The sequence below is a fragment of the Rhizobium sp. 62_C5_N11_2 genome (assembly GCF_051811185.1).
Taxonomy (GTDB): Bacteria; Pseudomonadota; Alphaproteobacteria; order Rhizobiales; family Rhizobiaceae; genus Rhizobium; species Rhizobium leguminosarum.
Window position 1 is genome coordinate 1060773 of the sequence record NZ_JBPWPW010000001.1, and the last position, 893064, is coordinate 1953836.

General features: G+C 60.9%; 874 protein-coding genes, 19 tRNA genes, 19 pseudogenes and 1 riboswitch (1 of these 913 cut by a window edge). Of the genes and pseudogenes, 525 read left to right on the forward strand and 387 right to left on the reverse strand.

Annotated elements, in window-relative coordinates; genetic code table 11:
• The 8 genes from AB8B31_RS05380 to AB8B31_RS05415 form a co-directional block, all read left to right on the forward strand.
• Positions 1-982, forward strand: the 3' portion of a protein-coding gene (locus AB8B31_RS05380; protein ID WP_439007403.1) for a putative monovalent cation/H+ antiporter subunit A. Its footprint begins 1376 nt before the window's first position; 982 of the gene's 2358 nt are visible here — the last part of the coding sequence; the start codon falls outside the window, past its left edge; the stop codon is at positions 980-982.
• Positions 983-986: 4 nt separating this feature from the next.
• Complete coding sequence (locus AB8B31_RS05385) at positions 987-1406, forward strand: Na(+)/H(+) antiporter subunit B (RefSeq protein ID WP_427148862.1); 420 nt, start codon at positions 987-989, stop codon at positions 1404-1406.
• Positions 1406-1783, forward strand: a complete 378-nt coding sequence (locus AB8B31_RS05390) for a Na+/H+ antiporter subunit C (RefSeq protein WP_439007404.1) — start codon at positions 1406-1408, stop codon at positions 1781-1783. Before AB8B31_RS05385 ends, AB8B31_RS05390 begins: the two co-directional genes overlap by 1 nt.
• A 67-nt stretch (positions 1784-1850) precedes the next feature.
• Entirely contained in the window at positions 1851-3419 is a 1569-nt protein-coding gene (locus AB8B31_RS05395; RefSeq protein ID WP_439007405.1) for a Na+/H+ antiporter subunit D, read from the forward strand.
• Positions 3416-3892 (forward strand): Na+/H+ antiporter subunit E, encoded by a 477-nt coding sequence (locus AB8B31_RS05400; protein WP_018446248.1) that lies wholly within the window; start codon positions 3416-3418, stop codon positions 3890-3892. The genes AB8B31_RS05395 and AB8B31_RS05400 overlap by 4 nt, the downstream gene beginning before the upstream one ends.
• The gene (locus AB8B31_RS05405; RefSeq protein ID WP_028733869.1) at positions 3889-4239 is read left to right on the forward strand and encodes a cation:proton antiporter; all 351 of its coding nucleotides are present in this window, start codon (positions 3889-3891) and stop codon (positions 4237-4239) included. Before AB8B31_RS05400 ends, AB8B31_RS05405 begins: the two co-directional genes overlap by 4 nt.
• Complete coding sequence (mnhG, locus tag AB8B31_RS05410) at positions 4236-4568, forward strand: monovalent cation/H(+) antiporter subunit G (RefSeq protein ID WP_439007406.1); 333 nt, start codon at positions 4236-4238, stop codon at positions 4566-4568. Before AB8B31_RS05405 ends, mnhG begins: the two co-directional genes overlap by 4 nt.
• 440 nt (positions 4569-5008) lie before the next feature.
• Positions 5009-5440 carry a MucR family transcriptional regulator gene (locus AB8B31_RS05415; RefSeq protein ID WP_003557810.1) on the forward strand — a complete coding sequence of 144 codons (432 nt, stop codon included), beginning with the start codon at positions 5009-5011 and terminating at the stop codon, positions 5438-5440.
• A gap of 401 nt (positions 5441-5841) precedes the next feature.
• Here AB8B31_RS05415 and AB8B31_RS05420 read toward each other — a convergent pair whose 3' ends face one another.
• Both AB8B31_RS05420 and AB8B31_RS05425 read right to left on the reverse strand, forming a co-directional pair.
• Positions 5842-6264, reverse strand: a complete 423-nt coding sequence (locus tag AB8B31_RS05420) for a SufE family protein (RefSeq protein ID WP_018446245.1) — start codon at positions 6262-6264, stop codon at positions 5842-5844.
• A 362-nt stretch (positions 6265-6626) separates the two neighbouring features.
• Positions 6627-7121 carry a DUF5330 domain-containing protein gene (locus AB8B31_RS05425; RefSeq protein ID WP_018446244.1) on the reverse strand — a complete coding sequence of 165 codons (495 nt, stop codon included), beginning with the start codon at positions 7119-7121 and terminating at the stop codon, positions 6627-6629.
• Between the two features lie 412 nt (positions 7122-7533).
• On the opposite strand from AB8B31_RS05425, the gene AB8B31_RS05430 reads away from it, so the two are divergent.
• Both AB8B31_RS05430 and AB8B31_RS05435 read left to right on the forward strand, forming a co-directional pair.
• Positions 7534-9114 (forward strand): sensor histidine kinase, encoded by a 1581-nt coding sequence (locus AB8B31_RS05430; RefSeq protein ID WP_439007407.1) that lies wholly within the window; start codon positions 7534-7536, stop codon positions 9112-9114.
• Entirely contained in the window at positions 9086-10039 is a 954-nt protein-coding gene (locus AB8B31_RS05435; protein WP_439007408.1) for a peptidoglycan-binding domain-containing protein, read from the forward strand. The genes AB8B31_RS05430 and AB8B31_RS05435 overlap by 29 nt, the downstream gene beginning before the upstream one ends.
• A gap of 3 nt (positions 10040-10042) precedes the next feature.
• On the opposite strand, the gene AB8B31_RS05440 is transcribed toward AB8B31_RS05435, so the two are convergent.
• Positions 10043-11080 (reverse strand): AraC family transcriptional regulator, encoded by a 1038-nt coding sequence (locus AB8B31_RS05440; protein WP_018241265.1) that lies wholly within the window; start codon positions 11078-11080, stop codon positions 10043-10045.
• Between the two features lie 58 nt (positions 11081-11138).
• Here AB8B31_RS05440 and AB8B31_RS05445 point away from each other — a divergent pair, with 58 nt between their 5' ends.
• The 3 genes from AB8B31_RS05445 (at position 11139) to AB8B31_RS05455 (ending at position 14159) form a co-directional block, all read left to right on the forward strand.
• A complete protein-coding gene (locus AB8B31_RS05445; RefSeq protein ID WP_439007409.1) occupies positions 11139-12113 on the forward strand; it encodes an oxidoreductase in 975 nt (324 codons plus the stop codon).
• A 135-nt stretch (positions 12114-12248) separates the two neighbouring features.
• A complete protein-coding gene (locus tag AB8B31_RS05450) occupies positions 12249-13697 on the forward strand; it encodes a methyl-accepting chemotaxis protein (RefSeq protein WP_131605300.1) in 1449 nt (482 codons plus the stop codon).
• A 117-nt stretch (positions 13698-13814) separates the two neighbouring features.
• The gene (locus AB8B31_RS05455; RefSeq protein ID WP_439007520.1) at positions 13815-14159 is read left to right on the forward strand and encodes a DUF1491 family protein; all 345 of its coding nucleotides are present in this window, start codon (positions 13815-13817) and stop codon (positions 14157-14159) included.
• A 67-nt stretch (positions 14160-14226) separates the two neighbouring features.
• Here the strand turns inward: AB8B31_RS05455 and AB8B31_RS05460 are convergent, their stop codons facing one another.
• Positions 14227-15273, reverse strand: coding sequence for a DUF2336 domain-containing protein (locus AB8B31_RS05460; RefSeq protein WP_282681416.1), 1047 nt, complete (start codon positions 15271-15273; stop codon positions 14227-14229).
• Between the two features lie 247 nt (positions 15274-15520).
• Entirely contained in the window at positions 15521-15727 is a 207-nt protein-coding gene (locus tag AB8B31_RS05465) for a hypothetical protein (protein WP_017963548.1), read from the reverse strand.
• Between the two features lie 541 nt (positions 15728-16268).
• Between AB8B31_RS05465 and AB8B31_RS05470 the strand changes: the two genes are divergently transcribed.
• Positions 16269-16436 (forward strand): hypothetical protein, encoded by a 168-nt coding sequence (locus AB8B31_RS05470; protein ID WP_003546657.1) that lies wholly within the window; start codon positions 16269-16271, stop codon positions 16434-16436.
• A 13-nt stretch (positions 16437-16449) separates the two neighbouring features.
• On the opposite strand, the gene AB8B31_RS05475 is transcribed toward AB8B31_RS05470, so the two are convergent.
• The 3 genes from AB8B31_RS05475 to AB8B31_RS05485 all read right to left on the reverse strand — a co-directional run bounded on the left by AB8B31_RS05475 (position 16450) and on the right by AB8B31_RS05485 (position 19973).
• Complete coding sequence (locus AB8B31_RS05475; protein ID WP_018241270.1) at positions 16450-16998, reverse strand: DUF1254 domain-containing protein; 549 nt, start codon at positions 16996-16998, stop codon at positions 16450-16452.
• Positions 16991-17578, reverse strand: coding sequence for a DUF1214 domain-containing protein (locus AB8B31_RS05480; protein WP_018241271.1), 588 nt, complete (start codon positions 17576-17578; stop codon positions 16991-16993). Before AB8B31_RS05480 ends, AB8B31_RS05475 begins: the two co-directional genes overlap by 8 nt.
• Positions 17579-17786: 208 nt before the next feature.
• On the reverse strand, positions 17787-19973 hold the full coding sequence (locus AB8B31_RS05485; RefSeq protein ID WP_028733879.1) for a transglycosylase domain-containing protein: 2187 nt from the start codon (positions 19971-19973) through the stop codon (positions 17787-17789).
• Between the two features lie 203 nt (positions 19974-20176).
• Here AB8B31_RS05485 and AB8B31_RS05490 point away from each other — a divergent pair, with 203 nt between their 5' ends.
• Positions 20177-20653: a YcgN family cysteine cluster protein gene (locus AB8B31_RS05490; protein WP_018241273.1), complete on the forward strand. Its 477-nt coding sequence runs from the start codon at positions 20177-20179 to the stop codon at positions 20651-20653.
• 119 nt (positions 20654-20772) lie between these two features.
• Here the strand turns inward: AB8B31_RS05490 and AB8B31_RS05495 are convergent, their stop codons facing one another.
• Positions 20773-21333: a TetR family transcriptional regulator gene (locus AB8B31_RS05495; protein WP_130652067.1), complete on the reverse strand. Its 561-nt coding sequence runs from the start codon at positions 21331-21333 to the stop codon at positions 20773-20775.
• A 179-nt stretch (positions 21334-21512) separates the two neighbouring features.
• Here AB8B31_RS05495 and AB8B31_RS05500 point away from each other — a divergent pair, with 179 nt between their 5' ends.
• Positions 21513-22427 carry an SDR family oxidoreductase gene (locus AB8B31_RS05500; protein ID WP_439007410.1) on the forward strand — a complete coding sequence of 305 codons (915 nt, stop codon included), beginning with the start codon at positions 21513-21515 and terminating at the stop codon, positions 22425-22427.
• A gap of 76 nt (positions 22428-22503) precedes the next feature.
• On the opposite strand, the gene AB8B31_RS05505 is transcribed toward AB8B31_RS05500, so the two are convergent.
• The 5 genes from AB8B31_RS05505 to AB8B31_RS05525 form a co-directional block, all read right to left on the reverse strand.
• Entirely contained in the window at positions 22504-23559 is a 1056-nt protein-coding gene (locus tag AB8B31_RS05505) for a fatty acid desaturase (RefSeq protein ID WP_439007521.1), read from the reverse strand.
• Positions 23560-23853: 294 nt separating this feature from the next.
• Positions 23854-23997 carry a hypothetical protein gene (locus AB8B31_RS05510; protein WP_003557866.1) on the reverse strand — a complete coding sequence of 48 codons (144 nt, stop codon included), beginning with the start codon at positions 23995-23997 and terminating at the stop codon, positions 23854-23856.
• Positions 23998-24473: 476 nt separating this feature from the next.
• Positions 24474-24809 (reverse strand): hypothetical protein, encoded by a 336-nt coding sequence (locus tag AB8B31_RS05515; protein ID WP_026230637.1) that lies wholly within the window; start codon positions 24807-24809, stop codon positions 24474-24476.
• Positions 24810-25046: 237 nt separating this feature from the next.
• A complete protein-coding gene (locus tag AB8B31_RS05520; protein ID WP_026230636.1) occupies positions 25047-25424 on the reverse strand; it encodes a hypothetical protein in 378 nt (125 codons plus the stop codon).
• A 96-nt stretch (positions 25425-25520) separates the two neighbouring features.
• A complete protein-coding gene (locus AB8B31_RS05525) occupies positions 25521-26921 on the reverse strand; it encodes an MFS transporter (RefSeq protein ID WP_439007411.1) in 1401 nt (466 codons plus the stop codon).
• 123 nt (positions 26922-27044) lie between these two features.
• On the opposite strand from AB8B31_RS05525, the gene AB8B31_RS05530 reads away from it, so the two are divergent.
• Positions 27045-28007: a LysR family transcriptional regulator gene (locus AB8B31_RS05530; RefSeq protein WP_439007412.1), complete on the forward strand. Its 963-nt coding sequence runs from the start codon at positions 27045-27047 to the stop codon at positions 28005-28007.
• 7 nt (positions 28008-28014) lie between these two features.
• On the opposite strand, the gene AB8B31_RS05535 is transcribed toward AB8B31_RS05530, so the two are convergent.
• The 6 genes from AB8B31_RS05535 to AB8B31_RS05560 all read right to left on the reverse strand — a co-directional run bounded on the left by AB8B31_RS05535 (position 28015) and on the right by AB8B31_RS05560 (position 30625).
• Positions 28015-28395, reverse strand: a complete 381-nt coding sequence (locus AB8B31_RS05535; protein WP_112906371.1) for a VOC family protein — start codon at positions 28393-28395, stop codon at positions 28015-28017.
• Between the two features lie 184 nt (positions 28396-28579).
• Complete coding sequence (locus AB8B31_RS05540) at positions 28580-29422, reverse strand: transglutaminase-like domain-containing protein (protein WP_439007413.1); 843 nt, start codon at positions 29420-29422, stop codon at positions 28580-28582.
• 27 nt (positions 29423-29449) lie between these two features.
• Positions 29450-29725 carry a DUF1488 domain-containing protein gene (locus AB8B31_RS05545; RefSeq protein WP_112906373.1) on the reverse strand — a complete coding sequence of 92 codons (276 nt, stop codon included), beginning with the start codon at positions 29723-29725 and terminating at the stop codon, positions 29450-29452.
• Positions 29716-30033, reverse strand: a complete 318-nt coding sequence (locus AB8B31_RS05550) for a hypothetical protein (RefSeq protein WP_018241285.1) — start codon at positions 30031-30033, stop codon at positions 29716-29718. The genes AB8B31_RS05545 and AB8B31_RS05550 overlap by 10 nt, the downstream gene beginning before the upstream one ends.
• Positions 30030-30365, reverse strand: coding sequence for a hypothetical protein (locus AB8B31_RS05555; protein WP_047619713.1), 336 nt, complete (start codon positions 30363-30365; stop codon positions 30030-30032). Before AB8B31_RS05555 ends, AB8B31_RS05550 begins: the two co-directional genes overlap by 4 nt.
• The gene (locus tag AB8B31_RS05560) at positions 30362-30625 is read right to left on the reverse strand and encodes a hypothetical protein (RefSeq protein ID WP_112906375.1); all 264 of its coding nucleotides are present in this window, start codon (positions 30623-30625) and stop codon (positions 30362-30364) included. The genes AB8B31_RS05555 and AB8B31_RS05560 overlap by 4 nt, the downstream gene beginning before the upstream one ends.
• A gap of 512 nt (positions 30626-31137) precedes the next feature.
• On the opposite strand from AB8B31_RS05560, the gene AB8B31_RS05565 reads away from it, so the two are divergent.
• From AB8B31_RS05565 to AB8B31_RS05580, 4 genes are all read left to right on the forward strand, one after another.
• Complete coding sequence (locus tag AB8B31_RS05565) at positions 31138-31455, forward strand: co-chaperone GroES (protein ID WP_003557889.1); 318 nt, start codon at positions 31138-31140, stop codon at positions 31453-31455.
• Positions 31456-31503: 48 nt separating this feature from the next.
• Positions 31504-33138, forward strand: coding sequence for a chaperonin GroEL (gene groL, locus AB8B31_RS05570; RefSeq protein ID WP_018241288.1), 1635 nt, complete (start codon positions 31504-31506; stop codon positions 33136-33138).
• Positions 33139-33202: 64 nt separating this feature from the next.
• Complete coding sequence (locus AB8B31_RS05575; RefSeq protein WP_018241289.1) at positions 33203-33595, forward strand: hypothetical protein; 393 nt, start codon at positions 33203-33205, stop codon at positions 33593-33595.
• 66 nt (positions 33596-33661) lie between these two features.
• Complete coding sequence (locus AB8B31_RS05580; protein ID WP_165403082.1) at positions 33662-33832, forward strand: hypothetical protein; 171 nt, start codon at positions 33662-33664, stop codon at positions 33830-33832.
• A 104-nt stretch (positions 33833-33936) separates the two neighbouring features.
• Here the strand turns inward: AB8B31_RS05580 and AB8B31_RS05585 are convergent, their stop codons facing one another.
• From AB8B31_RS05585 to AB8B31_RS05595, 3 genes are all read right to left on the reverse strand, one after another.
• Positions 33937-35100 (reverse strand): Gfo/Idh/MocA family protein, encoded by a 1164-nt coding sequence (locus AB8B31_RS05585; protein ID WP_439007414.1) that lies wholly within the window; start codon positions 35098-35100, stop codon positions 33937-33939.
• Between the two features lie 106 nt (positions 35101-35206).
• The gene (locus tag AB8B31_RS05590; protein ID WP_028733890.1) at positions 35207-36130 is read right to left on the reverse strand and encodes a TIM barrel protein; all 924 of its coding nucleotides are present in this window, start codon (positions 36128-36130) and stop codon (positions 35207-35209) included.
• A 42-nt stretch (positions 36131-36172) separates the two neighbouring features.
• Complete coding sequence (locus AB8B31_RS05595; RefSeq protein ID WP_327212203.1) at positions 36173-37087, reverse strand: sugar phosphate isomerase/epimerase family protein; 915 nt, start codon at positions 37085-37087, stop codon at positions 36173-36175.
• 208 nt (positions 37088-37295) lie between these two features.
• On the opposite strand from AB8B31_RS05595, the gene AB8B31_RS05600 reads away from it, so the two are divergent.
• A complete protein-coding gene (locus AB8B31_RS05600; protein WP_439007415.1) occupies positions 37296-38297 on the forward strand; it encodes a LacI family DNA-binding transcriptional regulator in 1002 nt (333 codons plus the stop codon).
• Between the two features lie 72 nt (positions 38298-38369).
• On the opposite strand, the gene AB8B31_RS05605 is transcribed toward AB8B31_RS05600, so the two are convergent.
• Positions 38370-39275, reverse strand: coding sequence for a S1C family serine protease (locus AB8B31_RS05605; RefSeq protein WP_018241295.1), 906 nt, complete (start codon positions 39273-39275; stop codon positions 38370-38372).
• A gap of 387 nt (positions 39276-39662) precedes the next feature.
• Between AB8B31_RS05605 and AB8B31_RS05610 the strand changes: the two genes are divergently transcribed.
• Positions 39663-41066: a PLP-dependent aminotransferase family protein gene (locus AB8B31_RS05610; protein WP_439002299.1), complete on the forward strand. Its 1404-nt coding sequence runs from the start codon at positions 39663-39665 to the stop codon at positions 41064-41066.
• 322 nt (positions 41067-41388) lie between these two features.
• Positions 41389-41757, forward strand: coding sequence for a DUF983 domain-containing protein (locus AB8B31_RS05615; RefSeq protein ID WP_222283994.1), 369 nt, complete (start codon positions 41389-41391; stop codon positions 41755-41757).
• Between the two features lie 89 nt (positions 41758-41846).
• Here the strand turns inward: AB8B31_RS05615 and AB8B31_RS05620 are convergent, their stop codons facing one another.
• Positions 41847-42746 (reverse strand): LysR substrate-binding domain-containing protein, encoded by a 900-nt coding sequence (locus tag AB8B31_RS05620; protein ID WP_439002300.1) that lies wholly within the window; start codon positions 42744-42746, stop codon positions 41847-41849.
• Positions 42747-42889: 143 nt separating this feature from the next.
• Here AB8B31_RS05620 and AB8B31_RS05625 point away from each other — a divergent pair, with 143 nt between their 5' ends.
• The 4 genes from AB8B31_RS05625 to AB8B31_RS05640 all read left to right on the forward strand — a co-directional run bounded on the left by AB8B31_RS05625 (position 42890) and on the right by AB8B31_RS05640 (position 45666).
• Positions 42890-43501, forward strand: coding sequence for a glutathione S-transferase family protein (locus AB8B31_RS05625; RefSeq protein WP_130652077.1), 612 nt, complete (start codon positions 42890-42892; stop codon positions 43499-43501).
• Between the two features lie 60 nt (positions 43502-43561).
• Complete coding sequence (locus tag AB8B31_RS05630) at positions 43562-44515, forward strand: flavin-nucleotide-binding protein (protein ID WP_439007416.1); 954 nt, start codon at positions 43562-43564, stop codon at positions 44513-44515.
• Between the two features lie 107 nt (positions 44516-44622).
• A complete protein-coding gene (locus AB8B31_RS05635; protein WP_112906387.1) occupies positions 44623-45084 on the forward strand; it encodes a nuclear transport factor 2 family protein in 462 nt (153 codons plus the stop codon).
• 21 nt (positions 45085-45105) lie between these two features.
• Complete coding sequence (locus AB8B31_RS05640; RefSeq protein WP_439007417.1) at positions 45106-45666, forward strand: TetR/AcrR family transcriptional regulator; 561 nt, start codon at positions 45106-45108, stop codon at positions 45664-45666.
• Positions 45667-45790: 124 nt separating this feature from the next.
• Here AB8B31_RS05640 and AB8B31_RS05645 read toward each other — a convergent pair whose 3' ends face one another.
• Complete coding sequence (locus AB8B31_RS05645; protein ID WP_018241303.1) at positions 45791-45922, reverse strand: hypothetical protein; 132 nt, start codon at positions 45920-45922, stop codon at positions 45791-45793.
• A 156-nt stretch (positions 45923-46078) separates the two neighbouring features.
• Here AB8B31_RS05645 and AB8B31_RS05650 point away from each other — a divergent pair, with 156 nt between their 5' ends.
• The gene (locus AB8B31_RS05650) at positions 46079-46765 is read left to right on the forward strand and encodes a hypothetical protein (protein WP_018241304.1); all 687 of its coding nucleotides are present in this window, start codon (positions 46079-46081) and stop codon (positions 46763-46765) included.
• Positions 46766-46785: 20 nt separating this feature from the next.
• Complete coding sequence (locus AB8B31_RS05655) at positions 46786-47091, forward strand: Dabb family protein (RefSeq protein WP_003546748.1); 306 nt, start codon at positions 46786-46788, stop codon at positions 47089-47091.
• Between the two features lie 282 nt (positions 47092-47373).
• On the opposite strand, the gene AB8B31_RS05660 is transcribed toward AB8B31_RS05655, so the two are convergent.
• Positions 47374-48597 carry an MFS transporter gene (locus tag AB8B31_RS05660; RefSeq protein WP_439007418.1) on the reverse strand — a complete coding sequence of 408 codons (1224 nt, stop codon included), beginning with the start codon at positions 48595-48597 and terminating at the stop codon, positions 47374-47376.
• Positions 48598-48971: 374 nt separating this feature from the next.
• On the opposite strand from AB8B31_RS05660, the gene AB8B31_RS05665 reads away from it, so the two are divergent.
• The 8 genes from AB8B31_RS05665 to AB8B31_RS05700 all read left to right on the forward strand — a co-directional run bounded on the left by AB8B31_RS05665 (position 48972) and on the right by AB8B31_RS05700 (position 56162).
• Positions 48972-49220, forward strand: coding sequence for a hypothetical protein (locus tag AB8B31_RS05665; RefSeq protein ID WP_018241305.1), 249 nt, complete (start codon positions 48972-48974; stop codon positions 49218-49220).
• Between the two features lie 55 nt (positions 49221-49275).
• Positions 49276-49947, forward strand: coding sequence for a response regulator transcription factor (locus tag AB8B31_RS05670; protein WP_018241306.1), 672 nt, complete (start codon positions 49276-49278; stop codon positions 49945-49947).
• Positions 49937-51340: a sensor histidine kinase gene (locus tag AB8B31_RS05675; RefSeq protein ID WP_003546769.1), complete on the forward strand. Its 1404-nt coding sequence runs from the start codon at positions 49937-49939 to the stop codon at positions 51338-51340. Before AB8B31_RS05670 ends, AB8B31_RS05675 begins: the two co-directional genes overlap by 11 nt.
• Positions 51341-51458: 118 nt before the next feature.
• Positions 51459-51881 (forward strand): lipA protein, encoded by a 423-nt coding sequence (locus AB8B31_RS05680; RefSeq protein WP_018482550.1) that lies wholly within the window; start codon positions 51459-51461, stop codon positions 51879-51881.
• 183 nt (positions 51882-52064) lie between these two features.
• Positions 52065-53222: a c-type cytochrome biogenesis protein CcmI gene (ccmI, locus tag AB8B31_RS05685; RefSeq protein WP_439007522.1), complete on the forward strand. Its 1158-nt coding sequence runs from the start codon at positions 52065-52067 to the stop codon at positions 53220-53222.
• Positions 53219-53716: a cytochrome c maturation protein CcmE gene (ccmE, locus tag AB8B31_RS05690; RefSeq protein WP_439007419.1), complete on the forward strand. Its 498-nt coding sequence runs from the start codon at positions 53219-53221 to the stop codon at positions 53714-53716. The genes ccmI and ccmE overlap by 4 nt, the downstream gene beginning before the upstream one ends.
• A complete protein-coding gene (locus AB8B31_RS05695) occupies positions 53713-55710 on the forward strand; it encodes a heme lyase CcmF/NrfE family subunit (RefSeq protein WP_439002301.1) in 1998 nt (665 codons plus the stop codon). Before ccmE ends, AB8B31_RS05695 begins: the two co-directional genes overlap by 4 nt.
• The gene (locus AB8B31_RS05700) at positions 55707-56162 is read left to right on the forward strand and encodes a cytochrome c-type biogenesis protein (RefSeq protein WP_028733901.1); all 456 of its coding nucleotides are present in this window, start codon (positions 55707-55709) and stop codon (positions 56160-56162) included. Before AB8B31_RS05695 ends, AB8B31_RS05700 begins: the two co-directional genes overlap by 4 nt.
• A 90-nt stretch (positions 56163-56252) precedes the next feature.
• Here AB8B31_RS05700 and AB8B31_RS05705 read toward each other — a convergent pair whose 3' ends face one another.
• Positions 56253-56672: a cupin domain-containing protein gene (locus AB8B31_RS05705; RefSeq protein ID WP_018241312.1), complete on the reverse strand. Its 420-nt coding sequence runs from the start codon at positions 56670-56672 to the stop codon at positions 56253-56255.
• Positions 56673-56730: 58 nt separating this feature from the next.
• On the opposite strand from AB8B31_RS05705, the gene AB8B31_RS05710 reads away from it, so the two are divergent.
• From AB8B31_RS05710 to AB8B31_RS05735, 6 genes are all read left to right on the forward strand, one after another.
• Positions 56731-57207 (forward strand): MarR family winged helix-turn-helix transcriptional regulator, encoded by a 477-nt coding sequence (locus tag AB8B31_RS05710; protein WP_197728238.1) that lies wholly within the window; start codon positions 56731-56733, stop codon positions 57205-57207.
• 337 nt (positions 57208-57544) lie between these two features.
• Positions 57545-59140 carry a Do family serine endopeptidase gene (locus AB8B31_RS05715; protein WP_018241314.1) on the forward strand — a complete coding sequence of 532 codons (1596 nt, stop codon included), beginning with the start codon at positions 57545-57547 and terminating at the stop codon, positions 59138-59140.
• Between the two features lie 66 nt (positions 59141-59206).
• Complete coding sequence (locus AB8B31_RS05720; RefSeq protein ID WP_018241315.1) at positions 59207-59962, forward strand: response regulator transcription factor; 756 nt, start codon at positions 59207-59209, stop codon at positions 59960-59962.
• Positions 59959-61368 (forward strand): sensor histidine kinase, encoded by a 1410-nt coding sequence (locus tag AB8B31_RS05725; protein WP_439007420.1) that lies wholly within the window; start codon positions 59959-59961, stop codon positions 61366-61368. Before AB8B31_RS05720 ends, AB8B31_RS05725 begins: the two co-directional genes overlap by 4 nt.
• 133 nt (positions 61369-61501) lie before the next feature.
• On the forward strand, positions 61502-64459 hold the full coding sequence (locus tag AB8B31_RS05730) for a bifunctional [glutamine synthetase] adenylyltransferase/[glutamine synthetase]-adenylyl-L-tyrosine phosphorylase (protein ID WP_168297973.1): 2958 nt from the start codon (positions 61502-61504) through the stop codon (positions 64457-64459).
• Positions 64460-64557: 98 nt separating this feature from the next.
• Positions 64558-64905 (forward strand): hypothetical protein, encoded by a 348-nt coding sequence (locus AB8B31_RS05735; protein WP_128403839.1) that lies wholly within the window; start codon positions 64558-64560, stop codon positions 64903-64905.
• 20 nt (positions 64906-64925) lie between these two features.
• On the opposite strand, the gene AB8B31_RS05740 is transcribed toward AB8B31_RS05735, so the two are convergent.
• From AB8B31_RS05740 to AB8B31_RS05755, 4 genes are all read right to left on the reverse strand, one after another.
• Positions 64926-67235: a PAS domain-containing sensor histidine kinase gene (locus tag AB8B31_RS05740; protein ID WP_018241319.1), complete on the reverse strand. Its 2310-nt coding sequence runs from the start codon at positions 67233-67235 to the stop codon at positions 64926-64928.
• A gap of 192 nt (positions 67236-67427) precedes the next feature.
• A complete protein-coding gene (gene pepN / locus AB8B31_RS05745; RefSeq protein ID WP_018241320.1) occupies positions 67428-70076 on the reverse strand; it encodes an aminopeptidase N in 2649 nt (882 codons plus the stop codon).
• Positions 70077-70264: 188 nt separating this feature from the next.
• Entirely contained in the window at positions 70265-71371 is a 1107-nt protein-coding gene (locus AB8B31_RS05750) for a methyl-accepting chemotaxis protein (RefSeq protein WP_047619746.1), read from the reverse strand.
• An 89-nt stretch (positions 71372-71460) separates the two neighbouring features.
• Positions 71461-71718 carry a hypothetical protein gene (locus AB8B31_RS05755; protein ID WP_028733907.1) on the reverse strand — a complete coding sequence of 86 codons (258 nt, stop codon included), beginning with the start codon at positions 71716-71718 and terminating at the stop codon, positions 71461-71463.
• Here AB8B31_RS05755 and AB8B31_RS05760 point away from each other — a divergent pair.
• Complete coding sequence (locus tag AB8B31_RS05760) at positions 71717-72655, forward strand: DMT family transporter (RefSeq protein WP_131702272.1); 939 nt, start codon at positions 71717-71719, stop codon at positions 72653-72655. The genes AB8B31_RS05755 and AB8B31_RS05760 overlap by 2 nt on opposite strands.
• A gap of 244 nt (positions 72656-72899) precedes the next feature.
• Entirely contained in the window at positions 72900-73772 is an 873-nt protein-coding gene (locus AB8B31_RS05765) for a hypothetical protein (RefSeq protein WP_131702273.1), read from the forward strand.
• Positions 73773-73871: 99 nt separating this feature from the next.
• Here AB8B31_RS05765 and AB8B31_RS05770 read toward each other — a convergent pair whose 3' ends face one another.
• The 6 genes from AB8B31_RS05770 to AB8B31_RS05795 all read right to left on the reverse strand — a co-directional run bounded on the left by AB8B31_RS05770 (position 73872) and on the right by AB8B31_RS05795 (position 81343).
• Positions 73872-74030 (reverse strand): hypothetical protein, encoded by a 159-nt coding sequence (locus AB8B31_RS05770; protein ID WP_017990856.1) that lies wholly within the window; start codon positions 74028-74030, stop codon positions 73872-73874.
• A 98-nt stretch (positions 74031-74128) separates the two neighbouring features.
• On the reverse strand, positions 74129-74320 hold the full coding sequence (locus AB8B31_RS05775; RefSeq protein WP_131702274.1) for a hypothetical protein: 192 nt from the start codon (positions 74318-74320) through the stop codon (positions 74129-74131).
• A gap of 131 nt (positions 74321-74451) precedes the next feature.
• A complete protein-coding gene (locus AB8B31_RS05780) occupies positions 74452-75354 on the reverse strand; it encodes a uracil-DNA glycosylase (protein WP_131702275.1) in 903 nt (300 codons plus the stop codon).
• A 68-nt stretch (positions 75355-75422) separates the two neighbouring features.
• Positions 75423-76715, reverse strand: a complete 1293-nt coding sequence (locus AB8B31_RS05785; protein WP_131702276.1) for an Hsp70 family protein — start codon at positions 76713-76715, stop codon at positions 75423-75425.
• A 219-nt stretch (positions 76716-76934) separates the two neighbouring features.
• Complete coding sequence (locus tag AB8B31_RS05790) at positions 76935-80051, reverse strand: efflux RND transporter permease subunit (RefSeq protein ID WP_439007421.1); 3117 nt, start codon at positions 80049-80051, stop codon at positions 76935-76937.
• On the reverse strand, positions 80048-81343 hold the full coding sequence (locus tag AB8B31_RS05795; protein ID WP_131702278.1) for an efflux RND transporter periplasmic adaptor subunit: 1296 nt from the start codon (positions 81341-81343) through the stop codon (positions 80048-80050). The genes AB8B31_RS05790 and AB8B31_RS05795 overlap by 4 nt, the downstream gene beginning before the upstream one ends.
• A gap of 307 nt (positions 81344-81650) precedes the next feature.
• Between AB8B31_RS05795 and AB8B31_RS05800 the strand changes: the two genes are divergently transcribed.
• Positions 81651-82529: a phosphotransferase family protein gene (locus AB8B31_RS05800; protein WP_131702279.1), complete on the forward strand. Its 879-nt coding sequence runs from the start codon at positions 81651-81653 to the stop codon at positions 82527-82529.
• 10 nt (positions 82530-82539) lie between these two features.
• On the opposite strand, the gene AB8B31_RS05805 is transcribed toward AB8B31_RS05800, so the two are convergent.
• Complete coding sequence (locus tag AB8B31_RS05805) at positions 82540-83328, reverse strand: SDR family oxidoreductase (protein ID WP_131702280.1); 789 nt, start codon at positions 83326-83328, stop codon at positions 82540-82542.
• A 252-nt stretch (positions 83329-83580) separates the two neighbouring features.
• On the opposite strand from AB8B31_RS05805, the gene AB8B31_RS05810 reads away from it, so the two are divergent.
• Positions 83581-85245, forward strand: coding sequence for an electron transfer flavoprotein-ubiquinone oxidoreductase (locus tag AB8B31_RS05810; protein WP_166480306.1), 1665 nt, complete (start codon positions 83581-83583; stop codon positions 85243-85245).
• 135 nt (positions 85246-85380) lie between these two features.
• Complete coding sequence (locus tag AB8B31_RS05815) at positions 85381-85995, forward strand: L,D-transpeptidase (RefSeq protein WP_017990864.1); 615 nt, start codon at positions 85381-85383, stop codon at positions 85993-85995.
• A 97-nt stretch (positions 85996-86092) separates the two neighbouring features.
• On the opposite strand, the gene AB8B31_RS05820 is transcribed toward AB8B31_RS05815, so the two are convergent.
• Positions 86093-86998 (reverse strand): DMT family transporter, encoded by a 906-nt coding sequence (locus tag AB8B31_RS05820; RefSeq protein WP_131702282.1) that lies wholly within the window; start codon positions 86996-86998, stop codon positions 86093-86095.
• A 96-nt stretch (positions 86999-87094) separates the two neighbouring features.
• On the opposite strand from AB8B31_RS05820, the gene AB8B31_RS05825 reads away from it, so the two are divergent.
• Positions 87095-87616, forward strand: coding sequence for an Lrp/AsnC family transcriptional regulator (locus AB8B31_RS05825; RefSeq protein ID WP_026230818.1), 522 nt, complete (start codon positions 87095-87097; stop codon positions 87614-87616).
• A gap of 23 nt (positions 87617-87639) precedes the next feature.
• On the opposite strand, the gene mgtE is transcribed toward AB8B31_RS05825, so the two are convergent.
• Positions 87640-89013 carry a magnesium transporter gene (gene mgtE, locus AB8B31_RS05830; protein ID WP_131702283.1) on the reverse strand — a complete coding sequence of 458 codons (1374 nt, stop codon included), beginning with the start codon at positions 89011-89013 and terminating at the stop codon, positions 87640-87642.
• Positions 89014-89318: 305 nt separating this feature from the next.
• Positions 89319-90332, reverse strand: a complete 1014-nt coding sequence (locus AB8B31_RS05835; protein ID WP_131702284.1) for a zinc-binding alcohol dehydrogenase family protein — start codon at positions 90330-90332, stop codon at positions 89319-89321.
• 103 nt (positions 90333-90435) lie between these two features.
• On the opposite strand from AB8B31_RS05835, the gene AB8B31_RS05840 reads away from it, so the two are divergent.
• The gene (locus AB8B31_RS05840; RefSeq protein WP_131702285.1) at positions 90436-90840 is read left to right on the forward strand and encodes a winged helix-turn-helix transcriptional regulator; all 405 of its coding nucleotides are present in this window, start codon (positions 90436-90438) and stop codon (positions 90838-90840) included.
• Here the strand turns inward: AB8B31_RS05840 and AB8B31_RS05845 are convergent.
• Positions 90799-92043 carry an MFS transporter gene (locus tag AB8B31_RS05845; protein ID WP_205928167.1) on the reverse strand — a complete coding sequence of 415 codons (1245 nt, stop codon included), beginning with the start codon at positions 92041-92043 and terminating at the stop codon, positions 90799-90801. The genes AB8B31_RS05840 and AB8B31_RS05845 overlap by 42 nt on opposite strands.
• A 302-nt stretch (positions 92044-92345) precedes the next feature.
• On the opposite strand from AB8B31_RS05845, the gene AB8B31_RS05850 reads away from it, so the two are divergent.
• Positions 92346-93290, forward strand: a complete 945-nt coding sequence (locus AB8B31_RS05850; RefSeq protein ID WP_047621471.1) for a diacylglycerol/lipid kinase family protein — start codon at positions 92346-92348, stop codon at positions 93288-93290.
• A gap of 19 nt (positions 93291-93309) precedes the next feature.
• Here the strand turns inward: AB8B31_RS05850 and AB8B31_RS05855 are convergent, their stop codons facing one another.
• Positions 93310-94662, reverse strand: a complete 1353-nt coding sequence (locus AB8B31_RS05855; RefSeq protein ID WP_131702286.1) for a glutamine synthetase family protein — start codon at positions 94660-94662, stop codon at positions 93310-93312.
• On the opposite strand from AB8B31_RS05855, the pseudogene AB8B31_RS05860 reads away from it, so the two are divergent.
• A pseudogene (locus tag AB8B31_RS05860) lies at positions 94567-94831 on the forward strand (hypothetical protein); the annotation flags it as partial. The gene AB8B31_RS05855 and the pseudogene AB8B31_RS05860 sit on opposite strands and share 96 nt — an antisense overlap.
• 91 nt (positions 94832-94922) lie before the next feature.
• Here the strand turns inward: AB8B31_RS05860 and AB8B31_RS05865 are convergent.
• Complete coding sequence (locus AB8B31_RS05865; protein WP_131702287.1) at positions 94923-95453, reverse strand: A24 family peptidase; 531 nt, start codon at positions 95451-95453, stop codon at positions 94923-94925.
• 258 nt (positions 95454-95711) lie between these two features.
• On the opposite strand from AB8B31_RS05865, the gene AB8B31_RS05870 reads away from it, so the two are divergent.
• From AB8B31_RS05870 to AB8B31_RS05935, 14 genes are all read left to right on the forward strand, one after another.
• The gene (locus AB8B31_RS05870; RefSeq protein WP_018241340.1) at positions 95712-95909 is read left to right on the forward strand and encodes a Flp family type IVb pilin; all 198 of its coding nucleotides are present in this window, start codon (positions 95712-95714) and stop codon (positions 95907-95909) included.
• A gap of 98 nt (positions 95910-96007) precedes the next feature.
• Positions 96008-96925, forward strand: coding sequence for a Flp pilus assembly protein CpaB (gene cpaB / locus AB8B31_RS05875; RefSeq protein ID WP_047621474.1), 918 nt, complete (start codon positions 96008-96010; stop codon positions 96923-96925).
• Positions 96926-96980: 55 nt separating this feature from the next.
• Complete coding sequence (locus AB8B31_RS05880) at positions 96981-98468, forward strand: type II and III secretion system protein family protein (protein ID WP_439007422.1); 1488 nt, start codon at positions 96981-96983, stop codon at positions 98466-98468.
• Positions 98452-98757, forward strand: coding sequence for a hypothetical protein (locus AB8B31_RS05885; protein ID WP_131702362.1), 306 nt, complete (start codon positions 98452-98454; stop codon positions 98755-98757). Before AB8B31_RS05880 ends, AB8B31_RS05885 begins: the two co-directional genes overlap by 17 nt.
• 93 nt (positions 98758-98850) lie before the next feature.
• Positions 98851-100452, forward strand: a complete 1602-nt coding sequence (locus AB8B31_RS05890; RefSeq protein WP_047621476.1) for a TadE/TadG family type IV pilus assembly protein — start codon at positions 98851-98853, stop codon at positions 100450-100452.
• Positions 100449-100928, forward strand: a complete 480-nt coding sequence (locus AB8B31_RS05895; RefSeq protein ID WP_047621477.1) for a TadE/TadG family type IV pilus assembly protein — start codon at positions 100449-100451, stop codon at positions 100926-100928. Before AB8B31_RS05890 ends, AB8B31_RS05895 begins: the two co-directional genes overlap by 4 nt.
• Positions 100922-101545 carry a TadE/TadG family type IV pilus assembly protein gene (locus AB8B31_RS05900; protein ID WP_047621478.1) on the forward strand — a complete coding sequence of 208 codons (624 nt, stop codon included), beginning with the start codon at positions 100922-100924 and terminating at the stop codon, positions 101543-101545. The genes AB8B31_RS05895 and AB8B31_RS05900 overlap by 7 nt, the downstream gene beginning before the upstream one ends.
• A 28-nt stretch (positions 101546-101573) precedes the next feature.
• On the forward strand, positions 101574-102716 hold the full coding sequence (locus AB8B31_RS05905; RefSeq protein WP_028734309.1) for a pilus assembly protein: 1143 nt from the start codon (positions 101574-101576) through the stop codon (positions 102714-102716).
• Positions 102713-103285: a L,D-transpeptidase gene (locus tag AB8B31_RS05910; RefSeq protein WP_130652093.1), complete on the forward strand. Its 573-nt coding sequence runs from the start codon at positions 102713-102715 to the stop codon at positions 103283-103285. The genes AB8B31_RS05905 and AB8B31_RS05910 overlap by 4 nt, the downstream gene beginning before the upstream one ends.
• A gap of 19 nt (positions 103286-103304) precedes the next feature.
• The gene (locus AB8B31_RS05915; protein WP_131702288.1) at positions 103305-104753 is read left to right on the forward strand and encodes a CpaF family protein; all 1449 of its coding nucleotides are present in this window, start codon (positions 103305-103307) and stop codon (positions 104751-104753) included.
• On the forward strand, positions 104750-105703 hold the full coding sequence (locus AB8B31_RS05920; RefSeq protein WP_047621482.1) for a type II secretion system F family protein: 954 nt from the start codon (positions 104750-104752) through the stop codon (positions 105701-105703). The genes AB8B31_RS05915 and AB8B31_RS05920 overlap by 4 nt, the downstream gene beginning before the upstream one ends.
• A gap of 7 nt (positions 105704-105710) precedes the next feature.
• A complete protein-coding gene (locus AB8B31_RS05925; RefSeq protein WP_047621483.1) occupies positions 105711-106655 on the forward strand; it encodes a type II secretion system F family protein in 945 nt (314 codons plus the stop codon).
• Between the two features lie 15 nt (positions 106656-106670).
• On the forward strand, positions 106671-107975 hold the full coding sequence (locus tag AB8B31_RS05930; RefSeq protein WP_131702290.1) for an AAA family ATPase: 1305 nt from the start codon (positions 106671-106673) through the stop codon (positions 107973-107975).
• A 79-nt stretch (positions 107976-108054) separates the two neighbouring features.
• On the forward strand, positions 108055-108615 hold the full coding sequence (locus AB8B31_RS05935; protein WP_018241353.1) for a hypothetical protein: 561 nt from the start codon (positions 108055-108057) through the stop codon (positions 108613-108615).
• Between the two features lie 118 nt (positions 108616-108733).
• Here the strand turns inward: AB8B31_RS05935 and AB8B31_RS05940 are convergent, their stop codons facing one another.
• Positions 108734-109255 carry a tetratricopeptide repeat protein gene (locus AB8B31_RS05940; RefSeq protein WP_028734305.1) on the reverse strand — a complete coding sequence of 174 codons (522 nt, stop codon included), beginning with the start codon at positions 109253-109255 and terminating at the stop codon, positions 108734-108736.
• A gap of 261 nt (positions 109256-109516) precedes the next feature.
• Between AB8B31_RS05940 and AB8B31_RS05945 the strand changes: the two genes are divergently transcribed.
• Positions 109517-110017: a hypothetical protein gene (locus AB8B31_RS05945; protein WP_131702363.1), complete on the forward strand. Its 501-nt coding sequence runs from the start codon at positions 109517-109519 to the stop codon at positions 110015-110017.
• 266 nt (positions 110018-110283) lie between these two features.
• On the forward strand, positions 110284-111651 hold the full coding sequence (locus tag AB8B31_RS05950; protein ID WP_131702291.1) for an aspartate aminotransferase family protein: 1368 nt from the start codon (positions 110284-110286) through the stop codon (positions 111649-111651).
• A gap of 5 nt (positions 111652-111656) precedes the next feature.
• On the opposite strand, the gene AB8B31_RS05955 is transcribed toward AB8B31_RS05950, so the two are convergent.
• The 4 genes from AB8B31_RS05955 to AB8B31_RS05970 form a co-directional block, all read right to left on the reverse strand.
• The gene (locus AB8B31_RS05955) at positions 111657-113144 is read right to left on the reverse strand and encodes an ArnT family glycosyltransferase (protein WP_131702292.1); all 1488 of its coding nucleotides are present in this window, start codon (positions 113142-113144) and stop codon (positions 111657-111659) included.
• Between the two features lies 1 nt (position 113145).
• Positions 113146-114645 carry a glycosyltransferase family 39 protein gene (locus tag AB8B31_RS05960; RefSeq protein WP_130759538.1) on the reverse strand — a complete coding sequence of 500 codons (1500 nt, stop codon included), beginning with the start codon at positions 114643-114645 and terminating at the stop codon, positions 113146-113148.
• Between the two features lie 12 nt (positions 114646-114657).
• Complete coding sequence (locus AB8B31_RS05965; RefSeq protein ID WP_018241359.1) at positions 114658-115674, reverse strand: glycosyltransferase family 2 protein; 1017 nt, start codon at positions 115672-115674, stop codon at positions 114658-114660.
• Between the two features lie 137 nt (positions 115675-115811).
• Complete coding sequence (locus AB8B31_RS05970; protein WP_028734303.1) at positions 115812-117305, reverse strand: ArnT family glycosyltransferase; 1494 nt, start codon at positions 117303-117305, stop codon at positions 115812-115814.
• A gap of 180 nt (positions 117306-117485) precedes the next feature.
• Between AB8B31_RS05970 and AB8B31_RS05975 the strand changes: the two genes are divergently transcribed.
• Positions 117486-118448 (forward strand): lysylphosphatidylglycerol synthase domain-containing protein, encoded by a 963-nt coding sequence (locus tag AB8B31_RS05975; RefSeq protein ID WP_131702293.1) that lies wholly within the window; start codon positions 117486-117488, stop codon positions 118446-118448.
• Here AB8B31_RS05975 and AB8B31_RS05980 read toward each other — a convergent pair.
• From AB8B31_RS05980 to AB8B31_RS05995, 4 genes are read right to left on the reverse strand one after another with little or no spacing between them, the layout of a single operon-like run.
• A complete protein-coding gene (locus tag AB8B31_RS05980; RefSeq protein WP_131702294.1) occupies positions 118416-119657 on the reverse strand; it encodes an RNA polymerase sigma factor in 1242 nt (413 codons plus the stop codon). The genes AB8B31_RS05975 and AB8B31_RS05980 overlap by 33 nt on opposite strands.
• Positions 119658-119666: 9 nt before the next feature.
• On the reverse strand, positions 119667-120026 hold the full coding sequence (locus AB8B31_RS05985; protein WP_018447350.1) for a YciI family protein: 360 nt from the start codon (positions 120024-120026) through the stop codon (positions 119667-119669).
• 3 nt (positions 120027-120029) lie between these two features.
• Positions 120030-120389 (reverse strand): YciI family protein, encoded by a 360-nt coding sequence (locus AB8B31_RS05990; RefSeq protein ID WP_018447351.1) that lies wholly within the window; start codon positions 120387-120389, stop codon positions 120030-120032.
• A 10-nt stretch (positions 120390-120399) separates the two neighbouring features.
• Positions 120400-120759 carry a YciI family protein gene (locus AB8B31_RS05995; protein ID WP_047621486.1) on the reverse strand — a complete coding sequence of 120 codons (360 nt, stop codon included), beginning with the start codon at positions 120757-120759 and terminating at the stop codon, positions 120400-120402.
• Positions 120760-120914: 155 nt separating this feature from the next.
• Here AB8B31_RS05995 and AB8B31_RS06000 point away from each other — a divergent pair, with 155 nt between their 5' ends.
• A complete protein-coding gene (locus tag AB8B31_RS06000) occupies positions 120915-121130 on the forward strand; it encodes a hypothetical protein (protein ID WP_245278925.1) in 216 nt (71 codons plus the stop codon).
• 9 nt (positions 121131-121139) lie between these two features.
• On the opposite strand, the gene AB8B31_RS06005 is transcribed toward AB8B31_RS06000, so the two are convergent.
• The 3 genes from AB8B31_RS06005 to AB8B31_RS06015 form a co-directional block, all read right to left on the reverse strand.
• Complete coding sequence (locus AB8B31_RS06005; protein WP_026230822.1) at positions 121140-122642, reverse strand: AMP nucleosidase; 1503 nt, start codon at positions 122640-122642, stop codon at positions 121140-121142.
• An 87-nt stretch (positions 122643-122729) separates the two neighbouring features.
• Positions 122730-122909 (reverse strand): hypothetical protein, encoded by a 180-nt coding sequence (locus AB8B31_RS06010; protein ID WP_018241368.1) that lies wholly within the window; start codon positions 122907-122909, stop codon positions 122730-122732.
• A 267-nt stretch (positions 122910-123176) separates the two neighbouring features.
• Entirely contained in the window at positions 123177-123515 is a 339-nt protein-coding gene (locus tag AB8B31_RS06015) for a DUF2147 domain-containing protein (protein WP_003558027.1), read from the reverse strand.
• A gap of 445 nt (positions 123516-123960) precedes the next feature.
• On the opposite strand from AB8B31_RS06015, the gene AB8B31_RS06020 reads away from it, so the two are divergent.
• Positions 123961-124227 carry an SEL1-like repeat protein gene (locus AB8B31_RS06020; protein WP_018241371.1) on the forward strand — a complete coding sequence of 89 codons (267 nt, stop codon included), beginning with the start codon at positions 123961-123963 and terminating at the stop codon, positions 124225-124227.
• Between the two features lie 124 nt (positions 124228-124351).
• On the opposite strand, the gene AB8B31_RS06025 is transcribed toward AB8B31_RS06020, so the two are convergent.
• From AB8B31_RS06025 to AB8B31_RS06035, 3 genes are all read right to left on the reverse strand, one after another.
• The gene (locus tag AB8B31_RS06025) at positions 124352-125467 is read right to left on the reverse strand and encodes a pyridoxal phosphate-dependent aminotransferase (RefSeq protein WP_439007423.1); all 1116 of its coding nucleotides are present in this window, start codon (positions 125465-125467) and stop codon (positions 124352-124354) included.
• A 95-nt stretch (positions 125468-125562) separates the two neighbouring features.
• The gene (locus tag AB8B31_RS06030; RefSeq protein ID WP_003578226.1) at positions 125563-125964 is read right to left on the reverse strand and encodes a pilus protein PilZ; all 402 of its coding nucleotides are present in this window, start codon (positions 125962-125964) and stop codon (positions 125563-125565) included.
• A 234-nt stretch (positions 125965-126198) separates the two neighbouring features.
• A complete protein-coding gene (locus AB8B31_RS06035; protein WP_131702296.1) occupies positions 126199-126600 on the reverse strand; it encodes a DUF2177 family protein in 402 nt (133 codons plus the stop codon).
• A 162-nt stretch (positions 126601-126762) separates the two neighbouring features.
• On the opposite strand from AB8B31_RS06035, the gene AB8B31_RS06040 reads away from it, so the two are divergent.
• On the forward strand, positions 126763-127209 hold the full coding sequence (locus AB8B31_RS06040; RefSeq protein ID WP_131702297.1) for a baeRF12 domain-containing protein: 447 nt from the start codon (positions 126763-126765) through the stop codon (positions 127207-127209).
• 125 nt (positions 127210-127334) lie between these two features.
• On the opposite strand, the gene AB8B31_RS06045 is transcribed toward AB8B31_RS06040, so the two are convergent.
• On the reverse strand, positions 127335-128201 hold the full coding sequence (locus tag AB8B31_RS06045; RefSeq protein ID WP_131702298.1) for a LysR family transcriptional regulator: 867 nt from the start codon (positions 128199-128201) through the stop codon (positions 127335-127337).
• Positions 128202-128292: 91 nt separating this feature from the next.
• On the opposite strand from AB8B31_RS06045, the gene AB8B31_RS06050 reads away from it, so the two are divergent.
• Entirely contained in the window at positions 128293-128556 is a 264-nt protein-coding gene (locus AB8B31_RS06050; protein ID WP_131702299.1) for a hypothetical protein, read from the forward strand.
• Here the strand turns inward: AB8B31_RS06050 and AB8B31_RS06055 are convergent.
• Positions 128507-128839, reverse strand: a complete 333-nt coding sequence (locus tag AB8B31_RS06055) for a hypothetical protein (protein WP_018241377.1) — start codon at positions 128837-128839, stop codon at positions 128507-128509. The two genes, AB8B31_RS06050 and AB8B31_RS06055, sit on opposite strands and share 50 nt — an antisense overlap.
• Positions 128840-128881: 42 nt before the next feature.
• Positions 128882-129088, reverse strand: coding sequence for a hypothetical protein (locus tag AB8B31_RS06060; protein ID WP_131702300.1), 207 nt, complete (start codon positions 129086-129088; stop codon positions 128882-128884).
• Positions 129089-129193: 105 nt separating this feature from the next.
• Between AB8B31_RS06060 and AB8B31_RS06065 the strand changes: the two genes are divergently transcribed.
• Both AB8B31_RS06065 and AB8B31_RS06070 read left to right on the forward strand, forming a co-directional pair.
• Complete coding sequence (locus tag AB8B31_RS06065; RefSeq protein WP_018447361.1) at positions 129194-129634, forward strand: glyoxalase superfamily protein; 441 nt, start codon at positions 129194-129196, stop codon at positions 129632-129634.
• An 85-nt stretch (positions 129635-129719) separates the two neighbouring features.
• Positions 129720-131087, forward strand: coding sequence for an MATE family efflux transporter (locus AB8B31_RS06070; RefSeq protein ID WP_131702301.1), 1368 nt, complete (start codon positions 129720-129722; stop codon positions 131085-131087).
• Positions 131088-131174: 87 nt separating this feature from the next.
• Here AB8B31_RS06070 and AB8B31_RS06075 read toward each other — a convergent pair whose 3' ends face one another.
• The 8 genes from AB8B31_RS06075 to AB8B31_RS06110 form a co-directional block, all read right to left on the reverse strand.
• Positions 131175-131336, reverse strand: a complete 162-nt coding sequence (locus AB8B31_RS06075) for a hypothetical protein (protein ID WP_165548340.1) — start codon at positions 131334-131336, stop codon at positions 131175-131177.
• Between the two features lie 199 nt (positions 131337-131535).
• A complete protein-coding gene (locus AB8B31_RS06080; protein WP_115157018.1) occupies positions 131536-132372 on the reverse strand; it encodes a helix-turn-helix transcriptional regulator in 837 nt (278 codons plus the stop codon).
• A gap of 51 nt (positions 132373-132423) precedes the next feature.
• Positions 132424-132651, reverse strand: coding sequence for a DUF1127 domain-containing protein (locus tag AB8B31_RS06085; RefSeq protein ID WP_018241382.1), 228 nt, complete (start codon positions 132649-132651; stop codon positions 132424-132426).
• Between the two features lie 89 nt (positions 132652-132740).
• Positions 132741-133538, reverse strand: coding sequence for a 5-deoxy-glucuronate isomerase (iolB, locus tag AB8B31_RS06090; RefSeq protein ID WP_018241383.1), 798 nt, complete (start codon positions 133536-133538; stop codon positions 132741-132743).
• Between the two features lie 209 nt (positions 133539-133747).
• A complete protein-coding gene (gene iolE / locus AB8B31_RS06095; protein WP_018241384.1) occupies positions 133748-134668 on the reverse strand; it encodes a myo-inosose-2 dehydratase in 921 nt (306 codons plus the stop codon).
• Positions 134669-134732: 64 nt separating this feature from the next.
• Positions 134733-136583 carry a 3D-(3,5/4)-trihydroxycyclohexane-1,2-dione acylhydrolase (decyclizing) gene (iolD, locus tag AB8B31_RS06100; RefSeq protein WP_439007424.1) on the reverse strand — a complete coding sequence of 617 codons (1851 nt, stop codon included), beginning with the start codon at positions 136581-136583 and terminating at the stop codon, positions 134733-134735.
• Positions 136584-136789: 206 nt separating this feature from the next.
• A complete protein-coding gene (locus AB8B31_RS06105; RefSeq protein ID WP_439007425.1) occupies positions 136790-138724 on the reverse strand; it encodes a bifunctional 5-dehydro-2-deoxygluconokinase/5-dehydro-2-deoxyphosphogluconate aldolase in 1935 nt (644 codons plus the stop codon).
• A gap of 92 nt (positions 138725-138816) precedes the next feature.
• Positions 138817-139692, reverse strand: coding sequence for a MurR/RpiR family transcriptional regulator (locus AB8B31_RS06110; protein ID WP_027685308.1), 876 nt, complete (start codon positions 139690-139692; stop codon positions 138817-138819).
• Between the two features lie 208 nt (positions 139693-139900).
• On the opposite strand from AB8B31_RS06110, the gene AB8B31_RS06115 reads away from it, so the two are divergent.
• The 4 genes from AB8B31_RS06115 to AB8B31_RS06130 all read left to right on the forward strand — a co-directional run bounded on the left by AB8B31_RS06115 (position 139901) and on the right by AB8B31_RS06130 (position 144299).
• On the forward strand, positions 139901-141016 hold the full coding sequence (locus AB8B31_RS06115) for a Gfo/Idh/MocA family protein (RefSeq protein ID WP_018241388.1): 1116 nt from the start codon (positions 139901-139903) through the stop codon (positions 141014-141016).
• A 185-nt stretch (positions 141017-141201) separates the two neighbouring features.
• Positions 141202-142419, forward strand: coding sequence for an NAD(P)/FAD-dependent oxidoreductase (locus AB8B31_RS06120; protein WP_026188336.1), 1218 nt, complete (start codon positions 141202-141204; stop codon positions 142417-142419).
• A gap of 168 nt (positions 142420-142587) precedes the next feature.
• Positions 142588-142678: transfer RNA gene (locus tag AB8B31_RS06125), tRNA-Ser, on the forward strand.
• 556 nt (positions 142679-143234) lie between these two features.
• Positions 143235-144299, forward strand: a complete 1065-nt coding sequence (locus AB8B31_RS06130; protein ID WP_115157013.1) for a porin — start codon at positions 143235-143237, stop codon at positions 144297-144299.
• Positions 144300-144402: 103 nt separating this feature from the next.
• On the opposite strand, the gene AB8B31_RS06135 is transcribed toward AB8B31_RS06130, so the two are convergent.
• Together AB8B31_RS06135 and AB8B31_RS06140 are read right to left on the reverse strand one after the other, a co-directional pair.
• Positions 144403-145299: an alpha/beta fold hydrolase gene (locus AB8B31_RS06135; protein ID WP_439007426.1), complete on the reverse strand. Its 897-nt coding sequence runs from the start codon at positions 145297-145299 to the stop codon at positions 144403-144405.
• A gap of 65 nt (positions 145300-145364) precedes the next feature.
• Positions 145365-147440, reverse strand: coding sequence for a lytic transglycosylase domain-containing protein (locus AB8B31_RS06140; RefSeq protein ID WP_115157011.1), 2076 nt, complete (start codon positions 147438-147440; stop codon positions 145365-145367).
• Positions 147441-147654: 214 nt separating this feature from the next.
• Between AB8B31_RS06140 and dapA (AB8B31_RS06145) the strand changes: the two genes are divergently transcribed.
• Positions 147655-148539 carry a 4-hydroxy-tetrahydrodipicolinate synthase gene (gene dapA / locus AB8B31_RS06145; protein WP_018241393.1) on the forward strand — a complete coding sequence of 295 codons (885 nt, stop codon included), beginning with the start codon at positions 147655-147657 and terminating at the stop codon, positions 148537-148539.
• A gap of 101 nt (positions 148540-148640) precedes the next feature.
• A complete protein-coding gene (smpB, locus tag AB8B31_RS06150) occupies positions 148641-149120 on the forward strand; it encodes an SsrA-binding protein SmpB (protein ID WP_018241394.1) in 480 nt (159 codons plus the stop codon).
• Positions 149121-149192: 72 nt separating this feature from the next.
• On the opposite strand, the gene AB8B31_RS06155 is transcribed toward smpB, so the two are convergent.
• A complete protein-coding gene (locus AB8B31_RS06155) occupies positions 149193-149774 on the reverse strand; it encodes a LabA-like NYN domain-containing protein (RefSeq protein WP_018241395.1) in 582 nt (193 codons plus the stop codon).
• 297 nt (positions 149775-150071) lie between these two features.
• Here AB8B31_RS06155 and rpoZ point away from each other — a divergent pair, with 297 nt between their 5' ends.
• The 12 genes from rpoZ to AB8B31_RS06215 all read left to right on the forward strand — a co-directional run bounded on the left by rpoZ (position 150072) and on the right by AB8B31_RS06215 (position 160750).
• Positions 150072-150476 (forward strand): DNA-directed RNA polymerase subunit omega, encoded by a 405-nt coding sequence (gene rpoZ / locus AB8B31_RS06160; RefSeq protein ID WP_018241396.1) that lies wholly within the window; start codon positions 150072-150074, stop codon positions 150474-150476.
• Positions 150477-150682: 206 nt separating this feature from the next.
• Positions 150683-152917: a RelA/SpoT family protein gene (locus tag AB8B31_RS06165; RefSeq protein ID WP_018070607.1), complete on the forward strand. Its 2235-nt coding sequence runs from the start codon at positions 150683-150685 to the stop codon at positions 152915-152917.
• A gap of 182 nt (positions 152918-153099) precedes the next feature.
• A complete protein-coding gene (locus AB8B31_RS06170; protein ID WP_003558084.1) occupies positions 153100-153249 on the forward strand; it encodes a DUF3563 family protein in 150 nt (49 codons plus the stop codon).
• Between the two features lie 161 nt (positions 153250-153410).
• Positions 153411-154001, forward strand: a complete 591-nt coding sequence (locus tag AB8B31_RS06175; RefSeq protein WP_018241397.1) for a DUF2062 domain-containing protein — start codon at positions 153411-153413, stop codon at positions 153999-154001.
• Positions 154002-154039: 38 nt separating this feature from the next.
• Positions 154040-154444 (forward strand): holo-ACP synthase, encoded by a 405-nt coding sequence (gene acpS / locus AB8B31_RS06180; RefSeq protein WP_018241398.1) that lies wholly within the window; start codon positions 154040-154042, stop codon positions 154442-154444.
• A 219-nt stretch (positions 154445-154663) separates the two neighbouring features.
• Complete coding sequence (lepB, locus tag AB8B31_RS06185; RefSeq protein ID WP_131702305.1) at positions 154664-155407, forward strand: signal peptidase I; 744 nt, start codon at positions 154664-154666, stop codon at positions 155405-155407.
• Positions 155404-156123 carry a ribonuclease III gene (gene rnc / locus AB8B31_RS06190; protein ID WP_131702306.1) on the forward strand — a complete coding sequence of 240 codons (720 nt, stop codon included), beginning with the start codon at positions 155404-155406 and terminating at the stop codon, positions 156121-156123. Before lepB ends, rnc begins: the two co-directional genes overlap by 4 nt.
• A gap of 7 nt (positions 156124-156130) precedes the next feature.
• Entirely contained in the window at positions 156131-157072 is a 942-nt protein-coding gene (gene era / locus AB8B31_RS06195) for a GTPase Era (protein WP_018070602.1), read from the forward strand.
• A 72-nt stretch (positions 157073-157144) separates the two neighbouring features.
• The gene (locus AB8B31_RS06200) at positions 157145-157897 is read left to right on the forward strand and encodes a Crp/Fnr family transcriptional regulator (RefSeq protein WP_020049310.1); all 753 of its coding nucleotides are present in this window, start codon (positions 157145-157147) and stop codon (positions 157895-157897) included.
• Positions 157898-158272: 375 nt separating this feature from the next.
• Positions 158273-158758 carry a response regulator gene (locus tag AB8B31_RS06205; protein WP_131702307.1) on the forward strand — a complete coding sequence of 162 codons (486 nt, stop codon included), beginning with the start codon at positions 158273-158275 and terminating at the stop codon, positions 158756-158758.
• Positions 158759-158882: 124 nt separating this feature from the next.
• Positions 158883-159653: a DNA repair protein RecO gene (gene recO, locus AB8B31_RS06210; protein ID WP_115157007.1), complete on the forward strand. Its 771-nt coding sequence runs from the start codon at positions 158883-158885 to the stop codon at positions 159651-159653.
• A 101-nt stretch (positions 159654-159754) separates the two neighbouring features.
• Entirely contained in the window at positions 159755-160750 is a 996-nt protein-coding gene (locus AB8B31_RS06215; RefSeq protein WP_131702308.1) for an aldo/keto reductase, read from the forward strand.
• Positions 160751-160855: 105 nt separating this feature from the next.
• Here the strand turns inward: AB8B31_RS06215 and AB8B31_RS06220 are convergent, their stop codons facing one another.
• The 3 genes from AB8B31_RS06220 to AB8B31_RS06230 all read right to left on the reverse strand — a co-directional run bounded on the left by AB8B31_RS06220 (position 160856) and on the right by AB8B31_RS06230 (position 164423).
• Positions 160856-161713: an MOSC domain-containing protein gene (locus tag AB8B31_RS06220; RefSeq protein WP_131702309.1), complete on the reverse strand. Its 858-nt coding sequence runs from the start codon at positions 161711-161713 to the stop codon at positions 160856-160858.
• Positions 161714-161722: 9 nt separating this feature from the next.
• Positions 161723-162382, reverse strand: coding sequence for an HD domain-containing protein (locus AB8B31_RS06225; RefSeq protein ID WP_197728771.1), 660 nt, complete (start codon positions 162380-162382; stop codon positions 161723-161725).
• A 136-nt stretch (positions 162383-162518) separates the two neighbouring features.
• Complete coding sequence (locus AB8B31_RS06230) at positions 162519-164423, reverse strand: putative bifunctional diguanylate cyclase/phosphodiesterase (protein ID WP_026230829.1); 1905 nt, start codon at positions 164421-164423, stop codon at positions 162519-162521.
• A gap of 440 nt (positions 164424-164863) precedes the next feature.
• On the opposite strand from AB8B31_RS06230, the gene AB8B31_RS06235 reads away from it, so the two are divergent.
• Both AB8B31_RS06235 and AB8B31_RS06240 read left to right on the forward strand, forming a co-directional pair.
• Positions 164864-165205: a hypothetical protein gene (locus tag AB8B31_RS06235; RefSeq protein WP_131702310.1), complete on the forward strand. Its 342-nt coding sequence runs from the start codon at positions 164864-164866 to the stop codon at positions 165203-165205.
• Between the two features lie 219 nt (positions 165206-165424).
• On the forward strand, positions 165425-165940 hold the full coding sequence (locus AB8B31_RS06240) for a superoxide dismutase family protein (RefSeq protein WP_115157003.1): 516 nt from the start codon (positions 165425-165427) through the stop codon (positions 165938-165940).
• Positions 165941-166043: 103 nt separating this feature from the next.
• Here AB8B31_RS06240 and AB8B31_RS06245 read toward each other — a convergent pair whose 3' ends face one another.
• The 8 genes from AB8B31_RS06245 to AB8B31_RS06280 all read right to left on the reverse strand — a co-directional run bounded on the left by AB8B31_RS06245 (position 166044) and on the right by AB8B31_RS06280 (position 171107).
• Positions 166044-166928, reverse strand: coding sequence for a mechanosensitive ion channel family protein (locus tag AB8B31_RS06245; protein ID WP_018447385.1), 885 nt, complete (start codon positions 166926-166928; stop codon positions 166044-166046).
• A 58-nt stretch (positions 166929-166986) separates the two neighbouring features.
• Positions 166987-167517, reverse strand: coding sequence for a tyrosine phosphatase family protein (locus AB8B31_RS06250; RefSeq protein ID WP_131702311.1), 531 nt, complete (start codon positions 167515-167517; stop codon positions 166987-166989).
• Positions 167514-168122, reverse strand: coding sequence for a YfbR-like 5'-deoxynucleotidase (locus AB8B31_RS06255; protein ID WP_131702312.1), 609 nt, complete (start codon positions 168120-168122; stop codon positions 167514-167516). Before AB8B31_RS06255 ends, AB8B31_RS06250 begins: the two co-directional genes overlap by 4 nt.
• Positions 168119-168982, reverse strand: coding sequence for a CAF17-like 4Fe-4S cluster assembly/insertion protein YgfZ (gene ygfZ, locus AB8B31_RS06260; protein WP_131702313.1), 864 nt, complete (start codon positions 168980-168982; stop codon positions 168119-168121). Before ygfZ ends, AB8B31_RS06255 begins: the two co-directional genes overlap by 4 nt.
• Positions 168983-169080: 98 nt before the next feature.
• A complete protein-coding gene (locus tag AB8B31_RS06265) occupies positions 169081-169833 on the reverse strand; it encodes a hypothetical protein (RefSeq protein ID WP_047621504.1) in 753 nt (250 codons plus the stop codon).
• Positions 169834-169851: 18 nt separating this feature from the next.
• The gene (locus AB8B31_RS06270) at positions 169852-170109 is read right to left on the reverse strand and encodes a hypothetical protein (protein WP_003546972.1); all 258 of its coding nucleotides are present in this window, start codon (positions 170107-170109) and stop codon (positions 169852-169854) included.
• Positions 170110-170212: 103 nt separating this feature from the next.
• Positions 170213-170656, reverse strand: a complete 444-nt coding sequence (locus tag AB8B31_RS06275) for a TIGR02301 family protein (RefSeq protein ID WP_018447390.1) — start codon at positions 170654-170656, stop codon at positions 170213-170215.
• Positions 170657-170690: 34 nt separating this feature from the next.
• On the reverse strand, positions 170691-171107 hold the full coding sequence (locus AB8B31_RS06280) for an NUDIX hydrolase (protein WP_131702314.1): 417 nt from the start codon (positions 171105-171107) through the stop codon (positions 170691-170693).
• 182 nt (positions 171108-171289) lie between these two features.
• Here AB8B31_RS06280 and AB8B31_RS06285 point away from each other — a divergent pair, with 182 nt between their 5' ends.
• On the forward strand, positions 171290-171610 hold the full coding sequence (locus AB8B31_RS06285; protein ID WP_026188339.1) for a YnfA family protein: 321 nt from the start codon (positions 171290-171292) through the stop codon (positions 171608-171610).
• A gap of 41 nt (positions 171611-171651) precedes the next feature.
• Positions 171652-172416 carry an SOS response-associated peptidase gene (locus tag AB8B31_RS06290; protein ID WP_131702315.1) on the forward strand — a complete coding sequence of 255 codons (765 nt, stop codon included), beginning with the start codon at positions 171652-171654 and terminating at the stop codon, positions 172414-172416.
• A 225-nt stretch (positions 172417-172641) separates the two neighbouring features.
• Here the strand turns inward: AB8B31_RS06290 and AB8B31_RS06295 are convergent, their stop codons facing one another.
• The 5 genes from AB8B31_RS06295 to AB8B31_RS06315 form a co-directional block, all read right to left on the reverse strand.
• Complete coding sequence (locus AB8B31_RS06295) at positions 172642-172788, reverse strand: hypothetical protein (RefSeq protein WP_018447394.1); 147 nt, start codon at positions 172786-172788, stop codon at positions 172642-172644.
• A gap of 310 nt (positions 172789-173098) precedes the next feature.
• Positions 173099-173944, reverse strand: coding sequence for a CDP-diacylglycerol--serine O-phosphatidyltransferase (pssA, locus tag AB8B31_RS06300; protein ID WP_018447395.1), 846 nt, complete (start codon positions 173942-173944; stop codon positions 173099-173101).
• An 18-nt stretch (positions 173945-173962) separates the two neighbouring features.
• Positions 173963-174898, reverse strand: coding sequence for a phosphatidylserine decarboxylase (locus AB8B31_RS06305; protein WP_281040846.1), 936 nt, complete (start codon positions 174896-174898; stop codon positions 173963-173965).
• Positions 174796-176673, reverse strand: coding sequence for an ABCB family ABC transporter ATP-binding protein/permease (locus AB8B31_RS06310; RefSeq protein ID WP_018241420.1), 1878 nt, complete (start codon positions 176671-176673; stop codon positions 174796-174798). Before AB8B31_RS06310 ends, AB8B31_RS06305 begins: the two co-directional genes overlap by 103 nt.
• A gap of 268 nt (positions 176674-176941) precedes the next feature.
• The gene (locus AB8B31_RS06315; protein WP_131702317.1) at positions 176942-178966 is read right to left on the reverse strand and encodes a LysM peptidoglycan-binding domain-containing protein; all 2025 of its coding nucleotides are present in this window, start codon (positions 178964-178966) and stop codon (positions 176942-176944) included.
• 154 nt (positions 178967-179120) lie between these two features.
• Between AB8B31_RS06315 and AB8B31_RS06320 the strand changes: the two genes are divergently transcribed.
• On the forward strand, positions 179121-179744 hold the full coding sequence (locus AB8B31_RS06320; protein WP_018241422.1) for a TIGR00730 family Rossman fold protein: 624 nt from the start codon (positions 179121-179123) through the stop codon (positions 179742-179744).
• A 266-nt stretch (positions 179745-180010) separates the two neighbouring features.
• On the opposite strand, the gene rarD is transcribed toward AB8B31_RS06320, so the two are convergent.
• The 7 genes from rarD to cysS all read right to left on the reverse strand — a co-directional run bounded on the left by rarD (position 180011) and on the right by cysS (position 186662).
• Complete coding sequence (gene rarD / locus AB8B31_RS06325; RefSeq protein ID WP_131702319.1) at positions 180011-180925, reverse strand: EamA family transporter RarD; 915 nt, start codon at positions 180923-180925, stop codon at positions 180011-180013.
• Positions 180926-181142: 217 nt separating this feature from the next.
• Positions 181143-182756 (reverse strand): citramalate synthase, encoded by a 1614-nt coding sequence (cimA, locus tag AB8B31_RS06330; RefSeq protein WP_065277867.1) that lies wholly within the window; start codon positions 182754-182756, stop codon positions 181143-181145.
• A 124-nt stretch (positions 182757-182880) separates the two neighbouring features.
• Entirely contained in the window at positions 182881-183843 is a 963-nt protein-coding gene (gene pip, locus AB8B31_RS06335; RefSeq protein WP_131702320.1) for a prolyl aminopeptidase, read from the reverse strand.
• Positions 183840-184316 carry a GFA family protein gene (locus tag AB8B31_RS06340; RefSeq protein ID WP_018241427.1) on the reverse strand — a complete coding sequence of 159 codons (477 nt, stop codon included), beginning with the start codon at positions 184314-184316 and terminating at the stop codon, positions 183840-183842. The genes pip and AB8B31_RS06340 overlap by 4 nt, the downstream gene beginning before the upstream one ends.
• The gene (locus tag AB8B31_RS06345; RefSeq protein ID WP_026188340.1) at positions 184313-184801 is read right to left on the reverse strand and encodes a GFA family protein; all 489 of its coding nucleotides are present in this window, start codon (positions 184799-184801) and stop codon (positions 184313-184315) included. Before AB8B31_RS06345 ends, AB8B31_RS06340 begins: the two co-directional genes overlap by 4 nt.
• Positions 184798-185274 carry a GFA family protein gene (locus tag AB8B31_RS06350; RefSeq protein WP_131702321.1) on the reverse strand — a complete coding sequence of 159 codons (477 nt, stop codon included), beginning with the start codon at positions 185272-185274 and terminating at the stop codon, positions 184798-184800. The genes AB8B31_RS06345 and AB8B31_RS06350 overlap by 4 nt, the downstream gene beginning before the upstream one ends.
• Positions 185271-186662: a cysteine--tRNA ligase gene (gene cysS, locus AB8B31_RS06355; RefSeq protein ID WP_131702322.1), complete on the reverse strand. Its 1392-nt coding sequence runs from the start codon at positions 186660-186662 to the stop codon at positions 185271-185273. Before cysS ends, AB8B31_RS06350 begins: the two co-directional genes overlap by 4 nt.
• Before the next feature lie 331 nt (positions 186663-186993).
• Between cysS and AB8B31_RS06360 the strand changes: the two genes are divergently transcribed.
• Positions 186994-187743 (forward strand): glycoside hydrolase family 25 protein, encoded by a 750-nt coding sequence (locus AB8B31_RS06360; RefSeq protein WP_131702323.1) that lies wholly within the window; start codon positions 186994-186996, stop codon positions 187741-187743.
• Between the two features lie 113 nt (positions 187744-187856).
• Here AB8B31_RS06360 and AB8B31_RS06365 read toward each other — a convergent pair whose 3' ends face one another.
• The 4 genes from AB8B31_RS06365 to radA form a co-directional block, all read right to left on the reverse strand.
• Complete coding sequence (locus AB8B31_RS06365) at positions 187857-188597, reverse strand: SDR family NAD(P)-dependent oxidoreductase (protein WP_018241432.1); 741 nt, start codon at positions 188595-188597, stop codon at positions 187857-187859.
• Between the two features lie 75 nt (positions 188598-188672).
• A complete protein-coding gene (gene purF, locus AB8B31_RS06370; protein ID WP_018447407.1) occupies positions 188673-190163 on the reverse strand; it encodes an amidophosphoribosyltransferase in 1491 nt (496 codons plus the stop codon).
• Between the two features lie 148 nt (positions 190164-190311).
• Positions 190312-190938, reverse strand: coding sequence for a CvpA family protein (locus AB8B31_RS06375; protein WP_018241434.1), 627 nt, complete (start codon positions 190936-190938; stop codon positions 190312-190314).
• A gap of 90 nt (positions 190939-191028) precedes the next feature.
• Positions 191029-192429, reverse strand: a complete 1401-nt coding sequence (radA, locus tag AB8B31_RS06380; RefSeq protein ID WP_012756823.1) for a DNA repair protein RadA — start codon at positions 192427-192429, stop codon at positions 191029-191031.
• Positions 192430-192593: 164 nt separating this feature from the next.
• Here radA and AB8B31_RS06385 point away from each other — a divergent pair, with 164 nt between their 5' ends.
• The gene (locus tag AB8B31_RS06385) at positions 192594-193229 is read left to right on the forward strand and encodes a LysE family translocator (protein WP_018447409.1); all 636 of its coding nucleotides are present in this window, start codon (positions 192594-192596) and stop codon (positions 193227-193229) included.
• Positions 193230-193239: 10 nt separating this feature from the next.
• Here AB8B31_RS06385 and alr read toward each other — a convergent pair whose 3' ends face one another.
• On the reverse strand, positions 193240-194403 hold the full coding sequence (alr, locus tag AB8B31_RS06390; RefSeq protein WP_131702324.1) for an alanine racemase: 1164 nt from the start codon (positions 194401-194403) through the stop codon (positions 193240-193242).
• A 190-nt stretch (positions 194404-194593) separates the two neighbouring features.
• Here alr and AB8B31_RS06395 point away from each other — a divergent pair, with 190 nt between their 5' ends.
• The 3 genes from AB8B31_RS06395 (at position 194594) to AB8B31_RS06405 (ending at position 196486) form a co-directional block, all read left to right on the forward strand.
• The gene (locus AB8B31_RS06395) at positions 194594-195415 is read left to right on the forward strand and encodes an AraC family transcriptional regulator (RefSeq protein ID WP_018241437.1); all 822 of its coding nucleotides are present in this window, start codon (positions 194594-194596) and stop codon (positions 195413-195415) included.
• Positions 195416-195482: 67 nt separating this feature from the next.
• Positions 195483-196187 carry an AzlC family ABC transporter permease gene (locus tag AB8B31_RS06400; protein WP_131702325.1) on the forward strand — a complete coding sequence of 235 codons (705 nt, stop codon included), beginning with the start codon at positions 195483-195485 and terminating at the stop codon, positions 196185-196187.
• Positions 196184-196486 carry an AzlD family protein gene (locus tag AB8B31_RS06405; RefSeq protein WP_018241439.1) on the forward strand — a complete coding sequence of 101 codons (303 nt, stop codon included), beginning with the start codon at positions 196184-196186 and terminating at the stop codon, positions 196484-196486. The genes AB8B31_RS06400 and AB8B31_RS06405 overlap by 4 nt, the downstream gene beginning before the upstream one ends.
• 24 nt (positions 196487-196510) lie before the next feature.
• On the opposite strand, the gene AB8B31_RS06410 is transcribed toward AB8B31_RS06405, so the two are convergent.
• The 6 genes from AB8B31_RS06410 to AB8B31_RS06435 all read right to left on the reverse strand — a co-directional run bounded on the left by AB8B31_RS06410 (position 196511) and on the right by AB8B31_RS06435 (position 202273).
• Complete coding sequence (locus tag AB8B31_RS06410; RefSeq protein ID WP_026188341.1) at positions 196511-198007, reverse strand: replicative DNA helicase; 1497 nt, start codon at positions 198005-198007, stop codon at positions 196511-196513.
• A gap of 371 nt (positions 198008-198378) precedes the next feature.
• Complete coding sequence (gene rplI, locus AB8B31_RS06415) at positions 198379-198957, reverse strand: 50S ribosomal protein L9 (protein ID WP_018241441.1); 579 nt, start codon at positions 198955-198957, stop codon at positions 198379-198381.
• A gap of 22 nt (positions 198958-198979) precedes the next feature.
• Entirely contained in the window at positions 198980-199966 is a 987-nt protein-coding gene (locus AB8B31_RS06420; RefSeq protein WP_131702326.1) for a DUF2232 domain-containing protein, read from the reverse strand.
• 156 nt (positions 199967-200122) lie between these two features.
• On the reverse strand, positions 200123-200371 hold the full coding sequence (rpsR, locus tag AB8B31_RS06425; protein WP_003547038.1) for a 30S ribosomal protein S18: 249 nt from the start codon (positions 200369-200371) through the stop codon (positions 200123-200125).
• Positions 200372-200385: 14 nt separating this feature from the next.
• Entirely contained in the window at positions 200386-200853 is a 468-nt protein-coding gene (gene rpsF, locus AB8B31_RS06430; RefSeq protein ID WP_003547040.1) for a 30S ribosomal protein S6, read from the reverse strand.
• 376 nt (positions 200854-201229) lie between these two features.
• Positions 201230-202273, reverse strand: a complete 1044-nt coding sequence (locus AB8B31_RS06435) for an aldo/keto reductase (RefSeq protein ID WP_131702327.1) — start codon at positions 202271-202273, stop codon at positions 201230-201232.
• Between the two features lie 202 nt (positions 202274-202475).
• Here AB8B31_RS06435 and fabD point away from each other — a divergent pair, with 202 nt between their 5' ends.
• From fabD to gmk, 7 genes are all read left to right on the forward strand, one after another.
• Complete coding sequence (gene fabD, locus AB8B31_RS06440) at positions 202476-203420, forward strand: ACP S-malonyltransferase (protein WP_131702328.1); 945 nt, start codon at positions 202476-202478, stop codon at positions 203418-203420.
• A gap of 30 nt (positions 203421-203450) precedes the next feature.
• Entirely contained in the window at positions 203451-204188 is a 738-nt protein-coding gene (fabG, locus tag AB8B31_RS06445; protein ID WP_131702329.1) for a 3-oxoacyl-[acyl-carrier-protein] reductase, read from the forward strand.
• A gap of 287 nt (positions 204189-204475) precedes the next feature.
• The gene (locus AB8B31_RS06450) at positions 204476-204712 is read left to right on the forward strand and encodes an acyl carrier protein (protein ID WP_003547058.1); all 237 of its coding nucleotides are present in this window, start codon (positions 204476-204478) and stop codon (positions 204710-204712) included.
• A 93-nt stretch (positions 204713-204805) separates the two neighbouring features.
• Positions 204806-206068, forward strand: coding sequence for a beta-ketoacyl-ACP synthase II (gene fabF / locus AB8B31_RS06455; protein WP_018447415.1), 1263 nt, complete (start codon positions 204806-204808; stop codon positions 206066-206068).
• A 180-nt stretch (positions 206069-206248) separates the two neighbouring features.
• Entirely contained in the window at positions 206249-207466 is a 1218-nt protein-coding gene (gene mltG, locus AB8B31_RS06460) for an endolytic transglycosylase MltG (protein ID WP_026230833.1), read from the forward strand.
• An 18-nt stretch (positions 207467-207484) separates the two neighbouring features.
• Positions 207485-208372: a YicC/YloC family endoribonuclease gene (locus AB8B31_RS06465; protein WP_018447417.1), complete on the forward strand. Its 888-nt coding sequence runs from the start codon at positions 207485-207487 to the stop codon at positions 208370-208372.
• 3 nt (positions 208373-208375) lie between these two features.
• Positions 208376-209038 (forward strand): guanylate kinase, encoded by a 663-nt coding sequence (gene gmk / locus AB8B31_RS06470; protein ID WP_065277875.1) that lies wholly within the window; start codon positions 208376-208378, stop codon positions 209036-209038.
• Between the two features lie 43 nt (positions 209039-209081).
• Here the strand turns inward: gmk and rsmA are convergent, their stop codons facing one another.
• The 7 genes from rsmA to AB8B31_RS06505 all read right to left on the reverse strand — a co-directional run bounded on the left by rsmA (position 209082) and on the right by AB8B31_RS06505 (position 217555).
• Positions 209082-209909, reverse strand: a complete 828-nt coding sequence (rsmA, locus tag AB8B31_RS06475) for a 16S rRNA (adenine(1518)-N(6)/adenine(1519)-N(6))-dimethyltransferase RsmA (protein ID WP_131702330.1) — start codon at positions 209907-209909, stop codon at positions 209082-209084.
• Complete coding sequence (gene pdxA / locus AB8B31_RS06480; RefSeq protein ID WP_130728933.1) at positions 209909-210937, reverse strand: 4-hydroxythreonine-4-phosphate dehydrogenase PdxA; 1029 nt, start codon at positions 210935-210937, stop codon at positions 209909-209911. Before pdxA ends, rsmA begins: the two co-directional genes overlap by 1 nt.
• A gap of 6 nt (positions 210938-210943) precedes the next feature.
• On the reverse strand, positions 210944-211888 hold the full coding sequence (locus tag AB8B31_RS06485) for a peptidylprolyl isomerase (RefSeq protein ID WP_131702331.1): 945 nt from the start codon (positions 211886-211888) through the stop codon (positions 210944-210946).
• Between the two features lie 184 nt (positions 211889-212072).
• Entirely contained in the window at positions 212073-214415 is a 2343-nt protein-coding gene (locus tag AB8B31_RS06490; protein WP_047621537.1) for an LPS-assembly protein LptD, read from the reverse strand.
• Positions 214415-215503, reverse strand: a complete 1089-nt coding sequence (gene lptG / locus AB8B31_RS06495; RefSeq protein WP_018241455.1) for an LPS export ABC transporter permease LptG — start codon at positions 215501-215503, stop codon at positions 214415-214417. Before lptG ends, AB8B31_RS06490 begins: the two co-directional genes overlap by 1 nt.
• A complete protein-coding gene (gene lptF / locus AB8B31_RS06500; protein WP_026188342.1) occupies positions 215500-216681 on the reverse strand; it encodes an LPS export ABC transporter permease LptF in 1182 nt (393 codons plus the stop codon). The genes lptG and lptF overlap by 4 nt, the downstream gene beginning before the upstream one ends.
• Positions 216682-216781: 100 nt before the next feature.
• Entirely contained in the window at positions 216782-217555 is a 774-nt protein-coding gene (locus AB8B31_RS06505; RefSeq protein ID WP_047621539.1) for a phosphatase PAP2 family protein, read from the reverse strand.
• Between the two features lie 144 nt (positions 217556-217699).
• Here AB8B31_RS06505 and AB8B31_RS06510 point away from each other — a divergent pair, with 144 nt between their 5' ends.
• Together AB8B31_RS06510 and AB8B31_RS06515 are read left to right on the forward strand one after the other, a co-directional pair.
• Positions 217700-219190, forward strand: a complete 1491-nt coding sequence (locus AB8B31_RS06510) for a leucyl aminopeptidase (protein WP_047621541.1) — start codon at positions 217700-217702, stop codon at positions 219188-219190.
• Positions 219190-219639 (forward strand): DNA polymerase III subunit chi, encoded by a 450-nt coding sequence (locus AB8B31_RS06515; RefSeq protein WP_130728935.1) that lies wholly within the window; start codon positions 219190-219192, stop codon positions 219637-219639. The genes AB8B31_RS06510 and AB8B31_RS06515 overlap by 1 nt, the downstream gene beginning before the upstream one ends.
• Before the next feature lie 85 nt (positions 219640-219724).
• On the opposite strand, the gene AB8B31_RS06520 is transcribed toward AB8B31_RS06515, so the two are convergent.
• The 13 genes from AB8B31_RS06520 to AB8B31_RS06580 form a co-directional block, all read right to left on the reverse strand.
• A complete protein-coding gene (locus AB8B31_RS06520; protein WP_018241460.1) occupies positions 219725-220228 on the reverse strand; it encodes a hypothetical protein in 504 nt (167 codons plus the stop codon).
• Positions 220229-220300: 72 nt separating this feature from the next.
• Entirely contained in the window at positions 220301-221227 is a 927-nt protein-coding gene (locus AB8B31_RS06525) for a Gfo/Idh/MocA family protein (RefSeq protein WP_047621543.1), read from the reverse strand.
• Between the two features lie 98 nt (positions 221228-221325).
• On the reverse strand, positions 221326-223368 hold the full coding sequence (locus AB8B31_RS06530) for a prolyl oligopeptidase family serine peptidase (RefSeq protein ID WP_047621637.1): 2043 nt from the start codon (positions 223366-223368) through the stop codon (positions 221326-221328).
• A 54-nt stretch (positions 223369-223422) separates the two neighbouring features.
• Entirely contained in the window at positions 223423-224727 is a 1305-nt protein-coding gene (locus AB8B31_RS06535; protein ID WP_026230837.1) for an LLM class flavin-dependent oxidoreductase, read from the reverse strand.
• Positions 224728-224741: 14 nt separating this feature from the next.
• Positions 224742-226100, reverse strand: a complete 1359-nt coding sequence (locus AB8B31_RS06540) for an MmgE/PrpD family protein (protein ID WP_047621545.1) — start codon at positions 226098-226100, stop codon at positions 224742-224744.
• Positions 226101-226109: 9 nt separating this feature from the next.
• Positions 226110-226892, reverse strand: a complete 783-nt coding sequence (locus AB8B31_RS06545; RefSeq protein WP_047621640.1) for an amino acid ABC transporter ATP-binding protein — start codon at positions 226890-226892, stop codon at positions 226110-226112.
• Between the two features lie 11 nt (positions 226893-226903).
• The gene (locus AB8B31_RS06550; protein WP_018241467.1) at positions 226904-227686 is read right to left on the reverse strand and encodes an amino acid ABC transporter permease; all 783 of its coding nucleotides are present in this window, start codon (positions 227684-227686) and stop codon (positions 226904-226906) included.
• Positions 227683-228429 carry an amino acid ABC transporter permease gene (locus tag AB8B31_RS06555; RefSeq protein WP_047621547.1) on the reverse strand — a complete coding sequence of 249 codons (747 nt, stop codon included), beginning with the start codon at positions 228427-228429 and terminating at the stop codon, positions 227683-227685. The genes AB8B31_RS06550 and AB8B31_RS06555 overlap by 4 nt, the downstream gene beginning before the upstream one ends.
• A 24-nt stretch (positions 228430-228453) precedes the next feature.
• Positions 228454-229284, reverse strand: coding sequence for a transporter substrate-binding domain-containing protein (locus AB8B31_RS06560; RefSeq protein ID WP_131702333.1), 831 nt, complete (start codon positions 229282-229284; stop codon positions 228454-228456).
• Between the two features lie 469 nt (positions 229285-229753).
• Positions 229754-230599 (reverse strand): polysaccharide deacetylase family protein, encoded by an 846-nt coding sequence (locus AB8B31_RS06565; RefSeq protein ID WP_131702334.1) that lies wholly within the window; start codon positions 230597-230599, stop codon positions 229754-229756.
• Between the two features lie 128 nt (positions 230600-230727).
• On the reverse strand, positions 230728-232611 hold the full coding sequence (locus tag AB8B31_RS06570) for an ABC-F family ATP-binding cassette domain-containing protein (RefSeq protein ID WP_047621641.1): 1884 nt from the start codon (positions 232609-232611) through the stop codon (positions 230728-230730).
• A gap of 135 nt (positions 232612-232746) precedes the next feature.
• Complete coding sequence (locus tag AB8B31_RS06575; RefSeq protein ID WP_047621550.1) at positions 232747-233796, reverse strand: GGDEF domain-containing protein; 1050 nt, start codon at positions 233794-233796, stop codon at positions 232747-232749.
• 210 nt (positions 233797-234006) lie between these two features.
• Complete coding sequence (locus AB8B31_RS06580; protein ID WP_131702335.1) at positions 234007-234516, reverse strand: DinB family protein; 510 nt, start codon at positions 234514-234516, stop codon at positions 234007-234009.
• Positions 234517-234655: 139 nt separating this feature from the next.
• Here AB8B31_RS06580 and AB8B31_RS06585 point away from each other — a divergent pair, with 139 nt between their 5' ends.
• On the forward strand, positions 234656-235345 hold the full coding sequence (locus AB8B31_RS06585) for a glutathione S-transferase family protein (RefSeq protein WP_131702336.1): 690 nt from the start codon (positions 234656-234658) through the stop codon (positions 235343-235345).
• An 81-nt stretch (positions 235346-235426) separates the two neighbouring features.
• A complete protein-coding gene (gene ndk, locus AB8B31_RS06590) occupies positions 235427-235849 on the forward strand; it encodes a nucleoside-diphosphate kinase (protein ID WP_003547097.1) in 423 nt (140 codons plus the stop codon).
• An 84-nt stretch (positions 235850-235933) separates the two neighbouring features.
• On the opposite strand, the gene AB8B31_RS06595 is transcribed toward ndk, so the two are convergent.
• Together AB8B31_RS06595 and AB8B31_RS06600 are read right to left on the reverse strand one after the other, a co-directional pair.
• Entirely contained in the window at positions 235934-236437 is a 504-nt protein-coding gene (locus tag AB8B31_RS06595; RefSeq protein WP_018241475.1) for a hypothetical protein, read from the reverse strand.
• Positions 236434-236979, reverse strand: coding sequence for a CGNR zinc finger domain-containing protein (locus tag AB8B31_RS06600; RefSeq protein WP_026188347.1), 546 nt, complete (start codon positions 236977-236979; stop codon positions 236434-236436). The genes AB8B31_RS06595 and AB8B31_RS06600 overlap by 4 nt, the downstream gene beginning before the upstream one ends.
• A gap of 65 nt (positions 236980-237044) precedes the next feature.
• On the opposite strand from AB8B31_RS06600, the gene AB8B31_RS06605 reads away from it, so the two are divergent.
• Positions 237045-237941 (forward strand): branched-chain amino acid ABC transporter permease, encoded by an 897-nt coding sequence (locus AB8B31_RS06605; protein ID WP_131702337.1) that lies wholly within the window; start codon positions 237045-237047, stop codon positions 237939-237941.
• A 102-nt stretch (positions 237942-238043) separates the two neighbouring features.
• Here AB8B31_RS06605 and AB8B31_RS06610 read toward each other — a convergent pair whose 3' ends face one another.
• From AB8B31_RS06610 to AB8B31_RS06630, 5 genes are all read right to left on the reverse strand, one after another.
• Positions 238044-238505, reverse strand: a complete 462-nt coding sequence (locus AB8B31_RS06610; protein WP_131702338.1) for a molybdenum cofactor biosynthesis protein MoaE — start codon at positions 238503-238505, stop codon at positions 238044-238046.
• A 258-nt stretch (positions 238506-238763) separates the two neighbouring features.
• A complete protein-coding gene (gene moaD / locus AB8B31_RS06615) occupies positions 238764-239018 on the reverse strand; it encodes a molybdopterin converting factor subunit 1 (protein WP_017959832.1) in 255 nt (84 codons plus the stop codon).
• A complete protein-coding gene (pgsA, locus tag AB8B31_RS06620) occupies positions 239015-239605 on the reverse strand; it encodes a CDP-diacylglycerol--glycerol-3-phosphate 3-phosphatidyltransferase (RefSeq protein WP_003547103.1) in 591 nt (196 codons plus the stop codon). The genes moaD and pgsA overlap by 4 nt, the downstream gene beginning before the upstream one ends.
• 215 nt (positions 239606-239820) lie before the next feature.
• The gene (gene uvrC, locus AB8B31_RS06625) at positions 239821-241863 is read right to left on the reverse strand and encodes an excinuclease ABC subunit UvrC (protein WP_131702339.1); all 2043 of its coding nucleotides are present in this window, start codon (positions 241861-241863) and stop codon (positions 239821-239823) included.
• Positions 241860-242627, reverse strand: a complete 768-nt coding sequence (locus tag AB8B31_RS06630; protein ID WP_018241480.1) for an SDR family oxidoreductase — start codon at positions 242625-242627, stop codon at positions 241860-241862. Before AB8B31_RS06630 ends, uvrC begins: the two co-directional genes overlap by 4 nt.
• A 365-nt stretch (positions 242628-242992) precedes the next feature.
• Between AB8B31_RS06630 and AB8B31_RS06635 the strand changes: the two genes are divergently transcribed.
• On the forward strand, positions 242993-243628 hold the full coding sequence (locus AB8B31_RS06635) for an outer membrane protein (protein WP_018241481.1): 636 nt from the start codon (positions 242993-242995) through the stop codon (positions 243626-243628).
• A 77-nt stretch (positions 243629-243705) separates the two neighbouring features.
• Here AB8B31_RS06635 and AB8B31_RS06640 read toward each other — a convergent pair whose 3' ends face one another.
• Both AB8B31_RS06640 and AB8B31_RS06645 read right to left on the reverse strand, forming a co-directional pair.
• A complete protein-coding gene (locus AB8B31_RS06640; protein WP_439007427.1) occupies positions 243706-244302 on the reverse strand; it encodes a glutathione S-transferase family protein in 597 nt (198 codons plus the stop codon).
• 62 nt (positions 244303-244364) lie between these two features.
• Positions 244365-245234 (reverse strand): 23S rRNA (adenine(2030)-N(6))-methyltransferase RlmJ, encoded by an 870-nt coding sequence (locus tag AB8B31_RS06645; RefSeq protein WP_018241483.1) that lies wholly within the window; start codon positions 245232-245234, stop codon positions 244365-244367.
• 16 nt (positions 245235-245250) lie between these two features.
• Between AB8B31_RS06645 and AB8B31_RS06650 the strand changes: the two genes are divergently transcribed.
• Both AB8B31_RS06650 and AB8B31_RS06655 read left to right on the forward strand, forming a co-directional pair.
• Entirely contained in the window at positions 245251-247455 is a 2205-nt protein-coding gene (locus AB8B31_RS06650; protein ID WP_131702340.1) for a molybdopterin oxidoreductase family protein, read from the forward strand.
• Entirely contained in the window at positions 247452-248042 is a 591-nt protein-coding gene (locus AB8B31_RS06655; protein WP_130716101.1) for an NUDIX domain-containing protein, read from the forward strand. The genes AB8B31_RS06650 and AB8B31_RS06655 overlap by 4 nt, the downstream gene beginning before the upstream one ends.
• 63 nt (positions 248043-248105) lie before the next feature.
• Here AB8B31_RS06655 and AB8B31_RS06660 read toward each other — a convergent pair whose 3' ends face one another.
• Together AB8B31_RS06660 and AB8B31_RS06665 are read right to left on the reverse strand one after the other, a co-directional pair.
• Entirely contained in the window at positions 248106-249404 is a 1299-nt protein-coding gene (locus AB8B31_RS06660; protein WP_131702341.1) for an FAD-dependent oxidoreductase, read from the reverse strand.
• 4 nt (positions 249405-249408) lie between these two features.
• Positions 249409-250029 (reverse strand): PadR family transcriptional regulator, encoded by a 621-nt coding sequence (locus AB8B31_RS06665; protein WP_245498926.1) that lies wholly within the window; start codon positions 250027-250029, stop codon positions 249409-249411.
• Positions 250030-250234: 205 nt separating this feature from the next.
• Here AB8B31_RS06665 and AB8B31_RS06670 point away from each other — a divergent pair, with 205 nt between their 5' ends.
• Positions 250235-251404 carry an alpha-D-ribose 1-methylphosphonate 5-triphosphate diphosphatase gene (locus tag AB8B31_RS06670; RefSeq protein WP_028733624.1) on the forward strand — a complete coding sequence of 390 codons (1170 nt, stop codon included), beginning with the start codon at positions 250235-250237 and terminating at the stop codon, positions 251402-251404.
• On the opposite strand, the gene purN is transcribed toward AB8B31_RS06670, so the two are convergent.
• Both purN and purM read right to left on the reverse strand, forming a co-directional pair.
• On the reverse strand, positions 251401-252072 hold the full coding sequence (purN, locus tag AB8B31_RS06675) for a phosphoribosylglycinamide formyltransferase (RefSeq protein ID WP_131702342.1): 672 nt from the start codon (positions 252070-252072) through the stop codon (positions 251401-251403). The genes AB8B31_RS06670 and purN overlap by 4 nt on opposite strands.
• Entirely contained in the window at positions 252069-253142 is a 1074-nt protein-coding gene (gene purM / locus AB8B31_RS06680; RefSeq protein ID WP_047621569.1) for a phosphoribosylformylglycinamidine cyclo-ligase, read from the reverse strand. Before purM ends, purN begins: the two co-directional genes overlap by 4 nt.
• Positions 253143-253387: 245 nt before the next feature.
• Between purM and AB8B31_RS06685 the strand changes: the two genes are divergently transcribed.
• From AB8B31_RS06685 to ppx, 4 genes are all read left to right on the forward strand, one after another.
• Entirely contained in the window at positions 253388-254512 is a 1125-nt protein-coding gene (locus AB8B31_RS06685) for an AI-2E family transporter (RefSeq protein ID WP_018241491.1), read from the forward strand.
• On the forward strand, positions 254505-255218 hold the full coding sequence (gene hdaA, locus AB8B31_RS06690) for a DnaA regulatory inactivator HdaA (RefSeq protein ID WP_018241492.1): 714 nt from the start codon (positions 254505-254507) through the stop codon (positions 255216-255218). Before AB8B31_RS06685 ends, hdaA begins: the two co-directional genes overlap by 8 nt.
• 66 nt (positions 255219-255284) lie before the next feature.
• Positions 255285-257489 carry an RNA degradosome polyphosphate kinase gene (locus tag AB8B31_RS06695; protein WP_018241493.1) on the forward strand — a complete coding sequence of 735 codons (2205 nt, stop codon included), beginning with the start codon at positions 255285-255287 and terminating at the stop codon, positions 257487-257489.
• Positions 257490-257501: 12 nt separating this feature from the next.
• Positions 257502-259022: an exopolyphosphatase gene (ppx, locus tag AB8B31_RS06700; RefSeq protein ID WP_130716105.1), complete on the forward strand. Its 1521-nt coding sequence runs from the start codon at positions 257502-257504 to the stop codon at positions 259020-259022.
• 102 nt (positions 259023-259124) lie between these two features.
• On the opposite strand, the gene AB8B31_RS06705 is transcribed toward ppx, so the two are convergent.
• Together AB8B31_RS06705 and AB8B31_RS06710 are read right to left on the reverse strand one after the other, a co-directional pair.
• Positions 259125-260483, reverse strand: coding sequence for an esterase-like activity of phytase family protein (locus AB8B31_RS06705; protein ID WP_131702343.1), 1359 nt, complete (start codon positions 260481-260483; stop codon positions 259125-259127).
• Between the two features lie 208 nt (positions 260484-260691).
• The gene (locus AB8B31_RS06710) at positions 260692-261753 is read right to left on the reverse strand and encodes an adenylate/guanylate cyclase domain-containing protein (RefSeq protein WP_131702344.1); all 1062 of its coding nucleotides are present in this window, start codon (positions 261751-261753) and stop codon (positions 260692-260694) included.
• A 231-nt stretch (positions 261754-261984) separates the two neighbouring features.
• Between AB8B31_RS06710 and AB8B31_RS06715 the strand changes: the two genes are divergently transcribed.
• On the forward strand, positions 261985-263121 hold the full coding sequence (locus AB8B31_RS06715) for a hypothetical protein (RefSeq protein WP_131702345.1): 1137 nt from the start codon (positions 261985-261987) through the stop codon (positions 263119-263121).
• A gap of 72 nt (positions 263122-263193) precedes the next feature.
• Here the strand turns inward: AB8B31_RS06715 and rnd are convergent, their stop codons facing one another.
• Together rnd and AB8B31_RS06725 are read right to left on the reverse strand one after the other, a co-directional pair.
• Entirely contained in the window at positions 263194-264339 is a 1146-nt protein-coding gene (gene rnd / locus AB8B31_RS06720; RefSeq protein WP_018241497.1) for a ribonuclease D, read from the reverse strand.
• A gap of 175 nt (positions 264340-264514) precedes the next feature.
• Positions 264515-265906, reverse strand: a complete 1392-nt coding sequence (locus AB8B31_RS06725) for a multicopper oxidase family protein (protein WP_131702346.1) — start codon at positions 265904-265906, stop codon at positions 264515-264517.
• Positions 265907-265920: 14 nt separating this feature from the next.
• On the opposite strand from AB8B31_RS06725, the gene AB8B31_RS06730 reads away from it, so the two are divergent.
• Both AB8B31_RS06730 and aspS read left to right on the forward strand, forming a co-directional pair.
• A complete protein-coding gene (locus AB8B31_RS06730) occupies positions 265921-266154 on the forward strand; it encodes a hypothetical protein (RefSeq protein ID WP_245515192.1) in 234 nt (77 codons plus the stop codon).
• A gap of 4 nt (positions 266155-266158) precedes the next feature.
• On the forward strand, positions 266159-267949 hold the full coding sequence (gene aspS, locus AB8B31_RS06735; protein ID WP_131702347.1) for an aspartate--tRNA ligase: 1791 nt from the start codon (positions 266159-266161) through the stop codon (positions 267947-267949).
• Between the two features lie 63 nt (positions 267950-268012).
• On the opposite strand, the gene AB8B31_RS06740 is transcribed toward aspS, so the two are convergent.
• Complete coding sequence (locus AB8B31_RS06740; RefSeq protein ID WP_131702348.1) at positions 268013-269182, reverse strand: serine hydrolase domain-containing protein; 1170 nt, start codon at positions 269180-269182, stop codon at positions 268013-268015.
• A gap of 66 nt (positions 269183-269248) precedes the next feature.
• On the opposite strand from AB8B31_RS06740, the gene AB8B31_RS06745 reads away from it, so the two are divergent.
• Entirely contained in the window at positions 269249-269890 is a 642-nt protein-coding gene (locus AB8B31_RS06745; protein ID WP_418889532.1) for a TetR/AcrR family transcriptional regulator, read from the forward strand.
• 104 nt (positions 269891-269994) lie between these two features.
• Here the strand turns inward: AB8B31_RS06745 and AB8B31_RS06750 are convergent, their stop codons facing one another.
• Positions 269995-271182: a membrane protein gene (locus tag AB8B31_RS06750; RefSeq protein WP_028733632.1), complete on the reverse strand. Its 1188-nt coding sequence runs from the start codon at positions 271180-271182 to the stop codon at positions 269995-269997.
• Positions 271183-271417: 235 nt separating this feature from the next.
• Between AB8B31_RS06750 and parC the strand changes: the two genes are divergently transcribed.
• Together parC and AB8B31_RS06760 are read left to right on the forward strand one after the other, a co-directional pair.
• Entirely contained in the window at positions 271418-273673 is a 2256-nt protein-coding gene (gene parC / locus AB8B31_RS06755) for a DNA topoisomerase IV subunit A (RefSeq protein WP_018241504.1), read from the forward strand.
• 211 nt (positions 273674-273884) lie between these two features.
• A complete protein-coding gene (locus tag AB8B31_RS06760; RefSeq protein ID WP_018241505.1) occupies positions 273885-274343 on the forward strand; it encodes an SRPBCC family protein in 459 nt (152 codons plus the stop codon).
• Here AB8B31_RS06760 and AB8B31_RS06765 read toward each other — a convergent pair.
• The 6 genes from AB8B31_RS06765 to hemB form a co-directional block, all read right to left on the reverse strand.
• Positions 274327-274668: a type II toxin-antitoxin system death-on-curing family toxin gene (locus AB8B31_RS06765; protein ID WP_245515193.1), complete on the reverse strand. Its 342-nt coding sequence runs from the start codon at positions 274666-274668 to the stop codon at positions 274327-274329. The two genes, AB8B31_RS06760 and AB8B31_RS06765, sit on opposite strands and share 17 nt — an antisense overlap.
• A 36-nt stretch (positions 274669-274704) precedes the next feature.
• The gene (locus AB8B31_RS06770; RefSeq protein WP_018241507.1) at positions 274705-274926 is read right to left on the reverse strand and encodes an AbrB/MazE/SpoVT family DNA-binding domain-containing protein; all 222 of its coding nucleotides are present in this window, start codon (positions 274924-274926) and stop codon (positions 274705-274707) included.
• Between the two features lie 57 nt (positions 274927-274983).
• A complete protein-coding gene (locus AB8B31_RS06775; RefSeq protein WP_018241508.1) occupies positions 274984-275871 on the reverse strand; it encodes a DMT family transporter in 888 nt (295 codons plus the stop codon).
• Entirely contained in the window at positions 275872-276648 is a 777-nt protein-coding gene (locus AB8B31_RS06780) for an arginyltransferase (protein ID WP_018241509.1), read from the reverse strand.
• Positions 276649-276854: 206 nt separating this feature from the next.
• Positions 276855-277313, reverse strand: a complete 459-nt coding sequence (locus tag AB8B31_RS06785) for an RDD family protein (protein WP_018241510.1) — start codon at positions 277311-277313, stop codon at positions 276855-276857.
• A 281-nt stretch (positions 277314-277594) separates the two neighbouring features.
• On the reverse strand, positions 277595-278608 hold the full coding sequence (gene hemB, locus AB8B31_RS06790; protein WP_131702351.1) for a porphobilinogen synthase: 1014 nt from the start codon (positions 278606-278608) through the stop codon (positions 277595-277597).
• A 229-nt stretch (positions 278609-278837) separates the two neighbouring features.
• On the opposite strand from hemB, the gene AB8B31_RS06795 reads away from it, so the two are divergent.
• From AB8B31_RS06795 to AB8B31_RS06825, 7 genes are all read left to right on the forward strand, one after another.
• Positions 278838-279275: a DUF6163 family protein gene (locus AB8B31_RS06795; RefSeq protein ID WP_018447468.1), complete on the forward strand. Its 438-nt coding sequence runs from the start codon at positions 278838-278840 to the stop codon at positions 279273-279275.
• A 128-nt stretch (positions 279276-279403) separates the two neighbouring features.
• Positions 279404-279919, forward strand: a complete 516-nt coding sequence (gene ldtR, locus AB8B31_RS06800; RefSeq protein ID WP_018241512.1) for a transcriptional regulator LdtR — start codon at positions 279404-279406, stop codon at positions 279917-279919.
• A gap of 440 nt (positions 279920-280359) precedes the next feature.
• Positions 280360-281661 carry a L,D-transpeptidase family protein gene (locus AB8B31_RS06805; RefSeq protein ID WP_018241513.1) on the forward strand — a complete coding sequence of 434 codons (1302 nt, stop codon included), beginning with the start codon at positions 280360-280362 and terminating at the stop codon, positions 281659-281661.
• A gap of 216 nt (positions 281662-281877) precedes the next feature.
• Entirely contained in the window at positions 281878-283176 is a 1299-nt protein-coding gene (gene glyA / locus AB8B31_RS06810) for a serine hydroxymethyltransferase (protein WP_003547182.1), read from the forward strand.
• Between the two features lie 9 nt (positions 283177-283185).
• Positions 283186-283662 carry a transcriptional regulator NrdR gene (gene nrdR / locus AB8B31_RS06815; RefSeq protein WP_003547190.1) on the forward strand — a complete coding sequence of 159 codons (477 nt, stop codon included), beginning with the start codon at positions 283186-283188 and terminating at the stop codon, positions 283660-283662.
• A gap of 3 nt (positions 283663-283665) precedes the next feature.
• Positions 283666-284787: a bifunctional diaminohydroxyphosphoribosylaminopyrimidine deaminase/5-amino-6-(5-phosphoribosylamino)uracil reductase RibD gene (ribD, locus tag AB8B31_RS06820; protein ID WP_131702352.1), complete on the forward strand. Its 1122-nt coding sequence runs from the start codon at positions 283666-283668 to the stop codon at positions 284785-284787.
• Entirely contained in the window at positions 284787-285398 is a 612-nt protein-coding gene (locus tag AB8B31_RS06825; RefSeq protein ID WP_131702353.1) for a riboflavin synthase, read from the forward strand. The genes ribD and AB8B31_RS06825 overlap by 1 nt, the downstream gene beginning before the upstream one ends.
• A 31-nt stretch (positions 285399-285429) precedes the next feature.
• Here the strand turns inward: AB8B31_RS06825 and AB8B31_RS06830 are convergent, their stop codons facing one another.
• The 3 genes from AB8B31_RS06830 to AB8B31_RS06840 form a co-directional block, all read right to left on the reverse strand.
• A complete protein-coding gene (locus AB8B31_RS06830; protein ID WP_131702354.1) occupies positions 285430-285945 on the reverse strand; it encodes a GNAT family N-acetyltransferase in 516 nt (171 codons plus the stop codon).
• 28 nt (positions 285946-285973) lie between these two features.
• Complete coding sequence (locus tag AB8B31_RS06835) at positions 285974-286492, reverse strand: cupin domain-containing protein (protein ID WP_131702355.1); 519 nt, start codon at positions 286490-286492, stop codon at positions 285974-285976.
• A 210-nt stretch (positions 286493-286702) separates the two neighbouring features.
• The gene (locus AB8B31_RS06840) at positions 286703-287062 is read right to left on the reverse strand and encodes a hypothetical protein (RefSeq protein WP_018447475.1); all 360 of its coding nucleotides are present in this window, start codon (positions 287060-287062) and stop codon (positions 286703-286705) included.
• A 347-nt stretch (positions 287063-287409) separates the two neighbouring features.
• Between AB8B31_RS06840 and ribH the strand changes: the two genes are divergently transcribed.
• From ribH to AB8B31_RS06860, 4 genes are all read left to right on the forward strand, one after another.
• Complete coding sequence (gene ribH, locus AB8B31_RS06845) at positions 287410-287865, forward strand: 6,7-dimethyl-8-ribityllumazine synthase (RefSeq protein WP_017959877.1); 456 nt, start codon at positions 287410-287412, stop codon at positions 287863-287865.
• Positions 287866-287868: 3 nt separating this feature from the next.
• Complete coding sequence (gene nusB / locus AB8B31_RS06850) at positions 287869-288351, forward strand: transcription antitermination factor NusB (protein ID WP_018241520.1); 483 nt, start codon at positions 287869-287871, stop codon at positions 288349-288351.
• A gap of 198 nt (positions 288352-288549) precedes the next feature.
• Positions 288550-290688 (forward strand): sodium-translocating pyrophosphatase, encoded by a 2139-nt coding sequence (locus tag AB8B31_RS06855; protein ID WP_112906521.1) that lies wholly within the window; start codon positions 288550-288552, stop codon positions 290686-290688.
• A gap of 216 nt (positions 290689-290904) precedes the next feature.
• Positions 290905-292271, forward strand: a protein-coding gene (locus AB8B31_RS06860; RefSeq protein ID WP_370090368.1) for an IS3 family transposase whose coding sequence is annotated in 2 segments (ribosomal slippage) — positions 290905-291382 and positions 291382-292271 — 1368 coding nt in all. Because the reading frame shifts where the segments join, the coding sequence is not laid out codon by codon here.
• A 61-nt stretch (positions 292272-292332) separates the two neighbouring features.
• Here AB8B31_RS06860 and AB8B31_RS06865 read toward each other — a convergent pair.
• Positions 292333-292866 (reverse strand): outer membrane protein assembly factor BamE, encoded by a 534-nt coding sequence (locus AB8B31_RS06865; RefSeq protein ID WP_003547220.1) that lies wholly within the window; start codon positions 292864-292866, stop codon positions 292333-292335.
• A 136-nt stretch (positions 292867-293002) separates the two neighbouring features.
• Between AB8B31_RS06865 and AB8B31_RS06870 the strand changes: the two genes are divergently transcribed.
• The 6 genes from AB8B31_RS06870 (at position 293003) to AB8B31_RS06895 (ending at position 297481) form a co-directional block, all read left to right on the forward strand.
• Positions 293003-293644, forward strand: a complete 642-nt coding sequence (locus AB8B31_RS06870) for a ubiquinol-cytochrome C chaperone family protein (protein WP_130728961.1) — start codon at positions 293003-293005, stop codon at positions 293642-293644.
• Between the two features lie 11 nt (positions 293645-293655).
• Positions 293656-294210 carry a YceD family protein gene (locus tag AB8B31_RS06875; protein ID WP_018447478.1) on the forward strand — a complete coding sequence of 185 codons (555 nt, stop codon included), beginning with the start codon at positions 293656-293658 and terminating at the stop codon, positions 294208-294210.
• A 98-nt stretch (positions 294211-294308) separates the two neighbouring features.
• Positions 294309-295355 (forward strand): phosphate acyltransferase PlsX, encoded by a 1047-nt coding sequence (plsX, locus tag AB8B31_RS06880; protein WP_020397442.1) that lies wholly within the window; start codon positions 294309-294311, stop codon positions 295353-295355.
• Between the two features lie 20 nt (positions 295356-295375).
• Positions 295376-296347 (forward strand): beta-ketoacyl-ACP synthase III, encoded by a 972-nt coding sequence (locus AB8B31_RS06885; RefSeq protein WP_026230843.1) that lies wholly within the window; start codon positions 295376-295378, stop codon positions 296345-296347.
• Positions 296348-296452: 105 nt separating this feature from the next.
• On the forward strand, positions 296453-296791 hold the full coding sequence (locus AB8B31_RS06890) for an integration host factor subunit alpha (RefSeq protein WP_018241528.1): 339 nt from the start codon (positions 296453-296455) through the stop codon (positions 296789-296791).
• Between the two features lie 150 nt (positions 296792-296941).
• The gene (locus AB8B31_RS06895; RefSeq protein ID WP_018447481.1) at positions 296942-297481 is read left to right on the forward strand and encodes a MerR family transcriptional regulator; all 540 of its coding nucleotides are present in this window, start codon (positions 296942-296944) and stop codon (positions 297479-297481) included.
• Between the two features lie 8 nt (positions 297482-297489).
• Here AB8B31_RS06895 and AB8B31_RS06900 read toward each other — a convergent pair whose 3' ends face one another.
• A complete protein-coding gene (locus AB8B31_RS06900) occupies positions 297490-297837 on the reverse strand; it encodes a response regulator (RefSeq protein ID WP_018447482.1) in 348 nt (115 codons plus the stop codon).
• Between the two features lie 273 nt (positions 297838-298110).
• Here AB8B31_RS06900 and AB8B31_RS06905 point away from each other — a divergent pair, with 273 nt between their 5' ends.
• On the forward strand, positions 298111-299757 hold the full coding sequence (locus AB8B31_RS06905) for an ATP-binding protein (RefSeq protein ID WP_131703109.1): 1647 nt from the start codon (positions 298111-298113) through the stop codon (positions 299755-299757).
• 39 nt (positions 299758-299796) lie between these two features.
• On the opposite strand, the gene AB8B31_RS06910 is transcribed toward AB8B31_RS06905, so the two are convergent.
• A complete protein-coding gene (locus tag AB8B31_RS06910) occupies positions 299797-300111 on the reverse strand; it encodes a DUF1236 domain-containing protein (protein WP_018070485.1) in 315 nt (104 codons plus the stop codon).
• A gap of 323 nt (positions 300112-300434) precedes the next feature.
• Here AB8B31_RS06910 and bcsN point away from each other — a divergent pair, with 323 nt between their 5' ends.
• From bcsN to AB8B31_RS06945, 7 genes are all read left to right on the forward strand, one after another.
• Entirely contained in the window at positions 300435-301415 is a 981-nt protein-coding gene (gene bcsN / locus AB8B31_RS06915; protein WP_047621649.1) for a cellulose biosynthesis protein BcsN, read from the forward strand.
• A 60-nt stretch (positions 301416-301475) separates the two neighbouring features.
• Positions 301476-303668 (forward strand): UDP-forming cellulose synthase catalytic subunit, encoded by a 2193-nt coding sequence (gene bcsA, locus AB8B31_RS06920; RefSeq protein ID WP_130652159.1) that lies wholly within the window; start codon positions 301476-301478, stop codon positions 303666-303668.
• On the forward strand, positions 303665-306115 hold the full coding sequence (locus AB8B31_RS06925) for a cellulose biosynthesis cyclic di-GMP-binding regulatory protein BcsB (protein ID WP_131703107.1): 2451 nt from the start codon (positions 303665-303667) through the stop codon (positions 306113-306115). The genes bcsA and AB8B31_RS06925 overlap by 4 nt, the downstream gene beginning before the upstream one ends.
• Positions 306112-307158, forward strand: coding sequence for a glycosyl hydrolase family 8 (locus AB8B31_RS06930; protein ID WP_131703106.1), 1047 nt, complete (start codon positions 306112-306114; stop codon positions 307156-307158). Before AB8B31_RS06925 ends, AB8B31_RS06930 begins: the two co-directional genes overlap by 4 nt.
• Positions 307155-309524, forward strand: a complete 2370-nt coding sequence (locus tag AB8B31_RS06935) for a cellulose synthase (protein ID WP_131703105.1) — start codon at positions 307155-307157, stop codon at positions 309522-309524. Before AB8B31_RS06930 ends, AB8B31_RS06935 begins: the two co-directional genes overlap by 4 nt.
• Before the next feature lie 114 nt (positions 309525-309638).
• Entirely contained in the window at positions 309639-310307 is a 669-nt protein-coding gene (locus AB8B31_RS06940) for an HAD family hydrolase (protein ID WP_131703104.1), read from the forward strand.
• Between the two features lie 98 nt (positions 310308-310405).
• Positions 310406-310482: transfer RNA gene (locus tag AB8B31_RS06945), tRNA-Pro, on the forward strand.
• Between the two features lie 185 nt (positions 310483-310667).
• Here AB8B31_RS06945 and AB8B31_RS06950 read toward each other — a convergent pair.
• Entirely contained in the window at positions 310668-311300 is a 633-nt protein-coding gene (locus AB8B31_RS06950; protein WP_018241538.1) for a class I SAM-dependent methyltransferase, read from the reverse strand.
• Between the two features lie 551 nt (positions 311301-311851).
• On the opposite strand from AB8B31_RS06950, the gene AB8B31_RS06955 reads away from it, so the two are divergent.
• Positions 311852-312070 (forward strand): hypothetical protein, encoded by a 219-nt coding sequence (locus tag AB8B31_RS06955; protein ID WP_018447490.1) that lies wholly within the window; start codon positions 311852-311854, stop codon positions 312068-312070.
• A 6-nt stretch (positions 312071-312076) separates the two neighbouring features.
• Here AB8B31_RS06955 and AB8B31_RS06960 read toward each other — a convergent pair whose 3' ends face one another.
• A complete protein-coding gene (locus tag AB8B31_RS06960; RefSeq protein WP_018241540.1) occupies positions 312077-312322 on the reverse strand; it encodes a DUF982 domain-containing protein in 246 nt (81 codons plus the stop codon).
• Between the two features lie 179 nt (positions 312323-312501).
• On the opposite strand from AB8B31_RS06960, the gene AB8B31_RS06965 reads away from it, so the two are divergent.
• Positions 312502-312717 (forward strand): hypothetical protein, encoded by a 216-nt coding sequence (locus AB8B31_RS06965; RefSeq protein ID WP_018069423.1) that lies wholly within the window; start codon positions 312502-312504, stop codon positions 312715-312717.
• A gap of 3 nt (positions 312718-312720) precedes the next feature.
• Here the strand turns inward: AB8B31_RS06965 and AB8B31_RS06970 are convergent, their stop codons facing one another.
• The 4 genes from AB8B31_RS06970 to AB8B31_RS06985 all read right to left on the reverse strand — a co-directional run bounded on the left by AB8B31_RS06970 (position 312721) and on the right by AB8B31_RS06985 (position 315657).
• A complete protein-coding gene (locus AB8B31_RS06970; protein ID WP_018241541.1) occupies positions 312721-312870 on the reverse strand; it encodes a hypothetical protein in 150 nt (49 codons plus the stop codon).
• A 58-nt stretch (positions 312871-312928) separates the two neighbouring features.
• Positions 312929-313222 carry a helix-turn-helix domain-containing protein gene (locus AB8B31_RS06975; protein ID WP_018241542.1) on the reverse strand — a complete coding sequence of 98 codons (294 nt, stop codon included), beginning with the start codon at positions 313220-313222 and terminating at the stop codon, positions 312929-312931.
• Between the two features lie 85 nt (positions 313223-313307).
• Positions 313308-314489, reverse strand: a complete 1182-nt coding sequence (locus AB8B31_RS06980) for an ROK family transcriptional regulator (RefSeq protein ID WP_018241543.1) — start codon at positions 314487-314489, stop codon at positions 313308-313310.
• A gap of 553 nt (positions 314490-315042) precedes the next feature.
• Positions 315043-315657 carry a GNAT family N-acetyltransferase gene (locus AB8B31_RS06985; RefSeq protein WP_131703111.1) on the reverse strand — a complete coding sequence of 205 codons (615 nt, stop codon included), beginning with the start codon at positions 315655-315657 and terminating at the stop codon, positions 315043-315045.
• Between the two features lie 177 nt (positions 315658-315834).
• Between AB8B31_RS06985 and AB8B31_RS06990 the strand changes: the two genes are divergently transcribed.
• The 3 genes from AB8B31_RS06990 to AB8B31_RS07000 all read left to right on the forward strand — a co-directional run bounded on the left by AB8B31_RS06990 (position 315835) and on the right by AB8B31_RS07000 (position 319024).
• Positions 315835-317172: an extracellular solute-binding protein gene (locus AB8B31_RS06990; RefSeq protein WP_028733645.1), complete on the forward strand. Its 1338-nt coding sequence runs from the start codon at positions 315835-315837 to the stop codon at positions 317170-317172.
• A 125-nt stretch (positions 317173-317297) separates the two neighbouring features.
• Positions 317298-318191 (forward strand): carbohydrate ABC transporter permease, encoded by an 894-nt coding sequence (locus AB8B31_RS06995; protein WP_047621652.1) that lies wholly within the window; start codon positions 317298-317300, stop codon positions 318189-318191.
• Complete coding sequence (locus AB8B31_RS07000) at positions 318191-319024, forward strand: carbohydrate ABC transporter permease (RefSeq protein WP_018447497.1); 834 nt, start codon at positions 318191-318193, stop codon at positions 319022-319024. Before AB8B31_RS06995 ends, AB8B31_RS07000 begins: the two co-directional genes overlap by 1 nt.
• Before the next feature lie 27 nt (positions 319025-319051).
• On the opposite strand, the gene AB8B31_RS07005 is transcribed toward AB8B31_RS07000, so the two are convergent.
• The 4 genes from AB8B31_RS07005 to AB8B31_RS07020 all read right to left on the reverse strand — a co-directional run bounded on the left by AB8B31_RS07005 (position 319052) and on the right by AB8B31_RS07020 (position 323671).
• On the reverse strand, positions 319052-320290 hold the full coding sequence (locus AB8B31_RS07005) for an O-antigen ligase family protein (protein WP_439007428.1): 1239 nt from the start codon (positions 320288-320290) through the stop codon (positions 319052-319054).
• Positions 320287-321849, reverse strand: coding sequence for an undecaprenyl-phosphate glucose phosphotransferase (locus tag AB8B31_RS07010; RefSeq protein ID WP_131703103.1), 1563 nt, complete (start codon positions 321847-321849; stop codon positions 320287-320289). Before AB8B31_RS07010 ends, AB8B31_RS07005 begins: the two co-directional genes overlap by 4 nt.
• A gap of 73 nt (positions 321850-321922) precedes the next feature.
• Entirely contained in the window at positions 321923-323092 is a 1170-nt protein-coding gene (locus AB8B31_RS07015) for a glycosyltransferase family 4 protein (protein ID WP_018447500.1), read from the reverse strand.
• 3 nt (positions 323093-323095) lie between these two features.
• Positions 323096-323671 (reverse strand): polysaccharide biosynthesis/export family protein, encoded by a 576-nt coding sequence (locus tag AB8B31_RS07020; RefSeq protein WP_018241551.1) that lies wholly within the window; start codon positions 323669-323671, stop codon positions 323096-323098.
• 190 nt (positions 323672-323861) lie between these two features.
• Here AB8B31_RS07020 and AB8B31_RS07025 point away from each other — a divergent pair, with 190 nt between their 5' ends.
• Positions 323862-326060 carry a GumC family protein gene (locus AB8B31_RS07025; protein WP_131703102.1) on the forward strand — a complete coding sequence of 733 codons (2199 nt, stop codon included), beginning with the start codon at positions 323862-323864 and terminating at the stop codon, positions 326058-326060.
• A gap of 6 nt (positions 326061-326066) precedes the next feature.
• Here AB8B31_RS07025 and AB8B31_RS07030 read toward each other — a convergent pair whose 3' ends face one another.
• Both AB8B31_RS07030 and AB8B31_RS07035 read right to left on the reverse strand, forming a co-directional pair.
• Positions 326067-327305: a GNAT family N-acetyltransferase gene (locus tag AB8B31_RS07030; protein ID WP_131703101.1), complete on the reverse strand. Its 1239-nt coding sequence runs from the start codon at positions 327303-327305 to the stop codon at positions 326067-326069.
• 119 nt (positions 327306-327424) lie between these two features.
• Complete coding sequence (locus AB8B31_RS07035; protein WP_018241554.1) at positions 327425-327634, reverse strand: DUF2842 domain-containing protein; 210 nt, start codon at positions 327632-327634, stop codon at positions 327425-327427.
• A 115-nt stretch (positions 327635-327749) separates the two neighbouring features.
• On the opposite strand from AB8B31_RS07035, the gene AB8B31_RS07040 reads away from it, so the two are divergent.
• A complete protein-coding gene (locus AB8B31_RS07040; RefSeq protein WP_131703100.1) occupies positions 327750-328853 on the forward strand; it encodes a COX15/CtaA family protein in 1104 nt (367 codons plus the stop codon).
• 25 nt (positions 328854-328878) lie between these two features.
• Here the strand turns inward: AB8B31_RS07040 and AB8B31_RS07045 are convergent, their stop codons facing one another.
• The 4 genes from AB8B31_RS07045 to cml form a co-directional block, all read right to left on the reverse strand.
• On the reverse strand, positions 328879-329670 hold the full coding sequence (locus tag AB8B31_RS07045) for a sulfite exporter TauE/SafE family protein (RefSeq protein WP_018447504.1): 792 nt from the start codon (positions 329668-329670) through the stop codon (positions 328879-328881).
• Positions 329671-329856: 186 nt separating this feature from the next.
• Positions 329857-330789, reverse strand: coding sequence for an N-acetyl-gamma-glutamyl-phosphate reductase (argC, locus tag AB8B31_RS07050; protein ID WP_018447506.1), 933 nt, complete (start codon positions 330787-330789; stop codon positions 329857-329859).
• 60 nt (positions 330790-330849) lie between these two features.
• Complete coding sequence (speB, locus tag AB8B31_RS07055; protein WP_018241559.1) at positions 330850-331812, reverse strand: agmatinase; 963 nt, start codon at positions 331810-331812, stop codon at positions 330850-330852.
• 224 nt (positions 331813-332036) lie between these two features.
• Positions 332037-333224 carry a CmlA/FloR family chloramphenicol efflux MFS transporter gene (gene cml, locus AB8B31_RS07060; RefSeq protein WP_131703099.1) on the reverse strand — a complete coding sequence of 396 codons (1188 nt, stop codon included), beginning with the start codon at positions 333222-333224 and terminating at the stop codon, positions 332037-332039.
• Between the two features lie 365 nt (positions 333225-333589).
• Between cml and AB8B31_RS07065 the strand changes: the two genes are divergently transcribed.
• On the forward strand, positions 333590-335566 hold the full coding sequence (locus AB8B31_RS07065) for an acyltransferase family protein (RefSeq protein ID WP_131703098.1): 1977 nt from the start codon (positions 333590-333592) through the stop codon (positions 335564-335566).
• Between the two features lie 285 nt (positions 335567-335851).
• On the opposite strand, the gene rpsI is transcribed toward AB8B31_RS07065, so the two are convergent.
• The 3 genes from rpsI to AB8B31_RS07080 all read right to left on the reverse strand — a co-directional run bounded on the left by rpsI (position 335852) and on the right by AB8B31_RS07080 (position 337980).
• Positions 335852-336319: a 30S ribosomal protein S9 gene (rpsI, locus tag AB8B31_RS07070; RefSeq protein ID WP_018241561.1), complete on the reverse strand. Its 468-nt coding sequence runs from the start codon at positions 336317-336319 to the stop codon at positions 335852-335854.
• Position 336320: 1 nt separating this feature from the next.
• Positions 336321-336785, reverse strand: a complete 465-nt coding sequence (gene rplM / locus AB8B31_RS07075) for a 50S ribosomal protein L13 (RefSeq protein ID WP_003558420.1) — start codon at positions 336783-336785, stop codon at positions 336321-336323.
• Between the two features lie 316 nt (positions 336786-337101).
• Positions 337102-337980, reverse strand: a complete 879-nt coding sequence (locus AB8B31_RS07080) for a LysR family transcriptional regulator (protein ID WP_131703097.1) — start codon at positions 337978-337980, stop codon at positions 337102-337104.
• Positions 337981-338074: 94 nt separating this feature from the next.
• Between AB8B31_RS07080 and AB8B31_RS07085 the strand changes: the two genes are divergently transcribed.
• Positions 338075-338305 (forward strand): DUF1127 domain-containing protein, encoded by a 231-nt coding sequence (locus AB8B31_RS07085; RefSeq protein WP_018241563.1) that lies wholly within the window; start codon positions 338075-338077, stop codon positions 338303-338305.
• A gap of 93 nt (positions 338306-338398) precedes the next feature.
• Entirely contained in the window at positions 338399-339229 is an 831-nt protein-coding gene (locus tag AB8B31_RS07090) for an enoyl-CoA hydratase (protein WP_018447511.1), read from the forward strand.
• On the opposite strand, the gene AB8B31_RS07095 is transcribed toward AB8B31_RS07090, so the two are convergent.
• Both AB8B31_RS07095 and AB8B31_RS07100 read right to left on the reverse strand, forming a co-directional pair.
• Positions 339230-340066: an EamA family transporter gene (locus AB8B31_RS07095; RefSeq protein WP_026188358.1), complete on the reverse strand. Its 837-nt coding sequence runs from the start codon at positions 340064-340066 to the stop codon at positions 339230-339232.
• A 475-nt stretch (positions 340067-340541) separates the two neighbouring features.
• A complete protein-coding gene (locus AB8B31_RS07100) occupies positions 340542-340865 on the reverse strand; it encodes a hypothetical protein (protein WP_024321130.1) in 324 nt (107 codons plus the stop codon).
• 119 nt (positions 340866-340984) lie between these two features.
• Here AB8B31_RS07100 and AB8B31_RS07105 point away from each other — a divergent pair, with 119 nt between their 5' ends.
• Together AB8B31_RS07105 and AB8B31_RS07110 are read left to right on the forward strand one after the other, a co-directional pair.
• The gene (locus AB8B31_RS07105) at positions 340985-341413 is read left to right on the forward strand and encodes a CoA-binding protein (protein ID WP_018447514.1); all 429 of its coding nucleotides are present in this window, start codon (positions 340985-340987) and stop codon (positions 341411-341413) included.
• A 117-nt stretch (positions 341414-341530) separates the two neighbouring features.
• Complete coding sequence (locus tag AB8B31_RS07110) at positions 341531-342814, forward strand: O-acetylhomoserine aminocarboxypropyltransferase (protein ID WP_131703096.1); 1284 nt, start codon at positions 341531-341533, stop codon at positions 342812-342814.
• 612 nt (positions 342815-343426) lie between these two features.
• On the opposite strand, the pseudogene AB8B31_RS07115 reads toward AB8B31_RS07110, so the two are convergent.
• A pseudogene (locus tag AB8B31_RS07115) lies at positions 343427-343698 on the reverse strand (hypothetical protein).
• A 216-nt stretch (positions 343699-343914) separates the two neighbouring features.
• Here AB8B31_RS07115 and AB8B31_RS07120 point away from each other — a divergent pair.
• The 7 genes and pseudogenes from AB8B31_RS07120 to AB8B31_RS07150 form a co-directional block, all read left to right on the forward strand.
• Positions 343915-344049: pseudogene (locus tag AB8B31_RS07120) on the forward strand (DUF1214 domain-containing protein); the annotation flags it as partial.
• A gap of 2 nt (positions 344050-344051) precedes the next feature.
• Positions 344052-344219 (forward strand): annotated as a pseudogene (locus AB8B31_RS07125) (HupE/UreJ family protein); the annotation flags it as partial.
• Between the two features lie 77 nt (positions 344220-344296).
• On the forward strand, positions 344297-344986 hold the full coding sequence (locus AB8B31_RS07130; protein ID WP_131703095.1) for a hypothetical protein: 690 nt from the start codon (positions 344297-344299) through the stop codon (positions 344984-344986).
• 93 nt (positions 344987-345079) lie between these two features.
• Entirely contained in the window at positions 345080-345571 is a 492-nt protein-coding gene (locus AB8B31_RS07135) for an ion channel (RefSeq protein ID WP_130728978.1), read from the forward strand.
• Between the two features lie 893 nt (positions 345572-346464).
• A complete protein-coding gene (locus tag AB8B31_RS07140) occupies positions 346465-346818 on the forward strand; it encodes a cupin domain-containing protein (RefSeq protein ID WP_018447526.1) in 354 nt (117 codons plus the stop codon).
• Positions 346819-347049: 231 nt separating this feature from the next.
• Positions 347050-349179: a bifunctional diguanylate cyclase/phosphodiesterase gene (locus AB8B31_RS07145; RefSeq protein WP_018447527.1), complete on the forward strand. Its 2130-nt coding sequence runs from the start codon at positions 347050-347052 to the stop codon at positions 349177-349179.
• Positions 349180-349333: 154 nt separating this feature from the next.
• Positions 349334-349615 (forward strand): annotated as a pseudogene (locus AB8B31_RS07150) (phosphate ABC transporter ATP-binding protein); the annotation flags it as partial.
• Between the two features lie 35 nt (positions 349616-349650).
• On the opposite strand, the gene AB8B31_RS07155 reads toward AB8B31_RS07150, so the two are convergent.
• On the reverse strand, positions 349651-350895 hold the full coding sequence (locus AB8B31_RS07155) for a cytochrome P450 (protein ID WP_130728980.1): 1245 nt from the start codon (positions 350893-350895) through the stop codon (positions 349651-349653).
• Positions 350896-350954: 59 nt separating this feature from the next.
• Positions 350955-352370, reverse strand: a complete 1416-nt coding sequence (locus AB8B31_RS07160; RefSeq protein ID WP_193444401.1) for a GGDEF domain-containing protein — start codon at positions 352368-352370, stop codon at positions 350955-350957.
• A 214-nt stretch (positions 352371-352584) separates the two neighbouring features.
• Here AB8B31_RS07160 and clpP point away from each other — a divergent pair, with 214 nt between their 5' ends.
• The 6 genes from clpP (at position 352585) to AB8B31_RS07190 (ending at position 361663) form a co-directional block, all read left to right on the forward strand.
• Entirely contained in the window at positions 352585-353214 is a 630-nt protein-coding gene (gene clpP / locus AB8B31_RS07165; protein WP_003547334.1) for an ATP-dependent Clp endopeptidase proteolytic subunit ClpP, read from the forward strand.
• Positions 353215-353517: 303 nt separating this feature from the next.
• Positions 353518-354795, forward strand: coding sequence for an ATP-dependent Clp protease ATP-binding subunit ClpX (gene clpX, locus AB8B31_RS07170; RefSeq protein ID WP_017963839.1), 1278 nt, complete (start codon positions 353518-353520; stop codon positions 354793-354795).
• Positions 354796-355197: 402 nt separating this feature from the next.
• Positions 355198-357615, forward strand: a complete 2418-nt coding sequence (lon, locus tag AB8B31_RS07175; protein ID WP_017959927.1) for an endopeptidase La — start codon at positions 355198-355200, stop codon at positions 357613-357615.
• A gap of 206 nt (positions 357616-357821) precedes the next feature.
• Entirely contained in the window at positions 357822-358097 is a 276-nt protein-coding gene (hupB, locus tag AB8B31_RS07180; protein WP_003558438.1) for a DNA-binding protein HupB, read from the forward strand.
• 124 nt (positions 358098-358221) lie between these two features.
• Positions 358222-358376: riboswitch (FMN riboswitch) on the forward strand.
• Positions 358377-358460: 84 nt separating this feature from the next.
• Entirely contained in the window at positions 358461-359369 is a 909-nt protein-coding gene (ribN, locus tag AB8B31_RS07185; RefSeq protein ID WP_425526326.1) for a riboflavin transporter RibN, read from the forward strand.
• Positions 359370-359452: 83 nt separating this feature from the next.
• The gene (locus AB8B31_RS07190) at positions 359453-361663 is read left to right on the forward strand and encodes an esterase-like activity of phytase family protein (protein ID WP_205928189.1); all 2211 of its coding nucleotides are present in this window, start codon (positions 359453-359455) and stop codon (positions 361661-361663) included.
• A 73-nt stretch (positions 361664-361736) separates the two neighbouring features.
• Here AB8B31_RS07190 and AB8B31_RS07195 read toward each other — a convergent pair whose 3' ends face one another.
• Entirely contained in the window at positions 361737-362723 is a 987-nt protein-coding gene (locus AB8B31_RS07195) for an aldo/keto reductase (RefSeq protein ID WP_018447533.1), read from the reverse strand.
• A 242-nt stretch (positions 362724-362965) separates the two neighbouring features.
• Here AB8B31_RS07195 and AB8B31_RS07200 point away from each other — a divergent pair, with 242 nt between their 5' ends.
• Positions 362966-363367, forward strand: a complete 402-nt coding sequence (locus tag AB8B31_RS07200) for a (R)-mandelonitrile lyase (RefSeq protein ID WP_245515230.1) — start codon at positions 362966-362968, stop codon at positions 363365-363367.
• Positions 363368-363372: 5 nt separating this feature from the next.
• Here the strand turns inward: AB8B31_RS07200 and AB8B31_RS07205 are convergent, their stop codons facing one another.
• Complete coding sequence (locus AB8B31_RS07205; RefSeq protein ID WP_131703092.1) at positions 363373-363978, reverse strand: class I SAM-dependent methyltransferase; 606 nt, start codon at positions 363976-363978, stop codon at positions 363373-363375.
• Positions 363979-364143: 165 nt separating this feature from the next.
• On the opposite strand from AB8B31_RS07205, the gene AB8B31_RS07210 reads away from it, so the two are divergent.
• Entirely contained in the window at positions 364144-364497 is a 354-nt protein-coding gene (locus AB8B31_RS07210; protein WP_018241586.1) for a hypothetical protein, read from the forward strand.
• 133 nt (positions 364498-364630) lie between these two features.
• The gene (locus tag AB8B31_RS07215; RefSeq protein WP_018241587.1) at positions 364631-365179 is read left to right on the forward strand and encodes a glutathione peroxidase; all 549 of its coding nucleotides are present in this window, start codon (positions 364631-364633) and stop codon (positions 365177-365179) included.
• A gap of 111 nt (positions 365180-365290) precedes the next feature.
• Here AB8B31_RS07215 and AB8B31_RS07220 read toward each other — a convergent pair whose 3' ends face one another.
• The 3 genes from AB8B31_RS07220 to AB8B31_RS07230 all read right to left on the reverse strand — a co-directional run bounded on the left by AB8B31_RS07220 (position 365291) and on the right by AB8B31_RS07230 (position 366486).
• Complete coding sequence (locus AB8B31_RS07220; RefSeq protein WP_018447536.1) at positions 365291-365503, reverse strand: hypothetical protein; 213 nt, start codon at positions 365501-365503, stop codon at positions 365291-365293.
• 407 nt (positions 365504-365910) lie between these two features.
• Positions 365911-366309, reverse strand: coding sequence for a hypothetical protein (locus AB8B31_RS07225; RefSeq protein ID WP_018241589.1), 399 nt, complete (start codon positions 366307-366309; stop codon positions 365911-365913).
• Between the two features lie 101 nt (positions 366310-366410).
• Positions 366411-366486: transfer RNA gene (locus AB8B31_RS07230), tRNA-Val, on the reverse strand.
• A gap of 404 nt (positions 366487-366890) precedes the next feature.
• On the opposite strand from AB8B31_RS07230, the gene AB8B31_RS07235 reads away from it, so the two are divergent.
• The 26 genes from AB8B31_RS07235 (at position 366891) to AB8B31_RS07360 (ending at position 391250) form a co-directional block, all read left to right on the forward strand.
• Positions 366891-366967 (forward strand) — tRNA-Asp (locus tag AB8B31_RS07235).
• An 84-nt stretch (positions 366968-367051) separates the two neighbouring features.
• Positions 367052-367128, forward strand: a tRNA-Asp gene (locus tag AB8B31_RS07240).
• A 246-nt stretch (positions 367129-367374) separates the two neighbouring features.
• Positions 367375-367740 carry an NADH-quinone oxidoreductase subunit A gene (locus tag AB8B31_RS07245; RefSeq protein WP_010055493.1) on the forward strand — a complete coding sequence of 122 codons (366 nt, stop codon included), beginning with the start codon at positions 367375-367377 and terminating at the stop codon, positions 367738-367740.
• Positions 367731-368315 (forward strand): NuoB/complex I 20 kDa subunit family protein, encoded by a 585-nt coding sequence (locus AB8B31_RS07250; protein ID WP_131703091.1) that lies wholly within the window; start codon positions 367731-367733, stop codon positions 368313-368315. Before AB8B31_RS07245 ends, AB8B31_RS07250 begins: the two co-directional genes overlap by 10 nt.
• Before the next feature lie 18 nt (positions 368316-368333).
• A complete protein-coding gene (locus tag AB8B31_RS07255) occupies positions 368334-368936 on the forward strand; it encodes an NADH-quinone oxidoreductase subunit C (protein WP_112902547.1) in 603 nt (200 codons plus the stop codon).
• Between the two features lie 46 nt (positions 368937-368982).
• Positions 368983-369369 carry a four helix bundle protein gene (locus AB8B31_RS07260; RefSeq protein WP_018447539.1) on the forward strand — a complete coding sequence of 129 codons (387 nt, stop codon included), beginning with the start codon at positions 368983-368985 and terminating at the stop codon, positions 369367-369369.
• A gap of 60 nt (positions 369370-369429) precedes the next feature.
• Positions 369430-370620, forward strand: coding sequence for an NADH-quinone oxidoreductase subunit D (locus tag AB8B31_RS07265; protein WP_018241591.1), 1191 nt, complete (start codon positions 369430-369432; stop codon positions 370618-370620).
• Entirely contained in the window at positions 370620-370892 is a 273-nt protein-coding gene (locus tag AB8B31_RS07270) for a hypothetical protein (RefSeq protein ID WP_018241592.1), read from the forward strand. Before AB8B31_RS07265 ends, AB8B31_RS07270 begins: the two co-directional genes overlap by 1 nt.
• Before the next feature lie 16 nt (positions 370893-370908).
• Positions 370909-372075: an NADH-quinone oxidoreductase subunit E gene (locus AB8B31_RS07275; RefSeq protein ID WP_130728989.1), complete on the forward strand. Its 1167-nt coding sequence runs from the start codon at positions 370909-370911 to the stop codon at positions 372073-372075.
• Positions 372076-372085: 10 nt separating this feature from the next.
• Positions 372086-373390 (forward strand): NADH-quinone oxidoreductase subunit NuoF, encoded by a 1305-nt coding sequence (nuoF, locus tag AB8B31_RS07280; RefSeq protein ID WP_003547378.1) that lies wholly within the window; start codon positions 372086-372088, stop codon positions 373388-373390.
• 2 nt (positions 373391-373392) lie between these two features.
• Positions 373393-374091, forward strand: a complete 699-nt coding sequence (locus AB8B31_RS07285; protein WP_131703090.1) for a 5' DNA nuclease — start codon at positions 373393-373395, stop codon at positions 374089-374091.
• A 223-nt stretch (positions 374092-374314) separates the two neighbouring features.
• Positions 374315-376396 (forward strand): NADH-quinone oxidoreductase subunit NuoG, encoded by a 2082-nt coding sequence (nuoG, locus tag AB8B31_RS07290; RefSeq protein ID WP_131703089.1) that lies wholly within the window; start codon positions 374315-374317, stop codon positions 376394-376396.
• A gap of 12 nt (positions 376397-376408) precedes the next feature.
• Entirely contained in the window at positions 376409-377452 is a 1044-nt protein-coding gene (gene nuoH, locus AB8B31_RS07295; protein ID WP_018241596.1) for an NADH-quinone oxidoreductase subunit NuoH, read from the forward strand.
• Between the two features lie 40 nt (positions 377453-377492).
• The gene (gene nuoI / locus AB8B31_RS07300) at positions 377493-377984 is read left to right on the forward strand and encodes an NADH-quinone oxidoreductase subunit NuoI (protein WP_003547385.1); all 492 of its coding nucleotides are present in this window, start codon (positions 377493-377495) and stop codon (positions 377982-377984) included.
• Positions 377985-378126: 142 nt separating this feature from the next.
• Entirely contained in the window at positions 378127-378741 is a 615-nt protein-coding gene (locus AB8B31_RS07305; RefSeq protein WP_003547387.1) for an NADH-quinone oxidoreductase subunit J, read from the forward strand.
• Positions 378742-378764: 23 nt separating this feature from the next.
• A complete protein-coding gene (gene nuoK, locus AB8B31_RS07310) occupies positions 378765-379073 on the forward strand; it encodes an NADH-quinone oxidoreductase subunit NuoK (protein WP_003547388.1) in 309 nt (102 codons plus the stop codon).
• A 7-nt stretch (positions 379074-379080) separates the two neighbouring features.
• Positions 379081-381081, forward strand: a complete 2001-nt coding sequence (gene nuoL, locus AB8B31_RS07315; protein ID WP_047622590.1) for an NADH-quinone oxidoreductase subunit L — start codon at positions 379081-379083, stop codon at positions 381079-381081.
• A complete protein-coding gene (locus AB8B31_RS07320) occupies positions 381081-382592 on the forward strand; it encodes an NADH-quinone oxidoreductase subunit M (protein WP_047622591.1) in 1512 nt (503 codons plus the stop codon). The genes nuoL and AB8B31_RS07320 overlap by 1 nt, the downstream gene beginning before the upstream one ends.
• Before the next feature lie 18 nt (positions 382593-382610).
• Complete coding sequence (gene nuoN / locus AB8B31_RS07325; protein ID WP_018241599.1) at positions 382611-384056, forward strand: NADH-quinone oxidoreductase subunit NuoN; 1446 nt, start codon at positions 382611-382613, stop codon at positions 384054-384056.
• Positions 384056-384820 (forward strand): biotin--[acetyl-CoA-carboxylase] ligase, encoded by a 765-nt coding sequence (locus AB8B31_RS07330; protein WP_131703088.1) that lies wholly within the window; start codon positions 384056-384058, stop codon positions 384818-384820. The genes nuoN and AB8B31_RS07330 overlap by 1 nt, the downstream gene beginning before the upstream one ends.
• Positions 384821-384837: 17 nt before the next feature.
• On the forward strand, positions 384838-386508 hold the full coding sequence (locus tag AB8B31_RS07335; protein WP_018241601.1) for a ribonuclease J: 1671 nt from the start codon (positions 384838-384840) through the stop codon (positions 386506-386508).
• Between the two features lie 2 nt (positions 386509-386510).
• Positions 386511-386915, forward strand: a complete 405-nt coding sequence (gene mce / locus AB8B31_RS07340) for a methylmalonyl-CoA epimerase (protein WP_018241602.1) — start codon at positions 386511-386513, stop codon at positions 386913-386915.
• A 131-nt stretch (positions 386916-387046) separates the two neighbouring features.
• Positions 387047-387322: a DUF1467 family protein gene (locus tag AB8B31_RS07345; protein ID WP_018241603.1), complete on the forward strand. Its 276-nt coding sequence runs from the start codon at positions 387047-387049 to the stop codon at positions 387320-387322.
• Positions 387323-387910: 588 nt separating this feature from the next.
• A complete protein-coding gene (gene proS, locus AB8B31_RS07350) occupies positions 387911-389233 on the forward strand; it encodes a proline--tRNA ligase (RefSeq protein ID WP_018241605.1) in 1323 nt (440 codons plus the stop codon).
• Between the two features lie 14 nt (positions 389234-389247).
• Positions 389248-390552, forward strand: a complete 1305-nt coding sequence (locus AB8B31_RS07355; protein ID WP_018241606.1) for a lipoprotein-releasing ABC transporter permease subunit — start codon at positions 389248-389250, stop codon at positions 390550-390552.
• Positions 390553-390566: 14 nt separating this feature from the next.
• Positions 390567-391250 carry an ABC transporter ATP-binding protein gene (locus tag AB8B31_RS07360; RefSeq protein WP_018241607.1) on the forward strand — a complete coding sequence of 228 codons (684 nt, stop codon included), beginning with the start codon at positions 390567-390569 and terminating at the stop codon, positions 391248-391250.
• A 111-nt stretch (positions 391251-391361) separates the two neighbouring features.
• Here the strand turns inward: AB8B31_RS07360 and AB8B31_RS07365 are convergent, their stop codons facing one another.
• The gene (locus AB8B31_RS07365) at positions 391362-391826 is read right to left on the reverse strand and encodes a DUF5680 domain-containing protein (protein ID WP_018241608.1); all 465 of its coding nucleotides are present in this window, start codon (positions 391824-391826) and stop codon (positions 391362-391364) included.
• A gap of 504 nt (positions 391827-392330) precedes the next feature.
• On the opposite strand from AB8B31_RS07365, the gene dnaE reads away from it, so the two are divergent.
• The gene (gene dnaE, locus AB8B31_RS07370) at positions 392331-395828 is read left to right on the forward strand and encodes a DNA polymerase III subunit alpha (RefSeq protein ID WP_018241609.1); all 3498 of its coding nucleotides are present in this window, start codon (positions 392331-392333) and stop codon (positions 395826-395828) included.
• A 236-nt stretch (positions 395829-396064) separates the two neighbouring features.
• On the opposite strand, the gene AB8B31_RS07375 is transcribed toward dnaE, so the two are convergent.
• Both AB8B31_RS07375 and AB8B31_RS07380 read right to left on the reverse strand, forming a co-directional pair.
• The gene (locus AB8B31_RS07375) at positions 396065-397324 is read right to left on the reverse strand and encodes a L,D-transpeptidase family protein (RefSeq protein ID WP_018241610.1); all 1260 of its coding nucleotides are present in this window, start codon (positions 397322-397324) and stop codon (positions 396065-396067) included.
• Positions 397325-397515: 191 nt separating this feature from the next.
• Positions 397516-398808, reverse strand: coding sequence for a DNA polymerase IV (locus tag AB8B31_RS07380; RefSeq protein ID WP_026188361.1), 1293 nt, complete (start codon positions 398806-398808; stop codon positions 397516-397518).
• 76 nt (positions 398809-398884) lie between these two features.
• On the opposite strand from AB8B31_RS07380, the pseudogene AB8B31_RS07385 reads away from it, so the two are divergent.
• Positions 398885-399474, forward strand: a pseudogene (locus tag AB8B31_RS07385) (GNAT family N-acetyltransferase).
• Here AB8B31_RS07385 and AB8B31_RS07390 read toward each other — a convergent pair.
• The gene (locus AB8B31_RS07390; RefSeq protein WP_018241612.1) at positions 399449-400123 is read right to left on the reverse strand and encodes a hypothetical protein; all 675 of its coding nucleotides are present in this window, start codon (positions 400121-400123) and stop codon (positions 399449-399451) included. The pseudogene AB8B31_RS07385 and the gene AB8B31_RS07390 sit on opposite strands and share 26 nt — an antisense overlap.
• A 2-nt stretch (positions 400124-400125) precedes the next feature.
• Complete coding sequence (locus AB8B31_RS07395) at positions 400126-400434, reverse strand: DUF3572 domain-containing protein (RefSeq protein ID WP_018241613.1); 309 nt, start codon at positions 400432-400434, stop codon at positions 400126-400128.
• 133 nt (positions 400435-400567) lie between these two features.
• On the opposite strand from AB8B31_RS07395, the gene AB8B31_RS07400 reads away from it, so the two are divergent.
• Both AB8B31_RS07400 and AB8B31_RS07405 read left to right on the forward strand, forming a co-directional pair.
• On the forward strand, positions 400568-400939 hold the full coding sequence (locus AB8B31_RS07400; RefSeq protein WP_003547430.1) for a response regulator: 372 nt from the start codon (positions 400568-400570) through the stop codon (positions 400937-400939).
• Between the two features lie 18 nt (positions 400940-400957).
• Complete coding sequence (locus AB8B31_RS07405; RefSeq protein ID WP_018241614.1) at positions 400958-402331, forward strand: PleD family two-component system response regulator; 1374 nt, start codon at positions 400958-400960, stop codon at positions 402329-402331.
• A gap of 747 nt (positions 402332-403078) precedes the next feature.
• On the opposite strand, the gene rpmG is transcribed toward AB8B31_RS07405, so the two are convergent.
• From rpmG to AB8B31_RS07450, 9 genes are all read right to left on the reverse strand, one after another.
• On the reverse strand, positions 403079-403246 hold the full coding sequence (rpmG, locus tag AB8B31_RS07410) for a 50S ribosomal protein L33 (protein WP_003547442.1): 168 nt from the start codon (positions 403244-403246) through the stop codon (positions 403079-403081).
• A 92-nt stretch (positions 403247-403338) separates the two neighbouring features.
• Positions 403339-404523 carry an MFS transporter gene (locus AB8B31_RS07415; protein WP_018241615.1) on the reverse strand — a complete coding sequence of 395 codons (1185 nt, stop codon included), beginning with the start codon at positions 404521-404523 and terminating at the stop codon, positions 403339-403341.
• Between the two features lie 255 nt (positions 404524-404778).
• On the reverse strand, positions 404779-405231 hold the full coding sequence (locus AB8B31_RS07420; protein WP_018241616.1) for a DUF983 domain-containing protein: 453 nt from the start codon (positions 405229-405231) through the stop codon (positions 404779-404781).
• A 119-nt stretch (positions 405232-405350) separates the two neighbouring features.
• Positions 405351-407723 carry a ribonuclease R gene (gene rnr / locus AB8B31_RS07425; RefSeq protein ID WP_018241617.1) on the reverse strand — a complete coding sequence of 791 codons (2373 nt, stop codon included), beginning with the start codon at positions 407721-407723 and terminating at the stop codon, positions 405351-405353.
• Between the two features lies 1 nt (position 407724).
• Positions 407725-410379, reverse strand: coding sequence for a type I DNA topoisomerase (gene topA / locus AB8B31_RS07430; protein ID WP_018241618.1), 2655 nt, complete (start codon positions 410377-410379; stop codon positions 407725-407727).
• 249 nt (positions 410380-410628) lie between these two features.
• Positions 410629-411771: a DNA-processing protein DprA gene (dprA, locus tag AB8B31_RS07435; protein ID WP_018241619.1), complete on the reverse strand. Its 1143-nt coding sequence runs from the start codon at positions 411769-411771 to the stop codon at positions 410629-410631.
• Entirely contained in the window at positions 411771-412391 is a 621-nt protein-coding gene (plsY, locus tag AB8B31_RS07440) for a glycerol-3-phosphate 1-O-acyltransferase PlsY (protein WP_018241620.1), read from the reverse strand. The genes dprA and plsY overlap by 1 nt, the downstream gene beginning before the upstream one ends.
• 293 nt (positions 412392-412684) lie before the next feature.
• Entirely contained in the window at positions 412685-413974 is a 1290-nt protein-coding gene (locus AB8B31_RS07445) for a dihydroorotase (RefSeq protein ID WP_018241621.1), read from the reverse strand.
• Complete coding sequence (locus tag AB8B31_RS07450; protein WP_018241622.1) at positions 413971-414927, reverse strand: aspartate carbamoyltransferase catalytic subunit; 957 nt, start codon at positions 414925-414927, stop codon at positions 413971-413973. The genes AB8B31_RS07445 and AB8B31_RS07450 overlap by 4 nt, the downstream gene beginning before the upstream one ends.
• 179 nt (positions 414928-415106) lie before the next feature.
• On the opposite strand from AB8B31_RS07450, the gene AB8B31_RS07455 reads away from it, so the two are divergent.
• A complete protein-coding gene (locus AB8B31_RS07455; protein ID WP_018241623.1) occupies positions 415107-416765 on the forward strand; it encodes an acyl-CoA dehydrogenase family protein in 1659 nt (552 codons plus the stop codon).
• Between the two features lie 162 nt (positions 416766-416927).
• Here the strand turns inward: AB8B31_RS07455 and AB8B31_RS07460 are convergent, their stop codons facing one another.
• Positions 416928-417038, reverse strand: a complete 111-nt coding sequence (locus tag AB8B31_RS07460; protein WP_018447561.1) for a type II toxin-antitoxin system VapB family antitoxin — start codon at positions 417036-417038, stop codon at positions 416928-416930.
• A 144-nt stretch (positions 417039-417182) separates the two neighbouring features.
• Entirely contained in the window at positions 417183-420041 is a 2859-nt protein-coding gene (locus tag AB8B31_RS07465) for an Rne/Rng family ribonuclease (RefSeq protein ID WP_018241624.1), read from the reverse strand.
• 623 nt (positions 420042-420664) lie between these two features.
• Here AB8B31_RS07465 and AB8B31_RS07470 point away from each other — a divergent pair.
• The 3 genes from AB8B31_RS07470 (at position 420665) to prfB (ending at position 425988) form a co-directional block, all read left to right on the forward strand.
• Complete coding sequence (locus AB8B31_RS07470) at positions 420665-421921, forward strand: N-acetylmuramoyl-L-alanine amidase (protein ID WP_018241625.1); 1257 nt, start codon at positions 420665-420667, stop codon at positions 421919-421921.
• A 375-nt stretch (positions 421922-422296) separates the two neighbouring features.
• Positions 422297-424756 (forward strand): penicillin-binding protein 1A, encoded by a 2460-nt coding sequence (locus AB8B31_RS07475; RefSeq protein ID WP_018241626.1) that lies wholly within the window; start codon positions 422297-422299, stop codon positions 424754-424756.
• Between the two features lie 100 nt (positions 424757-424856).
• Positions 424857-425988, forward strand: a protein-coding gene (gene prfB / locus AB8B31_RS07480) for a peptide chain release factor 2 (RefSeq protein WP_104891241.1) whose coding sequence is annotated in 2 segments (ribosomal slippage) — positions 424857-424925 and positions 424927-425988 — 1131 coding nt in all. Because the reading frame shifts where the segments join, the coding sequence is not laid out codon by codon here.
• Positions 425989-426045: 57 nt separating this feature from the next.
• Here the strand turns inward: prfB and AB8B31_RS07485 are convergent.
• The 3 genes from AB8B31_RS07485 to AB8B31_RS07495 are packed head-to-tail and all read right to left on the reverse strand — an operon-like array spanning position 426046 to position 428389.
• Positions 426046-427062 (reverse strand): alpha/beta hydrolase family protein, encoded by a 1017-nt coding sequence (locus tag AB8B31_RS07485; protein WP_018241628.1) that lies wholly within the window; start codon positions 427060-427062, stop codon positions 426046-426048.
• 33 nt (positions 427063-427095) lie between these two features.
• Positions 427096-427611 carry a hypothetical protein gene (locus tag AB8B31_RS07490; RefSeq protein ID WP_018241629.1) on the reverse strand — a complete coding sequence of 172 codons (516 nt, stop codon included), beginning with the start codon at positions 427609-427611 and terminating at the stop codon, positions 427096-427098.
• Between the two features lie 4 nt (positions 427612-427615).
• Entirely contained in the window at positions 427616-428389 is a 774-nt protein-coding gene (locus AB8B31_RS07495) for an NAD kinase (RefSeq protein ID WP_018241630.1), read from the reverse strand.
• A gap of 158 nt (positions 428390-428547) precedes the next feature.
• Here AB8B31_RS07495 and AB8B31_RS07500 point away from each other — a divergent pair.
• Together AB8B31_RS07500 and AB8B31_RS07505 are read left to right on the forward strand one after the other, a co-directional pair.
• Positions 428548-428623 (forward strand) — tRNA-Thr (locus AB8B31_RS07500).
• A 195-nt stretch (positions 428624-428818) separates the two neighbouring features.
• Entirely contained in the window at positions 428819-429238 is a 420-nt protein-coding gene (locus tag AB8B31_RS07505; protein WP_172643992.1) for a hypothetical protein, read from the forward strand.
• A gap of 32 nt (positions 429239-429270) precedes the next feature.
• On the opposite strand, the gene AB8B31_RS07510 is transcribed toward AB8B31_RS07505, so the two are convergent.
• From AB8B31_RS07510 to rlmB, 3 genes are all read right to left on the reverse strand, one after another.
• A complete protein-coding gene (locus AB8B31_RS07510; protein WP_018241632.1) occupies positions 429271-429408 on the reverse strand; it encodes a hypothetical protein in 138 nt (45 codons plus the stop codon).
• Between the two features lie 64 nt (positions 429409-429472).
• Positions 429473-429631 carry a hypothetical protein gene (locus AB8B31_RS07515; RefSeq protein ID WP_003558513.1) on the reverse strand — a complete coding sequence of 53 codons (159 nt, stop codon included), beginning with the start codon at positions 429629-429631 and terminating at the stop codon, positions 429473-429475.
• A gap of 327 nt (positions 429632-429958) precedes the next feature.
• The gene (gene rlmB / locus AB8B31_RS07520; protein ID WP_018241633.1) at positions 429959-430849 is read right to left on the reverse strand and encodes a 23S rRNA (guanosine(2251)-2'-O)-methyltransferase RlmB; all 891 of its coding nucleotides are present in this window, start codon (positions 430847-430849) and stop codon (positions 429959-429961) included.
• A gap of 201 nt (positions 430850-431050) precedes the next feature.
• Here rlmB and AB8B31_RS07525 point away from each other — a divergent pair.
• From AB8B31_RS07525 to rpoC, 14 genes are all read left to right on the forward strand, one after another.
• Positions 431051-431135 (forward strand) — tRNA-Tyr (locus AB8B31_RS07525).
• 24 nt (positions 431136-431159) lie between these two features.
• Positions 431160-431233, forward strand: a tRNA-Gly gene (locus AB8B31_RS07530).
• Between the two features lie 347 nt (positions 431234-431580).
• Positions 431581-432756: an elongation factor Tu gene (gene tuf / locus AB8B31_RS07535; protein ID WP_018241634.1), complete on the forward strand. Its 1176-nt coding sequence runs from the start codon at positions 431581-431583 to the stop codon at positions 432754-432756.
• Positions 432757-432958: 202 nt separating this feature from the next.
• On the forward strand, positions 432959-433093 hold the full coding sequence (locus AB8B31_RS07540; RefSeq protein WP_003547509.1) for a hypothetical protein: 135 nt from the start codon (positions 432959-432961) through the stop codon (positions 433091-433093).
• 171 nt (positions 433094-433264) lie between these two features.
• A complete protein-coding gene (locus AB8B31_RS07545; RefSeq protein WP_018241635.1) occupies positions 433265-434158 on the forward strand; it encodes an NAD-dependent epimerase/dehydratase family protein in 894 nt (297 codons plus the stop codon).
• Positions 434159-434325: 167 nt separating this feature from the next.
• A tRNA-Trp gene (locus AB8B31_RS07550) sits at positions 434326-434401 on the forward strand.
• A 195-nt stretch (positions 434402-434596) separates the two neighbouring features.
• Positions 434597-434797, forward strand: a complete 201-nt coding sequence (gene secE / locus AB8B31_RS07555) for a preprotein translocase subunit SecE (RefSeq protein WP_003547514.1) — start codon at positions 434597-434599, stop codon at positions 434795-434797.
• 17 nt (positions 434798-434814) lie between these two features.
• Entirely contained in the window at positions 434815-435345 is a 531-nt protein-coding gene (gene nusG, locus AB8B31_RS07560; protein WP_003547516.1) for a transcription termination/antitermination protein NusG, read from the forward strand.
• 177 nt (positions 435346-435522) lie between these two features.
• Positions 435523-435954, forward strand: coding sequence for a 50S ribosomal protein L11 (gene rplK, locus AB8B31_RS07565; protein WP_003547518.1), 432 nt, complete (start codon positions 435523-435525; stop codon positions 435952-435954).
• A 4-nt stretch (positions 435955-435958) separates the two neighbouring features.
• The gene (rplA, locus tag AB8B31_RS07570) at positions 435959-436660 is read left to right on the forward strand and encodes a 50S ribosomal protein L1 (RefSeq protein WP_012757015.1); all 702 of its coding nucleotides are present in this window, start codon (positions 435959-435961) and stop codon (positions 436658-436660) included.
• A 329-nt stretch (positions 436661-436989) separates the two neighbouring features.
• On the forward strand, positions 436990-437508 hold the full coding sequence (gene rplJ / locus AB8B31_RS07575) for a 50S ribosomal protein L10 (protein WP_003547522.1): 519 nt from the start codon (positions 436990-436992) through the stop codon (positions 437506-437508).
• Positions 437509-437566: 58 nt separating this feature from the next.
• Positions 437567-437947, forward strand: a complete 381-nt coding sequence (rplL, locus tag AB8B31_RS07580; RefSeq protein WP_018241636.1) for a 50S ribosomal protein L7/L12 — start codon at positions 437567-437569, stop codon at positions 437945-437947.
• Between the two features lie 262 nt (positions 437948-438209).
• Positions 438210-442349, forward strand: coding sequence for a DNA-directed RNA polymerase subunit beta (gene rpoB, locus AB8B31_RS07585; RefSeq protein ID WP_018241637.1), 4140 nt, complete (start codon positions 438210-438212; stop codon positions 442347-442349).
• A gap of 190 nt (positions 442350-442539) precedes the next feature.
• Entirely contained in the window at positions 442540-446748 is a 4209-nt protein-coding gene (gene rpoC, locus AB8B31_RS07590) for a DNA-directed RNA polymerase subunit beta' (RefSeq protein ID WP_018241638.1), read from the forward strand.
• A 139-nt stretch (positions 446749-446887) separates the two neighbouring features.
• Here the strand turns inward: rpoC and AB8B31_RS07595 are convergent, their stop codons facing one another.
• Entirely contained in the window at positions 446888-447181 is a 294-nt protein-coding gene (locus AB8B31_RS07595) for a hypothetical protein (protein WP_018241639.1), read from the reverse strand.
• Positions 447182-447676: 495 nt separating this feature from the next.
• Here AB8B31_RS07595 and rpsL point away from each other — a divergent pair, with 495 nt between their 5' ends.
• The 31 genes from rpsL (at position 447677) to rplQ (ending at position 466823) form a co-directional block, all read left to right on the forward strand.
• Entirely contained in the window at positions 447677-448048 is a 372-nt protein-coding gene (gene rpsL / locus AB8B31_RS07600) for a 30S ribosomal protein S12 (protein WP_003547537.1), read from the forward strand.
• 77 nt (positions 448049-448125) lie between these two features.
• Complete coding sequence (gene rpsG, locus AB8B31_RS07605) at positions 448126-448596, forward strand: 30S ribosomal protein S7 (protein ID WP_003547538.1); 471 nt, start codon at positions 448126-448128, stop codon at positions 448594-448596.
• 29 nt (positions 448597-448625) lie between these two features.
• Positions 448626-450725, forward strand: a complete 2100-nt coding sequence (gene fusA / locus AB8B31_RS07610; protein ID WP_018241640.1) for an elongation factor G — start codon at positions 448626-448628, stop codon at positions 450723-450725.
• Between the two features lie 68 nt (positions 450726-450793).
• The gene (gene tuf / locus AB8B31_RS07615) at positions 450794-451969 is read left to right on the forward strand and encodes an elongation factor Tu (protein WP_018241634.1); all 1176 of its coding nucleotides are present in this window, start codon (positions 450794-450796) and stop codon (positions 451967-451969) included.
• 154 nt (positions 451970-452123) lie between these two features.
• Positions 452124-452432: a 30S ribosomal protein S10 gene (gene rpsJ / locus AB8B31_RS07620; RefSeq protein ID WP_003547547.1), complete on the forward strand. Its 309-nt coding sequence runs from the start codon at positions 452124-452126 to the stop codon at positions 452430-452432.
• Between the two features lie 39 nt (positions 452433-452471).
• Positions 452472-453113, forward strand: a complete 642-nt coding sequence (gene rplC / locus AB8B31_RS07625; RefSeq protein ID WP_018067989.1) for a 50S ribosomal protein L3 — start codon at positions 452472-452474, stop codon at positions 453111-453113.
• A 13-nt stretch (positions 453114-453126) separates the two neighbouring features.
• On the forward strand, positions 453127-453747 hold the full coding sequence (rplD, locus tag AB8B31_RS07630) for a 50S ribosomal protein L4 (protein WP_003573800.1): 621 nt from the start codon (positions 453127-453129) through the stop codon (positions 453745-453747).
• Positions 453744-454037 (forward strand): 50S ribosomal protein L23, encoded by a 294-nt coding sequence (locus AB8B31_RS07635; protein ID WP_003547550.1) that lies wholly within the window; start codon positions 453744-453746, stop codon positions 454035-454037. Before rplD ends, AB8B31_RS07635 begins: the two co-directional genes overlap by 4 nt.
• A gap of 11 nt (positions 454038-454048) precedes the next feature.
• The gene (gene rplB, locus AB8B31_RS07640) at positions 454049-454885 is read left to right on the forward strand and encodes a 50S ribosomal protein L2 (protein WP_018241641.1); all 837 of its coding nucleotides are present in this window, start codon (positions 454049-454051) and stop codon (positions 454883-454885) included.
• A 15-nt stretch (positions 454886-454900) separates the two neighbouring features.
• Positions 454901-455179, forward strand: coding sequence for a 30S ribosomal protein S19 (gene rpsS, locus AB8B31_RS07645; RefSeq protein ID WP_003547552.1), 279 nt, complete (start codon positions 454901-454903; stop codon positions 455177-455179).
• A gap of 2 nt (positions 455180-455181) precedes the next feature.
• Positions 455182-455571 (forward strand): 50S ribosomal protein L22, encoded by a 390-nt coding sequence (rplV, locus tag AB8B31_RS07650; RefSeq protein ID WP_003547553.1) that lies wholly within the window; start codon positions 455182-455184, stop codon positions 455569-455571.
• On the forward strand, positions 455571-456302 hold the full coding sequence (gene rpsC, locus AB8B31_RS07655) for a 30S ribosomal protein S3 (RefSeq protein ID WP_003547554.1): 732 nt from the start codon (positions 455571-455573) through the stop codon (positions 456300-456302). Before rplV ends, rpsC begins: the two co-directional genes overlap by 1 nt.
• 36 nt (positions 456303-456338) lie before the next feature.
• A complete protein-coding gene (gene rplP, locus AB8B31_RS07660; RefSeq protein WP_003573792.1) occupies positions 456339-456752 on the forward strand; it encodes a 50S ribosomal protein L16 in 414 nt (137 codons plus the stop codon).
• A gap of 12 nt (positions 456753-456764) precedes the next feature.
• Entirely contained in the window at positions 456765-456965 is a 201-nt protein-coding gene (gene rpmC, locus AB8B31_RS07665; RefSeq protein ID WP_018241642.1) for a 50S ribosomal protein L29, read from the forward strand.
• A gap of 12 nt (positions 456966-456977) precedes the next feature.
• A complete protein-coding gene (gene rpsQ, locus AB8B31_RS07670; RefSeq protein ID WP_003547557.1) occupies positions 456978-457217 on the forward strand; it encodes a 30S ribosomal protein S17 in 240 nt (79 codons plus the stop codon).
• Positions 457218-457476: 259 nt separating this feature from the next.
• Positions 457477-457845, forward strand: a complete 369-nt coding sequence (gene rplN / locus AB8B31_RS07675; protein WP_003573790.1) for a 50S ribosomal protein L14 — start codon at positions 457477-457479, stop codon at positions 457843-457845.
• Between the two features lie 11 nt (positions 457846-457856).
• Positions 457857-458165, forward strand: coding sequence for a 50S ribosomal protein L24 (rplX, locus tag AB8B31_RS07680; protein ID WP_003547559.1), 309 nt, complete (start codon positions 457857-457859; stop codon positions 458163-458165).
• Positions 458158-458715 carry a 50S ribosomal protein L5 gene (gene rplE / locus AB8B31_RS07685; RefSeq protein WP_018067987.1) on the forward strand — a complete coding sequence of 186 codons (558 nt, stop codon included), beginning with the start codon at positions 458158-458160 and terminating at the stop codon, positions 458713-458715. The genes rplX and rplE overlap by 8 nt, the downstream gene beginning before the upstream one ends.
• A 32-nt stretch (positions 458716-458747) precedes the next feature.
• The gene (rpsN, locus tag AB8B31_RS07690; RefSeq protein ID WP_439007429.1) at positions 458748-459053 is read left to right on the forward strand and encodes a 30S ribosomal protein S14; all 306 of its coding nucleotides are present in this window, start codon (positions 458748-458750) and stop codon (positions 459051-459053) included.
• Between the two features lie 12 nt (positions 459054-459065).
• Positions 459066-459464: a 30S ribosomal protein S8 gene (gene rpsH / locus AB8B31_RS07695; protein ID WP_003547562.1), complete on the forward strand. Its 399-nt coding sequence runs from the start codon at positions 459066-459068 to the stop codon at positions 459462-459464.
• Between the two features lie 42 nt (positions 459465-459506).
• A complete protein-coding gene (gene rplF, locus AB8B31_RS07700) occupies positions 459507-460040 on the forward strand; it encodes a 50S ribosomal protein L6 (RefSeq protein WP_017963907.1) in 534 nt (177 codons plus the stop codon).
• Positions 460041-460052: 12 nt separating this feature from the next.
• A complete protein-coding gene (gene rplR, locus AB8B31_RS07705; protein ID WP_018241643.1) occupies positions 460053-460415 on the forward strand; it encodes a 50S ribosomal protein L18 in 363 nt (120 codons plus the stop codon).
• A gap of 130 nt (positions 460416-460545) precedes the next feature.
• Positions 460546-461115 (forward strand): 30S ribosomal protein S5, encoded by a 570-nt coding sequence (rpsE, locus tag AB8B31_RS07710; protein WP_017963908.1) that lies wholly within the window; start codon positions 460546-460548, stop codon positions 461113-461115.
• A gap of 14 nt (positions 461116-461129) precedes the next feature.
• On the forward strand, positions 461130-461339 hold the full coding sequence (rpmD, locus tag AB8B31_RS07715) for a 50S ribosomal protein L30 (RefSeq protein WP_003547566.1): 210 nt from the start codon (positions 461130-461132) through the stop codon (positions 461337-461339).
• A gap of 16 nt (positions 461340-461355) precedes the next feature.
• Positions 461356-461832: a 50S ribosomal protein L15 gene (gene rplO, locus AB8B31_RS07720; protein ID WP_003547567.1), complete on the forward strand. Its 477-nt coding sequence runs from the start codon at positions 461356-461358 to the stop codon at positions 461830-461832.
• 235 nt (positions 461833-462067) lie between these two features.
• Positions 462068-463408 (forward strand): preprotein translocase subunit SecY, encoded by a 1341-nt coding sequence (gene secY, locus AB8B31_RS07725; protein WP_018241644.1) that lies wholly within the window; start codon positions 462068-462070, stop codon positions 463406-463408.
• Positions 463405-464055 carry an adenylate kinase gene (locus AB8B31_RS07730; RefSeq protein ID WP_017963910.1) on the forward strand — a complete coding sequence of 217 codons (651 nt, stop codon included), beginning with the start codon at positions 463405-463407 and terminating at the stop codon, positions 464053-464055. Before secY ends, AB8B31_RS07730 begins: the two co-directional genes overlap by 4 nt.
• A 222-nt stretch (positions 464056-464277) precedes the next feature.
• Entirely contained in the window at positions 464278-464646 is a 369-nt protein-coding gene (gene rpsM, locus AB8B31_RS07735) for a 30S ribosomal protein S13 (protein WP_003573772.1), read from the forward strand.
• A gap of 133 nt (positions 464647-464779) precedes the next feature.
• Complete coding sequence (gene rpsK / locus AB8B31_RS07740) at positions 464780-465169, forward strand: 30S ribosomal protein S11 (protein ID WP_003547577.1); 390 nt, start codon at positions 464780-464782, stop codon at positions 465167-465169.
• A gap of 97 nt (positions 465170-465266) precedes the next feature.
• A complete protein-coding gene (locus AB8B31_RS07745) occupies positions 465267-466277 on the forward strand; it encodes a DNA-directed RNA polymerase subunit alpha (RefSeq protein WP_003547579.1) in 1011 nt (336 codons plus the stop codon).
• Positions 466278-466400: 123 nt separating this feature from the next.
• Complete coding sequence (gene rplQ, locus AB8B31_RS07750) at positions 466401-466823, forward strand: 50S ribosomal protein L17 (protein ID WP_003558556.1); 423 nt, start codon at positions 466401-466403, stop codon at positions 466821-466823.
• Positions 466824-466971: 148 nt separating this feature from the next.
• Here rplQ and AB8B31_RS07755 read toward each other — a convergent pair.
• Positions 466972-467112 (reverse strand): annotated as a pseudogene (locus AB8B31_RS07755) (transposase domain-containing protein); the annotation flags it as partial.
• A gap of 124 nt (positions 467113-467236) precedes the next feature.
• Here AB8B31_RS07755 and AB8B31_RS07760 point away from each other — a divergent pair.
• From AB8B31_RS07760 to AB8B31_RS07770, 3 genes are read left to right on the forward strand one after another with little or no spacing between them, the layout of a single operon-like run.
• Complete coding sequence (locus AB8B31_RS07760) at positions 467237-468478, forward strand: site-specific integrase (protein WP_096772357.1); 1242 nt, start codon at positions 467237-467239, stop codon at positions 468476-468478.
• Positions 468475-469398, forward strand: a complete 924-nt coding sequence (locus AB8B31_RS07765; protein WP_086083856.1) for a tyrosine-type recombinase/integrase — start codon at positions 468475-468477, stop codon at positions 469396-469398. The genes AB8B31_RS07760 and AB8B31_RS07765 overlap by 4 nt, the downstream gene beginning before the upstream one ends.
• Positions 469395-470396, forward strand: a complete 1002-nt coding sequence (locus AB8B31_RS07770; protein ID WP_096772358.1) for a tyrosine-type recombinase/integrase — start codon at positions 469395-469397, stop codon at positions 470394-470396. Before AB8B31_RS07765 ends, AB8B31_RS07770 begins: the two co-directional genes overlap by 4 nt.
• A 140-nt stretch (positions 470397-470536) precedes the next feature.
• On the opposite strand, the pseudogene tnpC reads toward AB8B31_RS07770, so the two are convergent.
• Both tnpC and tnpB (AB8B31_RS07780) read right to left on the reverse strand, forming a co-directional pair.
• A pseudogene (gene tnpC, locus AB8B31_RS07775) lies at positions 470537-472057 on the reverse strand (IS66 family transposase); the annotation flags it as partial.
• A gap of 45 nt (positions 472058-472102) precedes the next feature.
• Positions 472103-472330, reverse strand: a complete 228-nt coding sequence (tnpB, locus tag AB8B31_RS07780; RefSeq protein WP_439007430.1) for an IS66 family insertion sequence element accessory protein TnpB — start codon at positions 472328-472330, stop codon at positions 472103-472105.
• On the opposite strand from tnpB (AB8B31_RS07780), the gene AB8B31_RS07785 reads away from it, so the two are divergent.
• The 3 genes from AB8B31_RS07785 to AB8B31_RS07795 all read left to right on the forward strand — a co-directional run bounded on the left by AB8B31_RS07785 (position 472294) and on the right by AB8B31_RS07795 (position 475620).
• Positions 472294-472554, forward strand: coding sequence for a DUF5372 family protein (locus AB8B31_RS07785; protein WP_239621142.1), 261 nt, complete (start codon positions 472294-472296; stop codon positions 472552-472554). The genes tnpB (AB8B31_RS07780) and AB8B31_RS07785 overlap by 37 nt on opposite strands.
• A gap of 194 nt (positions 472555-472748) precedes the next feature.
• Positions 472749-473210, forward strand: coding sequence for a helix-turn-helix domain-containing protein (locus AB8B31_RS07790; protein WP_096772314.1), 462 nt, complete (start codon positions 472749-472751; stop codon positions 473208-473210).
• A gap of 145 nt (positions 473211-473355) precedes the next feature.
• The gene (locus tag AB8B31_RS07795; RefSeq protein ID WP_439007431.1) at positions 473356-475620 is read left to right on the forward strand and encodes a recombinase family protein; all 2265 of its coding nucleotides are present in this window, start codon (positions 473356-473358) and stop codon (positions 475618-475620) included.
• Here AB8B31_RS07795 and tnpB (AB8B31_RS07800) read toward each other — a convergent pair.
• Together tnpB (AB8B31_RS07800) and tnpA are read right to left on the reverse strand one after the other, a co-directional pair.
• A complete protein-coding gene (gene tnpB / locus AB8B31_RS07800; protein ID WP_439007432.1) occupies positions 475591-475836 on the reverse strand; it encodes an IS66 family insertion sequence element accessory protein TnpB in 246 nt (81 codons plus the stop codon). The genes AB8B31_RS07795 and tnpB (AB8B31_RS07800) overlap by 30 nt on opposite strands.
• Positions 475833-476243, reverse strand: coding sequence for an IS66-like element accessory protein TnpA (gene tnpA / locus AB8B31_RS07805; protein ID WP_018241647.1), 411 nt, complete (start codon positions 476241-476243; stop codon positions 475833-475835). Before tnpA ends, tnpB (AB8B31_RS07800) begins: the two co-directional genes overlap by 4 nt.
• Before the next feature lie 124 nt (positions 476244-476367).
• On the opposite strand from tnpA, the gene AB8B31_RS07810 reads away from it, so the two are divergent.
• Complete coding sequence (locus AB8B31_RS07810) at positions 476368-476709, forward strand: DUF2809 domain-containing protein (protein WP_018241648.1); 342 nt, start codon at positions 476368-476370, stop codon at positions 476707-476709.
• 10 nt (positions 476710-476719) lie between these two features.
• Here AB8B31_RS07810 and msrQ read toward each other — a convergent pair whose 3' ends face one another.
• Positions 476720-477376: a protein-methionine-sulfoxide reductase heme-binding subunit MsrQ gene (msrQ, locus tag AB8B31_RS07815; RefSeq protein WP_018241649.1), complete on the reverse strand. Its 657-nt coding sequence runs from the start codon at positions 477374-477376 to the stop codon at positions 476720-476722.
• Entirely contained in the window at positions 477376-478323 is a 948-nt protein-coding gene (gene msrP, locus AB8B31_RS07820) for a protein-methionine-sulfoxide reductase catalytic subunit MsrP (RefSeq protein WP_018241650.1), read from the reverse strand. The genes msrQ and msrP overlap by 1 nt, the downstream gene beginning before the upstream one ends.
• A 335-nt stretch (positions 478324-478658) precedes the next feature.
• On the opposite strand from msrP, the gene ilvD reads away from it, so the two are divergent.
• On the forward strand, positions 478659-480497 hold the full coding sequence (gene ilvD, locus AB8B31_RS07825) for a dihydroxy-acid dehydratase (protein WP_018241651.1): 1839 nt from the start codon (positions 478659-478661) through the stop codon (positions 480495-480497).
• Between the two features lie 58 nt (positions 480498-480555).
• Here the strand turns inward: ilvD and AB8B31_RS07830 are convergent, their stop codons facing one another.
• Positions 480556-480909 (reverse strand): lysozyme inhibitor LprI family protein, encoded by a 354-nt coding sequence (locus AB8B31_RS07830; protein ID WP_018241652.1) that lies wholly within the window; start codon positions 480907-480909, stop codon positions 480556-480558.
• Between the two features lie 23 nt (positions 480910-480932).
• The gene (locus AB8B31_RS07835) at positions 480933-481313 is read right to left on the reverse strand and encodes a YkvA family protein (protein ID WP_018241653.1); all 381 of its coding nucleotides are present in this window, start codon (positions 481311-481313) and stop codon (positions 480933-480935) included.
• Between the two features lie 256 nt (positions 481314-481569).
• On the opposite strand from AB8B31_RS07835, the gene AB8B31_RS07840 reads away from it, so the two are divergent.
• On the forward strand, positions 481570-482973 hold the full coding sequence (locus AB8B31_RS07840) for a DegQ family serine endoprotease (protein ID WP_018241654.1): 1404 nt from the start codon (positions 481570-481572) through the stop codon (positions 482971-482973).
• Positions 482970-484286 (forward strand): replication-associated recombination protein A, encoded by a 1317-nt coding sequence (locus AB8B31_RS07845; protein ID WP_018241655.1) that lies wholly within the window; start codon positions 482970-482972, stop codon positions 484284-484286. Before AB8B31_RS07840 ends, AB8B31_RS07845 begins: the two co-directional genes overlap by 4 nt.
• Before the next feature lie 31 nt (positions 484287-484317).
• Here AB8B31_RS07845 and AB8B31_RS07850 read toward each other — a convergent pair whose 3' ends face one another.
• From AB8B31_RS07850 to AB8B31_RS07875, 6 genes are all read right to left on the reverse strand, one after another.
• Positions 484318-484992 carry a VIT1/CCC1 transporter family protein gene (locus AB8B31_RS07850; protein WP_018241656.1) on the reverse strand — a complete coding sequence of 225 codons (675 nt, stop codon included), beginning with the start codon at positions 484990-484992 and terminating at the stop codon, positions 484318-484320.
• Positions 484993-485272: 280 nt separating this feature from the next.
• Positions 485273-485584 carry a DUF1883 domain-containing protein gene (locus AB8B31_RS07855; RefSeq protein WP_131703348.1) on the reverse strand — a complete coding sequence of 104 codons (312 nt, stop codon included), beginning with the start codon at positions 485582-485584 and terminating at the stop codon, positions 485273-485275.
• 131 nt (positions 485585-485715) lie between these two features.
• Complete coding sequence (locus tag AB8B31_RS07860) at positions 485716-485979, reverse strand: hypothetical protein (RefSeq protein WP_018241658.1); 264 nt, start codon at positions 485977-485979, stop codon at positions 485716-485718.
• A 27-nt stretch (positions 485980-486006) separates the two neighbouring features.
• The gene (locus tag AB8B31_RS07865) at positions 486007-486189 is read right to left on the reverse strand and encodes a hypothetical protein (protein ID WP_032980120.1); all 183 of its coding nucleotides are present in this window, start codon (positions 486187-486189) and stop codon (positions 486007-486009) included.
• Positions 486190-486311: 122 nt separating this feature from the next.
• Complete coding sequence (dapA, locus tag AB8B31_RS07870; protein WP_018241660.1) at positions 486312-487232, reverse strand: 4-hydroxy-tetrahydrodipicolinate synthase; 921 nt, start codon at positions 487230-487232, stop codon at positions 486312-486314.
• 9 nt (positions 487233-487241) lie between these two features.
• A complete protein-coding gene (locus tag AB8B31_RS07875; RefSeq protein WP_155256902.1) occupies positions 487242-487391 on the reverse strand; it encodes a hypothetical protein in 150 nt (49 codons plus the stop codon).
• Positions 487392-487537: 146 nt separating this feature from the next.
• Between AB8B31_RS07875 and AB8B31_RS07880 the strand changes: the two genes are divergently transcribed.
• Entirely contained in the window at positions 487538-488533 is a 996-nt protein-coding gene (locus tag AB8B31_RS07880; RefSeq protein ID WP_018241662.1) for an alpha/beta fold hydrolase, read from the forward strand.
• A 41-nt stretch (positions 488534-488574) separates the two neighbouring features.
• Here the strand turns inward: AB8B31_RS07880 and AB8B31_RS07885 are convergent, their stop codons facing one another.
• The gene (locus AB8B31_RS07885) at positions 488575-489579 is read right to left on the reverse strand and encodes a ketopantoate reductase family protein (protein ID WP_018241663.1); all 1005 of its coding nucleotides are present in this window, start codon (positions 489577-489579) and stop codon (positions 488575-488577) included.
• Positions 489580-489729: 150 nt separating this feature from the next.
• Positions 489730-490581, reverse strand: coding sequence for an oxidoreductase (locus AB8B31_RS07890; protein ID WP_018241664.1), 852 nt, complete (start codon positions 490579-490581; stop codon positions 489730-489732).
• A gap of 126 nt (positions 490582-490707) precedes the next feature.
• On the opposite strand from AB8B31_RS07890, the gene AB8B31_RS07895 reads away from it, so the two are divergent.
• Both AB8B31_RS07895 and AB8B31_RS07900 read left to right on the forward strand, forming a co-directional pair.
• Positions 490708-491595 (forward strand): LysR family transcriptional regulator, encoded by an 888-nt coding sequence (locus tag AB8B31_RS07895; protein WP_018241665.1) that lies wholly within the window; start codon positions 490708-490710, stop codon positions 491593-491595.
• A 169-nt stretch (positions 491596-491764) separates the two neighbouring features.
• A complete protein-coding gene (locus AB8B31_RS07900) occupies positions 491765-492739 on the forward strand; it encodes an alpha/beta hydrolase (RefSeq protein ID WP_018241666.1) in 975 nt (324 codons plus the stop codon).
• A gap of 70 nt (positions 492740-492809) precedes the next feature.
• Here the strand turns inward: AB8B31_RS07900 and AB8B31_RS07905 are convergent, their stop codons facing one another.
• From AB8B31_RS07905 to AB8B31_RS07915, 3 genes are all read right to left on the reverse strand, one after another.
• On the reverse strand, positions 492810-493433 hold the full coding sequence (locus AB8B31_RS07905) for a carboxymuconolactone decarboxylase family protein (RefSeq protein ID WP_018241667.1): 624 nt from the start codon (positions 493431-493433) through the stop codon (positions 492810-492812).
• A gap of 63 nt (positions 493434-493496) precedes the next feature.
• Positions 493497-495032: a sensor histidine kinase gene (locus tag AB8B31_RS07910; protein ID WP_018241668.1), complete on the reverse strand. Its 1536-nt coding sequence runs from the start codon at positions 495030-495032 to the stop codon at positions 493497-493499.
• Positions 495033-495192: 160 nt separating this feature from the next.
• Positions 495193-497160 carry a helix-turn-helix domain-containing protein gene (locus AB8B31_RS07915; protein WP_018241669.1) on the reverse strand — a complete coding sequence of 656 codons (1968 nt, stop codon included), beginning with the start codon at positions 497158-497160 and terminating at the stop codon, positions 495193-495195.
• A 117-nt stretch (positions 497161-497277) separates the two neighbouring features.
• On the opposite strand from AB8B31_RS07915, the gene AB8B31_RS07920 reads away from it, so the two are divergent.
• Together AB8B31_RS07920 and AB8B31_RS07925 are read left to right on the forward strand one after the other, a co-directional pair.
• Entirely contained in the window at positions 497278-498522 is a 1245-nt protein-coding gene (locus tag AB8B31_RS07920) for an MFS transporter (RefSeq protein ID WP_018241670.1), read from the forward strand.
• On the forward strand, positions 498519-499910 hold the full coding sequence (locus AB8B31_RS07925) for an amidohydrolase (RefSeq protein WP_018241671.1): 1392 nt from the start codon (positions 498519-498521) through the stop codon (positions 499908-499910). Before AB8B31_RS07920 ends, AB8B31_RS07925 begins: the two co-directional genes overlap by 4 nt.
• Positions 499911-499974: 64 nt before the next feature.
• On the opposite strand, the gene AB8B31_RS07930 is transcribed toward AB8B31_RS07925, so the two are convergent.
• The gene (locus AB8B31_RS07930) at positions 499975-500379 is read right to left on the reverse strand and encodes an Imm6 family immunity protein (protein WP_018241672.1); all 405 of its coding nucleotides are present in this window, start codon (positions 500377-500379) and stop codon (positions 499975-499977) included.
• 394 nt (positions 500380-500773) lie between these two features.
• Between AB8B31_RS07930 and AB8B31_RS07935 the strand changes: the two genes are divergently transcribed.
• The 12 genes from AB8B31_RS07935 (at position 500774) to AB8B31_RS07990 (ending at position 516762) form a co-directional block, all read left to right on the forward strand.
• Entirely contained in the window at positions 500774-501820 is a 1047-nt protein-coding gene (locus AB8B31_RS07935; protein WP_018241674.1) for a LacI family DNA-binding transcriptional regulator, read from the forward strand.
• 9 nt (positions 501821-501829) lie between these two features.
• Positions 501830-503443, forward strand: a complete 1614-nt coding sequence (locus AB8B31_RS07940; protein WP_018241675.1) for an acyl CoA:acetate/3-ketoacid CoA transferase — start codon at positions 501830-501832, stop codon at positions 503441-503443.
• Positions 503436-504215, forward strand: a complete 780-nt coding sequence (locus AB8B31_RS07945) for an enoyl-CoA hydratase/isomerase family protein (RefSeq protein ID WP_018241676.1) — start codon at positions 503436-503438, stop codon at positions 504213-504215. The genes AB8B31_RS07940 and AB8B31_RS07945 overlap by 8 nt, the downstream gene beginning before the upstream one ends.
• Positions 504215-505735: an aldehyde dehydrogenase family protein gene (locus tag AB8B31_RS07950; RefSeq protein ID WP_020572926.1), complete on the forward strand. Its 1521-nt coding sequence runs from the start codon at positions 504215-504217 to the stop codon at positions 505733-505735. The genes AB8B31_RS07945 and AB8B31_RS07950 overlap by 1 nt, the downstream gene beginning before the upstream one ends.
• 88 nt (positions 505736-505823) lie before the next feature.
• Positions 505824-507086, forward strand: a complete 1263-nt coding sequence (locus AB8B31_RS07955; RefSeq protein ID WP_018241678.1) for an ABC transporter substrate-binding protein — start codon at positions 505824-505826, stop codon at positions 507084-507086.
• 113 nt (positions 507087-507199) lie between these two features.
• Positions 507200-508153 (forward strand): carbohydrate ABC transporter permease, encoded by a 954-nt coding sequence (locus tag AB8B31_RS07960; protein WP_018241679.1) that lies wholly within the window; start codon positions 507200-507202, stop codon positions 508151-508153.
• A complete protein-coding gene (locus AB8B31_RS07965; protein WP_018241680.1) occupies positions 508150-509136 on the forward strand; it encodes a carbohydrate ABC transporter permease in 987 nt (328 codons plus the stop codon). Before AB8B31_RS07960 ends, AB8B31_RS07965 begins: the two co-directional genes overlap by 4 nt.
• Before the next feature lie 3 nt (positions 509137-509139).
• Positions 509140-510255: an ABC transporter ATP-binding protein gene (locus AB8B31_RS07970; RefSeq protein ID WP_018241681.1), complete on the forward strand. Its 1116-nt coding sequence runs from the start codon at positions 509140-509142 to the stop codon at positions 510253-510255.
• 15 nt (positions 510256-510270) lie between these two features.
• Positions 510271-511821, forward strand: a complete 1551-nt coding sequence (locus AB8B31_RS07975) for a GMC oxidoreductase (protein WP_018241682.1) — start codon at positions 510271-510273, stop codon at positions 511819-511821.
• Between the two features lies 1 nt (position 511822).
• Positions 511823-513478 carry a GMC family oxidoreductase gene (locus tag AB8B31_RS07980; protein WP_018241683.1) on the forward strand — a complete coding sequence of 552 codons (1656 nt, stop codon included), beginning with the start codon at positions 511823-511825 and terminating at the stop codon, positions 513476-513478.
• Positions 513479-513502: 24 nt separating this feature from the next.
• Positions 513503-514681, forward strand: a complete 1179-nt coding sequence (locus tag AB8B31_RS07985; RefSeq protein ID WP_018241684.1) for a Gfo/Idh/MocA family protein — start codon at positions 513503-513505, stop codon at positions 514679-514681.
• Positions 514678-516762 carry an FAD-dependent oxidoreductase gene (locus AB8B31_RS07990; protein WP_018241685.1) on the forward strand — a complete coding sequence of 695 codons (2085 nt, stop codon included), beginning with the start codon at positions 514678-514680 and terminating at the stop codon, positions 516760-516762. Before AB8B31_RS07985 ends, AB8B31_RS07990 begins: the two co-directional genes overlap by 4 nt.
• A gap of 47 nt (positions 516763-516809) precedes the next feature.
• On the opposite strand, the gene AB8B31_RS07995 is transcribed toward AB8B31_RS07990, so the two are convergent.
• From AB8B31_RS07995 to AB8B31_RS08005, 3 genes are all read right to left on the reverse strand, one after another.
• A complete protein-coding gene (locus AB8B31_RS07995) occupies positions 516810-516992 on the reverse strand; it encodes a hypothetical protein (RefSeq protein ID WP_018241686.1) in 183 nt (60 codons plus the stop codon).
• A 108-nt stretch (positions 516993-517100) separates the two neighbouring features.
• The gene (gene xth, locus AB8B31_RS08000) at positions 517101-517895 is read right to left on the reverse strand and encodes an exodeoxyribonuclease III (protein WP_026188363.1); all 795 of its coding nucleotides are present in this window, start codon (positions 517893-517895) and stop codon (positions 517101-517103) included.
• 170 nt (positions 517896-518065) lie between these two features.
• Positions 518066-518554, reverse strand: coding sequence for a hypothetical protein (locus AB8B31_RS08005; protein WP_018241688.1), 489 nt, complete (start codon positions 518552-518554; stop codon positions 518066-518068).
• A gap of 291 nt (positions 518555-518845) precedes the next feature.
• Between AB8B31_RS08005 and AB8B31_RS08010 the strand changes: the two genes are divergently transcribed.
• Positions 518846-519367: a hypothetical protein gene (locus AB8B31_RS08010; protein ID WP_018241689.1), complete on the forward strand. Its 522-nt coding sequence runs from the start codon at positions 518846-518848 to the stop codon at positions 519365-519367.
• A gap of 27 nt (positions 519368-519394) precedes the next feature.
• On the opposite strand, the gene AB8B31_RS08015 is transcribed toward AB8B31_RS08010, so the two are convergent.
• The 3 genes from AB8B31_RS08015 to AB8B31_RS08025 all read right to left on the reverse strand — a co-directional run bounded on the left by AB8B31_RS08015 (position 519395) and on the right by AB8B31_RS08025 (position 521648).
• Positions 519395-520018 carry a response regulator gene (locus AB8B31_RS08015; protein WP_018241690.1) on the reverse strand — a complete coding sequence of 208 codons (624 nt, stop codon included), beginning with the start codon at positions 520016-520018 and terminating at the stop codon, positions 519395-519397.
• A gap of 2 nt (positions 520019-520020) precedes the next feature.
• Positions 520021-521409 carry a sensor histidine kinase gene (locus AB8B31_RS08020; protein WP_018241691.1) on the reverse strand — a complete coding sequence of 463 codons (1389 nt, stop codon included), beginning with the start codon at positions 521407-521409 and terminating at the stop codon, positions 520021-520023.
• Between the two features lie 62 nt (positions 521410-521471).
• Positions 521472-521648 (reverse strand): hypothetical protein, encoded by a 177-nt coding sequence (locus AB8B31_RS08025; RefSeq protein WP_018241692.1) that lies wholly within the window; start codon positions 521646-521648, stop codon positions 521472-521474.
• Positions 521649-521814: 166 nt separating this feature from the next.
• Here AB8B31_RS08025 and AB8B31_RS08030 point away from each other — a divergent pair, with 166 nt between their 5' ends.
• Positions 521815-522666 (forward strand): class I SAM-dependent methyltransferase, encoded by an 852-nt coding sequence (locus AB8B31_RS08030; protein WP_018517685.1) that lies wholly within the window; start codon positions 521815-521817, stop codon positions 522664-522666.
• A gap of 50 nt (positions 522667-522716) precedes the next feature.
• On the opposite strand, the gene AB8B31_RS08035 is transcribed toward AB8B31_RS08030, so the two are convergent.
• Positions 522717-523010, reverse strand: a complete 294-nt coding sequence (locus AB8B31_RS08035; protein WP_018241694.1) for a hypothetical protein — start codon at positions 523008-523010, stop codon at positions 522717-522719.
• A gap of 199 nt (positions 523011-523209) precedes the next feature.
• Between AB8B31_RS08035 and AB8B31_RS08040 the strand changes: the two genes are divergently transcribed.
• The 6 genes from AB8B31_RS08040 to AB8B31_RS08065 all read left to right on the forward strand — a co-directional run bounded on the left by AB8B31_RS08040 (position 523210) and on the right by AB8B31_RS08065 (position 527063).
• Positions 523210-523608, forward strand: coding sequence for a DUF1236 domain-containing protein (locus tag AB8B31_RS08040; RefSeq protein WP_018241695.1), 399 nt, complete (start codon positions 523210-523212; stop codon positions 523606-523608).
• Between the two features lie 161 nt (positions 523609-523769).
• Positions 523770-523937 carry a hypothetical protein gene (locus AB8B31_RS08045; protein ID WP_018241696.1) on the forward strand — a complete coding sequence of 56 codons (168 nt, stop codon included), beginning with the start codon at positions 523770-523772 and terminating at the stop codon, positions 523935-523937.
• A complete protein-coding gene (locus AB8B31_RS08050) occupies positions 523934-524515 on the forward strand; it encodes a BA14K family protein (protein WP_018241697.1) in 582 nt (193 codons plus the stop codon). Before AB8B31_RS08045 ends, AB8B31_RS08050 begins: the two co-directional genes overlap by 4 nt.
• Before the next feature lie 122 nt (positions 524516-524637).
• Positions 524638-524952 (forward strand): hypothetical protein, encoded by a 315-nt coding sequence (locus AB8B31_RS08055; protein ID WP_018241698.1) that lies wholly within the window; start codon positions 524638-524640, stop codon positions 524950-524952.
• A gap of 61 nt (positions 524953-525013) precedes the next feature.
• A complete protein-coding gene (locus AB8B31_RS08060; RefSeq protein ID WP_018241699.1) occupies positions 525014-525898 on the forward strand; it encodes a hypothetical protein in 885 nt (294 codons plus the stop codon).
• Positions 525899-526061: 163 nt separating this feature from the next.
• Positions 526062-527063: a L,D-transpeptidase family protein gene (locus tag AB8B31_RS08065; protein ID WP_018241700.1), complete on the forward strand. Its 1002-nt coding sequence runs from the start codon at positions 526062-526064 to the stop codon at positions 527061-527063.
• 65 nt (positions 527064-527128) lie between these two features.
• On the opposite strand, the gene AB8B31_RS08070 is transcribed toward AB8B31_RS08065, so the two are convergent.
• Complete coding sequence (locus tag AB8B31_RS08070) at positions 527129-527920, reverse strand: phenylalanine 4-monooxygenase (protein ID WP_018241701.1); 792 nt, start codon at positions 527918-527920, stop codon at positions 527129-527131.
• A 123-nt stretch (positions 527921-528043) separates the two neighbouring features.
• Here AB8B31_RS08070 and AB8B31_RS08075 point away from each other — a divergent pair, with 123 nt between their 5' ends.
• Complete coding sequence (locus tag AB8B31_RS08075) at positions 528044-528505, forward strand: Lrp/AsnC family transcriptional regulator (RefSeq protein ID WP_003547665.1); 462 nt, start codon at positions 528044-528046, stop codon at positions 528503-528505.
• 32 nt (positions 528506-528537) lie between these two features.
• Here the strand turns inward: AB8B31_RS08075 and AB8B31_RS08080 are convergent, their stop codons facing one another.
• Positions 528538-529038: an Lrp/AsnC family transcriptional regulator gene (locus tag AB8B31_RS08080; protein WP_018241702.1), complete on the reverse strand. Its 501-nt coding sequence runs from the start codon at positions 529036-529038 to the stop codon at positions 528538-528540.
• Positions 529039-529167: 129 nt separating this feature from the next.
• Between AB8B31_RS08080 and hppD the strand changes: the two genes are divergently transcribed.
• The 4 genes from hppD (at position 529168) to maiA (ending at position 533397) form a co-directional block, all read left to right on the forward strand.
• Positions 529168-530277, forward strand: a complete 1110-nt coding sequence (gene hppD, locus AB8B31_RS08085) for a 4-hydroxyphenylpyruvate dioxygenase (protein ID WP_018241703.1) — start codon at positions 529168-529170, stop codon at positions 530275-530277.
• 63 nt (positions 530278-530340) lie between these two features.
• Positions 530341-531702 carry a homogentisate 1,2-dioxygenase gene (gene hmgA, locus AB8B31_RS08090; protein WP_018241704.1) on the forward strand — a complete coding sequence of 454 codons (1362 nt, stop codon included), beginning with the start codon at positions 530341-530343 and terminating at the stop codon, positions 531700-531702.
• Positions 531703-531742: 40 nt separating this feature from the next.
• Positions 531743-532768, forward strand: coding sequence for a fumarylacetoacetate hydrolase family protein (locus AB8B31_RS08095; RefSeq protein ID WP_018241705.1), 1026 nt, complete (start codon positions 531743-531745; stop codon positions 532766-532768).
• Positions 532765-533397: a maleylacetoacetate isomerase gene (maiA, locus tag AB8B31_RS08100; protein ID WP_018241706.1), complete on the forward strand. Its 633-nt coding sequence runs from the start codon at positions 532765-532767 to the stop codon at positions 533395-533397. The genes AB8B31_RS08095 and maiA overlap by 4 nt, the downstream gene beginning before the upstream one ends.
• A gap of 108 nt (positions 533398-533505) precedes the next feature.
• Here the strand turns inward: maiA and AB8B31_RS08105 are convergent, their stop codons facing one another.
• Positions 533506-533976: an MEKHLA domain-containing protein gene (locus AB8B31_RS08105; RefSeq protein ID WP_018241707.1), complete on the reverse strand. Its 471-nt coding sequence runs from the start codon at positions 533974-533976 to the stop codon at positions 533506-533508.
• Between the two features lie 90 nt (positions 533977-534066).
• Here AB8B31_RS08105 and AB8B31_RS08110 point away from each other — a divergent pair, with 90 nt between their 5' ends.
• The 3 genes from AB8B31_RS08110 (at position 534067) to AB8B31_RS08120 (ending at position 537069) form a co-directional block, all read left to right on the forward strand.
• Positions 534067-534234: a hypothetical protein gene (locus AB8B31_RS08110; protein ID WP_018241708.1), complete on the forward strand. Its 168-nt coding sequence runs from the start codon at positions 534067-534069 to the stop codon at positions 534232-534234.
• 154 nt (positions 534235-534388) lie between these two features.
• On the forward strand, positions 534389-535720 hold the full coding sequence (locus tag AB8B31_RS08115) for a hypothetical protein (protein ID WP_018241709.1): 1332 nt from the start codon (positions 534389-534391) through the stop codon (positions 535718-535720).
• 83 nt (positions 535721-535803) lie between these two features.
• Positions 535804-537069 (forward strand): patatin-like phospholipase family protein, encoded by a 1266-nt coding sequence (locus AB8B31_RS08120; RefSeq protein WP_018241710.1) that lies wholly within the window; start codon positions 535804-535806, stop codon positions 537067-537069.
• 257 nt (positions 537070-537326) lie between these two features.
• Here the strand turns inward: AB8B31_RS08120 and AB8B31_RS08125 are convergent, their stop codons facing one another.
• Entirely contained in the window at positions 537327-541142 is a 3816-nt protein-coding gene (locus AB8B31_RS08125; protein WP_018241711.1) for a vitamin B12-dependent ribonucleotide reductase, read from the reverse strand.
• 121 nt (positions 541143-541263) lie between these two features.
• On the opposite strand from AB8B31_RS08125, the gene AB8B31_RS08130 reads away from it, so the two are divergent.
• Positions 541264-541545 (forward strand): hypothetical protein, encoded by a 282-nt coding sequence (locus AB8B31_RS08130; protein ID WP_155256901.1) that lies wholly within the window; start codon positions 541264-541266, stop codon positions 541543-541545.
• Positions 541546-541731: 186 nt separating this feature from the next.
• Here AB8B31_RS08130 and AB8B31_RS08135 read toward each other — a convergent pair whose 3' ends face one another.
• The 4 genes from AB8B31_RS08135 to AB8B31_RS08150 form a co-directional block, all read right to left on the reverse strand.
• Positions 541732-542322 carry a hypothetical protein gene (locus AB8B31_RS08135; protein ID WP_018241713.1) on the reverse strand — a complete coding sequence of 197 codons (591 nt, stop codon included), beginning with the start codon at positions 542320-542322 and terminating at the stop codon, positions 541732-541734.
• Positions 542323-542515: 193 nt separating this feature from the next.
• Positions 542516-543010 (reverse strand): xanthine phosphoribosyltransferase, encoded by a 495-nt coding sequence (gpt, locus tag AB8B31_RS08140; RefSeq protein WP_018241714.1) that lies wholly within the window; start codon positions 543008-543010, stop codon positions 542516-542518.
• A 181-nt stretch (positions 543011-543191) separates the two neighbouring features.
• Positions 543192-544034, reverse strand: a complete 843-nt coding sequence (locus AB8B31_RS08145; protein WP_018241715.1) for a universal stress protein — start codon at positions 544032-544034, stop codon at positions 543192-543194.
• A 108-nt stretch (positions 544035-544142) separates the two neighbouring features.
• Positions 544143-544919 carry a competence/damage-inducible protein A gene (locus tag AB8B31_RS08150; RefSeq protein ID WP_018241716.1) on the reverse strand — a complete coding sequence of 259 codons (777 nt, stop codon included), beginning with the start codon at positions 544917-544919 and terminating at the stop codon, positions 544143-544145.
• 254 nt (positions 544920-545173) lie between these two features.
• On the opposite strand from AB8B31_RS08150, the gene wrbA reads away from it, so the two are divergent.
• Both wrbA and AB8B31_RS08160 read left to right on the forward strand, forming a co-directional pair.
• Positions 545174-545770 (forward strand): NAD(P)H:quinone oxidoreductase type IV, encoded by a 597-nt coding sequence (gene wrbA, locus AB8B31_RS08155; protein ID WP_018241717.1) that lies wholly within the window; start codon positions 545174-545176, stop codon positions 545768-545770.
• A gap of 219 nt (positions 545771-545989) precedes the next feature.
• Positions 545990-546074: transfer RNA gene (locus AB8B31_RS08160), tRNA-Leu, on the forward strand.
• Positions 546075-546360: 286 nt separating this feature from the next.
• On the opposite strand, the gene AB8B31_RS08165 is transcribed toward AB8B31_RS08160, so the two are convergent.
• Entirely contained in the window at positions 546361-546735 is a 375-nt protein-coding gene (locus tag AB8B31_RS08165; protein ID WP_018445713.1) for a VanZ family protein, read from the reverse strand.
• Positions 546736-546971: 236 nt separating this feature from the next.
• Here AB8B31_RS08165 and ilvA point away from each other — a divergent pair, with 236 nt between their 5' ends.
• The 4 genes from ilvA to AB8B31_RS08185 all read left to right on the forward strand — a co-directional run bounded on the left by ilvA (position 546972) and on the right by AB8B31_RS08185 (position 551637).
• Positions 546972-548222 (forward strand): threonine ammonia-lyase, encoded by a 1251-nt coding sequence (ilvA, locus tag AB8B31_RS08170; protein WP_018241719.1) that lies wholly within the window; start codon positions 546972-546974, stop codon positions 548220-548222.
• Positions 548223-548259: 37 nt separating this feature from the next.
• The gene (locus tag AB8B31_RS08175; RefSeq protein WP_018241720.1) at positions 548260-548586 is read left to right on the forward strand and encodes an HlyU family transcriptional regulator; all 327 of its coding nucleotides are present in this window, start codon (positions 548260-548262) and stop codon (positions 548584-548586) included.
• A gap of 237 nt (positions 548587-548823) precedes the next feature.
• On the forward strand, positions 548824-550095 hold the full coding sequence (locus AB8B31_RS08180; protein WP_018241721.1) for a GGDEF domain-containing protein: 1272 nt from the start codon (positions 548824-548826) through the stop codon (positions 550093-550095).
• A gap of 348 nt (positions 550096-550443) precedes the next feature.
• Positions 550444-551637, forward strand: coding sequence for an MFS transporter (locus AB8B31_RS08185; RefSeq protein ID WP_018241722.1), 1194 nt, complete (start codon positions 550444-550446; stop codon positions 551635-551637).
• 76 nt (positions 551638-551713) lie between these two features.
• On the opposite strand, the pseudogene AB8B31_RS08190 reads toward AB8B31_RS08185, so the two are convergent.
• Positions 551714-551877: pseudogene (locus tag AB8B31_RS08190) on the reverse strand (SDR family oxidoreductase); the annotation flags it as partial.
• On the opposite strand from AB8B31_RS08190, the pseudogene AB8B31_RS08195 reads away from it, so the two are divergent.
• A pseudogene (locus AB8B31_RS08195) lies at positions 551875-551967 on the forward strand (TetR/AcrR family transcriptional regulator); the annotation flags it as partial. The pseudogenes AB8B31_RS08190 and AB8B31_RS08195 sit on opposite strands and share 3 nt — an antisense overlap.
• Positions 551968-552015: 48 nt before the next feature.
• On the opposite strand, the gene AB8B31_RS08200 reads toward AB8B31_RS08195, so the two are convergent.
• Positions 552016-552630: an FMN-dependent NADH-azoreductase gene (locus tag AB8B31_RS08200; protein WP_018241724.1), complete on the reverse strand. Its 615-nt coding sequence runs from the start codon at positions 552628-552630 to the stop codon at positions 552016-552018.
• 138 nt (positions 552631-552768) lie between these two features.
• Here AB8B31_RS08200 and AB8B31_RS08205 point away from each other — a divergent pair, with 138 nt between their 5' ends.
• Positions 552769-553737: a LysR family transcriptional regulator gene (locus AB8B31_RS08205; protein ID WP_018241725.1), complete on the forward strand. Its 969-nt coding sequence runs from the start codon at positions 552769-552771 to the stop codon at positions 553735-553737.
• Between the two features lie 48 nt (positions 553738-553785).
• On the opposite strand, the gene AB8B31_RS08210 is transcribed toward AB8B31_RS08205, so the two are convergent.
• The 4 genes from AB8B31_RS08210 to AB8B31_RS08225 form a co-directional block, all read right to left on the reverse strand.
• On the reverse strand, positions 553786-555774 hold the full coding sequence (locus AB8B31_RS08210) for a bifunctional 2',3'-cyclic-nucleotide 2'-phosphodiesterase/3'-nucleotidase (protein ID WP_018241726.1): 1989 nt from the start codon (positions 555772-555774) through the stop codon (positions 553786-553788).
• Positions 555775-556028: 254 nt separating this feature from the next.
• Complete coding sequence (locus AB8B31_RS08215; protein ID WP_018241727.1) at positions 556029-556433, reverse strand: PilZ domain-containing protein; 405 nt, start codon at positions 556431-556433, stop codon at positions 556029-556031.
• 85 nt (positions 556434-556518) lie between these two features.
• Complete coding sequence (locus tag AB8B31_RS08220) at positions 556519-557400, reverse strand: DMT family transporter (protein WP_018241728.1); 882 nt, start codon at positions 557398-557400, stop codon at positions 556519-556521.
• A 71-nt stretch (positions 557401-557471) separates the two neighbouring features.
• Positions 557472-557933: an Lrp/AsnC family transcriptional regulator gene (locus AB8B31_RS08225; protein WP_018241729.1), complete on the reverse strand. Its 462-nt coding sequence runs from the start codon at positions 557931-557933 to the stop codon at positions 557472-557474.
• A gap of 156 nt (positions 557934-558089) precedes the next feature.
• On the opposite strand from AB8B31_RS08225, the gene ald reads away from it, so the two are divergent.
• The 5 genes from ald (at position 558090) to AB8B31_RS08250 (ending at position 562333) form a co-directional block, all read left to right on the forward strand.
• Positions 558090-559208 (forward strand): alanine dehydrogenase, encoded by a 1119-nt coding sequence (ald, locus tag AB8B31_RS08230; protein ID WP_018241730.1) that lies wholly within the window; start codon positions 558090-558092, stop codon positions 559206-559208.
• A gap of 227 nt (positions 559209-559435) precedes the next feature.
• Positions 559436-560365 (forward strand): helix-turn-helix domain-containing protein, encoded by a 930-nt coding sequence (locus AB8B31_RS08235; protein ID WP_032980114.1) that lies wholly within the window; start codon positions 559436-559438, stop codon positions 560363-560365.
• 256 nt (positions 560366-560621) lie between these two features.
• On the forward strand, positions 560622-561371 hold the full coding sequence (locus AB8B31_RS08240; RefSeq protein ID WP_018241731.1) for an SDR family oxidoreductase: 750 nt from the start codon (positions 560622-560624) through the stop codon (positions 561369-561371).
• Between the two features lie 67 nt (positions 561372-561438).
• On the forward strand, positions 561439-561987 hold the full coding sequence (locus AB8B31_RS08245; protein WP_018241732.1) for a flavin reductase family protein: 549 nt from the start codon (positions 561439-561441) through the stop codon (positions 561985-561987).
• A 61-nt stretch (positions 561988-562048) separates the two neighbouring features.
• Complete coding sequence (locus AB8B31_RS08250) at positions 562049-562333, forward strand: DUF1330 domain-containing protein (RefSeq protein WP_026188366.1); 285 nt, start codon at positions 562049-562051, stop codon at positions 562331-562333.
• A gap of 125 nt (positions 562334-562458) precedes the next feature.
• On the opposite strand, the gene AB8B31_RS08255 is transcribed toward AB8B31_RS08250, so the two are convergent.
• Complete coding sequence (locus tag AB8B31_RS08255; protein ID WP_018241734.1) at positions 562459-562962, reverse strand: DUF1203 domain-containing protein; 504 nt, start codon at positions 562960-562962, stop codon at positions 562459-562461.
• A gap of 78 nt (positions 562963-563040) precedes the next feature.
• On the opposite strand from AB8B31_RS08255, the pseudogene AB8B31_RS08260 reads away from it, so the two are divergent.
• A pseudogene (locus tag AB8B31_RS08260) lies at positions 563041-563274 on the forward strand (hypothetical protein); the annotation flags it as partial.
• Positions 563275-563307: 33 nt separating this feature from the next.
• Here the strand turns inward: AB8B31_RS08260 and AB8B31_RS08265 are convergent.
• The 4 genes from AB8B31_RS08265 to AB8B31_RS08280 are packed head-to-tail and all read right to left on the reverse strand — an operon-like array spanning position 563308 to position 566543.
• Entirely contained in the window at positions 563308-563868 is a 561-nt protein-coding gene (locus AB8B31_RS08265) for a GNAT family N-acetyltransferase (protein WP_017963991.1), read from the reverse strand.
• Between the two features lie 5 nt (positions 563869-563873).
• Positions 563874-564743: a 3-mercaptopyruvate sulfurtransferase gene (gene sseA, locus AB8B31_RS08270; protein ID WP_018241736.1), complete on the reverse strand. Its 870-nt coding sequence runs from the start codon at positions 564741-564743 to the stop codon at positions 563874-563876.
• An 18-nt stretch (positions 564744-564761) separates the two neighbouring features.
• On the reverse strand, positions 564762-565499 hold the full coding sequence (locus AB8B31_RS08275; RefSeq protein WP_018241737.1) for an alanyl-tRNA editing protein: 738 nt from the start codon (positions 565497-565499) through the stop codon (positions 564762-564764).
• A 6-nt stretch (positions 565500-565505) separates the two neighbouring features.
• Entirely contained in the window at positions 565506-566543 is a 1038-nt protein-coding gene (locus AB8B31_RS08280) for a cysteine synthase A (RefSeq protein ID WP_018241738.1), read from the reverse strand.
• Positions 566544-566768: 225 nt separating this feature from the next.
• Between AB8B31_RS08280 and AB8B31_RS08285 the strand changes: the two genes are divergently transcribed.
• Positions 566769-567428, forward strand: a complete 660-nt coding sequence (locus AB8B31_RS08285; RefSeq protein WP_018241739.1) for a ChrR family anti-sigma-E factor — start codon at positions 566769-566771, stop codon at positions 567426-567428.
• A 99-nt stretch (positions 567429-567527) separates the two neighbouring features.
• A complete protein-coding gene (locus AB8B31_RS08290) occupies positions 567528-568361 on the forward strand; it encodes an SDR family NAD(P)-dependent oxidoreductase (RefSeq protein ID WP_018241740.1) in 834 nt (277 codons plus the stop codon).
• Here AB8B31_RS08290 and AB8B31_RS08295 read toward each other — a convergent pair whose 3' ends face one another.
• From AB8B31_RS08295 to AB8B31_RS08315, 5 genes are all read right to left on the reverse strand, one after another.
• Positions 568362-569621: an SAM-dependent methyltransferase gene (locus AB8B31_RS08295; RefSeq protein WP_018241741.1), complete on the reverse strand. Its 1260-nt coding sequence runs from the start codon at positions 569619-569621 to the stop codon at positions 568362-568364.
• A gap of 93 nt (positions 569622-569714) precedes the next feature.
• Positions 569715-570566 (reverse strand): DUF1365 domain-containing protein, encoded by an 852-nt coding sequence (locus tag AB8B31_RS08300; RefSeq protein WP_018241742.1) that lies wholly within the window; start codon positions 570564-570566, stop codon positions 569715-569717.
• Positions 570563-571894 carry an NAD(P)/FAD-dependent oxidoreductase gene (locus AB8B31_RS08305; RefSeq protein ID WP_018241743.1) on the reverse strand — a complete coding sequence of 444 codons (1332 nt, stop codon included), beginning with the start codon at positions 571892-571894 and terminating at the stop codon, positions 570563-570565. Before AB8B31_RS08305 ends, AB8B31_RS08300 begins: the two co-directional genes overlap by 4 nt.
• Positions 571891-573342, reverse strand: a complete 1452-nt coding sequence (locus AB8B31_RS08310; protein ID WP_018241744.1) for a cryptochrome/photolyase family protein — start codon at positions 573340-573342, stop codon at positions 571891-571893. Before AB8B31_RS08310 ends, AB8B31_RS08305 begins: the two co-directional genes overlap by 4 nt.
• Before the next feature lie 154 nt (positions 573343-573496).
• The gene (locus AB8B31_RS08315) at positions 573497-573823 is read right to left on the reverse strand and encodes a hypothetical protein (RefSeq protein ID WP_018241745.1); all 327 of its coding nucleotides are present in this window, start codon (positions 573821-573823) and stop codon (positions 573497-573499) included.
• 214 nt (positions 573824-574037) lie between these two features.
• Between AB8B31_RS08315 and AB8B31_RS08320 the strand changes: the two are divergent.
• Positions 574038-574351 (forward strand): annotated as a pseudogene (locus AB8B31_RS08320) (hypothetical protein).
• Between the two features lie 118 nt (positions 574352-574469).
• On the forward strand, positions 574470-575147 hold the full coding sequence (locus AB8B31_RS08325; RefSeq protein WP_018241746.1) for an HAD family hydrolase: 678 nt from the start codon (positions 574470-574472) through the stop codon (positions 575145-575147).
• A 37-nt stretch (positions 575148-575184) separates the two neighbouring features.
• On the opposite strand, the gene AB8B31_RS08330 is transcribed toward AB8B31_RS08325, so the two are convergent.
• From AB8B31_RS08330 to AB8B31_RS08365, 8 genes and pseudogenes are all read right to left on the reverse strand, one after another.
• A complete protein-coding gene (locus AB8B31_RS08330; RefSeq protein ID WP_018241747.1) occupies positions 575185-577842 on the reverse strand; it encodes a nitrate reductase in 2658 nt (885 codons plus the stop codon).
• Entirely contained in the window at positions 577843-578178 is a 336-nt protein-coding gene (gene nirD, locus AB8B31_RS08335) for a nitrite reductase small subunit NirD (protein ID WP_018241748.1), read from the reverse strand.
• Between the two features lie 4 nt (positions 578179-578182).
• Positions 578183-580633 carry a nitrite reductase large subunit NirB gene (gene nirB, locus AB8B31_RS08340; RefSeq protein ID WP_003558768.1) on the reverse strand — a complete coding sequence of 817 codons (2451 nt, stop codon included), beginning with the start codon at positions 580631-580633 and terminating at the stop codon, positions 578183-578185.
• 16 nt (positions 580634-580649) lie between these two features.
• Positions 580650-581918: an MFS transporter gene (locus AB8B31_RS08345; protein WP_018241749.1), complete on the reverse strand. Its 1269-nt coding sequence runs from the start codon at positions 581916-581918 to the stop codon at positions 580650-580652.
• 479 nt (positions 581919-582397) lie between these two features.
• Complete coding sequence (locus AB8B31_RS08350; RefSeq protein ID WP_018445684.1) at positions 582398-583678, reverse strand: CmpA/NrtA family ABC transporter substrate-binding protein; 1281 nt, start codon at positions 583676-583678, stop codon at positions 582398-582400.
• 34 nt (positions 583679-583712) lie between these two features.
• Positions 583713-584300 carry an ANTAR domain-containing response regulator gene (locus AB8B31_RS08355; protein ID WP_018241751.1) on the reverse strand — a complete coding sequence of 196 codons (588 nt, stop codon included), beginning with the start codon at positions 584298-584300 and terminating at the stop codon, positions 583713-583715.
• Positions 584301-584471: 171 nt separating this feature from the next.
• Positions 584472-585045 (reverse strand): annotated as a pseudogene (locus AB8B31_RS08360) (glutathione S-transferase family protein).
• Between the two features lie 7 nt (positions 585046-585052).
• Positions 585053-585418: an ArsR/SmtB family transcription factor gene (locus AB8B31_RS08365; RefSeq protein ID WP_018241752.1), complete on the reverse strand. Its 366-nt coding sequence runs from the start codon at positions 585416-585418 to the stop codon at positions 585053-585055.
• A 219-nt stretch (positions 585419-585637) separates the two neighbouring features.
• Here AB8B31_RS08365 and AB8B31_RS08370 point away from each other — a divergent pair, with 219 nt between their 5' ends.
• From AB8B31_RS08370 to AB8B31_RS08390, 5 genes are all read left to right on the forward strand, one after another.
• Positions 585638-586498, forward strand: coding sequence for an ABC transporter substrate-binding protein (locus AB8B31_RS08370; protein WP_018241753.1), 861 nt, complete (start codon positions 585638-585640; stop codon positions 586496-586498).
• A gap of 14 nt (positions 586499-586512) precedes the next feature.
• A complete protein-coding gene (locus AB8B31_RS08375; protein WP_018241754.1) occupies positions 586513-587643 on the forward strand; it encodes an LLM class flavin-dependent oxidoreductase in 1131 nt (376 codons plus the stop codon).
• A gap of 24 nt (positions 587644-587667) precedes the next feature.
• Positions 587668-589500: a TRAP transporter large permease gene (locus tag AB8B31_RS08380; protein WP_018241755.1), complete on the forward strand. Its 1833-nt coding sequence runs from the start codon at positions 587668-587670 to the stop codon at positions 589498-589500.
• A 13-nt stretch (positions 589501-589513) separates the two neighbouring features.
• Positions 589514-590512, forward strand: a complete 999-nt coding sequence (locus AB8B31_RS08385) for a TRAP transporter substrate-binding protein (RefSeq protein ID WP_018241756.1) — start codon at positions 589514-589516, stop codon at positions 590510-590512.
• A 291-nt stretch (positions 590513-590803) separates the two neighbouring features.
• Positions 590804-591463, forward strand: coding sequence for a peroxiredoxin (locus AB8B31_RS08390; protein WP_018241757.1), 660 nt, complete (start codon positions 590804-590806; stop codon positions 591461-591463).
• Between the two features lie 103 nt (positions 591464-591566).
• Here AB8B31_RS08390 and AB8B31_RS08395 read toward each other — a convergent pair whose 3' ends face one another.
• A complete protein-coding gene (locus tag AB8B31_RS08395) occupies positions 591567-592337 on the reverse strand; it encodes a gamma-glutamyl-gamma-aminobutyrate hydrolase family protein (protein ID WP_018241758.1) in 771 nt (256 codons plus the stop codon).
• A gap of 174 nt (positions 592338-592511) precedes the next feature.
• On the reverse strand, positions 592512-593234 hold the full coding sequence (locus AB8B31_RS08400) for a glutathione binding-like protein (RefSeq protein ID WP_018241759.1): 723 nt from the start codon (positions 593232-593234) through the stop codon (positions 592512-592514).
• Between the two features lie 171 nt (positions 593235-593405).
• Here AB8B31_RS08400 and AB8B31_RS08405 point away from each other — a divergent pair, with 171 nt between their 5' ends.
• Both AB8B31_RS08405 and AB8B31_RS08410 read left to right on the forward strand, forming a co-directional pair.
• Entirely contained in the window at positions 593406-594398 is a 993-nt protein-coding gene (locus AB8B31_RS08405) for a lytic transglycosylase domain-containing protein (protein ID WP_205928198.1), read from the forward strand.
• Between the two features lie 80 nt (positions 594399-594478).
• Complete coding sequence (locus AB8B31_RS08410; RefSeq protein WP_018241761.1) at positions 594479-595435, forward strand: NAD-dependent epimerase/dehydratase family protein; 957 nt, start codon at positions 594479-594481, stop codon at positions 595433-595435.
• A gap of 20 nt (positions 595436-595455) precedes the next feature.
• Here AB8B31_RS08410 and AB8B31_RS08415 read toward each other — a convergent pair whose 3' ends face one another.
• The 6 genes from AB8B31_RS08415 to AB8B31_RS08440 all read right to left on the reverse strand — a co-directional run bounded on the left by AB8B31_RS08415 (position 595456) and on the right by AB8B31_RS08440 (position 602149).
• A complete protein-coding gene (locus tag AB8B31_RS08415; RefSeq protein WP_018241762.1) occupies positions 595456-596721 on the reverse strand; it encodes a glycerate kinase type-2 family protein in 1266 nt (421 codons plus the stop codon).
• Positions 596722-596881: 160 nt separating this feature from the next.
• Entirely contained in the window at positions 596882-598279 is a 1398-nt protein-coding gene (locus AB8B31_RS08420) for a dipeptidase (RefSeq protein WP_018241763.1), read from the reverse strand.
• Between the two features lie 17 nt (positions 598280-598296).
• The gene (locus tag AB8B31_RS08425) at positions 598297-599355 is read right to left on the reverse strand and encodes an ABC transporter ATP-binding protein (protein ID WP_018241764.1); all 1059 of its coding nucleotides are present in this window, start codon (positions 599353-599355) and stop codon (positions 598297-598299) included.
• 7 nt (positions 599356-599362) lie between these two features.
• Positions 599363-600154, reverse strand: coding sequence for an ABC transporter permease (locus AB8B31_RS08430; protein ID WP_018241765.1), 792 nt, complete (start codon positions 600152-600154; stop codon positions 599363-599365).
• Positions 600151-600975, reverse strand: a complete 825-nt coding sequence (locus tag AB8B31_RS08435; protein ID WP_018241766.1) for an ABC transporter permease — start codon at positions 600973-600975, stop codon at positions 600151-600153. The genes AB8B31_RS08430 and AB8B31_RS08435 overlap by 4 nt, the downstream gene beginning before the upstream one ends.
• Positions 600976-601108: 133 nt before the next feature.
• A complete protein-coding gene (locus tag AB8B31_RS08440; protein ID WP_166480296.1) occupies positions 601109-602149 on the reverse strand; it encodes an ABC transporter substrate-binding protein in 1041 nt (346 codons plus the stop codon).
• Positions 602150-602420: 271 nt separating this feature from the next.
• On the opposite strand from AB8B31_RS08440, the gene AB8B31_RS08445 reads away from it, so the two are divergent.
• Both AB8B31_RS08445 and AB8B31_RS08450 read left to right on the forward strand, forming a co-directional pair.
• Positions 602421-604298, forward strand: coding sequence for an adenine deaminase (locus tag AB8B31_RS08445; protein ID WP_245268225.1), 1878 nt, complete (start codon positions 602421-602423; stop codon positions 604296-604298).
• 109 nt (positions 604299-604407) lie between these two features.
• A complete protein-coding gene (locus AB8B31_RS08450) occupies positions 604408-604707 on the forward strand; it encodes a DUF6074 family protein (protein ID WP_018241769.1) in 300 nt (99 codons plus the stop codon).
• A gap of 36 nt (positions 604708-604743) precedes the next feature.
• Here the strand turns inward: AB8B31_RS08450 and AB8B31_RS08455 are convergent, their stop codons facing one another.
• Entirely contained in the window at positions 604744-605835 is a 1092-nt protein-coding gene (locus tag AB8B31_RS08455) for an extracellular catalytic domain type 1 short-chain-length polyhydroxyalkanoate depolymerase (protein WP_018241770.1), read from the reverse strand.
• 288 nt (positions 605836-606123) lie between these two features.
• On the opposite strand from AB8B31_RS08455, the gene AB8B31_RS08460 reads away from it, so the two are divergent.
• The gene (locus AB8B31_RS08460; protein ID WP_018241771.1) at positions 606124-606531 is read left to right on the forward strand and encodes a low affinity iron permease family protein; all 408 of its coding nucleotides are present in this window, start codon (positions 606124-606126) and stop codon (positions 606529-606531) included.
• Here AB8B31_RS08460 and AB8B31_RS08465 read toward each other — a convergent pair.
• The 4 genes from AB8B31_RS08465 to AB8B31_RS08480 form a co-directional block, all read right to left on the reverse strand.
• Positions 606528-606887 (reverse strand): low affinity iron permease family protein, encoded by a 360-nt coding sequence (locus AB8B31_RS08465; protein ID WP_018241772.1) that lies wholly within the window; start codon positions 606885-606887, stop codon positions 606528-606530. The two genes, AB8B31_RS08460 and AB8B31_RS08465, sit on opposite strands and share 4 nt — an antisense overlap.
• Before the next feature lie 121 nt (positions 606888-607008).
• Positions 607009-608375, reverse strand: a protein-coding gene (locus AB8B31_RS08470) for an IS3 family transposase (protein WP_370090368.1) whose coding sequence is annotated in 2 segments (ribosomal slippage) — positions 607009-607898 and positions 607898-608375 — 1368 coding nt in all. Because the reading frame shifts where the segments join, the coding sequence is not laid out codon by codon here.
• Positions 608376-608478: 103 nt separating this feature from the next.
• The gene (locus tag AB8B31_RS08475) at positions 608479-610596 is read right to left on the reverse strand and encodes a catalase (RefSeq protein WP_018241774.1); all 2118 of its coding nucleotides are present in this window, start codon (positions 610594-610596) and stop codon (positions 608479-608481) included.
• A gap of 189 nt (positions 610597-610785) precedes the next feature.
• Positions 610786-611682: a hypothetical protein gene (locus AB8B31_RS08480; RefSeq protein ID WP_018241775.1), complete on the reverse strand. Its 897-nt coding sequence runs from the start codon at positions 611680-611682 to the stop codon at positions 610786-610788.
• Positions 611683-612017: 335 nt separating this feature from the next.
• Here AB8B31_RS08480 and AB8B31_RS08485 point away from each other — a divergent pair, with 335 nt between their 5' ends.
• On the forward strand, positions 612018-612197 hold the full coding sequence (locus AB8B31_RS08485; protein ID WP_018241777.1) for a hypothetical protein: 180 nt from the start codon (positions 612018-612020) through the stop codon (positions 612195-612197).
• A 71-nt stretch (positions 612198-612268) separates the two neighbouring features.
• Here the strand turns inward: AB8B31_RS08485 and AB8B31_RS08490 are convergent, their stop codons facing one another.
• The 3 genes from AB8B31_RS08490 to AB8B31_RS08500 all read right to left on the reverse strand — a co-directional run bounded on the left by AB8B31_RS08490 (position 612269) and on the right by AB8B31_RS08500 (position 613120).
• Complete coding sequence (locus tag AB8B31_RS08490; protein ID WP_131586057.1) at positions 612269-612598, reverse strand: hypothetical protein; 330 nt, start codon at positions 612596-612598, stop codon at positions 612269-612271.
• A 9-nt stretch (positions 612599-612607) separates the two neighbouring features.
• Positions 612608-612862: a hypothetical protein gene (locus AB8B31_RS08495; protein WP_018241779.1), complete on the reverse strand. Its 255-nt coding sequence runs from the start codon at positions 612860-612862 to the stop codon at positions 612608-612610.
• 183 nt (positions 612863-613045) lie between these two features.
• Positions 613046-613120 (reverse strand) — tRNA-Asn (locus AB8B31_RS08500).
• A 117-nt stretch (positions 613121-613237) separates the two neighbouring features.
• Between AB8B31_RS08500 and AB8B31_RS08505 the strand changes: the two genes are divergently transcribed.
• A complete protein-coding gene (locus tag AB8B31_RS08505; protein WP_018241780.1) occupies positions 613238-613555 on the forward strand; it encodes a hypothetical protein in 318 nt (105 codons plus the stop codon).
• Positions 613556-613651: 96 nt separating this feature from the next.
• The gene (locus tag AB8B31_RS08510; protein ID WP_018241781.1) at positions 613652-613987 is read left to right on the forward strand and encodes a hypothetical protein; all 336 of its coding nucleotides are present in this window, start codon (positions 613652-613654) and stop codon (positions 613985-613987) included.
• Here the strand turns inward: AB8B31_RS08510 and AB8B31_RS08515 are convergent.
• Positions 613984-614322, reverse strand: a complete 339-nt coding sequence (locus AB8B31_RS08515) for a KTSC domain-containing protein (protein WP_018241782.1) — start codon at positions 614320-614322, stop codon at positions 613984-613986. The genes AB8B31_RS08510 and AB8B31_RS08515 overlap by 4 nt on opposite strands.
• Positions 614323-614584: 262 nt before the next feature.
• Here AB8B31_RS08515 and AB8B31_RS08520 point away from each other — a divergent pair.
• Positions 614585-614658, forward strand: a tRNA-Cys gene (locus AB8B31_RS08520).
• A gap of 70 nt (positions 614659-614728) precedes the next feature.
• Here the strand turns inward: AB8B31_RS08520 and AB8B31_RS08525 are convergent.
• Complete coding sequence (locus AB8B31_RS08525; RefSeq protein ID WP_018241783.1) at positions 614729-615031, reverse strand: hypothetical protein; 303 nt, start codon at positions 615029-615031, stop codon at positions 614729-614731.
• Between the two features lie 486 nt (positions 615032-615517).
• On the opposite strand from AB8B31_RS08525, the gene AB8B31_RS08530 reads away from it, so the two are divergent.
• From AB8B31_RS08530 to exoR, 6 genes are all read left to right on the forward strand, one after another.
• Positions 615518-616183: a protein-L-isoaspartate O-methyltransferase family protein gene (locus AB8B31_RS08530; RefSeq protein ID WP_018241784.1), complete on the forward strand. Its 666-nt coding sequence runs from the start codon at positions 615518-615520 to the stop codon at positions 616181-616183.
• Between the two features lie 333 nt (positions 616184-616516).
• Positions 616517-617383 (forward strand): PopZ family protein, encoded by an 867-nt coding sequence (locus AB8B31_RS08535; protein WP_018241785.1) that lies wholly within the window; start codon positions 616517-616519, stop codon positions 617381-617383.
• Between the two features lie 115 nt (positions 617384-617498).
• Complete coding sequence (locus AB8B31_RS08540; RefSeq protein WP_018241786.1) at positions 617499-620342, forward strand: valine--tRNA ligase; 2844 nt, start codon at positions 617499-617501, stop codon at positions 620340-620342.
• 397 nt (positions 620343-620739) lie between these two features.
• Entirely contained in the window at positions 620740-622014 is a 1275-nt protein-coding gene (locus tag AB8B31_RS08545) for an OmpP1/FadL family transporter (RefSeq protein ID WP_018241787.1), read from the forward strand.
• 87 nt (positions 622015-622101) lie between these two features.
• A complete protein-coding gene (locus tag AB8B31_RS08550) occupies positions 622102-622713 on the forward strand; it encodes a hypothetical protein (RefSeq protein ID WP_245275443.1) in 612 nt (203 codons plus the stop codon).
• Between the two features lie 19 nt (positions 622714-622732).
• Positions 622733-623536: an exopolysaccharide production regulator ExoR gene (gene exoR, locus AB8B31_RS08555; protein WP_003558862.1), complete on the forward strand. Its 804-nt coding sequence runs from the start codon at positions 622733-622735 to the stop codon at positions 623534-623536.
• Positions 623537-623551: 15 nt separating this feature from the next.
• Here exoR and xth (AB8B31_RS08560) read toward each other — a convergent pair whose 3' ends face one another.
• Together xth (AB8B31_RS08560) and erpA are read right to left on the reverse strand one after the other, a co-directional pair.
• Positions 623552-624343 carry an exodeoxyribonuclease III gene (gene xth / locus AB8B31_RS08560; protein ID WP_018241788.1) on the reverse strand — a complete coding sequence of 264 codons (792 nt, stop codon included), beginning with the start codon at positions 624341-624343 and terminating at the stop codon, positions 623552-623554.
• Positions 624344-624571: 228 nt separating this feature from the next.
• Positions 624572-624904, reverse strand: a complete 333-nt coding sequence (gene erpA / locus AB8B31_RS08565; RefSeq protein ID WP_018241789.1) for an iron-sulfur cluster insertion protein ErpA — start codon at positions 624902-624904, stop codon at positions 624572-624574.
• Positions 624905-625126: 222 nt separating this feature from the next.
• On the opposite strand from erpA, the gene AB8B31_RS08570 reads away from it, so the two are divergent.
• The 13 genes from AB8B31_RS08570 to AB8B31_RS08630 all read left to right on the forward strand — a co-directional run bounded on the left by AB8B31_RS08570 (position 625127) and on the right by AB8B31_RS08630 (position 640847).
• Positions 625127-626344, forward strand: coding sequence for a deoxyguanosinetriphosphate triphosphohydrolase (locus AB8B31_RS08570; protein ID WP_018241790.1), 1218 nt, complete (start codon positions 625127-625129; stop codon positions 626342-626344).
• Between the two features lie 65 nt (positions 626345-626409).
• On the forward strand, positions 626410-628167 hold the full coding sequence (gene argS, locus AB8B31_RS08575) for an arginine--tRNA ligase (RefSeq protein ID WP_018241791.1): 1758 nt from the start codon (positions 626410-626412) through the stop codon (positions 628165-628167).
• Between the two features lie 62 nt (positions 628168-628229).
• Complete coding sequence (locus AB8B31_RS08580) at positions 628230-631508, forward strand: SPOR domain-containing protein (RefSeq protein ID WP_026188369.1); 3279 nt, start codon at positions 628230-628232, stop codon at positions 631506-631508.
• A 114-nt stretch (positions 631509-631622) separates the two neighbouring features.
• Positions 631623-632636, forward strand: a complete 1014-nt coding sequence (gene nagZ, locus AB8B31_RS08585; RefSeq protein WP_026188370.1) for a beta-N-acetylhexosaminidase — start codon at positions 631623-631625, stop codon at positions 632634-632636.
• Between the two features lie 18 nt (positions 632637-632654).
• The gene (locus AB8B31_RS08590) at positions 632655-633512 is read left to right on the forward strand and encodes a segregation and condensation protein A (RefSeq protein WP_018241794.1); all 858 of its coding nucleotides are present in this window, start codon (positions 632655-632657) and stop codon (positions 633510-633512) included.
• Positions 633509-634225, forward strand: a complete 717-nt coding sequence (gene scpB / locus AB8B31_RS08595; RefSeq protein ID WP_131703285.1) for an SMC-Scp complex subunit ScpB — start codon at positions 633509-633511, stop codon at positions 634223-634225. The genes AB8B31_RS08590 and scpB overlap by 4 nt, the downstream gene beginning before the upstream one ends.
• Before the next feature lie 183 nt (positions 634226-634408).
• The gene (locus AB8B31_RS08600; protein WP_003538990.1) at positions 634409-634600 is read left to right on the forward strand and encodes a twin-arginine translocase TatA/TatE family subunit; all 192 of its coding nucleotides are present in this window, start codon (positions 634409-634411) and stop codon (positions 634598-634600) included.
• Between the two features lie 51 nt (positions 634601-634651).
• Positions 634652-635263: a Sec-independent protein translocase protein TatB gene (tatB, locus tag AB8B31_RS08605; RefSeq protein ID WP_027684916.1), complete on the forward strand. Its 612-nt coding sequence runs from the start codon at positions 634652-634654 to the stop codon at positions 635261-635263.
• Positions 635260-636087 carry a twin-arginine translocase subunit TatC gene (gene tatC, locus AB8B31_RS08610; RefSeq protein ID WP_018241797.1) on the forward strand — a complete coding sequence of 276 codons (828 nt, stop codon included), beginning with the start codon at positions 635260-635262 and terminating at the stop codon, positions 636085-636087. Before tatB ends, tatC begins: the two co-directional genes overlap by 4 nt.
• Before the next feature lie 199 nt (positions 636088-636286).
• On the forward strand, positions 636287-637570 hold the full coding sequence (gene serS, locus AB8B31_RS08615) for a serine--tRNA ligase (RefSeq protein WP_047622272.1): 1284 nt from the start codon (positions 636287-636289) through the stop codon (positions 637568-637570).
• A 4-nt stretch (positions 637571-637574) separates the two neighbouring features.
• A complete protein-coding gene (gene surE / locus AB8B31_RS08620; protein WP_027684914.1) occupies positions 637575-638348 on the forward strand; it encodes a 5'/3'-nucleotidase SurE in 774 nt (257 codons plus the stop codon).
• Positions 638345-638998: a protein-L-isoaspartate(D-aspartate) O-methyltransferase gene (locus AB8B31_RS08625; RefSeq protein ID WP_027684913.1), complete on the forward strand. Its 654-nt coding sequence runs from the start codon at positions 638345-638347 to the stop codon at positions 638996-638998. Before surE ends, AB8B31_RS08625 begins: the two co-directional genes overlap by 4 nt.
• A gap of 244 nt (positions 638999-639242) precedes the next feature.
• Entirely contained in the window at positions 639243-640847 is a 1605-nt protein-coding gene (locus tag AB8B31_RS08630) for a M23 family metallopeptidase (protein WP_131703286.1), read from the forward strand.
• Positions 640848-640995: 148 nt separating this feature from the next.
• Here AB8B31_RS08630 and AB8B31_RS08635 read toward each other — a convergent pair whose 3' ends face one another.
• Complete coding sequence (locus AB8B31_RS08635; protein WP_018241802.1) at positions 640996-641868, reverse strand: ATP-binding protein; 873 nt, start codon at positions 641866-641868, stop codon at positions 640996-640998.
• A gap of 206 nt (positions 641869-642074) precedes the next feature.
• Here AB8B31_RS08635 and yajC point away from each other — a divergent pair, with 206 nt between their 5' ends.
• The 5 genes from yajC (at position 642075) to AB8B31_RS08660 (ending at position 646798) form a co-directional block, all read left to right on the forward strand.
• On the forward strand, positions 642075-642422 hold the full coding sequence (yajC, locus tag AB8B31_RS08640) for a preprotein translocase subunit YajC (protein ID WP_003558894.1): 348 nt from the start codon (positions 642075-642077) through the stop codon (positions 642420-642422).
• A gap of 45 nt (positions 642423-642467) precedes the next feature.
• On the forward strand, positions 642468-645008 hold the full coding sequence (gene secDF, locus AB8B31_RS08645; RefSeq protein WP_131703287.1) for a protein translocase subunit SecDF: 2541 nt from the start codon (positions 642468-642470) through the stop codon (positions 645006-645008).
• Positions 645009-645012: 4 nt separating this feature from the next.
• Positions 645013-645399, forward strand: coding sequence for an Mth938-like domain-containing protein (locus tag AB8B31_RS08650; protein ID WP_018241804.1), 387 nt, complete (start codon positions 645013-645015; stop codon positions 645397-645399).
• Between the two features lie 2 nt (positions 645400-645401).
• Complete coding sequence (locus tag AB8B31_RS08655) at positions 645402-646259, forward strand: phytoene/squalene synthase family protein (protein WP_131703288.1); 858 nt, start codon at positions 645402-645404, stop codon at positions 646257-646259.
• A 71-nt stretch (positions 646260-646330) separates the two neighbouring features.
• Entirely contained in the window at positions 646331-646798 is a 468-nt protein-coding gene (locus tag AB8B31_RS08660; RefSeq protein ID WP_018445615.1) for a hypothetical protein, read from the forward strand.
• 103 nt (positions 646799-646901) lie between these two features.
• Here the strand turns inward: AB8B31_RS08660 and trmFO are convergent, their stop codons facing one another.
• Positions 646902-648335: a methylenetetrahydrofolate--tRNA-(uracil(54)-C(5))-methyltransferase (FADH(2)-oxidizing) TrmFO gene (gene trmFO / locus AB8B31_RS08665; RefSeq protein WP_018445614.1), complete on the reverse strand. Its 1434-nt coding sequence runs from the start codon at positions 648333-648335 to the stop codon at positions 646902-646904.
• 14 nt (positions 648336-648349) lie between these two features.
• On the opposite strand from trmFO, the gene AB8B31_RS08670 reads away from it, so the two are divergent.
• Positions 648350-648541, forward strand: coding sequence for a hypothetical protein (locus AB8B31_RS08670; protein ID WP_018445613.1), 192 nt, complete (start codon positions 648350-648352; stop codon positions 648539-648541).
• On the opposite strand, the gene AB8B31_RS08675 is transcribed toward AB8B31_RS08670, so the two are convergent.
• Entirely contained in the window at positions 648538-648681 is a 144-nt protein-coding gene (locus AB8B31_RS08675) for a DUF1127 domain-containing protein (protein WP_003573524.1), read from the reverse strand. The genes AB8B31_RS08670 and AB8B31_RS08675 overlap by 4 nt on opposite strands.
• 294 nt (positions 648682-648975) lie before the next feature.
• Positions 648976-649122: a DUF1127 domain-containing protein gene (locus tag AB8B31_RS08680; RefSeq protein WP_010067591.1), complete on the reverse strand. Its 147-nt coding sequence runs from the start codon at positions 649120-649122 to the stop codon at positions 648976-648978.
• 229 nt (positions 649123-649351) lie between these two features.
• Between AB8B31_RS08680 and AB8B31_RS08685 the strand changes: the two genes are divergently transcribed.
• From AB8B31_RS08685 to AB8B31_RS08710, 6 genes are all read left to right on the forward strand, one after another.
• Positions 649352-649738: a hypothetical protein gene (locus AB8B31_RS08685; RefSeq protein ID WP_165548381.1), complete on the forward strand. Its 387-nt coding sequence runs from the start codon at positions 649352-649354 to the stop codon at positions 649736-649738.
• Between the two features lie 251 nt (positions 649739-649989).
• The gene (locus AB8B31_RS08690; protein ID WP_018445612.1) at positions 649990-651093 is read left to right on the forward strand and encodes a DUF2157 domain-containing protein; all 1104 of its coding nucleotides are present in this window, start codon (positions 649990-649992) and stop codon (positions 651091-651093) included.
• On the forward strand, positions 651090-651680 hold the full coding sequence (locus AB8B31_RS08695; RefSeq protein WP_131647057.1) for a GDYXXLXY domain-containing protein: 591 nt from the start codon (positions 651090-651092) through the stop codon (positions 651678-651680). Before AB8B31_RS08690 ends, AB8B31_RS08695 begins: the two co-directional genes overlap by 4 nt.
• Before the next feature lie 153 nt (positions 651681-651833).
• Positions 651834-651918: transfer RNA gene (locus AB8B31_RS08700), tRNA-Leu, on the forward strand.
• 200 nt (positions 651919-652118) lie between these two features.
• A complete protein-coding gene (gene tig, locus AB8B31_RS08705; RefSeq protein WP_131703289.1) occupies positions 652119-653603 on the forward strand; it encodes a trigger factor in 1485 nt (494 codons plus the stop codon).
• A 272-nt stretch (positions 653604-653875) separates the two neighbouring features.
• Positions 653876-654298 carry a nuclear transport factor 2 family protein gene (locus AB8B31_RS08710; RefSeq protein WP_131703290.1) on the forward strand — a complete coding sequence of 141 codons (423 nt, stop codon included), beginning with the start codon at positions 653876-653878 and terminating at the stop codon, positions 654296-654298.
• A gap of 135 nt (positions 654299-654433) precedes the next feature.
• Here the strand turns inward: AB8B31_RS08710 and AB8B31_RS08715 are convergent, their stop codons facing one another.
• The 5 genes and pseudogenes from AB8B31_RS08715 to map form a co-directional block, all read right to left on the reverse strand.
• Positions 654434-656203 carry a B12-binding domain-containing radical SAM protein gene (locus tag AB8B31_RS08715; protein ID WP_047622263.1) on the reverse strand — a complete coding sequence of 590 codons (1770 nt, stop codon included), beginning with the start codon at positions 656201-656203 and terminating at the stop codon, positions 654434-654436.
• A gap of 159 nt (positions 656204-656362) precedes the next feature.
• A pseudogene (locus AB8B31_RS08720) lies at positions 656363-657165 on the reverse strand (endonuclease/exonuclease/phosphatase family protein).
• A 34-nt stretch (positions 657166-657199) separates the two neighbouring features.
• Complete coding sequence (gene sthA, locus AB8B31_RS08725; protein ID WP_026188372.1) at positions 657200-658606, reverse strand: Si-specific NAD(P)(+) transhydrogenase; 1407 nt, start codon at positions 658604-658606, stop codon at positions 657200-657202.
• A gap of 118 nt (positions 658607-658724) precedes the next feature.
• On the reverse strand, positions 658725-659552 hold the full coding sequence (gene radC, locus AB8B31_RS08730; RefSeq protein ID WP_026230553.1) for a RadC family protein: 828 nt from the start codon (positions 659550-659552) through the stop codon (positions 658725-658727).
• A 7-nt stretch (positions 659553-659559) separates the two neighbouring features.
• Positions 659560-660396, reverse strand: coding sequence for a type I methionyl aminopeptidase (gene map, locus AB8B31_RS08735; protein WP_018241817.1), 837 nt, complete (start codon positions 660394-660396; stop codon positions 659560-659562).
• A gap of 248 nt (positions 660397-660644) precedes the next feature.
• Between map and AB8B31_RS08740 the strand changes: the two genes are divergently transcribed.
• The 3 genes from AB8B31_RS08740 to AB8B31_RS08750 all read left to right on the forward strand — a co-directional run bounded on the left by AB8B31_RS08740 (position 660645) and on the right by AB8B31_RS08750 (position 661935).
• The gene (locus AB8B31_RS08740; RefSeq protein ID WP_018445608.1) at positions 660645-661304 is read left to right on the forward strand and encodes a TetR/AcrR family transcriptional regulator; all 660 of its coding nucleotides are present in this window, start codon (positions 660645-660647) and stop codon (positions 661302-661304) included.
• A 128-nt stretch (positions 661305-661432) separates the two neighbouring features.
• Complete coding sequence (locus tag AB8B31_RS08745) at positions 661433-661606, forward strand: hypothetical protein (RefSeq protein WP_018445607.1); 174 nt, start codon at positions 661433-661435, stop codon at positions 661604-661606.
• The gene (locus AB8B31_RS08750; RefSeq protein ID WP_018445606.1) at positions 661603-661935 is read left to right on the forward strand and encodes a DUF6105 family protein; all 333 of its coding nucleotides are present in this window, start codon (positions 661603-661605) and stop codon (positions 661933-661935) included. Before AB8B31_RS08745 ends, AB8B31_RS08750 begins: the two co-directional genes overlap by 4 nt.
• On the opposite strand, the gene ruvX is transcribed toward AB8B31_RS08750, so the two are convergent.
• Positions 661872-662366 carry a Holliday junction resolvase RuvX gene (ruvX, locus tag AB8B31_RS08755; protein ID WP_112902808.1) on the reverse strand — a complete coding sequence of 165 codons (495 nt, stop codon included), beginning with the start codon at positions 662364-662366 and terminating at the stop codon, positions 661872-661874. The genes AB8B31_RS08750 and ruvX overlap by 64 nt on opposite strands.
• A 179-nt stretch (positions 662367-662545) precedes the next feature.
• Between ruvX and AB8B31_RS08760 the strand changes: the two genes are divergently transcribed.
• The 5 genes from AB8B31_RS08760 to AB8B31_RS08780 all read left to right on the forward strand — a co-directional run bounded on the left by AB8B31_RS08760 (position 662546) and on the right by AB8B31_RS08780 (position 665935).
• Positions 662546-663250 (forward strand): metal-dependent hydrolase, encoded by a 705-nt coding sequence (locus AB8B31_RS08760; RefSeq protein WP_028732035.1) that lies wholly within the window; start codon positions 662546-662548, stop codon positions 663248-663250.
• Between the two features lie 69 nt (positions 663251-663319).
• Positions 663320-663607, forward strand: a complete 288-nt coding sequence (gene gatC, locus AB8B31_RS08765; RefSeq protein WP_003558942.1) for an Asp-tRNA(Asn)/Glu-tRNA(Gln) amidotransferase subunit GatC — start codon at positions 663320-663322, stop codon at positions 663605-663607.
• Positions 663608-663664: 57 nt separating this feature from the next.
• A complete protein-coding gene (gene gatA, locus AB8B31_RS08770; RefSeq protein ID WP_018445604.1) occupies positions 663665-665146 on the forward strand; it encodes an Asp-tRNA(Asn)/Glu-tRNA(Gln) amidotransferase subunit GatA in 1482 nt (493 codons plus the stop codon).
• Positions 665137-665637 (forward strand): GNAT family N-acetyltransferase, encoded by a 501-nt coding sequence (locus AB8B31_RS08775; RefSeq protein ID WP_050565061.1) that lies wholly within the window; start codon positions 665137-665139, stop codon positions 665635-665637. Before gatA ends, AB8B31_RS08775 begins: the two co-directional genes overlap by 10 nt.
• A 22-nt stretch (positions 665638-665659) precedes the next feature.
• Positions 665660-665935, forward strand: coding sequence for a hypothetical protein (locus AB8B31_RS08780; RefSeq protein WP_018445602.1), 276 nt, complete (start codon positions 665660-665662; stop codon positions 665933-665935).
• 49 nt (positions 665936-665984) lie between these two features.
• On the opposite strand, the gene AB8B31_RS08785 is transcribed toward AB8B31_RS08780, so the two are convergent.
• Entirely contained in the window at positions 665985-666242 is a 258-nt protein-coding gene (locus AB8B31_RS08785) for a YjhX family toxin (protein ID WP_018241825.1), read from the reverse strand.
• Positions 666243-666551: 309 nt separating this feature from the next.
• Here AB8B31_RS08785 and AB8B31_RS08790 point away from each other — a divergent pair, with 309 nt between their 5' ends.
• Complete coding sequence (locus AB8B31_RS08790) at positions 666552-667061, forward strand: GNAT family N-acetyltransferase (protein ID WP_003558950.1); 510 nt, start codon at positions 666552-666554, stop codon at positions 667059-667061.
• 13 nt (positions 667062-667074) lie between these two features.
• On the opposite strand, the gene AB8B31_RS08795 is transcribed toward AB8B31_RS08790, so the two are convergent.
• A complete protein-coding gene (locus tag AB8B31_RS08795; protein WP_018445601.1) occupies positions 667075-667377 on the reverse strand; it encodes a DUF1294 domain-containing protein in 303 nt (100 codons plus the stop codon).
• Positions 667378-667506: 129 nt separating this feature from the next.
• Here AB8B31_RS08795 and gatB point away from each other — a divergent pair, with 129 nt between their 5' ends.
• From gatB to AB8B31_RS08820, 5 genes are all read left to right on the forward strand, one after another.
• Entirely contained in the window at positions 667507-669009 is a 1503-nt protein-coding gene (gene gatB / locus AB8B31_RS08800) for an Asp-tRNA(Asn)/Glu-tRNA(Gln) amidotransferase subunit GatB (RefSeq protein ID WP_028732034.1), read from the forward strand.
• A gap of 3 nt (positions 669010-669012) precedes the next feature.
• The gene (locus AB8B31_RS08805; RefSeq protein ID WP_018445599.1) at positions 669013-669516 is read left to right on the forward strand and encodes a GNAT family N-acetyltransferase; all 504 of its coding nucleotides are present in this window, start codon (positions 669013-669015) and stop codon (positions 669514-669516) included.
• Positions 669517-669520: 4 nt separating this feature from the next.
• Complete coding sequence (locus tag AB8B31_RS08810) at positions 669521-669994, forward strand: GNAT family N-acetyltransferase (protein WP_047622362.1); 474 nt, start codon at positions 669521-669523, stop codon at positions 669992-669994.
• Positions 669995-670097: 103 nt separating this feature from the next.
• Positions 670098-670496, forward strand: coding sequence for an NADH:ubiquinone oxidoreductase subunit NDUFA12 (locus tag AB8B31_RS08815; protein ID WP_018241831.1), 399 nt, complete (start codon positions 670098-670100; stop codon positions 670494-670496).
• 114 nt (positions 670497-670610) lie between these two features.
• Positions 670611-671051: a DUF2155 domain-containing protein gene (locus tag AB8B31_RS08820; RefSeq protein ID WP_018241832.1), complete on the forward strand. Its 441-nt coding sequence runs from the start codon at positions 670611-670613 to the stop codon at positions 671049-671051.
• Positions 671052-671137: 86 nt separating this feature from the next.
• On the opposite strand, the gene AB8B31_RS08825 is transcribed toward AB8B31_RS08820, so the two are convergent.
• From AB8B31_RS08825 to AB8B31_RS08850, 6 genes are all read right to left on the reverse strand, one after another.
• Positions 671138-672067, reverse strand: coding sequence for a DUF2167 domain-containing protein (locus AB8B31_RS08825; RefSeq protein WP_131703292.1), 930 nt, complete (start codon positions 672065-672067; stop codon positions 671138-671140).
• A gap of 76 nt (positions 672068-672143) precedes the next feature.
• Complete coding sequence (gene aat / locus AB8B31_RS08830) at positions 672144-672758, reverse strand: leucyl/phenylalanyl-tRNA--protein transferase (RefSeq protein WP_131703293.1); 615 nt, start codon at positions 672756-672758, stop codon at positions 672144-672146.
• A 7-nt stretch (positions 672759-672765) separates the two neighbouring features.
• Positions 672766-674121 (reverse strand): acetyl-CoA carboxylase biotin carboxylase subunit, encoded by a 1356-nt coding sequence (gene accC, locus AB8B31_RS08835; protein WP_018241835.1) that lies wholly within the window; start codon positions 674119-674121, stop codon positions 672766-672768.
• A 4-nt stretch (positions 674122-674125) separates the two neighbouring features.
• Positions 674126-674596, reverse strand: coding sequence for an acetyl-CoA carboxylase biotin carboxyl carrier protein (accB, locus tag AB8B31_RS08840; RefSeq protein WP_047622256.1), 471 nt, complete (start codon positions 674594-674596; stop codon positions 674126-674128).
• A 20-nt stretch (positions 674597-674616) separates the two neighbouring features.
• Positions 674617-675054 carry a type II 3-dehydroquinate dehydratase gene (gene aroQ / locus AB8B31_RS08845; protein ID WP_011651695.1) on the reverse strand — a complete coding sequence of 146 codons (438 nt, stop codon included), beginning with the start codon at positions 675052-675054 and terminating at the stop codon, positions 674617-674619.
• A 262-nt stretch (positions 675055-675316) separates the two neighbouring features.
• Positions 675317-676075 carry a DsbA family protein gene (locus AB8B31_RS08850; protein ID WP_047622254.1) on the reverse strand — a complete coding sequence of 253 codons (759 nt, stop codon included), beginning with the start codon at positions 676073-676075 and terminating at the stop codon, positions 675317-675319.
• Between the two features lie 207 nt (positions 676076-676282).
• Between AB8B31_RS08850 and AB8B31_RS08855 the strand changes: the two genes are divergently transcribed.
• Positions 676283-677440 (forward strand): pyridoxal phosphate-dependent aminotransferase, encoded by a 1158-nt coding sequence (locus AB8B31_RS08855; RefSeq protein WP_131703294.1) that lies wholly within the window; start codon positions 676283-676285, stop codon positions 677438-677440.
• Positions 677441-677479: 39 nt separating this feature from the next.
• Here the strand turns inward: AB8B31_RS08855 and AB8B31_RS08860 are convergent, their stop codons facing one another.
• Together AB8B31_RS08860 and AB8B31_RS08865 are read right to left on the reverse strand one after the other, a co-directional pair.
• The gene (locus AB8B31_RS08860; RefSeq protein ID WP_131703295.1) at positions 677480-678820 is read right to left on the reverse strand and encodes a DUF2778 domain-containing protein; all 1341 of its coding nucleotides are present in this window, start codon (positions 678818-678820) and stop codon (positions 677480-677482) included.
• A 206-nt stretch (positions 678821-679026) separates the two neighbouring features.
• Complete coding sequence (locus tag AB8B31_RS08865; protein WP_246721505.1) at positions 679027-680862, reverse strand: PHA/PHB synthase family protein; 1836 nt, start codon at positions 680860-680862, stop codon at positions 679027-679029.
• A gap of 149 nt (positions 680863-681011) precedes the next feature.
• Between AB8B31_RS08865 and AB8B31_RS08870 the strand changes: the two genes are divergently transcribed.
• The 5 genes from AB8B31_RS08870 (at position 681012) to recJ (ending at position 686641) form a co-directional block, all read left to right on the forward strand.
• A complete protein-coding gene (locus tag AB8B31_RS08870) occupies positions 681012-681425 on the forward strand; it encodes a hypothetical protein (RefSeq protein ID WP_131703296.1) in 414 nt (137 codons plus the stop codon).
• 221 nt (positions 681426-681646) lie between these two features.
• Positions 681647-682864 (forward strand): LL-diaminopimelate aminotransferase, encoded by a 1218-nt coding sequence (locus AB8B31_RS08875; protein WP_024320683.1) that lies wholly within the window; start codon positions 681647-681649, stop codon positions 682862-682864.
• A 61-nt stretch (positions 682865-682925) separates the two neighbouring features.
• Positions 682926-684251 (forward strand): homoserine dehydrogenase, encoded by a 1326-nt coding sequence (locus AB8B31_RS08880; protein WP_130652300.1) that lies wholly within the window; start codon positions 682926-682928, stop codon positions 684249-684251.
• 160 nt (positions 684252-684411) lie between these two features.
• Complete coding sequence (locus AB8B31_RS08885) at positions 684412-684654, forward strand: hypothetical protein (RefSeq protein ID WP_131703297.1); 243 nt, start codon at positions 684412-684414, stop codon at positions 684652-684654.
• A 184-nt stretch (positions 684655-684838) separates the two neighbouring features.
• Positions 684839-686641, forward strand: coding sequence for a single-stranded-DNA-specific exonuclease RecJ (gene recJ / locus AB8B31_RS08890; RefSeq protein ID WP_131703298.1), 1803 nt, complete (start codon positions 684839-684841; stop codon positions 686639-686641).
• 24 nt (positions 686642-686665) lie between these two features.
• Here the strand turns inward: recJ and AB8B31_RS08895 are convergent, their stop codons facing one another.
• Complete coding sequence (locus AB8B31_RS08895) at positions 686666-688645, reverse strand: glycosyltransferase family 1 protein (RefSeq protein ID WP_131703299.1); 1980 nt, start codon at positions 688643-688645, stop codon at positions 686666-686668.
• A gap of 17 nt (positions 688646-688662) precedes the next feature.
• Between AB8B31_RS08895 and AB8B31_RS08900 the strand changes: the two genes are divergently transcribed.
• Together AB8B31_RS08900 and AB8B31_RS08905 are read left to right on the forward strand one after the other, a co-directional pair.
• Positions 688663-688842, forward strand: coding sequence for a hypothetical protein (locus AB8B31_RS08900; RefSeq protein ID WP_131703300.1), 180 nt, complete (start codon positions 688663-688665; stop codon positions 688840-688842).
• 50 nt (positions 688843-688892) lie between these two features.
• Positions 688893-690002 carry a DegT/DnrJ/EryC1/StrS family aminotransferase gene (locus AB8B31_RS08905; RefSeq protein WP_166480276.1) on the forward strand — a complete coding sequence of 370 codons (1110 nt, stop codon included), beginning with the start codon at positions 688893-688895 and terminating at the stop codon, positions 690000-690002.
• 362 nt (positions 690003-690364) lie between these two features.
• On the opposite strand, the gene AB8B31_RS08910 is transcribed toward AB8B31_RS08905, so the two are convergent.
• Positions 690365-690439, reverse strand: a tRNA-Glu gene (locus tag AB8B31_RS08910).
• Positions 690440-691047: 608 nt separating this feature from the next.
• Between AB8B31_RS08910 and AB8B31_RS08915 the strand changes: the two genes are divergently transcribed.
• Complete coding sequence (locus tag AB8B31_RS08915; RefSeq protein ID WP_245511519.1) at positions 691048-691803, forward strand: FkbM family methyltransferase; 756 nt, start codon at positions 691048-691050, stop codon at positions 691801-691803.
• Positions 691804-692013: 210 nt separating this feature from the next.
• Here the strand turns inward: AB8B31_RS08915 and AB8B31_RS08920 are convergent.
• The 4 genes from AB8B31_RS08920 to gloA form a co-directional block, all read right to left on the reverse strand.
• Positions 692014-692088 (reverse strand) — tRNA-Glu (locus AB8B31_RS08920).
• Positions 692089-692161: 73 nt separating this feature from the next.
• Positions 692162-692236 (reverse strand) — tRNA-Glu (locus AB8B31_RS08925).
• A gap of 198 nt (positions 692237-692434) precedes the next feature.
• A complete protein-coding gene (locus AB8B31_RS08930) occupies positions 692435-693493 on the reverse strand; it encodes a YcbK family protein (protein WP_418889541.1) in 1059 nt (352 codons plus the stop codon).
• A 175-nt stretch (positions 693494-693668) separates the two neighbouring features.
• Entirely contained in the window at positions 693669-694109 is a 441-nt protein-coding gene (gene gloA, locus AB8B31_RS08935; RefSeq protein ID WP_018073425.1) for a lactoylglutathione lyase, read from the reverse strand.
• Positions 694110-694304: 195 nt separating this feature from the next.
• Here gloA and AB8B31_RS08940 point away from each other — a divergent pair, with 195 nt between their 5' ends.
• Together AB8B31_RS08940 and AB8B31_RS08945 are read left to right on the forward strand one after the other, a co-directional pair.
• Complete coding sequence (locus tag AB8B31_RS08940; RefSeq protein ID WP_018241851.1) at positions 694305-694883, forward strand: cold-shock protein; 579 nt, start codon at positions 694305-694307, stop codon at positions 694881-694883.
• Position 694884: 1 nt separating this feature from the next.
• Entirely contained in the window at positions 694885-695373 is a 489-nt protein-coding gene (locus AB8B31_RS08945) for a DUF192 domain-containing protein (RefSeq protein ID WP_131703231.1), read from the forward strand.
• A 72-nt stretch (positions 695374-695445) separates the two neighbouring features.
• On the opposite strand, the gene AB8B31_RS08950 is transcribed toward AB8B31_RS08945, so the two are convergent.
• Positions 695446-695522: transfer RNA gene (locus AB8B31_RS08950), tRNA-Pro, on the reverse strand.
• A gap of 660 nt (positions 695523-696182) precedes the next feature.
• Here AB8B31_RS08950 and AB8B31_RS08955 point away from each other — a divergent pair.
• From AB8B31_RS08955 to AB8B31_RS08965, 3 genes and pseudogenes are all read left to right on the forward strand, one after another.
• Positions 696183-696488, forward strand: coding sequence for an ETC complex I subunit (locus AB8B31_RS08955; protein WP_018241855.1), 306 nt, complete (start codon positions 696183-696185; stop codon positions 696486-696488).
• 57 nt (positions 696489-696545) lie between these two features.
• Positions 696546-696622 (forward strand) — tRNA-Arg (locus tag AB8B31_RS08960).
• Positions 696623-696790: 168 nt separating this feature from the next.
• Positions 696791-697364: pseudogene (locus tag AB8B31_RS08965) on the forward strand (chloramphenicol phosphotransferase).
• A 228-nt stretch (positions 697365-697592) separates the two neighbouring features.
• On the opposite strand, the gene AB8B31_RS08970 reads toward AB8B31_RS08965, so the two are convergent.
• The 3 genes from AB8B31_RS08970 to AB8B31_RS08980 all read right to left on the reverse strand — a co-directional run bounded on the left by AB8B31_RS08970 (position 697593) and on the right by AB8B31_RS08980 (position 703374).
• Complete coding sequence (locus AB8B31_RS08970; RefSeq protein WP_131647117.1) at positions 697593-699665, reverse strand: calcium-binding protein; 2073 nt, start codon at positions 699663-699665, stop codon at positions 697593-697595.
• A gap of 791 nt (positions 699666-700456) precedes the next feature.
• Entirely contained in the window at positions 700457-700870 is a 414-nt protein-coding gene (locus AB8B31_RS08975) for a hypothetical protein (protein ID WP_131703233.1), read from the reverse strand.
• A gap of 62 nt (positions 700871-700932) precedes the next feature.
• Positions 700933-703374 carry an arylsulfatase gene (locus tag AB8B31_RS08980; protein ID WP_131703234.1) on the reverse strand — a complete coding sequence of 814 codons (2442 nt, stop codon included), beginning with the start codon at positions 703372-703374 and terminating at the stop codon, positions 700933-700935.
• 560 nt (positions 703375-703934) lie between these two features.
• On the opposite strand from AB8B31_RS08980, the gene AB8B31_RS08985 reads away from it, so the two are divergent.
• The 6 genes from AB8B31_RS08985 (at position 703935) to AB8B31_RS09010 (ending at position 710470) form a co-directional block, all read left to right on the forward strand.
• Entirely contained in the window at positions 703935-705737 is a 1803-nt protein-coding gene (locus AB8B31_RS08985; protein WP_131703235.1) for an adenylate cyclase, read from the forward strand.
• A 219-nt stretch (positions 705738-705956) separates the two neighbouring features.
• Positions 705957-706763, forward strand: a complete 807-nt coding sequence (locus AB8B31_RS08990) for a DUF2092 domain-containing protein (RefSeq protein ID WP_018241861.1) — start codon at positions 705957-705959, stop codon at positions 706761-706763.
• Positions 706760-706972 (forward strand): hypothetical protein, encoded by a 213-nt coding sequence (locus AB8B31_RS08995; protein WP_018241862.1) that lies wholly within the window; start codon positions 706760-706762, stop codon positions 706970-706972. Before AB8B31_RS08990 ends, AB8B31_RS08995 begins: the two co-directional genes overlap by 4 nt.
• A 15-nt stretch (positions 706973-706987) precedes the next feature.
• Positions 706988-708277 carry an alpha/beta hydrolase gene (locus AB8B31_RS09000; protein WP_018241863.1) on the forward strand — a complete coding sequence of 430 codons (1290 nt, stop codon included), beginning with the start codon at positions 706988-706990 and terminating at the stop codon, positions 708275-708277.
• Positions 708278-708415: 138 nt separating this feature from the next.
• Positions 708416-709198 carry a hypothetical protein gene (locus tag AB8B31_RS09005; RefSeq protein WP_047621664.1) on the forward strand — a complete coding sequence of 261 codons (783 nt, stop codon included), beginning with the start codon at positions 708416-708418 and terminating at the stop codon, positions 709196-709198.
• A gap of 294 nt (positions 709199-709492) precedes the next feature.
• Positions 709493-710470: a formylglycine-generating enzyme family protein gene (locus AB8B31_RS09010; RefSeq protein WP_131703236.1), complete on the forward strand. Its 978-nt coding sequence runs from the start codon at positions 709493-709495 to the stop codon at positions 710468-710470.
• Between the two features lie 280 nt (positions 710471-710750).
• Here the strand turns inward: AB8B31_RS09010 and AB8B31_RS09015 are convergent, their stop codons facing one another.
• Entirely contained in the window at positions 710751-711041 is a 291-nt protein-coding gene (locus tag AB8B31_RS09015) for a DUF982 domain-containing protein (protein WP_018241867.1), read from the reverse strand.
• A gap of 407 nt (positions 711042-711448) precedes the next feature.
• Between AB8B31_RS09015 and AB8B31_RS09020 the strand changes: the two genes are divergently transcribed.
• Positions 711449-711628, forward strand: a complete 180-nt coding sequence (locus AB8B31_RS09020) for a hypothetical protein (protein ID WP_018241869.1) — start codon at positions 711449-711451, stop codon at positions 711626-711628.
• 123 nt (positions 711629-711751) lie between these two features.
• Here the strand turns inward: AB8B31_RS09020 and AB8B31_RS09025 are convergent, their stop codons facing one another.
• Both AB8B31_RS09025 and AB8B31_RS09030 read right to left on the reverse strand, forming a co-directional pair.
• Positions 711752-712063, reverse strand: a complete 312-nt coding sequence (locus AB8B31_RS09025; protein WP_080764114.1) for a hypothetical protein — start codon at positions 712061-712063, stop codon at positions 711752-711754.
• A 170-nt stretch (positions 712064-712233) separates the two neighbouring features.
• Positions 712234-712683, reverse strand: a complete 450-nt coding sequence (locus AB8B31_RS09030) for a DUF3597 domain-containing protein (RefSeq protein WP_131703237.1) — start codon at positions 712681-712683, stop codon at positions 712234-712236.
• Positions 712684-713188: 505 nt separating this feature from the next.
• Here AB8B31_RS09030 and AB8B31_RS09035 point away from each other — a divergent pair.
• Positions 713189-713755: a hypothetical protein gene (locus tag AB8B31_RS09035; RefSeq protein ID WP_131703239.1), complete on the forward strand. Its 567-nt coding sequence runs from the start codon at positions 713189-713191 to the stop codon at positions 713753-713755.
• Between the two features lie 163 nt (positions 713756-713918).
• On the opposite strand, the gene AB8B31_RS09040 is transcribed toward AB8B31_RS09035, so the two are convergent.
• The 4 genes from AB8B31_RS09040 to AB8B31_RS09055 all read right to left on the reverse strand — a co-directional run bounded on the left by AB8B31_RS09040 (position 713919) and on the right by AB8B31_RS09055 (position 718214).
• Complete coding sequence (locus tag AB8B31_RS09040; protein WP_003559021.1) at positions 713919-714692, reverse strand: amino acid ABC transporter ATP-binding protein; 774 nt, start codon at positions 714690-714692, stop codon at positions 713919-713921.
• Between the two features lie 34 nt (positions 714693-714726).
• Positions 714727-715881 carry an amino acid ABC transporter permease gene (locus tag AB8B31_RS09045; RefSeq protein WP_018241873.1) on the reverse strand — a complete coding sequence of 385 codons (1155 nt, stop codon included), beginning with the start codon at positions 715879-715881 and terminating at the stop codon, positions 714727-714729.
• 1 nt (position 715882) lies between these two features.
• Positions 715883-717085 carry an amino acid ABC transporter permease gene (locus AB8B31_RS09050; protein ID WP_018241874.1) on the reverse strand — a complete coding sequence of 401 codons (1203 nt, stop codon included), beginning with the start codon at positions 717083-717085 and terminating at the stop codon, positions 715883-715885.
• A 103-nt stretch (positions 717086-717188) separates the two neighbouring features.
• Positions 717189-718214, reverse strand: coding sequence for an amino acid ABC transporter substrate-binding protein (locus AB8B31_RS09055; RefSeq protein ID WP_018241875.1), 1026 nt, complete (start codon positions 718212-718214; stop codon positions 717189-717191).
• A 363-nt stretch (positions 718215-718577) separates the two neighbouring features.
• Between AB8B31_RS09055 and AB8B31_RS09060 the strand changes: the two genes are divergently transcribed.
• On the forward strand, positions 718578-719768 hold the full coding sequence (locus AB8B31_RS09060) for a cystathionine beta-lyase (protein ID WP_018241876.1): 1191 nt from the start codon (positions 718578-718580) through the stop codon (positions 719766-719768).
• 31 nt (positions 719769-719799) lie between these two features.
• Here the strand turns inward: AB8B31_RS09060 and AB8B31_RS09065 are convergent, their stop codons facing one another.
• Both AB8B31_RS09065 and AB8B31_RS09070 read right to left on the reverse strand, forming a co-directional pair.
• Complete coding sequence (locus AB8B31_RS09065) at positions 719800-720954, reverse strand: FAD-dependent monooxygenase (RefSeq protein ID WP_018241877.1); 1155 nt, start codon at positions 720952-720954, stop codon at positions 719800-719802.
• 27 nt (positions 720955-720981) lie between these two features.
• Positions 720982-721227, reverse strand: a complete 246-nt coding sequence (locus AB8B31_RS09070) for a zinc-finger domain-containing protein (RefSeq protein ID WP_018241878.1) — start codon at positions 721225-721227, stop codon at positions 720982-720984.
• Between the two features lie 158 nt (positions 721228-721385).
• Here AB8B31_RS09070 and AB8B31_RS09075 point away from each other — a divergent pair, with 158 nt between their 5' ends.
• From AB8B31_RS09075 to clpA, 6 genes are all read left to right on the forward strand, one after another.
• A complete protein-coding gene (locus AB8B31_RS09075; RefSeq protein WP_018241879.1) occupies positions 721386-722171 on the forward strand; it encodes an alpha/beta fold hydrolase in 786 nt (261 codons plus the stop codon).
• A gap of 128 nt (positions 722172-722299) precedes the next feature.
• Positions 722300-723133 (forward strand): serine O-acetyltransferase, encoded by an 834-nt coding sequence (gene cysE, locus AB8B31_RS09080; protein WP_131703240.1) that lies wholly within the window; start codon positions 722300-722302, stop codon positions 723131-723133.
• Positions 723134-723273: 140 nt separating this feature from the next.
• Positions 723274-723477 carry a DUF3126 family protein gene (locus tag AB8B31_RS09085; protein WP_003539277.1) on the forward strand — a complete coding sequence of 68 codons (204 nt, stop codon included), beginning with the start codon at positions 723274-723276 and terminating at the stop codon, positions 723475-723477.
• Positions 723478-723751: 274 nt separating this feature from the next.
• Positions 723752-724123, forward strand: coding sequence for a phasin family protein (locus AB8B31_RS09090; protein WP_047621678.1), 372 nt, complete (start codon positions 723752-723754; stop codon positions 724121-724123).
• 277 nt (positions 724124-724400) lie between these two features.
• The gene (clpS, locus tag AB8B31_RS09095; RefSeq protein ID WP_017988219.1) at positions 724401-724751 is read left to right on the forward strand and encodes an ATP-dependent Clp protease adapter ClpS; all 351 of its coding nucleotides are present in this window, start codon (positions 724401-724403) and stop codon (positions 724749-724751) included.
• A 10-nt stretch (positions 724752-724761) separates the two neighbouring features.
• Positions 724762-727254, forward strand: coding sequence for an ATP-dependent Clp protease ATP-binding subunit ClpA (gene clpA / locus AB8B31_RS09100; protein ID WP_131703241.1), 2493 nt, complete (start codon positions 724762-724764; stop codon positions 727252-727254).
• Positions 727255-727326: 72 nt separating this feature from the next.
• On the opposite strand, the gene AB8B31_RS09105 is transcribed toward clpA, so the two are convergent.
• The 4 genes from AB8B31_RS09105 to AB8B31_RS09120 all read right to left on the reverse strand — a co-directional run bounded on the left by AB8B31_RS09105 (position 727327) and on the right by AB8B31_RS09120 (position 730369).
• Positions 727327-727758 (reverse strand): HIT family protein, encoded by a 432-nt coding sequence (locus tag AB8B31_RS09105; RefSeq protein ID WP_115157594.1) that lies wholly within the window; start codon positions 727756-727758, stop codon positions 727327-727329.
• Between the two features lie 155 nt (positions 727759-727913).
• Positions 727914-729104 (reverse strand): GNAT family N-acetyltransferase, encoded by a 1191-nt coding sequence (locus AB8B31_RS09110; RefSeq protein WP_112902882.1) that lies wholly within the window; start codon positions 729102-729104, stop codon positions 727914-727916.
• 78 nt (positions 729105-729182) lie between these two features.
• Positions 729183-729902, reverse strand: coding sequence for a glycerophosphodiester phosphodiesterase (locus AB8B31_RS09115; RefSeq protein WP_018445469.1), 720 nt, complete (start codon positions 729900-729902; stop codon positions 729183-729185).
• Entirely contained in the window at positions 729899-730369 is a 471-nt protein-coding gene (locus tag AB8B31_RS09120) for a RidA family protein (RefSeq protein WP_018241885.1), read from the reverse strand. Before AB8B31_RS09120 ends, AB8B31_RS09115 begins: the two co-directional genes overlap by 4 nt.
• Before the next feature lie 136 nt (positions 730370-730505).
• Here AB8B31_RS09120 and AB8B31_RS09125 point away from each other — a divergent pair, with 136 nt between their 5' ends.
• The 14 genes from AB8B31_RS09125 (at position 730506) to lpxB (ending at position 744862) form a co-directional block, all read left to right on the forward strand.
• On the forward strand, positions 730506-731342 hold the full coding sequence (locus tag AB8B31_RS09125; RefSeq protein ID WP_018241886.1) for a cell envelope integrity EipB family protein: 837 nt from the start codon (positions 730506-730508) through the stop codon (positions 731340-731342).
• A gap of 374 nt (positions 731343-731716) precedes the next feature.
• Positions 731717-732484 (forward strand): 30S ribosomal protein S2, encoded by a 768-nt coding sequence (gene rpsB / locus AB8B31_RS09130; RefSeq protein ID WP_003559062.1) that lies wholly within the window; start codon positions 731717-731719, stop codon positions 732482-732484.
• 255 nt (positions 732485-732739) lie between these two features.
• Positions 732740-733666, forward strand: a complete 927-nt coding sequence (tsf, locus tag AB8B31_RS09135) for a translation elongation factor Ts (RefSeq protein ID WP_439007434.1) — start codon at positions 732740-732742, stop codon at positions 733664-733666.
• Positions 733667-733762: 96 nt separating this feature from the next.
• Positions 733763-734485, forward strand: a complete 723-nt coding sequence (pyrH, locus tag AB8B31_RS09140) for a UMP kinase (protein WP_003539289.1) — start codon at positions 733763-733765, stop codon at positions 734483-734485.
• Positions 734486-734536: 51 nt separating this feature from the next.
• Positions 734537-735097, forward strand: coding sequence for a ribosome recycling factor (frr, locus tag AB8B31_RS09145; RefSeq protein WP_018241888.1), 561 nt, complete (start codon positions 734537-734539; stop codon positions 735095-735097).
• A 37-nt stretch (positions 735098-735134) separates the two neighbouring features.
• Entirely contained in the window at positions 735135-735878 is a 744-nt protein-coding gene (locus tag AB8B31_RS09150; protein ID WP_018241889.1) for an isoprenyl transferase, read from the forward strand.
• Positions 735878-736708: a phosphatidate cytidylyltransferase gene (locus AB8B31_RS09155; RefSeq protein ID WP_130716336.1), complete on the forward strand. Its 831-nt coding sequence runs from the start codon at positions 735878-735880 to the stop codon at positions 736706-736708. The genes AB8B31_RS09150 and AB8B31_RS09155 overlap by 1 nt, the downstream gene beginning before the upstream one ends.
• 28 nt (positions 736709-736736) lie before the next feature.
• On the forward strand, positions 736737-737870 hold the full coding sequence (gene rseP, locus AB8B31_RS09160; RefSeq protein WP_018241891.1) for an RIP metalloprotease RseP: 1134 nt from the start codon (positions 736737-736739) through the stop codon (positions 737868-737870).
• A gap of 199 nt (positions 737871-738069) precedes the next feature.
• Positions 738070-740409 (forward strand): outer membrane protein assembly factor BamA, encoded by a 2340-nt coding sequence (gene bamA, locus AB8B31_RS09165; RefSeq protein WP_113542290.1) that lies wholly within the window; start codon positions 738070-738072, stop codon positions 740407-740409.
• Positions 740410-740459: 50 nt separating this feature from the next.
• Positions 740460-741527 carry a UDP-3-O-(3-hydroxymyristoyl)glucosamine N-acyltransferase gene (gene lpxD, locus AB8B31_RS09170; RefSeq protein WP_018445462.1) on the forward strand — a complete coding sequence of 356 codons (1068 nt, stop codon included), beginning with the start codon at positions 740460-740462 and terminating at the stop codon, positions 741525-741527.
• A complete protein-coding gene (gene fabZ, locus AB8B31_RS09175) occupies positions 741520-741987 on the forward strand; it encodes a 3-hydroxyacyl-ACP dehydratase FabZ (protein ID WP_018241894.1) in 468 nt (155 codons plus the stop codon). Before lpxD ends, fabZ begins: the two co-directional genes overlap by 8 nt.
• Entirely contained in the window at positions 741984-742802 is an 819-nt protein-coding gene (lpxA, locus tag AB8B31_RS09180) for an acyl-ACP--UDP-N-acetylglucosamine O-acyltransferase (protein ID WP_112902896.1), read from the forward strand. Before fabZ ends, lpxA begins: the two co-directional genes overlap by 4 nt.
• A gap of 3 nt (positions 742803-742805) precedes the next feature.
• Complete coding sequence (locus AB8B31_RS09185) at positions 742806-743687, forward strand: LpxI family protein (RefSeq protein WP_018241896.1); 882 nt, start codon at positions 742806-742808, stop codon at positions 743685-743687.
• Complete coding sequence (gene lpxB / locus AB8B31_RS09190; RefSeq protein WP_131703242.1) at positions 743684-744862, forward strand: lipid-A-disaccharide synthase; 1179 nt, start codon at positions 743684-743686, stop codon at positions 744860-744862. The genes AB8B31_RS09185 and lpxB overlap by 4 nt, the downstream gene beginning before the upstream one ends.
• A gap of 31 nt (positions 744863-744893) precedes the next feature.
• Here the strand turns inward: lpxB and gltA are convergent, their stop codons facing one another.
• A complete protein-coding gene (gene gltA / locus AB8B31_RS09195) occupies positions 744894-746183 on the reverse strand; it encodes a citrate synthase (protein ID WP_018241898.1) in 1290 nt (429 codons plus the stop codon).
• A 290-nt stretch (positions 746184-746473) separates the two neighbouring features.
• Here gltA and AB8B31_RS09200 point away from each other — a divergent pair, with 290 nt between their 5' ends.
• Positions 746474-748906, forward strand: a complete 2433-nt coding sequence (locus AB8B31_RS09200; RefSeq protein WP_131703243.1) for a ComEC/Rec2 family competence protein — start codon at positions 746474-746476, stop codon at positions 748904-748906.
• Here AB8B31_RS09200 and lexA read toward each other — a convergent pair.
• Entirely contained in the window at positions 748887-749606 is a 720-nt protein-coding gene (gene lexA / locus AB8B31_RS09205) for a transcriptional repressor LexA (protein ID WP_131703244.1), read from the reverse strand. The two genes, AB8B31_RS09200 and lexA, sit on opposite strands and share 20 nt — an antisense overlap.
• Positions 749607-749804: 198 nt before the next feature.
• Between lexA and AB8B31_RS09210 the strand changes: the two genes are divergently transcribed.
• The 16 genes from AB8B31_RS09210 (at position 749805) to AB8B31_RS09285 (ending at position 763557) form a co-directional block, all read left to right on the forward strand.
• On the forward strand, positions 749805-750701 hold the full coding sequence (locus tag AB8B31_RS09210) for a VOC family protein (protein WP_131703245.1): 897 nt from the start codon (positions 749805-749807) through the stop codon (positions 750699-750701).
• Entirely contained in the window at positions 750698-751543 is an 846-nt protein-coding gene (gene kdsA / locus AB8B31_RS09215) for a 3-deoxy-8-phosphooctulonate synthase (protein ID WP_131703246.1), read from the forward strand. The genes AB8B31_RS09210 and kdsA overlap by 4 nt, the downstream gene beginning before the upstream one ends.
• A gap of 248 nt (positions 751544-751791) precedes the next feature.
• Positions 751792-753066 carry a phosphopyruvate hydratase gene (gene eno / locus AB8B31_RS09220; protein ID WP_018241901.1) on the forward strand — a complete coding sequence of 425 codons (1275 nt, stop codon included), beginning with the start codon at positions 751792-751794 and terminating at the stop codon, positions 753064-753066.
• Positions 753067-753203: 137 nt separating this feature from the next.
• Positions 753204-753524: an FtsB family cell division protein gene (locus AB8B31_RS09225; RefSeq protein WP_018241902.1), complete on the forward strand. Its 321-nt coding sequence runs from the start codon at positions 753204-753206 to the stop codon at positions 753522-753524.
• Between the two features lie 145 nt (positions 753525-753669).
• Positions 753670-754716, forward strand: coding sequence for a pyruvate dehydrogenase (acetyl-transferring) E1 component subunit alpha (pdhA, locus tag AB8B31_RS09230; RefSeq protein ID WP_003559100.1), 1047 nt, complete (start codon positions 753670-753672; stop codon positions 754714-754716).
• Between the two features lie 15 nt (positions 754717-754731).
• The gene (locus AB8B31_RS09235; protein ID WP_018241903.1) at positions 754732-756117 is read left to right on the forward strand and encodes a pyruvate dehydrogenase complex E1 component subunit beta; all 1386 of its coding nucleotides are present in this window, start codon (positions 754732-754734) and stop codon (positions 756115-756117) included.
• A 15-nt stretch (positions 756118-756132) separates the two neighbouring features.
• Positions 756133-757491, forward strand: coding sequence for a pyruvate dehydrogenase complex dihydrolipoamide acetyltransferase (locus AB8B31_RS09240; protein WP_131703248.1), 1359 nt, complete (start codon positions 756133-756135; stop codon positions 757489-757491).
• 19 nt (positions 757492-757510) lie between these two features.
• Positions 757511-758152 (forward strand): SGNH/GDSL hydrolase family protein, encoded by a 642-nt coding sequence (locus AB8B31_RS09245; protein WP_018241905.1) that lies wholly within the window; start codon positions 757511-757513, stop codon positions 758150-758152.
• 2 nt (positions 758153-758154) lie between these two features.
• Positions 758155-758736: a GNAT family N-acetyltransferase gene (locus tag AB8B31_RS09250; RefSeq protein ID WP_018241906.1), complete on the forward strand. Its 582-nt coding sequence runs from the start codon at positions 758155-758157 to the stop codon at positions 758734-758736.
• 16 nt (positions 758737-758752) lie between these two features.
• Positions 758753-760201, forward strand: a complete 1449-nt coding sequence (gene lpdA, locus AB8B31_RS09255) for a dihydrolipoyl dehydrogenase (RefSeq protein WP_131703249.1) — start codon at positions 758753-758755, stop codon at positions 760199-760201.
• A 97-nt stretch (positions 760202-760298) separates the two neighbouring features.
• Positions 760299-760553, forward strand: coding sequence for a GlsB/YeaQ/YmgE family stress response membrane protein (locus tag AB8B31_RS09260; RefSeq protein WP_003539329.1), 255 nt, complete (start codon positions 760299-760301; stop codon positions 760551-760553).
• 20 nt (positions 760554-760573) lie between these two features.
• Positions 760574-760822 (forward strand): GlsB/YeaQ/YmgE family stress response membrane protein, encoded by a 249-nt coding sequence (locus AB8B31_RS09265; RefSeq protein WP_012757333.1) that lies wholly within the window; start codon positions 760574-760576, stop codon positions 760820-760822.
• 46 nt (positions 760823-760868) lie between these two features.
• Positions 760869-761840 (forward strand): lipoyl synthase, encoded by a 972-nt coding sequence (lipA, locus tag AB8B31_RS09270; RefSeq protein WP_003559117.1) that lies wholly within the window; start codon positions 760869-760871, stop codon positions 761838-761840.
• A 68-nt stretch (positions 761841-761908) separates the two neighbouring features.
• Positions 761909-762457: an AAA family ATPase gene (locus tag AB8B31_RS09275; RefSeq protein WP_166480274.1), complete on the forward strand. Its 549-nt coding sequence runs from the start codon at positions 761909-761911 to the stop codon at positions 762455-762457.
• 41 nt (positions 762458-762498) lie between these two features.
• Positions 762499-763095: an AAA family ATPase gene (locus tag AB8B31_RS09280; RefSeq protein WP_052215295.1), complete on the forward strand. Its 597-nt coding sequence runs from the start codon at positions 762499-762501 to the stop codon at positions 763093-763095.
• A gap of 9 nt (positions 763096-763104) precedes the next feature.
• Positions 763105-763557, forward strand: coding sequence for a type II toxin-antitoxin system RatA family toxin (locus tag AB8B31_RS09285; protein ID WP_003559123.1), 453 nt, complete (start codon positions 763105-763107; stop codon positions 763555-763557).
• Between the two features lie 14 nt (positions 763558-763571).
• On the opposite strand, the gene AB8B31_RS09290 is transcribed toward AB8B31_RS09285, so the two are convergent.
• Positions 763572-764075, reverse strand: coding sequence for a CinA family protein (locus AB8B31_RS09290; protein ID WP_205912234.1), 504 nt, complete (start codon positions 764073-764075; stop codon positions 763572-763574).
• On the reverse strand, positions 764072-765289 hold the full coding sequence (locus AB8B31_RS09295; RefSeq protein ID WP_131703251.1) for a bifunctional 2-C-methyl-D-erythritol 4-phosphate cytidylyltransferase/2-C-methyl-D-erythritol 2,4-cyclodiphosphate synthase: 1218 nt from the start codon (positions 765287-765289) through the stop codon (positions 764072-764074). The genes AB8B31_RS09290 and AB8B31_RS09295 overlap by 4 nt, the downstream gene beginning before the upstream one ends.
• Before the next feature lie 145 nt (positions 765290-765434).
• On the opposite strand from AB8B31_RS09295, the gene dusB reads away from it, so the two are divergent.
• Genes dusB through ntrC form a run of 3 tightly spaced genes read left to right on the forward strand, consistent with a single transcriptional unit; the run spans position 765435 to position 769050 of the window.
• Positions 765435-766451, forward strand: coding sequence for a tRNA dihydrouridine synthase DusB (dusB, locus tag AB8B31_RS09300; RefSeq protein ID WP_028731986.1), 1017 nt, complete (start codon positions 765435-765437; stop codon positions 766449-766451).
• Complete coding sequence (locus AB8B31_RS09305; RefSeq protein ID WP_018241914.1) at positions 766448-767602, forward strand: two-component system sensor histidine kinase NtrB; 1155 nt, start codon at positions 766448-766450, stop codon at positions 767600-767602. The genes dusB and AB8B31_RS09305 overlap by 4 nt, the downstream gene beginning before the upstream one ends.
• Positions 767599-769050: a nitrogen regulation protein NR(I) gene (gene ntrC / locus AB8B31_RS09310; protein WP_017964172.1), complete on the forward strand. Its 1452-nt coding sequence runs from the start codon at positions 767599-767601 to the stop codon at positions 769048-769050. Before AB8B31_RS09305 ends, ntrC begins: the two co-directional genes overlap by 4 nt.
• A gap of 148 nt (positions 769051-769198) precedes the next feature.
• On the opposite strand, the gene AB8B31_RS09315 is transcribed toward ntrC, so the two are convergent.
• From AB8B31_RS09315 to AB8B31_RS09330, 4 genes are all read right to left on the reverse strand, one after another.
• A complete protein-coding gene (locus AB8B31_RS09315) occupies positions 769199-769555 on the reverse strand; it encodes a TraR/DksA family transcriptional regulator (RefSeq protein WP_018241915.1) in 357 nt (118 codons plus the stop codon).
• 210 nt (positions 769556-769765) lie between these two features.
• Positions 769766-770599 (reverse strand): universal stress protein, encoded by an 834-nt coding sequence (locus tag AB8B31_RS09320; protein WP_439007435.1) that lies wholly within the window; start codon positions 770597-770599, stop codon positions 769766-769768.
• 198 nt (positions 770600-770797) lie between these two features.
• A complete protein-coding gene (locus AB8B31_RS09325; protein ID WP_245515236.1) occupies positions 770798-770947 on the reverse strand; it encodes an EF-hand domain-containing protein in 150 nt (49 codons plus the stop codon).
• A 32-nt stretch (positions 770948-770979) separates the two neighbouring features.
• Positions 770980-771174 carry a hypothetical protein gene (locus AB8B31_RS09330; RefSeq protein ID WP_245515237.1) on the reverse strand — a complete coding sequence of 65 codons (195 nt, stop codon included), beginning with the start codon at positions 771172-771174 and terminating at the stop codon, positions 770980-770982.
• 99 nt (positions 771175-771273) lie between these two features.
• Between AB8B31_RS09330 and AB8B31_RS09335 the strand changes: the two are divergent.
• The 8 genes and pseudogenes from AB8B31_RS09335 to hflX all read left to right on the forward strand — a co-directional run.
• Positions 771274-771492, forward strand: a pseudogene (locus AB8B31_RS09335) (helix-turn-helix domain-containing protein); the annotation flags it as partial.
• A gap of 606 nt (positions 771493-772098) precedes the next feature.
• A complete protein-coding gene (locus AB8B31_RS09340; protein WP_047621718.1) occupies positions 772099-773088 on the forward strand; it encodes a potassium channel beta subunit family protein in 990 nt (329 codons plus the stop codon).
• A gap of 147 nt (positions 773089-773235) precedes the next feature.
• Positions 773236-773520, forward strand: coding sequence for a hypothetical protein (locus AB8B31_RS09345; RefSeq protein ID WP_047621720.1), 285 nt, complete (start codon positions 773236-773238; stop codon positions 773518-773520).
• Positions 773521-774426: 906 nt separating this feature from the next.
• Entirely contained in the window at positions 774427-776697 is a 2271-nt protein-coding gene (locus AB8B31_RS09350) for a sensor histidine kinase NtrY-like (protein ID WP_018241920.1), read from the forward strand.
• Positions 776687-778051 (forward strand): nitrogen assimilation response regulator NtrX, encoded by a 1365-nt coding sequence (gene ntrX, locus AB8B31_RS09355; RefSeq protein WP_018241921.1) that lies wholly within the window; start codon positions 776687-776689, stop codon positions 778049-778051. The genes AB8B31_RS09350 and ntrX overlap by 11 nt, the downstream gene beginning before the upstream one ends.
• A gap of 64 nt (positions 778052-778115) precedes the next feature.
• A complete protein-coding gene (locus AB8B31_RS09360; protein ID WP_131703253.1) occupies positions 778116-778979 on the forward strand; it encodes a D-amino-acid transaminase in 864 nt (287 codons plus the stop codon).
• 112 nt (positions 778980-779091) lie between these two features.
• Positions 779092-779334, forward strand: a complete 243-nt coding sequence (gene hfq, locus AB8B31_RS09365) for an RNA chaperone Hfq (RefSeq protein WP_003539403.1) — start codon at positions 779092-779094, stop codon at positions 779332-779334.
• Positions 779335-779411: 77 nt separating this feature from the next.
• On the forward strand, positions 779412-780737 hold the full coding sequence (gene hflX / locus AB8B31_RS09370) for a GTPase HflX (protein WP_018241923.1): 1326 nt from the start codon (positions 779412-779414) through the stop codon (positions 780735-780737).
• Between the two features lie 30 nt (positions 780738-780767).
• On the opposite strand, the gene mazG is transcribed toward hflX, so the two are convergent.
• Together mazG and AB8B31_RS09380 are read right to left on the reverse strand one after the other, a co-directional pair.
• On the reverse strand, positions 780768-781613 hold the full coding sequence (gene mazG, locus AB8B31_RS09375) for a nucleoside triphosphate pyrophosphohydrolase (protein WP_131703254.1): 846 nt from the start codon (positions 781611-781613) through the stop codon (positions 780768-780770).
• Positions 781614-781633: 20 nt separating this feature from the next.
• Entirely contained in the window at positions 781634-782221 is a 588-nt protein-coding gene (locus AB8B31_RS09380; RefSeq protein ID WP_131703255.1) for a deaminase, read from the reverse strand.
• Positions 782222-782489: 268 nt separating this feature from the next.
• Between AB8B31_RS09380 and cysG the strand changes: the two genes are divergently transcribed.
• Genes cysG through AB8B31_RS09405 form a run of 5 tightly spaced genes read left to right on the forward strand, consistent with a single transcriptional unit; the run spans position 782490 to position 787695 of the window.
• Positions 782490-783926 carry a siroheme synthase CysG gene (cysG, locus tag AB8B31_RS09385; RefSeq protein ID WP_026188386.1) on the forward strand — a complete coding sequence of 479 codons (1437 nt, stop codon included), beginning with the start codon at positions 782490-782492 and terminating at the stop codon, positions 783924-783926.
• Positions 783927-783928: 2 nt separating this feature from the next.
• Positions 783929-784243: a DUF2849 domain-containing protein gene (locus AB8B31_RS09390; RefSeq protein ID WP_131703256.1), complete on the forward strand. Its 315-nt coding sequence runs from the start codon at positions 783929-783931 to the stop codon at positions 784241-784243.
• An 8-nt stretch (positions 784244-784251) separates the two neighbouring features.
• Positions 784252-785922, forward strand: coding sequence for a nitrite/sulfite reductase (locus tag AB8B31_RS09395; RefSeq protein WP_131703257.1), 1671 nt, complete (start codon positions 784252-784254; stop codon positions 785920-785922).
• 10 nt (positions 785923-785932) lie between these two features.
• Complete coding sequence (locus AB8B31_RS09400) at positions 785933-786445, forward strand: DUF934 domain-containing protein (protein WP_131703258.1); 513 nt, start codon at positions 785933-785935, stop codon at positions 786443-786445.
• Between the two features lie 38 nt (positions 786446-786483).
• Positions 786484-787695 (forward strand): UbiH/UbiF family hydroxylase, encoded by a 1212-nt coding sequence (locus AB8B31_RS09405; RefSeq protein ID WP_131703259.1) that lies wholly within the window; start codon positions 786484-786486, stop codon positions 787693-787695.
• Here the strand turns inward: AB8B31_RS09405 and AB8B31_RS09410 are convergent.
• The 3 genes from AB8B31_RS09410 to AB8B31_RS09420 all read right to left on the reverse strand — a co-directional run bounded on the left by AB8B31_RS09410 (position 787663) and on the right by AB8B31_RS09420 (position 790771).
• Entirely contained in the window at positions 787663-788625 is a 963-nt protein-coding gene (locus tag AB8B31_RS09410; protein ID WP_131703260.1) for an AEC family transporter, read from the reverse strand. The genes AB8B31_RS09405 and AB8B31_RS09410 overlap by 33 nt on opposite strands.
• Before the next feature lie 214 nt (positions 788626-788839).
• Positions 788840-789775 carry an MBL fold metallo-hydrolase gene (locus AB8B31_RS09415; RefSeq protein WP_131703261.1) on the reverse strand — a complete coding sequence of 312 codons (936 nt, stop codon included), beginning with the start codon at positions 789773-789775 and terminating at the stop codon, positions 788840-788842.
• Positions 789776-790021: 246 nt separating this feature from the next.
• Positions 790022-790771, reverse strand: a complete 750-nt coding sequence (locus AB8B31_RS09420) for a cytochrome c biogenesis CcdA family protein (protein WP_018241932.1) — start codon at positions 790769-790771, stop codon at positions 790022-790024.
• 207 nt (positions 790772-790978) lie between these two features.
• Here AB8B31_RS09420 and AB8B31_RS09425 point away from each other — a divergent pair.
• Positions 790979-791054: transfer RNA gene (locus AB8B31_RS09425), tRNA-Lys, on the forward strand.
• A gap of 30 nt (positions 791055-791084) precedes the next feature.
• On the opposite strand, the gene AB8B31_RS09430 is transcribed toward AB8B31_RS09425, so the two are convergent.
• Positions 791085-791285 (reverse strand): hypothetical protein, encoded by a 201-nt coding sequence (locus AB8B31_RS09430; protein WP_018241933.1) that lies wholly within the window; start codon positions 791283-791285, stop codon positions 791085-791087.
• A 125-nt stretch (positions 791286-791410) separates the two neighbouring features.
• Entirely contained in the window at positions 791411-791605 is a 195-nt protein-coding gene (locus AB8B31_RS09435) for a hypothetical protein (protein ID WP_018241934.1), read from the reverse strand.
• A gap of 255 nt (positions 791606-791860) precedes the next feature.
• Here AB8B31_RS09435 and AB8B31_RS09440 point away from each other — a divergent pair, with 255 nt between their 5' ends.
• Positions 791861-792064: a CsbD family protein gene (locus AB8B31_RS09440; RefSeq protein WP_112902944.1), complete on the forward strand. Its 204-nt coding sequence runs from the start codon at positions 791861-791863 to the stop codon at positions 792062-792064.
• A 70-nt stretch (positions 792065-792134) separates the two neighbouring features.
• On the opposite strand, the gene AB8B31_RS09445 is transcribed toward AB8B31_RS09440, so the two are convergent.
• Positions 792135-792362: a hypothetical protein gene (locus tag AB8B31_RS09445; protein WP_113542259.1), complete on the reverse strand. Its 228-nt coding sequence runs from the start codon at positions 792360-792362 to the stop codon at positions 792135-792137.
• A gap of 144 nt (positions 792363-792506) precedes the next feature.
• On the opposite strand from AB8B31_RS09445, the gene AB8B31_RS09450 reads away from it, so the two are divergent.
• A complete protein-coding gene (locus AB8B31_RS09450) occupies positions 792507-792677 on the forward strand; it encodes a hypothetical protein (protein WP_012757375.1) in 171 nt (56 codons plus the stop codon).
• A 338-nt stretch (positions 792678-793015) separates the two neighbouring features.
• Positions 793016-794509: an FAD-dependent monooxygenase gene (locus tag AB8B31_RS09455; protein ID WP_131703112.1), complete on the forward strand. Its 1494-nt coding sequence runs from the start codon at positions 793016-793018 to the stop codon at positions 794507-794509.
• A gap of 18 nt (positions 794510-794527) precedes the next feature.
• Here AB8B31_RS09455 and AB8B31_RS09460 read toward each other — a convergent pair whose 3' ends face one another.
• Positions 794528-795265, reverse strand: coding sequence for a hypothetical protein (locus AB8B31_RS09460; protein ID WP_165548376.1), 738 nt, complete (start codon positions 795263-795265; stop codon positions 794528-794530).
• A 1070-nt stretch (positions 795266-796335) separates the two neighbouring features.
• On the opposite strand from AB8B31_RS09460, the gene AB8B31_RS09465 reads away from it, so the two are divergent.
• Positions 796336-796626, forward strand: a complete 291-nt coding sequence (locus AB8B31_RS09465; RefSeq protein WP_018241940.1) for a DUF982 domain-containing protein — start codon at positions 796336-796338, stop codon at positions 796624-796626.
• A gap of 287 nt (positions 796627-796913) precedes the next feature.
• Here AB8B31_RS09465 and AB8B31_RS09470 read toward each other — a convergent pair whose 3' ends face one another.
• Together AB8B31_RS09470 and AB8B31_RS09475 are read right to left on the reverse strand one after the other, a co-directional pair.
• Entirely contained in the window at positions 796914-797576 is a 663-nt protein-coding gene (locus AB8B31_RS09470) for a glutathione S-transferase family protein (RefSeq protein ID WP_131703113.1), read from the reverse strand.
• 301 nt (positions 797577-797877) lie between these two features.
• Positions 797878-798705, reverse strand: a complete 828-nt coding sequence (locus tag AB8B31_RS09475; RefSeq protein WP_018241942.1) for a nickel-binding protein — start codon at positions 798703-798705, stop codon at positions 797878-797880.
• Positions 798706-799143: 438 nt separating this feature from the next.
• Here AB8B31_RS09475 and AB8B31_RS09480 point away from each other — a divergent pair, with 438 nt between their 5' ends.
• From AB8B31_RS09480 to AB8B31_RS09490, 3 genes are all read left to right on the forward strand, one after another.
• Positions 799144-799401: a DUF982 domain-containing protein gene (locus AB8B31_RS09480; protein WP_011651896.1), complete on the forward strand. Its 258-nt coding sequence runs from the start codon at positions 799144-799146 to the stop codon at positions 799399-799401.
• A gap of 124 nt (positions 799402-799525) precedes the next feature.
• Positions 799526-799696, forward strand: a complete 171-nt coding sequence (locus AB8B31_RS09485; RefSeq protein WP_162039352.1) for a hypothetical protein — start codon at positions 799526-799528, stop codon at positions 799694-799696.
• A complete protein-coding gene (locus AB8B31_RS09490; RefSeq protein WP_131703114.1) occupies positions 799696-799962 on the forward strand; it encodes a hypothetical protein in 267 nt (88 codons plus the stop codon). The genes AB8B31_RS09485 and AB8B31_RS09490 overlap by 1 nt, the downstream gene beginning before the upstream one ends.
• Before the next feature lie 286 nt (positions 799963-800248).
• Here the strand turns inward: AB8B31_RS09490 and AB8B31_RS09495 are convergent, their stop codons facing one another.
• Positions 800249-801745: an FAD-dependent oxidoreductase gene (locus AB8B31_RS09495; RefSeq protein WP_131703115.1), complete on the reverse strand. Its 1497-nt coding sequence runs from the start codon at positions 801743-801745 to the stop codon at positions 800249-800251.
• A 44-nt stretch (positions 801746-801789) separates the two neighbouring features.
• Here AB8B31_RS09495 and AB8B31_RS09500 point away from each other — a divergent pair, with 44 nt between their 5' ends.
• The 3 genes from AB8B31_RS09500 (at position 801790) to AB8B31_RS09510 (ending at position 804430) form a co-directional block, all read left to right on the forward strand.
• Positions 801790-802314: a MarR family winged helix-turn-helix transcriptional regulator gene (locus AB8B31_RS09500; RefSeq protein ID WP_131703116.1), complete on the forward strand. Its 525-nt coding sequence runs from the start codon at positions 801790-801792 to the stop codon at positions 802312-802314.
• Positions 802315-802778: 464 nt separating this feature from the next.
• Entirely contained in the window at positions 802779-803255 is a 477-nt protein-coding gene (locus AB8B31_RS09505; RefSeq protein ID WP_131703117.1) for a DUF2938 domain-containing protein, read from the forward strand.
• A 224-nt stretch (positions 803256-803479) separates the two neighbouring features.
• The gene (locus AB8B31_RS09510) at positions 803480-804430 is read left to right on the forward strand and encodes an IS110 family transposase (protein WP_049735019.1); all 951 of its coding nucleotides are present in this window, start codon (positions 803480-803482) and stop codon (positions 804428-804430) included.
• A 154-nt stretch (positions 804431-804584) separates the two neighbouring features.
• Here AB8B31_RS09510 and AB8B31_RS09515 read toward each other — a convergent pair whose 3' ends face one another.
• Genes AB8B31_RS09515 through AB8B31_RS09525 form a run of 3 tightly spaced genes read right to left on the reverse strand, consistent with a single transcriptional unit; the run spans position 804585 to position 807590 of the window.
• Entirely contained in the window at positions 804585-805226 is a 642-nt protein-coding gene (locus tag AB8B31_RS09515) for a ThuA domain-containing protein (protein ID WP_003539493.1), read from the reverse strand.
• Between the two features lie 18 nt (positions 805227-805244).
• Complete coding sequence (locus AB8B31_RS09520) at positions 805245-806345, reverse strand: Gfo/Idh/MocA family protein (protein ID WP_131703118.1); 1101 nt, start codon at positions 806343-806345, stop codon at positions 805245-805247.
• A 45-nt stretch (positions 806346-806390) separates the two neighbouring features.
• Complete coding sequence (locus AB8B31_RS09525) at positions 806391-807590, reverse strand: ROK family transcriptional regulator (protein ID WP_003559245.1); 1200 nt, start codon at positions 807588-807590, stop codon at positions 806391-806393.
• Between the two features lie 202 nt (positions 807591-807792).
• Here AB8B31_RS09525 and AB8B31_RS09530 point away from each other — a divergent pair, with 202 nt between their 5' ends.
• The 6 genes from AB8B31_RS09530 to AB8B31_RS09555 all read left to right on the forward strand — a co-directional run bounded on the left by AB8B31_RS09530 (position 807793) and on the right by AB8B31_RS09555 (position 813754).
• Entirely contained in the window at positions 807793-809097 is a 1305-nt protein-coding gene (locus AB8B31_RS09530; RefSeq protein ID WP_018241949.1) for an ABC transporter substrate-binding protein, read from the forward strand.
• Between the two features lie 82 nt (positions 809098-809179).
• Positions 809180-810118, forward strand: coding sequence for a carbohydrate ABC transporter permease (locus AB8B31_RS09535; RefSeq protein WP_131703119.1), 939 nt, complete (start codon positions 809180-809182; stop codon positions 810116-810118).
• Entirely contained in the window at positions 810111-810959 is an 849-nt protein-coding gene (locus AB8B31_RS09540; protein ID WP_003539503.1) for a carbohydrate ABC transporter permease, read from the forward strand. Before AB8B31_RS09535 ends, AB8B31_RS09540 begins: the two co-directional genes overlap by 8 nt.
• A gap of 22 nt (positions 810960-810981) precedes the next feature.
• On the forward strand, positions 810982-812055 hold the full coding sequence (locus AB8B31_RS09545; protein ID WP_439007436.1) for an ABC transporter ATP-binding protein: 1074 nt from the start codon (positions 810982-810984) through the stop codon (positions 812053-812055).
• A gap of 342 nt (positions 812056-812397) precedes the next feature.
• Positions 812398-813165: an alpha/beta hydrolase family protein gene (locus AB8B31_RS09550; RefSeq protein WP_131703121.1), complete on the forward strand. Its 768-nt coding sequence runs from the start codon at positions 812398-812400 to the stop codon at positions 813163-813165.
• 88 nt (positions 813166-813253) lie between these two features.
• Positions 813254-813754 carry a GFA family protein gene (locus tag AB8B31_RS09555; protein ID WP_028731958.1) on the forward strand — a complete coding sequence of 167 codons (501 nt, stop codon included), beginning with the start codon at positions 813254-813256 and terminating at the stop codon, positions 813752-813754.
• Positions 813755-813849: 95 nt separating this feature from the next.
• Here the strand turns inward: AB8B31_RS09555 and kdgD are convergent, their stop codons facing one another.
• The 3 genes from kdgD to AB8B31_RS09570 all read right to left on the reverse strand — a co-directional run bounded on the left by kdgD (position 813850) and on the right by AB8B31_RS09570 (position 816559).
• A complete protein-coding gene (gene kdgD, locus AB8B31_RS09560) occupies positions 813850-814776 on the reverse strand; it encodes a 5-dehydro-4-deoxyglucarate dehydratase (RefSeq protein WP_028731957.1) in 927 nt (308 codons plus the stop codon).
• 32 nt (positions 814777-814808) lie between these two features.
• A complete protein-coding gene (locus AB8B31_RS09565) occupies positions 814809-815783 on the reverse strand; it encodes a mannonate dehydratase (RefSeq protein ID WP_018445415.1) in 975 nt (324 codons plus the stop codon).
• Between the two features lie 65 nt (positions 815784-815848).
• The gene (locus AB8B31_RS09570) at positions 815849-816559 is read right to left on the reverse strand and encodes a FadR/GntR family transcriptional regulator (RefSeq protein WP_018241956.1); all 711 of its coding nucleotides are present in this window, start codon (positions 816557-816559) and stop codon (positions 815849-815851) included.
• Between the two features lie 133 nt (positions 816560-816692).
• Between AB8B31_RS09570 and AB8B31_RS09575 the strand changes: the two genes are divergently transcribed.
• The 5 genes from AB8B31_RS09575 to AB8B31_RS09595 are packed head-to-tail and all read left to right on the forward strand — an operon-like array spanning position 816693 to position 821809.
• Positions 816693-818288, forward strand: a complete 1596-nt coding sequence (locus tag AB8B31_RS09575; protein WP_130652344.1) for an ABC transporter substrate-binding protein — start codon at positions 816693-816695, stop codon at positions 818286-818288.
• Between the two features lie 21 nt (positions 818289-818309).
• A complete protein-coding gene (locus AB8B31_RS09580) occupies positions 818310-819338 on the forward strand; it encodes an ABC transporter permease (RefSeq protein ID WP_018241958.1) in 1029 nt (342 codons plus the stop codon).
• The gene (locus tag AB8B31_RS09585) at positions 819335-820237 is read left to right on the forward strand and encodes an ABC transporter permease (protein ID WP_131703122.1); all 903 of its coding nucleotides are present in this window, start codon (positions 819335-819337) and stop codon (positions 820235-820237) included. Before AB8B31_RS09580 ends, AB8B31_RS09585 begins: the two co-directional genes overlap by 4 nt.
• On the forward strand, positions 820224-821069 hold the full coding sequence (locus AB8B31_RS09590; RefSeq protein ID WP_018241960.1) for an ABC transporter ATP-binding protein: 846 nt from the start codon (positions 820224-820226) through the stop codon (positions 821067-821069). The genes AB8B31_RS09585 and AB8B31_RS09590 overlap by 14 nt, the downstream gene beginning before the upstream one ends.
• On the forward strand, positions 821066-821809 hold the full coding sequence (locus tag AB8B31_RS09595) for an ABC transporter ATP-binding protein (protein WP_131703124.1): 744 nt from the start codon (positions 821066-821068) through the stop codon (positions 821807-821809). The genes AB8B31_RS09590 and AB8B31_RS09595 overlap by 4 nt, the downstream gene beginning before the upstream one ends.
• Positions 821810-821830: 21 nt before the next feature.
• Here the strand turns inward: AB8B31_RS09595 and AB8B31_RS09600 are convergent, their stop codons facing one another.
• Complete coding sequence (locus AB8B31_RS09600) at positions 821831-822886, reverse strand: LacI family DNA-binding transcriptional regulator (protein ID WP_131703125.1); 1056 nt, start codon at positions 822884-822886, stop codon at positions 821831-821833.
• Between the two features lie 246 nt (positions 822887-823132).
• Here AB8B31_RS09600 and AB8B31_RS09605 point away from each other — a divergent pair, with 246 nt between their 5' ends.
• The 7 genes and pseudogenes from AB8B31_RS09605 to AB8B31_RS09635 all read left to right on the forward strand — a co-directional run bounded on the left by AB8B31_RS09605 (position 823133) and on the right by AB8B31_RS09635 (position 831037).
• On the forward strand, positions 823133-825655 hold the full coding sequence (locus AB8B31_RS09605; protein ID WP_131703126.1) for a hypothetical protein: 2523 nt from the start codon (positions 823133-823135) through the stop codon (positions 825653-825655).
• Positions 825656-825720: 65 nt separating this feature from the next.
• On the forward strand, positions 825721-826980 hold the full coding sequence (locus AB8B31_RS09610) for an ABC transporter substrate-binding protein (RefSeq protein WP_131703127.1): 1260 nt from the start codon (positions 825721-825723) through the stop codon (positions 826978-826980).
• An 11-nt stretch (positions 826981-826991) separates the two neighbouring features.
• The gene (locus AB8B31_RS09615; protein ID WP_131606748.1) at positions 826992-828029 is read left to right on the forward strand and encodes a carbohydrate ABC transporter permease; all 1038 of its coding nucleotides are present in this window, start codon (positions 826992-826994) and stop codon (positions 828027-828029) included.
• A complete protein-coding gene (locus AB8B31_RS09620; protein WP_003539547.1) occupies positions 828026-829075 on the forward strand; it encodes a carbohydrate ABC transporter permease in 1050 nt (349 codons plus the stop codon). Before AB8B31_RS09615 ends, AB8B31_RS09620 begins: the two co-directional genes overlap by 4 nt.
• Positions 829076-829103: 28 nt before the next feature.
• Positions 829104-830183 (forward strand): ABC transporter ATP-binding protein, encoded by a 1080-nt coding sequence (locus tag AB8B31_RS09625; RefSeq protein ID WP_018445407.1) that lies wholly within the window; start codon positions 829104-829106, stop codon positions 830181-830183.
• A gap of 15 nt (positions 830184-830198) precedes the next feature.
• Positions 830199-830576, forward strand: a pseudogene (locus AB8B31_RS09630) (EF-hand domain-containing protein); the annotation flags it as partial.
• Positions 830577-830668: 92 nt separating this feature from the next.
• Positions 830669-831037 (forward strand): hypothetical protein, encoded by a 369-nt coding sequence (locus tag AB8B31_RS09635; protein ID WP_028731950.1) that lies wholly within the window; start codon positions 830669-830671, stop codon positions 831035-831037.
• Between the two features lie 34 nt (positions 831038-831071).
• On the opposite strand, the gene AB8B31_RS09640 is transcribed toward AB8B31_RS09635, so the two are convergent.
• From AB8B31_RS09640 to AB8B31_RS09675, 8 genes are all read right to left on the reverse strand, one after another.
• Entirely contained in the window at positions 831072-831536 is a 465-nt protein-coding gene (locus AB8B31_RS09640) for a DUF411 domain-containing protein (RefSeq protein WP_131703128.1), read from the reverse strand.
• Between the two features lie 55 nt (positions 831537-831591).
• Positions 831592-831879: a copper-binding protein gene (locus AB8B31_RS09645; RefSeq protein ID WP_028731948.1), complete on the reverse strand. Its 288-nt coding sequence runs from the start codon at positions 831877-831879 to the stop codon at positions 831592-831594.
• A 23-nt stretch (positions 831880-831902) separates the two neighbouring features.
• Positions 831903-832382: a cupredoxin domain-containing protein gene (locus tag AB8B31_RS09650; protein ID WP_018241971.1), complete on the reverse strand. Its 480-nt coding sequence runs from the start codon at positions 832380-832382 to the stop codon at positions 831903-831905.
• Positions 832383-832414: 32 nt separating this feature from the next.
• Entirely contained in the window at positions 832415-833761 is a 1347-nt protein-coding gene (locus AB8B31_RS09655; protein ID WP_131703129.1) for a multicopper oxidase family protein, read from the reverse strand.
• 13 nt (positions 833762-833774) lie between these two features.
• Positions 833775-835241 (reverse strand): TolC family protein, encoded by a 1467-nt coding sequence (locus AB8B31_RS09660; RefSeq protein WP_131703130.1) that lies wholly within the window; start codon positions 835239-835241, stop codon positions 833775-833777.
• Positions 835238-835465: a hypothetical protein gene (locus AB8B31_RS09665; protein ID WP_131703131.1), complete on the reverse strand. Its 228-nt coding sequence runs from the start codon at positions 835463-835465 to the stop codon at positions 835238-835240. Before AB8B31_RS09665 ends, AB8B31_RS09660 begins: the two co-directional genes overlap by 4 nt.
• A gap of 93 nt (positions 835466-835558) precedes the next feature.
• The gene (locus AB8B31_RS09670) at positions 835559-835972 is read right to left on the reverse strand and encodes a hypothetical protein (protein ID WP_205912229.1); all 414 of its coding nucleotides are present in this window, start codon (positions 835970-835972) and stop codon (positions 835559-835561) included.
• Between the two features lie 153 nt (positions 835973-836125).
• The gene (locus tag AB8B31_RS09675; RefSeq protein WP_131703132.1) at positions 836126-836629 is read right to left on the reverse strand and encodes a cytochrome b; all 504 of its coding nucleotides are present in this window, start codon (positions 836627-836629) and stop codon (positions 836126-836128) included.
• Positions 836630-836864: 235 nt separating this feature from the next.
• Between AB8B31_RS09675 and AB8B31_RS09680 the strand changes: the two genes are divergently transcribed.
• Positions 836865-837419: a cytochrome c gene (locus tag AB8B31_RS09680; protein ID WP_131703133.1), complete on the forward strand. Its 555-nt coding sequence runs from the start codon at positions 836865-836867 to the stop codon at positions 837417-837419.
• A gap of 153 nt (positions 837420-837572) precedes the next feature.
• Here the strand turns inward: AB8B31_RS09680 and AB8B31_RS09685 are convergent, their stop codons facing one another.
• Positions 837573-837752 carry a hypothetical protein gene (locus tag AB8B31_RS09685; protein WP_027684747.1) on the reverse strand — a complete coding sequence of 60 codons (180 nt, stop codon included), beginning with the start codon at positions 837750-837752 and terminating at the stop codon, positions 837573-837575.
• Positions 837753-838132: 380 nt separating this feature from the next.
• On the opposite strand from AB8B31_RS09685, the gene AB8B31_RS09690 reads away from it, so the two are divergent.
• The 7 genes from AB8B31_RS09690 to AB8B31_RS09720 all read left to right on the forward strand — a co-directional run bounded on the left by AB8B31_RS09690 (position 838133) and on the right by AB8B31_RS09720 (position 843460).
• Positions 838133-838342, forward strand: a complete 210-nt coding sequence (locus AB8B31_RS09690) for a hypothetical protein (protein ID WP_018241980.1) — start codon at positions 838133-838135, stop codon at positions 838340-838342.
• A gap of 8 nt (positions 838343-838350) precedes the next feature.
• Positions 838351-838725: a GFA family protein gene (locus AB8B31_RS09695; protein ID WP_131703134.1), complete on the forward strand. Its 375-nt coding sequence runs from the start codon at positions 838351-838353 to the stop codon at positions 838723-838725.
• A 257-nt stretch (positions 838726-838982) separates the two neighbouring features.
• A complete protein-coding gene (locus AB8B31_RS09700) occupies positions 838983-840275 on the forward strand; it encodes an efflux RND transporter periplasmic adaptor subunit (protein WP_131703135.1) in 1293 nt (430 codons plus the stop codon).
• 12 nt (positions 840276-840287) lie between these two features.
• Positions 840288-841004 carry an ABC transporter ATP-binding protein gene (locus tag AB8B31_RS09705; protein WP_003539566.1) on the forward strand — a complete coding sequence of 239 codons (717 nt, stop codon included), beginning with the start codon at positions 840288-840290 and terminating at the stop codon, positions 841002-841004.
• A complete protein-coding gene (locus AB8B31_RS09710) occupies positions 840994-842196 on the forward strand; it encodes an ABC transporter permease (protein ID WP_003559312.1) in 1203 nt (400 codons plus the stop codon). Before AB8B31_RS09705 ends, AB8B31_RS09710 begins: the two co-directional genes overlap by 11 nt.
• A 74-nt stretch (positions 842197-842270) precedes the next feature.
• Complete coding sequence (locus AB8B31_RS09715) at positions 842271-842630, forward strand: VOC family protein (RefSeq protein ID WP_131703136.1); 360 nt, start codon at positions 842271-842273, stop codon at positions 842628-842630.
• A 215-nt stretch (positions 842631-842845) separates the two neighbouring features.
• Positions 842846-843460 carry a GntR family transcriptional regulator gene (locus AB8B31_RS09720; protein ID WP_131703137.1) on the forward strand — a complete coding sequence of 205 codons (615 nt, stop codon included), beginning with the start codon at positions 842846-842848 and terminating at the stop codon, positions 843458-843460.
• 49 nt (positions 843461-843509) lie between these two features.
• On the opposite strand, the gene AB8B31_RS09725 is transcribed toward AB8B31_RS09720, so the two are convergent.
• Positions 843510-844322, reverse strand: coding sequence for a ferredoxin--NADP reductase (locus AB8B31_RS09725; protein WP_064648011.1), 813 nt, complete (start codon positions 844320-844322; stop codon positions 843510-843512).
• 346 nt (positions 844323-844668) lie between these two features.
• Here AB8B31_RS09725 and pcsA point away from each other — a divergent pair, with 346 nt between their 5' ends.
• The 14 genes from pcsA to AB8B31_RS09795 all read left to right on the forward strand — a co-directional run bounded on the left by pcsA (position 844669) and on the right by AB8B31_RS09795 (position 861056).
• Positions 844669-845397 carry a phosphatidylcholine synthase gene (gene pcsA / locus AB8B31_RS09730; RefSeq protein ID WP_018069600.1) on the forward strand — a complete coding sequence of 243 codons (729 nt, stop codon included), beginning with the start codon at positions 844669-844671 and terminating at the stop codon, positions 845395-845397.
• Positions 845398-845406: 9 nt separating this feature from the next.
• Complete coding sequence (locus tag AB8B31_RS09735) at positions 845407-846387, forward strand: quinone oxidoreductase family protein (protein WP_131703138.1); 981 nt, start codon at positions 845407-845409, stop codon at positions 846385-846387.
• Between the two features lie 39 nt (positions 846388-846426).
• The gene (locus AB8B31_RS09740; protein WP_131703139.1) at positions 846427-847995 is read left to right on the forward strand and encodes an ABC transporter ATP-binding protein; all 1569 of its coding nucleotides are present in this window, start codon (positions 846427-846429) and stop codon (positions 847993-847995) included.
• Positions 847985-849070, forward strand: a complete 1086-nt coding sequence (locus tag AB8B31_RS09745) for an ABC transporter permease (RefSeq protein ID WP_131703140.1) — start codon at positions 847985-847987, stop codon at positions 849068-849070. Before AB8B31_RS09740 ends, AB8B31_RS09745 begins: the two co-directional genes overlap by 11 nt.
• On the forward strand, positions 849067-849987 hold the full coding sequence (locus AB8B31_RS09750; protein WP_065277168.1) for an ABC transporter permease: 921 nt from the start codon (positions 849067-849069) through the stop codon (positions 849985-849987). Before AB8B31_RS09745 ends, AB8B31_RS09750 begins: the two co-directional genes overlap by 4 nt.
• Before the next feature lie 50 nt (positions 849988-850037).
• On the forward strand, positions 850038-851114 hold the full coding sequence (locus AB8B31_RS09755; RefSeq protein ID WP_027684737.1) for a BMP family ABC transporter substrate-binding protein: 1077 nt from the start codon (positions 850038-850040) through the stop codon (positions 851112-851114).
• Between the two features lie 144 nt (positions 851115-851258).
• On the forward strand, positions 851259-852221 hold the full coding sequence (gene ytfQ / locus AB8B31_RS09760; RefSeq protein WP_003559333.1) for a galactofuranose ABC transporter, galactofuranose-binding protein YtfQ: 963 nt from the start codon (positions 851259-851261) through the stop codon (positions 852219-852221).
• Positions 852222-852450: 229 nt separating this feature from the next.
• A complete protein-coding gene (ytfR, locus tag AB8B31_RS09765; RefSeq protein WP_131703141.1) occupies positions 852451-853974 on the forward strand; it encodes a galactofuranose ABC transporter, ATP-binding protein YtfR in 1524 nt (507 codons plus the stop codon).
• Entirely contained in the window at positions 853971-854984 is a 1014-nt protein-coding gene (locus AB8B31_RS09770) for an ABC transporter permease (RefSeq protein WP_018445371.1), read from the forward strand. The genes ytfR and AB8B31_RS09770 overlap by 4 nt, the downstream gene beginning before the upstream one ends.
• Complete coding sequence (yjfF, locus tag AB8B31_RS09775; RefSeq protein ID WP_027684733.1) at positions 854981-855949, forward strand: galactofuranose ABC transporter, permease protein YjfF; 969 nt, start codon at positions 854981-854983, stop codon at positions 855947-855949. The genes AB8B31_RS09770 and yjfF overlap by 4 nt, the downstream gene beginning before the upstream one ends.
• A gap of 16 nt (positions 855950-855965) precedes the next feature.
• Positions 855966-856751: a FadR/GntR family transcriptional regulator gene (locus AB8B31_RS09780; RefSeq protein WP_018241996.1), complete on the forward strand. Its 786-nt coding sequence runs from the start codon at positions 855966-855968 to the stop codon at positions 856749-856751.
• 164 nt (positions 856752-856915) lie between these two features.
• Positions 856916-858277: a bifunctional UDP-N-acetylglucosamine diphosphorylase/glucosamine-1-phosphate N-acetyltransferase GlmU gene (gene glmU, locus AB8B31_RS09785; protein WP_047621808.1), complete on the forward strand. Its 1362-nt coding sequence runs from the start codon at positions 856916-856918 to the stop codon at positions 858275-858277.
• A gap of 109 nt (positions 858278-858386) precedes the next feature.
• Positions 858387-860213 (forward strand): glutamine--fructose-6-phosphate transaminase (isomerizing), encoded by a 1827-nt coding sequence (gene glmS / locus AB8B31_RS09790; protein WP_131703142.1) that lies wholly within the window; start codon positions 858387-858389, stop codon positions 860211-860213.
• A gap of 135 nt (positions 860214-860348) precedes the next feature.
• Positions 860349-861056: a DUF502 domain-containing protein gene (locus AB8B31_RS09795; protein ID WP_131703143.1), complete on the forward strand. Its 708-nt coding sequence runs from the start codon at positions 860349-860351 to the stop codon at positions 861054-861056.
• An 80-nt stretch (positions 861057-861136) separates the two neighbouring features.
• Here the strand turns inward: AB8B31_RS09795 and recG are convergent, their stop codons facing one another.
• On the reverse strand, positions 861137-863242 hold the full coding sequence (gene recG / locus AB8B31_RS09800; RefSeq protein WP_131703144.1) for an ATP-dependent DNA helicase RecG: 2106 nt from the start codon (positions 863240-863242) through the stop codon (positions 861137-861139).
• Positions 863243-863334: 92 nt separating this feature from the next.
• On the opposite strand from recG, the gene AB8B31_RS09805 reads away from it, so the two are divergent.
• The 3 genes from AB8B31_RS09805 to AB8B31_RS09815 are packed head-to-tail and all read left to right on the forward strand — an operon-like array spanning position 863335 to position 867624.
• Positions 863335-863640 (forward strand): succinate dehydrogenase assembly factor 2, encoded by a 306-nt coding sequence (locus tag AB8B31_RS09805; protein ID WP_018242001.1) that lies wholly within the window; start codon positions 863335-863337, stop codon positions 863638-863640.
• Positions 863637-867140 carry a transcription-repair coupling factor gene (mfd, locus tag AB8B31_RS09810; RefSeq protein WP_131703145.1) on the forward strand — a complete coding sequence of 1168 codons (3504 nt, stop codon included), beginning with the start codon at positions 863637-863639 and terminating at the stop codon, positions 867138-867140. The genes AB8B31_RS09805 and mfd overlap by 4 nt, the downstream gene beginning before the upstream one ends.
• Before the next feature lie 16 nt (positions 867141-867156).
• Positions 867157-867624, forward strand: a complete 468-nt coding sequence (locus tag AB8B31_RS09815; protein ID WP_131703146.1) for an OsmC family protein — start codon at positions 867157-867159, stop codon at positions 867622-867624.
• A gap of 16 nt (positions 867625-867640) precedes the next feature.
• On the opposite strand, the gene AB8B31_RS09820 is transcribed toward AB8B31_RS09815, so the two are convergent.
• Complete coding sequence (locus tag AB8B31_RS09820) at positions 867641-868312, reverse strand: DsbA family oxidoreductase (RefSeq protein ID WP_018242004.1); 672 nt, start codon at positions 868310-868312, stop codon at positions 867641-867643.
• A 65-nt stretch (positions 868313-868377) separates the two neighbouring features.
• Positions 868378-870180 carry an extracellular solute-binding protein gene (locus AB8B31_RS09825; protein WP_131703147.1) on the reverse strand — a complete coding sequence of 601 codons (1803 nt, stop codon included), beginning with the start codon at positions 870178-870180 and terminating at the stop codon, positions 868378-868380.
• Positions 870181-870463: 283 nt separating this feature from the next.
• On the opposite strand from AB8B31_RS09825, the gene AB8B31_RS09830 reads away from it, so the two are divergent.
• The gene (locus AB8B31_RS09830) at positions 870464-871126 is read left to right on the forward strand and encodes an invasion associated locus B family protein (protein ID WP_017994059.1); all 663 of its coding nucleotides are present in this window, start codon (positions 870464-870466) and stop codon (positions 871124-871126) included.
• Positions 871127-871240: 114 nt separating this feature from the next.
• Here AB8B31_RS09830 and hspQ read toward each other — a convergent pair whose 3' ends face one another.
• The 3 genes from hspQ to AB8B31_RS09845 all read right to left on the reverse strand — a co-directional run bounded on the left by hspQ (position 871241) and on the right by AB8B31_RS09845 (position 873556).
• The gene (hspQ, locus tag AB8B31_RS09835) at positions 871241-871570 is read right to left on the reverse strand and encodes a heat shock protein HspQ (protein WP_003559363.1); all 330 of its coding nucleotides are present in this window, start codon (positions 871568-871570) and stop codon (positions 871241-871243) included.
• Between the two features lie 159 nt (positions 871571-871729).
• Entirely contained in the window at positions 871730-873139 is a 1410-nt protein-coding gene (gene glnA / locus AB8B31_RS09840; RefSeq protein WP_011651961.1) for a type I glutamate--ammonia ligase, read from the reverse strand.
• A 78-nt stretch (positions 873140-873217) separates the two neighbouring features.
• Positions 873218-873556 carry a P-II family nitrogen regulator gene (locus AB8B31_RS09845; RefSeq protein ID WP_003579240.1) on the reverse strand — a complete coding sequence of 113 codons (339 nt, stop codon included), beginning with the start codon at positions 873554-873556 and terminating at the stop codon, positions 873218-873220.
• A gap of 343 nt (positions 873557-873899) precedes the next feature.
• Here AB8B31_RS09845 and AB8B31_RS09850 point away from each other — a divergent pair, with 343 nt between their 5' ends.
• Positions 873900-875372 carry an NAD(P)H-hydrate dehydratase gene (locus tag AB8B31_RS09850; protein WP_131703148.1) on the forward strand — a complete coding sequence of 491 codons (1473 nt, stop codon included), beginning with the start codon at positions 873900-873902 and terminating at the stop codon, positions 875370-875372.
• 477 nt (positions 875373-875849) lie between these two features.
• Complete coding sequence (locus tag AB8B31_RS09855) at positions 875850-876869, forward strand: DUF808 domain-containing protein (RefSeq protein WP_018242009.1); 1020 nt, start codon at positions 875850-875852, stop codon at positions 876867-876869.
• Positions 876870-876978: 109 nt separating this feature from the next.
• Here the strand turns inward: AB8B31_RS09855 and AB8B31_RS09860 are convergent, their stop codons facing one another.
• From AB8B31_RS09860 to uvrA, 3 genes are read right to left on the reverse strand one after another with little or no spacing between them, the layout of a single operon-like run.
• Positions 876979-877785: a DUF72 domain-containing protein gene (locus tag AB8B31_RS09860; protein WP_130716398.1), complete on the reverse strand. Its 807-nt coding sequence runs from the start codon at positions 877783-877785 to the stop codon at positions 876979-876981.
• Between the two features lie 24 nt (positions 877786-877809).
• Positions 877810-878271, reverse strand: coding sequence for a GNAT family N-acetyltransferase (locus AB8B31_RS09865; protein ID WP_131703150.1), 462 nt, complete (start codon positions 878269-878271; stop codon positions 877810-877812).
• Entirely contained in the window at positions 878268-881189 is a 2922-nt protein-coding gene (uvrA, locus tag AB8B31_RS09870) for an excinuclease ABC subunit UvrA (RefSeq protein ID WP_130716400.1), read from the reverse strand. The genes AB8B31_RS09865 and uvrA overlap by 4 nt, the downstream gene beginning before the upstream one ends.
• A 284-nt stretch (positions 881190-881473) precedes the next feature.
• On the opposite strand from uvrA, the gene AB8B31_RS09875 reads away from it, so the two are divergent.
• Complete coding sequence (locus AB8B31_RS09875) at positions 881474-881983, forward strand: single-stranded DNA-binding protein (RefSeq protein WP_018242013.1); 510 nt, start codon at positions 881474-881476, stop codon at positions 881981-881983.
• Between the two features lie 100 nt (positions 881984-882083).
• On the opposite strand, the gene AB8B31_RS09880 is transcribed toward AB8B31_RS09875, so the two are convergent.
• Positions 882084-882731, reverse strand: a complete 648-nt coding sequence (locus tag AB8B31_RS09880; RefSeq protein ID WP_018242015.1) for a MarC family protein — start codon at positions 882729-882731, stop codon at positions 882084-882086.
• Positions 882732-882967: 236 nt separating this feature from the next.
• Between AB8B31_RS09880 and gyrA the strand changes: the two genes are divergently transcribed.
• Positions 882968-885808 carry a DNA gyrase subunit A gene (gene gyrA, locus AB8B31_RS09885; protein WP_130652383.1) on the forward strand — a complete coding sequence of 947 codons (2841 nt, stop codon included), beginning with the start codon at positions 882968-882970 and terminating at the stop codon, positions 885806-885808.
• A 178-nt stretch (positions 885809-885986) separates the two neighbouring features.
• On the opposite strand, the gene AB8B31_RS09890 is transcribed toward gyrA, so the two are convergent.
• The 3 genes and pseudogenes from AB8B31_RS09890 to AB8B31_RS09900 form a co-directional block, all read right to left on the reverse strand.
• Complete coding sequence (locus AB8B31_RS09890; protein WP_018445350.1) at positions 885987-886121, reverse strand: hypothetical protein; 135 nt, start codon at positions 886119-886121, stop codon at positions 885987-885989.
• A 36-nt stretch (positions 886122-886157) separates the two neighbouring features.
• Positions 886158-886313: a hypothetical protein gene (locus tag AB8B31_RS09895; RefSeq protein ID WP_439007437.1), complete on the reverse strand. Its 156-nt coding sequence runs from the start codon at positions 886311-886313 to the stop codon at positions 886158-886160.
• A 142-nt stretch (positions 886314-886455) separates the two neighbouring features.
• Positions 886456-886732, reverse strand: a pseudogene (locus tag AB8B31_RS09900) (hypothetical protein).
• A 136-nt stretch (positions 886733-886868) separates the two neighbouring features.
• Between AB8B31_RS09900 and coaD the strand changes: the two are divergent.
• The 5 genes from coaD (at position 886869) to tgt (ending at position 890823) form a co-directional block, all read left to right on the forward strand.
• Positions 886869-887363, forward strand: coding sequence for a pantetheine-phosphate adenylyltransferase (coaD, locus tag AB8B31_RS09905; protein ID WP_130652384.1), 495 nt, complete (start codon positions 886869-886871; stop codon positions 887361-887363).
• Positions 887364-887421: 58 nt separating this feature from the next.
• Positions 887422-887994, forward strand: a complete 573-nt coding sequence (locus tag AB8B31_RS09910) for a peptidylprolyl isomerase (protein WP_130652385.1) — start codon at positions 887422-887424, stop codon at positions 887992-887994.
• A 29-nt stretch (positions 887995-888023) separates the two neighbouring features.
• Positions 888024-888533 carry a peptidylprolyl isomerase gene (locus tag AB8B31_RS09915; RefSeq protein ID WP_003559389.1) on the forward strand — a complete coding sequence of 170 codons (510 nt, stop codon included), beginning with the start codon at positions 888024-888026 and terminating at the stop codon, positions 888531-888533.
• Between the two features lie 76 nt (positions 888534-888609).
• Positions 888610-889692 carry a tRNA preQ1(34) S-adenosylmethionine ribosyltransferase-isomerase QueA gene (queA, locus tag AB8B31_RS09920; RefSeq protein WP_131703151.1) on the forward strand — a complete coding sequence of 361 codons (1083 nt, stop codon included), beginning with the start codon at positions 888610-888612 and terminating at the stop codon, positions 889690-889692.
• The gene (gene tgt, locus AB8B31_RS09925) at positions 889693-890823 is read left to right on the forward strand and encodes a tRNA guanosine(34) transglycosylase Tgt (protein ID WP_130716402.1); all 1131 of its coding nucleotides are present in this window, start codon (positions 889693-889695) and stop codon (positions 890821-890823) included. It begins immediately after the preceding gene.
• Between the two features lie 49 nt (positions 890824-890872).
• Here tgt and AB8B31_RS09930 read toward each other — a convergent pair.
• Positions 890873-891757 (reverse strand): annotated as a pseudogene (locus AB8B31_RS09930) (LysR family transcriptional regulator).
• A gap of 205 nt (positions 891758-891962) precedes the next feature.
• Entirely contained in the window at positions 891963-893048 is a 1086-nt protein-coding gene (locus tag AB8B31_RS09935) for an acyltransferase family protein (RefSeq protein WP_131703152.1), read from the reverse strand.
• Positions 893049-893064: the final 16 nt, after the last annotated feature.

Genomic DNA, 893064 nt, shown 5'->3' on the forward strand with positions numbered 1-893064 from the left:
CGTTCTCGCCGTCCTCGGCCTGCTCGCGGCGATCTTTTCGACCTTCACCCACACCGTCCTGTCCTCGCCGATCGCCTCCGCCATCCGCCAGACACCCGTCGAGATCGATATTTCGCTGACGCCGCATATCGGCCTGCCTCTGGCGCTCTCCGCCCTGACCGTGCTGCTTGGTATCGGCGTCTACTGGCAGCTCGCGCGCGCCCGTTTCCTGATGGCCGTCTTCTTGCATGCGGCCGGGCGCGGGCCGGATCACGGTTTCGACCTTGCCATATCGGGCCTTGTCCGCTTCGCCGGCCGCCTCATGCGTGTGCTCCAGCCGGGGCGGCTGGAGATCTATGTCACCTGCACCTTCCTTTGCGTCGCCGCCATCCTCATCGTCCCGCTCGTCGTCTATGGCGAACTGCCGCGCCCTCCGGCCTGGCCGGCCGATGTCAGGCTCCATGAATGGGCGGTCTTCCTGATCGCCGCCTTCGGCCTTGCCGCCGTGCTCGTCGCCCGCGATCGGCTGACGGCGATCGTCTCGCTCGGTATCCAGGGCTTCGCCGTCGCCATCATCTTCCTGTTGTTCGGCGCGCCGGACCTGTCCTTCACCCAGTTCATGGTCGAAACCCTTTCGGTGGTGATCCTTGCCTTGGTCATGACCAGGCTCCGTCTCTCGCCCGCCGATCGGCGGCCGCTCGGCCGCAAGCTCTTCGACGGTGCGCTGGCGCTCGCCTGCGGCCTCGGCTTCACGCTTTTGCTGATGCGGGCGACGCAGGCGCCGTTCAACGACGCGCTGACGGCTTTCTTCAACGCCTATTCCAAATCGATCGCCCATGGCGCCAATGTCGTCAACGTCATCATCGTCGATTTCCGCGGCACCGACACGCTCGGCGAAATCGCCGTTGTGGCGGTCACCGGCCTTGCCATCCTGGCGCTGATCCGCATCCGCGCCGGCAGCGAGCGCAAGCTTGCCGCCAATGATCCCGCGGCGGAGGGCTGATCGCGTGAACACCCTCATCTTCCGCACCGTCGCCCCGTTCCTCACCGCGCTGATGCTGCTTTTTTCCGTCTTCGTGCTGCTACGCGGCCATAACGAGCCGGGCGGCGGCTTCATCGGCGGGCTGATCGCTGCCTCGGGACTGGCGATCTACGGCATTGCCCGCGGCGTTGGCGCCGTTCGCCGCGCGCTGTTTTTCCATCCGCTGTCGATTGCCGGCTTTGGCTTGCTCCTGTCGACGGCGGCCGGTCTTGTCTCCATCCTGTTTGCCGTTCCCTTCATGACCGGCCTCTGGATCTATCCGACGCTTTTCGGCACCGAGGTGCCGCTGTCCAGCGTCATGCTCTTCGATGTCGGCGTCTATCTCGTCGTGCTCGGCGCCATCACCTCGATCGCACTGGCGCTCGAAGAAAAGGAGGTGGAATGATGGAGCCGCTTCTCGCGATCCTCGTCGGCCTGTTCTTTGCCGCCGCCATCTACCTGATGCTGTCGAAATTCTCGATCCGGATCATGCTCGGCATCGCCATCCTCGGCAATGCTGTCAACCTCCTGCTCTTTACCTGCGGCCGGCTGACGCGCGAGGTGCCGCCGATCATCCCGGCGGGTCTCGACAGCTTGCCCGCAGGCACGGCCAACCCGTTGCCGCAGGCCCTCATCCTCACGGCGATCGTCATCTCCTTTTCGTTCCTTGCCTTCCTGCTGGTGCTGACCTACCGCGCATATCAGGACCTCGGCACCGACAACACCAGCGAAATGCGCGCCGCCGAGCCCGACGACCGGCCGCTGCCGCCATTGGGATATTGAGGCGGATGTTGGTGCGGATGCTCAACCCATGGCAAGCCCTCTCTCGCGATAGCGGAGGCGCCATCTGATGGCCGCCCCCACCTCTACCGTCGATCTCTCCGCCGCCCTGATCACCGCCCCGGTGCCCATCGGGCATTGGCTCGCCATCCTGCCGGTCGCCCATTGCATCACGCTCGGCGCCGTCCTGCTGATGCTGCGCGGCTATCCCCGCCTGCAGGCCTGGCTTGCCATCCCTGGCCTTGCGGCGCTGGCGCTGATCAATGCGGCACTGCTCGCCAAGGTCGCGGCCGAGGGGCCGCTGACCATGGTCATGGGCCGCTGGCTGCCGCCGTTCGGCATCGCCTTCACCGTCGATCTCCTCAGTGGGCTGATGGCCTTCACCGCAGCCCTTGCCGCGCTCGCCGCTAGCATCTATGCGCTGGCCGATATTGGCGAAAGCGGCCGGCGATACGGCTTCTTCCCGCTGCTCATGCTGCTGATGGCCGGCGTCACCGGCGCCTTTCTCACCGGTGATATCTTCAATCTCTATGTCTGGTTCGAGGTGCTGCTGATCTCCTCCTTCGGGTTGATCATCCTTGGTTCCGAACGTGAGCAGATCGACGGCGCGCTGAAATATGCCGTGCTCAATCTCATCGCCACGACCCTGTTCCTGGTCGGCGTCGGCATCCTCTATGCCGCCTTCGGCACGCTCAACATGGCCGATATCGCGGGACGGGCGAGGGATTTGCGCGGCACGGCGCCGCTGATGACGCTGGCAAGCCTCTTCCTGCTCGCCTTCGGCATGAAGGCGGCGGCCTTCCCGGTCAATTTCTGGCTGCCCGCCGCCTACCATACGCCGCGCATCACCGTGTCCGCTCTGTTTGCCGGCCTGCTCACCAAGGTCGGCATCTACGCGCTGATCCGGGTGATGGTCATGCTGCTGCCGGTGGAACGCCAGGAGTTGAGCCTGGTGATCGCGCTCGCCGCCGCCGCGACCATTCTCGTCGGCGCTCTCGGCGCGCTTGCCGAAAACGATATTCGCAGGCTGTTCGGCTATATCGTCATATCGGGCATCGGCAACATGCTTGCCGGCGTCGCCCTCGGCGGGCTCGGCGGCATCAGCGGTGCGGTCTTCTATGCGCTCCATTCCATGGTGCTGATGACGGCGCTTTATCTTGCCGCCGGGGAGATCGCCCGGCGCGGCGGCGGCTTTTCGCTGTCGGCCCTCGGCGGGCTCTATCGGCAAAGCGGCGGCTTCACCGCTCTCTCTCTCGTGCTCTTCCTTGCCGCCTGTGGTCTGCCGCCCTTTTCCGGCTTCTGGCCGAAAGTCATTCTCGTCAAGGCCTCGCTCGATCTCGGCGCTTGGTGGCTGGCGGCCTCGATCCTCGTCGGCGGTTTTCTGACGACGATCGCCTTCGGCCGTCTCTTCCTGCTCGCCTATTGGCGCCCGGCACCGATAGGCCTGACGCCGACAGTCCTGGTGGCGTCTGGGGCCAGGTGGCGCACGGGCCTGCCGCTCGCCGCGTTGACAGCGCTGGTCGTCGGCTTCGGGATCGTGCCGGAACAGCTGCTGGCGCTGTCGCAATCGGCCGCCGCCGGCCTTGCCGATCCAGAGGCCTATCTTCATTCGGTCTTCCCGGAAGGAGGCGTGCCGTGATCTTCTTCCTCTTCAACCTGCTGCTTGCCATTGCCTGGCTCACTGTTACCGGCAGCGCCTCGCTGCACAATCTCGTCCTCGGCGTCCTGCTCGGGGCCTTGGCGCTGGTCATCATCCGCGAATCCTTCCGCGGCAAGGGGTATCATATCCCTCGCGTCCGCCCGGTTCTCTCGCTCGCCGCGCTGTTCTTGAAGGAATTGTCGCTGTCGGCCTGGAGGGTCACGGTCACCGTCCTCTCGCCCGATATGAAGCTGAAACCCGGCATCTTCGCCTTCCCTTTGACGGTGACGAGCGATTTTGAGATCACTTTGCTGGCAAACCTCATCACGCTGACACCCGGCACGCTTTCGGTCGACGTCTCCACAGATCGCCGCACGCTCTATGTTCACGCGCTCGATTGTTCCGATCCCGAGGCGACCAAGCGCGATATCGCCAACGGTTTCGAACGCAAGATCATGGAGGCCTTCCGGTGATCACACCTGCCGCCATCGTCGCGGTCGCATCCTCGGCCGCACTCGTCATCCTCGGCCTGGCGCTGATCCTCGCCGTCTGGCGCGTCGTTGCCGGCCCGACATTGCCGGACCGAATCCTCGCCCTCGACATGCTGACCGGCATCGCCATCGGTTTCATCGCCGTCATCGCGGTCAAGACCGGCTTTTCGCTCTATATCGATATCGCCATCTCGCTCGGCCTCGTCGGTTTCCTGGCGACTGTCGCCTTCGCCCGATTCGTGCTGTCGCGCGGCAACATCACATCGAAGCCGTCCGCAACTGCGGCAAACGGCAACACGCAAAAGCGGGCAGGGGGCAAGAAGCGATGATCGACTATATCGTGGCTGCCATCACCGCCTTGCTGCTCCTCGTCGGCGCGCTCTTCGCACTTGCGGCGGCGATCGGCCTGGTCAGGCTGCCCGATCTCTACACCCGCATGCACTCGGCCTCGAAGGCGGGGACTGTCGGCTCCGGCCTGTTGCTCCTCGCCGCCGGCCTCTATTCGCAAGATGCGGCGATTCTCGCCCGTGCCATCGCCGGCTTTATCTTTTTGCTGCTGACGGCGCCGGTGTCTGCCCATCTGCTTGCCAAAGCTGCCCATCGCTCGGGATATGATCTCGATGCGCTCTCGGTTCGTGACGATATCAGGGATCGTTGAGCCTATGCTGTTCGGCAACTTTACCAGATTTATGCAAAACTTATGCACAGGAAGCTGTGAGTAAAGCTTGCCGGAGAGCCCCTCAATTCTTCATCTGTCATTTTTTCTCAAGAAAAACGACAAATAATAATTGGCGTTTCGACCAAACGATGGTATTTGAAAATGCAAGTAGAGTTCTGATTGTGAATTACAATCGTACTGCTTCCAAGTCCCTCAGTTTTGATTTTTAATGTCTAAACTGAGGCCATCGCCTGGAGCATGACGTAGTGGTTTCCGGTCAGGCAGTATAAGAACAGGTTACGCTCTTCGGAATCTAGGGGTGGATTTCGCGTTTTTCGAAACAGAAGGTCGATTCCTGCGCTTTTGCTGTTCGCTTCTACGAGGCGGGTCTTTGGCGTGTCAGTCAAAGGCCGTTTGAGCATGCTAACAGGAGAAAAAATATGACGGATATAGCGACCGGCAATGCGCCGGAGCTGCTTGTGGAACTGACAGCCGACATTGTCGCGGCCTATGTCAGCAACCATGTTGTACCGGTCAGCGACCTGGCCAATCTGATTTCCGACGTGCATTCGGCACTGAGCAACACGTCCGTACCGCAGCCTGCTGCGGCGATCGTCGAAAAGCAGAAGCCTGCAGTTTCTGTCCGCAAGTCCGTACAGGACGAGCAGATCACATGTTTGGAATGCGGCGGCAACTTCAAGTCCCTCAAGCGTCACCTGATGACGCATCACAGCCTCTCGCCGGAAGAATACCGCGAGAAGTGGGACCTGCCGACCGATTACCCGATGGTAGCGCCCGCTTATGCCGAAGCGCGTTCGCGCCTGGCAAAGGAGATGGGCCTCGGGCAGCGCCGCAAGCGCGGCCGCGGCTGAGCTTTTTCGAAAGCATCGACGACAAAAAGCCGGGTCTTGTGCCCGGCTTTTTTGTGCGCCTTTTCAAGGCGAGGAAAATAATCTCGATGGAGCCAGTCAGGAAAGTGCGAAACGGTTTTCCCAGGCAAAGCGCGAAGCGGTTTTGCCGGGAATCGGCTAAAGCGAAAGGTTGAAGCGATCCTGTGGTTCAATCAAAAGCTGAACCGCGCTGGTATTCAGGCCTTCGCAGATGATTCGGACGGGCGCCAAGATAGTGTGAGCGACCCTGTCTTATGCTTTGCCGACAGGCTTAGAATGTATTCCTATACTATCAGCAAGTGTTAATGTATTCGGCATGCCAAGGCAGGCGCTGCCGGAATCGATCGGCTGTGGCTCTGAAAGCCGATCAGCCATCATCGCGGTCAAGCCGCGGCGCGGACCCTTGCCTCTTCGCGGATCCTGTTCACCATCGAGCGCAGTCCGTTCGAGCGCTGCGATGAGAGGTTCTCCACCAGGCCGATCTTCGAGAATATCTCGAAGGCATCGAGCCCGGCGATCTCGGATGCCATCTTGCCGGAATAGGTGGCAAGCACGATGGCGACGAGGCCGCGCACGATATGGGCGTCGGAATCACCCTCGAAGCTCATGACCGGGTCGTCGGGATCGCCTGTCGTATGCGTCACCAGCCAGACCTGGCTGGCGCAGCCCATCACCTTGTTCTCGGAGGTGCGTTTCTCCTCGGCCAAGTCGGGCAGTGCCTTGCCGAGTTCGATGACATAGCGGTAACGGTCTTCCCAATCGTCCAGGAAAGCGAAGTCGTCGATGATCTGGTCGAGGGATGCCATGGAGAAGCCTTTCACTGTTAAAGCAGTTCCAGCAAAAGTGCGCAGCGGTTTTGCGTCCGGAATGCGTCAGGAAATGCTCTACAAGTGCATATAGGTGAAAGACCGGCGGATTTGAACCGCTAAAGCAATTCCAGGGAAAGTGTGAAGCGATTTTCCCAGGCAAAGCGCGAAGCGGTTTTGCCGGGAATTGCGTAAACTAAGATAGAAAAACGCCGTGAGGGATGGGCATCCTCACGGCGCAGCAACATGCTGAATTAAACAGGGCAGGCACGTCAGGCATGGGGTATCTCCGCGTCATGCGGACCACCGATGCAAGCTATAAACCGAAAGGTATTGCGGACGAATGCCCGCGAAAAATATCGTCAGATCGCCGGCTTCGGCGTCGGCAGCGGAATTGCGCCTGTTACCACCGTCTCGGCTGCGGCATCATCTTCGACCGGCGGACGGTAAGGCATCGGCTGGTTGAGCGCAGCCTTTGCCTCGCGCACCTTTTCCTGGATGGCAGGCGGGGTGAGGGAAGGCATGTTGAGCGCCACCGGCATCTGCGGTTCGCCAAGCCTTGCGGTCGCCGGCGCCTCGTCCTTGAACTGGCTGTCGAGAAGTTCGTAAGCAACACGGGCACCTTCACGGGCCCGGTAGCCGAGCGCGGTGAGGGTCTCGCTGCCCTTGGCGCAGACTTCGGGCTTCTCCGAGCACATGCCGGTCAAATAGTCATAAGCGCCGCTTGCCGCCGTGAACGCGTCGGAAAGCTGCAATTGCGGGCCGTTGGCGAGCTTGTCGGAACTCTCCGTGCTGAAGACGGAAAGAAGCACGAGCACGAGGCCAAACCAGAAGGATCCTTTGATCAGAAACCACATTGTTGTCGCCCATCCTGTTTCCCCGTCCGGTTCTTGTCGCCGAATCAGGCCGGTTGTCCGGTGTGTTTTCACCCTACCGCCAAGTTGCGAATGCCGCTTTTCGAAACTCACGCGCATTTGCGGCAAATTTAGTTCAAATTTTAGCGAACGGTATTTGAGGGACATTTTAGTCGAATGCGAGCGATCGCCGTTAAGCATCAGGGCAGCACCTGCTTGCAATTGCAGGACTTTTGCCGGCTCGCCTTGCCACAGGAGTTAACGCAATGCTGAAATATGAGGAAAATCCGTCGCTTACCCCCTATTAACCACAAAAGGCAAAGAGCCTTCCAGATGCTTCAAAACGGGAATTTCGGCCGTTTCAGCCTGTGAACAGCGCTTTTGCCTTATCCTTTCTTTAAGTCGCCAAGGCCTATTGTCCGGATCGATCGACAGCCTTTCGGGCGGGTATTGCGTGCGTGTATTGAGTAACATTGGCGGCAGGATGACGGCCCTCGTAGACCGGGCAGCGACAAGCTGGCTCTCCCGGACGGGCGGCGGTGAAGCCGTGCGCCAACGCGAGCTCGCGATCCTGCGCCGCCTCGTACTGTTCTCGTCGGCCGCTCTCGTTGCCGCGCCCATCGGCCTTTCGGCGGTCACCAGTCCTGCCGTCGCCTTGCCGGCGGGTGTCGCCATGGTCTGCGCCGCCTTTCTCTTTTCCGCCGTCGGCAGCATCGCGCTCGCCCGTCAGGGTTCGTCGGCCGGTATCGCCACGCAGTCGGCTGAGGATTTCTTCCTTGCCGCCACCCCGGGCCTCGTCTTCTTCCTCGACCCGCACGGCAGTGTGGCGACGGTCGGCGGTCGCGACCGCCGCGATTTCGTCGCCTGGATGCGCGATCCCAAGGGCAGGGGCTTCCTCGAGCAGGTGCATGTCTCCGACCGCATCCTTTTCCTGCAGGCGCTTGATGACCTGCGCCGGGGCGAGGATGCTCAGAGCGTCGATCTGCGCATCGACCGGCCCTCGGTCTCGCGCGATCAACGCCAGTTCGCTTATCTCCGAATGGACATGACGGCCCGGCGCGATGCCGATGGCGAACTTGCCGCCATCATTGCCCAGCTGCGCGACGTCTCCGTCGAGCAGCAGCTGCGTGACGAAGCCCAGAACCGCGCGGCGGATGCCGAATCGGCAAACGACGCCAAGTCACGCTTCCTCGCCGCCGTCAGCCATGAGCTGCGCACGCCGCTGAACGCCATTCTCGGTTTTTCCGATATCCTGATCGGCGAATATTTCGGCAAGTTTGAAAACGACCGCCAGCGCGAATATGTCGGCCTGGTCCGCGAATCCGGCGCGCATCTGCTGTCCGTCGTCAACACCATGCTCGATATGAGCAAGATCGAAGCCGGTCGCTACGAGCTTATCCTCGAAGCCTTCGATATATCAAGCTCCGTCAAATCCTGCGAATCGATGCTGGCCTTGCAGGCCAAGACCAAGGGCCTCACCCTGACGAGCCGTATCCAGCGCGGCCTCGGCGAGGTTGTCGCCGATCAGCGCGCCATCCAGCAGATCCTCATCAACCTCGTCGGCAATGCCATAAAGTTCACCGAGGCCGGCGGCGTCGTCTCGGTCGATGCGGCAGCGCGCGACGGCATCCTCAAGCTGACGGTCAGCGATACCGGCATCGGCATCCCGGCCGACAAGCTGGCATTGCTTGGCCAGCCCTTCGTCCAGATCCAGAATGATTATACCCGCCAGTTCGAAGGCTCCGGCCTCGGTCTCTCCCTGGTCAAGGGGCTGGTGGCGCTGCATGGCGGGTATTTCGCCATCGCCAGCCAGCCGGGCGAAGGCACGATCATCACCATCGAGATCGCGATGGACGGCTCGGGTGCTCAGCACGCCGAAGACGCCGGTCATGGCGCGACCGTCGAGTTTCCGCCGCGGCTGAAGGGCGCGGTCAACACAGGCGCAGAATTGGAAGAGGGGCGTTTCGATGGCCGCGCGCAAGCGAAAATCGCCTAAGGGAAAAAGGGGACGGCAGCAGCCGGGCCTTCTGATGTCAGGCGCTGCCGCCCTCGGCGGACTCGGCCTGCAGGGCGCCTCCGTGCTGGGCGGGCTCGGTTTGCAGAGCGCCTCCGTGCTCGGCAGCGTCATCGGCCGCAATCCGTCGGTCGCCGGCGGCACGATCACCTTCGCCGTCATTTTCTCCTTCGTTGCCGCCAATGCGCTCTGGTATCAGCCGGGCCTGCATCCGCATCCGATCTTCCGCACCCGCGATCCGCAGTCTCCGACCGTGCTCGGCGCCCGTCGCCTAGCCGAGGAGCAGCAGGGCGACGTCACCACGTTCCGGATCGAGCGGCCGCAGGATACCGCCACCACCAACGCGACACCGGCGCCGGCCGCACCCGGCCAGCAACCGAGCCAGCTCGTCATGGACATCCAGCAGCAGCTGGTGCGCCGCGGCCTCTATAACGGCATACCCGACGGCATCATCGGTCCGCGCACCAGTGCGGCCATTCTCTTCTTCGAGGAGACCGTCGGCATGACCCAGACCGGGGATCCGACGCCGGAGGTACTGGCGGCGCTGAAGACCGATGCAGCCGGTCCCTCGACCGTGCCCGCCGAAAAGCCGCCCGAAGATGTAAGCTCGAAGGCAGCGGCTGAAGACCCGGTGGCGGCGGCGATCCGTAGCGCTGAAAAGACGGTCAAAACGGCCCCATCAGCGGCAAAGCAGGTTCCATCAAGCGAAATCACCAATGTCGATCTGGTGCTGAAGATCCAGAAGGGTCTTTCCAACATGGCCTATGCCAATGTCGGTGTCGACGGCGTCGCCGGCGAGCAGACCCGCGCGGCCATCCGCCATTTTCAGAAGCACTACAACCTGCCCGAAGACGGTGAGCCGAACCAGGCGGTGCTGAAGAAACTCAAGGAAATCGGCGCGATCTAGCCGCTATGATGCCGCCTTCAACAGCCGGTAATGCGTCGTCATCGCCTGGCCCTCGACATCCACCACCTCTTCGATCGGCCCGGCCTCGCGGGCCATCGCCACGCGATAGCGCCTGGGCGCCATACCCGTCATCCGCTTGAAGGCGTTGCTGAAGGCGCTTTCGGATGTGTAGCCGAGCGAAAGCGCCAGCGCCGAAACCGGCATGCTGCCCTCCCGCAGCTCGCGTTCGGCAAGGCGCATGCGCCAGCCGATCAGATAGGTAAGCGGCGCAACCCCCGCCACGGTCTTGAACCGCAGCGCAAAGCTCGTGCGCGACATGCCGGCCGCCTTCGCCAGTTCGCCAAGCTGCCAGGACCGGCCGGGATCGCCGTGCATCAGCCGCAGCGCCGGCGCAATGCGATCGTCGCCGAAGGCGCGGAGCCACCCGACCGTCAATGGCGCCGAGCTCATGATGTGCGCCCTCAGCACCTGCACGAACATCAATTGTGCAAGCTGGGTCGAGGCGAGCAGGGCGCCTGGCCGCTTTGCCGCCATCTCCCGCACCAGCTGGTCGAGCAGCCAGCGCAGCACGCCGGCTTCGGCAAGGGCGGCGCGCACATGAATGATCGGCGGCAACACGTCGGACAGCAGCTCCATGCCCTGCGGCCCGAGCGCGATGTGGCCGCCGAGATAATGGAAATCCTCGCCAACGCCGTGGCGTGCCATGCCGTCGACCTTCTCCTTGAAGGCGCCGACCGCGTCGGCGGGCGCAACGGCAAGGTCGCTGGCCAGGATGAAGGAGTGCCGGCCGTTCAGAAGCGCAACGTCGCCCGCCTCGAGAAGAATGGGTTCACTGCCATTGTCGAGGCAAAGCCAGCAGCGCCCTTTGGCGACCGCGCTGATCTTGATCCGGTTCGGCCGGGGGAAGCGCAGCGCCCAGGCGCCGCCGGCGATCAGCCCGCCCGAGACAAGGCAGCGCGCATCGAGCAGATTGAGCATTTCGGAGAGCGGGTCACTGATCATTTTTGAACGATGAAGCAGGAAATCGGGATTTGCAAGCATTCAGAATCCCGTTTCTCGGGCGTACATAAGGCCATCATGCAACAACGGAGGGCATGCCATGTCCACCCCACAAGCTCCCATCGGTTCCGGCTTCGGTGCGGCCTCAACCGCCGCCGCCGTCATTGCCGGGCACGATCTTTCAGGCAAGGTCGCGATTGTCACCGGCGCCTATTCCGGTCTTGGCCTCGAGACAGCGCGCGTGCTCGCCGAAGCCGGCGCCAGGGTTGTCGTTCCCGCCCGCAATCTCGGAAAAGCCAAGGCGGCCGTGGAAAGCATTCCCGGCCTTGCGGTGGAAAAGCTCGACCTGATGGACCCCGGCTCGATCGACGACTTCGCCGACCGCTTCCTCGAAAGCGGCGAGCCCTTGCATCTGCTCATCAACAATGCTGCCGTCATGGCGAACCCGCTGACGCGTGACGCCCGCGGTTACGAATCGCAATTCTCCACCAATCATCTCGGCCATTTCCAACTCACTGCCCGCCTCTGGCCGGCGCTCGTGAAAGCCGAGGGTGCGCGCGTCGTCGCCGTCTCCTCGCGCGGCCACGTCTTCTCCGGCGTCGATTTCGACGATCCGAATTTCGAGAACCGCGAATACGCGCCCTATCTCGCCTATGGCCAGTCGAAGACGGCAAATGCTCTCTTTGCGATCTCACTGGACGCTTTGGGTGCGAAGCACGGTGTCAGAGCCTTCTCGCTGCATCCCGGCGGTATCGTCACCACCAATCTGGTCCGCCACCAGTCGAACGACTTCCTCAGGGCGAGCGGCTATGTCGATGAGGATGGCAAGCCGGTCATCGATCCGGAAAACAACAAGAAGACGATTGAGCAGGGGGCGTCGACCACCGTCTGGTGCGCCGTCAGCGAGAAGCTCGAGGGTCTCGGCGGCGTCTATTGCGAGAACTGCGATATTGCCGCCGCTGTCCCCGGCGATTCGACCGAGATGCTCGGTGTCCGTCCCTGGGCAACCGACCCGGAATTTGCCGAACGCCTCTGGCAGCTGAGCGAGCGGTTGACGGGCTTCATCGCCAGCTGATGGGGCGCCACACGGCCGGCCCACAGTCGCGGGGTCCGATTTCCCTACAACCTAAGTCTAAGGTGTTGCCACTGTTTGCAACTTGTTAACCATGTTGCCTGAAGCTTTTCTGATTGGGGCGGGGGAGCGTCGGTCATGCATGCGCTGAAGGCGATAGACGATCTGGCCGGAGAACCGGCGGTCGAAGCGGGGGGGCCAGACCCCGAGGCGCTGCGCTACATTTTGCTGCGCCTTGCCGAAGAAGCCTCCACCCTTGGCATTGATCTCGTCGATATCGCCGGCGCTATCCAGGATATGGCGGGAATGTCGGCCCGGCATGCCTCCGCCTTCGATCATGTCACTCGCACCGCGCTGTCGATTGCCGAGACCAACCGCTCGGTCGCCGTGTCGCTGCGCGAGACCGACCGCACGGCGGCCGAGGCTCGCCACATGCTGAAGGAATCGGCCGACCGCCTAACCGGCTCCGTCGCCGAGATCGGCCACATGGTCCAGTCCTCCAACGAGATCGGCACTGAGATCGCCGGCTTCTCCAAGTCGCTTGCCGATGTCGACAATATCGCCGAGGAGATCAGCACCATCGCCCGCCAGACCAACCTACTGGCGCTGAATGCCGCGATCGAGGCTGCGCGCGCCGGCGATGCGGGCAAGGGTTTCGCGGTCGTCGCCGCCGAGGTCCGCGCGCTTTCGCTGCAGACCTCGAAGGCGACCGGCTCCATCCAGCAGACGCTGGACGAACTGCGCGTGAAGATCGACCGGCTGTCGGCCGTCGGCAGCGATGCGCGCGACAGTGCGGCCGGCGTGCGTGACAAGTCGGAGGCGATGCGCGGCGCCTTCGAAAGCATGGAACATGTCATCACCCGCATCCTCGACAGTTCGACTGTCATGGCCAACACCACCGAGGCGGTCGACCAGCAATGCGCCGGCTTCGTTGAGAAACTCGGCGAGATGTCGGCCGAGGTCGCCGGCTCGAATGTCAGGCTGCAGCAGGCGGCTAAACGCGTCGACAGTGTCGTCGGCCTGTCGGAAACCCTGATCCAGCTGACGGCGAGCGCCGGCGTCAAGACCGCCGACAGCCGTTGGATCGAGGAAGCGCAATCGGTGGCAAGACAGATTTCCGGCGCCTTCGAACGTGCCGTCGCTGAAGGCCAGATCGGGCTCGATGCTCTCTTCGATCGACGCTATCGGCCGATAGCCGGCTCCGATCCGGCACAGGTGATGGCAGCCTTTACCGAGCTCACCGACCGCCTGCTGCCGCCGATCCAGGAACCCGTCACAGCCTTGGACGAGCGCATCGCCTTTTGCGCGGCGATCGACGAGAACGGCTATCTGCCGACTCACAACCGAAAATTCTCGCAAGCCCAGCGGCCCGGCGACACCGTCTGGAACACCGCCAATTGCCGCAATCGCCGCATCTTCGCCGATCGCGTCGGTCTTGCCGCCGGCCGCAGCACCGCGCCTTTCCTCGTCCAGACCTACAGGCGCGACATGGGCGGTGGCAATTTCGTGATGATGAAGGATATCTCCGCTCCGATCACCGTGCGCGGACGGCATTGGGGCGGATTGCGGCTGGCAATCAAGGTCTGACTCGGCGGTCAAGATTTGACCGCGGATCGCTCCTCGCGCTCCTGGATCTATATTTTCCGCATGTGGTTATCACAAAACCGCTGCACACTTTTGCGCGACATGCTTTATACCGCACCAATGAGATTACGCGCCGACATCTTCGTTTCCGCCCTCTTGCGCCGCGTCTTTGCCAGCGGTGATTTCGCCGCCGTCGAGAAGAAGGGCGCGGAGGAGGCGGGTGCGATCTTTATCCGCCAGCATTTCCGCAGCGGCCTGGAAACGCTCTATGCGCCGGCGCCGCAGACCGCCTTCGACGAAGGTCAGACCGGTGACCGCCTGTTCGAGATCCGCCTGTCGCGCAGCGAACCGGAAGCGGTGCGTGCGATGCTGGAGCGCGAACGCAAATTCGACCCCGATCTCTGGATCGTCGAGTTGGAGGCGGAGGAACTGGGGGACATGATCCCGCTTGCCAAGGGCGGCTGACGGCCAGGCGCGTCAGCTCCTCACCATTTCGAACAGCTCACCATGCGTTGAGGTTAGTCATTCCAGCTCAGCGATACCGCCGCCCCATGACGCGCATGTCGCGCTGCGGCGCCGCCTGGCGGATGAAACGATGGTCGGGTGCTGCCGGCGCCGGCGTATCAGGCGCTTCCGGCCTATAGGTGTAGCGATCCGCACGCCGCCAGGCTTCGACGCGTTCGTGGCATTCTTCCGGGTCGAGCGCATCGAGCACCATCCAGCCGCGCGTGACGTTGTGCTGCTGTTCGGCAAGGTGCGGATAGAGCCTTTCGAGCACAAAGACGGCGTCGAGGAAACTCATGCCGAGGCTGGTCAGCGTCGTGGCGAGCTGCTGGCCGGAAAGATCGAGCATGATGCGCTCGGCAAGCCAGCGGCTGGCGGAAAGCGCGTCGGCAAGTGCGGTTGCGAAATGCGTCGCCTCGCGCGAGCGAGCGAAGCGCACCAGCAGCGCCTCCTGAATGTCCGTGAGCGTGCGCAGACCGAGCCTGTCCTCGTCGGCACGGCCGAGATGACCGGCAAGCCCGAGGATGCGCTCGCGCAATGCCTCTTCATTGGCAACCCGCTGTTCCTCCAGCGCATCTGCCTCGTTGGTCTCGGCAGGCGCTGGTGAAAGCGGGACCGCCGGCGATTCCGTGATCGGCGCCGATGCGCCCGCGGAGCGCGGCTGGCTCTGGCGCAGCGCCACCAAAGCATCGATGACCTTCGGCGAGAGTGAATCGCGGCTGACGATCGCCTTGACATGCGCTGCACCCTGCATGCGCGCGATGGTGATCAGCGTATCGTCGGCAACGGCCTTTGAGGCGGCAAGAAAAGGCGCCGCGATCTCGATCGGCTGGTTGCCGATGAACAGCGCCACGGCTGCCGGCATGTTCTCGCATTGGGACAGCGCCGCGACCGCCTGGCGCTTGGCCTCGTCGGAGGAGGCCTGAAACAGCGGCATGAAGAGTTCGGCAAATTGGCGCAGTTCGGACCGTGTCGGATGAGACAGGTTCTCGAAACTGCTGACAGTCGCCATTAACACCACGTCCTTTTTCCTGACGGCCAAGGGGCCTTCTAGGTCTCGAAACCGGTCACGCACAAAAACACCCCGAAAACGCAGAACAAGGGGACCAAGGGCCGATATACGCTGGCGGAACGCATGTCAGGCCATACGGTTATGAACAAATCCTACACCGGTACGGTTAATGCATGCTGAAGATTTTATTAAAAAGCAACAGAAATATACACGCTAAGCGAGTGTCAGCATGGCTAGCCGGCACTATAAAAGTGATCGGTTTGGAAGCGCCGTTGCGCGATGCTCATCGCCGCTGTGATGGTGGAAAAGCTCAGGCGATCCTATGATCGCGCAGCGCGTGCAGCAGCTTTTCGCGGCTGTCGTAACCGGCCTGATAAAGGTCGAGGGCTGCGGATGCCGCGAACTGCGCCTCGACGCTTTTGATGTCGATGCGCCGTTCCGAGCACCAGGCATCGAGGGCACTGCGCAGCACGTCGAGATCGTCAGGCGAGAAGGATGAATTCACCAACAAAGACACCGCTTACCCTCCGCATTCCGGCAAGAGCGGGGAACATCTCCGATCGATCGGTGCCCGGAAACATGTGATCGACATGCGCGAACATACGCCCATCTGAGCGCCTCGCAATTAAATATTTTCATGACGCATTTTTGCAACACCGCCCCTTTCCCGCCAGGGAGTTTGCCGCGCCAATGTCAACTATATGAATTATCTCTAATTTTATACGTCGACGCCAAGCTGGGCATCCGCGCGGGCGGCGTGAAACCAAATCAACTCTTCGAGCGTTAAAGGAGAGGTGAGGTGAACTGTGTTTGGCATCCGCTGAATATTAGTAAACTGTTAACTGTCATGTGGCTCAATTCGGATAGGAACGACGCGATTTGAGTAGTTGGATCGTTGAAACTCCGCATCACGGTATTTCAATCAAGTGCCGTGGGAAAGGCGCGAATGCCCTCGGTCCGGTCATTCCGGCACTGCAGGACGCGCCGGCTCGCACATTGGCGGGCAGGGTGAAATCCATCGCAAGTTCATCCGTCTCGGGCAGTGCATGGAGACGAGAATGGCAATAGTAGTCGCATTGGCGGATCGGCGGCCGCGGGCGCCGCGTCGCCCGGACAAGGAGCCCCGCGAAGCCAAGATACTTTGGTTCACCGGCGTCCGCTACGAGCGGTTGGCCGAGAGCCCGAAACATCGTCCGGCGCCCGCGCCGCGCGTCAACAAGAAGTAACCGCTCTTCAACCTCAGCGAGCGGCGAATTGCTCGCAGCCGGCTTCCGTCAGGAAGTTGCGCGCGGCCTCATCGAAGCTCGCCTGCGGCGCCAGCGTCCGCAGCACGGCATAACCGTCCGGCCGTGCCATTTCCACCAGGATCGCCTGCTGCAGCTCCTGCGGCAGGTTTTTGCGCAGGTCGGTCAGCTGGATCGGACTGCCGGCCACCACATCGAGCGCACCGCCGACCGACGTCCTGTCGTTCATGCTGAAGACCTCGTTGGAGGCGCTGTCGTAGATCGCGATCGACCAGAAGGGCACATTGCCCTTGGCGGTGAAATGCACCGGCGCATCCTCGACATCGAAGGAGCAGACGGCGGTGCGCACGAAGGGGTCGCCATTGGCAAGGCCGGCTTCGTCATACTGGTTGCCGAGCAGGTAGAAATTGTTGAGGTCGCCCTCTGCCTCCACGCGGGTTGCCGCATCCTTGCCGGTGAAATGCGGCAGCGACAGGATGATGACGAGATGCAGCAGGGCTGCGCCGAAAAGACCAGTCAGGACGGCGAAGAATATCCTAAGCATTGCCACATCCGGTCTTGGTGAGTTTCGGCATGGCGAGGTCGATCACGCCGGAACTACCGGCGGTCGGTGTGTCGAACAGTGTCAGCACCAGCCGGAAAGTGCCGGCCTGTGGCAGGGCCAGCCAGTTGCCCGGCTGCGCCACGGCGGATATCTCGATCGAAAAACTGCTGTCTTGCTGGCGCAGCACCGTCCAGGAATTGAGCGCTGAGGGATGCCCGGTCGTCACCGCCGCCGGATTGCCGCCATTGTCGGCGGTAAACAGGGTCCAGAGCCGGGCAGGCGGTGTTTGCCCGCTGATGCGATAGCGGCAGCCGGCATTCAGCCGCGCGCCGTCGTCGTCGACGCTCGCCGTGAAGGTCAGGCCCTCGGCGCTGCCATAGAGCAGCTTGCCGGCGCGCGCCCGGTGCGATTTGGCATAAGGATCAGCCTCGACGGTCTGCAACGCCGGAAAGGCCTCCCAGGCGCCGAGCTTGATCGCCCCGAAACCCTGCGTCGCATCCAGCGCATAAAGCGAAATCATGATCCCGCCGCCAAAGGCGACGATCAGCGTGATCGCGATAAAGAGGGGGAATCGAAACACGTCAAGACCTTGGAAACCATATCGGATGAAAGGGTTACCACTGATTCTGGCAGGGTGGAATGCCACGCCATGACATAGAGGCCGATTGATCCACGGTCATGCCATGTGTGCGGCAAAGCCGTCATGCCGCAAGCTGCGACAGCAATCCACGCCGATGCATCGATGAGGGCGGATGCTGATGGGAGATCTGGACGTCAGGCGTGGCCGGCTACTCCGCGCTCGCCACCTTCGCCGGCGCGAGTGGGGCGGCATCCTTCAGCTTCTCGCCGAGCTTCTTGAGGATGTCCGTCGATTGAACCGAAAGCATGCGCGGCCGGATAAGTTGCGGCAATCCGTCCTGCGGCTTGGCGGCGGCAGTCTTGGCGAGATCCTTGTCCGAGGGTAGGGGGTTTTCGATGCCGGGGATGGCCCGCAGCGTGACACCTTGGTGGGCGTAGTCCATGGCGCGCTTGAAGGTCATCGCCGGCAGCGAGCCGCCGGTCATCTCGTTGGTCGAGGTGTAGTCGTCATTGCCGAACCAGACGGCGCAGGTGTAATTGCCGGTGAAGCCGACGAACCAGGCGTCGCGATAGGCCTGGGTCGTACCGGTCTTGCCGGCTGTCACGATACCGTTGTCGAGGGCTGCCTTGCGCGCCGTGCCGACATAGGGAACGCGCGACAGCATCTGGTTCATATAGGCATCGGCCTTTTCGGAGAGCACGCGTTTCGGCGCCGGCTCGTCGCGGTCGAAATCGTAGAGCACGTCGCCGTCGTAATCGAGGATCTGGGTGATGCCGTGGCGGCGCGACTGGTAGCCGCCAGCTGGGAAGGTGGCGTAGGCCGTCGCCTGGTCGAGCACCGTCACCTCGGAGGTGCCGATCGGGATGGTAACGTCGTCGCGGATCGGCGTTTCGACGCCGAGGTTTTTCGCCATTGCCCGGATCGGCTGAATACCGAGCTTTTCCTTGGCGAGCCGCACCGGCACGGTGTTGATCGACTGGGCGATAGCGGTCTCGAGCGTGATGCGGCCGGCATAGCGATTGGCATAATTATGCGGGCTCCAATTGCCCCAGGAGATCGGTGCGTCGACGATCGTCGTCTGCGGCGTCATCCCGCTCTCCATCGCCACCGAATAAGTGTAGACCTTGAAGGAGGAACCCGGCTGGCGCAGCGCCCTGGTGGCGCGGTTGAACTGGCTCTCGCCGTAATCCCGGCCGCCGACCATGGCGCGAACGGCGCCGCCGTTCTCGATCATCACCATCGCGCCCTGCTTGGCGTGATAGGCCTCGCCATATTCGCGCAATGACGTCTCGACCGAATCCTCGGCCGCCTGCTGGATGCCCATGTCGATCGTCGTGCGCACGATCAGCGAATGCTGGTGGAAACGCGGTGACAGCCGCTGCACCTCGTCGAAAGCCCAATCGAGGAAGAAATCGGGCGATTCCACCTCGTTGCGGTCGACGACGGTGGCTGGATTGCGCCTGGCGGCGATCACCTGGCCCTCGGTCATCAGCCCGCTCTGCACCAAATTGGTCAGCACTTCGTTGGCGCGGGCACGCGCCGCCGGCAGGTTGACATGCGGCGCGTATTTGGCCGGCGCCTTGAACAGGCCGGCAAGCATGGCGGATTCGGCAAGGTTCACATCAGTGATGTTCTTGCCGAAATAGAACTGTGCCGCCGCCGCTGCGCCGAAGGTGCCGCCGCCCATATAGGCGCGGTCGAGATAGGTGGAGAGGATTTCCTTCTTGGAAAGGTTCGCCTCGAGCCACAGTGCCAGGAACGCCTCGGTGACCTTGCGGTCGATCGAGCGTTCGTTGGACAGGAACAGGTTCTTGGCGAGCTGCTGGGTCAGCGTCGAGCCGCCCTGCACGACTTCGCCGGCGCGTGCATTCTCGCTCATGGCGCGGAAGAGGCCGATGAAATCGATGCCGAAATGGTCGAAGAAGCGCCGGTCCTCGGTGGCGATCACCGATTTGATCAGCGAATCCGGCAGCTCGTCGATCGGCACGGAATTCTGGTGGATGACGCCGCGATGGCCGATGACGTTGCCATAGCGGTCGGTGAAGGTGACGGCGAAATCGCCGCGGTTGCGCCAGTCCTCCTTGGTCGCCTCGAAGGCGGGCTGGGCCAGCAGCAGCATCAGCACCGAGCCGGCCGCCCCGAGCGTCAGCCCTTCGCCGGCAAGTTCGAAGACCATGCGCTTCCAGCCGCGCACGCGGAAGCGGCGGAAGAAGATGGTAATGTCTTCCCAGATCTCGGCGGCGCGGAATCCGGCGTTCCAGACGGTCGAATCGATCCAGGAATCGATGCGCAGCAGAATGTGACGGCTCTTCCTAGGCCGCTTGTCCGCCGCCTCGTTCGCCGCTTTTCCGGGCCTGTTTTCTGGCCCGTTTTCTGGGTTGTCCGGATCCTGCACGTCCTGTATTCCCGCCTGATCGCGCTTCGGTCATATCCGACGAAAGTGCGAGGCCCGCATATGGCCGCAAAGCTCTCCGATACCAGGAGAGAATTCTCCGAGTACCAGGAGTATACTGAGAATTGATTGATTTTGCGGCTGATAACAAGAGAGATGCATGAGGCTCACGCGAATTTGCGGGCCGCTGTTGCAAGAAACGAACGATGAACGATCTGCCCTTCTGGAAGAGCAAGACGCTAGCCGAAATGACCGTCGCCGAGTGGGAAAGCCTCTGCGACGGCTGCGGCCTCTGTTGTCTCAACAAGATCGAGGAATGGGATAGCGGCGATATCTATTTCACCTCGGTCAGCTGCAAGCTGCTCGACGGCCAAAGCTGTCGCTGCTCCAGCTATGAGAACCGCTGGGATTTCGTGCCGGATTGCGTGCAACTGACGAAGGAGAACGTGCCTGACATTGCCTGGCTGCCGCCCACCTGCGGCTACCGGCTGGTCAATGAAGGCCGCGATCTTTACTGGTGGCACCCGCTCGTCTCCGGCGACCCGGAGACCGTCCATGCCGCCGGCATTTCCGCGCGGGGCCGCGCGATCAGCGAAAATGAGATCGATATCGATGATCTCGAGGATTATGTCGTCGACTGGCCGCTGACGGTGGGTGAGGAGAAGGACGAAGAGGAAGCCTAGAACAGGATGATTTTAGGCCGGGTCGGCCTAAAATCTGAATCCTGTTCTAACTTAAAGAGTTAGAGCATGATGTCGTCTGAAAACCGCTTACACTTCTCGGCATCATGCTCTAGGCGGGCTCAGGACTTTATTGCCGCAAGGAAGCGCCGCAGTTCCGTCTCGACATAGGCAGCCACCGGCCCGTCTGCGCCAAAACCCCACCAGAGCAGCGATCCCTGCCATTGCGACAGCATCAGCCGGGCGATTGTCTCCGGCGCCTTTGCCGATCCGAAACATCGGGCGATTGCCGCCGTCAGTGCCGCTCCCCAGGCGGCACCCCGGGCACGCAGCACCGGATCGCGGAAATCCTCGCGAAGCACCAGCAGTCCCTCGCCATAGGCGGCGGCATTATCGCCGTAATCCTGCGACAGGCCGACGAGCAGCGCGACGGCGCCTTCCGGCGTTTTCGGCACGGTCTCGGCGAGCCGCGCCGTTTCCGCATCCAGCCGGTCCCAGGCGTGAAGCAGCGCTGCGCGCAGCATCGCCGCCTTCGTTGCGAAACGTTGCACCAGCGTCGAGCCGGAAAGGCCGCTCGCTTTCGCCACCGCCGCAAAGGTCGCCGCCTCCGGCCCTTCGGCGTGGATCAGCGCCAGCACCATGGCGAGAAGCTGTTCATCGGAAAGTGTGCGGCGACGCGGCATGAAATTCCTCTTGCATTCGCCTCGAATGTAAACGATCATTCGTTTATATACAAGCGGCGTCAGCTGGAGCAATTCCAGGAAAAGTGTGAAGCGGTTTTCCCTCCGGAATTGCGTAAAAACAAAGAGCTAAACCCGGGTGCTTGCGGCGTGAAGGCCGTTCTAGCGTGGAGGATGGAGAAGTGACAGCGAACTTGCGGGAGAAAGTAGCCTTGGTGGCGGGTGCTACGCGCGGCGCCGGTCGAGGCATCGCGGTGGAACTCGGCGCCGCCGGCGCCACCGTTTACGTGACGGGGCGCACGACGCGCGCTCAGCAATCCGAATATATGAGACCGGAGACGATCGAGGGGACGGCCGAGCTGGTGACATCAGCCGGCGGCAGGGGCATCGCCGTTCAGGTGGACCATCTCGTCGAAGAACAGGTCGAGGCACTGGTCGCCCGCATTCGCGGCGAAGCCGGCCGGCTCGATATTCTCGTCAACGACATCTGGGGCTGCGAGAAACTGTTCGAATGGGACAAGGCCGTCTGGGAGCACTCGCTGGACAAGGGCCTGCGTATGCTGCGGCTCGGCATCGAGACGCATCTGATTACCGCCCATTACGCCCTGCCGCTGATGATCGAGCGGCCCGGCGGGCTGCTGGTCGAGATGACCGACGGCACGGCCGAATACAATGCCACCCATTACCGGCTGTCGCCCTTTTACGACCTCGTCAAAACCGGTGTCACCCGCATGGCCTGGGCGCATGCTCAAGATTTGGCGAAACACGGCGCCACCGCAATTTCGATCACACCCGGTTGGCTGCGCTCCGAAATGATGCTGGATGCTTATGGCGTCAGCGAGGAGAACTGGCGCGAGGCGACGAAGGTACAGCCGCATTTCGCCATTTCCGAAACGCCGCATTTCGTCGGCCGCGCCGTTGCCGCTATCGCTGCCGATCCCGACCGCGCCCGCTGGAACGGACAATCGCTATCGAGCGGTGCAATCGCCAAGACCTATGGCTTCGACGATATCGACGGTTCGCGGCCGGATTGCTGGCGCTACATGGTGGAAGTGCAGGAGCCCGGCAGGCCGGCGGACGTGACGGGCTATCGCTAGAACAGCATGATTTTAGGCCGGATCGGCCTAAAATCTGAATTAGAGCATGATGTCGTCTGAACCGCTCTCAAGTCCGTTACCGGGCGGCGGCGGCGAGGCGCGCTGCGTCGCGAAACGAGACCAGTCGCTTCGTCTGTTCGTCCCACAGCACCAGCTTGACGCAACGCAGGCTTTCCATGAGCGTGATGCGGCCCATATCGGCAAGCTCAGGATGGTCTCGCAGCACCTCCGGCAGCCGGTAGTAAGGCACCCGGCTCGACAGATGGTGCACGTGGTGGATGCCGATATTGCCGGTGATCCAGCGCAGCACTGGCGGCAGGTCGTAATGCGAGGCACCGTGGAGGGCCGCATGCTGGAACTGCCAGTCCGGCTTCTTCGACCAATGTGTTTCCTCGAATTGGTGCTGCACGTAGAATAACCAGACACCGGCAGCACCGGCCAGAAGCACGGTCGGCAGATGCACCAGCAAAAAGGGGACGATTCCGACCGCCCAGATCAGCAGCGCGGCGACCAGCGCGATGGCAAGATTGGTCGCCATGGTCGAGACCCAGGGCAGGGCGCCGGAGCGCATCATGCCGAAAGGCAGGCGCTGCTTGAAGAGGAACAGCCAGGCCGGTCCGATCCCGAACATCACGATCGGATGCCGGTAGAGCCGGTAACCAAGCCGGCCCCAACGCGACAGCGCGTTGTATTCGGCGATTGTCAGGGTTTCGATGTCGCCAACGCCGCGTTCGTCCAGGTTTCCGGCCGAGGCGTGGTGTTCCGCATGCGCCCGGCGCCAATAGTCGTAGGGCGTCAGCGTCAGGATGCCGATCGTGCGTCCAACCCAGTCGTCGACGCGGCGACGGGCGAAAAACGAACCGTGGCCGCAATCATGCTGAATCATGAACAACCGGAGCAGGAAGGCGGCGGCGGGAAGGACGAGGATCAGGCCGGGCCAGAAGCTGTAATGAACCGCTGCCCAAGCGGCAGCCCAGAACAGCGCGAAAGGGATGACGGTCACGACAAGCTCGAAAGCGCTGCGTCCGGCTCGTGGCTGGCGATATCCGGCAAGGATCTTCAGCCAGCGTTTTTCAGCGAAAAGCTCGGCATTCCCTCGGGATCGCTCCGGATTTTCGTCAGACTCGCCCAAAGGGGCCACTTGGGTTTCCTCGCACTCGCTGCGGCGCGCAGATTCGATCACAGAGTGACGCCGTGAAAGGCCGCGATGGCCGAAAGGCCGAGTGCAATCACTACGGCCGAGCGAATGAGGAAGAGCGGATAGTCGAAGTGGTACATTGTATGAAGAGTGGTCATGGTTGCAGCAATTCCTTTTTCGAGAACATGTCAATGGGTGATGATGTCACGCCAGCGTGTCCGACAGGACACGCTATCACTTGCGCCGTTACGCGCAGCGAGGGCGAGAGTGGCGGCTCGATAAGAGGTTCTATTTCTTTGGAGCACTGCCCTGCGGGGCGGTTTTGGTCGCCGTCTTCATCTGGTTGGCGAATGTGCTTTCCACCTTCGCTTCCTGCTTGTCCTTCTTCGGCTTCCGGACCTCGCGATTGCTTCTTACCTGTCCTTTTGCCATGGATAAAATCTCCCTTTAGATCGAAATTGAAAGCCGCAGCCTGCGTGGTATTCGCCCCGTTTGTCGGTCGCGATCGAGATCGCGGGATCGTCATGAGGGGCAACCCGACAACACCGGGCCGCAGGGATGGAATGAAAATGATGCCTGCTGAAACCGCATCGCTGTCTGGAGGCGGATGACCGGAGAGGTCACCGAAAGCCAAACCCGACGTTGAGACGGGACGTCACCATGCTTTCGCGATCGGGAAAATGGCGGGCCGGAAATCCGGTCACCGCAAATGCCGCATCGGCCAAATCAGCGAGCCCTCCTTATAGAGTAAAATTGAGGTGCCATTAAGGCCGTCGCCGCAGGAAAGCCATATTTCCACAGGGCATAACGCCTGTCGCACAAAAACTATGCAGCGGTTTTGCGATCACGACATGCGTGAAAACAAAGAGCTGAAGCGCGAGGAGCGAATCTGAAAGATTGCGACCGCCTTAGTCATTCACCGGAAACAAGCGGATCAGCTTCGTTCTTTCCATCTCCGCCAAGCCTGATGTCGACATGATGCCGCGGGCCAAACAGAGTTCTATGTCCCGTCCGATATCGAGCGGCACCAGCATACCGCCGGCCTTGAGCAGGCGGTCTGTCATCGACAGAAGCAGATCCACTTTCGCCTGGCAGCCATCGATTTCCAGGAGCGCCACCCGGCGCTCCCTGTCGATGTCTGCGAGATCCCTAGCCTGTTGCCGTTGTTGGTAAGCCCCGAATTGCACCCATCCGAAATAACCGGTCGCTACGACGCAGATACAGAGCAAGAGGATTTTCCGCACAATAATCCTTCGGAGCCGGGCGGCTCGCTTGCCTCTACAGCGCCGTGCGTTTTTTTAGACGCGCAAAGGACGCTGTAGCACTTTGAATTGCTGCATAATTTTGCCCTTAAATCGATTGCGATTTAAGGAATTATGTAGAGGAGGATTTCCTGGTTTCTCCGAGTGACGGAAATGCTCAATCTTTTTGTTTTTGCGCTATCGGAGGCAAAACCGCTGCGCACTTTTGCGGGTACTGCTCTAGCCGACAGCGCGTCTTTCGCGGGGTAATCCCTGTATCGCATATCGGTTAAAGACCGGGGTTACCGGTTTCGGCGGCGTCTTCAGCTTGCCGAAATGGTGTTCGAGCGCTTGTGAGAGCAAGGCCGGCGAGGTGACGCCCTCTTCGAACAGCCTGATCAACAGTATGGCCGCGACGTTGAAGACACGTTCGTTGCCGATCAGGATTTTGGCGTCGTAGCCGGCGTCGTCGAGCACGCCCTGCAGCATGTCGAGATCGGACGAAGTCAGATGCGGCTTTTCGAAAGTGGAAGACATCGGTCCTCCTTTCATCGGGGCAAGGGTATAAAAACCCTCAGTCGGCAGCGCCCGTACACTGGCTGCCGAAGTTGCGACCATGCGCCTTTCACCCAGGCAACGCAACGGGATTCTTGCAGCAAATATCGCTGCGGTTGATGAGTAGCCCGCACCGCTCAGGGTGCGGGCCGATGACGGTCATCCCGCCGCCTGATAGATGGGCCTCCGGGCGGCCGATCTCCGCGGACCGGCGGCTGCAAGCAGGGTGATCGCCACCGCAAGCAGCGCCACGAAAGCGATGCCGGCGATATAGGGGTTCCAGCCGAAATGTGGCGCGGCGCCGAAGACTGCCGAGGCGGCCGCGAGCACGATGCCGCCACCGATCTGGAAGGAGGCGAAAAGCAGTCCGGAGGCGAGCCCTGACTTGTCGTCTTCCACGTCGGAAAGAGCCGCGACCTGCACCGAGGGGTAGGTCATGGCGTAGCCGAGGCCGAGCGGGATCTGCGAAAACAGCACCAGTAGGATCGGGTCGACATGTCCGAGTGCTGTCACCCAGAAGATGTAGCTGAACGCCTGCAGGCCGACACCCGCCGCCATCAGCCCGGTGGCGCCGCGATTTTGCGCAAGCGTCGCGAAACGTGGCGCCAGGAACATCACGAAGACGCCGCCAAGCGCAAAGCAGAAGCCGGTGGTGAAGGCCGACCAGCCGATGACGTTTTGATAATAGAGCGTCGCCAGGAACTGGAAGCCGACATAGGCGCCCTGGAAGAGAGCGGCGATCGCATTGGCATGCCGGAGCTTGGCCCGGCGGAACATGTCGAGCGGCACCATCGGATCGGCATGCCGCGCTTCGACCACGAGGAAGAGCAGGATCAGCACCAGCGATGCCAGCAGCGAACCCCAGGTCGGGAAGGCTTGCCAGCCGGCGGCCGCAGCATTGGTGATGCCGAAGACGAAGAGCAGCAGCCCCGGCGTGATCGTCAGCGCGCCGGCCCAGTCGAAACTGGGCCGCGGTCCCGTCCTTTTGGGGTCGGCTGGCAGCGCCAGCGGCGCCAGAAAGAGTGTCAGGATGGCGACGGGCGCGCCCATGACAAGCGTCGCCCGCCAGCTGAAGATCGTCGCGGCACCGCCGAGCACCATGCCGAGCACGAAGCCGGTGGCGCCGGTAGAGGCGAAGACGCCGAGCGCCTTTGCCCGCGCGGTTCCCTCGCCGAAGACGGAGAGCAGCAGCGCAAGGGCTGCAGGCGCGGTGAAGGCAGCCGCAATGCCCTTGATCAATCGGGCGGCGATCAGTGTCGGCCCGCTATCGACGAAGCCGCCGGCGATGCTGGCGCCGGCAAAGATCGCCAGCGACCAGAGGAAGACGCGGCGATGGCCGAAGACGTCGGCGACGCGGCCGCCAAGCAGCAGGAAGCCGCCATAGCCGAGCACATAGGCGCTGACGGCCCATTGCAGCGATGTCGCCTCCATGCCGAGTTCGGCCTGGATGGCAGGCAAGGCAACGCCGATGGTGGAAACGTCCATGGCGTCGAGGAAATTGGCGGTGCAGAGCAGCAGCAATGCCAGCCCCGCCCCGCTTCGCGATTTGGAAAGAGTCATCGAAATCGTTCCTTCTTTACTGCCGCCTCATCGGGGGAGGTTGCCGGGCGGCAGGGAACGAGAAAATGTACAGCTTCCTTTCCTATTGCAAATTGATAGTAGCCATGCCAGATATTACTGACGATGATGAATGACGCCACGCTTCGCAAGATCGACCTCAATCTCCTGCTGGCCTTTTCGGTGCTAATGCAGGAGCGCAACGTCAGTCGCGCCGCCGAGCGCCTGCTGCTCGGCCAGCCGGGCCTGTCGGCCGCATTGCGGCGCCTGCGCGAAGCGCTGGACGATGAGTTGTTCGTGCGTGTCGGCCGCGGCCTGCAGCCGACGCCGCGCGCTCTTTCCATCGCCCCGGCGATCGAGGATGCGCTGTCGGGAATAGAGCGCGCCATCCGCCCACAGGCCGAATTCGATCCGGCAAGCTGGCAGGGCGAGTTCCGCATCGGCATGTGCGACAATCTTGAATCGGCCTTCTTCGGCCCGCTCGCCGCCCGTCTTCTCCAGCTTTCACCCGGCGCCCGGCTGATCGGCATCGCTTCCGAAAAGCGCGATGCCGCACGCCGGCTGGATGAAGGCGTCTTCGATTTTAGCGTCGCGATGCATGACGAACCCGCCTCCTGGCACATTCGCGCGCCGCTGTTCGACCAAGTCTCGATCTGCATCTACGATGAAGCTCAGCTCGGGCTGAAGGCGCCGTTGAGCCTCAAGGATTTCGCCAATGTCGCGCATGTCACCGTCTCGTTCGAAGGCAACACCTCGACCGGTATCGACATGGCGCTGAACCGCACCGGCGATGTGAGACAGGTGGTGGCGACCGTCCCGCGCTTTTCCGCTCTGCCGATGGTGCTGAAGGCGATGCCCGCCATTGCCACCGTGCCGGAATCGATCGGTCGCTGCATGGCGCAGTTACATGGGCTGATGCTTTGCGAGCCGCCGCTTTCGCTGCCGACCGATTCCGTGACGATGCTTTATCGCCGAGTCGACCAGACGGACGGCCGGGCGCGCTGGTTCCGTCGCCTGTTCATCGATGTAGCCAATAAGGCGCTCGAAGCTTCCGGCTGCTGCGTATCCATTCCGAGAGTCGCTGCCTGACGGTCCGTTATAGCTCGCCTTTGTGGAAATAAGCTTCGAGGCGATAGCCGTCGGGGTCGATGATGAAGGCAGCATAATAGAAGCGCCCGTAATCCGGCCGGATACCCGGTTCACCATTATCCGTGCCGCCAGATGCGACGGCCGCCGCGTGAAAGGCATCGACCGCAGCCTCATTCGGGGCGACGAAGCAGAAATGCAGCCCGGATCGCATGTCGGCAACAACAGGTTGTTCAACCTGCATCACCCAGAGCCCGACCGTTTCCAGGCCGTAGCCGATCGTGGTGTCGGAATTGGAGAGGCGCTCATATCCGAGCGGCGTTAGCGCCGCATCGTAGAAACGGCGGGCTCTTTCCAGGTCTTTTACGCCGATGGAAATATGATCGAACATGGACTGCGAAACTCCCTATCTTCCGCTAATGACTGCTCACACCCAAGATGGCTCGACGCCAACATCTTTCAACCGCTGTTCTAAAGCATGTCGCGCAAAAGTGTGCGGGACATGCAATCCTGCGACTGCAGTCGCCTGCGGTAAAGCTGAGACCGGACATCGCCGCATCCCGCCCAGGTCTCGTTTAAACAGCGCCCTCAGCGACGTTTTGCATCTGGTGCAGGTCCGTCACCTCATAGGTCCAGACTCGAAACGCCTTCAGCACATGCGGTCCGAAGGAATTGATGAGCGGTATGTCGGCAGCGTCGCGCCCGCGTGCGACGATGATGCGACCGATCCGTGGTGTGTTGTTGCGCGGATCGAATGCATGCCATGCACCGTCAAGGAAGACCTCGATCCAGGCGCTGAAGTCCATCGGATCCACCACGGGAATGCCGATGTCGCCGAGATGACCATTGATATATCGGGCAGGAATGTTGAGGCAACGGCACAACGCCACCGCGAGATGCGCAAAGTCGCGACAGACGCCGACGCGTTCGTGGAACGCCTCGAAAGCTGTCCGCGTCGATCGCGCCTGCATGTAGTCGAATTGGATATGGCCGTGAACGAAGTCGCAGATCGCCTGAACGCGGCCCCAGCCGGGTGAGACGGTGCCGAACATATCCCACGCAATTTGACTGAGACGATCCGTCTCGCAATAGCGGCTGCCCATCAGGTAGACGAGGCAATCATCCGGCAACTCCGAAACCGGGAGTTCCCTGGCGCCTGGCAGCGACCTGTCCGGTTTGCCGTCGTCTTCGATCGTCGCATCGCCCCATATGGTCAGGTCGCCCGCTGGTGCTACCAGCCGAAGACAGCGGTTGCCAAAGAGGTCGCGATAAGTCGAAGTGGGAACATCGGGCGTGGTGAATACCGTTTCCGGAATTCTGATGTCGGCCGCACGATCCTCATGAACCGACAACAGGCATACCAATGCGGTCGGCTGCGGGCAGGTCAGCGTCATTTCATAGCCATAACGGATCAACATGGAGCGTTCTCGCGCGTCCGGATCCGTCTAGCGGAAATCCGCCGCAGTTAGAGTATAGAAGGCGCGGCGGCGGTAGGAATAGGCTTTGTGCGCCACGTCCTGAATGGAGTTGCGCAGGGCGTCGAAGGAGGAAAGCCACCTCGTTTCCGAAGGCTCGGTTCTTTGCAATGCGGCGTCGGATTTCGCCAGTGCGCCAACCTCGATGAAGAACAACACCTGGAACATGCCGTCATGGCCGACGAAGCGCACAGCATTTCTCACAGCATCGAAGCTTCGGCTTTGGTTTAGAAACGCTAGCGCCATGGTTGGACCGGCGGGCTCTTACGAGCACTCCGAGCGGCGCCCGACAGCCTCAACCATTCCTTCCGGTATCCTATGTTGAGGAGATTGAAGGACATCATGTCTTTCCCGGCCTCCGAACGGCTCTTGCCGATCATGGCATGGTCCGCGTGTACGGGAACGCTTGCAGAAACACGATAGACGGTCCACGAACGGGCGGATTCGATCCGGCGGTCGTGTTCGATCTCCATGGAGTAGCGGCCGGGCGCTTCCCATGTGTGGACGGCAAATGCATTTCGTCTTCGTTCGGCTTCGTCTCCATGGCTGTTCACGATGTCAACCTTTCGTCATTCGGGCCGCGGCCTTGGCCAAACGTCCTCTCGATCAGTGTTGCGCCGCTGCCGGCGGGCGATAGGTTTACCAGTTCCAGGCTATCTTCCGTCGCGACCCGCTCATGACGTTCATCGTCACTACGGATGCGGTATTGCAGCACATTTCCTCTCAGAGGCAGCGTGGCGGTAATGCGGTATGTGTCGGGAAGCTTGGAGGGAACGACCAAGAACCCGTCCTTCACCCGGACAGTCTGCCCCACCTTGAAGATATGTGTTGCTGCCTCGCGCCGGACTGAGCGTCCATTGCGTTGCGGGATGCGCGTAGCGGTCATGACGGTTTGTGGTCCTTTTCGAGCACGGTTTCGAGATCTGACAGGTGGATAGGCATCATCTGCTGCGTCGAACTCTGCGCGGCGATCGCCGGCAGGTGGATGAAGGCGCCGACCCGTCGCCAGGCAAGCCTGGAAACGCTTTCGATCAATTCCTCGTCATAATCGACGCGGTATTCTCCGGCTGGCTGCGCCGCGTCGAAACCGGGCAGGCGGAATGGGGATGAAAAGCGGACGACGGTTTGTGTGGTGCGACTTGTCACTGCTGAGGCCTCCGCAGGAATACACCGATGCGTTTCCTGTATCGTTGAGATCCGAACCGGACGAACTCGAGTCTGCCGGTACATCCGCGGTCAGCGCCAAGCTCATTCCGGATCGGAACAGGCGAACTCAACGCCGGAACGACGTCATGGATCGCTGTCGAGAATTCAGTGGTGATGGCGGGTCGTAGGTCTCTGACACCGCGAAGCCAAGTTGGCCAAATCGACGAGACCTATCATTGCGCCTCTATTGAGTTTAAATCAAGATAAATTCTGATTTATCTATAAAAAACGCCAAATTAACTCTTCGTTCAGGAAAATAAAATGAAGCGAGATGGCGTATAAAATTCTATTCATTTCCTGATTATTACAAAATATCCGGTCGGATTGATTTCCTGAATATCTCAAAAAAATTCCTCCGCGAATAATATTTCTTGGCACTCCTATCAATCGAGTGCCACGAGTGTTATTTATGAGTTGCAGCCGCCATACGCGCCGGCAGCAGAAAGACCTCTATGAAATTCCGTTCACTTCACGACCGCGTCGTCATTCGACGTGCGGAAGGCGATGTCAAATCCAAGGGCGGGATCATCATTCCAGACACCGCCAAGGAGAAGCCGCAGCAAGGCGAAGTGGTCGCAGTCGGCCCGGGCCTGCGCGACAAAAGCGGCAATCTGGTCCCGCTCGATGTCGAGGTCGGTGATCTCATTCTGTTTGGAAAATGGTCGGGGACAGAAGTCACGATCGATGGCGAAACCCTTCTGATCATGAAGGAGACCGACATCATGGGCATCGTCGAAAAGACCGAGGCGGCTGCCGACAAAGCCGCCTGAGAGTCGAATTTGTGACCGCATCTCAAGACTGAACTGGGAAGAAATATCATGTCTGCCAAGGAAATCAGATTCTCCAACGACGCGCGCGACCGCCTGCTGCGCGGCGTCGAATTGCTCAACAACGCCGTCAAGGTGACGCTTGGCCCGAAGGGTCGCAACGTCGTCATTGACAAGGCCTATGGCGCACCGCGCATTACCAAGGACGGCGTCAGCGTCGCCAAGGAGATCGAGCTCGCGGACAAGTTCGAGAACATGGGCGCGCAAATGGTGCGCGAGGTGGCTTCGAAGACCAATGATCTTGCCGGCGACGGCACGACGACGGCAACGGTGCTCGCCGCCTCCATATTCCGCGAAGGCGCAAAGCTCGTCGCTGCCGGCATGAACCCTATGGATCTCCGGCGCGGCATCGATCTCGGCGTTACCGCCGTCGTCAAGGAAATCAAGGCGAGGGCGATGAAGGTCAAATCGTCAAGCGAGATCGCCCAGGTCGGCACCATTGCCGCCAATGGCGACGCCGCCATCGGCGAGATGATCGCCAAGGCGATGGACAAGGTCGGCAATGAGGGCGTCATAACAGTCGAAGAGGCGCGAACCGCCGAGACCGAACTCGACGTCGTCGAGGGTATGCAGTTCGACCGCGGCTATCTCTCCCCCTATTTCGTCACCAATGCCGAGAAGATGCGCGTGGAACTGGAGGATCCCTATATCCTCGTTCACGAGAAGAAACTCGGCAGTCTGCAGGCGATGCTGCCGATCCTGGAAGCCGTCGTACAGACCGGCAAACCGCTGCTCCTCATCTCGGAGGACGTCGAAGGCGAGGCGCTGGCGACGCTTGTTGTCAACAAGCTGCGCGGCGGCCTGAAGGTCGCAGCCGTCAAGGCGCCGGGTTTCGGTGATCGCCGTAAGGCCATGCTGGAAGACATTGCGGTGCTCACATCAGGCCAGATGATTTCCGAGGATCTCGGCATCAAGCTCGACAATGTCACGCTCGATATGCTCGGCCACGCCAAGCGCGTGCTGATCGACAAGGAATCCACCACGATCATCGACGGCTCCGGCGAGAAAGCGGCCATCCAGGCACGTATCCAGCAGATCAAGGCGCAGATCGAGGAGACTACCTCCGATTACGACAAGGAAAAGCTGCAGGAACGCCTGGCGAAACTCGCCGGTGGCGTCGCGGTCATCCGCGTCGGCGGCGCGACCGAAACGGAGGTCAAGGAAAAGAAGGACCGCATCGACGATGCGCTGAACGCCACCCGTGCGGCGGTCGAAGAGGGCATCGTGCCCGGCGGCGGCGTGGCACTGTTGCGCGCCAAGTCGGCGCTCACGGGCCTGACCGGGGAGAACGCCGACGTGACGGCGGGCATCTCGATCGTGCTCAGGGCGCTCGAAGCGCCGATCCGGCAGATCGCCGACAATGCCGGGTTCGAGGGCTCCATCGTCGTTGGAAAACTCGCGGGCAGCAATAACCACAATCAGGGCTTCGACGCACAGACGGAGACCTATGTCGATATGATCGAGGCCGGCATCGTCGATCCCGCCAAGGTCGTGCGCACCGCTCTGCAGGACGCCGGCTCGATTGCGGCGCTTCTGATCACCGCCGAGGTGATGATCGCTGACATTCCCGCAAGAGACTCCGCCCCTGCAGCCGGAAATGGCGGCATGGGCGATATGGGATACTGAGAACAGCCTGAACCGTCCGGCGTGGCCGGACGGCGAACCCGAACAATAGACAGGGAGAATTCCAATGTCCGTTCAGAGCAGCAGCAAGACATCGATCACCCAGCGTTTCGACAGTTACCAGCCATCCAAGACGCTTCTCGTCTGGGCCTGCGTCGTCACGGCAATCGCCACGATGATTATCGGCTTCAGCTGGGGAGGTTGGGTAACAGGCGGCACGTCAAGCAAAGCGGCAGCCGCCGCCGGCGACGTTGCACGCGGAGAACTGGCGTCCGCCATTTGCGTCGAACGGTTCAATGCGGCGCCGGATGCGGGCGCTAAACTGATCGAGTTCAAGGCGATTACCGAAGGCTACAAGCAGCGTCAGTTCGTCGAGGCCGGCGGTTGGGCGACCATGCCTGGGCAGACCTCACCCGACAGCCGAAGTGTTCAGGCCTGCGCCACCGCGCTTGCCATCTGACACCATTTTTCAGAGCGCTCCGATATGTGTGCGGAGCGCTTCCACTCTCAAGGCAGGAAATGACCAATGATCCGTTTTGTGAAAAAGAGCGACCCGCAGCCACCCGCAGACGACGCCGGCGACAACCGCTTCCAGAAAATCCGCGAGGCAGCTGCCGACGAGCATAAGAAAGCCGCCAACGACAGCACGCGTCGCCGCCCGCCGCAGGCAACGGAAGATGACGATCCGCTTATCTGAGAGGGTATGGAAAGGCGTCCTTGAACAGGTCTCCAGCGCAACCGTGTAAGCCGGCATATGGCGCGATCTGAGGGCAGGGACGCACCAGGGCGCTCCCTGAAGACCTAGCGATAATCCAGCCAAGTCCCGCCAGCGTCGGCGGAACGCACGCAGTTTTCCACCCAGCGCACCCCTTCCAGTCCGGCATCGACATCGGGAAAGACGAGGTCTTCGATCCCCGCAGGGGCGAGGCCGCGCTCTCGGTTGATGGCAAAGCCGAAGCGGCGATAGAGGTTCGCCCAGGCTTCGAAGAGACCTTCCGGGTGACCGCCGCCGATCCGGTCGTCGATCCTGGCTTGGGGATAGAGATAGTCCATGCCGCGCTCGAGGATGCGAGCCGGTTCGCCCTGGATCTCGTAAGACAGCTGGTTCGGCCGCTCGTCCCACCATTCGATACTGGCCTTCGAGCCGACGATGCGGATCTTCTGGCCGTGCATGGAGCCGGCATTGACGGCGCTCGACCAGATGGTGGCGATCGCGCCATTGTCATATTCCATCAGGGTCACCGCATTGTCTTCCAGCGGCGCTCGGCTTTTGACGAAGCTCTGGCGGGTGCAGAGCAGACGCCTGATCTTCAGGTGCGGCAGGATGACCTTGGCGATATAAAGCGGGTGGGTCCCGACATCGCCGAGGACATAGCTGGAACCTGCGAATTTCGGGTCGACGCGCCAGCGCGTCGAGGGGTTCTGCTCCTCCGCCGCAGCGCTATGGAAGCCGTGGGCGAATTGCAGGTTGACGATGCGGATCTCGCCGAGATCACCATTCCTGACCATGGCGCGCGCCTGCTCGATCATCTGGTGGCCGGCATAGCCGTAGGTCACGCCGACGATCCGGCCGCGCGCCTGGGAAAGCGTCTTCAGTTCTTCGGCCTCGGCGATCGTGAAGCAGAGCGGCTTTTCGCAGATCACATGCAGATCATGTTCGAGTGCTGCCTTGCAGATCGCGAAATGGGTGTTGTTGGGTGTCGCGATCGACACGGCCTCGATGCCGTCGGCGCGCCCGGCTTCAGCCGCAAACATAGTCGCATAGTCCCGGTAGCTCCTGGCTTCGTCGAGCCCCAGATCGAGGCCGAAGGCGCGGCCGCGTTCGGGATCGATATCGAAGGCACCCGCCACAAGGGCAAAGACGTCGTCGCGATGCGCCGCCGAGCGATGAATATAGCCGATCTGGCTGCCTTTGCCGCCGCCGACCATGCCCCAGCGGATCGGCTTTTGCCTGTTATTCGTCATAGTTTTTTCCCTAGCAATTCCAGCAAAAGTGCGCAGCGGTTTTGCGTCCGGAATTGCGCAAAACAGAGATGGAGCGTTTCCGTGTTTCGAAGAAAACGGAAACGCTCTAGAACCCGACCGACCTGAGGTAATCGCGGCTTTGCTTCACATCTTCGAGGCTGCCGGCGACATTGAGCGGATCGCGCTCCTGCTCGACGGTGATGAAGCCGTGATAGCCGATCTCCTCGAGCGTCCGCTTGACGGCGGGATAATCGATGACGCCGCGGCCGATCGGGCACATGACGCCCTGTCCGCAGGCCTCGAAGAAGCGGATCCTTTCACCCAGCACACGGTCGAAGACGGCCTGGTCGATGTCCTTGAAGTGGACGTAGTCGAGCCTGTCGGCATAGCGGCGAAGCATCTCCACGGGATCCATGCCGGCATAATAGCTATGGCCGGTGTCGAGGCAGAAGCCGGCGATCTCCTGCGGAATGTCATCTGCCACCCGCTCGATCTCATCGGCAAATTCGATATAGCCGCCCGCATGCGGGTGGATGACGGCGCGCACGCCGTATTTCCGCCGAGCGAGTTCGGCGATCGCCGTGATATTGGCGACCATCCCGGCCCAGGCCTTGTCATCGAGACGCGGCGCACGATCGGAATGGCCGGCAGCATAGTCCCGTTCGTCGTGCCCCCAGTCCATGACCGTGAGATAGGGCGTCCTGAACCGCTGGCCCGCCACCTGTTCCGGCTGCGGCAGCCTGGTGATAACGGCGCAGATTTCGTCCGTCTGCCGCAGCAATGTCTCCCGATTTTCAGGAGAGACCAGATCGTCGAAGATCGTGCCGGCGACGATGAAGAGATTGCGCTCGGTGAGCGCCTTTGCGACGAGCGCATCATCGAGCGGCACGTAACCATAGGGCCCGAGTTCAAGGCCGCCATAGCCGGCTGCCGCCGCCTCGTCGAAGACGCGTTCCCAGGAGGGAAGGTTTGGATTGTTGACGTCATCAACGCCCCAGCAGCAGGGGGCTGTCGTAATCGTGATGGTCACGGTATTATTCCTGATAGTGGGTGCCGGGGCGGATGTTGGCGATCAGCCAAGTTTCCCGGGCCAGTATTTGTCGACATATTTTTGAATTTCGGAGCGCATGAAGCGCCCGGAATCGTCGGCGCGCTCCTCCCAGCCGAAGACGCAGGCGGTGATGATGCCGTCGAACCCGACTGCGGCGAGCGAGGAGAAGAAGACATCCCAGTTGATCTCGCCCTGGTACATATCCATGTGCTGATGGATGGTGACCTTCGCGCCCGGCGGATTGATGATGTAGCGCAGCCCGGATGACGCCTTGTGATTATAGGTATCGGCCACATGCACATGGGCGATCAGCGGGCCGGCATCGCGGATCATTCGCGCCATATCGTCACCGAAATAGAAGGTATGCGGCGCGCAGTAGAGGAATTTGACGCTCTTCGAGCCGATGGTCTTCAGCATGTCGATCGCCGGATGCAGCGTTTCGCACCAGTCTTCCGGATGCGGTTCCATGTTGAGCGTGACGCCCTCGCGCTCGAACACCGGAACCAGCTCTTCTATCGAGCGCCACCAGGCAGCCTCGCTGTGCTCGTGGGTATGCATGCCGCCGCAGCAGCTGGCGCGGTGGCTGCGATCCGGCGACGGGCCGCGGCCGAATTCCGAGTTCATCGTATCGCAGCCCATTTCGGCGGCGATCGCGATCGCTTCCTTCCAGTAGCGCACTGCGGCCTGCCGCTCGTCCTCATGCGGGCTCGCCCAGCGATACATCGGCAGGATCGAGGCGAGCTGGACGCCGTGATCCTTCAGGGCCGCCTTGAATTCCGCAATGCGTTCCTTGTGTGCCCGCGGGCGCACCCACCAGGGCAGAAAATCGTCGCGCGGTGAAAGCTCGATATGCTCATAGCCGAGCTCCGCTGCCTTGCGGCAGAGGTCGCGCAGGTTGAGGTGACGGTGCATATGCGGGTCGAGTGCGATCTTCATCTGGCTCCTCCGTCATCCCCGGCCGCTTCGCGCCGGCGGATGATCCTTGATCTCGTTCATTTTGGACCGACCGGTGCTCCTCCCGGATTGCCAGCACGATACTGCTGCGGCGCCCCGATACTCCAATGCTTCCTTGATCAAATTTGATCATTGACCCCAGAGCATGCCGATGCTCTGCTGTGTCAGCTTTGGGAGTGAGTGAGACCTGATGAAGGTGACTTTGAAGGATGTCGCACGGCAAGCCGGCGTTGGCACAGCGACCGTCGAGCGCGTTCTCAACGACCGCGGCGGCGTGCGGCCGGAGACGGTGGAGAAGGTCTTCCTGGCGGCAAGGCGGCTTGAATACCGGCAAAGCCTGCCGGTCGCCCATCGCGGCCTGATCCGGATAGAGGTGATCCTGGTTCGCCCGGAGACCAGCTTCTATTCGCGTTTGAACCGGGCGTTCGAGCGCATCGCCGCCTCGCTCGACGACAGCATCACCGTTCACCGCACCTTCGTCCGCGAGAACGAGCCGGCGCAATTCGCCCGCTACATCGCCAACCCGACGGCACGCCGATCGGCGCTGATCGTGGTTGCACCCGACCATGCCGATGTCGTCACCAGCGTGCGGAAGGCGGCCGGTCTCGGCATCCCCGTCGTTCAAATCATGACCCGTCCGGCCCCCGAACTGCCCTATGTCGGCATCGACAATTATGCTGCCGGACGCACCGCGGCTCACTACATGTCGGGCATGCTGGCGCAGCGCCCCGGTTCGTTCGTCGCTCTCTGCCACAGCGGCGCCTATGAGAACCATAAGGAGCGGATCCGCGGCTTCTCCAACTATCTCTCGGAGAATGGTTCAAACGAACATCGTTTCATCGAGGTCATGTTCGACCTTGATGATGAGCACAATGCCATGGAGCTGCTGCAAGCGGCACTCCGGCGGGAGCCCGGCATCATCGGCGTCTATAGTGCCGGCGGCGACAACAAGGGTGTTGCCAGGGTGCTCGAGGCAAACAAGGCTAGGCGGCCGTTCTGGGTCGGCCACGAATTGACGGAGCAGACGCAGGACTATCTCTCTCGTGGCATCATGTCGATCGTCCTCGACCAGGCGCCGGAGGTGCAGGCAAGGCGTTCAATAGACCTTGCCCTGAACAGGCTCGGTCTCATCGAGGTGGAGGTCAGCGCCGAGCCGGTGCGCTTCCTGACGATCACATCGGAAAATCTCTGAGGCGGGATAAGGATGCCCGGACAATCCGCTCGACTGAGCGCTAGCGGCTTTCTCACGACGCTGGACGCAGCCTTACTGCAGCTGCGGCTTTCTGAGAAAGCTGTTGCGGTCGGCGGATTTGATGCGCAGCCAGGCTTCCCGGCCGTTCCTGAGAATCCGCATGGGGATTTCGGCGCCGGCCGGGCCGCTGCTCCAGAGCTTGCGGTAGAAATCGGCCAAGCCATCGACCTCTTCGTCGCGGATCTCCGATATGATATCGCCCTGACGCAGGCCCGCCTGGGCGGCCGGACCGCCTTCGGCCACGCTCATGACCACCACGCCGCCATTGCTCTCGGCAGAGAAGGCGCCGAGCCAAGGCCGCGGCGGCTTGTTGACCTGGCCGCGGTTCAAGAGATCGTCAAGGATCGGCGGCAAAAGGTCTATCGGCACGACCATGTTGATATCGGCAACCTCGTCGCCATCGCTCATCTGCAGGCGAAGCGAACCGATGCCGAGAAGCTTGCCGTCCGAACCGATCAGCGCCGCGCCGCCCCATGAGGGATGGGCCGGTGCCGTGAAAATCGCCTCGTCCAGCAGATATTCCCAATAGCCGGCGAATTCCTGCCGGGCGACGATATTTGCCTCGACGAATTCTCCGATGCCATCGGCAAGCACGACGGGATCGCCGGGCTTGGCTGTCGCCGCGTCGCCGAGATCTACAGCCGGGGCATTCAGGGCCCCGAGCGCCTGGACCAGGCCGAAGCCGCTTTCCTGATCATAGGCAAGCGCATGCGCGGGAACCACGCGCCCGTCATGGGTCGTCAGCCAGACCTCCTCGGCCTCGGTGATGAGATAACCGATGGTCAGCACCAGCCCGTTGTCGCGAATAACCACGCCGCTGCCTTCCCGGACAGTGCCCAGCGTCTCCGCCGTGAAGGCATCTTCCGGAATGGAGGAACGGACGGCCACGACTGACCGCAAAATCGGATCGATATTCATACTTTCATCCCGATGGGCGCCGGCGCGAAAGGCCGAAATCCGGCGCATTCCACTCTGAATAAGTAAGAAGATGGATGGGCGGAGGCAAGGCTGTGGCGGAGGGAATTTCCGCCACCGCATTTGATGATGCGCTGGAAACGTGGAAAGATCCAAGCGGCTATCGGCGTGGGGAATCGCCAATTCCGTAGGGGAATGCGCAACGCATTCAATCCGCGATCAAATCGGTTGGAATCTGCGATTTTCGTAAAATCTCACACGGCGCAACGCTGCGTCATTCCGTCGACCATCCTCTTCAAACTTGTGTGTATGATATTTTTTGATGACAGTGGCACTGCGCAACAATATACGGTCAATCCTATCAGGAATCAGACTGACACGGATCACGACATGAAAGACTGGCATCCCGATCTCAGCCGCAGCAGCAGCCCCCGTTATATGGCGATCGCCGATGTGATCGAAATGGATCTGCGCAGCGGGCACCTGGTGGTTGGGGACCGGCTGCCGCCGCAACGTGAACTCGCCAAGCGGCTGAATGTCGATTTCACGACGGTAGCCAGAGGTTATGTCGAGGCGCAGAAGCGCGGGCTTGTGGATTCGCATGTCGGCCGCGGCACCTTCGTCACCGGTGGTGCGGACAAGGAGCGCCAGGGCTTCGCACCCGACGCCGCGCCCGATCCCCGCCGCGCCTCCGTCGTCGATTTCTCGATGAACATGCCGCCGGAACCGGATGATCCGGAACTGATCGCCCGCATGCGCGAGGGCATGTCGGCAGTGGTGGCGAGCCTCATTCCGCTGCTGCGCTACCAGGGTTTCGGCGGCTCCAGCATGGACAAGGAGGCTGCAGCCTCCTGGCTCAGCCGTCGCGGGCTGGTGCCCTCGCAGGAGCGGATCTTCGTCACACCAGGCGCCCATCCGGCCCTGCTGGCGATCTTTGGCCTGCTGGCAAAACCGGGCGAGACCGTGCTTTCGGAAGTCATCACCTATCCCGGTATGCGCTCGATCGCCGCCCAGCTGCGGCTCAATCTGACCGGCCTGCCGATGGACGAGGACGGTATCCTGCCGGACGCCTTTGCAGACGCCTGTGAGAGATTGAAACCGAAAGCGCTCTATCTCAATCCGACGCTGCAGAACCCGACGACGCTGACCATCCCGGCCCGGCGCCGCGAGGAGATCTGCGCCGTTGCCCGCAAATATCACGTGCCGATCGTCGAAGACGATGCCTACGGCTTTATTCCGCAGCAGGGCCCGGCGCCGCTCGCCGCCATGGCGCCCGATCTGACCTGGCATATCGGCGGGCTGGCGAAATGCATCGGCGCGGGTCTGCGCCTTGCCTATGTCGTGGCGCCGGACAGCAAGGCCGTGTGGCCCTTCGTCAGCGCCATGCGCGCCAACAATGTCATGGCCTCGCCATTGACCGTGGCGCTCGCCACCCGCTGGATCGAGGACGGCACTGCCGATATGATCCTGCGTTTCATCCGTGCTGAGGCGGCCGCCCGCCAGCAAATGGTTGCTGCCATCCTGCCGGCCGGCAGCTACCGCGCCGATCCGATCAGCTTCAACATCTGGCTGCCGCTCTCCAACGGCTGGACCCGCTCCACCTTCGGCAGCCATACACGTTCTTCCGGCATCGGCGTCGTCGCAAGCGATGCCTTCACGGTCGAAGGCGTCGCACCCGAGGCCGTACGCGTCTGCCTTGGCGGACCGATCACCCGGGAGAAACTGCAGGGCGCACTGGAATTCATGGCCCACGCGCTGGAAGGCCCACCGGAAATGGCGGCGTCGTTCTTCTGACGCAGAATTCCGCCCCGGGCTGATTAGGCACCGACGAAATCCGGAAGCAGTCGGGAATCAGATCGGCCGCACCCAAGCTGTCCGGGGATGGCGAAGCATATCCGTCACGTTCACGTTTGATCCGTCCAGGCTGCCAAGCCTGGCTGCAGCCCCAAATGCTGCTTCAGAAATCTGCAGTCAGCTTTGCTGCCGGCCTGCGCTGGGAGTTCTGCGGCATTCTGGCGAATTGACTGGTAATTTCTTTCCAATGTAATTATATTGCATGCATTCATTAGAGGCATTGATTGCATCAATGTCCGCGGCACAGGAAAGCGAGATCGTCATGGATACGGAATATCCCCCACTTCCTCCGATACAGACCGGCATCAGGGGGCGCTGCCCGCGCTGCGGCCAGGGTCATATGTTCAAGGGCTTCCTGACATTGCAGCCGGAATGCGAGGTCTGCGGCCTCGATTATTCCTTCGCCGATCCGGCCGACGGTCCGGCCTTCTTCGTCATCTGCTTCGCCTGCATACCGAGCGTGCTGCTCGGCGTCTGGCTGGAGGTGGCCTTTTCGGCGCCGATCTGGGTGCAGCTTCTGATCACCGGCCCTTTCATGCTCGCCACCTGCATTCCGCCGCTGCGGCCGCTGAAGGGCTGGCTGGTCGCCAGCCAGTATTTCTACAAGGCGGAAGAGGGCAAGCTCGCCTAAAGCAACTGTGCAGCGGTCTTGCGACAACGACATGCGTCAAAACAAAGACCGAAAGCGCGAGGGACGAATCTGAAAGATCGCGACGCGCTTTAGGGCCTGTTGAGCGTCGCGCGCAGGCGGGGCGTTGTGAAATCGAGCAGCGCCCGCAGCTTCAGCGGCACCAGTCCCTGCGCGGGATAGACGAGATGCACCGGCGCCGGCGGTGATTCGAAATCGGCAAGCAGCGGCACCAGCAGGCCGGCGCTCTCGGCGCGTGCGGCCTGGTAGGAGAGCACGCGGGTGATGCCGAGGCCGGCAACAGCTGCGTCTACCGCCGCCTCGGCGGTGTTGACGGCAAGCCGCGAGCGGATCGGTACTGTGAGATCGCGTTTGCCCTCGGTGAATGTCCAGCTCAGCATCGAGGCCATGCCCTCGAAGGTGACGCAGTCATGCGCGGCGAGATCGCCTGGATGCCGGGGTGGGGCGTGCCGCTTGAGATAATCGGGGCTGGCATAGACGGTGCGGCGGATCGCACCGAGCCTTGTGGCGATCAGGTTGCTGTCCGGCAGGTTGCCGATCCGAAGCGCCACGTCGATATGATCCTCGACGAGGTTCGACAGTCGGTCGCCAAGCATCAGCCGCAGATTGATATCGGGATAGGCTTTCAGGAAATCCACCACGACAGGCAAGACATGCAGCCGACCAAAGACGATCGGCGCGGTCATCGTCAGTTCGCCCTTTGGCGCACTATATTCGCCGGCCGCCGTCCGTTCCGCCTCTTCCACCCGATCGAGAATTTCCCGCGCCGCCTCGACATAGGAGCGGCCGGCCTCCGTCAGCGTGATCTTCCGGTTGCTCCGTTGCAGCAGCTGGGCGTTGAGGTGTGCTTCCAGTTCCGAAACCTTGCGGCTGACGGTTGCGAGCGGGGATCGCAGATGTCGTGAGGCGGCCGAGAGGCTGCCCTGTTCGACAACGGCAAGGAGCACGGTCATGGCGTCGAGGCGGTCCATTCTATCCTTCCATGAATTGGTAACATGCCTTCCAGATTAGCATTCTACTGCAGTCAGGTGGAAGGCAGTAAATTACGCCGCAGATGGTTCGAAGCGGCCATCGCCAACCGCGTCCCGTCGATCGAAAGACCAGAGGAACCATCATGAAACTCTACCATCACCCGCTCTCCGGTCATGCACACCGGGCTCATCTGTTCCTGTCGCTGCTTGGCGTGCCCTATGAACTGGTCGAGGTCGACCTGGCAGCCGGCGCTCACAAGGCGCCGGACTTTCTGAAGCTCAATCCCTTTGGCCAGGTGCCGGTCCTCGACGACAATGGGGTCGTCATCGCCGATTCCTCCGCCATCCTCGTCTATCTCGCGCGCAAATACGGCCGCACCGACTGGCTGCCGGAAGAAGCGGTGGCAGCGGCCCGGATACAGAAGTGGCTCTCGGTTGCTGCGGGCGAGATCGCCTACGGTCCATGTGCTGCGCGCCTGGTTACCGTCTTCGGCGCCGATTTTCGCACCGACGAGGTGATCGCCCGGGCGCACCGCATTCTCGCACTGGTCGAGGCGGAACTGGACGCTCGCCGCTTTCTGCTCGGCGACAATGCGACGATCGCCGATGTTGCACTCTACAGCTACATCGCCAATGCGCCGGAGGGCAATGTCGACACCTCGGCCTATCAGGCGGTGCGCGCCTGGCTTGCGCGTATCGAGGCGCTGCCGGGCTTCGTCGGTTTTCGCAGGACGAAGATCGGCCTTGCCGCATGAGAAGCCGCCGGGACGGACTACCGTCCCGCTTTCCCCAACGATACCTGCAAGGAGATCGAGATGCTGGAGCAGACAAAACAGGACGCGCCGTCACCCTGGCATGAGGGTGAACTCGCCATCCAGCGCAGCGTCGGTGTCGTCGAACGCATGGACGGGCCGGGACGGAATTTCGTCCGCAAGGCCATGCCGGAACAGCACCGCGCCTTTTTTCCGATGCTGCCTTTCGTCGTGCTCGGCGCCGTCGATGCCAAGGGTGATGTCTGGGCAACGATAAGGGCTGAGCGACCGGGCTTCATGGCCTCGCCTGAGCCGGAGATCCTTGAGGTCGGCCTGCCGCGCGACCCGGCCGATCCTGCCGATGCCGGCATGGACGATGGCGACGCGATCGCCATGCTTGGCATCCAGCTCGAGACCCGGCGGCGTAACCGCCTGAACGGCGTGATCCGCAGGACGGACGCTAAAGGTTTTGACGTTCGCGTCGGCCAGAGCTTCGGCAATTGCCCGCAATATATCCAGCCTCGCTCCGCCGCCTTTGTCCGCGATCCCGATATGCCGACGGCGACGCAGCCGCTTCATTCCGGTCAACTCGACGATCGGGCGCTGGGGATGGTCGAGGGCGCCGATACGTTTTTCGTCGCCTCCTATGTCGACCGCGCCAATGGCGAGCGGCAGGTGGACGTGTCTCATCGCGGCGGCAATGCCGGCTTCGTGCGTGTCGGCGCCGACAGCGTGCTGACCATTCCCGATTTTGCCGGCAATCGGTTCTTCAACACGCTTGGCAATATCCTCGTCAATTCCAAGGCAGGGTTGGTCTTCGTCGATTTCGAAACCGGCGATATGCTGCAGATGACGGGAAATGCCGAAGTGCTGCTGGATTCCCCCGATATCGCCACCTTTCAGGGAGCAGAACGGCTATGGCGTTTCACGCCGGAAAAGATCGTGCTTCGCCCGGATGCTCTGCCGCTGCGGTGGCGGAAGGAGAGCGTGGATCTGCTGCGCCGTTCCCGCGGGTGAGGGTGCCCCTTGGCTGCCTCTCGATCCCGGGCGAACATCGCTTCGAAGCGGCTTGCCAATAATTGTACCAATCAGTACAGTGATAACCGTTCAGTACAGGAGTGATCATGTCCAGCCTTGTCCCGCCCTTCACCTTGGAGACCGCCACCCAGAAAGTCCGCCTTGCCGAGGATGGCTGGAACAGCCGCGATCCCGAGCGCGTCTCGCTCGTCTATACGCCGGACAGCCGCTGGCGGAATCGCGCCGAATTCATCACCGGCCGCGCCGAAATCGTCGCTTTCCTCACCCGCAAATGGGCCAAGGAGCTGGATTACCGGTTGATCAAGGAGATCTGGGCCTTCACCGACAATCGCATTGCCGTGCGCTTCGCCTATGAATGGCATGATGACAGCGGCAACTGGTTCCGCTCCTATGGCAACGAGAACTGGGAATTCGACGCCGCCGGCTTGATGCAGCGCCGCTTCGCCTGCATCAACGACCTGCCGATCCGGGAATCGGAGCGCAAGTACCACTGGCCGCTCGGCCGGCGGCCGGACGATCATCCCGGTCTGACCGAACTCGGTCTCTGATCAAGCCAAGGGAAGTTGCGGGTGAGAGCTGTCTACGAACGCGCCGACATCGTACCGCTGCTCGCCGAAATCTTCCGCGAGCTCGGCTATGAAGGCACGTCGCTCAGCCGTATCACCGAACGCACCGGCATCGGCAAGGGCAGCCTCTACCACTTCTTTCCCGGCGGTAAGGAGGAGATGGCAAGATCGGTGCTCGCCGATGTCGATGGCTGGTTCGAACATGCGATCTATCAGCCGTTGAGAAATGGGGATGCCCGTGAGGCGATCGCGGCGATGTGGACGCATGTGAACGACTACTTCCGCTCCGGCCGCCGCATCTGCCTCGTCGGTGCCTTTGCGCTTGACGAGACCCGCGAGCGGTTTTCGGCAGCGATCGGCGACTATTTCAGCCGCTGGATCGAAGCCTTGCGTTCGGCGCTGATGCGGGCAGGCTGTACTGAGGAGCAGGCGCAAATGCTCGCCGAGGAGAGCGTCTCCGGTATTCAGGGAGCGCTGGTGCTGTCGCGTGCGCTGGACGATAAGATGGTTTTCACCCGATCGTTGGACACGCTGGCAAAACGGCTCGATGCTGTGATGCGATGAGGGGGCAAACCGCTGGGACGTTTACTGCCCTGTGAAAATTCACCCGGCCACGATCGACTGGCCGGGGCATTGATCGGGCGCTGGGCGGCGCTCGAGCTTACATTGGTACCGCTTTGCGTATATTTCAGCGTTGTTGTTGAGGCTGCTGGGCCGGGCGCGTATTTTCCCGTTCAGGGCGAATCTGGCGCCATTCGTTTTCCATCTGGTCGACGACATGCTGGGGAATGGTGGTTTGGGTATTGGCCGGCGTCTGCATCGGAAGTCTCCTCTGTTCGTAGTAAGGCTTCGGGGCAGTGAGATGCATTGCACAAGACAAAAGGCGTGTAAATCAGTGGTTTAAACACTTTAAACGATTAAATCGAATTTAATCGATTAAGACGGTCTTAACCATGATATTCGAGGGAAGCGCGGAATGGTTGTCCACATGGACCGGACATTCTTTTTCGATACCGTACGGCACCAGCTCTTCAAAGGAAACCTGACTCAGCCTCAGGTAGTGGGCATCACGGCGATTCTCGACGCCTGGGAAGAGCGGTTTGCTGGGGCCGACCGGCGGTGGCTCGCCTATATCCTCGCAACCGCTTACCATGAGACCGCCTACACGATGCAGCCGGTGCGGGAGACGCTGGCGGAAAGCGATGCGCGCGCGGTCGAGATCCTGGAGACGGCCTTCGCGGCAGGCAGGCTCTCCTGGGTGAAGACACCCTACTGGCGGCCGGACGAGGATGGCTGCAGCTGGCTCGGCCGCGGCCTGGTGCAGCTCACCCATAAGCGGAACTATGAGGCGATGAGCGTGCTGACCGGGATCGACCTCGTTGCCGATCCCGACCGGGCGATGGAGATGGATGCGGCGGTGACGATCCTGATCGAAGGTATGCTGCAGGGCAGTTTTACCGGCCACAAGCTCGCCGATCATCTGAACGCGACGACCGCGGATTGGGTGAATGCCCGCCGCATCGTCAATGGCACCGACCGGGCGGAAAAGCTGGCAAGCTATGCCATGGCCTTCGATGCGGCGATACGTCCCGATGCTGCGCATCGCATGCGCGCGCGGTTGAAGGCCTGGGGCTCGCGTGTTATCGCCCGGCTGAGACTCTGAAATCTGACAGGAGCTTCCGCGTGATCCGCCATATCGTCTTTTTCACCGTGCAGGAGGAACATCTGCAGGAGGTGAGGGCCGGGCTTTCTATACTGACCGGCATTCCGCATGCGCGGCTGCTGGAAATCGGCACCAATGTGAAGACCGATCAGCTGGGCACCGAGATCGATCTTGTGGTCTATGGCGAATTCGACGATGAAGCGGCCCTTGCCGCCTATAAGGCGCATCCCGATTATCAGCTCTCGATCGACCGCGTGCGGCCGCTCCGCGAAAAGCGCATCGCCGCCGACTACGACAGTCGCACGGCGGTGACGCGGCCGCTCTGACGCCTGCAGGCATCCGGCTGGCGAGCCGCATTCCGTTTAAATTTCAAATGGATGAATGATTGTCCGGATTCGGTTCGTCGCGAAGCTGACTCAACTTCTGAGCCACCGGATTCAACTTTCGAAAAAGCGGCGGCAAACGATTCAAAAGACTCGGGAAAAGCGGGCGTCCGTTCGTCATCAGGTCGCCGCAATGGCCGCGATGTGTGGACGGAAAGTGTTCTCGTCTCTGCGCGGATGATAATCAAGACAGATTAAGAATGGCTGACTTTAGGGTGCAGGCCGTCACGGAGCGACCGGGCTCGGCTGCGAAGCATGGGCGCCGCGCACCAGCGCCATCAGCATCAGCACGAAGGCCAGCGACAAGGCCGCGAGAGCGGCGCAGGCGGCGAGCGCCGGGCCGGTGCCGGCGCGGTCGAGGATGGCGGTGAAGATGACCGGGGCGATGGCGTTGGCGAGATTTTGCGGCAGCGACAGCCTGGCCGATTGCAGTCCGAATTCGCGCGGTGAGAACAGCGCCAGCGGCAGCAGCGCGCGGGCGACAGTCATGACGCCGGCGCCAAAGCCGTAGAGCAGGATGAAGGTGACGAGCAGCGGTGTCGACGGGCTGGCGACCAGCATTATCAGGAAACTGATCATCATCAGGCTGATGCCCATGGCTGCGCTGAGCATGGGGTTGCCGCGCCGGCCAAGCAGCATGTCGAGGAAACGTGCCGAGATGCCAAGGACGCCGCGTGCCGAGCCGAGCTGCAGCGCTAGGGCTGGCGAGGCGCCGGACTGGCGGAAGATTTCGAGCAGCGATGGGGAGATGCCGAAGGTGATGAAGGTCGAGATCGTCGTCGCCGCGGCAATCAGCAGGAAGACTTTGCGTTGCTCGGCCTTTGACAGCGGCACCGGGGCGATTTCGGCCGCGCTGCCTTCGATGTGCGTTGCGAGCGGCTTCGGCAGGGCGAAGAGATGCAGCGGCAGGCAGACGAGGAATTGCAGCGCCGCGCAGACCAGGAAGGTCAGGCGCCAGCCGACCGCCTCGTTGAGCAGGCTGAGGATCGGCCAGAAGATGGCGCTCGAAAGTCCGGTGAACAGCATCAGGATGGCGATGACGCGTTTGCCGTTCGCCCCTTCGCGCTCGACGACGGCGGTATAGGCCGGTGCCGAGAGGCCAAATGCGCCGCCGATGCCGATGATGACCCAGGCGCCGGCATAGAGCACGATGCCGTTTGCGGCGGCAAGCACAAGCAGGCCAAGCGCAAAGGTCAGCGAGGCGGCCGAAAGTACCCGGGCAGCACCATAGCGGCCGAGCCAGCGGCCGGTCGCCGGACCGACAATGGCGCTGACCACCATCATGATCGTCAGGCCGGCAAATACCACCTCGTTCGGCAGGCCGAGATCGGGCGCCACGACGCGGCCCATGACACCGAGCATGTCGAAAGTCGTGCCCCAGCCGATCAGCTGGGTAACGGCAAGGACGGTGACCGTCTGCGCCGAGCGGAAGCGGGAGGATTTTGGCATTGGCGCTGAAACGGTCTGAAATGCGGGGGCAGCAAGGACATAACAGTTTCAACCGGCCCGTGAAAGCTGCGGTCGGCAGGAATCGGAACGGCGCGGCCGATTCGCAAATGACGGCCGTGGAGTCGGTCCCGTCAACTCACCGCCTTTACGGGGCTGACGAAGAATGCGTGGATCCCAAGGCTGGAGGCTATCGTTCTTGGACGCAACGGCGCCGCCGGAGCTTGCCGCGGCGGCGATTTCCAGGCGCTGAAACAGGCTGTCCCGTAAAGTCGAGAACAGTTCTAAACACCCTGCATTACAGCGCATTCATTTGCCATTCAGGTCGCGTGAGTACATATTCGAGGCAAGTTGGCATTACCTTGAAAGCATAACACATGGCCTTTCCTCTGAGCGTCGCAGCATTGGCCGCCGGACTGGTGGTATCGGCGCCCTCACCGGACGCCACGGGCAGTTTTGTCCTGCGTGTGGGAGGCGATTGCAGCGCCGCCGCAGCCCAGGTCGTCGAGCAGACGGGCGGCCAGCTGCTGTCCGTGCAACCGGTGGGCGATACCTGCATCATCACCGTTCTTGTGCAGGGCAACGGCCAGCGCCCACGCAAAGTGACGGTAAAGGTTCCGATGTAAGCGGAATCGGCTTATTCAGGACATTGATCGATTTGAAGCGGACGAAGGCGGACCGATGCGCATCCTGGTAGTCGAAGACGACGTTAATCTGAACCGGCAGCTGGCCGACACGCTGAAGGAGGCGGGATATGTCGTCGACCAGGCGTTCGACGGCGAGGAAGGCCATTTCCTCGGCGACACCGAACCCTATGACGCCATCATCCTCGATATCGGCCTGCCGGAGATGGACGGGGTCACCGTTCTTGAAAAATGGCGCGGCGCCGGCCGCGGCGTGCCGGTGCTGATTCTCACGGCGCGCGACCGATGGAGCGACAAGGTCGCCGGCATCGATGCCGGTGCCGACGACTACGTCACCAAGCCCTTCCATGTCGAGGAAGTGCTGGCGCGCATTCGGGCGCTGATCCGGCGTGCGGCCGGGCATTCCTCATCCGAGATCATCTGCGGGCCGGTGCGGCTCGATACCAAGTCCTCGAAGGCGACGGTCAACGGCACGACGCTGAAGCTGACCTCGCACGAATATCGCCTGCTCGCCTATCTCATGCATCACATGGGCGAGGTCGTCTCGCGCACGGAACTGGTCGAGCATATGTACGACCAGGATTTCGACCGTGATTCCAATACGATCGAAGTCTTCGTCGGCCGCCTGCGCAAGAAAATGGGCGTCGACCTGATCGAAACGGTGCGCGGTCTCGGTTACCGCATCCAAGCGCCGAAACATGCGAATTAAGTCGCTCACCGCACGTGTTTTGTTGCTGACCACGGTCTGGTCGACAGTGGCGCTGGTGGTGATCGGTCTGTTGATCTCCACCCTCTACCGCAAGAGCGCCGAACGCGGTTTCCAAGATCTGTTGCGGGCGCAGCTCTATAACGTCATCAATTCGGTGACGATCGGCGATCAGGGCGCACTCAGCGGCAGCCCGCAGCTCGGCGACCTGCGTTTTGCCCAGCCAAAGACCGGCTGGTACTGGGTGGTGGAGCCGCTCGGCACCTATACGACCGCTCCGCTGGTCTCGCCTTCGCTCGGCTCGGCGCTCATTCCGGTTCCCTCGGTCGTCGAGGCGCCCTTCGACAAGAATTACGAGCGCTACTATCAGGTGACGGACGCCTCCGGGAACCGCGTGCAGGTGGCGGAGACCGAAGTGGTGCTCGATACCGACGGGCGTGCAGCGCGCGTCCGCGTCACCGGTAATGTCGATGTCGTCGAGGACGACGTGCGCACCTTTTCCCACAGCCTCTATCTGGCGCTTGCCGGTTTCGGTGTCGGCAGCCTGATCGTCAACGCGCTGGCGATTCTCTACGGCCTGAAGCCGCTCGACAAGGCGCGTGCCGCGCTGGAGCGCATCCGCGCCGGCGAGAGCGAGCAGCTGAAGGGCGACTTCCCGCGCGAAATCCTGCCGCTTGCCAACGAGGTGAATGCGCTGATCGACAGCAACCGCCGCATCGTCGAGCGCGCCCGCATGCAGGTCGGCAATCTCGCGCATTCGCTGAAGACGCCGATTGCCGTGCTTCTCAACGAGGCGCGGGTCCTGGAGAAATCCCATGGTGAGCTGGTGCGCAGCCAGGCGGAAGCGATGCAGGGGCAGGTGCAGTCCTATCTCAATCGGGCGCGCATCGCCGCGCAGCGCGAATCCGTGCTCGCCCGCACCGATGCAGAGCCGGCGCTGGAGCGGCTGGTGCGCGTCATGCGCCGTCTGAACGTCGATACCGAATTCGATCTCGTCGTCTCGCCGCCGCATCTGGCCGTTGCCATGGAGCAGCAGGATCTCGAGGAGACCGTCGGCAATCTCCTGGAAAATGCGGCGCGTTTTGCCAAGAGCAGGGTGCGGCTTTCGGCCGTCGAGGCCGGCGAGGACGTGAAGGGGGTGGAGGCGAGCGCGCGCCGCCATTGGGTGGAGCTCGCCGTCGAGGATGATGGGCCTGGCCTGGAGCCGGACCAGATCCGCGAGGCGCTGAAGCGCGGCCGCAGGCTCGACGAAAGCAAGCCCGGAACCGGGCTCGGCCTTTCGATTGTCACCGAGATTTCCAACGAATACCAGGGACGGCTCGAGCTTTCCCGCGGTGAATGGGGCGGGCTGAAGGCGAAGCTTATCCTGCCTGGCGTCACAAAGGATGTTGCATGAGCAACTGCTTGATGTCACAAAGATACTGGCAAATGTATAGCATGCTTTGCCTTAATGCTGACACGGGGACGCTGCACTTCGATCGGCTGAAATTGACCCCTGATCGTGGTTCGACGCAATGATTTTACGCTCGCAAGGCATGATCGTTTCCGCTCTTCTCGTCGCCGTCGCGCTGTCCGGCTGCACGACGACGAAGAGTGCCGCTTCGCGCGGGATTTTTTCGAGCAAACCCTCGGCATCGGCCGCCTTCATCACCGCGCTGCAGGGCGGCATTGTCGGCCGCAGCGGCGTGAGCTTGACCGACAGCGACAAGCAGCGGGCGCTCGAGGCGGAATATCGGGCGCTGGAAGGAGCCGCCGTCGGCCAGCCGGTGCTCTGGACCGGCAAGGACGTCACCGGCAAGGTCGTCGCGGCGGCACCCTATCAGGTCGGCTCGCAGAACTGCCGGCAATATACCCATACGCTGACCGTCGACGGCAAGGACACGGTGGCGCGCGGCGCTGCCTGCCGCAACGACGACGGCAGCTGGTCGCCGCTCTGAATTGCGGCCAATAGAGCGCCGCGCGTCCCGACAGAACGCGCTAAGGACGCTCTATCACTTTAAATGGCGCATAATCCTTTCCGAAAATCGATTCCGATTCTCGGGGTTATGCGCTAGCCTCAAATCTTCGTCATTCCGGCTTTGGCAGTTGGAATGAAGGCGCGCTTCACGTATTTGGGCGACATGCTGTTCTGGATTCTCGTTGCCGCTTTGACGGCAGCCCTCGCCGTCATCCTGCTCTACCCCCTTCTGCGCGGAGCGAAGGCGGCGGATAATATCCGTGCGGGCGAGGCGGCGGTCTATCGCGACCAGTTGCGCGAACTCGACCGCGATCTCGATGGCGGGCTGATCACCCCGGAGGAGGCCGACTACGCCAGGGCGGAAATCGGCCGGCGGCTGATCGCCGTCTCTGCCGACGAGCCGGCTGAGACGCCGAAACCCGCACGGCATCACCGTTTCACCGAGGCCTTCGTCCTCCTGGTCCTGCCGGTTCTCGGGCTCTGTCTTTATTTGACGACGGGCAGGCCGGACCTGCCCTCGCAGCCGCTGGAAGCGCGGCTGGAAAACCCTGGCAACGACGTGGCGGTGCTGATCACCAAGGCGGAACGGCACCTGGCTGAGAAACCTGATGACGGCAAGGGCTGGGATGTGCTGGCGCCGATCTATTTCCGCACGATGCGCGTCAACGATGCGCAAGTGGCCTACCGCAATGCCATCCGGCTTCTCGGCCCGAGCCCGGTCCGGCTCGATGGCCTTGCCGAGACGCTGATGGCGGTCTCCGACGGCGTGGTGACCGAGGAGGCACGGCAAGTGCTGGAACAATCGCTGACGCTGCAGCCTGACAATCCGCGTGCCCGCTTCTACATCGCCCTCAGCATGGAGCAGGCGGGACAGCCCGATGAGGCGCGCCAGGCCTTCGAGGCGCTGGCGAAACAATCGCCATCAGATGCGCCGTGGCTGCCGCTGGTCAACCAGCATATCGCCATGAACGGCGGCGCGCCGGCAGGCGCCAATCCGGCTGCACCAGGCGCCAATCCGTCGGCCCCGGGCAATCCCACGCAGGAAGATGTGGCGGCGGCCGAGAACATGAGCGCCGGCGACCGGCAGCAGATGATCCGCGGCATGGTCGAGAGCCTCGACGCCAAGCTCAGCGAGGATCCGAACAATTTCGAGGGATGGGTGCGGCTCGTCCGCTCTTACGCCGTATTGAACGACAAGGATCGCGCCGCCGGCGCCCTGAAGCGCGGACTTGCGGCCTTTCCGCTGCCTGGCGAAGAGGGCAGGCAATTGCTGGCGCTTGCCAGGGAACTCGGCATAGCCACGGAGGGAGCGACGCAATGACGCGCAAGCAGAAGCGCCTGGCGGTGATTGCGGGCGGCATGGGCTTCATCCTCACCGCCGTGCTGCTGGTGATGTTCGCCTTCAGCCAGTCGGTCGCCTATTTCTACATGCCGGCCGATCTCGCCAAGACGCCGGTGGCGCCGGAAACCCGGATCCGGCTCGGCGGCCTGGTCGGCGAGGGCAGTGTCGTGCGCGGCACCGGTTCGACGGTGGAATTTGCGGTCACCGACGGCAGCACCAATGCCGTGAAGGTCAAATATACCGGCATCCTTCCCGATCTCTTCCGCGAGGGCCAGGGCGTCGTCACCGAAGGCATGTTTGCCACTGGCACGAACGTCTTCGTCGCCGACACCGTGCTTGCCAAGCATGACGAGACCTATATGCCGAAGGACGTGGCCGACAGGCTCAAATCCCAGGGGCTGTGGAAGGAAGGCCAAGGCCAGGAAGCTCAGGGGAAGCAAGCTCAGGGACAGGAAGTGAAGGCGACGCCATGATCATTGAGATCGGCCATTATGCGCTGGTGCTGGCGCTGGCAACGGCGCTCATCCTCTCCATCGTGCCGGTGATCGGGGCGCGCCGTCACGACCGGGCGATGATGGATGTGGCAACGATCGGCTCGCTGGCGATGTTCTCGCTGGTGGCCTTCTCCTTCGGCGTGCTGACCTATGCCCATGTCGTCTCGGATTTTTCGGTCGAGAACGTCTGGGAGAATTCGCATTCTCTGGTGCCGCTGCTCTACAAATATTCCGGCGTCTGGGGCAATCACGAGGGATCGATGATGCTCTGGCTGTTGATCCTGACGCTGTTCAGCGCTCTGGTCGCCGTCTTCGGCCGCAATCTGCCGGAGACGCTGAAGGCCAATGTACTTTCCGTGCAGGCCTGGATATCGGTCGCCTTCACCCTGTTCATTCTGTTGACCTCCAATCCCTTCCTCCGGCTCGATCCGGCGCCGGCCGAGGGCCGCGATCTCAACCCGGTCCTTCAGGATGTCGGTCTGGCGATCCACCCGCCGCTGCTCTATCTCGGCTATGTCGGCTTCTCCGTCTGTTTCTCCTTTGCGGTCGCGGCCCTGCTGGAAGGGCGGATCGACGCCGCCTGGGCCCGCTGGGTGCGGCCCTGGACGCTTGCCGCCTGGACCTTTCTGACGCTTGGCATCGCCATGGGCTCTTACTGGGCCTATTACGAGCTCGGCTGGGGCGGCTGGTGGTTCTGGGACCCGGTGGAAAACGCCTCCTTCATGCCATGGCTCGCCGGTACCGCACTGTTGCATTCCGCCCTCGTCATGGAAAAGCGCGAGGCGCTGAAGATCTGGACGGTGCTGCTGGCCATCCTCACCTTTTCGCTGTCGCTGATGGGCACCTTCCTGGTGCGCTCCGGCGTGTTGACCTCGGTGCATGCCTTTGCCAGCGACCCCTCCCGCGGCGTTTTCATTCTCTGCATCCTGCTGATCTTCATCGGCGGGGCGCTGTCGCTATTTGCTTTCCGCGCGCCGCGGCTGTCGGCAGGCGGGCTGTTTGCGCCGATCTCGCGCGAGGGCGCGCTCGTTGTCAACAATCTGATCCTGACGGTCGCCTGCGGCACCGTGCTCACCGGCACGCTCTATCCGCTGCTCTTGGAAACGCTGACCGGCGACAAGATTTCCGTCGGGCCGCCCTTCTTCAACCTGACCTTCGGCCTGCTGATGGCGCCGCTGATCGTCATCGTCCCCTTCGGGCCGATGCTGGCCTGGAAGCGCGGCGATCTGCTCGGTGCCCTGCAGCGGCTCTATGTCGTGGCAGGTCTTGCCTTCCTTGCCGCAGTGATCTTCTTCTACATCGAACATGGCGGGCCGGTGCTGTCAGTGCTCGGCCTCGCCGCCGGGCTGTTCCTGATCCTCGGCGCCGTCGCCGATCTCTGGTATCGCGCCGGCATCGGCAAGGTCGCCGGCCGTCTTGCCTGGCGCCGGCTTTCCGGCCTGCCGCGTTCGGCCTTCGGCACCGCCCTTGCCCACGCCGGGCTCGGCGTCACCGTGCTTGGCATCGTCGCGGTGACGACCTTCCAGAGCGAGCACGTCATCGAGATGAAGCCGGGCGAGGTGACCGAGGCCGGCGGCTACAGCCTGCACTTCGACGGCATGCAGCCAGGGACCGGACCGAACTATACCGAAGACCGCGGCCACTTCACCATCCGCCGTGCCGGCGTCGCGGTTGCTGATACCTGGTCGGCCAAGCGCCTTTATACCGCCCGGCAGATGCCGACGACGGAGGCCGGCATCCTGACCTTCGGGCTGAGCCAGCTCTATGTCTCTTTGGGTGATGCCACCAAGGACGGCGGCATCGTCGTGCGCATCTGGTGGAAGCCGTTCATTCTCTGCATCTGGGGCGGCGCGGTGTTCATGGCCTTCGGCGGCCTCGTCTCGCTCAGCGACCGGCGCCTGCGTGTCGGCGCCCCGCGCCGCAAGGCGAAGCCGGCAAAGCCGGCAGCTCCCGCAATGGAGCCGGCGGAATGATGCGGCGTCTGCTCCTCGCTTTTGCTTTGCTGCTGATGGCCGCCCCCGCCTTTGCCGTCAATCCGGATGAGGTGCTGGCCGATCCGGCGCTCGAGGCACGGGCCCGCGCCCTTTCGGCGGAACTGCGCTGCATGGTCTGCCAGAACCAGTCGATCGACGATTCCAACGCCGATCTGGCCAAGGATCTGCGCCTGCTGGTGCGCGAGCGCATCACCGATGGCGACAGCGACGAGGCGGTGCTGAACTATATCGTCTCGCGCTATGGCGAGTTCGTGCTGCTGAAGCCGCGTGTCGGCATGAAGACGGTGCTGCTCTGGGGTGCCCCGCTGCTGCTGGTGCTGGCCGGCGGGCTGTCACTGCTGGTCTTTGCGCGCAAGAGGGCGGGCAAGCCGACCGGCAGCAAGCTAACGGCGGACGAGCAGGCGCGGCTGAGCGAGCTTCTGAAAAAATAACCGGCCAGCCGGCAACTCCCCAGCGCGACTTGTGCGCCGCGGCGGGTGATGCGCAATCAACTGGAAAATTGCGAGGCTTGGGTGAGCTGATCAGACCGGGACCAGTCCGTGGCGGAGCATGATCTCATTGGCCTTCGCGAGGTCCGGTTTGCCGGGCACGTTCACCACCTCGGCAATTTCCTCGAAATAACGCCGTCCAATTGTACCCGGCGTGATGGTCGCCAAGACCTTGGCTGCGCCATCATGCAGGTTCTCGTGATGGTGCACCGCCCCTCGCGGAATGAATATGGCGTCGCCGGCGCGAATCTCGTGCGTTTGGCCGTCGACGATGACAGTGAGCGCGCCTTCAAGGCCGTAGAGGAATTCGTCAGCATCCCGATGACTGTGCGGAGCGGGGACGCGCGCCCGAGATGGCACTGTGAATTCAAACACCGTCGCGCCGACTTCACAGATGAGAAAACGCAGTTCGAGTTGCCCGATCCGCACAATATCGTTTCGCACCGCTTCCATCCAAGGTCCCCACAATGTAAAGTAACTTTACATCAAAACGTAAAGTGACTTTACATATATGTCAATCCCATTGTCCCCGCATTCAATTCCCGACGCATTGCCCGGTCCGCCGTTCTTCGGCGCGCTGCTGCGCGTTGTCTGGCAGCATGTGCGCGACCGTATGCTGCAAGCCATTCACGAGGCGGGGTTTGTTGACTTCCAGGAGACGCATTTTGCCGTGTTCTCGTTTCCGCTGCCGGATGGCATCAGACCGTCCGAGCTCGCGCGTCAGAAGCGGATGTCGCGACAAGCTGTGAACTATCTGCTCAGCCAGCTTGAAGACCTGGGCTATGTCGAGCGTCGTGCAGCCGACGGCAGCGATCGCCGACTGGTCTATCTGACGCCACGGGGACATGAAGTAGTCGCAGCCATTTTCGGATGTCTTCGGCAGTTGCATGAGCAATGGTCCAAAGAGGTTGGAAAGGAGCGCTTCGATGACTTCGTGGATGTGCTGAAGCAGCTGTCGACCAAAGCACAAGAACCGACAAACCGCTAAAACTCAACTTTGCAACGGTGGTAAGGACTGTCTCAGAATGGATCGAGAACCGTACCTCTGAAGGTGAGCCGGCCTGAAAGCATAAATATTAGCCGACCGAAGTCCACGGGAATTGAAGGCCGCTTCCGCAAAGGAGCGCGTGCAGCGCAGTCTACCTGAGCCGGAGCCGCCGCGGGTGAAGGCCCATATACGTTCGGCCGTTTGCCAAACATTGCAAACATTACCAACTTTTCATTGGCCGGACAGTTCGCAGTAAGGTGCGGCGTCCTATATCTTTACTCATCGACTGATCCGGCATCGCCGGCTCTGAGAACTAAGAACAAGAGAAGGTGCTCCAATGCTCAAGAATTTCAACGGACGTCCGTCCCTCGCCACTGTGCTCAAGGCTTCTACCGTCGCCGGTATCGCAGCCGCTGTGCTCGCAACCGGCGTTCCGCTCGAAATTACCCGGTCTTATGCTGAAGCTGTCAAAGTTCAGGCGCCCGCCGTTCCGAGCTTCGCCAATGTCGTCGACGCCGTTTCACCGGCTGTCGTTTCCGTCCGGGTCGAAAATCGCGTCAATCCCGTCTCCGACAACAACAATGACGGCTTCTCCTTCGATTTCAACGGCCGCGGCTTCGACGACCTTCCCGACGATCATCCGTTGAAGCGGTTCTTCAAGCAGTTCGGTCAGGATCCGAATGATCAGCAGGGCCATCCCAGGCGCTTCGGCCAGAACGGACCGAATGGTGGTCCGAATGGTCCGGGCGGCAAGGGCCGCCTCCGCCCCGTGGCCCAAGGCTCCGGCTTCTTCATCTCCGAGGACGGCTACATCGTCACCAACAATCACGTCGTTTCCGATGGTCAGGCCTTCGTCGCGGTCATGAATGACGGCACCGAACTCGATGCCAAGCTGATCGGCAAGGACCCGCGCACCGATCTCGCCGTGCTGAAGGTTGACGGCAAGGGCAAGAAGTTCACCTACGTCAACTGGGCCGACGACAACAATGTCCGCGTCGGCGACTGGGTCGTTGCCGTCGGCAATCCCTTCGGCCTCGGCGGCACGGTCACAGCCGGCATCGTCTCGGCTCGCGGTCGCGATATCGGCTCCGGTCCTTATGACGATTATCTGCAGGTGGATGCCGCCGTGAACCGCGGCAACTCCGGCGGTCCGACCTTCAACCTCAGCGGTGAGGTCGTCGGCATCAACACTGCGATCTTCTCGCCGTCGGGCGGCAGCGTCGGCATCGCCTTCGCCATTCCTGCCTCGACCGCCAAGGATGTCGTCGCCGATCTGATGAAGGACGGCCAGGTCTCGCGCGGCTGGCTGGGTGTCCAGATCCAGCCGGTGACCAAGGACATCGCCGAATCCATCGGCCTTTCCGAGCCGAGCGGCGCCCTGGTCGTTGCCCCGCAGGCCGGTTCGCCGGGTGACAAGGCCGGCATGAAGGCTGGCGACGTCGTCACCGCGCTGAATGGTGAGACGATCAAGGATGCCCGTGATCTCAGCCGCCGCATCGGCGCGATGCAGCCGGGCAGCAAGGTCGAGCTTTCGGTCTGGCGTGCTGGCAAGGCCCAGCCTCTCACCGTCGAACTCGGCACGCTGCCGGTCGACCAGAAGGATGCGTCCGCCGATGACAACAGCCAGCCGCAGCAGCCCGAGGCGCCGGCTTCCGAGAAGGCGCTTGCCGATCTCGGCCTGACGGTCGGTCCGTCCGATGACGGCAAGGGCCTGGCGATCACCGCCATCGACCCGGACTCCGACGCCGCCGACAAGGGCATCAAGGAAGGCGAAAAGATCACTTCGGTCAACAACCAGGAGGTCTCCAGCCCCGACGAGGTCGTCAAGGTGTTGAACCAGGCCAAGAAGGACGGTCGCACCCGCGCGCTCTTCCAGATCCAGTCCAACGAAGGAAGCCGTTTCGTCGCGCTTCCGATCAACGGCCAGGGCTGATCCTCAAGACAACGGGAGCCGTGCGGACGAAAGTCCGCGCGGCTCGATTCTTCTGACCTTTGAAGGATGATCGCCATGAGCGCCGCCCCGCAGGAAGATGCTTTGAGCCTTGCCGAAACGCAGCCGGTGGGTAATGTCGGCCGCATGAAGATTCTCATCATCGAAGATGATCTCGAAGCCGCGGTCTACCTCACGAAAGCCTTTCGCGAGGCGGGCATCGTCGCCGATCACGCCAGCGACGGCGAGAGCGGTCTGTTCATGGGGTCGGAAAATACCTATGACGTCATCGTCATCGACCGCATGCTGCCACGCCGCGACGGGCTCTCCGTCATCAGTGAGTTGCGCCGCAAGGCCATCCATACGCCGGTCCTCATCCTCTCCGCGCTGGGCCAGGTTGATGACCGCGTGACCGGCCTTCGTGCCGGCGGTGACGATTACCTGCCGAAGCCTTATGCCTTCAGCGAGTTGCTGGCGCGCGTCGAGGTGCTCGGCCGCCGCAAGGGCACGCCGGATCAGGACGTCGTCTATCGCGTCGGCGATCTCGAACTCGATCGGCTCTCCCACGAGGTGCGCCGCAGCGGCAAGGAGATCCCGCTGCAGCCGCGCGAATTCCGCCTGCTCGAATATCTGATGAAGAATGCCGGCCAGGTGGTGACCCGCACCATGCTGCTCGAAAACGTCTGGGACTACCACTTCGACCCGCAGACCAACGTCATCGACGTCCATGTCTCGCGCTTGCGCTCGAAGATCGAGAAGGACTACAGCCAGCCGCTGCTGAAGACCATTCGCGGCGCGGGGTACATGATCAAGGATGAGGGATGAGCCGTTTCAAGGTTCTCTTCAAGTCCACCGCAGTCCGCCTTTCGGCACTCTACATCCTGCTTTTCGCCATCTGCGCCGCGACGCTCGTCTTCTATGTGACGGCGATGTCGGAGCGGCTGCTGACGGGCCAGATCCGCGACGCCGTCAGGCAGGAGGTGGAGCAGGTGCAGCGCGCCTTTGACACCGGCGGCATGAACCTTCTGCTGCGCACGATGGAGCGGCGTGCCCGCCAGCCGGGCGCCAATCTCTACATCATCGCCGGTCCCTCGGGCGATATTCTTGCCGGCAACGTCGCCTCGGTGCAGCCGGGTGTCTTCGAGGAGATCGGCTGGACCTCCGCGCCCTTCATCTATCAGCGTTATACCGACAGTGGCGTCGAGCGCCGACATAGGGCGATCGCCAATATCTTCGTGCTCGACAACGGCCTGCGAATATTGATCGGCCGCGACCTCGGCGACCCCGAGCGATTCCGCCTGCTGGTGCGCCAGGCGCTGATGGTAGCCTTGGCGATCATGGGGCTTGGCGCCATCATCATCTGGTTCGCCATCGGCCGCAACGCGCTGAAACGCATCGACCGCATGTCGGATGCCAGCAAGAAGATCATGGCCGGCGATCTGTCGCAGCGCCTGCCGGTGGGCGGATCGGGCGATGAATTCGACCGGTTGTCGATGTCTTTGAATACCATGCTGGAGCGCATCGAGAAGCTGAACGAGGGCCTGCGGCAAGTCTCCGACAACATCGCCCACGATCTCAAGACGCCGCTGACGCGGCTGCGCAACAAGGCGGCCGATGCGCTCGATATCGCCGATGGCGAGACGCGGCGCACCGCGCTCGAAGGCATCATCTCCGAATCGGACCAACTGATCCGCACCTTCAACGCGTTGTTGATGATCTCCCGCGTCGAGGCAGGATCGGTCGCGGCCGAGATGTCGTCGGTGGAGCTTTCGACCATCGTCTCCGATAGCGCCGAGCTTTACGAACCGGCGGCGGAGGAGGCCGGGCTCGGCCTCAGCTTCAGCATCGAGCCTGATGTCGAGGTGCAGGGCAATCGCGAGCTGATCGGCCAGGCAATCTTCAACCTGCTCGACAATGCCATCAAATATTCCTCTAACACGGAAGGAGCGGGCAAGGTGTCACTGAAGCTTGCCCGCCGCCCGGATGGCATCTGCCTTTCGGTCGCCGACCATGGGCCGGGCGTTCCGGCCGACAGGCGCGACGACGTGGTGAAGCGCTTCGTCCGCCTCGATGAAAGCCGGTCGAAGCCCGGGACAGGGCTCGGGCTTTCGCTGGTGGAGGCGGTGATGGAGCTGCACAACGGCCGGTTGGAACTCTCCGATACCGATCCTGACAAGCCCGAACAGCGCGGATTGACCGTCAGCATGATCTTCCCGGCCAAGGCTGCCTGATGACTCGATGCCGATGATCGGCTGAATCGCGTATTGGCGGTTTTCCGCCAAGACCCTAGTTTAATGCCGGTCAGGGAGGCGTTCCCGCGATTCTGCGTGGTCGTTTCCCTAGGCGCTAAAGCAGGGAGAGTGCATGCTGACGAAATCGACGCATGGTCTGAAGGATGTCGCCGAAGGGCTGCTGCGTCCGCTGAACCAGACGGAGTTGAAGCTGGCACTGGCCGACCTTCAGGAGGCCGGCAAGAGCGAGCCGTTAGTGGCTGCGATGCTGAAGACGGAGAGCCCGCTTCGCGATTTCATCGCGGCCGTTCTGACGCTGTCGCCTTATCTACGCGAAATCGTCAATCTCGATCCCGCCATCCTCGCTGGCGCCATCACTGAACCGCTAGAGCCGCAGATCGAGGCGCTGGTCGCCGAGGCGCGGCGCTGCTGGCAAAGGGACGGCGAGGGGGCGGCGCCTTCGGAATCCGTGGTGATGAGCAGGCTGCGCATCATCAAGCGCAAGGTGGCCTTCCTCGTCGCACTCGCAGATCTCGCACGCATCTTCGACGGCCGGGCGACGACGGCCTGGCTGAGCGAGCTTGCCGAAGCTTCGGTTGCCGCCGCGATCGACCATCTGCTGTTGGCGGCGCATGAGGGTGGAAAGCTGCGGCTGCGGGATCTGGCAGCACCGAGCGACGGCTCCGGGCTGATCGTGCTCGGCATGGGCAAACTCGGCGCATCGGAACTCAACTATTCCTCCGATATCGACCTCGTCGTCGTCTTTGACGAACAGGCGGGCATCGTGCCTGACCCGGATGACGCGATCGAGGTTTTCCCGAGGATGATGCGCCGGTTGGTGCGCATCCTGCAGGAGCGGACAGCCGACGGCTACGTCTTCCGCACCGATCTCAGATTGCGCCCCGATCCCGGTTCGACGCCGCTGGCGATCCCGGTCGATGCGGCGATGATCTATTACGAGGGCAGGGGGCAGAACTGGGAGCGGGCGGCCTTCATCAAGGCGCGCGCCGTTGCCGGCGACCTTGCTGCGGGCGGCGATTTCCTGCGCGGGCTCGCCCCTTTCGTCTTCCGCAAATATCTCGATTACGCGGCGATTGCCGATATCCATTCGATCAAGCGGCAGATCCACGCGCATAAGGGCCATGGTGCGATCGCGGTCAAGGGCCATAACGTCAAGCTCGGCCGCGGCGGCATTCGGGAGATCGAATTCTTCGTCCAGACCCAGCAACTGATCGCCGGCGGTCGCATGCCGGCATTGCGCGGTCGGGCGACGGAGGAGACGCTCGGTGAACTCACCAAGGCGAAATGGATTGACGCGGAAACCCGTGACGAACTGACGGAGGCCTACTGGTTCCTGCGCGATGTCGAGCATCGCATCCAGATGGTGCGCGACGAGCAGACCCACCTGCTGCCGGAAACCGATGCCGACCTGAAGCGCATCGCCTTCATGATGGGCTTCTCCGACACGCCGAGCTTCTCCGAACGGCTGGTCGGCGTGCTGAAGACAGTCGAGCGGCGTTATGCCCACCTCTTCGAACAGGAGAGCAGGCTTTCCACCGATACCGGAAACCTCGTCTTCACCGGCCAGGGTGACGATCCGGACACGTTGGAGACCTTGAAGAAACTCGGCTTCAACAGGCCGTCCGACATTTCCCGCATCATCCGCACCTGGCACTATGGCCGCTACCGCGCCACGCAATCGGTCGAGGCGCGTGAAAGGCTGACGGAGCTGGCGCCGGAGCTCCTGCGGGTCTTCGGCGAAAGCAAGCGTGCCGACGAGGCGCTGCTGCGCTTCGACAGCTTCATCTCCGGCCTTCCCTCCGGCATCCAGCTCTTCTCGCTGCTCGGCAGCAACCCGGCGCTGCTGTCGCTGATCGTCAATATCATGTCCTCAGCACCCCGGCTTGCCGAGGTGATCGCCGCCAAGCCGCACGTCTTCGATGGCATGCTCGATCCCGGGCTGATGGCAGAGCTGCCGACCCGTGATTATCTCGGCGAACGGCTGAAGGGCTCGCTTGCCCAGGCCCGCCATTATGAAGAGGTGCTCGACCGGCTGCGGATCTTCGCCGCCGAGCAGCGCTTCCTGATCGGCATCCGCCTGCTCACCGGCGCGATCAACGGCCAGATGGCGGCGCGCGCCTTCACCCATCTCGCCGACCTCATCATCGCAGCGGCACTCGATGCCGTGATCGGCGAGATGCAGGCCGCGCACGGCGACTATCCCGGCGGGCGCATCGCGGTCGCCGGCATGGGCAAGCTCGGCAGCTTCGAGCTGACGGCCGGTTCCGACATCGATCTGATCCTGCTCTATGACTATGATGACACGGCCTCCGAATCCGATGGGCCGAAGCCGCTCGACGCGACCCGTTACTTCACCCGCATCACCCAGAGGCTGATGGCCGCCTTGTCGGCGCCGACCGCCGAAGGTGTGCTCTATGAGGTCGACATGCGGCTGCGCCCATCCGGCAACAAGGGGCCGGTCGCCACCCGTATCAATGCCTTCGGCAAGTATCAGCGCGAAGAGGCATGGACCTGGGAGCATATGGCGCTCAGCCGCGCCCGGCTGATCTGCGGCAATGAGAGCCTGATCGCCGAAGCGGAACTGATCGTCCGGGAGGTGCTGTCGGCCGATCGTGACATTGCCAAGGTGGCGCATGACGTTGCCGAGATGCGCGAACTGATCGACAAGGAAAAGCCGCCGGGCGGTCCATGGGACCTGAAGCAGATCCCCGGCGGCGTCATCGATCTGGAATTCATCGCCCAGTACCTGGCGCTGATCGCTCCGTCCAAAGGTGTCGGCACGCCCGTGAACGGGCTTAGCACTGGCGAGGCCTTGAAGGCCCTTGGCGACCGGCTGATGGCGCCGGCAGATCTCGATACCTGCCTTGAGGCCTTTGCGCTCTATACCGGTCTTTCGCAGTTGATCCGCCTCTGCATTGACGGCCTATTCGATCCCAAGGACGCGCCATCAGGCCTCGTTGAACTCGTCTACCGCGCCGGCGATTGCCCTGATATCAAGACGCTGGAGGGGGAGGTGAAGCGGCTGGCAAAAGCGGTCAGGAAGATATTCCTGAGCATCGTGAAGGCCTGACGGATGTCGCCGCGGAAATATGCAGTGATTGTCCGCGCCGCAATCGCCTGACTGACCGACTTCTCCTATGTTGCCGTTTCAATCGCGGGGAATGGAAAATGAAAACCTTCAATTTTGCACTGGCGCCTGAAAGGCTCTGGCAGGCCATCAATCCGTGGACATTTTATCAGCAGGGATCACAGATCGGCTTCGTCAACATTGATCTTGGATCGACGCCGGCGCCCGAAACGGAACAAACGATTCTGGACGAGGTGGGGAGCTATGGTCGGCAGATCGGCCGCATTGGCGATGCGCTTGAGGTACTGCTGAAACATGTTCCGTTGGAGAACCTTTCACAAGAGGAACAAGACGCCTTGGTCGTACTCAAAGGCCAGCTTGCCGAGATTCGGCAGATAAAGGAAAGGCAGGGGCGAAAGCAGTCCCAGGATCGCTCGGAAAATCGATGAACGATTTGAAAAGCCAATTGCTAGACGTCGTCCGGAATCCGCAGCGAGATCACCGTACCCACGGCCTCGCGTGAGCGGATCTTCATGCGACCGCCATGCAGTGAGGTCAGCGAGCGGGAAATGGCGAGGCCGAGGCCGGAGCCGCCTTTGCTCTTGGCATACTGGTTCTGCACCTGTTCGAAGGGCTGGCCGATCTTCGCAAGCGCCGAGCGTGGAATGCCGATGCCGGTATCGGCGATGGTGACGACGACGAAGCCGTCGACGCGGCGCGTACGCACCGCGATGCGGCCGCCGCTGTTGGTGAACTTCACCGCATTGGAGAGCAGGTTGAGCAGCACCTGTTTCATCGCCCGGCGGTCGGCCGTCAGCGTCAAGCCGGAGCAGATGCGCTGTTCGATGACGATGTTCTTTTCAGCCGCCGGAATGGCGGTGAAACGCAGGCTTTCCTCGATCAGAGGCACAAGATCGATGCGCTCGCAATGCAGTCTGACGTGGCCGGCCTCGATCTTCGACATGTCGAGAATGTCGTTGATGACGTTGAGGAGATGTTTGCCGCTGTCATGGATATCGCGGGCATATTCGTCGTATTTCAGCGAGCCAAGCGGCCCGAACATCTGGTTCTGCAGGATTTCCGAGAAGCCGAGGATGGCGTTGAGCGGCGTGCGCAGTTCATGCGACATGTTGGCGAGGAATTCCGATTTCGCCTTGTTGGCGGCTTCGGCGCGTTCCTTCTCCGCCTGATAGTTGGCGTTGGCCGTCGAGAGCTCGGCTTTCTGGCTCTCCAGCGTCTGGCGCGAAGCGGAAAGATCGCCGATCGTTGCCATCAGCCGGCGTTCGGATTCGCGCAGCCGCTCCTGATGGCGTTTCATCAGCGTGATGTCGGTTCCGACGGAGACCCTGCCACCGTCGCGGGTGCGCCGCTCGTTGATCTGCAGCCAGCGCTCGTCGGCAAGCTGTACTTCCGTCGTCCGCGAATAGCCGGAGCCGTCGGCATCGGAAATCCGTCGCTCGATGACCGGACGGGCCGCGGCGGCATTGACGGTCGAGCGCTCGGTGCCGGGCACAAGCACGCTGTCCGGCAGGCCATAGGCCTGCTGGAAATGCGTGTTGCACATGACGAGGCGATCGTTCTTGTCCCAGAGCACGAAGGCTTCCGAGGTGCATTCGATGGCGTCGGCCAGGCGCTGGTCGGCTTCTGCGTAGCGCTGGGCGAGCCGATGCTGTTCAGTCACGTCCATGGCGATGCCGATCAGGTGCATGCGGCCGGAATTGCTGCGGATCACCTGGGCGCGGGCCCGCATCCAGACATAGTGGCCGCCGGCATGGCGCATGCGGAAGATCTGATCGACCTGGCCGGAAGCGCCCTTGCCGATGGCGCGCGCGATCTCGTAGAGCCCGCCGTCATCGGGATGCATCAGCCGGGCGGCTTCGCCGAAGCCCATCGTCTTGTCGGAGCCCGGCAGGCCGAGCATGTCGTACATCGAGCGCGACCAGAAGAATTCGCGGTTCTCGAAATCGAAATCCCAGAGGCCACAGCGGCCGCGCGACAGCGCCGTCTCGACGCGCAGGTTCGATTCCAGGAAGATGTCGTCGGCATCGCGGGCGCGCTTCACCTGCGTGTAATAGGCATAGAGGATGACGAGCAGGATCGAGGAGATGCCGGCAAACAGCGTGACGTTGAGCGCCAGCTCCTCGCGCCAGAGCCGGCCGATCTCGTCGAGCGAGGTGGCGGCGACGACATAACCGCCGGCATTGCCCACCAGCGTGATCTCGGCATAATGCGGCACGCCGCCGATCGTCGTTTCGATGACGCCGGCGCGATCGCCGAAGCGCCGGATCGCCGAGACTTCGGGGAAGAAATCACCGACATTGCTGCCCACATGCGAAAGCCCGGCGGTGGTCGCGGCAAAAACCTTGCCGCTTGCCTGCACGAGCAGCACGAAGGCGCCGCTGTCGAGCCGGTCCTGCGGCAGGAATTTGGCGAGGCGGGCCTGCGCCTCGGTCATATCGCCGTTGTCGAAAATGTCGGCCGCATCGGCAAACACGGCAGAGGCGGTCGCCGCCGAAAGGGCGGTGGCATGGCGCGCCGAGGCCTCCAGGCGCCCGTACTCGCTCATCATGCCGAAGAAATGCGAGGCGGCGACGACGAAGAGGAAGGCGACGATCAGCGCCGGAATGGCTCGCTTCAAGACCAGCTCGGCCTTCGGCAGATAACGGAGAAGTGGTTCCGATGTCGCATGACCGGAAAGGCTGTCGCGCCAGGCTTTCAGCCCGTCAAAATCGACACGCAGCCGTCCTTCGGCCACGGTTGCCCGCCGCACGTCCATCATCTCTTCGCCTTGTCCCTCGTGTGATTCGCGCGCCGCTCGCTCGAACCTGACCTAGAGAATCATGGGTGATTCGCCTTGTCCAGAGGCAAAGGTAAAAATCCGTTAACTATTTATAATTTCGGGTTTTTCCAGGTGATTCGACGTGCTGGGCGACCGGCCGCCGAATTTTTCGGGACGGCCGGTCGAAGCAAATCACCCTTTAAGCGTGCGCTCGACGATATCGCGCACGTCGGTCGAAAGAGCGGCGGCCCGCTCGATCTCGATGAGGGCCGAGCGGGCGTGATCGGCACGCGTCGGTTCCAGCGAGCGCCAGGAGCGCATCGAGGTGAGGATGCGGGCGGCAAGCTGCGGGTTGCGCTGGTCGATATCGAGAATCTGCTCGGCGAGGAAACGATAGCCTTCGCCGTCGGCGCGGCCGAATCCGGTCGGATTGGCAAAGGCGAAGGTGCCGACCAGTGCCCGCATCCGGTTGGGATTGGTCCGCTTGAAGAGCGGATCGTCCATCAGGCCGCGGACACGGCCCAGGGTCTTTGCACCCGGAATGCCGGCCTGGATCGCTAACCATTTGTCGATGACGAGCGCATTTTCCGCGAAGCGGTCACGGAAGGTGGCGAGCGCCTCGCGCGTCTCGGCGCTATCGGGGAAACGATGGGCGAGGATCGTCAGCGCATGGCTGAGATCGGTCATGTTGTTGGCCGCATCGAAGGCGGACTTGGTGCGCGCCGGCGTCTGTTCGGCATGTGAGAGATAGGTGAGGGCGGTATTGCGCAGCGCGCGCAGGCCGGCGCTCTTCGCATCCGGGCTGAAATCGCCTGATGTCGTCATCGCCGCGTAGAGGCCGGTAAAGACGTCCTTTCCAGTATCGGCGATCTGTTTCAGGATCGCCTGCCGGCCGGCATGGATGGCATCGGGATCGTTGTTGCCGCCGAGTTCGCGGGCGATATCGGATTCGCTCGGCAGAGCCAGTGCCTGGGCACGGAAGGCAGGCTCGAGGCTCTCGTCGGCGGCGGCCGCGATCAGCGTCTCGACGAAGGTCGCCTCGCTGACAACAGGCTTGCCCTCGCGGGCGTCACGAGCCGCTTTCAGGAGGTTCGGCAGCGCCAGATCGGTCAGCGCCTGCCAGCGGGCGAAATGATCGGTCTCATGGCGCGCGAGGCGGGCGAGATCGGCTGGGCTCTGATCGAAATGCAGGTTGATCGGCGCCGAGAAGCTGCGGTTGATCGAAACGACCGGCCGCGTGCCAATGCCATGGAACACGGCCGTCTGTGTGCGGCCAGTGAGATGCAGCACCTCGCCGGTATATTCCGCGCCGTCGACCGAAGTCGGTTCGATCTTGCCGCCGTTTTCGCCAAACAGCGCGAGGCTGAGCGGAATATGCATCGGCTCCTTGCTCGGTTGGCCGGGCGTTGCCGGGATCATCTGTTCGAGCGACAGGGTGAAGCTGCCGGCTGCCGCATCATAGCTGCCCGATGCGGTGACGAGCGGCGTGCCGGCCTGATGGTACCAGAGCGAGAATTGGCTGAGGTCGCGCCCGCTTGCATCTTCGAAGCATTTGACGAAATCCTCGATCGTCACGGCCTGGCCGTCGTGGCGGTCGAAATAGAGGTCCATGCCTTTCTTGAAGCCGTCCTTGCCGAGCAGTGTCGCGATCATGCGCGTAACTTCGCTGCCCTTTTCGTAGACGGTCGTCGTGTAGAAATTATTGATCTCGCGATATTTCGTCGGCCGCACCGGGTGAGCGAGCGGGCCGCCATCTTCCGGGAACTGCTCCGATTTCAGGTGGCGCACTTCGGCGATGCGCTTGACGGCGCGCGAGCGCTGGTCGGACGAGAATTCGTGGTCGCGATAGACCGTCAGGCCTTCCTTGAGGCACAGCTGGAACCAGTCGCGGCAGGTGATGCGGTTGCCGGTCCAGTTGTGGAAATATTCATGCGCGATGATCGCCTCGATATTGGCATAGTCGGCATCGGTCGCGATCTCGGGATCGGCAAGGACGTATTTGTCGTTGAAGACGTTGAGGCCCTTGTTCTCCATCGCGCCCATGTTGAAATCCGAGACGGCGACGATCATGAAGATATCGAGATCGTATTCGCGGCCGAACCTCTCTTCGTCCCACTTCATCGAGCGTTTCAGCGCGTCCATCGCATAGGCTGCGCGCGGCTCTTTGCCGTGCTCGACATAGATCTTCAGCACCACCTCACGGCCGGACATCGTCGTGAACGTGTCTTCGACGACGCCAAGATCGCCGGCGACGAGCGCGAAGAGATAGCTCGGCTTCGGATGCGGGTCGAACCAGGCGGCGAAATGTTTGCCGGGGCCGTAGCCGGCGCCGCCGAGGAAGTTGCCGTTCGACAAAAGCAGCGGGTTGGCGTCCTTGTCGGCAATGATGTTGACCGTGAACGGCGCAAGCACATCGGGCCGGTCGGGGAAATAGGTGATGCGGCGGAAACCCTCCGCCTCGCACTGCGTGCAGTAGATGCCACCGGTGCGGTAAAGGCCCATCAGCTTGGTATTGGCCTCAGGATTGATGATGGTGGTGATCGTCAGTTCGAAGGGCGCGCTCTCCGGCAGGTCGCGCACCGTCAGGCCTTCCGGTGTTGCGTCGTAACGCGAAGGGTCCAGCTCCACCTGGTCAAACAGCAGCCCCGACAACGTCAGCTCGTCGCCGTCGAGAACGATCGGCGCTGTCGGATCGGCGCCCGGGCGACGATGAAAGATGAGACGCGCCTCGACCTTTGTCTCCGTCGGGTCGAGTTCGAAAGTGAGGTCCACGCGTTCCAGCACGAAGTCGGTGGGACGGTAATCTGCCAGATGAATGACCTGGCCGGTATCTGTTCGCATGGTGTTTCCTGAAGACCGTTATTGGACAACCGCGGAATACAGAGGCGGGCGCACTCTGCCATAAATTTTGCCGGGCATGATTACATTAAAGTCTGAACTAAACTTAAAGCAAATTGCCCGCGAACGCCAAGTTCGCGGGCAAAATATCTTATTGGCAACGGATGAACACGGCCACAAGGAGATGGGCACTACTTCAGATTGAGTGCCGCCTTGATCGTCGCGTCGTTTTCCGTCTGTTGCACGACGACGCCGTACCAGCCGAGCCCGTCGTAATCCTCGTAGCCGAGGGTGCGCGCGAAGGCGACGATAGAGCCGCTATTGTCGTAGTAGCTGCCTTTCGCCTGGCCGGACGGGTTGGCGAGCGCGAAATGGGAAAAGAGCAAGGTGGGATTGGTGGTGGCGATGACCCGGCTCTTGCCGTCGAGCAGCATGACAGTCGTTCTTTCCGCCAACTGCGGCGGCAGGTTGGCCTCCTTCTCGACGATCGCCTGGCCCTGGTTCTGCCAGTCGAAATAGACGCCGAGCGTGCCGATCAGCCGCCCGTCGAGCTTGCCCCCTTCGCGGATGCCTGTGGCATAAACGAGCGCATGCCTGTTGTCGTGCAGCGGGCTCGCTTTGACGTCGTCAACGATATACGCGTCGCCGGAGGAGCAGGCCGACGCCGCCCGGAACCACGGATCGCCGGCAAGGCTCGTGCCTGCGATCTTGCGCTGGAACTTGGGATTGGCGGATGCGATCACCTTGCCCGAGAGATCGGTCATGACGAGATCGAGATAGACGGTGTAGAAGCGGTTGATGGCGCCGAGACGCTCCGCCGCAAAGGCGACGGTTTCCCGGCCCGGTTCCTGCAGTGCCTGCCAGAGTGCCGGGTCCGTCGCCCACCAGCGCACGTCGGCCGTGCGTTCGAAAAGGTTGCGGACGATGAGCTGCACCAGTGTCTGCGCCAGATCGGTCAGGCGAACGCCCTCCATCTCCTCGACCAGCGAATCCGCCATGGCGCGGCTGAGGCCGATGCGGCCAAGCACGTTGCTCTCGAACCTGCCGGTAATGTCGGTTGCGATCTGCGCCAGCCGCTGCACCTCGTTGGCAACGACAGCGAAGCCCTTTCCGGTCTCGCCGGCTCTGGCTGCCTCGATCAGCGCATTGATCGCCAGCAGCTTAATCTGCTTGACGATATTGGTGTTGTCGGCGCTGAAGCGCTCGAGATCGGTGCTGATGCCGTCCGTGACGACGCGCATGGACCGCGGTGTCGCATTCTGCGACTGGGCAATGGTTTCGGCGCTAAGCGGCTTCATCAAAAGGATCCTGGAAGGAGCGGGCAATTGTTTGTGTGGTGAAGAAAATTTCGAGATCAGCGATAAAAAACGATGCTTGCCTATGGTTTTCAATTGGTTAACGGCTGGCCCCGCGAGATGAACATTTTCGGGGTGAATGGCTCAAAACGAGAAATTTCAGAGCGGTGGCGCATAAGCAGCACGGTTGAGCCTGCCGCTGACGGCGTTTCTGTGATTCTCTGATGTTGCTTGCGGTTTTTTCGCCAATCGGTTTTTTCTTTCGCTACGATGGGAGACGTCACCCGCTGCGTTCCCGAGTCGAACGCGTCCCCCCGTTCCGCTTGAGCAGTATTAAGAGCCAGGATCATGCACTCGGTTCTCAGAAACCCGATGAGAGGCATTGCGCTGAAAGTCTCGTCGGTCGTGGTCTTCCTGGCCATGCAGACCTTCATCAAGCTGGCCGGCTCAGACATCCCGCCCGGTCAGGTCACCTTCTGCAGGTCGTTCTTCGCGCTCTTCCCGATCATGGCCTATCTCGCCTATAACAGGCAGCTGCGCGCCGCCTTCTACACGGCCAACCCAATCGGTCACCTGAAGCGCGGCACGATCGGCATCTTGTCGATGGCTTTCGGTTTCTATGGCCTGCTGCATCTGCCGCTGCCGGAGGCGATCGCGCTCGGCTACGCGTTGCCGCTTGTCGCCGTCATCTTCGCTGCCGTTTTTCTCGGCGAGACCGTGCGCATCTATCGCTGGAGCGCCGTCCTGGTCGGCATCGTCGGCGTCGCCATCGTTTCCTGGCCGAAACTTACGCTGTTTCGCGACGGCGGCATGGAAGCAGAACAGGCCGTCGGCGCACTCTGCGTGCTGCTCTCGGCCGTTCTCGGCGGCATGGCGATGATCCAGGTGCGCCGCCTCGTCGAGGAAGAGAAGACGGCGACGATCGTGCTGTATTTCTCGATCACCGCCTCGGTCTTCTCGCTGGCTTCTGTTCCCTTCGGCTGGCTCATCCTGCCATGGCCGACAGCGCTCTATCTGATCGCCGCCGGTTTTTGCGGCGGCGTCGCGCAGATCCTACTGACGGAAAGTTACCGCCATGCCGACGTCTCCACCATCGCGCCGTTCGAATATACGTCGATCCTGCTCGGCGGTATCGTCGCCTATTTTGTCTTCGGCGACGTGCCGAGCGTTACCATGCTGATTGGCACCGTCATCGTCATCGCCGCCGGCATCTTCATCATCTTTCGCGAGCATCAGTTGGGCATCGAGCAGAGAGAGGCGCGCAAGGCCACGATGCCGCAAGCCTGACGCGGCAAGCGTATGATATGGAAGGTTTTAACGCGGCGATTGCGGTGGGTTGAAACTTGCGCTCACAGGGTGAAAAGAATGGTGAATTCTTGGGATACCGCCGGCCTGTGGAATATGATTGTTGAACATGAGAGAGTATCATTTATTCCAAGCTGTGCATGTCTGAATGGCCGCTGATGCCGGAGGAGCTCTGGGTGTCGTTGCTCCGAACGCTGGCCGGCGAGCGGAGGTGGAGAAAAGCATAATGGCATTCACAGCGGAGCAATTGGTGGGGAACTCTTCCTTTCTGATGAGCATTCGCTTTTTAGCTGGGCAGATGCGCGGCATGTTTGATGCTGGTCCGCGGCTGGCGCGACTGCTCGCCTCGCATCAGCGCTGGCTTCTGACCCAGACTGCCTATGCCCTCCACCTGGAATATGATCCGCGCGACCCGACGTCGGGTTTCACCGCCGTGCGGTTGACCGGGCGCATCACCGCGCACAAGGTGGCGAGCCGCAACACCGTGCTCGCCTTCATCGAGGAACTCTATACCTACCGCTTCATAACCCACACACCCGGCGACGAGCGGCGGCGGCCACGTCATTTCGAACCGGCCGACGTCAGCCATCAGGGGATGTTTGCCTGGATTTTCTCCAATCTCGGCGCGCTCGATCTGCTCGACGGCGGTCAAAGGGCAGTGTCTTTTCAGGCAAATCCATCACTGATGCGGCTCATTCAGCCGCGCATTGCCCGCCATTGCCTCGAAGATGCCGCCTGGCGCGAACCGCCGGAGCAGGTGGCGCTGTTCCTCTGGACGGAAGCCGGCGGCCTCGTCGTCGACAACTTCATCGCCCGGATGGATTTGAAAAGCAGCGAGCCGGGGAGGCTGTCTGTCGGCCGTGTCGAAACCCGTGCGCTCGCTGCCGATTTCATGATGTCGCGCACCCATCTGCAGCGGCTGCTGGCAAAAGCGGCGCAACGTGGCTGCGTCGGCTGGTATGACGAGCCGCGCAAGACGCACCTATGGATATCGCGGGATTTCGTCGAGGAATATTGCGCTTGGCAGGCGGTCAAGTTCGCCTATGTCGACGAAGCCTTCGAATGGGCGAAAGCCCAGATCGACGAAATGGCCATCTGATTAGAGCAATTCCAGCAAAAGTGCGCAGCGGTTTTGCGTCTGGAATGCGCGAAAACAAAGAGATAGAGCATTTCCGTGACTCGGAAAAACGGAATTGCTCTAGAGAACGATCGCCGCTGTACCTGCGCCATTGCGCGTTCCGGCATCGGCCGGCTTGACCGAAAGCTCGCGCTCATATTCCCGCGCGGCGCAGACGGCAACGCGGATATGCTCGAATGTTTCGATGTTGCGCAGAAGCGATATCAGGATCGTCGACATGTTGGGGTACTCTTGAGACGAAGGGCAGGCGAAGCGCCTACAGCGCTGCGCGTCCTTTTAAGACGCGCAAAGGACGCTGCGACGCGTTGAATTCCTGCTCAATATTGCTGGAAGTCCGAAAAGATGGCGTTCGGGCGCGACGTACGGCTGTTGATGCCGGTGCCGCGGGCAATCATCTGTTCGTTCGTGGCAAAGCCGAAACGGCTGTAGCCTTGAGTGCAACGAACCTGGTCGCCGGCGAGGCGAAGGGTTTCAAACCCGCTATGGATAGGACGAAAACGCTTGTTCATGGCCTTGGTTCCTGTGATTCCTCCCAAGACACAGCTGATATTGCGATGCAACATAGATTCCGCAATGCATCACGGCGGGATGCAGCCATGCGAAAATCGCATAGATTGATTCATAAATTATTCAACTTTGGCTAATTTCTAAGCAAAGATAGGGACTTAAGCTTCGCTTGAAAGGCGAGCAGGTCATTCCAGGCCAGCCGCTTGTTTACAGGTGCGGTTAACAGATCCTGCGGATGCAGGCTGGCTATGGCAGGAATGACACAGTCCGCAACGCCAATCTCTTTCCAATGGCCGCGCAGGCCGTGAATCGTATCGCTTTCGCCGAAGAAGAAGCGCGCCGAAAAATTGCCCAGCAGCAGGATCGCCTTGGGTTCGGCAAGCGCGATCTGCCGCTCGATGAAGGGTCGGCAGATGTCCATTTCCGCCGCCGAGGGCGCACGATTGCCAGGTGGTCGCCAGGGGATGACCTGCGTCAACAGTATGGCTGAGCGCGTCAGCCCGATCGCCGTCAGCATCTTGTCGAACAACTGGCCGGATTTTCCCGAGAAGGGCATGCCTTCGCGATCGTCTTCGGCGCTCGGCGCCGAGCCGATCACCATGATCCCGCTTTCGGCATTGCCGCTGGCAAAGATGGTCGAGCGGGCACTGTGCTTGAGGTTGCAGCCGTTGAAAGATTCGATCGCGGTCTTGAGCTCACTGAGCGATCGCGCGGTTTCGGCGACGAAGCGGGCCTGCTGCACCGCCTCGCCATCCGGGATCGCCGGTTGCGGGCTGGAAGATGCACGTTCGGCAGGCGCCGGGCGCGCCGCTGTATTCGGACGCGGCGGTGCCTGACCTGAGGCAGGGCGTTCCCCAGCGGCGGGACGTTGCTGCTGCGCCTGTGCCGCCGCCGGGCGGCGGGCGGCCTTCATCGCCTCGAACTCGGCGAAACGGTCGATAGCCTCTTCCTCCAGCAGCCATTCCACGCCGGCATCCGCATGGAAATGCAGAAGCGCTGCAAGCTCGGCGGGGGAGAGGTCGTTGGCGGAGATCATGCGGCAAGCTTAGCGGAGTGACAGGGGCATTGAAAGGGTGGGCGGGAGATTGCCCGCCCTTGTCTGCTCTATTGCACAGTCCATTGCGCGATGTCCTCGCGTTCGCCGATCAGCGCCAGGCCGTGGGCGATCGACAACAGCTCGCCGCCGCTTTCGATCCGGTCGCGCTCGAAGCGTTCGGTGAAGATGCGGCGCACCGCCGGCACGAAGGAGGTGCCGCCGGTGAGGAACACCTTATCGATCTCCGCAGGCTTCGTCTTGGTCTTGTCGAGCACGTCGTCGAGCGCGCCTTCGATGCGGGCGAGATCATCGGCGATCCAGCCTTCGAAATCGCTGCGCTTGATGCTGCGATGCCCACCGCGACCAAGCGGCGCGAAATCGAAAGGCGCCTCCTCCGCGGCCGAGAGCGCCATCTTCGTCGCCGACACAGCTTGATAGAGCGGGTAGCCCTCGTCATGGTCGATGAGGTCGATGAAGATTTCGAGCTTTTCCGGTTCCAGGCTGGTGCGTACCAGCTTCTTCAGATCCTCGAATTCGCGCGTGGTCTTGAAGATCGACAGCTGGTTCCAGCGGCCGAAGCTGGAATAGTAGTTGGACGGCACTTCGAGAATCTTGTCGAAGCTCTTGAAATGGCTGCCTTTGCCGATCAGCGGTGCGACGATGTTGTCGATCATCCTGTAGTCGAAGTGATCGCCGGCGACGCCGACGCCGGAATGGCCGATCGGTGTTGCCGTCAGCTTGCCGGCAACGGTCTCGAAGCGGATCAGCGAATAGTCGGTCGTGCCGCCACCGAAATCGGCAACCAGTACGGTGGCATCCTGCTTCAGGTTCTGCGCGAAGTAGAAGGCAGCGGCGACCGGCTCATAGACATAGTGGATCTCGGGAAAACCGAAGCGCGACAGCGCCTCATTGTATCGTTCGGTCGCCAACGCCGGATCGGGGCTGGCGCCGGCAAAATGCACCGGCCGGCCGGTGACGATACGGCTGACATCGGAAGGCCAGTGGTCGCCGGCATAGTTGCGCAGGCGCCGCACGAAGACCTCCATCAGATCCTCGAAATTATGCCGTTTGGCGAAGATCAGCGTGCCCTGGAACAGCGCGCTTGCCGCAAAAGTCTTGATCGACTGCAGGAAGCGACATTCGCCGGGATTGTCGATGAATTGGCGGATCGCTGCATGGCCCGCCTCCACCTTCAGCGCTGACGCGCCGAGCTGGGCATCCTTCATGAAGGAAAGCGCCGTGCGCATGCTGTCGGCCGTACCCTCCGTGCTCGTGAACGCCATCGAGCGCGTCGCCCCGCCATCCGCCATGGCGAGAACCGTATTCGTCGTGCCGAAGTCGAAACCCAGCGCCTGAGCCATGCCCGCACCTCTTCATGCCGATCGTTATTGGAGACGGAGCATCGCTCCGCGAAAGGGCGCAAGCACGCCCGGATTCAGGAGGGCGGGTGATGCCACAGGGGCGCGACACATTCAAGAGGAGCGGAAGTTGATGTGATCGCGGGCGCACTTCTTCTCCCGGTTGGAAGAAGAAGTGCGCCGCAAGGATCAATTGGCAATGCCGAACTCAGAGGGCCGTCATCACTCGGCGGCCATTGCCCTTGCCTCCTGCACCTCCGGCTCCTCGACCTTCTTGTGGCCGATCAGGCGGCCGAGGAAGTTTCCGAAGCGGTCCATCTCGACGAAAATGACCGGGGTGATGAAGAGCGTCAGCATCTGCGAGACGATCAGGCCGCCGACGACGGCGATGCCGAGCGGCTGGCGCAGTTCGGAACTTGCGCCGGTGCCGAGCGCGATTGGCAAGGCGCCGAGCAGGGCGCAGAAGGTCGTCATCATGATCGGTCGGAAGCGTCGCACGCAGGCTTCGTGGATCGCCACCGTCGCCTTTTCGCCGGTCGTGCGCATGGTCTCCACCGCCACGTCGATCATCATGATCGCGTTCTTCTTAACGATGCCGATCAGCATCAGCAGGCCGATAAGGGCGATGATCGACAGGTCGAAACCCATGATATCAAGCGCCAACAGCGCACCGAATGCCGCGGCCGGCAGGCCGGACAGAATGGTGAGCGGGTGGATGAAGCTCTCGTAGAGTACGCCGAGCACGACATAGATGGTCAGCACCGCCGCAAGGATGAGGTATGGCGTATTGCCCTGAGACTGCTCGAAAATCTCAGCTGTACCGCCATAGGAAGTGAAAACGTCGGCCGGCATGCTCATTTCCGTCTTGATCTGGTCGATTGCCGCCGTCGCGTCGCTAAGCGAGACGCCTTCCGGCAGGTTGAAGGAAACGGTGGTCGAGACCAGCTGGCCGGTCTGGTTGATGGTGACCGGGCCGACCGTGCGCTCGACATGCGCGAAGTTTGAAAGCGGCACCAGGCTGCCATTGGCCGAGGCGACACGAATTTCCGAGAGCTTCTGGTCGTCCCAGGGCTTGCTGGTGTCGTATTCGACGATGACGTCGTAGCTGTCGCCGGTAGACTGGATTTCCGCCGCTGCATATCCGCTGAAGGATTCCTGCAGCGTCGTGCGCAGCGTATCATTGTCGATCCCGTAGGCGGCTGCCCGCTCGGTATCGATGACGATGTTGGCCTGCAGGGCGTTGTTCTGGGCATCCGAGGTCACGTCGGTGAACAGCCGGTCCTTACGCATCGCCGCCTGGATCTTGCCGGCCCACAGGTTGGTCTGATCAGCACTCAGCGCCTGCACCACCAGCTGATATTGGCTGGCCGTCTGGCGACCGCCGAAGCGCAGGCTCTGGTTCGGTGTCACGAAGGCCTGCAGGCCGGGGATCTTGTTGATCGCCGTGCGCAGCTCGCGCAGCGTCTGGTCAAGCGGCGCACGCTGGTCCTTGTCCTTGAGTTCGACGAACATCGAGCCGTTGTTCTGCGGTTTGTTCGGGTTGCCGCCGATCGTCGACATCACATGGTTGACCGCCGGGTTCGCCTTGACGACGGCTGCCGCCTGCTGCTGCAGCGCCTCCATGGCCGAATAGGAAATGTCTTGCCGGGCCTGCGTGCTGATCGTCAGGCGGCCGATATCCTCCTGTGGGAAGAAGCTTGTCGGCAGCGTCATGAAGAAATAGATCGTCAGTGCCACCGAAGCGAGGAAAACGCCGAGGATCGTGGGGCGGTGGCGAAGGCACCAGCCGACAGCCCTGTCATAGCCGCGAAGCGTCCGTTCGAAGCCGGCATCGAAGATGCGGATCATGAGCGGCGGGCGGCTCTGGTGGTTGGACAGACGCGAGGCGAGCATCGGCGTCACGGTCAGCGAGACGATTGCCGAAGAGATGATCGCAATCGCAACCACCATGCCGAATTCGTTGAACACGCGGCCGACAACGCCGCCCATCAGCAGGATCGGGATGAAGACCGCGATCAACGAAACCGACATGGAAATGATGGTGTAGCTGACTTCGCCCGCACCCTTGATCGCCGCTTCCCGCACCGGCATGCCATCCTCGACATGGCGCAGAATGTTCTCGAGCATGACGATGGCGTCATCCACCACGAGCCCCACCGCGAGCGTTAGTCCGAGCAGCGAGATGTTGTCGATACTGTAGCCGAGCACATACATCATGCCGAAGGTCGAGATCAGCGACAGCGGAACGGCAAGCCCGGGAATGATCGTTGCTGTCGCATGGCCGGTAAAGAGGTAGATGACGAGAACGACGAGGCCGATCGTTAGGAGCAGCGTGAACTTCACGTCGGAGATGGCATCGCGAATCGGCTTTGCGGCGTCATTCATGACGACCGTGTTGACGGAAGGCGGGATTTCGGCGTGAAGCTGCGGCAGCTTGGCGTTGATCGCATCGACGACATCGACCGTGTTGGCATCCGGCTGGCGCTGGATGGCGAGGATGATGCCGCGTTGGCCGTCATACCAGCTGCCGGTATATTGGTTCTCAACACTGTCTTGCACATCGGCAATATCGCCGAGGTGGATCGGCGCGCCGTTCGGATTGGCAATGACGAGCGAACGGAATTGTTCGGCGCTGGTGCGCTGCGTGTTCGCCGTGATGGTCATGCTCTGCGAATTGTTCTGCAGCGTTCCCACAGGCTGCTGGCTGTTGGCGGCAGCAAGCGCCTTGTTCACGGTGTCGATGCCGATGCCGCGGGTCAAAAGCTTATTGGGATCGACCTCGACGCGCACGGCATAGGTCTGCGCACCGTAGACGCTGACCTGGGCAACGCCGGGAAGCGTCGAAAGCGACGGCGAGATGATGTTCTCGGCGATGTCGTCAAGCTTGCTGCGCGGCATGGTGTTGCTCTGCACCGAGAGCAGCATGACAGGCGCATCGGCCGGGTTCGTCTTGCGATAACTCGGCGGCGTCGTCAGATTGTCGGGCAGTTGCCGGGTGGCATGTGAAATCGCGGCCTGCACGTCGGCTGCGGCCGCATCGATATTACGACTGAGGTCGAACTGCAGCACGATGCTGGTGCTGCCGAGCGAACTGGAGGCGCTGATTTCGGTGATCCCGGGAATGGTCTCGAACTGCTTGATCAGCGGCGTCGAAACCGAGGTCGCCATCGTCTGCGGCGAGGCGCCGCTCAACTGTGCCGAAACGTTGATGGTGGGAAAGTCGACCTGCGGTAGCGCTGCGACGGGTACGAGCTGATAACCGGCAAGACCGGCCAGAATGACGCCGATCGCAAGCAGCGTCGTCGCGACGGGGCGCTGGATACAGAAATTCGGGATCATTGCTGAGCTCCCACCGCGATCGTCTCGGATGGCTGCTGTTGCCGAGGCTCTTCGGCGGAGGCGACATCAAGCGTCTTTTCATCGAACTGCTCGTTGATCGCCTGCTGGTCGCTGAGCTGGCCCTGGCCCTCGACGACGACGTGATCGCCTGCCTGAAGGCCCGATTCTATGGCGGTGAAGCCGCCGTTCGCGCGGGCAACGGTGACGGCCGTCAGATGCGATTTGCCGTCCTTGGCGACGAAGGCGAAGAAACCCTCCGGACCAGGGCTGACGGCAACCGTCGGCACCACCACTTGCTGTTGGTCATTGTTGAAATGCACGACGATGTTGACCGACTGGCCGGGCCAGAGAGCGCCGGAGGCATTCTCGAATTTCGCCTTGGCGAGGATCGTGCCCGAGGCCGTATCGACCGTGTTGTCGTAGAAGCTGATTTCGCCCTTTCGCACTTGCCCCTTTGTGGAATTGGGGGCGGTGCTGACCTCGACCGGACCGGCTGCCAAGGCGCTCTTCAGCTCCCTGAGATAGCGTTCCTGCAGGTGGAATTTCACGTAGATCGGATCGTATTTCGCAATAGTGACGATTGCCGCGCCGGCACTGAGGAAAGCGCCCTTGCTGACAGCGATATCGCCGAGCCGGCCGTCGAAGGGAGCGCGGATATCGGTGTGCTCGAGCAAGATCTGATCGGAGGCCAGCGACGCCTTGTCGGCGTCGACCGTGGCTGCAGCGGTATCACGGGCGGCGACCGCCTGGTCGAGGCTCTGCTGGGTGCCGGCCTTCTGATCGAAGAGGTCCTGCGCGCGCGTCAATGCGGTTTCGGCTTCCGAAAGGGTTGCCGTGTCGCGCACGATCATCGCATTGTCCTTGTCGACGGTCGCCTTGGCCGTCCGATCGTCCAGCTTGGCGATCAGGTCCCCGGCTTTGACCGTCGCCCCATCCTGCGCATTGATGCTGACGATCAGGCCCTGTTCCTGTGCGGCAATGGTCGTATTGTCATCGGCATTGGCCCAGCCGGACGCCGTCACATCCATCGGCAGCGTCGTCGTCACGGCTGCGACTGTTTTGACGACGGTCGGGCCGCCACCACCGCGTCTGCGCCCGCCGCCCTGATGTTGCCCGCCATCTTGCCCCTGATCTGCCTGTGCCTGCTGCCCGCCGCCATTGCCGGTTTCCGGCTGCTTGATGAACTGCGAGAGGTAGGGAATGCGAGAGGCATAAGGGACCCGATTCCCGAATTGCCAGACGCCGACGGCGGCAACGGCGATAACGCTGATGGTGATCCAAAATTTCTTCATGGGCGATACCGGTCTTTGGGCAAGGTTGCGGGGGGCAAGGTTGCGAATTTTATGCCCCGATTGAGCCACTTATATTGCGGCGCAAAAAAGACATAATTCCCGGGTCGTGATCACTAAGTGGTTATAACGGCTTAAATTTTTGTAATGAATATTCCGTAATATTCAAACTATACTAATATAGTCCCAGTGTAACCCGACGCCGTTTGACGGCGGAGGGCAGGCGGCTCGCGACAAGACGATGTCGATCCGTGCGCCGTCATTTGCCCCCCGCGAAGAACACGGAAAAAACCAGAGAAGGCAGGTCGTCATGACCGAGTTGGACGCCAGCGAATTTCGTTCTCTCATCATAAGTGTGTTTCCTGAACTCACGGCCTCCGTCTTCAAGCTGGCGGCGAAGGGCTGGGATTCGATGGCGGTCGACGTTGACGACACGCTGATCTTCAAGTTTCCTCGCAATCTCGGCGCGGAAAGAGCGCTTCAGAAGGAAGCCGCCTTGCTCGACATCGTTCGGCCGTCGTTGTCGATGGCGGTTCCAGATATGCGCATTCATGACGGGCCGCCGATCTTCTCCAGCCATGCCAAGCTCGACGGCGAACATCTCATCGCCGAAGATTACGATGCGCTTGGTGAAGGCGATCGTCAGCATCTCGCCGAAGATCTCGCCCGCTTTTACGCCGAGTTGCACGTGCTCGATGCCGATCGCCTGCGCTCGGCCGGTGCCGGCGCGATCCAGCCATGGCAATCGCCGGAGACGGTGCGAACGAGGGCTTTGCCGCTGCTGCCGCCTGACATCAAGAGCTTTGCCCAGGCCATCATTTCCGATTTCGAAGCCTTGCCGCCCGATCCTTACGGCAGCATCTACGGCTTCTTCGATGGTCATGGCTGGAACATGGCCTTCGACCATGCGCAAAAGCGGCTGAATGGCATTTATGATTTTGGCGATTCAGGCTTTGGCCCGTTGCATCAGGAATTCATCTATTCGAACTTCATCTCGCCCGATCTGACCGCCCGCATCGTATCGGCCTATGAAATGCTGACTGGACGCAGGCTCGACCGGCGGCGTATTGCGATCCTGACGGGTTTCCATCGTCTTTCCGAACTCGCCGAATTTGCGGACGATCCGGCTTACGTCGAACAGATGATCCGAAGTGCGGCGACATGGGCGGCGGCGGCCCGCGTCGGCTGAGAGGGAATGGTCAGACCGACCGCGCCGCGCCGCCGTCGCAGCGGATGAGCGAGCCGGTGATGTAGCTTGCCGGCTGGCTGCACAGGAAGGCAGCGGTTGCGGCAAATTCCTCGACCCTGCCGTAGCGGCCGACCGGAATGCGCGCTTCCTTGTCGGTACGGATCTCCTCGAGGCTCTTGCCAGTCCGCTTTGCCGCAGCCCCATCGAGATCGTCGAGCCGCGCCGTCAGGATACTGCCCGGCAGGAGCAGGTTGGTGGTGACGCCGAAGCTCGCCACTTCGGAGGCAAGCGTCTTGCTCCACCCGGCAAGGGCCGGGCGCAGCGTATTCGACAGCGCCAGATTGGCAATCGGTTCGATCACGCCGGATGAGGCAACCGTGAGGATGCGGCCCCAGCCCTGCGCCTTCATGCCGGGCAGCAGCGCATTGGTGAGCGTGATCACCCGAGCGACCATGGAGAGGAAATAGCTTTCGAGCTTTTCGCCCGTCATGTCCTCCGTCGTGCCGGGCGTCGGTCCGCCGGTATTGTTGACGAGGATATCGAGCCCGCCGAACTTCTCCTTCACCGCCGTCGTCGTCATCTCCACGAAGCGTTCGTCCCCGAGGTCGGCCCAGATCCAGTCGGCCCGGCCTTTGCCTTCGCCATTGATCGCCTTGCAATTGGCGTCCAGCTGTTCGCCGCTGCGCCCGCAGAGCAGCACGTTTGCGCCTTCCCGCGCCAGCGCCACGGCGATGCCGAGGCCGAGGCCGCGCGAAGAGGCGAGGACGAGTGCCCGTTTGCCCTTGATGCCGAGATCCATGATTGTCCTCCGATATGTCAGAGCGATGTATAAGGCGCAAGCAGCGGAAAAGGAAAGGGAATGTGACCGGTTCGGCAGCGTTTGATAATTGACGTTGACGTAAGCGTTATGTAATTCTGCCCCACGAGACGTCATCATTGTGCGAATTGGAAGATTGGCTGTCGTATCCCGGCTCGACAATGCTTTGTCGTTTTGACAAGAAAGTGCCATGACGGGGATGACGGCCGCGTGCCGCCAAGCGGAGACGAGTGAATGACCGAGACGACTGAGCTGCCCGAACGCGAGAGCATGGAATTCGACGTGGTGATTGTCGGCGCCGGTCCTGCCGGTCTTGCGGCGGCGATCCGGTTGAAGCAGGTCAATCCGGAACTCTCCGTCGTCGTGCTGGAGAAGGGCGCGGAAGTTGGCGCGCATATCCTCTCGGGCGCGGTGGTCGACCCGATCGGCATCGACCGGCTGTTGCCCGGCTGGCGCGACGAGGCCGATCATCCGTTCAAGACCAAGGTCACATCAGATCACTTCCTGCTGCTTGGTCCGGCCGGCTCTGTTCGCCTGCCGAATGTGCTGATGCCGCCCCTGATGAACAATCACGGCAACTACATCGTCTCGCTCGGGCTCGCCTGTCGCTGGCTGGCGACCAAGGCCGAAGAACTCGGCGTCGAAATCTATCCGGGTTTTGCTGCAACCGAGGTGCTCTACAATGACGAGGGTGCCGTCATCGGGGTCGCCACCGGCGACATGGGCATCGAGAAGAACGGCGAACCCGGCCCGAACTATACCCGCGGCATGGAACTGCTCGGCAAATATGTGCTGATCGGCGAGGGTGTGCGCGGCTCGCTCGCCAAGCAGCTGATTGCCAAGTTCGATCTGCAGAAAGACCGTGAACCGCAAAAATTCGGCATCGGCATCAAGGAGCTCTGGCAGGTGAAGTCCGAGAACCATCGGCCGGGCCTGGTGCAGCACTCCTTCGGCTGGCCGCTCGGCATGAAGACCGGCGGCGGCTCCTTCCTCTATCACCTGGAAGACAATCTGGTGGCGGTCGGCTTCGTCGTCCACCTCAATTACAAGAACCCCTATCTCTATCCCTTCGAGGAATTCCAGCGCTTCAAGACCCATCCGGCGATCCGCACCACCTTCGAGGGCGGCAAGCGGCTGTCTTATGGCGCTCGCGCCATCACCGAGGGCGGCTACCAGTCGGTGCCGAAGCTTTCCTTCCCCGGCGGGGCGCTGATCGGCTGTTCGGCCGGTCTCGTCAACGTGCCGCGCATCAAGGGCAGCCACAATGCGGTGCTGTCGGGCATGCTGGCCGCCGAGAAGATCGCCGCGGCGATTGCTTCAGGCCGCAGCCATGACGAAGTGACCGAGATCGAGAATGAATGGCGCAAGGGCGACATCGGCAAGGATTTGAAGCGGGTGCGCAACGTCAAGCCGCTGTGGTCGAAGTTCGGTACCGCACTTGGCGTTGCGCTCGGCGGCTTCGACATGTGGACCAACACGCTGTTCGGCTTTTCCGTCTTCGGCACGCTGAAACATGGCAAGACCGATGCGCAGTCGCTCGAACCTGCCTCGATGCACAAGCCGATCGCCTATCCGAAACCCGATGGCGTCTTGACCTTCGACCGGCTGTCCTCGGTGTTCCTGTCGAACACCAATCACGAGGAGGACCAGCCGGTGCATCTGCAGGTCAAGGACATGGCGCTGCAGAAGACTTCGGAACACGACATCTATGCCGGCCCGTCGACGCGCTACTGTCCGGCCGGCGTTTATGAATGGGTGGAAAAGGATGGCAAGGACGTCTTCGTCATCAACGCCCAGAACTGCGTGCACTGCAAGACCTGCGACATCAAGGACCCCAACCAGAACATCAACTGGGTGCCGCCGCAGGGCGGCGAGGGGCCGGTCTATCCGAACATGTGAGGCGGCTTGTCCTCGCGGCCGACAATTTCACGTGCTGACGCCTTCGTGATCGCCTCCTGCCGGAGGCTGTTAGCCGTTCGTTAACCATAATTTCCTTAGCTTGCGACATCGTGTTGACGCACTAAGGACACATTCATGACGATCTCCCGCCGGGGCTTCCTGATCGCCCTGCCGCTTTTCGTGGCCGGCTGCTCTTCGACCGGTCTGAACAGCCAGACCAATTATGCTGCACTTCCGGACGAAAAATTCCCGTTGAAGCAGGTGCCGATCGACAAGATCAAGCCGGAGCTCCGCCGCCAGGAAGTGGCCTACGAAACCACCCATGCTGCCGGCACCGTGATCGTCGATACACCCGCGCGCCGCGCCTATTACGTCCTCGGCGGGGGCAGGGCGATGCGTTATGGTGTCGGTGTCGGTCGCGAGGGGCTGGCCTTTGCAGGTAACGCCTATATCGGCCGCAAGGCCGAGTGGCCGAGCTGGACGCCCACCGAAAACATGCAGCGCCGTGAAGAGCGCTATCGCAAGCTTGCCGGCGGCATGCCGGGCGGCCCGAACAACCCGCTCGGTGCGCGGGCCATGTATCTCTTTCGCGGCGGCAACGATACCCATTTTCGCATTCATGGCACCAACCAGCCGCAATCGATTGGTCTCGCCATGTCGAGCGGCTGTGTCCGCATGATGAACCACGACGTGATCGACCTCTATAGCCGCGTCGAGGTCGGCGCCAGGGTCGTCGTCATCCAGGCCTGACTTGGCCGTTCGAAGCTCGGTAAGGACGCCGTCTCCATTGAAAAAGCCGCCGCAGCGATGGCTGCAGGCGGCTTTCATCTGCCGTTGGTGTTGGATTTCAGCGGCGCGGTGCCGCAATACCAGTCGAAAGCGCCACGCCGATGCCGGTGATCACGGCGGCGCTGATTTCCGTCATGCCGATGGCTTCGCCAAGCAGCAAGCCGCCGCCAAGCGTTGCGAGCACCGGCGTCAGCGCCGTGAAGGCGGCGGCCTGTGTTCCCCCGAGTGTTCTGACGGCGGTGCCGTAGGCGACCATGGCGACGAGGCCGGAAAGAACGCCCTGGCTCAGCACCTGCAGGCCGATCTCCTGAAGAGGAACCTGTGGCAGCGAGATGCCGAAGATGAGGGCGAGCGCGCCCATGATCAGGAAGGACCAGACGGCGATCAAGGCGCTCGCCTGCACGGCGGTCAGGCCCGAGCGGCGGAAGGCATGCGTATAGCTTGCCCATAAAACGGCGCCGGCCGGCAACAGCACGAAGCTCATCCATGGCAGCGAGGCGTCCGCAAGGCTGCGCGTGAGCAGGATCAGCACGCCGGCGACGATCGCAACGAGCCCAGCGATGCGGGTGCTGTCGGGTCTTTCACGAAACAGCACAATGCCGATCAGCGCCGCGGCAAGCGGCATGGAGCCGCCGAGCAGGATCCCTGAGGAGGCGGCCGGCGTCGAGTGGATTGCCAGCGTCGTCAGCAGGAAGAAGACGGCGCCGGAGCCTGACACCATGATTGCCAGCAGGTGAAGTGGCAGGGCCTTCGGCAGCAGCCCCGTCTTCAGCCAGACGGGTGAAAGCACCAGCGCCGGAATTCCGAAGCGGATCAGCCCGATGTCGATCGAGCCGAGCGGCGTTGCTGCGCTGTGGCGGGTGACAAGAAACCATGTCGCCCAGATCAGCACGGTAATAGTGCCGCCGGCATAACCCAGTACCTGCGACGGCGACTTGTCGTTCGTGAAAGCAATGGTGGTCATCGTTCTGTCCTTTCTTTCATCCGGAGCCTGTCCGGTTGAAGAGAAGACTAGCGCCAGAGGTCAGGGCATGTCCTTGCTATCTATGGCTTAAAAATCATGCTATGCGCAATCTTCTGCCAACTTATGCCAGCAGGGATCACGAAAATGCCAAATCTCGATAAATTCGATATCGCCATCCTGAAGTGCCTGCAGGAGGATGCGCGGGCCACCAATGTCGAGATCGCCGAGAAGGTGAACCTTTCGCCGTCGCCCTGCCTGCGCCGCATCCGCAATCTCGAACGCTCCGGGATCATCCGCGGTTACACCGCGGATATCGATCGCAAGGAAGTCGGTCTCGGCCTCACCGTCTTCGTCGAATTCAAGGTCGTCCAGCACAGCCGCGAAAATTCCGAGGCGCAGCAGAAGGCTCTGCTCGCCATCCCCGAGATCGTCTCCTGCTTCCTGATTTCAGGCACGGCCGATTTCCTTGCCGAAGTGGTAGTGGAGGATCTCGCCGCCTACGAACGGCTTCTGACCGAAACGCTGTTGACCTTGCCGAATGTCAGCGACATCCGCTCGAATTTCGCCATCCGCAGCATCAAGACGCACGGGCCGCTGAAACTGCCCGAGGGAAAATAATTCCCCTCGGGCATGCTTGCAGGTTAGAGCAGCGTCCCGCTGAGGATGAGCAGCGCCACCGAGAAGTAGATGACGAGCCCGGTGACATCGACCAGCGTGGCGACGAAGGGGGCCGAGGCGCTGGCCGGATCGAGCCGGAGCTTCTGCAGCACGAAGGGCAGCATCGAGCCGCAGATCGAGCCGAAGGTGACGATCCCGATCAGGGCGGCAAACACCGTGACGGCGACCATCTGCCAGTGCGGGCCGTAATCGTAGAGCCCGGCCGACTGCCAGAAGACGATGCGGACGAAGCCGACGAGGCCGAGGATCGCGCCGAGCACGACGCCCGTCGGCAGTTCGCGCAAAAGCACCTTCCACCAGTCCGAAAGCTTCAGCTCGCCGAGCGCCAGTGCCCGGATGATCAGCGAGGTCGCCTGCGAACCGGAATTGCCGCCCGAGCTCATGATCAGCGGGATGAACAACGTCAGCACCACGGCCTTTTCCAGCTCGCCTTCGAAATGCTGCATGGCGCTTGCCGTCAGCATCTCGCCGAGGAACAGGGCTGCGAGCCAGCCGGCGCGCTTGCGGATCATGCCAGCGAAGCTGATCTTCATGTAGGGCTGGCCGAGCGCCTCCATGCCGCCGAACCTCTGGGCCGCTTCCGTCGTGTCCGATATCATCGTGTCGATCACGTCGTCGACAGTGACGATGCCGAGCATCTGCCCATGTTCGTCGGTGACGGGCAAGGCGAGCAGGTCGTGCTTGCGGATCAGCCGGGCGACATCCTCCTGCTTCATCAGCGGATCCGCCGAAACCGGCGCGCCCTTCTGTGCCACCGAGAGGATCGAAGCGTCTGGCTCGCCGGTGATGAGGCGACGCAGCGTCACCACATGCAGCAGCGCATGGCTGACCTCGTCCAGCACATAGATGGCGTAGACGGTCTCGCGCGAGCGTTCGACCTGGCGCACATGGTCGAGTGTGCGGGCGACGGTCCAGCTATCAGGCACGCTGACGAACTCCGTGGTCATGATGCCGCCGGCCGTGCGCGGCGGATAGCCCATCAGGTGCTGGATCGCGATGCGCACCGGTTCGTCGAGGCTGGAGAACAGCCGGGCGCGAGTCTCGCCGTCGAGTTCAAGCAGCACGTCGGCGACGCGGTCGTTGGACATGCCGTGCAGCAGCCGTGCGGCGTCCTCGGCGCTGATCAGCGCAAGAATCTGTGGGGCGTTGCGAAGCTCCGGCCGGTCGAGAATGTTGACCGCATAGTCGAGCGGCATGCCGCATAGAACACGCCCGGCGTCCTGGACGCTCAGCGCGTTCAACGCTTCGACGCGTTCGGCGATCGTTGCGCCGCGGCTGTTGTTGATGAAGGCACGGGCGGCATGGCCTGCCCGAAGAGGGAAGCGATTGATATTCATTTGAGGCTCGCCTTTCCGTCGATCCGCCGTAGCGTCCGATCGGGCGAGCCGACAGGAGTCGGTCAGCGCACGAGGGTCGCGTACGGCAAGGGCAATCGACTGCTACTGTCGCTTGGCATCGTTATGATGGCTCCGTTGAAATCCGTGGCTGACGAGTGTCGTCCACGTGAGTGCTAGGTGGTCCCGAACGCGGAAAAAGTCAAGCGGGGTAAATGCTTAACGCCAGAATGTCGCACCCTGCGATGCGGCATTCCAGGCGGGTTTATACGACCTTGCGGGAAATACCGGGCCTGCTGGCTGGAATCTCAGAATCCTGCAAGCACAGCCTTGCCCTTCATCCTGCCGCTTTCGACCATGGCATGCGCCGTCTTGAGGTTTGCCGCATTGATTGGCCCGACGATCTCTGAAAGCGTCGTGCGGATCTTTCCGCCGTCGACGAGCTCGGAAACCCTGTTCAACAGCTTGTGCTGCTCGATCATGTCAGGCGTGCCGTAGAGCGGGCGGGTGAACATCAACTCCCAATGAACTGAGACGGCCTTTCGCTTGAAGGGCACGATGTCGAGCGTCTTCGGATCGTCGATCAATGCGAAGCGGCCCTGCGGCGCAATCGCTTCGACGATGTCGCCAATATGGCTGTCTGTATTGGTGGTCGAGAATATGAATCCCGGCGCGCCGATGCCGAGCGCTGCCACCTGCGGCGCGATCGGTTTGGAATGGTCGACGACGTGATGCGCGCCGAGTTCCTTCACCCAGTCCTGCGTCTCCGGCCGCGAGGCCGTGGCGATCACCGTCAGATCGGTCAATGCTCGGGCGATCTGAATGGCGATCGAGCCAACGCCGCCAGCGCCGCCGATAATCAGGATGGAGCGTCCCGCTCCTAAAACCGCGTCCTGCACCTTTAGCCGGTCGAACAGCGCTTCGTAGGCCGTAATCGAGGTCAGCGGCAGGGCGGCCGCAGCAGCGAAATCGAGGCTTTTCGGTTTGGTGCCGACGATGCGCTCGTCGACGAGATGGAATTCGGCATTGCTGCCCGGGCGGCTGATGACCCCGGAGTAGAACACCTCGTCGCCGGGGCTGAACAGGGTGACATCAGTGCCGATGGCCTTGACGATGCCGGCGGCATCCCAGCCGAGCACCTTGAGCTCGTCCGCGGGCGGTGCGGAATGGGCGCGCACCTTCACGTCGACGGGATTGACCGAAACGGCTTTGATTTCGACGAGCAGATCGTGGCCCCTAGCCTCCGGCATCGGCAGCTCGACATCGATCAGCGAGGTCTCGGCGGAGATCGGTTGGGGCGTTTTATAGGCGACGGCGCGCATGGGAAACTCCTGTGTTCGTTGCACGGAAGCTAGATGCGCACTATGGTCTGACAACGCAAGAATGCACAAATTCTGTACGTAGTACCCAAAAGGATACTGTAAAATGTCATTGCCGCGCGCCAAGCTCGTCAAGAATTTCCCCGGCTGCCCGGTCGAAGCGACGCTGACTTACCTCGACGGGAAGTGGAAGGGCGTGATCCTCTTTCATCTGATGGAAGGAACCCTGCGCTTCAATGAATTGCGGCGTAAGCTGCCGGCCGTGACCCAGCGCATGCTGACCAAGCAACTGCGTGAATTGGAAGATTCCGGTCTGGTATCACGCACCGTCTATCCGGTCGTGCCGCCGAGGGTGGAATATGCAATGACGCCGCTCGGCATGACGCTGAAGCCCGTCATCCAGGCGTTGGCGGCCTGGGGTGACGATTATGTCTTCTGCCGCCCGGAAGGCCGCGAGCTGCGCCTGGCCTCAGACGGCCTGCGCGCTCCCGTCGCGGCGCTCGAGGCGTAGCGAGGCTGCAAAGACGAAGAGGCCGAGGAAGGATAGCACCGCACCGACGTAGCCGGTCGCCGCAAAACCGTAGCCTGCGGCGATGACGAGACCGCCGAGCCAAGCGCCGATCGCATTGGCGATGTTGAAGGCGGAATGGTTGGAAGCGGCCGCTAACGTCTGCGCATCGGCGGCGACATCCATCAGCCGCGTCTGCAGCGCCGGGCCGGCGGCAAAACCGCAGCCGACAAGGAAGACGCAAAGGCCGAGCATATAGGGGTTGGCGGCGGTCAGCGAGAAGGTGGTCAGCACGACGACATTATAGATGAGCGACCCGCCGATCGTGCCGAGCAGCGATTTGTCGGCGAGCCACGAGCCGATGAAATTGCCCGCGTTCATGCCGACGCCGAAAAGGACCAGCATGATCGGAACGGCTGTTTCCGGGAGCATAGCCACCTCAGTCGTCGTCGAGGCGATATAGCTGAACATCGCGAACATGCCGCCGTAACCGACGGCGGCGATGCCGAGCGTCAGCCACACCTGCGGCCGGCGGAAGGCGCCGAGTTCGCGCAGGAAGCCAGCTTCCTCGGAAACCCTGTCCTTCGGAACGCAGAACCAGATCAGCGCCACCGTCAGCAGGCCGAGCACGCCGACCGAGAAAAACGCCACCTGCCAGTCGAGTGACTGGCCGAAGAATGTCGTCAACGGCGTGCCGAGAAGTGTCGCAACGGTCAGGCCGAGCATGACGCGGCCAACGGCACGGGCGCGGCGATGCACCGGCACCATCGAGGCGGCGACAAGGGCCGCGACGCCGAAATAGGCGCCGTGCGGCAGGCCGCTGACGAAACGCAGCAGCGTGAAGCTTTCGAAGGTCGGCGCCATGGCGCTTGATATGTTGCCGGCGGCAAAGATCAGCATCAGCGTCAAAAGCAGGGTGCGGCGCGCCATCTTCGCGGCGAGCACGGCAATGACGGGTGCGCCGACGACGACGCCGAGCGCATAGGCGCTGATGACGTAGCCGGCTTGTGGCGTCGTGACTGAGAAGGTGTCGGCGACATTGGGCAGCAGCCCCATGATCGCGAATTCGCCGGTGCCGATGCCGAAGCCGCCGCAGGCCAGCGCCAATTGGACCAGCGCCACGGTCATTGCCGACGGCAGCTCTTCATCCTGGCTATCAATGGAGTCCCGACTATCGACTGAAATATTGGCGGCAATCTCACTCACGAGAGCTCCTCGAGGCGGTTTCTGCTTGGCAATGGCCCCTGGCGCAGGCGCGGCCGCGAGCCGATCGGTGGGAAATGGCGGGAGGTGGAGACGAGGTCTCCAATACGCCATCTATCCGTGACCTCTCGGTCGCCGTCGAGTGCATTTTTTGCAGTGCAGCGTCCTGCTATGTGCATACGTCTATTGCAATTTTTGCATTTCTGTCCTTTCTCCGGAAAGATGGCTGCGCTTGAAATCGCCGATACTGCAACCATCTCAAGGGCAAGGCAGGAGCATTTTCCGCGCCAGAGACGGGAGCTCTCATGAAGCTTGTAGGCTTTTTCAATCGCGACGGCGGTACCTTCAAGACCACCGACATGCTGGCCTATGAGAAGAGGGCGGAAGCGGCTTTCCGCGAAGCGGGACACGATTTCGACGCCATCGTCTTCTCAGGAAAGGAAATCATTCCCGCCATGGAGCGGGCGGCCAAGCGCGATGATATCGACGGTATCGTCGCCGGCGGCGGCGACGGCACGATTTCGGCGGCGGCATCGATCGCCTGGAAAAACGGAATTGCGCTCGGCGTCGTGCCCGCCGGCACGATGAACCTCTTTGCCCGCTCGCTGCGGGTGCCGCTCGATATCTGGCAGGCGCTTGATGTGCTTGCTTCCGGCGAGGTCGACAATGTCGATATCGCCAGCGCCAACGGCCGTCCCTTCATCCACCAGTTTTCCGCCGGCCTGCATGCCCGCATGGTGCGCTACCGCAACGCCTACAGCTATCGTTCCCGGCTGGGCAAGATCCGGGCAAGCACGAAGGCGGCTTTGGGTGTTATCTTCAACCCGCCGGAATTCGAGGTCGAGTTCGAGGCGGCCGGCATGCGGGAGCGCCGTAGGGTGTCGGCGATCTCGGTCTCCAACAATCCCTTCGGTGAGAATGCGCTGCTCTACGCCGATAATTTGACAAGCGGCGAACTCGGCTTCTACACGGCAAATCCGCTGAAGCCTCTGGGTGTCGCCCGACTCGCCGTCGACATGCTGCGCGGCAAGGTCCGCGAGAATGCCGATGTCATGGTGCTGCACCCGGCCGAAGTGCACCTGCATTTCCCCAAACTGCGCTTCAAGGCCAATTGCGTCATGGACGGCGAGTTGCTGCCGCTCCAACGCGATGTCTCGATCCGGCTGCATCCGGGCGAATTGAAGGTCCTCGTCAAGCAGGGCCTTGCGGCGCAGGTGGACGCCAGCGAACGCCGCGAGCCCGCAGCATAAGTCGGCCGCTGCATAGTCTTCAGAGCCGCGGCAGATAAGTGCGGTAGTCGAAATCCGAAACCGTGCGCAGATGCGCAAGCGCTTCCTTGCGCTTGGTGTCGCCATAGAGCGCCTGATAACGTGCGCCGAAGATATCGGCGATGAAGGGCGAGGTGCGGAAGGTCTCGACGGCGCTGAGGAAATCATGCGTCAGTCGCGTCGTATTCACAGACGTGTGCGAGGGCGTGGTCTCTTCGCCGGGGTCGAGTTCGCCATCGAGACCGGTGAGCATGCCGCCAAGGATTGCGGCGAGCAGCAGATAGGGATTGGCATCGGCGCCGGCGACGCGGTGTTCGATGCGTGCGGCCGGCCCATCCTTGTCGGGTATGCGGATCGCCGTGCCGCGATGACCGCTGCCCCAGGTCAGATCGACAGGCGCAAACGAGCCCGGCTGGAAGCGCCGGTAGGAATTGGCGAAGGGAGCGAAGATCAGCTGCGCCTCGCGCATCGTGTTAAGCAGGCCCGCTGTCACCGATTTGAGCCGCTTCGGCTCGCCGCCCTTGGCGTCGAGGATGTTGCGGCCTTGCCGGTCGATGATGCTCGCATGCACATGCAGGCCGGAGCCGGCATGGTCGGAATAGGGCTTGGCCATGCAGGTCGATTTCAACCCGTGGCGGCGCGCCGACTGTTCGGCGATGCGCTTGAGATAGAGGCAATCATCGGCGGCTGCCAGCGCGTCGGCGCGGTGCAGCAGGTTGACCTCGAACTGGCCCGGACCGAATTCCGCCGTCGTCGCATCCGCCGGCAGCCCCTGTACGCTCGCATAGGCCCTCAGCGTCCTGAGATAGCCGTCGAGCGCGTCGACAGCGCTCATGTCGTAGAGCTGGAAACCGTTCGGTTCGCCGCGATAAGTAAGGCTTTCGGGCGGGGAAGGGCGTCCGGTCTCGCGCCAGTCTCCCGACATCACGTAGAATTCCAGCTCGGTTGCCACAACAGGCGTGAGGCCGCGCGTGGCATAGCGCTCCAGCACTGCGGCGAGGATGGCGCGCGGATCCATGAAGCTCGGGCTGCCGTCGAATTCGTGCATGGTGGCGAGCACCTGCATCGAGCCCTCCGGCGCCCAGGGCATCGGCGCCAGGCTGCGCCGGTCGGCAACGACCATGCCGTCGGGATCGCCGATCGTCAGCGACAGGCCGGTGATGTCGTCATTGTCGTCGCCCCAGATGTCGAGCGATTGCGTTGAGGTCGGCAGGCGGATCTCGCCGGCCCAGACCTTACCTTGTGCGTCGAGCGGAAGCTGCTTGCCGCGCAGGTCGCCGCTCATGCCGACGATCAGGACCTCGAAACGCGGGTCGCCGCCATCGGTCTTGCCGTTCATCCTGTCGCTCGCCATGACCTTGAAAATCCTCCGGGGCAAGGCCAAGCTCCTATCCCATCGATAGAAGCCTTTCAATCCGCGGGGCTCTTTTCCCAGTCATGCCCGACACTTGCCCCCCAACCTTGCCGCGACCGACGCCGCGCACCATCTGCATCCCTTCGCGGACATCAAGAAGCTGAATGCCTATTGGCCAGAGATCGACCGCATCTGCAAGGCGCGCAACATCCTGCTTGGCAATGGGGCCCTTGCGAGAAAGCAGCTATGTCGATGCCGGGTCAACGTAGCTGCTGTCGGATAATGGGCAAAGCCAAGGTGAGGAGCGCGGCGGAAACCATGACGACACCATAAGGTACCTTCCGGCTCGCCCGGATTTCCTCGACGCGCATGAAAAAGGCGAGATGTGCGACGGGCAGCGGCACCGGCAGCCGCAGGACCAGGAGCGTCACGACGCCGAGCACGAGGAGGAAAAACGAAAACGGCAGCATTCCCTGCCATCCGATAAAAAGGCCGATCGGCAGGAAAAGCTTGGCGTCTCCTGCGCCAAACAGCCGGAACGCCCAGAGCGCCATCCCAAGGGCGAACATCAGCAGACCGGCTCCGACGTCGCCGCCAATTCCGCTCGAAGCAAACAGCGCAGCGCCGACATCCTGTGAGCCAAGGATCACGGCGACCGTGCGCAATGCATAAAGTGCAACGAGCGCGAGCACGATCGTGTTGGGGATCTTCCATGTGCGGAAATCGGTCCAGGCGGCGTAGAGAAAAAGAAATACCGAAAGCGAACTAATAACATCGATCATTTGCGGCATGGTATTCACCCTTTTGGGCTATTATAGCCTGATTTTCAAGTTGCTCTACAGTAAATCCAGACGACTGAGTCAGTTTTTACGAATGGGCACCGGGACTTTGGTCTTAACCATAAAGTATAGATGTCGAGAGATTGCGTATAAAACGATTGACTAAATTAGAGTTAAGAGATTATTAATGGTCCCAGTCGAAGAGGCGGTCTCGACGACAGGGCGGCCGGGGGGAATACGGCGCACAACTTATCTGGGAGGAAATTCTCGATGAAAGCCTTTGTAAATAGCGTACGCGCTTTCGCGCGGGAAGAAGACGGCGTCGCACTCACTGAATACCTCATTCTGCTTGCCTTGCTGGTTGGTGGCGTGATCACGGCGGTGACATTGGCCGGCACCAATCTGGCTACCGTTTGGAACGGCTGGGCAGGCTGGTTTACGACCAACCTGACCGCCCCGGCAGCCTGATATTGGCGTTCGAAAAAGCGAGGGGTTTTATTAACCCCTCTCTTCTAAATTAGCATCAATGAATGGATGCGCTCCGTCCAGTGTAGCGAGTAACCGCGATGCGTTCCTCAACGATTTTAAGTCTCGTTATTGCGTTTGTGCTCGCAGCAGCAGCAGTGTTCGGCATGCGCGAGTATCTCTCCGATCAGAAGGCCCTGCTGCTGGCGATGAACGGCATGAAGGCCGAGGAAAGAACACTCGTTGTCGCCGACAAGCCAATGCGCTTCGGTGACCGGATCCGATCCGAAAATCTCAGGGCCATTCCGTGGCCCTCGAATGAAACGCCCGCAGGCTCGTTCGTCAGCATCGAGGCGGTCGTTGGCAGCGATGCCCAGCCCCGCTATGCCATGGCGGCGATCGACCCCGGCGAGCCGGTGCTATCCTCGAAAATCACTGGTGCCGGCGAACGCGCCACGCTGTCGGCGGCGCTCGACCAGGGCATGAAGGCGGTTTCCATCCGCGTCAACGACGTGCTCGGCGTTGCCGGCTTCGTAAGGCCTTCCGATCGCGTCGACGTGCTTCTGACACGGGTCGTGCGCGGGCCGGCGGGCAACGATCAGAGCTTGGTTGATGTGCTGCTGCAAGGCGTCAAGGTGCTGGCGGTGGACCAGACGGCAGACGAGCGCAAGGACGAGCCATCCGTCGTGAAAACCGTGACCTTTGAGGTCACGACCGATGAGGCGCAGCGCCTTACCCTCGGCTCCAGTATCGGCACGCTGTCGCTGGCGCTTCGCAATATTGCCTCTTCTTCCATCGAGCAAACCCGGCAGATCACCGTCGCCGACCTCGGTGGCGGGGCGATGGCGGCAGAGCTCGGCAATGATCTGGAAAAGAATAAGTTGCCAGAACCTGAAAAACAAGTGCAGATTGTGGAGCCAAAGGTTGAGCCGGTGTTGTCGGTCGAGCCGAAGTGGGTAACAGTGGGGGTCTGGAACACGACGAAGCGCGAGGAGCACCGAGTCGGCCTGGTCCAGTGATGTTTATGCGGCCTGCCGCAGGTGCGGCCAGCCGAAGGAGGGGGCTAAAGCAGGCATGGCGAACGGTAAGAGACGAATCGCAAGGACGAAAAGCCTTGCGGCACTGGCGGCAGTGTTTTCGGCCTGTGTGTGTTTAGGGCCCGGATTTGCCGGCTGCGCCAACGCACAGGAAAAGTCGGTCACGCTCGGCAAATCGGTCCAGCGTGTGACGTTGCCTCCGAACGCGACGCTGACGCTCAATACCGGCCAGCCCTTCGGCGATCTGGTTATCGGCAGCGCCGATATGATCGACGTGGTGCCGCTCTCCGACCGGTCGCTGTTCATTCGCGGCAAGCAGATCGGCGCCACCGATATCTCGGTCTATGGCGACGACAAGTCGCTTCTCGGTGTCATCGACATCCGCGTTGCCAGCGATTTCACCGAAGTCGCCGCCGCCATTCGCTCTGCCGCGCCCTCGGCCCGGGTTACCGTGGTCAACTCCAACAATCGCATTCGCCTGACAGGCATGGTCCGTGACGGCGTTGAATTGCAGCGGGTGATGGAAGTCGCCCAGTCCTATTCCGACCAACCGGTGCTGAACCAGTTGCGCGTCAGCGACAGCCAGCAGGTGATGCTGGAGGTCCGTATCATTGAAGCCTCACGCACGACGGGTCGTGACCTCGGGATCGGTTGGTCCGGGCACGGCAACAACGGCATCGGCAAGGCAACGACCAGCCAGGGTATCACCGTGAATGATGACGGCAGCCTGGCCCGTAGCCTCCTTGACCCCAAGGGTGCGGCAACGGGTATGCTGCCCTTCGGCCAGTTGATCGCCAAGGTGCTGGAAATCTCCGGCGGCCGCATCGACGTGGTCATCAATGCGCTCGAGCAGAAGGGATTGGTGCGTCGTCTGGCTCAGCCGAACCTTATCGCCATGAGCGGCTCGACCGCCAGCTTCCATGCCGGCGGTGAAGTGCCGATCCTGAAGACGACGAACAACGGCACGACAGTCGCCACCGAGACGGACTATCGCCCCTTTGGTGTGCGGCTGACCTTCAAGCCGGTGGTGCTTGACGACGGCGTCATCAATCTGGAGATCGAGCCTGAGGTTTCCGAGCTTGATCCGTCGATCAGCGTCAACGGCAATCCGGGTTTCATCTCACGCGCTGCCAGCACGACGGTAGCGCTTCGTGACGGCCAGAGCTTTGCCATGGCGGGCCTGCTGCAGTCGATCAATGCCAAAGATATCCAGCAACTGCCGGGCCTCGGGAAGATACCGATCCTCGGCGCACTGTTCCGTTCGACGAGTTTCCAGAAGAAGGAATCCGACCTCGTTATCGTCGTCACCCCGCACATTGTGCGACCGGCCCGCCCGGGTGAGGACCTCTACAGTCCGCTCGATCAGACGCGCTCGTCCAATGACGTCGAACTTTTCGCGCTCGGTGTCTTGGAAGTCGACAAGGACATGCTCCGACGCTTTCGCAATGGCGTCGGCGTGACTGGGCCCTATGGCCATCGTCTCGACCTGAACCAGGGAGGCCAAGTTGTTGTTACAAAACGCTAAGCGCGTCCTTTTCGTCCTTGCAGCCGTCGGCCTTGCTTCCGGTTGCGCCGACTACATGAACCATCGCGACTCGATCACCTTCGGGCTCGGGAATGCTGTGGAAGCAAACAAGGCCATCCATATCGAGGACCCGTTCCCGCCGGAAGCCCAGCGAACCCGAATCGCAAGCGACGGCAAGGTGATCCGCAGGGTGGTCACGCAGTACCAGAACGGCGGGATGGGCGTTGTTCCGCCGTCGCCGGCCATGGGGGCTAATGGGGCGTCCAGTGTGGCCACCGTTAGCCAATAGCTGGCGAAAGGCATGAACGGCGGTAGCGCGCCGGAAGGGAAAATGCACGAAACAGGGTCGTCACGGCGATAGCGCCGTGATGGGGGTATGCCAATGCTGAGCAGGGTTGTCAGACGGTTCTGGAACGATCATCGTGGCTATGTTATCGCCTTGACGCTCATCGCCATGCCTATGCTTCTCGGCTTTTCGCTGCTGATCATCGACGTCGGCCGCAGCAGCAACCTGCATACCGATCTCCAGAACGCGGTCGATGCGATGGCGTTGGCCGGAGCTCGCGAACTCGATGGCCGCGATGATGCCATTTCGAGGGCGCAGACGTCGATCGAGAAAATCGCCAATAGCGCGGCTTTTTCCGGGGGCGGGGCCGGCATGTCGCTTGGCTCGCATATTACCGTGGCCTACCACGCCGGCAACGATGCCGGAAGCACTGTCACCGTGCTTTTTCTGAAGAGCATCCCGGCCAACGACGACACGCCCATCCCGTCTTCGATGCAAACGACCACGGCCAGCGAAGCGTCCTACGCCTGGGTCATCGCCAAGCCGCAGGCGATGCAGACGATCTTTCCGATCCCCGTTGGCTTCACCCGCAATACGATCAACATCGCTGCCGATGCTGTGGCCGTATACCATGCCAGCGCCTGTGACATCACGCCGCTCTTCATCTGCAATCCCTACGAGCCGGCCGGCAATACGAGCCCGGCCGCCAACGAACAGGCGGCGGCGGATCTCCACACCAACTTCGCGGCCGGCAATCTCTACGGCCGGCAGATCGAAATGAACAGCACGTCTTCGTCCAATCCCGGGCCTGGTAATTTCGGGTTCCTGCGGACACCGCTGGGCAATGGCGCAAACGTGCTGGCGGAGGCTCTCGCCACCGGCAATCCGGGAGCCTGCTATACGCAGGACAGCCTGGATACCAAGACGGGTGCCGTCGCCGGGCCTGTGGAGGCTGGCGTCAATACGCGCTTCGGCATTTATGAGGGGTCGTTCAAGGGCTCGCGCAATGACGGCCGCTATCGCCCGGCCCAGAACGTGCGCTCCGCACAAAAGCAAACGGGACAGAACGGCTGCAAGGATTACGACCCGGCAATGGTCGGCAGCGCGGTCGGTGATGTCACCAAGGCGGTGCCGTTGGGCTACGGTTCAGCCATGAGCACGCTTGGCGGCGGCAAGATCAGCAGCAGCAACAATTGGAACTACGCAAACTACTGGAGCGTCGCACAGGGCGGGACGCCGCCGTCGGTCAGCGCCATTCTCAGCAATCATTCCAGCTATCCGCCGACAGCCACCGGAACACCGAGCCGGCCCTCCGCCTACGATGTCTATCGTTACGAACTCAACACCCCGGCGCTACTCAACCATGCCTCGGCGAACGGCGAGGTCGGCAATCCGACGACAGGCGGCGGCCAGTGCTATTCGGGACCTTCCCTTTCGAACTACACGGCGGACGAGTATGGCGATCGTCGTGAGATCTTCGCCGCGATCGTCAATTGCGGCTACGAAGCATCGATCGGCCATCTGAACGGTCAGAAGCAGACGCAGGCGGTTGCCTTCGCCCGCATGTTCATGACCAAACCGGCGATCAAGGCCGGCAGCGAACGCTATCTGTCGCTCGAAGTGATCGACATCAGCGGCAAGGGTGGACGGGGCACACTCGAAGATTTCCTCCGGGAAGAAGCGGAGCTGGTCAGATGATGGCGCTCCGCAACTTTATCAGGCATCGGCTTTGCCCCGGCTTCTGGCGGCGGGAGGAAGGCGCGGTGCTTGCCGAAGCGCTGCTCGCCATCCCCTTTGTGACGCTCTTTGCGGCGGGGATACTGGAGTTTGGCAGCATCTTCTGGGAGCGTATGCAGATCGACGCAGGCTTGCGCGATGCGGGGCGCTACCTCTCGCGATGCCGGCCGGTGTCGGGAACCTATGTGCCGACATGCAATCAGGCGACTGCGAAGACGATCGCCTTTTACGGAACGCAAACACCTGCGGCAAACGCTAAACCCCGTGTCCCCGGCTGGAAGGACGCTGCCGACATTACCATCACTGCACCCGATGCAGACGGGAACATCACCATCTCAACTGCTCATCTCTACGAGACCTCGCCGGTGTTCGGCTTTCTCGGAATCGACGCCATCACGATCAGCTCATTCCATGAAGAGAGATACATCGGATGGTGACCTCTAGGGCGATCAAGACCTTCTGGCAGGATAGCAGTGGTGCCAGCCTTGTCGAAGCATTGCTGACCTTTCCGATCGTGATGCTGGTATTCGCCGCCTTCATCGAGTTCGGCTATGCCATGTCGCAGTGGAACCAGACCGTCAAGGCACTGCAATATGGTGCCCGTCTGGCGGCCGTATCCGATCCGGTGACGACGAATTTCAATGCCGTTTTCCCGATCGGAGCTGCCGATCCACTCAACAACGGCAAAGCGGCGCCGAACGATGCCACGATATCCTCGACCTGCGGGCCGGCTCTGGCGAACTGCACGGCGGCATTGAACCGGATCGTCCTGGGAAGTGACGGCCTTTGCAACGCGGGAACTGATCCTCACCCCGGCATTTGCGACCTCAATTGGCGCATCACGCCGGATAAGCTGATGGTCACCTACCAGCGATCGGGGCTCGGCTACTGGGGCCGGCCGGACGGGCCCGTGCTGACGATGCGGCTGGAGGTACGCAACATCACCTTCGATCTGCCGATCCTCGGCGGGCTGTTGGGACTTAACGACATCACCATCCCGGCCCATCCGGTGACGATCACGACGGAAGATCTAAAGACGTGCTCAACCTGCTGACTCCTTAAAGTATGCGTAGGAAAGCGAAATGACAGCTCACATGAACATTGCCGCATCCACCAAGATCCTGGTTCTCTCCGACGACGCGGCTGCAGCGAGCTTCATGCTCGATACGTTCGGGTCGCTTTCGCGTTACGATGTCCGCCATCTCTCGCTGAAGGCGCTCGGAGAAAAGGGCCGGTTCGATCCGACGCAGTTCGACCTGATCGTTCTCGACGTCGACAACGGGAAATTGCTGCACCAGCCGGAGCTCTTCGCGTTTCGCACCACCTATCGGGACATTCCGCTCGTCGTCGTTTCCGAAGAGCTGCCGGACGACATGCTGCGGCTGCTCTTCCGCCTGAACGGCAATGACTGGCTGAAGAAGCCGCTCGAGCGCCGCGCACTGATCGACATGATTTCGACCCATGCGCCAGGCACTGGGGCCAGCGACAGCCGGGTGCATGCCGTGGTCTCAGCCGTCGGTGGCGCGGGCGCCAGCATGATCGCTTCGTCGCTTGCGCATGCGCTGGCCCAGCCGACCAAGAACTCGACGCCGCGGGTTGACTTGTTCGACACGGATTTTTGCTCCGGGATGCTTGGCTATTATCTCAACCTCGTCAACGACTACGACTTGAAACCAGTCATCGCCAATCCTTCCCGGGTCGATCTGGAATTCATCGATCTGGTTCGAAAGCGTCATTCGGGCGGCTTTTCACTGCTGTCCTTCAAGCAGCCAGCAGTCCTTCTGGCACCCAAGGGCCGGGAACTCGTGCTGCGTATGCTCGACGTGGCCGCCTTCGAGAGCGACCACACGATCATCGACATTCCCTATTATGACACGCCGTGGAAATACGAGGTGCTCAGCTCGGTCAACAGCATCTGCATCGTCACCGAAATGACGGTCCCTGCGCTTTCTCAAGCCAAGGATTTGTTTGCCAATCTGGTACGGCTGCGCGGCAGCTCGGATCAGATATTCATCGTCATCAACAAATACCGCAGCAAGCTTTTCGGCCTCGGCCTGCGCCGACAACAAACGGAGAAGATCTTCAAGGAGATTCCGACGCATGTCATTGCGGATGACTGGGATACTCTGAGCGAGGCAGTCAACCGCGGCGTGCTGCCATCTCAAGTGAATTCCCGGGCGCGCTTCTGCGGCGCGGTCGGCAAACTTGGAGCACTGGTGCGATGAAGGCGATCGACAGTGGGCGCATAAGGTCCCGCGCCGCCGATGTCGGTCTTGCGGTTTTGGCAATTCTGGCCGCTGTCGGGAACGCTGCGGCAGGCGGGCTTGTGCCGCGGAGCCTTGGGCCGACGACAAGCGCCGTGGTGACGATCGAAAAAAGCTATGCGGCTGGGACAATCGTCATCGTCAGCGGCAATCGTACGCTGGATCTCGTCATCTCCGAAGGACGCGCGATCCGTTACAAAATCGGCGTCGGACGAGACGGATTTCGCTGGAGCGGTACCGTCAAGGTTGGACGCAAGGCAGAGTGGCCTGACTGGCGCCCGCCTGCCGAGATGAAGGCGCGCGCAGCCGGACTTCCGGACCTGGTACCGGCCGGACCGCTTAATCCCTTGGGTGCCCGCGGGATCTATCTCTACAAGGGCGGGACCGACACGCTCTATCGCATTCATGGAACGAACGAGCAGTCGACGGTCGGCGGTTTCGCGTCATCGGGCTGTTTTCGCATGAGCAATGCCGACGTCATCGATCTCTATGAGAGGGTGAAAGTCGGTTCCACGGTGATTGTAAAATAAGAGTTCAGGGGCGGGAAACATGGCGAACGGTATCATCGGGCGTTTCTACAAGCAGCGGGAACCGGAAAGCCGGGAACATCCGGAGGCGGCCGAACTGTCTTTGGTCGGCGCAGTTGAGAACATGCCTGCCCAACCGGCCTCCGACAGCGCCACGGCGAGTGGCGAAGAGGCTTCGTTCGGGCCGGACATGGTTTCCGAGCGGGTCAATCTGCACCGCTACCTGCTCGATCGCATCAACCTCGGGATCCTCGACACACTCGACAACGAGGAGATCGCCACCGAGATCCGGCCGTTGGTCAAGGACTATATTCGGAACAACAACTTTCCGCTGAATGCCAAGGAAATCAATGATCTGATCCGCGATATCACCGACGAGATGCTTGGGCTGGGACCGATCGAGCCGCTGCTGGCCGATGACACGATCGCAGATATTCTCATCAACGGCTACAACAGCGTCTATGTCGAGCGGAGCGGCAAGCTCGAGAGCACCGCCGTGCGGTTCAAAGACGAGGACCACCTGCTTCGGGTGATCAACAAGATCGTCTCGGCGGTTGGCCGCCGTGTCGACGAGTCAACGCCGATGGTTGACGCCCGCCTCAAGGATGGCTCGCGTGTCAACGTCGCCATCAGGCCGATCTCGGTCGACGGACCGCTCGTTTCCATTCGCAAATTCACGCGCAAGCCGCTGACAATGGAGCGCCTCGTGCAATATGGGGCTATGGCCGATGCGATGCGCGTCCTTCTCAGCGCCGCGGTCAAGGGCAAGGTGTCCATGGTCATTTCAGGCGGCACCGGTTCTGGCAAGACCACCTTGCTGAACGCTCTCTCGTCGCAGATTTCTCCAAGGGAGCGCCTGATCACCATCGAGGATGCAGCCGAGCTTCAACTGCAGCAGCCGCATGTCGGGCGTCTGGAAACCCGGCCGCCAACGCTCGACGGGCGCAACGAAATCCGTCAACGCGAACTTTTGAAAAACGCCCTGCGCATGCGTCCCGACCGCATCATCGTCGGCGAAGTACGCGGCGACGAGGCGTTCGACATGCTGCAGGCGATGAATACCGGTCACGAGGGGTCGATGACGACCATTCACGCCAACACGCCGCGCGACGCCGTCGGCCGGCTTGAGCAGATGGTCGGCATGGCAGGGATGCCGATGTCGCAGTTGAGCATTCGCTCGCAGATCTCGTCCGCCATCACCATGATCGTGCAGGTCCAGCGCCTGAGCGACGGCAGCCGCAAGATCGTCTCGATTTCCGAGATCACCGGCATGGAAGGCGAAGTCGTGCAGATGCAGGAGATTATGAAATTCAAGAAAATCGGCACCGATGAAGGTGGGCGGATCCATGGAGAATTCCGCGCCACCGGCATCCGGCCGCGGTTCGTCGAGGAATTTGCCGAACTCGGGATCGAGATCCCTGTGGCGATTTTTGATCCCGGCAAACCGCTGCAAACGGGACCTGTCCAATGACCCTGACTCTCCTTTACGCCGCCGTTTTCACCGCCGCCCTTGTCGCTGTCGAAGCGATCATGCGCAGCTACTTCAAGAGCTCCGAACGACACCGCGCCGTGAACCATCGGCTGAGCTTGCTCGAGGTCAGCGATGATCATCGCAAGACCTATAGCGATATGCTGAAGGAGCGCGGTGCCGGCGGCGGTTGGCGGCAAACCCCCATCACGCAGCGGCTGCTGCAGTTCTACGCCCAGTCGGGAATCAAGTTCGATGCCAGGCGATTTGCTCTCTTCGCGATCGCGGGCGCCCTTTTGACGTGGCTGGCCGTGGGGTTCCTCGTGCCCAGCACTCTGTTCAGGATCCCCGTCTTTCTCCTGATCTGTCTCCTCATCCCGGCGCTCGTCGTCTGGCGCGCCCGGGCGCGCCGCATGCGGAAGTTCGAACTGAAGCTTCCTGAAGCGCTCGATGTCGCCAATCGCAGCTTGGCCGCCGGCCACCCGCTGCCGGCGGCGATTTCTTTGGTGGCACGTGAGATGCCCGATCCGATCGGCACCGAGTTCGGCCTCCTCTCGGATGAGCTCACCTACGGCGTGACGCTGGACGATGCCCTTGTCAACTTGGCGAACCGGGTCGGCGTCGAGGATCTCAACCTGCTTGCGATATCGCTGAGCGTGCAGGCCGGAACCGGCGGAAACCTCGTGGAGATCCTGCAGAACCTTTCGAAGACGCTGCGCGACCGGTATATGCTGAAGGCAAAGGTCAAGGCGATTTCCTCGGAAGGACGCATCACGGCGATCTTCATGTCGGGCTATCCGTTCCTGCTTTACGCGATGATCAAGGCGTTGTCGCCGACCTACTTCGATCCCGTCTGGGATAGCGGCCACGGAACCATGGTGGTGAGCGTGCTGCTGGCCGTCATGGCGATCGGGAACGTCATTCTCTACAAGATGGTCAACTTCGAGTACTGAGGCTGTTATGTCGAGTGAGTATGGAATTTACCTCATCGTCTTCTTTGCAGTGCTGATCTTTTTTACAGCGGCATCGGAATTGTTTTTTCGGCAGCGTGAGGTTTCGGTTCGGGTGTCGAAGAGCTCGGCGGCATCAGGCGAGGAATTCCACCTTGGCGATACGACGATCGCCGATCTCGGTGAGGCGGAAAACCGCCTGATCCGTCGCTATTTCGAGATTACCCGACGTGACACGAATGTGAACTCCACCCAGAACCGGCTGATCCGGGCGGGGTATTTCGCTGCCGGCGCCGTGACTGCCTTCCAGGTGGTTCGCGCGATGGTCTGTATCAGCGTGCTGGTCGCGGCGGTCTGGGCCTTAAACCGGTTCGCGCCTGATATGTCGCAGATAGTGACGCTGATCCTTGCCATGTTTGCTGCGGGCATGACCTTCATTCTGGTCAACATCTATATCGACCGGCGTGGTGCCGCCAAGGAGAGGGAGTACCGCCGCCTCTTTCCCGATTTCATGGATATGCTGATCGTCTGCCTCGATGCGGGGATGAGCATCGAGGCGTCGGCGAACCGTGTTGCCCGGGAATTCGTTGCCAAGCAGCAGGACTTCGGCCTGCATCTCTCGATCATGATGCTGGAAGTGCGGGGCGGCCGGCGATTGCGCGAGGCGCTCGCCAACCTCGCCATCCGCCTGAGGATTGACGAAGCCCGGGCCCTGTCCGTTCTGTTCCGCCAATCGGAAGAGCTCGGGACCAGCGTAACGCAGACGCTGCGGGTCTACTGCAAGGAAATGCGCGACCTCCGGATTATTCGCGCGGAGGAAAAGGCAAACGCCCTGCCGGTCAAGATGCTGCTGCCGCTCGGCGCGTTTCTTTTTCCGGTAAGCCTCATCATCGTTCTCGTTCCCATTGTTATCCGTGTCATCAGTCTTCTCATCGGCATGAAACCCGGCGGTTGAGCCAAGCGAGGTCGTATGCAGTATTCGCTCGAACAGAATCGTAAGGATGCCATCATTTCCCTCGATCCGCGCATGCCGATGGCACCGGCAAGCATCGAACAGGCCGGACTGGATCCGTCGTTCCTGCTTCGGCTGGCGTCAAAATGCGCGGCCGAGCAGGACACCACCACGGCATCCCATCTCGCTGACCGAATGAAATTGCCGAAAGTGATCGTCAATATCCTGATCAAGGAGCTCGTGAAACTCGCCTATCTCGAGGCGCGCGGCTTGGCTGGTGAGGATGTGAGATCCGATATTCGATATGCGCTTTCCATGAAGGGGTTCGAATATGCCCACGCGGCGTCGCGTCAATGCCAATATGTCGGCCCGGCGCCGGTGTCGCTGGACGCGTTCTGCCGGCAAGTCGTTTTGCAGTCCATCCATCACGAGCGCGTGACCCCGGAGCGGCTGAACGACAGCCTTGACGGGCTGGTGCTCTCGGATGCCTTGGTCGAAAAGCTCGGCCCGGCCATCAACTCCGGTCGCTCTATCCTGCTTTACGGCCCACCCGGCAACGGAAAGACGAGCATCGCCGAGCGGACGTCGCAACTGTTTCGCCAAACGATCTGGGTGCCCTATGCCATCGAGGTCGGCGGCCATGTCATCAGTTTCTATGACGAAGCAGTGCATCACCCCGTATCGGAGGCTGACACGGAATCCCATCCGAAAGCGGATCAACGATGGATCGAATGCCGCCGTCCGGTGATCAAGACGGGCGGGGAATTGACCCTCGATCAGCTCGACCTCACTTTCAACGAAGGACCGAATGTCTATGAAGCGCCCATACACTTGAAGGCATCAGGCGGCGTTTTCATCATCGACGACTTCGGGCGTCAACAAGTGGCGCCGCAGGCGCTCATCAATCGGTGGATTGTGCCGCTCGAGCGTGGATATGACTTCCTGACGCTGCACACCGGCAAGAAGTTCAGGGTTCCCTTTGACGAATTGGTGGTGTTTTCGACGAATATCGCACCGAAGGACCTTTCCGACGAGGCGGGCTTGCGGCGACTCAAGTATAAGATCTTTGTGAACACGCCGTCGCGCGACGAATATATCAGAATTTTCAAATCCTATGCCAGCAGCACCGGATTGGCTGTGTGTGATCCAGACCTGAACCTGTTCTACGATCGCAAGTACAAAGGCGATGTGCTGGCGTCTTGCTACCATCCGAAATATCTTCTGGATTTCGTCGGTTCTTATTGCGAGTTCAACGGCATAGCCGGAAACGCTTCGCTCGATATGCTCGAACGGGCGTGGGAAGGCGTGTTTACATCGGAGTGATTGCGGGCTTGTCACTGACACGGCGTGTTCCTGGACAATGTGTCCAACGCAGATTTGATGACTTACGGGGAGTAAACGAATGACTAGCATTCCGGGCATTGAGGTCGAAGCAGACCGCGCAAAACCAAGCAATTTGCGAGTGATAGAGCAGCGGGGCTCGAAAAGCTCGCTACTCGTCGGTTTGCTGCTGATGCTCTTGCCTGTGAATGCTGGCGTTCTCATCTATACCGCCAAAAACTCAGCCGATGTTCGCGAGAGCCGCGAGACCATCGCCGCGCTTAAGAGGTCCATCGATGGTCTGAGGGGACAAATGGAAAAGCAGTCGGGCAACATCGCGGATAATGCCAAGGCTGACGAAGTCGCACTTATCCGCCAGGGGATGGATGAGCTGCAAAAGACTATGATGAACGAACGGCGAAACGACACAAGTGGTCTTCGGATGGGTTCAGCTTTGGTCCTTAGCGCACCCGGCAAGGAGCCAGCACAATTTTTCGCACCCCGTGCCGTGCCGGCGGAAGCTCAAGCTTCGGATAGCAGCCTTGCGTCCCTCGAAGCCGGGGGCATTGCCGTCAGTGACCTGCCGCGTTACGAGCGCACACTCTCGCCGGAAGGCCAGCTCATCCTTCGGAAGGCCCGGTAAACCCCGCGTTCGCCGAAATCTCCAAAGCAATCGGTGGATGCTGCCAGGGGGCGCCGATGCTCGCAATGCGCAAGGGCAATCTCATCTCGACCCAGATTGTCGATCGCTGCAGGGCCTATCACCGCTGAGCGTAATTTACGCTGTTCTTCATCAATTCGAGATTACGGGCAGTGACTTCGTTTCCGGGATCAAGCTCATAGGCTTTCAGGAAATACCGCCTGGCCGTGCGCAAGTCACCGCGCAACAGGTGAGAATATCCGATATTGTTGTAGTAGACCGGGGTGTTGCCGATCATTCGCGAGAGTTGCTGGTAGGCGCGGTCGGACGTGTCGAAGCGGGCAACCATGTCGGCGGAGGCCGCCAAGCCTAACCAAGCAGCCGGATCCTGCGGAAAAACGTCAACCGCTCGCTTGTAAATGGCATAAGATTTTCCGTAGTTCTTTTCCTGAAACTGCAATTTGCCGGTGGTTATCAACTCGTCGTTCTTATAGAAGGCGACGGCTGAGTCATCCTCAAGGGTCTTTGCACTATCGCCATAAGCAGCCAGGCCATCAGCGCCGGATGACTGGCAACCAGCTAAAATCGCTCCAGTCGCTATCAAAAGCGCAATGCATTTAGTCCCAGCTCTGATCTGCAATATTGGCAATTTGATCCCCATCAGACACTCTTACCTAAGACTCGGATGCGCTCACCGGCGATCATCGTAAAAAAAAGCTAACAACTCAAGAATTTAAGCACATACTCACAAAAAAGCGACAGAGGCGATCTTCGCCGGAACGCGACAGCGTGATAAAAATGCCTGCTATCCAAGGTAGGCATCATCTTCCCCCCGGTGACTCCCTGAGTGGAAATCAATCAACGTCGCCTATCCCCCTCCTCAGGTCAAAGGATGGAACGCCGCATGCGGATCGCTATTTTCACGCTGATGCGACTCGGGCCATCGCTGACTTACGCGACAGCATCGATCTTCGTTCTCAGCATACCGCTCCTGGAAAGCCACGCCTCAAGTGCCTTCGCCTGGTGGCTTTATATGACGATACTTCCGGTCATGCGCGAGCCGATCTATCTGCTTTTGGCGATACCCGGCGTTGGAATTTGGAGCGCCACGGTCCTGTTGATGCTGGCATCGATTTTCGGGATTCGAGTGGCCATGCAGCCGCAAAGACACCGCCGGTCAGGATTCATCCATGCCCATATCGCGCTGATCGCGACCGGTCTAACCATGGTGCGGGGAGCCGTTGCGCAAGCCGGCCTTTCCGACTTTGCGCTGCCTCAATTTCAACGGGGCGACTGGTCGTTCCTGCCGCTATCCCAACCGCTTGGGACCTTCCTTTTCATATCCGTGTTTTTGGCCTGCATCTGCAGCCATTTAACAGTCATCAAGCGTGCAATATCGGCGTGATAGAAAAGGGTTGAACCGCCCCGCCGGAGGCGCGGCAAGACGCACCTCGAGTTGCGGCAGCGCAGGCAGGACCGGCTCGAGCCAAGGCGCAGGAGAAGCCGAAGCTTGGCGCAGCCGCCTTGAAGATTTTCGGTTTCGCCCGGGTCGCCGCCTTCGGCCTTGCTGTCCATCCTGTCGCTCGCCATGACCTTGAAAATCCTCCGGGACAAGGCCAAGCTCCCATCCCATCGACATCAGCCTTTCAATCCGCGAGGGTCTTTACCACCATGCCAGATACCTACCCACCCTCGAACCTGGCCGCGATCGACGCCGCGCACCACCTGCATCCCTTCGCCGACATGAAAAAGCTGAATGCCGAAGGAACGCGCATTATCCAGCGCGGCGAGGGCGTCCACATCTTCGACAATCACGGCAAAAAATATCTCGACGGTTTCGCCGGCCTCTGGTGCGTCAATATCGGCTATGGCCGCCGGGAGATCACCGACGCCGTGGCCAGGCAGATGAACGAGCTGCCCTATTACAACACCTTCTTCGGCACGACTTCGACGCCGACGACGCTGCTGGCACAGAAGGTCACCTCGCATGCCGGCGAGCGTTTCAACCATGTCTTCTTCACCGGCTCCGGCTCGGAGGCGAACGACACCTGGTTTCGCATGGCGCGTGTCTATTGGAGCGCCGTCGGCAAGCCGTCGAAGAAGATCATGATATCGAGGAAGAACGGTTATCACGGTTCGACCGTCGCCGGCGCCAGCCTCGGCGGCATGAAATACATGCACGAGCAGGGCGATCTGCCGATACCTGGTATCGTCCATATCGGCCAGCCCTACTGGTACGGCGAGGGGGGCGATCTCACGCCCGCCGAATTCGGTCTCAAGGTCGCCCGCGAGCTCGAAGCGAAGATCGATGAGCTGGGCGAGGAGAATGTCGCAGCCTTCGTCGCCGAGCCGGTGCAGGGGGCGGCCGGCGTCATCATCCCGCCCGAGACCTACTGGCCGGAGATCGACCGCATCTGCAAGGCGCGCAATATCCTGCTGGTGACCGACGAGGTCATCTGCGGTTTCGGCCGGCTGGGCGCCTGGTTCGGCCACCAGCATTTCGGCGTCGAGCCCGATCTGGCGCCGATCGCCAAGGGGCTTTCCTCCGGTTACCTGCCGATCGGCGGCGTGCTCGTCAGCGACCGCATCGCCGATGTGCTGATCAACGAGGTCGGCGAATTCAATCACGGCTTCACCTATTCCGGCCACCCGGTCTGCGCCGCCGCCGCACTCGAGAACCTGCGCATCATCGAAGAGGAAAGACTGGTCGAACGGGTGCGCGATGATATCGGACCCTATTTCGGCAAGGCCTGGGCAGCGCTCGCTGAACATGATCTCGTCGGTGAGGCCGACAGCATCGGCCTGATGGGCGGCCTGCAGCTTGCCGCCGAGAAGAGCACGCGCACCCGTTATGCCAAGCCCGATCAGGTCGGTGCGCTGGTGCGCAACCACGCGCTGGCGAACGGCCTCGTGCTGCGCGCCACCGGCGACCGCATGCTCGCCTCGCCGCCGCTCGTCATCAGCCACGCAGAGGTGGACGAGATGGCGAGGATCACCCGATTGGCGCTGGATTTGGCCTGGAAGGAGCTGAAATCCTGATTCGCTCAGCCCGGCTGATTGACCCAGGCATAGCCGAAACGGTAGCTGTCGCCGCCGCGCCGATAGAAATAGGGCACGTCGATCACCGACGCCTGCGGTACGGACGCGCCGAGATTGGCCTGCAGCCATTCAGCCATATCAGGCGGAAGCGCTTCGCTTCCCCCCTTCTGCGGGAGGAGCCACACGAGGAGAAGCGGTCGCCGACCCGCAAGATCCGGGTGGAAGCCGGGATAATCGACGGAGAGGACCGGCACACCGGGAATATCTTGCCTGACATTGCCGGCAAGCAAGCTGTCGCCGGCAAGGACCGCCGCCGGTTCGGCCTGTCTGCGCAAGATTTCCAGCATGCCGGCATAAGGCCTGTTCAGCCGCTCGTAATGACCGGTGAAGCGTGCAGTCGCGACGCTTCCGTAAAGGGCCGCCGGCACACCGATCATGATGACGGTGACGATGGCCATAAAACGCCGGAACGCCCTGTCTGTCGCGACGCCTGCCGCCTCGATCTTCAGGCAGAAATAGAGCGGCAGGATGAAGAGCATCGGCACCAGCCAGCGATCCTTGATGCCGGCCGCGCCGCCGAAGACGATCAGAAGCAGAATGCCGGCCAAGAAGACGAGCATCATCCGCTCGAGCAGCCGCGTCCATTCCGAACCGGAGCCGAGTGTCGGACGAAGGCTCCTGCCGAAGACGAGCGCGAATACCGCCGCGGTCAATCCGGCAAAGCTGATGATGGCGAGAGCCAGTGAACTGACGCCCATGGCCACCTGGGTGAGATAGCTCGCATGGCCGCTCGCGGTCATCTTCTCCAGGGTGCGTGCGGTGGCGAAATCGAGATTGTCCTTCAGCCAGAAGAGATGCGGCAGGATGATGACGAGCGCCACCGCCGCCGTCAGCATCAGTCGCCAGTCGAAGATCCGCGGCCGCAGGCGCGCATCCGAAAGCGCGGCAATCAGGGCTGCCGCCGGCAAGATCGCGAAATTATATTTAGCGAGCAGGCCGAAACCGATGCCGATGCCGGCGATGAGATAGGAGGCGAGGCTCGGCTGCTTCAGGCTGCGGATGAAGCCGTAGAAGAAGATGCTGGCCGAGAAGAACACGGCGACCGTATGCGTCAGGTCGCGCTGCATCTCGAAAGCCATCTGCGGGATCGTCAGCAGCCCGAGCGTGGTGATCGCCACCAGCGCCTTGTCGCGCAGGATAAGCCGCGCGGTCAGGCCGTAGAGCACGTAGGAGCTGAACAGCAGTAGGTTCTTCACCACCGAAAGGGCGGTTAGCGAGACACCGGCGAACTGGAAGACGGTGTATTGCAGCCAGTTGTAGAAGGGCGGCTGCGGGCCGTAGCCGGCGGCAAGCCATTGCGAGCGGAAGACCTGTTCGGCCTCGTCGAGATCGAGAGAATGCGAGGTTGCGAGCCGCACGCCGACCTGAAGCACGAAATAGGCCGCCAGCAGGGCAAAGATCCAACTGATGTCGCGACGGTTGCTCTCGGTCATTCTATTTGCTTTCCGGCCGAACCCAGGCGTAACCGAGCGCGAAATTGTCGCCCTGGCGGCCGAAATAATAGGGAAGCGACAGCGAGCCGATCTCCTGCAGCGCGATGCCGGCCGCCGTCAGCGCTGATGAAAACCGCTCCGGCATGATCGCATCGGCAGCCGTCGCCGTTTTCTTGCCGCGCCAGACGATGAGCACCGGCCCCTTGGCCTCGGCATAGGCCGGAATGCCCGGTGCCGGAAAATCCGGGATCACCACCGGCACATCGGGAAATTGCAGCCGCATGTTTCCGCCGATATAGGGGTCGGAAGCGATCACAAGTGCGGGTTGCGCCTGTCGCGTCATTTCGCGCGAAAAGCCCGCCATCGGCACATTCGGCCGGCTGTAGGTGCCGATCAGCCCGGCGCCGACGACACGGAAACCGAGGGCGATCAGCACGCAGGCCATCAGCACCGGCAGCACCGGCCGGAAGCGGCGCAGCCCGGCGGAAAGGTCGAGCCCGGCCGCCTGCATCTTCGCCAGGAAATAGATCGGCAGCACCAGCAGGAACGGGTCGAGCCAGCGCTCGCGAACCGTGGTGGAGCCGGTGAAAAGCACGATGAGAGCAATGCCGGCGAGACTTGCGAGCATCATCCGCTCCATCATCCCCGTCCAGCGGTTGCCCGCCGAAAGCGCCCGGACAAAATCCCGGCGAAAGGTGGCGGCGAAGATCAGCACCGGCAGCGCCGCAAAGGCGATGATGGCGACGAGAAAGGCGACAAGGCCTTTGCCGATCCGCACGGCGCCGGCCGGTTCGCTGCCGGCGGCCATCTTGACCAGAGTGTCGGAGGAGGCGAATGCGAGATTGCCCTGCAGCCAGACCGCGTGCGGCAGGACGATGACGAGTGCGACAGTGATCGCCGCCAGCATGCGCCAGTCGAGCGCCCTGCGCCGCCATTCGGCATCGGGCAGGATGGCGATCAAAGCGACGACAGGCATCAGCGCGAAATTATATTTCGAGATCAGCCCGATGCCGGTCGCAAGCCCGAGCAGGAGATAGCTGCCGATATCGGGCCGGTCGAGCGTGCGGAAGAAGCCGTAGAGAAAAAGCGAGCTGGCAAAGAGCAGCGCCGTCGTGTGGGTCAGGTCCTGCTGGGCCATGTAGGAGACCTGGGGCAGGGTGATCAGCGCCAGCATGGCGACGGCGGCAAGCGCCTGATCCTTCAGCGCCCGCCGCCCGGCAAGGCCGTAGAAGAGATAGGATAGGAATAGCAGGATGTTCTTCGGGACAACAAGCGCGCCGATCGACATGCCGGCCACCGAAACGACGGCATATTGCATCCAGTTGTAGAAAGGTGGCTGCGGGCCGTAGCCGGCCAGCAGATATTGCGAGAAGAAGGACTGCTCGGCCTCGTCGAGCTCCAGCGAATGCGGAAGCGCGATGCGCAGCGCGATGTTGAGCACGAAATAGGCTGCAAGCAGCAGGCCTGCGGTTCTGATCGTGCTCGTCACGCGCTCCAGCATCGTGCTGCCGGCTTAGGCTTGGCTTTGATCGTCGAAGATCTGCCGCACGATGTAGTTCGGAGAGGCGTCGTCGCGATAATAGGTGCGCGCAATCATTTCCGCCAGGATGCCGGTGGTGATCATCTGCACCGACGACAGCAGCAGCACGACGCCGACCATCAGCATCGGGCGCGTGCCGATATCGTTGCCCATGATGAACTTGTCGAAGCCGAGATAGAGCAGGATCAGCATGGCGAGCGCGCCGAGACCCAGGCCGAGCGAACCGAAGAAATGCCCCGGCCGCGCCTTGTAGCGCATGAAGAACATCACCGATAGCAGGTCGAGGATGACGCGGAAGGTGCGCGAAATGCCGTATTTCGAAACGCCGTGCTCGCGGGCATGGTGGGTGACGGCCATCTCGCCGATACGCGAGCTCGGCACCACACCGGCGACCCAGGCGGGGATGAAGCGGTGCATCTCGCCCATCAGCTTCACCTGCTTGATGATCGAGGCACGGTAGATTTTCAGGCTGCAGCCGTAATCATGCAGCTTGACGCCGGTGATGCGGCCGATCAGGTAGTTGGCGCACCAGGAGGGGATCTTGCGCAGGAACAGGCCGTCCTTGCGGTTCTTGCGCCAGCCGACCAAGAGGTCGAGTTCACGCCGTTCCAGCTCGGAGACCATCGAAGGAATGTCCTTCGGGTCGTTCTGGAGGTCGCCGTCCATCGTCGCGATCAGGCGGCCCTGGGCCGTGTCGATGCCGGCCTGCATGGCTGCGGTCTGACCGAAGTTGCGCTGCAACTCGACGATCCTCAGCGCTAGCCCCTCGCGCCCGACGTACTTGCGGGCGTTGACGAGCGTCGCATCCGTGCTGCCGTCATCGACGAGGATCAGCTCCCAGCGATGGGGGTAGCTAACCATCGCAGCCACGACACGCTCGATGAGCGGGCCGACGCTTTCCTCTTCGTTGAAAATGGGTACGACCAGCGACAGCTCGAGCGATTGTACCGGGTCATTCGTACCGCGAATGGGCTCTACCGTTGTCTGCAACTTTCATCTCCAAAAGGCCGGACGGCCGAGCAATCTTTAATGCTGCCGCCGCACTTGCGGAAGGCTACTACATGAAGTGTCCGCCGGTTGCCAGCGGGCAATGCCGGTTTCCCGCAATCGGCTGATCTGCCTGGGCGCTATTTCGCGCCGCCTTCCACCCAGGAGTAACCAATGGAGAAGCTGCGTTTGCCGTCACCGAAGAGATAGGGCAGCGTCAGCGTCTTCAACTCTTGCAGATGAATGCCCGATTTGACGAGGTCATTGGCGAAACCGGGGGAAATTGTTGGATCATCTGCGGTCTCGCCGCGCCAGATAACCAGCACCGGCCCCTTCGCGTCCGCATATTCGGGAACCCCTGGACCGGGGAAGAACGGGATCACGACGGGAACATCGGGAAACTCCAGCCGCATGTTGCCGGCCACGAACTTGGTTCCCGCCACGATGAGAACCGGCTTGCGGGTCGCGGTCAATTCAGCCACGTAACCGGAAAAGGGTACGTTCGTTCTTGTATACGTGCCGATGTATTGAATGCCGACGATCCGGAAGAGAAGGATCGACAGGATGACGACCATGAAGACCGGCACCACGGGCCGGAAGCGCGCAAGACCGGCGGAAAGATCGAGACCTGCGGTTTCCAGTTTCAGGAAAAGATAGATCAGAAGGACGAGCAGGCATGGGTCGAGCCAGCGCTCGTGGATATCGCTGGCGCCGGCGAAGAGGACCACGCCGACGAAGGCGAGCAGGCTGATGATCATCATCCGCTCGATCACCCGGATCATCGGGCTGGAAGAGGAGAGCGCGCGAAGGAAGTCGCGCCGGAAAGCGGCCGCGATGAGAACGATCGGCAATGCGACGAAGCCGAGGACGGCGATGATGAGAGACAGCAGTCCTTGCCCGATGCGGGGGAGGCCGGCCGGGGCCAGGTGTTCGGCGGTCATCCGCTCCAGCGTCGGCGCAGACGCGCTGGCGAGATTGTCAGGCAGCCAGAGCGCATGCGGCAGCACGATCAGAATGGCAAGGACGGCCGCCGGCAGCAAACGCCAGTCGATGAGACGGCTGCGCCACTCCCGCTCCGGCAGCACGGCAATGAGGGCGGCAAGTGGCAGGATGGCGAAATTATACTTCGAGATGAGCCCGATGCCGGTGGCGATGCCGATGAGGAGGTAGCTCCCGATCGTCGGCTGGCGCAGCGTGCGGAAAAAACCGAAGAGGAAGAGCGAGGTCGCAAACAGCAGGGCAACCGTATGGGTCAGTTCGCGCTGCGCCATCAGGCCAACCTGCGGCAGGGTAATCAGGCTCAGCATGGCGACGGCTGCGAGCGAACGGCTCTTCAGCACCTCGCGGGCAGCAAGCCCGTAGAAGAGATAGCAGCCGAAGAGAATGATGTTCTTGGGCACCGAGAGCACCCACATCGATATGCCGGTCACCGAAACGATGGCATATTGGATCCAGTTGTAGAAGGGCGGCTGCGGACCGTAGCCGGCAAGCAGATATTGCGAGTAGAAGGACTGCTCCGCCTCGTCGAGATCGAGCGTATGCGGCAAGGCGATGCGAAGCGCGATGTTCAGCAGGAAATAGGCTGCCAGAAAAATGCTTGCGCTGGTAATGCTTCTGGTAATCCGCTTCAACATCGATCTCCACGTCAAGCCGGCAAGGCGCCATCATTTACCGGTCGGCCGCTCGCAACGTCGGTGTGGAGGCGTTTTCACCGCCATCGCCATCACTCGGCCGTTGTGCGCAACCTTCATTTCTCTTAAAAGGCCTGGCGATGGTATCGGCCCATGCCGACCCAAGCGAGGAATGCCTACTACATGAAGACTTCGATCGTTGAAAGCCGGCAATCCTGGTTTATGCGCAATCGCATGACGGTGCTGACGGTCGTCATCGTCGCAGCCTATGGCCTCTTCATCCAATGGTTCTGGGGTTGGCCTGTTATCATCAGGCAGTGGGCCGATGTCGGCGCAGGTCCGGTGATCGGCGCGCTCGTGCTATTGACGAGCACCTATTTCCTGCGCACCTGGCGCATCTATGATTATTTTCCGAACGAAACGGCCGGCCGGTTCGCGGTCCTCTTCCGCGTCACGCAGATCCACAACCTGCTGAACATCATGCTGCCCTTCCGCACCGGCGAGACCAGCTTTCCGCTGCTGATGCGCACTGAATTCGGCATTCCGCTGACGCGCGGAACCTCGGCGCTGTTCGTCATGCGGCTGCTCGACCTGCATGCCCTCCTGGCCGCTGCCGGCATCGGTTTTGCCGTTGCATCAGCCGATCCGGCTGTGGCCTGGTCGCTCTGGACAGCCTTCCTGCTGTTGCCGGTCGCAGCCTTCGCCGCCCGCAAGCCGCTGCTGCGCCTTGCCGCCAGGCTGCTACCGAAGAAAGCGCAGAAATTCGTCGCCGAGATCGAAAACGGCCTGCCGCTCGACGCCATCGCCTTTGCGCGCGCCTGGGCGATGACCATCGTCAACTGGCTGGTGAAGGTGATGGTGCTGGCATGGGCGCTCGGCCTGATGGGCGTGCTGCCAATGGCGGCGAGCTTCGGCGGCGCGCTCGGCGGTGAACTCTCCTCGGTGTTGCCGATGCATGCGCCCGGCGGCGTCGGCACCTATCCGGCCGGCATCACCGCCGGCGCCATCGCCTTGGGAGCATCGAGCGAGCGGCTGGCCCTTGCCGCGCTGGCACAGGCGAGCGTCAATGCCCATCTGCTGATCATCGTCTCGGCGCTGACCGGCACCGCGATCTCACTGCCGCTCGGACGTCGCGGCAAGCTCTGAAATCCGTTTTCGCAGAAACGCCTGCTCCGGCTCCTGCCGGCAGAGCGACAGCGCCGTTTCATAGGCCGCGATCGCCTCTTGCCTCCGGCCGAGACGGCGAAGGAAATCGGCACGTGCCGAATGGGCGAGGTGATAGGCCTGCAGCTCCCGGCGTGCCAGAATGGCATCGACCAGTTCCAGCCCCTTGGCCGGCCCTTCCGCCATCGCGATCGCCACGGCGCGGTTGAGCTCGACGATCGAGGAGGGCTGCGCCGCCAGAAGCAGATCGTAATAGAAGGCAATCCGTCGCCAGTCGGTCTCTTCCGCAGCCGGCGCCTTGGCATGCTCGGCGGCGATCGCCGCCTGCAGCGTATAGGTGCCGACCTCTCCCGTCCGCATTGCTTCTGTGAGCAGCGCCAGGCCTTCCGCAATCTTCGCACGGTCCCAGAGCGAGCGGTCCTGATCGGCAAGCAGCACCAGCGATCCCTGCTCGCCGCGGCGGGCGGTGCGACGGGAATCCTGCAGCAGCATCAGCGCCAGCAGGCCGGAGACGTCGGGATGCGGCAGCAGCGCCAGAAGCAGCCGCGCCAGACGTATCGCCTCTGCGGTCAAGTCGGCCCGGACCACGTCTTCACCCGAAGAGGCGGAATAGCCCTCGTTGAAGACCAGGTAGATGACGTGCAGCACCTGGTCGAGCCGCGGCGGCAGCGCCTCGTGGCCCGGAACCTCGTAGGGGATCTTCGCAGCCCGGATCCTGCTCTTGGCGCGCACGATCCGCTGGGCTACCGTCGGCGCCGGCGTGAGGAAGGCGTGGGCGATTTCTTCGGTGGTTAGCCCGCAGATTTCTCTGAGTGCCATCGCCATCTGCGCATCGGCCGGGATGGCCGGATGGCAGCAGGTGAAGATCAGCCGCAGCATGTCGTCCTCGATCGGTTCCATGTCGCCGATGTAAGTTGCGTCGGGCGAGTAGAGGCTGTCCTCGATGTGATGCTGTGAAGCATCGAAACGCGCCCGCCGCCGAATCGTGTCGATCGCCTTGAAGCGCCCCGTGGAAACGAGCCAGGCGAAGGGGTTGCCGGGAATGCCGTCCGTTGGCCATGTCCGGGCAGCTGCGGCGAAGGCGTCGTGAAGCGCTTCCTCCGCCCGGTCGAAATCGCCGAGCAGGCGGATCAGCGTCGCCAGCACCCGGCGCGATTGCGTTCGGTAGATCTCCTCGATGACGCGTTCCAAAAGGGCACCTCAGTCCGGCAGGGTCAGCATTCGCACGGGCCTCAGTTCGACGGCGCCGTAACGTGCCGAAGGGATCCGACCGGCAATTTCCCTAGCCTTCACCATATCGGGTGCCTCGATGACATAGAAGCCGGCCAAATGCTCCTTCGTCTCGACATAGGGGCCGTCGGTGGCCGACAGCGTGTTGTTCCGAACGCGCAGCACGGTCGCCGTCTCAGGCATCTCCAACGCATCGGCATGGATCATGATGCCGTCGCGGCGCAGCTCCTCGTCGAAGGCGAAATGCGCTTTGACGAGTTCATCGGTCTCTTCCGATGTCAGCGTGCCGTCGGTGTCGGCGCAATTGTAGATCAGGCAGATGTAACGCATGGCTCAGCATTCCTCCTTGATCGAATAGGCTGGCCGCACTTCGATGGAGCCGTATCGCGCTACGGGAAAAGTGGCGGCGATATCAGTTGCCTCTTCCATGTCTTTCGCCTCGATCAGCACGAAGCCGCCGAGATGCTCCTTGATTTCGGCGAAGGGGCCGTCGGTCGTCGTCACCGCATCGTTGCGGACCCTGACCGTCATTGCCGTCGAAGGTTCGCGTAGCGCCAACGCCACCAGCAGGTGGCCGCTGTCGCGTAGCCTGTCGTCGTTGATGATCGAATCCCGTGTCAGCTTTTCGCCGTCCTCGGCTGAAATGGCACTGATCTTTGCGGTTTCGAACCAGACCTGGCAGAGATATTTCATCGCCGTCTCCTCACGCGTCTTTGCCGAAGGAATGAATGGGTCGCACCTCGATCGCGCCGAGCCTGGCGAGCGGGATGCCGGCGGCAATGCGGATCGCTTCGTTGAGATCCTTGGCCTCGATCAGGATGAAGCCGCCGAGCGCCTCCTTCGTCTCGGCGTAGGGACCGTCCGTCACCGACATCTCGCCGTTGCGCACTCGGACAGTCACAGCCGATTTCGGCGACTGCAGTGCCTGGGCGACGATCATATGGCCGCTTTCGACGAGGTCCTTGTCATAGTTCAAGGAATTGGTGTCGAGTTCGGCCTTCTCTTCTTTCGTCATGGCGTCGAGTACCCCGCCATCGAACCAGACCTGACAGAGATATTTCATCGCGGACAGCCTCCTTGTGAGCGTTTCAATAACCCTGGACGACCGAGCTCCACGCATTTCGACAGCGGCGGCAAAAATCTTTGTGCCGGCCGGCTGTCGAAATCGCAAGGCAGCACTCGACAAGGCTTCATCGAAACTTGTCGAGGAGACCTGTAATGAGCATTCTTGAAATTGCGTTGGCAAGCCACATCTGGGCACGCCGCCGTGAGAAGCGTCCGCTGGGGCTCGACGATGCCGATGCGCTGAAGGTTCTTCTGCGCATCGCTTTCGTCTTCGTGGCATTCACCCTGCTGATATCAGGGCTGAACCTCGCCGCCGGCAGGCCGCAGATGCTGGCAGACGGTTCGTCGCCTGTCGTGACGGGCAGATGAGGAAACGGCCTATTGGAAGGCCGTTTCGAAGAAGCTGCGCAGCTTGCGTGAATGCAGCGCTTCCTTTGGCATGGCGGCAAGCTTCTGGACGGCGCGGATGCCGATCTGCAGATGCTGGTTGACCTGCGTGCGGTAGAAGGCCGTTGCCATGCCCGGCAGTTTCAATTCGCCATGCAGCGGCTTGTCGGAGACGCAGAGCAGCGTGCCATAGGGCACGCGGAAGCGGAAGCCGTTGGCGGCGATCGTTGCCGATTCCATGTCGAGTGCGATTGCGCGCGCCTGGGAGAGCCGCTTCACCGGCCCGCGCTGGTCGCGCAGTTCCCAGTTGCGGTTGTCGATCGTGCCGACGGTACCGGTGCGCATGATGCGCTTCAGCTCGAAACCCTCATAGCCGGTGATTTCAGCAACGGCGGCTTCGAGCGCCACCTGCACCTCGGCCAGCGCCGGGATCGGTACCCAGACCGGCAGGTCGTCGTCGAGAACATGGTCCTCGCGCATATAGGCATGGGCCAGAACATAGTCGCCGAGCCGCTGGCTGTTGCGCAGACCGGCGCAGTGGCCGAGCATCAGCCAAGCATGCGGACGCAACACTGCGACGTGGTCGGTGATTGTCTTGGCGTTGGACGGGCCGACGCCGATATTGATCATGGTGATCCCGGCATGGCCCTTCTTCTTTAGATGGTAGGCTGGCATTTGCGGCAGGCGGGTGAGGGCGGCATCCGTTTCCGGTGCCTTCGAGCCGGGCAGGGTGACGACATTGCCGGGCTCGACGAAAGCAGTATAGCCGTCGCCGTCCTCCGCCATCATCTTGCGCGCCCAGCTGCAGAATTCGTCGATATAGAACTGATAGTTCGTGAACAGCACGAAATTCTGGAAATGCTCGGCATGCGTCGCCGTATAATGCGACAATCGGGCGAGCGAGTAGTCGATGCGTTGCGCGGTGAACGGCGCGAGCGGCGAGGGCTCTCCCGGCGGCGGGATATATTCGCCATTGGCGATCTCGTCGTCGGTGGTGTTGAGGTCGGGCGTGTCGAAGATATCGCGCATCGGAATGTCGACGAATGCGGTCGTCGATGCTTCCACATGCGCACCCTCGCCGAAGGCGAAGTGCAAGGGGATCGGCGTCGTCGATTCCGAGACGATGACAGGAACATTGTGGCTCTTCATCAAGAGCGCCAGCTGCTCCTTCAGGTAATGCTTGAAGAGCTTCGGCCGGGTGACTGTCGTCGTATAGATGCCGGGTGCCGTGACATGGCCATAGGAAAGCCGCGAATCGACATGGCCGAAGCTTGTTGTCTCGATGCTGACCTGCGGATAAAAAGCGCGGTAGCGCGAGGAGATCGGAGCGCCCTGCGCAAGTTCGGCGAAGCTCTTGATCAGGAACGCCGTATTGCGCTCGTAAAGCGCCATCAGCGTCTCGACCGCCTTGGCGGGATCATCGAAACTCTCAGGCTGGAAAGGTGGTGGAGAGGATATTTCGAGGGGCGACAAAGGGGAGATTCGTTTGTTCATGACGCATTATAGAGAGTTGTTTTTGACAAGCAAACGACGCGCGCCGGCGGATTCCGTTTTTTTATCCTTTTCCGTGTCGGATTCCAGTCATCGCACCGTAGGCGCGCAGAAGGTGCCGTTTCTCTCCAGGCAGGTATAGCTCGCCCCGAAATGCGACTGCGCCCCGCCGCCACCCTGGTGCACCACGACCGCCGAAAACGTGATAGCGAAGATCGCCGCAAACAGCGTGATGATGCTAAAGCGTCTTGCCAGAATATAGATGTTCATCCCCTTGTCCCCGATACGCAACTCTATCGTGACAATAGTTTTGGCATGCGATGGCTGAACGAGTGCTGAGATGCCGGTTCATCAGCCGTTCAGCTTGCCGGGCAGGCTCGGCTAGGTTGCGGGGAGGATTTGAAGGGGTCGCTGGGCGAATTCGACGCCATTCGACTTCGCCGGCTGGCGTAGCGGAGGAGACGCAAAAGGCTTCGAGGCATGCCGGCGCGCCGGCATGCCTCAGCGTTTGGATGATCGTTGCGCCTTCTTATGGCCTCAGAGCCGCGTCCAGGTCTGCGACTTGCAAAGGATCTTCATCACGCAGCCCTGCATCCTCAGCGAATTGCCGGAAACCTTGCCCGCGCCGCTATAGGTCTTTTCGGCGGCCGGGTCGGTGATCTCGCCGGCATAGCTGCCGCCGGTTCCCGCCAGTGTGCCGATCTTCCGGCCGGCATATTTACCGGTCTTCAGTGTCACGCAGTAACTGCCGCCGCAGGATGCGATCACCGCCGTATCACCGGCGGCCGTCTTCCAGTTGCCGACGATCGGCTCCTCGGCATGCGCTATACCCGCGATCATTGCGATGGCGCCGGCGAGAACGAAGCTGCGGATCATCTTTTCCTCCATGATGTCCTAGATCGGTCGCGAAAATAACTGACGCGAACGTAAAGGTAAATAAGCCCGATTGCTATCTTGCTGATCGGATGAAAAACAGGAGAAAAAAGCCATGCGGCGAGCTTGTAAAGATATCGCCTGCTGATTTCATGATGAACGATCTCTTTATTTTCAAATCTGAATCTTTCGTAAAATTCGAGCGAAAATCCTTAATTCGCAAGGAATCTGATGTTTAACAAAAACCCAAATTTACCAAGCATTTGCACTTTGTTTGTCGCAAATTAATCATGCATTTTAGGCGTTTTTTGAAAGCCGTTTGGCATAGTGAACCCATCAAACGAGCGGGGCAAACCCGCCGGACCGCAAGGGCCACAAGCCGCGATAGACGGCAAGGCCCAGAGGTAAAACAGGGTAAGTCATAAACAGGCTAACAGGGATAAAACCGATGGCACGCTTTGAAATGCACAATGCTGAAACGGCCACCATGGGTGGCGACAATAGCGCCGATGTCTTCTGCGAAATGGGTCTGATGTATGCGACCGGCCGCGGCTGCGAAGTCGATCTCGTCTCAGCCCACAAATGGCTGAACATCGCCGCAATCAAGGGCAACGATCGCGCCGCCGAGCTTCGTGCCGACGTGGCCGCCGCCATGGACAAGATGCAGCTCGCAGCAGCGCTGCGCGCCGCCCGCGAGTGGATGACGGTTCACTAAGGAATTCGACAAGAGCAGCAATAACAACCTCGGAAAGAGGGAGCTGGCGGGGCGCTTTGGACGGGGCCGACGCCGGGAGAACGGAACCGCGACCGGATCCTCCACCGGCCGCGGTTTTTCCGTTTTATCGGCCGATCTCTTTCAGGACCTGCGGCAGCGTCTCTTCGAGCAACGCCATATCCGCTTCCGGCCCGACGCTGACGCGAATGCATCGATTGAGCGGCGCCACGCCAGGCATGCGGATGAAAACCCCGTGCTCCATCAGCCCGTCGACGATCGCCCTGGCATAAGCGCCGTCGCGGCCGGTGTCGATCGCCACGAAATTCGTGGCCGAGGGCAGGGGCTCAAGACCGTTCGCCCGGGCGATACCGCCGATCCGCTCCCGCGCCGCATGGATTTTCCCGACCACCTCGACGAGATAGGCCTGGTCCTTGAGGGCGGCGAGCGCTGCGGCCGTTGCCAGCCGGTTCATGCCGAAATGATTGCGGATCTTGTCGAAGGCCTGCGCCGTGCCTGCTGTCGAGATCACGTAGCCGGTGCGTGAGCCGGCAAGTCCGTAGGCCTTGGAGAAGGTGCGGGTGCGAACGACGTTCGGCAGCTCGATCAGCGAGGAGATCGACGGCAGTGAACCTGCCGGCCCCGTTTCGCTATAGGCCTCGTCGAGCACCATCAGTGTCGTCTCGGGCAGCGAACGGGCGAAAGCTACGATACTGTCGGCATCCCACCAACTGCCCATCGGATTATCAGGATTGGCGAAATAGACGAGGGGCGCATTCTCGCGCTTGACGGCATCGAGCAGGCCGTCGAGATCCTCGCGGTCGTTTGCGTAGGGAACGGTCACCAGCCGACCGCCGAAACCGGCGACATGGAAATTGAAGGTCGGATAGGCGCCGAGCGAGGTGATGACGGGCGCGCCCGGCTCGATCACCAGCCGGACGATCTGACCGAGCAATTCGTCGATGCCGCTGCCGATGGCGATATTGGCGGACGAGATACAGAGATGGGCTGCAAGCGCTTCCCGGAGCGCGAAGTTCTCCGGATCGTTGTATTTCCAGATATTGCCGGCTTCCTCGCGCATCGCTGCAAACACGGAGGCAGCTGGGCCGAAGCCGTTCTCATTGGCGCCGATGCGCGCCGAAACGGCAAGCCCGCGCTGGCGCTCGATCGCCTCCGGGCCGACGAAAGGGACTGTGGAAGGCAGGGCGCTGGCAAGAGGTGTGAAGCGCGAAAAGGCGGACATGCGACGGCAGTTTCCCGGACATATTGACAATTGGCGCAACAATAGGCCCGGGTACGGCCAACGCAAGCAAGATTATTTCCGCAGCTGCGGCCTGTTCAGGCGCGGAAGATCGGCGCACGCCGGGCGGCAATTGCTTCCATGTTGCCGACGAGGAAATCGGTGCGGACGACGCGGCGCAGAACCTCGGGGTCCATGATGTTGATGAACCGCACCCCGATGCGTTCCTTATGGCGATAGACCTCGGCGCAGCCGATGCGATAGGCGAGGCCAAGAATGTTGAGATAATAGTGCTTTGGCAGGCCGGCCGTGGTCGAGACGACGAAGGTGGCGCCACCCTGGGAGATATCGATGATCTCGGCGCTTCGCATGGAGACGCCTGTGAGGCACGGCCGGACGGCGACGATGCGGGCTGGCCGTTTGACGCTGAATTCTTCCCAGCGCAGGTCGTAGACGGCGGACTTGACCGTGGCAAGGTGTGTAGCGCGGAGCATAGTCATTCACATTCTCCGTCAGTCAGGACGCATTGGGGGTTTATCTCAATCAAGCTGACCTTGATCTCATTCAGGCTGGCTTGATCGAGCAACTGGTCTTGATCCCAACCAAGGTCACATGAATGTTTTGCACATTCGTCAAACATAAAATTCCAATTTTAACGATTTCAAACTTTGTTCCCAAGCGGGACGCCTTCATGTTCATTATCGGGACGCGGTTTCCATTCCGAGCCTCCCGTTTCAGCCAAAAAATCTGACGGTAAGATATCCGCCGGCGGCGGTCAGCGCCGTTAGAGCCGTGCCCCAGGCCATGTCGACCAGGCTCATGACGACTGGCCAGTTGCGAAGCGTGGCAAGATTGGTGACGTCATAGGTGCCATAGGCCGCTAGTCCCAGAATGGCACCGTGGAGAAATGCGGTGGCGATCGAGCCTGCCGACAGCGCCGGCAGCACTGCAAGCACAACCACTGCGGCGGCGAAGAACAGGTAGAACAGTGCGCCGACCGCAAGATTGGGCGAGGGCAGCATCAGCGTCCCCAGTTGGTCGCGGTAGAAGTTGCGGGCGATGAGGCCGAGCCATATCCCGTCGCAGATGAGAAGGGTGAGAAAGGCGCCAGCATAGGCGAGCAGTGATGTCTTCATTGTCAATCTCCCGACCTTGGCCTTTCTACGCAGCAAGGACCGGCCGGATCGCCGCCCCGTTCGATTTCGGCGCAATTTTCCCGAACTCTTTCAATGGCCGAGCGTTGTGCCTTGATCGATGAAGCACGGCGCGCTTCGAATGACGACAGCGAGGAGTTGAAGATGACTGATGTCAAAATCCCTTGGGAATCATGGGTCGTGGTCTGCGACGGAGCCAAGGCTCTGATCATGCAGAATGCCGGCGATGCCCAACTGGTGAACCTGAAGGTGCTGGAAACCCTGACGCAGCCGAGCGCGCCGGATCGCGAGATTGGCGCCGATAAGCCAGGCCGAACCCATGCTGCAGACGGACTGAGCGGCAGCGCTGTCGAGGAGACCAGTTGGCAGGATCAGGCCGAAGCCGAATTTCTGAAACAGGTGGCGGGAAAGCTCGACGACTTGGTGCAGGAAAAGAAGGCCCGTCGCATCATCCTCGTTGCACCGCCGAAGGCGCTTGGCACGCTGCGGCCGGCACTCCGCGCCGATACGCAGGCGGTGATCACCGCTGAGGTGGCGAAAGACTATACCAATATGCCGGTCGACGAGATCGAGCGGCATCTCGCCGCCTGAGCCATTAGAGCAATTCCAGGAAAAGTATGAAGCGGTTTTCCGTCCGGATTTGCGTAGAAACAAAAGGATAGAGCGGTTACCGCTCTAGCGAGGAAACGCGGGTCGGGAGGGCCCGCGTTTTCGTGTTATATCGAGGGTCTCTGCCCAGCAAACAGCTCTTCATGATCGGCAAAGAGCGCCGCCAGACGGTCGATGACGATCCTGACCTCCGGCCGTTGCCGTTCGTCGTCATGCGCAACGATCCACATCTCGTAGGTCAGTTCGTCGATCGCTGGCCCGGCGCGGACGAGCCTGCGCTCCTGATCGCCGATGAAACAGGGAAGCACGCCGCGGCCGGCACCGCCGCGGATGAGGTAGAAGAGCATATGTGGCGTGTTCGTCCAGCTGGTGATCCAATAATCCGGCTGCTCGAAAGTCCATTTGTCGGCCGGGGTGACGGCGGTATCGGTGCCGAGCGAGATCCAGTTGCAATTCGTCTCGTCATAACCGGCCGCCTGATAGGCCGCATGCGCCACCTGGACCGAACGGCGGATGGCGACGTTGCCGCTCTCCGGCCGGCTATGGCCAATGGCGATATGCGCCTCGCGGTAAGTGAAATCGACGCCCGTGTCGCAGGTCTTGTAGCACATGCGGAAGCTATCCTTCGGCGTCCAGACGCTGGCCAGATGGTCGGCGATGAAGCGCGAGGTCCAGCTGTCGGCGGCCGTCGAGACGATCGGCAGCGTCAGCACCTCGCCGCGCCAGTCGGAGATCGCACGCGCCGCATCCTGCATCAGCCGGACGCGATCGAGCAACGCCTGCCCGTCCTTGGCCAGCAGATAGCCGGTAGGGCCGCGGCTGAACAGCGATCGGCCCGTCACCCGTTCGAGCGCCAGCATGCGCCGGCCGATCGTCGGCGCGCTGAGCCCGGTGCGGGCCGCCGCCGCCGAAAGCCCGCCGCCTGTCGCAACATGGAAGAAAAGTTGCAGGTCGTCCCAGCTCGCATCTTTCATGGATGAAAACCCCCTTTCTCCGGCGCCTCTACATCGGAAGGGCGCGAAGGCTTAGCTCAAGTGCTCCAGCAAATAGATGGAGGATGAAGCTATGGATCTCAACTGGGTTGTTCTCTTCAGGGAAATCGAAATCCGCAATCGGCGGATCCGCCGCGGTCCCTTGACCGATCCGCTTGCCGACCCGCTTGATCGTCCGGAATGGCGCGGATTTCTCTGGGCGGTTCCGATCATCGCACGTCTCGCCGCAAGACGAAGCGGCGAAACAAAGGAGACGCGCCGCGGTGGTTCGCGGATGGGCAAAAGCCTCAGGTTTCGAAGTTCAATCGCAACACGTGGTGCAGGAATTCAGGATTGATCAGCATGTTGAAGCTGATCGTCACCAATTCGCCTTCGCGTTTGACCACGGTCGCGCCGATCTCGTCATGGATGCCGAGGATTTCGAGGAAGAAATGGCTCGGTATTTCCAGGTTCGGGCTGACTTCGAGCAATGCGCCGGCAAGCGTGATCGTGCGGATCAGGCAGCGCACCTGCGTTCCGGTGCTGAGGTGATGGCCGACGAAGATGATGTTGCCGGGCCTGTCGAGATTGAATTCCCTGTAAGCACGTTCCGGCTTAGGGTGTTCTGTGTCGAGGTGCATCTGAAAGGCCCTTTTAGCCTCCGCTTGTTATACGACAAGATATTAGCGGAAGAATGCTGACACTTGCTGAAGAACATTGGTAAAATTGAATGCTTCTGGGAAACCTGCGGGAAAATCGCACCGATTTCGTGCAGATTTGCCCCAAAGTTGCGCATTCCCCAGCGCATCGGTGCCGTTCTTGACATGTCGGCGGCGTTCGCGCATACAAAGCCTGGTTCGAGGCACCGGCCGCTCGCGGATGAAATCCATGGTGAAGCCCTCGCGATTATGGTCACGGCCCTTTGTGCATGCTGACTGGCGGCAATGCGAGCTCCCATCCGCAGTCGAAGAGCATGCCTTGCGAAGGCTCACGCCATGACGACGACCTATCCTGCCATTGACGAATTGAAGGCTCAGGCCAAGCGCCTGCGCCAGGCGATGAATGATCGCGGCACCCCGCTCACCCACAGTGCGGCCCTGGAAATGATTGCCCGCCAGCATGGCGCGCGCGATTGGAACACCCTCGCAGCCCTGGCGGCAAAACCCAATGCCGCTCCGAAGACGCCGCTCTTCGTCGGCGCGCATATTCGCGGCCGTTATCTCAATCAGCCCTTCACCGGCGAAGTTCTGGCGCTTTCGGCCCTGCCGGGCGGCGATCTGCACAGGATCACCATCCATTTCGACGAGCCGGTGGATGTCGTCACCTTCGAGAGCTTTTCGGCCTTTCGCCAGCGTGTGAACGCGCAGATCGATGCCGACGGTATCTCGCCGAGGAAGACCTCGAACGGCGTGCCGCATCTGGTGATCGATCTCTAGATTGTTTTTGTCCTTTTGAGGCCGTCCGGATCCGCATGACTTCTAAGCCGGATCGGACCCTGCCTCATATCGCACGGATTTCTCCATGACCGATCTTTCCCAAGGCAATGCTTTTCTTACCGGCTGGCTGCCGGGCGTCTTCATCAAAACGGCGGCACCGATCGTCGCGATCACCACCGTCAGCGGCCTGTTCACCGTCGTCGACGCCTATTTCCTCGGCGCCTATATCGGCCCGGACGCGCTCTCTGCCGTCAGCCTGATTTTCCCCGGGCTGATGCTGCTGGTCGCCCTGCAATCGCTGGTCTCGAACGGCATGGCGAGTATCCTCGCCCGCCGGCTGGGTGCCGGCAATCGCGATGGGGCATCTCGGGTGTTTGCCGGCGCGCATGCGCTGGCGCTCGCCGTCACCCTCATCCTCAATCTGGTCTACTGGAGCGTGGGCCGACAGATCATCGGTACCGGTGCTGCCGGCAATGCCACTGTTGCCCAGGGCGCGATGCTGTTCATGGGCGCGATGATCGCTTTTGCGCCGATCAGTTTCTTCCTATCGCTGCATCTCGACGCATTGCGCTGCGAAGGCAAGATCGGCTTCATGACGCTGGTGACGCTGTCGGCCTCGCTGCTCAATATCCTCGCCAATTGGCTGTTCATGGCTGTGATGCATTGGGGCGTGCTCGGTTCGGCGGTCGGCTCCATCGCGTCGCAATTCGTCTGCCTCGCAGCGGTGCTCGCCTATCGCTGGCGCCGGCTGGCGGCACTAAGACCTTTCCCGGGGTTGGCTCTCGCCGAATGGCGTGGCATCGTCGCCTTCGGCGCGCCGATGAGCCTCGGTTTCATCGGCATATCGCTGGCCTCGGCCGCCATTCTGATCAACGTCTCGCTCTGGAGCGCCCATGACTATGTCGCGACGGTGGCCGCCTACGGCATCATCACCCGGATCATGACCTTCACCTATCTGCCGCTGCTCGGACTTAGCATCGCGCTGCAGACGATTGCCGGTAACAATCACGGTGCCGGCCTCGGGCTGCGCGTCGGCCGCAGCCTGCAGATCGCCATGCTCGCAGCACTCGTCTATTGCACCCTGGTGGAGATCACCGTCGAATTGCTGGCTAGCCGCCTCGGTGCGGTCTTCGTCACCGATCCCGCGATCATCGCCGAGGTCAGGCGAATTCTGCCCTGGACGATTGGCGCCTATTTTCTCTTCGGGCAGATGCTGATCCTGTCGTCCTATTTCCAGTCGATCGGCGATGCGCCGCGCGCGGCGATCTTCGGTCTATCGCGGCCCTATCTGCTCACCCTGCCGCTCACCTTCCTGCTGCCCTTCGTCTTCGGCGAACAGGGAATCTGGATGGTGCCGGTCTTTGCCGAGGCAGGCATGTTCATCCTTGCTTTCCTGGTGCTGTCGCAGAACGCGAAACGCCGCGGCTGGCGCTACGGGCTTCTGCCCGTCTAGGGCAATTCCAACAAAAGTGCGCAGCGGTTTTGTGTCCGGAATTGCGCAAAAGCCGCGCTCCGTAGCGCGGCTTTTGCCGATTGTCGGCTATTCCTTGCCATTCGAAGCGGCCGATGTCGCAGCTTCCGCCTCATTCAACGCCTCGGCGCATTCCTGGCAGCAGACTTCGACAGTCTTGCCGCCGAGCTTGACGGTGATGGTCTCCGTGCCGAGTTCGCAGTCGCAGGCAGCGCATGTGGTCTTCTTCATCTGGTGATCCTCCTGTTGGTCGTCCCCGGATCGGGACAGGCTCATAAGATCATCGAAGACCGCATTGCCGCTGTCGAAATCTTTAGCGATCGACCCCGCATAATTCCTTAAATCGGGATCGATTTAAGGAATTATGCGGGGATTCAAAGTGCTACAGCGTCCATTGCGCGTCTGAAAAGACGCGCGGCGCTGTAGGCTTTCACCTGCGCCGCAGCTGCGCCGAACGCTGGAATTCGGCCGGAGTCTGCCCGAAGGATTGCTTGAAGGAAGCGCTGAAATGGCTGTGGCTGGAAAAGCCGAGATCGAGACCGAGCGCGGTCAGATCCTCATACTGGCCGAGCAGATCGAGCGCCCGGGCAAGCCGCAGCCGCAACTGATAGCGGTAAAGTGGCGTCGCCTCGACCTGCTGGAAGACCTGGGTGAGATACACGGGCGAGACGCCCACTTCTGAGGCGATTTCTGAAAGAGTCCAGCGCCGCGCGAGATCGGAGGAAAGCACCAGCTTTGCCCGGTCAACGAGTTTCTGCCGGCCGGCGCTGGCGCCCGCCGCATGCGATGTGCGCTCGCCGAGCGAGCGGCGCACCAGCGTCAGCGCCAATATTTCGGCTTCCAGTGTCTCGGCGACGTTGCGGCTGAGACCATGACGCAGGAGCGCAACCAGCGCCTGCGCGCGCGGATCGATCCGCCGGCGCTGGCGGCGGAAGGAAAAGGGCGGGCCGGGCTGCGCCTGCTCCTTCGGCGTAAGCTCTTCGAGCATGGATTCGTCGATCGCCAGATCGATGCAGGCGTCGCCACCCTCGATAGGGTGGCTGATTCGATATCCCTGGCCGGCATTGAAGAACAAGACCTGATTGGCTTCAGCCACCGTATCATTGCGGCCGACATGCCGCATGAAGACGCCGCGATAGGGATAGACGAGGCTCGTCCTGTGGGCGCATTCCTCGTCGCTCTTATGACGGCACTCGCCATTGCAGACGATGTCACGAATAGTGACCATCTTCGTTTTCAGAAGCGGTGCCGTTGAGAACTGCGACATTGCATATTCCGTATCAGACTGGCCAGAACCGACAGTACTTATAACAGCACTTTAGTAACGGCTGTAGACATGAACATCGCTTTCCGTCTGCCCCCTGGAAAGGCCGATATCCTTCAGCTGTTCGTCGGAAAGCTCCATCAACGCATTCAGGTTGCGTCGTTCGTTTATTTTGCGCGCCAGCCAGCGGGCTGCCGTGATGACGGCAAGAAGCAAGCCGGGTCGGATATGACGCGAAGAGCGAATATTCCGGGCCGGTATCGTGAAATTCGAGCTGTACATGGTGATCCTCCATCCGTGTTTGGATGGAGGCAGTGAACCATCAGCGGCAGTTTCGCGCTGTCAGATTATTTAGCGATCTGAGGACGCCTTCACGCCTTCAGCAGCCACTCATGCTCGGCGGCATTGTGGAATTTCCAGATCCGCTGCGGGCCGGCCATGACGTTGAGGTAATAGAGATCATAGCCATGGCAGGCAGCGCAGGGGTGGTAGCCCTTCGGCACCAGCGTCACATCGCCGTCCTCGATCGCCATCGCTTCGTCGAGCGAGCGGTCGTCGGTGTAGACGCGCTGGAAGCCGAACCCCTGCGGCGGGTTGAGGCGATGGTAATAGGTCTCTTCCAGGAAGCTTTCGTTCGGCAGGTCGTCCTGGTCGTGCTTGTGCGGCGGATAGGAGGAGGTGTGGCCGCCTGGCGTGATCACCTCGACGACGAGCAGCGAATGCGCCGAGCTGTCGTCTTCCGGCATGATATTGTTGACATAGCGCACGTTCGTGCCCTTGCCGCGCGTCACCTGCGGATGCGTGCCGGGCGGGATTGCCTTTGCCTGATAGGTACCGCCGCCGGGCGCCGAGCAGACGGCGAGTTCCAGGTCGGTCTCCGCCGTCACCGACCACGTCGATTCCATCGGGATGTAGAGCGCATGCGGCGCACCATCGAACGGGCTCATGCGACCGCCGAGCGTGCCGAAATCCTTGGTGCCGGCAGATGCCTTGCCCTTGCCGGTTACCCAGACGAGGCAGACTTCGCGATCGCCCGTCTCTCCCGAAACGGTCTCGCCCGGCTTCATCCGATGCAGATCGAAGCCGACATAGGTCCATCCGGCATTTTCCGGAGTGACATGCGTGACACGGCCGCGCGTGCCGGACGGTTTCACCTTGAGATTTGGCATTGGTGTTTTCCTCGTAAGTTGGCGGGTGCGGCTCCCTCATCCGGCTGCCGCCACCTTTCTCCCCGAGGGGAGAAGCGACATGCCGCGCCCTTTCCGTTCCTCTTCTCCCCACCGGGGAGAAGCTGCCCGGAGGGCGGATGAGAGGGCTTCTTGCTCCAGCGGTCCGGAAAGGCGAGCCCCTTGTGGGAGGACGCCCGGACAACCAGGCTTTACGACCCCTTGGGGAAGCCTTCCGTTTCCACGGTATAGCCAGCAGCCGTCATGACGCGCATCAACTCGGCGTGACCGATCTCGGCCATTTTCTGCGGAGGGGCCTTGCGCGGATCCTGTTCGGCCTCGACGACGAACCAGCCTTCATAGCCGTGATCGGCCAGCCGCTGGACGATGGCACCGAAATCGAGCGAGCCGTCGCCCGGCACGGTGAAGGCGCCAAGTGCCACCGCATCGAGGAAGGACTGCCGGCTGCGGTCCAGCCCATCCACGACAGGCTTGCGGATATCCTTGACGTGAACATGGTTGATACGGGCGTGGTGGTTCTCGATGGCGCGCAACACGTCGCCGCCGGCAAAAGCAAGATGCCCGGCATCAAGCAGCAGCGGAATACCTTCGCCCGAGTAACGCATGAAGGCGTCGAGTTCCGGCTCGGTTTCGACGACGGCGGCCATGTGATGGTGATAGGAAAGCGGCATGCCCTGCTCGGCGCACCATTCCCCGAATTCCGTGACACGGCGCGCATAGGCCTTCATCTCGTCATCGGAGAGGCGCGGCTTGGTCGCGAGCGGCTTGGAACGGTCGCCCTGGATCGAGCGGCCGACTTCGCCATAAACGATGCAAGGCGCATTGACCGCCTTGAACAGCGAGATCATCGGCGCGATGCGGTCCTTGTTGGCGGAAAGCTCCTCATTGACCAGCGTGCCGGAGAACCAGCCGCCGCATAGCGTCACGTCGGCGGCGCGCAGGATCGGGAGCATCTCTTCCGGATTGCTAGGGAAACGGCGGCCTTGCTCCATGCCGGTGAAACCGGCGCTGCGCGATTGCCGCAGGCATTCCTCGAGGGACACATCGTCGCTAAGCTCAGGAAGATCGTCGTTCCACCACGCGATGGGCGACATGCCGAGTTTGGCCTTCATCAACATTCTCCTTAAAAGCATTGCGGAAGAGCGGCTCCGCTCTTCCGAAAAATGACGGCGATAATTAGCCGATGCGCTGGGCGGCGCGTGCTTCGACGTAGCCCTTGCGCGCTTCGTTGACCTGTTCGCGCGAGCTGACCTCAGGCACCACGACATCCCACCAGTGGCCGCCGGCCTCCGTGGTAACAAGCGGATCGGTGTCGATGACGAAGACCGAGGTCCGGTCGTTCTTCTTCGAGTCGGCGATCGCCTGCTCCAGCTCGGCGATCGAGGCGACCTTGACGGCGATGGCGCCCATGCTTTCGGCATGCGCCCGGAAATCGATCTCCGGCATCACCTCGTGATAGGAGTCCTTCAGCAGATTGTTAAAGTTGGCGCCGCCGGTTCCCATCTGCAGCCGGTTGATGCAACCATAACCGCGATTGTCGAGCACGACGATATTGAGCTTGAGGCCAAGCATGACCGAGGTGGCAAGCTCGGAATTCATCATCATGTAGGAACCGTCGCCGACCATGACGACGACATCCCGTTCAGGATGCGCCATCTTGGCGCCGAGCCCGCCGGCGATCTCGTAACCCATGCAGGAAAAGCCGTATTCCATGTGATAGCTGCCCGGCGCCGTCGCCGGCCAGAGCTTGTGCAATTCGCCGGGAAGGCCGCCCGCAGCGCAAAGCACCGTCGTATTCTCGCCGCCGAGCGTGCGAGCCACCGCGCCGATCACTTGGGCATCGGAGGGCAGGGCGGCATTGGTCGTCGCCATCGCCTTGGCAGCGGCCTCCATCCAGACCTTCTTTTCCGCGGTCGCCTTCTCGGCGAGTGCGGCCGGCGCCTTCCAGCCCGAAAGCCCTGCCGAAAGCGCCTTCAACCCTTCGCGGGCGTCACTCACCAGCGGATGGCTGTCGTGCTTCACTGCATCATAGGCGGCGATGTTGAGGCCGATCATCTTCAGGCTGTCGTTCTTGAACAGCGCCCAGGAGCCGGTGGTGAAATCCTGGCAGCGTGTGCCGACGGCAATGACAAGATCCGTCTCTTCGGCGATCGCATTGGCCGCCGACGTGCCGGTGACGCCGACCGAGCCGAGTGCCAGCGGATGGGTCTCGTTGATCGCCGACTTGCCGGCCTGGGTGACGACGACGGGAACGCCATGCGCCTCGGCAAAGGCAGCAAGCTCCTTCGTCGCCTGCGAATAAAGCACGCCGCCGCCGGCAACGATCACCGGCTTCTGCGACGCCTTGATCAGTGCGATGGCATTCGCCAGTTCGTCCGCATCCGGCTGCGGCCGGCGGGTCATCCAGACTTTTTCATCGAACAGGCTTTCCGGATAATCGTAGGCTTCTGCCTGGACGTCCTGGCAGAGCGACAATGTCACCGGGCCGCAATCGAGCGGGTCGGTCAAGACCTGCATGGCGCGCTTCAGCGCCGTGATGATCTGCTCGGGCCGGGTGATGCGGTCGAAATAGCGCGAAACCGAACGGAAGGCATCATTGGCTGAAACCGTGCCGTCGCCGAAATCTTCGATCTGCTGCAGCACCGGATCCGGCGCGCGGTTGGCGAAGACATCGCCCGGCAGGAACAGAACGGGAATACGATTGACATACGCCACGCCGGCGGCCGTCACCATGTTCAGCGCGCCGGGGCCGATCGAACTCGTGCAGGCCATGAAGCGCGTGCGGAAATTCGCCTTGGCATAGGCGATCGCGGCATGCGCCATGCCCTGTTCATTGTGGGCGCGATAGGTCGTCAATTCGCCGCGCACCTGATAGAGCGCCTCGCCGATGCCGGCGACGTTGCCGTGACCGAAGATCGCCCAGACGCCACCGAAGATCGGCACCTTTTTGCCGTCGACGATCGTCATCTGTACTTTCAGGAAATGCGCGACGGCCTGCGCCATCGTCAACCGTATCGTCTTGCCCATCGGGTCCTCCCGGACTTTTGACTCTCTATCTGTTTTCCCCTTCCCAACTCCTCTCCACAAGGGGAGGGGCTAACCTGCCGGGCTCTCTACATTCTCGCCGCAACGTCTTGTCCAAAAGGACGCTCGTTCACGGCGTGAGATAGTGCCCCAAGTTAAGTCCCTCCCACCTTATGGGGAGGAGTTGGGGAGGGGTCTCAATTCGGTTTCTACTGATGTCCGCGGGTCTTCAGCCACGCCTCCGTCAGTTGCCGGAAGCGACCGGCCATGTCGGCGATCGCCTCCTCGTCGTTCATTTCGCCCGAAAGCCAGGCGCGTGCCGGATCGGCAAAGATCGTTCGGCCGACGGCGAAACCCTTTACGGAGGGAGCCGCCAGCGTCGCCTCGAAGCAGGAGATCAGCTCGTCGGCGGGCGCCTCGAGCCCCAAGAGCACGATACCGCGGCACCATGGATCATTTTTGGCGATCACCGCATCGATCTTTTTCCAGGCTTCACGGGATGCCTGCGGCTCGAGCTTCCACCAGTCCGGCTTGATGCCGAGCGCATAGAGTTCCTCCAGCGCGGTCGCAATGGTATCGTCGGTGAGCGGCCCGTTCTTACCGGCGATGATCTCCACCAGCAGCTCGCGCCCGACTTTGCGGGCAGCCTCGAACAGCGTGCGCAGCTTCTCCTGCTGCTCCGTCTTCAATTCAGCCGGATCATCGGGATGATAGAAGCACAGGCACTTGATGCAATGAGCGAGTGGCCATTCCACCAGCTGCGAGCCGATATCCTGGCTGAATTCGAAGCGCAGTGGCTTCGAGCCCGGCAATTCCACCGGCCGGCCGATCCAGGAGAAATTCTTCGTCGCCGCATCGAAGAAGGCATCGCGGCCGAAGCGTTCGTCGATCAGCATGCCATAGCCGTCGCGGCCATTCGAAACCCGCGCCGCCGCCGCGACTGCCAGCCGCTTGAAGGCGACGATCTTTTCGTGGCCGACGCCGAGTTCATCGGCGACGCTGACGAGCTGCGAACGATGGTCGATCGCCAGTGCCATCAAAAGCGGGATTTCGCCGCGCCGGGTTGATGCCCAATGAATATGGTTCATCTCCTCGTCCTTGCGCAGCGCCCGATGTTTGCTGCCGGTCGTCAGGAAGAAGTCGAGTTCCGCCCAGGTCGGATATTCCGGCGAGCAGAGCAGTCGGGAGACCGCGAAGGCGCCGCAGGCATTGGCCCAGGTGGCGCAGGTCTTCAGAGGCTCGTCGCGCAGGAAGCCGCGCAGGAAGCCGGACATGAAGGCGTCGCCGGCGCCGAGTACGTTGAAGACTTCGATCGGGAAACCCTGGCCGATGATGCCGGCCTCAAGATCGTCGGCGATCGGCCCGTCATAGACGATGCAGCCCATGGCGCCGCGCTTGAGCACGATCGTCGCCGGCGAAAGGCGGCGGATCTCCTTCAGCGCGCCGAGCACATCGTCGGCGCCGGACGCGATCAGGATTTCCTCTTCGGTGCCGACGATGAGATCGCAATCCGGCAGCGTCTCCTTCATCTTCGAGGAGACCCGGTCGGATTTCACGTAGCGCTCGAAGCCTTCCGCATGGCCGGCAAGGCCCCAGAGATTCGGCCGGTAATCGATGTCGAAGATCACCTTGCGGCCGTTCGCCTTGGCGATGCGGATCGCTTTGCGCTGGGCGGCCTCGGTATTCGGCCGCGAGAAATGCGTGCCGGAAACGAGAACGGCGCGCGACGATCTGATGAAATTTTCGTCGATATCGCCTTCATCGAGCGCCATGTCGGCGCAGTCCGACCGATAGAAGATCATCGGCGACACGCCCTCGGCCTCGACCGCAAGCAGCACCAGCGCCGTCAGCCGCTCCTTGTCGGTGACGATGCCGTCTGTCGCCACACCTTCGCGCGCCGACTGCTCGCGGATGAAGCGTCCCATTTGTTCGTCGCCGACGCGGGTGATGAGGCCGGATTTGAGGCCGAGCCGAGCCGTGCCGATGGCGATATTGGCCGGGCAGCCGCCAACGGACTTGGCGAAGGAGCCGATATCCTCCAGCCGCGAACCGATCTGCTGGCCGTAAAGATCGACCGAGGAACGGCCGATGGTGATCACATCAAGCGCCGGCTCCGGCTGTGAACCCGGATTCGATTGTACCATGATGTCCTCCCGCTAGATTTTGCGCGGCTTCCAGTGCCTGCGAATTTTCAATAATGAAACATTGGTTCCGATATTTTGTCAATTCGGAATGTTTATTCCATTTTGCCTTTTACAGGTTTCGACTGTTGATGCTTGCGCCGGCGCTCGGCAATTGCAACCGGCAGTGCCATGGTGAGCGCCATCGAGGCCGAAAGCGAGCGGAAGCCGGCGAAATCGGCTTCCGCCACCTCGAACCAGTGCGTGGCGCAGGCGGCAAGCGGCGAGAAGGCCGAATCGGTGATCGCGATGACGGGGACGCCGCGGTCGGCAAGCTCCTGGCTCTGGTTGAGGCTGTCGGCCGCGTAGGGCGAAAAGCTCGCCGCGATCGCCGCATCCTTCGGTGTTGCGAATTGCACCATCTCAGGGTCAACGCCGTTCGGCGAGGCGACGATCTGGTGGCGGATGTTGAGCTTGGAAAAAGCGTAGGTCATGTGCGCCGTCAGCGGATAGGAGCGCCGTTTGGCGATCAGATAGATCGTCTCGGCGTTAGCAAGGATATTCACGGCTTTGGTGAAGGTATCGCTCTGCACCGTCGCCGCCAGCCGATTGACCGACTGGTTTGCCGCGGCGATGAAGCCGGAGAGCAGATTGGCGTCCTCATCGTCGCCGCTCGATTGCTCCAGCGTAACGAGGCGCTCTTCGTAGCTTAGCGTCCGGTCGCGCAATCTTTCGCGAAAGATGCTCTGCAGGTCGGAAAACCCTCCATAACCCAGATGATGCGCCAGGCGCACCAGCGTCGAGGGCTGGACGTCGGAGGCGGCCGCGATGCTCGCCGTCGTGCCGAAGGCGATCTCGTCGGGATTGCCGAGGGCGAAGGCGGCGACCTGCGCCAGCCGCTTCGGCATGTTCGCCTTGCGCTCGATGATGGTACTGCGCAGGCTTTCGAAATCGCGCGGTACGCGCGCGTGCCTCTGGGGATCGTTATCCATGCTTGCAGCTCGGGAGATGAAACAAATATTCCATATTATTGAACATAAACGATTTCAAACGGCACGGCTAATTGTTTTTAATCCCCTGTAATTGAAGGCTTTTGAACAGTTCCATTCGGGAATGGCGCAGAAATGCTTGTGAATAGGTCCCTTGTCAAAATGATCCAAATATTCCAAAAATCCGCGCGCAGCTCTGGAGGAGACGGAAATGAAGCCACTCGGCATCGGTTTGATCGGCACCGGTTATATGGGCAAGTGCCATGCGCTGGCGTGGAACGCGGTAAAGACGGTGTTCGGCGATGTCGAGCGTCCGCGTCTTGTGCATCTGGCCGAAGCCAATGCCGGACTCGCTGAGACTCGTGCCGGTGAATTCGGTTTCGAGAAGGCGACGGCCGACTGGCGGGCGCTGATCGCCGACCCCGAGGTCGACGTCGTCTCCGTCACCACGCCCAATCAGTTCCACGCCGAGATGGCGATTGCTGCCCTTGAGGCCGGCAAGCATGTCTGGTGCGAAAAGCCGATGGCGCCGGCCTATGCCGATGCCGAGCGCATGCTGGAAACGGCGAAGCGATCCGGCAAGGTTGCCGCTCTTGGCTATAATTACATTCAGAATCCCGTCATGCGGCATATCAGGACGCTGATTGGCGAGGGCGCCATCGGCACGGTCAATCATATCCGCGTCGAGATGGACGAGGATTTCATGGCCGATCCCGATGTCTTCTTTTATTGGAAGAGCGAGCTTTCCGCCGGCTACGGCGCGCTCGACGATTTCGCCGTGCACCCGCTGTCGCTGCTCTGGTATCTCTTCGGCCATGTGGAGGCCGTCATAACGGATATGGTAAAACCCTATGCCGACCGCCCGCTGAGCGAGGGTGGTCGCCGTGCCGTCGAAAACCACGATGGCGCCAACGTGCTGATGCGGCTTGGCGGCGGCATCTCAGCCGTGTTGATGGCGAATCGCGCCGCCTGGGGTCGTAAGGGCCGCATCGCCATGCAGATTTTCGGCTCGAAGGGCTCGATCGTCTACGATCAGGAGCGCATGAACGAATTCGAACTCTATCAGGCCGAGGGTCGCGGCTCCGAACAGGGTTTCCGCAAGATACTGGCGGCACCCGCTCATCGGCCTTATGATCGGTTCATTCCAGCGCCCGGCCATGGCCTCGGCTTCAACGATCTGAAGATCATCGAATGCCGCGAGCTGATCCGGGCAATTTCAGGCGGACCGTCGTCGATCGTGACATTCGAAGACGGTCTCAGGATAGAGAAGTCGGTACATGCCATGGCACAGTCCTTCCACGAGCGCCGCTGGATCGAGATCGCCTGAATGTAAGAGGCCGCTTTCCGTTGACGGCGCACGGGCTACTGCATAATCCCTGAAATCGAAATCGATTTCAGGGATTATGCAGAAACTCAAAATGCGACAGCGTCGTTCGCGCGTCTGAAAGACGCGCGGCGGTGTAGGGGATAGGCCTTGGCGTGGTTGTCGGGCGCAGCTTCAGGAGTGAGATCGTGACGGATAGACTGGTGATCATCGGCGCGGGACAGGCCGGTTTCGCATTGGCGGCCAAGCTGCGTGCGTTGAAGGATACGCGCCCGATCACCCTCATCGGCGCGGAAGACGTCGCGCCCTATCAGCGTCCGCCGCTTTCAAAGAAATACCTGCTCGGCGAAATGGCCTTCGACCGCCTACTGTTCCGTGCCGAGCATTGGTATGCGGACAATGACGTCGACCTTCGCCTGTCGACCTGGGCCGAGCAGATCAAGCCGGACAGCAAGCAGGTTCTGCTGCAGGACGGCTCCGTTCTTGATTACGGCACGCTGGCGCTGGCCACCGGCTCGACGCCGCGCCGGCTGCCGGCCGCAATCGGCGGCGATCTCGAAGGCGTCTATGTTGCCCGCGACAAGCGCGATGCAGACCTGCTTGCTGACGAGATGCGCCCCGGTCGCCGCGTCCTCATCATCGGCGGCGGTTATATCGGTCTCGAGGCGGCAGCCGTTGCCCGCCATCGCGGCCTGGAAGTCACCGTCATCGAGATGGCCGACCGCATCCTGCAGCGCGTCGCGGCGAAGGAGACCGCCGACATCATGCGCAGGATTCACGAGACCCATGACGTGGTGATCCGCGAGAAGACAGGGCTCAAGCATCTGGTCGGCAAGGATGGCCGTGTCGTTGGTGCCGCGCTTTCAGACGGATCGGTGATCGACATCGATTTCGCCGTCGTCGGCATCGGCGTCGCGCCGAACGACCAGCTCGCCAAGGAAGCCGGCCTCGAAGTCGCCAACGGCATTGTGGTCGACGAATTCGCCCGCACCTCCGATCCGGCGATCTTTGCGGCCGGTGATTGCGCCGCACTTCCCTGGGAGGGCGGCCGCATCAGGCTCGAATCGGTGCAGAACGCCGTCGACCAGGCCGAAGCAGCGGCGGCCGTCATCGCTGGCGGCAGCGAGCCTTATGCGCCGAAGCCGTGGTTCTGGTCCGACCAGTATGACGTCAAGCTGCAGATTGCCGGCTTCAATCTCGGCTATGACGAGACGCTGCTGCGCCCCGGCACCCGCGAAGGCGCCCATTCGGTCTGGTACTTCAGGGAAGGCCGGCTGATCGCCGTCGATGCGATCAACGACGCGAAAGCCTATGTGACCGGCAAAAAGCTGCTGGAATCCGGGACCAACCCCGATAAAACGATTCTCGCCGACCCTTCTGCTGACCTCAAGAGCCTGCTCGGCTGAGCTCGGCTTCTTCATCACGAGAACGAAGCGCGATCAAATTCCGCGGAACGCGGCAGGAAATGTGGACTGTTTGCGTAACCGGCCGAAATGCCAGCCGCTGCATTTCTTCTGGTGAAAACTCAAAAAACCCTTGCATTCACAGAGCGGTCGCCATAGTTAGGCCGCACCGGAGAGGTGGCCGAGTGGTCGAAGGCGCTCCCCTGCTAAGGGAGTATACGTCAAAAGCGTATCGTGGGTTCGAATCCCATCTTCTCCGCCATTCCGATTTCCTGAGTGTGCGTCGATCGTTAGTTTCCGGCAGGGAATCACGTTCGCTTAGTCGGCTAGGCCGGCGACGAAAAATCTCTCTGCCTTGAGCGAGAGAATCGCCTGCGGGAATCACCTCCCGCGCTCAAGCCACCGGCAGGTGGCGAAAGTGGATCGGTGCACGTCCGGTTACGCTTTCGGCAATCCTGAATCCCCGCAAGAGCCGCATTTTGCCAAAAAAGTGTCACGAATGTGTCGCAGGGCGCATGTCCAATTCTTTATTGGCTGGACCTAAGCCTCCGCAAAATCAGGGTTTTCTTAACAAAGCATAAAGGAAATCGAGGTCGGTTGCCCGACTTGTGTCCTTTCAGCAACAGAATGTCGGGAAGGCTCCCTCAAATCCCCCATCCGAGTAAGTTGGTGATTGCGTGACGGCTTCCGTCTTGTATTTTCAACCTCGGAAGCAAGGGCGACTGATCGTCCACTTCTTGAAACACGGGGATGGGGCAGGGAACGCTGCTCAGCGAAAGATCCCAAACCCGATCGAAACTTTGAATTGGAGGTCATTTATGAACATCAAGAGCCTTCTTCTCGGCTCCGCTGCTGCTCTCGCAGTAGTTTCCGGTGCTCAGGCTGCTGACGCTATCGTTGCTGCCGAACCGGAACCGGTTGAATATGTTCGCGTCTGCGACGCTTACGGCACCGGCTACTTCTACATCCCGGGCACTGAAACCTGCCTCAAGATCAACGGTTACATCCGTTTCCAGGTTAACGTTGGCGAAGACGTCGGCGGCGATTCGGATTGGGATGCTGTCACCCGCGGTCAGGTTCAGTTCACGGCCAAGAGCGATACCGAATATGGTCCGCTGACCGGCGTCATCGTCATGCAGTTCAATGCTGACAACGCCACGGTTCAGGCGTCCAAGCTCGACTCCGCTTACCTCGACATCGCCGGCTTCCGCGCCGGTCTGTTCTACAGCTGGTGGGACGATGGCCTCTCCGGCGAAACCGACGACATCGGCTCGGTCGTAACGCTCCACAACTCGATCCGCTATCAGTATGAAACCAGCGATTTCTACGCTGGTATCAGCGTCGATGAACTGGAAGACGGCGTTTATCAGGGTGACGTGGATCCCGTCACCGGCCTCCTTGTTCCGAACGATGGTCCGAACAATGTCGGCGTTGCCGTTGGTATCGGTGGCAAGGCTGGTGCCTTCAGCTACCAGGTCACTGCCGGCTGGGACGTCGACAACGAAGACGGCGCTGTCCGTGCAATGGGTACGGTTGACATCGGTCCCGGTACGCTCGGCCTCGCTGCTGTGTACTCTTCCGGCCCGAACTCCTACTACTCGACGGCTGAATGGGCAGTTGCTGCCGAATACGCCATCAAGGCAACCGACAAGCTGAAAATCACCCCGGGTGTTCAGTACTACGCCAACTACATCGGCGGTGCCAGCGCGTTTGAAACCGTTCCTACCGATTACGACGGTGCCGGTGATGCATGGAAGGTCGGTCTGACCGTTGATTACCAGATCGTCGACAACTTCTACGCCAAGGCTTCGGTTCAGTACCTCGATCCGGAAGATGCTGACGACTCCACGACGGGCTACTTCCGTCTGCAGCGTTCGTTCTAATCTGATCTGACTTCGGTCAATCAGGAAAGCCCGGCTCTCGAGCCGGGCTTTTTGTATTTGGGCGAGACTGGCACGTTGTGCCAGCTGACCAGTGTCGATGAGGTTATCGGCAGGTGGCGAGAAAAGTGCGAATTGCTGTGGGGATGTTATCGAGATACAGGAGCGGGGCATGGCCTTGCCCTTCGGCAGTATGTCGGATCAAGCCCGAATGCCGCCGCGCCATTTCGCCGGCGCTTTCCTGTGAAAGCAGCGACGTATTTTCGCCGCGGATCAGCATGAGTGGCAGCCGACTCAGGCTTTCGAATTGCCCCCAGAGATCAGGCAGCGGCTGGCTGAAATCGATCGATTTCAGTGCCTCCGCGATCGCTGGGTCGAAATCGGCGATCGGCCTTCCGCTGATATCGCGATAAAGGGCAAGCGCCATCTCGCGCCAGTCTTCCTCTGCAAGCGCGGTAAACGACGCGCTATGATTTTCCTTCAATAGATCGACTGCCTCGTTCCAGTCCGCTGGCTTCCTGCCGCTGTTGAGGTAATCGCGGATCCGTGCCAGCCCCTCAGCCTCGAGCACAGGTCCGATATCGTTGAGGATGACGGCTTCGAGAAGATCCGGCTGCGTCGCCGCGATCAGATGCAGGATCAGCCCGCCGCGCGACGTGCCGATGAAAATCGCCCGCTCAATGCCAAGCGCTGCGCAGGCGGCAATGACGTCGCCCGCCTCGACGGCGAGATTGTAGTTCGCCTTGTTGTCGTCCCATGCCGAGTTTCCCCGCCCGCGCGAATCGAGCGCGATCACCCTGCGCGGTGCTGTCATATCCCGGGAGAGAAGCAGCGCAAGCGGATGAAAATCCCGTGTATTGCGGGTCAGGCCGGGCAGGCAGATCACCGGCAGCCATCCGGCAGTTGCTGCCTGGTCGGGTGGGTAGTCGCGGGCACAAAGCCTCAGCCCATCAGAAGAAGTGAAAAATCGCTCCTGGAAACCACCTGCATCCGTATCCGGCATCACATCCCTCGAGACCTGTTTGACCCCGAAGATGTAACTTGCTTTTCAAGCCGCGCCAAACGGCTTCAAGAGGCGCTGCGTCCGCCGATCAGGTCACGCTCGATATCGGTGGGCTGGCCGAGGCGAGCCTTGTAAACTTCGTAATTCTCCATCACCCGCTGCACATAGTTGCGCGTTTCGGGGAAGGGGATGCGCTCGATCCAGTCGACGATCTCGTCGATCGGCCTGCCGCGCGGATCGCCGTAGCGGCCGATCCATTCCGGCACCCGCTTCGGCCCGGCATTATAGGCAATGAAGGTGAGGATATAGGAACCGCCGAAGGCGTCGATCTGCTCGCCGAGATAATGCGCACCGAGTGTCGCGTTATAGCCGGCATCGGCCGTCAGCTTGTCCTTGGAAAAGGCGATGTTATTGCGCTTGGCTACCGCCTGGGCCGTGCCCGGCAGAAGCTGCAGCAGGCCGCGCGCATTCGCCGCCGAAACGGCGGCCGGGTTGAAGGCGCTTTCCTGCCGGGCGATGGCATAGGCGAGTGCCTTGCCGGAGCCAGATATATTGGCGTTCGCCGGGATCACGCCGATCGGAAAGGCAAGCGCTGCGACATCGATGCCGCGCCCATAGGCGATCTTGCCGATTTGCAGCGACAGATGATGATCGCCGGATTGCTCGGCCTGTGCCGCAAGGACAGCCAGTTCACCGGGGCTTTGCAGTTGATCGGCGAGCGCGAGATAGAGAATGGCGGCCCGCCATCCATGGCCGGCGGCCTCCAGTCGGGCGATCGCCTGCACGGCTTCGCGTGCCTGGAAGCGTTGCCGGTCAGCCGTGCTCGGTGCAGGATAGGTGACATTAAGCGTCTTTCGCCCCAGCCTTTCCGCCGCGAGCTGGCCATAGAAGGTGCCGGGAAAATTCGCGGCCTTCGCATAGAATTCGCTGGATTTGCCGGGGCCTCCGGCCTCCGCTGCGCGTCCCAGCCAATACCAGGCGCGTGAGACCGAGATCGGCCCGTTTGAGGTATCGAGGATCTTGCGGAAGTGTTTTTCCGCCGTTGTCGGGTCCTGCAGGCCGCGAAGCGCGTACCATCCGGCGTGGAATTCAGCCTCGACGATATCCGTCGGGCTCGTTGCGGCGTAGTTTGCGACGATGCGATAGGCCGGCTTGAATTGTCCCTGGTCGACGAGACCACGGCTGACGATACGTTGCTCGTTCCACCATTCGCCGGAATTGACGAGTTCGCTACGCTCGGGCGGCATCTGCTCGAGAAGTGCTGCCGCCTCGGCATATTTGTCCTGTTTGCGCAGATATTCGATCCGCGCAAACAACAGCCCGGCATCGGCTCGCCACTTCGCATCGACGGCGTTGAGCAAGGCGCCGGCATTGCCGGCTTTGGCGTCAACGGCAGCCCAGGCCTTGTAGAGCGACTGGGCTTGGCCCATGTCGCCGAAGCGCTTGGCCTGCGCCACCCGGCCGCGATACATCAGATAGTCCATCCGCGCCTTATGGTCGGCGGGCGTCAACAGCGCGGAAAACTCGACGAGGATCTTGTCCTCGGTCGCCTTGTCGAGAGCCTCTCCTCGCCAGACTTTGCGGATATGTTTTGCCGCCTGCGCCTGCTTGCCTGATGCAACCAGCGCCCGGCCGAGGATGACGGCGCCCTGCATCGTCTCAGGCGCGGTATCGCCGAAGGCGGCAAGTATGGCGGAAGGGGCGGGATTTTCGTCATAGAGCGCGCGCTCGGAATAGGCGCGCAGCCGGGAAAGACCCGGCCAGCCCTTGAGCTCCTGCGCGGCGCTGGCGATTTCATAGGAGGGAACGCCCTTTAATCCGGAAACGGCAATCGCCCAGGTGAGGATATGCCGGTCGAGCGTAGCGTCGCGCATGCTGTCACGGATCGAAAGCGCCAGTTGCGGGTCCTTGTCGGAAAGCGCATCCAGGCCGGCTTTCAGGTCGCCGCTGACAGGCGCGATAGCCGGGTTGCGCGGAATGGCGCCCGTTGTCATCGATTCCGGTATGGCTGTCTCGGGAATGAAGCCGAGCGGCTTGACATCAGGCATAGGAGTGCTCTCGCCGGGAAGCGGCGACGCAACACTGCCCCACGCGGCGGCAACAAAGCCGAAGGCGGACAGAATCAGGACAGCTTTCTTCATCCGGGATCTCGCAACGAAAACACGCCCTGCCATTAGGCTAGAGGCATCTTAACGAAACCTTACCGTACCAGGTAAAATTCATTCACATCTGCTATCGGAATTTGCCCTAAACCGAACTCTACGCGCTTGTCGCGATGATTTCGGCGCTCTATGGTGCGCAACTCTTATTCATGGAATGCGGCCGAAGCAAGGATTTGGTCGTGAGGAGCTTTGCATGTTCAATGGGTCCATTCCCGCCCTCGTCACCCCCTTCACCGATGCCGGACTGATCGACGAAGATAGCTTCGCCGCGCATGTCGACTGGCAGATCAAGGAAGGCAGCGCCGGTCTCGTCCCGGTCGGCACGACGGGCGAATCCCCGACGCTGTCGCATGCCGAACACAAACGGGTGGTGGAACTCTGCATCGAAGTTGCCGCAAAGCGCGTTCCCGTCATGGCCGGCGCCGGCTCGAACAATACGCGGGAGGCGATCGAGCTGGCCCAGCATGCCGAAAAGGTCGGTGCGAACGCCGTTTTGGTCGTCACTCCCTATTACAACAAGCCGACGCAGAAGGGTTTGATCGCGCATTTTTCAGCCATCGCCGAGGCCGTCGATCTGCCGATCTATATCTATAATATCCCCGGCCGCTCGGTGGTCGACATGACGCCGGAAACGATGGGTGCGCTCGCCAAGGCGCACAAGAATATTGTCGGCGTCAAGGATGCAACGGGCAAGATCGAGCGCGTCTCCGAACAGCGCATCACCTGCGGCACGGATTTCAGGCAGCTGTCCGGAGAGGATGCGACGGCGCTCGGCTTCAACGCCCATGGCGGTGTCGGCTGTATTTCGGTAACCGCCAATGTCGCCCCGCGCCTCTGTGCCGACTTCCAGGCGGCGACACTGGCAGGCGACTATGCCCGCGCGCTGGAATTTCAGGATCGGCTGATGCCGCTGCACAAGGCGATCTTCCTTGAGCCGGGTCTTTGCGGTGCCAAATACGGGCTCTCCAAGCTTGGTCGGATGAGCCGCAACGTCCGCTCGCCGCTGCTTTCGACGCTGGAGCCGGCAACGGAATCAGCGATCGACGCCGCTATGCGCCATGCAGGCCTTTTGAACTGACGGGACCGGCCTTCTTCACAAGACGGGGTCTCTCCCTTACATAAAGGGCAAGAAATGAGGGCGCGGCTTTTCGCGCCCTAAAAAGAAATTGGAATGTCGTCATGGCCCCCAAAGGCAGCCAGCGCGTGGTGAACAAGGTCGTGGCCGAAAACCGCAAGGCCCGCTTCAACTACGAGATCATCGATACCTACGAGGCCGGCCTCGTGCTGATGGGCACAGAGGTCAAGGCGCTGCGCGAAGGCAAGGCCAATATCGCCGAATCCTACGCCTCGGATGAGGGCGGCGAGATCTGGCTGATCAATTCCTACTTGCCGGAATATCTGCAAGCCAACCGCTTCAATCACGAACCGCGCCGACGCCGCAAGCTGCTGCTGTCGGGCCGTGAAATCCATCGCCTGCGCTCGGCCATCAACCGCGAAGGCATGACGCTGATCCCATTGAAGATCTATTTCAACGATCGCGGTCGGGCGAAGATGGAGCTGGCGCTGGCCAAGGGCAAGAAATTGCACGACAAGCGCGAGTCGGAGAAGGAACGCGATTGGAATCGGCAGAAGAGCCGCCTGCTGAAGGATAGAGGCTGACCACGACGCCGTGGCTGACGATCACCAGTCCAATCCGGCCCTTATCGCGCGACTTCGAGACGCCCGACGAGATCAGTCTTCGAAATCGCTGGCCGGGGCGACTTCGGCCTGGCGTGGTGCCCGCTCCGAGGGATCGCGACCGATTTCAGCCTTTAGAGACAAGAGATCGATGAAATGATCGGCCTGACGGCGCAGGTCGTCGGCTATCATCGGCGGCTGGGTTGCCATGGTTGAGATCACCGAGACCTTGCGGCCTCTGCGCTGCAACGCCTCGACCAGGTTCGTGAAGTCGCCGTCGCCCGAGAAGATGACGAGATGATCGACCGTTTCGGACTGTTCCATCGCGTCGATCGCAAGCTCGATGTCCATGTTGCCCTTGATCTTTCGGCGACCCATGGAATCTGTGAATTCCTTGGCGGGCTTGGTGACGACTTTGTAGCCGTTGTAATCGAGCCAGTCGATCAGAGGCCGGATCGATGAATACTCCTGATCCTCGATCAGAGCGGTATAATAATATGCGCGCAGCAGGTATCCGCGTTTCTGGAATGCTTTCAAGAGCTTGCGGTAATCTATGTCAAATCCCAGGCTCTTGGATGCAGCGTAGAGGTTGGCGCCGTCAATGAAGAGTGCAATTTTTTCGCGTGGGTCAAACATCGCTTACCAATCCAATGAGAGTAATCGAAATTCGCAGGTGCCAAACTTCAATAAAAACAATAGCTTGTGTTTCGATTTCGATTTGATCCTTACTTTATGAATTATTCATATATGAAAGATTTAGGGCACGATTCGACATATTCCAAGCAACCTTCGGTGGAATTATGACATTCTCCATGGAAATCTAGCTCAGCCGCGGATAAAGACGAGGGGAGCCGGAATGAAAAACTTGTATTTGCCCGGTTTTAATTGTATCGGGCGTGCTAATCCCGAAATGACGACCGTAAAGGACAGGCAATGGCCCGTGTCACAGTTGAAGATTGCATCGACAAGGTGGAGAACCGCTTCGAGCTGGTTCTGCTCGCCAGCCACCGCGCCCGGCTGATTTCCCAGGGTGCCTCGATCACCATCGATCGTGACAATGACAAGAATCCCGTTGTGGCCCTGCGCGAAATCGCCGACGAGACGCTTTCGCCCGACGACCTCAAGGAAGATCTGATCCATTCGCTGCAGAAGCATGTCGAAGTCGACGAGCCCGAGCCCGATCCGGCGAGCATGATCGCCGCCGGCAGTGTCGCCGCAGCCGACAGCGAAGAGCAGGACGACCTGCCGGAGACGATCACTTTCGACCAGATGTCGGAAGAAGAGCTGCTTGCCGGCATCGAAGGCCTCGTGCCGCCGGAAAAGAGCGACGACTACTAAGCGCTTCGGCCGGATCCCCGGTCGCATCGGTTGAGTATGATCCTCCCGGTCGCATTGATGCGATCCGGAAAAATGCTTCATGCGATGCAAAAGAGCGACGATTACCAATCGTCAATCTTGCACCTTTATTGCTTAGGCATATTATTGCCCATGTGTGCGCCAATCGTTGATTGGCGCGCTTTTATTTTTATCGGAGTGGCTTTGGAATGATGCGGCAGTACGAGCTCGTGGAGCGGGTTCAGCAATACAAGCCCGATGCCAATGAAGCACTGCTGAACAAAGCCTATGTCTACGCCATGCAGAAGCACGGCCAGCAAAAACGCGCGAGCGGCGATCCCTATATTTCCCATCCGCTCGAGGTCGCTGCCATCCTCACCGACATGCACCTCGATGAATCGACGATCGCGGTTGCTCTGCTGCACGATACGATCGAGGATACGACGGCGACACGCGCCGAGATCGATGAACTCTTCGGCGAGGATATCGGCCGCCTGGTCGAGGGTCTGACGAAGATCAAGAAGCTCGATCTCGTCACCAAGAAGGCCAAGCAGGCGGAAAACCTGCGCAAGCTGTTGCTCGCCATTTCCGACGATGTGCGCGTGCTGCTCGTCAAGCTGGCCGATCGCCTGCACAATATGCGCACCCTCGATCACATGTCGGCCGACAAGCGTGCCCGCATTTCCGAGGAGACGATGGAAATCTATGCGCCGCTCGCCGGCCGCATGGGCATGCAGGACATGCGCGAGGAACTCGAGGAACTCTCCTTCCGGCATATGAACCCGGAAGCCTATGAGACCGTCACCAAAAGACTGGAAGAGCTTTCGAAGCGCAACGAGGGCATCGTCAAGAAGATCGAGGCCGAACTGCGCGATCTGCTGGTGGCAAGCGGCCTGACGAGCGCCTACGTCAAGGGCCGGCAGAAGAAGCCCTATTCGGTCTTCCGCAAGATGCAGTCGAAGTCGCTTTCGTTCGAGCAGCTTTCCGATGTCTACGGCTTCCGCCTGATCGTCGAGGATATCCCTTCCTGTTATCGGGCGCTCGGCATCGTCCACACGCGCTGGCGCGTCGTGCCCGGCCGCTTCAAGGACTATATCTCGACGCCGAAGCAGAACGATTACCGTTCGCTGCACACCACCATCGTCGGTCCTTCCAGCCAACGCATCGAACTGCAGATCCGCACCAAGCGCATGCACGAAATCGCCGAATTCGGCATCGCCGCCCACACACTCTATAAGGACGGCGCCACCAATGCCGATGGCGACATCCTTTCTCGCGAATCCAATGCCTATTCCTGGCTGCGCCATACGATCGAAGCCCTGGCCGAGGGTGACAGCCCGGAAGAATTCCTCGAGCACACCAAGCTCGAGCTGTTCCAGGATCAGGTTTTTTGCTTCACGCCGAAGGGCAAGCTGATTGCCTTGCCGCGTGGCGCCACCCCGATCGATTTCGCTTATGCGGTGCACACCAATATCGGCGATACCACCGTGGGCGCCAAGATCAACGGCCGTATCATGCCGCTGGTGACGCGGCTTGCCAATGGCGACGAGGTCGAGATCATCCGCTCCGGCGTGCAGGTTCCGCCCGCCGCCTGGGAGGAAATCGTCGTGACCGGCAAGGCGCGCGCCGCCATCCGCCGGGCCACCCGCATGGCGATCCGCAAGCAATATGCCGGCCTTGGCCATCGCATTCTCGAGCGCACCTTCAATAGGGCCGGCAAGATCTTCTCGCGTGAGGCGATGAAGCCGGCGCTGCACCGTCTTGGCCAGAAGGATGTCGAGGATGCGATCGCCGCCGTCGGTCGCGGCGAGATGTCCTCGCTCGACGTGCTGCGCGCCGTTTATCCAGATCATCAGGATGAGCGCGTCACCGTGAAGCCCTCCGGCGACGACGGTTGGTTCAACGTCCGCAGCGCTGCCGGCATGATCTTCAAGATCCCCGGCAAGACCAAGGCCGGGCACGACGGTGGCCATTCGGAAATCGACGCGGATGCCGATATCGGGCCGATCCGCGGACTGTCCGGCAATGTCGACGTCAAGTTCGCTCCAACCGGCGCCGTGCCCGGCGATCGCATCGTCGGCATCATGGATCAAGGCAAGGGCATCACCATCTATCCGATCCAGTCGCCGAGCCTGCAGCGCTTCGACGATCAGCCCGACCGCTGGATCGACGTTCGCTGGGATCTCGACGAAGCCAACAAGTCGCGTTTCATGGCGCGCATCATGGTGAATGGGCTGAATGAACCCGGCACGCTTGCCAAGGTCGCCCAGACGGTCGCAGGCCTCGACGTCAATATCCGCTTGCTGAACACAGTGCGGGTGGCTGCCGATTTCACCGAAATGATGCTCGAGGTCGAGGTCTGGGATCTGCGCCAGCTCAATCAGTTGCTCGCCCAGATGAAGGAACTGGATTGCATCGCCACGGTCCGGCGGCTCTACGAGTAAGCTTTTGTTAAGCCCCTCAGGGGTTTGGACGAAAAATTGCACATTTTATGATCTTGGCGGCGCATCAAAAAGGCAAGCAATGCGCACAGCGCATGGCTGTCTCCATGTTGCGGCGGTGGTAATTAACCTTTGCCGAGCCTATCTTCTGGTCTCGAAACGCAAACAGAAGATGAGACAAGGTAATGTTTGACCCTATCAAGAAATTCGCTCGCGCCTTTCGCGCTCCGACCACGCAGGAACGTGAAATGGCATATTTGAACGGCTCGCTCGATCGTATCGATCTCGAGTTTCGTCAGCGCCAGGTCGACCGCGGTCTGTTCCGCAATCGCTGATACTGAACTTAATACTTGAGGCGGGTGAGGGACGTTATGCATAACGGACGCCCCTCGGCATGAAGAAGTTCCTCTTCGCAGAGAGAACTGACGGGCTGTTTTTCGAGCGGTATCATTTGCCGCTCTTGTCATGGCGGTGTGCGCTGCACTAAATACCGGCCATGTTGTTTCGCCGTCGCAAACCTGCGGGATTCAAGGAAAAGATGCGGGAGCTTTTATGGCCTCGCAAGGGTTTCCTTCGCCCGATCCGTTACCTGACAATGCGCGTCCTGCGCCTGAGCGCTTCGCCGCATGCGGTTGCCGCCGGCGTCGCTGCGGGTGTCTTCGTCTCGTGGACGCCTTTCATCGGCGTGCATTTCGTCATGGCTTTCGTGATCACCTATTTCCTCTCCGGCAGCATGGTGGCCGCCGCCCTTGGTTGCGCCGCCTTCGGCAATCCGCTGACCTATCCCTTCATCTGGGGCATCACCTGGGAGATCGGACATCTGCTGTTGAGCCGCGAGGATCACCTGGCCGGTCAGACGGTGGATCTCGCCGCCCTTTTCCACAAGCTGAACTTCACTGAGCTATGGAAGCCGGTGCTGGAGCCGATGCTGGTCGGCGCCATTCCGCCGGCGGCCGTCACCTCCGTTGCGCTCTATGCGCTGACATTCTACACCGTGAAGGGTTTTCAGACGCGCCGCCATATACGGCTGATGGAGCGGGCGCGCCTGCGCCTTGCCGTTCCGGCCGGCGACATGCCGAGCATATGAACCCGATCAAGAATTCTTAAGCGACGGAAGGTTCCGGCATGATCATCGGCATTGGCAGCGATCTGATCGACATTCGCCGTATCGAGAAATCCATCGAGCGCTTCGGCGAGCGCTTCACCCATCGCTGCTTTACCGAGATCGAGCGCGCGCGTTCCGACCGCCGGGCAAACCGTGCCGAATCTTATGCCAAGCGTTTCGCCGCCAAGGAGGCCTGTTCCAAGGCACTCGGCACCGGCATAGCGCAGGGCGTCTTCTGGAAGGACATGGGCGTCGTCAACCTGCCAAGCGGCAAGCCGACCATGGTTTTATCAGGCGCGGCCGCCCTGATCCTCGAATCGCTGCTGCCCGCCGGCCACAGGCCCGCCATTCATTTGACAATAACGGATGATTATCCCTTGGCGCAGGCCTTCGTCATTATCGAGGCGTTGCCCGAGAGCCTCTGATCGTGACCGCCGGAGCGTTGATCGCGACCTCGGGAGCGTTGATCGCGACCTCGGGAGCGTTGATCGCGACCCCGGAAGCGTTGATCGCGACCCCGGAAGCGTTTGACGCGACCTCTCGTCGCTTTTGATGTTGTCGCCATTGCCGCAACCGGCCGAAGCCGCTAGAGAGAACGACAGAAAGAATTGCGCCGCCGCGGCGTCTTGAAGGAATAAGACTGCGTGTCCGAAAAAGTCGAAGCCAAGCCGAACGCCCTCTGGGAAAATATCAAAGTCATCATCCAGGCGCTGATTTTGGCGATGGTGATCCGAACGGTGCTATTCCAGCCCTTCACCATTCCGTCCGGTTCGATGATGCCGACGCTGCTGGTCGGCGATTACATCTTCGTCAACAAGTTCGCTTACGGCTATTCGAAATATTCGCTGCCCTTTTCGCCTGATGTCTTCAGCGGCCGCTTGTTCGGCGCCGATCCGAAGCGTGGCGATATCGTCGTCTTCCGCTTCCCGCCAAACCCCGAGATCGACTACATCAAGCGCTGCATCGGCCTGCCGGGCGACCATATCCAGGTTACCGACGGCGTGCTCTACGTCAACGGCAAGCCGGTTCCGAAGGTAGCGGACGGCAGCTTCACCTCGGATTACAAGCTTGATCCGGGCGCAGATGTGCCGGTGTTCCGCGAAACGCTCGACAACGGCAAGACCTACGACACGCTTGATCAGTCTCCGGTGTCGCGCGGCGATAACACCCGCGAATTCATCGTGCCGGAAGGCCATTATTTCATGATGGGCGATAACCGCGACAACTCGCTCGACAGCCGCTTCGACGTCGGATTCGTGCCCGCCGAAAATCTTGTCGGCCGCGCCAGCGTTATCTTCTTCTCGCTTGGCAACGATACCTCCTTCCGCGAAATCTGGAAGTGGCCGACGAACATGCGTTGGGACCGCCTCTTCAAGGTTGTTGAATGAGCAAGGCGCAGACGCTTTCTGCGGCGGACCGCGCAAAGCTTGAAGGCCTGATCGGTCATGACTTCGCTGAAAAGGAACGCCTGGATCGCGCGCTGACCCATGCCAGCGCCCGTACCGAAAAGGGCGGCAATTACGAACGGCTCGAATTCCTCGGCGACAGGGTCCTTGGGCTCTGCATCGCCGAGCTCCTGTTTCGCACCTTCGGGGCGGCTGGAGAAGGCGAGCTCTCGGTTCGCCTCAACCAGCTCGTCAGCGCTGAAACCTGCGCCGCGGTTGCCGACGAACTCAATCTTCACCTCTATATCCGCACCGGCGCCGATGTGAAGAAGTTGACCGGCAAGCGCATGATGAACGTGCGCGCCGACGTCGTCGAAAGCCTGATCGCCGCGATCTATCTCGACGGCGGCCTCGAAGTTGCCCGCCGGTTCATTCTGCGTTACTGGCAGGGCAGGGCAGTGCGGGCCGATGGCGCTAAGCGCGACGCCAAGACCGAGCTGCAGGAATGGTCGCACGCGAAATTCGGCGTCACGCCGATCTACCGGGTTGATGAACGCAGCGGACCGGATCATGATCCGCGCTTCAAGGTGACGGTGGAAGTTGCTGGCATTAAGCCGGAAACCGGCGTAGAGCGGTCGAAGCGTGCCGCCGAACAGGTCGCGGCAACGAAGATGCTCGAGCGCGAAGGCATTTGGCAGCAATCGTCTGCCGGAAACTGACGGGACAATGACACAAGAAGAAGATATCGCGGCCGAGGCTGCCGCAGAAACCAATGGTCCGACGCATTCGGGCTTCGTCGCGCTGATCGGGCCGACCAATGCCGGCAAGTCGACGCTGGTGAACCGCCTCGTCGGCGCCAAGGTCTCGATCGTCAGCCATAAGGTGCAGACGACGCGCGCCATCGTTCGCGGCATCGCGATCCACGACAACGCCCAGATCGTCTTCATGGATACGCCTGGCATCTTCAAGCCGCGCCGCCGGCTTGACCGCGCCATGGTGACTTCGGCCTGGGGCGGTGCGAGGGATGCCGATCTGATCGTGCTGCTGATCGACAGCGAGCGCGGCTTGCGCGGCGATGCCGAAGCCATCCTCGAAGGCCTCAAGGAAGTCCGGCAGCCGAAGATCCTGCTGCTCAACAAGATCGACCGCGTCAACCGTGAGGATCTGCTGGCGCTGGCCGCTGCCGCCAACGAGAAGATCGCTTTCGAGCGCACCTTCATGATATCAGCCGAAAACGGCTCCGGCTGCGACGATCTCATGGACTATTTGGCGAAAACGCTCCCGGAGGGGCCGTGGTATTATCCGGAAGACCAGATCTCCGATCTGCCGATGCGCCAGCTCGCCGCCGAGATCACCCGCGAGAAACTGTTTCTGCGCCTGCACCAGGAGCTTCCCTATGCCTCGCATGTCGAAACGGAGAAGTGGGAAGAGCGTAAGGACGGCTCGGTGCGCATCGAGCAGGTGATCTATCTCGAGCGCGACAGTCAGAAGAAGATCGCGCTCGGCAAGGGTGGTGAAACCATCAAGGCGATATCGACTGCGTCGCGCAAGGAATTGTCGGAGATCCTCGAGCAGCCGGTCCATCTCTTCCTGTTCGTCAAGGTTCGCGAGAATTGGGGTGATGATCCCGAGCGGTTCCGCGAAATGGGTCTCGATTTTCCGAAATAAGCATGGCAAGGATTTCATCGGGTAGACGCTGGCCCCTGCTGGCGCGCCGGTTTTGCGACGGCAAGGGCAAGTATGGCGACGTCGAGACCCATCAATTCGTTCAAGACCCCTTGCGAGCAATGTCCCTTGCGGCCACTGCCGCATTTCAGGGAATTCAGCCGCGACGAGCTGGAATTCGTCTCGAGCTTCAAAAGGGGTGAGCTTGCCGTCGATGCCGGCTCGACCATCCTCGTCGAGGGCGCGCATAGCGCTCATCTCTTCACGGTGCTCGCCGGTTGGGGCTTCCGCTACAAGATGCTGGAGGACGGGCGCCGCCAGATTCTGAACTATATCATGCCGGGCGACCTGATCGGCCTGCAGGGAACGATCGCCGGCGAGATGCAGCATTCCGTCGAAGCGCTTTCTCCCGTTTCTCTTTGTGTCTTCGAGCGTGACAGGCTGATGACGCTCTACAACAAGCACGCCTCGCTCGCCTTCGACATTACCTGGATCGCCGCGCGCGAGGAGCGCATCCTGGATGAGCATCTCTTGAGCATCGGCCGCCGCACGGCGCTGGAAAGAGCAGCCTACCTGATCGCTTTCCTGTTTGAGCGCGGCCGGAAGCTGAATATCTTCAACGGCCGAAAATTCATCCCCATCACCCAGCAGCACATTGCCGACACGCTCGGTCTTTCGATCGTTCATACCAACAAAACCTTGAAAAAGCTCAGCGAACGTGGGTTGATCCGCTGGCAGGAGCGTGGCTGCGAGGTGCTGAACGGCGAGGAATTGATGGCGATCGCCGGCTGGGAAGGGCTCGGAGAGGGCAAACGCCCGTTCATCTAAGGCATGTCGCGCAAAGCAGCGGTTTTGCGATAACGGCATGCGTTGGAAATATAGAGCTAAAGCGCGAGGAGCGTATCTGAAGGATTGCGACGCGCTTTAGAGCATTCCTGATTTCTCCCGGGTGACGGATATGCTCCGTCTTGTTTGGCGCAATTCCGGACGCCAACCACTGCGCAGTCTTACTGGAATTGCTCTATAGCGCCGCGCGTCTTTCGAGACGCCGCAAAGGACGCTGTAGCACTTTGAATGGCTGCACAAATATGCCGTAGCCAACCGGCCGGCTTATGTCTTTTTTAAATGCGCATTAGCAGCACGGAAAATAAAGTGAGCCGTCAACTTTCCTCCGATTTTGATTCTTATCGACCGGGCAGAAAAATGGTTTATTCAGAAAAGGTGGCGGAATTCACCGATAGCGTGGCATGCGGGGCACCGGAGGGCAATGATGTTGGCGAAACGGCCGGGGCGCTGCGACGGGCGCCCGACGGGGGGCATCGAATCATGAGCGCAATCCGTGTTCTGGTTCTTGAAGACAGTCTGATCATCGCGATGGAGGCGGAGGATATTCTGCGTCTTTCCGGCGTCGAGAGTATCGATATCGTCGGCAGTGTGGAGCAGGCGAGGGCCGCCATTGCTGCGGAGACATATGATTTCGCCCTTCTCGACGTCAATCTCGGCGAGGGCATGAGTTTCGGATTTGCCCGCCATCTTCTCGATATCGGCATCCCCTTCGGCTTCGTCAGTGGCTATTCCGATACCGGCGATTTCCCGCCCGACCTGCAACAGATACCGCTTCTGGTGAAGCCGTTCGACGAAACGGCGATGCGGGAATTCCTGCAGAGGCTTTTCCCGGCTGTCGCCTGACACGGTCCGTGACAGAATCCAGTCCTTGCTGACGGCGGCGCCCGCCTTTCAGACGTGCAAAGGACGCTGTAACGCCTTGAATTATGCAGTAGGATGGATTCGTCACCCGCAGGGACTTCTTTCGATGCAATGGCAGGACCAGGCGATCATTCTGGGCGTCAAGCGCCACGGCGAGACGAGCGTCATCGCCGAGGTGATGACGCGTGATCGCGGCCGCCATCTCGGCCTGGTGCGTTCCGGCCGCTCGCGCGCCATGCAGCCGGTGCTGCAGGCGGGCAATGCCGTCGAGGTCAACTGGCGTGCCCGGCTTGACGAACATCTCGGTGAATTCCGAGTCGAGCCGGTGACACTGCGCGCCGCCCGCCTGATGGAAACGGCGACCGCCGTCTACGGTGTCCAGGCGATGGGCGCGCTGCTGCGGCTGCTGCCGGAGCGTGACCCACATCCACACCTCTTCGATGCGCTGGAGGTCATCCTCGATCACCTGCATAATCCGGCCGATGCCGGCGAACTCTTCGTGCGTTTCGAGCTTGCTGTGCTGAATGATCTCGGCTTCGGCCTCGATCTTGCCGAATGCGCTGCGACCGGCGCCCGTTCCGATCTCGTCTATGTCTCGCCGAAATCCGGCCGCGCCGTCAGCCGCACCGCGGGCGAGCCCTGGGCGGACAAAATGCTGATCCTGCCGCCGTTCCTCAGCATCGAAGGCAATCATGCAGCCGACTTTGATAGTCTCTCGGCTGCATTCCGTCTGACAGGGTTCTTCCTGCATCGTCATGTCTACGAGCCGCGCGGCATCGAGGCGGCAGCTGCCCGCGACGGTTTCGTTCAGGCGGCGCTCAAGGCGCTTAATCCAGCCTTGCGGACGCTTTCCGGCCCGAACGGCATTTCCGCCTGACCTCGTTTTTTACGGGTGCAAAACATCCTCCGTATTTGGCGGTTTACCTGCTGATGAGCGCTTCCTATGTCTTCACAGGATTGCCAATCAAGGAGGACCCCATGCTAACCAAGACCGCATCACCGACGACGATCACGCTCTGGAACGGCCGCGAAATTCCGCGTCTCGGCATGGGATGCTGGGCGATCGGCGGCCCCTTCTTCGCCGGCGACACGCCGCTCGGCTGGGGCGATGTCGACGACGATGAATCCGTGGAGGCGATCCACCGTGCCATCGAACTCGGCATCCGCTTCTTCGACACGGCCTCGAACTACGGCGCCGGCCACTCGGAGGAAGTGCTCGGCCGGGCGATCGGTAATCGCGACGATATCGTCATCGCCACCAAGTTCGGCTTCGCCACCGATCCGGCAAGCAAGCAGGCAACCGGCGCCTTTGCCGACGAGGCCTTCATCCGCCGTTCGGTCGAGACCTCGTTGCGCCGCCTGAAGCGCGATCGCCTCGATCTGTTGCAGTTCCACCTCAATGATTTTCCGATGGATCAATCGGATGCCGTCTTCGATACGCTGGGGGCGCTTCGCACCGAAGGCAAGATCGATGCGTTCGGCTGGAGTACCGATTTTCCGGATCGTGCCGCCCGTCATGTCGGCCGACAGGGCTATGTCTCGATCCAGCATACGATGAATGTTTTCGAACCGGTGCCGGAGATGATCTCGGTGATCGAGGGGAAGGGCCTGATCTCCATCAATCGTGGCCCACTGGCGATGGGGCTGCTGACCGGCAAGTTCACCGGCGACAAAGCGGTAGGCTCCAAGGATGTCCGGGGTGCTGCCCTCGACTGGATGGTCTATTTCAAGGATGGACGTATGGCCCCGGAATTCGCCGCACGGCTCGATGCCGTCCGCGATCTCCTGACATCAGGCGGCCGCACGCTGACGCAGGGCGCGCTTGCCTGGCTCTGGGCACGCTCGCCGCGCACCCTTCCCATTCCGGGCTTCCGCACTGTCGCTCAGGTGGAGGAAAATGCCGGCGCTCTGGAGAAGGGACCATTGCCGCTCGATGTCATGGCGGGGATCGATGCCGCGCTCGATCGCTTCTGAGGGTTTCAATAAATGTCGCCCAAAAAGCATGCAGCGGTTTTGGGCGACATGCCTAAGTCAAAGACTCAAAGCGCATCGGATGAATCCGGTTTGAAGCGATGCGCTTCAGGCTGCAGCTCGACGTTTGAGCGCCCAGCCTTCCGGCCTCTCTTCAACGATGTTGACGGTGTCACCGATCGTGATCCTGCCGTTGCCGCGCGGCGTGGCGTTCCAACCGAAAAGCGGGCCGGGCACGCGCCGGTCGGCGGACATGCGGATGCGGCCCATGGCCGGCATCGGGTTTGGTCCCTCGCGGGACCCGGTCAACTGGTCTTGAGTCGTCATGATGCAGCGGGAGCAGGGTTTGACGAGATCGAAGCGGATGCCGGCGATCTCGATCGCCGCCCAGCGGTCCTCCGTCCAGGCCTCGTCGGTATCGATGACGATGTTCGGACGGAAGCGTTCCATGCCGACACTGCCTTCGCCATGGGCGGCGAGATCGGCATTCAATGCCTTCAGCGAGCCCGTCGTCGTCACCAGGATCTGATAACCGTCGGTAAAGGTGACGGGCGTGGCTTCGCCGGCCCATTCGGCATTCGCCGTCCGCCGTGCCTGGCCGTCGAAGAAGACCAGGCGCACCTCGCGGCCAAGCCATTCGGAAAGCTGCCGGTTGCTCTCCGGATCGGCGACGGCGGCGCTGACGGCAGATTTCCACACGGTCACATCCATGCGGTTTTCGGGCTGAGGCGGTGTTACCGATATGTCCGTTTTCCCCTGCATCAGCAGCCGAAAGGCGGTCGCCTCCGGTCGTACCTCGATGCGTGCGAGGTCGGGCAACTCGCGCTGGGTGATGAAGTGCCCTTGGGCATCGGTGATCATAGCCCGCCGGTCGCCGGGAAGCCCATAGGCGTCAATGTCGGCGGCGGGCAGCGCAATGCCGCGGGCGCTCTTGAGCGGGTAGATGAAGAGGTCGCTGACACGCATCTTGTGCTCCTAGATTTCGTCCATGAAGGCCGAGAGGAAGTCGCGCAGGCTTTTATCACGCGCGGCGGCCAGCCTGCGGCCGGTCTCGGTCTGGAAACCTTCCGCCAGTTTGAACAGCTTCGTCTGGAAATGGTCAATGGCATAACGCTTGTCATCAAGCGGGCGGTCCGCTGCCGCCGGGTCGAACGGATCGTAGAGCCCGGATCCCAGTCGCCCGGCGATATAGAAGCAGCGGGCGACGCCGACCATGCCGATCGCGTCCAGCCGGTCGGCATCCTGCAGGATCTTCGCCTCCAGCGTTTGCGGTGCCACCCCGGCAGAGAAACTGTGTGCGGTGATTGCGTGGGCCGCGGCTTCGATATCCGCCTCGCTCCAGCCGAGTTCCGCCAGGATCGCCGATGCCTTCTCAGCCGCCAAAGCCGATGCTTTTGCCCGCAGCGGCGAATTCTTCTCGACGGCGACGCAGTCATGCAGCAGCACGGAAGCGGCAAGAACCCGCCCGTCGCCGCCTTCTCCCGCATGGATGCGCATGGCATTTCTGAAGACGCGCAGAATATGGGCAAGGTCGTGCGAGCCGTCGTCGCCATCGGCCGCATGCGCAATCAGCGCCGCCGCAAGCGTTTCGTGTGGGGAGAAGGCTTCAGCCGCGAACATAGCGCCACCTGTCATGAGGAAGATCGTTTCCGCCGATAGGGCATCGGCGCTGAATTGAATGCGGGCGGTAAAAGGATGCGACAACGAAGATCTCAGGAATCGCAGCCGATTTTGTAGCGGCTTGCCGAGCGAGTCGCAATCGAGGGGGATCTCAGTGCTTGGCTTCAGGAAGTTGGGTCACGCCGCCGTTCTTCGGCGGCAGGGAGAGAATATGGGGCACGTCACGCGCCGGTCGCGGCGGACTGATGTGATAGCCCTGGATCTCGTCGCATTCCTCGCATTCGAGCAGCGCCAGCTGCGCGGCCGTCTCGACGCCCTCGACGGTGACGCGCATGCCGAGCGCATCGCCGAGCAGGATGATCGCATGCATGATCGCATGCGCTTCCTTGTTGTCGACGATGTCGTTGACGAAGGACTTGTCGATCTTGATCTTGTCGAAGGGGAAGCTCGAGAGATAGCTCAGTGAGGAATAGCCGGTTCCGAAATCGTCCATCGAGATGCGGATGCCGCGCTCCTTCAGCGCATGCAGGATCGGCAGCACTTCGCTGAGATTTTCCATCAGCACGCTCTCGGTGATTTCGAGTTCAAGCCGCGACGGCGACAGCGCGGCGGCGGCAAGTGCCTCGCTGACATCTCGCGTCAGGTCGCTGCTGCTGAACTGGATTGCCGAAACGTTGACGGCGATCTTGATGCCCTCCGGCCATTGCGCTGCATCGTTGCAGGCCCGACGCAAAACCCAACGGCCGATATCGACGACGAGGCCGACCTCCTCTGCCAGCGGAATGAAATCCATCGGCGGAACGCGGCCTCGGACCGGATGGTTCCAGCGGATCAACGCTTCGAAGCCGCAGATACGTCGCTGCGAGAGGTCATAGAGCGGCTGATAATGCAGCTCGAACTCCTCTTTCTCAACGGCTGCTCGGAGGTCTGCCTCCAGCGCGTGTCGCAACTGCATCTGCGCTTCCATCTCACTGGCGAAGAAGCGCTCGCGTTTGCGCCCGTCCGCCTTGGCATGTGACAGCGCCACGCCGGCATTTTTCAGCAGGATATCGGTTTCTTCGCCATCTCCAGGGGCGATTGCGATGCCCATGGAGACGCTGAGCTCCAGCTGTTTCTCGCCGTGGAGGAATGGCGCGGAAAGCTCGCGGCGGATCTGCTCGGCAAGCGCCGTCACGTTCCGCGGCTGCTGCTTGCCCGTCTGCAGGATGGCGAATTCGTCCGAGCCGAGGCGCGCCAGGGTGTTTTCCGAACCGGCCGAGGCTCGGATGCGCTCGGCGACCTGCTGCAGGATTTTGTCGCCGGCCGAAACTCCCATCGTGTTGTTGATCGATTTGAAACCGTCGAGATTGAGGTGAACGAGGGCAATCTGCTGATCTGGCCTGCGCTCTGCGAGCGTCGCATCGACCTGCTCGCGGAAATGGATGCGGTTCGGAAGGCCGGTCAGCGGGTCGTGGTGGGCGAGATAGGTGATGCGTTCGGCCGCCCTTCGATCCTCGGTAATGTCGGCGTGAATGGAAATGTTGCTGCCGTCGGAAAGGATGGTCACCATGCTCTGGATGATGCGGCCATCGTCCATCAACCATTCGCGCCGACGGAGACTACTGCTTCTTGTGGTTGCGGAGGAATGTCGCCCGGTCCGCCGGCCGGGCTTGGTGCTAGCGCTCTCCGTGCCGCGCATTTTAGCCGTGAGATCGGCGATTGTCGCGCCGGCAATGACATCTTCGTCCGTCAGGTCGAAGAGCTGACGGAAGCGGATGTTGGAAAGCGTCAGCCGCTGGTCGGCGTCGAAGACGCTGAGACCGAGCGGCAGGTTGTTGAGAATGACTTCGAAGAGTTTTTTCTGTCCGTCGAACGCCTGGCTAAGGGCTGATATATTGCCTCTCAGCGCATGGTTTTCCCTCAGCAGCGTTTCCGCGCTTCTCTCGATTTCGTCATAGTCGCTTTCATGGACGCGATAGGTCGCGATCACAAGATCCATCAGGCGCTGCGCATCGATCGATCCATCGGCGGTGACGGCCTCGGTGCATTGCCGCCAGAAGAGCGCTTCAGCTTTCATGTGCAGGCGTCTCTCGGGACGACAGCGGAGGAAAGCGTCCTCGTTTGATGAACGTGCCTCATTTCACGGGACATGAAAGACCTTTCTAAAATGAATACAGAGGTTGATTTTTTATAAGCTGGACGCCTGCTAGTGATGCGTGATGTCCATTTTGTATGGGCCGGATTAATATTCGGTTGCAGTGCAGCAGCGACGTCTCTCCGTTAGACGTTTGTTTTATATGTGAAAAATAGCTGAAATACGCAGGAAAACGGCCCTCTGACACTGGCGGAGGCCTGCGCTCAGGCGTTCCGTTTACTTTTGTCAATCATCGTTAATGAGAAGTTAACAACTTATTGACGCACTGCGCAAATCAGTTTAACCACCGAGTCAACAGTGATTTTCCAACGTTCGTATTGCGTACAAACACCACCGGCAGAAGGCGGTGAATGGAGGTTTGTATGACCAGCACCACATCCGTTTCAGACACCTCATACGCATATCTGGCGACGCTTTCGCGGCTCGATGCCAATGGCGACGGCGTACTAAGCCGCGGCGAACGTGCCGCCGATGAGAAGCCCGGCATCATCAAGGAACTCCTTGAAGACGATAATGCCAGCGACACGCAGCCGAAATTTTCCGGCAGCCTGATTGCGCTGATGATGGACACCCGTGACAGCGGCAGTGCAAGCAGCATCGCCGTTCCCTATCCGCTGCAGCAGGCCGCGCCGACATCAGGCGATCAGTCCGACGATCTCTACCGCAAGACCTACGGTCAATTCGATTTCGACGCCGTCGCCTGAGCGGCGTCTCAATTCGAGAGATCTGCAAGCCGGCCGGTTGGCCGGCTTTTCTCGTTCGATATTCCTGCGCATAACCCGAAAATCGGAGTGATTTTCGGAAAGGATTATGCGCCACGCAAAGTGCCGGAGCGTCCTTAGCGCGTCCTATCGGACGCGCGGCTCAGGAACACCTTCCGGTTTGACACGTTCAGAAGGACAACCGGACGCAAGGAGATCTCCATGAAAGCCATGCGCATTATCGCCACCTTGAGCCTGCTTGCGGTTGCATTGCAGGCAGGCGCTCAGGACAAGCAAACGGCGGTCGCCAATTTCGTCGGCAAGGACGGCAAGGAGGACGGTCGCGCGCAACTGACGGCTGCCGCCAATGGCGGCGTCCTGATCGAAGTCGAGATATCGGGATTGCCGGCGAACAAATGGGTGGCGTTCCATGTTCATGAGACCGGCCGCTGCGACGCCGCGACCCATCACGAATCAGCGGGCGGTCACTTCAACCCTGATAAGGCCGAGCATGGCATCCTTGCCGCCAAGGGACCGCACGCCGGCGATATGCCCAATCAATATGTCGGGCAGGACGGCAGGTTGCGGGCACAGATCTTCGACAGCATGGTCACGCTCGACGGCAAGACTGACGGCATTCGCGGCCGCGCATTGATGGTGCACGCCAATTCGGATGATTATCGCAGCCAGCCTTCGGGTGATGCCGGGGAAAGACTCTCCTGCGGCGTCATCCAATAGGCTACGGCGCAATTCTTAGATCGGCATCGATTTAGGGACAAAATTAGCAATTCAAACTGCACAGCGCCACGGGTCTTAAAAAGATCGGTGGCGCTGCAATGTCTTACTGCCGCGTCGGCGTCGGTTTTTCGGCCGTCGCCTTGCCGTTGGACTTTTTTGCCGGCGCGGCATCTGAAGCATCCGGCACGGCGTCAGGATTGTCATCGAAGGCGAGTTTCACGCGTTTCACCATGTCACGGCTGACCAGCCACCAGTCACCTGTCTTTGCCCAGTAGCGCAGCGCGACGGAGATCGTGCCATCACCGAGGCTGTCGATGAAGACGCTGGGTGCCGGTGACGTCAGCACCCTGGAGTCGGCTTTGGCAAGGTTCATCAGCGTCTCCATTGCCAGATCGATGTCATCCTCATAGGCGACGCTGATTTTCAGCTCGTTCCGCCGGGTGGGCTCGCGGGTGAAATTGGTAATGGGCGTATTCCAGAGCGTCGAATTCGGCGCCAACCGGTAGAGCCCGTCGCCGGTTTTGAGCTCGGTGGCAAACAATCCGATTTCGCGCACCGTGCCGGCCACGCTGCTGGTCTCGATATATTCGCCGACGCGGAAAGGCCTGAGGATCAGCAGCATAATGCCGGCGGCGATATTCTGCAGCGTCCCTTGCAGCGCTAGTCCGATCGCCAGGCCCGCTGCGCCGAGGGTTGCGATGATCGAGGCGGTCTGGACGCCGAATTGACCGAGGACGGTGATGAACACCAGGATGAGCAGCGCATAGCGCAGCACATTGGTGAAGAAACGCGCCAGCGTCTCGTCAATGCCATGAACGCGCGACAGGCCTTCATAGGCCCAGCGGCTGGTAAAGCCGGCCAGCGCCCAGCCAAGAACGAGCAGGATCACCGCCCCGAGGACGGAGAAGGAATATTGCACCGCAAGCGCGCTTGCCTGGCTGAGTGCCGTTTGCGTGGCGAGGAGGACATCGGCTGCCTGTTGTTCCATGATCTGGCCCTGTCGATTGTGCGTGGTCGGGGGCTAGATGGAGCGGCTGGCGGCAGCGTCAACCGCCAACGGCGTTCCGGATCGCAAGCACGAAGGGCGCATTGCCGTCGGCATCCGCACCACATCCGATTGCCCGTACCGCCGCGACCAGCCGGCCGCTGCGGCCGAGCAGCGCGTCACCGATCTCGATCAGCCGGGCGTTGGGCGTCGCGAAAGGTGAGGCGGCTCGGAGTCGGCGAGCAAGCGTTTCATCGCTCTGATCCGGTGCCAGCGACAGCGCGGCGATGAGGGCTGCGGCCGGTGATCGCGACACGCCCATCCAGCAATGAATGAGCAGCGGCGTCTCTTGCTGCCACGATGCGGCAAAGTCGATAATCCCGCGGACATGCGTCTCGTCAGGCGCCACGAGATCGCCGGTGCCCTTGAAGACGATATCGTTCATACCAAGTGTCAGATGACGTTCGGCCGCAATCACGCCCGGCCGGTGAAAGGCCTGATTCTTGGCGATCAGGCTGATCATATCGCGCGCCTTATGGCGCACCGCCATTTCCGCGATGCGCGACAGCGGCGAGACGACGATGAAGCTCACGATACCATCCCCCGCTCGGCCTCGATCGCCGCGAAGCGCGCGCAGAACAATCGCTGCGCTTCGAGCGCAGGCAGGGGCTCGATCATCAGCATGTCCTTACTGATGCCGCGCGGCTGGCCGAAGAATTTCTGCGCCTCGGCGGGTGTGAAACCGGCAAGCACGGTCGCCTCGAAATAGGCGGCGATGGTGTCGGCCTTCTTGATCCGGTCCTTGAGGTCGCGCGAGGGATGCGGCGGTAGGCCGAAGCGCAGGTGCACGGCCGCCTCCAGCCGCTTTTCCACCGTCTTGTAGCCGCCGCCGACCACCGATTTGAACGGCGAGATCATGTCGCCGATCACATATTCGGGTGCGTCGTGCAGCAGCGCCATCAGGCACTCCTGCGGCCGCGCATCGTTGAAGCGGCGGAAGATATCCTCGACGACGAGACTGTGTTGCGCCACCGAAAAAGCATGATCGCCAGAGGTCTGGCCGTTCCACCGGGCAACCCGCGCAAGCCCATGGGCGATGTCGATGAGTTCGATATCGAGCGGCGAGGGGTCGAGCAGATCGAGCCTGCGCCCGGACAGCATGCGTTGCCAGGCACGCGGAGCTTTCGTCGTTGTCACGCGCTGGCCTCGTCGCCGCTTGTGGGAAAGACAAGGCCGGACCATGCCGGCAGGACGAGGGAAACGGGCGTTTCGCCGGCGAGCAGCGGCGTACCTGCCGCCATCGCGGCGCCGGCGCGGTCGATGCGCACGATCGCAAGGCCGCTGCCGCCTTCGACAGAACCGAGCGCTCCCACGGGCTTGCCGCCGGCGGTGATCTCCGTCCCGGTCTCCGGCAAGGTTGTCGCGGCGGACACCGTGACGACGCGCCGGCGGGCGGTGCCGCGGTGCTGCATGCGCGAGACGACCTCCTGCCCGACATAGCAGCCTTTCCTGAAGGAGAGGCCGCCGTTGAAATCCATCAGCACGTCATGCGGGAAGGCGTCCTGCAGGGCGAAGTCCGATCCTGATGTGACGATGCCGTGGCTGATGCGCAGTGCGTCGTAGAGCGCTTCGTTGCCATCGCCATGTTTGCCGGGCCGGCGGATCAGCGTGACGCCCGCCTTGGCGAAGCGGCTGTCTCGGACGCCTTGGCTGTCCCGGACGCCCTGGCTGCCCTCGGCATCCTCGCTCCAGGAAACGGTGACGCCCTCTTCAGTGCTTGTCGCAAGTGTGACGGCGGCGCGCAGCTTGTACATTGTCAGCCGCTTCAGCAGGCCGTCGCGCTGGCCGGCATCGGTTTCGATCATGTAGCCGTCGCCGTCCTGCCAGATCATGAAGTCGAACAGGATCTTGCCCTGCGGGGTCAAGAGTGCACCGGGCCGTGCCTCGTCGGCGCCGAGCGAGGTGATGTCGGTGGTGATCAGGTTCTGCAGGAAGGATTGGGCTTCCGCGCCGCTGACAAGGAGCAATGAGCGGTCTTTCAGGAATACGGCTGGCATGGCGGAACCTGTCGCGTTGGTCATCGCTCAGAGGTATGTCTTCATGAGGTGGATCGCAAGCGCCATGCGAAACGTGAAAAGCGCAGGCGAGACGGGCATCAATCACCCGCTGTGAAGAATTTCCATTTGCCCTGAGGCGTAATGCCGAGGCGGTAGAAATTATATCCGCCGAACTCCTGCATGTCGGAGAGATCGCCGGCCGTGACGATGCGCAGCAGCTCGACACGCTCCGGCGGCGTCAGCGACTTCAGGTCCTTCTCGGCAAAATAGGGCCAGACATACATGTCGTCTGCTGTGCCCTGGCCGACGTGCACGAAGCCCGTCGAGACGATATCGAGCATGATGGCAAGGATCTCGTCGCCATCAGGATCACCCGACAGATCCTTCAGCGCGCCGATCGGGTCGTCGGTCGGTTCGCCCACCGTCACCTGTGTCTGGTCGGTGCCGGTGCCCATCAGTGGCCGCAGCCGTTCGAGATCGCCGGAGGCGGCCGCTTCGACGATCTGCTCGCGCATCTTGCGAACCGGCTCTGGCACCTTGCTGATGTCGTAGATCACCTCGGTGGGCTTGGAATTATCCTGGGTGCCGGGCGTCTTGTCGACACCCTGATTGTTCTGGCTGTTGACCAACGGATCGGCCATGGGAACGCCGGGAGTGGTCTGCGGCTGGCTCTGTCCTTGAGCGCTTCCCTGTGCGGGCGGCGTCTCGTTGGCCGCCTGGCCGGGGATGTTGTGCAGTTCGGAAAGCGCGTAGGCGGCCGGCGCAAGGAAAACATTGCCGGCGGCGAGGCTGAACGCAAGCAGCACCGGCGCGAGCGAAATTCGCGAAACTTTCTCTTTACCGGTGTGCATCAAACTCTCTGATAACAATTATTGCAGGGTGCGGTTCGCGGAGAATTCGCCGGCAAGCATGCGCTCACGCAGCGAATCCAGCAGGGCTTCGGCGCTCTTTTCCCCATGCAATCTGATCGTCTCGCGCAGCGCATGTGCAATGGCGGCATCAGCGATGATTTCAGGCTCGATCCCGTCGGCCATGCCGTCGGCCCAAGCCTCGTTCTGGTACTCCAGAGCTGCCTGCATCTTTTCGTGGACGATCATGTCGTCGATGTCGTTGAGGCTTGCTTCCATTGTTTTTTCCTCAGCACTTCTCATGTCTTACTGCACCGTTAACAACACTAACAGCCTTTTCCCAAAACGACACGTCCGCATGCGAAAACAGGTTAATTAAACGTCAATTTCCAAAGCGCGAGGTAATTTCTGTGGCAAGTGTTGCACCTTCGTTACGGTAGCGCTCTTCTGCCACGATGGCCGCCGGGGTGCAATCCGTATAGACCGAGGCGAAGGCGCGATAGCCGCGATTGAAGGCCGCTGTGAGCTTTTCCTTGCGCTGCTGCTCGTTACCGGTCTCCGAATCGAGCAGCTGCTGCATGCCGTTTCGCCACTCGTCGCCGCCAGGCGCCTTGCAGAGCGTTCTGAGATAATGCACCGAACCCAGCACCTCGGCGAACCGCGCCAGCTTGTCGTCATAGGGCACGTTCACGATCGGCGGTGCAATCTGCTCCTCCTGTGGAGGCGGCGTATTCTTGCCCTGCGCCATCGTGGGGCCGGCGAGGACGAGCAGGGACAGAAAAACGCGTCGAACGGGAATCATGTTCGTAGTTGATACGCTGAGCATGACGGCAACAAGGCGTGCTTGAAAGTTTCCACGTCTATTCGCCGCCCGCCAGCCGCTCAGCGCATTCAAGTACGCTCTGCGGCACGGGCAGCCGTCGGATTTCCTCCACCGTGTACCAACCGACGGCGGCTGCATCGTCGGCGGCTTCCGCCACCGCGTCCCGATCCGCGTCGACGCGGAAGACCGACAGCAGGAAATGGCTGTTGACGCTGCCGTCGGCCGCATGCGTCTTCAGGTCGTAGGTCGAAAACAACCGCGGATTCCGTGCCGAAATGCCGGTCTCTTCATGGAATTCTCGCAATGCCGTTTGCTCCGGCGTTTCGCCGGGCTCGGCGCGCCCGCCGGGAAAGGCGTACATGTCGGCGGAAGGCGGGTTGCGGCGCAACACCAGAAGGAATCGTCCGTCGCGTTCGAGGATGGCGGCGGAGCCGGGTTTGGCGGTGGAGGTCATCGGGACTGCTCTTGCTGTGATCGCCTATCCTATCCGATGAACCGACATTTGCATGCCGGCGCTGCTTGGCTTCCACACTTTTCGCAGGGATAGTTGCCAATGCATGTCGCTCAAAAGTGTGCAGCGGCTTTGAGATAGCGACATGCATGAAGCAAAAAGCCGAAGGATTCGAAAGGGCTTCCGTGACCTACATCATCTATGCCTTTGCCGCGGTCTTCGAGATCGCCGGCTGCTTTGCTTTCTGGGCATGGCTGAAGCTCGAAAAGTCCATCTGGTGGCTGGCGCCGGGTATGGTCTCTCTGGTGCTTTTCGCCTGGCTTCTGACGCTGGTGCCGAGCGAGGTCGCCGGCCGTACCTTCGCGGCCTATGGCGGCATTTATATCCTCGCCTCGCTGCTTTGGCTGTGGCTGGTCGAAGCCCGCGTGCCTGATCGTTACGATATCGGCGGTGCGCTGATCTGCCTTGCCGGCGCCAGCCTCATCCTCTTCGCGCCGAGAGGCTGAGGTGCCTTGACCGAACACCAGCCGGGTGCAAAGACAGGCCGATGTGTGGACGTTTCGCCCTGACAATCTCCAGCGCCGACCTGCGCGACGTCTTCTCCGGTCTCGATCTCGACGACTTTCCGGCGCGTTACAACATCGCGCCGACGCAACCGATCCTCGTCGTCATATCAGGCGAGGGCAGGGAGAAGGGCAGCAACTTGGCCGACCGGCGCGCCGTGCTCGTGCGCTGGGGCCTCACGCCGGGTTGGGTCAAGGACCCGAAGGATTTCCCGCTGCTGATCAACGCGCGCTCCGAAACCGCGATCGGCAAAGCCTCTTTCCGCGCAGCCATGCGTCATCGTCGCGTGCTCATTCCGGCCTCCGGTTTTTATGAATGGCATCGCCCGTCCAAGGAAAGCGGCGAGCGGCCGCAGCCCTACTGGATCAGGCCGCGCCAGGGTGGGGTCATCGCCTTTGCCGGGTTGATGGAGACATGGTCGTCGGCCGACGGCTCCGAGGTCGATACCGGCGCGATCCTGACGACATCAGCCAATTCAGCCATATCAGCGATCCACGATCGCATGCCTGTCGTCATCAGACCTGAGGATTTCTCCCGCTGGCTCGATTGCAAGACCCAGGAACCGCGCGAGGTGGCCGACCTGCTGCAGCCCGTTCAGGATGATTTCTTCGAGGCCGTCCCGGTCTCCGACAAGGTCAACAAGGTCGCCAATATGGGTCCCGACCTGCAGGAGCCGGTCGTCATCGAAAAGCCGCTGAGGGCGACCGAGAAGCAAAAGCCTGACGACGGCCAGCTCAGCTTCTTCTGAACACTATCCGCCGCACCTGCGGGCCCGTCGGTGACCGATCGGCGCCGACGTCTCACATAGGCGGCGGCGATGCGTCGCTTCGTCCATCAGGTTTTTCGGGTTGTGCTTATGTCGCCAGAGCGTTGTCGGGAGATTTCCGGCGATCGCCTCGTCACTCACTTCGTCAGCGGTGCCTAACGCATGTAACCCGAAAGCACGCATGATTCCGATTTGAAGCTTTCCGCCTCAAGCGGATTTTTTGACGCCGGTCGGCTTATGCTTGGCCATCAGCGATGCTGCGGCAACAGCCTTCAGGCCGACGGGGCGATAGTTGGCGGCGAGGTCTGGCTTGGCCACCTGCTGTTCGCCGGTACTGCTCTTCTTCGAAGTCACGATATTCTCCTTGCGTGGTTCTTCCCTGGGTATTTTATAGTTTGATGTTTCGTCACGAATAGCGACAAAACGGGGGCGTCGCTTATCAGGATTTGTAAACGCCCACCATAATTCGCGAGGCTTAACTGAAGCCTACGTTGGTTAATACTTACTGAAGAGAGCAGTTCCAATAAAAGTCCGAAAGCGGTTTTCGGGGAAAAGCGCGGAACGGTTTTCACCCGGATAAAGCGCATGCCTTTCCCGGGGATCCGTCAGAACGAAGGGAGAGAAGCATTTCCGTCATTCGAAGAAATCCGGAAATGCTCGGAGGTCAGATGTGCCGGCCGATATCGTCGTCGCCGATGCCCGGCTCCTCGATCGTCAGCGTCCCGTATTTCCGCCGCCATTTCCGGGCGCCGAAGGGAAGCGATACGAGGTAGGCGGCAACGGTGAAGACCATCACTTCCCAGGTGTAGCTCATCAGCAGAGCCACATAGAGCACGACGCCGAGCATCATCGGCAGCACGAGATCGCGCCGCAGGCGGTTGCCTTCCGATTTGCCCGACCAGACCGGCAGCCGGCTGATCAGCAGGAAGGCGATGAGCACGGTGTAGATCGACGAGAGATAGGCGAAGGTGCGGTCCGTCGCCAGCCCGAGGAAGCCGAGATAGACCGGCAAGAGCACCAGCATGGCGCCGGCCGGCGCCGGCACGCCGACGAAATATTCCGATTGCCAGCTCGCCTTGTTTTCGCGTTCGGCCATGACATTGAAGCGAGCAAGGCGAAGCCCGGCGGCGATCGCATAGATCAGGGCGGCAATCCAGCCGAGCGAGCGTGCCTGGTCGAGCGCGAAGACATAGACGACGAGGGCGGGCGCGACGCCGAAATTGACGATGTCGGCAAGCGAATCCATCTGCGCGCCGAACTTCGAAGTCGCCTTCATCAGCCGCGCTACGCGTCCGTCGATGCCATCGAGGAAGGCCGCGAGCAGCACCATGGAGACGGCGAGCTCGTAACGATTCTCGAAAGCCAGCCGGATGCCGGTCAGTCCGGCGCAGATCGCCAGAATGGTAATGAGGTTCGGAAAGACGAGCCGGAGCGGGATTTCGCGAAGACGCGGGCCGCGGGCGGAATCATCCGGCCCGTTGGGCTCGAAAGGCGGAAAAGGCGTTTCCATATCGCGTTCCAATCGTTCCTAGCTGCGGCGGCTGATGACGGGACCCTTGGCGGAGGCGAATTCGGCGATGACGGTTTCTCCCGCAACCGCCGTCTGGCCGAGCGAGACGCGTGGCGCGGCACCAGCGGGCAGGAACACATCGAGCCGCGAGCCGAAACGGATCAGCCCGAAGCGCTCGCCGGCATCCACCGGCTCGTTGGGGTTCGCCCAGCAGAGGATGCGCCGCGCCACGAGGCCGGCGATCTGCACGACGCCGATCTGGCCGTGGCGGGTTTCGATCACCAGCCCGTTGCGCTCATTGTCCTCGCTCGCCTTGTCGAGCTCGGCGTTGACGAAGCTGCCGGAGCGGTAGTTGATGCTGACGATGCGCCCGCGCATCGGCGCCCGGTTCACATGGCAATTGAAGACGTTCATGAAGACAGAGATGCGCAGCATCGGCTCGGAGCCGAGGTTGAGCTCTGCCGGAGGGGTCACCATCTGGATCGCCGAGACCTTGCCGTCGGCGGGAGAGACCACCAGGTCGTCGTCCTGCGGGGTCACGCGCTCGGGATCACGGAAGAAATAGGCACACCAGAGCGTGAAGATCATGCCGATCCAGAAGAGCGGCTTGAAGATCCAGCCCAAGACCAGCGACGCGACGAAGAAGGCGGCAACGAAGGGATAACCCTCCTTGTGCACGGGAACGATCGTGTTGCGAACCGTGTTGAACAGGCTCATGGCTGCCGGTCTCCTTGCGTTTTCATTTTTGCTGGTTAGCGAAAAACCGTCTCCGGGGCAATGCTGCGGCCTCGGCCCTGGTTCCCATGCCGGGGTTCTGAACAACAAAAGCCGGCCGGCGTCGGTCTCCCGGCTCAGCTTGCCGGAGCAAGCCGCGTTATCACGCCGAGGTCGTCGCTTTCGCGCACCTGCTTCAGATGTTCCTCCGCCTGTGTCGCTTCGCGCTGGCGGTTCCACATCGAGGCATAAAGGCCGTTTCTTTCGAGGAGGGCGGCATGTGTTCCGCGCTCGGCGATCTCGCCGCTTTTGAGCACGATGATTTCATCGGCGCCGATCACCGTCGAAAGCCGGTGGGCGATGACAAGCGTCGTGCGGTTCTTCGAAACCAGGTCGAGTGCCTCCTGGATTTCCCGTTCCGTCGTCGTGTCGAGCGCCGACGTCGCCTCGTCGAGGATCAGGATCGGCGGTGCCTTGAGGATGGTGCGGGCGATCGCCACCCGCTGCTTCTCTCCGCCCGAAAGCTTCAGCCCGCGCTCGCCGACCTTGGTTTCGAACCCCTCGGGCAGCATTTCGATGAAATGCGCAATCTGCGCCACCTCGGCGGCTGCAAAGACCTCGCCGTCGCTGGCCGATGTGCGGCCGTAGCGAATGTTGTAGGCGACCGTGTCGTTGAAGAGCACCGTATCCTGCGGCACCATGCCGATCGCCGTACGCAGGCTCTTCTGCGTCACCGTGCGGATATCCTGGCCGTCGACGGTGATCGCGCCGCTCTGGATATCGTAGAAACGATAGAGCAGGCGCGACAGCGTCGATTTGCCGGCACCCGACGGGCCGACGACGGCGACCGTCTTGCCGGCCGGCACCTCGAAGGAAATGCCCTTCAGGATCGGGCGGGCCGGATCGTAGGAGAAGTGCACGTCCTTGAAAGAGATCGCGCCCTGGCCGATCCGAAGCTCCGTTGCATCGGGCGCGTCATGGACCTCGGCCTTCACCTCAAGCAGGTCGAACATCTGCTCGATATCGGTCAGCCCCTGGCGGATTTCGCGATAGACGAAGCCGATGAAGTTGAGCGGCACGGAAAGCTGCAGCAGCATCGAATTGACGAAGACGAAATCCCCGACCGTCTGCTCGCCGCGCTGCACGGCCAGCGCCGACAGCACCAGCATGATCGTCGTGCCGATGCCGAAGATGACGCCCTGGCCGAAGTTCAGCCAGCCGAGCGAGGTCCAGACATCGGTCGCGGCCTTCTCATAGCGTTCCATCGATTTGTCGAAGCGCTTGGCCTCCATCTCCTCATTGCCGAAATATTTGACGGTCTCGAAATTGAGGAGGGAGTCGATCGCCTTGGTATTGGCGTCGGTATCGCTGTCGTTCATCGACCGGCGGATGGCGATGCGCCAGTCGGATGCGCGGATCGTGAACCAGATGTAGGCCCAGACGGTAAAGGCGGTAACGGCGAGATAGGAGAAGCCGTAGCCCCACCAGAAGATCACTGCCGTCAGCAGGAATTCGATGACCGTCGGGACCGAATTTAGGATCGTGAAGCGCACGATCGTCTCGATGCCCTTGGTGCCGCGCTCGATGATGCGCGAAAGCCCGCCAGTCTTGCGCTCCAGATGGAAGCGCAGCGACAGCTCGTGCATATGCACGAAGGTCCTGTAGGCGAGCTGGCGCACGGCATGTTGCCCGACGCTGGCAAAGAGCGCGTCGCGCAGCTGGTTGAGGCCAAGCTGGATCAGCCGGGTGATGTTATAGGCGATCACTAGCGCGATGGCGCCGGCCAGCAGCGGCGGCACCGAGCCGGCAAGATCCATCCTGCCGTTCAGCGCATCGGTCGACCACTTGAAGAAATAGGGAACGAGCAGCAGGACGAACTTGGAGATCAGCAGAAAGACCGAGGCCCAGACGACGCGCATCTTGAGGTCGGGTCGGCCGGCCGGCCACATATAGGGCCAGAGGTTGAGAAGCGTCTGCAGCAGGTTGGATTCCGAGACTGTCTTGCCGTTTGCCATGCTTGTCTCCAGCCCGGATGGGCTTGCCGCGATTGGGGCGCTTCGATGCCGGCAAGAGCACGGAACCGGGATGTGCCTGAAAGCGCTTCCCATAGCCCGCAGCCGCCATCGCCAGATAGGGTGCCAAGCGGACGAATACAACAATTGCAGGGCTGAGGAAAAGACAGGCCGGGCGACGACAGCGCCGCGCGTCTTTTCAGACGCGCAAAGGACGCTGCAGCACTTTGAACTGCTGTATGTTGCCCGGCCTCGTCATGATGTCTGCTGCTTAGAGGTGCTGGCCGGAAAGGCGCTTGCGGTGCAGCTCTTCGGCATTCGGCAACACATCCTTCGGCAGGCCGAAGATCTGACCGGGGCGGATGCGATCGGGATCGATGATCTTGTCCTCGTTGGCGATGTAGATCGTCGTGTAACGAACACCGAGGCCATAGGTGCGGCGCGAGATCTGCCACAGCGTGTCGCCGCGGCGAATGATGACCGCCGCGTTGTTCGCCGTCAGCGGCGCCTGTTCGATCGTCTTTGGCTGGCTGCTTCCGACATCGTTTGCAGATGGCGCTGCCGGCAGGGGTGCAGCGGTGAGTTCGGCGATCATCCCGCCCAGTCTTTCGAGCGCGGCGCCGACGGACTTTGCATCCTTAGGCAGGCCCTGCAGCAGCTTCAGCGCATTGCCGGCGATCTGCGAGGACGAGCCGGACGCTTGCTTGAAGGCATCCGACGCATCGGCCGCCGGGCGGAAATCGGCGACGGAGCGCAGCGCGAATTCCGTTGCCGAGCGCGCCGCCGCAAGCTGTTCCGCCCCGGGCAACTTGCCATCGGCAAACAGTCCCTTCAGCAGACCGTAGGCCTTGCCGGCCTCGGCTTTGAGTTTGCCAAGCTCGCCTTCGTCGAGCGGCACCATCGAGGAAGCGCCGTTCGCGTCGGCGGGGACCGATTGAGCGGCGACCCTTACCTGATCGCCGGCCGGGCGATTGAAGTTCACCGCCGCACGCACGATCACCTTGCCTGTGGGATCGACGACATCGACGCGGATCTTGTGGTCGCCGACCGAGAGCGACACCACACCGTCGATGACGAAATGCCCGTCGGAGCCGGCGGTATCCTGGCCGACGAGGCTGTCGTCGGCATAACCGATGACCTTGGCATTGGAACGAGTCGTGCCGGCGATGAAGATCTTGTTGCCCTCGATTTCGACGGCATTGACCATCACATCGGGCACATTGGTCTTATCCGGTGCCGTAGCTGCGCCATTGGAGGAGGTGTCGGTGAGGTTCGGCGTCTGCAGCGCCAGCTCGCCGGTTGGTGCAGGTGTTGCAGCAGGCGCAGCCGAGCTTTCGCCCGTTGCCGGCTTGTCCGCAGGCGGCGCCATCGGATTGGAGGCATCGGCAACTTCGGTTCCGGCCTTTGGCGCGGTGATGATGCGGCTCGCCGCACCGGGTTTGGAGACCATGGCGAGCAGGTTGGCGCCATTGCCGTCCTTCGGCACGGAAATGGTCGCGACTTCTTCGGAAAGCATGCTCTTGCCGTCCTTGCCCGTGAACTTGAGCACGAGCTGGTGGTCGCCCGCCGGAAGCGGATCGTCGAGGACGGCGGCAAAATCGCCGGTCGCATCGACATTGGCCGTCGTCACCACCTTTTCGCCGTCGAGCACCTCGAGCTTGCCGTTCGGTTCGGCGGAGCCGGCAATCACCGTCGAGCCGTCGGGCTCAACGCGCAATACGTCGAAGGCCGGAAGCTTCGGGCCGGTATTCTCCGCTGCCGTGTTCGCCGCAGGGGCAGCCTCCGGCGCACCGGTTAGCGCAGTTTCGGCCTTGGCGATCGCGGCAAGCGCATCGGCGATATTCTCGGGCAGCGACTGGACGATGGCGAGCGCTTTCGCGCCGCCGTCCTTGGCTTTGGTGGCAAGGGTCTGGGTCGCGGGATCGAGGCCCTCGGGAATTGTGAAATCGGCAAGTGCGGTCAGCGCGCTGACGGCCTTGGTCTTGGCGGCGGTGAAGACATCGATGGCGGGGCCTTTGCCGTCGGCAAACAGCGCCTTGAGCTCGCTGAGCGACATGCCGGCATCCGCCGAAAGGCGACCCACCTGGTCGGCGACCGCAGCCGAGTCGGCAACGGCGGAGCGCGATGTCTTTGCGGCCTCGTTAACCGTGTTCTTGAGCTCCGTGCTCGCCTGGTTGATGGCGTCGCCGACCTTGGTTGCATCGCCGCCGATGCGCGGCATGACGAAAAATACCATCAGTAGGATTGCGATTACGAGCACTGCAAGGGCCAGCAAGCCGGCACGGTTCTTCATCATTATGTCTCCCAGAGCGGCAATTTGCCGTAGTAACCGAAATTGCTAGCGATTCCCGTTGCTTTTCACAAGCATTCAAAGCAATTAGGCAAGCTAGGCACGCTGCTTTTCAGTCAATTTTCTTGACTGCATTGAAATGGAATAGTTGTTTGCCTCTATGACCGAACAATCTGTATCGATTCGATCCATCTGCGTTTACTGCGGCTCAAGGCCGGGACGCGATCCTTCCCACATGGCGGCCGGGCGTGCTCTCGGAAGAGAGATCGCCGAATACGGCCTGCGCCTCGTCTATGGCGGGGGTACCAAAGGCATCATGGGCGCGGTTGCAAGCGGCGTGCTTTCAGGCGGCGGTCAGGTCACGGGCATCATTCCCGAATTCCTGATCGATATGGAAGCGACTCGCCATTCGCTTGGTCAACTCAACGAACTCATTGTAACCCCTGACATGCATGCGCGCAAACACACCATGTTCGAGCGCTCCGATGCCTTCGTCGCGCTGCCCGGCGGCATCGGTACGCTGGAGGAGATCGTCGAGATCATGACCTGGGCGCAGCTCGGCCGCCACGAGAAGCCGATGGTCTTTGCCAACGTCAACGGTTTCTGGGATCCGATGATGGAGCTGATGCGCCATATGACCGAAGAAGGCTTCCTGCACACCGCCCATCGGGTGCAGCCGCTCGTCGTCGACGAGATCTCCGGCATCATTCCGGCGATCATGGCCCAGGCAGCCCAACTCGCAGCCGATCGTAACGGCGAGGACGAGGTGATTTCGAAGATGTAGGCGGGCGCGCCTTTGGAGCGGTTCGGCTGTCGCGCAAGCGCAGAACCGCTGCGCATTTTTGCTGGAAAGGCTCTAGAGCCTTTCCTGGTCAGCTTGAAGCATTCTGTTGGCTCAAACGGAGTCGGATGGCCGGTCGATCAGCCGGCCCGTTTCAGCCAACCCGAAGGGCCGGGCATCTTTGCGCCAGGGCAGAGTCGATCGGCTCGCGCCTCCGCCCTGACGAAAACCTGCTCCGGCAGAATGCTGCAATCTGACCAGGAAAGGCTCTAGCGCCCGCGACTTCCCTTCAGCATCGACCAGCTATAGAGGAACAGCCCCGCCCAGATCAGCGGGAAGGCGATCATGCGCGCCGTACCGAGCGGCTCGTGGAAGACGAAGACGGCGATCAGGAAGATCATCGTCGGCGCGATATACTGCATGATACCGATCGTCGAGAGTTTCAATAGCTTGGCGCCGTTCGCATAAATCATCAGCGGCACGGCGGTGATGACGCCGCAGCCGAGCAGCAGGGTCGTGTCGGCGAGACCGGTGCGATAGAGGTGGCCCTGGCCGCTGCCGAATTCCAGATAGAGGATATAGAGGAGGGCCGGCCCGCTGAGGATCAGCACTTCGAGGAAGAAGCCCTGGTTCGGCCCGAGTGGCAGCGTCTTGCGCAACAGGGCGTAGAAACCCCAGCTGATCGCCAGCGTCAGCGCCACCCACGGGATGCCGCCGCTATCCAGCGCGAGAATGCCGACGGCAAGCGCCGCAAGCACGATCGCCGCGATCTGCAACGGCTGCAGCCTTTCCTTGAGCAACACCGCGCCGAGGAAGATGCTGAACAGCGGATTGATGAAATAACCGAGTGCTGCATCGAGCGAATGGCCGGCGCCGATCGCCCAGACATAGGTGCCCCAGTTGACGGTGATCAGCGACGCCGTCAGCGCCGCCATCGCCAGCATGCGCGGCGAGCTGAGTGCCGCGCGGATATCCCCAGTGCGCCCGAGCACGATCAGCACGATGCCCGCCAACGGCAGCGACCAGACGATGCGATGCGCGATCACCTCGGCCGGCGAGATATGCGCCACCGCCTTCATGTAAATCGGCAGGAAGCCCCAGAGCAGGTAGGCTGTCAGCGCGAAGGCGAACCCGCGCGGACTGTCTTCGTTCTTGGCCAACAGAACGCATGCATCGGTCGACATCGGTGTTTCCATCTTTGTTCTTCTTCTGATCCGGCCTAGCTTAAGCGCCGTGAATAGGCCAATTCATTTCGTTGAATGAAGGGTGAGAGGATTTGAAGCGGGAGACGAAGTGATGGACGAAGATATCCGACGCCCTGTGGTGGAGAGCGGAGTCCGAAGGAAGCGAATGGTATTCGTGCGAGGGCTGGGGTCTCGCCGCCGAGCCGGCGGAATAGGTCTATTCCGCCGCGATCTTGCCCGCCAGCTGCCGGTTCTTCATCAGCTTGTAGATGACGGAATCCATCAACGCCTGGAACGAAGCGTCGATGATGTTCTCGGAGACGCCGACCGTCCACCAGCGCACACCGTCGCTGTCGGTGGATTCGATCAGCACGCGGGTGATTGCCTCCGTGCCGCCATTGAGGATACGCACCTTGAAATCGGCGAGCACCAGATCGTCGATCTCGTGCTGGTACTTGCCGAAATCCTTCCGTAGCGCGAGGTCGAGCGCGTTGACCGGGCCTTCGGCATCGGCAACCGACATCAGCGTCTGGCCGTCGATGGTGATCTTGACCACCGCCTCCGAGACGATCTTCACGCGGCCGAGACTGTCGAAGCGGCGCTCGATCATCACGCGGAAGCCTTCGATGGTGAAGAATTCCGGGATCGTGCCGAGCGTGCGGCGCGCCAGCAGCTCGAAGCTCGCATCCGCGCCCTCATAGGCATAGCCGATGGATTCGCGTTCCTTGACGATGGAGATCAGCAGGTCGAGCTTCGGATCGTCCTTGGCGACCGCGATGCCGCGCCGTTTCAGCGCATTGATGAAGTTCGCCTTGCCGCCCTGGTCGGAGACCATGACCTTGCGGAAGTTGCCGACGGTTTCCGGCGGCACGTGTTCATAGGTCCGCGGGTCCTTGATCAGCGCCGATGCATGGATGCCGGCCTTGGTGGCGAAGGCGGAAGCGCCGACATAGGGCATCTGGTGGTCGGGCGAGCGGTTGAGCAACTCGTCGAAGGCATGCGAGAGCCGGGTGAGGTTGAGCAGCCGTTCCTCGTCGATCGCCGTTTCGAAACGTGTGTTGTAGGCGCTCTTCAGTGCCAGTGTCGGGATCAGCGTCACCAGATTGGCATTGCCGCACCGCTCGCCGATGCCGTTCAGCGTGCCCTGGATCTGCCTGACACCGGCTTCGACGGCGGCAAGCGAATTGGCGACCGCCTGGCCGGTGTCGTTATGCGCATGGATGCCAAGACAGTGCCCGGGAACGCCCGAGGCGATCACCGCCTCGACGATCGCCCGCACCTCCGGCGGCTGCGTACCGCCATTGGTGTCGCAAAGCACCACCCAGCGGGCGCCGCTCTCATAGGCCGTCTTGGCGCAGGCGAGCGCATAGGCCGGGTTGGCCTTGAAGCCGTCGAAGAAATGCTCGCAATCGACGATCGCCTCCTTGCCCGCGCCAACCGCCGCCTTGACGCTTTCGGCGATGCATTCGAGGTTTTCCTCGTTGGTGCAGCCAAGCGCCACCGCGACGTGATAATCCCAGCTCTTGGCGACGAAACAGATGGCATCGCTTTTGGCCTGAAGCAGCCCGGCAATGCCGGGATCGTTGGAGACCGAAACGCCCGCCCGCTTCGTCATGCCAAAGGCGACGAAGCTGGCCTGGCTGGTGCGCTTCTCACTGAAGAAGGCCGTATCCGTCGGATTGGCGCCGGGATATCCGCCCTCGACGTAGTCGAGGCCGAACTCGTCCAGCATGGCCGCGATCGCAATCTTGTCCTCGACGGAGAAATCGATGCCGGGCGTTTGCTGCCCGTCCCGGAGCGTCGTGTCGAAGAGGTAGATGCGTTCTTTCATGTCGTTTCCTCCCGCCAAGCGGGTTGTTATGAAGTGCGGATGCTGCCCCTCATCCGGCTGCCGCCACCTCTCCCGGTTTTCTCACGGAAAGAGGCTGGGGTGAGGGCTGCCCCAATTCCAGCGATCAGTCTTGCTTCCCGGCAAACTTATCCGTCGCCCGGATCAGTTGATCGAGAATCCCTGGTTCCGAATAAGCATGGCCCGCGCCCTCGATCAGGTGGAATTCCGCCTTCGGCCAGGCCTTGTGCAGCAGCCAGGCATATTTGGCCGGGCAGGGCATGTCGTAGCGGCCATGCACGATGACGCCGGGAATATCCTTGAGCCTGCCTGAATCGCGGATCAGCTGTCCCTCATCCATCCAGCCGGCATGGACGAAGAAATGGTTCTCGATGCGCGCAAATGCATAGGCGAATTCCGGCTCTTCGAACTTGAAGCTCGTCGAAGGTTCCGGCAACAGCGTGATCGTTTCGCCTTCCCAGATGCTCCAGGCCTGCGCGGCCGCGAGGCGGACGTTCCTGTCCTCATGCGTCAGACGCCGATGATACGCATGCATCATTTCATGCCGCTCTTCCGGCGGAATGGGGGCGACGAAGCGCTCCCACTTGTCAGGGAACATCTCCGAGACGCCGAATTGATAATACCAGTCGAGTTCGGCCTTGGTCAGCGTATAGATGCCGCGCAGGATGAGCTCGGAGACATGCTCTGGATGCGTCTCGGCATAGGCGAGCGCCAGCGTCGAGCCCCAGGAGCCGCCGAACACCTGCCAGCTGTCGACGCCGGCCATCTCGCGCAGCCGCTCGATATCGGCAACGAGGTGCCAGGTCGTGTTGGCATGGAGTTCCGCATGCGGTGTCGACCTGCCGCAACCGCGCTGGTCAAACAGCATGACGTCGTAGCGAGCGGGATCGAAAAGCCGGCGATGGGCGGGCGAGATGCCGCCGCCCGGGCCGCCATGCAGGAAGACGGCGGGCTTGGCGCCAGGCGTTCCCGAGCGCTCCCAATAGATCACATGGCCGTCGCCGACATCGAGATGGCCGGAAGCATAGGGTTCGATTTCGGGATAGAGCATGCGCAGTATCTCGGTCATATCTTCACGCCTTTCGCGGGCCAGACTTCTGTGTCGTGATCGGGATGCTGGAAGGAGATGATCGCCTCCTGCCGTGCGTAGAAATCCTGATCCTTCAGCACCGGCGCCTCGAAGATTTCCTCGACCCAGGGCAGGCGGGCCTCATAGTTGACCTGGATCAGCGGTGCGAGGTCGCTGCGGTCGTCGAAGGTGCCGATCGCAAGCTCCAGCCCGCCCGGATGACGATAGGTCATCGGCGTGCCGCAATTGCTGCAGAAGCCGCGGTCGATGTTGACCGAGGACTGGAAGTAGCTCGGCTCGCCGCGCGTCCATTCCATCCCTTCCTCAGGCGCGGTGACGAGCGCCGAGAAGAAACCGCCGAACTGCTTCTGGCACATGCGGCAATGGCAGATCGAGGGGCGTCCTAGTTTGCCCGAGATGCGGAAGCGCACGGCGCCGCACTGGCATCCGCCTGTCTTTATCGTGTCCGTCATGAGCTTTCTCCGAGGGGCCAGCTTTTCGTGTCGTGGTCGGGGTGCTGATGGTTGCTTGCCGCAATCGCATTCTCGCGGTCGGGTGTTTCAGACTGTGGTTCAAGCGGCAGGCCGTCGAGCGCGTGAAACCAGGACATCTTGCGGCCGGTGTTCGATTGCATCACCGGCTTGACCGTATCGGGATTATCCAGCGATCCGAGTGTGAGATTGATGAAATCTGTCTCCGGAATGTCGTAGAACAGCGGCGTGCCGCAATCGCCGCAGAAGCCGCGCCGTACCAGATCCGAGGACTGAAACCATTTCGGTTCGCCGCGCGTCAGGGTGAAATCGCGGCGCATCGCGGCGGCCAGCGGCATGAAATAGTTGCCGGCCGCCTTCTGGCACATGCGGCAATGGCAAAGATGGGGATAGCCGAGTTCGCCTTTGGCGCGGTAGCGCACCGCCCCGCACTGACACCCGCCGCTTCTGTCTGATTCCGCCGTCATCTGAGCTCCTTCGGTGGCCATGCCTGCGTCTCATGATCGGGATGCTGGTAGGAGACGAGTTCGAGCAGGAAGGGGGCGGCCTGCGCATCCTCCTCCGTCCGGTGCCCCGGCAATTCATGCAGATGATCGACGAAACCGATCTTGCCCTCGATGCCGAATTGGATCACCGGCGGAAACGCCGAAGGGTCGTCAAAGGCGCCAGCGGCAATCGCCATACCATCCGGCGCCTCGTAGGTCAGCGGCGTGCCGCAATCGCCGCAGAAGCCACGCTCGACGAAATTGGAAGAGCGGAATCTTTTCCGCTCTCCGCGTGTCCATTCGAAATCGGCGCCGCGTACTGAGACCAGCGGTGCATAATAGGCACCGAACGCCTTCTGGCACATGCGGCAATGACAGATCGACGAATCCTCGATGTCGCCGCTGACGCGGAAACGGATCGCTCCGCATTGGCAGCCGCCGCTAAAGGTCGTCATCTCTTGACCTCCCACGTCGTCACGCGCTCGCCCGTCACCGGGTCCTTGCCGTCCTTCAACTGGATGCCCTTCGCCGTCAGCTCGTCCCGGATCTTGTCGGCCTCAGTGAAATTCTTCGCCTTCAGCATTTCGAGACGCATTGCGATCAGCGCATCGATTGCCGATGCGACGGCTTCGTCGATCTCCATCTTTTTCGGCAGCAGGCCCAGAAGGTCGGCCGTTGCCGCAAAAGTGGCGCCCAAGGCAGGATCCGTGTGGGCAGCTTGCGCCAACGCATGCAATGCCTGCACCGCCGCCACCGTATTGAGGTCGTCCGAAAGCGCGTTCAGCACGCTTTCATCAGGCGCCGCATCGCCGGCATCTGCTGCCGGCCATTTGGCGAGCAGGCGTTCGGCCTCTTCCAGTCGCTTGATCGAGAAATCGATCGGCTCGCGGTAATGCGTCATCAGCATGGCAAGGCGCAGCACCTCGCCCGGCCATTTGCGGCCGCCGAAGGTTTCCGTGTGCAGCAACTCGTGGATGGTGACGAAATTGCCTTCGGATTTCGACATCTTGCGGCCTTCGACCTGCAGGAAGCCGTTATGCATCCAGACATTTGCCATCACCTCGGTACCGTGGGCGCAGCGCGATTGGGCGATTTCGTTTTCATGATGCGGGAAGATCAGGTCCAGCCCGCCGCCGTGAATGTCGAAGACATCACCGAGATAACGCTTGCTCATCGCGGAGCATTCGATGTGCCATCCGGGCCGGCCACGGCCCCAGGGGCTCTCCCAGCCGGGCTCGTTGTGGCTCGACAGTTTCCAGAGCACGAAATCGCCAGGATTCTTCTTGTGTGCGTCGACGGCGATGCGCGCGCCGGCCTGCTGCTCGTCGAGCGGGCGCTTCGAAAGCTGGCCATAATCCGCCATGGATTTGGTGTCGAACAGCACTTCGCCCGATGCGACATAGGCATGGCCGTTGCCGATCAGCTTCTCGATGATCTCGGTCATCTCAACGATATTGTCGGTGGCGCGCGGCTCGAAGCTCGGCTCCAGGCAGCCGAGTTCGGCGACATCGGCGTGAAATTGCGTCTCGGTCTTTTCGGTGACCGCGCGGATCGCGTCATTGAGCGGCAGGCCCGGATGGTCCCGAAGCGCCCGCGCATTGATCTTGTCGTCGACGTCGGTGATGTTGCGGGCATAAGTGACGTGGTCTTTGCCATAGGCATGGCGCAGCAGCCGGAACAGCACGTCGAAGACGATGACCGGCCGGGCATTGCCGATATGAGCGAAGTCATAGACGGTCGGGCCGCAGACATACATGCGGACACTGTTGGGATCGATCGGCGAAAACACCGATTTTTCCCGTGTCAGCGTGTTGTACAGCTTCAGTTCCGGCGTCGCGTCCATTTCACTCTCCCAAATGCACGATCAGAAAAATATCGCGACCGGCGGACCGGGGCGTTTCGCATCTTGACTATTTGGGAGACGAAAACGGCCGGGCCAGCGCTCGCGCTAGCGAATAATCTTCCGGCAGATAATGCAGATAACCGTTTTCATGGCGGGTTTTATGGCCCGGTTCGCGCTTCCGGTCAAGGGGGGCGAAGAGCGATCCAGCGGCAACAGGATACATCCATCCGATGATGAAACCCGTTGGCGCGCCCTTGAAATTCGCCCGCCATTTTCGCGGCGCAAATCTCGCATAGCCGGTTGAGAAGCTGTTGTTAACAGGGAGAAAGGGATGCGGAGACTGGCTCGATCGGCGATCGGAGCGACTGCAATTCTGGTTGTCGCATTCGCGGCATATTTCGCATACGATTTCGGAATGCTTCGCTTCAACAATCCCTCCTTAAGCAGCTATCCGATCCAAGGCATCGATGTCAGCCATCACCAAGGTGATATCGATTGGAAGGTGGTTGCCTCGCAGGCGAATGTCCGCTTCGCCTTCATGAAGGCGACCGAAGGTGGAGATCATCGGGATTCCAAATTCGCCGACAACTGGCAGCGCGCCGGAGATGCCGGATTGGTCAGGGGCGCCTATCATTTCTTCACCTTCTGCCGACCGGGCAAGGATCAGGCGCAGAATGTCCTGGCGACCGTGCCGAAGGAGCAGGGAACTCTGCCCATCGGCATCGATCTGGAGTTTGTCGGCAATTGCAACAAAATCCCGACGCTCGAGGAAATGGCTGCCGAGGTGAAGGCCTTCTTCACCGAGCTGAAAGGCACTTTTCCGGAGAAGCCTATTTTTTACGTCACTCAGGAGTTCTTCGATCAATATCTGAAAGGCAATGAATCGCGCTTTCCTGACCACTATCTGTGGCTGCGTAGTGTGTTCAGGGAACCGAGACAGGAAGAGTGCAGTCGTTGGTCAATCTGGCAATTTGCCGACAACGGCACCTTGGACGGCATCCAGGGACCGGTTGACCTCAATGCGCTATGCCCGTCGGAAGCCGGCCTGGCGCATCTGTTCTCAGCCGTTGCAGCGAACTGAGACGTCGACAGCGCCGCGCGTCTTTTCGGACGCGCAAAGGACGCTGTAGCACTTTGAATTGCCGCATAATTTTGTCCTTGAATCGATTCCGACTTAAGGAATTATGCAGGTGCTTATTCCGGAAGGCGGTAATCGACGAGCTTGTTCTCCCGCACGATGAACAGCTTACCCGTCTCGGTCACACCAGGCCCCAGCAATGGCAGGATCGCCTTTGCGACCTCGGAGGGATGCGGCAGCGTCTGCGGATCTTCGCCCGGCACCGCCTGCGCTCGCATCGCCGTGCGTGTCGCTCCCGGATCGACGCTGGTGACCCGCAGCGGTGTGCTTTGACTTTCGCCGGCCCATGTGCGTGCCAGCGCTTCGACCGCAGCCTTGGAAGCGGAATAGGCGCCCCAGAAGGGGCGGCACTTGTGGGCAGCTCCCGAAGAGATGATCACCGCGCGGCCGGCATCCGAGCGGGCAAGCAGTGGGTCGACTGAGCGGATCAACCGCCATGTCGCGGTGACGTTGATGGTCATCACCTTCTCGAACACCTTCGCCTCGATATGGCCGATCGGCGAAATGACGCCGAGCACGCCGGCATTGGCGACGAGGATGTCGAGCTTGCCCCAGCGCTCGAAGATCGAGCCGCCGAGCGCGTCGATCGCGTTCATGTCGGCAAGGTCGAAGGGCACGAGCGTCGCCGCGCCACCAATGGCCTTGATCGCATCGTCGAGGTCCTCGAGCCCGCCGACCGTGCGTGCGCAGGCAATCACATGTGCGCCGGCTTTCGCAAGCTCCAGCGCCGTGAAATATCCGATGCCGCGCGACGCACCGGTGACGAGTGCGATCTTGCCCTCAAGATTGATATTCATGATGTCGTGTTCCCTCACGAGGGGAGAGGGGTGCGGTGAACCCCTCGGGATGTATAATGGGAAAGCCGAGCCGTGTCAGCCGTTGCTGGCGAGCATGGAAATCTTGTTGCCCATGGATTCGCCGTTCTTGTCGAGCAGGCGGGTCGGATAGTCGCCGGTAAAATAGTGGTCGGTGAACTGCGGCCGGGCCGGATTGCGATCCTCGCCGCCAACGGCGCGATAGAGGCCGTCGATCGACAGGAAGGCGAGCGAATCCGCACCGATATATTTGGCCATGGCTTCAACATTGGCATACTGATTTGCCAGTAGCTTGTCTGCGTCAGGTGTGTCGATGCCGTAGAAATCCGGGAAGAAGATCATCGGGCTTGCGACGCGGACATGGACTTCGCGCGCGCCGGCTTCACGGATCATCTGGACGATCTTGAGAGACGTCGTCCCTCGCACGATGGAATCATCAACCAGCACCACGCGCTTGCCTTCGATCATCGCGCGGTTGGCGGAATGCTTCAGCTTCACACCGAAGGCGCGAATCTGCTGCGTCGGCTCGATGAAGGTGCGCCCGACATAATGGTTGCGGATGATGCCGTATTCGAAGGGAATGCCGCTCTGCTGGGCATAGCCGAGCGCCGCAGGCGTGCCGCCATCCGGCACCGGCACGATCACGTCGGCATCGACGGGCGATTCCTTGGCAAGGTTCATGCCCATGCTCTTGCGCGTCGTATAGACGTTGCGGCCGCCGACGACCGAGTCCGGGCGGGCGAAATAGACATATTCGAACAGGCAGAGGCGCTCCGGCTGCGGCTTGCTGGGCTTGCGCGCATCGATGCTGATCGAGCCGTCAGGCTGGATTTCGCAGATGACGACCTCGCCGTTCTCAACGTCGCGGATGAACTTGGCGCCGATGATGTCGAGCGCGCAGGTTTCCGAACAGAAGATCGGCTTGCCGTCGAGTTCGCCCATGACCAGCGGGCGGATGCCGGTCGGGTCGCGCGCGGCAATCAGCTTCGTGCGCGTCATGGCGAGCATCGAATAGCCGCCTTCCATCTGGCGAATGGCATCGATGAAGCGGTCGGATGTGGAAGCGTGGCGGGAACGGGCGATGAGGTGGAGGACGACTTCAGTATCGGACGTCGACTGACAGATGGCGCCGGTCGCGATGATCTGGCGGCGCAGCGTCAGGCCGTTGGTGAAATTGCCGTTATGGGCAATGGCGATGCCGCCTTCTTCCAGTTCGGCAAAGAGCGGCTGCACGTTGCGCATGGCCACTTCGCCGGTTGTCGAGTAGCGGGTATGACCGATCGTAATGCTGCCGGGCAAGCGGGCGAGCGTCATCGGATTGGTATAGTGGTCACCGACGAGGCCCATATGGCGCTCTTGATAAAAGCGCTTGCCGTCGAAGGAGACGATGCCGGCTGCTTCCTGTCCGCGATGTTGAAGCGCATGCAGGCCAAGAGCCGTGAGCGCGGCGGCATCGGGATGTCCCAAAATTCCGAAAACCCCGCATTCTTCATGCAGCGTATCTCCGTCGAGCGGATGGTCGGTCGGGAAGGAATGGGACTGGTTCATTTCTGCGGGCCTCTGCTCTCACAAGAATGGATCGGCATTTCCAGAAATAGCTGAGCCCGGCGGAGCTGGAATGCCCGGCCGGACCCTCATTTCATGTTCCGCTCAAATGGCAATTGCCAGAAGGCGGGTCAAGCTCTTGAACACTGTGTCAATTCGCCGGCTGCTGTGCGCCGTCTGCAGGCGCTGTCGGTGCGTCTTCCGCCGGAGCCTGGTCGCCCGCCGGCGGAGTGGTACCTTCGGCGCCCTGTGTCGGCGGCTGCAGCTTATCACGGATGCTTTCCGGTATCATCTGGGCAAATTGCTCCGGCAGAACGGATTTCAGCTTCACGACCATCGAATCCAGGAAAGGTTTCGACTTCGCTTCGTTAACCCAGGCCGGGCGGTGGTCGACATCGACCAGCCAGTTCCAGAAGGCGACGGCGACGACCAGGAGCAGCACGCCGCGCGCTGCCCCGAACAGGAAGCCGAGCGTGCGGTCGAGCGCGCCGACGCGGCTGTCGATGATGAAATCGGCGATCTTCATCGTAATGAAGGAGATGACGATGAGCGCAATCAGGAAGACGACCGCTGCCGAACCGACGATCGCGATGCGGTCGTCATCGGTATATTTTTTCGCGTAGGGCAGCAGGTAGGGATAGAGGTAATAGGCAGCGGCGGCCGAACCGCCCCAGCTGGCGATCGAGAGGATCTCGCGCGAAAAGCCGCGGACCATCGCCAGCACGGCGGAGAAGAGCACGACGCCGATGACAATACCGTCGAAAATCGTAATGGGCATGTAAATTCAACTCCAGGACTGCCGCTTGGCGGCCGTGTCGTGCCTTATCGTGTGCCTCCTATATCATCACCATTCCTGGCAATGAAAGGATCAAACATCGTCTTCCACACGCAGCGCTCCCTTCGATCCGGCGATGCGCGCGACCAGATCCGGCAGGCTTCCGACTTCGCTCCAGCGCCCGCCGGAGCCCTTCGGCAGTTCGGCGGAGGCGGATGGAAGCAGTGCTGCGGAAAAACCCAGCTTCTCGGCTTCCTTGAGACGCTGGGCGGTGTGCGCAACCGGTCGGATGGCGCCCGACAGGCTGACTTCGCCGAAATAGACGCAATCGGCAGGAAGGGCAATACCGGCAAGTGAGGAAACGAGCGCCGAGGCAACGGCGAGATCGGCCGCCGGTTCGGAGATACGGTAACCGCCGGCGACGTTGAGGTAGACGTCGTGCTGGCCGAGCCGGACGCCGCAATGAGCCTCAAGCACCGCCAGGATCATCGACAGCCTGGCCGAATCCCAGCCGACCACGGCGCGCCGCGGCGTGCCGAGCGAGGTCGGCGCAACAAGCGCCTGCACTTCGACGAGAATGGGACGCGTGCCCTCCATGCCGGCGAAGACGGCAGCACCCGGCGATTTCTCGTTGCGCTCGCCGAGGAAGAGCTCCGAGGGATTGGCGACTTCGCGTAAGCCTTTGTCTGACATTTCGAAGACGCCGATCTCGTCGGTCGGGCCGAAGCGGTTCTTGACCGTGCGCAGGATGCGGTAGTGATGGCCGCGGTCGCCTTCGAAATAGAGCACGGCGTCGACCATGTGCTCGACGACGCGCGGTCCGGCGATCTGCCCGTCCTTGGTCACATGGCCGACGAGCACCATGGCGGCGCCCGTCTGCTTGGCGAAACGGATCATTGCCTGGACGCCGGTGCGCACCTGCGTCACCGTTCCCGGCGCGGATTCGGCAAGTTCGCTCCATAGCGTCTGGATGGAATCGATGATGACGAGGTCCGGCCGCTTGCCCTCGGCGAGCGTCGCCAGAATATCCTCGACATTGGTTTCGGCCGCCAGCATCACGTCGGTATCGGCCGCCGCGAGGCGTTGCGCCCGCAGCCGGACCTGCGCCACGGCTTCTTCGCCGGAGACGTAGATGATCTTGTGGCCGCGCCGGGCAAGGGCGGCGGCTGCCTGCATCAGCAGCGTCGATTTGCCGATGCCGGGGTCGCCGCCAATCAGCACCGCCGAGCCGCGCACGAAGCCGCCGCCAAGCGCCCGATCGAGCTCCGACATGGCGGTATGGATGCGCGGCGCCTCCTCGATCTCGCCCGACAGCGCCGTCAGCGCTACAGGGCGGCCCTTTTTCGGTGTCTTGCCGGGACCGGAGCCGATCCCGCCCATCGGGTCCTCTTCGACGATGGTGTTCCACTCGCCGCAGTTTTCGCATTTGCCGGCCCAGCGGTTATGAACCGTGCCGCAACTCTGGCAGATGAATTGTGTCCTGGCCTTCGCCATCAATTACTCTTTCAGTCCGGGTTTCGAGGCAAGCAGACGCGCCGCTTCATCGAATCATTGTCGTGCTTGAGATAATGACTATCGCGACGGATCAAAACTAATGATTTCCCCATCAGCGCGCCCCGTGCCTATCCTTTGCTCCTAGTCATTCGGAACGGTGGAAGATGTTCGATTATTCGCTCGCACACTGGCTTGCATTTCTGTCGGCGGCGGTTTTGCTCAACCTCTCGCCCGGCCCCGACATCGCCTTCATCCTCGGTCACACGATGAGAGGTGGAAAACGTGCCGGTTTTTCCGCGTTGTTCGGCGTCTGGTCCGGCGCCTGCCTGCACGTGCTGATGGCGGCACTCGGCCTTTCCGCCGTGCTTGCCGCTTCCGCTGCCGCCTTCTCGACGGTCAAATGGATCGGCGCCGCCTATCTCGTCTGGCTGGGCATTCAGGCGTTGCGCGCCGGCGGCGGCAATGGACTGATAAAGGCTGCCGGTGAAGAAATGCCGGTCGCAAGGATCTACCGGCAAGGAATCCTTGTGTCGCTGCTCAATCCGAAGGTGGCGATCTTCTTCCTGGCCTTCCTGCCGCAATTCGTCGTCGAAGGGGCAGGACCGGCATGGGCCCAACTCCTGCTGCATGGCGGGCTCATCATTGTCGTCGCTGCCTTCATCGAGCCGCCGCTCGTCCTTCTCGGAGGGCGCCTTGCCGATGCGCTCAGGCATAATCAGAAAGTCGGGCTATGGCTCGATCGCAGCCTCGGCGCGCTCTTCGTGGCGCTCGGGGTCCGGCTTGCGCTCAGCAGTCGTTGACGGGCGAACTCTACTCCTCGGCGACATAGCGCCGCTCGTGGCGGAGCCCCATGCTGGTCAGGATCTCGTATCCGATCGTGCCTGCTGCCCGCGCCACGTCGTCCACCGGCATATTCTTGCCGAACAGCTCGACATAATCCCCGGCACGCACGGCATTGTCAGGCAGGTCGGTGATATCGAAGATCGTCAGGTCCATGGTGATGCGGCCGGCAACCGGCACCTTGTGTCCGGCGATGAAACCTTGCCCGCCTTGCGGCACCACTTGGCGCAGCGGTACGCCACCGCTCGACTGGCTGCGCATATAGCCGTCGGCATAACCGGCCGAGGCGATCGCCAGCCGGCTTGTGCGGTTGAGCTGCAGCGCCCGCCCGTAGCTGACGGTCTCGCCGGCCTCGACATTTCGCACCTGGATGATGCGCGCTTCCGCTGTTGCCACCGGCCGCATCGGGTTCGTCATGCCGCAGACCGCTTCGCCGCCATAAAGCGCAATGCCGGGGCGGGTCAGGTCGAAGTGATAATCCTCGCCGAGAAAGATGCCGGCCGAGGCGGCAAGACTTGAATCGATGCCTTCATAGGCGGCGCTAACCCTGTGGAATGATTCGAGCTGCCGCCGGTTCATCGCATGGCTGGGATCGTCGGCGCAGGCGAGATGGCTCATGACAAGCACCGGCGCGAAACTCGCCGGCCGCGAAACGTCGTCGACGAGCGCGATCGCATCGTCGATATGCAGTCCGAGCCGATTGAAACCAGTATCGACATGCAGCGCGCAGGGATAGTCGCCGTAATCGGCCAGCACCGCCATCCAGAAGGCGAGTTGCTCGTCGGAGGAAATCACCGGCACCAGATCATTGTCGAAGAAGCGCCGCTCGGTGCCCGGCCAGATGCCGGAGAGCACGAAGATGCGCGCCTCCGGCGCATAGAGGCGAAGGGTGACGCCCTCGTCGACGGTCGCGACGAAGAAGTCGCGGGCGCCCGCCATATAGAGCGCTTCGCCGGCATCCTCGATGCCCATGCCATAGGCATCCGCCTTGACGACGGCCGAGGCGCGCGCTGCACCGGAGCGGCGCGCCATATCGCGCCAGTTCTCCGTCAGCGCGGTCAAGTCGACGGTCAGCCGCAGGCCTGCGGAAGCGAAAAGATCGTCGTCGTCGAAGGGAATGGGAAAATCTGTCATGAATCGCCGTGAAGAAATGAAGGGAAAATCACCTCACCCAGTCTAGTGAGCATTGCGACCAAGGGAAAGCGCGGGCGGTCACATACCATCCTTTGCCGCCTGTACGATCACTTTTGTTCAAGACGCATGGCGGCTTCGGCGCTAATCTACCCGCATGCAGAACGTATCTCAGAAAGAGGCGGCGGAGGCTATGCCGCTCGCCAACGTGGAATCGGCCCGCTTTTGGCGGGACAGCCGCTTCCGCGACATGGAGTGTCTGAGCGCTACCTTCCTCACTCATGAATATGCGCCGCATGCGCACGATACATTCAGCATCGGCGCGATTGAAAGCGGCAGCCAGATCGCCACGCTGAGCGGCAGGCGGGAGGAAACCGGCCCCGGCGACCTTTATCTTATCGATCCCGGCGTCATTCATGACGGTGCTCCCGGCGGCGAGGGCTACCGTTACCGCATGATCTATCCGGACATGAAATTATTCATCGATATTCTGGAGGATGTGACCGGCAAGGCCTTTCACGCGACGCCGTCTTTTTCCGGCGGGCTTCCACGCGATCCGCAGCTCGCCAATGCTTTTCACTCCGCCCATCGCACGCTCGAAAGGGGTGCAGGTGCATTGGAGTCCGATGAAAGCATGTTCTCGGTGCTGGCGGCGATCTTTGCGCGCCACGGCAGCACCATGGTCGTGCCTGTCGATACGCAGGAGCGAAGCGCCGTCGCCCGCGCCCGCGAATACCTCATCGAGAATTTCGACAGCGACGTCGGCCTTGAGGAACTGGCCGGGGTGGCGAGGTTGAGCCGCGCGCATCTCATCCGCGCCTTCCGCAAGGAATACCACATCACGCCGCATGCCTTCCTGACGGACCGGCGCGTGCAGGTGGCCCGCAGGTTGCTGCGGCAGGGGCGCATGCCGGCCGATATTGCGTTCGAATGCGGTTTTGCCGATCAGGCGCATTTCACCCGGCACTTCAAGGCGCGCACAGGCGTAACACCCGGTCAATTCCGAACGGGCTGATCACTTACGTTCAATACGGCTGGGTCGGGCTGGGCTACTGCTCCGCGATCTTAATCGGGAGGTTGCCATGTTGCAGCAGAGCCGGCCGACCGGCGAATTTCTTGCCGGAATGCGCGCCATCTTTCCACTTGTCGTCGCCGTTGCTCCGATCGGCCTGGTTTTCGGCGCGATTTCGGCCACCAAGGGGCTTTCGGTCTTGGAAACAGCGCTGATGAGCGCGCTGGTCTTTGCCGGTGGCTCGCAGTTCGTGGCAATGGATATATGGGCGCATCCGGCAAGCTGGGTCGGCGTCGGCTTTGCCACCCTGCTGGTCAACATCCGCCATGTGCTGATGAGCGCTTCCATCGGCATGAAGATGCAGTCCTTCTCCACCATCAGGCGCTATGCCGCCATGTTGTTCCTTGCCGACGAACTCTGGGCCATGGCGGAGTTCCGCGCCGGCAGCACACGGCTGACGCCCGTATGGTATGCCGGTATCGTCACGCCCTTCTATGCCGCCTGGGTCGGCTCTTCGCTGGCAGGCGCGTTGCTCGGCGCCTTTTTGGGCGATCCCGCGGTCATCGGTCTCGATTTCGCCTTTCCGGCCGTGTTTGTCGTGCTGGTCATGGGCTTCTGGAAGGGACCGGAAACGGGCGCAATTCTGGCCGCGAGCGGAATTGCAGCCGTTGTCGTCCATCATTTCGTGCCGGGCGTCTGGTATATCGCAGCCGGTGCTTTGGCCGGACTGGTGATGGCTTTCTGGAAGGGTCGGGTACAGGAGCAGGCCGCATGACGCTTGATATCAATACCCTGCTTGCCATCCTCGCTATGGCATTCGCGACGATTTTCACGCGCATCAGTGGTCTCGTCCTCATCCGTCATGTGCAGCTGGACGAACGCTGGAAAACGGCGATTGAGGCGATCCCGCCGGCGGTCCTGATGGCGGTGATAGCTCCGACCGCCTTTGCGACCGGCTGGGCGGAGACACTGGCATGTGCCGCAACGGCGCTGGCCGCCCGCCGCCTGCCGATGCTTGCCAGCGTCGTCGTCGGCGTTGTGGCGGTGGCCTTGTTGCGGGCCGCAGTTTTCTAAGGGAAATTGACCCGGAAAACCGCGTCAATGTTCCTCGTACTGTGTGAAGGAAGGATCGGCGAGATCGGCAAAGCGCGTGAATTCTGACTGGAAGGCGAGTTTCACCGTGCCCGTCGGCCCGTGGCGCTGCTTGGCGATGATGACGTCGGCCGTGCCCTTCACCTTGTCGAACAGCGCTTCCCATTCCGGATATTTCGGATCGTGGATGTCGCGCGGCTCCGAATTCTTGACGTAATATTCCTCGCGGAACACGAAGAGCACAACGTCGGCATCCTGCTCGATCGAGCCGGATTCGCGAAGGTCGGACAGCTGCGGCCGCTTGTCGTCGCGGCTTTCGACCTGACGCGAGAGCTGCGACAGCGCGATGATCGGAACGTTGAGCTCCTTGCCGAGCGCCTTGAGGCCGGTGGTGATCTGGGTGATTTCCTGCACGCGGTTGTCGCTGGATTTGCCCGAACCGGTCATCAGCTGAATGTAGTCGACCACAAGCACGTCGAGGCCGCGCTGGCGCTTGAGGCGGCGGGCGCGCGCCGAAAGCTGGGCGATCGAGATGCCGCCGGTCTGGTCGATATAGAGCGGCACCTTCTGCATCATCATCGAGCAGGCGACGAGCTTTTCAAAATCGGCATCGTTGATGTCGCCGCGGCGGATCTTCGAGGAGGAGACTTCCGTCTGCTCGGAGATGATACGGGTGGCGAGCTGTTCCGACGACATTTCGAGCGAATAGAAGCCCACGACGCCACCGTTCTTCGCCTTCATGCTGCCGTCCGACTGGACTTCGCCTTCGTAGGCGGCGGCGATATTGTAGGCGATGTTCGTGGCAAGCGAGGTCTTGCCCATGCCGGGGCGTCCGGCCAGCACGATCAAGTCCGAACGCTGCAGGCCGCCCATCTTGGAATCCAGCGAATGGATGCCGGTGGAAATGCCGGAAAGCCCGCCGTCACGTTCCTTGGCGACAGCCGCCATGTCGATGGCTAGCGCAACCGCATCGTTGAAGGCCTGGAAGCCGCCGTCGTAGCGGCCGTTCTCCGCCAATTCGAAGAGGCGGCGTTCCGTATCCTCGATCTGAGACTGCGGCGGCATGTCGAGCGGCGCGTCATAGGCGATGTTGACGACATCTTCGCCGATGGTGATCAGCGCCCGGCGCAGCGCCAGGTCGTAGATCGCCCGGCCGTAATCCTCGGCATTGATGACGGTGACGGCATTGCTGACGAGACTCGCCAGATATTGCGAAACCGTCATGTCGCCGACCTTCTCGTCGGCTTTCAGGAAGGTCTTGATCGTCACCGGGTTGGCGATCTTACCCATGCGGATGATATCGCCGGCAACCTCGAAGATCTTCCGGTGCAGCGGTTCATAGAGATGGATCGGCTTCAGGAAGTCCGACACCCGGTAATAGGCGTCGTTGTTCATCAGGATCGCACCCAGAAGCGCCTGCTCGGCTTCGATATTGTTGGGTGCTTCGCGATAATGCTGCTCCGACGGGGCAACAGCTGTAATCTTTCGAGCGGCGTCGTTCATCATCATCCGTTCTGTCTTTTTCCAGCTCCGGATTTGCAATTCCGGACGCGAAAATCAAGAGGCTACGAAAGGAGCGGGGGCTCGCTTCGCCTAAATCCTGAACGCTGTGCACGTTGTTCGACTTCTCCACAGTCTTGGGCGACACAAAGGAGAAATACTGGCAGTGTCACCCGCACGACACGGTATGGCGCCGACTCAGCCCATCCGTTTCGGAGAACGCTACTTTAGCGCGATGCCATAAGGCACGCAGCAAAAACATCCGGACAATCCCCTTAAAAAGCGACCCAGTCCACTACGCCTATGGAAGGGATGGAAACGAAAAAGCCCGGCGCGGTGGCCGGGCTTCCCTGTGGCGGATCGCTCCGACGAAATTATGCTTCGTCTTCGTCGACGCCGTCGGCTTCCGGATCGAAGAAGTCTTCCGGACGCAGCGCGTCTTCGTCGACGCCGTAGATCGCGTCGACCGAGGTGAGTTCTTCGCCCTTGGACTGGCGCTCTGCCTCTTCGGCCGAACGGGCAACGTTCAGCTCGACGTGGATTTCGACTTCGGCATGCAGCTGCAGTTCGACCTTGTGCAGGCCGATCGACTTGATCGGCGTGTTGAGGTGAACCTGGTTGCGGCCGATGTTGAAGCCTTCGGCGGCGAGAATCTCGACGACGTCACGGGCAGCAACCGAACCGTAGAGCTGGCCGGTTTCGCCGGCGGAACGCACGACGATGAAGGACTTGCCGTCGAGAACGTCGGCGACCTTCTGGGCTTCCGACTTGCGCTCGAGGTTGCGGGCTTCGAGCGTCGCACGCTCGGCTTCGAAGCGGGTCTTGTTGGCGGCGTTGGCGCGCAGCGCCTTGCCGAGCGGCAGCAGGTAGTTACGGGCAAAGCCGTCGCGAACCTTTACGGTTTCGCCCATCTGGCCGAGCTTGGAGATGCGTTCGAGAAGGATGACTTCCATTTTCTTTTTCCTTTCTTGTGTCTCAGATTTTCGTATCGGATTGTTTGGGGGCATCAGCATCTTTCGTCGGGGTCAGCGCGATCGCCTTGCGCGTATCGCTGAGACCGAGAACGAGGATGAGGAGAGCTGGCAGCAGCATGAGCATCGAGGCCAGATAGCAGAGGATGAGAGCCGGTATGCGCCAGTCCTTGCCGCGCGTGCGGAAATGCAGCGAGGCGAAACCGGAAAGCATGAAGCCGGCGCCGAAGGTGCCGATCACGGTCGCACCGACCAGCGCCGGAATGCCGCCGAAAAAGCAGGCGGCAAGCCCGGCCAGGAAGATGAAGATCGAGTTGCGGTTCATGCGCAGCGACGAGGGAATATCCTCGCGCGGGCGAAGGCCGCGGCCGGACGCTGAGACGATGCGCACGGCGAAGTAATAGGCGGCAAATAACATGCTGACCCACATGCCGCCCTGCAAAGCCGGCAGCATCAGCAGGATCAGCGACTTGGTCTGCGCAGTCGCCGCCGGATCGGGCATGAATTCCGGCTGCTGCTGCTTGAGCGAGGTGATCAGCAGATCGACGATCGGATCGGTAATCTCAGGCCCGTAGCCGATGATCACACCGATGACGATGACGGCGAGCGTCACCAGACCGCAGAGATGCAGCAGGATATCGGAGAGCGGATACCAGGCAAGCAGATGGTCGGGGCCGCCGAGTTCGGCGGCCGGACGCGCCAGATTGGCGAGATGGCTGAGCCAACCGGCCGGCAGAAGCGTCACCAGCGTCATGATCAGCGCGAAGGAGGGCGAGATCAAGATCGCCCCGAGGGCCGCAGCGGTGACGATGGCCGAGACCGCGGCGGCATTGCCCCATCCGAGCCCGACGATCAGGATCGGCAGCGCCGAGGCCGTGTAGAGAAGCGCGCTGAAAAACGACGGCTGCATGCTCGCGCCCAGCACCAGCAGGGCGGCGGTCAATCCGGCGAGTGCGCCGATCAGCAGCGTTCTAATGTTCGGTCGTTTCAAGGTCGCTGTCCTGCTTCATCAAGCAGTTAGAGGATGTTGCTGAATCAAATTCAGAAACGTCTCAACATGGGTTTTAAGAATTCCGATCCGCGCCCATCGCGGAAGGGAGAAGGGAAGGCACGAATGCCTTCCCTCAAAGGTATTGGCGTCGACCGATCAGGCGACGACGTAGGGCAGCAGGCCGAGGAAACGGGCGCGCTTGATCGCCTGGGCGAGTTCGCGCTGCTTCTTCTGGGAAACGGCCGTGATGCGGGACGGAACGATCTTGCCGCGCTCGGAAATGTAGCGCTGCAGCAGGCGTACGTCCTTGTAGTCGATCCGCGGCGCATTGGCGCCGGAGAACGGGCAGGTCTTGCGGCGGCGATGGAACGGGCGGCGGACCGGAGCGGAGGAAGTTTCAGACATATCTCAGATCTCCCTTATACACGGTCTTCGCGCGGACGGCGCGGACGGTCGTCACGGTCGCCGAAGCCACCTTCACGCGGCGGGCGCGGGCCGCGGTCGCGATCACCGAAGCCGCCTTCACGCGGGCCACGGCCGCCTTCCCGCGGACGGTCGTCACGGTCGCGCTTCTGCATCATGGCAGACGGACCTTCTTCATGCTTCTCGACGGCGATCGTCATGTAGCGAAGAACGTCTTCGCTGATGCGCATCTGACGTTCCATTTCCTGGACGGCAGCAGCCGGGGCATCAATGTCCATCAGGGCGTAGTGCGCCTTGCGGTTCTTCTTGATGCGGTAGGTGAGGGACTTGAGGCCCCAGTTCTCGATACGCCCGACCTTACCGCCATTCGCTTCGATCACACCCTTGTACTGTTCTACGAGGGCATCGACCTGCTGAGCGGAAATATCCTGCCGGGCAAGGAATACATGTTCATAAAGAGCCATGACAGCTTTGCCTTTCTTGCGTTTGGTTCAACCCGATATTCGGCGGCTAAGCCTCAACGACTGCTCCTGATTGGGCGGACCCAGGCAAGAAAGCGTTTCCGAGACGGTCGAGAGCGGAGACACGGGAGGCTGGAACGCTTCCGTTCCGAACGATTTCCGAGAGGAAACCGGCCCTCCGTTCAGCCACCAGCCAGAAGACCGGGTTAACGAACAGCGCGGCTTATACGGATTTTTCGCGGAAAGGCAAGCGCAATCGGACAATCGAACCCGACGCAGACCGGTGAGTAGAGCGTGATGACGAAAACTGTGAGCGGTTTTCGGGCGACATCATGCTCCCCATCCTGTTCGGCGTCGGGCAGGCGTTAAAGGAAGATGATCAAAGCGTCAGCGGATACTGCCGGTGCACCTTGGCGATCTCCGTGAGCACCTCGTCCGAAAGCGTTAGGTCGGCCGCACTGATATCGACTTTCAACTGCTCCATCGAGGTTGCGCCGATGATGACCGACGCCATGAACGGCCTTGATCGGCAGAAGGCAAGCGCCATCGCTGCCGGATCGAGACCATATCTGGCCGCGATCTGCAGATAGGCTTTGGTCGCCGGCTCTTGCAGGGGCTGCAGGCGGCCTCCGATATCGGGGTTGATCGAACCGCGCGAACCCTTCGGCCTGACACCATCGACATATTTTCCGGAGAGGATGCCGCCGGCGAGCGGCGAATAAGCGAGCAGCCCTACATCCTCGTGATGCGAGAGCTCGGCGAGATCGAGATCGAAATGGCGGTAGAGCAGATTATATTCGTTCTGGACGCTCGCAACGCGCGGCAGGTTCTTCTGTTCGGAGAGCGTCAGATATTTCTGTATGCCCCAGGTGGTCTCGTTGGAAAGACCGATCGCGCGGATCTTGCCTTCCTTCACCAGCGCACCGAGCGTTTCCAGGATGTCGAGCATATTGGCGACGGCCTCGTCGCGATCCTGGTTGAAGGGATTGTAGCTCCAGTTCTGGCGGAAATGGAAATGGCCGCGGTTCGGCCAGTGGATCTGGTAGAGGTCGATATAATCGGTCTTCAGCCGCGCCAGACTGGCCTCGAGCGCCAGGCGGATATTCTTTGCATCGGCACCTTCGCCGCCGCGTATATAGTCGCGGCCGCGGCCTGCGACCTTGGTGGCGAGCACGATATCGCCGCGCTTGCCGGTCTTCTTGAGCCAACTGCCGATATAGTCTTCGGTCCAGCCCTGTGTCGCCGCCGAAACCGGGGTGGTCGGATAAAGCTCGGCCGTGTCGAAGAAATTGACGCCCTTTTCGACGGCGTAGTCCATCTGCGCATGAGCATCGGCTTCGCTGTTCTGCGAACCCCAGGTCATGGTGCCAAGGCAAATCTCTGAAACGGAAATCTCAGTGCGGCCTAGTGAATTGTACTTCATGAAAAAAACCTTGGGAGAGAGGTGAAAGCCTTGGGGAGGTCCGCGCAAATCTAGGCTGGATTTGGCGGAGCGCAAGAGCAAAAACCGGGCTTTTGCGCCGGTGCGAAAGGCTTTGCGGAGAATGAGGCGCCACTTGACTCTGCCGGAAAGAATGTCAATTGGAGGCAAAACAGCCTTAAGGGGCGTAATCAGGGACATGAAAATGACCATCGCTTTCACTTTTCCCGGTCAGGGCAGTCAGGCCGTCGGCATGGGCAAGGATCTCGCCGAGAATTTCGCGGAAGCTCGCGCCGTTTTCGAAGAGGTCGATCAGGCGCTTGGTGAAAAGCTTTCGGACGTCATGTTCAACGGTCCCGAGGATACGTTGACGTTGACGGCGAATGCCCAGCCGGCGCTGATGGCCGTCTCAATCGCCGTCGTCCGCGTTCTCGAATCCAAAGGGCTGGATCTGAAGTCGAAGATCGCCTACGTCGCCGGTCATTCGCTCGGCGAATATTCGGCACTTTGCGCCGCCGGCACCTTTTCGCTCGCCGACACCGCGCGGCTGTTGCGCATCCGCGGCAATGCCATGCAGGCGGCCGTCCCAGTCGGCGTCGGCGCTATGGCCGCGATCATCGGCCTCGAACATGCCGACGTCGTTGCCGTTTGCGAGGCAGCGGCCGCTGCCGGCGCCTGCCAGATCGCCAACGACAATGGCGGCGGCCAGATCGTCATCTCGGGCGAGAAGGCAGCCGTCGAAAAGGCGGCCGGCCTTGCGACCGACAAGGGCGCCAAGCGCGCCATCCTGCTGCCGGTCTCCGCTCCGTTCCATTCGACACTGATGGCGCCGGCCGCCAACGCCATGCGCGAAGCGCTGGCAACGGTCGCCAAATCCGATCCGGTCGTGCCTGTCATCGCCAATGTCCGTGCTGCGCCCGTGACAGGCGCCGACGAGATCGCCAGCCTCCTCGTCGAGCAGGTGACCGGCCAGGTCCGCTGGCGCGAGACGGTGGAATGGTTCGCCGGAAATGGCGTCACGACGCTTTATGAACTCGGTTCCGGCAAGGTGCTGACCGGCCTTGCCCGCCGCATCGACAAGACGATCAACGGCATCTCCGTCAACGGTCCGGCGGATATCGACGCGGCCGTCGCCGCCCTCATGGCCTGATTGGTATCTCCAGATATAAGGAACGTTTCCATGTTCGATCTTTCCGGCCGCAAGGCTCTCGTCACCGGCGCATCCGGCGGTATCGGCGAGGAAATCGCCCGCCTTCTTCATAAGCAGGGCGCTATCGTCGGCCTGCACGGCACCCGCGTCGAGAAACTGGCAGCGCTGGCCGCCGATCTCGGCGAGCGCGTCAAGATCTTCCCGGCCAATCTGTCCGACCGCGATGAGGTCAAGGCGCTCGGCCAGAAGGCCGAAGCCGACCTCGAAGGCGTCGACATTCTCGTCAACAATGCCGGCATCACCCGCGACGGGCTCTTTGTACGCATGAGCGACGAGGATTGGGACGCCGTCCTCGAAGTGAACCTGACATCGACGTTCCGCCTGACGCGCGAATTGACGCATCCGATGATGCGTCGCCGCTATGGCCGCATCATCAACATCACCTCCGTCGTCGGCGTCACCGGCAATCCAGGGCAGGCCAATTACTGCGCCTCCAAGGCCGGCATGATCGGCTTCACCAAGTCCTTGGCGCAGGAAATTGCCACCCGCAACGTGACGGTCAATTGCGTGGCACCGGGCTTCATCGAGAGCGCCATGACCGGCAAGCTGAACGACAAGCAGAAGGAAGCGATCATGGGGGCGATCCCGATGAAGCGCATGGGCACGGGCGGCGAGGTCGCTTCGGCGGTTGCTTACCTTGCGTCCTCCGAGGCTGCTTACATGACGGGTCAGACGCTGCACGTAAACGGCGGCATGGCGATGATCTGAAACGACAAACTGTTGGCATGGGAATATTTCCGCCAATAGCATGTTGAGCAATCACGAACCGTTGATTTTCTGGCTTTGCGGCAGACATAAAGCATGTTAAGCGGGCCATGACTGTCAACAGTCGTCCCGAGAAAGCAGACGGACCGGCGGGCTTTTTTGCAAGCCTGGGACATCTCTGAAGCCGGGTAAACGAGTTTGCCGAGGATGTCTGAAAACATCGCAGGCTGAAACAGGGTAGGGGTGCCGCGATGGCATTCCGATCAGGACATAAGGTCGAGGAAACCGACATGAGCGATATCGCAGAACGCGTAAAGAAAATTGTTATTGATCATCTTGGCGTTGATGCCGACAAGGTCGTCGAGAGCGCCAGCTTTATCGACGATCTGGGCGCTGACTCGCTCGACACGGTCGAACTTGTCATGGCTTTCGAAGAAGAATTCGGCGTTGAAATTCCTGACGACGCTGCCGACTCGATCCTGACGGTCGGCGATGCAGTGAAGTTTATTGAGAAGGCCCAGGCCTGATCCTGTGAATTTGAGAAAGGGCGGGCCTGGAGTCCGCCCTTTTCTTTTCGGCATACTTCTCCATAGAACATAAGAGGCGGGGGAAAGCACGCGATGAGACGTGTCGTCATCACCGGTACCGGCATGGTATCACCCTTGGGATGCGGAACCGAGGTGACGTGGTCGCGGCTGCTTGCCGGTCAGAACGGCGCCCGCCTCGTCACCGAATTCGAGGTCGATGACCTTCCCGCCAAGATCGCCTGCCGTATTCCTATCGGTGACGGCACCGACGGCACCTTCAATGTCGACCAGTGGATGGAGCCGAAGGAGCAACGCAAGGTCGACCCCTTCATCATCTACGGCATGGCCGCCGCCGATATGGCGCTTGCCGATGCCGGCTGGCATCCTGAAACCGATGAGGACCAGATCGCCACCGGCGTGCTGATCGGCTCTGGCATCGGTGGTATCGAAGGCATTGTCGAGGCGGGTTACACCCTGCGCGACAAGGGCCCGCGCCGTATCTCGCCCTTCTTCATTCCCGGCCGCCTGATCAACCTCGTCTCCGGCCAGGTCTCGATCCGCCACAAGCTGCGCGGACCCAATCATTCGGTCGTCACCGCCTGCTCGACGGGTGCGCATGCGATCGGCGATGCCGCGCGGCTGATCGCGCTGGGTGACGCCGACGTCATGGTCGCCGGCGGCACGGAATCCCCCGTCAGCCGCATTTCGCTTGCAGGCTTTGCCGCTTGCAAGGCGCTGTCGACCCAGCACAACGACGACCCGCAGAAGGCTTCGCGCCCCTATGATCGCGACCGCGATGGCTTCGTCATGGGCGAAGGCGCCGGCATCGTCGTGCTCGAGGAACTGGAACACGCCAAGGCGCGCGGCGCCAGGATCTACGCCGAAATCGTCGGCTACGGCCTGTCAGGCGATGCCTATCACATCACTGCGCCGTCCGAAGACGGCGAGGGTGCCGGCCGCTGCATGGCGATGGCGCTGAAGCGCGCCGGGCTGACGCCGGCAGATATCGATTACATCAACGCCCACGGTACCTCGACCATGGCCGATACGATCGAACTCGGCGCTGTCGAGCGGTTGGTCGGAAACGCGGCGTCGAAGATCTCCATGTCTTCGACCAAGTCGGCGACTGGACACCTTCTCGGTGCAGCCGGCGCCATCGAGGCGATCTTCACCACGCTCGCCATCCGCGACAATATCGCGCCGCCGACGCTCAATCTCGACAACCCCGAACGTGAGACGGCGATCGATCTTGTTCCGCACAAGGCTCGTGAGCGGGAAATCAATGTGGCGCTGTCCAACTCGTTCGGGTTCGGCGGCACGAACGCGTCGCTCGTGCTGCGCCGTTACGCGCAATAAAAGTCCTGTGCGGTGGAGCGGGTCTCCCTTACACCGCAACCGGCCGTCCTCTACGTTGCGTAGGAGGGCGTGCGAAAGCATAACGACCGGCAACGGCGTCTTTGAACGGCGGCAGAACCTGCTTTTGCCGCATTGCTTCGCGAAATAGCGAAGTGAGGGTCAAGTTTTAGAGGATTGCCGGTGAGCGATACGACGAACCAGAGCAACGATAGCCAGGCGCAGAAGGGACCGATCATCCCGAAGTCGCCGAACGAAGCCCTGCGTCCTGAGCGTGTCCCGGAGCCGCCGCGGCGGTCCAGGAAAGCCCGCGGCCAGGTCGTTCTTTTCCTGAACTTCATCATGACGCTGGCGGTTCTGGTCTGCGTCGTCGCCGTCATCGGCTTCTACTATGCCACATCGACCTATCGGAACCCCGGTCCGCTGCAGACCAACACCAATTTCATCGTCCGCAACGGCGCTGGTCTGGCCGAAATCGCCTCGAACCTCGAGCGCAACGCAATTATCAGCGATGCCCGCATTTTCCGCTATCTCACGGCAACGCATCTTTCTGCCGGTGAGAGCCTGAAGGCGGGTGAATACGAGATCAAGGCGAAGGCCTCCATGAGCGATATCATGGAGCTTCTGAAATCGGGCAAGTCCATCCTCTATTCCGTTTCCTTCCCTGAGGGCTTGACGGTCCGCCAGATGTTTGACCGCATGCTGCAGGACACCGTGCTCGAAGGTGACTTGCCGGCCGCACTGCCGACCGAGGGCAGCCTGCGTCCGGATACCTACAAATTCTCGCGCGGCACCAAGCGCGCGGAGATCATCGACCAGATGGCGGCTGCGCAGCAGAAGCTCGTCGATCAGATCTGGGACAAGCGCGACTCCTCGTTGCCGCTGCGATCCAAAGTGGAATTCGTGACACTCGCCTCGATCGTCGAAAAGGAAACCGGCGTTCCCGACGAGCGTGCCCACGTCGCCTCCGTTTTCCTGAACAGGCTCGGCAAGGGCATGCGCCTGCAGTCCGATCCGACGATCATCTACGGTCTCTTCGGCGGCGAGGGCAAACCCGCCGACCGGCCGATCTACCAGTCGGACCTCAAGCGGGACACGCCTTACAACACCTATGTCATCAAGGGTCTGCCGCCGACGCCGATCGCCAATCCCGGCAAGGATGCGCTGGAAGCCGTCGCCAATCCCTGGAAGACGCAGGACCTTTATTTCGTCGCCGACGGCACCGGTGGCCACGTTTTCGCTGCGACGCTCGAGGAGCACAATGCCAACGTCAAGCGCTGGCGCAAGCTCGAAGCCGACAAGGGCTCGGACCCGAACATCGCAGTCGACGGCCAGCCGGAAGAGCAGCCGGCGGATAATGGCGCCACCGTCGTGCCGCCGAAGAAAAAGAAGATCAACTGATACTTTCGGGAGGCACGCATGGCTTTGCAGTCCATGACCGGTTTTGCGCGGCGCGAGGGAACGAGCGGCCGCTGGCGCTGGGCATGGGAATTGCGCTCGGTCAACGGCAAGGGCTTCGACCTGCGCCTGCGCCTGCCGCCTGGCCTCGAGCGCATGGAGGCAGACGTCCGCCGTCTCGCCGGCGAAAGCTTCAGCCGCGGCAACCTGCAGGCATCGCTATCCGTCACCGCCGACGAGAACCGTTTCGAGGCGGTGCTGAACAGGGAGGCGCTCGCTGCGGTGCTGGCTATGCGCGAGCAATTGGACGGTGTCATCGACCCGGCGCCGCTGAAGCTCGATACGCTGCTCCTGGTGCGCGGCATCGTGGAATTCCGCGAAAGTGAAGATGGTGAGGAGGCGCTTGCCGCCCGTGACGCCGAGATCGCTGCCGGCTTGCTGGCCGCGCTTTCCGATCTGAGAGCAATGCGCGAACAGGAAGGTTCGGCGCTGACGCGTATCCTCCTCGACCATGTCACGACGATCGAAGGCCTGACACGAACGATCGAGCTCGATCCGTCTCGCTCGCCGCAGGAGATCGCCGCGCGGCTGGTCGCGCAGGTCGCCTTGTTGATGGATGGCATGGCCGCACTCGACCGCGACAGGCTGCATGCCGAAGCCGCACTGCTGGCGACCAAAGCGGATCTGCGCGAGGAAATCGATCGTCTCAAGGCTCATGTCGCCGCAGCGCGCGATCTCCTGGTGAAAGGTGGGCCTGCCGGGCGCCGGCTGGACTTCCTTGCACAGGAATTTAACCGCGAATCGAATACCATCTGCTCGAAGTCGAACGCCTCGGCGGTCACCGCTGCCGGCATCGAGTTGAAAGTCGTGATCGACCAGTTCCGCGAGCAGGTCCAGAATTTGGAGTAAGACATGAACCCGGCGAAATCCTCGCCCGTGCAGATCGCCCGCCGCGGTCTGATGCTTGTCATCTCGTCGCCGTCGGGCGCCGGCAAGTCCACCATCGCGCGCACGCTTCTGGAGACCGACAGGCAAATCGGTCTTTCCGTCAGCGTCACCACACGTCATCGCCGCCCGAGCGAAGTCGAGGATGTGCATTACCACTTCAAGAGTGTGCGCGAGTTCGAGCGGCTGCGCGATAGCGACGCGCTGCTCGAATGGGCCGAGGTGCATGGCAATTTCTACGGCACACCGCGCGAGCCGGTCGAGCAGGCCATGGCCGAAGGCCGTGACATGCTCTTTGACATCGATTGGCAGGGCGCCCAGCAATTGCAGGAGAAGATGTCGGCCGACGTGGTCTCGATCTTCGTGCTGCCTCCGACCATGACGGAACTCCAGTCGCGGCTGCATCGCCGTGCCGAGGATTCCGAGGAGGTCATCCAGACGCGCCTCGCCAATAGCCGCGCCGAGATCGCCCACTGGCGCGAATACGACTACGTCATCATAAACGACGATCTCAACGCCGCCCTCGACGCCGTCCAGTCGATCGTCAAGGCCGAACGCCTGCGCCGCGACCGCCGCCATGGCATGTTCGACTTCGTCCGTGCATTGCTGGAAGAGACGCCGTCGCTTTAGAGCAGCTCCTGGGAAAACCGCTTCGCACGTTCCTGGAATTGCCCTATAGGCTGTTTGCCAGAAGGCAGAATTCCTCGACAGATAGGGTTTCCGCCCGCCGCGCCGGATCGATCCCGGCCTTGACAAGCAGGCTCTCGCCGCCGAGCGATTTCAGGCTTTGGCGCAGCATCTTGCGACGTTGGCCGAAAGCGGCCTGCGTCACTTTTTCCAGATTGGCGACAACGCAGGGGATCGGGTTTTCGCGAGGGGTCAGCTGCACGACCGTCGAAGTCACCTTCGGCGGCGGCGTGAAGGCTTGCGGCGGCACGTCGAAGGCCATGCGTGCCTCTGTTCGCCAGCCGCAGAGCACGCCGAGACGGCCGTAATGGTCGTCGTCTTCGTTGGCGACGATGCGCTCGCCGACTTCTTTCTGAAACATCAGCGTCAGCGACTGCCAGAACGGTGGCCAGGCTTTCGGCAGCAGCCAGTTGACCAGCAACTGCGTGCCGACGTTGTAGGGGAGGTTGGCAATGATCTTGATCGGGCCTTCCGGCGCCAATGTCTCGAAATCCGTCTTCAGCGCATCGCCTTCGATCACCTCCAGCCGGCCGGGATAATGATCAGCGATCTCGGCGAGCGCCGGCAGGCAGCGTGTATCCCGCTCGATGGCGATAACCTTCCTGGCGCCGAGCGCCAGGATCGCGCGCGTCAGCCCGCCGGGGCCGGGGCCGACTTCGAAAACGGTCGCATCGTCGAGCGACCCCGCCGTGCGGGCGATCTTCTGGGTGAGGTTGAGATCGAGCAGGAAATTCTGCCCGAGCGCCTTGCGCGCGTCGAGGCCGTGACGCTGGATCACGTCGCGAAGCGGCGGCAGGCCATCGAGTGCTGCCATCAGCGGCGGCTTTCCGCGCTGCGGCCGAGCTGGGCGGCAAGCTTCAGCGCCGCAACAAGGCTCTGCTCGCGCGCCAGTCCCTTGCCGGCGATGCCGAAGGCGGTGCCGTGATCCGGCGAGGTGCGCACGAAGGGAAGCCCGAGCGTCACGTTGACGCTGTCGTCGAAACCAAGTGCCTTGGCTGGGATCAGTGCCTGGTCGTGATACATGCAGACGGCGACGTCGTATCGCGCCCGCGCCTCGTCATGGAACATCGTATCGGCGGGCAGGGGGCCGATCGCATCGATGCCCTCGTCGCGCAGGCGCTCGATCGCCGGTCGGATGATATCCTCGTCCTCCTTGCCGATCGCCCCGCCTTCGCCCGCATGCGGGTTGAGGCCGGCAACGGCGAGCCGGGGCGCCTCGATGCCGAAACGCTGCCTCAGGTCTTCATGGGCGATCCGGCAGGTCTCCACGATCAGTTCGCCTGTCAGCGCCTGCGGCACGTCCCGGACTGGAATGTGGATGGTGACGGGAATCGCCCGGAGCTTCGGTCCAGATAACATCATCACCGGTGTCACCGGCCGGCCGGTCGCCCGGGCGGCGAGATCGGCGAGAAATTCGGTATGGCCGGGAAATCGGAAACCCGCCTCGTAGAGCACGGCTTTAGAGATGGGATTGGTGACGACCGCGAGCGCCTCGCCGGTGATGACAAGCGACACGGCTTTCTCGATCGCCGCGATCGTGCCTTTCGCCGTTGCCGCATGCGGCTCGCCGGCCACCACCTCGATACCGGCCGGTATGGTCATGACGGGCAGCGCGTCGGCAAACATGCCGGCGGCCTCGCTGGCTTTATCGGTCTCGCGGATCGAAACCGCCAGATTGAGCTGGCGGGCTCTCAGCGCCAAGACATCAGGATCGCCGATCAGGAAGAAAGGCGGCAGCCCGAGTTCACGCCGCCGGAGCCAGGCCATCAGAGTAATGTCCGGCCCGATGCCGGCGGGGTCGCCCTGGGTCAGCGCAAGCGGTCGCGAAAACGGTATCGCCATTGTCGGTCAGCGATAGGCGATCTGCGCCTTTTTGCGCAGTTCATCCAGGTATTTCTTGCTGTTTTCGTTTTCCGGGCTGGCGTCCTTGCCGCCCTTGGACTTGTCGAGATCTTCCTGGCGGAAGACCATTTCGGCGGCCTGGTCGTCGGAGACCTGCCGCTGGCTGCAGATTGCCAGGTATTCGACGCCCTTGTCGGTGACGCGGGTCCCTGTTGTGTTGCCCTTGGCCTGCTCCACCAACGGCTTCCAATCCGGCGGGATCTCGGGGGCGAGCATGCGGCCGAGATCGCGCACGGAAACGTCACGCATCGTCGCGGCAAACACCTTTGCCTGGTCGCAACCCGGAAATTTCGAGCGCGACGCCTCGGCCTCGCCCTTGCGCTTGCCGGTGATGGCCCCGCGCTTGGCTTGCGGAATGACGAAGATGATCTGCTGCAGCATATATTCCGTCGTCACCGGCTTCTGCTTGTTGTTCTGCATCATGCGCGAGACGAGATCATAGTTCGACAGCCGCGACGTCGAGCCGTAGCGGGCGTTGACCACACGCGGCCAGCTCATCTGCACGGCGATGAAACCCTTGAAATGGTCGACGCCGACACCGGCGCGATCGAGGATCTGCGACATCTGCTCGGGGGAAAGCTTGTTGCCGCTCGAAAAGCGCGCGAAAGACGCATCGACGTCCTGCTGCGAAACCGACATATGAACGCGGGCGACCTCCTGCCGCTTGAGCGCCTCGTCGATCAATTGCTCCTCAGCAGCCTTGGCATCGGCCTTCGTATGCTGCAGGCGCAGGAAGGCCTGGCGCTTGGCGACATCGCCGCTGGTGATGGCGGTGCCGTTCACCACGGCCTTGACTTCACTTCCCGCAAGCGCTGGACCGGCAAGGCCTGTCAGCAATGCAAGCGCTGCCCCGGCGAGGAACTTGGTTATGGCCTTTTTCGCGTCAATCATCTGATGACCTCCCGATAGCGCCGCGAGACGTTGTTCGCGGCGTTCTTACCACAGTGCGAGACACGCGGAAATCGCTTCCATCACGGCGCGAAACCCCTATGCCTCAGATACCGACTGGCGGCAATGTCCTGCACAGGCTTACGGCGAAAGAATGGCTTCAGGCCATGTTTCCGCCGGCCGTCCGTCAGTTGAGGCCATCCGAGCTGTCTCCAGAATAGCCGACCTTGATGTCGCCGAGCGTGCGGAAGGTCAGCCGCGCGCCGATCGTCCAGTCGCTTGCCGACTCGTCGTCGGAATCCCTGCTGTCGGTATAGGCGATCGTGAAGATCGTGCATTCGTCCTCATAGGACAGGCCAAGCGTCCGGCGGCTAATCACATCATTGTTCAGATCCCAGGCGATGCCGCCGAAAATCGACCAGTAATCCTTGAACTTGATTTTGCTGCTGGTCTGGATCTCGTCATTGTCCTCGTCGAAGCCATATGCCGGCTGGGCGCTGAGATGGGTGAAGGTCACCTGCGAAGAGAAGGTGTCGTTCTGGTAGGCCGTCGTCAGGTCGCCGCGGCGGAAATCGAAATCCTTCTCGTCGAGGCGGTAGGAGGCGGTCACGGAAACGCCGTACGGTGTCTCGATGCCACCGAGGCCGACATAGTCGGAGCGAGTGGTTTCAAGGCCGGAATCGGCGCCGACATTGACGAGGTCATCGGTCGCAAACGAGTTCTGACCGGCGATCTGGTACGATTGGCCGAAAATGCCGTGCAGCTTGTAGCCGCTGTCGAAGCTACCGGTGTACTGGATGCCGACATTGGCGCGGGTACCGCCTTCGACGCGGTCGTAGCCCGAGAATTTGTCGCGGTCGAACAGTGAGGTAGCGTCGAAGACGAAGCTCTGCGCATCCTCGTTCGGCAGGCGGCCTGCGAGCTGCTCGTCGGGCCGGGCATAGATCTGTGCGATCGGCTCGAGGACATGAGTGCTATTGTCAGTCGTCATCAGGATCGGATAACGCATCTCCAGCCCGGCCGTGACCATCGAGCGGGTGGCGGCATTGCCGTCGTCGTAGTTGCCGGCGTAACCTGTGGGATCGTCCATGTTCAGCGCGAAGGCGTCGCCGCGCGCGGCCAGCAGCGGCGTGATCACCAGGCCGGTCGGCGTGACGTAGGTGCGCTTCCACTGCAGCTCGGCAGTCAGCCGCGAGGTCTGACCCTTCAGGCCGCGGAAGCGGTCGAAGCCGTCGACGGTATAGAAGTCGTCATGGGTGCGCGAAATATTCGTCAGGTTGACATCAGCCGAAAGCTCGCCGCCTGCCAGCGGCTGCGGCGCCACATAGTGATAGTCGAGCGACGGATAGACGATCGCCTGCTGTTTTTCCGCAGTGTTCTTCCGGTCGGCATCCTGGACGTCGAAATAGAACGCCCGCATGTCGAAATAATTGCGTTTCCCAAGTCCCGTCAGGTAGATCTGGTTGGTACGATCGGTGCTGGTCAGGCCGCGCAGCTTGTAGGTGCGCGAGAAGTTGTTGTCGCTCTGCATCATGACGTCCCAGCCGAACGTCCAGCGCGGATTGATGCGGAATTCGGCCTTCGATGCCACCATGCCACGCTGGCCGGCTTCGGCATCGCTGGTGCCGGAGCTGAAATTGTCCGGCTTTGCCTGGTCTATACCGGCGACGCGCAGGATATGCGTGCCATTTTCGAAGCGCTGGCGGAATTCGCCTTCGACGAGGAAGCCCTGGGCGGTGTAGCCGGTGGCGGTGACCGTCGCGTCCATGCTCGGCGAGATCACATAATAATAAGGAACGGAAAGTCCGAAGCCAAGATTCTGCGACAGGCTCATCGTCGGGAAGAGAAAGCCCGACTTGCGCTTCACCGTATTGTCGGGAACTTCCATGACCGGGACGAAGGCGATCGGATAGCCGAGCAGCTCAAAGCGGGCTCTCTCCAGGCGGATCGTGTGGGTCACGCCGTTCTGGATCACACGCTTGGCCTTGACCTGCCAGAAGGGTGCGCGCTTCGGATCTTCGGCGCAAGGAAGGCAGGCCGTGTAGACGCCCTTGTTGAGAATCATCTGCGTGCCGCCAACGCGCTCGCCGGTTTCGGCGACGATACGGGTATTGTCGGCAGTTTCGATGCGCAGCGAGTTCATGAACCCGTCAGCGAAATTGTCGGTCACGTCAAGGTTGTCGGCATAGATGCGGTTGCCGTCGGGGCTGACCAGCTCGATATTGCCGATCGCCATCATCCGGCCGGTCTTCTGATTGTACTCGACCTTCTGCGCGACCATCTTGTAGCCGGCATAATTGATCTGCACGCCGCCGACCGCCGACACCAGATCGGCGTCACGGTTATAGACGAGTTCATTGGCCGAAAGCAGAAGCTTGGCCTCTGCAGGAATCTTCTTCTCGATCGTTTGTTCAGGCGCGCTGACCTGGCCGTATGAGACCGGGACACTGCCGAAATAGGAACATAGAGTCGCGCCGACGAGCAGGGCAACCAGCTGTTTACTAAAATACTTGCGGTCGCCTACCGCCACTAGCCGTCCTCCTGATGAAGCAGAATAGTCGCACCCAAGGCCAGCGCGACGACCACCGGTATCCACGTCGCCACGAAGGGAGGCACGACTCCACTGCTTCCGAATGCCTTTACAAGCACGGTGATGACATAAAGCATGAAGCCCGAAAGGATGCCACCCAGAATCACGGAGCGGGATTGGTTGAACCGGCTAAATTTTAGAGACACTGTTGCAGCAATGAGAGTCATGGCCACCAGCAGCAATGGCTGGGACAACAGGGAGTTGAATTGCGTCTCCAACGCCTTGGTTGAGATGCCGAAGGATTTGGCCGCCGCAATCCGGTTGGAAAGGTCAAAGAAACCAATTGTTTCCGGCGCTGTCAGCCGCTCCTGGACGAAGTCCTGTTTCAGATTGGTGCGAAGTTGAACCGAAGCTTTACGCACCGGGATTTCGCCAGGCTGGCGCTCGACAACATTGTTAAGTTGCCAGTAACCATCTTCCAATTTTGCCGTGGCCGCGTCCTGTCTCAGAATGACCTGACCCCTTGAATCAAAATGGATCAGCACGGCGTCGATCAGCTTGGTTCCGTTATCCTGGACCGTCTGGGCGCCGATGATGACATCGTCCCGGCCACTGATCTGGCGCAGCCACGGAATCTGCGGGGCTTTGCGCAGAACCGCGTTCTCGCCGCGCCAGTCGGATTCGACCAGCAGTGCCTGGCGCTGTCCCCAGGCCGCAAGCGGGTTGAGCGCCGCCATCGTCAACAGGCCGAGCGCCAGCGAGCCGGCGATGAAGGGGAACATGAACTGCCAGACTGAAATTCCGGCTGCGCGCGTCACGACGAGCTCATATTTGCGGTTGAGGCCGATCAGCACCGTCATTCCGACGAACAGCGCGATGAACGGTACCGTCTGCTGCAGGATGAGCGGCAGGCGCACGGCGGTCATCAGGACGCCGCCGCTGATCGTGTAGCCGGGCAGACCGGACATGCGGCCTGCCGTCTCGCTGAAATCGAGGAGGAAAGAAATCGCCGAGACGCCGATCAGGAACCAGCCCGTCGTTACTAGGTAGCGGCGAAAGAAATAACGCGACAATGTCCCGAACATCATTGGGCGGTGCCCCCGCCGGTCCTGCCGGTCGCGGCAAGCAGCCTTTCCTGCATCTGTCTCCAGAAAGACGAAATCCGGTCCCGAATGAACGAAGGCATGACCAGTCGTTTGTGCAGGCCGAGGAAGACGATCGAGACGATGCTGCTGACGATCGGTATGGCATAGAGGACGGCGATATATTCAGGGTCGGTGTCGATCTGATTGGCCGCGTAGAAGGCCGCCCATCGCATCGCGAAGGCATAGGCGAGAGCGCTCACCATCGGATGCAGCCGCGCTTCGCGGTGCGAGCGCGCATCGCCGGCGATCGCCAGTGAAAACAGTGCAAAGACGACGGGCAGGATCCAGTCCGTCAGCCGGCGGTGCAGTTCGGCGCGGTAGCTTTGCGGCCGGATCGTATAGTCCTTGTCGGCCGGATCTGGATTGAACAGGAACCACAGGTCACGGTCGCTGGCGCGCAACGTCGCCTGACCGCGACTCTCCGTCATGTCCGAGAGGTCGAAGGAATAGGAATCGAAATTGATGACCGAGACGTTGCCATCGGGTGTTTTGCGGTGCACTTCGCCTTCATGCATGATCAGGGTCGTGCCCGTATCGTCGACGGCGCCTTCCTTCGCATAATAGATCAGTTCGTAGGCTGGATCGCGCTCGTCGGCGACGAAAAGGCCCTTCAGCATGCGGCCGGCCATCCGCTGCGAGATCTGCACATAGAGGCCTTCATCAAGCTTGCGGAAGGTCTTTTCCTCGATCACCGAAGAGAGGAGATCAGCATAGGTCTCGGCGATCATCTGGCGCACGACGGTTTTTGCGCGCGGCTCGACGACGTTGTCGACGAAGAAGGAAAAGACGCTGATGACGGCGGCAAGCAGCAGGATCGGGCGGATCAACACGCTGCGCCGCGCCCCGGCCGCGTCGATGACGGTCAACTCGGAATCGTTGTTCATCGTCGTCAGCGTCTGGGTGATCGCGATGACGAGGGCGAAGGGCAGTACGACGGGAATGATCGACGGCAGGATCATCGTTGCGAGCTTGGCGAACGAGCCGATCGACTGGCCGCTGTCGGTGACCAGATTGATGCGCTGCAGAACCTGAGTCGTCCAAATGATCGCCAGAACGGGCAGGAGCGCCACGAGAAACATCTGGCCGACGCGCCGCAATATGTATGTCTCGAGTAGTTTCATGCCTGCCCTTGAAAGCACCTGCACGCCCAAACGGCTTTGCAGGAGAATCCCTCTACGCTCTTTGTCGCGCTTTTGCGACAAGCTGGTGTCAAAAATTCATTCAAATTTCAGAATTTTTTTGATGCTGTTGCGACTCAGTTAACGCCAGCAACGCGGCGAAGACGACAAGCGACGAAAGCCATCCAAGAACGACGTCGGAAAGATAGTGCGCGCCGAAGGATAGCCGCATCGCCGGGGTGAGGATCGAGATCGCCGCCACAGGCGCCGCCAGCGTATAACGCAGGGGCTTCGGAACGAAGAGCAGAAGGCAGAAGAGCCAGCCGGCGCTTGCTGCCTCGCCTGATATGAACGAACAGTTCGAAACGCATTTCCCGGCAAGCGAACCTGCCTCGGTGAAATGCAGCGCACCGCCGAAAATGTCCGTCTGTATCGGTCGCGGCCGGCCCCAATGCTCCTTCAGGATGACATTGACGAGCAGCACCGGCCCGATCAGCAGCGTTCCGAGCGCGACTTTGAGCTTCTGCGCCCGCTCGGTGTTAAAGGTTGCGCCATGCTGCTGGTAGCATTCGACGAGTTTCCACAGCATCACGATCGCCACCACATAGGGCAAGCGGAAGAAGAGGGTGCGCAGCAGGTCGAAGGCCGCGACGTCGCGATAGGGAAAGCCGCCGCAGATGCTCCCGGCGGCGGCAGCCGCGTCGCAATCTGCGCCTACGAAAAAAAGCTGGGAAAAATAGATGTCTATTTCGGGGAAAGCCCGGAAGACGGCAAGCAGCGCCCACCACGTCCAAAACAGCAGCATGAATGCACCGAAAGTCGTTTTCGGCAGGCGGATTGCGAGGTCCCGCCATCGATTTTTCGAAAAAACTGTCAACGCGAATATCTACGAAACTGACGAAAACATGAGGGCCGTGATGGCCGCGGGCGACCATAACAATTGTCGCAAGCCATTGACAGACCCGCTAAACGCGAAATTATCCGCCAGGGACGGATTTCAAAGAATCCCAGCGGAGAAGACATGTCAGTAAAGATGGAAATTTCATTCTCGAAGTCGGCAAAGCTCAGTGGCGGCCTGGCGATCCTGTTGAAGACTGCGGAGGCCGACAGCGCTGCCGGTGCCGAAACAGTCGACCCGGCAGGCGTGATCGCCAAGGCTGCCAGGATCGCCCGATTCTCCGCGAAATCCATGGGCGCGCTCGATATTGTCGCCCCCGAAGGCGCGTCCGTCGACCGCATCGTTGTTATCGGGCTTGGCAAGGTCGCCGAACTCACCGCCCATGACTGGCTGAAGGCCGGCGGTGCCGCAGCATCGAGAATCAAGAATACCGATAAGGCCGCTGTCTTCATCGACGTGCCCGGGCTCGAGACGAGCGCCCGGGCCGCCGCCGATTTCGCGCTCGGTATGCTGCTACGCGCCTATAGCTTCGATACCTACAAGACGAAGAAGGGCGACGAGGAGGAAAAACCGGCGAAATCCGTCAAGGTGACGATCGTCACCGCCGATCCGGGTGGTGCCAAGAAGGCGTTTTCCGATTCCGAAGCGATCGCAGGTGGCGTCAATCTTGCCCGTGACCTCGTCAACGAACCACCGAACGTGCTCGGCCCCGTCGAGTTCGCCGCCAAGGCGAAGGAACTGGAAAAGCTCGGCGTCGAAGTGGAAATCCTGACGGAGCGGGAGATGCGCCGCCTTGGGATGGGCGCCCTTCTCGGCGTCGCCCAGGGGTCCGTGCGCCCGCCGCGCCTGGCGGTCATGCAGTGGAAGGGCGGCAAGGGCAAGGATCGTCCCGTCGCCTTCATCGGCAAGGGTGTCGTCTTCGATACCGGCGGCATTTCGATCAAGCCGGCCGCCGGCATGGAGGACATGAAGGGCGATATGGGCGGTGCGGCAGCCGTCACCGGCCTCATGCATGTGCTCGCCTCCCGCAAGGCTGCCGTCAACGCGGTCGGCATCATCGGCCTGGTCGAGAACATGCCTGACGGTAACGCCCAGCGTCCAGGCGACATCGTCACGTCGATGTCCGGCCAGACGATCGAGGTGATCAACACCGATGCCGAGGGTCGCCTCGTGCTCTGCGATGCGCTCTGGTACTGCAACGACCGCTTCAAGCCGCAGTTCATGATCAATCTCGCCACGCTGACCGGGGCGATCGTCGTGGCGCTCGGCAATGTGCATGCCGGCTTGTTCTCCAATGACGACCAGCTTTCCGCCCAACTGACGGCAGCCGGCCTTTCGAGCAATGAGAAGCTTTGGCGCATGCCGCTCGGCAGGGACTACGACAAGCTGATCGACAGCAAGTTCGCCGATATGAAAAACACCGGCGGGCGACAGGCGGGCTCGATCACGGCGGCGCATTTCCTCAAGCGCTTCGTGCAGGAGACGCCTTGGGCGCATCTCGATATTGCCGGCACGGCGATGGGCTCGCCGCAGGACGAGATCAACCAGTCCTGGGGTTCCGGCTTCGGCGTGCGCCTGCTCGACGAGCTCGTTCGCGCCCATTATGAATCCTGATGACGGACGTTCTCTTCTATCATCTGACCGAAACCAGGCTGGAGGACGCGCTTCCGCCGCTCATCGACAAATGCGTCGAGCGCGGCTGGCGCGTTGCCGTCCAGACGCGTGAGCCGGCGCGGCGTGATGCTCTCGATCAGCATCTTTGGACTTTCCGCGAGGAGAGCTTCCTGCCGCACGGCACCGACGAGGCAGATTTTGCCGAAAGCCAGCCGGTGCTTTTGACGGTGACATCAGGCAATGCCAATGCGGCGACCGTGCGTTTCATCGTCGACGGCGCCGAGCCGCCGCCGGCCGATGCCTATGAGCGAATCGTCTTCATGTTCGACGGTCACGACCAGGTGCAGCTGGAAGCCGCCCGTGCGCAATGGAAGAAGCTGAAGGGCGAGGGGCATAACCTCACCTATTGGCAGCAGACGTCAGAGGGGCGGTGGGAGAAAAAGGCCTGAGCGGTTTACCGCGACACGACGCTGTAACACTTTGAATTGTTGCATGAAGTCGTCCAACTTCCCTCTGACCGACCGATGGAAGCCGTTACCCGTTCGACCCTTTGTCCTCGTCGAGGTTCGTCAGGATGTTGAGGGGGACGATCCCTCCCGCACCTTCCGACGGATTGAGCGCCTCCACTGCCAAAACCCGCTTTCCGCTCGGACTGACGAAAGCGAATGCCCACGCGCTGTCGGCAAAAGGGCTGACCGGCATTTCCGCCCAGCCGGCTTGATGGACAAGGCGTTCGGCATAATAAGCCTTGATGCTCTGCGGGTTGGTGGTGCTGTCGAGATTGCGCGCCAGGATACGCACGGATTTCTCTCCGAACCGCCCTTCCAGTTGGTCCAGCACCTTTTTGGTGGCCTGCCAATCCTGGGCCTGGGTCGCCGATCCGAAGGAATATTCCTCGGATCGGGAAACGCCCGGTGCATCAGGAGGCATGACGACCTGTTCGCCCGAACATGCTGCAAGGCCGAGAAGCGGCACCGCAAGGATGCCAATCTTCAACACGCGGAAAAATCGGCCCATGCGGCGGATTTTGTTGCTCATGAGCGGCTGCCCCCGAACATTATTGCCATAGGCCGGCAAATCTTGCCGGTTTCTATGACGTTATTGCGACCCTCAGTCGTGGAACGCGTCGACGAACTTCCGCTTGCCGAGCATGAAGGCGTCGGCGACGTGGCGTAGCGGCGCGAGGTCGACATCCGATTTGCCGGCCTTGATGATTTCGGCGAAGCGACGGTAGAGCGAGGGATATTCCTGCTCCGGCTCGGCGAATCTCAGCGCGCCGTCGATCAAAAGCTTGGCGCCGCCCTCGGCGAGCACCATCTGGCCGGCTGCCGTCTCCGCGACGATGTCCCAGCTTTGCTTGCCGGTCTGGAGCCAGTCGAATTCGGCGTGAACCGGCAGGCCGTCGGCATTGCGGAAGTGAATGTCGGCCGCGATCGGCGCATCGCGATTCTCGGGAAATTCGAGCACGGCCTCGGTGATGAAGATCGGCCGCGGCAGGATATGGGTGACGATCGACAGCGCATTGATGCCGGGATCGAAAACGCCGAGGCCGCCGGCCTGCCAGATCCATTCCTGGTTCGGATGCCAGTGGCGGACATCCTCCTTCCAGATCACATGCACGCTTTTGATCGTTGTCGAGGCAAGAAACGCCTTGGCGGCCTCGACGGCCGGCGCGTAGCGCGAATGCCAGCTGGCAAAGAGCGACGCCCCCTGCTTGCTCGCCAGTGCTTCGAGATCGGCCACTTCGCTCAGCGTGGCGCCGGGCGGCTTTTCCAGGAAGACGTGCTTGCCGGCGACGAGCGCCTTATAGGCTGCCTCGTAGCGGTATTGCGGCGGCATGCAGAGCGAAACGGCATCGATCGAGGGCTCGGCGTCGAGCATCGCTTCGATCGTCGTATAGCTCTTGACGCCTTCGACCGTGCCGTGGCGGCTTGCCGTGGCGACGAGCGCGAAATCCGGGTTCTTGGCGATGGAGGGAAGGTGCTGGTCGCGGACGATCTTGCCGACGCCGACGATGGCGAGATTGATAGGAGACATGGTGTTTCGCTCGAGCCTGTATGAAAAGTATGATTATTGACGCGTTTGTATCAGAAAGAGGCGTGCCGACAAGCTCTCCTCCTTCATTCTATGGCATCCTATCGCATGATAGTTTGGCGAAGGAAGCTGTAACCCATCGCTGCGCGGGCGGCGCGCTCTTCGGAATTGCCGTCGCCGCCATGCCCGCCGGAGCCGAATTCATGGAAGAGCGGCCGGTGTCCTTCTTCCTCCAGCCGCGCGGCAAAGCGGCGCGCATGCGAGGGATGCACACGATCGTCATTGGCTGAGCTTTCGACATAGATCGGCGGATAGGTGACCTGTGTCGCCGGCCTGACATTGTGAATCGGCGAATAGCCGAGCATGAAATCCCGGTCCACCGGCGTGTCCGGGTCGCCGTATTCGTCCATCCAGGCTTGCCCTGCGCTGAACAGGTGGAAGCGTGTCATATCGAGAACCGGCACCTGGCACCAGACAGCGCCGAAATCATCGGGATAGCGCGTCAGCATCACGCCGGTCAGCAGACCGCCATTGCTGCCGCCCTGGCAGGCGATTCGCGATGCCACGGTATAGCCGCGGGCGACGAGATCGCGGGCGATGGCGACGAAATCGGCAAACGCCCGGTCTCGCCCCTGCCGCTTGGCGCTGCGATACCAGTCGGGACCGAATTCGCCGCCGCCGCGGATATAGGCCTGCACATAGGCGCCGCCTTGCTCCAGCCAGCGTCCTGTTACCCCGGAATAGTTCGGCGATAGCGAAACATCAAAGCCGCCATAGCCGTAAAGCAGCACCGGCAGCGCGCCCTTGGTCCAGTGCTTCGGCAGGACCAGCCGGTAGGCAACCTTCGTTCCGTCCTCGGAAACAGCCTCCAGCAGTTCGGATGACATATCGGTCGCATCGAAATAGCTCGGCGCTGTGGCGACGAAAATCGGTTCGGCCTGCTTGCCGCGATCCGACAGCTCGAGGCGGTAACAGGCCGGAGGCTGCAGGAAGCCCTGGCCGACGATGTAGAGCGTATCGTCGCCAAGATGCAGATCCGCATGGAGCGGCCTGAAATGAGCCGTCTGCATGTCCGCCGGCAATGCGATCTCGCGCTGCTCGGCGTCGGGCCTCGTCAGGTCCAGCACCACGAGACGCGGACGCAGCCGATCGGAGATGAGGAAGACGCACCACTCGCGCATCAGCATCATCTGCGAGACGGACTGGCCCGCGGCAGGCTGAAACAGGATGCGCTGCGGCCCAAGCAGGGCTGTCTCCGATCGGGGATCGAAGCGCTGCAGCACGAGGCTGCCGGTCGCAACGCGCTCATCGGTCTTTGCCCGCCAAAGGCAATGATCATGATTGAACTGGAAATCGGCTTCCTTAGGCAGATCGATGCGCCGCTGCGTGCCGTCGTTGGCGATCAGGAAAGCGCTGGCGACGCCGATCTCGTGGGCGGCGACGAAAATGTCGATCAATCCATGATCCGCCGAAGCGCCTGATAGAGCAGGGTCGATGACGAGATTGAAGCCGTAGACGTCCTCATCTGCTGCTTCGAACATGACGGCAGCCTCTTCCGGTCGCTGCCCGCGCTTCAATCGCCGCCCGACCCGTGGCCATCCGGAGCGGGTCGCCGAAAATCGGTCGATGGAACCGAAATAGCAGATTTCGTCGCGGCTCAGCCAAGTGGCATGCGATCGTGCAGCCGGCGTATCGAAGCCGCCCTCGACAACCTGTTTCCGCCCGGCGTCGAATTCGAGCAGCCGGAGAAGGTCGGAGCCGCCGTCCGAAAGTGTGAGCAGTACCCGTGTCGGTTCCCATGGGCAGGTGACGGCGCCCCGCCAGTTCCAGCGCTTGCCTTCGCGCACGCAGAAGGCATCGAGATCGAAGACCGGTTCCCAGCCGGCATCGGGCAAGGGCTGCTGATCCGCGGGCAGGCGGAGCCAGACGCCGAGCGGATTATCCTTGCTCTGCCGGAAATCGAACAGCCACCCGCCTCGGCGCATCGGGACAATCAGCCTGTCCTGCCGTTCGATCAATGCTTTTATCGCATCGCGATCCCTAGCGAATTCCGGTGTTCTCAGTGCCTTGTCGGAAAGCCCGTTATGCTCGTCGATGAATTGGCGGGTACGCGGATCGTCGTCCGTTTCGAGATGAAGGTTCATGTTCGGCCTGCCTGATTCCATTGACGTGGTGTATCTAGCCAATATTTCGCACAGTTAGGGCGAAAATAGTGCCGGCCGCGCAAGGCCGAGATGCTCGCGCAGTGTCGAGCCATCATATTGGGTGCGGAACAGGCCGCGTTCCTGCAGGATTGGCACGACCATCTGCGTGAAGTCTTCGAGCCCTTCGGGAAAAAACGGCGGCATGACGTTGAAGCCGTCGGCGGCGCGGCTTTCAAACCATTGCTGCATCCGGTCGGCGATCTCGACCGGCGTGCCAAGCACGATATGGTGGCCGCGGCCGGCGGCAACGCGCAGCGCCAACTGACGGATGGTCAGGTTCTCGCGCCTTGCAAGCGCGGTCAGCAATTCGGCACGGCTGCGCAACTGGTCGGAGATCGGAAGGTCCGGCAGAGGGCCATCGACATCGTAATCGGCAAGGCTGTGGCCGATGCGTTCTTCCAGAAGCGGCATGGCGCTTTTGATGTCAGTCCACTTGTCGAGTTCTGCAAGCTTGTCCGCGGCTTCCCTGGCGGTGCGGCCGATCACCGGCAGGAAGCCCGGCATGATGGCGACCTCGTCCGGCTGACGTCCGAAGCGCGCGACGCGCTCCTTGACGCTCTTGTAGAAGGCCTGCGCCTCTTCGAGGCTCTGCTGCGCGGTGAACACCACGTCGGCGGTGCGGGCGGCAAGATCCTGGCCGGGGCCGGATGAGCCGGCCTGGATCAGGATCGGATGGCCCTGCGGTGTGCGCGGAATGTTCAGCGGCCCCTTGACTGAGAAATACTTGCCCTTGTGATCGAGCACATGGAGCTTGGCAGGGTCGGCATAGACGCCGCTCTGCTTGTCCTTGACGAAGGCGTCGTCATCCCAGCTGTCCCACAGTCCGCGCACGACGTCGACGAATTCCTCGGCCACGGCGTAACGCTCATCGTGCTCCGGGTGCGCCTTGGAGAAATTGTTCGCCGTGCGGGCATAGGATGTCGTGACCACGTTCCAGGCGGCCCGGCCGTGGCTCAAGTGGTCAATCGAGGCGAAGGCGCGGGCAGTGTGATAGGGCTCCCCATAGGTCGTGGATGCGGTTGCCGCGAGGCCGATCTTGTCTGTCACCACGGCGAGCGCCGAAAGCAGCGTCAAAGGCTCGAAACGCGCGATCGTCGAGGGATGAGCATCGATGCCGCTGGTCAATCCGTCGGCCAGAAAGACCATGTCAAATTTCGCTGCTTCGGCGATCTGGGACACGCGTCTCAGCAAGTCGAAATTCTCGCTTCCCGCCTCGGCGTGAGGATGACGCCAGCCGGATACGTGGTGGCCGGCCCCTTGCAGAAACAGGCCCAGGTGGATTTCTCTTTTGCGAGTCATGACAATATCCTTCGTCATTCTGGATTTTGGGCGGCATCCTGGTTGAGCAGCGCCAGAAGTTGGCGAAGGTCGGCCGTGCTGCTCATTGTCCGGACGAGCGACGGGACATCCGCGAAGGCGGGATTGCGCGCAGTTGCGTCGCGAAATTTTTCGGCCGGATCGCTCAGCCCCGGCAGGCCGTCGAAGCGGCGCTGTATCGCGCTGCCGTCGCGAAGCACGATATCGACGATCACGAAGCGGGTGCGTGGATCGCTCGACATGCGCGGCGCAGTCTCGTCGTGGCGGCGGCCGGCGCGCCGGGCAAGGTCCATCAGGCGCGGCAAGACAGGCCGCTCGTCGAAATGGTCGAGCCGCAGAGCCCCGTCGATGAGGGCGGCGGCGAACACGTATTCGGGACTGAAGCGCGCCTCGATCCCATTGCCGGGCTTGCTCACCACCAGGGCGGCATCGGCGCCGGGCGGGTAGGTGAAGGTGATATACTCGATCGCATCAGCCTCCAGACCTTCCCGGTTGAGGCCGATGCCGAGAGACGCGACCGGATGGCTGGCGGTGCAGCAGGGATAGGCCTTCAGCGTCAGCCCGGGCGTCACGATCTGCCATGGCGAACCCCAGTTCTCGGTCACGGCGGACGGGCGTTCCGCGCCGAAGGCATAGACCGAATGGAAGCCGACCGGATTGTCGAGGAAATCCGGCGCGCCGCCGAAACCTGCAGCGGCCATCCTCGCCGACAGGAGCCCGGATCGCGCCGCCATGCCGGCGTGGAAAGGTTTGGCGTCCGTGCCGAACTGCAGCCGCAGGCCGGACGATTGCGTTGCCGCAAGGCCCAGCGCGACGGCGGTCTCGTCGATGGAGGCGCGGGTCAGATGGGCGATTGCCGCCGCCGCGCCGATCGTCCCGAGCGTCGCCGTGGCATGGAAACCGTTCTCGTAGTGCTTTGAGCCGAGCGACAACCCCAGCCGCGCCATGGCTTCGAGCCCGACGATATAGGAGGCGATCAGCGCATCTGCGGAAAATTCGCGCTCGGCGGCGAACGCCAGCAGGGCCGGGATGATCACGGTCGTCGGATGGCCGCGCACGCTTGCATGCACGTCGTCATAATCGAGCACATGGCCGGCATGACCGTTGACGAGCGCCGCGACCAGCGGATCGGTTCGGCGCGAGCTGCCGAGCAGGATCGCTTCGCCCGCCAGATTGGCGCCGACGGTATCTGCCAGAATGCCGGTCGTGCGGTCGCCGGCGCCTGCGATCGCACAGGCGAGAAAATCGATGATCGCCGTGCGCGCCGCGTCCAATGCCACGGGATCTTTCGATGGATCCGAGGAGATGATCGCCTGGGCGAATGCCGAAGTCAGGGGCGCGAATGTGCTCGTCATGAAAAAATCCTAGATGCCTTCGCGCACTGGCCCGCGCCCACCGGCGAGACCACCGACGAATTGGCGGATACGGGGATTGTCGAAGGTGTGGAAAATCTGTTCAGGCGAGCCTTGGTCGACGATGCGGCCGTTCTCGGTGAAGACGACGATGTCGCTGATCTCCTCGGCGAACCGCATTTCGTGGGTCACGAGGATGCTGGTCATGCCGTCGCGGATGAGGTCGCGGATCACCCACAGCACTTCGCCCACCGTCTCGGGGTCAAGCGCCGAGGTGACTTCGTCGAACAGCACCAGTTCCGGCTTCATCGCCAGCGCGCGGGCGATCGCGACGCGCTGCTGCTGACCACCGGAAAGCTGGCCGGGATAGGCGCCGGCCTTTTCCGAAAGCCTGACCTTGTCGAGCAGTTCGCGTGCGAGTTTTTCCGCTTCTCGCCGCTCGACGCCGAGGATGCGGGTCGGGGCCAGCACGATATTGTCCAGCACGCTCAGGTGGGGAAAGAGATTGTACTGCTGGAAGACGATGCCGATACGCTTGCGCAGCGCGATGCGTTCGCTCTCCTTGGCCAGTTGATCGACGCGGGTGCCGTCGACCGTGATGCGGCCGCGCTGCGGCGCCACCAATGCGTTGATGCAGCGCAGGATCGTCGACTTTCCCGAACCGGACGGGCCGATAATGGAAACCGCATTGCCCTTGTTGACGGTGAGGTCTATGCCCTTCAGCACCTCCGTCTGGCCGAAGGACAGGTGCACGTCTTCCAGTCGCACGATCGTTTCGTCGGTTTTTGCGTTCATCATTCAAATCCTCAGGCCGTCTTGAAGCGCCGCTCGAGGCGTCGGGTCAGGCGGGCGATCGGGTAGCAAAGCGTGAAGAAGGCCGCCATCACCACGATATAGGCGATGATCGTGAAATCGAGGCGGCGCACGGATGTGCTGGCATCGGTTGCCGCATGCAATAGTTCGTGCACGCCAACCAGCGAGGCGAGCGACGTGCCCATGGTGATGGAGGCCAATATGTTCATCCATGGCGGCAGCGAGCGCCGCAGGCATTGCGGCAGGATGATCCAGCGCAGGGCCTGGCCGCGCGAAAAACCGAGCCCCTTTGCCGCTTCCCATTGCGTGGTCGGGATCGAAAGGATGGCGCCGCGGGTGATCTCGGCCACATAGGCGCTGGCCGGTATGGCAAGGCCGATCACCGCCTTCATCCAATCCGGGAAGGGCAGATAGTTGCCGGCCACCACGATTTCGAAGGGAAAGATGTAAGTCGTCGCGAAGATCAGCACGAGATGCGGGGCATTGCGGAAGACTTGCACATAGGCGACCACCGGGTAGCGCACCAGCTTGAAGGGAACCAGTTCCAGTATGCCGAACACGGCTCCGACGGTCGTTCCAAGCGTCATCGCGCACAGGCTGATGACGACGTTCATCATGAAGCCCGAGCCGAGATAGGGAAGCCACGTCACCAGTTCGCGCCCCAGCGTCAGGTCGGCCAGCGACCAGAGGACGATAACAAGCGGGAGTGCCGTAAAGCCGATATTGCGCAGCAGGCGACCACTCCTGCGCTGCTCGGAAAGTACCGCAGTCGTCATAGGCCATACCCCGGAATGGCGAGCTTGCGCTCCACCCACAGGCCGATGCGGGCAACGGCAAGGTTGATGATGCTGAAGAACAGCAGAATGACGATCATCAGTGACACCACGTTGTCGCGCTGCGTCCAGACCATGATCGAGGCATAGGTAATCTCGCTGACTGCAATCGCATTACCCACCGTCGTCAACTTCACGAGATTGATGAGATTGTTGACGATCGCGGGCAGCGATGCCCTCAATGCCAGGGGAACTTCGACGTAACGGAGGATCTGCAGCGTGCTGAAGCCGATGCCGCGCGCCGCTTCCACCGTGGCCGACGGCACCGCCTCGATACCTGCGCGGATCGCCTCGGCATGCAAGGCGGCGATGTGCAGTCCGACCACCGCCACCACCCAAAAGAAGGGTGTCAGCGGATTGTTCTGCGTCCCGCCGACCAGGTTCGATACGAATGTATTGAGAACGAGGAAGCTGAACATCAACTGTACCAGCGTCGGCGTGTTTCGGGTGATTTCCACCAAAGCGCGGACCGGCGTCGATAGCCAGGGCTTGCCGGATGTCAGGCAGGCGGCAAACAGCAGCCCGGCAATCAGGCTGACGGGGATCAAAAGGGCAATCAGATAGAGCGTGGTGATGAAACCATCACGCCATATCTGCGCCTCGTACCCCGTCGCCAGGAACTCGTAGTTAAGGCCAAGCCTGTTCGTCAGGTTGACGAACAGGCTGGTCATGCCGGTGTCCTGCATGTCGATCCGCCAGTGTAACCTGTCTTACTTGCCAGCCGACAGGGTCTTGCGCTCTTGTTCGAGATAGTCGGTATTGCGGAGCCGGTTCGCCTTCGCAAATTCCAGGAGCTTTCCTGACGTATGGAGCTGCCGGATCGACTTATCGAGTGCCTCGGCCGTCTCCTTTTCGCCTTTTCGCACCCAGATTACCGAGTCGGAAGGGAGCAGTTCGGTCGGGAAGAGAATAGTGTAGTCCTTCCACTCCTCTGGCCGGTCCTCCAGCAGAAGGCCGACGGTTGCGCCGACATGGACGGCGGCGACACAATTGCCGCCCTGCAGCGCCAGCAGCGATTCCGGCTGGCTCGGCAAGCCCTTTACCTCGGCGCCGTATTGTTCGATGAGCGGCTGCGTGAAGTTCGACCCTTGCGAAACGCAGACCGGCTTTCCCTTGAGATCTGCCCAGTCCTTCAGGCCGCTGTCCTTGCGTCCGACGGCAGCACCGCCGCTGCGATCATACGGCGTCGCCACCCAATCAAAAACTTTGGCGCGGTCCTCGGTATATTGCATGTTCGCAATCAGGATATCGACCTTGCCCTGCTGGAGAAATTGCACCCGGTTCGGGGGCGTGACGGTGACTGTTTCCAGCTTGACGCCAAGATCGTCAGAGAGCGCTTTTGCAATATCGAGATTGTATCCCTTCTGCGTTTGCGATGTCGGATCGATATAGCCGAAGGGCGCCCCCGAGAGGATGACGCCAACGGTAAGGGTGCCGCGGGCTTTGATGCGGTCGAGCGTGGCATCCGCGGATGCCTGCGTTGCCGCCAGCAAGGCAATCGACATGGCGAGGAGCGCCTTCGGGAGAAATTTGCGTGACATGTTTGAGCTCCGTCTTGGGAAGGTAGAAGGACCGGTTCAGGTCCCCGAGCAGTTGCAGCACTCTTTGGCTCGACTGCTATGGCGTGGATGTGCGCCACTTTGAGGTGAGGCCGAAAAGGCTGGTGATGAGATGGACGTCGGCTTCCCGCGCAATATTGGCCATGCTTCTCCGCGCTGATAGAAAAGGACGCCGACCGCATCGCTTTCCTGCGCGAATCGGCAACTGGACGGCTTTGAAAGGCATAGGGAACCGATGAGAGAGAGAAGGAACGTTCTGTCTCAGAGAAAATCATCATTGTGATGGATTTTGTAGATTTTATTTTCTGAAATTGGCGCGTTCGTTGAAAAATCTTGTGCGCGAGAGGGTTGCTGATCGGCAACCTTCCCGCCCGGTAATGGCATCAAAAAACGGATTTTGCTCGGCCGAACTCGTGCCGTCTTGCGGCTAATCCCGACTGGGCAACCCGCCTTAGCGGATCGTCACGAAATCGGCCGAGGCGAGAACGTTGTTCGGCGCCGGCGTCTTCTTGAATTTTAGCGTCACCACCTTGTAGCCTTCGGTTTCGAGTTTCGAGAGCAGGGTTGGTAGCATCGTCGCCGTGCGTTTGTGGATGTCATGCATCAGGATGATGCCGCGGCCGCGCTTGTGCAAGAGGTTCATCGTCCGCTGCGTTATGGAGACCGGCGTCGTGGTGAAGTAGTCCTTGCTGTCGATATCGACATCCATGACCACCATGTCGCGCATGGCGACCGCGGCGCGCAGCCTGTGGCTCTCGGCAAGATAAGGGAAGCGGAAGAAGGAGACATCGGTTTCGGTCGCCTTGGTCACCGCCAATTCGCCCTTGATCACCTCGGCCATCGCCGCGTCGAAACTCAGCGAAGCGAGGTTGGCGTGATCATAAGTGTGGCTGCCGATCGTGTTGCCGTCCTGGGCGACCTTGCGGGCGAGCGCCGGATGCATCTCGGCCATCTCGCCCACCATCATGAAGGCGCCCTTGACGCCGAACTGGTCGAGGATTGCCAGCACCTTATCGGTCCGGCCGGGGATCGGGCCATCGTCGAAGCTGAGGATCACTTCCTTGTCCTGGAGCTTGAGATCGGCGAGCGAGGAGACCTCCAGCGTTCGTCCGGCCAGATGGTGCCAGCCGGTTAGGCGCGGCGTCGCATCGTCGCCGGCATAGGCAAGTTTCCGCTCTTCGGGCGCGATCACCGAGGAGGTCTTGATCGATGTGTCAGGAGCGGATTGTCTGGTGGTGCTGCAGGCGGAGAGGGCGGCCGTGAGGGCCATGCAGGACAGAACGAAAAGACGATACATGGAAAGGGCTCAACAAATCGGTAACGAATGTTGAGACAACCTTTCGGATTATGGTTAACGATCGGTTGATAATGGCCGAAATTGCGTTGATGCGCGGCACTTCGCCACGCATTCGATGAGACCTGTGGCTATCCCGCCATCGCTTCTTCGTATTCGGCCGACAGCATCAGCCAGTCTTCCTCGGCGGCAGCCAGTTTTGCAGCAGCTTCGCCGCGCTGTTTTGCCTTCTCGGCGGCTTTAGCGGGCGTCTTCTCGTAAAGGACCGGATCCGCAAGTTCCGCGTCAAGCGCCTGAATCTGTTTCTCCAGCTTCGCCGTCAAGGATTCGATCTCGTTGATCTTTTTCTTAAGTGGCGTCAGTGAGGCGCGACGTTCGGCATTGAGCTTGCGCTGGTCGGCCTTCGATGTCGCGTCTTCAGTTAGCTGCGGCTTTTCTTCTTTTTTTTTACCGGATGTGACGATGAGGTCGCGGTACTCGTCCATATCGCCTTCGAAGGTCGTCACCGTACCGCCATTGACCAGCCACAGCCGATCGACCGTCGCTTCGATCAGATGGCGATCGTGCGAGATCAGGATGACGGCGCCTTCGTAGTCGTTGAGCGCCTCGATCAGCGCGCGGCGGCTGTCGATGTCGAGGTGGTTGGTCGGCTCGTCGAGGATCAGCAGGTTCGGCGCATTGAAAGCGGCAAGCCCCATCAGCAGGCGGGCTTTTTCGCCGCCGGAAAGATCCTTGGCGGCCGTCGCCATCTTTTCGGTCGCAAGCCCCATCTGGGCGACGCGGGCGCGCACCTTGGCTTCCGGCGCGCCCGGCATCAACCGGCGCACATGCTCCACGGGCGATTGCTCGGGGATGAGGTCGTCGAGCTGGTGCTGCGCGAAGAAGCCGATCTTCAGGCTCGGCGCGATCTTCACTTCACCGCTCTCCGGCGCGAGCCGGCCGGAGATGAATTTGGCGAAGGTCGATTTGCCGTTGCCGTTCGAGCCGAGCAGGGCGATCCGGTCGTCATTGTCGATGCGAAGATTGAGGTTCTTCAGGATCGGATTGCCGGGCTCATAGCCGACGGCGCCACTCTGGATCGCGACGATCGGCGAAGCCGGCTGCTTTTCCGGCTCGGGAAAAGTGATCGGCTGCACATGGTCCTCGATCACCGCGGCGATCGTTCCCATGCGCTCGAGCGCCTTGACACGCGATTGTGCCTGCCGGGCCTTGGAAGCCTTGGCCTTGAAGCGGTCGATGAAGCCCTGCAGATGTTTGCGTGCCGCGTCGTTCTTGGCCTTGGCCTTCGTCTGCAATTCGTCGGCTTCCGCCTTCTGCCGCTCGAACTGGTCGTATCCGCCGCGATAGAAGGTAAGCTTCTTCTGGTCGAGATGGACGATCGCATTGACCGCATTGTTCAGGAGGTCGCGATCGTGGCTGATGATGATGACGGTGTGCGGATAGCGCCTGACATAGTCTTCCAGCCACAGCGTGCCTTCGAGGTCGAGATAGTTGGTCGGCTCGTCGAGCAGAAGCAGGTCCGGCTCGGAAAACAGCACGGCGGCGAGGGCGACGCGCATGCGCCAGCCGCCGGAGAAGGAGGAGGCGGGGCGGGCTTGCGCCGCCTTGTCGAAGCCGAGGCCGGCAAGAATACTCGCCGCGCGCGCTTCGGCAGAATGCGCGTCGATATCGACAAGGCGCATCTGGATTTCGGCGATGCGGTGCGGGTCGGTCGCGGTTTCCGCCTCGGCAACGAGGGCGGTGCGTTCCTTGTCCGCGGCAAGCACGATCTCGATCAGAGCGTCCTCAGTCGCCGGTGCTTCCTGCGCCACCTGGCCGATGCGTGCGGCCTTCGGGATCGACACCGATCCGCTCTCCGAGCCGAGATCGCCGGTGATGACGCGAAAAAGCGTGGACTTGCCGGCGCCGTTGCGCCCGACGAGCCCTGCCTTCGTACCTGAAGGCAGCGAAACGCTGGCATTGTCGAGAAGCAGGCGCCCTGCGATGCGGGCGGAAATGTCGGTGAGCGTGATCATGGCCGGCGTTTTGGCCGAAAGCGCTCGCCAAGGCAAGAGCGCTTATCCCGCGCCAAGCTTGCTTGTGCGCTGACAAGCCTGCTTATCCCGGGGACAAGCCTGCTTGTCCCACCGCAAGCGCGCTTGTCCGCCGCCTCAGCGGCCGAAAGCCTGCACCGGCAGTCGGGGGTTCGATTGCGCGGCGAGAAGCGCCACCCGGGCATTGGCCTCTAACTGTCCTGGCGTTGCCGCATCTGTGCTGAGCGCCACGCCGATCGAGATGGTGAGCCTGCCGGGATCGGCCTTGTCGGATGTCGCAAAGACCAGATTGTCCTCGACGGAGGAGCGCAGGCGTTCAGCGATCGTCATTGCATCCTGCATACCGACATTGGAAAACAAGAGGGCGAATTCGTCAGCCTCGGTGCGGGCAACGAAATCGTTCTTCTTGATCGACTTTTGGAGGAGGCCGGCGAGTTTCTTCAGGAGCTTGTTGCCTGCCTGGGTGCCGTATTTGCCGTTGAGATCGGTGAAATTGTCGATATCGACCATGATCAGCGCGCTGCCGGCGGCACCTTCTTCCCGCTCGTAGAGGTCGGCAATCGTCCGGTTCAGTGCGATGCGGTTCGGAAGTCCGGTGATCCTGTCGGCGATCGCAGCCGATTGCATCGCGGAAATACCGCGCTCCAGCGTTTCCAGCGTCTTGATGTCGTCCTGCAGCCTGGCGCCGATTTCCATCTCCGCCGCAAGAACGGTCGAAAGCGAAGCCGTGAGGTAGTCGACCTCGCCGAGGAAAGCGGCAAGGCTCTGGTCGTCGTGGCCGGAAACGGATTTCAGGATCGTGCCGCAGGCGCGCGCAAAGGCGTTCTTGTGCTTCAGCCCTTCGGCAAGCCTTTCCGCCACGTCGCGCAGCATCCGGCTCGCCTCGTTCCGTGATGTCTCGCCCGCCAGCCCGCAATGGCCGACGAGGCGGTATTTCAGGCCGAGTTCGTCGAGCATCGGCTGCTGCGGCTGCGGTCCGAGTGCTGCGATATCCTGCGCAAGGCCGGCATTGAGCCCGACGATCGCCTCATGAAAGAGTTCGTAATTGCGCGGTAGTGCCGCGACGTTCAGGCGCGCCATGTGCTGGGCGATCTTCTGAATATCCGCCATCGGCGTCGGGCGCACAGCCTCGCGCGGCACCAGTGCGTTTGCGCTTGCATTCTGCATGACGATCCCTCGCGGCCCGGCCTCATCTCTCACATCCGCTATGCCCGCAAGCTTTTAAGAGAGGCTGAATTTTCAACGGCGAAGCCCTGGATTGGCGGCAGAACCGGCGAAGGCGGTTAATTCAGTCTTGATGGCCGGAACATGATGCCGAAAAGTGTGAGCGGTTTTCCGGATGACATCATGCTCTCACTCTTTAATTTGGAACGGGCCTCACATCCACTCGCGGCCCTCGCTGCGCAGGAAGTAGATGAGATCAATCATGAGGCTCGGCCTGCCGAGCGCCGTCAGCGTCATATGGCACTGGCCGCGATGATGGGTTTGGTGGTTGAAGAAATGCGCGAGCGCTGCCGACAGAGGCTGGGTGATCTCGACCGGCTGTACCACCGTTACATAGGTGAAGTTGGCGGCGAGGGTTCTATCGTCCAGCATGCCTGTCCAGGCAATGATCCGCTCGTCCTCTGCTTTGCGTGCGGCGGCAAGAGCATCCAGTTCTCCGAAGAGCACGGCATCGAGTGTCGTCGGCGCTTCGCCGGTGCCGGTGAAGCGCTTCATCCATATCCGGTCGGCGACGAGCAGGTGATTGAGCGTGCGATGAAGCGAGCCGAAGAAAGCGCCGCGGTCGCTGCGGAATTCCGCATCGCTGAGTTCGGCGGCAGCCGCATAGACTTGCGTGTTGGCCCAGCGATTATAGGCGGCGAACATCCTGTAATGTCTGAGCATTCAGTCCCTCCCGGATTGGTCGCGGCAGTCTAGCCCGTTTTCCCGGAAATCGCAGTGATGCGCCCATGAAATTTCCTGATTTGATCGCAGCCGCTTTCTGTCGTGGAATGGATCGAGCTGCGATCTCGAAAGGACTGTTATGACCAGAGCCCTCTATTCCCTCTGTGGCGCCGACGAGCGGCGCTTCTTTTCGCCCCATTGCTGGAAGGCGGTGATGGCGCTGGCGCATAAGGGGCTCGATTTCGAGGAGATTCCGACGACCTATGCCCGCATCCGCGCGATCGGCGGCGGCGTCTCGTCGATTGTGCCCGTTCTCGACGATAACGGCCGGCTGATCCCCGACAGTTTCGACATCGCCCTTTATCTGGAGGAAACCTATCCCGAGCGGCCGTCACTGTTCAACGGCGAGGGCGGCAAGGCGCTATCGCGAATGGTGGAAGGCTATTCGCAGATGATCATCCATCCGGCGATCATGCGCATCGCCCTTCTCGATATCCATGCGAACCTCGACGAGGAAGACAAGGCCTATTTCCGTCAAAGCCGGGAGGCTCGGCTCGGCAAGCCGTTGGAAGTGGTTGCCGCCGACAGTGAGGCGGAGAAGGCCGCCTTCGCCGCCAAGCTGGAGCCGCTACGGCATATGCTGAAGTTCCAGCCCTTCATCGGCGGGCAGACACCGCTCTTTGCCGACTATATCGTCTTCGGCGCGCTGCAATGGCTGCGTGTCTCTGCCGGTCTCGCCATGCTAGCTGCCGACGATCCCGTCACGCTTTGGTTCGAACGCTGCCTCGATCTTCACCAAAGCCGCGGCAGGACTGTGACAGCGGCGTGAAATTGCCGCCTACCTCTTGTTTTCGGGCGTTGGGGCGGGTAAAGACCGCCCACTTTTCCCGAGAAAACAGAGGATTTGACTATGGCGATTGAACGCACCTTCTCGATGATCAAGCCGGACGCAACGAAGCGCAACCTGACGGGCGCCATCACCAAGATGCTCGAAGATGCCGGCCTGCGTGTCGTCGCTTCCAAGCGCGTCTGGATGAGCCGTCGCGAAGCCGAAGGCTTCTACGCCGTTCACAAGGACCGTCCCTTCTTCGGCGAACTGGTCGAAGGCATGACCTCCGGCCCGACCATCGTTCAGGTGCTCGAAGGCGAAGGCGCGATCCTCAAGAACCGCGAAATCATGGGCGCGACCAACCCGGCAAACGCTGACGAAGGCACGATCCGCAAGGTTCACGCTCTGTCGATCGGCGAAAACTCGGTTCACGGTTCGGATGCTCCTGAAACGGCCGCCCAGGAAATCAAGTACTGGTTCTCCGATACCGAAATCGTCGGCTGAGGCTGCGCTTCGGCATTCGCCGGCAATGCCTTGAATTGACTCTCGAAAGCCGGGGCCTTGCTCCGGCTTTTTCTATGCACTTCTCTATGCCGGGCATTTGTCGGTGTTCGAGAAATCGACGCTGCCGTCAGGCTTGAAGACCTCCGGGTTCTTTTCATAAAGCGCGCCGAGGACGAGCGGCTTGCTCGGCAGGACGGTCTGGTCGAGGTCGGACCGGAACTGCGTCTTCAATTCCTGCAGCACCTTGCCGTCCTTGTCGACCAGCCGGACACTCACGGAATAGGGGCGGTCCTTGCGCACGCAGTGCAGTTTTTCGCTCTGCAGCGCGATCTTGTCGTCGATCGGGTAGATTTTCTGGTTCAGCACCAGCGGATCGCCGCCTTCAGGATTTTCGAATTCGGCGATGATGACCGAACCGTCGGGGATAGGCCCTGTCTTCTTCAGCGTCAGCAGATAGGTGGCGCTGGCCACCCGATAGTTGAAGACGAAGAGATGGCCGGTGACCTCGACCAGGTTTTCAGCCTGGCGTTGACAGCCGGCAAGCAGAAGGCCGGCTGCTGCCACCGTTACGATCATATATTTCCTCATGGCGTCTCCTCCTTCTTGCGGCGATAGTGACGGTTCGCCTTGGCGCGGTTGCCGCAGACCGCCATGTCGCACCAGGCTCGGCTCCTGTTCTTGCTGCGGTCGATGAACAGCCAGCCGCAATTGCCGCAGATCTTCATGCGTTGGGGATCAGGCATGGCGATCAGCCGCAGCGCCGAATGGGCGGTCGCCGCGGCCACGCTGCCAGGGCTTGCTTCGCGCAACACCTTCGCCAACGCTTCCAGCAGGCTGGCCAGCAATTGGTCGTCGCCGCCATTCAGTATACGCTTGCGGAAATAGAGGTCGATTGCTTCCCGCAGCGCGATGAAATCCGCCTCGTTTTCCCTAGCCACCGGCGCGATGTCGCCGAAGAGGGCGCGCTCGGCGCAGAATTCGGCAGCGGCGCGCGGAAAGCTCCGCATCTGGTCCCTGTCCGCGAAGCGATCGATCCGCCGCGTTGCATCGTGGCGCAGAACCACGCTGTTGACGACATCGAGCGCCAGCGCGCCGCCGGCAAAGCGGTGAGGGGTCCAGGAAAAGCTCATGATGAAATTATAACTGGCGAAATAGGTTTTACCAGTTATAATTTTGGTGACGCGGAGTGTCTGGAATGGCCTATCTTCTGCAGCAGCTGGCGAATGCAGTTCCGCTGGCCGCCCTCTATGCCGCGCTCGCCTTCGGCTATGCCGTAGCCTTCGGTGTGACGAAGCGGGCTGACATCACCTATGGGGCGATCTTCGCCTTCGCGGGCCAGATCCTGCTGCTCTTCACCGAACTCGCCTATGTCAGGTTTTGGCTGGTGCTGCCGGCGGCCCTTGCCGTCGGTGTTTGCGCTTCCATCGTCTATTCGCTGGCGGCGGGCCTATGGATCGGCCGTTCGATCATGCTGCCGCTGGTCAATAAATCGCCGAATACGGTCATCGTTGCCGCCCTCGGCATCATGATCGTGCTGATGGAAACGGCCAGGCTTGCCGCCAATACCCGCGCTATCTGGCTGCCGCCGTTCCTCAACGACACGGTCGTCTTCTGGAGCGACGGCCTGTTCAAAGTGACGCTCACCCATATCCAGCTGATCAACACGGCGCTGATGTGCGCCATTGTCGCTGTGGGTGCGCTGATCCTCAGGCGCACGGGCTGGGGCCGCGTCTGGCGCGCCGTCACTGATGATCCGCTGGCCGCCGAGCTCTGCGGCACCAGCGCCGACCGCGTCTTCCTCGTCGCCTATGCGACCGCCGCCCTCGTCGCCACTATCTGCGGCATCCTCGCCACCTTCTATTACGGTTCGATGGATTTCGGCGCCGGCCTGATGTTCGGGCTGAAGGTGCTGCTGATCGCAGCTGTCGGCGGTTATTCCGATCCATTGCGCTCGGCAGGCGGCGCCGCCGGGCTTGCCGTCGTCGAAACCATGTGGGGCGCCTACGGCCCCTTCGTCTGGCGGGATCTCGTCATCTTCTCGCTGCTCGTCCTGCTCTTGGTCATGAGCCGCAGGGAGCGCGTGGTTCTCTGAAGCAATTCCAGCAAAAGTGCGCAGCGGTTTTGCGTCCGGAATTGCGTGAAACAAAAAGATCGAGCATTTCCGTCACTCGGGTAAATCAGGAAATGCGCTGATTTACTTCCACTTGTCGCGCGCCGCGTCGTCGGCGTCTTTCGCCGCGACCCAGTCGCCGGTGGCGCCATCCCTAGCGTGCTCCTTCTTCCAGAAGGGGGCTGCAGTCTTCAGGAAATCCATGACGAAATTGGCGCCGTCGAATGCCGCCTGCCGATGCGGTGCGGTTGCCACGACGAGCACGATATTCTCGCCGGCGGCGATCTTCCCGTAACGATGGATGGCGGTGAGGCCGAGAAGTCCGAAACGCGCGATGGCAAGATCGCCGATGCGCCGCATCTCTGCTTCGGCCATGCCGGGATAATGCTCGAGTTCGAGGGCTGCAAGCGTGCCGCCTTCATCGCGGCAGAGGCCGGAAAAGGTGACGACGGCGCCGATGCCGGCTTTACCCTTCGAGAGGCGATCGACCTCGGCCTGCAGGTCGAAATCCTCATGCTGGACGCGGATGGTGGGGGTGATGGTCATGATAACATCCCCAACTGCTTTGATGTCGTAGCGGAGGCTATGGAGAGGGCGTGCCGTGCCAACCCCCCTCTGCCCTGCCGGGCATCTCCCCCACAAGGAGGGAGATTACGCGTGGCTTGACCATCGTGCCCATCTACAGTTTTGCCCGGCTGCGACGTGGATTGCTTGGGGAAGTTCGTGCTTCCAGCCAATCTCCCTCCTTGTGGGGGAGATGCCCGGCAGGGCAGAGGGGGGTGATGTGGCACCACCATCACCGCCTCATCCCCCCGTCATCGGCGGAAAGATCCCGATCTCGCGCGCACCCGATATCGGCTCGTCATGCTCGACATGCTCCATGTCGAGCGCCACGCGGATCACGTCGGGATATTGAAGTGCGGTCTCATATTCTTCGCCCAGTGTCTTCAAATGATTCAGGAGATCGGCGACGGTGACGACGGAGGAGGGGAGGTCGATCTCCTCCTCGCCCTTGCCGATGCGCTCGCGCACCCAGGCGAAATAGACAAGCCGCGTCATTCCTCGTCATCCACGATATGTTTCACCCCGGCGCGGAAATAGTCGTAGCCGGTATAGATAGTCAGCAGCGCCGCGATCCACAGCAGCGCGATGCCTGTCTGCGTCGTATAGGGGAAAATCTCGTCGCCGGCCGGGCCGGCGAGCAGGAAGGCGATGGCGACGAGCTGCAGCGTCGTCTTCCACTTGGCGATCCGCGTCACCGGTACGCTGACCTTCAGCGCCGCCAGATATTCGCGCAAGCCCGAAACCAGGATCTCGCGGCAGAGAATGGTGATCGCCGCCCAGATCGACCAGCCGGCGATGGTCTGGTCGGCCGCGACGAGAAGAAGGATCGAAGCGACCAACAGCTTATCGGCGATCGGATCGAGCATACGGCCGATATTCGACGTCTGGTTCCAGATGCGCGCGAGATAGCCGTCGAGGAAATCGGTGAGCGAGGCGATGACGAAGATCCACAGCGCCACCCAACGCGCCGTGTTGCTGATCGACAGCCTGCCCTCGATGAAGAAGCAGAGAACGATCAACGGTACGGCGAGGATACGGCCGTAGGTCAGAAGATTGGGAATGCTGTACGCACGCGATGCCATGGGATCGTTTCTCTGAATTGATGCGCCGCTACAGCGCCGCACGTCTTTTCAGGCGCGCAAAGGACGCTGTAACACTTTAGAATATCCGCATCGAGCTTTCCGAAAGTCGATTCCGATTTTCGGGCCGATGCGGTAGATGACGGCTTTGGCTGCGGACCGTCAACATTCTTTCTGTCTTTTCACCGCCTTTGCGTGGAATTTGCGACGGACGCCGGTTATTTCGCGGCGTCGTCGTGGAAATGGTTATAGACCTGCTTGGCGACGGCTTCCGATATGCCTTCCACCGCCATCAGGTCGGACAGGGCTGCGCGCGAAACCGCCTTTGCCGTGCCGAAATGCTGGAGCAGCGCGCGTTTGCGCGATGGCCCGATGCCGCCGATCTCGTCGAGCGGGTTCTTGATCATTTCCTTCTTGCGCCGTGCCCGGTGCGAGCCGATCGCGAAACGGTGCGCCTCGTCGCGCATGCGCTGGATAAAATAGAGCACCGGATCGCGCGGCGGCAGCGTGAAGCTCTCGCGTCCGGGCGGGAAGAAGCGTTCGCGCCCGGCGTCGCGGTCGACGCCCTTGGCGATGCCGATCGCCGTCACGCTGTCGGTGATGCCGAGTTCGGCAAGGATGGCGCGCACCGCTGTCATCTGACCCTGGCCGCCGTCGATGAGGATCACATCGGGCCAGGTGGGGAAGGGCATGTCGGCTGCATCGGGAGTGGCCGCCTGCGCGGTCCGGTCAGGAATGCCTTCCTCCTTGATCAGCCGCGAGAAGCGTCGCGTCATCACTTCCTTCATCATGCCGAAGTCGTCGCCGGGCGTGATGTCGGTCGATTTGATGTTGAACTTGCGGTACTGGTTCTTGACGAAACCTTCCGGCCCCGCGACCACCATGCCGCCGACGGCATTGGTGCCCATGATATGCGAGTTGTCGTAGATCTCGATGCGCTGCGGTGCATTGGCAAGCCCGAACGTTTCCTTGAAACCTTCGAGCAGCCGCGACTGCGACGCCGTCTCGGCAAGCTTTCGCCCATGCGCCTCGCGCGCATTGCCGACGACATGGTCGACCAGATCGAGCTTTTCGCCGCGCTGCGGCACGAGGATGGAAACCTTGTGGCCGGCTTTTTCGCTGAGCGCTGCGGCGAGCAGCTCCAGCTCCTCGACCGTCTGCGACAGCATGATCTGCTTCGGCACCGGCTTGTCGTCGTAAAACTGCGCCAGGAAGGAATTCAGCACTTCGGCGCCGGAAAGCTGCGGATCGGCCTTCGGGAAATAGGCGCGGTTGCCCCAGTTCTGGCCGGTGCGGAAGAAGAACACCTGGATGCAGGAGATGCCGCCCTCATGGTGGATGGCGAATACGTCAGCCTCCTCGACGCCGGCCGGATTAATGCCCTGGTGGCTCTGCACGTGCGAAAGTGCGGCCAGGCGATCGCGATAGATCGCCGCCCGCTCGAAGTCGAGGTCCTCGGCCGCCTGGTTCATGGCCTCGGCCATATGCGACTTCACCTTCTGGCTTTTGCCGGACAGGAAGTCCTTCGCCTCCTGCACCAGTTCGCTGTAACCCCCATCGCTGACCTCGTGGGTGCACGGCCCCGAACAGCGCTTGATCTGGTAGAGCAGGCAGGGTCGTGTGCGCGTTTCGAAGACGCTGTCGGTGCAGGTGCGGATCAGGAAGGCGCGCTGCAGCGAATTGATCGTGCGCCCGACCGCGCCTGCCGAAGCGAAAGGTCCGAAATAGTCGCCCTTTCGCGCCCTTGCGCCGCGATGCTTGAAGATCGCCGGCGCCCGGTGGTCGCCGGTGATGAGGATATAGGGAAAGGACTTGTCGTCGCGCAAAAGCACGTTAAAGCGCGGCCGCAAGCGCTTGATCAGATTCGCTTCCAGAAGCAACGCTTCGGTTTCCGTGCGCGTCGTCACGAATTCCATATTGGCTGTCTGGCGCACCATCTGGGCGATGCGGTTGGAATGCACCCGGCCGACGGCGTAATTGTTGACGCGCTTCTTCAGGCTGCGCGCCTTGCCGACATAGAGCACGTCGCCCTCGGCATTGAACATGCGGTAGACGCCGGGACTGTTGGGAAGCCGCTTGACGAATTCGCCGATCAGTTCCGCGCCGATGAGCCCGGTTTCATTGAGGCTGCCCGCATTCCAGTCGACCGTCGTCGCAAGCGGGGCGGCGGCGGAAACGTCGCCTTCCACTTCGATATCGTCTTCGCTCTCATCCGTATCATCGTAGAGAACGCCGCCATCCGGCAGCTTTCGTCCGTTCATTCCGTAATCTCCGCCACATCGGGCGTCTGCCAGGCGAGGTGCTGGCCGCCGTCGAGGGCAATCATCTGGCCGGTAATCGAGGGCGTGTCGTAAAGGAAGCGAATCGTTTGTCCGAATTCCTCCAGCGCCGGCCCTCGCTGCAAGATAAGGGCTGAGACCTGCGCTTGGAAGTCCTCCATCGCCTGCCGCTCGCTCGGCATCGAGGGGCCGGGGCCGATGGCATTGACGCGGATGCGTGGCGCCAATGCCTGTGCAAGCGTCTGCGTCGCCGTCCACAGCGCGGATTTGGAGAGGGTATAGGAATAGAAGCTGGGCCTCAGCGCCCAAACCCGCTGGTCGATGATATTGACGATCTGCCCCGATGCCTCAGCGGGCATCTGCTGCGCGAAGGCGGCCGCAAGGATAGAGGGCGCCCGTACATGCAGGTCGAAGTGCAATGCCCAGGTGGCGGCATTGAAACTACGTGCTGAATCATGCTGGAAGACCGACGCATTATTGACGAGCAGATCGAGCGGCCCGAGCGCTTCCGACGCCTTCGCGACCAAGGCGGCTGTTTCGCCGATATCGGTGAGGTCGGCCTGCAGGGCGGTCGCCCGATATCCCTTTCGCCGCAATTCCGCCACCAGCTCTTCGGCCTCACCGATGGAACCGTTCGCGTGGATCGCAACGGAAAAGCCATTTGCAGCAAGGTCTTCGGCGATTGCCCGTCCTATTCTTTTAGCAGCCCCTGTTATAAGGGCCGAGCGAAGTCTTTTGTGGTTCAAAATCTTGCCTTCTGATCCCGCGAGTCTGTCTGCAGACTATATAGGGGCCAACGGAGATTATATAAATAGGCCGTTGCGGTTGCGTCCGGGAGCCGGATATTCTATGTATTATTTAAGAATGCGATTTCTTAAAATAAGTATTTTCAGTTTAACAGTTCAGTATGGTTAATGAAGTGTATGTTGCGTCAAAGCAACATCGAATTTCAGCCATGCGGCAGCCACAATGATATCACAATTTGGCTCTTTCAAATCCGCATTTGAGTTCCAATTTCAGTCTCGATCCGGAAGGGACATCTGGCAATATCCCGCCAATGCTTCACTGATAGACAGATGACAAGCGGCGCGGGACTGAAAGGAGACTAAGTATGCGTGTACTCATTGCTGGCCTCATGGCCTCCGTTTTTGCAATTGCGGGCGTCTCGGCAGCTCAGGCGGCCGATGCCGTCGACCAGGTTCCGGAAGCACCGGTCGCCCAGGACGCTCCAGTCAAGCCGGCAGGCAACTGGGAAGGCTTTTATCTCGGCGGCGCTGGCACCTACAACATGGGTGACTTCGGTTCCGACCGTCACACCTATGGTTTCGGCGGCCAGGTCTTCACCGGCTACAACTGGCAGCAGGGCCAGATCGTTTACGGCGTTGAATCCGATCTCGGCTACAGCGGCGACGACGTCTCCTCAGGCGGCGTCAAGAACAAGTATGGCTGGAACGGCTCCGTCCGTGGCCGCGTCGGCTACGACATGAACCCCTTCCTGCTCTACGGCACGGCCGGTCTTGCCATCGGCGACGTCAAGGTTTCCGACGACACCTCGGACGAAAGCAAGACGAACTATGGCTATACGGTCGGCGCCGGCGTCGAAGCCTTCGTGACCAACAACATCACGACGCGCCTGGAATATCGCTACACCGACTACCAGAGCAAGGACTACGACCTCGACTCCGGCAGCTTCTCGCGCGGTTACGACGAGAACAGCGTCAAGCTCGGTATCGGCGTCAAGTTCTAAGCCGACTGAACATACTGACATAAAGAAGCCGGGCACGTCGCCCGGCTTTTTGCTGTCTGCTCATTGTTCTGAAGCGCTCAGCCCTGGGACTTGAGCTCGCTATGGGCAGGGAATTTCTTGTCGAACTGCCGCAGCCAGTCAGTCAGCGGCGCATGATCGGCTTCCCACTGGTCCTTGAAGCGCAACTCGAGATAATCAAGCGTGGCCGCCAGTGCAAAATGTCCGCCGTTGAGCTTTTTGCCGAGCTTCGGCGGATTGGCGCTGAGATGAGCGAGACCGCTCGTCGCCTTCTTCCATTGCCGGTCGATCCACGGCTGGTGAAGCTTTTCCTCGTCGCGGAAGCGCCGCTCGTAGACGATCGCCAGCAGGCAATCGCAGATGCCGTCGCAGAGCGCCTCGAGGATTTCCGCATCCGTGCGCTTGCCCTTCTTGGAAGGGTAGAGCCCGCCCTTCGTCAGCCGGTCGAAATAATGCATGATCGCCACGCTGTCGTATATCGAGACCTCGTCATCGGTCAGAAGCGTCGGGATCTTGCCGAGCGGATTATTGTCCACCAGGATTGCCGGTGCGGTATTGGTGTCGACCCGAATGGCGTTCAACTCCAGGCTCAGAAAATGCGCGGCCATCCGCACCTTGTTGGAATAGGGCGAGGCGGGCGAACAAAGGAGCTTCATGGGGGACACCTGATGAGATTGTGGAGCTGCGGCGCGGACTATTCCGCAAGCAGCTTAAGCGGTCAATCGTCCTTGACGGCCTTGTTCTCTCCGCGCAGCCAGAAGGCACGGTGCGAGGCGAAACGGTCTTGCGCCAGATGGTCCTTCAATGCGGGCAGCAATTGGTGCAACTCGTCCTTCAGCGTGAAAGGTGGGTTGACGATGACGAGGCCTGAGCCCGTCAGTCCCGTAATGCCGCGGTCGCTGCGAACCGTGAGTTCGGCGCAGAGCATTTTCGGGATGTCGAGGGCCTGCAGCGTCTCGTGGAATTCCTTGATCGGCGCGCCCTTCTTCAGCGGATACCACAGGCAATAGGTGCCGCCGGGAAAGCGCCGATAGGCCTTTTCCAGCCCCTCGGCCAGGCGCTGATATTCGTCCTCTTCCTCGAAGGGCGGATCGACGAGCACGATGCCGCGCTTCTCTTTCGGCGGCAGATGCGCGCCGAGCGCCAGCCAGCCGTCGAGCTCGGTGATGCGGGCATGGTGATCGCCCTCGAACAGCCGGTGCAGCCTGACGTAGTCCTCGGGATGCAGTTCCATCGCCGACAGCCGGTCCTGCGGCCGGAACAGCATGCGCGCAAGTTTCGGCGATCCGGGATAGAAACGGATGCCGCCCTCAGGATTGAGTTCGCGGATTGCCGAGAGGTAGGGCTCCAGCAGTTCGGAAACCTGAGGGCCGAGGTCTGCCTCCATCAGCTTGCCGATGCCATCGACCCATTCGCCGGTTTTCTGCGCTTCTTCGGAGGAAAGGTCGTAGAGCCCGATGCCGGCATGCGTGTCGAGCACGCGGAATCCGCCATCCTTCTTTTGCATGTAGCGGATCAGCCGCGTCAGCACGGCATGTTTCAGCACATCGGCAAAGTTGCCCGCGTGATAGATGTGGCGGTAGTTCATTTTTGCTGATGTCCGTATGAATTCGCGTCATGGGGAATTTTTGTGGCTTTTGGCCGTGCAAGCCTTGGAATATACAAATGCCATGAACATTGCGACCCCCATCCACGCCAAATCATCCAAGCCGGACAACAGGGTGGGCCACACCGCCTGTCCGCATGACTGTCCCTCCACCTGCGCGCTGGAGGTCGATATATCGGAGGATGGCCGCATCGGCCGTGTGCGCGGCGCCAATGACCATTCTTACACGTCCGGCGTCATCTGCGCCAAGGTCGCCCGCTACGCCGAGCGGCTCTACCATCCCGACCGCCTGATGCATCCTCTACGCCGCGCCGGCGCCAAAGGGGCAGGGCAGTGGCAGCAGATTTCCTGGGACGATGCGCTGGATGAGATCGCCGAAGCCTTTGTGAAGGCCGAGGCAAGGGACGGCAGCGAGGCGATCTGGCCCTATTTCTACGCCGGCACCATGGGCTGGGTGCAGCGCGATTCCATCGATCGCCTGCGTCATGCCAAGCGTTACTCCGGCTTCTTCTCCTCGATCTGTACCAACCCCGCCTGGACCGGCTTCACCATGGCGACTGGCACGCTGCGCGGTCCCGATCCGCGCGAGATGGGCCGCACCGATTGCGTCGTCATCTGGGGCACCAACGCGGTCTCGACGCAGGTCAACGTGATGACCCACGCCATCAAGTCGCGCAAGGAGCGCGGCGCGAAGATCGTCGTCATCGACATCTACGATAATCCGACGATGAAGCAGGCCGACATGGCGCTGATCGTCAAACCGGGCACCGATGCCGCACTCGCCTGCGCCGTCATGCACATCGCTTTCCGCGACGGCCATGCCGACGGTGACTATATGGCGAGATATGCCGATGATCCCGCTGGTCTCGAGGCGCATCTGAAAACCAAGACGCCGCAATGGGCCGCTGCCATCACCGGCCTATCGGTCGAGGAGATCGAAGCCTTTGCCAGCCTCGTCGGCACGACGAAGAAAACCTTCTTCCGCCTGGGCTATGGTTTCACGCGCCAGCGCAACGGCGCGGTCGCCATGCATGCAGCCGCCTCGATCGCCACCGTTCTCGGCTCCTGGCAATATGAGGGCGGCGGTGCCTTCCATTCGAACAGCGATATCTTTCGTATGAACAGCGCCGAACTGACCGGCCGGTCGATGAAGGATGCCGATATCCGCATGCTCGATCAGTCGCAGATCGGCCGCGTCCTGACCGACGATCCGGTGGCGCTGCGCCATCGCGGCCCGGTGACGGCAATGCTGATCCAGAACACCAATCCCGCAAACATCGCCCCCGAGCAGCGCCTCGTCAGACGCGGCTTTGCCCGTAACGACCTCTTTGTCGCCGTGCATGAGCAGTTCATGACGGAAACGGCTGAGATCGCCGATATCGTCATTCCCGCGACGATGTTCGTCGAGCACGATGACATCTACCGGGCCGGCGGCCAGAACCATATCCTGCTGGGGCCGAAGCTGGTCGAGCCGCCGCCAACCGTGCGCACCAATCTCTTCGTCATCGAGGAACTGGCAAAACGCCTCGGTGTCGCCGATTGCCCCGGCTTCGGCTTTACTGCCCGTGAAATGGTCGACCGCATTCTCGAATCGAGTGGCTTGCCGGATTACGACCATTTCCTCGAACACAAATGGTTCGATCGCCAGCCCGTTTTCGAGGAGGCGCATTATCTGAACGGTTTTGCCCATCCGGATGGCAAGTTCCATTTCCGCCCGGACTGGATCAATCAGCCGGCTCCCAACAAGCCGCCGGTTTCTATCGGCGCGCTCGGGCCACATGCCGAACTTCCGCCCTTCCCGGATCAGGTCGATGTCATCGAAGTCGCCGATCCCGAGCATCCTTTCCGGCTCGCCACGTCGCCGGCGCGCAACTTCCTGAATTCGAGCTTCTCCGAGACCAAGACTTCTCGCCAGAAGGAGGGCCGCCCTGAAGTGATGGTCAATCCAGCCGACGCCGAAGCCAACGGTATCGCCCATGGCGATCTCGTCCGCATCGGCAATAGCCGCGGCGATCTGCGCATCCACGCCCGCGTCACCACCGAGGTGAAATCCGGCGTGCTGATCGCCGAGGGGCTTTGGCCAAACAAGGCGCATGTCGACGGCGAGGGTATCAATGTCTTGACTGGCGCCGACCCTGTCGCGCCCTATGGTGGGGCGGCCGTGCACGACAACAAGGTCTGGCTTCGCAGGGACCCAGCATGATGCAGCCGAAATCACGGGTGAAGATCGTCAGCGAAGAAACACTGTCGAATGGGTGGACGCGGCTGAGCAGCTATCTACTCGACTATATCGACCGCAAGGGCGCAACCCAACGGCTGAAGCGGGAGATCTATCACCGCACGCCCGCTGCCTGCATCCTGCTTTATGATCCCAAGCGCGACCTCGTCGTTCTCGTCCGCCAGTTCCGCCTTGCCGTCCATCTCAACGGCGATCCCGCCTGGATGATCGAGGTGCCGGCCGGCCTTCTCGACGATGACCATCCCGAAGCGGCGATCCGTCGCGAGGCGATGGAGGAGACCGGCTATCGCCTGCGCGATGCGCGCTTCCTGTTCAAGTCCTATACCTCACCGGGTGCCATCACCGAAGTCGTCCACTTCTTCGCAGCCCTCATCGACACTGCCGACCGCGTGGCGGAAGGCGGCGGTCTGGACGAGGAACACGAGGATATCGAGGTCCTCGAAACCCCGCTCGACGAGGCTGCGGCGATGATCGAAACTGGCGAGATCTTCGACGCCAAAACGATCGTGCTTCTACAGTGGGCACTGTTGAACAGGGGCAAACTTCGATAGCGGGCAGGTGGAGGCCTGGTTCGTCAAGTTGCCTCGGGCGGATCGAGATGATCCGCGACCGTCTTAGTTTTCCCCGCGAACTCGCATCATCTGCCGAAAAGCGCGCCGCTTGAGTGCAGGCATCGCGTTGATGATGCGCATCACGCCGCGCATAACAGCGAGCTGAAGTCTGCCGACAATCGGCCGATGGGCCAGATCGCCGGCATCCATCTGCTTTTTCGATTCTTGGACTGCTTCGGTACTGTAGCGAAGCATCTCGACTTCGTAGGCATGTATGGCTTCGACGAGCGGCTTTCGTCCCTGGTCCGCTTCGACCAGCATGCGTCCAAGCAGAGCGGCGTCGCGAAGCGCTGTATTGGCGCCCGCGCCTCGTCCGGGTGTCATCGTATGGACGGCGTCACCGAGCAGAGTGACATTAGAACTCGTCCAAGGCGTCAGCGGGACCGAGGTCCTCACCTTGATATCGCGGATCGTCGACGGCTCCGTCATGCGGATCAGAGTACGCAAATGCGGATGCCAGTCCCGAGCGAGCTCCAGCCCCAGCTCTCTCAATTGTTCGCCGCTCAGGCCGGCCGGATCCCGCGGGCAATTCTGCCGAGCGCCCCATATGCCCCAGCCGATGCTGTCCTCGTCGAGTGCCTCGACGAAATCCGGCCAACGAGCAGCGACACTAGGGTCGCTTCGGCTGTCGACGAACTCGAGCGAGTGAATGATTGCGCCGAAGCCCATCGGTGCCATAATCAGCGACATGCCTTTGAACATTTTGTCCGACAGCAGAGCTTTCGTCTCGACCGTCATAGGAATTTTGCCCCCGAGCGACACGATTCCGGTGTCTTCCAGACGCGCTTCCGGCAAGCGTTGCCTGCGTACCGCGGAGTTCGTGCCGTCAGCGCCCACCAGCACATCTCCCGTCGCGTGGCTTCCATCCTGAAAGCTGGCGGTGACCGACCCGTCGGCGTTATTTGAGTAACCTTGAAGCGCTTTCCCGAAGAAGACGTCATCTTCAAGTCCCCTGAGCAGAACCCGCCTCAGCGTCTTTCGAATAACATTCCTTTCATCGTCGAGAGCGTTCGGGCCTGCATCATCGATATCGAAGCTCAGCACTTCGCCCAGCTGTTCAGTGAGCATGTTGAAATAGCGCGGCGACCTGGCGCAGGTGGCGACATAGAGATCGTAGAGTTCACCGGGGATACAGGCTTTCAGCGCTCGGCTTCCAGCCGGGCTGATGCCAACGCGATAACCACCGCTGTTGGTGTTCGGCGCAAGGTCGCGCTCATACACCGCTATGCAAACCCCAGCCTGCTTAAGCAGATGTGCGAGTGCTAGACCGCCAGTCCCGGCGCCGATAATCAAAACCTTCATGGTGCTAATCCTGGTCGAGTTTGGGGTCGATGGAGAACTTGGCGGCGATCTGCCTCAGCCACTCCTCTGTCCAGGTGATGCGCTGGGCGCTGAGGTCCCCGACAATGCTGTTGACCCAGGACAATTCGGTTGCGTGAAGCACTCGGAGATATTCCATCTCGAGAAGGAAGAGCCTTGGAACGGCCTGCGCTTCCTGCAGGACTTCGTCTATCCGGCGAAGTTCTGACTCGATGGCTTTTGCTCTGAGCTCAAGCTGGCTCGCCACATCATCAGGCGTAAGCAGAGGAAGAAATGACATGGCTGCGGGGAATTCCGGATATTCCCGCGTTAAGGTCGACAATATCGCCCGCATCCATTCCAGCGCGATCTCGCGGCCCTTCTCGGTTATCTCGTACACGGTCCGCTCGGGACGCTTGTCATCCCGGACTGTTTTCTGCGGGGTGATCAAACCCTCGCGTTCGAGCCGCTGGATTGTTTGATAGAGGCTCGCCCTCTGCGTGACATTGATCACCTCGTCCTTGCCGCGCTCCTTGATGAGTCGCTGCATTCGGTACGGATGCAGCGGTTCTTCCATGAGCATTGCAAGGACGGCGAGCGCGATTGGAGAGCGTTTGATCGTTTTCATAGTCATAGTGTTACTAGTTATATTATAACTAGTCAACGCGGTAAGCAGGGGCGTTGGCTCCTGGACAGGCGCCGGCTGGATCTATGGCCGTGAATCCGAGGGGCGAGCGCATCCAACCAATTCCAAAGCGCAAGTTTCAGCTTTAAGGTGACAACGTTGGAAATTTCATACGACTCAATCATCGGATGCGGTCAGGAGAAAGCCCATGTGGCTCAGCAATTTCACCCTCGTTCTCCCAAACGAGGTGGTGAGTGAAGGTTCCGTGCGTGTTGAGGATGGCGCCATCGCCGAGATCAGGCCGGAGCCGGTCGCCGGTGCTGCCATCGATGGCGGCGGGCGGCTGCTGATCCCCGGATTCGTCGATCTGCACGGCGACATGATCGAGCGCGAGATTGCACCACGGCCGAACGCGACGATGCCGATCGATTTCGGCATCCACGAACTCGACAAGAAGCTTGCCGCCGCCGGTGTCACGACGGCGTTCGCCGCCGTCTCCTTTGCGACCGAGAGCGTCTACGGCCATGTCCGTTCGCTGGAGACCACCTCCGCAGTGATCGAGGGCATCAATCGCTTGCGGGATGATCTGCTGATCGACCACCGCGTTCACGCCCGTTACGAAATCACCAATGTCGGGGCAGCTCCCGCGCTTGAGCGCCTGCTGAATGCCGACCAGATCGACATGGTCTCCCTGACCGACCACACGCCGGGCCAGGGCCAGTACAACAACCTGCAGAGCTACATCCTCAGCATTTCCGAGCGCCGCGCCATCTCCGAGGACATGGCGGCGGAGATCGTCGCCAAGCGCATCGCCATGCGCAACAATCCGGACATCGAGGCCAAGCTGAAGGAGATTGTCGCGCTGTCGCTGAGGCACAAGCTGTCGCTTGCCTCACATGACGATGACAGCGTCGAAAAAGTCGCCGAGATGCACGATCTTGGCGTCACCATCAGCGAGTTTCCGGTCACTGCACCTGCGGCCGAGGAGGCGCGCCGCCGCGGTCTCTGGACGCTGATGGGTGCGCCGAACGCGCTGCGCGGCCAGTCTATGTCGGGCAATCTCAGCGCGCTCGACGCCGCCAAGGCCGGGCTGCTCAGCGTCATCGCCGCCGATTACCATCCGGCTGCCTTCGTGCCCGGCATCTTCAAGCTTGCCGACATGGTGGAAGGCGGCCTGCCGGCAGCCGTTGCCATGGCGACCGGCAATGCGGCCCGTTCCGCCGGCCTGTCGGATCGCGGCGAGATCGCCGTCGGCCAGCGCGCCGATCTCGTCGTGGTCGAGCCGGGCGATATCAATCGCATCCGCGCCACCTTCCGCGCCGGTCGCTTCGTCTACAGCGACGGCACCCTCCATCCGTTAAGGGCTTTGGCGGCTTAAGCTCGGTCGCCGATGAGCGAAATCAGTTGAGCCTTGGGTGCGGCGGTCGCGGCCTCCGCGCCGACGGCTTTGCCGCCTTCCATCGCCACTCGACCTTCGGCAAACAGCCGCAAGGCCTGCGGATAGATCTGGTGTTCGATGGTGAGCACGCGCGCGGCAAGGCTTTCGGCCGTATCGCCCAAGAGAACTGGCACAGCCGCCTGGCCGATCACCGGCCCCTCATCCATGCCTTCGGTGACGAAATGCACCGTGCAGCCGGCGATCCGCATGCCGGCGTCGATCGCCCGCTGATGCGTATGCAGGCCGGGAAATAGCGGCAGCAGGGAAGGGTGGATGTTGAGCATCCGGCCTTGGTAACGCTGGATGAATGTCGCCGTCAGCAGCCGCATGTAGCCTGCCAGGCAGAGAATATCGGGTTTAAGCTCGTCGAGCGCCGAAAAGATCGCCGCCTCATGCGCATCCTTGCTGGCGTAGTCCTTGCGGGGAAAAACGAAGGTGGAAATGCCTTCGGCATCAGCCTTGGCAAGCCCGCCGGCATCCGCCTTGTCGGAGATCACCCCGATGATCTCGGCCGGGTAGTCGGCTGCTTTCGCCGCCGCAACCAGCGCCATCATGTTGGAGCCGCTGCCTGATATGAAGACGACGGCGCGTTTGCGCGGCGAGCTCATATGGCAAGCGTACCCTTGTAGACCGTGCCGGCAGCGCCTTCGTCGCGGGCGATCATGCGGCCGAGCGTGACAACTGTCTCGCCCTCGGTTTCGAGTGCCGCGGAAACCGCCGCGACGTTCTCACCGGCGACGACGGCGATCATGCCGACGCCGCAGTTGAAGGTGCGCAGCATTTCTCTGGATTCGACGCCGCCAGTCTTGGCGAGCCACGAAAACACCGGCGGAACCTTGACGGCGTCAAGATCGATCTCGGCCGCCAGGTGCTTCGGCAGGACGCGCGGAATATTTTCCGGGAAACCGCCGCCGGTGATGTGCGCCAGCGCCTTTATGGCGCCGGTCTCACGGATCGCCTTCAGAAGCGGCTTCACATAGATGCGGGTCGGCTCGAGCAGGGCTTCGCCGAGCAGCCGGCCTTCGGCAAACGGTGCGGCTGCGCTCCAGTCGAGGCCGGACAGTTCGACGATCTTGCGCACCAGCGAAAAGCCGTTGGAATGGACGCCGGAGGAGGCAAGGCCGAGGATCACGTCACCCTCGGCAATATCGCCTGATGGCAGGAGCTTGCCGCGTTCGGCAGCACCGACGGCAAAGCCGGCGAGGTCGTAGTCGCCGGAGGAATACATACCGGGCATCTCGGCCGTTTCGCCGCCGATCAGCGCGCAGCCGGCCTCGCGGCAGCCGGCGGCAATGCCGCCGACGATAGCCGCGCCCTGGTCGGGGTCGAGCTTGCCGGTCGCGAAATAATCGAGGAAGAACAGCGGCTCGGCGCCCTGCACCACGAGATCGTTGACGCACATGGCGACCAGGTCGATGCCGACGGTGTCGTGATAGTCGGCATCGATCGCGATCTTCAGCTTGGTCCCGACGCCGTCATTGGCGGCGACGAGAACCGGATCGGTAAAGCCTGCGGCCTTGAGGTCGAAGAGCCCGCCGAAGCCGCCGATCTCGCCGTCGGCGCCGGGACGGCGCGTCGAGCGCACCGCCGGCTTGATCTTCTCGACGAGGAGGTTTCCGGCGTCGATATCGACGCCCGCATCGCTATATGTCAGGCCGTTTTTCCCAGACTGGCTCATGCTGGTCTCCGATGGCTATTTCAGGCGGCAAACGTGCCGCGTCATCTGCCGGTCGCAATTGCATGACAGGGGCGTTTATGCAAGCGTTGCATGGCAAAAGCCCCCAATTTCCCGCGTCTTCCTCCAGCCTTTCGGGGATTTGGCACGACAGGGTTGACCATCTTTGCGCCTGCATCCTATGTGCTGAATGGCCGCTCCGGTTCGGATGCGGCGTTTGGCGGCGGCGAGTGATCAGCGGGGAAGCGATGCCACAGCATGTCAGCGGCAACAGTCTCAAGCGTCAGATTTTCTTCTGGCTGGTAGTGCTCGTCTTCTTCATCGTCTTTCTCTACGTCTTCAGCTCGATCCTGCTGCCCTTCATCGCCGGCATGGCGATTGCCTATTTCCTTGATCCGGTGGCTGACCGGCTTGAACGCCTGGGTCTGAGCCGCATGATGGCGACCATCGGCATTCTCGTCGCCTTCGTGATCGTCTTCACGCTGGCGCTGATGATCCTCATTCCGGTGCTCATCAGCCAGTTCAACGATTTCGCTCAGCGTCTGCCGGGTTATATCAGCCAATTACAGCAGTTCATCACGCAGGCGCAGAATTCGCTGCTTCCGGACTGGGTCGAGAACCAGATGGGCACGATCAAGGACAATCTCTCCGGCATCCTGTCGGAGGGCATGGGCTTCCTCACCGGGCTCTTCGCGCAGATCTGGAATTCCGGCAAGGCGATCGTCGACGTCATATCGCTGCTCGTGGTCACCCCCGTCGTCGCCTTCTATATCCTGCTCGATTGGGACCGTATGGTTGCCAAGGTCGACCAGTGGATCCCGCGCGATTATGTCGGCGATGTCCGCCAGATCGCCAAGGAGATCGACCAGGCGATCGCCGGTTTCATCCGCGGCCAAGGCTCGCTCTGCCTCATCCTCGGCATCTATTATGCCGTCGGCCTTTCTCTCGTCGGGCTGAATTTCGGCCTGCTGATCGGCCTCTTCGCCGGCATGATCAGTTTCATTCCCTATGTCGGCTCGATGGTTGGCCTCGTGCTCGCCATCGGCGTGGCGCTTGTGCAATTCTGGCCCGATTATCCCTGGATCGGCCTGGTGCTCGTCGTCTTCTTCAGTGGCCAGTTCCTGGAAGGCAACATTCTGCAGCCGAAGCTCGTCGGCTCCAGCGTCGGCCTGCATCCGGTCTGGCTGATGTTTGCGCTTTTTGCCTTCGGCGCGCTCTTCGGTTTCGTAGGGCTTCTGGTCGCCGTGCCGGCCGCCGCCGCCGTCGGCGTCCTTGTTCGTTTCGCGCTTTCACGCTACCTTCAGAGTGATCTTTATTTTGGCGGGTCGCTCAGTGGCCGCGCCCGGAAGACGAAATCAGTTCCCAATGAATGACGTGAAAAACGCTGATCCGAAGCGCAAGGCCGGAGAGCAGCTGCCGCTGGTCTTTTCGCACGATGCCGCAAGCGGGCGCGACGACCTCCTGATCTCGGAGCGTCTTGCCGCCGCCGTTTCGATCGTCGATGCCTGGCCGGCATGGCCATCACCGGTTGTCGTGCTCGCCGGCCCCGTCGGCTCGGGAAAATCGCATCTCGCCCGCATCTGGCGGGAGTTGAGCGGCGCCGTCGACATCCATCCCGAGCTTGGCTCGGACGCCGCGGTTGCCGCCGCCGCCGGCCCGGTGCTGTTCGAGGACGCCGACCGCCTCGGCTTCGACGACAACGCGCTCTTCCATGTCATCAACAGCGTGCGCGAAAACGGCACCAGCCTGTTGATCACCAGCCGCCTCTGGCCGATGTCGTGGCCAGTTTTGCTGCCCGATCTGCGCTCGCGCCTGAAAGCGGCAACCGTCGTCGAGATCGGCGAGCCCGATGAGGCGCTGTTGTCGCAGGTGATCGTCAAGCTCTTCGCCGACCGGCAGCTTTATATAGATGACAAACTCGTGCTCTATATCGTGAACCGGATGGAACGGTCGCTGAACGCGGCCCAGACGATCGTCGAAAGGCTTGACCGGCTGGCCCTGTCGCGGGGCACGAAAATCACCCGGTCTCTTGCTGCCGAAGTATTGAATGAATTGGGAAATTCGGAACCGGCCGATTGACTGTCACAGTTCCGTCGTCAAACTGATATAATTGCCTTTGGCGATTGAAAACGGGGTAAGCGGACCATGGATAGCGCAGTCGCAGAACATCAGGAACTCACTCCGGAAATCAACGACAACACCCCCCCGCTGGAAGAGCTGCTCAAGAGCCCCGAGCGCTTCATCAACCGAGAATTCTCCTGGCTGCAATTCAACCGCCGTGTCCTGGAAGAAACTTTGAATACCGAGCATCCGCTGCTCGAGCGCGTTCGCTTCCTGTCGATCTCGGCCGCCAACCTCGATGAATTCTTCATGGTGCGTGTCGCCGGCCTCGAGGGCCAGGTACGCCAGAACATCGCCATCCGCAGCCCCGACGGCAAGACGCCGGCCGAGCAGCTCGATTCGATCCTGCAGGAGATCGACCATCTGCAGATGGAGCAGCAGGCCTCGCTCGCCGTCCTGCAACAATATCTCGCCAAGGAAGACATCCTGATCGTGCGCCCCGGCGCCTTGAGCGATGCCGACCGCCAGTGGCTGGCCGCCGAATTCGAACAGGCGATCTTCCCGGTCCTAACGCCGTTGTCGATCGATCCTGCCCACCCGTTCCCCTTCATTCCGAATCTCGGCTTCTCGATCGGTCTGCAGCTCGTTAGCAAGAATGGCCGCGAGCCGATGACGGCGCTGCTGCGCCTGCCGGTGGCGCTCGACCGCTTCGTCCGTCTGCCGGATGATGGAAACACGATCCGCTACATCACGCTGGAAGATGTCGCCAACATCTTCATCCACCGGCTTTACCCGGGTTACGAGGTGCAGGGCTCCGGTACGTTCCGCGTCATCCGCGACAGCGATATCGAAGTCGAGGAAGAGGCCGAGGATCTCGTCCGCTTCTTCGAAACGGCGCTGAAACGCCGCCGCCGTGGCAAGGTCATCCGCATCGAGACCGACTCGGAAATGCCGGCTTCGCTGCGTCAGTTCGTCGTCCAGGCGCTCAATATCCCTGATAATCGCGTCGCCGTTCTGCCGGGCCTTCTGGCGTTGAACACCCTGTCCGAGATCACCAAGGCGCCGCGCGAAGATCTCAGGTTTGCCCCCTACAATGCGCGATTTCCCGAGCGCGTCCGCGAACATGCCGGCGACTGCTTCGCCGCCATCCGCGAAAAGGACATGGTCGTCCATCACCCCTACGAATCTTTCGACGTCGTGGTCCAGTTTCTTCTCCAGGCTGCGCGCGATCCTGACGTCCTGGCGATAAAGCAGACGCTTTACCGCACCTCCAACGACAGCCCGATCGTCCGCGCGCTGATCGACGCCGCCGAAGCCGGCAAGTCGGTGACGGCGCTGGTCGAGCTCAAGGCCCGCTTCGACGAAGAGGCGAACATCCGTTGGGCGCGCGATCTCGAGCGCGCCGGCGTGCAGGTCGTCTTCGGCTTCATCGAGCTCAAGACCCACGCCAAGATGTCGATGGTTGTTCGGCGCGAGGAAGGCAAGCTGCGAACCTATTGCCACCTCGGAACGGGCAACTACCACCCGATCACCGCGAAGATCTATACGGACCTGTCCTATTTCACCTGCAATCCCGTCATCGCCCACGACATGGCGAACATCTTCAATTTCATTACCGGCTACGGCGAACCGGAACAGGGCATGCAGCTCGCGATCTCCCCCTATACGATGCGCCCGCGCATCCTGCGCCACATCGAGGAAGAGATTCAGCACGCCAGGAACGGCGCCCCGGCCGCGATCTGGATGAAGATGAATTCGCTTGTCGACCCCGACATCATCGACGCGCTCTATCGCGCCAGCCATGCCGGCGTCGAGATCGACCTCGTCGTGCGCGGCATCTGCTGCCTGCGTCCGCAGGTGCCCGGCCTTTCGGAAAAGATCCGCGTCAAGTCGATCGTCGGCCGCTTCCTCGAGCACAGCCGCATCTTCTGCTTCGGCAATGGCCACGGCCTGCCGTCCGACAAGGCGCTGGTTTACATCGGCTCGGCCGACATGATGCCGAGAAACCTCGATCGCCGTGTCGAAACCATGGTTCCGCTGACGAATCCGACCGTTCACGAGCAGGTCTTGTCACAGATTATGCTCGGCAACGTGATTGACAATCAACAAAGCTACGAGATATTGCCCGACGGTACGTCGCGACGCATGGAAGTGCGCAGGGGCGAAGAACCGTTCAATGCGCAGCAGTATTTCATGACCAATCCGAGCCTGTCGGGCCGTGGTGAAGCTCTGAAGTCCAGTGCGCCGAAGCTGATCGCCGGCCTGCTCGAAGGCCGCAACAACAAGTAAAACTGGACCTAAATGGTTGAATCTGAAGCCCAGGGGCGCCTTCCGGGGATCGCCCCGGTCTCCGTCGTCGATATTGGATCGAATTCGATTCGTCTTGTCGTCTACGAAGGCATGTCCCGTTCGCCAACCGTTCTGTTCAACGAAAAGGTCCTCTGCGGCCTCGGCAAGGGCGTCGCTCTTACCGGCAAGATGGACGAAGAGAGCGTCGCGCGGGCTTTGGCGGCGCTGCACCGTTTCAAGGCTTTGTCCGACCAGGCCCGCGCTGCCACCATGTATGTGCTGGCGACGGCGGCTGCGCGCGAGGCGAGCAACGGTCCTGATTTCATCCATCAGGCGGAAACCATCCTTAAACGCAAGGTCCGCGTACTCTCGGGTGAGGAGGAGGCGAAATTCGCCTCGCTCGGCATCATCAGCGGTTTCTACAATCCTGACGGCATTGCCGGCGACCTCGGTGGCGGCTCGCTGGAACTGATCGATATCAAGGGCAAGGAGTTCGGCAAGGGCATCACGCTGCCGCTCGGCGGCCTGCGCCTGTCGGAATATGCTGGCGGATCGCTCTCCAAGGCCCAGACCTTTGCCCGCAAGCAGTTGAAGACGGCAAAGCTGCTGTCGAAAGGCGAGGGGCGCACCTTCTACGCCGTCGGCGGCACCTGGCGAAACATCGCCAAGCTGCACATGGAAATCACCCACTATCCGCTGCACATGATGCAGGGCTATGAGGTGTCGTTCGAAGGAATGATGCAGTTCCTCGACCAGGTGGTGACCGCGCGCGACTCCAGGGAGCCGGCACTGCAGGCCGTTTCCAAGCACCGCCGTTCGCTGCTGCCGTTCGGCGCCGTCGCCATGAAGGAAGTTCTGAGCGCGATGAAGCCGTCGCTGATTTCCTTCTCGGCGCAGGGTGTGCGCGAGGGATATCTCTATTCGCTGCTGTCGGAGGCCGAGCGCCGCGCCGATCCGCTGCTTGCCGCCGCCGGAGAACTGGCGATTCTGCGTGCCCGTTCGCCGGAGCATGCCCGCGAGCTGGCGGAATGGACCGGCCGCATGATGCCCCTTTTCGGCATCCAGGAAACCGAAGAGGAAAGCCGCTACCGCCAGGCCGCCTGTCTGCTTGCCGATATCAGCTGGCGCGCCCATCCTGACTATCGCGGCCTGCAGGCGCTGAACGTCATCGCCCACTCTTCCTTCGTCGGCATCAGTCATCCCGGCCGCGCCTTTATCGCGCTTTCCAACTATTACCGTTTCGAAGGCCTGCATGACGACGGCGCCACCGGTCCGCTGGCGCAGATTGCCACGCCCCAGCTCATTGAGCGCGCCAAGCTGCTCGGCGGCATGCTGCGCGTCGTCTACCTCTTCTCTGCCTCGATGCCGGGCATCGTCAAGAACCTGACCTTCCGCAAATCGTCGAGCCCGGACCTCGACCTCGAATTCGTCGTGCCTCCCGAATATCGCGATTTCGCCGGCGAGCGCCTTGACGGCCGCCTGCAGCAGCTGTCGAGGCTGACAAACAAGCGGTTGGCGTTTCGGTTTGAATAGGTCTGTGCCACGGCACGTCGTCAGGAACGCAACCTAAGCAGCCAAAAACAAAAAAGGCGGCGCCTTCGCGCCACCCTCTGTATTTCACACCAGAACGCCGAATTACTTGGCGTTGAGGAACTCGCCGACTTCGAGCAGGCTGAACTCGTTATTGTCAGCCTTGTCGACGGCGCGGCCGGCCGAGAAGGGCAGGTTGTTGTCGTTGCCGATGATGATGTGCGTGGCGTCGACGCGGTCGACGTTTTCGATCGTCACAAACGGCATGTCGTAGACGCCGTCCTTGCTGCCGGCCTTCTTCTTGTTGTCGGGGTCCTGGATGTTCAGGAGGTCGATGTAGCCGATCTTGCGGACCGCCTTGCCGACATTGGCATCGTTGAACTCGATCTTGTATGCGCGCTTCAGCACGGCCGGAGCTTCGAAGCAATCCGGCTTCGGCTGCTTCGGATCGGCGCAGGCCTTGTCCGTCGTGCCGGCGCCGTTATCGCGCTCGATGACGAGAGCGGTGGTGTCGTCGAGCATGTTGAAGTCGCCGATCGATACCCCCTTGTCTTCGAGCGGATAGAGCCAGCTGCGGCCGGTCCACTTCTTGGAAGCGACATCGAATTCGATGACGCGGATGGCGGTGTGCCCATCGATGGTTTCCACAGTGCCGTCATCCTTGTAGACGGCGCCTTCGAGCAGCCCGTAGAGCTTGGCGCCGTCCTTCGACATGGCGAGGCCTTCGAAGCCGCCGGAGCGCTTCAGGTTGAAGACCGGCATCTTGGCGGCCGGGTTTGATGGAACCGAGAGAAGCGGATTGTCGGGCGAAAGCACCGGCTTGCCGTCGAGCGTCGTCGGAATGACGTCGGTGAGGCGGCCTGATGTGTCGAACTTCAGGATGTAGGGACCGAATTCGTCGCCGAGCCAGAAGCCGTCGGCAACCGGCTGGATCGATTCGATGTCGAAGTCGGCACCGGTGAGATAGCGCGTGTCAGTACCTTCAAGCACGATCGGGAACGGAGCGATCTTGTTGGGATCGGAGAGGAAGAGGTTCTTGACGATTTCAGCCTTGTTGCCGGCCCAGTCGAACTTCATCTGGTGCAGGAAAAGCATGGAGTCCGACGAGTTGGACTTCGAGCCGAAGCCGTTGTCTGAGAGCGTCCAGAAGGTGCCGTCGGCCATCGTCTTGACGCCCGAGAAACCCTGGATCGGCTGGCCGTCGAAGGGAAGCTTCAGATCGGTGACACGGGCGCCGTCCTTACCGGGAACGGTGCCGAGCGCTTCGGTGCGCTTGCGGTCAGGCGTCGTAAATTTGCCGGCATGCTTGAGGAATTCGGGGGCGTCGGCCGGTGCCGGAACCATGGTGTTGGCAGGCAGGATCGCCTGGCCGGCGAGCTTGGCCGGGAACTGCTGCTGGTCGGCCGAAGCGGAGCCGGCGACCAGGATGAAAAGCGATACGGAAGCAAAAAGGACGTTCTTCATAATATCCCCGTGGAACGGATTGCAAAGGCCTTCCGCTTAGCAGGGCTTTAATGTCAGCGAATTGACGTTTGGGTGAAGCTTTGGTGACGTACTTACAGCGCCGCGCGTCTCCTCTGACGCGCAAAGGACGCTGCAACACTTTCAATTCTCGCATCGTGCTTTCCGAATATCGATTCCGATTTTCGGGCCGATGCGGTAGAGTCGTTGCTCAGCCGTGCAGAATGACCGCCGGCGTCTTCAGTACGGTGACCGCGCGCGAGGAAAGCGCCATGACGCCGAGCGCCTGGCCGCGCCCCTTCACGGCGTGAGTGCCGAGATCCTCGCAACTGATGTCGTCGGGAAAGTTCATGCGCCCGGCAAGCTCAGTGGAGATCAGCACCGGCCGGTTCAGGCTGCGGCAGAGCGTCTCCAGCCGGGCAGTGGTGTTCACCGTGTCGCCGAAATAGCTGATCTTGTGATGGTCGACGCCGATTTCGGCGGTGATGATTTCGCCGCCGTGAAGGGCGGCGCGGAGCTTCGGCACCTGCCCATAGCTTTTCCGCCAGCCGGCGGCATTGGCTTCGATATCGGCGAGGATATCAAAGATGCAGCGCACGCAACGCGCATCCTTGACACCGCGGGCGAGCGGCCAGGTGATGATCGCCGCATCGCCGACATAGTCGTTGATCATGCCCTTGTGGCGCCTGACGGGCTCGGCAAAGGTCGCAAACAGCGAGCTCAGCAGCTGCTGCGCCCTAAGGTCGCCGTGCTTTTCGGCAAAGGCCGTCGAATCGACGAGATCGATGAACAGGAAGACACGTTCTTCCCTAACTGGATTGCGGTAGCGGCTGACGAGCATGCTGAGGAAAACCTCGCGGCCGAGCAGCTCTCGCACGCGCAAGACGAAGATCAGCAGCGCGCAGACCGCCAACGCATAGAGGAAGACCTCGAACGGCATGATGACGAGATCGAGGAGCGATGCCGGCTTCAGCATGGCGAACGACCAGAGCAGCAGGCCGGCGCAGGCAAAGCCGATGCTCATCAGGATCTCGTAGATCACCAGCTCGGTAATGATGAAGGCGAAAGTCGGCAGCTTCTGGATGCGCCGGTAGAGCGTGCGCAGCAGCACTTTGCGCTCGAAGGCCAGGATCGGCATTCCAATGAAGAGCGCGAAGATCGCCCCGATAACGGGCGTCTGATTGGAGTAGAACATCAGATCATAGATGACGCCGCTGGCCGCAAGGACGATCACGATCAGGATCCAATTCTGCGTCGGAGATATTTCCCGCATGCCGCCTCTTCGTCATGATGTTTCCGCCGGCCATTGTTTCAGGCCGGAAAAAAGCGTCAAGCGAATTCGAATCTACAGCGCCGCGCGTCTTTTAGAGGCGGCGGCGCTTGTTCCGAAGCCAATTCGCCGACTTTGTTGGGCCACGTGATTGCCTCTGCAACACCTTGTCAATCTCAGGCCTCCGCCGTATTGCTATCAATAGTTGTGGGCGCCTTCCTGCACAGGAGTATCATGTACAGATTGATAGTTTTCTCAGTGATCACGATCGCGGCTGGCTCCGCACATGCGAGCGGGGTTCCGTTTTTCACCAGTCCTGATGTGCCCGATTATTCCGCAAAGATGATCGTGCGTGATACCTATAATGACAAAGGGGGCCGCCAACGGGTCGTCCAACATCACAACGGCTGGACGCATGTTGAAGAGGACAGACGCGAAGAAACGAACATTTATTACGGACACTTCTTCAAGAACGTTGTTCTGAGGGCAACCAGGAAGAATGGTGAGATCTCGTCAATCGAGGTCAGGCAGGTCGAACCGTCTCAGGACCATAACGGCATCACGGAGGTCAAGGAAACCGATGATGTCGAGGCCATCGGCGGTGAGCAGTGTCGTTGGCGGGAGATTGTTCGGAAAATGAATGAGGACGGGTCCGGGCCTGTTTGGTTAACTTGCCTGACCGGCGACGGAATAGAGGTCGCGACGAAAGTACTTTTCTCCAGTCGAGAGGTGATGTCCGAGACGCGGTTGGTTGAACTGCAGCGCGGGCCTGTGCCGGGGGCGGCGGTACGACCACCTATGCAGCTTTTTGAAGCCGGTACCTGGCTCAAACCATTGCCAAGCTATGACGATTACACTCCAAATGCTGGAGACTTTGAGGCGAAGCTGGTCAGCCACAGATCCGAAGAGAGGCTGTTGCGTCATTATCCCTGGTGGCTCCGACAGCGTGACGGCGAGGATGGATCAATCCTGATCACCGTCTGGAACGAACTCGAAGACCAAGGGCTCCAATATTCCGCATCCAAGGGTGAGCGCAGGTTCGAAGCTATCCGCTCCTCCTCGAATCCCGGGCCGTTCTCCAAGAGATTCGACAGGGTGTCTGGGATGGTCGACATGAGAAAACAGGATCGGCTGCTCGGCGAAGACTGCGCATGGTATAACCGGACACCAGATTCCGCTGATGCAGGTCTGATGCAGTGTCTGACTTCGGACGGTATACCGCTGATCGATGAACACTGGTCCGGCTGGGGTGACGGCGAGATATTCAAAATAGTGGCGTTAACGCGCCGGCCTGTGAGCATGGATGAAATGCAACCACCTCGTGATTACCTCGAGCCTGCTGCCTGGGGATTTATCAAGCCCCAATACTAGAGAGATAAGGTAGTAGCCTAAAACAAGGCAATGGCTTAGCCGCGAACGGCTAAGCTTTGATATACAGCCGTCTCAGAGGCTGACGGTTTCGACCTTCCGGTCGACGAAACGCAAGGCGATTGCGCCCTGGATCAGCTGCAGTGCCGGCTCTCCGAAAAGATCGCGCCGCCAGCCGTGCAGGGCAGCGACTTCGGCCTTCTCGCCCTCGGCGGCGATCCTGTCGAGATCCTCGCTGTTGGCGATCACCTTCGGCGCCACGCCGTGTTTTTCCGAAATCAGCTTCAGCAGCACCTTCAACAATTCGACGGCAGCAGCGGCCCCTTCGGGCGCCTGCGCCTGGCGTGGCACATGCGGCATATCGGCCTTCGGAAGAGCAAGCGCCGTGTTGACGGCCTCGATGACCGCTGCGCCGGAAGTCGAGCGCTCCCAACCCTTCGGAATGGTGCGCAGACGGCCGAGCGCCTCGGTATCCTTCGGCTGCTGCTGGGCGATCTCGTAGATCGCATCATCCTTCAGCACCCGCGAACGCGGCACGTTGCGGGCCCTCGCCTCGCGTTCGCGCCAGGCGGCGACATATTTCAGGATCGCCAGCTCCTGCGGCTTGCGCAGACGCATCTTCAGCCGCTGCCAAGCATCGTCGGGATGCATGTCGTAGGTTTCGCGCGACTCGAGAATGTCCATTTCCTCGGAGAGCCAGGAGGTGCGGCCCTCGCGATCGAGTTCCGCCTTCAGCGACAGGTAGACGTCGCGCAGGTGGGTGACGTCAGCCAGCGCATAATCCAGCTGTTTGTCCGAGAGCGGCCGGCGGCTCCAGTCGGTGAAGCGTGACGACTTGTCGATATGGACGTTCTTGATGCGGCTGACCAACTGGTCATAGGAGACGCTGTCGCCGAAGCCGCAGACCATGGCGGCGACCTGCGTGTCGAAGATCGGATGCGGAATGAGATTGCCGCGATTGAAGATGATTTCGATGTCCTGGCGCGCCGCGTGAAAGACCTTCAGCACCTTCGGATCGGCCATCAGCTCGAAGAAGGGGGCGAGATCGATGCCCTTGGCCAGCGGATCGACGAGAACTTCCGTCGTCGGGCTTGCCATCTGGATCAGGCAGAGCTCCGGCCAGAAGGTCGTTTCGCGCAGGAATTCGGTGTCGATGGTGATGAAGTCGGACTTGGCCAGCTCTTTGCAGGCGGCCGCCAAATCGGCGGTGGTTTCGATCATATCATTTCATTCGCAAGGAAAAGGTCGGTAAACCTTCCTTCTCCTTTCGGTTCGATATGTCAATACAACAGCATACGCTTCGAGCATTGCTGGCGAAGAATCACGTCTAAACTGAGGCATGGCGCCAACGCCGGCGCGAAGCAAAGCTGCAATCGCGGCGAAAGCGCGGGCTGTCTCAGCTTACCCTGAGATAGCTCGTCATCCCCGTCTTCTGATGCTCGATGATATGGCAATGCAGCAGCCAGTCGCCGGGATTGTCGGCGACGAAGGCAAGCTGCACCTTCTCGTCCGGCTGAATGAGATAGGTATCGGACACCAGCGGCATCACCTCGCGCGTCGAGGAGGAGACCACCGTGAAGCTCATCCCGTGCAGATGAATCGGATGGGCATGCGGCGTAGTATTCTCCAGATTGAAGACATAGCTCTTGCCGAGCTTCAATTCCGCAAGCGGCGCCGTCGGATCGGGCGTATCGCCTGGCCACGGCACCTTGTTGATTGCCCAGAAACTGTAGCCCAGCGTGCCGCAGATGCTTTCGACCGCGGCATTCTCGGCGGTGGCGCTCAGTATCAACGGGATCTGCTCGGCAGCGGTTAGATCGGCCTTCGGGACGGGATTCTCGACAAGCGGCCCGAGATCGCCGATATCGCGCTTCAGCGATGATCCGACCGCGCGCAGGCTGGCGATCGTCTTCGGCGTCGTGCCGCGGATATCCTCGAGCGTTGCGACCGCACCTTCACCATCCGGCATGCGCACGGCAAGATCGAGCCGTTGACCCGGTCCGATCTGCAGGAGGTCGAGGGAAAAACGCTTCGGCACCGGATTGCCGTCGATCGCAATCACGGTCGCATCGGCGCCTTCCATCTTCAGCGAGAAGATCCGCGTCACGTCGGTCACGGCGATGCGCAGCCGCACCAGTCCGCCGGCTGGCGCGTCATATCGCGGTTCCTGGTGCCAGTTGGCGGTGCGCACCGTGCCGTAGGTACCGGTCTTGGCAGCGTCCCGCGGCCGGAAGGGAGCGATGAATTGCCCGTCGCCGCCGAGCCGCCAGTCACGCAGGTTCAGCACCACTTCGGCATCGAACTTCGGATCGGCTGGGTCCTCGACGACGATGACGCCAGTCATGCCGTGCCCCATCTGCGTCAGCGTGTTGCAATGCGGATGATACCAGAAGGTGCCGGCATCGGGCGGCGTGAAAGCATAATCGAAGCTGTCGCCGGTATAGACGTAGGGCTGCGTCATGAACGGCACGCCGTCCATGCGGTTATCGATGCGAAGCCCGTGCCAGTGGATCGTCGTCGGTTCGTCGAGGCCGTTTTTCAGCCGCGCCGCATAGGGTTGCCCCTTTGTCATCCTCAGAACCGGCGGCATGCCGTCAGGGCCCCAGCTCATGATATCCTTGGTCGGTCCCGCCTCGGTCAGCGTGGCTTCGGTCTTCACTGCCGTCAGCAGCTGCGGCTCGGGAGCTGCCTCGGCAAGCCCGAATTTACCGGCAATGCCGATGCCGACGCCATAAGCACCCGCGACAGCGGATGCCTTCAAGAGGTTGCGGCGGGTCAGGAGAGGCATGCGGAGGCTCCACGATGAGAATGCCGATCCTTGTAAAGTTGACCGACATCTTCATCAATACAGGAAACGCGGCCAAACTGCCGCAGCATACCGGTCGCAGCCTCGCCATAAACGCGTGCCAAACGCCCGGCCGCGTGCGCCAAGCCTTGACAAATCGGACCGTCCATGCGCTTTTCCGCCCGATTTTCTTGTCGGCGCTTGAGGGTCTTGGAACCCTTGCTGCCGTCTCAATACATGCCAGGATTTGACATCATGCATCGCTACCGCAGCCACACATGCGCCGCCCTCCGCAAGTCGGATGTCGGTTCGACCGTCCGTATTTCCGGCTGGGTCCATCGTGTCCGAGATCATGGCGGCGTTCTCTTCATCGACCTTCGCGACCATTACGGCATCACTCAGGTCGTCGCCGATCCCGACAGCCCGGCCTTCAAGATGGCGGAAACCGTGCGTGGCGAATGGGTCATCCGTATCGACGGCCTCGTCAAGGCCCGTACCGAAGACACCGTCAACAAGGCCATGGCAACAGGCGAGATCGAACTCTACGCGCAGGAGATCGAAATTCTCTCCGCCGCCAAGGAACTGCCGCTGCCGGTCTTCGGCGAGCCGGATTATCCGGAAGACGTCCGCTTGAAGTATCGCTTCCTCGATCTTCGCCGCGAAACGCTGCACAAGAACATCGTCAAGCGCACCCAGGTGATCTCCGCCATGCGCCGCGAAATGGGCAATGTCGGCTTCACCGAATATACGACGCCGATCCTGACGGCCTCCTCGCCGGAAGGCGCGCGCGACTTCCTCGTGCCGTCGCGCATTCATCCCGGCACCTTCTATGCGCTGCCGCAGGCGCCGCAGCAGTACAAGCAGCTGCTGATGGTTGCAGGCTTCGACCGCTACTTCCAGATCGCGCCCTGCTTCCGCGATGAAGACCCGCGTGCCGATCGCCTGCCGGGTGAATTCTACCAGCTCGACCTCGAAATGAGCTTCGTCACCCAGGAAGACGTCTGGGACACGATGGGTCCGCTGATGACCGGCATTTTCGAAGAGTTCGCCGAAGGCAAGCCGGTCACCAAGGAATGGCCGCGCATCCCCTACGACGAGGCGATCCGTAAATATGGTTCGGACAAGCCCGACCTGCGCAACCCCATCGTCATGGAAGCGGTCACCGAACATTTCGCCGGCTCCGGCTTCAAGGTTTTCGCAGGCATGATCGCCTCCAACCCGAAGGTCGAGATCTGGGCTATTCCGGCCAAGACCGGCGGTTCCAGAGCGTTCTGCGATCGCATGAATGCCTGGGCGCAGTCGACCGGTCAGCCTGGCCTCGGCTACATCTTCTGGCGCAAGGAAAGTGACAAGCTCGAGGGCGCCGGCCCGCTTGCAAAGAACATCGGCGAGGAGCGCACCGACGCGATCCGTACCCAGCTCGGCCTCGATGACGGTGACGCCTGCTTCTTCGTTGCCGGCGATCCGGCGAAGTTCTACAAGTTTGCCGGTGAAGCCCGCACCAAGGCCGGCGAAGAGTTGAACCTTGTCGATCGCGAGCGTTTCGAACTCTGCTGGATCGTCGACTTCCCGTTCTTCGAATGGAGCGAGGAAGAAAAGAAGGTCGATTTCGCGCACAACCCGTTCTCGATGCCGCAGGGCGGCCTCGATGCGCTGCAGAACCAGGATCCGCTGACCATCAAGGCGTTCCAGTATGACGCCGTCTGCAACGGTTTCGAAATCGCCTCGGGCTCGATCCGTAACCAGTCGCCGGAAACCATGGTCGCCGCCTTCGAGAAGGTCGGCCTCAGCCAGCAGGATGTCGAAGACCGTTTCGGCGGCCTCTACCGCGCCTTCCAGTACGGCGCGCCGCCGCATGGCGGTGCTGCCTTCGGCATCGACCGTATCGTCATGCTGCTCGTCGGCGCGAAGAACCTGCGCGAAATCTCGCTGTTCCCGATGAACCAGCAGGCCCAGGACCTGCTGATGGGCGCGCCGAGCCCGGCAACGCCGACGCAACTGCGTGAGCTCTCTATCCGGCCGATCCCGCCGGTCAAGAAGGACTGAGATCGTCTGCTCCCGAATGCAAAAGCCCGGCAAATCGCCGGGCTTTTCGTTTGGTTCGGTCGCTCACAATGCCGCGTAGATCGCCTCGCGAAGATCGACTGTGAACTTGCCCCACATGCCCTCCAGCGTGGTGTTGGTCAGCGCAACGACGGTCAGCCCGTTGACGGGGTCGATGAACCAGCTATGGCCGTAGACGCCGCCCCATTTCAGCGTGCCCTTGGGGAAGGGGACGCCTGCCTCGGCCGGATTGGTGATAACAGACCAGCCGAAGCCAAAGCCGGAGCCGGGTTCATGCTGCTGGCGGCGCCCGCCGGCCTGGTCCGTCATCATCATCTGTACGGTTTCGGTCGAGAGCAGCGGTCCGCCACCCCTACGGATGGTTTCGAGTACGGCGAGCACGTCACCCGCCGTTCCCGCCATGCCGGCGCCGCCGGAATGATAGGAGGCGGGGTCGAAGATGCGGTTCGGCGCGAAGCGGATGGGACCCATCAGCGACATCACCACCGCATTCTCGCCCATCAGCCCGGGTTCCGGTGAAGCGTTCATATAGGCCGCTGCCAGCCGGCTGCGGTCGCGAACCGAAAACGCGGTATCGGCAAGGCCAAGCGGTTTGGTCACCAGTTCAGCGACGGCATCGCCCAACGGCACTCCCGTTTCCGCCTCGATGATGCCGCCCAGAACATCCATGGCGACGGAATATTGCCAGTCGCTGCCCGGCGCAAAGCGCAGCGGCACGCTGGCGATCCGCCGCAGGTTCTCGGCCAGCGGCAGTCCCGGTTCGGCAAGGCCGTCGGAAACGCCGGCGCTGATATAGGAACCGCCGTCCTCTTCGGAGAAGCTGTAGCCGAGGCCGGACGTATGGGTCAGCAGGTGGCGGATGCGGATGATCGCCTTTCCGCCGTCAGGCAGCCTCGGACGGAAATCCGGCAGCCATCTTGTCACGGCGTCGTCGAGCCCGATTCTTGCCTGCTCGACGAGCCGCATCGCGGCGATGGTGACGATCGGCTTGGTGATCGAGGCAAGCCTGAAGATGGTGTCCTCGCGCATCGGCAGACCGCTTTCGCGGTCGGCAAGGCCGGCGGCGCGGTGATGGACGATCTCTCCGTCGCGGGCAACGAGTACCACCGTCCCCACAAGCCGTTTGTCGTCGAGCGCGCTTGTGATTGCCGCATCAACCGCTGCGGCAAGGGATGAATTCCTGTCGGCGTCTGCCATTTCGAGGGGAAGACTCATCAGATTAAACCTTCTATAATCACAATGACCGTTCCTGAATATAGAAAGCCGTTTTGAATTTCTAGAGTGATCATTGTGAAAAATAGCACTGACATGAATAATCCTGCCACCCGCCGCCGCGGCCGTCCGCCGGCCTTCGACCGCGAGACTGTGCTGTCGGCGGCGCGCGAGACCTTCTGGGCGCATGGATATGAGGGCGCCTCGATCGCGGATCTCACTGCCGCTATGGGCATCACGCCGCAAAGCCTCTATGCCGCCTTCAACTCGAAGGCCGATCTCTATCGCGCCGCCCTCGAGCAATACCGAACGCTGGGCTCCGACACGTTTTCCGCGCTCGGCGATCCTATCGACACCGTCTCCGCCTTCGAGCGCATATTGCGGGGCTCGGCCGAGATTTTCTCGGCTCCGGAGCATCCTAAAGGCTGCATGATTTCGACGGCTGTGCTGAACTGCGCCAGCGAGAACGACGTGATCGCCGACCATGTTGCGGCGATGCGTCGTCGGTCGCTGGACGCTTTCACGGCAAGGATCGAGCGTGGCATCCGCGAGGGTGATATCAAGGCCGGAACGAACCCTCGCGCACTCGCACGGTTCCTCGGTGCCATCATCCAGGGCATGTCGGTGCAGGCGAGGGACGCGGCATCTCTTGAAGAATTGCTTGATATCGCAAGCTTCGCCATTTCTGAAGTCGCCCGCCACCGCGCCTGAAAACGAAAAGGCCCGGCAGTCCGTGAACTGCCCCCGAAAGTTGGACGTCAACCTTTGGGGGGCAGTTCACTGCTGCCGGGCCTTTCATCGCAAGATCGAAGCGATCAGTCGTTGGCGGTAACCTTGACGCCGAGCACTTGCGGCAGCGTGTTCGGAGCGCCCATGGCGGCGCCCACGATCGTCGGGAACGGCACCGGCTTTTCGGGAGCGGCCTTGACGGTCAGGCTCTTCGGATCGTCGAGGAAGGTGTTGACGGCAGCTGAAACGGCATTCTGCAGTTCCGGGATATTGAGCTGCGCCAGCATGATCGGCGTCATGGCCTTCAGCGAATCCGCCATCTGCTTGCCCGACATGTTCTGCTGTGAACCGGCATAATCCAGCGCACGCTTGGTGATCGAGGCATCTTCGAAGCGCACCTGCGCCGCCTCGAAGGACAACTGCTGCATCAGGCCGAGCATGGCAAGACCGAGCGCCTGCTGCGATTCTTCCTTGTTCGCACTGGCTTCGGATTGCTTCATCGCATCCTGCAGCGACTTCACGAAGGCCATCGTGTAGCCCGAGATCTTGAAGCCAAGATTCAGCTTGCCGATGTTGGTGAAGTCGAAGGCAAATTCCGAAATGTCGATCGTGCCGGGGGCAAGTTCCCAGGCGCCCTTCATGGTGATGTCGCCCTGGATGTGCTGCAGGGCCAGCTTCTCGATCGCGTCTTTGCTCTGCGGATCCTCGGCTTTGCTGAGATCGGCCTTCATGCTTTTGAAGGCGCCGTCGAAATCGAAGCCGGATTCGTCTTCGCGCAGTGTCAAATTGACGTCGCTTTCGAGCACCGAGAACATTTCCGCGCCGTCCTTGACCACCTTCAGCGGGCCGGTATGGGCGGTTTCGTAGAGCATCATGGTATCGAGCGTGTCGCCGCCCGCCGTTGCCGGGATCGAGATGCCGCCGAGCGTCAGCTCCTGCGCCGTTACCGTGACGCCGTCTTTCGTGGTGTTGATATCGGGGAAGGCGGCCTCTTCGATGTAATAGCCGCCATCCTCGTCTTCTTCGACGCCGGAAAGGGTGACTTCGCCGACGGCCAGGCTTTCGCCGCCGGCCGATTTGACGCTGACATTCTTCAGCGTCGCGGTCGTGCCGTTGATATCGACGGCGTCAGCCGAAATCGTTCCGCCCTGTACGGCATAGGCGGCGTTGAGCTTCTTCAGCAGATCGGCGCCGTCGAGGGCGAAAGCCGAACCGGCGAGCGAGAAAAAGGCGGCGCCCGACAGCATCAGCCGCGTTGTCCGGGAAAAGTTCATGGGGTGATTCCTCTGGTGGCGTGGTGGCGGTTGGAAATCTGCAGTTACGCTACTACGGATTGGGCCCGCTTTATATTTGCGGATCTCTAAATATCTGTTGAGAGGAACGGCAAACGAAGTCCAAATTGCGGCGGAACGTTTGTCTCATCCTTTGATGTCAGTCCCAAGACTTCATCCACAGCCGTAATGGCCCGGATTCCTTGCCCGCCGGCCTCTTCTGAGCTAGTCAGAACCTATGGGACAAGAGATTTTGCCGCCTTCAGGCGGAGACGACGATCACATCCAACCGGTCGACCTCAAGGCGGCGCTCGAGCAGCGCTACCTTGCCTATGCGCTGTCGACCATTATGCACCGCGCCCTGCCTGACGTTCGCGACGGGCTGAAGCCCGTTCACCGCCGCATCGTCTATGCGATGAACGAGATGGGGCTGAGGCCGAACTCGGCCTTCAGAAAATGCGCCAAGATCGTCGGCGAGGTGATGGGTAACTACCATCCGCACGGCGACCAGTCGATCTACGACGCGCTTGCCCGTCTCGCCCAGGATTTCTCGCAGCGCTACACGCTGGTTAACGGCCAGGGCAATTTCGGCAATATCGACGGCGACAGCCCCGCCGCCATGCGTTACACCGAATCGAAGATGACGGCGGTCTCCGAGCTGCTGCTCGAAGGCATCGATCAGGATGCCGTCGATTTCCGCGACACTTACGACGAATCGAATTCCGAGCCGGTCGTCCTTCCCGGCGCCTTCCCGAACCTGCTCGCCAACGGCTCCTCCGGCATCGCCGTCGGCATGGCGACCTCGATCCCGTCGCACAATGCCCATGAGCTTTGCGATGCTGCCCTGCATCTGATCAAGCATCCCGATGCGACCGTCGAAAAGCTCGTCGAATTTATTCCCGGCCCGGATTTCCCCACAGGCGGCATCATCATCGATAGCCGCGACAGCATTATCGAGAGCTACCGCACCGGCCGCGGCGGTTTCCGCGTGCGGGCGAAATGGCAGACGGAAGATCTCGGCCGTGGCGGCTACCAGATCGTCATCACCGAAATTCCCTTCCAGGTGCAGAAATCGCGGCTGATCGAGAAGATCGCTGAGCTGCTGATCGCCCGCAAGCTGCCGCTGCTGGAAGATATCCGCGACGAATCGGCCGAGGACATTCGTGTCGTGCTGGTGCCGAAGACCCGCAGCGTCGATCCGACGATCCTGATGGAATCGATGTTCAAGCTGACGGAGCTCGAAAGCCGCTTCCCGCTCAACATGAACGTGCTGTCCATGGGCCGCATCCCGCGGGTCATGGCGCTGAACGAGGTCCTGAGGGAGTGGCTGGACCACCGCCGCGAAGTTCTGCAGCGCCGCTCGCGCTTCCGACTGGCAGCGATCGACAGGCGCCTCGAAATCCTCAGCGGCCTGCTGGTCGCCTACCTCAACATCGATGAGGTCATCCGCATCATCCGCGAGGAGGACGAGCCGAAGCCGGTCATGATGGCGCGCTGGGATCTCACCGACAATCAGGTCGAGGCGATCCTCAATATGCGGTTGCGCGCCTTGCGCAAGCTGGAAGAGTTCGAGATCCGCAAGGAATTCGACGAACTCACCAAGGAAAAGGGCGAGATCGAGGCGTTGCTTTCCTCCGACGACAAGCAATGGCAGACGGTCGCCTGGGAAATCGGTGAGGTGAAGAAGAAATTCGCCAAGGCGACCGAGGTCGGCCGCCGCCGCACCCAGTTTGCCGACGCGCCCGAGACCGACGAGGAAGCAATCCAGCAGGCGATGATCGAGAAGGAACCGATCACCGTCGTCATTTCCGAAAAGGGCTGGATCCGCGCATTGAAGGGCCATATCGCCGATACGGCAACGCTGACCTTCAAGGAAGGCGATGGCTTGAAGATCGCCTTCCCGGCGCAGACCACGGACAAGATCCTGATCGTCACCACCGGTGGCAAGGCGTTCACGCTCGGTGGTGACAAGCTGCCGGGTGGCCGCGGTCATGGCGAGCCGCTACGCATCATCGTCGACATGGATAACGACCAGGCGGTGTTGACCGCTTTTGTCCATGATCCTTCGCGCAAGCAACTGATCGTATCGACCGCCGGCAACGGCTTCGTCGTGCCTGAAGCCGAACTGGTCGCCAATACGCGCAAGGGCAAGCAGATCATGAACGTCGGGCTGCCCGAGGAAACGCAGCTGCTCGTGCCCGTCAGCGGCGACCATGTCGCCGTCGTCGGCGAAAACCGCAAGCTGCTGGTATTCCCGCTGGCGCAGGTGCCGGAAATGTCGCGCGGCAAGGGCGTGCGTCTGCAGCGTTACAAGGATGGCGGCATTTCCGACGTCCGTTGCTTCGCGATATCAGACGGCCTCGTCTGGGAAGACAGCGCCGGCCGCACCTTCACGAAGAACAAGGATGAACTTGCTGAATGGCTGGCCGACCGCGCCACCGCCGGCCGCACCGTGCCGAAGGGCTTCCCGCGCAGCGGCAAATTCGCCGGCTGAGGCACGAGAGCACCGCGCGTCTTTTCAGACGCGCAAAGAACGCTGTAAAACTTAGATGCAGTAAATTCCGCGCCAGACTCTTGGCGGGCGCGACAATTCCTCTATTTCAATCCTGTTAGCAAAAATATGAGCAGGCCGGCTCCGGAGGCGGACGGAATGGCCGCAGGCCGCGCACGGGAGGAGTGTGCGCGCCATTACCGGAGGAAAATAGATGCCCGCCAGCACCATCAAACTGCATGTCAGCCACACCTATAGGGTGCCGCCCGCCGTTGTCTACGACGCCTGGCTCAACCCCGAAATCGCCCGCCGCTTCCTGTTTGCGACCGATGACGGTCACGTCATCCGCGCCGATATCGATCCGCATGTCGGCGGCCGTTTCTTCGTCGTCGACCGCCGCCCGACCGGCGACGCCTTCCACCAGGGCGTCTTTTTGGAACTGAAGCGCCCGCAGCGCATGGTCTTCAGCTTTTCCGTCGAGGAACACGACCACAACTGCGACCGTGTCGAAATCAACATCGAGCCTCTTGGCGGCGGCAGTCGTCTGACGCTGACCCACGAAATGTGCGCCGAATGGGCCGAACACGAGGAAAAGACCCGGCAAGGCTGGGCGCATGTGGTCGAAGGGCTTGGCAGGGAACTGGAGCAGCAGCAGTTCAAGGCGACGGGTTGAGCGGTATGCTGAAATCTCGAAGGAAGCGGGTCGCACCTTCCTCGTCGATCTCGCCTGCGGCTACCTCTAGTACAAATACAATGACCTGCGCGTTATCGGCATTGATGACATAGCGGTTGATGTAGAGAAACGTAAACGCCGCGAGATAGCCGGTACGCTTGTTTCCATCCGCGAATGGGTGGTTTCTAACAATGGCATAGAGATAGGCTGCGGCGAGTACGAAGATGTCGGTCTCGCCGTATGCAGCCTTGTTAAGCGGGCGCGCTAAGGTTTCCAATGCATTGGCATCCCGCAGGCCAGGCAGACCGCCATGCTCATCGTGCATATTCAATCGCTTGGCGGCTCAGCCACTGAAGCCGTATCATTTCCCGAGTTCACGGAGTGCCACCCGATATTTTTCCATACCGATGCGGGCCGCCCGCATTTGCTCGGCAAGATCCGCCGATTCCGGTACAAGCTGAATATTACCCTCGATCTCTCGCAGTTCGAGGCTGTCGCCGCTGCTCAGGCCCAACCGCTGCAGCACCTCTTTAGGGATGATAATACCCTCGGAATTGCCGATCTTGCGGATTGTGACGTTCATCGTTTTATCCTCTGTGATAGCGGCGTTATAACATGAGGCCGAGCAGGCGAGACCGTCCTAGCCTGCCATTTGAACGATGCTTTTCCTCCGCACCATCCAGACGGAATGGGCTGCGATCGCCGCCACCAGGATGCCGCCGCCGACCAGTGTCATGGTCGTCGGCGTTTCCGCAAAGATCAGCCAGACCCAGATCGGTGCGAGAACGGTTTCGAGCAGGTAGAACATGCCGACCTCAGGCGCAGAGAGGTAACGCGGCCCGGTCGCCAGGCACCAGAAGGCAAGCGGCATCATCACCGCGCCGTTGAAGAGGATCCAGGCGGGATGCTCGATCGAAAAACCGCCGGCTGGCATGACCGAGATCAGGCCGACCGCCGCCGGCAGCACCGTCGAAAGCAGGGAGACGAAGCCCATCTCCCGGCGCGAGGCGCGGCTGACGGTGATGGCGGCGGCAATGATGAAGGCGGTCAGCAGCGCCATGATGTCGCCGAAGAGATGGCCGCCCGAAAGCCCGTCCCGCACGATCAGACCGACGCCGAAGATCATCGCTGCCATGGCGATCAGCGTAGCTAGCGCCGGCCGCTCCTTGAGGAAAATCCAGGAAAGCAGCGCGGCGAACATCGGATTGAAGGCGACGATGAAAACGACATTGGCCGTCGACGTGTTGAAAACGGCAAGAAGGAAGACCACCGTCGTCAGCCCGTAGAGCAGGCCGGTGACGAGGCCCGGCCACCCCGGCACGAGCACTGGCCATCGCCCCTTGGCGATCCTGAGCACTGTGGCTACCAGAAGCGTCACGCCAAGGGTCGCGATGCTTCTCGCGGCAAGGATCGACCACAGCTCGCCGTCGGCGAGCCGCATGAGCGGGATATCCACGGAAAGCGCCAGCCCGCCGATCGCCGTCAGCAGCAGGCCCTTCCGATGGTCGGAAAGAGCGGTGGGGAACATTCAGTCGTGGGTGCTCTCGGGCATGGACGAGGGATCGAAGCGTTCCCAGCCGCGCGGGGTCAGATGCTCCTGCGGCTGGAAGCGCGTCTTGTAGTCCATTTTCCGCGACCCTTGAACCCAGTAGCCGAGGTAGACATGCGGCAGTCCCAGCGCTTTTGTGCGCCTGACATGGTCGAGAATCATGAAAGTGCCGAGCGAACGCCGTTCAAGCGCCGGATTGAAATAGGAATAGACCATCGACAGCCCGTCGCTCATCGTGTCGGTAAGGGCGGCAGCCAGCAACTCGCCCTTTGGTCGCTGCTCCAGTCCGGAGCCTTCCTCGCGCCGGCGATATTCGATGATTCTCGTATTCACATGCGTGTCTTCCACCATGATTGCATAGTCGAGCACGGTCATGTCGGACATGCCGCCCTGCTGGTGGCGAAAATCGAGATAGCGTCGGAAGAGCGAATATTGTTCGCTGGAAGGTTGGGCTGCGAATTCGGTGGCGATGACGTCGGAATTGGCGCCAAGCACCCGCTTCATCGATTTCGTCGGCTCGAACTCCTGGGCGAGAATTCGCACGGAAACGCAGGCGCGACAGGATTCGCAGGCCGGGCGATAAGCGATGTTCTGCGAGCGGCGGAAACCGCCCTGCGTCAGGATGTCGTTCATCTCGGCGGCGCGCGGGCCGACCAGATGGGTGAACACCTTTCGCTCCATCTCATGCGGCAGGTACGGACACGCAGCCGGAGCCGTCAGATAAAACTGCGGTGATGGCGTCGTCTGCGTATTCATTTGTCGCGGAAATTTCCTTGTCGAGACCGTGCCGTTTCCTGACAGCATGACCTAAGAATAAAAAACGTCAACAGCGGGGCGTTTTTCGCCCTTCATATCAGTCTTCTAATTTTAAATATGGAGCGCTGGCGCCCGTCCGCAAAGAGAAGGCGGAGACTTTATTTCGTCTCCGCCCCGGGATCGCATTTAGGGTTTCAGCCAAGGTATCAGGCTGTGCGCACCGTCGCCGTGCCGACCAGCAGGTCGTGGACGAGACGGCTGCGCTCGATAAACAGGCCGGCAAGCAGGATGAGCGGCGTCAGCACCGAGTTGAGGATCCAGAACAGCGCCAGATGCACGATCGCCGTCATGAAATCCATCGGCCGTCCATCGATGCGCACGATCGCGATACCCATCGCGCGCATGCCGAGCGAGGCCTGGCTCGGCCCGCCCACAGTCAGGCCGAAGTAAATGCCGGCGACGATGACGAAGAGGGCAGGGTAGAGAAAGAAGCCGAGCCCCAGCGTGACGATCGACAGGAAGAACAGCACGATCGCCGCGGGAATGCAGAGCAGCGCCACGATGACATAGTCGAGAATGAAGGCGAAGACCCGGCGGCTCAACACGCCGCTATAGGCGCGCCAGTCCTCCGGGGCGGCATAAAGCGGATTGGGGTTGTAGCTCATCTCAATCTCCTCAGGAAAAGCGATGCCGCTGATATGGTATCGGCAGGGCAAAATGCAATAATCTGCCCCAGATGCGAATGGTTTTAGGCCGGATCGGCCCAAAACCATCCGCATCTAAATTAAAGAAATGGAGCATGATGTCGTCCGAAAACCGCGGACCCTTTTCGGCATCATGCACTACAACGCCGCGCGTCTTTTGAGATGCGCGAAGGACGCTGTAGCACTTTGAATCGCTGCATAATTTTATCCTTAAATCGATTCCGATTTAAGGAATTATGCAGTCACCGCTTTGCGAGAATTTTCGCCACTTCGACCGCGAAATAGGTGAGGACACCGTCGCATCCCGCCCGCTTGAACGACAGCAGCGTTTCGAGCATTGCCCGCTCGCCATCGATCCAGCCGTTCATCGCCGCCGCCTTGATCTGCGTATATTCGCCGGAAACCTGGTAAGCGAAGGTCGGCAGGCCGAAGGCCTCCTTCATCCGCCAGCAGATATCGAGATAGGGCAGGCCGGGCTTGACCATCAGCATGTCGGCGCCTTCTTCGACGTCGAGGGCCGCGTCGCGGATTGCCTCGGTGCCGTTGGCGGGGTCGATATAATAGGTCTTCTTGTCGCCATTCAGCAGCCCGCCCGTCGAGATCGCCTCGCGATAGGGACCGTAGAAGGCGGAGGCGAATTTCGTCGCATAGCTCATGATGCCGACGCTCTGGTGGCCGGCCGCATCGAGCGCCATGCGGATCGCGCCGATGCGCCCGTCCATCATCTCCGACGGCGCAATGATGTCGGCGCCGGCATCCGCCTGCATGACGGCGGCGCGTGCGACCTGGTCAACGGTCTCGTCGTTGACGATCTCGCCGCCCCTGAGAATGCCGTCATGGCCGTGGCTGGTGAAGGGATCGAGCGCGACGTCGGTAATGACGCCGATCTCAGGCACCGCCTTCTTGATCGCCGCCGTCGTCTGATTGATCAGATTGTTGGCCTCGAGGCTGTTCGAGCCGGTCTCGTCGCGCAGTTCCATTTCGATATTCGGAAAGGTGGCAAGGGCCGGAATGCCGAGGCCGGCCGCTTCCCGCGCGGCTTCGACGGCCTTGTCGATGCTCATGCGGTTGACGCCCGGCATGGCCGGGATCGGATCGATGATGCCGGAACCCGGCACGATGAAGATCGGCCAGATCAGGTCGTCGACCGTCAGCCGATTCTCTTGCACCAGCCGGCGTGTCCAATCCGCCTTGCGGTTGCGCCGCATGCGGCGATGACCGGTGATGTCGTCGACGAGATGCGTCCTGTCCTGCATGATATCTGTCCTTGGCCCATTCCATTTATCGGAGCGCTCATTATCATGGCGCCTGGAAAATCCAAACCGGACGATTGGCCGCGGCGGAAAAACCTCTGGCGCATAACCCGAAAATCGGAATGGATTTTCGGGTTATGCGCCAACTCAATGTTATAGAGCGTCCCTGGCGCGTCTTGTCAGACGCGCGGACGCCCTTGTGAAGATGCAACCCCAAACCGATGTCTGCGCTATGGAAACCGAATCCCCGACGATACCGAAACGCACACTGGCGGATATCCTCTTCATTCTCTTCCTGAGGCTGGTTGCCGTATCCTGCTTCTGGTTCGGCCTGCAATATTGGGCGATGCTCGTCGGCTATTCGCTGGTCGGCGCCGGCCGCTTCGATCTTTTGAGCCTGCCGTGGAAGGTGGCGAGCACCAGCCTCGCCGTGCTCTTCCCCGTCGCCTCCCTCGGCCTCTGGCTCACTGTCTCCTGGGGACCGGTCATCTGGGTGCTGGCCGCCGGCGGGCAGATCCTCATGTATGGCCTGCTGCCGGATATTTTCGGCCCCAACCAGCTGATCATCCTGCTGCATCTCATGGTCGCCGTCGTCTACTGGATTTTCCGCCTGCTGCTGTGGCTGGAAAAGCGCCGGCACCGCCGCCAGGTAAGTGTTGATTTACCCTGAGACAACGTGGGGTTAGCGGTAAGGCTCCGTTAAGCCTGCGGTTTAAGTCGAATTTTATATGTATTCGATAGGGTCTCACTCAAGGCGGGAAGAAAACACACCGCCAAACAAACAGTGAGGCAGTCAATATGAACACGAAAATTAAGCCGCAGGCGGTATCGAACTTCCGTGACCAGCAGGACCACGACATCCGTGATCTTTACATGGAATCCCTTCACCTCGTTGAACGTCTGCACCGTCGTCTTCTCGACGTCATCAAGGACGAATTCGACCGTCAGGGTCGCAGCGACGTCAACGCCATCCAGGCGCTGCTCCTTTTCAACATCGGCAACTCAGAGCTGACCGCCGGCGAGCTGCGTTCGCGTGGCTACTATCTCGGCTCCAACGTCTCCTACAACGTCAAGAAGCTGGTCGATCTCGGTTTCATCAACCACCAGCGCTCGCGCATCGACCGCCGCTCGGTCCGCATCAGCCTGACCGAAACCGGCCAGGACATCGCCGAAACGGTGGCCAAGCTCTACGAACGCCACATCGCCTCGATCGACAAGGTCGGCGGCATCGGCACCGACGAGTTCACGCAGATGAACAAACTGCTCCAGCGTCTGGACCGTTTCTGGAACGACCAGATCCTGTACCGTCTCTAAGACTCCTGACCTCCTTCAGGGTTGCAGAAAATCGGACGTGTTCCCTGCACGTCCGATTTGCCGTTTGATCCGCGTGGCATCTTTGCAACGCATGGCAGGCAAGCGCAAAGCCCGGTATTCAAGCCGTTTTTTAGCCGTTATTAACCGGCACGCTTTACCCCGTCATATGGTTCGTTGTGTCGTGTTTCCGGTAGCCGGCAGTCCTTCTACCCACCCGGCAACACGAATTGGCCATATTGGTGTGGCAGCGGAAGGCTTAACAACCGGCGCTTTCAATGGACCGATCAGGAATGCTGGCTGTCGCATCGCAATCTTGTGATGGGGCAAGCGGAATTTTTTGATGCGCCGGGACAACGAATGGACTGGGATCTGCGTTAAAGCGCAGTGATATCGCAAAGAGCCGCGGCATCTCTTTATCGCCGCAGTCAGTGGTTGGGACTATGTCGAAGAAAAACGGAATTGAAGCTCTCTCGCGCCGCGCTTTCCTTGCGTCCGCGGCAACGGTTGGCGCCAGCGCGATTGCTGCGCCGGCATTCGCGCAATCGGCGCTCGATACGCTGATCAATGCGCCGCGCCGCGGCAACTGGGACGACCAGTTTGACGCCAAGGCGGCTTCGCGCACGGCGACCGCCATGGTTTCCAACACGCCGATCCTCGGCCCGCAGTCGGTTGCGAGCGCGCAGCAGGCGATCATGCAGTATCAGCAGATCGCCGCAGCCGGCGGCTGGCCTGAGGTCAATCCCGGTGACCAGCGCCTGCAGCTCGGCGTCAGCTCTCCTTCCGTCCAGGCGCTGCGCCAGCGGCTTGCGATCACCGGCGATCTGCCGCGCGAAGCCGGCATGTCCAACGCCTTCGATTCCTATGTGGATGGCGCCGTCAAGCGCTTCCAGGCCCGCCACGGTCTGCCGTCCGATGGCGTGCTCGGCGAATTCACGCTGAAGGCGATGAACATTCCTGCCGATGTCCGCCTGCAGCAGCTGAACACCAATCTGATCCGCCTGCAGACCTTCCCCGAAGACATGGGCCGCCGTCACCTGATGGTCAACATCCCGGCCGCTTATGTCGAGGCTGTCGAAGACGGCAGTGTCGCGACGCGCCACACCGCGGTTGTCGGCCGCTTGAGCCGCCCGACGCATCTCGTCAATTCGAAGATTTACGAGGTCATCCTCAATCCTTACTGGACGGCGCCGCGCTCGATCGTCGAAAAAGACATCATGCCGCTGATGCGCAAGGATCCGACCTATCTCGAAAAGAACGCCATTCGTCTGATCGACGGCAAGGGCAATGAAGTCGCCCCCGAAACCGTCGATTGGAACGGCGAGGCGCCAAACCTGATGTTCCGTCAGGACCCCGGCAAGATCAACGCCATGGCTTCGACGAAGATCAACTTCTACAACAAGAACGGCGAGTATATGCACGACACGCCGCAGCAGGGCCTGTTCAACAAGCTGATGCGCTTTGAATCGTCGGGCTGCGTCCGCGTTCAGAACGTCCGCGACCTGACGAACTGGCTGTTGCGCGAGACCCCCGGCTGGAGCCGCCAGCAGATGGAGCAGGTGATCGCAACCGGTGTCAACACGCCGATCAAGCTCGCTGCCGAAGTTCCTGTCTATTTCGTCTACATCTCTGCCTGGGGCATGCCCGACGGCATCGTCCAGTTCCGCGACGACATCTATCAGATGGACGGCAATGCCGAGCTCGCGCTCGACACCACGGCGGGCATGGAACAGCCGGTCCAGTAAGCGGCGACCTTTGCATCGTGATTTGAGAACCGCGCTTTCGGGCGCGGTTTTTTTATGTCCGAGGAGACGCTCCTCGATGTGGTCGCCAAGGATCGGCGCGGTGCGACCACAAAAGAGCGAGAGCGCGCGCTTTGCTCAGCAAATGTCGTTCTTCGTATTGCCCTCGCCACGGCGGAAGGCTAATACCTCAGCGCATTCCAGTTGAGGAGCCCGCCCATGACCAATGCTTCCACCGAATCCTTCTTCAATCGCTCGCTTGCGGACGTCGATCCGGACATTTTCGGCGCGATCGGAAAGGAACTCGGTCGCCAACGGCACGAGATCGAACTGATCGCTTCTGAGAACATCGTCTCCCGCGCCGTGCTGGAAGCCCAGGGCTCCATCATGACCAACAAATATGCCGAGGGTTATCCCGGCAAGCGTTATTACGGCGGCTGCCAGTTCGTCGATATCGCCGAGGAACTGGCGATCGAGCGCGCCAAGAAGCTGTTCGGCGTCAATTTCGCCAACGTCCAGCCGAATTCCGGTTCGCAGATGAACCAGGCGGTGTTCCTGGCGCTGCTGCAGCCGGGTGACACCTTCATGGGTCTCGACCTGAATTCGGGCGGCCACCTCACGCATGGTTCGCCAGTCAACATGTCCGGCAAATGGTTCAACGTCGTCTCCTACGGCGTGCGCGAAGGGGACAACCTGCTCGACATGGATGAAGTCGCCCGCAAGGCCGAGGAAACCAAGCCGAAGCTCATCATCGCCGGCGGCACTGCCTATTCCCGCATCTGGGACTGGAAGCGTTTCCGCGAGATCGCCGATTCGGTTGGCGCCTACCTCATGGTCGACATGGCGCATATTGCCGGCCTTGTTGCCGGTGGCGTTCATCCGTCGCCATTCCCGCATTGCCATGTCGCGACGACGACGACCCACAAGTCGCTGCGCGGCCCGCGCGGCGGTGTCATCCTCACCAATGACGAGGATCTGGCCAAGAAGTTCAATTCGGCCGTCTTCCCCGGTCTTCAGGGTGGCCCGCTGATGCACATCATCGCCGCCAAGGCTGTGGCCTTCGGCGAGGCGCTGCAGCCTGAATTCAAGGATTATGCCGCCCAGGTCGTCAAGAACGCCAAGGCGCTGGCCGAAACGCTGATATCGGGTGGCCTTGACGTCGTCTCCGGCGGCACCGACAACCACCTGATGCTGGTCGACCTTCGCAAGAAGAACGCCACCGGCAAGCGCGCCGAGGCAGCGCTTGGCCGCGCTTACGTCACCTGCAACAAGAACGGCATTCCCTTCGATCCGGAAAAGCCCTTCGTCACCTCGGGCGTGCGCCTCGGCGCACCGGCCGGCACGACCCGCGGCTTCAAGGAAGCTGAATTCCGCGAGATCGGCAATCTCATCGTCGAGGTCCTCGACGGGCTGAAGGTCGCCAATTCCGATGAAGGCAACGCTGCCGTCGAAGCCGCTGTGCGCGGCAAGGTGGTCAACCTCACCGACCGCTTCCCCATGTACGGCTACATGGGATAAGGAGTAGGGATGCGCTGCCCCTATTGCGGTTCGGAAGATACCCAGGTCAAGGATTCGCGCCCGGCGGAGGACAACACGTCCATCCGCCGGCGGCGTATCTGTCCCGATTGCGGCGGCCGCTTCACCACGTTCGAACGTGTGCAGCTGCGCGAGCTGATGGTCATCAAGAAGACCGGCCGCAAAGTGCCATTCGACCGCGACAAGCTGGTGCGCTCCTTCGAGGTGGCGTTGCGCAAACGCCCGGTCGAGCGGGACCGCATAGAGCGCGCCGTCTCCGGTATCGTCCGCCGGCTTGAAAGCTCCGGCGAGACCGAGATCTCCTCCGAGCAGATCGGCCTGCAGGTGCTGGAAGCCATGAAGAGCCTCGATGATGTCGGCTTCGTGCGCTACGCCTCGGTCTATCGGGATTTCTCGCTTGCCGAGGATTTCGAGAAGGTTATTTCCGAAATCAACGCCAAGATCGCCCGCGACCCGCTGGACAGGTGAGCCATGAGCATCACGCCGCATGACGAACGTTTCATGGCGGCGGCGATCCGTCTGTCGCGCTGGCATCTCGGCCGCACCGCCATCAACCCTTCCGTCGGCTGTCTGATCGTCAAGGACGGCGTTATCGTCGGCCGTGCCGTGACCGCCCTCGGCGGCCGCCCGCATGCCGAGACGCAGGCGCTCTCTGAAGCCGGCGCGCTGGCCCGCGGCGCTACCGCCTATGTGACGCTCGAACCCTGCTCGCATCACGGCAAGACGCCGCCCTGCGCCGAGGCGCTGATCGCCTATGGTGTTGCCCGCGTCGTCGTCAGCGTCACCGATCCCGATCCGCGGGTCTCCGGCCGCGGCATCGCCATGCTGCGCGAAGCCGGCATAGAGGTGGATGCCGGCGTGCTGGAGGCTGTGGGTCGGCAGTCGCTTGCCGCCTATCTCACCCGCCAGACGAAGAACCGGCCCTATGTGACTCTCAAACTTGCCGTTTCCGCCGATGGCATGATCGGCCGCCAGGGGGCAGGGCAGGTGGCGATAACCGGCCCGGAGGCCCGCGCCCAGGTGCAGGCGCTGCGCGCCGAAACCGATGCCATCCTGGTCGGCATCGGTACCGCGATTGCGGATGATCCGTCGCTGACTGTGCGTTCGCCAGGCCCTGAATCACAATCGCCGATCCGCATCATCCTCGATCCTTCCCTGGCATTGCCGCTGACCAGCAAGCTCGTCGGGACGGCGCGGGAAGTGCCGGTCATTGTGGTGGCGAGTGAGGAAGGATCATTGCCGCAGGCAGCGGGGGATATCGCATCCACAGAGATGGACACCCGCCGCGCAGCCCTCGAGGCCGCCGGCGTCGAGGTCGTCCATTGCAATCCCTATCATCCGGAAGTCCTGCTGCCGGCACTCGCGACGCGCGGTATTTCCTCGCTTCTGGTCGAGGGCGGTGCAAAGACGGCGCGGCTTTTCCTCGAGGCTGGCCTCGTCGACCGCATCCAGCTTTATCAGGCGCCTGTTGTGATCGGCGAGGGTGGTATTGAATCCCCGCTTGATGCAACCGACATACCATCGGGTTTTGCCCATACGGGCACGCTGATGTTCGGCAGCGATCGCCTGGACGAATACGAAAGAGGGCTTTGATGTTCACCGGAATAGTCACCGATGTCGGCACAGTCGAATCCGTTTCCCCGCTGAAGGAAGGTATCCGGCTGCGGGTCGCGACCGCCTATGATCCCTTAACCATCGATATGGGCGCCTCGATCTCTCACGCCGGCATCTGCCTGACTGTCACCGGACTTCCGACCGAAGGCAGCAACGGCCGCTGGTTCGAGGTCGAGGCCTGGGAAGAGGCGCTGCGGCTGACGACGATCGGCACCTGGCAGGAGGGCAGCCGCATCAATCTCGAACGGTCGCTGAAGATCGGGGATGAACTCGGCGGCCACATCGTTTCCGGCCATGTCGACGGCAAGGCGGAAATCCTCGCGGTGACAGCAGAGGGCGACGCCACGCGCTACCGCCTGCGCGCGCCCGAACATCTGGCGAAATTCGTCGCCCCCAAGGGGTCGATTGCACTCGACGGTACTTCGTTGACGGTCAATGCCGTCGACGGCACGGATTTCGACGTGCTGCTCATCCGGCACACGCTTGAGGTCACCACCTGGGGCGAGCGCAAGGCCGGCGATTTCGTCAATTTCGAAGTCGACACCATGGCGCGTTATGCCGCCCGGCTGGCTGAGTTCCCCAGCACATAACCGTCGAAAATCGGAATCGACGCCCGACGCTCTAACGCGAAAATTGGATGATATCGCCGTTGTACTGGGTGCGCGCCGTCTCGCGGAAGCCGAGCTTGGCTGCGACCCGCAGCGAGGCCTGGTTCTCGGGGCTGATGATGCAGCTCATCGGTTTACCCGGGAAATGCGTTTCCGCCCAGTCGATCAAGACGGTCAGCGCCTCGGTGGCATAACCGCGGCCGTGCGCCGAGGGCATCAGCGCCCAGCCGACCTCCATCGTCCCCTCGATCGAGGGTTCCATCTCGCGCCGGGCTTCCAGGAAGCCCGCTTCGCCGATGAACCGGCCGCTCCCCTTTTCGACGATCGCCAGAAAACCGAAGCCCATATGATGCCACATGCCGGCAACGCGTAGCATGCGGCTCCAGCTCTGCTCGCGTGTTGACGGCACGCCGGTGATGAAGCGCACGACATCCTCGTCCGCCCATAGTGCCGCGTGCGCGTCGAAATCGTCGAGGCGGTGAGGGCGAAGCGTCAGCCGCGCCGTTTCGAGGGTTGGAATGTCGGTCACATGGGGTCCTTGTGAAAAAAACACGTCCTCAGGCGCCGGGCTCGCCGTCCCAATAGTCGAGATCGCCTTCCGGTCGTCCGATATGACGGAAGCGCTTGGTTTCTGTATTGTCCCTGTTGGTCTTGGCCCAGTTCGTCTTGGCAAGGAACTTTCCGGAATCGGGATATTCGACGATCTCGGTCTTCGCCATCGTCGAAATGCCGAGATAGACGAGTGTGGCCGTGCCAGTATTGATGATCTGGTGCGCCGTTTCAGGCCCGCCGGCCGGCGCGCCGAGCACGTCGCCCGCCTTGATCACATGGCGCGCGTCGCCGAAGCGATATTCGCCAGAGCCCGCGATCACATAGAAGAGCTCGTCTTCGACATGGTGGTTGTGGAAGGGGCAGCCTGATTTGCCGGGAGGTACCTCGTTGTAGCTGACGCCGAGGCCGGCCAGGCCAAGAAGCGCCCCGAAAGAGGTGTCGGTGCTTTCATAGAGCTCGCCCTGTTTCCAGTGGTCGAGCTTGAGATCGGCGGTATTGATCACCGCCTTCGGTTCCGTTGCCATGACGTCCTCCTGTTTCAGCAAGAGAAGCCGTCATCCCCGGAAAATTCAATGCTTATCTCCGATATCCCCAGCATGGGCGGAGAGGAGACCGCCGCCCATGCTTTGAGCACCGTGCGTCGAATAGGACGCGTGAAGGACGCTCTATCACTTCGACGCACACATCCCCCCCCCGAAGATCGTTCCGATTTTCGAGGTTATGCGCTGGAGCCGTTAACGAACGTAGAAGGTTATGCTTCCATCGGCCGCCTGCTCGGCGTTGACCACATTGCGAATGTTGACACCTTCATTGTTGAGACGGTGGGCAAGCGACCTGTTGGCGTCGATCGACGCCTGGATGCCACGGATAGCCTCGCCGGAGCGCTGCGGTGCCGAGTGTGGGCCGCTCGTCTCGTCGTCGAAGTTGCGCCAGTTGTAAACCTCCTGGACATTGAAATCATTGCCCTGGAAGCCCCTGAGCGTCTGTTCGATGCCTTGAGGGGTGTTCATTCCGAGGCTTTCGGCCCGGCTGACGCCGGCAAAGGCGAGGGAGGAGAGAGCGGCAGCGAGGGTGATGGTGAGAACGCGGTGCATGATTTGTATCCTTTCATCTGCTTAGACGGTCGGCTGTCGTTGCAGGGGATCGTCTGCGTCACGACATGGAATTGGCGCTCTTCCTTCCGCGATTCAATGGGTTAAGCCACTGAAAATACGTTAAGAATTGTTCATGAAAACTGCCTTCGAATTGCCGCTTTCGAGGCATCGCGGAAAGTCGGTTTTGGAAGCTTGCCCAGCTGTGCATCCGTGGTGGTGCTATCCCCTTGCAGATATTTCCTCTTTCCCATTGCGGCATCGGGCGAAATTGCTTGCCATTCGGACGAAGGCATGTTTTGACCGCGGGCTGCCGAGTGGGAAAATGTCCCGCCAACCGAAGGTGAACCATGTCGAGAGAGACCGCTCCCCATATTTTGATCGTTGAGGCCCGCTTCTACGACGACATGGCCGACGCCCTGCTCGAAGGTGCGACCTTCGCATTGACAGAGGCCGGCGCCACCTTTGAGGTCGTCACCGTTCCCGGCGCACTGGAAATTCCGGCGGCGATTGCCATGTCGCTCGATGGAGACGACAATGGCGGAACGCATTATGACGGCTATGTCGCCCTCGGCATGGTCATTCGCGGCGAGACCTATCACTTCGATATCGTGTCGAATGAATCCTCGCGCGCCTTGATGGATCTCGCGGTCAGCGAGTCCCTTGCCATCGGCAACGGCATCCTGACCGTTGAAAACGATGAACAGGCCTGGGCGCGCGTGCGCCGCTCGGACAAGGACAAGGGCGGATTTGCCGCTCGTGCAGCTCTGACCATGATCGAGCTGAAGCAGAAACTGGGTGCATAACGAATGAACGACGACAAGACGGAACGGCCGGTCAAGACTGCAAACCAGCGGGGCGCTGCCCGTCTTGCTGCCGTTCAGGCACTTTATCAGATGGATGTCGGCGGCACCGGCGTTCTGGAGATCGTCGCCGAATACGAGGCGCACCGTCTTGGCCAGGAACTCGACGGCGCGACCTATCTGAAGGCCGATGCCGCCTGGTTCCGTTCCATCGTCTCCGGCGTCGTGCGCGATCAGGTCCGCCTCGATCCGCTGATTGCCGCAGCCCTGCAGGATGATTGGGCCTTATCGCGCCTCGACAGCACCGTGCGCGCCATCCTGCGCGCCGGCGTCTTCGAGATCACCGACCGCAAGGACGTTCCGGTGGCGGTCATCGTCACCGAATATGTCGAGATCGCCCAGGCATTCTTCGATGACGACGAGCCGAAGCTCGTCAACGCCGTGCTCGACCGCATCGCAAAGCAGGTTCGCGGCGAGGCGAAGAAATAAGTCTTTCGCCGCCAAATAATCCTCCCGCTTCTTTCTTCGCACCGCAATGGTTTTCGCCCGTTGCGGTCTTGACGCCACGTGATCGACCACGCAATCTCCGCAACGCTTAGCTGTGGCATTTCTGTGGAGAGGAAGGCGATTCGGCGGCGTATCTGCCGGAGAAGGAGTGATCTCCGGCCTATGGGAGGAAAGAGCGAAATGACGATTCTTTTATGCGTAATCGCATGCGGTCTGCTCTCGGTGGTTTATGCCGCCTGGGCAACCCGGTCGGTGCTTGCCGCCGATCAGGGCAATAGCCGCATGCAGGAGATCGCGGGCTATATCCGCGAAGGCGCTCAAGCCTATCTGACGCGCCAGTACAAAACCATTGCCATTGTCGGCGTTGTTGTTTTCATTTTGGCTTGGCTGCTTCTTTCCGCCGAGGCCGCGATCGGCTTCCTGATCGGCGCCGTGCTTTCCGGTGCTGCCGGTTTCATCGGCATGCACGTTTCCGTCCGCGCCAATGTGCGCACCGCCCAGGCGGCTTCCGTCAGCCTTTCCGCCGGCCTCGACATCGCCTTCAAGTCGGGTGCGATCACCGGCATGCTGGTGGCTGGCCTGGCGCTGCTCGGCGTCTCCATCTACTATACGGTCTTGACCGTCGGGCTCGGCCATGAGAGCGGCTCGCGCGAAGTCATCGATGCGCTGGTGGCGCTCGGCTTCGGCGCTTCGCTGATCTCGATCTTCGCCCGTCTCGGCGGCGGCATCTTCACCAAGGGCGCCGACGTCGGCGGCGATCTGGTCGGCAAGGTGGAAGCCGGCATTCCCGAAGACGATCCGCGCAACCCGGCAACGATTGCCGATAACGTCGGCGACAATGTCGGCGACTGCGCCGGCATGGCCGCCGACCTTTTCGAGACCTATGCGGTCTCTGTTGTCGCTACCATGGTTCTTGCCGCGATCTTCTTTGCCGGCGCGCCGATCCTCCAGTCTGCGATGGTCTATCCGCTGGCGATCTGTGGTGCCTGCATCATCACCTCGATTATCGGCACCTTCTTCGTCAAGCTCGGCTCGAACGGCTCGATCATGGGCGCTCTCTACAAGGGCCTCATCGTCACCGGCCTGCTGTCGATCGTCGGCCTTGGTGCTGCCACCTCGCTCACTATCGGCTGGGGATCGATCGGCTCCGTCGGAGGCACCGATATCTCAGGCGCGCACCTCTTCTTCTGCGGCATCGTCGGCCTCGTCGTCACTGCGCTGATCGTGGTGATCACCGAATATTATACCGGCACGGGCAAGCGTCCGGTCGTCTCGATCGCCCAGGCCTCGGTCACCGGTCATGGCACCAACGTCATCCAGGGTCTGGCCGTCTCACTGGAATCGACGGCGCTGCCGGCGATCGTCATCGTCGGCGGCATTCTCGCCACCTACCAGCTCGGCGGCCTGTTCGGCACCGGCATTGCGGTCACGGCGATGCTCGGCATCGCCGGAATGATCGTCGCGCTCGACGCCTTCGGACCGGTGACGGACAATGCCGGCGGTATCGCCGAAATGGCGCATCTGCCGCCGGAGGTGCGCAAATCCACTGATGCGCTCGATGCCGTCGGCAATACGACCAAGGCCGTCACCAAGGGTTATGCCATCGGCTCCGCCGGTCTCGGCGCCCTGGTTCTCTTCGCGGCCTACTCCTACGACCTCAAATATTTTGCAGCGAATGGCGACAAGTTCCCTTATTTCGCCGGCATCGGCGAAATTTCCTTCGATCTTTCCAACCCTTACGTGGTGGCGGGATTGATCTTCGGAGGTCTCATACCCTACCTCTTCGGTGGCATCGCTATGACCGCCGTCGGCCGTGCTGCCGGCGCGATCGTCGAGGAAGTGCGCCGTCAGTTCAAGGAAAAGCCCGGCATCATGCAAGGCACGGAAAAGCCGGATTACGGCAGGGCGGTCGACCTTTTGACCAAGGCCGCCATCCGCGAGATGATCGTGCCGTCGCTGCTGCCGGTGCTGGCGCCTATCGTCGTCTATTTCGGCGTTCTTCTCATCTCCGGTTCCAAGGCCTCCGCCTTTGCCGCCCTCGGCGCATCGCTGCTCGGCGTCATCATCAACGGCCTCTTCGTCGCTATCTCGATGACATCGGGCGGCGGCGCCTGGGACAATGCCAAGAAGAGCTTTGAAGACGGTTTCGTCGATAAGGACGGCGTGCGTCACATGAAGGGCTCGGATGCACACAAGGCCTCCGTCACCGGTGATACCGTCGGCGATCCTTACAAGGATACCGCCGGCCCTGCCGTCAACCCGGCGATCAAGATCACCAACATCGTCGCGCTGCTGTTGCTCGCCGTTCTCGCCGGATAAACAACGCCGCCTTGGCGTGGTGCACTTCACGCCGAAGCAGAGGCCATTACAGCGCCGCGCGTCTTTCTAGACGCGCAAAGGACGCTGTAACACTTTGAATGGCTGCATGATTTTATCCTTAAATCGATTCCGATTTAAGGAATCATGCAGTAAAAAACCCGCCGGAGCGATTGAACTGACCCCCGAAAGTTGGACATCCACCTTCGGGGGTTTTGCATGTCCAATCACAGCCTGGCTTTTAAGCTTTCTGTTGTGGAGTTTTATGAGAAGGGCGAGCGTAGTGCTCGGGAGGTCGGCGCGCACTTCGCGGTAGACCATGGGACGGTTCGCAAATGGGTAGCAAGCTATGAGGCGCATGGGGTTCCAGGTCTTGCGAAGAAGTTCAGCCACTACGATGCAGCATTCAAGCTATCGGTTCTCCAGCGGATGTGGAAGGATGGGCTCTCCTACCGCCAGACGGCGGCGCTGTTCGACATCCGCAATAAGGGTTGCCTTTCGGATTGGGAGCGACGCTACGAGACTGGTGGGATTGATGCACTGACCTCACGCCGCAAAGGAGGGCCCCGATCGATGTCCGAGCCGCCGATCCCCCGGGAGCCGCAAGCTTTGCAGAGCGACGAGGCGAAGAGCCGCGAAGAACTGCTGTCGGAACTGAACTATCTGCGCATGGAGAACGACTACCTAAAAAAACTCGAGGCCTTAACGCGCAAGCAACCAGCGCTCAAAAAGCGCAAGTCGTCCAGGCGTTAAGGCCACTCTATCCGCTTGACGACGTGCTGAAGCTTTCGGGCCTTTCCCGCAGCACGTTCTACTACCGGCAAAGGATGTCGCAGCTGGCCGACAGGCATGCTGCGCTCAAGGACAGGATCAAAGCCATCTTCGAGGCTCACAAGGGCTGCTACGGCTATCGCCGGGTGACGGCGGCGATCCGCCAGCTCGGGCAGACGGTCAATCATAAGACGGTCCAGCGCCTGATGGTCGAGATGGGATTGAAATCGCTGGTACGGCCGAAGAAATACCGCTCCTACAAAGGTGACGTCGGGCGCACAGCCCCCGACCTCGTCAAACGGCAGTTCACTGCGCAGGCAGCCAATCAGAAATGGGTCACCGACGTCACCGAGTTCAAGGTCGCCGGCGAGAAGCTCTATCTCTCGCCGGTCATGGACCTCTACAATGGCGAGATCATCGCCTACGAGACGACCACAAGGCCGGTCTTCAAACTGGTGGAAAGCATGTTGAACAAAGCCTTGAGCCGGCTGGGGAGCAATGACAAGCCGATCCTGCACTCCGATCAGGGATGGCACTACCAGATGCCAGCCTATCAGCGACAGCTTCAAAAATGCGGCATCGCCCAGAGCATGTCACGCAAAGGCAATTGCCTCGACAACGCCGCCATGGAAAGCTTCTTTGCCACTCTTAAATCCGAGCTCTTTCATCCCAATCGCTTCGTCAGCATCAAAAGCCTGAAAGACGGCATCGACGACTACATCCACTACTACAATCATCAGCGCATCAAGTTGAAACTCAAAGGGCTGAGCCCTGTGCAATACAGAACTCAGCCCTTAAATCTAACCAGCCTTTAAACCGTCCAACTTATTGGGGTCAGTTCAGATCCGGCGGGTTTTTCGTATGAGGCGTGTCCGATCAGCGCAGGCTGCTTGGGTTCTGCGGCGTGCCGCCGGCGCCACCGCCGAACAGGCTGCGGGCAGCACTCGCGGCGCTGCCGCCGGAAAGCATCTGTTGCAGGAAGGTGAGTTCTTTGCCGCCGGTCGGTGTGACGCGTCCGATCGTGTCGAACACCTTGCCGTCCTGCAGCGCATAGTTGGCACGGCGGCTGACGACGCCGTCCTTGTCGAAATAGATCGCCAGAACGCTCTGATCGACGACCTTCAGCTTCTGGAAGGCGACGGCACGCGTGCGCCGCTGCGAGATGTAATAGAAGACTTCGCCGTCGAAGGTCGCCGTCGTCGACGGCGTGCCCAGCGAAAGCAGCACCTGCTCGCGGCTGGAGCCTTCCGGAACGAGGTTCAGCGACTGCTGGTCGGCGACGTAGCCGCCATTGAGCACGGTGCTGGTCTGGCAACCGGAAAGAGCGGTGGTGGAGGCGATTATGAAGGCAATGGCCGCGCTGCTGAAGAATTTCACGTCAGACTTGAAATACCGTTTATTCAACGACATCTACTCCCTTGAGTGTCGATAGCAGCCATTTGGGGCCTTGCACGCTTTCCTCCTGCAAAACCATTGTGGCCATTCCGGGTCGAATTTCCCGAATTCGCTTCGCTGACGCATCGAAGGCGTCGTCCCGAAACAGGCCATGATCGGCATTGCAATTCGCGCCTGCTTCGGTAAACCAGCTTTCGAAATCATGCAACAAGGCCAGACGCCGGCCGGCATGAAGAATGAGGCATTTCCGGAAAAAACAATGATCTTCGGGCTCTTCCGCAAGAAAAACAACAATCAGGCGATCGTCGACAGGCAATATGCGGCCCTGACGGCGGCCGCACGCATGCCGGAGATCTATGAGCGGCTCAATGTGCCGGATACGGTCATGGGCCGTTTCGAGATGCTGTCGATTGCCATGATTCTGTTTTTTCGCCGCACGCGTGTTTCCGCCACCAGCGGCCAGGAGATCGCCCAGGAGATCGTCGACGCTTTCTTCCAGGATATCGACTATTCGATCCGCGAACTCGGCATCGGCGACAACAGCGTGCCGAAGCGCATGAAGAAGCTCGCCGGCATGTTTTACGGCCGGCTCGAAGCCTATTCGAAGGCGATGGACACAGGCGATGCCGAAGCCCTCGCTGTCGCTCTTCAGCGCAATATCTACCCCGAAACCTCGGCGCCTGCCGATATGACCGGCCTCGCCGGATGGATGATGGCCGCAGAATCGCATCTGTCCGCCGTCCCCGAAGAGGTGATCACCACCGGTTCGGTAACGCTCCCGGCGGTCGCCTGAAGGAGGAAACGATGAAGAACGCTCGGGACGATGTTCCCTTCTCCTATCAAGTCAAGGTCGGCCACATCTCGGCCAACCCCGTCGAGGTCCATGTCGAGGCCGACACCAGCGAACTGAAGGCGCTTGCCGAGACCTGGAACGTCGTCTCCGTCGACGATCTCAGCGCTGATCTGCAGATTGCCCGCTGGAAGCGCGACGGCGTGCGCATCAAGGGCCGCGTGCAGGCGAAGATCGTCCAGTCCTGCGTCGTGACGCTGGAGCCGGTCGAATCCGCCATCGACGAGAGCTTCGAGCAAATCTTCGTGCCGGAGGGTTCCAAGCTTGCCCGCCAGGCCGGCAACGACGCCGGCGAGATGCTGCTCGATCCCGACGGTCCTGATCTGCCTGAGACCTTTGTCGGCGATACGATCGACGCCGGCGAGGTGGTTGCCGAATTCGCCGCTCTCGCGATCGATCCCTATCCGCGCAAGGAGGGCATTGAGTTCGACGGCCATATCGAGGATAGCGGCGAGGGGGACAAAAAGCCCTCGGCTTTCGCAGCCCTCAAGGACTGGAAAAAGGACTGAAGCTCCTCTGGCATTTGACACAATTCAGTTGTAAGCGACGCCAAAACCGGTATTTTGGCCGAAATTTCGCCCTCGGCGAAAAGAAGGATCAGGGACGCGTGATCAGAATATCTCTCGACCTCATGGGTGGCGACTTTGGTCCCCAAGTTGTCATCCCCGGCGCCGCCAAGGCGCTGGATCGGCATCCGGATATTTCCTTCGTTCTCTATGGTCTCAAGGAACAGTGCGATCCGGTTCTCGCCAAGTTTCCGAAACTCAAGGAAAAATCGCTCTTTCACGATTGCGAGCTTGCCGTCGCCATGGATGAAAAGCCGAGCCAGGCGCTCCGCCGTGGCCGCTATATCTCCACCATGTGGCGCTCGATCGAGGCGGTGAAGACGGGTGACGCCGATGTCGCGGTCTCGGCCGGCAATACTGGCGCACTGATGGCGATGGCGAAATTCTGTCTGCGCACCATGGCCAATATCGAGCGTCCGGCGATCGCTGCGATCTGGCCGACGCTGAAGGGTGAGAGCATCGTGCTCGATGTTGGCGCGACGATCGGCGCCGACGCGCAGCAGCTGATGGATTTTGCCCTGATGGGCGGCGCCATGGCGCGCGCGCTTTTCGAGGTTGAACGTCCGACGGTCGGTCTCCTGAACGTCGGCGTCGAGGAGATGAAGGGCCAGGAAGAGGTCAAGGAAGCCGGCCGGCTGTTGCGCGAGGCGAACATCGATTCGCTCGAATATTCCGGCTTCGTCGAGGGCAACGACCTTGGCAAGGGCACGGTCGACGTCGTCGTCACCGAAGGATTTTCCGGCAATATCGCCCTGAAGACCGCCGAAGGCACCGCCAAGCAGATCGGCGAATATCTGCGTGCCGCCATGTCGCGCACGTTGCTGGCCCGCATCGGTTACCTGTTCGCAAAAAGCGCCTTCGACATGCTTCGCGAGAAGCTCGATCCCAGCAAGGTCAATGGCGGCGTGTTTCTCGGGTTGAACGGCATCGTCATCAAGAGCCATGGCGGGGCGAATGCCGAAGGCATCGCCGCCGCCATTGAAGTCGGCTACGACATGGCCAAGAACGGCCTCAATCAGAAAATAGAAAACGATCTTAAGAAATATCACGCCAAGCGGCTGCCCCCGATGGGCCCGGAAGCGGCATGAGCGATGGGGTTCAATCAAAGATGATCCGTTCAGTGGTTCGCGGGTTCGGAGCAGCGCTTCCGAAGCGCGTGATAACCAATCGTGACATGGAGGCCATCGTCGACACATCGGACGAATGGATCGTCCAGCGCACCGGCATCCGCCAGCGTTATGTCGCCGGCGATGACGAAACGACGGCGTCGCTCGGCGAGGCCGCCGCACGCGCAGCCCTTGCCAATGGCGGCCTGACGCCTGCCGATATCGATCTTGTCATCTGCGCCACCTCGACGCCGGACAACACGTTTCCCGCAACGTCGGTCAACATCCAGAACCGCCTCGGCATGAGCCATGGCTTCGCCTTCGACGTCCAGGCCGTCTGCACCGGTTTCGTCTATGCGGTTACCACAGCGGATGCCTATATCCGCGGCGGGCTTGCCAAGCGCGTTCTCGTCATCGGCGCCGAAACATTTTCGCGCATTCTCGACTGGAACGACCGCACCACCTGCGTGCTTTTCGGCGACGGTGCCGGCGCGATCATACTCGAAGCGACCGAAGGCGAGGGCACCGTTGCCGATCGCGGCGTGCTGACCGCACATCTGCGTTCCGACGGCTCGCACAAGGAAAAGCTCTATGTCGATGGCGGACCGTCGACGACGGGCACTGTCGGCAAGCTGCGCATGGAAGGCCGCGAGGTCTTCAAATACGCTGTCGGCATGATCACCGACGTTATCCAGGCGGCATTCGATTCGACCGGCACCACCGCCGATGACCTCGACTGGCTGGTGCCGCATCAGGCCAATCGCCGCATTATCGACGGTTCGGCGAAGAAGCTGAACATCGATGCCGCGAAGGTGGTCATCACCGTCGATCTGCACGGCAATACGTCGGCCGCCTCGATCCCGTTGGCACTTGCGACCGCTGCCGGCGACGGCCGCATCAAGAAGGGCGACCTGGTGATGCTCGAAGCGATGGGCGGCGGCTTTACCTGGGGTGCGGTTCTGCTGCGCTGGTAGGCACGAATCCTAAAAAACTGGCGGCGAACAAGAGCTTGACCGTAAGGCGCAAGACAAATACTCTTCGTGCGATTTCACAAAATATTTTGTATGGGCGGGGAAACCATGACCGGAAAGACAGTGACGCGAGCAGACCTGGCGGAATCCGTTTTCCGAAAGGTCGGGCTGTCCCGGACCGAATCTGCCGAACTGGTCGAAACCGTCATCGACGAGATCTGCAACGCCATCGTGCGTGGTGAAACCGTCAAGCTTTCTTCCTTTGCCACCTTTCAGGTGCGCGACAAGAACGAGCGAATCGGCCGCAATCCGAAGACCGGCGAGGAGGTTCCGATTTCCCCCCGCCGGGTCATGACCTTCAAGGCGTCGAACGTGCTGAAGACGCGCATCCTCAAGGCGCATGTCGCTCGCAAGATCAAGCTGAAGCCTCTGAATCCGGCTCCCTGATATCGGCATCTCGTTTCGGAACGGCGTTTTTTTCTCTCTCGCACTGTCCATCCTTGTGCGCAACGTCGAGACATGACTTGAATTGTCGGCGCCAAACCGTTGAAATATGATGAGTCGCCGTTGGATCGAGCCGCGAGGTCGCGTAGCAGTATGACGTTGGACAAGAGCCCCGATGCCTTTCGCACTATCAGCGAAGTCGCAGACGATCTTGATCTGCCGCAGCATGTGCTGCGCTTCTGGGAGACGCGTTTCCCCCAGATAAAACCGATGAAGCGCGGCGGCGGCCGTCGCTACTACCGGCCGGAAGATGTGGATCTCCTCAAGGGCATCCGGCATTTGCTCTATGATCATGGCTATACGATCAAGGGTGTGCAGAAGCTTCTGAAGACCAACGGCAACAAGTTCGTCATATCAGTCGGTCATGGCGACCTCGCCAGCGTCGAGGCGCTTGCGTCGGGCGTGCAGGATACGGCTGGCGGGGAACCGCGCGTCGGCATGGCCGACGAAGACCAGATTGTCGGCCGCGCCAAGCCGCCGATCACCCGCCGGTTCTTCAATTTCGTCGCTGGAGACGACGAGCAGGAAGTCTCGATCGGCAAGTCGAGCGTCGGCAAGGAAGACAGGGCGCTGCTGCAGGAGGCGCTCTACGACCTCCTGGAATGCAAGCGTCTGCTCGATCAGGTGCGCTGAACAGGAGCTCAGGCTTCGGTAAGCCGCTTCATCGCCTGTTCGAGTTCGCTGAGCTGGAAGGGTTTTTGCAGCACGGGCAACGTGCTTGGGCTGCTGCCATCAGGTGCAGTGCCATATCCCGTCGCGTAGAGATAGGGCTTGCCGCGTTCGTCGAGCAGCTTTGCGACCGGCAGCGAACTCTGCCCGGCAAGCGAGACGTCGAGGATTGCAGCGTCGAACTCCGTATCCCTGGCGGTTGCCAGCGCCCGCTCCAGATCGGGCGCGCTGGCGCAGACCCGGTAACCCAGATCGGCAAGCATGTCCTCGAGCAGCATGGCAATCAGCGCGTCGTCTTCGACGATGAATATGTCTTTCATGATCCCGTCCACCCATTTCCCCTCGCCGGGCATGGAGATTTATGTGGACCGCTTGCACCGCTCGTCAAGACGTCGTGCCCGGCACTGCAAGAAACAGCATATTGCCCGGTGAAATTTGATGTGCAAAAGCTGGGATGCCGTCTCTGCAACGGCGACTGCATAATTCCTTAAATCGGAATCGATCTCTGGATAAAATTATGCAGTTATCCAAAGTGTTACAGCGTCCTTTGCGCGTCTGAAAAGACATGGCGGCGCTGTAAGAAGGGGTGTCGAATGGATTTGCTGAGTGCCACGGATTGGCTGCGTCACAGGCCGGGTTTTACCTATCCGCTGGCCGTTGCCTTCGTTGGCCTGACCTTTCTTCTGAGGCTTGCCGCCAGCGACACTCTCTCCGGCTTTCCCTTCCTCAGCTTCCTTCCGGCGATATTGCTGGCGAGTTTCATAGGCGGGGCCGGGCCGGGTCTGGTTGCGGCCTTGCTTGCCGCTTTCATCGTCCAGCAGTTTTTCGTCGAGCCGCACAACATCTTCTGGCCGGTCAGCGCCGGCCAATGGGTCGGTCTTTCCACTTATCTCGTCAATGCCGCGATCATCGTCGGCCTGATGGAGATGATCATTATCGCACATGAGCGGCAGAGCCGCCTTCGCAGTGAGCTCAACAGCTTCAACACGCGCCTCGAAGAGACAGTCGTCCAGCGCACTGCCGAGCTCAGGCACGAGATGGAAGAGAATGCCGCGGCTCAGGCGCAGGTCCGCCAGTTGCAGAAGATGGAGACGATTGGTCAGCTGACCGGCGGCGTCGCTCATGACTTCAACAACATGTTGGCGATCATCATCGGCAACCTCGACCTCGCCCAGCGGCGCCTGAGCGGCAGCGAGGATCCCCGCCTGCTTTACTCCATCCAGAATGCCAAAGACGGCGCGCAGAGGGCGGCGGTACTGACCGCGCGTCTTCTCGCTTTCTCGCGCCAGCAGCCGCTCGCCCCTGAGGTGATCGACCTTAACAAGCTGGTCGGCGGCATGTCTGAGCTATTGCGGCGCACGCTCGGTGAGCAGATCCGGATCGAGACCGTGCTTGCCGGCGGTCTGTGGCCGAGCTTTGCCGATTTGAGCCAGCTCGAGAATGCCATCCTGAACCTTGCCGTCAACGCTCGCGACGCTATGCCGGGCGGCGGAAATCTGACGATCGAGACCGCCAATACCGAACTCGACGAGCGATATTCGCGCATGCATTCGGAGGTCGAGGCGGGCCAATATGTAATGGTCAGCATGACTGACACTGGCACCGGCATGTCGCCGGAGGTGATCGAGCGCGCCTTCGACCCTTTCTATACGACCAAGGGACCCGGCAAAGGCACCGGCCTCGGCCTCAGCCAGGTTTACGGCTACATCAAGCAGAGCGGCGGCCACATCAAGATCTATTCAGAGATCGACAGGGGCACGACGGTGAAGATCTATCTTCCCCGTCATGTCGGCGCGACGGACGCCCGGTCGGGCGCCGCCGGCACCCAGCCGATTCCTCACGGCAGCGTCAATGATACGATCCTGGTGGTGGAAGACGACGAGCACGTCCGCACCATGACGGCCGAAAGCCTGCATGAACTCGGTTACACCGTATTGCAGGCAGCAAGCGGCATAGAGGCGCTTCTGTTGCTCGAAGAAAATCCGGAGGTCGATTTGATCTTCACCGATATCGTCATGCCGCAGATGAGCGGACGCCAGCTTGCCGATGTCGTCCAGGAAAAATGGCCGACGATTCGGATCCTTTACACCACGGGTTACACCCGCAACGCCATCGTCCACAATGGTGTGCTCGATCATGGCGTTTCCCTGCTCGCGAAGCCCTTCAGTCTGGAGCAGCTGGCTCATAAGATCCGCGAACTTTTGAATGTACCGGCGAGGGTGGGAGACGAGCGGGCGTGAAGCCGGAATACGGCCGCACGTCCACAATTCCCGATCGTGTTATTCCAGCACCTGGATGATGCGGTGGGTCTTCGGCTCGACGATAACGCGCCGCTCATTGACGACGGTATAGCCGTAACCGTCCATGTCAGGCACGGTGTGCACTTCGACGGTATCGGGCAGCGTCGTGCCAACCACGATATCGCCGTCATAGACGACGGACGGCGTGTTTTGCTCCATCACATAGGTGCGCACTTCGCCGGGCAATACGACGGAGCCGGTCGGTGCGGGATCTGTGACGATGACGGTGCTCTGCGCGAAGGCGGCGGAGCTGATGGTCAGTATGGCGGCCGCAGCCAGCATGGTCTTGCGCATGGGATGTTCTCCTTTTCCTACCCCAGACATCAAGGCAACGCCGGCCATGCGGCATAGTTCCCAACGGGCTTTTCGCCCAGCGGAAGACAGGCGCAATCAAAGCAATTAAGTTGCTGCTAAATTGATTTCCACATCATTGGGTTGAGTTGTCCGAATAACGTTCAGTGAGAGTTCGTCCGGTGACATCAGCGGCCGGTTCTTTACTCTTCGTTAACCATGTTGGCGATTTATGTCGGATGAACGGCCAGGTGGTCGTTGATTCGAAGGTCCGTCGCGTTTCGGTTTGCGAATGGATATCTGAAAAGGCGATTGCGGCTCGAGACATGCGCTTGCGGAAGACGATATCGCTGGTGGCAGTGGCTGGCATGATGGCCGGCTGCACATCGACGGGCGGTGTGCGCCAGCCTTCCGGGCCGGAAACCGTGGCGCCGGAAAAAGCGCTGGTCCTGCCGCCGCCGGGCGGTCCGTCGATCGTCAGTGTTGTCGAGCGCAAGCGTGGAAACGGCGTCGAGCAGACGATCTCGCTGTTTACGTCATCGTCCGTGCCCGGTCAGAATTTCCTGAAGGTCCAGTTCTTCGGCGCTTCCGGGGCTAATCCCGGCACCGGCAACGCTGGCTTCAGCATGATCAACGAGAGCGGCATTGCCCGCGAGGTGGCCCGTTCGGCCCCTAGCGTGCCGATGGCGACGTCGGCGACCTTCCTGCAGAACGCCTATGGCCCCTTCGGTTACGCCTCCGGCCGCAGCCGGGCCGGCGACACCTGCGTCTATGCCTGGCAGCAGATCCGCTCGAGCACTGCTGCCAATACCCAGGCGCGCAATTTCGGCATGATCCAGCTGCGCCTGCGCCTTTGCGATGCGAGGGCGAGCGAGCGCCAGCTGCTCGGCATCGTCTATGGTTACACCATATCAGGCACCTTCGATGGCGTGGTCTGGAACCCTTACGGCAATCCGCCGTCCGCCGACGGTGCGCTCGGACGCACCGGCGAGCCGATCTATCCCGACAAGGGCGGTTATCGCGCCAGCCCGATGCCGATCGGCTACGAGCCGGCGCCGGCCATAGTCAGCCGGCCGCGGGCAGCTGCCGTTCGCAGCGCCTCGACCTCGCAACCGGCTCAAGGCGTCGCATCGGTGCCTGCACCCATCGGCCCGCGCGTGCCGCTGCCGGGCGAGCCGCCGCAGACGAGCGCAAGGCCGGATGCGGCCGCCGCGCCAATCGAACAATCGGTAAGGGCGATCGGCGTCACCGTGCCTTCGCCGGACTGCATAGGCGACGCGGCCATGACGGCTGCCTGCCGGAGATAGAGCATGCATGCCCGCGGGCGCCAGTTGGTGCCCCGGTTGAGCAATTTCGAAGGAACGTCAATGCGCAAAGCCCGCAGTGTCATCATATGGGCCGTGGTTTCGCTCTGCATGATCGTGCTGATCACGTTGCCGGTCAACCTGCAGACCCAGCTCATCACCAGCATCACGGTCGTGACTGTGATGGCGCTGATCAAGGTGCTGAAGGGCGAGGGGACGTGGCGCCTGGTGGCGCTCGCCTTCGGCACATCGATCGTGCTGCGCTATGTTTACTGGCGCACCACCAATACGCTGCCGCCTCTGAACCAGCCTGAGAATTTCATTCCCGGCCTGCTGCTCTATCTTGCCGAAATGTATAGCGTTGCGATGCTGGCTCTCAGCCTCTTCATCGTCGCGACGCCGCTGCCGTCGCGCCCCTCGCGTGCCGCCAAGAATGAACGTTTCCCCCATGTCGACGTCTTCGTGCCATCCTACAACGAGGATGCCGGCCTGCTGGGAAACACGCTGGCCGCCGCCAAGGCCATGGATTATCCGGCCGAGAAGTTGCATGTCTGGCTGCTCGACGACGGCGGCACCTTGCAGAAGCGCAACTCCGGCAAGCTGCTCGAAGCCCAGGCTGCTGCTGCCCGCCATATCGAGCTGAAGCAGCTCTGCGACGATCTCGACGTCAGCTACCTCACGCGCGACCGCAACGAGCATGCCAAGGCCGGCAATCTCAACAACGCCATGAAACTTTCGACCGGCGAACTCATTGCCGTCTTCGATGCCGACCACGCGCCGGCCCGCGATTTCCTGCTCGAGACCGTCGGCTACTTCGAGGACGATCCGAAGCTTTTCCTTGTCCAGACCCCGCACTTCTTCATCAATCCCGACCCGCTGGAGCGCAACCTGCGCACCTTTGACAAGATGCCGAGCGAGAACGAGATGTTCTACGGCATCATCCAGCGCGGCCTCGATAAGTGGAACGCCGCCTTCTTCTGCGGCTCGGCCGCGGTTCTGAGCCGCAGGGCGCTCGAATCCCAGAACGGCTTCAGCGGCATCAGCATCACCGAGGATTGCGAGACGGCGCTGGCGCTCCATGGCAGCGGCTGGAACAGCATCTATGTCGACAAGCCGCTGATCGCCGGCCTGCAGCCGGCCACCTTTGCAAGCTTCATCGGCCAGCGCAGCCGCTGGGCGCAGGGCATGATGCAGATCCTGCGCTTCCGCTTCCCGCTGCTGAAGCGCGGGCTGACGATCCCGCAGCGCTTCTGCTACATGTCCTCCACGCTTTTCTGGCTCTTCCCGTTCCCGCGCACGATCTTCCTGTTTGCGCCGCTCTTCTATCTGTTCTTCGATCTGGAGATCTTCACCGCCTCCGGCGGCGAGTTCCTTGCCTATACGCTCGCTTATATGCTGGTGAATCTGATGATGCAGAACTACCTCTACGGGTCGTTTCGCTGGCCCTGGATTTCCGAGCTCTACGAATATGTCCAGACCGTGCATCTGCTGCCTGCTGTCGTCTCCGTCATGCTCAATCCGAGGAAGCCGACCTTCAAGGTCACCGCCAAAGACGAATCGATCGCCGTCAGCCGTCTGTCGGAGATCAGCCGCCCGTTCTTCGTCATCTTTGCGGTGCAGATCGTCGCGCTCATCATCACCATCTACAAGATCTACGCCGAGCCCTATAAGGCCGACGTCACGCTCGTCGTCGGCGGATGGAATCTCATCAACCTGATCATGGCCGGCTGCGCACTTGGTGTCGTGTCGGAGCGCGGCGAGCGCGCCTCGTCCCGTCGCGTCCGCGTCAACCGGCGCTGCGAATTCGGCGCCAACGGCAAGTGGTACACGGCCTCGATCGAGGATGTTTCCGTCCACGGCGCAAGACTGCACATCTTCAACAAGCATCTCGACGAGATGCTGGTCGGCGCCGTCGGCGAAATCCGCTTCCGGCCCTATAGCGGCGCGGATCTGGAAACCCTGCCGCTCATCGTCCGCAACATTGAGCCGTCGGGCGACATCAGCAATGTCGGTTGCCAGTACGTGCCGAAAAGCGCGCTCGACCATCGCCTGATCGCCGATCTGATGTTTGCCAATTCTGACCAGTGGACCCAGTTTCAGGCCTCGCGCCGCCGCAATCCGGGCCTGATCCGCGGCACCATCTGGTTTCTCGGCATGTCGTTCTACCAGACGAGCCGCGGCCTCGTTTACTTCTTCCGCAGTATGCGGCCGGAGCGAGAAGCCCAGCAGCAGGCGGCAAAGGTCAACGCCGGATGAGAAGGATCGTCGCCGCCTCGCTTCTCCTGCTGAATGCTTCCGCCTTCGCCCAGGCGCAGACGGCACCCTTCGACATGTCCGGCGAACGGCCGCCCGGTGCGTCTGTTGCCCCGAGGTTGACGCCGCCCACGCCGTCCGCAGCCACCGCGCCTCCGGTTTCCGTCTTACCCGCACCTGCAACCCCGGTTGCTCCTAATCCTGCTCCCGTTCCTCCGCCGATCGCCGTCCAGTCACCGCAGTCGCAGCCGCCCGCGCTCCAGCCAGCAGCGGCGGCAAACAGCGCTGCGCCGCCGCGTGCCGGCGATGTCCGTCGCTTTGTCGTGCCCTTTTCGAAACTCGGCCTCGGCGGTGAATACGATCGCCGGTCATGGTCGGTCTATCTGACGCCGGAGCAGGCGGCGGCCAAGGCAAGCTTCACTTTCGCCTACCAGAATTCGATCGTCGTCGCGCCCGAGGCCTCGGCGCTGACCGTCTATCTCAACAATCGCCCGATCGGCCAGCAGCGCGTCGGCTCACCGGATGGCCCTTCGACCGTCACCTTCGAGGTTCCAACTGGTCTGCTGCAGCCGGGCGCCAATCTCGTCACCTTCGAAGCCGGCCAGCGCCACCGAACCGATTGCAGCATTCAATCCACTTATGAACTGTGGTCGAATATCGATCCGGCCGGGACCTATCTGAGCTTTGCCGGCATGGACGTTTCCCAGCTGGCGAGCGCCGACGCAATCCGCGCCATCGGCGTTGACGGCGCCGGCAAGACGGAGTTCGACATCGTTGTCCCGGCGTTGGAGCAGCCGGGAACCACCAAGCCGCTGCTGCGGCTGGCACAGGGCCTGTCGGTGCTGAGCAGCATGCCGAACCAGATCTTTGCCTTCAGCACCGCTTCGCTTCCGGCCGCCGGCCCTGGCAAGCTCAGCGTGCTCGTCGGCACCGCGGCGGAGCTGCGGCCGCTCTTTCCTGGCCTGCCGCCCGGCGCCGAAAGTGCGGCACTCGCCGCCTTCGTCACCGACCCGCGCAGCGGCTCGCCGGTTCTTCTGATCAGCGGCCCCTCCTGGCAGGCAGTCTCCTCGGCGATCGATACCATCGTCTCGCCGACAGACCGCTCCTCGGATGTTCGCCGCGACGTGCTGACCACCGAGCGCTGGAGCGCGCCGAACGCGCCGCTGGTCTTTTCCGATACGAATATCGCCCTGTCTCAGCTCGGTGTGAAGACCACCGAATTCTCCGGCCGGCGGTTGCGCACGAGCTTCAATATCGCCGTGCCGGCCGATTTTTATGCCAATGCCTATGGCGAGGCAAAGGTGCTGCTCGACGCCGCCTATACTGACAAAGTGCTGCCCGGCAGCCACATCGATATCTACGTCAACGACAACATCGCCTCCACCGTGCCGATCACCACGACGACTGGCGGTATTCTCCGCCATCTGCCGATCCGCGTGACGATGCGGCACTTCAAGCCGGGTCTCAATTCGGTGGCGATCGAGGCGATCCTGATGGACAAGGACGATGCCGCCTGCGCGCCGGGCGCGACCGCCGGCGCCACCCCGCGCTTTGCCCTGTTCGATACATCAGAGCTGGAGATTCCGGATTTCGCCCGCGTCGGCCAGCGTCCGAATCTGGCGGCAATGGCCGGCACCGCCTATCCCTATGGTCGGGCCACGGAGCCGACGCCGCTCTTCATCGACCGCGTCGATGCTGACACGCTTTCGGCTGCCGCCACGTTGCTCGGCCAGATGGCGATTACGGCCGGCCATCCGGTCGCCGTCGAAACCGTCGCCTCGCCGAACATGATCGGCGATCGCGACGCCATCTTCATCGGTTCCATCTCGCAGATGCCGGCAACTGCGCTGACGCAGACCAATATCTCTACGGCGAGCCAGGCCTCGTGGCGCCCCGTCGTCGAGACGCAGGCGGGCGTCGTCGACACCGGTACGGCCTTCGAAGAGTGGAACTCCAAAGTCAGCGGCGGTGTCCTGCGCAGCCGGATCACTGCTTTCCGCGAGTGGCTGTCGCGCAATTTCGATATCTCCCGCAGTTCGCTGCAATTCGTTCCCGGCGCCGAGGAGATCTTTACCCCGCCCAACGCCGCCACGCTCATGGTTGCCCAGGGCTCCAGCCCCGCGGGAGCGGGCTCATGGACGGTGGTGACGGCGCCGTCGGCGAAGGATTTGCGCGCGGGGCTCGAGGTTCTGACCGAGCAGTTGAACTGGCCGCAGATATCAGGCCACATCACCACCTATTCGAGCAAAACTGGCAAGATCGACACGGTGCCCGTCACCCGCTTTGATTTCGTGCCGTCCACCCCCTGGTCGATCGCCAATTACCGCCTGATCGCCGCCAACTGGCTGTCGACGAATATCCTCTCCTATGCCTTCCTGCTGGTCGTCTTTGTGCTGTTGATCGGGATCACCACCTCGAGCATGCTCGGAAGGCTGGGTCGGTCGAAATGAGACGGTTACGCGCGCTCCTGTTTGCGGCATCGGTCGCGCTCGCTCCCGCGGGAACGCCCGCCGTTGCGCAGCAGGCGATGATCAATGCCGGCGCATGGTCGGCCTACAAGGCGAAGTTTCTCGATGCGACCGGCCGCATCGTCGATAACGGCAACGGCAATATCAGCCATAGCGAAGGGCAGGGCTACGGCATGCTGCTCGCCTATCTCTCGGCAAGCCCCGCCGATTTCGAACAGATCTGGTATTTTACCCGCACCGAACTGCTGCTGCGCGACGATGGCCTGGCCGTCTGGAAATGGGATCCAAACATCAAGCCGCACGTCTCCGATACCAACAATGCCTCGGATGGCGACATGCTGATCGCCTATGCGCTGGCGCTGGCCGGCACGGCGTGGAAACGCGAGGACTATATCCTCGCCGCCTCCCGCATGGCGCAGGCGCTGCTTGCCGAAACCGTTGTGCGCTCGGCCGGCCACACACTCCTGTTGCCGGGAAGCGAGGGGTTTACCGGCACCGACCGTGACGACGGTCCCGTCGTCAACCCGTCCTACTGGATTTACGAGGCTATCCCGGTGATGGCGGCGCTCGCTCCGTCGGATGCCTGGAAACAACTGTCGGAAGATGGCGTGGCGCTGCTGAAGACGATGCAGTTCGGCCCGCGCAAGCTTCCCGCCGAATGGGTCAGTCTCAGCGGCCAACCGCAGCCTGCGCAGGGTTTCGACGCCGAATTCGCCTATAACGCCATCCGCATCCCGCTCTATCTCGTTCGCGGCGGCGTCACCGACAAGGCCCTGCTGACCCGTCTGCAGCAGGGGATGTCGAAAGACGGTGTTCCCGCGACCATCGATCTGACCACCGGCCGGCCGAAGACCGTGCTGCCGGACCCCGGTTATCGAATTGTTAACGATGTTGTGGCCTGTGTACTCGACGGGACCAAGCTGCCGGGCTCGGCCCTGCAATTTGCGCCCGCACTCTATTATCCGTCCACGCTTCAGCTGCTGGGACTGGCCTATATCGGGGAGAAGCATCCGGAGTGTCTGTGAAGTCTTCTCTCGTGGCGGTATCAGCGGCAGTCGTGGTGGCGACCCTCGTCACCGGGCTGAAAGATCGTGCCGCTCTGCAGGAAAGGTTCGGCCTTGGATCTGCCGCCAAGCCGGCGCCGGAACTGATGATGATGGGCCGCATCAAGCCGACTGATGCTTCCGCCGGCAATCCCCAATTCAATGCGCAGCTGGTGGCCGACAAGATCGAGGCGATCACATCCCCCTCACCGCCAGCACTGGATACACCCGTGCCGAATGCCGCAGCACGGCAGCCTGCAGGCTCGCCGCCCGTAGCACCGCAACCTGTGGCACCTCAGACGGCCGTCCAGCCGGCGCCGGTCACGCCCCCCATAGTTTCCGAGCCACAGGCTCCACCACAGGCCGCCGCGCCGCCGCAGCCTACCGTTGATGAAAGCGCGCTTCGTTATTTCGCCAGCCGCGGCGACAAGGTGCGCCTGCAAGCCGAAATCTCCCGACTTCAGGCGCTCTACCCGAACTGGGTTCCGCCGGCCGATCCACTCGCCGTGCCGCAAAATGGCGACAAACAGCTTGAGGCCATGTGGCAGCTCTACTCCGATGGCCGCTATGCGGAGCTGCGCAAGGCGGTCGCCGACCGTCAGGCGGCCGCCGGATGGCAGCCGCCGGCCGATCTGCTCGACCGGCTCGACGTCGCCGAGGCCCGTGCCCGCCTCGTCAACGCGTCGGACCTCAAGCAATATGCGACGGTGGTCGATATTGCCGCCGCAACACCGAGCCTGCTCACCTGCAGCGAGGTCGATGTTCTCTGGCGCGTCGCCGAAGCCTTCATCCAGACGGAGAGGGCGAAGCGCGGCCAGGATGCCTACACCTATATCCTGAAGAATTGCACCAATCCCGCCGAGCGGCAGGCGACGGTCGAAAAGGCCTCGACGCTGCTCGGCTACCAGCCGATGCAGGCACTGCTCACGCTGGAGAGGCCTGCCGCCGACGGCAGCAAGGAATTCGATGCGATCCGCGATAACCTCGCCCGACGATTCATGGCCGAGGGCAATGACGATCCGAATCTCGCCATCGCGCCCGATTATGTCGCCCGCCTCGAAAAACTCGCCGAGACTGGGGGGCTTGCCTCCGATGCGCTGCTGCTCGGCTGGTACCAGCTTCGCCGCAACAATGATGCCGATGCCGAGAAGTGGTTCCGCGCCGCCCGAGCCAAGCAAGATTCGGCGGCCGCTTCGCAGGGGCTGGCGCTGGCGCTGATTGCCCGCAAGGCGCCTGAGGAAGCCGAGGACGTGATGTTCCGCTGGCGCACCGATTCCGAGGATGCGACATCAACCTATCTCGCCGCCACCGCCAACCTGATGGCGTTGCAGCCGTCGGCCGATCTGGCCGAAGACGTGCTGCATCGCATCGCCACCGAGGTCATCGCCCGGAAATATGTGCCGACGGCGCAGCAGTTCGGCTGGTATGCCCGCTCCCTCAACCAGTTCCAGACCGCCGCACGGTGGTTCGAGACGGCGCTTGCCTGGAAACCAGATGACGAACCGTCCGCCTATGGCCTTGTCATCACCCGCGAGCAGCTGAGCGACCGCAAGGGCGTGCTCGACCTCCAGCGCGCCTGGGCCGGCCGGTCGAGCCGGATCACCAATCTCGAAGATACGTCCTCCCTGACGCCGAACGCCGTCACGCCGCCGCCGGAGAAGGGGGGGCTTGCAGCACAGCAACCGGCTCAACCGACGCAGCGTCCCCCGACCGAGCCACTTCCGGCCGAGCGCCGTGTCACCCTGCAGCCGGGGTCGGAAGTTGTCGTTCGCGCGGCGAGGCCGGCGATGGAGACGGTGACCGTTCCGCGCGGTTCGCGCCAGACGCGCGGCTGCTCGACGACAATCGATGCGGGGCAGCTCAGCCCGGCCGACGCGCTGTCGCGTGGCTGGTGCCTGATGGATATCAACCGGCCGATGGAGGCAATCTCGGCCTTCGAGGCGGCGCTGCAGAGCCCGGCCCGCAAGGTCCGTGAAGACGCAGCCTACGGCCAGAGCCTCGCTTATCTCCGCGCCGGCCTCTCCGGCAATGCCGCCGTCGCAGCCACCAAGGCGCCGCAGAACCGCCAGCGTGCCGCCGAGCTTCAGGTGGCGATCCTCGCCGACCGCGCGCTTTCGGCCTTTGACGCCGGTCGTTATCGCGAAACCCTCATCTACCTCGATCAGCGCGCCCAACTGCAGCAGGAGCGTATCGACCTGATGGTTCTGCGCGGCTACTGCTATCTCAATCTCAAAATGTACGGCGATGCTACCCGCATCTTCGAAGCCGCTGCTGCGACTGGCAGCCGCGATGCTGCCCGCGGTCTGGCCGACGTTAGAAACGTCACGCATCCCGACGTCAACGACTGACGTTGACGCTGCCGCCGCTCTCCGTTACTCGCCTGCTTAGCTTCAAAATGTCCCAGCGTCCTTTGCGCGTCTTCAAAGACGAGCGGCGCGCTGTGGACCCGCAAGGAAACGCCCGTGCCCGCTCTCCATGACATCCTCGACAGGTCCTACGATGCCTTCCTTTTCGATATGGACGGAACGCTGCTGAATTCCATTGCCGTTGTCGAACGCGTCTGGAGCGAATGGGCAAGACGCCACGGCTTCGAGCCGGAGGTCTTCCTGAAGACGATCCATGGCATCCGCGCCTCCGACGTTATCCGCGGGCTCGGCCTGCCCGGCGTCGATCCGGCCCACGAGGCGGATCTGCTGCTCGCCGAGGAAATGCAGGATGTCTCCGGCATCGTCGAGATCCCCGGCGCCGTCCGCTTCCTCTCCGCCATCGCCGAGGGCAGGTGGGCAATCGTCACTTCGGCGCCGATCGAGCTTGCCAGGCGCCGCATGGCCGCCGCCGGCATCCCGATGCCGAAGGTCATCGTCAGCGGCCAGGAGGTCAAATCAGGCAAGCCCAGCCCCGAAGGATATCTGCTCGGCGCAAGCCGCCTCGGCGTCGATCCGAAAAAATGCCTGGTCTTCGAAGATGCCGTCGCCGGCATCCTCGCTGGCGAAGCTGCCGGCGCCGACGTCACCGTCATCACCGAAACCCACGCCACACCCTTCGAAACACCGCATTTTTCGATCGCCAACTACCAGGCATGGCAGCCCATCCAAACCGCCGAAGGCCGGCTGAAGCTCGCCACGATCTGACCATTCCGGCAAACTGCTTCCTTTTTGTTGGAGGCGAAGTTTTTCCGCTTGCATTGCACGCGCTGAAAAACTAAACGAAGCAAGCCGTTTCGGCAGGTCGGGGCGTAGCGCAGCCCGGTAGCGCACTTGACTGGGGGTCAAGGGGTCGCTGGTTCGAGTCCAGTCGCCCCGACCATTTATCCCCTTGAAATCCCAGTCAGAATCTCATTTTTTTGCGTCCCGCTGGCGGCGGAAACGGAACGAGACATAGCAGAAATGCTGAAACGGGAACCGAAAGTCCCGAACGACAATGTCATTTGTTCATGTTGCAGGCGAGCTATAGCGCCGCCATTGCAAACGGCGGCGGGCCTTGGGCCGCCTTCAGTGCGGTTTCTGAGCGATCGCGATCATCGATTTCGCCAGCAACGGAATTCTTCCGACATATTCGAATTCGACGTCTTCGAAGCCAGTTTCGACCAGCAGCGTGCTGAGCGTTTCGGGAGACCAGAATTTGATATGGCCATGGTCCTTGAGGGGCATAAAATGGTCGTCCATCTTTCCGCTCACGGCCAGAGCCAGATTTTTCCAGTAGCCGTGGAAAGGCGTCGATACGACCGCGATGCCGCCAGGCTTCACCAGATCGTAAATGGTGGTCGAGAAGGCCTTGGGATCATAGACATGCTCCACCACCTCGAGACTGATGACCGCATCGAAGGTTCCATACCGGCTGGAAAGATCTTCGTAACCGGAACCGATTTCCAGCGAAAGATCAGGGTGGGCCGTTCTCGCTTTCGCGATGCCGTCCTGGGAGGGATCGACACCGACGACGTCATAGCCTTTTTCCGCAAGCACGGCGGCAGCACCGCCGGTGCCACAACCGAGGTCGAAGACTGCCGTTTCATTTGCCTCCTGGAAACTGTTCTCGAGAACATCGACAACGGCCGGCAAAATATAGGAATGGGCTGTCGCCGGCTTGGCGTGTACATAGGTAGTCGCGTCTAGTTCGATAGACATTTTACCTCCTGAAAATCTGAAGAAGTGAGCCGCCACCGCAATGGTAGGGCGGACTTTGACGGGAGTGTGGTGTCGTTGTGGTATTAAGGTGATTAACACCGAAGGCGTTCGCGGCTACTTAGGCTAAGGGAGCGCCCGCCGTTTGGCTGTACCGACTGCGCGCGACATCCTCCAACGCGCCCGACGCCCGCTCCATCGGGATCCCGAAGCTGATTGACAGGGTGCCGAGAAGATGCTGAAAACGGGCCGCATTCGGGTTTTCCGCATTCTCGTGGCCCAAGGGGCCGCTGCATCGGCTCCGGCCGCGTCGACCATTTAAAATAAATAAGGCGATGAAATACTCTTTGAGAGTGCATCGCAAATAAATCCTTTAGTTCTTTTTGGTACTCCCTCAGTGGGGGAGGCGGTATTTGTTGCCTTTTGTTAAGGCTATACCCAGATCTGAAGTTATCAACCCAATTTTGGATTGAAAAAAATCTGAAACCTCTTCGCATTCTCGCGAATATGTGTAGATTAACATTATCCCGATCACAGATAGCCTAGTCGAGCGCATGGCGGATATGAAGCACAATCTAACTTGCAGGCAGAGCCTCGCCAGCGCGTTCCAGGCACTGTCGGACGAGGCCGTCAAAGCCGGCTGGTCGGAAGGCGATGTCGCCCTCGCGCTTGCCGAACTCGCCGAGGAGCGGGTGATTGAGATTACCGCCAAGGTGATCATGGAAGGCTCCATCCATCCCCAACGAGTCGCCGCGGGCGGCCGCAACAGCTAACCCCTGTTACACCAGCAATCCTGCCGTTTTCGCTGCCGTGATAAAGGAAGTCTGTGCTGCGCGCGGGCTGCACAATCCGTCGAGCGCATCCAGGCAGTGCTGGCGCGCAACTCGATAATCGCGCCCACGCTTGCTCGGCCACCGTTTCAGATATTCGGCGGCCTCCCAGACGGTGGAAACGATCAGGCTGCTGTTTGGAGAAACGACCCGGACGGGGGAGGGAAAGCGTTTTTCACTCACATCTGCACTCATGGATTCCTGCTACAAAACGCGGCCACAACGCGTGGGACAAAATTTTGTTCCAAATTTTGTCCCACGGGAATTTGCGCAGTTGCTAAAGTTCAGGCCCTCGCGCATAATGACTTTATGACGGTTGCGGAGGGCGGCCGGCGATCCAAGCGTGGATGCGTTTGCCCTCGGAGGATTGCGGCATGATGTTACGGTCATCAATTCATCCGCATGATTTGCCGCTATTTTCGGAAGATCTCGATCTGCTTTCACAAGTGCTCGACAAGGTCTGCGATGAACGCGGCCTCGTCAAAACGACGCCGGAGGCCGAGCGGATCGGTGCGGTCATCATTCAGCTCTACAGGCAGGGCGTGAAGGACGGCGGCAAACTCGCCGACCTTGCAAAAACCTATCTTTGAAGATCAGTTCTGTTCGATCGAGACACCGTTCTTACCGATGCTCATCTCGATCCCCTGCGGCTTGTTTTCCTCGTGGAAGATATAGGCGCCGAGGCCGATGACGGCGACGACAAGAACGCCGATGATGACGTAGAGACCATTGCTGCGATTCAAGAGATTGCCCCCGATATGTTATGGGACAGCAAAACGCTCGGGCGACCGATTGGTTCCGTCAGTCGTCGTTGGCGGCGTTGAGGTTTTCCGGTCGGATGCCGTCATCGCTGGAACTGCGTGCGCGTAACCGGATGCCGGGGCCGCCTTCATCCTGATTGCCGCTCGACAGGAAGATGATGCCGTTCGCCTCGAGCGTGCTGCGCACATCGAACAGCGCGTGCGGCTCGCCCGCGAATTCGCCGTTTTCCAGCGCTGTCACGGTCTCGACCGGCAGCCCGCTAGCGGCGGCGAGCTCTTCGATGCTCATTCCGATCATGGCGCGCGCGCCACGTATCTGCGTTGCTGTTATCATGATCGAAAATCTAGCGCATTTCCAGCGCTTCTCAAGTGGCCGCGCTGTCACGTTGGCCGGTTTCGCTTCCTAAGGCACACACTCTTCAAACTTCCCTCAATTTTACCCCAAATAGATCGTCATGCATGCGCTCGACCGCGATTCCCATTCCTCCCATGAGGGCGGCCCGGTTCCCAAAGCGACTGATCTCGATGCGCGGCGGATAAGGTGTGCAACGCGGCAGGAAACCGCGGATGGCGTTTACGAGTTCCGGTCTTGCGCCGATGCTGCCACCGGTAATTACCAGTTCAGGATCGAGTGCCGCTCCGATCGCAGCAATGGCGACTGCGACCAGCCTTGCCGTCTCTTCGATTGCGGCCACGGCGCTTGTTTCTCCCGCATTAAACGCGGCGAAGAGATCGGCCACGGTGGATGCATTACGCCCGCCGAAACCGACGTAGCGGCGCAACATAGCGACGCTGCCGACCGCACTCTCAAAGGTTCCAAGCGTAAATCCACCAGGATCAAAAGCATCTCCACCGATCGGAAGATAGGCGATTTCACCGGCCGCCCCACGCGCGCCGCGCAACAGAGTTCCGTTGGCGATGATGCCCATGCCGACGCCCGTGCCGAGAGCAACGAAAGCAAAATTGCTGGTTTCGACACCGTGTCCCCGCCATTTCTCCCCTTGCGCGGCCAGGTTGACGTCATTTTCAACGATCACGGGTATCCCCATTCTGTCGCTGAAGACTTGCCGCAGATTTATTGCGTCGATGCCGGGGATGCTTGGCGCTACGTTGATATGTCCGGTGGCCGGATCGAGCACACCGGGACTGCCGAGAACGACGAGACGAAGTTTGTCGGCAGTCGTCCCGGCCGCAAATGCGAGTTCCACGATAAGATCACTGAACTGATTGACGAGATGCATTCCGCCGCGCGGATCGGTGGATACTTTGGTTTCAGCAACCACATTCCCTAACAGATCGCAAATAGCCGCAGCAATCTTGGTGCTCCCGAGATCGATAGAGACGGCCAGTCCCGCCCTGGCATTGATTTCATAGGTGATCGCATTCCGGCCCGGGCGACCATCAGTCTGTCCGACTGGTTTCAGCCATCCGTCATCCTCGAGGTCGCGCACGACATCGGAAATCGTCTGCTTTGACAAGCCGGTCAGCTTGGCAATATCGGCGCGAGAGATCGATCCGTTCGCGAACACGGTTCGGATGACGGCATTGGTTGAAATTTTTCGTGCGATCGGAGTCTGTGCGACAGAAGATGTCATTGCCATCCGGCTAGCTCAGTCCAATTAGTTCGGAGCACATACTTAATGGGGGCGGTATTGAGTTGGCAATTATCGCGACTAACCGGAATTCAATACATCGAAGAAGGCAATTTGTCTATGTCCTTGACAAATGGGAGGCCAGCTGTAGGCTTGAGATTAACGTGCGATGAAAATGCGCGATGAAATAAAGAGGGTCGAGTAGAAGTATGCGCCATACGTATCGTCTGGTTAGCCGTGCGCCCGTCAAGATCGCCCGAAGAAGAATTAGGCTAGGTTTAGCTAGCTCTTTCCTCTTTCGCGTTCCGCCGACTCCTTGAACCTGGCTGCCGAGGATTTGCTCATGATGAAGCCCTCGATTGATGGACAGCTTTCCGCCGAGCAACCTGTTCTACTGCCGATGATGGCACAACGCCTTCAGGCGAAGGTTCATCCAGATAGGTACGCTGATCTCGCCTTGTGGGGAGCAGGCAGCTCTGGGCGTGTGAGATTTTCTCCAATCAAGGGTCCTTATACCTACGAGACAGGGCCTTGCCGTGCCTCGCAGAAACCAGGAAGTACTTCAACCCAATGCCTGGTCAATCCGAATAGCAAAGGCGACGGAGCCATCGCGCTCGAATTCGGAAAAGCCAAGGTGACGGTAGAAACCCTTGGCGCGTTCGTTGTTTGGGTCGACACCGAGATGCACGGCTCCGACCCCGCGGCTTCGAAGCGCTTGAAGCTCCGTGCCGATCATCCTGCGTCCCCAACCGCTTGCCTGAAGTCCGGGAAGGATGTTGATGTGAAGATGCGCCGGATACTGGTCTTGAAGCCACGCCGTTCCGCTGCGCGGATTTTGAATTCGTTCCATCACGTCGGCGTCGCGCGGACGGGTGGGTGCCAGTCCCGCAACCTGCTGGCGGACGAACGGCCACCAGTTTGTCTGCAAGTCTCTGTCGAACCCGCCGGTGTCCGGTACCCCCACGACGTAGCCAACCGGCTGGCCGTCCTGAACCAGAACAAAGGCAAAGTCTTGGGCGAACTTGAGGTAGGGTACCGACCAGATGTAGCCGGGCAGATGCGGGTCGCTATAAAGCGTGCTGGCATCATGACCGCCATTCGCGGTTTTCAGGCAGATGTCGAAAAAGGCGTCGATATCCGCTTCAATCGCGGGGCGGATGAAGCAGCTGGTGTCCATCACTTTGCCACCTCCTGCGTGGCGCTTTGTCATTTTAGGTCGCGAGAGGTGCGGATGCATTGACGATTACCTCAGATTCGCCAGCCAGGCAAAGCTCTGGGGGAAGAAAACGTTCGGCCGGTGCTTGGCGCAAGGCCTGAGCGGAGAGTGGAGAATAAACCAGATGAGGTGGAGCAGATGAAAAGAACTGTGAAATCGATCAGCATACTGCCGGCATACGGATTGAAAGCAGCTGTCGCGCTTGCTGGCGCGGCGCTTCTGAGTTTTGGCCTTTCGGCAGCCGCGCGCGCTGACGACCTGGCCGTGTGGGATGACCAAACCTATGAAGGCCAGAGTGCGGTCATAGAGCAGCTTAACAAGGACTTCGAAGCTGCCCATCCCGGCGTCACTATCAAACGCACTGCCCGCACCTTTGATGACATGAAGCTGACGCTGAAGCTTGCGGTTTCAGCGGGTGATGGCCCTGTCATCACGAAGGTCAACCAAGGTGCCGGTGACATGGGGGCGATGGTCAAGGAAGGATTGCTCCTGCCGGTCGACGACTACATCAAACAATATGGCTGGGATAAGCTCCAGTCGGATTCCGTGCTTGCTCGAGACCGCTGGGAGGATGGAAAATTTGGGGTCGGTAAGACCTACGGCATCTCCGGCCTCGGCGAGATCGTTGGCCTCTTCTACAATAAAAAGATCCTCGCCGATGCAGGAGTAGCGCTGCCGCAAACCTTCGAGGAGTTCCTGGCCGATCTCGACAAGCTGAAGGAAAAGGGCGTCCCGCCCTTCATGATGGGCTCGGCAAAGCAGCATCTGGCCCTGCATATGATCGGCGCCATCGACCAAGCGCATATCGACGCGAGCAATCGCGCCGAACTTGACGATCTGATCTACGGCCGAGGCGGCTCCTGGAACACCAAGGGGAACATCGAATCCGCCAAACTCGTGCAGCAGTGGGCACAGGGCGGTTATTTTTTCCCTGGTTTCGAAGGCATCTCGGGTGACGACGCCGTCCAGCTTTTCATTTCCGGACAGGGCGCGTTTCTTATCTCCGGGACCTGGTATTTCGGTGACATGCAACACAATCCGGATATCGGCTTCATGGCCATCCCCGCCCCGAAAGGCATTTCCAAGCCCATGAGTGTCGGGGGTGTGGATCTTGCCTGGGCGATAACGAGCCTTGCCAAAACTAAGCCAACACAGGACCTAGCCGGCGCATATATCGACTATATGGTTTCAGAGAAGGCTGCTGAAACCTGGGCCAATGCTGGCTATCTCCCGGCAACTTCGCTCGCGGCTGACGCGAAGCCAAAGCTCACGCCGCTCCTCAGCTCCGGCATCGAAATGTGGAAGACACTCAACGCAAACGACGCTCTCGGCCATTACCCCGATTGGTCGAGCCCAACGATGCTGAAGACAATAGACGACAACACGCCGCTTCTTCTGTCCGGCAATATCACCCCCGAAGCCTTTGTCGATGCCATGGACAAGGATTATCAGGCGTACCTGAAGGACAAGAAATAAAGACTGTGGGCGCAGGTCACGGCCGTCCCCTGCGGTCGTGGCCTGAGTCTCGTCGATCCAAATAAATGAGCACTGCGATCGGCTTGCTGCGTGATGATCACAGCTTTGGCTTTATGGAGTACTGGATGAAACGCTCCGCACTTGATGGCTCGCAACATACCAATTTTATCTATTTATTGCCTGGATTGCTGTTCTACGCGGCTTTTGTCTTTGGACCGATCCTCGCGGCTTTGGGTTTGAGCCTGACCAGCTGGGACGGCTTGAGCATGCCCAAGTGGGTTGGTTTGGGCAATTACGCCGATCTCTTTTCTGACAGTCGTTTTTATATTGCCTTGCGTAACAATGCCGAGCTTATGATCTTCTACTGTGTCCTGCCGCTGGTGCTCGGTATAGCTCTTGCTGCTTGCGTCTGGAATCTGAAGCAACGCGAACAACTCGCCCTGCGGACCTTCTTGTTCCTGCCTTATATCATGCCGACTGCCGTGTTGGGCATCATCTGGGCATGGCTCTACAATCCTGCCTTTGGCCCGTTCAATCAGTTTCTGAGAGCTGTGGGGTTGGGCGCCTTCGCGCTGCCGTGGCTGGGCGATTTCAATTTTGTGCTCCCCGCGGTCGGGATCGTTGCCACATGGTATTTCTTCGGTTTTTGCATGGTCATCTTCCTGACCGGAATTCAGCGCATCGACCCGTCTCTTTTCGACGCTGCCAAGGTCGATGGCGCTTCGGCGCGAAAAACCTTTTTCTGGATAACGCTGCCGCTTCTATTGCCTGAAATAAGGGTGGTTTTGCTTCTGACGGTCATAGCCTCGATCAAAAGCTTCGACCTGATTTTTACAATGACCCGGGGTGGACCAGCCAACGCTACGCTTGTGCCGAATATCTACATGTATCAGCTCGGCTTCGAGCTTAATCGGTTCGGCGCCGCAGCGGCCATCGCCATTGTGGGCGCGATACTCACATTCGTAATCAACTATGCAATTCACCGATTTGTAGGATCGCAGCATAAAGGAGTGGCTTGATGGGCCGTTCATTTAACATTTCGGCCGGTCCGCTATTCCTCCGCATTGTCCTCTGGCTTCTTGCTTTCGTCACGATCATCCCCTTCCTGCTCCTGCTTCTAACCTCAATAAAGAGCAAGGCTGACGTTCTGCAGGGTGCATTCGCGTTGCCGGCGTATCCACATTTCGAAAATTACGTCGATGCCTGGAATGCCGGACATTTCAACATTTACTTTTGGAATTCGATCATCGTTGTCATACCCGTCGTCGCTGCAAGCGTCTTTTTGGGCCTGCTGACCGGCTTTGCATTCGCATACCTGTCATTTCCGCTGCGGCGTACGCTGTTCGCTATCCTGACGCTCGGCATGATGGTGCCGGCGGAAGCGTTCATTATCCCGCTTTATTATGAAATGCGGTATCTCGGACTGATCAATACCTATGCGGCTCTGATTGTGCCGCAGATCGCGATGTCGATACCATTCTCAACGATCTTCCTCGCCAGCGCGATGCAGCAGCTGCCGGAAGAAGTTCTCGAAGCGGCGGTTCTCGATGGCGCCGGACGCTTCTATATCCTGCGCAAGATCGTTATCCCCCTCATGGTGCCGGCAATGTCGACGCTGGCGCTGTTTCTGTTCATATGGACCTGGAACGAGTTTCTCATTCCGTTCATTCTGGTCAATGACGACGCTTATCGGACGCTGCCCCTCGGCATGCTGTTTTTCCAAGGGCGTTATACCGTCAACACGCCGGTTCTGACAGCCGGCGCGGTGATCGTGATTTTCCCGCTCATCGTGACTTATCTGGTTTTCCAGCGACGGTTCATTGCCGGCCTGACGGCGGGAGCGACGAAATAGACAGCCGATGCTGTCGGCGGCAAGACCTCACACCGCGCCCCTCACTCTTCGCTTGTGGCGCACTTCCAGTGCCGCGCAGCCCCAGACCGTGCCAAGCAGCAGATAGACATGGCGCCAGTGGTCGATGTCGATGACGTTGCCGATTGTCGCATGGCCGAGAACCGAGATCCAGGCGATCATCAGGAAGGGTTGCCACGGCCGGTCGAGCAGCAGGTTTCGGAAGCCGAGAGCCAGCGTCCAGAGAAGCATGATGACATAGCTGACGAAGCCGAGCCAGCCATAGGTGGTCAGCGATTTCAGCCAGATATTGTGCTCGTCTTCGGGAAACATCGTGCCGAACACCAGCGGGCCGATACCGAACGGGCGCTCCATCATCATGGTGAAACCGATCCGGTGGCGCTCGAAACGGCCGAGATGTTCGCCGTCATATTGCTGCACCAGCTGGGCGCGCGCCGAAAACAGTTCGGCGACCTTCGGGATCTGGAGTGCCACCAAGAGCGAGGCGACCAACATAATGATCGCCGCCAGCGACAGGACCAGGACTCGCAAGCGAAAGGCGCCGCTGCGCTCCTTCAGCAGCATGATGAGGATCAGCAGCGCCACGCCAAGCGCGAAGAGCCCCCAGGCGGCACGGGAAAAGGAGAGGAAGATGCCGAGCGCAAGCACGAGCAGGGCCGCGGCCTTCAGCGGCGATTTCTTCAGGTCGCCGGCCAGGATGCCGTGGATGAGATAAAGGGATGGCGGCACCAGGAAGGGGCCGAAGACGTTGGGGTCCTGGAAGGCGCCCTTGGCGCGGTCGTAGAGCGTGAAGACTTCCGCGCCCGGAAAGGCATGGAAATAGCCGAGTATGCCGAGCGCGGAGGTGGCGACGGCGGCGAAGGTCCAGGCGTTGAAGATCAGCGGCAGCCGCTTGTGGCTGTCCTCGATGATCGCCGCGTAGAAGACTGCCGTCAGCGCCAGGAAGGTCGACACCGCGATATACATCGGCCCGGTCGCCAGGTCCTTCATCTGCGTCAGCGACAGCATCCCGCCGATATTGAAGGTGAGCAAAAGGGCGAGCAGCGGCGCCACGCCGCGCGAAATCCTTAAGCCCAGGATGAACCAGAGGCCGATCAGCCCCGCCATCCAGAGTTCATAGGGCGCCGGCTCGTCGATCACGAAGCCGGAAAGGAAGACGCCGAAGGCAACAAAGGCCGAGCCGATCAGGCGCAGCGTCGTCCGCTGCGGCTGGGCGACACGGGAATATGTCGCCTCGATCGCGCTCAATAGGCGTTTTCCGTGTTGAGCAGCCGGATCGGCGTCAGGAACAGGATCTTGAGATCGAACCAGAGCGACCAGTTCTCGATGTAATAGAGGTCGTAAGCGGTGCGGAACTTGATCTTCTCGTCATTGTCCACTTCGCCGCGCCAGCCGTTGATCTGTGCCCAGCCGGTGACGCCGGGTTTGACGCGGTGGCGGGCGAAATAACCCTCGACGACGTCGCCGAAGGCGCGGTCGCGCGCCTGGGCGAGAACGGCATGCGGGCGTGGGCCGATCAGCGAGAGATCGCCTCTCAGCACGTTGAAGAGCTGCGGCAGTTCATCGATCGAGGTCTTGCGGATGAAGCGGCCGACGCGGGTGACGCGCGGATCGCCCTTGGTCACCGCGGCCTTGCCCGTGGGATCGGCCATGTTGGTGTACATCGAGCGGAACTTGAAGACGTTGATGATTTCGTTGTTGAAGCCGTGGCGCTTCTGCATGAAGAAGACCGGGCCTTCCGATGTCGCCTTGATGGCGATTGCGGTCGCGACCATGATCGGCCAGAGAAGCGCAAGCGCGACGAGCGCGAAGAAGATGTCGAAACCGCGCTTGGCGACGGAATCCCAGTCGCGGATCGGCTTCTTGAAAATATCGAGCATCGGCACCGAGCCGACATGCGAATAGGCGCGCGGCCGGAAGCGCAGCCGGTTGGCATGCGCGGCAAGGCGGATATCGACCGGCAGAACCCAGAGCTTCTTCAAAAGGTCGTAAATACGGGCCTCGGCCGACAGGGGCAGGGCGATGATCAGCATGTCGATGCGCGTCAGCCGTACGAATTCGACGAGTTCGGCCACGGTGCCGAGTTTCGGATAACCGGCGACCATGATCGGCGAGCGCTTCTCGCCGCGGTCGTCGAAGATGCCGCAGATGCGGATGTCGTTGTCGGCCTGTTGTTCGAGGACGCGGATCAGGGCCTTGGCCGGCTCGCCGCCGCCGACGATGACGGCGCGGCGTTCCATGAGGCCGTTGCGCGCCCAGTTGCGGATGCCGTAGGCGACGAGGAAACGCTCGGCCGCAAGGAAGAGCGCGCCTGCGGCGAACCATGGAATATAGGCGTCGACCATCGCCCATGTGGTGCCGCGAATGAGCGCGAACAGCCCGACTGTGAGGAAAAGCGCGAATGTCCACGAGGCGACGATGCGCGGCATCAGCCGCAGCTTCGACCGAAGCGCGGGAATGGTGTAGGTGTCGGCAAGCTGCAGGCTGATGACGGTCAAGGCCGAAGCGATCGCCGCCATGCCGGTCCGCATCAGCAGGGAATCGCTGCCGTCGCCGGGCCAGAAATAGTGGACGATCAGGGCGATCGCGAAGAGCGCCAGGAATTCCAGCAGCCGCAATTGCCCGATGATGATGGCAGGCGAATTGGTTCCGTCGCGGAACTGTTCGGCAATCTGCCGGGCATAGGGGTTGATTTCGGTCGGGTCGGAAGGCTTCTCCTCACCCGTGTCGCCGCGCACCTCGATGTCGGAGACCTGCTTGCGCAGCGCTTCGACGTCGAATTGATCGCCTTTTTCCAGCTTGTTCATGGGGCCAGCTTGTTCATGGGGCATCGTCGCTCGTTGTCAGCAAGCGAAGTACCAGAAAGCCCCTAAGAAATATTTACGAGGCGACGGGCATTGCTTGGCTGGCAGCCGGGTTGACGAGCTCATGATACAATTTCAGGACATCGCGTGCCATGACGGCGGATGAAAACACCGCCTTCACCGCCTCGGGCTTCGGCATCGTCCTGGCGTGCCAATCGGGCGTGCTCAGCGTTTCCGCCATGACGCGGGCGAGATCGTCGGAATTACCGGGCTCCACCAGGGCTGCGCTGTCGGCGCCGAGCACCTCGGGGATGCCGCCGACACGGCTTGCGATGATCGTCTTGCCGGCGCCGAGCCCCTCGAGCACGATGTAGGGCATGGCTTCGGCGCGCGAGGGAACGACGAGGTTCTGCGCCATGGAGAAGGCTTCGTGGACCCGCATTGCCGGCAGCATGCCGATGCGTTTGCCAAGGCCGCGTTCGACCATCATTTCGCGGTAGCGGTCGCGATCCGGCCCGTCGCCGATCATCAGCGCCGACAGTGGCCTGCCGAGCAGCCGTTCCGTTTTGGCGAAGGCATCGACAAACAGATCGGGACCCTTGAGGTCCCGCAGCATTCCCACATAGATGAAATGCACGGCATCCGAGCGGGTCGGGATCGGCTCGAAATCGCGCTCGCCGATGCCGTTGTAGATCAGTCTCGTCTTCGTCCGCGGCCGCCCGACCTTGCGCGCGTAGGTATCGCGCTCATATTCGCAGATGAAGACCAGCGCATCGGTGAAATATTCCTGCAGGCGCTCCATCTTGAGGACGAACTGTCCTCCGAGGGAGGAGCGCGAATAATGCAGGCTTCCGCCATGCGCGGTATAGAGGCGGGCTACGCGATACCTGTTCACCCGCAACGCTGAGCCGGCAAGTCGCGCGAGCACGCCGCCCTTGGCGCCGTGTCCGTGCAGCACATCCGGCCGCAAACTTTTGATTTTCTTGTATGTGTCCCACATCGTCGCAATGTCGGACGGGCTGATCGAACGCCGGATTGGCACGCGTGTCAGGCCGAGCGAGAGATAGGGACGGATATCATCGAACAGGCTGTCCTCGTACTCGCCGCCGGTCGAGCTGTCGCAGAGGATGCCGATTTCATGGCCGGCCTTGCTGTGCTCCTCGACGAGATCGCGGACATGGCGGAAAATTCCGCCGACCGGTGACCTGAAGCAATGAAGGATGCGGAGCGGCTGCTGTTTTTCCATCGCTCAGAAAAGCCGTTCGCGAACGTAGATCGTGTCACCTGCGATGATCGGCCCTGATATATTGATGCGGCCGGTCAGCACCTGTCCATTGATCTTGCGCGTGACATCGACCATGCGCTGGTTGGCGCGGCTGGTGAAGCCGCCGGCAACCGCGATGGCATTCTGCACTGTCATGCCGGGAACATAGGCATACTGGCCGGGCTGGCCGACTTCACCCATGATGAAGACCGAACGATAACGATCGACATCGATGGTGACGTCGGGATCGCGAAGATAGCCCTGCTGCAGTTTCTGGGCTATCTGTCCCGAGAGTTGCTGCAGGGTTCGGCCGCGGGCAGGGACCTGGCCGATGAGCGGGAAGGCGACATAGCCGGCCTGATCCACCGTATAGGTGTTGGTAAGGCTCTGCTGGTCGAAGACGGTGATGCGCAGTCGATCGCCGCTGTCCAGCGTATAAGGCTGAATAGTCGCCTCGTTGAAGGCCTTCGGCGCCGGCTTGTACGTCGTGCAGCCGCCCAATGCTGCCATCATGGCTGCAAGGCTCAGGGCCAAAAGGATCTTGGGCTGGACGACAGACATCCGCTTGTGCTCACAAAAATGAACTCGGTGCAGTCGTTATCGATCCGTTAGGGTTAATGCCCGGTAAAGGGCGCTTGCAATTTCCTGGTTTCCTCGATCGATCATCACTCATTTCTCGGCGAGATCGCCATTAACCGTTGAGTTACCATGGTCGTTTACGCTTACGGCACCTTTGTTGTGGAGTAAGAGCATGTCCGGCGTAGCTCGTGATCAGGATGTGGACATCGACCTCGGCCAGTTGGTCCGTGCGGTCTGGGCGCGCCGTCTGCGGATTTTGACAATCACCCTCCTGGGGGCGGGCGTCGCCTTTGCCGGCGCCAAAATCATGTCGCCGCAATATCGCAGCGAAACACGCATCCTCATCGAACCCCGAGCGCCGGCCTTCGCCAGCACGCAGCAGATCAATGACGCCAGCGCCGGTCCGCTGATGGATGAACTGAACATCGCCAGCCAGGTGCAGCTTCTGCAATCGGCCGATCTCCTCAAGAGGGTCATCAACGACCTGAAGCTCTATAACCTGCCGGAATTCGACGATGCCGCCAGCGGCTCGGCCATGAGCAGTATCCTGGTGAAGCTGCACCTGAAGAAGAACCCGCTGGAAAATCCGCCTGAAGAGCGCGTCATCGACGCCTTCGTCGAGCGCCTGCAGGTCTATCAGGTGCCGGGTTCACGCGTCATCGGCATCAATTTCACCTCCAAGGACCCGAAGCTCGCCGCCGCCATTCCGAACGCCATGGCGAATGTCTATCTTTCGACCCAGAGCGGCGCCAAGCTCGATTCCAATTCCGAGGCGACCCGCTGGCTGGAGCCGGAGATCGAAGGCCTGCGCCGGAAGGTCAGCGAAGCCGAGAAGAAGGTCGCCGAATACCGCACGTCGCACGGGCTGTTGCAGACGAACGGCACGACCACTTTTCCGGCCCAGCAATTGAATGATATCTCCGCCGAGCTGACCCGCGTGCGGGGCGACAAGGCCAATGCTGAGGCGAGGGCGCAGGCGGTGCGAAACGCACTGTCTTCGGGCGAGGCCTTCGATACGCTGCCCGACATCATGTCCTCACAGGCGATCCAGCGGCTGAAGGGGACGGAATCCGGCCTGCAATCGCAGATCTCCGATCTGCAGACCAGCCTTCTCAACAATCATCCACGGCTGAAAAGCCTGCGTGCTCAGCTCTCGGATATCCGCACCCAGATCCGCCAGGAGACGCAGAAGATCCTGGCGAGCATCGAGAACGAGTCCAAGGTCGCGGATCTCCGCGCGAGCGAACTCGAGCGGCAGTCGGAAACGGTGCAGGCCACTAGCGCCCGCGCCGGTGAGGACGAGGTCGGTCTCAATGCGCTGGAGCGTGAGGCAAACGCCCAGCGTCAGCTGCTCGAAACCTATCTGGTGCGCTACCGCGAGGCTGCCTCCCGCGCCGACAGCAATTCGAGCCCTGCGGATGCGCGGATCGTTTCCAGGGCTGTTGAGCCGGTCGATCCCTATTTCCCGAAGGTGGTGCCGATCGTTGTCGTCGCTGCTGTCGCGACGCTGATCATGAGCGCCATCGTCATCATGCTGACCGAACTCTTCAGCGGCCGGGCGCTGCGCCCGGCAGATGCGACCCCGGAGGCAATCGAGGCAGAAGCGGTCGTCGAGGAGAAGCATGTGCCGCAGGCTGCTCCGATCGCCACTCCCGCCAGAAAACCCGTTCAGCCGAGCATGCTCGCCGTTGTCGCGGACGAAGAGGATACGACCGAGGACGCGGAGGCTGCCGAGGAGGCGCCAGAGGACGCGGAGGCTGCCGAGGAGGCGCCAGAGGACGAGAATGAATTCTCCGTCACCTCAGTTGCAGACTATCTCACCGGCAGCCGCGCGCCGCTGGCAATCGCCATATCTCCGACTGGCGACAATGGCTCGGCGGCGACGGTTTCGCTGACCCGCATGCTCGCCGACGCCGGCCGCCGCGTCATCCTGATCGACATGACCGGTTCCGGCTATCCCACAGAACTGATGGCCGAGGACCAGGCCGCCCTCGGCGTCACCGATCTGCTTTGCGGTGAGGCCGCATTCGGCGATACGATCCACGGCGACCGCCTTTCCGATGCCCATCTCATCCCTCAAGGCCAGAGCGACGTGCGCCGCGCCATGCGCGGTGTCGACCGGCTGTCGTTGCTGCTCGATGCGCTCGCCGCCGCATACGACCTCGTGGTGGTCGAATGCGGTTCGGCCGATGTCGCCGGCGTCTCGCGGCTGACGCGCAGCCGCGACGTCGAGATCATCCTCTCGCTGCCTGAGGTCGAGGAGGCCATCTTCGTTGCACTGATGACGGAATTCCAGGCTGCAGGCTATGAGCGCGTCGTACTGATGTCGGGCGGCGAGGGGGCCGAGCAGACGCTCGGCCGGGCGGCCTGAACGGGATCAACCGATCCGTGCCCGGATGCCCTGGGCGAATTTATAGAGCTTCGGGCGCGCCTTGATATGCGCCTTGCCGCGGGTGACGATCCGGTGCGCGGCGCCGGCGATCACACCGAACGGCGAGACCGGCAGCACCACGTCGTAGTGTGGGGTCTCGACCGGCGCCCAGGAGCGCTTGTAGGTCTGGTCGCCGAGGCCGAAATCAAACAGCGCGACGCCCTTGCCATGCAATCCCGAAATGGTCTGCCAATAGAGAAATTCGCCGGGACTCGTATCCGGCACGAGTTCTTCATCGATCGCACCGAACTGGCAGATGATGTGGTCACCCTTGCGCGAAATCCCTGAAATCGCTGCGATCTTACCCTCATGCCCGTCCTTGAGCCGGAGTACATGCATCTGCAGCCCGAAATACTGCTTGCTGTCATCCAGCTTGTCGAGCAGGCCGTGCAGGAAGGTCTGCGTTTCCCTGTCGGCGAAGACGTCGGGCAGGCCGAGGTTGGCGAAGCGGGCGCTCTTCAGGCAGAAGAAGATATCGAGCAGGCGGTGCTGTTCTTCCGATGTCCCGGGAATGAGGTATTCGAAGCCGCCGGCCGCCTCGAGGCGTTTCGATTGAACGCGGAATTTCTTGCGCCGGTTCTTGGCGTTGAGCTGCTTCAGCGTTTCCTCGAACGTGGGAAAGAACGGCAGCTGGTAGGCATGATTCTGGTTCTGCACCATCGGCAGCCCCGTGAGCGGGGTCTGTCGCCCGCGCCATTCCAGCGGAATGTTCTGCAGCAGCAGCAGATCGGCCCGGCCCTTGAGTGCCTGCTGAAGCTGGCCGGCGAATTTGCCGGCGTCGATGGTTCCGCCGCTTTCTGCAAAACTCTCGGAGAACAGGCCGGTATTGATGTTGCTGTGATCGGCTGCGATGAACTTCGCGACCGCGAGCCCCCGGGACTTGACGATTTCGACCGGCAGAATGAAAGCCGTCTGGTCGGCATGGGTGCCTTTGAGGATTGCAAGCGGCCGCTGGAAGGCGCTCACCCAGGCGGTGCACCAGTCGTAGCTCTGATGCAGGGACTGGAGATTGTCGCGCTCCAGCGCCCGCCACTCATCCTCCAGCGGCTGCATCGCATCGAAGACTTCAATGTCGATTTCGGCCATGGCGAGTTTCATGCTCAGCTGGCGCAAGCGCGAAATGGCCGCTTCGGCCAGCGCCTTGTCGGACTGCTGTTCATGGACATCGAGCTTTTGCGTCTGCACGGTTTTCTCCGGTCAAGAATGCTGAACGGGAAGGTAGGTATGCCAGACGTATATTTGGTTTAACCGCACGCGATGGACGAGGTTTTCCGCGGATCACGGTTATTCGGCCGTTAATGGCCCTACTTCTGCGGCGGCCCGGCCATCCATTTGATGAGCACCATCGCCGGCAATACCCAAAGCAGGCCGGTGAACAGGAAGTAGAGCAAGTGTCCCCACCAGGGCGCGTTGCCGAGCGTTGCCACCGCGATCGTATTCGCCACCAGCGCATAGACGAGCACGAGCACGATGATCAGGATTGTGCCGATGAATTTGCGGAGGCGGATGGGCATCGGCTATCTCTTGCAATGGATGGGTCGAACCGGCGCGACGGCATGCCGCAAAGGTTCGGGGCTTGTTTTGCATGAGCCGGTGGGGCAAATCAACTGCCGGATAGAAGGAGATATCATGGCCGTCGCAAACCCGACCACGGAACAGGCGATCCTGAGAGAAGTGCGCAGGCAAAATCGTGACCGCCGCGCCTTGCGTCTCTGGCTCGGTTTCGTGCTATTGGCGCTCTTCTGTCTCGTCCTCGTCGGCGGCGCCACGCGGCTGACCAATTCCGGCCTGTCGATCACCGAATGGAAGCCGATCCACGGCGTCATTCCGCCGCTGTCGGCTGCCGAATGGGAGGAGGAATTCCGCCTCTACCAGCGCATTCCCGAATTTCAGCAGCTGAACAATTCCATGACCGTCGATGAGTTCAAAGGCATCTTCTGGTGGGAATGGGCGCACCGGCTGATCGCCCGCGGCATCGGCGTGATCTTCGCGCTGCCGCTCATCTATTTCTGGCTGACCGGGCGGATCGAGAAGCGTCTGCGTTGGCCACTCGTCGGCATCCTGGCGCTCGGCGGCCTGCAGGGTTTTATCGGTTGGTGGATGGTGTCCTCGGGTCTTTCCGTCCGAACCGACGTCAGCCAGTACCGGCTGGCGACGCATCTCGTCATGGCCTGCCTGATCTTTGCCGGCTGCATGTGGATCATGCGCGGTCTCTCCAGACATTCCGACGATCCGGCGCCGGCACGAAGCTCACGCGGTTTTGCCGCCGCGATCGCTATTTTCGCGCTGTTCCAGATCTATCTTGGTGCGCTGGTGGCGGGGCTCGACGCCGGTTTTTCCTACAATACCTGGCCGCTGATGGATGGTGCGGTCATCCCCTACGATCTGCTGATCCAGCAGCCCTTCTGGATCAATGCCTTCGAGAACCCGAAGACGGTGCAGTTCATCCACCGCATCGGCGCCTATACCCTCTTCGCATTGACGCTGATCAACATGGTGATCGCCCTTCGCGCAGCACCTTGGACCACCCATGCACGCCGCGCCGTCCTGCTCTTCGCGCTGGTGACGCTGCAGGCGGCGATCGGCATCGCCACGCTGCTGATGCAGGTGCCGCTTCACTGGGGCCTGCTGCACCAAGCCGGTGCGCTGGTGGTTTTCGGTTTCGCCGTCGCCAATTGGCGCGGCTTTTACGGCGAATATCCGCATGGGACGATGATCGCCGAACGCGATTGAAGCGAGCTGGTTTCTCGGGGCGGATCTATCGCAACACCCCATCGAGCAGCGGCATGCCGATGATCGCGGCGGCGGCTATCAGGATGTAGCAGGCGATGCGGAAGGTCCGCTCCTCGGCAAGCCCGAACAGTTTCGAGCCGCCGTAGAGCCCGACCGCATAACTCGGCAGGATCACGGCGGTCAGCGCGAAGACGGCAGGCACGAACAGTCCGCCGACATAATAGCTGATGGCGCTGAAAACGGACGAGATCGAGAAGTAGAGCACGACATTCGCCCTGACGCGCGTGAAGTCGCTCTTGCCGCCGAGCCAGTAGGCGACGACCGGCGGTCCGCCGAGCTGTGCAGCGCCACTGAAAAGCCCGGCGATCAGGCCGACGCCGCTGCTGAGCGGTGCAGAAGGGGCGCCATGGTAGCGCCATCCGGATGCGAGAAGCGCGAGCAGGGTGATGGCGATGATGGTGATGCTCCAGCGCAGCAACATCGGGTCGAGCAGAGCCAGCATCGCCGTGCCGGCCGGCACGCCGAGGGCGGCCCCCGCCGCCATGACGAAGACCTCGGGCCGGTTGGCGCCGCGCCAGGCGGGAGGGATCATCCCAAGCGCCGCAATGCCGTCGATGACGAGCAGGATCGGCGAGATCAGCTTAGGCCCGACGATCGCACCGCCGAGCGGAATGAAGATCAATGCGGCGCCGAAGCCCGAAAAGCCGCGGGCGAGCCCGGCGATGAAGGCAAACGCCATCAGCGCATAGATGCCATGATCGGGCAGGGCGGCGTCAAACCATGCGCTTACGCCAGCGATAAGCGCATCGAGCGTCATGACATCAGGCTCCGTGATTCGGGAATAGCGGGCGAGGAAAGTCCGCTCTCATAGCCCAATCGTCGCCGATGATCGAGCCGAAAGCGATGCTGCGGCCGCCGAGGGAGGCGGCCGCGGGGGAAAGATCATGATGAAGAGATCGACACAAAGCTCGAATGGCATCACCTCGATGCCGTCGTCTGCGCCTTATGAGGCGAGCATCAGGTCCATGTTCTGGACGGCGGCGCCCGAGGCGCCCTTGCCGAGATTGTCGAGCAGCGCGACGAGGTTCACCTGCGAAGCGCCTGAGGTGCCGAAGACGAAGAGCTTCATCGTGTCCTTGCCTTCGAGCTCGACGGCGTTGACGCGGGGCAGGGCCTTGCTTTCGGTCAGCGGCACGACACTGACGATATCCTGGCCGGCATAATGGGCGACGAGTGCGGCATGGATGCTTTCCATCGTCGTGCCCTCGGCGAGATCGTCGAGATGCAGTGGTACCTGCACGATCATGCCCTGCGCGAACTTGCCGACCGACGGCGAGAAGATCGGCGCGCGGTCGAGCAGGCCGTGCACGGTCATCTCGGGCACGTGTTTGTGGGTGAGCGGCAGGCCATAGAGGAAATGCGGCGCGGTGATCGCATCCGGGTGATCCGGGTTTTCCATCTGCGCGATCATCTGCTTGCCGCCGCCGGTATAGCCGGAGACCGCGTTGACCGTGACCGGATAGCCGTCGGGCAGAATGCCGGCGGCGCGCAGCGGCCGGATGAGGCCGATCGCTCCGGTGGGATAGCAGCCGGGGTTGGCGACGAAACGGGCGGCCTTGATCCTGTCGGCCTGCGCGCCGTCCATCTCGGCAAAGCCATAGGCCCAGCCGGGATTGACGCGGAAGGCGGTCGAGGTGTCGATGACGCGCACATTGTTGTTGGCCGAAACCATCTGCACCGCTTCCTTCGACGCATCGTCGGGCAGGCAGAGAATGGCGATGTCGGCACTGTTCAGCATGTCCTCGCGCATGGCGGCGTTGCGCCGCTCGGCTTCGGGTATGGACAGAAGCTCGACATCGCGGCGGCCGGCCATGCGCGTGCGGATCTGCAGACCCGTCGTGCCGTGTTCGCCGTCGATGAAGATTTTCGGTGCCATGTTAAACCTGCGCTTTCAATGGGTTCTGAAGGTTTCCGGATTCAGTTTGAGGATGATAGGTCAGCCTTGTGACACGGCGATGGCGCGTCGTTCGGCATGAAGACCCAGCATATACATCGCCACCGTTGCCCCCGCAATGGCGGTGATATCAGCATGATCGTAGGGCGGCGACACCTCGACGACATCGGCGCCGCGGATATCGAGCTGGTGCAGGCGCTGCAGCACCGAGAGGATCTTGGCGCTCGACGGTCCGCCGGCAACCGGCGTGCCGGTGCCCGGCGCAAAGGCCGGATCGAGGCAATCGATATCGAACGTGAGATAGGCCGGCGCCCCGCGTGTGTGGGAGATGATCGCCGAGGCGATATCGCTGGCGCTCATCTCCTCGACCTGATGACCGTAGAGAATGTTGACGCCGCAATCCTCCGGCGCATGGGTGCGGATGCCGATCTGGATCGAGCGGTCGGGATCGATGATGCCCTCGCGGGCGGCCCGCGCCACGAATGAACCATGGTCGATGCGGCGTTCCTCGTCGAACCAGGTGTCTTGGTGCGCGTCGAACTGCACGAGCGCCAGCGGCCCATGTTTTGCCACATGGGCTTTCAGCAGCGGCCAGGTGACGTAATGATCGCCGCCGAGCGTCAGCAGGAAGGCGCCGCTGTCGAGGATGACATTCGCCTGTCGTTCGATGGCGGCTGGCGTGTCCTGATGATTGCCATAATCGAGCAGGCAATCGCCGTAGTCGATCACGGCCATTTCGGCGAAGAGATCACGGTGGAAGGGATATTGCGCATCATTGTCGAAGATCGCCGAGGCGCGCCGGATCGCTTGCGGCCCGAAACGTGTGCCCGGCCTGTTCGATGTCGCGGCATCGAAGGGAATACCCCAGACGGCAACGTCGACGCCGGCGAGCTCCTTGGTGAAGCGGCGGCGCATGAAGGACAGGGCGCCGGCAAATGTCGGGTCGCTGGCAGCGGAGGTGAGGCTGGTCGCCGTGAAGGCGTGGTCAATCGATCTGTTCGCCAAGTCATGCTCCTTTTTTCGGTCGCAAAACCGTAGTCGCGTTCGATGCGGACGCTGCATTGCATGATCGCCGTTGACGTGAGGGTGCCAGGCGGCGGTTCTCTCGCGAAGGAACTGGCCGATCCCCTGCGCGCAGAAAGGGGTAGGCGAGGTGCGTACAGATTTCAAGCGATCGTTCGGACGACGGCCGCTCGTTATCGTCGAGCGACCGTCATTTGCTCGTCTGCCTATCGGGCCGGCTCCGGCAGGCACCACAATCCAGCCAGCGTCGTCAGCGCGGTCGCACAGACATAGGCCGCGAGCGGCCAGGCGCTGTCGCCGCCGAGCAGAAGCACGAAGAAAGTTCCGGCAACTCCGACGATGATGCTCTCGACGCAGCAATAAAGCGCGACCGCCGTTCCTGCCGTGTCGCCAAAGGCGTCGAGCGCGCCGTTGGCGGTGACCGCGGTCGCAAGGACGATGCCGATCGCGATGATCCACATCGGCACGACGAAGCTGACCAGGGAAGGCTGCAGAAACAACTCTCCGAAGACAAGCAGCATAGCGCCGGAAAGCAGCACGGCCATGCCTCTGGCAAGGCTGCCTGCAATGCCCCAGCGCATGACGAAGTGTTTGGCAAAACGCGCCGTCACGATCATTACCAGCGCCACCGTGGCAAAGACGAAGCTGAAGGCGATGCCGGAGAATCCGGCTTTATCGATCAAGATGCGGGGTGCTGTCGAGAAGAAGACGAAGAAGGTGCCCATCGCTGTACTGAAGCCCACTGTATAAACCCAGAAGGGTAAGCTTGTAAGGATCGGGCGGAGAGCGATCTTTGCAGTGGCGGCGGGGCGGGTTTCATGCCACCGCATGCCGGCATTGAAAAGGGCGGCAACCGAAAGGAGGCCGATGACGAGGAAGATGGCGCGCCAACCGAAGCGATCGGCGATCAGGGCTCCGGCGATCGGAGCTAATGCAGGCACGAAGGAGAGGATGGAGCCGAGAAGGCCATAAATCGTGCTGCTTTCGGGACGCCCGGCATAGACGTCGCGCACTGTTGCGAAAGTTGCAACCAGTGTCGCCGACGCGCCGATGGCTTGCACCAATCTCAACACCACGAAGATTGGTGCTGACGAGGAGGCGGCAAGCAGGAAGGATGAAGCGGCAAAGAGTGCCGCGCCTCCGAGCAGGACAGGCCGTCGTCCGACAATATCGGAAATCGGCCCGAACACGATCTGCCCGGCGCCGAGCACGAGCATGTAGAGGCTGAGGGTCAGTTGGATGACGGCCGGCGAGGTGCCGAGCGCCTCCGGCATGACCGGCACGATCGGCAGATAGATATCCATGGCAAGCGAGGCCAGGATGTCGAACGGTGCCATCAGCAGCAAAGCTGCCGGCAGGGAATAGTTCCAGGGCTGGATTTTGGGATAGGACATGGGAAAGAACCCGCTCAAATGATTTCATTCGGCGGCGATCTGTCTCTTCATCAGTATCGGGATTGGCCGGACAGACGCCGCAACAACAGGGCAAAGTTGTTGCGGCCTATTTGTCTGCGGACTTGGTTGTTCCCATGATTCGACCCGTGAATTCCCGAAGCGCTTTGACGTTAACTATCAGCGTAGCAGAGGCTCGGCAACAGATGGCGATCCCTCCTGCGCCGTCGAGATGGATAAAAGCAGTGGTTTAGTTGTGAATTTTTTAAAATCCATACTTGCATGAAGTTTTATAATTGCATATGTAGCCCAGGTTGTAGGGGCAACGCAACGCTTAGCAAGAACACGATATTTTAGGAAATATTACAGTGGTTTATCGACGAGAGATCGACGGTCTTCGGGCGGCCGCCGTGATGCCTGTGATTCTGTTTCATGCGGGCTTTAGTCTCTTCGCCGGCGGCTTCATCGGTGTCGATGTTTTCTTTGTGATCAGCGGCTTTCTGATAACGTCGATCATCCTTGAGGAGATGTGCGACGGTACCTTCTCGCTGGCGGCATTCTACGAGCGCCGCGCCCGCCGTATCCTGCCGGCCCTGTTTCTTGTCATCTTGTGCTGCCTGCCCTTCGCCTGGCTCTGGATCATGCCGCAGGAGTTTCGTGCCTTCTCCGACAGCCTGATTGCCACCAGCCTCTCTGGTGCAAATTTCCTGTTCTGGTTCAATAGCGGCTACTTCGCGCCGGAGGCCGGAGAGGTGCCGCTGCTCCATATCTGGAGCCTCGCCGTCGAAGAGCAGTACTACATGTTCTTTCCGCTGCTTGTCATATTCATGTGGAAGCGCAAGCGGAGCTGGCTCTTTGCGGTCCTGGTTGCGATCGCGTTTGCGAGCCTTGCTTACAGCGAGTGGGCGTCACGCGTCTTTCCCTCGGCCAATTTCTATTTCCTGCCGTCGCGGGCTTGGGAGTTTCTGGCCGGATCGATCTGCAGCTTCATCCAGTTGAAGGGGCAACAACGCGGCAGCGATCCGCTGTCGCTCCTCGGGTTCTCGATGATCGCCTTCTCCGTCTTTTATTTCGACGAGACCTCGTCCATTCCCTCCACGCTCGCACTAGTTCCCGTGGTCGGTACGATGCTCGTGCTACTCTTTGCGCAACAGGGAACAATGGTGGCGGCACTGCTTTCGACCCGCGCCTTCATCATGATCGGAAAGATCAGCTACAGCGCCTATCTCTGGCACCAGCCGCTTTTTGCCTTTGCGCGCATTCGCAGCATCGATCCGCCGCCGATCACCGAGATGGGCGTGCTGGCCTGCTTTTCTCTTGTTCTTGGTTACTTATCGTGGCGTTTCGTCGAACAGCCGTTCCGCAGGGTCCGGCACCGATTGCTGCCGTCCCGCCGCGGCCTGGCTCTATCGGCGTCAGTGATTCTTGCAGCTCTTTGCGCGTTCGGATTTTATGGCCACGATACGCGCGGTATCCCCTGGCGACTTCCGGAGCCGATCAAAGATTTTATCGCGGACAGCGAATGGAGCAAGACCTGCCTGATCGAGAGCGGGTCGGGTTGGAATGCGATGCCGATCAAAAACTGCATATTCAATAGCAGCCACGCGCAGACATACGCAATCCTCGGAGATTCCCTGGCATCGGCGTTGACGCCCGCGCTTGCCAGGCGCCTGGACGGCATGGATGTCGGCCTGGAGCAGATTACGCATAGCTTTTGTGCGCCGGTCGCTGATGTTTCGATGGTCCCTCTCCAGGCGCGCGAGTGCGGTGCCTTCAACGCTGCGGCGATCGACTATCTCGTCAAGAGCAAGGTGAAAACGGTCTTTCTCGCCGCCTCCTGGCAGGTCTTCTTCGGGCAATCACGATATGTGTTCAAGGATGAGGAAGTCGCGACATCCGACGTAAGGCAGAGGTTGAGGGATGCTTTCGACAAAACCGTCAGCGATCTGACATCGGTCGGCATCCGCGTCGTCATCGTCTATCCTCATCCGCGCGGAGACACGGAGATCGCGGCCAAGGTCGCAAAGCTGATGCACAAGGGCATGCCGGCACCGACCATCACCATCGCCCAGGATGAGTTTCTCCAGCAATCATCGTCCTCCTACGCCTATCTCGACGAGCCCAAAGACAGGCATGTCCTGCGCGTCGATCCGGCCAAGATTTTCTGCGGGATAGAGATGGGGCGATGCGATCTGGCGCGGGAAGGCAAGGCTTTTATTTTCGACAAGGTGCATTTCACCCCGGCGGGGGCGGAAGCCGTTGCGGACGAAATTCTGGTCGCCCTCAGGCGAGACGACATGGTGGCCGAGAACGGCGTGGCAGCGCTCTCTTCCAGCCACTTCTAGTGCGCCGCGGGCCTTTTCATGCGCGCTAAGAATGCTCTATCGCTTTGAATTTGCGTATAATCCTTTCCGAAAATCGATTCAGATTTTCGGGGTTATGCGCTAGAGCAATTCAAAGTGCTACAGCGTCCTTTGTGGGCCAGAAACGAACGCAGCGCTGTAGGAATTGCATAGAAATAAAAGATCAGAACAGTTCTGCGTTTTCATGAAAAGCTGAATCACTCCAACAGAGCAAAACAAAAAAGCCGGGTTGCCCCGGCCTTCGTAAATTCTGTCTGTCCGAAGCGATTAACGCTTGGAGAACTGGAACGAGCGGCGGGCCTTTGCCTTGCCGTACTTCTTGCGTTCGACGACGCGGCTGTCGCGGGTCAGGAAGCCGCCCTTCTTCAGCACCGCGCGCAGGCCCGGTTCGAAGTAGGTGAGCGCCTTGGACACGCCGTGGCGAACGGCACCGGCCTGGCCGGAGAGGCCGCCGCCGGCAACGGTTGCGATGATGTCGAACTGGCCGTCACGGGCAGCCGCGACGATCGGCTGGCGCAGGATCATCTGCAGCACCGGACGTGCGAAATATTCCGCGAATTCCTTGCCGTTGACGATGATCTTGCCGGAGCCCGGCTTGACCCAGACGCGGGCGACGGCGTTCTTGCGCTTGCCGGTCGCGTAGGAGCGGCCGAGCGAATCGACCTTGCGGACGTGGGCCGGAGCAGCAGCTTCGGAAGCCGTGCCGAGATCCTTCAGGGAGGAGAGGTCAGCCATATCAGGCGCTCCTTACGTTCTTTTTGTTGAGCGCGGCAACGTCGAGGGCGACCGGCTGCTGGGCTTCATGGGGATGGTTGGAGCCGGCGTAAACGCGCAGGTTCTTCATCTGGCGACGGCCGAGCGGGCCACGCGGAACCATGCGTTCGACGGCCTTTTCGAGGACGCGCTCCGGGAAGCGGCCTTCGATGATCTGGCGTGCGCTGCGTTCCTTGATGCCGCCGGCATAACCGGTGTGCCAGTAGTAGACCTTGTCGGAATACTTCTTGCCGGTGAAAACGACCTTTTCGGCATTGATGACGATGACGTTGTCGCCGTCGTCAACGTGAGGCGTGAAGGTTGCCTTGTGCTTGCCGCGCAGGCGCATAGCGATGATGGAAGCGAGACGGCCAACGACCAGCCCTTCGGCGTCGATGATCACCCACTTCTTCTCCACCTCTGCAGGCTTCTGGGAGAAGGTTGCCATAGTGAATACTCTCTTTTGGGACCCTTGGCCCGAAGGCTTGAAGGGCGTTTCTTGTTGCTTGGATTGGCACGCTCGAGGCATGCCAAAAAGAAAGCAGCCCGGATAGGCTGCGTTCTGGCGCGGTGTATAAAGGGAATACGACATGGGGTCAATATCGACTTTCCCGAGGTTTGGAAAAAAAATAAAGCAAAAACAATAAGTTAGATATATGGTATTATAATACCTCATATTTGTCGAGGTCCCAGGCTGCTGCGCCGGACGTTTTTGGCGTCGCCTCTGCCGGTTTGACGTAACGTCCGACGGTCGAAAGCAGCTCTCAACCTTTGAACGCGCGCAGGCATTTCATCATTTCGCGAAGGCCGCGTGTCAGATGTTTGTCCCGGCGTAGAACCATGCCGAGGCGGCGCGTCAGCCGCGGGTTCAGCGATGATGTCGTGACGAGGCCGGCGCGGTCGCGCTTCAGCGCCAGCCCCGGCAGGATCGACCAGCCAAGTCCTACAGCCACCAGCTCCTTGATCGCCTCGATACTGCCAAACTCCATCGCAGGTCGGATCCTGGTATCCGGGGCGGCTAACCACGCGTCGATTGCGCGCCTGGTATTGCCGCCCTCATAGAGCAGCAGCGTCCTGTCGCGCATGAAAGCGGCGTCCGGTCCCTCTTCGGGCATGAGGCTGCCCGCGGGGGCGACGGCCAGCAATTCCTCTTCGTAGAACGGTTCGATCTCGAAGTTCCGTCCCGATGCCGGCAGGGCAACGACAGCGATGTCGAGGCTGTTGGCTTCCAGTTCGTGCAGAATGCCGTCGGCATCGCCGATGCGCACGGTGATTTCGAGCCCGGGCATGCGTTTTCTGGCGGCAGCAATGGCGCGAGGAAGCAGATGGATCGACGCCGTGCCGCCGCTGCCGATGCGCACGCGGCCGCTCGCACCATCTCTGTACGGCACCATCGCTTCTTCCGCGGCGGCCGATTCCTGAAGTAGCCGCCTTGCATGCGCGAGCAGGTCGAGGCCTGCAGCGGTCGGCTGTGCTCGCCGTCCGACGCGCTCGATCAGCCGGACGCCGAGCCGCTGTTCGAGCCCCTTGACCTGCAGGCTGACGGCCGGTTGCGTCAGGCCTTCCTTGTCGGCCGCAGCCGTAAAGCTTCCGAGATCGGCAACATTGACGAAGGTGGCAAGCTGATCAAGATTGAGAGGCATACCAAAGAAGTCCTTATGCATATTATAATATCAATAAGCTTCTCTCGCGGCATTTTCCAGCGCATCTTTCACCCGTTCAAGAAAGGAAGAAGCGATGGCTCTGGAATTGAGCGAGATCTTCGAAACACCTCGCGATATCGTTCGGTCGAGAATTCGCTGGATGGCGCGATGGAGCCGGCGGCTGCTGATGACGGTCGAACATCACCTCGAAAAGCGCCGCAGCCGTCGCACGCTTTCGGAACTCACCGACGACGAGCTTTGCGATGTCGGTCTGACCCGTGCGCAGGCGAGGGCCGAGACATCGAAGTCGTGGTTCTGGTCCTGACTTCAGCGGCCAAGGCGGGGTGCGGATCCTGCTCGAAATTGCCGGCGCCTTGTGGCAAAACGTCTGCCTGAATCGAGCGCAGGGAGCAGCATCATGGCCGAAATCGTATCTTTCCCGGACGCAGCCAGAGCGGAAGAGGGCGGATTGTTGATCCGCTCGCTGCGCGACGGCGTGCTGCGGTTGGTGCTCAACAACCCACCGGCGAATGTGTTTTCGATCGCACTTCTCGAAGCGCTGATGGGCGAGCTGGAGACGGCCGAGGCGGAGCCGGATGTACGCGTCGTCGTCATCGCCTCGACCGGTAACGTCTTTTCCGCCGGGCATGATCTCAAGGAACTCACGACCCATCGCGCCGATGAAGATCAGGGTGCCGATTTCTTCGAAAAGACTTTTCGGCTCGCTGCCGATCTGATGCTCAAGATCGCGCATCTGCCGAAGCCTGTCATCGCCGAGATCGACGGGCTTGCAACGGCTGCGGGCTGCCAGCTCGTTGCCTCCTGCGATCTGGCGATCTGCACGGATAGTTCGACATTCTGCACGCCGGGCGTCAATATCGGCCTGTTTTGTTCGACGCCGATGGTGGCCGTTTCCCGTGCCGCGCACCGCAAGCAGGCGATGGAGATGCTGCTGACCGGCGAGACGATCGACGCCTCAACTGCCAAGGATTTCGGCCTCGTCAACCGTATCGTGCCCAAGCAATATCTGGCGCAGGTGGTTTCCAAATATGCGGCTGTGATCGCCAGTAAGTCACCGCTGACGCTGAAGATTGGCAAGGAAGCCTTCAACCGGCAGCTCGAACTGCCAGTGGAGGCGGCATATGATTATACCGCCAGGGTGATGGTCGAGAACATGCTGACGCAGGATGCTCAGGAAGGGATCGGTGCCTTCCTCGGCAAGCGCAAGCCGGACTGGAAGGGCGAGTGACTACGCCAGTTTCAAAATCAGCCCGCCGATGGCGATGACGACGCCGGCGACGTAGCGCCAGATGCTGGCTTTTTCCTTGAAGACGGTGATCGAGATCACCAGCGCAAAGAGGATCGCGGTTTCCCGCAGCGCTGCGACGGTCGCGACCGGGGCTTTCGTCATCGCCCAGAGTGCCAGCCCATAGGAGGCGATCGAGCCGGCGCCGCCGATGAGGCCGCGCCACCAGTTGCGACGAACGTGACGCACGACGGCGACAGTGCCGCGTTGCGAAACCGCCCAGGAAAACAGTAGGACGGGTGGCAGCAGCGACATCCACAAAGTGTAGGAAACCGCATTGCCGGAGATACGCGCGCCGATGCCGTCGACATAGGTGTAGCTGGCGATGACACAGGCATTGGCAAGCGACAGCATGACGGCGCGGCTGCTGCCGCGCCGTGCCTCCAGAGCGAGCGTGAGGACGCCGGCGCAAATCGTCATCGTGCCGGCAAGGGCGCCGCTGGAAAGATTTTCCTTCAGGATGAAACCGCTTGTCGCGGCGATCAGTAGCGGTGCGCAGCCGCGCATCAGCGGATAGACGAGACCGATATCGCCGGCCCGGTAGGCGGCGGCGACCAACTGGAAATAAGCGAACTGCAGGATGGCAGAGGCGCCGATGAACGGCCAGGCCGAGGCGTGCGGCAACGGCAGGAACGCCAGGAACGGCAACGCCGAAACAGCGCCGCCGGCAGAGATCAGCGCCGCATCCAGGGATTTATCACTCCCCGCCTTGACGATGGCGTTCCATGTCGCGTGCAGCAGTGCGCCGAAGAGAACGAGCAGGATGACGTCGAGAGGCAAGGGAGTAAATCCGGAAAGGATGACAGGAAGCGGAATACGTCTCGCCTTCGGCGTTTCAAATTCCTGAAAAGACAACTGGGATTTGCACGAAAATGTACGGCTGCGGTCGCTTATGCGTTCATATGTCGAATAGCATCCTTCCACTATGTGAACAATGGCGGCGCATTGGAGCAATTTTTACGTGCGCGCGACATGCGTTCAATCCGCACGATCCTTTCAACTATGAGATGTTTCTAATGGATAGAAGAACAAAGAGCGGAATTACCACGAACAAAAAGAGAAAATATCTACAGGAGCGAGGGAGCCGATTATTCTATGCTGCTGAAATATAGATATTATTCTATAGCTTTGACATAGGGGGAAATTGAAGCTTCCGATTGTGAATCTTCAAGAAATCGCAGCGCACAATTGAGCCAAAACCTTTCGCAAACGCGAAAGACGTACAGTTTCGGCGGCTGTCACGACGTTGAAAACATCAAAGCTGATGATGCGGAACGAAGAGCATCCCGTCAAGGTTGTCGATGCTCTGGCAGTTCAGGACCTGGCAGCGCGGATTGTCCTTTGAGGGGATATGCGTCCATTCCGCATAGTCGGTCGCGTCGCAATAATTGCTGTTGCGGACATAGCGATCGTAGAGCGGCAAGCCACGGGGAGATTGGTAGCGGAAGATGACGGCGCCCTGATTGTGGATGGCGGCGCGCACGCTGGCACAGCTCATGGTGAGCGGATTGTAGCGCGAGATCGCCAGCGCCGGCGATGCGGCGAGCACGAGCATGAGGGCAAGAGCGATTTTTTTCATCGAATCATCCTCAGGGAGTATCCAATTCATATATACGGAAAAGATGCCCAGCCGGTTTCACGGAAACGCAATAAAACTGCGCGCCGTGGCGAAGGGCTTTCGGGAGTGGAGAAACGGATATGAATCACGACGTCTACACGGATGATTACCTCGCCGGAATTCTGCATTCGGTAAAGACCATCGCGCTGACCGGCGCCTCACCCAATCCGGCCAGGCCGAGCAACGGCGTCATGGGCTATCTGTTGTCGCGCGGCTACGAGGTCATTCCTGTCAATCCGGGGCAGGCGGGCAAACAGATCCAGGGCCGCAACGTGTATGCCCGGCTCGCCGACATTCCCATGCCGGTCGACATGGTCGACGTATTTCGCGCTTCCGAATATCTGGACGGGGTCGTCGAGGAGGCGCTGGCGCTGAGGCCGCTGCCGAAGATCATCTGGTCTCAACTTGGTGTCCGCGACAATGCGGCTGCGGCAAAGGCGGAGGCCGCCGGCATCAAGGTGGTGATGAACCGCTGCCCGGCGATCGAATATCCTCGTCTCATTGCCTGAGTTGCGGTTCGCGGAGACGGATTTTCCACGGAACGCCCATGGGTTGAAACGGATCGCGATTAACTTTCGTTCGCGAGAGGCTATGATCCCTCCCGTCAGCAATATCGGGAGGACGACATGGCCAAGAATGATCCGGGATTCAACACGTTGGCGATCCACGCCGGCGCGCAGCCCGACCCGGCGACCGGCGCGCGGGCAACGCCGATCTACCAGACGACCGCTTTCGTCTTCAATGATTCCGATCATGCCGCCGCCCTCTTCGGTCTGCAGGCTTTCGGCAACATCTACACCCGCATCATGAACCCGACACAGGCCGTGCTCGAGGAGCGCGTCGCAGCGCTCGAGGGCGGCACGGCCGCCCTTGCCGTCGCCTCCGGCCATGCGGCGCAGGTGATCGTCTTCCACAATATCATGCGTCCTGGCGAGAATTTCATCGCTGCCCGCCAACTCTACGGCGGCTCGATCAACCAGTTCGGCCACGCCTTCGAGAATTTCGGCTGGCAGGTGCGCTGGGCCGATGCCGCCGATCCGGCAAGCTTCGAAAGCCAGATCGACGACAAGACGCGCGGCATCTTCATCGAGAGCCTGGCCAATCCCGGCGGCACCTTCGTCGATATCACTGCCATCGCCGACGTCGCGCATCGCCACGGCCTGCCGCTGATCGTCGACAATACGATGGCGACACCCTATTTCATCCGTCCGATCGAGCATGGTGCCGACATCGTCGTGCATTCACTGACGAAGTTCCTCGGCGGCCACGGCAATTCGATGGGTGGCCTCATCGTCGACGGCGGCACCTTCGACTGGTCGAAATCCGGCAATTACCCGATGCTGTCGAGCCCGCGGCCGGAATATAACGGCATGGTCCTGCACGCGACCTTCGGCAATTTCGCCTTTGCGATCGCTGCCCGCGTGCTCGGCCTGCGCGATCTCGGGCCGGCGATCTCGCCCTTCAACGCCTTCCTGATCCTGACCGGCATCGAGACGCTGCCGCTCAGGATGCAGCGCCACAGCGACAATGCGATCGCCGTCGCGAAGTGGCTGAAGGCGCACAGCAAGATCGCCTGGGTGAATTATGCCGGTCTCGACGACGATCCGAACCACGCCCTGCAGCAGCGTTACTCGCCGAAGGGCGCAGGCTCCGTCTTCACCTTTGGCGTCAGGGGCGGCTATGAGGCGGGCAAGACGCTGGTCGAGGGGCTGGAGCTCTTCTCTCATCTTGCCAATATCGGCGACACCCGTTCGCTCGTCATCCATCCGGCCTCGACAACGCACCGGCAGTTGACCGACGAGCAGCGGATCGCCGCCGGTGCGGGGCCTGACGTGGTGCGCCTTTCCGTCGGCATCGAGGACGTCAAAGACATCATCGCCGATCTTGAGCAGGCGCTCTCAAAGATCTGATGTAGTTCGTCACATACCTCTGACACCTACGTCAGTTCCTTTGACAACTTTTTTGAGCAGGTTGTATTGAGTCGACCGCCGAGAACCCCTAAAAACAGGGCGTTTTCGGCGGTCAAACTTTGAAGAAAGAAGATTTTTGAATTTTTTTTTGGTTGTGTTCGAAGGTCGTTTTGTTAACCCCTTGGCCGCACGACAGCCATCTCGGGGAGGCGGCCCAGCGCCCAATTCAGTGCGATGGCACTCCCGGCCTCCGACGGGTTCACCTCAAAACGCCGCGTCAGAAAATCATAGAGTTACAGACCCCGGATCGGCGTCTGTAATTCCATGCGCTCAATCTTCCCCGGCGCGGCGGGCTTACCTGACTGGAAACGTGTCGTCAGAGAATGACTGGAAGCTCGTCAAGGATTCGCGTTCATCAGCCGCCCGACCATGTCGATACTGGCGCAGTTAAAGGAAGACGCCGATGTAAATCAGCCGAGGCGGGTTCAATGCCCCACGTCTCAACCATGAAACTCCCGAACACCATCATCGAACTGAATTCTCTCGTGGCTCCGAGGTCGGATGTCGTGTTGATGTCCAAGCTGATCGGCCAGTGCTCAGGGCTCTTGCTTCCTACTCACGAACTTCAAGCTTGTCGCCATATTTCAAGGGAGCCGACGGCAGTCCTCGCAATTCAACATAATGCCCTCCGCAAAGACACTCGCGGCGGCGGTCGTGCAAACCGAAACGTCCAGTCTCGCGACATGCAGAATTGCATTACCCAGTAGCATATCGCAGGGCGTAGTCTCCACTTCGGCCCCGCCCACGCTATGCGCAGGGACGCCGCGCACGGTCGCCAGCATTCCGCGCTTTCTTAATATGGTTATGTCGGCATCCCTTGTCATGACGATCTCTTCTGCCGCCCGGCCGCCGCTGGCTTCGAACATAGCGTCCCGTACCACCAACTACCCCGTATGTTACCGTTACATACTTGCGCATTCGCGATGCACGGTCACGATGAGTAGCTCCGTGTCCTGAGTCTGCATGACAGAGCCGCTGGATGATAGGTCTGCAACCGAGGGAACATCATGACGGCGCTTAAAAGAACGGTCTCGTTACTCGCAGCCGCGGATGGCTCTACCACGATCTATTTCGGCCCCGATCAGCCGAAATACGTCAAGCGAGGCAACTGGGTGCAGACGGTTCCCGGCAAGGGCTGGTTCACGATCCTGCGGCTCTACAGCCCGCTCGCACCCTTGCGAAACGCCCTTGGCTGGTCGCCTTTGCGTTCGGGCTGCTGCACGGGCTGGGGTTCGCGGGGGCACTGTCTGAACTGGCCCTTCCTTCAGGGGACATTCCGCTTGCCTTGCTGTTCTTCAATGTAGGCGTCGAGATCGGGCAGTTGATGTTCATCGCCACCGTGATCGACAACAGGCGCGTTCAACTGATCAATCTAGGGCTCCTGAAATAGGGAGTGGTCATAATCAAACTGGAGGATGTATGATGCTAAGACTCTCAGCAATAAGCATGATCGCCGTCGCGGCGAGCCTTCTAGCGGCATCGCCTGTCTTCGCGGAGGACGCCATTTCGGCTCCAGCGGAAAAGACGATAGGAGCGACCAAGTCAAAAATGGTGCCGTCGCTTGCCGTGCTGAATTCCGGTGGGGCGAAGCTCGAGGGTGGCAAGCTAACGATGAGTGGCATCTCGGCGGTGTCGATCGTGTTTGCCGACCGCCCGGTCCGATCGGCGGGCCACGTGCTGACCTCCGAGTTCATCAAGCAATGGGGTGAGGGGCCCGACAGCTTCGCGAAGGACCCACCCAACGCGACGATATCGGTACTCAGCGCCAAGGGTGATTCTGTTGCCGACGTGGTGGTCGTCCTGAAAATGCCGAAGCTTGAGGGCGGAGACCTGACGTTCGACGTAGCAGTGCTCGAAGGGGACCTCGCCGGAGCCGATGGGCCCGCATCGCTGTTTATCGACTGGTTCGCGGCACGTGGTCCCTATGGGGGCGTCGCCGTGGGAGGCGCTGGGTTCCGCGCGCCGGTTTGGCGTGGCGGATGGTACGCCCATCCAGGCGCGTACTATGGGGCGGGCGTCGTGGCGGGGGCGGCGATTGGTGCGGCCGCTGCGGAGCGACGTTATTACCCGCCTCCGGCATGTGGCTATTATCCGTATCCGCCCTGCTACTAGCACTCAGGGCAAAGTCCATGCTCGCGCTGGGTTCGGTCGTGGGACGCTGCACGACGCGTCCCACCGCAGGCTGAACACTGAGGACGCAAACGATTGGACCATCTCACCCACCCGAATCCAGTTCTGGAGATTCTTGTCGGCACCGTGTTTTTGATCGTTGTGATCTTTGTGCATGGCGTCGGAATCCGAAGCATCGGGCTTCAGTTCAGCAAGTCATGGGCACACGTCACCCCAGCCACGCCGCATTGGCGGCTGAATTTGAGGCTCGCCGTAACAATCGCCGCGCTAGCGGTTCTGCACTTCGCGGAGACTCTTATTTGGGCAGTTCCTCTGTATGTCAGGGACATTATCCCTTCGCTGCGCGATAGCTACTACTACGTCCTCGAAAGCTATACCACTCTCGGCGAGGGCAACGTCACTCTTCCAGACCGATGGCGTCTGCTCGGTCCTATCATCGGTATGTCGGGCCTGTTCACCTTCGGTTGGACTGCAAGCGTTCTCGTTAGCATCATGACCGATTTTGGCAAGTTCGACCGACTGCAGGCGAGGCGGGAGCGAGTGGAGGAGGGCAAGACGGAGTTGTGAGCAGGCTCGGTCTTCGCGATACGCCTGCACGTTCTCGCCGTCGGCAACGCTACCCGCCCACTGTCCGCCGCCATGCTTTCTGACCAGTGATGCGAAGCGCTTCATGCAGTATGTGTGAAGTCGATCAAGCGCGGCGTGCGGCTTCTTGGCGTCGAGGTCGCGGCGGATTGATGCCACGAGTTCGTCGAGTGTTTCACTGGGTTCGAAAGACTCGATCACCGAGCTGTCGATGTCCTGGCTTACCCCTTCGAACCTGCCAACGGTGATGAAATAGCTGGCCTCGAGCACCTGATCAGCGGGCGTCGTCGCACGGGTGGCGATGGAGCCGCGATAGTTCCAGAGTTCGCGGAGCAGCTTCGCAATCAAGGACGCCGGGGCGCGCTCAATGAAGGACCTCAGGCGCTTCGCTTTCGACGTGCCGCGCCCGTTGAAGAGGCGGCCTTCAGTCTCTGGGTCGATGCCCAGTCTCTCATAGAAGAAATCGTTGAAGGTCCGGTCCGAAAGATCGAGGACGTAACCTTGGCCCATTTCAAGGGCTAGCTCGAGCTTCTCCCTTTCGGCGCGCGGGATAAGCTGTTCGTAGGTGCGGGTCATGAGCTCTGGAACTCAACGACTACGGTTTCGGAAACAACAACTCTCATCGTCCTCCCCTCGCGGCTGTACGACAGCCAGTTCGGCGCAAGGCAAGGCTGCGATAAATCGTCAAGAAAACAATGGTTTAACTTGCGGTTGCAGAGTTGCTCAAGGGTATTTGACGAAAGGCACATACTTGAGCAAAGGTATGTGAGGAAACAACCAGACGTACATGACGCCTCCACTGAAAAAACTCTACGATTTCAAAGGGGTGCGTGTCAAAGGTATGTGACGAACCACATCTGAGATCAGAAGGATCCATGGTGACCACGGCAAATTACATCACCCTCAGCATCGACGGCGTCGAACCCGAGTTCGGCGCCCCGGAGCCCGGCCGGATCATCTCCGGCGATCCGCATTTCCGTACCTGGAATCTGGAGGAGGCCGAAGGCGGCCTCTATTCCGGTATCTGGGAGGCGACACCGGGCAAGTGGCGGATCGTCTACGAGGAGTGGGAATATTTCAGCCTGCTGTCCGGCCATTCCATCGTGACGGAGGAGGACGGTGAGCCGGTTCATCTGAAGGCGGGCGACCGGATGATCCTCAGACCCGGCTTCAAGGGAACGTGGGAAGTCGTTGAAACGACTCGCAAGGATTATGTGATCAAGGTTTGAGCGGGCCAGAAAATCGACGTTGACGATTCCGCGCTTGTCCCGATTTGCGGCGATGATGGCCCGTCTTTCAGCGAATGGCTGCACCTGTTTCCGGGATAGAACGCTTTTAACCATTCCCATTAATCGTGCCTACATCGTCAAATGCTAAACCTTATCTGCAGCGCATTGCGGACATGATGTCTCCTGCCGTCCCACAGACATGGCCTTGCAATTAATCTTTTCGGAATTTGCATGTCGTCGAATCTTGCAGGTCGGCACGTTCGGACCCAGACGTCTTCCATCATCGCGACAACGGTCTGCTTCCTTGTCGTCGCCCTCGTCCTGACTGGCCTTGTGGCACACGTCGTCGTCACGATGACCCGGTCGGCCAACGAGATCGATGATGCCAGGGCCAGTCGCGCCGCCCGCGCGGCAATCGGTGCGTTTGTGGCTCGCCTCGGCGCGACAACGACGGATAACGCCGTATGGGACGATGCCTATAGCGCGATCTCGTCTCCCACTGCCGCGGATTGGGCCTATGAGAATTGGGGAAAGACCAGCGAGGATTACGCGCTTTATGACGGCGCGATCGTGACCGGCCCTGAGCGGTCTTTGGTCGTCTCGGCCTATGCCAAGGGCAAGCCCTTCCAGCCGGGCACGTTTTTCGGGGCAGCCTTTTATCAGCAGATCAATGCGGCTGCAGATCCGGCGAAGGTGCCGGTGGTCAATTTCATCAAGACCGAAAGCGGTATAGCGCTGATCGCCTCGCAGGCGATCCAGCCGTTCGACGCCGCCGTCGAGGTTCCGAAGTTCAGCGTGCTGACTTTCTACAAGGAGTTTACGTCGGAGGTTCTCGACACTCTCTCCAACGAACATGAACTCGAGGGGCTGAGCCTCGAGACGACGCCCAAGCCGGGATCCCTGAATACGCCGATCACCGACATGAAGGGAGCCGTCATCGGCTATCTCGTTTGGCCCAGCAAAGCGCCCGGAAGCGCCGTGTTTCATCAGGTCTATCCTTATCTTGCAGCTTCTACCGTCATCCTTTCGCTATTCTTGATCGGCGTTCTGTTGGTTGGGGCCTCCGAGGCGCGGCGCCTGCGCCAACTGGCGCAAACAGCGCTTTTCGAAGCGGGCCACGACAGCTTGAGTGGCCTGTTGAACAGACATGGGCTTCTCAACCTGCTGGCAGAGCTGGATAATTCTGGCTCTCCGCCACCCCGGCTCTATTTAGTCGACCTTGATGGCTTCAAGGCCGTCAACGATGCCTGGGGGCATGCGGTGGGGGACGATTTGATCCGGTTGGTTTCGAAGGCGCTGACAGGCTGCCACCCCGAAATCATTGCCGTGGCGCGGCTCGGGGGCGACGAATTTGCGCTGGTACACATCGGTTCTGCCACGTGCGGAGAGATCGAAAAGACGATTTTGGCACTGTTTGCCGAGCCCTTCAAAATCGACGGGCGAACGATCGAAATTGGCGCAAGCATCGGAGCCGCTGCTCGCAACGGCGACGTCCCGCCCCTGGAGCTTCTCCGCAGAGCAGACATGGCCCTCTATCGGGCCAAGGCAAATGGCAGAGGCCAGGCAATCGAATACGATCCCGAGCTGGACCGGGAACGCCAACAGGTCGCCGAACTGGAGGGCCTGTTGAAGAGCGCCATCAACAGCGGCGCAATCGAAGCCGTTTTCCAACCTCTCGTCTCGGCTTCGACCGGCGCTGTGACTGGTCTTGAAGCACTGGCGCGCTGGCGAACTGCAACCGGAAACATCAGCCCGGAGATTTTCATTCCTCTTGCCGAGAGGTGCGGCCTCATCGATGCCCTCGGCGTTCACATGCTGAGAACATCGATCGAGCATGCCAAGAGCTGGCCCGATCTGGCATTGTCGGTGAACGTTTCGCCAATCCAGCTCTGCAATCCGGAATTTGCCGCAGAAGTGATCTCGGTCCTGCAGGAGCTTGATTTCAATCCAAACCGCCTGACATTGGAAATCACCGAAGGTGTTCTGATGACCAATCCGGATCAGGCCCGGCGGTCGATAGACCAGCTCAAACGCGTCGGCATTAAGTTCGCGCTCGACGACTTTGGCTGCGGCTACGCAAGCATTGGCGCCTTGCGGCAGTTCGGGTTTGATCGCATGAAGATCGACCGCTCGCTCGTGTGGGCTCTCGACGAAGGTGCAAATGGCGCCGATGTTCTTCGGGCAACCATCTCGCTCGCGACCGCGCTGCGGATTCCGGTTACCGCGGAAGGTATCGAGACTACCCGCCAGGCGGCGATCTTGCGCGATGCCGGCTGCGACCAGCTTCAAGGATATCTGATTGGAAAACCTATGTCGGCATATGACATATCCAGCAAACTGGAAGAAGAGTCAGCTGCATGATGCCGCCAAGATCGTGGCAATATGCTCGGTATTGATGGCCTGTCGCCGGCGTTCCAGCAGAGCGGTGACCGCTGAACACGGCTCCCTTTCATTCGCTGCCCGATGTCCTGACCGTTAACCTGGACCGGTTGCCCTCTGCAGCATTTCAAAAGCCGCGCGTGCCGTGGCGCTTCGCCCCGAGGTGCTTCTCCTCGACGAGCCGACCTCCGCCCTCGACCCGATCTCGACCGCCAAGGTGGAAGAGCTGGTCGCCCAGCTGAAGACGGAGTTCACCATCGTCATCGTCACCCACAACATGCAGCAGGCAAGCCGCATCTCCGATAACACCGCCTTCATGTATCTGGGCGAGCTGGTCGAATACGGCCCGACCGCTGAGATTTTCCAGTCGCCGAAGGTCAAGCGTACGGAAGACTACATTACCGGACGTTACGGTTGATCCTCGCGCGGTGGATCACCTCTGCGAGGGATGGATCACCACTGCAAATCCAGCCGGTCCAGCCCGTGGAAATGGTAGACATCCTTGACCACCGGCGTCTTCGCTAGCCTCAGGCCGGCAAGCCGCTCGAACAGGATCGGCAGCACGACGTTGAGCTCCAGCCGCGCCAGCGGCGCGCCGATGCAGAAATGGATGCCGGCGCCGAAGGAGAGGTTCGCCGCCTCGTTACGATCGGGCCGGAAGGTCAGCGGATCGGTGAATTTTGTCGGGTCGAGATTGGCGGCGGCGAGGATGAGGCTCACCTTGTCGCCGCGCTTGAAGGAGACCCCATCGATTTCCGCAGGCTCCAGCGCCCAGCGCTGGAAGATGTGGACCGGCGCGCAGATGCGCAAGGTTTCCTCGACGGTGCGCTCTGTCGTCGCTTCGTCCCGGAAGAGTTCTGCCGGATCGCAGCCGCTGTCGAGGATGGTACGCACGGAATTGCCGATCTGGTGCACGGTCGCCTCGTGCCCGGCATTGAGCAGCACGATCGTCGTCGACACGAGCTCCTCATCGGTCAGATACTGGCCCTTGTGCTCGGTATGGATCATGTGGGTCAGCAGGTCGTCACGCGGTTCGGCGCGGCGTTCTGTGATGACCGTTTTGACGTAGTCGGAAAATTCCTTCGCCGCCTGTTCGGCCTCCTCCTCCTGCTCGCGCGTGCGGCCGAACATGTACATGCGAACATAGGCGTGCGACCAGGTAAGCAGTTGCGGTCCCATCTCTTCGGGAATGCCGATCATGCGGGCGATCATGGTCACCGGGATGATGTCGGCAAAGGCCGAGAGTAGCTCGACCTCACGCTTCTCCGCGAAACCGTCGATCAGCCGGTTGGCGAGTTCGGCAAGCTCCGGTTTCATCTTCTCGACATGGCGGGAGACGAAGGCGCGGTTGACGAGCGTGCGCAGCCGCGTGTGCTCCGGCGGTTCGAGTTCGAGCAGGGAATAACGTTCCGAGAGATCGAAACTGGCAAGATGCGGCATCGGCTCGGCAAGGCCGAGCTCCTCGCGGCTGGCGATATGCAGGATCTGCCGGCCAAAGCGGCGGTCGCGCAGCAGGCCGTTCACATGGTCGTAACCCGTGAAGAACCACTGCTTCTGCTCACTCCAGTAGAAGGTCGGGCAATGGGCGTGAAGTGCGGCATAGACGGCATTCGGGTTGCCGTAGAAGGCCGGATTGCGGCCGTCCAGCGAGACATGGCGGTTGGCGCGGTCGATCGAGAGAAAGGATGGGATCATCATGCCACGAGGCTTATCGGATTTGCCGAGCCTCGGAAAGATGCGGGGTGAGGGATCCCGGACTACCCGGCCCGTGACAGCGTACCCATGCGTCGCAGCGCCTCGACCTGGTCGTCGACCGTCGGCACGAGTTCGCCGGCGGTGCCGCTCGGCGTGGCCGGTGCCGGGGCAGCGGCCTCCGCTTCGCCGAAGGTGACCGTGCAGTTGCGGCCGGCCGCCTTCGCCGCATAGAGCGCCCGGTCGGCGGCCGAGATCAGTTTGTCGATATTGGCTTCGATCGAGGAGGCAAGCGCGATGCCGATGCTGACCGTGACCGGGACGATCGCTTCGCCGGTGCTGACGGGAAGGCGGCAGAATTCGGTGCGGATCGCTTCGGCGATCGCCTCGGCTTCCGTCTGGTCCGTGACTGCGGCGAAGGCGGCGAATTCCTCGCCGCCCATGCGGCCGAAGATGTTGTTTGGAATATACTGGCGGGCCATCCGCGCGAATGCGGTCAGCACGGCATCGCCGGATTGGTGGCCGAAACGGTCGTTGACACGCTTGAAATGGTCGAGATCGAAGAGCATCACCGCGACCTGGCGCTGGTCGTCATGGGCCTTTTCCTGGATGCCGTCGAAATAGCCAAGCAGGCCGCGGCGGTTGAGCACGCCGGTCAGCGAATCGGTCAGGGTGAGCGCACGCAGGTGCCGTTCGGAGCGCTCCATGATCAGCCGGCAGGTGAACGCGAAGGCGATGGTCAGCAGGAAGGCGCTGGCCATGGCGGAGGCGCCGCCGAGATTGGTCGCTTCGATATCGCTCGGCAGCGTCAGCGCCATCATCAGCGCTGAGCCGAAGCACAGGCAGCCCTGGATGACGAACACGCCCATCAGCTTGACGCGGGTACGCTCGCGGCGCATGTCGCCGGCGGCGACCGCCATAGCAAGTGCCGTCGCACCTGTCGCTGAAGCAAGGTTATAGAGCACCACCCGGTTTGAATAATCGCTGTTGACCCAGGGCAGGAAGACCCCGGCGAGCCAGATGACCGGCGGCAGCAGCGCCCACCATTCGATCCGCTTGCGGTCGAGCGCCAGAAAACCCGCCACCCAGGCGCTCTGGCCGAGCAGCGCGATGGCATTGCCTGCCTCTATGGAAAGCACGCTGGGGATTTCGCCGCGCAGCGCGACCATCGCAAAGCCAATGCCGGTCAGGAGGAAGCCCAAGCCCCAATAGAGATAGGCCTCGTTCCTGACGTTGTGGCGCCAGGCGACGAACAGCACCAAAGCGAGCGTCATGGCCTCGGAACACCAGATAGCGAGACCTGTAGCAATATTGAACACGGCAGCAACCCCTTGTCTGTCGGTTCTCATCCTTGCCGAGGAAGCTCGCCAGTTCCTTAATGTCGCTGCGCTGCGGCATTGTTTCAGGCCGATATCTGCCGGTAGGCTTTCCGTTGGGTAAACGTGCATGAGCACAGTCGAATAGAGTAAGCCTTCCTTCACACTGTCATGGAGAAAAGCCGGGGGAGATCGTAGCAAGGGCTCGCCGTTAACAGGCGTTTGGGGGAAAGAGGCTACCTGGAGCCGCCTTGCCCCGCCTTCTTAACGTTATCCTCATGCGTGTCTTGAAGAGGAGGGCCGGGACACTCTATGTAGGGGTAAGACATTTTTCTTTGATTCCCGGCGCCGGCCGGCGAGACGTTGACAAAGGACGCACATGAGAAACCCAGTCGATACCGCAATGGCCCTCGTGCCGATGGTCGTGGAACAGACCAACCGCGGTGAACGCTCCTACGACATCTATTCCCGCCTGTTGAAGGAACGCATCATCTTCCTGACGGGTGCCGTCGAAGACCATATGGCGACGCTCGTCTGCGCCCAGCTGCTCTTCCTCGAGGCCGAAAACCCGAAGAAGGAAATCGCCCTCTACATCAATTCGCCCGGTGGCGTCGTCACGGCCGGCATGGCGATCTACGATACGATGCAGTTCATCAAGCCCGCGGTTTCGACGCTCTGCATCGGCCAGGCCGCATCCATGGGCTCACTGCTGCTGGCGGCCGGCCACAAGGACATGCGTTTTGCCACGCCGAATTCCCGCATCATGGTGCACCAGCCCTCGGGCGGCTTCCAGGGGCAGGCCTCGGACATCGAGCGGCACGCCCGCGACATCCTCAAAATGAAGCGCCGCCTGAACGAGGTCTACGTCAAGCACACCGGCCGCACCTACGAAGAAGTTGAAAAGACGCTCGATCGTGACCATTTCATGGATGCGGACGAAGCCCAGAGCTGGGGCGTGATCGACAAGGTTCTGACGTCGCGCCTCGAAATGGAAGGCGAACAGGCCTAGTAATTAATAGGGATGGTGTTTTTGTCGCCACAGTTCTATCCCATTTGTGATTGAACAGGGGCTTTCATACGGCGACGAAGACGCTAATAGTAACTATTAATGCTATGTTGAATTTTTATGACATAGCATTCGGCATTCGAAGGGGAATTCGTTGCCGCCGGAACCCGGACATGATTGATTGGGCCCGGTTCGTACCCCCTGAAGCCCTTCTCGGCAAAGGCTCCGGAAACGGAGTGCCGCCAGGAGCTGATAGAGTGGACCGCGATTTCGCCTTGAAATGCGGCGTGCTGGAAGGAAAGTGATATGAGCAAGGTCAGCGGCAGCAACGGCGGCGACTCCAAGAACACGCTTTATTGTTCGTTCTGCGGAAAGAGCCAGCACGAAGTCCGGAAACTGATTGCCGGACCGACCGTCTTCATCTGCGATGAATGCGTCGAATTGTGCATGGACATCATCCGCGAGGAGAACAAGTCCTCGATGGTCAAGTCCCGTGACGGCGTTCCGACGCCCCAGGACATCATCAAGGTCCTCGACGAATACGTCATCGGCCAGCGGCAGGCCAAGAAGATCCTGTCGGTCGCCGTTCACAACCATTACAAGCGCCTGGCGCACGCCTCCAAGAACGGCGAAGTCGAACTGGCGAAGTCGAACATCATGCTCGTCGGCCCGACCGGCTGCGGCAAGACCTATCTTGCCCAGACGCTCGCCCGCATCATCGACGTTCCCTTCACCATGGCCGATGCGACGACGCTGACAGAGGCCGGTTATGTTGGCGAGGATGTCGAAAACATCATCCTGAAGCTCCTGCAGTCGGCCGACTACAACGTCGAGCGCGCGCAGCGCGGCATCGTCTACATCGACGAAGTCGACAAGATTTCGCGCAAGTCCGACAACCCGTCGATCACCCGCGACGTCTCGGGCGAGGGCGTGCAGCAGGCACTGCTGAAGATCATGGAAGGCACGGTCGCTTCCGTTCCGCCGCAGGGCGGCCGCAAGCATCCTCAGCAGGAATTCCTGCAGGTTGACACGACGAACATCCTGTTCATCTGCGGCGGCGCCTTTGCCGGCCTCGACAAGATCATCTCTGCCCGCGGCGAGAAGACCTCGATCGGCTTCGGTGCGACCGTCAAGTCGCAGGATGACCGCCGCGTCGGTGAGGTCCTGCGCGAACTGGAGCCTGAAGATCTGGTCAAGTTCGGCCTCATCCCTGAGTTCATCGGCCGTCTGCCGGTTCTGGCGACGCTTGAAGACCTCGATGAGGACGCGCTGATCCAGATCCTCTCCGAGCCGAAGAACGCGCTGATCAAGCAGTATCAGCGCCTGTTCGAGATGGAAGACGTGGAACTGAACTTCCACGAGGACGCTCTGCGCGAAATCGCCCGCAAGGCGATCGTGCGCAAGACCGGCGCCCGCGGCCTTCGCTCGATCATGGAGAAGATCCTGCTCGACACGATGTTCGAATTGCCGACGCTGGAAGGCGTGCGCGAGGTCGTCATCTCCGAGGAAGTGGTGCGCGGTTCGGCCCGTCCGCTCTACATCTATGCCGATCGCCAGGAAGAAAAAGCCAACGCTTCGGCTTGAGCTTGGGCTTTCGTGTGATTATTTTGGGGGCTTGCCATAGGCAGGCCCCTTTCTATTTGAAAAACCATGCGAAGCGCTGCTAGTATTTGCCGGTGGGAACCGACATTGCCTTTGCCGATGTTGCGCAAGGGGTAGTGCTTGGCAATCATGCAATGATTCCGTAAGTCTCTTGCTGGCGTTTGTATTTTAGCCGGGTCGGAAGTGGTAAGCGCCGGTCCAGCCACGCGCTTCATAGTGTTGGCGTTCCGTTGTAATAAAGCTGTCACATCCGAGGGACGCGGGCGTTTGCGTGGCTTGAAAAGCGTAGTCAGAACCTCCACTTGTAGCAACAAGTGAGAGTGCCGGCCGGTCCCAAGCGGCCGTGCAAAGAGCCCGGCAACGGGACGATGGAAAGGACATAAAATGACGAAGAAAACGTCTGTAGCGAGCAGCACTGCCTACCCTGTTCTGCCCCTGCGCGACATCGTGGTTTTCCCGCATATGATCGTGCCGCTGTTCGTAGGACGGGAAAAGTCGATCCGTGCGCTCGAAGAGGTCATGGGTTCCGACAAGCAGATCATGCTGGTGACGCAGATCAACGCCAGCGACGACGATCCGGATCCTTCCGCGATCCACAATGTCGGCACCGTGGCGAACGTGTTGCAGCTCTTGAAGCTGCCCGACGGCACCGTGAAGGTTCTGGTCGAAGGCCGCGCCCGCGCCGAGATCGACACCTACACCAGCCGCGAGGATTTCTATGAGGCGCTCGGCCATGTGCTCGAGGAGCCGCATGACGATCCGGTCGAACTGGAAGCCCTGTCGCGTTCGGTCGTCTCCGAATTCGAGAGCTACGTGAAGCTCAACAAGAAGATTTCGCCCGAAGTGGTCGGCGCCGCCAGCCAGATCGACGACTATTCCAAGCTCGCCGATACGGTCGCTTCGCATCTGTCGATCAAGATCACCGAGAAGCAGGAGATGCTGGAGACCACCAGCGTCAAGCAGCGCCTCGAAAAGGCCCTCGGCTTCATGGAAGGCGAGATCTCGGTCCTGCAGGTCGAAAAGCGCATCCGCTCGCGCGTCAAGCGCCAGATGGAGAAGACCCAGCGCGAGTACTACCTGAATGAACAGATGAAGGCGATCCAGAAGGAACTCGGCGACGGCGAGGAAGGCCGCGACGAGATGAGCGAACTGGAAGAGCGCATCTCCAAGACCAAGCTGTCCAAGGAAGCCCGTGAAAAGGCCGATGCGGAACTGAAGAAGCTGCGCCAGATGAGCCCGATGTCGGCGGAAGCCACCGTCGTGCGCAACTATCTGGACTGGCTGCTCGGCATCCCCTGGGGCAAGAAGTCGAAGATCAAGGCCGATCTCAACAATGCCGAGAAGATCCTCGAAGCCGATCACTTCGGTCTCGACAAGGTCAAGGAGCGCATCGTCGAATATCTGGCCGTGCAGGCTCGCGCCACCAAGATCAAGGGCCCGATCCTCTGCCTCGTCGGCCCTCCGGGTGTCGGCAAGACTTCGCTCGCCCAGTCGATCGCCAAGGCGACCGGCCGTGAGTATGTCCGCATGGCGCTTGGCGGCGTTCGTGACGAAGCCGAAATCCGCGGTCACCGCCGCACCTATATCGGCTCGATGCCCGGCAAGGTCATCCAGTCGATGAAGAAGGCGAAGAAGTCCAACCCGCTCTTCCTGCTCGACGAGATCGACAAGCTCGGCCAGGATTATCGCGGCGATCCGTCCTCGGCCCTGCTGGAAGTGCTCGATCCGGCGCAGAACATGACCTTCATGGACCACTATCTGGAAGTCGAATACGACCTGTCGGATGTGATGTTCATCACGACGGCAAATACGCTGAATATTCCAGCGCCCCTGATGGACCGCATGGAGATCATCCGTATCGCCGGCTACACCGAGGATGAAAAGCGCGAAATCGCCAAGCGGCACCTGCTGCCGAAGGCCATCAAGGAACATGCGTTGCAGCCGGAAGAATTCTCGGTCAGCGACGACGCCCTGATGGCGATCAGCCAGCAGTACACCCGCGAAGCCGGCGTCCGCAACTTCGAACGCGAACTGATGAAACTCGCCCGCAAGGCGGTCACCGAGATCATCAAGGGCAAGACGAAGGCCGTTCATGTGACGGCTGCCAACATCTCCGACTACCTGGGCGTCCCGCGCTTCCGCCATGGCGAAGCCGAGGGCGAGGATCAGGTCGGCGTCGTGACCGGTCTTGCCTGGACGGAAGTCGGTGGTGAGCTGCTGACCATCGAAGGCGTGATGATGCCGGGCAAGGGCCGCATGACGGTCACCGGCAATCTGAAGGAAGTCATGAAGGAATCGATCTCGGCAGCGGCCTCCTATGTTCGCTCGCGCGCTGTCGATTTCGGCATCGAGCCGCCGCGCTTCGACAAGAGCGACATCCACGTGCACGTGCCGGAAGGCGCGACGCCGAAGGATGGCCCCTCGGCCGGCGTCGCCATGGCAACCGCGATCGTCTCGATCATGACCGGCATCCCAGTGGACAGGCATGTGGCCATGACCGGTGAAATCACCCTTCGCGGTCGTGTGCTGCCGATCGGTGGTCTCAAGGAAAAGCTGCTCGCAGCGCTTCGCGGCGGCATCAAGAAGGTGCTGATTCCGGAGGAAAACGCCAAGGACCTGGCGGAGATTCCTGACAACGTGAAGAACAACATGGAGATCATCCCGGTATCCCGCATGGGCGAGGTGATCAAGCATGCGCTGATCCGGCGACCGGAGCCGATCGAATGGGACGGCACGGTAGAAACGCCCGTCATCGCAACGGTCGAAGGCCTCGATGAGACGGGCGCAACCATAGCGCATTGAGTGGCCTTTGCCACATTTACGCCCAATTGGGGCAAAACACGCAAAAAGGCTGGCGGAAACGCCAGCCTTTTTTGTGAAAACGTCATGTAGACGCTTGCTTTTCCTTGATTTGCAGGGCTTTTGGGTTTTCGGCGGGCCTGATGAAACCTATTCTGCGCCTAGCTTACTTTTGAGTCGTTTCATACCATTTAGAAAGGGGTGGAAACATGAACAAGAATGAACTCGTGTCCGCAGTAGCCGAAAAGGCAGGACTGACGAAGTCTGACGCGGCTTCCGCTGTTGACGCGGTTTTCGACGTTGTCCAGGCTGAACTCAAGAACAAGGGCGACATCCGCCTCGCGGGTTTCGGCAGCTTCACCGTTTCTCATCGTGCCGCAACGAAGGGCCGTAATCCGTCGACGGGCGCTGAAGTCGACATTCCGGCTCGCAACGTGCCCAAATTCACGCCCGGCAAGGGCCTGAAGGACGCCGTCAACGGCTGATCTGATATTATCCGTCAGCCGGAAACGAGACCGGTTGTCCAGGATTTGAGAGGGGTTCGGCTTTGCCGGACCCCTTTTGCTTTAGGAGCACTCTTGCCGCCGCGCGGGCTTTGATCTACGACATTTCTGTTCTCAGGGCGGGGTGAAACTCCCCACCGGCGGTAAGAGTTTCGGCTCGAGCCCGCGAGCGCCTTCCCTCGTGTCCAAGCGGGGGAAGGGTCAGCAGATCCGGTGCGATTCCGGAGCCGACGGTTAAAGTCCGGATGGAAGAGAATGAGTGTCGGTCGTGCGAAGGGCAGGGGTCTGTCCTGTGTCGCTTGGTCGTGGCTCATGCGTCCTGATTTATGTTGGTCCCTGTTTTGGATGAAAGACATGAATCAGACTTCCCTTGCAGTCTCGCCGTCCCGCGCCGTTGTCGGTGCACTCTGGATGGTGCTTGCCGGCATTGCTTTTTCGCTTCTCAACGTCGTCACCCAATGGCTGACGATGAAGCTTGCCTTTCCCTCGGCGTCGGCAGCCTTCTGGCAATATGGCTTCGCCTTCCTGTTTTCGTTGCCGTTCCTTAAGAGGCTCGGCCTCGCGGCGATGCGCACGCACTATCCCTGGCGTCACCTCGCGCGCGTCGCGCTTGCCGCGCTCGGCGTCGAGGCCTGGGTCGCCGGCCTTGCCGCCGTGCCGATCTGGCAGGCGATCGCACTGGTGATGACCTCGCCCTTCTTCATCATTCTGGGTGCCCGGCTTTTCCTCGGTGAGCGCGTCGGCCCGGCCCGCTGGGCCGCGACGGCGGCGGGTTTCACCGGAGCGATGATCATCCTGCAGCCATGGTCGGACGGCTTTGGCTGGGCAGCACTCCTGCCTGTGCTCTCGGCGCTGCTGTGGGGCGCCTCGTCGTTGATCACCAAAAGCCTAACGGGCATTGAACGACCGGAGACGATCACCGTCTGGCTGCTCGTTCTGCTGACCCCGATAAACGGCGGGCTGGCGCTTGCGGCAGGTTTTGCAGTGCCGACGGGTGCAACACTTGCCCTGTTCCTGCTGGCGGGGCTGCTGACCGCCGCAGCGCAGTATTTCCTGACGCTTGCCTATGCCGCAGCCGATGCCGCCTACGTCCAGCCGTTCGACGATCTGAAGCTGCCGTTGAACGTGCTGGCCGGTTGGCTGTTCTTTGGCTATGCGCCGGCGGGTTACCTTTGGCTGGGAGCGGCTCTCATCCTGTCTGCCTCGCTCTTCATCATGCGAAACGAGATGCGCCAGGAGCGCAAACCAGCCTGACGTGGTCTGGCGCAAAATGTCGCCGCTGTCATGCCTCTGTCATGCCGCTCGCGCAGAAAACTCCTGTTTCGAATGTTCGACACATGGGGGATTTCATGACAATTTCATCGCGCAAGGCAGCGCTCGCTGCCGTGCTTCTCGCATCCGTTGCCTTTCCGGCCGCGGCCGAACCGGTTTTCAATCGCATCGCTTCCTTCCCGGTTGCGCAGAACCTGCCGGCTGACAAGGACAAGCTTTCGGTGAGCTCCGCCGAAATCATCACCGCGACCGACGACGACAACACGCTGATCTATAGCGACAGCCCGCTCGGCGCGATCGGCTTCATCGACATTACCGATGCCAAGGCTCCGAAGGCCGGCGGCGCGGTGATGATGGACGGCGAGCCGACATCGGTCACCTCGAGCGCCGGCAAGGCGCTCGTTGCCGTCAACACTTCCGAAAACAAGGCGAAGCCCTCGGGTCGTCTCGCCATCGTCGACGTGGCGACCAAGAAGATCGAAAACAGCTGCGATCTCGGCGGCCAGCCGGATTCGATCGCCCTCAACAAGGATAAGACACTCGGCACCATCGCGATCGAAAACGAGCGCGACGAAGACGTCAATGACGGCAAGATTCCGCAGATGCCGGCTGGCGACCTCGTCGTCTTCCAGGTCAGGAACGGCACCGTCGATTGCGGCACGATCAAGCACGTGGCGCTGACCGGGCTTGCCGGCGTCGCCCCGGAGGATCCGGAGCCGGAATTCGTCGCCTTCAACAGCCTGAACGAGATTGCTCTGACGCTGCAGGAAAACAATGAGATCGTCATCATCGACGCCAACACGGCTGAAGTGAAGACGCATTTCTCCGCCGGCAGCGTCGATCTCACCGGTATCGACACCAAGCGTGACGGCGCCCTGAAATTCTCGGGCGAAGCCAAAGGCGTGCTGCGCGAACCCGACGCCGTGAAGTGGCTGGACGACAACCGCCTCGTCGTCGCCAATGAAGGCGACTACCAGGGCGGCTCGCGCGGCTTCACCATCTTCGACAAGACGGGTAAGCTTCTCTACGAATCGGGCGCATCCTTCGAACGCGCCGTCGCCCATATCGGCCACTATCCGGAAAGCCGGTCAGGATCGAAGGGCGTCGAGCCGGAAGGCCTCGAAGCCGCCAAGTTCGGGGACGATCAGTATTTCTTCCTGCTCGCCGAGCGTGCTTCGGTCGTCGGCGTCTATAAGGATACCGGTGCCGATCCCGAACTCGTCCAGCTGCTGCCGTCCGGCATTTCGCCGGAAGGCGCGATCGCCATCCCTAAGCGCAATCTCCTCGTGACTGCCAACGAACTCGACCTCGGAAAGGATGGCGGCGCGCGCTCGCATGTGATGATCTACGAGCGCTCGGAAGGCGAAAAGGCCTATCCGCAGATCGTCTCCGCCGAGAAGGACGGCAATCCGATCGGCTTTGCAGCCCTTTCGGGTCTCGCCGCCGTTCCGGGCAAGCCGGGCATGCTCTACGCCGTCAGCGACAGCGTTCTGGGCTCGCAGCCGACGATCTACACGATCGATGCCAGCAAGAAGCCGGCCGTCATCACCGACGCCCTCGTCGTCAAGCGTGACGGCGCCCCGGCCCAGAAGCTCGACATCGAAGGCATCGCGGCTGCTGCCGACGGCTCCTTCTGGCTCGCCTCGGAAGGTTACAGCGAGCGTCTCGTTCCGCATGCCCTCTACAACGTCAATGCCAAGGGCGACATCAAGGCCGAGATTGCCCTGCCGAAGGAGCTCGTCGCCAACGAAATCCGCTACGGCTTTGAAGGCGTGACCATTGTCGGCACCGGCGACGATGCGACGCTCTGGATGGCGGTCCAGCGTGAGTGGAGCGATGACGAGAAGGGCTTCGTCAAGCTCGTCTCCTACAATCCGAAGAAGAAGGAATGGGGTGCTGTGCGCTATCCGCTCGACAAGACGGAAAGCGGCTGGGTCGGTCTGTCGGAAATCTCCGCCCAGGGCAACAGCGTCTACATCATCGAGCGTGACAACCTCGTCGGTGATGCCGCCAGGCTGAAGAAGCTCTACAAGGTCGCGATTTCAGACCTGAAGCCCGCCAAGCTCGGCGGCGAGCTGCCGGCCGTCAAGAAGACCGAGGCCCACGACTTCCTCGGTGAGCTGAAGACCGCGACCAACGGTTATGTGCTGGACAAGCTTGAAGGCTTCACCTTCGACGCATCGGGCAAGCCCTATGCGGTCACCGACAATGACGGCGTCAGCGACTCCTCCGGCGAGACCCTGTTCTTTCCGGTTGACCTGGTCGGCACCAACTGAGCTTCTGAAAGTTCCACGACATAAAAATGGCCGGGCGAAAACCCGGCCATTTTCGTCTCGGAGTATTGGGCGCCTACCAGCGCTGATGCACATGCGGCGCGATCAGCCGCTCGTAAATCTCGCGCGTTGCTGCCATGACATCGGCCGAAAGCGGCGCCAGATTGGCAGCAGCCGCATTGCCCTTGGCCTGCTCGGCGTTACGCGCGCCGGGGATGACGACGGTGACGGCGTCGCTCATCAGGATCCAGCGGAGCGCGAAGGCGGCCATGGTGGCGCCCTCGGGCACCAGCTTGCGCACCTCTTCCACCGCCTGCAGGCCGACCTCAAAGGGCACGCCGGCAAAGGTCTCGCCGACATCGAAGGCTTCACCGTTGCGGTTGAAATTGCGGTGGTCGTCGCTGGCGAAATGTGTGTCCCGGGTGATCTTGCCGGAGAGAAGACCGCTGGCGAGCGGTACGCGGACGATGATCGCCACGTTCCTGCGGCGTGCTTCCTGGAAGAACAGGTGATCGGGGCGCTGGCGGAAGATGTTGTAGATGATCTGGATGCTGACGACGCCGGGATATTCGATCGCCTTCAGACCGTCCTCGACCTTCTCGACGCTGACGCCGTAACCCTTGATCTTGCCGGCCTTCTGCAGCGCGTTCAAGTCCTCGAAGACCTCCGGCTGGTAAAGCACCTCACGCGGCGGGCAGTGGAGCTGCACGAGGTCGAGACTGTCGACGGCAAGATTCGTCAGGCTGCGGTCGATGAAGCCTTCGAGATTAGCCTTGGTGTAGCCTTCCGCGACATGCGGGTTGAGGCGGCGGCCCGCCTTGGTAGCGACCATCGGACGCACACCGCCGCGCGTCTTCAGCACGTCGGCAATGATCTTTTCCGAGCGCCCGTCGCCATAGACGTCAGCCGTATCGATGAATGTCATGCCGGCATCGAGCGCGGCATTGAGCGCCGCGCGTCCGTCGGCCTCGCTGATATCGCCCCAGGAGCCGCCGATCTGCCAGGCGCCGAAGCCGACATTAGTGACGGTGAAGGGCATGCGGCCGAAAGCATGGTGTTTCATGAAAAATCCTCCCTACTGCATGTCACCCGGAAGTGTGCGGGGACAGCGACATGCATAAAAACAAAGAGCCAAAGCGCATCGCATGAATCAAGCACGATGCGACGCGCTTTGGTGATGAAAGCCACTGGAACTATCAGGCGGGTGACTCCGCGGCAATTGCCGATCCGGCTTTGATTGGTCGCCTCGATGAAATATCGTCGCGATATAAGGCTTCAACCGCAATGAATGGAAAAGGAAAGATCATGGAGATCAAACCCGCCGGCTCTCGCCCCTCGACGAAGCCACCGGCCGACTATTTCACCGGCGCCGTTCGCCAGGATCCGCTGATGGAAACGCCGGCGCCGGCACGGGCGAGGGCGGTCTTCGTCACCTTTGAACCCGGCGCCCGCACGGCCTGGCATACGCATCCGCTCGGCCAGACACTGATCGTGACATCAGGTAAGGGCCTCGCCCAGAGCTGGGGCGAGGACATCCGCGAGATCCGCCCCGGCGATACCGTCTGGTTCGCGCCGGGCGAAAAACATTGGCACGGTGCTGCCCCGGACACGGCTATGTCGCATATCGCCATCCATGAGGCGCTGGACGGCAGCCACGTCGACTGGATGGAAAAAGTCAGCGACGAGCAATATTCCGGTAAAATGTGAGCTGATCAGAGCCGTTTCAGGCAATAGGAAAAATGCGCGTGCGATTCGACCGTCAGGAACTCGAATTGCCAGCCGTAATCCTTGCAGAATTTGGTGACCGCCTCGACGACGCCATAGACGATCGGCTTGACCGTATTGCCGGTGCAGAAATCATGCCCGGCAATACGCCCCGTCCGCTTCACCTTCTTTTCGCAGAGCAGGAGTTCCTGCCAGGTGAGCTCGAACGAATGGTCGGTATCGATATAGGCCCAATCGAGGAAATCGTCCTCGAATTCGGCAAGCTTGTCGAGCGATGTGCCTTGCATCAGATGCAGCCGGCCGGCCGCGATCTCGGCCCCGAAATTCGTGTGGATCGCATCGAGCCCGGAGCTGTAGCGATCCATTGACCAGGGATCGATGAGGTAGAGCTGCGCCGGGCGATTCTTTTCCAGGATCTCCGCCGTATATTCGCCGAAGGCTGCCCCGACCTCGACGCCGATGCCGCCGTTCGGGATCCGATAAAGCAATTCGCCGCGATCCGGCAGCAGCCGGGCGTTTTCCATATGATGGGCGCTGAGCGGGGTGCGCGGCATGCTCGCCCGGAGCGCCTGCCTTTCTTCACGTGTCTTCATTTCTGATCTCGGGATTGCGGGCGACTGACGGCCCTGATGCGGTTTGACGGCAAGGTAGGAGCAGCCGGCACCGATGACAACCGCATGACGGGAATTTGCTTCTTTCGAACAAACCGCTAAGTTCCATCTGTGAACTGACGAAAAAGCCTCGGGAGGAGCGATTTCATGAGACGCATGTGGCCTGAAGAATTCAACGCCATCATCAGCGGAGCTGAGGAGGTGATGTTGGAAACACCAGCCGAGGCCGGCGAAGCGCCGCTGCAGCGCAAGGCGCTGAAGGCGCGAATCACCATGCAGGATTACGAGCGGATCTGGCCGCTCGCCGAGATGCGCTTCCGGCTTGGCGAAAGAGATGGCAAGGCCATCACGCTGATCACCACCAATCCCCATTACCACGCCTGGCACCCGAAGGACGGCGGCAGCGTCGATTCCGTGTCGGACAGTGGGCGCCATTACAAGACGGATTATCTCGTCGTGCACTTCCTGCTCGACGACGTGAAGGAAACGTCTCCCGCCTGAGGTGCTGAGGCCCGGTGCGGCCGGAAGCCGCACCGGCGTCCTGTGGAAGCCAAGTTGATCCCGACGCTGATGACAACGGCGGCGATATCGGTAAGCTTGGGCGAAACATATCCTTACGAAATTGGAGGTTCCCGTGACGGGCAACGTGCTGGATATCCCGGTCAAGACTGTGGATGGTCGTGAGACCACGCTCAACGAATACAGGGGCAGGGTGCTCTTGGTCGTCAATGTCGCCTCGAAATGCGGGCTGACCGTCCAATATGAGGGGCTGGAAAAGCTCTATGGGGAAAAGCGCGAGCGCGGCTTCGTCATCGCAGCTTTCCCCGCCAACGACTTCAAGGGTCAGGAGCCCGGCACCGACGCCGAGATCCTCGATTTCTGCACCAGCACCTATGACGTCACCTTCCCGATCTTCTCGAAGATCTCGGTCAAGGGCGAGGCCCAGCACCCGCTTTACCGGCAGCTGACCAAGTCGGGTGTCGCGACGACGGGTGACGGCCCGATGCGCGAACGCCTGAAATCCCATGGCATGACAGGCGGAGATGAGGACGACATCCTCTGGAACTTCGAGAAATTCCTGATCGGCCGCGACGGCAAAGTCGCCGCCCGTTTCGCGCCTGACGTGACGGCGGACGATTCGCGGCTGGTTTCCGCTGTGGATAAAGAACTGGCGAAGGGATGAATGGTGGGACGTGAGCACCCACCGGACAGCGGGATGCTCACTACCCCGATCACGCTCTCACATCTCAGTGGGAGAAAATGAGAAAGCGCATCCGGCGCCGTTCCAAGATCCTCAGATCCCAAGCACGGTCACAAGCGGGGGCGTAAAGTTCTTGAAGCCCACCCTCGGCCAGTCGCACCTCTTGTCGAATTTCGTCTTTGGTTCGTGGCGCTGGCATGTCGGATTCGTCTTGAATGCATATCCGGGCAGGGCGACGTATGTGGCACTTGGCGTACCAAGGGCAATCGCGATGCACAGCATCAATGCGGAGCGCAGGGTCCTCATGGCACACCTCCAGGCGTGATGAACCTTCAAGCGCGGAGACTTTCCGGGCGGCGAATTCTCCCACTTTTGCCGGCCCCTATCCATTCGCCCAATAGGAGGTGGCGCGGTGGCTGGGAGTAGTCCGTTTTACAGAGCGCTGGCGGGACGGCGCGCATCTGAAGCTGCCCGGCGTAACGCTTTGCTGCCCCGGAACGTCTTGCCGGGATGCCGTCTCGAGGGCGCAGACCTGCCCACAACTCGGACCGTGGCGTGCCGCCGAACGGGGGCATCGGCAGCCAGTTCACCGGATACGGAGAGTCGTGAAGAACCGATAGGCAGCGGGTGGGTTTTCAGTGTGGATGTAATCGCCATGAAATGGCAGACGATGGGCGTCCTCCAAACGGCGAGGGATGCCCATCACCCCACAGTCACTTCTGCGTGAGAGAAAATGAGAAGGCGCACCGGGCGCCGCTCATAAATGAAACGCGGTTTTGGAAAAACGAGAACGTATATCTGTCGCCACTTTGACCGCTGTCTCTGAAAGACGCGGGGAATCGGCTGATGGTGCTTAAGACGCCGCGCTGGCTGGCTTTGCTGATTTCCAAGCTGCAGGCCGAATTGTCGGCATCGACCGAAAAATTAATCGGCAGATCTGACTGCATTCTCAGCAGATATGTTCTGGCTTCACGCGCCGGGGTTTCTCCCGAGGTTGTAATCGCCTGATCCCCGGCAGACAGGAACACCTCTTGCGCTGGCTCTCTGGCAATGCACGGCGGCGCAGCCACGCTGGCGAGAAGCAGCGTAGAGATGATGGCAACGGTTTTCATGAGGTGTCTCCTGACAAAACAGCTTGCGCAGATCCTGATCGGATTAGCGAGCTAATTCGGGAGTCTAAGTCTGATGAACAAGCAGCAGGAAAGTTTGGAAATGGTGGGCGATGAGAGACTCGAACTCCCGACATCCTCGGTGTAAACGAGGCGCTCTACCAACTGAGCTAATCGCCCATCGCAAACGAAGCCGGATCGGCCTGCCGCGTTGGTGGCCGTGATCTATGCGGATCGCGGCAAAACCGCAAGAGTGTTTGTGAAGATTTTTTGATTTTTTTGGTGGTGGTCCCGTGTCTTGCAATGCCGCTTAGGTTCGGCTCGGCTGTGGAAAAGTGAGGGGAGGGCGACGAGCATGTCCGTTTCGAAGGCGCTGCGTCTGCGCCTGAGCGCCGCTGCGGAAGACGGAAGTGCCGGCTTTTGTTCGTCTGGCACCCAACCCGCAGAAACATTTCACGGACTGTCATGGTTTTGTCTCCAAACCTGCTTGACACTAAAAGGCGAACCCCGTAGTTAGCCGCTCATCGAAACGGGCAGCCGTTTTGGAGAGGGTGCGAAGGCATCCGGACTGCTTGAAATGAATTGCGGGTGTAGCTCAGTTGGTTAGAGTGCCGGCCTGTCACGCCGGAGGTCGCGGGTTCGAGCCCCGTCACTCGCGCCATTTCAAGTCTTGTAAAACGCAAATGCGATTTGTCGTTTGTCCGGTTCTCTTCTTCCTCGCGGCCGCAAAATGGCCGATCAATGCGCGGGTGTAGCTCAGTCGGTTAGAGTGCCGGCCTGTCACGCCGGAGGTCGCGGGTTCGAGCCCCGTCACTCGCGCCATTTCTCTTGAAAGCCATGCAGTTTCCAGTGGTCAGGCATGCGCGCTGAAGCGGCTTGCGCGGATTTGTCGCGACATCATTGCATGTGCTTGATAGTGTCCCTCGGCTACTCGTCGAATTGCTTCTGTAAAAGTCTTGCGCCGGGGCTTCGGCTGCGCTAACCACGGCTTGTTGCAACGCACGTTCGCTTGCCGGGCATTTGCCCAAATGCGCCACCTGGCGTCTCCGGCAAGCAGGGATGAACATGATGACTGAACTACTCAGTTCTTATATTCCAATCGCTATCTTCATTGCTATTGCGCTCGTGATCGGTCTGGCGCTGCTCATCGCGCCATTCGCCGTGGCTTTCAAAGCGCCCGATTCGGAAAAGCTCTCGGCTTACGAATGCGGCTTCAACGCTTTCGACGACGCCCGCATGAAGTTCGACATCCGTTTCTACCTCGTGTCGATCCTCTTCATCATCTTCGACCTCGAAGTCGCCTTCCTCTTCCCCTGGGCCGTCTCCTTCGGCGCCATCGGCTGGTTCGGTTTCTGGTCCATGATGGTCTTCCTTCTCGTGCTGACCATCGGCTTTATCTATGAATGGAAGAAGGGAGCCCTGGAATGGGAGTAGCCCCTGTGAGCAATAAGCCGCTCGTCGCAGAGCAGCCAAAAGGGATCATCGATCCTTCGACCGGCAAGCCGATCGGCAGCAACGACCCATTTTTCGGTGAGATCAACAACGAGCTCGCCGACAAGGGTTTTCTCGTCACCTCGACCGACGAGCTGATCAACTGGGCCCGCACCGGCTCGCTGATGTGGATGACCTTCGGCCTTGCCTGCTGCGCCGTCGAAATGATGCAGCTGTCGATGCCGCGTTACGACGTCGAGCGCTTTGGTTTTGCGCCGCGCGCTTCGCCGCGCCAGTCCGACGTGATGATCGTCGCCGGCACGCTGACCAACAAGATGGCGCCGGCGCTGCGTAAGGTCTATGACCAGATGCCCGAGCCGCGTTATGTCATCTCGATGGGCTCCTGCGCCAATGGCGGCGGCTATTATCACTATTCCTATTCGGTGGTGCGCGGTTGCGACCGCATCGTGCCGATCGACATCTACGTGCCGGGCTGTCCCCCCACGGCAGAGGCGCTGCTTTATGGCGTGCTTCTGCTGCAGAAGAAGATCCGGCGTACCGGCACGATCGAACGCTAAGGGTTAAGGACAAGGCATATGAGTGAAGCCCTGACTGAGCTTGCGTCCTACCTTGGCGAAGCGCACGCCAACCTGATCGCCGCATCGCAGATGAAGTATGGCGAGCTGACGCTGACGACGACGGGTGAAAACCTGGTCGCGCTTCTGACCTTCCTGCGCGACGACGCCAAATGCGGTTTCGTCAACCTGATCGATATTTGCGGGGTCGACTGGCCGCAGCGCGAGTTGCGTTTCGATGTCGTCTACCACCTGCTGTCGCCGAAGAAGAACCTGCGCATCCGCGTCAAGGTCGCGACCGACGAGGATACGCCGGTTCCGTCGGCCTGCCCCGTCTATCCAGGTGCCGACTGGTTCGAGCGCGAGACCTGGGACATGTATGGCGTGCTCTTCACCGGCCATCCGGACCTGCGCCGCATCCTGACCGACTATGGCTTCGAAGGCCATCCGCTGCGCAAGGACTTCCCGACCACCGGTTTTGTCGAAGTGCGTTACGACGACGCCGCAAAGCGCGTCGTCTACGAGCCGGTCGAGCTGAAGCAGGAATTCCGCAACTTCGACTTTATGTCGCCTTGGGAAGGCACGGAGTATGTGCTGCCCGGCGACGAAAAAGCGAAACAGTAGTCTTAGGCATCAGGCAGAAGCCAGCAGGCAGTAGTGACAAGGGAGAATGGCAACGGCGATTAATTCCTATCAGGATCTTAAGGTGTGGCAGCGCTCCATGGATCTTGCGGTTGAATGTTACGGCCTCACAAAGGAATTTCCAAAAGAGGAAATTTATGGCCTTGCCTCCCAGGTAAGACGTTCTGCAGCATCCATTGCAGCAAACATCGCGGAAGGTTACGGACGCGAGTCAACGGGTGCCTACGTGCACCACTTGAAAATTGCCCAAGGGTCTCTGAAGGAGTTGGAAACGCATCTGATACTCTCGGCGCGAGTAGGAATTGTCACGGTGTCACAAACCCAGTTGGCGCTTTCCTTGGTAGCAGAAGTGGGAAAGATGCTGTGGTCGCTTATTCGCCGCCTGCAGGATGGACGGAACGAACATGAGAATTGAAAACTACACTATTGCCTATTGCCCATTGGCTTATGCCTGCAATAGCGGAGCGCGTTGCAAATGACCGAACATAACGTCCGCAACTTCAACATTAACTTCGGACCGCAGCATCCGGCGGCGCATGGCGTTCTTCGTCTTGTCCTGGAGCTTGACGGCGAAATTGTGGAGCGTGTCGATCCGCATATCGGCCTTTTGCATCGCGGCACCGAGAAGCTGATCGAGACAAAGACCTATCTTCAGGCCGTGCCCTATTTCGATCGTCTCGACTACGTCGCGCCGATGAACCAGGAACATGCCTATGCGATGGCCGTCGAAAAGCTGCTCGGCATTGAGATCCCGATTCGCGGCCAGCTGATCCGCGTTCTCTATTCGGAAATCGGTCGTATACTCTCGCACCTTCTGAACGTCACGACGCAGGCCATGGACGTCGGCGCGCTGACGCCGCCGCTCTGGGGTTTCGAAGAGCGTGAAAAGCTGATGGTGTTCTACGAGCGCGCCAGCGGCTCACGCATGCACGCCGCCTATTTCCGTCCGGGTGGCGTCCACCAGGATCTGCCCGAACAGCTCGTGCAGGATATCGGCAACTGGTGCGACCCGTTCCTGAAGGCGCTCGACGACATCGACAACCTGTTGACCGGCAATCGTATCTTCAAGCAGCGCAACGTCGATATCGGCGTCGTCTCGCTGGAGGAATGCTGGGCTTGGGGCTTCTCCGGCGTCATGGTGCGCGGTTCGGGTGCGGCCTGGGATCTGCGTCGCGCCCAGCCGTATGAATGTTATTCCGATCTCGAATTCGACATCCCGATCGGCAAGAATGGCGACAACTACGACCGCTATCTGATCCGCATGATCGAGATGCGCGAGTCGGTTCGCATCATGAAGCAATGCGTCAACCGCCTGCTCTCGGATGCCAAGACCGGTCCCTTCTCGTCGATCGACGGCAAGGTCGTGCCGCCGAAGCGCGGCGAGATGAAGCGTTCGATGGAAGCGCTGATTCACCACTTCAAACTCTATACCGAGGGCTACCACGTGCCGGCCGGCGAGGTTTACGCCGCCGTCGAGGCGCCGAAGGGCGAGTTCGGCGTCTATCTGGTCTCCGACGGCACCAACAAGCCCTATCGCTGCAAGATCCGCGCCCCGGGCTACGCCCATCTGCAGGCCATGGATTTCATGTGCCGCGGCCACCAGCTTGCCGACGTCGCGGCCGTCCTCGGCTCGCTCGACATCGTCTTCGGTGAGGTGGACCGCTGATGCAGCTTCTGCCGCTGGCCGTCGTAATCCTTCTTTCGGCATCCGGGGTTTCGGCTCAGGAGTCCGATAGCCTCGGCACGCCGCTGGGCCGTAAGGAAGAGACGCCGCCGGCGCAGCAATCGTCCATGGGCGAGCTTTTGTCCAAGGGCTATCAGATCAAGGCTGCCATTCCGAACGGCAGCAAATTCGTAGTGTTTATGCAAAAAGACCAGTCGGCCTATGCCTGCGAAATGCAGTCTTTGACCGCTTCGCGGTGTGGAACCCTAAACTGACAAGGCGTGAGGAAGAATGTCCGTTCGTCGATTAGCCGAAGATCAATTCCAGCCTGCCGCATTCGCCTTCAGCGATGAGAATGCGGTCTGGGCGGACAAGACGATCCAGAAATACCCCGCCGGCCGCCAGCAATCGGCGGTCATCCCGCTGTTGATGCGGGCGCAGGAGCAGGACGGCTGGGTCACGCGCGCGGCGATCGAAAAGATCGCCGACATGCTCGACATGGCCTATATAAGAGTGCTCGAGGTCGCGACCTTCTATACGCAGTTCCAGCTGCATCCTGTGGGAACGCGCGCCCATGTCCAGGTCTGCGGCACGACGCCCTGCATGCTGCGCGGCTCGGAAGCGCTGATGTCGGTCTGCAAGAGCAAGATCCATGCCCATGCCTTCGAGCGCAATGCCGAAGGCACGTTGTCCTGGGAAGAGGTCGAATGTCTCGGGGCCTGTGTCAACGCGCCGATGGTGATGATCGGCAAGGACACCTATGAGGACCTGACGCCTGAGCGTCTCGAAGAGATCATCGACGTCTTTGCCGCCGGTAATGGTGCCAGCATCAAGCCCGGCACCCAGATCGACCGGGTGTTTTCGGCGCCTGAAGGCGGCCTGACCTCGCTGACGACGGAAGAGCCGAAGGCAAGGTCGCGCGCCAAAAAGGCCAATGCCGAATCCGTGTCGGCTCCAGTCGACGCCGCGCCGGTTCCGCCCTCCGAGGCCGCCCGCCCGAAGAGCACCGATGCCGAGACCAATGCTGCCCTGAAGACGCCGGCAACGGCGCCGAAGGCGGCTGCGAAAAACGCCAAGGCTGCCGAGCAGCAGCCGATATCAGGCACTGCGGCCGCCGAACCGGCGCCGAAAGCTGCCGTCAAGGCTGAAGCTGCCCCTGCGGCAAAGCCTGCTCTGACCGACAAGAACCGTCCGGCCGGCGTCGAAAAGCCTGCCGCACCGGATGATCTGAAGATGATCTCGGGTGTCGGCCCGAAAATCGAGGCGACGTTGAACGAAATCGGCATCTTCACCTTTGCGCAGGTCGCAGGCTGGAAGAAGGCCGAACGCGAATGGGTCGACGGCTACCTGAACTTCCGCGGCCGCATCGAGCGCGATGACTGGGTCAAGCAGGCCAAGGCGCTCGCCAAGGGCGGCGAAGCGGAATATATCAAGGTCTTCGGCAAGAAGCCGCGGTAAGAGGTGAAGCATGTTACAAGATAAAGACCGCATCTTTACCAATATCTACGGCCTCAAGGACAAATCCCTGAAGGGCGCGATGAGCCGCGGCCACTGGGACGGCACCAAGCAGATCCTCGAAAAGGGCCGCGACTGGATCATCAACGAGATGAAGGCCTCTGGTCTTCGCGGTCGTGGCGGCGCCGGTTTCCCCACAGGTCTCAAATGGTCCTTCATGCCGAAGGAAAGCGACGGCCGCCCACATTACCTCGTCGTCAACGCTGACGAATCGGAGCCCGGCACCTGCAAGGACCGCGATATCATGCGCCACGATCCGCATACGCTGATCGAAGGCTGTGTCATCGCGAGCTTCGCGATGGGCGCCAATGCGGCCTACATCTATGTGCGCGGCGAATATATAAGAGAGCGCGAAGCGCTGCAGGCGGCGATAGACGAATGCTATGATTATGGCCTGCTCGGCAAGAACAACAAGCTCGGCTGGGACATGGACATCTTCGTCCATCACGGCGCCGGCGCCTATATCTGCGGCGAGGAAACCGCGCTGCTCGAAAGCCTCGAAGGCAAGAAGGGCCAGCCGCGCCTGAAGCCGCCGTTCCCGGCCAATATGGGCCTCTACGGCTGCCCGACGACGGTCAACAATGTCGAATCGATCGCTGTTGCGCCGACGATCCTGCGCCGCGGCGCCGGTTGGTTCTCGGCCATCGGCCGCCCGAACAATGTCGGCACCAAGCTGTTCATGCTCTCCGGCCATGTCAACAAGCCGTGCACGGTCGAAGAGGAAATGGGTATCACCTTCCGCGAACTGGTCGACCGCCATGCCGGCGGCATCCGCGGCGGCTGGGACAACCTGCTTGCCGTCATTCCGGGCGGGGCGTCCTGCCCGATCGTTCCGGCGAAGGACATCATCGATTGCCCGATGGATTTCGACGGCCTGCGCGGCGTCGGCTCTTCCTTCGGTACTGCCGCCGCGATCGTCATGGACAAGTCCACCGACGTGATCAAAGCGATCGCCCGTATCTCCGCCTTCTTCAAGCATGAGAGCTGCGGCCAGTGCACGCCCTGCCGCGAAGGCACGGGCTGGATGTGGCGCGTGATGGAACGCATGGCCAAGGGCAATGCCCAGAAGCGCGAAATCGACATGCTGTTCCAGGTGACGAAGCAGATCGAGGGCCATACCATCTGTGCGCTGGGCGATGCAGCCGCATGGCCGGTGCAGGGTCTGATCCGTAACTTCCGTCCCGAGATCGAAAAGCGCATCGACCAGTATACGGCAAGCGCCCTCGATCACGGTGCGGTTCTGGAGGCGGCTGAATAATCATGGCGGACAACGCATCCAAGGTTGGGAAGAAGGAAGAAGTCACCGATTTCGCGGCCGGTTTCGGCCGTCTTGCCGCCGAGATGCTGGAAAATGCACGGGCGATGCCGGTGCATCCGCTGATGGCGCATCCCGCTGCAGCCTTTGCTGCCGCAACGGCGATCGGCTTCGGTTTCTCGACCCAAATGGCGGGCGCCTTCTTCGGCGCCTTCCAGAGCGCCCTGGAAACGACCGGCAAGGTCGCGGCCGCCCTCGATGACACGCCGCCGGACGAACTGAAGCCCGATGTCGATATCCGGCCGGAGAATATTCGCCCGGATGTCAGGGCTTTCACTAAGCCGCCGACCGAGAAGAAGGCAAGGCCGACCCTGACTGTTGTCAAGCCGGTCAGCGAGCCGACCCCAGCCAGCCACACGAAGCCAGCAAGCCAAACAAAGACCAGCCAACCAAAGCCGGCTGTGAAGGCAAAACCGGTTGCGCGTAGGAAGGCCGACGATCTGAAGCTGATCGCCGGCATCGGCCCGAAGCTGGAGCAGGTGCTGAATGCCAAGGGCATTCGCAACTTCGTTGAGATCGCCGCCTGGACCGACGAGGAAATCGCCCGGCTCGACGCCGAACTCGGCTTTAACGGCCGCATCGGCCGTGACGACTGGACCGGTCAGGCGAAAATTCTGGCGGGACGGGGCCGCAGGAAGAAATGAACTGTCCGGCCGTGCAATCGGCCGGAAGGATGGGCAGATCGGCGGACGGGCGGGGACCTCAAGCTGCAGATGCCGGTGCGGGTTCCGGGTCTGGAATGCGCGACAGAGAATTTGGGCGACATCAGATGTCGGCAGGACGAAAGATCCGGCTTGGCAATGAGAGTGTTGCAAAAATAGGTTTGTTTGCCGTCATCAGGCAAACGGGAAACAGGACTGAGCGACGATGGCAAAACTGAAGATTGACGGCAACGAGATCGAAGTTCCGGATCATTTCACGCTATTGCAGGCGTGTGAGGATGCCGGTGCCGAGGTTCCGCGCTTCTGCTTCCACGAGCGCCTGTCGGTTGCCGGCAATTGCCGCATGTGCCTCGTCGAGGTAAAGGGCGGACCGCCGAAGCCGCAGGCTTCCTGCGCCATGAGCGTGCGCGATATCCGCGGCGGCCCGAACGGCGAACTGCCTGAGGTCTTCACCAACACGCCGATGGTCAAGAAGGCCCGCGAAGGCGTGATGGAATTCCTGCTGATCAACCATCCGCTGGATTGCCCGATCTGCGACCAGGGCGGCGAATGCGACCTGCAGGACCAGGCGATGGCCTTTGGTATCGACACCTCGCGCTATCAGGAAGACAAGCGCGCCGTCGAAGACAAGTATATCGGCCCGCTCGTCAAGACGGTGATGAACCGCTGCATCCACTGCACGCGCTGCGTCCGCTTCACGACCGAGGTCGCCGGCATTTCGGAACTCGGCCTGATCGGCCGCGGCGAGGATGCCGAGATCACCACCTATCTCGAACAGGCGATGACCTCCGAGCTGCAGGGCAACGTCGTCGACCTTTGCCCGGTCGGCGCGCTTACCTCGAAGCCCTTCGCCTTCACCGCGCGCCCGTGGGAATTGAACAAGACCGAATCGATCGACGTCATGGATGCCGTCGGTTCGGCGATCCGCGTCGATACCCGCGGCCGCGAAGTCATGCGCATCCTGCCGCGCGTCAATGAGACGATCAATGAGGAGTGGATCTCCGACAAGAGCCGCTTCATCTGGGATGGCCTGAAGACCCAGCGCCTCGATCGGTCTTATGTTCGCCGCGACGGCCGCCTGCAGCCCGCTACCTGGGCCGAAGCCTTTGGCGCCATCAAGGCCGCGGTCGGCGCGACCTCGGGCGACAAGATCGGCGCTATCGCCGGCGATCTCGCTTCCGTCGAGGAGATGTATGCGCTCTCCGAACTGGTGAAGTCGCTGGGGTCAGCCAATCTCGACTGTCGCCAGGATGGGGCGGCACTCGATCCGTCGCTCGGCCGTGCAAGCTACCTCTTCAACCCGACCATATCGGGCATCGACCAGGCCGATGCGCTGTTGATCATCGGCGCCAATCCGCGCTTCGAGGCCGCCATCCTCAACGCCCGCATCCGCAAGCGCTGGCGCCGCGGCAAGTTCCCGATCGGCGTGATCGGCGAGCCGGGCGAACTGCGCTACAGCTATGATTACCTCGGCGGCGGTCCCGACACGCTGAAGGATCTGGTCGACGGCACCCACGCCTTCGCCGACGTGCTGAAGAACGCCGCCAAGCCGATGATCATCATCGGCCAGGGCGCGCTGTCGCGCACCGATGGCGCCGGCGTTCTCGCCAGTGCTGCCAAGCTCGCCGGTTCGGTTGGCGCGGTCGTCGAAGGCTGGAACGGCTTTGCCGTCCTCCATACCGCTGCCTCGCGTGTCGGCGGCCTCGATCTCGGCTTCGTGCCTGGCACCAAGGGCGTCAACGCTGCCGAGATGCTGACGGCGATGGACGTGCTCTTCCTGCTCGGTGCCGACGAACTCGACTTCACCGCCAAGAAGGCCAAGCTCACCGTCTATATCGGCTCGCATGGCGACAATGGCGCGCACCATGCCGACGTCATCCTGCCGGCGGCAGCCTATACCGAAAAGTCCGGCACCTGGGTCAATACCGAAGGCCGCGTACAGATGGGCAACCGCGCAGGTTTTGCGCCGGGTGACGCCCGCGAGGACTGGGCGATAATCCGTGCCCTTTCCGACGTGCTCGGCAAGAAGCTTCCCTTCGATTCGCTCAGCGAATTGCGTGTCCGCCTCTATGCCGCTTTCCCGCATTTCGCCGCCATCGACGAGATCGCCGAAACCGATAGCGCCCAAATTGCCGCAGTTGCGAAAAAAGCCGGCAAGATGAACAAATCCGGGTTTGCGTCGCCGGTGAAAGACTTCTATTTGACGAACCCGATAGCGCGTGCCTCGGCTGTCATGGCGGAGTGCTCGGCATTGGCCCGCAACAACTTCAAAGTCGCGGCAGAGTAAGGGCAGGGGACTATGGATTCTTTCTTTTCGACCTATGTCTGGCCGGCGATCATCATGATCGGTCAGTCTCTGCTGCTTCTCGTCTGCCTGCTCGTCTTCATCGCCTACGTGCTGCTCGCCGACCGCAAGATCTGGGCGGCCGTGCAACTGCGCCGCGGGCCGAACGTCGTCGGTCCCTTCGGCCTGTTTCAGTCCTTCGCCGACCTTTTGAAGTTCGTCTTCAAGGAGCCGATCATTCCGGCCGGCGCCAACAAGGCGGTGTTCCTGCTTGCCCCGCTGGTGACGGTGCTTCTGGCGCTGTCCACCTGGGCGGTGGTGCCGCTGGCCGACGGATGGGTGATCGCCAACATCAATGTCGGCATCCTCTATATTTTCGCGATCTCCTCGCTCGAGGTTTACGGCATCATCATGGGCGGCTGGGCTTCGAACTCGAAGTATCCGTTCCTCGGCGCGTTGCGCTCGGCGGCACAGATGGTGTCCTATGAAGTCTCGATCGGCTTTGTCATCGTCACCGTGCTTCTCTGCGTCGGCTCGCTGAATCTGACCGATATCGTCAATGCGCAGCATACCGGCCTCGGCACCATGCTCGGCCTGCCGGCGTCGTTCCTCGACTGGCACTGGCTGTCGCTCTTCCCGATGTTCATCATCTTCTTCATTTCGGCACTCGCCGAGACGAACCGTCCGCCCTTCGACCTTCCGGAAGCTGAATCGGAACTCGTTGCCGGCTTCATGGTCGAATACGGCTCCTCGCCCTACATGATGTTCATGCTCGGCGAATATGCGGCCGTCTGCCTGATGTGCGCGCTGACGACGATCCTCTTCCTCGGCGGCTGGCTGCCCCCGGTCGATATCTGGATCCTCAACTGGGTCCCAGGCATCATCTGGTTCACGCTGAAGGCCTGCCTGGTGTTCTTCATGTTCGCGATGGTCAAGGCCTTCGTTCCGCGCTACCGCTACGACCAGCTCATGCGCCTCGGCTGGAAGGTCTTCCTGCCGCTGTCGCTCGCCATGGTCGTCATCGTTGCATTCGTGCTGAAACTGACGGGTTGGGCATGATCATGCCCGCTCTTGTTTCCGGCAAAATTGGAGGTTGAAGATGGCAAGCTTGTCCGGCTCCATCAGCTCGCTGTTTCTCAAGGAATTCGTCGGCGCGTTCTTTCTGTCGATGCGCTATTTCTTCCGCCAGAAGGCGACGATCAACTATCCCTTCGAAAAAGGCCCGGTCTCCCCGCGTTTCCGCGGCGAGCATGCGCTGCGCCGTTATCCGAACGGCGAGGAACGCTGCATCGCCTGCAAGCTCTGCGAGGCGATCTGTCCTGCCCAGGCGATCACCATCGAGGCAGGTCCCCGCCGCAATGACGGCACGCGCCGTACGGTGCGCTACGACATTGACATGGTGAAGTGCATCTATTGCGGCTTCTGCCAGGAAGCCTGCCCGGTCGACGCGATCGTCGAAGGCCCGAATTTCGAATTTGCGACGGAAACCCGCGAAGAGCTCTATTTCGACAAGGCGCGGCTTCTGGACAACGGAGACCGGTGGGAGCGCGAAATCGCCCGCAACATCGCGATCGACTCGCCGTACCGCTGATCGAGTTTTTGAAATGCCGTAATGGAGCTTGAGCGCTTCGGTCGCGGTCAATATGCACAGGAGTTTTGCCGGTCAGCCGCGCAAAGTTCTATCGGGCAGAAAAACTCCCGGCTGCCCGGGGGAAGATGAAAAAGGCACCAACATGGGTCTGCAGGCTCTATTTTTCTATCTTTTCGCCTTTGTCGCGGTGGCGTCGGCGTTCATGGTCATCTGGGCGAAGAACCCGGTTCACTCGGTTCTCTTCCTGATCCTGGTGTTCTTCAATGCGGCTGGCCTCTTCCTGCTGCTCGGTGCCGAATTCCTGGCGATGATCCTGCTTGTCGTCTATGTCGGCGCCGTCGCCGTGCTCTTCCTCTTCGTGGTGATGATGCTCGATATCGACTTCACCGAACTGAGGGCCGGCGTTCTCGAATATGCGCCGATCGGCGGGCTGATCGGGGTGATCCTCGCAGCCGAACTGATCGTCGTCATCGGTGGCAGCGTCATCTCGCCGGAGATCGCCAAATCAGTCGCCATGCCGATCCCGGCGCTGAGCGAGCGCACCAATACCGCCGCTCTCGGCGACGTGCTCTACACCAACTACGTCTATTTCTTCCAGATCGCCGGTCTGGTGCTGCTGGTCGCCATGATCGGCGCGATCGTGCTGACGTTGAGGCATCGCACCAACATCAAGCGGCAGAATATTCCCAGGCAGGTTGCCCGCACGCCCGCCACCGCCGTCGAGGTGGTTTCGGTCAAGCCCGGGCAGGGCGTCTAAAGGCAGGTCAAGGAACAAAGAACATGGTCATCGGACTTTCCCACTACCTGACGGTCAGCGCCATCCTCTTCACGCTCGGCGTCTTCGGCATCTTCCTGAACCGGAAGAACGTCATCGTCATCCTGATGTCGATCGAACTGATCCTGCTCGCCGTCAACATCAACATGGTCGCCTTCTCCTCCTTCCTGAACGACATCGTCGGGCAGGTCTTCGCGCTGTTCATCCTGACGGTCGCGGCTGCCGAAGCGGCGATCGGTCTTGCAATTCTCGTTGTCTTCTACCGCAACCGCGGCTCGATCGCGGTCGAAGACGTCAATATGATGAAGGGCTGAGTGGCTCATGTTCCTCTATAAGGCTATCGTCTTTCTTCCCTTGATCGGTGCGATCGTCGCCGGCCTTTTCGGCCGCGCCATCGGCGCCAAGGCTTCCGAATATGTCACCAGCGGCCTGATGATCATCGCCGCCATCCTGTCCTGGGTCGTCTTCTTCACCGTCGGCATGGGCCATGCCGAAGGTGGCCCGATCAAGGTCGAGGTGCTGCGCTGGATCCAGTCCGGCGGCATCGACGTCTCCTGGTCGCTGCGTGTGGATACGCTGACGTCAGTGATGCTGATCGTCGTCAACACTGTCTCGACGCTGGTGCATGTCTATTCGATCGGCTACATGCATACGGATCCGCATCGCCCGCGCTTCTTCGCCTATCTCTCGCTCTTCACCTTCGCCATGCTGATGCTGGTGACTGCCGACAACCTTGCCCAGATGTTCTTCGGCTGGGAAGGCGTCGGTCTCGCCTCCTATCTGCTGATCGGCTTCTGGTTCAAGAAGCCGTCGGCGACGGCCGCGGCGATGAAAGCCTTCATCGTCAACCGCGTCGGAGACTTCGGCTTCGTGCTCGGCATTGCCGGCGTCTTCGTGCTGTTCGGCTCGATCAACCTCGACACGATCTTCGCCAATGCATCGAACTTCGCTCCGCATGAAGGCGGCGGCGAAGCGGGCGAGGTGTTCCTCAATCTCTTCGGTATGCAGCTCGATAAGGCGCATGCGCTGACCGGCATCTGCCTGCTGCTCTTCATGGGCGCGATGGGCAAGTCGGCGCAGTTCCTGCTGCACACCTGGCTGCCGGACGCCATGGAAGGCCCGACCCCGGTCTCGGCTCTGATCCATGCCGCCACCATGGTCACCGCCGGCGTCTTCCTCGTCGCCCGCATGTCGCCGCTCTTCGAACTGTCGCCGGATGCGCTGGTTGTCGTCACCGTGATCGGCGCCATCACCGCCTTCTTCGCGGCAACAGTCGCTCTCGTGCAAAACGACATCAAGCGTGTCATCGCCTATTCCACCTGCTCGCAGCTCGGCTACATGTTCGTGGCACTCGGAGCCGGGGCCTATGGCGCAGCGATCTTCCATCTCTTCACCCACGCTTTTTTCAAGGCGCTGCTCTTCCTCTGCGCCGGCTCGGTCATCCATGCCGTCGATGGCGAGCAGGACATGCGCTACATGGGCGGCCTGTGGCCGCATATTAAAGTTACTGCCGTGCTGATGATCATCGGCACGCTGGCGATCACCGGTTTTGGCATTCCCTTCACGCCGATCGGTTTGGCCGGCTTCTTCTCCAAGGACGTGATCATCGAGGCGACCTATGCATCGCATTCGCCGGTCGCCGGCTTCGCCTTCTCGCTGCTGGTCATTGCGGCTCTGTTCACCAGCTTTTATTCCTGGCGCCTGATCTTCATGACCTTCTTCGGCAAGCCACGCGCCTCGCACGAGGTGATGCACCACGTCCACGAGTCGCCGCAGGTCATGCTGGTGCCGCTCTATCTCCTGGCGATCGGCGCTGTGCTTGCTGGCGTGATCTTCGAAGGTCGCTTCTACGGCGAGGAATATGCCGAGTTCTGGAAGGGTGCGCTCTTCACCGGCGCCGAGAACGAACTGGTCGAAGAGTTCCACCATGTTCCGGCGCTCGTCGGTTTGAGCCCCTTCATCGCTATGATCCTCGGCTTCGTCACCGCCTGGTACATGTATATCCGCTCGCCGCAGACGCCACGTATCCTGGCGCAGCAGCACCGCGTGCTCTACCAGTTCCTGCTGAACAAGTGGTATTTCGACGAACTCTACGACTTCCTCTTCGTCCGCACCGCCAAGGCGCTCGGCCGCTTCCTGTGGAAGAAAGGTGATGTCGGCGTCATCGACACCTACGGCCCGAACGGCGTCGCTGCCCGCGTCGTCGCCGTCACCGATCGCGTGGTTCGCCTGCAGACCGGTTACCTCTATCACTACGCCTTCGCCATGCTGATCGGCATTGCGGCGCTCGTTACCTGGATGATGCTCGGGAGTTCCTTCTGATGACCGATTGGCCTATTCTTTCAACGGTCACCTTCCTGCCGCTCGTCGGCGTGGTGCTCCTGCTATTGATGAACGGCGAGAGCGAAACCGGCCGGAAGAACGTGCTGTGGATCTCGCTGATCACCACCGTCTTCACTTTCGTCGTCTCGCTTTTCATCTGGACCGGCTTCGACAATGCCAATCCGGGCTTCCAGATGCTCGAAAAGCATGACTGGCTCGGTACCGGCATTGGCTACCACGTCGGCGTCGACGGCATCTCGATGCTGTTTGTCATCCTGTCGACCTTCCTCATGCCCTTCTGCGTGCTGGCGAGCTGGCTCTCGATCGAGAAGCGCCTGAAGGAATATATGATCGCCTTCCTCATCCTCGAAACGATGATGATCGGCGTCTTCGTCTCGCTCGATATCGTGCTCTTCTACGTCTTCTTCGAGGCGGGCCTCATTCCGATGTTCCTGATCATCGGCGTCTGGGGCGGCAAGGACCGCGTCTATGCGAGCTACAAGTTCTTCCTCTATACGCTGCTCGGCTCGGTGCTGATGCTGCTCGCCATCATGGCGATGTACTGGCAGGCCGGCACGACCGATATCACCGCGCTGCTTGCCTACAAGTTCCCGCCGGCGCTGCAAACCTGGTTATGGCTTGCCTTCTTCGCCTCCTTCGCGGTGAAGATGCCGATGTGGCCGGTCCATACCTGGCTTCCCGATGCCCACGTTCAGGCGCCGACGGCAGGTTCGGTGATCCTGGCCGGCGTGCTGCTGAAACTCGGCGGCTACGGTCTCATCCGCTTCTCGCTCGGCATGTTCCCGGTGGCGTCCGATTATTTCGCGCCGCTCGTCTTCGCCATGTCCGTTATCGCCATCATCTATACCTCTCTGGTGGCGATGATGCAGGACGATATCAAGAAGCTCATCGCCTATTCCTCCGTGGCGCACATGGGCTACGTGACCATGGGCATCTTTGCCGCCAACATGCAGGGCGTCCAGGGCTCGATCTTCCAGATGCTCTCGCACGGCATCGTCTCCGGCGCGCTCTTCCTCTGCGTCGGCGTCGTCTACGACCGTACCCACACCCGCGAGATCAACGCCTATGGCGGCCTCGTCAACAACATGCCGAAATATGCCGTGGCGATGATGGTCTTCACCATGGCCAATGTCGGGCTTCCCGGCACGTCGGGCTTCATCGGTGAATTCCTGACACTGATCGGCGTCTTCCGGGTCAACACTTGGGTAGCGCTCTTTGCCGCCTCTGGGGTCATTCTCTCGGCCGCCTACGCGCTTTGGCTTTATCGCCGGGTGATCTTCGGCGCGCTGGAGAAGGAGAAGCTGAAGGCGCTGCTCGATCTTTCCAGACGCGAACAGTTGATCCTCTACCCGCTGGTCGCGCTGACCATCTTCTTCGGCGTTTATCCGGCTCCGGTCTTCGATGCGACGGCCGCCTCGGTGGATCTGCTGGTCAACAACTACACGGCCGCCGTGCACGCAGCGCAGAATGTTGCGCTGTCTATGAAATGATGACGGGACTTATTGGACATGACCGCTGAAACAATTCTCCTCAGTCTGCATCTTTCCGCGCCGGAGCTCATCCTCGCGGTCGGCGCCCTTGTCCTGTTGATGGTCGGCGTCTTCTCAGGCGAGCGGTCGGGCCTTGTCGTCACCGGCTTGGCCATTGTCCTGCTCCTGGCCTCCGGCCTGTGGCTGCTCTTCGTGCCCGCAGAAGGCCTTGCCTATGGCGGCGTCTACATGGCCGACGGCTTCTCGCGCTTCATGAAGCTGGTGGCGCTCATCGGTTCGCTGGTCGCCATGTTCATGTCGATCGGCCACGCCCGCGAAAATCAGCTCGACAAGTTCGAGTTCCCGGTTCTCCTGGTGCTTGCGACCCTCGGCATCCTGCTGATGATCTCGGCCAACGACCTGATCTCGCTCTATCTCGCGCTGGAACTGCAGTCGCTGGCGCTTTATGTCGTCGCCGCGATCAACCGCGACAGCCTGAAGTCGACCGAAGCCGGCCTGAAATACTTCGTCCTCGGCGCGCTTTCCTCCGGCATGCTGCTCTACGGCATGTCGCTGGTCTATGGCTTCACCGGCCACACCCACTTCTCCGAGATCGCCCAGGCGCTGTCCGTCGAGGGTGCGCGCTCGCTCGGCCTCATCTTCGGCCTGGTCTTCATCCTCGCCGGCATCGCCTTCAAGATCTCGGCCGTTCCCTTCCACATGTGGACGCCGGACGTTTATGAAGGCGCGCCGACGCCGGTCACCGCCTTCCTTGCCGCAGCACCCAAGGTCGCCGCCATGGCGATGATGACCCGCATTGTCATCACTGCCTTCCAGCCGGTTCTGGCGGACTGGCAGCAGGTCGTCGTCTTCATCTCGATCGCCTCGATGCTGCTCGGCTCGTTTGCGGCGATCGGCCAGAAGAATATCAAGCGGCTGATGGCCTATTCCTCGATCGGTCATATGGGTTATGCGCTGGTCGGCCTTGCCGCCGGCAACCAGACCGGCGTCACCGGCGTCATGCTGTACATGGTCATCTACATGGTCATGACGCTCGGCAGCTTTGCGATCATCATGTCGATGCGCCGCAAGGACGGCACCGTCGTCGAGGAGGTCAACGATCTCGCCGGCCTCTCCACAACGAACCCGTTCATGGCCGTGGTGCTGACGGCGCTGATGTTCTCGCTCGCCGGCATCCCGCCGCTCGCCGGCTTCTTCGCGAAGTACTTCGTCTTCGTTGCCGCCATCGAGGCCAAGCTCTATGCGCTCGCCATCATCGGCGTTCTCGCCTCTGTCGTCGGCGCTTACTACTATCTGCGTGTCATCAAGCTGATGTGGTTCGATGAGGCGACCGGCGAATTCGCCCGTGTCTCCGGAACGTTGCGTTTGGTCTTCGGTCTCTCCGGCCTTTTCGTCACCGCCTATGTCCTCATCGGCGGCCCGATCGGCGGTGCGGCAGAGCTTGCCGCTGCGACGCTCTTTTGATGGCTTCCGACGGGCGGCGCCGGATATCGCTCGGCGATTTCAGGCACGAGGCTCTGTCGGAAACATCGTCCACCAACAGCGAATGTCTCGCCCGGGCTCGGGCGGGCGATGGCGGCAATCTCTGGGTGACCGCCGAGAGGCAGACGGGCGGCCGCGGCCGCCGCGGCAGGCTCTGGGTTTCCGAGCGCGGCAATCTCTACGCTTCTCTTCTTTTGATCGACCCGGCCCCGATGGAACGCCTGGGCTCCCTGCCGCTGGCGATCGCCGTTGCAGTGCATCAGGCGATCCGCCGGGTGCTGCCGCCAGGTGCCGAACCGCTCGAAGTCAAATGGCCGAACGATATCCTCATCGGTCGAAAGAAGACCTGCGGCATTCTCGTCGAAGGTGAAGGGCTGCCGGACGGACGTTACGCGCTGATCGTCGGCATTGGCGTCAATATCTCTGTGATGCCGGACAATCCGCTTTACCCGGTCACCTGCCTGCGCCAGCAGGGAAGCGCGGCTTCGCCGGAGGAACTCTTCGCGCACCTCTTCGCCGCCACGGCGGAAGTGCTTGAAATATGGGACCAGGGCCGCGGCATCGGCGAGATCACGGCGCTCTGGCGCGCGATCGCCTGCGGCATCGGCGAAAAGATTACGGTGAATTTGCCGGACAGATCGATTTCCGGACAATTCGCGGGAATTGATGATAATGGCTTGTTGATGCTCGATACCGGCGCTGGCAGGATAATGCCCATTGCTGCCGGTGATGTGTTTTTTGGATAGCGGAACAAACGAAAATTATGGCGAAACAGGACGAACTGGTATTCCTGCCTCTGGGCGGCGTTGGCGAGATAGGCATGAATCTCGCTCTCTATGGCTACGGCCCGCCCGAGCATCGCCAGTGGATCATGGTCGATTGTGGCGTCACTTTTCCGGGGCCCGACCTGCCGGGTGTCGACCTCGTTTTGCCCGATATCCGCTTCCTCGCCAGCGAACGAAAGAACCTCAAGGCGATCATCATCACCCATGCGCATGAAGACCATTATGGTGCGCTCGCCGACCTCTGGCCCGGCCTCAACGTGCCGGTCTATGCCTCTGGCTTTACATCAGGCCTGCTCGAAGCCAAGCGCAATTTCGAGAAGGCGACGATCGGCGAAGTGCCGGTGACGCCGTTCAAGGCAGGCGATACGATCAATGTCGGCCCCTTCAGCATCGAAGGTGTGGCCGTCAACCATTCGATCCCCGAGCCGATGTCGCTGATGATCCGCACGCCGGTCGGCAATGTCATCCATACCGGCGACTGGAAGATCGACCACGAGCCTTCGCTCGGCCCCCTGACCGATGAGACACGTTTCCGCCAGCTCGGCGACGAGGGCGTGCTGGCGCTGATGTGCGATTCCACCAATGCGCTGCGCGACGGTGTTTCGCCCTCCGAGAAGGATGTGTCCGAAAGCCTGCGTAAGATCATCGAGAATGCCGAGGGCCGGGTGGCGATCACCACCTTCTCGTCGAATGTCGGGCGCATCCGTACCGTTGCCGAGGCTGCCGAGGCGGCAGGCCGTGAAGTGCTGCTGCTCGGCAGTTCGCTGAAGCGCGTCGTCAACGTCGCCCAGGACATCGGCCTGATGGAAGGCGTGAAGCCCTTCATCTCCGAGGACGAATACGGCTATATCCCGCGCGACAAGGTGGTCGTCATCCTGACCGGCAGCCAGGGCGAGGCGCGGGCAGCACTTGCCAAGCTCTCCCGCGACGAGATGCGCAATGTGGCGTTTGCGGCAGGCGATATCGTCGTCTTTTCCTCGCGCGCCATTCCCGGCAACGAGAAGGCGATCCAGGACATCAAGAACGGCCTCGTCGAGCAAGGTGTGCACATCATCACCGATACCGAGGCGCTGGTCCACGTTTCAGGCCATCCGCGCCGCAACGAGTTGCAGAGGATGTACGAATGGACGCGGCCGAAGATCGTCGTGCCGGTGCACGGCGAGGCGACGCATCTGACGGCGCACAAGGAACTTGCCGAGCAATCCGGCATCGCCGTGGTGCCGCGCGTGCGCAACGGCGATATCCTGCGGCTGGCGCCCGGTCCCGTCGAGGTGATCGGCGAGGCGCCGCATGGCCGCATCTATAAGGACGGCACGCTGATCGGCGATTTCGACGAGATGGGTATCGGCGAGCGCAAGAAGCTCTCCTATGTCGGCCATGTCGCTGTTAACGTCGTGCTCGACGCCCGCTATGACATCGTCGGCGATCCCGATCTCGTTTCGATCGGCCTGCCGGTATATGACGACGAGGGCGAGGAGATGGAGGACACCCTCTTCGACGCCGCGATCAGCGCCATCGAGAGCATTCCGCGCGCCCGTCGCAAGGATATCGATATGCTGCAGGAGGCCGTGCGCCGCGCCATTCGCTCTGCTGCGAACCAGGCCTGGGGCAAGAAGCCCGTCGTCACCGCCTTCGTCACCAGGGTCTGACCATGCTCGGCCGGGTCAACCATATCGCCATCGCCGTGCCCGACCTGGCCGCGGCGACGGCGGCCTATCGCGATAGGCTGGGTGCTGCCGTATCGCAGCCGCAGGCTCTGCCGGAGCATGGCGTCACCGTCGTTTTCGTCGAATTGCCGAACACCAAGGTCGAATTGCTGCAGCCGCTCGGCGATACTTCGCCGATCGCAGCCTTCCTCGAAAAGAACCCATCCGGCGGCATGCACCACATCTGCTACGAGGTGGACGATATTCTTCTCGCCCGTGACCGACTGGTAGAGGCGGGTGCCAGGGTGCTCGGCGACGGCCAGCCGAAAACCGGCGCGCATGGCAATCCGGTGCTCTTTCTGCATCCCAAGGATTTCTTCGGCACGCTGATCGAACTCGAACAGGCCTGAGCCTGCGGCAGAGTGATAGCCCTGCTGCGGCAGAGTGACCAGAAGGCGGTTAAACGCTTCGCCTGCTTTGAGTTGGTCGCCATTCCGCCGTATAAGGACGCGATATCAGCGCGGCATCAACGGGAACCATAATGCTCCAGATCTTTCTTCAGGGATTTGCCGTCTACTTCATCATCTGGTGGATGACGCTTTTTGCCGTCCTGCCGATCGGCCTGCGCACCCAGGCGGACGACAACGACGTGGTGCTCGGCACCGTTCCGAGCGCGCCCACCCGGTTTCGCGCTGCTTTCGTGTTTTCACTGACGACGCTGATTTCGGCTCTGATCTACGGCCTATGGTATGTCTGCGACACCTATTTCGGCTGGGGCTTCGACGCACTGCCGCAACTCGGCCCCAGCTTCTATTGAACTGTGGCTTTTGCTCAAACTTTGAGCAGATGCAAGCTTAATGAAAGCGAACTTCGTCATACCAGCGTCATGCTGTTGCGGCAAAGAGCTCGCGTAACGGAATGAGGATCATCCCGTTACGGAAGTCGGCGGGACTTTTGGATGGGGCGAGGCCGAAATGCCAAAAAAAAACAAGGCTAAAAGCCTTGTTTTAAGTATCGCGTGATCTGTAACCGTTGCCGGGGCTGCGACGAGCGCGCCTAAGATCTGATCCTCCCAAGACTTGACCGCGAATTCGGCAAGAATTTAACTCCCTGCCTGTTTTGTGAGCTAAAACTAGCTCAAACATTGGGCTTTGTCATCAGCTTTTTTTGCATTTTTGCTACACTCTAGCAAAATTTTTCTGTTGACAAGATTTTCGTTCAAGTCCTTATAAACACGCGCTTTTTCACGCCCTTCCATTTTGCGGGTGCGAACATGCGCTTCCGGGAGGTTGCCGACATCCGTTGCGGGTTTCCTTCCTGCCGCGAAGCGGCTATGAACGCTCCCACATCAACACTCGCCTTCGATTCCGCCTGCCGCGGGATCTCAACTGCTCCGGAATCCGCCATGCGTCTGTCCCGTTATTTCATGCCCATCCTCAAGGAAAATCCCAAGGAGGCGGAAATCGTCTCGCACCGGCTGATGCTGCGCGCCGGCATGATCCGCCAGCAGTCACAGGGCATCTATTCCTGGTTGCCGCTGGGCAAACGCGTGTTGGACAAGGTCAACGCCATTATCCGCGAGGAGCAGAACCGTGCCGGCGCCATCGAGCTTTCGATGCCGACCCTGCAATCGGCCGAGCTCTGGCAGGAAAGCGGCCGCTATGACGCCTACGGCAAGGAGATGCTGCGCATCAAGGACCGTCAGGATCGGCCGATGCTCTACGGCCCCACCAACGAAGAGATGGTGACGGATATTTTCCGCTCCTCCATCAAGTCCTACAAGGACCTGCCGCTTAATCTCTATCATATCCAGCTGAAGTTCCGTGACGAGATCCGTCCGCGCTTCGGCACCATGCGCTCGCGCGAATTCATGATGAAGGATGCCTATTCCTTCGATCTGACGCGCGAAGGGGCGGAGCATTCCTATAACAAGATGTTCGCCGCCTATCTCAGAACCTTCGACCGGCTCGGCCTGCGCGCCATACCGATGCGCGCCGACACCGGCCCGATCGGCGGCAAGCTCAGCCATGAATTCATCATCCTCGCCGACACGGGCGAATCCGAGGTCTTCTGCCATAAGGATTTCGTCGATTTCGATATTCCTGGTGAACATACCGATTTCGACAGTGTCGAGGGTTTGCAGGCGATCTTCGACAAGTGGACCTCGCTCTATGCGGCGACCTCGGAAATGCACGACGAGGCGGCCTTCAACGCCGTTCCCGAAGGCGACCGCCTGTCGGCACGCGGCATCGAGGTCGGCCATATCTTCTATTTCGGCACGAAATATTCCGAGCCGATGGGCGCGAAAGTGCAGGGACCTGATGGCAAGGAACACTTCGTTCACATGGGTTCCTACGGTATCGGCCCGACACGCCTTGTTCCCGCCATCATCGAAGCATCGCATGATGATAACGGAATCATCTGGCCGGCATCGGTCGCGCCCTTCGATATCGTTGTGATCAACATGAAGGCGGGCGATCAGGCCTGCGACGATACCTGCGAGCTGATCTATGCCGCGCTGACCAAGGCCGGCAAGGATGTGCTCTACGACGATACCGACGACCGGGCCGGCACCAAATTCGCGACCGCCGACTTGATCGGTGTGCCTGTCCAGATCATCGCCGGCCCGCGCGCGGTCGCAAACGGCGAAGTTGAGGTGAAAGACCGCAAGACCGGCGCCCGCGAAACGATGACCATCGAAGCGGCGATCAATCGGTTTGTGGCTTAGGAAACGGAGGCGAAATGGCAGAGGCAGCAGTGGACCGGAGTTCAAAATCCGGCTTGGGTCCGGCTGGCAAGCCATTTTCCACCTTTGAACGCCTCGTGGCGTGGCGTTATCTGCGCGCCCGCCGCAAGGAGGCCTTCATTTCAGTCATCGCCGGCTTCTCCTTCGTCGGCATCATGCTGGGTGTTGCGACGCTGATCATCGTCATGGCCGTGATGAACGGCTTCCGCACCGAACTCGTCTCGCGTATTCTCGGCATCAACGGCCACATGATCGTCCAGCCGGTCGACGGCCCCTTCACCGATTATCCTGTCCTCAGCGGCAAGCTCGCCGCCGTACCCGGCATCAAGATGGCGCTACCCCTGGTGGAAGGCCAGGTGCTCGCCTCCGCCCAGGCCGGCGGCAGCACCGGTGCGCTGGTGCGTGGCGCGCGCGCCGAGGACCTGACCAAGCTCAAGACGATCTCCGACAACATCAAATCAGGCGACATGGTGGGTTATGCCTCCGGCGAAGGCGTGCTGATCGGCACCCGCATGGCCGACCAGCTCGGTCTGCGCGTCGGCGACCTCATCACGCTGACCTCGCCGGAAGGCGACATCACGCCGATGGGCGTCAATCCGCGCATCAAGTCCTACAAGATCTCAGGGCTCTTCGAGATCGGCATGTCGGAATATGACTCCTCGATCATCTTCATGCCGCTCGAGGAAGCGCAGCTCTTTTTCAATGCCGAGGGACTGGTGCAGTCGATCGAGCTCTTCGTCGACAACCCCGACGATATTGACAATCTAAGGCCCAAGGTGGAGGAGGCAGCCGGCCGCCAGATCGCCATCACCGACTGGCGCCAGCGCAACCAGACCTTCTTCTCGGCGCTGCAGGTCGAGCGCAACGTCATGTTCATGATCCTGACGCTGATCGTGCTCGTGGCGGCTCTGAACATCATCTCCGGCCTCATCATGCTGGTGAAGGATAAGGGCAGCGATATCGCCATCCTGCGCACCATGGGCGCCAGCGCCGGTGCGATCATGCGCATCTTCTTCATGACCGGGGCGGCGATCGGCATCGTGGGTACCATTGCCGGTGTTCTGCTCGGCGTCCTCGTCTGCGTCAACATCGAATCCATCCGCCAGTTCTTCTCCTGGATCTCAGGCACCGTGCTCTTCAATCCACAGGTCTATTTCCTCAGCCAGCTGCCGGCCGAGATGGATCTCAGCGAAACGATCTCGATCGTCGTCATGGCGCTGACGCTCTCCTTCATCGCGACCATTTTCCCGGCCTGGCGTGCCTCCAGGCTCGATCCGGTGCAGGCCCTGCGCTACGAATAAGGAATGCCGCCTTCATGAATCGCAACGTCGTTCTCAAGCTTACCGGCGTCGAGCGCCAATACGGGCAGGGCCATACGCTGCTCCCGATCCTGAAGGGCGCGGATTTTTCGATGTCGAAGGGCGAGATCGTCGCTCTTGTCGCGCCCTCCGGCACCGGCAAATCGACGCTGCTGCATATCGCCGGCCTGCTGGAGCATCCGGACGGCGGTGAAGTTAACATCAACGGCCATGCCTGTGACGGCCTGAGCGACGAGAAACGCACTGCGATCCGCCGCAGTGAAATCGGCTTCGTCTACCAGTTCCATCACCTGCTGCCGGAATTCTCGGCGCTCGAAAATATCATGATGCCGCAGCTGATCGCCGGGCTGTCCTGGAAGGAAGCCGGAGAGCGGGCCGGCCAGCTTCTCGATTATATGCGCATCGGCCATCGTGGCTCGCATCGCCCGGGCGAGCTTTCCGGCGGCGAGCAGCAGCGTGTTGCGATTGCCCGTGCCGTCGCCAATGCGCCGACTCTTCTTCTTGCCGACGAGCCGACCGGCAATCTCGATCCCGAAACGGCAAGCTACGTCTTCGATGCGCTGGAAGCGTTGGTGCGCCAGTCCGGCCTTGCTGCCCTCATCGCCACCCATAATCACGAGCTCGCCCGCCGCATGGACCGGCGCGTGACGATCTCCGACGGCAAGATCGTCGATTTCTGATGCATGTCGCCCAAAAGCCTGCAGTGGTTTTGGGATAACGACATGCATAAATCAGAGACTTAATGTGCATCGCATGAATCCAGATTGACGCGATGCGCTTTAAGGCTGTGATCAGGGCACGATCAGCCCGCCGCGATAATCAAGCGCATAGGCCTTCTGGCCGCCGACCATGATGCATTCGTGGCCGCTGAACCGCTCGCAGCCGCCTTCGTTGCGATCGAGATAGCGGCCGAACGGATGGTCGAATTCCATTCCGCCAAGAAATCGGCCCTCTCGATACATCGCCGAAAGTGCAGCCTTGATCACCGTCCCGGCTACTGTGCCGTCGATGAGCTTCGGCGCGATGACGCAGCCGAAATAATTCATCGCCCAGATGGGCTCGTCGGCAAGCCACACCACCTCCTGTCCAGCGAAATCGGTGCCGCCGAAATAGCTGTCGAGATAGCGCCAGTCGCCGCGTTCGTAACCGATATCGTGGGAGCTCGGCCGGCAGGGTACGCGCGCCACGCCGCCGCCGACATAGGTCGCAGCCTTCGCCTCCACGACGAATTCGTTCAGCATCGGAATATCGAACATCTCGTTCTCCTCTTCTTGGCTGGATGCTGGCAAATATGCTGCGAGGTGTAAAGAACAAAAGAGGAACAAAGATTTGAAATAAACGGGTCGCCTCGAGGAGGCTGGCCGTCTAGGCGCCATGACCGATCTGTGGCAGGCCAGAAGGGACAGCTGCCGCCCATATCATCGGGTACTGGCTCCCAGCGATTCGAAGGTGCGCATCCCGGCATTTTTCAAACACAAGAAAGAAGGAAAAGATTCCTGTTGACAATAGAACATACATGGAACAAAGTGAAAACATAACGAGTAAAGGAGAGCCCGATGACTGACATGATCCGTGATATCGCAGCATTCACCTCCATCGCAATGTTCGTTGCCAGCTTCTCGCTCATCGTCATGGCGCTCTAAAGTTTTCAGGGGACCGCATGGTCATCATGCGGTCCGGATGCGGGACTTCTTCTGGACATCATCGCCCTCTATGCCGACAATGCGTCCGATTCATTCGGGTGATTGGGAAGGCATGTCATGGCGGATACGGCAAAGGGTTCAACGGGTGAGGCGACCGGCGGCACGCCGGGCTTCATCCACCTGAGGGTCCATTCCGCCTATTCGCTCCTCGAGGGCGCACTGCCGCTGAAGAAGATTCTCTACAAGGCGACCGGCGACAGCCAGCCGGCAATTGCGATTACCGACACCAACAATCTGTTCGTTGCCCTCGAATTCTCCCAGAAGGCGATGGAGGACGGCCTGCAGCCGATCATCGGCTGTCAGGTCTCGATCGACATGGAAGACGGGTTGGAAACGGAAAAGCGCGGTGGCCAGCAGGCCCTGGTCAAGCTGCCGGCGATCGTTCTTCTCGCTGCGACGGATGCCGGTTACGAAAGGCTGGTCGATCTCGTCAGCCGCGCCTATCTCGGCGGCGAGAGCAATCAGGCCGTTCATATCAGCGCCTCCTGGCTGGAGGAGGCAGGCACGGAAGGGCTGATCGCATTGACCGGCGCCCTGACCGGGCCGGTCGACGTGGCGATCAAGGAAGGCCATCCCGCTCAGGCGGAAGCCCGGCTGCTCACGCTGAAGCGTCTCTTCGGCGACAGGCTCTATGTCGAGCTGCAGCGGCACGGCACTTACGACAAGCGGCACGAACAGAAGATTGTCGGGCTCGCCTATGCCCACGACCTGCCGCTGGTTGCGACCAACGAGGCTTTCTTTCCGACACGCGACGATTACGACGCCCATGATGCGCTGATGGCGGTCGCGCACAACGCCATCGTCTCCGACGACAGCCGCTTCCGGCTGACGCCGGATCATTATCTGAAGAGCCGGGCCGAAATGGCCAAGCTCTTCGCCGACCTGCCGGAAGCGCTGGAAAATACGATCGAGATCGCGAGGCGCTGCTCCTTCGTGCTGAAGACGCGAAAGCCGATCCTGCCGCGCTTCACCGGTGCCACCGACGATGCCGAGGAGGCCGAGCGCGCCGAGGCGAGCGAGTTGCGCCGCCAGGCGGTCGAAGGGCTGGACATGCGGCTTTCGACGCTGGGCATGTCGCCGGGTTACGAGGAGAAGGATTATCGCGAGCGGCTGGAATTCGAGCTCAGCGTCATCGAGCGCATGCGTTTCCCCGGTTACTTCCTGATCGTTGCCGACTTCATCAAATGGGCCAAGCAGCATGACATTCCGGTCGGTCCCGGCCGCGGGTCGGGCGCCGGTTCGCTGGTCGCCTATGCATTGACGATCACCGACGTCGATCCGCTGCGTTTTTCGCTGCTGTTCGAGCGCTTCCTCAATCCGGAACGCGTCTCGATGCCCGACTTCGACATCGACTTCTGCCAGGATCGCCGCGAAGAGGTGATCCGCTATGTCCAGGCCAAGTATGGCCGCGAGCAGGTGGCGCAGATCATCACCTTCGGTTCATTGCAGGCGCGCGCCGCCCTTCGCGACGTCGGCCGCGTGCTGGAAATGCCCTATGGCCAGGTCGACAAGATCTGCAAACTCGTGCCGAACAATCCCGCCAATCCGACGCCGCTGTCCAAGGCGATCGAGGAAGAGCCGAAGCTGCAGGAGGAGGCGGCGAAAGAACCTGTTGTCGCGCGGCTGCTCGACATCGCCCAGAAGATCGAGGGGCTTTACCGCCATGCCTCGACCCATGCCGCCGGCATCGTCATCGGCGACCGGCCGCTTTCCAAGCTGGTGCCGATGTATCGCGATCCGCGCTCGGACATGCCGGTCACCCAATTCAACATGAAATGGGTGGAGCAGGCTGGCCTCGTCAAGTTCGACTTCCTCGGCCTGAAGACGCTGACGGTGCTGAAGGTTGCGGTCGATTTCGTCGCCAAGCTCGGCGTCAAGGTCGATCTCGCAGCCATTCCTCTCGACGACAAGAAGACCTACGAGATGCTGTCGCGCGGCGAGACGGTCGGCGTGTTCCAGGTGGAAAGTGCAGGCATGCGCAAGGCGCTGATCGGCATGAAGCCGGACTGCATCGAGGACATCATCGCGCTGGTGGCGCTCTACCGTCCCGGCCCGATGGAGAACATCCCGACCTACAATGCCCGCAAGCACGGCGACGAAGAGCTGGAATCGATCCATCCGATGATCGACCACCTGCTCAAGGAAACCCAGGGCGTCATCGTCTACCAGGAACAGGTGATGCAGATCGCCCAGGTGCTGTCCGGCTATTCGCTGGGCGAAGCCGACCTTCTGCGTCGCGCCATGGGCAAGAAGATCAAGGCCGAGATGGACCAGCAGCGCGAACGCTTCGTCGTTGGCGCGGTCAAGAATGGCGTATCGAAGCCGCAGGCCGACAATATCTTCGAACTGCTGGCGAAGTTCGCCAATTACGGCTTCAACAAGTCGCATGCCGCCGCCTATGCCATCGTCTCCTACCAGACGGCCTACATGAAGGCGCATTATCCGGTCGAATTCCTCGCCGCCTCGATGACGCTCGACATGTCCAACACGGAAAAGGTCAATGATTTCCGCCAGGATGCCAAGCGCCTCGGCATCGAGGTGATCGCGCCCTCGGTGCAGACCTCCTTCCGCCATTTCGAGACCGGCAACAACCGCATCTATTACGCGCTCGCCGCCCTCAAGGGCGTCGGCGAATCCGCCGTCGACCATATCGTCGAGGTGCGTGGCGACAAGCCCTTTGCCAGCATCGAGGATTTCTGCCTGCGCATCGATCCGCGTCAGGTCAATCGCCGCGTGCTCGAAAGCCTGATCTATGCCGGCGCCTTCGATTGTTTCGACCTGGACCGCGCCCAGCTAGCAGCCGGCCTCGACCGCATTCTCGGTTATGCCCAGCGAGCCCAGGAGAACAAGCTGAGCGGCCAGTCGGACATTTTCGGCAGTACGTTGACGTCGGGGCCTGAGAAGATCTCCCTGCCGCCGTTCTCGCCCTGGCTCCCCTCCGAGCGGCTGCTCAAGGAATTCCAGGTGCTGGGCTTCTATCTCACAGCCCACCCGCTCGATTCCTACAACAACATCCTGCAGAAGATGCGGGTGCAGACCTTTGCCGAGTTTTCCGCCGCCATCAAACAGGGCGCGGCCAATGCGCGCCTTGCCGGCACCGTCATCTCCAAACAGGAGCGCAAGACTCGCACCGGCAACAAGATGGGCATCATCGTCTTCTCCGATTCTTCGGGCCAGTTCGAAGCGGTGCTGTTTTCGGAAATGCTGAACCAGTATCGCGACGTGTTGGAGTCAGGCAAATCCTTCGTGCTGACGGCGACGGGCGAGGAGCGGCCGGAGGGCATCGGCCTGCGCATCCAGACGATCCAGTCGCTGGAGGAAAAGTCGCTGCAGATGCAAAAGGCGCTGCGCGTCTATGTCCGCGATTCCGGACCGCTGAGAATGGTTGCCGGCCATTTGAACGCCAAGGGCGACGGCCTCGTTTCCTTCATCGTCATCAAGGAGGAGGGCAAACGCGAGGTGGAAGTGGCGCTGCCGGAGAAATACCGCATCACGCCGGAGATCGCCGCCGCCCTTCGCGCCGCCCCCGGCGTCGTCGACGTCGAGCTTGTCTGATCAGCCTAAAGCGCGCCGCGACAATCCGGATTCATGTGACGCGCTTTAAGTCTTTGATTTGTGCATGTTTTTATCACGAAACCGCTGCGCACTTTTGGGCGACACGCATCAGAGCATGATGCCGAAAAGTGTGAGCGGTTTTCGGGCGACATCATGCTCTAACTATTTAGTGTTGAACAGGATTCAGATTTTAGGCCGACCCGGCTTAAAATCATCCTGTTCTAGCGTGATGGCCATCACCCGCGGGTTATTGTGATGAAATCCGTGCCTTCGCCGGTCTCCCGGCCGAGGCCGGTATCGGAGATTGTCAGCGTCGAGCCGGGCGCGATGAGGGCGTCGATCTTGCGGCGGGTCTCATCGGGGATGGTAATCCGGCTGAGCGAACGGGCGATCGGCTTGCCTGTGATGATCGAGCTTTCCTGATTGGTAATGCCGAGCCGCTTCATCGTCTCGCGAGACAGATTGTTCTCGAGCGTGATGCCGAGCCAGTCGGCCGTGCCGGCCCTTTCATCGACTGCATGCAGCGTGAAGAAATGTGTGCCGAGCGCCAATCCCGGATCGGTGATCGTCACCGGCGCTTCGAAGATCGGCTTGAAGGCCTGCCGCACCATGATGACGCCGTTCGGCGGCTCGCCCTTGCCAGCCGCGGCATAGACTTCTCTGAGGAGCGTGTCGGAGACCAGGCTCTTGTCGGCGGCAAATTCCGCCGGCCGCAGCGTCTTGAAAGCCTTGATCGCCTGCACGGTCGACGGACCGAGCAGGCCGTCCGGATTGCCGGCGGAAAAACCGAGCTGGTTGAGCAGGGTCTGGATGTCGATCACCGTCTCGCGGAGCGTTCGGCGCGTAATCAGCATGCTGATCGGCTCGGACGGCGGCTCGGGTTCGGGCGCCGCAATCGGCTGCGCTGCCGGCATCGGCATCGCAGCGGTATCGTTCATCGCCACCTGCACCGGCTTCTCGGGGCTGTCGGGCATGGAGGGCCGCAGTTCGACGTCCGAAAGCAGCGGCATCGCCGCCGGTGCATCCGGATGGAAAAGGGTCGGATGATCGATTGGCTGCGGCACCAGTTCACCGTCGCTGATAATGACGGGGACACCGGGATCGGTCATCCCATAGAGCATTTTTGCGAAGGCGCCAGGCATGCGCACGCAGCCATGCGAGGCTGGATAACGCGGCACGGAATTGGATTCGTGCAGCGCGATGCCGGACCAGGTCAGCCTTTGCATAAACGGCATCGGGGCCGCCGAATAGAGATTGGATTCGTGGTATTTCTGCTTTTCCAGCACCGAGAAGATGCCGCTCGGCGTCGTGTGGCCGTCCTTGCCGGTCGAGACCTTCGAGGTCGCGACGACCTCGGTGCCGTCATAGACCGCAAGCGACTGCTTGTCCTTCGAGACGAAGATCTGCAGCGTGCGCGCAGCATCCGCGGCAAGAGCAGGGTGCACGAGTGCGGTGGCCGACAGCAAGCCGAGGCCGAAGACGAGACGCGAGAACATGATACCCAACCATACGCAATACTTGCCCGGCACATTATGGGACGAAGTTTAAGGAAGATTTTATAGGCCGCCTGGCTGGCAGGCCTCACGCGTTAGAGCGCCGCGCGTCTTTTCTGACGCGCTAAGGACGCTCTATCACTTTGAATCTGCGCATAACCCCGAAAATCGATGCAGATTTTCGGGGTTATGCGCTAGTGATCGCGCTTGCTGTTGCCGAACGTATAGCCGGTCTCGACCGTCCGCTTGCCGAATTTGTCGCGCAGCTTGTCCATCGCCGCTTCGGCCGCCGCTCGCCGGCCCGATTGCTGGTCGATCAGATCGGGCGGATCGGCGCGGGCGGCATCGCCGAGATCGGTGACGCCGATGCCGATCAGGCGGAACTTCGTACCGTCAGTCTCTTTTTCGAGAAGCTCGAGCCCGGTGCGGAAGATCTTGTCGGCAAGCTGGGTCGGGTCTTCGAGCTTGCGGTTGCGGGTGCGCGATTTGAAATCGGCGCTCTTCATCTTCAGAACCACGGTCTGGCCGGCAATGCCGTTTTTCTTCAGCCGCCAGGAGACCTTTTCGGAGAGGTTGCGCAGGATCGGCACCAGATCGTCATAACGTGAGATATCGTCGAAGAAAGTCGTCTCGGACGAAACGCTCTTGGCCGCATCGTTGAGATGCACTTCGCGGTCGTCTATGCCGCGCGACAGCCGGGCGAGCCGCTGACCGATGCTGCCGTAGCGGCGCATCAGGTCGTTCTCCTCCATCTGTTGTAGTTGGCTGATGGTGCGGATGCCGTCCGCCTCCAGCGTCGCCGCAAAGGCCTTGCCGACGCCCCAGATCGTGGTGACGGGACGCGGTGCCAGGAACTCTACCGCTTCCTCGCGGCCGATGACCGAAAAGCCGCGCGGCTTCTGCAGGTCGGAGGCGACCTTGGCGAGGAATTTGCAGTAGGAAAGCCCGACCGAAACGGTGATGCCGATCTCCCTTTCGATGCGACGAGCGAATTTGGCCAGCGTACGCGCCGGCGGATCGTGATGCAGCCTCTCGGTACCGCCGAGCTCCAGGAAGGCCTCGTCGATCGATAGCGGCTGCACCAGCGGCGTCAGATCCTGCATCATGGCGCGCACCTGGCGCCCGACACGGACATATTTCTCCATGTCGGGGCGGATGACGATCGCCTCAGGGCATGCCTCCAGCGCCTTGAACATCGGCATGGCCGAACGCACGCCGTGGATACGGGCGATATAGCAGGCAGTGGAAACCACGCCACGTTTGCCGCCGCCGATGATGACAGGCTTGTCGGCAAGCTCCGGATTGTCGCGTTTCTCCACTGCTGCGTAGAAGGCGTCGCAATCGATATGTGCAAGCGTCAATGCGTAGAGTTCGCGATGGCGCACGAGACGGGGGCTGCCACAGGAAACGCAGCGGCGCGCCTCGCCCTTCTGCTCGGCAAGGCAGTCGCGACAGAAGCCGGGTGTCTTGTCAGGCGCGGGCGTCATGATGAGAACAAAGATTGAACGCCGGGACATTACGCCTTAAGCTTCCGAGTCTCAAGAGAGGGCGGGAGCTTTGCCTTTGGATAACGATCTTCGTTTCGAGCCGGTAACGCCAGAACGCTGGGACGATTTCGAAATCGTCTTCGGGCCGCAGGGTGCCTTCTATAATTGCTGGTGCGTGGCGCTGCGCCTGCCGCATGCGATAAGGACTGAGATGGCGGCCGACGAACGCAAGGCGCATATGCGGGGACGGATCAAGGCGGGTCCGCCGCCTGGCATCCTCTGTTATGCCGAGGGCGCGCCGGTCGCCTGGGTGCAGGTCGGGCCGCGCCACGACGTGCCGCGCAGTTCAATTCGCCGCGCACCGTCTCGCGGCCGCTGGAAGAGGGCGATGCGCAGGATCCATCTATCTGGGCCGTCAGTTGCTTCTTCCTGCTGCCCAAACTGCGCGGCAAGGGAATGAGCCACCGCCTGCTCGCCTGCGCGATCGACCATGCGCGGCGCCAGGGAGCACGGCTGCTCGAAGCCTGTCCGATCGATCATGTGAAGCAGTCGAAATCAGTGACGCTCTGCATCGGCTCGACGGCGATCTTCGATGCGGCCGGTTTCGAGACAGTAGCGCGGCGCAAGGACGGTCGTCCGCTCATGCGGCTGGAACTGCGCGCGTGAACGTGCCGGAAACAAAATGCGCCTCGATGAGCTCGGCCGCGTGCGTCCAGTCGGTGGCGCGGGTGATGTCGTCGGCCGCCGCTGGCGCGAAACGATGGACGGGCGAGTTCGGCATCAGATGAATCAGCAGGCAATCGGCGACGTGTTCCCTAACGGAATGCAGATTGCGCGCCATATCATCAATGAAGACGACGGGAAGGGAGCGGCTGGCATGCAATGCGTGAACGATCGGCCCTTTAGGTTGTTCGGTGGCAAGCAGCGGAAACAGCAGGCCCATCCTGTCGAGCAGCCGACGGCGCTGGTCCTGGAAGCGCGGCTGCATGGCTGTCAGGAAAAGGATGTCGGCCTCTTCCGAAAGTCGGTCGAGCGTTTCGACCACGCGGTCGAGCGGCGTCTGCCACAGCTCTTGGGCCTCGAAGAATTCCTCGATCAGCCGGCTGACCTCATGATCTTCGATCTCCACGCCGTCGGCTTGCGAGACGATGTTGCCATGAAGCCGGAACGATCGCGGCAGAAACGTGTGGCCCCGGCTCTGAAGGAAAAGCTGGAAGGGACCGATGAACTGCAACACGACGTCGTCGACGTCACAGACGATCAACGGCCGCTCGCCGAGGTGGATGTGCGAGATATCGAATTCTTCGGAGGCCACGATCAGTATTCTCCGGAATCGAGGCCCGGCGAAGAGAAATGCTGCCAGGCGCCGGTCACCGTCTCCGGGCTTATGCCGCTCGCCGCGCAGAAGGCCATGGCTGTCGGTTCGTGGTTCATCAGAAAATCCATCAGGCCGGCGAGGAATCCGGGATCGTTGACGGCGTTGCGCACCTGGCCGGGCGCCACACCCGTCAGGGCGAGAAAGCGGCCGAACATTTCGGGATCATCGGCAAGCCAGCCGAGCACGGCGATCGCCGTCTCGTGCGGGTCGGCAGCCTGTTGTTTCGAAGTCTTGAAGTTGCTTTGCATTTCGCTGGGTAAGTTACCTTTTCTTCAACCAAATACCGGTAGCGTGCGCTATCGGTTTCACGGAGCTATTTGTCCGCATGTGCCTTTGTCATGGGACGAACCGCTGCGCGAACGGACGTAGGGACAGCTTGTCATGCCCAAACAGGTGATGATTGTAGAAGATAACGAGCTCAACATGAAGCTCTTTCGCGACCTCATCGAGGCGTCCGGCTATACGACGATCCAGACCAGAAACGGCATGGAGGCGCTCGATCTGGCGCGCAAGCATCGTCCCGACCTCATCCTGATGGATATTCAGCTTCCCGAGGTCTCCGGCCTCGAAGTTACGAAGTGGCTGAAGGAAGACGACGAGCTGCACGTGATTCCCGTCATCGCCGTTACGGCTTTTGCGATGAAGGGGGACGAGGAGCGGATCCGCCAAGGCGGCTGCGAGGCCTATGTTTCAAAGCCGATCTCGGTTCCGAAATTCATCGAGACGATCAAGACCTATCTGGGCGATGCCTGACGCATCGGAAAGACGCTTATGACTGCGCGAATACTGGTGGTTGACGATATTCCGGCCAACGTGAAGCTGCTCGAAGCGCGGCTGCTTGCGGAGTATTTCGACGTGATGACCGCAGCGGACGGCTACACGGCACTGGCGATCTGCGAGCGCAATCAAGTCGATCTCATTCTGCTCGACATCATGATGCCCGGCATAGACGGTTTCGAGGTCTGCGAGCGGCTGAAGGCCAGCCAGAAGACCGCCCATATTCCAGTCGTCATGGTCACCGCGCTCGACCAGCCGACCGATCGCGTACGCGGCCTGAAGGCCGGCGCTGACGATTTTCTCACCAAGCCGGTCAACGATCTGCAGCTGATCTCCCGGGTGAAGAGCCTGCTGCGGCTGAAGACGTTGAGCGATGAGCTGCGCATCCGCGCCGACACCGCCCATACGATGGGCATCGACGACCTCACGCGGGCAGGCGAGGGCCGCGCCGACGAGACCGCTCAGGTCCTGCTCGTCGACGGCCGCGCCAATTCGCAGGAGCGCATCATCAAGGCGCTGAAGCCCGTCGCCGACGTGCTTGCCCTCTCCGATCCGCAGGCCGCCCTCTTCGAGGCGGCCGAAAGCGCCTTCGATCTCGTCATCGTCAATGCCAACTTCGACGATTACGATCCGCTTCGCCTCTGCTCGCAGCTGCGTTCGCTGGAGCGCACGCGCTTTCTGCCGGTCCTGATCATCACTGAGCAAGGCGCTGACGACATGGTCGTGCGCGCGCTCGATCTCGGCGTCAACGACTACATCATCCGCCCGGTCGATCCCAACGAACTGGTCGCCCGTAGCCTGACGCAGATCCGCCGCAAGCGCTACAACGACCGGCTGCGCGCCAGCGTCAAGCAGACGATCGAGCTTGCCGTGACCGATCCGCTGACCGGCCTTTATAACCGGCGCTATCTCGACAATCACCTGAACGTGCTTTTCAACCGTTCTATGGCGCGGGGCCGGCCGCTTTCGGTGCTGATCACCGATATCGACCGCTTCAAGCATGTGAACGACACCTACGGCCATGACGGCGGCGATGAGGTGCTGCGGGAATTCGCAAATCGCGTCCGTTCGACCATCCGCGGTGCCGATCTCGCCTGCCGCTACGGTGGAGAGGAATTCGTTGTTGTGATGCCCGACACCTCGCCGGAAATTGCCGCCGGCGTCGCCGAGCGCCTGCGTGCGGCGATCGAAAACGCTCCCTTCATGCTGAAACACGCCGGAGAAGCGCTGAATGTCACTGCTTCGTTCGGCATCGCCTCGCGCATTACGTCGGTGCTGACACCGGACCAGCTGATGAAACAGGCGGATCTGGCCCTTTACGAGGCCAAAAATACCGGCCGCAACCGTGTGGTCGCCGCAGCCGCCTGACGAATCACTTGCCGCCATATGCGCCAGTTGCGGGTTTTCCACTGCGGTAAGCGAATTGTTACCGATTTTTAATCTTCGCCTGTGCACTGCGGGGCGAAAAAATTGCAGCTCAATAGCTCAAAAATGGACTCGCCGCGTTGCCGCGGATGTGGCGCCGCGCGATAGTCTTGAGAGCGTCAGGCCGTAGCTCAAAATGAAATGAAGACTATAAAAAATGCCTGCCGCCGACAGGGTCAAATAGATTGCGGCGGCGTCACCTCACGTAAGGGGAGGGGTGGCGTAAGTTATTAAGTTATATTGTCGAATTTCTTGGAAAGAGCAGGTGCTACGCTTCGATCCAAAGCAGAGACGACAAATCTTTGTATGTCCCAAATCTGGACTTTTAACCATAGAATCAAGATGAGAAAATTCATCATTAAGAATTTGTTGATTTTCTTTCATTTTTGCGCAAATTATCGGCTCATAAGAGAAGCGCTCCCGTTGAGGAGTTGTCGATACCCCATGATGCTCAGGTCCGCCGCATCTCCTGGGTCGTGGGGTCGGTCGGCTAGTAGGCAAGTTATAGCGGTTCCTCGTGCCGTTTTGCATGCTGGCCGACCCCCTTTCAAGAAAACGCCGCCACTTCCCGACGATGGAAGGGCGGCGTTTTGTCTGTTTGCGCTATCATCTTGAAAACCACAAAGCCGGACAATAAAAAACGCGCAACCCGAAAGCGCGCGCTTTTGTGAAATCCGTCAGGCCAAGTGATTACTTGATCTTGGTTTCCTTGAACTCGACATGCTTCTTTGCAACCGGGTCGTACTTCGTCTTCGTCATCTTGTCCGTCATCGTGCGGCTGTTCTTCGTGGTGACGTAGAAGAAACCGGTGTCGGCTGTCGACAGCAGCTTGATCTTGATTGTTGTAGCCTTGGCCATGGTCGTCCTGCCTTTAAGAAAATGAAAGCCGTGGAAGCCGGATGGGCTCCACGGCAAATCCTGGCGCGAAACTACGAATCCCGCCCGAAAAGTCAAGCCCGTTTTCGAATGAACATCAGTCTGATGCCCGAAAGTAGGGCGTAAAGACCGAAGAAAGCGGCAATCGCCCAGGCAAACCCGTTATTTCCAGCGACATCGATCGCCGCGCCGATCGCCTGCGGACCGGCCACGGTCCCCATCGCATAACAGAAGACAAAGGCAGCATTGGCTGCCGCAAGATCGGAGCCGGTCAGCCGCGAGCCGAGATGGCTGAGGCCGACCGTATAGAGGCCTGAGACGCAGCCGCCCCAGAAAAGCAGGAGCCCGGCCATCAGAAGCCAGTTGTCGAGCAGTAGCGGCAACATCATCGAGCCGATGAAGCCCATCAGCGCCATGCCGGCCAGAAGCGGCCGCTTGTCGGCGATGCGGTCGGAAAGCAGGCCGAGCGGGATCTGAAAGATGACGTTGCCGACGCCCATCATGGTGAGCAGCAGCGCGGCCTGCGATTCGGTGAAATGGGCGCGCACGGCAAAGATCGGGAAAAGCGACAGCCCGCCGGCCTCCACCGCGCCGAAGATGAAGACCGCCGCCGTCGCCGTCGGCACCAGGAAAACGTAGCGCATGAAATGCAGCTCCGGTTTTTCCTCGAGCACCGGGCTCTCGTCGCGGGCGATGAAGATCGGGATGGCCGCAAGCAGGATGGCGGCGGCGCCGATCAGGAATGGGAAGATGCCGTCGCTGCCGAGGACCGAAAAGAGCAGAGGTCCGGCCGCAAAGCCAAGGGAAAGCACCGTCGCATAGATGCCGAGCACGAAACCGCGCTTGGAAGGCGGCGAAGCGGCGTTGATCCAGAATTCGGAGAGGATGAACAGCGTCGTCGTCGCGCCATGGAAGGCGAAGCGCAGCGGAAACCACATCCAGAAATCCTGGGCGTAATAGAAACCGAGCGCGCTCAGCGCCGAAATCAGCACGGCCCAGAGCATTGTCGGCGCAACGCCGTATTTATGGGCGAGTTTGGTGGTGATCGGTGCGGCGGCCATCGCCGCGACCCCGGCCATCGCCGTGTTGAGCCCGATCAGGGTGGACGAGATGCCGCGTTTTTCGAGGATGATGCTGAGAAGCGGGAGACCGAGGCCGATTGCTATGCCAACGGCAGATATGGACGAGATGGCTGCCACCAGAGAAGGCCAATGGATTTCTTCGACATCGCCCGGTGTGCCGGTTCTCGGCTGAGACATTTATCCATCCTTAGAAAGCTGCGCGAACGAAACGGCCGATTCCCGTCAGATAGATAGACACAGACGTGCCAAATCCAGGTGACGGATGCCGCTTCGCAGTATTTCCGATGTGAGTGACCATCTGCGGAATGTAAAGCCCGTTGGGGCAAGAAATGCTTACCATGTCAGGTCTTGAGGATCTTCGGCTCTCGCATTCGGGTGGTGGTCGGTGGAGGGCTGGCACTACACGTTAAATATGTCTGGAAGGTGAAGGCGCTAATTCGGCCGGCCGGGGATGTCATAATCGTCCGGACCGTCACTCTCGCCACCGAAGCCGTGCATGCGCAGCGCCCATTGCAGACCGATGACCCCGCCCTTGATCGGCTGGATCGAGGCAAGCGCGGTGATGACGGTGATCGGCGCCCAGATGGCGATATGCACCCAGACCGGCAGCACGAAAGTCATGTCGGTCAGCATATAGCCGCCGACCACGACGTGGCCGAGGACGAGGATGACGATATAAGGCGGCAGGTCGTCCGCGCGTTGGTGATGCATCGCCTCGCCGCAGGCCGCGCAATGATCGATCGGTTTCAGGAAGGCACGAAAGAGCTTGCCGTTGCCGCAGGCCGGGCACCGGTTCATCAGCCCGCGCATGATGGAGCGCCCAAGCGGACGCTCGACCTCGGGCGCATCCCCGTAGCGGGCAACCGGATCGGTCGGTGTGCTCATCGCATGTTCCTCTTTCAGACCGAAAGCGTCGGATTCGTCTTGTGAACCACGTCCAACGCCGGCGATCTTCGTTGTTGCAGCGTTTTGCCGAAAACCAGCGTCCGCTTTCGGCGCGATGCTTAGTGGCGTCCGCGTGGCGGCCTTGTTCCAGGTTTCTTGCGGACCTGGCCTCTGTCGCGGCGGCCCGCCTTGTGGAAGGAGCGCACCGCTGCAGGCATCTCGCGGCCCTCGCTGATCATCTCGAAACGCAGCGCGCCGGCAAGCGGGATCGCTTCGGCAAGCTTCACGGCAACGCTATCGCCCAGGCGATAACCGAGCCCTGTTCGTTCACCCGAGAGTGCCTGATGCGCCTCGTCATAGATGAAATAATCGGTGCCGAGCGTCGATATAGGGACGAAACCATCGGCGCCATAGTCTGGCAGGGCGACAAAAAGCCCCGATTTCGTCACGCCCGAGACCCGTCCGGCAAACTCCTCGCCGACGCGGCCGCTGAGGTGATGCGCGATCAGCCGGTCTACGGTCTCGCGCTCGGCTGCCATCGCCCGACGCTCGAAGGTCGAGATTTCGGCGGCGATATCGTCGAGCGCCGCCTCTTCGTCGGGTGTGATGCCGCCTTCGCCGAAACCGAGCGAGCCGACAAGCGCGCGGTGCACGATGAGATCGGCATAGCGGCGTATCGGCGAGGTGAAGTGGGCGTATTTCATCAAATTGAGGCCGAAATGGCCGATATTCTCAGGGCCGTAGATCGCCTGGCTCTGCGAACGCAGCACCATCTCGTTGACCATGGTCTGGTGCGGCGTGCCGTCCGCCTTCGCCAGGATGCCGTTGAAGTTGTTGGCGCGCATGTTGCCGCCCTTGGCAAGCGAGATGCCGAGCGTGGCCAGGAACTCACGCAGGATCTCCTGCTTGGCAAGCGTCGGGCCGTCATGAATGCGATAGATCAGCGGCTGCCGCTTCTTTTCCAGCGTCTCGGCGGCGCAGACGTTTGCCTGGATCATCATCTCTTCGATCAGCTTGTGCGCGTCGAGCCGTGGCGGCACGACGACCCGGTCGACCGTGCCGTCGGGCTTCAGCAGGATCTTGCGCTCCGGCATGTCGAGTTCGAGCGGCTGGCGCCGGTCGCGTCCGCGCTTCATCACCTCATAGGCGTGCCAGAGCGGCTTCAGGATTGGCTCGAGCATCGGTCCGGTCTGATCGTCCGGTTTGCCGTCGATCGCTGCCTGGGCCTGCTGGTAGGACAGCTTGGCCGCGCTCTTCATCATGATGCGATGGAAAGTGTGGCCGATCTTGCGGCCTTCGCCGGAAAAGCTCATGCGCACGGCGAGCGCCGGACGGTCGACGCCTTCCTTCAGCGAGCAGAGATCGTTGGAGATGCGCTCCGGCAGCATCGGCACGACGCGATCCGGGAAATAGACCGAGTTGCCGCGCTTCAGCGCCTCGCGGTCGAGCGGTGAATTGGGGCGGACATACCAGGAGACGTCGGCAATCGCGACAGTGACGATGACGCCGCCGGGATTGTCGGGCGAGGGGTCGAGCTCGGCATAGACGGCGTCGTCATGGTCCTTGGCATCGGCCGGGTCGATGGTGATCAGCGGCACGTCGCGCCAATCCTCGCGATGCGACATGCTGGCCGGTTTTGCGGCGTCCGCCTCAGCGATGACGGCCGGCGGGAAGACATGCGGGATGCCGTGCGCATGAATCGCGATCATCGAGATCGCCTTTTCCGAACCGACGGAACCGACGACGGAGAGAACCTTGGCGCGCGGAAGGCCGAAACGGCCGAGACGGGCGATTTCGACTTCGACCAGATCGCCGTCCGTGGCGCCGCCGGTGAAGTCGGGATCGATCACCATCTCCTCGCCGCGCCGTTCGATCGGCAGCAGACGGCCGCCGCCGCCCGGTGCCGTGCGGAAAACGCCCATCGAGGCGCCGCGGCGCCTGTCGATCACCTTGATGATCCGCGCCGTATAGGCTGGCCCGCCGCGATCGACGGCCGGGAAGATCTTCGCCAGGATGCGGTCGCCGAGCCCGGCGACGGGCGCCTTGCCCTTGCCCTGGCGGCCTGCGGGCGATTGCTGGCGGATGCTGACGGCGGGTGCTACGCCTTGGTCTTCCGGCCATTCCGCCGGCCGGCCGATCAGATCGCCATCCTTGTCGCGCGTGGTGATATCGAGAACCGTGACGGGCGGCAGCGCACCGGGACGGATCAGCGACTTGCGGTTCTTCTGCAGCATGCCTTCCTGCTCGAGCTCCTGCAGCATGTGCTTGAGTTCGACACGGTTGTCGCCCTTCAGGCCGAAAGCCTTGGCGAGTTCGCGTTTGGACGCTTTCTGCGGGTGATCGGCGATGAAGCGCAGGATCACCTCGCGCGAAGGCAGCGCGCCATGGACGATGTTCAGCGGCTCGACGGCGGGGGCATCCTTGCCGGCGCGGCCGATCTTGCCCGGACGCTTGCCCGCAGGGTTCGTTCTATCGCGCGGTATCCTGCTCACGTCAGCTCTTTTTCGATTTCGCGGGCGCTTTCGCCTTCGTTGCCTTCGGCTTGGCGGCCGTCTTGGTGGCCTTGGCGTCGGCGGCTGCCGCCTTCGGCTTGGCTTTCGCCTTGGCCGCCTTGCCCACAGGTGCCTTGCCGGCCTTTTCGGCGATCAGCGCGAGCGCCTCCTCGACGGTGATCGCCTGCGGATCCTTGCCCTTCGGCAGTGTGGCGTTGACCTTGCCCCAGTTGACATAGGGGCCGTACTTGCCGTCGCGCACGGTGATGGCGCCGCCATCTGGATGATCACCGAGTGTCTTCAGCGCCGCCGGCGTGCCGCGCGCGCCCCGGCCCGGGGCCTGTTTTGCCTTTTCGGCGATAACAGTCACGGCGCGGTTGAGGCCGACGGAGAACACGTCCTCGACGGTTTCCAGATTGGCATAGGAACCGTCATGCAGGAGGAACGGCCCATAGCGGCCGATGCCGGACGAGATCATCTTGCCGGATTCTGGATGTTTGCCGATATCGCGCGGCAGCGAGATCAGCGCCATCGCCTTTTCATAGTCGATGTCCTCGGGCTTCCAACCCTTCGGCAGCGAAGCGCGTTTGGCTTCCTTGCCGTCGCCGCGCTGGATATAGGGGCCGAAGCGGCCGGAACGCAGCGTCAGCTCCTCGCCGGTGGTCGGATCGGTGCCGAGGTTCTTCGGCTCGTTAAGTGCTGCGCCGTCTGCGTCTCCGCCGTTTTCAGAAGAGAGCTGGCGGGTGTAGTTGCATTCCGGATAGTTCGAACAGCCGACGAAGGCGCCGTATTTGCCAAGCTTCAGCGACAGGTTACCGGTACCGCAGACTTGGCAGATTCTGGGATCGCTGCCGTCTTCCCGTTTCGGGAAGACGAGTGGTGCCAGCGCCTCGTTCAGTGAATCGAGCACATTGGTGACGCGCAGTTCTTTGGTGTCCTCGATCTGGGCGAAGAAATCCTTCCAGAAATCGCGCAGCACCTGCTTCCAGTTCAGCTCGCCGGCCGAAATCCGGTCGAGCTTTTCCTCGAGGTCGGCGGTGAAGTCGTATTCGACATATTTGGTGAAGAAGCTTTCGAGGAAAGCCGTCACCAGCCGGCCCTTGGCCTGCGGGATCAGCTTGCGTTTGTCGATCGTCACATAGTCGCGGTCGCGCAGCGTCGCGAGGGTCGCAGCATAGGTGGAGGGGCGGCCGATGCCGAGCTCTTCCATCTTCTTGATGAGCGAGGCTTCCGAATAACGCGGCGGCGGCTCGGTGAAATGCTGGGTCGAATTGATCTTCTGCTTGGCGAGCGTTTCGCGCGCAATGATCTCCGGCAGGCGGCCATCCTCGTCGCCATCGTCGCTCTGCTCGCCATCCTCCTTCTGGTCGGTATAGGCGGCGATGAAGCCGTCGAAGCGGATCACGGAGCCGACGGCGCGAAGCCCGGCCTTCTCACCCTTGTTGTCGGCGGTGATTTCAGCCGTCGTGCGCTCGATCTCGGCAGACGCCATCTGGCTGGCGATGCCGCGCTTCCAGATCAGCTCGTAGAGCCGGATCTGGTCGGCATCGAGGAATTTGCGCACACGGTCGGGCGAGCGGTAGAAATCGGTCGGGCGGATCGCCTCGTGCGCCTCCTGGGCGTTTTTCGCCTTGGTCGAGTAGAAGCGCGGCTTTTCCGGCATGTAGCGTTCGCCGAACTGGTCGACGATGGCGCTGCGCGCCGCATCAATCGCCTCGGGTGCCATCTGAACGCCGTCGGTTCGCATATAGGTGATGAGACCGACCGTCTCGCCGCCGATATCGACTCCCTCATAGAGCCTCTGGGCAATCTGCATGGTGCGTGAGGCGGAGAAGCCGAGATTGGAGGAGGCGGCCTGCTGCAGCGTCGAGGTCGTAAACGGCGGTCCGGGGTTGCGCTTGACCGGCTTCGCCTCGACCGTATCGACGACATAGCTCGCACCTTCGAGCAATGCCTTCAGCCGGCCGGCATCTTCGCCGTTGCCGATCGCGCGTGGCTGCAGACGTTTGCCGTTCGCCGAAACCAGCCTTGCCTCGAACTCGTCGCCGCGCGGCGTCTTCAGAAGCGCCGAGATGTTCCAGTACTCCTCGGAAATGAAGCGCTCGATCTCGGATTCGCGGTCGCAGACCAGGCGAAGCGCCACAGACTGAACGCGGCCGGCCGACCGCGCACCGGGCAGCTTGCGCCAGAGCACTGGCGAAAGATTGAAGCCGACGAGATAATCGAGCGCGCGGCGCGCGAGATAGGCGTCGACCAGCGGCACGTCGATGTCGCGCGGATCGGCCATCGCGTCGAGCACCGCCTTCTTGGTGATCGCATTGAAGACGACGCGCTTGACCGGCTTGCCGTTCAGCACGCGCTTCTTGTTCAGCATGTCGAGAACGTGCCAGGAAATCGCTTCGCCTTCGCGATCCGGGTCGGTTGCGAGAAACAGGCCATCGGCGGATTTCACCGCGTCGGCAATGTCCTTCATCCGCTTGGCGGAGGCGCTGTCGACCTCCCAAAGCATTTCGAAATCCTGATCGGGGAGGACTGAGCCATCCTTGGCAGGCAGATCGCGCACATGACCGAAGGAGGCGAGCACTTTGTATCCCGGACCCAGATACTTATTGATCGTCTTGGCCTTGGCAGGCGATTCCACCACTACAACATTCATGATGATTCTCTAAAAAGGAAGCGACGCCAGCGTTGAAACCAGCGCAACACATACCGCAACTTGGATATCGGCCCTCCGACATGGACAGGGAAATCGCCGCGGTCAAGGGGTTTGCTACAATTTTACCTCTTGCATCTGTTGCAGCCGAGGGGAGATTATCGGGAAAATACAATTTTAGATAGGTTATCAAAGGTTTTTCGATACAGGGTTCGGCAATTCGCGTAGCCGCCGCCTGATGTCGCGCAAGGTTCAATCGGAAAGCGAGACGAGGCCGCCCTGCTGCCGGTGCAGCCTGCCGGCAATATCAAGCTCCAGAAGGATCAGATAGACCGCGGATGCCGACAGGCCCGTATGGCGGATGACGTCGTCGATCTCGACCGGCGTCGGCCCGAGCACATCGATGATGCGGTTTCGATCGGAATCGCCGGGTGGCACCGATATCGACTTGCCGTCACGCGCAGGCTCTTCCGCCATCGATGACGGGAACAGGTCGAATTGCGCAAGCGACGCCAGGGCCTCAATGACATCGGCGGGTGCGGTGACGATCGAAGCACCGTCCTTCAGCAGGCCGTTGGTGCCATGGCAACGCGGATCGAGCGGTGAGCCGGGCACGGCAAACACCAGACGGCCGAACTCGCCGGCAAGCCGTGCCGTGATCAGCGAGCCCGAACGCGATGCCGCTTCGATGACGACGAGGCCGAGCCCGATGCCGGCGATGAGCCGGTTGCGGCGCGGAAAGTCGCGGGCGCGGGGCTCCCAGCCGAAGGGCATCTCGCTCACCGCCAGGCCGTTGCCGTCGGTTATCTCTTCGAGTAGGCCGACATTCTCCGGCGGGTAGGGCTGGTCGAGGCCACCGGCGAGCGCCGCGATCGTGCCTGTGTCGAGGCTCGCCCGGTGGGCTGATGTATCGATGCCGCGCGCCAGGCCGGAGACCACGGTATATCCAGCCCGGCCGCAGTCGCGTGCCACCATCGCCGCGAATTTCGCACCGGCGATCGAGGCGTTGCGCGAGCCGACGATGCCGACGGCCGGTCGCTTGGCGGCGGCAAGCGCGCCCTTGACGGCCAGAAGCGGCGGCGCGCCGTCGATCTGCTTCAGAGCTTGCGGGTAGTCCGGCTCGCCGATGCCGACGAAGCGGGCGCCGAAGCGACGCGCCGCCTCGAGTTCCCGATGTGCCTCGGCCTCGCTGGCGATGCGGATTGCCCGCGTGGCGCCGCCACGCGCCGATAGCTCCGGCAGTGCGGCAAGTGCTGCCTCGGCCGAACCGAAATGATTGATGAGGTCGCGAAAGGTGGCAGGGCCGATATTGTCGGAACGGATGAGGCGCAACCAGGCAATTCTTTGCCGTTCGGTCAGAACAACGCCTTTTGGTCCGGCGCTCAGCGCATCCATTATCCCTTTGCCCCGATCTTGCTTTCCGTCCCGCTCATCAGGCGCGAAATATTCGCCTTGTGCTTCCAGTAGGAGATGAGGGTCATGATCGCCATCACTGCCGCAACCTTTTCGTTGCCCAGTATCCACAGTGCAACCGGAATGACAAGCATGGCAACCAACGCTGACAGTGAGGAGTAGCGGGTGGTGAAAGCGACCGCTAGCCAGACGGCGGCGAAGAGCACGACCATGATCGGCGCGACGCCGAGCAGGGTACCGATATAGGTGGCGACACCCTTGCCGCCCTTGAAGCCGATCCAGACCGGGAAGAGATGGCCGATGAAGGCGAAGAAGCCGGCGATGATCGCTGCCTCCTCACCGAGGAAATAGCCGACGATCCAGGCTGCGGCCGATGCCTTCAGCGCGTCGAGCAGCAGCGTCGCCGCGGCGAGCGTCCGGTTTCCTGTTCTGAGCACATTGGTTGCGCCGATATTGCCGGAGCCGATGCTGCGCACGTCGCCGAGGCCGGCGGCACGCGTGAGGATCAGGCCGAAGGGTATCGACCCGAAGAGATAGCCGATAACGGCGGCGGCAAGCGCGATCGGCAGCGTGATCTGCCATGACATGAGATTGGATAACATATGCCCCCTCAGCCCCTCCGTGGCCTATCCTCGAGTCAACCTTCTCCCGCTGGGGGATGGACGGCGATGGTGTCGATCCTAGAGCATGATGCCGAAAACTGTGAGCGGTATTCGGACGACATCATGCTCTAACTATTTAATTTAGAACAGGATTCAGATTTTAGGCCGACCAGGCCCAAAATCATCCAATTCTAGAGCAATTCCAGCAAAACTGCGCAGCGGTTTTGCGTGCCGAATTGCGTAAAAACAAAAAGATAGAGCATTTCCGTCACTCAGAGAAATCAGGAATTGCTCTAGAGTGCGTGGACAAGCTTTCCCGAGACGTACGTCGCGACCGCCCGCCCGCTGAAACGCGCATCCTCGAACGGCGTATTCTTCGAGCGGGAGAGAAGCATGTCTTTGGCGACAAGCCAAGGCTCATCGAGATCGATCAGCGCGATATCGGCCGCAGCGCCCGGCTTCAACGTGCCGGCCGCCAGGCCGAAGATTTGCGCGGGGCGGGTGGACATGGCGTCGATCAGGCGCATCAGGCTCACCTGGCCGCCATGGTGAAGCCTGAGGGCTGCCGCCAACATGGTTTCGAGGCCGATCGCGCCGTCCTCCGCCTCGCCAAAGGGCAGGCGCTTCGTATCGACATCCTGCGGGTCGTGCGAGGAGACGATGATATCGATCGCGCCGCTCGCAAGGGCGTCGGCCATGGCCACCCGGTCATCTTCCGGGCGCAGCGGCGGATAGAGCTTGAAGAAGGTGCGGTATTCGCCGATGTCGTTTTCGTTGAGCGCCAGATTGTTGATCGAGATGCCGCAGGTCACCTTGGCGCCACGACTGCGGGCGCGTTCGATCGCCTCGACCGATTCTGGCACCGAGATCATTGCGGCGTGATAACGGCCGCGCGTCAGCTGCGCGATCCTGAGATCGCGTTCGAGCGGGATGAGCTCGGCTTCCCTTGGAATGCCGGAGAGCCCGAGCCAACTGGCGAAAAGCCCCTCATGCATGACGCCGTTGGCGCCGAGATATTTGTCGCGCGTTTCGCAGGAGATGACGGCGCCGAATTCGCGCGCATAGGTCATGATCCGGCGCAGCACCTGCGTGTCGTGGACGCTGGAATGGGCATCGGTAAAGGCGACGGCGCCTGCCTGCATCAAGAGGCCGATCTCCGTCATCTCCTCGCCAGCAAGGCCCTTGGTAATGGCGGCCGCCGGATAGACGTTGACGGCGGCCGTATCCCGCGCCGTCTTCTTGACGAATTCGACGAGCGCAATGTCGTCGATAACAGGATCGGTGTCCGGCATCATGATGATCGAGGTGACGCCGCCGGCCGCCGCCGCCCGGCTCGCCGAGGCGATCGTTTCGCGGTGCTCGCCGCCGGGTTCGCCGACATGGACGCGCGCGTCGACGAGCCCGGGCGTGGCGACAAGGCCCGTGCAGTCGCGGATGACGGCGCCTTCCGGTGCACCCTGGTTCTGCGCCTTGCCGCCGGCGGCAATGATCACGCCGTTTTCGGCAATGATCGTCCCGACTTCGTCGAGATTGCGCGACGGATCGATGATGCGGACGTTCTTGAGGACGATCGGGTTGCTCATGCCATCATTCCATCGCTTCGGGGACCCTGGTTCTGCGAGACGAGCAGCGTCTCCATGACTGCCATGCGCACCGCGACCCCCATCTCCACCTGTTCGGCGATCACGCTCTGCGGCCCGTCCGCCACTTCCGAAGCGATTTCGACGCCGCGGTTCATCGGGCCGGGATGCATGACCAGCGCGTCGTCCTTCGCCGCTTTCAGCGTTTCGGCGTCGAGCCCGTAGAAGTGATAGTATTCGCGCACCGAAGGCACGAAGGCACCGGACATGCGCTCGCGCTGCAGCCGCAGCATCATCACGACGTCGGCGTCCTTCAGCCCTTCCTGCATCGAATGAAAGACCTCGACGCCCATCTCGGCGATGCCGGCGGGCAGGAGGGTCGCAGGCGCGACGACACGCACGCGGGCGCCCATCGCGTTGAGCAGAAGGATATTGGAGCGCGCCACCCGCGAATGCAGCACGTCGCCGCAGATCGCCACGATGATGCGCGACAGCTTGCCCTTGGCGCGGCGGATCGTCAGCGCGTCGAGCAGCGCCTGGGTCGGATGTTCATGCTGCCCATCACCGGCATTGACGACCGAGCAGGAGACCTTCTGGGCGAGAAGGGCGGCCGCACCGGCGCTTGAATGGCGGATCACCAGCACATCGGGGCGCATCGCATTCAACGTCATCGCCGTGTCGATCAGCGTTTCGCCTTTCTTCACCGAGGAATTGCCGACCGACATGTTCATGACGTCGGCGCCGAGCCGTTTGCCGGCAAGCTCGAAGGAGGCCTGCGTGCGGGTCGATGCCTCGAAGAAGAGGTTGATCTGCGTCAGCCCGCGCAGCGTCGACGTTTTCTTTTCTCTCTGGCGGCTGATCTTGACGGCCTCGTCCGCCTTGTCGAGAAGATAGGTGATATCCTGCTCGGTGAGGCCCTTGATGCCGATGAGGTGGCGGTGGGGGAAAAAGACCATGACCCTGCCTCTTGCTGTCTCTGGCGGGTCTATAAAGAGTGCTGCCCGCCGGGGCAAGCATGTGCTGTGGGCAAAGGCTTATGTCCCCATGCATTTTCGCCCGAATTCCGATAGAGCAGAATGAACCGAATCATAACTTCCGGTTTCCCTTTGCCGGGTTCTTACACTAGAAGCGAATTATGACCTCCGCCAACCGGACTGACGACAAACTCGCAGAACTGAACCAGCCGAGCCTGTGGTCCGGCATCAACGCCTATCGGTCCGATCCGCTGATCGTCGACCTGACGGCGGCCCTGCCACGCGGCATCCGCGAAGACCTGGAAAACATGGGCCGCTACGTCACCTCGCCGGAGGCGCAGGAGATGGCGCGCATGGCGAACCAGGGCGCGCCGCAGCTGCGCACCCACGGTCCGCGCGGTGAGCGCGTCGACGTCGTCGAGTTTCACCCCGCCTGGCATGCGCTGATGCGCCGCTCCATGTCGGTCGGCCTGCATTCCTCCGTCTGGGATCCCCAGGCCGATACCGATGCCAAGGACGAGGCCCATAAGGTTCGCGCCGCGCGGTTTTATCTGACGTCGCAGCTGGAATCCGGCCATCTCTGCCCGCTGACGATGACGAGCGCCTCCGTTGCGGCACTCTCGGCCTCGCCCGCGGTCCAGAAGGACTGGGCGCCCAAAATTCTCTCGCGCAAATATGATTCGTCGAACAAGCCCGCCATGCAGAAATCCGCCGTGACCATCGGCATGGGCATGACGGAAAAGCAGGGCGGCACGGATGTGCGCGCCAACAGGAGTGCTGCCGAAAAGGTCAGCGAGGGCATCTACCGGCTGTCCGGGCACAAATGGTTCATGTCGGCGCCGATGAGCGATGCCTTCATCATGCTGGCGCAGACGAAGGAGGGCATGGGCTGCTTTCTCGTGCCGCGTCTTCTGGAGGATGGTTCCGCCAATGGGCTGCAGTTCCAGCGGCTGAAGGACAAGGTCGGCAACCGCTCCAACGCCTCTTCCGAGGTCGAGTTTACTGACACGTTCGGTTTCCTGCTCGGTGGTCCGGATGCCGGCATCCGCACGATCCTCGATATGGTGACGCTCACCCGGCTCGACTGCGCGCTGGCCTCGTCAGGCATCATGCGCGCCTCGCTCGCCGAAGCCGTGCACCACACCCGCGGCCGCAGCGTCTTCGGCAAGATGCTCGTCAACCAGCCGATCATGACGAGGGTGCTCGCCGACATGGCGCTCGACGTCGCCGCCGCGACGGCACTGTCCTTCCGTCTAGCCGACGCCTTCGACAAGGCGCGCGGCAATGCCGAGGAAGCGGCCTATGCCCGTGTCATGACGCCGGTCGCCAAATATTGGTGCTGCAAGATCGCGCCTGCGCTGATCTACGAGGCGATGGAGTGTATTGGCGGCAACGGCTACATCGAAGAACGCCCGATCGCCCGCCATTACCGCGAGGCTCCCGTCAACGCCATCTGGGAAGGCTCCGGCAACGTCATGGCGCTCGACGTGCTGCGCGTGCTCAACCGCGGCAAGGATCTGTTCGAAACGGTCTTCGCCGGCCTAGCCCGCGATCTCGGCCCTGCCGGCAAGAAGACGATCGACGTGCTGCGCGCCGCAATCGCGCTCTGTGAACAGGATGAGGGCGCCGCCCGCCTGCTCGTCGAGCAGCTGGCGCTCGCCGCCGGTGCCGCCGAACTCTATCGGCTGGGCGCTGGGCGCATTGCCGATGCCTTCATCGAGACGCGTCTTGCCGGCGGCTGGCGCTCCACCTACGGCATGCTCGATTCCCGCTTCGACGCCAGCTACATCGTCGACCTGCTCTATCCGCCGGCGGCCTGATCGCAAGTGCGCTGAGGCGGTCCCGAGGCCGCGACGCTCGACCATCGGGCCCTGTCGACGACGATCACAGATCGTCTCCGGCCGGTCGCGACGTATCGCGCCGAGGTCGCGTTCCCAATCTATCCCTGCGAGATCTGCGATCGCATTTTCCGGCGGTGCCTCTCAACGAGACTTCGCAAGGCCCGGTCGGCGGTGGCCTTTTTTGTCGCCAATCCCCGTGGCGGTCATTGCCGCGTCGAGCAAGGCATCATCGATATCGATATTCGTCCGCATGATCGCGCCCCAAGTGCAATCATCATAAGAGATACACATCCACGTCACGGCGGTCCAAGCTCGGCGACGATGTCATCGCCATAAACGAAAATCCGGCCGCGTCGCCGCGGCCGGATTTCAGTGTTTACGTCCGAAAATCAGCGTTCAAAAGAAGCCACGGCGCTGCCACCAGCCGGCTTTCTTCGGCTTGCCGTCATCGCCTTCGCCATTCTCGACGCGGGTGGATTTCACCGTCGGCTCGGAGGAGGAAATGTTGGATTCGCGGTTGGCGCGAACCGGCTTTGCCTCTTCCTGAACGGATGTTTCGAGATCGGCGGAGGCTTCAACCAATTCCGGTTCGGCCTCGGCCACAGGTGAAGTCTCGGCAACCGGTTCCTCGACCGGCGCTGCGGCCGGTTTGCGGCGGCCGCGGCTGCGGGCGGGCTTCACATCTTCGGTTATGACGGTTGCGCTCTCGACGGCTGCCATCGCGGCCTGGCCTTCGTCGGCCGGCTCGGCAATCGCCTCGACCGCTACGGCTTCGCTCGGAGCGCCGTCGCCTTCGTCCTCGTCGCCGCCATTGTCTTCACCGGCTTCGCCGGCTGTCAGTTCGGAGCCATCTTCGGCGCGATTGCGACGGCCGCCACGCTTGCCGCGACGGCGCCGCTTGCGGCGCTGCGATTCTTCGCTTTCAGCGCGTGTCTCGGGCGTAGCTTCGGTGGTTTCATCACCTTCGCTGCCCTCGTCGTCACCGTCCTCATCCTCGTCGCCGGCTTCGCCTGCTGCCGATGCCGGCTGCTCGGCATTGCCGTTGCGGCCACGGCGGCGCCTGCGGCGCTTGCGCTTGCGGTTGCCGTCAGCTTCGCCTTCCGAGCGTGCTGCGACGGGCCGTTCGGCAACGGCCGGCTTTTCCTCGAGTTCCTCGTCTTCCTCCTCATCCACTTCGATGACGATGTCGTCGTCGTCATCCTCGGGAATGGCTGCGAAGTTGAAGAGCGTTTCGATCTTGACCGGGTTTTCCACCGGCTCGCCGCGATCGATCGCGAAATGCTGTGCTCCGACCGAACCGTCCGCATCGATGACGATAGCGACGCCGAAACGGCTTTCGTAATCGATGATCGTCTGGCGCTTGTGGTTGAGCAGATAGAGCGCAATGTCAGGCGTGGTGCGCACGGTGATGTTGTGCGTGGTGTTCTTCAGCAGATATTCTTCGATACCGCGCAGGACATGCAGGGCGACGGAGGACTGCGAGCGCACATGCCCGGTGCCGCCGCAATGCGAGCAGACCTGCGTGGTCGATTCGAGAACCGACGCGCGGATGCGCTGTCGCGACATTTCGAGCAGGCCGAAATGCGAGATCCGGCCGACCTGGATGCGGGCGCGGTCGTTCTTCAGGCATTCCTTCAGCTTCTTCTCGACAGCGCGGTTGTTGCGCTTCTCTTCCATGTCGATGAAGTCGATGACGATCAGGCCGGCAAGGTCGCGAAGGCGAAGCTGGCGGGCGACTTCGTCTGCAGCCTCGAGATTCGTCTGCAGCGCGGTGTCTTCGATCGAATGTTCGCGGGTCGAGCGGCCGGAGTTGACGTCGATCGAGACCAGCGCTTCGGTCTGGTTCATGATCAGGTAGCCGCCGGACTTCAGCGTCACCTGCGGCTGCAACATGCGATCGAGCTGAGCTTCGATGCCGGAGCGCGAGAAGATCGGGTGGATGTCGCGGTAAGGCTGAACCACCTTGGCATGGCTCGGCATCAGCATCTTCATGAAGTCTTTCGCTTCACGATAGCCTTCTTCACCGGAAACGATGACTTCGCTGATATCCTTATTGTAGAGGTCTCGGATCGAGCGCTTGATCAGCGAGCCTTCCTCATAGACGAGGCAGGGAGCGGTGGACGCCAGCGTCAGCGTGCGCACATTTTCCCACAGGCGCATCAGATATTCGAAGTCACGCTTGACCTCGACCTTGGTGCGGTTGGCACCGGCGGTGCGAAGGATGACGCCCATGCCCTGCGGCACCTCGAGCAGGCGCGCGATTTCCTTCAGGCGCTTGCGGTCGGCAGGATTGGTGATCTTCCGGGAAATGCCGCCGCCGCGCGCCGTGTTCGGCATCAGGACGGAATAGCGGCCGGCGAGCGAGAGATAGGTGGTAAGGGCTGCACCCTTGTTGCCGCGCTCTTCCTTGGCGACCTGCACGAGCAGGATCTGGCGGCGCTTGATGACTTCCTGGATGCGGTACTGCTTGCGCGGCTTGCGCTGCACGCGGTCCGGCACTTCTTCCATGGCGTCTTCGGCGCCGACGGATTCGATGACTTCCTCTTCGCCGTGATCGTCATCATCGTCGTCATCATCGTGGCGACGCTTGCTGGTATCGACGTCCTCGGAGATCGAGTCGGTTTCCACCATCGCGGCCATCGCGCCGCCGGTCGAGCCGTCATCCTCGTTGTCGACGCTCGACGCGCCTTCGGCTTCAACGTCTGTGGGAACAGCGTCTTCGGTCGCGGTCGTTTCGGCGGCCGGTTCTACGGCCTTCTTGCGGCTGCGACGCGGCCTTGCCTTCTTCGCCGGCGCTTCCTCGGCGGCCGCGGGAGATGCTGCGGCTTCTACCGCTGCCGTCTCTTCCGTTACGGCAGCCGTTTCCGGCGCCTCTGCCGGCACGATGCCGACATCTGGCTGATCCTGCTTGGAAAGATCGACCATCGGTGCGGTTTCGACATGCTCGACGTCCTCGTCGCGGCGATGCTCCTCGGCTTCGGCCCGAAGCAATGCCTGACGGTCGGCAAGCGGTATCTGATAATAGTCGGGATGGATTTCGGCGAAGGCCAGGAAGCCGTGCCGGTTGCCGCCGTAGTCGACGAAGGCGGCTTGCAGCGAGGGCTCGACCCTCGTTACCTTTGCAAGATAGATGTTGCCGCGGATCTGCTTCTTGTGCTGGGACTCGAAGTCAAATTCTTCTATGCGGTTCCCGCGAACAACAACGACGCGCGTCTCTTCCTCGTGAGACGCATCGATAAGCATTTTGTCTGCCATGTAAGCTGTGCTCCTCGGCGTGGCCGCGAGAGCGCATTCCCGACTGCTGTTGAGACAGAAAGAATGCGGTCCGCAGTGGCCGCGCCGGATAATGAAAGTCGCGCCTGATGCGAGGGGGAGGGCAGCAGCCAGACCGCAACCGGAACCATTTCGGTCCGGGGCCTGTACACTTCAGATAAAACCTGCTGCGAAACCATCAACAACCAAGCGTGATCGACAAATACGAAGACCCGTTCGGGTCCGATGAGTTTGCTCCCTGAGAGCGTGGTGGCTGATCCACCAATGAATTCCGACAATGAGCCGGAAAATCAGGATCCAGTTCTAGGGATTAAGCGCATGAGACGGCGGACGATGACCGGTGTGGCGCCAGGTCCTGATCTGGCTGGCAGCCTTTGCGGCGACTCTATCCCGTCAACACTTTACCCTGAAATTCGTTGTATGTTTTCTGTGTCACAATAGCAAGGGAAAAGCCAAATGTGCCATAATATTGATGGATTTCGCAACGCATAGAAACTGGGGATAAAGTGATCGCGATTCGGCAGGCCACAGCGGGTGTTTCGTCACAGGGACGCTGGCCGCAGCTGCGTCGGGTCCATCGCAATACAAATAGGGTGTGCGGTTTATTGTTTAAGAGGGCTCGGATCGCGGCGAAATCCGCAGCGCGGCGATCGACAATCGCAAGGCGGGTTCTGGCGGCGCTTTTGGCCGCTAGTCTCCTGCCGGTCGCTGCCAGCTCCGTCGAGGCCGGGGATCCGCTGCTTGCCTATGGCGCGCGCATCGTCGGCGACGATGCAAGGACGCGCATCGTCATCGATTTCGATCGCGAGCCGCGCTTCTCGGTCCACTATATCGCCAATCCGGAACGCATCGTCGTCGACCTTCCGGCGACCGCCTTCGGTTTTCCGGCCAAGGATCTTGCCGCCCGCGGCCTGTTCAAGGATATCCGCTACGGCAAGATGGACGAGGAGAGCGCCCGTATCGTGCTGACGACGGCAGGGCCGGTCAAGCTGGCGCTTGCCAAAGTGCAGGCCGACGAGGCTGGCAAGGGTCATCGCCTCGTGCTCGATGCCGAGATGATCGACAAGCGGGCCTTTGCCGAACTGGTGAAGACGCAATCCTGGAGCGATCGAGGTGATGCGGCTCAGACGACCAGCGCCATTCCGGCACCGGAAAAAGCTGCTCCCGGCGATTTCGTCATCGCCGTCGATGCAGGCCATGGCGGCATCGATACCGGCGCGATCGGCGTCGACACCAAGACCGAGGAAAAGCAGGTGACGCTTGCCTTCGCCAAGGCTTTGACCGAGCGGCTGAACAAGGAGCCGGGCATCAAGGCTTTCCTGACGCGTGAGGATGACGAGTTCCTGTCGCTTTCGCAGCGTGTGCTGATCGCCCGCCAGAACCATGCCGGCCTTTTCATTTCGCTGCATGCCGACACGCTGAAGCAGAAGGATATCCGCGGCGCCACCGTCTACACGATCTCCGACAAGGCATCCGACAAGCTCGCCGCCGACCTTGCCGAACGGGAAAACCTTTCCGACCAGATCGCCGGCAAGGAGACGGTTGCCGAGCCGCCCGAGGTCGCCGACATCCTGCTCGATCTGACGCGGCGCGAGACGCAGGCCTTCTCGATCTCGCTGGCCGAGAGCGTTCTGAATTCTTTCAAGGATCAGGTCGGCACCATCAACAATCCGCATCGTCATGCCGGCTTCCGTGTGCTGCAGGCCCCTGACGTGCCCTCGATCCTTCTCGAGATCGGGTTCCTCTCGAATGCCGAGGATGAGAAATTGCTGCTCGACGAGGCTTGGCGCGGCAAGATCGCCGGTCTCTTGACCGACGCAGTCAAGCGATACCGTGCCGCCGTCATGGCGAATGGCGGCTGACGGTCACCGCCTAAAAATCTGTAGCGGTTGCGGCACGGCGGCCGCATAAAAACAAAGATTCATAAAAACAAAGATTTAAGTGCGCCGCATGAATCAAATTCTGAGGAAGATACCTCAGATTGGCGGCGGCGACAGGCGTTGCTTGGATGTGACAGTTCTAATGAAACGCGGCGGCAGTGGTGAATGCGGCGCAGACAGCCCTATTTTGCTCACATTCGCGCCGTTACTCCGGCTTATGTTTCGTAAGCCTTGAGCGCGGAATCGGCTTGTGGCGGTAACGCTCATGGAGTAAGCCGCGCAACGTGCAAATTGCCTTGATCTGTACAATCGTTGCGGCTGCGCCGATTGAAGATCGAAAAGACCGGTAGCTGAAATATGGTTAGACTTTTTGGATATTTCTTCGGAATGGCCTGCGTCCTGTTTCTGGTCGCGGCGGCGGGTATTGCCATCTATCTCGCCAATGTCGCGAAGGATCTTCCGGACTATGCCGTTCTGAACAGCTATGCGCCACCGGTGACGACCCGCGTCCATGCCGGCAACGGCGCTTTGATGGCCGAATACGCCAAGGAAAAGCGTCTCTTCCTGCCGATCCAGGCCATTCCGGATCGCGTGAAGGCCGCTTTCCTGTCGGCCGAAGACAAGAATTTCTACAATCATCCGGGCGTTGATCTCACCGGCCTCGGCCGCGCCATCCTCGTCAACCTGCAGAATTTCGGTTCCGGCCGCCGCCCGGTCGGTGCCTCGACCATTACCCAGCAGGTGGCCAAGAATTTCCTTCTGAGCTCGGACCAGACCATCGACCGCAAGATCAAGGAAGCGATCCTTTCCTTCCGTATCGAGCAGGCCTACAGCAAGGACAAGATCCTCGAACTCTACCTGAACGAGATCTTCTTCGGTCTGAATTCCTATGGCATCGCCGGCGCAGCACTCACCTATTTCAACAAATCCGTCACCGAACTGACCGTCGCCGAAGCCGCCTATCTGGCATCGCTGCCGAAGGGGCCTGCCAATTATCATCCGTTCCGTCATCCCGAGGCGGCGCTCGAGCGCCGTAACTGGGTGATCGACCGGATGGTCGAGAACGGTTATGTCAGCCAGAGCGACGGCGAGGAAGCCAAGAAGCAGCCGCTCGGCGTCACCGCCCGCACCACTGGCCCCTCGCTCTTCGCTTCGGATTATTTCGCCGAAGCAGTGCGTCGTCAGCTGATCGACCAATACGGCGAAAAGGTCCTCTATGAGGGCGGCCTTTCGGTGCGCACGTCGCTCGACCCCCAGATGCAGCTTGCTGCCCGCAAGGCGCTGCAGGACGGTCTGGTCACCTATGATGAGCGCCGCGGTTTCCATGGCCCGATCAAGCAGATCGATGCAAGCGGTGACTGGGGCAAGGCGCTAGCCGATATTCCCACCCTGTCCGACGTTCCGGAATGGCGGCTCGCCGTCGTGCTCGCCGTGTCCGACTCGACCGTCGACATCGGCCTGCAGCCGGCCAAGGATGGAAGCGGCAAGGTTGCGGCCGACCGTCAACGCGGCACCATCGACGCCAAGAACATGCAATGGGCCTTCCGTTCGGCCGACGGCGCCCGCAAGACCACGAAATCGCCGGTCGGAGCCGTAGCGCCTGGTGACGTCGTTTATGTCGCAAAGCTCGGCGACGACGCGTCGACTTCCTACCGCCTGCAGCAGCCACCGAAGGTCCAGGGTGGACTGGTCGCGATGGACCCGAAGACCGGCCGCGTGCTCGCCATGGTCGGCGGTTTCTCGTACGCCCAGTCAGAATTCAACCGCGCCACCCAGGCGATGCGCCAGCCAGGCTCCTCGTTCAAGCCCTTCGTCTACGCCGCGGCAATGGACAATGGTTATACGCCGGCCTCCGTCATCATGGATGCGCCGATCGAAATCGTCTCGGGCGGCCAGGTCTGGAGGCCGGAAAACTACGGCGGCGAATCCGGCGGCCCGTCGACGCTGCGTTCGGGCATCGAGCATTCGCGCAATCTGATGACGGTGCGCCTCGCCAACGATCTCGGCATGAACATCGTCGCCGAATATGCCGAGCGCTTCGGCATCTACGATCACATGCTGCCGGTTCTTTCCATGTCGCTCGGCGCCGGCGATACGACTGTGCTGCGCATGGTCTCGGCCTATTCGGTCATCGCCAATGGCGGCAAGCAGATCAAGCCGACATTGATCGACCGCATCCAGGACCGCTACGGCAAGACGATCTTCAAACATGAGGAGCGTGTGTGCGAGGGCTGCAATGCCGGCGACTGGCAGAACCAGGAAGAGCCGAATGTCGTCGACAATCGCGAAACCGTTCTCGACCCGATGACCGCCTACCAGATCACCTCGATGATGCAGGGCGTCATCCAGCGCGGCACCGCTGCCGGCAAGATTGATCTCGGCGGTCGCGACGTCGCCGGAAAGACCGGCACCACCAACGACGAGAAGGATGCCTGGTTCGTCGGCTTCACGCCGGATCTGGTTGCAGGCCTCTATATGGGCTTCGATACGCCGGCCCCGCTCGGCCGCGGCGGCACCGGTGGCGTCTTGTCCGCCCCGATCTTCAACGAATTCATGCAGGCTGCCGTCAAGGACACGCCCGAATCGAAGTTCGTCATTCCATCAGGCATGAACCTGATTTCGATCGACCGCAAAACCGGCATGGCGGCTGGCGACGGCGATCCGAACACCATCGTCGAGGCCTTCAAGCCCGGCACCGGCCCGGCCGACAGCTTCTCCGTGATCGGCATGGACAGCACCATGGCGCCGGAAGAGATCCTGAAGACCTCGCCGCAGGCGAACCAGGCCGTCCAGACCGGCACGCCCGGCCTGTTCTGACCGAGGCCTGAATTTTGCACGCCCGCCGCGGCCCTTTACATCCGCGGCGGGCGTCTCTATGTCACCAGCACCTGAATAAGACCGACAGAGAAGCAGGAAAATGCGAGCGGAAATCGAAAACGTGGTCGATGAAACCAAGCAGGCTATCACCCTGCTGAGGAGGCATCTTTGACTGGGACCAGGCGATAAGACGGCTGGACTGGTTGAACAACAAGGCAGAGGATCCGAACCTCTGGAACGACGCTTCCGAAGCGCAGAAGCTGATGCGCGAGCGCCAGCAGCTGGATGACGGCATTAACGGTGTCAAGCAGCTCGAACAGCAGCTGAACGACAATATCGAGCTGATCGAGCTTGGCGAGGAAGAGGGCGACCAGAGCGTCGTCAAGGAAGCCGAGGACACGCTGAAGGCCTTGAAGGCCGAGGCTGCACGCCGCCAGGTGGAAGCCATGCTCTCCGGCGAAGCCGATGGCAACGACACTTATCTCGAAGTCCATTCCGGCGCCGGCGGCACCGAAAGCCAGGACTGGGCGAACATGCTTCTGCGCATGTACACCCGCTGGGCTGAACGCCAGCGTTTCAAGGTCGAGCTTCTCGAAGTTCATGACGGCGAAGAGGCTGGCATCAAGTCCGCGACCCTGCTCGTCAAGGGCCACAATGCCTATGGCTGGCTGAAAACGGAATCGGGCGTGCACCGCCTGGTGCGGATCTCGCCCTACGACAGCAATGCGCGTCGCCACACCTCCTTTTCGTCGATCTGGGTCTATCCGGTTGTCGACGACTCGATCCAGATCGAGATCAACGAAAGCGACTGCCGCATCGATACCTACCGTTCGTCGGGCGCCGGCGGCCAGCACGTCAACACCACCGACTCGGCCGTGCGCATCACGCATATCCCGACCGGCATCGTCGTGCAGTGCCAGCAGGAGCGTTCGCAGCACAAGAACCGTGCCAAGGCCTGGGACATGTTGCGCGCCCGCATGTACGAAGCGGAACTGAAGAAGCGCGAGGATGCCGCTAGCGCCGAAGCCGCTTCGAAGACGGAGATCGGCTGGGGTCACCAGATCCGCTCCTACGTGCTGCAGCCCTACCAGCTGGTCAAGGACCTTCGCACTGGTGTCGCCAGCAGCGCGCCGGACGACGTTCTCGACGGCGACCTGAACGAGTTTATGGAAGCAGCACTTGCCCATCGCATCAGCGGCGCCGCCGACGCGGTCGTCGATGATGTCGACTGATCGGATTATCGATGCATTGAGATAACAAAAGCCCCGGAGACGGGGCTTTTGTTTTGCTCAGGCCATCGCGCTTATACCGCTGACTTGAAACAGCGCTGCCGACAGATCGGCAATCTCTTCATGAATAGCCGCGCGCTCGATGCCCGGGGGATCGGTAAAGAGTTCTGCCGCAAAGGCAAGGCCGAGCGCCGTGCCTTCTGCCACGAAGACATAATGTCCAAGGCCGCCGCTGAAGATTTTAAGGGCGCTGCGCCGGAGCCGCGCATGCAGCCACGACGAACATTCTTCGGCCGGTGCCGCCCTGTCGGCGTCACCGACCAGGATAAGGGCAGGTGCATCGACAGCTTTCAGGCTTTCCTCGCTGAAACCGAGAACCGACCGGCCCGGCGCGCAGATGAGTGCGGCCTTGATTCTGTCGTCTCGGTAGGAGTTCGACATCCGGGACCACGAATCGCGAAACACATCGCTGGTGCGCAGCAATGCCGGGATATGATCGGCAAGGTGGGGAAACTCCCTCGGTCCGCGCGCGCCACCGGGCTTCATCCTGGACGGTTCGAACTGCGAGAACTGGGCAACAGCCCCAAGAAGCAGCATCACGCTATAAGCTCCGGCGGAAAATCCGGCTGCGAAGACACTGTTCGTATCGATATCGCCAGATAGATCGCTGAGCCATGCATCGCGGTGGTCGAGCATGTAGCTTAGGTCAGGCGCCCGCTCCCAAAGGCAGGCAAAGCCTTCAGCGCGATAGGGCTCGATGCCGGTATTGCCGTGGTGGCTGACGCCGAGCGCTGCAAACCCGCGATCGACCAGGCGTCGCGCCAGCCACTCCAGTCCGGCCGCGGATCCGCCGGTGCCATGCGACAACAGAACGAGGGGATAGGGGCCGGCCTCCGGCCGGATGGGTGCATCGCGGGCGACGTCCGCCCTCTGGAACCAGCTTCTTTCCGGGACGTCGCTTTGTGCGTCATCGGCGGCGGGGTACCAGAGGGACCAACTGATCGGTCTAGGGCCGGCTGCGTCCCAGTTCGACCTTTTCTCGTCGTAGAGGACGCCGTCGCGAAAGCCCAGTTTCATCTCTTGAATGCCCTTTGAACACGTCCCAGCCGTTCAATTCGTCGCCTTCTCCACGGTGATGTCGCCGAATTCGTCGATCAGCACGGTCCAGCCATCCGGCTCCGCGGCAGGGTCGGTCTTCAGATAGACCGTGGCGAAGAGCCCCGGTTCCTTGATGATGCCGTTCGAATTCTCGGGGCGTATATCGGTAACGTAAGGCTTCAGGTCGCTGAACTCCTGCAGCTCGATGGTCGAGGCGATCGCCGGGCCGGTCTCGGTCTGGGCAATCTGCTGCAGATAGATCTTCGAGGTCCTGTCCGGCTGGCGGACGGCAAAGAGCTTGTAGTAGCCGTGGCGCTGCGCGGCCTTTCCCTCGGGATTGGCGACGCTCTCGGCGCTCGTCGGCACCCGCTCGACCGCCGGTGCATTGCCATCGTCCTCCCAGTAGCCGGTACTGGTCGCGAAAATCACCGATGCCGGCAGGAGGGCATCCTGCGCCGGGCCGGCCGCCGCTGCAATGCTCCATCCCGCAAGCAGGAGGCTGGTCATCAATATCCGTCGCATTGCCATCGTCTCAATCCTTGAACTGCTCGGCTAGAATCCGGTCGGACCAAGAGCGGTCGGGATCAGAAAGGATGCGCGCCGTCACATGCTCCGACTGGGCGATGCGAATATGCAGCACCGACTTGACCTCGGTATTGTCGGCCACTGCGTTCACCGGTCGCTTCTCCGGCTCGAGAATGTCGATATCGACGGTCACCTTGTTCGGAAGCAGAGCGCCCCTCCAGCGCCGAGGCCTGAAAGCGCTGACCGGCGTCATGGCGAGCAGCGGCGCCTCGAGCGGCAGGATCGGGCCATGGGCGGAAAGATTATACGCCGTCGATCCGGCAGGTGTCGCCACCATCAGCCCGTCGCAGATCAGTTCTTCCAGACGGACGCGCCCATCCACCATAACCCTTAGATTCGCGGCCTGATACGACTGGCGAAAAAGATAGACCTCGTTGATGGCGAGCGCCGTCGAGTTGGTGCCGTCGGCGTTGGCCGTCGTCATCTGCAATGGCCGGAAGACGTTTTCGACGGCGACGCAGATGCGCTCCTGAAGCTTGTCGGTGCGATAGTCGTTCATCAGGAAGCCGACCGAGCCGCGATTCATACCGTAAACCAGCTTGCCGGAGTTCATGGTGTTGTGCAGCGTCTGCAGCATGAAACCGTCGCCGCCGAGTGCGACAATGACGTCGGCTTCGTCAGCCGGGACGTCGCCATAGATGCGAATCAACTCCTCGCGCGCGGCAAGCGCCTCCGTCGTTGGTGAGGCGAGAAAGGAAAGCGTCTGAAATGAACGGCCCATGCAATGCCCTTTATGATGCTGCCCTAGCTAAAGGATAAAGGCCTTGCGCGACAAGGACGTTTTCTATCGCGAAGCGTTTTGAGCTGCAGCCGAACTGTCCGCGCAGGCACGGATTTTCCCTTTACAGAATCACAGAATCTGCTAGTTGGGCAACTATTGCCCTTGTAGCTCAGTTGGTAGAGCACCTGATTTGTAATCAGGGGGTCCCGGGTTCGAACCCTGGCGGGGGCACCAGCCTACGCTCTGTGAGCTTCGGCTCGGCGAGCCGAAGAGAGCAACTAAGCGAAGGCGGACTGGTTCGAGAATGCTCCGGTTAGCTGCACTATCTTTCCCCACGATACCGTCTTTCTAAACAGAGCCTGGGTTCACGGCTGCCTCGCTCAATCGCACCGGCTTTTCAGATGGCACGTATCGCTTGATGAACCGCGTCTGAAGGGCTGCTTCACCGCCAATTCAGCCGCGACCGCTTATCTTCGCCTCATCAGCAATGAGGAAACAGCCATGAAGCTCGCACATCTCTTTCTCGCCGCAACCATTTCCGTCGGTGCGGCTTTCGCGTCCGTCGCACCGGCTGCCGCCATGCCGGCCGAGCGGCCGGCGGTGACGGCGCAGGGCGATATCGTTCAAATTCGTGATGGCTGGCGAGGTGATCGCGACCGCGACGACCGTGGCTGGCGAGGTGATCGCGACCGTGACGACCGTGGCTGGCGCGATGAGCGCGATTGGCGCCGGTCCGACTGGCGCGATGATCGCCGTCACTGGCGGCGGTGGCGTGCCGAGCGTTGGCAGGAGCGCCGCGAGTGGCGTGATCGCGATCGCGGTATGCCGTTCTGGCTCTACCGCGGTTGACAATAACGGCCCGGATCACCCGGGCCGTTATTTTAGTGAGTGACGGGTTCGTTGACGCTCGCCTCGATCCTGTCGCTATTGCCGGTCTGTCCGGCGCCGGAGGGCGACATCATTGCGATGCTAAGCACGGAGGCGACCATGAAGGCGACGACGGCGATCATTATGCGCATAAGCGTTCAATCCTCGTTCGATTCCGGGATTAACGCATGATCGCCGCCGGCGTTCCTGCCGGTCTTATTGCACCTGTCCCGGCGTTGCTGGGCCGGGCGCCGTCGGCGACAGAGGATCGGGCTGGTGGATGGGGTGCGACGTGTCCACCCAGATGATACTGATGATAATCACGACGAAGACCGCGATGAAGAGGATACCGAAAATCAGCGGTCGAATGGCCATGATAGGGATCGTTCCTTCTTGCTTCTGAGCCGGTCGCTACGACCGATCATTGGCCGATCATAGTGCCCCAGGGCGTCATTCCAAGGCAAAAGTGGATTTTTCTGGCATCGGTCGGGCGTTGCACGAGCGTTGTGCGTGTCCGTTTCCGTTTGTCGCGCCGGATCGAGCTCCTGCATAACTCCTTAAATCCGAATCGATAGCGCGTCAGAAAAGACGCGCGACGCCGGTATGTCACGGATGATCGCCTATCCCGTCGAAGTGGCCTATGCAGGCGATACGGCGCGGGCCGATGGACGGACCCGACCGGCTGCCCTTGCTTGGGCCGGCCTATGCCTTCAGGTGGAGCCGCGCCGCGTAAAGTGCGATCGCCGCCGCATTGGAGACGTTGAGCGATTTGATCGCGCCCGGCATGTCGAGACGGGCAAGTGCGTTGACGGTTTCCCGCGTCTTCTGCCGAAGCCCCTTGCCCTCCGAGCCAAGCACCAGCGCCACTTTCCCGCCGGAGAAGGTGCCTTCGAGCGGCGCCGGCCCTTCCGAATCGAGGCCGATGGTGGAAAAACCGAGCTTGTGCAATTCGCCGAGCGCATCGGCGAGATTGGTAACTTGTATATAAGGTATCAGTTCCAGCGCGCCGGAGGCGGACTTGGCGAGTACGCCCGATTCGGTCGGGCTGTGTCGCTGCGTGGTGATCACCGCACCCGCATTGAAGGCGACGGCCGAGCGCATGATCGCGCCGACATTGTGCGGATCCGTGACTTGGTCGAGGACGAGCAGGAGGGGGCTGTCCTTCAGAGCTTCGAGCCGGCGTACCGGGAGTGGCCTTGTTTCCAGCATCACGCCCTGATGGATCGCCTCGGGGCCGAGCACCTTGTCGATATCCTGCGGCGAGACGATCTCGAAGGGCATGCCGAGCGCCTCGACGTCGACTTCGAGCCGCGCGAGCGCGTTCTGCGTCACGAACAGCTTGATCTTCTTGCGCTCGGGATTATCGAGCGCCGCGCGCACCGTATGTAGGCCATAGAGATGCACCTGGTCGGGCGCAAGCGCCGGCGGCTTCCAGTCTTCGCCGCCGCGCTTTCGCTTCTGCGGCTGAGGCGTCGGAATCTCCCCGCGTTCGCGCTTGGCGTCGCGGTGGGCGCGCCGCAGAGTGGCGTAATGCGTATCCTTGGCGGATGGGTCTGTCGCGGTCTTGCCGCCGGATTTGTTGTCTTTGCTCATGCAGCTTTATAGCCATGGCGCTCGCTGCCGCATAGGCTTTCTTTCATATGCCGGCTTTCGGTGGCGAATGAAATTTTTCGTGTTTTTTCCGTTGTCATCGTGTTGACAGACTGAAATGCTCCGGTCATATACGCGGCGCAGACGACGGGCAGCAACGCTTCGAAGTCTGACGAACTTGGTCTTGCGATCCGGACGAAAACTGGAGAGATGCCCGAGTGGTTAAAGGGGACGGACTGTAAATCCGTTGGCTCAGCCTACGTTGGTTCAAATCCAACTCTCTCCACCATTCGTCATCGGATCGGACCACCCCGCGGGTATAGCTCAATGGTAGAGCAGCAGCCTTCCAAGCTGAATACGCGGGTTCGATTCCCGCTACCCGCTCCAGTTTCCGTGACGCTACTTTATTCGACCGCTGCTGCCGTAGTCCCCGAGATGTCTCCGGCGCGGGCGGAGAAGCTGACGATTGCGATTATCGACTGGCAGGGAAGGCGCTCGACGCTGAACGGCTATGGTGTGTCTTCGGCGGTCAATGCGATTTTCTTTAAGATTTCAGCGATTTTCGAGGGGGCTTTGGCGAATCGCCTTGCAGGCGGCGAATTGTCTCCCATATGCGCTCTCAGGCCAAGAATGGCGTCTGCAATTAAGTCTTGCGCAATGTCGCCGAAAGCCTTAAACGGCGGCACTAAACCGGTTCGCCGGGGCCACCATTTTCGTTCACAGGAAGCATTCAAATGGGAAAGAGTAAGTTTGAGCGCAACAAGCCGCACGTCAACATTGGCACGATTGGCCACGTTGACCACGGCAAGACGTCTCTGACGGCAGCGATCACGAAGTACTTCGGTGAGTACAAGGCGTACGATCAGATCGACGCGGCTCCGGAAGAAAAGGCCCGTGGCATCACCATCTCGACGGCGCACGTCGAGTATGAGACGCCGGCCCGCCACTACGCGCACGTCGACTGCCCCGGCCACGCCGACTACGTCAAGAACATGATCACCGGTGCTGCCCAGATGGACGGCGCGATCCTGGTGTGCTCGGCCGCTGACGGCCCGATGCCGCAGACGCGCGAACACATCCTGCTGGCTCGCCAGGTCGGCGTTCCGGCAATCGTTGTGTTCCTGAACAAGGTCGACCAGGTAGACGACGCCGAGCTTCTCGAACTGGTCGAGCTCGAAGTTCGCGAACTGCTGTCGTCCTACGACTTCCCGGGCGACGATATCCCGGTCGTCAAGGGTTCGGCCCTTGCTGCTCTCGAAGATTCGGACAAGAAGATCGGCGAAGACGCGATCCGCGAACTGATGGCTGCTGTTGACGCCTACATCCCGACGCCTGAGCGTCCGATCGACCAGCCGTTCCTGATGCCGATCGAAGACGTGTTCTCGATCTCGGGCCGCGGCACGGTTGTGACCGGCCGCGTCGAGCGTGGCATTGTCAAGGTTGGCGAAGAAGTCGAGATCGTCGGCATCCGCCCGACCTCGAAGACGACGGTGACCGGCGTTGAAATGTTCCGCAAGCTGCTCGATCAGGGCCAGGCTGGCGACAATATCGGTGCGCTGATCCGCGGTGTGAACCGTGACGGCGTCGAGCGTGGCCAGATCCTGGCCAAGCCCGGCTCAGTCAAGCCGCACAAGAAGTTCATGGCAGAAGCCTACATCCTGACGAAGGAAGAGGGTGGCCGTCATACGCCGTTCTTCACCAACTACCGTCCGCAGTTCTACTTCCGCACGACCGACGTGACGGGCATTGTGACGCTGCCGGAAGGCACGGAGATGGTGATGCCGGGCGACAACGTCACGGTTGCCGTCGAGCTGATCGTTCCGATCGCGATGGAAGAAAAGCTGCGCTTCGCTATCCGCGAAGGCGGCCGCACCGTCGGCGCCGGTATCGTCGCGTCGATCGTCGAATAACTTTCGAGTTATCCGCAATTATGAAGACCCCGCTGGAAACAGCGGGGTTTTTCATTTTCATGGCTTCCTGTAGGCTTAACAGGTGTTGTAAAAATATCGTTAAATTGGCCTGTCACAGTATTTTGTTCATCTCACGTTCAGAAACCGGTTTGTGATTGGACCATTGTAGTCCAGACTCCTTCTTGCAAAGAGGAGAGCCCGGATGATTCCAAAGGCCACATTCGCTGCGACGATATTCGCGATGTATGTTTTCACGATGTTTTTCATCGCTGCAATTCCGCAAGAAGTTGTTCAGTCTGCCGTAGTGCAGATTGGCGAGGTAAGTGTCGTCAAGTGACGACCTTTGCCGAGCATCGCAGGGTTCTGCGATGATCGGAAATGATCGGCCAGGTGCTCCCGGATAGGATGCTCCTGGCGACGCGGGGGTGAACCCTTGCAGGACGCTCGCTTGCTCTTCGCGCGGAAGCGTCTATCTATGCCTCCGATTTCATGACGCGGAGGATATTCCATGAAAAGACGTATTCTGTTCACTGGCGGGTCTGGCAAGGCAGGTCGCCATGCTGTGCCATGGCTCGTCAATGCCGGTTACGAGGTTCACAACCTCGATCTTGTGCCGCTGGATAGCCCCGGCGTCACCAATCTCATCGCCGACATCACCGATAGCGGTCAGGTGTTCAACGCGCTCTCGATGCATCGCGATTTTCCCGATCTCGACGCGGGCAGGGGCGTGCAGCCCTTCGACGCCGTCGTGCATTTCGCCGCCATCCCGCGCATCCTGATCAAGCCCGATAACGAAACCTTCAGGATCAACACGATGGGCACCTATAATGTCATCGAGGCGGCGGTGAAGCTCGGCATCAGGAAGATCATCGTCGCATCGAGCGAGACGACCTACGGCGTCTGCTTCGCCGAAGGCCACCGCGATTTCCACCAGTTCCCGCTGGAGGAGGATTACGACGTCAATCCGATGGATTCCTACGGCCTTTCGAAGGTGGTCAACGAAAAGACGGCGCGCGCCTTTGCCGAACGTTCGGGCTTCGACATCTATGCGCTGCGCATCGGCAACGTCATCGAGCCTGACGACTACGAGAAGTTCCCGACCTATTTCGCCAATCCCGAGATGCGCAAGCGCATCGCCTGGAGCTATATCGACGCCCGCGACCTCGGACAGATTTGCCATCTCTGCATCGAGAAGGACGGCCTCGGCTATCAGGTCTTCAATGCCGCCAATGACACCGTATCGGCCAATACGCCATCGAAGGAGCTTGCGAAGCGATTCTTTCCGAACGTGCCTTTCACTCGCGAGATCGGCGAATATGAGAGCCTGCTCTCCAACCGCAAGATCCGCGAGGTGCTGGGCTTCAGGGAGGAGCACGATTGGCGGAAATATGTGAAGGTCTGAACGGATCTGGTCACGCGATTGAAAAGCCGATCGTTCGCATATCAGGAGAATGGCTTTGAAAATCGAAAATCGTGCTTGCCAATCCCGTGTCGTCGTCTTAAAGGGAGCGCCATGCTTTTCAGCAGCGATTTGCGGGCCTTGGCTCAGGCGCTGAATGATCGGTATGAAGGGGTATAGCTCAGTTGGTAGAGCGGCGGTCTCCAAAACCGCAGGTCGTAGGTTCGAGCCCTACTGCCCCTGCCATTTTCCTTGATGCGGGACAGCGCGGATATGCTCGCGGCATTTCCGGCCGAGGATTGATTGGTGGTAAGTAATTTCGTTAAACTTCGGTTTCCCTCTTGTGTATTCGGAAATCGGTGTTTATTTAGGGTTCAACAGACACGCGGTGCGTGGGGCTGATAGTTTCAGCTTTACGCGCCGTAATTGCGTGGGCAGTCGATGGCATCCAAATCCAATCCGTTTGCGTTTCTGCAGCAGGTTCGCTCCGAGACGTCCAAAGTTACATGGCCATCGCGCCGCGAGACCATGATCTCGACGGTCATGGTGCTGGTGATGGTGGTTTTCGCCGCGCTGTTTTTCTTTGCCGCTGACCAGCTGATCGGCTGGGCTCTGAGCTTCGTGCTGAATACCGGCAACTGATACGGGTGGAGATGAAAATGGCGGCACGTTGGTACATCGTCCACGCATATTCTAATTTTGAAAAGAAGGTGGCTGAAGATATCGAGAACAAGGCTCGCCAGAAGGGGCTTGAGCACCTGTTCGAGAAGATCCTCGTGCCGACCGAAAAGGTGGTGGAAGTGCGTCGCGGCCGCAAGGTCGATTCCGAGCGCAAGTTCTTCCCGGGCTATGTCATGGTTCGTGCCAATCTGACGGACGAAGCCTACCATCTGATCAAGAATACGCCGAAGGTCACGGGCTTCCTCGGCTCCGACAATAAGCCCGTTCCGATTCCCGACTACGAAGCCGAGCGCATTCTCGGTCAGGTCCAGGAAGGTGTCGAGCGGCCGAAGGCTTCCATTACCTTCGAGATCGGCGAGCAGGTCCGCGTTTCCGACGGCCCATTCGCGTCGTTCAATGGCACGGTTCAGGATGTGGACGAAGAGCGTTCGCGCCTGAAGGTGGAAGTGTCGATCTTCGGCCGCGCAACGCCGGTCGAGCTGGAATACGCTCAGGTCGAGAAGGTCTGATTGCAGAAACCGGAATCTGGCCCTTGCGGCCTGTTTCCTGCGGACCTTGTCCGCACCCGCGTGGAAGGTGAGGGGGTCTTAGCCGGACCCTGATGATCCGTACCACGCAACCGCAGCCGCCGGAGAGATCCGGCATCACGGGCCGGGCGACTGGCCGTTCATGAAAGGCAGAGAGATATGGCTAAGAAAGTTGCAGGCCAGCTCAAGCTTCAGGTCAAGGCAGGATCGGCAAACCCGTCCCCGCCGATTGGTCCGGCGCTTGGTCAGCGTGGCATTAACATCATGGAATTCTGCAAGGCGTTCAATGCCGCCACGCAGGAAATGGAAAAGGGTATGCCGATCCCGGTCGTCATTACCTATTACCAGGACAAGTCCTTCACCTTCGCGATGAAGCAGCCGCCGGTCAGCTACTGGCTGAAGAAGGAAGCGAAGATCACATCCGGTTCCAAGACGCCCGGCAAGGGCGCCAAGGCCGGCTCCCTCACCAAGGCTCAGATCAAGTCGATCGCAGAAGCCAAGATGAAGGATCTGAACGCAGCGGATATCGAAGGTGCAATGGCGATGATCGAGGGCTCTGCCCGCGCCATGGGCCTGGAAGTGGTGGGTTAAGATCATGGCTGGTAAGCGCACGCAGAAGATCAACGAAGGTGTTGATCCCACCAAGCTCTACGCTCTGACCCTGGCCATCGGCATGGTCAAGGAACGGGCTGTCGCCAAGTTCGACGAAACCATCGAAGTCTCGATGAACCTCGGCGTTGACCCGCGCCATGCGGACCAGATGGTTCGCGGCGTCGTCAACCTGCCGAACGGCACGGGCCGTACGGTTCGCGTTGCCGTCTTCGCACGTGGCGCCAAGGCTGACGAAGCCAAGGCCGCCGGTGCCGATATCGTCGGCGCCGAAGAGCTTGTCGAGATCGTCCAGGGCGGCAAGATCGAATTCGATCGTTGCATCGCCACCCCCGATATGATGCCGCTCGTCGGCCGTCTCGGTAAGGTTCTCGGCCCCCGCGGCATGATGCCGAACCCGAAGGTCGGCACCGTCACCATGGACGTCGCCGGAGCTGTCAAGGCTTCCAAGGGTGGTGCTGTCGAGTTCCGCGTCGAGAAGGCTGGCATCGTCCATGCCGGCATCGGCAAGGCCTCTTTCGACGCCAAGGCTCTGGAAGAAAACATCCGCGCCTTTGCTGACGCCGTCATCAAGGCGAAGCCGGCAGGCGCCAAGGGCAACTACGTCAAGCGCGTGGCGATTTCCTCGACCATGGGTCCGGGCGTCAAGATCGAGCCCGGCTCGGTCACCGGTGCGCCGGCCGCATAAGGTTACTGCCGGGCTTTAAATCCGGCGACTGAATTTCCGGCCTCGCAAGGGGCCGGAATATTCCGGAGAAATCCGGAATCCTGTCCGAGATTGCAGGTGGTTTTCCCTTAATCACTTAGCCTGCATGAGACGGGTAAGACCCGAATTGCATGAAGTTCGCTTCTAGGAACTCGGTTCGAGCCTTGGATGCCTTGTGCCTCTTTAGCCTTGATTGGCGCGAGAGCGCGGGGGGACAGGATCCTCAAGCGTCGCTTGGGATCTCGCATGATCCCAGGAGGCAAAAGGCAACCGGCGGGCCCGTTTTTGGTCCCGCCAACTGGAGATAGGCAGTGGAAAGAGCGGAAAAACGCGAATTCGTCACGGAACTGAACGAAGTCTTCAAGGCTTCGGGCTCAGTTGTCGTGGCCCACTATGCTGGTGCTACAGTCGCGCAGATGAACGATTTTCGTTCGAAGATGCGCGCAGCTGGCGGCACCGTCAAAGTCGCGAAGAACCGCCTGGCCAAGATCGCCCTTCAGGGTACGGAAGCGGAAGGGATGTCCAATCTCTTCAAGGGTCAGACGCTGATTGCATACAGCACCGATCCGATCACCGCTCCGAAAGTCGTCATGGATTTCGCCAAGACCAATGACAAGATCATTGTTCTGGGCGGCGCCATGGGAACAACCACGCTCAACGCCGATGCAGTCAAGTCGCTTGCGACCCTGCCTTCGCTCGATGAGTTGCGTGCGAAGCTGCTGGGCATGATCCAGACACCGGCTACCCGCATCGCTGGGGTTGTTGCAGCACCGGCAAGCCAGCTTGCCCGCGTGTTTGCGGCCTACGCCAAGAAGGACGAAGCCGCGTAAGGCGGTTTTTCGCTGTTTATAATCAACCGGTTCGAACCGAACAAAAGGAACTAGTAAAATGGCTGATCTCGCAAAGATCGTTGACGACCTCTCCTCGCTGACCGTTCTGGAAGCTGCAGAACTGTCGAAGCTTCTTGAAGAAAAGTGGGGCGTTTCCGCTGCTGCTCCGGTAGCTGTTGCTGCCGCTGCCGGCGGTGCTGGCGCTGCTGCTGTCGTTGAAGAAGAAAAGACCGAATTCGACGTCATCCTCGTCGAAGCTGGTGCCAACAAGATCAACGTCATCAAGGAAGTCCGCGCCATCACGGGTCTCGGCCTCAAGGAAGCCAAGGACCTCGTCGAAGCCGCTCCGAAGGCTGTCAAGGAAGGCGTCAACAAGGCTGAAGCCGCTGACATCAAGAAGAAGCTTGAAGACGCTGGCGCCAAGGCCGACGTCAAGTAATCTTGAACTGCTTTGGGAGGCAGTATTTCTACTGCCTCCCATTTGCCGTTTTTCTGAACGAATTACCCAAAAGCCGCGTCGAAACGGCTTTTGGGTAATGGGTTCTTCAAAAGGATGGTCTCGCACCGAGGGCAGCACAGCAATCCGAGCTGAGCGTTTTCTGGAGTCGGACGAGATTGAACTACTCATTGATTGACGGGATCGACTGGCCATCGGTTCCCGTCCGTTGCAGGCCCGGGTGCAAGATTTTGAAGGAGCGACGATGGCTCAGACCCTTTCGTTCAATGGTCGCAGGCGCGTACGCAAGTTTTTTGGTAAGATCCCCGAAGTCGCAGAAATGCCGAACCTCATCGAGGTTCAGAAGGCGTCCTACGACCAGTTTCTAATGGTTGAAGAGCCGAAGGGCGGCCGACCCGACGAAGGTCTTCAGGCCGTTTTCAAGTCGGTTTTCCCGATCACCGATTTCTCCGGTGCATCGATGCTGGAATTCGTGTCCTACGAGTTCGAACCGCCGAAGTTCGACGTTGACGAATGCCGTCAGCGCGACCTGACCTATGCCGCGCCGCTGAAGGTGACGCTGCGCCTCATCGTGTTCGATATCGACGAGGATACCGGCGCGAAGTCGATCAAGGACATCAAGGAACAGTCCGTCTACATGGGCGACATGCCGCTCATGACCAACAACGGCACGTTTATCGTCAACGGCACCGAGCGCGTGATCGTTTCCCAGATGCACCGTTCGCCGGGCGTCTTCTTCGACCATGACAAGGGCAAGAGCCATTCTTCCGGCAAGCTGCTCTTTGCTGCGCGCGTCATCCCCTATCGCGGTTCCTGGCTCGATATCGAATTCGACGCCAAGGACATCGTCTACGCCCGTATCGACCGCCGCCGCAAGATCCCCGTGACGTCGCTGCTGATGGCGCTCGGCATGGACGGCGAGGAAATCCTCGACACCTTTTACACGAAGTCGCTCTACAAGCGCGACGGCGAAGGCTGGCGCATTCCCTTCAAGCCGGAAACGCTGAAGGGTGCCAAGGCGATCACCGAGATGGTCGACGCCGATACCGGCGAAGTCGTCGTGGAAGCCGGCAAGAAGCTGACCCCGCGCCTGCTGCGCCAGCTTTCCGACAAGGGCCTGAAGGCACTCAAGGCCGCCGACGACGATCTTTACGGCAATTACCTTGCCGGCGACATCGTCAACTACTCCACGGGTGAGATCTACCTCGAGGCCGGCGACGAAATCGACGAGAAGACGCTTGGCGTCATCCTGGCGAATGGTTTCGACGAGATCCCGGTTCTCGGCATCGATCACATCAATGTCGGCGCCTATATCCGCAACACGCTGACAGCTGACAAGAACGAGAACCGTCAGGACGCTCTGTTCGACATCTATCGCGTCATGCGTCCGGGTGAGCCGCCGACCATGGAATCGGCCGAAGCCATGTTCAACTCGCTGTTCTTCGATGCGGAGCGTTACGACCTCTCCGCCGTCGGCCGCGTCAAGATGAACATGCGCCTCGACCTGACCGTCGAAGACACCGTCCGCATCCTGCGCAAGGACGACATCCTGGCCGTGGTCCGGATGTTGGTCGAACTGCGCGATGGCAAGGGCGAGATCGACGACATCGACAACCTCGGCAACCGCCGCGTCCGTTCGGTCGGCGAGCTGATGGAAAACCAGTACCGTCTCGGCCTGCTGCGCATGGAGCGCGCGATCAAGGAACGCATGTCCTCGATCGAGATCGACACGGTCATGCCGCAGGACCTGATCAACGCCAAGCCGGCCGCCGCTGCCGTTCGCGAATTCTTCGGTTCCTCGCAGCTCTCGCAGTTCATGGACCAGGTCAACCCGCTCTCGGAAATCACCCACAAGCGCCGTCTTTCGGCTCTTGGCCCGGGCGGTCTGACCCGTGAGCGTGCCGGTTTCGAAGTCCGCGACGTGCATCCGACCCACTATGGCCGCATCTGCCCGATTGAAACGCCGGAAGGCCCGAACATCGGTCTCATCAACTCGCTTGCGACCTTTGCCCGCGTCAACAAGTACGGCTTCATCGAAAGCCCGTACCGCCGCATCGTCGACGGCAAGGTGACGAACGACGTGCTCTACCTCTCCGCCATGGAAGAGGCGAAGTACTACGTCGCACAGGCCAACGCCGAGATGAACGCTGACGGTTCCTTCGTCGATGAATTCGTCGTCTGCCGTCATGCCGGTGAAGTTATGCTCGCCCCGCGCGACAGCATGAACCTGATGGACGTCTCGCCGAAGCAGGTCGTTTCGGTCGCGGCCGCGCTCATCCCGTTCCTGGAAAACGACGACGCCAACCGCGCGCTCATGGGCTCGAACATGCAGCGTCAGGCAGTGCCGCTGCTGCGTGCCGAAGCTCCGTTCGTCGGTACCGGCATGGAACCGGTCGTCGCCCGTGACTCCGGTGCCGCCATCGGCGCCCGCCGCGGCGGCGTGGTCGACCAGGTCGACGCGACGCGTATCGTTATCCGCGCCACGGAAGACCTCGAAGCCGGCAAATCCGGCGTCGATATCTACCGCCTGCAGAAGTTCCAGCGTTCGAACCAGAACACCTGCGTCAACCAGCGCCCGCTGGTCACCGTCGGTGACGAGGTCAACCGCGGCGACATCCTCGCCGACGGCCCGTCGACCGATCTCGGCGACCTGGCGCTCGGCCGCAACGCGCTCGTCGCGTTCATGCCTTGGAACGGCTACAACTACGAAGACTCGATCCTGCTCTCCGAGCGTATCGTTGCCGACGACGTGTTCACCTCCATTCACATCGAGGAATTCGAAGTGATGGCGCGCGACACCAAGCTTGGTCCTGAGGAAATCACCCGCGATATTCCGAACGTTTCGGAAGAAGCGCTGAAGAACCTCGACGAAGCCGGCATCGTCTATATCGGCGCTGAAGTTCAGCCGGGCGATATCCTCGTCGGCAAGATCACACCGAAGGGCGAAAGCCCGATGACGCCGGAAGAAAAGCTTCTGCGCGCCATCTTCGGCGAAAAGGCCTCCGACGTGCGCGACACCTCCATGCGCATGCCGCCCGGCACTTACGGCACGATCGTCGAAGTTCGCGTCTTCAACCGCCACGGCGTTGAAAAAGACGAGCGCGCGATGGCGATCGAGCGCGAAGAAATCGAGCGTCTGGCAAAGGACCGTGACGACGAGCAGGCGATCCTCGACCGTAACGTCTACGGCCGTCTGATCGAGATGCTGCGCGGCCAGGCTTCCATTGCCGGCCCGAAGGGCTTCAAGAAGGGCAGCGAGCTTTCGAACGCCGTCGTCTCCGAATATCCCCGCTCGCAGTGGTGGATGTTCGCGGTCGAAGACGAGAAGGTCCAGAGCGAGCTCGAAGCGCTCCGTGGTCAGTACGACGAATCCAAGTCGCGCCTTGAACAGCGCTTCATGGACAAGGTCGAAAAGGTCCAGCGCGGCGATGAAATGCCCCCTGGCGTCATGAAGATGGTCAAGGTCTTCGTCGCCGTAAAGCGCAAGATCCAGCCGGGCGACAAGATGGCCGGCCGCCACGGGAACAAGGGCGTCGTCTCGCGCATTGTGCCAGTGGAAGACATGCCGTTCCTCGAAGACGGCACGCATGTCGACGTCGTTCTGAACCCGCTCGGCGTGCCTTCGCGCATGAACGTCGGCCAGATCCTCGAAACCCATCTGGGTTGGGCTTGCGCCGGCATGGGTCGCCAGATCGGCGAACTGATCGATGCATACAAGGCCAATGGCAACATTGAGCCGCTGCGCAAGACCATCGGCGATGTCGTCGGTACCGGCCCGAAGGCCGAACAGGTCCATGAGTTCGACGATGACTCGGTTCTGCGTCTCGCCGACCAGTGGAAGCGTGGCGTTTCGATTGCGACGCCTGTTTTCGACGGTGCGAACGAAGCCGACGTCAACGACATGTTGCGTCTGGCAGGTCTCAAGGATACCGGTCAGTCGACGCTCTATGACGGCCGTACCGGCGAGCAGTTCGACCGCCAGGTGACCGTGGGCTACATCTACATGCTGAAGCTCAACCACCTGGTCGACGATAAGATCCATGCTCGTTCGATCGGTCCTTACTCGCTCGTGACCCAGCAGCCGCTGGGTGGCAAGGCGCAGTTCGGCGGTCAGCGCTTCGGCGAAATGGAGGTCTGGGCGCTCGAAGCATACGGCGCGGCCTACACGCTGCAGGAAATGCTAACGGTGAAGTCGGACGACGTCGCCGGCCGCACCAAGGTCTACGAAGCCATTGTTCGCGGAGACGACACGTTCGAAGCCGGTATTCCGGAAAGCTTCAACGTTCTCGTCAAGGAAATGCGCTCGCTAGGCCTCAGCGTCGAGCTCGAGAACACAAAGCTTGACGAGGCGCAGGCAGCTCAGCTGCCCGACGCGGCCGAGTAAGCACTTGATAGGGCGTGCGCTGCCAATGCAGCGCACGCCGGTCCCGCCGGGCGCCGTATCCGTGTCGGCCCGGAAGGGAAGTTTCGCCGCATCTCGCGGTTATTCTCGTTTAAGCGAGGGAGGCGGCTCCCGGGAATTTGCCGCCGACCATCGCATTTTAAGGGCGCTTTAGCCCATGAAGGAGACAGGCATGAACCAAGAGGTCATGAATCTTTTCAATCCGCAGGTGCCTGCACAGAATTTCGATTCTATTCGGATTTCGATCGCGTCTCCGGAGAAGATCCTCTCCTGGTCTTACGGTGAGATCAAGAAGCCGGAAACCATCAACTACCGTACGTTCAAGCCGGAACGCGACGGTCTGTTCTGCGCGCGCATCTTCGGGCCGATCAAGGACTACGAATGCCTGTGCGGCAAGTACAAGCGCATGAAGTACAAGGGCATCATCTGCGAAAAGTGCGGCGTCGAAGTCACGCTGTCGCGCGTTCGCCGTGAGCGCATGGGCCATATCGAGCTCGCCGCTCCCGTTGCCCATATCTGGTTCCTGAAGTCGCTGCCGAGCCGCATTTCGACGCTGCTCGACATGACGCTGAAGGATGTCGAGCGCGTCCTCTACTTCGAAAACTACATCGTCACCGAGCCGGGCCTGACCGCCCTGAAGGAGCACCAGCTCCTCTCGGAAGAAGAGTACATGCTCGCCGTCGACGAATACGGCGAAGACCAGTTCACCGCGATGATCGGCGCCGAGGCGATCTACGAGATGCTGGCCTCGATGAACCTCGAGAAGATCGCTGGCGACCTGCGCGCTGAGCTTGCCGACACCACGTCGGATCTCAAGCAGAAGAAGCTGATGAAGCGCCTGAAGATCGTCGAGAACTTCATGGAGTCGGGCAATCGTCCGGAATGGATGATCATGAAGGTCGTTCCGGTCATCCCGCCGGACCTGCGTCCGCTGGTTCCGCTCGACGGCGGCCGTTTCGCGACGTCGGATCTGAACGATCTCTACCGCCGCGTCATCAACCGCAACAACCGTCTGAAGCGCCTGATCGAGCTTCGTGCGCCTGGCATCATCATCCGCAACGAAAAGCGCATGCTGCAGGAATCCGTTGACGCGCTGTTCGACAACGGCCGCCGCGGCCGCGTCATCACCGGCGCCAACAAGCGTCCGCTGAAGTCGCTCTCCGACATGCTGAAGGGCAAGCAGGGCCGCTTCCGTCAGAACCTGCTCGGCAAGCGCGTCGACTATTCCGGTCGTTCGGTCATCGTCACCGGTCCGGAACTGAAGCTGCACCAGTGCGGCCTGCCGAAGAAGATGGCGCTCGAGCTCTTCAAGCCGTTCATCTATGCCCGCCTCGACGCCAAGGGTTACTCCTCGACCGTCAAGCAGGCCAAGAAGCTGGTCGAAAAGGAAAAGCCGGAAGTCTGGGATATCCTCGACGAGGTCATCCGCGAGCATCCGGTTCTCTTGAACCGCGCACCGACGCTGCACCGCCTGGGCATCCAGGCCTTCGAACCTACCCTGGTCGAAGGCAAGGCGATCCAGCTGCATCCGCTCGTCTGCACGGCCTTCAACGCCGACTTCGACGGTGACCAGATGGCCGTTCACGTGCCGCTGTCGCTCGAAGCCCAGCTCGAAGCCCGCGTGCTGATGATGTCGACCAACAACATCCTGCACCCGGCCAACGGCGCGCCGATCATCGTTCCCTCGCAGGACATGGTTCTCGGTCTCTACTATCTGTCGATCCTCAACCAGAACGAGCCGGGTGAAGGCATGGCCTTCTCCGATCTCGGCGAGCTGCATCACGCTCTCGAAAGCAAGGTCGTGACGCTGCACACCAAGATCCGCGGCCGCTTCAAGTCGGTCGACGAGGATGGCAAGCCTTACTCGAAGATCTACGAGACGACGCCTGGCCGTCTGCTCATCGGTGAACTGTTGCCGAAGAACGGCAAGGTGCCCTTCGATATCTGCAACCAGGAAATGACCAAGAAGAACATCTCGAAGATGATCGACACGGTCTATCGCCATTGCGGCCAGAAGGACACGGTCATTTTCTGCGACCGCATCATGCAGCTCGGTTTCGCCCACGCCTGCCGCGCCGGCATTTCGTTCGGCAAGGACGACATGGTCATTCCGGATGCCAAGGCCAAGATCGTTGCCGACACCGAAAATCTGGTGAAGGAATACGAGCAGCAGTACAATGACGGCCTCATCACCCAGGGCGAGAAGTACAACAAGGTTGTCGACGCCTGGGGCAAGGCGACCGAAAAGGTCGCCGAAGAGATGATGGCGCGCATCAAGGCGGTCGAATTCGATGAGAAGACCGGTCGCCAGAAGCCGATGAACTCGATCTACATGATGAGCCACTCCGGTGCCCGCGGTTCTCCGAACCAGATGCGCCAGCTGGGCGGCATGCGTGGCCTCATGGCCAAGCCGTCGGGCGAAATCATCGAGACCCCGATCATCTCGAACTTCAAGGAAGGCCTGACCGTCAACGAGTACTTCAACTCGACGCACGGCGCCCGTAAGGGTCTGGCAGACACCGCCCTGAAGACCGCCAACTCCGGCTACCTGACCCGCCGTCTCGTCGACGTCGCGCAGGATTGCATCGTCACGCATGTCGACTGCGGAACGCAGACGGGCCTCACCATGACCGCCATCGTCGATGCCGGCCAGGTGGTTGCCTCGATCGGCGCCCGTATCCTCGGCCGCACGGCGCTCGACGACATCGATCATCCGGTCACGGGTGAGCGCATCGTCGATGCCGGCAAGATGATCCTCGAGCCCGACGTCGTCGAAATCGAAAAGGCCGGCATCCAGTCGATCCGCATCCGCTCGGCACTGACCTGCGAAATCCAGACGGGCGTCTGCTCTGTCTGCTACGGCCGCGACCTCGCGCGCGGTACGCCGGTCAATATGGGCGAAGCCGTCGGCGTCATCGCTGCTCAGTCGATCGGCGAGCCGGGCACCCAGCTCACCATGCGTACCTTCCACCTTGGCGGTACGGCAACCGTGGTCGACCAGTCGTTCCTTGAAGCCTCGTACGAAGGTACGGTGCAGATCAAGAACCGCAACATCCTGCGCAACTCCGATGGCAATCTCGTTGCCATGGGCCGCAACATGACCGTCCAGATCCTGGACGAACGTGGTGTCGAGCGGTCGTCGCAGCGTGTGGCCTACGGTTCGAAGCTGCATGTCGACGAAGGCGACAAGGTCAAGCGCGGCCAGCGTCTGGCAGAGTGGGACCCCTACACCCGTCCAATGATGACGGAAGTGGCCGGTACCGTTCAGTTTGAAGATCTGGTCGACGGTCTCTCCGTTCTGGAAGCGACCGACGAATCGACCGGCATCACCAAGCGTCAGGTCATCGACTGGCGTTCGACCCCGCGCGGCTCGGACCTCAAGCCGGCGATCGTCATCAAGGATGCCAGCGGCAATATCGCCAAGCTGTCCCGTGGTGGTGATGCCCGCTTCCTGCTCTCGGTCGATGCGATCTTGTCGGTCGAGCCGGGCACGAAGGTCTCCCAGGGTGACGTTCTCGCCCGTTCGCCGCTCGAAAGCGCCAAGACCAAGGACATCACCGGCGGTCTGCCGCGTGTTGCCGAGCTGTTCGAAGCCCGTCGTCCGAAGGACCACGCCATCATCGCAGAGATCGATGGTACGATCCGTCTCGGCCGCGACTACAAGAACAAGCGTCGCGTCATCATCGAGCCGGCGGAAGACGGTGTCGAGCCTGTCGAATACCTGATCCCGAAGGGTAAGCCCTTCCACCTTCAGGAAGGCGACTATATCGAAAAGGGTGACTACATCCTCGACGGTAACCCGGCTCCGCACGACATCCTGGCGATCAAGGGCGTGGAGGCTCTGGCCTCCTACCTCGTCAACGAGATCCAGGAAGTCTACCGCCTGCAGGGCGTCGTCATCAACGACAAGCACATCGAGGTGATTGTCCGTCAGATGCTGCAGAAGGTGGAAATCACCGATGCAGGCGACTCGACCTATATCGTCGGCGACAATGTCGACCGGATCGAGCTCGAAGACGTCAACGATCATCTGATCGAGCAGGGCAAGAAGCCAGCCTACGGCGATCCGGTTCTTCTCGGCATCACCAAGGCGTCGCTGCAGACCCCGTCCTTCATCTCGGCCGCATCCTTCCAGGAAACGACCAAGGTGCTGACGGAAGCTGCAATCGCCGGCAAGACCGACGGTCTGCAGGGTCTGAAGGAAAACGTCATCGTCGGCCGCCTCATCCCGGCCGGTACCGGCGGTACCATGACCCAGATCCGCCGCATCGCCACGTCGCGCGACGAGATGATCCTCGAAGAGCGCCGCAAGGGCACGGGTGCTGCCGTTGCCACGCCGATGCTGCAGGACATGGCCGAAAAGGCTCCGGCTGCGGAATAATCCGCGGCTGAAGTCGACGAATTGAAAAACCGCCCGGAGCGATCCGGGCGGTTTTTGTTTTATTTGCTCTGACTGGTCTGGCGGGGAGGGAGGCGCTGCTTCGCTTAGGCTGCCTTGACAGCGTCAGCGGCGGCTCCTTTCAGTTGAACCGGATGATCGCGACTTCGCCTTCGACGGCGCCCTGATAGGCAGAGGCGTGCGGCTCTTCGGCCGGGACCTCGGTCAGCATGCCGATCTGGTCGAGATCGGCCTCGATGAAGCCTTCCTCGGCAAGGGCGTTCAAGGCCTCGCGTACGGCGGTGTCGTCGTCAGGCGCCTTCAGCATGATGTGCAGGTCGATGCCTTCGCCGGCGTCGGACTCGTAGCCCTTGCCGATAATGATGAAGATCATCGGGCCGTCGAAATTATTGTCGTTATCAGGTGTCGTGATCATCGCCTGTCCTTCGGCTCTTTGACGATTCGGTCGCTCGAATCCTGCTGTGAGGGCCGAACGCCGCAATTGCTGATTCCTTAACTGTTTTTGCTGCAATGCCCAAGTTTTTATCTTGGTGCATAGCCGTGAATTCGTCTAGAAGGATGAAACAGGGCGTTGGGCCGCCATATCAAGGCGATACGGCGAGTTTATTTCTTAACCGGCCTTGACGAGACGGGTGGAAACCAGTAGTACCCCGGCCATCAGATCCCATGTGAGGCTTGGCTGTTCGGGGCGACGCGCCCTGAAGTTCACCTCAAACAAGGTTCTAAACGCACGTTGAAGTCATGATGCTGCACGCACGACGCATGTTTTATGCGTCCTCTGCTCCTTGTGGTCCATCTGCGGAAGCGGATCGGGCCATATTTTGCGCATTGACGGAGAGTGCGTCACTGCCGGAGACGGCGCGAGTTCAAGCCCGCAAGGGTACTGAGATAAAACGTAAGGGATGGTTGAATGCCTACCGTAAACCAGCTGATCCGCAAGCCTCGCCAGGCGAACGTAAAGCGTAACAAGGTTCCCGCACTCCAGGAGAACCCGCAGAAGCGCGGCGTTTGCACGCGCGTCTACACGACGACGCCGAAGAAGCCGAACTCGGCTCTGCGTAAGGTCGCAAAGATCCGCCTGACCAACGGCTTCGAAGTCATTGGTTACATCCCCGGCGAAGGTCACAACCTTCAGGAACACTCCGTCGTCATGATCCGTGGCGGCCGCGTTAAGGACCTTCCGGGTGTCCGTTATCACATCATCCGCGGCGTTCTCGATACCCAGGGTGTCAAGAACCGCAAGCAGCGCCGCTCCAAGTACGGCGCGAAGCGTCCGAAGTAATTCGGCTTTTGAATAATCCGGCGCTGCGCGAGGTCCTCCGCGTCATGAAGCGCCTTAACGGTTGAAGAGACAAAACTATGTCCAGACGTCATAAAGCAGAAAAGCGCGAGATCAATCCGGACCCGAAGTTCGGTGATCTCGTCGTCACCAAGTTCATGAATGCCATCATGCTCGACGGCAAGAAGTCCGTTGCTGAAAACATCGTCTACGGTGCGTTCGACGTTGTTCATGGCAAGTCCAAGCAGGAGCCGCTCACGGTTTTCCATTCTGCGCTTGAGAACATTGCCCCGCACGTTGAAGTTCGCTCGCGTCGTGTCGGTGGTGCGACCTATCAGGTCCCCGTCGATGTTCGTCCGGAGCGCCGCCAGGCTCTTGCTATTCGTTGGCTGATCGCTGCTGCCCGCAAGCGCAATGAAACGACTATGGTTGACCGCCTTTCCGGCGAACTGCTCGATGCGTCCAACAACCGCGGCTCCGCCGTCAAGAAGCGCGAAGACACGCACAAGATGGCTGACGCCAACCGCGCGTTCTCGCACTATCGCTGGTAATTCCGAACGGTATCGAAAGGCAGTCCACAATGGCTCGCGAATATAAGATCGAAGACTACCGTAATTTCGGTATCATGGCGCATATCGACGCCGGCAAGACCACGACCACCGAGCGTATTCTTTATTACACCGGCAAGTCGCACAAGATCGGCGAAGTCCACGACGGCGCAGCCACCATGGACTGGATGGAGCAGGAGCAGGAGCGTGGTATCACGATCACCTCTGCTGCCACCACGACCTTCTGGAAGGGCCGTGACGGCAAAATGCGCCGCTTCAACATCATCGACACTCCCGGCCACGTCGACTTCACCATTGAAGTCGAGCGTTCGCTGCGCGTTCTCGACGGCGCCATCGCGCTGCTCGACGCCAACGCCGGTGTTGAGCCGCAGACGGAAACCGTCTGGCGCCAGGCCGAAAAGTATAATGTCCCGCGGATGATCTTCTGCAACAAGATGGACAAGACCGGCGCCGACTTCTACCGCTCCGTCGAGATGATCAAGACCCGTCTCGGTGCAACGGCTGTCGTCATGCAGCTGCCGATCGGTGCAGAAACCGAATTCAAGGGCGTCATCGACCTGGTCGAGATGAACGCACTCATCTGGCGCGACGAGTCGCTCGGCGCCCAGTGGGATGTCGTCGAGATCCCCGAGGACATGAAGGCTAAGGCTGAAGAATATCGCGAAAAGCTGATCGAGACGGTTGTCGACATCGACGAAGCCGCCACCGAAGCTTACCTCGAAGGCATTCTGCCCGACAACGAGCAGATCCGTGCACTGGTTCGCCGCGGCACGATCGACGTCAAGTTCCACCCGATGTTCTGCGGCACCGCCTTCAAGAACAAGGGCGTGCAGCCGCTGCTCGACGCCGTTGTCGACTACCTGCCGTCGCCAATGGACATCCCGGCGATCAAGGGCATCGACTTCAAGACGGAAGCTGAAATCGAGCGTCATGCCGATGACAGCGAGCCGCTCTCCATGCTCGCCTTCAAGATCATGAACGACCCCTTCGTCGGTTCGTTGACCTTCGCTCGCATCTACTCCGGCAAGCTTGAAAAGGGCGCGTCGGTCATCAACACGGTCAAGGACAAGCGCGAGCGCGTCGGCCGTATGCTGCAGATGCACTCCAACTCGCGTGAAGACATCGAAGAAGCCTTCGCAGGTGACATCGTCGCTCTCGCCGGCCTCAAGGAAACCACGACCGGCGACACGCTCTGCGATCCGCTGAAGCCGGTTATCCTCGAGCGCATGGAATTCCCGGAGCCGGTCATCCAGATCGCCATCGAGCCGAAGACCAAGGGCGACCAGGAAAAGATGGGCCTCGCGCTCAACCGCCTGGCTGCTGAAGATCCGTCCTTCCGCGTCAAGACCGACCAGGAATCCGGCCAGACCATCATCGCCGGCATGGGCGAACTGCATCTCGACATCATCGTCGACCGCATGCGTCGTGAATTCAAGGTCGAAGCAACTGTCGGCGCGCCGCAGGTTGCCTACCGCGAAACCATCACCCGGACGCATGAAGAAGACTACACGCACAAGAAGCAGTCCGGTGGTACCGGCCAGTTCGCGCGCGTCAAGATCGTCTTCGAACCGAACCCGGACGGCGACGAATTCAAGTTCGAATCGAAGATCGTCGGCGGTTCCGTTCCGAAGGAATACATCCCCGGCGTCCAGAAGGGCATCGAAAGCGTTCTGTCTTCGGGTCCGCTGGCAGGCTTCCCGATGCTCGGCGTCAAGGCGACCCTCATCGATGGTGCCTTCCACGACGTTGACTCCTCGGTTCTCGCCTTCGAAATTGCATCGCGTGCCTGCTTCCGTGAAGCAGCCAAGAAGGCCGGCGCTCAGCTGCTCGAGCCGATGATGAAGGTCGAAGTCGTCACCCCGGAAGATTACGTCGGCGACGTTATCGGCGACCTGAACTCCCGTCGCGGTCAGATCCAGGGCCAGGAAAGCCGCGGTATCGCCGTCGTCATCAACGCGAACGTCCCGCTCGCGAACATGTTCAAGTACGTCGACAACCTGCGCTCCATGTCCCAGGGCCGCGCCCAGTACACGATGACCTTCGATCACTATTCGCCGGTCCCGTCGAACGTCGCAACTGAAATCCAGGCAAAGTATTCCGGTCAGAAGTGACCGGAATACCAATTGACCGATAACAAGAATTAGATCCCTTCGGGGACTAGCAAAATGGAGACCCGAAAATGGGAAAGAGTAAGTTTGAGCGCAACAAGCCGCACGTCAACATTGGCACGATTGGCCACGTTGACCACGGCAAGACGTCTCTGACGGCAGCGATCACGAAGTACTTCGGTGAGTACAAGGCGTACGATCAGATCGACGCGGCTCCGGAAGAAAAGGCCCGTGGCATCACCATCTCGACGGCGCACGTCGAGTATGAGACGCCGGCCCGCCACTACGCGCACGTCGACTGCCCCGGCCACGCCGACTACGTCAAGAACATGATCACCGGTGCTGCCCAGATGGACGGCGCGATCCTGGTGTGCTCGGCCGCTGACGGCCCGATGCCGCAGACGCGCGAACACATCCTGCTGGCCCGCCAGGTCGGCGTTCCGGCAATCGTGGTGTTCCTGAACAAGGTCGACCAGGTTGACGACGCCGAGCTTCTCGAGCTGGTCGAGCTCGAAGTTCGCGAACTGCTGTCGTCCTACGACTTCCCGGGCGACGATATCCCGGTCGTCAAGGGTTCGGCACTTGCTGCTCTTGAAGATTCGGACAAGAAGATCGGCGAAGACGCGATCCGCGAACTGATGGCTGCTGTTGACGCCTACATCCCGACGCCTGAGCGTCCGATCGACCAGCCGTTCCTGATGCCGATCGAAGACGTGTTCTCGATCTCGGGCCGCGGCACGGTTGTGACCGGCCGCGTCGAGCGTGGCATTGTCAAGGTTGGCGAAGAAGTCGAGATCGTCGGCATCCGTCCGACCTCGAAGACGACGGTGACCGGCGTTGAAATGTTCCGCAAGCTGCTCGATCAGGGCCAGGCTGGCGACAACATCGGTGCGCTGATCCGCGGTGTGAACCGTGACGGCGTCGAGCGTGGCCAGATCCTGGCGAAGCCCGGCTCTGTCAAGCCGCACAAGAAGTTCATGGCAGAAGCCTACATCCTGACGAAGGAAGAGGGTGGCCGTCATACGCCGTTCTTCACCAACTACCGTCCGCAGTTCTACTTCCGCACGACCGACGTGACGGGCATTGTGACGCTGCCGGAAGGCACGGAGATGGTGATGCCGGGCGACAACGTCACGGTTGCCGTCGAGCTGATCGTTCCGATCGCGATGGAAGAAAAGCTGCGCTTCGCCATCCGCGAAGGCGGCCGCACCGTCGGCGCCGGTATCGTCGCGTCGATCGTCGAGTAATTGGCGGCTGGGCCACCAGGCCCAAGGAAAGGATAGGGACGCCGATCTCGGTGTCCCTCTCGATCTTTGAAACCGGTGGCCCGCTAACGTAACTGAAGGTAAGTCGTGTCCCTAAGTGGTGACACGCGGATAACAGACACAAGGATAAAGTCGAATGAACGGCCAGAATATCCGCATCCGCCTGAAGGCGTTCGATCACCGGATTCTCGATGCCTCCACGCGCGAGATCGTATCGACGGCTAAGCGCACCGGTGCAAGCGTCCGGGGCCCCGTTCCGCTTCCGACCCGCATCGAGAAGTTTACGGTCAACCGGTCCCCGCACATCGACAAGAAGAGCCGCGAACAGTTCGAGATGCGCACGCATAAGCGCCTTCTCGATATCGTTGACCCGACCCCGCAGACGGTAGACGCGCTGATGAAGCTCGATCTCGCCGCCGGTGTCGATGTTGAGATCAAGCTCTGAGACCTCGGGTCTTCGGGCTGAGTGAGAAGGATTGAACCGATGCGTTCAGGTGTGATTGCACAGAAGGTGGGAATGACCCGCGTCTATAACGACGCCGGCGAGCATGTCCCGGTAACGGTACTGCGTATGGAAGGCTGCCAGGTCGTAGCCACGCGCACTGTCGAAAAGAATGGCTATACCGCAGTTCAGCTCGGTGCCGGCCAGGCGAAGGTGAAGAACACGTCGAAGGCGATGCGTGGCAACTTTGCCATTGCCAACGTCGAGCCGAAGGCCAAGCTCACTGAATTCCGCGTGTCGGAAGATCAGCTGCTCGAGATCGGCACTGAGATCAAGGCGGGTCACTTTGCAGCCGGTCAGCTCGTCGACGTGACGGGCACGACGATCGGTAAGGGTTTTGCCGGCGCCATGAAGCGTCACGGTTTCGGCGGTCTGCGTGCCACGCACGGTGTGTCGGTGTCTCACCGCTCGCACGGTTCGACCGGCTCGCGTCAGGATCCGGGCAAGGTTTTCAAGAACAAGAAGATGGCTGGTCACATGGGCCAGACGCGCGTCACGACGCAGAACCTGGAAGTGGTTTCGACCGACGAAGATCGTGGTCTGATCCTGATCAAGGGTGCTGTTCCTGGTTCCAAGGGTGCTTGGATCATCGTGCGCGACGCCGTCAAGTCGGCCGCGAAGTAAGGGAGCCAGATCAATGGAATTCAACGTCAAGACCCTCGAGGGAAAAGACGCCGGGAAGGTTTCCCTTTCGGACGCGATTTTCGGCCTCGAGCCCCGTGAAGACATTCTCGCCCGCGTCATTCGCTGGCAGCTTGCCAAGAAGCAGCAGGGCACGCATAAGGCTAAGGGCCGCGCTGAAGTTTCGCGCACCGGCGCCAAGATGTACAAGCAGAAGGGTACGGGCCGCGCCCGCCACCATTCGGCTCGCGCTCCGCAGTTCCGCGGCGGCGGCAAGGCCCACGGCCCGGTCGTCCGCAGCCACGAGCACGATCTTCCGAAGAAGGTTCGTGCACTCGGCCTTCGCCACGCCCTTTCGGCCAAGATCAAGGCCGATGACGTCATCGTCATCGACAACCTGGTTGCCACCGAAGCCAAGACCAAGGCTCTCGCGTCCGTTTTCGAGACGCTCGGCCTGACCAACGCCCTCTTCATCGGCGGCGCAGAGCTTGACGGCAACTTCAAGCTCGCAGCTCAGAACATCCCGAACATCGATGTTCTGCCGATCCAGGGCATCAACGTTTACGACATCGTGCGCCGCGGCAAGCTCGTGCTTTCCAAGGCTGCGGTTGAAGCGCTAGAGGAGCGATTCAAGTGACCGATCTTCGCCACTACGATGTGATCGTCTCTCCGGCGATCACCGAAAAATCCACGCTGGTATCCGAAAACAACCAGGTTGTTTTCAATGTCGCCAAGCAGGCGACGAAGCCGGAAATCAAGGCTGCGGTCGAGGCGCTGTTCGGCGTCAAGGTCACGGCTGTCAACACTCTGCTGCGCAAGGGCAAGACCAAGCGGTTCCGCGGTTTCGTCGGCAAGCAGAAGGACGTGAAGAAGGCTGTTGTGACGCTGGCTGAAGGCCAGACGATCGACGTCTCCACCGGTCTCTGAGGTATAAGAAAATGGCATTGAAAACATTCAATCCGATCACCCCGAGCCAGCGCCAGCTGGTCATCGTCGACCGCTCGGCCCTCTACAAGGGCAAGCCGGTCAAGGCGTTGACGGAAGGTCTGACCAAGAGCGGCGGTCGTAACAACCTCGGTCGCATCACTGCCCGCTTCATCGGCGGCGGTCACAAGCGCACCTATCGTCTGATCGACTTCAAGCGTCGCAAGTTCGACATCGAAGGCACGGTCGAGCGTATCGAATACGATCCGAACCGCACGGCTTTCATCGCGCTGGTGAACTATGCTGACGGCGAAAAGGCTTATATCCTCGCTCCTCAGCGCCTGGCTGCCGGTGACAAGGTTATCGCTTCCGAGAAGGCTGTCGACGTCAAGCCCGGCAACACCATGCCGCTGCAGTTCATCCCGGTCGGCTCCATCATCCACAACGTGGAAATGAAGCCGGGCAAGGGTGGTCAGATCGCTCGCTCCGCCGGTGGCTACGCACAGCTCGTCGGCCGCGACCAGGGCATGGCGATCCTTCGCCTGAACTCCGGTGAACAGCGTCTCGTTCATGGCTCCTGCCTTGCTTCGATCGGCGCCGTCTCCAACCCTGACCACGCCAACATCAACGACGGCAAGGCCGGTCGTACCGTTTGGCGCGGCAAGCGTCCGCATAACCGCGGTGTTGTCATGAACCCGGTCGACCATCCGCACGGCGGTGGTGAAGGCCGCACCTCTGGTGGTCGCCATCCGGTGACACCGTGGGGCAAGCCGACCAAGGGCAAGCGCACCCGGTCGAACAAGTCGACCGACAAGATGATCATGCGCTCGCGTCATCAGCGTAAGAAGTAAGAGAGGAAGTCTCCAATGGCTCGTTCAGTATGGAAAGGTCCGTTCGTTGACGGCTATCTTCTCAAGAAGGCTGAGAAGGTTCGTGAAGGCGGTCGCAGTGAAGTGATCAAGATCTGGAGCCGTCGCTCCACGATCCTGCCGCAGTTCGTCGGTCTCACCTTCGGCGTCTACAACGGCAGCAAGCATATCCCGGTCAGCGTCAATGAAGACATGGTCGGCCACAAATTCGGTGAATTCTCTCCGACCCGCACCTACTACGGTCACGGCGCGGACAAGAAGGCGAAGAGGAAGTAACAATGGGCAAGGCAAAAGCCGAACGCCGGCTGAAGGACAACGAGGCGCAAGCAGTCGCCCGCACGCTCCGCGTCAGCCCCCAGAAGCTCAACCTGGTTGCTGCGGCTATCCGCGGCAAGAAGGTCGAGCGCGCACTCGCTGAGCTGGAGTTCTCCCGCAAGCGCATCGCAGGCGCCGTCAAGAAGACGCTCGAATCTGCGATCGCCAACGCCGAGAACAACCACGATCTCGACGTCGACTCGCTGGTTGTCGCCGAGGCCTATGTGGGCAAGTCGATCGTCATGAAGCGTTTCCACGCTCGTGGCCGCGGTCGTGCGTCGCGCATTGAAAAGCCCTTCGCGCACCTGACGATCGTCGTTCGTGAAGTGCAGGCAGCAGAGGAGGCCGCATAATGGGTCAGAAAATCAATCCAATCGGTTTCCGCCTCGGCATCAACCGTACCTGGGATAGCCGCTGGTTTGCGGACAATGCCGAGTACGGCCAACTGCTGCACGAAGACCTGAAGATGCGCAAGTTCGTCATGAGCGAACTGAAGCAGGCCGGGATCTCCAAGGTGGTCATCGAGCGTCCGCACAAGAAGTGCCGGGTCACGATCCACTCGGCACGTCCGGGCCTGATCATCGGCCGCAAGGGCGCAGACATCGACAAGCTCCGCAAGAAGCTGTCGGAGATGACGAATTCGGAAACGCACCTCAACATCGTCGAAGTGCGCAAGCCCGAAGTCGATGCGACGCTGGTCGCTCAGTCGATCGCCCAGCAGCTCGAGCGTCGCGTGGCTTTCCGCCGCGCCATGAAGCGCGCCGTTCAGTCGGCGATGCGTCTTGGCGCCGAAGGCATCAAGATCACCTGCGCCGGCCGTCTCGGCGGTGCTGAAATCGCCCGTACGGAATGGTACCGCGAAGGTCGTGTGCCGTTGCACACGCTGCGCGCCGACATCGACTACGGCACGGCTGAAGCAGAAACCGCATTCGGCATCTGCGGCATCAAGGTCTGGATCTTCAAGGGCGAAATCCTTGAGCATGATCCGATGGCTTCCGAGCGCCGTGCGATGGAAGGTGACGCCCAGGGTCCGGCAAGCCGTGATCGTGACCGCGACAGAGACCGTCGCCGCGACAACGCTTGATAGCGCGCGTGGCAGAGAAGTTCGGAGAATAAGAAAATGTTGCAGCCAAAGCGTACCAAGTACCGCAAGCAGTTCAAGGGCCGCATCAAGGGCGTCGCCAAGGGCGGTTCTGACCTGGCATTCGGCGAATTCGGCCTGAAGGCACAGGAACCCAACCGCGTCAACGCGCGCGAGATCGAAGCGGCCCGCCGCGCGATCACGCGTTATATGAAGCGCGCCGGCCGTGTATGGATCCGCGTGTTCCCGGACGTTCCGGTAACCGCAAAGCCGACCGAAGTCCGTATGGGTAAGGGTAAGGGCTCCGTTGAATACTGGGCATGCAAGGTCAAGCCCGGCCGTATGATGTTCGAGATCGACGGTGTCAGCGAAGAAATCGCCCGTGAGGCGCTTCGCCTCGGCTCTGCCAAGCTCTCGGTCAAGACGCGCTTCGTTCAGCGCATTGCAGAGTAAGGGATTGAGCTCATGAAAGCCTCAGACGTTCGCGCGTTCAGCGCTGACCAACTCAAGGACGAGCTTGCCAAGCTGAAGAAAGAGCAGTTCAACCTGCGCTTTCAGAAGGCAACCGGCCAGCTCGAAAAGTCCTCGCGCATCAACGAAGTCCGTAAGGATATCGCCCGCGTGAAAACCATTGCCCGCCAGAAGGCGGCAGAAGTTAAGGCCTAAAGGAAGAAAAATATGCCGAAGCGCATCCTGCAGGGCGTCGTCGTTGGCGACAAGAACGAGAAGACGGTAGTGGTTCGTGTCGAGCGTCGTTTCGCTCACCCGCTGCTCCAGAAGACCGTTCGTCGTTCCAAGAAGTACAAGGCCCACGACGAGAACAACCAGTACAAGATCGGCGATACCGTATCCATCGAGGAATGCGCGCCGATTTCCAAGGACAAGCGCTGGACGGTGATTTCCGCCCAGGGCAAGTAACAGAATTTTGCGCGAGGCCTTGCGTCTCGCCGAAATATCTGTATGAAGCAGCGTCAGAACGCTCGAATGCCGGGCGTTCTTTTGCTTTGAGCGCACGGAAGGTCCCGTTCGGGAAACCACCCTGGCACGATCGATCCCGCGCTATTCAGCTATTGCCGCGTCTGTGCTGCCGTCATGGCAGCTCGGCCGGCGAAAATTTTCATAAGCCGGAGTAGGGGGCTAGCCCAACCATTCCGGTAAACCAAGAAGGCGACCTGATATGATTCAGATGCAAACAAACCTCGACGTCGCGGATAATTCCGGCGCACGTCGTGTCATGTGCATCAAGGTGCTGGGCGGCTCGAAGCGCAAGTATGCCTCGATCGGCGACGTCATCGTCGTTTCGATCAAGGAAGCGATCCCGCGCGGCCGTGTGAAGAAGGGTGACGTGATGAAGGCGGTTGTCGTTCGCACCGCTAAGGATATCCGTCGTCCGGATGGCTCCGTCATCCGCTTCGACACCAACGCAGCAGTCCTCATCGACAACAAGAAAGAGCCGATCGGCACCCGTATCTTCGGACCGGTTCCGCGCGAACTTCGCGCCAAGAACCACATGAAGATCATCTCGCTGGCTCCCGAAGTACTGTAAGGAGCGAAGCGATGCAGAAGATTCGTAAGGGCGACAAGGTCGTCATGCTCGCTGGCAAGGACAAGGGCCGTACCGGCGAAGTTGTCCAGGTCATGCCGAAGGAAGATCGTGCCGTTGTTCGTGGCGTCAACGTCGTCAAGCGCCACCAGCGCCAGACGCAGACCCAGGAAGCCGGCATCATCAACAAGGAAGCCCCGGTTCACCTGTCCAACGTTGCAATCATCGACAAGGACGGCAAGCCGACCCGCGTCGGTTTCAAGGTTGTTGACGGCAAGAAGGTCCGTGTGGCCAAGCGTTCTGGAGAAGTGATCGATGGCTGAGGCAAAATATGAGCCGCGGCTCAAGAAGGAATATGTCGAGCGCATCCGCAAGGCGATGCAGGAGCAGTTCTCCTACGCCAACGAGATGATGATCCCGAAGCTCGACAAGATCGTGATCAACATGGGTGTCGGCGAAGCGACCGCTGACTCGAAGAAGCCGACGGTAGCTGCCGCCGACCTCGCTGCGATCGCCGGCCAGAAGCCGGTCATCACCCGCGCACGTAACTCTATCGCAGGCTTCAAGGTCCGCGAACAGATGCCGATCGGCGCGAAGGTCACCCTGCGCGGCGCCCGCATGTACGAGTTCATGGACCGCCTCGTGAACATCGCGCTCCCGCGCGTTCGCGACTTCCGCGGCCTGAACCCGAAGAGCTTTGACGGCCGTGGCAACTTCGCCATGGGCATCAAGGAGCACATTGTGTTCCCTGAGATCAACTACGACAAGGTTGATCAGATGTGGGGCATGGACATCATCGTTTGCACGACGGCGACGACCGACGACGAAGCACGGGCTCTTCTGAAAGAGTTCAGCTTCCCGTTCCGTCAATAACCGTAACGACGAGCGTAGAAAAGGAACCTGACATGGCGAAGACAAGCGCAGTTGAAAAGAACAAGCGCCGCCGTACTGCGGTCGCCAACCAGGCCGCTAAGCGGGCTGGTTTGAAGGCGATCATCATGAACCAGGCTCTTCCGATCGAAGAGCGGTTCAAGGCCTCGATCAAGCTGGCATCCCTGCCGCGTGATGGATCGAAGACCCGTATTCGCAACCGTTGCGAAGTTTCGGGGCGTCCGCGCGCATATTACCGCAAACTGCGCATGTCGCGTATTGCGCTGCGTGAACTCGGCAATCTCGGCAAGGTGCCGGGTATCGTCAAGTCGAGCTGGTAAGGAGCAGGTTACATGACAATGACTGATCCGTTGGGCGATATGCTCACTCGCATCCGTAACGGCGCTTCCCGCCGCAAGTCGTCGGTCTCGACGCCTGCTTCGAAGCTCCGTGCACGTGTTCTCGATGTTCTGCAGTCCGAAGGCTACATCCGTGGCTATTCCGTTGTCGATTTCGGCAATGGCAAGTCGGAACTCAGCATCGAGCTGAAATATTATGAAGGCGCATCGGTGATCCGTGAGATCGGCCGTGTGTCCAAGCCGGGCCGCCGGGTTTATGTCTCGGTCAAGTCCATTCCGCAGGTCGCGAACGGTCTCGGCATCACCATCCTTTCGACTCCGAAGGGTGTGATGGCCGATCACCAGGCTCGCGAACAGAACGTTGGTGGCGAGGTTCTTTGCTCGGTCTTCTAAGATCGGGCAGGGATCTCCATAGCGAACAGACAGGATTGAAACATGTCTCGTATCGGTAAAAAGCCCGTTCAGGTGCCTGCTGGGATCACGGCTACGGTCGATGGCCAGAAGGTGACTGCAAAGGGCCCGAAGGGCGAGCTGTTTTTCGTTGCTAACGACGAAATCAGCCTCAAGCTTGAAAATAACGCCGTCGTCGTGACGCCGGTGAACCAGACCAAGGATGCGCGCGCAAAGTGGGGCATGTCCCGCACGATGATCGAAGGCATCTTCAAGGGCGTCAAGGACGGTTTCGAGCGCAAGCTTGAAATCAACGGCGTCGGTTACCGCGCCGCCATGCAGGGCAAGAACCTGCAGCTCGCTCTCGGTTTCAGCCACGACGTGATCTACGAGCCGCCGGTCGGTATCTCGATCGTTGTTCCGAAGCCGACGGAAATCGTCGTCAGCGGCATCAACAAGCAGCAGGTCGGTCAGGTTGCCGCCGAAATCCGCGAATACCGCGGTCCCGAGCCTTACAAGGGCAAGGGCGTCAAGTACGCTGACGAGCGGATCGTCCGCAAAGAAGGCAAGAAGAAGTAAGGATCACGCGAAATGGCTAGCAGGAAAGAAGCACTTGCACGTCGTGCCAACCGCGTGCGCCGTCATCTCAAGTCGGTGGCCAATGGCCGTCCGCGCCTGTCGGTTCATCGCTCCTCGAAGAACATCTACGCCCAGGTCATCGATGATGTGGCCGGCAAGACGCTTGCGTCTGCCTCCACTCTCGAGAAGGATCTGCGCGGTTCTCTGAAGACCGGTGCCGATACCGCCGCCGCTGCCGTTGTGGGCAAGCTCCTCGCAGAGCGCGCCTCCAAGGCCGGTGTTACGGAAGTCGTGTTCGACCGTGGCGCCTTCATCTATCACGGCCGCATCAAGGCTCTCGCCGAAGCGGCCCGCGAAGGCGGTCTCACCTTCTGATCAGTTTCCGGCCGGACGCTCAAGCGCCGGCCGGATTTTCGCCGGACCGCAGGCACTCTCCGAAAGGGGAGGCTGATGCGGTCCACATTTGTTTGCCGATTGCACCCGGAAAAGAAAAAGGAAGAGGACAATGGCACAGGAAAGAAGGCCGCAGCGGGACGACCGCCAGAGCCGTGAAGAGCGCGATAGCGAATTCGTCGACAAGCTTGTCGCGATCAACCGCGTCGCCAAGGTCGTCAAGGGCGGCCGTCGTTTCGGTTTCGCAGCACTCGTCGTCGTTGGCGACCAGAAGGGCCGCGTCGGCTTCGGCCATGGCAAGGCACGTGAAGTGCCGGAAGCCATCCGCAAGGCAACCGAAGCCGCCAAGCGCGAGCTGATCTTCGTACCGCTGCGTGACGGCCGTACGCTGCATCACGACGTTCATGGCCGCCACGGCGCCGGCAAGGTTCTGCTGCGCTCGGCCAAGGTCGGCACCGGCATCATCGCCGGCGGTCCGATGCGCGCCGTATTCGAGACGCTCGGCATGCACGACGTCGTCGCCAAGTCGACCGGTTCGTCGAACCCCTACAACATGGTTCGCGCCACCTTCGACGCTCTGAAGCACCAGGTTCACCCGAAGGACATCGCAGCTCAGCGCGGCATCAAGTATGCAACGCTGCAGGCTCGTCGTGGCGCCTCCGGCAACGCCTCTGAAGAATAAGAGGAGTTTGACAGATGGCCAAGGCTACCAAGAAGGCTGAAGCGAAGACTGTCACGATCGAACAGATCGGCAGCCCGATTCGCCGTCCGGACGTCCAGCAGCGCACGCTGATCGGTCTCGGACTGAACAAGATGCACCGTCGCCGCACGCTGGAGGATACTCCTTCGGTTCGTGGCATGATCCGTGCTGTCCAGCATCTCGTTCGCGTCGTCGACGAGAAGTGAGACGGAGGAAACGCTCATGAAACTCAATGAAATCAAGGACAACGAAGGCTCGACCCACAGCCGCAAGCGCCTCGGCCGCGGTATCGGTTCGGGCTCGGGCAAGACAGGTGGTCGCGGCGTGAAGGGTCAGAAGTCCCGTTCGGGCGTCGCCATCAACGGCTTCGAAGGCGGCCAGATGCCGATCTATCGTCGCCTGCCGAAGCGCGGCTTCAACAACATTTTCGCTTCCGATTTTGTTGTCGTGTCGCTGGCCCGTATCCAGACGGCGATCGACGCCGGCAAGCTCGATGCCAAGACGACCGTTGACGCAGCTGCCCTCAAGGCTGCTGGTGTCATCCGCCGCGTCAAGGACGGCGTTCGCGTTCTCGCCGACGGCGAGATCAAGGCCAAGATCACCATCGTCGTTGCAGGCGCCTCCAAGCCTGCTGTCGAGAAGATCGAAAAGGCCGGCGGCACCGTGACGCTGCTTTCGGCTCCGGCTGCAGCCGAATAAATAATCTGATGATATATCGCCCGGGGTGCTTCACACCGGGCGATTTTGCTCCCATATGTGGGCCTCACAAAAACTTGGCTGGCGCGCCCGCGTCATGCCGGTAAGACTCGAAAACAAGGGTGAGGCAAGGGGTTGCGCCGCAATCCGTCCTGAGCCCGGTTTTGAATAATTTCATACTGATTCCGGGTCCGGTCTGTCCCCCAGAGACGCCGGAATTGGTAGCGCGGAGAAACGCATGGCTTCTGCAGCGGAACAATTGGCATCCAACCTCAATTTTTCGACCTTCGCCAAAGCCGAGGATTTGAAGAAGCGCCTGTGGTTCACACTGGCAGCTCTCCTCGTCTACCGACTCGGCACGCATATTCCGCTTCCGGGTCTCAATCCCGAAGCCTATGCCCAGGCTTTCCGCGGCCAGTCAGGCGGCATTCTCGGCCTTTTCAACATGTTCTCGGGCGGCGCTGTTCAGCGCATGGCGATCTTCGCGCTCGGCATCATGCCCTATATCTCCGCTTCGATTATCGTGCAGCTCATGACCTCGGTCGTGCCGGCGCTCGAAAACCTCAAGAAGGAAGGCGAGCAGGGCCGTAAGATCATCAACCAGTATACCCGCTATGGCACCGTCATCCTCGGTGCGCTCCAGGCCTATGGCATTGCCGCCGGCCTTGAAAGCGGTCAGGGCCTCGTCGTCGAGCCAGGCTGGTTCTTCCGTGTTTCCACCGTTCTGACGCTGCTTGGCGGCACGATGTTCCTGATGTGGCTCGGCGAGCAGATCACCTCGCGCGGCATCGGCAACGGCATCTCGCTGATCATTTTCGCCGGCATCGCCGCCGGCCTTCCCACTGCTCTTGCCGGCACGCTCGAACTCGGCCGCACCGGTGCGCTGTCGACCTTCCTCATCCTGCTCGTCATCATCGTCGCGATCGCCGTCATCGGCATCATCGTCTTCGTCGAACGCGCCCAGCGCCGGCTGCTGATTCAGTATCCGAAGCGGCAGGTTGGCAATCGGATGTTCCAGGGCGATACCTCGCACCTGCCGCTGAAGCTCAACACTTCAGGTGTCATTCCGGCGATCTTCGCGTCGTCTCTGCTGCTGCTGCCGGCAACGGTCGCGGGTTTCGCCAATACCACGGCAATGCCTTCCTGGGCGACATCGATCGTCGCGGCCCTCGGTCATGGCCAGCCGCTCTACATGGTGCTGTACGGCGCGCTGATCGCCTTCTTCGCCTTCTTCTATACGGCTATCGTCTTCAATCCGAAGGACACGGCCGACAATTTGAAGAAGCATGGCGGCTTCATTCCCGGCATCCGCCCGGGCGAGCGCACTGCCGAATATATCGACTACGTGCTGACCCGCATCACGGTGATCGGCGCGATCTATCTCGTCTTCGTCTGCATTCTCCCAGAGATTCTGGTGTCGCAAACCGGCATTCCATTAGCCCTTGGTGGGACTTCGCTTTTGATCGTGGTTAGCGTAACTCTTGATACGGTTGCACAGATCCAGGGTCACCTGATCGCGCAGCAATACGAAGGCCTGATCAAGAAATCGAAGTTGCGTGGAGGAAAGAGGGGGCGATGAGACTTATCCTTTTGGGGCCGCCGGGCGCGGGTAAGGGAACCCAGGCCCAGCGGATCGTGGAAAAGCACGGCATTCCGCAGCTTTCCACGGGGGACATGCTGCGTGCAGCGGTTAACGCCGGCACGGATGTCGGCAAGCGCGCGAAGGCGGTTATGGACGCCGGCAAGCTCGTCTCGGATGAGATCGTCATTGCCATCGTTTCCGAGCGAATCGATCAACCCGATTGCGCCAACGGCTTCATTCTCGACGGCTTCCCCAGGACGCTCGTCCAGGCTGATGCCACCGAGGCGATGCTGAAGGCAAAGGGTCTCGGCCTCTCCGTTGTCATTGAATTCCGTGTCGATGATGACGAATTGATCCGACGTGTTGCCGGTCGCTACTCCTGTGCACAGTGTGGCAGCGTCTATCACGATACCGATAAGGTTCCGGCTGCTGAGGGCGTGTGCGACAAGTGCGGTTCGACGCACTTCAAGCGCCGTCCCGATGACACCCCGGAGACCATGACGGCTCGGCTGCAGGTCTACTACAAGGAAACCTCGCCGCTGATCGGTTATTACCATGCCAAGGGCAAGCTCAAGTCCGTGGACGGCATGGCAGAGATCGATCAGGTGACGGCCGAGGTCGAAAGCATTCTTTCCAAGCTTTAAGGCTTTGAAAATAAACTTGGCGGAACGGTTGCTTTTCAGCAGTGATTCCGCTAAACACCGCGCCAACTCGCGACATTCCATGCGATCGGCGCGGATTTCCCAGGGAAGTCCGGGTGCGGTCGTTTTGACATGTTACGGACGTAAATCTGAACGGGCGGTTCTCAAGAGCCGCATAACGAAGCCCACTTGCCGGATGGCAACTGGAATGCAAGGAGAACAGGCGTGGCACGTATCGCTGGCGTCAACATCCCGACTGCGAAGCGCGTTGTTATCGCGCTGACCTACATTCACGGGATCGGTCCGAAATTCGCACAGGAAATCGTCGAAAAGGTCGGTATCCCGGCCGAACGTCGTGTGCATCAGCTGACGGACGCAGAAGTCCTTCAGATCCGCGAAGCCATCGACCGCGACTATCAGGTTGAAGGCGATCTTCGTCGTGATACCGCGATGAACATCAAGCGTCTGATGGACCTCGGCTGCTACCGCGGCCTGCGTCATCGCCGCGGCCTTCCGGTTCGCGGTCAGCGCACGCACACCAATGCCCGCACCCGCAAGGGTCCGGCAAAGGCAATCGCTGGCAAGAAGAAGTAATTTCCGGGAAACCGGGGTGGGGAGGCTGGCGGTCTGCGCCGGCCTCTTTTGAGTTTGGAGCGGGACCATATAGGCGCCGTTCCGGTGTAGCCGCTGGCATTACGGCGGTGAAGAGATCAACGAAAGGAATACCATGGCTAAGGAAGCCGTCCGCGTTCGCCGTCGCGAGCGCAAGAACATCTCGTCGGGTGTCGCTCACGTCAACTCGACCTTCAACAACACGATGATCACCATCACCGACGCGCAGGGCAATGCGATCGCCTGGTCGTCGGCTGGCGCCAAGGGCTTCAAGGGCTCGCGCAAGTCGACCCCGTTCGCCGCCCAGATCGCTGCCGAAGACTGCGCCAAGAAGGCCCAGGAGCACGGCATGAAGTCGCTGGAAGTCGAAGTTTGCGGTCCGGGTTCGGGTCGTGAATCGGCTCTGCGCGCGCTCCAGGCTGCAGGTTTCATGATCACGTCCATCCGCGACGTGACCCCGATCCCGCACAATGGCTGCCGTCCGCGCAAGAAGCGCCGCGTCTGATCATCGCTCTCGTCACCGGTGAGCGCCTTCGCGCTCCCGGTGGTTTTCAAGCTCGGTTGCCACGATTGGATGGTGGCAACGAACGGAAGGCAAACTCATGATTCAGAAGAACTGGCAGGAACTGATCAAGCCGAACAAGGTGGAGTTCTCTTCGAGCTCGCGCACCAGGGCGACGCTTGTTGCCGAACCGCTGGAGCGCGGCTTCGGCCTCACGCTCGGCAACGCGCTTCGCCGCGTTCTGCTCTCCTCGCTGCGCGGTGCTGCCGTCACGGCGGTGCAGATCGATGGCGTGCTGCATGAATTCTCCTCGATCCCGGGCGTCCGCGAAGACGTGACGGACATCGTGCTCAACATCAAGGAAATCGCCATCAAGATGGATGGCGATGATGCAAAGCGCATGGTCGTGCGCAAGCAGGGCCCGGGCGTTGTCACGGCTGGCGACATTCAGACGGTCGGCGATATCGAAATCCTCAACCCCGAGCATGTCATCTGCACGCTCGACGAGGGCGCCGAGATCCGCATGGAGTTCACCGTCAACAACGGCAAGGGCTACGTTCCGGCCGAACGCAATCGTGCGGAAGATGCTCCGATCGGTCTCATCCCGGTCGACAGCCTCTATTCGCCGGTCAAGAAGGTGTCCTACAAGGTTGAAAATACCCGCGAAGGACAGGTTCTCGACTACGACAAGCTGAACATGACCATCGAAACCGATGGCTCGATCACCGGCGAAGACGCCGTCGCTTTTGCGGCGCGCATCCTCCAGGATCAGCTTGGCGTCTTCGTCAACTTCGACGAGCCGCAGAAGGAAACCGAAGAGGAAGCAGTCACCGAACTCGCTTTCAACCCGGCTCTCCTGAAGAAGGTGGACGAACTCGAACTGTCGGTCCGTTCGGCAAACTGCCTGAAGAACGACAACATCGTCTACATCGGCGACCTCATTCAGAAGACCGAAGCAGAAATGCTCCGCACACCGAATTTTGGTCGCAAGTCGCTGAACGAAATCAAGGAAGTTCTCGCTTCCATGGGCCTGCACCTCGGTATGGAAGTGCCGGCATGGCCGCCCGAGAACATCGAAGATCTCGCCAAGCGTTACGAAGACCAATACTGAGAAAACAAAAGGCAGGCTCTTTCGGCTGCCTTTCCCCGTCAAACAGCAGGCCGATCGCCTGCATGTGCCAGGAAACGGCAGGCCCACTTAGCGTAAGGGCACCTGCATTAAAGGAGAATAGCAATGCGCCATGGTAAAGCCGGCCGCAAGCTGAATAGAACTGCAAGCCACCGCAAGGCGATGTTCGCCAACATGGCGGCTTCGCTGATTACCCACGAGCAGATCGTCACGACCCTGCCGAAGGCCAAGGAAATCCGTCCGATCGTCGAGAAGCTCGTCACGCTCGGCAAGCGCGGCGACCTGCACGCTCGCCGTCAGGCGATCTCGCAGATCCGCGATGCCGCTGTCGTCTCGAAGCTGTTCGACACGATCGCAACGCGCTACGCCACCCGCAACGGCGGCTACCTGCGCATCATGAAGGCCGGCTTCCGCCAGGGCGACAATGCCGCCATGGCTGTGATCGAATTCGTGGATCGCGATGCCTATGCCAAGGGCGCAGCCGACAAGGCCCGGGTCGCTGCCGAAGAGCAGGCTGTCGCCGCTTAATCTTCCGCTCCTGCGGAAACAGAACAGCCGGGCTGCAAAGCCCGGCTGTTTTTGTTTCTGATATAGTGACGAGACCGGCTCCATTGCGCAAAATCATTCAGACTCGCTCTCCGCAGTTCCTTCGTAAGCATACGGTGAAGGCCGCTGGTCACGCCGCTTGAGCGTCGATGGTCGGCGGTGTCCAGTTCCATGGAAGCAGTTGCTCCAACCTGGTGATCGGAGTGTCGGCTATGCGGGCGAGGATGTCGGCAAGCCACGCCTGCGGATCAATGTCGTTGAGCTTTGCCGTTTATGCCGACCGGCGAACTATGCCGATTAATCAACTTTTTGCCAACGTTTCCAGCACCATAGCGGCCGCCTAGTCGGCATAGCTTAGGGTCTCTCCGTCGCAATTGTCGCGAAGGAGAGGACACATGAACGCAACTGACTATTTGAATCGCAGCGCCCTATACCGGAAGCTGGTCTACGGTCCGTATCGGGAGTTTGCGGGCGTTTACGCCGCCAAAATGTCGAACGAAGGTTTGGGGCGGCAATGCACGTGGCGGTCGCTGAGCCTGTTTCGGGATCTGATGGACTGGCATGTTGGCAATGGACATGCTCCGCAGGATTTGAATGAGGTTCACGCCGACCGCTTTCTTGAGCATCGTTTCAAACACTGGAAGCCCGACTCGGGCGATCGATCGGCGCTCCGCCGCTTGCTTTTGGCGTTACGGGAGAAAGGCTTAATACCAGCCGCGCTTCCGATTCAGCGCAGTGAGCACGAGATGATCGTCGATGTATTCGGGCAATATCTCTCGAATGAGAGAGGGCTCGCCGCCGCGACAGTGGGGAGCCACAAGCTTCTGTCGCTTCGATTTCTCCGGGAGGTGTGTCCTTTCGGCGCAGACGAGTTTGCAGCGCTCACCCCGGAGATCGTTATCGGTTATGTCGAGCGACATGCGCTCGACGGTTCCGCCGACAGTGGCAAAGCCATGTGCGGGGTTGTGCGTGCTTTCCTGCGCTATTTGCATCTGAAGGGCTTCATCTCGACGCCGCTCGCTGACTGTGTGCCGTCCATCCGCCGCTGGCGACTTGCCGGCCTTCCAACCTTCCTGCCGCCCGAGAAAGTCCAGAAGGTTCTCGATGCCTGCGATCGGACGACGGCAATGGGTCGTCGGGACTATGCGGTTCTGATGATCCTCGCCAAGCTCGGTTTGCGCGCCAGCGAAGTGGCCACCCTCAATCTTGACGATATCGACTGGCAGTCGGGCACGATCCTCGTACACGGAAAGGGACGACGACAAGCGACTATGCCGCTGCGTCACGACGTCGGAACAGCGATCGTCGCTTATATCCGGCATGGGCGCCCAGCTTCGGCATGTCGGCGAGTCTTCTTGCGAACACTTGCGCCGCATGTGGGCTTTGCCTCCGGCTGCGCCATCACGATGATCGCGAAGCAGGCACTCGAACGGGCAGGCATTGACGGCTATGCGCATCACGGTGCCCATCTTTTCCGCCACAGCCTTGCGACCGACCTTTTGCGGTCGGGCGCCAGCTTTGCCGAGATCGGTCAACTGCTCCGCCATCGAAGCATCGACAGTACAAGAATCTATGCAAAGCTCGATATTGAGAAGCTGCGGGAACTGAGCCTACCCTGGCCGGGAGGTGTCCAATGAGCCGGCTTCGCACCGCGCTTGAGCGCTACATCGGCATGCGCCAAGGGCTGGGATACAAATATGACGGTCCGGCAAAACGATTGTCGGAGTTCGTCGCTTTCATGGAAGCCCGCGGCGCCGAGACCATCACGGCGGACCTGGCAATGGAGTGGGTCACCTCGATGGGCCGGCAGCCGAGTTGGTCAATCCGACTGGCTGATGTGCGCTGCTTTGCCCAGCACCTCAGTCATTTCGATCCTTTGACGGAAGTGCCACCGAGCGACGCTGTGGCGCCGGCACGGCGGACAAAACCCTACATCTATAGTGAGGTCGAGATTCAGGCACTTCTGGCGGCAGCACTGTCGTTGCCGCCGGCCAACGCCCTGCGGCGCTGGACATATCACTGCCTGTTCGGGCTGATAGCGGTCGCCGGACTGCGCCATTCCGAAGCGCTCAGCCTGCTCCGGGCCGATGTAGATCTCGACCAGGGCGTCCTCACCATCCGAGAGACAAAGTTTGGCAAGTCACGGCTGGTGCCGCTGCATGCCACGACAATTGCTGTCCTTTCAGGCTATGCCGCCCGACGCGATGCACACCTTGGTACGCCGCGTAGTCCCTATTTCTTCGTCGCCGAACAGGGCGGCAGATTGCTGCATCAATACGTGCACCGCGTGTTCTGGCGACTATCTCGGCAAATCGGATTACGGCAGGAGGGGAAACGAGATGGCCCACGGATTCATGATCTTCGTCACCGTTTCGCCGTCCAGACCCTGATCAACTGGCATCGCGCCGGCGAAGATGTGGAACGCGAGCTGCCGGTTCTCTCGACCTTCCTCGGCCATGCGAATGTTCGCGACACCTATTGGTATCTGTCCGCCACGCCGGAACTGATGAACCATGCCGTACGGCGATTGAATAAGCGCTGGGAGGTACGGTCATGAGACGCACGAAAGACCTGGCCGTGCTGATCGAGCGGTGGTTCACAGATCGGCTCATGAAGCATCGAGGTGTAAGTTCTAACACCATCGCCTCCTATCGCGACACCTTCAGGCTCCTGTTTGCGTTCGCACAGACGCGCCTTGGGAGATCCCCATCGGAGTTGACGCTGCGGGATTTGGACGCTCCCTTCATCGGCGCATTCCTGGAGGATCTTGAGACGAAGAGATCCGCCTCGGTGCGGACCCGGAATCTCCGCCTTACAGCCATCCGCTCTTTCTTCCGATATGCGGCGTTCGAGGAGCCGGCACATAGCGCCCACATTCAGCGTGTGCTCGCGATCCCCAGCAAGCGATGTGACAAGCGGCAGCTTCAGTTTCTAACTAGGCCCGAGATTGAAGCGATCCTGGACTGCACGGATCGAAGCACGTGGCTGGGACGCCGCGACTACACTCTGCTGTTACTGGCCGCCCAAACGGGGCTGCGGGTCTCGGAGATCATCGACCTTGACCGAGATTCGGTAATGCTCGGCCGCGGTGCGCATGTGCAATGCATCGGCAAGGGCCGCAAAGAGCGAAGTACGCCGCTCACAAAGGTTGCACAGCAAGCCCTCCGTTATTGGCTCAAGGAACCAGGGAAGCGAGGCTCAACAGCCCTCTTTCCGAATACGCACGGTGGCAGGCTCAGCGCCGACGGCGTGCAGGCACTGCTGAACAAATATGTCGCCAAAGCACGTGAGCACTGCGTCTCCCTTCGCTCAAAGCGGGTGTCGCCCCATGTCTTGCGGCACTCTGCTGCCATGGAGTTGCTGCAGGCGGGCGTCGACTGCTCCGTCATTGCCCTGTGGTTGGGCCATGAAGCGATGGAAACGACGTTGACCTATCTTCATGCGCATCTCGAACTGAAGGAATCTGCACTCGCAAAGCTGAAGCCGTACGAAGGCGCCAAGGCCGAGCGATTTCGACCAAGCGACCGGCTTCTGGAATTCCTGAACACCCTCTGAGCATGAGAACTATGCCGAGTGCCAAACAACGGCGACCCGCCAAACTGGCTCGGAACGCACGGTTTGCCGTTCCTGCCAGAAGACGCACTCGGCATAGTTCGCCGGTCGGCATAAACGGCATTATGCCGCGCGCGGCATAAGGCGGTCATGATCAGCGTAGCCATGAAGGCGGCACGGTCAGCGCCACGATCCGATCCGGCGAATAGCCATGATTTCCTGCCAAGTGCGAAGCCTCTGAGCGCGCGCTCGGCGGCATTGTTGGTCAGGCAAATCCTGCCGTCGTCCAGGAATGACGTGAAGCCATCCCAACGCTTGAGCATGTAGTCGATCGCCTCTGCGACCGGAGAACTGCGCGACAGTTTTGCACGCTCGGTTTGAAGCCAAGCCTGGAGATCGTCGACGAGCGGCAGGCTGTCTCTGCGGCGTCGGTCCAGGCGTTGACCGGCGGCAAGCCCGTTTATATCCCGCTCGATATCGAACAGGGCGTCGATCCGTTTGACGGCTTCCAGCGCCATGGGCGAGATCGGCGCAGCGTTCTTTCCACGCTTGGCATTCGCCGCGATGTCGGCGAGCACGAAGAACTTACGTCTCGAATGTGACCAGCAAAACGCCTGCCTTAGCGGATTTGGATCGCGATCAACCTTGAACAGCGGATTATAGCCGCCATAGGCATCCGCCTGCAGAATGCCGGTGAAGGTCTTCAGATGGCGTTCCGGATGCTCCTGTCGCCGGTCCCGCGATGCATAATACAGCGCGGCCGGCGGTGAGAGCCCGCCGAATGGTCGGTCATCCCGGACATAGGTCCATATGCGACCGGTATCGGTCTTTCCCCTCGCCAAGATCGGCACTGTCGTGTCGTCGCCATGAAGCCGCCCGGCGGCCAGAACGTGCGCTTCGATCAGTGAATGGATAGGCTTCAAAGCCGCGGCGCATGCTCCGACCTGGTCGGCCAATGTCGATAAGCTGAGGTCGATGCCCTCGCGGGCATAGCGTTCGCTTTGGCGATTGAGCGGCTGGTGCTGGGCGAACTTCTCAAACAGGATCATCGCCAGCAGGTTCGGCCCGGCAAAACCGCGGGGCGTCACATGGAAGGGTGCTGGTGTCTGGGTGATCTTCTCACACTCGCGGCAGGTAAACTTCTCCCGCACCGTCTGGATAACCTTCCACTGGCGCGGGACGACCTCCAGGGTCTCGGTGATATCCTCACCGAGTTTCGACAGTTTGGTCGACCCGCAGCAGGCGCAATTCGTGGGAGCAGCGATGACGATGCGCTCGCGCGGCAGGTGTTCTGGAAAGGGTTTGCGTGAAGGACGCTTGCGCTCAAAGGCTTTGACGGCTGAAGCTTTGGCTGCGATCTCCGCGACCAGTTCATCTTCACCGGCATTTGCTTCTAGCTCCTCGAGCTGCAGCTCCATCTGCTCAAGGAGCCGCGCCTTACGCTCGGACCGGCTGCCGTAGAGTTCGCGGCGAACCTTGTCGATCTCCAGCTTCAGCCGCGCGATCAGCGCCTCGGAATGTGATACGAGTGCCTTTGCACTGGCGGCTTCTGCCTTGGCAGTTGCTGCTTCAGCCTCGGCTGCAACACGCCGAGCACGTTCCTTGGCCAGCAGTGCAAGCGCACTGGTAAGGTCGTCCGGAAGCTCTTCGGTCGCATTGCTCATGACAGGATGGAATCATATTCGACCCTGTCATTCCAGTGTTTTTGCTTATCCGGCCGACGTCGGCCGCCAGGTCTTTTGCGGCATCCGCCAGTCGATGCCTTCCAGTAAATAACCGAGCTGCGCGGGCGTGATCACCACCGTGCCATCGGCTGCCGAGGGCCAGATGAAGCGTCCCCGTTCTAACTTCTTGTACCTCACAACAGAATGCAGCCACTGCCAACGCAGATACGCAGTTAGTGCGGGTAACGCATCCGTTTCATCCTTTATTCCCACGACAGTTGCCGTGCATCGGCAAGCGCTACAACCGGCATGGTGAACGCCTTTTGCTGCAGACCGAGGACGCCACTGTTTGGTCGGTTCCTCCGCAATGGACTGATCTTGTGAGCCTGGATCCCGAAGTCGTCATGAGCAACGGACGATTGCTCTTGCGGATTGTCGACTTAATGGAGTTGGCCACTCTGGTGGAGCGCCTTTCGAGCAAATCGAGCCCGCGCTGACGCGCTGAAGTGTAAAGGTAAATATGTCGCATCTGTAAAGTGGATTATGCCGCAAGAGGTCGTTTTTATGAGATGGTACGCCTGCAAATACGAGATATCGCGTCAGATAGACCATAAACATCGCCTTGACGAGGTAGCAGAATGCGGCATAATTAGCATTACGCTAACGCCGCTTCATGTCCTCGGAGCCATTGATGTCTGCGAAGTACGAGAGCAAGCGCACAAAGATGGATGTCCTCATCGAAGAGGGCACGTTCAATCCCACCCCCGAGAAGGTGCGCGATCCAAAGTTTCGGGGCAGCGAGTTCTTCGATCCGCACGACGCCGTGCAGGTCAAATACGAGATGCTGCGTCGCGTGTCCATCGACAAGGTGTCGGTGACGGAGGCCTCCGACGAGTACGGTGTTTCCAGGCCAACCTATTACCAGGCCAAGGTGAACTTCGACATGGCCGGGATTGCCGGACTGGTGCCGACAAAGCCGGGCCCCCGCGGTCCCCACAAGATCGACGACAAAGTCCTGGCATTTCTGCAGGCGCAGACCGCCCCAGGAGAACCCGTTCGCGCCCGGGAACTGGCCAAGCTGCTCCGCCAGGAACTCGATATCGAGCTTCATCCCAGATCGATCGAGCGGGTTCTAAAAAAAAGCGACACGTAAACATTGCCGCGACGGCGGCATGCCCGACCCAACCGTCGACCATCGCGTCCCAGTACGAGGTATTGCGCAAGGCCGCCTTCGGCGCAGCGCTGCCACTTATGGCCCGTAGCGGCCTGATGCTCTTTCTGCGCCGGGGCATGTGGGGATGGGCTCAGGCGCTGACCGCAACAGCAGTCACCCCGCCAGAGCAGAATTACCCATCGTCAATGGCTTGGCCGCTGCGCGGCGGACACAGCGCCGTCGTTCACGTCCTTGCGACAATCGCTATGAGCACCAACGATCGGAGGTCACCATGAATGTACATCTCAAAGTCCAGCCTCATCACCTCGAACGTGGCGCCTACCTCTACATCCGCCAGTCTTCCATGCGGCAAGTCGTCGAGAACGTCGAGAGCGCCAGGCGGCAATATGCGCTTCGGGGACGCGCTGTCGCCCTCGGCTGGCGCGACGAGCAGATTATCGTCATCGACAACGATCAAGGAGAGTCCGGTGCATCGGCGGTGTGGCGCGAGGGGTTTCAGCGGCTGGTCAGCGACGTCGGCATGGGACATGCCGGGATCGTCATGGGCCTGGAGGTCTCGCGTCTGGCGCGCAACAATGCCGACTGGCAGCGTCTGCTGGAGATTTGCGCCCTTGCCGACACCCTGATCCTCGACGAGGACGGCGTCTATGATCCGGCAAGTTTCAACGACCGGCTCCTGCTCGGCCTCAAGGGAACAATGAGTGAGGCCGAACTGCATGTGATCAAAGCCCGGCTACGCGGCGGCATTCTCAACAAGGTGCGGCGCGGCGAGTTTCGTTGCCTCCTGCCGACTGGGTTGGTCTATGACCATTTCGGCAATGTGACGCTCGATCCAGACATGCAAGTCAGAGAAACGATCATTCATTTCTTTGAGATGTTCTCTCGCCTCGGGTCCGCCTCCCAGACCGTCAAGGTCTTTCGCAATGAAGGCCTATTGTTTCCATCGCGCCTACACAACGGCGGCACGCTGTTTCGGCCGCTGACCGCATCGACGGCGATGCGTGTCCTGAACAATCCGCGCTACGCTGGCGCCTATACCTATGGCCGACGACAGTTTCGACGCACCATCGACGGCAAAAAGACTCTGCGTGCGCGCGACATTGATGACTGGCCGGCCTGCATTCCCGATGCTCATCCCGGCTATATCAGCTGGGAGCGACATCAGGAGAATCTGAAGATCCTCAAGGCGAATGGCCGTGGATTTGAAGCGGCACGAGCTTCAATCCCAAGGGAGGGACCGGCACTGCTGCAAGGCCGGGCCGTATGTGGGCAGTGCGGCAGCCATCTTAGGGTTCGCTATGCGGCGCGGCGTGGCCGGCAGGAAGCCTGGTACATTTGTAATCGTGCCCGCATTTATCGTGGGGAGCCTATGTGTCAGTCGATCGCCGGGCCTCCCGTCGATGAAGCCATCGGTATGCTGATTGCCGAGCAAATGACGCCGGCGGCCGTCGAACTCGCTCTCGAAGTCCGCAAGGAGATCCAAGCCCGGCATGAAGAAGCAGACCGGCTGCGCTGTCGCGCAATCGAACGCGCCCAAACGGAAGCCGAGCTCGCTCAGCGCCGCTTCATGCTTGTCGATCCTAGTAACCGCCTCGTCGCCGACACGCTCGAAGGTGAATGGAACGAGAAGCTTCGCACGCTGGCCAGTGCCCGCGAAGAGCGCGAACGTGGCCGAGAGCACGATCAATTCATCCTCGATAAAGCTGTCCACGAACGGTTAGTCGCGATGACGGCCGACTTCAACCAGCTCTGGAAAGAGCCGGATACCCTAAGCCGCGAACGCAAGCGATTACTGGCCCACATCATTGAGGATGTCACTCTCTTAAAGCTGCCAGCGGAAGGAACCACCAAGCTTCACGTTCGCTTCAAGGGCGGCAAAATCCAGACGCTCACCACCATGAACCCAAAATCCTCTCCTCAGCAGATCAAGACAAAGCCCAGTATCATTGAACTGGTCGATAGGCTTCTCGACGATTACATTTATCCCGAGATCGCCGAGATTCTAAACGAGCAGGGACATCGCCCAGGTGGAACCGCACGTCGCGGCTGCCAGGACGCCCGCTTTACACCCCTCAAAGTCGCCTATCTCATCCACGAATATAAGCTGCGATCACGATATGATCGACTGCGACAGCGGGGAATGCTGACAAGACAGGAAGCGGCAGCGCATCTCAATATCAGCGAGCAAACCGTCGCCAGATGGGCCAAATTTGGCCTCATCACCAGACATGCCTATAACGGGCACTATAGCCTGTACGAAATCGCCGATGGAGACCTGCCGCAAAAGCAATGCAGCCGATGGAACCCCCTCAAGAATCGCGCTGCTGCGTATCGAGAAACGCAAACTGAGCCAAAAACATCAACTGGCGAGGAAAGAGGTGTAGTATGAACGCCGATCGTTTGTAAACAGACAGGCTCCCTGGCCGTCATGCCAGATCACCTTGATCAGACCGCCACCGCGGCCGCGGAATACGAACAGGTGCCCACACATCGGGTCACGCTTCAGCGCCTCCTGCACCATCAACGATAGACCCGGAAAGCCCTTTCGCATGTCCGTATGGCCTGTCGCCAGCCAGACCTTTACACCAGTAGGGACCGGGATCATCGACGACCCAGCACGCAATCGAGAATGCGCCCAAGCGCTTCCGTGTCGATATCGCTATCCACGCGTACGCGTCTGCCCCGACCCAGCTCAATCGTTACATCGCTGCGTTTGCGACGAGGATGGGATGTGGTGGGCGGTTCCGTTTGAACGGGAGAGACTGCCGGCGCGGTCTCGGACACGATCACCGGCACCAACGTGGTTGCCGTCTCGGTCTTCAGCTCCTCGATCCGGCACAGCTCCTTGCGCCAACGGAACAACTGGCTGACATGGATACCGGCCGCGCGAGCAATCTCAGAGATAACCGCGTCCGGCTCAAAGCAGGCAGCGACGAGGCGCTCTTTGTCCTCGCGTGACCAGCGCCGACGGCGCTCTACGGACGTGATCACCTCAATTGGATGCTTCGTCATATGACTACTCCTAGCGTTACCACTAGGACTGCCAGTCAGTAGCCCGTCATCGCAAGACGGCTTTCACCGTGGGCTTACGTTCCTTCCTCTGGCCGCCCTGTTTCTTGTCATCGTTCTCGGGCTGGTGCTCCGCAGGTTTGGCTATGCGGCCGGTCTGCCTTTTATCGTCGTCAAATATGGCGGATCGGCACTCTGGGGAGCGATGGTCTATCTGCTCGTGGCGCTCTTTGTCACAAGGTCACGGCCGGCAGTAATTGCCGTCACAGCGCTGTTCATAGCGATCTCAGTGGAATTGTTCCGGCTTTATCATACGCCCTGGCTCGACGCGTTTCGGCTGACCACGGCAGGCGCGTTGTTGCTTGGCCGGGTATTTTCGCTTTGGAACATGCTGGCTTATGCCATCGGCATAGCCGCGGCCTGCGCCTTCGATCCCGCACGGTGGGCTGCGACCCATCCTCGCGGGTAAGTCTGCAATCCTACGAAACAGACGCTACTGCGCGATTGCGCGTCCGCCCTTTGCCCTTCTGCCTGTTGCGTGCGATTGGCCGATAGGAGCGGTAGAGGATGAGCGCGATGATCAGCCCGACATAGATATATTGCTCGAGGTCGAGGATCTTGGTCGAGAGCGCGAAGTGCAACGCCCCGCAGGCGGCGACGATATAGACGAGGCGATGCAGCCAGATCCAGTTCTTGCCGAGGCGGCGGATCGAGAGATTGTTGGATGTCAGCGCCAGCGGAATGAGCATCGCAAGCCCGGCCATGCCGAACATGATGAAGGGGCGCTTCAGCACGTCGTTGATGACGGCAGAAATATCCATCGCCTGGTCGAGCACCATGTAGACGGTGAAATGCATCAGCGCGTAGTAGAAGGTCAGCAGCCCGAGGGCGCGGCGATAGCGCAGATAGTTCCAGCCGAAGAGCTCACGGGCAGGGGAAACGGCAAGGGTCAGGATCAGAAAACGGATCGTCCAGATGCCGAGGAAGAGCTCGAAGGTTTTGACCGGATCGGCGCCGAGCTGATCAGTCGCGCCGAGATAGAAAGTCCAGGCCGCAGGCACGAGCCCGACGACATAAAGCAGCCAGACGGAGGCGGGTTGCCAGCGCTTCGGGATGGCGAGCGACAGTTCCGCCATCAGAAATTCGCCTTCAGGTCCATGCCGGCATAAAGGCTCGCCACCTCGTCTGCATAACCGTTGAAGGGCAGGGTGGGATGGCGGCTCGCGCCAAAGAAGCCGCTTTCGCCGATGCGCCGTTCGCTCGCCTGGCTCCAGCGGGGATGGTCGACCGCTGGATTGACGTTGGCGTAGAAGCCGTATTCCTGCGGATTGGTGACCTGCCAGGTATTCTTGGGCTGCCGGTCGGTGAGTGTGATCCTGACGATCGACTTGATGCCCTTGAAGCCGTATTTCCACGGCACGACGAGCCGGATCGGCGCGCCGTTCTGGTTTGGCAGCGTTTCGCCATAGAGCCCGACGGCAAGCAGCGTCAGCGGATGGCGCGCCTCGTCCAGGCGCAGACCTTCGACATAGGGCCAGTCGAGCGACTGGAAGAAGCCCTTCTGCCCAGGCATCTCGTCCGGCCGCACGACTGTTTCGAATGAGACGTATTTGGCGCTGCCGAGCGGCTCCACCTTGTCGAGCAGCGATGCCAGCGGAAAGCCGTCCCAGGGGATGACCATGGACCAGGCCTCGACGCAGCGCATCCGGTAGGTGCGCTCCTCGATCGGGAATTCCTTCATCAGCACCTCGAGGTCGAAGGTACCTGGCTTGTTGACCATGCCGTCGACCTTGATCGTCCAGGGCAGCGGCTTGAAATCGCTGGAAAGTGCTGCGGGATCGCCCTTGTCGAGGCCGAACTCATAGAAATTATTGTAGGTCGTGACGTCCTTGAGCGGCGTCGCCTTCTCGTCGACCTTGTACTTGCTCTCAACGGCGGAGAGGGCCGCAGCGCTCGCCTTGCCGGCGCTGTAGAGCGCCATGGCGCCAAGTGCTGCCGCGCCGAGGAATTCACGACGGCGCACATAGATCTGGCGCGGCGTGATCTCCGATGACGCGATCTTCGGTGGGCGATAGGTTGGCATGGCGAAATCTCCTGGGCGGATTTCTGCAATATAGTCTTTAAACGAACCGCCCGCATGTTCGGATGAGTGTCTAAGCCTTGAATATTACAGACGTGAAGCCAATTTTTTGTGTTCGGCCGTGATGGAATAGGCTGTAACGAAACGTCGCGCTGTACCGTATATGATCGATGGGCCTCATGGCGCTTGGCCCATGGCGTACCGGATTTGGCCTTCACGGTAGTGACAGCCCCCGTCGATTGGATTAGGACAATTCGAAAAAGCAGCGTTTGCCCGGCCTGCAGGCTCCATGCCGCCCCGCTTCGCCTGATAATTCCGACACGTTGAGGAAGACACCGATGCCAGCTTACCGTTCCAGAACCACGACCCATGGCCGCAACATGGCGGGCGCCCGCGGCCTTTGGCGCGCCACGGGCATGAAGGATTCGGATTTCGGCAAGCCGATCATCGCGGTGGTGAATTCCTTCACCCAGTTCGTGCCCGGCCACGTGCACCTGAAGGACCTTGGCCAGCTCGTCGCCCGCGAGATCGAGGCGGCTGGCGGTGTTGCCAAGGAATTCAACACGATCGCCGTCGATGACGGCATCGCCATGGGGCATGACGGCATGCTGTATTCGCTGCCCTCGCGAGAGCTCATTGCCGACAGCGTTGAATACATGGTCAATGCCCATTGCGCCGACGCCATGGTCTGCATCTCCAACTGCGACAAGATCACCCCCGGCATGCTGATGGCGTCGCTACGCCTCAATATCCCGACCGTCTTCGTCTCCGGCGGTCCGATGGAAGCCGGCAAGGTCGTGCTGCACGGCAAGACGCATGCACTCGACCTCGTCGATGCCATGGTCGCCGCAGCCGATGACAAGATCAGTGACGAGGACGTCCAGACCATCGAACGCTCTGCCTGTCCGACCTGCGGCTCCTGCTCCGGCATGTTCACCGCCAATTCGATGAACTGCCTGACGGAAGCGCTCGGCCTGTCGCTGCCCGGCAACGGCTCGACGCTTGCCACCCACGCCGACCGCAAGCGCCTCTTCGTCGAGGCCGGCCATCTGATTGTCGATCTCGCCCGCCGTTACTACGAGCAGGACGACGTAAAGGCGCTGCCGCGCATCATCGCTTCCAAACAGGCGTTTGAGAATGCCATGACGCTCGATATCGCCATGGGCGGCTCGACCAATACGGTCCTGCACATCCTTGCTGCCGCCCATGAAGGCGAGGTCGATTTCACCATGGCCGATATCGATGCGCTATCGCGCCGGGTGCCGTGCCTGTCAAAGGTCGCCCCCGCCAAGAGTGATGTTCACATGGAAGACGTCCACCGCGCCGGCGGCATCATGTCGATCCTCGGCGAACTCGACAAGGGCGGCCTCTTGAACCGCGATTGCCCGACCGTCCATGCCGAGACGCTGGGCGATGCGATCGATCGCTGGGATATCACCCGCACCAACAGCGAAACCGTTCGCAACTTTTATCGTGCCGCTCCGGGTGGCATTCCCACCCAGGTCGCCTTCAGCCAGGAGGCCCGCTGGGACGAACTCGACACCGACCGCGAAAACGGCGTCATCCGCTCGGTCGAGCATCCCTTCTCCAAGGATGGTGGTCTTGCCGTGCTCAAGGGCAACCTTGCGATCGACGGCTGCATCGTCAAGACTGCCGGCGTCGATGAATCGATCCTGAAATTCTCCGGCCCCGCCCGCGTCTTCGAAAGCCAGGATGCCTCCGTCAAGGCGATCCTTGCCAACGAGGTGAAGGCCGGCGACGTCGTCGTCATCCGCTACGAAGGCCCGAAGGGCGGCCCAGGCATGCAGGAAATGCTCTATCCGACGAGCTATCTGAAGTCGAAGGGCCTTGGCAAGGCCTGCGCGCTCATCACCGACGGCCGCTTCTCCGGCGGCACCTCCGGCCTCTCGATCGGCCATGCCTCGCCGGAAGCGGCAAATGGCGGCACGATTGGCCTGGTGCGCGAAGGTGACATGATCGACATCGACATCCCCAACCGCACGATCAGCCTGCGCGTCAGTGAGACCGAACTCGCCGCCCGCCGCGCCGATCAGGATGCCAAGGGCTGGTATCCCACAGAAGTCCGCAAGCGCAACGTCACGACCGCCCTGAAGGCCTACGCCGCCTTCGCAACGAGTGCGGACCGCGGCGCCGTGCGCGATCTGAACGCCCGCTGAGTCGCTTCAACCTGCGACCCGCTGATTAAGAGTCAGCTGCTCCGCCGACCGGTCGCTTTTAAAGCGGCCGGTTGATGTTTTTATAGGTCTCGCCGAGCTGCTTCAGCCGCTCGTCATAGACAGCCTTGATACAGGCCACATCCGCCCCGCATTCCTGCCGTTTCTTCAGCCAGGCCGTCTGCTCGTCCTGCAATGTGCCGCGCGAGCCCATCGCCAGCAGACCGGAGAGCAGTTCAAACGTGGTTGCCATCTTCACGTCGGCATCGTTGAGTGCGCGGTTGTCGCAGATCGCTTTCTCATCCGGCTTCAATTCCTTCGCATCGCAATCGAAGCTTGCTGCCTGTACCAGGTTCGATGCAATGAGCAGCATCGCAAAGCCGAGAGCCGCTGTCGTCGTTCTTGTCGTGATCATTCATATGTTCCTATTGCCGCCGGTCAGGCCAGCTTCCGCAGTGCCAGAGCCAGGAAGATGATGCAGATGAGCCAGACGGCAAGGATGAAGATCAGTCCGACCCGGCTGGAGGGACGTTCGATGCGCCTTGCCGCCTCCGTGCGAAGCTCGTTCATCACCTCTGCCGGAACGAGCCGGATCGCCAGCATGATGCCGAGCGGCACGATGAGGAGATCGTCGAGATAGCCGAGGATGGGGATGAAATCGGGGATGAGATCGATGGGCGACAGCGCGTAGGCGGCAACGGCGCCGGCCACCGCTTTAGCATGCCACGGCACGCGGGGATCGCGGGCGGCAAGCCATAGGGCCACGATGTCACGCTTCAGTGACTTCGCCCAGTTTTTGGCTTTTGATATCAGTTGCATGGCCAATCTTCCTGAATCAAATTCATAATGACTTCAACCGGTTTCCAAGACATCCCTTTGCCTTATTCTTCCATGCTTCCGCCCCCTTTCCTTTCTAGCGTCGGGCCGCAGAACAGGATGATTTTAGGCCGGTCGGCCTAAAATCTGAATCCTGTTCGCAATTAAATAGTTAGAGCATGATGTCGTCCGAAAACCGCTCACACTTTTCGGCATCATGCTCTAAAACGTTCCTCAAGAGGATTCAAAAGGGATACCCATGCAAGGCCTGTTCAAGCGCGCCTCCGTCTCGCTATTCGCTCTCATGCTCGTTCTGCCGGCTGCGGCCCATGCGCAGACGGCAAAGACCGTACCCGAGAGCCAGATGCAGATGCAGCTCTCCTTCGCCCCGCTCGTCAAACAGACGTCGGGCGCCGTCGTCAACGTCTATGCGGAAAAGACCGTCAAGCGGCAGTCGCCCTTTGCCGGCGACCCTTTCTTCGAGCAGTTTTTCGGCCAGCAGATGCCAAACCGTTCGGAAAAGCAGTCGTCGCTCGGTTCCGGCGTCATCGTCGAGGCGAACGGCACTGTCGTGACCAACAATCATGTCGTCGAAGGCGCCGACGACATCAAGATCGCACTGTCGGATGGCCGCGAATTCCCCTGCAAGGTGGTGCTGCGTGATGACCGTGTCGATCTCGCCGTGCTGAAGATCGACACCAAGGAAAGCTTTCCGACATTGCCGATCGGCAATTCCGATACGGTCGAGGTCGGCGATCTCGTGCTGGCGATCGGCAACCCCTTCGGCGTCGGCCAGACGGTGACGAGCGGTATCGTCTCAGCACTTGCCCGCAACCAGGTGGTCAGGAACGAATTCGGCTTCTTCATCCAGACCGATGCCTCGATCAATCCCGGCAATTCCGGCGGCGCCTTGATGAACATGAAGGGCGAACTGATCGGCATCAACACGGCGATCTTCTCGCGCGGCGGCGGCTCGAACGGCATCGGCTTCGCCATCCCTGCCAATCTGGTCAAGGTCTTCCTCTCCTCTGCCGATGCCGGCGTCAAATCCTTCGAACGGCCCTATGTCGGCGCGAGCTTCGATGCCGTAACCTCGGAAGTGGCTGAGGCGCTGGGGCTGAACAAGGCCCGCGGCGCGCTCGTCGTCAAGGTCTCGGAAGGCGGGCCGGCGGCCAAGGCCGGGCTGAAGGCCGGAGAAATCGTCACTGCCGTCGACGGGATTTCTGTCGAACATCCGGATGCGCTGCTCTACCGGCTGACGACGGCGGGCCTCGGCACATCGGTCAACCTCACCGTCGTCGAGAACGGCCGCGAGGAGCAGCTGCCGCTGACGCTCGCCCGTGCCCCGGAAACCTCGCCGCGCGACCAGCGCACGATCGGCGGGCATACGCCGTTTACCGGCGCCGTCGTCGAGAACCTGTCGCCCCGGGTCGCCGACGAGCTGCGCATGCCGCCGGAATCGGCGGGCGTCGTCGTATCCGAGGTGAAGGACGATTCGCCTGCTGCCCGTCTCGGTTTCGAACCGAAGGATATCATCGTCTCGATCAACGGCACGGATGTGAAGTCGACCAGCGAACTATCCCAGATCGCCGATAGCGACCCCGGCCTCTGGCGGGTCGAGATAGAGCGCGACGGCCAGCGCATCCGGCAATTTTTCCGATGAGCAACGATCTCTTCGCGCCGCGTGTTCCGGAGGAGGTCGCTGCCAGGCGGCCGCTTGCCGACCGGCTGCGGCCGAAGACGCTTGCCGATGTCACTGGTCAGGAACACCTGACCGGTGAGGATGGCGTGCTGAAAAGGATGATCGAAAGCGGCTCGCTCGGCTCGATGATCTTCTGGGGTCCGCCCGGCACCGGCAAGACGACGGTGGCACGGTTGCTTTCGGGCGAGGCGGGCCTGGCCTTCGAGCAGATATCGGCGATCTTCTCCGGCGTCGCCGATCTGAAGAAGGTGTTCGAGACAGCCCGTTTGCGGCGTATGGACGGCCGTCAGACGCTGCTCTTCGTCGATGAGATCCATCGTTTCAACCGCGCCCAGCAGGACAGTTTCCTGCCCGTCATGGAGGATGGCACCGTCATCCTCGTCGGCGCCACCACCGAGAACCCATCCTTTGAGCTCAACGCCGCTCTGCTGTCGCGTGCCCGTGTGCTCACCTTCAAGTCGCATGACGAGGAGAGCCTCGAGGAACTGCTGAAGCGTGCCGAGGCGATCGAGCAGAAGCCGCTGCCGCTGACGGAGGATGCTCGCGTCAGCCTGATCCGCATGGCCGACGGCGATGGCCGCGCGGTGCTGACGCTCGCCGAAGAAGTCTGGCGCGCGGCGCGCGAAGGCGAGAGCTTCGACACAGAAGGCCTGACGCGCATCGTCCAGCGCCGTGCCCCGGTCTACGACAAGGCGCAGGATGGTCACTACAATCTGATCTCGGCGCTGCATAAATCCGTACGCGGCTCGGATCCCGATGCCGCGCTCTACTATCTCGCCCGTATGTTCGATGCAGGCGAGGATCCGCTCTATCTCGGCCGGCGGCTGGTGCGCATGGCGGTTGAGGATATCGGTCTTGCCGATCCGCAGGCGCTGGTGATCTGTAATGCCGCCAAGGATGCCTATGAGTATCTCGGCTCGCCGGAAGGTGAACTGGCGCTGGCCCAGGCCTGCGTTTATCTCGCCACCGCGCCGAAATCGAATGCGGTCTACACTGCCTTCAAGGCGGCAAGCCAGGCCGCGAAGCAGAATGGCTCGCTGCTGCCGCCGAAGCATATCCTCAATGCGCCGACCAAGCTGATGAAGGGCGAGGGTTACGGCGAAGGTTATCGCTACGACCACGACGAGCCGGACGCCTTTTCCGGCCAGGACTATTTCCCGGAGAAGATGGGTCGCCAGATCTTCTACGATCCGCCGGAGCGCGGTTTCGAACGCGATATCCGCAAGCGGCTGGAATGGTGGGCAAAGCTTCGCAAGGAGCGCAATCCGCGCTGAGGCGCGGTGCCTGTTCGGTTGGTGAAGGGGCTCAGCCGCCAAGAACGATCGCTATTGCAACCAGAAGCAATCCGAGACAAGTCATCGTCATCCCTGCATAAAAGGGCCTGCCTCCTGAAAACGTCGCCCACGCATAGCCCGTCACAAATAGCAGCATAATAAGAAACAGGTTGCTGGCTCTCAGGGCAAGCTGCGCATTATCGATGAGAAGGAAAGGGATAACTGCCGGAATGGAGGTGGCAGAAACCAAAAAGAAGATCGCAATTGCGGCAAACAGATCGCCTTTCGATAGGGACACCTTCACAGGATCGGCCCGAGATGCGAGCGTCAGGAGTGACCGATAGAGTGCCTCCGCATCGGCGGCCTTTCCAGAAAATGGTGCTTCTTCAATCGGGAATTCGTTCGCGAGCACCATGAGCGCCGCAGATTCACTTTTGGCGGCTTTGATTTGCCGAAAAAGGCGCAGCCGTCTGCTCCTGTGGAATGTCGTGCCCAGGATGAATAATACGGCGTCAATGATCCCCCAAGCGACATTGCATCCGATTGTTGCAACTAAAAGCTCCTGAACATTTAACCCCTCTTTTTCAAGAACAAGTCTCGAACCAATCGTCCACGTGAGCGCCATAATCAATCCGAAAAGTACTTCGCCGAGCGCATCGCCAGGATCGATGATATTGGTGATACGACCCATTGGGCTCGAAGTCATGGACTACTCCCCACGTTGTGAAGATCTTCGTCTGCTACCCCACTTACCCTCGGCGCATCAAATGGCGAGCCGAGTTGCATCTGGTGGCGCTGCGGCGCGGGCAAGCCTCGCGACAGGAGAACTGTGATCGACGTGGCAGTCTGATTCAATGATCCTGATCAAGGATCGGGGAGGATCTACGCGTTTTCCGAGGGCTTGATGGTTGCACGAACGCCCTAATCGCGGGCGCCGGCTGGTTGGCAGGAGAGACGAGCCGAGAAGATGCGTGGTGCTGCCAAGCTCAGGAAACGCGCGGCGTCTTCTGATTTGCCGGCGCGGCGATCACCTTGACGGACGATTCCGCAAGCCCGTGATGAGCTTCCATGTCGACGACGACATGCCAGTGACCGCTTTCCGGAACGGCGATTTTGATCGGCGATTTGCGCGCGACGCCGCCGATATATTTGAAATCGAGAACCTCGGTGAACCGCTGGAAATTCGGCGCCGTCATCAGGCGGACATTGTTCACCGCATTCAACGACACCTCGATGATCGTTCCGGCGCGTTGTTCCTTGAGATCATAATGGGTGAAGCGGAAATTCGGTTTCGGCATCGGTCTCGCGGCGTCTGAAGTCTCTGCGCCAGGATTTTACCAGCATGCCGGTTAAGGAAAAGTTGGATATTGGCCTCCAACCCATGTCTTCGGTCTCCTGCCGGCTGAAAACGGCGGGAGACCGATAAGATTTAGTGGATATTCGCGGTGCTACGCGCAAAGGGCGCGAATTCGAGCACCATGCCTGCGGCCGCCCTATGGATATCAGCCGAGGGGCAGTTGCATTCCCCTGCAGCGAAATGGAGGGCGGCCGCCTCATTGATGAAGAGCCCGCCAACGAGGCCATCGCGATCGTGGACGATCCAGCGGCCGCTTCTGTCGCGGCCGACGGTGAAGCGGGCGGAAGGTGAGGGCGCTGCGGAAGGCAGGCTGCGGCGTTGCTGTGCGTTTGCCATTGTAATGATTCTTCGGTCCTGATGGTTTCAGCGGGAGATGAGATTGAAGGTCATCTGCACCAGCCCGGCAAAGGCCATCGCTGCCCCAAGGCGGGGCGCAATGGCGGCAAGGCCGGAGAGCATCGGATGGGAGGGATCGGCGGCGAGTGTGCCGAGGTGGCTGCGTTGCAGCGGGTCGCTCTCGGCACTCGGTTCAGTCAGGCGTGACATCGGTTTGTCCTTTCGAAGTCTCACTCAACCGCCGCTTGAAAATGCGGCGGTGTCACGCCTTGGAAGATAGGCGTCAGCGGATAGGGTTTCCATTTGGCGCCAGAGAGGAAAATATAAAAATCTCATAGGGATAGCGCCATCCTCGTGCTGCTTTCGTCAAGGAAAGGCGCAAGCGCCTCGCCGATGGCCAAACACACCTCCGGCTCGGCCGCGACAAGCGGAAGGCGAAGCTCGGCCTTCAGCCCGCGCATCAGCCGCAGCGCATACTTGATCCTCGCCGGATCGCCCTCCGGCCCGAGCGCTGATATCAGCGGTAGCAACCATTCCTGCAGAGAATGCGCGGCCGAAAGGTTCCCGGCCCGGGCCGCCTGCTGCATCGAGGTGAAGAGCCGCGGCACCACATTGGCGCCCGACGAGATCGTGCCGTCGCCGCCGGCGATGGTGAAGGCGAGCGCGGAAGGATCGTGCGCGGAAAAGAAGCGGAAGCGCTGCCGCAGGATAGCCGAAAGGCCGACGAAGCGAGCGATGTCGCCCGTGGCGTCGCGGATGCCAAAGATTCCCGGGATGACGGCCAGTCTGTCGAGCGTTTCCGTCGAAAGATCGCTCGCCGTCTGCGCCGGCGCATGGTCGATGATGACGGGCAGTCCGCCTGCCGCCGCCAGCTGCTCGAAGTGGTGGACGATGCCCTGCTGCCCAGGCTTGGAATAATAGGGCACTGTAACGAGCGCTGCTGCGGCGCCGAGCACTTCCGCCTCGCGGGTGAGCGCGATCGTGCTGTCGGTGGAATTGGTGCCGGTGGCGGCGACGACCGGCACGCGGCCGGCCGCAGAGCGGATGACGAGATCGATTACCTCGGCGCGCTCCTGCTGCGAAAGCGTCGGGCCTTCCCCCATTGTCGAGCAGACGGTGAGCCCGTCGACGCCGCTTAGGATCTGCCATTCCGCAAGCGCCCGGAGCGCCGGCCTGTCGAGACAGCCATGACGAAACGGCGTGATGAGAGTGGTGATCGCGCCGCCAAGGCGCGGCATTCTCGCCGCTTCCATGGGCCGGCCTCAGAGCCAGCCGAAAACGACGACGTAGAGCTCGACGCAGGCGAGCACCACGCCGAAGACGATCAGCGCTCGGGCAGTGCGCTTCTCGCGCATCCGCCGGCTGCCGCGCGTGATCCTGTAGGGGTGAAGGGGTTTAGAATCGGAGGACATGACATATCGCATGGCATTTGACCTTTGCAGTGATGGCGAAAGCCTACTGCTGCGCGCGATAGGAAATCCATTCGGGGCACGGGGTGAAAATATAGGAATGGCATAAAGGTGATGGCAGAAATTTCGAAGCGCGGTGTCGGAAAAGCATGATCGCCGCCGTCCTTGCGGTATCGACGCAAACACGGAGCAAGGACATGTCGAAAATGACGCTGATTTCGATGATCGCAACGGTCGCCGCATTCCTGGCCGCGCCCGATATATCAGGTGCTGACGGTGGCACGCCGGCGAGCGAGGACAAAAAGGCCGTAGCGCCGATCGTCAGGAAGGGAAGTTTGCCGGTCAACGGCATCGATTATTATTACGAGATCCGTGGAGAGGGCGAACCGCTGCTGCTCCTTCACGGCGGCCTCGGGCAGATCGAGATGTTCGCGCCGGTCATGCCTGTTTTCACCGACCACCGGCAGGTGATTGCCGTCGATCTGCAGGGCCATGGCCGCACGCCCCTCGGCAAGCGGCCGATCGAGCTTCCGGCCATCGGCGCCGATCTCGCGATCCTGGTGAAGCAACTCGGCTACGACAAGCTCGACGTCTTCGGTTATTCCTTCGGCGGCGGGGTGGCGCTGAACATGGCGGCGACCGCGCCCGACCGGGTGCGCCGGCTGGTGATACTCTCGGCGCCCTATGCGCAGAACGGCTTCTTCCCGGAGATGCTGCCGCAACAGGCGGCCGTCGGCGCTGGTATGGCCGACATGATGAAGGACACGCCGATGTTCCTCTCCTACAAGGCGGTGGCGCCCGACGTTTCCGAATTTCCGAAGCTGCTCGACGCCATGGGCGCACTGATGCGCGAACCCATCGACTATAGCGATGCCGTCACCAAGCTCACCATGCCGGTCATGCTGATCTATGGCGATGCCGACATGATCCGGCCCGAGCATATGATCGACTTCTACCACAAGCTCGGCGGCGGTCTGCGCGATGCAGGCTGGATGCGGGAAAACATGTCGAGGAACCGGCTGGCGATCCTGCCTGATCTCACCCATTACGAGACTTTCGCCTCGCCCCTTATGGCGAATATGGCAATGACCTTCCTCGATGGCGGCGGCAAGGCGCCGAACTGGGCCGAGCAGGTCGGAAAGTAAGTGAAGACGGCCGGGCTTTCCGGTCGCCTTTCCCTCTGCGATCAGCTGCCGCGCTGGTTTTCCCTATCCAATTGCGTTACCAGCGCCAGGATCGTTTCCGAGTCTGGCGTCGGCACGGCACTCAGGCGTCCGAGCGTCACTACCATGCCGACCAGCGGCGTGATTTCGAGCGCCTTGCCGCCGATCAGGTCCTGCAGCATCGATGTGCGCACGGCGCCGATGTGGCGCGATTGTTCGAGCCGCTGCTCGACGGTCATGCTGAAACGCGCGCCCAAGGCCTCGCCGACGGCGCGGACCTCGTTCATCACCTTGCCGACCGTGGTCGAAAGTGCCGGATCTGCCATGATGTCGGTCATCAGCGCCCTGGTCAGCGCGCTGATCGGGTTGAAGGCGGTATTGCCCATCAGCTTGCTCCAGATCTCGTCGCGGATAACAGGCGTCGTCGTGATGTTGAGGCCGGCGTCGGTCAGCACCGCGGCGATCGCCTCGAGATCGGGCGAGATCTCGCCCGAGGGCTCGCCGAGCACGAAGCGGCCGTTGTTGGCAAGCTGGATCTCACCGGGATTGATCACCTCTGCGCCTTGATAAGCGACACCGCCGATGACCCGTTGCGGCCCGATCAGCCGCCAAAGCCTGCCGCCGGGATCGAGCTCGTCGAACTGCAGCTCGGCATGCCGGCTCAGGGTATCGCGGTGAAAATACCACCACGGAATGCCGTTAAGGATCATGACGACGCGGGTACCTTCCTTGAGGAGGCTTGCAATGCCTTCGGCAGCGGGTGCCAGCTGATGCCCCTTGAGGCCGGTGATGACGAGATCCTGCGGCGGCAATGTCTTGGGATCGTCGGTCGCGGTGAGGCGGACATTGAGCGGCCTTTCTGCATCGGCTTCGCGCAGGCTGAGACCGTTGTCGCGAATGGCGTCGAGATGGGCTCCACGCGCGACGACGGAGATGGTGGCGTCGTTTCCGGCTTGGCTCGCAAGCTTAACGGCGATAGCGCCGCCGAGTGCGCCAGCGCCATAGATGCAGATGGACTTGATGGACATGCTCGCCTCTTCCTGGTGGGGTGATCGAACCTAGATCTAGGTCATTCCAGACATGAGGCGAATGCTAATTTGCCGCATCATGCGTTTTCCTGCGGTCACAGCGGCGCTGCCGCCGCATCCCGAGATCTGGGATGTGGCGGGCAGTGCCCTTCAGGCCAAGGCCGTTGCATCGCTTGGAAAATCCGTGGACAGCGCGAGCTGGCGCCAGGCGGCAAGTTCCTTTTCGACGCTGGCATGCTGCTGCTCGATGACGGCCACCGTGTCGCTGCCGAACGGCATCCGCAGCGGCGGATTGGCCGAGTTGACCATCGTCATGATGCCGGTGGCGAGCCTGGCGGGATTGCCGGGCTGGGCATGGTTGGCGTCGGCGGCGAAACTGCGCATGTTGCCGGCCGGCGTGCCTTCGTAGTCGGCGATGGAGGCCGGGCTCACCGCCAGCGACGTGTCGGCGAGGAAATCCGTGCGGAAGAAGCCGGGCTCGACGATCGTCACCTTGATGCCGAAAGGTTCGAGTTCGGCGGCCATCGACTCGGACAAACCTTCGACGGCGAACTTCGTCGAGCCGTAGACGCCCCAGCCGGGATAGCCGAAGTAACCGCCGATCGAGGAAAAGTTAAGGATGTGGCCGGAACGCTGGCGGCGCATATAGGGCAGCACGGCGCGCGTCACCTTCAGCAGACCAAAGACGTTCGTGGCATAGAGCCTTTCGATCTCTTCGGCAGTGGCTTCCTCGACAGCGCCGAGCAGGCCGTAGCCGGCATTGTTGGCGAGAACATCGATGCGGCCGAAGCGGGCGATGCCGGCAGCCGCGGCCTCTTTCGCTTGTGCCTCGTTGGTGACGTCGAGGGCGACAGCAAGCAGGTTCGGATGATCACCGAACTGCTCGGTCACGGTCTTCGGGTTGCGGGCGGTGGCGATGACGGCATCGCCTGATGCGAGGGCTTCCTTGGTCATCAGCGCGCCGAAGCCGCGGGATGCACCAGTGATGAACCAGACTTTCATGACGAATTCCTCTCGATAACTGTTCGGTTGGCGTCGCATCTCTGTGCTGACGGGTTGAATTTGACCGAAAATCCGTTGCTGTATAAGATTTGTTATTCTTGAAACTATGATGAGTGTATTTCAGTAATGCGAGCCACCGAACTGTCCGAACTTGCGGCCTTCGCGGCGGTCGCGCGGCATAAGAGCTTTCGGAAGGCGGGTGAGGAGCGGGGCGTCACCGCTTCCGCAATCAGTCATGCCGTGCTCAATCTCGAAGACCGGATCGGCGTTCGCCTGCTCAACCGCACGACGCGCAGCGTTTCGCTGACCGAGGCCGGCGAACTCCTGGTCTCGCATCTCGATCCGGCCTTCGGCGAGATGGCAGCAGCGCTCGATGCCCTGAACCGCTACCGCGATACGCCGTTCGGCAAGGTGAGGATTAATGTGCCGAACTCGATCGGCCCCTTCGTCATCGGCCGCATCATCGGCCCCTTGCTCAAAAGCAATCCCCATTTGCAGCTGGAGATCAACGCGACCGACAGGCTGGTCGATATCGTCGAGGAGGGCTTCGATGCCGGCATCCGCTTCGGCGAGCGCGTCACGGAAGGCATGATCGCGCTGCGCATCAAGCCGCGCATCCGCTTGGTCGTCGTCGGTTCGCCCGCCTATTTCGAGACCCGGCCGAAGCCGACGATACCCCACGAACTCAAGCGCCATCTCTGCATTCAGAACATGTTTCCGTCAGGTGCGCGCTATGCCTGGGAATTCGAGAAGGATGGCCAGACCGTCAGCTTTCGGCCAACCGGACCGCTGTCGCTCGATGACCACGAACTGATGATGCAGGCGGCACTTGGCGGTGTCGGCCTTGCCTATATCTGGGAGCCGCGCGTGGAGAAGGCGATCGCCAGCGGAGAGCTGATCCAGGTGCTGGACGACTGGTGCCAACCGGAGGAACCGCTCTATCTCTACTATCCGAGCCGCCGCCACATGTCGGCGGGCTTCAGAGCAGTCATCGACGCGATGAGAGCCGAGTAAAAAGGTCGGGATTCGCATCGCTCACCCTTTTGACTTCGCCGCGTGAACTGGCCAAAGATACTGCCATGGCCGTCATGGCCCGCATCATCGGGAGAGGTTGATGAACCGTCGGATTTTGCCAACTGCCAATCGAAGAGGACTAAAGCGGATCAGCGGTCTGTTTCCTGCGTTGGCTGCGCTGATGCTGCTCGCCTCGGCGGCGGCCGGGCGAGACATCGGACCGCAAAGCCAAATCTCGCGCGAGCAGGTCGAAAAATTCATCGGCCTCTGGAAAGATCACTTTGCCGGCGCCGATAGCCTGCAGCAGCGGCGGACAGCCTTCAGGACGCTGATGGAGACGACGCCGGGGCCGACGCGCATCCAGGTTCGGCAAGTCGATGCCGACGGCGTCGATGCCGAGTTGATGTGGCCCGCTCGTCTTCATCATCCAATTGGCCAAAGGGTGATCCTCTATGTTCATGGCGGCGGCTTTTCCAGCGGCTCGATCCGCACGCACAGCCTGCTCGCGGGATCTCTCGCCAAGGCCGCGTCCAGCGACGTTCTTCTCATCGATTATCGGCTGATGCCCGAATATGCTTATCCCGCGCAGATCAACGATGCGCTGACAGCCTATCGTTGGCTTCTCGACAACGGCTATCGCAACGAGAACATCATCGTCGCCGGAGATGGCGCCGGCGGCAATATCGCGATCGAGACGGTGCTGCGGCAGATGCAGGCGGCGAAACCGCTGCCGGCTGCCGTGATTGCCCTCAGCCCCATCACCGATCTTGCCGCGACGGGCGGCTCGATGACATCAAATGCCGGAAACGACCCACTGCTCGGCAAGGCTGAGATCGAGACGCTGCGCAAGACCTATCTCCGCAGCCGGTCTCCGACCGATCCCCAGGCATCGCCGCTCTATGCCGACATGGCCGGCTTTCCGCCGCTGCTGCTGCAGGTCGGCTCCGGCGAAGTCCTGCTGGATGATACGCTACGGCTCGCCGACAAGGCGCACCAGGCGGGAGTGGATGTCACCACCGAGGTCTGGCCGGGCATGCCGCATCAGTGGCAGCTGTTTCCCTCTTTGCTCGACGACGCCGATCGGTCGAGCCAGAATATCGCCGAGTTCGCGATCCAGCATTTTGCGGACAAACCGCAGGAGTAGAGGCCGCAGGAGTGACGGCCTGAGGAGTTGGAGCCGCAAGAGCACACGCCGGACGCTCTCCGTCATCGCATCATTGCGATGTGCCGCGGGACGGTGAGGGCGCCAGAGGCCGCTCGACTTCCCGGCCGACGCTGAGCGTCTTTCGCACATTCGGCTCCAGCCGCTCGATATAGGCGTGGTCGGGTGCAGCGCCCAGCGCATCCAGCATTTTCGAGAAGAAACACCGGGCCGCTGCCGCAGCGGTGACGTCGAACACATCGGCATCGCTCAGCCCGTGTTTTTTCAGGCCATCTATATCCTGCTGTGTCACCGACGTCGCATCGCGTGCCACCTTGGCGGCAAAGGCCATGATCGCGCGTTCGCCGGCATCGATCGGCGCCTTCTCCGTCTCGTTGACAACAGCTGTCAGCCCGTCGCTGGTGAAACCCTCGCGCAGCAGCACCGAGCCGTGCGCCAGCATGCAATACGAGGATTTCAGCTCTTTTGCCGCCGCCAGCGTCACCAGTTCATAGCGCCGCAGGCTCATATGGCCGCGAATGCTTGAAAGCAGCGCTGCCCAGCTCTCCATCACCTCCGGCCGGTGGCCGAAGGCCCGGTACATGTTCGGCAGATATCCGTAGTTCGCCTCGGCCGACGCATACATCGACGTCGTCTTCTCGCTGGCGGATGCATTGGGGGTGTGAATGAAAGCCATGGCATGATCCTCCTCTATTGTGAGAAGGATAGGGTAGATATGCAGGACAGCAATCCTGAAACATCAGGCAGCGTCACTGGTCGCGGAAGCGTTACCAATTCTCTTGATGGGAAGGGTTACGGTAAATGTCGATCCGCATCCTCTTTCGCTTCGAACCTCTATCGAGCCGCTATGCAGTTCAACGATCTGCTTCACCAGGTTGAGGCCGATACCCGTTCCGGCAATCCCGGTCGACGTCCGGGCACGAAAATAGCGCTGGAACAGCCGTGGCACGTCTTCTGGATCGATCCCCACCCCGTCATCGCTGATGGAAACTTTAACGTTTCCTGTCTCCGCCCATGCCGTGACGCGAATTTCCGATGTTCCAGGCGCGTATTTGACGGCATTGGAAAGCAGGTTGGTAAAGACCTGTGCCAAAGTGCGGGGATCGGCATCGATGAACTCCGGCAGCCCATCGATATCCAACACAAAACTGTGCGACTTTGCGATTGTCGACTGCCGCTCGCAACAGGTTTCTATCAATGATCTCAATGCGCAGGCGCCGTAATTGATATCGATCTTGCCGGTATCAAGGCGTCCCGCTGACAGGATGCTCTCCATGAGATCGACAATCCGGTTCACCGATGCGCGGATTTGATCGACCTTGTCGCTGAGAAATTCGGGCTCGACCGCCCCCCTTTTTCGCAGCAGCCGCTGGGCAGCAGCGTCGATGATTGCAAGCGGGGTCCTGAATTCATGGGATGCCATCGCCACGAATTGCCGCTGCAATTCGTTGATGTTCCGCTCCTGCGCCAGCATGCGCTCGAGTTCCCGCGCCTGCCGCTCGACTTCCGCCGTGCGGCTCTGCACCGTCGCTTCGAGCTGATCGTGATGCCGGCGCAGCTCTTCGGCAAGTCGAACGGTCTTGGTGACGTCCTCATGGGTGGCCACATATCCACCGTTCTGCATCGGATTGTGGGTGATCTTGATAACGCGTCCATCGGCCAGAACGATGTTCTGGCTGGCCGGCGCACCGCGGGCTGTCGCTTCAAAGACCACGTCAAAATAGGTCGTGGTATCGGCCGGGCCATTTCCCTCCCGGTTGCGATAGGCCAGGATATCCACAAGCGGCGTTCCCGGTTGCGTCAGAAGGTCCGGCAGATTGTACATCCGCGCGTAGGAGGCGTTGCACAATATCAGGTTCTTGGTCGAATCGAACATGCATAGCCCATGCGGCATGTTGCTGAGGGCTGCGTCGAACCGGCGATGTTGTTCGGTCAGGCTGTCTTCGACCCGAATGAGAGTCGAGATGTCTTCATAACTGAGGATCCAGCCTCCATCCCTCGATGGGGCGCAGGTCAATGAGACCATTCCTCCGTCCGAAAGGGCAAACGGAGACGTGGGCGGTCCACCGACCATCGATCGCCGGGACGCCACCGCACGGCAGTCTGCAGTGCCCGGCAATCCGTCGATATTCATGCCTTTGCGAATGGCTCCTTGCGGAAGGCCGAGAATATCAAGCGTGCGTGAATTGAAAGCCGTCACCGTACCGGCAGGATCAAGCAGAACAATGCCCTGAGGCAGGCTCTCCAGAATGGATTCAAACGAGTGTGACATCATCCGGCCCTGCTTCAGATCTGGCGCGTTTGCACGTATCCGTAGCATTCGTCAGAAACGATAAAGTTTCGCTAATGTCTACCGGCGGGAAGTCCTCGACGGAAACCTGGAGCACACGCCTGATCCGGAATACTTCTGTCGTTTGCGATAGGCGAACCAGCGTTCAAGCGGAAGCTGCTTTGATTCTGCCGGCAGGCTGCGGAGAACCGTATGTCGACTTCAGGTGGAACGCCAGGCTGAGCAGCAGATAATCGTCCTTATTGTCGATGTCCTTGCCCATCAATAGCTGCGCCCGCTGCAGCCTTTGATAGAGGGTGTTGATGTGTATGCCGAGGGAGGCCGCTGCCTTGGACGCTGATTTTCCGCTCTCGATGTAGATTTCCAAGGTCCTTAGAAGGGCGTCGCCGTTTGCTTCATTCTCGAAGGGAGCGAGTATCTGATCTGCGAATTCGAGGATATCAGCAGCGGATTGTTTGCGCAGCAGTCTGTCGATGCCGGTCTCGCTGTGCATGAGGATGCCCGGCCGATGCCGCATGCCCATGAGATGCGCGGCCTCGACAGCCTGGGCGGCGGCTTCGGGATAACGATGGGGCGCGCTTTGAATCAGGCTCGCCCCGCAACACCATCCCTCCGCAGCCGCCTGGTCTCCGATGGATTCCAGGTTCGTCCTCAGGGTTTCCTCGGTGGCGGCGCAGAACAGCAGGAAGACGCCTTCGTCCGTATAGAACGACAGCTGGTTGCGGATCGTCGCCGCCTTCAATGCCTGCTGCAGCGTTCTCTGCAGGAACAGGCTCTGGTTCTGGGCGCTCTCCTGCTCGTGCCTGACAAAGATGATCTGGCAGTACTTCCTGATCTGGAAGCCGAACCGGACGGCTCCGCCAGACGTGACGAGATCATCCCTTCCCAAGGCCTCGAAGTGCTTCCGTCTCTTGCTGTTGAGGATTTCGTCCTGTGACGCGCTGCGGACAATTTCGAGCGCTACGAAAGCGGATACCACGCCCAAGATCGCAGCGGCATAGCTTGCTTTGTCGCCGCGCTCGAAACGAAAGGCTCCGACGACGTCGTCGGCGACACGGACGGGATGCACGAGGACGGCCTCCGTGGTCTTCGGCTCCTTCCATTCCTTGGACCCGAACGTCGTTCCAAAAATATCGGCGTAGTGGAAATCGATGCCGTAATGCGTCGCTATTTCCTCGAGATGTTCGCTGAGTGGCCGGTGGTGCGTGAAGATGGAGAGGATGTCGTCATGGGCCGAGAGCGAGCGCGCCAGCTCCGCATTGCGCTTTTCGATCTCCAGCCGCATCCGGTTGATGCTTTCATTCGATCGGACGGCCAACTCGTAGGCCTGCGACTTCTTGTAGGCGATGGCAAGCTGCGTCGCGACGGCTGCAAGCAGGCTTACGCTGAATTCACCATAGGCGGACCCCTCCCGAAACGACATGACTGTCAGCGTCCCCAGCGTCGTCGTATCCGTCCTGATGGGAACGCAGATAAGGCTATGAGAGAGGCGCTGTTCGGACAGGAAGCGAACGTTCGGCTCACGCAGGTTCGCATGAGCGTCCCTGATATCTTCCGGGGAGTTCAGCAGGACGGCCGTTCCGGTTGAGAACACGCTGCCGGAGATCGATTCTTGAGGCGTGGTGCGATAATTGTAATAATCGTCGTCGAAGCCGACCTGCGACACCGGAATGAGGAGACCCGACGCCTCGTCGTAAAGTCTCAGTACGCCAGCATCGCTCGCGGCTATCACACTCAGCGTCTGCTCGATCGCGTTCATGTTGATCTCGTTCGGATCGAGAGAATCGAGGACATTGCGATTGATGGCATTCATGGCCTGGACCGCGCGGTTCTGAAAGCGGATGACCGCGCTAAGCACTATCTTCTGTAGGCGGGCGAAGACGGTTTCATAGTGGGCGCCGGGAATCCGCACCTCGCAGACGGCCCCTGCAAAATAGGAAATATCGGCGGTCAATATGGCATCGTCCTCGTCGCGGCGGTGGCTGAAGGTGATCGTAGGTTCCGACGCGTCGGTGTCCGGAATCGTCGGTCGACCCGAAGCTCGCCGCCAGCTCACGAGCGGTCGGCTCGACAAAAGCAAAAGCGAACTCTCAATTTCGTTCATGATCGTCATGTGGCACCCATGTATCTTTTCACACAAATAAACTGAGTGTGATGTGTGTTTCAACATCCAAAAACGGCTGCTCACATATTAAGCATGTTTTATAAACGCTCAAAAGGGGAGCATTCCATGCTTAGTCAAATCAAGCGCAGGCACATTATCGTCGCGATGCTGTTCATCTGCTGGGTCGTCGGGTTCCTCGACAAGACCGCGATCAACATCGCCATCATTCCGATCGTCGACGAGTTCCACCTGACCTCCGAACAGTCCGGGATGATCATCAGCGCATTCTTTCTCGCCTATTCTCTGACGCAGCTCATCGGGGGCTACCTTGTTGATCGGCTAGGAACCCGCTCGGTCCTGACCTCGGCAGTCGGCATCTGGTCGATCGGCACGATCGCGTGCGGTGCGGTCGGCTCCGCGATGGGGCTGGCCGTGTCGCGCGCTCTGGTCGGAATGGGCGAGGCTGTGTTCCCGGCGGGAAGCTCGGTGGCCATAACCGAGAACTTCAAAAAGGAGAGCATGGCCAGGCCGAAATCGGTCATTCAGTCGGGAGCGTCCGTGGGCTTTGCCGTGGGCTCGCTCGTCACCACCGCGCTGATCGCCTACTTCAACTGGCGTGTCATGTTCATCACCCTCGGCCTGGTCGGACTGGCCCTTGCGATCCTGCTCTATCTGATCATGAAGCCGATGGTTGGCGCTGCTTCGATATCCGTCGGGCCGAAGGCAGAAAAGTCGGAAAAAGCCCGGATCACGGCTCTGCTCAAGAACTCGCTGACCTGGAAGATCGCCCTCTGCTACTTCTTCACGAACATCGTGTTCTGGGGTCTCCAGTCCTGGCTTCCGTCCTATTGGGTGAAGGTCAAGGGCATGAGCATGATGTCGATGGGCGCCTACTCGGCAATCCCGCCGACGCTCGGCTTCCTGTCCTTCCTGTTCTGCGGCTGGCTGCTCGACCGCTATTTCCACAAGAAGGAAAAGTACCTCATCTGTATCGGCGCGCTGGTGTCGGCGGTGTTCATCTATCTGATGGCCAACGCTACATCCATCCCGCTGGCCTTCTTCTATCTGACGGTTTCAAACGTGTTTCTGAACGCGATCTCGATCAGCGTGTTCGTGACGATCATGAAGCACTACCCCAGCCACTCCGTGGGGACCGCGACGGGCCTGATCAATTCGCTCGCCCAGATCGGATCGTTCGTCTCGCCCACAGCGATCGGCGCCATCCTGCAAGCCACGGATCAGAACTATCAGACAGCCTTCCTGGCGATGATCGGCTGCGCCATCGTGACCCTCGCCGTGGCAGCAACGCTTCCGGCCGGAAGCAAGGAAGAGCTGGTCGCAGATCAAGCAATTCCAGGACTGGTGAAATGACATATAACGACATCATCGAGCGCGCTGTCACCGACAAGGCGGAGGGGCTGCAATCGGCAGCGAATGAAATCTGGTCCTTCGCCGAAATCCGATATGAAGAGTACAAGTCGGCTGCACTTCTGGCCGACATTCTCGAAGCGGAGGGATTCTCAGTCGAGCGCCAGGCCGGGGGAATCGAGACGGCTTTCGTCGCGAGCTACGGTAGGGGACAGCCCGTTGTGGCGATCCTGGGCGAGTTCGATGCGCTACCCAATCTCAGCCAGGAGGGCGACGTCGCGGGATACAAGCCCGTCGTCCCCGGCGGCAACGGCCATGGATGCGGGCATAATCTGCTGGGTGTCGGTTCGCTCGCCGCCGCCATCGCGCTCAAGGCCTGCAAGGACGAACTCGGGCTTGCCGGTACGATCCGCTTCTACGGCTGCCCTGCCGAAGAAGGCGGCGGCGGAAAGGCCTTCATGGCCCGAGAGGGATTGTTCGATGGCGTCGACGTCGCCTTCACATGGCACCCGTGGGATGAGAACCTCGCCTACCATGCAAGAATGCTGGCGACGAACCAGGTCTATTTCACTTTCCGTGGTGTGAGCGCACATGCGGGCTTCGAGCCCCATCTCGGGCGAAGCGCGCTCGATGCAGTCGAGCTGATGAATGTCGGGGCAAATTTCCTGCGCGAGCACATCGTCCAGGACGGCAGAATTCACTATGCAATAACGGATACCGGCGGAAAGGCGCCCAATGTCGTCCAGTCGCAGGCCGAAGTACTCTACAAGGTCCGCGCGCCGCTGATGGATCAGGTGCGGGACATCACCGAGCGGGTCAAGGACGTGGCTCGTGGAGCGGCACTGATGACGGGAACGGAGGTCGAAATCACCTTCGATGCAGCCTCTGCCGACCTGATACCGAACGCCACGCTGGCAGGTGTGATTCACCAGGAGCTCGACAAGATCGGCGGAGCGTCCTTCTCGAACAGCGAGAAGGAGTTCGCGGCGGAGATCCAGAGGACTTTTCCGAGGGATGTTCAAGCGCGCATCGAGAAGCGCGGGACGATCCTCTCCGGACATGTGAACGAGTTTCAGGAAAAGCCGACATTTCTGCATGGCTCGACCGATGTCGGCGACGTCAGCTGGATCGTTCCCACCGGACAGGTCTATATGGCGACATCAGCCTACGGAACGCCTCCGCATAGCTGGCAGATGGTTGCGCAGGGCAAGACTTCCTACGCGCATAAAGGAATGCTTCAGGCCGGCAAGGTCATGGCCGCCGCCGCCGCCAGATGTCTCCAGGACAGCGAGTTGATCTGCCAGGCAAAGCAGGAACACCTGAGGGAGCTCGGAGGCGCTTCCTACAAGCCTCTCATCCCGCTCGAGACGAAGCCGATGAAGGTCCGCTAGGCAAATGCGGACGGTTATGTGAGCCATGGAATAGCTGCGAGCAATAGCGAGCGGCGAGGGGACTTCAGCCGAGTTTGGCCAGTTGCTCGTCCAGAAGGTCAAGGCTGTCCTCTCCCACTTCGTTGACATCACTCGGCATGGGTTCACCTGTCTCCTGATAAACAAGCCAGGCGACGTACATGGCTGCTGTCGTCAGCGCGTTCCAGCCGTCTTCGCTGGGCTTTCCCACTGCCTCGGAGAGCCGGCGGAGCGTCCCGTGCTCATCGTCGCTGTAGATGAGGTCGGAGAAGTACCGGCCTGTCAGGCGTCCGCCATCACCCCAGGTGCGGATTGCCGCCAAGGCGGCCTTGGTTTCGCGCGCGTCGGGTTCGGTGCGCTCGATCTGTGCGACCAAAACCGCGGCGATCGCTGCCAAGCGCCGCGCCTGTTCGCGTGGCGGCAGAACCGTCAGCTCGGCGCGCAATTTCATGTCTCCATGGTCTCCACTGGGCTTGTCACAACGTCTATCAACACAGAATAGAGGCCCTTCCTGCTTTTGCCAGAAGGTCCGCCGATTACGCCGCCTTGATCGCTTCGACGGAAATACCGGGCGAGCCTGAATCCTCTACATTTTTGCTGCCAACGCATCGGTCGGTCGTGCGCCACGCACGATTCTCCAGGTCGAAAAATATCGACATATGCCTCTCAGTTATGATCATTTTTTAGACCGTTCCAATTTTCGGGATGAGATTCCAGCAGTCGGGGAGGCAGAAATTTGCCGCAGATGCTTCTAATAGATAGCGGTTCGTATAAATTTCGCTTGACAGAATTGGAACGTTCCAAATATTTAGGTAATCATTCGACGTTGGCGTCGGGAGGAAGACGTGACAAAGGCGCGGGTAACCGTCATCGACATTGCGAAAGCCGCAGGCGTCTCGAAATCGACGGTTTCGCTGGTGCTTCAGGGGTCCTCCCTGGTCAATGAGGGGACGCGTTCCAAGGTCAATGCCGTGATGCGCGAGCTGGGCTACGTCTACAATCGCGGCGCAGCCAATCTTCGGCAGGCCAGTGCCAAATCGAGGATCATCGGGGTCGTCGTGAACGACCTGACGAACAGCTTCTTCGCGGAACTGGCAGTCGGCGTCGACATGGTTGTTCAGTCGGCCGGATTCGTGCAGTTCCTGTCGAACACCAGCGAGAGCATCGATAGGCAGCGCGAGGTTGTCGCATCGATGCGGGAGCATGGTATTTCGGGGCTCATCGTGTCGCCGGCGCGCGCCACCGATGCCGCAGACTTCAAGCCACTCGTCGCGGCAGGGATTCCGGTGGTGGTGGTCGTTCGAAGCCTGCCTGGCGCCAAAGTCTCGTCCGTCGTCTCCGACAACCGGGCTGGCATGGTGTCTGCGGTCGAGCACTTGGCGGAGCTTGGTCACAAGCGCATCGCTTTTCTCGGCGGCTTTCCCGACACCGCTGTCTTCGACGACCGCCTTGCGGGTTACCGAAGCGGCATAGAGGCAGCCGGGCTCGACTATCACCAAGAACTTGTCATCTCGTCGGCGCCTTCGCGAGCTGGCGGGGTGGAGGCGATCGGAAAAGCGATCGTTCTTGCCGACAAACCCACGGCAGCCGTCTGCTTCAACGATGCCGTAGCCTTCGGTGTTTGCGACGGATTGCGTGCGCGCCGTCTGGAGCCCGGCTCCGACTTCGCGGTCGTGGGTTTCGATGACGTCATCGAGGCTCAGGCGGCGGTTCCCGCACTCACAACGGTTTCGGTCGATCCGCAGGGCATTGGGCGCCGCGGCGCGCAACTGCTTCTCAAGCAGATCAATGCGGGCAAGGCCGAGGCGGAGACTGTGACAACATCGGTTCGGCTGGTTGTTCGCGAGAGCTGCGGAGCCCGCAAGAGCGTAAAAATCGAAACAGGACTCTGAGTAACGCCAATGAACAAGCATCTCACCCCGACCGAAGCGGCCGCGCTGATCCCGGATGGCGCTGTTGTAACGGTGTCTTCCTCGAGCGGTCTCGGTTGCCCGGATCTCATGCTGAAGGCGATTGGTGAACGTTTCGATGCGACCGGCCATCCCCGTGATATCACGACCCTTCATCCGATCGCTGCCGGTGATATGAGTGGCATCAAGGGCGTCGACTATATCGCCAAGAAGGGGCTGCTCAAGCGCATCATCGGTGGTTCCTATCCGTCCGGCCCGTCGTCATCAGAGCCGCCGCTGATCTGGCAAATGATCACCAACAACGAAATCCCGGCCTACAACATCCCCTCAGGTATCCTCTTCGACATCCATCGCGAAGCCGCCGCGAAGCGGCCGGGCGTCCTGACCAAGATCGGCATCGATACATTCGTCGATCCCGAGCGGCAGGGTTGCGCGATGAACGGCCTGGCTTCGGAGCATGCGGTGGTCAAGCGCGTCAGCTTCGAGGGCGACGACTGGCTGTTCTTTCCCTCGATCGTCCCTGAGGTTGCCATCATCCGCGCCACCACCGCCGACGAGCGCGGCAACCTGACATACGAACATGAAGGCGCCTACCTCGGCGGCCTCGATCAGGCGCTGGCCGCACGCAACAACGGCGGCATCGTTATCGCCCAGGTCAAGCGGATCACCAAGGAAGGCTCGCTGAAACCCCATGACGTTCGGGTGCCCGGGATGCTGGTCGACTATGTGGTCGTCGATCCGGAACAGAAGCAGACGACGCAGACGCAATACGATCCGGCAATTTCCGGGGAGATCTTCCGCCCGCTCGATAGCTTCAGCGTTCCGGAGTTCAATGTTCAGAAAGTCATCGCGCGTCGCGTCGCGCAAGAACTTCAGGCGGGGAGCTGCGTCAATCTCGGCTTCGGCATCTCGGCCAACGTGCCGCGCATCCTGCTGGAGGAAGGGCTCCACGGCGCCGTCACCTGGGTCATCGAGCAAGGTGCGGTCGGTGGGGTGCCGTTGCTCGACTTCGCCTTTGGCTGCGCCTCCAATGCCGACGCCTACATGCCGTCTCCCTATCAGTTCACCTATTTCCAGGGCGCAGGCTTCGATGCCTCGCTGCTGTCCTTCCTCGAGATCGGCAAAGACGGTTCGGTCAACGTCTCGAAGCTCTCGTTCCGGCCGCATGTGACGGCTGGTGCCGGAGGCTTCGTCGACATCACGGCGCGGGCAAAGAAGATCGTCTTCTCCGGCATGTTCAATGCCGGAGCGAAGCTTTCGATCGCCGATGGATCTCTTCTCATCGAGAAGGAAGGCAAGTTGAAGAAGCTTGTGAACGAGGTGGAACACGTCACTTTCAGCGGTAGGCGTGCGATCGAGCAGGGGCAGGATATAACCTATGTCACCGAGCGGTGCGTGATGAAGCTGACGCCTGATGGTATCGTCCTCACCGAGATTGCCCCCGGTGTCGATCTCCAGTCCCATATCCTCGATCAGTCGGAATTTCCGCTGATCGTCGCGCCCGACCTGAAAGTGATGGATGCCGAGCTCTTTAGGGAAGCGAACATCGGCCTGTCGCTTCCGGTCAAAGGGGCACGGACGCTGGAGGGCAGCTTCCATGGCTAGCGGAACAGTCAGAATTGATGTCGATGGACATGTTGCGACACTGACGATTTCTCGTCCGGAGAAGCTGAACGCGCTCGACCTCGACATGCTCAAGGCATTGGTGGACGCTGCCGACGAGGTGGAGGCCAACGCCAATGTGCGCGCTGCCATTCTCACGGGCGAAGGAAAGGGCTTTTCCGCCGGAGGCGATATCAAGGCCTGGGGCGGAATGTTGCCTCAGGAGTTCGGTCATCTCTGGGTTCGGCACGGTCACCGTATCTTCGAAAGACTGGCGACCCTGCGGGTGCCGCTCATTGCGGCTCTCAACGGCCACGCCCTCGGAGGAGGGCTTGAACTTGCAGGGGTTGCCGACATTCGCCTTGCAGAGGAGCAGATCAAGATTGGTCTGCCGGAAACCGGCCTTGGGATGGTCCCGGGCTGGTCCGGGACTCAGCGTCTTGTGCGCCGGTTCGGGGCGCAGGCCGTCCGACGCATGGCGCTCGGCGGCGAGATATTCACAGCCGAAGAAGCACGCCTGCTGGGTATCGTGGACGCGGTCGTTCCCACCGGAAACGCGGTGACCGCTGCCAGGGAATATGCGCAGCGGATCGCCGCAAGGGGGCCGGCTGCGACCGAGATCGCGAAGTTGATGATCGCATCGGCGAACGGCGAAGACAATGGAACCGCGGTCGAAGCCCTTGGCTCGATCCTCGCTGCGAAGACCGGCGATCTGAAGGAGGGCGTCGCATCATTCTGCGAGAAGCGCCCGGCAACGTTCAAGGGAGAATGGTAATGACGGTGCTCGTCAACCCCACCGCGCTCAGCGACCACAAAGCGCGTGATTTCAAGATGCTCATCGATGGCAAATGGGAGGCTGGTGCCTCCGATCCGATCGAGCGTGTCGCGCCGAGCCATGGCGTCGTGATCAGCCGGTTTCCGACCGGTAGCAAGAACGACGCCGAACGTGCGATCGCTGCGGCACGCAAGGCGTTCGACCTCGGGCCGTGGCCTCGAATGACCGCTTCCGAACGTTCCGCCATCCTGCTCAAGGCTGCCGACCTGATCGCGGCGCGCGCAGAGGAGCTGGCATTTCTCGATGCTATCGAGGCAGGAAAGCCGATCACGCAGGTGCGGGGAGAAATTGCCGCCTCCGTTGACATATGGCGCTACGCGGCGGCTCTTGCCCGCGACCTCCATGGTGAAAGCTATAACACGCTCGGCGATGGCACATTGGGCGTCGTCTTGCGCGAAGCGATCGGCGTAGTGTCGATCATCACGCCCTGGAACTTTCCCTTCCTGATCGTCGGCCAGAAGCTGCCATTCGCTCTGGCCGCAGGTTGCACGACCGTCGTCAAGCCCTCGGAGCTGACCTCAGGATCGACGCTCGTGCTGGGCGAGATCCTGCAGCAGGCAGGCATTCCGGATGGTGTCGTCAACATTGTCACCGGCACGGGACCAGAGGTCGGCGCGGTCATGACCTCCCATCCCGACGTCGACATGGTGTCGTTCACCGGCTCGACCGGTGTCGGAAAGCTGACGATGTCGAATGCTGCACAGACGCTGAAGAAGGTCTCGCTGGAACTGGGTGGGAAGAACCCGCAGATCGTGTTCCCGGATGCCGATCTCGATGCGTTTGTCGATGCCGCGGTCTTCGGCGCATACTTCAATGCCGGCGAGTGCTGCAATGCCGGCTCGCGGCTGATCCTTCACAAATCAATCGCTTCCGATGTCGTCAAGCGGATTGCCGAATTGTCGAAGGCAGTGAAGGTCGGCGACCCTCTTGATCCTTCGACGCAGGTGGGCGCCATCATCACGCCGCAGCACCTGGAGAAGATATCGGGATACGTCGCCGGGGCGAGGAGCGGCGGTGCCCGCGTCGCCCATGGCGGCGAGACGCTCGATCTTGGCATGGGGCAGTTCATGTCGCCGACGATCCTCGAAGAGGTCACCCCTGATATGGCCGTGGCGCGCGAGGAAGTCTTTGGTCCGGTCCTTTCGGTCCTGACATTCGAGACGTCTGCCGAGGCGATCAAGATTGCGAATTCCATCGACTACGGCCTGTCGGCCGGTGTCTGGAGCCGCGATTTCGACACGTGCCTGACGATCGGCCGGTCGGTGCGGGCAGGGACGGTCTGGATGAACACCTTCATGGACGGCGCCTCGGAACTTCCCTTCGGCGGTTACAAGCAAAGCGGCCTTGGCCGTGAGCTCGGCCGCCATGCGGTCGAAGATTACACCGAGACCAAGACACTCAACATGCATATCGGCAAACGCACCAGTTGGTGGATGCCGCAGACGGAAAAGCTGGCTTAGCCGGCGGCCGAACTACGCTCGAGGAGGGCGGGTGATTGGTGCGGGAATGGGTCCCGCATCTTCCAAACTTGAACTGGGAGGTTCTTCGATGAACAGGTTTTTGACCACGACCGCAATGATCGCATTGGCTTTGGCCGGTGCTAGCGTGTCCGTACGCGCCGCCGACGTGAAGGAAGTACAGATGCTGCACTGGTGGACGTCGGGTGGCGAGGCAGCGGCACTGAATGTTCTGAAGCAGGATCTTTCGAAGGAAGGTTTTGCCTGGAAGGACGTTCCGGTTGCCGGCGGTGGCGGCGATGCGGCGATGACGGCGCTGAAGGCGATGGTTGCGGCCGGCACCTATCCGACGGCCTCGCAGATGCTCGGTTATACCGTGCTCGATTATGCCCAGGCCGGCGTCATGGGCGATCTGACCGAGACGGCGAAGAAGGAAGGCTGGGACAAGTCGGTTCCGGCAGCGCTGCAGAAGTTCTCGGTCTATGACGGCAAGTGGGTTGCAGCTCCCGTCAACGTCCACTCGGTCAATTGGCTGTGGATCAACAAGGCTGTGATGGACAAGATCGGCGGCACCCAGCCGAAGACCTTCGACGAGCTGATCGCACTGCTCGACAAGGCCAAGGCCGCCGGCGTCATCCCGCTCGCCCTTGGTGGCCAGAACTGGCAGGAAGCGACGATGTTCGATTCCATCGTGCTGTCGACCGGCGGTCCGGAGTTCTACAAGAAGGCCTTCAACGACCTCGACGAGGAATCGCTGAAGTCCGACACGATGAAGAAGTCCTTCGACAATCTGGCGACGATCATCAAATATGTCGACCCGAATTTCTCGGGCCGCGACTGGAACCTGGCGACCGCCATGGTCATCAAGGGTGATGCGCTGGTGCAGGTGATGGGCGACTGGGCCAAGGGCGAATTCGTCGCCGCCAAGAAGACGCCGGATACCGACTTCCTCTGCTACCGCTTCCCCGGCACCGACGGCAGCGTGGTCTACAACTCCGACATGTTCGGCATGTTCAACGTCCCTGATGACCGCAAGGCTGCCCAGGTGGCGCTGGCAACGGCAACGCTGTCGAAGAGCTTCCAGTCGGCCTTCAACGTCGTCAAGGGTTCGGTGCCGGCTCGCACCGACGTTCCCGATACCGACTTCGACGCTTGCGGCAAGAAGGGCATCGCCGACCTGAAGGCAGCCAACGAAGGCGGCACGCTGTTCGGCTCGCTGGCGCAAGGCTACGGCGCACCGCCGGCCATCGCCAATGCCTATAAGGATGTCGTCTCGAAGTTCGTCCACGGCCAGATCAAGACCTCCGACGAAGCCGTCAAGCAGCTCGTCCAGGCGATCGACGACGCCCGCTGAGACCACTGTCGACTTAAAATGCTTCCCCGCCTGCTCGCGGGGAGGCGTCAGGCTCCGCGCCGATCATACGGGATGATCATGCGGGGCCGATTGTGGGAAGGAGATGACATTCCATGAGCACCGTTGCGACCACCGATCCGGTTTTGACGCCGAGACAATCGACGGCGATCTCGTTGAGGGGCCGGCTGCAGGATGCGCTGCCGAAGATCGTCCTGGCGCCGAGCTTCGTCATCACCATCATCTTCGTCTACGGCTTCATCGTCTGGACGGCCTATCTGTCGTTCACCAATTCCAAGACCTTTCCCTCCTATGCGCTGACGGGGCCACGCGCCTATCAGCGGCTGTGGCGCTGGACCTTCGAGAGCGATCCGCCGTCCTCCTGGTACACCTCGATCACCAACATGGCGATCTTCGGCTTCCTCTATGTCGGCATCTGCCTGGCGCTCGGCCTGTTCCTCGCCATCCTGCTCGACCAGAAGATCCGCGGCGAGGGGCTGCTCCGGCCGATCTTCCTCTATCCGATGGCGCTGTCCTTCATTGTGACAGGCGTTGCCTGGAAATGGTTCCTCGATCCCGGCCTCGGGCTGGAACAGACGCTGCACCATTTTGGCTGGACGAGCTTCCACTTCGACTGGATCAAGAACAAGGACTTCGTCATCTACACCGTCGTCATCGCCGGCGTCTGGCAGGCGTCGGGCTTCGTCATGGCGATGTTCCTGGCCGGCTTGCGCGGCATCGACGGCGAGATCATGAAGGCAGCCCAGATCGATGGCGCTTCCGCCTTCCAGCTCTATCGGCGCATTGTCATTCCGCTGCTGCGGCCGATCTTTCTGTCCGCCTTCATCGTGCTCGCCCATATGGCGATCAAGTCCTACGACCTGGTGGTGGCGCTGACCTCGGGCGGCCCCGGCGGCTCGGCCTGGCTGCCGTCGAACTTCATGTATGAATACACCTTCAAGCGCAACGAGATGGCCGTCGGCTCGGCCAGCGCCATCATCATGCTGATGACCATCTCGGCAATCATCGTTCCCTATCTCTATTCCGAACTGAAGGAGAAGGCGCGATGAGCAGCGTGACCTCTCCAATAGCAACCTCGACCGCACCGCTGCGGCAGGGTGGCGACGACAGGAACGACAGCAAGAACAGCAACAACACCCGCTGGATCGGCCGCACCGTCATCTACGGCCTGCTGCTGATCTTTGCCGTCCTCTATCTGATGCCGCTCTTCGTCATGCTGACCACCTCGTTCAAGACCATGGACGAGATCCAGAACGGCAACATGCTGGCGCTGCCGCAATCGCCGACCTTCGATCCCTGGGTCAAGGCCTGGGGCGAGACCTGCGTCGGCCTGACCTGCGCCGGCATCAAGGGCTACTTCTGGAACTCGATCAAGATGGTCGTGCCGGCTGTCGCGATCTCCACCATCATGGGGGCGCTGAACGGCTATGTCCTGACCAAATGGCGCTTCCCCGGCCACACGCTGGTGTTCGGGCTGATGCTGTTTGCCTGCTTCATCCCGTTCCAGTCGGTGCTGTTGCCGATGGCAACGATCCTCGGCTCGCTCGGCCGCCTCGGCATGACGCTGCAGAATGCCACGGGCCTGAGCTTCGGCTTCGGCAATCCGACCGTCAATCTGGTCTTCGTGCACGTCGTCTATGGCCTCGGCTTCACGACGCTGTTCTTCCGCAATTTCTACGAGGCCTTTCCGACCGAACTGGTCCGGGCCGCCCAGGTCGATGGCGCCAGCTTCTTCCAGATCTTCCGCCGCATCATGCTGCCGAACTCGCTGCCGATCATCGTCGTCACCGTCATCTACCAGTTCACCAATATCTGGAACGACTTCCTGTTTGCTTCTGCCTATGCCGGCACCGGTGAATCCATGCCGATGACGGTGGCGCTGAACAACGTCGTCAACACCTCGACCGGGGTGGTCGAATACAATGTCAACATGGCGGCTGCGATGATCGCAGCCGTGCCGACGCTCATCGTCTATATCCTCGCCGGCCGCTACTTCGTGCGCGGTCTGATGGCGGGCGCTGTCAAAGGGTAATCCATGGCCTTCCTCGAAATCTCCGGTCTCAGAAAACGCTTCGGCGCCGTCGACATTCTCAAGGGGATCGACCTCGAACTCGAAAAGGGCGGCTTTCTCGTGCTGGTCGGCCCGTCCGGCTGCGGCAAGTCGACGCTGCTCAACACCATTGCCGGGCTGGAGACGATCACCTCCGGCGATATCAAGATCGACGGGCGCGACATCAGCGGTCTGCATCCCTCCAAGCGCGACATCGCCATGGTGTTCCAGTCCTATGCGCTCTATCCGAACATGACGGTGGCCGGCAACATCGCCTTCGGCATGGAGATCCGCGGCGTGCCGAAGGAGGAGCGTGTCAAGGCGATCGGGCAAGTCTCCGACATGCTGCAGATCGGTCATCTGCTCGACCGCAAGCCGAGCCAGCTCTCCGGCGGCCAGCGCCAGCGTGTCGCCATGGGGAGAGCGCTGGTGCGCAATCCGCAGGTCTTCCTGTTCGACGAGCCGCTCTCCAACCTCGATGCCAAGCTGCGCGTCGACATGCGCACCGAGATCAAGCGGCTGCATCAGCGCATGGGCACCACCTTCGTCTATGTCACCCATGACCAGATCGAGGCGATGACCCTGGCGACCAAGATCGCCGTGCTGAAGGACGGCGTGCTGCAGCAGTTCGGCACGCCGGCCGAGATCTATAACAGCCCCTCCAACATCTTCGTCGCCGACTTCATGGGATCGCCGGCAATGAACCTGCTCAACGCCACCGTCGAAAACGGCGCCGGCGGGCTCGAAGTCTCGCTGGAGCGGCCGAATGCCGCCCCGCTGAGGCTCCCAGTCATCGCAGGCAACAATGGCCTGACCGCCTATACCGGCAAACAGGTGATCTTCGGCATCCGGCCGGAGGCCTTGACCGATCCCGATGGCGCCGACCGCAAGGCGCGCTCGCTGACCGAGGGCGACTGCCTGATCGAGGTGGTCGAACCGGCCGGCTCCGATACCTTCGCCGTCACCAAGCTCGGCGGCAAATCCGTCGTCGCCCGCCTGCGCGCCGATACCGGCATCGCTCCAGGACAAAACACCCGCCTTGCATTCAATCTCGACAAGGCCGTCTTCTTCGATCCGGAAACACAGGCGCGGATCGTGTGATGGCCAGGTGCTAACATGAGCAGTTCACCTGACATCGTCATCATCGGTTCAGGCATCGGCGGCGCCACGGTCGCGGCCGGCCTGGCCGTGACCGGCGCGCAGATATTGATCCTCGAAGCCGGCGATCATATCGCCGACCTTCCGGTCAACCGCGACCAACGCGCGATCTTCCAGCGGGGACATTTTCGACCGAAGGAAACCTGGTACGAGGCGAACGGCAAGGGATTCAATCCCGGAAACTATTACAATGTCGGCGGGAATTCGAAGTTCTACGGCGCCGTGCTGTCGCGCTATCGCAAAGAGGATTTTGCAGTCATCGAACACCGCGAGGGTGTATCTCCAGCCTGGCCGTTTCCCTACGAAGCCCTGGAGCCATGGTACTGCCAGGCGGAGCGCATGTATCAGGTCCGTGGCAGTCTGGGCGAAGATCCCACCGAGCCGCACCACACGGCTGCCTACGAATACCCGCCAGTCCCCGACGAGGCGCCGATTGCCGATGTTAGGGCGCGCCTCAAGCAGAAAGGCCTGCATCCGTTTTCCCTACCGCTCGGCCTGGATCTTGACGCCTGGCTCTCCAAAGCACGCACGCCATGGGATGCGCATCCAAACGCACGGGACGGCAAGATGGATGCCGAGACTGCAGCCCTCGCAGTGGCGCTGAGACACGAGAACGTGCGGCTCGAAACCACTGCGCGTGTAACGAGGCTCGACGTTGGAGCGGGGAGCCGGATCGACCAGGTGACCTACATCAAGAACGGGCAGACGGTGACTGTTTCGCCTAAGATCGTGATCCTCTCCGCCGGGGCAGTCCAATCATCCGTGCTTTTGCTGCGTTCGAAAAACGACCGCTTCCCAAAGGGTCTGGCGAACTCTTCCGACCAGGTGGGCCGCAACTTCATGAATCACAATGCGTCCGCCGTCATCGGGGTCTCGCCGCGGTTCAGGAACACCTCCATCTACCAGAAGACGTTTGCCTTCAACGACTTCTATCTCTCCGACGGGGAGGGCGGACCGCCCCTCGGCAACGTGCAGCTCCTCGGTCGCATCTCTGAAAAGGTCCTCAAGGGCTCTCTGCCGCAGGCTCCGGAGTGGCTTCTGCGCTTCATCACGGGCCATGCCATCGACTTCTATGCGATGAGCGAGGACGTTCCCAATCCCGAAAGCCGTGTCATGGTGGATGGAGATCGGATTGTTCTCCAATGGCAACGAACCAACTGGGACGCCCACCTCGCACTTGTCGCCAAGTTGAAGCGGATTCTGAAGTCGATCGGATTTCCGATCGTGCTGTCGAGACCATTCGACAAGCGCACGCCCTCGCATCAGTGCGGAACGATCCGCATTGGAAACGATCCCGCGACTGCGCCGCTGAACGCGTACTGCCGTTCGTATGATCACGAAAATCTCTTCGTCGTCGACGCCAGTTTCCTCCCCACCTCGGCCGCGGTGAATCCTGCGCTCACCATCGCCGCCCAAGCGCTGAGAGTGGCAGATCATATCGCGTCGAAGGACTTTGCAGGCATGACACAGGCGCTGGCGGTCGCCAGGCCGGATGCAACAGGACAGTAAAATGGGATTCGATTACATCATCACTGGCGCCGGTCCGGCAGGATGCGTTCTTGCGAACCGGCTGAGCGAAGATCCCGATGTCAGCGTGCTCCTGCTCGAAGCGGGCGGAGGCGACTGGAATCCGCTCTTTCACATGCCGGCCGGCTTCGCCAAGATGACCAAAGGCGTTGCCAGCTGGGGATGGGAAACTGTTCCCCAGAAGCACATGAAAGGTCGGGTGCTTCGCTATACGCAGGCGAAAGTCATCGGCGGTGGCTCGTCCATCAACGCCCAGCTCTATACACGCGGAAACGCGGCGGATTATGATCTCTGGGCTCGTGAAGACGGTTGCGAGGGCTGGGACTACCGCTCGATCCTTCCCTATTTCAAACGCGCGGAGGACAATCAGCGCTTCGCTGACGACTATCACTCCTATGGCGGTCCGCTGGGCGTCTCGATGCCGGCTGCGCCGTTGCCGATCTGCGACGCCTATATCCGTGCAGGGCAGGAGCTCGGCATTCCCTATAATCACGACTTCAACGGACGCCAGCAGGCGGGAGTGGGATTTTATCAGCTCACGCAGCGCAACCGCCGCCGGTCGTCGGCTTCGCTCGCCTATCTCTCCCCGATCAAGGACCGGAAGAACCTGACGGTCCGGACGGGCGCGCGCGTCGCCCGTATTATCGTGGAGGGAGCCCGTGCGACAGGCGTCGAGATCGTGACCTCGCGCGGCTTGGAGATCGTGCGCGCCGAACGCGAAGTGCTGGTGTCATCGGGCGCGATCGGATCACCGAAGCTGCTTTTACAGTCCGGCATAGGACCGGCCGATCATCTGCGGTCGGTGGGCGTCAAAGTGCTCCACGATCTGCCGGGTGTCGGCGAAAACCTGCAGGATCACCTGGATCTTTTCGTCATCGCTGAATGCACCGGCGATCACACCTATGATGGCGTTGCAAAACTCCACCGGACACTTTGGGCCGGGATTCAATACGTCCTGTTCCGCACCGGTCCTGTCGCCTCATCGCTCTTCGAGACCGGCGGCTTCTGGTACGCCGATCCGCAAGCCCGTTCTCCTGATATCCAGTTCCATCTCGGCCTGGGTTCGGGCATCGAAGCCGGTGTCGAGCGGCTCAAGAATGCGGGCGTGACACTTAATTCCGCCTATCTGCATCCGCGCTCGCGGGGGACAGTCCGTCTGTCATCCTCAGACCCGGCTGCCGCCCCATTGATCGACCCCAACTACTGGTCCGATCCGCACGACAGGACGATGTCCTTGGAAGGGCTCAAGCTCGCGCGCGAGATCATGCAACAGGCGGCGCTGAAGCCCTATGTCATGGCCGAAAGGCTTCCAGGACCGAAGGTCATGACCGACGAGCAGCTTTTCGACTACGGCTGCGCCAACGCAAAGACCGATCATCATCCGGTCGGTACCTGCAAGATGGGGACAGGGCCTGACGCGGTTGTCGGGCTCGATCTCAAGGTCCATGGCCTGGAAGGCCTCAGGGTCTGCGATTCATCCGTCATGCCGCGCGTGCCGTCCTGCAATACCAACGCCCCGACGATCATGGTCGGCGAAAAAGGATCGGACCTCATTCGAGGCTTGCCGGCACTTGCCCCCACCATCTTCGCCTACGAACGCAACGATGCGAGGCCTCGGGCCCGCGTCGAAATCCGGTAAGCCATCTCGAGAGGAGAGACGACAATGTCTGAAGTCAGAGTTGCAGTGCTTGGCGCCTCGGGCTGGATGGGAAAGGTCCATACGATGGCCTATCAGACCTTTCCGCATTTCTTCGGAGTGTCGGACGGAACTGCACGGATCGTGGCTCTCGTCGAAGGCCCCTCAAAGGCAGCCGGGGATCTTGCCCTCAGGGCGCCGGGTGCAAAAATTCTTCAGGATTGGAATCTCGCGGTCGCTGATCCGGATGTCGATCTGATCGATATCTGCCTGCCCGACCACCTTCACTACCAGGTGGCCAAGGCGGCCTTGCTGGCCGGCAAACATGTCTATTGCGAGAAGCCGTTGGCAAACACCGCCGCTGAAGCGCGGGAACTGGCCGACATCGCCCGGGCGAAGGGTGTCATTACCCGCGTTGGACACGCCTTTCCTCGCAATCCTGTCCATGATCTGGCGAAAGACATCATTCAATCCGGCGAAATCGGCGAGATCAAGCTGTTCCGCGGCTGCCAGCACGTCGACATGTATGGCGATCCCTACGCGCCCTTCATGTGGCGCGCTGATGGAAAGCTTGCGCCGACCGGGATCGTCGGTGATACCGGTTCGCACATCTTCAGCTTCATGGATTTCCTGGTCGGCCGCGTCAGTTCGTTGATCGCCGACAATCTCATCGTGACGCCGCGCCGGCCTGTCGTCGAGGGCCTTGCCTATGGCGAGCAGGTGAAACTGTCAGGCAATGAGACCTGGGCCGATATCACCAATCCCGATGCGACGAACCTGCTGTGCCGGTTCGAGAACGGCGCTGGCGGGATCGTCGATTTCAGCCGTGTCGCGACCGGCCGCAAGTTCATGCAGACCTACGAAATCTATGGAACGAAGGGCAGCATCGCCTATACCTATGACGAGATAAACCGGCTGCGCTTCTACTCCAACGATGACCGAACGGGGCGGCGCGGCTTCCGGGAGATCGACGTTGGGCCTGAAAACCCCACCTTCAGGGCTTTCCTTCCCCTGCCGAATTTCGGCCTAGGCTACAATGAAAGCAAGATCATCGAGGTGGCCGAGGTGATCCGCTCGATCGTTGCAAACCGGCCGATGTGGCCGACATTCGATACCGGCCATCACATCTGCCAGATCGTCGACGCATGCATGGAGTCTTCTCGCGAGAGGCGCTGGGTCGACATCCCGCTGGCTGAACGCCGATGACCATAGACGTTCCGCAGGAAATTCTTGACGCACTGACCGATGTCGACATGCCGCGGCTACCAACCGAGCCCGCTCCTTCGGAAGTGATCCGGCTCGCCGGCGTCGAGGTGCCGGTCTATCGAGCGGGTTGCGTCATTGTCGGATCCGGCGCGGCAGGTCTGCGAGCCGCGGTGGAAATGAAGCGGCGCGGCGATGACGTCGTCATCGTCAGCCAAAGCGCGTGGGGTGGAACCTCGGCCTGTTCGGGATCCGACAAGCAGACCCTTCACACTGCAAATACGGCGGATCAGGGCGACAATTACAAGGCGATGGCCCGAGCCATCCGCAGCGGCGGCGCAATGGACGAGGACACGGCCTATGTCGAGGCTGTGGGTTCGTCCCGGATGATGGCGTCGCTTCAGTTCTTAGGTCTGCCGCTGCCGCAGGATCTGCTGGGCGGAACGCTCAGATATCAGACCGACCATGACGAAGTCGGCCGCGCTACCAGTTGCGGCCCGCGCACCTCGCGCCTGATGGTCAAGGTGCTGGCCGAGGAGGCGATCCGGCTTGGAGTGCCGTTCTTCAATCAGACCACCGCGGTCAAGATCCTCACCGAGGGTGGTGAAGCTGACCGCCACGTCGTCGGCATACTCGCCATGCGTGCCAGCGACCGCACGGAGGAGAACCCGCTGGGCATCGCGCTGTTCGTCAGTGGGGTGATCGTGCTTGCGGCCGGCGGGCCTGGCGAACTTTATCGCGACAGCGTTTATCCCAACGGCTGCTTCGGTTCTCTCGGATTGGCGCTGGAGGCCGGCGTCGACCTCGTGAACCTGACCGAAAGCCAGTTTGGTATCGGAACACGCAGGGAAGGGTTCCCGTGGAATCTGTCAGGCACCTACGTCCAGGCGATCCCGCATATCTACTCGGTCGATAGCGAAGGCAGGGAGCACCACTTTCTGGCAGAGTATTATCGCAGCACGCAGGAGCTGGCGTCGAACATCTTCCGCAAGGGCTATCAGTGGCCATTTCACGCGACGCGCATGCTCGATTTCGGCTCAAGCCTGGTCGACCTTGCCATCGCTAGCGAAACAGCCGCAGGGCGGCGCGTCTTTATGGATTTCAATCGCAATCCCCTATCCGTGCCGGGCGATCTGCCGTTCAGTCTGGAAAGACTGGATGAAGACGTCCGCGAATATCTAGACAAGGCCGGCGCCGACCAGGACATGCCGATCGATCGCTTGAAGCATATGAACCCGCTCGCGATCGAGCTCTACCGCCGCTACAAGATCGATATTGCCGAAGAGCCGCTGGAATTTGCGGTCAACAACCAGCACATGAACGGCGGCATCATGGTCGACACCTGGGGCCGCAGCAATCTCGGCGGCTGTTATGCGGTTGGAGAAGCGGCGGGCACACACGGCGTGACGAGGCCGGGCGGAGCGGCGCTCAATGCCGGGCAAGTCTTCGGCACCCGCGCGGCCGAGCACGCCAGCGCCAGCGGCAGGGCGAAGCTGGCCGCCACGGGGGATATAACCGGCAACGCAGAAGCAGGCATCGCCGACCTCCTTGCCGTCCTTCGGACCGAGAGCCCGCTCACCGTCAAATCTATCCGTTCGCAAGTGCAGGCACGAATGAGCGAGAAGGCTGGCATCATCTGCGATCAGGAGAGCGTAGGCAGAGCCTTGGTCGAAGCGCGGAAACTGAACGCTGAAATTCGCGCCGACGGCATTGCCTATGGTCGCGCAGCGGAGGCGGTTCGAGGTGTGCAATGGCGGCATATGGCGCTCGCGTCGGAAGCCGTGCTCAGCGCACTTGATTTCTTCATTCGCAATGGAGGCGGCAGCCGCGGCGCGCGCGCCATATGCGATGCTACGGGCGAATCCCTGCCGCTTGCGAGCGCAGGGCCGTTGCAGGATTATCGTTTCCGGAAGGAACGCGAAGTGCATCGGAAGGAGCAGATCGTCGTTCGGCTTGATGGTGATGAGATTAGGCTTTCAACGCGTGCGAACCGCACTTTCGATGAAAGCGCCAGATCCTTTTTCGAGCGAGACTGGCCAGCCTGGTTGACGGGCCGCATCTACGATCTGGACGCTGGCAACTGAGGGGATGCCAGGAACTTGAATCACTTCGAGAAGGGTCCATGGGTTGATCAATCAGGATTCGCAACGGGTGGCTGAACCCGGACGCGCTCGGTATCGTCAGAACCTTCGGCGATGGCTTCCTCGCTTCTGCGCACCCGCCTTGGCGGATCCTTGCCTTCGACAGGCTTCGGCGACAGCTGATCATCGGCCTGGATCTCGTCGGTGTTCAGGTAGTTCTTGCTTTCGTCCATATCGGTCACATCAGGTTGGAGAATTGCGGGGCAGGAATGCGATCCTTCACATCGGCGGCGCTTTACAGGCTAACTCCCGGCGCCATGACAGGTTCCCTCGCTCGCGGCTCATAGGTCGGCTTCCGCCTCGGAAACGTCGAGCTCGATCATGACTGGCGCGTGGTCGCTCGTATGCTCCCAGCCGCGCGGCTTTCGCCGGACGGTCGCCGATCGCAGCCACGGTGCGACGGCCGGACAGAGCAGGAAGTGGTCGATCCGAAGCCCAGCGTCACGTTCGAAGCTGTTCCGCCAGTATTTCCAGAAGGTGTAGATCCGCTCTTCTGGATGCAAATGTCTGACGGCATCGGTCCAGCCCTGGGCGACGAGATGAGCATAGGCCTTGCGCACTTCCGGCCTGAAAAGGGCATCGTCCAGCCAGCGTTCCGGCTTGTATACGTCGATCTCGGTCGGCATGACGTTGAAGTCGCCGGCCAGGATCGAAGGCACCCCGATATCGAGGAGTTCGATGGCATATTCGTGTAGGCGACGGAACCAGCGAAGCTTGTAATCGAATTTTGCTCCTGGGAACGGATTTCCGTTCGGAAGATAGAGGCATCCGATCAGGATACCGTCGGCGACAGCTTCGATATACCGGCTGTGGGTATCGTCCGGATCGCCGGGAAGACCGCGCCGCGTCAGGATCGGGGTCTTGCCCTTCGCCAGGATGGCCACCCCGTTCCAGGATCTCTGTCCATGCCAGACGGCGCCGTAGCCGGCCCGTTCGATCTCCTTTCGTGGAAACCCGGTGTCGTCTGTCTTCAATTCCTGGAGGCAGACCACATCAGGGGCGTCCTCCTTGAGCCAGCGCAGTAGGATCTGCAGCCGTCCATTGATGCCGTTGACGTTATAGGTTGCAATTTTCACGATGCCCCCCGGAAGTCGAAGCACGGACAGGCTCTACAAACGCTCCTGAGTTTTCGCCTCAGGAAATCCCCGCCCGCAATCGTCCCAATGGAGGCGGCTCTCCACACCGTAATGTTCCGCCGGCCGAACCCTCTCGGGGTGATCGAGCGAGCCGACTGCCACTTGGCTCCTCAACGCGTCGCACCAAAGACGAAGGCGATGCCGGCGACGATTGCGACCGCTGTCAGCGGCTGCCGGCGTATGCGATCCTCGAGGTCGTGGACGAATGTGCGAGCCTCCGCCTTTGCCAGGCGGGCTGTTCCAGAAGCCAGATTTGAAGCGGATTCGGCCATCCGACCGGCTTCTTTCTGAAGAGCGCGCATTTTTTCGCGATCGATATCGGAGGAGCGGGCAGCTTCACCGGTCGAGCGCAGGGCTTGATCCACGAGCTGAAACTCGTCCTCCAGCTTGGTGGGATCGGGCTCCCGCTTCACACGCTCGGCCGCCTCGACGTCGCTGCGGCCGGCGGGAATTGAGGTGTGGGTGGCTGACACCGGATCGGACGCCGGAAAGGTGTCCTCGATTGCTTTGTCGAGTTCGCCTTTTCGGGTCTGCTTCCGCTGCTCTGCCTGCTCTTTTCGCATGGACTGGACTGCGGGGGATTCGTTCGGGTTTGCCATCGGGGTTTCCTCTGTTGCACTTCGACAAACAAAGCGACGACGAGGGGAGAAGTTCCATAGAAATGCTTCCTGACCTCACAGAATAACAGAGATGGAGAAGCGAGTGACTCTGGGCTTGCGATCGCTCGGACTTTTCTGGACGCCGAGTATGGCAATCAATTAAGCCGGACCAAAGTCTTGCCGGCGCCTACTACCTAGGTCGGTTGCAATTTGTCTGCGGAACAGCGAGAAATCTTACGCGTCATATTTTGCATGGGAAAACGGCGAAGAACGGACGAACGAGGCTATGGCATGAGTATCCGGAAACGCGATTTTCTGCGATTGGGCGGCAGCGCGGCTGTTGCTCTCGTCGCTGCCGCATCACCAGCCACATTGAATCTCGGCGGTTTCCTTCCTGTTCTGGCGGTGGAGCGCGCGCAGGCAAAAGACGGCAACAATGGGAATGGCAACGGCGGTGGGAACGGCAACGGTAATGGGGGAGGGAATGGCAACAGCGGCGGTAAGGGCAACGGGGGAGGGAATGGCAATAGCAGTGGTGGTGGCAACAGCAATGGCTCAGGGAATGGCAATAGCAATGGTGGGAGTTCCACCGGCAGCACGGGATCCTCTTCCTCTTCTTCAGGGGCGTCAGTAGGATCAGGAACGAGAGCGACGGCAGCGTCCGATGGCTCGATCGACGTCCGTCATTCGAACGGTATCACTGAAGTCCTGCAGCGCGGTCGCTACATTATGAAGGACTCGAAGGGCCGGACGATCATAAATCGACAGGCGACGGCCAGCGATGCCCGCCGGCTGAGCCGCTTTCTTCGCTGAAGCGTGATAGTCGGGCAATAACTTCTTTCAGCGCCGTTCGCGCCATTGCAGAGCCGCTTCCGTCCTGTTCGAGGCACCAAGCTTGCTCAGAATCTGGGTCATATGGTGCTTTACAGTCTTTTCCTGCAGGCTGAGACGCAAGCCGATATGCTTGTTTGACAAGCCTTGGGCGACAAGATCCATCACCTCGCGTTCCCGTGGCGTTAGACTGTTTTTGTCGGAGGTTCCGCCATTCAGCGAATTCTCCATGACCTTTGCCGACATCGTCGGCGAGATATATCGCGAGCCACGCAGGACGGTTTGGATTGCCTCGGCGAGGCCACGCGAACCGACACCTTTCAGAACATAACCCATCGCGCCCCGTTGCAGAGCTCCCAGCAAGGTGTCCACTTCCTCGGATACAGTCAACATCAGCACTTTCGTTGCGGGGCTCCGCGCCAGGACGTCACTGACCGCAGACAGCCCGCCGCCGGGCATCGAGACGTCGAGAAGCATGATGTCGGGGTGGTTGTCTGAGGCGATCATCGCCGCGTCGTCGCTGCTGGCTCCCTCGCCAACGACGACAAAGCCGCTGATCTCCGACAGGCTACGCGTTACACCCTCTCGAAAAAGCGGATGATCGTCCACGACGCCGATGGTGATTGATGTCATCGCTACTCTCCCACTTCCATTGGCTCGAAGATCATGGTCACGGTCGTTCCTTCTTCGCCTGTCTTGATGTCGAAGGATCCCCCCAGGCTGTCGACGCGCTCCCGCAACCCCACGAGGCCGAGGCTCGTTGGTCTCACCTCGCTCGGATTGAAGCCGTCGCCGTGATCGCTGACTTCGACACGAACATGACCCTTGCGCGAGACAGCCCTGACAGCCTGCTGAACGCCGCCACCGTGGCGATAGGCATTATTCAGGGCCTCCTGAATGAAGCGATAGATACAGATCTTCACGGCAGGAGGAAGGTCCGGTCCATCTTCGTTGATAATCGTTTCGACATGGGTCTCGGTCTTGTGTTGATGCGCTTCGACGACCCGCGTGACGATCTCGGTGATTGAGGACTTCTCGATCTGCGGAAGCACCAGTCCGCTGCAGATATTGCGGATCTCCGTCATCGCCTCGGCAAGGCTCGAGCGTATCCAGGCAAGCTCTTTTTCACGCGCTTCGGGCTGGGTGGACGCATTGATCAACATGTCGCTGTCGAGGCGCAGTGAGGCATAGGCAATGTGCTGGGCTGGACCGTCGTGCAGATCTGCACCGATGCTGCGCAGATAGGTTTCGTTCAGCGCTGCCGCCCGCTGGGAGGCGCGCTGCAGCCGTCGTTGGAGCCCGCGGTTTTCCGCCAGCAGTGCAGACAGTTCATCGACCCGTTCTTTGAGATCCTTGCGTTGTGTCTCGATCGTGCGGCTACCCCGGAACACCAGAACGGAGAGAACAAGGAAAAAGGTCGCCGTGAGAGCGGTGACGGCGCCCCAACTCCGGAGCCTGGCATGCGCCAGACTATCGCCCAGTCCTTGTGCTGTCTCGTAGAACTCAAGGACGGCGACCGCTTGTCCGGACCACGGCTGGAGCACAGGGTTATAGATCTCCATGAGCGGTTTGCCGAGCGCGCGCTCCTTGTCGCTTTCCGGATCGCTGGCGATTTCGTAGCGCGCGACGAGAGATCCTGCGAATGCTCTCTGCAGCTTGTCGCTTACCGCAAACTTCCTGCCCACCAGCTCCTTCTCGTTCGAATAGAGGATGGTGCCGTCGCTTCGCCACAGCTTGAACGAAACAAGGCGCTTGCCGAGCGCACCTTGACCGAGTGTCTCGTCCAGAGCCTGAGCACTCGCTTCATCAAGCAATGACTCTGTTTGCATATCGGGAAGTAGTGGCGCGATCACGCTGTCCACATAAAGCGCCGTCGCCGCGCCTGAATTGTGGATGACGGCCTCCTCTATCAGGTGGCTTACAAAAAAGCCTACCACGAACATGGCGGCGATCGATATGAGCCCACCCGCGATAAAGAACTGGGAGGCGAGTGAGCGGGCATTCCAGCGGCGAAGCCAATTCATTTTGATACCGGTAAGAGACTGCCCGATTAACCTACCGCGTCTTTAGAGTTTTCCAAACAGCGTCAGGGCACATTCCTGGTGTCGAAGACCTCGGCGCCTCTTATGCTCTGGGTCAGCCCGACGGTATCGCCCGACATGGCTGCGCCGAACACGTAGAGAAGGGCGGCCAGAACGATAACAAGGGCGAAGACGGACGCGTTACAGGCGTCATTCACTCTGGATCTATGACTCTGGTTCATGTTCGGATCTCCTTCAGTATCGTTCGAAACGGCGCGAGTCCGATGCGCGTTCCACCCCAGGGACTTCGGTCGGAGGAGGTTGGGACCAAGGTCTGACCCCAGTAGACATCAGCAGATTCAGGCATACTTCCTGGCCGACCGACTTGGGTTTGGAGGCTTGTGAGTGATGATTTCCATGGACTTCGAAGGCAGCGCCCGCGCCGCATCTGTCGCTTCTCTCCAGCCGTTCGCGGAAGGCGTCGCCGAATTTTACGATAGCCATCTCGTGCCGATTCTCTTCGAGCCCTATGCTTCGGAGATGGCGATCGTCGCCGAGCGATTGAAGCCGGGCAGCGTTCTCGAGGTCGCGGCAGGGACGGGCGCCTTGACTCGTGCTCTGCGGGCGACGCTTGATCCGGCAACGGAGATCGTTGCCACCGATCTCAGCCAGGCGATGATCGACGTTGGCGCACCATCACTGACGATGTCGCGGACCCACTGGATGCACGCCGATGCGCAAGATCTCCCGTTCGCGTCTTCGATGTTCGATCTCGTCATCTGCCAGTTCGGCGTAATGTTCTTTCCGGATAAGCTGAAGGCTTATGGCGAGGCCAAAAGAGTGTTGCGGAACGGAGGTCGTTTCCTGTTCTCGACGTGGGATTCAATCGAGGCCAACGACTTCGCAAGATGTGTGGACGAATGCCTGGGAAGCCTCTTCCCGTCGGATCCGCCGGATTTTTTCAGGCGCTTGCAATATTCCTACTTCGACCCCGATCCGATCAAGGCGCAGCTGACTTCGGCGGGGTTTGATGCGGTATCCTGCGATCGGGTCGAATTGACGTCAGTCGCGGCCACCGCGCACGACGTGGCTGCGGCGTTCTGCCAAGGCACTCCGCTCAGGGGAGAGGTCGAACGGCGGGTGCCGGAGGAGCGTATGCCGGAAATCGTCGCTCAAGTGGCCGAGCGCGTGGAATCGCGCTACGGAGCCCGTCCTTGCAGCGGCATGAGCGCGCTCGTCGTCGCCTGCCGCGCACCATAAGACTCCGTGGCGCAGGCTGTCGTCTCAATCAGGCGATACCGTCGCAAGATCTATCCGCCCGGGTATGACGGCTCGTCGGACTTCAACGGGTGCGCGTAGGAGGCTTCCTCTATCGCGCAGATGACGTGTCGCTCGATCACCAAACAGGTTTCGTCGTACTCTAGCACCAGGTTCGGATTGAACCGTCGCCTTCGAACGGAGTCGCGGGCTTCGACTGCCATCTGATAGGCTTCGAAGAGCTCCAGCTGCCACGGGTCGCGCGCTTCCATGATCAACTTCCGCATATGCGGCAGACGCATCGCCAGGCGCCTGCGTCCGGCTTCCCGGCGGTTGGATCGCGCCATCTCCTTCGATCTCCTGCTTATGCCCGCGATTATGCGGGTTCTCGATCTTGAAATAGCGTCGGCAACGGGCCTTGGAATGGGTTTGGGACCAAAGGCCGGGGTCGATCAGACTGAGGTCTGAGGCGTGGAACGACCCTGTGTCCAGCTAGTTGGTTGGCAGCGGTCGCGAAGGCCGCCTCGAAACCAGAAGGAGGAGAAAATGATCTCCAAGCTTATCGTCGGTGCGGCAACTGCCGCGACCCTCATGTCGGGCGTCGCATTCGCCCAGTCCTCGACCGTCAACGGTGCCGCCGGTGGCGCGGTCACTGGGGCGATCGTCGGCGGCCCCGTTGGCGCCGCCGTCGGCGGCGTTGCCGGCGCAGTCGTTGGAACCGTGCTCGATCCGCCGCCGCAAAAGGTCGTCACCTATGTCCGCGAGGCTCCGGCACCATCGGCGCGCGTGGTCGTGAAGGAGAAGGTCGTCGTCGGTCAGCCCCTGCCGGAGACGGTTGTCGTAACGCCTATTCCGGATGACCCGACCTATGCTTATGCGGTGGTCAATGATGAACGTGTCATCGTCGAACCGTCGTCCCGCAAGGTGATCCAGGTCATCAAGTGATCTGATCCTATCCGCGGCCTCTGCCGCGTCCTCCATCCGGAAATCATCGCTCAAAGTCCGGGAACCGCCGCACGACCGACGGCAGCGTCGTCGTGCGGCCAAAAACAGCCGATGCCCCCGGCGGCGACCCCCGCCGCCGGAGCGCCAGCGAGGAGAGGAACATGATCTATTCCGAAGAGAAATCCGGTGGTCTGGCCGTGCCGCTGATCGCCATCCTGCTGGCAATCGCCGGCATTCTCGCCGTGCTTGTCGCCACCGGCGGCCGACATAGCAGTGCCGCCGGCCGTGTCTGGGTTCCACAGGTTCAACAGCAGGGGTCGGGACAATGAAAGCCATCGCATTCGTTGCCTTTGGCATCTTAAGCTCGGTCGGGGCCTGCGTCGCTGCCGCATCTGTCGCATCCTATGTCGTGGCGGATTCCGAACCTCACGCCTTCAAGGAACTCGCAGCGCGCGATCTATGGACGCCGACGCCGGTAAAAGTCGATCCTCGGCAGCAGCCCTATGAACGAATTCCGCCTCTCTATTCCAGCTATGTGACCGAGGCGTCGGCGAGGATGGCGTCAGCGGCGAGGCCCGATTCGGCTCGCCCGCCAGCCGAACTTCAGACACCGCAGCCCAGACTTTCGGCCGCGCATCTTGCCTGGTGTGGGGAACGTTATCGCTCTTTCGATCCCGCGACCAACAGCTATCAGTCCTATAGCGGTGAGACCCGCGAATGCGCATCGCCGTTCCAGCGGACTGTCGCCGAGGCCGATGAAGGCGTCGGCACGAAAGTGAATGCACAGGCGGCAGCCCGGTGCGCCGCTCGCTACAAGTCGTATCGACCGGAAGACAATACGTATCAACCATGGGAAGGACCGCGGCGCAGTTGCGACATGTCGGATCTCTTTGCGACGAGCAATTGATTATCGGCGGTGGTCGCGCGGTGCGGATCACGCTGCACCAAGCTGGTGAATCAGACTAAAGTCCGTGTTGCAAACGCTACGGTTGTGATACCCGGTTGTATTAGAGTGTTGGAGATCAGGGGATGGCAACGGCGCTGATAACAGAAATCCAGCAGGCGCAGACAAGGCTTCCGCTCTTGAGCCGAGCGGATCGAGCAGCCCTTATCGTTCGCATCCTCCGCGAGCTGAAGACGCATCGGCGGGAGGTTCTCGCAAATGTGCCAGCCGAGCGCTGCGTATGGATCGACAGGCTGATTGCGTCCGTGTCCTCGACGATACCGGAAATCGTCAACATGCTGGACGCCGAGTTCAATCGTGTCTTGAGCGAGTTCGAAAAGCTTATCGCGACGCTCGATGACATCTCGCATACCGAGAAACGGTCGAAGACAATTCACTGAGAGGGCAGCCAAGCGAGCGCCTTATCGGAAACCGATCGCTGCGCGTTAGCGTTCTCCTTCCATGACCGAATCCAAATCCGCCGCTGATCACGACAAGGCTCCGTCCGGCGAAGACGGTGCGAAGCCCGGCGCGGACATTTCTTTCCCTTACGACAGGATGACCGTCGAGCAATTCCGAAGACGCTTCCCGCGTGCCCGCTGGAGCGATGCCCGCCAGGCCTGGTTCGTTCCCGGGCGGACGGCGTCCCGCCGCATCGGACGATGGCTTGCCGAGATCGAGTCCGAAGCCGACGCCCATGCGGACGCAAAGGGACGCGACGCCTTCGCCTTCGATCCCATCGACAGTCCATATCTCGAACTCGGCAAGGCAGGCTTCCGAATCCGCACGCCGTATTCGAAGACCGTCGTCGACGAATTGCGCGAGGTGCCATTCTCACGGTGGGACGGCGATCTCAGGATTTGGCACGTTCCCTTCCGGTCCTATGAGGAACTCCGGCGCAGATGGCCCGAGATCGAGGCGGCGGCTCGCAGAAACGAGCCGGAAGAGAGACGACGTCGAGCCGAGGAGCGGAAGGGGACCGAACAGGAGATGCGCAGCAAACTCCGCTCTGCGGAACGAAAGCGTCACCGTTACCCGCTTCAGAGCGACGACCTGCCGCCAATAGGACGTCCTGTGGTCACCGCCTATGGAATCGTCGTCTTTAGCGAAATCTCAGGCGAACTGGTCGACCCGGATGTCGTTGCGGACTTTTATCCCGGCGTGACCGAGGATCACGTCTGGGGATATTGGCGGGTGCCCACACTCGAAGAACTCATCCGCACCTGGCCCGCGAAAATGCTTCCGGTTCAGAACGCCGCGTGGTGGCTGCCGACGATCGAGGAACTGAGGCCGACCCGTCGCACGGCAAGGTCGCGCGCAACCAGGAAACAAGCGAAGACGCCGTGACCGCTGCTTGCTCCTTCTGATCAACTGGCGGCTGTACTGAATTTACTGAGGCTGGACGTTGAAATCATCGTGAACAGAAGCCGGCGGTTCCGCTGAAGACGTAGCTGTCGCCAAAATTCTCCGGCCGCTCTCGCGCAGTGGAACAAGTTCCGGCTCCAGCCATTTGTCGTCCATGAAAACAGCCCTGCCGATGTCGCTGCTCGCCCTGGCCATTTACGTTGGCGGCGCCGCCGCGCGGGAACTTCGACCCGAAGCCATCAATACCGCTTCGATTGCTTCCATTGGCGCGGAGAAGCCGGCTCCAGCAGATCCAGACCCGGCGATCGTCCGCCTTCAAGTTTTGCTCGACCGAGCGGGCGCGTCTCCCGGCGTGATCGATGGCCTCTCCGGCGAGAACGTCAACAAGGCCGTGGCCGGTTTCGAGGCTATGAACGATCTTCCCGTCGACGGCAGGCTGGATGCGGAAGTCGTCTCCCGGCTGGAAGGCAATGCCCCCATCGTCGAGAGCTACGTCGTCTCGGCCGACGATGCCAAGGGTCTCGTTGACAAGATCCCCGAAGACTATGGCGAGAAGGCAAAGATGCAGAGCCTGGGATATACGAGCGTTGCCGAGAAGCTATCCGAGCGGTTTCACATGGGGATCGATCTGGTAAACGCGCTCAATCCCGCTTCGCAGTTTGCGCCCGGCGATACGGTGTGGGTCGTGACCCCCGGCCCGCCGAGGGAAGGAAAGGTCAAGACGATCGAAGCCAACAAGAAAACGGGACAGGTGCTTGCCTTTGCCGGGGACGGATCACTGCTTGCCGTCTATCCCGCGACGATCGGAAGCGAAGACAATCCGGCGCCGTCGGGCAAGCATAAGGTCAAGGGCGTCGCCAGGATGCCGGTCTACCGATACGACCCGAAGCGCAACTTCAAGCAGGGCAAGAACGACAAGGTCCTGACGATCCCGAAAGGGCCGAACGGTCCGGTCGGCACGGTCTGGATCGACCTGACCGAGCCGACCTATGGAATACATGGGACGCCGGAGCCCAAGCTCATCGACAAGGTGGGATCGCACGGTTGCGTGCGGCTGACGAACTGGGACGCCGAAGAGCTGGCCGGCATGGTCAAGCCCGGTGTGCTGGTGGATTTCGTCAATCGAAGTTCAGCCACGCCGAAGTGAGGGGGAATCCATCGCGATCCCACTCTTCTCCGGCTTGTCGCTCGCGAGGTATTGCCTGCGGCGATTCACGAAGCTTTGGCTTCGAAAGCCGGCGCGAAATCACCCAATGATTTTGCCTTCAGGATCGTGGCCTCGATATCCTGCTCCACGATCGCTTCAAGATCGGCGAAGCTGTCGATGACATAGTAGATCGGCTGGAGGATATCGATCCGGTAGGGCGTCCTCAGCACGCTGAGCAGATCGAACGGCCGGAACTCGCACGCCTTGCCTTCCATTGCCGCCTTCGCTTCGCTTGGCGATGAGACAATACCCGCGCCGAAGCAGCGCCGGCCCTGCGGCGTATTGATCAGGCCGAATTCGACGGTGAACCAGAAGATGCGGAACAGATGCCATGAATAGCCCTTGCCGAGGCGGACGGCCGTCTCGCCGAAATGCCGGACGAAATTGGCATAGCTCTGGTTGGTGAGCATGGGGCAGTGGCCGAAAACCTCGTGGAACAGGTCCGGTTCCTCGATATAGTCGATATGCTCGCGACGGCGCAGGAAGGTTGCGAGCGGGAATTTGCCTTGCGACAGAAGTTCATAAAAGCGCGACGGCGGAATGAGCGCCGGCACGCCTTCGACGCCGAAGCCGGTGGTTTCGTTCAGGCGTCTGTTGACGTCGAGAAGCTGAGGCACCTTGTCTGGCTTCAGCCCCAGCATTTTGACGCCGTCCAGATATTCGCGGCAGGCCGTATCGGCCAGCAACTTCATCTGACGCCGGTAGAGTTCGCCCCATATCGCATCTTCATCCGGGGTGTAGTCATACAAACCGTCCGGGCCGGGCAGTTTGGCGGTGTAGCTGCTTTCCTTGGTCATAGGCTGATCCTCCCAGGCACGGCTCTATTCCTGCTATTATGATCCGGGTTTGGAGGATTTTCTTTTCTTTCATGCTGGCTATTGCCATAGTGATGGCAAATCTTCCCGAAAGTGACGCATAAAATGAAAGAACCTGGGAATTTCCGCCGCAAGCTTCTGCAACTCGTCCAGGCAGATGGTAGCCTTTCGCTGGCAGACTTGGCGGAAAAGGCCGGCATGTCGCAGAGCTCAGCCTGGCGGAAGATCCAGGAACTGGAAGCCGACGGCGTCATCCGCAAGCGGGTGACACTGCTCGATCCGGGCAAACTCGATCTCAAGCTCTGCGTCATCGCGCATGTGACGCTGGAGGATCACCACGAAGAGGCGGTTGCGTCTTTCGCTTCGGTGGTGCTGGAGCGGCCGGAGATCATGGAATGCTACGCCCTATCAGGCGCCTTCGACTACATGCTGAAGATAAGGGCAAGCGACGTGGAAAGCTACGAAGCCTTCATGACCCGCTATCTCATGCGCAACCCGCATGTGCGCACAGTGGTCTCGAGCTTTGTGCTGCGCGAGCTGAAATTCTCGACCGAACTGCCGCTCTGATTTAGATATCTGCGCAGGGCGATACCGTCACATCACCGCGTGCTGTCGCTATGCCAGTGTCCCGGCATGAGCACCGGAAAGCCTTCGAATGTTTTCAACGTGTCGAGCACGATCGACGTCTTCACGTGCTGTACGGACTCATGGGGCAACAGAACGTCGTTGACGAATTTGGAAAGGTCGGCGAGCCCGCGGGTCGCGACCGTCAGGTGATAATCCATTTCACCGGTCAGCGCATAGGCTTCGAGAACTTCAGGCAACCCGTTGATCAATTGCGAAAACCGGCGGGCATTGTCTCTGTTGTGGGTGGCAAGCGTCACGGAAATAACCACCAGCATATCCAGACCCAGCTTCTGCCGATCGAGGTAGGCGCGGTAGCTGCGGATATATCCCTCAGCCTCGAGTCTCGTTCGCCGGCGAGAGCATTGCGACGGTGAAAGCGCGATCCGCTCCCCCAGCTCGTTGTTCGTCAACCTGCCGTCCTTTTGAAGTTCCTGGAGCAGGCGCAAATCCAATTTGTCGAGCGGTTCATCCATTGCACGAAATCTCCAAAATACTCACGGATCGTGCATAATCTCTTCCTGGAGCATAAAGAATGCAAGAACTTTGCACGCGTTTTGGGCCACACTTTGCATAGAAATGCAATCTCCTCTGGAGGAAAGAAAATGGGTCCCTTCCCACATGATGCGCCGCCCTCGGAAATCACCGCCGACAATCCGGCCGGTACCGACGGCTTCGAATTCGTCGAATTCGCCCATCCCGAGCCTGAGAAACTGCGCGAGCTTTTCACACGCATGGGCTACGTCGTAGTCGCCAGGCACAAGACGAAAGACATCACCGTTTGGCGCCAGGGTGACATCAACTATCTGCTAAACGCCGAACCCGGCAGTCATGCCGCCCGTTTCGTCGCAAACCATGGCCCCTGCGCCCCATCGATGGCATGGCGCGTCGTCGACGCCAAGCACACCTTCGACCACGCGGTATCAAAAGGTGCGGTTCCCTATGAGGGGGACGACAAGGCGCTCGACGTCCCGGCGATTGTCGGCATTGGCGGCTCGCTGCTCTATTTCGTCGAGACCTATGGGGAAAAGGGATCGGCTTACGAAGCCGAGTTCGATTGGCTTGGCGAGCGCGACCTGCATCCCCAGGGGATCGGCTTCTATTATCTCGACCATCTGACGCACAACGTCTTCCGCGGCAATATGGACAAGTGGTGGGATTTTTACCGCAACCTGTTCAATTTCAAGCAGATCCACTTCTTCGATATCGACGGCCGCATCACCGGTCTGGTGAGCCGCGCCATCACCTCGCCCTGCGGCAAGATCCGCATTCCGCTGAATGAATCGAAGGACGACACCAGCCAGATCGAGGAATATCTGAAGAAGTACCGGGGCGAGGGCATCCAGCACATCGCCGTTGGAACAGAGGACATTTACGACGCCACCGACAGGCTTGCCGACAACGGCCTGCGCTTCATGCCGGGTCCGCCGGAGACCTATTACGACATGTCCTATGAACGCGTGAACGGCCATAGCGAACCGATCGAGCGCATGAAGAAACACGGCATCCTCATCGACGGCGAAGGTGTGGTGAATGGCGGCATGACGAAAATCCTGCTGCAGATCTTCTCCAAGACCGTTATCGGCCCGATCTTCTTCGAATTCATCCAGCGCAAGGGTGACGAGGGCTTCGGCGAGGGCAATTTCCGGGCTCTCTTCGAGTCGATCGAGGCCGATCAGATCAAGCGTGGTGTCATCGGTACTGCAGCGGAGTAAACTCTGCAGCGCCGCGCGTCTGGAAAGGTGCGCGGCGCAGGTGGGTTACGGGAGGAGTGAGCAATGGACCAGACATCGATCCAGACATCCGACGGTGAAGCCGCGACGGCAAACAGGCTGAAATATATGCCGGGGTTCGGCAATGACTTCGAAACCGAGTCGCTTCCCGGTGCCTTGCCGCAGGGTCAGAACAGCCCGCAGAAATGCAATTACGGTCTTTATGCGGAGCAGCTTTCCGGCTCGCCATTCACCGCGCCGCGCGGGACGAACGAAAGGTCCTGGCTCTATCGCATTCGCCCGAGCGTGCGTCACACCCGCCGCTTCTCCAACGCATCCTATCCGCTCTGGAAAACGGCGCCTTGCCTCGACGAGCACTCGCTTCCTCTGGGCCAGCTTCGCTGGGATCCCATCCCCGCGCCCGCGGAGAGACTGACCTTTCTCGAAGGGGTGCGGACAGTCACGACGGCAGGCGATGCCACCACCCAGGTGGGCATGTCAGCCCATGCCTACGTCTTCAATGAGGACATGGTCGACGATTACTTCTTCAACGCCGACGGTGAACTGCTGATCGTGCCGCAGCTCGGCGCCATCAGAGTGTTCACCGAAATGGGCATCATGGATGTCGAGCCCCTGGAAATATGCCTCATCCCGCGTGGCATGATGTTCAAGGTTCTCAAGGGCGGCGAGCAGACGGTCTGGCGGGGTTATATATGCGAGAATTACGGCGCCAAATTCACGCTGCCGGACCGCGGACCGATCGGCGCCAACTGCCTGGCAAACCCGCGTGACTTCAAGACACCCGTTGCCGCTTTCGAGGATAAGGAAACGCCTTGCCGCGTGCATGTGAAGTGGTGCGGAAAATTCTATGTCACGGAGATCGGCCACTCGCCCCTCGATGTGGTCGCCTGGCACGGCAATTACGCGCCTTACAAATACGACTTGCGGACATTTTCTCCGGTCGGCGCCATCAGCTTCGACCATCCCGATCCGTCGATCTTTTCGGTGCTGACCGCGCCCACCGAAGATGCCGGCACGGCAAATGTCGATTTCGTGATTTTTCCGCCGCGCTGGCTGGTCGCCGAACACACCTTCCGTCCGCCTTGGTACCACCGCAACATCATGAGCGAGTTCATGGGCCTGATCCATGGCCAGTATGACGCCAAGGAGGAGGGCTTCGTGCCCGGCGGCATGAGCCTGCACAACATGATGCTTCCCCACGGGCCGGACGCGCTTGCCTTCGAAAAGGCATCCAATACCGAGCTCAAACCGGTGAAGCTCGACCACACCATGGCCTTCATGTTCGAGACCAGGTACCCGCAGCAATTGACGAAATACGCAGCCGAGCTCGAAACGCTGCAGGATAATTACCTCGAGTGCTGGGACGGCCTGGAACGCAAGTTCGACGGAACCCCCGGGCTCAAGTGATGCATCAAGCAAAGACACCCTCCGGCACTGGAATTAAGATATGAAGCTTGCGACCTTGAAGGACTCCACGAGGGACGGCCGGCTCGTCGTCGTTTCCCGCGACCTGACCCGCTGTTCGGAGGTCGGTCACATTGCCCGGACCCTGCAGGCGGCGCTCGACGACTGGGAGCATGTGGCTCCGAGACTTCAGCTGATTGCCGAAGGCGTCGAGACCGGAGCCCAGCCGACGATCCGGTTTCACGAACATGACGCTACGTCACCTTTGCCGCGGGCCTACCAATGGGCCGATGGTTCCGCTTACGTCAACCATGTCGAACTGGTGCGTAAGGCGCGCGGCGCCGAGATGCCTGCAAGCTTCTGGACCGATCCGCTGATCTATCAAGGCGGGTCGGACGCTTTCCTCGCGCCGCGCGATCCGATCGTGGCGGTTGACGAGGCTTACGGGATCGACATGGAAGGCGAGGTCGCGGCCATTACCGGCGACGTCGCCATGGGTTCCAGCCCGGAAGCCGCACGCGGCGCCATCCGCCTGCTGATGCTCGTCAACGACGTGTCGCTGCGCGGTCTGATCCCGGGCGAACTGGCAAAGGGATTTGGTTTCTTCCAGTCGAAGCCGGCATCGGCATTTTCTCCGGTCGCGGTGACGCCGGACGAGCTCGGAGAGGCCTGGGACGGCGGCAAGCTACATCTTCCGCTGCTGGTGAGCTTGAACGGCAAGCCATTCGGCAAAGCCAACGCCGGTATCGACATGACCTTCGATTTTGGCCAACTGATCACCCATGCCGCCAAAACCCGTAACCTCCTGGCCGGAACGATTATCGGCTCGGGAACAGTGTCAAACAAGCTCGACGGCGGCCCCGGCAAGCCGGTGGAAGAGGGAGGAGACGGCTACTCCTGCATCGCCGAACTCAGGATGATCGAGGCCATCGACACCGGATCCCCGAGGACTCCCTTCATGAAGTTCGGGGATCAGGTCCGCATAGAGATGAAGGATAAGGCCGGTCATTCGATCTTCGGGGCGATCGAGCAGACTGTCGAAAAATACCAACGGGCCGACCCGCGATGAACGAGGTCGTTCTTTACGACTACTGGCGATCATCGGCGAGCTATCGCGTCCGCATCGCGCTCAATCTCTTGTGCATCGATTATAAGACCGTGCCCATCAACCTGTTGGAAGGGGCGCACAAGACCCCGGAATATCTGGCGCTCAACCCGCAGGGACTGGTGCCGACATTGGTGATCAACGGGAAAATACTGACCCAGTCGCTGGCAATCATCGAATATCTGGCCGAGCTTCGGCCGGAATACGGATTGCTGCCACCTGACATTGCCGATCGCCAGAAAGTCCGCGCCCTTGCCTATGCGGTCGCCATGGACATCCATCCGATCTGCAACTTGCATGTTGTGTCGCATCTGATGACCATGACGGATAAGGCCGATGCCCGCGAGGAATGGATGAAGCATTTCATTGCCGACGGACTGCGCAAACTGGAAGCCATGATCGGCGAATTTGATGGAGCATTCAGCTTTGGCGACAGGCCGACGATGGCGGATCTCTGTCTGCTTCCACAGGTCTACAACGCCCGCCGCTGGGGTGTTGATATCACAGCTTTCAGGCGCATCGCCGATATCGACACCAGATGCGCCGACATACCCGCTTTCCAGGCGGCGCATCCTGACCGCGTGAAATCGTAGCTCCATTGCGATAAAACTCGGATCAAGTCCGAGGACAGGAATGAGGGAGCAGAGAGCGTATAGCAAGAACCGCTAAGCTACGTTTGCCGCTCCCCCGGGACGGCGACATTACGCGTCCCGCCACGAAGGGAATATCGCAGCCTGGCCCAACCGCTTGCCGGTTTCATCGATGAGCTGCCAGACTGTCACATCCTCGATCCAGAAACGGCGCCCCGATTTCGCGATCCTGAGACCGCGCGCATTGTCGACAAAACCATCGTGCGTGACGGCGTCCAGCAGCCGCTGGCGCTCGGCGCGATCAGGCTGCTCGGCCGAAAGCCGCGACGGCAGCGCAGTAAATTCATCCCAGCTATATTCGAAGCAGTTCTGCGCGGTGCGGTTGGCGTAGATGAAGCGCGGGTCGGGCGCGGTGTTGTGAGCGAGGACCACGAAGGATGCATCGTTGTAGAGCCAGTCCGGCCCTTGCCCGTCCTGGACAAGTCGACGGCCGGTGATGCGCCGGTAGCTTTCGGTGAGGAGGGAGAAGAAATCGGCATCGCTCCTCAGATCGAGGGCGTGATTGTCATAGGCAAAAGTCACGAAGTGCCTCGTTGGTCGAATGCTTGGATGCAGGTGACATAATCGATATTCTTTGCATCGGTCTACAACGCTCGCCGCTCGGGAAGTAATATGGTCGATTTCAAGCGCGGCGGATATCGGTGGCAGGGCGTCGAACTGCTGGCGTTCAGCCGGCGCGTCCCGACGAATGCGGTCGCGATTATGCGAGGAACCGGCGTTTACCTTGTCTCATCACTTCTGATTGTGCCGCTTGCCAGAAGATCGCCCCTTGTGCATTGATCGGTATCAACATTCTCTGCGAAGCTATTGTTCTTCTGACCGTAATCGGCGTCGGCGGTCGCCGATGAGGTCGGGCTTCACGGGCAGGTGATTTCATCATCCGGCTATACAGAGCTGCCAAGCTATGCTGCGAATGACGACAGGAGAAATACAGGTGCTCGAGGGCTGGGTAAGAATGCGCAAATCCGTCTCGTTGATATCGCTGCTGCTGGCGTTCGTCGCCATGGCCGGAGAGGGGCATGCAGCAATTTCCTACCAACGTGTGGACGGCGCCCCGGGACGTGGTCTGGTGATAAAGGGCGTGTTTGAATTCTCCGACGATCCGACGCAGCTTGTCGACGAATACACGCAGTACCAAGCTGACTATATCAGCTTTGACTCGCCCGGCGGAAACGTGGTCACCGCGATCATGTTCGGCCGCGCCATCCGCGCACTGAATGCAAGAACGCTCCAGATCAGAGCCATGGAATGTGCATCGGCTTGCGCCTTCGCCTTCGTCGGTGGCGTCGAAAGGTTCGCCGAGCCGGGCTCGATCGGCGTGCATCGGATTTCCCTATCCGACGATGTCCCCATGGACAATAAATTGGCAGTCTCGACCGTTCAACTAATGACCGGCGAGATCATCGGCTATCTCACCGACATGGGGGTAAGCCCCAATCTGCTGCAGCTCAGCCTGTCGATCGACAGCACTGATATACGGTATCTTACCGCTGCGGAAATGCGAGACTGGAACATCAACACGCTCGAGGATATGCCCTCGGCACAGGAAAGCACGCCGCCCCCGCCCGGCGCCGCACCGCAGGAGAGCGCAACACCCGCCGACATGCCGTCAGACCCCGGCGCTTCCGAGGGGGTGGCCGCCTCCGAACCCGGCGACCTGACCACGGAGGCGGTTGATTTCGTCAACCGATACAATGACGAATGGTCAAAAGACAGTGCCTCGGCGTTGGCTTTTATGAAGGGCGTCTATGCGGACGAGGTCTCCTTCTTCGGAAACTCGGTCGACAAAGACGCTGTCCTGAAGGAAAAGGCCGCCTTCGCCCAACGCTGGCCGGAGCGCATCTACAGCGTCAAGCCGGGCTCCGTAACTGCCAGCTGTGCCGGAAAATGCGAAATGTCGGGAATTGTCGAGTGGTTTGCCGGAAACAGGGACACGGGTAAGACGTCCGCCGGGATGGCGGAATTCGCTTTCGTGTGGAACACGGCCTCTCTGCAGATCGAGTCCGAGACCGGAAAGGTGCTCGCCACGGACAAGGGGACCAAGGCACCGGATCGGTTGATCCATCAGTGGACAGGACTGGACGACATCTGCCGCACGAGTGTCGATCGCGACGGGCCCGAGACGCTACGGGCATGCAAACGGCGCGACGAACTCGGTCCGCTGCTCAATCGCGCGGACTGGTGTTATGGCCATAAGGACGAAGCCGGAATAAACTGGGAGTGGCACAAATGCGATGCCAACTCCCGCCGATATACGAGTCAGTAGCGCGCAGGCCCAAAGACGAGCGACCGTTGGTTTGCCCGGAGGAAGAAATGTTGGGAAACTCACATTCCTGAGTGAGGGTGAGCATGTCAGAAGAGCATGCCCCATCGAATGCCATCCTGCCGGGATCCGACGAACCCGACAAGCCGGCCGAGCGCTACCAACTCGGCCTCTGCCTTTCGGGCGGCGGCTATCGGGCCATGCTTTTCCATGCGGGATCGCTTGCGAGGCTCAACGAGGCCGGTCTTCTGGCGAAACTCGATATGCTCTCGTCGGTCTCGGGCGGATCTATCGCGTCCGGCCTGCTGGCCTATGTGTGGCCCCGGCTGGTCTTCGAGAACGGGGTCGCCGTCAACTTCAAGACTGAATACCTCAATCGCATTCTGGCCTTCAGTCAGGTGTTCGCGGATGGGCCGTGCTTCCTGAAGGGCGTGTTCAAGCCCTTCTCGAGCGCGGCGGAGGAAGCCGCTAAACTCTACGAGCGGCATCTCTTCGACGGAAAATCACCAAGCCTGAGCGATCTTCCGAGATCGCCCTGGTTCGTATTTTGCTCCAGCAATCTCAGCACCGGTTCACTCTTCCGGATGTCCAACCGCTATCTCGCGGATTACAGGATCGGGGTGTCGTTTCATCCGACACTTTCGCTCGCGACCGCGGTTGCCGCTTCGGCGGCATTCCCGCCGGTGCTGTCGCCGCTGCGATTGGACCTGTCGCAGTTTTCCTGGAAAAGGGAAAAGCTCGACGACAGTGTTGGCGAACCGGTTGCTCCGGGCAGGGCAATATTGAGCGACGGCGGCATCTATGACAATCACGGCATCGAGCCGGCGCTGAAACGCTGCGATTGCTTGTTTGTCAGCGATGCCGGAGCGCCTTGGCGATCCTCGACCCACGGATACTGGAACTATCTCTCCCAGCTCAAGCGCGTTCTCGATACCACCGACAATCAGGTGCGGTCGTTGAGGCGCCGAGACCTGATCGGTGGCTTCAAGGCCGCAAAACAGGCTGATAGGCTTGGCCTCGACGATCTCGCGAAATCGGCTCTGCGCGCGAGAACGCGCGGCGTCTATTGGTCGATCGACAGCAAGGACGTCGAGCTCAAGCCCTACGCGTCCTACACGCTGCCGCCGTCGTCGGTCGTTCCCTCGGAGGTCGGCACCTATCTCCATTTTCTGGGCGCGAAGGAGACGGAGTATCTGGCGAACTGGGGGCACTACGTGTGCGACGCGATGCTCAACCGGTTCTATCAATCGCCCTTGGCTCCATCGTCCGGCCCGCCATTGGTTGCCGGAACCGTGAAGCCGGCTTGGGCGGCGAGGGCCAGCAAGCGCCTGTTCGACCTTCTTCCCTTTTAAACGAAAGCCGGGGGCCGGTTAAAGCGGGGCCAGCGGGATCCGTTGAGATTGCACCAGCAGTCGAAAATCCTACATTAAGCCTGAGGAAGAACGAACGTATCGACCGGTACGATGATCGGTTGTTTCTGGCTCCCTTCGGCCGCGAAGCTGAAGGGCCCCCAAAGTTCCAACTTCAATATTGTTTATGAAAGTATGAGAGGCCCGGTTGCCCGGACCTCCCACGATATTTTTAGAACCGAAGAGTAGGAAGAGCCTACTCAGCTGCACCCACTCGTAGCGCCACACGTGTCGCACTTCTCGCAGGTGCCATTCCGCACCATCGTAAAATTCTGGCACTCCGAGCACATGTTGCCGGTATAGCCCTGCATGATCGAGCGCTGGCGGCGCTCGGCTTCCCGCTTCTTGGCTTCGGATTTCGCCGTTGCCGCGTCGGCCGCCGCCTTGTCGGAGAAGAGGGCTGTCGCGTCGCTGGTGATTTCCTCGGTCAGCTCTTCGGCGATCTCTTCCGCCAACTCCTTGGCGCGCTCCTCGTAGTCGCGCTTGAAAGCAACGATTTCGGAGGTGGAGACGGCAATCGTCGTCTCCAGCTTGCGGGCCGCGCTGCCTGCAAAGGCAGTCACGGTGCCGGTGGAGGCGGCGCGGGCAGGGGCTGATGTGGCAGCACCCTTGGGTTCGCCTGCCTGGCGTTCGCCGCCGGTGCCGGACACCAGTGTCGGCTTGTAGCCGCGGGTCCAGCCGGTGGAGAGCAGGTTGGTTTTGCCTTCCTGGATGCCCTTGCCGAGTGCCGTGTTCGAGAAATCAGACGTATCGACATGGGCCAGGTCGTGGCGGCCGAGATAGGAAACGGCAAGCTCGCGGAAGACATAGTCGAGGATCGACGTGGCGTTCTTGATCGCGTCATTGCCGATGACCATGCCGGCCGGCTCGAACTTGGTGAAGGTGAAGGCCTCGACATATTCCTCGAGCGGCACGCCATATTGCAGGCCGAGCGAGATGGCGATGGCGAAATTGTTCATCATTGCACGGAAGGCAGCACCTTCCTTGTGCATGTCGATGAAGATCTCGCCGATGCGGCCGTCGCCGAATTCGCCAGTGCGGAGATAGACCTTATGTCCGCCGACGGCGGCCTTCTGGGTATAGCCCTGGCGGCGGTTCGGCAGCTTCTCGCGTTCGCGGGAAACACGCTCGACCACCCGCTCGATGATCTTCTCGGTAACAGTGACGGCCTGGGCGGCGAGGGGCGCCTGCAGCAGTTCCTCCAGCGCATCCTCGTCGTCTTCGTCTTCGATCAGCGAGGCATTGAGCGGCTGCGACAGCTTCGAGCCGTCGCGATAGAGCGCGTTGGCCTTGAGGCCAAGCTTCCAGGAGAGCATGTAGGCGTTCTTGCAATCCTCGACGGTCGCCTCGTTCGGCATGTTGATCGTCTTGGAAATTGCGCCCGAGATGAACGGCTGGGCTGCCGCCATCATGCGGATATGGCTTTCCACAGAGAGGTAGCGCTTGCCGATCTTGCCGCAGGGATTGGCGCAATCGAAGACCGGCAGGTGTTCCGCCTTCAGGAAAGGCGCGCCTTCCAGCGTCATCGCACCGCAAACGTGGATGTTGGCCGCTTCGATGTCCTTCTTCGAGAAGCCGATATGGTCGAGCAGGCTGAAGCTCATGTCGGCCAGCTGTTCGTCCGAAACCTTCAGCGTCTCCTTCAGGAAGTCGGCGCCGAGCGTCCACTGGTTGAAGACGAACTTGATGTCGAAGGCGCTCTTCAGCGCGGCGTTGACGGCTTCCACCTTCTCGTCGGTGAAGCCCTTGGTCTTCAGCGTCGATGGATTGACAGCCGGCGCCTGGTTCAGATTGCCATGGCCGACGGCATAGGCCTCGATCTCGGCGATCTGGCTTTCGGAATAGCCGAGCGTGCGCAGCGCGTCGGGCACGGCGCGGTTGATGATCTTGAAGTAGCCGCCACCGGCGAGCTTCTTGAACTTGACGAGGGCAAAGTCGGGCTCGATGCCGGTGGTATCGCAATCCATGACGAGACCGATCGTGCCTGTGGGCGCGATGACCGAGACCTGGGCATTGCGGTAGCCATGCTGTTCACCGAGCTCGAGCGCTTTGTCCCAGGCCGACTTGGCGTGGGCGACGAGATCCTGGTCCGGGTTTTCCGAATGGATCAGCGCGACCGGGTTGATCGACAGGGCCTCATAGCCGGAGGTTTCGCCATGAGCGGCGCGGCGATGGTTGCGAATGACCCTGAGCATGCTCTCGCGGTTCGGCGCGAAGTTCGGGAACGGGCCGAGTTCGGCAGCCATTTCGGCCGAGGTCGCATAGCAGACACCGGTCATGATCGCGGTCAGCGAGCCTGCAATGGCGCGGGCCTCAGTGGAGTCATAGGGAATGCCAGACGACATCAGCAGGCCGCCGATATTGGCGTAGCCAAGGCCGAGCGTGCGGTATTCGTAAGAGAGTTCGGCAATGCGCTTCGACGGGAACTGCGCCATCATCACCGAGACTTCGAGCACGACGGTCCACAGGCGAACAGCGTGTTCGTAGTCAGCGATGTTGATGCGCTTGGTGGCCTTGTCCTTGAACTGCAGCAGGTTCAGCGAGGCAAGGTTGCAGGCCGTGTCGTCGAGGAACATGTATTCCGAGCACGGGTTCGAGCCGCGGATCGGGCCGCCGGCCGGCGAAGTGTGCCAGTCGTTCATCGTCGTGTTGAAGTGGATGCCCGGATCGGCCGAAGCCCAGGCAGCGTAGGAAATCGTTTCCCAGAGATCGCGGGCCTTCAGCGTCTTCATCACGCGGCCGTCCTTGCGGGCGGTCAGGTTCCATTCGCCATCATTCTCGACGGCGCGCAGGAAGTCGTCCTTGATCGAGACGGAGTTGTTGGAGTTCTGGCCGGATACCGTGAGGTAGGCTTCCGAGTCCCAATCCGTGTCGTAGGTCTTGAATTGGAGATCCTTGTAGCCCTGACGGGCGAACTGGATGACGCGCTGGACGTAGTTCTCAGGAACCTGGTCCTTCTTGGCGGCGCGGATTTCGCGCTTCAGGGCAGGGTTCTTGTTGGGATCGTAGCAATCGCCGTTGTCACCGCCTTCGCAGTTGAAGCATGCCTTCATGATCGCCTTCAGATGCTTGGCGACGACCTTCGAGCCGGTCACGAGAGCCGCGACCTTCTGCTCTTCCTTGACCTTCCAGTTGATGTATTCCTCGATATCGGGATGGTCGATATCGACGACCACCATCTTGGCGGCGCGGCGCGTCGTGCCGCCCGATTTGATGGCGCCGGCGGCGCGGTCGCCAATCTTCAGGAAGCTCATCAGGCCGGAGGAACGGCCGCCGCCGGAAAGCTTTTCGCCTTCGCCGCGCAGCATCGAGAAGTTGGAACCGGTACCAGAGCCGTATTTGAAGAGGCGCGCCTCACGCACCCAGAGGTCCATGATGCCGCCTTCGTTGACGAGGTCGTCCTCGACAGACTGGATGAAGCAGGCATGCGGCTGCGGGTGTTCGTAGGCCGACTTGGACTTGGTCAGCTTGCCGGTGAAGGGGTCGACGTAGAAATGGCCCTGGCCGGGACCATCGATGCCGTAGGCCCAGTGCAGGCCGGTGTTGAACCACTGCGGCGAGTTCGGGGCGACGCGCTGGGTGGCGAGCATGTAGGCAAGCTCGTCCTTGAAGGCCGAGGCATCTTCCTCGGAGGAGAAATAGCCGCCCTTCCAGCCCCAATAGGTCCAGGTGCCGGCAAGACGGTCGAAGACCTGGCGCGCATCGATTTCGGAGCCGGTCTGCTCATCCTTAGACAGGGTCTTCAGCGCAGCATCGTCGGGAACGGAGCGCCACAGGAAGGAAGGAACATCGTTTTCCTCGACCTTCTTCAGCCGGGTGGGAACGCCGGCCTTGCGAAAATACTTCTGCGCCAGAACGTCGGTCGCGACCTGGGAGAACTGCGCGGGAACGTCGATATTCTCGAGGCGGAACACGACCGAACCGTCAGGGTTCTTGATCTCGCTCGTCGCCTTGCGGAATTCGATATCCGCATAGGCGCCTTGGCCGGCCTTCGTGAAACGACGTTCGATGCGCATGGTCTTGACCTCGTGTTGGCGCCCGGTCCCCGCGACCGGGGCGCAAAATTCCTATCCGGCGGCACTTTGTCGTCGCGCAGCCAGTCTCGTTTCCGTATCGTGACAGGGGTGTCATCCGGAGATGAACTTCCTGTATCTTGTGGTGATGGTGGCTGCAAACACTAAATATAGTATTAACAGCTTATTATCGCCAGCCCCGATGTCACTTTTTTTGGAGGCTGAAAACCGCGCAAAAATCCTGTCAGGCCTGAACCGTTCCCGGTCCATCGCCCTGATTCCGCGTCCTAATTTTCAAAAGGGAACCGGGCTCGTTACCTCCGGTCCTGTCGCCGCCGCAACATCAGAAACAGTAAAGTTTGAAACAGCTGATTCCGTCAAGGGCTGGCTTTTAATTGATTGCTAACCACAACATGTTGTGGATGCGCCTGTGGAGATTGGGGAAAGCCGGGGAGCGCTGATATTACAATGGCTTGCAGGTGTTGCCGGCTAAGGAAAACGTCGGAACGGCAAAAAAGCGTCCCGCGGCAAATCTTGTGATGGCATTTCCGGTGCAAATGGGCATGCCGATTCGCACGGGTGCAAGTGCCTGTCAGAGCGCATCGATGGCGATGGTGACGATGGCGACGCCAATCGGCCTGTTCTCTTCGTCCATGACGACGAAACTCGCCTGCGTTTCGAGATTCTGGGTGGATTCGTTGCGTTCGGCCCGGTCGATGAAGATCTCCCGGGAGCTGTTGGCGAAGGTTCTGAGATATTTCTCCTCGTCGCCCTGCCAATAGTCGGCGGTGACGGTGCTCTGACCGACGTTCAGCCCATGCGAGTCGGTGACGAAAAATTCGAGGATCGCCCCTTGTGAGGTGTCCTGCCTGGCTTTCAGGTAATGCGACACGGATTTGTCGAGCAGCAGCGTGACCATGTGCAGTTGGTGCTGATCGACCTCCGACCGGTAGGTCTCGTCGAGCACCCGCATATCCATTTCGCTGACATTGCCGAATTTCGCATTCTGTTCGGCAATGGCTTTCAGCACCAAGGGCGTTTCCACCATCGGCCGGACCTGCTTCTCGACGTAGTCGCGCACGAGGGGAATGTAGGCTGGCTCAGCGCGGACAGGCGCCAGCGGAAATAGAAAGGTCGCCAACCCGACGGTCACAACCGCCCCGATATGCCCCCACCGCGCCATCTTGCTTCCTTATATCGCATCGTTTGCTGCACGCTTTAAGCGCAATTTGACGCGATTCGCAGCTGCCGAGTTTATGCGAATAAGATAAAATAGATGTGCAGATCCCGATAGCGGATTCAGAAAACCTCGCCGACAAAATCTGGAACAATTTCAAGTGGTAAATGCGAAGGATGCGCGTTGGGATCGGTGGCGATCAGCGCGCGCCCTTGGCGATCGGCTCCTGATAGGTGAAGCCCATGTCCCAAGGGAAGTAGATCCAGGTATCCTGGCTCACCTCGGTGATGAAGGTGTCGACGGTCGGCACGCCCTTCGGCTTGGCATAGACGCAGGCGAAATGTGCCTTCGGCAGCATCGTGCGCACCTGTGCGGCGGTCTTGCCGGTATCCGTCAGATCGTCGACGACGAGCACGCTTTCGCCGCCATTTTCCTGAAGTTCGGGCGCTATGCCCTTGAGCAGCACCATGTCCCCCTGGTTCACATAGTCATGATAGGACGCGACGCAGACGGTCTCGATCAGCCGGATGTTCAGTTCGCGCGAGATGATCGCTGCCGGAACGAGGCCGCCGCGGGTGATGCAGACGATCGCCTTGAACGTCTGATCAAGGCCGGCAAGCCGCCAGGCAAGCGCGCGCGCATCGCGGTGGAACTGATCCCAGGAAACGGGAAAGGCTTTATCGGGAAGGGACATCGGGCTGCTCCGCGGCATGAAAAAACGACACGCCGTTTGCCGGCGACCGGACGGGCTTGAAGCGGCGATTGGCAAAACGCAAATCGCGCAGCCGGAACTGCGCGAGATGGGGCCGAGGCTCGAAGCTGTCATCGGTCGCCGCAATTAGCGGGATTTGCCGGCAAAAGGCAAGAGCAGCCAATCAACGCGATAACAGGGTCAGTGCCGTCATCGATTGCAGCAGGGTCTTGGTCGTGCCGCCGAAGATCATCTGCCAGAGCCAGGAATGCGTATAAGCGCCCATGACGAGAAGATCGATGCTGCTGTCCGATAGCCTGTTTTCGATGACGTGGGACGCACTTTTGTCCACACTTTGCGCCGTCGAAAGCGTCGTCTTCACGCCATGACGCGCAAGCGTCGCGGCGATGTCGGCGCCTGCTGTCAGCGGCGATTGCAGCGCCGTGTCGGCCGGATCGACCGAAAAGATCTCCACCTCGTCGGCGGCTTTGAGGATTGGCAGCGCGTCGAAGGTCGCGCGCGCCGCCTCCTTCGAGCCGTTCCAGGCGATCAGCACGCGCTTGATCGGCTTCGGCTGGCGGATGATAAAGGGGATCATCAGCACCGGCCGGCCGCTTTCGAAGAGGAAGCTGTCGACGTCGACGTGGCTGTCGGAAGGTCTGGCCGGGTCGGCCTGTGAGGCGATCAAGAGGTCGGCGCTACGCGCACTTTCGATCAGCGGTGCGGAGCCGTATCCGGTTGATGTGGCAAAGCTGCGCCACTCGGAGGAGGCGCCTGATGCCTCCGCTTTCGACCTGAAGATGCGCTCAACCGCAATCGTTTCGCTGTGCGCCATGTCCTGCAGCGCCTGCACGGCGACGGGATCGGGGATTTCCATCGGCGCCACCAGCGGCACGGCGGAGATGATTTCGGCATGCAGGCCGATCACGTGGGCGCCGCTTTCAGCGGCGAAGGCAAAGGCGAAATCGGCAACCGCAGCACTATTGTCTGATGTATCGAGAATGGCGAGAATGGTTTTGTAAGACATATCAATTCTCCTTGCGCTGAAATGGCTTGCGCGAGGAAAGGAATGCACCGGACCGTACTCCTGTTCCTTGATGGGGATCAAGGATGGCCCTGAGTTCCGGCGTTTCCCTCAAGCCTCGGCGGAATGGTTTTCGGCGATGTCCTTCCTGCGGCGGATGGCGTCGATCATCGCCTGCACTTCGGCGCCGGCCGCATCGATAACCGCCTGCGAGCGGCCGCGCACGACGATCTCGGTCGAGAATTTCTGGCCGACATAGCGCGGGTAGGAGCCGATACTGGTTTCCGGATGTGCTTTCTGAATCGCGGTCAAGGGCGTGCCGATCTCGCCTTCGCCGTAAGGGCAGGCGATGGCGAGCGAAAGCACCGGCGTGCCGGTTCGAAGCGTCGGCAACACATTGTCGACCATCGCCTGGAAGACCTGCGGCACGCCGGCCATGACATGGACATTGCCGATGATGAAGCCTGGCGCGGTCGAGACCGGATTGGCGATATGCACGGCCCCGCGCGGCATGCGCGCCATGCGCTGGCGCGCTTCGGTGAATTCCATCTCGCGGCGCCGATACATCTCGGCAAGCAGTGTCATTGCCGCTTCGTCATATTCGCAAGGCACGCCGAAAGCCTTGGAGATGGCATCGGCGGTGATGTCGTCATGCGTCGGCCCGATACCGCCCGAGGTGAAGACGTAATCATATTTGCCGCGAAGGGCGTTCAGCGCCTCGACGATCGCCTCCTCGTCGTCGGCGACGATGCGCACCTCCTTGAGATCAATGCCGGAAAGCGTGAGCAGATCGGCGAGATGGCCGATATTTTTGTCCTTGGTGCGGCCGGAAAGAAGTTCGTCGCCGATGGCGAGCATGGCGGCGGTGACGACGATGTTTTGGCTCATGGGATGTTCCGTGATCTGAGGCTGGTGAATAGGTAGTGCCGTTCGGTCGCTTTGCAAACAGCCACGGCATGATGCCCAAAAGTGCAAGTGCTGTTCTGCGATACGTTCATTTTTGCTGAAATGAAAACGCAAGTGAATTTTCGTCTACGGATGTTGAACACTGAGTTCTTCAAGGCATGGCTGTGTTCGGAAATACCCGCTGATAGAACTCCCTCGGTCACGAAATTCAACCAGTGCTCCAAGGGAGATTGAAGATGGCGAAGGTTCTCGTCCTTTATTATTCGGCTTACGGCCATATTGAAACCATGGCCTATGCCGTTGCCGAAGGCGCGAAGTCGGCCGGTGCCGAGGTCACCGTCAAGCGCGTTCCGGAACTGGTTCCGGAAGATGTCGCCAAGGCTTCCTATTACAAGGTCGATCAGGCGGCTCCGATCGCCACCGTCGACGAACTGGCCGACTACGACGCGATCATCGTCGGTGCCGGCACCCGCTTCGGCACGGTCGCCTCGCAGATGCGCAATTTCTGGGATCAGACGGGCGGCCTCTGGTTCGCCGGCAAGCTCGTCGGCAAGCTCGGTTCGGTCTTCACCTCCTCGGCAACCCAGCACGGCGGCCAGGAATCGACCATCCTCGGCTTCCTCCCCACCTTCCTGCACCAGGGCATGGTCGTTGCCGGCCTGCCTTATGCCTTCCAGGGCCAGATGGGCACTGAGGAAGTCAAGGGTGGATCGCCCTACGGCGCTTCCACCATCACCAATGGTGACGGCTCGCGCCAGCCTTCCGAGATCGAGCTGGAAGGCGCGAAATACCAGGGCGCCCACGTCGCCAAGCTGGCAGCTAAGCTCGCCTGATCTTTGACACTGAAATAAATCAAGGTGCGGCAGGCATGGGGCTCGCCGCGCCTTTTCTGTTTTTCCCCGCGACAGACTGGGCAGCCTTCGTCGGCGCGGGCTTTCGCGAGGGAAATGTCTAGCCGATCACTCGTCGGTGCTGCCGGCAAACGGGCACTATTTTTTACGCCTTGCGGCTCTTCCCATCGCCCATGACGCAAGATATTGAAAATGCCGCAAGCGGGCGTGGCGAAACTGGTAGACGCAAGGGACTTAAAATCCCTCGGCCTTGGCTGTACGGGTTCGAGCCCCGTCGCCCGCACCATTTTCATAATGCCGTTGGAATATGCCAGTATTGTATCTGCCTGCATATTGTGCACAAAAGCGAGTTGCCGCTTGACAATGGTATTTTCGATGCAAGTATTGCGCCGCGGCGGCTGAGTAAGTGTTGTCTTGTGGGAGTAAGACGATGGTTTACGATTGGAGTGGGGCGAAGGTTCGGCGCATCCGGATCTTCAAGACCAGTGTCGCACTTGTTCTGGGAACTGCGATGGCTGCGATACCACTGCTCTTCTGGGCAGTGCAATTGCGCGGTTTCTAACCTGGGATAATCAGCGTTCTGCGAAGGGTAGAGCGTTTGGCGCTTTGGTCTCGCGCCATCTATTGATCACCCATCCGGCTAGCAGCCCGAGGGCAGCGCCCATGGCCTTGATGCCTGCATCATGCAGGCGCGGATGCCGCGTCGGCGAGAAGTATTGCAGATATTCGATGGCGAATGCGCCGACGATCAGCAGCATGGCGACCATCTTCCACTGTTTCGGATAGGCCAGCGCAAAGGCGAAGCCAAGGAGAAGATAGGCGACCGCGCGGTCGACATCGACCATCGTGACCGTATTCGGCCTCTCTCCGATCGGCGAAACGGTGACGAAGATGATGAAGGCCAGCAGCAGCCAGGCGAGCGGTCTTGCGAATTTGAATGTCATCATAGCTTCATATTAGTGGCCGTCCTTTTTATTGACAGTTAAAATCAGTTCATGTGCCGCCAATTTCGCTATTGGCTTAAGAAAGGCCTTCCCCGGGAGCAGAACCTGTCCCCAGCGCCGAACCCGGCCCCGCGGAGTGAAACGATGCGGGAGCGAACTGGAAATGGCCCAAACGAGCTTCTTTTGCCGGCCGGCCTGTGCCATAGCGGCGGTGGCTAACGTGAGAATGGACCATACCCGTGACGAGACTTGATGTCGAAAGCGCCGAAGAGGCAATGCGCAGCCTGTTTCCGGCAACGCCGCTGCAGCTCAACGATCATTTGTCGGCCCGCTACGGTGCCGATATCTGGCTGAAGCGCGAGGATCTGTCGCCGGTGCGCTCCTACAAGATCCGCGGCGCCTTCAATTTCTTCCGCAAGGCGATCGGGCAGGGTGCCTCTGGCAAGACCTTCGTCTGCGCCTCGGCCGGCAATCATGCCCAGGGCTTTGCCTTCGTCTGCCGCCATTTCGGCGTGCCGGGCGTCGTCTTCATGCCGGTGACGACACCGCAGCAGAAGATCGACAAGACCAGGATGTTCGGCGCCGAATTCATCACTATTCGGCTGTTCGGCGACTTCTTCGACCAGTGCTACCAGGCCGCACGCGAACATGTGGAGGCGGTCGGCGGCGTCATGGTGCCGCCCTTCGACCATCCGGACATCATTGAGGGGCAGGCGACAGTCGCCGCCGAAATCATGCAGCAGCTGCCTGAGGGAACGGTGCCCGACATGGTCGTCCTGCCGGTTGGCGGCGGCGGACTTGCCGCCGGCATCACCGGCTATCTCGACGGCACCGTGCCGAAATCGGCTTTCGTCTTCACTGAGCCCGCCGGCGCGCCAAGCCTTAAGCGCAGTATCGAGGCGGGCAAGGTGACGACGCTGGCCAAGGTCGACAATTTCGTCGATGGCGCTGCCGTCGCCCGCATCGGCGACCTGAATTTCGCCGCTCTTCGCGATTTCCCGGCAAGCCAAGTGCAACTGATGCCGGAGAACGCCATCTGCGTCACCATTCAGGAGATGCTGAATGTCGAGGGCGTCGTGCTGGAGCCGGCCGGCGCCCTGTCACTGACGGCGATCGCCGCGATGGATCGCCAGACGATCCGCGGCAAGACCATCGTCGCCGTCGTCTCCGGCGGCAATTTCGATTTCGAGCGTCTGCCTGACGTAAAGGAAAGAGCCATGCGTTACGCAGGGCTGAAAAAATACTTCATCCTGCGGCTCGCCCAACGCCCTGGCGCGCTGCGCGATTTCCTCAATCTGCTCGGCCCCGACGACGATATCGCCCGCTTCGAATATCTGAAGAAATCGGCACGCAACTTTGGCTCGATCCTGATCGGCATCGAAACCAAGGCGCCTGAGAATTTCGCCCGGCTGGTCGGAAATTTCGAAGCCGCCGGCATGGGTTACGAGGATATTACCGAAAACGAGATCCTCGCCAACCTGATCATTTGACTTGGCGATAGCGATGCCGTCGTGCTAAAGGCGGAGCATGGCTTCGTTCATTTCAAATCTCTTTTCGATGTTCTCCGGCGGCGGCAAACCGGCCACGGAAGCGGCAGGCCCTTCCGGCGAGCCGCAGCTCTACGGCGATTGCACGATCTATGCCGAACCGCGTAGGGAAGGCAGCCAGTATCGCCTGGCCGGCCGCATCGAAAAGAAGGTCGGCGACGAGGTGCTGGTGCGCAATTTCATCCGCGCCGATCTGTTTACCTCTTCCGACGATGCGATCGAATGCACGGTGCGCAAGGCGCAGCAGATTATCGATCAGCATGGTTCGTCGCTCTTTGGTGACGGCGAGAAGCTTCGTCAGGTCTGAAATCGGGATCCGGGCATAGGTCCCTGATGCCGGCTGTAACTATTCCTGTGTGTGACCCGGGTCCTCTCCAGCGAGCGCGTTCTCACTCACGCAATCTTAAAGGATTGCGGTGAAAGGTATCGCCTGCAGGATTTGCAGGACACCCCCCGTGTTTGACTGTTTCGGACGATTGACCAAAGGATTCGCTGTCGCGATCGCCGCGCCGGCAGGAGGCCGAACGTCCGGCGCCAAGGTCTCATGATGGAGACACTGAACCTCCTTCTCTTCGTCGTCGAAGCCATCGCCTATTTCGTGCTGATGGTAACGCTTCTGCATTTCCGTCATCGGCTTGGTCTCGGGGTTTTCCTGACGGCGCTCGGCGTCATGCATTTCATGGAGACATATCTGGCGGCGGTCTTCTATGTCTCGCTGCCGTTCGGGGATGTGTCGCCGGGTTCATCCGTGTTCTTCTCCGGTAAGCTGATGATGATCCTGATGCTTTACCTGCAGGAGGATGCGGCGACGGTGCGCCAGCCGATCTACGGCCTGTTCCTCGGCAACCTGCTAACCGTCGGTATTGCCTGGGTGCTGCAGATGCACCAGCCGCTGCAGATGTCGACCGGCCACACACCCGACGTCGATTTTCTCAAGGAGATGGGCTGGCTGATGGTCTGGGGCACGGCGCTGCTCTATGTCGATTCGCTCGGCATCATCCTGCTCTACGAAAAACTCGGCGATTTCTTTCGCCGCCGCGTCGTCCTGCGCTTCCTGATTTCGGGATTCGTGCTGCTGACCTTCGACCAGATCGGCTTCTTCGCCGCGCTGCATTACTTCCTGGATGTACCGATCGCCGCATTCTGGGGCGGATGGAAGGCGAAAATGCTTGCCGTCTGCCTCTACGCGGCGATGTTCGCATTCTATGAATATCGCATTCGCCGTATCGGCGCAGCCGGGTCCGCACGTTCGATCAGCGACGTATTCGGTGACTTGACGTTCCGCGAGCGCTACAACGATCTTCTGGAGCGCACTGGCCGCGACATGCTCACTGGCGTCTATGATCGGACGCGCATGGAAATGGAAGCGCCGCTGATGCTGCTCGAGGCACTGAAGCAGGGGCTATTCGCCACCGTCCTCATTATCGACGCCGATCACTTCAAGGATGTCAATGACGGCTACGGCCATCTCCAGGGCGACGAGGTGCTGAAGGCGATCGCCGCCCGATTGGGCACGACGCTGCGCTCCAGCGACCGCGTCTTCCGCTTCGGCGGCGAGGAATTCGTTGCCGTCTGTCCAGGCACCGACCACGAAGAAGGGCTGCTGCTTGCCGAGCGCCTGCGTTGGACGATCGCGACCAGCGTCAAGACGCCGGATGACAGGCCGGTCACGGTCAGTATCGGGGTTGCGACCGCCGATGAGGACGGCGTCGATTTCACCGCCGTGCTGACGGCGGCCGACGGCAGGCTCTACGCGGCAAAGAAGAGCGGCCGCAATTGCGTCGTCGGCCGCTCCGGTGTGGTGAAACTCAGTTAGCTCAGCCAGACCCAGTTAGCCCGAGCAACCCAGTTGGCTCGGCTGGCCCCGATTGAGGCTCTTCTCCATTTGGCTGAACGTGGTCAACCCAATAGGTATTCCTGAGAATTCGCATCGCTGATGGCGCGCGAGGTCGCGGACGTCGGGAGGCGGCTTCCTAATCATCGATCGATGCAGTGCGTCGACCGGGGATGTTGAGGATGTTGCTTAAACCGAAACATTTGCCCGTCTGTCTATGTCTTTTCAATAGGTTATGAGCAATATAAAAACGGCTTGTTCGTAAAATGCAAACGTGATCTCCGTTGCGGAAATATCCCAGATCAGTTTTCCTGCGAGGGGCGTGGAGACATGAGTGATTCAATTGCACGGAAGAAAGTCGATGGCGGCGAGTTCGCCGCTTTGTGTATGGGAGGGTTTCTTCTTTCGATCGCCTATGGCGTGACCTTTCTGATCCCGGTGCTGGTGGGCCAGCGTGGCGGCGACGAGGCGCTGGCCGGCCTGATCATTTCGGCTGCGACTGTCAGCACCGTCATTCTCGTGATCCTGTCCGGGCACATCGCGGATGCCATCGGCTCGGCGCGGGCGGTGGCTGTTTCGGGATTGTTTCTTGCCGCGTCAGCGCTGGGATTTGCCGTGGTTCCCTCAGCTGGGCTGAGCCTGATGACGGTCGGTTTCATCCTCGGCATAGGCTGGGGCACCTTCTATGCGCTCGGACCCATTCTGGTCGCCGCGATCGTCGAACCCGAACATCGGATCAGGTTTTTTGCCCTGCTTTCAGGATCGATGATGTCGGGCATCGGCGCCGGGCCGATCATTGGCCGCATTGCCACAGGCTGGTCGATGCCGGTCGAGGCGGCTTTCGCATTTGCGTTCCTTGCCAGTCTCGCTGGCGGTGCGCTTTACTTGTTGCTCCATATCCGGCTGACCAATGCCGGCAAGATTTTGCCTCATGTCAACAAGATCTCATTTGGCTCAGCGCGTGAGGTGATCGGCTCGCGGGCCGTCTATTCCATCATTATGGTCGGCATCGGCGGCGCGATTTTCGGTGGGCTGTCCAGCTTTCAGACCAGCTACGCCAAGGCGCATGGGTTCGATTACTCCCTGTTCTTCATCGGCTTCATGTCCGCCGCGATTCTGAGCCGGCTGTTCGTGGCGGGATATGTGGTCAAGAAGGACCCACTCTATTCGCTTTTGGTCCTGACAAGCCTGACGCTGGCATCGATCGTGCTGTTCCTGATGCTGACGTCAAATCAGCTTGCCTATCTGGGAGGCGCAGCGATGCTGGGGGTGGGCTATGGATTGACCTATTCGGTCATCAACGGCCTGGCTGCAAATGAGGCTCCAACTGGCCTTATGCCGCAGTCGCTTTTGCTATTCTCGCTGGCCTATATGATCGGCGTCTTCGGCTTTCCGTTGGTGGCCGGCAATCTGATCGTTTCCTCCGGCATCCAGACCATGCTCTGTGTATTGCTTCTGCTTGCCGTCCTGAATTTGGCAATCGTCCTGTTTCGTCTTGCCCACCGCGCGACGCGTCAGAGCTAAGCAGAGCGTCCCAGGAGAGAATAGAAACGAAATTGGCGCGGGGCCGGGCAAGTTTGAGTTGCTCGGACCGGCTCGCTCAGGCGGCGCGGAAGATCTTGGCGCCGGAGGGCGCGCTCGTCATGCCGTCGTCGACGGTGATCTCGATGCCGGTGACATTGGTCGCATCATCCGATGCCAGATAGAACGCTGCCTTGGCGATTTCGTCGGCTTCGCTCTGCGGCCGAGCGGGCTCATGCCGCCGTCGGCCTTGCCAGGATTTCGTCCGATGAGGAACTCTCGGCCGAAATCCTGGTGACGGTCCGGGATTTTGTCGCCGGTATCGACAAATGAAAAACGGCCGGCAAAAGCCGGCCGTTCCATGAAGCGTTGAAAAGCCGATCAGGCGGCCAGTGCGATTTCCTGGACGCGCGACTTGGCGGCGTCGATGGCTTTCTCGGCAGCTTCCGGACCGAAGGCCAGGCCTTCGACATAGATGGTCTCGATGTCGGTGATGCCGAGGAAGCCGAGAACCGACTTCAGGTATGGCACGGCATGGTTCAGGGGGGCGGCCGGTCCTTGCGAGTAGACGCCACCCGAAGCGAGCACGACATAAACCTTCTTGCCGGTTGCGAGGCCGACCGGACCGCTTTCCGTGTACTTGAAGGTCAGGCCGGCGCGGGCGACGTTGTCGATCCAGGTCTTCAGCGACGAATAGATGTTGAAGTTGATGAGGCCAGTGCTGATGACGATCGTGTCGGCGGCAAGCAGTTCGTTGACCAGTTTGTCGGAGGTCTCGACGGCCACGCTTTCCTCAGCGGTGCGGGCCTCGGGCGGCTTGCGGATCGCGCCGGTGAAGAGGTCATCGATATGCGGCAGCGGGTTGGCGGCAAGGTCGCGGCGAACGATGACGCTGCCCGGGTTCTGGCTCTTCAGCTTTTCGGCGAGATCGACGGCGATCGGCGTCGAGAGCGATTCGGCACGCGGGCTGGACGTCAGAAGCAGGATGGACGACATGGTGCATTTCCTTTCGAATGGAATTTAACGGCCCGTTGCTGGGAGGTGAGCCGCAGTCTCGAAGCGAAAATAGGTCTGGCCTGCTATCGAAAAAACGGTGATAATGTCGATCGAAACTATCGATGGAATGGATAGAAGATGCTGCCCAACCCGACTCTGGACCAATTGCAGGTGTTTCTGACCGTTGCCGAGACCGGCAGCTTCTCGGCCGCTTCGCGGGCGCTGAACCGTGCCCAGTCGGTCGTGAGCTATACGATCGCCAACCTGGAGGCGCAGCTTGAAGTGCCGCTTTTCGAGCGCTCCGGTGCGCGCCAGCCGAAGCTTACGGAGGCAGGCAAGGCGATGCTGGAGGATGCGCGACGCATTCTCGGCGACTTGCAGGTCATGCGGGCGCGCGTCAAGAGCCTGAGGGAAGGGCTCGAAGCGGAGGTTTCCGTCGCCATCAGTGTCATGGTGCCTTCGCGGGCCCTGGTGGAGGTCCTGCGCGAATTTCGCGAGATGTTTCCGTCCGTTTCATTGAACCTCAACGTCGGCGAACTTGGGATGGTCATGGATCTCGTCCTCAGCGGCAAGGCGACGATCGGGATCGGCGGCGCAGTTCTAAAGCAGGACGATTCGGTCGTCACAGAGCGGATCGGTCATTCCTTCATGCTGCCGGTTGCTGCGCGCAACCACCCGCTTGTTGCGATCGACCGGCCGCTCATGCTCGGCGACGTGCGCGAGGAAGTGCAGCTTGTCGTCACCGATGCGTCGGGTCTGACAAAGGGGCGTGATTTCAATGTTCTGTCCTACAAGACATGGCGCGTCAGCGATATTGCGACGAAGCATCAGCTCATCAAGGCCGGTCTTGGCTGGGGTGGCCTTCCGGCTTCGCTCATCCGTGATGATCTCGTGAGCGGCGCGCTTGTCCCTCTCGATCTGGATGCCTACGAACAGGGGGAATATGCCATCTATTCCGTGCGCCAGCTCGCTAACCCGCCCGGACCCGCTGCCACGTGGATGATCGATGCGTTCCGCACGAGGCTTTCCGCCTGCCCAAACCACGCCGATTTCAACGCTCAGATCGCCGAACTGCGCGAGCCCGGTATGCCGCTTGCGGCCGAATGACGAAAGCGCAGGCGCAGGCGCCGCGCCTTCGTCGACATATTTTTTCGCCTAAAGGACGAGCCTGAACTTCGAGAAGCCGTCGGCGCCTTCGCCGGCATCCTCGATCTTCACGCTCTTGACCTCGGCGAGGAACTGCTTCGCCTTCGGGCCGCTTTCGAAGGTCGCGGTCGTGCCCGGGAGCGGCTTGAAGGTCCAGTTTGCGTCGGCCGACGGATTGATCGTGCCCTGATCATGGATATAGCGGACGATGACATCGCGGTTGGTATCCGGCGCCTGGAAGATCACCTTATCAGCGGTGATCTCGGGGAAATTGCCGCCGCCGCCAGCGCGGTAGTTGTTCGAGACGACGACGAACTTTTGAGCCGGATCGATCGGCTTGCCATTGAAGGCGAGGTTCTGGATGCGGTTGGCGTCCGGATTGATCGGTTTGCCTGATGAATCATATTTCGGCGGCTGCGACAGGTCGATCTGGTAGGTGACGCCGTCGATGACGTCGAAATTGTAGGACGGGAAATCGTTGTTGAGCAGCGCCGCATCCTTCGAGCCGGCCTCGATGTGATTGAACATGCCGGCTGACATTTCGAGCCAGTTCTTCACCTGGGCGCCGGTGATGGCAACCGCCTGCACCGTGTTCGGGTAGAGATAGAGGTCGGCGACGTTCTTGATGGCGATATCGCCGGCCGGAACGTCGGTATAGTAGTCGGCGCCGCCGCGACCGCCGGCCTTGAAGGGGGCCGCCGCCGAAAGCACCGGCAGGTCCTTGAACTTGGTGTCGGCGAGCATCTGCTTGATGTACCAGGTCTGGGCTTGGCTGACGACCTGCACGGAGGGATCGTCGGCGACCAGTGCGAAGTAGGAATAGAGTGGCGCGGATGTCTTGCCGACGGGGGTGCGGACATAGGTCAGTGTCGCCTCGTGCTCGGCCTTGGCGGCTTCGACCACTTCCTTCTTGTCGGCGTAGTCGGCAACCACCTTCTTCTTGTCGTCGCGATGATAGATCGGTCGTGCTTCCGAGGTGAAATCGACGATCTTCCAGCTGTTGCCGTCTTTTTCGAGCAGCAGGTCGATAAGGCCGAGATGCGAGCCCCAGAAACCGGCCATCACGGTGGGCTTGCCGTGCAGCGTGCCCTTGACGGGATCGGCATTGGCGACGCCGTCCCAGCTCTTCGGGCCTGGGAAGACGAGATGCTGGTGGCCGGTGAAGATCGCGTCGATCCCATCGACGGCGGCGAGATGCAGCGAGGCGTTTTCCATTTTTTCGGACGGTGCGCTGCCATCGATGCCGGAGTGCGAGAGCGCAATCACGATATCGGCGCCGGCTTCCTTCATGGCGGGAACCCAGGCCTTGGCCGCCTCGACGATATCGCGCGTCTGAGCCTTGCCCTCAAGGTTCTTGATGTCCCAGAGCATGATCTGCGGCGGTACGAAGCCGATGAAGCCGATCTTGACGGGGCTTTCGTTGCCGGCGCCGTCCTTGATCTGTTTTTCCAAGATGATGTAGGGCTTGAAGAAGAGATCGTCCTGCTTCGGGTCCGAGGCGAGCTGGCCCTTGGTCAGGTTGGCGCAGACAAAGGGGAAGTTCGCGCCTGATAGGACCTTGAACATGAAGTCGAGGCCGTAGTTGAACTCGTGATTGCCGAGCGTGCCCACAGTATAGCCGAGCGTGTTCATCGCCTTGATCACCGGATGGACGTCGCCGTCCTTCATGCCGTGCTGATAGGCCATGTAGTCGCCCATCGGATTGCCCTGCAGCACGTCGCCATTGTCGATCAGCAGCGAGTTGATGGCCTCTGCGCGGATACCGTCGATGATCGTCCCGGTGCGCGACAGGCCCATCGTGTCGTTCGGCTTGTCGGCATAATAGTCATAGGGAAAGACGTTGACGTGAATATCGGTCGTTTCCATCAGCCTGAGATGCGCCTGGTTGGCGCTGGCGCGCGCGCTGAAAGGGTGCAGCAGCACCAGGGCGGAAGTGGCGGCCAGGCCGCCGAGCAGGGAACGGCGGCTCATTACACCAACATCGAAAATGGAAGACATGGAAACTCTCCTTCAGGATCATGCATCGTCCGGCCCGTCAGAATTAGGACGATTTGGCGAGGAGTACACTGCGAAAATGACAGGACGTCGAAACAATCCGCCGGAAAAGCGTCGTGGCTCTGAAATGCAATTTATGGTGCAGTCACTCGGCGCCCGGCTGCCGCAGACGTAGGGCCACGGTCACCCTCGGCGGTCGGTGTCGATCGCAGCTACTGGAACGATCTCAGCCGCTCCTTCGGCCAAAGGGTGCAGCCTTACGATTTCAGCGTCGATGTCGCCAAGTGAGGCGTCCGCTCGACGTTGGTGGCGGTTCTAACCAGCGGGCGTACCGCCAGCACAGGCCGCATCTCCTTGTGGAAAAAGCGGAAATAGGAGGAGATCTGTGCCCGCGCATTCGAATTCACGTCGAACTGGATGCCGACTCGGCCATTGTGCTTCCAGCGGATGACGCCTTCGAGCAGGCCGAGGTTTTCGGCCTCGATGCGCACCTTGCTGCCGGAGGCGGCATGGAGCGGTCCCTTCATCTCCAGGGCGGCACCGGTCGGCGATAGGTTGAGGATGCGGGCATCCACCTGGCTGTTCAGATATTTGACATGGCCGAACACGCGGCAGTTTTTTCGGTCGGCCTTTCGGGCCGTGATTTTCAAGTTGCGGGTCATACTGTCTCCCTTGGTACAGCCGGGGAGCATAGCGCCGGAAAATTGAAATGGTTTTAGGGGCTTGGCTAAAATTGCAGTGAAACCGTCAGTTGGCGGCGGCCGCTCTGCGTCCCACCACATGTTCGCGCCAGACGGTGAAGATGCCGGCGGCAACCACGATCGCCGAGCCGACGATCATGTTGAAGCTGAGCGTTTCGCCATAGATCACCATGCCGATGATAGAGGCATAGACGAGCGACAGATAGGTCAGCGGCTGGACAGCGGCGGCATCGAGAACATCGTAGGCGCGGATCAGGAAATAATGGCTGGAGATGCTGGTCATGCAGACGAGCGCCATCCAGCCCCAGTCGCCCGGCGCCATCCAGCTCCAGTAGAACGGCCCGACCAGCGTCATCGTGACGCCGCCGACGACGCCGGTATAGAAGAAGCTGGTCATCGACGAATCGTCGCGGCTGACCAGGCGGGTGGCGATAACGTAGAAGGCGAAGTTGAAGCAGGAAATGACGGCGAGAAGCAGCTTCACGTCGAAAAACTCGCCTTCCGGCTTCAGGATCAGCAGTACCCCGAAAAGTCCGGCGCCGATCGCTGCCCACCGCCGCCACCCGACCCGCTCGCCGAGGATCGGCATCGCCAGCAGTGCGATCAGGATCGGCGTCGCGGAAAAGATCGCCTGTGAACGGGCAAGGCCGATCACGGCAAAACAGGTGATGGCCAGAACCACCTGAACCGCAAGCAGAACGCCGCGCGTCACCTGCAGGAAGGGGCGTTTGGTGCGGGCCGTCGTCTTAATCCCGCCGCGCATCTTTGACGCGAGGATGATCGTGAAAAGCGCAAAGGCCCAGTAGCGGATCATCGTCACGAAGATTGGCGGATAGGCCGTCGCCAGATGTTTCGAGATGGCGTCCTGCAGTGAAAAAATGGTGAGCGCCAACAGCGCGAAAATATAGCCTTGGGTCTTCGATGTCATGACTTGCCAATGAGCGGGAAACGCCCGCGCGCATCGAAGTCTGGACAGGCTTTCGGCAAAGATGCAAGGCCTCAAAGGCCGACATTCGGCTTGTCGATGATTTCTCTGAGCGCGAAGCTCGAATTGATCTTGACGACGTGGGGAAGGGCCGACAGCCAGTCGCGGTGGATGCGCTCATAGTCCTCGAGGTCGCGGGCGGCGACCCTGAGGATATAGTCGTATTCGCCCGACATCAGGTAACAGACGAGTACGTTCGGACAGAGCTTCACCGCTGCCTCGAATTCCGCCAGAGTCTTGGCGAACTGGCCGGAGAGCGAGATATGCACGATGGCGATCATCTTGTAGTCGAGCGCCTTGTGTGAAAGCCGCGCATGGTAGCCGCCGATGACGCCGCTTCTTTCCAAGATATCGAGCCGGCGCGAACAGGCCGAAGGCGACAGTCCGATCCTTTCGGCAAGCTCCGCATTGGTCATGCGGGCATTGGCCTGCAGCGCCTTAAGAATCGCAAGATCGATGGTGTCGAGATCGGCCATTCGAAGAACTTTCGAAAAAAGATAGAATGAACGCAATAATCGCCGAAAAATCACCTCTTCGCAAATCGTCTTTGCAAGGACATTTCACTGCCTTGATGGTTGGATTCCTCATCTGAAAAATCCGCGGCCGCGGAGATAAAATTGAGAGGAACGCGCATGCGTGTCGGTTGCCCGAAGGAAATCAAGAATCATGAATATCGCGTCGGTCTGACGCCGGCTTCGGTGCGCGAATATGTTGCCCACGGCCACGAGGTCTGGGTGGAGACCAAAGCTGGCGTCGGTATCGGCGCTGATGATGCCGCCTATGCCGCGGCCGGCGCGAGGATCGCCGCCTCCGCCAAGGATATCTTCGAAAAGTGCGACATGATCGTCAAGGTGAAGGAGCCGCAGCCCGCCGAATGGGCGCAGCTCCGTGACGGCCAGCTTCTCTACACCTATCTGCATCTGGCGCCGGATCCCGAACAGACCAAGGGTCTCATCGCCTCGGGCGTTACCGCGATCGCCTATGAGACGGTGACCGACGAGCGCGGCGGCTTGCCGTTGCTGGCGCCGATGTCGGAGGTCGCCGGACGCCTGTCGATCCAGGCGGGAGCGACCGCGCTGCAGAAGGCCAATGGCGGCCTTGGCGTCCTGCTCGGCGGCGTACCCGGCGTGTTGCCGGCCAAGGTCGCGGTCATCGGTGGCGGCGTTGTCGGCCTGCATGCCGCCAGGATGGCCGCCGGCCTTGGCGCCGATGTCAGCATTCTCGACAAGTCGCTACCGCGCCTGCGCCAGCTTGACGATATCTTCTCGGGCCGCATCCACACGCGTTATTCCAGCATCCAGGCGCTGGAGGAGGAAGTCTTCTCGGCCGATCTCATTATCGGCGCCGTGCTGATCCCCGGCGCTGCTGCTCCGAAGCTCGTCACCCGCGAGATGCTCTCCGGCATGAAGAAGGGCTCCGTCATCGTCGATGTCGCCATCGACCAAGGCGGCTGCTTCGAGACCTCGCATGCAACCACCCATTCGGATCCGACCTACGAAGTCGACGGCGTCGTGCATTATTGCGTTGCCAACATGCCGGGCGCCGTGCCGGTCACCTCGGCGCACGCGCTGAACAATGCCACATTGGTTCATGGCCTGGCGCTTGCCGATCGCGGTCTGCGCGCCATCGCCGAAGACAAGCATCTGAGGAACGGCCTCAACGTCCACAAGGGCCGCATCACCAGCAAGCCGGTCGCCGACGCACTTGGCTACGAAGCCTTTGCGCCGGAGAGCGTGCTGAACGTAGCGTAAGCTAGCTGACTCCAGGTGACGACTTACTGCGCTATTTTCGGCCGGCAGGGCGGTATCCGAAGGGATGCCGCCTTCTTTGTATGACGGCGCACCTGTAATCGAACCGCGACCGTCGGCGGCGTTGGAGCTATGCTTTTCCTCGTCACGCAGCGCGACGAGTTGTGTCCCGCCCGATCAGTTGGCATCGTATCATGCTGATGGGCAGTCGCCATCCAAACGGAGCAGCAATGACGGTTGATAGTCGGGAGCAAACATCGCCGGTTCCGCTTCGAACATCACCTATCGGCCTCGAAACATATATTGCCGGCAGCACACTCGTCAGCGGGGATGGACCAGCCTGGACTGATATATTCGTGCAGGTGTTTTCCCGCCTGAAGGTGCAACATCCCTTTCTTGTCCCAGCGGTCGCCGAGCCTCTCGTTGTTTGGGTGATCTCAGGTCAGGCATGTGTCGAGGAACGCGATCTGGGCGGGGAGTGGGAGGCCAATACAGTCAGAGTCGGGGACTTTTTTCTGACGCGGTCGCCCACGCCATACGAAATGCGCTGGCACGCCGAGGGAGACGAACCTTTCCAGGTAATGCATCTCTATCTCTCCGTTCCGTTGTTTGACCGGGTGGCGGAAGGGGTTCTCGGCAAGGCTGCCAGCGCCATGCGCCTGCGCGACATATCGGGCGGCCGCGACCAACATCTCTCCAGCATGCTGGAACTGATCCATGCTGAACTGACGGCAGAAGGGCAGGGAAGTCGGCTCTTCGTGCAGGGATTGGCGCAGACGCTCGCTGTTCACCTTATCCGACAATATGCAACATTCGACGCAGAGGCACGGCCGTCAAATGCACTCCCGGGCGCCAAGCTACGGCGGGCGATCGCATTCATGGAAGCCAACCTTCAAGAGCCGTTTGATCTCGCACGTCTGGCGCAAACGGCCGGCATGAGCGCTTTTCACTTCAGCCGCCTCTTCAAGAAGGCCACCGGCCTCTCTCCATCCCATTATTTCATTCGCCAACGCATAGCCAAAGCCCAGCAACTTCTGCAGGAAACCAGCACCAGCATCATCGAGATCGGCATGTCCGTGGGGTATTCGAGCCCTAGCCATTTTGCTCAAATTTTCCGCCGGGAGGCTGGCGTCTCCCCCAGCGACTACCGTCGCAGCTAAAGCGCGTCGCGATCTTTTTCAGATTCGCTCATTGCGCTTTAGGTCTTGGTTTCTACGCATGTCGTTGTCGCAAAACCGCTGCACACTTTTGTGCGACATGCTTTAGCATTTCAGCTTGGTCCTTGCGGATTTGAGCAAGATCCCGACAGGTCTCGCAAGGTCCCGAGAGAGGGATCGATCACTCCTCCTTATGTTCCTCCTTGTCGAACACGACCGTCCTTTCGGTTGGAAGGGCGCCCAGTCAAGGAGATAAACCATGACGAATATCAATGGAAAAATCGCGCTGGTCACCGGCGCCTCGAGCGGCATCGGTGCCGCTACCGCGTTGAAGCTCGCCGAGGCCGGCGCAAAGGTCGGTATCGCCGCCCGTCGCACCGACAAACTTGAAGGCCTCCAAAAGGAGATCGCCTCTGGGGGCGGTGAAGCCCTCGTGATCGAAATGGACGTGGTCGATCCAGCCTCCGTCGAAGCCAGCGTCAAAAAGCTGGTGGGTGCCTATGGTTCGATCGACATTCTCGTCAACAATGCTGGCCTGATGCCGCTTTCGGATGTGGATCAGTTTAAAGTCGACGAATGGCACCGGATGGTCGACGTCAATGTGAAAGGCCTGCTGAACACCACTGCTGCAGTTCTGCCGCAGATGATCAATCAACATTCGGGCCACATCTTCAACATGTCGTCGATTGCTGGCCGCAAGGTCTTCAAAGGCCTGTCGGTTTATTGCGCCACCAAACATGCGGTGGCCGCGTTCTCCGACGGCCTGCGCATGGAAGTGGGCCAGAAGCACAACATTCGGGTGACGTGCATCCAGCCAGGCGCCGTGGCGACCGAGCTGTATGATCACATCACGGAGCCTGGCTATATCAAGCAGATGGACGACCTTGCCAAGCAGATGACGTTCCTGCAGGGCGCAGACATCGGCGACACCATCGTCTTCGCGGCGCAGGCGCCTGCCCATGTGAATGTCGCAGAACTCTTCGTTCTGCCGGTCGAACAGGGCTGGTAACCACACCAGAAGGTCTTTCAGCTTCCCCGCATACATGCGGGGAAGAGACTCACGAAGGAGCCGGACGATGAATGAGATTTCCGCTTCCCAGACCTATCGCCTGCTCGAACCCGGCCCGATCGTTCTTGTGACGACGAGCCTTGAGGGAACGCCCAATGTGATGACGATGGGTTTTCACATGATGATCCAGCATGCGCCGCCGCTGATCGGTTGCGTCATCGGCCCTTGGGACTTCAGCCACCAGACCTTGAAAAAGACCGGCGAATGCGTGATCGCGATTCCAGCGGTCGATCTTGCCGAAACCGTGGTGGACATCGGTAATTGCTCCGGTGACACGGTGGACAAGTTCGAGCGGTTCAGCCTGAGGACTCGTCCAGCAAAGGATGTCGCGGCGCCGTTGCTGGTGGACTGCCTTGCCAATATCGAATGCCGTGTTGCCGATCCGAGCTTCGTCGATCGATACAATCTCTTCATCCTCGAAGCAAAGAGGATCTGGATTGACGAGAGCCGCAAGGAACGACGGACCATGCATCATCGCGGTGACGGCAGCTTCACCGTGGATGGCGGCACACTCGATCTCCGGAAGCGCATGGTCAAGTGGCGGCACTTGCCATAAAGCGCGCCGCTGCACGCAAAAAAACATCCCTAAACTTCACATTGATTGAAAGGATATGAACATGTCCGCCTATCTCGTTGTCGATCTCGATATCCACGACCCCGAAGCCATTGCCGATTACCGCTCCAAGGCCCTGCCTCTGGTGGCAAAGGCCGGCGGCCGCCTCATTGCTCTCGATGACGCGCCGCTCGAACTCGAAGGCTGGCAGGCGACGAATATGCTGATCATCGAGTTTCACGATATGGATGCCATCCGTGGTCTCTTTGCATCGCCCGGATATGCGCCGCTCGCACACCAACGGCAGGCGGCCGCAGGTTCGCGGATCATTGCCTTGCGTGGCGTTTAATAAGATTCGAGGGCGCGCGATCCCGACAGCATTCGTCAGGGGAAACCGAAACTGCCTCGCCGATCACTGCAGAAGGAGCGTGCGGGCGAGTTGACGACTTCCTGTTGCGCTTCGCCCTCCGCCTATCAGGCGCCGGTCTCCGCCAGGGCCGGCGCCTTTACCTTGTCGATCCGGCATTGGAAGCAGTTGTTGCGCGCGGAACGCACATGCACATAGGCGATATCAGATCGTCCCAGCAGCTCTTTGCCATAGGCCGGAATATCGCCGATCTCAGTCACCGCGCCGGTACCGTAGACGATGCGGTCGTTCTCGCTGTAGCCGCGGACGATGAAGTCACGGCTCGTCGTCAGCATCGGCGGCATGATCTCTTCGGCGGCATAGCGTGCGCAAGGCTGCTTGTGCAGGAAGACAGGGCCGGTTTCGGCATAGGGCTGCAACTCGGGGAAGGGCCGGTAGGCAAAGACCAGCAACGCCTGGCCCGCATCGATATTCTGAAGGCAATGGCGGCAGGGATGGCCGGGACCATCGGAGACGATCGTCTCGGGCAGCCTGTCATAGGCGTCGCGGCCGCCGTTCCAGAGGTGTTCGGCGTCGGTCGTCGGCATGGCGACAAAACGAATGGCGGTCATGGCAGATCTCCTTTGTGATTGCCATGAAATGCACCTGGACGAGCGGGCAAGCCACCCGATTCTTGCCTGCGTCTGCATATGAGATCGCCGGAGAGTGAAAAGCGGAGTATCTTCTGCGCGTACGTTGTAAGCCGAAAGGAGAACGCCTTGGCCGACATCGATCTGGCGCTGCTGGCGCAACAGAATGCAGAAATACTGGAAGAGCTCAGGGCTCTGCGCCGGGAAGTGGCGGAACTGAAGGAACAGTCGGGCCGCACGCTCGATTTCGAACGCCGAAACGACCCGCGCCGCCCGAATAGCCTGACGCGGCGTTACCCACCTCCGCTGACGTCGGGAAAGAAGCCGTCAGCTTTTCCGCGCAATCTCCAGAAGCTCCTTGTCGCTGAGCGGCCGGACGATGCCGGTGCCGGTCGAAACGGGAGAGAAGCCGTACATCTGGTAGAGCTGCAGCGCACGCGGATGGTCGAGATTGTTGGTGGTGGTGGTGACCCGCTTCGGATTGAGCGACCAGATGGCATAGAGCGCCTGCAGCAGGAACCATTTGCCGATGCCGAGACCGAGCGCATGTTCGATCAGGCCAAAATGGCTGAGCTCGATCATATCCTCGTCTTCGCAGAAATATTCGTAGAATCCGGCGGGCGCGCCGTTCACGTAGAGAACGCTGATATTGTTGCGCTTGTCGTTTAGCGTCTCGGCAAGCTGCTCGTCACTCATGCGCAACCGATCCACCCATTGCCAGCGCGCACCCACCTGCCGGTAGAGATAGCGGTAGAAGGGCAATGGGATCTCGGGAGCGCGCATGATCGCCGTCTGGATATTGACGGGCACCGGCATGCTTGCCTTCGGCGGCGCCGTCATTTCGAGCCGGGTGATGTGAGCTTTCAGCGAAGCGGGTGTCTTCCCCATGGCGATTAGGCTTTGACCGGCGTCGGCGGACCGGCGACGATGGGCGTATCGTCACGGCTGCCCCATTCGCTCCACGAGCCGTCATAAAGCTTGTTGTCGTGATGACCGAGCGATTCCAGCGCCAGCGTGATAATGGCGGCGGTGATTCCCGAGCCGCAAGACGTGACGACAGGCTTTGAAAGATCGATGCCTGCATCTTCGATCGTCTGCCTGAGTTCGGGCAGCGACTTGAACCGGCCCTGGTTGGCGAAGACGCCGGATGGCAGGCTGCGGGCGCCGGGCATATGGCCGGAGCGCATGCCGGCACGCGGTTCGGGTTCGGCGGCTGCAAAGCGGCCGGCGCTGCGGGCATCGGCGATCTGCATCGCGGCGCTGGAGACGATGTCGCGCATCGTATCGAGCGTCACCACGCGGCTTTCATCGAAATTCGGCGTAAAGGTCGCCGGCACATGCTTGGGTGCTGCGGTTTCCAGCGGACGGCCCTCGGCCTTCCAGCCGTCGAGACCGCCGTCGAGAACGAAGGCGTTTTTCGCGCCCATCACCCGGAACAGCCACCAGACGCGCGGCGAGGCGAACAGGCCGATGCCGTCATAAACGACGATCCGATCATTCTCGCTGATGCCGAGCCGGCCGACTTCGGCGGCAAAATAATCGGGCGAGGGGATCGTGTGCGGCAGCGACGTTGAATGATCGGCAATCTTGTCCTGATCGAAGCGGATGGCGCCGGGAATATGGCCGGCCGCATATTCGGCATCAGCATCGCGCTTCTGCGCCGGCAGATAGAAGGAGGCGTCCAGCACGCGCAGGTCAGCTTTGCCGAGCTCGGACTGCAGCCAGTCGGCCGAAACGACGAAACGGCTCTTGGTCTCACTCATGATGGTCTCCCTTGATGGTCAGGCTTCGTCGCCGGGCGTGCCGAAGCGGATGCGGAAGCGCCGGTTCTCTTTGCCCTTCTTCTCGATTTTGGCGATATGGATCCGGCCGACTTCCTGAGTCTCGGAGACATGTGTGCCGCCGCAGGGTTGGCTGTCAATCGAGGAGTTCTCGCCGATGCAGACGAGGCTGACGCGCCCGAGCCCCAGCGGCGGGCGCACGTTCTTCGATTTGACGATGTCGGGATTGGCCGTAAGCTCCTCGTCGGTGATCCATTGCAGATAGACCGGATGGTTCTGCTCGACCAGTTCCATCAGTTTGGTCGTCACCTCGTCCTTGTCGATCGTTTCGGCCATATCGAAGTCGACGCGGCTCTCCTCCTCGCCGACGGCAGCGCCGGTGATCGGATAGGAGCAGACGACGGAAAGCAGGTGGCAGGCCGTGTGCATGCGCATCAGCCTGTAACGGCGCGGCCAGTCGACATGCAGCACCAGCGTCTCGCCGACCGCAGGCCGCGGCTCGTTTTCGAGCGGCACATGGATGATGACATCTTTGCCTGGACCATGCTTCGTCTGACCGAGCGCGATCTTGCTGCCGTCGGCACGTTCGAGCTGGCCGGTGTCACCAGGCTGGCCACCTGATGTCGCATAGAAGCAGGTCTGGTCCAGTTCGATGCCCCCGTCTTCGTGAATGGCGGTGACGACCGCCTCGCACGTCGAGAGATAGAAGTCGTCACGATAGAGGGCATTGACCGGCATGGGCTCTCACACGGGTTCGTAGGGAACGTGGATATCGGGCGACTTGGCCATCCAGCCCGGAACGGGCAGCCCCTTCGAGGTGAGGAAATCCGGATTGAAGAGCTTCGACTGATAGCGGTTGCCGTAATCGCAGAGGATCGTCACCACCGTGTGACCAGGTCCAAGATCCCGGGCGAGATTGACCGCGCCGGCAATGTTGATCGCTGTCGAGCCGCCAAGGCAGAGGCCCTCGTTCTCGACGAGGTCGAAGAGATAGGGAAGCGCTTCGGCATCCGAGATCCGATAAGCATAGTCAGGCGTGAAACCCTCGAGATTGGCGGTGATGCGGCCCTGGCCAATGCCCTCGGTGATCGAGGATCCCTCGGATTTCAGCGCGCCGTTCTGGTAGAATTCATAGAGAGCGGCGCCATCGGGATCGGCGATGCCGATCTTGACGTCAGATTTGAAAGCCTTGAGGCCGGTAGCCACGCCTGCCAGCGTGCCGCCGGAGCCGACCGAGCAGATGAAGCCGTCGACCTTACCGTCGGTGTCTTTCCAGATTTCCTTGGCGGTCGTTTCGATGTGCGCCTGCCGGTTGGCGACGTTGTCGAACTGGTTTGCCCAGATCGCCCCGTTCGGCTCGGTCTTCGCCAGCTGCTCTGCGAGCCGCCCGGACACCTTCACGTAGTTGTTCGGGTTCTTGTAGGCAACGGCGGGCACTTCGACGAGTTCGGCGCCAAGCAGCTTTAGCGCGTCTTTCTTTTCCTGGCTCTGCGTTTCCGGGATGACGATGACGGTGCGATAACCGAGCGCCTTGGCGACCAGCGTCAGCCCGATGCCGGTATTGCCGGCTGTACCCTCGACGATGACGCCGCCTGGACGAAGCAATCCCTTCCGCTCTGCGTCGCGGATGATGTAGAGCGCGGCGCGATCCTTCACCGACTGGCCGGGGTTCAGGAACTCCGCCTTGCCGAGAATGGTGCAGCCGGTCACCTCTGAGGCGCCCTTGAGTTTGATCAGGGGCGTGTTGCCGATGGCTTCAAGGACGGAGGGGTGGAAGGTCATGGAATCTGCCTCTATTCGAACTCTTACTTTAAGAACGGTCTTTTCCCTTCACAAGGCTGAGTTGGCAAGAAAAGCTATTCCACACCTCTGTCGGACGCGATAAAATTTGGCTTTCCTCCCCAAAATGACTATGGCCCCGCAATCCCGCCGTGTGCGGGGTGATCCGAAGATTGACTTTCCCCGTACGGATGACGACAAAGCGAAAACGGAGCGCGGCAACAGGGCGTGACCGAAACCGAGATGGTTCACGAGCAGATCGACACGATCGATGCATTGATGGCGCATTATGTCGCCGGCTCCTTGCCTGAGCCGGCGCGTGTGCTGGTGCAGTCTCATCTCGAAATGAAACCGGACAATCGCAGCCTGGTAAACAGCCTCGAGCTGCTGGCAGGCGAAGCTCTGGAAAACGCGCCTGAAGTCGCCATTGCCGATCGCGACGGGCGGCTTGCGGCGATCTTTTCCTCTGCATCTCCCGTCCCGGCGGCGCAGTCGGCCACGCGACCGGAAAATTCGCTGTTTCCTCAAGCGTTGCGTGCTCTCTTGGGCTTCGAGGCCGAGGATGTGCCCTGGCGCCGGCGATTGCCCGGTTTCAGGGAATATTCGCTCGACATGGACGGCTGCGAGGTCAGCCTGATGTGGATCCGGCCGGGCCGCGCCTTGCCGGCGCACACCCATAAAGGCATGGAACTGATCCTCATCCTCGACGGCGCCTTCAACGATGAACGCGGCCGTTTCGGTCCCGGCGACATCTCCATTGCCGACGAGACGGTCGACCACCGGCCGGTCGCCGAAAAGGACAGGCCTTGCATCGCCTTTGCCGTTTCGGACGGGCCGGTCAAGCTCACCGGATCCTTTCGTCAGATGATCGGCGACCTGATCGGCTGAAAGCAGCCACAATGGTGTGATAGAGCCCTAAATCCGGGAGGAGCAGAGAAACTTCCGGACCTGTTTTCGTGTTAATCAGGCGGCCCGGAGGAACATGTCATGCGTGATTTCATTGCCCATCCCGAACATGGAATCGTCTGGATTTCAGGCGCGAGTTCAGGCATTGGCCGGGCGCTTGCGTTAAAGCTCGCCGCCGAAGGATACAAGGTCGCCGTCACCGCCAGAAGTCACGAAAAGCTGGTGGAGCTGCAGACCGAAGCCCGCGGCCTTTCCGGCAGCATTGTCGTTCTCGACGGCGACGTCACCGATGCCGAGGATATGGAACATGTCATGGCCTCCATCGAATATGAGCACGGGACGCTCGCCATGGCGATCCTCAATGCCGGCGTCTATCTGCCGGTCCACGCCGAGGACCTGAACCGCAGCGATTTCGAAAAGAGCTTTGCCGTCAATCTCTCCGGCGTCGTCAACTGTCTGTTGCCCGCGATCCGCCATATGAAGGCGAAAGGGCAGGGACAGATCGCCATCGTTTCCTCCGTCACCGGCTATGGCGGCTTGCCGACAGGAGCTGCCTATGGCGCCACCAAAGCGGCGCTGATCAATATGGCCGAAAGCCTGAAATTCGATCTCGACAAGATGGGCATCCGCATCCAGCTCGTCAGCCCGGGCTTCGTCGATACGCCGGCGACGAGGAAAAATGCCTTTCCGATGCCGGCCCTGGTATCGGTCGAGGAAGCCGCCCGGGAGATTGCTGCCGGATTGAAATCGCAGGCCTTCGAGATCACTTTCCCGAAGCGCTTCACCACCATGCTGAAGCTCGCGCGTCTGCTCCCTTATGGCGCTTATTTCACGCTGGTGAACCGCGTGACCGGCTGGCGGGAGCGACCGCCATTGCCTGGTCACCATCCGGTGACGCCGCATGCGGCGGAATGATCAACGACGCGAAAACACGACCTGACGGACATCGATATTGCGAGCGCGGAAGCCGGCCTCGCAATAGAACAGATAGAATTCCCAGAGCCGTTTGAAGCGCTCGTCGAAGCCCATCGGGCGAATGCGCTCCCAGACCGACCAGAAACGCTCGCGCCATTCGGCAAGCGTGCGGGCGTAGTCGAGCCCGAAGCCGAAGTCCTTGACCAGCGACAGATCGACCTTGCCGGCGAGTTCGGCCAGATGGTTGCGCGTCGGCAGCATGCCGCCTGGAAAGACATATTTCTGGATGAAGTCAGGGTTGCTGCGATACTGGTCGAAGGATTCCGGCCGGATGGTGATGATCTGAAGGCCAGCCTTGCCGCCCGGCTTTAGACATTGCCTGAGCTTGGAGAAATAGGACGGCCAGTATTTTTCGCCGACCGCTTCGAACATCTCGATCGAAACGATCCGGTCGTAGAGCCCTGCTTCATCGCGGTAATCCTGGAAGCGGAATTCCACGCGGTCATCAAGGCCGGCCTTGTGGATGCGCTCCTCGGCAAAGGCAAGCTGCTCGCGGCTGATCGTCAGCCCTGTCACCTTGCACTTCAGCTCGCTTGCGGCAAATTCGGCAAAACCGCCCCAGCCACAGCCGATCTCCAGCACATGGTCGCCGGGCCCGATGCCGGTCGCCTCGGCAAGCGCCCGGTATTTGGCGTTCTGGGCCGATTGCAGATCGTTGGCGCCGGTGGAATAGAGTGCTGAGGAATAGGTCATGCTCGGATCGAGCCATTCCCTGTAGAAATCGTTGCCGAGATCGTAATGGGCGGAAATGTTGCGCTTCGAGCCCGTTTTGGTATTGGTGTTCATCCAATGGCGGACGCGCTCGAAGAGGCGGCCAAGACCGCCCTTGCCATGCGCATAGCTGAACGCGGCCTCGCCATTGACGAGGAAGAGTTCGAGGAAGGCGGCGATATCAGGGCTGTCCCAATCGCCGTCCATATAGGTTTCGGCGACCCCGATCGTGCCGCTCGTCAGCGCCCGATAGGCAAGGTTCCAGTTGTGGAGGCTGAGCGCCGCCTTTGGCCCGGCCTTCTTGCCCTCGACCAGCAGCCTGCGGCCGTCGGGAAGGGTAACGGCAAGCGAACCGTGCTGCATGTGCAGAAGTCCGCGCAGCGCCAGCTTTGCTTTGAAGGGCAGACCCTTCACCATGCGGGACATGTTTTCGGCCGTCAGCGTCACTGCATCACGAGCCAGCAGATTCCAGTCCTGCGCCTTGCTCATTTCTCCTCCTCCAGCATTTTCCTGCCGGTTAGGGACGAAGCACCCTTAATGATACGCGCGGCCGCCCCCCGGCCATTGCATCGAACGCTAATGTCATTCCGCCGCTTCCGCAAGCGGGCGAGGCTGGCGGACGCTGACTTCAGGCGGGGGCGCAGGACGCCGGACGTAGCGCGCCCCCTTCAGCCACAACTTCAACGCTTCCCAATGGATGCCGGCGATGATCTTGAAGGTGAGGAAGGGGATGCGCGCCGTCAACCCCAGCAGCAAGGCGCTGGTCAACGGCACCTGTCGTCCGGAAAATGTCGCCGAGAGAAGCGGGCCTTCGCAGTCGTTCTCCAGGATGCGCCAGCGGATTTCGGCGCCGGGCGGCAGCATGCGGAAATGATAGCGCGCCGCCATGCCGATGAAGGGTGAGACGTGGAAGAGCTTGTCGCAGCTCTGGCGAAGCCCGCTTTCCGACATCTCGCCACAGCCGACCGGACAGACATAGCTGTGCCGCTCGCCGAAAGTATTGCGCACCTCGTAGATCATCGCGACGACTGCGCCACCGGCATCATAGGCGTGATAGACTGAAAGCGGATTGAAGACATAGCCGAGAATTCGGGGATAACAGACGAGCAGGATCCTGTCCGCGCGGTCGAGCCCCGCCTTGGCGAGCAGCCGGTCGGCATAGGCACGCAGTGATGTGTCTCTGGTATCGGCATGGTCCCTCTCGTGAAACGAGATGAGATTGGGCCCATTGACGGAAAACAGCACCGATAACCCGCCGGCCTCGTCCAGTCTGTCGAGATCGACAAGCAGCGAAAAGACGCGGTAGCGGAAGCGATGGCCGAACGGTTTCATCCGTTGATGCATGATCTCGCCGACATAGAGCGCGGCGGCGGCATCCGGTGGGACACCATTGGCTACTGCGTTCATGCCAAGTTTTTCGCCGCGCCTTGTCATGCCGCCACGTCCGGTTGAGGTTCCGAGGTTCGGGCAGTCCGCCAGGGTATGATCCCGCCCAAGGCTTCTGCCGCCGCCAGACCGGAAACGAGGCCATCTTCATGGAAACCGTATCCCGTCCAGGCACCTGCGAAATGGCAATGGTTCTCTCCCTGAATGACGGCGAGCGCCTGCTGTGCGGCCATGGCGTCCGCCGAGAATTGCGGATGTTCATAGGTGAACTCGGCAAACACTTTATGGGGGTCCGGCTCGCGGTCGGGATTGAGGGTCACGAATAGCGGGAATTTATCGTCGATGCCCTGCAGCCGGTTCATCCAGTAGGTCACGGCTACGTCGGCCTTTCCATCTTCACGGCTTGAACGGAGATAGTTCCATGAGGCCCAAACCTTGCGCCGCTGCGGCATCAGCGATTGGTCGCGGTGCAGGACGACGCGGTTCGGCTGATAGGGGATGGCGGCGAGCAGCCTGCTTTCCCGATCGGTGGCATCGGCGAGCAGGCGGGCTGTCTGATCGCTGTGGCAGGCGAAAATCACCTTATCGAACGGGTGTTCGATCCCCGTCTCGTCGATGATCGTGACGCCGCGGTCGGAGCGGACGACGCTGCGCACGCCGCAGGAAAGTTTCACGCGTTCGCCGAGCGGCCGCAGCAGCCGGTCGAGATAGGTGCGGCTGCCGCCGGTCACTGTGCGCCACTGGTGCTGCCGGCGATAGATCAGCCGGTGATTGTCGAAGAAATTGACGAAATGCTCGGCGGGAAACTGCAGCATGCGGGTTGATGGTGTCGACCAGATCGCCGCCGCCATCGGCACGAGATAGTTGTTGGTGAATCCGGGCGAGAAGCCACGCCAGTCGAGATAATCGCCGATCGAGCGCGAGGCGAGATGGCCGGCGGCGCGATCTTCGAGGCATCTGCGGTTGAAGCGCAGGATCTCGCGGATCATCCATAGAAACGATGGCCGCAGCAGGTTGCGCTTTTGCGCAAAGATCGAGGACAGCCCGCCGCCGCTCCATTCCAGCCTGCCGCGATCCAGAGAGAGCGAAAAGCTCATATCGCTTGCATGTGTCGCGATGCCCAGTTCGGCAAACAGCGCCGTCAGGTTGGGGTAATTCTGTTCGTTATAGACGATGAAGCCGGTATCGACCGCAATTTGAACCCCGTCGTAATCGGCGTCGACCGTCGCCGTATGGCCTCCGGCCCGTGCTTGGCTTTCATAAAGCGTGACGTCGTGCACCTGACACAGCGCCCAGGTCGCGGAGGCGCCCGAGATGCCGGAGCCGATGACGGCGATCTTCAGCCGGCGTGGAGCTGGACGGAAGTGCGCGTTCATGCGGCATCCCTCGTGGCATTGTAGGCGGCGAGCGCCCGGTTGCGGGCGAGTGCGTGATCGACGATCGGTTTCGGATAGGTCTGGCCAAGCGCGATGCCGGCCTCGTCGAGCATGCTCCTCGGCGCCTCGAACGGCCGGTGGATGTATTTTGCCCCGAGCTCTCGAAGCTCCGGCACATAGGTCCTGACATAGTTGCCGTCGGGATCGAACTTTTCGCCCTGCAACACCGGATTGAAGATGCGGAAAAACGGCGAGGCATCGGCTCCCGAGCCCGCCACCCATTGCCAGCTTGCCGCATTGTTGGCGGGATCGGCATCGACAAGCGTATCCCGGAACCAAGCTTCGCCCCGGCGCCAGTCGATCATCAGATCCTTGATGAGGAAGGAGGCGACGATCATGCGTACGCGATTGTGCATCCAGCCATGGCGCCAGAGCTGGCGCATGCCGGCATCAATGATCGGATAGCCGGTCATGCCGCGGTGCCACGCCTTGAAATCGTCGTCGTCGTTGCGCCATTCGAAGCCGTCGAAACGCTCGTTCCAGTTGTTCGATGCAAGACGCGGGAAGTGGAAAAGCAGGTGATAGGAGAATTCGCGCCAGGCGATCTCCTTGCGAAAATGCACGACATCGGCCACTGCCACCCGTTTCGACAGGCCGCGTGTGGCATCCCAGATGCGGGCAGGGGAGATCTCGCCGAACGCCAGGTGTGGCGACAGCATCGACGTCGCGCGTCTCGCAGGATAGTCTCGGTTTTCCTTGTAGCCGTCGAGCGCGTCTTCGATGAAGGCACGCAGCTTCTCATGCGCGCCCTCTTCGCCGGGAGTCCAGAGATCGGTAAAATCGCCCGCCCAGTCCGGTTTCGTCGGGAGCAGCTTCCAGCTCTCCAGCGCTTCTGATTTCGGAAATTGCGACGCAAGCCGCAGTTTTGCCGGCGCCTCCAGCGGCGGCTCCGGTTCGCCGCCGCCCTCCAGCGCGCGCCAGAACGGCGTGTAGACGCGATAGGGCGTGCCGTTGCCGGTCACCAGCCGGGAAGGGTCGTGCAGCAACTGGCCCCCAAAGCTTCTTGCCTCGATCGCCTGCTTTTCCAATTCGTGCTTGATACGGTCGTCGATGGAGATGCCGGCTGGATCGTAGCGCCGGTTCCAAAAGACGGCTTCGGCCCCGCTCTCCCTGATGAAGGCGCGGAGCACTTCGAACGCCTCGCCGCTTGCCAGCACCAGCCGACTTCTCCGCTTGCGCAGCGATCTGTCGAGCGCTTCCAGCGAATGATGCAGCCACCAGGCCTGCGCAGCGCCCAGCGGACCGGTGCCTGCTGCCTCCGGCTCGCTTATATAGAGGGGGATGATAGGACGCCCGGAGCGATGGGCGGCATCGAGAGCCCGGTTGTCGTCAAGGCGCAAGTCCTTGCGAAACCAGAGGATAACAGGGTTTGCGATGTCCTTTGCCAATGAAGCCGTTCCGTTGGTGTTCTTTTCAACCTGCTACGGATGTACGGAGCGCGCGGATCAAAAGTTTCATCCGGCGGAAAAAGCTTTTCATGGCCTTCGGGATATCAAAAAGGCCGGCGTGAACCGGCCTTTTCTGAGAGCAGCAGTCTGTCGGTTAGTTGTCGTATTCGCGGCAGGCTTCGCTGATCGATGCGCCGCTCTGGCCACCGCGCGTGTCGACGCCGGACATCTGTTGCGGCATGCCGGGGCATTCCATCGTCCTCGGCTGGCCGATGCTCTGTGTCGTCGTCGGATCGACCGGCGAGACGGGTACCGGACGAATGCCGTTGTCATCGTTGGTGTAGTCGGATGAATAGGTACCCGAATTCGGATCAGTCGAGCCGCCATTTGTCGGCCCGATTGGATCGGGGTTCGACTGGGCAAAGGCTGACGATGCCATGCCGATCGCAAGCAGCGAAGCGGCGATAAGGGACTTAGACATGGGATATCCTCCTTGGATTTTCATCTTGGATGACCCAGGCGTAACCGGCTGATGGAATCATTGTTCCGAAATTTGCCGAAAACCTGCATTCAAGCCTCGCTGCGTACCCGGCATGGTTATGCGTAAACCTTAACGGGCGATGGCGCTGGATCGGCGCCGGCGCATGTCCTACTTGCATGCGGAGATACTAAAAAAACCGTGGCATGAGGCCGCTATGTTCATCTCCATTCGCGAAGCCGCAGATCTTGGTCTCCAGATCGCACTTGTGCTCACCTTGACGATGAGTGGCATGGCGGTCGCCTCCTACGCCGTCAGGAATGACAGGGCTAAAATTTCCGCGATCGACGTCAGCCGTCCCTCGCTCTGGACCGCCGCGCCGATGCGCGTCGATCCGGCTACGCAAGCCTACCTGCGCGCCGATGCTTCGGCCGCACTGGAGCCGATGGTGCCAATGACCTCTGCCACGACCCGATTGGCCTCCGGCTTTCCTGCGACTTGATCGTCACCTCGGGTACGGCGGCCTTCTAGGCGAAGGCGGTTCGAAGGCGTCACCGCCATCCTCCCGAAAGCTTGCAAAACGCCATGATTTGCCGTTTCATCGAGACAGCGACCACCGTTCGACTCTTTCCCTGAAGGATTCAGCCTTTTGTCTATGCCGATGCCCCGCGGCTTTGAGAAGCCGTATGCCGCCTTCCTGTTCGATATGGACGGCACCATCCTCAATTCAATCCATGCGGCCGAGCGTGCATGGAGTGACTGGGCAAGGCGCCATGGGCTCGATGTCGCCACGTTTTTGCCGAAGATGCATGGATCGCGCGGCATTGACACGATCACCCGGCTGAACCTGCCCGGCGTTGATCCCGAACATGAATCAAGACTGGTGACCGAGGCTGAAATCGCCGATGTCAGCGATGTCGTTGCCATTCCCGGCGCCGCGACCTTTCTGAGTTCATTGCCCCCGGATCGCTGGGCGATCGTCACCTCCTCGCCGTTGCGCCTTGCTCACCGGCGACTGGAGGCAGCAGGCTTGCCGGTGCCGAGATTTATGGTGACGGCTGAGGACGTCAAGGTCGGAAAACCCGACCCGCAATGTTATATTCTCGGAGCCGAACGCCTCGGCGTCAGCACGCAGGATTGCCTGGTGTTCGAGGATGTCGCAGCCGGCATCACCGCCGGCGAGGCGGCGGGTGCCGATGTCATGGTCATCACGGCAACACATCACCACAAGATGGAGACGCCGCACCCGACTCTCTCATCCTATGACGAGGTCTCGGTCCGCATCGCGGCCGAACACAGGATGCTGATCGTCCCGAACAGGGCCTGACAATGCTCCGGCTGCGTCCTGCTTGCTTTTGTACGGTTCACTCCGCGGCTGCGGCAAGACAGCGATCGATGATCCTGCCGATTTCGCTGCGGCAGGAGCCGCAATTGGTTCCAGCGCTCGTTTCCTTGCCGACCGCCTCGACGCCGTGACATCCGCCGCGCACGGCAGCAGCGATCTGGTTGACCCCGACACTGAAGCAGGAGCAGACGGTTGCGCCCGGATCCGGCCTGCCGGCGCCGGGACGGCCTGCAACGAGCGCAAAGCGTTTCCTGAGGTCGCCATGCGAGGCTGAAAGCTGCGAGATCGCCCAATTGCGTGCGACGGCGACGGGCTCGCGGGCGAGAAACAGCGCGGCAAGCAAGACCTCGCCATCGAAGAAGGCGAGCCTCAGGTCGCCGGATTGCCGGTCGGCATAACCAAGCGGTTCGATCTCTGCCGGAATGGCGAAAACCGCGCGGCACCAGGCCGTCCAGTCTTCGACGTTTTCGCTGAAAGCAAGCTCCAGCCGCCAGCCGCCGGCGGCTTTTGCCAGTGCCCAATAGGCGGCGTCAGGCGTGGCGGGTTTTGTGGCGGAGACGGCGAAACCGTAATGGGTGGCGCGAAACGGCCGGACGGCGACGGCAACGTTCTTCGATGCCGGCTGACCGGAAACAGGATCGGTGATCGGTGCGACCACAGCGTCGATCCGCGCTCTTGCGGCGAACTGGTCGTTCCAGTGCATCGGCGCAAAGATGCCGCCGCGTGCCTGGCGATCGGTGACCAGCGCCCTGACGATTGCCTTGCCGTGTGGGCTGTCGATTTCGACGAGGCCCGCGCTTGATATACCGGTCTCGATCGCGTCGCGCGGATGGATTTCCGCAAAAGGTTCGGCGATATGGGCAGAAAGCCGCGCGCTTTTTCCGGTTCGCGTCATCGTGTGCCACTGGTCGCGGATGCGCCCGGTATTCAGCGTGAAGGGGTACTCGGCATTGGTGCGATCGGTTGCGGGCGGTTTGACCGCGACGAAGCGCGCCTTGCCATCGGGATGGAAGAAACCGCCCTCGGCAAAGAAGCGGGTGACGCTGGGTGCGGTCCCTGCGGCGTGCGGCCACTGAAAGGGCGACAGCTCCTCATAGGCGCCGCCGCTCATGCCGGCGCGCGCGCCGATGTCGAAATCGCGGCTGCCGTTATTTTCGAAGGCCGAAAGCGCGGCATGCTCCGCAAAGATTGCGTCCGGCGCATCAAAATCGAAGGCGCCAGCAAATCCCATGCGGCGTCCGACCTCTGCAAGCTGCCACCAGTCCGCCCTCGCATCGCCGGGAATGTCGAGAAACGGCCGTTGCCTTGAAATGCGCCGTTCGGAATTGGTGACGGTGCCATCCTTCTCGCCCCAGCCGAGCGAGGGCAGAAGCACATCTGCGTGCCGGGTCGTGTCCGTCTCTTTGAGGATGTCCGACACGACGACGAAGGGACAGGCGGCGATCGCGCTTTCGACGCTGTCGGCATCCGGCATCGAGACGACGGGATTGGTCGCCATGATCCAGAGCGCCTTGATGCGCCCGTCGGCCACGGCGCGGAACATGTCGACTGCCTTCAGGCCGGGCTTTGCGGCGATGACGGGCGAGTTCCAGAAGCGCTGCACGCGATCCCGATCGTCGGCATTCTCGATCGCCATATGGGCGGCAAGCATATTGGCGAGACCGCCGACCTCGCGCCCGCCCATGGCGTTGGGCTGGCCGGTCAGCGAGAACGGTCCCATGCCGGGACGGCCAATGCGACCGGTCGCCAGGTGGCAGTTGAGGATTGCATTGACCTTGTCGGTGCCGGAGGAGGATTGGTTGACACCCTGGCTGTAGCAGGTCACGACCTTCGGCGTCGTCTCGAACAGGCGGAAGAACTCCCTGATCTGCATGGCCGGCAGGCCGGTCCGCTCCAGGAGATCGTTGATATCAAGCGCTGCCGCCGCCGCAAAAGCTTCGGCGAAACCTTCGGTATGGGCGGCGATATAATTCTGGTCGATTGCCGGACTGGTCGCGAGATGGGCAAGCAGTCCCATGAACAGCGCGACGTCGCCGTCCGGACGGATGGCGAGATGCAGGTCGGCAATATCGCAGGTCATCGTCCGGCGCGGATCGATGACGACGATCCGCATGTTTGGCCGCGCCGTCTTTGCGGCGGCAAGCCGCTGGTAGATGACGGGATGACACCAGGCAAGATTGGAGCCGGTCAGGATCACCAGATCCGCAAGCTCGATATCCTCATAGGTCCCAGGCACCGTATCGGCGCCGAAGGCGCGGCGATGCCCCGCCACGGAAGAGGACATGCAGAGCCTTGAATTGGTGTCGATATTGCCGGAACCGATGAAGCCCTTCATCAGCTTGTTGGCAACGTAGTAATCCTCGGTCAGCAACTGGCCCGAGACGTAGAAGGCAACCGCGTCAGGCCCGTGTTCGGCGATCGTTTCAGAAAAACGCCGGGCGACCAGATCAAGCGCCTCGTCCCAGTCGCTCCGTTCGCCTGCGATCTCGGGGTAGAGAAGCCGGCCATCGAGGTCGATGGTTTCGGCAAGGGCAGAACCCTTCGAGCAGAGCCGGCCGAAATTCGCCGGATGCTCGGGATCTCCTTTGACGCTGACTGCGCCTGCCTCGTCGATCGTGGCGAGAACGCCGCAGCCGACGCCGCAATAGGGACAGGTGGTTTTGACCTCAGCCGCCATCTATTCCGCCGCCATCATCAGGCTTTCCAAGGCGATGAATAGCCGGCCGTCTTCGTTCAGCACCGGTATCGTCCGGACCTCGCCTTCGTCGGCGCCGAGCGCCCTGCCTGTTTCCAGCGAGATCACCCAGTTGTGCAGCGGGCAGGTGACTGACTTGGCGTGGACGATGCCCTGGGAGAGCGGGCCGCCCTTGTGCGGGCAGTGATCCTCGATGGCGAAGACCTCGTTTTCGGCCGTGCGGAAGACGGCAATCTTGCCCTGCGGCGTCTTCACGCAGCGCGCACCGCGTAGCGGGATATCGGAGATGTCACCGATTGCGATCCAGTTCATATCCATCTCCTTACTCTGCAGCCTGCGGATAGCCGATCGTCGCCATCGGCTTGAACTCGTGCTTGTCCTTGCCGGAGACACGCTCCGACCAGGGATCGACCTGGGCAAATTTTTGGCTGAAGACGAAGCGTTCGTAATAGGCTTTGCGCTTTTCGGCATCGCCCATGATCTGGCGGCGGATTTCCTCCAGGCCGACGCGCTTGGCCCACTTGTAGATCCGCTCGAGATAGCGGGCCTGCTCGCGGTACATCTGCGTCAGTGCCACGATATGCTCCAGCGCCTCGTCCTCGGTCCGGACAAGCCCAAGGACCTCCGTGCCCTTGATGTCGAGCCCGGCTGCACCAGCGAAATGGATCTCGAAACCGGAATCCACGCAGATCACGCCGATGTCCTTGCAGGTTGCTTCCGCGCAGTTGCGCGGGCAGCCGGACACGGCCATCTTCAGTTTGGCCGGCGTCCAGGAGCCCCACATGAACCTCTCGATGCGGATGCCGAGACCGGTGGAATCCTGCGTGCCGAAGCGACACCAATCAGAGCCGACGCAGGTCTTCACCGTGCGCAGACCCTTGGCATAGGCTTGGCCGGAGACGAAGCCGGCCTTGCCGAGATCGGCCCAGACGGCGGGCAGGTCTTCCTTCTCGATGCCGAGCAGATCGATGCGCTGGCCGCCGGTGACCTTCACCATCGGAATCTCGAATTTGTCGACGACATCGGCGATGGCGCGCAGCTCGTTCGCATTGGTGACGCCGCCCCACATCCGCGGAACGACGGAGTAGGTGCCGTCCTTCTGGATGTTGGCGTGCACGCGCTCATTGATGAAACGCGACTGGTAGTCGTCGGCATATTCGTCGGGCCAATCGCAGACCAGGTAGTAGTTGAGCGCCGGCCGACATTTGGCGCAGCCGCAGGAAGTCTTCCATTCGAGCTCCTGCATGACGGCAGGGATGCTCTTCAGACCCTTCGCCTTGATCAAGCGGCGGACATCGTCATGGCCGAGTTCGGTGCAGGTGCACATCGGCTGGACCGCAGCCGGGTTGTAGCTGTCGCCGAGCGTCAGTGCCATGAGTTGTTCGACGAGGCCGGTGCAGGAGCCGCACGAGGCGGATGCCTTGGTATGGGCGCGCACGTCGTCGAGCGACGTCAGCCCTTTGCCCGAAATCGTCGAGGTGATTTTGCCCTTGCATACGCCGTTGCAGCCACAGATCTCCGCGTCATCCGGCAAGGCTGCAACGGCCGCCATAGGGTCCAGCGGCGACCCTCCCTGATAGGCCTGTCCGAAGATCAGCGTCTCGCGCATCTCCGAAATATCGGTTGCCTTCTTCTTCAGGTCATTGAACCAGGCACCATCAGCGGTCTCACCGTAAAGCACGGTGCCGATGATCTTGTTGTCCTTCAGCACCAGGCGCTTGTAGACGCCGGCGCTGGCATCGCGCAGCACGATCTCCTCGCGGTCGTCGCCGTCGGCGAAGTCGCCGAGTGAATAAAGCTCGATGCCGGTGACCTTGAGCTTGGTCGGCGTATCCGCGTGAACAAAGGCGGGCGAGCGATCGCCGGAGAGATGCGCGGCGGCGATGCGGGCCATTTCATAGAGTGGCGCAACAAGGCCATAGACCATGCCGCCGACCTCGGCACATTCGCCGAGCGCGAGAATGTCGCCATCCGAGGTCTGCATGCCGGCATCGACGACGATGCCGCGATTGACTGCAATGCCGGCGTCCTTCGCCAGGCCGACACTCGGGCGAATGCCGACGGCCATGACGACCAGCGTTGCCGGGATGATGCGGCCGTCGTCAAGCTCGATGCCCTCGACCTTGCCGTTGCCGACGATCGCCTTGGTATTGGCCTTGCAGATGACCTTGATGCCGCGTTCCTCGACCGCCTTCTGCAGCAGGTAGCCGGCGGCGGGGTCGAGCTGGCGTTCCATCAGCGTCGGCATGACGTGCAATACGGTGACGTCCATGCCGCGCTGGGCAAGGCCGGCTGCCGCTTCAAGGCCAAGCAGACCGCCGCCGATGACGACAGCCTTTTCGCGCGATTGAGCGGCAAGCAGCATCGCCTGCACGTCATCGAGATCGCGATAGGTGATGACGCCGGGCAGATCCTTGCCGGGAACGGGAATGATGAAAGGCACGGAACCGGTTGCGATCACCAGCTTGTCGTAGCTTTCGGTGACGCCGTGGTCGGAGGTGACGGTCTTGGCGGCGCGATCGATGTTGACGATCTTGTGGCCCTTGTAGAGCATGATGCCATGCTTGATATACCAGCCGTCGCCGTGAATGATGATCTGTTCGTAGTCCTTTTCTCCTGAGAGAACCGGCGACAGCATGATGCGGTCGTAATTAACGCGCGGCTCGGCATTGAAGATCGTAACTTCATAGCGACCCGGCGCCTGCTCGAAGAGGTGCTCCAGCATGCGCCCGGGCGCCATGCCATTGCCGATGATGACAAGTTTTTCGGTCATATTTCCAGGTCCTTGATCAGGTTGCAGCCAGGGGCGCCGAGTGCCCTTGGCGCGACAGTTGCTTGACGGACAGGTGCATCCAGATGAGAGAGATCACGACGATCGCGAAGAGCAGCAGGAAACAGCTGGACCAGAGGCCGGTTATGTCCTTGAGGAGGCCAAAGGCGATCGGAAGGATGAAGCCGCCAAGGCCGCCCATCATCCCGACGATGCCGCCGACTGCGCCTACGTTTTCTGGGTAGTAGGCCGGAATGTGCTTGTAGACGGCAGCTTTGCCGAGGCTCATGAAGAACCCGAGCACGAAGATGACGACGATGAAGATGACGGGGGTGATACCGAAGGCCGGACCTGTCCCGGCCCCAGAAGCAGCCGGCAGCGAAAGGATGAGGGTGGCCACGGCCGATACGGCAAGCATCGTATACATCACGCTGCGCGCGCCCTTCTTGTCCGACAGCACGCCACCGAAGGCGCGGAAGATGCTGCCCGGGATGGAGTAGGCGGCCGCGATCATGCCGGCGGTTTCCAGGTGGAAGCCGTAGACGCCGACCAGATAGCGCGGCAGCCACAGCGACAGGGCGACGAAACCGCCGAAGGCGAAGAAATAGTAAAGCGAGAAGCGCCAGACCTGAACGTTCTGCAGCGGCGCGAATTCCTCGGCAAAACTCTTGGTGGCGACGCGGCGTTCGCGGCGGAGACGGTAGGCCGGATCATCGGTCGTGGTGAACCAGAAGACGATTGCCATCAGTGCCAGACAGACGGCCCAGATCTCGGCAACCGCCTGCCAGCCCCATGCGAGCAACACGAAAGGCGCCGCGAATTTGGTCACAGCCGCGCCGACATTGCCGGCACCGAAGATGCCGAGCGCGGTTCCCTGCTTCTCAGCCGGGAAGAAAGGCGAGACATAGGCGACACCGACCGCGAAGGAGCCGCCGGCGAGGCCGACGCCAAGGCCGGCGATCAACATCTGCGTATAAGTCTGGGCGTAGGAGAGCAGGAAAGTCGCCAATGCGGCGGCCAGCATGGTGAGCGTGTAAACGAGACGGCCACCGTAGCGCCCCGTCCAGATGCCAAGGACGATGCGCACGAGCGAGCCGGTCAGCACGGGGGTGCCGACCAGCAATCCGAACTCGGCCTCGTTCAGCCCGAGATCCTGCTTGATGCGAATGCCGATGATCGCGAAGATCGTCCACACGGCAAAACAGAGGGTGAAGGCTACAGTGGAGATCCACAATGCTTTGGCTGGTTCGCCGGCCGACATGGGATGTGCTTTCTCGATGACAGACATAACTTCTCCGGGGCCCGACAAGGTCGTGCCGATCCATCGCTGAGGGTTAAAACAAAAAGCCGCTGGTCAGGACGCGCATACACGAGGTGCGCGAAATATCCTGATCAGCGGCTTTGCTGGTGGCGCCCGCCGTTGGACGCCGAATTCTTGGGCCTTCTAGCCCTGTTGCCTGGAAGCAATCCGTGCCGGCTTGCTCAAGCTTAGATTACATCTTCGATCTGAAGGGGTAACCTCTGTGTCTCCTATGAGCGCCTATCGCGCGCTCATTCTGCGCTGATCGCCATTGACCGGTGCAATAATGACAATGCAAACCGCGTGCCAGTTTGTTGTCACTTGTACAAGCCCTTGAATGTAAATCATATTATTCAAAAATCTGACGGATGCATGTTTTTCAGGCCGCCATCAGTCGTGCAAATCTTTTGTGCGCTTGTTGTGAGGCAGGCAGATCCTTGCTGGCGTTTTGTGCAGGCCGGCGTCAATCAGGCCTCGTCGTCGGACATGAAGGGCAGGGCGCTTTTAACGGCAAAGCCTGCGACATAATCAGGCAACCTAGCCGGGTCGAAGACGTGGCCGTCCATGAAGCGGTCGCCCTCGTCGCCGCCTTCGATGCGGATATCGGCATCGTCGGGTGCGTTGCCGTCGCCGAGAGCCGTCCGGTAGAGATCCGGGCGGTAGGCGGATGCTGCGGCCCTTGCCATGTTAAGGCTGACCTCGGCCTGTCCCCAGCGGATCATCTGGCTGTAAATCCACAGCGCATGGCTTGGCCGGGGATAATTGGCGAAGCCGGAATGGAACATGAAATAATCGGTGATGATGCGGCGGTTACCTTTTGCGTCGAGGCTGAATTCGCCGGCGAGCACACGGCGAATAATCTCGACGGGGGCAGCGATATAGCGCGGGTCGGCTAGAGCTGCCGCCAGCGCGTCGTGATTTTCCGGCCGGTCGCACCAGCGGGCTGCCGCGTCGAGGGCCACGATCAGCCGGGAAACGGTTTCCGGATGGCTTTCCGCCCAGTCCGGCCGCATGCCGATTACCTTTTCCGGTGCCGACGGCCAGATATCCTGTTTGGCGGCGACGATGCGGCCGACGCCGCGCTCTGAAGCGACCATGTTCCACGGCGCGCCGACGCAGAAACCGTCAATCGCACCGGCTGCCAGCGCATCCGAAGTCATGGGCGGTGGCACCACGACAAGCCTGACGTCCTTGTCGGGATCGATGCCGCCGGCCGCCAGCCAGTAGCGGAATTCGTAATTGTGCGAGGAGAAGGGATAGGTGACCCCGAAAGTCGGCAGCGGCTCGCCGCGGGCCTTCATTGCCGCCAATATTTTTGCCAGGGCGCGGGCATTGTCGAGCGCGCTTGCCGTTTCCGGCAATCCCGCGTCATTCCGCATCCTGTCGAAGAACCGCGTCGACAGCGTGATCGCGTTGCCGCCGCGCCCCAGCGAAAATGGCGTGATCGTCGGTGAGGGATTGGAGCCGAGGCCGAGCATGGAGGCGACGGGCATCGGCGACAGCATGTGGGCAATGTCGAACTGGCGGAATGCCAGGCGGTCACGCACATTCGCCCAGGAGACGTCCTTGACGAGATCGAGCGTCAGGCCTTCCTTCCGCGCGAAGCCGAATTCTGCGGCGGCAATCAGCACCGATGCATCGACGAGCGGAATGAAACCGGCCCGCAGCACTTTCGGTCCTTCGTTGTTCACCCGCACGGGCGAGGGCAGCTCGCCGCCGGAGTTGGAGGTCGTTGTCATCATATCCACTCCGGTTTCCTCCGGAAATTCATCAGGTCGGCCATTACATCAACAGCCCAGCGGCAGTGACGACGCTCTGGGCGATTTCCGACATCTTCTTCTTTTCGTTCATCGCTGTCTGGCGCAGCAGGGCGAAAGCCTCTTCCTCCGACAGGCCGCGCATCTTCATCAATATGCCCTTGGCGCGCTCGACCAGCTTGCGTTCCTCCAGCGCGGAGCGGGCATCGGCAAGCTCTCGCCGTAGCCGGTTGAAGGCATTGAAGCGGCTGACGGCCATGTCGAGGATCGGTTTGACGCGTTCCTTCTTCAATCCGTCGACGATATAGGCCGAGACGCCCGCATCGACGGCAGCCTCGATCGAGGCCGTGTCGGAGCGATCGACGAACATGGCGATCGGGCGGCTGACCGTGCGCGTCAGCTGGAACAGATGCTCCATCATGTCGCGGTTGGGATTCTCGATATCGATGATGATCACGTCGGGCATCAGCGTTTCGATGATTCGCGCGATGCCGTTGACCTCGTGGACCACGGTGACGCGCACATGCCCTGCCTCGCGCAGTCCTTCTTCGATGATGGAGGCGCGTATGGCATTTTCGTCGATCACCAGAATTGTCAGATCGAGATGAGTCATTGTCTATTCATGACGCACTGCAGCAATTTTGGCAAGGCGTTCGCCTGAAAAGTGTGCACAAATAGGTGTGCGCAAAAAATAATCAAACTGCCGCACTTTCGGGCGAAATCAATGCGCCACGTAGCTTAGCTGGCGAAATTCGGCGAAGAATTGCTGCCGGGCAAGGTCTCTTCACGGCTGCGGTATTTCGGATGTGAAATGAGGAATGGCGTAACCGCGCTTGAGCTGTGGCCGTGCGGCAAGCCTGAGATACCATTGCCTAACATAAGGGAAAGCATTCAGGTCGATCTTGCGTTGACGAGATAGTCGCGGCCTTCGAGCCGCGCGTTCAGCGTCTCGTACAGGCGGCGGGTGTCCCTGCGAAAGAGATCCTCAGCGAATGGCGCTTCGCCGCTGTTGTAGGTCAGGAAATAATGGGCGTGACCGAGCGTCGGCCCGAACCCCCCATCTGCCACATCAGCCATTCGATCGCGTGATGCCGGGCGGCACCCTGCCGGGGTAGGAAGCGGCCGGCCTTTTCGGCGAGGTAGAGCAGGATGGCGCCGGATTCGGCAAGCGTAATGCCGGTCTCGTGATCGATGATAACAGGAATCTTGCTGCCCGGATTGATGGCGAGAAAATCCTGCAGGAATTGGTCCCCCTTGGTGATGTCGATCGCATGGGGGCGATAGGAAAGGCCAAACTCTTCGAGTGCGATGGATACTTTGAGCCCGTTCGGCGTGATCCAAGTATAGAGGTCGATCATCCCAGGTTCAATCGAACATCATTTCGTCGACCGGCAGCTTCGTCATTCCGAAGCGCCCGGTGACATCGTCGAGGCCAGAGAACATGTCCCGCAGAGTTTGCACGATCGTCTCGACGCGCGGGTCAATGACGCGATAGACGATCGCCTTACCGTCGCGGCGTCCTTCGATCACACCGGCCTCGCGAAGCTCGCTCAACTGCTGGGAAAGCGTCGGCTGGCGGATACCGAGTTCGTCCTCCATCGCCGAGACCGGGGCTTCCGTCTCCATCAGATAGCAGACGATCGCCAGGCGGTTGGCATTGGCGATCAGCTTCAGCAATTCGCTGGCTGCGCCGACATCGCGGCAGACTCTTGAGGAAACGGGCTTCGTCAACGGTATCGTCCTTGAAGGTTCTATAAAAAAGTAAAGTGACGGCGCTGAATTTTCAACTCCGGCTCGCTCACTTCGCTCGATCTGGTAAAAGATTTCATTGCCTATCGATTTTATGGGATTTCAAAGGCGATTTTCTCCTGCTGACGACAATCGCTTCCTCGCAATCAATTTATAAAAAAGTAAATTGACTGCTATGAGCCACGTTATCGGTCGCACAGAATGAAAATTGGTGTTCATCCCAATAACCTGCATCTTCGTCTCGCGCGGCTCTGGCCCGGCGCCTTTGTCGATCTGCAGCCGATATTCGTCTCCTATGCCGAAGGCCGCGATACCGCGGCGCTGCTGGAAAGTGGCGACATCGATCTCGGCGGCACCGGCTCGACGCCGCCGATCGAGGCGGATATGCGCGGGCTCGGCGTCGAATATATCGCTGCCTCCGCGCCGCGCCCGGCCAACGGCGCTATCTTCGTCAGGAGCGACAGTCCGATCGGCTCCGTCGCTGAGCTGAAAGACCGCCGGATCTCGCTGGTCGACGGTTCGTTTCACACCTATTTGCTGGCCCGTAGCCTCGAAGGTGAGGGGATGAGCCTGCCCGATGTTGAGCGGGTCGAAAGCGGCGCGCGCGACTCGCTCGCCGATCTGCTCGAAGGGCGTGTCGATGCCTGGGTCGCCATGTCGCCGCGTCTCGAAAAGGCGCTGGAGCGCGACGACGTCAGGTTGATCGTCCGTTGCGGCGCGGCCATTCCCAACCGTTCTTTGTTCTGGACATTGGAGCGGAACGGCCTTTCGGCGGCGGAAATTCGGGCGGTCGTCTCCGAACTCAGCCGGATCGGTAACGAGATCGCTGCCGATCCACGCACTGCTGCCAGACTTCTTGCATCGGGCGACCGCGGCGGATCTGGCGACCGCGGCGGAACGGATATCGATGCCTGGGAAAAGGTGGTGCGCTCGCGCGACTTCACGGTGTTTCCGATCGACGACGAGATCATTGCCGAACAACAGGAAGAGGCCGACACGCTGCTGCGTCACGGCCACTTCGCCAAGCCCATCGTGCTGAAACGCCCGGAAATGACGAAATAACAAGGAATCGGGAGATGAACGTTTTCTGGTACATGTGCGCACCCGACGGCGCCTATCCCTGGCAGCCGGAAGGCTCACGTCAGGTCGACTACGGCTACTACAAGCAGCTTGCCCAGGCCTATGACCATCTGGGTTACACCGGCGCCCTGTTTGCGACCGGCGCCCACGACGTCTGGGTGCTGGCGAGTGCGCTGCTTGCTCACACCGAGCGGCTGCGATTTCTCGTCGCCATCCATCCCGGTCTCGTCGCGCCGACATTGCTTGCCAAGATGGCGGCGACCTTCCAGGAGTTCGCCCGCGGCCGGCTGCTGATCAATGTCGTCTCCGGCGACGCCAAGATGCTCGGCGCTTACGGGATGATGTTGCCGCATGACGAGCGTTATGACATGGCGGACGAATATCTGCAGCTCTGGCACCGGCTCTTTGCCGGCGAGAGCGTTACCCATCAGGGCAAGTATTTCTCGACGGACGGCGCCAAGCTCGCCTTGCCGGTCGGCGAGAGCATCGCACCGCCGCCGCTCTGGTTCGGTGGCTCCTCGGATAAGGCGCTTGAAGTCGCGGCGAAACATGTGGACACCTATCTCTCCTGGGGCGAGACGCCCGCCCAGATCGGCGAGAAGGTCGAAGCGGTAAAGGCGCGGGCCGCCCACTACGGCCGTGAACTGGAATATGGCATCCGTCTCTACGTCATCGTTCGCGACACCGACGAAAAGGCCTGGGAGGCGGCGGCCGATCTCTATGGCCGCATGGATGATGCGGCGATCACCGCCAACCAGCGTTTCGTCGCAAGAAGCGATTCCGTCGGTCAGCAGCGCATGACGGCCTTGCACGGCGGCCTGAAGCCGGAAAATCTGCGCGATCTCGAAGTTGCACCGAACCTCTGGGCCGGCATCGGCCTGGTCAGGCCCGGCCCCGGCACGGCGATCGTCGGCTCTCCGGATACGGTTCTGCGCACGCTCGAAGCCTATCAGAAGGCTGGTGTCGATACTTTCATTCTTTCTGGCATGCCGCTGCTTGAGGAAGCCTATCGTTTCGGCGAAAAGGTGCTGCCGCGGCTCGATGTCAGCAGGGAGGTCTCGAAGGCGCGCAACTACACTTGGTCGACGCTCTTCGATCGCGATCTTTCGACCGTCAAGAATGCCTGATCCTCTCGCCAGAAGGTAAGTTTCGTGGCCACCAGTGAATTTCATCCGATCGAACAGGCCGCTCCGGACACCGGGGTGGCAGCGCGCCTGCTGCGGGCGATCGAGGCGATTCTCGGCATTGCCGCGGCACTTGTTCTCGCCGTGCTGCTTTTTATGGTGCTCGTCACAGTCTGCCTGCGCTATTTCTTCAGCGCCGGCTTCATCGGTGCCGAGGATCTCGGCATCTGGCTGCATGTCGGCCTGATCGCCCTTGGCGCGCCGCTCAGCCTCAACAGCGCGCTTGCCATGCGCCTCGACGTTTTCGTCAGGATACTGCCGGAAGGCCTGCAGAAGGTCTCGCGGATCGGCGCCGATGTCTTCACCGTGCTCTCGGCGCTGATCCTGAGTTTTGGCGGCAGCGAGATCATGACGATGCTCGGCGGTGTCTCGCCGACGCTCGGCGTGCCGGAATGGATCCGCTTCGGCTTCCTCGGCGCCGGCGGCGCGCTGATCCTCGTCGTGCTGCTTCTGCAGCGCATCGCCGAAGGCAAGCTCCTGCCGGCTGCTCTCTCGCTTGCCGTGGGGGTCGCGCTCTATGCCGGTATCCCGCATGTCGCGCTCGATCTCGACTGGCCGCCGAGCATCTTCCTCGGACTTATTGCGGCAATCGGTCTCGTGCTTGCTGCGCCGCTGCCGCACGCCTTTCTTGCCGCAGCCTATGTCGTCATCGCCTTCGGCAGCAGCCTGCCGGAGCCGGCGATCGTTTCCGCGACCGTCACCGGCATCTCGAAATTCCTGCTGCTCGCCATTCCCTTCTTCCTGCTTGCCGGCGGCCTGCTGACGGCCTCCGGCGTCGCCAACCAGCTCGTGCGCTTCGCCGCCGCCATGGTCGGCCATCGCCGGGCAGGGCTGGCGCAGACGACGCTCTTGACCAGCGTCCTTTTTTCCGGCGCCTCCGGCTCGTCGGTCGCAAATGCCGCTTTCGGCGCGTCGACCTTCCAGCCCGAACTGGTCAAACACGGCTATCGGCCGGCGCAGGCGGCGGCGATCATCGCCTCGACATCGGTTCTCGACAACGTCATCCCGCCGTCGATCGCATTTCTCATCCTTGCGACGGCGACCAATCTTTCCGTCGGCTCGCTGCTCGTCGGCGGTTTCTTTGCCGGCGGGCTGATGGCCATATGCCTGGCAGTCGCCATCCATCTGACGGTCAGCGAACAAGTGCCTTTGCCGCGCGCAAACGCGAGACAGCGCTGGCAATCGGCAGTCCAGGCTATCCCAGCCTTCGGGCTCGGCATCATCGTCGTCGTCGGCATCCGCATCGGCATCGTCACGACCACGGAAGCGGCTGCGCTTGCTGCTTTCTACACGCTGCTGCTCGGCATCGGCGCGCGGCTCGGCATTCTCTCGCTCTATGCCGCCTTTCGCCAGGCAGCAGTTGAAGCGGCGGCAATCGGTCTCCTCATCGGCACAGCCGGCCCCTTTGCCTTCCTGCTGGCTGTCGACGACGTGTCCGGGCTGATCTCGCATCTGACGACGGCACTCGGCGGCAGCGCGCTTGCGGTCATCCTGCTGTCGAACGTCATCCTGCTGGTTGTCGGCCTTGTTCTCGATATCGGCGCTGCGATCCTGCTGTTCGGCCCGATCCTGCTGCCGGCAGCTGTTGCCGCCGGCATCGATCCCATTCAGTTCGGGGTGATCATCGTCGTCAACCTGATGATCCACGGACTGACGCCGCCGCTTGGCATGCTGATCTTCGTCGTCAGCGGCGTCACGCGCATTCCCGCCTCGGAACTCTTCCGGGCGGTGGTTCCCTATCTGCTCGCTCTCCTGGTCTCGCTCGCAATCCTTTGCGCCTGGGCCATCATCTTCTCGTAAACAGGACAACCCCATGGATAATTTCAATCGACGCCATTTCCTGAAGACCGCTGCTCTCACCGGAACGGTGCTTGCAGCGCCCGCTTTCGTCCGCACCGCCGCCGCCCGCACGACGACGATCACGATCGCTTCGCTGCTCGGCGACGACAAGCCGGAAACGAAGATCTGGGTGAAGATCGGCGAACTGGTCGAAGCGAAGCTGCCGGGCCAGTTCAAGTTCAATATCGTCAGGAACGGTGCGCTCGGCGGCGAGAAGGAGGTGGCCGAGGGCGTGCGCCTCGGCTCCATCCAGGCCAGTCTCTCGACGGTCTCGTCGCTTTCCGGCTGGGCACCGGAACTGCAGATCCTCGATCTGCCCTTCCTCTTCCGCGATGCCGACCACGTGCGCCGGACCGTTGGTGGTGATGTCGGCGCCGATCTCAAGCAGAAACTGCAGGCGCAGAATTTCGTCGTCGGCGATTTCATCAATTACGGCGCCCGCCATCTCCTGACCAAGGAACCGGTGACGCGGCCGGAGCAGCTCAAGGGTAAGCGCATCCGTGTCATCCAGAGCCCGCTGCACACCAAGCTCTGGAGCGCATTCGGCACGACGCCGATCGGCATTCCGATCACCGAGACCTATAATGCGCTCGCAACCGGTGTCGCCGACGCGATGGATCTGACCAAATCGGCCTATGCCGGCTTCAAGCTCTATGAGGTCGTGCCCGATATGACCGAGACCGGCCACATCTGGGCATCCGGCGTCATCTATTATGCCTCGACCTTCTGGGCCGGCCTCAACGACGAGCAGAAGGCGGTGTTCCAGCAGGCTTCCAGCGAAGGGGCCGCCTATTTCAACCAGCTGATCGTCGACGACGAAGCCAAATCTGTTGAGACGGCGCTTGGCCATGGCGGAAAGCTCTTGAAGCCGGAAGCCTTCGAGGAATGGCAGAAGGGCGCCCAGGGTGTGTGGGACGATTTCGCACCTGTTGTCGGTGGCATCGACAGGATCAAATCCGTCCAGGCCGCCTGAGCAAGAGGCAGGGCGGTTCGCCTGCAGCTTTTGACGGGACCGATGGAAAACCATCGGTCTCTTCATCGCGCGCACTTGCCGGAAAAATAATGCCGGAGCAGGCCGGAAATCGAAAGAGCATGCCTTCGGTGATCGTGATATATAACTTACTAAAATCCAGGAATGGGAAGTCTTTACCTTCGGCCGGTGCGATCCTGTTGACCGCAATCTCTCGACCGCTTCCGGCGGACGGATCCCATGGCCTCGATTTGAGACCAAAAACATTGAACACAAGGCTTTGGAGGGCCGACCATGAGCTTACGCATCAACGATATTGCCCCCGATTTTACCGCCGACACCACCCAGGGACCGATCAGCTTCCATGAGTGGATCGGCAACGGCTGGGCCGTCCTGTTCTCGCATCCGAAGAATTTCACGCCGGTTTGCACGACCGAGCTCGGCGCCATGGCCGGCCTTGCGGGGGAGTTTACCAAGCGTGGCGCCAAGATCATCGGAATCTCCGTCGATCCTGTGGAAAGCCATGCCAAGTGGAAGAACGACATCAAGACCGCCACCGGCTTCGACGTTGAATATCCCCTGATCGGTGACAAGGACCTCAAAGTCGCCAAGCTTTACGACATGCTGCCGGCCGGCGCCGGCGAGAGCTCGGAAGGCCGCACGCCTGCCGACAACGCGACGGTGCGTTCGGTCTTCATCATCGGTCCCGATAAGAAGATCAAGCTGATCCTGACCTATCCGATGACGACGGGCCGCAATTTCAATGAGATCCTGCGCGCTATCGATTCCATCCAGCTGACGGCCAAGCACCAGGTGGCCACACCGGCGAACTGGAACCAGGGTGATGACGTCATCATCACTGCCGCGGTGTCCAACGAAGACGCGATCACGCGTTTCGGCGCCTTCGATACGGTTCTGCCCTATCTCAGGAAGACCAAGCAGCCGACGGCCTGATCCCGGCTCTCGAACCTCTACAAGCCGTCGCGAAAACATCTTCGCGGCGGCTTTTCTTTGTGGTGCTGATAGCGGTGAAGTGTCGGCCGTAACCGATCGAACCTTAGGTGATGGCTTTGCGGGCTCTCACCGCGTCGCCGAATGCCTGAAACAGCGCACGATTCACAGGGTTGGTTTGGGGATCGTATTCGGCGTGCCATTGCACGCCGAGCGCAAATCCCGGCGCGTCTTTGAACCGTATCGCCTCGATCGTCCCGTCCTCGGCAATTCCTTCGGCAACGACCCTCTCGCCAAGTTCGAGGATGCCCTGTCCATGTAGCGAGTTCACCCGGATCGTCTCTCGGCCGAGAATGCGCGCAAACATCCCGTCCTGGATAAGTCGAACATCGTGACGATCGCCGAAAACGATGGCGGGGTCGGGATGGATTTCGCCGGTCTCCAGGCGCGGCATTCGGTGGTTCATGCGTCCTGGCAATTCCCGGATTTCAGGATGCAACGAGCCGCCGGCGGCGACGTTCATTTCCTGAAAACCGCGGCATATACCGAAAACAGGAACGCCTTGCGCAACACAGGCTTCAATCAATGGTAGCGCCAGCCCGTCACGATCTTCATCGTAAGGTTCGTGCTTGGGATCAGGCACCATGTTGAAGCGGCTGGGATGGACATTAGCTCTGGCGCCCGTCAGCAGAATGCCGTCGACGACAGCCAGCAGATCCGCGATATCGGCTAGTTTAGGATTGCCGGCAAACATCAGCGGCAAGGCTTCGGCAACATCGGCCACTGCTCGCAGATTATTTTCTCCGACAAGCTGGGCCGCAAAGCGGCTTTCGACGATGCGGGCGTTCCCGATGATGCCGATTACAGGTCTCGTCATTGCTGGCCACACCCCAAGTCGCAACGCCAGCTGCTGCCCAAACCGTCAAGATCCGCGGGCAGGTGATCTGCAACGACGCGAAGCGGGAACCGGCCTTTGGCTGGCTGCGGGCCCGGTTGTCACTATGGATATCCTTTGCCGCAATGACGGTGCAAGAGCTATCGCAGCCGATGCTCAATCCGGAACGGGAAGGGCGCGCTGGTTGTAGAGGATCTTGCGGATGCGCGCCTGCTCCTCTTCGGAGAGCTTACTGTTGTCGGTGCCAAGATCGGCGCCGACCGCCAGGCCGCGTTGGACACCAGGCCGTGCGCCGACCTCCTCGAACCATCGCTTGAAATGCTTGAACTCGTCGATGTCCTGACCCTGTGCCTGCCAGTTGACGGTCCAGGGATAGCTGACGATATCGGCGATGGTGAATTCCTCACCGGCCAGATAGCGCCGGTCGCGAAGCCGCATGTTGAGAACGCCGTAGAGGCGGTTGGCTTCGTCCGTGAAGCGCCGCACCGCATAGGACTGGTCGCCTTCGCGATCGCCAAGGCGACGGAAATGACCGGCTTCGCCGAGTTTCGGCCCCTGGTTCGCCATCTGCCAGATCACCCATTGCGTGACCTCGTATTTGCCGCGCAGATCCTGCGGCCAGAATTTACCGGTCTTCTCGGCGAGATAGAAGAGGATCGCGCCGGATTCGAACACGCTCAACGGACCGTCGCCATCGGCAGGCTCGTGATCGACGATGGCCGGCATGCGGTGATTGGGGTTGAGTTTGAGATAATCAGGTTTGAATTGGTCGCCCCGGCCGATATTGACCGGCACCAGCCGGTAGGGCGTGCCGGTTTCCTCCAGGAAGATCGAAACCTTCTTGCCGTTCGGCGTCGGCCAGTAGTGGAGATCAATCATCTGCTTATCCTCGTTCGCTTAGATAGTCCTGGTGAAGAGGATGACGCTGCGACCGTGGCAGGTCGAATATATCTGTTCCAAAATTGCTGGCGAAATTAGAAACCTGGTGCAGAGAGGGAAATGGGGGAAGCTTCCTACCCGTATCGATGGTATTGAGAATTCAGCGTCGCGATGGAAGTTCGAACCCGCCGAGATCCGATGATAGGCCGGAAATGTCAGTCCGACATGGGGAGGAGATCGGCGAAAGCCATGCTTTCGCTCTGCCTTCTGTTTTCCCAACTAGACACGGTAAGGGCCCAGCCGGAAGGAAGCGCTGGGGCGCCGGCCTGTCTCTATTCGGGGACTTCGGCGTCGGAATCGGGTGAGACGCTTTGCATCCGTAAGGACAGTTTCAATCGAGACCTTTGCGTCGCGATCGAGCATTTCGCCAGCGCCAATCAATTGCCGCCGGATTATTTCGCCCGTCTCATCTGGCGGGAAAGCACCTTTCGCCCCGATGCAGTCAGCTTCAAAGGAGCGCAGGGCATTGCGCAGTTCATGCCCGGAACGGCGAAACTGCGCGGTCTTGAAGACAGCTACCAGGTGTTGGAAGCCCTGCGGAAATCGGCTCAATATCTCGACGAATTGCGCAATCGTTTCGGCAATCTCGGCCTTGCCGCCGCCGCCTATAATGCTGGCGAAAACGGACTTTCCTCTTACCTAACGTCAGGGAGATTACCTTACGAGACACGCGGTTACGTCCTGGCAATCACCGCGCATACCATCGAGGAATGGAAGGATAATCCTCCGGAAGATGCGGCTGCCCCGCTCGACAAGGACAAGTCCTTCCTCGATGCTTGCGTGGCGCTTGCGGAGAGACGGACGTTGAAGGACACGCCCTGGCGTCAGGAGGGTGAATGGGCGCCCTGGGGCGTCCAACTTGCGGCGAATGCGAATGTCGCGGTAGTCAGGCGCATGTTTCTCGATGCAGTGCAGGATCTGCCCGCGCCCCTGAATGCGGAGCAGCCGCTGATCCTGCGCCAGCGCGATCGCAGCTTTGGTTTTCGCCCGCGTTATGCTGCCCGCATCGGCCGGCAGACACGCCTGGAAGCCAACGACCTCTGCAACCAGATCCGCAAACAGGGCGGCACCTGCCTTGTTTTCAGGAATAGCAGGCCTGGTTGAGCCGAATTGATCACGAAAAGTCTGCTTGCAGGATCAGCTAAGCGCAGCGTATTCGACACGGGAATGCAAAGGGAGGAGCGATGATGCGGGTTTTGGTAATCGGGGCAACGGGCCATGTCGGAACCTATCTCGTTCCCCGTCTGGTGGAAGCCTGCCACGACGTCGTTACGATCAGCCGCGGCACGGCAAAGCCTTATACGGCAAACCACGCCTGGGCTGCCGTCGATCAGCGTCAGATGGATCGGACAGCCATGGAGCGGACGGGTGATTTCGGCCCGGCCGTGCGTGGTGTGAAAGCCGATATCGTCATCGACATGATCTGCTTCTCGCTGGAAAGTGCCGAGCACCTGGTGACGGCGCTGTCGGGGCATGTCGGTCATTTCCTGCATACCGGCACGATCTGGACGCACGGCCAGCCGACAGCCGTGCCGACACTGGAAGAGGCGCCGAAATTTCCCTTCGGCGAGTACGGCACGCAGAAGGCGGCGATCGAAACCTATCTGCTGCAGCAGGCAAGGCTGCGCGGATTTCCGGCAACCATCATCCATCCCGGCCATATTGTTGGTCCCGGCTGGGCGCCGCTCAATCCGGCCGGCAATTTCAACCTGCAGGTCTTTTCGACCCTTGCCCGCGGAGAGGTCCTGGCGCTGCCCAATTTCGGCCTTGAGACCGTTCATCACGTCCATGCCGATGACGTGGCGGCGATGTTCATGGATGCGATCGCCAACTGGAATGCGTCGACGGGCGAAAGTTTCCACGCGGTTTCGGAGCAGGCATTGACCCTTCGCGGCTATGCCGAATCAATGTCTCACTGGTTCGGGCACGAGCCGAAGCTCAGCTTCGCGCCATTCGACGCCTGGGCCGAAGGTCAAACGGCTGAGGATGCGCAGGCGACCTGGGAGCATATTGCCCGCAGCCCGAATTGCTCGATCGCCAAAGCGAGGCGCCTGCTGGGTTACATCCCAAGATACACATCCCTGCAGGCGGTGCAGGAATCGGTCAGCTGGCTGGTCGGGCAGGGGCGGATCAAGACCTGATCCGCCATCGCCGCCGGATCCTAACGGATCAGAATAGCCCTGAAATCATTGACGTTGGTTCCGGTCGGGCCGGTTTCGAAGAGATCACTGGTGGTCGCAAAGCCCGAATAGCTGTCATTGCCGTCGAGCAGCCGGCGCGGATCGAGCCCGGCGGCGCGAAGGCGCCTTGCCGTGCCGCCATCGGCAAAAGCGCCGGCATTGTCCTCCGAGCCGTCGATCCCGTCCGTGTCGGCGGCGAGGATATGAATGCCCTCCTGCCCGTCGATCGCAAGCGCTATGGCGAGCGCGAATTCGCCATTGCGTCCGCCCTTGCCGCCCTTGGCTCTCAGCGTCACCGTCGTCTCGCCGCCGGAAAGGATGACGACCGGCTTGGAAAACGGCCTGTTGCGGCCCGATACCTCGCGGGCAATCGCCGCATGCACCAGCGCCACGTCGCGCGATTCCCCCTCGATCGCATCCGAAAGGATCGCCGGCTCGATCCCCTGCGACTTCGCCAGTGCGGCTGCCGCATCCAGCGAAACGCCGGCGGAGGCGATGATGTGATGCGCGTGCCGTAGGAAGACCGGATCGTCGGGCCGCGGTGCATCGGCCTTCGGAGAGTTCAGATGGTCGAATGCGGCCTGCGGCAGCTGCAATCCGTATTGCCTGATGATCTCGAGCGCATCGTGCCGTGTCGAACCATCAGGGACCGTCGGCCCGGAGGCGACATGGGCCGGGTTGTCGCCGGGAATATCGGAGACGATCAGACTGACGACCCTCGCTTTGGTCGCTGCTGCAAGTCTTCCGCCCTTGATGGTGGAGAGATGCTTGCGCACGACATTCATTGCCGAAATCGGTGCGCCCGAGGCAAGCAGCATTTCGTTGAGCGCAATCTCATCTTCAAGGGTCAGCCCGTCCGGCGGGGCGGGCAGCAGCGCCGAGCCACCGCCGCAGATCAGCGCGATCACCAGATCGTCTTCCGTCAGCCCGTTCACCGTCTCCATCAGCCGCTTTGCGGCGGTAAGGCCAGCCGCATCCGGCACCGGATGGGCGGCCTCGAAGATCTCGATGCCGCGTGTCTCGCAGCCATAGCCGTAGCGGGTGACCACCAGACCCTCGAGCGCTCCGTCCCAGACGCTTTCGAGCGCCCGCGCCATCTGCGCCGCGCCCTTGCCGGCGCCGATCACCACGGTCCTTCCCTTCGGCCTATCAGGCAGGTTCGCCTTGATGCCAGTCAGCGGATCGGCGGCGCGAACCGCCGCGTCGAACAGGCTTTTCAGAAAATCGCGGGGAGCTGATATCGTCATCGGTGGTCTCTGCTGCCTCGGTGTCGATGTGGGATTGTCCGTTATTCTCGGCCTGCAGGATCAGCAGGGTGCGCTGGCCGCACCATAGCCTACGGCATAATTCCTCAAATCGGAATCGATCGAAGGATAAAATTATGCAGCAATTCAAAGTGCTACAGCGTCAGTCGGCGAGGGCCGCCAGGATCCGGACCCAGGATCGTATGCCTTTATGAAAACTGGAGAGATCGTATTTTTCGTTCGGGCTGTGGACGCGGTTGTCGAAGCGGGCGAAGCCGACCAGGAGGGCATCGCATCCGAGCCGGCGTTTGAAGTCGCCGACGATGGGGATCGAGCCTCCGGTGCCGGCAAGGGCAGCTTCGCATTGCCATTCCGTCGAAAGCGCCTGAAGCGTCCTGGTGAGAAACGGACTGTCGATCGGCATGACGGTTGCCGGCGAAAACCCGTAATCCCTGAAGCTGACCGAACAATCCCTAGGGATACGTGCGCGCACGTGCCGCTGGAAGGCATCACGGATCGTCTGAGGATCTTGACCTTCAACCAGGCGAAACGAAATCTTGGCGCTTGCCTTCGCCGGAATGACGGTCTTGAAGCCTTCGCCTGTATAGCCGCCACTCATGCCGTTGATTTCGCAACTCGGCCGCGCCCAGATCTGTTCGAGGACGGAACGGCCTGCCTCGCCGGCCGGATCTCTCAGGCCGATATCGCCGAGAAAGGCCTCCTCGTCGAAGGGCAGTCTTTTCCACAGCGCCTTGATGGCGTCGGGGAGCTCTTTCACGCCATCATAAAAACCCTCGACCGCGACGCCGCCATCGGCTCGCCGTAGGCTCGAAACCACGTCTGACAGCACCTGAAGCGGATTGCGCGCGGCATTGCCGAACATGCCGGAATGCAGGTCTAGATCGGCGCAGGTGACCTCGATTTCCGTGGTGTAGATACCGCGCAGCATCGTCGTGACGGCAGGCGTTTCGCGATCCCACATATCCGTGTCGCAGACGAAAACCGCATCGGCCTTCAACTCGTCTGCCGTGGCATCCAGAAAGGGTGCGAGGCTCGGGCTGCCGGCCTCTTCCTCGCCTTCGAACAGCATGCTCACCTGCACGGGCAGTTTTCCGGTGACGCTCTTCCATGCACGGCAGGCTTCGACGAAGGTCATCAGCTGTCCCTTGTCGTCGGATGCGCCGCGCGCCACGATCGCGGTATCGCCGTTCGGCAAGGCTTCCATGCGGGGCTCGAACGGATCGCTCGTCCACAGCGCCAGCGGATCGACCGGCTGGACATCGTAATGGCCGTAAAATAGCAGATGCGGTCCGGACGCCGCCTTTTCATGGGCGACGACCATCGGATGCCCGGTCGTTTTACGCACCGATGCTTCGAAGCCGATCGCAGCCAGATCCCGGCTCAGCCATTCGGCAGCAGTGCGGCAGTGATCGCGATAGGCCGGGTCGGTCGAGACGCTCGGAATGCGGATCAGCTCGAAAAGCCGCGCCAGGCTACCATCGAGGCTTTGGTCCACATGGGCAAGAACGGCATCGATATCTTGATCCATGGCACTAGTCATCGTCTCTCCTCAGCGTTTCAATCTTCCGGATCGAGAATGCAGCATTGCTCGGCGAGCGGTATCAGCACGGCGGACGACCCCGTTTCCAGCGGGTCGGACAAAGCCCCATTGGCGGTGATCTCTCCCGCTGATGTCGTGCATTTGTACTGATAGGCCCGGCCAAGATAGGTGCGCGTGCCGAGCACGGCCGCGATGCCACCACCGTCACGGCTGACGGCAAGACCGTCTGCGCGGCAGGCCAGCACGAAGTCGTCCTTGATCGGTCCGAACGTTTCCTGTGACAGCTGCAGCCGCGCTCCGCCGGTCGTCTCGGCCATCACAAGCGCGCCGTTGCGCGCGGTCACCTTCATGCGGATCAGGTTCTCGAATCCGACGAAGCGGGCGACGAAAGCGTTGGCCGGCTGGCGATACAGCACCTCCGGCGCGTCGAGCTGCATGATGCGCCCGGCATTCATGATCGCCACCCTGTCGGAGATCGAGAATGCCTCCTCCTGGTCGTGGGTGACGTAAAGCGATGTCGTGCCGTTGGCGCGCTGGAGCTGCCTGATCTCGACGCGCATGTCGATCCTGAGCTTTGCATCCAGATTGGAAAGCGGCTCGTCGAACATCAGAAGCGGCGGCTCGATGACCAGTGCCCGGGCGAGAGCCACGCGCTGTTTCTGGCCGCCTGACAGGGCCGACGGCAGCCGGTCGGCGAAGGCCGAAAGGCCGACGCGGTCCAGCATGGCCATCGTTCTTTTCGCCCGTTCCGGCTGGGGAATACGACGCTGCCTCAGGCCGAAGGCAACATTGTCCTGGACGCTCAGATGAGGAAAAAGCGCGTAGTTCTGAAAGACCAGGCCGATGTCGCGCGCATATGCGGGTAGGCCGGTGAGGTCGCGCTCGCCGAGCTTGATGCTGCCGCTGCTCGGCTGCAGAAAACCGGCGACGAGGCGCAATGTCGTCGTCTTTCCGCAGCCGCTGGAGCCGAGCAGGGACACCAGCTCCCCGGCCATGACTGAGATCGACAGGTCCTTAAGCACCTGGGTACTGCCGTAATGGGCGGAGATGGAATCGATGGTGAGGGATACGGTCAAGAGCGTTCTACTTTGTCAGGAAGGTAAGGCCGAGCGTGGCCTCGACGACGGCCATGACGCCGACTGTCACGAACATCAGCAACACCGATACCGATGCGATCGTCGGGTCGAAGAACTGTTCCATATGCGCAAGGATCTGGATCGGCAGCGTCGAGATGCCCGGCCCGGTCAGGAAGACCGAAACCGACACGTCGTTGATCGAGGTGATGAAGGCGAGGATGAAGGCGGCAATGACCCCGGCCCGAATATTCGGCAGGACCACGGTCAGGAAGGTTTTCAGCGGCGGGCAACCCAGGCTGATCGCCGCCTCCTCGACGGAAAAATCGAAGGCCGCCAGGCTGGCGCCGACGACGCGCACCGAATAGGGCAGGATCAGCAACGCATGGCCGACCAGCAGGCTGATGAAGATCGGAAGCCCGAGGCCAATTGTGACCGATTTCATCAGCGAAAATCCGAAGACGATCTCCGGCACCAGGATCGGCAGGACGAAAATGGTGGAAAGCCAGCGCGGCAATTCCACCCGGTAGCGGTTGATCGCATAGGCCGCCGGGACACCGATCAGCAGGGACAGCGCCGTACCGAAAAAGGCGACCTGCAGGCTGGTCAGCGCGGTCGTGCGGAAGGCCTCGATCTCGAAGATATTGACGAACCAGCGCAATGTCAGGCCCTGCGGCGGGAAGGTCAGATAGGTCGTGTCGCTGAAGGCCGCACCCACGATGATGACCAGCGGTGCGAGCAGGAAGAAGAAAACGCAGGCCGCAAAGGCGGCGAGGATCGGGTGAACGCGCCTGTCCATCATACCGCCATCGGATTGAGCCGGCGTGCGATGCGGCTCATGATGAGGACGACGCCGAGCGTCAGCACCACCATGATGGCGGCGATCGTCGATGCGCCCACCCAATCGAAGGTCACCATGGCGCGCTGGTAGAGGAAGGTCCCCATCATCATCTGCTTTTCTCCGCCGAGCAGTTGCGGTGTCGCATAGGAGGTGAAGCTGCCGGTGAAGACCAGGACCGCGCCGACGATGAGGCCGGGTGTCGCGAGCGGCAGGATCACCTGAAAGAATGTCATCAGTGGTCTCGCGCCGAGCGAGGCGGAGGCGTCGATCAGATCGCGCGGGATGCCTTCAAGCACCCCGACCAGCGTCAGGATCATCAGGGGAACGAAGAGATAGACCATGGCGACGATGACCGAGCCTTCGGTATAGAGCATCGAAAGCGGCTCCCCGATAATGCCGGTCGAGATCAGCATGGCATTCAGGATGCCATTCTTCCCGAGAATGATCAGCCATGCGAAGGATCGGACGACGACACCCGTCAGCAGCGGAAAAACCGCTGCGATGATCATGATGCTCTTTGCGCGACCGGGCATTTGCGCGATCACATAGGCGGTGATGAAGCCCACAGTGAGCGAAATCGCCGTCGTGACCAGGGCGACCTCCAGCGTCCGATAAAGAACCGCCCGGCGAAAACCGCTGCTGAAGAATGTCACATAGGGCGCAAACACGCCCTTCGGCTCCGCGAACGTTGCCGCGATGGTGATGGCGACGGGAACGATGAGAAGCACAACGACGGCAATCGTCGCCGGCATCGTCAATCCCCACCTGGCAAAATGCTTCATCTTAAAACTCGTGGCATGTCCTGATATCACGAGCGCCGCATTTCGGATTCGGACGTGCGGCGCTTCCATGTCTGGCCTAGGTCTGGCCCAGGTCAGGCAATAAACCGGCCTCAGGCCGAGAATATCGCGCAGCTTACTGACCGAAGACTTCGTTCCACCGGTCGATCCAGTCGGCCTTGGCAGCATTCATCTTGGCATAGTCGATGCGGGTAAGGCCTGCCACCATATCCGGGCCATAGGTCCAGATCTTCGCCTGGTCCGGCGTCAGGCTGACCTTTGTCGAGATCGGCGCGTCGACGCCTTGTTCGGCTTCAGCCTGCTGGACTTCTTTGGACAGGATGAAGTTGATGAACTGATGGGCGAGTTCGACATTTTCGGAACCCTTCGGGATGTTCACGGTGTTCAGCGTCGCGATGTCGCCGTCCTTGAGCTTGGCCCATGTCATCGTCGGAACGGCCGCCTGCATCGATGCCAGGGTAAAGTCCTGGGCCAGCGCAACGCGAACTTCGCCTGTTGATATCAGGTTCACCAGCTCCGAGCCGGTGTTGTAGTTCTTGACGACATTGGGCTTGAGTGCCTCGATTTCCGCAAAGGCCTTGTCGGCGTCTTCATAGGCATCCGCACCGCCATGCTTGCCGGCTTCCAGCACGACCAGCGGGCCGGCCGTAGTGGTGATTCCGGGCAAGGAGACGGAGCTTTTCAGATCTTCGCGCCACAGGTCGCCCCAGGCGGTGATCGGTGGGTTGACCTTGGCGGAGTCATAGACAATGCCGACGCGTCCGATCGTGTAGGCAGGCCCGTATTTGCCCTGAGGCGCCTTGCCCAGCTCGTAGATATCAGCGAGGTTGGGGACCTTCGACGCATCGATTTCCTGGAACAATCCCTGTTCGATGCCGAGCTGCGAGAAGCTGTCTGTGAGATAGATGACATCGACGCCCTTGCCGTCGCGCAGTTTCAGCTTGTTGAGCCGGTCGGCATTGTTACCTGTCTCGAACACGATCTCGCAGCCGCAGATCTTCTTGAAGGGCGTGATGATGTTCGCATTCATCTTCTCGCCATTATAGCCCCACCAGGAGATGGTCAGAGTCTTCGATTGCGCATGTGCCGCAACGGTGCTGCCGACGGCGGCAAGCAGCGCTAGAGACAGGATTCGGGCAAAACGTCTGGCCTTCATGAGCAATGTCCTTCTGTGAAAAACGGATTTGATAATCGGGATCAACCCCCTGGATTTGAGGGATACTATTTTTTGATCGGTCAGGTCGCAAGCTCAATAATTGAGCAAATACGCTCTTATGCGGGGAATTTTCCCAGACCGATCCCGTCAGTAACTCCCGGTTGCCGACGCCTTGTCGCCGCTCACAAAACGTGTGGTTCGTCAGCGCTTTACACATCCGGGTGTGGTCTTTACGGTCCGGCGGTTCCAGCTTCTCACGGGCATTTCATTCATGGCCACTTCGCGCACTGCTCTTCCAGATGATCTGCTAATCAACGCGTCCGACGAGGTGCTGACGCGCCAGGATCTGGTGCTGACGGCGCTCGGACGCCGACCCGCCGACAGGCTGTTGCGCGTGGGCAGGTTGCTCGATGTCCACACCAGGACATGGCTCGACGATCAGGAGATCGTCATCAAGGGCCGCCGCATCGCCTATGTCGGCCCCGCCGGCAGTTACGCAGGCGAGGTGAGCGAGCGCTTATCCGAGCCGGATCTTGCGGCCGTGCCGGGCTTCGGCGAGGCGCATAAACATATCGAAAGCTCCCACCTGACGCCCGAATGGGAGGCGGCTCTGGTGATGCCGCATGGCGTGACCTGGACCTGCGAGGCGAGCCACGAGTTTTCCAACGTCAACGGTGCCCGCAATCTGGAATTCTGGCTGGAAGCGCGCCGGCGCGGATCGCCGATGAAGATCTTTCCCCTGCCTGGCTCCGCCGTGCCTCCGACCGCCTATGAATGGGGTGGCGGCTGGTTCGGTTACGATGAGCAGAAGGCCTTCCTTTCCGAAAGCCTGATGGTCGCCGGGCTCGACGAGGTCATGGACTGGCCGTCCATATCCGATCCCGGCAATCCTTCCTACGATCGGCTATGGGGCATGATCGGCGCGACCTTTGAGCAGCGCGGCGTGGTCGAAGGCCACGGCGCCGGGCTGCGCGACATGGCCTCGATCAATGCCTTCGCCGCAGCGGGTCTCGCTTCGGATCACGAAGGCTGGTTTCTCGATGAGATCTGGCAGAAACTTCTCCACGGTCTTTTCATCGAGCTCAGGCCGCATTCCCTGCCGGAGGTGATCCGCGGCCTGATCGACAAGGGGCTGACGGACTGGTCGCAGATCGCTCTGGTGACCGACGACCGCAGCGCCTCCGACACACTGAAAATCGGCGCGACCGATCACAATGTCCGGCTCGCCATTGAAAACGGCCTTGCGCCGGAGATCGCCATCCAGTGCGTCACCCTTAATCCAGCACGCCATATGCGGCTGACGCCGTGGGTCGGATCGATCGCGCCGGGCCGTTTCGCCGATTTCGTTCTTCTCAGCGACGTCGCCAGCCTGTCGATCGAAAAAGTATGGGCGGACGGGCGTCCTGTGTCCGAGGGTGCGACATTCCTTGGCGTGCGTCCTGAAATCGATTGGCCGCAATGGGCGACGCGCACCGTGAAAATAGACAGGACGGTCACGGCTGACGATTTCCGTATCGAGGCGCCGCCGAACCGGACCACGGTCAACGCAGCACTTTTGCGGCCGTTTCACTGGCACGACGATTTCATCACCATGGAATTGCCGGTGGAGGACGGCGCCGTACAGCGGGATCCCGCGCGCAATGTCACCAAATTCTCTATTGTCGACCGGTTTTCAGGGGAGGCCAAGGTCTCCAGGATGTTCTGGCTGGGCACCGGACCGCGCACGCCGGAGACGGCGCTCGCCTCCACACTCGGGCACGACAAGCATAATATCTGGACGGTCGGCTCATCGGACGAGGCGATGGCGATGGCCGTGAATGCCCTGAACGAACAGCAGGGCGGCTGGGCGCTGGTATCCGGCGGCAAGATTCTCGCTCGTGTCCGCTACGAGGTCGGTGGTCTGATGACGGCGCGTTCGGCTGAAGCGCTGGATGCGGAGATGCAGGCGCTTTATGCGGCCGGCGCCGGGATCGACTGGATGTACGAGCCGACCTTCTCACCTCGATGGTGGCCGGGATTTCCCGAACGCCTGTCATTTGCGACGCTGACCTGCTCGCCCTGGCGCTGGGTCCTGGTCGCGCCGTCGGAGCTGGCGCGGGAGGGGTTCGTGAACGTGCTCACCGGCAAAACCCATCCGATCGTCTGGTGACGTAGTGGCCCGCCAAAATTCCACCTGATTGATCTTCTTACTGCAGCAAATAGAAAGCGTTAACCATAGTCTCGTAGACAACGAACAGGATCAAAGGAACCTGTGTTCGATGGCTACTGAAATGACCCGCCGGCCTGCCGGCGCCAATGAAGGCAGAATTATTGCCTTTCCTGCTGGAACCGGAACTGCGAATATTGAGCGTTGCGCTCGCGAACTCGGCCGCCGGCATGGCGCAGATGCGATAGAATTCTGGAAGGCCGAATGCCGCAGGCTTGCCGATCAGCTTCTGGCGGCCGGGATACCGGAGAGCGATGTCGGTCAGCGGGTGCTGCAGTTTCAGCAAGATGTCCAGAGCGAACTGGTCTTCAGCCATCAAAACGGACCACTGCCCAAGTCTCAAAACCGATAGCGGCAATCTCGCCGATGGCCGTCGTGTGCCTTGCGACTACCGCATTAGCCCGGCGGACCGGAGGGCGTCTTCAATGATTTTTTGAATGCCGCCACGATCGCTGCCCGTGCCAAATGGATCTGCAGCGTTTTCCGGTTGCGTAGCAGGGGCTTTCGTGTTGCGCCGTTTTTCAAATGAGGGCACCAGACCCCAGGACCTGGCAATTTCGACGGTCGAGGAAATTCCGACGTCAAGCATGAAGGGGCCGCTTGCCCCGTAGCCGGTGCCGACATCGAGAGGCGTGCCGTGACCCATTCCGGCAATCGTATAGAGCTCGATCACTTCGACACCATGAGCATCAGTCCAGACCTTTCGCTGATGTCGTCCGATATCTTCGACGCGCCCCGGCGATGCGTCGACGCCGTGGATATTTTTCCATTGCTCCACGATCGCATTCGCATTGGATGGCACGACGGTGCTGTCTGCTGTTCCCTGCCATATTGCTAATGTCGGCCATCGGCCCTTGTGTCCTGAAGCGTTTCTCAACCGCCGTTCCAGCTCTTTGGCAGTCGGGCCGCCATGGCCGCGCATTCGGTCGAACGCCTCGGGAATGGTTGCAGCACTTGCATATGGCAGGCCGGCAATGATCGCGCCACCCGCAAAAACCTCGGGATAGGTGGCAAGCATGGCGGCGGTCATGGCGCCGCCGGCCGAAAGCCCGGTCACGAACACGCGCCTGCTGTCGATACCGTGTTCCGTAACGACCTTTGCGATCATCTGGCGAATGGAAAAGACCTCGCCGTGATCCCGGCGAATGTCCTCCGGGTTGAACCAATTGAAGCAGAGATTTGCATTGTTTGCCCTTCGCTGCTCGGGAAACAGCAGCGCGAAGCCATAGTCCTCGGCCAATCCAGACCAGCCGGATCCGATATCATACCCGGCGGCAGTCTGGGTACAGCCGTGCAGGACAACGACCAGAGCCATATCTTTCCCGCGCTTCGACGGCAAATAGGTGTAGCCCCCCAAGGCGCCTGGGTTTGAGCCAAATGCGTCCAAGGCGACGAGATCGGGGCTGCCCTGCGTGGGTTGGGCGCGAAGGGTTCCTCGCAGCGCAGCAAGGCGTGCGAGGGTGTCTGACATAGATCTCATGAAAGTCTCCGCCAATCAGCAGCCGGGATGGCGGTGATGCTGAACTAAACGCGTCAGTCTACGAAATGGTTGCTGCGGTGCACAATATTTTTCAAGCCACCGGGCTTCTCAATGCATGGACACTTTTCTCATCAGACATCCAGCTTAGCGGCAGTCTTCTCCATGGTGCAAGCAGATGGGCGTCCGACCTCTGGATTGACATCGGCGGCGCCAGGAACTTCGGCCCGGATGTGGAGTTGATGTTGTCGATTGACAGCATTGACGCTGCGACCCAACGAGGCTTTTCAGATGTCGAACAAATCCAACTTCTTCTCTTCCTTTGCTACCGCCGTCGCCGATCTCTCGGGAAAGCCGTTCACCTTCGTAGCGGCTTTGGCGCTCGTGCTTGTCTGGGCGGTTTCCGGCCCTTTTTTCGGCTATTCCGAAACCTGGCAACTTGTGATCAACACCACCACCACGATCATTACCTTCTTGATGGTGTTCGTGTTGCAGAACAGCCAGAACCGTGACGGCAAGGCTCTGCAGGCCAAACTTGACGAACTCATCCTGACGAGTCAGGCGGCCAACAAGTTTGTCGGCATCGAAAAGCTGGAGGAGGGCGAACTCAGGGAAATGAGCAAGACCCTTGCCGAGAAAGCCGAATGCGTCGAGGAAAAGGCGGATGAGAAATCTGCCGCAGAGGCAGCGTCCGCCTAATTCGCCGTCTTTGAAATTTGGTCGTGGTGTTGCCGGCGCATTCCCTCGATTGCCTCGGCGTTTTTCTTCTCGACCGCAATCCAGTGGTTTCCTGCCTTGCTTGATCGGATCAGTTCGTCGAGCTTGGCATGCAGTGCCATTATGTCCCGATTTTGGGAGTTCTGCACCAGCAGCAAAATGAAAAATATAATGAGGGTACCGATCATGTTGGTCAGCAGAAACCACCCGCGTGGAAAGGAGAAGCTGAGACCGACTGCCGTCCATATGACTGCGAATGCGACCAGCGTGACAGGGACCACAGGATGCCCTGCCCATGAGACGGCCCAGTCAGAGATCTGTCGAAAGCGCCAGCGCATACGGCTCTCCACAGCGTAAAACGGAAGACGGAGAGGCTTCCATCACCTCGCCAGAATAGATAGGGCGCCGCAAACGACATAAAACCCGCGTTTCTGAACTGACCCCAATAAGTTGGACGGTTTAAAGGCTGGTTAGATTTAAGGGCTGAGTTCTGTATTGCACAGGGCTCAGCCCTTTGAGTTTCAACTTGATGCGCTGATGATTGTAGTAGTGGATGTAGTCGTCGATGCCGTCTTTCAGGCTTTTGATGCTGACGAAGCGATTGGGATGAAAGAGCTCGGATTTAAGAGTGGCAAAGAAGCTTTCCATGGCGGCGTTGTCGAGGCAATTGCCTTTGCGTGACATGCTCTGGGCGATGCCGCATTTTTGAAGCTGTCGCTGATAGGCTGGCATCTGGTAGTGCCATCCCTGATCGGAGTGCAGGATCGGCTTGTCATTGCTCCCCAGCCGGCTCAAGGCTTTGTTCAACATGCTTTCCACCAGTTTGAAGACCGGCCTTGTGGTCGTCTCGTAGGCGATGATCTCGCCATTGTAGAGGTCCATGACCGGCGAGAGATAGAGCTTCTCGCCGGCGACCTTGAACTCGGTGACGTCGGTGACCCATTTCTGATTGGCTGCCTGCGCAGTGAACTGCCGTTTGACGAGGTCGGGGGCTGTGCGCCCGACGTCACCTTTGTAGGAGCGGTATTTCTTCGGCCGTACCAGCGATTTCAATCCCATCTCGACCATCAGGCGCTGGACCGTCTTATGATTGACCGTCTGCCCGAGCTGGCGGATCGCCGCCGTCACCCGGCGATAGCCGTAGCAGCCCTTGTGAGCCTCGAAGATGGCTTTGATCCTGTCCTTGAGCGCAGCATGCCTGTCGGCCAGCTGCGACATCCTTTGCCGGTAGTAGAACGTGCTGCGGGAAAGGCCCGAAAGCTTCAGCACGTCGTCAAGCGGATAGAGTGGCCTTAACGCCTGGACGACTTGCGCTTTTTGAGCGCTGGTTGCTTGCGCGTTAAGGCCTCGAGTTTTTTTAGGTAGTCGTTCTCCATGCGCAGATAGTTCAGTTCCGACAGCAGTTCTTCGCGGCTCTTCGCCTCGTCGCTCTGCAAAGCTTGCGGCTCCCGGGGGATCGGCGGCTCGGACATCGATCGGGGCCCTCCTTTGCGGCGTGAGGTCAGTGCATCAATCCCACCAGTCTCGTAGCGTCGCTCCCAATCCGAAAGGCAACCCTTATTGCGGATGTCGAACAGCGCCGCCGTCTGGCGGTAGGAGAGCCCATCCTTCCACATCCGCTGGAGAACCGATAGCTTGAATGCTGCATCGTAGTGGCTGAACTTCTTCGCAAGACCTGGAACCCCATGCGCCTCATAGCTTGCTACCCATTTGCGAACCGTCCCATGGTCTACCGCGAAGTGCGCGCCGACCTCCCGAGCACTACGCTCGCCCTTCTCATAAAACTCCACAACAGAAAGCTTAAAAGCCAGGCTGTGATTGGACATGCAAAACCCCCGAAGGTGGATGTCCAACTTTCGGGGGTCAGTTCATTCCGCGGGTTTTATTCTGACGACTAGCCATTCTCTCGCGGACATGAGGACGAGACGGTCAGTTCAATTTGACCGACGGCTCTCGGCCCCAGACCCGCAGTTTGCCAAGCGCCTGGATAAAAGCCGTGACGTCTTTTGCTGCTCCGAGCGCAATCACGCCCTCATCCAGTGAATCGGCAATTCCGGCCTTCTGCATGAGCGGCAGCGCTGTTTCCACATAGCCGATGAACTTGCAGTGTACGAAGGCGTCCGCCACGAAATCACGGGCCGTGGCCTCCTTCAGCAGATCGCCGGTTCCCTCGGCTGAGGGCAGGAGGGCGACGGCGTCGTAAAGCACCGAAGGTCCGCCGTCGATCATCTGATGTGCTTCGATCCAATTGCCGTCCGAGAGCGTCACGCCACCGATCTTCGGCGCGATCACTTCGAATGTTGCCTTCTGCTCGGTGATCTCGGCAAGCAGCGCCTTGAAGATAGCGGCATCGGTGCCCTCGCTGACAAGAATGCCGAGCTTGCGTCCTTCGAACCGCTTCGGACTGCGCTCGACGATGCTGAGCGCCGACGACGGCTCGAGATCCTGCCGCGTCGGCATGGCGGCATCGGCAGGCTTCGGCATCGATTTGAAGCCGAGTGCGTGGCCAACCTTGCTGGCCAGCGTCTCATCGATGTTCATCAGATGCGAGACCATACGCTCACGAATGACCGGCGTTTCGACCTTGCTCAGTTCGAAGATCAGCGCCGCAGCGATATGGCGTTGCTCGGGCGGAGTCTGGCTGATGTAGAACTGTCGCGCCTGGCTGTAATGATCGGCAAAGCTTTCCGGCCGCAGCCGAACCTTGGGACCCTGCTCCTCGGCCGGGAAGTGGCGATAGCCCTGAACCGGCGATTCCCGTGGCCCCTGATTCCAGGAATTCGGCTGGTAATTGACGCGTCCGACAGGATTGCGCATCGCCATATGACCATCCTGCTGGAAATTGTGGAAAGGACACTTCGGCGCGTTGATCGGCAGATGGGTAAAATTTGGGCCGCCCAGACGTTTCAACTGCGTGTCGAGATAGGAGAAATTTCGTCCCTGCAGCAGCGGATCGTTGCTGAAGTCGATACCGGGGGGAACATTCTGCGTCATGAAGGCGACCTGCTCGGTCTCCGCAAAAAAGTTCTCCGGCATGCGGTCGAGCACAAGACGGCCGATCGGTTTGACCGGAAGGATCTCCTCCGGAATGATCTTCGTCGGATCGAGAATGTCGAAGTCGAATGTGTCGGCGAAGTCCTGATCGAAAAGCTGCACGCAGAGCTCCCATTCCGGGAAGGCTCCCGACTGGATCGACTGCCAGAGGTCGCGGCGATGGAAATCCGGATCCGCTCCATTGATTTTGACTGCCTCGTTCCAGGCGACGGACTGCAGGCCGAGTTTCGGTTTCCAGTGGAATTTGACGAAGGTCGATTCATCCGCTGCGTTGACGAAGCGGAAGGTATGAACGCCGAAACCCTCCATGAACCGGAACGAGCGCGGAATGGCGCGGTCCGACATCACCCACATGATCATGTGCATGCTTTCGGGCGTGAGGGTGATGAAGTCCCAGAAATTGTCATGCGCCGACTGCGCCTGCGGAAATTGCCTGTCGGGTTCCGGCTTTACGGAATGAATAACGTCGGGAAATTTTATCGCGTCCTGAATGAAGAAAACGGGGATGTTGTTGCCGACCAGGTCCCAATTTCCCTGCTGGGTGTAGATCTTCACTGCGAAACCACGCACGTCGCGCGCCAGATCGAAGGAACCCTTGCTGCCGGCAACGGTCGAGAACCGGACGAAGGCCGGCGTCTTTTCGCCGGGCCGCTGGAAAAGATCGGCCCGGGTATAGGCGGCCAGGGATTCGTATGTTTCGAAGTAGCCATGGGCGCCGTAACCGCGCGCATGCACGACCCGCTCGGGAATGCGCTCGTGGTCGAAATGAAAGATCTTCTCACGGAAGTGGAAGTCGTCGATGAGGGCCGGGCCACGGGCGCCAACGCGAAGCGTATTCTGATCGTCGGAAACGGGGCCACCTTGCGCTGTGGTCAGCACCGGCATGCCGTCTTCGGCAAACTGATGAAGCTCGCCGCCTGCACCCCGGTGCACTTTCTGATCATGGATCGTTGCGTTGTCCGAGGGCGAGGTTTGAGAGGTCTTCTTGGCCATCTATATTCTCCGGAAAGGGTTTTACCTAACCGAAGCTCCCCAACGGCCACATGTTCCGCTCGATGCGAAATAAACCGCAACTGGGCAAGAGGCCACCTGGGGGCGGCCGATAGTCGAGCACGGGAGACCCGAGGCCCAACATAAAGGGGCGCGTGGCCTTTCGACCCTGCGCCCCGATTTCCGTCGATCTTAGATCCGGGAGGTAACGATGAGATCTTCCTCTTCGTCGCGCTGCGAACCGCCAAACGCTGCGGCGGCAGCAGCGATGAATGCCCCGATCAGAAGTGACAACGCGCCGAGCAATGCTGTGGTGGAGGCAGCCTTGCGTGCCTCATCGGCGGCTTTCTGGGCGGCGACCTTGGCGTCGTCGATGCGCTTCAGCACAGTGTCGACGCGGGTGCGTGCATCGGCCTCGGAAAGACCGGTGCGAGCAGAGACGATGGTGGCAAGATAGGCCTTGTCGTCATCCGGGATCTGGCCGGCGGCAGCACCGTTGAGGAGGATGCGGGAGACCTCAGCCGTTGCAGCAGCATCATCGGATGTTGCTCCTGCACGGGCCTGTTCAGGACGCAGCAAAGCGTCGGTAAAATAGGCGGTGGGCAGATCCGCGGCCGATGCCGTCGATGACGCCGCTGTACCTGCGGCGGTGGCGGCCGAACCCACGGCCTGTGCGCCCGCACCGGCAAGAGAGGTCAGCGACGAGGCTAGAAATCCGGCGACGAAAATCGTCGCCAGCGCCCAGCTGATGAAGCCATGCGCCGTGTCGCGGAAGAATACCTCGTCGGTGTGGACAGCCGCCCACTTCGTGCGCAGCCGGCCGGTGATATAGCCGCCGAGCCCGGAGGAGAGCCATTGCACGACAACGAGCCAGATCGCCGCCGTCACCCCGACCGTGCCGAGCGAGCTGCTTTGCCCCGACCAGGGCGACACCATCGTCAACCCAACCCCGGATCCAAGCAGCAAAAGAATGAGGGTCACGCCGATGGCAGCAGCGGCGCCTCCGAAGATGGGCCCCCATGTCATGGCGGATTTGGAGGATTCGACCGGAGTAGCAATCTCTCCGGAACCTGTCATTGAAACCGACATGATCCGTCCCTATCGCATAAACAGAGCAAGAAGGATGATGATCGGCAGTGGAACACCAAGCAGCCAAAGCAGAATACCGCGACCCATGAAAGACCTCCTGTCAGAAACTGACGTTACGTGGTTGATGCCACTCAACTTTGAACCACGGTCTTTGTTCCCGGCCGGTTTGGTCATCGACAATCTTCATGCGGAGCTAATCGAGATCGATAAGAATCTTGCGAGTTCGGAGCTGACGTCCGGCGAAGAGAGCGCCATATCTTGAGGGACAAGGTGATCCTGGCAGGAGAGAGCAGAAGCTCTCGTCACTCGGTCACAGCCAAACTGGAGAGGCATCGATGAAGAAATTTCGGGCATTTGTAGCAGCCGGGGCAATCAGTCTTGCCGCCATCATCTCGGCCTGCTCGACACCACCGAATTCCTATGGCACGGCATCAGGATATCAGCCGGGAGATTCAATGAACCCGGCCTGCGCCGATGGATTTCGACCCGGCGACGGTCGTTCGTGCAGCTACTAGAGGCGGTCGTCTCTTTGCCCGTACAAGCAAACGGGATCTGGCGGAGCGTCAGGCCGGCGTTCGGTAAGCCGTCATTTCCGTTTGATGGCAGCCCCTACGGCAGCGCCGATCGCGACACCGAATGTGATGCCGATCGCGGCGTCATCGAACCGTATCGGGCCGACTGCCGCGCCGATTCCGATTCCTATCGCCATACTGAGAGCCATGACCGTGATCTTATCCAGGTGCTGTGGCGAGAGTATGTGTTTCGCTGCATGACCGCGAGCTGCGGGCGTGGTCCGAGCGAGGCAAGCTGATGCTTTGAGCTGAACGGAAAAAGCGTCTATTGAAAGTTCAAGATATTTTTCGAAAATTGGCCAAGACGGCCCGACAGCGCGCCAGCCGGTTCTATTGACGGCCAATCCACCTCATTACCGTTTTTTCCGGAGATCACCTGGCAAAGCGTCAATGAGTTGATGCACTTTACCGGTGGCGAATACGATGTCCTCGCGCGGCAGATGGACTGTTATCTCAATCTCTTCCCACCTGCCGCCATGGTCTTTTGCGAATCTGACGGCGGCTTCCAAAGAGGTGAATTGCACGGCCGGTGCGTTGGCGGTCCAGAACTGCACGCTGCAGTCCGCCGCACTGTAATCTAAAAATGCTTTTTCAGGATCTAGCGCCATGACGTTTGCTTTACACCGCCGCCGGTTGGTTGGCCAGCGAATGCCTACCCGTCGTAAAAAGCGCGTTGTCCGCGATGCCCAACGCGAAAAGCCCTTATGGGAGCATTCAAAAGCGGGAGGGAAAGTGGGGAAGAAAACGCCTGCCTTCGGATTTATCAACGAAACAGGCGATTACTTGAAAAATGGCTCCCCGGGCCGGATTCGAACCGGCGACCTGTCGATTAACAGTCGAATGCTCTACCGCTGAGCTACCAGGGATCACTGCTTGGCGCGGTGTGAGTGGGCTAATACAAACGCTTTCCCGATTTGCCAAGCGGTTTTTTCAAAAAAATGAAATGAACTTGTATTTGGGGTGCCTGCGCCCATCTCTTGGGAATGACAAATGTGAATGATCGCAGTGAGACAAGTGGTGGCGAAAAGCGCAAGACGCGGGCACGGCGCTTCGGCATCGATCATGCAAGCGGCAGGCTTGTGCTCGGCTCCTTCAGCATCGGCATGCCACGCTCGCGCATCGCGCGGATGGCACTCGGCGTGGCCCTCATTTTCTGCGGCTTGCTGGGTTTCTTGCCCATTCTCGGCTTCTGGATGCTGCCGCTCGGCTTCCTGGTGCTCTCGCATGATCTGCCGTTCGCGCGCCGGCTTCGGCGGCGGCTGGCTGTCTGGTGGCACAGGCGGCGAAACCCGGCTGGCTGATGGGCAAGGTGGGTGTGGAACTGTGGATCGCTTTTCGCTTTCGTGGTTTATCGAATGTAAAACGCAAAATTGCGTCACGATGGTCCGGGTGAGGAAATGAAGGCATTTTTTGTTGTCGCCCTGTCGGCAGCGGCTGTTCTCTCAGCCATTTCCGCCGAGGCCCAAGTAGACAGCGGCGGTTTTGACGCTCGCGGCATCTGTCGCCGTCCTGAAGGCTGCGTGGTCGATCACGGCCAAGGCGGCAATAGCGGACCTCGAAACTATCGCAATTTCAACGGCCGGAATGAGCGCGACGGGAGGAACGACCGCGAGCGGGACAATCGGCGCTACCGTTCTCAGAACAGGAGCGACAATTTCGACGCCGGAACCAGCCGCCTTGTCGCAGGCCCGGAGATTGGGCTGGGGGCGCAGCTCATCCAGATTCGCGTCTAGTTGGATCTGAGTTCGCTTTCCTCGAAAACCCCGCCATGGTCCGGATCGAGGCTGGTCGCCAGCAACAAGCTGCAAGCGGCAAGGAGAAGGACGAGCTTTACTGCGTAGGATGCCACGGAGACCGGTTGTCGGCGGCCCGGTGATACGCGAGACGGCGCTATATAGTATTTGTAATAGAAGTGCGGATCATCCGTTTCCAGCAGGTTCTGGTAGACGTGCAGCGGAATATTTGCATGTTTCACCGGCGGAGAACCTGGGAATTTTACATGCAGATCCCGGGTTTCGGCATCGAATGCCGCATGCACGTGCTTCGATTTGAGGGCAGCCCAATCCATCGCAAGCTCCTATACCCTCCCGAGGATAATTGAGGCCCGGACGATGATCGAAGTCAAGTCAAGAATTTGCTTCAAATGCAATCATTGGCAGGAAATGGGGCATCGTCACGGCCGTGAAAATTCCAGCCTGCGCCCACTCCGTTTGGGGATGGAAAAATGCTCGTTTCACCAGCTGCGGAATGGCGTTTTTCCGAAATGCCCTCTTGCGATTTCCTTACGATCATTCTAAACGCTCGCCACGGCTCAGATAACGAGCGCGTGAGGCCTCGTGGCGGAGTGGTGACGCAGAGGACTGCAAATCCTTGTACCCCGGTTCAATTCCGGGCGAGGCCTCCAACATTCTTCCACATGATAGAATCAATGTGAAACGCCGCTGGCGCAGCGGTCGGCATCGGCCTTTGCGATGCTACCAGATCCGCTGGCCGGGCGAAAAATCCAACTGTGACGGATTGATTCCCGTGAGTCGGTAGAGCGCCCTCAGGCCGCCCTTGCGGATTTCCGCCTGATATTCCAGATCGCTCAGTTCAGGCCCGTCATCGATTTCGGGGCCGGCGCCGAGCAGCCGTCGCATGCCCTGCGGCGAAATGCGGGTGAAGCTGCGAATGTCGCCGCTGCTGTATTTGATCAGCAGCAGGCGGGCATCGGCGTTGTAGTGAAGCGCTTCTATGCCGCGCGATTGGATCAGAAAGGTTTGCATGCGCACACCCATAGCGGAAGGCGAGGGCGCAGCAATAAAATGGTTGATGTAACGTTAATGCGCATGCGGCTGTCGAAGGCTGGATTTCAAAGGGAAAGAACGCATGTCAGACCTGCGCCCGCCGACATGAATTGCCGCAGCCGCGATGCGGGGGATATCTCCGAATGCGCTTCGGCGCCCTATCGCCTCCAGGTCGTTTCGCCGTCCAGCAGCCCGCAGCAGAATATGCCAATCAGCGCTGCGACGATGAAAAAATCGAACAGCGTGAAATATTCGAAAATCGCAGACATGGCCTGCTCCTCCTATTTCCTCCGTTGCAAATCATAACATGAAGGGGCGGAAGGTTCCACGCTGGAGTTGCAGCGTCCATCCTGTCTCCTGTGGCACGGAAGAGGCGCCGGCCGGATTCTTTCCGCCTGCGGCTGCCAAGCCTTGAAAGCATCCGTGGTGGAGATTAAGAGACGAGGGACAGGAACCGCTTTTTAAGAGCGAGAGGACATGATGGATTTCGAAGCAGCGCGCGCAAAGATGGTCGATACCCAGGTTCGCACGACGGACGTTACCTCGCATTCCGTGCTGACGGCGTTTCTCACGGTGCCGCGTGAGACTTTCGTGCCGGAGAAGGCGAAGCTGCTGGCTTATATCGACAACGATGTCGAGATCTCAGCCGCCGCACCGGGAAAGCCGGCCCGCTTCCTGATGGAGGCGTCGCCACTCGCCAAGCTGCTGCAGCTGGCCGCGATCACCAAGGATGATTTCGTACTCGAAGTCGGTTGCGGCACGGGTTACACATCGGCGCTGCTGTCGATCATTGCCGGCTCCGTCATCGCGCTCGAATGCGACGAGGCGCTCGCCGCCGAGGCGAAGACGCAGCTTGCCGGATACGCCAAGGTCGAAGTTGTGACCGGCCCGCTCGAAAATGGCTACGCTGCCGGCGCTCCCTATGACCTGATCTTCGTCAACGGCGCCGTCGAAGAGGTTCCGGCAACTCTTCTCGGTCAATTGCGCGATGGTGGCCGTCTGATCACGGTCGAAGGTTACGGCAATGCTGCCCGCGCCAAGGTCTTCGTCGCCGAGCGCGGCGCTGTTTCGGAAAATGTCTTCTTCAATGCCTCGGTCAAGCCGCTGCCGGGTTTCGCCAAGGCGCGTGAATTCGTTTTCTGACATCGTTCTTATCGACGAAATTCAGCGACGGGCGCCATCGGCGCCCGTTTTTTATCAATGCCGCTGGAAAGCCTTCACAAACATCATTTACGCTGACGCGACCACGGCGGACTGGATAGAGGCCGTGCGCTTCAAGTTCTGTTTCATGGATGTCGCCGCAGCAAAATCGCGACAGGCTTTGCGGGTGGCAAACATTGGGTAACAAAACTGTGCATGGCGGCATTCATTTGATTCGCGATGATTTTTTTCACGCCTGGGGTATTCTAAGGTCGTGGTGATTCGGATGAATGCTCCACACCATCCGGTCGTTGTTTTGGGATAACGGGGATAGAAATGGCTCAGCCAAGTGTAGCGCGTGAACCGTCCATGGAAGAAATTCTGGCCTCCATCCGCCAGATCATCGAAAGCAATGAGCCCGGCGCCGGCAAGGCGATTTCCGCATCCCTGCCGCCGGTCTACGGCGCCGATGAGGATGACAACGGCTCCGAAATTCATCTGACGGTCGACGACACCTATGCCGGCGTGGAATTCCCCGAACCGGTCATGCGCTCCTCCGATCCGCGTTTCGTCGCCGCCAATTCGGCCGGCACCGCCCCCGAAGCAGAAGTACCGGCCCGCGCCCTGTCGCTTGCCGATGTCGCCGCCCGCGTGCGCGCCGCCTCCGAGCGCAGCGCCGTGCAGGCCGGTCAAGCCCTGCGCGAAATTCCGAGCGGTTTCCGCCAGCCCGAACCGCAGCCGGCCGTGATGCCGGAACCGCCGCGCGCCGCGGCACCGCAACCGCAACCACAGCCTATTTTCCCCGCTGCCGCAGCGCCCGTTCAGCATGTTGCGATCCAGCAGCCGGCCGAGCCGGTGCTTGCGGAAACGCCTGGGGTGGCCGTCGCCGAGCCGGCGCCTGCCGTCGAAACAGCGCCACCGGCTATGGAGCCCGCTCAGTCGTCGACCGAGCGTTTCCTGCCGAGCGTTCTGGACGAGGTCCAGCCGACGCTGCTTTCGGAGGATGCCGGCCTGCAGATCAGCCGCTCTTTCGAGGAGCTCGCCGCGGCAATCGACGGCGCAGAGCGCCGGTCGCTGGACGAGATCGCAGAGGACATGCTGCGCCCGATGCTGCGCGAATGGCTTGATGATAATCTGCCGACACTGGTCGAGCGGTTGGTGCGCGAAGAAATCGAGCGCGTGGCACGCGGCCCGCGTCGCTGATCGGATTGCTTTTTCTTGAAAAGCCGCTCCGGTCTCCGGGGCGGCTTTTTTATTGACTTGGCCGTGACCATCCTATTTACAAACGCCACCCTCGAACCTCGAAATTGGTCATAAAATGCTCGACAAGACCTATGATTCCGCCGCCGTCGAACCGAAAATCGCCGCGAAATGGGACGAGGCGGATGCCTTCCGTGCCGGTGCGAACGCCCGGCCCGGAGCGGAGACCTTCACTATCGTGATCCCGCCGCCGAATGTCACCGGTTCGCTGCACATGGGGCACGCACTGAACAACACGCTACAGGACATCCTGGTTCGCTTCGAGCGCATGCGCGGCAAGGACGTGCTCTGGCAGCCGGGCATGGACCATGCCGGCATTGCCACCCAGATGGTCGTCGAGCGCAAGCTGATGGAACAGCAGCTGCCCAGCCGCCGCGACATGGGCCGCGAAGCCTTCATCGACAAGGTCTGGGAATGGAAGGGGGAATCGGGTGGCCTGATCTTCAACCAGCTGAAGCGTCTGGGTGCGTCATGCGACTGGTCGCGCGAACGTTTCACCATGGACGAGGGCCTGTCGCAGGCCGTTCTCGAGGTTTTCGTCACGCTCTACAAGGAAGGGCTGATCTACAAGGACAAGCGCCTCGTCAACTGGGATCCGAAGCTGCTGACGGCGATCTCCGATCTTGAAGTCGAACAGCATGAGATCAAGGGCAATCTCTGGCATCTTCGCTATCCGCTCGAGCCGGGTGTCACCTACCAGTACCCGATCGCTTTCGACGAGGAAGGCAAGCCGACCGAATGGGAAACGCGCGACTATCTGGTCGTTGCCACCACGCGTCCGGAAACGATGCTGGGCGATACCGGTGTTGCCGTCAATCCGGAGGACGAGCGTTACAAGTCGATCATCGGCAAGCATGTCATCCTGCCGATCGTCGGCCGCCGCATTCCGGTCGTTGCTGACAGCTACGCCGATCCGACGGCAGGTAGCGGTGCCGTCAAGATCACGCCGGCGCATGACTTCAACGACTTTGACGTCGGCAAGCGGGCTGGCCTGCGCTCGATCAACATCCTGAATATCGACGGCACGATCACCATCAAGGACAATGAGGATTTCCTCGAAGGCCTCGACAATCCGGCGGCGCTGCATGGCGCCTGGGACCGCCTGGAAGGGCAGGACCGCTTCTATGCGCGCAAGGTCATTGTCGAGATTTTCGAAGAGGCCGACCTTCTCGACAAAATCGAACCGCACAAGCACATGGTACCGCACGGCGACCGCGGCGGCGTGCCGATCGAGCCGCGGCTGACCGAACAATGGTATGTCGACGCCAAGACGCTCGCCGAACCGGCGATCGCCTCGGTCCGCGAAGGTCGCACCAAGATGGTGCCGAAGAGCTGGGACAAGACCTATTACGAATGGATGGAAAACATCCAGCCCTGGTGTGTCTCCCGTCAGCTCTGGTGGGGTCACCAGATTCCCGCCTGGTACGGCCCGGACGGCCAGGTCTTCGTCGAAAAGACCGAGGAGGAGGCGCTGCAGGCGGCGATCCAGCATTACCTCTCGCATGAGGGGCCGATGAAGGCCTATGTCGAGGACCTGCTCGAAAACTTCAAGCCGGGCGAGATCCTGACGCGTGACGAGGACGTGCTCGACACCTGGTTCTCCTCGGCACTCTGGCCTTTCTCGACGCTCGGCTGGCCGGACGAGACGCCGGAGCTGGCGCGTTATTACCCGACCAACGTTCTTGTCACCGGCTTCGACATCATCTTCTTCTGGGTTGCCCGCATGATGATGATGGGCCTGCACTTCATGAAGGACGAGGATGGCGAACCGGTCGAGCCCTTCCAGACCGTCTATGTCCACGCGCTGGTGCGCGACAAGAATGGGCAGAAGATGTCGAAATCGAAGGGCAACGTCATCGATCCCTTGGAACTGATCGACGAATACGGCGCCGACGCGCTGCGCTTCACCCTGGCAATCATGGCGGCGCAGGGCCGCGACGTGAAACTCGATCCGGCCCGCATCGCCGGCTACCGCAATTTCGGCACCAAGCTCTGGAACGCCACGCGCTTCGCCGAAATGAACGGGGCAAAGAGCGACCCGCATTTCGTACCCGAGGCGGCTGAGCTCACCATCAACCGCTGGATCCTGACCGAACTTGCCCGTACGGAACGTGACGTAACGGAAGCACTCGAAGCCTTCCGCTTCAACGATGCCGCCGGCGCGCTCTATCGTTTCGTCTGGAACGAGGTCTGCGACTGGTATCTCGAGCTCTTGAAGCCGGTCTTCAATGGCGAAGACGAGGGCGCCAAGGCGGAAGCCCAGGCCTGCAGCGCTTATATTCTCGAGGAGATCTACAAGCTGCTGCATCCCTTCATGCCCTTCATGACCGAAGAGCTTTGGGCCCATACGGCAGGCGAAGGCAAAGAGCGCGACACATTGGTCTGCCATGCCGAATGGCCCGCGCCGTCCTATGCCGACGACGGGGCGGCCGACGAGATCAACTGGCTGATCGACCTCGTCTCCGGCATCCGCTCGGTGCGCGCTGAAATGAACGTGCCGCCGTCGGCGACAGCCCCGCTCGTCGTCGTCAAGGCCAACAACCTGACGCGTGAACGGCTGTTCCGCCACGACGCCGCCATCAAGCGCCTTGCGCGCGTCGAGGCGATATCGCTGGCTGACGATGCGCCCAAGGGTGCCGCTCAGATCGTCGTCGCTGAAGCGACCATCTGCCTGCCGCTCGGCAAGCTGATCGACCTTTCCGCCGAAAAGGCCCGTCTCGAAAAGGCGATTGCCAAGATGGAAGGCGAGATCTCCCGCATCGACGGCAAGCTCTCCAACCAGAAGTTCGTCGCCAACGCCAATCCCGAAGTGGTCGAGGCCGAGCGCGATCGTCTCGAGGAACTGAAGGGGCAGATCGCAAGCCTGAGGACCGCTCTTTCCAGGGTGAGCGAAGCCGGGTAAGTTTCACGGACCCATTTTGGTAAGTTATTTCAAAGACGCGCCCTCCGCGGGCGCGTCTTTTTTGTTGTGATTCGTCCGGTTCGCGCGTGAAACGGCGCATTTTCAGCACTTCATCCTGTGGATTGCTCTCATGCGAAGCTCCAGCGGGCGAAAACTGCCACTGTTGTCGGATTGATACAGCTTCTGCAATGTTTGGAATGAACACCCAAAAGCCCACCTGAAATTCGATAGGTCTGGAATAAAATTTTATTAACCAGGTTTTTTGACGTGTCCGTCAATTTCTTTACGTAAGTTAGCCACTGCAATGCCTGGGAGCGCTGCCGTGGGGCGCGTTGCCATATAACGCGAACACTTACTAGAGTGGGGTCACATCAATTGCTGGAGTGGGGGAGACACAATGGCATCTCGTAGGTTTTCCAAGGGCATAACATCGCTCGTTCTTCTTTCGTCGCTTGCATCGCCGTCCTTCGCCGGCGGTCTGGAGCGCGGCGGATACAATATCGACCTTCTCTTCGACAATTCGAGGTTCGCCGTCCAGTCCGGCGCGACCTATGTCATGCCGCAGCGCAAGCTGAAAAACGTCAAGGACACCGATCCCACCGATGGCCTCGGCACGAACGGCATTGGCGGAGGTTCGACCACGGCTGATGATACTGAGGATTACTGGATCCCCTATCTCGGGGTGAAGGTCGGTTTCGGCGACTCCATCGACTGTATGGGCGATTTTTCGACACCCTTCGGCGCACACACCAATCCCGGCGCCGACTGGCTGGGTGTCAACGACAACATCGAAACAAAGATCAGCACCCGCAACTACGGCGCCACCTGCTCCTATCGTTTCGATATGGGCCCCGGCCAGCTTCGCCTGATCGGCGGCGGCTTCTATCAGACGGTCGATGGTTTCAAGACACGCCTCGTCGCGCCGATCACAGGGGCGGCCGCGCTGGTCTATGACGGCACCGGCCGTCTGGATCTTGCCGACCAGGCCATGGGATGGCGGGCGGGCATCGCCTACGAAATCGAGGAATATGCCTTCCGCGCCAGCCTGGTCTACAACAGCAAGGTCAAGTATGACGATCTCACCGGCACGGTCGACCTGACCGAGGTGCCGAAGGCCGCCAATCCTGCCAATCCCTACCTTGGCGTCGTGACGCCGGTCTATGGTTCGGCTGAGGCGCCGGATTCCGTCGAACTCAAGCTGCAGAGCGGCATTGCGCCCGACTGGCTCGCCTTCGGTTCGGTCAAGTGGACGAATTGGAGCGTGCTGCAGTCGATCGCCTTCTGCCCGAAGGCCACCAAAGGCGTCGTCGCTTGCTCCGCCAGCAGCCAGCTCACCTCGCTCGATCTCTTCTATCGCGACGGCTGGACGATCAGCGGTGGCGTCGGCCACAAGTTCAACGAGCAATGGGCTGGCGCCCTCAGCCTGACCTGGGATCGCGGCACGAGCCAGGGCTACGGCGCCCAGACCGACACATGGACGCTCGGCGCAGGTGTCTCCTATACGCCGGTGGAGAATGTCGAGTGGCGTCTGGCCGGCGCGCTCGGCATCATGACCGGCGGAGAATCCGGCACCTACGTGTATAATGGCCGGACCTACGGCAACGACGTCTCCTATTCCTTCGGCGACGATCTGCTGGCGGCCCTTTCCACCAGCGTAAAGGTCAAGTTCTGATCTTGCTGCCCAAGTAGAAGTCTTAGAGCCCGGCAGTTCGCCGGGCTTTTCTTTGGGCGTTGGCAAGACAAATCGACGTTCCAATTTGTGACGATTCAGCAACACATTTTTACGACGTTTGGCGTATGGTGGCGGCAGGGCGAATTTGTCCATTTCCCGCCACAAAGAGGGCGCAGCGCTATTCGCAGGCGAGGAGATGGCAGGCGTACGGTGCGTGTAAATAGTAGCATGGGTCGATTTTTTTCCGGGTACATCAGATCGTACGGCGCGATTGGCGACATTCGTTCGATTGCGGTCGTTTCGCTTTCCGAACAAGGCAGTTCCGGCCGCCAATCCGGCCTCGCGATGAAGTCGTCGATCCGTTCATTGTCGCTGTTTTCGACCCGCTCGGATGAGCAGCCCGGCTTTGCCGAAAATGTCGATACCGGTTTCGTCACATTTACTGTTTACGAATGCGATAAAGGCGGGAAGGCGAATACCGCACCTACCGAAAGAGTGCCACGGAGATTGCAGTCGAGCCATGCCGGGAGCCGGGTGGTTCTGAAGGATGGGCTGAGAATATCGCCTTTGAGAAAGGGCCAGTGGGCTGGATGCGACGCGGGTAAAGGAGCCATGGAGCTCGCCGCGGGATCGCTCGCCTCGAAGAAATACATCCGCGGGATGCACGGTGCGAGCGCCGTTGCCGCCTGCCTGAGATGAGCGAAAGAAATCGGTTGAAATGGTGACGTCCGAGTTCAAACTGTTCAAATTCATGCTGATGGGCATGTCGATAGCCGTAGCACTGGCGCTGTCCGGTCCGTGCCGCGCATTCGACATCAAAGGTGGCGTCAGCAAGGAATCCGGACCCTTCGATCTCTTCAAGTTCGGCTTCAAAGCCTATAAGAACGGCCAGAAGGAAGAAGCGGTCGAAGCCTATAAATACGCCGCCGAAAAGGGCCACACCGGTTCGCGCTGGGCGCTCGCCAACATGTATGCCGACGGTGACGGTGTCACGCAGGACGATTTCGAAGCCTTCAAGATCTACAGCGAGATTGCCCAGCAGGGCGTCGAACCTGGCTCGGAAGATACGGGCTTCTTCGTCAACGCGCTGCTCTCGCTCGCCAGCTATTACAAGCATGGCATTGCCGGCAGTCCGGTCAGGATCGACCTCAGCCAGGCGCGCCAGCTTTATTTTCAGGTGGCCTCAACCTTTGGCGTCCCCGAGGCGCAGTTCCAGCTGGCGCAGATGATGCTGGCCGGCGAGGGCGGCAATGCCAGCCCGCAGCAAGCCAAGAAATGGCTGAACCAGGCCCGCAAGAGCGGCCATCCCGGCGCCATGGCGGTCTTCGGCAATATTCTGTTCGATGAAGGCCAGACGGCCCGCGGTCTGGCCCTGATGACGGCAGCACTCGACCGTTGCAAGCCCAAGGACTGCAGCTGGATGGAAGCGCTGCAGGAGCAGGCCTTCTCGGTTGCGAACGAGGCCGACCGCCGCACGGCGGTATCCCTCTCGCACACCATCGCGAGCGGTTCCGACGACTAAGCGCCGATTGGACGCTCAGCCCGCGAAATCGAAATAAGCGATGACAGGCACGTGGTCGGACGGCTTTTCCCAGGCCCGCACATGTTTTTCGATCGCAGCCGATGTCATCCGGTCGGCGGCTTCCGGCGACAGCAGCAGATGGTCGATCCGGATGCCGTTGTTCTTCGGCCAGGCGCCGGCCTGATAGTCCCAGAAGGAATAGAACTGCGTCGCATCAGTCGTCGCGCGCACGGCATCCGTCAGCCCGAGATTTTCGAGCTTGCGAAACGCCTCCCGCGTCTGTGGCAGAAACAGTGCATCGTTTTCCCAGACCTTGGGATCGAAGCAGTCGTGCGGTTCCGGGATGACATTGTAATCGCCGGCAAGAACCAGCATGTCCTCATAGGCTAGCCGTTCGGCTGCAAACGTCCGCAGACGCTCCATCCAGGCGAGCTTGTAGGGATATTTCTCCGTTTCGACAGGATTGCCGTTCGGCAGGTAGATGCAGCAGACGCGCAGGATGCGCGTGTCGGACAGCGTGAACGCCGCTTCGAGGAAACGCGCCTGTTCGTCCAGCGGATCGCCGGGCAGGCCGCGGTTGACTTCGAAAGGTGTACTCTTGGAGAGGATCGCGACGCCGTTGAAGCCCTTCTGGCCGTGCGTTTCGACATGATAGCCGAGCGCCTCGATCTCCAGCCGCGGGAAACCCTCGTCGACCGTCTTGATCTCCTGCAGGCAGACGATATCCGGATCGGAATCCTTGAGCCATTGCGTGAGATTGTCGATGCGCGCCTTGACGCCGTTGATGTTCCAGGTCGCGATCTTCATGGCTCTGTCCCGTTCCGCATCATGCATGTCGCCCAGAAGTGTGCAGCGGTTCTGGGATAACGACAGGCACAAAAAACAAAGAGCTAAAGCGCACCGCATGAATCAGCGTCGATGCAGCGCGCTTTAGTGCGCTTCTTTTATCGTGGTCTTTCACCGGCGGACAAGACGATAAACCGGCCGGAAGAGATTCTTCGGCCGGTTTGATGGGGAGTCCGTGCGTTTAGACGTTCAGATCGAGAAACTGGTGCCACAGCCGCAGCTTGCCACCGCATTCGGGTTCTTGATCTGGAAGGATTGGCCAAGCAGATTGTCGACGAAGTCGATCTCCGAGCCCGCCATGTAGACGAGCGAAAGGCTGTCAATCAGCACCTTGGCATCGTTCTTTTCGACGATGATGTCGTCGTCGTCAGCCCTGTCGGCAAGATCGAACTTGTAGGAAAACCCCGAACAGCCGCCGCCTTCGACGGAAACGCGCAACGCGCTCTTGCCGGCTTCGGCGCCGACGATCGCAGCGATACGCTTTGCCGCGGCATCTGAAAGGGTTACACTTGTATCCGTCATGTTTCCTCCTGCCGGGGTCAAGATCCGGAGAGAATGGGTTTTGGCACTTGAATGTTCAAATGCCTGATATCAAAGAAACTTACCATAATCTTCGCGAAAAGGCGATGATGCGCCGAAGCGGTTAAGAAAGCGCCTCTTTGCCGTTTCATCGAGCTATAGGTATGAAGAGCGATAAGCGGCGTCAATGGGCAGATGCGGCAACATGCAGGATGACGGTGAAGAATGACGATCGATACGCGTGCTTTGGGTTTCGGCAGCAGTGAAAGGGCGGTCTATGCGGCCGATCCCTGGACGACGCGCGGACGGCTCTATCAGGAGGACGGCAGCCCGACACGCTCCGATTTCCAGCGCGACCGCGACCGCATCGTTCACACCACTGCCTTCCGCAGGCTAAAGCACAAAACCCAGGTCTTCATTGCCCAGGACGGCGATCACTACCGCACCCGGCTGACTCACACGATCGAGGTGGCGCAGATCGCCCGCGCTCTTGCCCGCGCCCTGAAGCTCGACGAGGATCTGGCCGAGGGCGTTGCGCTCGTGCACGATTTCGGCCACACGCCGTTCGGTCATACCGGCGAGGACGCGTTGCACGAGGTGCTGCTGCCCTATGGCGGCTTCGACCACAATGCCCAATCGCTGCGCATCGTGACCAAGCTGGAGAGGCGTTATGCTGAATTCGACGGCATCAACCTGACATGGGAAAGCCTCGAAGGTCTCGTCAAGCACAATGGCCCGCTTCTGACGCCTGAGGGAGTCGGCACGCGCGGTCCCGTTCCGCAACCGATCCTTGATTATTGCGAGCTGCACGATCTCGAGCTTGCAACCTATGCCAGCCTCGAGGCCCAGGTTGCGGCGATCGCCGATGACATTGCCTATAATACCCACGATATCGACGATGGCCTGCGCTCCGGCTATCTGACTTTCGAGATGCTGGAGGAAATCCCGTTTCTTGCAGGGCTGATGGCCGAGGTGCGGGAGCGATATCCGCATCTGGAGGCCAGCCGCTTCACCCATGAGATCATGCGCCGTCAGATTACCCGCATGGTGGAAGACGTGATCGGCGTCGCGCAACAACGCCTGTCGCTCTTGCGCCCTGAAAGCGCAGCCGATATCCGCGGTGCCGGCCAGATTATCGCCAGCTTTTCCGAGGGAATGGCCGAGACCGACAAGCAGATCAAGGCGATGCTCTTCAAACGCATCTACCGCAATCCGGATATCATGCGCATCCGTGCCGGCGCCGCCCAGATCGTCACCGATCTCTTCGCCGCCTACATGGCCAATCCGAAGGAGATGCAAAGCCATTACTGGGTCGATCATATCGCCGGCCTGTCCGACGCGCCGAAGGCTCGTCATGTCGGCGACTATCTCGCCGGCATGACCGACACCTATGCCATCAGCGCCCACAGGCGGTTGTTTGACCACACTCCGGATTTGCGATAGGCAGCGGTCGCCCACGCCGAGGGCCGATTTGAGCCTTTGGCACAGCCTATGCATGGAAGAGTGCGATGAACCTTTTTACCGACTTCGAAGCCAGGATCAAAACCGCCCTTGAACAGATCGATCTGGTCAGGGAAAAGCGATCCGAGCTCGATTTCGGCCGCATCACCGTCGAGCCGCCGCGTGATGCGAGCCATGGCGATGTGGCGACCAATGCCGCAATGGTGCTGGCAAAACCGCTCGGAACCAACCCGCGCGCGCTGGCCGACGTCATCATCGCCAAGCTGAAAGAGGATGCCGACGTCGCCGACGTCTCGGTCGCGGGTCCCGGCTTCATTAACATCCGTCTCGCCGTCGGCTACTGGCAGCGGCTGCTCGCATCGATGATCGGCGCCGGCACCGATTACGGCCGCTCGACGCTCGGCAAAGGCAAGAAGGTCAACGTCGAATATGTCTCGGCCAATCCGACCGGTCCCATGCATGTCGGCCATTGCCGTGGCGCCGTCGTCGGCGACGCGCTCGCCAACCTGCTCGCTTTTGCCGGTTACGGCGTCGAGAAGGAATATTACATCAACGATGCCGGCTCGCAGATCGACGTGCTCGCCCGTTCCGTCTTCCTGCGCTATCGTGAAGCGCTCGGCGAAAAGATCGGCGAAATCCCCTCGGGTCTCTATCCCGGCGACTATCTCGTGCCTGTCGGTCAGTCGCTTGCCGCCGATTACGGCGTGCGTCTGCACAACATGCCGGAAGACCAATGGATGCCGATCGTCAAGGATCGCACCATCGATGCGATGATGGTGATGATCCGCGACGATCTGGCGTCGCTGAACGTCCATCACGACGTCTTCTTCTCCGAGCGAACCCTGCATGCCAATGGTGCGGCCGCGATCCGCACGGCGATCAACGACCTGACCTTCAAGGGTTACGTCTACAAGGGAACACTACCGCCGCCGAAGGGTCAGCTTCCCGAGGATTGGGAAGATCGCGAACAGACACTGTTCCGCTCGACCGAGGTGGGCGACGATATCGACCGGCCGCTGATCAAGTCGGATGGCTCCTACACCTATTTCGCCGCCGACGTCGCCTACTTCAAGAACAAGTTCGACCGTGGTTTCGACGAGATGATCTACGTGCTTGGCGCCGACCATGGCGGTTACGTCAAGCGCCTGGAAGCGGTTGCACGCGGCGTTTCGGACGGTAAGGCGAAGCTGACGGTGCTGCTCTGCCAGCTCGTCAAGCTCTATCGCAATGGCGAGCCGGTGAAGATGTCGAAACGCTCGGGCGATTTCGTCACGCTTCGGGACGTCGTCGAAGAAGTCGGTCGTGATTCGGTCCGGTTCATGATGCTTTATCGCAAGAATTCCGAACCGCTCGACTTCGATTTCGCTAAAGTGACGGAACAATCGAAAGATAATCCAGTCTTCTACGTGCAATATGCGCATGCTCGCTGCATGTCGGTCTTCCGGCAGGCGAGGGAGGCTTTTGCCGACCTCGATGTTTCGCCCGAGAATCTCGCGCAAACCGTTGCAGGCATTGGCGATCCGGCCGAATTGCAGCTCGTCGCCAAGCTTGCTGAATTCCCGCGTATCGTCGATGCGGCGGCCCAGTCGCAGGAGCCACATCGCGTCGCTTTTTACCTCTACGACCTCGCCAGTTCCTTCCATGCGCACTGGAACAAAGGTAAAGATCAGCCAGAATTACGATTTGTTAATGATAAAAACCGAGAATCAAGTATTGCCAGACTTGGGCTGGTGTACGCCGTCGCGTCGGTTTTGAAGTCGGGACTCGCCATTACAGGCACTGCCGCACCGGACGAAATGCGATAACGTCACCATTTCCCCACAATGCGCTGGCATTTGAGCGTTGGCGTTTGCGAGTGGGAATAGGCATGGCTGATAAACAACTTGCGTATGATACGCGCGGAAAAAACGATCTGTTTGCCGATGATGATCCGTTGGCTGAACTTGCCCGGATCGTCGGCTTCGAGCCGCGTGTTGCGGCGAATACGGTGACTGAGACCGCACGCCGCGAGCCCGCCCTCGATCTCGAAGACGAGCTTGGGCGCGAGTTCGACCGCTACGATTCGCCACGTCCGCTCGCAGAGCTCGACCGGCCCGCCGAGCCGTTCTCTGATGATGTCACTCCTGAAGATTACGTCGAGCCCGTTCTCGACGCTTCTCCCGCCGCCGAACGTGCGGAGGCTCCTGAGCCGGTTTCCGTCGCCCCCGTCGAGGCTGAAGAAGGCGAGGCTGATGAAGAAGTAGCTTTGCCCGCCGCAGGGAATGAGGACGCATCTGCCGCCGACTGGGCGGAGCAGCTTTCCCCCGAGCCCGAGGCATCGTTGCAATCGGCCTTCGGCGGTGCGCGCGACCTGATCGAGGAGCTTGAGCTGTCGATCGGCGCAGCACCCGTTTCTTCGCTGCCGCAGCCCGCCAAGGCGCCGCAATGGTCGGCCGCCAGCATCAGGCTGCCGCTTGCCAATTTCCATGCACCGAAGCGCGAGGAACCGGTTGTTTTGCCGGAGCCTGTGGCCGAAACGGTCGCAGCACCGGTTGCTGAGGCACCGTCCGCCGATCTTTCTGTGGTCGAACCGCAACCTGTCATCGAGCCGCCGGCGACCGTCGCCGCTATCGAGCCTTCCGAGGAATTCGAATCCGCTTCACCGTCGCTTGGCTTCCCCGCCGAGCTCGATCGCCATGATGAGGTGATCGCATCGGAAGAGACCGCCGAGGCCGAAGAATTCGTCGAGATCGAGGAAGAGCTGCAGGATTTCGGGTCCGATGCCGGTTTCGATCTCATCGCCGCCGCCGTCGAAGGCGAGATCCAGGCCGATGCCGCGCTGACCGAGGTCGTGCCTGATGTTCCGCACACCGCCGGCACGTTCGATCTTGACGATCTGCTCGCCGACGTCTCGCGTTATCCGGTGCCGCAACGTGCCAATCCGACGCCCGTCTCGCCGCAGCCCGCATCGATCGAGGCAGCGCCCGTTTCTGCTGCTCCCATGGCCGCCGCACCTGTCGAGCCCAAGGTGATCGCGCCCGCACCGCTCGCCGCAGCACCCGTCCAGCCTGCTCCGATCGAACCGGCTCCGGTCTATGCTTCCGAAGCCGCAAGGCCGATCGCGCCGCAGCTTGCCGAGGTCGTTGTGCCCCAGCCTGCCGCAACGGCATATTCGCGGGCGCCGCAGCCGGTGCCGGAAGCCGACGACCCCTTCGCCGGCCATGATTTCGAGCTGGATCTTGCCGGCATCGAGCTGGAACTCGCCGACCTCGATTTCTCCGAGACGTCCGACCCATCGCCGCAGCCAGAGCCGCCTGCACCTGCTCCCCAGCCAACCGCTGCCGTCGCTACGCCTCGGCCCGCGCCTGTTTTTGCGCCAGAGCCGCCAGCTCCTGCTTTCCAGCCGGCCGCTGCCGCCCCTGTACGGTCCGCTCCAGCCTTCGTTCCCGAGCCGCAGGCTCCAGCTCCGGCTCCGGCTTTCAACTGGGCGGCTGCCTCCGACTCGACCGAAGACCTGCCATTCGATCCGGCGATGATCTCCGATCCGGAGGATCGTCCCGAGACCGTCGACGACATGCACGTGCCGACGCTGCCGCCGGTCGAGCAGCCCGCGCCGGTCGCGAAAACTGCTGATTTCGATTTCGATCTCGACGCGGAGATCGCCAGCTTCTTTGAACCGGCCAAGCCGCGGCAAACGCCGACGCCAGTCCGGGATACGGCTGCGGCCGCGGCAACGCCGGTCAAGCCCACCATCGCCGATGGCCTCGATGATTTCGAACGGGCGCTGGAGGAGGATTTCCGCCGCAGCGTGCGCGAGCCGGTCGAGCGCCGCGAGACCTCCGAGGTTCGTATCGAGTCGGCAAGCCAGGCCGCTGATTTCAGCCGCGCCCGGTCGATGCGCCGGCTGCTTGCCGGGGCCGTCGTGCTCGTGGTCTTCGCCGGTGTCGCTTATGGTGTCTATTCCTCCGTGTGGAACGGCGAGGGGCTCGGCATTGTCGCGTCCGGCGAGCCGCGCGTGATCACCGCCGACAAGGAGCCGGTCAAGGTCGTTCCGGAAAATCCTGGCGGCAAGACCGTGCCGAACCAGGATAAGGCCGTTTACGACCGTGTTGCGGGTTCTGCCGAAGAGCCGAAGCAGAAGGCGCTCGTTTCTTCCGACGAGGCGCCCGTCGATGTTGTCCAGCGCACGCTGACACCGGAAGCGCTGCCTGAAGACGACGAGAACGCCAACGCTGACGATCAGGTCACGCCGACTGCGGTCGGTGAGACGGAGGATCCGCGTCTGTTGCCGAACCAGGACAATGCCGACAACGCTTCGGCAAGCGACGCCGACAAGACGCCGTCCGTTTCGCCACGCAAGGTCCGCACGATGATCGTCAAGCCTGACGGTACGTTGGTTGCCCGCGAGGAGCCGGCGCCCGTCGATCAGCCGATGCCGTCTGCCCAGCCGACGCAGTCTGCTCAGGCGACACAGTCTGCCCAGGCGACGCCGTCTGCCCAGCCGACACCGCCGGCTCAGCCGCCGTTGACGGCCCAGTCGACCCCGTCCGCGCAATCGACCTCGCCCGTGCCTCCAGTCGGCGGAACGGCCGCAAGCTTCCCGGCAAGCGCCGAGGTTGCTTCCGCCGATGCGCGTTCTGCAGCCCCTGTCGAAACTGCGCCGGCACAGCCGCCGCTCGCCGGCAGTGCTGATGCGCAGGCCGCAAATCCCGCTCCGGCCGCTCCGCCGGTGCGCCCGGTCAAGACCTCGGCGATTGCCGATACCGCGCCGATTCCGACCGCGCGTCCGGCCGACCAGCCCGTCAACGTCGTCGGCACCGTCACCGAGAAGGGCAATGTCCGGCCGCCCGCACAGCAGCCGAAGACGACTGAGGTCGCGGCCGCAGCTCCAGTCGCCGCAAAGCCACAGCAGGCCGCATCCGCCGGCGGCTACGGCATCCAGATCGCCTCGCTGCCTTCGGAAGACGAGGCGACCAAATCCTATGCCAACCTGTCGAAGAAATTCGCCAGCGTGCTTGGCGGCCGCAGTCATGAGATCCGCAGGGCCGATATCGCCGGCAAGGGTACTTTCTACCGTGTCCGCATTCCGGCCGGTTCCAAGGACGAGGCCGCAGCGCTCTGCGAACAGTATCGCGCGGCGGGCGGAAGCTGCCTGATCTCCAAGTAGATCGGTTTTTTGAACAGAATATAGGAGCGGCGGGCCGGATCGGCCCGCCGCTCTTTTTTGTGCATCCGGCCCGACCTTGCTCGCATTTGGCCGGGCGCCGTCTATGATTCGGATATGACCGAATCAAAAGCGATGATCCTTGGCTGCAGCGGCCTTTCCCTCACATCCGAAGAGAAAGCCTTTTATCGGGGCGAACGGCCCTGGGGCTTCATCCTCTTCGGGCGCAACATCTCCGAAGCACGGCAGATCACCGATCTCGTCGCCGAACTGCGCGACAGTGTCGGCTGGCATGCACCGGTGCTGATCGACCAGGAGGGCGGCCGCGTCCAGCGCATCCGCCCACCCGTTCTAGCGCGTTATCCTTCCGGCCTGGCGCTCGGCGATCTCTATCGCCGCGATCGCGTGCTCGGCCTGCGCGCCGCCTGGCTGATGTCGCGGCTGCACGCCTTCGACCTTTCGAGCCTCGGCATCGATGTCGATTGCCTGCCGGTGCTCGATGTGCCTGTCGAGGGCAGCAGCAACGTCATCGGTGACCGAGCCTATGGCGGCGATCCCGAAACCGTCATCGCGATGGGGAAAGCGGCTGCCGCAGGGCTGAAGGCCGGCGGCCTGTTGCCTGTGATGAAGCATATGCCCGGCCACGGTCGCGGCTTTGCGGATTCACATCTGGAGCTGCCTGTCGTCACCGTCTCGCGCGATGAGCTGGAGCTGCATGATTTCCCGCCCTTTGTCGCGATGAAGGACGAGTTGATGGCCATGACCTGTCACGTCGTTTTCGCCGCCATCGACCCGGACAATCCGGCGACGACCTCGCGCAAGGTGATCGACGGCATCATCCGCGAACACATCGGCTTTAACGGTCTGCTGCTCTCCGACGACAGCTCGATGAACGCTCTTTCCGGCACGATCGGTGAACGCGCGGCGAATATCATTGCAGGCGGATGCGATATCGTGCTGCATTGCAATGGCAATATGGACGAGATGCTAGATGTCGTGGCAAATGTTCCGCCGCTCGCCGGCATATCGCTTGCCCGTGCAAAAGCGGTGGAAGCGGGCTTCGCGACGCCGGATACATCAGATGAAGCGGAATTGAGGGCGGAATTCGAGGCGATGTTTGCGACGGTCTGATCGTAAGGGAGTAGCTAGGTGAGCACGGTCAAGGGCACGGAACGCCCGCAGGCGGCGACGCCGATGGACAAGTTGTGGCAGGATAACGGTGCCGAGCGCGCCAGCCACGAGCCGGCGCTGGTGATCGACGTCGCCGGCTTCGAAGGCCCGCTCGACCTGTTGCTCTATCTCGCCCGAAACCAGAAGGTCGATTTGTCGCGCATTTCGGTGCTGGCGCTCGCCGAGCAATATCTGCTGTTCATCGAAAGCGCCCGGCGTATCCGCATCGAGCTTGCCGCCGACTATCTCGTCATGGCAGCCTGGCTTGCCTATCTGAAGTCGAAGCTGCTCATTCCCCAGCAGGTCAAGGATGACGGCCCTTCCGGCGAGGAGCTGGCGGCAACACTCGCCTTCCGCCTGAAACGTCTCGAAGCCATGCGCCAGGCGGCAGACGGCCTCGTCAACCGCAACCGCCTCGGCCGCGATATCTTCGTGCGTGGCGCCCCCGAGCATATTCCCGACCGGCAGCAGTCCGCTTACGCGGCAAGCCTCTACGATCTCCTGACTGCCTATGCGGCGCTGCGCCAGCGCCATGCCGTCACTCAGGTGACGATCGAGCGGCGCACCGTCTGGTCGCTGACCGATGCCCGCGAACTGCTGACCCAGATGATCGGCGAGATCGGTGACTGGACGGCGATGGAACATTATCTGCTGCGTTATCTCGCAGCGCCTGAAGAACGCGTCACAGCAATCGCCAGCGCCTTTGCCGCCTCGCTGGAGCTGGTGCGCGAGGGCAAGCTCGAAATCCGCCAGGACGGCGCCTTTCAGCCGATATACATGCGCCGCGGTCCGAAACATGCCACGCTGCAGGTGGTGGAACAGGAGCGGCCGGTTTGATCGACCTGAGGGGTGAAGAAGATTTCGAAGGCAATTTCGAAGACAGGGGCCGCGACCTGCAGGCCGAGATCGAGGCCGAGCGCATCGCTGAGGCGCTGGTCTTCGCCTCCTCGCAGCCGGTCTCCGAAGGCTTCCTCGCTGAGCGCCTGCCCGAGAAGACCGACGTGCATGCGATCATGCTGCGCCTGAAGGAGCAATATGCGCCGCGGGGCGTCAATCTTGTGCAGGTCGAAGGCGCCTGGGCCTTCCGCACCGCCGCCGACCTGTCCTTCGTCATCCGCCGTGATGACAATGAGGTGAAGAAGCTTTCGCGCGCCGCACTGGAAGTGCTGGCGATCATCGCCTATCATCAGCCGGTGACACGTGCGGAAATCGAAGATATCCGCGGCGTCCAGACCTCGCGCGGCACGCTCGACGTGCTGATGGAGGCGGGCTGGGTGCGCTTCCGCGGCCGCCGGCGCACACCGGGCCGGCCGGTGACATTGGGCACGACACGCGATTTCCTCGACCATTTCGGACTCGAAGAGCTGCGTGACCTGCCCGGTCTCGAAGAGTTGAAGGGAGCGGGCTTGCTGTCGGGCCGCATTCCGGCGAATTTCAATATTCCCTCGCCGTTGATGAACGACGAACTGACCGAGGACGAAGACCCGATCACCCAGATGGACCTCGAGGAACTGGGGTTGCTGGCACCGGGTGGCACCCCTGAAGATTGAGGGGCTTGCGTCTTGCTTTTGCCATGCATGGCGAAAACAATGGTGGCCACCACTTTTCGATGGGTCGATGGCTTGTCACAAAGGGCGATACCGTGACATTAAGCTCAGTTCACAGGGCTTGATGTTGGAAACGATGTTGGAAATCCTTACATCGTGGGAACATAGAAACAGGGAGTTAGCGTAATGGGTTCTTTTAGCATGTGGCACTGGCTGATCGTTCTGGTCATCGTGCTGTTGTTGTTCGGTCGTGGCAAGATTCCGGAACTGATGGGCGACGTTGCCAAGGGCATCAAGAGCTTCAAGAAGGGCATGACGGACGAAGACGCGCCGGACACGGCAAAGACCGTCGATCACAAGGCCGACGAAACGAAGTAACCAAGTCCGGGAAAAAGCGCAGCCCCCGCGCTTCCCGTCCAGGAGCCTTGCATGTTCGATATTGGCTGGACCGAGCTTTTGGTCATCGCGGTCGTACTGATCGTGGTCGTCGGTCCCAAGGATTTGCCGCCGATGCTGCGCGCTTTCGGCAAGATGACGCAACGCGCCCGCAAGGTGGCGGGTGACTTCCGTGCGCAGTTCGATGAAGCGTTGCGCGAAGCTGAGCTTGACGATGTCCGCCAGACGATCAGCGACGCCCAGAAGCTCAACCCGGTCAACAGCCTGCGCGAGGCGATGAACCCGCTCCGCCAGATGGGCAACGAGATCAAGGCCGACCTGCAGAAGGCGACCACGGTCACGGAGAACAAGACCGAGGTGCCAGCCGATGCTGTTGCAGCCCCGACGCCGTCGATGAGCCTGCCGGAAACGCCGCCATTGGTAGCGACACCTACGCCGTCGGAACCGGTAGCAGCAGCGATCGTGCAGGCCGATACGGTTGCCGCCAAGCCGAAGGCCGTGCGCAAGCCGCGCGTCAAGGCTGCCGATAAGGTCGATGCTGCGGCTGCCGTTGCCGTGCCTTTGGAAAAACCGAAACGCACGACGGCAGCCAGGAAGCCTGCAACGCCGAAGAAGCCGGCGCAGACGAAGAAGGACGAGGCATGAGCGGTGATATCGAAGACAAGCCGCAGCCGTTGATCGAGCACCTGATGGAGCTGCGCACGCGGCTGATGTGGTCGATCGGCGCGTTTTTCGTCGCCTTCATCGCATGCTTCTTTTTTGCCAAGCATCTCTTCAACTATCTGGTCATTCCCTACAAGACAGCCGTCGTGTGGGCGCATCTCGACGTCGAGAAAGCCCAGCTCATCTACACCGCGCCGCAAGAATTCTTCTTCACGCAGGTCAAGGTGGCGATGTTCGGCGGCCTTGTGGTCGCGTTCCCGATCATTGCCGCCCAGGTCTACAAGTTCGTGGCACCCGGTCTCTACAAGAATGAGCGCCAGGCTTTCCTGCCGTTCCTGATCGCCTCGCCGGTGCTGTTTCTGATGGGCGGCGCGCTCGTCTATTTCTTCTTCACGCCAATGGTCATGTGGTTCTTCCTGTCGATGCAGCAGGCGCCAGGTCATGACGAGATAGCCATCTCGCTGATGCCGAAGGTCTCGGAATATCTGAGCCTGATCATGACGCTGGTCTTCTCCTTCGGCCTGGTCTTCCAGCTTCCCGTCGTCACTACGCTGCTCGCCCGTGTCGGTCTTCTGACGTCGCAATGGCTCGCCGAAAAGCGCAAGTTTGCCATCGTCCTCGCCTTTGTCGTCGCCGCCGTGCTGACGCCGCCGGATCCGATGTCCCAGATCGGCCTTGCGATACCGACGATCCTTCTCTACGAGATTTCCATCCATGCGGCGCGACTCGTGGAGCGCCAGCGTGCCCGGCAGGCGGTCGAAAAGGAAACCGGATCCGCAGATGTTGCCAAGACGGACAGCGTCTGAGCTGCGATCTGGAAATCCCTTCATGAACGTCGTCGACTGCATAATCCTTAAATCGGAATCGGTTTAAGGATTATGCAGCAATTCAAAGTGTTACAGCGTCCCTTGCGCGTCTGAAAAGACACGGCGGCGCTGTAATATCCGGTCGAGGTCCGATCAGGCTTTGGCCGGGCCACCTCTGTTGCAACGACCTGGAACGACGATGCTCGATATCAAATGGATCCGTGAGAATCCCGAAGCGCTCGATGCCGCCCTTGCCAAGCGCGGCGCGGAGCCTCTGGCACAAAGTCTCGTTGCCCTCGATGAAAAGCGGCGCTCCGCCGTCCAAAGGGCGCAGGACTTGCTGTCCCGCCGCAACCTCGCCTCCAAGGAAATTGGCGCGGCGATGGCCCAGAAGAATAGCGAGCTTGCCGAGAAGCTGAAGGCCGAGGTGTCTGAACTGAAGACCCTGCTGCCGGCGATCGAGGAAGAGGACCGGCAACTGACGGCCGAACTCAACGACGCGCTCTCGCGCATCCCGAACATACCTTTCGACGACGTCCCGGTCGGCAAGGACGAGCATGACAATGTCGTCACCCGCACCGTTGGCGAAAAGCCGCGCTGGAACCACGCACCGAAGGAGCACTTCGAAATCGGCGAAGCGCTCGGCTATATGGACTTCGAGCGCGCCGCCAAGCTCTCCGGCTCGCGCTTCACAGTTCTGACCGGGCCGCTCGCCAAGCTTGAGCGGGCACTCGGCCAGTTCATGATCGATCTCCACACCAGCGAGCACGGCTATACCGAAGTTAGTTCGCCGCTGATGGTGCGTGACGAGGCCGTTTATGGCACCGCCCAGCTGCCGAAATTCGCCGAGGATCTCTTCAGGACGACGGACGGCCGCTGGCTGATCCCGACGGCCGAAGTGACGCTGACCAATCTGGTGCGCGAAGAAATCCTCGATCAGGAAAAGCTGCCGCTCCGCTTTACCGCGTTGACGCCGTCCTTCCGCTCGGAAGCGGGCTCCGCCGGCCGCGACACGCGCGGCATGCTGCGCCAGCATCAGTTCTGGAAATGCGAGCTTGTGTCGATCACCGATGCCGAGAGCGCCGTTGCCGAGCATGAACGCATGACCGCCTGCGCCGAGGAAGTGCTGAAGCGCCTCGGCCTGCATTTCCGCACCATGACGCTTTGCACCGGCGATATGGGCTTCGGCTCGCGCAAAACTTACGATCTCGAAGTCTGGCTGCCGGGGCAGAATGCCTTCCGTGAAATCTCCTCCTGCTCGGTCTGCGGCGATTTTCAGGGCCGGCGAATGAATGCGCGCTACCGCGGCAAGGACGACAAGAGCAACAGGTTCGTCCATACGCTGAACGGTTCCGGCACGGCCGTCGGCCGCTGCCTGATCGCTGTCCTTGAAAATTATCTGAACGAGGACGGTTCCGTCACGATTCCGGACGTTTTGCTGCCTTATATGGGCGGATTGACCAAGATCGAACGGGCGGCCTGAGGCGATGCGCATCCTGCTTACGAATGACGACGGCATTCACGCCGAAGGCCTTGCCGCGCTGGAGCGGATCGCGCGCACGCTGTCTGACGATGTCTGGATCGTGGCGCCCGAGACCGACCAGAGCGGCCTTGCCCATTCGCTGAGCCTCTCCGAACCTCTGCGGCTGCGCAAGATTTCCGAAAAGCATTTCGCCCTGCGCGGCACGCCGACCGATTGCGTCATCATGGGCATCAGGCAGGTGATGGACATCAAGCCGGATCTGGTCCTGTCCGGCGTCAATTCGGGCTCGAACGTTGCCGACGACGTGACCTATTCCGGCACGATCGCCGGCGCCATCGAAGGCACGATGCAGGGCGTGCGCTCGTTTGCGCTGAGCCAGGCCTATCTCTATGAGGATGGCGCGCGCATCGTGCCCTGGGAGGTCTGCGAGACGCATGCGCCGGCTCTTCTGGAAAAGCTGATGGTCCTGGACCTGCCGGAGGGTACGTTCCTCAATCTCAACTTCCCGAACTGCCGTCCCGACGAAGTCGATGGCGCCGAGGTGACCATGCAGGGCAAGCTCGCCTTCAATCTGCAGGTCGACGCCCGCTCCGACGGCCGGGGGTTTCCTTACTACTGGCTGAAGTTTGGCGAACGCGCCGGCGCCTTCGTTGAAGGCACCGATATTCACGCCCTGAAGCATAATAAGATTTCGGTAACGCCTTTGAAACTGGATCTGACCGATTATTCCGTGACGGACCGCGTGGCGCGGGCCTTGGGATACGGAGCACAAGTTTGACGGCAAGACTGGCGGAGAAGGAGGGCTTTGCTGCGCTCGTCCTCAGATTGCGTGCCGAAGGCATCTCCGATCTCGATCTGCTGACGGCGGTCGAGCAGACGCAGCGCTCACTGTTTGTGCCGCCGCAATTTGCCGACGACGCCTATTCGAGCCGGACGATCCCGATCGAATGCGGTTCCTTCCTCGAAGGCATCGATTTTGCCGTCCGCATCCTGCATCACCTGAAGCTCAAGCCGGGCCAGCGCGTCCTGGAGATCGGCACCGGAAGCGGCTTTACCGCTGCCGTCATGGGCCGCATGGCCGAGCGTGTCCTGTCCATCGACCGCTACAAGACGCTGACATCAGCCGCGCAGCGGCGCATGGAATCGCTTGGTCTGCGCAGCGTCATCATTCGCCATGCCGACGGCAGTGCCGGCATGCAGGGTGAGGGCACCTTCGACCGCATCCTGGTGACGGCGGCCTTCAACGCGATGCCGCGCTTTTATACCGACCAGCTCGTTTCAGGCGGCTCGATGATCGCGCCGCTGATGATTTCCGAGAACGAGTGTCGCATGGTGCGGCTGACGAAAACCGGCAGCCGTTTCGAACGCGAGGAACTGTTCGAAGCACCCTATCTGCCGATCGTTCCGCGCCTTGCCTCGCTGTTGTAGGGCCTCGCTGCCGTAGGCGTAAATGTTTTCCGGCCGGATCGGCCTGAAATCTGAATATGCATCACAATCAGAAAAGCCGCTCGCAGTTTTCGCATCATGCTGTGCGCACTACGATTTTTCACCCGTAAGCCTATGGTTATCAACTTCTCAAAAATATCGCACTGATTCCAGCATCTTAACCGCGTGGTAATACTAACGCGTTTTAATAGACTCACAAATGGTTGCGTTCTCAGTGGGTCGAGTCATGCGTTTCAGTCTTTCGCCAAAGTTCGGGAAGTCGGCCGGTAATCTTCTGGTTGTTGGCCTGCTGGCAAGTGCCGCAACGGGCTGCAGTTCCGATGTGACACGGTTTGGCGGCTTGTTTTCCTCCTCCGGGCAGGACCAGATCACTACAAGTTCGATTCCGCGCAGGAATATGAACGGTTCTCAGGGCGATCCGGTGCCGCGCGCCGATCTCGGCGGTTCGGCCGTTGCCAGCCAGTCGGGCTACGGCGGTGGCAATGACGCACTGAACCAGCCTTATCCCGCACGCCAGGGTTACGATCCGACTCGCACATCGAGCTCGAGCGCACGTCTCGCTTCCGCGCCGGTCTCGGTGCAGCGTTCAGATCTGGCCGCGCCGTCGGCTGTTGCCCCGTCCCGGCAGCGGGAAAAGGAAGTCGCGCTCGCCCAACCTTTCCCGACTGCGCCGCAGGCCGAAAAGCCCCGATTGGTGGCGCCGGCGGCACCCAAGGTGACGCCCGACACGCTGACGACCGGCACGACGCCAAAGGTTTCCGGCTGGTCCGCGACCAACGCTCCTTCGGTAACGCTGCGTCCGGGTGAAAGCATCGCTACGCTCTCCAGGCGTTTCGGCGTTCCGGAAAAGGAAATCCTGCGCGTCAATGACCTGAAGACGGCATCTGCCGCCCAGCCGGGCCGGGCGATCCTCATTCCGACCTTCAATGGCGGCAATGCCGCCAAGGCGGCATCGCAGGCGGCTGACCTTTCCAAGCCCGGCAAGATGCCGGAGGCGCCGAAGGCGCCTGAGCAGAACGTTGCCGTCATTCCGGGCGCCAATTCCGCCCGCGACAAGACGCTGGCGAGTGCCGATGCCACCGGCAAGCTTCCCGTCGGCGCCGGCAAGGATCCGAAGGCACCTGCCGGCACCTATGTCGTCAAGCAAGGCGATTCCCTGGCAAAGATCGCCAAGGCGACCGGCAGCAATGTCGACGACCTCAAGGCCGCCAACAATCTTTCGGCCAACTCGCTCCGCATCGGTCAGGCTCTGAAGATCCCGAACGGCACCGCCGACAATATCAAGACCGCCTCGATCCCGGCCGAGAAGGTCGATCCGAAGCCGACCCAGCCGGCGGCTACCCTGCAGACGGCTTCCGTGCAGCCTGCGCCCTATAAGGCACCGGCCGCCACCCAGACCGTCGACGATGCCGAGAAGAAGTCGGACGTCAGCTCTGCCGCGCCGGAATCGACCGGCATCGGCAAATACCGCTGGCCGGTGCGCGGCCAGGTCATTGCTTCATACGGCGCCAACGTCAACGGCAACCGCAATGACGGCATCGACATCTCGGTACCGCAGGGCACGCCGATTAAGGCCGCTGAAAACGGCGTCGTCATTTATGCCGGCAACGGCCTGAAGGAACTCGGCAACACGGTTCTCGTCCGTCACGACGACGGCACCGTCACCGTCTACGGCAACGCCGACACGCTGAGCGTCACCCGCGGCCAGAAGATCCAGCGCGGCCAGACGGTTGCCGTCTCCGGCATGAGCGGCGACGTCAAGCAGCCGCAGGTCCATTTCGAGGTGCGCAAGGACGCGTCCCCGGTCAACCCGATGACTTTCCTGGAATAGGTACTGCGTACCAGGAAACGCAAAAGCCCGGCCACCAGCCGGGCTTTTGTCATTTAATGCATGTCGCGCAAAAGTGCGCAGCGGTTTTGGGATAAACGACAAAGACCCAAAACGCGTCGCGTGAATTCGGATTGACGCGCGACGCGCTCTAGCCCCGATCGATGTGAACGCGCATGCGCCCGGCTAGGTCCTGTATATACTGCCAGGCGACGCGGCCGGAGCGTGCGCCGCGCGTCGTTGCCCATTCCAGCGCCTCGGCATGCATCTTGCCGCGTTCGAGCCCGAGCTTGAAGTGATCGGCATAGCCGTCGATCATGCCGAGATAATCCTCCTGGCTGCATTTGTGGAAGCCGAGCCAGAGGCCGAAGCGGTCGGAAAGCGAAACCTTTTCCTCGACCGCCTCCGACGGATTGATCGCCGTCGACTGCTCGTTTTCCATCATGTGGCGCGGCAGGAGATGACGCCGGTTGGAGGTGGCGTAAAAGAGCACATTGTCCGGCCGCCCTTCGACGCCGCCGTCGAGTGCTGCCTTCAGCGATTTGTAGGCGGTGTCATCGTGATCGAAGGAGAGATCGTCGCAAAAGACGATCACACGGTACGGCGTGTCCTTCAGGAGATCGAGCAGATGGGGGAGGGTGGCGATATCCTCGCGATGGACTTCGACCAGCTTCAGCAAGGCACTGCTTTCGCGCCTGACATCCTCGTGTACGGCCTTGACCAGCGAGGATTTGCCCATGCCGCGCGCCCCCCAGAGCAGCACATTGTTGGCGGCATAACCCTCGGCGAAACGCACCGTATTCTCATGCAGGATGTCGCGCACATGATCGACGCCGCGGATGAGCGTCAACGCCACCCGGTTCGGTCTCTTGACCGGCTGCAGATGCTGGCGCAAAGGCGCCCAGACGAAGCAGTCGGCAGCATCCCAGTCGTTGAGGGCGGGTGCCGGTCCGGCAAGACGCTCGACGGCGTCTGCGAGCCGTCTAAGTTCGGCGAGCAGGGCTGTGTTGATTTCCTCGGTCATCGGTGGCCTCCTGATTTCTCACTGCGGCAATCCGCTTTGATCTTTCGATGCCGGGTAGCATGGCGTTTTGACGGCGGAAAGGTTATGAGGCAGCGGAATCGGTACTGTTTCCGGCTGTTTCTGTTGCATTCATCGAAGCCGTAACTATAGTCCGGCAACCTGAAAAGAGAGGCGGAGTTCCGCCGCCCAAGCCTGAGGAGTTTAGCATGTTCATCACCCCGGCATTCGCCCAAAGCGCGACCGATACCGCAACGGGATTCGGCGGTTCCGGTTTCGAAATGATCATCCTGTTCGTGCCGCTGATGGTCGTCTGGTACTTCCTGCTGATCCGTCCGCAGCGCGCACAGGCAAAAAAGCGTGAGGAGACCCTGAAGGCGATCCGTCGCGGCGATCAGGTCGTCACCGGCGGCGGTCTCGTCGGCAAGGTCACCAAGGTCGTCGACGAAAAGGAAGTCGAAGTCGAGATCGCTGATGGCGTGCGTGTCCGCATCGTCCGCAGCGGCATCTCAGAAATTCGCGTCAAGGGTGAACCGGTCAAGGCCGACGCGGCGTAACAAGCGATAACGGCAGGACCGCCGGATCGGAAGATCGTCGAGAGAATGTTGCATTTTTCCCGCTGGAAAACACTTCTGATTTGGCTGGTCGCGTTTGCGGCCATCGCCATCGCTGCGCCCAATCTGCTGACCGAGGCGCAGCGATCCTCCCTGCCAGACTGGTTGCGGCACGACCGCGTAATGCTTGGTCTCGACTTGCAGGGCGGCTCGCATATCGTTCTGAAGGTCGAGCGTTCCGATATCGTCAAGGACCGCCTGGAAGAGGCGGTCGCCAATGTGCGCAACGCGCTGCGCGGCGCCGGCATCCGCTATACCGGGCTGACCGGCAATGACCAGACCGTCACCGTCCGCATCACCGATCCGGCCCAGACACAGGCGGCGGTCGATCTCCTGAAGTCTTTGACGACGGTTGGCGGACATTCGGGACCTGGGGTCGCGCTGCAGCAGGGCGCGGAGGGGCAGCTCTCGCTGCAGATTTCCGACGCCGGCATTACCGCTGACGTTGCTTCCGCGCGGACCCGGTCGCTCGATATCGTTGGCCGCCGTATCGCCGGATTCGGCTATGATAATTTCCTTGTTCGCCCGGATGGCGCCGACCGGATCGTCGTGCAGGTGCTGGGATCGGTCGATGCTGAGCGGCTGAAGAACATCCTGAACCAGCCGGCCAAACTTTCCTTTCATCTGATCGACGAAAGCATGTCGGGGCAGGAGGCGCTGAACGGCCGTTGGCCGGCGACATCGCAGGTGCTCTATTCGCTTGACGACCCGCCGGTACCTTATCTGGTCGACCGCACGGCTTTCGTCACCGGCAGCAACATGGTCGATATCGAGCCTGTCGTCGATCAGCAGACGCAGGATACCGCGATTGCCTACCGTCTCGATGCGCAAGGTACGCAGCGGCTGGCGCAGGCGACGGGGCAGAATATCGGCAAGCACCTTGCCATCGTCTTCGACGACCAGGTGATGTCGTCACCGGTTATCGATGCGGCAATCACCGGCGGTGAGGGCCGGATTTCGGCGAATTTCTCGGAAGATGGCGTCCGCGACCTTGCGATCATGCTGCGCGCCGGCGCCTTGCCGGCGACGCTGACCAGCGTTGAGGAACGCAGCGTCAGCCCGAGATTCGGCGCCGATTCCATCTTCAGCGGCCTTGTTGCCGGTCTCGTCGCCGTCGTGCTGGTCGCGGCACTGATGATCGCGCTTTATCGCATCCTAGGCATCATCGCCGTCGTCTCGCTCTTCTTCAACCTGATGCTCATCGTTGCGGTGCTGAGCCTTGCCGGCGCGACGCTCACCTTGCCCGGGATTGCCGGCATCGTGCTGATTGTCGGCATGGCGGTCGACTCGAACGTTCTGATCTACGAGCGTATCCGCGAAGAGGAGAAGACCACCCATTCCTTTGCGGAGGCCGTCGGCCGCGGTTTCTCACGCGCATTTGCAACGATCATCGATGCGAATGTGACGATCTTCATCGCCGCCATCATCCTCTTTTTCCTTGGCAGCGAATCCATCCGCGGCTTCGCGGTGACGCTGGCGGTCGGCATCCTGACGACTGTTTTCACGGCTTTCACCCTGACGCGCTCGATCGTTGCCGTCTGGCTGAGAGCGCGCCATCCTCGACATCTGCCGAAGAGCGTTCTGGCGCATCTTTTTGAACACGCCAATATCCGCTTCATGGGAATCCGCCGTTATGTCTTTACGGCGTCGGCGGTCATTTCGCTGATTGCCATGGCCGCCTTTGCCACCGTCGGCCTGCATCTCGGCATCGATTTCACTGGCGGCTCGCTCATCGAGGTGACGGCGAAGCAGGGCAATGCCGACATCGCCGATCTCCACTCGCGCCTCAATGATCTCAATCTCGGCGACGTGCGCGTCGAGCGCACGGGCGGACCGTCGAACGCGCGGATCCGCATCGCTTCCCAGGGCGGCGGCGAAAATGCCGAGCAGTCGGCGGCGACGCTGGTGCGCGGCGAGCTCCAGGAGGACTATGATTTTCGCCGCGTTGACGTCGTCGGACCCGCGATCTCGGGCGAATTGACGATGATGGCGACGCTCGGCGTGCTTGCAGCACTAGCCGCGATCCTGATCTACATCTGGATCCGCTTCGAATGGCAGTTCGCGGTCGGCGCCATCGTCGCAACGCTGCACGACGTCATCATCATGCTTGGTCTCTTCGTCCTCACCGGTATCGAGTTCAACCTGACGAGCATCGCCGCCGTGCTCACCGTCGTCGGTTATTCCCTGAACGACACGGTCGTGGTCTATGACCGAATGCGCGAAAATCTCAAGCGATACAAGAAGATGCCGCTGCCGATCCTGATCGATGCCTCGATCAACCAGACGCTGTCGCGCACCGTTCTGACCGCGGCGACGACGCTGACCGCCTTGCTGGCGCTCTTTCTCTTTGGGGGCGAGGTCATCCGCTTCTTCACCTTTGCGATGCTCTTTGGCGTCGCTCTCGGCACCTTCTCTTCGATCTATATCGCCGCTCCTGTCTTGATCGTCTTCCGGCTGCGGCCGGAGGCTCCCGACGGGGAAGAGAGCAACAAGACGGATGCCGGTGTAAAATCCGGCACGGTGGTTTGAAAACATGGCAAAAGGCATAGAAATCCGCGCCGCGCATTTCCCCGGGCGCGCTCCGATCGATGCTTACGGCAATGGCGGCTTTCGCTTTGCCGACATGTCGCATCGTGGCTCCATCCTTTGCCTGCCCTCCGGCATTCATGGCTGGGACATGGATATGTCGAAACCGCTTTCGCCTGAAAATTTCCGCCGCGTGCTTGATGAGGCTAGTGATATCGAGGTTCTGCTCGTCGGCACCGGTACCGAGCTTCGCCGCCTGCCCGAGGAATTGAAGCTGGCGCTGAAATCGCGCGGCATCTCCTCCGATCCGATGAGCACCGGGGCTGCAGTGCGCACGTTCAATATCATGCTCGCCGAGCAACGTGCCGTCGCCGCGGCGTTGATTGCGGTCTGACGATGACCGAAGCGCATATTGCGACGAACCAGGAGATCTGCCTGGCGATGCTGCGTGACAGCGATCGCGACCGCTACCTCGCCTGTCTGCTGTCGCCAGAGGAAAAGCGCGGCGCGCTTGCGGCTCTCTATGCCTTCAATGCCGAGCTTGCCCGCATCCGCGATCTCGTGCACGAGCCGTTGCCCGGGGAGGTGCGGCTACAATATTGGCACGATCTTCTGGAGGGCAGCGCACACGGCTCGACGGCGGCCAATCCCGTCGCCGCGGCGCTTCTGATGGCGATTGAAACGCACCGCCTGCCGCGCAAGACGCTGATCGACATGATCGGGGCCCGCACCTTCGATCTCTATGACGATCCGATGGAGACACGTCTTTCGCTTGAAGGCTATGCCGGTGAAACGGCATCGGCGCTGATCCAGCTCGCAAGCCTCGTGCTTTCGCCGGAGGAGGCCGCACGCTCGGCCGACGCCGCCGGCCATGCCGGCGTCGCCCAAGCGGTCGCCGGGCTGTTGCTGCTGATGCCGCTGCATCGCCGCCGCGGCCAGATCTATATTCCGCTGCAGATCCTGTCCGCCACCGGTCTCGACCGCGATGCCTTCCTCGCCGGCGAAGACCGGCCGCGCATCTCTGCCGCGATAGAGGCCTTCGCCGGCCTCGGTCGCGAACATCTGACAAAGGCGAGGGCGGCGGGGCCGATTGCGCCGGCTGTCTTTCCAGCCTTCCTGCCGGCGACGCTTGCCGAACCGGTGCTCATCAGGGCGCAGAAACGGGGCGCCTTGCTGTTTGACCGGCCGCTGCAGCCGCCGCAGTGGCGCCGCCAGCTGCGGATGGGGCTGGCTGCCGCGCGCCGAAAAATCTGATATCGGTCAAATTCGCGCAAGTCTCGCGCGTTACAAGGCTTCCACCGCTACCCTTTGAACGGAGAACCGGCGTGGGCATTATCGTCTGGTGCGTCCTTTTCGCCATCGTCATTTTCATTGCTTTCGTGGCAACGCGCATGGCCGCGCAGAACAAGGAAGACGGCCTGCATGACACGGGCCTCGCCATCATCGAGTTCGGCCGCGCCTTTCCGAACGAGGCGATCCGTCAGTTGCAGGCGACGGAAAACGGCCAGGCCGTTTTTGTGCGCCTGCACGACAACAAGGCGGGCTTCATGCGCAACATGTCGCGCCATTTCGCCTGCCATCTGATCGAGCCGGGTCGGGTGCGTGTCGTGGGATCGGAGACGGGCCGGGGACTGGTGATCGACTTCCTCGATGCACCCTATCACAACGGCGATTTCGAATTCGCTTCCGCCAAGGAAGCCTCGGAGGTTTCGCTCTGGCTGCTCGGCAATTATATCGCCGAGCCGGATAAGGACCTGCCGCCCGGCAATATTTCGGCCGCGACCAAGCAGTAATGCAGGTCGCCCAAAAGTGTGCAGCGCTTTTGGGCGACATGCATAGAAGCAAAGACTTCACGCGGGTCGCACGAGCCGGGTCCGATGCGCTTGAAAACGCCGGTCAGGCGCTTTCGGCAAGCGTCGATTCTTGACCGAGCCAGGTCGCGCAGTCGGCAAGCGCACGCCGCGCGATCAGCTGCCGCTTCATGATCGTCTTGTCCTTGCCGCGGAAGCGCTTGACGCCTTCAGGTTTGACGATCGAGCCCGGCTGGAGCTCCGGAAACAGCCCGAAATTGATGTTCATCGGCTGGAACGATCGTTTGCCCGGCTCCTCGTCGGTGACGATGTGCCCACCGGTGATGTGGCCGAGCAGCGCGCCGAGCGCCGTCGTCGCCGGCGGTAGCGAGATCGCCTCGCCCTTGCGTTCGGCGGCGGCGAAACGCCCGGCCATCAGCCCGACGCTGGCGCTTTCCACATAACCCTCACAGCCGGTGATCTGGCCGGCAAAACGCAGGCCGGGCCGCGATTTTAGCGTCAGTGACCGGTCGAGCAGGGTTGGGGAGTTGATATAGGTATTGCGGTGCAGGCCGCCGAGACGGGCAAATTCCGCATTTTCCAGACCCGGGATCATCCGGAAAATGTCCGCCTGCGCGCCATATTTCAGCTTCGTCTGGAAGCCGACCATGTTGTAGAGCGTGCCGAGTGCATTGTCCTGCCGCAGCTGCACGACGGCATAGGCCTTGACTGTCGGGTTATGCGCGTTCGTCAGCCCCATCGGCTTCATCGGTCCGTGGCGCAGTGTCTCGCGGCCGCGTTCAGCCATCACCTCGATCGGCAGGCAGCCGTCGAAATAAGGCGTGCCCTCCCATTCCTTGAAACCGACCGTGTCGCCTGATATCAGCGCGTCGACGAAGGCATTGTACTGCGCCTCGTCCATCGGGCAGTTGATATAATCCTTGCCGGTGCCGCCAGGCCCGACCTTGTCGTAGCGCGACTGATACCAGCAGATATCCATGTCGATGCTCTCGCGGTAGACGATCGGCGCGATGGCGTCGAAGAAGGCGAGTGAATCCTCGCCGGTTTCTGCCTGGATGGCGCTCGCGAGCGACGGCGCCGTCAGCGGTCCGGTGGCAACGATGGCAAGATCCCAGTCACTGGGCGGCAGGCCGGTGATCTCTTCACGCACGACGGTGATGAGCGGGTGGTCATGGACCGCCTTGGTCACCGCCTCGGAGAAGCCGTCACGATCGACGGCGAGCGCACCGCCGGCCGGTACCTGGCACCGATCGGCAGCGGCCATGATCAGCGAGCCCGCCATGCGCATCTCTGCATGGATGACGCCAACGGCATTGCTGGTCGCATCGTCGGAACGGAAGGAATTGGAACAGACAAGTTCGGCCAGGCCGTCGGTCTTGTGCGCATCCGTGCCGCGCACCCCGCGCATTTCATGCAGGATGACCGGAACGCCGGAACTGGCGATCTGCCAGGCGGCTTCCGAACCGGCAAGCCCGCCGCCGACGACGTGGATGGGGGAATAGGAGGAGATCGTGTTCATCCTGGGCTGATATCATGTCGGCAGGAGCGATCCAACACCCGGGAATCAAAAACGGCGCCTTCGTGGCCCAGCACCTCGGAATCAAAAACGGCGCCTTCGTGGCCCAGCATCCCGGAATCAAAAACGGCGCCTTCGTGGCCCAGTACCCCGGAATCAAAAACGGCGCCTTCGTGGCGCCGTCTTGGAAGCATCGTACTCGCTATTAGCGGAACGAGCGGGATGCAATATTGCGGATGTCGTAGCGGCTGACGCCGATATCGGACAGGGTCTGGTTGGAAAGGCCGCCGAGTTCGTTGAGCGTACGACGGTAGCTGAGCCAGCTTTTTGCAATGCGGATCGGGTTCATTGTCTTCTTCCTATGTCCGCGGGACGGCGGGATCGCCTGTCTCTCTGCGGTTGATGTTTATATAGGCGATATCAGTCCGATTGTGCAGTGCAAATAAAAGGCGTCTGCCATGCAATTGTGCAATGTGATGCTCGACAATTAGGCGGTGAATATTTTTTGAGCGGGCTAATCAAGCGGAAAAACATGCAACCGCCGCGGCCACCACGTGCAGACAAAAGAAAACGCCCGCTGTGGGTACAGCGGGCGTTTCGATCGAGAACAATCGTGCTTGGGAGGAGCGGCGATCGCCTTGAATTAGCGGGAAGAAGCCTCACGGGCAACGCGATGGATGTCCGAACGGTCGATGCCGAGATCGTGCAATTCGCGGTTGGTCATGCGGCCGAGTTCCGTGACGGTCTGACGATACTTGCGCCAGTTATTGAAAGAGCGAGAGAAGTTCATGTTAAGCCCCTTTCCGAGGGTTTCATCTGCCAGCAGCCACCGATCGGCGCTGACCTCTATTTGATGACCGGAATATATGTTGCGGCGCGAAAGACTAAAACAGCCAAGTTTTCAGATCACCCATGCAAATGATGCAATGCTCAAAGGGTATTTGACGCAGACTTACCGTTATTTGGTCAACGAATAGGCAGAATGACTTTTAGGAGAGCAGGTCGATTTGGAGGGGCGAATGGGGTGCCGCAGCGGAAAACGCCGCTCCCTCCGCCAGTTCCGCCCGTCCTTCTGCAACAAAGAGGCGTTCCGCTTCGGATCGGAAGTCGCGCATCTGTTCACGGGGTTGGTGGGGAGGTGTCACGACAATGTGGCATTGACGGCGTCACACGACGAAAATCCTCCAACCATCAATGCTTTAATAAGCTTTGGCTCAACAAAAACGCCCGCCGGGGGAGGATCCGGCGGGCGTGTGATGGTGACTGACAACTGGGAGGAGGAGTGTTGCCAGTCTATCGCAACGCGCTGGGAGGAGGAGTGCGCAGCTGCGAATCTCGTCACGGACAAAGCATCCGCGGGCATCCGGCTGGAGCCGGGCCGCCATCCCCGCGCTTCGATGTTCTGATCAATAGTATGACTAATGAGTATTGTGCAGTGCAATAAATTCATGGGGGATATGCAAGGATCGCATGCCTCTCCGTCCATAAGCTTATATTAGCGCTTCTGCCGTTAGCGGCCGGTTAACAGTCGATACTATTTAGACCAATGAGGAACTTGTATGTTTGTCGCAACAGCGTTTGCGAACGCCCGTGCTGCGTCTATAACGGCGTGAGCCGCAGCGCCGCAGTCGACGTTCCGGAAATCAGGGGGTTGAGCATGTATCGCGGCAGATTGGAGCGGGATCTCTCGCTCTGGGTGGGCAAGGGCCTGCTCGGGCAGGAAACGGCAGGTGCGCTTCTCGCCGAATATGACAGCCGCCCTGCAAGCTTCAGCCTCGGCAGGGTGCTGATGGCGCTGGCGGCGGTGCTGCTTGCCGCTGCCATCCTGCTGGTCGTCGCCTCCAACTGGGAAGCTATCCCGCGCCTTGTCCGCGTCGGCGGCATCCTTGCCCTGATCTGGTTGGTGCATATCGCCGCTGCCCGGATGCTTGCCCGCGGCGCGACAGCGGCCGCAGGTGGCTTGCTGGTCATCGGCGCGATGAGTTTCGGCGGCGCCATCTCGCTGGTCGGGCAGATGTATCACCTTTCCGGCGACGAGCAGACGGTGATGTATCTCTGGTTCGCGATCGCGACGATCTCGGCAATCCTGTTCCGTTCGGGTGCCGTGGCAGTCGTCGCGGGCTTCCTCTCCTGGGCGTCCTTCGCCGTCTATCTTGAGAACAACGACACACATTGGATAGGCTTCGATCCCTGGATGGCGCCTCTCATGGCGGTGATCGTCATCGGGCTGGTGCGGTATACCGGCGCCGAGCGGGCTCGCCATCTGGCCTATCTGCTGCTGATCGGCTGGCTCGCCTGGCTCTATACTCTTTATGAGGAGATCGCCGTGGCGCTAGCCTTCGCGATCGGCGGAATGGCGGCCTTTGTCCTGACGGCGGTGCCGCTCCCGCGTATCGCCTCCTTGATCAGGAGCGCCGGTGCGGCTCCGGCCTTCTACAGCTTCCTTGTCGCTGTAATCGGCTTCCTGCTGCTGCATATCGAGATCGAGGATGGCTGGCGGCTGGTGGTGCTGGGAGTGGCGACGCTTGCCGCTTCCGTGCTGGCGATCGCCCTGCACGGCAGGGATAACGGCGCGGTGCGATATCTCGCCTATGCGACCTTTGCCGCCGAGATGCTTTATCTCGCCTCCGTCACCGTCGGCTCCATCCTCGGCACGTCGAGCCTCTTCCTTTTCTCCGGTCTCGTGGTCGCGCTGGTCGCCTGGATGGTCATCCGTCTCGAACGGCGTTTTTCGGCGAATGCCCAGGGGGAGCGCGCATGAGCTCGTTCATGGCAAAGCTGCAATCCGGCAAGGGCTATCTGCTTTCGGCCATCATCGTCGCCGGTCTGCAGACCCTTATCCTCGGCACGATCATCCAGAGCCGGGCGTCGATCCTCAGCAACGGCGCCGAGGTGCTGTTGAAGACGGCGCCCGTCGATCCGCGCGATTTCTTGCGCGGCGATTATGTCGTCTTGAACTACGACATTTCCTCAGTGCCGGTTCAGACGGTTTCCGGCGGGATTCCGGCCGAGGTTGGCGAACGGGTGTTATGGGTTCGGTTGAAGAAGCAGGAGGACGGTTTCTGGACAGTCACCGAATCGTCCTTCCACGAGCTGCCTCCGCAGCCGGAGACGGTGATCCTGCGCAGCCTGCCATTTTATAGTGGCGCACTTGCCGCCGGCGACAACATGCGTGTCGAATACGGCATCGAGCGCTACTACGTTCCTGAAGGCAAGGGCAAGCCGATCGAGGAGGCCCGCAACGACGGCAATGTCGCAATATCGGTGCGTGTCTCGCCTGATGGAAGCGCGCAAATCCGCAGCCTTCTCGTTGACGGCAAGCCGGTTTACGACGAGCCGCTTTACTGATCCGACGGCGCTTCGGAGGAGGGCGGCTGCAGGGCCGCAGGTCCCCTGTCATTTGCCGTTCATTTTTCCTTTGCCTCGACCAAATCGGGTGATATAGAGACGCCGCGCTCCGGAAGGCCTCATGCGCAGGCATAGGCATGCGGTTTTGTGAACGCGGGTATGGTGAAATTGGTAGACACGCCAGATTTAGGTTCTGGTGCCGCAAGGCGTGGGAGTTCAAGTCTCTCTACCCGCACCAAGCTGTTTGCAGGCGGGAGACTGAAATCGGTTGGCTTAGGGCAGCCGAGAGTTGTCCCGAACACCCCGCGAGTGCCGTTCCCCTTTGGGCGGAATGATACAGGAATTGGGAAAAGCCACGCGCGGCAGGATCGCCGGCGTCGTGCTCATCGAAACGAACGGCGTCTGGGCACGGCCGCCACGAAATGAAGGTAGGAAGACATGCAGGTTATCGAAACGCTCGCTGAAGGGCTGAAGCGCGAAATCAAGGTCGTTATCCCGGCCAAGGACATGCAAGACAAGATGAATGAGCGTCTTGCCGATGTGAAGGACAAGGTTCGCATCAACGGCTTCCGTCCGGGCAAGGTACCCGCTGCTCACCTGAAGAAGGTCTACGGCAAGTCGATCATGGCCGACCTCGTCAACGAGATCGTCCGCGAGCAGCCGGCCGCGATCCTGTCCAGCCGCGGTGAGAAGTCGGCCACGCAGCCGGAAATCGCCATGACGGAAGACAAGGACGAAGCCGACAAGATCCTCGCTGCCGAGCAGGATTTCGAATTCACGCTCTCCTATGAAGTTCTGCCGCCGATCGAACTGAAGTCGGTCAAGGGCATCAAGGTCACGCGCGAAGTCATCGACATCTCGGACGACGAAGTCAACGAGCAGGTCCTGAAGGTCGCCGAAAGCGCCCGCGCCTACGAGACCAAGACCGGCAAGGCCGCGAACGGCGACCGCATCACCATGGATTATGTCGGCAAGGTCGACGGCGAAGCCTTCGAAGGCGGCACCGACCAGGGCGCCGAACTGGTGCTCGGCTCCGGCCGCTTCATTCCGGGCTTCGAAGACCAGCTCGTCGGCGTCAAGGCCGGCGTTGGGAAGACCATCACCGTGACCTTCCCGGCCGACTACCCGGCCAAAAACCTCGCCGGCAAGGAAGCGACCTTCGACGTGTCAGTCAAGGAAGTCGCAGCACCTGCCGATGTCGAGATCAACGACGAACTCGCCTCCAAGCTCGGCATCGAATCGGCCGATCGCCTGAAGGAAATCGTCCGTGGCCAGATCGAATCGCAGTACGGCTCGCTGACCCGCCAGAAGCTGAAGCGTCAGATCCTCGACCAGCTCGACGAGATGTACAAGTTCGAGACTCCGAACTCGCTCGTCGACGCCGAATATAACGGCATCTGGAGCCAGGTGAACAACGACCTCGCCCAGTCCGGCAAGACCTTCGAAGACGAAGACACGACTGAGGAGAAGGCTCGCGAGGAATACAAGACGCTCGCCGAGCGCCGCGTTCGCCTCGGCCTCGTTCTCTCCGAAATCGGCGAAAAGGCCGGCGTCGAGGTCAGCGAAGACGAGATGCAGCGCGCCATTTACGATCAGCTGCGCCAGTATCCGGGCCAAGAAAAGCAGATCCTCGAATTCTTCCGCAGCCAGCCGGGTGCCGCCGCTTCGATCCGCGCACCGATCTTCGAAGAGAAGGTCATCGATCACCTGCTGACCGAAATCGACGTCACCGACAAGAAGGTGACGAAGGAAGAGCTGCTCGCCGAGGAAGAAGGCGAGGCGAAGGCCGAGACCAAGAAGGCCGCGCCGAAGAAAAAGGCTGCCGCCAAGGCAGAAGCAGCTGACGCCGGTGAAGGCGAAGAAGCCGCACCGAAGAAGAAGGCTGCTCCGAAGAAGAAGGCGGCTGACGAAAGCGCCGAATAATCGCTTTTCAGTCCTACAGCGCCGCGCGTCTTTTTAGACGCGCAAAGGACGCTGTAACACTTTGAATTGCTGCATCCTGAAATCGGATTCCGATTTAAGGAATCATGCAGTAAAGTTTGGAAGGCCTCGCCATCGTGCGGGGCCTTTTTCTATTATCCAGGGCAGTTTCATTCGCGCCGCCTACTCCATTGTGTTTATTCATTCTGAACAACAAAGAGTTGCATTTAAGTATAATTAGATGCAGATTTCGTTGATGGTGGAGGGACCGGAAAATGACTGCAAAGCATGACATGAAGAAGCTCGTGGAGGAAATCTATGCTGTGCGTGACCGCGGCGATGTCGAAGCTACACTGGCGCTGATCGGCGAGGGTTGCACCTTTCGCATGGTCGGCAATACACGGCTGGCGCCTTTTTCGACTGAAGCAAGCGGGCATGCTTTTCGCCAAGCGATAACCCAGCTTATCACAGTGTGGGATCTATCGAATATAAGGACAGCCGGCATCTATGTGGACGAAGATGAGCATATGGTCTTTGCCCACCGCGAAGGCGAGGTCAGGCACATCCCATCGGGCGTGAGCTTCCATACGGAATTCGTCGACAAGATCCATTTCCGAGATGGGAAACCCGTCAAGATCGTCGAATTCGTCGACACGCTGCAAGTGGCCGAGACGACCCAGATGATCCAAGTCGCTTAAAAGGCCACCAAAGTCGGAGTCTTCAAAGCGCGTTGTCAAACTTGATTCAAGCGACGCGCTTTATCGACATGCATTGGCTTAGAGTTTGATGCCGCCCATGTTTTTGGGCGTCATCCGGCGTTCAAGAATTACCGCTCAATGCGCTGTCAGTTGCGCGACTTTCCTGACATGGCTGACGGCTGCGGCGCCGCCGGCGGTCTGTGTGAAGAGGTGGAGCGTTTCTTCTTCGTCGTCGGCAACAGGCGTCAGGGCCTGATCCATATAGGTCTTCGACTTCGCATCCCTTGAAATCAGGAATGCCGAAATCGTCAAGCCAATGATCGTGCCGGCGAGCGAAGCATGTTTTCTGAAGGTTTCCCAGGCAAAACGAGGCCAGAAGACCAGCGGATTCTCGCGCGGCAGGTCCGGGCGCCGCTCCGACGGCGTCTTCAGGCGCAGCAGGCCGCTTTGCAGCGGATGCACGTTTTCCAGCGGCACGGTGGTCGCGAAGGAGACGAGAACCTTGACGAGCCTTGCGAGCGGTACCCCGGTCGCCACGGCACGGCGCAGCAGCGTCTTCATATGAGCAGGCGAATAATAGAGCGACCAGGCCTCGTGGTAGATGTCTTCCCATTCCTGCTTGCTCATTTTGGGATGCGCGGTGCAGACGTGCTCGACATCATAGATATTGAGATCGGCATCCATCTCGATGCCCTTCTTCCATAGGACCTGATGGTCCTCGGAACCGGGCAGCGGCGTCAGGATGAAGAATTCGATGACGTCGAGCGGCAGCTCTTCCTGGATGATCGTGATGTCGCGGCGGATCGATTCCGGCGTATCGGCCGGGAAGCCCAAGATATAACCGGCAAGCGTCATGATGCCCTGTGCCTTCCAGGCGAGCAGCATCTTGCGGTATTCAGTGATCTTGTTCTGGTTCTTCTTGGCGGCGGTCAGATTGTCCGGATTGACGTTTTCGAGGCCGATGAATACGCGGGTGACACCGGCGCGTCTGGATTTCTCGATGAAGTTAGGGATCTTGTGGCAGAGCGTGTCGACCTGGATCATCAGGCCGAGCGGAATGCCGTCCCGCTCCTTGAGCTCGATCAGCCGGTCGAAGATCGCTTCCCAATCCTTGTTGCGGGCGAAATTGTCGTCGGTGATGAAGAATTTGTGGATGCCCTGCGCCCAGTTCATCCGCACCAGTTTCTCGACGTCGTCGGCCGAACGGAAGCGTGACTTGCGTCCCTGCACATTGATGATGGTGCAGAACGAGCACTGATAGGGGCAGCCACGCCCGGCATCGAAGCTGGTGCTGAGCCCGAGCGTGCGCTGGATATTGTCCTTCGGCAGGAAGGGAACCGGCGTGCCGCCGATGCCCGGAAGGTCGTTCATGAAATTGTAGAGCGGCTTCAGTTCGCCGGCGGCGGCGTCGCGCAGCACCATGTCGAGCCGGCCCTCGGCCTCGCCGGCAAACATCGAGATGCCCATGTCGCGGCAGGCGTCGAGCCCGACCGCCTTGCCATCCAGCATCGACAGGCAGCCGGAAACATGAAAGCCGCCGATCGAAACCGGCAGGCCGGCATCTCGGAACGGCCGGGCGATATCGAGGGCGCGCGGATACTGGTTGGTCTGGACGCCGACGAGTGCGATCATGCCGAAATTGTCGTGGCGCTTGAACTGCGCCAGCAGTCCGGCGACATCGATCCGGGTGTTGGTTTCGTCGATCACGGTGATGTCGATCGCCGTATCGTCGCCGAGCACCTTGCGCTCGGCACATTCGGCGGCGATGCCGTAAAGAGCCGCAAGCGAATTGGAGGGGATCATCGCCCGCCACCAGCGGATGACGTAGCCATCATCGTCATAATGCGACGGCTTGATCAGGATCAGCTGAAAACGTCGGCGCGCAGCTTCTAAGACATGGGACAAGAGTATCTATCTTTCTTTAGAAGCTTTTGCCCGAAGGCAAAATGGCGTTGAAGGCATATAGCAGGCACGACACATCAAGGCGATTTAGGAGGTCAAACTAAGGCGTAAAAAACGGCACGGCGCGCAAACGCTCCGCGAAGTGTATCATTCCTCAATATACTACCCGATATCGAGCAGCAATGCGCGATGGTCGGAGACTTCGGGCGCCACGACCACTTCGAATTTGGCAACCTTCACCTCCGGTGTCACCAGCATGTAGTCGGCAAAGCGGCCCTGCTTCAGAAGTAGGAGGTTCGCGTGTCTACAAGGCCGTATCCGGTGACGAGATCGGAAAGCCCGAGTCTGGCAAGAATCGTAAAGGTCGAGCTGTCGGGCAGCACGTTGAAATCGCCGCAGACGACGAGCCTTTCGTCGCCCGGCCAGACGCGCTCGATGAGCCTGATCAGCGCTACGGCCTGCTCGTCGCGCGCTGCGGTATCGCCCTTGCCTGCGGCATCGCGCAGGCCATGCATGTGGGCGATAGTTATGGTTGAAGCATGCTCATGGCTGAAGAGGCGGATGCAATGGGCGTTTCGCGGCCGCGGATGTTCGCCCCAGCCATCAGCGGAAAAACGGCCATGCACGAAGTCCAGCCCCTGGGCGATGACGGAGTGGGTTTTGCGCACGAAGGTCGCCAGCCCGAATTCGGCGACAATGACGGTATCGCCATCGAAAAGCTCGCCTTTCGAGGTCGGGCAGAAGAAGCCGTCGTGGCCGGGCAGGGCGGCGCTGATCTCGGTAAAGAGATTGAAGCGCTGCGGCAACTCGACATCGCCGTCCCGATAGACCGACCAGCCGCAGCCCGTACCCGGCGCCCGCAGCACCTCCTGCAGGCACAGCACATCCGGATCGGCCTCGGTGACGTAGGTAATCAGGGCCTCATGCAGCCTGCCGCCCCATGCGTTCAGCGAAATGATGCGCAATGTCGTTCCCGGATTTGCTGTCTACGCGACGGACTTAGAGTTCCGACTTGATGTCGCCCATCCGGTTCCAGGCATCGAGCCCGGCGATCTTGTAGGCTTCGGCGAGCGTCGGGTAGTTGAAGGTGTTTTCGACGAAATATTCGACGGTCCCTTTGAGATTGAGCACCGCCTGGCCGATATGCACCAGCTCGGTGGCGCCTTCGCCGACGATATGCACGCCGAGCAGGCGGCGCGTCTTCAGCGAGAAGATCAGCTTCAAAAGCCCGGTGTCGAGGCCCATGATATGACCGCGTGACGTCTCGCGGAAGCGGGCGATGCCGCATTCATAGGGAATGCCGCGCTCCTTCATCTCTTCTTCGGTCAGGCCGCAGGTCGAAATCTCCGGCACGGCATAGATGCCGTAGGGGAAATATTTCGGCGGTTCCTTGGCGACCGCGCCGATCGCGACGCGGGCGGCGATGCGGCCCTGTTCCATCGAGGTCGAGGCAAGGCTCGGAAAGCCGACGACGTCGCCGGCGGCATAGACATTGGCAACCGATGTCTGGAAGGTTTCCGGATTGACCTTGAGACGGCCGCGGCTGTCGGCTTCGAGGCCGATGGCCTGAAGGTTCAGCGCATCGGTCGCCCCCATGCGGCCGGCGGCGAAAAGCACCATGTCGGTCGTCAGGCGCCGGCCGCTGTCGAGCGTCAGCTCGACCTTGCCATTCTCAAGCGTCTCCACCTTGTCGGCCTTCTGGCCGAGCAGCAGCTTCATGTTGCGGTCGCGCAGCTGGTAGGTAAAATCCTCGATGATTTCCTTGTCGATGAAGTCGAGCATTGTCGCCTTCGGGTCGATCACGGTGACAGCCGTGTCGAGCGCGCTGAAGATCGTCGCATATTCGATGCCGATGACGCCGGCGCCGATGACAACCATCGATCGCGGCAGGTCCTGGATGTCGAGCAGTTCGTCGCTGTCAAGCACGGTCTTGCCGTCGAAGGGTATGTAATCGGGGCGGAAAGGCTTTGTGCCGACGGCAAGCAGCACGCTGGCGCCGGTGACCTGCGTGGTCTCACCGTCATCCTTGATCACCTGCAGCGTCGACGCATCGATGAAGCTCGCCTTGCCGCGAATATGCTGCACGCGGTTGCGGGCGAACTGGTGTTCAAGCACCTCGACCTCGTGGTTGAGCGTAATCAGCAGGCGGCGGCGCAGGTCATCTGCACTGATCTCTTCCTTGACGCGGTAAGACCGGCCGTAGAAGCCGCGTTCGCGCCAGCCGGAAAGATTAAGTGCGGTCTCGCGCAGCGTCTTCGAGGGGATGGTGCCGGTGTGCACGGACACGCCGCCGACGCGCTTGCCCTGCTCGATGACAAGCACTTTCTTGCCGAGTTTTGCCGCTTGGATCGCGCCGCGGCGCCCTGCGGGACCGCTGCCCACCACAACGAGATCGTACTGAAGCATCATCAAGCCCCGGATTGGAAAGGAATCATTTTGCGACGCAAAATGTCGCCCGTCCATCGTTAGCCGGTCAATGTTACAGATTGTTTTACAGCCGCCGATTCCGCCGGACCTGTGCCTTTCAGATCAGCTTCAGCCCCTTCAGGCTGACATGGCCATCCCTGCCGATGATGACGTGGTCGTGGACGGTGATATCGAGAGCCTTGGCCGCATCGATGATCACCTTCGTCATGTCGATGTCGGCGCGCGACGGTGTCGGGTCGCCGGACGGATGGTTGTGCACCAGGATCATCGCCGTTGCCGAAAGCTCGAGCGCGCGTTTCACCACCTCGCGCGGATAGACCGGCGTGTGGTCGACCGTGCCGCGACCTTGCACCTCATCGGCGATCAGCACATTGCGCTTGTCGAGGAAGAGGATGCGGAACTGTTCGCGTGTCTCGTGCGCCATGGCGGCATGGCAATATTGGATGACCGAAGACCACGAAGACAGGACCTGCTTGCTCCTGAGCTCGCTCTTCAAGGTCCGGTGGGCGACAGTCGAGATCAGCTTCAGGTCGAGCGCCACGGCCTCGCCGACGCCCTTTACCTCGGTCAGCAGCGCCGCAGGCGCACCGAAGACGCCGGAGAGCGAGCCGAACCGCTCGATCAGCGCCTTGGCGATCGGCTTGGTGTCGCGCCGCGGGATCAGGCGAAAAAGCAGCAGCTCGAGGATTTCGTAGTCGGCAAGCGCGGTGTCGCCCAGCTCACGGAAGCGGTCACGCAACCGCTCGCGATGGCCATGATAATGTTCATGGCCGGCAAGCGAAGCGGGCAGGGCGGTCCTGGCATTTGGTGCGGACGGTTTCTGCGGTCGTCCGCCAAAGAATGAGCGTTCGTCGGCGGCAATGGGCTCTTGCGTCTCGAAAGGCAGCTCGTCGTCGGAAGATGTCGAAACGGGGCCTTTCGCCATCGAATCGTCACCCGTTGTGCGATGGCAGACCGGGGCGGTCGAGCCCACCCGGCGACAGCGTGAAGATCTCGCAGCCATCGGAGGTGACACCGACGGTATGTTCGTACTGGGCCGACAGCGAGCGGTCGCGGGTGACCGCCGTCCAGCCGTCGGCGAGCACCTTCACATGCGGCCGACCGAGGTTGATCATCGGCTCGATGGTGAAGATCATGCCTTCGCGCAGCTCCGGCCCCTCGTTGGCGCGGCCGTAGTGCAGGATATTCGGCGAATCGTGGAACAGCCGGCCAACGCCATGGCCGCAGAAATCGCGCACCACCGAACAGCGTTCGGCTTCCGCATAGGTCTGGATCGCCTCGCCGATCGCGCCGGTGCGGGCGCCGGGCCTGACGGCGCCAATGCCGCGCATCAGTGATTCATAGGTGACCTCGAGCAGCCGCTCGGCAGCACGCTTGACGACGCCGACGGGATACATCCGACTGGAATCCCCATGCCAGCCGTCGAGCACGAAGGTGACGTCGATATTGACGATATCGCCGTCACGCAGCGGTTTGTCGTTCGGAATACCGTGGCAGACGACGTGATTGATCGAAGTGCAGGTCGATTTTGTGTAACCGCGATAATTCAGCGTCGCCGGATAGGCGCCATGATCCATGCCGAAATCGAAGACGAACCGGTCGATTTCATCAGTCAGCAGGCCGGGCTTGACGATGTCGGCAAGCGCATCGAGGCAGCGCGCGGTCAGCTGGCATGCCCTGCGCATACCCTCGAATGCTTCAGCGTCATAAAGCCGGATGGCGCCCGTATTCTTCGGGGGCGCGGTAGAGGCTTCGATATAGTTCACCATTGCAGGGCCTTAGCGGAGATTGTTAGATTTGTTCATAATGCAGCTATGCCGGGTTCGTCCATCACGATCAACCGCCAGGACGAGATTTCTAGACAGATCCGATCAGTCCAGCGTGCAGCTTTCCACATCCGTTCGACGGACAATCAACGGTCCGGCTAGAATATCCACAATCTTCCCAAAGGGATAGGATTGATTGCATGAAGCCTCCCCGCTACTCACCGATTGGTGACAGCGGGGAAGGGTCGGTCATGCTGAATGAAGCGGTAAATCTTGAAAATTCACCCGGGGTCGACGGAGAGCCGGAACGGCGCGTGCGTGATCGCGGCGCCACCGAGCGCGCAATCCTTGCCGCAGCCAAGGGCCTGCTGGCCGAGGAAGGCTTCCAGAATTTCGGCATCAATGCGGTTGCCCGCCGCGCTGGTTGCGACAAGCAGCTGATCTATCGCTACTATGGCGGCCTCGACGGCTTGGTCGAGGCGATCGGCGCCGATCTCGGCACATGGGTGAAGGATCGAATCCCGGAAGACGCCGGCGGCATGTTCCTGCTCACCTATGGCGACCTGATGGAGCGGCTGTCGCTTCTCCTCCTCGACGCCTTGAGAAACGATCCGCTGATGCGCCGCATCCTCGCCTGGGAGATTTCTGAAAACACCGAACAGGTGAGGCGGCTGTCGGAAGCGCGTTCGAAGGCGCTCGCCCTCTGGCTCGAGCGCATGCGCGGCTCGCTGGCGCCGCCGAAGGGCGTGGATGCAGCAGCGGTCAACGCCGTCATCATCGCTGCGATCCAGCACCTCGTGCTGGCCGCCGCAGCCGGCGGGCAGTGCGCCGGCCTGTCGCTGAAGACATCAAAGGACTGGGAGAAGGCGGCGACGGCGCTGAAGCGCATCGTGCGCGGCGTCTACGGCTGAGATCTACTCATCCACAGGGGGGCGGGCCTGCGTTAACCCTAACAAATGGTTTACATTGCGCAGGGCTGGTTAAGCCGACAGTGTGGCGGTGAGCAGAGATGTATGAGTAGAGCCCCGAGTTGACGCCCATGGCAACCAAGATCGCTAAAGCCGCGTTTCTGGTGACGGCGATGATGTTTTTCGCAGTCCTGGCGCTGGATATCGCAATTCCGACGCTGGTGCTTTGCATTATGGCATTGTCGACCTGGTTGGTCTCTCTCGATCTGCCCGTGGCGCGCAAGCATGGAGGAGAGGCCGCATGAAGTGGTTTCTGATCTTCTGGGCCGGCCCCATCGTCTTTCTGGGCGGATGGTATTGGCTCTCCTATTACGACATGAGTTTCGGCATCTTCATGTTCACGCGGCAGGTTCATGACCTGACCTTCGAGCTTTACGGCAAGGCGCTCGGCATTCCGCCGGAGACCATCCCGCCGCTCGTTGCCCGCGCGATCGCGGTGGACAGCCTCGTCGTTTTCGCCATCCTTGGCCTGCGGAAGCGAAAGTCGATCATCGCCTGGTGGAAGGCGCGTCAGGCGCTGAATTCATCTCCATCAGACCTTGCCAGCAAGGAAAGCCTGTCGAGCGCGCCCTGAAGGATGAAGCTTGCGGCGGCCGAATCGATCCGGTCGGCCCGCTTGGCGCGCGAGACGTCCATTTCGAGCAGCGTCCGTTCGGCGGCGACCGTCGATAGCCGCTCATCCCAATAGACAAAAGGCAGCGCCGTCTTCTGCTCCATATTGCGCACGAAGGCGCGCGTTGCCTGCACGCGCGGACCTGCTGATCCATCCATGTTCATCGGCAGGCCGATGATAAAGCCTGCGACCTTTTCCGCTATCGCGAAGTCGAGCAGCGCCTGGGCATCGATGGTGAACTTGACGCGGCGGATCACCGTGCGCGGCGTGGCGAAGCGCCGCCCGAGATCGGACATCGAAAGCCCGATCGTCTTGGTGCCGAGATCGAGGCCGGCAATTGCCTGTCGCGGGGCAAGCGTCTCGGCCATTTCCTCGATTGTCAGAACCGTCATCGCCGTTTCATCCCGTCAAAACAAATTGAAGTCGTCGCCGCTTTTCTTTGCGGCCGCATAAGATATGTCCTTAGGGCATGACGCCGAAAAGTGTGAGCGGTTTTCGGGCGACATCATGTCCTCATTCTTTGATGTGGCATCGAAACCGGCTTTGCATCACGTAATAAAGGAGACATTTCATGAAGATCACCTGGCTCGGCCATTCCGCCTTCCGCATCGAGACATCAAAGGCGAAGATCCTGCTCGACCCATTCCTCAGCTATAACGCCTCCTTTTCCGGCCAGGATATCAAGGATGTTTCCGCAGGCATCACGCACATCCTGTTGACGCATGGCCATGGCGATCATGTCGGCGATACCGTGGCACTCGCCAAGGAAACCGGCGCCGTCGTTCTCGCCAATGCCGATCTCGCCGCTTGGCTCGGCTCCAAGGGCGTCGACAATATCGAGATGGGCAATACCGGCGGCACGATCGCGCTCGGCAGTTTCTCGGCGACCTTCACCAATGCACTGCACTCCTCCGCCCAGATCACTGAGGACGGCGTCTCGCATGCGCTCGGCAACGCCAATGGCCTGATGCTGCATTTCGACGACGAAGCCTCGATCCTTGCCATGGGCGATACCGATATCTTCTCCGACATGGCGCTGATCAACGAATTGCACCAGCCCGATATCGGTTTCGTGCCGGTCGGCGACCGCTTCACCATGGGCGGCGCGGTGGCAGCACTTGCCTGCCGGCGCTATTTCAACTTCAAGACCGCGATCCCCTGCCATTACGGCACCTTCCCGATCATCGATCAGACGGCCGAAAAATTCATTGCCGGCATGGAGGGATCGCAGACGGATGTGAGGGCGATCAAGCCTTCCGAGAGCCTGTCGATCTGACGAAACCCCGTTGCGTCAGGCGGACATGGCCTTTATAGCGGGTAGGAAAAATCCTATCCGGAGAATGCCATGTCCGTCGATCTTGCCACCGTGAAGCGCGTCGCCCGCCTTGCCCGTATTGCCGTCTCCGAGGACGAGGCAAATCGCATGGTCGGCGAGCTGAACGGCATCCTTGGCTTCGTCGAGCAACTCTCCGAAGTTAATGTCGACGGCGTCGAGGCGATGACGTCGGTTACCCCGATGGCGATGAAGAAGCGGACCGATGAGGTGACCGACGGCAGCAAGGCAGCCGATATCGTCGCCAATGCGCCCGTCACCGACCACAATTTTTTCCTGGTGCCGAAAGTCGTCGAATAAGGCTTCGAAGCCTCTTTCCGACCCTGTTGCCATTTCCAGATCTGAAGCGAAAACACGATGAGCGAACTCACCAGCCTGACCATTGCCGAAGCCCGCCAGAAGCTGCGCGCCAAGGAAATCACCGCGATCGAGCTGACCGAAGCCTATATCTCGGCGATCGATGCGGCCAATGGCCGGCTGAACGCCTATATAAAGGTCACGCCGGATCTCGCCCGCGTCATGGCGAAGAACTCCGACCAGCGCATCGCCACCGGCAAGGCAGGCGAACTCGAAGGCATTCCGCTCGGCATCAAGGATCTCTTTGCCACCGTCGGCGTTCACACCCAGGCCTGCAGCCACATTCTCGATGGTTTCGAGCCGCGTTATGAATCGACCGTCACGCAGAACCTCTGGGATGACGGCGCCGTCATGCTCGGCAAGCTCAACATGGACGAATTCGCCATGGGTTCGTCGAATGAAACATCCTATTACGGCCCGGTGATCAATCCCTGGCGCGCCGCAGGCTCCAACCAGCAACTCGTGCCCGGCGGCTCCTCCGGCGGTTCGGCCGCAGCCGTCGCCGCCCATCTTTGCGCTGGCGCCACCGCGACCGATACCGGCGGCTCGATCCGCCAGCCGGCCGCCTTCACCGGCACCGTCGGCATCAAGCCGACCTATGGCCGCTGCTCGCGCTGGGGTACCGTCGCCTTTGCCTCCTCGCTCGACCAGGCAGGCCCGATCGCCCGCGACGTGCGCGATGCCGCAATCCTTTTGAAGTCGATGGCAAGCGTCGACGCAAAGGACACGACGTCGGTCGATCTGCCGGTGCCGGATTACGAAGCAGCTCTCGGCCAATCGCTGAAGGGCATGAAAATCGGCATCCCGAACGAATACCGTGTCGAGGGCATGCCCGACGAGATCGAAACCCTCTGGCGCCAGGGCATCGCCTGGCTGAAGGATGCCGGCGCCGAGATCGTCGACATCTCGCTGCCGCACACCAAATACGCCCTTCCGGCCTATTACATCGTCGCTCCGGCCGAGGCATCCTCGAACCTCGCGCGTTACGACGGCGTGCGCTACGGCCTGCGCGTCGACGGCAAGGATATCGTCGACATGTATGAGAAGACCCGTGCCGCGGGCTTCGGCAAAGAAGTCAAGCGCCGCATCATGATCGGCACCTATGTGCTGTCGGCCGGTTATTACGATGCCTATTACATCCGCGCCCAGAAAGTCCGCACGCTGATCAAGCGCGATTTCGAACTGGCCTTCGACGCCGGCGTCGACGCCATCCTGACGCCGGCAACGCCGTCGTCGGCCTTCGGCGTTGCCGATGAGAACCTCGCCGCCGATCCGGTGAAGATGTATCTGAACGACATCTTCACGGTGACGGTCAACATGGCAGGCCTTCCCGGCATCGCCGTGCCGGCCGGTCTCGATCACAAGGGCCTGCCGCTCGGCCTGCAGCTGATCGGCAAGCCCTTCGATGAGGAAACCCTCTTCAAGACCGCCCATGTCATCGAGCAGGCGGCCGGCCGGTTTACGCCGGCCAAGTGGTGGTAACGGAGCTAACAATCCGAAAGATAGCGGCTGCCGACCACGAAGCGGTCGGCGCCGTCGGCTTTGCCGCATGGGCCGCCAGCGATGCCTTCGAGGACAGCTATCTCGATCCCGATGTGATTGCCAGGGTGCTGCACGAGTTCGCCATCTTTCCTGAGGAAACGAAAGGTGAGATCTTCATTGCCGAACGGGGCGAGACGATCGTCGGCTGGGGCGCGCGTGAAAACGAACCGAACTATGTGTCCGACCTCTGGGTACACCCCGATCATCAGGGTAAGGGCGTCGGCCGGGCTATCCTGCTTCATTTGTGCGAGGTGATGGCGGCAGAGGGGCTGGCGACTGCCAGGCTCGACACGCATGCCGGGAATGAGGGCGCGATCCGGCTCTACGAACGCTGCGGTTTCATCATCGTCTGGCGCGGCCGCGAATATTCCAAGAGCATGGGCGTGGAACTTGAAAAAGTGCATCTGGAGAAGCGGTTGGCTGACCGATAACGGGAACCAGCAAGGAGGTCTCATGGCGAACAGTGATCTTGCGCAATTGATCGAGGCAGCTGATCGCCTCGCTGCCGGCGGTTTCACCATAGGCCCGGATTGGCAGGCGCTCCACGACATCTGCCAGCGCCACGAAGGCGAACAGCCGTTCGACTGGGGGCACGCCCTTTGCCATCGCATCGAGGGTGATGACTGGAACGCCGATTACTGGTATCGCCGTGCCGGCAAGACGCGCGGCACGGGCTCGATGGCCGACGAGTGGTCGGCGATGCGGACGGAACTCTCTGCAAAGGCTTGAGGCGACACCCTGACCGCGCCCGTTTGAGACGCGATCAGGAGTGCCACTATTACCTGTTGTTCAGCTGTGACCTAACCAGCCTCAGCCCTCTTTCGGTGATCCGGTAGGGCTGGCCGCCTGAGGACTTGATTGCCCTTAGCCGCTTCAGCCTGCGGAAGAGATCGAGGTCGACGCCGGGATAGACCCAGCCGTCGCGGGTGAAGCAACTGACCGCTTCGATCTTCCTGTCGTCGTCGCGGGTAATTTCAATGCGCCCGCCCTGGGCCATGAGATGCAGGATGCGCTGCTCCGTGCGAGAAATGTCCATGTGTTGAGATCCGGTGTCGCGCCCGGCAGGGCGCACAAAAACGATCTGGCGCTCATTCGAACGTCAGGGCTTCGTTTTTCGGGCCCATGCGCGCAAGCGAACTTGCGGGCAGGGCCTTTACCGGGTCTCAGGCAGGCTCAACATAAAACACCTCGATAGGGTTTATTATTCAGCCCGGAAAATTCGGTCAAGAGCGTGGTCTCAGGTCAAAACCAGTCGAAAACCTTACTTTTGGCCGATCATCCCTTTGGAGGTACTGGTAAATTCCGCGACTCAATGGTCTAGTTGAAGGGTAACGCGGAGGTGTCGTTGATCCACATTCGCAATGCCCGCGACGGTGAAGCGGAGCTATTGAGCGAGATCGGGCTCAGGGCCTGGCAAAATGCGATGGCGTCGATCGGCGAATCGGACGCGATGATCGATGCAGCGCGCAACGCCTTTCGGAACTTCGTAGAAAACGACTGGCTGACCATCACCGTTGTCGAGCAGAACGGCCAGGTCGCAGGCTGGGCGGCGCGCGAGGGATTGGACGAAACCATCTCGGATTTCTGGATCGATCCCGCCTTCACCCGCCAGGGCCTCGGTTCGGCCCTTCTCGTCCGCATCGAAAAGGAGATCGCCGATCAGGGCCTCGAGAAGGCGGCGATGCAGACCCATTCCGGCAATAGCGAGGCGATCGGCTTCTTCCAGAAGCACGGCTACAGCATTCACTGGCTCTCGGTTGCCTACAATCCGAAGCTCGACCGAGACGTGCCCTCCGTTGGACTGACGAAACAGCTCGTTTCGGATGGCCAAGGTGGCTATGGGCTGGAATTCTGATGCTTCAAGAATCCTAAAGAAGGAGAGGGCTCCATTGCGGCAGGAACGCCAGCACAGCAATTAGTGCGCCGTGCAGGATCAGGATCGCCGCCAGGATTGACCGGAACGGCTCCTTTCTCGTCTTGTGCCGCAGCAACTGCTGTGCAGCCAGCGCGCCAAGGCTGCCGCCGATCAGCGCAAGGATGAGAAGCGTGCGCTCGCTGATGCGCCACCTGCCGTGGCGCGCCGCCTGCTTGTCCATGAAATAGATCGAAAACACCAAGAGGTTCAGCGTCAGAAACAGCAAGGCCGATTTGAGGATATCGATCATCGTCATCGGGAAACCCTAGCGTGGCTCCGTTAACGAACGGCAAAACCGTGATGCGGACCACGGCGAAAGCCTTGCACCGGCACACCATTTCCTTTACCTCACCAGTGGAAAAGAACAGCCTGCAAAGAGCATCAGATGACCCTTGTCGACGTCCGCACGCCTGATCCGAAACGCTTCATCCCCGGCGCCACCGGCGACTGGGAAGTCATCGTCGGCATGGAAGTCCATGCCCAGGTGCTGTCGAATTCGAAGCTCTTCTCCGGCGCCTCGACGGAATTCGGCAAGCCGCAGAATTCGAACGTCTCGCTGGTCGACGCAGCCATGCCCGGCATGCTGCCCGTCATCAACGAGGAATGCGTCAAGCAGGCTGTTCGCACCGGCCTCGGCCTGAAAGCCCAGATCAACAAGCGCTCCCTCTTTGATCGCAAGAACTATTTCTATCCCGACCTACCGCAGGGCTATCAGATCTCCCAGTTCAAGGATCCGATCGTCGGCGAGGGCAAGATCGTCATTTCGCTCGGGCCGGACCGTCAGGGCCAGTTCGAGGATATCGAGATCGGCATCGAGCGCCTGCATCTGGAGCAGGACGCCGGCAAGTCGATGCATGACCAGCACGCAACCATGTCCTATGTCGATCTGAACCGTTCCGGCGTCGCACTGATGGAGATCGTCTCCAAGCCCGACATGCGCTCGTCCGACGAGGCCAAGGCCTATATGACCAAGCTGCGCTCGATCGTGCGCTATCTCGGCACCTGCGACGGCAACATGGACGAAGGTTCGATGCGCGCCGACGTCAACGTCTCCGTCCGCCGCCCGGGCGAGGGTTTCGGCACGCGCTGCGAGATCAAGAACGTCAACTCCATCCGCTTCATCGGACAGGCGATCGAATATGAAGCCCGTCGCCAGATCGGCATTCTGGAGGAAGGCGGCAAGATCGATCAGGAGACCCGCCTTTTCGATCCGAACAAGGGCGAGACGCGTTCGATGCGCTCTAAGGAAGATGCGCACGACTATCGTTATTTCCCCGATCCGGATCTGCTGCCGCTTGAATTCGACGATGCCTTCATCAAGGCGCTCGAAGCCGATCTGCCGGAACTGCCTGACGACAAGAAGGTACGCTTCGTGCGCGAGCTCGGCCTGTCGATCTATGATGCTTCGGTGCTCGTTTCCGAAAAAGCGATTGCCGATTATTTCGAAGCCGTCGCCGCAGGCCGTGACGGCAAGACGGCCGCCAACTGGGTGATCAACGATCTGCTCGGCGCCCTGAACCGGACCGGCAAGGATATCGAGCAGACGCCGGTTTCGCCGGCCCAGCTCGGCGCCATCATCGATCTCATCAAGGCGGGAACCATATCCGGCAAGATCGCCAAGGATCTCTTCGAGATCGTGCTGACCGAAGGCGGCGATCCCGCTGATATCGTCGAGGCGCGCGGCATGAAGCAGGTGACGGATACCGGCGCGATCGAAAAGGCCGTGGACGAGATCATCGCCGCCAATCCCGATCAGGTCGAAAAGGTCAAGGCGAAGCCGACCATGGCAGCATGGTTCGTCGGTCAGGTGATGAAGGCGACCGGCGGCAAGGCCAATCCGCAGGCTGTCCAGGCCCTCGTCAAGGCGAAGCTCGGCATCGAGGAATAAGCGGTGTATTTCGTCCGCACTGCCGGTGAGCGCGACCTGGAGAAGGTGCGCGCCCTCCTGGCGGAGAGCTTTCACGCCACCTATGACGGCCTTCATGGCGCAGCCAGGGTGGGGGATCTGATCGCCCATCTCTTTTCGCCGGCGGCGCTGAAGGCGCGCCTCGTGCGAAAGGATGCCGAATTCCTCGTTGCCGACGACGGCCGCAATATCGGCGGCATGGGTTATGCGGCAATGTCGCAGGCACTGACGAAGACGGTCATCCTGCATCTCCTCTACGTCAGGCCGGCGCTGCAGCGCCAAGGCATCGGCCGCGATATCTTTGCCGAGCTCGAAACCTGCTTCCCGGATGCGGAGATCATGCGTCTCGAAGTCGAACCGCAGAATGCGGCGGCGATCGCCTTCTATCTCTCGCACGGCTTCACCGAAGTCGGCCGCAACGAGAATAGCGGAGCCGGGCAATCCGGCATTCCGGCGCTGATCTTTGAAAAGCCGCTCGAAGGGCATTGAGGCCGTGGTGGTCGAGTTGCCCAACATTCTCATTCGCAAGGCAAGCAGGGAAGATCTGCCGGCGCTTGTGGCAATGTTTGCCGCCGATGCGCTTGGCGGTCATGGCGATACCACGGAAGCTGAAGCCTTCCCGGATTATCTCGGGGCCTTTGCCGTCATCGAGGCTTCGCCCGACCAGACACTTTACGTCGCAGAGCGCGGCGGCGAGGTGGTCGGCACGTTCCAGACGATGGTGACCACGTCGCTCACTGGCCGTGGCTCCTCGGCGATGATCATCGAGGCGGTGCAGACGCGTGCCGATATGCGCGGGCAGGGGGTCGGTGCCGCGATGATCGAGTTCGCCATTGCCGAGGCAAAAGGCCGCGGTATCAGGCGGGTAGCCCTAACCTCGAATGCGGTGCGTAGGGATGCCCATCGTTTCTATGAAAGGCTGGGCTTCAAGCCCTCGCATCTGGGCTTTAAGATGGCTTTGAAATGACCCGTGGCTGTCGTGGAATCGCTGGACAATTCGCCTTGGCGACGGCATAAGCGAGGAAACGAATTCTGGTTTGGCTCGCATCTGGCGGGCACAAGGAAAAGACATGTGGAATCTTCTGGTTCAGACCTTTACCTGGTGGAACGGTCAGACGATGGGCACGCGTTTTGCGACCTGGCGTTTTGGCAAGCGCGTCGGCGAGGATGAATTCGGCAACGTCTATTACGAAGGCGGCATGTCTTCCTACGGTCTGCCGAAGCGCTGGGTGATCTACAAGGGTTATGCCGAAGCCTCCGCCATTCCGCCGGGTTGGCATGGCTGGATGCATCATCGCACCGATGTTCCTCCTTCCAAGGAGAGCTACGTCGCCAAGGAATGGCAAAAGCCGCACCGTCCCAACCATACCGGTTCACCGCAGGCCTATCGTCCACCGGGCTCCATCGCGGTTCCGGGCGAGCGTCCACGCGTCACCGGCGATTACGACGCCTGGACGCCGGGCAACTGAGGCGGCCCGACCGGGCGATCCCAAGACCCGGCTTTTGGCCACAATTGACCTTTACCCGCAGGTTGGCCGCGCTTGACCGCGGTGTGAACTGAAAATGTCTGGAGACGGGTACACATGAAGCTCTTCACGCGGAACAAGGTCCTGCGTGCCGCCGGATCGCTGCTGGCGCTCTCGGCCCTGCTTCCGCCAGTTGCGGCAAATGCCGCACGCATCGAAAATCCGGTTGCCGTCTTCTCCGGCCTCGACAAGATCACCGGCCGCATCACGACGTTCGACGTTTATGTCAATGAGACGGTACAGTTCGGCGCACTGCAGGTGACGCCGAAGGCCTGTTATTCGCGCGACCAGTCGGAAGCGCAGAAGATCGACGGTTTCGTCGAGGTTGACGAGATCACCCTCGACCGCAAGATCCGCCGCATCTTCACTGGTTGGATGTTCGCCGCCAGCCCCGGCCTCAACGCCGTCGAGCACCCGATCTACGACGTCTGGCTGAAAGACTGCAAGACAACCTCGGACGTCCCGGCTCCCGATGGCACCAAGGCGACAGCCCGCTAACACCTCTCATCACGCCTTACAGCGCCGCGCGTCTTTTCAGACGCGCGGCGCTGTAAGGCGTTGAATTACGCAGTAGCCTGGTGAGCCTATGCAGTGGGTGTCTTGTTCCTGCTGAAAAGACCCTTGGCAAAGCGAAGCGCAGCGGCGAACACGATGAAGACGAGGACGCCGGCCTTCTTGAAGAAGGCGAGGGCGAATGCCAGCAATCCCACCTTGGCGGCAATCTTGGCGCCCGCGCCCGCAGCAATCATTCCCGCCATCCCATAGGCCGCGATCTTGTCGCCTTCGACATAGTCAGTATAGGCCATCCCCTTGTCGAACTGCACGAGCTTGGTGACGGACGGAATGACGCCCTCGATCTCCCTCAATTGAGCGAGGCCGGCGACGAAGTCGAATTGGAATACACCCTGGCGGCCGAGCACGCGCACGGAATAGTTCAGCGTGTGCTGCGCCTGCCTGTCGTCGCCGAACACCAGATCACGCGCCCAGTGCATGGCATGCGCCGAGGTGTCGTAGTGCGGCGTGGAAGCCCAGCCGACAAGCGTGATCTTCTGAAAACCCTGCTTTTGACGTTCGACGTTGTTTTCCCTGATGGAATCTTTGATGTTTTGCAGCAATTCGTCGTAATTCGTCGTGGCGGCGTCGACATCCGAGACATAGCCGTCGGCGCTGTATTCCACAATGGAGCCCCAGGCCTCGACATCGGTCGGTGCGTATTTCGCCGGGAAGATCATTCCCATCGTTCCCTCCGCCGCCGCCGGAGGATTTCCCCAGATATCGACGAGCACCGTCTTCGTGTCGGCAGGGCTGAGATAGTAGAAGTCGGCGGGCACGTTTAGCGTTGCCTTCGCTTCAGGCAGCTTGATCACGCCCTGCTGGAAATCAAGCTTCTCCAGCAACGGCTTTTCCGCGTCGGAAAAATCGGTCCTGCTGGGGAACATGTCCTGGTATGGGCGTGCGCCGGCTTGACCGGTAAACAAGGTCAAAAGGATCGCGGCTGCAAAATATCGTTTCAAAATTCTATCCCCCGTTGTATTTTTCGAACCTAGCCAAATCGGCTGAAAAATCAACGCATGGACGAATTGATCGCGCTTAAAACTTAAGGTGCGGCGACTCCATCGCCGCAGAAAGCATCAGGGCATAGTCGGCCTTCGGAACGTCGATCGCTCCGAACGTCTTCAGGTGCTCGGTGGTGAACTGCGTGTCGAGCAGCGTGAAGCCCCTTTCCCGCAGTCGGTCGACGAGATGCACGAGGCAGATCTTCGAGGCATCCGTCCGGCGCGAAAACATGCTTTCGCCGAAGAAGGCCGAGCCGAGCGAGACGCCGTAGAGGCCGCCGACCAGTTCATCGCCCTCCCAAGCTTCGACCGTATGGGCATGCCCCATGTCGAAGAGCGTCGAGTAAAGTGATCTGATCGTCTTGTTGATCCAGGTGCTGGGGCGCCCGGATGTCTCCTCCGCACAGGCAGCGATCACCTCATCGAACGCGTGATCGAAACGGATCTCGAAGGGTTTCTTGCGCACCGCCTTGGCAAGGCTATTCGACACGTGGAAATGGTCGAGCGGCAGCACGCCGCGCAATTCCGGCTCGACCCAGAAGATCTCCGGGTCGTCGGCGGATTCGGCCATCGGGAAGAGGCCGATAGAATAGGCGCGCAGGAGAATGTCAGAGGTGATGCCTGGTGACTTCCTGCGCGATCCTGCCATTCCTGTCCTATGCCGCCGGGTTGTTGGCGAGGTAGTGTTCCAGCCAGTGGATGTCGTAGTCGCCGTTGGCGATATCCTGGTTGGAGACGAGATCCTGGAACAGCGGCAGCGTCGTATTGATGCCGTCGACGACAAATTCGTCAAGCGCCCGGCGCAGGCGCATCATGCATTCGACGCGGGTACGACCGTGCACGATCAGCTTGCCGATGAGGCTGTCGTAATAAGGGGGGATCTTGTAGCCCTGATAGGCACCGGAATCGATGCGCACGCCAAGGCCGCCCGGCGCGTGGAAATGCGTGATCGTGCCGGGTGAGGGCACGAAGGTACGCGGGTGCTCGGCATTGATGCGGCACTCGATGGCGTGCCCGGAAAAATGCACTTCGTCCTGAGTCACCGAGAGACCGCCGCCGGAAGCGACGCGGATCTGCTCATGCACCAGGTCGATGCCGGTAATCGCTTCCGTTATCGGATGCTCCACCTGCAGGCGGGTGTTCATTTCGATGAAGTAGAACTCGCCATTCTCATAGAGGAATTCGATCGTGCCGGCACCGCGATATTTCAGCTTCTTCATGGCGTCGGCGCAGATCTGGCCGATCTTCATGCGCTGCTCGACGTTTAGCGCCGGCGAATTCGCCTCTTCCCAGACCTTTTGATGGCGGCGCTGCAGCGAGCAGTCGCGCTCGCCGAGATGGATGGCATTGCCTTCGCCGTCGCCGAACACCTGGATTTCGATGTGGCGCGGTTTGCCAAGATATTTTTCCATATAGACGGCATCATTGCCGAAGGCGGCTGCCGCTTCCGTGCGCGCCGTCGACCAGGCCTCGATCACGTCGGCCTCGCTCTTGGCGACTTTCATGCCGCGTCCGCCGCCGCCGGCGGTTGCCTTGATCAGCACGGGATAGCCGATTTCGGCGGCTGTCTTCAGCGCATCCTCTTCGGTCTTCACTTCGCCGTCCGAACCCGGAACGACGGGAATGCCGAGTTCCAGTGCCGTCGTCTTGGCGGTGATCTTATCGCCCATGATGCGGATATGGTCCGCCGTCGGCCCGATAAAGGTGATGCCGTGGGCTTCGAGGATATCGGCAAACTTGGCATTCTCCGACAGAAAGCCGTAGCCGGGATGCACGGCGTCAGCGCCAGTGATCTCGCAGGCGGCGACGATCTGGTGGATGTTGAGATAGCTTTCGCGCGAGGAGGGTGGGCCGATGCAGACACTTTCGTCGGCAAGGCGCACATGCATGGCATCGGCGTCGGCGGTGGAATGAACCACGACGCAGGCGATGCCGAGCTCCTTGCAGGCCCGAAGCACGCGAAGGGCAATTTCCCCGCGATTGGCGATGAGGATTTTCGAAATCATGGGCATGGGCCTATTCGATGACGACGAGGGCTTGGCCGTATTCGACGGGATGCCCGTCATCGACGAGGATCTCGGTCACCTTGCCTGACTTGGGCGAGGGGATCTGGTTCATCGTCTTCATCGCTTCGATGATGAGGAGCGTCTGGCCTTCCTTGACGGTCGCGCCGACTTCGATGAAGGCACGCGCGCCCGGAGCCGGCGCCATGTAGACGGTGCCCACCATCGGTGCATTGACCACATTGGCCGGGTTGCGGCCGGGAGCTGCGGCCGGGGCGGCAGCGACTGGCGCAGCGGCGGCTGCAGGCGCGGCATAACCAGGTGCTGAGATCGGCGCCTGAACATATTGCGGCGTGCCGGCGCGCGAAACCCGGATACGCAGGTCGTCCTGCTCGACCTCGATCTCCGTCAGATCCGTTTCGTTGAGAATATTGGCGAGATCGCGGATCAGTGCCTGGTCGATACCCGATTTCTTTTCAGCCATGGTGTTGCCCTGTCTTCTTCTTATGCCGTGATGTTCTTCAGCGCGTGGAGCGCCAGGATGTAGCTGTGAGGCCCGAAGCCGCAGATCACGCCTTTGCATGCCGGCGCGATCATCGACTTGTGGCGGAATTCTTCCCGTGCATGCACGTTGGATATGTGGAGCTCGACGACGGGAATGGAAATAGCGCGGATCGCATCATGCAGCGCGACCGATGTATGCGTATAGGCGCCTGCATTGATGGCAACGCCGACGGCCTTTTCGTCGGCCTCATGGAACCAGTCGACGAGCGTGCCTTCGTGGTTGCTCTGGCGGAAGTCGATATCGAGGCCGAGTTCGCGGCCTGCGGCCTTGCAGTCTGCCTCGATGTCCTTGAGCGTCTTGCCGCCATAAATGCCGGGCTCTCGTTTACCCAGCATGTTCAGGTTGGGGCCGTTCAGGACAAAAATCGTTTGCGTCATCGAATGTTCCGTAAAATGTACGACGGCAACCTATAGACTCCGCGAAGGCTGAATGAAAGCCCTTACGGATTGGCCAGCAGGAATCGCGCCACATTTGTCCACATGGTTGAAACGCTTCGATTTTGGCGATTTGATGGGCGGCCGGGAGCTCAAGCATGTCGCGCAAAAGTGTGCAGCGGTTTTGCGACAACGACATGCGCAAACATAAATATCTAAAGCGCGAGGGGCGCAAACTGAAAGATTGCGACGCGCTTTGGTTTGCTCAGCAGGCGGTCTTGCCGCAGCTGCGCATGTTCTTGACCTTGGCTTCGAGATCGTCGAGCCCGACGGCGCCTGGCACCAATTCATTGCCGATCACATAAGACGGCGTGCCGCTGATGCCGAGACTGGAGGCGAGCTGGTAGGTCGCCTGGACGATTCCGTCATTCGGGCTCTTTGCCATCTCGGCGCGGATCTTGTCCTCGCTGACGCCTAGCGAAGCGGCGACCGCGATCGCTGTTTCGTCGGAGGCTCGGCCTTCGGTGCCGAGAAGGGCGACGTGGAAATCGGCATATTTCTCCGGTGCCAGCTTGCGGAAGGCGTCGGCCACCTTGTGGGCGGCGACCGAATCAGGCCCGAGGATCGGGAATTCCTTGAGGACGAAACGGACGTTCTTGTCCTTTTTCAACATGGCCTGCATGTCGGGAAGCGCATGACGGCAGTAGCTGCAATTGTAATCGAAGAATTCGACGACAGTGACATCGCCCTTGGGATTGCCGAGCGTGACGTCGTTCTTCGACTCAAAGATGTCGGTGGTGTTCTCTTCGATCGCCATATTGGCCTTCACCAGGCGCTGGGCTTCCTGCTTCTTCTGCAGCGCATCCTGGACTTCCAGCATGATCTCGGGATTCTCGATCAGGTATTGCTTGATGAATTCGCCGAACTCCTTCTTCTGCTGGTCGTCGAGCGCTGCCGCCGGAAGCGGAAGGGCGATCGATGCGGCCAGCGCCAGTGCGGTGAAGGTTTTCGAGAAGAAGGCCATGATATCCTCGTCATCGGCAATGTGGTCGTCTTGGTCAAGAAGACCATCGCCGGGTTATGGACTTGAATGCGTCGCGTCAAGGTACGGTGCGTTCGGTTCTGCTCAAACAGGAATTTTCACCCCCGCGCGACCCTCGCGGGATTGTGATGAGCCGATTAATGCGGCAATTGTCTGGCCGTCATTGAAGAAGCTGAGCGAGAAACGATCTTGTTTTCCATATCCAAACGCAGCGAAGTCGAGCCTTTTCACGCCATGGACGTCTTGGCGGAGGCGACGAAGCGGCGTGCGACCGGCCATCCCGTGATCTCGATGGCGGTCGGTCAGCCCTCGCATCCGGCACCTCAAGCGGCACTCGAAGCGGCGCGCACAGCCCTTACCGAAGGCCGGATCGGTTATACCGATGCGCTGGGAACGGCGCGGCTGAAATCGGCGCTTGCCTGGCACTACAAGGATCGCCACGGCCTGGAGATCGATCCCACGCGCATCGCCATCACCACCGGCTCCTCGGCAGGTTTCAATCTCGCCTTCCTGTCACTCTTCGATGCCGGCGATGCGGTGGCGATCGCAAGACCTGGTTATCCCGCCTATCGCAATATTCTCGGCGCGCTGGGCCTGAAGGTTCTCGAAGTGCCGGTAACGGCCGAGACCCAGTTCACCCTGACGCCGCAAAGCCTCGAGGCCGCACAGAAGGAAAGCGGCATGACGCTGAAGGGCGTGCTGCTCGCAAGTCCCGCCAACCCGACCGGCACCGTGACCGGCCACGATGGGCTGCAGGCGCTTGCAGATTATTGCGCGGCCCATTCCATCGCCTTCATCTCCGATGAAATCTACCACGGGCTGACCTTCGCCGGCGAGGAGACGAGCGCGCTGGAACTGACCGACGAGGCGATCGTCATCAACTCCTTCTCCAAATATTATTGCATGACCGGTTGGCGAATCGGCTGGATGGTGCTGCCGGCACGCCTGGTGCGGCCGATCGAGCGGGTGGCGCAGAGCCTCTACATCTCCCCGCCGGAGCTCTCCCAGATCGCCGCCACGGCCGCTCTGAGCGCTGGCGCGGAGCTCGATCGTTATAAGGCGAGCTATGCCACCAACCGCGACTTGCTGATGCGGCGACTGCCGCAGATCGGGTTTTCGATCGCGTCGCCGATGGACGGTGCGTTCTACGCCTATCTCGACGTCACCCGCTTCACCAATGACAGCATGGGCTTTGCCAAACGCATGCTCGCGGAAATCGACGTCGCCGCGACGCCCGGTCTGGATTTCGATCCGCTGGAGGGAAATCGAACGCTGCGTCTGTCCTATGCGGGCTCGCAAGCGGAGATCGCCGAGGCGGTGGAGCGAATCGCAGCCTGGTTGAAGTAGCGTCCGCTGCCCGGCAAGCGGCAGTGCGCTCTCCAATCCTCAACTGCGTCGCGAAAACAACGAAGCAAAGGTCGAAGACGGTTTGTTGTTCAGCCGCGGCACCACCACGAGCTGCTTGATGTCGCCGCGCTTGTAGGCGGCGAGGAAACGGCGGTAGTCCTTGAAGGAGACACAGCCGTTGGAATCGCCGTTCTTGCCGAGCATGTAGGTATGGGCGAGAAGGCCGACACGGTCATAGATGGCGTCCGAACCCTCGACCGGCGTCAACCGCAGCGCCTCGACACCATGGAAAAGGCTCTCGCGCATGGTGAGGACATAGGTGTGTGGCGGCGTCGGTCCGCGCATCTTCTTGTTCACAAAACGCGGGTTGTCACGCATCTTGCCGAGCCCGGAATGGGCCTCAAGCCGTTCGCCGTTCGGCAGGTAGACGGTGCTGTTTTCGATATCGTAGATCGCCACGCCTGCGCGCAGCTTCGGCGAGAAGACCGGCTTGTCGTAGCGCGGCACTGCGTCGTCCTCGTCATCCTCGATCGGCGAGTTCGGCTGGGCATAGGCAAGCGCAGGCTCGCCAGAGCGCTGCGAGCCCTTGGAAGCCAGTGCCGGTTTGCCGATGAGTCCGTCAGGACGTGCCATCGGCAGCGGCACAGAACCTTCATCCGGCGCCAGCACGAGATCGAAGGGTGGCGCGTCGTCTACGGCGGCAACGACCACCGGTGCAGGTTCCGATGCGGGAATGGAGGCCGTTCTGACAGGAGATGCGGTTGGCTCGACCGGAGCCGGCGCGATTTGCCGGGATCCGGCATCGGCAAGTGCAAGCAGGGCCGGGAGTTCAACTGCGGCGACGGCCTCCTTCGAGGGAACGATGATCCGGTCGCCGTCGTCTTCTTCCGTCTCTGCCGAGGCGAGTTCGACCGGCGGCGGCGCGATCACATCGTCCTTGCGGAATTTGACGCTATCGGAAATCGCGGCCACGACCGGCTGTTCGGCAGCCATGGCGAGCCGATTGTTTTTGGCGAGAACCGCGAGCGCCGTTGCAGCGGCGGCGGTCTTTTCGGCATGGGATTGAATGAGGCTCGCCGTCAGCGGTACCTTCGGCTTCGCATCGAAGGCAGCCAGCCGATCGGCCTTGCCGACATGGATCAGCCGCTCATGGCGCGGTGACGGAGCCACCTTCGGCGCAGTGCCGACCTGTGCCAGGCGATCGGACGGAGAATAGGGAGCGGCTATCGAGTGCATCGTCGCGAAGGTCGCGATCAGCCATGTGGAGGTCAGAAATCCGGCGCCGACAACACCGTAAAGGAAACCGCGAGATCTGCGCCAACGGAAAGCAGATCCGCCAAGAAGGGTGACGTCATCGAACGTCCCGACCGCACACGCCATACTACACTCGTCTTTCAAACTCGCTACGCAGGCCGGCGGCACTGACTGACTTAACTTCGCCGGGGCCGGTACAGGCGCAAATGGGCCGAATTTAGACCACCCACGACGTCCGACTGTCTCGCAAGGATGACGAATTATGGTTTCTAATTTGTTTACGCGGCGTTGCAGTTTTTCACGGCGTCTCAAAAAGAGATGCGTTGGGCGTCTCAGGCGCGCTCCATCACATAACTTCCCGGCGCTTCCTCGATCGCGTTCAACGCATCGCCGCCGGGTTTGCGGGCAGGTACGCGTCTGCTGTCATGCGTCTTGATCCAGGCCTGCCAATGCGGCCACCATGACCCGGGGGTCTCCGTCGCCTGGTCGAGCCAAGTCTCGTAGTCTCCCTTGGCGGGGCCGCCCGTCCAGAATTGATACTTCTTCCTGTCGGGCGGATTGACGACGCCGGCGATATGTCCCGAGCCGGTCACGATGAATTCCACCTTGCCGCCGAAGAACCGGCTGCCGAGGAAGACGGACTTGGCAGGTGCGATGTGATCCTCGCGGGTGGCGAGATTATAGATCGGGATCTTCACGTCCTTCAGCGACACGGGCTTGCCATCGAGGATCATCTCGTTCTGCGTCAGCGCATTGTTGAGATAGCAATTGCGCAGATAGAAGGCATGGTTTGCCGCCGCCATGCGGGTCGAATCGGCATTCCAGAACAACAGGTCGAAGGGCAGGGGATCCTGGCCCTTGAGGTAGTTGTTGACGAAATAAGGCCAGATCAGTTCCGAGGCGCGCAGCATGTTGAAGGCCATCGACATCTTCGTGCCGTCCAGATAGCCGGCCGCCTGCATATGCTCTTCGAGCGATTCAAGCTGCTCCTCGTCGACAAAGACCTTGAGGTCGCCGGCATGGGTGAAATCGACCTGGGTGGTGAACAGTGTCGCGGTCTTGATGCGCTTGTTCTTGTCCTTGGCATGCAGCGCCAGTGTCGCGGCCAGCAGCGTGCCGCCGACGCAGTAGCCGACGGCGTTGACGTCCTTCTCGCCTGTCGCCTTCTCGATTGTATCAAGCGCGAAATCGATGCCTTCGCGGGCATAGGCCGTCCAGTCCTTCTCGGCGTGGCGCGCATCCGGGTTGACCCAGGAAATGACGAACACCGTCTGACCCTGGTCGACGCACCATTTGATGAAGGATTTTTGCGGGTTGAGGTCGAGAATATAGAACTTGTTGATCCAGGGCGGGCAGATCAGCAGCGGTCGCTTCAGCACGGTTTCGGTCGAAGCCTCGTACTGGATGATCTGGCAGATGTCGTTCTGGGCGATCACTTTGCCTGGCGTCAGCGCCATATCGCGGCCGACGGCGAATTTCGTCATGTCGGTCTGGCGAAGACGAAGGTCGCCATGTCCGGCAGCGATATCCTCGGCCAGCATCTTCATCCCGCGCACCAGATTGGCGCCGCTGGTCGCGATCGTCTCGCGGTAGAGCTGCGGATTGGTGGCGATGAAGTTGGTCGGCGAGAGCGCTGCCGTGATCTGCTTCACGTAGAAGCCGGCCTTGTGCTTGGTGTGCTCGTCGAGGCCATCAGTCTCCGACACCATCTTTTCCACCCAGTCGGTGGTGACGAAATAGACCTGGCGGAGAAAATCGAAGAATGGATTCTTCTGCCAGTCCTCGTCCGAGAAGCGCTTGTCCTTGCGGGTGTCCGGCTCGGGAGGCGTGGGATCACCCTGCATTCGTTGCATCGAGCGCATCCAGATGCCGAAGAACGAGGACATCAGCTGTGTCTGTGCCTCGAAGGTGCGGCGCGGATCGGAAATCCAGTATTCGGTAACCTTGGAAAGCGTCTTGACCATGTCGGTCATCGGATCGACGGTGCTTTCGGTGATCTCGCCGCGTTCGCGCGGCGCAAGCCAGGCAGACGCTGCTTGTCCGAGATTTTCGAGCGCCCGGGCGAAATTCATCGCCATGGCCTCAGGATCCTTCAACAGATAGGGATCGAGATCGGTCGCGTCGAAGCCGGCCTTGCCGCCATTCTCCTGCTTGCTGTCGGTCACCATTTCCTCCGGCGGCAGCACCACTCTTTTTATCCGTTCGTTGTACATCGTGATTGAACGAGAAAACAAGTTCCACCCGCATCGGCTCATGCTATTGCTTTGTGGCTGCGACAAATTTAACAGTCGAAGCAGTCAGAACTGGATTTTGAGGCATGACGAAGAACGGCATTCGGCGCATCGCAACCTTCAACCGCACTGCACTGATCTGCGCCGCGGCGGCGATGGCCCTTGCCGGATGCAATCTGACGGCGGAACAAAAGGCCGCTGCCGCTGCCAAGCGAGCGGCGCCGACCGCCGTCGTCATGCCGGCCACCAAGGGCGAGGCGGCCGAGGGCGGTCTTGCAAAATACCCGGACGGCTATCCGAATTTCGGCGCGCCGCTGACGGCCGCCAACGTCCAGATGAGCGACGAGCAGGCTGCCGAACTGCAGCATCAACTGACGGCACTTGCCGCTCGGCGCAAGGCCGGCACAATCTCGGAGGCCGAATATCAGGCCAAGGTCGCCGAAATGCGGCGTCTCGCCGCCGAGCACGGCACTGATACGCTCTCCGAAATCTCCAAATAGACCTTGCCTTTCAGGCAATTTGGACGCAAAGCCTTCCGGATGGATCGGAAGATATAATTTTCCCGATAAAGCGCGTTACGCGGCCTTTCCGTCAAAGATTTGCCGCGTCGCTTGGGTCTGATGAATACGGCGTTGCGATTCTGAAGTTCGTGTCGCAGCCGCCGGGAGACGGAACGAACTTCGACAGCGGCCCGAAATGCCGCCTTTCCATGGGGAATGAGATGGAAGAGTTTCACAAAGTCCGGCGTTTGCCGCCTTATGTTTTCGAACAGGTCAACCGTTTGAAAGCAAGCGCGCGAGCGGGCGGCGCCGATATCATCGATCTCGGCATGGGAAACCCCGACCTTCCCACTCCCCAGTCGATCGTCGACAAGCTGTGCGAGGTCGTGCAGGATCCGCGCACGCACCGTTATTCCTCTTCCAAGGGCATTCCGGGTCTGCGCCGCGCTCAGGCCGCTTATTATGCCCGCCGTTTCGGCGTCAAGCTCAACCCGGATACCCAGGTGGTCGCCACCTTGGGCTCCAAGGAAGGCTTCGCCAACATGGCGCAGGCAATCACCGCGCCTGGCGACGTGATCCTCTGCCCGAACCCCACCTATCCGATCCACGCCTTCGGCTTCCTGATGGCGGGCGGCGTGATCCGTTCCATGTCGGTGGAGCCGGATGCGAGCTTCTTCGAGCCGCTCGAACGCGCGGTCCGGCATTCGATCCCGAAGCCCTTAGCGCTGATCCTCAACTACCCCTCGAACCCGACGGCCTTTGTCGCGACGCTCGATTTCTACAAGGACGTCATCGCCTTTGCGAAAAAGCATGACATCATCGTGCTCTCCGACCTTGCCTATTCGGAAATCTACTTCGACGGCGCTCCGCCGCCGTCGGTTCTCGAAGTGCCAGGCGCAATGGACGTGACTGTCGAGTTCACGTCGATGTCGAAGACCTTCTCCATGCCCGGCTGGCGCATGGGCTTTGCCGTCGGCAACGAGCGGCTGATCGCGGCGCTCACCCGCGTCAAGTCCTATCTCGACTACGGCGCCTTCACGCCGATCCAGGTGGCGGCGACGCACGCGCTGAACGGCGACGGCTCCGACATTGCGGAAGTCCGCAACGTCTATAAGCGCCGTCGCGACGTCATGGTCGAAAGCTTCGGCAAGGCCGGGTTCGAGGTCCCGCCGCCGGCTGCCACCATGTTTGCCTGGGCGAAGATCCCGGAAAAGTTCCGTCACCTCGGTTCGCTGGAATTCTCCAAGCTGCTGGTCGAGAAGGCCGACGTCGCCGTTGCCCCGGGCATCGGCTTCGGCGAAATGGGCGACGACTACGTCCGTCTGGCACTTGTGGAGAACGAACACCGTATCCGCCAGGCTGCGCGCAACATCAAGAAGTTCATGTCGACGGCTGACGAGACAATGCACAACGTCATTTCGCTGAACGCACACCGCTAATCCAACCGTTGGGCAGCCGCGTCAAGCGGCTGCCGCCACACAGACATTTCAGGATCGATCCATGGCAGATGCCCTCAAAATCGGCATTGCGGGCTTGGGCACCGTTGGCGCCTCGCTTGTCCGCATCATTCAGCAGAAAAGCAACGAGCTTGCCGTCACCTGCGGACGTCCGATCACCATCACGGCGGTCTCCGCGCGTGACAGGACAAGAGACCGCGGCATCGATCTTTCCACTGTTACCTGGTTCGACCGGCCGGAAGAGCTTGCAGAAAAAGGCGATATCGACGTCTTCGTCGAGCTGATGGGCGGCGCCGAAGGAGCTGCCAACATCTCCGTGCGCGCCGCACTTCAGCGTGGTCTCCATGTGGTGACAGCCAACAAGGCGCTGCTTGCCTATCACGGCGTCGAGCTTGCGACGATCGCCGAGGAGAAGGGGTCGCTGCTGAACTTCGAGGCGGCGGTCGCCGGCGGCATCCCGGTCATCAAGGCGCTGCGTGAATCGCTGACGGGCAATTCCGTCTCGCGCATCTATGGCATCATGAACGGCACCTGCAATTACATCCTGACCAAGATGGAGAAGGAGGGGCTTTCCTTTGCCGAATGCCTCAAGGAAGCGCAGCGGCTGGGTTATGCCGAGGCTGATCCGGCCTTCGATATCGAGGGCAATGACACGGCCCATAAGCTTTCCATCCTGACGACGCTCGCCTTCGGCAATCAGATCGCAGCCGACGACATCTATCTCGAAGGCATCACCAACATTTCGATCGAGGATATCCACGCCGCTGCCGAGCTCGGTTATCGCATCAAGCTGCTGGGCGTTGCCCAGCGCACCGATACCGGCATCGAGCAGCGCGTCCATCCCACCATGGTGCCGGTCGATTCGGTCATCGCCCAGGTCGACGGCGTCACCAATGCGGTGGCGATCGAATCCGACGTGCTCGGCGAACTGCTGATGGTCGGCCCCGGCGCCGGCGGCAATGCCACGGCCTCGTCGGTACTCGGTGATATCGCCGATATCGCCAAGAGCCAGCCGGGCGCCCAGCGCGTGCCGGTGCTCGGCCATCCCGCAACGACGCTGGAGCCCTACCGCAAGGCGCAGATGCAGAGCCACGAGGGCGGCTATTTCATCCGCCTGACCGTGCTCGACCGCACCGGCGTCTTTGCCAGCGTCGCAACGCGCATGGCGGAAAACAACATCTCGCTGGAATCGATCGTTCAGCGCTCCAAACAGCATCTGGCGCCATCGCACCACCAGACGATCATTCTCGTCACCCACGCAACGATGGAAGAATCGGTGCGCAGGGCGGTCGCCTCGATCAAGTCGGAAGGTTATCTCTTCGGCGAGCCGCAGGTCATTCGCATCGAACGGCCGAAAGAGGAAGGCTGAGCCTTTTTCCCGTCCCGGAGGACCGTTGAGCCGCCCTGTCTCTGCAGGGCGGTTTTTCTGTTATTTGTTCAACCTTCCCTAACGGAAGTCTATATTAACAGATACCGAAATATTGATATAACTAAACCTAAGATGGTGAGTCGTCTGGGTGGAGAATTTCATGAGCAAGGACAGCCACGCCGGGAAGGGGTATGGCTACCCGAGCGACGTGCCGCCGAACCATCCTGATAAGTCTGAGAAAATCCCCAAGCCGGCCTACCGTGAAATTCCTCAGGAGGTCTCTGAGGAGGCTGATGGCGAAGAAAACACGGAAGGCCGCAACTGGGCCATTCTGCTGACGCTGTTTTCCGTCATGTTGGTGCAACTGGCCGGCATCGCCCTGATTGTCTGGGCGGTATTCTAAAGCGTGTCGCGATCTTTCAGATTCGCTCGCGCTTTAGGGGCTTTATTTTTACGCATGCGTTACCGCAAAACCGCTGCACACTTTTGCGCGACATGCTTTGGTAAAAACCCGTGTCTGCAAATCCATCGCTATGTTATCTCCGCTGCTCCTGTAGAAAGAGCAGATGAAGTCAGCGGAGTGTGGCATGGCAGATCTCGTCGATCCGGTACAGCGCGCGTTTCTCGGTGTGGAGAAATCCGCGCTCGACAATCGCTGGGTGGCGCGGCTCGACCAGGCAGGGCAGAACCGCGCGCTGGCTATGTCGCAGATCCATGGATTGCCGGACCTGATCGCCCGGGTGCTGGCCGGGCGCGGCGTGACGGTAGACGAGGCGATCGAATTCCTAGATCCGACGATCCGCAGGCTGATGCCCGATCCCCATAAGCTGACCGATTGCGAAAAGGCCGCGATCCGCCTGGTGAGTGCCATCGAGCGCGGCGAGAGCGTCGCGATCTTCGGCGACTACGATGTCGACGGCGCGGCCTCCTCGGCGCTGATGTACCGGTTTCTCAGCCATTTCGGCGTCAGGGCGACCATCTATATTCCCGATCGCGTCTTCGAAGGTTATGGCCCCAATCCGGCGGCGATCAATCAATTGATCGACAATGGCGCCCAGCTGATCGTCACCGTCGATTGTGGCTCGACCAGTCACGAGGCGCTGGCCGCCGCTGCTGCGCGCAATATCGATGTCGTCGTCATCGATCACCACCAGGTGACACATGAGCTGCCGCCCTGTCATGCCCTCGTCAACCCGAACCGTGAGGACGATCTCTCGGGGCAGGGGCATCTCTGCGCGGCCGGCGTTGTCTTCATGGTCCTGGTCGCAACGCTGAGGCTACTGCGCGCGGCCGGCAACAAGCGGATCCTGGCGATCGACCTGCTGCAATGGCTGGATATCGTCGCGCTTGCGACGGTCTGCGATGTCGTGCCGCTGAAGGGCCTCAACCGCGCTTATGTGGTGAAGGGGCTGGTCGCCGCCCGGCACCAGAGCAATGCCGGGCTTGCCGCACTCTTCCGCAAGGCGGGGCTTGCAGGCCCGGTGACACCCTATCATTTCGGCTTCCTGATCGGCCCGCGCATCAATGCCGGCGGGCGGATCGGCGATGCAGCACTCGGAAGCCGCCTGCTGACGCTCGACGACGCCGGTGAGGCAGAGGTGATCGCGCAGCGCCTCGACGAGCTCAACCGCGAACGCCAGGCGATGGAGGCCGTCATGCTGCAAGAGGCGGAGGCCGAGGCGCTCGCCGAATATGGCGACGGCGAGGGCGCATCCGTCATCGTCACCGCCCATGAGAAATGGCATCCCGGCATCGTCGGCCTGATCGCGGCGCGGCTGAAGGAGAAGTTCAAACGGCCCGCCTTCGCAATCGCCTTCGATCCCTCCGGCCGCGGCACCGGCTCGGGCCGCTCCATCAACGGCTTCGATATGGGCAGGATGGTGCGAGCTGCGGTCGACGAGGGGATACTCGTCAAGGGCGGCGGCCACGCCATGGCCGCCGGGCTGACGGTCGAGCGCGCCAATCTCGGCAGGCTGAGGACCTTCTTCACGGAGAAAGCCACAAAGACAGTGGCCAGCCTTGTCGCCAACGAGACACTGAAGATCGACGGCGCGATCGGTGCAAGCGGCGCCACGCTCGAACTCATCGACCGCTTGGAGGCCGCTGGCCCCTATGGCTCCGGCCACGCCCAGCCGCTCTTTGCCGTGCCGGCGCATCGGGTGCGCGACGCGCGCCTGGTCGGCGAGAAACACGTGAAGGTGACGCTGGAGGCAATGGACGGATCGCGGCTCGATGGCATCGCCTTCCGCGCCGCCGATACGGCGCTCGGCAATCTTATCATCAATTCACGCGGCGCCAGCCTTCATGTCGCGGGTTCGCTCAGTGCCGAGCATTATCAGGGTGCGCGCCGCATCCAACTGCGCGTCTGCGACGCAGCTCCGGCGCGGTAATCTACCAGTCGGAAGAGAGTCTCGTCAGGTACAACCGGCGGTCATGACGCTCATCAGCATGGCCGCTTGCGATCGGCTCTCCATGGCCGCAAAGCCCTTCGCGGCGACGGAATCACGCTCCGCGGTATCTGCGATCAACTTGTGGCAGCGCTCGATCATCTTGTCATAGGGCTCGACCGCCAGGCCGCCGCTGAAGGGCTGGAGATCCGGGTCGCGGATATCGCCTTCGGTCAGCACGCAGACGCGATTGGCGAGCAGATAGGAAATGCGCACGATCTCGAAGACGCCGCTCGCATAGTGATGAATGTTGATGACGATCTTGGAACGGGCAATCGCCGCGTCACGTTCCGCGCCATAGATGTTGAAGAGGTGCGCGACCTTAAGCCCGCCTTGCTCCAGCGTCTTCAGGATATGGTGGCGGCGTTCGTTCATCGAGCCGTAGAAGAGCACGTCGATATCTTTGACGGGGGCGTGTTTTATCTGGCTGAGGCAGCGGCTATAGCCGATTTCGAGCACGCCAGCATGATCAATGCCCTTGGCGGCGAGATTTTCCCGGTTGCGCGGGCTGTAGTCGAGAACCGGAAGCGACTTCAGGATCGAGGTGTAGCGCGAATTGATCCAGATGCTTTCTTCGGACACCTGCTCAAGATTGACGACGACGCTGTCCTTCGGCAGATGGCTGACGATTTCGGCGGGGAGAAGGTTGCCGCCGTAGATGATCGGCGCACGACCCGCGAACGCGGTCATGTCGCGGACGATCGGTGCCGAGCCGCCGAGTTCCTCGAAGGCGCCCTGGAGGCCGAGCGCGACTTCGTCGAAGGCGTGGCTGTGATTGTAGTTGGCGGGCGTCACGATCCAGATGCAATGACGGTCCTTGTGTGCCTGCCATCCGCCGGCAAAGGGCTGCAACGGGTTGCGGAGCGGCTGCTCGATCTTCGGCGCGGCTGATATAGCGGGCCTTTCCGTCCGTACCGGCTGCTGCGGCACTGGAGAGGCGCCTGAAGCCTGCGGAGCATAGGCGCGCATCAATTCGCGGCGGCCGATGAATTGGCCGCGCGGCATCCAAGCGGGCGGATCATCAGCGCCCCAGATCAGATGCGGCTGCTTGATGAGCGGCTGGCGGCCTTCCTGCCACGAGGTCAGGAGAGCCTGGTCACGGCTCTGCAGAAAGGCTTCCTTGGCGGCGAAGAGACCATGCAGCATACGGCCGAGGCGGACACCGAACTTCCATTCGAAATCGGCAACGGTCGGTACGAAGGCGGCGATCTTCATTCCGGAGACGGCAGCCTGCTGGACATAGAGCCCGAGCAGACGCTCGATCACGAAGGGGCGCATCTTCGCGTTGGCATCGCGTGAATAGTGAGCCACACCGGCATAGGCGGTCCCTGCCGGCGAGCCGGCGAGCGCTTCTCTTTCCAGCGATTCGAGAATGCGTTCGCAAAAAGCGAAATACCCGGACCAGAATTTCCGGTTGCCGCAGAAATAGTTGCAGAACATGAAGGCCGTCTTGTCCTGCGGCGGCGCGATCGGATGACCGAGCGCCTGAATATGCAGGAAGATCGGGTCCATACCGGGATGACCGCCAAGCAGCGAATGTTCCCAAACGTTGCTGTAGATCGCCGCGTGGCCGATCAGCGGATTGTAAAGATAGGCGTCCGCACCTTCCGCCCTGGCCTTTTCCGCCTCTGTTACAAAGGACGGGAAGCTCGTCACCGACTTCATCTCGAATTTGCTGGAGAGCAGCCCCCAGAACACGTCGTCGCCGAGGCCGATCGCCTCGTGATGCTGATGCAGGATGAGGAAGAGCTCATATTCGCGGGTCGTAGCCTGCGTATTGAACGAAATGTCGAGCGGCACGGCAGCCGCATCCAGCTGGCTGCGCTGCGAAGGATCGAGATAAGGCTGATAGACAATGACGGATCCCGTGCTGGCAGCTTTCTCCGTGAGAAGTGCCAGATCAGGAAGACCGGACGGCAGAGCGGAAATGGGCTGATTGATCGTCAAGGAATCGTCCTTCGTGCATGGCCGCCGTCTCCATGATTCACGAAACGGCATTCGGGCTGGTTTGGGTGCCGACTATTGGACGTGAAGCTTGCGCCACACTGTTGGCAGGAATTTCGCTAGAACAGGATGTCGTCCGAAAACCGCTCACACTTTTCGGCATCATGTTCTGGTCAGCCTGGGAACAGGTTAAGCCGTGATGTTCGGACCAGGCCCATTGCGCGATAATGCCCAACTCCTCGACGGCGTCATGAAAAACGAAAAGATCTATGTAACGAAGCCCAGCCTGCCGCCGCTCGAAGAATTCATTCCGTCGCTGGAAGCAATCTGGAACAATCGCGTCCTGACCAATGGCGGGCCATTCCACCAGCAGCTGGAGCAGGAGCTCTGCAACCATCTCGGCGTGAAGCACATCAGCCTCTTTTCCAACGCCACGGTCGCGCTGCTGACGGCGCTTCAGGCGCTCCGCGTCACGGGCGAAGTCATCACCACGCCTTATTCCTTCGTCGCCACTTCGCATTCACTTCTCTGGAACGGCTTAAAGCCCGTCTTCGTCGACATCGATCCGGTGACGCTCAATGTCGATCCAGCGAAGATCGAGGCGGCGATCACGCAGCAGACGACGGCGATCATGCCTGTGCATTGCTACGGCCACCCCTGCGACGTCGATGCTATCCAGAAGATCGCCGATCTCTACAATCTGAAGGTCATCTATGACGCCGCCCATTCCTTCGGCGTGGAAGACGAGCGGGGAAGCATTCTCAATCACGGCGACCTTTCCATCCTGAGCTTCCATGCGACGAAGGTTTTCAACACATTCGAAGGCGGGGCCATCATCTGCCCGGATGTCAAGACGAAGACCCGCATCGACCAGCTGAAGAACTTCGGTTACGTCGACGAAGTGACCGTGGTGGCGCCAGGCACGAACGGCAAGATGAGCGAGTTCAACGCTGCGCTCGGCCTGTTGCAGCTGAAATACATCAAGCTCGCGCTCGAAAGGCGTGGTTTGATCGACAGCGCATACCGTGAGCGGCTCCGCGGTGTGGCCGGCATAGAATGCCTGGACCGTTCCGGCGAGACCGTCTCCAACTTCTCTTATTTCCCGATCCTCGTACGCCCTGACTATCCCATTTCACGCGATGGGCTCTATGAACGGCTGAAGGAAAACAGCATTCATCCGCGCCGCTATTTCTATCCGCTGATTTCAAGCTTCTCGATGTACCGCAGCCTGCCTTCCTCGCAGCCCTCGAACCTGCCGGTCGCAACCGAGGCCGCACAACAGGTGCTCTGCCTTCCCATCTATCCGGACATGGAGATGGAGATCGTCGACAGGGTCTGCGCGCTGATCGAGTCGGCTTAAAAACACGGTATTCCGACAGTCATCTCGCACCGCTAGGCCGACCGGGCCTAAAATCATCCTGTTCTAGCCGCCTCACTTGTCATCAAAGACTTGAAGCGCGATCCCTGCCTGCCAGATAAGAAATCGCGAGCCGGCGCATTGCAAGTGGCTGCTCATACGAAAGCGGCGTGACCATCGATCACGCCGCTTTCTTCATCTCATAGACGCTAAATTAAAGCGCCAGTTGCGGAGGTCGGATGCGAAGCATCTCTCCAGCCCCGCCGGCGAGTGCGGTTACGCGAGGCTTGCGCAGAAGGAGGGCACAAGCGGCAAATAAGCCCGCTGATCTGGCCCGAATCGATGGATGAATTTCTGGGAGCAAGTGGCACGCCCTAGGGGAGTCGAACCCCTCTTTACAGAATGAAAATCTGTCGTCCTAACCGATAGACGAAGGGCGCGTGCTGTGGCGCCCTTATAGTCAGCACCTCAGAAGGCCGCAAGCGCCAAGGCGCGAAAAAATCATCGTTTTCGGCAATCTTTTGCTGTTGTGGAAAACCACCGCGCCGGATACGCCGAAGCGGAGAAAGATCGAGCCTGCGGGTTGGGTTGGGCAGCATCGTGCAAGCGATTGGTACGCCCTAGGGGACTCGAACCCCCAACCAAGCGGTTATGAGCCGCCGGCTGTAACCATTGAGCTACAGGCCCTCGCGTCGGGTGTCCGGCGCCTTGGTGCCGGAGGCCGGCACCGTAATGCCGGGGCAATGGTTCCCGCAGCACGGGTTCCGCTCTAACGCAAATCCGAGGGAGCCACGATCACTTCGGCCTGCGCGTCGTCCGGACGCCTCGGCCAGACCTCGTCGATCGGCGGTCATTACCGGGACTGCCGCTCCAAGACGCCAGATAGCCAATCCCACCGCCCCCATCATCAACTGGCGAGGTTGAAGGGATCCACGGCTATGTCGGCTTCACCTAAAGAACTAGGCTTGGTGAAATGGCCGCGCAAGGCACCAACTATCGATGATCTAGCCACTGGTTGCCAATTCACGGAGGATGGAAAAGAAGGAGCATGCCGCTCGATGAGCGGATAGCGCATGCGTTCGCGTTACCGGGAGCCTACATGCTTCATATCGCTAATATTGCGCCACCTCGGTTCAGGCTATGGACGCGCGCTTCACGAGAATGGCGCCGTGGTGAGCCCGAGCTTCGGATCCTCGACAGATTATGCCGTCGGAACCAGACTGCAATCGATATAGGTGCGAACTACGGTGTCTATTCTTGGTTCTTGACCAAGTATGCGCGCGATGTCGTCGCCTTCGAACCTCAGCCTAACATGGTAGCTTTTCTGAAGGCTGCGCTTGGTTCGTCGGTTCGGGTCGAGCAGGTCGCACTTTCCGACAGCGATGGCGTTGCAACGATGCGGATCCCCAGTGATCAGCTCATGGATGGCTGCGCCACGATTGAGGAGCAGAATACGCTTTCGACGCAAAATGTCGAAGAAATTTCCGTTCCAACCCGGCGTTTGGACAGCTATCAGTTCGGCACTGTAGGCTTCATTAAGATCGACGTTGAAGGGCACGAACTAAAAGTACTCGAAGGCGCAGAGGCTATATTGAACCGGTATCGCCCAAACCTGCTCATCGAAGCGGAAGACCGACATCGACCCAACGCTGTCGCCAGTGTGATCGACTATCTTAAGCCGTTTGGATATTCTGTATATTGCCTGAAAGATCGAAAATTTCGTTCCCTGTCGATCGACGACATCCAGAAGGGCTCTGCCGGAACGCCTTATAACTACGTCTTTTCTATCCGCGAGGATCTATAAAGAGCCTTTCGTGTGCCCCCGTGCTCACCACCCCGACGACCGAGCGGCTGCAAGAAGCATCTGCGCCAGGATATTTCATCGGCCGTTGAGAACGGTTTAAACGCTTCTTGAGCCGCTCTTAAAACCTGATTGGGCTTTTTCAAAGATTCCGCAACCTCGTGTCAAAATTTCGCAAAAATGCGTCCGGCTAGATTGAGACGAGAGGAATAGTGGTACGCCCTAGGGGAGTCGAACCCCTCTTTACAGAATGAGAATCTGTCGTCCTAACCGATAGACGAAGGGCGCAAACCGTTCGCTAAAATAGGCGCGCGCGCCGGCTTCTGCAAGCGGATGCGATGGCTTCTATATGGAGAGAAAATGGCACGCCCTAGGGGAGTCGAACCCCTCTTCCCAGAATGAAAATCTGGTGTCCTAACCGATAGACGAAGGGCGCTTCCTTCGTGGTGGCGCCCTTATAGTCAGGCATTTTGAATCCCGCAAGCGGGAAATGCGGTTTTCTTTCAAAAAAATGACAAGAAATCCTGCTGCGTTGCAGACGCCGATTATTGAAGCTGAATCAATAGGCTGCCGGTTATTTCTTGAACAGGACGAGGCGGCGCTGCCCTTACGTGATGCGAAAAGCGCGCGGCCGTCAGATCGCTCTTGCGGTCGTCAGCGGCGCGCGTTTGCCGCCGCAGCCCCAGTTCCAGTCACGGGTTTTGCCGGTATCGAGGTGGACCGAATCCGTATGGCAATAGGTGCCGACGCCGCCGCGGTCCGGCAACGAGCGGATATAGGCGGCGATATCCCATTTCGTCACACCGTCGATCTGGATGTCGGCGGCCTCGCAGCTCTTGTGCATCGATTCGTCAGCGCCGCCGACGAGGCGGTTATGCTCCTCGTCGCGATAGCCGGAGGTGACGATAACCGGTCGGCCGAAATGGTTTTCGACCGTCTTGATCACTTTCAAGAGGTCGGGCTTGAAGCAGCCGACCTCGACCTTGTCGTTTTGAAGATGCAGCCCATTCGGCGCGATACGCGTCATGCCGGGCAGGGCGGCCTTGTGCAGCAGGCCGGACAGACTGCCGAGCAGGTTCTGCTTCGGCGCGCTGTAGAGCGCATTCATTGTCGAGGCCGGAATGCTGCCCGTCGTCAGCGACGCCGTTTGCATGGGCACAAGCTGCGTGCTGCTATTCTGCGAGGATTGCTGCGGCAGCACCGGTTCTGCCGGCTGTGTGGGCGCGGGCGGCTGGCTGTAGACGCTGCTTCGCGCCGGTGCTGCACCTTCCACCGGCGCATAGGCCTGCGGCTGAATGACGGTGGACGTGCTGTTGTTCTGTGGCGCCGGCTGGTGATCGGAAAAGATGCTCATCGCCTGCGCGTTGATCCGGGTCGACTGCAGGACGAGGCCGCCGATATTGGCGGGCGCCGCCGTTGCCGAACCGGCGGGCGGGGCGGCGGCATTCGGATCCTGTGCCACGACCTGAGGCGCGCCCTGGGCGCCGGAGACGTTGACGAGCCGCGGATCCGTATAGACCGAGCGTGGGGCAGGGCTTGCAGGCGCTGCCGTGGCAAGCTGTGGTACTGCGGCCGGTGCCGCCGGAGCAGCTGCGGCGGATTCGAGCGCCTTCTTGTCCGACGCGCAGCCCGACAGCGCCAGCACCGAGGTGGCGATCAGCAAAGCGCCCGTTACGGGCATCCGCATCTGCATGTTAGGCAAGCGACAGTCTCCAGTTGATGCGGAAAAATGGCGAAAAACACCATTCCTCCGCTTCGAGTCGCCAGGAGATTGCCTGCGGGGCCGGATCGCGGCAAGCGTCAAGGCGCCGGCCGGACCCGAAATCGAAAAAGCCGCAAGCCTCGCAAAAGCCTTGCGGCGAAAACCCTTACCACGCGCCGGTATTGCCCATCGAGGCCCAGGGTTCGGCGGCCGGAAGCGGGCTGCCCTTTTGCAGGATTTCGATCGAGATGCCGTCGGGCGAGCGCACAAAGGCCATGTTGCCGTCGCGCGGCGGCCGGTTGATAGTGACGCCGTTGTCCATCAGATTCTGGCAGGTCGCGTAAATATCGTCGACCTCATAAGCAAGGTGGCCGAAATTGCGTCCTCCGCTATAATCTTCCGTGTCCCAGTTGTAGGTTAGTTCGAGGCAGGGAGCTTTTTCGCTGCGCGCACGGTCGAGATCGTCGCGAGCGGCTAGAAAAACCAGGGTAAAGCGGCCTTTCTCGTTTTCGTGGCGGCGAATCTCCTCCAGCCCGAACAGCGTGGTGTAAAAAGCGAGCGAGGCGTCTAGGTCTTTGACGCGTACCATTGTGTGGAGATAACGCATTCTATCTACTCCTTTATTGGGGCTGGCTTTTTTCAGCAAGCCGAGGTCAGCTTCGGGCAAGTCATCTTTATAAAATGTGCAGCTGGGAATAACCGAAAACTAGGACTTGCGCTTATCCGTTACCAAGATGTTAATCTTGATTTGAAGAATCAGTTAACCGTAACAGTGTGACGCGTATTCGAGGGGCTGGCGACAATGGCTGATAGGATTTCATCGAACGAATACTCCGACCTCGACGAGCTATCGGGAGAGCCAGTCGATCTTGTTGAAATCACCGGCGTCGTCAAGTGGTTCGACGTCGCCAAGGGTTTCGGCTTCATCGTGCCCGACAACGGCTTGCAGGATGTTCTCCTGCACGTCACCTGCCTGCGTCGCGACGGTTACCAGACGATCCTCGAGGGAACGCGCATCGTCGCACTCATCCAGCGCCGCGAGCGCGGCTACCAGGCTTTCAAGATCCTCTCGATGGACCAGTCGACCGCGATTCATCCCTCGCAGCTGCCGCCGGTGCGCACCCATGTGCAGGTCACCGCAACGAGCGGACTCGAGCGTGCGCTGGTCAAGTGGTTCAACCGCACCAAGGGCTTCGGCTTCCTGACGCGCGGCGAGGGCACAGAAGATATCTTCGTGCACATGGAAACGCTCCGCCGCTTCGGCCTGACGGAACTGCGCCCCGGCCAGGTGGTTCTTGTCCGCTTCGGCGACGGCGAAAAGGGCCTGATGGCCGCAGAGATCCATCCCGACGTTCCGAGCCCGGCCAGCCGGTCTCACTGATATGAGCAGCCTTACCCTGTTTCATGCCATCAGAAGCGCCATATTGGCGCTTTTTTTCATGGTCACGCTGCCGGCTTTGGCCGAGGAGCAAATGCGGTTCGACAAGGAGCCGCTGCTCATCCAGACCGCTGCGGGCAAGGTGCTGCATTTCACCGTCGAGATTGCCTCGACCCCTGATCAGCGCGCCCGCGGACTGATGTTTCGCAAGGTCATGGCCGACGATGCCGGCATGATCTTCGATTTCGATGAGCCGCGGCGCGTCACCATGTGGATGGAAAACACCATCCTGCCGCTCGATATGCTCTTTGCCGATGACACCGGCACGATCCGCCACATCAAGGAAAAGGCAGTGCCCTATTCGCGCGACATCATCGATTCGATGAGCGCGGTGAAATACGTCGTCGAACTCAATGCCGGCATCGTCGCCAAACTGGGTATCAAGCCGGGCGACAGGATCGTCAGCGCCACGACGACGAAGAAGGCCAAGTAACGGCGCGTACAACCGCGAGCACGCAACCTGCGCTGCGACTGTCCAGGAATTCAACAATATCGGGATATTGAATGGTCGGAGTGGAGAGATTCGAACTCCCGACCCTCTGGTCCCAAACCAGATGCGCTACCAGACTGCGCTACACTCCGTGCCGTGAATGGCAGGGGAGATACACGGTTCACTTCGCCGTCGCAACCCATAAATCCAGCTCTGGCCGAAGATTCCTCGCCGGACCTGTGGATGCAAGACAGAAAAATCTTGATAGGTCGCCAGTCTGCTTGCCGGGCGCACGAGTCCATCCGACTGGCGCAATTGGACGTCAGGACAAGGCTGCCTCAGCCGTGGGCGATCAGGCCGATATATTGAGCGTAGCTGATGGCAACGTAGAAGAACGCCGTGATGCTCGCGCCAATCACAATGGCATTGAACTCCGCCGAACGTTTGATCATGAATGCAAATCCACTGAAAGCGATTGAGCCGTAAACTAGTGCCGAGGGCTGGCAGCGGCAATCGGGTTGTGATCAAAACATGAGACAATCGGTAATATTGCGCAATCCGGGTGGCAATCCGAGGGTTTCAAGAGATGGCTGCCGCCATCTCCGTCGATATCCTTGTTTCCCAAATGCATCGGCTCGTTATGGAGTCGCCAGCAGCGTCGTACACCGCCTTTTTTCTTGAAAAAGCGGGGATTCGCGGCTAAGCAAAATTCATCTCTTTGCGTTATCTCTAGCGATGAAGCAAAAGCCCCGGGAACGGGGATCGAGCCATGTAAGGCGGGCGCTGCCCGCATAGTCGGAGACGCTGCAGTCATGTCTGCCAAGATCTATCGTCCAGCCAAGACCGCCATGCAGTCCGGCAAGGCCAAGACTCATCTCTGGGTGCTTGAGTTCGATCAGGAGTCGCCGCGCAAGATCGATCCGATCATGGGCTACACCTCCTCCGGCGATATGCGCCAGCAGGTGAAGCTCACCTTCGAATCGCAGGAACTCGCCGAAGCCTACGCCCAGCGCAACGGCATCGAATACCGCGTCATCGCGCCGAAGGACCCGACACGCCAGGTTGTCGCCTATCCCGACAATTTCCGCTATACCCGCACGCAGCCTTGGACGCATTGAGATTTCTCGTCCAGATATGCCGCATCCGGTCGCGCTCACGAGACGCGGCCGCCGGACGGCCCCTTAGCTCAGCTGGATAGAGCACCTGCCTTCTAAGCAGGTTGTCGCAGGTTCGATTCCTGCAGGGGTCGCCATTTTTCAAGTGTCCATCCATGCAGCATGCCGTTCGCCAAACAGCTAGAGCGGCTTCCGTAAAACGAAGTTGCTGGGCCGTGGACCGTCTATCCGATTGGAACACGCATTTACGGCCATGTCTTCGGGCGACATGATTATCAACGAAAACTATGTAGGTGTCGCGAAAGATGGGTGTCCGCATCGTGCTCATAGGCTTCCCGGCCGTTGGGAAGTTGACCATCGCGAAAGAGTTGAGCGCCATGGTTTCGGCAAAAATTGTCGACAACCACTGGGTCAACAACCCGATTCTGCGTCTGCTGGGTGAGGATGGAACGGCCCCGCTTCCAAAGGGAATATGGGAGTTTACAGGTCGAGTTCGACAAACGGTCCTTGATGCAATCACCGCTTACGCGCCGTCCGCCAATTTCATTTTCACGCATGCCGGCTTGGAGGGTGATGAGCGGAGCCTTCGTACCTTTCAACAGATCGCCGGTGCTGCCGAAGGCTGCGACGCCGTTTTGGTGCCGGTGCGATTGCTGTGATGAAGAGGAGCTGGCTCGCCGGGTTTCGAACCCCGAGCGACCGCCAAAGGTTGAAATCCACGGATGTGGCAGCCTCGAGGGATCGCAGTCGGAGGGCGGGGGTTTCGATCCACTCCACCCAAACACATTGGTGCTCGACGTCACTTCCGCATCACCGGGAAAAATGGCCATCGCGATCCGAGAACATATTCTAAAGGTCCTTGGCGACCTGTCAGCCTGAAATTCGTCGGAGTTGATTCTATTCGCGCTACGATCGTCGATACGCCTGATGGCGGGAGGTGAGGCGTTCTGACGAGCTATCGGTTTACGCAAAGCCGGCCCGAAAGGCCGGCTGACGCCTGTCGAAAAATTGCAGCGCGCGGATGGGGCTCCCTCATCCGCACGCCGAAGTAGCCGACTTTTGCGGCCAGCGTGTTGTGGCGATCGGACGACCGCCACAACGCTATCGTTACAGGAGAAAATCGCCTGCCCCCAGGTGGACGAGGCCCTTCAGCTGAACCTCGAAGTCATGAATGCCGTCGCCGTTCATGTCGGCCTGGATAACGGTAACATCGCTGGCGGTTCCGGCGTGGTCGTCATAGTGCCAAGCGAGCGCGCCAGCCTTGTGATCGAACAAGGCATTCTCCTGTGCCTGGAAATGGAAGGTACCATTGCCCGCCGCAGAGCCATTCGCATCGATCGCCGAGATGTCGATCTTATCCACGCCGTGCTGGAAGTCGGTGATGCCGTCGCGGTTCAAGCCGGACCCGGTTTCCGTCGGTGCCTTCAAGATAAACGTATCCTCACCGATGCCACCGGTCATAATGTCCTTTCCGGCACCACCAATGAGGACATCATTGCCGGCGCCGCCGTCCAGCTTGTCCGCGCCAGCCCCGCCAGTGAGAACGTTGCCGCCGCCGTTGCCGCCGATCAGCACGTCGTTGTAGCTTGAGCCGGTCAAGTTTTCGATGCCGGCGATCTTGTCACCGGTCGCCTGGCCGCCCGATGCCGCCTTAGTCGCCAGGTCGACGTTGACCGCGTCGGAGCCCGCATAGCTGGCCGTGTCATTGCCAGTACCGCCGTCGAGCACGTCCGCGCCGGCGCCGCCCTTCAACACGTCACTACCGCCGAGACCCTTGAAGGTTTCGTTGCCGCCGTTGGACTGGCCGGTGTGTGGCAGGATGTCGTCACCGTTGGTGCCGATGAATTCCTTTGTCGGCGCCGTTGGCGTTGTCGGTTGCGTCGGCGTGGTCGGCGTTGTCGGTTCCGTCGGGGTGGTTGGCGTTGTCGGATTCGTCGGCGTGGTTGGCGTTGTCGGTTGCGTCGGCGTGGTTGGCGTTCCCGGTGTCGCACTGGAGCCCGATTCGTAGGCACCCATATCGACAGTTCCAACGACGCGAGCGTGGCCGTCCAGATCGACCGAGCCGACGCCGTACTTGGCGGTTCCGCCGTCGATCGCTGCCGAGCCGGAGCCGAGGTGGAAGTTGTCGCTCGCTGCTCCCGCGAAATGCGGGTCGACGCCGAGCTTGTTGCCGTTCGCCGTGCTCGGCATAGCGTTGCCGCCGTCGGTCCTGACCGAGGCCTGGCCGGCCGTGCCGTTGTAGGTGTCGTTGTTGGCCCAGACGACGTTGGCGTTGGTATAGCCGCCGTACGACGTGTTATCGACCGCAGTGTTGTTCTTGTTCACCGACGGGTCGGCTACGGCGATGTTGTTGATCCAGGTGTTGTTGCTCGACTGCGCGTTGCTGAGTTCGCCGCGCCAGGTGCCGTCGTTCAGCGGGTCCTGATTGTTGTGGTATGCTGTGTTGTTCTGCACCGTGACGGAGTCGCTCCAGGCAACTTGGATGCCTTTGCCGCCGTTCTCGTAGACCAGGTTGTTGTCGACAAGGGTCTTGAACGTATAGTTTGGATGACCATCCGTCTGTGTGCTCTGAAAATCGTCAATGATGATGCCGTTGCCATCGGTGTGCGCACCCGTCTTCGTGACGTTGTCGTGCGAGATGTTGTTTTGTACGATATTCCGGTAGCCGGTCGTCGAGGTATCGCCAGTGATGTTCCGGTTCTCGTAGATCGAGATGCCCGAGAACCAGCCTGACGACGCGTTATTGTAGGTCTCGTTCCCTACGATCTTGACGAAGTCAGAATAGTTGAACTGAATGCCCGACTCCCCGCTGTCGTGGACCTTGTTGTTGAGAATTGAGACGTGATGGACGTTGTTCGCTTCGATGCCGTCACCGTTGCCGCCCTTGATGTCGAAGCCGTCGATTGTCACGTAGTTGGCGTTGACACTGATCCCGGTATACGAGCCTGCGGGCGGCCGGATCAGTGCTGCGCCAGGCACTTCCGAGCGCAGCGTGATGTCGCCTGCCGCCGAGCCGTCCTTGTCGATGTTGATGCTCTCGTTGTAGGTCCCTGCTTTCACCACGACCTCGTCGCCGGGCCTAAGGTTCGCCGACATCGCCTCGCTGATCGTGCGGAAGGGAGAAGTGGTACTGCCGTTACCGCTGTCGCTGCCAGTCGTCGCTACATAGTATGTCGTCATGGTCTTGTTCCTCAACCTTAGCGTTGTCTTTGCCGGTTACTATTTTTAGTTAATCAGGCGTTACGGCGGCGGGTTATAGGGCGACATTCTGGAAGGCGCAACAGCAACGCGACAGTAAGTGCTTGAGAAACATAGCCATATTGCTGCCACATTATCCCGATCACTCCGAAGTTACATTTTGAAATATTTGCGGAAATTCGAGTCGCCCAAATTACGGCAGTATAAAGGTCCCGCATGCCGAGAATTATTCTTTCTGCAACTATAGCGAAACGCATCCATTGAAAACATTAGAAAAATCCAGGGGGGCGTGACTGGATTCCTCTCGCCTAAGGCGGAATCGACATTTTTTGTGATTTTCGCAATTTTGGGCAGCGTCGCCTTACCAATTCGTACTGATCGAGATGGTAATGGGGGCATGACCGTAGCTGATTCGACCAAACCCATTGCGCAGCATTTCAAGCGCTACCGCCGCGAATATGCCTCGGTACCCATCGCTCATACTCTTGCCCTCGAGCAGCCGGGCGACAAATCGAAGACGTTCCTCCATGACCGAAGTCTCTCTCCACGGCATGAGAAACACGAAAGCAGTCATCGTCTCGCTACCGCCTCACATCATCTCTGAGTATGACAAATGACGATGCAGACTGAGCGACTTCTCGGATATCGCGCAATGACCGCAGCGGGTGCAATCTGGCCAATTGCGTTGCGGGAAAAAGGCTGCTTTGCAACGACACGGTAAAGGTTGCCAGCAGATTGCGGCAGGTGAACATGAGGATATCGATGACAGCCAGCTAACGGTCTGCGATGCGCGGTGACGCCAATCCGCACGCCACGCACCAGACGGCCAGCCCGACGTGCCCCCCGACAACTGGCCAAAACGCGATGCCGGAAATGCCGAGACGGAGCCAGGAAAATGCCAGGATTGCGGTGACGGCAACATTGTAGAGAAGCATTGCCGATACCAGTCCTCTGACGGCCTTGCCTCCCGCGTCGTGCCGCCCAAGCCAGCAGGCGACGGCCAAGGCGAGCACTGCCGCACCAGCGACACGGGCGACGGTCATGTCGACAGGGGTATCTGGCGCTGCCCCGAGCAGCACTTCAATCAGAAGAGCCGGTACCAGCAGCAACGCCAGGCCCGTGGCTGCTTCAACCACGCCCGTCACCGAAAGCAGGAGCTTGGAATTCGCTCGCATGGTTTCAGGCATGTCGGCTCCTTGAACATCTCGGCGCTTGCGTCGGAGACCCACGGAGTGGGCCTCGTTCGCTTCTACTGGTCGAGTTTGAAAGTCAGCTCGTTGATCTTGCCGGTGAACTTGAACGGAGCGTCGTACCGATACTCGACCAAGGCGACCCCGGTGCGCGTATCCTGCCCGACATCGAAGCTTTCATCCTCCGGAAAGGTGACCGGGATCGTGTGTTCGACCGAGTTCGTCGCCACGTCCTTGCCGTCCACCGACAGCACGCCCGTGCCGCCTTTTCCCAGGCCTGGACCATCGGACTTGAACGTGAAGACGATTTCGTGTTTGCCGGGTTCCAGTTCGGGCCCTTCCCACATGGTGCGCTTCAGGTCGAGAAGGTTGTAGAGAAACACGACCCTGCCTCGCCCGACGCCGAAGTCGCCCTTGCTGAGGAACAAGCCGTAGCCGCCGAACCGGCCGCCCTCGGTGACGATCATGCCCTCCGCGCCGCCTTCGGGTATCTCGACCTCGGCCGTGATCGTATAGGACTTGTTCAAGACACTCGGCGCTGCACTGGGCGGCACGCCGCTGAGTTCTCCCGAGTAGGCAAACTCGGTTCGTCCGGCAGTCAGGTTCGGGCGCGGCGTGTTCCAGCGGGAAAGCGTCGAATTGTCCAATGGCAGGACGTTGTACTTCTTCGCCTCGGAATAGAAGAGATCCTGCATCTGCTTGAGCTTGTCCGGCATCTTGGCGGCAAGGTCGTTGAACTGGGTCGGATCATCGTTGACGTTGTAGAGTTCCCAGTTGTAGCCGCTGATGACGTCGGGAGGCGTCGCGGTGCTCAACTCCCATGGACGGGTCGCCGGCGTCGTCGCAGCCACCCAGCCATTGTCGTAGATGGCGCGGTTGCCGAGCATCTCGAAATATTGCGTCGTGTGCCGGGTGGCTGCGTCGACATTTGCCTTATCCCAGGTGTACATCATGCTCACCCCTTCAATGGGGCGTTGCTCGATGCCGTTGATTGTCTGAGGCGTCGGGATGCCGGTCGCTTCGAGGATCGTGGGCACGATGTCGATGACGTGGTGGAACTGGCGACGGATGCCGCCGACGTCATCGATATGGCCAGGCCAGGACATCGCCACACCTTGAGAGGTTCCGCCAAAGTGCGACGGCACCTGCTTCACCCACTTGAAAGGCGTGTCCATCGCCCATGCCCAGGCCGCGGCGAAATGCGGGAAGGTTCGTTCCGATCCCCAGAACGGATACCAGAGCAACTGGTCCTTCACCGGCACGGGGATTCCGTTGAAGGTGGTGAACTCGTTCGGCGTGCCGTTCAGCATGCCTTCAGCGCTCGCGCCATTGTCGCCGCCGATATAGATGATCAGCGTATTGTCGAGTTCGCCGAGATCGTCGACGGCCTGGATGACCCGACCGATTTCATTGTCGGCATAGGCGAGATAAGCGCCATAGATATCTGCCTGCTTGATAAAGAGTTTCTTCTCTTCCAGGCCCAAGCTATCCCATTCCGGCAGTTCCTTCGGCCACGGCGTCAGTTGCGCGTTCTCGGGCATGATGCCGAGCCGCTTCTGGTTGGCGAAGATCGTCTCGCGCAGCTTGTTCCATCCTTCGTCGAAGAGGTGCATGTCGCTGATCTTCTTGACCCATTCCGGTGTGGGGTGATGCGGTGCATGGGTGGCGCCCGGGACGTAATAGACAAGCCAAGGTTTCTCGGGGGCAATCTCCTTCAATTGCTTCATGTAGTGGATGGCCTCGTCGGCCATCGCCGTTTCCAGGTTCCAGGTCGGATTTCCTTCGAAGGGATAGATCGCAGTCGTATTGCGGTAGAGGTTGGGCTGCCATTGGCTGGCGTCACCGCCGACAAAACCGTAGAAATATTCAAAGCCCATACCCGTTGGCCATTGATTGAACGGCCCTGCCTGGCTCGATTGATAGGAAGGCGTGTTGTGGTTCTTGCCGAACCACGATGTCGCGTAGCCATTCTCCGTGAGGATCGTGCCAATGGTGCCTTTCTCGATCGGGATGATGGAATCATAACCCGGATAGCCCGTCGCAATTTCGCCGACGACCCCGGCGCCGACCGAATGGTGGTTTCGCCCCGTAATCAATGCAGCCCGTGTCGGCGAACAAAGTGACGTCGAATGGAAATTGGTGAAGCGCAACCCCTGGTTTGCAACGCGGTCCATTGCAGGGGTGGGAATGACGCCGCCAAAGGTGCTGGGTGCACCGAATCCCTGGTCGTCCGTCATGATCAGCAATACGTTCGGCGCACCCTTTGGCGGCACGACGCGCGGCGCCCACCAAGGTTGAGACTCTGAGGCTTTCTCCTTGATGACGCCGCCGAAATTCGGTGGGGGAGGCGGAAGCTGCTTGCCGTCGAGGGTGATCGTCGCTCCGGGCGCTCCTGTGACCGCCTGCGCGAATGCCGCAGGACAGCCCAACCCGGTCAAAGCTGTGAAACCCAGCGCGGCAAGCGCGCCGCGAGAAAAGTGCAACGCATTTCGACGGCACATGGAATTTCTCCTCCTGGATAACGTCGCGGCGCGGACCGGTATGGTGGCTGCCAATGGTGGGCACGACGGCTTCGCGCCCATCGCGACGGGGGCGGACGTCCGCGATGATCGCTCACCGCGATCCACAATCAACGTATGTTACCGTAACAACGGCAGTAACTACGCGGCAGCGCCTTCACCCTGATGCGGCAGCCGATGCCGCACGATCATTCCGACCGCCGAAGCAAGTTCGAGGCAACTGAAGACAATTGCGGCGATCGTCGATGCGCTCATGCGGCAAGTCTGCGGCTATTGACGACGCCATCCCGATTTTGCCGTGTCATCGTCATACCTCCCCCTTGATGAGCGGCGGGTCGGAGGTCGACCGCCGATTGCATCCTGGCCAGGGCACTGCAAAAAGCAACATATCTAACGGTAACACACGGTAAGCCCGCATCTGCCGTGCAGGCAACGCCAAGGCGCGTCCACGACATCTCCGTGGACGCGGATGACTTTGTGAAGTAGATTACACTAATAAAATTTCTGGTAGTGGCGCCCTCAAGAGCGGTGAGGAGCATGGCATGCAGAATGCGATGGCAGCCGATGCTGCACGACCTTCCACGCGACCGCCTCCCGGACCTGATGATATTCGCAGGCAGCTTGAGCGCATCATCGCGAATCCGGAGTTTCCCCACACTGGCCGTAGCGCCGATTTCCTGCGGTACATCACAGAGGAGACGCTGGCAGGCAACGCCAAGCGCATCAAGGGCTATTCCGTTGCGGTGGAGGTGTTCAAGCGCTCCCAAGGCTTCTCGCAGGACGACCCGGTCGTGCGGATCGGGGCGGGACGGCTGCGGCAAAGCTTGGAGCGCTACTATCTTGTAGCCGGACAGGATGATCCTGTTCGAATGGACATTCCGAAAGGGGGGTATGTTCCAACGTTCGTCTGGAGCAGCCCTGGAGACACCAAGTCTTCCGTTGGCGCATCTGCGCCGGCAGATGGACCAGTCGGTATTGGCAGGTTTCAAGGGTATGGAAGGTGGCTTGTCGCCAGTCTGTTGATTCCAGCTCTGATATCGACCTTCCTGTATCAGATGCAAAGCGGATCACCGTCTTTTGCCCGCAATCCGACGGCGATGCCGGAAATGCATACGGCAAGTCTGGTCGTTGCCCCGTTTGCGAATCTTGGTGAGGATCCTAAGGCGGAGATTTTTTCGGCCGGCCTGACCGAGGAGCTTCTCACAGCCTTGCCACGCTTCAAGGAGATCAAGGTCTTCGGCCGTGAGACGTCCAGATCGTTGTCGCCCGAAGTCGATGCTTCTCGCGTCCGGAACGCACTCGGTGCCGGCTATCTGTTGATGGGAGGAGTGCGTATTTCGGGGGACAAGATGCGGGTTACCGCGCGGCTGCTTGATACGGACAACGGCGAAATCCTGTGGTCGCAGATCTATGACGAGAACATGGGTTCGGGCGATCTGTTCGCGATCCAGGCAGACGTCGCAAACAGGGTGGCGACGGCCATTGCTCAACCCTATGGAGTTATCGCGCAGGAAGATGTCGCCAATCAACCTCCCGACGATCTCGGCGCCTATGCCTGCACTTTAAGCTTCTACACCTATCGAACCGAGTTGAGTCCGGAACGGCATCGGCAGGTCAGGGATTGCCTTGAAAGTGCGGTCGCTCGCTATCCGTCGTTCGCGACCGCATGGGCGATGCTGTCGATCGTCTACCTCGACGAAGATCGGTTCGACTTCAATGCGCGGCGGGGATCGTCCATTCCAATCGAGCGTAGCCTCGTCGCGGCGCGGCGCGCAATCCAGCTTGATCCCGGCAGCACGCGCGCGCATCAGGCATTGATGATGGCACTGTTCTTCAATCAGCAGCTGGATGAGGCTTTACGCGTTGGCGAACGGGCGCTCGCAACCAACCCGAACGACACGGAACTGCTTGGAGAGTTCGGGACACGCGTGGCGATGGGCGGGGATTGGGCTCGCGGGGCAGCACTTCTTGAGCGGGCCATCGTTCTCAATCCGGGTGGCGGCGGTTACTATCACGGGACACGAGCGCTTGCTGCGTTCATGCTGAACGACGGCAAGACGGCGGTCGCGGAAATCAGACAGGCCGATTTGCAGAAATTCCCGCTATTCCACCTCGTTGCCGCGGTTATCTATGCCGAGAATGGATTTGAGGCTGAGGCACGGCGCGAAGGCGCAAAGTTCGTTGAAATGCGCCCGGACTTCCTGCCCAACTTAGCGGCGGAACTTCAGTCCCGAAACGTCCGCCCCGTGGATCAGGAGCGGTTTAGCGCCGCAATCCGAAAGGCGGGACTGGCCATAAGCAGTCGAACCGCAACCACCGTTTCGGCCGTCGGGTCAGGTCTTTGATCCCACAACCCTCAGGCGTTGTCCGTATCTGCTTTACGGTGCGTGTACTACAGAGCATACCCGATGTTACGAGCGCCGAGCTCGTCTTTGCCGCACAATAGCTGATGCAACAGGACAAAGGGGCGGGGCGAATGAGGCGGTCATCCTTGGATCGCGATCTCCATCCTCTCCCGACACGTTTGACTTCGCTCGCCACCAAGACGCAAGGAGCACAGGTCGATGGTAAAACTCTCCTGCAAGCATTGCCTGACGGCAAACTGGCGATCGTCCGTAGCGCTTGCGCTGGCCGTCACGTTGATCTCACCTTTGGCCGCCCGTGCCGAAGAGCCCGATGCCAGGAAGCTCGTCAAGGCGATGTCCGACTATCTCTCGGCCCAGAAGGCGATTTCATTCGCCTACGACACCAATTTTGAGATTGTCACCACCGAGCACCAGAAATTACTGCTCGCAAGTTCCGGAAAGGTGGAGATGGGCCGACCCGACAAGCTCCGCGTTACTCGCACCGGTGGCTTTGCCGATGTCGAGATGACCTTTGATGGCAAGACGGCGACGGTCCTTGGAAAACATCTCAATCTTTATACTCAGGCTGATCTGCCCGGCACGATCGATCATCTCGTCGATGAAATGCGGGATAAACTTCACCGCCCGGTTCCCGGCGCCGATCTCCTGCTGCCCAATGTCTACGACGAACTGATGCGCGACGTTGTTGACGTCAAGGATCTCGGAAGCGGCGTGATTGGCGGCGTTGAATGCGATCATCTTGCATTCCGAACCAAGGAACTCGACTGGCAGTTATGGATCGCGCAAGGCGAAAAACCATATCCTTGTCGATACGTGATCACCGCCACGCAGGTCGATCTGGGACCGCAATACAGCATCCAGATCAGCGACTGGAAAACAGGCACCGATGTCGTTGCCGAAGACTACAGTTTCAAGAACACCACGGATGCAAAGAAAGTCGAGCTGGAAAAGCTCGTGGACATTGATGAGCTTCCGGATCGCTTCGCCAAGGGAGACAGCAAATGACCTCGTTGCAAAAAATCAAAATCCTGTTGCTGACCATCGTTGTGGCCATGTCCGGTCTTGAACTCGGCGAGCGGCTGGCGGTCCCCGGAATGACGGGAATCTTTACGCCGGCCGAGGCGCGTGTCGGGCGGCCCCTCACGCCCGTCAGCGTGGCAGGTGTTGCACGACGCACCGTCAGGCGATGCGCGGTCGGTGTCTATTACTGCTGAAAGCAAAGGGCACCTATGGGGATCAACGAATTGCCTACCAACCTCCTGGTGATTCTCTGCATTTCGCTCATTTTTCTTTCTGGTTGCGGTGGCCATCCCAAAGGGGTCCTTACGCCGATCGCCGATACCTCTTCACCTGGTTTGAGCCGGGTGAACCTCCTTGTCGCAACGACCAGGAGCCGCTCGACCGTTCCCGGCGAGATGTTCTCGGGCGAACGTGCGCTGAAGCCCACCTTTGCGGAAATGACTATCTCCATCCCACCTGACAGTGCCCGCAAGGTGGGAAGTGTCGCATGGCCAAGAAGGTTGCCTCCGAATCCTTCCAGGGATTTCGCGACGCTGAAGGCCAAGGAGATAGATATCGACGCCGCAAAATCCTGGCTCAGCGCCAGCGTGCGCAAGACACCGGATGGAAGCGTCCTGGTGTTCATCCACGGTTTCAACACGCGATTCGAAGATTCCGTTTACCGCTTTGCCCAGATCGTCCATGATTCCCGCGTCCACAGCGCGCCCATTCTCGTCACATGGCCATCGCGCGGCAGCCTGCTTGCCTATGGCTATGACCGGGAAAGTACGAACTACACCCGCAATGCGCTTGAAACGCTGTTTCAGTACCTGGCCCGCGACAAAGAGGTGAAGGAGGTTTCCATCCTCGCCCATTCGATGGGGAACTGGCTGACACTGGAGTCACTGCGTCAGATGGCCATTCGCAACGGCAGGCTGCCGGCGAAGTTCAGGAACGTCATTCTCGCCGCACCCGACGTCGATGTCGACGTGTTCAGCCAGCAGATCGTGGATATGGGCAAGCAGCACCCGCAGTTCACGCTGTTCGTATCACGAGACGACCGGGCGCTTGCCGTCTCGCGCCGCGTTTGGGGAGATGTGTCGCGCCTCGGCGCGATCGATCCGGAGCAATCGCCCTACAAGGAAGAACTGGAAATCAACAAGATCAGCGTGATCGATCTCACCAAGGTCAAGCAGGGCGACCGCCTCCACCACACGAAGTTTGCAGAATCTCCCGAGATCGTTCGGCTGATCGGTTCCAGGATTTCCGACGGGCAGACGCTGAGCGAAGACAAGGTGGGGCTGGGTGACCACATACTCGATGCGACGATCGGAACGGCCGCGGCAGCAGGTCACGCGGCGGGTCTGATCCTCACCGCCCCCGTTGCGGTCGTCGATCAGAATACAAGAGAGAATTATGGGGACAGGGCAAACGCGCTGATAGGTGGCGACAAGCGTGCCCGCACGGCGGCAACGGCCTGTGCCGCGGGACATTCGACGCAGGAATGCCAAAAGCAGTGATTGCTACCGACGGCACACAATTTATGCGCGCTTGCGTAATGGAAATTTATTTATAATTTTATTAGTTATCTGGAATATTTTGTTTTGGGGGAACTGTCAGGCGGGATTCGCACTCGCTTGCTGATTGAGGGATAGGACATGAAAGCCATCTATATCGCCACCGTCTGCGCCGCGCTTGCAATTGCATCACCTGCGAGGACGGCCGACATCACGCCGCTGACGCCCGATGCAAAGCAGGTGGAAAGCTCAAGCGGGTGGACCTTCACGGTCGCCCCCTATTTCTGGGCGGCCGGCATCTCCGGCGATACCGCACAGTTCGGATTGCCCGAGGTCCACATGGACGCCGACTTCAGCGACCTGTTGTCAAATCTCGACTTTGCCTTCATGGCGGCAGGCGAGGCGCGTTACGACCGCTTCAGCATTTTCGGCGACGTCATCTATACCAAACTCGGGGCGGATGCGAGCACGCCTGCCGGCATCCTGGCCGACAGTGTCGACGTCACCTCGAAGACGTTTGCCGGCCTGCTCGGTGTCGGCTACTCGGTGCTGGAGAGTCCGTCCGGCCACCTTGATATCGTCGGGGGCATCAGGGTCTGGTCGGTCGACACGACCATCGGATTCAACGGTGGGCTGCTCGACGGCGTGGAGGGCGACGATGGTGATACCTGGGTCGATGGCATCGCGGGTTTCCGGGGCAATTACTTCTTTACGCCGGAAATCTACATGACCGGATGGGGACTGGTCGGGGCAGGCGGCGCGGATATCGACTGGGACGTCGCCTTGGCTCTCGGCTACAAATTCAACGAGACGGTGTCCGCGGTCGCGGGGTACCGGGCATTGGGGGTTAACTACAGCAACGACGGGTTCGTCTTCGACGCCGTGCAGCAAGGGCCGATCGTTGGGCTCGCTATCCATTTCTAGCGAGCGACTTGGATGGTCGCGATGGGTCGACAAGCGGCTCTCGCATTGTTCGAACAGACCGTCAGGTGAATTGTGATGCCGCGGTTCCCGCGGCACCATCAGTTCAAAACCAGTCGGAGTTTGTCAACGAACGGCAATAGCTTGTTGTCCGTCCTAAAGCGTCGATAAGGTCGGTCATTGAAGGGCGACCGTTGCGGGAGCGGCTTCCTTGATCGCCAAATAGGGATGCAGATATGGTTGAGCTGAGCGGGTACCCGCCGCGCGATGCTCGGCCGCCACACCACGGAGGCGGCGATGGCCTTGGAATTCGAAGCGGAAGACATGCCCGACGATCTGGTATGGATCGAGGGCCGTACATTCACCATGGGATCGAACGACCACTATCCGGAGGAGGCGCCGGCCCACCCGGTGAAGGTCGACGGCTTCTGGATAGAGCGGACACCGGTCACGAACCGCAAGTTCATGGAATTCGTAAAGGCGACCGGACATGTGACCGTCGCCGAGACGGTGCCCGATCCGAAGGACTATCCCGGCGCGCTACCGGAGATGCTGAGGGCGGGATCGCTGGTGTTCACCCGGCCGAAGTCGGTGAATGGTCCCAATATCTCGCAGTGGTGGACGTTCAAGTTCGGCGCGACCTGGCGGCGGCCTCTCGGGGGCCTGAGCGACCTTCGCGGCAAGCTCGACCATCCCGTCGTCCACGTCGCGTGGTCCGACGCCAAGGCATATGCCGACTGGGCTGGCCTCGACCTGCCGACCGAGGCGGAGTGGGAGCTCGCAGCGCGCGGCGGTTCGGACGACACGGAATATGCATGGGGCGACGAATTCATGCCGAACGGCGTCGCCATGGCCAACACCTGGCAAGGCATCTTCCCCACGACGACGACAAAGCCGAAAGGCCATGAGCGCACCTCACCCGTCGGCTGGTTTCCAGCGAATGGCTACGGCCTCCACGACATGATTGGAAACGTCTGGGAGTGGACGTCCGACTACTGGTCGACACGCCATCCGGAGCCTGCCAGCCATTCGTGCTGCATTCCAAGCAACCCGCGCGGCGGCGATGCCGAGGCGAGCTTCGACCCTCGCCAGCCCGAGATACGCATCCATCGGCGTGTGCTAAAGGGCGGATCGCATCTCTGCGCTCCGAACTACTGCCGTCGTTATCGCCCGGCGGCTCGTCATGCTGAGCCGGATGACACCTCCACCAGCCATGTCGGGTTCCGTTGCATCAAGAGAAAACCCGCGACCGGAGAAGCTAAGACCGCACCTTGATTTCAGAACGATACCCGTTCGACGGCGATAAGTTCTATGAAGTTCGAGATGACATGAAAGTCCATGCAATCTCGACTGTCGGGTGAGGTTGGGGATCTCTCCGCGCGCGGCCGCGGCTCGATCTGGGAGGGTTCAAGAACCCGGTGCTATCCCGCACTTCCCCCAGCCCCTATACGCGGCAGGCTGCAGCTTTCCGCCATCCGTCCAAGCGGTGTATTCGGCTTCGGCGATCAGCGTCGGCTGCGCGCCTATTGCGTCCTGCCTGATCCAGGCAGTGATCTCAGTGAACCACCGAGAGGTAGCGGATGCCGGCTTCATCAGCCGCTCTCATCAGCGCTTCCCGCGCGGCGTTTGGGGGCGTGGTGCCGCGGATGGCGTCGAGGCATGTCCTCACTGCCACGACATACTCCTCGCCATCATCCCCAGGCCATTCGGAAATGAGCATGGTGGCTGCGTCGCCGAGGGTCCTGACGACGCTGTATTTATCTTGGCCGCTCATGAGGATCCTCAGCGCGGGAAACTGATGCGATGTGTACCGATTCATGACATTTGGTCCTTGCATCATAAACATATTAGTAACTCTGCAAGAAGTGTTCCAACCGGAGCTGAGCATGGCCATCCTCTATGAATCGGGCAAAAGCTGTCGGTAATGCCTCTTCAGCCAGAAGCCGGGAACTTGTTTTAAACACATTGCCGTCCTATTGATTCTTCTATCGAAATTGCTTGTCGAGCTTGGTTTGCGCCCCGGCGTCCCAGCTGATCTTTCCTTTCAAAATCGATTTCTGCGCCGTCCGGCAGCCGCCGGAGGGTGATTGTCATGCCGGTTGAGGGGGAATCGTCATGAACGCAGGCAATTCTTTGATCGACGCAAGCCTCCGCCAAACACCCATCGTCGCTGCCTGATAAGCCTTCGGTCTTTGACCGCGGATGTCAGTGGCGGCATTCCGGCTGGGTTTTCCAGCCATTGAGGAGAATTTCATGAGCAAGACCAATGCAGAGGCACTGTTGCGCAAAGCGCAGCGCCAGGTTGCCAATACCAGCGGCGGTGGCCATCTCGGCGGCACCAACTTCGGTCAGGGCAATGACGCCAAGACCTCGTCCGGAAGCGGCAATCGCCCGGCAGGCAAGGGTCGCCCACCAACTGGCGGCAAACGCTGACGACAGCGCCGCGCGTCTTTCCGATTTAAGGAATTATGCAGAGGTCGCAGCATCTCGATTGAAGACATCCCCGCCAAAATGGCGGGGTTTTTGTTTGATGGGCCCTGAAGGGCCAGTCTCTTCTCAGCGATCCAGGAAGTGATCGAAGTAGACCTGGGGGATGGGGTACGCGTAGACGCCTCTGTCGACGAAGCTGTACCTATAGAGGCAACTTCTGAGAGCCGCGTTGTAATGCAGGCTTCGCGGGTCCGGCGAGCCTCGTCGCCATGAGCCTGCTTCCGGCACGCAGCGTTGAAGCGCTTTATCGTATCGAGCCAGGAGCGCCGGGTCGGTATCGACCCGAATGCCGCTGTAGGAATGATAGTTTGAAGGAGATTCTGCGGCCGATATACAGCCGAGGCTAAGTGCAAGACCAACGACTACCATCAATCTCATCGGATCTAATTCCCCCTGATCGATTATCGAAGTATCGAGCGGAACATTATTCGTTCCAGTGCCTGCGGGCAAGGGGACTCCCCGGCCCCCGGTCTGATCGGCCGTGACCTCGGCGGAACAGCAATCGCATAGCTGCCACCACAAAAATGGCGGCAGCCATCCGTCATCGATCAATCCAGGAGATCGGCAGGTACCTTGCCGCCATTTTCCGAAAGCCGCTTCATCAGCGCCTTGTGCAGCCACATATTCATTTTTGCGGAATCGTTGGTGTCGCCCGTATAGCCGAGCTCAGCGGCAAGTTCCTTGCGCTCGGTCAGGCTTGCATCCATCCCGACGGCTTTCATCAGGTCCACGATCGAGCGGCGCCAATCGAGCTTCTGGCCGCTCTTCCTCACTGCCGCGTCAAGGATCGGGACGATATCGACTGTGCCTGTGCCTGGAGCAGTGGCCGTGGGGGCCGGCTTGCTCTGCGGGGCAGGGGCCGCAGGCGTCGGACTGGGCGCTGCCGACGGTGAGGCAGGCGCTTGCGCCGGCTCTGTCTTCGGCGCGCCGGCAGCAACCGGTTCGGCTGCTTTCGCCTCTCCGAAAATTGCATGTTTGATCTTGTCGAAAATGCCCATTCTAAACCTCCAGTTCCATCAGATGAGAACAAGCTGAAACATGGACTTCCCGCCTGATATATCCAGACGGAAGGGGAGTTATTTTTAGCAATCTAAATCTGAGGTGGAAAAGTCAATTCGGGGGAAGGGTGTAGTCGATCTGCGCGAGAACGCTGCAAATGGATTATTCGCCGCCAATCGTATCGCGAACTGAGATTTGCTTGCTGGCTTTAAGTTTCCTGCCGCAATGGCGGAGGAAATACTCCGTCGGCTCTCTAGCCGCTGCGATATATGTTCGCTTTTGGCACAGTCTGTCAGATAATTCGTATTTCAATAACCGTGAAACATCATCGCACGCTGCCGAACCGACTTGCCGCGCCGTCTCGTGAAACATTCGTCATCCCTTCACGTTGCCTTGCCATGGACGTCCTGGAGTTGCAGGCGATCCGATCGATCGAAGGCACGCGCGTTCCTCGATTTTCGACTGCCGGGCAGATCGTCCGGCAGAATGGAAACGGAGGAAAACATGACCCGTAATCACAAGACACTATCCCTTGCAGTGCTCGCGTCCAGCTGCGCCCTCCTTGCCATGCCGGCAAGCGATGCGCGTGCGCTCGATGTCGGCGTGTCGGTGAATGCCGGCAATGCTGTCAGCGCCGATGTCGGCGCGTCACTCGGCGGCGGAAGTGGCATCAGCGCCGATGCCGGTGCTTCCGTTGGCGGCTCGAACGGCGTCAATGCCGATGCGACCGCCAATGCTGGCGGCGGCCGGGGCATCAATACCGATGTCAATGCACGCGTCGGCGGTTCTAGCGGAATCGATGCCAAGGCCACGGCCTCGGTTGGCACCGGTAATGGGGTCGATGCCAATCTCGCCATCGGCGGGGTGGATGAAGCTGGCGGCAGCAATGCCACGGCCGCGCCCGGCAGCACGCTTAGCGCGTCGCAGGCACGTACGCTGGAGGCCTTCCGCAGCATGCCTGTCAATGACCAGCGCAAGATGCTCGTCCGTTGCGCCGACATCTCCGCCTCCGGCGGTGATTCCGGCCTTGCCGGTCTCTGCAGTCTGCTGCAGGCGACCGCCTCCCGCTGAACATACAAAACCCGCCGAGCCAGCGGCTCGGCGGGTCTTTTTCAAAGGATGATTCGATCTAAAGCATGTCGCGCAAAACTATGCAGCAGTTTTTGCGACAACGACATGCGTAAAAGCAAAGACCTAAAGCGCGAAGAGCGAATCTGAAAGATCGCGACGCGCTTTAGTGCAGGATCTGGCTGAGGAACAGCTTGGTGCGTTCGTGCTGCGGGTTATCGAAGAAGGCGGCCGGTTCGTTCTGTTCGACGATTTGGCCTTGGTCCATGAAGATAACCCGGTTGGCGACCTGGCGGGCAAAGCCCATTTCATGCGTGACGCAGAGCATGGTCATGCCTTCCTCGGCAAGCCCCACCATGGTGTCGAGCACTTCCTTGATCATTTCGGGATCGAGTGCGGAGGTCGGCTCATCGAACAGCATGATCTTCGGGTTCATGCATAGCGACCGGGCGATCGCCACGCGCTGCTGCTGGCCGCCGGAAAGCTGTCCCGGATACTTGTTGGCCTGCTCCGGAATCTTGACCCGCTTCAGAAAATGCATGGCCACTTCTTCGGCCTGCTTCTTCGGCATCTTGCGCACCCAGATCGGCGCCAGCGTGCAGTTTTCGAGGATCGTCAGATGCGGGAAGAGGTTGAAGTGCTGGAACACCATGCCGACTTCGCGCCGCACCTCGTCGATCTTTTTCAGGTCGTTGGTGAGCTCGGTGCCGTCGACGATGATGCGACCCTTCTGATGCTCTTCCAGGCGGTTGATGCAGCGGATCATCGTCGACTTGCCCGAGCCCGACGGGCCGGCAATGACGATCCGCTCGCCGCGCATGACCTTCAGGTTGATGTCGCGCAGCACGTGGAAATCGCCGTACCACTTGTTCATGTTGACGATCTCGACCGCCACTTCCGTCGCGGAAACGGTGAGCTTTTTCGCTGGAGCTTCAGCCATGATATTTTCCCTCATTCTTATCGTTTTAGCGTTCTTATCGTTTGTGGCCGGTATCGAGATGGCGTTCCATGAAGCCTGAATAGCGCGACATGCCGAAGCAGAACAGCCAGAAGATAAAGCCCGCGAAGATCAGACCCGTGATCGGCGTGACGGCGCTTGCCCAGTTGGCATCGGAGAAGTTCAGCTTGACGATGCCAAGCAGATCGAACATGCCGATGATGGTGACCAGCGACGTGTCCTTGAAGGTTCCGATGAAGGTGTTCACGATGCTCGGGATGACCAACTTGATGGCCTGCGGCATGATGATCAGCCGGGTTTTTTGCCAATAGCCGAGGCCAAGCGAATCGGCGCCTTCGAATTGGCCCTTCGGGATCGCCTGAAGGCCGCCTCGGATCACTTCCGCCATATAGGCCGAGGTGAAGATCGACACACCGATCAGCGCCCGAAGCAGTTTGTCCACGTTCCAGCCTGTGGGAAGGAAGAGCGGCAGCATGACACTTGCCATGAACAGAACGGTGATCAGCGGGACGCCTCGAATGACCTCGATGAAGGTAACGCAGAGCATCCGAATGACGGGCATCTTCGAGCGGCGCCCCAGCGCAAGCAGAATGCCGCAGGGTAAGGAGACGGCAATACCGACAAAGGACAGGACGAGCGTCACCATCAACCCGCCCCAGAGCGGAGTGTCCACCACTTCGAGGCCGAAGCCGCCGTGAAGAAGCCAGAAGGCGAGGACCGGCAGGACGGCGAACAGAAGAATGGCGTTCAGGCCCTTGCGCGGCGCCGAAGGGATGAGCATCGGAACCAGCAGAACAATGAACAGGATCCCGACGATCGCCGGTCTCCAACGCTCATCCAGCGGATAGCGGCCGAATATAAACTGATCGTACTTGGCGCTGACGAAGGCCCAGCATGCACCACTCCAGCCGTCAGGCTGGACGCCGCCCTGGATCGTCGTCGCGCAGAATGTGCGGTCCGGCCCGGACCATACGGCCTGGATGAACAGCCAGTTGACGAGATGCGGCACGGCCCATGCGATGAGCGCAAGAGCCAGGATTGTCAGGATCACGTCCTTCGGGGTTGCCAGGAGATTGCGGCGTATCCAGGCGACGGCTCCCCTCTCGCCGGGGGGCGGTGGTTCGGCGGCAAGGATGGACGTTCTGACGAAGGGTTTATCGGCGACCGACATCTTATCTCTCCACCAGTGCCATCTTGGCATTGAACCAATTCATGAACAGCGACGTGAGAATGCTCAAGCTGAGATAGACGATACCCCAGATGCAGACGATCTCGATCGCTTGACCGCTCTGATTGAGGATCGTGCCACCGACGGCAACGAGATCCGAGAAACCGATCGCGATGGCGAGTGAGGAGTTCTTGGTCAGGTTCAGGTACTGGCTCGTCAGCGGCGGGATGATGATGCGCAGCGCCTGCGGCACCACGACAAGTCTCGTCACGCTCGACGGATGCAGCCCCAGCGCGCCGGCTGCCTCGGATTGTCCCTTTGGAACGCCGCGAATGCCGCCGCGAACGATCTCGGCGATGAACGAGGCGGTATAGAAGGACAGAGCGAGAAACAGCGACATGAATTCGGGACCGACGACGGAGCCGCCCGTGAGGTTGAATTTTCCGGCAACCGGAACGTCGAAGGTGAGCGGAAAGCCGGAGACGACGAAGACCAGCAATGGCAAGCCGACGATCAGTGCGATCGACGTCCATACCGTGTGGAACGGCTGGCCGGTTGCGGCTTGGCGTTTGTGGGCCCAGCGCGCGATGATGATGGTGGCGACAATCGCAATCACCAGGGCGATGCCGACCGCTATCATACCTGTCTCGAAGATCGGCTTCGGGAAGGCCAGTCCTCTGTTGTTGAGGAACATGCTGAGCGGCAGACCCACCGACTCGCGCGGCTGCGGCAAAACGGAGAGAACGCCGAGATACCAGAAAAAGATGACGAGCAGCGGCGGAATGTTGCGGAAAACCTCGACATAGACCGTGCAGAGCTTGGCAATCAGCCAATTGTGCGATAGCCGGCCGATCCCGATCAGGAAACCGATGATGGTCGCCGTGAAGATACCGGTCACCGCCACCAGCAAGGTATTCAGAATGCCGACGACAAGTGCGCGCGCATAAGTCGAGTCACTCGAAAAGCTGATCAGCGACTGGCCGATTTCGAAACCGGCGCGACCGCGAAGAAAGCCGAAACCCGATGCCGTATTGCTGCGGGCAAGGTTCACGGCCGTGTTGTGGGCCACCCACCACACAATGCCCACGAGAATAACGATTGTTAGAACCTGGAAAAATATGCTCCGGTATTTCGGGTCGTACATTGCCGACCGGAAACTCCAGCCGGTGCCATGCAAAGGTGTCGTATCCACAGCCCCATGCGTCATGCCGCGCCAATCCCCTTGTGCCCGTTTTCGGGCTTTCTTTTTGCTTTTTGGAAGATGGGAGGGCGGCTCGGCCGCCTTCCCGGGATTTCATGCCAAAGCTCGATTAACGAACCGGCGGTGCGTACTGGATGCCGCCCTTGCTCCAGAGAGCATTCAAGCCGCGTGCGATCTTGAGCGGGCTGCCCTGGCCGATGTTGCGCTCGAAGATTTCGCCATAATTGCCGACGCCCTTGATGACATTGGCGGCCCAATCATTGGTCAGGCCGAGATCGGTGCCAATCTTGGTGTCGGTCTCGCTGCCGAGGAAGCGCTTGATGTCCGGATTCGGCGAATTCTTCATCTCGTCGACATTTGCCTGGGTGATGCCGAACTCTTCGGCATTGATCAGCGCATAAGCCGTCCAGGAAACGATATCGAACCACTGATCATCACCCTGACGGACGGCCGGGCCAAGCGGCTCCTTGGAGATGATCTCAGGAAGGATAACGTGTTCGTCGGGATTCTTCAGCGTCAGACGCAACGAATAGAGACCGGATTGGTCGGTCGTGTAAACGTCGCAACGACCAGCGTCGTAAGCCGCGTTGACCTCAGGAAGATTTTCGAAGACGACCGGATTGTACTGCAGATTGTTCGTCTTGAAGTAATCAGCGAGGTTCAATTCGGTGGTCGTGCCCGACTGTACGCAGACTGCGGCGCCGGAGAGTTCGAGAGCCGACTTCACGTTCAAGCTCTTGCGCACCATGAAGCCCTGACCGTCATAATAGGTGACAGGACGGAAGTTGAAGCCGAGTGCGGTGTCGCGGTTGATCGTCCAGGTGGTGTTACGCGAGAGAACGTCGATTTCACCGGACTGCAGAGCGGTGAAGCGTTCCTTCGCGTTTGTCGGCGTGTACTTGACCTTGGTGGGGTCGCCGAACACGGCCGAAGCGACGGCCTTGCAGAAGTCGACGTCGAAGCCGGCCCAATTGCCGGAAGCGTCAGGTGCGGCAAAGCCGGTAAGGCCGGTATTGACGCCGCACTGAACGAAACCCTTTGCCTTGACATCTGTGAGTGTCGTGGCCGAAGCAGCCGAAGCGCCAAGAGCGAAAACTGCTGCGCCGATCGTTGCGGACAGAAGCTTGTTCTTCATTTTTTCCCAACCTTTTCCGTTGTCTTGTATTTTCTTGTGGGAAGTTCCAGCGGAAAAACTCTGCCGCCTCCCCATTTTCTCGACACCCTCCCGGCGCGAGTTGTTCTATCACAGTCGCAAATGTCACCATGGTCAAGTGTCGCGGTCAATAATTGCGGCAAATTTCAGCATTTTGGTAGATTGCGCTGCGTTCGTGGGCACTTGGCTATGAAATAGGCGCCTGATTGCGGAAAAATAGCGCGAAAATCGTGGCTTCCACCGCTTCGCCACGTCGCCGGCGATCAGCGCCTAGGGGTTGACCTGATATGGCGGGGCGTCCAAAAGTCCGGGTTTGCGTCTCCGTCGCCAAAGGCTATTCCCGACATGAAAGACAAAGACAGCTTGCTGCAGAATGCCGGCATCAACACCCGCCTGACCCATATCGGCAACGACCCTTTCGACTATCACGGCTTCATCAATCCGCCGGTCGTGCATGCCTCGACGGTGTTGTTTCCGAATGCGCGGGCGATGGAGACGCGCACGCAGAAATACACCTACGGAACGCGCGGCACACCGACGACGGATGCGCTCTGCGAGGCGATCGACGCACTCGAAGGCTCGGCCGGCACGATCCTCGTGCCCTCGGGCCTTGCGGCCGTCACCATTCCGTTTCTGGGTTTCGTCGCTGCCGGCGATCATGCGCTGGTGGTCGATTCGGTCTATGGCCCGACGCGCCATTTCTGCGATACGATGTTGAAGCGCCTCGGTGTCGAGGTGGAATATTACGACCCGGCGGTCGGCGCCGGCATCGAGGCTCTGTTCCGGCCGAATACGAAACTCGTTCACACCGAGGCGCCCGGCTCCAATACCTTCGAAATGCAGGATATTCCGACGATCTCGGCGGTTGCGCACCGTCACGGCGCCGTCGTCATGATGGACAATACCTGGGCGACGCCGCTCTATTTCAGGCCGCTCGATCACGGCGTCGACATCTCGATCCATGCATCGACGAAATATCCGTCCGGCCATTCCGATATTCTGCTCGGAACGGTTTCGGCCAATGCCGAACACTGGGAGCGGCTGAAGGAATCGAACGGTGTGCTCGGCATCTGCGGCGCACCCGATGACGCCTATCAGATCCTGCGCGGATTGCGCACCATGGGCCTGCGCCTCGAACGGCATTATGAAAGCGCGCTTGATATCGCAGAATGGCTGGAGGGCAGGGAGGACGTCGCCCGCGTGCTGCATCCGGCCCTGCCGAGTTTCCCCTCGCACCATCTCTGGAAGCGGGATTTCAAAGGCGCCAGCGGCATCTTTTCCTTCGTGCTGGCCGCTGAAGGCCCCGAAAAGTCCAGAGCAAAGGCGCATGCCTTCCTCGACGCGCTCAGGATTTTCGGTCTCGGCTATTCCTGGGGCGGCTATGAAAGCCTGGCTTTGCACGCCTATCTCAACGACCGCAAGGTCGCCAAGGCGCCGACGGACGGTCCGGTCATTCGCCTGCAGATCGGCATCGAGGACGTGGCCGACCTCAAGGCCGATATCGAACGGGGGTTTGCCGCCGCAAGCGCGGTCTGACCGGACACGGTTTGTCGTGGCTGGCAATGCCTCACGGCAGATCGACAGCCCGATAGCCGTAGATCCAGTCGAGATCCGCCGCCAGGCTTAGCGGCGGCTTGAGGCCGAGCACGAGATCGCGGCCGATCCGGATCGGTCCTTTCGCATGATAGGCAAACCGGTTGAAGGCGCCGCGCTGGCGAAGCTTGGCGATGCGGGGCGTCCGATGTCTTTCGAACAGCGCCAGCGCTTCCGCCGCGGAGCGGTTCGAAAGAAACGCAGCGAGTTCATAGGCGTCTTCGATCGCCATCGCCGCTCCCTGGGCGGCAAAAGGCATCATCGCATGCGCGGCGTCGCCGATCAGAACCGTCTTGCGGCCATCCTGCCAGGAGCCTGTCGTGGTTTCGAACAGCGGCCAGAACGTCAGCTTCCGGTTTTTTTCGAGCAGCGAGACGATCGCGGCATTCCAGCCGGAAAGGCGCGCCCGCAGCTGCGTCCGCTGTTCTTCCGTCGGCTCGCTTTGCCAGGCCTGCGGCGCAATATTGCCGGCGGTGATCGCCACCATGTTGAAGCTGCCGGTCTCCCTTAGCGGATAGCAGACGAGATGCGCCGAACCGCCGAGAAAAGCCGAAACGCTTGCCCGGTCGAGGAAGCCGGGCGCCTCAGTTTCGGCAATCGTAAAACGGTAGGCGATATTGCCGGAAAAGCGCGGCGAGGGGCTGCCCGGAATGGATTGCCGAAGCTTTGACCAGACGCCGTCCGCGCCGATCACAACATCGGCCGCGCGCTCGAAAGACGGTAGGGTCGAATTTATCCGCACGCCGAGGTGAAGCCGGCAGAGCGGATCGGCGCTAACCGCAGCCAAAAGGACTTTCTGCAATGTGGTGCGATGCAAGACGCCATAGGGAGCGCCCCAGCGTTCCCGCGCGAATTTGCCGGCCGGCACCGCCGCGAGCTGGCGCAGCGATCCGCCCGATATCAGCCGGATTGCGTCGGGCTCTAGCCAGACCTTTGACAGTCTTTCAAGGATACCGAGTTCGGCAAGGATGCGCGAAGCGTTTGGCGAAACCTGTAATCCGGCGCCGACGTCGGTGAGTTCGCCCGCCTGCTCGAAGATCTCCGAACTGATGCCCCGGCGCGAAAGCGCAAGGGCAACTGTCAGCCCTGATATCCCGGCGCCGATGATGGCGGCATGTTCGACCGGCATTGTCCGTCCGATCCGGATCTGGACCGACTACGCCGCCTTCACGTGGAAAACGCAGCCGGCCGGATTGGTCTGGCTAGGCTTGAGCGTGGAATTGAAGCGATAGAGCGTCGAGCAGTAGGAACAGACCTTCTCATTGTCGTCGCCCATGTCGATGAAGATATGCGGATGATCGAAGGGAGCCGATGCGCCGGTGCACATGAATTCCTTGACACCGACTTCGATAACGCGGTGACCGCCGTCGTTCTGGAAGTGGGGAATGTTGTGGCCGGCCATGTCGCTCTCCGAATGCTTTGAAATGTGCGCGAACCTTATAAGCCTTCGCCGCAAATGTGTAGAGCCAAACCGCCGCGCCGGGCACAGTTTTTAGCCGCAGTTTTTGGCTTCACGATGAAAGGCCGCTCGACTATGTTCGCGCCAAAAAGGAAGGCCCGATGAACCTGAATACACCCGCATTTTCAAGCTTCACCCATGATGGATTGCAGCTCGCTTTCTTTGATGAGGGCGATCCGGCCGGTGTGCCGGTGTTGTTGATCCACGGCTTTGCCTCGACTGCAAACGTCAACTGGGTCCATCCGGGCTGGCTGAAGACGCTCGGCGATGCCGGCTACCGGGTGATCGCCATGGACAATCGCGGCCACGGGGCAAGCGACAAGCCGCACCATGCCGAAGCCTATCGTCCATGGGTCATGGCCAGCGATGCGATCGCCTTGCTGGATCATCTGGGCATCCCAGAAGCCAATGTCATGGGCTATTCGATGGGCGCGCGCATTTCCGTATTTGCCGCACTTGCCAATCCGCATCGCGTCCGTTCGCTGGTTCTTGGTGGCCTCGGCATCGGCATGACCGATGGTGTCGGTGACTGGGACCCGATCGCCGATGCGCTGCTGGCGCCCTCGCTGGACGCGGTGACCCATGCCCGCGGCCGCATGTTCCGCGCCTTCGCCGAGCAGACGAAGAGCGACCGGGTCGCTCTTGCGGATTGCATCCGCGGTTCGCGCGATCTCGTCGCCCGTTCTGATATGGCCAAGCTCGACATGCCGACGCTGATCGGCGTCGGCACGAAGGATGATATCGCCGGCTCGCCGCAGGAATTGGCGGCGCTGATGCAGAATGCCGAAGCGCTCGATATTCCGGGCCGCGATCATATGCTCGCCGTCGGTGACAGGGTTTTCAAGCAGGCGGTGCTGGCCTTCTATGCAAGGGTCGCCCATCGCTAACAACATCGTGATGCCGAAAAACCATGCTAAAAAACCATGGCGACGGCACCCATTTATGTTATTGGCGTTTTCCTTTATATATCGGCATTCCGAAAACGGCATTCCGGCTGGCAGCGAGGAGAGCGGCGATGGTCGCAAAGACTGACATTCGTGCTTTTGACACAGGCCATCCGCTGAAGGTGATGGATCCCATCTGGGACAGCCTGCGTGAGGAAGCCCGGCTCGCCGCCGAACGGGACCCGGTTCTCGCCGCCTTCCTCTATTCTACGGTGATCAACTACCATTCGCTCGAGGAATGCATCGTCCACCGCATCTGCGAACGTCTCGATCACCCCGACATGCAGGCGAACCTGCTGCGCCAGACCTTCGAGGAAATGCTCCTCGACTGGCCTGACTGGAGCTCCATCCTGCGCGTCGATATCCAGGCGATCTATGACCGCGATCCCGCATGCCTGCGCTTCATGGAGGCGGTGCTTTATTTCAAGGGCTTCCATGCGCTGCAGACACATCGTCTGGCCCATTGGCTGCTGAACCGCGGCCGGCGTGATTTTGCGCTCTATCTGCAAAGCCGTTCCTCCAGCGTCTTCCAGACCGACATCAATCCGGCCGCCCGTATCGGCAAGGGCATCTTCCTCGACCACGCCACCGGCCTCGTCGTTGGCGAGACGGCCGTCATAGGCGACAACGTCTCGATCCTGCACGGCGTCACACTCGGCGGTACCGGCAAGGAGGGCGCCGACCGCCATCCGAAGATCGGCTCCGGCGTCATGATCGGCGCCGGTGCCAAGATCCTCGGCAATATCGAGATCGGCTATTGCTCGCGCGTCGCCGCCGGCTCCGTCGTATTGAAGGCGGTGCCGCCCAAAAAGACAGTCGCGGGTGTGCCGGCCAAGGTCGTTGGTGAGGCCGGTTGTTCTGAGCCGTCGCGCAATATGGACCAGGTGATCGGCGCCGATATCTGAGCGCCCGTTGGAAACAAGGATAGGAAAAGTCGGCGGGATCCGAGCGGGGAGAGCCATGAGCAAACGGCAACCTTGCCTTTACACCGCTGCATTTCCTGTGCAAGAAGCGGCCAATCAAGACCGCTTACGGAGATGACAGAGTGAAGCCAGAAGAAATCAAGAAGCTCGACGCCTATTTCAAGCGCATGTTCAATCCGCAGATGATCGTCAAGGCGCGTCCACGCAAGGATGATTCTGCGGAAGTCTATCTCGGCGAAGAATTTCTGGGTGTCGTCTATATCGATGACGAGGACGGCGACCGCTCCTACAACTTCTCGATGGCGATCCTCGACGTCGATCTCTGATCGCGCTCGAAAGCTTCAAAAGGACCGAACGGCGCGATCCGTTCGGTCCTTTTTTCGTTTTTTCGATTCGGAACGAGAATTTTTTCAAAACTTCCGGTTGTGGCATTCTGATATATTTTAGCAAAATCAGTTAAAGACGTACGTGCCCCGGCGCGCGGGCTTTGTTATATAATTGTAATGCAACTCATGGATGTTTTGCGGCGCACAAGACTACTTGACTATTTGTGCATTGCAGCTACCCTGCCGCCATCAACAGCCCAACGGAGGATGGCTCATGTTCAACTTTGAAGACGCCAACAAGAAGAGCAAGGAAGCCGTCGACACGGCCCTGAAAACCTATTCCGACACGACCAAGGGCTTTCAGGCAATCGCCGCAGAAGCCACTGAATATTCGAAGAAATCCTTTCAGGACGCGGTGACGCATTTCGAAACGCTGGCCGGCGTCAAGAGCTTTGAGGCTGCCTTCGAGTTGCAGACGAGCTACGTCAAGGCGTATTTTGAAGGCTTCGTCTCCGAGACGACGAAGCTCGGTGAGATGTATGCCGATCTCGCCAAATCAGCCTACAAGCCCTATGAAGCGCCGATCGCCGCTGCCGTCGTCAAGACCGCCAAGTCGGTGTCGGCGGCGACGCCTGCTGCTGCATGAACTGATTTCAAAAGGCGCAACCTGCGCTACATATTGAAAAAAGAAGACCGGCTACGCATCTGTAGCCGGTCTTTTTGTTTCCACTTTCGCTGCAGCGCCCGCATGGGATCGGCCGGGGACTTTTTTGGTCTTTCCCGTGCATGCCGGCCATTTCTTGATTGCAGTGTCTGACAGGGGGCTTAAAATCAGCCTATTATGAACTAAGTTAGTGTTTCAGATATTCGGCGGGAAAAGCACCCTCCCATGCTCCGCTGGATTGCTTGAGGAATAAATGACAATGATCGCAAAGCCGATCCGGATGCAGAACGACAGCGAAAGGAACGGGGACAACGCAAATCGAACCTCGGTCATCACGCGCACCAAGCCGAAGACCAAGAAGCCCAATCTTTATCGTGTGCTGCTTTTGAATGACGACTACACTCCCATGGAATTCGTCATCCATATTCTGGAGCGTTTTTTTCAGAAGGATCGTGAAAGTGCCACCCGCATCATGCTCCATGTCCATAACCACGGCGTCGGCGAATGCGGAATATTCACATACGAGGTAGCGGAAACGAAGGTCAGCCAGGTGATGGACTTCGCCCGGCAGCACCAGCATCCGCTGCAATGCGTCATGGAAAAGAAGTGAGGATCTGAACGTGCCAACATTTTCGCCTAGTTTAGAGAAGGCGCTCCATCAGGCACTGACCTTTGCCAACGAGCGGCACCACGAATATGCGACGCTCGAGCATCTGCTGCTTGCCCTGATCGACGATGCCGATGCGGCCGCGGTCATGGGTGCCTGCAATGTCGATCTCGACGCGCTGCGCAAGACGCTCGTCGAATATGTCGATAACGAACTTTCCAACCTGATCACCGGTTATGACGAGGATTCGAAGCCGACCTCCGGCTTCCAGCGCGTCATCCAGCGTGCCGTCATCCACGTGCAATCGTCCGGTCGCGAAGAGGTGACCGGGGCCAACGTGCTCGTCGCGATCTTCGCCGAGCGCGAGAGCCACGCCGCTTATTTCCTGCAGGAGCAGGAGATGACCCGCTACGATGCCGTCAACTACATCTCCCACGGCATCGGCAAGCGCCCGGGCGTTTCCGAAGCGCGTCCCCCGCGCGGCGCCGAAGACGAAGCCGAAAGCAGCAAGCCGACGGCGCGCGGCGGCGAGGAAGAGGGCGGCCCCAAGAAGCAGCAGGATGCGCTCAAGGCCTATTGCGTCAATCTCAACGAGAAGGCCAAGGGCGGTAAGATCGATCCGCTGATCGGCCGTCACGCCGAGGTGAGCCGCACGATCCAGATCCTGTGCCGCCGTTCGAAGAACAATCCGCTCTATGTCGGTGATCCCGGCGTCGGCAAGACGGCGATCGCCGAAGGCCTTGCCAAGCGCATCGTCGAAGGCAAGGTCCCGGAAGCGCTCGCCGATGCGACGATCTTCTCGCTCGACATGGGCACGCTTCTGGCCGGCACGCGCTACCGCGGCGATTTCGAGGAGCGCCTGAAGCAGGTCGTCAAGGAACTGGAAGAATATCCGGGCGCTGTGCTCTTCATCGACGAGATCCACACGGTGATCGGCGCCGGCGCCACCTCGGGCGGCGCAATGGATGCGTCGAACCTCCTGAAGCCGGCCCTGTCATCGGGCGCGATTCGCTGCATCGGTTCGACCACCTACAAGGAATACCGCCAGTTCTTCGAGAAGGACCGGGCGCTGGTCCGTCGTTTCCAGAAGATCGACGTCAGCGAGCCGTCGATCGATGATGCGATCGAGATCATGAAGGGCTTGAAGCCCTATTTCGAAGAGTATCACCACCTGCGTTATTCGAACGACGCCATCAAGTCGGCCGTCGAACTGTCGGCCCGCTACATCTCCGACCGCAAGCTGCCCGACAAGGCGATCGACGTGATCGACGAAACCGGTGCGGCCCAGATGCTGCTGCCGCCGTCCAAGCGCCGCAAGCTGATCACCGAAAAGGAGATCGAGGCGACGGTCGCCACGATGGCGCGCATTCCGCCGAAGACCGTCTCCAAGGACGACGAGGCCGTGCTCGCCAATCTCGAGCAGGAACTGCGTTCGGTGGTCTACGGCCAGGATATCGCCATCGAAGCCCTTTCGACCTCGATCAAGCTGGCGCGTGCTGGTCTTCGCGAGCCGAACAAGCCGATCGGCGCCTATGTCTTCTCCGGTCCGACCGGCGTCGGCAAGACCGAGGTGGCAAAGCAGCTGGCATCGTCGCTCGGCGTCGAACTCCTGCGCTTCGACATGTCGGAATATATGGAGCGGCACACGGTTTCGCGTCTGCTCGGCGCGCCTCCCGGCTATGTCGGCTTCGACCAGGGCGGTCTTCTGACTGATGGCGTCGACCAGCACCCGCATTGCGTGGTCCTGCTCGACGAAATCGAGAAGGCGCATCCCGACATCTACAATATCCTGCTACAGGTCATGGACCACGGCACGCTGACCGACCATAACGGCAAGAAGATCGATTTCCGCAACGTCATCCTGATCATGACGACCAATGCGGGCGCATCCGAAATGGCCAAGGCGGCGATCGGCTTCGGTTCGTCCAAGCGCACCGGCGAGGACGAGGAGGCGCTCACCCGCCTGTTCACGCCGGAGTTCCGCAACCGTCTCGACGCGATCATTCCTTTCGCGGCGTTGCCGACGGCCGTCATCCATAAGGTCGTGCAGAAGTTCATCATGCAGCTGGAGGCCCAGCTTTCCGAAAGGAACGTCACCTTCGACCTGCATGAGGATGCGATCGCCTGGCTGGCGGAAAAGGGTTACGACGAGAAGATGGGCGCCCGCCCGCTTGCTCGCGTCATTCAGGATACGATCAAGAAGCCGCTCGCCAACGAAATCCTCTTCGGCAAGCTGAAGAAGGGCGGCGTCGTCAACGTCACCGTCGGCCCGAAGGAAGATGGCAAGGCCGGCATCGTGCTGGAAGCCATTTCGGAAACGGCGCCGATCAAGCCGAAGCCCGAAGCCGAGGTCGTGCATCCCGAAGGCGATGATGGGGATGACGGCGAGCTGAAGACGAAGGCGGCCCGCAAGACCCGCGCCAAAGCAGTGCCGCAGGCCGAGCCTGAGGTCCGCGACGCCCCGAAGAAGGGAAGCGCGGTTCCGAAGGTTCCACGCAAGAAGTAAGATACCGTCACCGAATTGGAAAAGGCCGCGTTCTCAGCGGCCTTTTCGTTTTCAGGCATCGGCAGGGACCGGTTACGCCAGCGCTGCCCTGATCTTTTCGGCATTAGCGGCGAGCACGGCACCGTCCTCCATCTTGCCGGAATGCGGCTTGAGAGCCACGCCCTCATGCCTTGGGATGACGTGGAAATGCAGATGGAACACCGTTTGCCCGGCCGCCGGTTCGTTGAACTGCGCGATGAACACGCCATCGGCGTCGAAGACGTCCTTGACCGCATTGGCGACCTTCTGGACGACTGATATCGCATGGGTGAGGGTGGCTGGATCGGCATCGAGGAGATTGCGGGACGGCGCCTTGGGAAGGACGAGCACATGGCCCGGCGCCTGCGGCATCACATCCATGAAGGCGATAGTATGCTCGTCCTCGTAAACCCGGTGCGAGGGGATTTCGCCGCGGAGGATCTTGGCGAAGATGTTGTTGTCGTCATAAGCGGCCGGGCTGGTCATCACGAAATCTCCTCGTTTTTCACAGCGCGGTGCGTCTTTTCAAACGCGCAAAGGACGCTGTAGCACTTTGAATTGCTGCATAGTTTTATCCTTAAATCGATTCCGATTTAAGGAATATGCGTCGTTGAGCGGGTAGCGCGGCCGGTGCGGCGGCGTCAATCCTCCTGCAGACGTTCGCCCTTGCGGAAAGGACTGTGCTCGGTCAGCAATTCGCTCATCTGTTCGACATCGGCGCGCTCGCGCGCGAGATAGTCGCCGATCGCCCGGCGAAGGCCGGCATGAGCGACATAATGGGCGGAATGCGTCGTCACCGGCAGATAGCCGCGGGCGAGCTTGTGTTCGCCTTGCGCTCCGGCCTCGACCCTTTTCAACCCTTTCGAAAGGGCGAAGTCGATCGCCTGGTGATAGCAGACCTCGAAATGCAGGAAGGGATGGTCCTCGATGCAGCCCCAGTGGCGGCCGTAGAGCGTATCGCCGCCGATGAAGTTGATCGCGCCGGCGATATAGCGCCCGTCGCGCTTGGCCATGACGAGCAGGATGTCGTCGGCCATGCGCTCGCCAATCAGCGAGTAGAACTTACGGGTGAGGTAGGGCCGGCCCCACTTGCGCCCGCCAGTATCCATGTAGAATTTGAAGAACTGGTCCCAGATGCGTTCCGTCAGGTCGCGGCCGGTCAGCCAGTCGATGCCGATACCGTTTTCGAGGGCGGCGCGGCGCTCCTTGCGCAACGCCTTGCGTTTGCGCGAGGCAAGCGTTTCGAGAAATTCCTCGTGATTGGCATAGCCGTCATTGATGAAATGGAACTGCTGGTCGGTGCGATGCAGATAGCCGTCCATCTCGAAGACGCCGATCTCTTCGTCCGGCACGAAGGTGATGTGGGCCGAGGAGATGCCGAGCCGCCGCACCACCTCCTTCAGGCTTTCGGCGATCGCGCTCTGGATCGGTAGCCGTTGCAGCCCCTCGGCGACAAGAAGACGCGGGCCTGTCGCCGGGGTGAACGGGATCGAGCACTGAAGTTTGGGATAATAACGCCCGCCGGCCCGCTCGAAGGCGTCGGCCCAGCCATGGTCGAAGACATATTCGCCCTGGCTGTGGTTCTTGAGATAGCCGGGCAGGGCACCGATCAACTCGCCGCGATCGGTCTCGAGCAGCAGATGGTGGCCGAGCCATCCCGTCTCTGCGTCGGCCGAGCCGGATTCCTCCAGCGACGATAGAAAAGCGTGTGAAACGAAAGGGTTGTAGGCAATCGTAGCGCAGGCCTTCGACGCTCCGGAAAGCTTGGCCCAGCTCTCCGGGGAAATCGCGGTAAAGGAGCGTTCGACGCGAATGGATAGTTCGTCAGTCATGGGACAAATGCGAAGCCTGTGGGAGGATGGTTTCGGCTCTGTCTCAGTCTGCGCATGATCTTGGCCAAAAAGCGAGCGTCAAGCAGCCACACGCGGATCGAAGCCTTCGAAGGTCATCTGGTCTGCGTTTGCGAATGTAAGCCGGCGCGCTGCTTCGTCACGCACCGTCCAGGTGATGACAGGAATGCCCTTTTCGCGTTCGCTGGTGATAAAGGCGTTCGGCAGATCGCCATAATGATAGGAGATGAAATCGAGACCGATCTCCATCGCCTTCGCATGCGTCTTGAACGCCTCCGGCGTGTTGCCGTCGGCCGTCAGCCCGAGCGGGTAAGGTGCGCCAAGCGCCTTCAGATCGCGCAGCAGCCAGTGGTCAAAACTCATCAGCGCCACCTTGCCCTCATAGCCTTCGAGCACCTCGAGCACGGCTTCGGCGAAACCTTCGTCATCGGCCTCCCGCCCCTTGAGCTCTAGCACCAGTGGCACCTTGCCCTTGACGAGATCGAGGAGCTGGCGCAGCGTCGGCACCTTGTCGCTGGTGCCGCCGATGGCGATCAGTCCGAGTTCCCGGGAGGTGCGCTCGCGGATGTCGCCGTGGAGGTTGCACAGGCGCTGCAGGTCCTCGTCATGAAAGATGACCGGTACGCCGTCGGAGGCGTAGTGCAGGTCGCATTCGATCGCAAACCCCGCTTCGACGGCGCGCGAGAAGGCGGAAAGCGTGTTTTCCCAGACATGCGTGTTGAGATCGTGATAGCCGCGATGGGCGACCGGCAGGTCCCTGATCCAGGCAACATTGGTCATTCTGCGATTTCCATGATAGCGTCTATCTCGACGGCGGCATTCAGCGGCAAGGCCGCCATGCCGACAGCGGCACGCGCATGTTTGCCGGCTTCGCCAAGCACGCCGGCAATCAGGTTCGAAGCGCCGTTGATGACGAGATGCTGCTCGACGAAGTCGGGCGCCGAGGCGACGAAGCCGTTCAGCTTGATGACGCGCCGGATACGGCCGAGATCGCCGCCAAGTGCCGCCTTTGCCTGGGCAAGGATGTTGATGGCGCAGAGTTCTGCGCCGCGCTGGCCCGTTGCAACGTCGACGGTCTTGCCGAGATGGCCCGAGACAGTGACCTTGCCGCCTTCGAGCGGCAGCTGGCCGGAGATGTAGAGAAGATTGCCGCTGATCACATAGGGAACGTAATTTGCAGCAGGTGCTGCGGCTTGGGGCAGGGTTATCCCCATCTCAATCAGGCGCGCTGCAATTTCATCGGACATTTTCGTCTCCGCTTTTGTTGTCAATTCTTCAAAAATTATGCATCAAGACTAGAATCTTTAATATGACAGTTTCGAGCCTCGATTTGGCCGAAAGCGTTCTTATAACATCGCGACCGAGTCCAACAGGAGTTAATGAATGTTCCGATCGAGTCTTGTCGCTCTGCTTCTCGCCAGCGTTTCCGCCAATGCATGGGCGGCTGCGCCCGCGGTTAGCGCTGCGATCGCGACCGGCCTCGTCGCACATCGCGCCGTCTACGATCTGGAACTGAAGGACGCCTCGGACCGCTCTGGCATCGCCGGCATGTATGGTCGTATGGTCTATGAGTTCGACGGCAGCTATTGCCAGGGCTTCACCACCAATTTCCGCTTCGTGACACAGATCGACACCGGCGACAGCGTGCGTGTCAGCGACCAGCAGACGAAGACCTTCGAGAACCTGAAGGACGGCAAGTTCACCTTCGACACCAAATCCTTCACCGACGAGCAGCTCGACAAGGAGGTCAACGGGGCGGCGCAGGACCAGCCGGATGGTGTCAAGGTCGATCTCAAGCAGCCGGCGAACCGTGAACTGCAGCTTGCTGAAAGCCGTTTTCCCACTGAACATATGCTCGATGTGATCCAGCACGCCAAGGACGGCAAGCGCTTCTTCGAGGCGCGCGTCTTCGACGGTTCCGATGACGGCGACAAGTCGCTGGCGACGACGACGATCGTCGGCAAGCAGGAGACGCCGATCGCCGAGGAAGCCGATGCCGGCAATGCCGGCGCCTTCTCGAAGACGGCCTTCTGGCCGGTGACGATCGCCTATTTCAACGAGAATGCGAAATCCGATGCTTTGCCGGTCTACCGCATGTCTTTCAAGCTCTATGAGAACGGCATCACCCGCGACCTGACGATGGATTACGGCGATTTCGTCCTGACCGGCAAGCTCGCCAAGCTGGAGCTGCTCGACCGCAAGGCCGAGGTTTGCAAGTAGGCGACGAGCTCTCGCCCGCATAAAACTGTTTCATAAAATTCACTATGGTTCGGCGATCAGCGATGACTGAGTCGCCGTCTGTCGTCCTGCTTTTCGGGTCGGTGCGATCCTGCTGCCGGCCGAGGTCGATGCCATCCTGCCGATGCCGGATGCAGGCGTCATGCTGTCGCTGCAGCCGACGCTTGCAAGTTGAGCCGCCAGGTTTTTTCGGCATAAGTCTTGCTTTTGTGCCAAATCGAATGTATGGGCACCGGCATTCCACACGTAAGGCATGGGATCGTCCGGGAGAAATCCGGGCTGTTCCGCCCGGTGGCATCCTCGAAGAGGGTGCTGTTCGCCTTGCGGAGGTTCAACCGGAAAAGGAGTAACAAGGCATGGCATTGCCTGATTTTTCTATGCGCCAGCTTCTTGAAGCAGGCGTCCACTTCGGCCACCAGACGCATCGCTGGAACCCGAAGATGAAGCCTTACATCTTCGGCGATCGCAACAACATTCACATCATCGATCTGGCCCAGACCGTTCCGATGCTGTCGCGCGCCCTTCAGGTCGTCAGCGACACCGTTGCCCGCGGCGGCCGCGTTCTCTTCGTCGGCACCAAGCGCCAGGCGTCTGAGATCATTGCCGACAGCGCCAAGCGCTCGGCCCAGTACTACGTCAACTCGCGCTGGCTCGGCGGCATGATGACGAACTGGAAGACGATCTCCAACTCGATCCAGCGCCTGCGCAAGCTCGACGAGATCCTGAACGGCGAAGCCCAGGGCTTCACCAAGAAGGAACGCCTGAACCTCGAGCGCGAGCGTGAAAAGCTCGACAAGGCCCTCGGCGGTATCCGCGATATGGGCGGCACGCCTGACCTGATGTTCATCATCGACACCAACAAGGAAAAGATCGCGATCGACGAAGCCAAGCGCCTCGGCATCCCGGTTGTCGCCATCATCGATTCGAACTGCGATCCGGACCTGATCGACTATCCGATCCCGGGTAACGACGACGCATCGCGCGCGATCGCTCTTTACTGCGAGCTGATCTCCCGCGCTGCCATCGACGGCATCGCCCGTCAGCAGGGCTCTTCCGGCCGCGATCTCGGCGCATCCTCCGAACTTCCGGTCGAACCGGCTCTCGAGGAAGCAGCCGAAGGCTGATGAAAGCGGGCGGATCGAAAGATCCGCCAAAGCTTACAGAGACAGGGCTTGCAGAGACTGGGAAAGGCCGCTCGCGACTCATCGAAGTTCGGCGGCCTTGCCTGTTTCAGGGCGAAGGCATCAGGCTCTTCGCCAGAGAAGTTTCGTTATGGCGCGTCTTCATCACGCTGTCATACATACAGGTACATTTCGTGCCTCAATCCGGTGCTGAGCCGCGCTTTACGGCCCACCGTATGAACCGACAAGAGGAAGCTAATGAGCGAGATTACGGCTGCAATGGTGAAGGAACTGCGCGAAAAGACCGGCGCAGGCATGATGGACTGCAAGAAGGCTCTTGCTGAAACCGGTGGCGACATGGAAGCGGCGATCGACTGGCTGCGCGCCAAGGGCATCGCCAAGGCCGACAAGAAGTCCGGCCGTACCGCTGCCGAAGGCCTCATCGGCGTTTCGAGCCAGGGCACCAAGGCCGTCGTCGTCGAAGTCAATTCCGAAACCGACTTCGTCGCCCGTAACGATGCCTTCCAGGGACTCGTCCGCGGCATCGCCAAGGTCGCCGTCTCGACCGACGGCACGGTCGACGCCGTTGCCGCTGCGACCTACCCGGCATCCGGCAAGTCCGTTTCCGACACGATCAAGGATGCGATCGCCACGATCGGCGAGAACATGAACCTGCGCCGCTCGACCGCTCTCTCCGTCGAGGACGGCGTCGTCGCCACCTATATCCACAATGCTGTTTCCGACGGCCTCGGCAAGCTCGGCGTTCTCGTGGCGCTGAAGTCGACCGGCGACAAGGAAGCCCTGAACGCCATCGGCCGTCAGGTCGCCATGCACATCGCGGCGACGGCGCCGCTGGCGATCCGCCCGGAAGAAGTCGATGCCGCCGTCGCCGAGCGCGAGCGCAACGTCTTCATCGAGCAGTCGCGCGCTTCCGGCAAGCCTGACAACATCATCGAAAAGATGGTCGAAGGCCGCATGCGCAAGTTCTTCGAGGAAGTCGCTCTTCTTTCGCAGGCTTTCGTCATCAATCCGGATCTGACGGTTGCCGCCGCCATCAAGGAAGCTGAAAAGGCCGTCGGCGCGCCGATCGAAGTTGCCGGCATGGCCCGTCTGCTGCTCGGCGAAGGCGTCGAGAAGGAAGAGACCGACTTCGCGGCCGAAGTTGCTGCTGCCGTCAAGGGTTGATCTTCCAGTCATAATTGGGAAAACACGAAGGGCATCGCGTGACAACGCGGTGCCCTTCGTGTATCGGGCATTCACGGCAATTTACGAGGAGCCAAGATGTCTTTAGAGCCTGTCTATAAACGCGTTCTACTCAAGGCTTCCGGCGAAGCGCTCATGGGTGGCCAGGGTTTCGGGATCGATGTGACGGTGGCGGACCGCATTGCATCCGACATAGCCGAGGCACGGCATATGGGCGTGGAAGTCGGCGTCGTCGTCGGTGGCGGCAATATCTTCCGCGGTGTCGCGGTGGCGTCCAAGGGCGGCGACCGGGTCACCGGCGACCACATGGGCATGCTCGGCACCATCATCAACGCGCTGGCGCTGGCGACCTCGCTGCGCAAGCTGAACATCGATACGGTGGTGCTTTCGGCCATCTCCATGCCCGAGATCTGCGAGAGCTTTTCGCAGCGCGCAACCCTTTATCATCTGTCGATGGGACGCGTGGTGATCTTTGCCGGCGGCACCGGCAACCCCTTCTTCACCACCGATTCCGCCGCAGCACTTCGCGCCGCCGAAATGGGCGCGGAAGCGATCTTCAAGGGTACGCAGGTGGACGGCATCTACACCGCCGACCCGAAGAAATATCCCGATGCGACTCGCCTCGACCGCTTGACGCACCAGGAAGTGCTGGACAGGGGGCTTGCGGTGATGGACGTTGCCGCCGTGGCGCTCGCCAGGGAAAATTCCATTCCGATCATCGTCTTCTCGATCCACGAGAAGGGTGGTTTTGCTGAAATCTTGACGGGCGGTGGCCTCAAGACCATCGTCTCCGACAACTGATAAAGCTGCGCCGCGGTTTCGGCGCAGCCCTCGCCAGACGGGAGCATCGACATGAGTGAAGGTATCGATATCAAGGAACTGAAGCGCCGCATGGACGGCGCCATTTCCGCATTTAAGAGCGACATCGCATCGCTGCGCACCGGCCGTGCTTCGGCCAACATCCTCGACCCGGTGACGATCGAGGCCTATGGTTCCCGCATGCCGCTGAACCAGGTCGCCAACATCACCGTGCCCGAGCCGCGCATGCTGTCGGTTTCCGTCTGGGACAAATCGATGGTCAGTGCTGTCGAGCGCGGCATCCGCGAATCCAATCTCGGCCTCAATCCGATCGTCGACGGCCAGAACCTGCGCATTCCGCTGCCGGAACTGAACGAGGAGCGCCGCAAATCGCTCGTCAAGGTGGCGCACGACTATGCCGAAAAGAGCAAGGTGGCGATTCGCCATGTCCGCCGCGACGGCATGGACGGCTTGAAGAAAGCCGAAAAGGACGGCGTCATCGGCCAGGACGAGAGCCGCGCGCAGTCGGAACGTGTACAGAAGATGACGGACGAGACGATTTCCGAAATCGACCGCTTGCTTGGCGAGAAGGAAAAGGAAATCATGCAGGTCTAGTGGATCTGTGCCTTTGCCTGGAAAGACCGGACGGGAAATGTCGGAATCTATATTTGTGACTGTGCCAGAGCATGTTGCCATCATCATGGACGGCAATGGCCGTTGGGCCAAGCAGCGTGGTCTGCCGCGCACGATGGGCCATCGCAAGGGCGTCGAGGCGGTGCGCGAGACAGTACGCGCCGCCGGTGCGGCCGGCATAAAATATCTGACCCTCTTTGCCTTCTCCTCGGAGAACTGGCGCCGGCCAGAAGCCGAGGTCTCCGATCTGCTCGGCCTGCTCAAGGCTTTCATCCGGCGCGACCTCGCCGAGCTCCACCGCCAAAACGTGCGGATCAAGGTGATCGGCGACCGCCACAGCCTGCGCAGCGATATTCTCGGCCTGCTTCTGGAGGCGGAGGAGACGACCAAGGACAACACGTCGCTGACGCTCGTCATCGCCTTCAACTATGGCTCGCGCGACGAGATCGCCCGCGCCGTGGTGAGCCTCGCCAGGGATGTCGAGGCCGGCCGCCTGAGGGCGCAGGATATTACACCCGCGCTGATCAACGCCCGTCTCGATACCGCAGGTATCCCCGACCCGGATCTCATTATCCGCACCAGCGGCGAAGAGCGGCTTTCCAACTTCCTCCTATGGCAGGCCGCCTATTCGGAATTCATCTTCCTTCCGGAATACTGGCCGGATTTCAGCCCTGAGATCTTCCGCTCGGCGCTCGAGACATTCGCCTCTCGCGACCGGCGCTTCGGCGGCCTGTCGTCGCAGGCGGCTGCGGTCGGCACCTGATGCAGAGGGAACTGAAGCTCCGCATCGTTTCAGGACTGATTCTTGCGGCCATCGTTCTTGCCGCCACCTGGTATGGCGGCCTTGCCTTCCGTATCCTGGCGGTCGCCATTGGCCTGCTGATCTACTATGAATGGTCGAAGATCACCGGCATCGCGCGGGATTGGGTCGTCAATGCCGTCGGCTGGATCGGTGAGGCGGCGGTCGCCTTCCTCGTGCTTGTCGGCAATTTCGAATTCGCCGCCGGCATGTTGGCCGGCGTCACCGCCGTCGGCATAGCCCTGGTCATCCTGCATGGTACGAGCCGCTGGTTGCCAGTGGGCCTGTTTTATGCCGGCGTCACCGGCCTGGCGCTTGCCGCGATCAGAAGCGATGACCGGCTTGGCCTTTACGCCATGCTCTTCGTTTTTGCCGTCGTCTGGGCGACCGATATCCTTGCCTATTTCGTCGGCCGGGCGCTCGGAGGACCGAAGCTTGCTCCTTCGATCTCGCCGGGAAAGACCTGGTCCGGCGCAATCGGCGGCGCCGTTTCGGCGGTCGCAGCCGGCGTCGTTCTCGTCCATTTTCTCCTTCCGGGCGCTGAAATCATCGCCGCCTTCGCAGCGCTTGTTCTCTCCATTTGCAGCCAGTCCGGCGATCTTTTCGAATCGTTCATCAAGCGGAGATTCGGCGTCAAGGATTCCAGCCGTCTCATTCCGGGCCATGGCGGCGTCATGGACCGTGTCGACGGACTGATTTTTGCCTGTTTTTCGGCGTTCTTGCTTGCAGGGCTTTTTTCCCTGATAAAGGGGACCGGAATGACGTCGCTTGGCGCGGCATTGTTCGGACTCTGACAACGCGGCAGTCTGACGGAAGGCACTCATGGAAACGCTGAGCGGCATATACGCATTTTTGATGGGGAATATCGTTACCTTCATCCTCGTGCTGTCTCTGCTCGTCTTCGTGCATGAGATGGGCCATTACCTCGTCGGGCGTTGGAGCGGCATTCGCATCCTTGCCTTTTCCGTTGGCTTCGGTCCGGAGATATTCGGCTTCACCGATCGCCACGGAACGCGTTGGAAGATCGCGGCGATCCCGCTTGGCGGCTACGTCCGGTTCTTCGGCGACGAGGATGCCTCGAGCAAGCCCGACACCGACAAGATCGCCGCTATGTCCGAGGAAGACAGGGCGCGCTCCTTTGCTGGCGCCAAGCTGTGGAAACGCGCTGCAACCGTCGCGGCTGGCCCGATCGCCAATTTTCTGCTGGCGATCGCCATCTTCACCATTCTTTTCTCGGTCTACGGCCGCACGATCGCCGATCCTGTCGTTGCCGAGGTCAAGCCTGATGGCGCCGCGGCTGCCGCTGGCGTGCTTCCAGGCGATCTATTGGTCGCCATCGATGGCGGCAAGGTCGAGACCTTCGACGACGTGCGCCGCTATGTCAGCATCCGTCCGAGCCAGAAGATCGTCGTGACCATCGAGCGTGGTGGGCAGAAGCTCGATCTGCCGATGGTGCCGCAACGCGTCGACATGACTGACCAGTTCGGCAACAAGGCTGAGGTTGGCCAGATCGGCATCGTCACCAACCAGCAGGCCGGCAATTTCCGCCTGCAGACCTATACGCCGCTGCAGGCGCTGCGTGAGGCTGTGCTCCAGACCCGGGATATCGTTACCGGCACCTTCAAATATATCGCCAACATCTTCAGCGGAACGATGCGCGCCGATCAATTGGGTGGGCCGATCCGCGTGGCGCAAGCTTCGGGCCAGATGGCGTCGCTTGGGATAGGCGCGGTGTTGCAGCTTGCGGCGGTGCTTTCTGTTTCGATAGGATTGCTTAACCTGATGCCGGTTCCGGTACTTGATGGCGGCCACCTGATGTTCTATGCGGTGGAAGCGGTGAGGGGAAAACCGCTGGGCTCTTCGGCCCAGGAAATTGCCTTTCGCATCGGCCTGGCGATGATACTGACATTGATGGTTTTCACGACCTGGAACGATATTGGCTCGTTGAGAGGGTAAACGAGCAAGGCGAGGGTAATTACTATTTATTTACGATGTTTCAAGGCTGTAGTGGCGAATGGGTCACGCTTGCAAATGAAGTAAACAGAAATTAACGACCTGCCTTGCTTGTATGTCAAAAGCGGGTAAAACGACACACGTGACCGGAATCGGGTTCTCCTGGAACCGGGGACGAGGGAAACAAAAGGTAATGGGTGAAATGAAGGCTGGTTCAAAGTTTTTGAACGCAGTATCGGCGGTTGCGCTGTCTGCTAGTGTTGTTGCTTCGGGCGCAGGTGCTTTGACGTTCGTTTCCGCTACGGCCGCTGAGGCCGCGGTTATCCAGCGCATCGATGTGCGCGGCGCAAGCCGTGTCGGCGCGGAAGCCGTTCGGTCGAACCTCACCATCGCTCCCGGAAAGAGTTTTTCGAACAGCGATATCGATGCATCGGTCAAGCAGCTCTATGGGACGGGTTACTTCTCCGACGTCAAGATCTCGGTCTCCGGAAGCACGCTCGTCGTCAACGTTCAGGAAGCCCAGCTCGTCAATCAGGTCGTCTTCAACGGCAACCGCAAGATCAAGGACGACAAGCTCGCGACGATCGTCCAGACCCACGCTGCTGGTCCCTACAGCGACACCCAGATCCAATCCGACATTCAGTCGATCAAGGAAGCTTACGCTGCCACCGGCCGCAGCGAGGTCGAAGTCACGACGCAGGTGGTGCCGCTCGGCGAAGGCCGCGTCAACCTCGCCTTCGTCATCAACGAAGGTGATCGCACCAAGATCGATTCGATCAACTTCGTCGGCAACAATGCCTACAGCGCCGGCCGCCTGGCTGCCGTCATCAACACCAAGCGTTCGAACTTCCTGTCGTTCCTGACCCGCAAGGATGTCTATAACGAAGACAAGCTCCACGCCGACGAAGAAGCGCTGCGCCAGTTCTATTACAATCGCGGCTACGCCGACATGCGCATCGTTTCTTCCGATGCCGCCTTCGACGACGCGACCAACAAGTACACGCTCACCTTCAACATCGAGGAAGGTCAGCGTTACGACTTCGGACCAGTGACCGTCCAGTCGACCGTCGAAGGCGTCGGCTCCGACCAGTTGCAGCCGCTCGTACGCACTCGCGAAGGCCAGGTCTACAACGCCAAGGAAGTGCAGAAGTCGATCGAGGCGATCTCCGATCAGGTGGCGTCTGCCGGTTATCCCTTTGCGCGCGTCACGCCGCGCGGTAACCGCGACCTCAACAACAACACGATCGGTGTCGAATATCTGGTCGACCAGGGCGAGCGCGCCTATGTCGAGCGCATCGAGATTCGCGGCAACAGCCGCACGCGCGACTACGTCATCCGCCGTGAATTCGACATGAGCGAAGGCGACGCCTTCAATCAGCAGATGATCACCAAGGCCAAGCGTCGCCTCGAAGCGCTCGGCTATTTCTCCTCAGTCAACATCTCCACCCAGCCGGGCAGCTCCCCGGACCGGGTCGTGGTGGTTGTCGATGTGCAGGATCAGTCGACCGGTTCGTTCGGTGTCGGTGCGGGTTATGCCGCCGGCGGCGACGGCCTGCTGCTCGAAGCCTCGATCGAGGAAAAGAACTTCCTCGGCCGCGGCCAGTATATCCGCATCTCGGCCGGCGGCGGTCAGGAAGGCTCGCGCGCCTACGGCGTCAGCTTCACCGAGCCTTATTTCCTTGGCTACCGTTTGGCGGCAGGATTCGACGTCAACCGCAGCGAAACGTCGAGCAATGACAACTACGATTACGAGGAAACCAGTGTCGTCCTGCGCGTCACCGCGCCGATTACCGAGGATCTGGCGACGACCTTCCGTTATAACTACAAGCAGATGAAGTATGACGCTGATAACAGCGATCTTTCCGATCTGTCTGCTCCGTATCAGCACCTGGTAGAGGACAGCCCGTGGACACGTTCTTCCGTCTCGCAGACGCTGACCTACAACACGCTTGACGACACGGTCCTGCCACGCGAAGGCATCTATGCGACGGCGACGCAGGAAATTGCCGGTCTCGGCGGTGACTCGCAGTTCTACAAGATCTACGGCAAGGCTCGTTACTACCGTCTGCTCGCCGACGATGCCGATATCATCGGTTCGGTCTCGGCTTCGGCGGGTTATGTCATCGGCTTTGGCGACCATCTGAACGTCTTCGACCAGTTCACGCTGACCAACGGTGACATTCGTGGCTTCGAAAACAAGGGTATCGGCCCGCGCGTTTCCGGTACCAACGACGATCCGCTGGGCGGTACCACTTATTTCACAGCATCGGCCGAAGCGACCTTCCCGATGCCCGGCTTCCCGCGTGACTTCAACCTGCGCGGCGCGGTCTTCGCCGACGCCGGCACGTTGTTCGGCAACGACGTTGACCTGAGGGGCGACGGCATCGAAGGCGAAGACGCCTCCCTGCGCGCTTCCGTCGGTGTCGGTGTCGTCTGGCAGTCTCCCTTCGGTGCGTTGCGTCTGGATTACGCGATCCCGGTCCTCAAGGAAGACTTCGACAAGACGCAGAACTTCAAGTTTGGCATCAACAACCAATTCTGATATCGGCAGTCCGGAACTGTAAGACTCAATTCCGTTCTGGAGCATTGCCGATGGAGCAAAACGTTTTCTTTCTGCCCCATGAAGGTCTGAAGCTCGCTGAGCTGGCAGAGTTTCTTGGGGCGGAACTTGTCAATTCCGACCATGCCGGTGTTATTGTCAGGTCCGTTGCCCCCATCAGCCGGGCACGGGCAGGCGATGTCTGTTATATCCTGTCGCGCCGCAGCCGCGATGAGCTGGCGACATGCGAAGCCTCGGTGGTGATCTGCGACAAGGCGCTTGCTGATCTCGTACCTCAGCATATCCCGGTCATTCTGTCGTCCAATCCGCATGCGGCCTTCGCGATGGCGGGCGGCCTGCTTTATCCCGCAGCCTTGCGCCCGGTCACCTTTTCGCCAGGTGAAGGCGAGATCGCGCCAAGCGCGGTGATCGATCCGAGCGCCAAACTCGAAAAAGGTGTGATCGTCGAGCCGATGGCCGTCATCGGTGCGCATGCCGAGATCGGCGAGGGGACGCGCATTGGCGCGCAGAGCATCATCGGTCCGGGCGTCAAGATCGGCCGGGATTGTTCGATTGCGGCCGGTGCGAGCATTCTCTGTGCACTGCTCGGCAATGGCGTCATCATCCACAACGGCGTCCGCATCGGCCAGGATGGTTTCGGCTACGCGCCGGGTCCTCGCGGCATGATCAAGATCGTCCAGATCGGCCGGGTGATCATTCAGGACAATGTCGAGATCGGCGCAAACACCACGATCGACCGCGGCGCCATGGACGATACGGTGATCGGCGAGGGCACCAAGATCGACAACCAGGTCCAGATTGGCCACAACGTTCAGATCGGCCGCCATTGCGCCGTCGTTGCGCAGGTCGGCATCGCCGGTAGCGCGAAGATCGGCAATGGCGTGCAGATCGGCGGCCAGGTCGGCATCAAGGGGCACGTGACGATCGGCGACGGCGTGCAGATCGCCGCCCAAAGCGGTATCATGACCGATCTTGCCGCCGGCGGACAATATGGTGGCACACCTGCGCGTCCGCTAAATGACTATCTGAGAGATGTCGCGCAAATGATGTCCAAGACGAGAGTGCGCGGGAAGAAACCTGGAGGCGAGCAAAATGACTGAGGAAGCCACGACAACGCTTTCTTCGGCTGACATCATCGAGATCATGAAACTGCTGCCGCATCGCTACCCGTTTCTCATGGTCGACAAGATCATCGAGATCGACGGCGACAACACAGCGATTGGCATCAAGAACGTCACCGTGAACGAACCGCATTTCACTGGCCACTTTCCGGAATCTCCGATCATGCCCGGCGTTCTCTTGATCGAGGGCATGGCCCAGACCGCGGGTGCGATCTGTGCCAAGAAGGATGGACAGCCCGGCAACCTCGTCTATTTCATGACCATCGAGAATGCGCGCTTCCGCAAGCCCGTCGTACCCGGCGATCGTGTTGAATTCCATGTCAAGAAGCACAAGCAGCGCGGCAATATCTGGAAATTCCATTGCGATGCCAAGGTCGACGGCGCGCTCGTCGCCGAAGCCGATATCGGCGCGATGATCGTTCGTAAGGATCAGGCATGAGCACTATCGCCGAAAGCGCCCGCATTCATCCGATGGCCGCCGTCGAAGACGGTGCTGTTATCGGTGAGGGCGTCAAGATCGGTCCCTTCTGCCATGTTGGGTCGCACGTCGTCCTGCATGCGAATGTCGAGCTTTTGTCGCATGCGGTCGTTACCGGCCGCACCGTGATCGGCAAGGGCACGCGCATCTTCCCGATGGCGGTCGTCGGCGGCGATCCGCAGAGCGTGCATCACGGCGGCGAGGAGACGACGCTGACCGTCGGCGCCCACTGCACGATCCGCGAAGGCGTGACGATGAACACCGGCACGGCCGATTTCGGCGGCCAGACGATCGTCGGCGACAACAATCTCTTCCTTGCCAATTCCCATGTCGCGCATGACTGCCGGGTCGGCAATCACGTGATCATGTCGAACAACGTCATGCTCGCCGGTCATGTCGTCATCGAGGATCGTGTCATCCTGGGTGGTGGCTCGGCCGTTCACCAGTTCACCCGCGTCGGCCGTCAGGCCTTCGTCGGCGGGCTCTCGGCAGTGAGCTACGACGTCATTCCCTACGGCATGCTGAACGGCAATCCCGGGCTGCTGAGCGGCCTCAACGTCGTCGGCATGACGCGCGCCGGTGTCGACCGCGCCGTCATTCATAGAGTGCGCCGCGCCTACAAGTCGATCTTCGAAGGAACGGGCTCGGTCCGCGAAAACGCCGCCGCCATCCGCGAAGAATATGCCGATTGCGAGCAGGTGGTCCACATCCTCGATTTCATCGCCGCTGACAGCGACCGCGCCTTGTCCTCGCCGACCCGGGGACAGAAGGGCTAGTCCGTGACTTTATCCGGCGACACCGCTGCGGGCCGGCTGGCGATCATCGCCGGCGGCGGCCTTCTGCCTTCCTATGTCGCCGAAGCCGCGCGAGCGGCGGGCGAAAATCCCGTCATCGTCGCGCTGAAGGACGAAAGCGACCGGCGCTGGGAAGGGTATGACCATGCCGTCATCGGCATCGGCGATTTTGCAGCTCTCGAGGGCCTCTTGAACCGCTACGGCATCGGCCGTGTCGTCATGTCCGGCAGCGTGCGGCGCCGGCCGGAATGGCGCGAGGTGCGCCCGACGCTGCGCACTCTGATGAAGATGCCGGCCGCGATCCGCACCTTGCTGTCCGGCGGCGACGATACGGTGCTGCAGATGGTGATCCGGCTGATCGAGGGAAACGGCCGGCGTGTCGTCGGTGCCCATGAGATCGCCCCGGACCTTCTTGCCGCCGTCGGCCCGCTCGGCACGGCGATACCGGGCGAAGAAGACCGGCGCGATATCAACCGCGCGGCGGAAGCCGCCGAAATGCTCGGCCGGCTCGATGTCGGCCAGGGCGCCGTCGCCATCGGCGGGCGTATCGTCGCGCTGGAGGGTCTTGAGGGCACGGACGAGATGCTGGAGCGTGTCGCGGGTCTCAGAGCCGCCGGGCGCATCTCGCCGCGCCGCCGCGGCGCGCTTGTCAAGCTCTGCAAGCCGCAACAGGATATCCGTGCCGACCTGCCGGCGATCGGCGTTTCCACGGTCTTGAACGCGAGGAAAGCCGGCCTTGCCGGCGTCGCCGTCGAGGCCGGCCGCTCGCTGGTGCTCGATCGCGCCGCCGTCATCAAAGCCGCTGATGAGGCCGGGCTTTTCGTCTGCGGCATCGATCGCGGCCTGCCGTCATGGGGGCTCGAATGAACGGGGCGCCGCTGAAGATCGCCGTCATTGCCGGCGAGGTGTCGGGGGATCTGCTTGGAGCAGATCTCATTGCCGCCCTGAAGCGGATTCATAGAGGACCGGTGGAACTCGTCGGCGTCGGCGGCGAGGGGCTGCAGGCGGAAGGCTTGCGGTCCCTGTTCGATTTCTCCGAGCTGTCGATCATGGGCATCACCCAGGTGCTGAGTCGGCTGCCGAAGCTCTATACCCTGATCCGCCAGACGACGGCTGCCATCATTGCCGCAAAGCCTGATATTCTTCTCATTATCGACAGCCCGGATTTCACCCATCGCGTCGCCAAGCGTGTCCGCACCGCGCTGCCCGATCTGCCTGTTGTCAATTACGTCTGTCCGAGCGTTTGGGCCTGGAAGGAATATCGCGCCACGCGCATGCTCGGCTACGTCGATCATGTGCTCGCCGTCCTGCCCTTCGAGCCGGCAGTGATGCGCACGCTCGGCGGGCCTGAGACCACCTATGTCGGCCATCGCCTGACCGCCGATCCGGCGCTGCTCGAAGCGCGGCGGTTGCGCGCCGGGCGCGCACCCGTCGGCGAAGCGGGTAAGACGATCCTGATGCTTCCTGGGTCAAGATCCTCCGAAATCAGCAGGCTGCTGCCGTTTTTCGAGGACGCGGCCAGGGAACTCGTCGCCCGCAACGGCCCGATGCGTTTCCTGCTGCCCACCGTGCCGCACAATGAAGCGCTGGTGAAGGGTCTCGTCGCCGGCTGGGCCACGCCGCCGGAGGTCGTGGTCGGATCCATGCAGAAGTGGAAGGCCTTTGCCGAAGCGGATGCCGCGATGGCGGCTTCCGGTACGGTCATCCTCGAACTCGGCCTTGCCGGCGTGCCGACGGTGTCCGTCTATAAGACGGATTGGATCATCAGCCTGCTGACCAAGCGCATCAAGGTATGGACGGGCGCATTGCCCAATATCATCGCCGATTATGCCGTCGTGCCGGAATATCTGAACGAGGTGGTCCGCGGCGCAAGCCTGGCGCGCTGGATGGAGCGGCTGTCGGCCGATACGCTCCAATTGAAGGCGATGAACGAGGGTTACGATCTCGTCTGGCAACGCATGCAGACCGAAAAGCCGCCCGGCGAGCACGCCGCCGAGATCCTTCTCGACGTGCTGGAAAAGAAAAAACCCGGTCATTTCTGACCGGGTTTTCTTTTGGGTTCTTTTAAAGCGATCAGCGCTTCGAAACCGGGATGTAATCGCGCTTCGGTTCGCCGACATAGAGCTGGCGCGGACGGCCGATGCGCTGTTCCGGATCCTCGATCATCTCGTTCCACTGCGCGATCCAGCCGACGGTGCGGGCAAGCGCGAAGAGCACTGTGAACATGGTCGTGGGGAAGCCCAGCGCCTTCAGCGTGATGCCGGAATAGAAGTCGATGTTCGGATAGAGCTTCTTTTCGATGAAATATTCGTCGGTGAGCGCGATGCGCTCCAGCTCCATCGCCACTTCGAGCAACGGATCATCCTTGATGCCGAGTTCGCCAAGCACTTCATGCGTCGTCTTCTGCATGATCTTGGCGCGCGGATCATAGTTCTTGTAGACGCGGTGACCGAAGCCCATCAGGCGGAACGGATCGTTCTTGTCCTTGGCGCGGGCGATATATTCCGGAATGTGGTCGACCGAGCCTATCTCGTTCAGCATGTTGAGCGCTGCTTCGTTGGCGCCGCCATGCGCGGGGCCCCAGAGGCAGGCGATGCCGGCAGCGATGCAGGCGAACGGGTTGGCGCCCGACGAACCGGCGAGACGGACGGTCGAGGTCGAGGCGTTCTGCTCATGATCGGCATGCAGGATGAAGATGCGGTCCATGGCGCGGGCAAGCACCGGATTGACCACATATTCCTCGCAAGGCACGGCAAAACACATTCGCAGGAAGTTCGAGGCATAGTCGAGGTCGTTCTTCGGGTAAACGAAGGGCTGGCCGATATGGTACTTGTAGGCCATGGCGGCAAGCGTCGGCATCTTGGCGATCATGCGCAGGCTGGCGACCATGCGCTGGTGCGGATCGGTGATGTCGGTGGAGTCGTGGTAGAAGGCCGACAGCGCGCCGACGCAGCCGCACATGACCGCCATCGGATGCGCATCGCGGCGGAAGCCGGTGAAGAAGCGGCTCATCTGCTCGTGCACCATGGTGTGGTGCGTGACGCGATAATCGAAATCCTTCTTCTGCACGGTGGTCGGCAGTTCGCCGTAAAGCAAGAGGTAGCAGACCTCGAGGAAGTCGCCATGTTCGGCGAGCTGCTCGATCGGATAGCCGCGATGCAGCAGGACACCTTCGTCGCCGTCGATGTAGGTGATTTTCGATTCACAGGATGCAGTCGACGTGAAACCCGGATCGTAGGTGAAGGAAGCCGTGTTCTTGTAGAGGGCACCGATATCGATGACGCTCGGTCCGATCGTGCCGCTTTTAACGGCAAGGTCGACTGATTTGTCACCGATTTTTATTGTAGCGCTTTGATCCGTCATGCTGATCCTCCGAAATGGCGGTGGCGCCATAAAAGCGCCATAGGGGTTAAGCGTCCTCACCGATAGCTATATGATCGCGAGGCTAATGCCAAGTTACCGTGATGGCATTTTGTGCATTGCAGTATCACCTTTTAGGCACTGCAGCGATGAGCCGCATGCATATCGGAAGCCGATGATTCGACTGCTCTTTTGGCTCTTTCAATTTTCCCTCACTTTTCAATCGATTATTCTTGCCGGATTTGATTGGCGGTTGCATTCTGGCTGTCTGGGCGAGTGACCTTGGGCAGCACATGCAGGAGTTGACGACAGTCGAATTGCGGCCGGAAGCAGGCGCCGGCCTTGCCGACTCCGCCGGTTTTTCTCCGCCTGTCGTGGTGACGCGGCCTGCAAGGACGCAGTCGGCGACACCGTGGCGCCACCGGCTGCCGGCAGCAGCCTCGCAATCGCTGCGTGGTGGCATGCGCATGCTGGGCGAAGAGGCGGACCATGGCCGCCTGCTGCTGTTCTCACCGGTCTTCCTCGGCGCCGGCTCAGCCTTCTGGTTTCTAGCGGCATCGGACTTCCCGCTCGTTGCATCGCTGCTCTGCCTGTTGGTGCTGACCGTCGCGGTTCTCATCGCCAGCCGCAGCCGGGCGGCATTGCGGGCAACGCTGCTGGCGCTTGCACTTGTCGCCTGCGGCGTGGTCTCGGCGCAGCTCGAGAGCCGACGGGCTTCGACCGTGATCCTCGATTCATCAGTGACGACGACGGTGACCGGCCGTGTCGAGCGGCGCGAAGGCGATGGTCGCGGGCGGTGGCGCTATATTCTTGCCGTCACCGGCACTGAGGCGCCGGAGGTGAAGCGGCCGCCGGGGCGCATAACCGCGATCGCCCGCGGCGCGGACGCGCCTTTCGAGATCGGTGATATCATAACCGGCAGGGCACGGCTGACGCCGCCAGCAGGTCCAGCGCTTCCGGAGCTCAACGACTTCTCCTTCGGTGCCTATTTCGATGGCATCGGCGCCAACGGCTTCTTCTACGGTGCGCCGACAAAGGTCGATTTGCAGGCAGGTCCGCAAGCGGCCAGATCGACGACGGAAGCGCTGCTCGAAGGTCTCTATCGGCTGCGCAGCGGTATCGGCGACCGCATAAGGTCGATCCTGCCCGGCGACACCGGCGCTTTTGCCGCTGCTCTGGTGACGGACGAGCGGCGCGCCATCTCGAATGAGACGACGGAGGCGCTGCGCCAGTCCGGTCTGGCTCATATCATCGCTATCTCCGGCCTCAACATGGCGCTGTCAGCCGGCATCTTCTTCGTCGGTTTCCGCATGCTGCTCAGCCTCTTTCCCGGTGTCGCCCAAGCCTATCCGACCAAGAAGATCGCTGCTGCCGGCGCGCTCATCGCCGTCACGGCCTATTTCCTGATCTCCGGCTTTGCCGTCTCGGCCGAACGCGCCTTCATCATGATGGCGATCATGTTGATTGCCGTCTTCTTCGACCGGCCGTCGATCAGCCTGCGCAATGTCGCTCTCTCGGCGCTCGTCATTCTCGCCATTTCACCGTCCGAGGTCTTGGGTCCGAGCTTCCAGATGTCCTTTGCCGCGACATTGGCGTTGGTATCTGGCTACCAGCTGTGGAAGGACCGGCGCGTCCGCGAAAACGCTTTCCTGAAGCTGCCGGTTTTTCGGCCCGTCGTTACGGTTGCGGGTTTCTTCGGCGGCGTCTTCCTGACCTCGCTGATCGGCGGCTTTTCCACCGCGCTGTTTTCGATCGAGCATTTTCATCGCCTGACTGCCTATGGCCTGCCGGCAAACCTCGCGACGATGCCGATCATCTCCTTCATCATCATGCCGGCCGGGTTGCTGGCGATGCTGCTCATGCCTTTCGGTCTGGACGTTTTGCCTTGGAAGGTCGTCGGATTCGGCCTCGATCTGGTGATCGCGATCGCAAAGACGGTGTCCGGCTGGGGTGGCGACATCGGCATCGGCCGCTTGCCCGCTTGGTATTTCGCGATAGCCGTCGCAGGCTTTCTGCTGCTGACGCTGCTCCGCACCCGGCTGCACCATATCGGCACATCGATCATCGCGGTGTCGACGCTCGTCCTCTTGCTTCTGCCGGTTCCCCGGCCGCCGGATCTGGCGATTTCGGAGGATGGTGGTCTCGTCGCAATCGTCGAGGCGGGGGCCATGGCTTCCAACCGTGAAAGACCGCCGGATTTCATCTTCGACCAGTGGCAGAGAGCGCTGGTCCTGCCGACGCATCACCCGCCGAAGATGCTGGATGGTCCTGCTATCCCGCCGGAGGGAGAAGACCGCCGCGTCAGGCTTTCCCGCGATCAGCAGAACGAAGCAAGGTCGGCGATGCGGGCGGCTGCAGCTGGTGGTGAAGCAAACCGCTTTTCCTGCGTCAAGAAGGCCTGGTGCATATCAAGGCTTGGCAATGGTCACGTGGTTGCTGTCATCGACAATGCCGCCTATCTCGGTCCGGCATGCGACGCGGCCGATATCGTCGTGACGTCGGTCCGCCTGCGCTTCAACAGCTGCCGCTCAGGGGCGACGCTCTTCACCGGCGAAACGCTGCGCAGGACCGGTTCCGTCGAGTTGCGCTTCGCCGACGCCGGCCTGGAGGTCGCAACCGCATTCGATGCATTGTCGCGGCCATGGATGCGGCATCGCGCCTATGACTGGCGCAGCAACAGTTTTGCCGAATCCGGACTGCCTGATGTCAGTGATAGCGGCGAATGAGGCCGACGAGCTTGCCCTGAACCTTGACGCGGTCCGGCCCGAAAATCCGGGTCTCGTAAGCCGGGTTGGCCGCCTCCAGCGCGATCGAGGCGCCTTTGCGGCGGAAGCGTTTGAGTGTCGCTTCTTCGTCATCGACGAGAGCAACGACGATGTCGCCAGGACTTGCGGTGCTGCCGTTGCGAATAATCACGGTGTCGCCGTCGAAGATGCCGGCGTCGATCATCGAATCGCCCTTGACCTCGAGCGCATAATGTTCACCGGAACCGAGCATGTCCGCCGGAACGACGATTTCGTGGGTGTTGTTCTGGATCGCCGAGATCGGAACACCGGCGGCGATACGGCCCATGACCGGCACGGATACCGAGTTGCCGTTGTCGGCGACGGGTTTTGCCGGAGCAGGAGTGGCGACCGGCTGCGGCTTGCCAAGGCTGCCCTCGATGACGCTGGGCGAAAAGCCCCGCCGGGGCTGAATGCTGGGGCTGTAGGCCTCCGGAAGCTTGATAACCTCGAGCGCACGGGCGCGGTTCGGTAGGCGGCGAATGAAGCCACGTTCCTCGAGCGCCGTAATCAGCCGGTGAATCCCGGACTTGGAAGCGAGGTCCAGGGCATCCTTCATTTCGTCGAAAGATGGCGGAACGCCGGATTCCTTCATGCGCTCATGAATGAAAAGGAGAAGCTCCTGTTGTTTGCGCGTGAGCATCGACGTTGTGACCTCGTGATTGAAACAAATCCAGAACAGACACTATATGTTCCATATGTGTTCCGCAAGTAGCTAAATTTCCGTAAAACTTGGCGCCAACTCGTTGAGATTTTTATTTTCATTCGCCGGATTGGGACACATGTCTTGCATTGAGGGGCGCGCCATCGCACATCTCTTGCCGCTTCCAGGAGGGATATCATGAACGAGCGTTCCGCCAAGCCGCACCCGCTGGATCATGTGGTGCTGCCCGTCGTCAATATCGATCTGGCGCGCGAGAGGCTTGGCAAGCTCGGCTTCACCGTTGCCGCCGATGCACGCCATCCCTTCGGAACGGAAAACGCCTGCGTCTTTTTTGCCGACAAGACTTATCTGGAGCCGCTCGGGATTGCGAGTGTCGAGGAGAGCGAGGCCTCAGCGCGGCAAGGCAATGTTTTCACCGCCCGCAACCGGGCCTTCCGCTTCCGCTGCGGCGAGGAGGGGCTTTCGGGGCTTGCTTTCGGTAGTAAGGATGCCGGCATCGATCATCAGAACTTCGTCGGCAACGGATCGAGCGCCGGCGAGATGCTGCAGTTCACCCGGCCGATGACGATGCCGGACGGTTCTGAGAGCGTCGCCGGCTTCAAGCTGGCTTTTGCCGGCGACCTGCGAGCGCCCGATCTCTTCCTTTTCAGCGTCGAACGCGTCAATCCGCTGCCGGCCGACCGCGGCGCGCTGGAGACGCATGCCAATGGCGTCACCGGCATTGCCGAGATCGCGCTCTGCGCGCCTGATGCCGCCGCTTTCGGAGCCTTCGTCGGCCTTGCCGTGGCGCAGGCGGCAGTCGAGAAAACCGGTTTTGGCGTCAATGTTGCTGCTTCGAACGCGAAAATCAGCCTGATGACGCCGGAAGGGCTAGAAGCCTATTTCGAGATCGCCGGCTCATCCGCCGATCGCGGCCTCCGTGGCCGGGCAATCCTCTTCATTGTCGCCGATCTTGCCGTGACAGAAGCGCATTTGGCTGCTAACGGGGTGACATACACGCGCAAGAACAATCGCATTCTGGTGAAGCCCGCGCCCGGGCAGGGCACGCTCTTCGCCTTCGAGGAGACACGATGAGCACTGAGACGAATTCCGAAGTCAAGATCGGCGAAGGCCAAGGCCAGGTGACCTTTTCCAATACCGGCCGCCTGTCGCTAATTGCCGGTCCCTGCCAGATGGAGAGCCGCGACCACGCCTTCATGGTTGCCGGTACGCTGAAAGAGCTTTGCGCAAAGCTCGGCATCGGCCTCGTCTACAAGAGCTCCTTCGACAAGGCGAACCGCACCTCGCTCTCGGCTGAGCGCGGTATCGGGATCGAAAAGGGCATGGAGGTCTTTGCCGACCTCAAGAAGGAGTTCGGCTTTCCTGTCCTGACCGACGTTCATACCGCCGAGCAATGCGCGGAGGTGGCAAAGATCGTCGACGTCCTGCAGATCCCGGCCTTCCTTTGCCGCCAGACCGACCTTCTCATCGCCGCCGCCAAGACCGGCCGCGTCGTCAATGTCAAGAAGGGCCAGTTCCTCGCCCCCTGGGACATGAAGAACGTCCTGAAGAAGCTCAACGCCAGCGGCAATCCGAACGTGCTGCTGTGCGAGCGCGGCGCCTCCTTCGGCTATAATACGCTGGTTTCCGACATGCGCTCGCTGCCGATCATGGCGGCGATGGGCGCGCCCGTTATCTTCGATGCCACCCATTCCGTTGCGCAGCCGGGCGGGCAGGGCGATTCCTCCGGCGGTCAGCGGGAATTCGTGGAAACACTGGCGCGCGCAGCAGTGGCTGCCGGTGTTGCCGGTGTCTTCGTCGAAACCCACCAGGACCCCGACAATGCACCTTCGGACGGCCCGAACATGGTCTATCTCGAGGACATGCCGCGGCTGCTTGAAAAGCTGCTTGCCTTCGATGCGGTCGCCAAGGCTTGACGTTCAACAGCCTGACATGATCGTGCTATAGGCATGTCGCGAAAAAGTGTGCAGCGGTTTTGCGACAACGACATGCGGAAAGCCAAAGACCTAAAGCGTGGCAAGCGAATCTGAAAGATCGCGACGCGCTTTAGGCGAGATCCAAACACTGGTTCGAAGGCTGGAAATTGCAGCATTGTAATTTGCACGCCTTCGACTAAGACAGGTTTCGAACCGACTTATCACCACCCACCGAGCAGGAAGAACCCATGACTGCAATCACCGATATCATCGCCCGCGAGATTCTCGATAGCCGTGGCAACCCCACCGTCGAAGTCGATGTCTATCTCGAAGATGGCAGCATGGGCCGCGCGGCCGTTCCCTCGGGCGCCTCGACGGGCGCGCATGAGGCGGTCGAACTGCGCGACGGCGGCAAGCGCTACCTGGGCAAGGGTGTCGAAAAGGCGGTGGAAGCCGCCAACACCGAGATCTTCGACGCGATCGGCGGCATCGACGCCGAAAACCAGATCCAGATCGACAACATCATGATCGAGCTGGACGGCACGCCGAACAAGTCGCGCCTCGGCGCCAACGCCATCCTCGGCGTGTCGCTCGCCGTCGCCAAGGCTGCTGCCCAGGCGTCCGGCCTGCCGCTCTACCGTTATGTCGGCGGCGCTTCCGCCAGCCTGCTGCCGGTGCCGATGATGAACATCATCAACGGCGGCGCCCACGCCGACAATCCGATCGATTTCCAGGAATTCATGATCCTGCCAGTCGGCGCCGATTCGATCGCCGAAGCCGTGCGCATGGGTTCGGAAGTCTTCCATACGCTGCGCAAGGAACTTGCCGCGCAGGGCCATAACACCAATGTCGGCGACGAAGGCGGTTTCGCACCGGGTCTGAAGAGTGCTTCGGAAGCTCTCGACTTCATCATGAAGTCGGTCGAGAAAGCCGGCTACAAGCCAGGCGAGGACATCTACCTCGGCCTCGACTGCGCCTCGACCGAATTCTTCAAGGACGGCAAATACGTTCTCGAAGGGGAAGGCCGCACGCTGGAATCGGGCGCCATGGCCGAATATCTGGCTGAGCTCGCCGCCAAGTATCCGATCATCTCGATCGAGGACGGCATGGCCGAAGACGATTGGGACGGCTGGAAGACGTTGACCGACCTGACCGGCAAGAAGACCCAGCTCGTCGGCGACGATCTCTTCGTTACCAACTCCGCCCGTCTTCGCGACGGCATCCGCATGGGCGTCGCCAACTCGATCCTCGTCAAGGTCAACCAGATCGGCTCGCTGACGGAAACGCTCGATGCCGTCAACACGGCGCACAAGGCGGCCTATACCGCCGTCATGTCGCACCGCTCCGGCGAGACCGAAGATTCGACCATCGCCGATCTCGCCGTCGCCACCAACTGCGGTCAGATCAAGACCGGCTCGCTGTCGCGTTCCGACCGTCTTGCCAAGTACAACCAGCTGATCCGCATCGAAGAGGGCCTCGGCCCGCAGGCCCAGTATGCCGGCCGCTCGATCATTCGCGGCTGATCGGATCTGATGTTCAATGGTTTAACCCGCGCCTTCCCGGCGCGGGTTTTTTATTGCCCGGTTTTTAGAGTCAACGAACGGTTAATCTCTGCGCGTTAGATTGAACGAATTGGTAATGCGTTCAAGAGCATGCGTGTATGTGGACAAAGCATCATAAGAAGAGAAAGATCGGTCGCTTCGTCATTCCGGCCATGACGGTCGCCTTCCTCTCCTATTTCGGTTATCATTGCATCCATGGCGATTACGGCCTGCGCGCAACGGAGACGTTCGAGCATCAGCGTGTCGCGCGTGAAAAAGAGCTTGCAGTCTTGAAGGCGAAGCGCGAACATCTGGAAAATCAGGTCGCGCTCCTCAGTGACGGCTCGCTCGACAAGGATATGTTGGACGAAAAAGCGCGTTATCAGCTCAACATGTCGCGCGCGGACGAGATCGTCATATTCAACCATTATTCCAATTAACCGAAAACAGGTTAATTGGAATTTTCATAGTTTTTCCAATAATTTAGCAGCGAATACGAGCCATGCAATTATGGCATTGCTGTGGTCATATTTCTTCCCTATGGTACGCCCCACCAAGAAACGACAAACCCATAGGGAGGGTTGAATGGCGCCGCGAAAGACCGCGACCGTTTCCAGCCGCAAAACTGCAGCAAAACCGGCAGCCAAAGCATCGAATGGAGGCCCTGTAGCCGACTTCGATCGCAATGAAGAGCTCAAGGCCTATCGCGAGATGCTGTTGATCCGCCGCTTCGAGGAGAAGGCCGGCCAGCTTTACGGCATGGGCTTCATCGGCGGCTTTTGTCACCTCTACATCGGTCAGGAAGCTGTCGTCGTCGGCATGCAGATGGCGCAGAAGGAAGGCGACCAGGTCATCACCGCCTATCGCGATCACGGCCATATGCTGGCAACCGGCATGGAAGCACGCGGCGTCATGGCGGAACTGACCGGGCGTCGCAGCGGCTATTCCCACGGCAAGGGCGGCTCGATGCACATGTTCTCGAAAGAGAAGCATTTCTACGGCGGTCATGGCATCGTCGGTGCCCAGGTCTCGCTCGGAACGGGTCTTGCCTTCGCAAACCGCTACCGCGGCAACGACAATGTCTCCATCGCCTATTTCGGCGACGGCGCCGCCAACCAGGGCCAGGTCTACGAGAGCTTCAACATGGCTGCTCTCTGGAAGCTGCCGATCGTCTATATCGTTGAGAACAACCGTTACGCCATGGGGACGTCGACCGCGCGCGCCACTGCGCAGTCGAACTACTCGCTTCGTGGATCCGGCTTCGGCATCCCCGGCATTCAGGTCGACGGCATGGACGTCCGCGCCGTCAAGGCTGCGGCCGACGAGGCGCTCGAACACTGCCGTTCCGGCAAGGGCCCGATCATTCTCGAAATGCTGACCTATCGTTATCGCGGTCACTCCATGTCCGACCCGGCGAAATATCGCTCCAAGGACGAAGTGCAGAAGATGCGCTCCGAGCATGACCCGATCGAACAGGTCAAGGCTCGCCTCGTCGAAAAGGGCTGGGCTTCCGAAGACGATCTGAAGGCGATCGACAAGGATGTCCGCGATATCGTCGCCGACAGTGCCGATTTCGCCCAGGCCGATCCGGAGCCGGATGCATCCGAGCTCTATACCGACATTCTGCTCTAATCGGGGAGGGAACCCATGCCTATCGATATCCTCATGCCCGCCCTCTCTCCGACCATGGAAGAAGGCACACTGTCCAAATGGCTGAAGCAGGAAGGTGACAAGGTCACCTCCGGCGACGTGATTGCCGAAATCGAAACCGACAAGGCGACGATGGAAGTCGAAGCTGTCGATGAAGGGATCATCGGCAAGTTGCTCGTCGATGCCGGCACTGAAGGCGTCAAGGTCAATACCAAGATCGCCGTTTTGCTGCAGGACGGCGAATCCGCTTCGGACATTTCCGCCGCCAAGCCCGCTGCCGCGGCAGCGCCCGCGGTTGCCCAGGAAGAGAAGCCGACCAACACCGGTTCCGCCTCCGCGCCGCTTCCGGCCGAGCCGAAGGCTGTCGTTCCGAACGACCCCGAAATCCCGGCCGGCACTGAAATGGTGTCGACGACCGTGCGCGAAGCGCTCCGCGACGCCATGGCCGAAGAAATGCGCGCCGACGAAAACGTCTTCGTCATGGGCGAGGAAGTCGCCGAATACCAGGGCGCTTACAAGGTCACGCAGGGGCTACTGCAGGAATTCGGCCCCCGCCGCGTCGTCGATACGCCGATTACCGAGCACGGCTTTGCCGGTGTCGGCGTCGGTGCCGCAATGGCCGGCCTTCGCCCGATCGTCGAATTCATGACCTTCAACTTCGCCATGCAGGCGATCGACCACATCATCAACTCCGCCGCCAAGACGCTCTATATGTCCGGTGGCCAGATGGGTGCTCCGATCGTCTTCCGCGGTCCGAATGGTGCCGCGGCTCGCGTCGGCGCCCAGCACAGCCAGGATTATGCAGCCTGGTACAGCGCCATTCCCGGCCTGAAGGTCGTCATGCCCTATACGGCATCCGACGCCAAAGGCCTGCTGAAGGCTGCGATCCGCGATCCGAACCCGGTCATCTTCCTCGAAAACGAAATTCTCTACGGCCAGCACTTCGACGTGCCGAAGCTCGACAATTTCGTCCTGCCGATCGGTAAGGCCCGCATCCATCGTCCGGGCAAGGACGTCACTGTGGTCTCCTTCGGCATCGGCATGAGTTATGCGACCAAGGCTGTCGCCGAACTCGAGAAGATCGGCATCGACGTCGAACTGATTGACCTTCGCACCATCCGCCCGATGGACCTGCCGACTGTCATCGAATCGGTGAAGAAGACTGGCCGTCTGGTCACCGTCGAGGAAGGTTATCCGCAGTCCTCCGTCGGCACCGAAATCGCCACCCGCGTCATGCAGCAGGCCTTCGACTATCTCGATGCGCCGATCCTGACGATCGCAGGCAAGGACGTTCCGATGCCTTACGCCGCCAATCTCGAAAAGCTTGCCCTTCCGAACGTCGGCGAAGTGGTCGATGCGGTGAAGGCTGTTTGCTACAAATAAGGGGAGGGTGTTTCGATGCCGATCAATATCACGATGCCCGCCCTCTCTCCGACCATGGAGGAAGGCAATCTTTCCAAATGGTTGGTCAAGGAAGGCGACAAGGTCAAGTCTGGCGATGTGATCGCCGAGATCGAGACCGACAAGGCGACGATGGAAGTCGAAGCCGTCGATGAAGGCACGGTCGCCAAGCTCGTCGTTGCCGCCGGCACCGAAGGCGTCAAAGTCAATGCGTTGATCGCGGTTCTCGCCGCCGATGGCGAGGATGTCTCCGCTGCCGCAAGCGGTGCGGGTTCCGCCGCCCCAGCGCCGAAGGCAGACGGTGCAGCCGCGCCGAAGGCCGAAGCTGCACCGGCTCCGGCCCAGTCCACTCCGGCTGCGGCACCTGTAACCGCCGCCGCGCCGGCCTCGGTTTCATCGGATGGCAGCCGCACCTTCTCTTCGCCGCTTGCCCGCAGGTTGGCCAAGGAAGCCGGTATCGACCTTTCGGCAGTCGCAGGCTCCGGCCCGCACGGCCGCGTCGTCAAGAGCGACATCGAAGCCGCCGTTGCCGGCGGTGGCGCCAAGGCTGCTGCTGCGCCCGTATCCGCTGCCGCCCCGCAGGCTGCCGCGCCGGCTCCGGCCGCCGCTGCGAAGGGCGCGTCCGAAGAAGCCGTGCTCAAGCTCTTCGAACCGGGCTCCTACGAGCTCGTGCCGCATGACGGCATGCGCAAGACGATCGCCAGGCGACTGGTCGAATCCAAGCAGACGATCCCGCATTTCTACGTCAGCGTCGATTGCGAGCTCGATGCGTTGCTGGCGCTACGCGCCCAGCTGAACGATGCGGCTCCGCGCAAGGACAACGCTCCGGCCTACAAGCTCTCGGTCAACGACATGGTCATCAAGGCCATGGCGCTGGCGCTGCGCGACGTTCCGGATGCCAACGTCTCCTGGACCGACAGCAACATGGTCAAGCACAAGCACGCCGATGTCGGCGTCGCCGTCTCGATCCCCGGCGGCCTGATCACCCCGATCATCCGCAAGGCCGAGGAAAAGACCCTGTCGACAATCTCCAACGAGATGCGCGATCTCGGCAAGCGGGCCAAGGATCGCAAGCTGAAGCCTGAGGAATATCAGGGCGGCACCAGTTCCGTCTCGAACATGGGCATGATGGGCGTGAAGAACTTCGCAGCCGTCGTCAACCCGCCGCATGCGACGATCCTCGCGGTCGGCGCCGGCGAACAGCGGGTCGTCGTCAAGAAGGGCGAAATGACGATTGCCACCGTGATGTCCGTCACGCTCTCGACCGACCATCGCTGCGTCGACGGCGCGCTCGGCGCCGAGTTGCTCCAGGCCTTCAAGGGCTACATCGAGAACCCGATGGGCATGCTTGTCTGATAGCGGCGCGGAGGCGGAAATGACCAAGACCGTTCTTTGCTATGGTGACTCGCTGACCTGGGGTTATGACGCCGAGACGATCGGCCGTCATGATTACAAAAATCGCTGGCCGAGCGTGCTTCAGGCAGCGCTCGGCCATGAGGCGCGCGTCATCGCCGAAGGCTTGAACGGTCGCACCACCGCTTTCGACGACCATCTCGCCGATTGCGACCGCAACGGTGCGCGCATCCTGCCGACGATCCTGCAGACCCATGCACCGCTCGACCTCGTCATCCTTCTGCTCGGCACCAATGATATGAAGCCGGTCGTGGCAGGCTCGGCCTTTGCCGCCTGCCAGGGTATCAGCCGACTCGTGCGGCTGATCCGCAATCATGCCTGGCCCTTTGAATTTGATGGGCCGGAGATTCTGATCGTGGCGCCGCCGGCGATCCGCGCGACGGGCAACGTGCCCTTCGCCGCATCCTTTCCCGGCGGTATCGAGGAATCGGCGAAGCTTGCAACGCTTTATCGTGATCTTGCCGACGAACTCGGTTGTGGCTTCTTCGACGGCAATTCCGTCGCCAAGACCACGCCGATCGATGGCATTCACCTCGATGCGGACAATACGCGTGCGCTCGGACGCGGGCTGGAATCGATCGTGCGGATGATGCTGGGGATCTGACCATGGCCTCCTTCATCGCCCTCCGGCAGGCCTCACGGCGGGATGCCTCGGAGCTGGCGATTCTGGCGGATATCGCATCGCGCGGGTTTGCCTCCTGGCTCTGGTTTGCCGGTGTGGAAAACGGCGTGAGCGATACGCCGCTGGAGCGGGGCCGGCTGAAGATGAGCGAGGAGGAAGCCGTCGGCGGCTGGCGGGATGCCGTGATTGCCGAGGCCTATGGCGAGGTCGCAGGTGTGGCGATCGGCCATGCGCTGGGTGAGGGGATAGGCGATATCGAGGCGACGATTCCGGCAACCGCACCGATGCTCGCCTTGCAGAAAACGGTTGTGGGAAGCTGGTTCATCGGCAGTCTCGGCGTCTATCGCCATCTGCGCGGCATCGGCATCGGACGCAGGCTGCTGGACGATCAGATCGAAAGGGCCGATCGGCGGCCCGTCAGCCTGATCACCGCAAGCGACAACGAAGCGGCTTTGTCGCTTTATGGAAGAAACGGATTCCTGGAGGCTGCGCGCGCCGATGCCGTGCCGCTCTTCGAAAACAGCAAGAGACACGCGTGGGTGCTCATGACCCGCAGCGCAGCATAACAAAGGCAGGAAACACATGGCTGAATCCTACGACGTCATCATCATCGGCTCGGGTCCCGGCGGCTATGTCGCTGCTATCCGTGCCAGCCAGCTCGGCCTCAAGACCGCGATCGTCGAGCGCGAGCATATGGGCGGCATCTGCCTGAACTGGGGCTGCATCCCGACCAAGGCGCTGCTGCGCTCGGCCGAGGTGCTCGACCACGCCAATCACTTCAAGGATTTCGGCCTCGTTCTCGAAGGCACGGTCAAGCCGGATGCCAAGGCCGTCGTCGGCCGCTCGCGCGCCGTCTCCGCCCGCCTGAATGCCGGCGTCGGCTTCCTGATGAAGAAGAACAAGATCGACATCATCTGGGGCGAAGCGAAGATCACCAAGCCCGGCGAGATCGTTGTCGGCAAGGCGTCGAAGCCCGTTGTCGAGCCGCAGCATCCGCTGCCGAAGAACGTCAAGAGCGGCGAGGGCACCTATACCGCCAAGCATATCATCATCGCGACCGGCGCCCGTCCACGCGCGCTGCCTGGCATCGAGCCGGATGGCAAGCTGATCTGGACCTATTTCGAGGCGCTGAAGCCGGATGTTTTGCCGAAGTCGCTGATCGTCATGGGCTCAGGCGCGATCGGCATCGAATTCGCCAGCTTCTATCGCTCGATGGGCGTCGATGTGACCGTCGTCGAAGTCATGCCGACCATCATGCCGGTCGAGGATGCCGAGGTAACGGCGATCGCCCGCAAGCAGCTTGAAAAGCGCGGCCTCAAGATCTTCACCAGCGCCAAGGTCACGAAGGTCGAGAAGGGCGCCGGCAGCGTCACCGCCCATGTCGAGACGGCTGATGGCAAGGTGCAGCAGATCACCGCCGACCGACTGATTTCTGCCGTCGGCGTTCAGGGCAATATCGAGAATCTCGGCCTCGAGGCGCTCGGCGTCAAGACCGACCGCGGCTGCGTCGTCATCGACGGCTACGGCAAGACCAATGTCGCCGGCATCTATGCGATCGGCGATGTCGCCGGCCCACCGATGCTGGCGCACAAGGCAGAGCATGAGGGCGTCGTCTGCGTCGAAAAGATCGCCGGCCTGCCGAACGTCCATCCCACAGACAAGGGCAAGGTCCCGGGCTGCACCTATTGCAATCCGCAGGTCGCCTCTGTCGGCATCACCGAAGCGAAAGCCAAAGAGCTGGGCCGCGACATCCGCGTCGGCCGCTTCTCCTTCGCCGCGAACGGCAAGGCGATCGCGCTCGGCGAGGACCAGGGCATGGTGAAGGTGATCTTCGACAAGAAGACCGGTGAACTGCTCGGCGCCCACATGGTCGGCGCCGAAGTCACCGAGCTCATTCAGGGCTTCGTCGTCGCGATGAACCTCGAAACGACCGAGGAAGAGCTGATGCACACGATCTTCCCGCATCCGACCGTGTCCGAAACGATGAAGGAAGCGGTGCTCGATGCTTACGGCCGTGTGCTGAACGCTTGAGAATTTCCGAAGCTGCCCTTTATCCCGGGGTGGAGAATCCATCCCCTCGGAGTGGAAAGCCACGCCGCTAGGGTGGAAAAAACGAAAGGAAATCATCATGTCTATGGAGACGCAGGCGTTGCTGGTATTTTTGCTGATTGGCCTGGTTGCAGGCTTCCTCGCAAGCCTGGTCGTCGGTGGTGGCGGGCTGATAAGATGCCTGCTGAGCGGCATTATCGGCGCCTTCGTCGGCGGTTATCTGTTCAGCGCGCTCGGTATTTCGCTGGGCATTGAAAACGCGCTGGTGGTGCAGATCATCCACGCCACCGTCGGCGCCATCATCGTGGTTCTGATCGCAAGGGCGGTCGCTTGAGGCGTAACTGAGGGCAGGGCATGGAAAGCGTCGGTTGGATTTCGGCAATCATCATCGGTGGGCTTGCGGGCTGGCTCGCCGGCAAGCTGATGGAAGCGCGATACGGGATTTTTCTGAACATCGTGCTCGGCATCGTCGGTTCGGTCGTCGCAAGTGCCGTCCTCGCGCAATTCCATGTCGAGGTGGTCGGCGGACGGCTCGGTTATTTCGTGACGGGTTTCCTCGGAGCCTGCCTGTTGATATTCCTTGCGCGGCTGGTGCGGCGCTAGATCCGATCGATTTGCCGCATAGGGGCGGTAGAAAGCTGAAACTGCAATGGTGACGATCCTCGATACGATCAATCCCGACGCCAAGCGCGTGCGGCATCCCGAGAAGGCGCATCGGCCTGATACGGAAGTCATGCGCAAGCCGGACTGGATTCGCGTCAAGGCGCCGACCTCCAAGGGTTATGCCGAGACGCGCGCGATCGTGAAGGAGCACAAGCTCGTCACCGTCTGCGAGGAGGCCGGCTGCCCGAATATCGGCGAGTGCTGGGACAAGAAGCACGCGACCTTCATGATCATGGGCGAGATCTGTACCCGCGCCTGCGCCTTCTGCAACGTCGCCACCGGCAAGCCGAATGCGCTCGACATGGCCGAGCCGGAGAATGTCGCCAAGGCGGTCAAGGAGATGGGCCTCAGCCACGTCGTCATCACCTCGGTCGACCGTGACGACCTGGAGGACGGCGGCGCCGAACACTTCGAAAAGGTGATCTGGGCAATCCGTGCGGCCTCGCCGATGACGACGATCGAGATCCTGACGCCCGACTTCCTGAAGAAGCCGGGTGCGCTGGAGCGCGTCGTCGCCGCCAAGCCCGACGTCTTCAACCACAATATGGAAACAGTGCCCGGCAACTATCTGACGGTTCGCCCCGGCGCCCGCTACTTCCATTCTGTCCGCCTGCTGCAGCGGGTGAAGGAACTCGATCCCACCATGTTCACCAAATCGGGCATCATGGTCGGTCTTGGCGAAGAGCGAAACGAAGTCCTCCAACTGATGGACGATCTGCGCACCGCCGATGTCGACTTCCTGACGATCGGCCAGTACCTGCAGCCGACGCGCAAGCACCACAAGGTCGAAAGCTTCGTCACCCCCGACGAGTTCAAGTCTTATGAGACCGTCGCCTACAGCAAGGGCTTCCTGATGGTCGCCTCCAGCCCGCTGACCCGCTCCTCCCACCATGCCGGCGACGACTTTGCCCGGCTGAGAGCGGCGCGCGAGAAGAAGCTGCTGATGGCAGCCGAGTAACATCTGGTACTTGCTTTTTGATTGAACCGCGGCGATTTTCGCCGCGGTTTTTCTTTGGGAGGCCGACGATGAACATCACCTCCGGATTGAAATCGCCGCTGATCGAAGCCGACCGTATCCTGGTGATCGGCTGCCCCGGCGGCGGCAAGAGCACGCTCGCAACGCGGCTTTCGCGAGCGCTCGACCTCAACTACATCTCCATGGACCGCGATTTCTACTGGCTACCGGGCTGGCGAAAGAGGCCGCGCGACGAGATCGACCGCCGGATAGCCGAGGCGGTGGCGGAACAACGCTGGATCATGGATGGAACCGGCCTCAGCTCCTTCCATCTTCGCCTGCCGCGCGCGGACGTCGTCATCTGGCTTCGGCTGCCCAGATATGCATGCCTCTACGGCGCCCTATCGAGAGCGTTCCGCTACTTTGGGCGCAACCGCCCCGAACTGCCTGCCGGCTGCCCGGAACGCCTCTCGCTGGACGCGCTTGCCTATATCTGGAATTTCGAACGGCATGCCGCACCTCTGATCGAGGCAGCACTTCGGGATCACGGGCTTTTCAATTCCACCGTCATCATAAGATCGCGCAAGGCAGCTAACCGGTTCGCCGCTCTTGGCGCTTAAGATCGTGCCGGCGAAACGCATGTCTGGCTCGAGGGAGTTGCATGATGAATCAGAGAGTAGACCTGCCGCCGCGTCAGCAGATCACCGATCTTAAACAGGCTGCGGAGCATATCCGCACAGCCCGCCGCATCCTCGTCATGGGTTGCTCGGGCGGCGGCAAATCCACGCTGTCGCTGAAGATTGCCAAGCGCTTCGGGCTTTCCTACATTTCGCTCGATCGCGACGTATTTTGGCTTCCCGGCTGGGTGGTGCGCGACAGGGTCGAGCAGAGAAATATCATCGCCAGCCGGATCCTCGAAGAACGTTGGATCATGGACGGCACGAACCCATCCTCCCTGGACATTCGGCTGCCGCGCTCCGATTTCGTCATCTGGGTCCGCATGCCGCGGCTTCTCTGCATCTGGGGCGCAATCAGCCGGTGGGCGAAATGGATCGGCCGCGCTCGCCCCGAAATGGCGCCGGGCTGTATCGAGAAGGTCGATTTGGAATTCCTCCGCTTCATCTGGACCTTCGAGGAGAAATTTGCGCCGCGCCTCGTCGCCGGCATCGCCGCACATGGCCCTGACGTGCCGGTTCTTCAGCTAAAATCCCGCCGCGAGATGCGCGAGCTTCTTGATCTTCTCGGCCGGCCCGATTAATTGCCGCCTATGCCGCAATTCGAAACGCACCGTCCCGTCCCGCATACGCCCGAGCAGATGTTCGACCTCGTCGCCGATGTCGAGCGCTATCCGGAATTCCTGCCGCTCTGCGAAGCGCTGGCCATCCGGAGCCGCAAGGAGCGCGACGGCAAGATCCTGCTCGTCGCCGACATGACGGTCGGCTACAAGGCGATCCGCGAGACCTTCACGACGCAGGTGCTGTTGAACCGGGCCGAGCACGTCATCGAGGTCAAGTATATCGATGGCCCGTTCAAATATCTCGACAATCGCTGGCATTTCGCCGAGACGCCTTCTGGCGGCTGCACCGTCGATTTCTTCATCGACTATGAGTTCAAGAGCCGCATTCTCGGCGCGCTGATGGGCTCGATGTTTGACCGCGCCTTTCGCATGTTCACCGAGGCCTTCGAGACCAGGGCAAACAGGATCTACACGCCGGCTTGATGAGCGAACCCGCGTCAGGCAGCAAGGAGCGAGCGTACCATCTCCAGCGCCGTCCTGATCGTCGCCAGCCGAACCTCGCTGCGGCCGATATCGCCATAGAGCATTTTCCGATGGATGAGCGCGCCGGCGCGCGATTTGGCGGCGAGATGCACGAGGCCGACCGGTTTTTCCGCCGATCCGCCGCCGGGGCCGGCAATACCGGTGACAGCAACGGCGATCTCGGCGCGTGAGCGGAAGAGGGCTCCATGCACCATCTGTCGCGCCGTTTCCTCGGAGACCGCCCCGAAACGCAGCAGCGTTTCCGCCTGCACGCCGAGCATCTCGATCTTTGCGGTATTCGTATAGGTGACGAAGCCTCGGTCGACGACGGCTGATGAACCCGATATCTCCGTCAGCGCCCCGGCAATCAGTCCGCCGGTGCAGGATTCGGCTGTGGAGAGCATCAGCCCTGCAGCCGTGAAGTCACGGATGGTCGCCTCCGCCATCGACATTATATCCTGAGGAAAAAGGCTCATCATTTCCTTCCGCGATAGACGACGGTGGCAGTCGCGATCGCCGCGATGCCTTCGCGCCGGCCGACGAAGCCGATCGTCTCGTTGGTCGTCGCCTTGACCGAGCAACGCTCGATATCGATGCCGAGATAATCCGACAGTTTCGCTCGCATGGCCTCGCGATGCGGGCCGACCTTCGGCGCCTCGGCGATCAGCGAGACGTCGGCATTCATGATCGTGCCGCCGCGCTCGCGCACGATCCGGGCGGCATGCTCGATGAAGATCCGCGAGGCCGCCCCTTTCCATTGCGGGTCGGACGGCGGGAAATGATCGCCGATATCGCCGGCGCCGCAGGTGGCGAGCAGCGCGTCCGTCAGCGCATGCAGCGCGACGTCGGCATCCGAGTGACCTTTCAGCTTCTGATCATGCGGAATGAACACGCCGCAGAGTGTCACGCCATCGCCGGCTACGAGCTGGTGCACGTCGTAGCCATTGCCGGTGCGCACGTCTGGAAGCAGCGAAGTCGACAGCTTGTCGTCGGCCATGGCGATATCGTTCCTGACCGTCAGCTTGACGTTGTCGGCCGTGCCCTCGACGATCGTCACCGGAATGCCCAGCCATTCGGCGATCGAGGCATCGTCGGTGAAATCGCTTCGTCCGCTCGCCGCCGCCTTCTCGTGCGCCTCGAGGATCGTTTCGAAGGCGAAGGATTGCGGCGTCTGCGCCGCGTAGAGATGCTCGCGTGAAACCGTCGTCAGCACGGTGCCGGCGCTGTCGGCGCGTTTCAGCGTATCGGTGACCGGGATTGCCGGCAGGACCGCCTGTGCGCCGGCGTCAAGGCTCTCGGCAATGCGGTCCAGGAGCACATGGTCGAAGAACGGCCGCACGGCATCGTGGATCAGCACATGGCTGATTTGCTTGTCCTTGAGGTATCTGAGGCCGGCAAGCACGGATTGCTGCCGGGTGGCGCCACCATGCACCGTTTCGATCGGCGTTGCCGAGATGATGTGGCGGAAGGCTCTTGCAAACAGCGCCTCGTCATCGGGATGAATGACGACGACGATCTGCTTTGCTGCTTCCCATGTCATGAAGTTTTCAAGCGTATGCACGATAACCGGCTTGCCGCCGATCATGCGATACTGCTTGGGGCCCTCCGTGGAGGATCCCGCGCGCTCGCCGCGGCCGGCGGCCACGATGACAATTCCAGCCGATATCGGTTGCTTAGAAGGCATTTGCAGCATAAATCCCCTAAAATATGCGGAATTGACCCGAGTGCTCTAACGTCTTGCTTTGGCCTTTTCCAGCATCTGCCCGAAAAATATCAATTCCCATCCCAGCCCCCTTGGCAAGCTAGGGAATAATGGCTAAAAATAATGCAGTTCTATTGTGTGCCCGAAAGATAATCAATTGATTTCCAAGGACCTCGCAGCGCCTTTCCGAATCGGACCCGTGTCCGTGCGGAACCGCGTTGTGCTGGCGCCGATGTCCGGCGTCACGGATATGCCCTTCCGCGAGCTTGCGTGGCGCTTCGGCGCCGGCCTCGTCGTCACCGAAATGGTGGCGAGCCGCGAACTGGTCAATGACACGGCCGAGTCCTGGTCGCGGCTGCGGGCTGCGGGCTTCCGGCCGCATATGGTGCAGCTTGCCGGGCGCGAGGCGCACTGGATGGCCGAGGCTGCCAAGATCGCCGCCGATCATGGCGCCGATATCATCGACATCAATATGGGCTGTCCGGCAAAGAAGGTGATCGGCGGTTATTCCGGCTCGGCGCTGATGCGCGATCCCGATCATGCGCTCGGCCTCATCGAGGCGACGGTCAAGGCCGTCGACATTCCGGTGACGCTGAAGATGCGCCTCGGCTGGGACGAGAATTCGATCAACGCGCCTGACATTGCGCGCCGCGCCGAGGCCGCCGGCATCCAGCTTGTGACCATTCACGGGCGCACCCGCATGCAATTCTATGAAGGCCGGGCCGATTGGGACGCGATACGCGCCGTCCGCGACGTAATCTCAATCCCGCTGATCGCCAATGGCGATGTCGAAACCGCAGGCGACGCGCAGGAAATATTGCGCCGCTCCGGCGCCGATGCCGTGATGATCGGCAGGGGCTGCCAGGGCAGGCCGTGGCATGCCGGCGTCATATCAGGTGCGCCTGCACCGCAATCCCTGAAGATCGCCGAGCTCGCCGTCGAGCATTACCGCATGATGCTGGATTTCTACGGCGAAGCGGTGGCGATCCGCCACGCCCGCAAGCACCTTGGCTGGTATCTCCAGCGTTTCGCGCCTGATCTGTCAGGCGCGGAAAAGGCGGAGATTATGACCTCGCGCGACCCGCGCGAGGTGGCCGCGCGCCTCTACGATGCGCTTGCGGCGAGTATTGTCGACAGCCGGGAGGCGGCATGACAAAGGATATGACATCTCCGTCCGATCACGCCGGCGGGACCGTCGCCATGGCCGTGCTGAACGCCATCCAGAACCCCGTCATCATGGTCGACGAATCCGGCTTTGTCGTTTTCGCCAATTGGGAGGCGGAGGCCTTCTTCGGCGCCAGCGCCTCGCATCTGGCCCGTTACCGTATCTCGACCTTCATTCCCTTCGGCAGCCCGCTGCTCGCCTTGATCGACCAAGTGCGCGAGCGCAAGGCGCCGGTTAACGAATATCGCGTCGACCTGAGTTCGCCCCGCCTCGGCCAGGACAAGCTCGTCGATCTCTATGTCGCCCCGGTGCTCAGCGAGCCCGGCGCCGTCGTCATCGTTTTTCAGGAACGCTCGATGGCCGACAAGATCGACCGGCAGCTGACACATCGCGCCGCCGCCCGCTCGGTGACCGGTCTTGCCTCGATGCTGGCGCATGAGATCAAGAACCCGCTCTCCGGCATACGCGGCGCCGCCCAGCTGCTTGAGCAGTCTGCGATCGATGACGATCGGGCGCTGACCCGGCTGATCTGCGACGAGACCGATCGCATTGTCTCGCTGGTCGACCGTATGGAAGTCTTTTCCGACGAACGCCCCGTCGACCGCATGCCGGTCAATATCCATTCCGTGCTCGATCACGTGAAGGCCGTCGCCAAGGCAGGTTTTGCCCGCAACATCCGAGTTACCGAAAGTTATGACCCGTCGCTGCCGGCCGTTTATGCCAATCGCGATCAGCTCGTCCAGGTCTTCCTCAATCTGGTGAAGAACGCCGCCGAAGCGGTCGGCGATCGGCCGGACGGCGAGATCATGCTGACGACGGCCTATCGCCCGGGCATCCGTCTTTCGGTCGCCGGCACGCGCGAAAAGATCTCGCTGCCGCTGGAATTCTGCGTCCATGACAACGGTCCCGGCGTTCCCGCCGATCTGGTGCCGCATCTCTTCGATCCCTTCATCACCACCAAGCCGAACGGCAGCGGCCTCGGCCTGGCGCTGGTCGCCAAGATCATCGGCGATCACGGCGGCATCATTGAATGCGACAGCCAGAACAGCCGCACGACATTCCGCGTTCTCATGCCGGCGTCGAAGGACGCCTCGCTTGAGGACGCCTCTATAGCAAGCTCGACAGGACCTTCTCGATGACAGCCACGATCCTCGTTGCAGATGATGATGCGGCCATCCGGACCGTGCTCAACCAGGCTTTGAGCCGCGCCGGCTATGACGTTCGCATCACCTCCAACGCCGCTACCCTCTGGCGCTGGATTTCGGCAGGCGAGGGCGATCTGGTCGTCACCGATGTGGTGATGCCCGACGAGAACGCCTTCGATCTGCTGCCGCGCATCAAGAAGGCGCGGCCCGACCTGCCCGTTCTCGTCATGAGCGCCCAGAACACCTTCATGACCGCCATCAAGGCCTCGGAAAAGGGCGCCTACGACTATCTGCCGAAGCCCTTCGATCTCACCGAGCTGATCGGCATCATCGGCCGGGCGCTTGCCGAGCCGAAGCGCAAGCCTGCCAAGCTTGAAGACGACATGCAGGACGGCATGCCGCTGGTCGGCCGGTCGGCGGCGATGCAGGAAATCTACCGCGTGCTCGCCCGCCTGATGCAGACGGACCTGACGCTGATGATCACCGGCGAATCCGGCACCGGCAAGGAGCTCGTCGCCCGCGCGCTGCACGACTACGGCAAGCGCCGCAACGGCCCGTTCGTCGCAATCAACATGGCGGCGATCCCACGTGATCTGATCGAATCCGAACTCTTCGGCCACGAGAAGGGCGCCTTCACCGGCGCGCAGACCCGCTCGACCGGCCGCTTCGAGCAGGCCGAGGGCGGCACCCTCTTCCTCGACGAGATCGGCGACATGCCGATGGACGCCCAGACACGGCTTCTGCGCGTCCTGCAGCAGGGCGAATACACCACCGTCGGCGGCCGCACGCCGATCCGCACCGATGTGCGCATCGTTGCCGCCACCAACAAGGACTTGAAGCAGGCGATCAACCAGGGCCTCTTCCGCGAGGATCTCTATTACCGCCTCAATGTCGTGCCGCTACGCCTGCCGCCGCTGCGCGACCGCGCCGAGGATATTCCCGACCTGGTGCGCCATTTCATCCAGCAGGCCGAAAAGGAGGGCCTTGGCTCCAAGCGCTTCGATCAGGAAGCCCTGGAGCTGATGAAGGCCTATGCCTGGCCGGGCAACGTCCGTGAGCTGGAAAATCTCATCCGCCGTCTGATGGCGCTCTATCCGCAGGATGTGATCACCCGCGAGATCATCGACGCGGAACTGCGCTCCGACGTGCCCGACAGCCCGATCGACAAGGGGCCGATCCGCAGCGGCTCGATGACGATCGCGCAAGCCGTCGAAGAGAACATGCGCAGCTACTTCGCAGGCTTCGGTGACAATCTGCCGCCGCCCGGCCTCTATGATCGTGTGCTGACCGAAATGGAATATCCGCTGATCCTCGCCGCACTGACGGCGACGCGCGGCAACCAGATCAAAGCCGCCGATCTTCTCGGTCTCAACCGCAACACCTTGCGCAAGAAGATCAGGGAACTTGGCGTCTCGGTCTACAGAAGCTCTCGCACCGCCTGAGCGTGTTGGGCTTGCACGGTGCTGCGGAGGGATGTCGGACGCGCATCCTCCCGGTCGCGATGACGCTCATGAATGGCTCATCAGCGCACGCGCCGGCTGAGCTGGCCCGATATCAGATAGTGCTTCATGAGCATGGTGACCTTGCAACTCAGGCTTCAAACGACTGAGCGCAAGACTGACAGAAAGGTGTGTGGGGGACGGCGTCAAGCCTCTTCTCGCCGATCGGCTTGCTGCATTTCACACATGTGCCAAAAGTTCCGGCTTCAATCCGGTCCAACGCCGCTTGCACGGCGAGGAGCTCCTTTTGTCCAGCTTCGCCGAGTTCTTCCAGGACTTCATCGTTATTTCGCTCTGTGGCACGATCATCATCGTCAGGATTCCGAGGTTCTTCGAAATCATTCTCGATCGCTTGCAGGCGGGTTTCTAGCTCGCGCCGGCGTTGCTCAAGGATCGCTTTGTGCTTTTCGATATACTGCCTCGTTTGCGAGGAGGACTGCTTCTGCATGATCGCTCTCCAGCCGGCCTATGTTCGTGACCGACACCTTGTTTTGCGGGGAATTTCGTCCCTGACGGGAAGTAGCTTTCGGTCCGCGAGTGTCCAGGCTTCCTTGTCCGAAGAGCCAACTTTCAGGATACTACTTTACATTGGCTTCGCCCACGGCCGTGACTCGGAAACGGGCAGAAGAAGGTCACAGACCCATGCGGGCAGTTTCCTTCAATGTGACATAAGCACCGGCAGCAGAGGCTTTTCCAAGACGCCATCGGTTGCTCCGCCCAGGACGAAATCTCGCAACCTCGAGTGTCCAAATCCTCCCATGACCAGCATATCGGCGCTCAGTTCCAGTGCTGTTTGTTGAATGCTCTGACCGGTCGATGACGAAGTAAAGCGAGTGACCGTTGCGCTTGCATTGACGCCGCTCGAAACCAAGATCTCAGCGAGATGCGCCCCGGTTGGCTCCGGCAGCGGCTTTTCGCCCGTCAGAGATAGGACCGAAACCCGCTTGGCCTTGTGAATGAATGGGTTTGCATCGCTGACGGCCCGAGCGGCGGCTCGACTTCCGTCCCAGGCGATGACCAGATGGTCGATTGGGCCCTCAAGGGTCTTGTTGGGAAAGATGATGGCTGGCCGGCCGGATCCGAATATGACCGCTTCGGCGACAATACGGGTATCCGGAACGTCCGCGATACATTCGAGAATGGCCAGATCGAAGAACCGTGCTTCCGTGGCCACCGTCTCGTGCAATAGAGGCAAGGTGGTTTTGACCGTTCGACAAGATAATTCAACCATGGCGTTCGCTGCGAGGTTGGTCGCCGCGGCAACCAGGGTTGCGGCGCGATCGCCGCTCAAAGTCTCGGCATGCTCGATCATCTGTGGAGTATCGAGCAGCAACGACGACCAGGCGTTGGGAATGTGCGGGATCTCGACCCTTAGCGCGCAGGCGTGAAGATTTGCACCGTAGTACCCAGCAAACGCTACAGCGTTCGAAATGATCAATCCGGAACTTGAATCGGGATATGTTGCCAGCGGGAGAAAATATTGTGCCGTCATGTCCTGCTCCATCTCTCGCGGACTGCCGCGATCGCAATCTATTCCATTCGTCGCAAGTCGGCATTGATGTAACGCAATTGCCGGCGCTCCGGCTTCTCTGGCCTTGGCACGGCGCCGCGTAAGGCTAGCCCCGAAGGAGCATTGCACCTGGAGTTGGTGGTCGCTGCTCACATGGGGTGGCAAATGCCGAGGCGCCGGTCACATGTCCTGCATAAACGCCTGCATTTCTTCAGGTGTGACTTTGCCGTCATTGTTTGCGTCGACCGCGTCGAAGACGCGTTTGTGGATTGCGGTCAACTCTTCGAAAGAAATTGCGCCGTCCCCATTGGTATCGGCGACGACGAACATGATCTTCATCATATGACCGCGCATTGGCCCCATCATCCTTCATTCATGTCCGATGACATCATGTTGCGGCTCATCATGCCGGGCATCATTTCCGATCCTTCGGCCGCGGGCTTAACCTCCGACTGAGCCGAGTCTGGACTTTTCGTCTGGGCGGACGCGATGCCCACCGCACCGACGCCACCGAGCAAGGCCAGCACAGTGATAGTTGGCAGTCTGAACATGGACATTCTGCGTCTCCTCTTTGAGCCATTATCCTCCATGACGATGGAGCTGCTTTTAGGGATACGACGTATGCCGGATTCAAGCGTTGCGTTGGATCAAACTGCCTGTGCTACTTCGCAGGCTTCGGGGACAATCTGCCGCCGCCCGGCCTCTATGATCGTGTGCTGACGGAAATGGAATATCCGCTGATCCTCGCCGCACTGACGGCGACGCGCGGCAACCAGATCAAGGCGGCCGATCTTCTCGGTCTCAACCGCAACACCTTGCGCAAGAAAATCAGGGAACTTGGCGTCTCGGTCTACAGAAGCTCTCGCACCGCCTGAGCTCGCTCGGGGGCGCGATAAAAAGAAGGCGGCGGGCCCTCATGTTTGCCCACCGCCCACCCCTCCCGGCGTCCGCCGCCACGGTCGGGAGGAAAGGTGAGCCTATCTGAGCCAGGTCGCGGTTTATATCCAAGCAGACAAACAAAGGTGCGGTGTCATTCAACAGTCACATAAGCATTTGTGAGGAGTGATTTGGCGCCAGGCGAATGTCATTGAAGTTGCTGCGGTCGTCGTCGCCATGCCTGTGGATAAGCTGTGGATATCCGGTGGACGACACGATCAACCAGCGGGCGATAACGTCGCAGATTCCAATCGCATGTTGCCTATCCGTTCCGAATCTCTTCATTCTGCGGTCGCTGCTATCGACCTCCGCCGCAAACGTCGTCGATCGCATGCCACGGGCGCTCCGACTGATGTCGTGGAGCGCCCTTTTCTTTACGGTCGGGCTGACGGGAACTGCGACATTGTGTTTTGGTCAACTTGGCGGGCTGAGCCTCGCATATCGTTGAGCATGCCATAGATTACGCGAATCGGTCGTCGATCAATCGGGCGACGCCGACCCCGGTGACAGGCCGGCACATATTCATAATTTACGGGAGTTGCATGATGGAATATCGACGTTTGGGAAAGTCGGGCCTGAAAGTGAGCGAGTTTTCCTTCGGCTCATGGGTCACGTTCGGCAAGCAGGTCAATGGAGGCGACGCCGTCGACCTCATGAAGCTTGCCTATGACAACGGGGTGAACTTCTTCGATAATGCCGAAGGATACGAGAGCGGCAAGTCCGAAATCGTGATGGGCGAGGCGCTCAGCAGGCTTGGCTGGAGCCGCGACAGCTTCGTCGTTTCCAGCAAGGTCTTCTGGGGAGGCCAGAAGCCGACGCAGCGCGGCCTGTCGCGCAAGCATGTGACCGATGCCTGCCATGCGGCGCTCAAGCGGCTTCAGGTCGACTACCTCGACCTTTACTTCTGCCACCGCCCGGATATCGACACGCCGATCGAGGAAACCGTTCGGGCAATGCATGATCTCGTTGCCCAGGGCAAGGTGCTCTATTGGGGCACGTCGGAATGGTCGGCGCAGCAACTGACGGAAGCCTACGCCGTTGCCCGGGACTTGCGCATCACCCCGCCGACCATGGAGCAGCCGCAGTACAACATCTTCGAACGCCAGAAGGTCGAGTCCGACTATCTGCCGCTCTATGACCTGATCGGCCTTGGCACCACGATCTGGTCACCGCTCGCCTCGGGCGTCCTGACCGGCAAGTACAATAACGGTGTGCCGGCCGACAGCCGTATGAACCTGCCGGGCTATGAATGGCTGAAGGAAAAGTGGTCGAGCGATGCCGGCCTGGCCCAGCTCAAACAAGTTGGCGAACTCGCAAAGCTCGCGGACGAGATCGGCATATCGATCACGCATCTCGCCCTTTTGTGGTGCCTTGCCAACCGGAACGTCTCGACCGTCATTCTTGGAGCCTCGCGCGCCAGCCAGCTGGAGGACAATCTCGCGGCCCTCTCACACCGAGAGAAGGTGACGTCTGACGTGCTGGACCGGATCGACACGATCGTCGGAAACAAGCCCGAAGGACCACGTCGGTTCTAGAGGAAACAAACCACTGGCGACGGGCCAGATTGAGGCCCGTCGAGCCGCGGTCAATGGTTCAGCACTATAGCGCGCGGCAGGCCGTGGCGGTGGGTCCGCAAACTGGGTCGGGTCGGCAACGAGGTTTCTGCAACTGTGAGAAGCGGGATGCATTTTCTTGAAGTTTTCGGTATTGCAAGTCTTATAGCCGCTGGAATTTTTCACGTCTGCATGCTCTTCGCCTTCGAGCATCTGACCAGTAAGATTAACAAATATGGCCCGAACCTCGTAACGAAAAGGGGAAGGGCGCTCCCCGAAATTGATCCACACAGCCGGCTTGTACCGACGGAATTGAAGAATAAATTCCTTCTTTATCGGCAGGCTTGGACGTTGGTCATGACGATCCTTATTGTTCCTTTCCTGGCCTACTTGATAAGCAAGGCATTCTCCTAACTCAGAACGCGGCCTGAACCGACACGTTGTCGCTCAAACTCCAGGTCATCCGACGAAGATGTTCTAAATAACGGTCGGGCTTTTGCACAACCACGCAGTAAGTTTATGCAACCGCAGGGCCACCGGACCCGCAGCGTCAAGCGGCGTTCCTGAGTAGGCCACGGGTCATTCCTAAAGCATTTTTGCGAGCGATATATTGAGAATTTTCCTGATTTTGCTGGCGGCAATCGTGCTCCTTACAGGTGCCTGGACGGTCATCATGTTCAAAACGGCCGGCCACAGTTGGGAGGCCTCGCACGATTGCGGAGACCGTGGGACGCTCAGCGACAGTGAATTCATAACAGCCGCTATAGCTCAATCCATCCGAGCATCTGAAAACTCACCTTATTTCATCCAGACATCGAGAAGGACGTCCAACTATAAGTTTGCGCCAGAGTTCCTTATGAGGCACCCGGATTGCTGCAGTATATACCGCGGATTCCCGAACGATTATTTTTCTCCTGAGACGTTCGAGCAGTACATGACGAGAACATTTGCGAAGGTCGTCAAAATAAACTTTATGAAGGAGAATATCGTTAACGGAGCATACGTTGGGAGACTCACCTCCCCACTATGTGAAGCTCGATGCATGCGCAAATCAACTGGACTAGGGACGCAAAATGACGGCGTGGAAAACACGTCGACAGGCGCGACTCGACCAGTTTTCGTGGGCGAGGGACGAGTTCACATGGCTTGACAATGTGACTGCGTGCGTTGCATTTTCGCCACAATGCGTTGCTTAAAGGTCACGCAAGGGTTTAGGTATTTCGCTCCCGATCGAGTCGTTGCGACGCTGGCTTTCTGAGCCGGCGTTGCTTGGTTTCGATTGATGGCGAGGGCGGCAGGTGCCGTCCGAAGAGAGGCCGAATGACGCAGGATGGGGTATCGCCGGCGGCGGCGGGCGAGACGGTGACGACGGTGACCGATCGCCGCGCCCTTTTTGCCGTGCCTGGCCTTGTGCTCGCCGGCGGCGCGCTTCTCTGCGCCACGGCCACGCTTTTCGTGCTGCTCGGCCTGACGCCGATCGCGCCGACGTCGCATGTCGTCATCACCTCGGTGATCGTCAATTCCTTCTTTGTCCTGACGCTGCTCGCCTTGATCGCTCGCGAGGTAGCAAGGCTGCTGAAGGCGCGCACCCGCGGCCGTGCCGCAGCCCGCCTGCATATCCGCATCGTCGTGCTCTTTTCGATCGTCGCGATCACGCCGGCGATCCTCGTCGCCATCTTTGCCAGTATCACGCTGAATGCCGGCCTTGACCGCTGGTTTGCCCTGCGCACCCAGTCGATCGTCAGCTCGTCGCGCAATATCGGCCAGGCCTACATGATGGAGAATGCCAGCTACCTGCAGGGGCAGACGGTCTCCATGGCCAACGACCTGGAGCGCAACCGCGCGCTCTACAGCCTCGACAGGACGGGCTTTGCCGACTTGATGACCCGCCAGGCGAGGGGCCGCGGCCTGCTTGGCGCCTTCCTCGTCGAGCGCGACGGCTCGGTGATCGTCCAGGCCGATATCGCCACCGAAAAGCCGCTGCCGGCCATTCCGCAGGACGCATTGGAAAAGGCCGCCGCCGGCCAGCCGACGCTGATCCCGCCCGGCGTTACCAATCTCGTCGGCGCTATCATCAAGCTCGATGCCATCCAGAGCACCTTTCTCTATACGGTGCGCGCCGTCGATCCCAAGGTCATGGGCGCCATGCGCATGATGGAGGAGAACGCCACCGAATACCGCTCGATGGAGGCCAACCGCTTCTCGCTGCAGATCGCTTTTGCCGTGCTCTACATCGGCTTCGCGCTGATCGTGCTCCTGGCGGCGATCTGGACTGCGATCGCCGTCGCCGACCGCATCGTCCGGCCGATCCGCCTGCTGATCACGGCGGCCGACAGCGTTGCATCGGGCAATATGGATATCGTCGTGCCGGTGCATGCCGTCGACGGCGACGTCGCCAATCTCTCGCGCACCTTCAACAAGATGATCTCGGAAATCCGCACCCAGCGCGACGAGATCCTCGAGGCCAAGGACGAGGTCGACGACCGACGCCGTTTCATCGAAGCGGTGCTATCGGGCGTCACCGCCGCCGTCATCGGCGTCGAGCAGGACCGCCGCATCGCCATCGTCAACAGCTCGGCCGAGACGCTGATGTCACTGTCAGCCGACGAAATGCTCGGAAAGCAGTTGGTCGACATCGCGCCGGAGGTCGATCAGGTGCTGACCGAGGCGGCGGTGCGTTATCGCGGCGATTTCCGCAAGCAGATTGCGCTGGTGCGCGGCGGCACTGTGCGGACGCTGAGCGTGCAGGTCACCCGCGAGGAAGTGCGCGACATGAGCGAATCCTACGTGATCACGCTCGACGACATCACCGATCTCGTCATCGCCCAGCGTTCGACCGCCTGGGGTGACGTGGCAAGGCGCATCGCCCATGAGATCAAGAACCCGTTGACGCCGATCCAGCTTTCCGCCGAGCGCATCCAGCGCCGCTACGGCAAGCAGATCGATCCGGGCGACCGGACGGTCTTCGACCAGTGCACGGATACGATCATCCGACAGGTCGGCGATATCGGCCGCATGGTCGATGAATTCTCCGCCTTTGCCCGCATGCCGAAGCCGACCAAGGAGCCGAGCGACCTGCGCAATATCCTGCGCGACGCGATCTTCTTGCGTGAGATGGGCAACCATCACGTCACCTTCGAACAGGATTTCGGGGAGCAGCCGCTGGAGGGCCTGTTCGACAGCCGCATGCTCGGCCAGGCCTTCGGAAATCTCATCAAGAATGCTGTGGAATCGATCGAGGCGGTGCCGAGCGACGAGCGGGACGAACGCAAGATTCTCGTCCGCGCCGCACTCGATACCGGCCGCGACCGCTTCACCGTCGACGTGATCGACAATGGCCGCGGCCTCCCGGTGGAGAACCGCCACAGCATTCTGGAACCCTATATGACGATGCGCGAGAAGGGCACCGGCCTCGGCCTCGCCATCGTCAAGAAGATCATCGAGGAACATGGCGGGCAGCTCGAGCTGCATGATGCGCCCGCCGATTTTGACCGGGGAAGAGGGGCCATGATCCGCGTGCATCTGCCACGCCTGGATCCGACGCCTGCTGCCCCCGCAGCCAATGACAAGGAAAGCGTTTATGGCTTCTGATATTCTCGTCGTCGACGATGAGCATGATATTCGCGAGATCGTTTCCGGCATTCTCTCCGACGAAGGGCACGAGACGCGCACCGCCCATGACAGCGACAGCGCGCTGGCGGCAATTTCCGATCGCGTACCGCGGCTGATCTTCCTCGATATCTGGATGCAGGGCAGCAAGCTCGATGGTCTATCGCTACTCGACGAGATCAAGACCCGCCATCCGGAATTGCCGGTCGTGATGATATCAGGCCATGGCAACATCGAGACCGCCGTCTCGGCGATCAAGCGCGGCGCCTTCGATTTCATCGAGAAGCCTTTCAAGGCCGACCGGCTGATCCTGATCGCCGAACGCGCGCTGGAGAATTCCAAGCTGAAGCGCGAGGTTTCCGAGCTGAAGCGCCGCACCGGCGACGCACTGGAGCTGATCGGCACATCGGTCGCCGTTTCGCAGCTGCGCCAGACGATCGAGAAGGTGTCGCCGACCAACAGTCGCATCATGATTCTCGGCGCCTCTGGCTCCGGCAAGGAGCTGGTGGCGCGAATGATCCACAAGAAGTCGGCCCGCGCCAACGGCCCCTTCGTTGCGATCAACGCCGCCAACATCACGCCCGAACGCATGGAGGTGGCGCTGTTCGGCACCGAGGGCACGCCCGGCCAGGCGCGCAAAATCGGCGCGCTCGAGGAAGCCCATCGCGGCATCCTCTATCTCGACGAAGTCGGCGAAATGCCGCGCGAAACGCAGAACAAGATCCTCCGCGTCCTGGTCGATCAGCAGTTCGAGCGGGTCGGCGGTTCCAAGCGTGTCAAGGTCGATGTCCGCATCATCTCCTCGACCGCCTACAATCTCGAGAGCCGCATCGCCGAGGGCTGGTTCCGCGAGGATCTCTATCATCGCCTCGCCGTCGTGCCGGTGCGTGTGCCGGCGTTGGCCGAACGGCGCGAGGACATTCCTTTCCTCGTCGATCAGCTGATGCGCCAGATATCAGAGCAGGCCGGCATCCGTCCGCGCCGCATCGGCGACGACGCCATGGCCGTGCTGCAGGCGCACGACTGGCCCGGCAACATCCGCCAGCTGCGCAACAATATCGAGCGACTGATGATCCTTGCCCGCACCGACGGCCCGGATGCGCCGATCACCGCCGACATGCTGCCGACCGATCTCGGCGACATGCTGCCGAAGGTGTCCGCCAAGAACGACTATCACATCATGACGCTGCCGCTGCGCGAAGCCCGCGAGATGTTCGAGAAGGATTATCTGATCGCCCAGATCAACCGCTTTGGCGGCAATATCTCTCGCACCGCGGAATTCGTCGGCATGGAGCGTTCGGCGCTGCACCGCAAGCTGAAGTCGCTCGGCGTCTGATTGTATCCGGCGCGGCCGAGGCCGCGCCGCGTCCCATATTGCTTCCCGGAAGACCAGGTTTCCCATGCCGAGAATTGCCTATGTGAATGGCCGTTACGTCAAGCATTCCGATGCCAGCGTGCATATCGAGGATCGCGGCTACCAGTTTGCCGATGGCGTCTACGAGGTCTGCGAAGTGCGCCACGGCTACATCGTCGATCTCACGCGCCATCTGAACCGTCTCGACCGTTCGCTCGGTGAATTGCGCATCGCCTGGCCGATGGGCCGGGCGGCGCTGACGCAGGTCATTCGCGAGACGCTGCGCCGCAACCATGTCCGCAACGGGCTTTTCTACATGCAGGTGACGCGCGGCGTCGCCCGCCGCGATCATGTCTTCCCGGCCGAGGGAACGCCGCCCTCGCTCGTGATCACCGCCAAAAGCACCGATGCCAAGATCATCGCCGCCAAGAACGCCAACGGCATCAAGGCGATCACCCTTGTCGACAATCGCTGGGACCGCGTCGACATCAAGTCCGTCGGCTTGCTGCCGAATGCCATGGCCCGCCAGCAAGCCAAGGAGGCCGGCGCCCAGGAAGCGATCTATGTCGACGGCGACGGCATGGTGAAGGAAGGGGCGGCGACCAATGTCTGGATCGTCGATCCGGACGGAACGCTGGTGACGCGCCCGGCCGAACACGGCATTCTGCGCGGCATTACCCGCACCACTCTGATGGATGTCGCAGCCAAGTTGGGGTTGCAGATCGCCGAGCGGAGCTTCTCCGTTTCGGAGATGCTCGCAGCCCGCGAAGTCTTCCTAACTGCAGCCACAAGCATTTGTTTTCCGGTCGTTTCCGTTGATGGCCAGGCCATTGCCAACGGCCATCCGGGCAGCGTTTCGCAGAAAGTTCGCGAAGCCTTTTTCGACGTTGCGGAAAAGATTGCGATTTGATACCAAGATTTGCTGGACAGGTGGAATGAGGATGCCACCGGTCTTCGCATGGTGAGGTTGATTGATATTCTACCGGCCAGATCAGGTCGGCAATAAAGAAAGAAGCGGCGCGATGGCGGAACGTTCTCAGAATCTTCAGGACTTATTTCTCAATACTGTTCGCAAGCAAAAGATTTCCCTGACAATCTTTCTGATCAACGGCGTGAAACTCACGGGCGTTGTTACGTCTTTTGACAATTTCTGTGTTCTTCTTCGCCGTGACGGCCATTCGCAGCTCGTGTATAAGCATGCGATCTCTACGATCATGCCGGGCCAGCCCATGCAGATGTTCGAGAGCGAAGAAGCAGCGTCCTAACAGGATCAGCCGTCATTTCGACACGCGATACCAAGAACGATTCGATCATCCCTGAGGCCGCCAAGCACAGGGACGACATGCGCGCGACTGTCGTTGTGCCGGTTCTGAAATCGCGCAGTCGCGGCGGCCAGAGCGAATCGGCCTCGACCCGCACGCCGGAAAGCCGGCTCGAAGAGGCGACGGGCCTTGCCCAGGCGATCGACCTCGATGTCGTCAATGGCCAGATCGTCCCGGTCAATGATCCGAGGCCGGCCACATTGCTCGGCACCGGCAAGATCGAGGAGATCAAGGCGCTGCTCGACGAGCGCGATTCCGGTCTCGTCATCGTCGATCATCCGTTGACGCCGGTACAGCAGCGCAACCTGGAAAAGGAATGGAACGCCAAGGTCATCGACCGGACGGGCCTCATCCTCGAAATCTTCGGCCGCCGCGCCTCCACCAAGGAAGGCACGCTGCAGGTCGATCTCGCCCATCTGAATTATCAGAAGGGCCGTCTGGTGCGAAGCTGGACCCACCTTGAACGCCAGCGCGGCGGCGGCGGCTTCATGGGCGGCCCCGGCGAAACCCAGATCGAAGCCGACCGACGGATGCTGCAGGACCGCATCATCAAGCTCGAACGCGAGCTGGAGCAGGTCGTGCGCACCCGCCAGCTCCACCGCGCCAAACGCCGCAAGGTGCCGCACCCGATCGTGGCGCTCGTCGGTTATACCAATGCCGGCAAGTCGACGCTGTTCAACCGCATCACCGGCGCCGGCGTGCTGGCCGAAGACATGCTCTTTGCCACGCTCGACCCGACGCTTCGGCGCATGAAACTGCCCCACGGCCGCACCGTCATCCTGTCCGACACCGTCGGCTTCATCTCCGACCTGCCGACCCATCTGGTCGCCGCCTTCCGGGCGACGCTGGAAGAGGTGCTGGAAGCCGATCTCATCCTGCATGTCCGTGACATGTCCGATGCCGACAATCAGGCGCAGAGCTCCGACGTGATGCGCATCCTGAACGATCTCGGCATCGACGAGGCCGAAGCCGAAAAGCGTCTGATCGAGGTCTGGAACAAGATCGACCGGCTGGAGCCCGAGGTGCACGATGCCATGGTGCAGAAATCGGCCGGCGCCAGCAACGTGGTGGCGGTTTCAGCCGTCAGCGGCGAGGGCGTCGACACGCTGATGGAAGAGATCAGCCGCAGACTGTCAGGCGTGATGACCGTGGCGACGATCCGCCTTCCGGTCGACAAGCTGGCGCTGCTGCCATGGCTTTACGACCATGCGATCGTCGACGGCCGCGAGGATAATGAGGACGGCACGATCACGCTTGATCTGCGCCTGTCCGAAACCGAGGCGACCGAACTCGAGCGCCGCATCGGCAATGGACCGAAGTCTTCAAAGGAAGATTGGGAGCGGTAAGGCGTTCAAGGGGATGTGGCAACGTTCCGCTCACTCCGCCCCCGACGTCACAGCCCGCTCGATCGCCTTCGCTGCCTGCCAGATTTCCTCCATCCGCTCCAGCGTTGCGTCTTCCAGCGTCTCGCCTTCTGCTTCAAGAACCTGTTCTATATGGCTGAACCGACGACGGAATTTCGTATTCGTTCCGCGCACTGCCTGTTCCGGATCGGCCTTGACGTGACGGCCGATATTGACGACCGCGAAGATCAGGTCGCCGAGCTCGTCGCTGACCTTTGCCTGATCGCCTTCGCGAAGGGCTGCCCGCAATTCGCCGATCTCCTCCTCGATCTTGTCGAGGATCGGCTCCGGTGCTGACCAATCGAAGCCGACCTTGGCGGCGCGTTCCTGTAGCTTCAGGGCTTCCGTCAAAGCCGGGAAGCTGCGCTGCACCGAGCCGAGGAATCCGCTGTTGAAGTCCTCGGTGATGCCGCGCCGTGAGCGCCGTTCGGCACGCTCGCGTTTTTCCGCCTGCTTGATCTCGTCCCATTGTATCTTCACCGCGTCTGGCGTATCCGCCGCCGAGCGGGCAAAGACGTGCGGATGGCGGCGGATCATCTTGGCGGTGATGGCGTTGACCACGTCGCCAAAGGAAAATTCGCCGGCCTCCTCGGCCATGCGGGCATGAAAGACCACCTGCAGCAACAGGTCACCCAGTTCGTCGCAGAGATCGTCCATATCGCCGCGCTCGATCGCATCGGAGACCTCATAGGCCTCCTCGATCGTATAGGGTTTGATCGTCTCGAAGTTCTGCACGATGTCCCAGGGGCAGCCGGTTTCGGGATGGCGCAGCGCCGCCATGATCTCGATCAGCCGCGAAATGTCTTTGGAAGGTTGCATGTTGCCTCGGTTCAGCGGGCTTAGTTCAATGGAATGTCGTTGGCGCTCTTCGACGACTGGTAGCTGATCGACAGCGCGTCGTAGCGCGCCTTGATGCGGGCGGTCTGCGCTTTCAGCGCGTTTTTCAGGAGCGCGTCTTCGGTCTCGACGAGATCGGCGATGGCAAAGCTGTTCCAGAAGGCGTTTTGCCTGCGATAGCCGCCGGGTTCAAGCCCGAAGACTTCCTTGAGGATCTTCAGGTCGTGCGGAATGGCGAAGGCGTCGCGGGAATCCTCGTGGCTGAAAAAATAGTAGAAATTGTCGAAGCCGGCCCAGGCGATCGCCGACATGCACATCGTGCAGGGTTCGTGCGTCGACAGGAAGATCAGATCCTTGGTCGGCGGCTTGTCGCCAAGCTCGTAGAAGCGCTTCAGCGTATGCACCTCGCCGTGCCAGAGCGGATTCTCCAGCTCGTTATTGGTCTCGGCGACGACAAGCGAAAGATCGGATTTCCGCAGGATCGCCGCACCGAACACCTTATTGCCAAGCGAAACGCCACGCTCCGTCAGCGGCAGGATATCGTCTTCCATGACCGAAAGCAGGCGGGAGGCAATGGTCTTATCACGCATGAGGGCCCTCCAGTTTTCGTCAGTCTATCGCCTTGGCGGCGCGAGTGAAATGCGTGAAGCACCGGTGGACGTCTTTTGTCACAGGCTTTATACTGCACTGCAGCAAGCGGGCTGGGAATATGCGGCTTTTTGGCAGCACGGGTGACTTTTCTCAAATCACTGACGGCACGAGCAAAAGAATACCTGCTTGCTTGGGCTTTCGAATTTCTGTTCCTTCAATCCCTTGTCGATCAAGGGCATATTCCGGCAACTTCGAAGTGGATTGATGATGCCTCCCAAGACTGAACAGCTTTCGGTATTTCCCGCCTTCTTTCGCGTGGAAGGCCAGAAGACGGCTGTCTTCGGCAATGGTGATGAAGCTTTCGCCAAGGTGCGGCTGCTGCTCAACACAAAGGCACGGATTGTCGCCTATGCCGACCGGCCGGAAGCCGATTACCACGCGTTCCTGATCGCCAACCGCATCGAGACCGTGCGCGCTGCCTTCTCCGCCGAACAGGTCGAGGGTTCGGCGCTCGTCTTCGCCGCAACTGGCAATGAAGCCGACGACCGCAGCATCGTCGACGCTGCGCGCGCCGCCAGAATTCCGGCCAATGCCGTCGATCAGCCCGATTACTGCGATTTCTTCACGCCGGCGCTGGTCAACCGTGCGCCCGTCGCCGTTGCGATCGGCACCGAAGGGGCAGGGCCGGTTCTGGCGCAGATGATCCGCGCGCAGATCGACCAGCTTCTTTCGCCCTCGCTCGGCCGCCTTGCCGGGCTGGCGACGAGCTACCGCAAGGCCGTCGACCAACTGATTCCGAGAGGCGTCTCCCGCCGGGTCTTCTGGCGCCGTTTCTTTTCCGGTGCCGTCGCCGATGCGGTCGCCAATGGCAACCTGCCGCAAGCCCGCCATGCCGCCGACCGGCTGCTGCACGCGATGGACAAGGTCGCCGGCCACGTCTGGCTGGTCGGCGCCGGTCCGGGTGCCGAGGATCTGCTGACGTTGCGCGCCCAGCGCGTGATGATGGAAGCTGACGTCATCGTCTATGACGCGCTCGTGCCGCAGGCGATCGTCGATATGGGCCGCCGTGATGCCGAGCGGCTTTCCGTCGGCAAGCGCAAGGGCTGCCACTCGAAGTCCCAGGAAGAAATCAACGACCTGCTGGTCGATCTCGGCCGTCAGGGCAAGCGCGTCGTCCGCCTGAAATCCGGTGATCCCCTGGTCTACGGCCGGGCAGGGGAAGAGATGGCGGCATTGCGCGCTGCCGGCATCACCTATGAGGTCGTGCCTGGCATCACCTCGGCTTTCGCAGCCGCTGCCGATTTCGAGCTGCCGCTGACGCTGCGCGGCGTTGCCTCCTCGCTGGTCTTCACCACCGGCCATGATCTTACAGGCGACGTGCTGCCCGATTGGGCAAGCCTTGCCGTTTCCGGCGCGACCATCGCCGTCTATATGGGCCGCACGGTTGCCGCCTCCGTCGCCGAGCGGCTGATGCAAGCGGGCATTCCGTCTGAGACCACCGTCGCCGTCATCGAAAATGCCAGCCGTGCCGATCGCCGCCTGCTGCATGGCACGCTCGCCGATCTGCCCGATCTGCAGCGCCGCGACGAATTGACCGGGCCTGTCATGGTCATCATCGGCGATGCGGTCGCCGGCGCCAATTTCGAACTGTCCGAGCCCCTGGTGCGCGCAAACGCCCGGCTCGAGGAACTTGCAAGGAGCTGAATATGGGTGACAAGGTTCTGACCGCCAACCGGCTGACGGACGGCATTGCCGTCTGGCTGGATGCGAACGGCAAGTGGTCCACCTCGCTGCAGGAGGCGCTCGTTGCCCGTCATGCCGAGGCCGTTGCCGCGCTGGAGGCGATCGGCAAAAAATCCTATGCCGACAACGAGGTCGTTGACGTCGCCGTCGTCGACGTTCAGGAAAACAACGGCATTCTCTGGCCGCTTCGCCTTCGCGAGCGCATCCGCGCGCAAGGCCCGACCATGGAATATGCCCCGGGCTACGCTCCTGCCGATCCCGAATTCATTGCAGTCTGAGGAAGACGATGTACCGTTACGACGAATTTGACCATGCCTTTGTTACCGAGCGCGTCGAGCAGTTTCGCGATCAGGTCGAGCGCCGCCTCTCCGGCGAGCTCGCCGAGGACGCATTCAAGCCGCTGCGCCTGATGAACGGCGTTTACCTGCAGCTCCACGCCTACATGCTGCGCATCGCCATTCCCTATGGCACGCTGAGCTCTCGCCAGCTGCGCATGCTCGCCCATATCGCCCGCACCTATGACCGCGGCTATGGCCACTTCACCACGCGCCAGAACCTGCAGTTCAACTGGCCGAAGCTGTCCGACATTCCCGATGCGCTCGCCGACCTTGCCAGCGTCGAGATGCATGCCCTGCAGACCTCGGGCAACTGCATCAGAAACGTCACCGCCGATCACTTCTCCGGTGCCGCCGCCGATGAGATCGCCGATCCGCGCCCTTACGCCGAAATCCTGCGCCAGTGGTCGTCGGTCCACCCGGAATTCTCCTTCCTGCCGCGCAAGTTCAAGATCGCCGTCACCGGCGCCGAGCGTGACCGCGCCGCAATCCAGGTCCATGATATCGGGCTGCACGTGAAGAAGAACGACAAGGGCGAGATCGGCTTTGCCGTCTATGTCGGCGGCGGCCAGGGCCGTACGCCGATGATCGCCAAGCTGATCCGCGACTTCCTGCCTGAGGAAGATCTGCTCTCTTACACCACGGCAATCGTGCGTGTGTACAATCTGCACGGCCGCCGCGACAACAAATACAAGGCCCGTATCAAGATCCTCGTGCACGAAACCGGCACCGAGGAGCTGACGCGCCAGGTGGAAGCCGAATTCGCCGCGCTGAAGGATACGGAGCTCAAGCTGCCGGAAAAGGACGTCCAGTCGATATCTGCCTATTTCGCGCCGCCTGATCTGCCCGAACGCGCCGAAGGCTGGGAAAACCTTGCTCGCTGGAAGAAGGCTGATTCCGGTTTCTCCCGCTGGGTCCAGCAGAACGTGCAGCCGCACAAGAACCCTGATTACGGCATGGTGACGATCTCGCTGAAGCCGATCGGCGGCATTCCGGGCGATGCCTCCGACGCGCAGATGGATGCGATCGCCGATCTGGCCGAGGAATATGCCTTCGACGAAATCCGCGTCAGCCATGAGCAGAACCTGATCCTGCCGCATGTGGCGCTTGCCGATCTCGAAGCCGTCTATCGCGGCCTTGTCGCCATCAATCTGGCGGAAGCCAATGCCGGCCTGATTACCGATATCATTGCCTGTCCGGGGCTCGACTACTGCGCGCTTGCCAATGCGCGCTCCATCCCGCTGGCGCAGGAAATCTCCCGCCGCTTCGGCGATGCCGAACGCCAGGCAGAAATCGGTGAGCTGAAGATCAAGATTTCCGGCTGTATCAATGCCTGCGGCCATCACCATGTCGGCCATATCGGCCTGCTCGGTGTAGAGAAGAAGGGCGCCGAACTCTATCAGATCACGCTCGGCGGCTCCGGCGACGAACATACCTCGATCGGCGAGATCATCGGCCGCGGCTTCGAGCCGGACCGGGTGACCGACGCGATCGAGACGATCGTCGACACCTATCTCGGCCTGCGCCTCGATCAGTCCGAGAACTTCCTCGCCGCCTATCGCCGTGTCGGACCGCAGCCGTTCAAGACTGCGCTCTACGGCTCGGCCGCCGAAGCGGCATAAGGAGGGGATGATGACGAAGATCTGGAGAGAAACCGGTTTTGTCGAAAACGATCCCTGGGTGATCGAAACCGACGAGGTGAAGGCGACCGAGGAGCAGAAGCCGCTGCTCGGTCTCGACGAACTGATCGCCAAGGCCGACGAAAGCAACGATGTCGGCCTCGGTGTGCTGATCAAGCCAGCCGACGATGTGCGCCGGCTGGAGCCCTATCTCTATCGCCTCGCAATCGTTGCCGTCGCCTTTCCGGCTTTCAACGACGGCCGCGCCTTCAGCCATGCCTCGCTGCTGCGCCAGCGCCTCGGCTACACCAATGAGCTACGCGCCGTCGGCGACGTGCTGATCGATCAGGTGCCGCTGATGCTGCGCGTCGGCATCGACAGCTTTTCCGTCACCAACGCCACGGCGCTGAAGCGGCTGGGCGAAAACCGTCTTCCCGCCATTCCCCATCATTATCAGCCGGCGGTGCGTGACGCCGAAGCCGGCAAGGGCTATAGTTGGCGCCGTCAGGCGAAGCCGGCCGCATAAGCGACCGGTCCGCCGTTTTACGATGGCGGAATGATAGCATGAAGACATTCGAAGTGGCGGTGATCGGTGGCGGTCTCGCCGGCATGATCGCCGCAATCGCGCTGGCGCGCGGCGGTCGCAACGTGGCGCTGGTGGCACCCCTCGCTCCCAAGGAGGATCGGCGCACCACGGCGCTGATGGATCAGTCGATCCGTTTCCTCGATCGCCTGGCGCTCTGGGAAAAGCTCCGCCCCGCAGCCGCTCCTCTCACCAGCATGCGCATCGTCGACGGTACCGATCGGCTGCTGCGCGCGCCGACGACCACCTTCCGCGCGGCCGAGGTCGGTCTCGATGCCTTCGGCTACAATTTCCCGAACAAGGCGCTGACCGGCATTTTGGAAGAAGCTGCGGCCGGCGAGGGCAATATCACCCGTTTCACCGATATGGCCGAATCGATCGAAATATCAGCCGTTTCAGTCTCGATCACGCTGACCGGCGGCGAGACGCTGTCGGCCGATTTTGCCGTCGGCGCCGATGGCCGCGGCTCGAAGCTGCGCGAGACATCCGGCATTACCGTGCGCAACTGGTCCTATCCGCAATCGGCGATGGTGCTGAATTTCGCCCATTCGCTGCCGCACCAGAATATCTCGACCGAATTCCACACCAAACACGGCCCCTTCACCCAGGTGCCGCTGCCGGGAAGCCGCTCCAGCCTCGTCTGGGTGCAGGATCCCGCGGAAGCCGCGAGCCGCATGGAATTGCCGCTTGCCGAACTCGGCGCCCTCGTCGAGGCGCGCATGCAGTCCATGCTCGGGAAGGTTGATGTCGAGGAGGGCGTCCAGCTCTGGCCGCTCTCCGGCATGATGGCGCATCGTTTCGGTAAGGGGCGAATCGCGCTGATCGGCGAGGCCGCCCATGTCTTCCCGCCGATCGGGGCACAGGGGCTGAACCTCAGCCTGCGCGATATCATGGCGCTTGCCGATATCCTCTGCGACCGGGCGGAATTGCCGGTGCCGGCCGATGCCGGCGAAAGCTTCGACCGCAGGCGCCGCGCCGACATCATGACACGCACGGCCAGTGTCGATATTCTCAACCGCTCGCTGCTCTCGGATTTCCTGCCTGTCCAGATGCTGCGGGCTGCCGGCCTGCATATCCTCTCGGCCATACCGCCACTGCGCAACATCGTCATGCGCGAGGGCATCGAGCCAGGCCGCGGCTTCCGCGATATTCCGGATGCGCTACGGGAAAAGCTGAAGCGGAAGAAGGCCTGATCGGATCAGGATCAGCCAGAGCGAAACAGTCACCACCGATAGCACCGTCGTGATCAGGATCGTCGCCGAGGCGCGCTCCTGCCAGACGCCGTATTGCTGGCCGATGACGAAGACGTTGGTCGCCGTCGGAAGGCAGGCGAGCAGCACGGCGGCCTGGATCCAGACCGGCTCGAAACCGCCAACCGCCGTGAGCGCAATGAAAACCGCGATCGGATGCAGGACCAGCTTCGCCGGCACGATATAGGAGATCTCGGCCGGGATTCGTTTCAGCGGCCGGAGCGCCAGCGTCACGCCCATGGCAAAGAGCGCGCAGGGCGCCGCCGCCTGGGCGAGGTAATCGACCAAGCGCTGAAACGCCGGCGGCTGGTCGATGTGCAAAGCGGCCACCACAAAGCCTGCCGCCGTCGACAGGATGAAGGGATGCAGCGCGGCCTTCCGGACGATATCAGCGACAAGCTGGCCTGTTGAACGCTTGTCGTCGCCGGCTGCCGCCATCAGCGCCGGCGCGACGATGAAATGCAGTGCGTTTTCGAAGCAGATGATCAGCGCCACCGGCACGGCTGCGCCTTCGCCGAGCGCCAAGAGTGCCAGGCCAGGCCCCATATAGCCGATATTGCCATAGGCGCCGGCAAAGGACTGGATGGTGCAATCGGCAAGCGAATTGCCGCGCACGAGACGGCCGATGACGAAAAGCAGGATGAAGACGGCATAGGTCGCCGCGATATCGGTGACAATGAAATCGACGCGCGTCAGCTCTTCGATCGGCGTGCGCGAGACGAGCTTGAAGAACAGAGCGGGAAGGGCGGCATAGATGATGAAGGTGTTCAGCCAGCCGAGCGCTTCGGCCGGCTGCTTGGTCGCCTTGGCGGCGATGTAACCGATCAGGATCAGGCCAAAGAACGGCAAAAGCAGGCTGATGATATCGGCCAAGAGGTCTTCCAGTGCGCGGGGATGGTCGGCGGGTCAGGATCTGACTTAAGCAATTCCAGCAAAAGTGTGTAGCGGTTTTGCGTTCGGAATTGCGCAGAAACAAGAGCAATTCCAGCAAAAGTGTGTAGCGGTCTTGCGTCCGGAATTGCGCAAAAACAAATCGATAGAGCGTGGACTCGTTGAGTACACGCTCTACCGCCGACCGAACACGCGATCAGTAATCCCAGAAGGCCGCTACCCAGCGAAAGGCGTCGCCGTCGACCGCCACCCGGCCGACGGAGGGGAATGGCAGGTGAGTGGCCACCAGCTGCTCGCCGGTCTCCGCCAGTTCCCGCAGAAGACGGACCCGAACGCGCGCCGCCTCCTCGGGGTCGTGTTCGAAGCCGTTGTACCAGTCCGGATGTTCAAACCCGACCGCGAACACGGCGTCGCCGGCAAACATCAGCCTGTCGCCGCCGGACGCCACGCGGATCACGCTGTGCCCGGGGGTGTGGCCGCCGGTGCGATGGACGACCACGCCCGGCGCCACCTCGTACTCGTCATCGAACAGCCGAAAATAGCTGCGATACTCCTTCGCGAACCGCTTGGCGGTCGCCCGAAGCGCGTCCGGGAATCCGGGCGGCATGGAGACCCGGGAGAAATCGGGCGCCTCCCAGAACTTGACCTCGGCGGCGGCCACATGGATCCGCAGGTCCGGACGCAGCTGGTCCTTCACCCCGTCGACGAGCAGCCCGCCAATATGGTCCATGTGCATGTGGGTCAGCACCACGTCGGTCACCGACGCAAGATCGATGCCGGCGGCCTCCAGGCGCTTGATCAACTGCCCGGCCCGCGGCAGGTGCAAGTCCGGGTCGATCCCCAGCCCGGCATCGAGGAGTATGGTCTGGTCGCCGCTGCGCACCACGACCACGTTCAGCGCCCAGTCGAAAGCTTCCGCTGGCAGGAACATGTCTTTCAGCCAGGTCGCTCGGACGGACGGATCGATGTTGTGGCCCAGCATCGCGGTAGGGAGCGGTAGCACTCCATCGCTGACCACCAGCACCTCAATCTCGCCGACCCGCACCGCGTAGCGCGACGGAACCAATTCGTCGAGCCGAGGTCTGCCGGTGTGTGCGGTGTTTTCCCGGCTCGTCTTTGTCTCAAGGTTCATGTTCGTCTCCTTCTGACCGCCGCCTTAAACACGGCATCGACGACGCTACATCGAGGCGTATTTGCGATCGATTGGGTCGAGGGATAAGGGCGGGTGGGGCCGAGGGACAGGGCAAGCCATACCAGGGCATAGGTGCAGGCGTGGCTTTTTACTGCCGGCGGCGTGCTGAAGAGCGCGGAGTCGATCAGATCGGCGAACGCGTCAAGCCTGCCTGCTGCATAGCCTGGAAAATCGGCAACCCGTGGCCTAGCCGATCTGCATCAGGATCGGAAAGGTCTGCTGGAACCAGATCGCCACGTTGCTGACCCAACCGAACAGGAAGGCGAGGCCGGTAAGCACGAGGAAGAGACCCATCACCTTTTCCACCGTGCCGAGATGGCGGCGGAAGCGCGAGAGGAAGCGCATGAAGGCGCCGGAAAAGCCGGCGGCGATCCAGAAAGGAATGGCAAGGCCGAGCGAATAGATGGCGAGCAGCCCGGCGCCGGAGCCGACCGTTTCACGGGAGGCGGCAACGCCGAGAATGGCGCCAAGCACCGGGCCGATGCAGGGCGTCCAGCCGAAGGCGAAGGCAAGGCCCATGATATAGGCGCCCGTCAGCGTCGCCGGCTTGCCGCTGCCCTGGAAGCGCGCCTCGCGGGCAAGCACCCCGATTCGAAATAGGCCGAGAAAGTTCAGCCCCATGACGATGATGATCAGCCCGCCGATCTTCGACAGGAGGTCGAGATGCTGGCGAAGCGCCATGCCGATGCTGGAGGCGCCGGCGCCGAGCGCCACGAAGACGGTGGCAAAGCCGAGCGTGAAGAAGAGTGCCGAGAAGAACACGCCGCGTCTGACGTCGGGCGCGACCACAACCGCACCGCCGCCGCGGAACTGCTCGACTGAAATGCCGGCCATATAGCAGAGATAGGGCGGGACGAGGGGAAGCACGCAGGGCGATAGAAAGGAAAGCGCTCCGGCAATCAGCGCGCTCCACAGGGAAATATCGGCAATCGACACGCATTCTCTCCGGCTGCAATCTGCGTGATGTTCCTAGCTTTGCAGCTCCGGGATTGCCAATCACCTTTTTGCGCGCAAGGCAAGATGCCTTTGCCCGCAAGAAATGTGCCGACCGCCGGAAAAAGACAAATTTTTCGGTTGACCGCAATGGGTCGCCTGCCTATGTTCCGCCCACTTCCAGCCGGGGTGGTCACACCCGCGGAGAGGGAGAGCGTAGCTCAGCCGGTAGAGCAACTGACTTTTAATCAGTAGGTCTCGGGTTCGAACCCCGACGCTCTCACCATTTCTAGTCTTCAAGACACCTGCCGCGATCTTAGATCAACAGTCGCAGTAATGCGCCCTCATCCTTCACTCCATGCTGGTACGAATGGATCACCCGCTGAGCCAGATCTTCGCGCTCGGTGTCTGTTGTGATTTGTCGCACCGAGATGACGTGGTCAAATACTCTCTGGCAGAGGGCGACTTCTTCGTCGCCCAATACGGTTTGTGCGTCGGCTATCTGGGATCGGATCATGATCGCCCTCGCTTCCTCGGATCGATAGGAGGATGGAACATCTGCTTTTTAAGCGCATGAAGGGAGACACAAGGTCGTGAGGTCTCACCCCCATGGTCGGGACAGGTCTTTGTCCCGCCTGGCAACTAATTCTCGTTCGGCCCGCTCCACACATAGGCAGAAGCCGGCTTTCTCTGGGCATTCCAGATCACTTCGTACCCTATCTTTTCAAGCGAGAGTAAAGTGCCAAGCCTTTCGTCATCGGACAGGCTTCGCAGAGAAACGTTAAGTGCGTCCAGGCCCCCTAAATTGTAGAGGTTCACGAATACATCGAGTGCCATTGTTCTTCTCCCCGTGGAACAGTATAACACAAGAACAGGGGAATATTTGCTTCATACATAAATAAATATTTTATACATCTATTCGTTCTTCACGAATTATTTATGCTTTTCTTCATTCGGGTGTGGATATTTGACATGGGCAGCGCTTGGCGTCTTTGCCGCAGGAATTGAGCTTCGCGGAAATCCGCTGAGGCACAGGAACCAACTTCCACTGCGGTCCGTTTTCTTCTCATCAACACAGAGGAGAAATCGACCATGGATTGGAATCGGATCGAAGGAAACTGGAAGCAGGCGAAGGGCAAGATCAAGGAGCAGTGGGGCAAACTCACTGACGATGATCTTGACCAGATCGCCGGCAAGCGCGACCAGCTGGAAGGCAAGATCCAGGAGCGTTATGGCATCGAAAAGGACCGTATCAGACGCGACATTGATGACTGGACCGGTCGCCAGAGTTGGTAGTGCCTGAACAAAAACCCGGTGAAAGCCGGGTTTTTGCCGAAGGGGCTAAGGCGCCAAGACCTGTCGGATGTCAGGAGTATCCACCAAAAGCCAATAGAAGTGCGCCGATCGCGATAAGGGCCAGCGCCGGCCAGTTTTGGGATATCCCGAGGAACCTGAGGCCTTGGCGCCGTGGCTCCAGCGTGGTGCCGCCTTGCGGCATTTGATGCGGATCACTCGGTCTTCGACCAAGCGCCGAGGTAAAGAGAAAAAGAAGTCCGCCGATGATGAGAGCGGCTCCGGTCAGGATTGCCCACATGGTGACCTCCATAGCAAGCGGGGTGTGGGGTAAACCAGATCGGGACCGGATCGTTCCGTGAATGGCTGCTCCCTTGAACAACCTCCGCGTCGGAACCGAAAGCGCTCGCATTGAATTGACCGCTGAGCAATCTTGGAGATCCTGATGGACAAGACACCGAAGACGGCTATCCGCGGAATGATGCTGTACGTCCTCGCTCTTCTCGTCTTGGGGGTGCTAGCGGGGGCCGCCTACACAATCTATGGCCATCCCGCCGATCCGTCTGAGCGACCAGCGGCTGAGACGATTCCGCAAAAAGCTCCAGCTCCGCAGTGAGATAGGTCGCCAAGCAATTGATTGATCCCTTCGAGAGAATCGACCCCGGACGGCGCCTGCCACATCCGGCGCCCACCCGGTCAGGTCGTATTGAAAAGCCTGAGCTCCACAGCAAGAGATCCGCAAGTGGCAGCGAATAGGGCTTTGGAGAGCAAGCCTGAAATCCTGTCGCAAGTCCTTCCAACCAGTATGGAGCTTATATTTATAGGGAGAACAACCTGCGACAGAGAAAATCGGCATCTGCGCAGGGCTGATTGGATCGGAGAGATGCAAAGGGGCCAGGTCTGTCTGGACCCCGAGAGATCGCATTGGAACAGCCGGAACATGGGAGTTTGCGGATGAGGGAACATGCAGTCGTGGTTGCCGGGGCAGGGCCGACGGGACTGATGCTGGCAGGCGAACTGGCCGTGGCAGGCGTCGACGTCGCCATCGTCGAACGGCGCCCTGACCAGAAGCTTGCCGGTACGCGTGCCGGCGGTCTGAGTGCGCGGACGCTCGAGGTTCTCGATCAGCGGGGCATCGTCGACCGGTTCCTCGCGGAAGGGCAGATAGCCCAGGTCACGGGTTTCGCGGTCACGCGTCTGGATATCAGCGATTTTCCGACCCGGCACAATTATGGGCTGGCGCTGCGGCAGAAGCATATCGAGCGCATTCTGGCCGGCTGGGTCGGCGAGTTGGCGGTGCCGATCTATCGCGGCCTTGAGGTAACGGGGTTCGCGCAGGATGATACCGGCGTCACCATTGAACTCTCCGATGGGGCGTCGCTCAGGGCGGGCTATCTCGTCGGTTGCGATGGAGGCCGCAGTCTGGTTCGCAAGGCTGCCGGCATTGCGTTTGAAGGATGGGATCCGACGACCAGCAACGTTCTCGCCGAGGTGGAGATGGAAGAGGAGCCGCCATTGGGCATCCATCGCACCGCCCTTGGCATCTATGCCTTCGGCAGGGAGCAGTACGAAATCCACGACGGCAAGATCGTCTTTGCCCAGGAAGGTCCGATCGGCGTGATGGTGCCGGAGAAGAATGCCGGCGCGACAACCGAGCCGACGCTCAGCGATCTAAGGGAAGCGCTCATTGCTGCATTCGGAACGGATTACGGACTCCATCGCGTCAACTGGATTTCCAGGTTCACCGACATGTCCAGGCAGGCAACGGCCTACCGCAAGGGCCGGGTACTCCTCGCTGGCGATGCCGCCCATGTGCATTCACCGGTGGGCGGGCAGGGCCTCAACACGGGCGTGCAGGATGCCGTCAATCTCGGTTGGAAATTGGCCCAGGTGGTGAAAGGCACGTCGCCTGAAACCTTGCTCGACACTTATCACGCCGAGCGGCATCCGGTTGCGGCCCGCGTATTGCGCACGACGATGGCGCAGGTCGCATTGCAGCGCACCGACGATCGCACCGAAGCCTTGCGTGACATCGTAACGGAGCTGCTTGCCATGGAGGAGCCGCGCAAACGCATCGCGGCCGAGATGTCGGGACTTGGTATCCATTACGATCTCGGCGACGGGCATCCGCTGCTCGGCCGCCGCATGCCTGACCTCGACCTGCTCACATCAGATAGTCCCGTGCGTGTCTTTACGCTGCTGCAAGATGCGCGACCGGTGTTCTTGAACCTCGGCACGCCCGGCAGCATCGGCCTCCCGCGGTGGTCGGACCGCATCAGGTTGGTCGACGCCGGATATGCCGGTGCATGGGAGCTGCCTGCGCTGGGTGTGGTCTCCGCGCCAGCCGCACTGTTGATCCGGCCCGATGGATATGTGGCCTGGGTGGGCGACGGGACTGAGGATGGTCTACAGGAGGCTGTGAATAGCTGGTTCGGACCATCCGGCTAAAAGCCGAAAAGTTCTGACCTAAGCGGCGAGCGAGATCGAACCACAGTCCGATATCGTCTCCGGATCCGGCATCGGCTTGCCACGGCGTTCCCAGGTCCGGCGGCTGATGCCGAAAGCCTCCCAGGGGCGCGCTTGGCTGAAAGAATTGGCGAGATAGTCGGCTCTGGAAAGCGCGCCGGCGGCACGGCGTTGCTCCTCTTTTCGGGCTCGGTCGCGCTGGCGCCGCTTTTCCTTTTGCAGTTTTGCTCTTTTCCGCTTCGGCACGTCGAAGGCACCGATGGTGCGAATATTGAGGGCGCTCCGTTCCGCGTAGCTTAAGTGCAGAGCGTGGCCGAGCGCGTCGGCGGACAAGGGAGAAAAGCGCAGCTTTGTCCGCTCGTAGATGACTTCCTCTATCTCGGCTTTCCCAGCCCATGGCAGCCATCGCGTCGCCCAGTTTAGAACCACATCGACGAACTCTTCCTTGAATTCGATCAGGGCGAGGCTGGCAATCACCTCGACATAGATCAATGCGTCGTCGGTCTCGGGCACGATGTCTCCATGACGATGCCGGATCAATTTCTCGATCTCGCGCATCCGGCCGCGGAAATGGTTCCAACGGCTGGCCCGCATGCGGCGCTGGACGGCCTTGTAACCCAGCAGACAGTCGCCGACCTTGATGGCCGAAACATCCCGCGCCAGGCCATCCGGCCGATCCGCTTTTACAGCCGGCTTCTCCGATTGCGTCGCTTCATCTGCGCCAACAAGGCAAGCCATCGATCTTCCCTTACGATCTGCCTTGAGAGGCCGAAACGACTGATTGTAAAGGAAGACCGAGGGGGTGATCATCCACTTTTTCGCGCTGATCACACGTCAATCGGCGGATTTTCGAAGAAACGGCGGTAGTCTCGATTAGACCCTGACGCTTTCAGGAAGTGGGCTAGAGACAATACAGCTACACTCGGCGGGACGTCGCTCGACGTGCAGATATCGGCCGCAGCCCGGCTAAGCGGCCAAGAAGGACAAGGCGCTCTTAATCCTTATAGATCCACCGGCACGGAGGATTCATCGTCCATCCGATCGCCGGGAAGGGAAGACGTGGTTGGGCCACGACATTTCCATCAGTATGCTTCTGCAATCAGCGGAAGCCGAAGAAACTCAAAATCGCGAGCACGATAACGACAGCGCCGACAAGCCAGATCAAATTGTTCATGGGGAACCGTTCTCCTGTTTAGCATCGGGCCAACTGTGGCCCGATCACATAACGGTGAAGCAGGGTTAGGAGTTCCCGACCGGTCCCATTGCTGTCGCCTGCCACCTCCGGCGCAAAACCAATTCCGGCTCTATGCCTTCAATAACTGCACGAGCGGGCATTGCTGGGTCTGAACCCATCCGCGCATGCCGGGTTTGTTGAGCTATCCCGCTGATATTGAAAATCCTGGTGATCCTGCCTTGCCGGCGATGTGCAGGAAGACGTGATCGCGGACACACCGATCAGCACGCCCGCTACCAATGTAAAAAATCGGTTCATCTGAACGTCTCCTCGCAAGGTTGTCATGGTCGCAATATACCATGCCAACACGAGAATATACGAAACTTCCGGTGCATTTGATCACGCTCGCTTGACCCACAACATTCGTGTGATTGATCAATCAATCTATATTCGTGATGCGTCGACCCTCAGCCGATGATCAAATACGCTTAAGTCTAATCTGATAGGGTTATTCTGTCGTTATGGAAGTAGTTGCACGGCGTTAATAGCCAAATTGACACGATTTTGACTTGAATAAGTCACGGTTTTTCAGTAAAATTACAGCATAAAAAAGTAATATAAATGGGAGGATACTATGTCGTCAACTCGGTTTGATCCGATTCTGCTTCATCGCCAACATTTCATCGATGAGGTCACGTGCCTCGATGAAATCTTCGATGTTCTGGACGGGTGGCCGGAGGACAAACGGGGTTTGGCATATGACACGCTGTTGAAGGCGTGCAGAGATACGGCCAACGGGCGTTTCCCGCTGAGCGCTGCACGCGAGAATTTCCGGCGTTTCCTGAAAATGTCGGGCGTGTTGGCGAAGGTCGAGGGCGGCCCCAAATTCGAGCGGCTGATGAACGAACATATGGGCAATGCTTAGAGCATGTCGCGCAAGAGTGTGCAGCGGTTTTGCGATAACGACATGCGTAAAAACAAAGAGCTAAAGCGCGAGGAGCGAATCTGAAAGATCGCGACGTGCTTTAGATCGTCGACGCATAAGCGCGCAGCCATAGCGGATTGAGGTGAGTTGGAGCATTGCGTGGGGGTGGCCTCGCGGCCGTTTGATCACGGCGAAGTTGACGCCCAAAGCGGGGGTGAGCGGGATGCCGCCGAGCATTGGTCAACTGCTCGGCGGCATCCTGTTTTTGAACCCGCTTTCGGCTCGGCTTATGAGCTCATGATTGAGCTGGACGATGGGGCGTTGATCGCAAATTGCGCGGCGAAAGCCCTGGCATAAGCGGGCCGAGATTCCCCGCGCGCGACATAGGCAGCCAGGTTTTGATATTCGTCCAAAATGCCTGACATTCTTAGTCGCAGCAGCACTGAAACCATCAACAGATCGCCCGCGCTGAACGCCTCGTCGAGCCAGTCGGCGCCGCCTAAGTAAGCCGAGAGCCTGTCCAGCCGAGCGCGGACACGGTCCTTGACCAACGGCAAGCGCTCCTCGCTCCAAGGCTTGTCTGCTTCGAATATTCTTGCCGTCGTCAATTCGAGGATCGGCGGCTCGACAGTGTTAAGTGCGGCAAACATCCAGGTGATCGCGCGCGCTCGGGCATCGCGATCCCTGGGCAGCAGGCCCGCATGCTGCTCAGCAAGATGAAAGACGATCGAGCCGGTCTCGAACAGCGAAAGAGAACCTTCCTCATAGGTGGGGATCTGGCCGAAGGGATGGATGGCCAGATGGTCAGGCGTCTTCATCTCCGCGAAGGAAAGAAGGCGAACCTCATAAGGCTGCCCCACTTCTTCGAGCGCCCAGCGAATGCGCGTATCGCGCGCCAGTCCCTTGCCGCCATCGGGCGATCGTTCAAATGCTGTGATCGTGATTGTCATCGCATCGTTTCCTTGCTTGGGCGAATTTCTTTGGCTTCCTATCGTGACGACGCATGAGCCTGCGGGAAGCCGACATCGGTCTTGAACTATTTTGATTGCCGGGTGCAAATCGCGAATGCCGCTTCCGATCAAAGGTCGTGAGCGCGGTGGCCAATTCCGCAAGGCCGCAGGTCGTTGGCGCAAAACCGCGGCACAGTTTGCGCGCCATGCTTTGATGATCGCCTATTTCTTGGCCACAAAACGCCGCAGCAAGCCCTGCCTGGAGCCAACTCGCCATGCGGGTGTCGGATCTCAGCCGATCTTAATTTACGCCGGCATCCGCCCACTCGCATCGGAACACCAGCATGGGCTTCGAAAACCCCTTGAACCGTCGGCGCGTTGCGTGAGCGAAGAGATCGGCGGCGCCGTATTCCCGAAAAATATTCTCCGAGACGAGGATCTGGTCGCTGGAGGCTGCCGCACAGAGACGCGCGGCAAGTTGCACGGTCGAGCCGAACAGATCGTTGCTGTCCTCGACCGGCTCGCCGCAGTCCAGTCCGATGCGGATATGGATCGGCTCGGTGTTTCCGCCGTTGTAACGCTCGAATTCCCGTTGAATCGCCATGGCGCATTCGACGGCTGCCGTTGTCGCGGCGAAGGCCGCCATGATGCCGTCGCCGGTGTGTTTCACCTCCCGGCCTGAATTCTGACTGAGGCATCGGCGCACGATAGAGTCATGGGCGCGGACCATTTCGGTCGCAATCCGGTCGCCGAGGCGCGATGTCATCGCTGTCGAGCCGACGATATCGGTAAAGAGGATTGCCCGGTGGCCGGGATCCACCTGAGCGGAGGATTGGCCGGGCGCCGGCTCAGGGTCATGGATTCGGCCTAGAAAAGCCTCGACCGCTGACAGGGCGACCTCGACGATCTCGCCGGCGACGAAGCCGTGCGCTTCACGATGCACACATTGCGCAGTTTCCGCATCCGGCGCATCCACGAGGCAGAAGGCGGTCCCGCGCCGCTGATCGAACCAATAGGTCAGGAACTTGACGCCGTACTTGTCCTGAATGTCGAGATCCATGCGATGTGCTTGAGCAACGTCAGCCGCTGACGTTCCTTCAAGAAAGTGCCGGTCCATGAAGATAGGCATCGCGCGCTCCTCCGAGATCCGCCGCGTGCAGGATAGATCGCATTGTACGATCCGGATGAAACTCCGTCCACCTCTGGCACAATCCATGAATGATTATGAAGGTTCTTGCGTCCAGCAATGCATATGAGTTGCTGTAATCCTTATAGAGTATAAAAGGAAAGACTGAGTTTTAATCAGCAGGCGTGGGATGGGAAGCCCGATATTTACCATAATCAGTCGCTTAATGACTGATCGCAGGACTCCACTTCAAGCTCCATGTTCTCAAAAGCACCGGCTGCAGGGGATCTGGAGGCGACGAAGAGGAACGTCTACACTGCGAGCCTCGCCGAAAATCAAGTCTCGTAGGGCCGTGCTTCGGCTGGTGACGCGGCCCGCCGACGGCACGCAAATTGCATCGTACCCATGAGCGCCACCGAAATTGGGAAAAGCTGTAGCAAAGTGAGACAGACGGCACATTTTCGACCGGTTGGCTTGGCCTCAATGGGGCTCGGCCATTATGCCGTTATTAACTCTGTGTGGGACGCCGCGCGCACGCTCTTGCGCGACTGGCCGGTAGATGACGGCGAAGAGTATTTCGAGGCCGTCAAGTCGTGCCTGGATGCGATTATCGGCGATCTCCCACCGGAACATGTGCGGGCGGCCTTCATCAGGGCTGCGCAGGAGGCCGGCATCGCCGTCATAGAAGCAGCGGACTGACTATCGGCCGCGCATCGACGCCAGACTCCGGCTGGCAATGCTATCCTCAGCCAGATCGTCCCGGCGCTTGACTTTTCCTGCCAAAGTTCTAACTTAGAACAAAACAGGAACATTGGAGATGATCATGACGCATACGGAACAGGTGATCGCCAACGCCCTTGCGCTTGTCGAGGCGTCCCGCGCAGCCCGCGAGCGAGATCAACAGCGACGTGCCGCCTGGCAGAGAAAGGTCGAACTCAGCCGGCCGCTGCCGCCATTGCCGCGTCCGGTTCAATTGCCGTTGGCGCTGAACTGATGCGGCCGGCAAGGATCTTGGAACCCGGTCAGGCACGCCCAGAACAAGCTGAGGCCGATCAAGCCTGGCCCGATCAAACCTGGCCCGATCAGGCCTGGGAAGTCGAAGCCGTGCTTGCCTGGCATGACGACAATGCCAAGGCGGCGATACGCTCGCTGCTCGATGACTGCAAACATCTCCGCCAGCAACTGGCGCTGGCGGAAAGCGTGATGAGCCGCGGGATGGCCCGCGGCTGGGCGCCGCGATACGAGCGGGATGCTCTCTGAAAGATCGATGCCGCCTGGTCTATGATACGGCATCCTCCGATGCTCCTCATCGCGAGGTGCGTAGCCCATCGGGCGGAGCCTCGAAGGATCTGCCGCAGCGCTGCTTCTTGCCATCTCACATCTGGTGCCGAACACCCGCCTCGTCCTTCGAGGCTCCGGCTTTTGGCCTGCTCTCTTGGGCCTTGTGCGGCGGCTAACAACGAAAGCGCGCTACTCGTGGTGGCGGTTGGCTACGGCGCCCGTCTTTCAGACGCGCCAACAGCGCCGTGGCGTTTTGAGTTGCCGCTTATGCAGCAAGGCCGACATTTGCGAGATAGGCTTCCAGCGCCCAGGCGTGAGCGGAGGCAATGATGGCGCCGACATAGCCATCCGGACGCACGAGCACCCAGTCGCCCGATGCCAGACCGTAGGCATCATGGAAGTGCCCGCCTTCGTCGATGACGTCTCCGCGCCGGCCGATCCTGTGGATGTGCAGGCCTGGGCGCGGCGGCATGGCGGCTTGCTCGACCTCATAGCCCAGCAGCGTCCAGTGCGCGCCCTTGAACAGTTCGAACAGCCGCGTCGTCTGGCCGCCCACACCTCTGAGCGGTGCATCGGGGGCACGGTCGCCGGCAAGCAGGCCGCCGCGTCGTTCCGGCTTTTCCACCGCAAAAGAGGAGGAGGGGTAGCCGATATCGAGTTGATGGACCTCGCGGCCGCGCCGCATCTCGCCTCGCTTCAGGGCGTCGAGAAGATTGGTCGCCAGACCAAGCATGGCGGCGGCGACCGGGCGGCGCTCCTCCTCATAGCTGTCGAGCAGCGCGTCGGGGGCGCCTGCCGCAGCCGCCGCCAGTTTCCATCCGAGATTATAGGCGTCCTGAACGCTGGTATTCAGACCCTGTCCGCCGGTCGGCGGATGCGTATGGGCGGCATCGCCGACCAGGAACACGCGGCCGAGCCGGTAGCGATCGGCAAGCCGGGCGTTCATGTGGAAGGCCGACGCCCAAGAGACCGAGTGGACCTCGATGTCGTTCCGGCCGGTGCGCTCCTTGACCAGGGCGGTCAAGCCCGCCGCGGAGAGATCGACTTCACCTTCGAGCGGGATGGGTCCCTGGATCTGGAACAGATCCGTCCCCGCCAGCGGGCAAATCGCGATCTGCCGCTGCATGTCGCCATCGCCGAAGCGATGCCAAGCGTCGCGATCCAATCCCGTCAGAATCACATCGGCGACGATGGCGCGCACGCCGAGCGTCTTGCCGGGAAAGCCGATATCCAGCGCATGGCGCACGAAGCTGCGGCCGCCATCGGCGCCGACGAGCCAGCGCACGCGGATGGTCTCTTCACCGGATATGCCCTTAAGCCGCGCAGTCACGCCCGTCTCGTCCTGTTCGAAGCCGATGAGTTCACTGGCGAATTCGGGCCGGTGCCCTAGCTCGAGCAGGCGCTCGCGCATCACCCCTTCGGTCAGGAACTGCGGCACCATCAGGGGAAGATGGTAGGGCTCGGCCGGTGTCGGCTCCCCACCCACCACGGCGTCGGATTCGCTGAAGTTGCCGTCGTCGCGATATTGCCGCTGCCGGGGATAGATGCCGCCGAGCGCGACGATCCGGTCGAGAATGCCGAGATCTTCGAACACCTCCTGGCTTCGCGGCTGAATACCCTTGCCGCGGGAGCCGCGGAATGGGTCGTTCAATTTTTCAATCAGGCGGAAGGATACGCCGCGCCGCGCCAGCTCGATCGCCAGCGTCAGGCCGGCCGCACCGGCGCCTGATATCAGCACGTCGACTGTGGAATTTTCTGTCATTGGTTTCTCCATATGTGTATTATGCACATAATAGGAGAATCGGCATGACGTCAACAAAGAATGTGCAAAATACACATATCAGCGAAAAACTGCGCGAACTGCATGGAGCTTTGATCGAGATCGTCAGCGTCATGAACCGCCCGCAGCGCGACGAGCAGATGGTCCGCGAGGCGGGCATTTCGCTCGATCGCGCCCTGTTTCCGCTGCTAGTCACGATAGAGCGGCTCGGCCCCATCGGAGTGGTCGAACTCGCCGACCGCGCCGGCCGCGACTACACCACCGTCAGCCGTCAAGTCGCCAAGCTCGAAAGCCTCGATCTGGTGGAGCGCCGCGGAAATGCCGCCGATCGCCGCGTGCGCGAGGCGGTCATCAGCCCAAAGGGCAAGGCAATGACCGATCGCATCGACGTCGCCCGCGAGCGGATGGGCCGCGCCATCTTCGAGAACTGGGAGGAACATGACTTCAATGAACTCGTGCGGCTGATGCGGAAGTTTGCGGAGGATATCAGCGGCGATATCGGCAATGGCGCGGGAGAAACTGAGGGCGAGGGCGGACCGCAGGCGGATTAGAGCCTTTCCTGGTCAGATTGCAGCATTCTGTTGGCTCAAACGGAGGCGGATGGTCGACCGGCCGGCGCGCGTCGTAGCTAGGCTCTACGGCCAAGCCGGCCGGTCGATCAGCCGGCCCGTTTCAGCCAACCTTCCCGCAGATTTGCCTGGCAAATCTGCAAGACTTAGAATCGCCGGACGCACTTATCGCTTCGCCTTGGCGAAGCGGTGCGGCCGGTGGGCCGGGCATCTTTCCGCCAGGATCAGAGGCGATCGGCTCGGACGTACCTTGGGGTATGCCCTTCGCCAATCGCCTCTGCCCTGACGAAACCTGCTCCGGCAGAATGCTGCAATCTGACCAGGAAAGGCTCTAACCTCTGAATCACTCGGGAATGTGCCGGGTGAATTCACCGCAGCCATTGCGCCGGCGCGTCTGCGATGATTTTGTAGCGTCCTGCAATCGCAACGCTTTCCGGTGATTCCCAATGTTCGATATTCTGTGGCGCGGCCTGGTGATCGGCGCCGGCGCAACCATCCTCATGGACCTCTGGGCGATCCTGCTCACCCAGTTCGGTCAGGCGGCGCCCAACTGGGCACCTGTGGGACGCTGGTTCTGGCATCTCCGCCGCGGCAAGGTCTTTCACGACAGCATCGCCGACGCCGAACCCTATGCTCATGAGTTGGCGCTCGGCTGGATCAGCCACTACGCCGTCGGCATTCTCTATGGGGTGATCTTTGCCATCATCATGGGCTCTGCCTGGCTGGCGGCCCCGACATTTCTTCCCGCCTGGATCTTCGGCATCGTCACCGTCGGGGCAGGGTGGTTCCTGCTGCAGCCGGGCCTCGGCATCGGCTGGGCCGCCTCCAAACACCCGACCCCGAACAAGGTCCGGTGCTTCAATCTGCTGGCTCATACGGTGTTTGCATTGGGGCTCTACGGCACGGCGTTGATCTTGCGCTGAGATCGCGGGCTGCCCCTCATCCGCCTGCCGGCACCTTCTTGGATGACAGGAATGTAGGATACTAACGCTTCCGGGCGGGTGGCCGCCCGCCCGGAAGCTGGTTGTCGGATCGTCACCTTCTTAGCCGTTTGGGGCTGTGGGGAGCAGGATCGCAACCGGCTCTTCATCTGGCCCGTGTGGTTGCAGGAACCTTGGGATTCGTATCCAAGACAGGGACGACGAAGATGACAGATAATAGCATGATCTGTGCCGGAATCGATGTCGGCAAAAGCCATCTCGACATTGCCATCCATCCCGACGACGCAAGGCTGAGGGTGACGTACGACACCGCTGGTCTGAAGGCGCTTGACGCCTTCCTTCAAGAGCATGACGTCAGTCGCATCGGCTTCGAAGCCTCCGGTGGCTATGAATGGCGGCTGATGGTGCATCTGCGGGCCGGCAAGCGACCGGCGGCGCGTCTGCAGCCAGCGCAATTGCGGTTCTTCGCCAAGAGCCGGCTTCGGCGGGCAAAGAACGACCGGCTCGATGCCGCGCTGATTGCGCTCTTCACTGCAAGTCTCGAGCAGTTGCCGGCACTGCCGGACGCACGCTTCGACAGGTTGGCGGCCGAACTGACCTATGTGGAACAGATCGAGCAGCAGATCGCGCTGGTGAAGACCTTTGCCGAGACCGCCTTGTCGGAGGCCGTCAAACGCCGTCACGCGCGCGAGATCGCCCGGCTCGAAACCTGCCGCAAGGCCCGTCTGCTGCGGCTCGAAAAGACGGTTCGCGACGATTGTGACCTGGCCCGGCGGCTCGATCTGCTGATCTCCATCAAGGGGATCGGGCTGCGCAGCGCGCTGTGCCTGATCATTCGGCTGCCCGAACTCGGCCATGCCGGCCGTGCCGAGATCGCCGCCCTTGCCGGCGTCGCACCCTATGACGACGATAGTGGAAAACATCATGGCAGACGCCGCATCCAGGGTGGCCGCGAACGCCTGCGCAAGAGCTTGTTCATGTGCGCCTTCACGGCAACCCGGCACAATCCGGATCTCGCGTCGTTCTATGCGCGCTTGCGCAGCAACGGCAAGGAACACCTGTGCGCCGTCATAGCCGTCGCCCGCAAACTCATCATCCTCGCCAATGCCATCCTCATTCGAAACACCGAATGGACGCCACAATACCAGCAAAATTGAAACATGGTTGCTCCCCGCTTGCGGGGAGAAGGGGACAAGCCGCGACCTCTCCGCTACCCACCAACCCCTTGCGGGGCACGTCCCCTCTCCCCGTTTTTTACGGGGAGAGGGTTAGGGTGAGGGGCAGCGTCCACCTCAATCGAACAGCCTCGCCTCACCGCGCCGCCCAGTTGGCGCCGCGGCGGAAGATGGTCTTCATTTGGGGAACGTCGAACTCCTTGGCCTGATGGCCGAGCGAGGAATAGAAGACGCGGCCCTTGCCGTATTTCCGCTTCCAGACGACAGGCATGACGACGCCGTCGATCCAGTAGGCGTGTTCGCCGGTGAACTTGGTCGTCGCCAGAACCTCGTTCGAGGGGTCGACATGCATGTAATATTGCTCTGACGTATAGGGGAAATCGGCAATGCCCTCCATGAGGGGATCGTCGGGCCGGGTAATGTTGACGGTATAGTCGATGATGTTGCCGGGGTGAGCCACCCACTGGCCGCCGATGATGAACTGGTAGTCGACGGAGTCGCGGAAGGCATCGCCCGCGCCGCCGTGATAGCCGGCGATGCCGACGCCGCTTTCGATCGCCGTGGCGAGATTCTTGACCTCCTCCTTCTCGATCTTCGACATCGTCATGATCGGCACGACGAGGCTGAGATCATGGACAGAAGGGTCGGCAAGCGCCTCGGTGCCGTGCTCGAGATAGACCTTGAAGCCGTCTTCCTCGAGCATGGTCTTGATGATTTCGGCGCACTCCTGCGGCTCATGCCCGCTCCAGCCGCCCCAGACGATCAGTGCTTCACGCATAGTCTTTCCTCCTGAAACTTATTTCGCCAGCCGTCCGTCGACGATGGAATCGGACAAGGGGGCAGGGCGCTCCGTTGCCGTGGTGATCGTGACCGTTCGGCCGGTCGCGGCAGCGGTGTGGAACGCTTCCATGACTTCGAGCACATGCAGCGCCAGATCGCCATTGGCGCGATGCGGCCGGTTGGAGCGGATCGCATGCGCCATGTCGGCGACGCCGAGCGAGCGGTAGTTGCCGTCGGCATAGGGTGCTGTGACCGGCTGGTCCTCGAACGCACCGCCCTTCTTCAGATATTCCACAGGGCCGGCGAACTTGTTCGGATCGGGCACAACAAGCGTGCCCTCGGTTCCGTAGATTTCCAGCGGCACATGCTTGTGGCCGGCGACATCGAAGCTCATGGCGATCTGGACGACGGCGCCATTGGCAAAGGCCATCATGCCGGTGACATGGGTCGGCACATGCACGGGAATACGCTCGCCATTGCGCGGTTCGCTGGTGATCAGCCGTTCCGATCGCGGCGTCGTCGCAAAACCCGCCACCTGGGAAACCGGTCCGAGAAGATTGACGAGATCGGTGATGTAATAGGGCCCCATATCGAGCATCGGCCCGCCGCCGACTTCGTAAAAGAAGGCCGGGTTCGGATGCCAGCGCTCATGGCCCGGGCACATGAAGGTTGCCGAGCCGCCGACCGGCTGGCCGATGACGCCCTTGTCGATCAGGGTGCGGGCCGTCTGGTGGCCGCCGCCGAGGAAAGTGTCGGGGGCAGCGCCGATGCGAAGATTTCTCGCTTTGGCGGCTTCCGCCAATTTTTTCCCTTCCGCGAAATTAATCCCGAGCGGCTTTTCCGAATAGGTATGCTTGCCGGCCTCGAGCGCTTGCAACGCCACGGCAACATGGGCCTTCGGGATTGTCAGATTGACGATGATCTCGACATTGGGGTCGGCGAAAAGCTCCTCGACCGTCTTGACCGGAACGTTGAATTCCGCAGCCTTTGCTTCGGCCAGCTCCCGGTTGAGATCGGCGACGCCGCGGATGTCGAGAATGGGAAAGGATGCCATCGCCGTGAGATAGGCGCCCGAAATATTGCCGCATCCGATGATGCCGATACCGACCTTGTCCATGAATTCCTCCATTGATCGTGCTATTGATGGTGATTGGGGCGCCCGTCAGAGCGCCGGCCCCGTCGTGCTCCAGGGCGATTCGTAGAGTTCGTAGAGCGCCACCGCAGCCGCACCCTGCGCCCAGAAATCATCGGTCGAATCGTCGAAGACGAGTTCGCTCACGCCGCGCAGCGACGGCGGAATGGCGAGTGCATAGGCATCGCGCAGGCTGTTGAGAAAGGGTTCGCCGAGCGCCAGGCTCGACCCCACAAGAATGACCCGCGGCGGCGCAAACAGCGTGACGATATTGGCAATGGTCAATCCGACCGCTTCGCCGGCGCGGATGGCGGCACTGATCAGCCGGTCATCATCGGCCTTGATCAGCGCCTGGGCATGGTTCATGCCGCGGCCGAGACGGATCGCTTCGGCAAAACGCCCGTCGGCCTGCTGTTCGCCGAGGATCGCGCTTTCGCCGGCCTGGCTGAAAAGCCGGACGACGCCATTCGGTCCCATGCCGAGCACGAGGTCGCCGAGATTGTGGCTGAGGCCGCCGGCGCCACGAAACAGGCTGTTGCCGTGCAGGACGCCGAGCCCCAGCGTCTGCTCCAGCGAAATCAGCACCATATCCTCGAGATCGCGGGCCTTTCCGAACCAGTGATGGCCAAGCGTGATCGCGTGGGCGTCGCTTTCGACAATGGTCGGCGTTGCCAGCCGCGTCGACATTTCGGCGGCGAAATCGACATTGGTGTCGCGAAAGATCGGGCTGCTTCTTATATAGCCGGTGCGGTGCTCGATGACGCCGGGAAAGCCGAGGCAGACGCTGTCGACATCCTCCAGCGACAGCCCGGCATCGACGACACAGCGCCTGACCCCATCCTCGACCAGATCGGCGATGACGCCGATCGGCTGCCGGTCGATCCGGATCGGCAAGGCGAGCTTCGACAGCACGTCGCCGCGGAAATTAGTCACGACGAAAACCATCCTGTTGGCGGCGATCTTGGCGCCCACCACGCGGGCCGCATCGGGATTGAGCTCCAGCATCACCCGCGGCCGTCCGCGCACAGCCTCATTGCGGATATCGCCTTCGTGACGCGGGAGGATCAGCCCGTCGTCGAGCAGCGAGGCGGTGATGGCCGAAACGGTCGTGGTGGAAAGTTCGGTGCGTTCGCTGATCTCTATCCGCGAGATCGGACCATGGCGCCGGACGGTATCGAGCACGTTCAAGCGATTGATCGCGCGCATTAATTCTGGATCTGCGGTCTTCATCGGAATTAGCCAGGCGATCGTTTCGTTGGGGCGGAACCCAAATATTTTTAACGGGTTACGAAATAAATAGCGGGCAATTCTGCGGTCCTGTCAAGCGCATTTGATAAAAATAGAGGCATTGGGTTGACATTGGGTCAAAGCTCCGTTGAATTAATCCGCATAGGGGAAAAATTGTGAGGACAGCCCCCTGGGAGGAAAAATCATGAATTTTATGTTGAAGAGCGCCGGTCTTCGCGGCAGGCGCATCGCATCCATGGCCGCGGCTGCCGGCATGTTGCTGGCCGGGGCAGGTGCAGCCTCGGCGACGACGGTGGTCAAGTGGCTGCATCTCGAGCTCGACCCGAAATATGTCGCGGCCTGGGAAGACATCGTCAAGAAATACGAAGCCCAGCACCCTGACGTAGATATCCAGATGCAGTTTCTCGAAAACGAGGCCTTCAAGGCCAAGCTTCCGACATTGCTGCAGTCCGACGACGTGCCGGATTTCTTTTTCAGCTGGGGCGGCGGCGTCTTGAAGCAGCAGTCCGAGACCGGTGCGCTCCAGGATGTGACGCCGGCCCTCGATGCCGATGGCGGCAAACTGCGCAGCGCCTATAGCCCGGCTTCGGTCAGCGGCCTGACGTTCGAAGGCAAGACCTGGGCCATTCCCTATAAGGTCGGTCTGGTCAGCTTTTTCTACAACAAGGCGCTGTTTGCCAAGGCCGGCGTCAAGGCCGAGGACATCAAGAACTGGGCTGATTTTCTCGCCACGGTGAAGAAGATCAAGGCAGCCGGCATCGTGCCGATCGCCGGTGGCGGCGGCGAGAAGTGGCCGATCCACTTTTACTGGAGCTATCTCGTCATGCGCGAAGGCGGACAGAAGGTCTTCGAAGCGGCAAAGACCGGCCAGGGCGAAGGTTTCCTCGATCCCGCAATCATCAAGGCCGGCGACGACCTCGCCGAACTCGGAAAGCTCGAACCTTTCCAGCCCGGCTATCTCGGCTCGACCTGGCCGCAGGCGCTCGGCGTCTTCGGTGACGGCAAGGCTGCGATCATCCTCGGCTTTGAAAATACCGAGGCCAACCAGCGCAAGAATGCCGGCGACGGCAAGGGTCTCGCACCCGACAATATCGGCCGTTTCGCCTTCCCGGCAGTCGATGGCGGCGCCGGCAAGCCGACGGATACGCTTGGCGGTCTGAACGGCTGGGCCGTTACCAAGAAGGCATCCAAGGAAGCGATCGATTTCCTCGCTTTCCTGACGAGCGCGGAGAACGAGCGGGCGATGGCCAAATCAGGCATGCTTCTGCCTGTAGCCGTCGGCGCCGGTGACGGCGTCACCAACCCTCTGCTTGCCGAATCGGCAAAACAGCTGGCCGCCTCGACTTGGCATCAGAACTATTTCGACCAGGATCTGGGTGCGGCGGTCGGCCGTGTCGTCAACGACGTGTCGGTGGAAATCGTCTCCGGTCAGATGAATTCCAAGGACGGCGCCCAGATGATCCAGGACGCTTTCGAGCTGGAACAATAGCCAGCGCCTGCAGACCATTCCCGGCGCTCCCAACCAAGAACGGAGCGCCGGCATTGCTGCCGAAATGCCGAAAGCAGGATCCATGGCCAATATTTCAGTCCCGTCGATAACCACTGCCGCAAGGCCGGCAAAAAGAGCCGCAAACAGCAAGAGTTCAGTCGCACACGACCGGCTGGCGGTGCTGTTGATCTTCCTGCCGCCGGCGCTGCTGCTTTTCACGCTCTTCGTCATCATGCCGATGGGCGAGGCGGCCTGGTACAGCCTCTACAAGTGGAATGGCTACGGTACGCCGACCGAGTTCATCGCGCTGCGCAATTTCCAGGTTCTGTTCCGAAATGCGGCCTTCACGCAGGCGCTGGTCAATAACGGCCTGATCATCGTCATCTCGATTTCCATCCAGGTGCCGCTCGCCATCTGGCTGGCCACCATGCTGGCGCACCGCATTCCGGGTGTCGTCGGCTACCGCCTCATCTTCTTCCTGCCCTATGTGCTGGCGGACGTTGCCGCGGGCCTCATCTGGCGCTTCGTCTATGATGGCGACTATGGCCTGTTTGCCGCCGTTTCCAACTTCTTCGGCTTCGCCAACCCTTACGTGCTCGCCGACAAGGACGTGGCGATCTATGCCGTGCTTGGCGTGATCGTCTGGAAATATTTCGGCTTCCACATGATGCTGTTCATCGCCGGCCTGCAATCCGTCGACAAGAGCGTGCTGGAGGCAGCCGAAATCGACGGCGCCACTGGCTGGCAGAAGTTCCGTTACGTCACGCTGCCGCTGCTCGGCTCGACCTTGCGTCTTTCCATCTTCTTTGCCGTCGTCGGCTCGCTGCAGCTCTTCGACATGATCATGCCGTTGACGGGCGGCGGGCCGTCCAACTCCACGCAGACGATGGTCACCTTCCTCTATACCTACGGCGTCATGCGCATGCAGGTCGGCCTCGGCAGCGCCGTCGGCGTCGTGCTCTTCATCATCTGCGTGACGCTCGCCTTCGGTTACAAAAGGATATTCATGCGCCATGACTGATATGAGCTCTTCCATCCGCATGAGCACGTCGACACGCGTCTATCTCTACGTGTCGCTAAGCCTCATTGCCGCGATCGTGCTCGTGCCGCTGCTGACGACGGCGCTCGGCGGCTTCAAGACGCTGGGCGACCTGCGCACCAATCCCTTCGGCCTGCCGACAGAGTGGCAATGGGCAAATTACACCGATATTCTTTTCGGTGAACGCTACTGGCTGCAGATCGGCAATTCGCTAGTGATCGCCTCGCTCACCGTCCTGCTGACGCTGATCGTCTCGTCGATGGCGGCTTTCGCCTTTGCCCATGTCCGGTTTTTCGGATCGTCCTTCCTGCTCAATTATTTCCTGCTCGGCCTGATGTTTCCGGCGGCGACCGCGATCCTGCCGCTCTTCATCCGCATCCGCGATCTCGGCCTGCTCGATACCTATTGGGGTGTGGTGCTGCCGCAGGTGGCTTTCGGCCTTGGCATGAGCATCCTGCTGTTTCGAAACTATTTCCGCAACCTTCCGGAAGAATTGTTTCAGGCGGCCTTCGTCGACGGTTGCGGTTATCTCAGATTCTTCTGGCACATCTCGCTGCCGCTTTCGCGCCCGATCGTCGCCACTGTCAGCATCATTTCCTTCGTCGGCAGTTGGAACAGCTACATCCTGCCGCTGATCATGCTGAACTCGGAATCGAAATATCCCTGGCCGCTCGGCATCATGGTCTATCGCGGCGAGTACGGCACGGAGTGGCAGCTGGTGCTGGCCTTCATCACGCTGACCATCCTTCCCACCATCATCGTCTTTTTCGTCGCCCAGAGACACATCATCGCCGGTCTGACCGCCGGCGCCGTGAAGTCCTGAGCCGAACCGTTGGAGTGCAATCATGGCATCCGTTGAACTCACCGATATCAGCAAGACCTATGGCGCCGTCGACGTCATCCACGGCATTTCGCTTCATATTGAGGATGGGGAATTCGTCGCGCTGGTCGGCCCGTCCGGTTGCGGAAAATCGACGCTGCTGCGGATGATCGCCGGCCTCGAAGAGATCACCGACGGCGAAATCGCCATCGGCGGCAAGGTCGTCAACAGCTTGACGCCGCGCGAACGCAACATCGCCATGGTCTTCCAATCCTACGCGCTCTATCCGCACATGACCGTTGCTGAAAACATGGGCTTCAATCTGAAGCTCGCCGGCATTGCCAAACCCCAGATCGAGCTCCGGGTGGCAGAGGCTGCCCGTATGCTGGATCTCGCCGAGCTCCTCGACCGCAAGCCGGCCCAGCTTTCCGGCGGCCAGCGCCAGCGTGTCGCCATGGGTCGCGCTGTCGTGCGCAATCCGGCCGTCTTCCTGTTCGACGAACCGCTGTCCAATCTCGATGCCAAGCTGCGCGTGCAGATGCGCTCTGAAATCAAGACGCTGCACCAGAAGGTCAGGACGACGTCGATCTATGTCACCCACGACCAGATCGAAGCAATGACGCTTGCCGACCGCATCGTCGTGCTCAATCAGGGCAGGGTGGAGCAGCAGGGCACGCCGCTCGAACTCTACAGGAAACCGGCCAATCTCTTCGTCGCCGCCTTCATCGGATCGCCGGCGATGAACATGCTGGACGGCACGGTCGACGGCGAAAACGGTGAGCCGGCCGCCCGCCTCGGTGACGGCACGGCGATCCGCATCGCGCCCGACCGCAGGGTCAAGCCCGGCCAGGCCATCACCATCGGCCTGCGCCCCGAACATCTCGTTCCCGGTGTTGCCGCCGGCACGCCGCTCGCCGGCCGGACGATGCTGGTGGAACCGACAGGCGCCCAGACCCACGTGGTCTTCGATCTTGCCGGACAGCAGGTGACCGCCATCGTCGATGGCGAATATCCCGCTCGTTACGGCGCCGTGTTCGAGGCAAGTATTACCAGCGATCAGGTGCACGTCTTCGACCGCGGCACCGGTGTGGCGCTGTAGCCGGGGCGGTTTGCCCTACGGCTGTCCGATTTGCGGCGACGAGCGGGGAACGCGAGGGTGCGGCATATCCTCTTCTCCCCTCGGGGAGACGTGCCGGCAGGCGGATGAGGGGGCTGCACGGCACGCTCTCTCCTCATAACCTATCCCGCCATTCCGCCGCAGGCGTATGACGCGTTGTTGAAAAGACCAGCTTCGCCCCCTTATCCGCCCTATGGGCGCGTTCTGGCCGAGGGGAGAACGGATGAGCGGCTAAGCCATTTGGTTTCTCAACGATTTCCCCCGCCACCGGACGTTGCCAATGCCACAAGTTGCACTATTGTTTGTCCGGCACGCGAAAACCTGATGGTGGTTATGCCGGTAGTAACGCGACATCTCATTAACCGGGGTGACGGAGCCACGGTCGAGCTTTTTCATGCTCAAGCCGTAAGCGAAACGCCCGCAGGAGCAATCCTATTTGTCCACGGCAATCAGGGTGGCCGTCTGCTTGGAGGGATAGAGGCGGTCAACAGCGGCGCGTTGCTTCGGTTCTGTTCTGGTTTGAATATCACTGCGGCGGCAGTCTCGCAGCCTGGTTTTGGGGCGTCGGATGGCCCTCCGGATTTCTGCGGTCCCAAAACCCAGCAAGCGATCATAGCTGCTCTCGCCTTCCTGCAGGGCCAGCCTTTCGTCGATCCTGACCGAATTGTTCTCTATGGAAACAGTCGTGGCGCCGTTGCATCGGCAATGGTCGCCACCCAGGTTTCTGATCTGCGAGCAGTCATTCTGTCCAGCGGCGTCTACGATCTTGAAGTCGCTTATCACGAGAGTTCAGACGGTTTGCGCTGGGCTATCGAGAAAGAGGCGGGTCTATCGAGAGAGGCGTTTCTGGCTCGCTCTGCATTGCATTATGCGCCCGAAGTTCGGTGTGAGACGCTGTTGCTGCATGGAAAGCATGACGACCGTGCTCCTGTTGCCCAAGCCGAACTCTTCTCAAAAGCTCTGTCCAATGCCGGAGTCCTGGCGACGCTCCACGTCTTTGAGTGTGGACATCAGATTCCGAGGAACGACATGCAGGGAGCTCTCAGGCCCTTCCTGCAAAGGGTGTTCAATCCCGTCGTGACGTACCACTAAGGCCGCATGACAGCTTCGGGCAGCGGGAAAGTGACGAAAACCTAAAAGAGATCAAGCCCAAACCCGCCTCTTGAAGGAGGAGAAAAAAATGAAACGCATCGAGATGGAGGCGAGCGGCGGCTGCCAGTGCGGTGCCGTTCGCTACCACGCAACCGCTATGCTTGACAATTCGCATCTCTGCCATTGCCGCATGTGCCAGAAAGCCTCGGGCAACATCTTTGCCGCGCTCGTCGCCGCGCCCGATGATGCGCTCAGCTGGACACGCGGCAAGCCGAGCGTCTGGAAGAGTTCGGAGCTTGTCGAGCGCGGCTTCTGCGCCAATTGCGGCACGCCATTGTTCTTCCACCATCTCGAAAACGGTCGCACCAACCTGATGATCGGTTCGCTTGACGATCCGCACGCCTTTTCGCCGCTGGCCAATACCTGCACCGAGAACATGGTGGGATGGTTCGATACGATCACGGGCATAGAAAATACCGGTGCGACCGAAGACAACGGCGCCGACTGGGCCGCGGCGATCAAGGAGAGCAGCAACCAGCACCCCGATCACGATACCGCATCATGGGCGGTGAGGCGGCGTGATGGCTAAGTCCTATTCCGGCGGTTGCCAGTGCGGCGCTGGTCTGTTGTTGCTGCGAACCGGACAGCCGCCGGGCCACCCCGGCGGCCTAATGCCGCGATATATTATTCCGCCGCGATCCGTGTGACGCCGTTGGCCTGGACGATCTTTTCCAGCAGCGCGAGCTCTTCCTGGGAAAGATCCGTCAGCGGCGGGCGCACGGGGCCTGGGTTCTGCCCGAGGACGCGAAGGCCGGCCTTGATGATCGAGACGGCGTATCCCTTCTTGCGGTTGCGCAAGGCGACGAAGGGGAAGAAGAAGCCCTTCAGGATCTCATCGACAGTCGCCTGATCGCCGGTGCGCAAGGCGCCGTAAAAGCGCTGGGCGAGGGCGGGGACGAAGTTGAAAACGGCCGATGAATAGGTCGTCACGCCGGCCGCAAAATAGGCCTGCGCGTAAACCTCATGGGTCGGCATGCCGCCGACATAGACGAGACGGTCACCAAGCAGGGTGGTAATCTCGATCACCTTATCGACATCGCCGACACCGTCCTTGAAGCCGATCAGGTTCGGGCATTCCTCCGCCAGGCGCGCGATGCTGTCGGCCGAAAGAATGGCGTTGTCGCGGTTATAGACGATGACGCCGATGCCGACCGATTGGCAGACCGCCTTGACATGGGCGATGAGACCCGCCTGTTCGGCAAACATCAGATAGGGCGGCAACAGCAGCAGTCCGTCGGCGCCGGCCTTCTCGGCCGCGACGGCGATCTCGATGGCGAGTGACGTGCCGTAGCCGGTTCCCGAAATGATCGGCGTCTTGCCGGCCGACGCTTTGGCCGCCCGGACAACCTGCGGAATCTCGGCCGGATTGAGAGAGAAGAACTCCCCGGTGCCGCCGGCGGCAAACAGCGCAGCAGCGTCGTAACCGGAAAGCCACTCGACATGACGCCGGTACTTGGCTTCGTCAAATTTGAGTTGATCGTCGAAATGGGTCACCGGAAACGACAGGAGACCACTACCGACGGCCTTCTTCAATTCAATCGGGTTCATCATGAAGTCCTATTTATTAGGTGTTGAAAACCGGGTCACTCGCTGTCGAGCACTTGCAGAAGTGCAGCGATATAGCCGTAGCAGAAGGCAAATGCGGTGGCGGTTGGGTCCTTGCCGCTGACGGTCGGCACATGGTCGGGCATCAGCATGTATTTGAAGCCCACCTCCTTGTAGATCCTGGCCGAACGGACCATGTCCATGTCGCCTTCCTCAGGGAAGGTCTCCATGAAGGACAGCTTGCCGCCGCGAATATTGCGGAAGTGAACATTGAAGATCTTGCCGCGCTGGCCGAACCAGCGGATGACATCGTCGATCTCCTTGCCGGGATTTTCCAGCATTTCGCCGATCGAGCCCTGGCAGAAATTGAGGCCGTGATAGGGGTTTTCGCGCATCAGCACGAACTTCTTCAGGCCTTCCACCGTACCCAAGACACGCGTGACGCCGCGATAGCCCGGCGGCGTATAGGGGTCGTGCGGATGGCAGGCGAGCCGGACGCGGTTGCTTGCAGCGACGGGAACGACACGTTCCAGGAAATAGTCGATCCGTTCCCAGTTCTCGTCTTCGGAAAGCACGCCGGCAAGGCCGGGCTCGGCCTGCTGATCCGTCTTGTCCCAGCGGAAGCTGGCATTCAGCGATCCGCCGCGTCCCGGTTCATCCGGCGTGCGGGGAATGCCGATCAGGTTGAGATTGTACTTCACCGAAGGAATGCCGGCCGCCGCAACATTCTCGATCAGCTTGCAGACGGCGTCGATCTGTCTGTCGCGCTCGGGGCCGGCAAGCAGGATATCGGGATAGGAAGCCTTCTCGATCGGCTGCGAGGGCAGCGGCAATTGAATCATGTCGAGGATCAGGCCGAAGCTTTCGACCTTGTCGCGATGGCGCTCGAGGTCGGACAGCGTCCAGCTGCTCGGCTTTCCCGGCGGGTCGGCATTGATATGCTTCACACCCAGTTGCGCGAAGATACGATAATCGTCGTCATCCCGCGCGGCGACCTGTGTTCCCAGATACATTTGAGTCTCTTTCGAAATTACATAATGTCATATGACATAATATGAATTTTGAAGAGTGTCGAGCCCTATTGCTGCTCGGCGAGCATGCGGTAGCGGCGTTGGCTGGCCAGCATATGTGCGCGCATTGCCTGGCGGGCGCGTTCGGGATCCTGATCGGCGATTGCCGACAGGATTTCGACATGTTCGGCATAAACCTTCTGAAGATAGCTGCGGTCATTGGCCTCGGGGAGTGTTGGAAACTGGCCGCGGGGGATGGCTCTGGGGCCGAAATGGCGCAGGACATCGACATAGAATCGGTTGTTCGTGGCGGCGGCAATCGCCATGTGGAAGGCGTAATCCGCTTCCACGGTTTGCTGTCCGGTTTCAATCAGGTGCGCCATTCTGCGGTTGGCCTCACGGATTGCCGCCTCCTGCTCGGCGGTGCGGCGATAGGCGGCAATTGCCGCCGCTTCACCCTCGGCCGCCATACGAAACTCCAGCAACTCAAGGGTTTCCGGAATGCTTTTGATTTCCACCGGCGTCAGCGGCAGGACCGAATGCGCCTTCGGATCCGCGACAAAAACGCCTTTGCCCTGGATCGGCTTGACGAAGCCTGCCGACCTCAGATCGGCTATCGCCTCACGCACCACGGTGCGGCTGACGCCGAATGTCGCTTCAAGCTGCGGCTCGGTCGGCAGTTGATCGCCGACACGCAGCGTCCCCGTCTCGATTTGCGCCCGCAGTTGATCGATGACCTGTTGCGCCAGTCTTTGCCGGCCACCGCCGAATGTTGTCATTGTCCGTTCCCCCAATCCCTTTGCATCAAGTCTCCCGCTCGGGTCTTGCAAATCATATCAGACTTCGATAAATCATAATACGACATACGGGCGACATAATATGTCTTTTATAGTAGTCTAGGGAGGACTTACAATGAAGCATTTTTCTAAGGGCTTGTTCGTCGGCGCCGTCATCGGCGCCCTCACGATCGCTGCACCGCTCTCGCAGGCTGCCACCCCACAGGACCAGCTGGTGGTCGGCACCTCACTGGCGCAGGTTTTGTCGCTGGATCCGCAACAGGCGACCGAAGGCAAAGCGGTCGAGATCATGTCGAATCTTTACGATCGGCTGGTCGCCAGCACAGCTGACGGCAAGATTCTTCCGCAGCTGGCGGAAAGCTGGAAGGTTGACGACAAGGGCATCACATTTACGCTGCGCAAGGCCAATTTCGCCTCCGGCAACCCGGTCACCTCCAAGGATGTCGTCTACTCGCTGGCGCGGCTCCTGAAGATGGATCAGGCCGCCGCCGCCAATCTCAAGCGCGTCGGTTACGACAAGGACAATGTCGAAAAGCTCGTCAAGGCCGTCGACGACCAGACGGTGCGGATCGATCTCTCCGACCAGGTGACGGCGGAGCTTCTGCTCTACCGGCTGACGACGACCACCACCAGCGTGGTCGACAGCGTCGAGGTCGAGAGCCACGCCGTTGATAATGACTACGGAAACGCCTGGATGCGAACCCATTCGGCCGGCTCCGGTCCGTTCACCCTCAATCGCTGGTCTCCGAACGAACTGGTGATCCTCGATGCCAACAAGGACTATATGGCCGGGGCGCCGAAGATGCGTCGTGTCATCGTCCGGCATGTGCCTGAAAGCCAGGTCGAGCGGCTGATGCTCGAACGCGGCGATATCGATATTGCCAGCGCCCTGACCGCCTCGGATCTCGCGACCTTCCAGAGCAAGAAGGGCTTTGCCATCCAGCGTATTCCGACGGGCGGTTTCTATGTGCTGTCGATGAATGCCGGCAACAAATACCTCTCCAACCCGAAGGTTCGCGAAGCCATTGCCTACGGCATCGACTATAAGGGCATCGAAAAGACCATCATGGGTCCTTACGGCCGGGCCAGAAACGTTCCCGTTCCGGAGAATTTCGAATATGCGATCCCCAATCCCGATTGGCATCTCGACGTCGAAAAGTCCAAGCAGCTGCTGAGCGAGGCAGGCTTCAAGGACGGCTTCTCGCTTTCGCTGAAGACCATCGCGCAAACGCCGCGGATCGATCTTGCCACCGCCATCCAGGCATCGCTTGCCCAGGTCGGCATCAAGATCGACATCCAGCAGGGCAACGGCTCGGAAATCATCGCCGCCCATCGCGCCAGGGATTTTGATCTGCTGATCCCGCAGACCAGCGCCTATATGCCGAACGTGCTCGGCTCGATGGAGCAGTTTTCCTCCAATCCCGACAACTCGAAGGAAGCCAACAATGCCGGCAATTTCGTCTGGCGCTCGGCCTGGGACATCCCGGAACTTACGGCCTTGACCGCGAAAGCATCGATGGAACCGGACGCCAAGAAGCGCGGCGAACTCTACGTTCAGATGCAGAAGATGTTCGTCGAACAGAAGCCGGCGGTGCTTCCGCTCTTCGAGCGCTTTGAGCCGATCGTCCTGTCCAGCAAGGTCGAGGGATATGTGGGGCATCCGTCTCAGTTAACGCGTCTCGAGAACGTGACGAAGGTCGAAACCCAGTAATACTTCCCAGGACAGCCGATCATGAAGGAACTCTCCGTAGCCGAATTTGGCCGACGCCTGGCGCATTTGCTGGTCAGCCTGTTCATCCTCTTATGTGTGACCTTCGTGATCGGCCGCGTCTTGCCCACCGATCCGGTCGGCGCGATTGTCGGCGAGCTCGCCGATCCCGCCGCCTATGCGGCGATGCGGGCGCGCCTAGGGCTCGATCTGCCGATCTACCAGCAGTTTTTCCTCTATCTGAACGGCCTGGCGCATGGTGATTTCGGCACGGCCGTCCTCACCGGCAATCCCGTCTCTTCGGACCTCGCCCAGGCCTTTCCGGCGACGTTCGAACTTGCGACGCTGGCGGTGATCATTTCGACCTTCGTCGGTGTCCCGCTCGGGCTTGTCGCGGCGCTGTTTCGCGATAGCTTCATCGACAAGACGGCCCGGGTGGTCGCGCTCGTCGGTCATTCGATCCCGGTTTTCTGGTTCGGCATCGTCGGCCTCGTCATCTTCTATGCCGGCCTCAACTGGGTCGGCGGGCCGGGCAGGATCGATGTGTTTTACGAAGGCCTCGTCACACCGCGCACCGGCTTGTTGTTGGTCGACAGCCTGCTGCAGGGCGAGACCGAAATCTTCTGGAATGCGCTCGGCCATATCATTCTGCCGGCCGTCATCCTCGCCTATGCGGCGATGGCCTACATCACGCGCATGACCCGCAGCTTCACCCTGGAGCAGTTGAGTCAGGATTATGTCATTGCGGCCCGAGCCAAGGGTGTGAGCCCCCTCGGCACGATCTGGCACCACGTCCTGCCGAACATTGCGGTGCAGCTGATCACCATCCTTGCCATTTCCTATGGCGGTCTGCTCGAGGGCGCTGTCGTGACCGAGATCGTTTTCTCCTGGCCGGGCATTGGCCAGTACATGACGAACGCGCTGATGATCGGCGACATGAACGCCATCGTCGCCGGCACCATCATTGTGGGATTCATTTTCATGTTGTTGAACTTCCTGGCCGACGTCGCTTACGCCGTCTTTGATCCGCGTATGCGGGAGGCGGCCCGATGAGCGATGTCATCCGCAGCGAGATTCAGATCCGCCCTCCAGGCGTGTTGACCCGTATCGCGGCGTCGTTTGCGCGCGCCGGCCGCAAATTGGCGGCCGAGCCGCTTGGTCTTGGAGGCTTCGTCATCCTCGGTCTGCTTTGCCTGATCGCGATCTTCGCGCCGCTCCTGGCGCCCTACGATCCGGCGATACAGGCGCTTGGCGATGCCTTGCAGCCGCCGAGCCTCGCGCATCTGGCGGGCACGGACGAATTCGGCCGGGATATCTTGAGCCGCCTCATCTTTGGCACGCGCATCACCATCCAGACCGTGCTTTCGATCTCCTTGATCGTCGGCCCGATCGGCCTGTTGATCGGCGTTGTCGCCGGCTTCTTCGGCGGACGCATCGATGCGCTGCTGATGCGCGCCACCGATATCGTTCTCTCTTTCCCGTCGCTGATCCTGGCTCTGGCTTTTGCTGCAGCACTCGGCGCCGGCTTGACCACGGCAATCATCGCGATCTCGCTGACCGCATGGCCGCCGATTGCCCGGCTCGCGCGCGCCGAGGCCCTTGTCGTCAGAAACGCCGATTATGTGGTCGCCGCCCGTCTTTATGGCGCCTCGCCGATCCGCATTCTTCTCCTCTATATCGCGCCGATGTGCGTCCCGTCGGTCATCGTTCGTCTGACGCTCAACATGGCGGGTATCATTCTGACGGCAGCGTCACTTGGCTTCCTCGGCCTTGGCGCCCAGCCGCCGGCGCCGGAATGGGGCGCAATGATCTCCAGCGGCCGCAAGTTCATGCTGGATTATTGGTGGGTTGCCGTGATGCCAGGTATCGCCATCCTCCTCACCAGCCTTGCCTTCAACATCGCCGGAGATGCTCTGCGCGACATTCTGGATCCCCGCCATGCAAGATCGTGATCTGCAGCCCGTTCTATCCGTCGAAGGATTGAGCGTCCGTTTCGGGCGAGGCGCCGTGCCTGCCGTCTCCAATGTCAGTTTCGACGTCGGGCGCGAACGCGTCGGGATCGTCGGAGAATCCGGTTCCGGAAAATCGACGACCGGTCGCGCCATCATGCGTCTTCTGCCGCCGGCCGCGGTGGTCTCGGCCGAACGCCTGGATCTCGCCGGCAGTTCGTTGCTGTCGAAGACCGAACGTCAGATGGGCGCGCTGCGCGGCAAGGACATCGCGCTGATCATGCAGGATCCGCGCTATTCGCTGAACCCGGTGCTTTCGATCGGCAAACAGATCGCCGAAGCCGCCCGCCTTCACCTCGGTCTTCACAAGAAGCAGGCGCATGAGGCTGCCCGCGCCATGCTGGAGCGCGTGCGCATCAGCGATCCGGAGCGGGTCATGGCGCTTTATCCGCATCAGATATCGGGCGGCATGGGCCAGCGCGTGATGATCGCCATGATGCTGCTGGCGCGCCCGAAGCTTGTCATCGCCGACGAGCCGACCTCGGCGCTTGATGTCAGCGTCCGCAAGGACGTGCTGCTGTTGCTCGATGAGCTGGTGCGCGAGAACAATTCCGGACTGCTGTTGATCAGCCACGACATTCGCATGGTGGCAGCTTTTTGCGAGCGCATCATCGTCATGTATGCCGGCCGGATCGTCGAGACCTTGACTCGTCTCGAAGACGCCCGCCATCCCTATACCCGCGGGCTGATAGCGGCGCTGCCCGACCCCAGGAACCCGGTTCGCCGGCTTGCGGTTCTCGACAGGACGAAACTCGATCTGGAGACGGCGCAATGATCAATGTGCGTGACCTCGATGTCGTCTTTGCCTCCGGCAAATCAAGCAACCATGTCGTCAGGGGCATCAGTTTTCAGGTCAACCAGGGGGAGACCCTTGGCATTGTCGGTGAATCCGGATGCGGCAAATCGACGGTGCTGCGGTGTCTCGCCGGCATGGAGGCCGGCTGGACCGGTCACATCGAGCTTGGCGGCAAACCGATCGGCAAGAAGCGCTCTCGCGAGGAGCTGAAATTTGCCCAGATGGTGTTTCAGGACCCATACGGATCCCTGCATCCGCGCCATCGTATCGGCACCGCCTTGGCCGAGCCGCTGCGCGCCATGGGCCATTCCGATATCTGGTCGAAGGTCGAGAGGGCGTTGATCCAGGTGGGTTTGCCGGCGAGCTTCGCAAACCGTTTTCCGCATGAGCTTTCCGGCGGCCAGCGTCAGCGGGTGGCAATCGCCCGGGCCCTGATCCTGTCGCCGCCCATCCTGTTGCTCGACGAGCCGACATCGGCGCTCGATGTCTCGGTCCAGGCAGAGATCCTCAACCTGCTTGCTGATCAGCGAGAGGAAAAGGGCCTGACCTATCTGCTTGTCAGTCACGACCTCGCGGTCATCGGCCATATGTGCGACCGGGTGCTGATCATGAAGAATGGTTGCTTCGTCGACGAACTCACCAAAGCGGATCTGCAGGCCGGCACCACGCATGATGCCTATGCGCGAGAGCTGTTCGAAGCGAGCTTTATCGAAGCTTGATATCCTCGAACGTGGTGTGGTTCAGCGATCCTCTGTTGCGACATGGACGCGGTTGATCGCTGCGACGCTACCCCTTTCGACGAGATGGCAGGCAAGCTCTATCCGCCGCCGTGGGGCGGCAAGGCCGAGCATCATGTCGCGCAGCAGATCGAGCGCGGTGGCGCCGAGTTCGCGCATCGGAATATGCACCGTCGACAGCGGTGGATTGAGAAAGGCCGACTGCGGCAGGTCGTCTATGCCCATCACCGAGATGTCCTGCGGGACGGCATAACCCATCGCCTGCAATCCGCGCACCGCGCCATTGGCCAGACTGTCGCCCGCCGTCAGGATGGCGGTGAAGGAGAGGCCTTTCTCGCGGACAAGACGGGTGACCGCCTCGGCGCCGAGTTCCGGCAGCCAGTCGTCGACCTCGAGCACCAGATCGGCATCGGCCGTCAGCCCATGATGCTGCAGGGCGTCGCGCCAGCCCTCCAGGCGCCGCTCGATCGTCCGCCGCCCCGGCCTCAGCATGAACAGGATACGTTGATGTCCCGCCTTGATCAGCCGCTCGGCGGCGATGAAGGCGGCCGATCGGTTACAGGGCGTAACACTCGAAAGCCGCATATAGGGATCGTCGCTGTTGACGAGCACGACGGGCTTTCCGAGATCGGCGGCCGCCGCCAGCATCTCCTCCTCGTCGACGGTCAGGATCAGCATGCCGCCAAAACTCGGATCGTCACGCATCTCGGCGACGACGCGGGCTTCATCCCCCTTGTCGGCGATAGGGCGCATCGCCAGTTCGATGCCGAGAGCGGCTGCGCGCGCATTCAATCCTTCGAGCACATAGAGCGTGAACTGGTTGCGGACATAGTCGATCATCGCCGCGCCGGAGGCGACGAGCATGACCTTCTTGCCGGCAACGCTCGCCGGCAGGGCGTAGCTGACCGCACTCGCCGTTTCCAGCACCAGCTTGCGAATCTCCGGCCTGACGCCCTTTTCGCCAGCCAGCGCACGCGACACCGTGCTGATCGAGACACCGCATCTGGCGGCAATGTCGTCGAGGCGCGTGCGCCTGCCTTTTTTCTCTTCCGCCGCCATGTCCTCTCCTCGCTCCCGACTACTATGCAAAAATCTTTCAGATTGCGCAAATGGAATGCCTATGCACAATTGTTGCCTGAGGAGTCCGCGACAAGCGGCAGAGCAGGGAGGCTTTGAAATGTGGCTAGGCGGCCAGTCCATGCGTCGGCGTTTTACCCGGCGTCCCAAGGCTTGAGCATGATGCCGAAAAGTGTGAGCGGTTTTCGGGCGACATCATGCTCCAACTGTTCTGGGGCGGGCTGAAATATGACCACTGAGCAGCAATCCCATCTCCGCCGCGCAACGGCGAAGGATAGCCCGATCGTCTACTGGCAGCTCGCCAACCTGTGGCAGGAGCGCTATGACGTCGCCGACCGTCCGATGGACGGCAACATGGATCCGTTTTTCTTCGTCACCAAGACGAAGAATTTCATCCCGCATGAATATCCCTGCCGCACCGAATTCAAGAAATCCTTCTCCGGCCGGCGGCCGCAGCCGGCTGCCGAGTTCGACGCTGTCCGCTGGTGGCTTCCCTTTGCCTCCCCGCGTGTCGATCTCTCCGGCTTCTGGTTTCGCCCCACGCGCATCGGCTGCTGGGCGCGCACCTTCCTCGATGCCCGCTCAGTGGGGCCTGCGACGCTTCGCCTGTCGACCTGCGGTGGCGCGATCCTCTTCGTCAATGGCCGCGAGCAGGGCTTCATGGCGCCGTATCAGCGCAATCTTGAAGCCCAGCAGCTCTTCGAGATCGAACTGGCGGCCGGCCTCAACGAGATCCGAGTCTATTTCGACGATCTCGCCGAGCGCGACGCGCGTTTCTATTTCCAGCTGGATTATGTCGAAGGACCGGAAGTTGAAGCCGCCGTGCCCGTTCCCATCGCCGCCGGCGACGCGGATGCGCTGGAGGTCATCCTCGAGGGCATGCGCTTCGACCGCACCGCCTATCTCGGCGAAGATGTCACGATCCTCTTCCCCGTGCCGCTGCCGGTGGCGCTGAGCTGCCATGTCGAGATCGAAGGCGACTTCATGTCGATCGAGCGCTTCGACTATGATTTCGAGCTGGAAGCGGGAGCAACCAAGCTGGAACTCGGAACCTCGGCGGATATGCCCGCCGATTTCCGCCATTTCCGCATCACCTTCAAAACAGGCGAGCTCTCGCTCGGCCGAACGCTCGGCGTCGAGATCTGTCATCCCCAACGCCAGGGGGAAGCGCCCGCCGCTCTGGAGGACCGCGTCGCCGAGGCGCTGGCCGAGGTCGCCGCCCATTCCGAACCCGACACGGTCTGTGCTTTCGCGCGTCTTGCGCAGGGGCAGGGCGGCGAGGAAACCGAGGCGATGATCTCGGCCATGCTGCCGGTCATCGAGGATTGCCACGACTGCGCCGATTTCGTGCTGGTGCCGCTGCTCTTTGCCTATACGCGCTGGAGCGATCTGCTGTCACCGGAGCTGCGCGACAGGATCGAGCACGCCGTCCTCAATTACCGCTATTGGATGGACGAACCGGGCAACGACGTTCAGTGGTATTTTTCGGAAAACCACGCGCTTCTCTTCCATACCGCCGCCTATCTCGGCGGCAGGCTTTTCCCCGATGCCGTCTTCGTCCGTTCCGGCCGCACCGGCGCCGAGCAGATGAAGATCGGCGAAGAGCGTGTTCGCGCCTGGCTTGACCATTTCGAGCGCTGGGAAATGGCCGAGTGGAATTCCGTTCCCTATTTCCCGATCGACCTCAAGGGCCTGACGGCGCTGGCCGCCTGTGCCCCGGATGAGACGATCCGCGACCGGGCGAGTGCCAGCATCGTCCGCCTGATGGAGATCGTCGCCCGCTCGGCCCATCACGGCATGCTGACCGGCAGCCAGGGCCGTTCTTACGAACATACGCTGCGCCCCGGCCGCTCGGTCGAACTCTCCGCTATTGCTCGGCTGCTCTGGGGCCGCGGCTGGTACGGCCGGCGTGTCCACGCTTTGCCGCAGCTTGCCGTCTGCATTCGCGATCATGGCCTGCGTTTTCCAGAAGCGCTTGCGGCGATTGCGGCGCACCAGTCCGACGACGCACAGGAATGGACCTTTTCCCAGGGCGAGAACCGTTTCGCCGCTCTCTACCACTATAAGACCCGCGACACCGCGCTTGGCACCATCGCCCATTATCGTCCCGGCGCCTGGGGCTACCAGGAGACGGTGCTGCATCTGCGCTTGGGCGACCGGCCGGAAGCGCAGATCTGGATCAATCATCCCGGCGAAACCATCCAGTTCGGCTACGGCCGGCCGAGCTTCTGGGGCGGCTGCGGAACGCTGCCGCGCGTGCATCAGTATCGCGATCTGGCGATCCTCGATTTCGAGATCCACGAGGGCCAGCCGGATTTCACCCATGCCTGGTTCCCGCTCGAGGCCTTCGACGACACGGTGGTCGACGGCAATCTGGCGCTCGCCCGCTCAGGCAACGGGATTGCGATGCTGATCGGCAACGGCGCGCTTGAGCCGGTGAAGCAAGGTCCGACGACGGATATCGAGCTGCGGCTGGCTGGCCGCAAGGGCCGCTGGATCGTCCGTCTCTCCGATGTCGGGCGCGAGGGTAGCCTTGACGGCATGCAGGCGCGTTTCGCCACGCTTTCGGCCCGCCGCGACGACGAGGGCGCCTTGATCGTCGTCGATCCGGATTATGGCCGGGTCGTCTTCGAAGAAGACGGCACCGTGCGCGCCGAAGGCCGTATTCTTCGACCGACGGACTGGTCGGTGCGGGGAGACGCGGTACATCTGAAGATACCGGGCAGGCAGCCTCGGCGTGCGGCCTCGTAGACGACGTGTCCGGCAGGAGGAGGACCGGCCGGGCGCAGGAATTCATCGGTCAAGTGGAGGAGAAAATGACCAGAATGAAATCGATCGGCGCGGCTTTTGCTGCGGTTCTCTTGAGTTCAGTTGCCGCCCATGCCGGTGACGTGCGCATCATGTGGTATTCCGACGGCGGCGAAGGCGAGGTAATCAAGGACCTGCTCTCGCGCTTCTCCAAGGCCAATCCCGACGTCAACGTCATCCTCGACGAGGTCTCCTACGACGTCGTCAAGGAACAGCTGCCGGTGCAGCTCGAAGCCGGGCAGGGGCCGGATATCGCCCGCGTCACCAATCTGAAGGCGCCGGCGCAGCACTGGCTTGATCTTCGCCCACTCCTTGCCGATGCGAAATACTGGGACGAAAATTTCGGCGCCCAGGCCGACTGGATGCGTCCGGACGGCTCGAATGCCATCACCGGCTTCATGACGCAGCTGACGCTGACCGGCGGCTTCGTCAACAAGACGCTGTTCGAGCAGGCCGGCGTCGAGATCCCCGGCCCGAAAGCCACCTGGGACGACTGGGCGGCGGCCGCCAAGAAGGTCGCCGACAGCCAGAAGGTCTTCGCCATGGCGATCGACCGCTCCGGCCACCGGGTCTCCGGCCCGAACATCTCCTACGGCGCCAATTACATCGCCGCCGACGGCAAGCCGGCGCCGATCGATCAGGGCGCCAAGGACTTCCTCAGCCGCTTCGTCAAGTGGAACGAGGACGGCACCATCAACAAGGATGTCTGGGTGAGTGCTGCCGGCACCACCTACCGCTCCGCCGCCGAGGACTTCATCAATGGCGGCCTTGCTTATCTTTATTCGGGCAGCTGGCAGGTTTCGGGCTTCGCCCAGAAGATTGGCGACAATTTCGACTGGGTGATGGCGGGCAGCCCCTGCGGTTCGGTCGCATGCTCCGGCATGCAGGGTGGCGCCGGTCTGGTTGCCGTCAAATACACCAAGAACCCGAAGGACGTCGCCAAGGTGATGGACTACCTGGCAGGTGCCGACGTGCAGAAGGAATTTGCCGAACGAAGCCTGTTCATTCCGGCGCATAAGGGTGTTGCCGCCGGCCAGATGGACTTCAAGACCGATAATCCGCATGTGCAGGCGGCGCTGAAGGCCTTCGTCGAAGCGGCCGGTCAGACGGCGGCACCCGCCATGAAGCTGCCGGGCTGGAAGTGGTCGGACGCCTATTACAGCGCCATTGTCGCCCGCATCAGCCAGGTGATCGCCGGCGAGATGAAGCTCGACGACGCCTATGCCCGCATCGACGAGGACATCAAGGCCAAGGTCGCCGGCAACTGACGGAAGAACAGATGACGGCGAAGACGGTTTCTTCTGAACCACCTGTCAAAACCGGTCTGCGGCAGGCGCTCTCGGCGCCTGTCCGGCTTGTCATGGGGCTCGTCGACATTCCCATGCGCGCCTGGCAGAAGCTGACCGGGCTGAACGGCATGGCGGGCGTCTTCCTGGCGCCCAACATGGTGATCTTCACCGTCTTCGTGCTGCTGCCGCTTGTCATCAACTTCATCTATTCGACGACGAGCGGCAGCGCCATCTTCCTGCAGAACAGGACCTATGTCGGCGCCGACCAGTACCGCATCCTCTTCGATTGCGGCAGCTATCTCGACCCTTCGACCTGCGCTGCCGACACCTTCTGGGCGGCCGTGCGCAACACCGCCGTCTTCGTCGTCTTCCAGGTGACAGTGATGCTGGTCGCAGCGCTCGCAACGGCGCTGATCCTCAACCGCGAGCTTTCCAATCGCGGCTTCTGGCGCGCCGTCTTCTTCTTCCCGGTGCTGCTGTCGCCCGTCGTCGTCGGCCTGATCTGGAAATGGATCCTGCAGCGCGAGGGCCTGTTGAATTATGCGCTGAGCCCCTTCGGCTTCGAGCCGTTTTCCTGGCTCAGCGATCGTTTCTGGGCCTTCTTCTTCGCCGTCTTCGTCTCGGTCTGGGCGCATATGGGCTTCTATGCGCTGATCCTGCTCGCCGGCCTGCAGGCGATCCCGCGGGATCTCTACGAGGCGGCGGCGATGGACAGCGCCCGTCCAACCCGCATCTTCCGGCGCATCACCCTGCCGCTTCTGATGCCGAACCTCATCGTCGTGCTGGTCTTGGCGCTGATCCGCGCCGTGCAGATCTTCGACGAGGTCTTCGTTTTGACCGGCGGCGGGCCGGGCACCAGCACCATGTACATCACCCAGTATATCTATGAGACCGGCTTTGCGAGTTCGCTGCGCAATCCGGGGCTGGCTTCCGCTGCCTCGATCCTGATGGGCATCGTGCTCGTCATCCTGACGCTGGTCCAGCTCGGCGTCAGTAGCCGCAACGAGAAGAAGGGAGCACGCCAATGAGCGCTGTCTCTGCCTTCCTGCTCCGCCGTCGCGGACGAGGCTGGCACTGGACGGATGTCGTCACCTGGATCTGGCTGATCTCAGGCGTCTTCCTGATGTTCGGCCCGGCCGTCTGGCTGGTCTTCTCCTCGTTCAAGACGCCGGCCGCCCTTGCCGAGTTCCCGCCTTCCTTCCTGCCCTATGTCACCGAGCAGGCAGTGGTGCCGGGCTACGACAAGCCGTTGCCGCTCTATAATGTCGCAATGCCGGATGGCAGCACGCGCGTGCTCGCCGAAGTGCGCCGCATCGGCATCATCGGTCAGATGGTCGATCCGAAACAGCCGGGCGAAATCGTCAAGGCGAATATCAAGGACCGCACACCGGTGCGCCAGGTCGAATTCGCCGGCGGCAACTACACCGAACCTTTCCAGCGCTTCGATTTCTTCCTCTTCCTGCGCAACTCCGTCTTCGTCACCGTCGTGGCGACGGCCATCACGCTGCTCGTCAATTCCATGGCCGCTTTCGCGCTGTCGAAATACCAGTTCCCCGGTCGCACCGCCGTCATGCTGATGATCTTGGCGACTCTGATGGTGCCGCTTTCGGTCATCGTCGTGCCGCTCTATTCCGTCATCGGCACGCTGAACCTCTTCGACAGCCTCTGGGGCGTCATTCTGCCGACGGTCGCCACCCCGACGGGCGTCTTCCTGCTCAGGCAATACATGCTGACGATCCCCGACGAATTGCTCGACGCCGCGCGCATGGACAAGGCCAGCGAATGGCAGATCTACTGGCGCATCATCCTGCCGCTGTCGGCGCCGGCACTGGCGGTGCTGGCGATCTTCTCGGTCGTCTGGCGCTGGAACGACTTCCTCTGGCCGTTGATCGTGCTCTCGCGCAAGGAACTCTATACGCTGCAGGTCGGCCTCAACGTCTATGCCGGCGAACTCAATGTGCAATGGCACTACATCCTCGCCATGACCGTCGTCTCGATGATCCCGGTCGTGCTGATCTTCGTCTTCCTGCAGCGCTTCATTACGACGGGCATCGCCGGCTCGGGGCTCAAATAGGCCAGCTATAATTTGAATAGGAGAGTGCATGAGCGGGCTCGAGCTCAGGAACATCGTCAAGAATTTCGGCGCCGTCGAGGTCATTCGCGATGTCTCGCTGCATGTCAATGACGGCGAGTTCGTCGCTTTCGTCGGCCCTTCCGGCTGCGGGAAATCGACGCTGCTGCGCCTCATCGCCGGCCTCGATAAGCCCACCCGCGGCAGCATCGCCATCGACGGCAAGGATGTCACCGCTATCAGCGCCGCCGATCGCGGCCTGGCCATGGTCTTCCAGTCCTATGCGCTCTATCCGCATATGAGTGTCAGGGAAAACCTCGCCTTCGGTCTCGAGAACACCAAGGTGGCGAAAGCCGAGATCGAAGCGCGCATCACGGACGCCGCCCGCATGCTGGAGATCGAGCCATTCCTGCAGCGCCGTCCGGGCCAGCTCTCCGGCGGCCAGCGCCAGCGCGTCGCCATCGGCCGCGCCATCGTGCGGCGGCCGGATGCCTTCCTGCTCGACGAGCCGCTGTCCAATCTCGACGCCGAACTCAGGGTCAGCATGCGGGCCGAACTGGCGGCCCTTCACGCCCGCCTGAAGGCGACGATGATCTATGTCACCCATGACCAGGTCGAGGCAATGACGTTGGCCGATCGCATCGTCGTCTTGAGAAGCGGCAGGGTCGAGCAGGTGGGAACGCCGCTGGAACTCTATAACAACCCGGCCAATCGTTTCGTCGCCGGCTTCATCGGCGCGCCGCACATGAATTTCCTCGAAGGTGCGATTGTCGGTCACCAGGGCGGTTTCGCTGAGGTCGAAACCGTTGGTGGCCATCGTCTCTCGGTGATTGCCAAGGAGGCACGCCCGACGGGCGAAAGGGTCAGCATCGGCATCCGCCCGCAACACATCACCCTGGCCGATGCGGCCTCAACGAGCAGACTGGACACCCGCGTTACCCTTGTCGAGGAACTGGGCTCGGAGACCGTCGTCCACGCCGACGCAGGCGGGAAGAAGCTGATTGCGGTCTTTGCCGGCCAGCAGCGGATGAAATCGGGCGACAGCCTGCCGCTGCATCTCGATCCCCATGTGCTGCACCTCTTCGGCGAGGACGGGCGGCGCCTGTCCTGATGGGCTGCGAGAGCTGGTCTCGCGCTCGCGCAGACAAACGACGCCGCCCCCCATCATCCTGCGACATCGGCGCAGGCAAGCCAGCCGTCCGACGCTGACGACGGGACGATGGGGCCAGGTCAGGGATCCATGCCCGGCGGATCCGGCATGATGCCCGACGGAATGATGGGGCGGAGCATGATGATGCCGTCCGGCATGATGGGCGGCATGCCGATGATGTCGATGCGCGGACACATGATGAAAATCATGTTCGCGGTCGCCGACGCCGACGGAGACGGCGCGCTGTTCTTCGAGGAGGTGACGGCGATCCACAAGCGGATCTTCGACAGCGTGGACGCGAACAAGGACGGCAAGGTCACGACCGACGAATTGCAGGCGTTCATGCGGCCGTAGCGGGGCCTGGGATCCAGCCTCGGCTCTGCGAATAGTCGCGGAGCCGCCGAGGATATGATAGGATCGCAATGCATTGACCACGGGAGAGGTAAATGCGCCGAGTCCTTCTGTGTCTGATCCTTTGTGCGCAATCCGCATCGACGGCGGCGGCGTCCGAGCTCGCCATTTTCCACACCGCTTCGTTTGGCGGCAGCCGGTCGGTCAGCCTCAGTCTGGCAGAGGGCGGTCCGGCCCGCGATCGCGCCTTTGATTTCGATGTCGTCATCACGTTGTCGGAATTCGACGGTGGCGGGACGGTGCTCTATCGGGACGGGGGAAGACACCAGGCGAGCGTGCGCTGCGTTGCGCCCGCCATGGTGCGGATCAATTCCGCCGACTATGTGATCGACCTGTCGACGCGGCCGGGAACGGACTGGAAGCACGATCTCTGGGCGGCGCTCTGCACCGCTCCGGTTTCCTGAGCGGCAGCTCAGCGTGGCTTGATTGATCGAGGCGTCAGGCCTTCCGGGGGCGGACCTCCATGAACACGTACGGCGCGCCGGTTCCCGAGGGGATCGCATAGACGTCATAGACCGCGGCCGGATCGACACGCATTCCCAACGAGCCGGGCGGCATCCCCGGCACGGCCAGCCCTCGGACCGGCGGCCGCTCTCGGAGCAGGCGCTGCACGGCCTCGAGCGGAACATGTCCCTCAAGGTAGTATTCCTCGACGGCAGCGGTATGGCATCCTTCCATTTCGGCAGGCACGCGAAGCCGTGCCTTGACTGCGGCAAGGTCGTCGGTGTTGCGGAGATCGACGGAATAACCTGCCTCTGCCATTGCTTTCGCCCATTCGTGGCAACAACCGCAATTCGGGTCCTTATAGACAGTCATTTCCGCCGGAGCCGTGGCACGGGCCTTTCCGCTCAGGAACACCAGGGCAGAGCCCGCCATTGCAATGAAACTTCTTCTTCTGTGCATCGTCTGCGCTCCTCGATGTCCTGCCGCCCGGATCGACCCGGGCGGCAGGAGGTGGCTATTTTACATTGGTGACGGTCAGCTTGCCATTCACACGCTCGGCAACGAACTCGACATTCGCACCTTCTTTCAGTTTTTCGATCAGAGCCGGGTCTTCGACGCGAAAGACCATCGTCATCGCGGGCATGTCGAGGTTCTTCAGGTCCTCATGCTTGATGGTGACCTTCTTTGCCTTTGTGTCGACCTTGTTGACGACACCCTTGGTGAATTCCTCGGCGAATGCGCCGAAGGCTGCGCTGGTGCAGAGCAGGGTGGCGAGGCCGATTTTGATCATTGCAGTTTTCATGCGTGTAGCTCCTTTGTTGCAGATTACTTGCCGGCGACGGTGACGTCGCCGTGCATGCCGGCCTCGTAGTGGCCGGGGATCAGGCAGGCGAACTTGAACTCGCCGTCGGTGGTGAACTTCCAGACGATCTCGCCGGATTGGCCGGCCGGAAGACGGATGGAGTTGGCGTCGGCATGTTCCATTTCCGGGAACTTCTCCATGACCTTCTTGTGCTCCAGGATCTTGTCTTCCTGATCGAGCACGAATTCGTGGTCGACGGTTCCGGCGTTCTTGATCGCGATCTTGACCGTCTGCCCTTTGCGGACGTTGAAGACGGCGGGGGTGAACAACATTTTCCCGTCGTCGGTTTCCTTCATCGTGACGCGGATCGTCTGCGTCGCCTTGGCCTTGTCGCCGGGTTCTCCGATGGCCATCTTCTCGCCATGGCCGCCGGCGTGGTTGCCTGAGGCAAGTGCTGGTGACGCGATTGCTGCGAAGGCCAGTGCCATGAGATAATTCTTCATCCGTCATTCCTTTTCGATGTTGAGATTGGACCTCAGCCGTTTGTCGGCTTCGGCGTGATTTGCGTTTCCGCGTCTTTGGCCTTGGTCGCGTCCGGAAGTTCTCTGGTCCACTCCCAGGCCTGCGTTCCGGGCGGGTTTTCGTACCAGCCGGGATCTGAGTAATCGTCTGCCGAGATCCCCTCGCGGACCTTGACGACCGAGAACATGCCGCCCATTTCGATCGGACCATGCGGTCCCCAGCCGGTCATCATCGGAACGGTGTTCTCGGGGATGGGCATTTCCATTTCGCCCATATCTGCCATGCCCTTTGTGCCCATGGGCATGTATTCCGGCTGCAGCTTCCTGATCTTCTTGGCGACCTTCGACTTGTCAGCCCCGATGAAGGTTGGAATGTCGTGACCCATGGCGTTCATCGTGTGGTGCGATTTGTGGCAGTGGATCGCCCAGTCGCCGAGATACTTGGCGTCGAATTCGTAGGCACGCATCGCGCCGACGGGGATGTCGATGCTTACCTCCGGCCACCGCGCCTCCGGCCGCACCCAGCCGCCGTCGGTGCAGGTCACTTCGAAATCGTAGCCGTGCATGTGGACCGGATGGTTGGTCATCGTCAGGTTGCCGACCCGAACGCGCACCCGGTCATTCCTGGACACGACGAGAGGGCTGATGTCCGGGAACACGCGGCTGTTCCAGCACCACATGTTGAAGTCGGTCATCTCCATGATCCGCGGCACGTAGGAGCCGGGGTCGATGTCGTAGGCGTTGAGCAGGAAGACGAAGTCTCGGTCGACGCGCATGAACTTGGGATCTTTCGGATGGATCACGAAGAAACCCATCATGCCCATCGCCATCTGCACCATCTCGTCGGAATGCGGGTGGTACATGAAGGTGCCGGATTTCACGAGGTCGAACTCGTAGACATAGGTCTTGCCGACTGGAATGTGCGGCTGCGTCAGGCCGCCGACGCCGTCCATGCCCGACGGCAGGATCATGCCGTGCCAGTGGATCGTCGTGTGCTCCGGCAGCTTGTTGGTGACGAAGATGCGGACGCGATCTCCCTCGACAGCCTCGATCGTCGGTCCCGGTGACTGTCCGTTGTAGCCCCACAGATAGGCGGTCATGCCGTCCGCCATCTCGCGTTCGACCGGTTCGGCGACGAGGTGGAACTCCTTGACGCCATTGTTCATCCTGTGCGGCAGGGTCCAGCCGTTCAGGGTGACGACCGGCTGATAGTCCGGGCCGGAGGTAGGGAGGAGCGGCGGCTGCATGTCGGCCGATTCCATCGTCGGGGCCTCGGGCAGACCCATTGCCGAGGTCTTCGTCCAGGCGGCTGTGGTGAGCAGAGCAGCGCTGGCGCCAAAAAGTTGTCGTCTGTTGAACATGGTGTGTCCTTTCTCAATGACCGCCGCCAGCGCTGCTTTCGGAAACAGCGGCGACCTCGGTCTCTGCCGCCGCCTTCGTCGCGCCGCCGCCGTAGATCGCAGGCGCCAGATCGGCTTCGGCCAGCCAGAAATCTCGCTTCGCGTTGACGGAAAGCAGGGTGGAGTTGATCTTGTCGCGGGTGTCCGTCAGCAGCTCGAAGGTGTTCGAGATCATGCCGTTGTAGGTCAGCAGGGATTCCTCCTCGACCTTGGTGCGCAGCGGCACGACGTTGTTGCGGTAGTGTCGCGCGATATCGTAGTGCGAGCGGTAAGCCTCGTAGGCGGAGCGTGCTTCCGAGCGGACGTTGACGGCTTTTTCGGCCAGCAGGTTCGCCGCCCGCATGTAGGCCAGCTCGGACTTGCGCATCCGGGCCTTGCCGGTGTCGAAGATCGGGATGGCGAACTCAAGCTCGACCTGCGCAGTGGTCCTCGTTTTCGTCTCGTCGTCCTCGATTTCGCGTTCCGTATCGAAACCGGTCAGGATCTCGAGGTCGGTCACATAGCGCGTCGCCTCGGTGAGGCCGTAGGATCTGGCAGTGGCCTCGAGGTCGAGCTTAGCAATCTGCAGGTCGATGCGGTTCCTGAGGGCTTCGGCCTCGATGGTGTCGCGTCTGACGACGGACTTGGGGAGCGGCGGCAGGCTGTTCGGGACCTGGTAGTCCAGATCGGAGCCCCAGAGGCCCATCAGCCGCGTTAGATCCTCCTTGGCGAGACGGGCCGCCAGCCGGGCCTTAGCCGTTTCTCCGGCGAGTTCGGCGACGAACACATGTTCACGGGCCTGGGCGCCCTTGGCCATCGCGCCTGTCTCGCCGAGTTTCTCGGCGAGTTCCGAGGCTGCGTCGGCAGCCGCCTGAGCGTGCTGGAGCTGCCCGGCATTCTCCCATGACGCGACCGCGCCGATCCAGGCGCGCCGGGTGTCAGCGGCGACCTGAAGCGTCTTCACCGCCGCGATCAATTGCGCCTGGCGGAAGCGGGTGTCGGCGATCGCCACCTCCCGGTTCCTCGTCGCGAGCGCCAGGATGTTCGTCGTGATCATCCCTTCGATCGTTTTGAACGCCCCCAGCTCCGGCGTCCCCATGCCTGTCGTGCCGATGGAGACGGTCGGATTGATGAACATCGTCGACTGCCAGGCGTCGGCGGCGCTGTCGCCAAGATCGGCATAGGCGGCCTGAAGGCCCTTGTTGTTGAGCAGCGCGATCTGGACGGCAGTCTCGACGTCGAGAGGCTTCGTTCGAGCAAGCAGGCCTTTGACCTGCGCGGCCGCCGATCGGGCCTGGTTCTGGTTCTGGATCCAGACGGTCTCTTTCGCCGTGACCGTGGCGGTTTTGTTGGCAACGGAGGTGAAACCCGCCTCCTTGCGGGAATAGTCGGCGCCTGTAACGCAGCCGCTCAAGGCGAGCGGAAATGCCAGCGCCGCGATCAATCTTGTGGTGCCGATCATGAGCCGTCTCCATTCATCGGAGACTGCAGATCGTTCTGTCTGCGCCAGGGTTTGGGATCGACCGGCTGGCGGGCGACGTAACCTGTGATCGGCGACCTGTATGCCGCCGGAAGCGCGGACGGCTGAATGACCGCGGTGGGAAATGCCACCACATCGGGAGGAAGCGTGGATGCGCAGCCACCGGCAACAAGCGGCAGCCCCACCACGAAAAGCGAGGGTTTCATTTTGAAATATCCGAATAGGAGATAGCCTACGGCGCGCTCGCCCAGAAACAGGCAAGCGTCCGACTAGACCCGATCAAGCGGGTGCGTTTCTATTCAGATATTCGGGGGACGGTTGAGGGTCGGCAGTTCGCCAAGGGTCGTCCGGTCGTCGATGAACTGCCGGATCAAGGTTACGACGGGTCCGCCGACGTCCTGGCCTTCACAAATAATGCCGAGCCCGCCACAGAAATCCTTGCAGCATTCTTGCTTGACGGGCTTCGATACGCCATCGGCGTCACCGCTGGCCTCGCCTTGGGAGTGGTCATGGACAGCCATCTTCGTCATGTCATGGCCATCGTGATGCTGCATGGCATCGGTTTCTGACACGGCCGCTGCCATTTCGGGGAACGAGGAGCCATGCATGGCGGCGCTGGCGTTCGACAGCGAGTACCCCGCCAGTGATACGATCATCACCAGCCGCATCATCACGAGCAGCCTGCTCATTGCGATTCGGTACATCTTGCCCATGCTCCTCGAACTACATGCAAAGCAGCTCGATTTCAATTGCAACTCACCTGTCGTCAATGTTCGAGTCCTTTATGTGGCACGAACATCATCCCGTTCACGATCCCTGTGTTCGCCGCCAAGGCCAGCCGCTATGTCGTGCTGACGCTGGCCACTCTAGAAATTCTCGGCTGACCGCTTCCGGCGCGAGAACACCATGCGGTCGACTGTCTCGTCACGGGCGACCAGCGTGTGCCAGGCCGCTGCGGCGAGGTGCAGCGCGACCATCGCCAGGATAATCTTCGACCCGATCACGTGATACGGCGCGATGGCGAACGAGAGATAGCTCGCGACGAACCCCATGCAGGCCTGTCCGATGATTGCGGCGTAGAAGCCGTAGTGAAGCGCCTTCGCGGCTCGCCCGGCCCATGAATCCGGCCCGCTGGTTTCGGGCGATTGAAGGAGACGAAGAACCAGCCGCACGCCCATCAGCAGGCCGATCACCATTCCCGCATAATTGTGAAGCTGGTGCTGGACGACGTCCCAATAGGACGGCGTGAGACCCATGTGGACGGCGTGATGGATTCTCTCGATGCTGCCGCCGGTCAGATACTGGACCGGCACCATGAAGGCGACGAGCCAGTGGAGTCCTATCTGGGCGAGCGAGTAGCCACTCTTCATCGATCCTCTCCGAGCGAGAGGCGCAGACTAACCGGCGACAGTTAATGCTTTCTCATCGCTCGGTTGCGAAAAGATCTACGTGCTGCAGATCAACCGCCGATTGGAAGCTGGGAATGCGCCCGCCGCCTGACGGGCGCGCATCCGCCCTCTTGCTGCCCAGATAAAGACGGATATCCGGTCACGGCATCGGATATCCGTGCAGCATCATGGTCACCAAATCCAGACGGCTTCGTCGATGAGATTAACAGCTGACACCAGCAAATTCGGACTGTTTGCCTTCATGGCGGCGGTCCTGATGACGGCGGCCATGGTTTCCGCCGAGGAGGACATCGTCGCGATTCGGCAGGCGGACATGAAAGCCATGGCCGCAGCGGCAAAGACGATCTCCGGCATGTTCAAGGATTCGACGACCTACAAGGCCAGCGAGTTCCAATGGGCGGCCGACACCATCCGCGACAAGTCTGGAGGCGTTCTCTCTGCACATTTCGCGTCCGCGACCGATAGTCGGCAGTCGAAGGCCGGACCGAACATTCTTAATGAGCGCGACCGGTTCGACCGCATCGCCAACGACCTGCGCGACTACGCCGTCGCGCTGGATGCCGCCGCGCAAAAGAACCCCGGGCCGATGACTGCCAGCATGCGCATGAAGCCCGGAGAGGCTATGGGTGGTGGTCCTTTCGGCACTCACGTCCGCAACGAGCACGAGCTATCGGCGATGCCGGCGGAACACACGTTCCACCTCATGCTGCAGACCTGCGCGACCTGCCACAGCCGGTTCAGGATGGAATGACGGCGGCCACTCGCGGGACGCGTCTACGTGCAACACGCCCGAATACTGATTGAGGACAGATCGGCTTCCCGGCAGCGGTCGATCCCTAGTCGTAGTGACTCGACAAAGAAAAGCCCGCGCCGACGCGCGAGCCTAATTCATATCAGAGCAGCTTTAGTGGCTGTTCTTGTGGCTTTGTTGACCAGCCTTTACATGCTGTTCTTGGCTGCCGCCGCGGGTTCCGCTGGACTGCGCGTCGCGGCCGGCTGAGGCGTCGCGGGCATCGGAGTCGTTCTTGTGACTCTGCTGCCCAGCCTTGACGTGCTGTTCATGGGATCCACCTTGGTTTGCCATTCGGTTCTCCTTGGTTGTTGAACGAGGCCACGTCGCCTCAATGGGAAAACCTCGCTCCGGCGCATGCGTTCCGCATTTTAATATTTCGTGATCTCCGCTCGAAAACAACAGGATGAGGAAGCGAACCGGGCGGGTAGGGAGCTCGCCTGCCACTGCGTTGGCCACCGGGAGAAAGCGGAAAAACCCCCGATGTTCTCCAGCATCGCCGCGTCCGCTTGGCGCGGCCCGCAACCTCGATCAAAAAATACGCATGTCGACGAAAAGGTTCCAGGAAAACAACCGCATCCATCCATGCCGGAAGCCGCTATGCGGCTTACGGGCTCTTTCCAAATCGACGGGTCGCTCTAGCTTAAAGGGTACCTGACGAAAAGGAGAAAACCATGACCGACGCACCGAATACGGCGACCCCGGCGCGGAGAGTGTTGCGTGGCCGCCCCTATAGCATCGGCGAATTTGCCAGGAAATATCGGCTCGACGACAAGGAGGCAAAGCGCCTCTACGAGAAGTTCGGCCCGTCCGCCACCGAACTCGACCTGTTGATGGCGGCAAAGCGGCGCCCACCGGGCCTGCCGACCAATCTCGACGCCTGACGGGCGCCATGGGGATCCGAACCGGAAGCTGCCTTTGCGGGGCGGTCGCCTACAGGGTGGAAGGCGAGCCGCTTCGCACCGGCCTCTGCCACTGCGCCGATTGCCGCAAATCGAGCGGCTCCGCCTTCGTCTTCTTCGCGGTCTGGCCGCGTCAGGCTTTCTCCCACAGCGGCGAGATCGCCACATTCGCCGGCCGCAGCTTTTGCCCCGTCTGCGGCGGCAGGCTTTTCTGCCTCCGGGAAGATGAGGCGGAACTCCGCCTGGGGTCCCTAGACACTCCACCGACCGACCTTGCGCCTAGCTATGAGGTCTGGATCAAGCGGCGTGAACCATGGCTGCATCCCTTGCACGGCGCGGCCCAATTTGCCGAGGATGCGAACTGACCGGCGCTAAAGCGCGTCGCGATCGAGCTTGCCGCGCTTTAGATCTTTGATTTTCCGCATGTCGTGATCGCAAAACCGCTGCACAGTTTTGCGCGACATGCTCAGTCGCACCGAAACTTGACTTTCCTTACCAATATTTCATTTCACCCATCTGCAATTCCGTGCCAGTTCGGCGGCAGTGCTAATCGCCGGTTCATCTGCGTTGTGATTATTTCGCCGCAGAGGCCGCAAGCGGCCACTGACTGATTGAGGACGACATGAACAAAATCGTAAGCGGCAGCGAAACCGGAGCAAAGACAGGCGCAGCGTCCAATCTCGCCGCAGTCCTTGCGGCATCGGGACGGCAGGGCAAGCGCAGCCGCTGGCGCGGACGCCTGATCATCCTGCTGATCCTCATCGCTGCTGCCGCAGTCGCCGCTTATTTCTACATGGGTCGTGGGCAAAGCGAATTGAGCTATGACACCCAGCCAGCAAAACGCGGCGACCTGACGGTGCTGGTCACTGCCACCGGCTCCGTGCAGCCGACCGAGCAGGTGGATATATCGAGCGAGCTTTCCGGCACGGTTCGCGACGTCAATGTCGATTACAACAGCACGGTCAAATCAGGCGAAGTGCTCGCTCTCCTCGATACCAACAAGCTCGAGGCGGATGTGAAGAGTTCGCGCGCCAAGCTCAATTCGGCCAAGGCGAACGTCGTCAAGGCCAATGCCGATATGCAATCGGCAGGCACATCGCTCGAGCGGTTGAAGAGCCTGGTCAGGAGTAACGTCTCGACCCAGCAGAGCCTCGACGACGCCAGCTACAAATATGATTCCGCCGTCGCCGCCAAACAGATCAATGAGGCCGAGGTCCTCGCCTCGGAGGCCGACCTGCAGCTCGCCGAAGTCAATCTCGCCAAGGCGAAGATCATATCGCCGATCGACGGCGTCATCCTCACCCGTTCCGTCAATCCGGGCGCCACGGTCGCAGCCTCGCTTTCGGCGCCGATCCTTTTCACCATCGCCGGCGACCTGAAGAAGATGGAGCTGCAGGTCGATGTCGACGAGGCCGATGTCGGCCAGATCGCCGTCGGCCAGAAGGCGAAATTCACAGTCGATGCCTATCCCGACCGGTCCTTTCCCGCCGAGATCGAGCAGATCCGCTTCGCTTCCGAGGTGGTCAACAATGTCGTGACCTATAAGGCGGTTCTATCCGTCGACAATGCCGATCTGCTGCTGCGCCCCGGCATGACGGCGACGGCCGACGTCACCGTCGAGGCCGTCAAGGATACGCTGATGGTGCCGAACGCCGCGCTGCGTTACGCCCCGGCGCAGGCCGAAAGGCGCGGCCGCGGCATTTTCGGCATCTTCGGCCCGCCACGCCAGCGCAACAACAATGCCGGCCCGGCGCTGAAGGGCGCTGAGCGCCGTGTCTGGGTGCTGCGCAACGGTCGCCCGGCGCCTATTGTCATCCAGGTCGGCTCATCCGACGGCCAGTTCACCCAGGTCGTCTCCGGCGACATCAAGGAAAACGACGCACTGGTGACCGACGCCACGACGCGTGCGAACTAGGCGGAGAGACGGATGGCAAGCCCGCCGCTCATCGAATTCAGACAGGTCTCGAAAATCTACGGCGAGGGCGAGGCGGCGATCCGCGCGCTCGACCACGTCGACCTTGCGATCAACGCCCATGAATTCGTCGCGATCATGGGGCCGTCTGGCTCCGGCAAGTCGACGGCGATGAATATTCTCGGCTGCCTCGACGTGCCGAGCGCCGGCGACTACATTTTCGAAGGCATTCCGACCAGCGGCTTCGACCGCAGCCAGCTGACGCTGCTGCGCCGCCACATGCTCGGCTTCGTCTTCCAGGGCTTCAACCTCCTGTCGCGCACCTCGGCCGTCGAAAATGTCGAGCTGCCGCTGATCTATCGCGGCATGGCGGTGCGCGAGCGGCGCGAGCGGGCCCGCGAAGCCCTGGCGCTGGTCGGCCTCACCGGGCGCGAACATCACAAAACACAGGAACTGTCAGGCGGCCAGCAGCAGCGCGTCGCTATCGCCCGCGCCATCGTTACCGAGCCGGCGCTGCTCCTCGCCGATGAGCCCACCGGCAATCTCGACACCAAGACCAGCGTCGAGATCATGGATCTGATGACGCGGCTGAACCGCGAACAGGGCATCACCATCGTCATGGTCACCCATGAGCCCGATATCGCCGCCTATGCCCAGCGGCTGCTGCGTTTCGTCGACGGCAAGCTGGAGACTGAAGTCGAGCACCGGAGGAGGGCGGATCATGTTCTTTGAGACGCTGAAGCTGGCGCTGCGGGCCATCAGCCGCAACATGCTGCGCTCGTTCCTGACCGTGCTTGGTGTCGTCATCGGCGTTGCCGCTGTGATCGCGCTGGTGACGATCGGCAACGGCACGACTGCACAGGTCTCGACCGAGCTGTCGCGGCTCGGCACCAACATGCTGTTCGTCCGCCCCGGCCAGTTCGGCCCCGGCCGGGCGAGCTCCGAGGCCAAGCGCTTCAGCGTCAAGGACGTCGCGGCTATCCGCGACCAGATCGGCGGCCTCAGGGCCGTGGCACCGCTCAACCAGTCCACAGCGACCGTGATTTTCGGCGGCCAGAACCATTCGACCAGTGTCTCCGGCACCACGAATGACTATTTCATCGCACAGGACTGGAATCTGGCGCTCGGCCGCAATTTCCTGCCCGCCGAGGAACGCGGCCAGGCGCGCTGCATCATCGGCGAAACGGTGCGCTCGCAGCTCTTCGGCAGCGCCGACCCTACAGGCCAGCAGATCCGCGTCGGCAAGGTCTCATGCCCCGTCATCGGCGTGCTTGCCAAGCGCGGCCAGTCCGGCATGGGCAACGACCAGGACGATGTCGTCATCATGCCGGTCAAGGTGTTTCAGCGGCGCATCAGCGGCAACAGCAACGTGCCGCAGATCATCATCTCGGCGCGCGACGGCGTCTCCACAGCCAAGGTGCAGTCCGATGTCGAAAATCTCCTGCGCGAGCGCCGCAAGATCGTGCCCGGCCGCCAGGACGATTTCAACGTCAACGACATGACGCAGATCGCCGAGGCGATGACCGGCACGACGACGCTGCTGACCGGCCTGCTCGGCGCCGTCGCCGCGATCAGCCTGCTCGTCGGCGGCATCGGCATCATGAACATCATGCTGGTCTCCGTCACCGAGCGCACCCGCGAAATCGGCATCCGCCTGGCGATCGGCGCGCTCGAAAACCAGGTGCTCACCCAGTTCCTGGTCGAAGCGGTGGCGCTGTCGCTGTTCGGCGGCATCACCGGCATCGTGCTCGGCTTGAGCCTAGGCTTCGGCGCCGTGACGCTCCTGAAAGTGCCCTTCGTCTTCAGTCCGCTGATGGTCGCCGTCGCCTTCCTGTTCTCCGCGGCGATCGGCATGATCTTCGGCTATTTCCCGGCGAGAAGGGCAGCGCAGTTGAACCCGATCGAGGCGCTGCGGCACGAATAAATGCGCCGTGGCAAAACGGGTGATGTCCCTCTACTCCTGTTAATCGAACGCAAGCGCTATCGGAGGGCGCCATCATGCCGCTCAACAGACTGGTGATCTACGCTGGGAACGTCGAGGAGACGGCGCGGTTTTATGAGAAGCACTTCGGTTTCAAGGCGACCAGCCTGCCTGGCGACAGGATCATTGAACTGGTCGCTCAGGACGGCGGTGCGAATATCATGCTGCATCAGGCCGCCAAGGGGCAGCGGAGCGGTCAATCCATCGTGAAGCTGGTCTTCGACGTAGAGGATGTCGAGGACTTTTGCAGGCGATGCGCGGAGAATGGCCTGGAGTTCGGTGCCATCCATAGAGCCGATGGCTATCTGTTCGCCAATGCAAAAGACCCGTGTCAAAATTCGATCTCGGTTTCCAGCCGAGCGTTCCGCAAGGGGTGATCTGCCGGCCTGATGACGCAGCCGACGCGAAATGCCTCTGTAGATCGGGGCGGGTGGCAACAGCCTTCACGGCGCAGACGTCAATGCCTCGCCGGCTTTCAGCAGCCTCGCCTTTGTTATCTATCTGTCTCTATTCCGATATTCAGTGCCGCCTTGTCTTCGGTTTTCGACCGTGCGACAAGGTGATATATCAGATTTGGCGACGGAGCTCCGTATTGCAGACTTCACAAAGCCATCTTGCCTATCTCGCGCTGGAGCATCTGATCGTGACGCTGGCGCTGAAGCCCGGCGCGCTTGTCACTGAAAAGCAATTGATCGATATGGCCGGCCACGGGCGCACGCCGGTGCGCGAGGCGATCCAGAAGCTTGCCTGGCAGGGGCTGATCCTGGTGAAGCCGCGCGTCGGGCTGCAGGTGGCCGAAATCGCACCGGACGATCACGGCAATGTCATGCAGGTGCGCCGTGAGTTGGAGCCGATCGCGGCAAGCCTTGTCGCCGAACATGCGAGCGACGAACAGCGCGCGCGTCTCATCGACTGCGCCCGCGCGATGGAGGAATGCGCCGTCACCGGCGATCTCGCCGGCTTCTTCGCCGCCGACAAGGCTTTCGACGAAATCCTTGAGGATGCCTGCCCGAACGGCTTCATCACGGCAGCACTTGGCCCGGTGCAGACGCATTCACGCCGCCTCTGGTACTCCAAGGCAAGCCCGGAGCGCACGGATCGCGCCATCGCGCTGCATGTCGCCGTCATCCGCGCCATCCATCAGGGCAGGCCGGATGAGGCGCGCGCCGCCATGGCGGTGCTGATCGATTACCTCAGCCAGACATAGAAACGGCTCCGTTTCCGGAGCCGCCACAGGTCTGATTGTCACAAATGCTTTAGCCGACGAAAGCGCGCTCGATGACGAATTCGGCGGGCTTGCTGTTGGCGCCTTCATCGAGGCCGGCCTTTTCGAGCAGTTCCTTGGTATCCTTCAGCATGGCCGAGGAACCGCAGATCATGCCGCGGTCGATTTCCGGATCGAGCGGCGGCACGCCGAGATCGGTGAATAGCTTGCCGGAGGAGATCAGGTCGGTGATGCGGCCGCGATATTCGAAATCCTCGCGCGTGACTGTTGGATAGTGGCGCAGCTTGTCGCCGACGACTTCCTTCAGCAGCTCGTCATTCTGGATCTCGTGCACGAGGTCGAAGCCGTATTTCAGCTCGGCGACATCACGTGTCGTATGGGTGAGAATGACTTCCTCGAACTTCTCATAGGTCTCGGGGTCGCGGATCAGGCTGGCGAAAGGCGCAATGCCGGTTCCCGTCGAGAACATGTAGAGACGACGGCCGGGCGTCAGCGCGTCGAGCACCAGCGTGCCCGTCGGCTTCTTGCGCATCAGCACCTGGTCGCCCGGCTTGATCGCCTGCAGATGTGAGGTGAGCGGACCGTCCGGCACCTTGATCGAGAAGAATTCAAGCTCTTCGGCCCAGGCGGGGCTGGCGATCGAATAGGCGCGGAAGACCGGTTTGCCCTCGACCATCAGGCCGATCATCGCGAATTCGCCGGAACGGAAACGGAAGCCCTGCGGCCGGGTCATCGTGAAGCGGAAGAGCCGGTCCGTATAGTGCGTGACATCGAGCACCGTCTCGGCATAGACGCCGGCGGGGATGGACGAGGCGAAGTCTTCGGTCTTTGCAGGCGCGTTCATTTCGGTAGCGGATCCCGTTTCGTCGGATGAACAGTCGGATGCGAGCGAGATATTACAAATCGGGCCCGAATTAAAGGCATTCCATTCCACGCGACGCTTCTAAAGGGAAATATGCATGTCATTGTCAGGATTCAATGGCTGGCGGGGAATGTCGTATTTCCCGCTGGCGAAGCCCGGCAAAGGATGCATATTAGAGCAGCACGCCGGAAACGGATGCCGGTTTTCGGCAAAAATGGTGCGACAACAAAGACCTACGGCGTCGAACCCGATTCAGCAACAGGGTTCGGCGATGGTGGCGAAAAAAAGATGCTTGCCGGGGCGAGCGCGATAGGGCGGTCGGGGGAATATGAAGATTTTCAACTACAAGCGTGTTCCTTATGCGGAGATGCGCGCCTTTTCCGTCCATATCCTGACGGCATCCGGCTCCTTCCTTGCCTTTCTCGGCGTCGTTGCCGCCGCCGAACACCGCTTCATCGACATGTTCTGGTGGCTGGGCCTCGCCCTTCTCGTCGACGGCATAGACGGGCCGATCGCCCGCAAGGTGCGCGTCAAGGAAGTGCTGCCGAACTGGTCGGGCGATACGCTCGACAATATCATCGATTACGTCACCTATGTGCTTCTGCCGGCCTTCGCGCTCTATCAGAGCGGCATGATCGGCGAGCCCTGGTCCTTCGTCGCCGCCGGTATGATCGTCGTCTCCAGCGCCATCTACTATGCCGATATGGGCATGAAGACGGACGAGTATTTCTTCTCCGGCTTCCCTGTCGTCTGGAACATGATCGTCTTCACGCTGTTCGTCATCGATGCCAGCGCCACGACGGCGCTCACTGTTGTCATCGTCTCGGTGGTGCTGACCTTCCTGCCGATCAATTTCCTCCACCCGGTTCGGGTCAAAAGGCTGCGCCCGCTCAACCTCGGCGTCTTTTTCCTGTGGTCGGCGCTCGGCATTTTTTCGCTACTGATGCATTTCGACACGCCAGAATGGGCGCTCATTCTCTTTATCGTGACCGGAATCTATCTTTACGTCATCGGCGCGGTGTTGCAATTCTTCCCTGCCCTTGGACGCGAAGCTTAGGATAGGCAGATGACCAAAACGCAGGCGGTTTCATTTTCGAGGACGGGCGGGCCGGAGGTTTTCGACTATGTCGAGATCGATCTTCCGCCACCCTCGGCGGGCGAAGTGCAGATCAGGCAGGCGGCGGTCGGGCTCAATTTCATCGACGTCTATTTCCGCAACGGCACCTACAAGACCCCGCATTTGCCCTTCGTCACCGGCAAGGAGGGCGCCGGTACCGTGACAGCGGTTGGCCCCGGCGTCGAGGATTTCAAGGTCGGCGACCGCGTCGCCTATGCCGGCGCCGACGGCGCCTATAGCGCCGAACGCAATATCGAGACGCGGCACCTGGTGCTTGTGCCTGACGGCATAGAGCTCGAAACGGCAGCGGCGATGATGCTGAAGGGCATGACCGCCGAATATCTCTTGAACCGCACCTTCAAGGTCGGCCCACAGACGGTCCTGCTGTTTCACGCCGCTGCCGGCGGCGTCGGCCTGATCGCCGGCCAATGGGCAAAGGCGCTCGGCGCCACCGTCATCGGCACGGCGGGCTCTGAAGACAAGATCGAGCTGGCGCTCGCCCATGGCTACGACCATGTGATCAACTACAAGAACGAAGATTTCGTCGGCCGTGTCCGCGAAATCACCGGCGGCAAGGGCGTCGATGTTGTCTACGATTCGATCGGCCGCGATACTTTTCCACAGTCGCTCGATTGCCTGAAGCCGCGCGGCCTTTTTGCCTCCTTCGGTCAATCCTCCGGGCCGATCGAGAATTTCACCCTTGCGGCACTGGCGCAGAAGGGCTCGCTCTTTGCGACGCGGCCGACGCTCTTCACCTACATCGCCGCGCGCCAGGAACTGATCGACAGTGCGAAAGCGCTATTTGATATTGTGCAAAGCAACAAAGTGCGTATCAATATCAATCAAACCTATCCGTTACGTGAGGTTGGGCAGGCTCACGCGGATCTGGAAACAAGAAAAACAACAGGAACGACGCTGCTGATTCCATGAGATCCGAACGGACCGGTTGGCAGAAGAAATGAGGGGAACGTGTCGCCATTGAATGTGCCGGATTCCGGTGCGTTATTATCGGTTCAGAAGCTGACGAAGTTCTTCGGAAGCTTTGCAGCCTGCAATGAAATCGATCTCGATATAGCGCCGGGCGAAATTCATGCGCTTCTCGGCGAAAACGGTGCAGGCAAATCCACCCTGGTGAAGATGCTGTTCGGCGTTCTCGAGCCGACGGGCGGGCATATCCTCTGGCAGGGCCAGCCGGTTGCGATCGCCTCGCCGGGGGAGGCCCGCAAGCTCGGCATCGGCATGGTCTTCCAGCATTTCTCGCTGTTCGAGGCGCTGACGGTGGCCGAAAACATCGCGCTGTCGCTCGATGACGCTATCCCGATCGACAAAATCGCCGAGGAGGCGAGGGCGCTGTCGGTCGCCTATGGCCTGCCGCTCGATCCGCATGCCCATGTCGCCGATCTCTCGGTCGGCGAACGCCAGCGCATCGAGATCGTCCGCGCACTGCTGCAGAACCCGAAACTCATTATCCTCGACGAGCCGACCTCGGTGCTGACGCCGCAGGAAGCCGACAAGCTGTTCGAGACGCTGTTCAAGCTGCGCGCCGAGGGGCGTTCGGTTCTTTATATCAGCCACCGTCTGGAGGAAGTGCAGCGCATCTGCGATCGCGCCACTGTGCTGCGCCATGGCCGTGTGACCGGCGCCTGCGATCCCAAGCATGAAACGCCAGCCTCGCTCGCCCGCATGATGGTCGGCAGCGAGGTGGCGACCGTGACGCATCCGGAGCGCAGCGACAAGGGCGAGGTGCAGCTTGCCGTCGCCAACCTTTCCGTCGCAGCCCGCACCCCCTTCGCCATGCCGCTGCGCGATGTGTCGATGGCGGTGCGCTCGGGCGAGATCCTCGCCATCGCCGGTGTGGCGGGCAATGGGCAGAGTGAACTCTTCGACGCTCTGTCCGGCGAATATCCGGTTGCTTCGGCCGAGGCGATCGTCATCCGCAAAAAGCACGTGGGCAATCAGGGCATTACCGCCCGCCGTCTTCTCGGCGCCGGCTTCGTGCCGGAGGAGCGCCATGGCCATGCCGCCGTCTCCGCCATGAAACTGTCCGACAATCTCGTCCTTGCCCGCAGCCAGTCGGACCGCAAGGCGTTCCTGGGCCTGCTCGGCATCATCCGCCAGGCGGCAGTGAAATCTGCCGCAAGGCGCATTTCCGAGGCCATGGATGTCCGCAAGAGCGGCGATGACCCGGCCGCCGGCTCCCTGTCCGGCGGGAATCTGCAGAAGTTCATCGTCGGCCGCGAGCTCGACCGCCAGCCCGCAGTACTCGTCGTCAACCAGCCGACCTGGGGCGTCGATGCCGGGGCTGCAAGCCGCATTCGCCAAGCGCTCGTCGATCTCGCAAGAGCTGGTTCGGCCGTCGTCGTCATCAGTCAGGATCTCGATGAGATCTTCGAAGTGGCGACCGATATTGCCGTCATCTGCGAAGGCCGTCTTTCCCGCCCGTTTCCGGCAGGCGAACTGACGCGGGAAAGGATCGGACTGCTGATGGGCGGACTGCACGAGAGCAGCTCCGCCCCGGAGGCGCCCCATGCGCATTGAACTTGAAAAACGGGCCGACGTCTCGAAGCTCTTTGCCTTCGCCTCGCCGCTGCTTGCCCTTGTGCTGACGCTGGTGTTCGGCGCCATCATGTTCGCCATGCTCGGCAAGGACCCGGTCGAGGCACTCGACGCCTTCTTCATCGAGCCGCTGCTCGAGGTCTGGTCGCTGCACGAACTGGCGATCAAGGCCGCGCCCCTGATCCTGATCGCCGTCGGGCTGGCCGTCTGTTATCGCTCGAACAACTGGAATATCGGCGCCGAAGGCCAGTTCACCATCGGCGCCATCACCGGCTCCTATCTGCCGATCGTCGTCTACGACTGGCATTCGCCGCTCGTGCTGCCGCTGATGCTGATCCTTGGTGCGCTCGGCGGTGCGCTTTTCGCCGCCATTCCGGCGCTGCTGAAGGCGCATTTCAATACCAACGAGATCCTGACGTCACTAATGCTGGTCTATATCGCCCAGCTCTTCCTTGACTGGCTGATCCGCGGCGCCTGGCGCGATCCGAAGGGCTTCAACTTTCCAGTCTCGCGCGATTTCGCACCGGAAGCGGTGCTGCCGGCGATCTGGGAGGAATCGGGCCGGGCCCATTGGGCCTTCATCTTCGCCATTGTCGCCGCAATCGGCGTCTGGTTCATGTTGCGCTATACGCTGAAAGGCTTTGAGATCGTCGTGCTCGGCCAATCGGAGCGGGCAGGGCGCTTTGCCGGCTTCTCCTCCAAGAAGATGATCTGGTTCAGCTTTCTCTTTTCGGGCGCGCTTGCCGGGCTTGCCGGCATAGCCGAGGTTTCCGGCTCGATCGGCCATTTGCAGCCGGCGATCTCGCCGGGCTACGGCTTCACCGCCATCATCGTCGCCTTCCTCGGCCGCCTCAATCCGCTCGGCATCATCGCATCCGGCCTGGTGCTGGCGTTGACCTATCTCGGCGGCGAGGCAGCACAGCTTTCGCTCGGCGTTTCCGACAAGGTCACCCGCGTCTTCCAGGGTCTGCTGCTCTTCTTCGTGCTCTCCTGTGATACGCTGATCTATTACAAAATCCGCATTGTCTGGTCGCGGCTAAGGGGCAGGGCGGCATGAGCATCTTCGAAGCCATTCTGCTGACGGTCATCACCGCCTCGACACCGCTCGTCATCGCAGCACTCGGTGAACTGGTGACCGAGCGCTCCGGCGTTCTCAATCTCGGTGTCGAAGGCATGATGATCATGGGTGCGGTCGGCGCCTTTGCTGCGGCACAGCTCACCGGTTCGGCCTATATCGGCATTGTCGGGGGCATCGTCAGCGGTGCGCTGTTTTCCTTGCTCTTCGCCTTCCTGACGTTGACGCTCGTCGCCAATCAGGTGGCAACAGGCCTTGCGCTGACGATCCTCGGCCTCGGCGCTTCCGGCATGCTCGGCGAAGCCTTCGTCGGCGCCCCCGGCATCCGGCTGCTGCCGATCGAAATCCCGGTGCTTTCAGCCATTCCCTATATCGGAACGGTCCTCTTCAAGCAGGATCTGATCTTCTATCTGTCGATCCTGCTCGTCATCGCCGTCAACTGGTTCCTGTTCAGGAGCCGTACCGGCCTGAAGATCCGCGCCATCGGCGATAATCACGCCTCCGCACATGCGCTCGGCATCAACGTCATCCGCATGCGCTACCTCGCCGTGATGTTCGGCGGCGCCTGCTCGGGCCTTGCCGGCGCGCAGCTATCGCTGATCTATACGCCGCAATGGACCGAGAACATGTCGGGCGGGCGCGGCTGGATCGCACTTGCGCTGGTGGTCTTCGCCTCCTGGCGGCCGTGGCGTCTGCTGGCCGGTGGTTATCTCTTCGGCGCGGTGACGATCCTTCAGTTGCATGCGCAAGCCTTCGGTATCGGCATTCCCTCGCAGTTCCTATCGATGCTGCCCTACGCGGCGACGGTTGTGGTCCTCATCATCATCTCGCATAATCGACGCACGACGTTGATCAATACGCCGGCATCGCTCGGCAAGGCCTTTGTGCCCGACCGGTGAGCAACAACAAAAAAGACGGGTTTCGAAACTTCCAACCAACAGGGATCAAAATGAAAAAACTAGCACTTGCTCTCGCAGCAACCGCTGCCCTCGTCCTGAGCATCGGCTCGGCCGCCGAGGCCGCCGACAAGACCAAGGTCTGCTTCGTCTATGTCGGCACCCGCACCGACGGCGGCTGGACGCAGGCCCATGAGAACGGCCGCCTCCAGGTCGAGAAGGAATTCGGCGACAAGATCGAGACGCCCTACCTCGAAAGCGTCCCGGAAGGCCCGGATGCTGAACGCGCCATTGAGCGCATGGCCCGCTCCGGCTGCTCGCTGATCTTCACCACGTCTTTCGGCTACATGGACGCCACCGTTGCCGTCGCCAAGAAGTTCCCGAAGGTGAAGTTCGAGCATGCGACCGGTTTCAAGGCCGCCGACAACGTCGCGACTTACAATTCGCGCTTCTATGAAGGTCGCTATATCAGCGGCATCATCGCCGGCAAGCTCTCGAAAACCGGTACGGCAGGCTATATCGCCACCTTCCCGATCCCTGAGGTGGTGATGGGCATCAATGCCTTCGAAGCCGGTGCCAAGTCGGTCAACCCGAACTTCAAGATGAAGGTCATCTGGGTCAATACCTGGTTCGATCCGGGCAAGGAAGCTGACGCCGCCAAGGCGCTGATCGACCAGGGCGTCGATATCCTCGCCCAGCACACCGACACCACGGCTCCGATGCAGGTCGCCGAACAACGCGGCGTCAAGGCATTCGGCCAAGCTTCCGACATGATCAAGGCCGGCCCGAATGTCCAGCTGACTGCGATCATCGACACCTGGGGCAATTACTACTCCAAGCGCGTCAAGGCGCTTCTCGACGGCACCTGGAAGTCCGAGCAGAGCTGGGACGGCCTGAAGGACGGCATCTTGACGATGGCGCCTTATACCAACATGCCCGACGACGTGAAGAAACTCGCCTCGGAAACCGAAGCCAAGATCAAATCAGGCGAGCTGCATCCCTTTACCGGCCCGATCAACAAGCAGGACGGCACGCCCTGGCTGAAGGCCGGTGAAAAGGCCGATGACGGCACTTTGCTCGGCATGAACTTCTACATCGAAGGCGTCGACGACAAGCTGCCGGCGCAGTAAGCCATCTCCAATTCGCAGTTGCGAAGGGCGCCCCCTGTGGGCGCTCTTTTTTTGCTGCAACGCATCCCAAGATTCCGATTTACAAAAGTAATACTATATGATTTTTTGACCCTGCGCCGCGAGATGCGGCATTGGGAGGAAATCATGAAATTGAAGACTGCACTTTTGAGTGCCACGATTCTGGCTGCCTGCATGTTCGGTTCGGCTTCGGCCGCCGGCCTCACTGTCGGCTTCTCGCAGATCGGCTCGGAATCGGGCTGGCGTGCGGCTGAAACGACTGTGACCAAGGAGCAGGCCAAGAAGCGCGGCATCGATCTGAAGTTTGCCGATGCGCAGCAGAAGCAGGAAAACCAGATCAAGGCTTTGCGCTCCTTCATTGCTCAGGGCGTCGATGCCATTCTCATTGCTCCGGTCGTCGAAACCGGCTGGGACGACGTTCTCAAGGAAGCCAAGGAAGCCAAGATTCCGGTCATCCTTCTCGACCGTACCATCAAGGCTCCCGACGATCTCTACCTGACGGCGGTGACTTCAGATCTGGTCCATGAAGGCAAGGTCGCAGGCGACTTCTTGGTCAAGACCGTCGGCGACAAGAAGTGCAATGTCGTTGAACTTCAGGGCACCACCGGCTCGTCGCCGGCCATCGCCCGCAAGAAGGGCTTCGAAGAGGCGCTTGCCGGCCACGACAACCTCAAGATCGTTCGCAGCCAGACCGGTGACTTCACCCGCACCAAGGGCAAGGAAGTCATGGAAAGCTTCCTGAAGGCCGAGAATGGCGGCAAGGATATCTGCGCTCTCTACGCCCATAACGACGACATGGCCGTCGGCGCCATCCAGGCGATCAAGGAAGCTGGCCTGAAGCCCGGCAAGGATATCCTCGTCGTCTCCATCGACGCCGTGCCCGATATCTTCAAGGCGATGTCCGAAGGCGAGGCCAATGCCACGGTCGAGCTGACGCCGAACATGGCAGGTCCGGCCTTCGATGCGCTCGAAGCCTACCTGAAGGACAAGAAGGCTCCGGCCAAGTGGATCCAGACCGAGTCGAAGCTCTACACGCCTGCCGACGAACCGATGAAGGTCTACGAAGAGAAGAAGGGTCAGGGCTACTGATCTGATGTGACACCGCTGCATAATTCCTTAAATCGGAACTCGATTTCGGGATAAAATCATGCAGCAATTCAAAGCGCTACAGCGTCCTTATGCGTCTCGAAAGACCAGGCGGCGCTGTAGAACCGCACCGGCCCGTCATGGACCGGTGCGGAACTGCCTTTGCCGCCTTGGGACGTCATGTCCGGCCGCGGCGCGGCTTTTGCCGTCAATATCAGGAAAACAGACCCTTATGATTCACGATTTCGAGAACGTTCTCGCGGCCTCCGGAATATCGAAATTCTTTCCCGGCGCAGTGGCGCTGGATAAGGTCGATTTCACGCTCCGCAGAGGCGAGGTGCACGCATTGCTGGGCGAAAACGGTGCCGGCAAGTCGACGCTGATCAAGTGCATCACCGGCGCCTATCATCGCGACGAGGGCAGCCTGACGCTGGACGGCCAGGAAATCAATCCGGCCAATACGCTCGCCGCCCAGAAGCTCGGTATCGGCACGGTCTATCAGGAGGTCAATCTCCTTTCCAATCTGAGCGTCGCCGAAAACCTCTTTCTCGGACGCCAGCCAAGGCGGTTCGGCATGACCGACGTGCGTTCGATGAACCGCAAGGCACGCGATCTGCTCGCCGGCTATGGCGTCGATATCGACGTCACCGCCGAACTTGGCCGTTTCTCCGTCGCCGTCCAGCAGGTGGTTGCCATCGCCCGTGCCGTTGATCTTTCAGGCAAGGTGCTGATCCTCGATGAGCCCACGGCAAGTCTCGACAATCAGGAGGTGGCGCTGCTCTTCCGCATCATCGAAGACCTCAAGAAGCGCGGCCTGGGCATCGTCTTCATCACCCATTTTCTCGAGCAGGTCTATGCGATCAGCGACCGTATCACCGTGCTGCGCAACGGCAAGCTCGTCGGCACCCGCGACGTCGCCGATCTGCCGCGCCAGGGCCTGATCGCCATGATGCTCGGTCGCGAACTGGCGCATGTCGAGGAGACGGTGAGGGAACGTAGCCTTGCGGCCGGCGACGTCCGATATCATTTTGCAGGCTACGGCAAACGCGGCAAGGTCAAACCATTCGACCTTGAGGTGCGCGCCGGAGAGGTGGTCGGCGTTGCGGGACTGCTCGGCTCCGGCCGCACCGAAACCGCCGAACTGCTTTTCGGCATCGAGCATGCCGACAGCGGCAGCGCCTTGATCGACGGCCAGCCGGTCACGCTTTCGAGCCCGCGCGCCGCGATCGCAAAGGGTTTCGGCTTCTGCCCCGAGGACCGCAAGACCGATGGCATCATCGGCGACCTGTCGATCAGGGAGAACATCGCACTTGCGCTGCAGGCTCGCCGCGGCTGGACGCGGCCTCTCTCGCGCGCCGAGCAGAACACGCTTGCCGACCGCTACATCAAGGCGCTTGATATCCGCACCACCGATCGCGAGAAGCCGATCCGGCTGCTCTCCGGCGGCAATCAGCAGAAGGCGATCCTCGCCCGCTGGCTGGCGACCAATCCCAAGTTTCTGATCCTCGACGAGCCGACCCGCGGCATCGATGTCGGCGCCCATGCCGAGATCATCCGGCTCATCGAAGAGCTCTGTGCCGGCGGCATGTCGCTGATCGTGATTTCCTCGGAACTTGAAGAGCTTGTCGCCTATAGTTCACGTGTCATTGTACTTCGCGACAGACAGCATATCGCTGAACTGACAGGCGAGCGTATCACCGCTGCCGGCATCGTCGAAGCGATCGCCGCCGCCGAGCACAAGATGGAGGATGCATGAGGTCCTCCCTGAAAGCGCTGGCATATCGCCTGGCGCCGCAATTGATTGCGCTCGTTGTCATTCTTTTGTTGAATTTCATAACGTCACCGCAGTTTTTTAATGTTGTTGTTCAGAATGGCCGGCTCTATGGCAGCCTCATCGATGTGCTGAATCGCGGCGCGCCGGTGGCGCTGCTGGCGATCGGCATGACGCTGGTCATTGCCACCAAGGGCATCGACCTGTCCGTCGGTGCGGTCATCGCGATCTGCGGCGCCGTCGCCGCATCGTCGGTTGTTTCAGGAAATTCAGTTTCTTACACCATTATCCTGACACTTGCGATTGGGCTTGCCTGCGGCGTCTGGAACGGGTTCCTGGTGGCAGTCCTCAATATCCAGCCGATCATCGCCACGCTGGTGCTGATGGTGGCCGGCCGCGGCATCGCCCAGCTGATCACCGAAGGCGCCATCCTGACCTTCAACGATGACGGGCTGACATTCTTCGGCAGCGGTTCGCTGCTGCTCCTGCCGATGCCTGTCGTCATCTGGCTTCTCGTCGGCCTGCTCGTCATCCTGCTCGTCCGCCGCACGGCGCTCGGCATGCTGATTGAGGCCGTCGGCATCAATCGCCGCGCCAGCACGCTCTCCGGCATTCAAACGCCGGTGCTGCTGATGGCGGTCTATATGCTGAGCGGGATCTGCGCCTCGATTGCGGGCATCATCGTTGCAGCCGACATCAAGGGCGCCGATGCCAACAATGCTGGCCTATGGCTGGAACTCGACGCGATCCTCGCCGTCGTCGTCGGCGGCAATTCGCTGCTCGGCGGCCGCTTCAGCATTCTCGGATCGCTGATCGGCGCGATGATCATCCAGGCGGTGAATACCGGCATCCTATCCGCCGGCTTCCCGCCTGAATTCAACCTGATCATCAAGGCCGTCATCATTATCGTCATCCTCGTCATCCAGTCGCCGGCGGTGCAATCGCTCGCCATCTTCGCCAGCCGCCGGCAGGGCGGTAGGGAGCAGCCGAAATGAACTCAAAATACCTGCCGCTGCTTGCGACCATCGTCATCTTCGTGCTCGCCTATGCCGGATGCGCGCTGCAATATCCGAACATTCTGTCGACGCGCGTCATCGGCAATCTTTTGACCGACAACGCCTTTCTCGGCATCGCCGCCGTCGGCATGACCTTCGTCATCATTTCGGGCGGCATCGATCTGTCGATCGGCTCGGTCATCGCCTTTACGGGCGTGTTCCTCGCGGTGATCCTGCAGAAAACCGCGATCCATCCGCTGCTCGCCTTTGCGATCGTGCTCGTCATCACCACCGCCTTCGGCGCCATCATGGGCGCGATCATCCACTATCTCGAAATGCCGGCCTTCATCGTCACGCTTGCCGGCATGTTCCTGGCACGCGGCATGGCCTTCGTGCTCTCGATCGACAGCATTCCGATCGATCACGAATATTATTCGACGCTGACGAGCCTCTATTACCGTCTGCCCGGCGGCGGGCGGCTGACGCTGATCGGCGGCATCATGCTTCTGGTCTTTGCGGTCGGCATCTTCATCGCCCAGCGCACCCGCTTCGGCACCAACGTCTATGCACTCGGCGGCGGCACGCAGACGGCGCGGCTGATGGGCGTGCCGGTCGGACGCACGACAATCCAGATCTATGCGCTGTCGGGCTTTCTTGCAGGCCTATCCGGGATCGTTTTTTCGCTGTACACCTCTGCCGGATATTCTCTTGCAGCAGTCGGCGTCGAACTCGATGCCATCGCGGCGGTGGTCATTGGAGGGACGCTGCTGACCGGAGGAGCGGGATTCGTGGCGGGAACCTTGATCGGTATCCTGATCCAGGGGCTCATTCAGACCTACATCACCTTCGACGGTACGCTGTCGAGCTGGTGGACCAAGATCCTGATTGGCCTTCTGCTATTTGCATTCATTCTGATGCAGAAAGCCATCCTGTTCGTATCCAGTCTGAACAAGAGGTACGCCTGAGGGGGAGACGGATCGCTTGCGCTACAAATTGGACGAGACACGCAAGACGGGGCGCAGAACCCGGACGAGCCACGCCCAGGTCGTCGACGAACTCGGCAAGGCGATCGTCGCCGGCACCTATCCCGTTGGCTCGATCCTGCCAGGTGACACGGAACTGGCGCAGCGTTTCAAAGTGTCCCGCACCGTCTTGCGTGAGACGATGAAGACGCTTGCCGCCAAGGGCATGGTCGTCGCTAAGGCGCGGGTCGGCACGCGTGTGACCGAGAAGAACCTCTGGAACATGTTCGACAGCGAGATCATTGCCTGGCACTTCGATAATGGTGTGACCGAAGAGTTTCTGCTGCAGCTCTACGATATTCGACTCGCCTTCGAACCCTTCGCCGCTGGTCTCGTCGCCGAGCGGGCGAATGCCGAGGATATCGAGATGCTGCGTGGGCTGGCGCTCGAGATGGCCGCGGCCGGTCATACGGCCGACAGCCTCGCACTCGCCGACCTTCGTTTTCACCTGGCGATCGCCGAAGCCTCGCACAATCCCTTCATGCGGACGCTCGGCAGCCTCATCGAAGCGGCTCTCGTCGGCATGTTCCGCATAAGCACGCCGCCAACCGAAAACGGCTTCGCCAATATCGCCGACACCCATATGCGCATCGTCGATGCGATCGTTTCCGGCGATAACGCCGCCGCGCGCCGCGCGATGGAGGACGTCATCTTGGATGGCCGCGTTCATGTGCACGAAGCCTTCGTGGCCCGCGGTTCCGACGCCGTCACAGGGCCGATTTCGGCCGCAATTTCACCTTTGTGAAGGCTTTGCTTATCTATAGCGCCGCGCGTCTTTTCGAGAGCCGCAAAGGACGCTGCAGCACTTTGAATGGCTGCATAATTTATCCTTAAATCGATTCCGATTTAGGGAATTTTGCAGTATGAGGCGATAAAGCCGCCTCATGGCGCGGATTCGCGGAGCAAATCATGGAACGCACTTGTCTTGCCGTCATCCTTGCCGCCGGTGACAGCACGCGGATGAAATCCTCGAAATCGAAGGTGCTGCATCCGGTCGCCGGACGGCCGATGATCGCCCATGTGGTCGAGGCGGTCGCCTCCGCCGGCATCTCGTCCGTCGCCCTTGTCGTCGGCCGTGACGCCGAGGACGTGGCAAAGGCGGCAAGCGTCGCCGGCGTCAGCATCGAATCCTATCTACAGAAGGAACGCCTCGGCACCGGTCACGCGGTGCTGGCGGCGCGCGAAGCGATCGCCAAGGGTTACGACGATATCCTCGTCACCTATGGCGACGTGCCGCTCCAGACCGACGGGCCGCTCAAAGCCGCCCGCCAGGGCCTTGCCGATGGCAGCGATGTCGTCGTCATCGGCTTCCACACCGACCGCCCGACCGGCTACGGCCGCCTGCTTGTCAAGGACGGCGAACTCATCGCCATCCGCGAGGAGAAAGATGCGACCGATGCCGAGCGCACCGTCACCTGGTGCAACAGCGGGCTGATGGCGATCAACGGCAGAAAGGCGCTCGATCTTCTCACGCGCATCGGCAATGCCAATGCCAAGGGTGAATTCTATCTGACCGATCTCGTCGAGATCGCTCGTTCGCTCGGCGGACGCGTCACCGCGGTCGACGCTCCCGAGATCGAGATGACCGGCTGCAACACCCGTGCCGAACTCGCCGTCATCGAGCGTTTCTGGCAGGAGCGCCGCCGCCACGAGATGATGCTGGCCGGCGTCACCATGATCGCGCCGGAAACGGTTTTTCTGTCCTATGATACCGTCATCGGCCAGGATGCGCTGATCGAGCCGAACGTCGTCTTCGGTCCCGGCGCGGTGATAGACAGCGGCGCCGTCATTCATGCTTTCTCGCATATCGAAGGCGCCCATGTCAGCCAGGGTGCGACCGTAGGGCCCTTCGCCCGGCTGCGGCCGGGTGCCGATCTCGCCAACGGCGCGAAGGTCGGCAATTTCTGCGAGGTCAAGAACGGCCGGCTGGGCGAGGGCGCCAAGGTCAACCACCTGACTTACATCGGCGATGCCGTCATCGGCGCCGGCAGCAATATTGGCGCCGGCACGATCACCTGCAACTATGACGGCGTCAACAAGAGCGAGACGGTGATCGGCGAAAACGCCTTCATCGGTTCCAACTCCTCGCTGGTCGCGCCGGTGACGATCGGCGACGGCGCCTATATCGGCTCCGGCAGCGTCATCACCGTCGATGTGCCGGCCGACGCGCTGGCGCTCGGCCGCGCCCGGCAGGAGATCAAACCCGGCCGCGCGACGCTGCTGCGCGAACGCGCGCTCGCCATCAAGGCGGCGAAGAAGGCGAAAGCCTGACCGGCCTTGCGTAACCGGCGGAAATTCAAAGTGACCGCCGAGGTGATTGAGAAATAAGCAGGAATCGTTAGGACTGGCCTCGTCATCGAAGCCTTCATGGGGATACTATATGTGCGGCATTGTGGGGATCGTCGGAACTGCGCCTGTTGCCGGGCGCCTGGTCGATGCGCTGAAGCGTCTCGAATATCGTGGTTACGATTCCGCCGGTGTCGCCACCATTCATGACGGCGTGATGGATCGCCGCCGCGCCGAGGGCAAGCTGTTCAATCTGGAAAAGCGCCTCGACAGCGAACCGCTGCCCGGCACCGTCGGCATCGCCCACACGCGCTGGGCGACCCACGGCGTTCCCAACGAGACCAATGCCCATCCGCATTTCGTTGAAGGCGTCGCTGTCGTCCATAACGGCATCATCGAGAATTTCTCCGAGCTTCGCGACGAATTGACCGAGGAGGGTTCGGTCTTCCAAACCCAGACCGACACTGAGGTGGTCGCCCATCTGTTGGCGAAATACCTGCGCGAGGGCCTCGAGCCGCGCGACGCCATGCTGAAGATGCTGAACCGGGTGACCGGCGCTTATGCGCTGGCTGTTATGCTTAAGGCCCATCCCGGCACGATCATGGCTGCCCGTTCCGGACCGCCGCTTGCCGTCGGCTACGGCCGCGGCGAGATGTTCCTCGGCTCGGACGCGATTGCGCTCTCGCCCTTCACCAACGAGATCACCTATCTCGTCGACGGCGATTTCGCCGTTCTCACCCGGGACGGTGTCGCAGTCCTCGATTTCGCCGGCAAGCCGGTCAAGCGCGCCCGCCAGATCTCGCAAGCGACCGCCTATGTCGTCGACAAGGGCAACCACCGCCATTTCATGGAAAAGGAAATCTACGAGCAGCCGGAGGTGATCTCCCATGCGCTCAGCCACTATGTCGATTTCGCCGAGAACACGATCGGCGCCAATGCCGCCGCGATCGACTTCAAGGCGTCAACCGGACTTGCGATCTCGGCCTGCGGCACCGCCTATCTCGCAGGCCTCGTCGGCAAATACTGGTTCGAGCGTTATGCCCGCCTGCCTGTTGAGATCGACGTTGCCTCCGAGTTTCGCTATCGCGAAATGCCGCTGTCGCCGTCGCAGGCAGCACTCTTCATCTCGCAGTCCGGCGAGACCGCCGATACGCTGGCATCGCTGCGCTATTGCCGCGATAACGGGTTGAAAATCGGCGCCGTCGTCAATGTCCGCGAATCGACGATCGCGCGCGAATCCGACGCCGTCTTCCCGATCATGGCCGGCCCCGAAATCGGCGTCGCCTCGACCAAGGCCTTCACCTGCCAGCTTGCCGTGCTGGCAGCGCTGGCAATCGGCGCCGGCAAGGCGCGCGGCACGGTGAGTGCCGACGAGGAGAGGGCGCTGGTGCGCCATCTCGCCGAAATGCCGCGCATCATGAGCCGGGTGCTGAACCTTATCCAGCCGCAGATGGAAAGCCTGTCGCGCGAGCTGTCGAAGTGCAAGGACGTCCTCTATCTCGGCCGCGGCACCAGCTTCCCGCTCGCCATGGAAGGCGCGCTGAAGCTCAAGGAAATCTCCTATATCCATGCCGAGGGTTATGCCGCTGGCGAATTGAAGCACGGACCGATCGCGCTGATCGACGAGAACATGCCTGTCATCGTCATCGCCCCTTACGACCGTTTCTTCGAAAAGACCGTCTCGAACATGCAGGAGGTCGCAGCCCGCGGCGGCCGCATCATCTTCATCACCGACGAGGCCGGCGCGGCCGCCTCGAAACTGCCGACCATGGCGACGATCACCCTGCCTGTGGTCGACGAAATTATCGCGCCGATGATCTTCTCGCTGCCGATCCAGCTGCTCGCCTATCACACTGCCGTCTTCATGGGCACGGATGTCGACCAGCCGCGCAACCTGGCGAAATCCGTGACCGTGGAATAAGCCTGTAAGGCCGGGACCGTCGCGCCGAAACATATTGTGCCAGGCCCCGAATTCTGGCAATTTTGGTCTACGGACAAGGGGGAAGGGCCGGCGTACCGGCCCGTCCACGACTGAGATGGAGATCATCAGGAAACGATGACCGACAACACCCCCAGAATGCCGGTCGCGACCCGGCTGAGGAATAATTTTCTCGCAGGGCTGATCATCTGCGCGCCGATCGCGATCACCATCTGGCTGACCTGGACCTTCATCCATTGGTCGGACAGCTGGGTCCGGCCCTATATTCCGGCGCGCTGGAATCCGGAAAGCTATTTGAATTTCGCCATTCCCGGTTTCGGTCTGCTGACCGCCGTTATCCTGATCACCGTCGTCGGCTTCCTCGGCAAGAACCTCATCGGCCAGAGCATCGTCCGGTTCGGCGAATCGATCGTTCAGCGCATGCCGCTGGTGCGCACGGTCTACAGAAGCGTGAAGCAGATTTTCGAAACCGTGCTGAAGGAACAGGCGAACTCCTTCAAGAAGGTCGGCCTGATCGAATATCCGGGTCCCGGCCTCTGGGCACTGATCTTCATCGCCACCGACGCCAAGGGCGAAATCGCTTCGAAGTTCAATGCCATGGGCCAGGATATGGTCGCCGTCTTCCTGCCGCCGACGCCGGTGCCAACAGCCGGCTTCCTCATCTTCGTGCCGCGCGAGAAGATCGTCATGCTCGACATGTCGCCGGAAGACGCCGCCAAGTTCCTGATTTCAGGCGGGCTTGTGGCGCCCGAACACAAGCCGGCCGATCCGAAGCAGAAGCATTTGCCGCGGCCGAAGCCGGTGGCGGTATCCAAAGCGGATTGATGCATGTCGCCCAAAAGTGTTCAGCGGTTTTGGGGTAACGACATGCATAGAACAAAGAACTTAAAGCGCGCCGCCGCGCTTCATCCAGCCCTGAGAAAACGGATCGCCTCGTCGCGGCGGAAAAGATAGAGCAGGGTGCGGACCGCCGTTCCCCTCTCGGTGGTCAGCTCCGGATCGCGCTCGATGAGGTAGGCGGCATCCTTGCGGGCGATCTCCAACAGATCGGCATGCGCCTCGAGACTGGCGATGCGGAAACCCGGCGTGCCCGATTGCCTCGTGCCGAGCAATTCGCCTTCACCGCGCAGCTTCAGGTCCTCCTCGGCAATGCGGAAACCGTCTTCCGTCTCCCGCATGATCGAAAGCCTGGCATGGCCGGTCTCGCCGAGTGGTCCCTTGTAGAGCAGGATGCAGGTCGAGGCCTCGTCGCCGCGCCCGACGCGGCCGCGCAGCTGATGCAATTGCGCCAAGCCGAAGCGTTCGGCATGTTCGATCACCATGATCGTCGCATCCGGCACGTCGACACCGACCTCGACGACGGTGGTGGCGACGAGGAGCCGGGTCTCGCCGTTCTTGAACGCCATCATCGCCGCGTCCTTCTCCGGTCCGCTCATGCGGCCGTGGATCAGGCCGACATCCGGGCCGAGTGCCGAGACCAGCGTCGCGTGCCGCTCCTCGGCCGACATCAGGTCGAGCTCCTCGGACTCCTCGACCAGCGGGCAGATCCAATAGGCCTTCTTGCCCTCGGTAATCGCGCTTTGCAGTCGGTCAACGATTTCGCCGGTCCGTTCCATCGGCACGGTGATCGTCTGGATCGGCTTGCGGCCGGCCGGTTTTTCGGTGAGCTTGGAGACGTCCATATCGCCGAAGGCGGCGAGCACCAGCGTGCGCGGGATCGGCGTCGCCGTCATGACAAGCATATGCGGCGAGAGGCCCTTGGCGGTCAGCCGCAGGCGCTGATGCACGCCGAAACGGTGCTGCTCATCGACGACGGCAAGCATTAGATTGGCGTAGGCGACGCTGTCCTGGAACAGCGCATGCGTGCCGATGATGATCTGGGCAGCACCCGAGGCGATGCGCTCCAGGATTTCCTCCCGCTCGCGTCCCTTAGTGCGCCCGGTCAGCACCTCGATGCTGAGCCCGGCGGCGGCGGCGAATTTCGAGATCGTCGCGTGGTGTTGCCGCGCCAGGATTTCGGTCGGCGCCATCAGCACGGCCTGGCCGCCGCTCTCGATCACCGCCGCCATCGCCATCAGCGCCACCAGCGTCTTGCCGGAGCCGACATCGCCCTGCAGCAGCCGCAGCATGCGCTCGTTGCCGGCCATATCCTTCAAAACCTCGGCGATCGCCTCGTTCTGGCTTGACGTGAGCGAGAAGGGCAACGCCTTCAGGATCTTGCTGCTGATGGCGCCGGTCGCATGCACCGGCTGGCCCGCAACCTTGCGCAGCCTCTGCCGCACCAGGCTCAGCGACAGCTGGCCGGCGAGGAACTCGTCATAGGCAAGCCGCCGCCGGGCAGGGGCCTGCGGGTCGATATCTCCAGGGTCGCGCGGCTCGTGCAGCATGTGGAAACTGTCGCGGATCGACGGCAGGCCCTGTTTCTCAGTCAAGGCCAGGTCGATCCATTCCGGCAGCTCGGGAAAACGCGGCAGGCCGGCGTCGATGATCTTGCGCAGCGTCTTCGGCGAGAGCCCCGCCGTCAGCGGATAGATCGGCTCGACCAGCGGCAGGCTCTCCGTCTCGTCCGCCCTGACGATATAATCGGGATGCACCATCGAGGCGCGGCCGTTGAACCAGTCGATCTTGCCGCTAACCGTCACTTCTGCGTCGATCGGCAGCTGCTTTTCCAACCACGCGGCCTGTCCGCGGAAGAAGACCAGCGTCAGCTCGCCGGTCTCGTCATGCAGGAAGACGCGATAGGGAATGTTGCTTTTGCCGCGCGGCGGCACCTGGTGGCGGTCGACGCGCGCCGTGATCGTCACGATCGCGCCCTGCGGCGCGCGGGCGATTCCAGGCTGGTTGCGCCGGTCGATCAGCGAGAAGGGCGCGTGGAAGAGCAGGTCGATGACCCGGCAATCTTCCAGCGTCTCGCGCCCGAGCAGCTTCACCAGCAGGTCGGCGATCTTCGGGCCGACGCCCGGAAGACCCGAAATGGGGGAAAACAGAGGATCGAGAATGGCGGGGCGCATGTGGCCAAAATGCGATGAACAATGCGGCCTTGGCAAGGCTGACAAGCCGCTTTCCAGGGTCTATAGAGGCGCATCAACAGGAAGGTAATGCCATGACAGGTGTCACGCTCACGAGTGCCGGTCTTGACCCGCGCCGCCGCAGAATCCTTTTCCGCTGCTGGCATCGCGGCATTCGCGAGATGGATCTGGTCTTCGGCCAGTTCGCCGAAGCCGAGGTCGCGAATCTGTCGGAAGCCGAGCTCGACGAGTTCGAGACGATCATGGCGGAAGAGGACAATGATCTCGTCCGCTGGATCATGGGAACATGGCCGGTGCCTGAGCGTTTCCAGACACCGATGTTTGCCCGCATCGCCGCCTACAAGCCCGATTTCGACAAGCCCCTCAGGACGCCGGAATGATCCCTGGTTTCGATGCGAAGAAGCTTGCGGCCATTGCCGAGCCGCTGACGATCGGCAATGTGCCGGCAGGTCTGGAGACGCTGCTGCTCGCCGAGCTCGCCCGAACGGGAGAGCCGGTCGCCTATGTCATGTCCGACGGCCACCGCATGGCCGATCTGGAACAGATGCTGGGCTTTGTCGCCCCCGACATTCCGGTTCTCACCCTGCCGGCCTGGGACTGTCTGCCCTATGACCGCGTCTCGCCGAGTGCCGACACCTCGGCCCGCCGGCTTGCCGCACTCGGCGGCCTCATCGCCCATCGCAAGAAGCCGCACGCGGCAATCGTGCTCGTCACCGCCAATGCCATGCTGCAGAAGGTGGCGCCGCAAGATGTCATCGAAAGCCTGACTTTTTCGGCTCGTCCCGGCAACCAGCTGCGCATGGACGATCTCGCCGGTCGCCTGGAGCGCAATGGCTTCGAGCGGGTCGCGACCGTTCGCGAGGTCGGTGAATATGCCGTGCGCGGTGGCATTCTCGACGTCTTCGTGCCGGGTTCCGAAGAGCCGGTCCGCCTCGATTTCTTTGGCGATACGCTGGAAAGCATCCGCAGCTTCGATCCGGCCAGCCAGCGTACGACCGGGCAGGTGCGATCCCTCGATCTCAACCCGATGAGCGAAGTGACGCTGACGCCGGATACGATCAGCCGCTTCCGCAAGAATTACCTCTCCGCCTTCGGTGCGACCACACGCGACGACGCGCTCTATCTCGCCGTCTCCGAAGGCCGCCGTTACCCCGGCATGGAGCATTGGCTGCCGCTTTTCTACGAGAAGCTCGATACCGTCTTCGACTATCTCAGCGGCTTCCGGATCGTCATCGACCATACGGTGCGTGAGGCAGCGGAAGAGCGCTCCAAGCTCGTTTTCGATTATTACGACGCCCGCCTGAATTCCGGCCAGCCGACCAAGGGCCAGATGACGCAGGGCACGCCTTACAAGCCGGTGACGCCGGGCCAGCTCTATCTCGACAGCAAGCTTTTCGTCAAAACCCTCGACGCGCTCGGCGCGATCCGTATCAGCCCCTTCAATGAACATGAGGGTGAGGCGCGGCGGGTCGTCAATGTCGACGCCCGCCAGGGCCAGCGCTGGGCGCGTTCGAACGCCGAAGGCGGCGGCGATGCCGAACGCATCAACATCTTCGACGTCGTCGTCAAGCATATTGCCGATCGCCGTGCCGCCGGCGCCAAAGTGCTGGTCACCGCCTGGACCGAAGGTTCGCTGGAGCGGCTGCTGCAGGTGCTGAACGAGCACGGCCTGGAAAAGGTCAAGCCGATCGAGGCGCTGAAGGATGTCGGTTCGCTGGCGAGAGGCGAGGCGGCCGCTGCCGTGCTCAGTCTCGAAGCCGGCTTCGAGGCCGGCGACCTCGTCGTCATCGGCGAGCAGGACATCCTCGGCGACCGCATGGTGCGCCGCTCCAAGCGCCGCAAGCGCGCAGCCGATTTCATCTCGGAAGTCGCGGGCCTCGACGAGGGCTCGATCGTCGTCCACGCCGAACATGGCATCGGCCGCTTTATAGGGCTGAGGACCATCGAGGCCGCTGGTGCTCCGCATGCCTGCCTCGAACTGCAATATGCCGACGAGGCCAAGCTTTTCCTGCCGGTCGAAAACATCGATCTTCTCTCGCGCTATGGCGGCGAGGGCACCGAAGCCCAACTCGACAAGCTCGGCGGCGGCGCCTGGCAGATGCGCAAGGCCAAGCTCAAGAAGCGCCTGCTCGACATGGCCGATGCGCTGATCCGCATCGCCGCCGAGCGCCTGACGCGCCATGCGCCGATGCTGACGACGCCTGAAGGCCTTTACGACGAATTCGCCGCCCGCTTCCCCTATGACGAGACCGAGGACCAGGATAACGCCATCGAGGCGGTGCGCTCCGATCTCGGCGCCGGCCGGCCGATGGACCGTCTGGTCTGCGGCGACGTCGGTTTCGGCAAGACCGAAGTGGCGCTGCGCGCCGCCTTCGTCGCGGCGATGAACGGCGCCCAGGTCGCCGTCGTCGTGCCGACGACGCTGCTTTCCCGCCAGCATTTCAAGACCTTTTCCGAGCGTTTCCGCGGTCTGCCGGTGCGCATCCAGCAGGCCTCGCGCCTTGTGGGCGCCAAGGAGCTGGCGTTGACCAAGAAGGAAGTGGCTGAGGGGAAGACCGATATCGTCGTCGGCACCCATGCGCTGCTCGGCGCCGGCATCAAATTCGCCAATCTCGGTCTGCTCGTCATCGACGAGGAGCAGCATTTCGGCGTCAAGCACAAGGAGCGACTGAAGGAGCTGAAGAGCGACGTGCATGTGTTGACGCTGTCGGCAACGCCGATCCCGCGCACGCTGCAGCTTGCCATGACCGGCGTGCGCGAACTATCGCTGATCACCACGCCGCCGGTCGACCGCATGGCGGTGCGCACCTTCATCTCGCCCTTCGACAGCCTGGTCATCCGCGAGACGCTGATGCGCGAGCATTATCGCGGCGGTCAGAGTTTCTATGTCTGCCCTAGGCTTGCCGACCTCGAGGACGTGCATGCCTTCCTGCAATCGGACGTGCCGGAGTTGAAGGTTGCCATCGCCCATGGCCAGATGCCGGCCGGCGAACTCGAAGACATCATGAACGCCTTTTATGAAGGCCGTTACGACGTGCTGTTGTCCACCACCATCGTCGAATCCGGCCTCGATGTGCCCACGGCCAATACGCTGATCGTCCACCGCGCCGACATGTTCGGCCTTGCCCAGCTCTATCAGCTGCGCGGCCGCGTCGGCCGCTCGAAGGTGCGCGCCTTCGCCCTCTTCACCCTGCCGGTCAACAAGGTGCTGACGGCCACCGCCGAACGCCGCCTCAAGGTGCTGCAGTCGCTAGATACGCTCGGCGCCGGTTTCCAGCTGGCAAGCCACGATCTCGATATCCGCGGCGCCGGCAATCTGCTCGGCGAGGAGCAGTCCGGCCATATCAAGGAGGTCGGCTTCGAGCTCTACCAGCAGATGCTGGAAGAGGCGGTTGCCGAGGTCAAGGGTGTCGACGAGATCCACGACACCGGCTGGTCGCCGCAGATCTCGGTCGGCACGACGGTGATGATCCCGGAAGGCTACGTGCCCGACCTGCACCTGCGCATGGCGCTCTATCGCCGTCTCGGCGAAATCACCGAGCTCAAGGAGATCGATGGCTTCGGCGCCGAGATGATCGACCGATTCGGCCCGATGCCGATCGAAGTCCAGCATCTGCTGAAGATCGTCTACATCAAGTCGCTCTGCCGCACCGCCAATGTCGAAAAGCTCGATGCCGGCCCGAAGGGCGTCGTCGTGCAGTTCCGCAACAAGGAATTTCCCAACCCGGCAAACCTCGTCGGTTATATCGGCAAGCAGGGCACGATGGCGAAGATCCGCCCCGATCACAGCCTGTTCCTGACCCGCGACCTGCCGACGCCGGAAAAACGCCTGCAGGGCGCAGCTGTTATCATGACCCAGCTGGCCGAATTCGCGAAATAAACGGAGGGAGACAAGGATGGCAAAATACGGCGCAACGATCGCCTGGCAGCGCAACGGCGAGACCTTCACCGACAACCGCTACAGCCGTGCCCACCGCTGGACCTTCGACGGCGGCATCGAGGTGAAGGCATCCTCATCCGCGCATGTCGTTCCGCTGCCCTATTCCGCCGAGGATGCCGTCGATCCCGAAGAGGCTTTCGTCGCCTCGCTCTCCAGCTGCCACATGCTCTGGTTCCTGTCGATCGCCGCCAAACAGCGCTTTTGCGTCGACAGCTACACCGATGCCGCCGAGGGCCTCATGGAAAAGAATGCCGACGGCCGCCTCGCCATGACCGTCGTGACGCTCCGTCCGCATGTCGTCTTCAGCGGCGAAAAGCAGCCCTCGCTCAGCGAGTTGGAAAGCCTGCATCATCGCGCCCACGACGAATGTTTCATCGCCAATTCGGTGAAAACCGAGGTGCGCTGCGTTCCGGTTCTTGGCTGAGCCTGGGTCTTTGGCCTCAGTTGAGGCCTGATCGTGCCTCGGCTTTCGCCTTGGCAATGTCGCGCAACGCGTTCGCCAATACGTCAGGCGTCTGTGCACCGCTGACGGCATATTGCTGGTCGAAGATGAAGAATGGCACGCCGTTGACGCCCATCTCCTGCGCTGCCTTGATCTCGGCGACGATCAGATCGCGATCGGCCTCGGAAGCAAGCAGCGAGGCGATGACCGAACGGTTGAGGCCGGCCTTCTCGGCGATATCGAGCAGCACCGCATGGTCGCCGACATTGCGGCCTTCCTCGAAATTCGCCTTGAACAGTGCGGCAACGACCTTGTCCTGCTTCTCGCGCCCTTCGATCATCGCCCAGTGGATCAGTCGATGCGCATCGAGCGTATTCGGGCCGATCTTGATTGCCTCGAAATCGAAGGCAATGCCGACCTCGCGGCCGTAATCGGAGAGCATCTTGTGTGCCTGCGCCACGCGCTCCTCGCCGCCGAGCTTCTCCGCCAGCGCCTTCTTCTGGTCGACGCCCTCCTTGGGATAGTCGGGATTGAGCCGGTACGGCCGCCAGTTGATGTCGACGCCGATTTGGTCTTGCACCTCGGCGATGGCGAGCTCCAGCCGCGCCTTGCCGAGATAGCACCAGGGGCAGACGACATCCGAGACGACGTCGATGGTGATACGCTCCATGATGATTTTCCTTATTCTGTGCGTCTCCTAGGGAGACATCGTGGCCGAGCGGTGCGTCTCGCTTCTTACTGCGCGCTTGTATCCCACCATACCGGCAGCTGGTAGCCGTAGAGCGGCACTGTGTCGGGATGGCTGATGCGCTTGCTGCGCGCTACCCATTGCTGGTCGATGTGATAGAGCGGAACCACATAGTGGCTGGAGAGCAGGAGCCGATCGTGGGAGCGCACCGCCGCGATGAAGTCTTCGGTTGAGCGCGCCCTGAGCAAGTGGTCGATCAGTGTGTCGATATCGGGATCCGCGGCACCGGCGAAACTGTCGGCACGCTCGCTGGTCTTGGCGGCCGAAGACCAGCGGCCGAGTTGTTCGTTTCCGGGCGACAGCGAAGACGTGTAGGATTTGATGATCATGTCGTAATCTCGGCTGTTCGTCCGGCTCTGATATTGCGAATCGTCGACCGTGCGGATCGAAGCGGCAATGCCGATCGCCTGCAGTGAACGTTGATAAGCAAGGGCCAGCTTCTCCTGGTCGGCATTCTGCGTCATGATCTCGAAGGCGAGCTGGCGGCCGGAAGCATCAAGCATCTTGCCGCCCTGGATCGCATAGCCGCCCTCTTTTAGAAGCGCGACCGCCTGCTTCAGAACATTGCGGTCGCGGCCGGAGCCATCGGTCACGGGAAGCTTGTAGGTGCCGTCGAGAATATCCGGTGCGATCCTGTCCTTGATCGGGCCGAGCAAGGCAAGTTCCCTCGCATCGGCGGGAACGCCGAAACTCGAAAATTCGGAATTCTGCCAGAAACTCTGGGTGCGCTTGTAGGCGCCGGAATAGAGGTTCTTGTTCGCCCATTCGAAGTCGAACACCAGCGACAGGCCCTCGCGGACCTTGAGATCGCCAAAGATCGGCCGGCGCGTGTTGAACACGAAGCCAAGCATGCCGCTCGGCAGTTTCGGCGTGAACACGTCCTTGACCACGGCGCCTGAGGTGACGGCGGGGAAATTATAGGCATTGGCCCAATGACCGGGATTGCCGTCGGGATAAAGGTCGACATCGCCTTTCTTGAAGGCCTCGAACAGCGTCGTGTCCTGCAGGAAATACTGGACGGTGATCTGGTCGTAATTGTCGGTGCCGACCTTGGCGGGAATGTCCTTGCCCCAATAGTTCGGATCGCGCTCATAGGTGATGCTCTCGCCGGGCTTCACCGTCTTCACCTTGTAGGGACCGGAGCCGACTGGCGGCGCCAGCGACGTGCGGTCGAAGGTCTCCCGATCAACCGCATGTTTCGGCAGCACCGGGAACAGGCCGAAGATCAGCGGCGTCTCCCGGTCGGCCTTCTCGTTGAAGGTGAAACGCACACTGTGTTCGCCGACCTTCTCCATCTTGGCGACGACTTTGAGTCGGTCGGAGTAGGGCGGCCGGCCCTTGTCGCGCATCAGTTCGAAAGTGAACATCACGTCTTCAGGCGTTACCAGCTGGCCATCGGCCCATTTCGCCTTCGGATTGAGATTGAACTGAATGAAGCTCCGTTGGTCGTCCCATTCCACCGTTTCGGCCAGCAGGCCGTAGAGCGTGAAGGGCTCGTCCCTGGAGCGCTGCATCAGCGATTCGTAGACGAGATTGCCGTAGTCCGGATCCCACATGCCGCGCGCCGTCGTCCGGTTACTCTTCACGATGAACGGGTTGAGGTTGTCGAAAGTGCCGACGACGCCATAGGTGATCTTGCCGCCCTTTTTCACGTCGGGATTGACGTAAGGGAAGTGCTTGTAATCGGCCGGCAAAGCCGGCTCGCCGTGCATCGCGATGCCATGCAGCGGCTCGGCGGCGACAGTGCCGCACAGCAGCGAGAGGACGAGGGGGACGACGATCCGGAGCATTCGGCAATCCTTGATCCGTAAAACGGGCATGATTCACCGCGGAGATTATCATGGGGTCGACCGATTCCAACACGGAGCGGCGATTTCTTTGGCATCGCGACGAAATGCACCTCAAATTGCCAAAGAAATGCTGGATATATTGAACGCTGCGATGTAACAGGTGAACCCGAAGTTTCGGGGTCATGCATTTGCCTTATTTTTTTAAGAGGTGGAGTGCCGAACGACCCGATGGTTGGGGCAGCAAGACGCTGCCCCGAACGGATATCAGGAGACGGAATTCGTTATGATGTTCAAGTCTGAAAAGAAAATGCGGGCAGCACTGTCCGTTCTGGCGGTGGTGTTCGGCGCTTCGGCTCCGGTCTCCTCCTTTGCACAGGATGCGGCGGCACAAGCTCCGGCCGATGCCCCGGCACAGGCCGCAGGAGCGCCGAAGCTCGGCTGGTACAAGACCTGCAGCAAGCAGGAAGACAACGACATCTGTGTTGTCCAAAACCTGATCCTCGCCAATGGCGGCCAGCTCGTTACGGCCGTCGGCCTGATCTCGGTTTCCGGCAAGATCAACCGCAAGCTCCTGCAGGTCTCGGTTCCCACGGCACGCCTCGTTCCTCCCGGCGTCATCATGCAGATCGACGGCGGCAAGGGCCAGAAGCTCGACTACGCTGTCTGCCTGCCAGACAAGTGCACCGCCGAAATTCCGCTGACCGACGCGATGATCGCCAGCCTCAAGAAGGGCAGCGACGTAATCTTCACCTCGATCAACTTCCGCCGCGCTCCGAACCCGATCAAGATTTCGCTTGAAGGCTTCACTGGCGCGTATGACGGCGAACCAGTTTCCGAATCCAAGCTTGCCGAAAGCCAGCGCAGCCTGCAGGACAGCATGCAGAAGAAGGCCGAGGAAGCCCGCAAGAAACTGGAAGACGCCCAGAAGGCAGCCAAGGCGCAGTAATCCTGCCGCCATTTCTAAACAGAAACCCGGCTTTTGCGCCGGGTTTTTTGTTGGGCAAAGAAAAGGCCTCGCCGGGAGAAGCGAGGCCTTGATTCAACGATCAGCACGACTGAGTTAGTGGGCGAAGCTCATCTTGGGTTTGAACTGCCCTGACGGGGCTTGATCGAAAATCTGGTAGATCTGTGGGTTGCGAAGCGGCGTGCCGCTTTCGTCGTTCATCAGGTTCTGCTCGGAGACATAGGCGACATATTCGCTTTCGTCATTTTCAGCGAGCAGGTGATAGAAGGGCTGGTCCCTGCTCGGGCGCACCTCGGCTGGAATGGAATTCCACCACTCCTCCGTATTCGCGAACTCCGGATCAACGTCAAAGATGACGCCGCGAAACGGAAATACCTTGTGCCGAACCACTTCGCCAATACTGAACTTTGCTATTCTTTCTTTCATGGTACGACTTCCTTTCATCACCAAATTTGGTGATTGGTGTCGCGCAAATCAAGATTTTTGCGCGAGTTCGTCACATGAACGTCATATCCTCCTAGTGGCGTCCATGACCTGGGAGGCGAAAGCCCCGGCGAGCCGGGACTTTCTGTGTTCAGAGCCCGATCAGGCCGAATAATACATGTCGTATTCGACCGGATGCGGCGTCATTTCGAAACGCATCACCTCGGCCATCTTCAGCTCGATGAAGGCATCGATCTGATCGTCGTCGAAGACGCCGCCGGCCGTCAGGAACTTGCGGTCCTTGTCGAGGCTTTCGAGCGCTTCGCGCAACGAGCCGCAGACGGTCGGGATCTTCTTCAATTCCTTCGGCGGCAGGTCGTAGAGATCCTTGTCCATGGCCTTGCCGGGATGGATCTTGTTCTTGATGCCGTCGAGGCCGGCCATCAGCATGGCGGCGAAGGCGAGATAGGGGTTGGCAGTCGGATCCGGGAAGCGGACTTCGACGCGCTTGGCCTTCGGGTTGGAGCCGAACGGAATGCGGCAGGAGGCTGAACGGTTGCGGGCCGAATAGGCGAGCAGCACAGGTGCTTCGTAACCCGGGACGAGACGCTTGTAGGAGTTCGTCGACGGATTGGTGAAGGCGTTGATCGCCTTGGCATGCTTGATGATGCCGCCGATATAGAACAGGCAGCTCTCGGAGAGGCCAGCATATTCGTCGCCGGCAAAGGTCGGCTTGCCGCCCTTCCAGATCGACTGGTGCACGTGCATGCCCGAGCCGTTGTCGCCGAAGATCGGCTTCGGCATGAAGGTCGCCGTCTTGCCATAGGCGTTGGCTACCTGGTGCACGACATATTTGTAGATCTGCATCTTGTCGGCGTTGCGCACCAGCGTATCGAACTTGATGCCGAGTTCGTGCTGGGCGGCAGCGACTTCATGGTGATGCTTTTCGACGACGACGCCCATCTCGGAGAGCACCGTCAGCATTTCCGAACGCATGTCCTGGGCGCTGTCGACAGGGGGAACCGGGAAATAGCCGCCCTTGACGCGCGGGCGATGGCCGAGGTTGCCGGTCTCGTAATCGGTGTCGTCATTCGACGGCAGTTCGGTCGAATCGAGCTTGAAGCCGGTGTTATAAGGATCGGCCTTATACTTGACGTCGTCGAAGACGAAGAATTCGGCTTCCGGGCCGACGAAGACCGTATCGCCGATGCCGGATGCCTTGAGATAGGCTTCGGCCTTCTTGGCGGTGCCGCGCGGATCGCGGTTATAGGCCTCGCCGGAGACCGGATCGAGGATGTCGCAGACGATGACCATGGTCGACTGGGCGAAGAACGGGTCCATATGCACCGTTTCGGTGTCGGGCATCAGCACCATGTCGGACTCGTTGATGGCTTTCCAGCCGCCGATCGAGGAGCCATCGAACATCACGCCGTCAGCGAACATGTCTTCGTCGACGCAGACAACGTCCATCGTCACATGCTGCAGCTTGCCCTTCGGGTCGGTGAAACGCAGATCGACGAACTTTACGTCGTTCTCCTTGATCTGCTTCAGAATTTCGCTTGCGGTCGCCATTAATGAGTTTCCTCCGATTTGCGATGACGGTCTAGGTCGGCGATGACGGTAACGGACTTTGCGCGATTGGCAAAGTGGTCAGATGGCATCAATGCCGGTCTCGCCGGTGCGGATGCGGATAACCTCTTCGATATTGGAGACGAAGATCTTTCCGTCGCCGATGCGGCCGGTCTGCGCCGCCTTGCGGATCGCATCGATGACGGCCTCCGCGTTCTCGTCGGCCAGTACGACCTCGACTTTGACCTTCGGCAGGAAATCGACGACGTATTCAGCTCCGCGGTAGAGTTCCGTGTGGCCCTTCTGACGGCCGAAACCCTTGGCTTCCGTGACCGTGATACCCTGCAGGCCAACTTCCTGAAGGGCTTCCTTCACTTCGTCCAGCTTGAAAGGCTTAATGATCGCTTCGATCTTTTTCATGAGAAAATGTCTCTCCGCTTCTCTTGTTATGGCAGGAATTTTCCCGCTCGCCGGATATGATGCAGATATCGTGCCAGTTTGAAATCCATCTTATCGAAAAAAGTCGTCGATTCTGCCAAAACCGGCGCGTTTGCGGGGAATTCCATGTCGTTTTGGTGCCGGAATAGGTGGAAAAACATTGTCTCCGATCAAAATCACATCCGAAACGGAAAAAGTCAGGTATTTTCGCAACTGCGAATACACATCTCAGGAAGATGAAAATATAGGCAAATGCTTAAATTGCGTCCTTCTCTTTGGTGTTTCAGGCGGTTGTTTTTTAGGCGTTTTTTGATTGAATAGGGTGATGATCAAACATCTGTCCGACCTTCTTCTCACGCCTGCCGAAATGGCCGCCGTCGATGCGGCCGCTGCCGCATCCGGAATCGACTCCTTCGGCCTGATGGAGAGGGCAGGCGCCGCGGTCGCGGCCGCTGCTCTGCACCTTCATCCCGGAGCGTTGCGCTTCGTCGTACTCTGCGGACCCGGCAACAATGGCGGCGACGCCTATGTCGCAGCACGTCATCTGCATGAGAGCGGGGCGAGGGTGGCGCTCTTCCACCTCGGCGATCCGTCCAGGCTGAAGAGCGATGCCGCCCGTGCCCAAGCCGGTTGCGTGCTCCAGGGGCAAAACCTCGACCTCTATCGGCCCGAAACCGGCGACGTCGTCATCGATGGCCTATTCGGGGCGGGGCTTGGCCGCGAGGTGCCGGCCGATGTGCGCGCGCTGATCGGCCGCGTCACCGAGGCCGCTATTCCCGTGCTCGCCATCGATCTGCCCTCCGGCCTCGACGGCCGCACCGGCAAGGTGCTGGGGGCTGCCTTCCGGGCCTGCAATACCATCACCTTCATGACCCGCAAGCCCGGCCATCTCCTGATGCCGGGCAGGGAGCTTTGCGGTGAACTGCAGGTCTTCGATATCGGCATTCCCGCCCGCATCATCCGCGCTGAGGCGGGCGGTGTCATCGCCGAGAACACGCCGGATGCCTGGAAGCGTGCGCTGCCGGCCGAGCAGCTGGAAACCCACAAATACAAGCGCGGTCATCTGGTCGTCTTCTCAGGCGAGGCCGACAAGACGGGGGCCGCGCGCATGTCGGCAATCTCGGGCCTGAAGGCCGGCGCCGGCCTGGTGACGATCGCCGCGCCCCGCGCGGCCATGGCCGCCAATGCTGCACATCTCACTGCCGTCATGCTGCATGCCATCGACGACGAGGCCGACCTCGGCGACTGGCTCTCCGACAAGCGGCTGCAAACCTTCGTCCTCGGCCCCGGTTTCGGCATCGGCGCCAGGGCGCGCGGCTTCGTCTCGGCCCTTGCCGATCGCCATCTGGTGCTCGATGCCGACGGCATCTCCTCGTTCAAGGACGATCCGCAACAGCTGTTTGATCTTTTCCGGGGTGAGCCGCGTCTGGTGCTGACGCCGCACGAAGGCGAATTCGCGCGGCTCTTTCCCGATATCGGCGGCGACGAGGGGCTCGGCAAGGTGGACAAGGCCTTGGCCGCCGCCCGCCGCGCCAATGCTGCGATAATTTACAAAGGCGCCGATACCGTCATCGCCGCGCCTGATGGACGGGCGCTCATCAATACCAACGCTCCCATCTGGCTTGCCACCGCCGGTTCCGGCGACGTGCTTGCCGGCATCATCGGCGGATTGCTCGCCCAGGGCCTGCCTGCCTTCGAGGCAGCGGCTGCCGGCGTCTGGCTGCATGGCGAGGCAGGTCAACGCGCCGGCAAGGGGCTGACGGCGGAGGAGCTTGCAGCCCGTGTATTGCCGCTTTAGAGCCGCGTGCGTCCTTTCGGACGCGCAAAGGACGCAACTCCTTTAATCCTCGCATCGTGCTTTCCGGCAATCGATTCCGATTTTCGGGCCGGTGCGCGCGCGCCTCCGCATGGGCCAGGATTGAGGAGCGCGCGGACGCCGCAGATCCAGCCATCTGGCGGATCTGCCCGCTGCTGGCTTCCTGCACCTCGAACGCGGAAGCATTCCGCATCGTCACCCGACATGTGTGGCCGTGGCGCAGGCTGGGTTGTTTTACAATTGTAAATGCGGCCAGGGTGTTCTGTCGCGGGTTTCCAGAAACGGCTACGGGCGGGTCCGTCCTCCGTTGGACGAGGGCGCTTGCGCCCGATGCCGGCTGAATAACGGCCATTGTCGTCACGCTTCTTGCGTGGCATCTTCCCGGCGGAGGATTCCACCTCTCGTTGACGGGCTTTCCGTTTTTTACAGCGTAAGTCTGTCTTTTCGACGGAGGCTCGAATGAGTATAGGCCTGATCGCCCTTCTTGATGATATCGCGGCATTGGCCAAGGTGGCTGCGGCGTCGCTCGACGATATTGCCGGCCAGGCTGCCAAGGCAGGCGCGAAAGCGGCTGGTGTCGTCATTGATGATGCGGCAGTCACACCCCGCTACGTCACCGGATTTTCGGCAGCACGCGAATTGCCGATCATCGGCAAGATCACGCTCGGCTCGCTGAAGAACAAGCTTCTGATCCTGCTTCCGGCAGCACTGATCCTGAGCCTTGTCGCACCGCAGGCGATCACGCCGCTGTTGATGATCGGCGGGCTTTATCTCTGCTACGAGGGTGTGGAAAAAGTCTACGAACTGGTGATGCCGCATGCAGCCCATGCCCATGAATCGGCACTCGAGACGACAAGCCTCGATGCCAAATCGCTAGAAGACGAGAAGGTTGCCGGCGCAATCAAGACGGATTTCATCCTGTCGGCCGAAATCATGGCGATTACGCTCGCTGCGGTGCCGTCAGGCAGCATGTTCACGCAGGCCCTCATCCTTGCCGTCGTTGGACTGGGGATCACGATCATGGTCTATGGCGGCGTGGCGCTTATCGTGAAGGCCGATGATCTGGGTCTGATGCTGGCGCGTCTGCAGACGGCATCTCCAATGGGCGCCTTCTTGCGTTCGATCGGGAAGGGGCTTGTCACGGGCATGCCTTATTTTCTGAAAGTGCTCGGCATCGTCGGAACGGCGGCCATGATCTGGGTCGGCGGCGGCATCATCGTTCATGGCCTCGAAGCCTATGGCATCAGCGGACTTGCGCATCTGATCCATGATGCCGGCGAGGCGACGGCGCATGCAGTTCCCGTTCTGGCATCAGTGCTGCGCTGGATCGTCGAGGCCGCAGGCGCGGGCATCGTCGGTATCGTCGTCGGCTTGATCGCAATTCCGGTCACAGGCTACGCCGTCTCGCCGATATGGCGGTACCTCAAATCGCTCCTGCCGCGCCGGCGAAAAGAGGCGCTGGCGGACGGGAAAAAATAAAGCCAGAGTCCGTCGACGAGCAAGGCGTCATATCCAGCCTCATGGAATGCGTGACCGACGATGTGATACCCACAATGTCACGATCCCTGTTGTGACTATCCAGCCTCGCCTATTTCGCTAGCGCCTGCTGCAGGGCGATTGCCCCATGCGGCGCATTGACCTTGCCCTCATGGATCATGAAGGCGAAGACGTCGCGCGGCTCGGTCTTCACTTTGCGATCGCCATCGATCAGCGGCAGGTCATCAGGAACCTTGCCCTCGGCCCAGGTCTTGAGCCGGTCTGCCCAGGCCTTCAGGTCCTTTTCCGGATAGCAGGTCGCAATATCGTCCGAGCCCTTCTGCAGCCGCGCATAGACGAAATCGGCGGTCACGTCGGCGATCATCGGATATTCGAAATGTTCGGCGCAAACCGGCGCCACGCCGTATTTCGAAAGCAGCGCCACGAACTCCGGCACCTTGAAGGAATCGTGCCGTACCTCGACCACGTGGCGGAGCGTCAGCCCGTCCTGTTTTGCCGGCAGCAGCTTCAGGAAGGCTTCGAAATCGTCTGCATCGAACCTCTTCGTCGGCGCGAACTGCCAGAGCAGCGGCCCGAGATGATCGCCGAGTTCGCTGATGCCCGATGACAGAAATCGCTCCATCGATTCACCGGCTTCGGCAAGCACCCGCCGATTGGTGACGAAACGTGTCGCCTTCAGCGAAAAGATGAACCCGTCGGGCACGTCCGCCGCCCATTTGGCAAAGACCGCAGGCTTTTGCGTGCTGTAATAGGTGCCGTTGACCTCGATGACCTTCAGTTGGCGGCTGGCGTAATTCAGCTCGTCCTTCTGTTTCAGGTCATCGGGAAAGAAATGCCCGCGCCAGGGCTCGAAGGTCCAGCCGCCGATGCCGGTGCGGATAGTGCCGGATTTCGTCATGTTGTCCTCCCCATTCGCAGCCGCTCAGGCCGCATCGATCTCTTTGGTCATATCGACGAGTGTCCATCCTGGCCGATATGGGCTCGGCCGGCGACCCGTTTCCTGAAACCCGAAGGCGCTGTAGAGAGCGATGTTCCGCTCCATCCGCGCATTGGTGTAGAGCCGGATCTCCGGCACGGCCCATTCCCGCGCCTTGCCCTCCAGCCAGCGCAGCATCGCCACTCCATGCCCGGCACCCTGAAAGGCCGGCGAGACCGCGATGCTGAACAGCATGAGGTGATCGGCATGCCGCTCGACGACCACCAGGCCGGCCGTTTGCCCGCCGATCTCGCGCAGCCAGACCTCGCCGCGTTCGATCCGCGGCGCGTAATCCTCTGTCACCGGGATCGGCGGAGCGCCAAACAACTCGGTGTAGGGCTGATAGGCGGCGGTTGTCAGCGTCGCGATCGTTTCCAGATCATCGAGCGACGCTGGCCTCATCGTCATTCCGCCGCAACCGCCTTCTTCACCGGCCGTCGCTCCAGCAATTCCTTCAGGAAGTGTCCGGTATAGGACCGCTTCTCCTTGACGATCGCCTCGGGCGTTCCGGTCGCGACGATCTCACCGCCGCCGTCGCCGCCTTCGGGGCCGAAATCGAGCACCCAGTCGGCCGTCTTGATGACTTCGAGATTGTGCTCGATCACCACCACCGAGTTACCCTGGTTGACCAGTTCGTGCAGCATTTCGAGCAATTTGGCGACGTCGTGGAAATGCAGGCCGGTCGTCGGTTCATCGAGAATGTAGAGCGTGCGCCCCGTCGAGCGTTTCGACAGCTCCTTGGCAAGCTTGACGCGCTGCGCCTCGCCACCGGAAAGCGTATTCGCCTGCTGGCCGACCTTGATATAACCGAGACCGACATCCTTCAGCGATTGCAGCTTGTCGCGCACGGCGGGCACCGCAGCGAAGAAATCGACGCCTTCCTCCACCGTCATGTCGAGCACCTCGGCAATCGACTTCTGCTTGAAGGTGACATCGAGCGTCTCTCTGTTATAGCGCTTGCCGTGGCAGACGTCGCAGGTGACGTAGACATCGGGCAGGAAGTGCATCTCGATCTTGATGACGCCGTCGCCCTGGCAGGCCTCGCAGCGTCCGCCCTTGACGTTGAAGGAGAAACGGCCCGGCTGGTAGCCGCGTGCCTTGGCCTCCGGCAGGCCGGCGAACCAGTCGCGGATCGGCGTGAAGGCGCCGGTATAGGTCGCCGGGTTCGAGCGCGGCGTGCGGCCGATCGGCGACTGGTCGATATCGATCACCTTATCGATATGCTCGAAGCCGTCGATGCGATCATGATCGGCCGGGTTTTCACGCGCGCCCATGACGCGGCGTGCCGCCGATTTATAGAGCGTCTCGATCAGGAAGGTGGATTTGCCGCCGCCGGAAACGCCGGTCACCGCCGTGAAGACACCGAGCGGGATCGACGCCGTAACGTTCTTCAGATTGTTGCCTCGCGCCCCGACCACCTTGATCTCGCGGCCCTTCTTCGGCTTGCGGCGCTCGTCGGGAACGGGAACGCCGAGTTCGCCGGAGAGATATTTGCCGGTCAGCGAGTTCGGACTGTCCATGATATCCTGCGGCGTACCATGGGCGATAACCTGACCGCCATGAATGCCGGCCGCCGGGCCGATATCGACGACGTCGTCGGCCGACAGGATCGCATCCTCGTCATGTTCGACGACAATGACGGTGTTGCCGATGTCGCGCAGGTGCTTCAGCGTGTCGAGCAGCCGGGCATTGTCGCGCTGATGCAGGCCGATCGACGGTTCGTCGAGCACGTAAAGCACGCCCGTCAGCCCGGAGCCGATCTGCGAGGCGAGCCGGATACGCTGGCTCTCGCCGCCCGACAGCGTGCCGGAATTGCGCGAAAGGCTGAGATATTCCAGTCCGACATCGTTGAGGAAGCGCAGCCGGTCGCGGATCTCCTTGAGGATGCGCACGGCGATCTCGTTCTGCTTGGCATTGAAGCTTGCCGGCAGTGTCTCGAACCAGTCGCGGGCGACGCGGATCGACATACCGGTCACTTCGCCGATATGCAGCGTGTCGATCTTCACCGCCAGGGCCTCTGGCTTCAGGCGGAAGCCGTTGCAGGACGGGCAGGGGGCCGCCGACATGAAGCGCTCGATGTCTTCGCGCGCCCAGGCGGAATCGGTCTCCTTCCAGCGGCGCTCGAGATTGGTGATGATGCCCTCGAAATTCTTCTGGGTCGTATAGGAGCGGGCGCCGTCGGCGTAGTGGAATTCGATCTTGTCGTTGGTGCCATTGAGGATGACGTCCTTGGCCTCGTCGGAAAGATCGTTCCAGCGGGTGCCGAGCTTGAAGCCGTAATGTTTGCCGAGCGCTTCCAGCGTCTGGTTGTAATAGGGCGAGGTCGATTTGGCCCAGGGCGCGATCGCCCCGTCGCGCAGCGTCCGCTCGGGCTCGGGCACGATCAGATCCGGATCGATCTTCTGCTGGGCGCCGAGGCCATCGCAGGTCGGGCAGGCGCCGAACGGGTTGTTGAAGGAGAACAGCCTGGGTTCGATCTCGGGAATGGTGAAGCCAGAGACTGGGCAGGCGAACTTCTCCGAAAACAGCACGCGTTCATGCGTCTCGTTCAGCGACTTGTTGGCGGATCCGCCGGCCGACGTCTCTTCCGGCGGCAACGGCTTGTCGGCGAATTCGGCGACCGCCAGCCCGTCGGCGAGCTTCAGGCAGGTCTCCAGACTGTCCGCCAGCCGCGCCGAGACATCCGAGCGCACGACGATGCGGTCGACGACCACGTCGATGTCGTGCTTGTATTTCTTGTCGAGCACCGGCGCCTCGGCGATCTCGTAGAACTGGCCGTCGACCTTGACGCGCTGGAAGCCCTTCTTCATCAGCTCGGCCAGTTCCTTCTTGTATTCGCCCTTGCGGCCGCGCACGAGCGGCGCAAGAATATAAAGACGGGTGCCTTCGCCGAAATCGAGGATGCGGTCGACCATCTGGCTGACGGTCTGGCTCTCGATCGGCAGGCCGGTCGCCGGCGAATAGGGAACACCGACGCGGGCAAAGAGCAGGCGCATATAGTCGTAGATCTCGGTGACGGTGCCGACCGTCGAGCGCGGGTTGCGCGAGGTGGTCTTCTGCTCGATCGAGATGGCCGGCGACAGTCCGTCGATCTGGTCGACATCCGGCTTCTGCATCATTTCGAGGAACTGGCGGGCATAGGCCGACAGGCTCTCGACATAGCGCCGCTGGCCCTCGGCATAGATCGTGTCGAAGGCGAGCGAGGATTTGCCGGAACCCGACAGCCCGGTCATGACGATCAGCTTGTTACGCGGCAGATCGAGATCGATGCTCTTGAGATTATGCTCGCGCGCGCCGCGGATGGAGATCGTCTTCAGTTCGCTCATCGTCTCTGCTTTGGTTTTCTGGATGACAGCCCTTATTTAGTGATGCCGACGGGCGAGTCGAGGCTGAATATCCGCAAGGGCTCAAGGTTTTCGATTCTGTTGACAGGATCATACGGATAAACTAGAACAAATAAAGAACAAAATTCCTGATGAATGCATGCGGCTTTCTGATGGGATAAACATGTGGATTAAATGCCGCCCATGCGCATCGGCGGTCCGTGATGGTTTAAGGTGCGCCGATCGATTAAACGCCGCCGGGCAGGGCGGCAGGCAGGGTGAGAAGTATGGCTGGTAGCGTGAATAAGGTAATTCTGGTTGGAAACGTCGGTGCAGACCCCGAAATCCGCCGCACTCAGGATGGCCGGCCGATCGCCAATCTTCGTATCGCGACGTCGGAGACCTGGCGCGATCGCAATTCCGGCGAGCGCCGTGAGAAGACCGAATGGCACACTGTCGTCGTCTTCAACGAGGGCCTCTGCAAGGTCGTCGAGCAATATGTGAAGAAGGGCGCCAAGCTCTATATCGAAGGCCAGCTGCAGACCCGCAAGTGGCAGGACCAGCAGGGCCAGGATCGTTACAGCACGGAAGTGGTGCTGCAGGGGTTTGGTTCGACGCTGACGATGCTCGACGGCCGCGGTGAAGGCGGCGGCGCGAGCGGCGGCCGTGGCAGTGCCGCTGGCGGCAACGATTACGGCGACGATTACGGCGCCCCGGCTCCCTCCTCATCGCCGAGCCGCGGCGGTGGCGGCGGTGGCAACTTCTCGCGGGATCTCGACGACGATATCCCGTTCTGATCGATAGCCTTTGCTGGCTTTGTGAAAGAGGTGAGAGAGCATGATGCCTTGGATGGCGTCATGCTCTTTTTCTTTGATTTCGCGGCAGATGCCGCGATTTTCAGTGCGGTGTCGCGCTGATGAGGTTGAGCGCCGATTTTGCCCCGTCGACGACGAATTGTGCGGCAAGGGCGGCGAGGATGACGCCGAGAAGGCGTGTCAGGATGGCCCGGCCAGTGACGCCGAGGAAACGGTCCAGCCTTTCAGCGACGAGCAGCATGAGGAAAGTCAGCAACAGATTGGCGGCAAGGACGCCGATCAGCTGCGCCTTTCCGACGGATGTCGCCAGCGTGCCGGCAAGCAGGATCGTCGCCGAGATCGCGCCCGGGCCGGCGATCAGCGGCAAGGCGAGGGGAAAGACGGCGATATTCTCGATGTGATCCTTGGTGATCGCCACCTCGGTCGCCTTCTCCTTGCGGTCCTGGCGCTTTTCGAACACCATCTCGAAGGCGATCCAGAACAGCAGCAGACCACCCGCGATGCGGAAGGCGCCGATCGAAATCCCGAGCACGCTGAGCACGCCGGCGCCGAACAGAGCGAAGACGGCGAGGATGATGAAGGCGATGGTCGAGCCACGCAGCGCCACCTGCGTGCGCTCACTGCGGCTCATGCCTGTCGTCAGCCCCAGAAAGATCGGTGCGAGCCCCGGCGGATCGATGGTGACGAGAAGCGTCGTGAAGGCGTTGATCAATTGGTCGGCGCTTGCCATCGGCTCTCCGGAACCCCATATGAGTGCGTGGTTTTTATGATTGTGAAGCGGGGATTCCGATTTGGCAAATATCCCGCAGCGGCCCGCGGCGGATTTGTCCGGTCCGGCCGCGCAACTTGCATGTTTTACCGTCTTTAAGCCGCAAAAGCCTGTTCAAAACGCGCTGTGAAATTGGCGCGGGAACAGGCTTTCCGCTATAAATCTTCAAGTGATTCTAGAAGAGATCGTGATCTGTTTTGACTGAGCAAACACCCCCCGGCGGCGGGAAGCTCCCGCCAGGCATCGAGCCCATCTCCATCATGGAGGAAATGCAGCGGTCGTATCTCGATTACGCCATGAGCGTCATCGTCAGCCGCGCGCTGCCCGACGTGCGCGACGGCCTCAAGCCCGTGCACCGGCGCATCCTCTACGGCATGTCCGAGCTCGGCATCGACTGGAACAAGAAATACGTCAAATGCGCCCGCGTCACCGGTGACGTGATGGGTAAATTCCATCCGCACGGCAATTCTGCGATCTATGATGCGCTCGCCCGCATGGCGCAGCCCTGGTCGCTGCGGCTGCCGTTGATCGACGGTCAGGGCAATTTCGGCTCGGTCGATGGTGATCCGCCGGCGGCCGAACGTTATACCGAATGCCGCCTCGAAAAGGCTGCCCACTCGCTGCTCGACGATCTCGACAAGGAAACCGTCGATTTCCGCGACAACTACGACGGCACTCTCTCCGAGCCGGTCGTGGTGCCCGCCAAGTTCCCGAACCTGCTCGTCAACGGCGCCGGCGGCATCGCCGTCGGCATGGCGACCAATATCCCGCCGCACAATCTCTCCGAAGTCATCGACGGCTGCATCGCGCTGATCGACGATCCGGCAATCGAGCTGCCGGAACTGATCCAGATCATTCCCGGCCCCGATTTCCCGACGGGTGCGAAGATCCTCGGCCGTGCCGGCATCCGCTCGGCTTATGAGACCGGCCGCGGCTCCGTCATCATGCGCGGCGTCGCTGCCATCGAGCCGATGCGCGGTGACCGTGAGCAGATCATCATCACCGAGATTCCCTACCAGGTGAACAAGGCGACGATGATCGAGAAGATGGCCGAGCTGGTGCGCGACAAGCGCATCGAGGGCATCTCCGACCTGCGCGATGAATCCGACCGCCAGGGTTATCGCGTCGTCGTCGAGCTGAAGCGCGATGCCAATGCCGAAGTCATCCTCAACCAGCTTTATCGTTATACGCCGCTGCAGACGTCCTTCGGCTGCAACATGGTGGCGCTGAACGGCGGCAAGCCCGAACAGCTGACCCTGCTCGACATGCTGCGCGCTTTCGTCTCGTTCCGCGAAGAAGTTGTTAGCCGGAGAACCAAATTCCTGCTGCGCAAGGCGCGTGATCGCGCCCACGTGTTGGTCGGTCTCGCCATTGCCGTCGCCAATATCGACGAGGTCATCCGCGTCATCCGCCAGGCGCCCGATCCGCAGTCGGCCCGCGAAGAGCTGATGACCCGCCGCTGGCCGGCGGCAGATGTCGAAAGCCTGATCCGTCTGATCGACGATCCGCGCCATCGCATCAATGACGACCTGACCTACAATCTGTCGGAAGAGCAGGCGCGCGCCATCCTCGAACTGCGCCTGGCCCGCCTGACGGCCCTTGGTCGCGACGAAATCGGCGATGAACTCAACAAGATCGGCGAGGAAATCAAGGACTACCTCGATATTCTCTCCTCACGCGTCCGCATCCAGACCATCGTCAAGGACGAACTTCTCGCCGTCCGGGACGAGTTCGGCACGCCGCGCCGCACCGAGATCGTCGATGGCGGCCTTGAAATGGACGACGAGGATCTGATCGCCCGCGAAGACATGGTCGTCACCGTCTCGCATCTCGGTTACATCAAGCGCGTGCCGCTCACCACTTATCGCGCCCAGCGCCGTGGCGGCAAAGGTCGCTCCGGCATGACCACCCGCGACGAAGATTTCGTTAGCCGGCTATTCGTCGTCAATACCCATACGCCGGTTCTGTTCTTCTCCTCGCGCGGCATCGTCTACAAGGAGAAGGTCTGGCGCCTGCCGATCGGTACGCCGACCTCGCGCGGCAAGGCGCTGATCAACATGCTGCCACTCGCACCCGGCGAGCGCATCACCACGATCCTGCCATTGCCCGAGGACGAGACGAGCTGGGACAATCTCGACGTCATGTTCTCGACGACGCGCGGCACGGTTCGCCGTAACAAGCTGTCGGACTTCGTCCAGGTCAACCGCAACGGCAAGATCGCCATGAAGCTCGAGGAGGAGGGCGACGAAATCCTTTCCGTCGAGACCTGCACCGAAGATGATGACGTGCTGCTCACGACGGCGCTCGGTCAGTGCATCCGCTTCTCCGTCGACGATGTCCGGGTCTTTGCCGGCCGCAACTCGATCGGCGTGCGCGGCATCACGCTTGCCGGCGGTGACCGGATCATCTCGATGACCATCGTGCGCCATGTCAATGCCGAACCTTGGGAGCGTGCTGCCTATCTGAAGCGCGCCGCCAACGACAGGCGCCTGACAACGGGCGAGGCCGAGGAGATCGCGTTGGTTGGCGAGGAAGTCACCGAGGAGGGACAGCTGAGCGACGAGCGTTACGAAGAGCTGAAGCAGCTGGAGCAGTTCGTCCTGACCGTCTCCGAAAAGGGCTTCGGCAAGCGTTCGTCCTCCTACGACTTCCGCATCTCCGGCCGCGGCGGCAAGGGTATCCGCGCCACCGATACGTCGAAAACAGGCGAGATCGGCGAACTGGTGGCGGCTTTCCCGGTCGATGACGGCGACCAGATCATGCTGGTCTCCGATGGCGGCCAGCTGATCCGCGTGCCGGTCGGCGGTATCCGCATCGCCAGCCGCGCCACCAAGGGCGTCACCATCTTCTCGACGGCCAAGGACGAAAAGGTCGTCTCGGTCGAACGCATCAGCGAGCCGGAGGAGGATGAGACGGAAGAGAACGTCGAGGTCGCCGAAGGTACTGCTGCTGCTATCGAGGAAGGTGCTGCCGACGAAGGTGGCGGCGACGAGGCGCCGATTGCCGATGGCGATCCGGCCGGGCCAGCCGAGGAATGATCAGATGAACGGGGCGGCTTCGAGCCGCCCTTTTCTTTTCAGACGCCCTTTTTCTCAAGTCCGAGGCGGATTGAGATCACGCCCAAAGAAAAAGCCGAACGCTGGGTGCATCCGGCTTTGAATAGCCCTGGCGACGGAAGGGTGCCGCTCAAGGGTGGGAAGAGGAGAGGAAGGAACGTCAGAACGCTCTATGTTTTTCGTTCAGAGCTTTCACCTCTTCGCCTTCGCGCCGGAGCGCTGAAATCGTAGAGGCCACAGACACGATGAACATGACGCTGATGAGGGCGGTGAGCACTGTCAAGATCGTGAACATAGGCATTCCTTTCCTGGGGAGTTGCGTTCTCGCCCCTCAGTACTGGCCCAGCACGGCCGTGCGGGCCGAAGCATAGGGACCATAAACCTTGGACGTATCGACCTTCTGATCATAGAGAGCGACAGTTGCGGTCAGCATGCCCGTGACGATTACCATCCAGAGCACGTTAATCATCGTAATCTTACCGGGCATCTTTAGTCCTTCCTGCCGCGCTAATCGCATCTATGGGGTCGGTTGAATGAACGCATCCGTTTGAAAATGGTTCCGCCGGATGTTGTGGGGTGTTTACCAATGGCGATCTGAAGCCTCCTTGAATGTCTCGTTCATCTGGCGTTCAGATTCGAAGTCCGTTTTCGCGCAGCCGGCCTTGGGCGCGCACGATTGCCGCATGTTCGGCAAGCTCTGGCCGCACCCAGTTCACCTCGTATCGATCGGCGAAATAGCCATAGGCCATCTCGGCGGCGAGGGAGAAAACGACGGCAACTGTAACGAGCACGATCAGCATGGGACCTGGTCTTTCGGGGAGCGCCTGATGCCGGAATGGCATCGGCTGCGTGAATGACAAGAATTAAGCAGATCGCATCTGAAACGGCCTTGAACGGGCCATTCATCCGCCGTTTAACCGCCCGACGCGTAACGTCCTTTCCGTGTCTGAAAAGACGCGAGGCGCTCTAGCCGGAGCTGGGCAAATCACTTGCGAGAAGGCGTCATCCGTGACAAAAGGCGTCAAACCAACGGTCGGGCCACATGACGACAGCTTTCTATCCGGGGTCCTTCGACCCGATCACCAATGGGCATGTGGATGTTCTGGTCCAGGCGCTGAACGTTGCCGAAAAGGTGATCGTCGCGATCGGCATCCATCCCGGCAAGGCGCCGCTCTTCTCCTTCGAAGAGAGAGCCGAGTTGATCCGCCGTTCTCTGGCGCAAGCGCTGCCCGGCAAGGCCGGCGATATCACCGTCGTCGCCTTCGACAATCTGGTCGTCGATGCCGCTCGCACCCATGGCGCCACGCTGTTGATCCGCGGTCTTCGCGACGGCACCGACCTTGATTACGAAATGCAGATGGCCGGTATGAACCGGACGATGGCGCCCGATCTCCAGACGATTTTTTTGCCGGCGGGTACGGCCTCGCGGCCCATTACCGCCACATTGGTCCGCCAGATCGCCGCCATGGGCGGCGATGTCAGCGCTTTCGTGCCGGCCGCCGTCTTGCAAGCCCTCACATCCAAGCGCCCAAACTAGTAAGAACAAAGACTAGCAAGCGCAAAGACCAGGCGGACCCCGCCGCAATGGAGCTCATATGAAACTCTTCTATCTCGCATTTGCCGGCGTGTTGTATCTCGCTTCCTTCGCGGGGGATGCCTTCGCCCAGTCGTCCGATCATTATCTCACCGTCCAGCTGAAGAACGGCCCTGTCGTCATCCAGCTCATGCCTGAGGTTGCGCCGAAGCATGTCGCCCAGATCGAGGCGCTGGTAAAGAAGGGCGAATATGACAACGTCGCCTTCCACCGCGTCATTGACGGCTTCATGGCTCAGACCGGCGACGTCAAATACGGCAACATGGAAAAGGGCTTCGATGCGAGCCTTGCCGGCACCGGCTCTTCCGACCTGCCGGATATTCCGGCTGAATTCTCCAAGACCCCGTTCGTGCGCGGCACGGTCGGCATGGCCCGTTCGCAGGATCCGAATTCCGCCAATTCGCAGTTCTTCATCATGTTCGCCGACGGCTCTTTCCTGAACGGCCAGTACACCGTCGTCGGAAAGGTCGTCTCCGGCATGGAGAACGTCGACAAGATCAAGCGCGGCGAAGGCCAGAACGGCGAAGTCAAAAGCCCAGACCGGATGATCAAGGTCACCCTGGGCAAGAAGTAAGTTAAGAGAGAAAACTAGAGGAGAAGATAATGGCCGAGATCAAGGATCCCGAAAACACCGTCATTCTGGAAACCACCAAGGGCAAGGTTGTCATTCAGCTTTTGCCGCAGGTCGCCCCGGAGCATGTCGCCCGCATCAAGGAACTGGCCCGCGAGAAGGCCTATGACGGCGTCGTCTTCCACCGCGTCATCCAGGATTTCATGGCCCAGACGGGCGACGTCGAATTCGGCAAGAAGGGCTCGGAAACCTTCAATCCCGGCCGCGCCGGCATGGGCGGCTCGTCGAAGCCGGATCTGAAGGCCGAATTCTCCGCGACCACGCATACGCGCGGCACCTGCTCGATGGCCCGTTCGCAGAACCCGAACTCGGCCAATTCGCAGTTCTTCATCTGCTTCACTGACGCGCCGTGGCTGAACAAGCAGTATTCTGTCTGGGGTCAGGTCATCGAAGGCATGGATAACGTCGACAAGATCAAGCGCGGCGAGCCGGTTTCCGATCCGGATTCGATCGTCTCCATGCGGGTTGCCGCCGACGTCTGATTGTGATTTCTGCTGAAACCCGCCCTTGCGTGTCAACCGCGCGGGGGCGGGTTTCGCTTTGCCTGAAAGTGCCCTGATGCGCGTAGACCTTTTCGATTTCGATCTGCCCGATGAACGCATTGCGTTACGGCCCGCCGAGCCACGCGACAGCGCGCGCCTGCTCGTCGTCGATCCGAATGCGGAAAGCCACCTGTCTGATTATCGCGTCGGCGATCTCACGTCCTTCCTGCAGGCTGGCGACGCGCTCGTTTTCAACGACACCAAGGTCATTCCCGCTCAGCTCGAGGGTATCCGCCATCGCGACGGCGCCGGTGGCCAGCAGGTGTCTGCCACGCTGCATGTGCGCATCGGCCCCAACCGCTGGAAGGCCTTCGCCAAGCCGGGCAAGCGCATCAAACAGGGCGACCGCATCTCCTTCGGCCATTCCGGCGAAAGCTGCTTCCTCGGCTCGCTCGATGCCACCGTCGAGGAGAAGGGCGAGGCCGGCGAAGTGACGCTGCTGTTCGATCTCTCCGGCCCGGCGCTCGACGAGGCGATCGCCGCCGTCGGCCATATCCCGCTGCCGCCTTATATCGCCGCCAAGCGCCCCGAGGACGAGCGTGACCGCGCGGACTATCAGACGATCTATGCCCGCGAGGAGGGCGCCGTTGCTGCACCCACCGCCGGCCTGCACTTCACGCCTGGCCTGTTCGAGGCGCTTGATAGGGCCGGCATCGAACGCCATTTCGTCACGCTGCATGTCGGCGCCGGCACCTTCCTGCCCGTCAAGGCTGATGATACCGCCGATCACCGGATGCATCTGGAAAGCGGTACCGTCAGCGCTGCGACGGCTGCACGGCTGAACGCCGTCAAGGCGAACGGCGGGCGCATCGTCTGCGTCGGCACGACCTCGCTGCGTCTGATCGAAAGTGCAGCGGAAGAGAGCGGCGAAATCCGCGCCTGGAGTGGCGCCACCGGCATCTTCATCACGCCGGGCTACCGCTTCAAGGCCGTCGACATGCTGATGACCAATTTCCACCTGCCGCGCTCGACGCTCTTCATGCTGGTCTCGGCCTTTTCAGGCCTCGATACCATGCGCGCCGCCTATGACCACGCCATCCAGACGGGCTACCGCTTCTATTCCTATGGCGATGCCAGCCTTCTCTTCCGGAAAGACTAGATGACCGAGACCTTCCAATTCACCCTGAAGAAAACCGATGCCGGCGCCCGCCTCGGCCAGATTTCTATGCCGCGCGGCGAGATCCGCACGCCGGCCTTCATGCCGGTCGGCACTGTCGGCACTGTTAAGGCCATGTATCTCGACCAGGTGCGCGAGACCGGCGCCGACATCATTCTCGGCAATACCTATCACCTGATGCTGCGCCCGACGGCCGAGCGCGTCGCCCGCCTTGGCGGCCTGCATAAGCTCATTCGCTGGGAACATCCGATCCTGACGGACTCTGGCGGTTTCCAGGTCATGTCGCTGTCGGGCCTGCGCAAGCTCGACGAACAGGGCGTCACCTTCAAGTCGCATGTCGACGGCAGCCTGCATCACATGTCGCCAGAGCGCTCCATCGAAATTCAGGGGCTACTCGGCTCCGATATCCAGATGCAGCTCGACGAATGCGTGGCGCTGCCGGCCGAGCCGAAGGAGATCGAGCGCGCCATGGAAATGTCGCTGCGCTGGGCCGAGCGCTGCAGGGTCGCCTTCGGCGACCAGCCAGGGAAGGCGATGTTCGGCATCGTCCAGGGCGGCGATATCCCGGCACTGCGCATCCGTTCGGCCGAGGCGTTGAGCCAGCTCGATCTCAAGGGATATGCGATCGGCGGCCTTGCCGTCGGCGAGCCGCAGGACGTCATGCTGCAGATGCTGGAGACGACACTGCCGGTACTCCCCAGCGAAAAGCCGCGTTACCTCATGGGCGTCGGTACGCCTGACGATATCCTGAAATCGGTTGCGCGTGGCATAGACATGTTCGACTGCGTCATGCCGACCCGCTCCGGCCGTCATGGCCTGGCCTTCACCCGCCGCGGCAAGGTCAATATCCGCAATGCCCGCCATGCCGAAGATATGCGCCCGCTCGACGAACAGTCGAACTGCCCGGCCTCACGCGACTATTCGCGTGCCTATCTGCACCATCTCGTCCGCTCCAACGAAGCGCTCGGCGGCATGCTGCTCTCCTGGCACAATCTCGCTTATTACCAGGAACTGATGCAGGGCATCCGTAAAGCGATCGCCGAAAGCCGCTTCGCCGATTTCATGGCGGAAACACAGGAGGAATGGGCGAGGGGTGATCTCCAACCGGTTTAGGCTGCTCGAAAGGTTCAAGCTGTGGAAGCTGAAGCAGACTGGAGCTGCGCTAGCTGAAATGCGGATTGGCTCGCAATTTTCCGACAGCAAAATCAAAAAGCTTTTGACCTTTGTTGAGGCATTCCGTCCATCGGGATGGAATGGGTAGAGCCTCCTCGCCGTAGTCGGACAAGACAGTCTGCAACTCCCCCGATTCGAGCTGAGGCGCAATCTGGTAGGAGAGAACGCGCGTCAAACCCCAGCTTCGGACTGCCGCCGCGACCGCAGCCTCGTTGGTGTTGCAAAAGAGACGGGGGTTAACGCGCACGGTAGCCTTTCTTTCTCCTGCAAAGTGCCATTCCAGCGATGTCCATGCACTGTTGGACGCGACGATCTGATGGCGCGCGGGATCATTGGGCGCTGCCGGCACGCCGTACTTCTCAAAATAAGCAGGCGATCCGCAAATGACTCGCTTTATTTGGCCGACATGCGTCGCGGTGAAACCGGACTCGCTTAGATGTCCGATACGGACAGCGACATCGATACCCTCGTCGACGATGTTCACTACGCGGTCAACAAAGAGACCCCGCGCGGTGACTTCGGGGTAAAGATCGAGATATTCGGTCATGACGGGCAAAACGAACATCGTGCCAAACATCACCGAAGCGGTGACGGTGAGCGTGCCGGTCGGCTTGCCGTAAGCCCCCGCAGCAGCCGCGTCTGCTTCGGCGAGATCAGCAAGCAGCCGCTGACAATCCCGAAATATCTAGCCCGGCTTCCGTCAGCTTCACCGATCGGGTCGTGCGGGTCAGGAGGCGCGTTCGATAACCGCTTCCAACGAGGAAACGATGTGCGTCACGGCTGGAGGACTCATATGCATTTGCCGCCCGGCCGCGGCGAAGCTCTCTGTTTCCGCGACTTTCACGAACACTCTCATCGCCTGCCATCTGTCCACGCGCGCCGCAATCATCCCGTACATCGTTTTTCTGGAATTCTCGTGAAGCAGATCGCACGAAAAAACTGCAGGCTGCCAATCGCAAGCGGTACTGTCAGGAACTGATGCAGGTCATCCGCAAAGTGATCGCCGAAAGGCCGCTTCGCCGATTTCCTGGCGGAAACGGCAGAGGAATGGGCGAGGGGCGACCTCGAACCGCTGTAGGCTAATTCGCTCCCGCGTTGCTGACCGCCGAGACCGCAGACGCCGGATTTGGCGCAACCATCATCTTGAGCTTTTTGCGCACAGGCTCGTCGACGTAAATGGCGACGATGCCTGCCACAATGAAAATCGCTATTACGACGACCATACCAACTGCCGGAGAGGCCGGAAGGTCAAAGCCCTTTTGCCGCAGTGAATGCAGCAGACTGAAGATGGGCGCATGTAGGATATAAATCGGATAGGAAAGCCTTCCCAACCAACAGAATGCCAGCTCGACCATTCCGGTCTGTCTCGTGCGCATCGCAAGCCAGACAATGGCCGGAAAGACCACCAAACATATCAAGAAGTCAAAATAGGGGAAACCGAAGAACGTGCTGGCCGATATGCCCGTGATGAAGATCAGGCATCCACACAGAAGAAGGCCGATAATATTCCCGTTGTTGGCCGTATTCGGTTTCTGGATGTCATATTGCCTGTAGAGGCAGATCCCGAACGAGAACGAGAACAGCACTCTTGAAAAGCCAAATATGAAGTAGGTCGGCTGGTAACCGATATCGAGGTTGCCTTCGACCAATGCCCCGTAAAAGGTTATGCCCGCAGCCCCCAGGGCGATGGTGAGCAAGCTTCTGAGTGACAGTCGTACCAGAAGTACGGAGAACAGCGCCCCGGCCCAGAGTTCGAAGAAGAGCGACCAGCTGGGCCCGTTGAAAGGAAAGAGACTTTCCAGATTTGTGCTTGGGATGAACAGGATCGCCTTCAGCAGAAGTTCTGCCAGCGTGGAGCAGTCCAAGCCGTTTTGAAGCGCATAGCTGAAAAGGCCAATCGGAAGCGTAAGAAGATAAAGCGGATAAAGCCGAATGACACGCTGCAGCAGAAATCCGGCAGGCGAAATCTGTCCCGTTGCCAGCCGCTTCTCATATGAATTTGCCAGGACGACGCCGCTCAGCAGAAAGAACAGGTCGACGGCTAGGTAACTGACACTTGCGGGAAGCGGGCCAAGCGCACCTTCCGTATGCCGGAAGATGACCATAACAGCCGCAATTCCTCGCAAGGCCTCAAGAGCTGTGAAAAACTGCCTGCTAGTGTTCAACCTAACAATCCCCCAT

What these genes read in the sequence shown, in the direction of transcription:
- AB8B31_RS05390 (WP_439007404.1), top strand. Translation starts at nt 1,406, where the DNA reads ATGGAGCCGCTTCTCGCGATCCTCGTCGGCCTGTTCTTTGCCGCCGCC.
- AB8B31_RS05395 (WP_439007405.1), top strand. Translation starts at nt 1,851, where the DNA reads ATGGCCGCCCCCACCTCTACCGTCGATCTCTCCGCCGCCCTGATCACC.
- mnhG (WP_439007406.1), top strand. Translation starts at nt 4,236, where the DNA reads ATGATCGACTATATCGTGGCTGCCATCACCGCCTTGCTGCTCCTCGTC.
- AB8B31_RS05415 (WP_003557810.1), top strand. Translation starts at nt 5,009, where the DNA reads ATGACGGATATAGCGACCGGCAATGCGCCGGAGCTGCTTGTGGAACTG.
- AB8B31_RS05420 (WP_018446245.1), bottom strand. Translation starts at nt 6,264, where the DNA reads ATGGCATCCCTCGACCAGATCATCGACGACTTCGCTTTCCTGGACGAT.
- AB8B31_RS05425 (WP_018446244.1), bottom strand. Translation starts at nt 7,121, where the DNA reads ATGTGGTTTCTGATCAAAGGATCCTTCTGGTTTGGCCTCGTGCTCGTG.
- AB8B31_RS05435 (WP_439007408.1), top strand. Translation starts at nt 9,086, where the DNA reads ATGGCCGCGCGCAAGCGAAAATCGCCTAAGGGAAAAAGGGGACGGCAG.
- AB8B31_RS05440 (WP_018241265.1), bottom strand. Translation starts at nt 11,080, where the DNA reads ATGCTTGCAAATCCCGATTTCCTGCTTCATCGTTCAAAAATGATCAGT.
- AB8B31_RS05445 (WP_439007409.1), top strand. Translation starts at nt 11,139, where the DNA reads ATGTCCACCCCACAAGCTCCCATCGGTTCCGGCTTCGGTGCGGCCTCA.
- AB8B31_RS05450 (WP_131605300.1), top strand. Translation starts at nt 12,249, where the DNA reads ATGCATGCGCTGAAGGCGATAGACGATCTGGCCGGAGAACCGGCGGTC.
- AB8B31_RS05455 (WP_439007520.1), top strand. Translation starts at nt 13,815, where the DNA reads ATGAGATTACGCGCCGACATCTTCGTTTCCGCCCTCTTGCGCCGCGTC.
- AB8B31_RS05470 (WP_003546657.1), top strand. Translation starts at nt 16,269, where the DNA reads ATGGCAATAGTAGTCGCATTGGCGGATCGGCGGCCGCGGGCGCCGCGT.
- AB8B31_RS05475 (WP_018241270.1), bottom strand. Translation starts at nt 16,998, where the DNA reads ATGCTTAGGATATTCTTCGCCGTCCTGACTGGTCTTTTCGGCGCAGCC.
- AB8B31_RS05490 (WP_018241273.1), top strand. Translation starts at nt 20,177, where the DNA reads ATGAACGATCTGCCCTTCTGGAAGAGCAAGACGCTAGCCGAAATGACC.
- AB8B31_RS05495 (WP_130652067.1), bottom strand. Translation starts at nt 21,333, where the DNA reads ATGCCGCGTCGCCGCACACTTTCCGATGAACAGCTTCTCGCCATGGTG.
- AB8B31_RS05510 (WP_003557866.1), bottom strand. Translation starts at nt 23,997, where the DNA reads ATGGCAAAAGGACAGGTAAGAAGCAATCGCGAGGTCCGGAAGCCGAAG.
- AB8B31_RS05520 (WP_026230636.1), bottom strand. Translation starts at nt 25,424, where the DNA reads ATGGTCGCAACTTCGGCAGCCAGTGTACGGGCGCTGCCGACTGAGGGT.
- AB8B31_RS05525 (WP_439007411.1), bottom strand. Translation starts at nt 26,921, where the DNA reads ATGACTCTTTCCAAATCGCGAAGCGGGGCGGGGCTGGCATTGCTGCTG.
- AB8B31_RS05530 (WP_439007412.1), top strand. Translation starts at nt 27,045, where the DNA reads ATGATGAATGACGCCACGCTTCGCAAGATCGACCTCAATCTCCTGCTG.
- AB8B31_RS05535 (WP_112906371.1), bottom strand. Translation starts at nt 28,395, where the DNA reads ATGTTCGATCATATTTCCATCGGCGTAAAAGACCTGGAAAGAGCCCGC.
- AB8B31_RS05540 (WP_439007413.1), bottom strand. Translation starts at nt 29,422, where the DNA reads ATGTTGATCCGTTATGGCTATGAAATGACGCTGACCTGCCCGCAGCCG.
- AB8B31_RS05545 (WP_112906373.1), bottom strand. Translation starts at nt 29,725, where the DNA reads ATGGCGCTAGCGTTTCTAAACCAAAGCCGAAGCTTCGATGCTGTGAGA.
- AB8B31_RS05555 (WP_047619713.1), bottom strand. Translation starts at nt 30,365, where the DNA reads ATGACCGCTACGCGCATCCCGCAACGCAATGGACGCTCAGTCCGGCGC.
- AB8B31_RS05565 (WP_003557889.1), top strand. Translation starts at nt 31,138, where the DNA reads ATGAAATTCCGTTCACTTCACGACCGCGTCGTCATTCGACGTGCGGAA.
- groL (WP_018241288.1), top strand. Translation starts at nt 31,504, where the DNA reads ATGTCTGCCAAGGAAATCAGATTCTCCAACGACGCGCGCGACCGCCTG.
- AB8B31_RS05575 (WP_018241289.1), top strand. Translation starts at nt 33,203, where the DNA reads ATGTCCGTTCAGAGCAGCAGCAAGACATCGATCACCCAGCGTTTCGAC.
- AB8B31_RS05580 (WP_165403082.1), top strand. Translation starts at nt 33,662, where the DNA reads ATGATCCGTTTTGTGAAAAAGAGCGACCCGCAGCCACCCGCAGACGAC.
- AB8B31_RS05585 (WP_439007414.1), bottom strand. Translation starts at nt 35,100, where the DNA reads ATGACGAATAACAGGCAAAAGCCGATCCGCTGGGGCATGGTCGGCGGC.
- AB8B31_RS05595 (WP_327212203.1), bottom strand. Translation starts at nt 37,087, where the DNA reads ATGAAGATCGCACTCGACCCGCATATGCACCGTCACCTCAACCTGCGC.
- AB8B31_RS05600 (WP_439007415.1), top strand. Translation starts at nt 37,296, where the DNA reads ATGAAGGTGACTTTGAAGGATGTCGCACGGCAAGCCGGCGTTGGCACA.
- AB8B31_RS05605 (WP_018241295.1), bottom strand. Translation starts at nt 39,275, where the DNA reads ATGAATATCGATCCGATTTTGCGGTCAGTCGTGGCCGTCCGTTCCTCC.
- AB8B31_RS05610 (WP_439002299.1), top strand. Translation starts at nt 39,663, where the DNA reads ATGAAAGACTGGCATCCCGATCTCAGCCGCAGCAGCAGCCCCCGTTAT.
- AB8B31_RS05615 (WP_222283994.1), top strand. Translation starts at nt 41,389, where the DNA reads ATGGATACGGAATATCCCCCACTTCCTCCGATACAGACCGGCATCAGG.
- AB8B31_RS05620 (WP_439002300.1), bottom strand. Translation starts at nt 42,746, where the DNA reads ATGGACCGCCTCGACGCCATGACCGTGCTCCTTGCCGTTGTCGAACAG.
- AB8B31_RS05625 (WP_130652077.1), top strand. Translation starts at nt 42,890, where the DNA reads ATGAAACTCTACCATCACCCGCTCTCCGGTCATGCACACCGGGCTCAT.
- AB8B31_RS05630 (WP_439007416.1), top strand. Translation starts at nt 43,562, where the DNA reads ATGCTGGAGCAGACAAAACAGGACGCGCCGTCACCCTGGCATGAGGGT.
- AB8B31_RS05635 (WP_112906387.1), top strand. Translation starts at nt 44,623, where the DNA reads ATGTCCAGCCTTGTCCCGCCCTTCACCTTGGAGACCGCCACCCAGAAA.
- AB8B31_RS05645 (WP_018241303.1), bottom strand. Translation starts at nt 45,922, where the DNA reads ATGCAGACGCCGGCCAATACCCAAACCACCATTCCCCAGCATGTCGTC.
- AB8B31_RS05650 (WP_018241304.1), top strand. Translation starts at nt 46,079, where the DNA reads ATGGTTGTCCACATGGACCGGACATTCTTTTTCGATACCGTACGGCAC.
- AB8B31_RS05660 (WP_439007418.1), bottom strand. Translation starts at nt 48,597, where the DNA reads ATGCCAAAATCCTCCCGCTTCCGCTCGGCGCAGACGGTCACCGTCCTT.
- AB8B31_RS05665 (WP_018241305.1), top strand. Translation starts at nt 48,972, where the DNA reads ATGGCCTTTCCTCTGAGCGTCGCAGCATTGGCCGCCGGACTGGTGGTA.
- AB8B31_RS05670 (WP_018241306.1), top strand. Translation starts at nt 49,276, where the DNA reads ATGCGCATCCTGGTAGTCGAAGACGACGTTAATCTGAACCGGCAGCTG.
- AB8B31_RS05675 (WP_003546769.1), top strand. Translation starts at nt 49,937, where the DNA reads ATGCGAATTAAGTCGCTCACCGCACGTGTTTTGTTGCTGACCACGGTC.
- AB8B31_RS05680 (WP_018482550.1), top strand. Translation starts at nt 51,459, where the DNA reads ATGATTTTACGCTCGCAAGGCATGATCGTTTCCGCTCTTCTCGTCGCC.
- ccmI (WP_439007522.1), top strand. Translation starts at nt 52,065, where the DNA reads ATGCTGTTCTGGATTCTCGTTGCCGCTTTGACGGCAGCCCTCGCCGTC.
- ccmE (WP_439007419.1), top strand. Translation starts at nt 53,219, where the DNA reads ATGACGCGCAAGCAGAAGCGCCTGGCGGTGATTGCGGGCGGCATGGGC.
- AB8B31_RS05695 (WP_439002301.1), top strand. Translation starts at nt 53,713, where the DNA reads ATGATCATTGAGATCGGCCATTATGCGCTGGTGCTGGCGCTGGCAACG.
- AB8B31_RS05700 (WP_028733901.1), top strand. Translation starts at nt 55,707, where the DNA reads ATGATGCGGCGTCTGCTCCTCGCTTTTGCTTTGCTGCTGATGGCCGCC.
- AB8B31_RS05705 (WP_018241312.1), bottom strand. Translation starts at nt 56,672, where the DNA reads ATGGAAGCGGTGCGAAACGATATTGTGCGGATCGGGCAACTCGAACTG.
- AB8B31_RS05710 (WP_197728238.1), top strand. Translation starts at nt 56,731, where the DNA reads ATGTCAATCCCATTGTCCCCGCATTCAATTCCCGACGCATTGCCCGGT.
- AB8B31_RS05715 (WP_018241314.1), top strand. Translation starts at nt 57,545, where the DNA reads ATGCTCAAGAATTTCAACGGACGTCCGTCCCTCGCCACTGTGCTCAAG.
- AB8B31_RS05720 (WP_018241315.1), top strand. Translation starts at nt 59,207, where the DNA reads ATGATCGCCATGAGCGCCGCCCCGCAGGAAGATGCTTTGAGCCTTGCC.
- AB8B31_RS05725 (WP_439007420.1), top strand. Translation starts at nt 59,959, where the DNA reads ATGAGCCGTTTCAAGGTTCTCTTCAAGTCCACCGCAGTCCGCCTTTCG.
- AB8B31_RS05730 (WP_168297973.1), top strand. Translation starts at nt 61,502, where the DNA reads ATGCTGACGAAATCGACGCATGGTCTGAAGGATGTCGCCGAAGGGCTG.
- AB8B31_RS05735 (WP_128403839.1), top strand. Translation starts at nt 64,558, where the DNA reads ATGAAAACCTTCAATTTTGCACTGGCGCCTGAAAGGCTCTGGCAGGCC.
- AB8B31_RS05740 (WP_018241319.1), bottom strand. Translation starts at nt 67,235, where the DNA reads ATGATGGACGTGCGGCGGGCAACCGTGGCCGAAGGACGGCTGCGTGTC.
- pepN (WP_018241320.1), bottom strand. Translation starts at nt 70,076, where the DNA reads ATGCGAACAGATACCGGCCAGGTCATTCATCTGGCAGATTACCGTCCC.
- AB8B31_RS05750 (WP_047619746.1), bottom strand. Translation starts at nt 71,371, where the DNA reads ATGAAGCCGCTTAGCGCCGAAACCATTGCCCAGTCGCAGAATGCGACA.
- AB8B31_RS05760 (WP_131702272.1), top strand. Translation starts at nt 71,717, where the DNA reads ATGCACTCGGTTCTCAGAAACCCGATGAGAGGCATTGCGCTGAAAGTC.
- AB8B31_RS05755 (WP_028733907.1), bottom strand. Translation starts at nt 71,718, where the DNA reads ATGATCCTGGCTCTTAATACTGCTCAAGCGGAACGGGGGGACGCGTTC.
- AB8B31_RS05765 (WP_131702273.1), top strand. Translation starts at nt 72,900, where the DNA reads ATGGCATTCACAGCGGAGCAATTGGTGGGGAACTCTTCCTTTCTGATG.
- AB8B31_RS05770 (WP_017990856.1), bottom strand. Translation starts at nt 74,030, where the DNA reads ATGTCGACGATCCTGATATCGCTTCTGCGCAACATCGAAACATTCGAG.
- AB8B31_RS05775 (WP_131702274.1), bottom strand. Translation starts at nt 74,320, where the DNA reads ATGAACAAGCGTTTTCGTCCTATCCATAGCGGGTTTGAAACCCTTCGC.
- AB8B31_RS05780 (WP_131702275.1), bottom strand. Translation starts at nt 75,354, where the DNA reads ATGATCTCCGCCAACGACCTCTCCCCCGCCGAGCTTGCAGCGCTTCTG.
- AB8B31_RS05785 (WP_131702276.1), bottom strand. Translation starts at nt 76,715, where the DNA reads ATGGCTCAGGCGCTGGGTTTCGACTTCGGCACGACGAATACGGTTCTC.
- AB8B31_RS05790 (WP_439007421.1), bottom strand. Translation starts at nt 80,051, where the DNA reads ATGATCCCGAATTTCTGTATCCAGCGCCCCGTCGCGACGACGCTGCTT.
- AB8B31_RS05795 (WP_131702278.1), bottom strand. Translation starts at nt 81,343, where the DNA reads ATGAAGAAATTTTGGATCACCATCAGCGTTATCGCCGTTGCCGCCGTC.
- AB8B31_RS05800 (WP_131702279.1), top strand. Translation starts at nt 81,651, where the DNA reads ATGACCGAGTTGGACGCCAGCGAATTTCGTTCTCTCATCATAAGTGTG.
- AB8B31_RS05805 (WP_131702280.1), bottom strand. Translation starts at nt 83,328, where the DNA reads ATGGATCTCGGCATCAAGGGCAAACGGGCACTCGTCCTCGCCTCTTCG.
- AB8B31_RS05810 (WP_166480306.1), top strand. Translation starts at nt 83,581, where the DNA reads ATGACCGAGACGACTGAGCTGCCCGAACGCGAGAGCATGGAATTCGAC.
- AB8B31_RS05815 (WP_017990864.1), top strand. Translation starts at nt 85,381, where the DNA reads ATGACGATCTCCCGCCGGGGCTTCCTGATCGCCCTGCCGCTTTTCGTG.
- AB8B31_RS05820 (WP_131702282.1), bottom strand. Translation starts at nt 86,998, where the DNA reads ATGACCACCATTGCTTTCACGAACGACAAGTCGCCGTCGCAGGTACTG.
- AB8B31_RS05825 (WP_026230818.1), top strand. Translation starts at nt 87,095, where the DNA reads ATGCTATGCGCAATCTTCTGCCAACTTATGCCAGCAGGGATCACGAAA.
- mgtE (WP_131702283.1), bottom strand. Translation starts at nt 89,013, where the DNA reads ATGAATATCAATCGCTTCCCTCTTCGGGCAGGCCATGCCGCCCGTGCC.
- AB8B31_RS05835 (WP_131702284.1), bottom strand. Translation starts at nt 90,332, where the DNA reads ATGCGCGCCGTCGCCTATAAAACGCCCCAACCGATCTCCGCCGAGACC.
- AB8B31_RS05840 (WP_131702285.1), top strand. Translation starts at nt 90,436, where the DNA reads ATGTCATTGCCGCGCGCCAAGCTCGTCAAGAATTTCCCCGGCTGCCCG.
- AB8B31_RS05850 (WP_047621471.1), top strand. Translation starts at nt 92,346, where the DNA reads ATGAAGCTTGTAGGCTTTTTCAATCGCGACGGCGGTACCTTCAAGACC.
- AB8B31_RS05855 (WP_131702286.1), bottom strand. Translation starts at nt 94,662, where the DNA reads ATGGCGAGCGACAGGATGAACGGCAAGACCGATGGCGGCGACCCGCGT.
- AB8B31_RS05865 (WP_131702287.1), bottom strand. Translation starts at nt 95,453, where the DNA reads ATGCCGCAAATGATCGATGTTATTAGTTCGCTTTCGGTATTTCTTTTT.
- AB8B31_RS05870 (WP_018241340.1), top strand. Translation starts at nt 95,712, where the DNA reads ATGAAAGCCTTTGTAAATAGCGTACGCGCTTTCGCGCGGGAAGAAGAC.
- cpaB (WP_047621474.1), top strand. Translation starts at nt 96,008, where the DNA reads ATGCGTTCCTCAACGATTTTAAGTCTCGTTATTGCGTTTGTGCTCGCA.
- AB8B31_RS05880 (WP_439007422.1), top strand. Translation starts at nt 96,981, where the DNA reads ATGGCGAACGGTAAGAGACGAATCGCAAGGACGAAAAGCCTTGCGGCA.
- AB8B31_RS05890 (WP_047621476.1), top strand. Translation starts at nt 98,851, where the DNA reads ATGCTGAGCAGGGTTGTCAGACGGTTCTGGAACGATCATCGTGGCTAT.
- AB8B31_RS05895 (WP_047621477.1), top strand. Translation starts at nt 100,449, where the DNA reads ATGATGGCGCTCCGCAACTTTATCAGGCATCGGCTTTGCCCCGGCTTC.
- AB8B31_RS05900 (WP_047621478.1), top strand. Translation starts at nt 100,922, where the DNA reads ATGGTGACCTCTAGGGCGATCAAGACCTTCTGGCAGGATAGCAGTGGT.
- AB8B31_RS05905 (WP_028734309.1), top strand. Translation starts at nt 101,574, where the DNA reads ATGACAGCTCACATGAACATTGCCGCATCCACCAAGATCCTGGTTCTC.
- AB8B31_RS05910 (WP_130652093.1), top strand. Translation starts at nt 102,713, where the DNA reads ATGAAGGCGATCGACAGTGGGCGCATAAGGTCCCGCGCCGCCGATGTC.
- AB8B31_RS05915 (WP_131702288.1), top strand. Translation starts at nt 103,305, where the DNA reads ATGGCGAACGGTATCATCGGGCGTTTCTACAAGCAGCGGGAACCGGAA.
- AB8B31_RS05920 (WP_047621482.1), top strand. Translation starts at nt 104,750, where the DNA reads ATGACCCTGACTCTCCTTTACGCCGCCGTTTTCACCGCCGCCCTTGTC.
- AB8B31_RS05925 (WP_047621483.1), top strand. Translation starts at nt 105,711, where the DNA reads ATGTCGAGTGAGTATGGAATTTACCTCATCGTCTTCTTTGCAGTGCTG.
- AB8B31_RS05930 (WP_131702290.1), top strand. Translation starts at nt 106,671, where the DNA reads ATGCAGTATTCGCTCGAACAGAATCGTAAGGATGCCATCATTTCCCTC.
- AB8B31_RS05935 (WP_018241353.1), top strand. Translation starts at nt 108,055, where the DNA reads ATGACTAGCATTCCGGGCATTGAGGTCGAAGCAGACCGCGCAAAACCA.
- AB8B31_RS05945 (WP_131702363.1), top strand. Translation starts at nt 109,517, where the DNA reads ATGCGGATCGCTATTTTCACGCTGATGCGACTCGGGCCATCGCTGACT.
- AB8B31_RS05950 (WP_131702291.1), top strand. Translation starts at nt 110,284, where the DNA reads ATGCCAGATACCTACCCACCCTCGAACCTGGCCGCGATCGACGCCGCG.
- AB8B31_RS05955 (WP_131702292.1), bottom strand. Translation starts at nt 113,144, where the DNA reads ATGACCGAGAGCAACCGTCGCGACATCAGTTGGATCTTTGCCCTGCTG.
- AB8B31_RS05960 (WP_130759538.1), bottom strand. Translation starts at nt 114,645, where the DNA reads ATGCTGGAGCGCGTGACGAGCACGATCAGAACCGCAGGCCTGCTGCTT.
- AB8B31_RS05970 (WP_028734303.1), bottom strand. Translation starts at nt 117,305, where the DNA reads ATGTTGAAGCGGATTACCAGAAGCATTACCAGCGCAAGCATTTTTCTG.
- AB8B31_RS05975 (WP_131702293.1), top strand. Translation starts at nt 117,486, where the DNA reads ATGAAGACTTCGATCGTTGAAAGCCGGCAATCCTGGTTTATGCGCAAT.
- AB8B31_RS05985 (WP_018447350.1), bottom strand. Translation starts at nt 120,026, where the DNA reads ATGCGTTACATCTGCCTGATCTACAATTGCGCCGACACCGACGGCACG.
- AB8B31_RS05990 (WP_018447351.1), bottom strand. Translation starts at nt 120,389, where the DNA reads ATGAAATATCTCTGCCAGGTCTGGTTCGAAACCGCAAAGATCAGTGCC.
- AB8B31_RS05995 (WP_047621486.1), bottom strand. Translation starts at nt 120,759, where the DNA reads ATGAAATATCTCTGTCAGGTCTGGTTCGATGGCGGGGTACTCGACGCC.
- AB8B31_RS06000 (WP_245278925.1), top strand. Translation starts at nt 120,915, where the DNA reads ATGAGCATTCTTGAAATTGCGTTGGCAAGCCACATCTGGGCACGCCGC.
- AB8B31_RS06005 (WP_026230822.1), bottom strand. Translation starts at nt 122,642, where the DNA reads ATGAACAAACGAATCTCCCCTTTGTCGCCCCTCGAAATATCCTCTCCA.
- AB8B31_RS06010 (WP_018241368.1), bottom strand. Translation starts at nt 122,909, where the DNA reads ATGAACATCTATATTCTGGCAAGACGCTTTAGCATCATCACGCTGTTT.
- AB8B31_RS06015 (WP_003558027.1), bottom strand. Translation starts at nt 123,515, where the DNA reads ATGATCCGCAGCTTCGTTCTCGCCGGCGCCATCGCAATGATCGCGGGT.
- AB8B31_RS06020 (WP_018241371.1), top strand. Translation starts at nt 123,961, where the DNA reads ATGGCACGCTTTGAAATGCACAATGCTGAAACGGCCACCATGGGTGGC.
- AB8B31_RS06025 (WP_439007423.1), bottom strand. Translation starts at nt 125,467, where the DNA reads ATGTCCGCCTTTTCGCGCTTCACACCTCTTGCCAGCGCCCTGCCTTCC.
- AB8B31_RS06030 (WP_003578226.1), bottom strand. Translation starts at nt 125,964, where the DNA reads ATGACTATGCTCCGCGCTACACACCTTGCCACGGTCAAGTCCGCCGTC.
- AB8B31_RS06035 (WP_131702296.1), bottom strand. Translation starts at nt 126,600, where the DNA reads ATGAAGACATCACTGCTCGCCTATGCTGGCGCCTTTCTCACCCTTCTC.
- AB8B31_RS06040 (WP_131702297.1), top strand. Translation starts at nt 126,763, where the DNA reads ATGACTGATGTCAAAATCCCTTGGGAATCATGGGTCGTGGTCTGCGAC.
- AB8B31_RS06045 (WP_131702298.1), bottom strand. Translation starts at nt 128,201, where the DNA reads ATGAAAGATGCGAGCTGGGACGACCTGCAACTTTTCTTCCATGTTGCG.
- AB8B31_RS06050 (WP_131702299.1), top strand. Translation starts at nt 128,293, where the DNA reads ATGGATCTCAACTGGGTTGTTCTCTTCAGGGAAATCGAAATCCGCAAT.
- AB8B31_RS06055 (WP_018241377.1), bottom strand. Translation starts at nt 128,839, where the DNA reads ATGCACCTCGACACAGAACACCCTAAGCCGGAACGTGCTTACAGGGAA.
- AB8B31_RS06060 (WP_131702300.1), bottom strand. Translation starts at nt 129,088, where the DNA reads ATGGATTTCATCCGCGAGCGGCCGGTGCCTCGAACCAGGCTTTGTATG.
- AB8B31_RS06065 (WP_018447361.1), top strand. Translation starts at nt 129,194, where the DNA reads ATGACGACGACCTATCCTGCCATTGACGAATTGAAGGCTCAGGCCAAG.
- AB8B31_RS06070 (WP_131702301.1), top strand. Translation starts at nt 129,720, where the DNA reads ATGACCGATCTTTCCCAAGGCAATGCTTTTCTTACCGGCTGGCTGCCG.
- AB8B31_RS06075 (WP_165548340.1), bottom strand. Translation starts at nt 131,336, where the DNA reads ATGAAGAAGACCACATGCGCTGCCTGCGACTGCGAACTCGGCACGGAG.
- AB8B31_RS06080 (WP_115157018.1), bottom strand. Translation starts at nt 132,372, where the DNA reads ATGTCGCAGTTCTCAACGGCACCGCTTCTGAAAACGAAGATGGTCACT.
- AB8B31_RS06085 (WP_018241382.1), bottom strand. Translation starts at nt 132,651, where the DNA reads ATGTACAGCTCGAATTTCACGATACCGGCCCGGAATATTCGCTCTTCG.
- iolB (WP_018241383.1), bottom strand. Translation starts at nt 133,538, where the DNA reads ATGCCAAATCTCAAGGTGAAACCGTCCGGCACGCGCGGCCGTGTCACG.
- iolE (WP_018241384.1), bottom strand. Translation starts at nt 134,668, where the DNA reads ATGAAGGCCAAACTCGGCATGTCGCCCATCGCGTGGTGGAACGACGAT.
- iolD (WP_439007424.1), bottom strand. Translation starts at nt 136,583, where the DNA reads ATGGGCAAGACGATACGGTTGACGATGGCGCAGGCCGTCGCGCATTTC.
- AB8B31_RS06105 (WP_439007425.1), bottom strand. Translation starts at nt 138,724, where the DNA reads ATGGTACAATCGAATCCGGGTTCACAGCCGGAGCCGGCGCTTGATGTG.
- AB8B31_RS06110 (WP_027685308.1), bottom strand. Translation starts at nt 139,692, where the DNA reads ATGGATAACGATCCCCAGAGGCACGCGCGCGTACCGCGCGATTTCGAA.
- AB8B31_RS06115 (WP_018241388.1), top strand. Translation starts at nt 139,901, where the DNA reads ATGAAGCCACTCGGCATCGGTTTGATCGGCACCGGTTATATGGGCAAG.
- AB8B31_RS06130 (WP_115157013.1), top strand. Translation starts at nt 143,235, where the DNA reads ATGAACATCAAGAGCCTTCTTCTCGGCTCCGCTGCTGCTCTCGCAGTA.
- AB8B31_RS06135 (WP_439007426.1), bottom strand. Translation starts at nt 145,299, where the DNA reads ATGCCGGATACGGATGCAGGTGGTTTCCAGGAGCGATTTTTCACTTCT.
- AB8B31_RS06140 (WP_115157011.1), bottom strand. Translation starts at nt 147,440, where the DNA reads ATGAAGAAAGCTGTCCTGATTCTGTCCGCCTTCGGCTTTGTTGCCGCC.
- dapA (WP_018241393.1), top strand. Translation starts at nt 147,655, where the DNA reads ATGTTCAATGGGTCCATTCCCGCCCTCGTCACCCCCTTCACCGATGCC.
- smpB (WP_018241394.1), top strand. Translation starts at nt 148,641, where the DNA reads ATGGCCCCCAAAGGCAGCCAGCGCGTGGTGAACAAGGTCGTGGCCGAA.
- AB8B31_RS06155 (WP_018241395.1), bottom strand. Translation starts at nt 149,774, where the DNA reads ATGTTTGACCCACGCGAAAAAATTGCACTCTTCATTGACGGCGCCAAC.
- rpoZ (WP_018241396.1), top strand. Translation starts at nt 150,072, where the DNA reads ATGGCCCGTGTCACAGTTGAAGATTGCATCGACAAGGTGGAGAACCGC.
- AB8B31_RS06165 (WP_018070607.1), top strand. Translation starts at nt 150,683, where the DNA reads ATGATGCGGCAGTACGAGCTCGTGGAGCGGGTTCAGCAATACAAGCCC.
- AB8B31_RS06170 (WP_003558084.1), top strand. Translation starts at nt 153,100, where the DNA reads ATGTTTGACCCTATCAAGAAATTCGCTCGCGCCTTTCGCGCTCCGACC.
- AB8B31_RS06175 (WP_018241397.1), top strand. Translation starts at nt 153,411, where the DNA reads ATGTTGTTTCGCCGTCGCAAACCTGCGGGATTCAAGGAAAAGATGCGG.
- acpS (WP_018241398.1), top strand. Translation starts at nt 154,040, where the DNA reads ATGATCATCGGCATTGGCAGCGATCTGATCGACATTCGCCGTATCGAG.
- rnc (WP_131702306.1), top strand. Translation starts at nt 155,404, where the DNA reads ATGAGCAAGGCGCAGACGCTTTCTGCGGCGGACCGCGCAAAGCTTGAA.
- era (WP_018070602.1), top strand. Translation starts at nt 156,131, where the DNA reads ATGACACAAGAAGAAGATATCGCGGCCGAGGCTGCCGCAGAAACCAAT.
- AB8B31_RS06200 (WP_020049310.1), top strand. Translation starts at nt 157,145, where the DNA reads ATGGCGACGTCGAGACCCATCAATTCGTTCAAGACCCCTTGCGAGCAA.
- AB8B31_RS06205 (WP_131702307.1), top strand. Translation starts at nt 158,273, where the DNA reads ATGGTTTATTCAGAAAAGGTGGCGGAATTCACCGATAGCGTGGCATGC.
- recO (WP_115157007.1), top strand. Translation starts at nt 158,883, where the DNA reads ATGCAATGGCAGGACCAGGCGATCATTCTGGGCGTCAAGCGCCACGGC.
- AB8B31_RS06215 (WP_131702308.1), top strand. Translation starts at nt 159,755, where the DNA reads ATGCTAACCAAGACCGCATCACCGACGACGATCACGCTCTGGAACGGC.
- AB8B31_RS06220 (WP_131702309.1), bottom strand. Translation starts at nt 161,713, where the DNA reads ATGCGTGTCAGCGACCTCTTCATCTACCCGCTCAAGAGCGCCCGCGGC.
- AB8B31_RS06225 (WP_197728771.1), bottom strand. Translation starts at nt 162,382, where the DNA reads ATGACAGGTGGCGCTATGTTCGCGGCTGAAGCCTTCTCCCCACACGAA.
- AB8B31_RS06230 (WP_026230829.1), bottom strand. Translation starts at nt 164,423, where the DNA reads ATGAAAGCTGAAGCGCTCTTCTGGCGGCAATGCACCGAGGCCGTCACC.
- AB8B31_RS06235 (WP_131702310.1), top strand. Translation starts at nt 164,864, where the DNA reads ATGACCAGCACCACATCCGTTTCAGACACCTCATACGCATATCTGGCG.
- AB8B31_RS06240 (WP_115157003.1), top strand. Translation starts at nt 165,425, where the DNA reads ATGAAAGCCATGCGCATTATCGCCACCTTGAGCCTGCTTGCGGTTGCA.
- AB8B31_RS06245 (WP_018447385.1), bottom strand. Translation starts at nt 166,928, where the DNA reads ATGGAACAACAGGCAGCCGATGTCCTCCTCGCCACGCAAACGGCACTC.
- ygfZ (WP_131702313.1), bottom strand. Translation starts at nt 168,982, where the DNA reads ATGCCAGCCGTATTCCTGAAAGACCGCTCATTGCTCCTTGTCAGCGGC.
- AB8B31_RS06265 (WP_047621504.1), bottom strand. Translation starts at nt 169,833, where the DNA reads ATGCACACCGGTAAAGAGAAAGTTTCGCGAATTTCGCTCGCGCCGGTG.
- AB8B31_RS06270 (WP_003546972.1), bottom strand. Translation starts at nt 170,109, where the DNA reads ATGGAAGCAAGCCTCAACGACATCGACGACATGATCGTCCACGAAAAG.
- AB8B31_RS06275 (WP_018447390.1), bottom strand. Translation starts at nt 170,656, where the DNA reads ATGCTCAGCGTATCAACTACGAACATGATTCCCGTTCGACGCGTTTTT.
- AB8B31_RS06280 (WP_131702314.1), bottom strand. Translation starts at nt 171,107, where the DNA reads ATGACCTCCACCGCCAAACCCGGCTCCGCCGCCATCCTCGAACGCGAC.
- AB8B31_RS06290 (WP_131702315.1), top strand. Translation starts at nt 171,652, where the DNA reads ATGTGTGGACGTTTCGCCCTGACAATCTCCAGCGCCGACCTGCGCGAC.
- pssA (WP_018447395.1), bottom strand. Translation starts at nt 173,944, where the DNA reads ATGGAAACGCCTTTTCCGCCTTTCGAGCCCAACGGGCCGGATGATTCC.
- AB8B31_RS06310 (WP_018241420.1), bottom strand. Translation starts at nt 176,673, where the DNA reads ATGGCAAACGGCAAGACAGTCTCGGAATCCAACCTGCTGCAGACGCTT.
- AB8B31_RS06315 (WP_131702317.1), bottom strand. Translation starts at nt 178,966, where the DNA reads ATGATGAAGAACCGTGCCGGCTTGCTGGCCCTTGCAGTGCTCGTAATC.
- AB8B31_RS06320 (WP_018241422.1), top strand. Translation starts at nt 179,121, where the DNA reads ATGACCGAACAATCTGTATCGATTCGATCCATCTGCGTTTACTGCGGC.
- rarD (WP_131702319.1), bottom strand. Translation starts at nt 180,925, where the DNA reads ATGTCGACCGATGCATGCGTTCTGTTGGCCAAGAACGAAGACAGTCCG.
- cimA (WP_065277867.1), bottom strand. Translation starts at nt 182,756, where the DNA reads ATGAAAGAACGCATCTACCTCTTCGACACGACGCTCCGGGACGGGCAG.
- pip (WP_131702320.1), bottom strand. Translation starts at nt 183,843, where the DNA reads ATGACCGAGATACTGCGCATGCTCTATCCCGAAATCGAACCCTATGCT.
- AB8B31_RS06340 (WP_018241427.1), bottom strand. Translation starts at nt 184,316, where the DNA reads ATGACGGACACGATAAAGACAGGCGGATGCCAGTGCGGCGCCGTGCGC.
- AB8B31_RS06345 (WP_026188340.1), bottom strand. Translation starts at nt 184,801, where the DNA reads ATGACGGCGGAATCAGACAGAAGCGGCGGGTGTCAGTGCGGGGCGGTG.
- AB8B31_RS06350 (WP_131702321.1), bottom strand. Translation starts at nt 185,274, where the DNA reads ATGACGACCTTTAGCGGCGGCTGCCAATGCGGAGCGATCCGTTTCCGC.
- cysS (WP_131702322.1), bottom strand. Translation starts at nt 186,662, where the DNA reads ATGGACGCGACGCCGGAACTGAAGCTGTACAACACGCTGACACGGGAA.
- AB8B31_RS06360 (WP_131702323.1), top strand. Translation starts at nt 186,994, where the DNA reads ATGCGGAGACTGGCTCGATCGGCGATCGGAGCGACTGCAATTCTGGTT.
- AB8B31_RS06365 (WP_018241432.1), bottom strand. Translation starts at nt 188,597, where the DNA reads ATGAATATCAATCTTGAGGGCAAGATCGCACTCGTCACCGGTGCGTCG.
- purF (WP_018447407.1), bottom strand. Translation starts at nt 190,163, where the DNA reads ATGAACCAGTCCCATTCCTTCCCGACCGACCATCCGCTCGACGGAGAT.
- AB8B31_RS06375 (WP_018241434.1), bottom strand. Translation starts at nt 190,938, where the DNA reads ATGCCCATTACGATTTTCGACGGTATTGTCATCGGCGTCGTGCTCTTC.
- radA (WP_012756823.1), bottom strand. Translation starts at nt 192,429, where the DNA reads ATGGCGAAGGCCAGGACACAATTCATCTGCCAGAGTTGCGGCACGGTT.
- AB8B31_RS06385 (WP_018447409.1), top strand. Translation starts at nt 192,594, where the DNA reads ATGTTCGATTATTCGCTCGCACACTGGCTTGCATTTCTGTCGGCGGCG.
- alr (WP_131702324.1), bottom strand. Translation starts at nt 194,403, where the DNA reads ATGACAGATTTTCCCATTCCCTTCGACGACGACGATCTTTTCGCTTCC.
- AB8B31_RS06395 (WP_018241437.1), top strand. Translation starts at nt 194,594, where the DNA reads ATGCCGCTCGCCAACGTGGAATCGGCCCGCTTTTGGCGGGACAGCCGC.
- AB8B31_RS06400 (WP_131702325.1), top strand. Translation starts at nt 195,483, where the DNA reads ATGTTGCAGCAGAGCCGGCCGACCGGCGAATTTCTTGCCGGAATGCGC.
- AB8B31_RS06405 (WP_018241439.1), top strand. Translation starts at nt 196,184, where the DNA reads ATGACGCTTGATATCAATACCCTGCTTGCCATCCTCGCTATGGCATTC.
- AB8B31_RS06410 (WP_026188341.1), bottom strand. Translation starts at nt 198,007, where the DNA reads ATGAACGACGCCGCTCGAAAGATTACAGCTGTTGCCCCGTCGGAGCAG.
- rplI (WP_018241441.1), bottom strand. Translation starts at nt 198,957, where the DNA reads ATGGAAGTCATCCTTCTCGAACGCATCTCCAAGCTCGGCCAGATGGGC.
- rpsR (WP_003547038.1), bottom strand. Translation starts at nt 200,371, where the DNA reads ATGTCTGAAACTTCCTCCGCTCCGGTCCGCCGCCCGTTCCATCGCCGC.
- rpsF (WP_003547040.1), bottom strand. Translation starts at nt 200,853, where the DNA reads ATGGCTCTTTATGAACATGTATTCCTTGCCCGGCAGGATATTTCCGCT.
- AB8B31_RS06435 (WP_131702327.1), bottom strand. Translation starts at nt 202,273, where the DNA reads ATGAAGTACAATTCACTAGGCCGCACTGAGATTTCCGTTTCAGAGATT.
- fabD (WP_131702328.1), top strand. Translation starts at nt 202,476, where the DNA reads ATGACCATCGCTTTCACTTTTCCCGGTCAGGGCAGTCAGGCCGTCGGC.
- fabG (WP_131702329.1), top strand. Translation starts at nt 203,451, where the DNA reads ATGTTCGATCTTTCCGGCCGCAAGGCTCTCGTCACCGGCGCATCCGGC.
- AB8B31_RS06450 (WP_003547058.1), top strand. Translation starts at nt 204,476, where the DNA reads ATGAGCGATATCGCAGAACGCGTAAAGAAAATTGTTATTGATCATCTT.
- fabF (WP_018447415.1), top strand. Translation starts at nt 204,806, where the DNA reads ATGAGACGTGTCGTCATCACCGGTACCGGCATGGTATCACCCTTGGGA.
- AB8B31_RS06465 (WP_018447417.1), top strand. Translation starts at nt 207,485, where the DNA reads ATGGCTTTGCAGTCCATGACCGGTTTTGCGCGGCGCGAGGGAACGAGC.
- gmk (WP_065277875.1), top strand. Translation starts at nt 208,376, where the DNA reads ATGAACCCGGCGAAATCCTCGCCCGTGCAGATCGCCCGCCGCGGTCTG.
- rsmA (WP_131702330.1), bottom strand. Translation starts at nt 209,909, where the DNA reads ATGGCAGCACTCGATGGCCTGCCGCCGCTTCGCGACGTGATCCAGCGT.
- pdxA (WP_130728933.1), bottom strand. Translation starts at nt 210,937, where the DNA reads ATGGCGATACCGTTTTCGCGACCGCTTGCGCTGACCCAGGGCGACCCC.
- AB8B31_RS06485 (WP_131702331.1), bottom strand. Translation starts at nt 211,888, where the DNA reads ATGATTGACGCGAAAAAGGCCATAACCAAGTTCCTCGCCGGGGCAGCG.
- lptG (WP_018241455.1), bottom strand. Translation starts at nt 215,503, where the DNA reads ATGATGTTCGGGACATTGTCGCGTTATTTCTTTCGCCGCTACCTAGTA.
- lptF (WP_026188342.1), bottom strand. Translation starts at nt 216,681, where the DNA reads ATGAAACTACTCGAGACATACATATTGCGGCGCGTCGGCCAGATGTTT.
- AB8B31_RS06510 (WP_047621541.1), top strand. Translation starts at nt 217,700, where the DNA reads ATGTCAGTAAAGATGGAAATTTCATTCTCGAAGTCGGCAAAGCTCAGT.
- AB8B31_RS06515 (WP_130728935.1), top strand. Translation starts at nt 219,190, where the DNA reads ATGACGGACGTTCTCTTCTATCATCTGACCGAAACCAGGCTGGAGGAC.
- AB8B31_RS06520 (WP_018241460.1), bottom strand. Translation starts at nt 220,228, where the DNA reads ATGAGCAACAAAATCCGCCGCATGGGCCGATTTTTCCGCGTGTTGAAG.
- AB8B31_RS06525 (WP_047621543.1), bottom strand. Translation starts at nt 221,227, where the DNA reads ATGTCTCCTATCAATCTCGCCATCGTCGGCGTCGGCAAGATCGTCCGC.
- AB8B31_RS06530 (WP_047621637.1), bottom strand. Translation starts at nt 223,368, where the DNA reads ATGAACCTTCATCTCGAAACGGACGACGATCCGCGTACCCGCCAATTC.
- AB8B31_RS06535 (WP_026230837.1), bottom strand. Translation starts at nt 224,727, where the DNA reads ATGACTCGCAAAAGAGAAATCCACCTGGGCCTGTTTCTGCAAGGGGCC.
- AB8B31_RS06540 (WP_047621545.1), bottom strand. Translation starts at nt 226,100, where the DNA reads ATGACGAGCACATTCGCGCCCCTGACTTCGGCATTCGCCCAGGCGATC.
- AB8B31_RS06545 (WP_047621640.1), bottom strand. Translation starts at nt 226,892, where the DNA reads ATGAACGCAAAAACCGACGAAACGATCGTGCGACTGGAAGACGTGCAC.
- AB8B31_RS06550 (WP_018241467.1), bottom strand. Translation starts at nt 227,686, where the DNA reads ATGACGACTGCGGTACTTTCCGAGCAGCGCAGGAGTGGTCGCCTGCTG.
- AB8B31_RS06555 (WP_047621547.1), bottom strand. Translation starts at nt 228,429, where the DNA reads ATGCAGGACACCGGCATGACCAGCCTGTTCGTCAACCTGACGAACAGG.
- AB8B31_RS06560 (WP_131702333.1), bottom strand. Translation starts at nt 229,284, where the DNA reads ATGTCACGCAAATTTCTCCCGAAGGCGCTCCTCGCCATGTCGATTGCC.
- AB8B31_RS06565 (WP_131702334.1), bottom strand. Translation starts at nt 230,599, where the DNA reads ATGTATCGTCTTTTCGTTCTGTCCTGCATGGCCCTCACGGCCGCCCTC.
- AB8B31_RS06570 (WP_047621641.1), bottom strand. Translation starts at nt 232,611, where the DNA reads ATGATCACGCTCACCGACATTTCCGCCCGCATCGCAGGGCGCCTGCTT.
- AB8B31_RS06575 (WP_047621550.1), bottom strand. Translation starts at nt 233,796, where the DNA reads ATGCAGAATGCAAGCGCAAACGCACTGGTGCCGCGCGAGGCTGTGCGC.
- AB8B31_RS06580 (WP_131702335.1), bottom strand. Translation starts at nt 234,516, where the DNA reads ATGCTCAGACATTACAGGATGTTCGCCGCCTATAATCGCTGGGCCAAC.
- AB8B31_RS06585 (WP_131702336.1), top strand. Translation starts at nt 234,656, where the DNA reads ATGACCAGAGCCCTCTATTCCCTCTGTGGCGCCGACGAGCGGCGCTTC.
- ndk (WP_003547097.1), top strand. Translation starts at nt 235,427, where the DNA reads ATGGCGATTGAACGCACCTTCTCGATGATCAAGCCGGACGCAACGAAG.
- AB8B31_RS06595 (WP_018241475.1), bottom strand. Translation starts at nt 236,437, where the DNA reads ATGAGGAAATATATGATCGTAACGGTGGCAGCAGCCGGCCTTCTGCTT.
- AB8B31_RS06600 (WP_026188347.1), bottom strand. Translation starts at nt 236,979, where the DNA reads ATGAGCTTTTCCTGGACCCCTCACCGCTTTGCCGGCGGCGCGCTGGCG.
- AB8B31_RS06605 (WP_131702337.1), top strand. Translation starts at nt 237,045, where the DNA reads ATGGCCTATCTTCTGCAGCAGCTGGCGAATGCAGTTCCGCTGGCCGCC.
- AB8B31_RS06610 (WP_131702338.1), bottom strand. Translation starts at nt 238,505, where the DNA reads ATGACCATCACCCCCACCATCCGCGTCCAGCATGAGGATTTCGACCTG.
- moaD (WP_017959832.1), bottom strand. Translation starts at nt 239,018, where the DNA reads ATGACGCGGCTTGTCTATTTCGCCTGGGTGCGCGAGCGCATCGGCAAG.
- pgsA (WP_003547103.1), bottom strand. Translation starts at nt 239,605, where the DNA reads ATGGCATCGCGTGCGTACAGCATTCCCAATCTTCTGACCTACGGCCGT.
- uvrC (WP_131702339.1), bottom strand. Translation starts at nt 241,863, where the DNA reads ATGAACGGACGAAAGCTGCCGGATGGCGGCGTTCTCTACGATGATACG.
- AB8B31_RS06635 (WP_018241481.1), top strand. Translation starts at nt 242,993, where the DNA reads ATGCGTGTACTCATTGCTGGCCTCATGGCCTCCGTTTTTGCAATTGCG.
- AB8B31_RS06640 (WP_439007427.1), bottom strand. Translation starts at nt 244,302, where the DNA reads ATGAAGCTCCTTTGTTCGCCCGCCTCGCCCTATTCCAACAAGGTGCGG.
- AB8B31_RS06645 (WP_018241483.1), bottom strand. Translation starts at nt 245,234, where the DNA reads ATGAACTACCGCCACATCTATCACGCGGGCAACTTTGCCGATGTGCTG.
- AB8B31_RS06650 (WP_131702340.1), top strand. Translation starts at nt 245,251, where the DNA reads ATGAATTCGCGTCATGGGGAATTTTTGTGGCTTTTGGCCGTGCAAGCC.
- AB8B31_RS06655 (WP_130716101.1), top strand. Translation starts at nt 247,452, where the DNA reads ATGATGCAGCCGAAATCACGGGTGAAGATCGTCAGCGAAGAAACACTG.
- AB8B31_RS06660 (WP_131702341.1), bottom strand. Translation starts at nt 249,404, where the DNA reads ATGAAGGTTTTGATTATCGGCGCCGGGACTGGCGGTCTAGCACTCGCA.
- AB8B31_RS06665 (WP_245498926.1), bottom strand. Translation starts at nt 250,029, where the DNA reads ATGAAAACGATCAAACGCTCTCCAATCGCGCTCGCCGTCCTTGCAATG.
- AB8B31_RS06670 (WP_028733624.1), top strand. Translation starts at nt 250,235, where the DNA reads ATGTGGCTCAGCAATTTCACCCTCGTTCTCCCAAACGAGGTGGTGAGT.
- purN (WP_131702342.1), bottom strand. Translation starts at nt 252,072, where the DNA reads ATGAGCTCGCCGCGCAAACGCGCCGTCGTCTTCATATCAGGCAGCGGC.
- purM (WP_047621569.1), bottom strand. Translation starts at nt 253,142, where the DNA reads ATGAGCCAGTCTGGGAAAAACGGCCTGACATATAGCGATGCGGGCGTC.
- AB8B31_RS06685 (WP_018241491.1), top strand. Translation starts at nt 253,388, where the DNA reads ATGCCACAGCATGTCAGCGGCAACAGTCTCAAGCGTCAGATTTTCTTC.
- hdaA (WP_018241492.1), top strand. Translation starts at nt 254,505, where the DNA reads ATGAATGACGTGAAAAACGCTGATCCGAAGCGCAAGGCCGGAGAGCAG.
- AB8B31_RS06695 (WP_018241493.1), top strand. Translation starts at nt 255,285, where the DNA reads ATGGATAGCGCAGTCGCAGAACATCAGGAACTCACTCCGGAAATCAAC.
- ppx (WP_130716105.1), top strand. Translation starts at nt 257,502, where the DNA reads ATGGTTGAATCTGAAGCCCAGGGGCGCCTTCCGGGGATCGCCCCGGTC.
- AB8B31_RS06705 (WP_131702343.1), bottom strand. Translation starts at nt 260,483, where the DNA reads ATGAAGAACGTCCTTTTTGCTTCCGTATCGCTTTTCATCCTGGTCGCC.
- AB8B31_RS06710 (WP_131702344.1), bottom strand. Translation starts at nt 261,753, where the DNA reads ATGCGGGAAATATCTCCGACGCAGAATTGGATCCTGATCGTGATCGTC.
- AB8B31_RS06715 (WP_131702345.1), top strand. Translation starts at nt 261,985, where the DNA reads ATGTACAGATTGATAGTTTTCTCAGTGATCACGATCGCGGCTGGCTCC.
- rnd (WP_018241497.1), bottom strand. Translation starts at nt 264,339, where the DNA reads ATGATCGAAACCACCGCCGATTTGGCGGCCGCCTGCAAAGAGCTGGCC.
- AB8B31_RS06725 (WP_131702346.1), bottom strand. Translation starts at nt 265,906, where the DNA reads ATGCCTCTCCTGACCCGCCGCAACCTCTTGAAGGCATCCGCTGTCGCG.
- AB8B31_RS06730 (WP_245515192.1), top strand. Translation starts at nt 265,921, where the DNA reads ATGAGAATGCCGATCCTTGTAAAGTTGACCGACATCTTCATCAATACA.
- aspS (WP_131702347.1), top strand. Translation starts at nt 266,159, where the DNA reads ATGCATCGCTACCGCAGCCACACATGCGCCGCCCTCCGCAAGTCGGAT.
- AB8B31_RS06740 (WP_131702348.1), bottom strand. Translation starts at nt 269,182, where the DNA reads ATGAGTCTTCCCCTCGAAATGGCAGACGCCGACAGGAATTCATCCCTT.
- AB8B31_RS06750 (WP_028733632.1), bottom strand. Translation starts at nt 271,182, where the DNA reads ATGAACTTTTCCCGGACAACGCGGCTGATGCTGTCGGGCGCCGCCTTT.
- parC (WP_018241504.1), top strand. Translation starts at nt 271,418, where the DNA reads ATGGGACAAGAGATTTTGCCGCCTTCAGGCGGAGACGACGATCACATC.
- AB8B31_RS06760 (WP_018241505.1), top strand. Translation starts at nt 273,885, where the DNA reads ATGCCCGCCAGCACCATCAAACTGCATGTCAGCCACACCTATAGGGTG.
- AB8B31_RS06765 (WP_245515193.1), bottom strand. Translation starts at nt 274,668, where the DNA reads ATGCACGATGAGCATGGCGGTCTGCCTGGCCTGCGGGATGCCAATGCA.
- AB8B31_RS06770 (WP_018241507.1), bottom strand. Translation starts at nt 274,926, where the DNA reads ATGAACGTCACAATCCGCAAGATCGGCAATTCCGAGGGTATTATCATC.
- AB8B31_RS06775 (WP_018241508.1), bottom strand. Translation starts at nt 275,871, where the DNA reads ATGTTCCCCACCGCTCTTTCCGACCATCGGAAGGGCCTGCTGCTGACG.
- AB8B31_RS06780 (WP_018241509.1), bottom strand. Translation starts at nt 276,648, where the DNA reads ATGAATACGCAGACGACGCCATCACCGCAGTTTTATCTGACGGCTCCG.
- AB8B31_RS06785 (WP_018241510.1), bottom strand. Translation starts at nt 277,313, where the DNA reads ATGAGCTACAACCCCAATCCGCTTTATGCCGCCCCGGAGGACTGGCGC.
- hemB (WP_131702351.1), bottom strand. Translation starts at nt 278,608, where the DNA reads ATGCAGGACAGGACGCATCTCGTCGACGACATCACCGGTCATCGCCGC.
- AB8B31_RS06795 (WP_018447468.1), top strand. Translation starts at nt 278,838, where the DNA reads ATGGAAACCGAATCCCCGACGATACCGAAACGCACACTGGCGGATATC.
- ldtR (WP_018241512.1), top strand. Translation starts at nt 279,404, where the DNA reads ATGAACACGAAAATTAAGCCGCAGGCGGTATCGAACTTCCGTGACCAG.
- AB8B31_RS06805 (WP_018241513.1), top strand. Translation starts at nt 280,360, where the DNA reads ATGTCGAAGAAAAACGGAATTGAAGCTCTCTCGCGCCGCGCTTTCCTT.
- glyA (WP_003547182.1), top strand. Translation starts at nt 281,878, where the DNA reads ATGACCAATGCTTCCACCGAATCCTTCTTCAATCGCTCGCTTGCGGAC.
- nrdR (WP_003547190.1), top strand. Translation starts at nt 283,186, where the DNA reads ATGCGCTGCCCCTATTGCGGTTCGGAAGATACCCAGGTCAAGGATTCG.
- ribD (WP_131702352.1), top strand. Translation starts at nt 283,666, where the DNA reads ATGAGCATCACGCCGCATGACGAACGTTTCATGGCGGCGGCGATCCGT.
- AB8B31_RS06825 (WP_131702353.1), top strand. Translation starts at nt 284,787, where the DNA reads ATGTTCACCGGAATAGTCACCGATGTCGGCACAGTCGAATCCGTTTCC.
- AB8B31_RS06835 (WP_131702355.1), bottom strand. Translation starts at nt 286,492, where the DNA reads ATGGCAACGGAACCGAAGGCGGTGATCAATACCGCCGATCTCAAGCTC.
- AB8B31_RS06840 (WP_018447475.1), bottom strand. Translation starts at nt 287,062, where the DNA reads ATGCACCGCGTTCTCACCATCACCCTCGCTGCCGCTCTCTCCTCCCTC.
- ribH (WP_017959877.1), top strand. Translation starts at nt 287,410, where the DNA reads ATGTCGAGAGAGACCGCTCCCCATATTTTGATCGTTGAGGCCCGCTTC.
- nusB (WP_018241520.1), top strand. Translation starts at nt 287,869, where the DNA reads ATGAACGACGACAAGACGGAACGGCCGGTCAAGACTGCAAACCAGCGG.
- AB8B31_RS06855 (WP_112906521.1), top strand. Translation starts at nt 288,550, where the DNA reads ATGACGATTCTTTTATGCGTAATCGCATGCGGTCTGCTCTCGGTGGTT.
- AB8B31_RS06865 (WP_003547220.1), bottom strand. Translation starts at nt 292,866, where the DNA reads ATGTCGTTGAATAAACGGTATTTCAAGTCTGACGTGAAATTCTTCAGC.
- AB8B31_RS06870 (WP_130728961.1), top strand. Translation starts at nt 293,003, where the DNA reads ATGATCGGCATTGCAATTCGCGCCTGCTTCGGTAAACCAGCTTTCGAA.
- AB8B31_RS06875 (WP_018447478.1), top strand. Translation starts at nt 293,656, where the DNA reads ATGAAGAACGCTCGGGACGATGTTCCCTTCTCCTATCAAGTCAAGGTC.
- AB8B31_RS06885 (WP_026230843.1), top strand. Translation starts at nt 295,376, where the DNA reads ATGATCCGTTCAGTGGTTCGCGGGTTCGGAGCAGCGCTTCCGAAGCGC.
- AB8B31_RS06890 (WP_018241528.1), top strand. Translation starts at nt 296,453, where the DNA reads ATGACCGGAAAGACAGTGACGCGAGCAGACCTGGCGGAATCCGTTTTC.
- AB8B31_RS06895 (WP_018447481.1), top strand. Translation starts at nt 296,942, where the DNA reads ATGACGTTGGACAAGAGCCCCGATGCCTTTCGCACTATCAGCGAAGTC.
- AB8B31_RS06900 (WP_018447482.1), bottom strand. Translation starts at nt 297,837, where the DNA reads ATGAAAGACATATTCATCGTCGAAGACGACGCGCTGATTGCCATGCTG.
- AB8B31_RS06905 (WP_131703109.1), top strand. Translation starts at nt 298,111, where the DNA reads ATGGATTTGCTGAGTGCCACGGATTGGCTGCGTCACAGGCCGGGTTTT.
- AB8B31_RS06910 (WP_018070485.1), bottom strand. Translation starts at nt 300,111, where the DNA reads ATGCGCAAGACCATGCTGGCTGCGGCCGCCATACTGACCATCAGCTCC.
- bcsN (WP_047621649.1), top strand. Translation starts at nt 300,435, where the DNA reads ATGCGCTTGCGGAAGACGATATCGCTGGTGGCAGTGGCTGGCATGATG.
- bcsA (WP_130652159.1), top strand. Translation starts at nt 301,476, where the DNA reads ATGCGCAAAGCCCGCAGTGTCATCATATGGGCCGTGGTTTCGCTCTGC.
- AB8B31_RS06925 (WP_131703107.1), top strand. Translation starts at nt 303,665, where the DNA reads ATGAGAAGGATCGTCGCCGCCTCGCTTCTCCTGCTGAATGCTTCCGCC.
- AB8B31_RS06930 (WP_131703106.1), top strand. Translation starts at nt 306,112, where the DNA reads ATGAGACGGTTACGCGCGCTCCTGTTTGCGGCATCGGTCGCGCTCGCT.
- AB8B31_RS06950 (WP_018241538.1), bottom strand. Translation starts at nt 311,300, where the DNA reads ATGTCTATCGAACTAGACGCGACTACCTATGTACACGCCAAGCCGGCG.
- AB8B31_RS06955 (WP_018447490.1), top strand. Translation starts at nt 311,852, where the DNA reads ATGGCGGATATGAAGCACAATCTAACTTGCAGGCAGAGCCTCGCCAGC.
- AB8B31_RS06960 (WP_018241540.1), bottom strand. Translation starts at nt 312,322, where the DNA reads ATGAGTGCAGATGTGAGTGAAAAACGCTTTCCCTCCCCCGTCCGGGTC.
- AB8B31_RS06965 (WP_018069423.1), top strand. Translation starts at nt 312,502, where the DNA reads ATGATGTTACGGTCATCAATTCATCCGCATGATTTGCCGCTATTTTCG.
- AB8B31_RS06975 (WP_018241542.1), bottom strand. Translation starts at nt 313,222, where the DNA reads ATGATAACAGCAACGCAGATACGTGGCGCGCGCGCCATGATCGGAATG.
- AB8B31_RS06980 (WP_018241543.1), bottom strand. Translation starts at nt 314,489, where the DNA reads ATGGCAATGACATCTTCTGTCGCACAGACTCCGATCGCACGAAAAATT.
- AB8B31_RS06985 (WP_131703111.1), bottom strand. Translation starts at nt 315,657, where the DNA reads ATGGACACCAGCTGCTTCATCCGCCCCGCGATTGAAGCGGATATCGAC.
- AB8B31_RS06990 (WP_028733645.1), top strand. Translation starts at nt 315,835, where the DNA reads ATGAAAAGAACTGTGAAATCGATCAGCATACTGCCGGCATACGGATTG.
- AB8B31_RS06995 (WP_047621652.1), top strand. Translation starts at nt 317,298, where the DNA reads ATGAAACGCTCCGCACTTGATGGCTCGCAACATACCAATTTTATCTAT.
- AB8B31_RS07000 (WP_018447497.1), top strand. Translation starts at nt 318,191, where the DNA reads ATGGGCCGTTCATTTAACATTTCGGCCGGTCCGCTATTCCTCCGCATT.
- AB8B31_RS07010 (WP_131703103.1), bottom strand. Translation starts at nt 321,849, where the DNA reads ATGAACAAGCTGGAAAAAGGCGATCAATTCGACGTCGAAGCGCTGCGC.
- AB8B31_RS07015 (WP_018447500.1), bottom strand. Translation starts at nt 323,092, where the DNA reads ATGGAAAAACAGCAGCCGCTCCGCATCCTTCATTGCTTCAGGTCACCG.
- AB8B31_RS07020 (WP_018241551.1), bottom strand. Translation starts at nt 323,671, where the DNA reads ATGTCTGTCGTCCAGCCCAAGATCCTTTTGGCCCTGAGCCTTGCAGCC.
- AB8B31_RS07025 (WP_131703102.1), top strand. Translation starts at nt 323,862, where the DNA reads ATGTCCGGCGTAGCTCGTGATCAGGATGTGGACATCGACCTCGGCCAG.
- AB8B31_RS07035 (WP_018241554.1), bottom strand. Translation starts at nt 327,634, where the DNA reads ATGCCCATCCGCCTCCGCAAATTCATCGGCACAATCCTGATCATCGTG.
- AB8B31_RS07040 (WP_131703100.1), top strand. Translation starts at nt 327,750, where the DNA reads ATGGCCGTCGCAAACCCGACCACGGAACAGGCGATCCTGAGAGAAGTG.
- AB8B31_RS07045 (WP_018447504.1), bottom strand. Translation starts at nt 329,670, where the DNA reads ATGACGCTCGATGCGCTTATCGCTGGCGTAAGCGCATGGTTTGACGCC.
- argC (WP_018447506.1), bottom strand. Translation starts at nt 330,789, where the DNA reads ATGGCACCGAAAATCTTCATCGACGGCGAACACGGCACGACGGGTCTG.
- cml (WP_131703099.1), bottom strand. Translation starts at nt 333,224, where the DNA reads ATGTCCTATCCCAAAATCCAGCCCTGGAACTATTCCCTGCCGGCAGCT.
- rpsI (WP_018241561.1), bottom strand. Translation starts at nt 336,319, where the DNA reads ATGGCTGACCTCTCCTCCCTGAAGGATCTCGGCACGGCTTCCGAAGCT.
- rplM (WP_003558420.1), bottom strand. Translation starts at nt 336,785, where the DNA reads ATGGCAACCTTCTCCCAGAAGCCTGCAGAGGTGGAGAAGAAGTGGGTG.
- AB8B31_RS07080 (WP_131703097.1), bottom strand. Translation starts at nt 337,980, where the DNA reads ATGCCTCTCAATCTTGATCAGCTTGCCACCTTCGTCAATGTTGCCGAT.
- AB8B31_RS07085 (WP_018241563.1), top strand. Translation starts at nt 338,075, where the DNA reads ATGGCTCTGGAATTGAGCGAGATCTTCGAAACACCTCGCGATATCGTT.
- AB8B31_RS07090 (WP_018447511.1), top strand. Translation starts at nt 338,399, where the DNA reads ATGGCCGAAATCGTATCTTTCCCGGACGCAGCCAGAGCGGAAGAGGGC.
- AB8B31_RS07100 (WP_024321130.1), bottom strand. Translation starts at nt 340,865, where the DNA reads ATGAAAAAAATCGCTCTTGCCCTCATGCTCGTGCTCGCCGCATCGCCG.
- AB8B31_RS07105 (WP_018447514.1), top strand. Translation starts at nt 340,985, where the DNA reads ATGAATCACGACGTCTACACGGATGATTACCTCGCCGGAATTCTGCAT.
- AB8B31_RS07110 (WP_131703096.1), top strand. Translation starts at nt 341,531, where the DNA reads ATGGCCAAGAATGATCCGGGATTCAACACGTTGGCGATCCACGCCGGC.
- AB8B31_RS07130 (WP_131703095.1), top strand. Translation starts at nt 344,297, where the DNA reads ATGCTAAGACTCTCAGCAATAAGCATGATCGCCGTCGCGGCGAGCCTT.
- AB8B31_RS07140 (WP_018447526.1), top strand. Translation starts at nt 346,465, where the DNA reads ATGGTGACCACGGCAAATTACATCACCCTCAGCATCGACGGCGTCGAA.
- AB8B31_RS07145 (WP_018447527.1), top strand. Translation starts at nt 347,050, where the DNA reads ATGTCGTCGAATCTTGCAGGTCGGCACGTTCGGACCCAGACGTCTTCC.
- AB8B31_RS07155 (WP_130728980.1), bottom strand. Translation starts at nt 350,895, where the DNA reads ATGATGATCCCATCCTTTCTCTCGATCGACCGCGCCAACCGCCATGTC.
- clpP (WP_003547334.1), top strand. Translation starts at nt 352,585, where the DNA reads ATGAGAAACCCAGTCGATACCGCAATGGCCCTCGTGCCGATGGTCGTG.
- clpX (WP_017963839.1), top strand. Translation starts at nt 353,518, where the DNA reads ATGAGCAAGGTCAGCGGCAGCAACGGCGGCGACTCCAAGAACACGCTT.
- lon (WP_017959927.1), top strand. Translation starts at nt 355,198, where the DNA reads ATGACGAAGAAAACGTCTGTAGCGAGCAGCACTGCCTACCCTGTTCTG.
- hupB (WP_003558438.1), top strand. Translation starts at nt 357,822, where the DNA reads ATGAACAAGAATGAACTCGTGTCCGCAGTAGCCGAAAAGGCAGGACTG.
- ribN (WP_425526326.1), top strand. Translation starts at nt 358,461, where the DNA reads ATGAAAGACATGAATCAGACTTCCCTTGCAGTCTCGCCGTCCCGCGCC.
- AB8B31_RS07190 (WP_205928189.1), top strand. Translation starts at nt 359,453, where the DNA reads ATGGGGGATTTCATGACAATTTCATCGCGCAAGGCAGCGCTCGCTGCC.
- AB8B31_RS07195 (WP_018447533.1), bottom strand. Translation starts at nt 362,723, where the DNA reads ATGAAACACCATGCTTTCGGCCGCATGCCCTTCACCGTCACTAATGTC.
- AB8B31_RS07200 (WP_245515230.1), top strand. Translation starts at nt 362,966, where the DNA reads ATGGAGATCAAACCCGCCGGCTCTCGCCCCTCGACGAAGCCACCGGCC.
- AB8B31_RS07205 (WP_131703092.1), bottom strand. Translation starts at nt 363,978, where the DNA reads ATGAAGACACGTGAAGAAAGGCAGGCGCTCCGGGCGAGCATGCCGCGC.
- AB8B31_RS07210 (WP_018241586.1), top strand. Translation starts at nt 364,144, where the DNA reads ATGAGACGCATGTGGCCTGAAGAATTCAACGCCATCATCAGCGGAGCT.
- AB8B31_RS07220 (WP_018447536.1), bottom strand. Translation starts at nt 365,503, where the DNA reads ATGAGGACCCTGCGCTCCGCATTGATGCTGTGCATCGCGATTGCCCTT.
- AB8B31_RS07225 (WP_018241589.1), bottom strand. Translation starts at nt 366,309, where the DNA reads ATGAAAACCGTTGCCATCATCTCTACGCTGCTTCTCGCCAGCGTGGCT.
- AB8B31_RS07245 (WP_010055493.1), top strand. Translation starts at nt 367,375, where the DNA reads ATGACTGAACTACTCAGTTCTTATATTCCAATCGCTATCTTCATTGCT.
- AB8B31_RS07250 (WP_131703091.1), top strand. Translation starts at nt 367,731, where the DNA reads ATGGGAGTAGCCCCTGTGAGCAATAAGCCGCTCGTCGCAGAGCAGCCA.
- AB8B31_RS07255 (WP_112902547.1), top strand. Translation starts at nt 368,334, where the DNA reads ATGAGTGAAGCCCTGACTGAGCTTGCGTCCTACCTTGGCGAAGCGCAC.
- AB8B31_RS07260 (WP_018447539.1), top strand. Translation starts at nt 368,983, where the DNA reads ATGGCAACGGCGATTAATTCCTATCAGGATCTTAAGGTGTGGCAGCGC.
- AB8B31_RS07265 (WP_018241591.1), top strand. Translation starts at nt 369,430, where the DNA reads ATGACCGAACATAACGTCCGCAACTTCAACATTAACTTCGGACCGCAG.
- AB8B31_RS07270 (WP_018241592.1), top strand. Translation starts at nt 370,620, where the DNA reads ATGCAGCTTCTGCCGCTGGCCGTCGTAATCCTTCTTTCGGCATCCGGG.
- AB8B31_RS07275 (WP_130728989.1), top strand. Translation starts at nt 370,909, where the DNA reads ATGTCCGTTCGTCGATTAGCCGAAGATCAATTCCAGCCTGCCGCATTC.
- nuoF (WP_003547378.1), top strand. Translation starts at nt 372,086, where the DNA reads ATGTTACAAGATAAAGACCGCATCTTTACCAATATCTACGGCCTCAAG.
- AB8B31_RS07285 (WP_131703090.1), top strand. Translation starts at nt 373,393, where the DNA reads ATGGCGGACAACGCATCCAAGGTTGGGAAGAAGGAAGAAGTCACCGAT.
- nuoG (WP_131703089.1), top strand. Translation starts at nt 374,315, where the DNA reads ATGGCAAAACTGAAGATTGACGGCAACGAGATCGAAGTTCCGGATCAT.
- nuoH (WP_018241596.1), top strand. Translation starts at nt 376,409, where the DNA reads ATGGATTCTTTCTTTTCGACCTATGTCTGGCCGGCGATCATCATGATC.
- nuoI (WP_003547385.1), top strand. Translation starts at nt 377,493, where the DNA reads ATGGCAAGCTTGTCCGGCTCCATCAGCTCGCTGTTTCTCAAGGAATTC.
- AB8B31_RS07305 (WP_003547387.1), top strand. Translation starts at nt 378,127, where the DNA reads ATGGGTCTGCAGGCTCTATTTTTCTATCTTTTCGCCTTTGTCGCGGTG.
- nuoK (WP_003547388.1), top strand. Translation starts at nt 378,765, where the DNA reads ATGGTCATCGGACTTTCCCACTACCTGACGGTCAGCGCCATCCTCTTC.
- nuoL (WP_047622590.1), top strand. Translation starts at nt 379,081, where the DNA reads ATGTTCCTCTATAAGGCTATCGTCTTTCTTCCCTTGATCGGTGCGATC.
- AB8B31_RS07320 (WP_047622591.1), top strand. Translation starts at nt 381,081, where the DNA reads ATGACCGATTGGCCTATTCTTTCAACGGTCACCTTCCTGCCGCTCGTC.
- nuoN (WP_018241599.1), top strand. Translation starts at nt 382,611, where the DNA reads ATGACCGCTGAAACAATTCTCCTCAGTCTGCATCTTTCCGCGCCGGAG.
- AB8B31_RS07330 (WP_131703088.1), top strand. Translation starts at nt 384,056, where the DNA reads ATGGCTTCCGACGGGCGGCGCCGGATATCGCTCGGCGATTTCAGGCAC.
- AB8B31_RS07335 (WP_018241601.1), top strand. Translation starts at nt 384,838, where the DNA reads ATGGCGAAACAGGACGAACTGGTATTCCTGCCTCTGGGCGGCGTTGGC.
- mce (WP_018241602.1), top strand. Translation starts at nt 386,511, where the DNA reads ATGCTCGGCCGGGTCAACCATATCGCCATCGCCGTGCCCGACCTGGCC.
- AB8B31_RS07345 (WP_018241603.1), top strand. Translation starts at nt 387,047, where the DNA reads ATGCTCCAGATCTTTCTTCAGGGATTTGCCGTCTACTTCATCATCTGG.
- proS (WP_018241605.1), top strand. Translation starts at nt 387,911, where the DNA reads ATGCGTCTGTCCCGTTATTTCATGCCCATCCTCAAGGAAAATCCCAAG.
- AB8B31_RS07355 (WP_018241606.1), top strand. Translation starts at nt 389,248, where the DNA reads ATGGCAGAGGCAGCAGTGGACCGGAGTTCAAAATCCGGCTTGGGTCCG.
- AB8B31_RS07360 (WP_018241607.1), top strand. Translation starts at nt 390,567, where the DNA reads ATGAATCGCAACGTCGTTCTCAAGCTTACCGGCGTCGAGCGCCAATAC.
- AB8B31_RS07365 (WP_018241608.1), bottom strand. Translation starts at nt 391,826, where the DNA reads ATGTTCGATATTCCGATGCTGAACGAATTCGTCGTGGAGGCGAAGGCT.
- dnaE (WP_018241609.1), top strand. Translation starts at nt 392,331, where the DNA reads ATGGCGGATACGGCAAAGGGTTCAACGGGTGAGGCGACCGGCGGCACG.
- AB8B31_RS07375 (WP_018241610.1), bottom strand. Translation starts at nt 397,324, where the DNA reads ATGTTCTCGCGTCTCGTCTTCGGCCTCGGCTTGCTGTCGGCCACCGCA.
- AB8B31_RS07380 (WP_026188361.1), bottom strand. Translation starts at nt 398,808, where the DNA reads ATGACGCCCGCGCCTGACAAGACACCCGGCTTCTGTCGCGACTGCCTT.
- AB8B31_RS07395 (WP_018241613.1), bottom strand. Translation starts at nt 400,434, where the DNA reads ATGCAAAGCAACTTCAAGACTTCGAAACAACAGGCTGCCGACCCGCAC.
- AB8B31_RS07400 (WP_003547430.1), top strand. Translation starts at nt 400,568, where the DNA reads ATGCCCAAACAGGTGATGATTGTAGAAGATAACGAGCTCAACATGAAG.
- AB8B31_RS07405 (WP_018241614.1), top strand. Translation starts at nt 400,958, where the DNA reads ATGACTGCGCGAATACTGGTGGTTGACGATATTCCGGCCAACGTGAAG.
- rpmG (WP_003547442.1), bottom strand. Translation starts at nt 403,246, where the DNA reads ATGGCCAAGGCTACAACAATCAAGATCAAGCTGCTGTCGACAGCCGAC.
- AB8B31_RS07415 (WP_018241615.1), bottom strand. Translation starts at nt 404,523, where the DNA reads ATGTCTCAGCCGAGAACCGGCACACCGGGCGATGTCGAAGAAATCCAT.
- AB8B31_RS07420 (WP_018241616.1), bottom strand. Translation starts at nt 405,231, where the DNA reads ATGAGCACACCGACCGATCCGGTTGCCCGCTACGGGGATGCGCCCGAG.
- topA (WP_018241618.1), bottom strand. Translation starts at nt 410,379, where the DNA reads ATGAATGTTGTAGTGGTGGAATCGCCTGCCAAGGCCAAGACGATCAAT.
- dprA (WP_018241619.1), bottom strand. Translation starts at nt 411,771, where the DNA reads ATGGATGCGCTGAGCGCCGGACCAAAAGGCGTTGTTCTGACCGAACGG.
- plsY (WP_018241620.1), bottom strand. Translation starts at nt 412,391, where the DNA reads ATGTTATCCAATCTCATGTCATGGCAGATCACGCTGCCGATCGCGCTT.
- AB8B31_RS07445 (WP_018241621.1), bottom strand. Translation starts at nt 413,974, where the DNA reads ATGAGCAACCCGATCGTCCTCAAGAACGTCCGCATCATCGATCCGTCG.
- AB8B31_RS07450 (WP_018241622.1), bottom strand. Translation starts at nt 414,927, where the DNA reads ATGGTCTTTTTCCCCCACCGCCACCTCATCGGCATCAAGGGCCTCACC.
- AB8B31_RS07455 (WP_018241623.1), top strand. Translation starts at nt 415,107, where the DNA reads ATGACCTCCGCCAACCGGACTGACGACAAACTCGCAGAACTGAACCAG.
- AB8B31_RS07460 (WP_018447561.1), bottom strand. Translation starts at nt 417,038, where the DNA reads ATGCGGACGAATATCGATATCGATGATGCCTTGCTCGACGCGGCAATG.
- AB8B31_RS07465 (WP_018241624.1), bottom strand. Translation starts at nt 420,041, where the DNA reads ATGGCAGACAAAATGCTTATCGATGCGTCTCACGAGGAAGAGACGCGC.
- AB8B31_RS07475 (WP_018241626.1), top strand. Translation starts at nt 422,297, where the DNA reads ATGGTTAGACTTTTTGGATATTTCTTCGGAATGGCCTGCGTCCTGTTT.
- AB8B31_RS07485 (WP_018241628.1), bottom strand. Translation starts at nt 427,062, where the DNA reads ATGAAACTGGGCTTTCGCGACGGCGTCCTCTACGACGAGAAAAGGTCG.
- AB8B31_RS07490 (WP_018241629.1), bottom strand. Translation starts at nt 427,611, where the DNA reads ATGGCAATGCGACGGATATTGATGACCAGCCTCCTGCTTGCGGGATGG.
- AB8B31_RS07495 (WP_018241630.1), bottom strand. Translation starts at nt 428,389, where the DNA reads ATGGGCCGTTCATTTCAGACGCTTTCCTTTCTCGCCTCACCAACGACG.
- AB8B31_RS07510 (WP_018241632.1), bottom strand. Translation starts at nt 429,408, where the DNA reads ATGCGCATAATGATCGCCGTCGTCGCCTTCATGGTCGCCTCCGTGCTT.
- AB8B31_RS07515 (WP_003558513.1), bottom strand. Translation starts at nt 429,631, where the DNA reads ATGGCCATTCGACCGCTGATTTTCGGTATCCTCTTCATCGCGGTCTTC.
- rlmB (WP_018241633.1), bottom strand. Translation starts at nt 430,849, where the DNA reads ATGAGCAAAGACAACAAATCCGGCGGCAAGACCGCGACAGACCCATCC.
- tuf (WP_018241634.1), top strand. Translation starts at nt 431,581, where the DNA reads ATGGGAAAGAGTAAGTTTGAGCGCAACAAGCCGCACGTCAACATTGGC.
- AB8B31_RS07540 (WP_003547509.1), top strand. Translation starts at nt 432,959, where the DNA reads ATGATTCCAAAGGCCACATTCGCTGCGACGATATTCGCGATGTATGTT.
- AB8B31_RS07545 (WP_018241635.1), top strand. Translation starts at nt 433,265, where the DNA reads ATGAAAAGACGTATTCTGTTCACTGGCGGGTCTGGCAAGGCAGGTCGC.
- secE (WP_003547514.1), top strand. Translation starts at nt 434,597, where the DNA reads ATGGCATCCAAATCCAATCCGTTTGCGTTTCTGCAGCAGGTTCGCTCC.
- nusG (WP_003547516.1), top strand. Translation starts at nt 434,815, where the DNA reads ATGGCGGCACGTTGGTACATCGTCCACGCATATTCTAATTTTGAAAAG.
- rplK (WP_003547518.1), top strand. Translation starts at nt 435,523, where the DNA reads ATGGCTAAGAAAGTTGCAGGCCAGCTCAAGCTTCAGGTCAAGGCAGGA.
- rplA (WP_012757015.1), top strand. Translation starts at nt 435,959, where the DNA reads ATGGCTGGTAAGCGCACGCAGAAGATCAACGAAGGTGTTGATCCCACC.
- rplL (WP_018241636.1), top strand. Translation starts at nt 437,567, where the DNA reads ATGGCTGATCTCGCAAAGATCGTTGACGACCTCTCCTCGCTGACCGTT.
- rpoB (WP_018241637.1), top strand. Translation starts at nt 438,210, where the DNA reads ATGGCTCAGACCCTTTCGTTCAATGGTCGCAGGCGCGTACGCAAGTTT.
- rpoC (WP_018241638.1), top strand. Translation starts at nt 442,540, where the DNA reads ATGAACCAAGAGGTCATGAATCTTTTCAATCCGCAGGTGCCTGCACAG.
- AB8B31_RS07595 (WP_018241639.1), bottom strand. Translation starts at nt 447,181, where the DNA reads ATGATCACGACACCTGATAACGACAATAATTTCGACGGCCCGATGATC.
- rpsL (WP_003547537.1), top strand. Translation starts at nt 447,677, where the DNA reads ATGCCTACCGTAAACCAGCTGATCCGCAAGCCTCGCCAGGCGAACGTA.
- rpsG (WP_003547538.1), top strand. Translation starts at nt 448,126, where the DNA reads ATGTCCAGACGTCATAAAGCAGAAAAGCGCGAGATCAATCCGGACCCG.
- fusA (WP_018241640.1), top strand. Translation starts at nt 448,626, where the DNA reads ATGGCTCGCGAATATAAGATCGAAGACTACCGTAATTTCGGTATCATG.
- tuf (WP_018241634.1), top strand. Translation starts at nt 450,794, where the DNA reads ATGGGAAAGAGTAAGTTTGAGCGCAACAAGCCGCACGTCAACATTGGC.
- rpsJ (WP_003547547.1), top strand. Translation starts at nt 452,124, where the DNA reads ATGAACGGCCAGAATATCCGCATCCGCCTGAAGGCGTTCGATCACCGG.
- rplC (WP_018067989.1), top strand. Translation starts at nt 452,472, where the DNA reads ATGCGTTCAGGTGTGATTGCACAGAAGGTGGGAATGACCCGCGTCTAT.
- rplD (WP_003573800.1), top strand. Translation starts at nt 453,127, where the DNA reads ATGGAATTCAACGTCAAGACCCTCGAGGGAAAAGACGCCGGGAAGGTT.
- rplB (WP_018241641.1), top strand. Translation starts at nt 454,049, where the DNA reads ATGGCATTGAAAACATTCAATCCGATCACCCCGAGCCAGCGCCAGCTG.
- rpsS (WP_003547552.1), top strand. Translation starts at nt 454,901, where the DNA reads ATGGCTCGTTCAGTATGGAAAGGTCCGTTCGTTGACGGCTATCTTCTC.
- rplV (WP_003547553.1), top strand. Translation starts at nt 455,182, where the DNA reads ATGGGCAAGGCAAAAGCCGAACGCCGGCTGAAGGACAACGAGGCGCAA.
- rpsC (WP_003547554.1), top strand. Translation starts at nt 455,571, where the DNA reads ATGGGTCAGAAAATCAATCCAATCGGTTTCCGCCTCGGCATCAACCGT.
- rplP (WP_003573792.1), top strand. Translation starts at nt 456,339, where the DNA reads ATGTTGCAGCCAAAGCGTACCAAGTACCGCAAGCAGTTCAAGGGCCGC.
- rpmC (WP_018241642.1), top strand. Translation starts at nt 456,765, where the DNA reads ATGAAAGCCTCAGACGTTCGCGCGTTCAGCGCTGACCAACTCAAGGAC.
- rpsQ (WP_003547557.1), top strand. Translation starts at nt 456,978, where the DNA reads ATGCCGAAGCGCATCCTGCAGGGCGTCGTCGTTGGCGACAAGAACGAG.
- rplN (WP_003573790.1), top strand. Translation starts at nt 457,477, where the DNA reads ATGATTCAGATGCAAACAAACCTCGACGTCGCGGATAATTCCGGCGCA.
- rplX (WP_003547559.1), top strand. Translation starts at nt 457,857, where the DNA reads ATGCAGAAGATTCGTAAGGGCGACAAGGTCGTCATGCTCGCTGGCAAG.
- rplE (WP_018067987.1), top strand. Translation starts at nt 458,158, where the DNA reads ATGGCTGAGGCAAAATATGAGCCGCGGCTCAAGAAGGAATATGTCGAG.
- rpsN (WP_439007429.1), top strand. Translation starts at nt 458,748, where the DNA reads ATGGCGAAGACAAGCGCAGTTGAAAAGAACAAGCGCCGCCGTACTGCG.
- rpsH (WP_003547562.1), top strand. Translation starts at nt 459,066, where the DNA reads ATGACAATGACTGATCCGTTGGGCGATATGCTCACTCGCATCCGTAAC.
- rplF (WP_017963907.1), top strand. Translation starts at nt 459,507, where the DNA reads ATGTCTCGTATCGGTAAAAAGCCCGTTCAGGTGCCTGCTGGGATCACG.
- rplR (WP_018241643.1), top strand. Translation starts at nt 460,053, where the DNA reads ATGGCTAGCAGGAAAGAAGCACTTGCACGTCGTGCCAACCGCGTGCGC.
- rpsE (WP_017963908.1), top strand. Translation starts at nt 460,546, where the DNA reads ATGGCACAGGAAAGAAGGCCGCAGCGGGACGACCGCCAGAGCCGTGAA.
- rpmD (WP_003547566.1), top strand. Translation starts at nt 461,130, where the DNA reads ATGGCCAAGGCTACCAAGAAGGCTGAAGCGAAGACTGTCACGATCGAA.
- rplO (WP_003547567.1), top strand. Translation starts at nt 461,356, where the DNA reads ATGAAACTCAATGAAATCAAGGACAACGAAGGCTCGACCCACAGCCGC.
- secY (WP_018241644.1), top strand. Translation starts at nt 462,068, where the DNA reads ATGGCTTCTGCAGCGGAACAATTGGCATCCAACCTCAATTTTTCGACC.
- AB8B31_RS07730 (WP_017963910.1), top strand. Translation starts at nt 463,405, where the DNA reads ATGAGACTTATCCTTTTGGGGCCGCCGGGCGCGGGTAAGGGAACCCAG.
- rpsK (WP_003547577.1), top strand. Translation starts at nt 464,780, where the DNA reads ATGGCTAAGGAAGCCGTCCGCGTTCGCCGTCGCGAGCGCAAGAACATC.
- AB8B31_RS07745 (WP_003547579.1), top strand. Translation starts at nt 465,267, where the DNA reads ATGATTCAGAAGAACTGGCAGGAACTGATCAAGCCGAACAAGGTGGAG.
- rplQ (WP_003558556.1), top strand. Translation starts at nt 466,401, where the DNA reads ATGCGCCATGGTAAAGCCGGCCGCAAGCTGAATAGAACTGCAAGCCAC.
- AB8B31_RS07760 (WP_096772357.1), top strand. Translation starts at nt 467,237, where the DNA reads ATGAACGCAACTGACTATTTGAATCGCAGCGCCCTATACCGGAAGCTG.
- AB8B31_RS07765 (WP_086083856.1), top strand. Translation starts at nt 468,475, where the DNA reads ATGAGCCGGCTTCGCACCGCGCTTGAGCGCTACATCGGCATGCGCCAA.
- AB8B31_RS07770 (WP_096772358.1), top strand. Translation starts at nt 469,395, where the DNA reads ATGAGACGCACGAAAGACCTGGCCGTGCTGATCGAGCGGTGGTTCACA.
- AB8B31_RS07790 (WP_096772314.1), top strand. Translation starts at nt 472,749, where the DNA reads ATGTCTGCGAAGTACGAGAGCAAGCGCACAAAGATGGATGTCCTCATC.
- AB8B31_RS07795 (WP_439007431.1), top strand. Translation starts at nt 473,356, where the DNA reads ATGGGCTCAGGCGCTGACCGCAACAGCAGTCACCCCGCCAGAGCAGAA.
- tnpB (WP_439007432.1), bottom strand. Translation starts at nt 475,836, where the DNA reads ATGATCCCGGTCCCTACTGGTGTAAAGGTCTGGCTGGCGACAGGCCAT.
- tnpA (WP_018241647.1), bottom strand. Translation starts at nt 476,243, where the DNA reads ATGACGAAGCATCCAATTGAGGTGATCACGTCCGTAGAGCGCCGTCGG.
- msrQ (WP_018241649.1), bottom strand. Translation starts at nt 477,376, where the DNA reads ATGGCGGAACTGTCGCTCGCCATCCCGAAGCGCTGGCAACCCGCCTCC.
- msrP (WP_018241650.1), bottom strand. Translation starts at nt 478,323, where the DNA reads ATGCCAACCTATCGCCCACCGAAGATCGCGTCATCGGAGATCACGCCG.
- ilvD (WP_018241651.1), top strand. Translation starts at nt 478,659, where the DNA reads ATGCCAGCTTACCGTTCCAGAACCACGACCCATGGCCGCAACATGGCG.
- AB8B31_RS07830 (WP_018241652.1), bottom strand. Translation starts at nt 480,909, where the DNA reads ATGATCACGACAAGAACGACGACAGCGGCTCTCGGCTTTGCGATGCTG.
- AB8B31_RS07835 (WP_018241653.1), bottom strand. Translation starts at nt 481,313, where the DNA reads ATGCAACTGATATCAAAAGCCAAAAACTGGGCGAAGTCACTGAAGCGT.
- AB8B31_RS07840 (WP_018241654.1), top strand. Translation starts at nt 481,570, where the DNA reads ATGCAAGGCCTGTTCAAGCGCGCCTCCGTCTCGCTATTCGCTCTCATG.
- AB8B31_RS07845 (WP_018241655.1), top strand. Translation starts at nt 482,970, where the DNA reads ATGAGCAACGATCTCTTCGCGCCGCGTGTTCCGGAGGAGGTCGCTGCC.
- AB8B31_RS07850 (WP_018241656.1), bottom strand. Translation starts at nt 484,992, where the DNA reads ATGACTTCGAGCCCAATGGGTCGTATCACCAATATCATCGATCCTGGC.
- AB8B31_RS07855 (WP_131703348.1), bottom strand. Translation starts at nt 485,584, where the DNA reads ATGCCGAAACCGAATTTCCGCTTCACCCATTATGATCTCAAGGAACAA.
- AB8B31_RS07860 (WP_018241658.1), bottom strand. Translation starts at nt 485,979, where the DNA reads ATGGCAAACGCACAGCAACGCCGCAGCCTGCCTTCCGCAGCGCCCTCA.
- AB8B31_RS07865 (WP_032980120.1), bottom strand. Translation starts at nt 486,189, where the DNA reads ATGTCACGCCTGACTGAACCGAGTGCCGAGAGCGACCCGCTGCAACGC.
- dapA (WP_018241660.1), bottom strand. Translation starts at nt 487,232, where the DNA reads ATGGAAGCGGCGAGAATGCCGCGCCTTGGCGGCGCGATCACCACTCTC.
- AB8B31_RS07875 (WP_155256902.1), bottom strand. Translation starts at nt 487,391, where the DNA reads ATGTCCTCCGATTCTAAACCCCTTCACCCCTACAGGATCACGCGCGGC.
- AB8B31_RS07880 (WP_018241662.1), top strand. Translation starts at nt 487,538, where the DNA reads ATGATCGCCGCCGTCCTTGCGGTATCGACGCAAACACGGAGCAAGGAC.
- AB8B31_RS07885 (WP_018241663.1), bottom strand. Translation starts at nt 489,579, where the DNA reads ATGTCCATCAAGTCCATCTGCATCTATGGCGCTGGCGCACTCGGCGGC.
- AB8B31_RS07890 (WP_018241664.1), bottom strand. Translation starts at nt 490,581, where the DNA reads ATGAAAGTCTGGTTCATCACTGGTGCATCCCGCGGCTTCGGCGCGCTG.
- AB8B31_RS07895 (WP_018241665.1), top strand. Translation starts at nt 490,708, where the DNA reads ATGCGAGCCACCGAACTGTCCGAACTTGCGGCCTTCGCGGCGGTCGCG.
- AB8B31_RS07905 (WP_018241667.1), bottom strand. Translation starts at nt 493,433, where the DNA reads ATGGCTTTCATTCACACCCCCAATGCATCCGCCAGCGAGAAGACGACG.
- AB8B31_RS07910 (WP_018241668.1), bottom strand. Translation starts at nt 495,032, where the DNA reads ATGATGTCACACTCGTTTGAATCCATTCTGGAGAGCCTGCCTCAGGGC.
- AB8B31_RS07915 (WP_018241669.1), bottom strand. Translation starts at nt 497,160, where the DNA reads ATGACGATCATGAACGAAATTGAGAGTTCGCTTTTGCTTTTGTCGAGC.
- AB8B31_RS07920 (WP_018241670.1), top strand. Translation starts at nt 497,278, where the DNA reads ATGCTTAGTCAAATCAAGCGCAGGCACATTATCGTCGCGATGCTGTTC.
- AB8B31_RS07925 (WP_018241671.1), top strand. Translation starts at nt 498,519, where the DNA reads ATGACATATAACGACATCATCGAGCGCGCTGTCACCGACAAGGCGGAG.
- AB8B31_RS07930 (WP_018241672.1), bottom strand. Translation starts at nt 500,379, where the DNA reads ATGAAATTGCGCGCCGAGCTGACGGTTCTGCCGCCACGCGAACAGGCG.
- AB8B31_RS07940 (WP_018241675.1), top strand. Translation starts at nt 501,830, where the DNA reads ATGAACAAGCATCTCACCCCGACCGAAGCGGCCGCGCTGATCCCGGAT.
- AB8B31_RS07945 (WP_018241676.1), top strand. Translation starts at nt 503,436, where the DNA reads ATGGCTAGCGGAACAGTCAGAATTGATGTCGATGGACATGTTGCGACA.
- AB8B31_RS07950 (WP_020572926.1), top strand. Translation starts at nt 504,215, where the DNA reads ATGACGGTGCTCGTCAACCCCACCGCGCTCAGCGACCACAAAGCGCGT.
- AB8B31_RS07955 (WP_018241678.1), top strand. Translation starts at nt 505,824, where the DNA reads ATGAACAGGTTTTTGACCACGACCGCAATGATCGCATTGGCTTTGGCC.
- AB8B31_RS07960 (WP_018241679.1), top strand. Translation starts at nt 507,200, where the DNA reads ATGAGCACCGTTGCGACCACCGATCCGGTTTTGACGCCGAGACAATCG.
- AB8B31_RS07965 (WP_018241680.1), top strand. Translation starts at nt 508,150, where the DNA reads ATGAGCAGCGTGACCTCTCCAATAGCAACCTCGACCGCACCGCTGCGG.
- AB8B31_RS07970 (WP_018241681.1), top strand. Translation starts at nt 509,140, where the DNA reads ATGGCCTTCCTCGAAATCTCCGGTCTCAGAAAACGCTTCGGCGCCGTC.
- AB8B31_RS07975 (WP_018241682.1), top strand. Translation starts at nt 510,271, where the DNA reads ATGAGCAGTTCACCTGACATCGTCATCATCGGTTCAGGCATCGGCGGC.
- AB8B31_RS07980 (WP_018241683.1), top strand. Translation starts at nt 511,823, where the DNA reads ATGGGATTCGATTACATCATCACTGGCGCCGGTCCGGCAGGATGCGTT.
- AB8B31_RS07985 (WP_018241684.1), top strand. Translation starts at nt 513,503, where the DNA reads ATGTCTGAAGTCAGAGTTGCAGTGCTTGGCGCCTCGGGCTGGATGGGA.
- AB8B31_RS07990 (WP_018241685.1), top strand. Translation starts at nt 514,678, where the DNA reads ATGACCATAGACGTTCCGCAGGAAATTCTTGACGCACTGACCGATGTC.
- AB8B31_RS07995 (WP_018241686.1), bottom strand. Translation starts at nt 516,992, where the DNA reads ATGGACGAAAGCAAGAACTACCTGAACACCGACGAGATCCAGGCCGAT.
- AB8B31_RS08005 (WP_018241688.1), bottom strand. Translation starts at nt 518,554, where the DNA reads ATGGCAAACCCGAACGAATCCCCCGCAGTCCAGTCCATGCGAAAAGAG.
- AB8B31_RS08010 (WP_018241689.1), top strand. Translation starts at nt 518,846, where the DNA reads ATGAGTATCCGGAAACGCGATTTTCTGCGATTGGGCGGCAGCGCGGCT.
- AB8B31_RS08015 (WP_018241690.1), bottom strand. Translation starts at nt 520,018, where the DNA reads ATGACATCAATCACCATCGGCGTCGTGGACGATCATCCGCTTTTTCGA.
- AB8B31_RS08020 (WP_018241691.1), bottom strand. Translation starts at nt 521,409, where the DNA reads ATGAATTGGCTTCGCCGCTGGAATGCCCGCTCACTCGCCTCCCAGTTC.
- AB8B31_RS08025 (WP_018241692.1), bottom strand. Translation starts at nt 521,648, where the DNA reads ATGAACCAGAGTCATAGATCCAGAGTGAATGACGCCTGTAACGCGTCC.
- AB8B31_RS08030 (WP_018517685.1), top strand. Translation starts at nt 521,815, where the DNA reads ATGATTTCCATGGACTTCGAAGGCAGCGCCCGCGCCGCATCTGTCGCT.
- AB8B31_RS08035 (WP_018241694.1), bottom strand. Translation starts at nt 523,010, where the DNA reads ATGGCGCGATCCAACCGCCGGGAAGCCGGACGCAGGCGCCTGGCGATG.
- AB8B31_RS08040 (WP_018241695.1), top strand. Translation starts at nt 523,210, where the DNA reads ATGATCTCCAAGCTTATCGTCGGTGCGGCAACTGCCGCGACCCTCATG.
- AB8B31_RS08045 (WP_018241696.1), top strand. Translation starts at nt 523,770, where the DNA reads ATGATCTATTCCGAAGAGAAATCCGGTGGTCTGGCCGTGCCGCTGATC.
- AB8B31_RS08050 (WP_018241697.1), top strand. Translation starts at nt 523,934, where the DNA reads ATGAAAGCCATCGCATTCGTTGCCTTTGGCATCTTAAGCTCGGTCGGG.
- AB8B31_RS08055 (WP_018241698.1), top strand. Translation starts at nt 524,638, where the DNA reads ATGGCAACGGCGCTGATAACAGAAATCCAGCAGGCGCAGACAAGGCTT.
- AB8B31_RS08060 (WP_018241699.1), top strand. Translation starts at nt 525,014, where the DNA reads ATGACCGAATCCAAATCCGCCGCTGATCACGACAAGGCTCCGTCCGGC.
- AB8B31_RS08070 (WP_018241701.1), bottom strand. Translation starts at nt 527,920, where the DNA reads ATGACCAAGGAAAGCAGCTACACCGCCAAACTGCCCGGCCCGGACGGT.
- AB8B31_RS08075 (WP_003547665.1), top strand. Translation starts at nt 528,044, where the DNA reads ATGAAAGAACCTGGGAATTTCCGCCGCAAGCTTCTGCAACTCGTCCAG.
- AB8B31_RS08080 (WP_018241702.1), bottom strand. Translation starts at nt 529,038, where the DNA reads ATGGATGAACCGCTCGACAAATTGGATTTGCGCCTGCTCCAGGAACTT.
- hppD (WP_018241703.1), top strand. Translation starts at nt 529,168, where the DNA reads ATGGGTCCCTTCCCACATGATGCGCCGCCCTCGGAAATCACCGCCGAC.
- hmgA (WP_018241704.1), top strand. Translation starts at nt 530,341, where the DNA reads ATGGACCAGACATCGATCCAGACATCCGACGGTGAAGCCGCGACGGCA.
- AB8B31_RS08095 (WP_018241705.1), top strand. Translation starts at nt 531,743, where the DNA reads ATGAAGCTTGCGACCTTGAAGGACTCCACGAGGGACGGCCGGCTCGTC.
- maiA (WP_018241706.1), top strand. Translation starts at nt 532,765, where the DNA reads ATGAACGAGGTCGTTCTTTACGACTACTGGCGATCATCGGCGAGCTAT.
- AB8B31_RS08110 (WP_018241708.1), top strand. Translation starts at nt 534,067, where the DNA reads ATGGTCGATTTCAAGCGCGGCGGATATCGGTGGCAGGGCGTCGAACTG.
- AB8B31_RS08120 (WP_018241710.1), top strand. Translation starts at nt 535,804, where the DNA reads ATGTCAGAAGAGCATGCCCCATCGAATGCCATCCTGCCGGGATCCGAC.
- AB8B31_RS08125 (WP_018241711.1), bottom strand. Translation starts at nt 541,142, where the DNA reads ATGCGCATCGAACGTCGTTTCACGAAGGCCGGCCAAGGCGCCTATGCG.
- AB8B31_RS08130 (WP_155256901.1), top strand. Translation starts at nt 541,264, where the DNA reads ATGAACTTCCTGTATCTTGTGGTGATGGTGGCTGCAAACACTAAATAT.
- AB8B31_RS08135 (WP_018241713.1), bottom strand. Translation starts at nt 542,322, where the DNA reads ATGGCGCGGTGGGGGCATATCGGGGCGGTTGTGACCGTCGGGTTGGCG.
- gpt (WP_018241714.1), bottom strand. Translation starts at nt 543,010, where the DNA reads ATGTCCCTTCCCGATAAAGCCTTTCCCGTTTCCTGGGATCAGTTCCAC.
- AB8B31_RS08145 (WP_018241715.1), bottom strand. Translation starts at nt 544,034, where the DNA reads ATGTCTTACAAAACCATTCTCGCCATTCTCGATACATCAGACAATAGT.
- AB8B31_RS08150 (WP_018241716.1), bottom strand. Translation starts at nt 544,919, where the DNA reads ATGAGCCAAAACATCGTCGTCACCGCCGCCATGCTCGCCATCGGCGAC.
- wrbA (WP_018241717.1), top strand. Translation starts at nt 545,174, where the DNA reads ATGGCGAAGGTTCTCGTCCTTTATTATTCGGCTTACGGCCATATTGAA.
- AB8B31_RS08165 (WP_018445713.1), bottom strand. Translation starts at nt 546,735, where the DNA reads ATGATGACATTCAAATTCGCAAGACCGCTCGCCTGGCTGCTGCTGGCC.
- AB8B31_RS08175 (WP_018241720.1), top strand. Translation starts at nt 548,260, where the DNA reads ATGGCTTCGTTCATTTCAAATCTCTTTTCGATGTTCTCCGGCGGCGGC.
- AB8B31_RS08180 (WP_018241721.1), top strand. Translation starts at nt 548,824, where the DNA reads ATGATGGAGACACTGAACCTCCTTCTCTTCGTCGTCGAAGCCATCGCC.
- AB8B31_RS08185 (WP_018241722.1), top strand. Translation starts at nt 550,444, where the DNA reads ATGAGTGATTCAATTGCACGGAAGAAAGTCGATGGCGGCGAGTTCGCC.
- AB8B31_RS08200 (WP_018241724.1), bottom strand. Translation starts at nt 552,630, where the DNA reads ATGTCGTCCATCCTGCTTCTGACGTCCAGCCCGCGTGCCGAATCGCTC.
- AB8B31_RS08205 (WP_018241725.1), top strand. Translation starts at nt 552,769, where the DNA reads ATGCTGCCCAACCCGACTCTGGACCAATTGCAGGTGTTTCTGACCGTT.
- AB8B31_RS08210 (WP_018241726.1), bottom strand. Translation starts at nt 555,774, where the DNA reads ATGTCTTCCATTTTCGATGTTGGTGTAATGAGCCGCCGTTCCCTGCTC.
- AB8B31_RS08215 (WP_018241727.1), bottom strand. Translation starts at nt 556,433, where the DNA reads ATGACCCGCAACTTGAAAATCACGGCCCGAAAGGCCGACCGAAAAAAC.
- AB8B31_RS08220 (WP_018241728.1), bottom strand. Translation starts at nt 557,400, where the DNA reads ATGACATCGAAGACCCAAGGCTATATTTTCGCGCTGTTGGCGCTCACC.
- AB8B31_RS08225 (WP_018241729.1), bottom strand. Translation starts at nt 557,933, where the DNA reads ATGGCCGATCTCGACACCATCGATCTTGCGATTCTTAAGGCGCTGCAG.
- ald (WP_018241730.1), top strand. Translation starts at nt 558,090, where the DNA reads ATGCGTGTCGGTTGCCCGAAGGAAATCAAGAATCATGAATATCGCGTC.
- AB8B31_RS08235 (WP_032980114.1), top strand. Translation starts at nt 559,436, where the DNA reads ATGACGGTTGATAGTCGGGAGCAAACATCGCCGGTTCCGCTTCGAACA.
- AB8B31_RS08240 (WP_018241731.1), top strand. Translation starts at nt 560,622, where the DNA reads ATGACGAATATCAATGGAAAAATCGCGCTGGTCACCGGCGCCTCGAGC.
- AB8B31_RS08245 (WP_018241732.1), top strand. Translation starts at nt 561,439, where the DNA reads ATGAATGAGATTTCCGCTTCCCAGACCTATCGCCTGCTCGAACCCGGC.
- AB8B31_RS08250 (WP_026188366.1), top strand. Translation starts at nt 562,049, where the DNA reads ATGTCCGCCTATCTCGTTGTCGATCTCGATATCCACGACCCCGAAGCC.
- AB8B31_RS08255 (WP_018241734.1), bottom strand. Translation starts at nt 562,962, where the DNA reads ATGACCGCCATTCGTTTTGTCGCCATGCCGACGACCGACGCCGAACAC.
- AB8B31_RS08265 (WP_017963991.1), bottom strand. Translation starts at nt 563,868, where the DNA reads ATGGGGAAGACACCCGCTTCGCTGAAAGCTCACATCACCCGGCTCGAA.
- sseA (WP_018241736.1), bottom strand. Translation starts at nt 564,743, where the DNA reads ATGAGTGAGACCAAGAGCCGTTTCGTCGTTTCGGCCGACTGGCTGCAG.
- AB8B31_RS08275 (WP_018241737.1), bottom strand. Translation starts at nt 565,499, where the DNA reads ATGCCGGTCAATGCCCTCTATCGTGACGACTTCTATCTCTCGACGTGC.
- AB8B31_RS08280 (WP_018241738.1), bottom strand. Translation starts at nt 566,543, where the DNA reads ATGACCTTCCACCCCTCCGTCCTTGAAGCCATCGGCAACACGCCCCTG.
- AB8B31_RS08290 (WP_018241740.1), top strand. Translation starts at nt 567,528, where the DNA reads ATGCGTGATTTCATTGCCCATCCCGAACATGGAATCGTCTGGATTTCA.
- AB8B31_RS08295 (WP_018241741.1), bottom strand. Translation starts at nt 569,621, where the DNA reads ATGAGCAAGGCGCAGGACTGGAATCTGCTGGCTCGTGATGCAGTGACG.
- AB8B31_RS08300 (WP_018241742.1), bottom strand. Translation starts at nt 570,566, where the DNA reads ATGACAAGGCGCGGCGAAAAACTTGGCATGAACGCAGTAGCCAATGGT.
- AB8B31_RS08305 (WP_018241743.1), bottom strand. Translation starts at nt 571,894, where the DNA reads ATGAACGCGCACTTCCGTCCAGCTCCACGCCGGCTGAAGATCGCCGTC.
- AB8B31_RS08315 (WP_018241745.1), bottom strand. Translation starts at nt 573,823, where the DNA reads ATGTCTAAGTCCCTTATCGCCGCTTCGCTGCTTGCGATCGGCATGGCA.
- AB8B31_RS08330 (WP_018241747.1), bottom strand. Translation starts at nt 577,842, where the DNA reads ATGGCGGCTGAGGTCAAAACCACCTGTCCCTATTGCGGCGTCGGCTGC.
- nirD (WP_018241748.1), bottom strand. Translation starts at nt 578,178, where the DNA reads ATGGATATGAACTGGATCGCAATCGGTGACATCTCCGATATCCCGCTA.
- nirB (WP_003558768.1), bottom strand. Translation starts at nt 580,633, where the DNA reads ATGACCGAAAAACTTGTCATCATCGGCAATGGCATGGCGCCCGGGCGC.
- AB8B31_RS08345 (WP_018241749.1), bottom strand. Translation starts at nt 581,918, where the DNA reads ATGTCTGTCATCGAGAAAGCACATCCCATGTCGGCCGGCGAACCAGCC.
- AB8B31_RS08355 (WP_018241751.1), bottom strand. Translation starts at nt 584,300, where the DNA reads ATGACTCATCTCGATCTGACAATTCTGGTGATCGACGAAAATGCCATA.
- AB8B31_RS08370 (WP_018241753.1), top strand. Translation starts at nt 585,638, where the DNA reads ATGAAAATTGGTGTTCATCCCAATAACCTGCATCTTCGTCTCGCGCGG.
- AB8B31_RS08375 (WP_018241754.1), top strand. Translation starts at nt 586,513, where the DNA reads ATGAACGTTTTCTGGTACATGTGCGCACCCGACGGCGCCTATCCCTGG.
- AB8B31_RS08385 (WP_018241756.1), top strand. Translation starts at nt 589,514, where the DNA reads ATGGATAATTTCAATCGACGCCATTTCCTGAAGACCGCTGCTCTCACC.
- AB8B31_RS08390 (WP_018241757.1), top strand. Translation starts at nt 590,804, where the DNA reads ATGAGCTTACGCATCAACGATATTGCCCCCGATTTTACCGCCGACACC.
- AB8B31_RS08395 (WP_018241758.1), bottom strand. Translation starts at nt 592,337, where the DNA reads ATGACGAGACCTGTAATCGGCATCATCGGGAACGCCCGCATCGTCGAA.
- AB8B31_RS08400 (WP_018241759.1), bottom strand. Translation starts at nt 593,234, where the DNA reads ATGATTGATCTCCACTACTGGCCGACGCCGAACGGCAAGAAGGTTTCG.
- AB8B31_RS08405 (WP_205928198.1), top strand. Translation starts at nt 593,406, where the DNA reads ATGGAAGTTCGAACCCGCCGAGATCCGATGATAGGCCGGAAATGTCAG.
- AB8B31_RS08410 (WP_018241761.1), top strand. Translation starts at nt 594,479, where the DNA reads ATGATGCGGGTTTTGGTAATCGGGGCAACGGGCCATGTCGGAACCTAT.
- AB8B31_RS08415 (WP_018241762.1), bottom strand. Translation starts at nt 596,721, where the DNA reads ATGACGATATCAGCTCCCCGCGATTTTCTGAAAAGCCTGTTCGACGCG.
- AB8B31_RS08420 (WP_018241763.1), bottom strand. Translation starts at nt 598,279, where the DNA reads ATGACTAGTGCCATGGATCAAGATATCGATGCCGTTCTTGCCCATGTG.
- AB8B31_RS08430 (WP_018241765.1), bottom strand. Translation starts at nt 600,154, where the DNA reads ATGATGGACAGGCGCGTTCACCCGATCCTCGCCGCCTTTGCGGCCTGC.
- AB8B31_RS08435 (WP_018241766.1), bottom strand. Translation starts at nt 600,975, where the DNA reads ATGAAGCATTTTGCCAGGTGGGGATTGACGATGCCGGCGACGATTGCC.
- AB8B31_RS08440 (WP_166480296.1), bottom strand. Translation starts at nt 602,149, where the DNA reads ATGAAGGCCAGACGTTTTGCCCGAATCCTGTCTCTAGCGCTGCTTGCC.
- AB8B31_RS08445 (WP_245268225.1), top strand. Translation starts at nt 602,421, where the DNA reads ATGGCCACTTCGCGCACTGCTCTTCCAGATGATCTGCTAATCAACGCG.
- AB8B31_RS08450 (WP_018241769.1), top strand. Translation starts at nt 604,408, where the DNA reads ATGGCTACTGAAATGACCCGCCGGCCTGCCGGCGCCAATGAAGGCAGA.
- AB8B31_RS08455 (WP_018241770.1), bottom strand. Translation starts at nt 605,835, where the DNA reads ATGAGATCTATGTCAGACACCCTCGCACGCCTTGCTGCGCTGCGAGGA.
- AB8B31_RS08460 (WP_018241771.1), top strand. Translation starts at nt 606,124, where the DNA reads ATGTCGAACAAATCCAACTTCTTCTCTTCCTTTGCTACCGCCGTCGCC.
- AB8B31_RS08465 (WP_018241772.1), bottom strand. Translation starts at nt 606,887, where the DNA reads ATGCGCTGGCGCTTTCGACAGATCTCTGACTGGGCCGTCTCATGGGCA.
- AB8B31_RS08475 (WP_018241774.1), bottom strand. Translation starts at nt 610,596, where the DNA reads ATGGCCAAGAAGACCTCTCAAACCTCGCCCTCGGACAACGCAACGATC.
- AB8B31_RS08480 (WP_018241775.1), bottom strand. Translation starts at nt 611,682, where the DNA reads ATGTCGGTTTCAATGACAGGTTCCGGAGAGATTGCTACTCCGGTCGAA.
- AB8B31_RS08485 (WP_018241777.1), top strand. Translation starts at nt 612,018, where the DNA reads ATGAAGAAATTTCGGGCATTTGTAGCAGCCGGGGCAATCAGTCTTGCC.
- AB8B31_RS08495 (WP_018241779.1), bottom strand. Translation starts at nt 612,862, where the DNA reads ATGGCGCTAGATCCTGAAAAAGCATTTTTAGATTACAGTGCGGCGGAC.
- AB8B31_RS08505 (WP_018241780.1), top strand. Translation starts at nt 613,238, where the DNA reads ATGACAAATGTGAATGATCGCAGTGAGACAAGTGGTGGCGAAAAGCGC.
- AB8B31_RS08510 (WP_018241781.1), top strand. Translation starts at nt 613,652, where the DNA reads ATGAAGGCATTTTTTGTTGTCGCCCTGTCGGCAGCGGCTGTTCTCTCA.
- AB8B31_RS08515 (WP_018241782.1), bottom strand. Translation starts at nt 614,322, where the DNA reads ATGGATTGGGCTGCCCTCAAATCGAAGCACGTGCATGCGGCATTCGAT.
- AB8B31_RS08525 (WP_018241783.1), bottom strand. Translation starts at nt 615,031, where the DNA reads ATGGGTGTGCGCATGCAAACCTTTCTGATCCAATCGCGCGGCATAGAA.
- AB8B31_RS08530 (WP_018241784.1), top strand. Translation starts at nt 615,518, where the DNA reads ATGATGGATTTCGAAGCAGCGCGCGCAAAGATGGTCGATACCCAGGTT.
- AB8B31_RS08535 (WP_018241785.1), top strand. Translation starts at nt 616,517, where the DNA reads ATGGCTCAGCCAAGTGTAGCGCGTGAACCGTCCATGGAAGAAATTCTG.
- AB8B31_RS08540 (WP_018241786.1), top strand. Translation starts at nt 617,499, where the DNA reads ATGCTCGACAAGACCTATGATTCCGCCGCCGTCGAACCGAAAATCGCC.
- AB8B31_RS08545 (WP_018241787.1), top strand. Translation starts at nt 620,740, where the DNA reads ATGGCATCTCGTAGGTTTTCCAAGGGCATAACATCGCTCGTTCTTCTT.
- exoR (WP_003558862.1), top strand. Translation starts at nt 622,733, where the DNA reads ATGGTGACGTCCGAGTTCAAACTGTTCAAATTCATGCTGATGGGCATG.
- xth (WP_018241788.1), bottom strand. Translation starts at nt 624,343, where the DNA reads ATGAAGATCGCGACCTGGAACATCAACGGCGTCAAGGCGCGCATCGAC.
- erpA (WP_018241789.1), bottom strand. Translation starts at nt 624,904, where the DNA reads ATGACGGATACAAGTGTAACCCTTTCAGATGCCGCGGCAAAGCGTATC.
- AB8B31_RS08570 (WP_018241790.1), top strand. Translation starts at nt 625,127, where the DNA reads ATGACGATCGATACGCGTGCTTTGGGTTTCGGCAGCAGTGAAAGGGCG.
- argS (WP_018241791.1), top strand. Translation starts at nt 626,410, where the DNA reads ATGAACCTTTTTACCGACTTCGAAGCCAGGATCAAAACCGCCCTTGAA.
- AB8B31_RS08580 (WP_026188369.1), top strand. Translation starts at nt 628,230, where the DNA reads ATGGCTGATAAACAACTTGCGTATGATACGCGCGGAAAAAACGATCTG.
- nagZ (WP_026188370.1), top strand. Translation starts at nt 631,623, where the DNA reads ATGACCGAATCAAAAGCGATGATCCTTGGCTGCAGCGGCCTTTCCCTC.
- AB8B31_RS08600 (WP_003538990.1), top strand. Translation starts at nt 634,409, where the DNA reads ATGGGTTCTTTTAGCATGTGGCACTGGCTGATCGTTCTGGTCATCGTG.
- tatB (WP_027684916.1), top strand. Translation starts at nt 634,652, where the DNA reads ATGTTCGATATTGGCTGGACCGAGCTTTTGGTCATCGCGGTCGTACTG.
- tatC (WP_018241797.1), top strand. Translation starts at nt 635,260, where the DNA reads ATGAGCGGTGATATCGAAGACAAGCCGCAGCCGTTGATCGAGCACCTG.
- serS (WP_047622272.1), top strand. Translation starts at nt 636,287, where the DNA reads ATGCTCGATATCAAATGGATCCGTGAGAATCCCGAAGCGCTCGATGCC.
- surE (WP_027684914.1), top strand. Translation starts at nt 637,575, where the DNA reads ATGCGCATCCTGCTTACGAATGACGACGGCATTCACGCCGAAGGCCTT.
- AB8B31_RS08630 (WP_131703286.1), top strand. Translation starts at nt 639,243, where the DNA reads ATGCGTTTCAGTCTTTCGCCAAAGTTCGGGAAGTCGGCCGGTAATCTT.
- AB8B31_RS08635 (WP_018241802.1), bottom strand. Translation starts at nt 641,868, where the DNA reads ATGACCGAGGAAATCAACACAGCCCTGCTCGCCGAACTTAGACGGCTC.
- yajC (WP_003558894.1), top strand. Translation starts at nt 642,075, where the DNA reads ATGTTCATCACCCCGGCATTCGCCCAAAGCGCGACCGATACCGCAACG.
- secDF (WP_131703287.1), top strand. Translation starts at nt 642,468, where the DNA reads ATGTTGCATTTTTCCCGCTGGAAAACACTTCTGATTTGGCTGGTCGCG.
- AB8B31_RS08650 (WP_018241804.1), top strand. Translation starts at nt 645,013, where the DNA reads ATGGCAAAAGGCATAGAAATCCGCGCCGCGCATTTCCCCGGGCGCGCT.
- AB8B31_RS08655 (WP_131703288.1), top strand. Translation starts at nt 645,402, where the DNA reads ATGACCGAAGCGCATATTGCGACGAACCAGGAGATCTGCCTGGCGATG.
- trmFO (WP_018445614.1), bottom strand. Translation starts at nt 648,335, where the DNA reads ATGAACACGATCTCCTCCTATTCCCCCATCCACGTCGTCGGCGGCGGG.
- AB8B31_RS08670 (WP_018445613.1), top strand. Translation starts at nt 648,350, where the DNA reads ATGTCGGCAGGAGCGATCCAACACCCGGGAATCAAAAACGGCGCCTTC.
- AB8B31_RS08675 (WP_003573524.1), bottom strand. Translation starts at nt 648,681, where the DNA reads ATGAACCCGATCCGCATTGCAAAAAGCTGGCTCAGCTACCGTCGTACG.
- AB8B31_RS08680 (WP_010067591.1), bottom strand. Translation starts at nt 649,122, where the DNA reads ATGAACTTCTCTCGCTCTTTCAATAACTGGCGCAAGTATCGTCAGACC.
- AB8B31_RS08685 (WP_165548381.1), top strand. Translation starts at nt 649,352, where the DNA reads ATGGGGTGCCGCAGCGGAAAACGCCGCTCCCTCCGCCAGTTCCGCCCG.
- AB8B31_RS08690 (WP_018445612.1), top strand. Translation starts at nt 649,990, where the DNA reads ATGTATCGCGGCAGATTGGAGCGGGATCTCTCGCTCTGGGTGGGCAAG.
- AB8B31_RS08695 (WP_131647057.1), top strand. Translation starts at nt 651,090, where the DNA reads ATGAGCTCGTTCATGGCAAAGCTGCAATCCGGCAAGGGCTATCTGCTT.
- tig (WP_131703289.1), top strand. Translation starts at nt 652,119, where the DNA reads ATGCAGGTTATCGAAACGCTCGCTGAAGGGCTGAAGCGCGAAATCAAG.
- AB8B31_RS08710 (WP_131703290.1), top strand. Translation starts at nt 653,876, where the DNA reads ATGACTGCAAAGCATGACATGAAGAAGCTCGTGGAGGAAATCTATGCT.
- sthA (WP_026188372.1), bottom strand. Translation starts at nt 658,606, where the DNA reads ATGCTTCAGTACGATCTCGTTGTGGTGGGCAGCGGTCCCGCAGGGCGC.
- radC (WP_026230553.1), bottom strand. Translation starts at nt 659,552, where the DNA reads ATGGCGAAAGGCCCCGTTTCGACATCTTCCGACGACGAGCTGCCTTTC.
- map (WP_018241817.1), bottom strand. Translation starts at nt 660,396, where the DNA reads ATGGTGAACTATATCGAAGCCTCTACCGCGCCCCCGAAGAATACGGGC.
- AB8B31_RS08740 (WP_018445608.1), top strand. Translation starts at nt 660,645, where the DNA reads ATGCTGAATGAAGCGGTAAATCTTGAAAATTCACCCGGGGTCGACGGA.
- AB8B31_RS08745 (WP_018445607.1), top strand. Translation starts at nt 661,433, where the DNA reads ATGGCAACCAAGATCGCTAAAGCCGCGTTTCTGGTGACGGCGATGATG.
- AB8B31_RS08750 (WP_018445606.1), top strand. Translation starts at nt 661,603, where the DNA reads ATGAAGTGGTTTCTGATCTTCTGGGCCGGCCCCATCGTCTTTCTGGGC.
- ruvX (WP_112902808.1), bottom strand. Translation starts at nt 662,366, where the DNA reads ATGACGGTTCTGACAATCGAGGAAATGGCCGAGACGCTTGCCCCGCGA.
- AB8B31_RS08760 (WP_028732035.1), top strand. Translation starts at nt 662,546, where the DNA reads ATGAAGATCACCTGGCTCGGCCATTCCGCCTTCCGCATCGAGACATCA.
- gatC (WP_003558942.1), top strand. Translation starts at nt 663,320, where the DNA reads ATGTCCGTCGATCTTGCCACCGTGAAGCGCGTCGCCCGCCTTGCCCGT.
- gatA (WP_018445604.1), top strand. Translation starts at nt 663,665, where the DNA reads ATGAGCGAACTCACCAGCCTGACCATTGCCGAAGCCCGCCAGAAGCTG.
- AB8B31_RS08780 (WP_018445602.1), top strand. Translation starts at nt 665,660, where the DNA reads ATGGCGAACAGTGATCTTGCGCAATTGATCGAGGCAGCTGATCGCCTC.
- AB8B31_RS08785 (WP_018241825.1), bottom strand. Translation starts at nt 666,242, where the DNA reads ATGGACATTTCTCGCACGGAGCAGCGCATCCTGCATCTCATGGCCCAG.
- AB8B31_RS08795 (WP_018445601.1), bottom strand. Translation starts at nt 667,377, where the DNA reads ATGACGATGATCGATATCCTCAAATCGGCCTTGCTGTTTCTGACGCTG.
- gatB (WP_028732034.1), top strand. Translation starts at nt 667,507, where the DNA reads ATGACCCTTGTCGACGTCCGCACGCCTGATCCGAAACGCTTCATCCCC.
- AB8B31_RS08815 (WP_018241831.1), top strand. Translation starts at nt 670,098, where the DNA reads ATGTGGAATCTTCTGGTTCAGACCTTTACCTGGTGGAACGGTCAGACG.
- AB8B31_RS08820 (WP_018241832.1), top strand. Translation starts at nt 670,611, where the DNA reads ATGAAGCTCTTCACGCGGAACAAGGTCCTGCGTGCCGCCGGATCGCTG.
- aat (WP_131703293.1), bottom strand. Translation starts at nt 672,758, where the DNA reads ATGGCAGGATCGCGCAGGAAGTCACCAGGCATCACCTCTGACATTCTC.
- accC (WP_018241835.1), bottom strand. Translation starts at nt 674,121, where the DNA reads ATGCCCATGATTTCGAAAATCCTCATCGCCAATCGCGGGGAAATTGCC.
- accB (WP_047622256.1), bottom strand. Translation starts at nt 674,596, where the DNA reads ATGGCTGAAAAGAAATCGGGTATCGACCAGGCACTGATCCGCGATCTC.
- aroQ (WP_011651695.1), bottom strand. Translation starts at nt 675,054, where the DNA reads ATGACGCAAACGATTTTTGTCCTGAACGGCCCCAACCTGAACATGCTG.
- AB8B31_RS08850 (WP_047622254.1), bottom strand. Translation starts at nt 676,075, where the DNA reads ATGGCCTTCTTCTCGAAAACCTTCACCGCACTGGCGCTGGCCGCATCG.
- AB8B31_RS08860 (WP_131703295.1), bottom strand. Translation starts at nt 678,820, where the DNA reads ATGGCGTGTGCGGTCGGGACGTTCGATGACGTCACCCTTCTTGGCGGA.
- AB8B31_RS08865 (WP_246721505.1), bottom strand. Translation starts at nt 680,862, where the DNA reads ATGGTGACCGACAGCAAGCAGGAGAATGGCGGCAAGGCCGGCTTCGAC.
- AB8B31_RS08870 (WP_131703296.1), top strand. Translation starts at nt 681,012, where the DNA reads ATGACGAAGAACGGCATTCGGCGCATCGCAACCTTCAACCGCACTGCA.
- AB8B31_RS08875 (WP_024320683.1), top strand. Translation starts at nt 681,647, where the DNA reads ATGGAAGAGTTTCACAAAGTCCGGCGTTTGCCGCCTTATGTTTTCGAA.
- AB8B31_RS08880 (WP_130652300.1), top strand. Translation starts at nt 682,926, where the DNA reads ATGGCAGATGCCCTCAAAATCGGCATTGCGGGCTTGGGCACCGTTGGC.
- AB8B31_RS08885 (WP_131703297.1), top strand. Translation starts at nt 684,412, where the DNA reads ATGAGCAAGGACAGCCACGCCGGGAAGGGGTATGGCTACCCGAGCGAC.
- recJ (WP_131703298.1), top strand. Translation starts at nt 684,839, where the DNA reads ATGGCAGATCTCGTCGATCCGGTACAGCGCGCGTTTCTCGGTGTGGAG.
- AB8B31_RS08900 (WP_131703300.1), top strand. Translation starts at nt 688,663, where the DNA reads ATGGCCGCCGTCTCCATGATTCACGAAACGGCATTCGGGCTGGTTTGG.
- AB8B31_RS08905 (WP_166480276.1), top strand. Translation starts at nt 688,893, where the DNA reads ATGAAAAACGAAAAGATCTATGTAACGAAGCCCAGCCTGCCGCCGCTC.
- AB8B31_RS08915 (WP_245511519.1), top strand. Translation starts at nt 691,048, where the DNA reads ATGCCGCTCGATGAGCGGATAGCGCATGCGTTCGCGTTACCGGGAGCC.
- AB8B31_RS08930 (WP_418889541.1), bottom strand. Translation starts at nt 693,493, where the DNA reads ATGCAGATGCGGATGCCCGTAACGGGCGCTTTGCTGATCGCCACCTCG.
- gloA (WP_018073425.1), bottom strand. Translation starts at nt 694,109, where the DNA reads ATGCGTTATCTCCACACAATGGTACGCGTCAAAGACCTAGACGCCTCG.
- AB8B31_RS08940 (WP_018241851.1), top strand. Translation starts at nt 694,305, where the DNA reads ATGGCTGATAGGATTTCATCGAACGAATACTCCGACCTCGACGAGCTA.
- AB8B31_RS08945 (WP_131703231.1), top strand. Translation starts at nt 694,885, where the DNA reads ATGAGCAGCCTTACCCTGTTTCATGCCATCAGAAGCGCCATATTGGCG.
- AB8B31_RS08955 (WP_018241855.1), top strand. Translation starts at nt 696,183, where the DNA reads ATGTCTGCCAAGATCTATCGTCCAGCCAAGACCGCCATGCAGTCCGGC.
- AB8B31_RS08970 (WP_131647117.1), bottom strand. Translation starts at nt 699,665, where the DNA reads ATGACGACATACTATGTAGCGACGACTGGCAGCGACAGCGGTAACGGC.
- AB8B31_RS08975 (WP_131703233.1), bottom strand. Translation starts at nt 700,870, where the DNA reads ATGCCTGAAACCATGCGAGCGAATTCCAAGCTCCTGCTTTCGGTGACG.
- AB8B31_RS08980 (WP_131703234.1), bottom strand. Translation starts at nt 703,374, where the DNA reads ATGTGCCGTCGAAATGCGTTGCACTTTTCTCGCGGCGCGCTTGCCGCG.
- AB8B31_RS08985 (WP_131703235.1), top strand. Translation starts at nt 703,935, where the DNA reads ATGCAGAATGCGATGGCAGCCGATGCTGCACGACCTTCCACGCGACCG.
- AB8B31_RS08990 (WP_018241861.1), top strand. Translation starts at nt 705,957, where the DNA reads ATGGTAAAACTCTCCTGCAAGCATTGCCTGACGGCAAACTGGCGATCG.
- AB8B31_RS08995 (WP_018241862.1), top strand. Translation starts at nt 706,760, where the DNA reads ATGACCTCGTTGCAAAAAATCAAAATCCTGTTGCTGACCATCGTTGTG.
- AB8B31_RS09000 (WP_018241863.1), top strand. Translation starts at nt 706,988, where the DNA reads ATGGGGATCAACGAATTGCCTACCAACCTCCTGGTGATTCTCTGCATT.
- AB8B31_RS09005 (WP_047621664.1), top strand. Translation starts at nt 708,416, where the DNA reads ATGAAAGCCATCTATATCGCCACCGTCTGCGCCGCGCTTGCAATTGCA.
- AB8B31_RS09010 (WP_131703236.1), top strand. Translation starts at nt 709,493, where the DNA reads ATGGCCTTGGAATTCGAAGCGGAAGACATGCCCGACGATCTGGTATGG.
- AB8B31_RS09015 (WP_018241867.1), bottom strand. Translation starts at nt 711,041, where the DNA reads ATGTTTATGATGCAAGGACCAAATGTCATGAATCGGTACACATCGCAT.
- AB8B31_RS09020 (WP_018241869.1), top strand. Translation starts at nt 711,449, where the DNA reads ATGAGCAAGACCAATGCAGAGGCACTGTTGCGCAAAGCGCAGCGCCAG.
- AB8B31_RS09025 (WP_080764114.1), bottom strand. Translation starts at nt 712,063, where the DNA reads ATGAGATTGATGGTAGTCGTTGGTCTTGCACTTAGCCTCGGCTGTATA.
- AB8B31_RS09030 (WP_131703237.1), bottom strand. Translation starts at nt 712,683, where the DNA reads ATGGGCATTTTCGACAAGATCAAACATGCAATTTTCGGAGAGGCGAAA.
- AB8B31_RS09035 (WP_131703239.1), top strand. Translation starts at nt 713,189, where the DNA reads ATGACCCGTAATCACAAGACACTATCCCTTGCAGTGCTCGCGTCCAGC.
- AB8B31_RS09040 (WP_003559021.1), bottom strand. Translation starts at nt 714,692, where the DNA reads ATGGCTGAAGCTCCAGCGAAAAAGCTCACCGTTTCCGCGACGGAAGTG.
- AB8B31_RS09045 (WP_018241873.1), bottom strand. Translation starts at nt 715,881, where the DNA reads ATGTCGGTCGCCGATAAACCCTTCGTCAGAACGTCCATCCTTGCCGCC.
- AB8B31_RS09050 (WP_018241874.1), bottom strand. Translation starts at nt 717,085, where the DNA reads ATGACGCATGGGGCTGTGGATACGACACCTTTGCATGGCACCGGCTGG.
- AB8B31_RS09055 (WP_018241875.1), bottom strand. Translation starts at nt 718,214, where the DNA reads ATGAAGAACAAGCTTCTGTCCGCAACGATCGGCGCAGCAGTTTTCGCT.
- AB8B31_RS09060 (WP_018241876.1), top strand. Translation starts at nt 718,578, where the DNA reads ATGAAAGACAAAGACAGCTTGCTGCAGAATGCCGGCATCAACACCCGC.
- AB8B31_RS09065 (WP_018241877.1), bottom strand. Translation starts at nt 720,954, where the DNA reads ATGCCGGTCGAACATGCCGCCATCATCGGCGCCGGGATATCAGGGCTG.
- AB8B31_RS09070 (WP_018241878.1), bottom strand. Translation starts at nt 721,227, where the DNA reads ATGGCCGGCCACAACATTCCCCACTTCCAGAACGACGGCGGTCACCGC.
- AB8B31_RS09075 (WP_018241879.1), top strand. Translation starts at nt 721,386, where the DNA reads ATGAACCTGAATACACCCGCATTTTCAAGCTTCACCCATGATGGATTG.
- cysE (WP_131703240.1), top strand. Translation starts at nt 722,300, where the DNA reads ATGGTCGCAAAGACTGACATTCGTGCTTTTGACACAGGCCATCCGCTG.
- AB8B31_RS09090 (WP_047621678.1), top strand. Translation starts at nt 723,752, where the DNA reads ATGTTCAACTTTGAAGACGCCAACAAGAAGAGCAAGGAAGCCGTCGAC.
- clpS (WP_017988219.1), top strand. Translation starts at nt 724,401, where the DNA reads ATGATCGCAAAGCCGATCCGGATGCAGAACGACAGCGAAAGGAACGGG.
- AB8B31_RS09105 (WP_115157594.1), bottom strand. Translation starts at nt 727,758, where the DNA reads ATGACCAGCCCGGCCGCTTATGACGACAACAACATCTTCGCCAAGATC.
- AB8B31_RS09110 (WP_112902882.1), bottom strand. Translation starts at nt 729,104, where the DNA reads ATGACTGACGAACTATCCATTCGCGTCGAACGCTCCTTTACCGCGATT.
- AB8B31_RS09115 (WP_018445469.1), bottom strand. Translation starts at nt 729,902, where the DNA reads ATGACCAATGTTGCCTGGATCAGGGACCTGCCGGTCGCCCATCGCGGC.
- AB8B31_RS09120 (WP_018241885.1), bottom strand. Translation starts at nt 730,369, where the DNA reads ATGTCCGATGAAATTGCAGCGCGCCTGATTGAGATGGGGATAACCCTG.
- AB8B31_RS09125 (WP_018241886.1), top strand. Translation starts at nt 730,506, where the DNA reads ATGTTCCGATCGAGTCTTGTCGCTCTGCTTCTCGCCAGCGTTTCCGCC.
- rpsB (WP_003559062.1), top strand. Translation starts at nt 731,717, where the DNA reads ATGGCATTGCCTGATTTTTCTATGCGCCAGCTTCTTGAAGCAGGCGTC.
- tsf (WP_439007434.1), top strand. Translation starts at nt 732,740, where the DNA reads ATGAGCGAGATTACGGCTGCAATGGTGAAGGAACTGCGCGAAAAGACC.
- pyrH (WP_003539289.1), top strand. Translation starts at nt 733,763, where the DNA reads ATGTCTTTAGAGCCTGTCTATAAACGCGTTCTACTCAAGGCTTCCGGC.
- frr (WP_018241888.1), top strand. Translation starts at nt 734,537, where the DNA reads ATGAGTGAAGGTATCGATATCAAGGAACTGAAGCGCCGCATGGACGGC.
- AB8B31_RS09150 (WP_018241889.1), top strand. Translation starts at nt 735,135, where the DNA reads ATGTCGGAATCTATATTTGTGACTGTGCCAGAGCATGTTGCCATCATC.
- AB8B31_RS09155 (WP_130716336.1), top strand. Translation starts at nt 735,878, where the DNA reads ATGCAGAGGGAACTGAAGCTCCGCATCGTTTCAGGACTGATTCTTGCG.
- rseP (WP_018241891.1), top strand. Translation starts at nt 736,737, where the DNA reads ATGGAAACGCTGAGCGGCATATACGCATTTTTGATGGGGAATATCGTT.
- bamA (WP_113542290.1), top strand. Translation starts at nt 738,070, where the DNA reads ATGAAGGCTGGTTCAAAGTTTTTGAACGCAGTATCGGCGGTTGCGCTG.
- lpxD (WP_018445462.1), top strand. Translation starts at nt 740,460, where the DNA reads ATGGAGCAAAACGTTTTCTTTCTGCCCCATGAAGGTCTGAAGCTCGCT.
- fabZ (WP_018241894.1), top strand. Translation starts at nt 741,520, where the DNA reads ATGACTGAGGAAGCCACGACAACGCTTTCTTCGGCTGACATCATCGAG.
- lpxA (WP_112902896.1), top strand. Translation starts at nt 741,984, where the DNA reads ATGAGCACTATCGCCGAAAGCGCCCGCATTCATCCGATGGCCGCCGTC.
- lpxB (WP_131703242.1), top strand. Translation starts at nt 743,684, where the DNA reads ATGAACGGGGCGCCGCTGAAGATCGCCGTCATTGCCGGCGAGGTGTCG.
- gltA (WP_018241898.1), bottom strand. Translation starts at nt 746,183, where the DNA reads ATGACGGATCAAAGCGCTACAATAAAAATCGGTGACAAATCAGTCGAC.
- AB8B31_RS09200 (WP_131703243.1), top strand. Translation starts at nt 746,474, where the DNA reads ATGCAGGAGTTGACGACAGTCGAATTGCGGCCGGAAGCAGGCGCCGGC.
- lexA (WP_131703244.1), bottom strand. Translation starts at nt 749,606, where the DNA reads ATGCTCACGCGCAAACAACAGGAGCTTCTCCTTTTCATTCATGAGCGC.
- AB8B31_RS09210 (WP_131703245.1), top strand. Translation starts at nt 749,805, where the DNA reads ATGAACGAGCGTTCCGCCAAGCCGCACCCGCTGGATCATGTGGTGCTG.
- kdsA (WP_131703246.1), top strand. Translation starts at nt 750,698, where the DNA reads ATGAGCACTGAGACGAATTCCGAAGTCAAGATCGGCGAAGGCCAAGGC.
- eno (WP_018241901.1), top strand. Translation starts at nt 751,792, where the DNA reads ATGACTGCAATCACCGATATCATCGCCCGCGAGATTCTCGATAGCCGT.
- AB8B31_RS09225 (WP_018241902.1), top strand. Translation starts at nt 753,204, where the DNA reads ATGTGGACAAAGCATCATAAGAAGAGAAAGATCGGTCGCTTCGTCATT.
- pdhA (WP_003559100.1), top strand. Translation starts at nt 753,670, where the DNA reads ATGGCGCCGCGAAAGACCGCGACCGTTTCCAGCCGCAAAACTGCAGCA.
- AB8B31_RS09235 (WP_018241903.1), top strand. Translation starts at nt 754,732, where the DNA reads ATGCCTATCGATATCCTCATGCCCGCCCTCTCTCCGACCATGGAAGAA.
- AB8B31_RS09240 (WP_131703248.1), top strand. Translation starts at nt 756,133, where the DNA reads ATGCCGATCAATATCACGATGCCCGCCCTCTCTCCGACCATGGAGGAA.
- AB8B31_RS09245 (WP_018241905.1), top strand. Translation starts at nt 757,511, where the DNA reads ATGACCAAGACCGTTCTTTGCTATGGTGACTCGCTGACCTGGGGTTAT.
- AB8B31_RS09250 (WP_018241906.1), top strand. Translation starts at nt 758,155, where the DNA reads ATGGCCTCCTTCATCGCCCTCCGGCAGGCCTCACGGCGGGATGCCTCG.
- lpdA (WP_131703249.1), top strand. Translation starts at nt 758,753, where the DNA reads ATGGCTGAATCCTACGACGTCATCATCATCGGCTCGGGTCCCGGCGGC.
- AB8B31_RS09260 (WP_003539329.1), top strand. Translation starts at nt 760,299, where the DNA reads ATGTCTATGGAGACGCAGGCGTTGCTGGTATTTTTGCTGATTGGCCTG.
- AB8B31_RS09265 (WP_012757333.1), top strand. Translation starts at nt 760,574, where the DNA reads ATGGAAAGCGTCGGTTGGATTTCGGCAATCATCATCGGTGGGCTTGCG.
- lipA (WP_003559117.1), top strand. Translation starts at nt 760,869, where the DNA reads ATGGTGACGATCCTCGATACGATCAATCCCGACGCCAAGCGCGTGCGG.
- AB8B31_RS09275 (WP_166480274.1), top strand. Translation starts at nt 761,909, where the DNA reads ATGAACATCACCTCCGGATTGAAATCGCCGCTGATCGAAGCCGACCGT.
- AB8B31_RS09280 (WP_052215295.1), top strand. Translation starts at nt 762,499, where the DNA reads ATGATGAATCAGAGAGTAGACCTGCCGCCGCGTCAGCAGATCACCGAT.
- AB8B31_RS09285 (WP_003559123.1), top strand. Translation starts at nt 763,105, where the DNA reads ATGCCGCAATTCGAAACGCACCGTCCCGTCCCGCATACGCCCGAGCAG.
- AB8B31_RS09290 (WP_205912234.1), bottom strand. Translation starts at nt 764,075, where the DNA reads ATGATGAGCCTTTTTCCTCAGGATATAATGTCGATGGCGGAGGCGACC.
- AB8B31_RS09295 (WP_131703251.1), bottom strand. Translation starts at nt 765,289, where the DNA reads ATGCTGCAAATGCCTTCTAAGCAACCGATATCGGCTGGAATTGTCATC.
- AB8B31_RS09305 (WP_018241914.1), top strand. Translation starts at nt 766,448, where the DNA reads ATGACAAAGGATATGACATCTCCGTCCGATCACGCCGGCGGGACCGTC.
- ntrC (WP_017964172.1), top strand. Translation starts at nt 767,599, where the DNA reads ATGACAGCCACGATCCTCGTTGCAGATGATGATGCGGCCATCCGGACC.
- AB8B31_RS09315 (WP_018241915.1), bottom strand. Translation starts at nt 769,555, where the DNA reads ATGCAGAAGCAGTCCTCCTCGCAAACGAGGCAGTATATCGAAAAGCAC.
- AB8B31_RS09320 (WP_439007435.1), bottom strand. Translation starts at nt 770,599, where the DNA reads ATGACGGCACAATATTTTCTCCCGCTGGCAACATATCCCGATTCAAGT.
- AB8B31_RS09325 (WP_245515236.1), bottom strand. Translation starts at nt 770,947, where the DNA reads ATGTTCGTCGTCGCCGATACCAATGGGGACGGCGCAATTTCTTTCGAA.
- AB8B31_RS09330 (WP_245515237.1), bottom strand. Translation starts at nt 771,174, where the DNA reads ATGTCCATGTTCAGACTGCCAACTATCACTGTGCTGGCCTTGCTCGGT.
- AB8B31_RS09340 (WP_047621718.1), top strand. Translation starts at nt 772,099, where the DNA reads ATGGAATATCGACGTTTGGGAAAGTCGGGCCTGAAAGTGAGCGAGTTT.
- AB8B31_RS09345 (WP_047621720.1), top strand. Translation starts at nt 773,236, where the DNA reads ATGCATTTTCTTGAAGTTTTCGGTATTGCAAGTCTTATAGCCGCTGGA.
- AB8B31_RS09350 (WP_018241920.1), top strand. Translation starts at nt 774,427, where the DNA reads ATGACGCAGGATGGGGTATCGCCGGCGGCGGCGGGCGAGACGGTGACG.
- ntrX (WP_018241921.1), top strand. Translation starts at nt 776,687, where the DNA reads ATGGCTTCTGATATTCTCGTCGTCGACGATGAGCATGATATTCGCGAG.
- AB8B31_RS09360 (WP_131703253.1), top strand. Translation starts at nt 778,116, where the DNA reads ATGCCGAGAATTGCCTATGTGAATGGCCGTTACGTCAAGCATTCCGAT.
- hfq (WP_003539403.1), top strand. Translation starts at nt 779,092, where the DNA reads ATGGCGGAACGTTCTCAGAATCTTCAGGACTTATTTCTCAATACTGTT.
- hflX (WP_018241923.1), top strand. Translation starts at nt 779,412, where the DNA reads ATGCGCGCGACTGTCGTTGTGCCGGTTCTGAAATCGCGCAGTCGCGGC.
- mazG (WP_131703254.1), bottom strand. Translation starts at nt 781,613, where the DNA reads ATGCAACCTTCCAAAGACATTTCGCGGCTGATCGAGATCATGGCGGCG.
- AB8B31_RS09380 (WP_131703255.1), bottom strand. Translation starts at nt 782,221, where the DNA reads ATGCGTGATAAGACCATTGCCTCCCGCCTGCTTTCGGTCATGGAAGAC.
- cysG (WP_026188386.1), top strand. Translation starts at nt 782,490, where the DNA reads ATGCCTCCCAAGACTGAACAGCTTTCGGTATTTCCCGCCTTCTTTCGC.
- AB8B31_RS09390 (WP_131703256.1), top strand. Translation starts at nt 783,929, where the DNA reads ATGGGTGACAAGGTTCTGACCGCCAACCGGCTGACGGACGGCATTGCC.
- AB8B31_RS09395 (WP_131703257.1), top strand. Translation starts at nt 784,252, where the DNA reads ATGTACCGTTACGACGAATTTGACCATGCCTTTGTTACCGAGCGCGTC.
- AB8B31_RS09400 (WP_131703258.1), top strand. Translation starts at nt 785,933, where the DNA reads ATGACGAAGATCTGGAGAGAAACCGGTTTTGTCGAAAACGATCCCTGG.
- AB8B31_RS09405 (WP_131703259.1), top strand. Translation starts at nt 786,484, where the DNA reads ATGAAGACATTCGAAGTGGCGGTGATCGGTGGCGGTCTCGCCGGCATG.
- AB8B31_RS09415 (WP_131703261.1), bottom strand. Translation starts at nt 789,775, where the DNA reads ATGAACCTTGAGACAAAGACGAGCCGGGAAAACACCGCACACACCGGC.
- AB8B31_RS09430 (WP_018241933.1), bottom strand. Translation starts at nt 791,285, where the DNA reads ATGATCCGATCCCAGATAGCCGACGCACAAACCGTATTGGGCGACGAA.
- AB8B31_RS09435 (WP_018241934.1), bottom strand. Translation starts at nt 791,605, where the DNA reads ATGGCACTCGATGTATTCGTGAACCTCTACAATTTAGGGGGCCTGGAC.
- AB8B31_RS09440 (WP_112902944.1), top strand. Translation starts at nt 791,861, where the DNA reads ATGGATTGGAATCGGATCGAAGGAAACTGGAAGCAGGCGAAGGGCAAG.
- AB8B31_RS09445 (WP_113542259.1), bottom strand. Translation starts at nt 792,362, where the DNA reads ATGTGGGCAATCCTGACCGGAGCCGCTCTCATCATCGGCGGACTTCTT.
- AB8B31_RS09450 (WP_012757375.1), top strand. Translation starts at nt 792,507, where the DNA reads ATGGACAAGACACCGAAGACGGCTATCCGCGGAATGATGCTGTACGTC.
- AB8B31_RS09455 (WP_131703112.1), top strand. Translation starts at nt 793,016, where the DNA reads ATGAGGGAACATGCAGTCGTGGTTGCCGGGGCAGGGCCGACGGGACTG.
- AB8B31_RS09460 (WP_165548376.1), bottom strand. Translation starts at nt 795,265, where the DNA reads ATGGCTTGCCTTGTTGGCGCAGATGAAGCGACGCAATCGGAGAAGCCG.
- AB8B31_RS09465 (WP_018241940.1), top strand. Translation starts at nt 796,336, where the DNA reads ATGTCGTCAACTCGGTTTGATCCGATTCTGCTTCATCGCCAACATTTC.
- AB8B31_RS09470 (WP_131703113.1), bottom strand. Translation starts at nt 797,576, where the DNA reads ATGACAATCACGATCACAGCATTTGAACGATCGCCCGATGGCGGCAAG.
- AB8B31_RS09475 (WP_018241942.1), bottom strand. Translation starts at nt 798,705, where the DNA reads ATGCCTATCTTCATGGACCGGCACTTTCTTGAAGGAACGTCAGCGGCT.
- AB8B31_RS09485 (WP_162039352.1), top strand. Translation starts at nt 799,526, where the DNA reads ATGACGCATACGGAACAGGTGATCGCCAACGCCCTTGCGCTTGTCGAG.
- AB8B31_RS09490 (WP_131703114.1), top strand. Translation starts at nt 799,696, where the DNA reads ATGCGGCCGGCAAGGATCTTGGAACCCGGTCAGGCACGCCCAGAACAA.
- AB8B31_RS09495 (WP_131703115.1), bottom strand. Translation starts at nt 801,745, where the DNA reads ATGACAGAAAATTCCACAGTCGACGTGCTGATATCAGGCGCCGGTGCG.
- AB8B31_RS09500 (WP_131703116.1), top strand. Translation starts at nt 801,790, where the DNA reads ATGACGTCAACAAAGAATGTGCAAAATACACATATCAGCGAAAAACTG.
- AB8B31_RS09505 (WP_131703117.1), top strand. Translation starts at nt 802,779, where the DNA reads ATGTTCGATATTCTGTGGCGCGGCCTGGTGATCGGCGCCGGCGCAACC.
- AB8B31_RS09510 (WP_049735019.1), top strand. Translation starts at nt 803,480, where the DNA reads ATGACAGATAATAGCATGATCTGTGCCGGAATCGATGTCGGCAAAAGC.
- AB8B31_RS09515 (WP_003539493.1), bottom strand. Translation starts at nt 805,226, where the DNA reads ATGCGTGAAGCACTGATCGTCTGGGGCGGCTGGAGCGGGCATGAGCCG.
- AB8B31_RS09520 (WP_131703118.1), bottom strand. Translation starts at nt 806,345, where the DNA reads ATGGACAAGGTCGGTATCGGCATCATCGGATGCGGCAATATTTCGGGC.
- AB8B31_RS09525 (WP_003559245.1), bottom strand. Translation starts at nt 807,590, where the DNA reads ATGAAGACCGCAGATCCAGAATTAATGCGCGCGATCAATCGCTTGAAC.
- AB8B31_RS09530 (WP_018241949.1), top strand. Translation starts at nt 807,793, where the DNA reads ATGAATTTTATGTTGAAGAGCGCCGGTCTTCGCGGCAGGCGCATCGCA.
- AB8B31_RS09535 (WP_131703119.1), top strand. Translation starts at nt 809,180, where the DNA reads ATGGCCAATATTTCAGTCCCGTCGATAACCACTGCCGCAAGGCCGGCA.
- AB8B31_RS09540 (WP_003539503.1), top strand. Translation starts at nt 810,111, where the DNA reads ATGACTGATATGAGCTCTTCCATCCGCATGAGCACGTCGACACGCGTC.
- AB8B31_RS09545 (WP_439007436.1), top strand. Translation starts at nt 810,982, where the DNA reads ATGGCATCCGTTGAACTCACCGATATCAGCAAGACCTATGGCGCCGTC.
- AB8B31_RS09550 (WP_131703121.1), top strand. Translation starts at nt 812,398, where the DNA reads ATGGTGGTTATGCCGGTAGTAACGCGACATCTCATTAACCGGGGTGAC.
- AB8B31_RS09555 (WP_028731958.1), top strand. Translation starts at nt 813,254, where the DNA reads ATGAAACGCATCGAGATGGAGGCGAGCGGCGGCTGCCAGTGCGGTGCC.
- kdgD (WP_028731957.1), bottom strand. Translation starts at nt 814,776, where the DNA reads ATGATGAACCCGATTGAATTGAAGAAGGCCGTCGGTAGTGGTCTCCTG.
- AB8B31_RS09565 (WP_018445415.1), bottom strand. Translation starts at nt 815,783, where the DNA reads ATGTATCTGGGAACACAGGTCGCCGCGCGGGATGACGACGATTATCGT.
- AB8B31_RS09570 (WP_018241956.1), bottom strand. Translation starts at nt 816,559, where the DNA reads ATGACAACATTCGGCGGTGGCCGGCAAAGACTGGCGCAACAGGTCATC.
- AB8B31_RS09575 (WP_130652344.1), top strand. Translation starts at nt 816,693, where the DNA reads ATGAAGCATTTTTCTAAGGGCTTGTTCGTCGGCGCCGTCATCGGCGCC.
- AB8B31_RS09580 (WP_018241958.1), top strand. Translation starts at nt 818,310, where the DNA reads ATGAAGGAACTCTCCGTAGCCGAATTTGGCCGACGCCTGGCGCATTTG.
- AB8B31_RS09585 (WP_131703122.1), top strand. Translation starts at nt 819,335, where the DNA reads ATGAGCGATGTCATCCGCAGCGAGATTCAGATCCGCCCTCCAGGCGTG.
- AB8B31_RS09590 (WP_018241960.1), top strand. Translation starts at nt 820,224, where the DNA reads ATGCAAGATCGTGATCTGCAGCCCGTTCTATCCGTCGAAGGATTGAGC.
- AB8B31_RS09595 (WP_131703124.1), top strand. Translation starts at nt 821,066, where the DNA reads ATGATCAATGTGCGTGACCTCGATGTCGTCTTTGCCTCCGGCAAATCA.
- AB8B31_RS09600 (WP_131703125.1), bottom strand. Translation starts at nt 822,886, where the DNA reads ATGGCGGCGGAAGAGAAAAAAGGCAGGCGCACGCGCCTCGACGACATT.
- AB8B31_RS09605 (WP_131703126.1), top strand. Translation starts at nt 823,133, where the DNA reads ATGACCACTGAGCAGCAATCCCATCTCCGCCGCGCAACGGCGAAGGAT.
- AB8B31_RS09610 (WP_131703127.1), top strand. Translation starts at nt 825,721, where the DNA reads ATGACCAGAATGAAATCGATCGGCGCGGCTTTTGCTGCGGTTCTCTTG.
- AB8B31_RS09615 (WP_131606748.1), top strand. Translation starts at nt 826,992, where the DNA reads ATGACGGCGAAGACGGTTTCTTCTGAACCACCTGTCAAAACCGGTCTG.
- AB8B31_RS09620 (WP_003539547.1), top strand. Translation starts at nt 828,026, where the DNA reads ATGAGCGCTGTCTCTGCCTTCCTGCTCCGCCGTCGCGGACGAGGCTGG.
- AB8B31_RS09625 (WP_018445407.1), top strand. Translation starts at nt 829,104, where the DNA reads ATGAGCGGGCTCGAGCTCAGGAACATCGTCAAGAATTTCGGCGCCGTC.
- AB8B31_RS09635 (WP_028731950.1), top strand. Translation starts at nt 830,669, where the DNA reads ATGCGCCGAGTCCTTCTGTGTCTGATCCTTTGTGCGCAATCCGCATCG.
- AB8B31_RS09640 (WP_131703128.1), bottom strand. Translation starts at nt 831,536, where the DNA reads ATGCACAGAAGAAGAAGTTTCATTGCAATGGCGGGCTCTGCCCTGGTG.
- AB8B31_RS09645 (WP_028731948.1), bottom strand. Translation starts at nt 831,879, where the DNA reads ATGAAAACTGCAATGATCAAAATCGGCCTCGCCACCCTGCTCTGCACC.
- AB8B31_RS09650 (WP_018241971.1), bottom strand. Translation starts at nt 832,382, where the DNA reads ATGAAGAATTATCTCATGGCACTGGCCTTCGCAGCAATCGCGTCACCA.
- AB8B31_RS09655 (WP_131703129.1), bottom strand. Translation starts at nt 833,761, where the DNA reads ATGTTCAACAGACGACAACTTTTTGGCGCCAGCGCTGCTCTGCTCACC.
- AB8B31_RS09660 (WP_131703130.1), bottom strand. Translation starts at nt 835,241, where the DNA reads ATGATCGGCACCACAAGATTGATCGCGGCGCTGGCATTTCCGCTCGCC.
- AB8B31_RS09665 (WP_131703131.1), bottom strand. Translation starts at nt 835,465, where the DNA reads ATGAAACCCTCGCTTTTCGTGGTGGGGCTGCCGCTTGTTGCCGGTGGC.
- AB8B31_RS09670 (WP_205912229.1), bottom strand. Translation starts at nt 835,972, where the DNA reads ATGGGCAAGATGTACCGAATCGCAATGAGCAGGCTGCTCGTGATGATG.
- AB8B31_RS09675 (WP_131703132.1), bottom strand. Translation starts at nt 836,629, where the DNA reads ATGAAGAGTGGCTACTCGCTCGCCCAGATAGGACTCCACTGGCTCGTC.
- AB8B31_RS09680 (WP_131703133.1), top strand. Translation starts at nt 836,865, where the DNA reads ATGAGATTAACAGCTGACACCAGCAAATTCGGACTGTTTGCCTTCATG.
- AB8B31_RS09685 (WP_027684747.1), bottom strand. Translation starts at nt 837,752, where the DNA reads ATGGCAAACCAAGGTGGATCCCATGAACAGCACGTCAAGGCTGGGCAG.
- AB8B31_RS09690 (WP_018241980.1), top strand. Translation starts at nt 838,133, where the DNA reads ATGACCGACGCACCGAATACGGCGACCCCGGCGCGGAGAGTGTTGCGT.
- AB8B31_RS09695 (WP_131703134.1), top strand. Translation starts at nt 838,351, where the DNA reads ATGGGGATCCGAACCGGAAGCTGCCTTTGCGGGGCGGTCGCCTACAGG.
- AB8B31_RS09700 (WP_131703135.1), top strand. Translation starts at nt 838,983, where the DNA reads ATGAACAAAATCGTAAGCGGCAGCGAAACCGGAGCAAAGACAGGCGCA.
- AB8B31_RS09705 (WP_003539566.1), top strand. Translation starts at nt 840,288, where the DNA reads ATGGCAAGCCCGCCGCTCATCGAATTCAGACAGGTCTCGAAAATCTAC.
- AB8B31_RS09710 (WP_003559312.1), top strand. Translation starts at nt 840,994, where the DNA reads ATGTTCTTTGAGACGCTGAAGCTGGCGCTGCGGGCCATCAGCCGCAAC.
- AB8B31_RS09715 (WP_131703136.1), top strand. Translation starts at nt 842,271, where the DNA reads ATGCCGCTCAACAGACTGGTGATCTACGCTGGGAACGTCGAGGAGACG.
- AB8B31_RS09725 (WP_064648011.1), bottom strand. Translation starts at nt 844,322, where the DNA reads ATGAACGCGCCTGCAAAGACCGAAGACTTCGCCTCGTCCATCCCCGCC.
- pcsA (WP_018069600.1), top strand. Translation starts at nt 844,669, where the DNA reads ATGAAGATTTTCAACTACAAGCGTGTTCCTTATGCGGAGATGCGCGCC.
- AB8B31_RS09735 (WP_131703138.1), top strand. Translation starts at nt 845,407, where the DNA reads ATGACCAAAACGCAGGCGGTTTCATTTTCGAGGACGGGCGGGCCGGAG.
- AB8B31_RS09745 (WP_131703140.1), top strand. Translation starts at nt 847,985, where the DNA reads ATGCGCATTGAACTTGAAAAACGGGCCGACGTCTCGAAGCTCTTTGCC.
- AB8B31_RS09750 (WP_065277168.1), top strand. Translation starts at nt 849,067, where the DNA reads ATGAGCATCTTCGAAGCCATTCTGCTGACGGTCATCACCGCCTCGACA.
- AB8B31_RS09755 (WP_027684737.1), top strand. Translation starts at nt 850,038, where the DNA reads ATGAAAAAACTAGCACTTGCTCTCGCAGCAACCGCTGCCCTCGTCCTG.
- ytfQ (WP_003559333.1), top strand. Translation starts at nt 851,259, where the DNA reads ATGAAATTGAAGACTGCACTTTTGAGTGCCACGATTCTGGCTGCCTGC.
- ytfR (WP_131703141.1), top strand. Translation starts at nt 852,451, where the DNA reads ATGATTCACGATTTCGAGAACGTTCTCGCGGCCTCCGGAATATCGAAA.
- AB8B31_RS09770 (WP_018445371.1), top strand. Translation starts at nt 853,971, where the DNA reads ATGAGGTCCTCCCTGAAAGCGCTGGCATATCGCCTGGCGCCGCAATTG.
- yjfF (WP_027684733.1), top strand. Translation starts at nt 854,981, where the DNA reads ATGAACTCAAAATACCTGCCGCTGCTTGCGACCATCGTCATCTTCGTG.
- glmU (WP_047621808.1), top strand. Translation starts at nt 856,916, where the DNA reads ATGGAACGCACTTGTCTTGCCGTCATCCTTGCCGCCGGTGACAGCACG.
- glmS (WP_131703142.1), top strand. Translation starts at nt 858,387, where the DNA reads ATGTGCGGCATTGTGGGGATCGTCGGAACTGCGCCTGTTGCCGGGCGC.
- AB8B31_RS09795 (WP_131703143.1), top strand. Translation starts at nt 860,349, where the DNA reads ATGACCGACAACACCCCCAGAATGCCGGTCGCGACCCGGCTGAGGAAT.
- recG (WP_131703144.1), bottom strand. Translation starts at nt 863,242, where the DNA reads ATGCGCCCCGCCATTCTCGATCCTCTGTTTTCCCCCATTTCGGGTCTT.
- AB8B31_RS09805 (WP_018242001.1), top strand. Translation starts at nt 863,335, where the DNA reads ATGACAGGTGTCACGCTCACGAGTGCCGGTCTTGACCCGCGCCGCCGC.
- mfd (WP_131703145.1), top strand. Translation starts at nt 863,637, where the DNA reads ATGATCCCTGGTTTCGATGCGAAGAAGCTTGCGGCCATTGCCGAGCCG.
- AB8B31_RS09815 (WP_131703146.1), top strand. Translation starts at nt 867,157, where the DNA reads ATGGCAAAATACGGCGCAACGATCGCCTGGCAGCGCAACGGCGAGACC.
- AB8B31_RS09820 (WP_018242004.1), bottom strand. Translation starts at nt 868,312, where the DNA reads ATGGAGCGTATCACCATCGACGTCGTCTCGGATGTCGTCTGCCCCTGG.
- AB8B31_RS09825 (WP_131703147.1), bottom strand. Translation starts at nt 870,180, where the DNA reads ATGCTCCGGATCGTCGTCCCCCTCGTCCTCTCGCTGCTGTGCGGCACT.
- AB8B31_RS09830 (WP_017994059.1), top strand. Translation starts at nt 870,464, where the DNA reads ATGATGTTCAAGTCTGAAAAGAAAATGCGGGCAGCACTGTCCGTTCTG.
- hspQ (WP_003559363.1), bottom strand. Translation starts at nt 871,570, where the DNA reads ATGAAAGAAAGAATAGCAAAGTTCAGTATTGGCGAAGTGGTTCGGCAC.
- glnA (WP_011651961.1), bottom strand. Translation starts at nt 873,139, where the DNA reads ATGGCGACCGCAAGCGAAATTCTGAAGCAGATCAAGGAGAACGACGTA.
- AB8B31_RS09845 (WP_003579240.1), bottom strand. Translation starts at nt 873,556, where the DNA reads ATGAAAAAGATCGAAGCGATCATTAAGCCTTTCAAGCTGGACGAAGTG.
- AB8B31_RS09850 (WP_131703148.1), top strand. Translation starts at nt 873,900, where the DNA reads ATGATCAAACATCTGTCCGACCTTCTTCTCACGCCTGCCGAAATGGCC.
- AB8B31_RS09855 (WP_018242009.1), top strand. Translation starts at nt 875,850, where the DNA reads ATGAGTATAGGCCTGATCGCCCTTCTTGATGATATCGCGGCATTGGCC.
- AB8B31_RS09860 (WP_130716398.1), bottom strand. Translation starts at nt 877,785, where the DNA reads ATGACGAAATCCGGCACTATCCGCACCGGCATCGGCGGCTGGACCTTC.
- AB8B31_RS09865 (WP_131703150.1), bottom strand. Translation starts at nt 878,271, where the DNA reads ATGACGATGAGGCCAGCGTCGCTCGATGATCTGGAAACGATCGCGACG.
- uvrA (WP_130716400.1), bottom strand. Translation starts at nt 881,189, where the DNA reads ATGAGCGAACTGAAGACGATCTCCATCCGCGGCGCGCGCGAGCATAAT.
- AB8B31_RS09875 (WP_018242013.1), top strand. Translation starts at nt 881,474, where the DNA reads ATGGCTGGTAGCGTGAATAAGGTAATTCTGGTTGGAAACGTCGGTGCA.
- AB8B31_RS09880 (WP_018242015.1), bottom strand. Translation starts at nt 882,731, where the DNA reads ATGGCAAGCGCCGACCAATTGATCAACGCCTTCACGACGCTTCTCGTC.
- AB8B31_RS09890 (WP_018445350.1), bottom strand. Translation starts at nt 886,121, where the DNA reads ATGTTCACGATCTTGACAGTGCTCACCGCCCTCATCAGCGTCATGTTC.
- AB8B31_RS09895 (WP_439007437.1), bottom strand. Translation starts at nt 886,313, where the DNA reads ATGCCCGGTAAGATTACGATGATTAACGTGCTCTGGATGGTAATCGTC.
- coaD (WP_130652384.1), top strand. Translation starts at nt 886,869, where the DNA reads ATGACGACAGCTTTCTATCCGGGGTCCTTCGACCCGATCACCAATGGG.
- AB8B31_RS09910 (WP_130652385.1), top strand. Translation starts at nt 887,422, where the DNA reads ATGAAACTCTTCTATCTCGCATTTGCCGGCGTGTTGTATCTCGCTTCC.
- AB8B31_RS09915 (WP_003559389.1), top strand. Translation starts at nt 888,024, where the DNA reads ATGGCCGAGATCAAGGATCCCGAAAACACCGTCATTCTGGAAACCACC.
- queA (WP_131703151.1), top strand. Translation starts at nt 888,610, where the DNA reads ATGCGCGTAGACCTTTTCGATTTCGATCTGCCCGATGAACGCATTGCG.
- tgt (WP_130716402.1), top strand. Translation starts at nt 889,693, where the DNA reads ATGACCGAGACCTTCCAATTCACCCTGAAGAAAACCGATGCCGGCGCC.